We start from the raw sequence: 922746 nt of genomic DNA on the forward strand, positions 1-922746 counted from the left end.
AATTGCTTGAAGATCCGGAAGACTTGTTGTTGGAAGGTTGATAGTTTGGAGAGGACTTATCACTTGATAGGTCCTCTTTTTACATGAATTCCTGAAAATGGAAGTCGGTTTTTATGAAGAATATTGTCGGAATACTAGCAATTCTGCGAAAACATACAGTATAATCATCCATATACACAAAAAAGAGATTCAGTTACACAAGGGGGAAACATGATATGAAGAAGACCCTATCCTTATTTTTAATAGGGCTATTAGTAGTGGTGCTTGCGGCATGTACATCAGATGATAAGAAAGCAAATGAAGAAGGTTTTGCAGAAGAAACAGAGGCAGCGGAAGATGAAGAAAGCTTGATTCCAGTTGGTGAAACAGCAGAAACAGAAGGTGGTAGCTTTACCTACCACGCGAGGAACAATCGCCTGAAGCCGATTGAAACAGACTCTTTCACTATAAATTTGGACAAAGTATCCGTATTGAGTGGTAAGCTTTCTGGAGGATTTAAAGAATACATGGGCAAAGATGAAATCAAATATATTCAATTTGACTTGGAAGTCGAAAACAAAACTTCTGATTCTTTAAATTTTGAAGCATATCAAGCAAGCATTGTGACAAATACAGGGGAAGAAATCGCTGCTCCTGATTCTCGTCTGACAACAAAGAGCGAAGACACGGGTGAACTTAATGAGAAATTCACTGGCGGAGAAAAGAAGCAAGGAGCTATTTTCTTCCTATTAGAAGAAACAAAGGCAGAAGACGTGGAATGGGTGCAAATCAATATGAAGGCACCTGTGGATGAGAATGATGAAAAAGTCGGAGAAGATATTAAGATAAAAGTAAAGCTATAATTAAGTCGGTAGTATAAAAGGCAGGGGTGACTCTGTCTTTTTTGATTTTTACTATATTTACTGTCGTAAAAAAGGAGACGTCACTCATGATTAGAACAGCACTACTTAGCAAATGGCATGTACATGCTCAAGAATATGCAGAAGAAGCAATTCATAACGAGCACATAATGCTCACACACGTCTGGGATGAGCAAAAAGAAAGAGGTCAAGCTTGGGCACATGAACTTGGTCTCCTCTTTGAAGAAGAGTTAGACAACATTATTAGAAACCCAGAGATTGATGCGGTCATTGTTGCTTCTCCAACAAGCATGCATACAGAAATCATCACCAAAGCTGCGAAGCACGGCAAGCATGTTTTCACAGAAAAGGTGCTTGCAGAAACGGTAAGCGATGCAGCGGCCATTCTTCAAGGGGTAGAGAAAAACGGGGTCAAATTGATGGTTTCTCTGCCGCGTTTAACAGCGGACTATTATTTATATACGCAACAAGTTGTCGACCAAGGATTATTGGGGAGGATTACTACCATTCGCTGCCGTGTTGCACACAATGGATCTGTTCCGACAGAGCAGCACCCTAACGGTTGGCTGCCACAACACTTTTACGATAAGGAACTGTGCGGAGGCGGTGCATTCATTGATCTTGGCGCCCACCCCATCTACCTGACAAATCGTCTTGGCGGAGAAGTGAAAGCGGTAACCTCCCGCTTCATCCAGACATTTAATCATGAGGTGGATGATAATGCAGTTGCCATTGTTGAGTACCAATCAGGTGCGCTTGGTATATTAGAAACAGGGTTTGTTTCTTCTGGTAGTCCGTTTCAATTGGAGGTTTATGGAACAGAGGGTACCTTAATGATAGAAGACGGGACCATTCGACTCAAAAGTGTAAAGCTTGATGAAGGCTGGCATACACCGTCAGAAGATGAACTACCTGAGACCGCTCCATCTGCTATGATGCAATGGGTCTCAGAAATCAAGACAGGTATAAAGCCGGATATCAGCTATCAAGATGCCTACATGCTCACCTTAATTAACGATGCAGCGCGTCGTTCCAATGAAGAAGGACGAAGAATCGAGATATAAACATACTCAACCGAAAACGGCCAGAAATATTCTGGCCGTTTTCGGTTCTAAATATTTATTTTTTATCTTCCTCTTCCATATTAAACCAAAGTGGATCCATTTCATCCACATCACCGTTATAGTTGATGAGAATTTCTTCACCAGCTTTAATGTCCTTATAGGCAAAAAAGTCAAAGACATGTTCATCAAAGTTGATTTCATATCTTGCATTTGGTTCATATGAATGGTTGAAAAGCATGCCATAGCCAAGCAATATGGCAGAATGGTTAATGCCATATTCAAACGCATAGTCCGCTAATAGCGTTTTTTCGATATGTTCGTGCTGTTCGTTTGGATAAGATATAACCGGTGCGGAATGAAACAGCGTCCCCTCTTTTATATCCTCTGTTGCAAAAACGCCTCTATTGAATTCTCCATCACTTATTTGTGAGCTTTTTACTTCGATCATGGTAATCACCTACACGTTTCCGAAAAATTTCCTGACCTATTAAGGGTGCCATTTTCTCGATAAGAATGCAACTGGTTAGTTTAAACAATAACCACTCCTCTTTAAAAGCATGGAAAAAGCTCTCCCACATCTCCATTGTGGAAGAGCCTTTAGTTAAATTCCAATAAAGAAATACTGCTTATTAGAGCGTTCAAAATCTGAAACTTGTTTTGTATAGTCAACCAAAAATACCTTTTGCATCCTGTTGTCAGCGGCTCTTTTAATTTCCTGCTCAATTTCCAGCATAAGATCTCGAGCAACTTCAACAGGCAAGTTAAAATGCTTTGCTGCCTCTATATAGGGGTGGCGTTTCACAAGTAAATCAAAATATTGGTCAGGAGTTTCGGCCTGCTCTTCATAGGCATATTCCACGTCCTGAATAAAATTGTAGAAGAGCTGCTTTTCAGGAGGAAGCTCTGCCACGCTACATTTTACAAGGTATCTATATAAGCTTTCCTTCATCTTAAGCACCTCATTATCGCTAAAGAGTTTCTACTAGTATATGCATAAAAAGCGTTGGAAGATGCTATTTTACCAACTTGCCTTCTTCACACCGGGAACCTGTCCCTTGTGAGCAAACTCACGGAATGCAATACGTGACATTTTGAATTTGCGGATATAGCCTCGCGGTCTGCCAGTTACCTCGCAACGGTTTTTCAGACGAGTTGGGAAAGAGTCACGTGGTAATTTGCGAAGACCTTCGATATCACCTTTTGCTTTTAATTCTCTGCGGATCTCAGCATACTGTTCTACAAGCTGTTGACGCTTTCTTTCTTTTGCTACTTTTGATTTCTTTGCCATAATAGAATTCTCTCCTTTGTTGAAAATAGTAATCGTTACGATTTATTAAAACATATATTGCGTTGGAGTTCAAATGAAAAGTTTCATCCAGCAGCAAGCGAACACTTCCACAAAATAATTTTTACTCGTCCTGATTGAGAATGGTATAATTAAATAAAGGTGAGCCTAAGCATGTTCCTTTGTTTAGGTTTTTTTATTTTCTATAGGGGTATGACCCTTTACATATGACTAATGACTTATCAACTGACGACGGAGTGATGATTATCTATGCAAATGAGGACGCGTCTTATTAAAAGTATCCCCAACATGTTCACACTGGGGAATTTATTCTGCGGTTTCTTATCGATTGGCTTTGCCGCAAGTGGACAATATAGTAACGCCGCCATCTTAATCCTGATCGGAATGATGCTCGACAGTATGGACGGTCGCCTGGCGAGGATGTTGAATGCAGACGGGGAGCTAGGAAAAGAGCTTGATTCCTTGGCAGACGTCGTTACATTCGGTGTTGCCCCTTCCTTTTTAGTTTATTACACCTACTTTTATCAGTTCGGCATTCTTGGGATGGCGATTGCAGGCTTATTTCCACTGTTTGGCGCATACAGATTGGCACGTTTCAACATAAGTACCAGTAAATCTTCCGGAAAATACTTCACGGGAGTTCCGATTACAGCTGCTGGTGGTATCCTGGCACTGTTGACTCTATTCGGTAATTTAATTCCACAGATTGTGACAACGGTTATTTTTACAGCGTTTTGTTTTCTAATGGTCAGCAAAATAAAGATTCCAAGTTTTAAGGATGTCCCTTTACCTAAGTACGGGACAATTGTTACCTTGTTTTTAGGAGCGTCATTATTTATTGTTTATAAAGGAACTTATGCACAGTATCCTTACTTGATCTATATAGCAATTCCATTGTATATCGCTTTTCTTGCGTACAGATTTGTACGTGTGCGTGGGAAGAATAGGCGTGAGACGGACTGAGTTTGAGTGGACTTACCTTTTTAAGAGGTAGGTCTATTTTTTTGTCCTTATAGAGGGCGCTAAAGACTGCTGTTTCGTGAAACTCCTGGTTGGGAGGTCTTTATAGAGACGCTAAAGACTGCTGCTAGGCGAAACTCCTGAGCATGAGGTCTTTATACTGAATCAAGAGCCCCCAAACGCAATAGGCCTTTTTAACATGACAAAAATTTTTACGCTCTCTCATTGAACTTCACGTTAACGTCAATGGTAAACTATAAATATCTATATTTTCAGAAGACAAAAAGAGGGGTTTTGCATGTACACGATTTCGCAACTAGCTAAAGAATTTGATATATCCACCAGGACGGTCCGCTATTATGAGGAGTTGGGGCTGCTGGAACCCTCCCGTTCTGATGGAAACCGTCGAGTCTTTTCTAAAAGGGAGTATGCTCGCTTAAAGCTGATTACAAGGGGCAAGAGGTATGGTTTTCAGCTTGATGAAATTAAAGAGATGGTTACCTTGTTTGATAAAGACCGTACTGGTGCAAAGCAACTTCAAAAAACTATTGAATACGGAACAAAGAAAGTAGCGGAAGTCGAAGAAAGGATACAGGAGCTGACCGAACTCAAGAATGAGATGAATGAACTTCTCACAGATTTTCAAAAAAGGGTAGGAGGAAATCATGACTATGACGCGTAATTTTTTCACAGAGGATAAGCACTTGCAACAAGTACTCAAAAAACACTTAGAGCCTGAGTTCTATGAATGGGCAGAGAGGGAGCTCACAGCATTCGGAGAGAGTTGTGCAAATGAAATAGAGGAGCGTGCTGTTCATACAGATCGGGAGGGGCAGCCTAGGCTGATTAAATTTAATAAGATGGGCGAGGACGTTTCAGAGGTTTGGGTGAATGAAGGCTATAAGAAAACGGTGGAGGAAACGTACAATAGGGGAATTGTCGGGTATGTCCACAAGGAAATCCCAGAGCTCGGCCAAAAGGGCAATTACTTATACTCGTATGCGCAAGGCTATTTGCTTTCCCAGACAGAGCCAGGGTTTTACTGTCCGGTCACGCTGACCATGGCAACTGCGTACCTACTTGAGCATTATGCCGATGAACACGTTAAGGGTAAATTCCTGCCCCATGTCATTTCAACTGGGGAGGTGGAACTCTTTGAAGGAGCGACATTCTTGACAGAAAGACAAGGAGGATCCGACGTCGGGGCGAACGAGACGCAGGCGGTACCAAATACGAACAAAAATACCTATCTATTGACCGGTGAAAAATACTTTGCCTCTAATGCCGGGCAGTGCGGTGTTGCGATGGTGCTGGCTAGGATACCGGGTGCGCCAAAGGGAACGAAGGGGCTCAGTCTATTTGCAGTTCCTTGGAAAAAGGAAGATGGCAGTGGCAAGTTGAACGGCATAGAAATTCGACGTTTGAAGGATAAACTTGGTGTCAGGGCTGTTCCTTCTGCAGAGGTTCTTTTCAATGATGCAGAAGGGTATCTTGTAGGGGAACGAAGCAAAGGAATCCATTACATGATGGAAGCCTTGAATTTGTCTCGTGTTTGTAATGCCATTGCATCTCTTGGAATCATGCAAAGAGCTTATATGGAAGCACGGAATTATGCGAAAAGCCGTGTAACTTTTGGCGATCAGTTAATCAACTTTCCGATGATCCGTGATTCCTTAGTGGATTTAGCTGTAAAGCAAGAGGTCGAGATGAGTGCTAGTTTTGAGCTTGTGGCACTGTTTGACCGGCTCATGCGTAATGAAGGGGGCAAAGTGTCCGAAGAAGAGATTGCGTTGAATAGACTGCTTATTGCGTTGTTGAAAAAAGAAACCGCAGAACAGGCGGTTCATTTTTCCCATGAAGCCATTGAAATGCATGGGGGGAATGGATTCATTGAAGATTTTGTGACGCCAAGGCTGCTTCGGGATGCCCAGGTGTTAACTGTATGGGAGGGGACCGCAAATATTCTCGGGATGGAAGTGCTCCGACTGATGGGACGATTTAAAGTGGAGCGTATTTTTGTCGAGTCTATGAGAAAGAGGCTGGCGTCCCTTAACGTCGACCATTCTATGAAGGAACTGTTAGAAGAGGTCCTTATGAAACTTCAGGAACTATGCGATTTTACGAGCAGCTGCGCGCCAGAAATCCAGGCCGTATATTCCAAGAAGATTGCTAGCCTGATGGTGAAGATTTTTGAAAGTGTGATTGCGTTGGAAGGGGCTCATTCAGGTGAACCCCGTGAAAAGGCGAAGGCCGAGATTTTCCTCCAAATGACTTGGAAGGATTCGGATACGTGGTTTGACCGGGAAAATAAGAAGCTTCAGTACTTCGACTTGATCGTAAATTGGGAGAAGAGTTCGGTTGGAGTGGAATAAAGGGATATAAAAACAGGCAGCCCATCTAAAGGCTGCCTGTTTCATTCTTATGCAACACGCTTTTCTATACTGCTAGAATTATTGTTTCGATGTTTCCAAATCTGACTTATAAACCATCCAAGGACCACTAAGGTTAAAACAGACCCAGTAATTAACGAGGTGTTATACTCCAGTCCAAAACCTTCTGGTGCGTAGAAGATATACGTACATACCACACCTGACATGAATAATGCCGGGATGCTTGCAATCCAGTGGAATTTATTTTCTTTTAAAAGATACATGGCCGCTGTCCAAAGCATAACAGTGGCAACAAGCTGATTTGTCCATCCAACATATCTCCAAAGGAATGTATAGTCGATGGTGGCAAGGTACAGGGCAGGTGCAGCCAGCAATAGGGTTACTAGCAAAACTTTCCCCTTTCCTTCCATATTGAAAAACTTTGAAAATACTTCTGTTAAGATCATTCTTGAAGAGCGCAGCGCTGTGTCACCCGTTGTAATCGGAAGGATGATCACACCAAGGATGGCAAGGATCCCGCCTAGTGTTCCCAGTAACGAAATAGAGATTTCATTTACCACATAAGAAGGTCCACCAAGGGCAAGTGCTTCTTGCAGCCCGCCTGTGCCATTGAAGAATGTCATTCCGGCAGCAGCCCAAACTAGTGCGATCATCCCTTCTGTAATCATGGCTCCGTAGAAAATTTTACGACCATGAGATTCTTTTTTCATCGTGCAAGCGACAATTGGACTTTGTGTACAGTGAAAGCCGGAAATGGCACCGCATGAGATTGTAACCATCAGTAATGGCCAGATTGGCAGCTCCTGAGGGTGTAAGTTTGCAAATGTCAGGTTCGGGATTTGCTTATCCGTGAACAAAAGTGCAACGGCAATGGCAACTGCCATAAACAGCAGGATTGCGCCAAGTAATGGATATATTTTACCGATCACTCGATTGACTGGTAATAGAGTAGCCAATAAAAAATACCCGAAAATTAATAGCAGGGCCATCATGAAGCTAAGTGGCGTTAATTGAGCGATTAGTTGGGCTGGACCAGCTGTAAAGGCAGCTGCCACAAGGACCATTAATACAAGAGAAACCACATAAATGCATGATTTTACGACATTTCCAAGATATTTTCCGACGATGGTTGGATATTGCGCGCCATTATGGCGTAGGGATAACATGCCCGAAAAGTAATCATGAACTGCCCCTGCAAAGATACATCCGACCACAATCCAGATGAATGCGACTGGACCATATAAGGCTCCAAGGATCGCACCGTAGATAGGACCCAATCCAGCGATATTTAATAATTGGATTAGATTTCCCTTCCACCAAGGCATAGGAACAAAATCGAAATCGTCCCTTTTTGTGTAGGCAGGAGTAGGTGTCTGGTCATTAATCACAAAAATCCGTTCGACGAATTTAGAATAAAAAACATAACCTAGAACTAGAAAAATAAGTGCGCCAAAAAATGTGATCATGCTGCTCTCCTCCTGTTGTGTGAATATTACAATTTCAAACATTTTAACATGTTTGAAAAGAAAAACAACAGATTATTCTGAAAAAAATAAACTTTTTGTAAAATAAACCGTTTTCATGTCGGATTCGAGCTAATGAGTGAAAGAATAGTGTTAATATTCGCCATATATTGCTTTGCCCCTTGATATGGCATACAATGAAAGCTGATTACTAGACAGCTCAGAGATTCGAGAGTGATTTCGGTGAAAACTTACTATCAAAAACATAAATTAATAATAAACTTACTTGTCGTATTCCTATTAGGGTCCGGCCTCTTTTTCGTTCATCTGCAATCTCCATTTCCCTTTTTAGCAACGAAACCTATTTTATTTGCTTTACTGGTAATTTCGCTGGTGCTTTTAACGATTAATACTGTTCCTCTCCCGCCAAAAGGTAATTCTCTCAGTATGGACTCTGCCATTTTTTTAGCGACATTGTTCGTTTTTGGGTTGAATCTCTCCTTATGGATCTTGTTAGTTAGTGGAGTAGTATATGGTTTGCTGAAGAGGGAGATAGTTTGGTGGAAGCATCTTGTGAATTTTGCCATGTATGCTCTTATGATTACAGGCGCGCATTATATCTTTTACTGGACAGGTGGGACAATAGGATTTTTACAAGCATCAAACCTACTGTCTTATTTGACCACATTGATCAGTTATTTCTTTATTAATATACTAATTATCGGCGTTTTCTTTTACTCTATGAATCACCCGCAATTAATTCAGGAAATGAAAGGCACCCTGCAGAAATCTGTGTCGATTTATGCTATTTCCCTAGCTTCCGCACTATTATTAGCTTTGTTGTTTGAATCGGACGCAGTGCTCGGGCTCATTATTTTTACGGTGATTATTCTTTTTGTGTCCAAAGGCTTTAAGGGATACTTTCATCTCAATGAAGAAATAAACAAGGACCGTTCTTACCGGCAACAAATTCTCAATTCCCTGCCTGTTGGAATCATTACAGCGGATGATAAGCAGTCCAATTTTTCATTGAACACCGCTGCATCTTGCTTATTGAACCTGACCGGGCAAGAAATAAGGGATGTTGTCATGATGAAAGAGCCGCCAGTGTTCAACTCTTCCTTCTGGGAAATCATGCTGTCCAAAAAAATCTGTCAGAACGTCAAAGTGGGGTACTCAAGAGGTGAGGATGACTTGCGCTTGCTTGTATCACAGTCCGTTTTGCATGACGAAGATCATAACATTATCGGCAGAATTTTTTATTTTATTGATATAACTGTTACAGAAGAGCTGGAGAAAAGGATGCATCAATCGGAAAAACTTGCTGCATTGGGGGAACTTGCAGCAGGTGCTGCCCATGAAATCCGTAATCCATTAGCGGTGTTGCATGGCTTCTTCTCCTTAATGAAACAATCTTTTACGAAAGAAGAGCTTGAAAAGTACCAGGTGCCTTTACTAATAAAAGAATTTGACAGAATCAATGCTATTATCGAAGACATGCTGCTCATGGCGAGGCCTGGTGCACCAAGACTACAGGAAACAACGTTCAAGACGATTTTTGAGCAAATCCCTACGTTCCCCGACATGACGGAAAATGAGCCTGAATTGAAGATGATGCTTGACGATACGAAGGTAATGGTGGATCTCAAGCAGATGAAACAGGTCATCTACAATCTCTATAGAAATAGCAGAGAGGCCATTAAGGGCAAGGGAATCATAACTATCTCTTCCAAGAAAATAAATGGAAAGTACCACCTATTTTTTAAGGACAATGGAACAGGAATTCAAGATGAAGTGAAAAGCTCCCTTTTCCATCCGTTTCATACATCTAAAGAAACCGGAACCGGTCTTGGATTGACCATTGTCCAGCGCATTATCGAGAACCACAAAGGAAGTATAGAGGTTTATGAGACATCGTCAAAAGGGACGACTTTCCTCATCACCTTACCACTATCACCCCAACAATAAAGAAGGAGTGTCAACATGTACCTATCTGTTAAAGAAACAGCCGAATATTTATCCTGTTCAGAGTCTTATGTGAAAACCCTCATACAAGAAAAGAAAATCCGGGCATTGTATGATGGAACCGATTATATGATCAATAAAGACCAATTTACTACGCATATGAACCAGATGGAAAAGTATAAAGAGCTAATAGAAGAAGTGAGAAGCGAACCGATTCCTGAGGATATTGATATTAAGGATGAGGATTAAGGGGAAAAGCACCTGGATAGGGTGCTTTTTCTGTTTTACTTGACGGTTTATTATTAAATGTTTAAACTCTTAAACATAATAACAGGTAAAAACTTGTCTAATTCATTCTATTTGTAAGACAATAGTAATAACATAATTTGAAAATGCGAAAACAGGAGGAATCTTGTATGACGACAACAACTACTGATATAAACGATACGGTTGAAAAATTGCTGGCAAAACATAGGGATTATTTTGAAAAAGGAGAAACGAAAAATATTGATTTTCGCTTGGAACAATTGGCGACCTTAAAAAAGGCAGTTCAGAAATACGAAGCGGAACTGATGGATGCTTTAAAAAAGGATCTTGGAAAATCGATATTCGAGGCATATGGTTCAGAAGTTGGGTATATTCTTGATAGCATTGGATTTTTCATGAAGAATTTAAAGAGTTGGGCGAAAGTGAAAAAGGTTAAAACACCACTTGTTCATACTGGTTCCAAAAGTTTGATATATTCACAGCCCTATGGAACGGTATTGATTGTCGGGCCTTTCAATTACCCTGCCCAGTTAGTATTGGAGCCTCTGATTGGGGCGATTTCTGCTGGGAACTGCGCTGTAATCAAGCCTTCGGAGTTCACGCCGACTGTATCTGGTGTGCTTACAAAAATGATACGGGAATTTTTCAACGAAGAGTACATCAGTGTGGTGGAGGGAGCGAAAGAGGAAACATCTGCCCTTATACATGCGCCATTTGATTATATCTTTTTTACGGGAAGCGTGGAAGTTGGCAAAATCGTAATGCAGGCTGCGGCCAAGCGGCTTGTTCCGGTGACACTCGAGCTTGGAGGCAAAAGCCCTTGTATCGTGCATAAGGATGCCAATATAGAGGTGGCGGCGCAACGAATCGCTTGGGGGAAATTTATGAATGCAGGCCAAACGTGTGTAGCACCTGATTATATTCTTGTACATGAAGATGTTCGAGAGGAACTGGTCAAGTCCTTGAAAAAAACGATACATGATTTCTACGGAGACAACCCACAACAAAGTAAAGATTACGGTCGAGTTGTCAATGTACGCCAATTTGATCGCCTTGCTTCATTATTGGATATGGAAAAAGTGGTCGTAGGGGGCCGCATCGACCGGGAATCGCTTTATATGGAGCCGACTGTGATGGATGGTGTGACTTGGGAGGATAAGGTGATGCAGGAAGAGATTTTCGGGCCGATTTTACCTATCCTTGAATATAACGACATTAAGGACGCGATGAGGCAGATTAATAACGTTCCGAAACCGCTGGCATTGTATGTGTTTACCGAAAATAATAAAGTAGAGGAAGAGGTTATTGAAGGCACTTCCTTTGGAGGAGGATGTGTGAATGATACGGTCACGCATTTGACCAACCCATACTTGCCGTTTGGCGGAGTAGGGACTTCAGGCATCGGTTCGTATCATGGGAAAGACAGCTTTGATACTTTTTCCCATAAGAAAAGTGTGATGAAAAAAGGTACAAAGTTCAACTTAAGCTTTCTCTATCCGCCGTATTCCGATAAGAGCATTAAGATGCTGAAGAAATTTATGAAATAAACAGCTTCTACTAGTAGGAATCAGGAAGTTCTTTACATTTCTTTTATACGCCTAATGTGTTAATATTTAGATAGACGAAATAATATTTTTAGCAGACGCAGCTTTTTTCAAAGAAATGAATCTTCGGTCGTGGAGATTCATTTTCTTATTTATTTGGACTTATTATGGAAGGAATCGCGTCTTTTTATAGTGGGAGAGTGTAAGAATGGTACCGATTCAGAAGAAAGAAGTGTTATGGACGAAATCGTTCATCATGTTGATGGTAGGAAACTTGTTTGTGTTCATGTCGTTTCAGATGCTGATTCCGACGTTGCCTCCATATGTTAAGTCGTTGGGAGGAACGGGCTTTGAAATTGGATTGGTCACTGCCTTATTTTCCATCGGTGCTGTGTTGAGCAGGCCGTTTATCGGATTTATGCTGGAGTACCGGGCACGTAAACCGCTTGTGTTGATCGGAGCGGTTGCGTTACTTGCTGTGACAGTCATCTACCCATTGTCCCAGATCGTGCTGGTATTCCTATTGTTCCGCCTTATCCATGGTCTTGCATGGGGCTGGTCGACTACAGTAAATGGAACAGCAGCGGTAGATGTTATTCCGCGTTCCCGCCTTGGTGAAGGAATGGGATATTACGGATTATCGATTACAATCGGAATGATTATCGCTCCAAGCTTGGGAATCTATCTTTATCAGGTCACAGAGTTCTCTAACCTGATCATGGTAAGTGCTGTGCTCGGTGTTATTGCGCTTGTACTGTTAGGTGTGGTTCATTATCAGACGCCTGCTCTCGTGGAAAAGACGAAAAAGGAGGATTTGAAATTTTCCTATTTCGGTTCGCTTGTAGAAAAGAGCAGCTGGTATCCGGCATTCATCACATTGATTGCTACGTTTGGCTATGGCTCCATTGTTACGTTTATCGTGATATTTGGGGAAGAGCGTGGGATTGATCAAATCTTTCTTTTTTACTTGGTGAATGCGATTATGGCGTCATTATCTCGTCCGGTTGCCGGTAAGTGGTTTGATAATCATGGACCTCGGGGCTTGGTTTTGATGTGTATGTTCTTGTCCTTTGTCGGTATGTGGGTGCTTTCCTTCGCACACTCCAACCTGTTTATCGTGATAGCTGGTGCGTTATTCGGAGTAGGTTTCGGTTCCTTGATTCCGACCTTGCAATCATGGACCCTATCCATGACTCCTGAAAACCGCCGCGGGGTGGCAAACGGTATGTTCTTCTCCTCCATTGACCTAGGAATCGGGCTAAGTGGAATCATCTTTGGACTCCTTGCACAATTTGTCCCAACCGCTGCCCTCTTCCAAATCTCCAGCACCTTCATGCTCCTCGCCATGCTCTTCGCCTGGATTGAAGGAAGACGAAGAAAACGAGCAGTGCTTGAAGAGATGAGGGAAGGGGCTTAAGGGGTCTGACCCGCTGTGCGTTAAAGTAGTAGAGAAGTGAAGAGGGGTCTGACCCTCATCCCGTTAAAGCATTAAAGAAAAAGCGTAACCCCCTCGTCAAACGGAGGGGTTACGCTTTTTCTATTTCTTTGACCCTGCCGACTTGTCCGTCTTGGAGGCGGACTTTGATGCCGTGGGGGTGGTTGGGGGATTTGGTCAGGATGTCTTTGACGATCCCGCTTGTTAGTTTGCCTGTGCGTTGATCTTGTTTGAGCACAATTTTTACTGATTGGCCGACAGTGATATCAGACCGTTTTTGTCCATTCATTTTCTAGAGCCTCACGTTTCTATAATTACTAATATTATTTTATTATAACATAACAAAGCTCCCCGCATTCCTAGTAGCCCATTTCTTCTCGCACCTCAAGCAATAAATCAGGACGGTTCGTAAGGATTCCATCTGCCCCTCTTTCTAACAGATAGCGCATCGTTTCTTTATCATCAATGGTCCAGTAGTGCATCTGTACGCCGCTTCTTTGCGCATCGCGAATCAGTCGTTCATTGGTCAAATCGAAAATGCTTTCCTGAAGGGGAACTTGAAAGGCATCTACTTCAGGCTTGTAAAGGTTTCGGACAAACAACTTGTGAAGAAGGACGAATCTAGTGATTTCCTGTCTGCCACCCACAAGAGCGACCTTGCCTTCTGTAAAACTATTAAATGTCTCAAGAATTTCCTGGTCGAAAGAAGCGACAAGCAAAGTATCTTCTTTGTTGTACTTTTTGGTCAACTCCCAAAGCTTTCTTGCCATTTCTTCATATTTTGCTGGAGGGTTGGTGTCTTTAATTTCTATTTCAATCCGGGTGCCAGGGAACGCTTGGAATATTTCTTCCACTGTAGGAATGGTGACACCTTTTCCACGAAAACTGCTGGTTCCTTCTAAATCAACGAAATGATAGCCTGCATCCAACTGTTTTAGTTCCTCTAAAGTCAGCTCTGATACCGCTCCTTGTCCATTCGTGGTCCGGTCGACTGTAGAATCATGGATCGCAACAAGATGTCCGTCTTTCGTGATATGTATATCCGTTTCCAATACATCAACCCCCATCGCCACTGCCTGTTCAAAGGCAATCATCGTGTTGGAGGGGGCAAGGAGTTCACCGCCTTGATGAGCAATAATCAGTGGGAGTCCCCCATTTTCAAAGAATGGTTTGGTCGCTTGTTTGTTAATGGGGAAGAAGGTGAAGATAAGACCAAGTGTGCCAAGCGTGCCGGCAATAGTGCCAAGGGCCAGCCAAACCTTTCTTTTCTTTATGGGTTTCTTTTGTGAAGGAATGATAATTTCGGTCATTTGTGAACGCAACCTCTCTCTAGTCATCTACTATAATTAAATTATAGAATAGTTGGAAAATAAAGAAAGAGGGTAACCTCAAATTCTCGGCTCCCTCAGATAAAGATGTTCGTATTATTCTAAGTTCCTGTAAAACACCGCTGTTGATCTCCGCAAATGACTTCGCTTTCCGCGGGGCGACCTTGAGCCTCCTTACAACGCTTGGGGGTCTCAACAATGTCGCTTCTCCCCCGCAGGACAAGGAAGGCTTCGGCAGCGATACTTCGCACGAAGAAAATGCGTAGCATTTTCGAGGAGTCTTCGCCTTTTGCTCCAATCAACAGGTAGGAAACTTATAAACGAATTTACTCCAAAAAACCTAGTTCTCTTGCAACGTCATCTACTAGTTCTTTTCTGTTGTATTCGTGGTAGAGTCCCATTGCCAAGCGGGTTGGACAGCCGAAGAAGAAGCGCTCGTATAGGGTTTGGCGGGAGCCAAATGCACTCATGCTGACATCCCATGCTAATCGGAACAGTTTTATACGAGTTTTGGCATCCGTGGTGGCGGATTGAAGGTATTGGTCAATGTCTGCGCGTATTGGCGATTCTAGATCAGCCTCCGTCGGGATGGATACCAAACCGCTGGCGCCGAGAAGCTGCAAAATCTCCATGAACCGTGGATATACTTTAGGGAACTGCACAATGGCAACAGATAGAGGTGTGACATCTGGTACCATTGTCCCGTGTTTATCCAGTTTGGCGTTCATTTCTGACGCGAGTAGCAAGGCTTTGTGATTTTCCACAGCGATGATTATCTCGCTGATTTTTTCTTTTACATGCCCGTACTCGCCTATTGCGATGGTGTTGACCAAAAGTTGTGCAATACCCAAGATGAATTCGGCTTTCATGACCTGTCTGGAGACAACCTGATGATTGACAAGCGGTTTAAAATTACTAATTGAATACAGTTTGTTGGCGACATCGATATTTTCCGAAACAAATACACGTTCCCAAGGCACTAAGACATTATCGAGCACGACAATCGCATCCATCTCTTCAAACCTCGATCCGAGTGGATGATTGAACGCGGAAGAGTCGTAGGAAAAAGATTCGCGACAGATAAATTTCAACCCTTCTGTATTACTCGGAATACTGAAAGCATAGGCGAATGGCTCTTCGAACATCTTCAGTCCAGAAGATGAGATAATAATTTCATCAGTGATCCCGCCTTGTGTGGCCAACAGCCGTGCACCCTTAATGACAATCCCTTCTGATGTTTTATCTACCATCCTTGCTGCCACAATATTTTCATCGTCCTCGTAATGTAAAGAAGAGCGATTTACTTGTGGGGAAATGAAGGTATGTGTAAAAGAAAGATCATTTTCCCTGGCGTACTCGTAAAAATTTTTAAGGTTCTGTGGAAATTGCGGACCTTGTTCCTCCAATAAATCTGCAGAGGAGGCAAGCGCCATCAAGGTAGAGTTTTTATAATCAGGGGAGCGCCCCATCATACCAAAGGTTGATTTTGCCCAAACTTGAACCATCTTTCTTCTTTTCTCCAAATCTTCTTTTGATGTTGGCCGAAGATACGAGGTTCCTACCAAATTTCCGGTTGTATCAGATGTAAAAGTCATGATGTCTTTGTATTTTTCTTCGTGCTGCATATCAAACAAAGCAGCTTGACTTCTCATCACTCCTGAAAAAGCTGGGTGCTCTGAGATGTTGCCTTTTACCTGTTGTCCGTTATGCCAAACATTTGCTTGAAGCGAATTGATCCGGTCCAGATACTGTTTGCCGTTGATTATTCCCATGCTTCTCACCCTTTGCCCAGATTACTTCTTTCAATGTATGCATATGGGATTGTCTGATTTACTAAAGAGCCTCATCAAAATTTTATAACGGCCCACATGGCGTGGTATAGTGAGGAAAAGATGGTCTGGAGGGAAAAAAATGAAACAGGAATGGAAGGAACTTGATACGCCGACCTTACTATTAGATAAAGAGATTCTGCTGAAAAATATATGTAGCATGAGCGACTTTGCAAATAGGGAAAATGTGAATCTGCGGCCACATATTAAAACTCATAAATCGGTAGAGATTGCCAAACTTCAATTAGAACATGGGGCAATTGGTATCACCACTGCAAAGCTTGAAGAAGCCGAAGTAATGGCAGCCGCAGGGATTACAGATATCTTGGTTGCATATCCGGTTTCAAGCCCTATAAAAGTAGAGCGGATCCTCTCTCTTTTAAATCAAGGGGTAGATTTAAAAGTTACCGTTGATAATCTAGAACAGGTGAAGCTTCTTCAAAAAGCATTGGAAAAAACGGACCACACTTTGGAAGTCTGGATCAAAGTGAATTCGGGTCTGAATCGATGTGGGGTGGAGCCCGGGGAAGAGGCAGTAGGACTTGCCAAAGCTATCATTCTTTTATCTCGACTTCGAATTGGGGGAATCTTTACCCATGCTGGTCATTCCTATGGCGCAAGGGGAGAAGAGGAGCTTGAACGCATTGCATTGGCAGAGGCAGCCGCGGTGGTAAGAAGTGCGGAAGCATGTGAAAACGCGGGCATCCCGATTTTGGTAAGAAGTGTTGGCTCCACTCCAACTTATCGCATTTCCGGACTGGTGGAAGGGATTACAGAAGTAAGGCCCGGTAACGCCGTATTTTTTGACAGCATTCAAGTGGGGCTTGGAGTGGCAGACCGGTCAGAATGTGCGTTAACTGTGTTGGCATCCGTCGTGGGTGTGTATGAGGGGAGAATAGTACTGGATACAGGGAGTAAGACTTTATGTCTGGATAAAGGGGCACATGGATTGGAGTCTGTGAAAGGGTACGGCTATGTCTTGGACTATCCGGAATTGACAATCGAGAGGCTGTCCGAGGAGCATGGGGTGGCGGTTTTTAAAGGAAGCTGCAGCTTGCGCCTGAATGATAAAGTGCGTATCATTCCTAACCATGCCTGCACTGTCGCTAACATGTTTGATGAATACGTGTTGGTGGAGGGGGAGTATGTGGTGGATAAGTGGAAGGTGGATGCGAGGGGGATGCGGAGGTAATCCGCCGCACCCCAAACCTCCATCTGCCTCATCCCACATCCAATACTTCCGCCAACTCTTCCCAATACGCACAAAGTGTCTGCAGCCCTTTATCAAAATTCTTCAGCTTGAAATTTTCATTTGGTGCATGCACATTGTCAGAGGGCAAACCAAAGCCCATTAACACAATAGGTGCCTGCAACACTTCATCAAGTGTAGAAACGATCGGCAAAGATCCTCCGCCGCGTGTGAAAGTGGTCGGGATCTGCCAAACCTTTTCAAAGGCACGGCTTGCCGCTTGGATGGCAGGGTGGTTGAAAGGTGTCACAAACGGCGCTCCTTTATCAAAAAGGGAAACGGAAACTTCCACGCCGGCTGGTTTATGCATCGTAACATGTTCTTGCAATAGGGCTAGAATTTCGTCCGGATCCTGATCAGGAACGAGACGGCAAGTGATTTTCGCATGTGCCTCGGAAGGAAGGACCGTTTTAATCCCGTCCCCTTGGAAACCGCCGTATACACCATTCACTTCAAGGGTTGGCCGGACCCATGTGCGCTCAAAAAAGCTGTAGCCTTTTTCTCCATAAAATTCTTGGACGCCGACTTCCTCTTTGACAACGGCTTCATTAAAACTGATCTCATCAAAAGCTGCTTTTTCTTCTGCAGTCAAAGGGAGCACCTTGTCGTAGAAACCATCCACTGTCACCACACCATCACCATCGTGGAAAGAAGCTAGTAATTCCACCACTGCATGAATTGGATTTGCCACAGCACCACCGTAAAGCCCGGAATGAAGATCGCGTTTTGGGCCTTTTACATCCAGCTGGAATCCGCACATCCCGCGCAGGCCATAGCAAATTGTTGGTTTGTCCTCTTCAATCATGGATGTATCGGATACTACTACCACATCTGCAGCAAGCAGGTCTTTATTTTCCTCTACAAAAGCTGGCAAATTAGGGCTGCCGACTTCTTCTTCTCCTTCTATGCAAAATTTAAAGTTGAATGGCAATGTTCCCGTCGTCGCAAGAACCGCCTCCAAGGCTTTAATGTGCATAAAAGTCTGTCCTTTATCATCGCTGGCACCTCGTGCATAAATGCGCTCATCTCTTATGGACGGTTCAAACGGTGGAGTATCCCATAAATGTAATGGATCGACGGGCTGTACGTCGTAATGTCCATAAATCAAAACGGTGGGCTTGTCCTCCCCTGCTTGTAGCCAATCGCCATATACAATCGGATGACCTTTAGTCGGGTAAAGCGCAACATTTCCCATGCCGAGCTGTCGTAAAGAATTAGCCATCCATTCAGCAGCGCGTAATGTATCTGCATGATGGGCAGGGAGGGCACTCACACTTGGAATGGCCAACAGGTCCTTTAATTCCTCTAAATGCCTTTTACGATGATCTGATAGATAGGTATTGATGGTTGCAGTTGTCATGATTTTACCTCTTTTCTTTGAAATGTAGGTGCTTTACGATGCTTAGTTGCTTGTTCATAGCCATAGGCAATCTGAATGAGGGTGCTTTCTTCAAAGGCTCTTGCAGTAAAGGTCGCGCCAACTGGTTTTCCTTGATTCGTATAGCCGGCGGGAACCGTGATAGACGGATAGCCTGCTTTTGCAGGAATGCCGGCAGCAAAATTATTAGGTGTCAGGATCGCATCTAGGTTGTGTTCTCTCATTACGGCATCCAATCCACCTTCTCTAGAACGGTAGAGGTCTTTTTCGCGACTTGAAATATATTCTTCTTCGGTTAATGTCCCGCTGTGTTTTTCACTTTCCTCAAGGACGGTCTGCTTATGCTTAAGCATCTTGGATGAATCTTTTTCGTTAAAAGCAATCAAATCTTTCAAGCTCTTGATTGGCACAGAGGCCCCGGTTTTGCGCAAGTAAGCATTCAGACTTGGTTTGAACTCATAAAACAATGTATGATAATCCCATTCTTCTTTTGCGAAAGGAATTTCGATCGAACCTAACACTTCTGCACCATTTTCTCTAAGGCTAGCGATAGCTTCTTCCATAAGGAGGGATTCCTCGTCGGAGAAATAGGTGAAATAAGGATCACGGGCAACTCCTATCCGCATCCCATTTAGTCCCTCTTTTAATAGGAAGGAAGTGTAAGAAATACCCGGTTCAGGATTCGCCAAGGTAGCCGGGTCTTGATCATCTGTCTCGGTCAAGGCGCCAAGAAGGATGGCGGCATCTGTAACTGATCTTGCCATAGGGCCGGCAGTATCCTGACTGAAGGAAATAGGGATGATGCCTCTGCGACTGGTCAGTCCAACCGTTGGCTTTATTCCAACAATAGAATTTGAACTTGCAGGACTTAAAATAGAGCCGGATGTTTCCGTACCGATGGCAGCCGCTGCTAAACCGGCGGCAACCGCGGCACCTGAACCACTGCTTGATCCGCCAACATCAAATTCTCCCGGGCCATATGGATTTAGAACCTGACCACCTCTGGAGCTGTATCCGTTTGGTATTTTTTCTGTCATGAAATTAGCCCATTCTGTCATGTTGGTTTTACCCAGAATGACGGCACCGGCTTTCCTCAACTGACTTGCCACGGCAGAATCTTCTGCGGCTACATGATGCTCTAAAGCAAGAGATCCCGCGCTTGTGTGCATCATATCGCCCGTATCGATATTATCTTTTAAAAGAATAGGTATTCCATGAAGAGGACCGCGTGCACCGTTTTTTTTCCTTTCGAAGTCAAGCGCATCGGCAATAAATTCTGCATCAGGATTAACCTCAAGAATGGAGTTCAACTTTGGTCCATTTTTATCATATTTACTGATACGATGAAGATACATGAGGACTAACTCTTTCGAGGTAACCTTGCCATTTTCCATCGCTACTTGTAATTCTTCAATGGTCACATTCGGCAACCATTCTTCCACAAGCCCAGAGAGTTTCGGGTGGTTCATCCAAAAAACCTCCTATATAATTTAGGGTGAAATGCTATCACTTTGGTAAACAGTATCCCCTGTAGATTGTAGTGCAAGGTGTGAAACTCCAGCGGGGGAGTAACGGTAGATTGAGACCCCGCAGGCAAAGCCGAGGAGCCTCAAGCACCGTCCCGCGGAAAGCGAACACCTGGAACGGAAATCTACAGAAGTTAAAACAGAAAAACTTTTTTCAACATCTTACCAATAATAATAATTCAAACTATTTAAAAAACATAGTAATAAAGGTATGATAATAAGATAATATATAAATTTCAAGATATTCGTTTCGCTAAACGAAGTATCTAGTGCGTTTAAAATAGATTTACGCATTTCAACGCAGACTAAACAGAGTGAAAGGTTTGGGAGGATCACACATTATGGGGAGAATTTTTTCATACATAAAACCGTACAGGCTGGCTGTAGCAATCGCCTTGCTCCTAATGCTGACAGAGCTTGTGGTGGAGCTGATGCATCCACTTTTAATGGCCAAAATAATTGATGAAGGGATTCTGACAGGCGACTTGGATTCGGTCATGAAATGGGGAGGAATCATGGTGCTCTTCTCCTTTATTGCATTTGCTGCAGGGGTGATCAACTCCTTTTTTGCCGCCCATGTCAGCCAAAGTTTTGGCTTTGATATTAGAAGAGGGCTATTTGGGAAAATACAATCGTTTTCGTTTGCGAATTTCAGTTTGTTTCCGACCTCTTCGCTCATCACAAGAATGACGAACGATGTCACACAAATACAGAATACTGTTTTTATGAGCTTACGCATCATGCTCCGCGCACCGCTTCTTGTGGTAGGCGGCGTGATCATGGCTCTCATTGTAAATTGGCAACTTGCGCTCTTCCTTGTCATCGGGGTGCCGGTCCTGTTTATCTTCCTTGTATGGATGATGAAAAAGGGCGGCGCGCTTTTCAAAGCAGTGCAAGAAAAGCTTGATGGCGTGAATAATGTCATGCGGGAAAATCTTGGGGGCATCCGATTGATAAAAGCTTTTCTCCGTAAAAAGCACGAAATCAAACGGTTCGGAGATGCAAGTGAGGAACTGAAGGATCAGACGGTATCTGCACTTCGACTAATGGAAATTACCATGCCGATCCTCCTTTTAATCATGAACGGAAGTATTCTTGCTGTCCTTTGGTTTGGTACGATCGGTGTCTCAAACGGCGGAGCACAGGTGGGGGAAGTGGTGGCAATCGTCAACTATGCGACCAGAATCACTGGCGCACTTTCTATCTTTTCTTTTATCATCATGGCATTTGCCCGAGCGAAAGCCTCTGCGCACCGGATAACGGATGTGCTGGACGAAGAAATTGATCTAGTGGATAAGGTGGATGTGGATATGGAGGCGACCTTCCTTAAAGGTGGAATTGAGTTTGATTCGGTTTCCTTCCGTTATCCAAACACGGATATTCCGGTTCTCGAGGATATAAGCTTTCGTGCCGAAGCGGGGACGACTGTAGCCATCATGGGAGCAACAGGTGCGGGGAAGTCTTCGTTATTCCAGTTGATTCCAAGGCTATATGATGTGGATAAAGGTGTAATCCGCGTAGATGGAAAAGACCTGACCGATTTGTCCTTGAAAAAGCTAAGAAAGCAAATCGGTTATGTTCCTCAGGAAGCGCTCCTTTTTTCAGGAACGGTCAAAGATAACATCGCCTGGGGGAAAGAGGACGCCACATTAGAAGAAATCATTCAGGTGGCGAAGGATGCACAAATTCACGATACAATCGATCGGTTGCCGAAAAAATATGAGACAGTTCTTGGCCAAAAAGGGGTTAATCTTTCGGGAGGTCAGAAACAACGTCTTTCCATTGCCCGCGCGCTTGTAAGAAAACCGAAGATCCTCATGCTTGATGACAGTACAAGTGCACTTGATTTAAAAACAGAAGCCAAGCTTCTTGCAGCCATTAAAAAATACCAATGCACCATGTTCATTGTGACGCAGAAGGTAAGTACGGCTATGGAAGCAGACAAGATAGTACTGATTGAAGACGGAAGGCTGCTGGATGAAGGAAGCCATGAAAAATTGCTGGCAACCTCGGAACTTTACCAGAAGATCTATCAGTCGCAGTTTGGAACGGAGGTGGCAGAACATGTCCAAGCGTATAAGTAGCAGTGCCGCCGTCGCCACTAAAGCGAGTCCCAAACCACAAGCCAAGGATTGGAAGGGAACGATTAAACGGATTTGGAGATATCTTGGTGAAAATAAAGGCATGCTCATGCTCGTTCTGGTGATGGTGGTGGTTAGTTCCGCTTTAGGGCTCTTAGGTCCCTTTATTGTCGGAATGGCCATTGATAACTATGTAGTGGAGCAAAATACATCAGGACTTTTAAATGTTTTAATAGGGCTAGTTTTTATTTATATTTTCTATTCGTTGTCCATGTGGCTACAGAATTATTGGATGGTGGGGATTGCGCAAAATACCGTCATGAAAATGAGAACACAGTTGTTTGACCATTTACACAAGTTGCCGATTCCTTTTTTTGATAAAAGGCAGCATGGCGAACTAATGAGCCGTGTGACCAATGATATGGAGAATGTGAGTTCAACGCTGAACAGTTCCGTGATTCAAATTTTCTCCAGCGTCTTGACCCTGGTCGGAACAGTTTCCGTCATGCTTTACCTTAGTCCTTTGTTGACAGCCATTACGCTTATTATCGTCCCTGTTATGTTCTTTGGATTAAGATGGATTACCAACCGGACAGGTCCGCTATTTAAACAAACGCAAAAAAACCTCGGTGAACTGAATGGCTATATTGAAGAAACGATTTCCGGTCAGAGGATTGTCAAAACCTTCTCCCAAGAAGACAAGGTGATGGAGGAGTTTACCGAAAAGAGTTTAAATTTGAAGAAGTCTGCATACTGGGCCCAGACCTATTCCGGGTTTATCCCAAAGCTCATGAACATGTTGAATAACTTAAGTTTTGCCATCATCGCCGGTGTAGGCGGGATTTTGGCATTGAACACCGAATCGGGGATTACCATAGGAGTTATCGTTATTTTTGCGGAGTACTCTAGACAATTCACCCGCCCGTTAAATGATCTTGCCAACCAGTTTAATACCTTGTTATCTGCTGTGGCAGGGGCTGAGCGTGTGTTTGATGTGTTGGATGAAGAAGAGGAAGAACGGGATGAGACAGTAGCGATCGAGCTTGAGTCGGTTCGAGGTGAAGTCGAGTTTAGGGATGCGTCATTTTCCTACGAGGAGGATGACACAACCATTCGTAATATCAATTTCCATGTAGAGGCTGGGGAAACAGTTGCATTTGTCGGTCCTACAGGTGCCGGTAAGACAACGGTCATCAACTTGATTTCCCGTTTCTATGATCTTGATAGTGGCAGTATTTTATTGGATGGCCATCCTATTAATAGGATTAAACGTTCGAATTTACGAAAACATATGGCCTTCGTTTTACAGGATTCATTTCTATTTGAAGGAACAGTTCGAGAAAATATCCGATATGGAAGGCTGGATGCTACGGACGCGGAAGTGGAGGAAGCGGCAAAGATGGCCAATGCGCACTCCTTTATCAGAAAGTTACCTGGAGCATATGATTTCAAGCTGAAGCAAGACGGAAGTGGGATCAGTCAAGGTCAGAAACAGTTATTGTCCATTGCGCGAGCGGTCTTAGCCAACCCTACCATTTTGGTATTAGACGAAGCAACAAGCAGTATTGATACAATCACGGAGATGAAAATCCAAGAGGCCCTCCAACGATTAATGGAAGGGAGAACAAGTTTTGTCATCGCGCACCGATTGAATACCATTCAAAGTGCGGATCAGATTCTTGTGCTGAAGGAGGGAGAAATCATAGAAAAAGGATCCCATGATGAATTACTGGAAGAACAAGGATTCTACTATGATTTATTTACAAGTCAGTTGAAAAAAGAAGTAGGATGATAATATATTTTAAGCACCGGAATGTTTATGGGAAATATACATGAACGTTTCGGTGCTTTTTCGCATGATTTCTACAAATTTATAAAAAGAATGTGGTGGATTTTCCCGGGAAATACGTCGGTCCATAAAGGTTTTTGTCAAGATGCCACGTTTTAAGGATGATACATGTATTGTCTATTTCCCGAATATGATTTATAATGCAGTACAGAACGAAAATTCTAAATATTACAAATTAGTTAAAGGGGGATTACAATTTGGATGCATTTTTACAAGATCCGATTGGTGGTTTAGTAAGTCTTCTTTGGAGCACACCTATGATTGTTTTCTGTTTAGGAGTGGGATTGTTATTTACCATTTTGACAAAGTTTGTACAAGTAAGATTATTCGGGGATATGGTGAAGCAAATATTTGCCGGTAAAGCATCTAAGGCAGGAGTTTCCTCCTTTCAGGCATTATCCATTTCATTATCAGGACGTGTAGGGACAGGTAATATCGCGGGGACAGCAACTGCTATTGCGATGGGAGGACCTGGAGCAGTATTTTGGATGTGGACTATCGCTTTTATTGGAGCGGCGAGTGCATTTGTAGAATCCGCGCTGGCACAAGTCTATAAATCTAAGCAAGATGGAGAGTACCGCGGAGGTCCGGCTTATTACATAGAAAAAGGTATTGGCTGGAAATGGTATGGTATTGTCTTTGCATCTGCTGCACTTTTAGCGATGAGTTTATTGATGCCAGGCCTGCAGGCTAATGCCATTGGAACGGGATTGAATAATGCTTTTGGAATCAATAAGCAAGTAATCGCCATCGGATTAGTTATCGTGATAGGTTTAATCATTTTTGGTGGAGTTAAACGGATCGCATCCGTTGCTCAACTTGTTGTTCCTTTCATGGCAATAGCTTATATATTAGTTGCTTTAGGAATCATTGCCATGAATATCACTGAGTTACCGGCAGTATTTGGATTGATTTTCTCTAGTGCTTTTGGCGTTGATTCCGCTTTTGGTGGAATCATTGGTGCCGCTATTGCATGGGGCGTTAAACGTGGTATCTTTTCGAATGAAGCGGGTCAAGGTACGGGACCGCATGCAGCAGCGGCTGCTGAGGTATCTCACCCTGCCAAACAAGGCTTAGTGCAAGCCTTCTCTATCTATATTGATACCCTTCTTGTTTGCTCTGCAACAGCATTCATGATCCTTTTCACAGGTTCTTATAATGTGGTAGATCCAGCGAATGAAGGACAGTTCCTTGTCAATAACCTTGGAGCAGGGGTAGAGGCAGGGGCTGAATATACACAGGCTGCGGTTGAGTCCGTCTTACCTGGATTTGGTGCTGGATTTGTAGGAATTGCGTTATTGTTCTTCGCATTCACGACGATAATGGCTTATTACTACATTGCTGAAACGAATGTTGCATACTTGGTTCGCGGAAGAAGCAATAAGATTCCAATGTTTATTTTGAAGGTCGTTCTTTTAGCTGCCACTTACTTTGGGGTTGTAAGAACCACACAAGTGGCATGGAATTTAGGAGATATTGGGCTTGGTTTAATGGTGTGGCTCAATTTGATTGCTTTGTTATTGTTGGCGAAACCTGCGCTGGCAGTATTAAAAGATTATGATGAGCAAAGGAAGCAAGGTGTGGATCCTGTGTTTAACCCTGACAAGTTGGGGATAAAAAATGCGGAATTCTGGACGGAAGAATATAAAAAGGATGACGAAAGAGCTTCCTGATAGACAAAACAAAAGCCCTCACCACTCGATTGTAGTGGTGAGGGCTTTTGCGTTTTTTAAAATGCCATCGTTTCACTCAAGGTATCAGGACTTGGTTTGCCTATTAAATATCCTTGTCCATAATGGATCCCGATGTCACGGCAAAATTGAAGTTCTTCCATTCGTTCTATACCTTCTGCAAGCACTTTGATGTTTAATTTGGTGGCGATATTTATGACGCTTTTTAAGAAGAGTTGCTTTTCAAGTGTTGTATCACAATGAGAAATATAGTCTCTGTCTATTTTGACGAAATTGGGTTGGAGCTTTTCAAGTACTTCTAAGGTTGCATACCCTGCCCCGACATCATCGAGTGCCACTTGCATACCTGATTTTTTGTATGTTTTGAATATAGATTCAAGATGGTCGATATCATGAATTTTTTCTGACTCTACTACTTCAAAAACGAGCTGATCTGGTGAGATGTTATTTTCTCTTACAATCTTGAACGTATGCTGCAGACAATATTCCGGATTGTAAATGGAAGAAGGAAGGAAATTGATAAATAGCTTTACATGGGTAGGAATCTTTTGTTTACTACCAGAAACAATAGAGCTTTCGCGAGCTTTTTGATCTAAATAGTTATGTAAGTTTGTTTCACGGGCAAATTCAAATAGTTTAAAAGGAGGAACAGGATTCCCTTTCCAATGAGGTCGTAACAGGCACTCATAGGCGAAAATTTCATCGTTTTTCTGTAAGTCTATGATTGGTTGAAAATGGGTAGTGAAGGAGTTTGTTGCAATCAATTCTAATAGGTCATGGTTTTTCACCAGGTCGAGCAGTTGATCTGGTGCATAATAGCCACGTTGGGAAGATATTTTTACCAATATTTGTGAACTGTCGTCTTGACTTAGTAGTTGTAATTGAAGAAGCTGCTCTAATTCCTCAAAAGAGCTATAATTCCAGTCCTCTTGAACTTGATCTTTTTTTATAAAAAGTACTCCTGAACGTTGAATATTGTCCGGTACTCCACAATCCGTACAGTGCATATGAATCACCTCATTTAGTAGATAGGATAATTTTACTATTAATCTATTGAAGTAAGAAGTTTTTAGCATGAAATGTTGAAAAAAAGGTCTGAATAGAAGAAAAGTAGTAGAATAGATACATTTTTTGACGGATGGGACAAGGGTTTTCCCTAATGTTGTCGAAACAATACTATAAATAGAATTTAGAAGATATGGTAAGGGGCGGCTTGTATGTTGGCGGAAAAACTACTTTTACATGTACTGATTATCTTGGCACCTGTGCTGATTTATTACGTTGTTTCCGAAAATAAAAGGTTTGGTCAATCACCATATTTTATTGGAATCCTGCAGGGGCTTTCTGCGAGCTTATGTTTACTGTTTGCTTTCTATGATTATGGTCTTTATTGGGATTTAAGATACATACCGTTAGTGCTTGCCATCCTATACGGGGGACCAAAAGCCGGATTGATAGTACTGGGTGCCATTCTTGGTACAAGAACTTATCTTGGAGGAGACGCATTAGCATTTGGTTACATTAGCGGGCTTGTGGCAGCTGCTATTCCATTCTTAATGTTAAGGCGTTTTAATAACATTCAAACGAAGAAAAAAAGGATTGGCTTTGCTGTGCTAGTTGGATTATGGCCAAATTTTGTCATGTTAGCAATCTTAATTGCTTATTTATTTAGTTCTCCGTCTTCCAATGAAGGGCCGAACTTAATTCTGTACATTTTGCTTTTCGGTTTGATTCAGGTAGTTGGTGTAGGTTTCGCATCTACCTTACACGAAGCGGTCCTTGAGCGAGAATTGATGAAACAGGAAATCAGGAGGGCGGAGAAGCTTAACACTTTAGGTGAACTCGCAGCGTCCATTGCCCATGAAGTAAGAAACCCGCTCACTGTCGTAAAAGGTTTTCTACAACTTATGCACAGAGAGGACAAGGGGAAAAATTATCAATATATTGGTCTCATCTTAAGCGAATTGGCAAGGGCAGAGTCTATCATTAACGACTACCTCAATTTTGCAAAACCAGAGTTCAAAAAAATTGAAAAAGTAGATTTGGGAGAGCTATTGAATGATGTGAAAATGCTGTTACACCCATTGGCAGTCAAGGAAGGCATTCATCTAGAAAGTTATCTGGAGAAGAATGTCATTATGGAAACGGATAAAAATCAATTCAAACAAGCCCTTGTTAACATCTTAAAAAACGCGATTGAAGCTACTCCTCAGGACGGTAGAGTTTATATTAAGTTGTTCTCCAATGCTTCAGGCATTCAGATCCTTATTAAGGATACAGGAAAAGGGATGACCAAAGAGCAGGTGTCCCGCATCGGCACCTTATTTTATACGACAAAGGACAAGGGAACTGGGCTAGGAACTACTGTATCCATGCGAATCATTGATACGATGAATGGAAAGGTTGAGTATTCGAGTGCACTTGGGAAAGGGACGGAGGTAAAGATTTCCTTTCCGCCTGTGAGGCAGGAGGAGCTGGTGAGGAAGGAATCGAATGTGGGGTAAAATAAGGAAGAGGCTGTCCAATAATTTTAGACAGCCTCTTTGTCTATTCTATTGCTTTAAGTATTGCCTATTTTATAGCTTTTCTAGCGGTTTATCAGCAGGCCCTTCCAGTACATCGCCGTGAATGGAGAAGCGGGAGCCGTGGCAAGGACAGTCCCAGCTGCGGTCACCATGGTTCCATTCCACTTCACACCCAAGATGCGTACAGGTGGTGTCCACGCAGTAGACTTCTCCTTTGTCATTCTTGTATGCCCCGGCACGGCGGCCGTTGATCATAACGACGCCACCTTCATCAAGTCCAAGGTCTTCAGGCTTTTTCGAAGGACGATCAAGCTTGCCTTCAATGAGATGTCCAGCCACATTCATGTTAGAGCTGATGAACTTTTTCAGGCTTGGGTCGGCAACAAAGCGGGATGGCGTGAATAGGTCTTCATATGGATTCTTCCTGCCAAGTATTAAATCTTGTAAGAGCAGTGCTGCTGCCGTTCCGTTCGTCATACCCCATTTCCGATAGCCTGTAGCCACAAAGATATTCGGGTGTCCGGATGTAATCCTGCCGATATAAGGGACCTTGTCCAATGTGTATAAATCCTGTGCAGACCAGCGATACAGAATTTCCTTAATGCCAAGCACCTCTTCGCCAAAACTTTTCAACGCTTCATAGTGTTTCAACGTATCTTTCCCTTGACCTGTCCGGTGGCCGTCCCCTCCAATCAAGGCAATCTTTTCACCATCCAACGTCACATAGCGTAAAGACCTCGAAGGCTGACCGGCGCTGTAATACATGCCCTCTGGTGGTTCCTTTTCTGTTTTGGCTGCAAGCACGTAGGAACGTTCCGCATACATTCTTGTAAAGAAAAAGCCCTTGCCATCGTAAAAGGGAAAATGGGAACCTGCAACAATATATTCGCACTCAATCTTTGCGCCGTTCTTCGTCACTACTGACAATCCACGCGATTCCTCTACATCTGTGGCTACAGTGTGTTCATATATCTCTCCACCTTTTTCCACAATGCCATCTACTAAAACCTTCAAATACTGCAACGGGTGAAACTGTGCCTGGTTTTTCATGACGATAACAGATTTAGTTTCAATCGAAAAAGGAATATCATAGGTTAAATCGCCATCTATTCCGAGTTTCTGATAAGCCTCGAATTCTTTGATTACCTTTTGATCATCTTGCTCTGTCTGAGAATAAATATAGGCATTTTGTTCGCTAAAATCACATTGGATACGCTTAAGGTCGACAAGATCTCTGATAAAATGAAGCCCTTCCTGATTTGCTTGATAATAGAGTTTTGTCTTTTCCTGACCTATGTGCTGAAGGAACTCATCATAAATCAAGCCGTGTTGTGCGGTCACTTTTGCGGTTGTGTGGCCTGTTGTCCCATTAAGGATTTGATCTGCATCAATGAGGATGACCTTCAGCCCTTCTTGTGCGAGCTGATAGGCCGTCGTTATTCCGGTAATACCGCCTCCCACTATACATACATCCGTTTTTTTATCTTCATTTAATGTAGGAAATGAGGGAAGGGGTGCAGAATCCCTCCAATATGCCTCAGGTCCTTTTGGAAGTTCGTTAAAATGTTGTTGTTCCATTCATTATTTCCTCCTCTAATGCGCTAAGATATACATAATTTTTCCAAAAAAACGAAAAACATGTATCTTTTTAGCGGAAATGACAACGATATTTCTATTGGAACCTCTAGGGAAAAAGGGTAGAATGGAGAATAGCGTAAAACCCCGCACGAGGGTTATAAAGGAGAAAACGATGTCAACAACTTTTATAAATACATTACAACCTTTCATACAACAACTTTGGGAAAATAGTGAATTTGTCGCGGCTACCCCTGTTCAAGAGCAAGCCATTCCTGTCATTCTGGATGGGAAAGACGTTCTTGTCGAATCACCAACTGGTACAGGAAAAACGTTAGCGTACTTATTGCCGATCATTGAACGCATCGACTTGGCTAAACAGCATCCACAGGCATTGATTGTCGCGCCTTCCAAGGAACTTGCGATGCAGATATTAGACCAGATACAGAAATGGACAGAAGGAAGCGACATTTCCGGCGCATCCTTCATCGGTGGAGCTAATGTGAAACGCCAACTAGAAAAGCTGAAAAAACGACCACATATCCTGGTCGGGACACCTGGCCGTCTGCAAGAGTTAATTCAGATGAAAAAAATTAAAATGCATGAAGTGAAAACCATTGTAATGGATGAAGCTGATCAGTTATTTGTTCCAGAACATAAAAAGACTATCGAAAACATCATTAAGTCCTCCATGCAGCAGGAAAGACAATTACTTTTGTTCTCGGCAACCTTGAAGGAAGAGACAGAGAAACAAGCAGTGGGCTTGCTGAAGGAGCCTTTGATTATCAAGGTTACGAAAGAAGACTTGCCACCGGTGCGTGTGGAGCATTTGTACGCAGTGATTGATCAGCGAGATAAAGCAAATGTGCTGTCCAATCTGCTTCGTGAGCCTGGTATTAAAGCATTGACGTTTGTACGTGACATCGGGAACCTTGCCGTACTGACGGAAAAACTATTATATAAACAGCTAAATGTTGGAGTTCTTCACTCCGAATCCTCTAAGCAAGAGCGAGAGAATGCGATGAAGAACTTTAGAAAAGATGAGTATCCGGTCCTGCTTGCTACAGATGTGGCGGCAAGAGGTCTTGATATTAAAGAATTGAGCCATGTTATCCATTACGACCTGCCTGAAGAAGTCGAAAGCTATGTGCATCGTTCTGGAAGAACAGGACGCCAAGGAGCAGAAGGCACCGTCATTTCTATTGTCAGCGAACGTGAAGAGCGAAAGCTAAAGCAGTTTGCTCGTGAGCTTGGATTGACACTTGAGAAGAGGGTTGTCTTCGGCGGGAAACTGATTAAGGAAGACGACCTGAAGGCAGGAAAGCCTGGTTCTGGTGGGGCCCGCGGCAAAGCTGGAGGTTCAAAGGGTTCTGTTGGGAAGAAGAAGCCTGTGGCTACCAGAACTGGAGGGACGAAGAGTCCGAGTAAATCGAAAAAACAAGGGAAGAAAAAATAATTGTAATGTGTGTGAACCATTCCGTTGAGGGATGGTTTTTTGTGTACCCAGCACCTTCAAGATGAGCTGGAATAAAATGTATATAGAAAGGAGTGAAATTTATGGTAAGGATATCTTGGTCTGCTGGCCACGGTTTAAATACACCTGGCAAAAGGACACCTGAGGGAATGCGAGAATGGGAATTCAATAGTGCTGTAGTCGTTGAAGCAATTAGGTTGCTTGAACAATACCAAGACGTCTTGCAATTAAGACTTGATGACCCAACTGGACAAAGAGATGTGCCTCTACAAGAGAGGTCCAACCGTTCTAACAGCTGGAATGCTGATGTGCATATTGATGTACATGCAAATGCTTTTGGGAATGGCGGATGGAATGAAGTACAAGGAATTGAGACGTTTGTATATACAACGAGACCTGTAAGAGATGTTACGTTGGCGACAAACGTCCAAAGAAGGCTGATTGCCAATACAAGAAGACCTGATAGAGGTGTAAAGGCTGAAAATTTTCACATGCTCCGGGAAACAAGGGCTGTTTCTATATTAGTAGAATGTGGATTTATGACTAACAGGGAAGAAGCAGCACTTTTAAAGTCTGCTGCTTACAGAAAACTCTGTGCACAGTCCATCGTGGAAGGTCTGGTTGAAACGTATAACTTGATATTGAAGGAGGATGATTTTGTGTTAGAGAGAGCTATTGTGATAAACAGTTTTGCGGATTTTCCAGTCGCGGAGTTGTTGGCGAACTTTGTAAAAGCACCTATTTATACAAGAAGAGTGGCGGAAAGTGGAAAGTTCGCCAAAGAATTGCTAGTTGTAGGTGGAAATGCAAATGGATTGTTAGCGGACCGCATTACATTGTTAGCGGGACGAAATCGTTTTGAGACGGCTGCTAGAGTACAAGAGTATATTGGTTAATACAAGATAGTATTAGGAAGTGGCCCATGTTCGGGTAAAAATAAGGGACCACTTTTCTTATACATAAAGCAGTCGCCCAAAAGTTAAGCGACTGCCCCCATTAACACTGCGTCCTATTCCACTACTCCACGAAATTTCAATGCCTCAAAGCCGCGAAACACAATATTATTTCTTCTAACAGGTTCTTCTAGTAGTTCTACATCATGTATCCGTTTGAGAAGTACCTCCAATGCGATGACCGCTTCCAGTCTTGCAAGTGGAGCTCCTAAGCAAAAGTGCGGTCCGGATGCGAAGGAAAGGTGCTTCACATTTTCTCTGGAAACATTAAGTACATCTGGAGCTTCATGAATGTTAGGATCCCGGTTGGCGGCACCTAGTGCAATAATTGCCGTCTGGGCTTTTTTGAGTTGTTGTCCGCCAAGTTCCATATCTTCGCCCACCCATCTTGAGGTAAGCAGAACGGGCGGGTCGTAACGCAGGATTTCTTCGACCGCATTTCCAATCAAGGAAGGGTCATCCAACAGCTTATTCATTTCATCTCGGTGCGTTAGTAGCAGGTGGTAACCGTTTGTAATCAGATTTACCGTTGTTTCATGGCCAGCGATTAATAGCAATAAACAAGTCGCCACAAGCTCGTCTTCATTCAACTTGTCCCCGGAGTCAGATACAGAAATGAGTCCGCTCAATAAATCGTCTCCTGGGTTTACCCGTTTTGCAGCAATGAGTTTACGCATGTACTGGTCCGCCTCCTCGAGGGAAGGAGCAACCGCTTCTAAATCAGCTTGGGTCGTATTAAAATCAATGAATGTTACGAATGAATCCGACCAGACGCGGAATCGTTCCCGATCCTCTTTTGGCACACCAATCAACTCTGTTATGACCATGACGGGCAGAGAATAAGCAAAGTCACGAATCAGTTCATGCTCCACCTCACCTTTTCTTGCATCCAAAAGGTAGTTCGCCATCTCCACAATGGTTGGTCGAAGGAGCTCGGTCATCCTTGGAGTGAAAGCTTTATTGACCAGCCCGCGAAGCCTGGTATGATTTGGTGCATCCCGGAAAAGCATCATATTCCTATTTAGCATAACAACTGGCACTAATGCCTCCGGTATAGGAGGCATTTGCTCCTTGGGTACAAGGTTTCTTATTTCTTTTATAAATCTAGAATCTTTTAAAACAGATTCTACTTCCTTGTATCCTGTTATCAACCATCCATCCACATTAAAAAATGACACCCATTTAATGGGGTTTGTATCATGTGCTTGTTTAAACATTTCATATGGATTTTCTATAAATGCCTTTACTGGATCTGTTTGTACACTCATTAACGTCCCTCCCTAAATAACTGCTCTTCATTAATTCGCTAAATAACGAGGAAATCCTTGAAGAAAATACAAAAAAGGAAAAAGTTTCTACCTTTTTTCTCCAGAAATCCCGACCTCATTTGACACTTATCTAGCAATCTATTGTAAAATGGTGTAATAACATTGATGAGTTTAATAACATAGAGTGATGGAGGCTTTTAAAGAATGTTTTGTCACAAATGTGGTAGGAAAGTGACATCCGATGCAAATTTCTGCTTTAATTGTGGAGCGAATTTGAAGGAAGATGTTGAACATAACGAAGAAGAATGGCTAGAAGGTAGAGGGAAGCATAAGAAAAAACATTTTACATATATGCCGTTTTTACCACCCATTATTAGTTTAGTCTTGATAGCAGGAACAATTGGCTGGTATTACAGCCATGAACAAAGTGTCAATGCAGAAGTGCTTGCCATTAAAAAGGAAGCAGAAGAACTGGCATTACAAGGGGAATATGACATGGCAAAGGACGAGTTAGCCGGTGCCATGGAAATGAGGCCTTCTTATCATGTGCTAAGAAACAACCTCGAAGTAGTGAAAATTGCGGAAGAGGTTAACGGAGAATTAGAGGAAGTACGAGAGCAAATCAAAACGAAAAAGTTTGAAGAAGCCGAAAAAAACCTTACAAGGCTCCGGGAAAAAATGACGAGATTGGATGGACCGCTGATTCAACCATTAAAAGAAGATGTGTCTGAAAAGGACGTCATGATTAAGGTCGGGAAAATAAATAATGAGTTAGATCAGCTCAAAACGGTGGATGAACTTTCAAGAAAGCTTGCCGTCATTTCTTCGATTCCATCTGAAGAGGGGAAGGCGGTAAAAGAACAAATTTTAAATCGGATCGTACAGCTTACTGTTGAGGATGCGGAAGAGAAAATCGAACAGAAGCAGTTTACCAATGCCATGACTTTAGCGGACAGAGGCCTTCAATATGCCGTGAACGACAAGCGACTCTTGTCTTTGAAAGAAAAAATCGAGCAGTCACGCCAAGAATTTGAACAGGCGGAGTTTGACCGGATAGAGAAAGCCATGGAAGCTGCAGCGAAAGAGGACTTAAAAAATAAAAACGCAGCTCTGGAAATCGTCGAGTTTAAGTTTGAAGAGGATGAAGTCGGAGGAATGACCGTTACTGGCGAAGTAAAGAATATCGTGTCGGCAACCGTGTCTTCCATCACCGTCTATTATAATATTTTAAGCAAGGATAAGACTGTATTAGATACAGGTTTCACCACCGTCTATCCATTCAAATTAGAGCCTGGTAAAAAAGGAAAGTTTGAAGACTTTTATTACGGTGTCTTTGAAGATGTGACAGTGGAGATTGAAAACATCACATGGGTTGTGGAAGAGTAGGAAGTTATCGAAACAGCCAAACATAAAGAAGGTGTAGCAATGAATGTAAGATGGTTTATCAGTATCATCCTGACGATTATTTTAATCAGTGGGGGGATACTTGGATATTTTCACATTAAAAATACCGTCCCTGCGCAACTAACGGCTCCATCAAAGTTGTATTTAGAGTCGGAAGTAGCAGAAAAAGAGATGGTACCCCAGGCATTAAAAGAAATTATATTCGAATCTCAAAAGTTAGTGGTGAAGATTGAATTGCCGGATGGCTCTTTTGGCTCAGGTTTTCTTTACAATGATAAGGGCGATGTCATTACGAATGCCCATGTTGTAGCGAATGCGAAAGATGTTAAAGTAACCTCCGCTGATTCTAAGGAACTGACAGGGCAAGTAATCGGAATCAGCATTGATACAGATATTGCAGTGGTGCGTGTGCCAGAACTTGAAGGGACCAAGCCTTTCAAACTAGCAGAATCTAGAAAAGCAGAGCTTGGTGATGATGTAATTGCATTAGGAAGTCCATTAGGTCTTCAAAATACAGTCACTACAGGGATTATTAGTGGTGTAGGCCGTGAGTTTGAAATCGACTCGTTCAAATATGAGGATGTTTTCCAAATATCTGCACCTATTGCACCTGGTAATAGTGGTGGGCCGCTCATCGATACGAAAACAGGGGAAGTGGTAGGAATCAATTCCGCCACGATGGACCAAGGAGTCATCGGCTTCAGTATTCCCATGGTCAATGTGATGCCAATGATTAAAAGTTGGTCAGAGTCTCCCATGCAATCCCTTCCAAGGATCGGAGCGAACACAACTGGCAACAGTGCAGGTGAAACATCAACAAATGTGGATATTGCAGAATACCTTGTCAACTATTTCTACGAAAGCATCAATTACCGCGATTATGTGACTGCTTATTCATTGCTAGGAAGTAGCTGGCAGTCAAAAACGGCTTATGAGGATTTCCGTGCAGGTTATTTGGATTTCCTCACAATCGAAGTAGATGATTTGCTCACCAAACAAAATGGAAACAACGTGGAAGTGATCACGGTCATTACTGCCCAAGAGCGTTCAGAAAAAGGGGTATCGTATAAAAAATTTAAGGTTACCTTTGAACTGGGGCTTGAGAATGATCAAATGAAAATACTTTCTGAGAAGCGGGAAAGTATGGAATAGAATGAGAGAATGGCCAAGCGATTTGCTTTGGCCTTTTGTTAATTCTGTTGATTTACGTTCCAGGCGCTTCAATCTACTGTGTGGTCTCATTCAACTACACGTCTTGCTCCTATTAGTTTTTTGCGCCAATAAGGGTTTAGGGAGGCGATTGCCACTTTCTTTTCCACCCTGGATGTGTGTAAGATGGAATTATTCCCAATGAATATGGCGACATGGCCGATTCTCTGGATTCCTTTTAATTTTGCACGCTTGGGAGTGGCGAAAAACAGAAGATCTCCGCGCCTGACAGATGCAAACGGAACAGGTTTGCCTACAAGATATTGTTGCCGCGAGGTTCTTGGCAAAATATTGCCATGTTCACCATATACATATTGAACAAAGGAACTGCAATCAAACCTGTCCGTGCGTCCCGGTTCCGCGCCAAAGACATATGGTGTACCAATGAATTCCTTGCCAGTTTTAATAATTCGTTTTGCCTTTTGTAGGGACATTTTAGAAGACACCTTCTTTCATCTTACTGCTATATTAGTAGATGAAAAAAGAGAGAGAGTTGCTTGGACAATCTGGTGGATTTTTTAAATTGGAGGTAGGAATATGAGTGTAAAAGATAGATTTCTGCATTATTTGGGAGTAGAGGAAAAAGAGGCAAACCTGCAATTTTTGAATGAACTGATTGCTGCCCACCAGACAAAGGTAAGATGGGAGACTTGGACAAAGTTCCTTGATTTTGAGGAAAGACAGCGGGAGAATCTCTATTTGCCAAGTATCGAGGAGTATGTGGACAGAGTGATAAAGACAGGAACAGGCGGTACTTGCTGGACATTGGCAATCGGATTTCATTATCTGTTGAACGAGTTAGGTTTTAAAGTCGATTACTTGTACATGACACCTGGTCATCTTTGTTTACAGGTGGAGTTAGATCAGCCCTACTATGTAGATGTTGGGTATTGCGCCCCGTTTTTCAAGGCGTTTCCTTTGCATACTTCTTTTGACGTGTGTACAGATATGGAGACTTTCCGTTATCAGGTAAACGGGGATGAGGCCTTGGTGGAGCGGAATCCTGGACCGACAAAATCGTTAGGATTGAAGCCTGTCACATTTGATGAAGTGAAAGGGCCCTTGCTTGATTCCCATAATTGGGAGGAGGGATTTTCTTTTCATAGCCTGAGAATGTTTGGTTATATTGACGGAGTCCCTTATCAATTGCGAGAGAATGCGATTCGTCGGTTTAAAGATCAAACATTCATCGAGACGGAACTTACTGATAAAGAAATGCGTTACTGGATTGAGGAGAAATTTGGTGCGGATTTCGATGTTTACTTGCGAGCAAAGGAGATATACCGGAAGCGGAAAGGGTAGTATGTGATAATTTCGGAGGAAACCTAGAAGGGGAATTGAATCCCCTTTTAGATTTTTCGAATGACTACCTCAGCCAGTAAAAAGCGGTGAACATTGTCCTCATACGAGTTGAATGACGCCCTCATCCGGTGAAAAGTGGTGAACATTGTCCTCATTCCCTGAGATTTCTGCCACCACATAATCCCAATCCATACAAAGTGAGGGCACCTATTTTTTCTTCCTCACAAAGCCCCCAAGCAACGTCATCACCAAAATCACGGCAGCCAAGGCATATGCCACATATGCGACATTGCTGTATTCCGCCATATTTTTCACACCAATTCCAACGAAGGCCCATACGAACACAAGCGGATAGATCCAATCGTTTTGAGAGATCCGGAACCAGACGGCTAAAAGAGTAGCTACCACCAGCATGATGATAGTCCATGTGACATCCGATAAACCAAAACCATCCCAGCCTTTTTCCACTAGAACATAACTGATATTGGCAATGGTTGCAACGCTGATCCAGCCAAGATAGATAGAAAATGTTGCAAAATCGAGCTTGCCCGGGTTGGATTCACGCATTTTCGTATATAGCGCAATTAGTGTTAGCAATAGACTGATCATTACCACCACAGTTGTTACCCAGAAACCGTAATGCCACAGAACCACCCATGCACTGTTCAATAAGCAGCTTAAGACAAAAAGGCCGCTGGTGTTCACATAAATCGGCAGGTCTCTGCGTGATTTAGGGAACTGGCGGATAATCCAAATGCCAAGCAAAAGATAAATCAAACTCCAGATGGAAAATACATACCCTGCCGGTTGAAAAAGTACCGTGATACGGTTGGCGATATCCCCTGTTGTAAGCCCATTAAGCGGAAGGGCATTGGCGAGATAATTTACCACTATGACCAGTATGAATGCAGCGATATTTAAGATAAGTCTCCACATTGGAAACACTCCTTTCTTCTTTCTACTATTACTATTCCTTTTGCGGAACATACATAACCATCCCGATATGCAAGTGAAGCAGAATAAGTAGAAGGTCTCACAATAATTCAGCCATATTTTCACAACTTGTCTCATAAGATAGGAAAGGCATTTTCAAGAGTGAGAGTTAGAGAGGAGAATTTTCTGGCTATGAATAAATTTTTTAAAGGGACACTCCTTCTGGCAATCGCCGCCTTTTTAGGAGAGAGCATAGAATTTATCGTGAATATGGTTTTGGCAAAGAACCTTGGGGAAGAAGGCATGGGGCTTTATATGTCTGTTTTACCGGTCATCTTTCTCGTAGTGGTCATTTCGAGTTTAGAGTTGCCGATTTCCATCTCCAAGTTTGTCGCCGCCAAAGAAGAGAAATATCATCAAAGCATGCTCCACCATGCCATGCGCTTGACGATTGTATTTACCATGATGGTGCTGTTGGTCGCAGCAATCGTCCTGCCGTTTGTGCCTGTTTTCGAACATTACCATCCACTTGTAAAATGGTTGATTCTTATTCTGATCCCGGTCATTTCCTTCTCATCTATCGCAAGAGGATACTTTATGGGACTTCAGCATATGGGCAAGATTGCGGTTTCTAACTTTTTAAGAAAAATTGTGCAACTGAGCCTGCTTGTCCTTGTTTATCACTTCTTTCATTTTACGTTAGAGGTCGCCATCCTGATTGCCCTATGCACATTGGTCGCGACTGAGCTGATTGTCTGCTTGTATCTTCTTTATATGTACAGGCTTCAATATATCGAGTTGAAAACAAAGGCTGCCGCTCGAATAGATGGCAGAACTGTGAGGAAGAGCCTGCTTGAAGTTTCCATTCCTACAACAGGTATGCGTCTTTTCCATGCCATCACAAATGCGATTCAACCTTTTCTTATCAAAATTGCACTTGTTAAAGCAGGACTAAGCCACACCATTGCACTCGAGGAGTTTGGTCTTTTGGCAGGGGTGGCACTGTCAATCGGATTTTTCCCGGGATTTATTGCCCATTCCTTGTTGATTGTCCTAATTCCCACGGTATCTGAGGCCCATGCCAATGACGATTTTAATAAAATGCAAAAACTGTTAAAGCAAGTGATGATTCTTACGTTTTTCTATGGCATTCCAATTGTGATGGTGTTTTATCATTTTGCGATTCCGCTTACCAATGTCTTTTTTGAAAATTCCCATGCCGCCTCCTACGTGCAGTTATTGTGGCCATTCTTTCTTTTTCATTTGTTTGTCTCACCCCTGCAGGCATATTTGATAGGATTAGGATTGATTAAGGACGCCTTTTTACACTCCATCTGGTCCACATGTATCTCTTTTTCACTTATGTTTCTGCTCGGTTCTCTTCCGAATTTCCAGATGAACGGGGTGATCCTTGGGATGAATACTGGGATGGTGTTGCTAACTTTGATGCATTATTTTACTGTTTGTAACAAGATTAAAGTTACTTTATGGTTGAAAAGAATGGATTCACCATCCGTTTAAAAGTTTGCTAGAAATGAATTTTTAAACAAACGTTTGTTTCACGTGAAAAGAATTAATCCGCTTTCAATTGTGCAACTTCTTACTTATGTGTTTACATGCTTGGTTATGGTCTTTATAATCCCAACTAGACTGTAAAAAACTAGAGGGAGGCTGACCGGTATGAACAAACACTTGAAAACACTTTTATTCTTGCACGTAGGTCCTCTTTTTGTTGCGATACATGTACACTTTTTCCTTTCACCGAATAGCCTCGCAACAGGAGGAGTAAGTGGACTTTCCATTATTTTAAACGATGTGTTTCCGATGGTATCTATCGGTGTGTTAATGTTGATCGTGAACTTGGGTTTATTTGTTGTGGGTTTTTTGCTGCTTGGATTCGGATTTGGGGCAAAAACCATCTATACTAGCGTCATGTTGTCCGTAATGGTTTGGCTGTTAGAAGCTTTCTTCCCAATTAGCGGACCAATCAGCGATGACATCTTGATTCAGTTAATTATCGGGCAATGTATTGCGGCTCTAGGGATGGCGCTTGTATTCAATCAGCGCGCTTCCACAGGGGGAACCGATATTATTGCCTTGATTTTAAATAAATATTTTTCCGTGGATATGGGTCGCGGTGTATTGTTCGCAGACATCTTTATTGCCTTATCCTCTATTCTGGTATTTGGACCGGAAGTAGGAATGTATGCAGTATTTGGCGTTATTTTAAATGGATTGGTTATTGACTACGTGCTACAACAGGTAAATGAAATGCGTGAAGTGGTTATCATCAGCAATGAGACGGATAAGATCCGTTCCTATATTGTGGGACAATTGGGTCGTGGTGCGACCATTCACTATGCAAGAGGTGCCTTTACTTCAGATGAAAAAGAAGTTATAACCACCATCCTGAATAAAAAAGACTTTTCCAAACTAAAAAAATTCATCGGTGCAACGGACGAACAAGCATTTATCACTGTTCATAATATGAAAGAGATCTTAGGGCAGAACTTTAAACAATTGGTAACGAAATGATGGAAAGGGACAGGTCCCTCGACCCAGTGCGGGTGAGGAACCTGTCCCTATTTATTACCAGCACCCAAAAAGTTTCTTTTCTAAGGGCAAAAAGCTTACAATAAAAGAAGGGAAATTTAGTTGAGGTGGACAAATTGTTAGAAAAAAAGGAAGTTCTTTTTAGAAAAGCAGAGGAATTTATTCTGCAATGTTATCAGGAATTGGGAAAATCCGAGGACGAAGTGACTACAAGGTTGCAACTGATAAAGGATGAAATAGACCTATACGGATATTATGAGCATACATATGAAGAGTTGGAACATGGTGCGAAAATGGCTTGGCGCAACAGCAATCGCTGCATTGGCCGACTTTTCTGGAACTCGCTTCATGTTATAGATCGCCGTCACTTAGAGAGTGAGGAGGATATTGCAGAAGCATTGTTGCATCATATAGAATTTGCAACGAACAAAGGAAAAATAAAACCTACTATCACTGTTTTCAGACAGCAAAAAGAGGAAGGAAAACAAGTGCGCATTTGGAACCATCAGCTCTTGAGATATGCCGGGTATGAGACAGAATACGGGTTTATCGGCGATCCGGCATCGATTGACTTCACCGAAAAATGCCGTGAACTAGGGTGGGAAGGTGCTAAGACCCACTTTGATGTGTTGCCTTTGGTGGTGCAAGTGGATGGGGCAGAGCCAAAACTATATAGCATTCCTGAGGACATAGTGCTTGAAGTGCCAATGGTGCATCCTACGATGCCTGCGTTCAGTGACTTGGGGTTAAAATGGTACGGGACCCCGTTGATTTCTGATATGCGCCTTGAGATAGGTGGCATCCAATACACTGCTGCCCCTTTTAACGGTTGGTATATGGAAACGGAGATCGGTGCGAGAAATTTTGCCGACACGGACAGGTACAATATGCTTCCAAAGGTTGCGTCACTTATGGAGCTTGATACAACTACCAATGCGACGATGTGGAAGGATAAGGCGCTGATAGAATTAAATTTAGCGGTGGTGCATTCCTTCAAAGAGAAGGGCGTCAGCATTGTCGATCATCATACCGCCGCGATGCAGTTTAAGCATTTCGAGGAACGGGAAGCGGAAAGCTGCCGCCATGTGACAGGGGAATGGGCCTGGTTGATTCCACCGGTGTCGCCTGCTGCCACGCATATATTCCATAAGTCGTATGAGAACAAGATTGTGTTGCCGAACTACTTTTATCAGGATCGGTTGTATTGAAATAGGATAACAAAACAAAAACCGAGCCCTGAAAAGGAGCTCGGTTTTGTTTTAAAAATTGTATGATCCCGTTGATTTCCGTTCCAGGCGCTTCGCTTGCCTGCGGGCGTCTGCGCGCCTTCCACTACAATCAACAAGGTTACTTCATTCAACTTAAGGTAAATAAAAGACTAGCTAATCGATTTTTATGAAAAGCATACCCATATTACTTAACTTGAACTCTAGCTGTGGTTGGAGCAAATGGCAAAGACTCCAGCGGGGAGAAACGGTAGATTGAGACCCCGCAACGAAGTGAGGAGGCTTAAGCACCATCCCGCGGAAAGCGAAGCCATTTGCGGAAAGGAAAAGCGTCGATTAACCAAACAACAAAAGTTTTAACATACAAAAAACCGAGCCTTGTGAAGGAGCTCGGTTTTGTTATATATTTTAGAATCAAGTCGCAGCCTTTTGCAGTTTATGGATGACACTCAATGATTTTCCTGTTCCGATTGCAACAGACTCCAATGGGTTTGGTGCAACATATACTGGCACAACGATTTCATTGCTTAACCATTCTTGCATGCCATTTAAGAGCGCTCCGCCACCAGTGATGATAACGCCTCTGTCGACAATGTCTCCACTTAGTTCAGGAGGGCAATCTTCTAGTGTTGCACGGATTGCTTCAAGGATGTGCAATAAAGATTCTTTGATTGCTTTTTGAATTTCAGTAGAGTGCAGTTCGATTGTTTTTGGTAGACCTGTTACAAGGTCACGGCCGCGGATATCCATTGTGATTTCTTCATGGTCCACAAGCGCATAACCAATCGTCATTTTAATTTGCTCTGCCGTTCTTTCACCAATCAATAAGTTGTAGTTTTTGCGTACGTGATGCACGATATCATCATCGAACTGGTCTCCGCCTACACGGATAGAGTTACAAGAAACTACACCGCCATAAGAAATGATGGCAACTTCTGTAGTACCTCCGCCGATGTCCACTACCACGTTTGCCACAGGCTCGTCTACAGGAAGGTCTGCTCCGATTGCAGCAGCTACAGGTTCTTCAATCAAGTGCACATGTTTCGCACCACAGTTTTTGACCGCATCTTGAATCGCACGGCGCTCAACAGAAGTGGAGCCGGATGGTGTACAAACTACCACACTTGGCTTACGGATGGAGAAGCCCATCGTTTTGCTCGCTTTTTTCATGATTTGTTTTAACATGCTTGTCGTAATGTCGAAATCTGCGATAACGCCATCCTTCAATGGTCGAACAGCTACTATTCTACCAGGTGTTTTACCAATCATGTTTTTTGCTTCTGTACCAACAGCAAGCACGGCTTTTGTTTCTAAATCAATTGCTACTACGGACGGTTCATTGAACACAATCCCTTTACTTTTACTATAAACCAGCGTATTCGCTGTACCTAAGTCGATCCCGATTTCAGTTGTTGAAAACATAGTCCATTCACCCAATCTTTTAGTTAGTTAGTTTAGGTCTCTTATATACTTTCTACGAAGTATGTCGTTTTGTGGGGGTGAATACACTAGAATAATATGGTAATATTAATTTGCGTAAATAATAAACGGATCCTTTTTAAATCTATTGTAAACTCATGGATTTTAATGGATAGTTATGTTATATTCTAGAAAAAAACGGGGAAATACTGTCTATGATTATTCGTAATAAGCATAAAGAAATAGAAGAAGTAGAAAGAATGGACGAAGAAAGATTTTGGGAAATTAGTACCGGGACGGTTACTTTTTTCTTAACAGCGTTGGCCTTGATTGTGGGGGTCATTACTTTTTTAAGTTTTTATGATGGCATGAAAGTGAAGAATCAGGAAGAAATAGCAACTTACATTAGTAAAATGAATCAATTCTTAACATCAAGTAATCAATACTCGGATTCTGTGGAAATAGCCTTGAAGAATGGGACTGCTTTGGAGTTTACGAAAGATGATGATCAGGAGTTTCGTACTTTAGTGGCTAGGGCGACTCAGTTGTCTGTCCCAACCAAGTGGGAGGAACACCGAGAAGCCGCTGTGGAGCTGATTTCTGCTAGGTATATGCTTTTCTATCAGTATCAGCAGAATTTCCGCTTTGGGGAGAAAGACATGGATGAGAAGTTTGCAGAGCTTGATAGTCTCGAAAAAGTAGAAAAAGAAGTACTCCTTACCTCGTTTGATGCATCAGGTATCACCTATCGTGAAACAGAGGAAGGGAAAATTACTTTCTCCATAAAAACCTATTAAAAAAACCTGAAGTTTTCTCTTTTATAAGAGACTTCAGGTTTCTTTTAATTCTGAATAGATTACCAGCCGTTCTAGGTGATTGTTTGTTTTTCGATCATAAAGGCCCGTACACGTAATCAAGTTCAGCTGCTGATTATTTGATGGTCCAAATATGGTCCGGATGGGCGCTTCATTGTATGGATAAGCTTCCTTCTTAGTGACAACAAAGGTCAATGTTTGCTCGCCATCCTCTACTGTGATTTCATCACCAATCTCCAAGTCTTTCAGATAGAAAAAAACAGCAGGGCCTGTATAGTCATCAACATGTGCTGCCAAGACTGCATTTCCTTTAGCACCAGGTTTTGTTCCTGGTTCAAACCAAGCGACAGTTTCCCCGTCTTCAGGAACTGCCATGGCACCTGATTCATCAAGACCATAAGGCATTACACTTGCATCGACATTAATGGCCGGTATGGTGATACGGGTAGGCGTAATGCCTTTTTGAAATGTAGCTACTTCTGGTTTTTTAGCATTCTCGTCTACTTGTGAAGCTATTTCTTCCGCCGGAGCTTTGACTGACTCCGGTGGAAGATTTGTTTCAGCTTCATTTTGTAGAACTGGTGTGCATGCTGTGGATAAGATTAGAACGAATCCCAACAGCCCTAGTAATTTACTATTATTTTTGTGCCGCAAAGCGACGCACTCCAACAGCCGCAGCCCCAACCACTAGAAGACCGGCAATCAAAGCCCAAGCGTTCATTCCATTAGATTGAGACGCACCGCCCATACCTGTTTGAGGCATTTCGCTTGGCATCATTGTGTTGTCTTCTAATAACAAGACTTCGATACTGTCTACTGTATTGATTGCATAAACAGAGTACACTTTATTTTCTTCAAGCATTGTACCAGTAAGGTCTAATACTTGCTGACCTCCATCAGCTGTGCGTACTTCCAAGTCATATGTTCCAGCGTCAAGTGTCATGTAATCTGTCACTGCTTTGAATTCTGCTCCAGAGAATACGTCATCTCCACCAATCAAGCCAACATTAACTGCAGGTGCATCAGGTGAGAAGTGACCTACACGAATTTTAGATTGACCTTCAGCAACCATGTTGTCATCCGTAGTAACAGACAATTCAAGGTTTTCCACTGTGTTGATTGCTGCTACTGTGTAAGACATTCCAGCTTCGATTGTTAAGTCAGTTGCGATAACAGGATCCGCTTCTCCCATTGTTCCAGCTGCATAGATTTCCACTTTGTGCGTTCCTGCTGGCAGGCTCATGTAATCAGTAGCTGCTTTGAATTCTGCATTTTCGACTGTCGCTTCACCATTTACATAAACATCAACTGCTGGAGCATCAGGGGAAGCGTGGATGATACGGACCATTGCGTGGTCATTTGCACTTGCAAAGCTTCCTAATACTGAGAATGCCAAAATACTTGCGATACCTGCAATCAATAGACGTAACTTTTTCAATCAAATCTCTCCCTTTGTATAATTTATGTACAGGTGATGTTCATCTCCTGTATAACAAATATATACCACAATACTTTGAATTAAAACTATTAATATGCTCTTGAATGTGCTCTGTTAAAAAATGATTTTGTTTTATGAGTGGAAAGTGCGGGTATTACAACACTATAAAACAAGGAGGCGATAAAATGAGTAAACTATTTAAAAGAGTGTTTATTGCGGTGTTGCCAATATTGGTGAAAGAAGGATTTAAATATTATAAAGAAAGAAAAAGCACGTCCACCAGCACAAAGAGTGCGTAGGGTGTGCATTGTCTGAAAGGAGGGGCTTACTTTGTTGGAAAAGCATACTTATTATGTGACGATGGAAACAGGTCAAATCCACCGTGAACCTTTTGATGATCAGGTTAAATATTATGAAGTGCTCGCGACTCAGGAAGAAATTCATGAAATTGAAAGACTTTTTGAGGAGTTGCATACTACTGAATATAGTCCAGATGCATTCAAAAGCCCATTAAATGAAAAGAAGACCCAAGAACATCGGGACAAACAACAACTAATTATTGATAAAATTTTTGTCTCCATTTATGAGCTGGGTACGGAAGTAACAAAAGAAGAGGTTCGCACAATGAATGGAATGAACCAGCGTGTTTAATAGGACGCTGGTTTTTTTATGGGGGTAGAGTGTGAGATTGGTAGCTTCTGACCACAAATAAGAACAATATGGAATAAATTTTCTGGAGGAAAGACCTATTTTTGCCTCTGGATAGGGCTTTCCGTTGAAAGTGGCGTAAGACCGCGTTAGACTAGGTAAAAAAGTAGTGTTAGGAGTATTCCTATGATGAATAAACAAAAACAGATTAGTATGTATCCTGCAGTAGCAGTGATCATCTTTGATGAGCAAAAAAGAATCTTATTACAGAAGCGAGCAGATGTGGGATTATGGACCATTCCAGCCGGACATGTGGAGCCAGGTGAGACGGTGGAGGAAGCGGCTGTGCGCGAGGTGTATCAAGATACCGGGCTGGTTGTCGATCCGTACCGCCTAATTGGAGTCTATTCCGACCCAGAATCGCAAACGTTTGAATATCCGGACGGACGTTTGGTCCAGTTTGTGACATCGTATTTTGAAGCGGAGATAACAGGAGGGACTACAACCAAGAAGGATCCTGCCCTGATTGAGCTTGAGTTCTTTGCTCCAAACAAGTTGCCGCATGACCTGCTCCCGATGCACCCAAGATGGCTCGTTGATGCATTCTCAGATAGACGAGAGGCATTTGTACGGTAAAGGGTGAATGTGTGAAGGATAATAAAAGTGTAACCATTTAGTATTCGACGCGAATTAAAAAAATCCTTGAGGGGTCTGACCCCCTCAAGGATTTTTTTCAATATATATCAATTAATCTCAAAATCATTCAAAACCATCAATGCACATTTGTCAGGAACGTCAGGAAGAAGAGTGCCGCGATCACGTAAAGTGGGGCGGGGACTTCTTTTGCTTTGCCTAGTACTAACTTCATTAGAGGGTAGGCAATGAATCCGAATGCAATTCCGTCTGCGATAGAGTAAGAGAATGGAATCATTACAATTACTAAGAACGCAGGGAATCCTTCTGATAGGTCTTGGAAGTCGATTTGCTTTACTGATTGAAGCATCAATACACCAATGATGATTAGGATTGGCGCAATCGCACTGCCAGGAATTATTTTAATGAAGGGAATCGCAAATATGGAAAGCAAAAATAAACTTCCTGTTGTTATTGCTGTTACACCGGTTCTTCCGCCAGCGGCAATTCCTGCTGCCGTTTCCACCGTAGAAACGGTAGGGCTGGTACCGAAAAGTCCACTTGTTAAAATGGAGATTCCGTTTGCCTGGAAGGAACGCTTGAACTTTTCAGGGCGGTTAATCATTCCCAGGTGTCCGTTGATAAGCCCGATGTTCTCAAATAAGAGAACCATCGTTAAAGAGAAGACAGCCACTAAGAACGTGAACTCTCCAATCTTTGCAAATGAAACGGCACCAAATAAGGAAAGATAGCTATCCAACGGTAAAGCACTTCCACCAACATCTGAGAAGTTCACCACTCCCAAAGCACCCGCGATAACCGTACCAGCAACGATACTAATTAAAAAATTCGCTGGTACATTTCGCATGAATAACGTTACGGCTAAAATCACAGTCAGAATCGTGGCAATCACATAAGGACTAGAAACATCTCCAAGTGATAATAGAGAGTTCTCACCCTTTACGATAAGTCCGCCTTTTTCTAACCCAATCAAGGTCAAGAATAATCCTAACCCCACCGTAATCGCATGCTTTAAAGAGCTTGGAATCGCCTCGAGCAGCATTTGTGCAAGTTTTGTAAACGAAATGATCGTTACAATGACACCCGAAACCACTACGACGCCCAATGCTTCTTGCCAGGTTAATCCCATAGAGTGAACCAACGTATACGTAAACATCGCGTTGATTCCCATACCTGGAACGAGGATAATCGGCGCATTCGCCCAAAATCCCATCAACCAGCAACCCACTACACAAGTAAGGATGGTGGCGATAATTCCGGCTTCAATCGGAATACCTGCTTCTGCAAGAATCGTTGCATTAACAGCAATAATGTACACAATGGTAAAGAAAGAGATCATTCCGGCCATCATTTCACGCTTTAAAGTCGTTTCATGACCAGCCAGATCAAATGAATTCTTCATCCATTGAAGCATAATAAAACACCTTATTCAGTTTCCCTCTCCCACCCGGCCGCACAGGACCCACAAACAAGTATTATAACGTGCATTGAAGCATTCGACAATAGAAATTTCTAAAGGTGATTTGAAAGAATGTTCAGAAAAAGTACACACTCTTTTAAAAAGAAATGGGGTAAACTAGTAGTAACGTATAGGAAAAGGGTGAGTGCGGTGGACTTTTTTCGACTAACAGATGAGAAAATCAGAAAAGCGTATGAGGATGGAGAGTTTGAAAATTTGCCAGGATACGGAAAACCTTTAGAGCTTGAAGACTTATCCCATGTTCCCCCAGAGATGAGAATGGCCTATAAAATGATGAAGAACGCCGGCATGATGGAAGAGCAGCAGGTGCGGACAGAAATTGAATATTTGGAGGAACTTATTGAAGGAGAGCACAGTGATGTGGAGGAAGTGAGATTAACTGCAAGGTTGAATGAAAAGCAGTTAAGGCTTCGGCAGATTATCCAAAAGAAAAAGAAAGAGGCCAATTCAGCCGTTTTTAAAGACTATCAATCACAGGTGATGAAAAAATTTGAATGATGGATTACGTACTAGACCGGCTAGCCCTTGATCCCATTGGGCTAGCCGGCTTTTTCTGTGCATCATTCTCTGTGGGGAGCTGAAAAATGTATATTAAGATCCTAAATCAATACAACCCCATCAGGTATCTCACTATTGATTAAGATTTCCAATTCCTTAACCCGTTGGAGATGGTAGCTGGAATTTTGTAATAAAAATGAATCTACATATGCCGGATGGCACATCACTTCGACTGTTGCTTCGTCTGCCACATATTGTGGGAGTCTTTCAAAATAATTTGGCTGGATTGATTCTCCATAAAAATCCAACAGACATATATCGGTAAAATGTTTTATTTTAGGTAGTGTAAATAAACCATTTGTTCTAACAGGAAGATCGTAATGGCAGGCAAGTTTTTGTATAACCGGATGCAATTGTGGCCAGGTGTGAACATGATGATGACTGTCTAAATGGGTGGGATGGAGGCCGCTAGCAAGAAACTTGGTGATTTGAGCATGCCATTCAAGTTCTACTTCTTCCAGTTTCCAGGGTAACTTGCCTGAACTACTCGTAACGGCAGATAGCCGCAGAAAGGCACCTTTTTCATCAACAAGTGAAGGAACATCCTGACTAACAGGGTATCCTCCGGTTAGGACCAGATGAATGCCGACTCTTAATGTCGGATGAGTCTTTGCCAGTCTGATAGCATGCTCAGTGCCAGGCATGTTCATCATCAAGGTGGTTGAGGTGACAATCCCATAAAGATGGCTGTCTAAGATGCCATAGTTCACACCACGACATAAACCAAAATCATCAGCATTAACAATCAATCTGATCATAAATTGCTCCTGTTTTTGAAAAATTTAGGCAGAAAAGCTTTATGGACCTCGAGCATTTCATCCAAAATTTGCTTAGCGAGCCGATCGGATCCAATAAGAGGGTTGATGGTCAACGCAAGGAGTGCCTTGTTATAGTCCCCGCTTATAGCAGCATCTATGGTTACCCGTTCAAATGATTTGATGGTTTGCACAAGTCCTTGTACCGCAATAGGGAGTTCGCCGACTGCGAATGGCTTCGGGCCATCTCTGGTAATGACACAGCTCACCTCCACGGCAGAGTCTGCAGGAATTCCCATAATAGCTCCATTGTTTTTTGTGTTTACCGGTTGTATGTCGCGTTTATCTGTATAAATGGAATGAATCAGGCGACAGGCTGCGTCGCTATAATAGGCTCCTCCTCTTTGCTCTAGTTCAGGTGGCTTATCACTTAAGTCAGGGTCTTTGTATAGTTCAAACAAGGAATTTTCCAAGGATTTGACGACTTCCGCACGTGTACCGACATTTTTGCTTGCTTCCCAATCCTTTTCCAGCATGTCTTTTGTTTTATAATAATACGTATGGTATGGGCAAGGGAAGAGGTCAAGTGCTTTGAGAAACGCAGGTTCCCAGCCCATTGCATGGATATTTTTCATCGTGACGGTGTCTATGCTTTCAGTCAGCAGGGACAACAGTCTTTCTTTTACACTGATGCCATCCACAAAAACATCTAAGCCATATACAAGATGATTAAGGCCGGCAAAATCGATACGGAGGCGGCTTGCATCAACACCGAGAAGCTTGGCAGCACCCATCTCCATTCCGATTGGGACATTGCACAAACCTACCACCTTATGAATGCGTGAATGACGCAGAGCAGCTTCTGTTATCATTCCCGCCGGATTGGTAAAATTAATGAGCCAGGCATCAGGGCAAAGGGTTTCCATCTCCTCGCAGATTTCCAGTATGACGGGAATGGTGCGAAGAGCTTTGAAAAAGCCTCCTGCACCATTTGTTTCTTGGCCAATTAAGCCGAATTTCATTGGAATACGTTCATCCTTTGCTCTGGCCTCAAGCAACCCTACACGAATTTGAGTGGTTACAAAGTCAGCATCTTTTAAGGCTTCCTTACGATTTAATGTTAGATGAACTTTTATTGGTAACCTCGCTTTTTCCACCATCCGTCTTGCCAAACTGCCGACTATCTCAAGCTTTTCTTTTCCTTCCTCTATATCTACAAGCCAGATTTCTTCTACAGGTAATTCGTGGTATCGTTTGATGAATCCTTCCATTAATTCAGGAGTATAACTCGAACCGCCACCAATCGTAACGATTTTCAATCCTTTTTCCTTCATCGACTCCAACCTTTCTTTAGTTGAGCTTCTGATACAATGCAATAAATTCCCTTATTAAGTCTTTTACTGTGAGTGCATTCATTAAATGGTCCTGTGCATGGACAAGCAAAATAGGAACATCATATTTATCGCCTTTTGCCTCCGCTTGTATCAAATCGGTTTGAAAACGATGTGCTTTTAGAAATTCCCCATCCGCACTCTCCATCAAATTAGATGCTTTGTGGAAATCTCCTCTTTTTGCTTCCAAAAGTGCTTCCATTGCAAGACTGCGAGCATTGCCACTGTGTAAGATCAGTTGAAACGATAGATTATATAATTGTTCTTTTTTCATAGAGATGCCCCTAACATTTAATTAGTTTTTGTCCTCTGATTTTTTATCTTCCGCCCTACCATTGAAATAAACGAATGGCAAGTAGATCAATATGGAAATGGCCAAATTTACAAGGGCAAGCACTGCACCGGAAATGTGACCTCCAGTCGCAAGGTATCCACCGATTCCAGCTGGAGTAATCCATGGAATGCTTGCGGTAACGACCGGATGTACCCAGCCAAGACTTATTGCGCTATAGGCGACAATTGTCATAACAACAGGTGCCAAGATGAACGGAATTAGCCAGATAGGATTCAATACAATTGGGAGCCCAAATAGAATGGGTTCATTGATTTGGAAAACGCCCGGCGGGGTTCCTAACGCAAGCAGTTGCTTATGGCGTCTTCTTGCTGACAGGAACATGGCGATAATCAAGCCCAACGTCGCACCAGCTCCTCCTAGGTACACGAAAGCGTCTAGGAATGGACCTGCCAGTACAGCATATTGATCTAATTCTGTTACACCAGCTGCGTATAAATCGGTGTTTTTTGTTCCGGTGGAGGTGAACAGAGGGGTCGTAATTCCACCAAGGATATTCGTTCCATGTAAGCCTACCGCCCAGAATACATGAACTAAAAAGACGATGAGTACCGCGAAAAATGGAGTGTCCACTGCATTAGTGAGGGGAGAAACCAGGACGGTGTTTAGCCAATCATTTAAAGGGTCGCCATCAGAAAACATACGGAACAGTAGTCCGATGATGCCGAACGTTAAAATAGTAAAAATTCCAGGAATCAGTTTTGCAAATGCACCGGATACAGCAGGAGGAACACCCTCTGGCAACTTAATTCGGAAGGCTTTTACCCGGGTGAGTCTAATGAAGACTTCTGTGGCGAGTAATGCAACGATGATTCCTGTAAAGAGGGAAGTAGAATTAAAATAGCCGAAATGGATGAAGCCCCAGGCACCTTCTGTTTCGGGAACCTTTCCAATTTGAGGTATAAAAATAAAGAAACAAGCTGCAGCGATAAGCATCGCTTCAAAACCGTCATCTCCGTATGATTTTGCTAGTTTGTGAGAAATTCCAAACACAGCAAAAATGGTCATGAATGCAAATGTTCCCCACCAAATGTCTCCGCCGAGAGTGGTCCAAGAGGGTCCAAAAATGGCCTCCATCATTCTTCCGTATGGCTTGATAATGGAACCAAGATTATTTAGTAGAACAGCGAACGACCCTATCATAGTAATGGCGATCATTCCAATTAACGCGTCCCTCACAGCAAGAAGATGACGATTGTTCCCCAGTTTAACAGCTGAAGGCATGATATATTTTTCTAAGAAGTTTCTCACCTATTTATCCCCCTTTATTAGTGCAATAGCTTGATTTAATACTTCCTCCCCATTACATAATCCGTAATGCATTGGATTGATCGCTTCAACAGGAATTCTTCCTTGCACATCTTTTTGGAGTTGCGCAATCAAATACCTGACTTGCGGGCCAACAAGAAGTACATCTGCCTGATCTAGATGATTTTTGACCTCTGAACTGCCTACAGCCCAAATCTTGCAATCTATTCCTTTTTCAGCAACGCTTTTTTCCATCTTCGTCACAAGTAGACTTGTTGACATTCCTGCAGAACAGCATAATAAGATATTCATTTATCCCCCTCCTTATAGTTCGTTTTTAATGGTGCAAGAAAGAAATTAAAGCGGTTTCATTTATTCTGATATCAGCTCCTTTCTGGGTATATTTGAGAATAGATTTGGTGCTAAAACTTTGTAGTAATAAATATATGTACTAGTAAGACAAATATTATTTGTCATGACAAATTATTTTGGAGGGTTATAATAATGAGGGAAAAAGAAGTGAGTACCTTACATATAAAAGTAAAGCAGATGATTTTAAAAAAGATTAAATCAGGGGTATATAAATCGGATACAAAACTACCGACCGAAGCAGAATTCTGTCATGCATTTAAAGTAAGCAGGACTACGGTCAGAACGGCGCTTCAGCAACTGGCGGCAGAGGGATATGTGTATAAACAACAAGGAAGTGGCACCTTTGTATCAGGAAAAAAGGTAAAACAAAAGCTTACTTCCACCGTGGAAAGTTTCTCTGAACAGATTACATTGCAAGGTAAAAACCCATCTATAAAAGTGTTGAATTTAGAAGTTGTCCCTGTGGACGTTTTTTTGGGAGAAGTATTTGCCTTAAAGACGGGTGACCCTGTCAATAAGCTGGAGAGAATACGGAGTGTCAATGGAGAACCCCTTCAATACGAGGTAGCTTTCCTACCTTGGAAAAAGACCCCTGGATTAAATATAAGAGCATGTGAAAAGTCTCTTTATAATGTGCTACAAAAGGAGCATGGGCATTTTATCAAAAAAACGGTAGAATATCTTGAAATAGTGACTGCTACAAAAGAAGAGCAAAAAATACTAGAGATACCAGCTGGCTCTCCGTGCTTTTCCTTGGAAACCTACGCTTATCTTGAAGATGAAACGGTTATAGAATACTCTAAGACCATTTTTAGAGGGGATATGGCCAACTTCGTAATAGAAAGGAATTATTGAGACCTGTGTTATTTTCCTCCAGACATATTGCTACTTTACAAGGGGGTTACAACATCATTACACTTTCAATTCTCATCAAATTCTCATCCCACCAACACCAATATTTAGGTAGTATAAAAGGGAGACTTAAAATCAGGCATTTCGTCTAAAATAAATCTAGAACCCACACGTAAGGTGGAGGTGCAACCATGTGCAGAGTATTAATAATAGAAGACGAAAAGAATCTTGCTCGTTTTATTGAGCTAGAGTTACAATATGAAGGTTTTAAAGTTGCCACATCCTATGATGGGCGAGAGGGACTTGATCTTGCATTAAAAGAAGATTGGGATATTATTTTGCTAGATCTGATGCTCCCTGGACTTAGTGGGATGGAGGTTTGCCGACGAATACGTGCAGCCAAAGAAACCCCTATCATTATGCTGACTGCAAGGGATAGTGTGATGGACAAGGTGTCTGGCCTTGATAGCGGCGCAGATGATTATATGTCCAAACCATTTGCAATTGAAGAGCTTTTGGCGAGAATTCGTGCGCTTTTCCGCCGTATGGAAGGGAAGAAGGAAGAGGAGAATAATATCCTGTCCTTTAGGGAGCTAAAAGTAGACCTGGATGCAAGAACCGTCATGAGGGCGGAAGAACAGATTGATCTGACAAAGAGGGAATTTGACCTGCTCGTGGTTTTCATGACCAATATTAACAGGGTGCTGACAAGGGAGCTTTTGCTAGATAAAGTATGGGAGCTTGGGTCCTATGCCGAAACAAATGTTGTCGATGTATATGTCCGTTATTTGCGCAATAAGATTGATAAACCAAGTGAAGAAAGCTACATCCAAACAGTGCGAGGGACAGGTTACGTGATGAGAAAATGAATCAATTTCAAAGGTATTTAAAGCAACTGCCGATCAGGTGGAAAATAACTATTTGGTCCTCCTTGGTATTATTTGTTCTTTTCGTAGCATACAACTCTGTTCAATATTATGTGATGAGAACCTGGATGATTGAACAAGAAGAACGCAACATACAGGAAAAGATGAATGAAATACAAGCCTACTTCTCGGAGCAGCCCTTTTTTGTAGGCAGATCTGAAATAGTGAACAGCAGCGGGTTTATCGAAAAAGTGAATGAGACCAATGAACTTATCCGTGTCATCGATAAAGATGGGACTCTGCTAGTTGCGGTTGCGACCAACCTCCCTCGAGAATTACTTATCACTCCTGTGGAAAGTAAAAATCTTGAACATGTAAAGGTAAATGGGAAACATTATCTCGTTCACCGAAAGCCGGTAATAACAAATGGGTTTATTGGGTACATAGAAATTATAAGAGACTTAAAGAATTATGAGCGGCTGCGGGGGTTGATCTTCCTAGTCACTTGGTCTGCCGGAGCGGGTGCAATTCTTCTGAGCGGAGTAGGCGGCATGCTTATTGCTAAACAGCTGCTTGCTCCAATTCAAGCACTCACGGATACGATGAAACTAATTAAGATGCGTGGCTTTAAAGAAAGGGTGCCGCATGATAAAAACCAAAAGGATGAGATAGCAGATCTGTCCAATGTTTTCAATGAAATGATGGATGATGTGGAAATCTCTTTCCAAAAACAAAAGCAATTTGTGGAAGATGCTTCCCATGAACTGCGTACTCCAATATCCATTTTAGAGGGACATCTCAAACTGCTCAACCGATGGGGGAAAAATGACCCTGAAGTGCTAGAAGAATCTTTAAAGGCATCCCAACAGGAAGTAGAGAGGCTGAAGATGCTTGTCTATGAATTGTTGGAACTCACAAGACTGGAATCCGATCGTTTGGAATTAGCGGAAGACTTCATTGAGCCTGTCCATGTTGTGGAAGATGTAGTGAAGAAATTCACCCTACTCTATCCAGCTCTCGCATTTAAGTACGAAAACAATTTGAACAGTGAAATGAAAGTTGCCATTGCAGAGAGGCACTTGGAGCAGGTGCTTATCATCTTACTTGATAACGCTGTGAAATATTCTAACGGATCTACTACTGTTGAGATTGTTACAGAACAAAATCAAAGTCAATTTGCTCTATCCATTAAAGATTACGGCATTGGTATCCCTAAAGATGATTTAGAAAAGGTCTTTGATCGTTTTTATAGAGTGGATAAAGCGCGAAGCCGAGAAAAAGGTGGCCAAGGTCTAGGTCTGTCCATTGCAAAGAGAATGGTGACTAATTACAGAGGCACCATTACAGCGGACAGTATAGAAGGTGAATGGACGTTAATTACGGTTAAATTGAATGGTGTTATAGGAGAAGAAACACTGCAAGAGTAGCACAGCTGAAAATTTCTCATCAATTTCTCATTTTTCTTTAAGATTACTTTCATCCTAATAGGGTTTAATAGAAGTAGATAAAAATTTGATGAGGTGAAGCGAATATGGGTTATTATGACGATCATGTAACTCAAAAACGTACCAGGAAAGAAAAAAGTTTCGGGAAATTAGTATTTGCGTCCGTTACTGGAGGAATTATTGGTGCCCTTGGTATTGTTGCCATGCTCCCTGTCTTATTGGATTGGGGATTTTACATGGAAAACAAGGAGGCTGGTGCTTCTGAAACAACACCAATGAGTGTTGAAACGAACTCGGTTGTGCAAACAGACCAAGTGGAATACGAAAAGATACAAACAAATATAACAAATGCGGTAGAAAACGTTTCTGAAGCTGTAGTTGGGGTAGTTAATATACAAAGAGGCGGAAATTCCCTATTTGACCCACGTGGTGGACAGGGAGATCAAGAAGCAGGTACCGGCTCTGGCGTAGTTTACAAAAAAGAAAATGGCAAAGCTTATATTGTAACGAACGCGCATGTAATTGACGGAGCTTCAAAAGTGGAAGTAAGTCTTGTGGATGGAACAAGAGTGGAAGCTGAAGTGGTTGGCAGTGATGCATTGACGGATTTGGCCGTTTTGACGGTGGATGATGCTAACATTAACCAAGTTGCCACATTCGGTGACTCCGACGCCATCACGCTTGGTGAACCGGTGATCGCAATTGGAAACCCCCTTGGACTTGAGTTTTTTGGTTCTGTTACACAAGGAATTATCAGCGGTAAAGAGCGGATCATACCTGTGGACATAGACCAAAATGGCCAGCCTGACTGGGAAGCGGATGTTATTCAAACAGATGCTGCCATTAACCCAGGTAACAGTGGTGGAGCACTTGTTAACCTACGCGGTGAAGTTATTGGTATCAACTCCATGAAAATAGCTCAATCAAGAGTTGAAGGAATTGGATTTGCCATTCCGATCCGAGCTGTTCAACCTATCATTGAAGATTTGGAACAGCACAAGGAAGTGCAACGACCATTTATGGGAGTTGGCTTAGCTTCCCTTTCTGATGTACCCCTTGAAGCACAAAGGTCTACTTTAAAACTTCCGGAAGAAGTAAAGAGTGGAATAGTGGTAACTGGAGTGGAACCAACTTCTCCGGCGGATAAAGCTGGTCTTAAGCAATATGATGTTATCGTAAAATTAGATGATCAAGAAATTAATGACGCACTTGGTCTAAGAAAGTTTCTCTATAGCCAAAAGGATATCGGCGATAACATGAAAGTTACCTATTACCGTGACGGAAAGCAACAAGAAACCGAAATGAAACTTGTGAAGCAAATATTCTAGTAAGGAAAATAGATTGAATATGTGTGTGAGAAAGTCCAAAATCTAATGAATAGAGGGATAGAAACATGCAAAAAACTGTAGAAAAAGCGAAAAAAGGTATCGACGTCAGGAAAATTGTAGATAAGTATAAGGCTAAAGGAATTAAGGTTGAAGTCGTTAAGCCAAGGTTAGATTTAATTAAAGGTTTAAGCCCACAATAACTATATTTACTCCCCCCCTTAAATATACAGGCGACATGTTATCCAGAGTGGTAACATGTCGCCATTTGTGTTTTATTATCATATTAGGAAGACGGATATTCATTCTGGTCAAACTAAAAAACCGGACACTAGTCACGGTTTTTTAAGGGGGACTTCCATTTATTTTGTAATTAATTCTTGAACCATGTATTTTTGGTAGATGTGAATGATTTCTTCATCATCCATTCCTAAAACATCTTCACGCAGGTGGCCTTTGTTTGCCAGAGTCTGTTCTACACTTTCACGTTCCATATCCGTTAAAAAGTATCTCTTTGAAACTATCATCTTTTAAGCACCTCGTTTGTTTTTTAGTATTTAATGATAGTATTCCCAGTTTAGTAGAATAATATACATTAAAATCGAAAAAACATTAAAATATTTTTTATTGCTTTAACTCCTTGTTGGTTTCCGTTTCAGACGCTCGCTTTCCGCGGGCGGTCCGGAAGCCTCCTCGGCAAGCCTGCGAGGTCTTCCCTGTCCCTCTCCTCCCGCAGGAGTCTCGAGTCTTTCACTCCAACCAACAAGGTGGATTTGTTCAGGCATTGCTTAAACTGATTTTTAAAAACTAATTGACTATCCAGTCTGCTATTACTGTTTTTCTATATATTCAAATAGAAATGATTGGCCGTTTCGGTAGAATCTTGGGTCGTAGATGCCCAGTCTTTCTTGGTCGTCGACAATGACGACGAAGGGAGACCATTCGTATAGGGTTTTAGCTTCCGGTACTTGGGCAAAAAGCGTGTCAAGGTCTGCTTTTTCCGCAGACTTTAAGGTGTACTGCAATTTAGGTGCGGTGAACAGTGCATCGTCAAAAATTTCAACTGTATGTTCATTCTTTCCTATCACAGAAAAATGCCAAGGGAGAAAACTTGCAGACAATGCGACTTGTTCGTATTTATCCTCATATTGTTTGTATAACAGATATCCTTGACTGGTTTGTAAGGCAACATGAGCAATGATCAATATCCATACCAATCGATAAAGGAGATGTCTTTCTTTGTTCCATAGCTTTCTGGCGAAGAAAGCGATAGCAATGATTGTCCAAATGACAAAATCCACAATCGGAATGGTGCCAAAGGTCAATCTTATAGATGAAAAGGGCTCTAGATATCCTGTTCCCCATGCATTGAACAAATCTGCGGTGTTATGTATGAAAACGGCAATAAGCGGAACCCAAAGAAAGCGCCAATCTTTCCTTTTTAAAAACCAGATGCTAATAAGAAAGAAAAGTAATGCCCAAATCGGTACCATAAAAAGCGAATGGGTAATTCCTCTGTGCCACATCTGATACATGCCTTCTGTGTCCCAGAGGCTTGAAATGACGTCACTGTCAGGGATCTGGCTTGCTCCAACAGCTGAGACGAACATCGCTATTTTTGTTTTTTTATCATCCTGACGCTTGTCAACTGCGCCATATATGGTCATCCCAAAAAGTGTATGGGTAATTGTATCCACTGTAAGCCACCTCATTGTATGTCTATTCTTTTTTCATTTTACCTTATAAAGAGTAAATAAAAAAAGAAACAACCTTCTGGAGGCTGTTTCATTTTGCGTGTATGGATTCAGTTTCTTCTGTCGGTTCTGGAGGCAGAGGATCGATTTCGATTGCGTCTTTTTTATTTAGTCCTTGTGAGACATTGTAGAGAAAGATGCCCATCAATAAAAATAATAATAAGACAAATCCTATGGTAGCTGCGTAAAGAAAAAACATGCTTATCCCCCCTCTTTACACTTATATGCGCAAGGAGGTGGGGCTAGTACAATAATTAGCTGGTATCCACTGTTGATCTCCGTTCCAGGCACTTCGCTTTCCATGGGCGGTCCGGGAGCCTCCTCACTTCGTTGCGGGGTCTCACCTGTCCCTTCCTCCCGAGAGCGTCTTCGCGCCTTTCACTCCAATCAACTGGGTTACTGCATTTTCAATAAAATAAAAACACCTACCGAAGTAAGTGTTTTGTAAATCCTATTATCGTTTACGAAGGTTGCCGAGTTCTTCTGCGATTGCTTGCATTTCGTTGGGGCTGAATGATGGCTTTCTCATGACAAGTTCATAGATATCTTTCAGCTCTTCATACATTTCTTCATCAAAATGTGAAGGCTTGATGGCACCAAGGTTCAACACTTTAAGTTTTCCTTTGATGGCTTCGATCATATATTCTACATTTTCAGTTGATTTCTCTGTTAAGTTCATCTGAATCGTCCTTTCGTACAAATGCTTTTCCTAGGGGCTTTTCCTTATTTTATCATGAATTGATGAAAAACAGTATCTTCTTCTGGGAACTGGGGTATTAAACCACTAGAAGAGTCGTGAAAGTTTCGAAATATGTTTATAATAAGGATAAGATTATCGGTAGATGTAAAAAAGAAAAATTAAATGGATAGGAGAGAGGTTAATATGGGGAACAGAAATAAATTAGTGGATGGTATGTTGATTGGGGCGCTTATTGGAGGGGCCATTTCTTTATTAGATAAAAATACAAGAACCACGGTCATACATAATGGCAGGTGTGTTGGTGGAAAATTAAAATATGCGATACAGCATCCACAGGAAATTGCTGATTCAGTACGTCATCAAATTGAATCTGTTAGAACCACGGTGGAGGATGTATCTAAGGATATTGATTATTTACGTTCTAAAGTGAATGAGTTAAAAGAAACGACGCCGCAGATGCTTGAGATTGTTTCGGAAACAAAAGACGTGATTGCCAAGCATTTGGATTCAGCGGAACGTAAAAATAAAAACTTGTCGTAAGGTGGACTTGCTCACAATAGAATAGAGTAAATGATACGTGCTGGAGGAGAGTGGATGGGAATTTTGCGTTTTGGAAAACAGCTGCTTCAACGCCTTGATCGGAATGAAGCCTTGGGAATGTCAGCAGAGTTAGCGTACTTTTTCTTATTATCTCTTTTTCCGTTTCTTATCTTTGTACTCACATTAATTGCCTATGTGCCGATTACACAGGAGGATGTGTTGGGCATGATTCATCAATACGCTCCTGGAGACACGATGCTTCTAATTGAATCTAATGTGGTCCGCATTTTAAACGAACAACGTGGGGATTTATTGTCTTTTGGTATCATTGCGACGATTTGGTTTGCTTCCAATGGAATCAATGCCATTGTCCGGGCTTTCAATAGGGCATTTGATGTTAATGAGAACCGACATTTCTTCATTGTAAGAGGGACGGCGATTTTATTGACTCTTGCGATGGTATTTGTCATTATTGTGGCGCTTTTGTTGCCTGTATTCGGTAGGGAAATCGGATTATTCATTTTTTCTTCCTACGGTCTTTCTGAAGAATTTATCACCATCTGGAATACGATCAGGTGGGGAGTAAGTTTTGTGATTTTGTTTTTTGTTTTTACCTGTTTGTATTTGGCTGCACCAAATATCCGTCTCCATTTAAAGGATGTATTGGCAGGTTCTTTTTTTGCGACAATTGGCTGGATGTCTGTGTCTGTATTGTTTTCCTATTATGTGAGCAACTTTGGGAACTATACGGCGATGTACGGGAGTCTTGGAGGAATCATCGTTTTATTGGTGTGGTTTTACTTGTCAGGTCTGATGATTATCATTGGTGGAGAGATTAATGCCATCTTGCTGCAACGAAAGAAAAGTTTTGTGCGATAAATATTGGCAGAAAACTTTTTTGCGCAAAAGGGAAATCTATTGTTGAAAGATAAAACTCTAACCAAATCGGAGGGACCTTTCATGACAAAGCAGACGAAAAAAGACGGCGGTACAAAACAAAACTCTAAGCACAAACCGAAGAACAAGACTTCTGGAAGTGCGAACGGGCAGAATGGCTACCACTAGATAGCAAAAAGCAGCGAGCATATGTGCCCGCTGCTTTTTACGTAGTGAATTTATCGTAATAACCTCAACCCGTTTAAAATAACGAGTATGGTACTGCCTTCATGGCCGATGACTCCGAACGGGAGGTCTATGACTTGAAGGAAGTTGGAACTAATCAGAAGCATAATAACCGTTATGGAAAAGATAACATTTTGTTTAATGATTCTGTTCATCCTTTTTGAAAGTTTAATGGCTTCTGCAATTTTGACAAGATCATTTTTCATTAGCACAACGTCAGCGGTTTCTAGTGCAACATCCGTTCCTTCTCCCATGGCTATGCCAACATTGGCTGTTGCGAGTGCTGGCGCATCATTGATCCCATCGCCAACCATTCCGACAATGTTATATTCGTCTTTTAGGCTTTTCACCGTTTCTACTTTCGTCTCCGGTAAGCATTCTGCAACGTATTTTCCAATTGCGGCTTGCTTTGCAATGGCCGCTGCTGTGCGCTCGCTGTCGCCTGTAATCATAATGGTTTGAACGTGAAGTGCTTGCAGCTGCTTAATGGCTTCCACGGTTTCTTTGCGAATCACATCTTTCAAAGCGAGGATGCCGACTATTCCTATTTCGTCCTTCACATAAACAACCGTTTTTCCTTCATTGGTGAAGGAATCAGCAATTCCGTCTCCGAAGGATTTGGCTTGATCTGTCCCAACAAAATCTGCCTTTCCGACAAGGTACTTGTTTTCTTGCAGAATGCCTTTGACTCCCCAGCCTGCTTTGTCATCCAATTGCTCTGGTCGTTGTAGAGGTTTAGGGCTGTTCTTTTTCGCATATGCAGTAATTGCTTGTGCAAGCGGGTGGTTAGAATAGCTTTCAATAGACCCTACAATATAGAGGAAATCTTCTTTGGTTATATTTTCTCTTACTATTACATCTGTTACTTCTGGTTTTCCTTTTGTTAGCGTCCCTGTTTTATCAAAAGCAATGGCTTGCAGATGGCTTAAATTCTCTAAGTGGACGCCACCTTTGAATAGGATTCCTTTGCGCGCTCCATTTGAGATGGCCGATAAAGTTGCAGGCATAATGGATGCAACTAGGGCACATGGGGAAGCAACGACCAGGAGGATCATCGCACGGTAAAATGTTTCGTTCCAACTCCAACCCAATAAGAAATGGGGGAGGACCATCATAATAGCGACAACACCAAGTACAATTTTTACATAAGGACCTTCAAAACGTTCCAAGAATTGTTGAGAAGGAGATTTTTCACTTTGGGCATTTTGGACAAGGTTGATGATTTTTGAGAACAAGGTTTCTGTAGATAGTTTTGTCACCTCAACCAAGATAGAGCCGTTTATATTCATGGTTCCTGCATATACACCGTCGCCTTGTTTTTTTTCCAAAGGAATGGACTCTCCTGTGATGGCAGCTTCGTCTATAGCAGATTCCCCGCTGACGATGTTTCCGTCTGTCGAAATGCGCTCGCCTGGTTTTACAAGAACATGGTCACCAATGGCAAGTTCGGTAATATGGACGCGTTCTTCCCTGTCATCTATAATTCTTAAAGCTTCCTCGGGCTGAATATCCATGAGGGCGGATATTTCTTTTTGACTCCGATTCATCGTATATGTTTCTAAAGCACCGCTTAATGCGAAAATAAAGATAAGAATGGCGCCTTCCATCCAGTATCCAATGATGGCAGCACCAATGGCCGCGATGATCATCAGCATTTCTACATTCAATTCTTTTTCTTCTATTGTATCCTGAATGCCTTCTTTGGCTTTAAAATACCCACCTATCAAAAAAGCCAGAATGAAGATGGGGACTGCAGCTGTTTGAATGTCTAATTTTAATAAAACCCAGCCTGTAAAAATAAGTATTCCTGAAACAATGGCAAAAATAAGTTCGATATGAGTGGTGAATTTGTTAAAAAGGGTTTCTTTTTGTAGGTTTTCCGTCAAGTCCTTCATATGTTACAACCTCCTAATTGAGAAAAATAATCAACATCATTAGCCTTATTAAATGACGAAAGCTGCCATCTTTGTGATAGCAGCAACACTTTATAAGGAGTATTTCTTAATGAGAGTAGTTATCAATAAATTATATTAATTATTATCTAGTTATTATTATAGATTATTAGTGCGAAGATATCCAGTATTTTTTCTTTTCCAAGACTATACAGTATGTAGGGTAGGATTTTTCTGTGTATAATGTTGCTTGGAGAGAAGGTGAATAGCCGTGAAGGCTGAAAGATTTTTTACAAGCAAACTTGGTATTATTGCAGCGGCGATGCTTGCAACATTTTTGTGGGGAAGTGCGTTTCCTGCAATTAAGCTGAGTTACACTGCTTTAAATATAGGAACGAATGAGTATGATAAACAGCTTTTGTTTGCTGGTTATCGTTTTTTTCTCGCCGGTGTGATGATCTTTCTATTTTTTACCCTATTTAGACAATCGCTAAAACTGAGAAGAACGACAATCGTTCCATTAGTACAGCTAGGGTTTGTGCAGACATTCATACAGTATTTATTGTTTTACTTCGGTTTAAGTTATTCTACAGGCATGCAAGGGGCGGTAATTGCGGGGACGGCCTCATTTTTTCAAATTCTATTTGCTCATTTTTTATATGCAGATGATTCCTTATCTGTGCGGAAATGGCTCGGCATTGCTCTTGGCTTTGGCGGGGTGTTGATGGTCAACTTGCCTAAAGCGGGAGATGGCCTTCAGTTTGGTATAGGGGAATTACTGCTGTTGCTGGCAATGATGGCTTCTGCTTATGGAAATATCATGGCAAAAGAGCGAGCAGCTACCATGGATATATCCTATTTAACGGCCTATCAAATGTTGTTCGGGTCTGTAGGGTTAATTGTCGTTGGTGGGTTTGGGGCAGGATTCTTCCCATTCGACTTTGATGGATATACTGTATTGCTCGTGGTGTATCTCGCATTTTTATCCGCGGCGGGCTTTATATTATGGAACAACGTGATGAAGTATAACAAGGTTGGTAAGGTGTCGATGTACCTGTTCCTTGTTCCAGTCTTCGGTGTGTTGTTATCTGGGGCGTTTCTAGATGAGGTTATGCACTATTCCATCCTTATCGGTTTAATGCTTGTCGTAGTAGGGATCATTATCGTTAATGGTCAGAAAACAAAAGATGAAGCATCAAAAGAAAAACTGCAATCCTCCGCTTAATGTGGGAGGATTGCAGTTTTTTCGTTTGTTTAGAGGCTTTGCTGAATCATCATTTGCTCGTACACGTTATTGTACAGGTGCTCGATGTCCGCATCCGTCATAAAAACCAGTGACTCACGATCGGCTTTCTTCATCACTTCAATAAAATTAATCATGTTCTTACGTTCCTGTCTGCTCATATTCTTTTTCCTCCTTTGTATTAGTACAGTGTTTATTTAATTAATGTTATTATATAACAGAATATTTAGAAATGGAACAACTTTTTGAAATTTTTTTTAAAAAAGGGTCAGACCCCTTTGTGTCGCGGTAATGAGGTGATGTAATAAAGAATACACTTGTATAAAAACCATTATAAATGTTGGTGTTGTGGTAGAATTAAACATAAATAGAATCTTTTGAGGGTTTGGTGAAAAGGGAAAAAAGGTGGCTGAAAATGTTTTTCAAGAAGACTTGTTATTTTTGTAAGAAAAAAGTAAGAACTTATTTTGTTTACAAAGAGAGAAACAAAAAGATTTACTGTTGTTCCCTTTGCAAAACCTATGCTGGTAGAAGAGCGTTTGTACCATATAAATAAATGTATCTTCTCTATTCCTCTTCTAGTGTTTTTAGAGTAGTGGATCAAAAACACCGGTTAAGCTCTTATTAAAGAGGTCAACCGGTGTTTTATTTTATATTGAAACAAGTATTGAAACTAGTTTTACAAAATAAGAAACTCCCTCATACTCAGCGTCGTCTATAATGGGAAGGGAGGGGGAATATGGAAAATATGGCGGAAAGTAAGAAAGATTATTCAAAAGAAAATTTACTGGAAGATCTAATAGATGATTACGGAACAGAATTGAAACGTATAGCATTTCTCTACGTAAAAGACCAGGCACTTGCCGAGGATATAATACAGGAGGTTTTTATCAGTTGCTATCATCACCTAGATTCCTTTCGGGAAGAGAGTTCCTATAAAACTTGGTTAATTAGGATAACAGTTAATAAGTCTAAAGATGCATTGAAGTGATGGAGTTTTCGCAATTTCATTTTTAAAGCGGATGTAGAGTTTCAGATCTTTGATACGAATACACCTGAATCCGATATGGTCTCGGAAATGGAAAAGAAAGAGCTCATTCAAGAAGTATTGAAACTTCCAATCAAGCTCCGTGAGGTTATTATTTTATTTTATTACAAGGATTTATCTGTAGGGGAAATTGGGGATGTCCTCCAACTGAATGAAAATACAATTAAGTCCAGGCTTTTCAGAGCACGTGAAAAGTTAAAAGTTAAGCTGGAAGGGAGTGAGAACACATGGGGGAAAATTTGAATAATCTAAACGAATTGAATAAGGATATGGATCGGATGCTTCTGGCTGAAATCACCGTATCCCCTGGTGAGAAAAATAAAATACTCCAAAGTATTCAAGGAAAGAAAAAGAGAAATTCTCTAAGGTATTATGCTGCCCTTGTTACTGCAGCGGCCTTGTCTGTCTGATCATCCTTTCTCAGCTGGACTTCTTGAAAAGTGAACCCGGAATGTCCGATGACTCTACTCCATTGGTTGTACCGGATGAAGAGAAATCTCCAGAATCACCTGAAGTGGAAGAGGAAACTCCTGAAGTGCCAGAAGAGAAAGAAGAGGAGACAGTAGTTCCTGAAGAGGAGATTCCGGGCTTGGTGGACAACTTGATGGAGGAAATTATCCAAACCTACTATGACTTAGGAAAAGAGTTTAATTGGGATAATATTAATGGCAATCCTGCAGATTTTGAAGTACTGAAACCAGAATTGAGAAAATATGCGTCTGAAATAATGACACAAGGGCATCTGAAAGAGATCACTCCATTTTTCTACACCCCAAGAGATGGCACCTTTATCCCGTCTAGGAATTTTGACATTCGATATACGATTTTGGAGAAGAATACGCCTAATAAAATTGTCATTTCCACAATTGGTCTTGAGGATTATATCAGTCCACCAGAGACAGTGTATTATACTCTAATTAAAGAAGATGATAAATGGGTATTGGACGACTGGAAAAGGGTGGGGGTTGAAGAGGAACCACTTCCATATCACGTTGGAGGAATTGAAGGCTTCCAGGGAATTATCATGGGGAAGTGACTTCGAATTTCTTGAAGAAGTTACACATAATGGGGAGAAGATTTATGTGTATAAATTAAAAAATGGTCCAGCTGTTGAAGCAGTTTATGCCTCAACAAGTAGTATTATTTATGGACCATTAGAAGAATGGATTCCGGAAGAGTATCGTTAAATATATTTATATCTTTAATTGAAAAAAAGAAAGAAGCGAATCCGTGAGGGGATTCGCTTCTTTCCTATATAGAATTACCCCTTTACCGCAACCAATCCACGTTCTCCAAAAGAATAGGTCAACAAGAATATTACAAACAGCAAAAAGCTAATGATGTGGAAAAAGCTGATGTCGGAAAAGAACTGGATAAAAAGTCCGCCGAAGAAGGGGCCACCCAAACTACCAATACTAAAAGCAATTCCGCACATAAGGTTACCAGTCGGAAGCAGGTTCTTCGGCATCAAATCTGTCATATAGCTGATGCCTAGCGAGAAGGTAGATCCGACAAGCATTCCTGCGATGAAGATGCATACTGCTAACGCGATGAAAGTTCCTTCTAAGAAGCTTGCCGTCACAAAGCTTAAGCATCCCAATGAAAGAATGATCAGTAAGATATTCCGTCGACCATATTTATCGCTCAGTATTCCAAGAGGCAGTTGAAAGACGATACCTCCGATTGCAAAGGATGCAAGTAGAATAGAGACATTTCCAACCTCCATTCCAGTCCGCAAGGCATAGATAGGAAAACTTCCATTTAACGATGCTTCGAGAAAGCCATAGCCTAAAGGCGGTAGGAACGCAATCCATCCGTATTTCCAGGCGTTACGGAACCGTTTGATGGTCTCAAAAAAAGAGTTCACTCCAAGCTCCTGTTCTGGATGTTCGTTTTTCAAGAAGAATAAGAACATCCAGCCTATTAAACAAAGAATGGACGATACGATAAAAGGAAGTGCCTGGTTTATTTCGACCAGTGGCGTCATTAGAGGCCCGGTGGCAAATCCTATTCCAAAAAACACTCCGTATAGTGAAATGTTTCTGCCACGTACATTTTCAGCAGAAAACGATGTGATCCAGGTTTGGGTTGCAAAGTGCAAGGCATGGTCCCCAATTCCTATGAGCAACCGTAAAATAAACCAAAACCAAAAGCTCTGCCACAATGGGAAAAGAGCAAGTGATACAACAACCAAGAAACCGCCCACTAAAATGACAGGGCGATACCCATACTTTCTCAATGGCTGTTCCATAAACGGTGATGCTAGCAATATCCCAATATATAAGGCAGTGGCGTTCAATCCATTCAACGTAGAGGAGACGCCACTATTTTCAAATATGACGGCAATTAAAGGTAACAGCATTCCTTGGCTAAAGCCTGATACTGCGACGATGGATACAAGGATCCAAAAACGAAAACGATTCATAAGATGTAACCTCGAAATTTTAGTATTTTTACCACCCCTAATTTTACATAACTTATGAACATATTGGAATGGATATATGTAGCAGACAAAAAACTGGCAAGATTATTTGCTGTTTTGCTATTCTAAAGATAAGAAGGAGATGACAGCCAAATGGAATTTAAAATGAAAGAAGTCGGATTCACTACCAATCTGGAGTATGGGGAATTGCATGTTGCAGGGGATGAGCAGTATGGATTCCGCCCGTATCAGTTGATGGTATCTTCAATCGCAGTTTGCAGCGGAGGCGTGTTAAAGAGCATCTTAAAGAAAAAGAGATTGGAAATTGAAGATATAGCCATCAAAGCAGATGTTACTCGTAATGAGAAAGAAGCGAACCGAATCGAGAAGATACATATTCATTACACGATAAAAGGAAAAGACTTGGTAGAAAGTAAAATTGAGTCCGCCATCGAACTTGCCAGCAAAAACTGTCCGATGGTTCAATCAGTCAAGGGCAGCATTGAAATTGAAGAGACATTTGAATTGGTGTAACGCACTTTGAAGTGCTATCCGGTAAGATGGATGGTGCTTTTTTTGTTTAGGAGATAATAAAAACTCGGACATTTAGACTTGCTAAACAAATCGATGGTACCCCTTTCCCACCATACACTCCCACACAAGTATTTTCATAAGCTATCTATCATACAAAATCATAAAGGGAAATTTAATAATATATAGAATACAAACAGATAAGGGTGCAATAACAATGATAATTCTAAAATCCGAAAGAGAAATTGAAGCAATGGCAAAGGCGGGAAAACTTTTGGCTGCCTGTCACAAGCGATTGGCGAAGATGATTAGACCCGGTATTACCACCATGCAAATTGATAAGTATGTGGACGCGTTTTTAAAAAAGAACGGGGCTAAATCAGAGCAATACGGTTACAAAGGATATCAGTTTGCCACTTGCGCCTCCATCAATGATGAGATTTGTCACGGCTTCCCGAGAGAGACTCCCCTAAAAAGAGGAGATCTTGTCACGATTGACATGGTAGTGAATCTTAATGGTGCACTAGCTGATTCGGCATGGACCTATGCAGTCGGTGAGGTAAGTGAGGCAGCGAGAAAACTAATGGATGTGACGAAGAACTCCTTATATATTGGAATTGAACAGGCAGTTATCGGAAACCGGCTGGGTGATATCGGCCATGCCATTCAAACATATGTAGAGGAAGAAGGTTACTCGGTTGTCCGTGATTTTACCGGGCACGGCATTGGTAAGAACATTCATGAAGAGCCGCAAGTGTTCCATTTTGGTTCGCCTGGGCGTGGTGTCCGTCTAAAGGAAGGAATGGTTATTACCATTGAACCGATGGTAAACCAAGGCACCTGGCACAGTAAGGTGGATGTAAATAGATGGACGGCGAGGACAGTGGACGGAAAGCTTTCTGCACAATATGAACATACAATCGCCATTACAAAGAATGGGCCGGTTATATTGACAGAGCAATAGAAAGAGGAGATGAAGTTGATAAGAAAATGGAATGATTTAACGGCCTATAAGTGGATAGAAAAAGAAACGGTGAGCGTTGACTTTGAAAACTGGAATGGCGGCAAGGCGTGCAATCTGATCCCAAACCGTTATACCCACTATTGCAAAATCATAAATTCGACTTTTTATCGAGACCGAGGCATTACAGACGAAACGCTTCTGTGGAGTCAGTTTCATCCAAACGAACATGAAATAGAAATTGATCTTGGTGAAGGAATCACTCTCAAGGAGCTTGCTAGTAAGTATGACATCCCTTATGACAAAAAGATCAGCAGTAAATCAATTGAAAGAAAGCTCGGCGGCTGTCCTAGGTATTTGATTTATCCTGATGAAGGTCGTATCAATCTGGATGTACTTAAGGAAATAACCAAGGTATTGGCACCATTCACAAAAGAACAACCATGTTATTTCTTTTATGACATCCTGAAACTAATTGACAGAAATCCTAGTGATGGTTTGGAAAACGGGCAAGTGTATTCAGGCAAACTCGTCGATATATTCACTATATACCACAAAGGGGATAGGGACGGATTGGCATCCCCTACATATTGGTGGCCCGAAGACCGCAGCTGGTGCCTATCCACCGACTATGACCTTGACTTCACGATATTCGGGGGCAGCAAAAGTTATTGGATGCACTAATGTCAAATGAGAATTTGGAGTGTATAGAAGTAGATTTAGACACGCGTGTTGATGACTGAGATTAAAGAGAAAAACCACTCTCCCCGAGTGGTCTTTTATTACCATTTTTGAAATTCAGTTTCAAAATTAAAAATTTTTGTTGACACTAAATATCAGAAAATTTATACTTATCTTAACAAAACGTGTTAGGGGATAAACAATGATTATAGGCATTGATGGGGGCGGCACCAAAACTACAGGAGTTGCAGTAGATAAAGATGGATCTCTTCTTGCCTTTCATACGGTAGGGCCTTCTAACCCGAATAGTTCGACCTACGAAACAATTCGTTCTGAAATAAATGATTTGTTTCTAGTTTTAACAAAAGGGAAAGCGCTTACAAGTGGAGATGTCGTTTTTGCCGGTGTATCTGGTGTAGAAAGTGGCGGAAAAAAAGAGTGGTTTATCGATTTATTGAGAGAATTCACTGGACCACTTGCCAAAATTTCCGTTGATAATGATGCTGTGACGGCCCTTTATTCCGAAACGAAAGGTGAACCAGGAATTGTATGTATCAGCGGAACGGGATCTATAGTCTTTGGTATCAATGACAGGCTAAAACGTGACCGTGTCGGGGGCTGGGGTTTCCTGATTGGAGATGGGTATAGTGGATTTGCCGTAGGAAAAAAAGCATTGGAGCATACTTTTATGGAGTATGATTACGGCGAGCCAACTGGAGAGATGGCGATTCAAATTCTTCAACATTTTAAAGTAGGGGCTGTACCTGAATTAATCCCCATCATATATGAGTTGGGAAAAAGCAGGGACCGGGTGGCTTCCATCGCAAAAATTGTGATAGAGCTTTCGAATGCAGGAGATGAAAGAGCTATTGGATTTCTACATGAAATAGCAGATTCCATGATGAAAGACATTACCTTATTATTTCATAAATTGTATGAGAACCAAGGGAACTACACGAAAATACCTATCGTCCTAACAGGCGGAATCAATCAGCATGCCAAAGTGATAAATAATTATTTGAAAGAAAAAGGCTTGAACGAGCGTTCGCCGTTTTCTTTCAAGCTAGCAGCCCAGCATCCTGTGGCAGGCGCTATATACGCTGCCCATAAGGAAATGGGGAAAGACATCACGCCATCTTTTGTGAAAAGGTTGGAAGAAGAGTTAACAACATGGATGAAAACGGACATAAAAGGATGATAGAAAATGAATGGTGGACTACTACGCTTACGAGAAGCATTATCGACAATCAATCCTGCAGAGAAAAATGCCGCAACCTTTATACTGGAACACCCAGAGGAAGTTTGTAGATTATCAGTGAAAGAACTAGCCGATAAAAGCAATTCCAGTCAAGCTGCCATTATCAGGCTCTGTAAAAAAATTGGCCTCGACGGATACAAAGAATTAAAGCTCCGTATCGCCGGAGATGTTACGACTATCTCGTCCAACACCCAAGAAGCGTATCATGAATTTAAATATAATGCTGATATTCCGACATTCATGAAAACCATTACTGAAAACAACATCAAATCTTTACGCGACACGTTGGAATTACTTGATAAAGAAGAAGTAAGCAGAGCCGTTCAGTTATTGCACCAAGCACACAGAATAGATTTTTACGGAGTGGCGGCATCCCAACTGATTGCCCAGGATGCGCAGCAGAAATTCATGCGTATTAATAAACTGTGTACTGCTTACAGTGATTCCCATCTTCAACTAACTTCTGCTACCACGATGGGCAAGGGTGATGTAGCAGTTGGAATATCCTATTCGGGAGAAACAACGCAGACGATTGAAGCTATCCGGGAAGCAAAAAAGGCTGGTGCTATGACAATCGCCATAACCAAATATGGTACCAACACGTTAAAGGAGCTTTCGGATATAACTTTATCCATCTCTTCTATGGAGTCTTCTATCAGAAGCGCAGCAACTTCTTCTAGAATCTCGCAATTGAATGTAATAGACATATTATTCACAGCAGTGGCAGCGATCGACTTTGAGCAATCTGTTGAATATCTGAAAAAATCCAGAGAGACAATCAATAAGACATACAAATAAAAAGAGTGTCATAAAAAAGGTGATGGTGATGATGGGATTAGAAAATTTACAAGATTTAGTGACGGAACAGCAGAATTTGAAGACATTAAAGATAGACCGTAAGTCGACAGAAGAAATCCTCGAAGTCATCAATGAGGAGGACCAAACAGTACCCGTACATATTAAAAGAGAAATTCAAAGCATCGCAGAAGTAGTCGATCAAGTGGTGAAATCCTTTGAAATGGGTGGACGGCTCTTCTATGTTGGCGCAGGGACTTCCGGTAGAATCGGAATCCTGGATGCCTCCGAGTGCCCTCCTACTTTTGGAACTCCATCAGAAATGGTGAAGGCAATCATTGCAGGCGGAGAGACGGCAATTTTCAAAGCGGTGGAGGGTGCAGAAGATAGCGAAGAACTTGGAGCAACCGACATGCACACCAATGGAGTAAGGCTCCATGATGTTGTAATTGGTATCACAGCAAGCGGAAGAGCACCTTATGTAATAGGTGCCCTAAAGGAAGCGAAAAAGATTGGAGCCAATACGGTCTCCTTTACTTGCACAAAGAATTCAGCTCTTAATAAAGTAGCAGATTATAAGATTAATATAGAGGTTGGTCCAGAAGTTATTACCGGATCTACGAGAATGAAAGCAGGCACTACCCAAAAACTGGTTTTGAACATGATTACCACCACTTCAATGGTGAAACTAGGAAAAGTATATAACAACTTAATGGTGGATGTTCAACCGTTAAACAAAAAGTTAGTAGACCGTGCGAAAAGGATTATTCAAAATGTCACCGGCTGTTCGTTGAAAGAAGCTGGCGAGCTCTTTGATCAATCAGAGGGAAATCCGAAGATTGCAATCATTATTTATACTTGCCAAGTCGACAAAAACAAGGCTGCGGAGTTGTTAAAAGACGCAAAGGGATTCGTTTATAAGGCTATAAAGGCTTATAATAAATAAAATTTTTCAAGGGGGAATTGGTTTTGAAAAGGGGTTTAAGTTTAATGATGGTCATGTTGCTTGTTGCAGGTGGAAGAAATGGCAAGTATCATTATGGAGAACATCACAAAAACCTTCGTGGACGAAAAGCGTGGCGGAACCTTCACTGCTGTAAATGGTGCCAGCTTTGAGATAAAAGATAAAGAGTTTCTTGTTTTTGTAGGGCCTTCGGGCTGTGGAAAAACGACATCGCTTCGTATGATAGCAGGTCTTGAAAGACAAACTTCAGGTAATATATATATTGGAGATAAGGTAGTAAATAATATGCATCCAAAGGACAGGGATATCGCAATGGTGTTCCAGGACTATGCGCTTTATCCGCATATGACCATTGAACAGAATTTGGAATTTGGATTAAAGAATATGAAAACATCTAAAGAAGAGATTAAAAAGAAGGTTCAATATGCTTCCAGAATACTTGGACTTGATGAGATGCTTGATCGAAAACCAAAAGAGTTGAGCGGGGGCCAACGACAACGTGTGGCTGTTGGAAGGGCGATTGTCCGTGACCCGAAAGTATTCCTTTTTGATGAACCTCTATCCAACTTGGATGCCAAGTTACGTGTGCAAATGCGTATCGAGTTAGCAGAACTGCATCAGAGATTAGGTGCAACAATTGTATATGTTACACATGACCAGGTAGAAGCAATGACGCTTGGAGAACGGATTGTTGTGATGAACAAAGGGGAAGTGCAACAGATCGCATCACCAAGAGATTTATATCGTAATCCGGCAAACATGTTTGTTGCTGGATTCATCGGTTCACCACCAATGAACTTTTTTGATGCAGTACTTGAAACGGCCTCTACATTAAGAATCGGTGATATTACCTTCACTATTCCAGAAGGGCTTGTCAAACAATATACAGATTATATTGGGAAAGAAGTAATCCTTGGTTTACGACCGGAAGATATCTACGATGAAGAGTTCGCGTTCACCGTACCAACCAATAACAAAACGGCCATAAAGGTAAAGGCGATGGAGCATTTAGGCGGAGAAAACCTTGTGTATTTCTCGATTGGGGACCGAATGATTACGGCGAAAGTACATGGTGAGAGTTTTGTCCGTCCTGGGGAAGCGAAAAACTATGTATTCAACTTAGATAAAATGCATCTGTTTGATCCTGCAACAGAGAAAAGAATATTTTAATAGGCCATAACGATTGCAACCAAGAAAAGATTTTAAAGGAGAGAGTGTAATGGATGGATTAACACAAATTATAAGAGTCACAGGGAGAGAATATTACAAACATATAGTTTCTATGGTCATGATCAGCCTTATAATGGTGACGGTACTTAGTCCATCCTTCTTTCTTATTAAACTGCCTTTTTCTATTGTATACGTCATGATTGTAATTGGTCCTATGTTTGTGGGGGCTGCATGGGCGGTTCAACAGTTATTACTTGATAGAAGCACATCAGTCATCAAGAGTTTCTTTCAGGGGGTAAAACGATACTTTCTTCCAAGTATCGGATATAGCTTATTTTTATCCTTCTTTGTCATCATCATTGCTGCTTCCTGGTGGCATTATAATCAAGTTGGCGGAACCTTTGCCTTTGCATTAGCATGCTTTCAGACTTATTTCTGCGGCATGGTTTTCTTAAGTCAGATCTATACCGTTCCTTTGTTAGTGAAATTTGAGTATTCACTGAAGGATAGTATTTTCACCAGTGTAAAGCTGTTGGTGAAAAATCCTTTGTATACCATTCTATCGTTCTTCCAAATCTTATCGGTCTTTGCTTTGTTGATATTAACCGTCGTTGGCCTTTTCATTATTTTCCCTGCTCTTGCGACACTATTCAATAATATCGTGACAAGTACCGTCATTTCTACAGAAGAAAACATCGATAGTTGGGAAACGGCAAATATTTAGGAGGGAAACATGGCCAAAGTCTTATATGGCATCGACCGTTTTATGGATGAAAAACCAGTCATGTGGAGTGGGAAACGAATTGCGCTTGTTACCAACCAGACAGGAATCACTTCTGATTTCCGCTCTACTATTGATGTGTTGAAGGATATGGAGGGAGTCTCTCTGCATAAACTCTTTGCTTGTGAACATGGAGTAAGAGGAGATGTTCAGGCAGGTGTGCATGTAGAAGATTTTATCGATGAAAAAACAGCATTGCCAGTTTTTAGCTTATATGGTCCATCCAAAAAGGTATCTACAGAGTTGTTGGAAGATGTAGATGCCGTTTTTTTTGATATTCAGGATGTTGGAGTCAGATTTTATACATACTTAGCGACAGTAAAGTACATCATGAAGGCTTGTCAGCAGACTGGGACGGCATTTGTGGTAATGGATCGTCCCAATCCCATTGCGCCGCTTACGTCAGGAAATATCTTGGAACCTGAGTTTGTTTCTTTTGTCGGTCCTTATTCCTTGCCGGTTTGTATTGGGTTGACGATAGGGGAATATGCAAGGCTGATACAAAAGGAGTTATACCCTGAGGTTGAGTTGCATGTCTATGAGGTGAAAAATTGGGAGCGGAGCATGTGGGGCGATCAATGGCAGCAGCAATGGATCCCGCCTTCCCCAAACATCCCGCACTTCTCGTCCACTTTGTGCTATCCCGTTACGTGCTTTATCGAAGGGACGAACCTTTCGGAAGGCAGAGGTACAACCAAACCTTTTGAATGGATTGGTGCGCCATGGTTTAAGCCGGAAGAGATGATTAAGCATTTTGCTGGTAAAAACATGGAAGGTGTGGAGCTTATTCCCGCTTATTTTACACCAAACATGAGTAAGCATGTCGGTGACCTTTGTAAGGGAGTTCAACTTTTGATTACGGATCGGCAATCTATCCAAGTATCCCAAGCATCCTATGAATTCTTGCATTCTATTTTTTCTGTCCATGAAGAGGCAGAATGGCTAAAACCTTTCAAAGAAGGCATGCACCCTTTTGCCGACCTTTTATGGGGAACGGAAAAAGTCAGGATGGGAATCGACTCTCGTTTGCCTTATGCAGCGGTAGCAGAAGGCTGGGACAAAGAATTAGATAACTGGCAGAAGCGGATAGATTCCATATTACTATATAACTGATAGAGGAGGACTTAGAATGAAGACAATTCACAAGATGACATTGCGGGAAAAAGTAGGTCAATTGTTTGTTGCGGGCTTTCACGGTACTTTACCTTCTGAAGAGATAGTGAAATTAATAAAAGACTATCATATTAGCGGCGTCATTTATTTTGCAAGAAATGTGGAAGATCCTAAACAGGTTCATGCGCTTACAAAAGGGTTACAAAAAGCTGCCAATGATGCGGGAGCAGCTCCACTTTTCATTTCCATTGACCAGGAGGGAGGAATGGTTGCCCGCATAACAGAGGGTGTGACATTAAGTCCTGGGAACATGGCATTGGCAGCTGGGAATAATGAGGAGATGGTCTACCAGCTAGGAAAAGTAGTGGGGACGGAACTCCGCTTGCTTGGGATAAACATGAATTATGCCCCGTGCATCGATGTGAACAACAATCCTCTGAACCCTGTCATCGGTGTTCGTTCTTATGGGGAAAGTGCAGAGAATGTTGCGAAGCTTGGTGTTCAAAGTGTGAAAGGATTGCAGGATGCCAATGTATCTGCCGTTGTAAAACACTTTCCAGGTCACGGAGATACTAGTGTGGACTCTCATTTAGATCTTCCTGTGGTTGATCATGATTTAAAGAGATTGAAAGAGTTGGAACTGGTTCCTTTTTACGAAGCGTTTAAACATGGAGCGGATGCGGTCATGGTCGCGCACGTGGCATTCCCTTCCATAGATCCAGAGAAAGTTCCTTCGACGTTATCTCGTAAGGTCGTAATGGAGTTATTACGTGGAGAAATGGGATATGATGGTGTGGTTGTGACAGATTGCATGGAAATGAATGCAATCATTGATTCCTATGGCATGGAGGAGGCCGCTATTCTAGCAGTGGAGGCGGGAATCGATCAGGTCCTGATCAGTCATACATTTGAACGCCAGACAAGGGCGATAGAAGCGGTAATAAAAGCAGTAGAATCGGGCCGCATTTCAATGCAGCATATCGATGCAGCGGTGGAGAGGGTACTTAAATTGAAGGCAGTGCGTAATCTTCAAGAAGACATCCCTGAATGGACGGATTGTAAAAGGGAAATCGGCTCTGCCAAACATAAAGAACTAGCCCAACAGGCCAGTGAAGCAAGCATCACACTGGTTAGGGGAAGTGAGGGGGTTATTCCACTTCAACCTGAAGAAAAAATCCTGCTGATATCTGTAGGCCCTGATGTTACCTCAGGCGCAGATGAGACATTATATTCAAAGGTCACCATCGGTAGCTTTTTGGTGGATAAGTTGCCAAATTTAACAGAAGTCATCGTTTCTGTCACTCCAGAGCAAGAAGAGGTAGAAAAGTTAATTCTAGCAGCTTCCGGTGTGGAAAAAATTCTGGTGGCGACATATCAAGCCGTTCAGCATGATTCTCAGGCGGATCTTGTTCGAAGACTTGTTACGAAATATGGGGATAAAGTAGGCGTCATTGCGTTGAGAAGTCCATATGATGTGGATAAGTTCCAAGAGGTATCCACCTATATCCTTACTTATGAAAGCAGAAAGCTTGCCCTTCAGTCGGTCAGCAAATACCTTTTGGGGGACATAGAAGCAAAAGGGAAACAGCCTATCACACTTGGAACAGCAAGGGTAAATTAACATGCTTCAAAAACTAATAAACGTTACAAGTAAACCAGAACGGATTGGAATTGGAATTATGTCTGGAACGTCTGTAGATGGTGTGGATGTTGCTATCATTTCTGTGAAAGGCAGTGGTGATAAGCTGAGTTACCAACAACTTGCCTTTGATACGGTGGATATTCCTCAAGACATGAGAGAGAAGATTTTTGAACAGTTTAGTCCTGTTGAGAGCTCTGTGGATAAACTGTGTAGTCTTAATTTTGAACTCGGGCAACTTTTTGCTGCAGCCGCCCGCTCGGTTGTGAAAAAAGCAGGACTGCGCACGGAAGATATTGACTTCATCGGGTCTCATGGTCAAACGATTTATCATATTCCTGTGGATCAGAGTGATGTGGGCTTAGTAAAATCGACCATGCAGATTGGAGAAGCATCTGTTCTAGCTGAGATCTTTCAATGCCCTGTTGTATCAGATTTCAGGGTCCGCGATATGGCGGCTGGTGGAGAAGGTGCACCATTGGTTCCTTATGTTGATCATTTACTTTTTCAATCGGATACAGAGAATATCGCCTTGCAGAACATCGGTGGAATTGGAAATGTAACATACTTGCCTAAAGCTGGGTCTGCTTCTGATGTGATTGCGTTTGATACGGGGCCGGGTAATATGATTATGGATGAAGCGATGAATATTCTAACAAATGGTCAATTTCTTTTTGATAATAATGGAGAGCTGGCGGCAAAAGGTACGGTCCATCAAGTCATCTTGGATGAACTGATGAACCACCCCTATTTGGGACTCCCGATACCTAAAAGTACGGGGAGGGAGTTGTTCGGGGCTGCCTATACTAGGAAGCTAGTCGATAAAATGCTTGGGATGGGACTTTCTTCCGAAGACATTTTGGCAACGGTCACGATGTATACATCTATGACTATTGTAGATCAATTAGAACGATTTCTGCCTAGTGATGGTGGAGTAGACACGCTTGTTGTGAGTGGCGGAGGGGCTTATAATGCTACCCTTCTTGGTTTCTTGAAGGAGTTAGGTGGGTTTGTGGTGAAGACTCAAGAAGATTTGGGGTTTTCCAGCGAGTCTAAAGAGGCGGTGGCATTTGCTTTGTTGGCAAATGAGACGTTGTTCGGTGTGCCGAATAATGTACCTACTGCTACAGGTGCGGCCAAACAGGTGGTGCTTGGGAAGTTAACGATATAAAAACAAGAAAAAAGCAGTCGTGGCTGCTTTTTCTTGTTTTCTGCTATTTAGTGTCTTGTGTATTACCCTCCAACCCCTCTAATAAGAAGTCAGCTATATGAACGGCTCTTAGCACTCCGGTCAATCCTTCTCGCTCAATCCCAAGCTTCATCTGCAACAGACATCCAGGATTTGCGGTCACGATGGTTGTCGCCATACTCTCGGCAACCTTCTCCATTTTATGGTCCAGTATCTGCATCGACATTTCGGACTCAACGATGTTGTAGATTCCCGCTGAGCCGCAGCAACGGTCAGCATCTTTCATCTCATAAAAGTCTGCCCCACCCACTGCTTGCAATAACATCCTTGGCTGAAGAAAGGTGCCCTGTACATTGCGCAGGTGGCAGGAGTCCTGATAGGTAACCCGTTGTGGCCGCACCGATAAATCTTTCTCATGAAACTTCAATTCGACCAAAATGGCGGACATATCTTTGATTTTCTTTTTAAAAGAAAGGGCCCGATCTGACCACTCGGGATCATCCTTCAGCAGATGGTCATAGTCCACAAGAAAGGCACCGCAGCCACCGGCATTGGTGATGATATAGTCAACTTCCAGGTCTTCAAACGCTGCAATGTTCCGTTTTGCAAGCTCCTTGCCTTTCTCCTTTTCCCCGCTATGGCCATGAAGCGCCCCACAGCAATTCTGCGCCTTTGGTATGACAATTTCACAGCCTGCATGCTGGAGCAGCTTCATCGTGGCATCATTTGTCTGAAGAAACATCGTATCCATCAGGCACCCGGAGAAGAAGGCTACTCTCTTTTTCTGGGTATGGAGAGCAGGTAGATGTATAGGGCGATTTTTCATTTCCTTCATGCTGGGAACTTTCGGGAGCACCCGTTCCATGCTTGTCATGCTGTCAGGTAACAATCTCAGCAAACCGGTATGATGAACGGCACTTTGGAGTCCGGAACGCTGATAGATTCCGAGAAAGTTTGTCATCATTCGCATGCGGTTTTGGTGTGGAAACAGCCCTTCAAATACGGTTTTTCGTAAAACACGAACGGGAAGCGAGTGCTTTTTATTCTGATTGATGATGTCACGTGCCTCCTCAAGCAAGTGACCATACTTTACGCCTGAAGGGCAAACAGGTTCGCAAGCCCTGCAGCCCAGACATAGGTCAAGGGTGCGTTCCACATCTTCATCCGGTTCGATCACTCCATCTACCACCGCCTTCATCAAGGCAATTCGGCCGCGTGGGGAATGAGATTCTTTAAAACCAGACTCTACATAGGTAGGACAGGAAGGAAGGCAGAAGCCGCAGCGCATACAGTTCAGCAGTTCATCCTCATCCATGCGGGTTTTGAATTCGTCTTGAATGGCTTGTTTTTCTTTTACGGAAGTCATCTGGAAACCACCACCCGTTTTCTCGTTTCCTTTGCAAATACTTTGCCGGGATTCATGATGTTGTGCGGATCAAATGCCAGTTTAATAGCTTTCATGGCTGCTATACCTTCTGCCCCTAGCTTCCACTCCAAGTAAGGTGCCTTCATGATTCCAACACCATGCTCGCCAGTGATGGTTCCGCCAAGTTCAATTGCCTTAGCAAAAATGTCTTCGAAGGCCGCTTCGACCCGCTCCATTTCTTCGTGGTCACGAGCGTCAGTCGCTACTGTAGGGTGAAGGTTGCCATCCCCCGCATGACCGAATGTACAGATTTTTACCTGATGCTTTATGGCAATCTCATTGATGGCTTTTACCATCGTGGCAATTTCCGAACGAGGAACCGTTGCGTCCTCAAGTATGGTTGTTGGCTTCAGTCTTGCCAGTGCAGATAAAGCGGAGCGGCGGGCAGTACGTAATGCTTCTGCTTCCACTTCAGATTGTGCCACTTGCACCGAAACAGCCTTTTCTGCCAGACAAATCTCCTGTATTTTTTGCATATCTCTTGCTACCACTTCAAGAGGGCCGTCCTGTTCGATGAGAAGAACTGCCTGCACGTCAGTAGGAAGGCCGATTTTAGCGAAATCCTCCACTACTTCAAGGGTTGGCTGATCTAAAAATTCAAGTGTAGCAGGGATAATCTTATTGGATATGATGGTGGAAACGGTTTTGGCTGCCGCCTCGATATCTTGATAGAGGGCAAGCATCGTTTGTTTCGTTTCCGGCTTGGGCACAAGTTTTAACGTAGCTTCAGTTATGATGCAAAGCGTTCCTTCTGAACCGACAAACAGCCTAGTCAAATCATAACCGGCCACATCCTTCGCAAGCTTGCCGCCCGTCCGGATGATATCACCATTAGGCATGACAGCCTCTAATGCAAGCACATAGTCTCGCGTTACTCCGTATTTCAATCCGCGAAGTCCACCAGAATTTTCGTTAATGTTGCCGCCAATGGTAGATATTTTCATGGAGCTTGGATCTGGCGGATAAAATAAACCTTTCGCCTCTACAGCTTGAATCATATCAAGGGTAACAAGGCCTGGCTGAACAGTGACAGTTAAGTTCTCTACATCCAACTCAAGCAGCTTGTTCATGTGGGTAAACAGGAGGACGATTCCGCCTTCTGTCGGACAGGTTCCCGCGCAAAGGTTGGTGCCAGACCCTCTAGGGACGAGCGGAATACGGTGTTCGTTGCACAGTTTCACAATTTGCGAGACTTCCTCTGTGTTGCGGGGAACGATGATAGCATCAGGCATAGATTGATAGTTTGGTGTGGCATCGTAGGAATAGACCAACTTTTCTGTAGGGCTGTCCTGATAGTTATCCGAGCCGACAATATGGATGAATTGCTTTTTTAAACGTTCACTTATCATAAAAAAACCTCCCAGTCTATAAAATATCTTTTCTCTATTTTATAAGAAGGAAGGGGGGGAACTCTATGTATATTTATCTAAAGTAACAACCAAATCACTGGTGTTTATTTGTAGAATCATCCAAAAGGATACAGGCTAGGTAAAGTGTGGTCAAATCATGAGGTTTTTTCAGCTCTAAACCAGTTAACATCTCCACTTTCCGTAAGCGGTAATGCAATGTATTAATATGGATATGCATGGCTTTGGCCGTCTCTTTCAAGGATAAGTGGTGGGTAAAATAGACCTGGATTGTATCAAATAAATCCTTCTCGGATATGACGGGAGATAGGAGACGTTGAGCAAACTCCTTTTTCACTTTAACAGGGACTGCTTGCAAAATCATTTCAAGGCGAAGGTCTTCTTCAAAGGTAATTGGAACATCCATAGAACAGGCATTCAACGCTCTTTCAGCCTCTTGGTATGAATCTTTCAACGAAGAAAAGCTGCCTGCTTTTCCAATGCCGATAAAAACAGGTGCTCCGATATAGCTTTGGAGTTGAGATCGAATATTGCTCAGCAACTTAAGGAGAGGTTCCCTACCCAAGACTTTATGGTTTGCCAGGAGTAATATCATTCTGTTCTGTCCCCATTGCACAAGGATGTCTTCCTTCTTCAGTTCCACATCCAGTTCGGAAAAATGCCATCTTTTTGTTTTCATGAGAGCTTCATCTGTCTGAAACTCAATTAAAACAACTTTCCTGTTCATTTCCATGTTTACACCTAGCACTTCAGCACGCTTTTGAATGGTTGGGGATGGTCCATCCTTTAATAACCAATCAAACACAAATGTTTCAAGCGATCTTGCTTCCCATTCAAATTGGTCAAGATAGTGGTTTTCTTGGATCAATAGTTCTGTCATTTTCTTAATCAATTCCCCGTAAGGAAGCACTTTTTCTGGCGTTCCGGTAATACCTATCACGCCAACAACTTTTTGCTGATGGAAGAGGGGAAGGGTGATGCCGGCTTTTACACCGGAAAGAACTGTTTCATCATGTTTGGAGATGATGCGCATTCTTTTTTCGGAAGCTGCGAGTAATGCCCCTTCATGATAGGTGCCTAATCTATTAGAATCTGTACTTGCAATGATGATGCCTGACGTATCGACCATAATTAAATCTTCTTCTATAAAATTTTTCACTTCTCGTATGATTTTTTTTGCAAGGGATGTTCTAAGCAAGGTGAGACCTCCTATAAAAAAAGCGGCCTATGAGGAAGGCCCGCTTTCTAGTCGTTATAATTAACTTACCATAAGTATAAGAAGGCTTCTACTACAGTTCCAATACTTCCGCTTCACTGCCTGCCTTCTCATAATACCGAATAACAGAAGGAGTCAGTTTTAGAAGCAAATACTCTTGGTCGTCTGGACTTTTAATCCACTCCGATAATTTTTCATCCCAGAATTTCTTTTTCAATTCTAGACTGTCCTCAAAGCTTGCTTCTGCCTCGATTTCCGCGTAAGGCTCCTTCCAACTTGTACCCTCCATGCCTAGCAGGATATGTACATGTGGGTTTGATTTTATATCTTCAATTTTGTGAGTATGTTCGTTTGTTGCACAGTACAAGACCAACCCTTCATTGAAGAATAGCATGAAGCGAGAGTAAGGGCGGTCTCTTCTTATAGTAGCGAGCGTCCCGATTTTATGGTTGCTGAACATCGAAGTGATCTTGCTTTTCAAGTCGGTAGTCATCGTTATCTTCTACACCTTTCGTTTAAAAAGTTCTCCATGTTAATGTGGCATGTTTGGGGGGATTTTAAACAAAATGGCGATGTGTTTTTTTACGATAAAAAGATGTGGGAGGGGATAAGGTAATGATAAAGATGATTTTGGCATGAACTTCGATATTACACAAAAAAGACTCTGTGCGGTAGGCTGCACAGAGTCCCAAGTCATGTAGGGCTAACTGATCACTTCTAAGTACCAAGAGGTTAAAGCTTTGAACTAAGGAATAAAAAGCTTTATATGTGCACTGTGTAGGTTGAATCACTCCTTCACTTCTAAGTTGATGGTTGCGAGCTTTCATTCCCTCCTTCGTTTTAAGGTATTTATAGTATATAGGCGCAATGTTATAAATATTCTGATTTATTTAATCTTTTTTTCTTTTTCATATTTTGATGTTTCACGCTTACAATGGTAATGTAGGACAAGTGACAGTAAATTGTAGAGGAGTTATCAGATTGGTTATACGGGCTTTATTTTACTTAATTGGACTTTTTGTCTTATCCTTCGGGATTAGTTTGACAATAAAATCTGACCTTGGGGCTGGAGCATGGGATGCACTGAACGTTGGGCTGTCCACTACATTCGGGCTGACAGTTGGAAGCTGGGTGTTCATTGTTGGGATCATTCTGATTGCCATCAATGCTTGGTTGCATAAAAGCAAACCGGATTATCTGGCGGTCATCACCATTTTCCTTGTGGGCGTATTTATCGACTTTTGGTTGATACAGGTGTTTGGGACATGGATTCCGTTGGGGATGTTTTTCCGTTTTGTTGTCCTTTTGGCTGGAATGGTCATCATGGCAGTAGGGATATCTGCATACCTGCAAGCTAAGTTCCCAGTTATTCCAATTGACAACTTGATGCTTGGGATTCAAAATCGTTTCAAGGTCAAGATGATGACGGCAAAAACGATTGGGGAAGTATTTGCCCTTATTTTTGCTCTTATTTTTAAAGGGCCGATTGGGGTTGGGACATTTATCATCACATTTGGTATCGGACCATTAATTCAAATTTTTTACCCCCGATTTGAGAATCTATATAGGAAATTACGACACGAGAGCTGAGGTTAGCTTTCGTGTTTTTTCTTTTACCACAAAGGCTCATTCTCGTTGCTCAATTCATAGAAGTACGGCATTCCTATGGCCAACCCGAGAATACAGACAACATACATCATGCCGAGATAGATATTGTCCACACCAAAGGAAAGGAACGGCACATTAATTAGCGGAAAAATCACTGGCAGTAAACATAATTTCTGGCGTGCATTCTTGGTTATATACTGTTTTTCTCCGCAAAATGGGCAGGGAATCGCTTTTTTGAATGTGAACGTCTTCTTCCATGTCATCTTCCAACTCCATTGCTTTTGGCAATTTGCACAAGTAGGTGTTTTCATCATATCCAGCCTCCTCTATATCTTTTTTACGTATTACTGAGGTAAAAAATTTCACCTTTCATGGATAATCTGAAATCGGTTCGAAAAAGATAACAGTACATAGATTTCAAGACGATTGAAGGGAGTAATACACATCATGCGCATACTTCAAATTATTTTGGCAGCCTTTATGGCATTTGGTTTCACACTAAACAGTGTTCAAGCTGAAGAAACGAAGGTGAAGGCTGATAATAAAAAACTGGAGGTACCAAGCTCCGTTCTAGACATCTCTAAGGACAACACATATCCAAACCCATCTCAGGACGTCCCGTACCTGCAACCGAGTGAGCTATCTCAAGAACTGATTGATTCTTCCAATGTAAAAATTGAAAACCCGAAGCTTATCAAAATTTTAAATGAATCAAATATCTCGCCTTCCCCAGTGGCTATCGGCTATCGAGCCACCATTTACTTGGGACAATGGCCTCTGTCTTACGAATCCACAGAAACGAGTGTGAATTGGGAATACCAAAAGATCAATACAAACTATACCGATAACCGCGGGGGAAATACTCCGCAACAACTGCATTATCGCCAGGAAGCACAAAAGAGTGTCAAAGGCGGACTGACTTCAAAAGTGGAGGCCGCTGATGATGTAAAAGAAATGATGATGTTAAAAGCGATGGCCAAAACGAAGCTGCCTTTATCCTTCCAGACCATTGTGGGAGCCGGAACGAAAAAGGATCAGGTATATAACATTCCGGTGAAAAAGCTTGGCTACCTGTACGCGTACTCCCCAGCTGTAAGTGAAAAAGGAAAAATTACCTATGGAGAAGTGTACCTAGTGTTAAAAGGGAAAGAAATGAAAATTGTTGTGAAAAACGTAACCTCTCAAGGAATTGGGGCGTGGATTCCGGTTCAGGACCATGTGAGTTTCATTTTTGCAGCATCTGATCGCCCAAGATAGTACTTTTGTTTTACACCAGCCTAATTCGAAGGGCTGGTGTTTTTCTGTTGAAAGTTGTGCTTATTTTACCAGTTTCAATTCTTTTTAAAGCTGGGTAAAGAAGGTTACAGAACTTCCACTACCTTGTCGAACGAAAAGTAGCCGCAGACCGAAACTTTTTCCGCCTTCAAGCGTCTTAAAAAGTGAGAATAAAAAGGAGGTCATCAATACGATGATGCACCTGGTATTATTGGTCTTAGGTTTATTTGTTTTGTTAGGTATTGTTCGGACAATGGTCATAGTCGAATTGAGGCAAAAGCCATCTTATATAGAAAACGAAGATAAACATCATGCCATATTACTGCTTTGGGGTATTGGGATTATTTTTCTACTATTATTCGTACCATATCAAGCATGGCAGTTGGCAGGAAGCTCGCGGGGATGGGACGGGGCGTTAATCTTGGGTTCAAGCTTGATGGGAATTGTGATGATCAGTTTAGGATTTTATTGCGCCTTAAAAGGGAAAAGACTTAAAGCAAGAGTGCCAACAACTTGAATATCAGACTAAAAGAAAGCCTGGGATTAAGTGTCCCAGGCTTTTGCTTATTTGGTTAACTTCGTTTCACGTACGGTGAAATCCGTGGTTGGATAGTACGCATTTTTAACTAATATGTTAGGTCCAAGACAGGCAACTGCCGGACAATGGCAGTCCAATTCTTTTGCAATGGAGGTCCCTTTCCATTTTTCATACGCGGTTGGCAAATCTGTCGTTTGAATATTTCCAAGCGGTGGCGTGTCACCAAAATCCGTGACAATAATATCCCCGTTAAAAATATTTACATTCAAACGAGAGCGGCCGTCCGGGTCATTTCGAACAGTCACATTTTTTGCCTTATACACTCGTTCAAGTAATGCTCTGTCTTCAGGATTATCACTGCAAGGATAAAACGGCAGTGTACCAAACAGCATCCACGTGTTTTCATCACGAATATCAAGCAGACGATGTATCCCATCACGCATCTCATCAAGTGTAAGGACCTCCATGCCACTAGCGAAATCGCTAGGGTACATAGGGTGCACCTCATGTCTTTGGCAATTCATCTCCTCGACAATTTGCTTATGAATATGCTCGATATGAGGAAGCGTCCGCTTGTTCAGCATCGTTTCAGCTGACACAATGACGCCAGCTGCAGTCAACGCCTTGGAATTTTCAATCATACGTTCAAAAAACTTCGCACGCTGCTCATACGTCGGTTTACGATCCATCATCGCAAATCCACCCTCAACAAAGTCATCCATTGTGCCCCAGTTATGAGAAATATGTAGCACATCCAAATAAGGAATGATTTTCTCATATCTGGCTAAATCTAATGTTAAGTTCGAATTGATTTGCGTACGCACACCGCGTTCATGCGCATATTTTAACAGTGGCACGACGTAATCGTTCACCGACTTCATGCTCATCATCGGTTCGCCGCCTGTTATACTGATGGAGCGAAGGCGCGGAATTTCTTCGAGACGTTGAATTAACAATTCTATTGGCAGTGCCTGCGGGTCCTTTGGTTGTAACGTATAGCCAACAGCACAGTGCTCACAACGCATGTTACAAAGTGTGGTTGTGGTAAACTCAACGTTTGTCAGTTCCATTTGTCCGTATTCTTTTACATCTAAATAAGCTTCCCATGGGTCATAGGAAGGGGTAATGGGTGGTAGTATAGTTGTCTTCATCGTAAACTCCTTTATTAAAAACCTTACCCTTCATTGTATCATGATTTAAAGAGATGCAGACCGGAAAATTTCATACGAAGGTTGCCTGAAGAGTTTTAGTGCGGTAGTATAGAGAAAAACTTACAGGAATAACAGAAAGGTGCGATTATAATGGGCAAAGCAACAGAAAACAAAGATTCCCAAGTCGATTACTTGAAAAATAGATTGAATATGTTTTTGGAGGTTGTGGATTCATTAGATCCAGAATCAACGGATCTTGAGGACATTGACCGCCTGATCCAGATGCTTGATGATTTAGAAGGAAAGTATAATCAGTTTAAGAAGGATTGGTAAGAACTTGTTAGGCTGATAAAATTGTGAAGAGAGGTCTTGATAGAGGTTATGAAGCCCTCTTGGAGCTAAAAAAACGTGAAGAGAGGTCTTGATAGAGGTTATGAAGCCCTCTTGGAGCTGAAAAAACGTGAAGAGAGGTCTTGATAGAGGTTATGAAGCCCCTCTTGGAGCTGAAAAAACGTGAAGAGAGGTCTTCATACTTCGCTTCACCACTTCACTCCCTAATTTGCAACCAATCCCTCCTACTGTTTCACCTTCCTATAAACCTCCAACAACTCTTCTACAGACACCCCATCAATTTTCATCCCGGAAATGTCGCAGTCGATAATTTCCACGTCACCCATCCTGCAGTTGTTAAACCTCGTCCCCATCAATTCACAGCGTTCAAAGCTTATAGGCGCCCTTTCAATAGACGTATCGCTAAACTCTACACCACTCATTTCAACGTGCTTTACCCTGCTCCCAGAAAGATTCAAGTCAGCAATCACCGTATCTCGAAAATTGATGTTCTGAAACTTAGAGCCGTTTAAATTTATATTACTGAAATGAGCACCGGCTAATGTGCTATTACTGAAGGCGCTGTTTGCTAAATTCGTTTGATAAAAGGTTGCACCTTCCAAATTGCAGGATTCAAATTCATTTTCCGCACCAGTTTCATTACCGCGAATACGCTTGATGTAACTCACCTCATCTTCTGTTTCAAATGTGCGTTCAAATCCCATCTTTTCATAAAAATGAAGATTGCCTTTTTGTCGTCCGGAGGTTTCCAAATCCCAAGTTGTGACAGTGGGATAGGTTTTTTCCACCAAACTTATCACTTCCGAACCGAACCCTTGTCCTTGATAAGAAGGATCAATAAAAATTCGATCAATCCTACCATAACGGCTGCCTGTCACCGTCAGAATAACACCGCCTACAAGTTGCTGTTCAAGCATTATTTTGTAATAAACAAGCTCTTCCATCATATAGCGTGTAGTATGAACCGAGTCATATCCTGGCGGTTGGATATTATAGTCGGCGAAATGCGAATCCAGTGAGCCCAGCCAGTGAAGAGCTTCCTCATCAAAGGTCCTTTTCATCAACAAAGTCAATTGTTCTGCATCTTCTAGTCTTGCTGGTAAAAGTGTAATCTGTGCCATATTGATTTCTCCCATCTCGACTGTTTCTTTCTTTACTTTACCACAAAAATCCAATTCGGTTGAGGGTTTTGGTGGAATCGGTTACAAAGTGCTTTAACCTTCTAATTAGAACAAGTATAATGAAGGTTGAATAAAAGAAACGTAGATAACTTTTCAACTGGGGATAGGAGAGGGAGTTAGAGATGAATAAATTATATGAGAGCATGTATGACTTGATTGTAGAAACCTCTACAAAGCTGCCCAAAGATGTGCGCCGTGCCATCGCTAAAGCAAAGCTTAGCGAAAGTGCAGGAACACGTGCAGCAATGTCACTAGCGACAATCACCAATAATATCACGATGGCGGATGAAAATGTGTCTCCAATTTGTCAGGACACAGGACTGCCGACTTTTAAAATAAAAACACCGGTTGGCGTAAACCAGCTGGAAATTAAAAAGGTAATTAAAGAAGCGATTATACAAGCAACCAAAGACGGGAAGCTGCGACCGAACTCCGTAGACTCTTTAACTGGTGCCAACAGTGGGGACAACCTTGGCGATGGTGTGCCTGTCATTAAGTTCGAGCAGTGGGAAAAAGATTACATTGATGCGCGCCTTATTTTAAAAGGTGGCGGCTGTGAAAATAAGAATATCCAGTATAGTTTGCCTTGTGAACTTGAGGGACTTGGCCGTGCGGGCCGTGACCTGGATGGAATCCGCAAATGTGTCATGCATTCTGTGTATCAGGCACAAGGACAGGGCTGTAGCGCCGGCGTTATCGGTGTGGGAATCGGTGGAGACCGTACTTCCGGCTATGAGCTAGCGAAAGAACAGCTGTTCCGCAACCTTGAAGATGAAAATACAGTACCTGAATTGAAAGAGCTGGAAGAGTATGTGATGGAAAATGCCAATAAGCTTGGGATTGGGACAATGGGCTTTGGCGGTGAAACGACATTGCTAGGCTGTAAAGTCGGTGTCGGGCACCGTATCCCAGCAAGTTTCTTCGTGTCTGTTGCGTACAACTGTTGGGCGTATCGCCGTCTGGGAGTGAAAATCAGTCCGGAAACAGGCGAAATCAACGAGTGGTTATACCAAGAAGGTGAAATGATTGACTTCTCCAAGGAGCTGGCAGAGCAAGAGGAAGTGGCTGCAACATCTGAAGCCAATGAAATCGTTCTGGAAGCGCCAATTACAGAAGAGAAAATTCGTTCGTTAAAAGTAGGTGACGTGGTGCGCATCAACGGCAGAATGTATACAGGCCGTGACGCGATCCACAAGCACTTAAGCGACAATGATTCACCAGTTGATTTGGACGGCCAAATCATTTACCATTGTGGACCGGTAATGCTGAAGGATGATGAAGGAAACTGGCATGTAAAAGCAGCAGGCCCGACGACAAGTATTCGCGAGGAGCCTTACCAAGGTGATATCATGAAGCGCTTCGGTATCCGCGCGGTCATGGGTAAAGGTGGAATGGGTGCGAAAACGCTGAAGGCATTGGAAGAACACGGCGGTGTTTACTTAAATGCAATCGGTGGAGCGGCGCAGTACTATGCGGACTGTATCAAGGGTGTCGACGGTGTGGATTTAATGGAATTTGGTATTCCAGAAGCAATGTGGCATTTGAACGTGGAAGGTTTTACAGCGGTAGTAACCATGGATTCGCATGGTAACAGCTTGCATGCGGATGTGGAGAAGTCTTCTTTAGAGAAGCTTGCGCAGTTTAAAGATAGAGTGTTTAACTGATTTTTTAGAATCGACGGTTCGGTGACCAAATGGTTGCCGAACTTTTTTGATTTTAGGGACGGAAGCCGATTGAGGGTGGTCGTGTCATTATTTCCCGGTAAATGTCGATTGGCATGTATTGCTCTTGTTTCGGACAGTATTTGGCATAATTCCGCTTGTATTTCATGGTTTTCCGCTTGTATTTGCCTGCACTTGGACAGTATTCCCTCCTTTTCCGACAGTAAGTTCAATGTAGCCTTCAATTGGAAAACAATACACGGTATCAATCCCTCATTCCAGACGAAACATAATAGTAGCTAGAAATCATGGAAGGGAGGAGCCACCATATCATGCGAAAATTACTAAATATCCTAACCATAACTGTTGTTGCACTTTTCGTCATTCCGCATTTAAGCCAAGCGGATACCTATTCCACTACAACCTTGCATTGGGGGTTCAAAAAGAGTCAAAACCACGAGCCGCCTGATGCCGGTCAAAAATACAATGAACTTTTAAAGAAACATGATGCTTTTTATCTTGGAGATACAAGTAAAAAGGAGATATATCTTACCTTTGATAATGGCTATGAAAATGGCTACACCGAGAAAGTATTGGACGTTCTGAAAAAGAAGAAAGTACCCGCCGCTTTTTTCGTTACAGGGTATTACCTGAAGGATCAACCTGACTTGGTCAAACGAATGGTCAGTGAAGGCCATATTGTCGGCAATCACAGCTGGCATCATCCCGATATGACACAAGTAAACGATGTTCGCTTCAAAAAAGAGCTCGACATGATCAAAGAGGAGTACAAAAACATCACAGGACTTGATAATATGACATATATGAGGCCCCCGCGCGGTACGTTCAGTGACCGTTCATTGGCACTTGCGAACCAAATGGGCTATCAACACGTCTTCTGGTCCCTGGCTTATGTTGACTGGTACACCGATCAGCAAAAAGGCTGGAAATATTCTTATGACAATATCATGGCCCAAATACATCCTGGAGCGATACTTTTACTGCACACTGTCTCCAAAGACAATGCAGAAGCGATGGAAAAGGTCATTGACGACCTCCGTAAACAAGGTTATGAATTTAAAAGCCTGGATGAAATTGCTGCACAACATACTATTCCCAATCCTATATTGCTTATACAAGAAAACTGACTCCCTTGCAAAAATGCAAAGGAGTTTTCTGCATGTTTTTGTCATTTAGTATTTCGTATTACCTCCTTTGTTTGGCAACACGCCAGAAAGCCGTTATAATTGGGAAAGCAAATAAAGGGCGGTGGGGAGATTGGCTAGGATTAAGATAAATGGACCATATGATTTTGACAGAGTGTTGCAGCGGCTATCCATTGATCCTCTAATGGTCATTAATCATAAGGAACGTTTTGTTAAAGTACCGATGTACCAGGAGGAATCACCGATTGTTGTAAAAGTACAGGCGACAGGGACAAAGCAGGAGCCTAGCTTTCAATTATCAAGTTCTGCAACTCTGACAGACTTAGAAGTTCAACATATAACATCTATTTTCCAATGGGATAGGCCACTTCAAGAGATCGGGAGTCACTTTGCCAATACTGATCTCGCATCTATTTTCAAAGAGCACGAAGGAACGCCGCTCGTGTTGGATTTTGACCTGTACCATTGCCTAATGAAATGCATTATCCACCAACAGGTCAACATGAAATTTGCGCATACGTTAACAGAGAGGTTCGTGCACACATTCGGTTTTGAAAAAGAAGGAGTTTGGTTCTATCCAAAGCCTCACGAAGTAGCCAAGCTGGATTACGAACAAATCACAGAGTTAAAAATGAGCCGCCGCAAAGCGGAATATATTATAGATACATCCAAATTGATTGCAAACGGCGACTTGGCCCTAAACAGCTTGGACAAAATGTCAGATGAAGAAATTCTGAAAAAGCTTATTAAAGTAAGAGGAATCGGACCTTGGACTGTCCAAAATCTGCTTCTTTTTGGACTTGGCAGACCGAATCTATTCCCTATAGCTGATATCGGCATCCAAAATGCCCTGAAAAAACTAAATGGACTCGACCAAAAACCAACGGTCCTGCAAATGCAGGAGTGGAGCAAGGACTGGGAACCATATTTAAGCTACGCATCCCTTTACCTTTGGAGAAGCATCGAACCGCAAGCTGAGGAGTTAGTGAAATGAAAACAAAGAAACCATATAACAAGCAACAATCCAATGTGGATATGAGAGTAGGACAAACTTTTCCGCTAACGATAAAGCGTCTTGGAATCAACGGAGAAGGTGTGGGTTATTTTAAAAAGCAAGTTGTATTTGTTCCTGGTGCATTGCCAGAAGAAGTGGTAGTAGCGGAAGTGACGGATGTTAAAAACAAATTTGCGGAAGCGAAAATAAAGAAAATCAGAAGCAAATCTCCGCACCGCACCTCCCCGCCATGTCCGATTTATGAGCAATGCGGTGGCTGTCAGCTGCAGCATCTAAAATACGATCAGCAGTTGGCTTTAAAACGAGACATAGTCATTCAATCTTTAGAACGTCATACAAAATTGAATGTGAGCAAACTCGACATCAAGCCGACCATCGGGATGGAAGATCCGTGGTATTACCGGAATAAGAGCCAGTTCCAAGTTGGCAAGCAAAAAGAAAAAGTAATTGCAGGTCTATACGGAGCAAACTCGCACAAGCTGATTGATATTGATAATTGTATCGTCCAGCACAGTGCTACAACAGAAGTGACCAACACGGTCAAAAAAATTCTGCAAGATTTTAATATACCGGTCCAAAGTGAGAAAAAGGGACAGCCTTCTGTTCGCACCATTATGACAAGAGTCGGTTTTTCCACAGGAGAAATTCAAGTGGTATTGATTACGACCGATGAAAAATTGCCTCGCAAACAGTTAGTAGTAGAGGAAATTCAAAAACGATTGCCAAAAGTGAAGAGCATTATGCAAAACATAAACGGCAGAAAAACCTCCCTTATTTTTGGAGAAGAAACGATTCATTTAAGTGGAGAAAAAGTAATACAGGAAACGCTTGGGGATGTATCGTTTGAGCTTAGCGCACGCGCATTCTTCCAGCTCAACCCTGTACAGACAGTTAAGTTGTATGATTTGGTGAAAGAAGCGGCACAACTGACAGGTAAAGAGAAAGTAGTAGACGCTTATTGTGGTGTCGGAACGATTGGACTTTGGCTAGCAGAAGGTGCAGGAGAGGTTCGCGGTATGGATACCATTGCAGAATCGATCGAGGACGCAAAGGAAAACGCTAAACGCCATGGCTACTCCAATATGAAATATGTTGCAGGTAAAGCAGAGAAATGGCTGCCAAGATGGGTAAAAGAAGGTTGGAGGCCGGATAGTATCGTGGTGGATCCTCCACGTACAGGCCTGGACGAAACATTCATGAAGACCGTTCTTGACGTAGAACCAAAGAATTTTGTCTACGTATCCTGTAATCCATCCACACTTGCCAAAGACATTCAGTTCCTTAGTAAAAAGTACAAAGTGGACTGGATCCAACCTGTGGATATGTTCCCTCAAACCGCTCATGTGGAGAGTGTTGTTAGATTCATACGTAAATAAAGGCATTGTTATCACAAATATAAGGCCCCACTCATCTGATGGAGTGGGGTTTTCTTTTGATTGCAGTATGTAATGGTTATAAAGAGTGCCAAATGTTGTAATCATGATTGAAAATATATCCATGACACCATAATCATTCATCTTTATAATTAAAATATAATATGGAATTCAGAGGCTGATTTTCTAGGTTGTCTTGTATCATCGAAAGGTTGTGCTGTGTTGGATAAATATAAAACGAAGTTAATTGCTACTATTTTACATCAAATAGATCAGTGGGAAGTTCAGGCTAGCGATATTACCCATGAAGAAGTATATCGGTTTGTTCACTCTATAAAAGGAACAGCTAGGACAGTCGGGCTGGATGAGCTGGGAGATTTAACAGAAGCGCTATATGAAAAGGTAAGCGTGATTGAAAAGAGTACGTGGCAGTTGGAAGAATGCCGATCCTTTTTGCAGGAAGTTATCGACTATTGCAATAAGATAGGGGCTACTACAGAACAAACAAAAGATCAACCAAGGATCCTCATTGCAGATCGTGATCCAGCTCTACTTGTAGAGTGGAAAGAGTACCTGGAGAGAAAGTCTTTCCATGTACTGGTCAGTACAGACTTTGAAAAGACCATTGATACTTTCTATGATGTGAAACCGGATTGTCTGATTATGGAAGCGGGGTTGAAAGATGAAAAAGGGATTCCATTGTTGGAGAGACTTCAAGCAAGCGGTCAACAAATATTGACACCAGTTATGGTGATTGGTGACAATCCAACCAGGGAAAACCGATTAAATGCATACCGTGCTGGAGCAGATGATTTTATGTCCAAACCTTTGGATTTAGAGGAGTTGGAAGTAAGGATTTCAAGGCAAGTGGGGAGAAAAAAGCAATATGACGATTTGTTGTTGATGGATGAGCTCACAAAGGCTTATAACCGAAAGTACTTCCAGTCATCCTTTTCGAAACAGCAATCGATTCTTACAAGAATAAAAGAACCCTTTAGTGTGGGAGTCATTGATCTCGATTATTTTAAGCATGTAAATGATACTTATGGTCATGTGGTTGGGGACGAGGTGTTGAAGCAGTTAGCATCCTTCATGAAACGAAATATGCGATCTGGTGATGTTTTTGCCAGGTATGGAGGAGAAGAGTTTGCTATGTTACTGCCGAATACGGCTATGGAACAAGCAAAAAAGCTAGTTGAACGGCTTTTAAATGGGTTTATGAAATTGAATTTTCATGCAGATCAAGTTTCATTTACGTGTTCCTTTTCCGGTGGAGTAGTACAGGTAACAGATGGTAGCTTGGCATTGGAAAGAGTAATGGAACGAGCAGACAAGGCTCTATATGAAGCGAAAAAGGAAGGAAAAGCAAGAATTAAAGTATATGAAGGAGGCCAAGCAGTTGTTACACAGAAGGTCAAGGTAGCGATTGTCGATGATGATGAAATTGTAAGAATGATGCTTTCTGAAGTGATAGGTAAGCTTCCTCTACCTGTAAATAAGATTATTGAAATAAAGGCATTCCCAGATGGAAAAAGCTTTCTGCATTCTGAGTGGCTACTAAGTGAGGATCGGTATGTGGTCATTCTTGACGGGATGATGCCAAAAATGGATGGATTGGAAGTATTACAGAGACTTCGCTCGGAAAGACGCCATGACCAATTTAAAGTAATGATGTTAACTTCAAGGAAAAGCGAAAGGGACATACAAAAAGCGTTGCAGCTTGGTGCGGATGATTATGTGACAAAACCTTTTAAGCTCCTTGAGGTGGAAGCAAGGCTTCAGCACCTGATAAAGCGGGGGATGTGATGTTGATTAATAGCCTTGTATCTATCGTGCTGGTTATCATTTTCTCTTTTTTTATTTTGCTCTCGATTTTATTTATATATATGCTTGTCACCAAATTGATACAGAACAACCACCGTCAAAAAATTGACCAACATAAAGAAGAATTAAGGGCTAAAGTTTTTGAATACTTATACAGGCAAAACCAAGACATTCTGGAACAGGATTGGAAAGGAAAACAGTGGAAAGCTATGGAAGAACTGTTTAGCGATTTTGCAGATGTAGTCCAAGGGGATGAGGTGCAGGAGCGAATTACCCTTTTTGCAAACACTCATTTTATGGAGAAGTATAAGCGAAACCTTATTCATCGTCGTTGGAGCATAAGGATGAATAGTCTGTATGCAATTGAGGATTTTCATCTAAAGAGCATGGTGCCTTACCTCCTTAATATTTATGAAAAGAGAAGTCTTACTCAAGAGGAAAGAAGACAATTATTAAAAATCTTAGTGCGATTTCAAACAAATCACTGGGGAGAATTACTTAAAGAACCAAAGTGGCGTCTTTCAGAATTTATGTACAGATCTTTATTGGGGGTAATGACAGAGAGTCAGTTTCAGGTGATGGTTACAAACTTTGATGACTTCCCTGAATACATTCAACTTCCAGTGCTAGATATGATAGGAATTGAGGGGAAAAGGGAATTTTTTCCCTTTCTCGAGAACCTACTAAGGATTTCTTCTGGGGAAAAGAAAATCAGAATTCTAAAAGCAATGAACGAATTAGGATATTCAAAGATTATGGAATGGATGGAACATGTAGATTTCAAAGAGAGCTCATGGGAAGAGCGGTTAATGCTCAGTAAATTGCTTGGCAGGACCAACCATAGGGAGAGCCTTCTTATTTTGACAGAGCTTTTAAGTGACACACATTATGATGTCAGAAATAACGCTGCCAAATCCATCTTATCCATTAAAGGTGGAGCAGACCTTCTCTATCAAGTCCTTGAAACTTCAGAAGACCGCTTTGCAAGAGACATGGCGGATGAATGGTTACAGAGAGGAGGGCAAATCCGTGGACGATAATTTTGTTTATTTGTTATTACAGGGAATTGGTTGGTTTGTTATTGCTTATATGGGATTTGTCATTCTTTTTTATCTCTTCATGTTGCTGGTTTCCCTGTTCCAAGTTAGGAAGAACTATCAGCTGGACAATACAGAGCCGTATGAGGACCTATTGGATGTAAGTTATTCTAAACCGCTATCTATATTGGTGCCGGCCTATAATGAATCACTTGGGATTGTTCCATCTGTTCGATCCTTACTTAGTATAGAATACCCACAGTATGAAATCATTGTGATTAATGATGGTTCTAAAGATGATACGATGGAAAAGCTCATAGAGGAATTTCAACTGAAAAAAATAAAGAAAATAGTGAAACAAAAGTTGAAGACAAAAGAAGTAAAAGGTATCTATCAGTCTTCTATCTATGATTATTTATATGTGATAGATAAGGAGAATGGTGGGAAATCGGATGCATTAAACGTTGGAATTAACGTATGCACCTATCCATATTTCTGTTCAGTGGACGGAGATTCTATCCTGGAGAGGGACGCCTTCTTAAAAGTGATGAAGCCTATCATAGATTCCGATGGAGAGGTCATTGCCACAGGTGGAAGTGTAAGAATCGCTAACGGTTCTGCTATCGAAAACGGATCTATAATGAAGGTGGGCCTTTCCTCCAATCCACTGGTCATCATGCAGGTTATTGAATATTTGCGCGCATTTTTAGTTGGCAGGATCGGGTTAAGCAAACATAATCTTTTATTGATTGTATCAGGTGCCTTTGGGGTCTTTTCTAAAAAATGGGTAACAGATGCAGGGGGCTATTCTCATACCGTCGGAGAAGATATGGAATTAGTCGTAAGGTTGCACCGATTTATAAAGGAAAAGAAGTCAAACAAGAAAATTGTCTACGTTGCAGATCCTGTATGCTGGACAGAAGCTCCAGAAGAAATGACATTCTTAAAAAGACAGCGGAATAGATGGCACAGGGGTCTATTTGAAAGTTTGTGGATGCATCGCTCTATGGCATTCAATCCTAAATATGGATCTATTGGTATGATATCCATGCCATATTTCATCTTAATAGAGTTTCTTGGGCCAGTTGTGGAATTAACAGGTTATTTATATATAATCCTCTCTTTTTTCCTTGGTGGTATGAATGAAGAAATAGCGCTGCTCCTATTCTTGCTTTTTGTTATCTATGGTTCTATCTATTCCATGTTGGCCGTTTTAATGGAAGAGTGGAGTCTAAAACGATACCCTAAAGCAAGGCATATTGTTGTTTTATTCTTCTATTCCCTTACAGAAACCTTCTGGTACAGACCTTTAACCATAATCTGGAGGTGCCAAGGCATCTTGGATGTATTAAGGAAGAAGAGAGGTTGGGGAGAAATGCAACGAAAAGGGGTATCTCAATGATCTGGTATTTAATGATAAATGGAGGAGTCAAAGATGGCAAATATATTACTTGCTGAGGACGAAAGTGTTCTTCGCATGCTCATAACAGATACACTGGAAGATGAAGGCCACCATGTTGTGGAGGCATGCAGCGGGAAAGAAGCGGTGGATATTTTGGAAGCAGGGAAAAGTTTTGATCTGGTTATCCTCGATTATATGATGCCTGTATACACAGGCTTAGAGGTACTAACAAAGATGAAAACAATGGGACTTAACCATATTCCACCTGTCCTAATGCTTACAGCAAAAAGTCAAAAGTCCGTTCGTGATGCGGTCCTTGCCTCGGGAGCTTCAGGATTTATGTCCAAGCCGTTCAGTCCAATGGAGCTGGCAGAAAGAGTAGAGGCATTGCTAAATGAAGTGGAAAGATAGTATATCTACGAAATTTTTAACGATTAATGGAATCTTTTTTCTAGTTTTAGTCACTGGGATTATAGCACTGTTGGTATATGAGTACTCCTTATCTCAAGAGTTTAAGGAAAGGAATGAAGTGCTTGAATCTAAGGAGGAGCTAATACAAGACATTGACGATAACATAAATAGTTCATTCCAGAAGTATCGCGGGTATGTCGCATTTTCCAACCGAGAGATGTTACAGGATGCAAAAGGGTATGAATTTAACATTGAAAGTGATATTGATAGTCTTGCGGAAATAGCGGAAGACGTGAAAGACGAACAGTTTGTGGATAAAGTAACAGATTTTCATACCTTCTATTTTTCTATATATCTTCCGAAAATTGAGGATTTATATGAACGAGGGAATATGAATGAGCTTGAGGACTATCTGTTCACCCAGGGTATATCCGATGATATTTTAGATTTTATGGATTATATGAAAGATTACCGGTATGAAGTAGACGGGGAGATAGAAGACAATGTGGATCTGATGTCAGATAAAATTCAAGCCAGTCAGCTTTTGTTTTCTTTGTATTTTCTGCTTGTGATTTCCTTGCTTTTCACCATAACGTGGGTGCTTATTAAACAGGTGGGAAGACCGTTGCGGGAACTTTCAAAGGCTGCAGATGACATAACTAATGGAAAACTAACAGTGCTGCCATCTTATCAGAAAAGCTCGGATGAGATAGGTGTATTATCTAATGCGCTCCATAAAATGGTTAATACGTTACAATACAAAGAAGAAGAGTTGATTGCGCAAAATGAAGAACTACTTGCACAGCAGGACGAACTTCATGCACAGCAAGTACAATTGGAAGAAAATCTTTCGATAATTGAAGTGAGTAATGAGCAACTTGAGGTAAGGAATAAGTTTATTCATGATATGGCAGAGACGTTAAGCAGAGAACGACTCTTAGAAAGTGTTGTCCGAAATATGGGGAAAGTATTAGGGGCAAATGTAGGCATTATGATGATGCTTGATGATAAAAGAACAGCTGCTTCTATTGGTCTGTCAAAGAAGGCGGTAGAGCAGTTACAGTCAGAAGAGAATAATGTATTCCTCCAACAATTAGTGGATGTCCAAAAAGCATTTAAGGTTGATAGAAAATGCAGTCGGATGGAGGCGACCTACCATTCTGAAGATATGGCAGCCTTTGATTTATTTATACCTGTCCTTTCATCTAATGGTATAATGTCTGCTTACATGCAGTTCACAAGATATGATGCGCCATTTTCTGAAACGGAAATAAAAACAGGGGAAGCACTAGCCATGCAGGTCAGTATGGCTTGGGAAAAAGTCGATTTGTATGAGGATTCGGAAGAGAATCGCCTCTTTTACCAGGATATTTTAAACACCATACAGGAGGGTGTCCTACTAGTGGATGAAAGGGGTAGTGTACTTCAGGCCAACACCAAAATGAGTTCCTTATTGAACTTTCCAACGCCTAATCGATTGTTGCAATTATCTTTTGAAGAATGGACAACGGTCCTGGTTGAAATGGCAGTCGACAAAGAAAAACTGAGAACAGATCTACTCACTACTTTTAGTGAGAATGAATCTGCTGATGATGCCTTAATATTTGAGTTGTATCAGAGGCATGAGAGATGTGTCTTTAAAATGTATAAGGAAAAAGTCTCACGACAAGACCTTTCCTATGGCTACATTTTGGTATTCCGTGATATGACAAAAGAATATGAAGTAGATAGGGTGAAATCGGAGTTTGTTAGTACCGTAAGTCATGAGCTACGAACGCCATTAGCTAGTGTTCTAGGCTTTACAGAAAGAATGATCTACAAAGAGTTATCAGAAGAACGGAAAAAAACCTACCTGAAAACAATCTATCAGGAAGCAAAACGTCTGACAGCGTTAATAAATGACTTTTTGGATGTACAGAAAATGGAAGCAGGGAAGCAAATTTATCGCAAAAGAACTGAAGATATAGTGGATATTATTCAGGAAGTAAGAGAGATTTTCCACAACAACGCAAATACACATCCAATACTTCTTGAAATAAAGACGGAACAGACGAAAGTGGAAGCTGACAGGGAGAAGCTGGCACAGGTAATGGCTAACTTGCTGAGCAATGCCATTAAATATTCTCCTGATGGCGGTAAAATCCATATTACGCTCACTTCTAAGGTTGAGATGTTACAGGTAACAATAAGGGACCACGGTATTGGAATTCCAAAAGAAGCGATTCCTCATCTCTTTACTAAGTTTTATCGGGTTGACAATTCCGACCTCAGAAAAATTGGGGGGACAGGACTCGGCTTATCCATTGTTAAAGAAATTGTCCATGCACACAATGGAGATATAGAAATAACATCACAGATTGAGGAAGGAACTGTTGTAACGATACAGCTTCCCTTGTCAAAATAAATGGTAAATTTATTGGTAAATGGTAATAAATATAGGGAATGAGCAATACAAAAAAGGAGCTTATACATGACGAACAACGATATACTTATCAGACTAAGATACGCACTAGACATCAAGGACAACGATATGGTGGAGATCTTTAAACTTGGCGATATTGAAGTAACGAGAGAAGAAGTCCAAATGATGCTCACCAAAGAGGTGGATAGCTATGATTATGACACCGAGGGAGAGTATGAGCAGGCGCTTGAGGAAGAAGAAATTCTGCCGATCAACAACAATAAGCTTGAATCGTTCCTAAACGGTTTGATTATTTTCAAAAGAGGCAGACAGGAACCAAGACCCGGTCAACCTGCAAAGCCGCCATTTTCCAATGAGCCAGCAAACAATATTCTTTTGAAAAAAGTAAAGATTGCCCTTGCGTTAACAACTGAAGATATTATCGACATCATTGGAGAAGCGGGTGTGACAATAACGAAGGGTGAATTGGGAGCTTTTCTAAGGAAAAAAGGACACAAAAATTATAAAACATGCATGGACAAATATGCGAGAAACTTCTTAAAAGGTTTGGCTCTTAAATACCGCCATTAATGCCATTAATACGCAATGTTAAACAGCACTTTCCTACATAAAAGAGGAGAGTGCTGTTTTTTGTCGAAATGAAGAGAAAGACCAACTACATAAAAGGGGAATTTAATATGAAAAAAATAAGAGTAGGTATTATTGGTACAGGTTTTGGCGCAAAAGTTCATGCACCTGTGATGCAAAGTCATCCAGGGTTTGAAGTAGTGTCGATTGCGAGTGTATCCCGTGGGAGACTTGATGAGATTAAAGAGGAAACAAGCATTGAAAATGTTTATGGAAACTGGGAGGAAATGCTGGAGACAGAAGAGCTAGATTTGGTTTCCGTTGCTTCAGCACCATTGTTACATCATGACATGGTGGTAAAAGCATTCGCGAGCGGCAACCACGTTTTATGTGAGAAACCTATGGCCTTTGATGCTGAGGAGGCGGAGAAGATGATACATGCAAGAGATGCAGCTGGTAAAATGGGCTGGATTAATTTTGAGTATCGCTTTTTGCCAGCAAGACAAAAGGTAAAGGAGATCATTTCAAGCGGGAAAATCGGCAAGGTGTTGCATGTGAATTTCTCTCTGAACATTGCAGGGTACGATAGATACGCTACAAGTAAACGCGGCTGGCTAAGTCAAAAGGATCAGGCAGGTGGGATGCTTGGAGCGGTAGGTTCTCATCTCATCGATTCTCTCCTTTGGTGGACAGATGGGAAGGTGGAATCTGTTTCCGGACAACTGACTACTCATGTACCGGAATTCGTAGATGAAAATGCGGATAAGGAAGTACGAACAGCGGATGATGCTTTCCAAGCGATTGGTACTTTTGAAGGCGGAGGCACCTTTAACATCGGCTCCAACATTGCCGTTCGCCATGCAGAAGGATGGGAGTTAGAGGTTTACGGAACAGAAGGCACGATTAAAATGGCTCAGGACAACAAGGTGCTAGTTGGCATCGGGAATAGTCCTTTAGAAGAAGTGGAAATAGAGGAAGCTTTGACGATACCAGAGGGGATGAATCCGGTTGCTGCTGGTTATTACAATGCTTTTTATCGCTCGTTGGATGAGGTGTACAAAGCTCTGTCAGGAGACGGGGTTAACCCTGATTTGCCTGTTTTAGAGGATGGGTATGTTGTGCAGGTAGTGATGGATGCAATTCGCCGGTCAGATGAGGAGGGAAGAACGGTTAAAGTTGAATATTAATATTGTTGTGTTAGTGCAGTTGCTGTGAAGCGGCTGCACTTTTACATTTTATGGGTTCTATAAGACATTTCGAGCTGAATTTGGGTTGCTTCAGTAGTATAGAAGCGTTCTATAAGACAATAGCAGCTGATTTGGTGTTACTTCGGTCGTATAGAAGCGTTCTATAAGACATTTGGAGCGGATTTGGTGTTACTTCGGTCGTATAGAGGCGTTCTATAAGACATTAGGAGCGGATTTAGGGTTGCTTCGGTCGTATAGAAGCATTCTATAAGACATTAGCAGTTGATTTGGGTTGCTTCGGTCAAATAGAATTCTTCTATAAGACAATAACCATTGAATTCAAATAACTTCGATCATATAGACAAAAAAACATGAAATCCCACCAATGGATCTCATGATTTTTCTTAATCATTCCTAATCAAAGTCCTCAGCATATCAACAAAGAAAATACCTTTATCCATCTCCGTCGCAATCCTCACACAACCTGCACCTGTGCATTCTGGTACGCCTGGCCTGAAGTCTGCGATCGACAGTCCCTCTGCATATCCTTCCTTATATTCGACCTTCACCTGTTTTCTTGTGTAAGTGAATAATCCAGGAATCCCGAGGCTTGCCATCACAGCTGCCATATCGTGCTGAGGCGTTCCGGCAATCCCTGGTTCTAACTCCTGATAAGCCTCATAGTAGAAATCAAGAATGGGCTTGATGATCTGCTGAAGCGGAGTAGTGGCAACAGTCTCGATAAAATCCACGACTCTCGGTGTAATGAGTGCTTTGCGGGTTACATTCAAAGGAATGATTGTCAGGTTAGGGGCATTTTGTGCAATGAAATTTGCTGCAATAGGATCTCCGAAAAAGTTGGCTTCTGCTACCTCTGTAACGTTACCCGGCTCAATAAAAGCGCCTCCCATAATATACGTTTCTTTTACCAATTCCATTACAGAAGGACTCAAGAACCAAGCCATAGCAAGCGATGTACAGCGGCCGACATTCGCAACCATTAATTCATTGGGATGATCTTTTATAATACGAAACAACTGACTAAAATTCGTTCGATTCCGAAAACGTTCTGCAGGGACTGGCGGAATGATAGGGCCCAGTCCCTCTTCTCCATGGATTTCCGGGAAGAATTCCGGTACTTCCCCGCTTAATGGCCGTGTGCTTCCATTAATGACGGGAATGCTTTCCTGGCCAGCCAATTCCAACAAATACTCTGCATTTCTTGCGCTGCGATCACGGTCCGTATTTCCATATCCAGCAACAATTGCTTTCAACTCTATCTCGGGATTTTTCAATGCATAGATAAGGGCAAGCGCATCATCAATTCCCGTATCAGCAAACAAGATAATCTTTTTCATCTAGTATCACCTCCTACTATTATTAATGAAAGATTAATAGAAGGTGCTTGTATGAAAGTACTAGAGTTTGTAGAGATATTTCCCCCCTTAAAATATTCCCAATTATTAAAAAAGTACAGACAATACCAAAAGAGTGCTAGTGATAGCGCTTACAACCAACTCGACCCCCACCATATAATTAAGATGTAATCAATTCAATGAAACAAGCCAAAACAAAGGGGGAGCAACACATGAAGAAGACAATGAAAGCTATGTCATTATTACTTGTTTTAATGCTTTTTACAGCTATGCTTGCAGCGTGTAACAGTAGCACAGGGGGAAGCGGCAGTGTAAGTGTGGGAATCGTATTACCAACAAAGGATGAGCCAAGATGGGTGCAGGACGAGCAACGATTCAAGGATGCATTGAAGGATTCTGACTATACTACAGAAATCCTCTTTAGCCAAGGTTCTTCTGCCAAGGAAAAAGAGAACGTAGAAACATTGATCAATAAAGGAATTGAAGTGCTGATTATCACTCCTCAAGATGGAGATGCAGCAGCTGCAGCGGTAGAAGCGGCGAAAAAAGAAGGAATCACGGTTATCTCGTATGACCGATTAATTACAAACACAGACGCGGTGGATTACTATGTAACGTTTGACAGTGTGGCGGTTGGTGCAGCACAAGGTCAATATCTGATTGATAACGTACAAGGTACAGGCGTACCACTTTACTTATATGCAGGTGCAGCTTCTGACAACAACGCATTCTTGTTCTTTGAGGGAGCTTGGAAAACGTTACAACCGAAGATTGCAGATGGAACATTCAAAATTGCAAACTCCAGTGAAGCGGAAGCGTTGAAAGATACAGCGGAACTTACTCGTGATCAAATGAGTAAAATTTTAGGTCAGGTAACAACAAACTGGGATCCAAATGAAGCGAAAAACAAAGCGCAAACGCATCTTACAGCTGTTGATGCAGATATGAAAGGTGACGTGGCAGTACTAGCTCCAAATGACGGAACAGCTCGTTCAATTGCAGATGTGTTCGCAACTGACGGTGAAGTTTCAAGCTTCTTGGTAACAGGTCAGGATGCTGAAAAAGCGTCCATCCAATATATCATTGATGGCAAGCAATCTATGACGGTATTCAAAGACGTACGTACATTAGTGACGGATGCTATGGGAATTGCAGTGGAAATCCTTGACGGCAAAACTCCTGAAACAACAGGTTCTTACGATAACGGAGAAGTAGAAGTCAAAGCAAAACAAACAGATGTCATCGTAGTGGACGAAGAGAATGTTAAACAAGAACTAATCGACTCTGAATATTACGAAGCAAGCGAATTTACAGGGTTATAATAATTTTTTGCGAAATAGTGATAGCTTCCTTATCACTATTTCGCCATTGTCATTGCTTTTGTTAAGGGGGTAAAAGGATGAGCAGATATATATTGGAGATGAATGACATCACCAAGGAATTTACAGGAGTCAAAGCGCTGAGCAATGTGAATTTTAAAGTGGAAAAAGGCGAAATTCATTGCTTGATCGGGGAGAATGGAGCAGGAAAATCCACGCTGATGAAGGTGCTGAGCGGAGTATATCCATATGGAACATATGATGGAGACATTGTATATGAAGGAAATGTTCAGCAATTTAACAAAATCAGTGACAGTGTAAATACCGGCATAGCCATCATCTATCAAGAGCTAGCTTTGTTTCCGGATTTGACAGTGTATGAAAATATTTATGCTGGAAATGAAATGAAGCTTGGTGGGATTATCGATTGGAATAGGACGATTGTAGAAGCCAAACGATTACTCCGGAAAGTGAAGCTTGACGTAAACCCTGACACACTTGTAAGAGATTTGAGTGTTGGAAAACGCCAACTAGTGGAAATAGCAAAAGCTTTAAGTAAAGAGGTTAAGCTTCTAATTTTAGATGAACCGACTGCTGCACTTAACGAAGACGATAGTGAAAACTTGCTTGAGCTATTAAAAGAACTGAAACAGCAGGGAATAACCTGCATTATGATTTCCCATAAGTTGAAAGAAGTAATCAGCATTGCAGACAAAGCCACTGTCATTCGTGATGGAAAGACGATCTGTACGCTCGATTCTACCAAAGGTGAAATCACAGAAAGTGTCATCATTAAGAACATGGTGGGTAGGGAAATTGAAGACATCTATCCTAAAAGAACGAAAAAAGTAGCGGGAGAAAATGTTCTTGAACTCCACAACTGGTCTGCTTATGATCCCCAACTCGGAAGACAGGTAGTGAAGAATGTAAATCTTCATGTGAAAAAAGGGGAAATCGTGGGGATCGCAGGCTTGATGGGATCGGGCAGGACCGAGCTCGCACTGAGCATTTTCGGCAATGCTAAATCCTACAAAATCCAAGGCGACCTGATGTGGAATAACACGCTTACTACACTTAAACATACAAGTGATGCAATCAGATCAGGGATTGCTTACGTCACAGAGGACCGGAAAGACGACGGTCTCTTCCTTTTGCAGGATATTAAGAGTAATATCTCTGCAGCGAACTTAAAAGGGATCGCCTCTAAAGGTGTCATAAACGAAAATGAGGAAATCAAGGTCGCAGATCAGTACAAACAATCACTTCATATTAAAGCTTCTTCTTTGGAACAGCTAGTAGGAAATCTTAGTGGTGGAAACCAGCAGAAGGTGTCCATTGGAAAGTGGCTGTTTGTCGGTCCAAAGCTCCTCATACTTGATGAACCGACCCGTGGAATCGACGTTGGTGCGAAATTCGAGATTTACACAGTGATGAACAAGCTTATTGATGAGGGACTTAGTATTGTGATGATTTCTTCTGAGCTTGGTGAAGTACTTGGCATGAGTGACAGAGTCTATGTCATGGCACAGGGTGAAATAAAAGGTGAATTGGAAATAGAAGAAGCAGACCAAGAAAGAATTATGGAGCTTGCTACGCAATAGGGGGTATTACGATGAATGTTATTCAAGAAGCCAGAACGCTTTTTCATGAAAACATCCGTGACTACGGAATGTATATCGCATTATTTGTCATTATATTAACTTTTACGTTTATGACAGACGGCTTGTTCATGTCATCCCGTAACATTAGTAATCTATTGGACTCTGCTGGTTATATCGCCGTGCTGGCAGTAGGGATGACGCTCGTTATCGTTATTCGGCATATCGATCTTTCTGTAGGGTATGCTGCTGGATTTCTTGGAGCGATTGCAGCTATCTTACTTACACAAGCAGGGGTTTCTGTTTGGATAACCATTCCGGTAATTTTACTGTTAGGGGTTGCTGTTGGATTATTTAATGGGGTGCTTATTGCTCAAATTGGCATTCCGTCCTTTGTTGCCACCCTCGCTGGCATGCTTATTTTCCGTGGGGCTTTGCTGCAAGTAACAGAGAAAACTGGTACGATCATCATCCAGGATGATACTTTCAATGCCATTGGTAATGGATATATTCCGTCTCTTGTGGAAGTGAACGGCTTGCACCTGCTATCCCTTTTGGTGGGGTTGGTTGGTATTTTGCTTTATATCTACAGCGAAATCTCCACTCGCAGAAATAAAATAAAATATGACTTTGAAGTGGTTTCCAAGCCAATTTTTGCACTAAAGCTATTCTTTGTTTCCGCGATAATAGGTTATATAACTTGGATTTTAGCAGGCTATAATGGATTCTCCTGGACTGTTATCATCATTTTATTAGTGGTCGTGGTCTATCATTTTTTAACCACTAAAACGGTGCTTGGCCGCCATATCTATGCGGTCGGAAGCAACCCGGAAGCTGCGCATTTAAGCGGAATCAATGTGAAGAAGATTACTTATATTGTATTCGGATCCATGGGGATGCTTGCTGCCCTTTCTGGTATCTTATTTACTGCACGTTTGCAATCTGCAACTACAACGGCTGGTACACTTTTTGAGCTTGATGCGATTGCCGCTGCCTATGTGGGCGGAGTTTCTTCAGCTGGAGGAGTGGGGAAAGTAACAGGCGCGATTATCGGTGCGGTTGTAATGGCGTCCCTTTCAAACGGCATGAATCTTTTAGGTGTAGGTATTTCGTATCAATACATGATACGTGGAGGAGTCCTTGCCGGAGCGGTAATCTTTGATGTCATGACACGCAAAAAAAGATAATGAACGTAAAATATAAACGTGCAATCCCTGTTGATTCCTTTAATCAACAGGGATTGTACTATTTCCATTAGGTGCTATGATGAAAATAGTACACCTCAATTTGGGGAGGGGGATATTAGTCTTGCGCAAAACAGCAATTCTTGCATTTTTACTGATTATCATTCTACTTATTCATCTTACTTTCTTATCTGCCCAAAAAGCCTTCCAATCAGATTGGCAATTGCCTGAACCGCTAAATTCAAGCCAAGAAGAACATCGGCTGGTCCTGATTACTCAGGATATGGAAACCCCTTTTTGGGACAAAGTGACCATCGGTGCCAAAAAGCAGGCAGTAAAGAGCAATGTGAGCCTTGAAGTATGGGGGAGCTACGGAAAGAATCAAGATGACTTTCTTAAAAATATTGAAATCGCCATCCAGTCTAAAGTGGATGGAATTATCATTCAAGGCTTAGATACAGAAGAGTTTAAGGATCTAACGAAGGTTAAGGCCGCCTTTCATGGTATTCCTGTTATTACTGTAGCCAATGATGTACCTATGGCAGAAAGTATCAGGCGGACTTATGTAGGATCTGACCAGTATGAGGCAGGGAAAATGATTGCCAGACAGATTTTGAAGGATATGGGGAAAGAAGGGAATGTCGTACTGATGTATGACAAAAACCAAGAATTTTACCAGAAACAAAGGTTGGATGGAATTCAGGATATATTGAAATTTTACAATACTATTAACTTGACTCATGCTACTTCTGACGACACGAGGGAGCAGGTCATTGCAACCACACAGGATGTAATGAACAAACAACCTGATGTGGAGGCATTTATTGCGATTAATGCGAATTTCGCCGGTGCGATGATTGAGGAAATTGGAAAGCGGTCACAGGTGGAACCATATCATATCTACTCTTTTGACGATGGTCCAGAGTCCCTGTCCCTGCTTATGCAAGGAAAATTAGATGGTTTTATTGAACAGGAACCGGAAGAGATGGGAAGAAAAAGTGTCCAGCTTATGAAGGAATGGTTGACAGGAGTTACCGTTCCGCTTGATAAGGTTGGGTATTTGACAGATATCAGATTCAGGAAAGCAGCAAGTCGCCAATGACAAGTATCCAAAAGAAAATCCTTACCCTTACCACGGTAGTTTTGGTCATTATGTCGGCAATTTGGATAGCGCTTACATATTACAATCATAAAACACATAAACAGTATAACGACATTCTGCAAAGATATTTGAGTATGAACGAGGTCACAAAGGCGAGCCAACAACTAGTAACAGATCTAAACAACTATACAATTGACCCGAGCACGGAAAGCCTGGGGAAACTTGACGCAAGCAAGGAAAAAGTTCAACAGGCTAAATACGCTGTGTACCATCTGAGGAATACGGAAAATGATTTTACTCTAACTAACTATATCCATTTAATAGATAGTCTTGTGGAAACAACAAATAGATCTATCATGTTCCAGAGTGAGAACGAGACAGAAGCAGCCGTTCAAGAATTTTCGGAAGCGACCCGGATCACCGGCTATATTTCAGAAATGACTCTAACCTTGATTGATATGGAATTAAATACATCAGAGAGGTTTTACAGGGGGATCATCGAACAATCCGGAGAAGTGATCAAGCTCGGGATTTGGATACTGCTATTGATAATCTGTTTCTTGCTTCTTATCACTTACTGGTTTTCCCTAACTATTACACGGCCTATATTTCAGTTGACAAAAGCAGCCAATGAATTGTCCAAAGGGAATTTTGATCAACAGGTTAAAGTGGAAACCAATGATGAAATCGCCTTTTTGGCTAGGACATTTGATAGAATGCGAATCAATATCAACAATCTGATTTCAGAAATTAAGCAAAAGGCTGCGCTTGAACGGGAGCTACAAGAAAGTAAACTGCTTTTGCAAGAAAGCCAGTTTAGGAGTTTGCAAAGCCAGATTAACCCGCACTTCTTATTCAACACACTCAACACCCTCTCGAAGAAAGCTTATTTGGAAGGCTCAGAGGAAACAAGCGACCTTTTGGTCAGTGTGGCGGGAATTCTTCGTTACAACTTAAAACGCCAAGACCGCGCTGTGACCCTTCAAGATGAAATCCAGGTATTAAAGCAATATATGGACATTCAGAAGGCTCGCTTTACAGATCGGCTGCAACTGCATATGGAGATAGACGATTCATGCCTTGATTTGAAAATTCCAGCCTTAACCCTTCAACCGCTAATTGAAAATGCTGTGATTCATGCAGTGGAACCAAAGGAAGAAGGAGGAAACATCTGGTTTCGAGTCGAACAAGTAGGAGATTTGGTGATGATAGAAATAGAGGACGACGGCATGGGGATGGCACAGGAAAAAATCAAACAAATACTTAAAGATGAATCCCACCCACCAACAGAAGGTCATTCTACCGGCATCGGATTCAGCAATGTAGTAAAACGTCTCCGGCTATTCTATGGATATGAAGATGTTATGGACATTGAAGGCACGTTTGGTAAAGGAACAAAAATTATCATAAAAATACATTCATAGTCTCAACCGTTATTAAATCTTTTGGAAAAGGAGTCGAACTGGATGATAAAACTCCTCATTGTAGATGATGAACAGATTGAAAGGGAAGGCATGCAGGCGATTCTGGAGAGAAACTTCCCTGACCTCATCATTAAACAAGCTAAAAACGGAAAAATGGCAGTGGAATTGGCGGATGATTTCATACCAGACTTAATTTTGATGGATATTAAAATGCCAGGTTTGAATGGACTTGAAGCAGTGGAAATGATTAGCGCCAAGCATTCGGATATAAAATTCATCATGGTAACTGCATACGATACATTCGGGTATGTAAAGGCGGCTATTAAACTTGGGGTCAAAGATTATGTTCTTAAACCAAGCAAAGTAGCTGAAATAAAGGCGACGGTCGGAAAAGTATTAGAACAAATAAAGCAAGAGAAGATCAGGCAAAACAAAAACATGCTACAGGAAGCGGCACTACAAAAAACGTTGACGCTGGTAGAGACGGATGTGGTAACACAATTATTGTTTGACCATGTTCATGAAGTGCATGTGGATATGTTGGTGGAGATGCTCGATATTTCTTCAACTAATGAGATGTTTGCCATGATTGTCCTGTTGCCTGCAGGAAGCGAAACAAAATATTCTATGATCAAGAATAAAGTAAGGGAAAAGAAAAGCGGCTGGGTAGGAGCTCTATATGGAAATCAACTTCCGATTATTGTGTTTCGGCAGCCTAATCAGACATATCGTTCCCAGGCAAGTACGCTTGCCAGAGAGATATTGTCAATCTCCAAAAAAGAAGAAAATCTAAATTGGTTCATTGGAATAGGCCGAGTTTGTAACTCCTTAGATGATGTCAGAAAGTCCTACCAAGATGCTCTTACAGCTACAATGATCACAAAAGCTTCTGCTACCTACCGTTTTTATGAAGATATTCATTTAGATAGAGAGATAATGAAAGGTCATATGGACAAGAATCAGCAAAAAGCTGTAGCCGATCAACTTCGTCTTGGCAACTGGGAAGAAGTTCATGGAATCGTTATGCGGCTAATTCAGCGCTTTGAAAAAGAGGAAACCAATCTTTTGCATGCCCAACAGCGGATATTGGAAGTTCTCTGGTTAGCCTCTAGAGTCTTGAATGATATGGGAGTGGAATCAGCAACGCCTTTATTTCCAGTTCAAACGGTGGATTATCGCCAGCTTCGGGTGGAAACTGTGCAACTGCTTGAGAGGATGAAGCAAGCTGTTGCCATCTACTATAACCACTTAGAAGCAGATACGATTCAGCAGATTAAGCAATATATCATGGACCACTCTCATGAGGATATTTCACTTGATACCCTTGCTAGAAAAGTAGGACTAAGCCCCATTTATATCAGTAAAATGTTCAAGGAAAAGCAGGGCATTAACTACATTGATTTCCTAACAGAATGCCGCATGGAAAAAGCAAAAAGGCTTATGAACGATACAGAAAAAAGTATCAAGGAAATCACATTTGAAGTCGGCTACCATGACCCTAATTATTTCAGTAAAGTATTCAAAAAGGTCACCAATATATCTCCAAAAGAATATCGAAAAACACTGCTTGGAAATAAAGGCTAGTAGGAAGAAGGGGTGAAAAAAGTGGAGCTTCGATTACGCAGAATGATGACGGTACTTGTAACGCTGGCTCTGTTTTTTGTAGCCTTGGGATGCGAGACTAAGGGGAGCTCTAATGAGACTATCGAGGAGTTAAAAGAGGATGTTTCAATAGAGAAGAAGATAAAGATTGGTTTTTCCATGGACACACTTGAGGAAGAAAGGTGGCTTAGGGACCGTGACCTTTTCGAATCTGCCGTGAAGAACCTAGGGGCGGAAGTGGAGATATTGGCAGCAAACGGCGATGATGCCCTGCAAATCCTTCAGGCAGAAACGTTAATCAGTCAGGGAGTGGACTTACTGGTAATCGTCCCGCACAATGCAGAAGCAACGGCAACTATTGTTAAGAAGGCACACGGCGCAGGGATAAAAGTTGTTTCTTATGACAGACTCATTAAAAATGCAGATATCGACCTTTATGTTTCTTTTGATAATGAGCGTGTTGGAGAGCTGCAGGCAGAGGCGATAACGGAACTGGTGCCAAAAGGAAAATATGTCTATATTGGCGGAGCGGATACGGACAATAACGCCCACCTGTTCAAAAAGGGGGTATTCCAAGTACTTCAGCCTTTGATTGATAAAGGAGACATCACGGTCATTTATGATCAGTGGACCAAAAACTGGCTTCCAAGCAACGCCTATGCCAACATGCAGGAGGCACTCCTTGCAAATGATGGGGAAATTGATGCTGTCATCGCTGCAAACGATGCAACAGCTGGGATGGCAATAGTAGCTCTTAAGGAAGCGGGTCTAGCTGGCAAGATTCCTGTGGCAGGTCAAGACGCAGAGTTAGCGGCCGCACAGCGTATTGTGGAAGGCACCCAGACGATGACGGTATACAAACCGATACCCACACTCGCAGAAGAAGCGGCAAGACTAGCGGTAGCTATGGCTAAGGGGGAATACATTGACACCAGTCGAAAGGTGAACAATGGAAAAGTAGAAGTGCCCTCTGTGTTGCTTCCTCCAATTGCGGTGAACAGATCTAATATGGATGAAACGGTAATAGCAGATGGATTTCATTTAATGGAGGATGTATATAGAGGTGACACTAGATGAGAATAAAATTCGGAATGCTAAGTATTCTCCCTTTACATATTATTAGAGAGAGATAGAATAGTATCAAAGACTTCAGAGGGTAAGGTGGAAATGATGAAGGCTATTTTATTAGGTATTTTAGCATCCGTATTTTTTGCTGTGACCTTCGTATTAAACCGTTCTATGGAGCTTTCAGGCGGAAGTTGGCTTTGGAGTTCTTCCTTGCGTTTCTTTTTTATGGTGCCGTTTCTCTTTGTCATTGTCTGGTTAAGAGGCAATTTAAAACAATTATTTCAAGAAATGCGGACCAATCCGTTGCCTTGGTTTATATGGAGCTTCACAGGTTTTGTCCTTTTTTACGGTCCCATAACTTTTGCGGCATCCTATGGACCAGGTTGGCTTGTCGCAGGTACATGGCAGTTAACCATTATTGCCGGCGTCCTTTTGGGTCCGTTCTTTTATAAAGTGGTGAATGGAAAGCGGGTGCGTGAGAAAATACCAGCAAGGGGTCTCCTCATTTCGATGGTTATTTTTGCAGGCGTCCTGTTCATTCAAACTCAACAAGGCAGTGGTATTTCCTTACCTATGATCCTTTATGGAATTATTCCTGTTGCGATTGCATCCTTTGCCTATCCGCTTGGAAACCGGAAAATGATGGAGGTTTGCGGGGGAAGGGTGGATACGTTTCAACGTGTCCTGGGTATGACATTGGCCACTATCCCTGTGTGGCTGCTTGTTGCAGCAAGAGGGTATATGACGGTGGGGGCACCATCACAGGAACAGGTTCTCCAAACATTCATTGTCGCAATCAGTTCAGGCGTCATTGCAACCACCCTGTTTTTTATCGCAACAGACATGGTGAGAAACAGCCAAGAAAAACTCGCCGTAGTCGAAGCGACCCAATCGACTCAAGTGTTGTTTGTATTAATTGGAGAAATAATGCTTTTATCCACTCCAATGCCGAATGGTATGGGGATGCTTGGGTTATTCATCATTATTATCGGCATGCTCCTGCACAGTTTTTTTTCAAAAAAAAGAGTAAAACCAAATCAACTTGCTGCTTGAAGAGTGATCATCCATATGGAATCGCTCTTTTTTTATTTTTTTTATAAAAATTTTTCCTTTTTTCTTAAATGAAATCCCATGTCTGACAAGGAATTATAAGAGGTCTGACAATCCCTTACAAAAACTATATGACATTTGTCATACTCAGCATATGACACCTGCTACTAACTTATTTTTTTGGATTGGATATACTAAGTGTAACAAGTCAACAACGAAGGGATTTAATAAAATGTCAATTCAAAATGAAATGAAAAACCTTAAAAAACAAGTTGCTCCTTTCGAAAAATCGCAAACTAAAAAGAGTATCTGGCAGCTGATTAATACGCTAACGCCATTTTTCCTGTTGTGGTATCTCACTTATATAAGCTTATCTGTTTCCTACTGGTTGGCGTTGATACCAGCCATCTTCGCAGCAGGATTCATGACACGTATCTTCATCATTTTCCATGATTGCACGCATCACTCCTTCTTCAAGAATCGCAAGTGGAACCGTGCAGTAGGGACCTTAACGGGAGTGCTAACATTATTCCCATTCGATCAATGGGGACATGACCACTCTGTTCACCATGCAACAAGCGGAAACTTAGACAAGCGCGGTGTTGGTGATATCTGGACACTGACTGTGGAAGAATACAAAGCAGCATCACTTAAAACTCGTTTTTCTTATCGTCTATATCGCAATCCATTGGTTATGTTTGGTTTAGGACCAATTTACACATTCTTAATCAGAAACCGTTTCAACCGTAAAGAAGCAAGACAAAAAGAACGCAACAATTTATATTTGACTAATGTACTAATTGTGGCTGTAGCCGTACTGTTGAGCCTGGCAATCGGATGGCAGGCATTCCTGATCGTTCACGGCACCATCTTCATGATCGCCGGAAGTGTCGGAATCTGGTTATTTTATGTGCAACATACGTTTGAAGATTCCTACTTTGAAGTGGATAAAGATTGGGAATATGTTTCAGCTGCAGTAGAAGGAAGTTCTTTTTATAAGCTTCCAAAAGTATTACAATTCCTAACAGGTAATATTGGCTACCACCATATTCACCATTTAAGTCCAAGGGTACCTAACTATGAATTGGAAAAGTGCCATCACAGCACACCACCACTTCAACATGTACCAACGATTACACTTGCTACAAGCTTAAAATCTTTAAAGTTCCGTTTATGGGACGAAAAGAGCAAAAACTTTGTAACGTTCAGAGAAGCCAAAAAAATGATGCACAACCGCGTCTCTTCGGTGGAAATGAAGCCGGAAATTTAAACATATTGAAATCAGTCCTTGTGAGGGGGCTGGTTTTTTTTTGTAATTGTACTTTAAATTTAGAAAGGACGAGTTAAACACTTGAATAATTCCATTTGAAGCCGATATTAATGTTAGAGCACCTAAGAAAAAACAAAATATTACAAAAAAATATAGATTTAACTATATGTTACTTGTATAATTATGGTGATATATAGGAAAAAAGCACGAAATTACATAATGTAACTACAAGAGAGAAATTCGCACAATAGCAACGAGAAAAGTAAAAAAAAAATATGTAGGGGGATTTAACAGTGAGAAAATTTGGTATGCTTGCTTTTTTTACAATTTTATTTTTAGGGGTTTCATTAGGTTTATCCTCTAATGCTCAAGCTGCAAGTGACGCAGATATTGAAAAAGCACTAGAAATCATTGATGCTGCAAACATCGAAATGGATCAAATTATTGAAACAGGTGTACAAGATGCGGACGCTTTATGGGCAGTGTATTTAGAAGAATTAGATGTAATGAAAAATGAACTAGAAAATTTAGATCAAGAGATTGCTAGTGTAGAAACAGACTTAACAAACGCAACAGAAGCTTCTCAACAAGAGGAGTTAAATGCAGCACTATCTGCGCTTCTATTAGAAAAAGGCCAGTTAGAAGAGCGTATGAACCAAAGAACTGCTCAATTTGATCAAGAAGTTGATGCAATCATCACCTATGTGTTTGATATCACATTACAAATGACTCAGGATACAATCGATGAAGTAGCAGAATATGGCGTAGTAGCTGAGTGCTTCTGGAAATATGTAAGATTTGCTGATCGTTGGGCTTGGATTGATCCAGTGCGATTAGTAGGATATTAAAAGATTGTAAAGGAAAAGCGGTTACTTTTTATTAAGTGGTCGCTTTTCAAATATAAGAGGTGAACAAAAGTGGCTTTTACTATTGGGAAAAAAGATCAAAACATCGAAAAGGTAAATATGGAAAACTTTGAGTTAAGTCTTCTGTCCAAAGGTGAAGGTATAGAAGTTATGGTTCAAACAGTTAGGCAAGATAATATTTTCTATATTTACCCTGCAGAAAGTCCAAAGGTAGTGGAATTCTTTTATATTCTCGAAGGTAAAATACTGTGTGAGCGAAACGGCGAAAAGATTGAACTTGGTCCATGCGACTATTTTTCATGTAGTGAACTAGAAGAAACAATTCACTTTACTGCACTATCTGATGCAAAATATTTATGGATTATAAATGAACCGACCTTTTTCCAATTAAGTGATAATGTTAAAGAGCTAAGCCAGATAGTAGAACGCGTTGAAGAAAGAGATCCTTATACTTATAATCATAATGAAAGAGTTGCAAAATACTCTATTAAGATAGCGAAAAAACTATCATTATCTAAATCAAATTTAGAAAGATTATATATTTCTGCAATCCTTCACGATATTGGTAAAATAAATATACCTTCAGAAATTCTTAATAAACCTGCCAAACTCACAAACGATGAATTTGCATTAATAAAGAAACATCCTGAAGACGGCGCGGAAATGGTTAAAGAGTTGTACTATGATGAAACGATTGCAACTATCATCGAACAGCATCATGAACGTTTGAATGGTCGTGGATATCCGAAAGGGCTTATCGCAGAGGAAATTGTCTTAGAAGCCCGCATCATCGCAGTCAGCGACACTTTCGACGCCATGACAGAAGACCGTGCCTATCGAAATGCATTTACTCCAGAGTATGCAATTGATGAACTGCAAAGGCTTTCTCCTTCTCAATATGATCCAGATGTTGTAAACGCACTTATTGAAGTTCTCCATGAAGAAGGTAAACTAAAAGTAACAAGCCCTGAAGCGTAATTCCATGCGTTGGGGCTTTTTTTTTACCTATTTTTCAACTTCTAATACCTTCATTGAAACAACACATTCTATCTTTTAAAAATGAACAAAATGGGTAATGTATTTAAAGGAGGGGTGAAGTGCTATAAATATATTTATACATAATGCAAAATTAACTAATTTGTATTATAGATTATCTCGTACTAAAATGAAAACTGTAATAAAAACAAACACATTTTAGGAGGAAAGTATGATGACTAAACATATATTAATGGTTGTAACTACTGCAGATAAAATGAAAGACGGACACGAAACAGGATTATGGCTTTCAGAATTTGGCGAGGCGTATGTGGAATTTGCTAATAAGGGATATGAGATTACCGTTGCAAGTCCACTGGGTGGTAAATCTCCAGTAGATGCTAGAAGTTTAGAAGGTGGAGAGACACCTCAAGAAATCTTGGACACAGCTCAATATTTAGAGAATACGATTAAATTAGATGAGGTCACAGATGTATCGAAATTTGATGCAATCTTCTTGCCGGGTGGTCATGGTACGATGTTTGATCTTCCTGATAACGAGAAATTACACCAAGTAATCCGCGATCTGTATGAAGCGGATAAGCTAGTTGCGGCAGTATGCCACGGTCCAGCCGGGCTTGTAGGAGTGAAGCTGTCAGATGGGACACCACTTGTTGCAGGTAAAACAGTAACGGCATTTACAGATGATGAGGAAAGAGAAACAACATTGGATAAGTACATGCCCTTCCTTTTAGAAACTCGCCTTCGTGAATTAGGGGCGGAAGTTATTGTTAGGGATAACTGGACAGATCATATGCAAGCGGATGGAAAATTAATTACTGGGCAAAATCCTCAATCCACTATTAGTGTGGCAAAAGAAGTAGTAAAACAACTAGGCTAACACATCATCCTGTAAGCAAGGAAGCTCTCGCTTGCAGGAATTTTTTGGAAAACCATTGGATAAAGTAGATTTGTGAACAATCCTACGTCATGCACTTTTACTTTTAAGGGAGCTGGATTTCAATGAAACCTATCACAATAAATGCCATCATGATTGCCAAACCTGGTAAGGAAGATGACTTGTTTCAGGAAATGAAGAAAATGGTGGCTCCGTCACTCGCTGAAAAGGGCTGTGAGGAATACTCCTTGCATCAGTCTGTCGAGCAGGCAGGTGTTTTTGTCTTCTATGAAACTTGGCAGGACGAACAAGCTTTTAAGGAACATATCGAAACGGAACATTATCAAACCTATCGCAAGAATATTGAAAGTTTAGTGGAAAAACGGGAAGTATATAAATTAACAAAAGTTTAATTTTAAGTATGCAATGGCACCGTTCTTTATGTGCAGGAACGGTGCTTTATTTATAGGAAAAGGAATGCAAATTTTATGATCGATTTTGAATGGTACCGTAGCTTCATCAGTATATATAAGCACGGCTCTGTGTCGGCAGCGGCCAAAGCAAGGATTCTGACACAACCTGCGATGAGTCAGCACTTGGCGGCATTGGAGGTAGAGATTGGAGAATCTCTATTTGTTCGTGCACCTAGAAAAATGATCCCAACGGAAAAAGGGAAAGAACTTTATACAAAAATTGTACCTCTGATTGAAAAATTGGAGAGCACCAGTATGGAGTTGAGGAATGGTGCTAATCAACCAACCCTCGCTCCTTTAGTGAAGCTTGGTTCACCAGCGGATTATTTTACAAAAGCAGCAATAGGTAGATTGAAGGATATGGAAATAAGGTTATCAGTACAATTTGGCGTGGCACACGAATTACAAGAAAAGCTTAGTGCGGGGGCAGTAGATTTGATCATTACCACCCAAAAGACACCTATTGCTGGGGTAGAGTACAAAAAAATTGAAAACGAAGTGTTTGTAGTTGTGGCAGCGGCTGATGGTAATCTTGATTCTAATGCTGTGGGGGTGGCTGAAGTAGAAGGGTGGCTGAAGGAACAGACTTGGTTGAGTTATGGAACGGAACTGCCAATTGTAAGAAGATACTGGAGAGAACATTTTAACAAGCGACCGGAAATTCAGCCGTTACATGTCATTCCTGATTTAAGAGCCGTGTTGGAAGCAATTGAGAACAACATGGGGATCAGTGTGCTTCCTATCTATCTAATAAAGGATTCGATTGAGGCAGGGAAAGCAAAGATATTGTTCCCGCAGCTCGCAGTAGAGAACACTATTTACCTGGCTTATAAAATGGAGAACCGTGATCATCCCCATGTCCGGGAGGTTTTGGGAAGGTTGAAGGTATAGGGGCTGAGGGGGGAGAATTGAAAGCAGGGACTATTAATATCAACACCCGAAGTGATGTGGGAAAGAGGAAAACGGTAGTAGAGAGGGCTTCTCTCCGTCCGAAGTGATGTGGCAAAGTGGAAAATGGTAGTAGAGAGGGCGTGTCTCCGCCCGAAGTGATGTGGGAAAGCGAGAAACGGTAGTAGAGAAGCCGTCTCAACGCCCGGAGCTCCCGCACCAAGCAGTCAACTGTCTAATAGAAGCCGTCTCAACGCCGGAAGCTCCCGCACCAAGCAGTCAACTGTCTAATAGAAGCCGTCTCAACGCCGGAAGCCCTCGCCCTAAGTGATGAACTGTCTAATAGAAGCTGTCTCAACGCCGGAAGCCCCCGCCCCAAGCAGTCAACTGTCTAATAGAAGCCGTCTCAACGCCCGGAGCTCCCGCACCAAGCAGTCAACTGTCTAATAGAAGCCGTCTCAACGCCGGAAGCCCTCGCCCTAAGTGATGAACTGTCTAATAGAAGCCGTCTCAACGCCGGAAGCCCCCGCCCTAAGTGATGAACTGTCTAATAGAAGCTGTCTCAACGCCGGAAGCCCAAGCCCCAAGCAGTCAACTGTCTAATAGAAGCCGTCTCAACGCCGGAAGCCCCTGCCCCAAGCAGTCAACTGTCTAATAGAAGCCGTCTCAACTACCGAAGCCCCCGCACCAAGTCCCCAGAAGTCTAATAGAAACCATAATATACCAAATCCCCCCGAAACCTCCACCTAACCTCCCCCCGCACCCACCAAACAAAAAAACGGTCACATAGATACCGTCTATGTGACCACCAAATCATGCCCATACAAAACTACACTCCGAAGACTCACCAATCAATATCTAACCCCAGTCCGTGAGTGCGTCTTTTTAAACTCATCAGGATTCGGATTGAAATAGTCCTCATTATAAGCAGCGACAAACTTATCATCACCATCAATGTACCCTGAACCCCAGGTTGGATCCATCTCGACCCACTCGCCATCTAAGTTCGCTTCGACCCATGCGTGATTCCCCGGCCATGGAGAGCCAGCACGCCCCTCCACATATCTTGCTTCCACCCCGCTCGCACGCATCAGTGCAATAGCTAGATATGCATAATCCTGGCAAACACCTGTCATGGAATCCAGCGTCTTTAAAGCACTATCATCCCACTCGAACTCATTGTTCTTATACTTCTGCACATCATAAGTTACATTTTTTGCAACATATTCATATATCGCTTTTGCCTTTTCGCGATTAGAATCTCTTCCAGCAGTCAGCTCTTCAGCAAGCTGGATGATTTCAGGCGCATCAGACTGAACGCCGCGGGAAGGCAATAGATCTCGTTTATCTTCAGCAGAAGCGGTCACATTAAATTTAGCAAAACCATAATAGCGGAAAAAATCACTGTTTTCTTCTTTGATTTCTGGAACATTTAATGTTACCTCATACTCACCAGGTCCGAAACGTAGATAAAAGGACCCGTCAAACTCATAGTTTTCCACAGGAATCACATCAAGTGCTTCATCTTCTCCTTTTTTCGTCGTTACATAAATGTGAGTGGTCTCCGGTCCAAACTCTGCTTCAGGGTCAATTTTACCTTTTACTGAATAGGTTCCTTCCGCCTCGTCCCCTCCATATTGGGGAGATTCAAGTGTCACACCGCGCTCTTTATAAGCAGTATAATACTCTAAAGGTTGCATCACTCGTTCAGAGGCATTGTCTATATAAAAAGTGGAGGCAAGTTGATAGTAATCTTCCCGTTCACCATCTGGGACCAGGACTTCCAACTGGTGCAACCCTTTTCCATAGAAAAGTGGAATGTCCGTGGAAAACTGTCCATTTTCAACAGTGACCATATGCTTCCAAATGTCGGAGTCTTTTTTTAGTTGTAGCATTAATGTATCTCCGTCTGAGAGATTACTTGCTTTCCCTCCGAAAGAGAATAGCTCGTTTTCTTTTAAAAAAGCTGATTCTACATCGAACTGAAGGTCTGCATCATGTCCAAAAGGAGATAAAGAAATATCATAGGTTGATTCCGGGTTTACATTATGGACGGTGAAACTCGCAGTATCATAGTAATAGTTTTCCCGATCAGTATCGGGAAGCTGGACGGTGACTTGGTATTCCCCCTCTCCATTAAAAAAGGAGATGTTCTCGTTAAAAGCACCGTCCTCTATTGGCACGTAATATTCCATCAAGTCCCCTGCAGGGCCATCTTCCTCAGAACGCACCTTAATCCAAACGTACTCCCCTTTTAAATCAGCATGCTTTTCAACGGTTCCAGAAATCTCTACTTGACCGTTTGCGCTGAATTCCTTGTACTCAGGCAAGCTGAAAGTCGCATTAACTTCTTCCGCATAAGAAGTTAGCTCAAGCGCTTCAAGCTCCAATTCCTCATTCTTTTTATCCACAAGTTGTTCATATTGATCTTTCACGATTTCTTGCTCAGCAGGCTGATTTTCGTCCACGCTTGTATTTTTTTCTGTACAGGCAGAGAGAATTAAACTGCTGCTTAAAAGCAATGCCGTCATATATCGATGTTTTACTACCATTGTATCCTCCTTTGGACAGGTCTCTCTCATCCATTTAAGTTGTTTCTTTTACATACGTATGTAAGAACTATGAAGTTTCTGATGCTATCTTACTATTAAATTGGAAAACTTTGAATAGAAACGGCAAAATAATGAAGTGGTAGAATTAGCCATTTGAAGGTGGTATAGTTAGAATACAGGTAAAATATTCCTTGGGGGTCGAACCATGATAGAAAAGTTAAAGGAAACGATTGAACAACTATCCGAAAAGGATGCTAAAACATGGTTGCGCTTAACCTTACTCCGTTTAGATCAATTAACGAAAATAGACGTGCCAAAAAAAGAAATGATAGAAGAGATACAGCATATAGTACAAATAATCGACCACCAGCCACCACCTCGAACAGATTATGACATGATCCATATTGCCGGGAGTGAATCTACTGCCGGATCGCTAAAAGTTGGCTTGGAGGGAAACCATAAGGTGATAGGTTTTTGGAAGATGTTTGATATCGGCCCCTTAGGTGATTCATCAGAAAGGGAAGAGTGGCTCCAAGATCATATTAATATTTTCGAGGATTCCTTGGAAGAAGAGTTTAGTAGCAACTTTAGAAAAGCAATCGAAGAATTAAACCATATCCCTCCACATATCCCTGTAATCCTGTGGACAGGTGATAATGCGCATGAACAAATTTTTCATCGATACATCTTTCACCACTTGCGTAACAGTGAAAATCAAGTGGTTCTGATAAATGCAACCAAAGGTTATGGAAAACTCCAGCTTTCCAAGCAATTCGTTCCTGCCGGAAACGTTGAAAGTAATTTTTGAAAATGAATCGGAAAATATTTTGTCCATAAATGCTAGAAACCAATTATCAGATGAGTGGCTTCAGCTAAAAGAAACGAAGAACCTGCTTCGTATTTGGAAGAATGAGAAGATACAAGGGGTTCGTGAAGACTATATAGATCAAGAACTACTTCATTGTGCTCAAAAAGTCCAAAAGGATTTTGCCGAAAATAAGTTTGTAAAAGCAGCACGTATTATTGGTGAAATGCACGGTCAGTTAGAAGGAAGATTCAATACTGCGTTTTTAGAATATCGCCTTCGAACTCTTGCTTATGAAGGTTATTTCAAGATAAAGGGGATACCAAAATCCATGAATCACTATAGCGTTAGATTAATAAATGGGGAGGAGGGAATGGTATGAAAAAAGTCTTATCGTTCTTGTTTGTGCTTATTTTATTAGCAATTGGAGCTACAGTGGTTTTCGGTCAATTTAAAGAAACATTTAGTTTTAATTCTAATACTACCTTCATTGAACAAGAAGAAACAGTAAGCGGCAGTGAGGTTGAAAACATAGAAATCCGTGCCACTTCCGCAGATATCAAGGTGGTTTCTTCGGATAGGGAAGACATCTATGCAATATTATCCGGAGACGTTAGTGAGAAAAACAAGGAGAACTATAAATTAAAAGTAAAGGAAGCAGATGGAAAAGTACATATTGAAGTCGAACAACCTAAAATGGAATTTCAAATTGGAACTAACATCACCAGTCTGAAACTTGAAATTGAAGTGCCGGAGAAAATTTATACAGAGTTATCCACCTATTCCACATCGAGTGATATTCATCTGGAAGGAATGCAAGTGGATTCTTTAAAAACAGAGCTGACTTCAGGGGATATTATAGTAGAAGGCGTCAAAATAGAAGAGAATTACTCTATAGTTCTGACAAGTGGTGATGTCCGCATTGAGAACACAGAAGCCAAGTCAATTTCAATTGAAGGAACAAGCGGTGAAATTACCTTCAAGGAAGTTCTTGCGGATGTAAAAGTGGATACCACATCTGGTGATATTCATGTTTGGGGGCTTCAAGGGGATATTGACGTTGAGACGACATCAGGGGATATCGTTATAGAAAATGAACGGATAACAGGTAATATTGAGGTGGAGGTAACGAGTGGTGATGTGAGAGTACAGTTCGACGAAAACCCTACCTCTCTAGCAGTTGACTTCAAAGGGCGATCAGGAAAGGGAACCGTAAACTTAGATGGAATTCAATATGAGGGGAAAAGTGAGAAGCATATAGCGGGGACGATTGGAGACGGAGAGTTTTTGCTTAAAGTAAGAACGACTTCAGGGGATTTTAGATTGAATTAATTATATGGAAGGTACACTTTGCGAAAAGGTGTGCCTTTTAATATTAGCTGACAATGTATATTCCTTCCACCAACCCTATGCTATATTTAAATAGGAATTCGACATAGAGAAACATGGGGGCATTATGAAAAGATCGTTCAGTTTACAGGCACTTTTATCGGCAAGTTTTGCGGCATTGATTATTGTTTTAACGATTGTGTTGAGCGTGGCCATTGGGCACCGTTTTAATGAAGAGGTGAGAAGTGAGATAGGAAACTCGCTAAAGGAGACTTCCTATATAATGGCGGGGAAATTAGATCATTATATGTGGTCACGCTACGGAGAGGTTTCTATGCTGAGCACTTTATCAGAAATGAGGCAGACAGAAGATTTGGATGGGCAACAGCAGGTTCTTGATCGGTTGAAGGAGAAATTTCCTTCTTTCTCTTGGATTGGAATGACAGATAAGGATGGAAAAGTCCTGTCCTCAACCGATGGAATTTTACAAGGTGTCGACATATCGGAACGGCCGGTGTTCAAAGAAGCGCAAGAAAAGACTTTTATTGGTGATGTCCATGAGGCGGTGCTTCTTGCCACTCTGCTTCCAAATCCTACTGGAGAAGTGATGAAATTCGTGGATATCAGTACTCCCGTTTATAATGAAGAAAATGAATTCATCGGTGTGCTTGCGGCACATCTAAGCTGGGAGTGGGCAAAGGAAATTGAGGATTCCATGATGAAACCACTTCAGAAACGAAACAGTTTGGATATGTTCATTGTAAGCGGATTGGATGATACCGTGTTGCTTGGTCCGGAAGAAGATCTCGGAAGTATGCTGCAACTGACAAGTGTGAATGAAGCCAGAAAAGGCGGAAATGGCTGGGTGCTTGAGAAATGGCCGAACGGGAAAGAGTATCTGACCGGCTATGTACTGGCAAGCGGGTATAAAGATTATCCTGGCCTCGACTGGGTGATTCTTGTTCGTCAACCGATAGACGATGCCTATGCTCCAATTAAAGAAACCCAGCAATTTATCTACACGTTTGGATTTGTTTTGGCGGGTCTGCTTGCGATCCTAGGCTGGATTGTCGCGGGTAAGATAACTGCTCCCTTGAAAAATATAACAAGCGCTGCTGATCAATTGAGGCGTGGGGAACAGGTAACAATACCTGCTCACAGAGGCATTAAAGAAATAGAAGTTCTCTCGTATTCTCTCAAAAAACTAATCTCTAAGCTTACAAGAACGGAGACTGCGCTTGAGAGAATGGAAGATGTAGCACGCCGCGACCATCTGACCGGACTTCCAAACCGGATCGCTCTGTATGCATTTATAGAGGAAGCCATTAAAGGCGATCTTGCATTTGCCGTCCTCTATATGGACCTAGATGGTTTCAAAAAAATAAATGACCATCTAGGACATGAGGCAGGAGACATCCTTTTAAAAGCTGTAAGTGAGAGACTTAATGAAGCGGTACTTGCAGGAGGGATGGTTGCCAGAATGGGTGGAGATGAATTTGTCATGGTCCTTCCTGTTACTGCCAACCCCCAAAAAGAGGGTATGAAAATAGGAGAACGCATTATTACCTCTATTAACAATCCATTCCTAGTCACTGGAAAAGGAGTTTCTGTCGGTTGCAGTATCGGCGGAGCTGTCTGTGAGCCCGATATTAACGTTTCAATTGAGGTTAACGAGATTATTAGGAGTGCAGATGAGGCACTCTATAGGGTGAAACGGACAGGTAAAAATAGAATTGCCTTTTAAAAAAATAGGAGGAGTTTCAAGAAATAAAAAGTCTTGGGGCTCCTTTTTTTGTTGATTTAGAAAAAAAATATTCGATATCATGTATACTAAGCAGATGGATGCCATAACCGAAAGGGGCTAACACCTGATGAAATATTTCAAGTCGCAAATGAAGCAACTTATTAAAGACAACGATGAATTACAGTATCGCTTAAGAGAGTTGATGGAAGAACACGGTCTAGAGAAAAACTTCGCCTTAAAAGCACTTTATCACTCCGAAGTGGCAGAAGGCGGAAAGTACCAGACAGACTACCAAGCGCTTGACGCACCGAAAAACTAACAGCAACAGAGCAGACCCTAAACTGGGTTTGCTCTATTGTCTATCAAGTGAAAGTAAGTTTAAAATAGAAGGAACTTATAAATTGGAAAGGTGACTGGTATCAATGAACATGGAATCCTTTTTTCCAAAAGATATTAAAGCAGCCCTACAAAATAACCCTCCCGGCGAATGGATCCCGTCCGTTCCAGCTCATGCAATTCGATTACATTCTGGCTATCCGGCACCTCATTTAGTACCATCCATGGAATTAAAAGAAGCAGTAGCTCAATTGCTAGAAGAAGAAAATGATTTGCCTTTACATTACATAGGAAGTCCGCGAATCGATAAGCTGAAAGAATGGGTACGATCGAGGCAGGATGTACGTGGTATGCCTGCGAAGGACGAAGAGCTTTTAATTACAGCCGGGGCATGCCAGGCAATAGACCTGATAGCTCGTATCTTCCTTGATAAGGATGCCGTAGTGGTAGTCGAGTCACCAACTTATATGGAGGCACTTGAAATTTTTCAGAACTACACAGGTAGGATATTAACTGTTCCGATTGATAAGGACGGTCTTCAAACGGAAAAGTTAGCGGAGTTGCTTGAGGAGAGAAAGCAAAAAGGGCTAACGAAGCCAACATTCTTATACACGATTCCAACCTTCCATAATCCAACTGGAACAACGATGACAGTGGAGCGCAGAATGCATGTTTTAAAACTAGCAGAAGAATACGATTTCTTGGTGCTTGAAGACGATGCATATGGCGAGCTTGGTTTTAACGATAATCCGAAGACACTTAAGTCCATGGATTCAAAGGGGAGGGTTCTCTACGTTGGTTCCTTGTCAAAAGTAATCGCGCCAGGCATGCGGATTGGCTGGGTACATACTACGGAAACATTCATCCAAGCCCTATTCTGGTTCAAAAAAGATTTGGAGCATCCTTTCGCACAAGCTACCATGGCCACACTTTTGGAAAACACAGATTTTACATCGCGGTTGCAATCTTTAAGTGGGGCATATCAGCAAAAATGCCAAGTGATGCTGGAAGCACTTGAAAAGTACCTTCCAGAAAATGCGTCCTGGTTTGTACCAGAAGGCGGTTATTTTGTTTGGGTGAAGCTTCCGGGTATAGACACAGAGAAACTACTTTCAAACGCGACAGAGGCAGGGGTATCATTCCTTCCGGGTAAATACTTTTTCCTCGATCAGACAGAAGGGGCAGAATATATTCGTCTGTCATTCAGCTATGAGGGTGAGGAGAATATAGTAAAAGGTATTGAGAAGTTAGGGAATGTGGTCCATTCCAACCTAAAATGAATCAATTAAAGGGACGGCTCGATTGCTTATGAAGCAACCGAGCCGTCCCTTATTCTTACTTACTGGAGTTCTTCTTCAAAATACATTTGCTTAGGTAGGTTATCTACTTTTTCTCTCTTCTTTGGCTTAGGTCCTTGGTTGTCGAAGCGGGCGTAATCATAGATTGCCGTCCCTACGATTTCTGCTACATCCTGAAGCTTTTCTTTGCTGATTTTATCTAGTGTATCTTCCGGTGTGTGGTACCAAGGCTCAAGCGGGCTGTGGATAAACAGTGCTGCAGGGATTCCCTTTTCTCCAAATGGTACGTGATCACTGCTTCCACCGCGGCTGAATGATGTCGGTTCCCCATTTAATCTGGAGCTCGTTGCTTGAGCGAGATCTGTTACCAGGTTAGCTTGGCCGTCAACTGTTCTCATAACAAGGTCACCAGCATCTCGGCTTCCGACCATGTCGAGATTGAAGTTTGCTACAATTCTATTAAGTTCGTTATCTGCTAATGTATTGACATAATGTCTGGAACCAATCAGCCCAATTTCTTCAGCTCCAAATGTGACAAATCGAATTTCAGTATCTGTTGGAGTATTCTTCAGGACTCTGGCAAGCTCAAGGACCATTGCGGTACCAGAAGCATTGTCATTCGCTCCTGGTGCACCCGGAACAGAGTCATGGTGAGATGTTAATACAATGACATTGCCGTTATCTTTGTTTTTATTAGAAGCTTTCTTAGATGCAATTACATTGTGTGAAGTGCGGATTCCTGATGAAGCACCTAGTACTGTTAGTGATGCCTCAACTCCTTCCCCACTATTAAGCTTGGAAACTAGCTGATTACCTTCTGCCTGTGAGATGGACACAGCAGGAACATATGCATTATTGGCTTCACTCAGTGTTCCATTTAGTGCCCCAGGAGCATTGTTAAAGATGATAACCCCTTCAGCACCGCTTCTAGCCGCATTTAGGACTTTTTCACCAAAGCTTATCTCTCCACGTTGAATAAGAGCAATCTTTCCAGTAAGATCTTTGCCAGCTAAGTCAGTAATAGTTCCTAAGCCAACGTATTCTAATGGAGCAGTTACTTCGCCGCTAGGGGTATAAGTGAAAGCACCTGGGCTGAGGCTTGTACCGTCCACACTTAACCCGACAGTATGGGGTGCAGTGAAACCAAAGAATTCAAAAGGCTGAATTTCAGCATCATAGCCATAGGATTCAAATTGTTGTTTTATGTATTGAACAGCAGCATACTCTTCGGGCGATGCAGCAACCCGTGGAGTTTGTTCCAAATGAGCGATCATGTTGTAAATGTTGTCAGCATTGATTTTATTAATTATTTTATTATCTAATGCATTAACCACGCTGTATTGTTGTTCTGCAATAACAGTTGGCTGTGCGTAAGTTTGCACACTGAATGCTCCAAAGGTTAATGTCGTAGCAAGTGCGGCAGTAAGAATTCTGTTTTTCTTTTTCAATGGAAAACCTCCTATTAAATAATTTGAATTATATTAATATTAATAATAGTCAAAGTATAGAAATGGTGTAAGGGATAATTTTCCTATTAATATGCAGTAGTAAAGGGCTATTCTGTGTGATCTATAAAAAAAGGAACCTTATCTAACACGAAAACGTAGATAAGGTAAGTTATAGATATATCAGTATTCTAGGTAAGGTGAGGGGTAGGGAGATGATCTCATGGAAAAAGTAAAGTGGTTTATGTACACAGTTGCAGGGTTGTTAATTGTGATTCCGACAATGTATGTCATTATATCCGATACTTCTTTTAGTTCTGTGGCTAGTAACGTTTTAATATTTATAGCAATACTGTTGGTGATACTGGGCAAGCTTATTAGTTTATTGGATAAGAAGAAAGAGAATAGGAGTTACGCTGTTGATATGGGGGCAATTATTGGACTTTCCATTGTATTGATTATACGTTTCATTAATTAGAGAGGAGTTACGTGGATGACTCGGATTTTCCTTATAGCAGGATTATTATTTTACATTTAACGTTCCTATTCAAGGGGGAGGTATTAGCCTCCCCGAATTTCCCTCAATAACTGAAAAATCTGCCCCCGGTGATGTGCCTCATGCTCAACTAGATGATAAATCACCCACTCAGGAGTTACTTCATATTCATCAAGCACCCTAGCCCGGCGCCAATCTTCCAAATCCATAGAACGAAAGTGGGAAAGCAAGGTCTCTCTCACTTTATTTAAACGGTGAAGATGGGCTTCCAGAGTATCTCCATCAATATGTACCAATTTCCCGTCCGGCCATCCATCTAAGGGGAAAAGCTCTTCTATTTCTGAGTCCCAAGCTTCTTTTTCCATCACTTCCCCATATAGCCAACCAGCCTCTACATAAGCAATGTGGTACAACAAAGATCCGATGGACTGTCTAGATTCAATCTTTTCATCAAGCTCACTTTGGCTGATTCCTATTAATTTCTTAGTTAGGTTGCGGCGTACATCTTCTAAACACCACAAAGCACGACCAATTTCCTGTTCATAGCCTGATAAAGAAGTAATTTGCAAAACGGTTTTGGTGGTCATTTTTTCTCTCCTCCTCATTTATCCAATCACTAAAAAAGTAACACTCAACACCAGTGAAATTAAACCAAAGCCAAATGCAATCCGATATAAGTGAAATCCCTTATTATCTTGGTTTTGTAGCATAAGGTTTCCCATAGACAATGTGACAACCAAAGTTAAAAGAAGTGGAAAAATATCATTGTTGCCTAAGAGTCCTGCCCATATCAAGAAAATGGTTGCTAGCACAGTCATGGCTAATAAGAGTACCTGAACTTTATTTTTAATCTTCATCACCTTCTCAAAAGTTTTACCGTTGCCAAAACAGGATAATGATCGGACGGGTACCCTTCATCAAAACTGTCTCTAATAATGCGGGCAGTAAGAAACGCTACGCCGTTCGAACCCAATATGTAATCGATGGGACTGCCTTTTATTCCGCCTTCGTATGCATGAAAAGTCAGGCAGTTATGTTTCTCTTTTGCAGTAAAACAAGAATAGCAGCTTCCCATGGACGAAACTTCCGCCAATGCTTCACTTTCCGGCACATCATTGAAATCCCCAGTTAAAATAACTGGCAAGCTTTTCTCATTATTCTTACTACGAATCACGTCACGAATTAGTTTCAATCCTTCCTTCCTCGCAAGCTTCCCCATATGATCAAGATGAGTATTAAAAAAGCGCAAAACTGGTTCGGTTTTTTCCTTTGGAATAAGCTCCACCCAAGAACAAATTCTTTCGCAGTGTGCATCCCAGCCCATACTTCCGATAATATCTGGAGTTTCTGATAGCATGAAAGACCCTTTTGAACCTATGGTAAAACTGGATTTTTTGACAAATACAGCACTAAATTCTCCAACCTCCGTGGAAACGCTTCGATTGACTGCATATACTTCATAGGACTCTTTGAAGCTCTCTTTCAGCCAATCTAGCATTGGAATGGTTGCTTCCTGTGTGCCGATAATGTCAGGCCTGTATGTGTTAATGGTTTCTGCAATCCAGTGTTTACGGTCTTCCCAGCTAAATGGATCAGAGGGTACGATAACACGCAGATTAAAGGACATGACGGTATATGTAGGAACCATATCTAACTCCTCCTTAAAAGTATTCGGTAACAACTATTTCGATAAAACAAGTAGAGTTCCTGCCCACGGATGGTTCTTTTAACATATAGAAGACAAAACAAAAAAGTGCCAAATTCAATTGGCACTTTTTATAGTATCTATTATCGTGAAGCCTTTGGTGGCTGGCACACGTCACATTTGCGTTGGTTATTATTTTTGAATTTTGTAAAAGTCTTTTCAAAGTTGTTGCCACAATCACATTTAAACAGTAACTTTTGAGAGAATCCGTGGTATTCAGTTGATAACAGTTTACTATCTGAATTCTTCTCAACAAATTCAATTATCTTACCAATAGTCCATCGTTTATTCATTTCTTAACACCTCACATCCGTTCATATTATAACATGGTCGTGGGGTGTAGGTGTTTGTTTTATTATTTCCTTTTACTCTGAACCCTTCTCCAAAGCCAACTTGACTCCAAACCCAATCAAAACTGCACCGGTAATGGATTCAATAACAGTGGTGGTACGAGGTCTTTTCATAAATGCACTAATCTGATCAACTAGATAGATGTAAAGGACAAACCAAATTGCTGTCAGGACAGCGTAGGTAACTCCCATAAGGAGGAATGGCCCGATTGTGCTTGTTCCCGGGTTAACGAATTGTGGCAGGAAGGTCAGGAAAAAGACCGCAACCTTGGGATTTAGCATATTTGTCAGGAAACCTTGTTTGAAGTGTGATTGATTCCCATACTTATTTGTTGCGACGGTCTCGCCAAGTACCTCGGGTTTCTTGCTACGAAGTGCCCATATGGTCTTTATCCCAAGGTAGACTAGGTAAACGGCACCGACATATTTGAAGAGAGAGAACAGGAAGGCAGATTTAACAATAATGGCAGAGAGACCAACGACGGCTGCGGCTGTATGGATAAGGATGGCGCAAAAGGTACCTAAAACAGTTTTGAATCCTCCGACTCTTCCAGAAGACAAGGTATTTTTGGTGGCGATGGCGGTGTCAGGGCCAGGCAGAATGATAAGTAAAATACTCATAAAAACAAATAGAAAAAAGTTCTCCATGGTGAAAACCCCATTCTTCTTAAAATATATTAAGAAACATTGTAACAGAAATCAGAAAATTTTAAAAAGTATTTTTGTGGGTTTAGGGACAGGCACTTCGACCCTTAGTGGGTCAAGTGCCTGTCCCTGCTATTCACGAACTTGCTCCAACACTTTTCTACTGAAATCCTTCATCTTGGAATCAAGGAGAGGCTCGAAGTTGTCGACGGCTTTTTGTGCGGCAGTTACGGCTTCCTCGGTCCTCCCTAGCTCCATCAGGATGAGTGCTTGGTACGATTCTTTTAGATAGAAGTTGGAAAGGTCAATTGGGTGATGGATGTCGGGAATAACCACCTTAGCAATAGTATGAAGTGCCTCCTCAAATCGACCGAGATAGTAGAGTGCTTTTGCTTTTTCGAGAATGAACCACGGGCTGTAAAAATCCATTAGATCCCCGGCGGAGAGGCATGCTTCAATTTTTGCAAGTGCTTTTGTATGTTCCTGTTTTTCCGTAATCAAATCAATTATCTCGAACAGATCACAAAAGTAGATCGAGGAAGCATGGTCTGCAAATTCTCCGTATTGCTTTAATTTCAATAGGTAGTAATCCTTTTCTTTCTCATTTCCTTCCATCATTGCATGTGCAGCTGCAAGGCGGTATAGGTCATCAATCAGGTAGAACATCCGCTTTTCCTTGGAGTAGGCAAGCGCCTGCTCCATGGTTTGGATGGCAGCCACTGAATTCCCTACTGCATATAACAAAATTGCTTCACTGTAATCAAGGTCCAACCGGGCCATTGGTTCAATGTATGCATGTTTTGCTTCAATTTCTCTCCGTTCAGCCATTAAGATATTCAACGACTCTTGATAATTGTGTTCAAAAAAAGCAAGATTGGAACGAAAAATTCCAATGGCAGTACGATTGGAAGAAATATTCATCTGATCAAACATATCAGAGGCATTCTCAAGTAGGCTTTCCCATCCGGGTAGCCCTTCCCGTTGAAGGGAGTAGCTGTATATTTCCAATAACCGTGCGCTCTCATATCCTTTGGAGAGTTTCCCAATGTGAGGCTCAATCAGCTCAATCAATTGCTTATATTTATCAGGAAAATCATTTCTAAACGGGACATTGAAGATTTTTTCCACTTGCTCCAGTGTTGCCCGCAATTCATCGGTACTAATCTCACCCATTAGTTCTGCTATATCTACTCCAAGCTGATTGGCAATATGGGCAAGGCTTTCCATGGAAGGGTTGGCCTTGTTGTTCTCAATTAGGCTGAGCATCCCTTTTGTCAGCTCTGTCCCAGCAAGTGCTTCCAAGGTCATCTTTTTTTGTTTTCTTAATCTTCGTATCCGAGCTCCGAGCATACAGTTGTGCACTCCTTGTAAAAAAATATATTTGTTTAATTATATTAAACTTTTCCTTGAATTGGAATACCTTAATATGGTACGATTTGTTTAATTAAATTAAACTTTAAAAAAACGGGGTGCTTTTAAATGGAGGAAAGTTTAAAGTTAAAAAAAGCAACATATCATCTGTATACGTTTATGATAAGTAAATTGATTTCCACTTTTGGGTCACAAGTTTATGCCTTTGCTATCAGCTTCTATATTTTGCAGCTTACTGGATCTGCGACAAGCTTTGCCACAAACCTGTTATGCAATATTCTCCCGCGAACACTTGCTGCACCATTTGCCGGGGCTATCACTGACCGGTATTCTAGGAAAATGATCGTTATTGTCTCACAAATCGCGACCACACTTGCTATCACAGGCCTTCTCATATACACCCTTACATCAGGACTCTCCCTTATCGCTATTTACACGACAACCAGTATATTATCTCTTACATCCATGTTTTCTGGAATTGCTTTTACTTCTTCCATAACGGGACTTATCGATCAACCGAGAATACAAAAGGCAACGGCCATGAATCAAATGGCAATTTCTTTTGCAGCAATAGGTAGCCCCGCTGTCGGAGGGCTATTGTATGGTACCGTCTCCATTCCCGTTTTCCTTATCATTTTTATCCTTGCATCCCTTATCGCTGTCATTTTAGAATCCACCATGAATTTCCGTCTTTTTGCGGTAATAAATAAAATAGAAGAACAGAAGGAAACAATGTGGCAAAGCATGAAAGCGGGCATCCGCTATTTGCGAGTACAATCGACGATCTTGGTTATCCTTTGGATCAGTCTTCTTATCAACTTTTTCTTCGGAGCGTTTGAGGTAGGTTATTCTTATATACTAATAGAAAACTTAAAAATGCAATCCCAGCATTTTGGGTTTACACAAGGTGCATTTTCACTTGGGATGCTATTAATGTCGGTTTATTTTTCAGCGCGCAAGGAAGTGAAATTTCCTCTGCTAGTATCCAAGAGGGGGATTGTGGGACTTGGAGCAGTAATTGGATCCATTGCCCTGCCACTACTGCTACCTATGGGTTATTGGACGATGTTTAGCTACTACTTGGTTCTCATGTTCTGCTTCGGCATATTGATTATTACAGTGAATACACCGCTTCATGTCATGTTTCAAAAAACCATTGATGACGAGTACAAAGGAAGGGTATTTTCCATCGTCGAAACAATGTCTATGGCGCTTACTCCTCTTGGTATGGTGATCTATGGCGTTCTGTATGACATCTTTCCAGCTCAATGGGTCCTTCTTCTCTCTGCAGCGATGTTGATCATTACCACGTTAGGCATGATGAGAACTTCCATCATCCGTAAAGTTCATCCTAAATGGAAAGAGAAACAGGTCGTTCATCCTGTTAAGGCAGGGACTGTAGCAAGGTAAATTCTGATATGATTTTAGGAAGACAGGGGGAGCCGAATATGAAAGTATTGGAGACAAATAGATTGGTACTTCGTAAGTTAACTAGTGATGATGCTGGTTTCATATTAGAGTTTTTGAATGACCCCTCATGGATCGAAAATATCGGTGATAAGGGAGTCAGGACGCTTGAAGATGCTCGGAGATATATAGCGGAGGGCCCAAATGCAATGTATGAACGTTTTGGATTTTGCCTATATTTAGCCGAGCTGAAAGAGGAACAAACGCCGATTGGACTTTGCGGTCTCATAAAAAGAGATCTATTGGAGGATGTGGATATAGGTTTTGCTTTTCTTCCAAGTTATTGGTCAAAAGGCTATGCCTATGAATCTGCTGCTGCGGTTATGGAATATGGGAAGAGCGTTCTTAATCTAAAGAAAATAGTGGCGATAACAGCGCCAGACAATCACAGTTCAGCAAAAGTGCTTGGGAAATTGGGATTAAAATTTCATCGGATGATCAAATTTCAGAATGATTCTGGAGAGGTTAGGTTGTTTGAGTGAGTTTGTGATTTGATGAAACTTGCCTGTATTGATAATCAAGAACGAGTAACAGTTCTCATAATAAAAGCGTGTCCAGAATTAATTTTCTAGACACGCCAACTAGTTTCTATTATTCCTGCCCAGCTTTTCTTCTGGTAGCAATCAATCTAATCATCACCATAGCCGAGATGATTCCAGCAATGGTCCAGGCAATGGCTGCGTTCATGCCGTTACCAGATGCTCCACCCATTCCAGTGTTTGGCATTTCGGAAGGCATTTCTTCACCATGTTCGCCTTCGAATTTATCTGGGAATTGATCCACAATGGCACCAGACATCATTTCGCCTACACCGAACATGTGGGCATAAGACTCACGGATTGTGTTGTAAGTAGTTTCATAGTCTGCTTCGTTATAGCTGTTGAAAGCTAGAAGTAGCTCATCAACGTGCATTTGTAATCCTTCTTCAAGGTCAGCGGCTTTCAGACGGCCTTCTGTAGCTGTATCAAGAAATGCAGCCTGCTCTACTTTATACTCTTCCAACTCAGCGATTGCTGCTTCACGGCCTTCTTCATTTTCTTCACCAGTAGCAACTACATAATCTACGAAATATCCGATATGGCTGCTCCAGATTTCTTCAAATGCTGCTCCGCCTTCTTCACCATAAACGGATGCTACAGCAGCAGAAAGGTCAGCTGTGTTTGCATTTAATGCACCTGCAGCATTTTCAAAGTCACCAGCTCCATCAATTCCTTTTTGCATCGCTAGAACTGCTAGTGCTGCATGCTCTGCGAAAAGGAGGTTCAAGTCAGCGCGTAAGTCTGCTGCTGGTGTGTCAACACTAGTATTCTCAAATTTTTCAGGGAACTGGTCAGTGATTGCCCAAGATAATCCTTTTCCAGGCTCATACATGTGCTCAATTGCGTGACGCATGTTTTCGTAAGCTTTATCAAAGTCACCAGCGACATAGTTGTCAAATGCCCAAACCAATTGCTCCACGTGCATTTTCAGTCCAGCTTCTAGTTCGCTAGCTTTTAAACGGCTTTCTGTTGCAGTATCAAGAAACGCTGCTTGTTCTGCTGTATATTCATCTAACTCGGCTAATGCCTGTTGTCTGCCTTCTTCATTGTCTTCCGCAGTGGCAGTTACATAATCTACAAAGTAACCGATATGGCTGCTCCAGATTTCTTTAAATGCTGCTCCGCCTTCTTCACCGTAAACGGAAGCGACTGCTGCGGACAAGTCATCTGTGTTTGCATTCAATGCGCCAGCTGCTTGATCGAAGTCTTCCGCTCCGTCAATTCCTTTTTGCATCGCTACGACTGCCAAGAAAGCATGCTCTGATAATAGTGCATCCAATGACGCTCTCAAGTCAGATGCCGTAGTGGATACAGATGCGTGTGGATGATGATGATCTCCATCGTGTGCACTTGCTACTTGAAAAGTTGGTACTAATAATCCTACGCTAAGTGGTACGGCTACGATTGCTTTTTTCCAGTTCATGTTCTAAGCACTCCTTTTTAGTTGGTTTCACTTACCTAACGGAGCGGATCAAAAACTGGATCACTTTTTTTTGAGAAAAATTTAAAATGTTTGAATGATAGGCAGGATGTTCACTCGATTGTATCTTAATAGTATTTAAAGTTGTTATCTATAATCATATATGGAAACATTCATAGAAGCATCAAACTCACTTAAGAGAGTCAAATGATTAGGATCTAAGAAAATTACAGGTGAATCGCTCGATTCTTGATTAACAATAACATCAAAATAAAGATTGGCCATATATTGACTTTTTAGTTCCAAAATAACTTCTTTTTTGGAATAGAGATAATGAAAGAATGATGAAATTACTTCTTTTCCATCATAGTCTTTTGATGTCTCAGACTTAATGACTGCTGAACTATCAGGGCGAGCTGAATCTTCATAATTCGGGTGTTGAAGATCTCCAATCGACCATGAAGTTTTTCTGTACAGTTGAATTTTGCTTTCGAAATTGCTCAAATCAAATTTTTCTTTAGTACTATGAAAAGTTAGTGTGCAATATAGATTGGTCATTTCCTTATCACTCCTTGGGTTAATTCACTTCATAGGTTGGAATTTTTCGTTTAGCCCCTTGATTTTCAAAAAGCCAAAGTCTCCCTGTATCCTTGTCTTTATATACATTAAAATGTGAAACGGGTGTTCCTTTTGGAACATACTCTGCTTTAAATTCATGAACATCCCCGACTATCTTTTTTAATTCTTTGTCACTCATTTTTACTGTGTTTTTCGGGATTTTCTTTAACGCATCATCTACATTTAGCTTCTTTAACTTTGCAGCGTGTTTCCCAATTTTTGCAACTAAAATTAAAACAGGTATCCACCAGGCAGAAGCACTTATTTCTGTATCACTAATATTGAAAGTTTCGTTTGTAGCTTTATTTGTTAATAACCAATTATCACCTTCCATTTTGATTGTATAACTTTCTTCTTGAATTTGACCATTTTCATCTACCCATACTCCACTTAAAAGACCATGAGCTTGGGAATAATCTAATTCTATCTTCGCTTTTGCACTTGTATCTGTATCAACTTTAATTAATATCTCTTGAAAATTGGTTTCAGTGTCATAGATATTATAAGTTATTTCTGTGTTATCATATTGCTTTTCTAACAGGTCATCACTATTTAAATAGTTGTTTTCTGTTTCATAAGCTTTTACAGTCTTGGATGGAAGTGTGGCAACAATGATTGTGAAAATAATCAGTACAACTAAACTTTTAAAATATTTATTTTTCATGGTTATCAATCCTCTATTCGTTTTTTATTAAACCTACTCCAAACTTGGCATCCTTCCCTTTTTCACCTAAATCGATTGTGAGTCTTTCTAAACTTTCTAATAGATTTTTATTTGAATTTGAGAGAAAATCTGCCTGTATTAGAGCTATTATTTTTTTAGTTACATTAGCAGTAGCAAAGGATGTGCCAGAAAACTTTTCTATTTTTCCAGTACGATTAATTGCTTCAATTTCAAGTCCATAGTCAACAACATCAATTTTACCAACTTCACTATCAAATACTTTTTCATTATTATCTTTAAGTGAAGATACGGAGATTACTCCCTTGTACCTTGCAGGGTAATCAACATAAAGGCCATAATTATTCCCTGATGAAGCGATGATAATAATATCCTCTTGCAATGCTTTCTTAATTACAGTTTCTAAGCGTTTATTATTACTATGTGTACCTAAACTAATATTTATTATGTCTACGGATTGATTCATTGCCCATTCTATACCGTTTATTAACTGTTCAATGTCACCATTTCCCTTTTCGTTTAGGACCTTTACATCATAAATTTCAATACTCTCGTTTCTAAAATTGTTGGTCACGATAGACGCTATGGCAGTTCCATGACCATAATCATCTTCAACCGGCAACTCAGTGTCAAAGGTATTGAATCTTTTCACAACGTTAAAGTCGTTATTGATTCCGCTATCAAGAATAGCTAGTTTAATTGTGGAGTGACTTTTCTTTATATTTGTAGTGTTGTCACTTGGATTAACAAAACTAGTATTTAGATATGCAAATATAAAAGAAATTAGAGATATAAATAATAGAGGAAGTATAAAAGTAAGCCTCTGGTTCATTGTTTTTTCCCTTCTTTAAATTTCATAAAGTTAAATTCATACGTTGTTTCCTTTAAAATTATCCTCCCTTATTTAAAAGTAATTTTTGAACTGTTTACTAGCTTTTAATTTTATTTAATAAAAGTAAACCCAACCTTAACCCAACCTTAAATAAACCTTAAACCTAAATTTTGTTTAGCGTTTTCATGATAAAATATGAAGATAGATTTAGATAGACCAAGGAGTACACATATGCGAAAGAAGATATATATTGCAGAAGACGATAAAGAAATAAACCAGTTGCTTTCCCTCCATTTAAGAAAGCAAGGATATCAAGTAAATCAGTCTTATAGTGGAGAGGAAGTTTTGGAAAAAATGGAGGAAAATCCATCACCTGCACTTCTTATTTTAGATTTAATGATGCCAGGGATGGATGGCTTGCAGGTTATTAAACGGGTGAGGGAACAATCAAAAATCCCTATCATGTTGTTGACAGCAAGAGGAACAGATAACGATAAAGTAATAGGACTCGGTTTAGGGGCGGATGATTATTTGGTAAAACCATTCAGCATGATTGAACTTATTTCAAGGGTCCAAGCATTGATTCGAAGAAGTACGGATTATGGAAAAATAGAGCAGGAAATTATTATTCAAAATGGGGACTTAGAGTTTCATACAATCAACCAAGTCATCACCAAAAACGGATTGGCTCTGGCATTGAAGCCGAAAGAAACTCAGCTACTATCCATTTTAATGAAAAACCCGAACCGTCTGTATACTAAAGCACAATTATATGAGTTAGTTTGGAACATGGACTATTTAGGAGACAGCAATACTATTATGGTTCATATCAGTAGAATAAGGGAACAGATTGAACCAAATCCCAAATCACCGACCTATATTAAGACAATAAAAGGGTTGGGGTACCGGATGGTAAAACATGAAAACTAGAAAACTACTTACCCTCACTAAGAAAAAAGACATCCCTATCAAAAGACAATTTTTAGTGAACTATACACTATTATTTATCATTCTCTTATTAATTGGTGTCGTGACTTTGATTGCCAATACTCTTTATGTTGAGTCAATGTACGAGGATGTAGATCAAGAGTATTTGCTAGAATTATATGAAGATATAGAGTTGGAAGGTCTGGAAGAGGCCTTTTTAAATCATGAGTTTCCTGATCATGCATACCTTGAAACCATTAGTAAGAACTACACTGTAGTTCAACAATATAACAGTCCCAATGAAGCTGGCTATCAATATGAACTTAATGATTTCCTTATTGAAATAGATCATTATGACACAGATCTCTTTATTCCAGATAACGGTGAATACTATCTATTATTGTACTTACCGGTAGAAAGATTTTTTCTCGATGTTTTCTTGTTTACTGTTCTCTTTTTCACGATTTGTTTACTGTTTATTTTACGTTGGTATGTAAAACGGACTTCCACCCAAATTATCGAGCCGGTTGAAAAGCTTCTGAACGGTGTGGATAGTATTACAAAAGGTAACTATGAAACAGAAATTCAATTTCAGGCAAATAGGGAGTTGAATCAACTAAAGGAGAATATTAATAGGATGGCTGCAAAAATAGGAGAGGAAATTAGCTTGAAAGAGCGTTCTGAGTTGCTGAGAAAACAATTGATTCTAGACATTTCTCATGACTTAAAAACGCCACTTATGAATATTCAAGGGTATGCAGAAACTTTATCCCAATTTCCTTCTCTCAGCCACGAAGAGCGACAACAATATTCTTCCATTGTGATAGCTAATAGTACAAAAGCCAATCGTCTCATTCAAGATCTATTTGACCTGTCTCAGCTGGATATGGGAACGAGCAGAATCTCCTTGGAAAATCATAACCTGACAGAAACATTTAGAACGATATTTTCTTCTTTTGTGGACGAGCTTGAGGCAAAAGGCATTCACTACGATGTGGAAATCCCCGATGATTTGATGACAGTGAAACTGGATGTTCATCTTTTCGAAAGGGCACTAACCAATATTCTTCATAATTGCATAGCTTATGGAGGTAAACTCCTTGCTGTTTCGTTAAGGGAAGATGACAAACAGGCTATTCTTACTATAGAAGATAAGGGGATAGGAATTCCTAAAGATTATCATGAGAAAGTGTTTGAGCCTTTTATCCGCGTGGATGAATCCCGCAGTACATACACTGGAGGAACAGGACTTGGGCTGGCCATCGCACAAAAGATTATTGCACAGCATCATGGAATCATTCAAATAGATCCGGACTACACAGAAGGATGCCGCTTTGTGATTATTTTCCCGTTAAGTGCAGAAAGCTGACTTGAAAGCTTTTTCTGAAAAAAATAATTAATAGACCAATTTATAAAGGAATCCAAGGTTCGATGTATAATGTATTAAAGAGAGCGTTTGACATGAGCCATCATGGAGGAGAAGCATGAAGATTCTTATTTCACAATTGGATTCCAGTAAACTGACAGACCAGCAGATGACAGACCTGCTTTTTAGTAATATAAAAGACGACAACAAAAGTGGAGAATGCATTTTTGTGGCAGGCAGCAGCAGGGCGGTGGAGTACCGCTTACCACCAGCGGTTCAGCTTTATAAGGAAGGAAGAGCCGGCAAGATTTTGTTTTCTGGTGGAGTCGTTTGGGATGATACCGGTTTGACAGAGGCCCAGAGGCTTGCCGAAAAAGCCATGGAGCTTGGGGTTTCGGCCAATGATATCCTGATTGAAAACCAGTCTCTCCACACAAAGGAAAACGTACTCGCGTCCCTGTTGGTATTGGACAGAGCTTTTTATCTACATAAAATTAACCGCCTACTTGTAGTGACAAGCCATTACCATATGAGGCGGATAAACCTTACGCTTCAGACCTATATGCCGGATTGGATCGACTATTCCCTATGTCCGATCAACGATAAGTCCACAAGGGAAGAAAATTGGTCCCTCAATCCACATGGCAGGCAAAGGGTGGAAGCGGAGTCGGCCAAGCTGATTAGTTATGTGAAACAGGGAATCATCATAGATCAAGAACTGGAATTTACAAATTACCCATAAGCAAGAACATTTTATTTAGCATCAGGAGGTACACATTGAAAAAGAACGTTTCATTTCAATTTCCAATCGAAAAACAAGATTACACGGAACTCTTCCGATACATGCCGTATTTTAAATCGATTTTCAAAATGGCCACTGTAGGGAACTTGGTTGCACTGGTCCTATTTTGTGGGTACAACATTATTGCCAATCTTCAAATCTCACAAGATGGTACACAATTTCTTATTTTAAATATTGTCACCGTGGTTATTGGATTCGTCATGTACTATGTCATCCTTTTCTTGATCCGTTTATTTTTCAGGAAAATTATTGAGAATAGAAGTAACAAACTCCATACGTTATATTTCGATGCTAATTCTACTCATCAAGTTGGCTTTGACTCTCGTTTTGATGCCTTTGTAATCGGAAAAGAAAAAGTGAAGATTCCAGCAGATCCGTCATTAACAGTTATTGAAACAGAACGGAATTATCTCTTCTATGTAGGAAAGGGAAGAGGAAAAGAGGAGAAGTTCCTCCTTGCAAAAAGTGGATCACCTGATCATGCGTTAAAACTGGAACGCGTACTACATATGTTATCAGAAAAAGGAATTACCGTTCAAACAGCAAAACCAATCTAATACTACCGGTTTTAAAAAATAGCAGAAACCAATCTAGGCGTTTTTTCATACTATGTTGTTGAGGTGAAATTATGGCTAGAGTAAAGTTTACGGAATCAGATGTAGCGTTAGTGGCAAGGATGATGAGAGCGGAAGCAGAAGGTGAAGGCAAGCAGGGTATGCTCTATGTAGGAAATGTTATAACCAATCGTGCTGTAGCCGATTGTTTGGACTTCAAAGAAGTAAGAACCATTCCTCAAGTCATCTATCAAGTGCAGGGAGGAAATTATTCCTTTGAAGCGGTCCAAAAGGGTAATTTATTTTATAACAGGGCAAGATCGGTTGAAAAAAACTTAGCTAGAAAGACGTTGACTTCTTGGCGAGAGCATCCAGCAAAATACGCTTTATGGTATTTCAATCCTTATGCACCATGTCCTCCAACTTGGTATAATCAACCTTTTGCCGGCCAATTCAAGCAGCATTGTTATTACGAACCAATTGCTGGTACTTGTGCAAGTGTTTATAGTTGACAAAATATTATTACTTATTAGGGAACTCATTGGCAACTTTGGTGAGTTCTTTTTTTATTGATTTGGCAGCATGCATCATTAAAACTGGTTAAACTGTCTAATAGAAGGCGTCTAATCGCCCGAAGTCCCATCCAAACTGGCTGAACTGTCTAATAGAAAGCGTCTAATCGCCCGAAGTCCCATCTAAATTAGTTGAACTGTCTAATAGAAGGCGTCTAATCGCCCGAAGTCCCATCTAAACTGGTTGAACTGTCTAATAGAAGGCGTCTAATCACCCGAAGTCCCATCTAAACTGGTTAAACTGTCTAATAGAGACGGCAGCTTAGGTTAGTACGCTCTAATAATACAGAATATTATAATAAATGAAACTTTTATAGATGTAAAATCGTATCTATATATAACTCGAACGAGAAGAAAGGGGCACCTCACATGATCTGGTTATTCATCATCGTACCAATAGTGTTACTTATCACAATCACCATCTTCATGGATAAAAAGAATAAAGGAATGAACCATCCGCCAGATGTGAACAGCGGCAATCAAAATATTGAATCGGAAACAACCAGATATCAATTCAATCAATATAACAATCATGGTGGAGGAAGCGATGGCGGGGGTTCGAACTAATATGGATAATGCTAACCAGGAAAAACATGAAAACCTGAAAATCTTGAAGGCTTCCAAAGACCGTTTTGGAAGCCATCTTAAGCTTGAAGCAAAGGTTGCTGATGGGACTGTTGTAATCAGGTGGGGTCTTGATGACGTTGATTATTTAAAAATTAGAGATGTCGTTAAAAATAATTATTTTGATACCTTAGAATCCGGGTATCATTATGAGTTACTCCCCTATATTGGAGTTAGCCTCGATAAACCAAATGGTAAACCAACATTCCTTGCAAACCTCCGTTGTGTACAGGGCCAAAAGGCGGCAAGAATTGAATTGGAATGCTCAGAGAAGTTTGCCGGGAATATAGAGTGGTTTAAAAAGGATGTTAGGTGTATAAAAGATTTGGAGCATCTGGAATGGGAGAAGTTTGAAGAATGAACGCTTGTTTTACAATTAAATTATCAATAATTAGAGGGGAGTTCTGTAAGCTTCCTTACACTAATCAATGATTTTCATTTGTTTCAAATTCCCAAACACAATCCCACCTAAAATAAGTGCAACCCCAGTCCATTGGTACATACTGATTTGTTCTGATAATACAAAAGCCGACATGATTACTGCGACAGGGAGCTCGGAGGCTGTTAGGATCGTTCCGAAGCTTGGTCCCACATGCGGCATACCAATGGAAAAGAGTAGAGGGGGCAGCACTACTCCAAATATACCTAGAACTAACCCATAAGGAGCTATTCCTATTACGGTTGGAAAATCGACTAAAAATAGTGGGGGAAACAAGATAAAATTAATAAGCAAGCAACCGGTGGAAAGAAGGGCACTTTTTTGAATCGCAGGGATTTCTTTGCCAATGATTCCACTCAAAAAAATAAAAATAGAAAAAGTAAAAGCAGAAAGTATTCCCCAAATCGCACCTTGCCATGAAATGGACTCTATACTTTCTCCCAAAAATCCGGCTGCCAAAATGGATCCAGAAAGTAAGACCACAATCGATAGAATCTTACCTGTTGAGGGACGCTTCTTATAAAACATCCATTCAATCAATGTGCCTATCCAGATAAATTGAAACAGACAAATGATAGCCAGGGAAGCTTCAAGCGTTTGCAAGGATTGGTAGTAAAGCAATCCTGTTAACCCCATTGGTATCCCTGCTAACACAAGCTTCAATGTTTGAATGACATGTAATTTTTTCTTTTGGATAAATAAATAAACAATCCAAATAATGAAAGTACCAACTAGCACCTGGCTACCTGTTACCTCACTCATGGAATAACCGGCAGCATAAGCAAGCTTCACGAATGTAGATAAGATCCCAAGGCAGCAACCTCCTAAAAATACAATCAACGCATAATGCCAAGTCTTCATATAATTTACCTTCTTTCCATGATTTGTTTGAAGAAAAATACAAAAAAGCCACACAACTGTCCGAAGACAATCGTGTGGCGAAAATAGAGTTATCTCTAGAAAAATCCACATAAAACAATTTTATTATTAGATTTACAAACCAAATTATACTGGAATGATTGCTCCGTTGCAATGGAACATTTTTTGTTTTCAGAACAACACATTAAAAGTTGTATTTCCATCAAATTAGGAGCAGAGTTGGAAGTAACAGGAGGGGACGGAAAAGATGAACTTTAAAAATTCAATATCAGATACAAAGTTGAAAATGGTCCAATTAGAAAGAGAACTGACGAGGCTGGAAAGTTTAAAAAGAGGGGAAGATGTCGATAGGTTACATGACAGATTATTAAGAATAAATAAGGATATAGATGGGTTGATTCTTGAAGCAAATAAGAAAACAGGCAGAGTAAAAGATGGAATGGTGGTTTGAAGTAGGTTTTAGGATGACCTTCTAAATTGTGTAAACGTACATAAGTTTTACTATTACGTAAACATAGTGGAGGGACATATGAATACGGTAAATCAAATCAACGAGAAACTAAAGGATATGATAAGTAATCTACTCAGCGTACAATCGGACAATGGTGCCTGGAACTTTTGCTTTGAAGGAAGCATCATGACAGATGCGTATATGATTATCTTAATAAGAACTCTTAAAATTACAGATGAGGAAATATTGGTAAAAGATTTGGTAGAGCGGATAAAGTCTAGGCAATCGCCGAATGGAGCCTGGAAAGTGTACCCTGATGAGGATGGAGGAAACCTGAGTGCCACAATAGAGGGGTACTTTTCTTTGTTGTTTTCAGGATACGTTTCAAAAGAAGCTATCCATATGAAAAAAGCGGAGAGCTTCATAAGAGAAAATGGAGGTCTTACAAAAAGCGATTGGTTGACGAAAATGATGCTTGCTTTAACAGGTCAGATCAAATGGCCAAGTATCATAAAAATAATCCCCATTGAAATCATGTTACTTCCAAAGTGGTCCCCCTTTTCCATCTATCAGCTTGTCGGGTATGCAAGAGCACACTGGATTCCAATTCTTATTTGCAGTAACATGAACAAATCGTTTGTTACACCTCAAACCCCAAACATATCGCAACTTCAAGAACGACTAAGTGATTCTGAAAATGAACGGATATTAGAAGAAATGAAGAATCTACAGCTTTATCTTAAAAAAGCCTTAAAAAAACTTTCAGCATCGCCTATCGTCCTCAAGGAAAAAGCTTTTACGAAAGCGGAAGACTATATTATCAAGAGAATCGAAGAAAATGGGACCATGTATAGTTATTTCAGTGCGAGTTTCTTTATGGTATTCGCCCTTCTTACACTAGGTTTCAATAAAAAGCATTCTCTCATCAGCAACGCCTTTCAGGGGATGAAATCCTATCTCTGCAGAAATGCTGACCAAGTATTTATTCAAAATTCCCCCTCCACCGTATGGGACACGGCCCTGCTAACAGCAGCTTTACAACAGGCTGGAGTCCCTCATCATCATGCTTCCATCATGAAAGCAAACAATTATCTTTTATCTAGGCAACATCAGAAATACGGGGATTGGTCCATCAAAAATCCAAACGTCCCTCCAGGCGGATGGGGTTTCTCGGATATAAATACCTTTGTTCCTGACAATGATGACACGACTGCTGCTTTAAGGGCTATTACCCCATTAGCAAGAACTGAAAATCATGTCAAAGAAGCATGGAACAAGGGAGTCGAATGGGTCCTGACTATGCAAAATGATGACGGTGGCTGGTCGGCCTTTGAAAAGAATACGGATAACTATCTTGTGTCTTTCATTCCTTTTAAATATGAAGAAAGGGTGCTTTTTGATCCTTCGACAGCTGATTTAACAGGAAGGACCTTATATTTTTTAGGGGAGTATACGACCATTCCTCAGGAGTCTGAAATTTTTCACAAAGCAAAAGAGTGGTTCCACAACAATCAAGAGGCGAACGGGTCGTGGTATGGAAGATGGGGGAATTGTTTTATTTATGGGACTTGGGCTGCCATTACAGGCTTGAGGGCTATCGGCGTATCGAGTGATGATCCGATAATAAGCCGTGCTGTAAAATGGCTACTTTCCATTCAAAATGAGGATGGCGGCTGGGGTGAATCGTGTGCAAGTGATATTAGAAAACGCTATATTCCTTTACACGAAAGCACTCCTTCTCAAACTGCCTGGGCATTAGATGCACTAATCACTGCATCAGACACTCCTATTCCCAACATAGAATTAGGAATGCAAGCACTATTAAGCTTACTAGAATCGGATGATTGGAGAAGCACGTATCCTACAGGTGCAGGAATCCCCGGTGGGTACTATATTCACTATCACAGCTATAAGTATATCTGGCCATTGCAAACGCTTAGCCATTATAAGAATAAATATGACTTGTAAACAGCATGATGTAAGTATGTAAGGTGATTCTAATAAACGGAATCATCTTTTTTCTTTGCTCACACTTTATTCACATTTTTGGAGTAAAATAAGGGTTAGTATTTCTAATTAGGAGTGTTACGGATGAAGAATCCTTTTATTATAATCGCGGCATTACTTGCAGTGGTCTTAACGGCATGTACAAGTTCTGAAATTGCATTGCCGAAAACGGAGAACGCAGAGTCGGTTATCTATGTGAGTCATCTGAAAGAGAATGCGTTAACGGCATTGAATCTTTCTACAGGGAGTCAAGAGAAAGTGAGTCTCCCTTTTACATTTTCGTCGATTGTGGAGATGGAACCAGGGATAATCATGGCTTCTGTCAAGGAAGAAGAAAGCCTTTATGAGATTAATACAATGGAGAATACAATTACCGAATTTATGGATATAGAGGAGGGAGTTCTTGAACTACTCTATGACAAAGATAATAAATTGCTTTATACCCTCTATGGAAAGAGCAGTAAATTACAAGTGATTGATCTAGAAAAAAAAGAGGTTGTTCAAGTGGCGAATGTGGGGGAGTACCCGTCTAAGATGATTAAGGATGGGGAGAGGATTTTTGTACTTGCGGCCGGAAGTGGTGAAGTATATATCATGGATACACATAAATATGAGATAAGCCATTCATTTTCGGTAAATGAAAGGCCAGAAGGATTGCATTTTGACGGGAAATATATTTGGATAGGTGGCCATGGTGCGACTGGTGAAATCAATGAGAAGGTATTCGCTTATGACCCGCAAACTGGTGAAGAAATTCTTGCAAAGGAAACGGGGCTTATGCCAATCCAGATTTCTCAGATTGCTGATACTTCATCCATTTACGTCCTTAGCCACGGAGATCACAGTTTGACGAAATTAAACAAGGACACCTATGAGGTGGAAAAGAAAATTAATGTTGCTGATAATCCTAGCTACATGATTGCCAATGGATCAAACTTGTATGTCTCAAGCCTTGATGGCGATGAGGTGACGGTCCTTGATCAGGATAGTTTGGATATTATAGAGGAGTATGAAGTATCGAATGGTCCCTTTTTACTATTTAAAGGAGGCGATGGAGAGTGAAGAACGCCTTTCAAGTACTAGTGGTGGATGATGAAGCAGATATGAGGGAAATGCTTCATATCTACTTGAATAAAGAAAGCTATCGAGTTCTACATGCTGAGAACGGTGAAGAGGCACTAGACCTACTTTATGATCATGAGGTGGATTTGATCATTCTGGATGTAATGATGCCGGTCATGGATGGTTTTACTGCCTGTAAAAAAATCCGTGAAAAGTACATGATGCCGATCCTGATGCTGACGGCTAAAAGTGATGAATGGGACAGGGTCAGAGGGCTAAAGCTTGGTGCGGATGATTATGTGATGAAGCCATTTAGTCCAAAGGAGCTTCTAGCTAGAGTAGAAGCACTGCTCCGCCGTTCCAATCAGTCCTTTTTTGATGTGGTTTCCAATTCTGAGATTACCGTTCAAAAGAGTGCTAGGCAAGTGCTTGTTGGGGGAGAAAGGATCAACCTTGCAAGAAGGGAATATGACTTATTACTTTTTTTGATGGAACATGAAGGCAAAGTGTACACAAGAGAACAACTTCATGATGTTATTTGGGGATTGGATACGGAGAAAGGTTCGTATCGCACCGTTGATACTCATGTGAAGACATTAAGGTTCAAGCTAAAAGATGCAGGAGCCAAAATAAAAACGGTCTGGGGAATTGGGTATAAATTTGACGGTGAAGAGGCATGAAGCCTTTATCCATCCGGAATAAAATTTGGCTTACCATCATCTCTGTATCCGTACTGACCATCCTCTTGATGGGTGGCGTTTCTTATTATCTATATCAAACATTGTACATTGAAAAACAGACAGAGATGTTATTGAAGCAAGGGCGAGCGTTGGAAGGTGTTTTTTTCGAAGAAAGCAGGGAGACATTTTCAGACCGGATATACTGGTTAGAGGTTAGCTCGGAAACTTCTATCATTTACACTGATGATCCAATGCAACTTGCAAGTGGAGCACCATTTGATTCTTTTGCAGAGGAGAATCTCATCACCTTTAGTGAGAGGCAGGAATTGCTGAAGGGGGAGACATTGACCTTTACGAAATTCCATACCGGACTGAATCAGGAAATTCGTGCGGTTGTCATCCCTCTGATTGTGGATAATAGACTGGAAGCTGTCATTTTCCTTTATATGCCATTAACGGCCATTGTTGAAGCCTTTCAGCCAATAAGAAATTTACTTTTAGTGGGGATGTTTCTTTTGATTGTCCTCCTTACCTTTGTCGGAACGAAAATGACGAATCGAATTGTACAACCAATAAAGCAAATGGAAAAAGTGGCAAAAGATATTGCGAAAGGGGATTTTTCTAAAACGCTTTCTATAAAAGGCGAGGATGAAATCGCGAGTCTTGGCAGGTCCATCAATACAATGTCAGCCAATCTTGATGAGGTGGACAGGAGCAGGCGTGAATTTTTGGGCAATGTATCCCACGAATTAAGGACGCCAATTAGCTATTTAAAAGGATATAGTGAAGCATTGGATGAAGGGATTATAACCACTGAGAAATACGCAGAGACTGTTCGGAAAGAAACCGACAGGATGAATCATCTTGTACACGATCTTTTGGATCTTGCCCAGTTGGAGGGAGACTCTTATCCGATTAATAAGGAACCAGTCATATTGGCGGAACTCGTAAAAGAGGTGCTCGATCGCTTCCAATTAAAGCTGAAACATAAGAATTTACTAACCGAAGTCCAGCTTAATGAAGAAGTAGTTGTGATTGGTGATTACGAGAGACTTGATCAGGTCATCGATAATCTTTTGAGCAATGCTATCAAATATACCCTTGAAAATAGGACGATTCGAATTTCTGTCGTAGAGGCGAGAGGTAAGGGAGTCATTAAAATCGAGGATGAAGGTATAGGAATCCCAGAAGAGGATGTTCCGTACGTTTTCGAAAGGTTTTACCGGGTAGAAAAAGCCCGGACAAGAAAAAGCGGTGGCACCGGTCTTGGGCTATCCATCGTGCAACAGATTATAAACAAACATGATGGTAACATCGTGGTTGATTCTAAGCTTGGTTTAGGCACCGCAGTAACGGTCGAAATACCGTTGTTTATTTTTCACTAATCCTTCATTCTTTTTTCACAATTGACCATCAGAATATAAGCATACGAAGATAAAGTTGAAGGAGTATGCTTATGGAAAATACAACCAAGCAAGAAAAGGGTAAAAATCAGACCAGAAATGGCCTCTACCAAACCATGTGGAGATGGCACTTTTACGCTGGGATTATTTTTGCTCCTTTTTTAATTATTTTGGCATTCAGTGGAGCCGTTTACTTATTTAAGCCTCAGATTGAATCTTATATCTATAAGGATTTTTATTTTGTGGAAGAAACAAGCGCAGCAACTTTGTCTGTCAATGCGCAGGCCGAACAGGTAAAGGAAGAATATCCGAGTGCCTCTCTTACCGCAGTGTCGGTTTTTGATGACGAGGAACGTACTACCAAGTTTGCAACTATGCAGGACGGTAAAGCTGTCAGTGTTTATGTAGATCCATACACAGGAAAAGTGTTGGGGGATATGCCTGTTGAAGAAGAACTGATGACCATCTTCATGAAACTGCATAGCGAACTGATTGTCGGCGGGACGGCTGCCAACCGCTTAGTGGAACTTGCAGCTTGTTGGGCTATCATTCTAATTTTAACCGGACTGTATATTTGGTGGCCGCGCAACCGTGCCTCCATTTGGGGGACGGTTCTTCCAAGAGTAAGAAGCAAAGGCCGGGTGTTCTGGCGTGACATGCATGCGGTACCAGCATTCTGGCTGTCCCTTGGGCTTTTGATGTTGATTTTGACTGGACTGCCATGGTCCGGTGTGATGGGAGAGCAAATTAACCGGGTGGCAACTGCGACGAATACCGGTTATCCAGCATTCTCTTTTAGCTTTGGACCTAAGCCTGAATCGGTAGCGGTGACAAAGGATGTTGCCGAAGATGTCCCTTGGGCTTCTGAAAATGTTCCAGTACCTGCATCAGTAAATAATCAATATGTCCCTTTGACTCTCAATGACGCAACGGGCATTGCAGAAATGAAAGATATCCAAAAGCCGTATACCATTTCCATGCCACAAGGGGAAACGGGAGTGTTCACTATTGCTACCTCTCACTCCAGACCATTTGATAATGCTACGCTGCATGTGGATCAATATAGTGGAGCTGTGCTGACAGATGTCAGGTATGAAGATTATGGATTTATGGGGAAAGCAATCACGCTTGGAATCGCCCTTCATGAAGGGAAATTATTTGGTTTGGCGAATCAACTGCTTGGGTTGCTACTTTGTATAGGTTTGATAGGAATGATGGTAAGCTCTCTTATTATGTGGAGAAAAAGAAAACCTGAGAATGGGTTAGGTGCTCCAGGTCGAAATGTAGATATCAAGATTAAAAGGGCCGTTACCATAATTATGTTGCTTCTTGGACTTATCATGCCATTGGTCGGGATCTCCATCATTGTGGTGCTCTTATTAGATAAGCTTGTATTTGTAAGAATAAAACGTTTAAAAGCCTGGTTAGGGTAAGAAAGGTGTCGTGGTAGAAATGAAGAAATTACTGCTGATTGTTGTTCCGGCTTTATTATTGATGGTAGGGTGTACAAGTGCCCCTGAAGAAGAAACTTCGTTGGAAATCGTGGAGGTTACAATGGAACTTCCAGAGAACGTGAAAGAAGAAGCGGAAGTTGTGGTCAAGACCCTTGTAACCCAAGGGGAGGAAAAAGTGGAAGATGCCAAAGAAGTGCAGATAGAGATTTGGAATGTGGAAAAAGGGAAAGAAAACAGTGTCCTGCTTGATGCAGAGCATATGGGTGATGGCGTTTATGAAGTGAAGCACTCCTTTGATGAAAAGGGAGTATATCGAGTTCAGTCTCATGTAACTGCACGTGATATGCATGTGATGCCTACTAAGCAAATGGTCGTTGGCGATATGAGTCAGGATGAAATCGACACTATTTTGGAAAGTGAAGTAGAAGAGGAAGAACATGATGATAGTGGGGACAGTGGACATCATCATTAAAGGAATCGAGGGGACAGGCACGTTGACCCACATTAAAAATGTGGGTCGCGGTGCCTGTCCCCTAAATTTTTTTCCATTCTTGTAGGAATAATTGAATTCTTTTCAAGAGAAATACTTTACTATGTTAATAGAACATAGTGAAGGAGGACAACTTACATATCTAATATTTAATATTAATCTCTAATCCTAGCAATCAATCGTTGTCGTAGCTGCTGTTTGATTTGAACAAGTCATTCAAAAAATTATTGTGGTTGGGAGAGATGGAAAGATGGTTAAAGCGTATCAGAAGATGTTGGCTTTTAGTTTCACTTTGATGCTTGGGATGGTTTTGTCTTTGGTCGCAGCGGAAGAGGCGTCTGCTTATAACTGGACTAGGACCTTAAGTGAGGGTTCAAGTGGTGGGGATGTAAGAGAGTTGCAGATTCGGGTAGCAGGCTGGGCAGCTGATTCACCGCAACAGACAGTCGTAAGTGTAGATGGTCAGTTCGGAGCGGGAACAAAGGCGGCAGTCATCCGATTTCAGCGTGCTTACGGGTTGCCGGCGGATGGAGTAGTAGGACCACAGACACAAGCAAAGTTAAATGAATTAGAATCACCAAATGGAACAAAACACTTCAGTTACAGCGAATTTTATTCTAAAGACGGAAGCGGGTTTAATGGCGGTAATGTTTCGGCAGCAACTGTGCAAGAGAATGTGCGTCGTATGATGTACAAGCTTGAGGCGATCCGCGTGAAAATTGGAAACCGTCCAATGAATGTCAACTCCGGTTTTAGAAGCATCTCTCACAACCGCAATGTCGGCGGAGCTTCCAACAGCCAGCACACTTATGGGATTGCGGCAGACATCAGCGTATCTGGTGTGAGTACTACCACTGTTCGCAATGCTGCGAAAAGTTCAGGGTTTAGTGGGATCTACAGCGAAGGCAGCTTTACCCATATGGATAGCCGGGTTGAGTATCCTTATGGCACACAGTCTTGGTGGTGGGAATAAGAAAAAAGGGAGCTTATCAAAAGGATAAGCTTCTTTCTTTTACCCTTTTATAGTTGATTGATAGGCTTCTGATACTAACAATTGATCTTCTACCAGAATATAGGGGTGAGTTTCTAATAGAATTTTTCTAAGATAATCCGGCATTTTGGCGCCCTCATAAGCACAGACCAATGGAAAATCCAGTTCGTTAACGGCTTCATCCACTATGCGTTCAAGATCCTCAATAATATGCAACGGGCCCTCCATCGTTGCCCACTCTACATGTGCCCACGAGCGGAACAGCAGCTTTTCCTCAACCAATGGCTGAACGGTCTCGGTAAAGTAGTTATATATTGCAGGGGGATGATAACTTCCACTAGAAAAATAGAAATCAAAATTGTTAACCCATATAACTAACTTCATTTGTTCCTCTGATAAACGAGTGATCAGCTTCTTATAAAGCGTTTTGTAAATTCTTTGATTCTCAATCAAAATAACATATTCTCCAGCGGATACTCCTGATTGGACAAAATCTACTAGCTTTTCTATGTATTGCTCATTAACATCATAGGAATAAAGAACATGGATATTTCTTTCCTCTGTAAACAAATCATTCATTCTGCTTTTCAAGTGAATCACCCCTTCATCATTTTTTTCTGTCTTTCTATTATTTTACTAGAAATCCTTTAGAAAAGCGATGAACGAAAGAAAAGGGTTGTATGTTGTACAAGCTTGAGGTGATCGCATACGGTACACAGTTTTGGTGGTGGGAATAATTCTAAAAATATATGAAAAGAGCGTATATCCATAAATCGGATATACGTTCTTTTTTACTCTACATCTACAAGCGGTTTGTATTGTTCTGATGTAATGAAACCTTCTTCTAATAAAATATATGGGTGAGTTTCGTATAGTATGGTTTGAAGTTGTTTTGGCATTTGCTCTGCTTCGTATGCACAGATTAAAGGGAAAGACAGACTTTTTACTTTTTCATCTGCAGTTCGCTCGATGTCTTCTATTAAGTGAAGTGGATCGCCTACAGAAGGCCACTCTACATGTGCCCATGTTCGAAAAGAGAGGTTTTTATCCAAATAGGGTTGTACCATTCTGTTGAAATAATCTAATATTGCGGGAGGTTGATAGCTACCGTTTTTAAAATAGAAATCAAAGTTGTTCACCCGATGAATAAATTTAAGCTGCCCAGCGGTTAAACGGCTACTCAATTCTCTATGAATCATACGATAATTACGCTCATTTTCAATGAGAATGACGTTTTCTTCGTCCATTATGCCATTTATCACAAAATCTACAACTGTATTTATGTAATTTTTCAATCCAACATAAGGATAGAGTACATGGATACTTCGACGTTCCTCAAACAGTTGATACATTTTGCTATGCAAGTAAATCACTCCTTAGGATGGCAGCATCTATTAATATATTTATCTTACTTGAAAATTGAATAGAAAGCGAAAAATAATTGTAAATATAAGAGAAGGAAATACAACCCACTTTATGGAAATGTATAAAGTATTATTTTAATGGCTGAAAAAGGAGGAAACATTTATGCCAGTTGCAGTTTTAGTATTGATTTTGTCATTAGTTATTGGTGTCGTACTAAGCCGTAAATATGATGATAAAGCTTTAATCATTTGGGGAATTATCACGATGCTCTCCATTGCTCCATTTTTCAGCTGGATTGTTGCAATGCTTGTTGCGGTAAGTGTAGGGGATGGATTTGCAGGGGTTGCGGTTATGTGGTTAATGGTTCCAATCTTATTTTTAATAGGAGTAGGGATGTTAGGTGCTGGGGTGTACAAGAAGGTGACAGGGGAGAACTTATAGGGGGAATGGAGATGAAAAATGAAAAACATCGATAAAAGAAACCGTTTGGATGAATCACCTTTTAGCTACCGCATATCCAAAGACAATACCGTCTTCCTGGATTATGAAAATCGACAAGTGAAAATTCTAAAAGGAAAAGAAGCGAATAAATTTCTTGAGCGGATGGAAGCTGCAGAGGATGATAAAGCAGAGCAATTGATCATGGCAAAAATAACTGGGAATTTTAAAAGAGGCAATGAGAGAAGCGTAAGAGAATGAGCTACAGAGGGGGATGTGTGTCATAAAGACCAAATCCATTATAAGTAGAGTTTCATTGGGCATCGGCTACTTACTAGTCGCACTTTTCATTCTTGAAATCATCGGAGAATTTTCATCTACCATAGATGGTGTTTATTATACTCTTGGAATCCCATGGAGATATCCGATGTTTATTGCGATTATATCATTTGCAATTGCTCTCTTTCTAGATAATGGGACGAGAAAGTATGGAATGATTGGTTTTATCATTCTTGGCTTAATATTTTTATTTATCGCAGTGATGATTGTCGTCGCGATTGTAGTCATGGGGATAGCAGGGGGATAACCCTTAAATCCCGGAACTTTTTTCTGAATAGTATGATATAGTAATATTTGTAAAGAGAAAAGCGGCATCGGGAGCAGTTCCGATGCTTTTCTTTTATGTGTTGAAAAAAGAAAAGGGTGGTCACATGTCTTCTTGGAAGTACCCCTTCTTATTGATTGCCGGAATTGGCATTTCTCATTTGGGGAGCTGGATTTACTTAATTGCACTAAATTTATCGATATTAAATATGACGGGTTCTGCAGCGGCGGTTGCGGGATTATACATAATCAGGCCTATCGCCATTTTACTAACCAATACGTGGGCGGGAAGTGTCATTGATAGGGTTAATAAAAGGAAGCTGATGATTTGGGTGGATGTTGCCCGTGGAGGACTAGTATTTCTCATCCCATTCATTGATTCACTCTGGGTAATATACGTTTTACTGCTAGTCATTAATATGGTCGGGGCATTTTTCGGACCAAGTTCTTCTGTATACATAACGAAACTTATACCGGTCAGTGAACGTAAAAGATTTAACTCGTTTATGAGCATGACGAGCTCTGGTGCGTTCCTTTTAGGTCCGGCAATTGCCGGTTTCCTCATCATGTATGTGAGTACAGACATATGTATTTTGATTAACGCAGTGACGTTTTTAGCATGTGCATTCTTTATTTTCTTGCTGCCGGATGTGGATGAGAAGGCTGAAAGAGTTCGGGAACCTATCCGACTGCAAACCCTATTGGGAGATTGGAACGTAGTCAAAGGTTTCACTAAGAGTGCAAGATTTTTCATCACTGTCTATCTCTTGTTTCAATTCGCGATGCTACTTGGATTCGCATTGGATTCGCAAGAGGTGACGTTCATCAAACAAGTCTTGGAGTTGTCCGATAAAGATTACGGGTTAATCGTAAGTTTAACGGGTCTCGGGGCCTTGGGCGGTGCGTTCGTTTCAGCTTTGGTGGCAAAAAGAGTGTCACTAAAGGTTTACTTAGGAGTCGGAATGCTGCTGACCTCTGTCGGATATGTAGCCTTTTATGCATCCTACGACTTTTTTACCGCAACGACTGCATTTGTTTTCCTTGGCTTTTTCATGGCATTTGCCAATGCAGGGTACGCAACATTTTTCCAAAACACTGTCCCTGTCAATATCATGGGGAGATTCGCTAGTATAACGGAAATGTTCCAAGGGCTAGTGCAGATTGCGCTAACTCTACTACTTGGCTTTGCAGCTGAGGTGTTCTCCCTGCAGTTTGTTTGTCTTATATTTTCGTGTGTTTCTACTTTGTTTGCTATAGGATTGTTAATTACCATTTTTAGACCATCGAAAGCAAGCTATTTTAGGGAAGAGGTATCTGTTTAAGGGGGATTATATTGACTAATTTGTATTTCATTAGACATGCGCATTCGACTTACACACCTGATGAATTAGAGCGACCATTATCTGAAAAAGGAAAAAAGGATGCCGAGAGAATTCTGGCTTTGATCCAACCAGACAGTATCAATGTCGTGGTTTCTAGCCCTTATAAAAGGGCAGTTCAAACTGTAGAAGGTGTGGCACAACAGTATAATCTGGAAATTAAAATTTTTGAAGAATTGAAAGAACGAACGTTGACAAATAAGCCTGCTCAAGATTTCACAGCGGCCATCACAAAAGTCTGGGAGGAGCCAAACTTCGCATGGGAGGGCGGTGAATCCAATATGGAGGCGCAGGCAAGAGGTGTGAGCGTCATTCTGCACCTATTGCAAAAGTACGAAGGAAAAAACGTGGTGATCGGCACACACGGAAACATCATGGTATTAATCATGAATCATTTTGACAAGCGGTTTGATTTTTCGTTTTGGAATGGGTTGGATATGCCTGATATCTATAAGTTAACGTTTGCCGGAGATGTGTTGGTTGGGGTAAGACGGTTGTGGGACTAAACAGCAAATCGAGCAAGGTGTGGGGGATAAATGTTTTTACATGCAGCGGTTGTTGGAAATGGTGAACCAATCGTATTTTTGCATACAGGTTTGCAGACGGGGATGACTGATTTTGAAGAACAACGGCTATATTTCGAGTCGGGGTATAAAGTGATTTTGCCAGACTTGAGGGGGCATGGGAAATCGGTGTCCAAAGAGCTCTCTAATTATTATGAAGATAGCGCGTCTGATCTAAATGATACGCTGGCTCATTTAGGAGTGGAATCTGCTTATATCGTTGGCTGTTCCATCGGTGCACTGGTAGGGCTGTTTTTCGCGAAAAGATTTCCTGAGAAAGTGAAGACTTTTACTCTTTCTGGGTTGATGCCGGAGAAACCTGCTAATTGGTCAGAGATACATGGGGTTATGGTGGAACAGCAAAATGCACTTTTAGAAAATGATCAAATTACAGCATACTTTGATCAGCTTCATGGGGATGGTTGGAGGGAGTTTAGTTTATCAAATTGTATGCGGAAGAAGATTCCTATCTCTTTGGAGAAACATCTGATTTGAGTGGGCTAGAGATGCCAACTTTGTTCAGGTAGGAGAGGAAAACGCGATTGAAGCGAAGGGTGCCGTCAAGGTCTATGGGTTAAGTAAGCTTTTCCACGTATCAGTCATACCGTTTGCCGGACACCTGGTTCATTCCGAGCAGCCGGAGCTCTATAACCAGACATTGAACGGGTTTTTGGAGAAATATAGTGTGGTTGGCGTAGATAAGTAGCCTTTAAGCGGAAGGAGAATACCTCCTCCTGATGAGGCAGCAGGGTGCTAGGGTGATATATCAAGAAATCTGGAAATATATCAATAATTTTCGAGATATATCAATAAAATTCAGGATATATCAAGAAATTCAGAGATATATCAAGAATTCTAGGGATTTATCAATAAATCAGCCAAGAGGGTGTGAAAAATTGAAAAAATCTGTCGCAGGGCCATCAGGGAAAGATAACAGTTAATTCAATAACGATACAACAAGGAGGAATAACCAATGGTACAAACAGAAAGAGTGACACCCAAACACATCATTTCGGCTGCGACGGTTGTTTTGAATGACAAGAATGAAGTCCTATTGATTAAAGGTCCACGCCGTGGATGGGAGATGCCTGGCGGACAAGTGGAAGAAGGAGAGTCTTTAAAGGATGCTTCTATCAGGGAAACGAAGGAGGAATCCGGAATCGATGTGGAAATCGTGAAGTTTTGTGGAGTTTTTCAGAATGTTAATGGCTCCATCTGCAACACGTTGTTCTTAGCAAAACCGATTGGAGGGACACCAACTACTTCACCGGAGAGTTTGGAAGTTGGTTTTTACCCTATAGAGCAGGCGCTAAAAATGGTCAGTTACAAGAATTTTAGGGAGCGGATTGAATATTGTTTAAAGGAAGAAATGATTCCTTTTTATATTGAGTTTTAACATCATATTGGAGTGATTGTCATGCAACCCATTAATCTTCAAGAAATACCAACAGAAATTAAAAATTATATTAACATACAATCTATCGCTTTCCCTCGTCAAGGTTGTACTTCGGATGTAGGCATCATCACTAGTGATCAAGGATGTTTTGCTCTTAAACGAACCAAAAAGCCACAGTTCAACGCTTGGCTAAAGAAAGAGATAATGGTTCTACGATGCTTGAAAAAGGAAACTTCATTGCTGGTTCCAAGGGTTGAAAAATTTGTTGAGCTAGAGGGTCAGTCTTGGGCGTTACTTGAGTATCTGGAAGGGGAAACGGTCAGGGCTGCGTTAACTAAAACCCATAATAAACGTATGCGGGAGGAAATATTAGTTAACTTCGGAAAAATAGTGTCTGATATCCATGCTACACCGTGTCCGGAAACCTTAAAGAACAAGAAAATTTGGTTGGGTGATATGCTCGATCAAGCAGTATACAATCTGCAAAACTACGAGGTGGATGGTTCGGAAGACTTGCTGGAACAAATCAAGAAAAACCGACCTAGTAATAGAAAACAAACCCTTATCCACGGTGACTTAACAATTGATAATGTACTAGTACATTACGGCGTGGTTACTGGAATTATTGATTGGAGCGGTGGAGCTTTTGGTGATCCCAGATACGATGTTTCTTTGGCTATTCGTCCAAAAAAAGCTGTATTTGACTGGGAAGGGGATAAGGTAAGTTTCTTTAAAGGCTATGGAGAATGCATCCTGACTGAAGGAGACTACAACTATTTTCTCGATTTATATGAGTACTTTTAAAAGGGGATGTGTGCAATGGACATTGGGGAGCCTATAGCTTCTGGAAATACTGCTAATATCTATTTGTATGAAAATCAAATCATCAAAGTTTTTAAAGAACATCTACCAAGTACGGAGCCAAACTATGAAGCACAAAAGCAAAGGTTTGCCTTTGAAAGTAATCTACGCGTCCCTAACATTCTGGATGTCAAAAAAGTGAATGGGAAACAGTCCATCATCATGGAATATGTGAAAGGAAAAACACTTGGTGAACTCGTGGCAGATAACATGGAGCAGTTAGAATTTTTTTTGGAAATGTCCATTGATATTCAGATGGATATCCATACGGTGCTTGCGGAGACGTTAGAGCCTATGCATGCAAGACTCCAACGGAAAATAGAGGCTGTTAAAGGATTGGATGAGAAAATAAAGATGTCGTTAGTAAAAAAATTATCTTTGATGACCGTTGAAAACAAGCTATGCCATGGGGATTTCCACTTTTATAACTTGATAAAATCAGGTGATGAGGTGTTCATCATTGATTGGGTTGATGCAAGTGCAGGTGATCCGCGGGCAGACGTTTGCCGTACATACATACTTTACACCCAAGTTTCAACGGATATAGCGGAGTTGTATTTGAAACTATATTGCGAGAAAAGTGGGTGTAGTCGAAAGGAAATACTCGAATGGGCACCAATCATTGCGGCAGCAAGACTTTCTGAAAATGTTGCAACAGAAGATTCGCATAGGTTAATGAAATACATAGTAATGGAGGAGCATAAGCATGAATCAAGCATCTTTAGAGTACTGGAATAATTATTGGAGTGGTCAAGAAATGCCGGAAAGAGTGACCGCATGGCAGTTCGGTGGTAGTCCGGACTATTTGGCACAATTAGTGATAGATGGGGTGAAAAAAGCAACCTGTTCTGGATATGTTTTTTATGAAGTGGAAAAGGAACCTCTACCTACAACAGAGGACTACAGTGTTGTTCTGAATAGTAAAGACGAACCTGTTGCCATTATTAAAACGGTGGATGTACAGATTATGCCGATGAACGAAGTGCCCGAGGAATTTGCGATTTCAGAAGGAGAAGGGGACCGTACATATCAATATTGGTGGAATGTTCATGTGGAATTCTTTACGAAAGAATTGCGTGAGATAGGGAGAGAGTATTCCGAGGATATGCTTTTGGTTTGTGAAAGGTTTGAATTGGTGGATGTTAAGAAATAAGCAAATAAGGTGGTGTTTATATGGATGTCAAATATTATTGCGACGGTGAATTAATTTATGAAACTCACACATCTGACTTGAGCGGACTTATGATGGCAATTGAAAAATCAAACAGCATTCATTTTGAAAACGATGCCTATACCTTTGACGCTTTTTTCTTGAATCATTATGAACAAGAGGGAATCTGGTATGAAGAACTGGTAGTTTATTTGGTGAAATGATAAATGAAAACACACGAGTTAGCAACCTCGTGTGTTCCACTCTTGCTTATCGTTAGTAACTTTTTGCACCAATGTATTTGTCCTTCCAGTAGGAACTTCCAATCTCGCTAATTTTCACACCTTCCGTTGATGATGCGTGGATGAATTCCCCGCCACCGATGTACAGGCCTGCATGGCTTGGTCCGTTTCCTTCTATATCAAAGAATACAATGTCCCCGACAGCTGGTGACTCTACTTGCGTTCCTTCTGCATAGATGTCTTTAACCGTTCGCGGAAGATCTTTATTTTCTGCTTCATCAAAAATATAGTTTAAGTATCCGCTGCAGTCAAAGCCTTCTTCAGGTGTCTCTCCACCCCACTGATAAGGCGTACCGTCATACTTCTTCGCAACTTCAACGATATCTGATTCGTTACTTTCAATACCTAGGGCTTCAAATGTTTCCTCTCCGGCAATTCCATTCGCCGTAATTCCATTATCAGCTTGAAACTTTTTCACGGCATCTGTTGTATATTCACCATAATATGTAGTGGTTTCTGAATAGCCGAAATACCCTTTATCATCCAAAATTTGTTGTAGTTCTTTTACATCCTCATGATACATTCCAGGTTCGAGCGTCTGATCTCCAAGCTCCGCATGACCTATCACCGGATTGAATGCCAATACACCTGCTAAAGCTAATCCTGCTGTTAATCGTTTCAAACTATCATCCCCTTATCTAGGTAATCTGACCTGTCCAATACTAACAGTCGGAGATGACAGCGAGATTTTAAGGTAGTTACACTGGGATAACATTTTGTGGCAAGATAAATAGTAGATTCTTAGTATTGTAATATTTACGACCATAATAATTTTAAAGGAGGTGTCTCAATGAAAAAGGTCTACGAAACAGAGAGGTTATACTTAAGAGTGCTAGAAGTAGCAGATGTAAAACCGCTTCAACGTATTTGGGGAAATCAAGAAGTAATGGGACTATGTGCAGGTGCAACAGCTCACGAAAAGCTTCCCAAGATAGTAGAATACTATGAAAAATGCCACGATGAAAAAGGCTTGTCGGTTTATGCAGTGGTTGAGAAGACCTCTGGAAATGTCATCGGGACTGCTGGTTTCAATGTGGAAGATACACTTGAAAAAGTCGAACTCATTTATCATTTTGCCAATGATACTTGGGGGAAGGGATATGCCTCGGAAGCCGCTTTAGCATGTGTGGAAGTGGCAAAAGCAAAGAAAACGGTAAGCCGTTTGTTTGCTTCTGCAGATCCAGCCAATAAAGGCTCACTAAGAATACTCGAGAAAATTGGATTTGAATTTAAAGGTTTGAAATGGTTTGAAGATACTAATCAAGAAGAACCGTATTATGAATTGGATGTGGAACAATCTTGGTAATAGATGGACAGATAAAAAGATAGTATTGTACCTCTTTACAGTGTAAAATTATTTTACTAGCGAGTATAAGTACCCTTTAAATTTTCAGAATATTAATAACACTATAAAAGAGGTTGATGTTAGTTGACGATGGATATGACAGGTTTGACTGTTAAAGAACAGACTATTTTTCCTCATGTTGGCAATAAGATAAAAACAGAAGATAGAGAGATAGCGATCATAGCACGACTGGAAGAGCCCCTAGTGGTTGTGCTTGCTAATGTTCTTAGCGATGAAGAATGCGACGCGCTGATTCAATTGTCAAAGGATAAGATGAAGCGTTCGAAAGTTGCAAATGGAGTGGAAGTGGACGCGATCAGGACAAGCAGCAGTACATTCTTTCAAGAAGGCGAAAATGAGCTGGTAGCTAGGATTGAAAAAAGAGTTTCGCAGATTATGAATGTGCCAGTGGAACACGGCGAAGGCTTGCAAATCCTGAACTATCAGGTAGGACAGGAATACAAGGCACACTTTGATTTCTTTAAGTCTTCAAACAAACCAGTAACTAATCCGCGAATTAGTACACTTGTTATGTACCTAAATGATGTGGAAGAAGGTGGGGAAACATATTTTCCCAAGCTGAAATTATCTGTCTCTCCACAAAAAGGTATGGCAGTTTATTTTGAGTATTTTTATGATGATCAAGAACTGAATGAATTGACCTTACACGGCGGTTCTCCTGTTGTGGTGGGGGATAAATGGGCGGCAACGCAATGGATGAGACGGAAGAAATACTAAATTTTGATGGCGCTGATCTCTTTGGGGGGTTGGCGTTTCTTAATTATGAAATTATTTAATGCAAGAGTACTACATATATCGGTGTACAATTAACTAAAAAATAGTCCAAATAAAAATACTGTCGGAAAGTCCCCTAATACTGTCCAAAACTCACCAAATACTGTCGGAAATTTTAAAATACTGTCCAAAACATCTTGATTACTGTCGGAACACACTTCAATACTAGCGGTTCGACAAATCTACCTAAATTCCGACACTCCTCCTCAGAAACTTATCCCCCGACCTATACGACATATACATAAGTAGTGGATTACATAAAACACCTAAGATCAATAGTAGGCAACGAAAAAGTAATTATGGTGATTTAGAGTATTCATCGATGACCTTCTGACAAAACAGAGCCGCCCTATTGTTAAATAAAGGAGAGCTGCAAACAAAATGCCTATTTCAGATTACTACCGAAAGTTACGTGAAAGAGTGGGGACCGACCTTCTGCTTATCCCGAGTGTTGCAGCAGTCATTAGAAATGAAGAATTGAAAATATTATTACAATATCCTAAGAACAGTGAGTACTGGAGTTTGCCAGCGGGTGCCATTGAACCAGGAGAATCTCCAGCTGAAGCAGTAGTGAGGGAAGTATGGGAAGAGTCAGGCCTGACAATAAAGCCGATCAACATCTTAGGTGTTTTTGGTGGAAAGGAATTTCGTCACACTTACGCGAATGGTGATCAAGTGGAATACCAAGTAACAGTATATGAGTGCAAAATAGTCAGTGGTATCTTGGAAGCGGTGGATGGAGAGTCGGAGATATTAAAGTATTTTGAAGAAGACAACATTCCAAAACTCGCGTTGCCGTATCCAGATTGGGTATTTAAATCAAACTCAGAACGGGGGTGTTAGTGTTGAAAAAAAATGCGTCTTTATTTTGGATTTGCATGGTTTTTACTTTATTGCTAGTTGCGTGTTCTATTGAGGAACGGAAAACGAATGTTGTGAACGAGGATATAAAAAAAGCTGTAATATATGACGTAGAAGAAGTAATTGACAAAATTGTGATTAATGAGATGGAGAGCTTCTCAGTAGTGAAAGTCGATTCGGAAAAGGCGCTGACAAATCAAGAGGATATAAATATTATTCAAGATGCTTTCTTGAATGCAAGCAAAGAACCTGGAGTAGCTGATATGTCAGATCCTCACTATAAATTAATAGTGGGTGCAAATACATACTACCTCTGGTTTCACGAATCCTCAGGAACAATTATGAACAAGAAGGATACCCATGTCATATATTCTCTTTCCGAGGAAGCAGCACAAGAAGTATATAAATTATTGGGTAGTATGTACGGGGTGAATAACAATGACCAATAAATTCTACATAGCCTCAAGCTTCACTAATACAGATAAGGTACGAGAAGTAAGTAACCTACTCAAAAACAAAGGCTTCATCCAAACCTATGATTGGACCCAAAACGAACGCGCCGCCACTTTAGAAGATCTAAAAGAAATCGGCGAGAAGGAACTTATTGCCGTGTTAGAGGCGGATTTTCTAATTGTCTTACTGCCCGCCGGAAAAGGCAGCCATATAGAATTCGGGATTGCCCTTGGTCAAGGAAAGAAAATATTTTTGTTTTCCGAGAATGAGGATATAGATAACTTTAAGACGACCAGCACTTTTTATTATTTAGGCAACGTAGAGAAGATTATGGGAACGATTGATGAACTTGTGGGGTGCGTGGTTTTTCAAAAGCAAAAGCATTGGGAATTGTGCAGCCGAGAAATGGTAGAATAGTTGTTAATTGGCGGAATCTAGTGGCAGCTTTTGTGCTGCAGACCGTACTGAAATTAGCTATTCTAGATCAACTGTAACAATGGGAGGACGGGACGACACTATGAAAATCGCATGCATCGGTGATAGCTTAACGGAAGGCAGACCAGGCGTTTCCTTCTTTAACATATTAAAAAAGAAATACCCAAATATAAAATTCGCCAACCTAGGTAAGGCCGGTGAAACGGTCAAGAGTTTACATACAAGGCTAAGCAAAAATAAATTAGAACAAGATTGTGACCTTGCCTTCCTCTGGATTGGGGTCAACGATATCTATTCGAAACTATTGAAAGTCCAGGCTCAGCCAATCACCAGAAATTCAGAAGAGTTCCGGGAGTACTTTGAACAAGTGCTAGAGTTAGTCTTGCAATCTTCTAAAGAGGTGGTGGTCGTGTCTCCTGCATTGATCGGGGACCATATCAATGCTTCCAATAGGGGATTGCTCAACCTTTCCATCATTATGGAAGAAATTTCAAAAGAGCATAAACAAGTAAAATTTATAGATTTGCATCGAGTATTTACGGAGAAGTTAGAAACACTACAAACGACAGATTACCTTAGTACAGGTGTAGGTAGATTAGTAAAGGATGTCTTCTTCTACAGAAGTCCGAAGCGGGTGGACCGCTTGGCAGCAGAACGAGGGTTGCGTCTTACAATAGATGGTGTGCATTTAAATAGCAATGGTGCGAAGATTGTAGTGGATGAATATGGGAAGGTTATCGATCAGATCATCTCTAAGGTTAAGTAACTGGGTGTGCTTTCTTCATATTTTCTGCAAACTTTTTGGGTACACTGTGAATATAGAACTCAAAGGAGGTTATTGCATGAAAAAAAGAAAGCTAATGGGGGCACTGACCATGGCAGCGGCCATCACATTATCCGGCTGTGCAGCAGGGGAAAATGAAGAGGCGGCGCCAAACAATAATCAAGCAAATAATGCCGAAGAAGAATCCCACGATGGTGGTCACGGTGATCACGCTGGCATGGATATGTCCGGTTCAGGTGAGGTTCCTGAAGGGTTGAAAGAAAAAGAAAATCCAACTTTTGAAGTAGGCAGCACTGCTACCATTACAGATCCTCACATGCCTGGTATGGAAGGTGCGGAGGCAACCATTGTGGGGGCCTATGACACAACAGTCTACTCCATTTCTTATGATCCGACAGGTGGCGGGGAACGAGTGGAGGATCATAAGTGGATTATTCATGAGGAAGTAAAGGATGCTCAAGAAGAGCTATATGAAGTTGGCGATGAAGTAGAAGTGGACGCTGATCATATGGAGGGCATGCAAGGAGCTACGGCAACCATCGACTCTGCGGAAGAAACCACTGTTTATATGGTGGACTTTACCCTCACTGACAGCGGAGAAGAAGTGACGAATCATAAATGGGTGACCGAGAGTGAGTTGTCGAAAGAAGAATAGGAAGTAAGAAAGCTTGAAGAGGTCTATTAATCGGCCTTTTTCAAGCTTTTTCTTTTGACGGCTTTAAGAAAAGCAGAGACTCGTAAGATGAATATGAAAACGATCATGACAATAAAAGGACCTTTAAACCAATTAGGATTCTCTGGTTCGTGGAAAAAAAGAAAATAGAGTGTGTGCAAGATAACCAGGGTATATAATACAGTGGTTTTCTGCTGGAGGTATTTCCATGATTTTTTCCCAAGAAGTTTGATACTCCAGTCATTAGAAGTGACTGTCAGCATTAAGTAATAGATTAGAGCTAAGATGCCGATCATATTGGCAAGTGCAAAACCGGGGTGCAGAATCCAAGGCTGTCCCGGTGGGGTGAAAATGAAGAATAAACGCTCAAGGTTCCATTCAACCCAGCCATCCAAGATGACGATTGTGTGCAATAAAGCATAAATGGCAGACCAGATCCCCAAGGTTCTTCTCCAGACAATCTGCTTTTGCAAAGGCTTATAAAAATAGGAAAGAGGCCCCATTAACAATACGATGCCAAGCATAAATAGAGAAATATCCGCAAATGCTCTATTCCATGAATGAAGAGGATCCAAATCATTTCTTGTTTGAACTAAGATAAGACAGACAATCTACAAGGAAATCCCTATAGTGGTATGTTGTCTAATTAATCTAACAGATGCAGTCATCATTTTTCCACCACCCAATTTTCTATGCTTATTACTGATCATTCCATCTATACCCCACTCCCCAGATGGTCTCAAGGTACTTATCTACTTCAAACCCAGAGTTCCGAACTCTTCGGTAGCACAAAGTCTGCACGCTTCCGCACATTTTTGGCAGTGGTCAAACCCCAACTGAAAATAGGGATATAGGCTGTATTTTGCTATTAAGTTTAAAGGTTTCATGTAAAAAGTTCCATCATATTTAATTTTCATGAAGCTAAAATAGGTCAAAAGTACAACTGTAGCTGTAGGAAATACCCCAATCTACCTTTCCACCTTTCTATGCTAGAATATCCTTGAAATAGACATATCTAAATATTCAAAATTCAAATAGAGAGGATAAAATCGGATATTTACTAGCTTCACATAGCACATCACTTATTCATTATTAGGTAGAAAGTAGGGGGAGATTACATGGTTACAACGATAAAAAAAGTAACATTCGTGCTCTTAGCTATACTAGTATTATTTTCACCTTTTCATTCTGTTCTTCCTGTAAATGCAGTTGATAAAGAATTGGATGCAAAGAATATGCTTTCTTCTTTAACAACAGAGCAACGAAAGGCGCTACATCAACTTGAAACAACTGAACAAACAGGCTTGCACCTAGATTCTACTCTAGATTTAAACGGGGATGAATCCCTGAAAGTTATTGTACAGTTTAAGGAACTTCCAGCTGAAACAGCAGTGAAGGCGAGTGGAAGAACTTTAGATTTTGCTACTGCAAAAAAGAATGTTGAGGCTGCCCATGCCCAATTTAAGAAAGATGTTGAAGCTATACAGAATAAAGCAAAGAACAAGTCTACTAATCTAATTATTCGTCATGAATTTAAACATGCCTTTAATGGGGTATCCATGGAAGTTCCAGCTGATCAAGTGGAAGCCTTAATGGAATCTCAAGCAGTAAAGGCCATTTGGAGTGATAAGGAAATACAAGTCATTTCTCCAATTGAAGAAGAAAAAAATGTGGAAGAATTGATCACTGCTTCTTCATCTCAAACTTTACACGAAAACGGCTTTACCGGTGAAGGAGTCAAAGTAGCCGTAATCGACACAGGAATAGATTACAATCATCCAGATTTGAAAGATGCATATAAAGGTGGATACGATTTCGTAGATAATGATGACGATCCAATGGAGACCACTTACGAGGATTGGAAGCAATCAGGCAAAGCGGAAGTTTATGCGGGGAATACCTATTATACCGCTCATGGTACACATGTCGCAGGAATCATTGCTGGTCAAGGCACCAATGAAACAGAATACGCCGTATCGGGAATAGCACCTGATGTAGATTTATACGGATATCGTGTCCTAGGTCCATATGGAACGGGCATGTCTAGTCATATTATCGCGGCAATTGATCGGGCAGTTCAAGATGAGATGGATATTATTAATCTATCACTAGGAGCAAGCATTAATGATCCTTATTTTCCGACATCCATTGCAGTGAATAATGCGGTACTTGCAGGGGTAACTTCAGTAGTTGCTGCAGGGAACTCTGGAAGCGAGATGAGAACACTAGGTTCACCTGGTACCTCTACTTTAGCGATTACAGTAGGAGCAAACAACACATCTATCACCGTCCCAACATTCGCCGGATCTATTGCTGGCTCAAATGATCTTCAAGTGGAATTACGCTTAATGGCCTTAAACATCCAGGATCCTGTTGACCTATTAGAAGGGGAAAACCTGTCCATCGTGGATGTAGGATTAGGACAGCCTGGTGATTATGTAGGGGAAAACGTAGAGGGCAAGACCGTTCTAATTTCTAGAGGTATCACCTCTTTTGATCAGAAGATAACACTTGCAAAAAATAAAGGAGCAAAAGCGGTTCTTTTATATAATAACGACGAAAGTCAAGGGCACATCCCGCATTATTTAGGGGAGACCGTCCAATATATCCCAACCTTCTCCCTCACAAAAGATGAAGGGGAAGCGGTTAAAAACATGCTCTCTATTCAGGAATTAACCATCACCTTTAACCGTGCTGGAGATTTCACATTGGAAGGCGGGTATTTAACCGATTTCAGTTCCCGTGGTCCGTCCAGATTGAATTATGAAATCAAACCGGAAGTGACGGCTCCTGGTGAGCAGATTCTTTCTACAGTCCCGGCTTATACTAATGGGAAAGATTACTTGGAAAACTATGAACTGGCATATAAGCGTTACTCCGGCACATCAATGGCTTCTCCTTATGTGGCAGGTGTAGCAGCGCTTTTATTAGAAAAAAATAAGGAATATACACCTGAACAAATCAAAACTATTTTAATGAACACAGCAGATCCGCTAAACGAGGAATACAGTGTGTTTGAAGCTGGTAGTGGACAGGTAAACCCTCTTAAAGCATTAAACACTAAAGGAGAAATTTTGGTGGATAACCCGGCTATTTCTATTTTGCACGGAGAAGAAACAGAAATCCGTTCTAAATCAGGGGCACTTAATTTCGGTCCATTGTTACTAGAGGGAACAAATGGTTCTATATCGCGGGATGTATCGATTAAGAACAATGATAATAAGCCAAAAACTTTCGATTTGAAGGCAGAATTTCAAGTAGGGATACAAGGTTCTAAGGATGCAAAAGCGAACAAAGTAGTTTTACAACACGACAAGGTAGTGACCATTCCAGGGGGGAAAATCAAAAACACAACATTAAAAATGAATGTTCCTGCTAATGCTGAACCGGGTGCATATGAAGGATATGTAACATTGGAAAACAAGAAAGACTCCAATGAAAAATACCGTATTCCGTTTGCCCTTGTTGTAGTGGAAGAAGGAATTCATTACATGAAAACCGATCCAAAAGCCATCACAAGGAACTTTGAATTCTTTTACCCTTTTGTTACCTACACAACAGGAGTGTCTTTCCGTACCAAGTCTCTAATAAATACACTAGACTTTATCTTGCTTGACGGGAAAACAGAAGAAGAAATAGGATTCTTGGGGCAACTAACATCTTCAGGTATTTTGGAAGAAACCGATTATTATGTTTCTAATGTATTTGATGGTAGGTACTTCCCATTTACCGGAAATCCAGAGGACCCAATCTCCTCTGAAAGAGTTTATGTAAATCATGGACCGGGGCATTACAAAGTGAAAATGATCGCAACGGATAAGAACGGGAAGACATATACCCTGACAGATCATACCTTTATTGATTATACGGGACCTGAATTTAAAACTGACATAGAAGAAGGTGTCATTGAATATGAAGCAGGAGCAACTTCCTATGTATTAAAAGGTAGTCTTATTGATCAAACTTATGAGTCTTATAAAGCATTAGGAGTAGAAATTGATCAATCACAAAACTTCATTATGGAGAAAAACAATAGCACATCTTTCACTAATGGTTTCTATGTAAATCCAGATGGTAGCTTTGAATACTCGATGCCCATTAATCCTTCCCTAAAGAGTTCAAAAGTTGAATTCCAAGGGTACAATTCTGCAGGCGTAGGCGGAGATATTAAATCCTTCACTTTAGTGGAAAAAGGTACTCCATATATGTATGGTTCATTAGCTGAAAAGCAAGTTAAAAGTGGAAATACTGTGGTGATGACCCTAAACGCTAACACTGTATCGGATGCAAAAGCATTTAACACAAGCTTTAACTTTGACAACAGATACATTGAAATACTCGATGTAAAAGTACATGAAGAACTTCAAGCTCTTGGAGAAACAGACATTTCTACATCAATTTCGGCAGTAAATTCGACCACTTCCAGATTGGGAGTCAATATTGAATTGTCAGAGGGGAATTTCTCAGGTGATACTGCTGTAGCAGAGCTGACAATCAAGGTAAAAGATGAAAACTATGTTCTGTATACATTCTTTAACAATAATCAAGCAACTTATAAGAATCAAGAGGAGCAATCCATAAACATGGCTTCTGCAATTGATCATGTTCGGGTTAAACCAAGCTACTCCAAAATTACAGGTAGTATTGCAGCGCCAAAATCGCTTCAACGTGAAGGCAGACCGGTTTGGAAACCTGGATTAAATGCTTCTAACATTGGAGCGGAAGTATATGTGCTTGATCAAGATGGTAATAGATATGATGCGACTATTAATATCTACAGTCAACAATTCGTAGAGCAGTTGCCTCTTACTTTGAACGACATGAAATTGGTAGCAAAAATCCCAGGGCACTTCACATCCTATCGCAACTTCCGAGTAGGATTCCCGGATGACGAAGGAAATATTGTAGGTCAAACACATTCAGGGATGAGCGTAGGAGAGCTTACCCCAGGAGATGTTAATGCTGATGGGGTAATCGATGTTCATGACGCACTTTTAATAGAAGAACATTGGGGCACCACATATCGCGCTGCTGATATTAACTTTGACCAAGTTGTGAATGCTACAGACCTGCAGTTTGTAGTGGACAATTATATGAAAGTTAATGAATCGGCAAGTGAGACACCTGTACCATCTAAAGAACACAATGGAAGAACGATAGAAGATATATTAGAAGCATTGGCTTCAAATTAAATTAATCAAAAGGGCTGTAGATGAAAACAATCTGCAGCCCTTTTTTTACTATGTGTGGAAAAGATGGATTGTTTTTGTTGTTTAATTTTGAAATAATCAGAACTATAGAAGGTCAGGAGTGAATAAAGGGGGAGTAAAATGACCGAGAAATTATGGAGAGTGGGGACGACATACATTCCCGTAGCAGATGTTAAAGCTTCTGCTGAATGGTATACAAGCAATTTGGGAGCGGAATTGAACTACCAAGATCAGGACAAAGCAATTATTAACCTTGCAGAGCAAAGTCTGTTTCTTGTAAAAGCGAAAGAAGGTCAAACCTCGAATTTTATAGATACCAATGGACAGGTGCGTTTCTCTTTAACTTTTGAAGTAGATGGTTTAAGCGCACTTGAGAGGATGCACCATGATTTTGTTAAGCAAGGAATCAAGGTAGGGGAAATAGAAAACAGAGGCCACAAGGGAAGAAACTTTGTGTTTGAAGATCTAGATGGGAATAAATTTGATGTGTGGAGCGAGCTGAGTATGAAGTTTAAAGAGAGATATTTTAACAGACTGTAACGGTTTAAGACATTTTTTCTAACGGTTTTAATAGCATGGAGTAGATTAATTTTACAAGTAGCAAAGAAAGTCTGGGTTCTTGAAATGTGTGCAATAAAGTTGGGTCATTCCAAATTGCTTTTAAGGCATCTGTAATAATACGCTCTGCTTCCTCGGCTGATGTGACCTGGAAACGAACCGTTTGGTAAAGTAATATTTCATATTGGTCATAGAATACTTCAAACCCAGATTGGTCTTTGGCGATAATAATGTCAAATAGCTGTTGCTTGTTTATTTTCATAGATAACTCCTATACTATTTAATATAGTACATTTATACCACTTTTAATAAATGGACAAACGAAACAATGTGCTTGGATGTGCTATAGCGCAAAAGTACTCCTATACCAATTTTAAACAAGGAGCGGACCAATATGACAAATAATACTACCAGCGAAAAGAGTCTATCACCAGAACAAGTAGAAGAATTAATATCTGTTTTAAAGAAGAGGTTTGAGAAAAACATGCAACGTCATGAGGAGCTTGAGTGGGATAAAGTTCAGGTGAAATTGGAAAGTAACGCACAGAAACTTTGGTCACTCTCCGAAATGGAACGTACCGAAGGGGAACCAGATGTCATTGGCTATGATAAAGGGACAGATGAGTACCTATTTTGCGATTGTTCAAAAGAGAGTCCAAAGGGCCGCAGAAGTGTGTGTTACGATCGCGCAGCACTTGAGGCAAGAAAAAAGTTTAAGCCTGATAATAGTGCAGTGGATATGGCAACGGAATTGGGTATTGAAATGTTGACAGAAGAACAGTATCGAGAGTTGCAAAAGCTTGGAGAATTCGATTTGAAAACATCCAGCTGGGTGCAAACTCCTGTTGAGATTAGACAGCTTGGCGGTGCATTGTTCTGCGATCGTCGTTTTAATCACGTGTTCGTGTACCATAATGGAGCTGACTCTTACTATGGTGCACGGGGTTTCCGTGGGATGCTAAGGGTATAAATTAAAACGTTATTTTAAATAGACGGAGAAGATGAAATTCTTCTGCGTCTTTTTTAATTAAAATTGAAAACCTTTCCATTTTTAAAACGTATATAGACAAGAGTGAATAAACAATTAATAGTAAGGAGGCATTACATATTAATTGAAAACATTAGTCAGCAAGATATTAATAGTAGTAAGTGTACCCTTACTTTTCGTCCTTTGGTTTCACCACCATAAAGTAATAGATGGGGACTATACTAAACTAACAATTAAAATGCCAAATGAAGGCGTGGCTGTCATTGATGAAAAGGAACGGATTGAAGAAATTATTAATGCTATTAATCAAGGTCCACGAAACTTCGGTGCAGAAAAACCTTGGTACAACCATGAACTTGCTAGTCTTATTTTCGAAAACGAAAGTGGAGATAGCAAGGCGCTTCATTATATAACAGAGAACCAAAATATAAAAATAAGATTTGGTGAGATTGAAACGGATCTAGTGTTTGGGAAAGAGGACTTTCAAGAGAGTGAAAATGTATCAGCAACCGTGAGTGAGGAAGTTCAAGAAAAAGTGATATTAGAACATGGAACCGTGGAAACATATAACATCAATGGCCAAACGTTTGAAATTATTCCATATCACCAACCTTATCTAGACTTCATGGAAGAGCTTGAAGCAACAAAAGGTGATCGGGAGAAGCTGTTCTCAGCCCGTGTCGTCAAGCCTTTTAGTAAAGAAATCTATGGATATGAATATTATGGTGAAGGCGATTCCTTCTACATCCCTCCAGTGAATACCGATATACTTAGAGAAATGATTGTACAGCTGGATGATCAGTATGAGGAGATTAGTAGTTTCATAAAAGAGGGGTTAGCGGACTCCACAGCTTTACTGACCGGCAGCGAAAAGGTCAGAATCTATCTTCAACCACACAGTCCTGATTTTAATTACTTAGAGATGGGTGGGGTTGTGGCATTTGCTGCAGATAAGGATGTAATGGTTCTGCAAATCGATCCGCGGAAGTATACGGAAAGGAGCATTAAACAAACCATTGCACATGAGTTTCATCATGTAGTGACTATGGAAGTTTCCGACTGGTCCTATCGAAAGCAACATCTCTTGGACAGGGTGATCATGGAAGGAAAGGCGGACACCTTTGGAAAATTGGTGTATGAAGACTATGATGTGGCATGGATAGAACCTCTGAATCCTGAAGCGACCAACAAAGTTTGGAGCTTCGTCACGGAAAATATGGATTCTTATGACATGGAGACTGTGACCAAGCTACATATGGGACGTCCTTCATCAGGCATTCCAAAGTGGTCTAACTATAGAATTGGTTTTCGGATTATGGAAGATTTCTTGGAGGGCAATCCAGACGTTACTCTAGAGGAGTGGACCGAGATGAGAGCGGATGAGATTTTGGAGTTAAGTGGATTTGGCGTGGGGGACTAGACTGAGGGATACTTTGTGGATGTGATCAAGACCCGAAGTGTTGAATGAAAGGGAGAACGGTAGGAGAGAGGGCTTCTCTCCGCCTGAATCATCCCTATGAAAGCGAAAACGGTAACAGAAGGAGGGGAATCCAAATGGGCGATGCGATTTTTCAATTAGTGGTTTTCGGACTTCTAATACTTGGGAGTATTTCTTTCACTCTATTCATTAGAAGACTGCTGGTTAATGTATCTTATAAAAACCAAAGACTAAACAATATCGAGCAAAAGCTAGACATTATCATTGAGAAAATTGAGAAAGAAAATTCATCAAATTAAATTCAAAGGAGAGCGCAACTATGATAATAAGACAATTAACCCCAACGGATGCAGAAAACTATAGATCTATTAGGTTGGAGGCATTGAAAAATAAACCGGAAGCATTCAGCTCCAGTTACGAAGATGAAGTAGAGTTTTCTGTTGAAAAATACAGAGGTAGATTTAACAATGACCACACCTACACCTTTGGAGCTTTTGAAGGAGAAGATTTGGTCGGTACAGTAACTTTAATTTGTGAAACGCGAAAGAAAATTAGGCATAGATCCACTATAGTAGCAATGTATGTGAAGCCTGATCAACGAAAATCAGGTGTTGGAAAGGCACTTATGAACATGGCGATAAACAAGGCAAAAGAATTAGAGAAGATTGAACAAATCTATCTCGCAGTGACAGTGGGCAATGATCCTGCAAAACGGTTATATACATCCTTGGGGTTTATTACATATGGAGTAGATAGAAAAAGCTTGAAGATAGATGGTACCTATTTTGATGAGGAATTAATGGTGTTAATGTTATAAAAACGATTAAATGGAACTTGTCTCCCCAAGAGATGAGTTCTTTTGTTTTTAAACAAAATATCTTTATTGATAATCAATAAATTAGGTGGTATTATACTGTTAATTAATGGTTATAAAATGGAGGGTTAAGGATGAAAAAGATACTGCTAATTTCAATGGTTTTTATGATATTGCTTTCAGGATGCATTAGGTATGCAAGAGCTGATATTCCTGCTGAAGGTACTTTTCATCTGGCCCTTATCAATAACACAAATATAGATATCTATGGATATGAGGTAAGTTATTTTCAAGATGGAACACCCAGAGGGGGAAGCGGGGGAGGTCAGTATGCAGACAATTCGAAGATAAAGAAGGGGGAAACGTTTACGTTGGAGTTTGATCATGTCAACTTTCTTCCAGATAAAGAGGTAATCTTTGAGATTAGCATTTTTACAAATGTGAATCAAATGGAGAAAGTGACACTGAAATCGCCTGTAATCACTATGATTTCTTCCATGGAGAGTACATACTATCTTAATCTTACAGGAAATAGTGTTGGTGATTTGGAAGTGAATTAAGGAGGAATTGTATTGGTCTATTTACTGTGACAAAGTAACGGGCATTAGCTATGGGTATGCATTTGATAGATTGAAATGGATTAAGTAGAGCCATTTTAGATTAAGTTGAAGTTTATCAGTCTGGAGAGCTGTAAGGCCGCATTTATTGTCTAATAGAAGGGCTCTATTCCCCCGAAGACCGGAAAGCCCCCATAGAATTGTCTAATAGAAGGGCTCTATTCCCCCGAAGACCAGAAAGCTGCCATTGAATTGTCTAATAGAAGGGCTCTAATCTCACGAAGAACAGAAAGCCCCCATTAAATTGTCTAATAGAAGGGCTCTATTCCCCCAAAGAGTGGAAAGCCCTATTGAATTGTCTAATAGAAGGACTCTAATCTCCCGAAGAACTACAAGCCCCCATTGAACTGTCCAATAAAAGGGTCCTAACCGCCCGAAGAGCTGTAAGAACCCATTGAACTGTCTAATAGAAAAACTACTTCTTTGCCAACTCAAATTCCTTTCTTACTTTCGCCAAGACCTCTGAATCTGTCAAAAGTCTCAACCCTGTCAGAGCCAATACTTCTGCCCCAACCAACAATGCATGGTCACCTTCTGGAGAACGGGCTGCCGCCTTGAACTCCTCCGTATGGCCGACCAACGTTTCCGGCCCTATTTTAATATATGGATGAATGGTAGGGACCACTTGGCTCACGTTCCCAACATCGGTTGATCCAATCCCTGCTTTGCCTTCCAATACAACCGTTTCTCCTAGTGATTCCACAATCTCTTTGTAAACCGCATCCAAGCTCTCATTCAACACAATATTGTCTACTTCATTCTGGAATACAATGACATTGAGTTTCGCACCGGTTGTCAAGGCAGCTCCTTCTGCGATTGCTTTCACTTTGTGGGTTACTTCATTCAATCCTTCCCTGGTTGCTGCCCGTATATAAAAGCGTGCTTTTGCGTATTCTGGTACGATGTTAGGGGCATCGCCGCCATGGGTGATGATCCCGTGGATGCGAACATCATCTGTCACGTGCTGGCGCAGTGCATTGATACCATTGAATAATTGAATGACAGAATCAAGTGCGTTGATACCTTCATGTGGTGATGCAGCAGCATGTGCTGGTTTTCCGATAAATTCAAAATCCAATGGATCGACGGCAAGTGTCGGTCCCGTGAGTCTTGTTGCATTGCCGGGATGGACAATCAGGGCTGCATCGAGATGTTGTACGAGACCGTGTTTAACGAAGCTTCCTTTTGCACTTCCATTCGGTCCGCCTTCCTCAGCAGGTGTACCGAACACAGTGATTTCTCCGCCTGTTTCGTCCAAGACCTTACTCAATGCCACTGCAGCTGCCACACTTGTAGTTCCAATGATATTGTGTCCGCATGCATGACCGATACCAGGGAGAGCGTCATATTCTGCCAGATACCCAATGGAGGGACCTGGCTTCTCTGACTTTTTCGTAGCGATGAAGCCTGTTTCATGTCCTGCGACATTCGTTTCTACCGTAAACCCTTCGTCTTTTAAAATAGAAGTGAGAAGGGAGGAAGTAAAGAATTCTTCGTTTCCAATTTCCGGTCTCTCATGAATCTGGTGACTAGTAGAAAGATAGAGTGCCTGCTTTTGTTTGATATCCTCTTTGATAATCAGTGTTTTTTCGTCTACTTTGTTAATTGTTACTGTCATTTTCTCCACTCCTTTTTATTCTGCTTCAGTATCCACGCCTATTTCACTTAATGGGACAAACGTTGGAATTGTGCTACCTTTGTATTCTTTTTCAATGAATTCTTTCACGTCGTCTTCTTGGTATAACTGTGCAAGTTTTTGGAGGTCTTCCCGGTTTTTGTCCTCGGTACGGACCGCAATGATGTTGATGTATGGTGTTGCAGTATCATCTTCATGGAAAATGGAGTCTTCAGTTGGATTGAAGCCTGCATCTACCGCAATCCCGTTATTGATAATGGATGCCGCAACGTCTGGTAAAACACGTGGCGTCTGTCCTGCAACCACCGGAACAATCTCAAGATTTTTAGGATTTTCTACAATTTTGTCTAATGAACCGTTCCCGTCAAAATCCTCCGGTAATGTGATAAGCCCGGCGTCTTGCAGAAGGAGAAATGCTCTGCCCATGTTGGTTGCTTCGTTTGGCACGGCTATTTTACCGCCTTCTGGGATATCTTCTACATTTTCATATTTCTCTGAGTACAGACCCATTGGTGCGATAACAGTTGTGGCAATCGGTGTTAGATCTAGATTATGCTCATTGATAAATGCTTCAAAGTATGAAATGGTCTGGAACGCGTTTGCATCAAGTTCCTTCTGGGCCAATGCCAGGTTCGGTTGTACGTAGTCGGAAAAGCTGACAATCTCAATGTCCAGACCTTCTTTTTCCGCTTTCTTCGCTACAAAATCCCAGATTCGGTTGTCCGTGCCGCTTACCCCAATCTTTATGGTCTCATTGTCTTTTGAGCATCCTACTGCAGTAAGTAATAGTACCGTTAAAATGGCAAAGCTGAGTAATTTTTTCATGATGTATAACTCTCCTTATCGTCTTCTAATTTTTTTGGATAAAATATTTCCGGAGCTTTGGATCGCCTGGACCATGACAACCAGGATGGCAACCGTGATAAACATGGTGACTTCGTCAAACTGCTGGTAGCCATATGTAATCGCAAGGTCACCGAGTCCACCGCCTCCAACGGCCCCGGCCATTGCAGATGCACCAATCAATCCGATGGTGGCGATGGTGATGGCAAGTACAAGTGAACTCAACGCTTCGGGAAGCAGGAAACGGAAAATGATCTGTGTTGGTGTAGCCCCCATCGCTTCTGCGGCTTCGAGTACACCCGGCTCCACTTCCAATAACGAATTTTCTACTAATCTTGCAAAATATGGAGCAGCATAAAAGATGAGCGGAACGGTCGCAGCAGCTGTCCCGATGGACGTTCCCACTATCAATCTCGTAAGCGGAATGATGGCAACCAGTAAAATGATGAAGGGTATCGAACGCAAAACGTTGATGACCGGATTTAAAAAGTTGAATAATACCGTGTTTTCTAGAATGTGTCCTTTTCTTGTTACAACCAATAGCACACCAAGCGGTAAGCCAATCAGTACGGAGAAGAGGAGGGAGAAGCTGACCATGGATAATGTTTCTAATAAGGCATCAATGATTTGCTCGGAACTAACTCGCATGTGCATTCACCTCTTTCACTAAAACTTTTTCTTGTTGTATGAAAAATAAAGCGCGTTTGATCTCGGAGGGTTCTCCTTTTAACTCCACCACCAGGTTTCCAAACGGGACCCCTTGCAGTTCGGTAATGTTTCCGAACAGGACATTCACATCGACATGGAATTTCTTTGCCACATGCGACAGGAAAGGCTGGCCTGCTGACTCACCGACAAAGTTGATACGGTAAATACCTTGATGATCATCTTTTTTACTAACAAGACTCCTGATTGATTCTGGCAATGTATCATTCAATACAGAGCTGACAAAGTTCTTCGCCGTTGAAGTCCTTGGGTTGGAAAATAGATCAAATACCGAACCATGTTCAATGATCTTGCCATTTTCTATGACGGCTACTTTGTCACAGATGTCTCGAATGACTGACATTTCATGGGTAATCATCAGGATGGTGATCTTGTATTCCAGGTTTATTTTTTTCAAAAGTTGAAGGATGGAGCTGGTCGTTTGTGGATCGAGAGCTGAAGTTGCTTCGTCACAAAGAAGGACAGAAGGGCGTGTTGCCAAAGCTCTTGCAATACCCACTCGTTGTTTTTGGCCTCCAGACAATTGATCTGGATAGTTCTCCTTTTTATCGCCAAGCCCTACAAAGTCGAGAAGCTCTTCGACTCTTGCTTGAATGTCTGCCTTTTTGATGTTACTGATTAGAAGAGGCATTGCTACGTTTTCGTAGACTGTCTTGGAATTCAACAGATTGAAATGTTGAAAGACCATGCCGATTTTTCGTTTGGCTTCTCTCAGTTTTGGTGGTGAAAGTTTGGATAAATCTGTCCCTCCAACTAGAACCTCACCGGATGATGGTCTCTCCAGCAGATTCACACAACGGAGGAGCGAACTCTTTCCGGCACCGCTGAATCCAATGACTCCGTAGATTTCTCCTTCTTCAATGCTCAGGTCGATGCCATCTAGTGCATGTACTTCCTGCTCACCGCTTTTGTAGACTTTCTTGACGTTCTTGAATGTAATCATGATGGTTCCTCCTTATTAGAAAATAAAAATGCCCTTTTCTTGGAAAGACAAGAAAAGGGCATCAGTATGTACATGCTCTTTCTTATCTTTCAAGCAATTGCTTGATGGAATTGGCACAGTGCTTCACAAGTAAGCCTGTTGCCGAGGTTTCATAGGGCCAGTCCCTCCACCTCTCTGGATAAGAAAACTAAATTTATTCAATTGGAAAACTCGGGTTTAGAAGACAAAAAACCTCTTCTTAACAAGTAAGAAGAGGTTAGCGCCCGTGCATGCTTATGCTCTTCTTATCTTTTCAAGCTTGGTTGCTTGAAGGAATTGGCACAGTGCTTCACAAGTAAGCCTGTTGCCGAGGTTTCAAAGGGCCGTTCCCTCCACCTCTCTGGATAAGAAAATAAGTTTTTATTTGAATGATGATAAGTTTATAACGGTCGGAAAGGGAAGTCAACGTTTTTTTAGAAAATAGCAAAAATACATTTTATGGGGGGGGTTGCTGGAACTTAATCGGTTGTCATTTCGTATATGTAATAGATTAACAATATTGGAGAAAGTAATGGTGGCAGATTTGACAACCAAAAAGAGGTTCAGTTTTAGGAAAGCGATCAAATTTATAACTATAGGATTACTGAGCATAGTAGTTCTGTGGTTGATTTTACACCAAAGTATGACTTTTTACGAGAGGAACAAATACGAAGCAATGGGGCAACTGGTGGAAGTCGATGGTGAGAGAATGCATGTCCATACCCAAGGAGACGGACCAAGTACTATCATTTTACTTCCTGGTTTGGGAACGTCAGCGCCCGTGTTAGATTTTGAGCCGCTTATGAATGAGTTAAGTAAGAGTTATAGAGTGGTAGTCGTGGAGCCATTTGGTTATGGGTGGAGCGATAAGACAGATAAGGATAGAACGGTAGAAAACATGGTGGAGGAAGTAAGAGCTGCACTACAGGAAGCAAATATAGAAGGACCTTACATATTGATGCCGCATTCTATCGGGGGAATCTATAGTACGTACTATGCGAATACATATCCTGAAGAAGTAAAGGCGATCGTTGGGATTGACCCGACACTCCCGGCTGCGATCGATTATTTTGATGTACCAGTTCCTACTATGCCAGGTTTCCTTAGGGTTGTAGCTCCAAGTGGTATTGCAAGGATGGTGATAGCGGGGAATGAGGGGGATTTTTTACCATTGGCAGAAGAAGGGACATATTCAGCTGATAATCTGGACATTACGAAAACGCTAACTGTCTGGAATGGGTACAATAAAAACATCATCATGGAAGCAAATGAAATTAGTAATAATATCGCCAAAACGATTAGCATGTCTTTTCCGTCCAATATACCGGTCTTGATTTTTAAAACTAAGGACGATAAGGTGAATCCTGCTGGAAGATCTACGATGACCTTTTATGAAGAACAATTGGAAAATGTAGAAAAAAATAAAATTGTGCCACTAGATGGCCATCATTATTTACATTGGACAAATGCAGAAGAGATGAGTAGGCATGTTGGGGAATTCATTGGTTGAAGTTAAGATAACGCTGGATATTTGGTCCGCGTTTTTCTTTTTGTTAAAAAGCTTGCATAAGTCTATTTGCCCAGTTCTTACCATCTATCAATTGTCTGAACGTTAGAAAGAAAGGAGTTTGTCCTCATTTACAGATTATTCAATAAAATCTAGTATGAAATATGTAGGGTTACTAAATATCTGAAATGAGGAGGAAATTATGAAAAAGATCAGTAAAACGGTATTAGCATTATCTTTAACAGGAGTTATGACAATCGGTACGTTAACAACAGGAACGCTTCCAACAAATGCAGTTGGAAATGGTCCGAACTATAACGGAAATGAGTCTATCCAAACTTCCATCCTTACTACATATGACGAGTTGGTAGAATACTTACAAAATCAAGAAGCAAAGCAGCAGGCGATGGAGCTTGAGGTTATAGGAGAAACAGTGAAAGGCCGTGACATTTACATGGCCAAATATATTAAAAACGAGGACAACCCAACCATTCTGTTTTTGACTCAACAACATGGAAATGAGCAGCTGACAACAGAGGGTGCGATGGAATTCATCAAACATCTTGGAACTGGTAAAAATCAATCTGTATTGGATCATGTCAATATCCTTGTTATACCAATGTTGAATGCTGACGGCGCGATGGGCGATGTGAACTTTTCTACAGATAATTACATTGCAGACGGAGACCGTCATTTAACACGGGCGAATGCAAATAACTTTGATTTAAACCGTGAGCATGATAAAGCGGTAGAAACGATGCAACCAGAAGCACGGGCACTTCATACAAATGTGTTGGAGAAGTATGACATTGATTATTTGATTGATTTACATCATCAAGGAACACAGAGTGAACGTGATGGGAAGCTTGTGTCAGGATCTATCCTTTACCCGACAAGTCCTAATGTTGACCCGGCTGTAGTGGAGCAGTCCAAGCAGTTGGGAGCAGTGGTGTTCCATGAAATTGAGTCAAAAGGCTGGGGGCATCTTGGAAAGTACTCTGGTGGAAATACGGACAACATTGGTCGTAATGGAATTGCTTCGAGATATGATATCGCGACATTATTGTTTGAAATGCGAGGAATGTCTGATCATACAAATCCAACCGCCGTTCTTGGGCAGAAGAGTAATGGGTATTTGATTAAGCAAACTGTTAATACGCTTGATTCCACTGTGAGAGCAATTGCTGATGGAACTATTAACACTGTTGATACAAGTTTTTGGGAAACTCTACCTTTCCAGAACACAAGGCAAGGTGAGGAAAGCGACGAATAGACAAAGGAAAAGCTCGGGGCACTTAGATGTGCTCCGAGCTTTTTCTTTTTTATTTTGACCAATGAAGACCTATGCACTAAGAATTTCCTGAGGTTGAAGTCTTCATAGGAATTATGAGGCCCTCAGTTCAAGGTTTTTGTGTGACAGAGGTCTTCATAGTGATATGCTCCCTTTTAAGTAGACAGATTAAATAACAAAAATCTGTTTCTGCTAAGGGGAGTATTTATTATGTCAAAAAAAACTAACTCTTTCGATATCAAAATCAACGTCATAAGGACTTGGGAAAATCGTACTCACACTATTACAGATTTAGCCCATATAAATAACGTTAGTCCATCCACAATATATAATTGGATAGATAGATATGAAAGTCTGGGGGAGAACGGCTTATACCCTACCTCAAAGGAGTATTCTAAGGAATTTAAGCTGAAGGTAGTCCAGGAATACCTTAACGGGGGGCACTCTCAAAAAGAACTTGTGAGGAAGTATGAAATTTCAAGTAAATCTGTCCTCCAGAAATGGATTAAGAATTATAATAGTCATAGAGAGCTAAAAGATACTTCAAAAGGAAGGAAGTTCACTATGACTAACAAAAGAAAAACTACCTTAAATGAACGAATAGAGATTGTGCACTATTATCTAGAGAACGGCATGGATTTTCATAAGGCAGCTGAGACCTTTCAGGTCTCTTACCAACAAGTGTATCAATGGGTGAAAAAATATGAGAATGGTGGCGAAGAAGCCCTCCAAGATAAACGTGGGCGGAAGAAGGAAGAAGTGGAACTTTCTCCTGAACAGAAGATACAACGAGAGATGAAGAGGCTTGAAAGGGAAAATGAACGATTGCGAGCAGAGAACGCATTTCTAAAAAAGTTAGAGGAGATCGAAAGGAGGCAAAAATAAGTCAGATTCGCCATGAGGCGAAATACTTAGCTATTCAGGAACTGGAACAGGAAGAAGGGTTTTCTATCGTTATGCTCTGTGACATTGCGGAGATTGCCCGGTCTGCCTATTACAAATGGTTGAAGCGTGAGCCTTCAAAACGTGAACGGGAAAGTGAAAAGTTAATGAAAGAGATTACTACTTTATTTGAAAAAGTGAAGGGGATTTATGGTTATCGTAGAGTGACCATTACGTTGAATCGAAGGTTAGGAAGATCTTATAACCATAAACGAATCTATAGGTTAATGCGTGTTTTAGGCATTCAAAGCATTATTCGAAGAAAAAAGAGCCGTTACAAAAAAGCGACCCCTAATCATGTTGCACAGAACCTTTTAAATCGCGAATTCCAAGCGAAAAAACCAAATGAAAAATGGGTGACGGACGTTACGGAATTTAAGTTCGGTAAGGCCACAAAGGCTTATTTGAGTGCCATCCGAGATTTATATGATGGGGCTATTATTAGTTATGTTTTAGGACGTAAAAATAACAATCAGCTAGTGTTTAAAACATTGGATCAAGCAACTGCCATGTTGAATGGTGAACAACCGCTTTTGCATAGTGATCGAGGATTTCAATATACCCACCTTGAATTCAAAAGAAAACTGGATATGGCAAAGATGACTCATAGTATGTCCCGAGTTGGACGATGTATTGATAATGGTCCAATAGAGTCTTTTTGGGGGACATTGAAATGTGAGAAGTATTATTTGGAGAAATATGAAACGTTTGAGGACCTAAAAGAGGCGATTGATGAGTACATTCATTTTTATAATCATGACCGCTATCAAAAACGATTAAACGGCCTTAGCCCTTTAGAATACAGAGCTAAGACAGCTTAGTCTTGTTTTATTATTTCAAGTGTCTACTTGACAGGGGGCAGTTCATAGGGGTTATGACCTAAGATTCCAGAATTTCACCCACTAGAGGTCTTCACTTCTTACAACCCTGCCGAAAGATGAATCTCCCCTTCAGGCAATTCATTCCCGCTTTGAGGCTCCAAGGTTATCGCAATGGTATCCCAATCTTCCGCAGCCGTCTGTTCGATGTTATGGAACACATAGCCTTTACCTTGATCATCAATAGTGAAATCACCAGCCGGTATTGGTGCTCCATCCTTGAGCAACCAAACCTGATAGACTTCATTACCGGTTAGTTCAGGTAAGTCCTGCGTCTGAATCATAACGGATAGTGCCTGCTCCTGTTGGAAAAGTGCTGCAAACCCGCTGCCTGCAGCATCTGATGGTTGCAAGGTAACTACGTTATCAGGTTGTTTCAGTTCTTCCGTAACCGACTCTGTTCCTTCATCATTTTGCATCATCAAGTAGCCGTTTCCAACCAATGAAAGCAAGAGCGATGCGGCAAGCAACGTGGTCAGCCAAGGTTTCCCTGAAGCTGTATTCTTACTAATTGGTGTTTCGACTTCCTTTTTAAAAGCAATCGGTGTAACAGTTGCTTTGTCTGTTTTCACGTCTTCAGCAAATACATTATCCAGAATTCGCTTCTTCATTTCCGGTGGGGGTGAGGCCTGCTCTGACACAAGGGCAACATCTCCTAACAGATCTTGAAGTTCCATTAATTCTTCCTGACATTCGGGACAGGTGGCTAAGTGCTGTTCAAATTCTTCTCTCTCTGTATGTGTTAGGTGTCCATTGAAATAGTCCAACACTAAATCACATTTCTGACTCATATACTCCCCCTCCTATCTGCAAGCAACGGTTTCAATTTCTTTAGTGCTAGCCGTATCCTTCCCTTTACGGTCCCAAGCGGAATACCGGTCAATTCGGCTATTTTCTGCTGGGTATATCCTTTGAAATACATATAGTGGACCATCTTCCTTTGGTCGTAGGATAGGGTGGAGACCGCATCTCTAATGACTTTCTGCTCTTCTTTCCACTCTGTCTCTTTTTCGGTGGAGTCGTTTGATTGTAAGAATGGTTCCACATCCTCTATCGGGGCACTTTGTGTTCGTTGCTGCTTGCGAATAATATCCAAGGCTTTATTACGGGCGATGGTGAACAGCCAGGATCTGAACTTGCCTTTTGACTCATCGTAGATACCTGAACCTTGCCAAATCTTAATAAACACATCCTGCATTGCTTCTTCTGCAATGTCATGGTCGTTCGTTATTTTCAATAAAAAAGAATATAAGATCTTTTCGTACCTGTCGTACAATTCTTCCAGAGCGGTTTTATCTTTTTTCCTGATCCGCTCATACAGAAGAGAGTCCTTATTCTGCATAGGTTTTCTCCTTTTTTATGTGATTATCTTTATTATATCTTTATTTGTCTCTTTAAAAGAAGAAATAAGGCTTTCCCACTTTCCTAACGTTGGAAAATCGATTTTGGATCAGTGTTTTCGAGTATGGAACCATTTGGAAAATATGCTCGCTTGACTAACCCTCCACCGTAGCGTACTTTAATATATATTGCAGTTTTAGATACACCGGAGGAATGGCCATGCGTGTAAAGAAAGTCTTGAATAACAATGTGTTGATTGCTGCCCACCCGGAGTACAATGAAGTGATCCTGACAGGAAAAGGAATTGGCTTCGGAAAACGTACCGGAGAAGATATTACTGTCGAGAGTGCGGAGAAGTTCTTTGTGCTTCGCGACCAGGAAGAGCAACAACAATATAAGCAGTTACTTAATTATGTCGATGAATCGTTCATTGGTTTAATGAACGAATGTATAGAGCGAATTGAGAAGCGTTTCGAGGTTCGGTTGAATGAACATATCCATGTCGGATTGACAGATCATCTTTATTTTGCCGTAAAAAGAATTCAACAGGGGTTGGATATAAAAAATCCTTTTCTGACGGAGACGGAACTCGCCTACCCTAAAGAATATACGGTGGCACTTGAAATTGTGGAGTGGTTGAATGAAAAGCTTGGGATCTCCGTTCCAGTTGGAGAAGTCGGGTTCATCACCTTGCACATCCATAGCGCGTTAACCAACCGGGAATTATCGGAGATCAACAAGCATACCCAGCTAATCAGCAGAATGGTGGATGTTATTGAAGAGTCCTTGAAAATCTCTGTTGATCGGACAGATGTGAACTACTTGAGACTAATCCGTCATTTTCATGCATCGATTGAAAGGGTGCAAAAAGATGAAAATCGTCCAGAAAATCAGGAAGCGCTCGCAAAAGTGTTGCAAGCTGAATATCCTGTGTGCTACAATCTAGCATGGAAATTGATTAAAATTATGCAGCAGAACTTACACAAGCCAGTCCCAGATGCTGAGGCAGTCTACCTGACTCTACATTTGCAAAGGCTTGCAAAACAATAAATTAATCTTTAACACTTTTTTCACGTGTTACTGGTCATGCAGGCATGAGCGGAAGAAAGCGTAAACGAAGAAACACGGTAGAAGTCTATCTACCTTTCCTTCGTGTACCTTTTCTTTTGACTCATGCCTTTTTGTTTTTCTGAGGGTTCTACAAAAGCATATAAAAATACCTAGGAGGAACACATATGTTTAAGAAATCATTTGGTTTACTACAACGTATCGGGAAAGCCCTCATGCTTCCTGTCGCATTGCTACCAGCAGCAGGAATCCTGCTTGCATTCGGTAATGCCATGCAAAACCCGAACTTAACTAGCCGCCTCGGCTTTCTAGAGGCAGATTCACTCGTATTATTAGCACAAATCATGGAACAGGCGGGAAGCATCGTATTCTCCAATCTGCCACTACTCTTTGCCATCGGGGTAGCCATTGGACTTGCTGGAGGGGACGGGGTTGCCGGTCTTGCAGCAATGATCGGTTACTTAATTATGAATGTTACGATGAGTGTTATCAGTGGAGTTACTGCTGAACAGGTCGGAAGTGACCCTGCACTTGCGAATGTTTTAGGAATTCCGACCCTTCAAACCGGGGTGTTCGGCGGTATCATAGCCGGGGTGCTCGGTGCCTATATGTACAATAAATTTTACAATATCGAATTGCCATCTTACTTAGGATTCTTTGCCGGCAAGCGTTTCGTTCCAATTGCGACAGCGGCATCTGCCCTTGTGCTTGGGGTGGTCATGAACTTCATCTGGCCATTCGCACAAGAGGGTCTGAATACGTTCTCTTATTTTATGACAGAATCAAACCGTACATTGGCAGCATTTATTTTCGGTGTCATTGAACGTGGACTGATTCCATTTGGCTTACATCATATTTTCTACTCTCCATTCTGGTTTGAATTCGGTTCTTACACAAACGCGGCAGGAGAATTGGTTCGTGGAGACCAACGTATTTTCATGGAGCAGGTGAAAGACGGTGCCGAACTAACGGCAGGTACGTTCATGACAGGTAAATTCCCATTCATGATGTTCGGTCTTCCGGCAGCAGCGCTAGCAATCTATCACTGTGCTCGTCCTGAAAATAAGAAGTATGTTGCTGGTATCATGGGTTCAGCGGCATTGACATCTTTCTTGACAGGTATCACAGAGCCACTTGAGTTCAGTTTCTTATTCGTAGCACCAGTATTATTCGCTATCCATGCTGTGTTTGCTGGACTTTCCTTCATGGTTATGCACATTTTAGATGTGAAAATCGGGATGACGTTCTCCGGTGGGGTTATCGACTATATTCTATTTGGGGTCCTTCCAAATGCGACTGCATGGTGGTTGGTGATTCCTGTTGGTCTAGTCTTCTCGGTTATCTACTACTTCGGATTCCGCTTTGCGATCAAGAAGTTCAACCTTATGACACCAGGTCGTGAGGAAAAAACGGAAGAAGCTGAATCTGGATCTGGTTCCGTTGATGAACTGCCATTTGGTGTACTAGAAGCACTTGGTGGAAGAGAGAACCTTACCAACCTTGACGCGTGTATCACTCGTCTTCGTGTAAGTGTGAAAGATGTAGAGCAAGTAGATAAAGAGCGTTTGAAAAAATTAGGTGCAGCAGGGGTAATGCAAATCGACCGCAATATCCAAGCGATCTTCGGACCTCGTTCTGAAACAATTAAAGGTCAGATCCAAGATATCTTGAGTGGGAAAACGCCAGTGAAGCAAGAAGTGGCGGCAAGTACTGAAAATGTTTCTAAGGATGCAGGTGCTGTAGCTACTTCAACTTCGGCTGAGTTTGACGTAGTCATGCCGATGACAGGGAAACTACTTCCTATTTCTGAAGTGCCTGATAAGATTTTCTCACAAAAAATGATGGGTGACGGTTTTGCTATTGAACCAACTGATGGCAAGGTGGTATCACCTGTTGCAGGAAAAATTGTGAACCTGTTCCCGACAAAACATGCGATCGGCATCGAAACCGCTGAAGGCCGCGAAGTCCTTGTGCATGTTGGAATTGACACAGTCAACCTAAAAGGAAAAGGCTTTGAAAGTTTAGTAGAACAAGGTGACACAGTCGAGCAAGGGCAAGTGTTACTGAACGTAGACCTTCGCATTGTGTCTGAAGAAGCGACATCCATCATCACACCAATCATCTTCACAAACTTGGCTGCTGGAGAAGCAGTTGAGATTAAGGATGGTAGTGTAAGAGTTGGGGAAAAGGGTCGCGTAACAATTTCCTAAAGAGGTAAATACAAAAGAACCGTTGCATATAGGTGCAACGGTTCTATTTGTTGGAAATGGCTACCCCTGTTTCATCAAAAGAGAGTGAGCTTTTACTACCTTTCGTTCAAGATAATCAATAGAATAGTTACCATTTGGATCTGTGACATCGACGACAGCTCTTGATAAGTTGTCGATTACCAAATGCAATAACTCCAGATCCTTTTTCTCTAATTCATGTTTGTTCACTTCATCCATGATTTCTTGTGCCAGGCCTTGTATTTTTCTGAGCCTAACTTCATTCATATTCCTCAAATATCCTCTCCTCCTATAAATGACATTCACAAAAAGAGTATATGTACTAAAATGAGATTCTTTCTCAAAATTTAGAGAAATTAATTGACACTGATAATCATTATCAACTATGATATCAGTATATTAATTGAAAACAATTATCAACTAGAGGTGTTCTAGAATGCGAATATTTATTGGATATGTAAGTATGTCGGGAAACACAGAAGACATTGCAAATATTTTGCAGGATGAACTGCTTGCAAAAGGATGCGAGGTTGTCTTGGAGTGTTTGGATACAGTAGATGTAGAGGAAATCACAACCTATAACGGTATTGTTATCGGTTCCTACACCTGGGGAGATGGTGATCTCCCATATGAGGCGGAGGACTTTTATGAAGAGTTGGATGGATTGAAGTTAAACAGTATTCCTGCAGCTTGCTTTGGTTCAGGAGATCATGCATATCCTAAATTTTGTGCAGCAGTGGATACCTTTTCTGAGAAGCTAAAGAGTTGTGGGGCCGCCGTTTATGATCAAACATTAAAGGTGGAGTCTAGTCCTGAAACACAGGAACAAGAATTGGAATGTAGACAATTTGCTCAAAGATTCATTACATGGGTTAAAAAAGTGGAAGAGAACTTTCATTATGTTTAACAAAGGATCCACTGCCGTTTTATCTACTCCTGACATTCCATTTCTTGTTGCGGTAAAGAAATCTGGTATCTATTCGTTCGAGGATGGGGAATGGGTGTTGCAGTATGGCCTTTCCCAAAATATTTATAAGCTTGTACGACTAGGAAGGTTTATTTTTGGCATTGGGGATTATGGGACGATTTTACGATATGAACCATATCAAAAAAAGTGGACCCATACGACATTTTCCGTTTCCCAGCGTTTATGGGATATAGCCGGAAACGATAAGGGCCTAATCGTAACACATGGTGGAAGTAAATTATATGTGTCCAGAAACTATGGTTCGAGCTGGGCTGTCGTTAAGCCATTCGCATCTTTTAGTGCTCCCCCATTAATCAGGTCGCTCTTTTTTTCAGATGATTGCATTTACATTGGTACGCAAGTAAATAAGGAGCACGGTGGCGTATGGAAGTACTCCCTCTTAACAGGGGAATTAAAACTTGTGAAAAGAGAAGAGAATTCGATGGTTTCATCGATTTACATTTCAGATAGGGATTCTATGTTCATTACCAAAGGAAACGTTAAGACAGGCGAAGGCTCTGTGGAAATGAGAAAGGCTGAAAATTCATGGATTTGTTTTAATCAGCCTCTTTCAGAGAAAGCTTTTTTGGATATATTCCTGGCCAATAATAGCTTGCATGCTACTACAAGCCGAGATGAATTCGGGTATTCGAGGATTTATGAGATACATAAAGAGAGTATGAGTTTGATTCCAATAGGGACTGTGGAGGGGCATGGATTCAGAGGTGCTGGTTTTGAGGACCAATTGTTTATATCATCCCCCGTTGAAAGTAAATGGATCAACAACAGATATCAAGTTCCAAGTCTGCTACATTGAGAGGAGTGATAGAAGATGAAAATAGGAATTTTTTATGCAAGCATGTCCGGGAACACAGAGGCAATAGCGGACAGTATCACAGAAAAACTTATAAAACATCAACATGAGGTGGTATTGGAGGACGTTCATAGTCTAGATAGTGCTGAGGAACTTTTACACTATGACATTACCATTTTAGGTATGTATACTTGGGGTGATGGTGATTACCCAGATGAATGCTTAGATATAGTAGAAGAGCTGGAGGAAATGGATCTTGAAGGTCGCTCTTTTGCGATTTTCGGCTCTGGGGACACTTCTTATCCTGAATTCTGCGGTGCCCTTGACCATCTTAAAGAATTGCTTGAAACCCGTGGGGGAACCGTGTTGTCTGATCCGCTGAAAATAGAGTTCAACCCTGAACCGGAGGATGAAGAAGAGATTAGTAAATTCGTTTCTCTAGTGGTGGAAAAATTGAAAAAGTCTGCTTAATTATTAATGCAGACATAAGGAAGAGATGAAAAAATGAGAAAGAAATTGATGCAGGAATTAATAGAGCAGAATAAGCAGGAAATTTTAAAAGATAAAGTGAAAATGGACAAAATACTCGAAAAAATCGATCGGGTTATAATCATAAAAGCAAGTGGAAAATAAAAGAAAACAAACTCGTCAGTCGTTAAGTGTGACTGGCGTTTTTTGTATCATTTTGATTTTAGAAAAAAATATTCATTTTTTTTTAAATAGAAGTACAACAATTTGGTGTATTCCCTTTTTATAAGGTACACAGGCATCTTTCATTATACCTATTTGAATTCGTGTTCCTTTAAGGGTTTATTAGGTTTTTTTTACAATATAAGTAATTATACCCGAATTCTTGTAATGATTCTGTTGTATTTTGTCAAATACAGGCCTTTCTTAGTATTTCTAATATGGCAATACTCTCTATAATTAAAAGAGTATGACTATTAAACTTCTAAAGGAGCTGTTTGGCTTGAAAAAAGCTTTCCAACAACTAGGGAAAAAAGTGTTGGCTATAACCATGGCTGTATCATTGCTTGCCACACCATCCATGTTCAACTCGGTTGAGGCTGCACCAAAAGGACCAAAGGCAGGGCAACATGATGTGGAACTTAGAGTGATGGGGACGACAGATATCCATACACATCTATATAACTATGATTACTATAAGGACGCGGAAGTACAAGACTTTGGACTTGCGAAAACAGCTACTTTAATTAAGCAGGCCCGCGAAGAAGCAACGAACACGATGCTGTTTGATAACGGTGATCTTATTCAAGGTAACCCTTTAGGAGACTACAAAGCAAAAGTGGATATTCTTCAAAAAGGTGAGGTTCACCCAGTATTTCAAGCTATGGGATTACTGGATTATGATGCAGCAACTCTAGGAAATCATGAATTCAACTATGGGTTAGATTTTCTTGATACGGTACTAGAAGGGGCTCCATTTCCTTATGTCAGCGCAAATGTATTTTATGATGATGGTGCAGACAACAGCGAGTATTATGTAAAGCCATACGAAATCATTAAGAAAAAATTCACAGATAAAAATGGAAGAAATAAAGTTCTACGTGTTGGTGTGACGGGTGTTGTCACTCCGCAAATCACACAATGGGACAAAGCACATCTTGACGGGAAAATCGTAACGAAAGACATTGTCCAATCAGTAGAAGCTGTCATTCCTAAAATGGAGAAAGCAGGAGCTGACATCATTATCGTATTGGCACACTCCGGAATCGGTGATACCGAGTATACAGAAATGGAAGAGAACGCTACCTATGATTTGACGAAGGTAGATGGTGTTGATGCCATCATCACAGGTCACAATCATCTTAAATTCCCTGGAGACTTCACGGACCTTCCTGGTGTGGACACGGAAAAAGGAACGATCAATGGGGTTCCTGTCGTGATGCCCGGTAACTGGGGGAACAATTTAGGGATCATGGACCTAACACTTTCAAAAGTAAAAGGCGATTGGAAAGTGACAGATTCTGCTACAACATTAAGGAATGTAAATGGTGTGAAAGCAGATCCAGCGATATTAGATGTGGTAAAAGAAGCACATGAAGGAACTGTAAACTATGTTCGTACAGCAGTTGGTACAACAACGGCTGACATCCACAGTTACTTTGCATTAGTGCAAGACGACCCCTCCATCCAAATCGTAACGAATGCACAGAAGTGGTATTTGGAAAAACAATTGCAGGGTACGGTAGATGAGCATACACCTATTCTTTCTGCAGGTGCACCGTTCAAAGCCGGCGGAAGAAACGGAGCAGGCTATTACACGTTTATTCCTCAAGGGGAAATTGCCATTAAAAATGTAGCTGACCTGTATCTGTATCCAAACACAGTCGCTACTGTAAAAGTAACAGGCGCAGATGTTAAAGAGTGGTTAGAAATGTCTGCAGGACAATTCAAGCAGATCGATGCAAACAATGGCGGCGAGCAAGCATTAATCAACAGGGACTTTCCGACTTACAATTATGATGTTATTGATGGCGTTACGTATGAAATTGATGTTACAGAACCGGCAAAATATAACAAAGATGGTGTTGTTGTCAATGAAGGGGCAAATCGTATCAAGAATCTGGAGTATAACGGGGAACCTATTGACTTAGATCAAGAGTTTATCGTTGTGACGAATAACTATCGTGCGAGCGGTAACTTCCCTGGAGTGCGCAATAATACAGGGGTTGAAATGTACCCTGATGAGAACCGTCAGGCAATCATCGACTACATCCTACAACAAGGGGAGATTGATCCATCAGCCGACGGAAACTGGACATTCGCACCAATGAATAATTCCGTCCATATAACATTCGACTCTTCACCTGAAGCAGTCAATGCACTACCTGAAAACGGCACCATTCAATACGAAGGAGCCTCCCAAAACGGCTTCGCCAAATACAAACTAACACTACCAACAGCAGAATAATATAGAAGAAGAGGGGTTTACTTTATCGCTTTAGAGCAGTGAGGGTCAGACCCCTTTTCTTCGTTTTTTCCTGCCTTTCATCCAAGTGAAAAGTAGGATTAGTAAAGGAAGGAAAAATTGAAAGGGAATATGAATGTAATATGGGACGAGCTCCAGGCCTATATATAAGTGTTCTGGGAGGTCTTTTGCTATGATAAAGGATCCGAAAAAGACCATTGCCCCAAGTAGGACGATGATAAATTTTTCTTGGAGGATAGGAAAAACATAGGATATTCCCTTTGCACCGGAAATAAAGAATATGGACACTTTTACAAAACCTACGATGATAAAGGCAAAGGCAGTCAACAATTCTAAGTGTTGGATGATACCCAAAAGCTCGATCATTTCAATTGCCTTTACTAACGGGTATGTATAAAGTGAAGACACTTTAGCCCCAAGGATGGCAATTATGATTTCAGAGACAGTAATTAAAATAACTCCGCTCAAAACGACAGCAATCCATCCCTGTTTCATCAATCTCTTATGGTCATTAAGGAATGGAAACAAGACCAGAAAAACCACCATTTCTCCGTAAGGAAATGTTATATATTGGACCCAATTACTTAAATCCAAAATCTCCAAGTCAATTATTGGCCTTATATTTTCGCCCATCATTATCCCTGACAAGAAAGAAAAAAATATTATCAGTGTTATTAGGAGTACGGTAAAAACAAACAAAATCTCAGATGTCCTGGCTACCGCCTCAAGGCCCAAAACTGCAGCGTAACAGATTAAGCAGACTGAGACAAAAGCAATAATCCAGTGATCGATATTGTAATAAAAGGTTTGGGTAACAAAGTAGACGAAATCTTTGAGTACCCTTGTTGCAATGTAAAGAAAATAAAGGCTGTACAACATTAAGACGACTTTTCCAAGTATTTTACCGAATGCTAATTCCAAGAGTTTATGAAATTCAGGCCAACCATTCCTTTTTAATAAATAAGCATAAAAAAAGAAAAGGAGGACTCCGATTAGAGCGGCTCCGGTGTTGATAATCCAGGCATTCTCTTCAGCCTGCAGGTTGAGTCCCAGGACAATAGAAGACCCTAGAAGAAACAAGGTCATCAGTGTAATGAGCTGATAGATGGAAATCTTGGTAACGTTCATATGAAACTTCATCCTAACTTTGGCTAATCTAATGAAGTGGCATCTCCTGACCTAGTTACAGAAACATCCACGTTAATACCAAATGGGGTGTTTGGATAAATATTTTCCCAGTCACCTTCAATTTTTCTCCAGTTACTTGGACTTGAAAGATAAATTTCTTTACCAAACCCCACATAATCCAGATTCTCTTCTTGGCTTTTTTGTATAAGGGAGGTGATGGAATTTTCTAATTGTTTTTTAATTTGTTGTCTAAAGAGCTCCATATTTGGATATTCGAAATTCGTACTACAGGCGGATTCGATAATTCTTCCGTTCGTCTTAATATTGATAGAAACCTCAGGAGTTCTGCCGTGCCAATTTACTTTATATTTGGTTTTGGCTTTCTTTAAGTGGTAGGAAAAGTAACCAGGACCTTCAGGACAATTCGCCTCCAACGCACCTTCCCTAACATTATCCATTAAGAATAAGAGACTTTGGCTTTCCTCAGTACTTAAAAAATCCATTAGTCTATCTTTTTTGAAATAGGACATGCCGTTAATTTCCATTTTCGATTTAGGTTGATAGGATTCAATATTCTCTTTCTTAAGTCCTTCCTTCACATCTCCTGCAACACTGATGTATGGTATTACATTGTTGACAACCGGATAATTCAACAGGAAATTTTTCACGCGATTAGGATAAACCGGGATAGCAAAGGATGAGTAGTCTTTAATATTTTCTATCGTATCCACAATTCTTTTGGAAGATACTTTCTGAAATGGCGTGAACATGGCAAGGATATCATGTGCACTTACCTCCTTGCTGACAAAGAGCATGGTATTAGAAGAGATTGTTTGCTCTAAAAACAAATAATTCAACACATCCTCAATTCCACGCTTTTTAGCAAGTTCTTCGCTTATTAAGATAACTTCTAAATCATCCATAAATAGAAACCGAGAAAATGATTTGTGGATGTTTTGCAGGGCTTCTGTTATGGTCCTTCCACTTTCCTGATACAGGATAAATCCTAGTTTCTCCGAAGCACTATCTTTAACGGAGGGAGCATTAATAGCTTGTACTGTTATGAGAAAATCCTCCTCTTTCATGTCTATAGCAATAGCTGAGATAATAATCAAATCTCTGATAAGAGAATCTTCCGCATTTTTTCCAATGATGAGACTTGCTCCGAGCAAAAATAATGAAGTAATGATTGGTATTAGGTTTCTTTTGAACATGGTATCCATCAACCTTTACTTTTTTTTCATGGGATCCTCTTTGAACAATGATTTATCATTATTAATAATGTATTGAATAGGCAAACGGAAGATCGCATCCTTTTGGTCCTGAGGTTGGAATGGAGCGATTGGTGATAGATATGGCACACCAAAAGAACGAAGCGAACAAAGATGCAATAAGAGTATGATTAGCCCCACCAACACTCCGTACAATCCGAGAATGGTCGCCAAAAAAATAAATCGAAATGTCAGCCGCTTGTAAGCGAGTGATAAACTGTAAATCGGAACTACGCTTGAAAAGACGTAAGAGGCTGCCAAGACCACGAGAGTTGCAGGTTGGACAAGCTGGGCCTCTACCGCTTGCTGCCCTAAGGTGATGGAAGCGAAAATAGTAACCGTTAGTACCACCCCTGAAGGAAGGCGGATGGAGCCTTCTGTAATAATGATGATGAGCCAAAAAAATATAAATACTTCAACAATGGTCGGAAAAGGAACGATTTCCCTTTGAGCAATGAGTCCAACCAGTAAGCTCGTAGGTATTAGTCCAGGGTGATATAAAGTAAAGGAAATATATAGACCAGGAAAAAGTACGGAAAGCATAAAGAAAAAGAGCCTTCCCAATCTCCTTGTGTGGGTACTTCTATTTAATATGTAATAGTCGTCGGGAGATTGAAAGAATTGAATGAAAACAGAAGGCAAGGTCAATACAAACTGTGTTCCATCTACGACAATCGCAATTTTCCCACTCAGAACTTCAGCACAAACGACATCCGGTCGATCAGATGAAAGTGTCAAAGGGAAACTCGAGCTTGTATTATTAATAAGGGTTTCTTCTAAATAGTTAACATCAAGGATTACTGGGATGTTTATCTTATCCATCTTTTTTCTAACATCTTCTAAAATTTCTTTGTCCACTTTCCCTTCCATGTAAACCAAGGAAATAGAGGTCTGGATATTAGGATTTGCCACTTTTTCTACCCGAAGTAACGGGTCCTTGATTGTTTTCCTGATAAGAGAAAGGTTATATGTTCCGTTTTCATTGAAGGCAATGTCAGGTCCTGTTGAAGTCCGTTGTACTTTTGGTTCAGGAGCACTTCTTTCAGGCCATTTTGCAGTATCAGCCAGTAGGCACGTCGCTTCTTCCTCTATAAAAATAGCTGTTTTCCCCTCTAGAATCATACGGACTATTTTATCTTTAACGGTTTCCGTCACAATACTTATGCTTTGTATTACTTGAAGCCGAAGATAGTCGATTACGGAATGGAGAGGCTGTTCTTCCTTAATTGAAATAGCTGCCAAAGGTGATAAAATATAATCCTCTATTTTGGAGGTATCATTAATCCCATCCAGGTATATTAAATGAACCTTTCTATTTAGATACGGTAAAACAAGCTCTCTTTCAAGCAAGTCGGAACTATGGCCTAACTGGGCTTTAATCATTTCAGTATTTTTAGAAATAGATTCCGTAAGTAGTACCTTTTGTGCCGTCTCCATTTAATAACCTCTTTACCTTATATATTTCCTATTTATACCTTTCCAAAAATCAGTAAGAAATATGCGAATATTATTCTAAAACAAAAGGGGCCTGCCTCCACAAAAGGAGTCAGGCCTTGATTGTTTCTCGTCCAAGAACAACTATCTCATCATGATCAGTGCTCTTCACATCATCTTGGAAGATAAGTCTTGTATGGAAACGATAGCTTATATGTTCTGTTGACGGGTCCAATGAAGTGGGCAACTGATAGCAAAATGGATATTCTGCATTATCATTTGAATCCATACTCTTAGACATGAGAATGGTCGTAACAGCATCGACAGTTTCTACGGTATCTCCTTGGAATTCCTTCACAAGGTCGCATTCCAGCCTTTTTATGTGTTGCTTCGCCCAGCCGCCTTCCACATGAAAGGCACCTGTTATTTTTTCACCAGGATTTATTTCAATATTATTTAGAACCAAATCAACATGGGGCGAACCTATATTTAAGTAGCTCATTACTTTTTTTATCATATAGCATGAACCTCCGAAAAGAATGTTTTCCAACCACAATGGCTTGCAGTAAATTTCGTATATTAATTGATACGAACAGGTAGAACAAAAGTTTCAAAAATAATCTTACTATGTAAAATACACATACCCAATTTACACAACGAAAACCCCTCATCCACAATCGGACAGGGGGGATTTTATTTACATTAGAAAATCCAAAGTCCTACTAATGTTGCGACAATCAATCCAATTATGACTGGTACGAAGCTCCTTCGCACAATCTCCATGACAGGTACTTTTGCAAACCCTGCAACTGCCACAAGGGAAGACCAGGCGATCAACGTGCCGCCGCCAACCCAGACAGATCCCATCTGGCCAATTGCAGCAAGGGTGGCAGTTTCTACTCCAACACTCTCACCTAGGGCACCAGAAAGCGCACCTACAAGAGGAAGTCCCGAGAATCCAGAACCATCCAAACCTGTGATCATTCCAATAAGCAGAATTCCAAATCCTGCAACAAAAGAACTTTCCGGGATATAGGATTGACCGGCAAGTATAAGGTCAAACAGGAAGGAAGGGGTCTCTTCAGCGGGAGTGCCGAGGATCCTTGAAGCAAGTTCCCCGCTTCCAATAAAGAAGAATCCTGCAATCGGGATAACCGGCCCCATTGCTTTAAAAGCAAACAAGAAGCCTTTGACGATATTGTCACTGACCGTTTGAAGGGAGGTGCGGGCGTTAAGGAGGAAAGACGCTCCAATTAAAAGAATGAGTGATGCTCCGCCAATAAGGGCAGCCCCGGCTCCGCCTTCTAATGACGGAAGTACATCAGAAAACTTCGCAAGGACCATATAGATGATGATGGCTAGAAATGTTCCCGGAACTAAAATAGCAAACAGGGAGCTGTATTTGCTTTTTGTCACAAGGCCGCCTTCTGACATTCCTTCGGTGTGCCCGCTATGGTTGTCAGCTTCATTCCATTTTATTAAGTGCTCATTGGACGGCCGTGCAATAAGCTTGCGGATTGAGAGATAAGCAAGAGTGATTGCCACCACTCCCGTAACAAGCGATAAGATGAACCCTCGATCAGCAACCGTGCCAATATCTACTGCAGCAGCGGTAGCGGTCAGTGATGGGGCAATTTGAATAATATAGTCCGATGATAAGGCCATTCCTTGACCAGCAAGTGAAATAGCGATGGCTGCACCAATTGGTGGAAGCCCAGCTCTTATGGCAACTGGAATTAATAGTGCACCGACAAGTGGTACAGCTGGAGTTGGCCAGAAGAATAGGGAAATCGCATAGGTGACAAATACAATTACCCAAAACGAGATATGCCCATTTTTCATCACCCGCTGAAAAGGGGTAATCATTTGTACATCGGTACCTAAAGATTTTAGGGAATGTAGAAGTGCCGTCATGATGGCAATAATCAGGAATATGTTGAAAAGCTCTCCTGCTGCAATCAAGCTGGCATTAAATATCGTTTGAAGTCCAAAAATGAATGACCCGCTAAAAATCCACCCTACTAAAAATGTCACTAGGATAGCAGGAACCACGACATTCTGCCTGAACAACATGGTAAAAATAATGACCAGTGTACCAATTAAATACATCCAATGTGCCGCAGTTAATTCCATCTATACCAAACTCCTCTCCAAGGCGATCAAGCCCAAGATGTGATTATACATCTCTGTACTGTAGCCTATGTTGGAGGGGGGGCTTTGGTGTTGAAAGTGAAATTTCAATTAAATAGACTGGAGGAATGATTGGTTGTAAAGCTGAGTTTTAATCGCCTTTATGGAGGAATAGACTATAGAGAGGTGATAAACATTGAAAAGGGAAGAATATAAAAACTATGACGGACTCGGATTGGCCGAACTGGTCAGTAACAAGGAAGTCAAACCTATTGAACTGTTAGAAATGGCGGTAAGTGAGATTGAGACGCAAAACCCTCAACTAAATGCGGTTATTCATAGAATGTATGAACAAGCAAGAGTTGCAACGGAAACGGCTTCAACAGGTAAGTTTGCAGGTGTTCCGATTCTTCTAAAAGATATAGGTCAGGAAATAAAAGGTGAACCTAAAACCCTAGGATCTAGAGCTCTAGTCAAATATAGAGCAAAAAGGGACTCCGAATATGTTAGTAGGTTAAGGAAAAGCGGCTTTCTATTTTTAGGGCAAACCAATGTGCCGGAGTTTGGTTTAATGGCCATAACAGAGCCGGTTGCATTCGGACCAGCGAAAAATCCCTGGAAACAATCTTATACCCCAGGAGGCTCAAGCGGCGGATCGGCAGCAGCGGTAGCGTCAGGAATGGTTCCAATTGCAGGTGCAAACGATGGTGGCGGATCCATACGTATTCCTGCAGCTTACTGTGGGCTGTTTGGATTAAAACCTACAAGGGGAAGAACACCGGTTGGGCCGCAATTGGGACGTTTTTGGCAGGGAGCGGCAGTGGAACATGTTTTGACTCGGACTGTGAGAGACAGTGCAGCTGTCCTGGATGAGTTAAAGGGAGCGGAAAAAGGGGCTGCATTTACGATTCCTGAATATGATGGAAGTTACTTGGATCTCATTCAACAATCTTTACAGAAGAAACTACGTATTGCTTACTCTACCAAATCACCAATTGGTACAGAAGTTCATCCCGACTGTATCGAAGCAGCGAACAAAACCTTGAAGTACCTAGAGTCAGAGGGTCATATGATAGAAGAAATAGAAGCACCGGTAGATGGGAAGAAAGTTGCCACAAGCTATCTGTCCCTGTACTTTGGAGAAGTAAGTGCCATGGTTTCTTCTCTTGAGGAGATACTTGGGAGAAAAGCGACGTTGAATGATGTGGAGCCTGCAACCTGGCTGCTTAGTCTTATTGGCAAATCCATGTCTGCGCAAGAATTTGTCCTCCGCATGAGGGAGTGGGATGTGGCGGCATATGCAATGGAGGAATTCCACGAATCTTATGATTTATATGTAACACCTGCCACCGCCTTTCCTCCTGCAAGAATTGGAGATCATAAGTTAAAGCCAATTGAAAGCATTGCCCTTCAGGTGACAGGAAAATTAGGATCTGCCACCCTCCTTAAGAAGATGGGGATTGTGGAACAATTGGTGCAAGAAAGCCTTAAACGAGTTCCATTCACGCAACTTGCGAATTTGACGGGACAGCCTGCCATGTCATTACCTGTGCATGTGACAAAGGAAGGACTCCCTGTAGGCGTCCAGTTCATGGCGGCGCGTGGCAAAGAAGACCTTCTCTTGCAGGTGGCAAGGATGATAGAGGATACAGAGCTATGGATAGGAATGGAAGAGCTATTATCTACAGCTGCCAAATAAAAGGGGAGAGAAGGGGAACTCGTTTTTACATGTGCTGAACGGGTTCCTTCTTCCTTCTTTCCACATGCTATGAATTTTCTATTTTTAAGTCTTCCACTTGTATCCTTTTCTCGGAAACGATGTTACACACGTTTTCATACATCATCTCCACGCCGTTGTTGGTAGCTTCAAAGTTAAATGCTTGATCTTCTTGTATCCCCAAGCTTTGCGCTTCTTTTGCAACGTCTATGTTTGCCCCCATGAAGATGAACTGCCAGCTGTATTTTTCTTCTTGGTGACGGATTAACTCCTTTACTCTAGGATAGGTGAACTTTACGCTTGAATTTTCCATACCGTCAGTGGTAATGACAAAAATGACATTCCCAGGCCTTGAAACTTCATCAGTTCGGGACAAACGGTTTCCTACATCCAGTATCGTTCTTCCGATTGCATCCAAAAGGGAGGTAGTGCCTCTAACGTAATAGTTCTCTCTAGTTAATGTCACATTCCTCGCATCCGCTCCGCTCCACAGAGTTTCCACCTCATCGTCGAACAGGACGGTTGTGACAAGCGTTTCTCCTTCGTGTCTACATTGTCTTTCAAGAAAGGAGTTAAAACCTCCAATCGTATCCTTCTCTAGGCCTCCCATCGACCCGCTTCTGTCCAATAGAAAAATAATCTCTGTTAAGTTTTTATTCATTTTCATCATCCTCCTTCATGCTATAATAATAACGAATAATATCCATAAAATGGTCGCCTTCCAAGCGACATTTGGAGGTGGGGAAATGCTCGATAAAATGTTTTTAGAGGAACTTGAAAGATTTATCTGGGAGCATCAAATTTATGAAGTTCTTGAGACTATAGACTACAGCTCCAAAGAATCACCTGTTTTACATGAAAACAGTGATGTGTTTGAGATTGAGGAATTCATTAAAGCAAATAAGAAACCAACTCTCCAACAAGTCCTATTTCAGTATATGGACCGCAATGGAGGTACCGACGCGGATATTTACAAAAAAGCTGGTTTGGACCGAAAACATTTTTCTAAAATACGAACGAACGCAGAGTACCGACCTAAAAAAGCAACCATTGTAGCATTGGCGATTGCTTTGGGTCTTGATGAAGAGGAAACAGAAAATTTACTTGGTGCAGCGGGATATTCCTTGTCAGGAAATGATATACCTGATCTTGTCGTCAAATATTTTCTAGAAAAGGGAATTTATGACCTTGTAAGATTGAACGAAGCTGTTGAATTTATGAAAACAAAGAGTTTAAGAAGTATATAGAAAAAGCCAGGGGCACAGCTTGCTAGACTAAGGGGTTGTGCTTCTTTATATATGTTACAATCAACTTTAGAAAGCAGAATTCCACCCTCGAAAGGAGATCACCACATGAACATAAAAGTAGATAAGAAAATCATCCAAGAAAGATGTGGTTCCGTCTCCTTAAAGAGTGGGGATGCCATTAAAAGAGCGGATAAAGTAAAGATAGAAGAGTGGTTGGATGACAAGTGTGAAGCGATTGTTTCTACGTCTGAAAATTTCCATGTGGTTATAACAGCGGATGATTCAGGAGACTTCCAAACAAGCTGTACTTGTCCAAAGCTTGCGTCTGTTAAAAAGGAATGCCAGCACATTGCAGCGGTCCTTCTAACTATATATGAAAGCCACTTATCACAACTTGACCTATCGGATGAAGTGTACCGGCTTTTCCAAGAGGATAAGAGACCTCCAAGTGGTCGTCAGCTTCATTTTGAAAAAAGAGAAGTGGTTGACATTTCGTTCGTCATCAAACCTTTGTTAAAAGATCAGAAACATTACATTCTCGGTGTAGAGATTCTATTGAATCAGAGACTTGTACATAACCCGCGAGAACTATTACAAGCTATCAAGACAAGAAAGCAAAGTAATTTGTTTGACCCAGCAGTTCAATGTTTTAAAAAAGAGGAAGATAAAGTTGTTCAGGGTTTGATAGACATTCTTTATGATGAAAAAACATTTTTGGAAGACCTGGAGATTGTTCCTCAAGAACTAATTCTCCCACCATCCTCTTTCACAAAAGTTGCTCCTCTTTTCGAGCAGGCTGAAGATGTGAAAATCCTCCAAAACAAACATGCATACGATGGCTTTAAGTTGCTAAAAGAGCCGCTTTCTCTTCACTTTTCTTTTACCGAAGAGAGGGAAAGAGGGATTGTCCTGAAGGTAGATGGATTAGAGAATCTATTGGTATTGAGCGCCTATAACGCAGTTTTCAAGGATGGTAAGTTTATTTCTTTAGATTCAGATGATTGTCGACGACTTGCTGAATTGAAAAAAATGTTGAATTCCACAAGGACAAACTCTATCCCTATTGCCGCAAATCAGTTGCAGATGTTTGTTGAAAAAGTAGTGCCTGGCTTACGGAAGCTCGGGAATGTTGTGCTTGATGAGACAGTGGCTAAACGGTTTGAAAAAACGCCGTTAGTAGCGAAACTCTATCTGGACAGAGTGAAAAACCGACTTTTGGCGAGTGTTGAGTTTCATTATGAACAGGTGATTATCAATCCGTTAGCTCCAAGAAAAGAGCGAATGGATGCCCTGTTTATCCGGGATTATGATAAAGAGCAGATGATACTAGATTTATTAGAGGATAGTGAATTCGGAAGTACAGAAGAAGGTTTTTTTCTGCACAATGAAGAGTTGGAATATAACTTTCTTTATCACACATTGCCTAAGTTGCAACGGTTTGTTCAAGTCTATGCAACCACAGCCGTTAGAAATCGGATCTTTAAGGAGAATGCCAAACCGCAAATCCGGATCAGGATGAAAAAGGAGCGCACTAATTGGCTTGAATTTAAATTTGAAATGGATGGCATACCTGAATCGCAAATAAGGGAGCTTTTAAGTGCTCTAGAAGAAAAAAGGAAATTCTATCGCTTACAAAACGGCTCATTGCTCTCTTTGGAAACACGAGAATTTGAAGAGATTCAACGCTTCTTGCAAGCGAACCCCGTTCAGAACGAGGACCTTGAGCAGGGCTTAAATGTGCCTATTATTAAAGGCTTCAAAATGTTGGATTCCGTACAAGATGATACCGTGTTTTCGCAGGAAGAAAGCTTCCGACAATTTTTGGAGGAGATTCGAAACCCTAGTGGTGAACAAATTCGGGTTCCGAAACAAGTGGAGAAGATTCTGAGAGATTATCAGATACAGGGATACAGGTGGATGAAGACATTGGCCCAATATGGTTTTGGTGGGATACTGGCAGATGATATGGGGCTTGGGAAAACCTTGCAGAGTATTACTTTTATTCTCTCAGAGCTTGAAGATATCCGTCAAAAAAAATGTCCGGCTTTAATAGTCACTCCGTCCTCATTAACTTATAACTGGCGGAGTGAAATGGGGAAGTTCGCACCGGAGATTAACTGTATAATTATTGATGGAACTCGGAAGGAGCGCGAGAAGTCCTTTTCACAAATGAAGGAAGTGGATGTTGTCATCGTCTCTTATCCTTTGCTGCGCCGTGATATCCACTTACTCGCCGATAAAGTCTTCCATTCTGTTTTTTTTGATGAGGCACAAGCCTTTAAGAACCCGGTAACCCAGACTTTCCGAGCAGTGAAAAGGTTGGAAGCCGATTATAAATTTGCTTTAACGGGTACCCCTGTGGAGAATTCTCTGGAAGAGCTTTGGTCCATTTTTCATATTGTCTTCCCGGAGTTGTTTATGGGATTGAAGGAGTACAGTAATCTTACTAGAAAATCCATTGCAAGACGGATCCGACCATTCATGCTCCGCCGTGTGAAGGAAGATGTATTGGAGGAATTACCGGAGAAGTTGGAAAGCCTGGAGTCAGTGGAGCTTTTACCTGAACAGAAGAAACTCTATGCGGCTTATCTAGCCAAGCTTCGACATGATACATTGAAACATTTGAACAAGGATACGTTGAGGAAAAACAAAATACGGATACTGGCTGGTTTAACAAGACTCCGTCAAATTTGCTGCCACCCGACTCTTTTCGTTAACGGCTATAAGGGGAGCTCTGCAAAGTTTGAAATGCTCTTACAGTTAATCGAGGAATCTCAACGTTCTGGGAGAAGAGTACTCATTTTCTCTCAGTTTACCAAGATGCTGGATTTGATAGGAAGAGAACTTGCCTATCAGGGACTGCCCTACTTTTACCTGGATGGTCAAACTCCATCAGAAGAAAGAGTGGAGCGTTGTGAACGGTTCAACTCAGGGGAAAGGGACTTTTTCTTAATTTCACTGAAGGCAGGAGGGACTGGTCTGAATCTGACTGGAGCGGATACTGTCATTCTTTATGATCTTTGGTGGAATCCGGCAGTGGAAGAGCAGGCGGCAGACCGTGCACATAGAATGGGTCAAACGCAGACGGTTCAAGTGATTAAGCTTTTAGCAAGGGGAACGATTGAAGAGAAAATGAACGAACTGCAAGATAAAAAGAGGCATTTGATAGAAGAAATTATAGACCCTGACGAGAAAGTGTCAAATGCATTGACGGAGGAAGACATTCGAGAGATTCTTTCCATTTAGGGGAGGTTGGTTGTGTAAGCTATGACAGAAAAGAAAAAATTATATGAAGTCGATTTATATAAGCCCATTCAGAAGCATTTTGTTAAAGAAGGCTATGAGGTTTACGGGGAAGTGAACGATTGCGATATTGCGATGATGAAAGGGGATGCAGTTGTTGTTGTGGAACTAAAGTTGACCTTAAACGTTCAGCTCCTCATCCAAGCGACCAAGAGGCAAAAGCTGACGGACCTCGTGTATATCGCAATCCCAAAGCCGTCGTTTAGCAGGCGTTCAAAGCGTTGGACAGATCTAAGTCATTTAATAAAGCGGCTTGAGCTGGGCTTAATTGTCGTGTCATTCAGCGGTCGAGGAAAGCGTGTGGAGGTCATGTTTGATCCGGTACCGTTTGATCGGGCGAAAAGCATGCGCCAGAATAAGCGCAAGAGTGAGGCGTTAGTGAAGGAAATGAATGGCCGTTCTACTGATGTGAATTTTGGAGGAAGCAACCGGGTGAAGATCAGGACTGCCTATAAAGAAAATTGTGTTCAAATTGCTTGTTATTTGGAGAAGTTCGGTCCCTTGTCTCCAAAGGCACTGCGGGATTTAGGCACTGGCGAGAAAACCTCTTCTATATTGACAAAGAACTATTACCGATGGTTTGAACGAGTGAAACGAGGGACCTATGTGATAAGCGAAAAAGGAAAGACAGACCTTCGCGAACATGTAGAGCTTGTGGAGCATTTTTTTAAGGACAAGGAATTGGAATAAGTCTCAGACTCTTCTACCCTTTAGTTGGTGGGAGGGTCTTTTATATTTTTTAGAGTTTAGGATGATGGAAGGAGGTGTGTAGATACCTTTAAGGGGTATATTGCCAGAGAATCGGGCGAATATTCAAGGTAATCGGGCTATAATTTAAACTAACGGGCGATTATTACAATTATCGGGCGATTTACAGGTACAATCGGGCGATTCGCAAACTCAAGTCCAAATTAAGATGAAAATGAACAAAGATTTTTCCAACATACCCCACCCTCTGTCTCCAGTCACTAACATTTAGGACTTTTGCCCCTAAACAGAACAAATGTTTTCATGTAAAATAGCTAAAATATGGTGCTACATAACTGAGGATTTCTAATCCCGACACATCACCAATTCAGAGCGTCAGACAGAGGTGAAACAAAACATGAATGGCACCGCACATGCAGCCATTGGGGCAGCAACAGGTTTTGCCGTAGCAAACACGTTGCAAACAACACCAACAACAACTCTTATTTTAGTCAGCTTAGGGACCATATCAGGCCTTGTCCCAGACCTTGATATTGACGGGAAACTTCGAGGGCGCATCACGTTATCCCATACGGTGACGAGAACAATCGCGCAAATAATAGGAACCATGATGATTCTATATAGTTTATACGAGGGAACCCTGGAGGAAAAGTTGAGAGGAATTGGAATTGGAGCTCTTATGATTATCATTTCTTCTCTCATAAAACAAAAACATATGCTGACCATCACTGGTGCAGGCGTTCTACTTGGCGGTGTGAGCTTACAAGAAATGTGGATGATACTTTTTGGTGTCTATATTATAATTGCCTCCATAGTGTCCCACAGAAGCTACACGCATTCAATTATAGGTACTGCTTTCTTCGCCTACATAGCTTTAAAACTAGAATTCTCTCTTTCTATCGACGGAGTTTTCCTGACATGCACCATTGCCTATATAAGTCACCTAATTGCAGATATGAAAATATTGCCCTTCAATAAAAGAGGGATAAAATTATTTCTGCCAATTTCATCTAAAGAAATATGAGGAAAGGGCCTTGTCCAAGAATAACTGGATGAGGCCATTTTTTATCTACTAAAATAAATCTAAGATTCGAGTACCCAAACTCGACCACTCTTTCCTCTTACTGGTATAATGAACCTAGATATTTGTGTGCGTTTTCAGCATCATAAACTAATGAAAGTGGGAGTTGCGGTGAGCTTTAAGAAAAAACAATTTGTCGGCCTGGGAGTTACGGTGGTTTCGTTTGTTTTGCTTTTATCTGTAATTCTATTTATGACCAATTCCATGAAGACAAATATGCTGGAAATAGTAGAAGAGAGGTATTACAAAGTTAACAAAGCGACTGATATTAGGCAGTTGTTCTATGAAACAGACAGGCAGCTGTTATTTGTTATCAATAGAGACGAGGCTGAAAATATTGAGGCAAATCTAGCTAATATTGCTGAAAATAAAGAAGCGGTCAGAAAAAATATTGTTGAATTGGAAGCAGTTTTAAGTAGTACAGAAACAAAAGTATTACTAAGCAATATTGAAGAGCGGTATAACTCGTATTGGATCATGGAGCAGGAAATCCTCTCTCAAATTAATAATGGTGCATCCAATGATGACCTGCAAGAAATCTATGCCTCACAAGTTGATACGAGGACTGCACTTCTTCAGAACATATCAGATTTTAAAAACTTACAGGAAACTTATATGCAGGATACGTTGGCAGAAGCAAATCAAACCTACCAAACTCTTATGGTTATACTAATTGCTGCATTAATCCTTTCCTTACTGGTAATAGTCATGACCACTTTATGGGTGATCCGTAGTACCAACAGCCGTTTAGATAAAGTGAAGAATGGAATAAAGGACATTAATTATGATGATTTATCCACTTTACCGAGATTAAACACAAACATAAAGGATGAAATAGGGGAAATATCGGAAGCGTTCAACACGATGGCATCATCTATTGAATCCTATCATGTAAAAGAAAAACAGTTTACAGAAGAAATTGGCAGACAAAATTGGGTACAAACAAACTCTGCAGATATTATCAACCTGTACCACCGGAATGTTTCCACTGACTCGCTTGCTGAAAAGTTCATTGCCACTTTGACACCGTTAATGGATGCAAAGCTTGGCGCGTTCTACTTACTGGACAGTGAAGGAAAAGAGGGTACTTACAAGAAGATTGCCACATATGCCGACGGTGCGGAGGATGTTGGCGGTGAAGCGTATAAGTTGCGCGAAGGATTGGTTGGACAATGTGCTTGGGATAAGAAGATGATTATCCTTGAAGAAGTACCTGAGGACTATTCCGTTGTTACCACAGGGATTGGCCATATCAAACCAAGAAGCATTATCATCGCTCCTGTAATTATCAAAGATGAAGTCATTGCCGTCATCGAAATGGCTACATTAACTGAATTTACAAAAACGCATCGACAACTTCTCACAAAAGTGCTGGAAACGCTGGGCATAGCTATTACAAACATTCTGGGCAGAATGGAAGTCGAGCGCTTACTGCTTGAATCCCAAGCTCAGACTGAAGAGTTGCAATCTCAGTCTGAAGAATTGCAAGCCCAGTCAGAAGAGCTCCAGACACAGTCAGAAGAACTGCGCATGATCAACGAACAGCTTGAGGAACGTTCTCGTGATGCGGAGCAAAAATCCGCGGAACTTCAAAAAGCGAAAACAGAGCTTGAAGAAAAAGCGAAACAGCTTCAACTTAGTTCCAAATATAAATCGGAGTTTTTGGCCAATATGTCCCATGAGCTGAGAACACCGCTTAATAGTATTCTTCTTTTGTCAGAAATGTTAGCAGAAGATCCGGAAGACCAGCTTACAGATGAACAAAGGGAATTCTCGCGCGTCATCAATTCATCCGGTCAAGATCTGTTGAATTTAATCAATGATATTTTGGATCTTTCCAAAGTGGAAGTGAAAAAGCTGGAAGTGATGTTTGGGGAAGTAAATGTGGAAGAGTTTATCAACCGATTGGAACTTCAATTTACGCATATTGCCAAACATAAAAAACTAGAATACGAGATTGTTCGCGGCAAACAGCTGCCGGATGTATTTTTTACCGATGAACAGCGTTTGCAACAGATTGTAAAAAATCTATTATCCAATGCCTTTAAATTCACAGAACAAGGGAAAGTATCCGTCAAGATTGAAAAAGCTTCAAAAAGGGACCTTCTAAGAGCGAATGTGAATGTAAACGCCGATACTTGGTTGAAGATTTCCGTGGAAGATACCGGAATTGGTATCTCTAAGGACAAGCAATCCCTCATTTTTGAAGCCTTCCACCAAGGAGATGGAGCAACTATGAGAAAGTATGGTGGCACAGGTCTTGGGCTTTCCATCTCCAAAGAATTCTCCAACCTGTTGGGGGGAAGCGTGTTTGTGGAAAGCGAAGAGGGAGAAGGAAGTGTCTTTACTCTATTAATTCCTAGCTTGCCAAAAGGAATGCCTCAACTGAAAGAAGTAGAAGCAGCATGGCAAGAAGTAGCATCCACATCTGAAACAGATTTGTTGGAAGAGGAAAATATGGTACTAAATATGGCGAGGAAAGAAGAAGTTGTTAAAGAGCCGAAAACAGTGGAAGAGGATGCCATTTCTAATATCCTAAAAGGAAAGACGGTTGTTGTCGTTGATGATGACCACCGGAATGTTTATGCACTTAACAATGCCCTGAATAAAGAGGATATGAATATTTTAACTGCTGAGAACGGGTTACAATGTTTGGATATCCTTCATGAAAATGAGCATGTCGATATTATTTTGATGGATATTATGATGCCCGTAATGGATGGGTACAAAGCCATTAAAACGATTCGTAACTTAGAAAAACATAAAGACGTACCGATTATTGCCCTAACCGCTAAGGCGATGAAAGGTGACCGAGAAAAATGTCTAGAAGTGGGAGCTTCCGATTATATTAGCAAACCACTTAAATTAGATCAGTTATTATCAGCAATGCGCGTTTGGGTAGCTAAAAATTAGGATATAGACAAAAGGGGCGGTTACGGTTCGTTGGATACGAGTAGCCGTTCCTTTTTGTAAGATTTGAGATTTTGGAGGCAAGATTACAAGTGGACAAGCAAGACTTGGAATTAGATTTATTCTTAACCGCAGTTTATCGGCTTTCGGGGTTTGATTTTCGGAAATATATGAAGTCTTCCATTATGAGAAGAGTAGAAAATAGATTAAGGCTGGAAGGATTGAAAAATATCACTCAGCTGACAGAACAAGTAATCCACCACGAAGTGTTTTTGAAAAAAGTATTGGATGACTTTTCAATCAATGTTACAGAGATGTTCCGTGATCCTTCCTTTTTCTTGTCCTTCCGAGAAAAGGTCATTCCTCTTTTAAGAGAATTACCGGAAATCAGGGTATGGCATGCAGGCTGTTCTTCTGGAGAGGAAGCCTATTCCATGGCCATTCTTTTGGAAGAAGAGGGCGTAGGGCATAAGTCGAAAATCTATGCAACCGACATGAACGAGAAGATTTTGGAAAAAGCGCAAAAAGGGATTATCCCTCTTTCCAAAATGAAGACCTACACCAAAAATTATATGCAAGCTGGTGGGAAGAAGGCCTTTTCGGAATATTATCATTCTGATCATCAATTTGCGTATATCAATGAAGACCTGTTGAATAGAATTGTGTTTGCACAGCATAATCTTGTGACAGACAGATCGTTCAATGAGTTTCATATAATTGTATGCCGAAATGTATTGATTTATTTTAATTTGGAGCTGCAGCATAATGTTATTCAATTGTTTCAGGAGAGTCTGGGGGCTGATGGGTTTTTGGGTCTTGGGAGCAAAGAAGCATTGCGTCTTGATGCACATCCTGGGTTTGAAGAGTTCGACTTATATGATAAGATTTACCGAAAAAAAACGGAGAGCTAGGATTCCTATCCTGCTCTCCGTTTTTTTTTGTAATTAAGTTATCTCAATACATTGATTTCCGTTCCAAGCGCTTCGCTTGCCTGCGGGCGGTCCGTGAGCCTCCTCACTCCGTTGCGGGGTCTCACCTGTCCCTTCCACCCGCGGGCGTCTGCGCGCTTTCCACTTCAATCAATAGGAATTATATCAACTGTATAATTCTACTCTAAGTTTGTTATCTTGCTTGTATCATTACGACGCACATGTCGTCGGAGGCTTCTTGTCGCATTTCATCCGGTAGGACTAGATTGATTGGTTCAGGGATATTTGGAAGATCCCAGAATTTTGAGGCGGATTTTATAAACTGAGGGTATTGATTCATGCCCACCTTCTCCATAGTTTCTACCACACCATCTGTATAGAGCATAATTTGAACGCAATCTTTGTAAGTAATAGTTGTCTTTTTTACATCCACTTTCTCGAAAAATCCGAGGGCACATGTTCGGTTAGAGAGCTCCACTACTTCATCTTCATCAATGAGCGCAAAACCGGCGGGGTGACCAGCATTAACATATTCCATTGATTTTTCTTCTGTATCTATGACAAGGTAAATAGCTGTAAAATAATATGGGATCTGCTGATTCCGTAAATTCAGGGCATGCATCCACCGATTCAATTCACTAATAACAAACTCAGGGTCTGCACAGCCTCTGATGGAGTCACGCAGAACGGAGGAAATGAACATGCATACCAAGGAAGCGGAAATACCGTGTCCCATCATGTCCAGAAGGATGACTGCGTATCTTGACTTGTCAATCTTATACCAATAGTACATGTCGCCAGCAAGTTTATAAGCAGGGATATAGGAAGCCTTAACGACAAAGTTGTCCTCGATGATAGGTTCACTCAACAGACTGTTCTGCACTTGTTGGGAAAGATCCAATTGATTTTTAATCTTTTCTGCCTGTTTTTTATTCTTATCCTTCTCCTGCTTAAGCCGAAGGACCACTCGGATCCGTGCCAATAATTCTGTCTTGTTAATTGGCTTCATTACATAATCCAATCCACCTGCATCCAATGCTTCTGCTACTTTATTAGAATCTTCTAGCGCAGTTACAAAAATGACAGGGATGTCTTTCAGGTGTGGAATAGTCTGGAGCGTTCTACAGGCTTCAATACCATCAATTTCAGGCATCATGATATCCATTAAGATAATATCGACGGGCATTTTAGTGGAAGCGGAATTATCATTATGTAAATATGTAAACATCTCATTAGCAGAGGTGAAGGATAGGTAATCTTTGTATCCCGCTCTCTTTAAGATATTTTCTATGACAAACAAATTTACTTGGTTATCATCTACAATTAGTATGCCCATTCATTTTTCTCCTCTATCTTTCTAAATTGTAAACACCCCACATGTTTATACCCTTTATATTTATAGATAAAACCTTTTTACTCAATTTATTTTGCTGAAAGTTAGTTCACGTTTTGGCTAGAAGTTTTAAGGGTAATTTGCTTGTTAGGAAGTCTCTTTAACTATTAAATCTAGGGGTGATGTAATGGAAACCGTAATTCGTTCCACAAAGGGTAAGTTGCTGACAAAGGAAGATATGACAAATGAGAAGATTGTGCCAAAATGGCTGGTACAAGAATATAAAAATTTCCGGGATGTCGTAACGAATAAAACATTTCCTTGTTATTTTGGAATGAGTGCAGAAAAGAAAGGGGAACTTCGGTATTCCTATATCACTCATGATAATTGGAGCCATCTGCCGGATACATTGAAGGAATTTAACGCACTGTTTGATCCAGAAAAACCACTTGTAAGACATGGGTTATTTCTTTTTGTAGAGCCAGAAAAAGAGGAAAAGACCATTCCATACTATCGGGAATATTTTTGGGATATTTTGCAGTTCTTACATATTAAAGATGATCAACCTTGGCCAAAGGATTACCCTACAGATCCCGATCATCATTTATGGGCCTTTTCTTTTGCAGAAGAGCCTTATTTCGTCTTCGGGAATGCTCCTGCCTATAAGCAGAGAAAGACGAGGGATTTAGGGAACAGCCTTATTCTTGGATTTCAGCCGAGAAGGATATTTGAAGGATTGGAAGGTACGTCAAAAGGTGGTATCATGTCACGTGAAAAGGTTCGGGAGCGTGTAGAGAAATGGGATCAGCTTCCCACACACCCGAATATCAGTCATTACGGAGATCCAAATCACCGAGAGTGGAAACAATATTTCATCGGAGACGATATAAAGCCTATTGAAGGTAAATGTCCCTTCTCCATGATGAAAAAATAAACAACTGCTCCTGTAGCAAACATAGACATTGTATAAGGTTGTCAGAATACTTTATCTTCTATCTGAATTTTCTGGTATGATAGATATAGATTGTCCGAAAATAACGTAGAAGGTGGCTGGCAAGGATGGACGCTGCTCAGAAACTCATTTTGTTTTTAGAAGAAAACCATGATCAATTTATCCGGAATTGGAGAAATAAAAGTGTGATTTCGGAAGATGATTTATATAAGGAAGAAGTAGTGCGCAACGGCTGGCAAATGTATCAGCTTATTAAAAAAGCGATTAAAGATCCATTGTCAGAGGAAGAAATCATCATGCTTGCAAACAAGACCGCCCATGAACGCGTCCAAGCCAATGTTAATATCAGTGAGTTTGTCTTTAATGTGAATACGGGTAGAAGTGAAGTGGTAAAATGGGTCTGGAATTCGGGTATTCCATCTCGAGAACTGCAACCTTTTATTGATCAAATAAATACTCTGTTTGATAAATTTTCTTATCTGGCAGTTAGAAAGTACACAGAGATTAAAGAAAAACAGTTGGAAGAAAAAGAATTATACATCAATCAAACTCATAAAGAACGCCTCACTATTCTTGGACAAATGAGCTCAAGTTTTGTTCATGAATTCAGAAATCCTTTAACCTCTGTAATTGGATTTACCAGGCTCTTGCAGAATGAACTTCCTGATCATCCATACTTGGAAATTATGCGCCATGAATTGGATCAGCTTAATTACCGTATTTCTCAATTTTTACATGTTTCTAGAAAGGAATTGATGGAAAGTAAGCGCGAAGAAGTGAATTTATCCTTCTTGTTGCAGGAGCTAGTAGAGTTTCTGTATCCTAGTTTACTAGACGGAGATGTAGTCATTCAATTGGACATTGATCCATCGATTAATATGATAGCCAATAAAGATGAATTAAGGCAGGTCTTTCTAAATCTGATCATTAATTCTATAGATGCGCTACAACAGATGAAAAGTAGATCTCGCACGATTCAAGTAGTTTGTGTGGAAAAAGGCGAATTTACCGAACTGTCCATTTCCAACAATGGACCGAAAATCGAAGAGGAAGCCATCCACGCAATTTTTGAACCGTTTTTTACTACCAAGGACTTAGGAACAGGAATCGGACTGTATATTTGCAAAAAATTGATTGAAAAACATGACGGCCAAATTTATTGTCACTCGGATGAGAAGAAAACTAGCTTTGTGATTCGTTTACCTAACACATAATAAAAGAAATCCTCCTAAGTAAATCGCAGGAGGATTTTTTTATTGTTGACAAGCGGTAAAATATATATTATCTTTATTACAATACTTTAACACCTAAAAGCGTTTAAGCGTTTAAGTGTGTTAGCGAATATTTTTAGCCGAGTAGAGCTTAGTAAATAAATAGGTTGGTAGCTATGTATAAAGTAGTTTTCCATATTGCAGCCGAAAGAGACTGGATGGTTGGTGAAAATCCAGGCGAAATGGAAGATGAATTACAATACATATTAATAACAGCTATCGTAGCAGATGAGTGGGCAATGGATAGGTTGCCAATTAGGGTGGTACCGCGGAGCTTCTTCGTCCCTTACTTTTGGGATGAAGAAGCTTTTTTGGTGCAAATTAATAGGTAAGCAAACTTACATTTTGGAGGGAACATCATGGAGCAGCAAATACAAAAAGAAAAAATACACATTAGCGGACTTGCAGCTCTAAGCTTGGTTTTTAGCATCATCGCTATTATTTCTATATCATTATTCGTTTTTAAAGCAGAACCTCATATTCCCATCTTTGCAAGTATCGTGGTCTTAATTTTATTTTCATTAATTAAGGGACATTCTTGGGTCTTTATTGAAAATGGCTTGAAAAATGGACTAAAGGAAGGCCTAACCCCCATTTTATTATTCATTCTTATTGGTATTTTAATTGGGGTGTGGATGCTGTCTGGAACAATCCCGACGTTCATTTATTACGGTGGCCAGCTCATTTCCGCCCAATTCTTCCTTCCAAGCGTGTTTATTATTACCGCAGTTATTGGAATCAGTATTGGTAGTTCGTTTACTACAGCAGCTACTGTAGGTGTTGCCTTTATCGCACTTGGAACAGGCATGGGATTTAATCCGGCTATTGTGGCAGGAGCCATTATCTCTGGGGCTCTTTTGGGTGATAAAATGTCCCCTCTTTCGGATACTACCAATATTGCATCTGCGGTATGCAAGGTAGATCTGTTTGAGCATATTCGCCATATGCTATGGACAACCGTACCTGCAGCAATCATTTGTTTAGTGGTGTTTGGGATTATCTCTTCTGGTGGAAGCAATGGGCAGGTAGGAGATTTTGCAGAGTTGCCTAAAGTTTTAAAAGAGCAAGGCATGGTCAGCATCTGGGCATTAATACCGGCTGTTGTCATGTTCGGTGTAGCACTAAAACGCGTACCTGCGATTTTTGTCATGATGGTCGGAATTATTGTTGGGTCTGTGATGGCGTTCATCCTTCAACCAGGAGTTCAGGTGGCTCAACTTATGGATGTGATGCAAAATGGGTATACCGGAGCAACTGGAGACGAAGCGATAGACAGTATTTTGACAAAGGGTGGCATTCAAAGCATGATGTGGTCGGTATCCCTTGTGTTGCTTACTTTAAGCATGGGAGGATTGATACAACAGCTACGTGTGATGGAACGCTTACTAATCATGATCCAATCATTTGTATCATCCACCGGAAAGCTGATTTTCGCTACCGTTGCAACAGCAATAGGAGTAAACGTAACCGTTGGAGAACAGTATATGTCCATCATATTAACCGGTCAGGCCTTTGAAAAGGAATATGAGAAGCAAGGAATTGCACCTAAAAACTTGGCACGAGTATTAGAGGATGCCGGAACAGTCATCAACCCATTAATTCCATATGGAGTAAGTGGTGTGTTCATGGCAGGAGTGCTTGAAGTGCCTGTTATGGATTACTTACCCTTTGCCATCTTTTGCTTAGTCAGTCCATTATTAAGCCTGTTTTATGGGTTTACTGGGATTAGTATTAGGAAAAGAGAACAAGTATAAGCGGCGTAACAGAAAAGAGCTAGCAGTCTATATGACTGCTAGCTCTTTTAAAGGTCAGTATTGCAAACGGTCCATCTCCGCAAATAACGGCTTATTTTTATTATAAAGTTCACGATAGAGGTGGTAATATTCTTCATACATTGCCACATTTCGGACAGTAGGCAATACCTCATGTTTAATCGGTATGTATGATTTGATGGATTCTATCGAATCAACTTCTCCAAGTGCATACATACCCAGCCAGGCAGCACCCCATGCAGTAGCATGTGTGCTTTCAGCTAAAGAAACTGTTTTGCGGAAAATATCTGCTGTCATCTGCACCCATAAAGGGGAGGAGGCATAACTTCCACTGACCACCAGTTTTTTTGTAGGATTTGTTTTTTCTTCAAGTGTCTCATGAATCTCAAACATATTAAAAATGACACTTTCCATCACACTTCGAATCATATCCGCGCTTGTATGCGATAGGGTGAGCCCCATCCATCCACCTTTAGCTTTAGCATTCCATTTAGGCGCTCGTTCTCCGTTCAGATATGGTAGGAAAAATAGTCCGTTAGCTCCTGCACTTGAGGTTGCTGCAAGTGCTTCAAGATCTGCCACTTCTATCGTTTCTTTTTTTGTTAAGGAAGAGAATTGTCTTGCTAGCCAGTGCATTACAATGGTCCCATTATTAGTGGCACCTCCCACAATGCGACTTTCATGCGTAAAAGCATATTGAAAGGTACGTTGTTCAAAATCGATCGTTTTTTCCGAGGTGAATCTCCGGATAGCCCCGCTACTGCCTATTGTTAAAGCAGTTTCTCCTTCCCCAGTAGCACCGACACCAATGTTGGCAAGCAACCCGCCACTTGCTCCGATGATAATGGGGGTAGAGGTTTGTAGATGCAGTTCTTGCGCAACATCATCGGTAAGGGGGCCAACTAGGGTTGTACATGGCACTACTTTTGAGAGCTGAGACTCATTTATACCAGCTATGGCAAGGGCTTCCTCATCCCAATGGAGTGTGTGAATATTGAAAAGCCCAGTTGCAGAGGCAACAGAATAATCCACTTGCCATGTCCCGCACCATTTGTATAAAATATATTCTTTTATAGAAACAAAGCGCGTTGCTTCATAATATGGCGTATATTGGTTCTCTTTCATCCACACAAGCTTCACAAAAGGTGACATGGGATGAATGGGAGTTCCTGTTTGCTCATATAAGTCCTGTCCATAAGACTCCTTCATGATGGCCGCTTGTGGATAGCTTCTGCCGTCTGCCCAAGTTATCATGGGGGAAAGAGGTTCGTTATTTTCATCTATACAGATCAAACTGTGCATAGGAGAAGAGATGCTTAGGCCAATAATATCCTGTGGTTTTATTTTTGCTTGGCTAATAGAAGTGGAGATGGCCAGACGTGCCGCGCTCTCAATCTCCAAAGGATTTTGTTCGGAGTAATTTGGTTTCGGACGATAGGTGGAATAGGCATGTTCTGACTCAGAGACCACTTCTCCATTTCTACTAAAAAGGACAGATTTGGTCGTGGAGGTGCCGATGTCCAATCCAATTATATAACTTCTCATAAGGTGCCACACCTCGCTTTACTGATAGTATCTTTATTTTAATCGTTGTTGGTGGCTAATATCAATCTATTGTAATAAGGTTTAGGAAAAGGTAAGAATTATTCTGGTATAGGTATGAGGTAACGTATTTCTCTGTGTTTTATAGTTCTAAAGTCGCGCATTTTGATTAGTTGTACACAGCAAATTCCTTGCTATACGGGATATACACACGTTTATCCACATTATCAACAACATTCTGAATATTTATCCACAAAAAACTATTCACAATTGAATGATTTATTTATATTGATATAACTGGAAGGGCAGTAAGGTTAATCAGATTATCCACAAGGTGTTATGAACAAAATAAATATTGCGAACAATTTGTGAACTCCATTGTAAATAATAGTAAATGGTTGTATAGTAAAGATAGAAAGTAAGTGAAACACTTCACAAACTTTCTGAAGTAAAAATAAGAGCTAGCCGGCTATATTTTTTTAAAGGTTATTGTGAAACACTTCACAAACTGAAATTCTAGGAGGAGTAAATCATGAAATGGTTACGTGGACCGAAAATGGCAATCCTTTGGACAGTTTTAAGAGTTTGGTTGGGGGTACAATGGCTAAAGGCCGGTTTGCCGAAAATAGGAACATTTGATGCAGAAGGATTTTTACATGGAGCCATCGCCAAAGCGGAAGGGGCACACCCGGCGGTACAAGGATGGTACGCAGGATTTCTTGAGAATGTAGCATTGCCTAACGTTGGTTTAATCAACATCCTAATCCCTTGGGGCGAGGTACTTGTGGGGATTGCACTCATAATTGGCTTAGCAACATTGCCGGCACTGTTGGCGGCGGCCTTCATGAACCTGAACTTCTTGCTTGCCGGAACCGTCAGCACGAACCCCGTATTATATACAATAGCGATTTTACTAATTGCAGCAGGAACGGCAGCTACCTTCTACGGGCTAGATCGCTTTGCGGTTAGATATATAAAAGAAAAAATGGTCGAGCACAAGATGAAACGTACAGGTGGAAACGGACGAAAGACAGTGGATGGTGGCCATGCCGCAGCACATTAAATAAATGAATGGAATCAAAAAGGTGACGTGAGATGGTTTCACGTTGCTTTTTTTGGTTCATCTAAAAGCCGGGATGATTTGGTTCAATCCCGGCACAATGGTGGAACTATCTGAAGGTATCTTTCTTGCTGTTTCGTTTAATTCCAGCTGCTGATGCGCGAGCTTGTGCTTCTAGGATCTCATTATCAGCATGTTGCTCGTTCGCGAATTCTGCATCTTGTGCAGCTTTTTTCATGTTCTTAGGTACTTGTGGAAGTGACGATTTGTTCTTACCACCAGATTGATGTCCGCGTGAACGTCCCATTCGAAACCCTCCTAAGAATATGCGATAGACATAAGGTACAAACTTCTGTTGCGCCTTTATGTCTTCTTGAATAGGGTTACCTTTGATGGTGGATGTGATGTGAGGGAGATGTTGGAGAGGAAGAGGTGTACAGAATATTAGTAGTTATCAAAAATGTGGAATTTTTTTCAAATCTCCCGATTATTTCTATTATCGCCCGTAATTTTAAATTTTCGCCCGATTTCCTTAAAGAAATAGCCCGTAAATCTCCAAAATCGCCCGTGAATTCGAAATATCGCCCGATTCTGGTCAGAAATCGCCCGAAACGTAAATCGAGCGAGTCAGATCGTTTATAGAGCCTATCTCGGCAAATGAAAAACCCTTCCCCATAGAGCGTGAAAGCCCTAAAGGTGAAGGGTGCATCAAAGCAAATCAAGTACGATCCTATCTGCGTCTTTCTAAATATCCGCCCACTCGATCTGCCATCTTAAACTCACGAGAATAGGTAACTTCCTGCGTTTTGCTCAATGTTGTCTTCGCTTTTTCACGACGCTTTTTATCATTCATCAAGAATCCCTCCTTAATATCTGCATACCAACAGTTTTAGCTAAAAAGTGGGAAAATATACTAAAAAACGCCCGCCCCATAATATAGGGCAGACGCAATATTTTTACGCTTCTTTCAACTGATGTTCTTCATGCAACACTTCGTGTCCTGTGCGCAGTTTGTATAATGTATATTGGTCGCGGGAGATTTCGTATAAATTGTAAATATCTTCGCCGTCATTAATTTCATCTAAAAGACTTTTGCGTGTTTCATTTGCAAGGACCACATATGGTAGCTTTTCCGCAGCTTTTGTAGAACGGACATTTACCTTGCGGATGCGCATGAAAATGGATTGAATATCGAGTTCGTAGAACAGTTCCTCGAAGAATTGATCCTTGGCAGGCTGGTTGTAGCCTTTGCCATGGAATGGTTTTCCTAGCCAAGTGCCTAGGAAGCCTGCTCCGTCTTGCACATCGAAGAGATTGATTGTTCCAATTGGAGTGCCCCACTCATCAAGAATGGTACGTGAAATCAATTCTCCGCGTTCTTCTGCTTCGATGGTCTGTTTTGTCAGGAAAAGAAACTCATCGTAGGAATACGCTTTATGACGCACAAAAGGGAAGACTTCAGGGTGCACCATTAACTCATAAAGAGTTTGAGATTCTTGGAAATCACGTTTTTTGAGCATGTCTAACCCTCCAATTGAGGGCAGAACTGTCACGTTCACGTGAAGACTGGCCCACCCTCGAAATTTTTTAAATTACAAAAAATTTCGGGGTGGGAATCGAACCCACTAGAACCAGTTTTACTGGTGGCGCACCATTTGCCTTCCCTAACATTTTAAACACAAATTGTTAGTTGATTTAATTTTGTTTACCTACGTATCATACTCGATTTTATTTAAAAAAGAAACAACTTTTTTGTTAATTTTTTTGGTAAATTATTTCACCCTCAACCATTGTCATGACAGGCTTTGCGAGGAATTGAAACGGGTGATGAGACCATAGTACCAAGTCGGCATCCTTCCCAATTTCTATACTCCCGACCCGGTCGGAAACGTTAAGGTTTTTAGCAGCAGTAATCGTGATTCCCTCTAGTGCTTTTTGTTCATCCAGCCCTTCCCTTACAGCCAATGCGGCGCATACATTTAAATACTGCACTGGGGTATATGGATGGTCTGTCGTAATGGAAACTTCGACACCTGCTTCTGATAATGCCTGATAGGTTCTCCAGTTTTTGTTTTTCAGCTCAATCTTGGATCTCCTGGTCATGGTGGGACCGACACAGACTTTCATGTTTCGTCCGCGCAATTCGTTTGCAATCAGATGTCCTTCTGTACAATGCTCAATCGTAAAACGTAAATTGAACTCATCTGCAAAACGGACGGCAGATATAATATCATCTGCCCTATGAGCATGGATGCGAACAGGAATCTTCTGTTCAAGTGCCATCACAATTGGTTTTACCCGCAGGTTTTCAGGATTATCGTAATGTTTTGCCTGATAAAAGGCTTCACGTAGCATACCCATAATCCCCATTCGGGTAATCGAATCCTTATTCCCCTGACTGTGAATTCGCTTCGGATTTTCTCCAAAAGCGACTTTAAGACCAGCAGTTTCCTGAATGATCATTTTGGAAATGTTCACGCCATGTGTTTTAATTACCGAGGTGGTACCCCCGATAACATTCGCACTTCCCGGCATAATATGAACGGTCGTGATTCCATACTGGATGGCATCTTGGAAACCAGGATCAAAAGGGTGGACCCCATCCAGGGCACGAATATGCGGAGTCAAGGGCTCGACTGTCTCATTGGCATCGTTTCCTGCCCAGCCGGTTCCTTCATCATACAAGCCAAGGTGGGTGTGTACATCGATGAATCCCGGAAATAAAAATTTTTCATTACACTCTATCACTTTCCCGTTTTTAGGGACCGTTAATCCTTTGCCAATCATCTTTATTTTCCCATTTTCGGTAATCACTTCTCCGTTATAAAGCGGAGCGGATGTGACGGGATAGACCGTTGCGTTTCTAAACATAACTATTCCCATAGAAGACTCCTAATTTTCTGTCATTACTTTGATTGTAATATGTCGGACAGAGCGTCATCAAGATGGGAAAATAAGAAATTATAGCCTTTTTCCTCTAATTTTGCCGGCAGCACTTTTTGGCCCTCCAGTACCAGTACACTCATTTCTCCAAGAGCCGCTTTCAAAGCAAAACCGGGTGTAGGAAACCAGTGTGGTCGTCCCAACACTTTTCCAAGTGTTTTACCAAAATCTTTCATTTGTTTTGGCTGCGGGGCGACTACATTGACAGGACCTTCTAAATCTTTATTTTCCAAGCAGAAAGTAATAGCTCCGACTACATCCTTTATATGCACCCAAGACATCCACTGTTCGCCAGAGCCTATTTTTCCGCCAACAAGCATTTTGTAAGGAAGAATCATCCGTGGGAGTGCCCCTTCGTCTTTGTCTAAAATAATCCCAAAACGGGTAAAAACAGTGCGGACACTCTCATCTTTGACATTCTCCGCTTCTTTCTCCCAAGCATAGACAGTGGAAGCGAGAAAGTCAGATCCTGGTGTGGTTTCTTCCTCGGTGAAAGTTTGGGTTTGGGAAGTTCCGTAAAAGCCAATGGCACTTGCGTTGATCAATACTTCTGGCTTTTTTTGCAGCGAGCAAATAATTCTATTTATTTCTTTTGTAGAAGAAATACGGCTCTCGATAATTTTCTTTTTCTGTTCTTCTGTCCAGCGGCCGCTGTTGATGGATTCGCCAGCTAAATTTACAAAAGCATCCACTCCATCCAAACTTGTTTCCGGAGAGGCAGAGTCATTTAGCCATTCCACATAGGTGACATTTGCTTTTTCCTTTTTATTCGAGCTGTTTCGCGTTAAAATAAAGATAGAATATCCTTTATCAATTAAATGGTCTGTCAGTGCTTGACCAACAAGCCCCGTACCGCCTGCAATGGCAATCTTCATCTATATCACCCTCCAAAGAGAATATTTACATACTATATTAGTTCTTTTCCCTAAATATCCTTTATTTAATACGGGCCAATGTGCTAAGAAACGGAGCGAGAGCAAAAATGGGCAAAATAACAAAAATATCGGTGCAGCAAAAAAACAAGGAACGGTTCAATATTTTTTTGGACGAGGAGTATGCGTTTGCTGTGTATGAAGCAACGTTACTGAAATTTCAGCTTGTAAAAGGCAAGGAACTTGATGATCTGGATATAGAAGAAATCCTCTTTAGCGATCAAATCAATAAAGCATATCATACAGCGGTTCACTATCTCTCTTTTCGAATGAGAACAGAAAAAGAGATCCTGGACTATTTAAAAGAAAAAGAATATGAACCATTTGTCAATAAAGAAATTGTCGTAAGACTGAAGGAGCAGGGCTATTTGAATGACAGGGAATTCACAAACGCGTATGTAAGGACTCAGGTGAACACCACCTTGAAAGGGCGAGGCGTCATTGAAAAGGAATTGCTTGAAAAAGGTGTGAACAAGGAAATTATTATAGATGTGCTTGAAACGGAATATAGCCCAGACACGGAGATGGAGCATGCAGTACAGCTTGTGTTAAAGTACGCGCCAAAATATAAAAAAGATTCGTTTAAAATTATGATTCAAAAGGTGGAGCAGGCATTAATGAGAAAAGGGTATTCCTTTTCCGTCATTAAGATTGCCGTTGAAGAAGCGGAGCTAGAAGAGGATACTTCAGAAGAGTGGGAAGCAATCGCAAAACAAGCAGAAAAGTATCACCGAAAGTACGCAAAGCTTGAGGGGTACGAATATAGGATGAAAATGAAGGGTGCCTTGTATAGAAAAGGATTTGGAATGGATTTGATTGAACGCTGGCTGGAGGAGAATCAGGGGAACTGACTTTAATAAGGTAAAATTAGCAAAAGGGTAGAACATTCACTCTTAAGTGTACAAGTTCGCTCGGGAAATGTACAAGAAAATCCGGGAAATGTAGAAGGTCTATTCAAAATGGTAGAACAATTAATATTAGCGGTAGAAGTAAGAAACAGCCGTTTGGGACAGACCTCGTTCCAAACGGCTGTTAAGCTATTAAGTCATATTTGTATCTCCAATTTGTCATCCTGAGCAACGATCTTCTCCGCTACTTCTCGGGGAGATTTCAACCTAGACTTGTCCTTAATATGATCAGTGTCCTCCCAAAAAGGCGTGTCCATTCCGCCCATATAGGTTGCTATGACATGTACCTTTCCTTCTAATTCTTTTTGAAGGCTTTCTGTGAAACCGCGGACCGCAAATTTACTGGCAACATAGACACTTTCATTCACTTTTCCTTTTTGGCCGGCAGTGGAGATGATGTTCATAATTTTGGCATCTTCTTGTTTCAACAAATGAGGAAGTAGTTCTTTGGTTAAAAAGATGGTCCCCAGTACGTTTGTTTGAATGGCTGTTTCTATTTCTTTATCATCTAATTCTGTTAGCGGACCGAAGCAGCCTGCACCTGCATTGTTCAATAAATAGTGCACATTATGTTCGGAGGTAATTCTATTTACAGTTTGCTTAACGTCCTCTACATTACTTATGTTCATTTGGTAAGAGAACGCTTTTGCCCCAACAGATTGAATTTCTTCTTTTGCAGCCTGAAGTGGATCTAATCTTCTGCCTGTCAATATGATGGTGTGACCCTTTTTCGCGTAAGATAGCGCCAGTTCCTTGCCTAGGCCTGTGCCGGCACCGGTAATCAATATGGTTTGCATCTATATCACTCTTTTCATAATAGCTTTTTGTAATGTGAGAATCGTGCTATTCTTATTTTATATAGATTTTTTAGGGGGAAAGCAAGTGGAACAAGAAAAGCGTTACAGTCAGATGACACCGCATGAGCTACATCAGGAAATCGCGACATTAAAAGAAAAGGCTCGAAAGGCGGAACAGCTAGGTATTGTAAATGAATTTGCCGTGTTGGAACGAAAGATTACCATGGCCAAAGCTTATATGCTAGACCCGGAAGACTTTAAACCAGGAGATGTGTATGAAATAGAAGGCGACCCCGGGGTGCATTTTAAAGTTACATATATGAATGGAGTATTTGCTTGGGGACATAGAATTCACGGCGATACCACTAGCAAAGAAGAAGAAGGCCTGCCGATATCCATGCTTATGAACGAAAAAAGCAAAGAAGCGTGATGCCTCTTTGCTTTTTTGATCGGTTAAGATCTTTTTCTCGTCTGTACTTCTAAGATCTGGATATTCTGCGCTTGTTGCGTTTCACCGTTTACTTGACGGAACGAGTGTTTAGAGTGTGCATTTGGCTGCGGAAACGGATGGTCATTTAACGTAAAAGGATTACTGCGTGATGGCTTATGATTTTGTTTTGCCATGATAACAACCTCCTATTAGTTAGGGTAGCTTTGCAAAGTTTAGAATGTATCTTCTTCTCTGGCTCCAGAAGCACGCATGCGCTCCTGTGGATGCGTATTAATCGTTCCATTAGCACGCTTTGAAGCATATTCAGACTTTGCCCGACCTTCCCCTTCAAACTTGTTGTCATTGGGGTTTGGAAAGTTTCTCGCTTTGTTCCTCATGCGACTCGCCTCCTCGCTAAGTGGATGCGGGTACCAAAGTTCCACCCGGCATCTATCTTTAATATTGGATTTTAGAAGCGATTATATGTAATGATAAGCGTAGTGAAATTAAACCAAAACCGAACGGAGTGTGTGTAATGGAACAATATTTTGAACGACTTGCGGAAAGTTTGATGGAGAAAAACCCTGCATTAACCTATGAAAAGGCAAGAACATGGGTGGAACTTTTATGGGAGGATTTTGAGAGCTCTTACGCGAAGGCAGGATACCAATACAAGGGGAAAGACATGACAGAGAGGATGGTCATGCAAATCATTGATCGCCATGGAGATAGTCTTCATGAGTTCTTTTCAAATAACCCGAAATACATGCATCTTTTGAATGTAGACGATCACCTGACACATTAAAAAAACCGCTCGACCCATCGGTTGGTCGAGCGGTTTAGTCTATATTCGGAATAATCTCCAATTTGGTTCGCAATTTCTCCTCACTGAAAATCCATCCTGTATATGAGCTTATGATATTCAAGTCATGATCAAGCTGAACAATGGCGACGAACGGATAATAATCCTTGCTTCGGTATCTAAGGTCAATGAACCGAACCTCGTAATGGTCATCATATTCTTCCATTTCCCATCGATACACAGGAGAGAAAGAAAGAAATGCGGACACATTGTCGTCGAATTTTGCCGCTTCAATAATAGCATTTTCGGGTAGCGGTACTTTTTCAAATGTATCGTGAATGAAGATTTGATACTTGACCGCTCGTGCTACATAAAAATTATCTTTAGTGGTTATGGCCAGATGCCATTGATTCCAATAAAGTGTCGGTGAGATCAAGGTCTGCTTGACACTTGGAATGATTTCCCTCACCTGCTGCAACACTTTTTGTTGCATTCGATAACGAAGCACATAATAAGCAATCAATATGCCGTAAATCGCCAAGAAAGTGTAGCCTGGGTGAAATCCGGTTCCCCAAAGAACCAGTCCGGCAATATGAAAGCCGAATATTACTGGATCAAAAGTGTTAATAATTCCAAGGGCAACCCATCTTTTTGTAAAAGGACGGAGCGCCTGTGTCCCATAAGCGTTGAAAATGTCGACAAAAACATGAAGGATTACCGCTATAAATGTCCAAATCCATAAGTAAAGAAAATTGGCTTCCGGGATAAACAAATAAATAGCCGGCGCTATAAGAAACGGCCAGAGGCACACTGCCGGAATAGAATGGGTAATTCCACGGTGATTCCTAATGTATGTCGCATTATTTCGGAATTTCAAGATAGTATCCGTATCAGGAGCCTGTGAACCAATTACAGCTCCCATCATGATGGCGGTAGCTGTAGCAGGGTGACTCGCAACAAATGGATCAATGGTAGCCATGGATCCAAGTGCGATCCCCATTACAACATGTGTTCCTGTATCCAATGGTCGGCCTCCTTTCCGGTTGATCGGTAAACGGTCGTATTTTATTTTTTAATTAGTCTGATGCAAAAGGGGTGTTTTCAAACATGATAACAAAACAGTTGCATATTTTCATTCAATATCCTATAAAGGAAACAGTGACTCTTCAATATGAAGAAACCATGCAACGGGTTTTACAAGCAATGAACCAAATGGGAGCAAACGATTATAGCTGGACAAAAGCCAGTTCTGAGAAAGGTGCCGCTTATTATCGTGAATCTTTTTTACTTCCCACAGAATCTCATTATTTTGCCATGAAAGCATTGCGTGGTTCGCAACAGAGCCATATTTTCCATGAACTGTCCCAATATATTGATACAGAGGCCGGAGCAGTTGAATATATAGGCTTGAAAATTACTAGCTGATTACTTGGAGGTTTATTTTGAAAAAAGAAAGTATCCATCACGAACGACTCGATGACTTTGATATATATGGTTTTCAAGATGATTTAATTACTTGGTTTGAACGGGAGCAGCGAATTCTGCCATGGCGTAAGGATCAGGACCCTTATAAAGTTTGGGTGTCAGAAATCATGCTCCAGCAGACGAAAGTGGACACAGTAATCCCTTATTTTAATTCCTTTATTGAACAGTTCCCAAACATCCAAAGCTTAGCGGAGGCGGAGGAAGACAGAGTACTGAAGGCTTGGGAAGGCCTGGGGTATTATTCTCGTGCCAGAAACCTGCAAAGTGCTGTTAGGGAAGTCCATGAAAACTATGGTGGGATTGTCCCAAATACACCAAAGGAAATCTCTACGTTAAAAGGAGTGGGCCCTTATACAACAGGAGCCATCCTTAGTATTGCCTATGGTGTTCCAGAACCTGCCGTGGACGGAAATGTTATGCGAGTTCTATCACGGATACTTTTGATTAGAGAGGATATCGCCAAACCGAAGACTCGTAAAATTTTTGAAGAAGTGATCCGGGATTTAATTTCAAAAGAAAACCCGTCCTACTTTAATCAAGGGTTGATGGAACTCGGTGCCATGGTCTGCACACCAACCTCACCATCCTGTCTGTTATGTCCGGTCAGAGAACATTGCCGTGCTTTCGCAGAAGGAGTGCAGCGAGAGCTTCCTGTAAAAACGAAAAAGAAATCGACAAAACAAGTGGCACTTGTTGCTGGAATCTTACAAGATCATGACGGTCGCTTTTTAATTCACCGAAGGCCAAGCGAGGGGTTGTTAGCAAACCTATGGGAATTTCCTAATTTCGTAAAAGTAGATGAGCTTGGTACCGCAAAACAGCAGTTACAGCAATTGATGAGCACAGAATACGGTTTGAACATCACTCCTGGCGACTTTATATGTGATATTAAGCACGTTTTTTCACATCTAGTATGGGATGTTAATGTGTATGTTGGAAGCTGGAGCGGAGAGCTTTCTCAGGATAGCGACCTTGTTGCTGTGACAGTTGAAGAAATGAAGGAGTATGCTTTTCCTGTCTCCCATCAAAACATGTGGAAGGAATATCTTAAAACAATAGAGTGAAAAATAATATGGATCAACCATCAGCGGTTGATCCTTTTGTATGTTCAGTCATAACTTATTCGGGTACCATGTGTCCAATCTGCTTCATGTCGTTGAAAACCGCCACGAGCTTCAATTTCCTTCACAATCTCCATGTGAATACTTTGACCCTCTGCATTTAGATATGGGACCATTTGTTGCAAGGAATGGTGAAAATATGCCAGTTCACTATCTTTCCATTCTTTTTTGGAATGCATGGATAATTCGGTCATGTCACGTCCGACGTACATAGCGTCTGCCTCCTTATTGGCAATTTCTATGCTGTTATTGTTTGATGAATCAATAAGGCTTATACTGAAAGATATTAGATATAGTTTCCATACATAAAGGAGTAGAGAACATGACAAATAAAGTAGCATTAGTAACGGGAAGCAGTCGTGGTATCGGTAAAAAAATTGCGTTGGAGCTGGCGAAGGACGGCTATAACATTGTCATCAACTATAATCGCAGTAAATCGGCGGCACAAGAAACAGCCGCAGAAATCGAAGCCCTAGGTGTGAAGGCATTGACTGTAAAAGCCAATGTTGGACAACCGGAAAAGATTAAGGAAATGTTTGTGAAAATTGACGAAGAGTTTGGCCGTCTAGATCTATTAGTGAGTAACGCCGCGTCAGGTGTGTTGCGTCACGTGATGGAACTGGAGGAGTCTCATTGGGACTGGACCATGAATATCAACTCTAAGGCTTTGCTTTTCTTGGCACAGGAGGCAGCAAAACGTATGGAGAAGGTAGGCGGCGGAAAAATAGTCAGCATCAGTTCACTTGGCTCTATTCGTTATTTGAAAAACTACACGACTGTTGGAGTATCGAAGGCCGCTATTGAAGCATTGACTCGCTACCTTGCAGTGGAGCTTGCAGATAAAAATATCGTTGTAAATGCGGTTTCCGGCGGAGCGGTGGATACGGATGCGTTGAAGCATTTTCCTAATAGAGAAGAGTTGCTTGAGGATGCAAAGAACAATACACCTGCTGGACGTATGGTAGAACCGGATGACCTTGTGAATACGGTGTTATTCTTATTGTCTGAAAAGGCTAGTATGATTCGAGGACAGACGATTATCGTGGATGGCGGCCGTTCTTTACTGGTCTAAAATATACTGAAAATATTTTTTTGTTTTTTTGTCATAGTTTCCTTCCGAAATGGTTATCTTAAATTTCGTGGAGGTGATAAACAATGGCAAACAACAACCAACAAAACCAAGCAGCTAAAACAGCTTCTGGTACAAGCGTACAACACGTGAAACAACAAAATGCTCAACAAAACCAACAACAACAATACGGTGCTGAGTATGCGAGCGAAACTAGCGCGCAACACGTGAAACAACAAAACGCTCAATCTGCAGCGAGAAAGAACCAACAAAACCAACAACAATAATTAAGCAATAACACGAAGCACTCCTTATCAAACCGATGGGGAGTGCTTCTTCGTTGTTTTGAAAATCACTCGACAAAACTTCCCTTGGGTCAACATATGTAGTCAAAGGGATTGAGGGATAGGGGCAGAATGTTATGTGTAGAGGGTATGGTATTTGGTAAGGAGGAGGATTTTATGGTGGATAGGTTTGATTTAGCAGTGGCAGAGCAGTTGAAGACGATGGATAGGTTGTTGTTGCTTCAGGGGGAGATTGAACGTAATCAGAAGGTGATAGAGCAGTTGGAGCAATTGAAGGAAGAAGCGGAAAAGCTGAGAAAATTAAAAGAGGATATAGCAAAAATGAAAGAGGAATTAGCGGAAATTCAGCTCGTTTTTGAAACTCAAACAGAAGAGGCAATAAAATCTTTCCACTTACAAGAGTCTATCTAAGAGAAAAATTCACATTCTACAAGGGCTTCCCTATACCGTTCGAGCTATCTTATTTTCATAAAGATGGCTCTTTTGTTTTAAAATCTCACGGGAACCGTTATAATAGTAGAAAATGGTTTGCTTTTAGCTGAGAAGTGCGGGCATAAAATAGAAAGAAGGGGAAGAGGAATGGGTTGTCCCAAAGAAGGTGAAACAATACAAATACATAGCTATAAGCATAACGGATACATCCACAGAGTTTGGGATGAAACGACTGTGCTTAAGGGGACGCAAAACCTTGTTATTGGTGGAAACGACAAAACCATTGTGACGGAATCGGACGGTAGAACCTGGGTCACAAGAGAACCAGCGATTTGTTATTTTCATGGAAAGCATTGGTTCAATATCATCGGCATGATCAGAGAAGACGGTGTGTACTATTATTGCAATATAAGTTCACCCTTTATAGCGGATGATGAAGCGTTGAAATACATAGATTATGATTTGGATATAAAAGTGTTCCCGGATATGACGTTTATATTGTTGGACGAAGACGAGTATGAAAAGCACCGTAAAGAAATGAACTATCCGGAAGTCATAGATAAGATCCTGAAGAGCAATGTTCAAACATTGATTTCTTGGATCAGGCAACGAAAAGGTCCGTTTGCTCCTGACTTTATTGATTTATGGTACGAGCGCTACCTTACTTACCGAGGATAATTTCTTGCAAAAGGCAACTGGTAACTTGATATGCCAGGCCTTTTTTGTTTGTTGATGGAAGCCCAATGCGCAAATCAACAGCGACGTTTATAAGAATCAATACATGTTTCAAAACGGAAAGCAGAAGCTAAAAGAAAGAATAGTTAGCAGGCATCATTTGGGAGGAAGTCAATTGGATAGTATAAAAAGGTACATGCAATTTGTAAAGCCGTATCGGTGGCAGATTGTCGGTACCATCCTTATAGGAATGCTGAAATTCGGGTTGCCCTTATTAATTCCTTTATTATTGAAATACGTAGTCGATGACATTTTACTTGTAGACGGCCGTTCAGCAGAGGAGAAAACGAATGAGCTGCTCATGATCATGGGCGCAATCTTTGTAACCTTCTTGGTGTTAAGACCGCCAATCGAATACTACAGACAATATTTTGCACAATGGACAGGCAGTAAGGTCCTGTATGACTTAAGGGACAAGTTGTTCGATCATATTCAAAGGCTGAGCTTGCGTTTTTATGCGAACAACCGGGCAGGCGAAGTCATTTCAAGGGTCATTCATGACGTGGAACAGACCAAGAATTTTGTGATCACCGGTTTGATGAACTTTTGGCTCGACCTTGCGACCATTTTAATAGTCATCATCATTATGTTCCAAGTGGATATCACGTTGACTCTTGTGTCTATCATGCTGTTCCCGTTCTACGGATTTTCAATTAAATACTTTTACAGTCGTCTGCGCCACCTCACAAGAGTCCGTTCACAGGCACTTGCAGAGGTGCAAGGTCACTTGCATGAGCGGGTGCAGGGGATGCCTGTTATACAAAGCATGGCGATCGAGGACTATGAGCAGGAGCAATTTAAAAAACAGAACACAAATTTTCTGCAAAAAGCATTGGACCATACAAGCTGGAACGCAAAAACCTTTGCGGTAGTGAATACCATTACGGACATTGCACCGCTGCTTGTAATTGGATACGCAGGCTATCAGGTTATTAATCAGGGCTTGACGGTAGGGGAAATGGTCATGTTTGTTGCCTATATTGACCGCCTTTACAATCCGTTGCGACGATTGATAAACTCTTCCACCACCTTGACCCAATCCATTGCATCGATGGACCGCGTGTTTGAATTTGTAGATGAAAAATATGATATTACAGATAAACCGAATGCCGTGGAATGTAAGACTGCCCGAGGTGAAGTCAGCTTTGAAAATGTTTCTTTTAAATATGAAGAAAATGAAGAGTACGTTTTGAAGAATCTGTCGTTGCAAGTCCGGGAGGGAGAAACCATTGCCCTTGTAGGGATGAGCGGTGGCGGAAAGTCGACGTTGGTGAGCTTGTTGCCACGATTCTATGATGTTACAGAAGGCAAGATTAAGCTCGATGGAGTCGACATTCGCGATGTTACCGTTCAGTCGTTACGCAAACAAATCGGGATTGTATTGCAGGACAGCATTTTGTTCAGTGATACTGTTCGAGATAATATTGCCCTTGGAAAACCGGATGCAACCATGGATGAAATCATAGAAGCGGCCAAAGCGGCCAATGCTCACGAGTTTATCTCAAGTTTGCCACAGGGTTACGAAACGAAAGTGGGAGAGCGCGGTGTCAAGCTTTCTGGTGGCCAAAAGCAGCGTGTTGCCATTGCCCGTGTATTTTTGAAAAACCCGCCAATCCTTGTAATGGATGAGGCGACATCTGCGCTCGATCTGGAGAGTGAACATCTGATTCAGGAGTCGCTAGAACGTTTGGCGGCCAACCGGACAACCTTTGTCGTGGCCCACCGACTGTCCACCATCACCCATGCTAGCCGCATTGTGCTGCTTGAGCACGGAAAGATTGTAGAAGTCGGCTCTCACGAAGAATTAATGAGGAAAAAAGGTCACTATTACAATTTGTTTACGATACAGGAGATTAGTTAATTTTGTAAGCCAACCTTTAGCAGATCTGCTGGAGGTTGGATTTTTTATGAAATTGACCCGGATTTCGGCGGCAAGGGTTCGACCATTTAGAGGAGACCTTCGACCATTTTTAAGTGATGTTCTACCATTTACAGCCGACCTTCTACATTTCCCGGATCTCCTTCTACATTTCCCAAGCCACCTTCTACAATTAAGCAATTTTCCACAAACAAAAACACCTCCCCCCTTTTTAAAAAGCAGGAAAGTGCCTCACCAAATTTTATTCTTCTTCATTCGCTCCAATTTCAAACTCATTATCATCCACATGATATTTCTGGAAGCTGTCGATTAACTTATCTAAATGCTCCAATTGGTCGCTGTAATCAATGATTTTAGATACGAGCGGGAAAAGGTGATACCAGACCTCGACGTTACCCTCGTATTCACACCAGTTGTCTTTGTGGGCCATGAACTCATCGATAAATTGCTGTTTGTTAAAGCGTTCTTCTTCGTACATTTCTGACGTATTATGCTGCTTTATTTTCCCCACGAATTTTAACAAGATCTGTTCGTGCAGGTTAACCAAGTGATCCAGTTCAGCTTTGATGTAATGCTGGTATTCAACCGGCATATGATGCAATTCATTTTCTAACCGGTGGAGCATTTTTAATGTATACAACGCCCGGTTACTTGTAACTATCAGTTGTCTGAAAATAACCAGTTTGCGTGCTTTTGAGCTTGATTTTTTCAGAGTAGGGAAGTATGTCCGTTCTTCCTTATACAGCATGAAAAGTTGTTCTAGCTTTAGCACCCGTTGATGCAGCATTTCTATATCTGTTTTGAGAAGGTGATGTTCCGTACCGTGACGCATGTTGATTCTGATCCACTTAAGTATGTCTTCTGTCGTTAGTTTCACTTTGTAATAAAGTCTAGTTTCGTATTTAGGCGGCAAAAAGATCAGGTTTACTAGAAACGCACAAAGGATACCAATCATGACGGTGGAGAAACGTATTAGGGCAAATTCAAAAAAGTTTTCCCCTGGACTTTCCATAATCGCGATAACGGTCACGAGGGCCAATGGGATTGTGTTTTCTATTTTCAGCTTTAAGTTGATTCCAATGACAAAGATTGCGGTCAACCCGATGATGAATGGGTCATGCCCAAATAGTAAGGAAAAGATGATGGCCAAAATTGCGCCAATCAGGTTTGCCTGTACATGCTCAATGATGGATTGATACGATTTATAGATGGATGGTTGGATAGCGAAGATCGCTGCGATTCCTGCAAAGAAGGGCGTGGGGACGTTAAGCCACTGTGCCACAAACAAGGCAAGGGTGATCGCGATACCGGTCTTGACTATACGGGCACCAAGTTTCATTTTAAAATAAGTCCTTTCTTGTCTTTCCGAATTTTATAGCCTGTTCTTTCAGAAATTAAACACTTAATAGTATATGTCGGAAGTGTGGTAATCATGTTATTCGATATTGTACTATACACGGTTTCCTTTAGTAGCGCAAGCGTTAAAATGACAGAAAAAAGCCCGCAAATTGATGTTTGCGGGCTGTAGTAAAGAGATTAATCATTCTGTGGATACTGCTGGGTCGGCCTGTTCTTTGACAGGGTTGACTTGCAGGAAGTAGTTTGCCGGGTTGTCGAGCATCTGCTTGATTTCTGCGGCTTCTTCTAATTGGTGTTGATCTAGCAGGGATTGATGGTAGATGGAAAGTAACTCCACTACATCCTTCAAACCTGTTGCATTCAATGGTTCAATGTTCACTTTTGCGCCTTTTGCGATACGGCGTTGAAGTGCTTCTTTTGTTAAGCCCATTTCCGGCTGGTGACGTAGGTAGACGGCTCCACCTGTCATTCCCGCGCAGATCCACGGACCAGGGTCACCAAGGACAAGGCCACGGCCATTTGTCATGTACTCAAATGCAAAGCCTTTGATGTTGGCATTGACACCAAGGTTGCCGTGCTCGACAGCAGGGATAGGAGTGGTAACTTTCCCGCCGATAATCATGTCAGCTCCGGATAGACGGATACCGGCACGTGCGTCCGCATTTCCTTGCACGACAAGCGCTCCTTTTTGAGCACCGTAGCCAAACCCTTTTCCGACAGAGCCGTTATAGAACTTGCCATCTTTTCCTTTGTATTTAAAGACGAAGATGCTTCCGCCAAATGCTGTTTTCCCGATGCCGTCCTGTGCGCCACCCTCAACTTTGATGTTGATACCAGTAGAGTTGTAAGCACCAAGTCCGTTACCAGGGATGGAGCCTTTGTTATAGCGAAGTTCCACTTCAGGCAGCTCCAGGTATGAACCATCCAAACGTCCGCGAACACGGTGGCAGGAAACTCTGCTACCAAGGACACGTTGTTCTGCTGTTACCGCATCAAATTGACGGGATTCATGCAGGTCGCTTTCTTGGTAATCGAGATATTCTGCACCAGCTGCAACAAGAAGCTTTTCTTTTTCCATGCTTGCAGCGACTTCTTTTTGTGCAAGCTGTGGCACGTCAAGCATATGAAGCAAGTTGGAGAGATCCAGCGATTCTAAGCCGCGCGTTTGCTCAAGAAGATCAGAGCGGCCGACAATTTCCTGCAGGTTATCAAACCCTAAGGAAGCGGTTAAGGCTTTCAGTTCGTCACCAAAAGCAGTAAACAGATTCATCAAGCCTTGTACGGCAAGATCTGATTGTCTAGGAACAAAGCGACGCAGGCCGTGATCTTTTGCTTGTGCTTCGGATTCGATTTGCGTTGCAATTCCCACGTGACAAGTATCCAAGTGACAGCCGCGGCAAGTGGTACAACCGATGGCGATCATGGAGAGAGTTCCGAATCCAATACGGTTCGCACCTAAAAGCATAACCTTCATACAGTCTAGTGCACTCTTGATTCCACCGTCCGCCCAGATTTCCACTTTGTTGCGGAGACCGGATTCAATCAAGGCGTTATGCGCAGCTTTTACCCCAATTTCAACTGGTAATCCTACATATTGAAGCGCATGGATTCTCGCTGCCCCTGTACCGCCGTCAAAACCACTGATTGTAATGATGTCTGCACCGGCTTTGGCAATTCCAACTGCAATCGTTCCGATATTAGGAACAACAGGTACTTTTACGGCAACCTTTGCCTGATCGTTGGCTGTTTTCAACTCTGCAATCATCTGCGCCAAGTCTTCAATGGAGTAGATGTCATGGTTATTGGATGGAGAAATTAAATCCGATCCAATCGTTGCATTACGTGCTTCGGCGATTTTAGCTGTAACTTTAGATCCAGGTAGATGTCCGCCTTCACCAGGCTTTGCTCCTTGCCCGATCTTAATCTCCAATAGATTGGAAGAGTTAAGTAACTCGGCATTTACTCCAAAACGTCCAGAGGCAACTTGCTGACCGCGTGTTTTTGGATATTTTCCAAGCATATCCTTGATTTCGCCGCCCTCACCGTTCAGGCTGACCATGTTCAGTTTATCCGCTGCTTCGGCATAAGCCCTGAACGCAATCTCGTTTTGAGAACCAAATGACATGGAAGCAATGACGAATGGCAGATCATGTGCCCCTACCCCGATATTTACTTTTTCTTTCGCAGGTTGTTTGCCGGCGACCTTCAAGTCAGTTAAATGGCGAATAGTAATAGGGTTTTTCGTTTCTTGCTCATCCAATTTTTCACGATAATCATCATACGTTCCGTTCTTCGCTACGTCTCCGATTGCTTTCCAGATACGAGGGAAGAGGTGGAACGACTTGCCTGGACGGGCTTTTTCATCTTCAAAGTCCACTGCGCGTTCTGCAGCATCCTCTTTTAGTTTTGTAAAATTAAAACCGAGTTTTTCAGAGCCGAGGAAGTTAACGATTCCAAGTGCACCCTCGACTTCCTTATGAAGTCCAATTGCCGAGAAAAGACGGCCATATCCCCGTAACTCATGAATTCCAATAGTGGAAATGACTTTCTCCATTCCTTTTGTCAGTGCTCCGAAAAGGTTTACGACAGGCTTAGTTGTCTCATCGCTCACTGTTCCAAATAGCAGGTATGGACTGAGGGCATTTGCACCAAGGCCGATTGCGACCATAACATCATGAAGGGAGCGGATGGCACCGGAACGAAGCAATAGTGCGCATTTACGACGATATTGATGTTGAACCAACTCTTCATTAATTGCAGCTGTCACAAGATGAGGGTCCAACCAAAGCTGGCCGTCCTTGTGTGCTTGGGCATCATCCATGATCAATAATGTTTTGCCGTCTTTTACTGCTTCCAACGCTTCCGCTTTTAAACGGTTCAAAGCAGAAGGGATATCTTCATCTGAACCACAGGTAGCATCTAAGTAATATGTGAGCCCTTGTGTGTGGAACTGGTTTACTACTTGGTCGTAGGAAGGCTGCCCCAATTCTGCTGCGCAATCCATGCCAACCTGGCCTTCTACTAATAATGGAGAAAGAAGTTCCATTGTGTAGCCATTTGGTACTTCGTCTTCTTTTTGAAGAGCTGGACGGGCACCAAGGACTGTTCTTGTGGAGAAATGTTCTGTCTCACGGTCACGGTCAATGGCTGGATTTGTTACGACAGCTACGCTTTCTTTTATAAAATCAGCGATATTGTTGCGACCTGGATTCATGGCAGCAAGCGGTACGTCATGACCTAGGGAACGGATTGGTTCTGCCCCTTTTTCCGCCATCTGTTCAATCAACTGGATATGCTCACGATCCCATCCGAATGCAGCATAATGGCCGTTATGCACTTTTGCAAGTGGGGCAGTAGATACATAGTTATCAAGTTTCGGTGCATTCAGGCGTTCAGCGAATCCTTCCAAAGGAAACTTCTCGTTCATGCGTTGGTATACTTCCTCTTGATATGCGTGATAGTCGTATACTTTAATCGTATCGCCATCCCATTTCATCCCAACTTTTTCACCAGGAGAGAAAGGCTTCGGCTCTGCTGTATATTCCGTTGTCGGAATGATACCTGGTTCTGATGAAAAATAATACGAAGTTTCTGTCTGAAGCATCCAAACTGGACGCAAGCCAAGGGCATCTAGGCTGAATACCGCTTCGTCTTTATTACGGGAGATGATACCTGCAGGACCTTGTGCAAAATGGCCCCATGTTTCACGCACATATGTGTAAAGGTCCTGTAAATGAGCAGGATAGCTCTTAATTTCGTTAACGATTGGTGGGAATACAATATCTAGCGCTTCGAAAAGCGTGAAGCCGTCGCGGGAAATCAGCGTATCGATCGTTCTGTTTAGGTCTTGAGAATCACTGCCGCCATTTGTCAGTGGAACCCCAATCATAGTCGCTTCATCACGAAGCTTTGCAATCGTATTGATTTCACCGTTATGGCCTAGGACGCTAAATGGTTGCACACGAAAAAAGTTAGATAGTGTATTGGTAGAATAGCGGTTATGCCCAAGTGTCATCGCGGAAGCAACAAGCGGGTTAGCCAGGTCATGATAGAATTTTGGCAAAATATCACCTGCACCCATTACTTTGTATACTGCATGGTAGTTGGATAGGGATGCGACATGTACGTCATCATTTTTTTCCATTTCAATGGCAGCATGGAACAGGTGCGCTTGCGTGCAATCTTCTTTTTCTGAAACCAAGGCTATCTGCCAGAACACCGGGTCTTGAATGATGGCGATCGGTCCTAATGCTTCAGAAGATGTTACCGTATCAGAAGCGAAAACTAGTTTAAGAGATTCTTTTTCTAAAATGCTCGTAATCTCTTGTTTCACTTGGTCCACATCAACATGGTGATTGATGAAAAAATGGCCGACTATGAAATCTTCACGGTCTACGAGGGAAGCGTCCTCGCCGACTTTCTCCAGTTTTTCTTTCCAAAGTGCACGGGGGATGTCGATATGGATGCCGACACCATCGCCTTCACCGTTAATGAAACCGGCACGGTGGTTCATTTTGACTAAAGCATCTATACAGTCGTCGATATTTTTCTTTGTTGGGATTTTTTTCTTTTCAATAGCGGATACAATACCACATGCATCGTGTTCTGCGTTGTGAAAATCTTTAAATGTACTTGGACTCCAATTTTTCATATGGATTGGCTGTTAACTAGGGATATAAGTGGGGACCCTAACTAGCCATTCACCTCCTGTGGTTTGATAGTTTGATAAGAAAAACCTGTGCAGTTAAATAGTAGAAGCTACATGTTCTGCGTGAGGTAAGCTCGACGGTTTTCTTATAAATAGGTAAAAAGTGAGGAAAAATAAATAAGGGAATTTTCAGACTTTAAATTATATACTAACATTTCAAACAATAAAAATCAATTTTTTATGCAAAAAGATGAAGAAGTCATACAAGTGGGAGAGAAGAAAAAGTGTTTATTTGTAAGCGTTTTCAATGATTAATGTAGAAAAAGACAGCGTGCTTGTGTACACGCTGTCTTGTATATTTATGCATTCGCTAATTCTTTGAATGCGTGCTCCACTGCATTTAATGTCACTTTTACATCTTCTTCGGTATGTTCTGTTGTTACAAACCATGCTTCGTATTTGGATGGGGCAAGGTTGATTCCTTGATTCAGCATCAGTTTGAAGAATTTTGCAAACTGTTCTCCGTCTGTATTTTCGGCTTGTTCATAGTTGACTACCGTTTTATCTGTAAAGTAGATGGTAAGCGCTCCTTTTAGGCGGTTGATGGTAATCGTGATTCCGTATTTTTCTGCTCTTTCAAGTATACCTTCTTCTAGGAGGCCGCCGATATGATCAAGGTGCTCGTAGACTCCTTCTTTTTGGAGTACTTCTAAGCATGCGATTCCAGATAAAATGGATGCGGGGTTACCTGCCATGGTTCCTGCCTGATATGCAGGGCCAAGTGGTGCAACTTTTTCCATGATTTCTGCTCGTCCACCATATGCACCGATCGGAAGCCCGCCACCGATGATTTTCCCAAGTGCTGTCAAGTCGGGGGTGATACCAAGCATGTCCTGGGCACCGCCATACATAAAGCGGAATGCTGTGATAACCTCATCATAGATGACTAGAGCGCCAGCTTCATGACTGATGTCATTTATCGCTTGAAGGAAACCGGGTATTGGTTCCACGATGCCAAAGTTACCGACGATAGGCTCCACAAGTACGCCCGCAATTTGATCGCCCCATTTTTCCATTGCTTCACGGAATGGTTCGATATCGTTAAAAGGAACCGTGATGACTTCATTGGCAATACTCTTTGGTACTCCAGCTGAATCAGGTGTGCCAAGTGTAGCAGGACCAGAACCTGCTGCAACAAGAACAAGATCCGAATGTCCGTGATAGCAACCGGCAAATTTAATGATTTTGTCGCGGCCCGTGTATGCGCGCGCCACGCGGATGGTCGTCATTACCGCCTCTGTACCGGAGTTGACGAAACGGACTTTGTCCATTCCAGGCATCGCTTCTTTCAGCATCTTCGCGAATTTCACTTCATGTGGTGTTGGTGTTCCGTAAAGGACTCCGGATTGTGCTGCTTTTGTAATGGCTTCCGTAATATGGGGGTGGGCATGACCAGTGATGATTGGACCGTATGCAGCCAGGTAGTCGATGTATTTGTTTCCGTCAACATCCCAGAAATAGGCTCCTTCTGCGCGTTCCATTACTACCGGTGCGCCGCCTCCAACGGCTTTATAGGAACGGGACGGGCTGTTGACACCGCCGACAATATGTTGCAAGGCTTCTTCGTGTATTTGTTGTGATTTAGAAAAGTTCATAGTTGATTGAGTCCTCCTGGTTCATTGTTTGGTAAAAGAAAAGATACGTTATTTTATCATGAATGTGGTGGGTATGTAATGGAGAATGGCTGGTGAAGTCAGGAACGATGCCAGAAAAGGAAGGGGGCGAGGGATTTTGTCATTGTAGAGCCGGAACGATGCCAGAAAAGGAAGGGGGCGATGAATTCTGTCATCGTAAACGGAGAACGATGCCAGAAAAGGAAGGGGGCGAGGGATTTTGTCATTGTAGAGCCGGAACGATGCCAGAAAAGGAAGGGAGCGATGAATTCTGTCATCGTAGAGGGAGAACGATGACAAAAAAGGAAGGGAGCGATGAATTCTGTCATCTATTAATCCATACCGCCCATAGTAGAACAGCACCCAGTGTTTTTTTACCCTCACATTTGCCCTCAAAAAGCAATCAAGCAATCCCCAAAGCCTCCCGTTTGAGTGTACACCTTCCGTGTTAACGGGATTGACTCCGTTTATCGGCGTGGCATTCTTCGTTTTAGCTGTATTTGTATGGAATGTCGGTGTAACCAAATATAGAGGTACAGGGAATTAAACCTGTACAAAAAAAGCATACCTGTTCTTCCTCAGCGTATATTGTACTAATGGCATGTCCGCGCATTGGAGGAGTAGGATGCTTTATTTATTTATCGTCATCTTCATATTCATCGCTATATTCATCAGTTTTTCACATGTTTTTTCATCAGAAAGCAGAAGCATACCTTATGTATCAAAAGAAACACTCCTTTTGTTACTGTTGATATATTCCACGCTTCTCTTATCATTTGGCCTATTATATACCGTACTTCACATCGAAGGACACCCTGTTCTGTTAGAAAGGGGAGAATTAATCAGTGGAAGTTATTTTTCCATTTTCTTTCGTTCCGTTTATTTCAGTGCCATCACCATATTGACAGTGGGGTACGGGGATATTACACCAATCGGGATCGGCAGGGCCATCGCTATGACGGAAGCATTAATAGGCTTTGTAATGCCAGCCGCGTTTGTTGTCAGGGTCGTCCTTCATATGGACGGGCGTGAGAGGTAACCCTCGTTAATTTCCTTCATTAAGAAAGCGGTTCGACATTTCCGATATGGGTTCAGGACAGTTGGCATCAGCGTTTGCGTGAGTCTCTATAGACTTTTCGTTAACGCTGATCTTTTTTTCATGCTCTGTGACAGCTCCCTCATGTAGTACATTTTCTTCCTTCATGTGATCCCTCCATTCACTTTTATGTGTAATTAGTTTAGGTTATTTGAGAAAGTATATGTATGATATCTGATTACTTGAAAATTCTTCATGCTTTCGATAGGCTTAAGGAAACAGAATATAAATAAGGAGGAGTTTTTGATGACTAGAGAAGTTGGCCAAAAGGCACCTGATTTTTCGTTGCTTTCAAATACCGGGGAAACGGTGACACTTTCAAGTTTTAAAGGTAAGAATGTTGTTCTTTATTTTTATCCAAAAGATATGACGCCTGGATGTACGACTCAGGCATGTGATTTCCGTGATAGGCATGAGGACTTCTCAAATCTTGATACGGTAATACTCGGTGTTAGTCCAGACCCTCAGTCAAGGCATGAAAAGTTCATTGAAAAGCACGGGCTGCCGTTTTTGCTTTTAGTGGACGAGGATCATGAAGTGGCAGAACTTTATGATGTATGGAAGCTGAAGAAAAATTTTGGCAAAGAGTATATGGGAATTGAACGTTCTACCTTCATCATCAACAAAGAAGGTGAATTGGTAAAAGAGTGGAGAAAGGTTAAAGTGAAGGGCCATGTGGAAGAGGCTTTGAGCTATATAAAAGAGAATTTATAAGAGGAAAAGCCCCTTTTTCAATAAATAAGGCAAACGTCTAACTACAAACGCCCCTTATCGGAGTACTCTATAGTGTAGGGCATACCTCCTCAAAAAGTTGACGTGATTAGAGTGTGAGCATAAAGCTTACACTCCTTTTTTATGATATGAATTTATATAATTGGGGTAAAGTAAAGAAGTGAAAAAAGTGGACAAGTACATTAGTATAGTAAAGGATACATAGTATTGATATTATTTCAAAAATTGGTTATTTTGCGCGTATTCCCAGAACCCTTCCATCGTAGAGTGATTTTTATTATACTGATAAAGGATTTTTTTCCGTTATTTTTTGAAAATTTAATAGATTGAGAAAGGGGATTTTATAATGGAAGCAACTCAAAAGAAACGTGGCTTCGTTATGCGTGCTCTTGACAGCATTGAACGCGTTGGTAATAAGCTACCACACCCGGTAACGTTATTCGCGATTTTCGCGCTACTGGTAATTGTCGCTTCTGGAATTTTTTCCAGCATGGGAGTACAAGTAGACGATCCTTTAAATGAGGGAGAAGTTCTTACTGTCAAGAACTTGATGAGCTCAGAAGGAATAGCTTACATATTTGAGAGTGCCGTTACAAACTTCACAGGCTTTGCTCCACTTGGAACAGTGCTTGTAACGATGATTGGTATCGGTATTGCGGAAAGATCTGGACTTATCAGTGCCGGTCTTCGCGGCTTGGTAACATCCGTTCCCAAACAGCTTATGACAGCTGCGCTAGTATTCGGAGGTATTATGTCTTCTATGGCAGCGGATGCTGGGTATGTTGTATTGACACCACTTGGTGCAGTTCTTTTCGCTGGACTTGGAAGGCATCCACTGGCGGGACTTGCAGCAGCTTTCGCTGGTGTATCTGCTGGATTCAGTGCAAACTTGCTATTAACATCTCTTGATCCGTTATTAGGTTCTTTAACACAAGAAGCTGCTGCAACGGTTGACCCAGAATATGCTGCTGGCATGAACTACATGATGAACTTCTACTTCATGTTCGCTTCTGTATTCGTTCTAACTATTGTAGGTACGTTTGTAACGGATAAAATTGTTGAACCTCGTCTTGGTGAGTACAAAGGTGCTTACAAAGGAGACGTTGACTTCTTAAAACCTGAAGAGAAAAAAGGTTTATGGGCTGCATTGTTTGCATTCATTGCAACTATCGCTGTAATGGCTTTGCTGGTTGTACCTTCTTGGGGACCACTGCGTGGAGACGGCTCATTCTTAGAAGCACCATTCTTCCATACACTTGTACCGGTAATTCTAATTATGTTCTTCATACCGGGACTTGTTTATGGAATGATAACCAAATCAATTAAAAATGACAAAGATGTAGCAAACCAAATGTCCGATACAATGGCAACAATGGGTGCATACATTGTACTGGCATTTGTGGCTGGTCAATTTGTCGCTTACTTTAATGAAACAAACCTCGGCCTAGTTCTAGCAGTAAATGGAGCAGAACTTATCCAAGGAATCGGCTTTGACAGCGAAAATCGTTTCATGAGCATTTTGTTAATTCTTGTGTTTATGACTGTTGCTGGCTTTATTAACCTGTTTATCGGAAGTGCATCTGCTAAATGGGCAATCATGGCGCCAGTATTTGTACCAATGATGATGGGTCTAGGGTATTCCCCTGAGCTTACTCAATTAGCGTACCGTTTAGCTGATTCGACTACAAACGTCATCTCACCATTAATGCCATACTTCGCAATCGTTATCGCGTTTGCGCAAAAGTATGATAAAAAAATTGGGATTGGTACACTAATCTCTACAATGATTCCATACTCTGTGTTCTTCACAATTGTATGGGTACTCATGCTTATCATTTGGATCCTTACTGGCTTGCCAATCGGACCGAACGCACCAATCGATTATGTCGGGTAATGAAAATGAAAACACCTGCTTGTCCATAATGGACTTGCAGGTGTTTTTTTGCTATAAGAAAAGTAGAAGCTAAATTAAATGAAGAGTAGGGGATGGTAGCAAATGAAAATCTATACAAAAACAGGAGACAAAGGTCAAACTTCTTTAGTGTATGGACAAAGAGTGGATAAAAATCATGTGCGCGTAGAAGCATATGGAACATGTGATGAAGCAAACTCGATGATTGGCCTTGCAATGGCTTATCTAAACGAAGAGGACTTTAACCGCAAAGAAGAATTGCTGAAATCCTTTTCCAACATCCAGACAATCCTTTTTCATGTGGGAGCGGAACTTGCCACCCCGGCAGGCAAAGAAGTGAAATGGAAGCTGACAGAAAAGCATGTTAAAAATTTGGAGGACGAAATGGACGAACTTGATACAACCCTTCCTCCTTTGAAGAATTTTGTATTGCCAGGCGGATCGAAAGCAGGAGCAGCATTGCACATTGCACGAACTATCGTCAGAAGAGCAGAAAGGTCTGCAGTGGGGTTGAGCGAGGAGCTTTCCCCAAATGTACTGGCATATTTGAATCGCCTATCCGATTATCTGTTTGTCGTAGCTCGTTATGTGAACAGCCAATTAAACAAGGAAGAACCAGTATTAAAGCCAGAGGTTTAAAACCTGAATATCTTCATATAGATAGCAGTAATAACATTGACAAAAATATCAATATCACGGTACACTAATTATAAATATTATAAAGTAATAATCTTTATGAAAAGTGAGGTGCATGACTGTGGCAAACGAACAATTAAAAGAAGCGCTTGAAACGCTAAAACAAACTGGGGTTCGCATAACTCCACAGCGTCATGCGATTTTAGAGTATCTAATTCAATCAATGTCCCATCCGACAGCTGACGATATATACAAAGCACTTGAAGGAAAGTTTCCAAACATGAGTGTCGCGACCGTTTACAACAACTTAAGAGTTTTTCGTGAAGTTGGTCTTGTGAAAGAATTGACCTACGGAGACAACTCAAGTCGTTTTGATTACGTAACAACCGACCATTACCATCTGATCTGTGACGAATGTGGCAAAATTGTCGACTTTCATTACCCAGGTCTTGATGAAGTGGAAGCGTTGGCTGCCCATGTAACAGGATTCAAAATTGCTCGCCATCGCATGGAAATTTACGGTGTTTGCCCAGAATGCGACAAAGGAGCCCATTGACCTTTTGGCATCTGGAAAAACAACCAATAAAAAAGCTGACAGGACTTAGATCCTGTCAGCTTTCTTTTTTGAATTATAGTCTTCGTTAAACTCTTTGCCCTCAAGAGAAGGATCCATCGTTAGCGGTTCATTACAATACATGCACATGTCCACACGGCCAAGAACTTTAGTATGCTTCCCGCAGTTAGGGCAAACTACCTGTATAGCTTTTGTCGAAAGCATGCCAATCCAGAAATAAACAACCGTGGAACCGATGATGCATAATAGACCCAACAACATAAACAAAGTCATGACCATCATGTTTCCTTGAAAGAAAATACCTATATACATAACGAAGAAACTGATAAAGACAAGACTGAGTGCAAAGGTTCTTATTTTATTAATCTTACTAGAATATTTACGAGCCATGAACACTACCTCCTAAAATAATATAATAGCACATTTTGCTGAAAAATGGAGTCACCGTCTCAGGCATGTTGATTTTGGAAGTTGACCGAATGTTCTGGATTAAAAATGATAAAAAGGTTTTTAATAGAAAGTGTCGAATAATAGGGAGAACCCTTTAAATATGGAGGTCTTAAGATGGAAGATTTACTTCGTCCGATCTATCAAGAACGTGCAAGTCAATCCAACACGCAAGGAATATTAATGATTGAAAAGAAAAACCCAGTTAGTCCAAATACAGATAAATTTGACGTTATTCTTTTTATGGTAGTGAAAGAACTTGATGAGTCCCTGTACGTCAAACATTATGAATTGCTTCAAAAGAAAGCCGCCCTATACATCGCGAGCGAACAACAGCTAGAAGAATGGATAACGCTCGGAACCAACCGCAGAGTCATTGACTGGATTATCAATGGGAAAGTGCTCTTTGACCGCAATGAGTTTATCTATGCTCTTAGAGGGAAACTGCTAGATTTCCCGCTCGAAGACCGTAAACTAAAAATCGGGCTGGAATTTGCGAAATTAATTAGAAGATATCTAGAAGGCAAAGATTTCTTTGATTCCAAACATTACATCGACGCTTATAATCATATCGTCCACTCTCTTCACCATTTGGCAAGGCTGGCAGTCATCGATCATGGCTTCCATCCCGAAATAACGGTTTGGAATCAAGTGAAAAAAATCGAACCGGAAATCTACAAGTTATATGAAGAGTTAATTCAAGGGGATGAACCTATTGATAAGAGACTGGAACTTCTCTTCCTTGCCAATGAGTTCATGATCTATTCCAGAACAAGAACGGGAGCCAAACATTTAATAGAAGTATTAATGGAAAAAGAAGAAGCTTGGTCTTACAACGAAATGCTGCACCATCCTAAACTTCAGAAGTATTCTGTAGACTTAAGTGTACTAGTAGAATACTTAGTTGAAAAAGGCTTCTTGCAAGTGGAGAAGAAACAGACCAAAGGTAATGGGGTTTTCCACCGCCTTTATCAAGTTGTGAAAGAGAAATAATCACCAATGAAGTAACCATTAAGGCTCCTAAGGGTGGATAGTTTCCGTAGGAGCTTTAGCTTTTCTTTACCCTTTGAAAATTATTTTAAAAAAGTTTAAAACATGTATTGACGATGTTTGTCGTTACATGGTATATTATTATTCGTCGCCGCAAGAGAAACACATAAACGCGACAACGAGAAAAAGAAATTTAAAAAACATGTTGACTTGAAACAACAAAACATGTTATATTAATAAAGTCGCTTCTGAGCGACAAGCTGATGAAAATGATCTTTGAAAACTAAACAAAACAACAGCGTCATAACGTCGGTTCTACGGAACACGACAAAATGATTTAAGTAACACAAGCTAGCAAATTTTGAGCAAATGCTCAGACTCTTTATTGGAGAGTTTGATCCTGGCTCAGGACGAACGCTGGCGGCGTGCCTAATACATGCAAGTCGAGCGGACCTTTTAAAAGCTTGCTTTTAAAAGGTCAGCGGCGGACGGGTGAGTAACACGTGGGCAACCTGCCTGTAAGACTGGGATAACTTCGGGAAACCGGAGCTAATACCGGATAATATAAAGAACCTCCTGGTTCTTTATTGAAAGATGGTTTCGGCTATCACTTACAGATGGGCCCGCGGCGCATTAGCTAGTTGGTGAGGTAACGGCTCACCAAGGCGACGATGCGTAGCCGACCTGAGAGGGTGATCGGCCACACTGGGACTGAGACACGGCCCAGACTCCTACGGGAGGCAGCAGTAGGGAATCTTCCACAATGGACGAAAGTCTGATGGAGCAACGCCGCGTGAGCGATGAAGGCCTTCGGGTCGTAAAGCTCTGTTGTTAGGGAAGAACAAGTGCGAGAGTAACTGCTCGCACCTTGACGGTACCTAACCAGAAAGCCACGGCTAACTACGTGCCAGCAGCCGCGGTAATACGTAGGTGGCAAGCGTTGTCCGGAATTATTGGGCGTAAAGCGCGCGCAGGTGGTCCTTTAAGTCTGATGTGAAAGCCCACGGCTCAACCGTGGAGGGTCATTGGAAACTGGGGGACTTGAGTGCAGAAGAGGAAAGTGGAATTCCAAGTGTAGCGGTGAAATGCGTAGAGATTTGGAGGAACACCAGTGGCGAAGGCGACTTTCTGGTCTGTAACTGACACTGAGGCGCGAAAGCGTGGGGAGCAAACAGGATTAGATACCCTGGTAGTCCACGCCGTAAACGATGAGTGCTAAGTGTTAGAGGGTTTCCGCCCTTTAGTGCTGCAGCTAACGCATTAAGCACTCCGCCTGGGGAGTACGGTCGCAAGACTGAAACTCAAAGGAATTGACGGGGGCCCGCACAAGCGGTGGAGCATGTGGTTTAATTCGAAGCAACGCGAAGAACCTTACCAGGTCTTGACATCCTCTGACACTCCTAGAGATAGGACGTTCCCCTTCGGGGGACAGAGTGACAGGTGGTGCATGGTTGTCGTCAGCTCGTGTCGTGAGATGTTGGGTTAAGTCCCGCAACGAGCGCAACCCTTGATCTTAGTTGCCAGCATTCAGTTGGGCACTCTAAGGTGACTGCCGGTGACAAACCGGAGGAAGGTGGGGATGACGTCAAATCATCATGCCCCTTATGACCTGGGCTACACACGTGCTACAATGGACGGTACAAAGGGCAGCAAAACCGCGAGGTCGAGCCAATCCCATAAAACCGTTCTCAGTTCGGATTGCAGGCTGCAACTCGCCTGCATGAAGCCGGAATCGCTAGTAATCGCGGATCAGCATGCCGCGGTGAATACGTTCCCGGGCCTTGTACACACCGCCCGTCACACCACGAGAGTTTGTAACACCCGAAGTCGGTGGGGTAACCTTTTGGAGCCAGCCGCCTAAGGTGGGACAGATGATTGGGGTGAAGTCGTAACAAGGTAGCCGTATCGGAAGGTGCGGCTGGATCACCTCCTTTCTAAGGAATGTACGCTTGTTGTTTTGTTTAGTTTTGAGAGAGCATTCTCTCTGTTTAGATAAATCTTCGGATTTATCCCTAGACAATTCTTCCGAATTGTCATCGTTGTTCCTTGAAAACTAGATAATGTAACTAATATCAAGATATTCACAGAATATCGTTCATCTTAGTAATTTTCTTTATAGATATCATCGCTGATATCGACACATGACCATATTGGTCAACGGTTAAGTTATTAAGGGCGCACGGTGGATGCCTTGGCACTAGGAGCCGATGAAGGACGGGACTAACACCGATATGCTTCGGGGAGCTGTAAGTAAGCTTTGATCCGGAGATTTCCGAATGGGGAAACCCACTGTTCGTAATGGAACAGTATCCTTATCTGAATACATAGGGTATGGAAGGCAGACCCGGGGAACTGAAACATCTTAGTACCCGGAGGAAGAGAAAGCAAATGCGATTTCCTGAGTAGCGGCGAGCGAAACGGAATTAGCCCAAACCAAGAGGCTTGCCTCTTGGGGTTGTAGGACACTCAACATGGAGTTACAAAGGAACGGGGTAAATGAAGCGACCTGGAAAGGTCCGTCATAGAAGGTAAAAACCCTGTAGTTGAAACTTCGTTCCCTCCTGAGTGGATCCTGAGTACGGCGGGACACGAGAAATCCCGTCGGAAGCAGGGAGGACCATCTCCCAAGGCTAAATACTCCCTAGTGACCGATAGTGAACCAGTACCGTGAGGGAAAGGTGAAAAGCACCCCGGAAGGGGAGTGAAATAGATCCTGAAACCGTGTGCCTACAAGTAGTTAGAGCCCGTTAATGGGTGATAGCGTGCCTTTTGTAGAATGAACCGGCGAGTTACGATTACGTGCAAGGTTAAGTCGATGAGACGGAGCCGTAGCGAAAGCGAGTCTGAATAGGGCGAATGAGTACGTGGTCGTAGACCCGAAACCAGGTGATCTACCCATGTCCAGGGTGAAGTTCAGGTAACACTGAATGGAGGCCCGAACCGACTCACGTTGAAAAGTGAGCGGATGAGGTGTGGGTAGGGGTGAAATGCCAATCGAACCTGGAGATAGCTGGTTCTCTCCGAAATAGCTTTAGGGCTAGCCTCATGTGTTAGAGTCTTGGAGGTAGAGCACTGATTGGACTAGGGGTCCTCATCGGATTACCGAATTCAGTCAAACTCCGAATGCCAAAGACTTATCCATGGGAGTCAGACTGCGAGTGATAAGATCCGTAGTCAAGAGGGAAACAGCCCAGACCGCCAGCTAAGGTCCCCAAGTATACGTTAAGTGGAAAAGGATGTGGAGTTGCTTAGACAACCAGGATGTTGGCTTAGAAGCAGCCACCATTTAAAGAGTGCGTAATAGCTCACTGGTCGAGTGACTCTGCGCCGAAAATGTACCGGGGCTAAACGTATCACCGAAGCTGCGGACTGTTCTTACGAACAGTGGTAGGAGAGCGTTCTAAGGGCGTTGAAGCTAGACCGTAAGGACTGGTGGAGCGCTTAGAAGTGAGAATGCCGGTATGAGTAGCGAAAGAAGGGTGAGAATCCCTTCCACCGAATGCCTAAGGTTTCCTGAGGAAGGCTCGTCCGCTCAGGGTTAGTCGGGACCTAAGCCGAGGCCGAAAGGCGTAGGCGATGGATAACAGGTTGATATTCCTGTACCACCTCCACTCCGTTTGAGCAATGGGGGGACGCAGAAGGATAGGGTAAGCGCGCTGTTGGATATGCGCGTCTAAGCAGCAAGGCTGAGAAGTAGGCAAATCCGCTTCTTATTAAGGCTGAGCTGTGATAGCGAGGGAAATATAGTACCGAAGTTCCTGATTTCACACTGCCAAGAAAAGCCTCTAGCGAGGAGTATGGTGCCCGTACCGCAAACCGACACAGGTAGGCGAGGAGAGAATCCTAAGGTGAGCGAGAGAACTCTGGTTAAGGAACTCGGCAAAATGACCCCGTAACTTCGGGAGAAGGGGTGCTCTGTTAGGGTGTTAAAGCCCGAGAGAGCCGCAGTGAATAGGCCCAGGCGACTGTTTAGCAAAAACACAGGTCTCTGCGAAGCCGTAAGGCGAAGTATAGGGGCTGACGCCTGCCCGGTGCTGGAAGGTTAAGGGGAGAGGTTAGCGCAAGCGAAGCTTTGAACCGAAGCCCCAGTAAACGGCGGCCGTAACTATAACGGTCCTAAGGTAGCGAAATTCCTTGTCGGGTAAGTTCCGACCCGCACGAAAGGCGTAACGATCTGGGCACTGTCTCAACCAGAGACTCGGTGAAATTATAGTACCTGTGAAGATGCAGGTTACCCGCGACAGGACGGAAAGACCCCGTGGAGCTTTACTGTAGCCTGATATTGAATTTTGGTACAGCTTGTACAGGATAGGTAGGAGCCTGAGAAGCCGGAGCGCTAGCTTCGGTGGAGGCGTCGGTGGGATACTACCCTGGCTGTATTGAAATTCTAACCCGCAGCCCTTATCGGGCTGGGAGACAGTGTCAGGTGGGCAGTTTGACTGGGGCGGTCGCCTCCTAAAGAGTAACGGAGGCGCCCAAAGGTTCCCTCAGAATGGTTGGAAATCATTCGCAGAGTGTAAAGGCACAAGGGAGCTTGACTGCGAGACCTACAAGTCGAGCAGGGACGAAAGTCGGGCTTAGTGATCCGGTGGTTCCGCATGGAAGGGCCATCGCTCAACGGATAAAAGCTACCCCGGGGATAACAGGCTTATCTCCCCCAAGAGTCCACATCGACGGGGAGGTTTGGCACCTCGATGTCGGCTCATCGCATCCTGGGGCTGTAGTCGGTCCCAAGGGTTGGGCTGTTCGCCCATTAAAGCGGTACGCGAGCTGGGTTCAGAACGTCGTGAGACAGTTCGGTCCCTATCCGTCGTGGGCGCAGGAAATTTGAGAGGAGCTGTCCTTAGTACGAGAGGACCGGGATGGACGCACCGCTGGTGTACCAGTTGTCTTGCCAAAGGCATAGCTGGGTAGCTACGTGCGGACGGGATAAGTGCTGAAAGCATCTAAGCATGAAGCCCCCCTCAAGATGAGATTTCCTTTTGCTTCGGCAAGTAAGATCCCTGAAAGATGATCAGGTAGATAGGTTCGAGGTGGAAGCGTGGCGACACGTGCAGCTGACGAATACTAATCGATCGAGGACTTAACCCAAATAAGTATTGAAATAAGTGAACGATATGAATTTCTTGATATGAACACATTATCTAGTTTTGAAGGAATAAAAAAGATGAAAAAACATCTTGATTTTCTTCAAAGATATATTATAATAATATTTGTCTGGTAATGATGGCGAAGAGGTCACACCCGTTCCCATACCGAACACGGAAGTTAAGCTCTTCAGCGCCGATGGTAGTTGGGGGATCTCCCCCTGTGAGAGTAGGACGTTGCCAGGCTGGTATTAATCCACCATAGCTCAGCGGTAGAGCATTCGGCTGTTAACCGAAGGGTCGTAGGTTCGAATCCTACTGGTGGAGCCAATTATATGGAGAGCTGTCCGAGTGGCCGAAGGAGCACGATTGGAAATCGTGTAGACGGTCAACGCCGTCTCAAGGGTTCAAATCCCTTGCTCTCCGCCATTATCTTTGGCCCGTTGGTCAAGCGGTTAAGACACCGCCCTTTCACGGCGGTAACACGGGTTCGAATCCCGTACGGGTCACCAAAGTTTTTTCACGAGAGTGAAAATAACTTTCCTTACATAGGAGGATTAGCTCAGCTGGGAGAGCATCTGCCTTACAAGCAGAGGGTCGGCGGTTCGATCCCGTCATCCTCCACCATAAGTTTTTTAGTTAAAACATAACTGGTGTTATTTTAAAACTCAATTAGTATTATCGCGGGGTGGAGCAGTTCGGTAGCTCGTCGGGCTCATAACCCGAAGGTCGCAGGTTCAAATCCTGTCCCCGCAACCAAATGGTCCCGTGGTGTAGCGGTTAACATGCCTGCCTGTCACGCAGGAGATCGCCGGTTCGATCCCGGTCGGGACCGCCATTTTCTTTGAAAATAGAATGAGGCTCGGTAGCTCAGTTGGTAGAGCAATGGACTGAAAATCCATGTGTCGGCGGTTCGATTCCGTCCCGAGCCACCATGATTTTTTCACCAAAGTGAAAGAATCACCATATAATGCCGGTGTAGCTCAGTTGGTAGAGCAACTGACTTGTAATCAGTAGGTCGTGGGTTCGACTCCTATCGCCGGCACCAGAAATATGGAGGGGTAGCGAAGTGGCTAAACGCGGCGGACTGTAAATCCGCTCCTTCGGGTTCGGCAGTTCGAATCTGCCCCCCTCCACCATTTCTTTTAAAATAACAGTAACAAATTGCATCATAGGGGCATAGTTTAACGGTAGAACAGAGGTCTCCAAAACCTCCGGTGTGGGTTCGATTCCTACTGCCCCTGCCAATTTTATAAACATTATGGCGGCTGTGGCGAAGTGGTTAACGCACCTGATTGTGGTTCAGGCATTCGTGGGTTCGATTCCCATCAGTCGCCCCATATTTTATTTCATCGACTTATATAAAGATTGAGTCTTTTTTATTTCCGGTTTTAATGGGCTATAGCCAAGCGGTAAGGCATCGCACTTTGACTGCGACATGCGTTGGTTCGAATCCAGCTAGCCCAGCCATTTTTGCGGAAGTAGTTCAGTGGTAGAACACCACCTTGCCAAGGTGGGGGTCGCGGGTTCGAATCCCGTCTTCCGCTCCAAATATTTCAGGTGGCATAGCCAAGTGGTAAGGCCAAGGTCTGCAAAACCTTTATCACCGGTTCAAATCCGGTTGCCACCTCCAATTTTATAAAAATAGTTATTCATATATACGAGACAAGCCGGGGTGGCGGAACTGGCAGACGCACAGGACTTAAAATCCTGCGGTAGGTGACTACCGTACCGGTTCGATTCCGGTCCTCGGCACCATTTGAATAATTATGATTGAGTATGCCGGTGTGGCGGAATTGGCAGACGCGCACGACTCAAAATCGTGTTCCTCTGGAGTGCCGGTTCGACCCCGGCCACCGGTACCAATCGCGGGTGTAGTTTAGTGGTAAAACCTCAGCCTTCCAAGCTGATGATGAGAGTTCGATTCTCTTCACCCGCTCCATACATAACTTTCAAGACTCTAACCTTTGGTTGGGGTCTTTTTTGCGCTTTGTAACTTCAGCTAAAAATACAATACCAAAAAGCCACAGAACATCTAATTGTTCTGTGGCTTTTAATCGGGTGGTTCACTCTATTCCGCAAGCATCCCTATTCCATTTTCAAGTTCTTTTAGCACTTCTGAATCTTTTTCTGTTGCTTTTAACTTTTCCATGGTTTCTAAAGCTTGGGTATCTCCTATCTTTCCTAGAGCCCATGCTGCAGTTCCCCTTATTACCGGACGAGGATCGTTTTGTAACAGATTCAGGAGATCGGGAATAGCCGAAGTATCTTTGTAATGTGCTAAGGCAATTATGGCATTCCGTTGTATCGGTTTTTTGCCACGCCATGATCCGGAAATTTTTCCGAAATTCTCTTTAAATTCCCGATTGGAAATAGTCAAAAGAGGTTTTAGCTTTGGCTTTACAATTTCAGGATCAGGCTCCATTTCAGGATGAAGATGAAAGTCTTTGCCTTTATTTTCAGGACAGACAGTCTGGCAAGTATCACAACCGTATAGCCTGTTTCCGAGTTTAGTTCGATATTCTTCTGCAAGGAAGCCTTTCGTTTGTGTGAGGAAGGCGATGCATTTATTAGAATCGAGCTGTCCACCTTGAACGAGAGCCCCTGTTGGACATACCTCTACACATTTATTACAAGATCCACAGTTGTCTTCAAGAGGCGTATCTGGTTCAAAGGGAATGGTAGTAAGCATTTCCCCTAAATACACGTAGGAACCAAATTCAGGTGTTATAATGGCACAGTTCTTTCCGCTCCAACCAATCCCTGCACGCTCTGCAACAGCCCTGTCACTAAGCTCACCGGTATCTACCATTGATTTGATTATTGCTTGTGGGTGTCTTTCTTTTATAAAAGCTTCTAACAATCTAAGTTTCTCACGTAAGATCTCATGGTAATCTGTTCCCCAGGATGCCCGGCAAAATATCCCTCGTCGATCTTCACGGGTGCTTCTCGGAGCATCTTTCATTTTGGACGGGTATGCAAGGGCAATGGCAATGATGCTTTTAGCTTTGGGGACTAATAGCTTAGGGTTGGTCCGCTTTTCAATGTCCGGTTCCTCAAAGCCTGATTGATAGTTGAGCTCCTGTTGAGCGATTAATCGTTCTTTAAGGCCTGTAAACACCCCTGCACTGGCAAAACCAATTTTATCAATACCTATTTCTTTACTATAGGTTATTATTTCTTCCTTGAGTTTCGTATTATCCTCATTCAATGTGAACACCTCCTTTATTTAGTGATTTTTTGGTCAACCTATATTTTAACATATTTTTGGGAAAGATCTTTTTGTTTGATATATCTAATTATATCCAAAATGCAGGTTTGATTTGAAAGGTTTATGATACAATTACCATATTAATGAAATGAAAGGGTGATTAGGTGTGAACGTAGTGGTTGGACAAGACGTGTTAAGTAAGCTGCCGTCTTCTAAATTTGGCATCATTCATTATAAGGATATTATAGTAGGGACGTCACCTCAAATGTTGAAAGGAAGAATTCGTCTTTTCCAAGAATCACTTCATTTGGATTTAGAAGATAAAGACATGAAAGAGATTTCTGGGGTGGCGGAGTGGCGTGCTGTATTTAAGGAAACAGGGACAGATCCATCTAGATATCGCCCATCCGTTGAGGCTTTGTACCGGAGGATTAAAAAGGGCCAATTTCTTGAGCCATTCAATTCTGCTGTGGATTTGAATAACTTTTTTTCTATGAAATATGAAATTCCCTTTGGAGTCTATGATGCTGATAAGATAATCGGCGATGTAACGATTGCGGTGGGGGATGAAACGGCATGCTATGAGGGGTTAAATGGACGGGAAATTAAATTATTCAAGATGCTTCATATGAAAGATGAGGCAGGTTCATTTGGTAGTCCTTTTGTTGATAGTCGCAGAACGGCTGTTTCAGAGGAGAGCACTTCTGCGCTGCATGTTGTGTATTTCAAGCCTTCTATGCAAAGTGGGGAATGTGAAGAAATGCTTTCGGCGATTAGCGAGATGTTTTTACAGGTTCATGGTGGGACGAGCGAGTATTGGGTTTTAAATTAAAAGTAGGTAATTAGGTTTGCCTGCTTTTTATTATATTTATGATGGGGGAGTTGTGGATGGTTTTAGTATTGAAAGAGCGCAAGGAGCCTGGTGAGCTGAAGTTATTAAGGATGCTGAAGGCACGTGGTGGCTTAGTGGATGATAGTCGCTTTTGGAATTTGGAAAAAGGGTATGAGGGCGAGGTAGTATTTGATAAATGGTTTTCTAGAATGGACGGTGAGTGGATTGTGGTGAATGATCTGCTGCTCGAGCATGCAGGCAGTTTGTTTCAAATTGACTCGCTAGTGATTGGAGTGGATAGGGTGTACTTGTTTGAAGTGAAGAATTTTGAGGGAGATTTCTTACTTGAACAATACAGGTGGTATTCCGGCAGTAAAGAAATAAAAGATCCCTTATTACAGATGCAGCGGTGTGAAGCTGCGTTAAGACAACTCCTCAGAAGCCTCGGATATCAGCTCCCCATAGAATCAAACCTCATTTTTATAAACCCCGAGTTTAATCTATATAATTGCCCACCAAAATTACCAATAGTGTTTTGTTCCCAGTTGAATCGGTTTTCAAATAAGCTGGTAAGGCAATCTGGCGGTTCTGCTAGATTATCGGCTCGCCACTCCCGTTTGGCTGAGAAGTTGTGTGACCTGCATTTGGAGAAGTCGCCGTATGAACGGCTGCCTGAATATAGGTATGAGAAGCTGCTGAAGGGAATTGTTTGTGTTGGCTGCGGGGGGATGGGGGTGCGGTATGAAAGAAAAATGATAATTTGTAATGAATGTAATTTTAAAGAAGAATATAAAGCATCGGTAATCAGAAGTATTACAGAACTAATGATTCTATTCCCTGAAAAGCCATTAACTTCGAAAATTATCTTTGAGTGGTGTAATGGATTAGTTACATTAAGATCCATACAACGAATTCTTATAAATAATTTTTCTTTAGAGGGATTTGGTCGATCTTCGCACTATATTAAGTTTTAATATATTTCTTGATGCTCTTATAAGTAGAGGGAACGGCGAACGATGCCAGAATTTCAAAAGAGAAGGGAACTTTGTCATCGTAGAGGGGGAACAATGCCAGAACTTCAAAATAGAAAGGGATTTTGTCATCGTAGAGGGGGAACAATGCCAGAACTTCAAAATAGAAAGGGATTTTGTCATCGTAGAGACGGAACGATGCCAGAACTTCAAAGAAGAAGAGAACTTTGTCATCGTAGAGACGGAACGATGCCAGAACTTCAAAGAAGAAGAGAACTTTGTCATCGTAGAGGCGGAACGATGCCAGATTTTCAGTAGAGAAGGGAACTTTGTCATCGTAGTGGCGGAAAGATGCCAGAATTTCAAAAGAGAAAGGAACTTTGTCATGTAGAGGCGGAATAAAATATCAGAACTCCCCCAAAAATAAAAAATGTTTTAAAAAATTACTAAATTCATTAAAAAATATAAAAAATCAAAACCAAGTTACCCAAAACCACTTCAAAAAAACCAAAATCAAATTCCTTTTCACATTTCCCAAGCCCCCTACATAAACATATCTACAAGGACCATAACCCAGTGAGAGGGGCAAGCCCATGAGAGATAAGCTAAAAGAACATATTCAGAACCGCCTCGATACTTATGTCTACCAAAGTAAGCAAACCAGCAGGACTATATTGAACGATGCTACTATAAAACAAAAGCAAGAAGCACATAAGCGCAGAGGAGCGGAGATAGTTAAGTGCAGTGCGACGGCTAGGATTCATTCGATACATGAGGATGAGCAACAGCGGGAGGCCAATGTTTTTTATGAGATTCACATTCGGTACCTCATTAAGCAAAAAGAAAATCTTTATCTGGAGGAAGAAGCAGATCAGCGTTATTCGCAGTGGATGGAGGGTGAGCTCAAACAAGATTTCTCCATTCAAGATGAGGGGGACCGGACTTCCCCTCGTTTTATTCCGCCGCAAGAGGAGGACGAAGAACTGCAGCCTCTTCGTTTCAAGTATAGCCGGATGGAAGCGGTGAGGTATGCGGAGCAGTATTGGAACAGTTATAATCCGCAGTTCAAGAAGTTTGAGGTTAATTGTACCAATTATATTTCGCAGTGTTTGTATGCTGGTGGGGCTCCGATGGTGGGGTATCCGAAAAAATCTGGCGGTTGGTGGATGCGGAATAGTGATTGGAGTTATACGTGGGCAGTGGCTCATGCACTAAGGTGGTATTTACCGAGCGCCAAGCAAGGCCTGAAAGCGAAAGAAGTAAGCAATGTCTCTCAGCTTATGCCTGGGGATGTGATTTGCTATGATTTTGAGGGAGACGGTCGCTTTGATCATAATACGATTGTGGTCGCCAAGGATGAGAATGGGGAGCCACTAGTCAATGCCAACACCTATAATTCTCGAATGAGGTATTGGAAATATGAAGATTCCACTGCATACACACCGAACATAAAATATAAATTTTTCCACGTCCAAGACCGTTAGTAGATACTTGATTCCAATGCGATAAAAAGGTATTGTTGTATAGGATGAAAGTGAATGAAATATGAGGTGACGATTGTGGGATTACATGTGGTATTATATCAGCCAGAGATTCCAGCTAATACAGGAAATATTGCTAGAACTTGTGCAGCTACGAACACAACATTGCATTTGATCAGACCGCTTGGTTTTTCAACGGACGATAAGATGTTGAAGCGTGCCGGGCTTGATTATTGGGAATTTGTAAATGTGGTTTATTATGATTCGTTGGATGAGTTGTTTGAAAAAAATAAAGAAGCGGAATTCTTCTATATTACGAAGTTTGGAATGAAGCCGCATACTTCTTTTGATTATAGCAACTTAGATAAAGATTACTTCTTTGTATTCGGTAGAGAAACCACCGGACTTCCAAAAGATTTAATTCAGAGTAACTTGGATCAATGTTTACGTTTGCCGATGACGAAGAATGTAAGGTCGTTGAATTTGTCCAATACTGCAGCGATATTAATATATGAAGCATTGCGTCAACAGGACTATCCAAATCTTTCTATAGAGTTTCCGGAAGCATAAGAAAAGAGAAGCCCTCCACCTTTCAAGCAGTAGTTGAAAGGTGGAGGGCTTCTTTATTTATTCGATTACTTTTTACGTGTGCCTGGGCGCTCGTTATAGCCAGCAGTGAAGATAGCTGTAAGGAATGCAATACATACGCCTAAGATTAAGAATCCAGATGTACCCATGTTTGGTTCCTCCTTATGTAGGTTTAGTTCATGTAAGCATACTATCTATATTATAGCCCAATGGACAAGTTATGTGAATGAATTCTGTGGATAATTTTTGACATTAGGATTTTTTCTTGCTCGCTTAAAAAAAGCATGTTTCATTCCCACTGAGCATAGAGTATATTAATCACGCAATCACGACTCTTGAAGCTGTAATAAAAGGGAGGTCCTTATGGAAATTTTACGTAAAATTGAAAAGTATCGGGAAGAAGAACAGAGGCTGAAGTGGGAAGGAACCTTCGGGCAGTACTTGGAGATTTTGAAAGAAGAACCATGGGTAGCTCAATCCGCACATTCACGGGTTTACAATATGATCAAAGACGCTGGGGTTGAAGAGGTCAATGGGCAGAGAAAGTATAATTTCTTTAGCAATGCCCTTTTTGGTTTAGAAGAAGCGTTGGAGCGGTTGGTGGAGGAGTATTTCCATCCGGCTGCGAAGAGATTGGATGTCAGGAAGAGGATCTTGTTATTAATGGGTCCTGTCAGTGGGGGGAAATCCACGCTTGTCACTATTCTTAAACGTGGACTTGAGCAGTACACTCACACCAATAGAGGAGCGGTATATGCGATTAAGGGCTGCCCGATGCATGAGGATCCGCTGCATCTAATTCCGCACCATCTGAGAGAGGATTTTTATAATGAGTATGGTGTTAGGATTGAAGGAAATCTGTCGCCATTAAATATGATGAGACTTGAAAAGGAGTATGGAGGCAGGATTGAAGATATGCTGGTGGAGCGCATTTTCCTGTCAGAGAATCAGCGTGTGGGGATTGGGACATTCAGCCCGTCTGACCCGAAATCACAGGATATTGCAGACTTGACCGGAAGCATTGACTTCTCGACAATTGCGGAGTTTGGATCTGAGTCTGATCCGAGGGCATATCGTTTTGACGGCGAGCTGAATAAGGCCAACCGCGGTATGATGGAGTTCCAGGAGATGTTGAAATGTGATGAGAAGTTCTTGTGGCATCTATTATCTTTAACACAGGAAGGGAATTTCAAAGCAGGACGATTCGCGTTGATCAGCGCGGATGAACTCATTGTGGCACATACGAATGAAACCGAATATCGTAGCTTTATTTCCAATAAGAAAAATGAGGCCTTGCATTCACGTATCATCGTGATGCCGGTACCATATAACTTAAGACTTTCTGAGGAAGAGAGAATTTATGAGAAGATGATCAATGAGAGTGATGTGGCGGACGTTCATATTGCTCCGCATACGCTTAGAGTGGCAGCGATGTTTACGATCCTTACTAGACTGAAAGAAGCAAAACGCGGCGATATCGATTTGGTTAAAAAGATGCGCCTGTATGATGGGGAGTCGGTGGAAGGGTTTAACTCTGTTGATGTACAGGAACTGAAGAAAGAGTATGCAGATGAAGGGATGAGTGGGATTGATCCACGTTATGTGATCAACCGTATTTCGTCCACCATCATTAGAAAAGAAATTCCATCCCTTAATGCCCTGGATGTTCTGCGGTCCTTAAAAGAAGGTTTGGATCAGCATGCATCGATCTCTAATGAAGATAGAGAAAGATTCTTAAACTTCATTTCTGTAGCGAGAAAAGAATATGATAACATTGCGAAGAAGGAAGTTCAGAAAGCATTTGTGTATTCGTATGAAGAATCTGCGAAAACTCTGATGGATAACTACCTCGACAATGTGGAGGCATACTGTAATAAGGCGAAGCTCCGAGATCCTCTCACTGGGGAAGAGATGGGTGCGGATGAGAAATTGATGCGTTCCATCGAGGAGCAAATTGGTATCTCTGAAAATGCGAAGAAAGCGTTCCGTGAAGAAATCCTTATCAGAATTTCTGCTTATGCTCGTAAAGGGAAGCGGTTTGATTACAACTCCCATGAGCGCTTAAGAGAAGCAATCCAGAAGAAGCTGTTTGCTGATCTGAAAGATGTCGTGAAGATTACAACATCTTCCAAGACTCCTGATGAAACACAGCTGAAGAAAATTAATGAAGTGGTGGCGCGCTTGATTGATGAGCATGGCTACAACTCCACTTCGGCTAACGATCTATTAAGATATGTAGGAAGCTTATTGAATAGATAATAGATGAAGCAGCGGAGCTCATGGCCGCTGCTTTTTTGGTTGTATAGGTTTGTTTTTCATAGATAAGGGGAACTTATAAGTAAGAGGTGATGACAATGAGTAAAGAAAAAACGTATGAACATATAGAAAATACAATGGCACCCAATGAGAAAGAAATGGAAAAGCTCGCAAAAGAAATGGAGCAGCTAAAGGAAAACAAAACGGACAGGGAACGCAGTCCGAAGCAACATGACCAAAATCCTGAAAATGAAAAAGAATAACCATACCTTCCAGAAATCTTGGGAGGTTTTTTATTGCTTATATAGTGATTCATCGTATAGTACGACCATATAGCAGCATAAATTTATTATTACTAACGATTCGTTGTACGCTTGTCTATTTCATTGAAATGCGCGCCTAATTATCTAAATAATCTGTCAATTATTTGAGGTATGTGCATAGGATAGAGTAACCAACCCTAATTGTCGCAAAGGTTGGATTCATTAAATTTCACCAAGATATTTTATGAAAATAGTGATGAAAAGGTTCCTAGAAACGTAAAATGAATTAAATAGGGAGGGATATCGATGACAATGTCAGATGATGCGAATTTTATAGTGTCCAAAGAGGATTGGTCCCTCCATCGAAAAGGCCACGACGACCAAAAACGCCATCAGGAAAAGGTCCAGGAGGCTATTAAAAATAACTTGCCAGATCTTATTACTGAAGAGAACATTGTAATGTCCAATGGCAGAGAGGTTGTCAAAATACCAATCAGGTCTTTAGATGAGTACAGAATTCGTTATAATTATGACAAAAACAAGCATGTTGGCCAAGGAGATGGAGACAGTCAGGTAGGGGATGTTGTAGCCAGGGACGGGTCGGGTCAGCAGAAGGGTCCAGGTAAGGGGCAAGGAGCGGGTGATCAGGCTGGAGAGGACTATTATGAGGCTGAAGTGTCCTTAATGGATCTTGAAGCGGCGCTTTTCAATCAGCTTGAGCTGCCAAACCTGCAACAAAAAGAGCGCGATGAGAACGTCATCGAGCACTATGAATTTAATGATATTAGACGCACAGGTCTTATGGGGAATATAGATAAGAAACGCACGATGATGTCTGCTTATAAACGGAATGCGATGACAGGTACAGCAAGCTTCCATCCGATCTATCAAGAAGATCTTAAATTTAAAACATGGAACGAAGTGGTGAAGCCGGATTCTAAAGCGGTTGTATTAATGATGATGGATACGAGCGGATCGATGGGCATGTGGGAAAAGTATATGGCGCGTAGCTTTTTCTTTTGGATGACACGCTTCCTACGGACCAAATATGAGACGGTGGATATTGAATTTATTGCCCATCATACAGAGGCAAAAGTGGTCAGTGAAGAGGATTTCTTTTCTAAAGGGGAAAGCGGAGGGACGATTTGTTCATCTGCATACCGAAAGGCACTAGAGTTGATTGACACAAAATACAATCCTACGCGTTTCAACATCTATCCATTCCATTTCTCGGATGGAGATAACTTGACTTCAGATAATCAGCGTTGCGTAAAATTGGTAGCGGAACTGATGAAGGTGTCCAATATGTTCGGGTACGGCGAAGTTAATCAATACAACAGGCATTCTACACTAATGTCGGCATATAAGAATGTCAGTGATGAGAAGTTCAGACATTACATTTTGAAGCAAAAGCCGGATGTATTTCATGCGATGAAAGAGTTTTTCAAGAAGGAGCAAAATAAAAAGTTTGCTTAAATGAAAACCAGCCGAGAGGGCTGGTTTTTCTTATGATATGGCTAGAATGTCGGGATTCGCTTTAGCCCAATTTGGTTTTCTCTTATAGTCCTTTTCGATTTTCCTCCCGAAAGGTTGATAGAAAGCGGAACAGCATGAAACAACCGCATAGGATTGTGGAAGTGAAAAAACTTACCCAGATTGCCCCTAAATGTCCTGCACTTGAAGAAGACAAAATGCTTAAAAGGATTGCAATGGCAGAGGTTGATGGAACAAAACTTGAAAGTCGATCACGGCTAAATATCATCCACAAGATTGGTGGTATCAAGGCTGCATAGATACTACCAAAAAAGAATAATAGCTCAATGAAAGTGGGAGATATAATAATCACAATTAAGTAGAGAAACAAACACTGCATTCCTGTTATCCAATAAGATAAGTGCCATTTATGTTGGTCACTTAAGGGTATCAATTCACTTATTGCGTTTTTCACAGTAAATACTGTCGTTGCATGAAGTTCTGCATTGAGAGTTGAAGAGATGGCACTAAAACAAAATAATAGAAATATTCCAATCAGTAAAGAAGAGTTTATGTTATAAACAAGCTGAAAAAGCAAAATTTTTACATCGTGGAAGCTTCCACTGTAGACAACCACTAACAACAAAGATGATAAAGACAAAGGAATGGTTGCCCATATGAAGCCAGTTAAGGTGAAGATGGTACGAATTCTGGACTGTTTTAACATATAGACTCTTTGCCAGGTTGCTCTATCAATTAAGACCTGTCCAAAACCAATTAGGATCCCCGTAAGTACAAAGAAAAACGTATCTATATTTTTCCAAAAGAGTAAGTAAGGATGGTAGAGTTGAACACCCTCATAGACTGGGTACACGCCATTTTGTATATAAAAATAAACAGGTATTAAGATGACGGCTGCAAAAATGAAGGCAATACTTATACCCGCAAATTGATGGATTCGTAGCATGCCTCCGAGTCCTGCGATAATAAAACAGAATGAGAAGAAAAAGAATAAGCTTATATATATGGGAACAGGGAAAATTAGAGAGAAAAGAATAGCTGCGCCTGTTGCTTGTACGAACATGGAATCCATCCCGGTAATAAGCAAAAGCAGTATGGTGTACCAGTATCCAAACGGATTTGTCTTTTCCTTTAGCAGATCCCCTATGGTTTGATGCATGGGGTAGCGCTTTCTTATATAAGTAGCGATAAATCCGAAAAGGATAAATGCAAAGGCGCCCATTAAAGAATACCCGAGTCCACCTAAAATACCATATTTAATAAGGGCCTCGGGGGAAGAAAGGATGGTGTTGCCTGTAACCCATCTAGAAAGCAAAGTAACAATTCCAAATCCGATGCCAAGTTGTAAAGTTCCCAATATGTAAACGGAATATTTCTTTTTGGTCATTAATTTGTTACCTCAACTTTATATTCACGTGGTGTTTTTCCATAATATCTTTTAAACTGTTGACTGAAATAGTGCTGGCTGTTAAAACCACATTCCTCAGCGATGGTGGAGATATGTAAATTTGGGTTTTTAGCCATTAAACCTGCAGCAGCTTCTATTCTATATTTGTTGAGATATTCAGAGAATCCAATTCCTACCTCCTCCATGAACTTACGACTGAAATAGATAGGGCTCATATGTATCTTTGAAGAAAGGTATGGCAGTGTGAGTTTATCTTTAAATTCCTGATGAATTATTGATAAAGCCTGTTGAATGGATGTGCTGTAATTTCCCCGATGCTTAAATTTATTTAACACTTCAACTAGTTCTTCTTCTATTAGCGGCTTTGTCAAGTAATCTGCCACACCAAGTTTAATAGAGGTTTGTGCATATTCAAATGTTTGAAAAGCTGTTACAATGATAAATTCCATATGTGTATGCTTAGTTTTTAATAGTTTGCCTAGTTCTAGACCATCTTTTCCCGGAAGGTGAATGTCTAGGAAGGATAGATCAATGTGCTGCTTTTCACAAATGTTTAATGCCTGTGCAGCATCAAATGCATGATAGACATTCCATTTAGGATAGTGTTTCTGGATTAGGAATGTTAGTTGTTCAATTTCTAGAGGTTCATCATCTACTAATATAATGTTCATTCTGCTTGACCTCCTTTTTTTAGATTGGTGGGGTATGATACAGGCCATGAAACAACAGCGCGTGTCCCGCCATGTTCATGGATCAGTTGAAAAGAAGCTTCTTCTTCTGTATACATATGGTGTAATCTTCTTTTGATGTTAGTAAGGCCGTGTCCAGGGGCATCATTATGATTGTTTAGATGTACACCTTCAGAACTGTTCCAAACCGATAATATTACATGGGAATTAGAGAGGGTTAATGTGATATTTAATTGTGCTTCACCTGGATATTTCTCAAAAGAATGCTTAAAAGCATTTTCTACAAGGGTTTGTAAAAGAAAAGGTAGGATAGCTACTTGCTTTACTTGTTCTTCCATTTCAATTGTGTAGGTGAGACGAGATTGGAATCGTATTTTTTGAATCTCAAGATAATAACTGGAGTATTCCAATTCTTCAGCCACCGTACAAATAGATTGATTGGACTTATACTTCACTTTTAAGAACTTGGAAAACACTTCGATTGCCCTTATTAATTCTCCCATTCTATTAAGTCTAGCAAGACTTAGGATGGAATTGAGTGTATTAAAAAAGAAGTGAGGTTCAATTTGTTGGTTTAATTGAAAATATTTAGCTTCCTGGAGTTCCTTTTCTAAAACTAATTTGTTTGCTTGATTTTCTAATAGGTCAATTCTTTTTTCAAAAATAAATAAAAACAATAAAGTAAAAGCTCCCACTAAAGGAGCAAGTACACAGAACATTACATAAAGAGAAAAATCCTCTATCTGGAGCATGGAAAAAACCCCCTTGTGAAACGGAAAAGGGAGGTGAGAAAAAACCTCCGCTATTCATTCTTTCTATTATTTTAATTCAAATCATACAATTGTAAATGGTTATTATTTTACAAGATGACAGCTTACATAATGTTGGCTGTTCCATTCTTTTAATGGAGGCTCTACCTTTTTACATATATCATTAGCCAACGGGCACCGGGAATGGAACCTGCATCCCGTTGGTGGATCGATTGGGGAAGGAACATCTCCTTTAAGTACAATCTTTTCTTTTGTTGCATCTAAATCGGTTGTAGGAATAGCCGAGAGAAGTGCTTGAGTATAGGGGTGTTGTGGCCTTTCAAAAATACTTTTCTTTTCGGCTATCTCCACAATTTTCCCCAGGTACATGACCATGACCCTATCAGAAATATGCCGAACGACACTAAGGTCATGTGAAATGAACAAGTAAGTCAAGCCAAAGTCTTTTTGTAAAACCTTTAGTAGGTTCAGGATTTGCGCTTGAATGGAAACATCAAGTGCAGAAACGGCTTCATCACAAATGATTAATTTTGGATTTACTGCTAAGGCACGGGCGATACCGATACGCTGCCGCTGTCCACCGCTGAATTCATGTGGATATCGATTCAATGCCTCTGGTGGCAAGCCTACACACTCGAGTAATTCAAGCATCCGTTCCATTCTCTTCTCCTTTGGGACCACCTGTTGGATGGACATGGCTTCATTCAATGTTTGTTTGATGGTTCTTCTTGGATTAAGTGAAGCAAATGGATCTTGGAAGATTACTTGTAAATCTGCGCGCACCTTTCTCATTTCTGTATTGGATATTCGAACAAGATCTTTATCATCGAACACGATTTCCCCGTCAGTCGGCTGTTCAAGGCGGAGGATGGACCGTCCTGTTGTCGATTTCCCACAACCTGACTCTCCGACGATACTTAATGTTTCCCCTTCCATCAGTTCAAAGGAAATATCGTCCACCGCTTTGACAAATGACTTTGGTTTGAAAAGCGAGTCTTTTTTTATGGGAAAATATTGCTTGAGGTTTTTAACAGATAAAAGTATACGTTTTGTTTCTTTTTTTGTGACTAGCTCCATCATGCTGTCCCCTTTCTTAAACAACTGATTTTTTCCATTCCTTTGAGTACATCCAACAGCGAACTTGCCCTTCTCCCGCTTGAGTGACGGTAAGTTCTGGTGCTTTTGTGGTGCATAGTGCTATTGCGTGAGGACAGCGGTTGGCAAACCGACAGCCTTGGACCTGTGAAAAGGGACTTGGAACGTTACCGCTAATTGTTGGTAAATATTCATGGTCTTCGTTTATTTTTGGCAAAGAAGCCAATAGACCTTGGGTATACGGGTGTTTCGGATTTCTAAAAAGCTCTTCTTTAGAAGCATATTCTACAACGTTCCCAGCATACATAACGACTACTGTATCACAGGTTTCTGCCACAACTCCAAGGTCATGAGTGATCATCATGACCCCCATTCCAAGTTTTACTTGCAATTCCTTAATTAATTTGAGAATTTGTGCTTGTATGGTTACATCCAATGCAGTGGTTGGTTCATCGGCGATGAGAACTTCAGGTGAGCAGGCTAGTGCCATGGCAATCATCACCCTTTGCCTCATACCGCCACTCAATTGAAATGGCTCTTGCTTTGCGCGTTTCTCAGGAGAAGGAATACCTACAAGACGCAGCATTTCCACCGCTTTTTTCCAAGCATCTTTTTTACTGAGTTTTTCATGGAGTCTAATGCCTTCTGCTATTTGTTCTCCCACACTGATAACTGGATTAAGAGATGTCATCGGTTCCTGAAAAATCATGGAGATGTCATTGCCACGTATTTTTCTCAGTTGATTTTCAGTCATATTCACAAGGTCCTGACCTTTATATAATATAGAGCCTTCCACTATTCTTCCGGGAGGGGAGGGGATCAGCCTCAAAATAGAAAGGGAGGTAATACTTTTCCCGCAACCTGATTCCCCGACAATTCCCAAGGTCTCCCCTTTGTGCAAAACTAGATTTACTCCATCTACCGCTTTGCTAGTTCCTTTATTTGAGAAAAAATGAGTTTTTAGCCCTTTTACTTCAAGTAGTTTTTCAGTCATCTCATTTCACTCCTTTTAGTTTAATTCAATTCGTTTATTAAAAATGCGATAAAGTAAATCGACCAATAGATTAACAAGGACGAAGATAATAGAAGCAACAAGTACTCCACCTTGTACCATCGGCAAATCTCGCATTCTGATAGATTCCACGATCAATCTTCCCAGCCCGTTGATGGCAAAGATGGATTCTGTCAGAACAGTACCGCCAAGCAATGCTCCAAATTGGAGTCCTACTACCGTGATGACAGGAATTAAAGCATTTCGCAAAGCATGTTTAGAAATGATAATTTGTTCCCGAAGTCCCTTTGCACGCGCAGTTCTAATGTAATCCTGCCTAATGACTTCGAGCATACTTGATCTGGTCATCCTTGCAACTATTGCAGCGCCTCCAGCACCAAGTGTGAGGGCGGGGAGGATGATGTGCTGCCAACTATCCCAGCCTGCTACCGGCAGGATTTGAAGCTTGACGGAGAATATATACATGAGCATAAGGCCAAACCAAAAACTTGGTATGGAGATCCCGATGAGGGCAATTAACATGACTGACAAATCAGAGACGGAATAAGGCTTGATGGCAGAAATGATTCCCGCCGCCATTCCTAATACAATAGTTATGAGGATACTGAAAAGAGCTAATTCCATCGTAATAGGGAGTCTTACCAAGATTTCGTCTAATACAGGCTTATTGTTTTTTATGGATACTCCAAGATCTCCTTTGAAAATGTTCGTTAAATAATCAAAGTATTGGATATATAGCGGTTGATTTAACCCCAATTGAGTCCTTATCTCTTCTATTGTTTCTTTTGAAGCTCCTTCACCTGCCAAGAGAACAGCTGGATCTCCAGGGACCATCTGCATAATTAAAAAGACAACCAAAGTTACGCCTATTAGTACGGGAATCATTTGAACTAATCGTTTTATTAAGAAAGAAATCATCCTGTTACCTCCTTTTTTATTTCATTCTTGGATCTAAAGCATCGCGAAGGCCATCTCCGAAAATATTAAAACCTAAAACTAAAATGGAGATGGCAAGTCCCGGAAATAGGGCCATATAGGGTGCGCTAAATAAGAAATCTCTTCCACTGCTAAGCATGGTTCCCCATTCTGGTGAAGGTGGCTGGGCTCCAAGTCCTAAAAAGGACAAACCTGCTGCTGATAAAATGGCAGTGGCCAATCTTAATGAACCCTGTACGATGATCGGGGAGAGAATATTTGGGAGGATATGAATGAAAATAATCGTTATATCCCTTGCTCCCAACGAACGGATCGCATCAATATATTCTAGCTTCTTAACTTCCAATGTAGAGCCCCTTACTATACGGGCAAATAAAGGAACAGAGAATACCCCCACTGCAATGGTCACGTTCATTAAACTGGGACCTAATGCGCTGATAATTGCCAAAGCCAAAAGAATACCTGGAAAAGCAAGCATTACATCAATTATTCTCATTACAATGGAGTCAACCCACCTGCCGTAGTAACCGGCAACTAATCCAAGCACAATCCCAAATACCGCCCCAAACAGTACAGAGGCAAAGCCGACACCCATCGATAAGCGGGAACCATAAATAATTCTGCTAAGAATATCCCTTCCTTTATCATCCGTTCCCATCCAATGGTCTATGGAGGGGGACTGCATGCGATTGTCTAAGTTGATTTCATATGGATCATAAGGTGCCAACCAAGGTGCAAATGCAGCCACTGCCAAATAAAATAAAATGATGACTCCACCTGCCACTGCTGCTTTGTTTCTAAATAGTTTATAAATGATGTCCTTCCATTTTTCTAACCGAGGATTACTCGTTTCCTCTGCAAGAATTGTTTCTCCCGTCTTTACTTGAACTTCCATTGAATGTCCTCCCTTACAAGTGTTGTGTTTAAAATTATCAAAATTTCAAACAAAGTAAATGATTTTAAAGCAAGATGTCAAAATATTTTAAAAACAAGTAAATATTCTGAAAATAAAATGTGATTCTTTTTTTTATAATGCAACTATGCACGAAATTCAAGAGAATCCAATGGAGGGGGAGATTGAAATGGAGAAGAACAGAATGTTAAGAAATTTAATCATGTTTTTCGTATTAGCCTTTATGGTGTCCATTATGGGTGCTTGTTCAACGTCTTCGAACAGTTCAAATGGTTCTGAGAACAATGCCCGGTCGGAAGAAACGGGGGGAAGCTTAGTTATCGCGCGTCTTTCTGATGCCACCAGGTTAGATCCACACTTTATCACAGACATACCTTCTGCCAATATCATCTATCAAAAAGTATATGAAACATTGGTGGTGCCGAATAAGGATATGGAGTTAGAACCATTGCTTGCTACTGAATGGAAACAACTTGATGAGGTAACATGGGAGTTTTCATTAAAAGAAGGAGTGAGTTTTCATGATGGGACTCCTTTTAACGCAGAGGCGGTGAAAGTAACATTCGATCGTGTTTTAGATCCAGAAACAGGTTCACCTCAGCGTGAAAAATTATCGATGATTAAGGAGATTGAAATAGTGGACGAGTATACCGTGCATATGCACCTTGATTATCCATATGCTCCGTTGCTATCCATCCTTGCAAGTAACGAGGGAAGCATCATATCCCCTAAGGCGATTAAAGAAAATGAGGATTCATTATCCCAACATCCAGTAGGAACAGGGCCATTTATTTTTGAATCTTGGAATACCGGTCAGGACATTACTTTAATAAAGAATCCTTCATATTGGGGGCAAGAGCCAACTTTGGAGGAAGTGATTTTTAAAGTAGTACCTGAAGATGCAACGAGGCTTGCACTAATTGAAACCGGAGAAGCACATGTTTCTGATCAGGTTCCAGTAACAGAACTAGATCGTATTGAGAATTCGAATTCTATGAACTTATATCGTACAGAGGGACTTGGAGTAGAATATATCGGCTTCAATGTAGAAAGTAAGGCAGTAAAAGATGTGCGTGTCCGAAAAGCGATCAGTCACGCTATTGAAAGAGAAGCTATTCTAAAAGGTGTTTATAACAATGTTGGGACGTTAGCAAATTCAGCTATGAGCCCAAAAGTTTTTGGTTACAGTGAAAACATCCAGGCATATGAATACGACATAAATAAAGCAAAAAAATTACTGAAAGAAGCAGGCTATAAGGACGGTTTATCACTGAACCTGCTTACTAGCGATAGGAAAGAACGCATTAATATGGCAGAAGTGATCCAGTCCCAATTGAAAGGGATAGGAGTGGATGTTTCTATTCAGGTTTTGGAATATGGGGCATATTTAGAAATGATTGATAAAGGTGACCATGACTTGTTTATTGGGGGATGGGGTAATGCAACAGGTGATGGAGATTATAATCAATACAATCTTTTCCATACGGCATCGCAAGGACCACCAGGCAATCATTTTTATTACAGCAATGAAGAAGTAGACACTATTATTGAAGAAGCCAGGGAAGAAATGGATCAGGAAAAACGTAAAGAACTATATGAGAAAGCGATGCAGATCCAAATGGAGGATGCCGTGTACGTTCCGATAAGAAACTATGAACACTTGGCTGTCTATACAAAAGGGGTTGAAGGAATTTGGTTAAACGCCTCTAATTACATTATGCTAAACGACGTCACCATTAAGTAGAAGGGGGAAAGACATGAAATCGACCATCTTATTAATACTAACATTGCTATTAATTATTAGTGGTTGTTCCACTTCAAGCAGTCAAATGGAGACTTCTTCCGCCAAGGATACATTGACGGTCGTCCGTTTATCGGACGCTACCAAGCTTGATCCACACTTCATCACAGACATTTCAAGTGCTAATATCCTCTATCAAAAGGTATATGAAACGCTTGTTGTGCCTGACTTGGACATGAAGCCCCAGCCAGGATTGGCCAAGGAATGGGAACAAATTGATGATGTCACGTGGGAGTTTGTTTTAAGGCAAGGTGTATATTTCCATGATGGGATGAAATTTAATGCCGAGGCTGTAAAGGCAACGTTTGAAAGGTTGCTTGATCCTGAAACAGCATCCCCACAAGCTGAAAAACTTGGGATGATTGATGAAATAGAGGTTATCGATGAATATACAGTTCGTTTTCATCTATCAGCTGCCTATGCCCCGCTGTTGTCCATTCTAAGTGCAAGTGAGGGAAGTATCATCAGTCCGAAAGCGCTCTCAGAGAATCCAAAGAAACTTTGGGAACACCCAGTAGGCACAGGGCCATTCGTATTTGATTATTGGAAGGCAGGGCAGGAAATATCCTTAAAGAAAAATGAGGAATACTGGGGAGATAAGCCAAAGATAAATCAGGTTGTGTTTAAAGTAGTGCCGGAAGACACCACTAGGCTTGCCATGATTGAGACCGGAGAAGCGCATGTTAATGATCAGGTTCCAATTACAGAGATTGAAAGAATTGAAGCTTCGGAGACATTGAATCTATACCGGGCAGATGGGTTAGGGATAGAGTTTCTTGGCTTTAATGTACAAAAAGCACCGTTTGATCAATTGAATGTTCGAAAAGCGATAACGCAGGCTATTGACAGAAAGGCAGTTCTAGAAGGTGTCTTCCAGAACTCTGGAATGCTTGCCAATTCTCCAATGAGTCCAAAGGTATTTGGATACAGTGATGACGTTAAACCCTATGAATATGATTTAGAGAAAGCCAAAGCTTTATTGCAAGAGGCTGGATTAGAAGGGCTGAAGGTCACCATTACCACCAATGATCGCAAAGAGCGTATAAATGTAGCAGAAGTCGTACAATCTCAACTGAAGAAAATAGGGATCGAGGCGGAAGTGGAAGTACTAGAATGGGGAGCGTATATAGAAGCATTAAATAATGGCGAGCACGAAATGTTCGTTGGTGGATGGGGAAATGCCACGGGAGACGGAGATTACAATCAATATAATGTATTCCACTCCTCTTCGCATGGGGGAGCAGGTAACCATACCTATTACCATAACCCTGAAGTTGATCGAATCATAGAGGACGCCAGAAAAGAAATAGATGAAGAGACTAGAAGAAGCCTTTATGAACAGGCAATGAAACTGGAAATGGAAGATGCAGCTATGATACCGCTCAGATACTACGAACATCTAGCTGTCTACCATAAAGATGTAGAGGGAATTGTAATCAGCCCTGTTAACTACATCCTTCTAAACGATATCACTATAAAATAATGACATGGTTAGGGCCTAGTAACTAGGCCTTCCAACTAGGAGGAAAAGAGATGAATAGAAACAGTTATTGGCTGAAGAATGTGCGAATAGAAGCGGGATTTGAACAAGAGGATAATCGCTTGAAAACATTGACTGAAATGGTTCACTTAAAAGTAGTAGAAGGGAAAATTGCTGCACTATCCCAGGAGCAGCCCAAGGATAATCTTCCTGAAAAGGACGCGAAAGGGTTACTTCTGCTTCCTTCTTTAAAAGAAATGCATATTCATATCGATAAAACTTACTATGGAGGTCCATGGAAAGCTTGCACACCAATAACCAACGGTATTTTCACAAGAATTGAAGAAGAAAAAAAACTACTCCCACAGCAATTGGCAACAGCTCAGGAAAGAGCAGAGAAAGTAATTGAATTATACCTAAAGCACGGCCATTCCCATATACGAACTCATTGTAATATCGATCCCTCTATCGGATTGAAGAATTTAGAAGCCACATTGAATGCTGTAAATAAATACAAAGATGTGATGACATTTGAAATTGTTGCCTTTCCTCAGCATGGGTTACTGCGAAGTGAAGTTGCACCCTTAGTCAAGGAAGCAATGGAAATGGGGGCTACACATGTCGGTGGGGTGGACCCGGCGACCATAGACAGGAATATAGAGAAATCACTCGACACCATCTTTGATATTGCAGTGCAGTCTGGTTCATCAGTAGATGTGCATATTCATGATGCGAACAGCCTTGGCGCTTTCACTTTTGAGCGGATGGCTCATTATACAAAACAAGCTGGCCTTCAGGGCAGAACGACCATCAGTCATGCCATCGCATTAGGGGACTTGGAGACTGTCCAGCTTGAGGAAACGGTAAAGATGTTAGTGGATAATAAAATAGATGTGACCACCACCGTTCCCATTAATCGCCCGACTATTCCAATTCCATTATTAACCCAAATGGGATTGATGGTTTCTCTGGGCCATGACAGTATTACGGACCATTGGTCCCCTTTTGGTACTGCCAACACTATTGAAAAAATGTGCGTACTTGCAGAACGATTCAGACTTATTGATGAAAAATCTCTATCTTCCTTGGTTCAATATGGTACAGGGGGAATCAACTCACTAAGTGCTGCAGGTGAACGACAATGGCCAAAGATTGGAGACGATGCTTCCATGATATTAGTGGATGCAAGTTGTTCAGCAGAAGCGGTTGCAAGGCGTACGGATGTAAAGGCCCTTTTCTATAAAGGCAAAGAAGTGAAACCGATGGAAATGGAAAAACAACCGATAGCAAAATAAGAGTGGAGGGATAATAATGAAAGAGACATTTTGGCTAGTCAATGTAAAATTGGAGACAGGCTTCAGTACTTTAGAAAATGAAGCATATAAAACGGAAACAACCTTATATTCCATAAAAATCGAAGAAGGTATTTTCAAAGAAATACAAGAACAGCCATTTGAAATACCAACTGGAGAGATCAAAAGAGATGCAACTGGACTTCTTGCCCTTCCTTCGTTCAAAGAGATGCACAACCATCTGGACAAGACATACCTCTCACTTGATTGGAAGGCACCAATCCCTGTAAAGAACCTAAAAGAAAGACTTCATCATGAAGCTCTTGAATTAGGGGAACTTGCCCCAACCACAAAGCAGCGTGCAAGTAAAATGATAGAGATGATCCTAAGTAAAGGATCGACACATATACGCACACATGTAAATATCGATCCTTACATTGGTCTTCAAAACCTGGAAGGGGTAAAAGAAGCCCTAGAAGACTATAAGGATTACCTCAGCTATGATATTGTTGCCTTTCCACAACACGGGATGTTAGAACATAAAGAAGTCATTCCATTAATGAAAGAGGCCATGCGTACGGGAGCAACGATTGTAGGGGGATTAGACCCTGCAGGAATTGATAAGAATATTGAAAAATCACTATATGAAACAATGAACTTGGCAAAGGAGTTTAATGCAGAAATTGATATTCACTTGCATGACCATGGGCACGTCGGCTTTTATACAATTGATAAATTAGTAGAGATGGTGGAAGAGGCAAACTGGAAAAGCCGCGCAGCTGTAAGCCATGCCTTCAGTCTAGGTGATGTCCCTGAAACACAAGCACGTGAAATGGCAGAGTATCTGGGAGAAAATGGTGTGGCAATCATGTCAACGATTCCTATTAATCGTGTTATTCCACCAATAGATTTACTTGATCAATTTAACGTTCCTGTTTATTTAGGGTGTGATGGCTTCTTCGATTCATGGGGCCCATTTGGGAACGGGGATGTTTTGGAAAAGGTAAAACGGTACTGTGAAAGAACAAAACGAATAGATGAGAAAGCGTTATCTTACTCCCTTAAGTGGGCTACCGGGGGCCAGACCCCTCTTTCCACAAGTGGGGAAATGCAATGGCCAAAAGTGGGAGATGAGGCGTCCCTAGTACTGATGGATGCAACGTGTTCAGCTGAGGCGATTGCCAGGCTTCCAAGAAGAAAATCGGTTTATTTTAAAGGTAAGGAAGTTTACCAAGATGCGTTCCATTTACAATATAGTTAATGTGTCAATTCCCACAGAAATGTGGGAATTTTTCTTAGGGGGCATGGAAGATGGCAAAAGCATATAGTTTATTATTGTTTTGTGTTCTAGTCTGGGGAAGTAACTTTGTAATCGGGAAGCTATTATTAGAAAGTTTTTCCCCTGGCTTTACTACATTTGCTCGGTTCTTAGCCATCGTTCTTGCTTTGTATTTATACGGGAAGTGGAAAGGGATTTCTTTTCATTTTCCTAAATTGTTCAAAAAGGATTTACTTATTTTTGTTTTGTTAAGTACTATCGGCGTTTTTATTAATCAATGGAGCTTCTTTATAGGATTACAACACGCGGACTCAACTTCTGCAGCAGTAATACTGGCCATGACACCTTTGATAACTTGTATCCTTGCTGCCATTTTCCTTCACGAAGTCTTTACGAAAAATATGGCAATCGGTTTGTTTGTTGCTGCAATTGGAGTATTTATCGTGGTCGGTACTGGGTATGATGGAACCTTGTTAAAGATCGAAAAAGGGTTATGGTGGATTGCACTTACTATGGTGACATTCTCCATATTAATTATACTAACAAGATTATTGTCTAAAAAAATGGAGGCATTCTCCCTTACCCTTTACTCTAATGTCCTTGCTTTCATACTTTCCATTCCGTTTGCTGTATTAGAGCAGGAAAAAACGGTGACTGGAGATCCTGGACCATGGATTCTACTAATAGTTACGGCCATTATTGTCCATGGTTTCTGTAACCTTATATGGAACAATCAAATAAGGTACATAAATGCATCGAAAGCATCTACTTTAACTAACCTAGAGCCATTTGTGGCGATGATTTTAGGTTTCATTCTCCTTAGTAAACCTATACTTGTAACTCAAGTATTAGGAGCAACTTTTATTGTTTGTGGTGTTATTATATCTAATAAGAAGAGAGTTACAGAATATACAGTTACTTAACTTAAATAACATACTTTTCGCATAATATAACCAGCCGAGAGGGCTGGTTTTTCCAATGGGACAAAAGGAGGAATAGATGGTACTGAAAGCGAAGTATTAATTATCAAAAATTAGTCATTTCTTGTTGGTAGGAGCGTTGGTATGTTTGAAAATGTTGGGCATGTCTTATATCATGTTTTAATTATTTTGTTTCCCATTTTATTTTATTATCAGTTTTTAAATAAAGGTGCATTAGGGTTAACGGAAAAAGTAAATTATAGATTTTTGTTTATTATGTTGATTATGGTCATTTGTACGATGTCTCTTCCAATCGAAGTAACAGATGGGTCTTATTATGATCAAAAGCTTATACCTGTCATTTTGTCGTTTTTGTATGGTGGGTTGTTAACAGGAATTGTAGTCGTGGTGTCCATGCTTTATTATTTATACATTATCGGTGACAGCAATATAATGGTTATGGTGATAAATTACTTTATTGTATCGGCAATTCTAATGATATTCCGGAATAGATATTCAAATTTGAGCTTAAAAAAGAAAATCTCAATCATTTCTTTCTTATTTTTGATGATTACATCAACCAGGGCAATCCGATTATTTTACTTAAATGAGGAAAATCAGATTTTTCTAAATGTGCTTGTTTCCATCATAACCTGGATTTCTTTAGTAACGGCTATTATGATTATTGAAAATTTGAATATGCAAATGCAACTGCAACATGAATTGCAACGGTCGGAAAAATTAAAAGTGGTAAGTGAGCTTGCGGCATCTGTAGCTCATGAGGTCAGGAATCCAATGACATCCACCCGGGGGTTTCTTCAGTTGATGAGTCAGGATACAAACTTAAATAACACACAAAAGAAGTATATCGATATTTCTATTGAAGAACTGGACCGTGCGCAATCCATCATCCAAGATTATCTTTCCTTGGCAAAACCAAATAAGCAGGGAACAGATAGGATAAACTTATCAGTAGAAGTGGAATTTGTCATTCAGCTAATGTCGACATACACAGCAATTCACAATACGACCATCAGGCATCAAATTGAACCCAATCTGTACATCAAGGCAAACAGAGATGAAATGAAACAAGTATTGATCAATTTAATTAAAAATGCGATCGAAGCTGTAAAAAAGGGTGGGGTAATTGATGTAAATGTCTCGACGGATGGAAGTTCTGTAATCGTAGAGATAATAGATGACGGCGTAGGGATGACCCAAAAGCAAATTGATAGATTGGGAACACCGTTTTATTCTACCAAGGATAAAGGAACAGGCATAGGTCTGACCATTTCTTTTCAAATTATTGAATTGTTGCAAGGGAAAATAGAAGTGCAAAGTGAGGTGGGGAAGGGGACGACGTTTACCATTAAACTTCCGGCGGATACTAGTGTAAGCAACTAGTTTGTTTTTTGTATAACAAAAAACCCCCCGACTATCACTAGTCGAGGGTCATTTTTGATTATTTAAGCTTCACACCGTGGAAGTAAGGAGTACCACTGAAGTCTACGAATAGACCAGTTGCACCGTTTGTTCCGTAGATGAAGTCAGGATGTTGCAAGTAAACCATTGGAGCTTCGTCTACAAGAATTTCAGAGATTTCTTTGTACGCTTCGTCACGCTTAGCTTGATCAGTCTCAGAACGAGCTAGGTCAAGTAACTCATCCACGCGGTCGTTTGCGTAGAATGAACGGTTACCAGGAGCACCGAATGCAGAAGAGTGGAATAAAGCGTATAAACCGTAGTCAGCGTCAGCTGTTACAGTAGTCCAACCTAAGATGAATAGTTCGTGCTCGCCAGCGCCAGTCTTCTCTAGGAAAGCACCCCATTCGATTGTTTCGATGTTAACTTTGATTCCGATTTGGCTTAACTGATCTTGAGCAAGTAATGCGATATCCGCACGCTCTTTAGATCCTTCGTTTACATATAATGTTGTTTCAAAACCATCTTCAAAACCAGCTTCAGCAAGTAAAGCTTTTGCAGCTTCTACGTCATAATCAAGTGGCTTAAGATCTTGGTAGTTACCAACAACTGTAGGAGCAAGTGGTCCTACTGCAGGTACACCTTGACCGTCAAGGATACCGTCAACGATATCATTTTTGTTGATAGCCATAGAGATTGCTTGACGAACTTCTTTAATGTTGAATGGTTCTTTTTGCATGTTGAATCCTAAGTAGTCCATACGAGTACCGCGAACACGAGTTAATTCGATTCCAGCACTTTCCATACCTTCTACACGAGTTACATCGGAAGCACCTACTTGAATTACATGAGCTTCACCAGCTTCAAGTTGGGCTACACGAGTAGCTTGTTCAGCATTTACTACGAATTTAATAGAGTCAAGAGCAGGAGCTCCATTCCAGTAGTTTTCGTTTTTGTTCAATACGATTTCAGCACCACGGTTCCAAGATCCAAATACGAAAGGACCAGTACCTACTGGGTTTTCGTCTACTTTCTTACCACCACTGTTTTCTTCTTCAATAGCAGAAGGAGCGATGATAGATCCAGCATTATGTGCTAAGTGAGCCGGTAGTGGAGCGAAAGGCTTTTCTGTTTTGAACTGTACTGTGTAGTCGTCTACTACCACTACTTCTTTAATCATGTTAAGTACTACTGCACGTGGAGAGGCAAATTCAGGATCGATGATACGCTCGATCGTCATTTTTACAGCATCTGCAGTGAAGTCTGTTCCGTCATGGAATTTAACGTCATCGCGAAGTTTGAATTCCCAAGTAGTCTCATCGATAGCTTCCCAAGATTCAGCCAAAGAAGGAACTACATTACCGTCTGCTTCATATGCAGTTAAACGGTCGAATAATTGAGTTGTTACGTTTGTTGTTGCAGTATCGTTCATTCCGTGTGGATCAAGTGTAGGAGCGTCAGATGAAACAACATATACTAATTCTCCGCCTTCTTGACCTTCAACTTCTTCACCATCGCCAGAACCGGCATTAGTGTTTCCGTTTGTTGGTGTGCTGCTGTTTCCGCCACTACATGCCGAAAGAACTAGCATAAGTGAAAGCAGAAGCATGAAAAACACATTCTTTTTAGCTTTCATGTAAAATTACCCCCCTGAAGATTTGGTTTGTGTTACAAAACTGTAATCAATGGATAAGCCTTGATTGCTTATTATCATAATTCAAAAACTGAAAATTCACAAGAGTTGTTTTACAAGAAATTTTAACAAATTTATTATTTTTGTAATAATTGTAGGGAAAAAGCATCTTAATATTACGTTTTTGTTAATTTTTTCATGTATATAATGAAAGGTATTTCCTTGGAAAAAATCTATTAGTCAAAAAATTAAGTATGCTAAGACTCTTTAAAACTATTGTAATATTACGAATTAGTAGCTATTATAGAATCTAGTTATGTTGAATATTTAGAAATATTAAGTTTGTTACAAAGAGATGAAGGGATGAGAAGAGCGTATGGATCAACCACAACCACAAACGACAGCAGGAATTCCAGTTAGTATAGAACATACCAAATCGGTTCGTTGGAAAACATTCTATAAGAAACTGGCCAAAAATAAAGCTGCCATGGCAGGCGCCTTTATTATTATATTTGTTATTTTAATGGGGATATTTGCCCCCCTACTTGCAACACATGACCCAGATACGACTAATGTAATGAATAAGCTTAAGCCACCTTCTGCTGAAAATTACTTAGGTACCGATGATCTAGGAAGAGATATTTTCAGTCGTTTGCTATTTGGAGCAAGAATATCATTAGGAATTGGATTTGTTTCTACTATACTAGGAGCGATTGTCGGGGTAACCCTAGGAATTGTATCTGGTTACTACGGCAGATGGATTGATTCCCTAATTATGAGAATCTGTGACGTATTATTGGCTTTCCCGGGAATCCTTCTTGCTTTGGCAATCGTAAGTGTTCTTGGCGCAAGTACACAAAATGTTATTATTGCTGTTGCCTTTTATGCAGTACCATCATTCGCGAGGATTGTTCGGGGATCTACACTTAGTGTAAGAAAACTGGAATACATTGATGCGATCAAGGCAATGGGAGCGAAAGACTTCAGAATTATTTTTAAACACATCTTACCGAATATTATGTCGCCAATTATTGTACAAGCAACGCTATATATTGCTTCTGCCATTATTACAGCAAGTGCCCTTTCCTTCTTGGGAATGGGGACAAGACCACCTACTGCAGAGTGGGGTGCGATGTTGAGTCAAGGGCGTTCTTATATTGCGCAGGCTCCTCATATTACGCTATTTCCTGGTCTTGTCATCTTGTTGGTGGTTATCGGATTCAACTTGATGGGTGACGGACTTCGAGATGCGTTAGATCCGAAAGCGAAAAAATAATGGAGAAGAAGGTGAACTAACATGTTTATATATATCATTCGAAGACTTTTCCAAACGATACCGGTTATGTTTGGTGTAACGTTGGCAGTATTTTTGATGATGCACTTAATTCCTGGGGATGCAGCCCAAATTATGGCTGGTGAACAGGCTAACCCGGAACAGATTGAAGCAATGCGTGAAAAATTAGGATTAAATGATCCGTTATATGTTCAGTATTTCAGCTATATTGGAAATGCGATTCAAGGAGATTTAGGAACTTCCATCCGTACGAATCGGGATGTAACTTCAGAAATTTTCACAAGCAGATTCTGGATAACAGTGGAGTTGGCGATTTGGGGAACCATTCTGTCCGTTATTCTTGGATTGATTGCAGGTATTGTATCTGCTACGAGAAAGTATACTTTTGCTGATACTTCATTAATGATTGTGGCGTTGTTTGGTATTTCCATGCCTAACTTCTGGCTTGGCATCATGCTTATTTATTTCTTCTCCGTTAATTTAGGTGTCTTGCCTGTCGCAGGCTGGGGAAATGATTGGAAGCAAATGATCTTGCCGGTCATTACACTTGGTACTGGTGGGGCTGCCATTATTGCTCGTATGACTCGTTCTAGTATGTTGGACGTTATCGATCAGGATTACATCCGTACGGCTTATGCAAAAGGTGTAAGTGATAGATTGGTTATCTATAAACATGCACTGCGCAATGCGTTAATCCCGGTTGTAACAGTAGTAGGTCTACAATTTGGTGGATTGCTTGGCGGAGCGGTAATTACAGAAACAGTTTTTGCGATTAACGGATTAGGACGTTTAATTATCAGTTCGATTACAATGCGTGACTTCCCAATGGTTCAGGGGACAATTCTTGTATGTACGATCTTGTTCGTATTTGTAAACTTCCTAGTGGATATCACATACCGTTTAATTAACAAACGTATAGATCTTAACTAAAAGGACGGTGAAGAAAATGACAACTTCAAAGAACGATAAAATATTAGAAGTTAAAGGGTTACGCACTTCCTTCTTTACAGATGAAGGCGAAGTAAAAGCCGTTGATGGTGTGGACTTTTCCATAGAAAAAGGAAAAACGCTAGGTATTGTTGGGGAGTCCGGCTCCGGTAAAAGTATTACCTCCCTATCTATCCTACGTCTTCTTCAAGAGCCTGTTGGTAGAGTAGTAGGCGGCGAAGTTATTTTTAAAGGGGAAAACCTTTTAGATAAATCAAAAAAACAGATGATGCAGATTCGCGGAAACAATGTATCGATGATTTTCCAAGAACCAATGACATCACTGAACCCAACATTGACCTGTGGAGAGCAGATTGCGGAATCGGTTCGTATTCACCAGAAGCTTAGTCGCAAAGCTGCATGGGTAAAAGCGGTGGATATGTTACGTCTGGTTGGAATTCCTTCTCCTGAAAAACGTGCAAAGCAATATCCGTTTGAGCTTTCAGGAGGAATGCGTCAGCGTGTGATGATCGCGATTGCACTAGCTTGTAATCCGGAGTTATTGATTGCCGATGAGCCGACTACGGCATTGGATGTGACCATTCAAGCACAGATCCTGGATTTAATGAAAAAATTGCAAGAAGAACTTGGGACGTCGCTGATGTTGATTACCCATGACCTTGGTGTCGTTGCGGAGATGTGTGATAAGGTTGCGGTCATGTATTGTGGAAAAGTGGTGGAATATGCAGATGTTCAAACCATTTTCTCAAGCCCGAAACACCCGTACACGGTTGGTCTGTTAAACTCTGTTCCAAAGCATGATCAGGATGTGGAAGGGGATCTATCTGTTATTCAGGGATCTGTGCCAAGTCCATTCAACCTGCCACAAGGTTGCCGTTTTGCGCCACGCTGTCCACATGCGAAGGACATTTGCCACAGCAGCCTGCCGGACTTAAAGGAAACAGAAGACGGCGATCAGGTTCGTTGCTGGATTTATTCAGATAAGTGGGAAGATGAGGAGGTTGCTGCTAGCCATGAGTAATCAAACATTATTAGAAGTGAAAAACCTTAAACAATACTTTCCTATTAAAGGTGGAATCTTCGGAAGAACGGTTAACCATGTCAAGGCAGTAGACGACATCAGTTTTACCGTCAAGGAAGGGGAAACAGTCAGTATCGTAGGAGAATCCGGTTGCGGAAAATCCACGACAGGCCGTGCGATCCTGCGCCTGGATAATCCTTATTCCGGTGAAGTTAGCTTCCAAGGTGAAGATTTACTTGCATTAAGCAAGTCTCAAATGAGGAAAAAACGTAAGGATCTACAAATTATTTTCCAAGATCCGTATGCATCCTTGAACCCTCGTCAGACAGTAAGTGACATTTTAGAGGAAGCACTGGAAATCCAAAACGTAGTGCCTCGTAAAGACCGTCGTAAAAAGATAGTTGAATTGCTCGAGACTGTTGGGATTGGTGCCCATCAGGTTGACCGTCATCCGCATGAATTCAGTGGAGGACAACGTCAGCGTATTGGTATTGCACGTGCATTATCGGTTGATCCAAAGCTGATCGTATGTGACGAAGCAGTATCAGCATTGGACGTATCCATTCAAGCACAGGTACTGAATCTATTAAAAAAATTACAACGCGAATTTAATCTGACGTATCTTTTCATTTCCCATGACCTTGGTGTTGTGCGTCATATTTCTGATAGAATCATTGTTATGTATTTGGGTAAAATTGTAGAAATTGCGGACAAGGACGCGCTTTTTGCGAATCCGCAGCATCCTTATACAAAAGCGTTATTATCTGCGATTCCAAGTACGGACCTTGGCAAGAAGAAAGAGCGTATCATCTTAAAAGGTGATGTTCCTTCTCCAATCGATCCTCCTGCAGGCTGCCGTTTCCATACGCGCTGCCCATATGCGTTCGACCGATGCAGAACGGAAGAGCCTAAGCTCCATGGAATTCCGGGTGTCAACCAGCAATCTGCTTGCCACCTTGTGGAAGATGGAGCAGTTGACTTCTCGCAGTTGAAGACGAATTATTAATATGTTTTTGAAGGGCCACTCTCAGCGGTTGTTGGGGGTGGTTTTTTTTGTTGTTTATGAAAGTTGAGATAAGGGGGAAGTGTTTGAAAGAAATGAAACGCAAAATGGTGGTTGGAGTTGAAATTCGCGAGTCATAGGGGGGGAATGAAACGCAAAATGGTGGTTGGAGTTGAAATTCGCGAGTCATAGGGGGGAATGAAACGCAAAATGATGGATGAAGTTGAAATTCACGTGTCATAGGAATTGTATTAAGCCCGCAATCGTTAATCCCGTAACCATTTTGTTTGAATGAAATACCCCAATAACAACCAAAAAACCACCCGTCAACCTAATAACACCCATAAACAACCTGATTGAAATAATCAAAACAATTTTCCCCTCAAAACAACCTCAAAACTACATCTTAAAATACAATTTTTTAGAATATTTAATTTTTGGCACACTTCTTGCATCTACCAATATCGAGAGTAAAAACATAATTCGAAAAAGGGGAGAATCAACCGTATGCAAAGGCAATTACGAAAAAAGAGTAGAGCAAAGTGGATGACGCAGTATTTATTGATTTTCTGTCTGCTGTTTCTTGCAGCGTGTAGTTCGAACACAACTAGCAATAACAGTACCAATAATCAATCAGAACAAAACACCAATGAAAATAATACAGAAGAAACAGCGGAAGCAAACGGAGAGTTAACAGTCGGGATAGAAGCAGAACCAACATCCTTGGATCCATTCAACTCCACAGATGGTAACTCTGCAACTGTTCAAAGTACGATGTTTGAGGGGTTCCTCCGTTTTGATGAAAAGATGAACCTTATTCCTGTACTTGCTACGGAATACAACTTTAATGAAGATGCAACGGAAATTACTTTCACCCTGCAACAAGGTGTTAAATTCCATGATGGCACAGATTTCAATGCAGAAGTGGCAAAAGAGAATCTAGACTTTGTTCGTGATGCTGAAAACGGTTTGGCACGTGCTTCCTTCTTTTCTTTTATCAGTGAAGTGACAGTAAATGATGAATACAGCATTACGATCAAATCGGAAGAGCCGAACTCTGCGATGGCTTCTTATATGGCGCATTCTTCTTCTTCTTTTAAATCACCAGAAGAACTTAAAAAGAAGAAGGAAAATCCCGACTATAATCTTGACCGTAACCCTGTTGGAACTGGACCGTTTAAATTTCAAGAATGGAAAGACAGTGAACAGATTGTTGTGACAAAGAATGAAAATTATTGGAATGCCCTAGAAGAGCCGAAAGTGGACAGCATCACTTTCTTGCCGATTGTGGAGGCCAGTACTCGTGTCAATAAGCTGAAAACAGGAGAGGTAGATGTTATTTTCCCTATTCCGACACTTAATGCTAAAGAGCTTGAGCAAGAAGAAAACGTTGATTTATATGTAGGCTCTTCTACGAACGTTTTCTATATCGGAATTAATTTTAAAGAAGAGAAATACAACGATCTAAAAGTTCGTCAAGCGATGAACCATGCTGTGGATAAAGATGGACTTATTGCGCAAATTGCGGATGGTTATGCACAAGTGGCTGATTCCGCTATTGCTCCTGCTGTTTATGGTTACGCAGGGCAAAGTGTGTATGAACATGATAAGGTACTAGCCAAGGAACTACTTAAAGAAGCTGGAATGGAAGAAGGGTTCAAGGCAACTTTGTGGACAAGAAATACAACAGAATTTGTTTCTGTTGCTGAGTATGTGGCTATTCAATTGAAGGAAATTGGTATTGATGTGGAAGTACAAGCATTTGAGAGTGGTACATTATTTGAAATGCTGGATGCAGGGGAGGAGACGGACCTTTGGATCGGACGTTGGTCACCGGGAACAGGGGAAGCGGATTATGGTTTACGACCAAACTTTGCTTCTGACCGTGTGCCACCTAACTTCAATAACTCAGGCTTTTATATAAATGAGGAATTAGACGGTCTGTTTAACGATGCTCTTCGCACGCCAGACCAAGATCAAGCCCTATCCATATATGCAGATATCCAAATGAAAATTTATGAGGATGCTCCGTGGGTGTTCTTGCATATTCCAGATACCATCATTGCAAAAGGGAAAGATGTGAATGGTATCTATGTTCTCCCTTCAGGTGGAGTACATCTTAATTTAGTAGAAAAACAATAATAGAAAATGGGCTCATAGGAACCGAAAAACCTATGAGTCTACTCTTTATAAGATTCTGTTTTCGTATACTTTGATGCTGTTTCGTATATTCAAATCAACCGTTATATTACTTACTGTCATGCTCTTTTCCCTGGTGTACTAAGAATACTACTTGCAACTCCTAGAGTATGTAAGCAGTAAAAAGTCCAACTGCCGACTTTTTACAAGTGAATAACAACAAACTTTGAGAAAAGAGCCTTATAAGAAGAGGTGAACCGCATGATTCAATTTGCAGTCAGAAGAATTATTGGCATGATTCCAATTTTATTCATTATAACGATTATTGCTTTCTTATTTGTTCATTTAACTCCAGGGGATCCGATCCGCATCATGTACGGGGCGGAATTAGATCAGGAAACATACCACACCCTGAGAGCGAAGGAAGGGTTCGATCAACCGCTCATTGTCCAGTATGGAACCTATATGTACAACATGTTGGTGAACGGGGACTTTGGTTCCTCATACCGGACAAAAACGGAAGTGTCTTCTGAAATCGTAAGGCGCTTTGGTTTTACTTTTACATTGACGATGCTTGCGATGTTCTGGGCGATTCTTATTGGAATTTTTGTGGGAATCATTTCCGCTACAAAAAGAAATACCGTCTGGGACCGACTTGGGATGGTTTCGGCAATTACAGCGCTTAGTGTGCCTGAATTTTGGTTCGGACTGATGGTCATGCAAATATTCGCTGTGCAGCTGGGATGGTTTCCGACAAGTGGGAGCGGAACATTCGCTCACATTTTCCTCCCATCCATTACTTTAGGATTTGGGGTAGCTGCTACCATTGTAAGATTTACAAGGTCCAGTGTTCTTGAGGTAATGCGAGAGGATTATGTCAGGACGGCCAGAGCGAAGGGGCAAAAGGAATCCGTTGTAGTCTGGAGTCATGTTCTAAGAAACGCCCTCATCCCGGTTGTGACCATGACTGGTCTTCAGTTTGGATTTCTCATCGGGGGAGCGGTAGTGGTGGAGCAAGTATTTGCTTGGCCGGGGTTAGGTTCTTATCTTGTTGACTCCATTCTAGCAAGGGACTATCCGGTCATTCAGGCACTGATTTTACTATTCTCTTTTCAGTTTCTAATAGTCAATCTATTAGTAGATATTAGTTACGGGTTTTTGAACCCACAGATTAGATACGATTAATAGTAAAGGAGACAAATCTATGAGCAAAAAAATACACACGTATTCTCCTTTCAAGGTATTTCTTCATAAATTCATCAAACAGCGATTTGCTTTTGCTGCTTTTATCATTGTAGCCTTCATTGTGCTTGTTGGTGTTTTCGGTTCTTGGATTGCGCCATTTGATCCGTATCGCCCTGTTACCTTGCAATATGAAGAAAAAGGGATTGATTCCGAAAATTTAACAAGCCAAAAAGTTGGAGTGAAAGGTGTTTTAAGTGATGGAAGCACTATTATGGGTGCTGAATTGATGAATGTGAAGGTTGAAAGTGAAGATAGAAGAATTGCTTCTATTAGAAGAATGACAGATGGCGTGACAATTACAGCGAATACTTCTGGAGCTACCAACGCATTCATTGAGAGTGAGGGAGTGCGGTCGCTTGTTGGGGTAAATGTATCAAGCGATACAAAAGCTCTGGAGCCGAGCATTATTAGAATAGAGGCAGACCAGCCAACTACGGTGATGAATAGTGGGGATAGATATTCAGTTAATGTTAAGGCAATTCTTTCCGATGGTACCTCTATCAACGGATTAGATGAAATAAATGCTTTCTTGTTGGATGGACAAGAGGAAAAGCAAAGTGCAAAAAAAGGCAACGGTTTTGTGTCTTCAGGTAGTTCGGAGGAAAACGATGGGGGAGTTGAATTCCTGTCACTTGACGAGGGGCTTGCTACTGTATCTCCAGAAGGACTTGTTACGTTGAAAGGGCAAGGAGATGCGCTAGTTCAAGTTGTAGCGGGTACGGTGTCCACTGTCGTTCATTTACCAGTGGGGGTCCAAGAAATCACACCGAAGCTGGTATCTATCGTACCGGAAACAACAGAAGTAAGTTTAGTAGATATCTATAAACATCAACCGCCTTCCTCCCTTCATTTCTTTGGTACAGATCATCAGAACCGAGACATTTTCAGCAGAGTAGTACTGGGTACAAGAGAAACGCTTATCATTGGTTTCGTTTCGGTTGCCATTGGGGCCGTCATTGGAACAATGTTTGGGTTGATTGCTGGCTATTATGGAGGACGAGTAGATAGTTTAATCACCCGTTTCACTGATATTTTACTAGCATTCCCTGGGATATTACTTGCAATAGCCGTAATTGCTTTCCTTGGTGCAGGGCTCACGAATATCATTTTTGCGGTGGCGGTATTTACCATTCCTATCTTTATCCGTATTGTCCGGGGAAGTACGCTTGCGTTAAAAGAGATGACCTATGTGGAAGCAGCACAATCAATCGGTGTAAAAGATAGCGTGATTATCGTGAGGCATATTTTCCCTGGTACCTTGTCTGTGGTTATAGTTTATTTGACGATGCGTATTGGGGTTGCAATCTTGATTGGAGCAGCTCTGAGTTTCCTTGGATTAGGTGGAGACATCACCGCTCCAGAGTGGGGGTCTATGTTAAGTGCAGCTAAGGATAACAGTGGGAATGTGTTCCATCCGACGTTCTTTCCTGGACTGGCGATTGTTATTACTGTTTTGAGTTTTAATATTTTGGGAGATGGATTGCGGGATGCGCTTGATCCGAAGTTAAAAGAGTAGGAGGTGGCAACAGAGATGGAAAAAGTGCTTGAAATAAGAGATTTAGAGGTCAGTTTCAAAAGTGATGGCAAACAGGTGAAGGTGGTAAACGGAATTTCGTTTGACGTACACAAGGGAGAAACGCTTGGTATTGTAGGGGAATCTGGTTGTGGAAAAAGTGTCACGTCCCTATCTATCATGAGGCTCTTGCCCTCACCTCCAGGAAAGATAACAGGTGGCTCTATCCATTATCAAGGAGAAAATCTGTTGGAAAAGAAAGAAAGGGACATGCGAAAAATAAGAGGTAACGAGATCTCCATGATTTTTCAAGAACCGATGACATCCCTTAACCCTGTATTTACGATTGGGAAGCAATTGGACGAAGTGTTGCTTTTACATAATGACATTACAAAAAAAGCAGCACGAGAGCGATCGATAGACATGTTGAAACTTGTTGGAATTCCCCGTGCAGAACAAATATATGAATCATATCCATTTGAGCTTTCGGGCGGAATGCGTCAGCGGGTGATGATTGCGATGGGGCTTGCTTGTCAACCAAATTTATTAATTGCGGACGAACCGACAACAGCTCTTGATGTAACGATTCAGGCGCAGATTCTCCATTTGATGAAAGAGTTGAAAGAGAAAACCGATACAGCCATCATGCTGATCACCCATGACCTTGGGGTAATTGCTGAAATGTGCGACAGGGTGATAGTCATGTATGCAGGAGAAATCGTGGAGGAGACGGATGTAGATACCCTGTTCAATAATCCGAAGCACCCTTATACGATTGGACTTCTACAGTCGATTCCAAAGCTTGGAGAAAAACGGGACCGGCTGCGTTCTATCCCGGGACAGGTACCATTGGCGGGGACAATTACCAATGGATGCCGTTTTGCTGATCGTTGCAGTAAGACGATTCCATTGTGCAGGGAAGAAGACCCGGAGCTATTTGAAGTGAAAAATGGCCATTCCTGCCGGTGTTGGCTTCATGCAGACAGGAGTGTGACAGTATGAGTAAACCGTTGTTAGAAGTGAAAGACCTTAAGATATATTTTCCTATAAAAAAAGGGATAAGACAAAAGGTTGCTTCTTATGTCAAAGCAGTTGACGGTGTTTCTTTTACGATAAATGAAGGAGAAACGCTTGGGTTGGTGGGAGAGTCCGGTTGTGGGAAATCGACAACAGGCAGAGGAGTTGCCAAGCTTCTGAAGACGACAGAAGGTAAGGTGCTTTTCCAAGGAGAGAGCTTACAGGAGCTCTCAGTTAAAGAGATGCGAAGCAGACGAAAAGATATGCAGCTCGTCTTCCAAGATCCATATGCATCCCTTAACCCTCGGCTGACTGTGGAGCAAATTTTGGCTGAGCCCTTAAAAGCACATGGTGTGGAGAGAAGCAGAAGGCGTAAGCTGATGGAAGATATCATGGAGGTATGCGGTCTGAATAAAAACTACCTTCACCGTTATGCGCATGAATTTTCTGGAGGTCAAAGACAACGGATAGGAATTGCCCGGGCACTTATTTTAAAGCCGAAATTAATTATCGCCGATGAACCCGTCGCTGCCCTTGATGTATCCATCCAAGCACAAATCTTGAATCTATTAAAAGATTTGCAGGAAGGATTCGGGCTGACCTATTTATTCATCTCCCACGATTTAAGTGTTGTTCAACATCTATGTAATCGGGTGGCAGTGATGTATTTAGGAAGAATCGTAGAAATAGGAGAAGCGGATAAGATCTTTGAGAAAAGGCTACACCCTTATACCGAATCATTGATTGATGCCATTCCTATTTCCAACCCGAGGGAGCGGAAGGAAAGAATTATTCTTCAAGGTGACGTGCCTTCCCCGGTAGACCCGCCCAAAGGTTGTGCGTTTGTAGGGAGATGTCCTAAAGTGATGGCGCATTGTCATACCGAACGCCCTGAGTTAATGGAACACTCGGATGGTCACTATGTCGCCTGTCACTTATATTCTCTGGAAAATAAAACAATGGAGGTATCCTCATGCTCAGAGAGCAGTGGAAACGTTTAACGAAGATGCTTGCTGTTTTGCTATGTGGTGCTTTATTATTTCCTGCAACAAGCGGTTATGCAAAACCATCCCATGTCCATGATACAGCTTTGAAGGAATTGCTGGTGCATAACGGACAGCTTGAAGGTGATTTTAGTGCGGATTTAAAAGAGTATGTGGTGAAAACGAATGAAGACAAACTGATGTTGTCGATTGCACCTGTAGCTGTTAATGCCAAGGTGGCAGTAAATGGGGAAAGAGTGAACCATCGCAAAGTAGTGAAGGTAGATGTGCCATCAAGTAAGGAAAGGGTACAAATTGAAATTGCGACACCTAAGGGGATTAAGGATACTTACACTCTATTTGTTGAAAAAGGTCCGGATTATGATTTGAAAGATGTTACGCTGTTTCAAAATGGAGATGGTTCTGTCATTGAAGATTATCAGCTGGGGTTTCAAAAGGCTGAAGTGATGGATGGTGTAAAGGCGTATTTGATGTTCTATTCCAAAAAAGATTTTTACGAAGTTTGGGACTATATGACGGGATTGACAACGGAAAAAATAGAACAGCATTTGACCTCCCAGGAAGATGGAGAGAATAAGGATAAACTCTATAAAATATCCAATCTGAGCTACGCGGATGGAGTGGGAAATACCTTTCGATCAGGGCAGATAGATGTGATCACTGGAAAGCCTTTGAATGTAGGAGATTATCATGCATATGCAGCAACACTTGGAGAGGATGGAGTCTTGGGAATGACAGAGGCAGACCGAACCATCAGCATTAATCCTTACCCTACCGATGTAGAGCTGCAGGGTAGTGGAAAGGATATTGAGAATTATTCAGTAACTTTTGAACAAGCAGATGACGAAAATGTCACTCACTATTTCTTGTTTTACTCTACCAAAGGACTGACCAAACTCGTGGAGCCTCTTATTAGTGGAGGGGATGTAGAATTTCTCGAAGAATTACAACACGAAAATAGAGGAAAGTTACTATCACTAAATGAGATGGGAAATGAACCGGTGTCCTTTGCTCCTGATCAAAAACCGATTGAAGGGGACGCATTAGGAAATGAGTTGTATTATGCTTATGTGACAGCGGTTAGTGAAGAAGGCGCACTTGGATCCAGTAAATCTCTTAAGATGATCAATACAAACTCTATGCCTGTACCTTTGGAAACGATCGGGGACGGTGTAGGCACCTTGTTACCTGCTGGTGGTGCGACAGGTGAAACGGATGGATACTTTAACGCCATTCGGGAAGCATCCGGTGTCGAGCGTCCGAGAATCGCCATTTTTAATAGTTCCAGAGATTCGGTTGATATTGCATATGACCATTACCACCTTGATGACGGACCTTATAAAGCCCTAGAAACAGAGTTTAGGGATAAAGGCTTTGAGCCGGTTTATATCCCGTTGGCAGTAGATACCTTCGACTTTGTCGCATATGACGAGTATTTCGTTAATCTTGTGAAAAGCAGTCATGCTGTAATGCTACAAGGGGGAGACCAGATGAAGCATGCAAGGTCATTACTTGAAGATGATGGAACACCGACTCCTCTCTTGGAAGCGATCCAATATGTCCATGATAATGGCGGGGTGGTAGCTGGAACTAGTGCAGGTGCACATGTGATGAGCAACCCGATGTTTGGAGTGGGGAGAAGTTTTGAAGCATTAGTCATCAATAATACGGAAGTGAAAACTGTTACGGATGTTCCGCTGACTGGGTTTCTTGATCCAACCCTTAAGGATAATAATTTCCAGATTCCGGGACTTGGCCTCGTTGATAACATCCTGACCGATACACACTTTGATATGCGTGGTAGGCTTGGACGTTTGCTTGTCGCTATGCGCGATACAGGTCATGAAATAGGAGTGGGCTTGGATGAGGGGACTGCTCTTGAAATCAAAGGAGATATAGGAGAAGTAGTAGGGGAGAATGGTGTGTGGATCCTTGATGCAAGTGACGCAACCTTCAATGAAAAAGGCGCAGCACCAGGATTTAAAGTAGATGATGTCATTGTGCATCACTTGACTGAAGGGGATACGTTCAACATGGTGACGAAAGAAGTCATCCCTGCTGAGGATAAAAAGCAAGTGGAATTAAGTGACGTCACCCTATATCACAGCCATAATCTATTCGGCGGAGAGTATGAATCTACCAAATCCCTGCTCTCTTTTGCAAAAAGTTCAGAAAAAGAACAGGTGACCTTAGTAAAGAATAGTACATCTGACCCGGTTTTTGCGGTACAATGGGCAAAAGATGATGTTTCAAAATACTACCAAAGTGGTGATGAGTATATTCCTGATTCCTTAGCATCGTATAAAAAAGGAACGGTCATAAATATTAAATTATCGCTATGGGTTAAATAGGATGAAAAACTGAAGGAGACTTCTTACATGATTAAGTTATTGAAAAACGGAACTGTTTATAGTCCCGATTATCTAGGAAAAAAAGATATTCTGATTGTCGATAAGAGGATTGCGGCAATAGAGGATAGCATTCAATTTGAAGAGAGCGCTCATGTAGAAGTACTCGATGTCGCAGGCAAGTTAATTGTGCCTGGATTTATTGATAATCACGTTCATATCATGGGAGGCGGAGGTGAGGGTAGCTATCGGACGCGCACCCCTGAGCTTGTGCTGTCAGATGCCATTAAAGGTGGCATCACAACCCTTGTCGGTGTCATTGGAACAGATGGCACAACAAGGACGATGGCAAGTCTTGTAGCCAAAGCCAAAGCACTCAAAGAAGAGGGACTAAGCTGTTATATCCATACAGGCTCCTATCAAGTTCCTGTCAAAACGCTGACAGGAAAGATTGAAGATGATCTTATTTTAATCGAAGAGATTATTGGAGTGGGAGAAATAGCTATTGCTGATCACCGTTCTTCTCAACCTAATTATGAAGATATTGCAAAAATTGCTGCAGCTGCTCGGGTCGGCGGAATGCTTTCAGGTAAAGCAGGAATTGTAAATATGCATCTCGGGGACAGTGTAAGCAAACTTTCCATTTTACATGAGGTCATAGAAAAAACAGATATTCCAGTCCGTCAATTCTTACCCACACATATCAATCGCAACCGGGAGTTGTTTACGGAGGGAATTGAATATGCAAAAAAAGGTGGGTATGTGGACTTTACCACTTCTAGCATTGCCAAGTTTCTTGAACAGGGTGAAACGAAATGCAGTGTCGGCTTGAAAGAGATGCTAGATCAAGGTGTGCCAATTGGACAAATTACATTCTCTTCAGACGGCCAGGCAAGCTTGCCGGAATTTGATGAAAACGGCGAATTCATCGGCTTGCAATTAGGAAGGGTCACTTCCTTATATAAAGAAGTGAAAGATGCCATCATAGAGGAGGGCGTACTGCCTCAGGATGCATTAAAAGTTATCACAGAGAATCCGGCCAAAGTCCTGCGATTAGCCTCCAAGGGCTCGCTTGAAGTAGGAAAGGACGCCGATCTTGTTTTCTTAAATGAATCGTCTTTTGAAATAGATTCCGTCCTCGCACTTGGACAAAAAATGTTGTGGAATAAAAAACTGCTTGTAAAAGGAACATTCGAGTAAGCTATAATAGTAGAAAAACACTGTTGCTGAAAAGGACAGTGTTTTTCTATAGATGGAGGTGTGATGGAGTTGAGAATGAAAGCGAGGGAACTGACGCTGTTGGCCGGGTCTGAAGAAACGAGAAGAACCCTGGATAACCAATTAAATGAAATCATCGGTGATTTTATCCGAATACGCAGTTATTCTGTTGATGCCCACAAAGTAACAAAGGTACACAATCAACTTATTGTTTTATCCTCTCATCTAATAGAGGAAGAAGCCAAAGAATACATCGGAGACAATTGTACCGTTTTAGTAGCGAGACGCATCGTTAATTTTCTTAATATTGACAAAATATATAGTGTAGCAAGAGGCGAGAAAGTACTCTATGTGAACGATTTTCCGGAAACGGTTCAAGAAGCTATTTCATCATTTGAAATTCTTGGTATCAACCATCTTCAATTAATTCCTTATTTTCCTGGGAAAAAGGAAGAAGAAGAAATAAAAATCGCAATCACGCCTGGTGAACTGGACCTTGTTCCGCCATATGTAGAAGAAGTTATCAATATAGGTCCAAGGCTCATCGATATTACTACGATTATTACGATATTGAATAGATTAGGCCTTTTAGAAGAAAAGCAAGATCAAGTATCAAGCAAATACATAAGTACCATTACAAGATTGAGTAAAAGATTGGGAGACGCAAACCAGGAAGCCAATAAAATCAGTGATCACCTGAAAAAGGTCGTAAATGGAGTGAATGACGGGATACTGGCCATTAATCAGCTGGGAAGGATTACAGTCTATAATGAAATAATGGAGCGTTTCCTACGAATTCCAATGAAGAAAGCGGTCGACCGACATATTCGTGATGTGATTTCAGATCGCACCCTATATGATTTCATCATGAACAAACGAGAAGAAGAAGCAGACGGTTATTTTACCATCAACTCCATGAACTTTATGATTCATCGTTTTATGATAGATCCTCAAGGAACCATTGTCGTCACATTTAAGGATGCAAGTGAAACAATAGAAATGGAAAAGCAATTAAAGAGAGAGTTGGTCAAAAAAGGATTCTACGGGAAGTATCATTTCGGGGATATAGTAGGTGCTCATCCAGAATTACTTCGTACAAAAGAAATAGCCCGCAAGCTTGCCCAAACAGAATTGACCATTCTTATTCAAGGGGAAAGCGGTACAGGAAAAGAGTTGTTTGCCAGTTCCATTCATAATGCCTCTCCACGCAGCAAAGGACCTTTCCTTGCTGTGAATTTCAGTGCCCTCCCAGAAGACTTGGTGGAAAGTGAACTATTTGGTTATGAAGAAGGTGCGTTTTCAGGAGCGAAAAAAGGTGGAAGGAAAGGTCTGTTTGAACAGGCGAACGGAGGTACCATTTTCTTAGATGAAATAGGAGATATCAGCTTGAAGGTCCAGGCGAGACTACTTCGTGTGTTGCAAGAAAAAGAATTGCTTCGTATAGGAGGAAACAAAATCATCCCTATAGATGTTCGAGTAGTGGCCGCGACAAACAAAGATCTCCTTTCTTTAATAGAGGAGGGAAAGTTCAGAGAAGATTTGTACCATCGTTTAAAAGTCTTATTCTTACAGCTTCCTGCTCTTCGCAAGCGAAAGGAAGACATCGCACACCTCATTCATCACTTTATTCAACAAAGCGATCAACCATTAATTAAATTAGAAGTTGAAGTGTTGGAGAGGCTAAAAGAATATGAATGGTACGGAAATATACGTGAATTGAAAAATACTCTCGATTATATGCTCGCTGTGTGTGAAGAAAATACGATTAAGGTAGAAGATATACCGAATGAAGGGTTTTTCCAGCAGGCAAGAAAGAGCATAAAAGAAGTAGCCGCTACTCTGGAGTCAGCCGAACTTCCATTCATTCAACAAGAACTGAATGAAGAATTGAGCATTCTAGTAGAAATCATCTATCAGTTACAACGTACTGGTGAAACGGTCAGTCGGATGAAAATATCGGAAGCAACAAGAAGCGGTGGGAGATTCTTAACTGAGCAGCAAGTACGGTCAAGGCTTGAAACGTTAGAAAAAATGGGATTGATTGAGAAAAAGAGGGGGAGGCAAGGGACGAAGTTAACTGTATTCGGGGAAAAAGCTTTCCATATGAAAAAAAGGCAGTAAGTGGAATCATTCATCCACTTACTGCCTTTTTAAGTTGCTTTAGACGCCCATCTTTCTTCTTGTGTTGCTTGGCTTTTTCGTTTGTTGGCTTTTCATTTTCTGTGTCCCTTGTCCGCCATTGAAGTTTCCTTTGCCGCCAGCAGCCTGTTTCTTTTTGTTTTCCAATTGCTTTTTCATTGCTTCTTGCAAACTGATTTTCTTTGGTTCATTACTTTCTGTCATGTAGCTTCCTCCTAGTGGTCCATATTAGTAAATACAGTATAAACCATTTCTGCTCAGAAAGGTAATAAGAATTTATTGGGTATATAGTGGAAAGGATTATATTCTGAAAATATAGAATGTATTTAATTCAGTAATTATTGTTGAAACTATCTTAGTATAGTGATAAAGTTATAAAAGTATTATATAACACTTGCTAATTTCACAGTCTGGTCTGTAATAACAACAGTCGCAGTAATAAAAGTATTTAATAGGAAAACTTTAAAGCTTTTCTATTAAATATTTTTATTAGGAAGAAAATATTGGAAGCGCCAACAGCGTGCAAGTGTCGAATTCAACAGAAAAGGTGTGAACAGCATGATAGACACAATCATTGAATGGAGTAATGAAATTCTTTGGTCATATGTTCTTATTGCATTATTGGTTGGCCTTGGAATCTTTTTTTCATTAAAATCAAAGTTTGTTCAGTTTACTCATTTAGGAGAGATGTTTCGGTTACTAAAAGAGAGTCCAACATCTTATGAAGCGAAACAGAAAGTATCGTCTTTTGGTGCCTTCTGTATTAGTGCGGCAACTCGAATTGGTACAGGTAATCTTGCCGGGGTGGCGATCGCTATCTCACTTGGAGGTCCTGGTGCCGTATTCTGGATGTGGGTGGTGGCCTTGTTTGGAGCTTCCTTAAGCTTTATTGAGAGTACACTTGCTCAAGTGTATAAAGTGAAAGATAAGAGCGGATTTAAAGGTGGCCCTGCTTACTATATGCAAAAAGCAATGGGAGCAAGATGGATGGGGATTCTTTTCGCGGTTCTGATAACGTTTTGTTTCGGATTGGCATTCACCTCTGTGCAGGCGAACACCATTACCGTTGCATTCAACGAAGCCTTTGGAGTGAACCGCTTAGTGCTTGGGTTGGTTCTCACAGCAATTGTTGCAATAGTAATCTTCGGGGGAGTAAAAAGAATTGCCAAAGTTTCACAAGTCGTTGTGCCTGTAATGGCTGTTTCTTACCTATTGCTGGCTCTATATGTCATTGCCATCAATATTGGAGAAATTCCTGGATTGATTGGTGTAATTGTCTCAAGTGCATTCGGATTGAACGAGGCGGTAGCCGGAGGAATCGGTGCTGCCATCATGAATGGTGTCAAGCGCGGATTGTTTTCTAATGAAGCAGGTATGGGTAGTGCCCCGGTTGCAGCGGCAACTGCTGACGTAAGTCATCCTGCCAAGCAAGGATTCATTCAGACGCTTGGAGTATTTGTTGATACCATCCTAATATGTAGTGCGACAGCCTTTATCATCCTCCTTGCAGGAATACCTGGCGGAGAAGAGATGGAAGGAATTGAATTGACCCAAGTGGCACTAGCTGAACATGTTGGTCCTTGGGCAAGTATCTTTATCGCTATCGCCATTTTATTATTTTGCTTTAGTTCCATTATCGGAAACTACTATTATGGGGAATCCAATATAGAATTTATTAAAGAGAGCAAAACAGCCATTATGATATTCCGTTTTGCGGTACTTGGAATGACTGTCTTTGGTTCTGTCGCTAGTCTAAGTATGGTATGGAACATCGCTGATTTGTTTATGGCATTGATGGCCATCACCAACCTTGTGGCATTGGCCTTTATCGGGAAGATTGCACTTGCTGTTTTAAAGGACTATATAAAGCAACGTAAAGAGGGAAAAGATCCTGTATTCTATGCGAGTAATATTAAGGGGTTAGAGAATACAGAATGCTGGGAAGATGAACCGGCAAGTGCTGAAGAAAAAGGTGCATAGAAGAATATTGTTAAATGAAGCTACGGGATCTTGATGAGATCCTGTGGCTTTTTTTATTGTTTAGTCTTTATATTAATTCCTCATCGTCGATATGAAGACCTCGGTGACGAGAAAAAATGAGGAGGGGGTACTCATTGGTCAGTATGAAGACCTCGGTGACAAGGAAAAAGAAGGAGAGAAGTCCTCATCGCCGTTATGAAGACCTCGGTCACAAGGAAAAAGGAGGATAGAAGTCCTCATCGTCGATATGAAGACTTGAGTAACAAAGAAATAGTAAGAGAAGAATGATTTCGATTTCCGAGCAAGCGACATTAAAACTCACTTTGCTGGATAGCTGGAAGAACCTATTCAACGGCCGTTCAAATTGGGTGACCATGAAGTTATAACACTTGGGGAGCTGCTGAGCTTTGCCATCTAGCATGAAGGGTTGCATCAAGGAGCTATTAATACCATTAAGCGTGCAGTTGGAACAGAGGATATTTGGAGTAAAGTCCCAGAGGAGAAAATCAACCGGTTTAAATGAAGTACAATAGGGTTTGTCTTATTTTTAGGGGCAAACCCTATTTTTTTTTCGAAATAAAATGTATCTAATTAAGAATGAATGTGATAAAATATCTTTAATTCAAGATATTTAATTTCAAAATAAAAACAGGGAGGCACTAATATATGAAACACTTCCATCAAAGTCCTACCACTTTTGTGCAGGATGTCATGATAAATGTAGAGAATCTTCAACGTTCTATTGATTTTTATACGAATATAATCGGTTTTAAAGTAATAGAACATACACAATCCCAAGCGGTATTTTCGGCAAATGGCCATACACCGTTGTTGACTATAGTTCAACCAAAGGATATCAAGTCAAAGCAGCAACGTACCACAGGACTTTATCATTTTGCGCTTCTTTTACCAACACGTGCAGATCTTGGGAGCATCATTCATCATTTTATCGCCAAAGGAGTCCGTCTCCAAGGGGCTTCAGATCACCTTGTAAGTGAAGCATTGTATTTGGCGGATCCAGACGGAAACGGAATTGAGATTTATAGGGACCGTCCGTCTGAGGAATGGAATTGGAATGGATCAGAAGTGGAGATGGCATCAATAGCACTTGATGTGGAAGACTTGTTAAAAGACGGTCAAGATACCAAATGGGATGGCCTGCCTAATGATACAGTCATGGGACATATACACCTTCACGTTTCTGAACTAAAAAATACCGAGCTGTTTTATATAAAAGGGCTCGGGTTTGAAGTTGTCACTCGATATGGAGCTCAGGCTTTGTTTATTTCAACGGAACGTTATCATCATCATATCGGCCTGAATACATGGAATGGAGTCGGAGCACCGGAACCTGCAAAGAACACAGTAGGTCTAGAGTGGTTTTCATTGAATTTTTCAAGTGAAGAAAAGAAACTGGCTGCAGTTGAAAGGGTAACATCATTAGGTTATCAAGTAGAACTAGTAGAAGGCCAGTATTTCGCAAAAGATCCTTCGGGCAATAGAATAAAATTGGTGTAAGGGGCAAAGCAGACTTCAAAAGGGAGTCTGCTTTTTACTATAGTATAAATGATGCTCTGCCAACACATCATATTTATAATTACGTATACAATGGGAGTTTTATATGAAGGAGCATAACATACAACTGACAACGCCGGAGATTGCGGCATTATGGACAACTTACATACAGAACAGTGCAACGATGTGTTTTTACAAGCATTTTCTACAGCAAGTGGAAGACACGGAAATTGAGCGAATTGTAAAGGAGTCATTGTACTTAGAAGAAAGATACAATGAAGAAATTGAGAAAATCTTTATTAAGGAAGACTTTCCAGTGCCAGATGGATTTTCCGATAAAGATGTCAATATTGCGGCTCCTCCCTTATATACAGATCTTTTTGCACTGAGTTTTGCCTATCGGGTTGGCCAGATGACGGTACCATATTATGCTTCGGTATTAACGAAAATTGCCAGAAGTGATGTGGTTGCCTTTTTCAATGAATGTTTGAAAACTTCAACCAAACATTATAGAAATGCCTTAAATTTAATGCTTGCTAAAGGGATATATGATAGGCCGCCAAAAGTTCCCTATCCTAAAAAGGTGCAATACATGAAAGAGCAACAGACGATTCTTGGTTCGTGGTTTGGGGACAAGAGGCCCCTGAATGTGATGGAACTGGGGGAGATATTTTATGTGATTGAACGTAACTATATTGGGATGGTCATGCTATTGGGATTAATCCAAGTCATGAGGGACCAGGAAATTAAGGATTATTTAAAAGAAGGAAAGAAACTGGCGCAAAAACAGGTGGAAGTCTTTAATAATGTGCTGAAAGATGAGGACCATTTAGGAAATGTCCCTGTTAGTCTAGAAGTAACAGATTCAACTGTCTCTCCCTTTTCTGATAGGTTGATTTTGTTTCTAATTACGTCAACTAGTTCTGCTGGATTATATCTCTTGGCATATGCCATGTCCACTGCGATGCGTAAAGACCTTGCCATGCAATATTCCACGATTATGTTGGATGTAGCCAAATATGGGGAGGACGGACTCGAGATACTGATAAGACGGGGATGGATGGAACAGCCACCGCAATCAATAGACCGAGAAAAGCTGCAAGAGTAAAGAGGCTGAAGGTCATACGGGGACCTTCAGCTCCTTCTGGAAAAAATAAAGTTCATCGGCAAGCCTGAAACCAGCCTTTTGATATAAACGTATTGCTTGGTTATTGGTTGAATTGACACATAGTTGGAGTTCGTCTATTTCTTTGAATGAAAAGATCCAAGATACCGCACCTTTTAAAAGTTCTGTACCAATACTTTGTCCACGAAAACGCTCATCTACTGCAAAAAACTCAATGCTGGCTTCCGAAAACTCAGGTTCTACTTCCACATAAATGTACCCTGCTAATTTGTCTTCTCTCAAATAATAAAATACTTTCCTATGTTCACTCATTCGGTTAATGATTTGTTCTCCATCATAGTATGTATCAGGAAATGCTAGGTTGTGTAGTCGGATCATCTCCCTGTAGTGTTGTTTAGTGAGTTCGAGTAACATAGGAACTTGAAAGGCAGAGAAGTCATTGCGACTCATTGTCAATATTGCCTGTTCGCTTTGTTTTGAGAAATCGAAACTTGTTGCGGTGGTGGATGCTATATCATTCTCCTTGTTTGGAAACATGCAAAGTCTTTCCACTTCTGTAGGGATAAGTTGCAACATTTGCTTGAATAAATTAATTGTTTGATCTTGATGCTCAACCTCTACAAACGGTCCCCATACCTCAGCAGACTTCTGTCTCAGATCAGCGTCAAATCCAAGAACCCCAACCAATGATTTTTCCCTATAAGCTAGTACGAATGCTTTTTCGAACGGGACATCTGTGACATCATTTCGCAAGGAGCAGACTATCTCCTGTTGTTGTCTTCCGCAATAACCAATATGACTTTTTGAATGTCCATTTAATCTGGCAATGAATGACGCCACTTCTTCTATAAGATCGCTTGATGGACTTGTCATTACAGTTACTTTCATTCAATCACTCTCCATATAAAAAGCCCAGAGTGTGCACTGCTCCGGGATTTTTTTGATTATTTAAAATTATAACATAGAAAATTAACGATTTATGAGGTTTCGTACCCCTCTATAGATTAAGGCAAGTGAGAATACTAGAACAGTAATGACGCCAAGGATACTAGTGATCGGCTCAAGAGCAGCAAATGTTCCTGTCATTGGTACTCTAAGAAGCGCGAAACCTGCTAACATGGCAGCAAAAAACAAAATGATTCTTTCCATATAACACCCTCCTTTCCCTTTGCTAACACTATATGTATATAGGCTTAGACTTGTCAGCGCTTTCAATAATTTTTCTTTTCTCTGAACATTGTTCAGTTATGTTATAGGAATAATAGGGTAAAAAGAAAAAAAGAGTATGATGAGTGGGAGTGAGGAGATGGAGGATATTAAAGATTCAATCAAAGAATCTTTTCTGGCAATATTACCGGTCTCAGCGGTAATAATTTTACTTCAGATTTTTTTAATAAGACTTCCTTTTGAGAAGTTCTTTTTATTCTTAATAGGTCTTTTAATGGTGACCTTTGGATTAATGTTCTTTCTGATGGGCGTGAACATAGGGCTTTTACCTGTTGGAGAGATAATTGGAAAGGCACTTCCAAAACCAAAAAAGAAGTGGTTGATTATCGTTGTCGGTCTAATATTAGGTATCGCAGTCACTGTGGCAGAACCGGATGTGAGAGTGCTGGCAACCCAGGTGGATGAAGTATCGGAGGGGAAGATTACCTCAACGGTCTTAATTCTCTCCGTAGCGCTTGGAGTTGGGATATTCGTGGCGTTGGCAATGGTGAGAACTATCTTTAAGATTAAACTGCCCTACCTTTTAATGCCTGCTTATTTGCTTGTTTTTCTCCTTGCGTTCTTTACTCTAGAGACATTTGTCCCCATTTCATTTGATGCTGGAGGAGTGACGACAGGTCCGCTTACCGTCCCGTTTATCCTTGCTTTGGGAGTCGGTGTTGCTTCTGTGATGAGAAAAGATGAATCCTCAAGTGAAGGTTTTGGATTAGTTGCACTAGCTTCCATTGGACCAATACTTGCAGTTCTTCTATTAGGGGTGATTTATCAATGATTTACGACATCTTTAAAGGGTTTGGTGGGCTGCTTCTTGAGGTAACCTTCGCATTAGTGCCGTTATTAGTTTTTTTCCTCGTTTTCCAATTCGTTTTCTTGAAACTGAATTGGGATAAACTTAAAAAAATATTGCTTGGTTTCGGTTTTTCCTACATAGGACTTGCCTTATTCCTTCAAGGGGTTCATATCGGTTTTATGCCAATAGGAGAGAAGATGGGGGAGAGTCTTGGGGAAATGACTCATTCATGGATATTGATTCCGATTGGCTTTGTTCTTGGTTTTGTTGCTACGATAGCAGAGCCAGCTGTAAGGGTGTTGAATAAAGAGGTGTCCGATGTTACCGAAGGATATATCTCTAAAAAAGCGATGCTGCTGACGCTATCTGTTGGAGTAGGGGTAGCGATTGCTTTGTCCATGCTCCGTATCCAGTTTAATTTTTCCATCTGGTATTACATCATTCCAGGCTATCTTATCGCATTTATCTTACTGTTTTTTACCAAAAAAATATTCGTCAGTATTGCCTTTGATTCCGGGGGAGTTGCTACAGGACCGATGACGGTTACCTTTATTCTTTCCATGGCGGTAGGGGTTGCATCCGTGACCGAGGGAAGTGATCCCTTGACTGATGGTTTTGGAATGATTGCACTTGTCGCACTTGCTCCAATCATATCGGTTCTCATTTTAGGGATCATTTATAAAAAGGAAGTGGAAGAAAAGGGATAGACAAATATAAGTAAAAATAAAGGGAGCTGAAGTATTGTTTTCAGCTCCCTTTTCTATTTAATTTATCTCGAGTGGTCGTAAACTTGCCTCGATTTCTTCTCTTTTCGGTTCTAAAAATGGGGGAAGGGCAAGTTTTTCACCCATCGTTTCTAATGGCTCGTCTGCACTGAATCCGGGAGTGTCTGTGGATAGTTCAAAAAGAATACCATTAGGCTCTCTGAAGTAGAGTGCCTTAAAATAATATCTTTCCACTTCTCCTGAGTTCGGAAGGCGCGATGCCTTCACTCTTTGTACCCATTGTTGGAACTCTTCTTTATTTGGAATACGGAATGCTACATGATGCACGCCACCTCGACCTATTTTTTCAGGAGGCAAATCTGGCCTGGTTTCAATATGAACTTCTGCCCCTGGACCGCCTTTTCCTGTTGTATAAACTTCGATATCAGGGAAATCTCCCTTAAGGGAAGGGTAAGACCCGATGTATTTAAATCCAAGGACATTAGTTAAGATACTTGTGGTAGGCAAAGCAGATTTAACCGTCAACGTTACAGGCCCAAGTCCAATAATGGCATGCTCTTTTGGGATGTCATTCTTTTCCCAAGGAACCCCTGCAGGCACACCCTTTTCTCCGTTATCTGCCACTAATAAGAGCTTTGTCCCTTCGTAGTCCTCAAATGCTAAAGTATCCCTGTTTGCACGCTTTTTAACTTCGTCTTGTTTTATATTAAATTCCCGGAACCTCTGCTGCCAGAAGTGTAGGGATTCAGTGGTTGCCACACGTAAAGAAGTAGAAGAAATGCTTGAAACTCCTTCATGGGTCCTGCCTAATCCCGGAATATCGAAAAAGGTAATCTCTGTTCCTGGATTTCCCTCCGCGTCCCCATAGAACAGGTGATAAGAAGAAGTATTATCTTGATTTACGGTTTTTTTGACAAGTCGCATACCAAGAACTTCTGTGAAAAAATGATAATTCTTTTCTGCTTTTGCAGTTAATAAAGAAACATGGTGCAAACCTAATAATTCCATAGGTTATCACTCCTATTTAAAATTTTACTTAGTATAAAATATCTCGAATTCAAGATAATTATATCATGATTTTTCATCATTAACAACAAAGGGTAATTATTAGAAAAATACAAAATTTTTGTGAGTTTTTCTGCATTTTTATTGCTAAATTCCCCATTTCAAAATATATTTATAATATATATATGTAGGAGAGTGATGAGAACTTGGATAGTATACCCTATGACTCGATAATTTTATTAGGGGCATTGTTAATATTATCAGGATATTTTTCGGCATCTGAAACAGCCATTACGAGCGTTAACAAATTGCGTCTCCGTAATCAAGCTGACAACAATGCAAGAGCAAAACGCTCATTAAACATGGCAGAAAACTTTGATCAAAGTGTTTCTACAATTCTAATAGGTAATAATATTGTCAACATTGCAATGGCAGCGATAGCAACAAACATTGCCACACAAATGTATGGGCCGAGCGGCAGCACACTTGCTATCACCACCGGAATTATTACTATAGTAGTCCTTGTTTTTGGGGAGATTTTGCCTAAATCTTTAGCAAAACAATATGCAGAAAAATATTTACTTTTAATATCTGCTTCTTTAATGACAGTCATGAAACTCTTTTATCCAATTACATGGTTGTTCGTCCAATTAAAAGTGGGCATCAAAAAACTTCTTGGTGCAGATAAGGAGGAGCCTACTGTAACAGAAGAAGACGTAATAGCGATGGTGGAGATTGGAGAAGAAGAAGGGACTTTTCTCACACAAGAACGGGAACTGCTCCATAATGCAATCGCGTTTGATGATATCGTCGTGAAAGATATCCTGACGCCACGGCCGGATGTAGTAGCCATCTCGGAGGATACGTCTATAGAAGAAATTAAAGACATTTTTATAAAAGAACAATATTCACGTATACCTTTGTATGAAGGATCCATTGACAATATAATCGGAGTCATTTCACATAGAGATTTCTTTGCACAATATGTCCAAAATCCTGATTTTTCATTAAAGGATATTGCCCGCAGTCCATTCTATGTTATCGGTTCTGCAAAAATCTCTAACCTGTTGAAGGAGTTGCAAACCTCCCAAAACCATCTGGCCATTGTGCTTGATGAGTATGGTGGAACAGCAGGTATTATCTCCATTGAAGATATCATTGAGGAAATTGTAGGGGAAATTTGGGATGAGCACGATGAAAATGAAAACTTTGTGGAAATCCTTGATGAACTGAAATTCCGGATGGATGGGCGTCTGCCTGTAGAAGAATTCACCGAGCTCTTACAGCTTGAAGTAGCGGAATCCACTGCCAACACGTTAGGAGGCTGGATTTCAGATATGCTCGGTTATCTCCCAAAAAAGGGAGAAAGAGTGGAGTGCGAGAGCTTTGTTATTCATATTGAAGAAGTGAAAAAGCATCGAATCCAAAAAGTGGTTGTGGAAAAGAATGTTGATATTGTTTTCTCTGCATAAACTTATATAGGGCCCTGGCATATTGCCAGGGCTTTTTATGCTGCTTTGGACGAAGCTAGCTTTAGCTTGTTGGGCGTGTTTCTAAGTCATAGGGTGGCAATGAGGACAATGTTAACCTAAAGCTATCCATGAATATGGGTAGCTTTCTGTGTATGGTTTTAATATAATTCAAAGCAGAACGTATAGGAAGTGATACATAATGTTAAGGAAGAAAATTGGCTTTATCGGTAGTGGAAAAATGGCTGAGGCCATCATTGGTGGGCTTATTAAGTCCAAGTTAGTTCCTGCAAACCAGGTATTTGCCAGTGCAAAAACAAAAGAAACTGTAGACAAAATTGCAGACAAGTACGCGATTGAAACAACTATCCAAAACAGGGAAGTAGCTGCTAAAGCAGACATGCTGATCTTGGCTGTGAAACCAGATCTGCATAAACAGGTAATTGAAGAAATTGTGGACGTTGTTAAAAAAGATACTGTCGTAATTACGATTGCGGCTGGCATTACATTGGATTTTCTTGAGTCTGCTTTTGGAAAAAATATAAAAGCAGTTCGTGTTATGCCAAACACACCGTCCTTAGTAGGGGAAGGCATGAGTGCGATATGTGCAAATGAGGCAGTCAATGGTGAAGAATTAAAGGATGTCATCCGTCTTTTTGAAAACTTCGGTAAAGCAGAGGTTTTACCTGAAAAGCTGATGGATGCGGTACCTGCTATCAGTGGTTCCTCTCCTGCCTATGTGTATATGTTCATAGAGGCGTTGGCTGATGGTGCAGTGCAACAGGGGATAGCAAGGAGCCAGGCATATACAATGGCAGCCCAGGCTGTTCTTGGTGCTGCGAAGATGGTGCTTGAAACAGGGAAGCACCCGGGAGAGCTGAAGGATAACGTGTGTACGCCAGGCGGTGCTACGATTGAAGCGGTAACGACTTTGGAAAAGCAAGGCTTCCGGTCTGCAGTTGTTTCTGCAATGGAAGCATGTACGGAAAAGTCTAAAAAACTAAAAAATCTCTAATAAAATAAACCCACACATCAAAAGGATGAGTGGGTTTATTGCCTATTCAAATAATTCCAGAAACTCCCCATACCCTTCTGCTTCGAGTTGTTCTTTTGGGACAAAGCGGAGGGCGGCGGAGTTCATACAGTATCTTAGGCCAGTCGGTTCAGGGCCGTCATCAAAAACATGCCCTAAATGTGCGTTGCCCAGTTTACTGCGGACTTCGGTTCGGACAGAGAAAAAACTACGGTCTTCAAGCTCTACAATATTTTCTGCAACCAGAGGCTTGGTGAAACTTGGCCATCCAGTTCCTGAATCATATTTGTCAGTAGAACTGAACAGTGCCTCACCCGAAATTAAATCCACATAAATGCCTTCCCCTTCAAAATCCCAATACTCATTGTTGAAAGGTTCTTCCGTGCCATCTTCCTGCGTGACAAAGTATTGTTCAGAGGTCAATACGGACCGTAGTTCCTCTTTAGTTAAGTGAAGGAGAGTGGTTCCGTCATCTTCAATTTGAGGAGTAATAGTGCGGTCTTCTCCCCAAGCTTTATCAAGAAAATCATCACGTCCAGAATTGTTCCGGTAATAATCATAGCGGACCGCGTTTTTCAGGTAATAATCCTGATGATAGTCTTCTGCAATATAGAAGGTTTCAGCCGACTTAATTTCCGTCACGATGGGTTGATCAAAACGTCCAGAGGCACTAAGCTCTTCTTTTGATTTTTCGGCGAGTTGCTGCTGCTCTTCGGTATGATAGAAGATTCCAGATTGATAAGGTGTTCCTCTATCGATAAATTGTCCCTTGTCATCAGTCGGATCGACTTGTCTCCAGAATACGTCTAGTAATGTTTCATAATCAATGATATTAGGGTTGTATGAAACAATGACAGCCTCGACATGTCCTGTATCCCCTGTTGTCACTTCGTTGTAAGCTGGGTTTTCCACGTTTCCACCTGTATAGCCTGATACAACCTCGTACACCCCAGGTAGTTTTTCAAATGGCGGCTCCATACACCAGAAACAACCGCCTGCAAAAGTGGCATATGCAATGTTTTCACTTTCCTCCAGTTCATATGGCAAACTGCCGACAGATTTTTGAGTTACACTGGCATACATTTTGGGTATAAAGAAGTAGGCGGCAAGGCAAGCAATGACAAGAAGTAGACCCCAGAATTTTTTACTCATCACAGACTCCTTTATTATGTCGTTATTTCAATTATAACGTAAGCTATTCACAGACCTCTACTAATGATATGCTTCTTCAAATTTTTCCATGTTTTGATTTCGTGTGCAATCTATATTACTATTGTATTAGATTTGATTGAAAATCATCTTCAACAACGGAGGACTTCAATGAATATATTCTTAACTGGTGCTACTGGATTTTTAGGGGGAAGGTTGATCCGCAACCTCTTGGAAGGAGAGCATACGGTCTATATATTAGCTAGAAATATGAAAAAAGCAACGGCACTAAAAGAAGATTTGCCACTTTCCCTACAAGATAGGGTTACCATCCTAAAGGGAGATATTGTTAAACCGGAATTTGGTTTTTCTGCTGAACAATTTGCTGCTATTACCGATAAGGTTGATATTTTCTACCACCTTGCAGCATTGGTGAAATTTGATCATCATTTACGGGATACACTAATGGAAATGAATTATCAAGGAACAAAACACGCCTTAGAAGTTGCTGCAACAATCGGGGTGAAAAAATTTATCCATGTGAGCACTGCTTATACGGTGGGCGTATCTAATTCAGGTCGCGAAGAACTTTATGACCTGCAGCAGGATTTTAATAATCCTTATGAGGAAAGTAAGGCGCTTGCAGAACATGAAGTGATGAGATATAAGGGGATCATGGACGTTTCCATCTTCAGACCTGCCATCATCGTAGGGGATTCCAAGACTGGAGAAGCGGACTCGACCTTTACTTTATATGGATTTATGAGAGGCTTAGAGCTATTTAAACGGAAACTCGAACGCAAGAATTACAAGGAAAAGGTACATCTTGTCGGTTCTAAGGATGGTACTTCCAATCTGGTTCCTGTTGATTATGTTGCCGATATTTTAACCATTGCAGCGCAAAAAGCAGACAAAAACACCATCTACAATATTACCAACCCTTCTCCCCCTACCAACAGGGAAATACTTGAGACGATAAAAGAACACCTGCATTTTCATTCACTTGGCATTTATGAAAAGGGTACAAGTTTCTCGTTAACTCCAGTAGAGACACAGTTGAATAGTATGATCGATGTTTTTGATCCTTATCTTGACCGCAGTATTTCATTTGCGGACAGAAATACTCAAAAATTGCTAAAGGATAGCCCCATCGCTCATTTAAATATGACGAAGGAAATATTGGAAATTATTATTCGTGCCTATTTCGAACCAGAAAAGGAAAAAGTAGAAATATAAATAGAGACATTAAGAAGAGTGGTGCCTGTTATATAGGCTTCCGCTCTTTTTTTGTTTATAATTAGTGGAACAACTCAATCAAGCAGGTGACATATAGTGTTCAAAAATGTTTTTGCGGTTTTTATTGGTGGAGCAATCGGGACATTGCTGAGATATGCCATTACATTAAGTACGGTTGATATTACCTTTCATATTGGAACTCTTCTTGTAAATCTCGTGGGAAGTTTTGTGCTGGGTACTTTTACAGGTTGGCTCTTTAAAAGAAACGTAAAGGAATATATGAAAGTTGGATTTGGTACCGGACTGTGTGGAGGTTTTACGACGATGTCTACTTTAGCTGCAGATTTCTTTTTATTAGAGGCACAGTCCACAATTTTTCTAACTGGTATTTATCTAATTTCCTCCGTGGTAGGAGGACTTTTATTTGCTTTTCTCGGGCTTATGCTTGGACATTCATTTTCTAAAAAATATTTAGCTTCTGGTTTAAGAAGTTAGGGAGGTTAGTATGAATCAAGCAGCCTTGATTTTATTACTCGCAATTGGTGGAGGGGGTGGGGCCTTGTGCCGATATTTGCTTGGATTGCTTGTTATGAAAAAGTTTCCAACCCCCCGTATTCCCATAGCGATGATTATTGTAAATAGTATAGGTTCATTTGGACTAGGGGTGCTATATGGGAGCCTTGATACAGGTAACCTTTATAACCATGCACTGTTTGTGGTTCTTGGGTTGGGTTATTTTGGTGCATTTACGACTTTTTCCACCTTTAGTGTGGAAGCTGTTCAATTGGTCATCGATAAAAAGTATCAACATGCCATTATCTACTTAAGCTTAAGCCTTTGCGGTTCCATTATGGGATTTCTACTTGGCTATTATATTAACTAAAAAGGAAAACCCGTTTTTGTTTAACGAGTTTTCCTTTTTAGTTTGTATGGATAACGTTCCTGGTGACGAGTTCACTTTTTTTCACTTGTGCAGGCAATGTGAGAATAAGGGATTTTTTAAACCACTGATTCTTGTAATGAAGATCCCCGCCATGAGCCAGTATGATTGTATATGCGGAATAAAGAGGGGTATGTTCTTCATTTTTACGTATTTCTTGTAGCTGAAGTAATGTTTTTATCGGGTCTTTCTCAGCTTTCCCGTCTTTCATAACTAACTCAAATATAACTTCTGTTCGCTGTAGGTAGTGATTGAGCTGGAGCCTTTTCATCGATCCGTCATTAGAATGGATGCAAAATTTTATAATGGTTGAAATTGCTTCTGCAAGTAAATCCAAGTTTCCATTTATCCTTAAGTTACGATCACTGTTAATTTGAACATCCATGTGATGACTGTTCGCATATATTTGGATGTCGGTTGAGACTAGATCAAGTAATTCCTTTGAAGATAATGCTTTTGAAGAGAATGCTTCTGTCTTAGCGAGTTTAATATAGGAATCCATTATCTTTTCAGCGCGGTTTAGCTCCGTCAGGATGATAGGGACATATTCCTTATTGGCCCTGTTGTGTTCTGCTCCAAGTAATTGTGTAAATCCTTTTACCATGGTTAACGGTTGTTGAAACTCTCTTGCAACTTCGTCAGCAATAGTGTTGATATGATAAAGTTTTTTCAATTTCTTATATTGATTTTGTAACTGATCTAAACCACAAAAATACTCAACTAAGCTGAATAGAAGGAGAGTAGAGCTTACAAACACAATACTTGTGCTAACTATATCCATTATTTCCATGCCTAAAATTACAAAAGTAATGGAATGTAATGCGGCTCCAATCCCTGCAATTGTAGAGATCAATAAGTATTTCATAGAGCTTGTATACAGCCTCCACTTCGCCTGTACCAAGAAAGGCAAGACAGATAGAAAAGGGATAAGAAAATAAGCATGCAAATAGTTCGTTGTAGACGGGAAAATCAATGGGTAGATAAATACAGCAAGGACCGTCAATATTCCTGCCAAATATCCACCATATAATATGGATATGATAACCGGAATACCGCTTAAGTAAAAAGGGGTATCCTGTGCCGTTAGTAAAGGAAATGTCGTACACAAAAGTGCTGAAATGGTACAATAAAAAAAGGCTGCAAGTTGACGGATAAACTCGGAAGGCTTACCAGCACGTTTATGGACAAGAGTGTAGTATAAAAGAAGAGGGACGACCAAAAAGAACAGTTGTAATAATATATCTTTCAAAAAGTTCATTACGAGACCCCTTACCTGGATGCATTATGTACTATTATTCATTTACAAAGTACCATAAATTGAATGAAAATTCTATAAAATTCAAGAAAAATGTAGAAACAAGGAGGAAACACCATGCAAGAAGAAAGCAGATTACTAGAACTGTATAAGCTTCTATGGAACAACCGCTCTTTGGAGTACATAGATGGTTGTGATCAAAAGGAAGTATTACAGCAGGCGATAAGAAGGGAATTAAAGGACGAACTAACACACCCAAGAACGAGAAAACAACCGATGGAAAAATATTATGTAGCGGTAAAACGAATAGTCGAGTCGAAATTAAATGAAACGGAGCAAATGTTACTCATTAAGGAGTTCACCCAAGTAATGAATGAATTAAAAAAAGAAAGCTGACCATCCAAGCATCATGGCAGCTTCATCTATAATCCAAATATGGAACGAAATACATTGCGGCGCTTTTGTTGTGGAGGTTGGTCAAAGATAAGTGGGGGTTCCATTTTTTTGACTGGGGTTTGCATTTGATCTAACACCTTTTCCAGTCTGTCCACTTTCTTTGTAAGTTCTTCAATTTCTTTTCTTTGTTGCAACAGTTGATAGGATACTACCTCATCTGCCTTTTGCTGAACCATGCGCTCTGTTCTGGACACTCTCTCAGTCAAGGTATCCAGCCGATGTTCCAATGCTTTCCCATCTTCACTTCGTGCACGCTTGTTTTCAACATGTAATTCTGTGATCTCTGTATCAAATGCAACTTCTATGGCACCTGCTACCTCAGAGCTTGCTTTAAGTGTTTCTAGCCGCGCCAGTGCTTCTTCATCGTAAACATAATGGCCATAATCATTTTTGCGACAAGGGATTTCGTATTTTTGGACCCACTTACGAACAGTTCTTGGTGCCATTCCTAGTTCTTTTGCCACTTCATGTGTCTTTAATTCCATTCAAACTACCTCCCTTTACAAGTGTATTTCCACATCAACAAGCAACTTCCTCCAAGGTAGACAAAAGTAGTGATTGTTCGCCAAAAATAGTTATAATCCAGCATTCAGTCCTTATTTTTCTGCGAATAAAGGAAAAATTTCCTATTGAAATATGCCTAGATAACTATAAAAAGAGGTTACTAAAAAGATAATATCCTTTTATAATAGGTAGACAGGGTTCATACGCTTTGACGAAGTAGTTCACTTATAGTAATCTGAATATTTAAAATAGAAAACAAAGCGAAGGAATGATCCATATGATAAAGCTCGAACAACCATCTGTTAAGACAACTAAAATGGACATCGGAAGTAAAATCAAATTTTTTCGCATACAAAAGGGATTAAAGCAGGATGATCTTGCAAGAGGAATTATATCTGTATCCTATTTATCAAAGATTGAAAACAACCTAACTTCGCCGAGTGAGGAAGTGTTGCGACTATTATGTGAGCGTCTGGAAGTTAGCCTTATAGAACAGCAGGACGATACAATCTTCCAAGATCTTATGTCCTGGTACAAGTTGATGACTACAAGCGAGAGTGATGAAATAAAGCGCAGATATGAAAGCTTGTCTAAAAAAATCCAGTCCGTTAATACGAAGACATATATGTATTTTGTACTGTTCGAACTACGTTATCACCTTTATCTTAAAAACATGGAACAATCCAGGGTGCTCATTGAAAAGTTACAACAATTTGTGGATATTTTTGATATTCATATGCATTACTATTTTCAAAAATTCTATGCCATTTATGAATATAGATGTAACAACTTTGCTCAAGCCCTGGAGCACCTTAAGGTAGCAGAGCAGCTGTTGCAAAGGAACTCCAATCTTGAAAAATCAGAAGAGGCGGATCTTTATTATTTGTTCGGCCTTACATATAGCCAAACGATGAAAGAACCACTGAGCATTACTTACACCAGCAAAGCACTCCAAGAATTCCAAGCCATCTATGATTTTAAAAGAAGCGCAGAGTGCCAAGTGTTATTAGGTATCTGCTATCGTAGAATTGGAGAATATGACCGTTCAGAGGAAAGTTATCTTCTTGCTCAAAAGTTGTCGGAGTCGCTTAATAATATGTACCTACAGTCCCTAATCTACCATAACCTCGGGAAACTTTATTCCATCCAAGGCAAACGCATAGAAGCAATCCATGAATATGAAAAAAGTTACTTTCTAAAACAACAAGATAGACCTCTAAGTAAACTAACTTCTATTTATTGCATTTTACTTGAGTATGATCAACTCAAGGAATATGCAGAATGCAGGAAGTGGCTGAAACTTGGTCAGGAGCTATTAAAGAAGCCGGAGGAAGCTCTGGAGTATCATTATTACTTTTCCATTCATGAGAGTATTCTTGAAGGAGATTATGATAAATTCGATCAAATCTTTCAAGAGCAAGCATTGCCGTATTTTCAGCAAAAGGATCTAAAGGAGCCCTTAATCATCTACGCTGAACGCCTGGCTCAACATTTTGAAGCCAGTTATAAATATAAAAAAGCAAGTTATTATTATGCTCTTGGATACAAGGAACTGAAAAAACAAACTTTTCTTTAAGGAGGAGATGGGCCGTATGAAAAAACAATTGGTTCTATTGGTTATGGCGGTTTTCTTATTATTAGGGGGCGCAGTGGAGTTACAGGAAGCAGGAGCGAATCTACAGCAGGAAGTTTTATTGGCTACAAAAGATCAGCATCCGGACCCTATTCCGGGGGGATGATTTTACTAAAAGACCATACTTACTAGAGTAGGGTCTTTTTTATATAAGTTTATTAAAAACACATTCTATCGTTTTAATTCGAGATATATGGGTACAAGATAAGTTAGAAGGTAGATATCATTGAAACTGCAAACATGAAAAACCTTTCCAAAACTAGTAAAAAGGAGTGTTTGACAATGACTACAGATGTAAAACTGGCAATCATTTATTACAGTTCAACAGGTACAAACTATAAACTGGCAAAAGCTGCAGAAGAGGAAGCAAAGGCAAGCGGGGCAGAGGTGAAGTTGTTAAAGGTGCCTGAACTAGCCCCTCAACTGGCAATAGACTCCAACCCAACTTGGAAACAACATCTCGAGGAAACAAAAGACGTACCTGAAGTAAGTTTGGATGACCTTACTTGGGCGGATGCTTATATTTTTAGTGTTCCAACAAGATACGGGACAGTACCTGCACAGATGAAACAATTCCTTGATACAACAGGAGGACTGTGGGCAAAAGGAAAACTTGCAAACAAGGTTGCAAGTGCGATGACATCTGCAAGCAATCCTCACGGAGGTCAAGAACAAACTATATTAAATCTTTACACCACCTTATACCATTGGGGAGTTATCGTAGCGGCGCCGGGATATACGGACAACTCGATTTTTGAAGCCGGCGGAAATCCCTATGGTACAAGTGTAACGGCTGATCAAGACGGTAACTGGAAAGAGGACGTGAGTGCAGCGGTCAAACATCAGACAAAACGGACACTTCAAGTCGCAAGTGCCATTAAAAATGGAATGCAATAGGATAAAATTATAAAAACCCATCACTTTTGTGGTGGGTATTTATCTATGTGACTATTATCTGGTTGATTTCCGTTCCAGGCGCTTCGCTTGCCCGCGGAAAGCGCAGCCATTTGCGGAAAGTAACAGCGGCGTTTAACCAAATAACTAAAGTTCTTTAGAACACTAATTCTTTTCAATTGTGTGTTTGGTTCTTTTATATTTTCTGATGAAATAGGCACGTTGAACGAACAAGTAAGCAAGGAATACGGTGGAACAAAATATCGCTACCATCATATTGAAAAGCATTCCTCCGATATATAGGAGTCCATCAACCTTACTGGTAAGGAAGAACCAAATCGTCGTAGTGATAAACCATGTGAGGATGATAAAGGAAAGACTAATGGCAGTATGGAAAAAAAATGCCCCTTTACGCATCACCATTTGAGAGACATATACATAACTGACAAGTGTCGTGGAAACTATGGCCAATAAATTCAAGAGCATAATATAGTCATACATCTCCATCATCAAACTCCTTTTTTCTATATATATAGCGGGACAAATTCATGGGTGAGTACCTAGGCAAAATATTTGCATAATCGGTGTAATGGGACATAATAAAAGTATGATTGAAAATAGGAAGGTGAAAAAAATGAAAAGTTTAGCATCTACAACAACCCTACATAATGGAGTGGAAATGCCTTGGTTTGGCCTTGGGGTGTTTAAAGTAGAAGAGGGTCAGGAAGTAGAGTCTTCTGTAAAGATGGCCATTCATGCAGGTTATAAAAACATCGACACAGCAGCCATTTATAAAAATGAAGAAGGTGTAGGTAAAGGAATAAGAGAATCCGATATACCTCGTGAAGAGCTTTTCATCACTACAAAAGTATGGAATGCAGATCAAGGATATGAATCTACATTAAAAGCTTTCGATGAGAGCATGGAAAAGCTAGGTTTAGAATATCTGGACTTATATCTTGTACACTGGCCTGTTAAAGGAAAGTATGTAGATACGTGGAAAGCATTAGAAAAGTTATATAAGGACGGAAGAGTCCGTGCCATTGGGGTGAGCAACTTCCAAATTCATCACCTTCAGGATATTCTGGATGTGGCTGAGGTAAAACCAATGGTTAATCAGGTAGAGTATCATCCAAAGCTTTCTCAGGTGGAGCTATTAAATTTCTGTAAAGAAAATGGGATCCAAATGGAAGCGTGGTCCCCTCTGATGCAAGGACAGCTTTTGGATAATGAGGTATTAAAAGAAATTGCAGATGCTCATAATAAGTCCGTTGCACAGGTCATTCTTCGTTGGGATCTTCAGAATGGTGTCGTAACTATTCCAAAATCAGTGAAAGAGCACCGTATTAAAGAAAATGCGGACATTTTCGACTTTGAGTTGTCAGAAGATGAGATGCAGAAAATACATGCATTGAACGAAGACAAACGTGTAGGTCCAGATCCGGATAATTTTGATTTTTAACTCCTAACTTTAACAATAAAAAAGGTGCAGGGCTTAGTCGCCTTGCACCTTTATTCATATTTATTCCACTTCTAATTCTTCTTGTTGGTGTTCGTGTAATTCACCTTTTTCTACGTGAATCTGAATATAATGCAGACCACTTTCTTTCATGGTCGCTTTTGCTCCATAGACACCATCACTGACTTCTTTTGCATCTACGAATTCATGTTTTTCTGAATCTTCATGCCAAATTTCAAAACGAACCGTGGCATCTGTTAAAGCAGTATTTTCTTGCTTGATTTCAGTGGATAACGTGGTTTCCTCATTTGCTTTCACTGCTTTCGTATGCTGTAAAGTCATGCTTAAGCTGCTCTCATGCCCATGATGATCATTATGGTCTGTTTTTTCATGTGTCTCATGATCGTGACTATGACCTTCTTCTTCATGTTTTTCTTCTTTCTCTATAGGTTCTGGATTTCCAACAGTTAATTCAACACGTGGCATTACATGCATATCTCTGGCAGTAGTGTGCGCGACGACATAGTAAAAGCCTTCCTCTTCGAAGGTTTTCTTGATGGAATAACTTCCAGATCCGTCATTCTTTGCTTCTACCATTTCATGATCCGCTTCCTGACCTTGCTGCCATACCTCAAACTTCACTTCACTGGCATCATCCACATTCTCTCCACCTTGAGTGACGAGGGCTTCTATTTTCACTTCTTCATTCGGTTCCACTGCTTTAGGGAGCTTAATCTCTACTTCCACCAAGCTAGGCACGTCATCATTGTTTCCGTTTGTATTTTCATTGTTATTAGTTGATCCACAAGCTGCCAACATCATTAATGAAAGCAAGCTGATAAATAAGGTTATTTTTTTCAAAAAGAACACTCCTCTCGTTCAATGATTTTATTATAACTAGTATCCTAACGGAAAATTTCATCAAAAAGATCAATCTTGTGAACAAAAATAGTATGATATAGGTAATGACCATAAATGCATGGAACTATACATAGGGAGTGGTTGAAGTTGATCAAGCATTTACAAACAAAAGATGAATTACTTGAAGGTTTCCAAGTATTAAAGGAATTAAGACCACACCTCACAGAAGATACTTTTCTAGAAATATATGAAACCATGCACAAAGAGGGCTACGAATTATATGCGTATGCCGCAGAAGATGAGGTAGTCGCGGTTACGGGAATAATCATGCTAACCAATTTTTATGATGGGCGTCATATTTATGTGTATGATTTAGTGACAAAAAGTACAATCAGATCAAAAGGCTATGGGGAGAAATTGCTTAAGTACATACAAGAATTAGGGAAAGAAAGAGGCTGTGAGAAAGTAACCTTGTCCTCAGGATTACCAAGGAAAGATGCTCACAGATTTTATGAAAAGAAAATGGAATACGATAAAACTAGTTATGTATTTAGAAAAGAGCTGTAGCATCTATGCTACAGCTCTTCTAGTTTAATAAAGGAAGGGCCAAATTTACTTGGGACAGGAGCATGAACAGTTATGCTTTCTTCTTTAAAGGGGTGTGGAACAGTTAACCTCCATGCATGCAGGCTGTAGCGATGATGTTTGTATTTTGAACCATAAAGCTTGTCACCATAGATGGGATGACCAAGACTGCTCATATGTACCCTGATCTGATGCGTCCTTCCTGTATCGAGTGTTAATTCTACCAGTGTAAGTTGTTCGTTTGGAAAAGTCTTAACAACGTTGAAATGGGTAATAGCCTTTTGTCCATTTGGAGAGACTCTTCTTTTTGAAGCGTGATGGCGGTCTTTTCCAATAGGTTTATCCACAGTTCCTTTTGGCTTGCTCATTTCGCCTTCAACAAGTGCCAAATATGTTCGTTTAACTTTCCGCTCTTCCAGCATTCTGTCCAATATAGCGCCGCTAATGGCATGTTTTGCAAATAGGATGGCTCCGCTCGTGTCTTGATCTAAACGATGTACATGACGGACTTTAGAGGAGATTCCGTTATTTTTGAAATAGTGTGCCACTCCGTTGGAAAGAGAGCGGAAGTCTTGATCTGAAGTGGGATGTGTGTCCATCCCTGCTTCCTTATTAACTACCAATAGATGTTCGGTCTCGTAGATAATTTCGATATCCATGTTAGTAGCGGAAGGGGATATTTCTTCTGGTAAAATAGGGACAGAAATCTGGTCTCCTTCTTGAAGCGGTTTCGTCCAATTAGGAACCTCATCATTCACCAAAACTTGTTTGGACATTCGTAATTCATGCAGATGTCCTTTAGGAATACCAATGATATCTTTTAGGTATGTTTGTAATGGCAGTAATTGTTTGTTTGTTACGTAAAAAGTTAGTATATGGTTCATCATGGTAAGCCCCTTCATTCGATATATTTATCCTAAAGATAGGTCCCGGGTTTCACTTTTGTTGTCGTTTTGAGTCTATGGATTCCATTAACTACCTACCCAAAAAAAGATGCATTTATGTTACTCTTTTGTTATAGAGAAGTTACAAGGGTGGTTTTAATTCGTGAAAGTAGTATACGCTTCAACTCCAGAGCAGGAGGACCATATTGGTGAATTGGTCCAGCACCTCTTGACGAACATTCTTCCTTATTATTTCACAGATAAAGAGATAGAAAACCTAGCAAAGCAATTATCCCTTCACACTGGAGAAGTCCATGATACTTTTTCCGATTACAATGGAACATTAAAAGAAGCATTTCATATCATATCATGTCTTCAAGCAATTATTGCAGTTATTGAAACAATTCAAGAAGAGGATGTACTTACTAAGCATCGTGAAATTTTTAAGAGGAATGTTATTATGTTAAGGGAATACGGGTTTTCATTTCCGTTTTCGATTGATCAATTTGTACAAAAGCCTATCAAGTCGAATTTTTTTAGTAAATTCATTCGGCCTTCCAATCATTTTTTGATTTAAGTAAGAACAAAAACAAACTCCTGGCGGTTATTCGCCAGGAGTTTGTTTTACTTTTTCGAACCATTCTGTGAAGACGCTGCTGTCTTGGTGATAGTTCTCTAAGCGCTCTACTTCTTGTCCATCTACGAAATGGATGAAGGTAGGTGTGGAATTAATTCGGTAATCGTCCCAGCCTTCTTCAAATTCCTGTAGATTGTAAAGTTCCAAATCTATTCCCATCTCTTCTGCCATAGGGACAACAACAGGGCTTGTCTGCTTACATGCAGGGCAAGTGGAGCTGTAGAAATAGATTGTCTTTGTTTCCCCAGCATCCAAGTCTTCTTTCAATTGATCAGGGGTGATAATGTTTTGGTAAAGTGGATCATCAAGCTGTTTTTGTGTTTCAGTATGAAGCTTATCCTTACCAAAGGGATTGCCTTCCACATTTTGTTTTTGCTGAATATTGGTGATTACAACGAGTGCTATAAAGATGGCCATGATGACCGCCATAATAATGATAAGTTTTTTCAAGGTCAGTTACCTGCTTTCTTTGAAAGTTTTTTTACATAAAACAATATAACCGTAATGGAAGTAAAACCGATAAGAGCTAAAAATGGGATGGTAATAAAGCCCAGCCAATTAATATATTGACCAGTACATGGTACGACTCCACATGAAACGGAGTTTTCGCTAAAAAACGCAACTTTTTGAATCAAGTAATGATAGATGGATATGCTTCCACCGATGATGGATAAAGGTAGGACGTAGGTTGCAATACCAGCATCTTTTTTTACCGCAGCTATCCCGAGCAAAATAACTAAAGGGTACATTAATATCCGCTGATACCAGCAGAGCTCACAAGGAATGTACAACAATACTTCGGAGAAATATAAGCTGCCAAGTGAAGCAACAAGGGCAATGATTGCTGCCGCGAGCAATAGGTTCTCTATTTTTTTGGAATGATCCACGGTAACTCTCCTCTTTTGAATTCAAGATACTTTTCCCTAAAATTATAGTCGTTACTTTTCATTATTGCAAAATTAATCCCACCCTATGAATGTGAACTTTTTTTGACTTTGAGAAAGAAAGCGGTTTCCAATAGAGGGGGCTATCTTGTACAATGGTTATGGAATCGATTTCATTTATAGGAACAGGAAATATTACGATATAGAAACTAGTGATAAGGAGAAGAACTAATATGACAACTCAAACATGGTGGAAAGAAGCGGTAGTTTATCAAATTTACCCTCGAAGTTTCAATGACTCAAATGGTGATGGGGTAGGAGACATTCAAGGAATTATTGAAAAACTGGATTACTTAAAAGAGTTAGGTGTGGAAGTTGTCTGGCTTTCTCCAGTATATAAATCTCCCAATGATGACAATGGCTATGACATAAGCGACTATCGTACTATCATGGATGAATTCGGTACGATGGCAGATTGGGAAGAGATGCTTGCCCAGATGCATAAGAGGGATATCAAATTGATTATGGATCTTGTAGTCAATCATAGTTCAGATGAGCATGAATGGTTTAAGGAATCCCGTAAGTCAAAGGATAATCCATTTCGTGATTATTATATCTGGAGACCTGGGAAGGATGGGGCTGAACCGAACAACTGGGAGGCTACTTTTGGCGGGTCCGTTTGGGAATATGATGAGCAAACGGATGAATACTTCCTGCATCTCTTTTCCAAAAAACAACCTGATTTGAATTGGGAGAACCCTAAGCTACGACAAGAAGTATACGACATGATGAAATTCTGGTTGGATAAAGGTATTGACGGATTTCGAATGGATGTTATTAACTTTATTTCTAAAGTGGACGGCTTGCCTGATGGGGAGAAGGTTGAAGGCAAGAAATATGTGTCTGGACATCAATATTTTATGAATGGACCTCGTATTCATGAATTTCTTCAAGAAATGCATAAAGAAGTATTAGAACATTATGATGTCATGACGGTAGGAGAAATGCCGGGAGTATCTCCTGAAGAAGGAAAGCTTTATACAGGAGAAGAACGCAAGGAATTAAACATGGTCTTCCAATTTGAACATATGGACCTTGATACCCAGCCTGGAAAAAATAAGTGGCATTTGAAACCTTTGGACTTGCGGGATTTAAAAAAGTCACTAGGTAAATGGCAATCCGAGCTTGAAGATGGCGGATGGAACAGTTTGTATTGGAATAACCATGATCAGCCACGCATCGTATCAAGATGGGGAAATGACAAAGAATACCGAGTCACCTCTGCTAAAATGTTAGCAACATGTCTGCATATGATGAAAGGGACGCCCTACATTTACCAAGGGGAAGAACTCGGGATGACCAATATCAAATTTGACTCGATAGATGACTACAAGGACATTGAAACATTGAATATGTACAAGGAACGAGTAGGTGAAAATGGAGAATATCCACAGGAAATCATGGAATCAATTTATACTAAAGGCCGTGATAACGCCAGAACTCCAGTTCAATGGAATGGCTCAGATCATGCAGGATTTACTACCGGGACTCCATGGATCAAGGTGAATGAAAATTATCAGGAAATCAATGCAGAAAAAGCACTGGCAGATAAAGATTCTATTTTTCATTACTACCGTAAATTGATACAGCTACGTAAGCAACATGAGGTTATTGTGTACGGATCTTTTGAAATGTTATATGAGGATCATACAGAAATCTTTGCATACATTCGTACTCTAGGTGACGAAACTCTACTTGTTGTGACAAATTTCTCGGGAAATAACCACCAGTTCAACAGTACCATGGACCTAAAAAATGCAGAACTACTTATTAGTAACTATGAAACAGCCGAAAAGGAAGCAAATTCTTTTGAGTTGCGTCCTTGGGAAGCTAGAGTTTATAAGATTTGATGGTGTAAGGACAGGTCCCTTGACCCACTTTTGGTGTGCAGGGAGCCTGTCCTTTATTGTTTTGTGTTTCATTATGATAAAATTGGGGAATAAGTAATATTGGGCAATTCTCCATATTACACTCAGAAATAACCCCATTTTTATTTGTTTTTACATAAGGATAGGAGATGATGGCATTGTCAAAAATCGATTTATCTAAATTTGAGAAAAAAATGATTATCAGAAATATAGAATTGAAAGACATAGATGATATTATTGCACTTCAGCATGTATGCTTTCCTGGCATGCAGCCATGGAAGCCGGAACATCTTGAAAGTCATTTAAATATGTTCCCGGAAGGACAGCTTTGCGCGGAATATGATGGGGAAATAATTGGATCATGTTCAAGCTTATTAATCAACTTTGATGAATATGATGACCGCCATACATGGGATGATATAACAGATGAAGGGTATATAACCAATCACAATCCAGATGGTTATAACCTTTATGGAATTGAAGTGATGGTGCATCCAGGATTCAGACGTATGAAGGTTGGGCACAGGCTGTACGAAGCTAGGAAAGATCTTGCACGCAGGCTTAATTTGAAAAGTATCATTATTGGCGGCCGCATCCCAAACTACCATAAGTATGCGGAAGAAATGACCCCACGGGAATATGTAAGGCAGGTTATGCGTCATAAAATTTACGACCCTGTGCTTTCGTTCCAATTGTTGAACGAGTTTACGTTGATGCGCATCAATCCAGGATATCTTCCTGACGATGTGGCTTCCAATAAATACGCAACATTGATGGAGTGGAACAATGTAGAGTATATTCCACAAACTAAACGTCATTTTAAAACTTCTTTCCCTGTAAGGATTTGTGTGGTTCAGTACATGATGAAACCTATAAGTTCTTTTGAAGAATTTGCCACACAGGTGGAGTATTACACAGATGTGGCTTCAGATGCTGGTGCTGATTTTGCCGTATTCCCAGAGATATTTACAACCCAGTTGATGAGCTTCCTGCATGAAAAGGTGCCTAGCAAAGCAGTTCAGCGTCTAACAGAGTTTACCGAACAGTATATCCAGCTGTTTACAGATCTTGCGGTAAAATATAACGTAAATATTATTGGAGGTTCCCATTTCGTTGAGGAGGATGAAAAGGTATTTAACATTGCCTATCTATTCCGACGTGATGGAACGATCGAAAAGCAATACAAATTGCATATCACGCCGAATGAGCGAAAATGGTGGGGAATAAGCCGGGGCGACAGTGTTCGTGTCTTTGATACGGACTGCGGTAAAATCGCGATACAAATTTGCTATGATATCGAGTTCCCCGAGCTTGCCCGTATTGCTACTGAAAAAGGAGCAAATATTATTTTCTGTCCATTTAATACAGAAGACCGCCAAGGTTATTTACGTGTTCGTTACTGTGCGCAGGCACGTGCTGTGGAAAACCAGATTTACACGGTTATCGCAGGAACATGCGGCAACCTTCCTCAGGTGGAGAACATGGATATTCAATATTCCCAATCAGCTATCTTCGCACCGTCCGATTTTGAGTTTGCAAGGGACGGGATTGTTGGAGAGTGTAATCCAAATATTGAAATGGTAATCATTGGAGATGTGGACTTGGAAATCCTTCGCCGCCAACGTCAGTCTGGAACGGTGCGACAGCTGAAGGACCGACGTAGAGATGTTTATGAAATTAAGTATAAAAAATAATTTGTGTGTGAAAGCGATCCTTTTGTGGGGTCGCTTTTTTGATGTGTTTTGCAATTTTTGAGGGGGAGTAGCTGGCTGTGATTTAATGAGAGGGATGAATGAGGACAATGTTTGAGTTTTGTGGGGTGGGAGGTCGTCATAGGAGGTCAATGAGGACAATGTAGGAGGTAAATCCCAGGTGGAGGTCGTCATACGGGGTCAATGAGGACAATGTTTGATGTATATCCCTGGTACAGGTCGTCATACGAGGTTAATGAGGACAATGTTTGAGGGTTTATAGGGTGGGAGGTCTTCATACAAAGTCAATGAGAACAATGTTGCCCCAATGCAACCAAACAATGTCCTCATACGTTTTCAAGAATAAATCCCAGACAAAAAAATGAACCCCATAAAAGAGTTCACATCAAAATAATCATATCATTATCTACTTTGCTCTACGATATCTATACTGCTGCCACTGAAACCTGATAAAACATCCTACACAAAAGCCCATCAACGCAACTCCGGATGCAATACCTACCATAATGGCAAACGTATAACCGAGAACAACAAATCCGGAATAAAAACCGAAAAGCGCTAATGCCAAGCAGGCTACCGCAATGCTCTGGTTAAATTGCAGCTGTGCAACGTCTTCCTGAGGATAAGATCCTGCAGGTTTAGATAGAAATTTCCGTGCGACAATAAGAACTGGATTCCACTTAAACAACAATCCCATCACTCCTGCAAGCAAAGGAAATGCCATCAGAAAGTAAAGGCCAGTTGCAAGAGAAAGAATAACAGTCGTCAATATGAACCATTGATTAAAAGTGACCAAGGGTTTTGGTAAGGTACTATTTTTCATATTTTATTAATCCCACCTGTATAATCGGATATTTGTTAACAACATCATACTCTATACAAGGAAAGAAGTGCAATGATTAAAAACTGGATATAGGTGTTAGTAGAAAAATATAAAAAAATAATAAAAAACACTTGCAAATTTGTATGCGTTTTCTTATTATGTAATTAAAGGTAATAACCTTTAATGAAAGGTAACAATATTATTATCATTTTAGAAACATCCAGACATTTAGGAGGGAAATAGAATGAAATATTTTTTAGATAGTGCAAAAATTGAAGAGATTCGTTATGCGTATAAGAACTGGGGAATTGATGGAGTTACCACTAACCCAAGACATATCATGAACAGCGGTAAGCCATTCTTGACAGTATTAAAAGAATTAGGGGAAGAATTTAAAAACGTGGAAAACTTTCCGATCTCGGTTGAAATTAATCCACATTTGGAAGATCCTGAAGAGATGGTACGTGAAGGAAAAGAGATTGCTAGTTTATCAAGCAACTTCATCATCAAGATTCCTTGCACAGAGCCTGGACTAATTGCTGCGAAAAGACTGGAGGAAGAAGGAATCCGCACAAACGTTACCTTGGTATTTTCTCCTTCACAAGCACTACAGCCAGCTAGAATCGGAGCGAAATTCGTTTCTCCTTTCGTAGGTTGGAAAGAAAACAGTGGGGAAGATACAGCTCCTTACATTCAAGACATTGTAGATATTTACAAAATGTACAATGCGAAAACGGAAATCATTGTTGCAGCTCTAAGAAACGGTAAGCAAATTGCAGACGCAGCCAAAGCTGGTGCAGATATTGTGACATGCGGATTCGATGTGTACAAAACAAGCTTTGCACACCCATTCACTGATTACGGTTTAGGAGTTTTCCGTGATGCATGGGATAACACTGCCAAGGAATTGGAAGAAGTGAAGTAATCCTATTAGCTGGGCTCTCCGTCAAAGGAGAGCCTGCCTAATATAACACTGCTACTATATAGGAGAGTTGTAAATGTCTAAGCTTGAATTGTTAAGATCTCTTAATGCAAATCTATCCATTTTCGATATAAATAATAAAGAATTCATACCTTTTGGTAGAATAGTAGAAGAATACGATTTCACTAGTTATCTTAACTATATGAATGAAACGGATATTCCAAAGGAAGGCAATGTCTATATGGCATCGATTCCGGAAATGGAACTACAGGCACCTTCCGAATTAATCAAGGATAACTTTTATGGCGGAATGGACATTCAAGTTGGTTATTGTAACGGTGTAAACTCTACTTTAAATGGACTGGAATATCATAAATCCAGTGAAATTAATGTGGCAGGTACTGATATGATTTTACTACTTGGACAGGTTCAAGACATCATAGATAATTCTTTTAAAAGTGATAATGTAACCGGTTTCTTTATACCAAAGGGAAAAGCGGTTGAACTGTATGCGACAACACTCCATTTTGCACCGTGTAAAGTGCAGGATGAGGGTTTTAGAACGGTTGTTATTTTACCAAAAGGTACGAATGAGCCTTTAAAAGAAGGTCTTGAAAGAAAGTCAAAGGAAGACCAACTGTTATTTATGAAAAACAAGTGGCTTCTTGCACATCCGAATAGAAAGTTGCTCATGGAAAAAGGGGCACATCCAGGTATTGATGGGGAAAATATTGAACTTTTCTATAAATTGTAAACGCTTAAATAACGGTTGGAATTGAAGGGGTGACAGATATGGGGATGTCTAATGTCCTTTTTACTTTATTATCATGTATGTTTTTTATGGGCCTGGTGGCTTGGTTTTCCTATTTGAAAACAAGAGGAGAAGTAAACGATTCAACAGGGTACTTCTTGGCTGGGCGAGGATTAACGGGAATGTTTATCGCAGGTTCCTTGTTGCTGACAAACCTCTCAGCTGAACAATTAGTCGGTCTTAACGGCGCATCATATGGGAAAAATATGACCAATATGGCTTGGGAAGTAACTGCAGCATTTGCGATTACAATCATGGCTTTGTACCTGTTACCTAAGTATTTAGGAGGAGCTTTTACAACCCTACCAGAGTTCTTAAGCACGCGCTATGACGAGGGAGTTCGTCGATACACGGTTATTTTGTTCATGTTAGGATATATTCTTGTAACCATTCCATCTACACTTTATTCAGGTGCTTTAGCAATCTTAAAATTATTTGATGTACCGGAATTGTTAGGGATATCTTATGGTCAGTCTGTTTGGTTGATTATCTGGGTAGTTGGAATTATTGGAGCGATCTATGCGATTTTCGGAGGATTAAAGGCAGTTGCAGTCTCTGATACAATCAATGGGATAGGATTGCTAGTCATTGGTATGTTGATACCTATTCTTGGCTTTATCGCTTTAGGAAACGGCAGTATGGTAGATGGAATGAAGACCATCGCGCTTACACATCCTGAAAAGTTAAATGCCATTGGCGGAAGTGATGATTCTGTACCGTTTGGAACCATCTTTACAGGTATGATATTTGCTAACCTCTTTTATTGGGGAACGAACCAATACGTCATTCAACGAACGTTAGGAGCAAAAAGTTTATCAGAAGGACAAAAAGGGGTTCTTTACTCCGGGTTCTTCAAATTAGCCATTCCTTTATTCATGATGATACCGGGAGTCATTGCGTTCCATCTGTATGGAGGGAATTTTGAATCAGTAGATTTGGCATATCCAGCACTTGTTGCTGATCTGTTGCCAACTTACATGTCCGGATTCTTCTTAGCCGTTTTACTTGGTGCGGTTTTCAGTTCTTTTAACTCTTTATTAAACTCAGCTGCGACGATGTTTGCACTTGATATTTATAAGCCGACGATGAATCCAAATGCAACAGATGCGCAACTTATTAAGATTAGTAAAATCTTTGGTGTGTTAATTGCCCTTGTATCGTTCTGTGTATCCCCGCTATTAATGGAAGCGTCTACAGGACTATGGGATTTGATTCGTCGATTTACAGGATTCTTCAACATTCCGATCATTACCATTGTAATGGTAGGGTTGCTTTCCAAACGAGTTCCTGCATTAGCTGCTAAAGTGGTAGTCATCTTCCACGTAATTACGTATTACATGCTTGTGTGGGGAACTAATCATTTGTTTGGATTCACCATCGATCTGAACTTTATTCATATTTATGCAATCCTATTCTTTGTGGAAGTTGGAATCATGTTGTTAATTGGAAACGTTAAACCTTTGAAAACACCTTATGTGTACAAAAAGAATGCACAAGTGGAGCTTGCGCCATGGAAGTATTCTTTATTGACAACGGTTATTCTATTAACACTAGTGGTCATGACATATGTTGTCTTCTCACCTATCGGTTTAGCCTATGAATCAGCAATTGTTTCACCGTATTTCTGGCCAATAATGGGCAGTGTGCTCTTCCTATCTGTAATTATGAGTTATTTATCTATGAAAGTATGGAATAAAAAGTATGAAAAATATCTTGATAAGAAACAAGACGAGCTTATCAACAATAAAAAATCAGCGTAAGGGGGATATCCTATGGCAGTTTTTACAGAAAATGACATGATGCAGGTTACGACGGAGAATAATAGTTTTACTGTTACGTGGAAAGGGGAGGAGATTTTTCATCACTCTCCAGACGCTCCCTTCCTTTTTGTTGGGAAAGGGCAAGAGAACGTTAAGATGTTTCGTGGTAACTTTGACATAAAAGATTATGTAACAGAACGTCTAGCTCTTCCGTTTATCCATGTAAGAAACGAAGGCGATTCCATTGAAATAGATTTTGCAAGTTATCCAAATGGACCTTCTGTTGTAACTGTTCAGTTGGTGCAAAAAGAAAATGAGGTAAAACTCGTTTTCGTGAAAGCAACGGAGAATATCAATCGCTTCTGGCTCCGTCTGAAGGCAAATAAAGAGGAGAAAGTGTACGGATGCGGAGAACAACTGACACACTTTAATATGAGAGGGAAGAACTTCCCTCTCTGGACTTCAGAACCTGGTGTTGGCAGAAATAAGAGCACCTATGTAACTTGGCAATCAGATGTTACCGGGATGGCTGGGGGAGATTATTATCATACCAATTATCCTCAACCGACCTTCGTATCAAGTAGAAAATATTATTGCCATGTGGAAACGACAGCTTACGCAGATTTTGATTTCAGAAATGATTCTTTTCATGAGCTTCAAATTTGGGAAATGCCAAAAGAGGTAGTTCTTGAAGGCGCAAATGACTTTGTAGGATTGCTTGAAAAAATCACCGATCGCTTTGGGCGTCAGCCGGAATTACCAGAGTGGACCTATAACGGAATCTGGTTAGGAATACAGGGTGGAACAGATGTCGTCGAAGAAAAGCTAGAGAAGGCCCTTGCTAAAGGCGTAAAAGTAGGAGGAGTCTGGTGTCAGGATTGGCAAGGTATCCGTATGACTTCCTTTGGAAAGCGTCTGATGTGGAATTGGCAGTGGAACCCTGAAGTGTATCCGAACCTACACACAAAAATTCATGAGTGGAAAGAAAAAGGAATTCGCTTTCTAGGATATATCAATCCTTATGTTGCAGAAGAAGGGAATTTATTTGCAACAGCCAAAGAAAGAGGATACTTGGCATTGAATGATGTGAATGAAGTTTATTTAGTGGACTTTGGTGAGTTCTATTGTGGAGTGGTTGACTTTACTAACCCTGAAGCAACGGAATGGTATAAAACGGTCATTCAAGATAATCTGATTGGCTTTGGATTGGACGGTTGGATGGCTGACTTCGGAGAGTATCTTCCTACAGATGTCAAGCTGCATAGCGGACAAGATCCAATGAAAATGCATAACGCATGGCCGACCATGTGGGCAAAAGTCAACTATGAAGCCGTTGAAGAAGCTGGCAAATTAGGCGAAGTTGTTTACTTTATGAGAGCAGGTTATACCGGGATACAGAAATACAATACATTGCTATGGGGCGGAGATCAGAGTGTTGATTTTACCTTGGACGATGGTTTAGCTTCTGTCATACCTGCAGCCCTTTCAGCAGGGATGCTTGGTAATGGATTGCATCATAGTGATATTGGTGGGTACACCAGCTTGTTTGGCAACAAGCGAAACGAAGAATTGTTGCTGCGTTGGACCGAACTTGGGGCATTCACTCCAGTAATGCGTTCGCATGAAGGAAATAGACCATATGACTGTTTCCAATATGACGATACAGAACGCTCTTTAGAGCAGTTAGCAAAAATGACTACCGTTTATACAACTTTGGCTCCATATACAAAGAGTTTAGTAAAACAAAATGCAGAAAAAGGTACACCGGTTCAGCGACCTCTTTTCATGCACTATGAAAATGACGAATCAACATATGACATACAGTACCAATATTTATACGGGAAAGATCTCCTTGTAGCACCTGTCTATGATGAAGGAGCAACAACGTGGGATGTATATCTTCCTGAGGATGAATGGGTCCATGTCTGGAGTGGAAAAGAGTATGCAGGAGGAGACATTACAGTGGAAGCCCCAATTGGAGAGCCACCTGTTTTCTACCGCAAAAACTCAGAATGGGCAGATCTTTTTGGTAAATTGAAAGATATAAAATAATAGAACAAGGGACTGATTTTTCAAGAGAACAGTCCCTTTCTATTAAAAACAAAGGTTATGATATTTACAAAAAGGTAGTAACCTATGTTATACTCAATGTAAGCCTATTCATAAAGGGGATCTAATGATGCTAAATAACAATATTTTATATGTACCTATCGGAAGAAAAACATTTGACCTAGAGGCGGGCGAAGTGTATCGTGCCCAGAGCTCTGTATGGTTAAAAAACACTTGTGAGAAAGTAGTTGAACCAGAAGGTATTTTAACTTCGGTTGAAGAACTAGAAGCATTCTTGCAAGAAACTCAACATGAAAAAGTAGATTCGATCCTTTACCAGAGTGTCACATTTGCAGATGGAGAGTTCATGGTAGAGATTTTAAAGAATAGAACAGAACCTGTTATCGTGTGGTCTGTAAGAGAACCAAGTGTAGGTGGACGTTTACGCCTAAATTCCTTAACAGGCGGTAACAGCACAAGCAATGTACTCCGAAACCATAATCACACATTTGCCTTTGTATTCGGCAATCCAGATGAACTAAAGCTTCAAGAAAAATTAACGAAGCATCTAAAAGTAAATAAGGTTCTTGCTCAATTAAATGAATTAACCATCGGTGTAGTTGGAGAACATCCACCAGGATTCTTCTTCTCCGATACAAACGAGCAGGAACTGAAAAGTGCCCTTGGTGTGAACTTATATAAAATGGATTTACAAACTGCATTTAAAGAATGTGTAGAGCTTTCGAAAGAGGAGTGGCTACCTGCCATTGAAAGGGCAGAGCAACAAGTAATTGGATTAAATCGATCAGATGAAACCGTGACGAAATTCGCGCAATTCTCTACCTATGTCAAAAAGCATATTGAAGCTAACGGCATTCAGGCAATCGCTGTACGTTGCTGGCCAGACTTTTTCAACGATTTAGGCGCAGCAGCTTGTTCTACCCTTTCTCAATTTACAGAAGACGGCGTGGTTTCATCCTGTGAGTCAGACATTCATGGCTCTGTATCCATGTTTGTTTTACAACAATTAAGCGGTGGAAAAGCACCGTATCTTGGGGACCTTGTTCATGTAAATGAAGAGAATAATTCCGTTGTATTTTGGCATTGTGGAGCAGGAGCGTATTCCTTGGCAAGAGAAGAGACGGGTGCAACAGCAGGTGTTCATCCAAACAGAAAACTTGGATTTACGATGGACTTTGGATTAAAAGCTGGTGGTGTCACGATTTTCCGTGTGAGTCATACTCCTGAAGGATATCGTCTACTGATCATGAAAGGTGAAGCGCTCGACTCTCCTCAGCATTTCCAAGGTACTTCTGTGGAAGTTGCCCTGCAAAAAGATGTGACAGAGACTTTATACGATGTGATGAATGAAGGATTTGAGCCACATTTTGCCTTAGTATACGATGACGTGGTGGAAGAGCTTGTGGAACTTGGAAGAATGCTAGGAATTAAAACAGAGATCTATGGCTCTTAAAAAGAGTTTGCTTGTCTAAGGGGACAACAAAGGGGTTTTTAATATGCACCAACAAAGCAACAGACAAATAGCGCTATATCTACAAATAAAGGAAACGCTCATTCAACGCATTCAGGAGAAGATATGGCTTCCTAATAAATTGATACCCACCGAACAAGAGTTGATGAAAGAATTCGAGGTTAGTAGAACAACCATCAGGCAGGCAATAAGCATGATGGTGCAAGATGGGCTATTGGAGCGGCAACAAGGACGGGGAACTATTGTTAAATCCCAACAGCTTGTCGGAAGTTTGGGGAGATTAAAAGGATTTGCAGAGGAAGTATTAGAACGGGGATTAACACCATATTCCCAACTGATACGAGCAGAATTCTCCACCGACTTATATCATGAAAAAGCAATGCTTCAAACAGAAGATGTGTCCATTTTGGTCATTGAGCGAATTCGGTTTGCAGATAATTTGCCCATTGCCTATGAAAGAAGCTGTTGGCCTAAATCCATTGGCGAGCAGCTTATGAAAGAAGAGCTCAATCATGCAAACTTTTATCAGATACTGGAGCAAAACGGTATTGCTTTAAGAAAAGCCAATGAAAAAATATCTGCCATGAATGCAACCATGCATGAAGCCGATTTGCTCGGAATTCGGGCAGGAGAAGCATTAATTGAAATGACAAGACTAAGCTATGGGATTGACGATAAACCAATCGAGTACACAAGAACGAAATTCCGAAGTGATCAATACCACTACAATGTGGAATTAACAAGATGATAAAGGGGCTGTAACTATGACAACAACAACTATCTCGACACATGGACTATATATCAATGGACAAACAGTAGAAACAAAAGAAACCATGGCAGTAACAAACAAATACACACAAGAAGCGGCATACCATGTTGCCGTTGCGGAACAAGCACATGTGAAAGAAGCGGTACAAGTTGCAAAAGTTTCTTTAAAAGAAGACTTTACTCCGTACCAACGTTACCAAGTATTACTTAAAGCTGCACAGTTATTAGTAGCCAAAAAAGAAGAGTTTGCTAAAGTATTGGCAACGGAGGTTGGAAAGCCAATCAGAGAGTCAAGAGGAGAAGTAGAACGTGCCGCACAGACACTTGAAATCTCTGCAGAAGAAGCAAAAAGAATCCATGGGGAAGGTGTCCCTGTAGAAGCGGCACCAGGTTCTGAAAATCGCATGGCATTCACATTGAAAGTACCAGTGGGAGTAATTGCGGCTATCACACCGTTCAATGTGCCTCTAAATCTTGTTTGCCATAAAATCGGTCCAGCATTGGCAGCGGGAAACAGTGTAGTATTAAAGCCTGCTGAAGTAACACCTGTATGCGCGTATATGCTAGCTGAAGTACTTACAGAGGCTGGTTTGCCAAAAGGACGTTTACACGTAGTTACTGGAGACGGCCCTAGCATTGGTGACTGGTTGCTAGAAAATGAAGATGTTAATATGTTCACATTTACAGGAAGTCCTCGAGTCGGGGAACTAATCCGTCAAAAAGCAGGTCTTAGAAAAGTTGCATTGGAGCTTGGAAACAATTCCGCTACAGTGGTGCATTCAGACGCAGACTTAGAACTTGCTTCTTCCATGGTAGCTCAGAAGAGTTTCAATAATGCAGGTCAAGTATGTATCTCTGTACAGCGTGTGTATGTACATGAAGATGTATATGAAACATTTGTCCAACAGCTTAAAGAAAAAACAGAAAAGTTTGTGGTTGGTAATCCATTAGAGGAAACAACCGATATCGGGCCTATGATTCGCTTAAGCGAAGCAGAACGTGTGGAGGCTTGGGTGAATGAAGCAGTGGAACAAGGCGCAACGGTTGTGACTGGGGCTAAACGTGAGGGAGCATTCTATTACCCTACAATTCTTACAGATGTGCATGATGATATGAAAGTTTGCCGCCAGGAATTGTTTGGTCCAGTTGTTTCTGTTGCACCTTATAAAGAAAAAGAGGAAGTCATCGCGAAGGTGAATGATTCTGATTATGGGCTGCAGGCTGGGTTGTTCACAAAGGATTTAGGGTTTGCGATGAAGGCTGCTAAAGAAATTGAAGTGGGTGGCTTGATTGTGAATGATGCGTCTGCTTATAGAGTGGATAGTATGCCATATGGTGGCGTGAAGAGAAGCGGTACTGGAAAAGAAGGCCCTAGATATGCGATTGAGGAAATGACAGAAGAAAGAATCGTTGTGTTTAATTTATAATAGTATGGTAAAGTAATAGGATGGCCTGGCTCGGTTTGATGGAGCCGGGGCTTTTCCATTTTTTAAGAGGATTGAGGCGAAAAGGTTTGGCTTTTTTACAAGTACTGCTACCTGTATTTATGATATTTGCTATAGGGTTCATCGGACAGAAGACATTGGGATTTGATACCAAAACCTTATCAAAGATGGCTTTGTACTTGCTTTCTCCCGTACTGGTATTTCGAACTTTCTATACAAATGCATTTAGTAGTAATCATTTATATATCATCCTATATACGTTTCTGCTCTGTTTTGCACTTATATCTTTTGTGTATTTGCTATCTTGGATTAAAAAATTTACGAGGGCGGAAACTTGCGGGATGATTCTTGCGGCAAGTTTCATGAACAATGGAAATTATGGCACCCCTGTCGCATTATTGCTATTTGGAGCGGCAGGCTTTGAGTACGCGATCGTGTTGATGGTTGTTCAATCATTGTTGATGGGCACAGTGGGTGTTTACTATGCTGCGAAAGGTAGTCCGGAAAATGCCGGCGTGAAAACTGCTTTAAGAGCAGTAATTAAAATGCCTATCCTTTATGGAGCTATCATAGGTTTGTCCTTTCAATTTCTATCCATCCCTGTTTCGCCTTCTATAATGGAAGCTGTGGATCTTGTTGCAAATGCAACTGTTCCTGTCATTATGGTCATATTGGGGATGCAGTTGGCTAAGATTTCTATTAAGCATGCACCAAAAGAAAAATTGGCATATGCTATTGCTATTAAGTTGTTTCTTTCTCCTTTAATTGCTTTTGGTTTAACATTGATCCTTCCTGTTGATCCGATGGTGAAGCAGTTGATGATTATTATGGCTGCGATGCCTACTGCTGCGAATACGACGATGTATGCGTTGGAGTTTAATACGGAGCCGGATTTTGTTTCAAGTAGTACGTTGATTAGTACGTTGTTGACTATTGTTAGTTTACCAATTATGTTTTGGATTGTTTTGTAAGGTCAGTTCCTTTTTGGGGAGCTGGCTTTTTTTGTTGCTTAGTAATTTATAAAATAATCAAATTGTGGAACAGTCCTCATCGTCGTGATGAAGACCTGAGTGACGAGGAAAAAGGAAGAGGGAGGTCCTCATGGTCAGTATGAAGACCTAAGTGACGAGAAAAAAGTAAAAGAGAAGTCCTCATGTATTCACTAGAGGATAAAGCGTAAAGACAAGGTCATCCAAATTTCAAAACATTTGGGATCATGGGTTGCCCTAGGGCAAGTGCTTTTTTGTTCGTTTATACGCCGCTGTTGATTTCCGCACTGGGCTTCGCTTTCCTAGGGGCGGTGCTTGAGCCTCCTCACTTCGTTGCGGGGTCTCAACCTACCGCTATCTCCCTCAGGAGTCTTCGCCCTGTGCCCCAATCAACAGCTAGGGGTCCAAACAAACCAACGTATCTTATAAAATACGAAAATAAAATATTGGTAATTTTGAAAAAATTTATTGAATTTACTGAAAAAAGAAAGTATTATTTTAGGTAGGAGTAATGAAAACGCTACCATTTAGATCGTTGCTTGCGTTAGAGGGGTTACTTTGTCGTTAAAGGTAGTAACGTAAGTAATTTAAGGTAGTAACGTTATAATAAAAGGGGGAAATGTTATGAAGAAGTTTAAATTGCTTTCAATCATTTTGGCATTAATGGCGTCTCTTGCTTTAGCAGGGTGTTCTTCCGAAGGGTCATCTGGTGAAAAGGATGGAAAAACAACTATCAGTTTTATTCACTGGCGTGGAGAAGATGTTGAGGTGTTCAATGAGTTGATAGCTAAGTTTGAAGAGGAAAATCCAGGAATAAAAGTTGATATGACGGCATATCCGTCCGAACAATACCAATCCACTGCACAAACGTTACTTCGTGATGGGACAACTGGAGATGTTTTTGTTTCCATGCCTGGATCTCAATTTGAAATCATTCAAAAAGCCGGGTTCTTCGAGGATCTATCAGGCGAAGAGTTTGTCTCTAATTTTAATGAAAGTCTTTTAGAGGTAGGGCAAAGCGAAGGAAAACAATTTGCGTTACCATATCAGCTCGTGTTTAACCAACCTATCTATAATGCAGGAATTTTTGAAGAGTTAGGATTAGAACCACCAACTGATTGGGAAGGGTTCTTGGCTCTATGTGAAACGCTTAAAGAAAATGGGTACACACCTATTGCATTCCCAGGTGCTGATATTGGGCCTGGTCAGTTCATGAATACCATGATGATGAACAATGCGACGGATGAAGAGGTATTTACAAAACTCGTCAAAGGCGAAGTGAAATTAACAGATGAGTGGTGGGTAAAAACGTTATCTCAATTCAAGGAGTTAAATGATAAAGAATATTTCCAGGCTAACGCTCTTGGAACGAAGCATGATGGAGCTATAGCTTTAGTTGGTCAAGAGAAAGCCGCTATGCTTGCTACGGGTTCATATGCAATGGCAAATATTAAGAGCCACAAGGAAGATGTTAAATTGAACATGTTGGCGCCGATTACAGTTTCAGAGTCTCAAGCAAAATATGAAGGTATTCACACTACCACATTCATGTTGGCAGTTAACAGTAAATCCGAAAAACAAGAGCAAGCGAAAGCATTTATTGAATTCTTGAGTAAGCCTGAAAATGCCTCTGTGTATGCAAATAAGACTGGGCAGCACCTCACGGTTAACGATGTAAACTATGAATCAGATGTTTTGAAAGATACAGTACATTGGATGGATAAAAATACAAGGTTCCAGCCACGTTACCTCATTCCGAACGCGGATGTGGAAAAAGCGGTTGTCGGTTCTATCCAAGATGTGTTAAGTGGGACTGATCCTGCTGAGGCTGCTGCAAAAGCACAACAAATTGTGGATCAAAACGTAAATTAATAGGAATGAAGGGGAGGAGGAGATGTTCTCCTCTTCCTTTCATATGAATGGGGGATACGATGAAGCAGAGTAAATGGCTTTACTTATTTTTTATACCCGGGCTTATTTTTTATAGTATATTCTTTATCCTCCCAACGATAAGTGCGGTATTTTACTCGTTCACGGATTGGGATGGACTCACAACTAATTTTAACTTTGTAGGATTTGAGAATTATACCAATCTAGTTACCAATGATTCCATTTTTATCAAAGCAATGACAAACAATTTGAAATTCATGCTATTTGTAGTCGTTTTTCAAACTTTATTTTCATTGGTGTTTGCGGTATTGCTTGTTAAAAATACAAAAACAAATGTTTTCCTAAGAGCTCTTTATTTCTTTCCGACCATTCTTTCCTCTGTTTCGGTAGCATTTATCTGGTCTTATATGTACGATCCGAACTTAGGAATCATCAATAACCTCTTTTCAAGTGTAGGCCTTGAAATGCTTGCAAACAATTGGCTCGGTGATCAAAACATAGCTATATACTCCATTGCCTTTGTACAAGTCTGGTTCCATACAGGGCAGATGTTAATAATATTTGTGGCTGGTCTGCAAGCAATACCTGAGGATCTATATGAAGTGGCAAAAATTGAAGGGGCCAGCCGCTGGCAAACTTTCAGCAGGGTAACTTGGCCGTTAATTGCACCGGCTGCGACCATTGTAGTAGCTTATACAACGATTCAATCTTTTAAAGCATTTGACCTGATATACGCCATGACTAGAGGTGGTCCAAACTATGCCACAGAGATACTGGCAACGCACATCTATACAACAGCGTTCAGGAGCTTCAAGTTTGGATATGCATCTGCAGAGTCCGTTATCTTTATGCTGGTCATTGCACTTATTACATTCCTGCAATTCCGGGTACTACGGGCAAATAGAGTAGAAAATTAGAAAGTGGGACTGACAATGAAATGGACAAAAAAGTTATTGCTGATTATCTATGCCATTCTAATTCTAGTGCCAGTAATCTCCATTATCCTAGCAACTTTTAAAACAACATCTGAGATTTATGAGAATATTTTAAGTCTGCCTTCCAGCTTCAACTTTAGTAATTATTTTGGAATATTCCAAGAACAGGCGATGGGAACGTATTTTTTAAATAGCGTGCTTGTGACACTAGTATCGGTTGTTTTTACTTTGTTTTTTGCAAGTCTTGTTGCATTTGGTATTACAAGACTCGGTGGTTGGATCGGTGGCGGTATATTCGTGTTCTTTACCATTGGAATGATGGTGCCAGCGCAGGTAAACATGATACCTTTGTATCAATTAGTCTACAATTTAGGTTTAACCAATTCTTTAGTAGGTTTGATGATTGTCAATCTTTCCGTAACCCTTCCTGTAGCAGTTTTCATTCTTTCCGGATTCATGAGGTCCCTGCCTAAATCATTGTTTGAAGCATGTACGATTGATGGAGGGAACAACTGGCAGATGTACTATCGAATCGCACTGCCGCTATCCTTGCCATCTTTGTCAGCAACCGCTATCTTCTTGTTTGTCATGCATTGGAATGACCTTCTCTATCCGCTCTTGTTCATTACAAAAGCAGAATACAAAACCCTTCCATTAGCACTATTAGAGTTCCAAGGGGAATATATGACGAACTATCCGATGTTATTTACAGGGGTTATTATCGCTTCTGCTCCAATGGTTCTTGCATATCTTTTCCTACAACGTTATTTTGTTGCCGGAATGACTGCAGGTTCTGTAAAGGGATAGGATGTTTTGCAACAAATGGTAGTGACGATACTATCTTTTACAGGTGAAACATATTAAAATAGGGGTATATAGGTAAAAGGAGTGTCGGTAACAGTGAAAATAAATCATAGCAGTCCTGTGCCACTATATCATCAAATCAAAGATATTTTGGTAAAAAGGATTGTGGATAAAGTGTGGGGGCCAGGTGACTTGATCCCTACAGAACAGGAACTGATGAAGGAATTCGATGTAAGCAGAACCACTATCAGACAAGCAATTACATCGATGGTACATGATGGACTTTTGGAGAAAAAGCAAGGAAAAGGAACGACAGTCAAATATCAGAAGTTAGTAGGATCACTTGGTCGTCTCACGGGTTTTGCAGAAGAAGTGATGGAAAAAGGCTTGATGCCCCACTCTAAATTATTAAGAAGCGAATTCAGGGACGACCTTTTTATAGAAAAAGCGAAACTCAATCTAGATGATGAAGATAAGATATTAGTGATTGACCGGATCCGTTTCGTGAACGATTTACCGATTGCTCTTGAACGTACTTGTTGGCCGGAGGAAATCGGGGAAATCTTATTGAAACATGATCTCAATAATGCTAAGTTTTATCAGATATTAGAAGAGAACGGCGTTATGTTGAAAAAAGCAAATGAAAAGATATTAGCAGTCAATGCCACGCTTCATGATGCAGATCTTCTCGGCATAAGCGGTGGACAAGCTTTACTGGAAATGACTCGTTTGAGCTATGGCATTAATGACAAGCCAATTGAATTTGCCAAAACGAAATACCGCTCCGATCAATACCAATATCAAGTAGAACTTACCAGATAACCTAAAAAACTGTCACAGCGTGCAAACTTTGCCTGTGGCAGTTTTTTATTATGATGAGTATGTAAAACGGTTGATTTCCGTTTCAGGCGCTTCGCTTGCCTGCGGGCGGTCCGTGAGCCTCCTCAGGCTTCGCCTTCCGGGGTCTCACCTGTCCCTTCCTCCCGCGGGCGTCTGCGCGCCTTCCACTCCAATCAACTAGGTAATTCCATTCAATGTAGAATTAATAAAAAGCGCTCTCACTGAGATAACTGTAAAACATAAACAAAAAGTTTTATACTTTTCTAGCTGGTGATTGGAGCGCGGGGCGAAGACTCCTCGAAAATGCTACGCATTTTCTTCGTGCGATGTATCGCTGTTGAAGCTTTCCTTGTCCTGAGGGAGATAGCGGTAGCTTGAGACCCCGCAACGAAGTGAGGAGGCTCAAGCACCGCCCCTAGGAAAACGAAGCCCAGTGCGGAAATCACCAGCGGTGTTCAACAAGATTCCCAATATCTTAACACAAAAAGGTTGTAACCTTAATACAAAACGTATTAGAATGTAGATAAGAAAAATGAAAGCGTTACAACTAGACTCGATTACCAACAGAATTGAGGTAAACATTATGACATTCCAAAACCAAACCATACTTCCAGCTGTAAAAAACGGCAAAACACTAGAAAGATTTTTACAAAGCAGCTATGAATATGGTGTTATACTAGACAGTCAACTCTCACAAATACCAAACTATATAAAAGCAGCAAAAAAAGAAAATAAAAAATTGTTTGTACATGTGGACCTTATTCAAGGCATTAAAAACGATGAACATGCGGCCGAATTCCTATGCCAAACACTAAAGCCGGCTGGACTCGTTTCCACAAGGGCGGCGGTGATTGCCAAAGCCAAACAAAGAGGCATATATGCGATACAACGCCTCTTTTTACTTGATTCCAATGCTGTGGAAAAAAGTTATCAGGTCATTGAAAAAGTCCAGCCCGATTTTATTGAAGTATTACCAGGGGTTGTCCCTCATATGATTAGGGAAGTAAAAGAAAAAACAGGCATTCCTGTTTTTGCAGGAGGCTTGATTCGATCTGTTGAAGATGTGGATCGTGCCATAGAAGCAGGGGCGACAGCGGTAACCACATCCAAACAGGAACTATGGGAGCATTATTCAAAATAAGTGACAGGAGAGTGCTAGAGGTGGAAAAATATATTTTATCATTAGACCAGGGGACGACAAGTTCACGGGCAATTTTATTTAATAAACAGGGTGAACCAGTGTACACGGCCCAAAAAGAATTTCAACAATATTTTCCAAAGTCGGGTTGGGTGGAACATAACGCTAACGAAATATGGAGTTCCATCTTATCTGTTATAGCTTCTTGTTTATCAGAGTCCGGTGTTAAGCCGGAGCAGATTGCTGGAATCGGTATTACCAATCAGCGTGAAACAACCGTTATATGGGATAAAGTGACGGGTCAACCCATTCACCATGCCATTGTCTGGCAGTCCAGGCAGACAGCAGGTATTTGTGAGGAGTTGAAAGAAGCGGGTCATGAACAGACTTTCCGAGACAAGACGGGGTTGTTGATTGATGCCTATTTCTCTGGGACGAAAGTGAAATGGCTGCTTGATCACGTTGATGGTGCCCGCGAGCGTGCCGAAAAAGGCGAGTTGCTGTTTGGAACTATTGATACATGGTTGATCTGGAAGCTTTCAGGCGGAAAAGCGCATGTGACGGATTATTCAAATGCTTCCAGAACCCTTCTTTATAATATTCATGAGTTAAAATGGGACCAAGAATTGCTAGATATTCTGGATGTTCCTGAAAGCATGCTTCCTGAAGTAAAACCATCTTCGGAAATTTATGCACATACTGTGGACTATCATTTCTTCGGTCAGGAAATCCCGATTGCAGGTGCAGCAGGCGATCAGCAAGCAGCCTTATTTGGGCAGGCATGTTACGAAGAAGGAATGGCAAAGAACACATATGGGACAGGGTGTTTTATGCTCATGAACACTGGAGAAAAGCCTATAAAATCGGAAAGCGGACTTCTCACTACCATTGCTTGGGGAATGGATGGCAAAGTCACCTATGCATTAGAAGGTAGTATATTTGTAGCAGGTTCTGCTATTCAGTGGCTACGTGATGGACTCCGGATGTTCAATGATGCAAGTCAAAGTGAAGAATATGCCACAAAAGTAGACTCTTCGGAAGGAGTTTATGTTGTTCCTGCATTTGTAGGGTTGGGCACTCCATATTGGGATAGTGATGTAAGAGGAGCGGTGTTCGGTTTGACTCGGGGAACATCTAAAGAACATTTTATTCGTGCCACATTGGAATCATTAGCTTATCAAACGAAAGATGTGTTGACGGCGATGGAGCAGGATTCAGGAATATCGTTAAAAACACTTCGCGTTGATGGCGGAGCAGTGAAGAATAATTTCTTAATGCAGTTCCAAAGTGATATGCTGCGTGTTGGAGTGGAACGGCCATCTGTCAATGAGACGACGGCACTTGGCGCGGCTTACTTAGCAGGTCTTGCTGTTGGGTACTGGGAAACGAAAGAGGAGATTTCTTCACAGTGGAAGGTTGAGTCAACCTTTGAGGTGAAGATGGATGAAAAAGAACAAGAAGATTTGTACAGTGGCTGGAAAAAAGCAGTAAATGCAACTATTGCTTTCAAGTAAGCAATGCATATGATATACTAATTACAAGTTAATATCTTGGTTGGAGATTAGGAGAGACCACAGAACGTATTCAGAGCAAATGCTTTGTTTATGTTTTCTGTGGTCTCTTTTTGTATATATACCTACTATAAAGGATGGAGGCAATTAAAATGAAAAAATTAAACTTTGCGAGCTTTAACAGAAGCCTTATTTTAGAGAAAATGACAGAAGAGACATATGATGTATTGGTAATCGGTGGAGGTATTACAGGCAGTGGTATCGCCTTGGATGCAGCAACTCGGGGATTGAAAACAGCTGTAGTGGAAATGCAGGATTTTGCCGCTGGTACATCAAGCAGATCCACTAAACTTGTTCACGGTGGTCTTCGTTACTTGAAACAATTTGAAGTGAAAATGGTGGCAGAAGTAGGAAAGGAACGTGCGGTTGTTTACGAAAATGGCCCACATGTAACGACACCTGAATGGATGCTGTTGCCGATCCAACAAGGAGGAACATTTGGAAAGTTCTCTACGTCCTTAGGATTAAAAGTGTATGACTTTTTGGCTAATGTGAAAAAATCAGAACGCCGTAAAATGTTGAATGCACAAGATACATTATCTCGTGAACCGCTTTTAAATCGCAAAGGCTTAAAAGGTGGAGGCGTATATGTGGAATACCGGACAGATGACGCACGCCTCACCATTGAAGTAATGAAAGAAGCGGTGAAGCGTGGTACTGAGGCCGTCAACTATGCAAAAGTGGAAGAACTTCTTTATGAAGACGGTAAAGTAGTTGGAGCAAAGGTAGTGGACCAATTAACGAATAAAGCCCATACCATTCGTGCTAGAAAAATTGTAAATGCTGCAGGTCCTTGGGTAGATACTTTACGTGAAATGGACGGCTCTAAAAAAGGAAAGCATTTGCAACTAACAAAAGGTATTCATTTAGTATTCGATCAAAAGAAATTCCCGTTGAAACAGGCTATCTATTTTGACACACAAGATAAAAGGATGATTTTTGCCATTCCACGTGATGGAAAAACGTATGTTGGAACAACGGATACTGTTTATAAAGAAGACATGGCCCATCCGAGAATGACCAAACAGGATAAGTCTTATGTACTTGAAGCCATCTCTTACATGTTTCCTTCTTTAAAATTAAAAGAGTCTGACATTGAATCCAGTTGGACTGGATTACGTCCGTTAATTCATGAAGAAGGAAAATCAGCCTCTGAGATTTCCAGAAAAGACGAAGTTTGGGTTTCTGATTCGGGGTTAATCACTATTGCAGGAGGAAAGCTGACAGGTTATCGAAAAATGGCAGAAATGGTTGTAGATCTAATCAATAAGCAGTTTGTAAAAGAAACTGGTAAAAACTATGGATCATCGAAAACAAAGCACATGCCAATCTCAGGTGGAGATGTCGGTGGCTCACATAATTACCCTTCCTATTTGAAAGAAAAAGTGAAGGAAGGGATGAAGCTTGGGTTTACAGAAGAAGAAGCAACAAAACTTTCCGCTATGTATGGTTCAAATGTAGAGAAACTATATGATATTGCAAAAACAGATGGCAGCCAAGCTAAAAAAGCAGGTTTACCATTAGATGTTTTCGTTATGGTGCTGTATGCAATAAGAGAAGAGATGACGGCGACTCCTGCTGATTTCTTTATCCGCAGAACTGGAGCATTGTTTTTTGATATTGCCTGGGTAGAAAAGTGGAAAACGAAAGTATTAGACCTGATGGGCAAGGAATTAGTTTGGAGCAGAGAGCAAAAAGAGCAAAACCGAATTGTTTTAGAGCGCCATCTACATGATGCAGTTAGAGCGGTAGACGAAGAACAGGGTTTTGACCGGGAAGTTTCTAATAGAATTAGCTAAGTTTATCTTAATCAAGGAATTGCATAAGGCAATTCCTTTTCTTTTTTAGTATAATAATCAGTGAAAACGTTCACGTACGCGTAATTTGTCATAATTCGACGTATTTTTTTTGCAGGAAGCATTAGTATGTAAGTAGAAGTTATACTATATCCTGATAAACGCAAGGAGGAAAAGACAGATGAAATGGATGGAGAAATTTGACCTTTGGGAGACACACACCAATCTTGATGAAGAAATGGTTAAGCTGATTCAAGAAATGAAGGACGACGAAAAGGCTAAAGAAGAAAGCTTTTATAAAGAATTAGAATTTGGTACAGGTGGAATGCGCGGAGAAATTGGTGCAGGAACAAACCGTATGAATATATATACCGTTCGAAAAGCGTCTGAAGGATTGGCTCGCTACATAGAATCCTTTGGAGAGGAAGCGAAAAAAGGCGGAGTGGCAATCGCTTATGATTGCCGTCATAAATCTCCGGAATTTGCGATGGAAGCAGCTAAAACATTGGCAAGCCATGGCATTCAAACATATGTTTTTGAAAGCCTGCGTCCTACGCCGGTACTTTCTTTTGCTGTTCGTTACTTAGGAGCATTCTCCGGAATCGTCGTTACAGCAAGTCATAATCCTCCTGAATATAACGGCTACAAAGTATATGGTCCAGACGGTGGCCAATTGCCATTATTTGAAGCAGACCAGGTTATTTCTAAAGTAAATGAAATTGAAAACGAGCTTGAAATTCAAGTTTCTTCCGAAGAAGACTTATCAAGTCAAGGGTTGATTAAAATTATTGGCGAAGAACTGGACAAGGAGTACTTGAATAAGCTTACTACCATAAGTGTTCACCCTGAGTTAGGTGAACAGATGGGTGAGGATGTAAAAGTTGTATTTACACCTTTACATGGAACAGCTAACTTGCCAGTTCGCGAAGGCCTTGCTGCACTTGGATATAAAAACGTAAAAGTGGTGGCTAAGCAAGAACAACCAGATCCAAACTTCTCTACTGTATCCTCTCCAAACCCGGAAGAGCATGCAGCGTTTGAACTGGCGATCCGTGATGGAAAGAAAATCGATGCTGATATTTTAATTGCAACAGATCCTGATGCAGACCGCCTTGGAGTAGCGGTTAAAGATGCTGAAGGTGAATATGTGGTGTTGACTGGTAACCAGACCGGAGCCCTTTTCTTGCACTATTTATTGTCAGAAAAGAAGGCTACTGGGACCCTTCCTTCTAACGGTGTAATGTTGAAAACGATTGTAACGTCTGAATTTGGCCGTGTAATTGCCGACAGCTACGGTGTTGCAACAGTAGATACGTTAACCGGTTTCAAATTTATCGGAGAGAAAATCAAGCAGTATGAAGAGAGCGGAGAATACTCCTTCTTATTCGGTTACGAAGAGAGCTATGGTTCCTTGATTGCTGATTTCGCTCGAGATAAAGATGCAGTTCAAGCTTGCATCATGGCAGTGGAGATCTGCGCATTCTACAAAAAACAAGGAAAGACAATGTATGAAGGGTTAATGGAGTTGTACGAAAAGTACGGCTATTATCTAGAAGGCATGAAGTCCTTGACGTTAAAAGGAAAAGAAGGAGCAGAACAAATTGCTAACCTTCTGACGGCATTCCGTAACACGCCACCTGCTGAAGTGGCTGGATATGCTGTAACAGCAATAGAGGATTATTCTACACAAGAAAGACTAGTGGTGGAAACAAAAGCTGTGGAAAAAATGGAACTTCCAAAATCAAATGTACTGAAGTATTTCCTAGAAGACGGCACATGGGTATGTGTACGACCTTCTGGTACAGAGCCAAAGATTAAGTTCTACTTTGGTACGCAATCTGAGACAATGGAAGACAGCAAAGAGAAATTAGAAACCATTTCCTCTTCCCTGATGGAGAAAGTGGATCAGTTTTTAAATAGCATGAATTCTGTAGGTAAAGCTTAAGTTGATAAAAGAGATTGCCGTTTCAAGCACAGTATCGTTGCTTGAAGCGGCTTTTTGTTGTTCATCTACGACCAAAGTCGCATAAAAACGCCGGACTTTTTCCGAAAGCCAAAAGGGATTTCCACTGGTACAATAGAAAGATAAAAGGTAGCTAAATCAAGGGGGACATTCAAGTGGTCCAGGAAAATCAACGAATCCAAGAACTGAGAGCATTGAAGATCATTGCAGAATCGCTTAATCAAGCGAATGATTTACCGACAATGCTGCAAAGTGTGTTAAAGGAATTACTTCAAGTGACCGGTCTCCAAACAGGCTGGATTTATCTTATAGATGAAAAAGGGAACTATACATTGGCAGCTGATCATAAGCTACCGGATGCACTAATAATTCTCAGTAAAAAACCGATGTGCAAAGGAGGATGTTGGTGCCTTGATCGCTATCAAGACGGGCGGCTCAAGCGTGCGTCAAACATCATTGCCTGTAAACGACTGGAGGATGCAGTCAAATTTAAATGGGGAGAAACAAATAATATCACTCACCATGCAACAGTTCCATTACGTGCAGGCGAGGAAAAGTTCGGACTGCTGAATGTAGCGGCCCCTTCCAAAACACATTTTTCCGATACGGAGCTGGCACTTTTAGAGTCTGTTGCCTTCCAAATTGGGACGGCGATCAAGCGGATCAGACTTTCTGAAAATGAGCAGCGTCTTTCTATTTTGGCAGAAAGAAACCGCTTAGCCAGGGATTTACATGATTCAGTCAACCAACTTCTTTTTTCACTGATGCTAACAGCAAGAGGGACAAAAGAGCTTACAACAGATCCTCAAATTGTAGAAATGTTGACTTACATGCAAGAACTCTCCCAGGAAGCGTTAAGTGAAATGAGAGCACTCATTTGGCAACTTAGGCCAGAAGGGTTGGAGAATGGCGTGGTGAGTGCACTACTCAATTATGGAAAAGTCCTTGGTTTAAGCATTCATTCGGAAGTGAAGGGTGTGATTGATCTTCCTACCCATATGGAAGAATGCTTATGGCGGATTGGACAAGAGGCACTCAATAATTGCAAAAAACATGCAGGGAAAAAAGAGGCATGTCTCCTAATTGAGGTGAAAAACAAAAGAATTTCCATGGAGATAAAAGATACAGGAACAGGCTTTTCTTTTACGCAAAGTGAAGAAATTCCCTCTCTAGGTTTGAGAAGCATGAAGGAGAGAACGGAAGCACTTGGGGGAAAATTCATTCTTTTAAGTGAGCTTGGAAAAGGTACGATGGTTCGTGTAGAAATGCCAGTGACAAAGGGGGAGAATACATGATCAGGATTGTAATTGCAGACGACCATCATGTGGTAAGAAGGGGCTTGCTTTTTTTCTTAAAAACACAAAAGGATATTGAAATTGTCGGAGAAGCGAAGAACGGAAAAGAAGCAGTGGAGCTTGCTGCAGCTTTAAGACCAGATGTTATTCTGATGGATCTGGTGATGCCGGAAATGGACGGAATTGAAGCAACCAAACAGATTATGGGAAGAAATATTCCGTCCAAAGTGTTAATCCTGACTAGTTTCTCCGACCAGGATCATGTCATTCCTGCCATACGCGCCGGGGCGACAGGGTATCAATTGAAGGATGTAGAGCCTGATCAATTAATTGAATCAATTAGAGCCGTACATCGTGGAGAAAGTCAACTGCATCCTAAAGTCACTTCCCACGTTATGTCCCATTTTGCTAAAGGGGTGGGGAAAAACTTGCATGAAGATCTGACCAAGCGGGAGCTGGAGGTATTGGCTGAGATAGCAAAAGGAAAGAGCAATAAAGAAATTGCTTCCTCATTGTTTATCACGGAAAAGACTGTAAAAACCCATGTGTCCAATATTTTGGCGAAGCTTGAAGTGGCAGATCGGACCCAAGCTGCACTATATGCAGTCAAACATGGTATTGCCTGAACTACGACTTTAGTTGTAGAAAAAATGAATCATTTTTAGTAGGGAAAATTAGCTAATTCTTACGATTTGTCATGGATGATTGTCGAATATACTTAGAGTATAAAGACAGTTGGAGGGAGTAGATTATTATGAAAATTTTAGCGATAAGCGGCAGTCCTAGAAAAAGTGGACGTACAGGGATAGCAGCACGATTTTTTCAAAAGGAATATGGTGTGGAGGTTATTGATCTGAGTGAGGGGGACATCCCGTTATATAATGGTGAGTCTTATCAAGCTGATCTCGAAAACGTGGTGTCCATGAGAGCGAAGGTTAAAGAGGCAGATGCGGTCTTGTTGTTGTCTCCTGAGTACCATAGCGGGATGAGCGGTGCACTGAAAAATGCCTTGGACTTCCTTGGAAGCGAGCAGTTCCATAGCAAACCTGTTGGATTGTTGGCTGTAGCAGGTGGTGGCAAAGGCGGTATCAATGCATTGAACAACATGCGTGTGGTCGGCCGCGGTGTTTATGCGAATGTGATACCAAGGCAGTTAGTTTTGGATCCTCATTGTTTTGATTATGATAATGATTCGTTGAATGAAGAAAGTGCAGAGTTGGTTGATGCGCTTTATAAAGAGTTAGTGATGTATGTGAAAATGCGTGAATATGTGATCCAAAGTGAAGAGGCCTGATTAGAGGCCTTTTTTTCATACTAAAAACAGCAACCCAAGGCTGATCGCACCTTGAATCACTGTTTGCTTAAGAAATAATTTATACCATATATCCGTGACTGATTTCATCCAATTGATCTTCTGTGCTCCTTGTTACAGCGTGATCAATATATCGAAGCAATTGATAAAGGTTCTTTTCAATTTCCTTATAATCCTTAGAAAAATTGTAGGAGTGAAGGAAATGCTCGATATTTTTGGAGAGGAAGTCATCTTTAGTCCGCACCATTAAGATAAGCAGGTTATCCCATTCAGATCGATGCGTGTAATATAACGCGCGGTCATAATCAACTGTGTTCATCTGGAATCCTCGCCTCCTCTTGTTAAGGAGTGCTATTATTTTGTGTCAAAATGCTTTGTTTCCCTCGTTGAAAATGTTGGTCGTATCTCCATACGAAAACTTACCCAAAATACTTGCAACGTGATGTTGAGATGTATAAATGGGGAGTGATTTTTCCAGCTGAAATGAGGAAGAATAACGGTATAGGTTTTTCAATAGGAAAAAAGGGGTATTAAGTTTGCAAAGTGTTTCTTTAAGAGTAGCCAAAAAAGGTTGACATCGTAGGTTTTTCCCTTGTAGAGTAGTAATTATGAAAAACAAATCAACTCATACAACCTTCGTTAAGCGGGGCTTCGTGCACCTTCATTCGTCCAAAATGACAGGTGCTTTTTTAATGAGTGAAACTAATATTCAGGTGGTGGTAACGAAAATGGATAGTAGTCCAAGTCCAAGGACGAACTTTATAAGAAGTACAAGAGAATACATATCATTTGTAGTTACCACCCCATTGGTAAAAAAGATGTGATTCCTTGTACTCCTTAGTATGGCAGAGGAGGCAAAGCTCGTGGTGAAAAACATGACAGAGGATCAAATCATTTTAAATATTATCACCTTTCTAAAAGACGGAAAGCGAAAAGCTTTTCAAGATATAATCGAAGAACTTCAACCTTATGATACCGGAGTTATTTACCAGAAACTTCCTGAAAAACATAAGGTAAGATTTTTAACATACCTTACAATTGAGCAATTGACCGCACTGATTCAAGAATTAAATCAAGAGTTGCAGTTGGAAGTGCTACAAAAAATCGGAGTGGAAAAGTCGGCAAAAGTTATGGACCGGATGGACAACGATGACTTGGCATCCCTATTCGATGAAATGGATCAAGAGGTTAAAAGCCGATTTTTAGCAAAAATGAACAAAGAAGAGTCCACGGCAGTTCAGGACTTGATGAAATATGAACCCGAAACTGCCGGTAGATTGATGACTAACCGCTATGTTTGGATTCCTCAGGAATATACAGTGCGCGAAGTGGTGGATAAATTAAAGTCGTTTGCAGAACTGGCTGAGACGATCAACTATTTGTATGTCATTGATGAAGAAAAAAGGCTTGTAGGCGTTGTCTCTTATCGGGATCTTATTTTGGCCGACGCGCACGAAAAGATTCAGGATATTATGTTTTCAAGGGTCATCTCCGTTCATGTTGATACAGACCAAGAAGAAGTGGCAAATATCATTGAACGTTACGACTTCTTAGCGGTCCCGGTTGTGGATGATGAAAAATCACTAATTGGAATCATTACAGTCGATGATGTCATCGACGTCGTCATTCAGGAAGCAAATGAGGATATTGAAAAACTTTCTGCCTCTGGTAAAGATATTGATTTTGATACACCTGCGCTAGTGGCATCTGCAAGACGTTTGCCGTGGCTGATCTTATTACTATTTATTGGACTTATTTCTGGCAGTATTATCAGCGGGTTTGAAGATACATTAGGTACGGTCGTGGCGCTGGCTTTCTTTATGCCGATGATTGCTGGGATGACAGGTAATACAGGTACGCAATCCCTGGCGGTAATTGTACGCGGATTGATTTCACGTGACCTGGACAAGAAATTGGTTACCAAGGTTGTTTTACGTGAGTTGGGTGTTGGAATCACCATTGGAATTACCTGTGCGATATTAATTGCCATTATTGCATTTGTTTGGCGTGGGGATCTGATTTTGGGGATGGTTGTTGGTGTATCTTTATTTTTCACACTGATCATTGGAACGCTTGCAGGTACGATTATCCCATTAATCCTTTACAAATTGAACATTGACCCGGCGATTGCATCCGGCCCACTAATTACAACAGTGAACGATATCCTTTCTTTATTAATTTATTTCGGAATCGCAACAGCCTTTATATCTTATTTAGCACCATAATTAAAATAAAAGACCGTCCTTAACAGTGCTCTGTTAGAAGGATGGTCTTTTTTTTTATGTTCATAGAGAAGGTTGTACTTTCTTCTTGAAAATCCTTGTCAGCAAGTAGATATTAATAAATATGGTATAACAACCTAGAGCCACCAACCCTACATTTGAAAGTTCTATCATTTCTAAAATAAGACTAAGCACGGTAACGATATATAGGAACCCCAACAATTTTTGAATACTTCTACTTTTAAAGAAAGAGGTGGCTTTTGCACCCAACTGAGAACCAAAGATCGCTCCGACAATCAAAAATAATCCCACTTTAAAATTAATCGGATTATGGACTGCATATGTAAGGAATCCTGCACTGACAATGAGGATAACTCCTGTAAGGCTCGTTGCGACTGCCTGTTTAGAAGAGAAGGCATAGTAAGCGATCAATAACGGGACAATGATAAATCCTCCACCTACACCTAGGGTAGTAGAGAGAAATCCAGCGATTAATCCAATGAAAATGAACTTCCAAAAGCTCTGTTTGTTGGAAGTGGCATCGTAAGCAATTCGAGTTTCGCCTTTATCCTTTTTCAACATTTTATAAGCAAAATAAGAGAGTAAGGCAAGGTACAAAATAGGGACAACCGTTGTGTCATATCCATTAGACTCTAGCCAGCTTACGACAGGGTAGGCAATCTGGGTGGCAACCACACCACTTGCTCCAATGATGATAGCTGCTTTCCATTGAATATTTTTCATTTTGAAATGTGCATATACTCCTGCCATAGATGTTCCGATCGTATATAGGAGACTGGTGGAAATGGCTTCGATTGGACTGTATCCAATAAGAAGCAATACAGGCGTCAAAACGAGACCGCCTCCTATTCCAAAAAAACCGGAAAGCATGCTGATTGAAAAACCAAAAAGTATAAATAATAATAACTCCATTTATGTATTCTCCTTCATAAACCGCTTATATACAGTATACCATTGCTCTTAAGTTACTGGTTTCCAATCAGAAAAATGTCGTAAATAGAACAATCCCTTCTCATGATATTGTCACCTTGTTCATACATTGTGATAAGAGGAAAAGGGAGGTAGTTTTGATGAGAGCAAATGATGAAAAGGCCTTATTCCATGCCATTGATGAAATTACCGAGATTGCCAAAGGGTTTGGATTGGACTTTTATCCAATGCGTTATGAAATTTGTCCTGCTGATATCATCTATACATTTGGAGCATATGGTATGCCGACACGCTTTTCCCATTGGAGCTTTGGTAAACAATTTCACAAGATGAAACTGCACTATGACTTGGGGCTAAGCAAAATATATGAACTGGTGATTAACTCTAATCCTTGCTATGCTTTTTTACTGGATACAAATTCATTGATACAGAATAAGCTGATTGTTGCACACGTCCTGGCTCATTGTGATTTTTTCAAAAACAACTGCCGTTTCCAGAATACCAACAGGGATATGGTAGAAAGCATGGCGGCTACGGCAGAGAGAATTAAGCAATATGAACAAGATTATGGGAAAAGGGAAGTAGAGGACTTCCTTAATGCAGTGCTTGCGATACAGGAGCATATCGATCCTTCCTTAGTACGTTCCAAGCTTGCTTGGAGCATGGAGGATATGGAAGAAGAGGAAGAGGCACCGAAAAGATCGAGCCAATATGATGATCTTTGGAACTTGGATGAAAGAAATAAACCTAGAGCAGTCCCGAAAAAGAGGAAAAAGAAGTTTCCGCCTCAGCCGGAGAAAGATATTCTCCTCTTCATTGAACAATATAGTAGCGAGCTTGAGGATTGGCAACGTGATATTCTGACCATGATGCGCGAGGAGATGTTATATTTTTGGCCGCAAATGGAAACCAAGATCATGAACGAAGGCTGGGCTTCCTTCTGGCATCAACGAATCCTAAGAGAAATGGATCTTACAAGCGATGAGGCTCTGGAATACGCGAAGTTAAATGCAGGGGTGGTTCAGCCTTCAAAAACAAGCATCAATCCCTATTATCTTGGCATTAAAATATTTGAAGATATAGAAGAACGATACAATAACCCGACAGAATCAATGCTGCGAGATGGAGTAAAACCGGGGTCTGGCCGGGAGAAAATGTTTGAAGTCCGGGAAGTGGAGTCAGATATTTCCTTCCTGCGCAATTACTTAAATAAGGATCTTGTGATGCGGGAAGATATGTATCTTTTCCAAAAACAGGGCAAGGATTACAAAATTGTCGACAAGGCTTGGGAACAAGTACGCGACCAATTAGTGAACATGCGTGTCAACGGCGGTTTTCCGTATATTACGGTGAATGACGGCGATTATTTACGAGCAGGGGAGCTTTACCTGAAGCATTGGTTTGAAGGAATCGAACTCGACCTTAAATACCTAGAGAAAGTAATGCCTTACATTTTTCAAATTTGGGGTAGACCTGTCCATATGGAATCGGTGATTGAGACCAAAAATGTGTTATTTACGTATGACGGCAAGAGTGTGCACCGGAAGTATATTTAACAAAGAAAACCTTGAGGGATTGGGATTCCTCAAGGTTTTTTATATAAAGTCGAAATAGAGAAACTATCATCAGTCATGACATATTTATGCGCCTGTTCTAAAGCCGAATGAAGCACCGGTGACAAGGAGTTGCAAGAGTATGCGCAAACAGAGATCATTTAGAGATTGTAATTGTTACTACGTTGTTTAGCAAGTGGCATTATTTATGGGTATAATTGGAAAATTAACGTGCGGATTATTGTTGGGTTTGAAGTTTTATGATTGATATTAAACGTTTTTGATTGTTTTTGATTGATTTTTGTAAGAGCTTACATTACAATAAAACTACATACAAACGATCAAAGGAAAGGTGACTTCCATGTTAACACCAGAACGACAGCAAATAATACTTGAATTAGTACAAAAGCATGAAGTAGTGAAACTTCAGGATTTTGTCGATGTAACAGGGGCATCAGAATCAACCATCCGCCGGGATCTCAGTCAGCTAGAAGAACGAAATAAATTGAAAAGAGTGCACGGAGGCGCTGCGAGAATACATCAAAAGGGGGAAGAACCAAGCATATTGGAGAAGGCTTCCATTAACTTGTTTGAAAAGAAGAAGGTGGCAAAAAAGGCAGCTAATCTTGTCAATGATGGAGATTGTATCTTTCTCGATGCAGGTACTACTACATTTCAAATGATACCTTATCTTGAAAACAAGCAAATAACGGTTGTTACTAATGGATTTGCCCATATCCAGTCATTAATGGAAAAGGGACTGACCACCTATATTGTGGGAGGCTTCATGAAAAATAAAACTGGGGCAATTATTGGAAGCAAGGCTAGTCAGTCCTTGTTAGAGTACAATTTTGATAAGGCATTCATTGGGGCAAACGGGGTCCATCTAAAAGCTGGTTATACAACTCCCGATCCTGAAGAGGCTAGTATAAAAATGATGGCAATGAAGCTTGCTAATGAAACATTCATTCTTGCGGATTCATCTAAAGTCAATGAAGTTGCTTTTGCAAAAATTGCGCCACTTCAATCAGGAACGCTCATAACCAATCAATGCAACGAGGGACTTGCAGAAACCTTCAAAGATATAACTTCTGTGATAGAGGTGTGAACGCATGATATATACTATAACCTTAAATCCTTCCATTGATTATGTAATAGAGGTGGAAGGGTTTAAAGAAGGTACCATAAATAGAGCCTCCAAAATAAATTACTACCCTGGAGGAAAAGGAATCAATGTTTCCAGAGTGTTAAAAAGACTTGGTGCGGATACGATGGCACTGGGCTATGCGGCAGGATTTACCGGTAATTTTATAAAAGAGAAGTTGATAGAGGAACAGGTGGCGGTTAGGCTTCTAGAAGTTGAAGGCCATTCCCGTATCAATGTAAAGCTGAAAGCGGAGAAGGAAACCGAAATCAATGGCACTGGGCCGCTAGTAGATGAAGATGCGGTAAGGCGATTACTTCAACAGCTGAGTCAGCTTACAGGTGAAGATATCGTGGTGCTGGCAGGGAGCATCCCGGGCACAGTGCCATCAAACATTTATGAAACGCTCATTCAAAAGTGTCAGCAGCATGAAGCAAAAGTAGTACTGGATACTGGAGGGCAAACATTAAAATCACTCCTTTCATACAAACCCTTTTTCATTAAACCAAACCACCATGAACTTGGTGACTTGTTTGGTGTCACCATTCAATCACAGGGTGATGTCATTCACTATGCCAGTAAGATTCATGAGATGGGTGTTGAGAATGTGGTTGTATCCATGGCTGGAGAAGGCGCGATTCTTTACACAGGATCTGGTGTTTACTCCGCAAAAGCGCCACATGGAGAAGTGAAAAATTCCGTAGGCGCAGGGGACTCTCTTGTTGCTGGTTTCCTAGCGGGATATGTAAATTCAAGGAACAGTGAAGAAGCGTTGCGCTACGGAATAGCTTCCGGAAGTGCCACGGCATTTTCTTATGACCTTTGTCAAAAAACAGATGTAAACAGACTACTAAATCTAGTGAAAATAGAGAAATTATAAAGGGGGAAAAGGCCATGAAAATAACAGATTTACTGACAAAAGAAACAGTTACTCTACAATTAAGATCAAGCAAAAAATCTGATGTTATTAAGGAATTGATTGACTCATTGGATCTTGCCGGAAAGTTAGCGGACAAACGGAAGTATGAAGAAGCAATCCTTGCCAGGGAGGCACAGAGTACGACAGGAATCGGCGAGGGAATAGCCATTCCACATGCGAAAACGAATGCGGTGAAGACTCCGGCGATTGCTTTTGGTGTGTCTAAAGATGGAGTTGATTACGAGTCATTGGACGGTCAGCCAAGTCAGCTGTTTTTTATGATTGCAGCAAGTGAAGGGGCCAACAATGAACACTTAGAAACCTTATCTCGGTTGTCTTCCATGCTGATGGATATGGAATTCCGCAATGCTTTATTAGTAGCATCGTCTAAGGAGGAAGTTCTCAGTTTGGTAGATAACAAGGAAAAAGAATTGTATGAAGAGGAAAAAGGAGAATCAACCTCTTCTTCTGCTGACAAGGGGTTGATTCTTGCAGTGACGGCATGTCCGACAGGAATCGCCCACACTTACATGGCGGCAGATGCGTTAAAGCAAAAGGCAAAGGAACTGGGATTAGAATTAAAAGTGGAAACGAATGGTTCAAGTGGAGTGAAAAATCAATTGACCCAAGAAGAGATTGACAATGCGTCCGGAATTATCGTCGCTGCCGATAAGCAAGTAGAAATGGAACGGTTTAATGGCAAAAAAATCATTCAGGTGCCTGTGGCTCAAGCGATCCGCAAGCCTGAGGAACTTTTATCGAAGGCAGGCCGTGGAGAAGGTGAAACATACAAGGGATCAGGCAGCTCAAGTTCAGAAGGGAAAAAGGGACGATCTGGTTTCTATAAGCACCTGATGAGCGGTGTTTCCAATATGCTACCGTTTGTTGTAGGAGGCGGTATCCTTATTGCGATATCCTTTATGTTCGGAATCAATGCTTCAGATCCTAATGACCCAAGTTACCATTGGTTTGCAGAGGCACTTAACACAATAGGTGGAGGCAATGCGTTTTATTTGATGATTCCTGTGCTTGCCGGATTCATTGCAATGAGTATTGCGGACCGTCCTGGTTTTGCTGCAGGAATGGTCGGTGGATTGATTGCTTATACGGGTGAAGCTGGTTTCTTGGGAGGTCTGATTGCGGGTTTCCTTGCAGGTTATCTCGTCCTAGGTTTAAAGAAAGTTTTCAGTGGGTTGCCTGCATCTCTTGAAGGGATTAAGCCGGTTCTACTATACCCACTATTCGGTATCTTTCTAACAGGTATGATCATGTTACAGTTGGTGACTCCTTTGAAAGCGTTTAATCAAGGATTGACGTCTTGGCTGGGTGGCTTAGGCTCTGGGAACTTGGTTGTATTAGGAATTATTTTAGGTGCGATGATGGCCATTGATATGGGAGGTCCTATCAACAAAGCGGCCTTCACATTCGGTATTGCGATGATTGATGCAGGAAACTACGCACCGCATGCAGCGATCATGGCAGCAGGTATGGTGCCACCACTTGGATTGGCAATGGCTACAACCATCTTTAAAAATAAATTTAACAAGCAAGAGAGAGAAGCAGGAAAAACATGTTATATCATGGGTGCTTCCTTTATCACAGAAGGTGCCATCCCGTTTGCGGCTGCAGATCCTTTACGCGTCATCCCTTCTGTTGTCGTAGGTTCAGCAGTTGCTGGTGCGCTTGCCATGTTATTTGGAATCGGGCTCCCTGCGCCTCATGGTGGAATCTTTGTCATTCCGATTGTGACAGGCGGTATTTTCATGTATGTGTTGGCTATCTTGATTGGAGCTGCTGTAACAGCAGTAATGGTCGGGGTGTTGAAGAAAAGGATTACTGTTTGATTTTATTAAAAAGCGATGGGTTATCTCATCGCTTTTTTTATATAAACTTTCCAACACATCGATCGTTAGAAACCTTACAACCATTCTATATAATAGGTATCAAAACATAAAAGAAAGAAGGAAAAAACATGCTTAAAGACGCAATCGTTATCGGAACCGGATTTGGTGGAATTACTGCAGCAGCACTTCTTGCGAAAGCCGGTTATGATGTTTTAACGCTTGAAGCTGCAAGTGAGCTTGGAGGTTGTTCAAGCAAATTCGACCGTGACGGATACCGGTTCAGTGCAGGAGCGACAGTTGGCATGGGTTTTGAAGAAGGGGGGATGTTAAAAAGACTTTTTGAAGAGCTGAATTCGCCACTTCCACCAATGAAAAAACTAGATGAAATCATGAATGTGTATCTTCCTGACCGAACAGTTACTTATTTCTCTGAAAAAGAAAGATGGTATAAGGAAATAGCAAATAAATTTGATAGAAATCAAGACCGTATCATTGCATTTTTTGAGGAAGTCTTTAAGGTATCTAGGGTGCTGCAGAAATTTGTAGAAAGACGCGCTATTTTTCCGCCTTCCACAGCATCAGAGTTTTTTGCCCTATTAAAAAGTGTGGATGTGAACCTTCTAGGATTGACACCTTACCTGACTCAATCTGTACAAGACCGACTAGCTAAATTCGGTCTGACGAACAATGAACCGTTTATGGCATTTGTTAATGGGCAGCTGATGGACAGTGTTCAGACAACCGCATCATATTGTCCTTCCTTGTTGGGATATATGGCATTAAGTATTTTTCATAATGGAGCTTTCTACGTGGAAGGAGGCTTGGCATCTATCATTCATGCATTGGCGGAAAACTATCATGCGTCAGGTGGTGAGCTGCGTCTGCGCCATAAGGTTGTCAGCATAGCTAAACAGGGGGATGTCTGGACGGTTATGACGAAACGTGGGGAGGTATTCAGGACGAAGAAAGTGATTATGAATGCCCCTATTCATAATATTTTTTCTTTGCTGGAGCCTGAATTGCACCATAGCCTTTCTATTGAAGAACAACAAGAAAAGAAAAAGGATGCTTGGGGTGCCTTTACCCTTTACATTGGGGCAGATTCTTCGTTTATGATGCCAGAATCTAATTCCATTCCATTTCATCAATTTATTTCTTCTTATGAGTTTCCTTTGTCAGAAGGAAATCAGTTCTTATTTTCCATGTCACAAGAAGGGGATACGAAGTTCGCTCCAACGGGAAAAACATCCATTACTATTTCTACCCATACCAAAGTCGACAATTGGTGGGAGAGGGAAACGTATGAACGTAGAAAAGAAGAATACATGGGGAGAATCATTGAATCTATTGATAAGAGGTTTCCGAGTTTCTCATCCAGTATTAATATGAAGATGACAGGAACCCCCGTGACTTTTAAGCGTTATACCCAACGTGAAAATGGAAAGGTGGGAGGTTATATACCTACGGGGAAGTATAGTTTACTTAAAAGTTACTCTCCAAACTCTGGGGTAGAAGGTCTCTGGTTTTGTGGGGATACGGTTTTTCCGGGAGCAGGTTCGTTAGGGAGTAGCTTAAGTGGATGGATGGTGGCGGATGCTATTAAAGGAAAACACCCAGTTCAGGACATGTGAAGTTCCTGAACTGGGTGTTTTTCTAAGAGGAGAGCGCTTCAAACTCCACCACTCCATCCTTTACTTTTAATACTTTATGTTCTTCACCTTGGTGGATAACAAAAAAACCATTAAGAAAATCTGTGGATGATTGTTTGAAGAAAAACCCCTTGATGGCATTCTCACAAGGAGTATCGAAAGCTAGTTCATAGCTATTATTTTTTTGTATCAAGTGGGCATGTAATCCGCGGTCATATGCTTCAAGTTGAGGAATATTCTCACGTCCCACTTCCACCACATGGATATCAACGCCCTTAATCCTTGTGAAAATTTCATTGATTAAGGCATGCTTGACAATCATTTCTAACTTGCTCTGAACTGGTTGACCAAGTATGATCTGGGTAATCCCGTGCTTCATGGATGTTTCTGCAATGACTGCTGAGATTTTCTTCCCTTTGGAATATTCAATCAGCATCGGTACATTATATTTTGTTGCAATGCTTTTCAAGAATTGCTTTGTTCGGATCTGATTCAAATCCAAGTCATCATATGGTACGGAATAGACAAACAAGACGAAACAATCGCCCCCAAAAGTATCAGCAATCATCTTCCCCCGCTGGAGCAGCTTTTCCGCATGCTTTGGATTGCTTACACACACTAAGATATTCTCCTTCATTAATATCCCCCTTCAACCATTACAAGAAGTGCTTAGTATCATCATATGTTAATGACTCAAAAAAAGTAGTTCACTCTTTGTCTACACGAGAGGGGATTTGATCATTATATATGTCAAAATATAGGGAACCATTCGAAGAAAGTACGGCATAAAATACATTATCCCATTTGGTATTGTGTTTCTTTACCTCACCTTCCAACCAATCCATGGATAGGTTGTGTTCCTCCAGATTCTTTGTGATCACCTTGCCATCCATGATTAGTTTAACAGGTATGATTAAAAACTTTGCATCATAGAGTATAAGTAATTGTTGAGGTAAAGAGGAGGGATATGATGAATGGTTATTATTATACATACTATACAAGGGCACCACAGGATGAAACTTTAATAGAGAATATCTCAAAGGCCATTAATGGAGAATACAGTGCCATTGCCTGTTATGAAAAACTGGCCAAAATGGCACCAGATGAGGAAACGCAGAAAAGGATATCGGAAATAAGAGAAGACGAAATCAAGCACTATAATACGTTCAGCCAAATATATCAATCATTGACTGGGAAACCTGCCACTCCAGAGATATCGGAAGAGTGTCCAGATAATTATCAAGAAGGTTTGGTTGCATCGTTGAAGGATGAACAGGAAACAGTGGATTATTATTTGGATATCGCCGATTCTACGCAAAACCCGTATATTAGGAGAGTCTTCAAGAGGGCTGCTGCAGATGAGCAGAATCATGCAGTTTGGTTCTTGTATTTTTATACCGAAAGTAAGGGATAAACAAACAACCGACTTCTCGAGTGAGAGGTCGGTTGTTTGTTTGGGTAGTAATAGTGTATGAATCCCATAGGAAGTGAATAGCATGAAACATTGTCCTCATAGTGGAGCAATGACGCCCTTAGGAAGGGAAAACCAGTGAACATTGTCCTCATAGGAGAGCAAAGACGCCCGTAGAAGGTGAATACCACCAAACATTGCCCTCATAGGAGAAACTCAATGCCACTCATATCTCATTAATTATAGAAACAATCCCATCAACGTTCCACCAATGGCACCTGTTAATACAATCATCCAAGGCGGAAGCTTCCAGTAGACAAGCATGCTGAACAAAATAGCAGCAAAAGCAAAATCAATTGGTGCTAAAATGGAGCTGGTCCAAATTGGGAAATAAAATGCGGAAATCAAAATCCCAACAACGGCAGCATTCACACCCATTAACCCGGCTTTCACCTTTGAATTGCGACGTAAAGAATCCCAAAACGGTAAAGTTCCAAGAATTAATAAGAAGGCAGGAAGGAAAATAGCGAATGTAGCTAACAAACCGCCTTTCCACCCGTCAATCACAGCACCGATATAAGCGGCAAATGTGAACAATGGACCTGGGACTGCTTGCGCAGCACCGTAACCCGCAAGAAACGCTTCTTCACTGATCCAGCCTGTTGGCACAAATTCGCGTTCAAGTAATGGAAGAACCACATGCCCTCCACCGAATACTAAGGAACCAGAACGATAAAAGCTATCAAACATTGCGACCCAGTTCAACGAGGTTGCTTCCCTTAAAATTGGTAACAAAATTAGTAATCCGAAAAATAGTGATAAACAGATAATTGCTAAGCGCTTAGAAATAGGGAAATCCATGCGGGAGTCATCTTGTGCGACATTTTGTCTAAATATAATAAAACCAATGATAGCGGCAATGATAATAACTCCTACTTGAGAGAATGCAGTTTGCCACAATAACGTAACAACTAGTGCAAATAAGGCTATCGCTTTTCTTTTCAAATCTGGAGTAAGGTTGTTCGCCATTCCTATTATGGCATGCGCAACAACAGCGACTGCGACAATCTTCAGCCCATGAATCCATCCGGCGCTGCCTACATCAAACCCTTGCAGGATAATAGCGAATATGATCAATGCTATTACGGAAGGAAGCGTAAATCCTAAGAAGGAAACAATACCTCCGAGTACCCCAGCACGCATCACGCCAATACCTATTCCGACCTGACTGCTCGCAGGTCCCGGTAAGAACTGACATAGTGCTACCAGGTCAGCGTAGCTTTTTTCGTCCATCCATTTTCTACGGCGAACATACTCCGTATGGAAATAACCGAGATGGGCTACAGGTCCCCCGAAAGAAGTAAGGCCAAGTCTAGTTGACACTATTAAAATTTCTAGCAATGATTTTAATTTGTTAGTTTTCTTCATGTTGATCACCTTCTTTAATTTCTTTAAAAAGTTCATATGCTTTGTTTCTTGCTTCTTTTAAAATGAGGTTGCCTTTTTCTGTAGTGGTATAATTCTTTCTTATCTTACCCTCAACCTTTAGGTCCTCCCTATGCAATAGACCGTCTTTTTCCATCGAATGCAAGATAGGATACAACGTTCCTGCGCTTATAGAGTAACCATGTTCCCGTAATTCTTCTAACATCCATGCACCATAAACGGGATGTTCTTTTGCATGATGGAGAATGTGAATCTGAATGAAACCGAGAAACAATTTTCTAAGTACTCTTTCTTCCAAATGACGTCCTCCTTTGTGATAAGATGGATGTTGTATCGAGTTTACGAAACCCGATATCGGTTTTCGATATTAATATATCACACTTTTTATTATGTCCCAATATGTAACGAAAAACTTTACACAACATTTACAAACTCTATGAAAAGTTGACGTTTTCAGTCTAATGGTCTAATATGAAGGTAATAAAATTACGCTTATTCCAAAGGGGAGTAGCTTTTTCAGCAAAGTCGTCATTACGGGACCATGTCCTCGGCTTTGTTGGCAACAGTACGTTGTTAGCGAGACCTTTGTCAGTTCCATTAGTCTGGCAAAGGTCTGTAGAATACTCAGGGACCTTTCGCCATTACGGTGGAAGGTCTTTTTCTTTTGGAAAAAAATAAGGAGGTCGTATTCATGATTAAGAAATTTATCAAAGCATTAGTATTGAAAAAAGGAGTGACCCTGGCTAAGAAAAAGGTCCTGCCAGTGGTTATGAAAGAAGTTAAAAAACGAATGAAGAAATAGGAGGCGTTCATATGCGTAAAGCAATCATCACATTTGCATTGTTATCATCTATTTTATTAAGTGGTTGTTCTATTTTAGATGAAGTTAATAGTTCCTTGGAATATGTCAATGAGGCTACAGAGCATATAAATACTTGGCAGGACTTTGGGGAGGAAGCACCTCAGATGATCCAAGAAGCAGCAACAGACGCCAATGCTAAGGAAGAATTGGAAACCAGATTAAACGAACTGCTTGTTGAGATAGAGGAGTTTAATGGTACAGAAGCTCCTGCAATTGCAGAAAGTGTCCATCAGCAGATTGTAGAGAAAAATGAACAAATAAAAGGTGTCATTGAAAATGCTATGGTTGACGGGGAAGTGGCACTAGAGAAGCTACAAGATTCAGAGCTATACACACTGATCAATGAAGTAACGACAATGATGAACCTATTGGAAGAATTAGGTTCTTAATGTATGTAAGAGAGTAGGAGATGCCGGATGAGTGGAACTGCAGAGAGGGACAAATCTTATAAACAACTTGCGGAGTCTGTTGTTTTTAAGCGAACTCATAAAAAGGTAGTCGTAGAATCCTTTAATGAGAAGGAACTTACTATAGCCGGGTCTGGTAGAAGTGCGTATGTTTTTAAAGTGAAAAATACAAACAGAGTGCTTAAAGTGTTCTATGCTCCTTTTGAACATTTAGCCAAAAGAGAAGCGAAAATATATGAAAAGTTAAAGGGAATACCCTCCTTCCCTTTGATGCATGCGTCTGGGGAAAACTATATTGTTATCGACTTTATAGAGGGATTTACCCTTTTTGAATGTTTGGTTTTAGGAAAAGATATCGATGAAAAAGTGTTGGATGAAGTAGATCATGCAATTTTATTAGCAAAGAGCAGGGGTCTTAATCCGTCAGATATCCATCTTCATAATATACTAATTACACCAGATGGAAATGTGAAGCTCATTGATGTGGTGCGTTTCGAGCAGGTTAAACAATGTACTCAATGGGATGATTTAAAAAGAGGGTATTATAAATTTTACAAAAAGAAGATATTTCCAAGAAAGATGCCGTCCAAGTTGTTATTGTTGATTGCCTTTTTTTATAAAAGAAACCTATTGAATAGATTTGTCACGTAAGTACGGGCCGTTCCTTTTGAAAAAGGAACGGCTCTTTTTTGTATAAACTGCGATAAAATGAAAAAGGATTCGTCTATAGATATAGAGACTGCAATAAACGGGGGAAGAGGATGTCCAAAAAACAAGTCATTTCGGAATGGTTTTATTTATATAGTGATGATATTTATCAATTTCTATTTTACCGATTGAATTCCAAACATCATGATGTAGAGGATTTAGTTCAGGAAGTGTTTATACGTGCGCTAAACAGCCTGGATCGTTATAAGGGGGAAGCTTCACCTAGAACATGGCTTTATAGCATTGCAAGGAATATTGCTATTGATGCCCACAGAAAAAAGAAACGTGATAAATGGAAGTGGTTGTTGCAGTTTGAACGCGGTAATGTACCGGAGTGTCCTACAAAGGATACCCCAGAAGAACTATTTTTTGTTTCAGAAGAACAAAAGGAATTGCTATCTGCAATAAGGAGTTTAAAGGAGTCCTATCAAGAAGTACTTTTCATGAGAAGCATTAAAGAATTATCAGTACAAGAAACCGCTGCAGCATTGGGATGGACCGAGAATAAAGTACGCTCCACCCTTCACCGTGCAAAAGTGGACCTGCAAAAAAAGTTGGGAGGGAATGTAGTTGAGTAAGGAATTGGATAAAAAGCTTCAAACATTGCCCAAGCCAAAACTAAAAGAGGAAACAAAAGGTGAGTTACATCAAGCCATCATGAATCATAAGGACGGTGCGACGCGTATAAAATGGTTGCCAAAAGTAAAATCGGCCGCATTGCTGACTGTCAGTGTGCTTGCAATAGCATTGTACTCCTTTATCTTGTTCACTGGTAACGAAGGAGAAGCTCCAAGGTCCTCCGTAACGGACGAGGAAAAAAGTTTTGAGAATTACGTTTCTTATATACAATCTATCGAGGTTCATGACCAAATAGATGCTGAAAGGGCATATATCGGCAACAATGGTGCGCTTGGAACATATCACGGTAAAGTGTTACCTGGCAAATACTATGCGAACGGAATGGAATTACAAACAAAAGAAGAGCCGATGGGGATTAGCATGCACTATAAGGTGACAGAAGAGACGTCCGCTACAGGTTTCGAGAAAGAAGTGTTTCATGCTTCCAATCTACCGTGGACCATCTCATTTAATGCAACAGTTTATTTTACATTTTTCCACAATGGAGACTATGTTACATTTGATATTGATTATTATGGAGAAAACAGAGAATACACAATAACCAGACAGCAGATTAAAAAATTATATGGACGTGACGTAAAGGAGTATGCAGATAACCAAGATTTATGGAAGCAAGAAGTTTTGGATAAGACACTTCAAGATGAAAAAAAGGTACAAGATTTTATGGAAGAAATAAGAGTGTCCAATGATAAAAGTTAATAATATTGGATTATTTTCCTTTCTATCCCAAAATATCTATTAATGACCAGAATAAAATAGTACAATAGTTGTATAAACTAACCATACTATTGTAGGGGGTGTTATAGATGGAAGGGAAACCAAATCATTATGATGGCAGTGTCCAGTCTGATTTAAAAGAGAATGCGGCTGGAGTTTTGAATGAGTCATTTGTACTAACTGACGATATGAGAAAAAATATCGGCGGTAATCCATATATCCTACATAATGAAGAATAAGCGAACTTTTTGAAGACTTGTCAGCTATAAAGACAGGTCTTTTTTTATATCGGCAAAACAAATTACTTGCAAAATTGATTTATATTATATATTATTATCTCGAATTAATAATAATTTAATTCAAGACAGTGGGTAAGTTAAGGCTTTTAGTGGCAAACTATAATAAATCAATTCAAACAAAGAGAGGAAAGATACAACATGTCAAAAGTTTTATACATCACAGCACATCCACATGATGACACATTATCCTACAGCATGGCAGTAGGAAAGGCTTTTATTGATACTTACAAAGAGGCTAATCCATCGGATGAAATAGTCCATATAGACCTATACAAGGAACATATCCCGCATATTGATGCAGATGTATTCAGCGGATGGGGTAAATTGCAAACAGGTAAAGGGTTTGAGGAGCTTTCTGAAGAAGAAAAAGGAAAAGTTAGCCGTTTATCCGAGTTAACGGAACAGTTTGTCGGAGCGGACAAATATGTGTTTGTTACTCCGCTTTGGAACTTCTCCTTCCCTCCAGTAATGAAAGCATATTTGGATTCCGTTGCTGTTGCAGGTAAAACGTTCAAGTACACAGCTGAGGGACCTGTTGGATTATTAACAGACAAAAAAGCGATCCATATCCAGGCGCGCGGTGGCATCTATTCAGAAGGTCCAGCTGCTGGTATGGAAATGGGTCATCGTTACTTAACAGTACTTATGCAATTTTTCGGTGTACCATCTTTTGAAGGATTGTTTGTTGAAGGTCATGCAGCAATGCCTGACAAAGCAGAAGAAATCAAATCGGACGCTATTGCGCGTGCGAAAGATAAAGCTCATACATTTTAATGGTGTTAAACCGGGTGGCTGGTAAGCTGCCCGGTGATATTTCAACCAAGTTTTCGGTTTATCAACCAACTCTCCTAATTCCAAATACCTCAAACGACGTTCCCTTCCTTTCAATCTTGGCAAATGCTATAATGTAACGAAAAGAAAATTACATAATCATGGAGGCAATATGCTAACTTTTGAACAAAAACTTGAAATAATACAATCCTTTCCCCAACTAACCAGAAAAGATGTATCCCTTAAACGGGTAAACTTCCAATATGAAGAAAGTAATAGTGATAAAAAAAATGTAGTCTTTCATTTGCATCCAAATGGCAACGGATTTGTTTATGCCAAAGGAGTGAAAGGCTATAAGAAAGATGAAAAAGGAATGGTGAATATTCGTGAGTTTAGTGCGGATGAACTGCATGAGCTTATCAATAAGTCCATTGAATTGCTTGGAAGAGAGTATGAAGTAGAGACAACCACAGAAGATTTTGAAGAAGAACGCTGGGCAAATGATGAAGGCCATTCCTTGCAAGTGGTACTTGAGGATGATATGTGGAACGTGTATGCAGGGAAAAACTTGGACGGAACTTTTCCTTCCTATAATGAAGCAAAGCAATACTTACTGGAAGAGGGATTCCGTAAGCGATATTATTAAATAACAAAAGCTCCCAATGTGTTCTGGGAGCTTTTACTTTATCCGGTAAGCAGGTCTTCGTTTGGATATCTGACTTTAGCGGGTTTTGGTTTCGCTAAGGAGTACGCCAAGGTCAACGGTCCCAGTTTACCTAACAACATGATAAAAACAATGACGCATTTACCGATATCGGTTAGATCTGCGGTAATTCCCATGGATAATCCCACCGTACCAAAAGCTGAAATAACTTCAAATAGCAATAATAGAAATTCTTTTTCTTCTGTTATCGTCAAAATTGATAAAGACCCAAAAATAAACAAAATGCTGATAGTTGAAATAGCAAGAGCTTTTATTACATAATTCTGGTGAATGGAGCGTCTAAATATCACAATTTCATTTTTACTTTTAATAAAGGTATTGACTGCAAGTATAATAATTACGAAAGTCGTTAATTTTATTCCTCCTCCTGTAGAAGTGCTTCCTGCTCCAACAAACATCAAGAGAAGCATCCATAAGATCGAAGCAGTTTCCATTGATCCAATATCAATGGTGTTGAAGCCTGCTGTCCTGGTGGTGACCGCCTGAAAATAGGAAGCCCATAATTTATTAATTAAACTAAAATTTCCTATGGTATCTGGATTGAAGTATTCCAATACAAAGAATATAAACATTGCCAATAAATTGATACCTAAAGTTCCGAATAGCATTATCTTTGTATGAAGTGTCAGCTTGCGAAATTCTTTGGTGTACCAAAGATCCGTAAGTACAGTGAATCCTATCCCACCTATTATGAATAAAAAGGAGATTACTATATTTACAACAGGGTCTCCTACATATTGCATTAAGCTATCTGGCCAAATAGAGAACCCGGCGTTGTTGAATGCCGAAATCGAATGAAAGACGCTATAGTAAAAACCATCCCACCAACCGTACTCAGGAATCCACCGATAAGATAGAAGCAATACTGCAATCCCTTCTATTAGAAAAGAAAATATAATTATTCTCTTTACCAGCAGAATAATTCCGCCTATTGAGGTTTGATTCAGTGCTTGCTGTAATAACAGCCTCTCCTGAAAACCAATTTTTTTCCCAAGCATAATAAAAATGAGAACGGCAAATGTCATAATCCCAATCCCGCCAACTTGTATCAGGAACAAAATGACAATCTGTCCGAACAATGTGAAAACGGTACCTGTATTTACCACTCCTAGTCCTGTTACAGTCATTGCGGAGGTTGCAGTAAAAAGAGCATCAACTAGTGAAATACTTTCAGTTGTTGAAACAGGTAGTTTCAAAAGTAAAGTCCCTAATAATCCGAAAAAAACAAAGACAAGAATCAATAGTTGTGGAGGATTGAGTCTAATAAATGTACGATGCCACATGTTTATATACCAAACTCTTCAAAGCGGTGGATATCTTCATTGCGTCCTAAAATAATCAGTAAGTCTCCTTCTCGAATAATTTCATCTGCAGAAGGAGAGATAATGATATCCCCATCTCTTTGTATACCAATTAATGTACAACCGAAATTTGCTCTTAAATCCAAATCTGTGAGACTTTTATTACTAACTTTTTTTGATGCGAAAAGCTCTGCAATGCTATGATTATTCGACAGTTCAATGTAGTCGAAAATTTTATCTGAAACTACATGATGAGCGACTCGTTTTGCCATATCCCGCTCGGGTTGAATAATTCTGTCTACACCAATTTTCTCCAGTACTTTTTGGTGGTATTTATTGGTGGCTTTTACCCAAACCTGCTTAATTCCCATTTCCTTCAACAACAGACTTGTAAGGATACTTGATTCAATGTCATCCCCCATCGATACTATTGCATGGTCGAAATTCCGAATTCCTAGGGAATTTAAGGTGGCTTCGTCTGTTGCATTGGCCTGAACCGCATGTGTGGCATATTCACATATTTTGTTAATGTTGTCTTCGTCCTTATCTATGGCGAGGACTTCTACTCCCAGTGTGGAGAACTCTTCCACGATGCTGCCTCCGAAACGGCCAAGTCCAATGACAACAAATTGCTTCTTCATGTTTATTCCTTCTCTCTTGAAAAATAGGTGAGGGGGTTGGGTAGAACTCCCTGTTTCCTTTTTAGATAAAACAAAAAGAGACCAATCTTTGCAACTCAAAGAATGGTCTCTTTTTAACAGTCAGACCCTTCTCTCAATACGCTTACGAGGTTAGCTGTCGGGTTAGAGGATGAGAGTCCTCTTCGGCATAAGTACGATTCACCCCAAGATATTCCGGTAGTTGAATATCAATATGGTTCCCCCGCTCTGTAAAGATTAAGCAATAGGTTAAAATGTATGAAATGATGATACTTAATTTACTCCCATTTTTACACTTCGTCAATAGGGAATTTGTAAAAAAGTTGTAAAGCGTTTTCAACCTGAATAGATAGTTAAGCCCGTATACGTCAACTATGGCAGAAAAATGACCATTTCGAAAAATAATTGGGATAGAGAGTGTAAGATAGTACTTTATCAAGATAAAATTGCTATAATTATGTAAAGCACTCTTGGCAAAGGTACTTAATTGCTCTTAAGTGTTCATAATCATCTATAAACATGTATATGGTAGAAATCAGTAGATAAATTTGACTAGGGGCCAGGCAGGGGGAGGGAGCATCCATACACACTCAAAAAATTTGGAGGATATTTACCTTCATACTAGTAGTATGTTCATTAATATGGGTTGTTCAAACAGAGTGGTTTTCCATTTTTAAAAGTGGTGATATCGAACAAATTCAATTGATGTTGGAAGAGGAAATTTATTTCTTATTATTACTAACCTTTTCATTGATGCTAATCCAAAACCTGTTTACACTCATTCCGATTGTAGGAATTGTAGTGATTAATATTGCATTGTTTGGACTTGTCTGCGGATATCTATGGAGTCTTGCAACCAGCATAATCGGTGCAATGGTCGCTTTCATTGTCTTTCGTTATTGGTTCCAATCACTTCTAATCAAGAAGGTGAAAAGATCATATTTAGAAAAGTTGGAGCAGAATGGTTTTTTCTTCGTTTTGTTATTGCGATTGATCCCTTTTATTCCATCTAGTCTAATTAACATAACAGGCGGCGTCAGTTCTATCAGGTTGATCCCCTTTTTGACAGCTACTTTTATAGGGAATGCAATTTACCTATTATTACTTAGCTTCGTAGCTAACGGATTATTATCAGCAGACATGGAGGGCTATGTGTTTGTTGCTTTATTGGTAGCAATACTGCCGAGTATTTATCTGTACCGATACCTTAAACAAAAAACTGGTATAGGAGAAAATCAGAAAAGAAAGATAAGAGGCAGCTAAAAAAACCGGGCAGATTTCGCCCGGTTTTTGTATTAAAGAATTAGAAACATGTATTACTGTTGATTTCCGTTCCAGGCGCTTCGCTTGCCTGTGGGCGGTCCGGGAGCCTCCTCGGCTAGTGCCTGCGGGGTCTCCCCTGTCCCTTCCTCCCGCGGGCGTCTGCGCGCCTTCCACTCCAATCAACAAGGTGATCTCATTAACCTTAAGTTTAATAAAAGAAATTTAATTGAATTGCTGAAAAACCATTAACGATTCTACAACGTAACTTCTAGCTGTGGATTGGAGCAAATGGCGTAGACTCCAGCGGGGGAGTAACGGTAGATTGAGACCCCTGAAGCGTTGTGAGGAGGCTCAAGCACCGTCCCGTGGAAAGCGCAGCCGTTTGCGGAAAGGAACAGCTATTAACCACTAACTACTGTTTTATACTAAAAAGGACCGAGCGGTTTTTCTTATGGTCCTCTGCACATACTATTCGTTCCGTCTAACTTTCCGTTGATAGAATATAAAGATAGGCAGCGGGATGATAATCCATCCAAAACTCTTGATTAAAGTATTCCAGGCCATTTCCCTGTTACGCTCTTTTTCTTGGGAGACAACTGTGTTATATTCGGCAAGCAAATCATCGTCATCCAATTCCGGCTCCAAAATCGGTTTGCCCGACTCATCATATTTTGTCTTATTGGCAATTTTCATCTCCTTGTATTCGCTATAAGTTTGATAATAGCTTGAAGGAGAAACAATATCTGCAATTGCCATAAATGCTGAGACACTTCCTCCGATGGTCATCATTAAGGTCATAAATAAAATTACATAATAATAGACTACACGTATCATACCTGATCTCCTTTCTTGAGAATTGTCCTAATTCTTTTTAAGAACCCCCTGAAATAGAACTACTAATAAGATATTGCAGAAATGAAACTTATAGACTTTCCATCACGTATGTTTAGAAAAGAATGAAGAGGAAAAGGAGGATGTATATGTGGTTATTATTTTTTATACAACTCATGGTGGTACTGATTTTCTTATTAATTGGGTGGGGTATAGTTAAAAAGGAGGCATATGGGCTTATATCAAGCTTTCGATCCCGCCCAAAAGAAGAACAAGAAGAGTTGATTCAAAACGGGTATCCACAAAGAACAGGAAAGTTACTCATCGGAACAGCATTGGCCTTACTGGTATTGCTTCCGTTATTGTTTACTCCATTCCCATATGCGATGGAAGTGCAAATAGGGGCTATGGTTGTCCTGTTGTTGGGCGGATTCATTTACCTTTCCAAATATGAGATACCAAAAAAACGAAAAAAAAGCTACATCATAAGTACATCCGTTGCCGTCGTCACATTCGGTTTTTTATTTGTCATTTTCTTCTTAGGCTTTCAAGAAGCTGAATTAGCGGTGAAAGAGGATACTTTTGTGATAAGTGGTGTTTACGGAGATCAGTGGGACTATGAAAACATCACACAAGTTGAATTGTTGGAGGAAATGCCGGATGTACTGATCCGCACAAACGGGTATGGAATGCAATCACTCTCTAAAGGGCATTTTAAGGTCAAAGGTTACGGAAGCAGCCTGCTGTTTATTTATAAAGGGCATTCTCCTTATTTGTATATAAAAACAAAGGATGATAACATTTTCATTAACTCAAAAGATGCACAACAAACAAAAGATTGGTATCATCAATTAATAGAGCAGTCAGGTAAAGTGGAATAGTATTTATATCTTTTATTTTCCAAGAAGGGAACATTAGATTATGACCTATTTATTATTGGTTGTCGGATTTGCATTGTTAATCAAAGGAGCGGATTGGTTTGTAGATGGTGCTTCTAGCATTGCCAAAATCCTCCGTATCTCCCCGTTGTTGATTGGATTGACCATTGTAGCATTTGGAACAAGTTCACCGGAAGCGACAGTAAGTATTCTGGCAGCCTTAGATGGAAGTGCAGAAGTTTCACTGGGAAATGTTATTGGTAGTAATATCTTTAATATTACCCTTGTCGTCGGACTAACTGCTTTACTGAATCCATTGAAGGTGGAAAGCGAGACAATCAGAAAGGAGATACCTTTCACCTTACTAGGAAGTGCTGTACTGCTTGTGTTGATCAGTGATATTGCACTGCAAGGTTTCTCAGAAAACCTACTTACCAGAAGCGATGGATTAATATTTTTATTGATTTTCGCTGTGTTTATGTATTATATTTTTGAAGTTGCAAGAAATAATCGTGATAAGATCCCTGTGGAAGAAACGTCAGAGAAAGCAACCTGGGGGAAGAATATTTTTCGTGCAATAATTGGACTTGCTGCCATCATATTTGGTGGAGAATTAGTAGTAAGAAATAGTACGGAGATTGCTGTATCATTGGGTATGAGTGAAACACTTGTCGGATTGACTATTGTAGCGATTGGAACCTCCTTGCCAGAACTTGTTACATCTATAATGGCAGCCATCAAGAAACAAAGTGAAATCGCCCTTGGTAATATCGTAGGAAGTAATATTTTCAATATTTTATTTGTATTAGGAACGTCCTCACTAATAACTCCACTTCCTGTTAACAGCAAAATTTTTGTGGATATCGGACTGTTAGTGGGTTTAACGGTGATTCTCTTAGTGTTTTCAAGAACAAATTTCCGGATTGGGAAAATCGAAGGAACCTTTCTGGCAGTAGCATACATTTTATATTTGGTGTTTATTATTATAAGAAATTGAGGTTTAACTGGTATGGAAGAAATTTTGGTTTTATTGAAGTATATTTTCTTGGGGATTTTTCAGGGGATTACAGAACCTATCCCTGTATCTTCGAGTGGTCATGTAATGATTTTGCAAAATCTTATGGGTATGGAGTTAGAAGGTTTAACATTTGAAATCGTTGTTAATGCAGCATCCTTAATTGCTATACTTATCATTTATCGTGAATCCATAACAAGGCTCTTCTTTGGTGCATTAAGATTTGTGGCAAAAAAAGATAGAGAAGATAAAGCTGATTTCATGTTTGTTATCTATCTTATTGTTGGTACAATTCCAGCCGGAGTAATTGGCGTGGTATATGGTGATGTAATATCGGATGCTTTGGAAAATATTAAAGTAATCGGTGTTACGTTGATTGTGACAGGAATTGCACTTTGGTTGATTCGTAACCTTAGAGGAAGAAAGAATGATGCGGAACTATCATTCAAAGACGCAGTCATTATAGGGTTTGCTCAGGCTGTTGCATTAATCCCCGGAATAAGCCGTTCTGGTGCAACGATTGTTGCCGCAATGGCCCGTGGAATGAAACAAGAAACAGCATTGAGATTTTCTTTCCTTCTTTTTATCCCTGTCAGTGTGGGGAGTATTTTGTTGGCTATAAAAGATTTAATCGGAATGGATAACTTAAATGAAATCCTTTTGCCTTATTCTTTGGCATTTATTGCTTCTCTTATCGCTTCTTATTTCTCCTTAAAATGGTTCATGGGGATTATGGCGAGAGGTAATTTGAAATATTTTTCCATCTATTGTTTTGTTGTGGGGACATTAGTCATTCTATTTCTATAAGAAAATCACCGCTTTCGAGCGGTGATTTTTTTGTAGGAGCATATTTTTAAAATGTTACATATATATATGTTATAATGAAGTTAAGTAACATTAAGGTGGGAATTCTATGGAATATGTTGAAGCGTTAAAAGATCGCAAGTTCATTCTTGAAATCAAAGAATACTTAAAAAACTACTCCTTAAGAGATTACTTGTTTTTTGTAATGGGAATCAACATGGGCCTTAGACTGAGTGAACTTCTGCATGTAAAAGTGGAAGGTGTGACAGTTGATGGAAAAGTAAATGACTTTTATCTATTGGAAAATGGTCATTTTATTTATATGAATAAACATGTCAGGCAAGCCATAGCGGAGTATCTTCACAAAAGAAGCCTTGAATCAGAGGATTACCTATTTAAATCCCAAAAGTGCAATGCACCTATTACAAGGCAGCAGGCTTACCGAATTATTAATAAAGCAGCGAAAGAAGTAGGCGTTCCTGGAAAGGTGGGGACTCATACTTTGCGAAAAACCTTCGGCTATCATGCATATAGAAGCGGTGTTGCTGTTTCTCTTCTTCAAAAACACTTTAACCACACTTCACCTTCAGAAACACTCCGTTATCTTGGAATAGACAAGTATGAAAAAATACCTGTAAGAATTGATGTCAATTTATAAGGGGGGATAAGATGTTACAAGGAGCATTTAATGTTGATTATTTTATTTTGCTTACCGCATTTCTTCTAATTGTTGGAGTTATTACCACGAAATTCTCGGCAAGACTAGGTGTTCCTGCGTTGGTATTGTTCATTGTTATTGGGATGATGGCAGGTAGTGATGGCCTTGGTTTCATCTATTTTGATAATGTAAAGTATGCGCAATTAATTGGTATCTTTGCACTTGTCATCATCCTTTTTGAGGGTGGTTTGCAAACAAAATGGGGAACGGTGCGCAAGGTTATCAAACCTTCTTTATCATTAGCTACGTTTGGAGTGATTCTGACTTCAGCATTGGTGGCCGTATCTGCCAAGCTTATTTTGGATGTATCCTGGTTAGAAGCCTTCCTGTTTGGAGCCATTGTTGGGTCTACAGATGCAGCGGCAGTATTTGCCGTGTTGAAAGGTCAGAACATTAAAGCGCGGATGGGAGCGACCCTAGAGGCAGAATCCGGTACGAATGATCCGATGGCAGTGTTTTTGACATTATCTTTTATTGAATTGCTTACTGCCTCTAATCCTAGTTACATAGGATTTATCGGAAATTTCTTCTGGCAGATGGGAATTGGTTTATTATTGGGGTTAGGTCTTGGAAAGTTGGCTTCCTATTCCATAAATAAAATTAATCTAGACTCCTCTGGATTATATCCTGTATTTGCGATGGCATTCGCGCTCTTAACATATAGTATCGCTGCATTAATAGGGGCAAGTGGGCTATTGGCAGTGTATGTGGCAGCCTTAATAATTGGTAACAATGAACTTACCTATCGCCAGTCCATTTTCCGATTTAATGAAGGATTTGCATGGATGATGCAAATCTTGATGTTTATCATATTAGGTTTATTGGTGTTCCCGGGACAATTGTTCCAATGGGATATCATGCTCAAAGGCTTATTATTATCGGTGATTTTGATTGTCGTAGCTAGGCCGATAGCGGTATTCCTCTCCACAATAGGCATGGATTTCAGTGTGAAAGAAAAGGTATTCTTATCATGGGCAGGCCTGCGTGGTGCAGTACCGATCGTTCTTGCTACATTCCCTATGATTGCGGGCATTCCAAATGCTCAACTGTTCTTCAATGTAGTCTTCTTCGTTGTATTGACGTCAACTCTTGTTCAAGGATCAACGATAACCATGCTCGCAAGAAAACTAAATCTTACGGGCCCTAAGAAAATAGCACCTATTCATTCTTTAGAGCTAGTTTCGATTGGAAAAGCAAATGCTGAGATTATAGAGTTTCAGGTGGAAGAGGATTTGGATATGGTAGGGAAAACTCTTGCTGAGTTAGAATTTCCTGATAAAACGCTTATCAATGCCATAATTAGAGCAGGGATCCTTGTCACTCCGTCGGGTGATACAATAATCAGGGATAAGGATTTCTTGTATATACTTACCTCCAGAACGAGTAAACTTGCTTTAGAGGAGTTCTTGAAGAAAAAGAAAGAAGTAACGGAACCTCATGAGGATGATGAGGCAGACAGTGGTAAAGAGTGTTCGAATGAGGATATAAAAGAAACCGTTTAAAAACTAGGATAACCGCTATGGTTATCCTAGTTTTTTTCTAAAATCGATCGGCAAATTTTTTCCGTAATAAACTTTAGAATATAGGCTATCAGTATGTAAAGTGGCACAGATATAAATTCATTCCAGTGAAAAGGGATATACAAGCCCAACTTTTCGGCAACAGGTTCTGCTACCAATGAAGCACCTATAGCCAATACAATATTGGCATAAAGAAAACCTTTGCCTTCCTGAAAATATTGATAAAGGAGCATATAGGTAATAGGGATGAGGCAATAGTCAAATACATAGGATTTAGGCAAAAAAGGACTGAGGTTGTATGTGTATCCCCAAAGACCAAGCTCATAGCCTAAACCATCCAGGTTGGATGCAACTATGATCCATAGCAGTCCATAAATGGTGATTCTCGGAAGGTGCTTTGTTTTTTTAAGTTTCGAGAATATTGTCCAGAAAATAATAAATATCGCAACCATACTCCACCATTGCCAGGAGAATACTACATGTTCTAGCCAAAAATTTAGATGGGACTTTACCGAAGACTGGTTTTTAGTATAGATTTCTATATATTGCTGCTTTATGTACATAAAAAGCCTGCTCTCAAAATATAGGATAATCCTAGTTTTTCTAATCTAATGAAAATGATACATGAAGCACGTAAAAGAACAAGAACCGGAATTAGCTCCCGGTTCTTGTTCTTTTATATTTTATGAGGCAACCTGACGTTTAATGGAAACTTTTTGTTCTGCCTTTGTGACAGTGCTTGAGGCACGTTGATACGCACAATATACTAAGAACACAGCGATTAATACATAACCCATTGCAAAGTCAGGAGCAGCGTTCAAAGCAAGCTTAGGTGCATGCATGAATCCGACGAAAGATAAAAAGGCACCAATTAAAGCAAAATAAGAAGCACGGCGGTAGTCTTGATCAATGATATAGACAGTGATTGCACCAAGTACAATTGCTGTAAACATAGCGCCCTGGCCAAGAGGGACAATTCCTTCTGAAATACCCGAAACCACTTCGCCTGCACTGTTATTGAAACGAGTCATTACATAGTTAGCGAAATAAGGCAGCATGGCAATCGCAACTGCTGGGAAGTATTTTTTGTCATTGGACCCAAAGGCTGTTGCGACCATCGATATTCCCACAAATACAAGTATTGGGGCTACGGCAGCAAGAGGAATGATGGCAGCAAGAGCGGCAATAACGCCTGTCATGGCAGCTATACCGAAAACAATTGCATTCAGTATGCTATATCCTCTACCTGCACCCATCCATTTCGAACCGACTGTAGCAATATAGACCGTAGTAGGGAAAAGGCCACCGAAAACAGCTCCTATCATCGTTCCCACCCCATCCACAGCCTGACATTCACGAACATCATAAGAGTCCCCTTCAGCAGACATGGCATCAACGTTATTCATCGTTTCAATGGCATTATAAAGTGTGATTGGAAGGATGATGGCCAATAATCCAATAAGTGTCCCAAACAAATAAGTCATTCCCTCAAATGCAGCCAAAGAGGGCAAGATAGGATAAAAGCCGATATTGCTCAAGCCATCAGCAATTTGGCCAGGAGATTGATAGCCTAAAGTGAAAGCTAAAACAGTCCCAATCAAAACCGCAAACAGAGAAGAAGGGATGTTAAAAGGCATTGCCATTTTCCCAACGACCCCAGCAATGATAATCACTAAAGCAACTAACCCTACAACTGGGATGGAAAAAGTATTAAAAAGCATTTCTCCAGCGATAAAAGTAAGGGCAACCCCTGCAAGTGCTCCAAGCATAGCAGCACGCGGCAAATGATTTCGTACCCAATTGCCGGTAAAGCTTACAAGGGTTTCAATCAATCCGCTCAAAAACGCAGCCGCAACGGCAATTTTCCATGCAAGTTCCGGATTTCCAGTCAATGCGTTAGCGGGAGCTAGTACACCAAATAAGAAAACGAACATAACAGGAGTACTGATCCCATAGGAGAGGGCAGTGACATTTGTTCTTCCTTCTTTTTGTGCCAGGCGATTGGCCATAAATGCGTAATAAAGGTTACCGACCATTACAGCAACCGCAGCGCCGGGGATTACTTTACCAAACACGATGCTAGCAGGAAAACCCATACCAAGCATGGTTACTGCAATAATAACGAAGTTTGCTAAATTATTTTGAAAAAGTGCGAAAAAAGCATCCGTATCTTCTTTTTTATACCAAGGATAGTTAACAGTCGTTGTTTTCATAGGATGACCTCCATTTTCTTAGTTTGTAACAGTGACAGCTTCTTCCACAAAGGTTATTTTTTCGTTTTGAAGGGACTGGATTCTTGCGAGGGACTCCACACGATAACCTTTATCCTCTAATATCTGTCTCCCAGGCTGGAAGGTTTTTTCAATTACAATGCCAATTCCGGCAACCGTAGCACCTGCCTGCGTTACTACATCAATCAAACCTTGTGCCGCCTGCCCGTTTGCTAGGAAATCATCAATAATTAGTACTCTATCGTTTTCCTGTAAAAATTCTTTTGCAACTGTGATTTCACTTGCTTCTTGTTTAGTAAAGGAGAACACTTCACTTGTATAGACATTGTCTTTTAGTGTCAGAGATTTTTTCTTCCTTGCAAAAACCAGTGGAACATTAAGCGTGTGTGCCGCAAAAAAACTTGGGGCAATACCGGAAGATTCAATCGTGACCACTTTATTGATGTTGGCGTCTGCAAAGCGATTTGCAAACTCTTTACCAATCTCAATCATCAATCCAGTATCCACCTGGTGATTTAAAAATGTATTAACTTTTAGAACACCGTTTGGTAAGACTGTTCCTTTATCAAGAATCGTTTGCTGTAGTAGTTTCATGTATGTTCCTCCTCTTGAAAATAAAAAATCCCGAAAGTCATAAGTGGCACAAGATCTACAAGTGACCACTTTAAACTTCCGGGAATGCAAATAATCGACTTAGGCTAAACCTAAGTACGGAAAAATTAAAGTATCACTCGTAGTCAAGCCATTTACGGTAGCTTGGTAGAGACTTGTAGGCCATATTCCCACTATTATACGAGTTAGTTATTTTATTGTTTGGATTATGAGGTGATTATAAAGGAAAAAAGACAGTTTGAAAAGGCTTTTTGAATAAAAACACGAATAAAAATCTAAATAATTCAAAATGAATTCGGAAAAAACCTACAAAATCCATTATTTCTAGTTGTAATCTATGAAAGTGTTCACCTCAAATGATAAATGATTGCACAAAATTCCAATCCACTTTCCCAATAGCCTTCTATGAATAGTTGCCTTAAAATGGAATCAGGACTATGGAACTATATTTTCTTTATTTTTATGTTTGCAGTAATGAAACGGGAGGTAAGGAGATTGAAGAGAATACTTATGCTCATTTCATTGTCAGGTTTAGTAGTGCTCGTTGGTTATTCAATCTATGAATATACCAGTTTTACGATAGTCAATTCGGAAAGAGGCATCACAGATTTTATTCAAGAACATTTAGGAGAACAAGAGAAAACGCCTTTGTTATTGGAAACGTATTCAATAGAATATACCAATAAAGTGGTGGCTACTTTTGAACATAATGAAAATGAATTGGTTGCCGTTCTATTTCAACAAGGTGTATATGGAAGATTGAAACCTGAAAAAGTATTGCTCAATCGTTCCTTTTATTCTGAAATTATAGAAACCAATAAAGGAACTATTGTACTTTTCATTGGAGAAAATAAACAAACATCCATAAAGACGATTGAAACGGATATCGTTAGCGGTGGGGAGAGAGTGAAGGTAGCTATCCCTCCTCAAAAATATTTCTCACAGATCAAGGAAATGGATCAAGTTTCAAAAATTGATTCAAAACCTAACTATATTTACCGAACATTGAAGGGAGCCATTTCAAGTGCCGTAGATAATATGGAGGGGATGGAGCTGATGTTCGTGGACGAAGAACATCATTCCTTTTTGATCTATTCAAAAGAGAATTCATTGTTAAAAACGATTCTTGGCGTCTACCATAATAACGATCATGGCTTTCAAGTAACCCGGATGGAGAAACCTAACTTCTATCAGATGGAAGAAGAAAAAAATTTCTGCTTTGAAGAAAAGACTGTGAAAGTAGACACTATTGAGCATACATATATTCATGGATTGGTACCAGAAAAAGAAGAGGTTAATAAAGTGGTTCTTGAAGTGCAAAGAAAAGAGGAAGTAATTTATCAGATTTCAAGCAATGTGGTCTCCAATCAATTCCTTCTGCATATTTCATCCCCGGAGCTCCTGGAAGGGGATGAAAAGGTCATTAAAAGGTTTCATTTGTATGATAAAGAAGGGAAGTATATACGTACAGAGTTAAAAGCTAGCTAACAAGCTGGTTCTTTTACTGAAAGCGGTCTAACTTTTTATAAGTTCATCAGTTGTGGAAATATGTTTATAAACGGAGATGTTTTGAAGGATACTGACCACCATGAGTATGAACATCATCCAAAAATATCCCATGTCTTGAATGACAAATGCAATAACGGATGCCACAAGCATAAGAAAGCTTGCCATAATACTTATCACAAAAACAATTTTACTCAGACTCAACGGTACATCTCCTCCTTAACTATAGAAGTATAACATAATATTTAGTATCCGGTATCTTTATACCCACGATTAGAGATATGTATGTGTGTAATTATACAATAAAATTGGTAAAATCATCATTACAGTTATGTAAAATCTTCGCAAAACGAAGTTTCTACCAATAGGACGATACGTCCATGGAAAAGGTTCCGTATCTTGAGTTACTAAAAGATAAAAATGAAAGATAAAACATCCTATCTTTCATTTATCTTTATTAGCTTATGAACGTCTTTTAATACCTCTTCTTCAATCTCATGGCGGACCCATCCTATATGCGGTGCAAAGGCAGAGTTTCCTTTGCGCAAAATATTCCCATCTTTGTCCTTTTCTTCAAAATCAATAATGATGCAATCTTTGAATGTCTTTGCAGGAGTCTTAATCTCCTCGTCAACTGTTCGAATATGATAGGTAATCTCAAGATCAAAATCCTCGATTTTCTCTGTCCAAGTATTGCTCGCTTCCAATGGATAGGCTATTATTTTTGTTTTTGGAAACTTCTTTATATCTTCAGCATTCCAATCGGAAGGAAATTCTTCAGAGAATACAATATATCCGTAGATCCCATCTTTCGTTTCTTCATAGAAATTACTTGTTTCTGAAATTTCAGAGGAAGATTCAGCAGCCTCCAGGTCCACTATGGTTCTTACTTCCACGATTTTGCTGTCAGGAACCTGGCTATATTGTACTCTGTAGTCTGTATGTCCTTTTTCCTCGATATAGCGACGGAAGGAATAATCTCCTGAAGTTGGTAATAACGGAGCGGGTTCTTTTACCTTTGCTTGCCCCCCTTCGCTATCTGTTCCGCACCCAGCGGAAAATAAGGTGCAAAGCGCAATAAAAAGAATAATAAATACATTTCTCAAGTCAACTCCTCCTTAAACGGTTAAAGTTGAAGATAGTGTACCCATTATTCCAATTTTTAGTTAGGCATCCCGAGCATTTCTAAAAATGGTGCAAAATCTTCACTGAAATAGTAAAACATAGGCTGATCTTTCTCGTTGAAGATTAGCATATATGGCTTTTCGGCATCTGGAAAGATAAAAATGACTTGAGTCACCGGTTGATTTAATACTTTCGTTTCAATATCTTGAGCAGGTTCAAAGATTACCTTAACCATAAACCCTGTTTTGGGAGTAGGGTTAAGGTTTGGAAAGAGAGAATCTGCACTTTTTACAAGCTTTAGCGCTTCTTCCTTGTTTTTGTCTTCCATAGGGATAGATTTAGTTACCTTTCCTTGTGTAACATCAAAAACTTCTATTTGAGGGGGCTGTGCTGAAAAGGTCATCATGGGAAAAGCTCCAAAAAAGAACACAAAAAGGATAAGAAACTTCTTCATTTAAATCACCTCTCTTGTAGTATGAAACAAAAGAAGTGAAATCATGAGAAACTTTAATCTTCGTGTCCTAGAAACCGATAACCGATATATATGATTAATACGCTGCCTAAAGTAATCAAAATCAAATCATAACCGACGCAAGAAGATTGTAGACAAAGTTCCCCCATAAATATCCTCCCAAGTACAATTTTTAATTAATATGAAAAAGATGTTGAATTTATGCTTTGTCAGTGCCGCTAGAAAGCAATTAAGTAAGTAAGCGGTTACATTTTTTCTAATTTAAAAGTCGAACGGCCTATGTTCGACTTTCTTGTTTATTCCACTTTTTCTTTTTCGTCTTGAATCTTTTCTTTCAATAACGTTACAGCCTCGTCCTTGTCATAGGTGAACAGAATCATATCGTTGGTAAGGTATCCTGTATATTCAAACACTATATAAGCAGGTGTATTTTCAATATTGTAATCTGGATACTTCTCCGTTGCCTCATCTAACCCTATGACCACATCACTGTCGTTAAGGATGATATCAATATCTTCAATTTCTGACAGTGACTCATCTTCTTTTTGCTCTACAACTTCAATATAAGAAAAACGATCTGGAATGTGTGTAGGCATTCCACAGGCTGTTAGAAAAAGGAGGAATAAGGATAGAATAAAGATTTTCTTCATTTATCAGCACCTCCACCATTTACTATTCGACATAATTAGTGAAAACCCTTTTCTGATTTTAGTGCTTTTCGTGGACGTGCCTTCATACATTGTTAGGGACAACTCTCTTACTAATGAGGTGAGGATATGGAGGAATTTTTTTTATCTGTTTTTGAATTTTTCACCACATTGGGGGTTTGGGGAATTACTCTCGGTTTAATGGTGGAAGTGATTCCAAGTGAAATCGTCCTTGGATATGGTGGTTATTTAATTTCGATTGGTGAGATCGGCTTTATGGGTGCATTGCTTGCAGGTGTGTTTGGAGGGACGTTGGCTCAGCTTTTTTTATATTGGGCAGGAAGTATTGGCGGCAGACCATTTCTTGAAAAGTATGGAAAGTACATATTAATTCAGGCGAAGCATTTAGATATTTCGGAAAAGTGGTTTCAAAACTATGGTCCGATTGTCATTTTTACAGCTAGATTTATTCCAGTGGTGAGGCATGCCATTTCCATTCCCGCTGGAATAGCCAAGATGAAGTTTATGCCTTTTCTTTTATATACCGTTGCAGCGGTCATTCCATGGACCATTTTGTTTTTATATATCGGACTACAACTAGGTGAAAATTGGCGGGAAATCAAACATGCCGCACAACCGCTGATCATTCCACTGATGATATTGATTGTATTGGGTGCCATTACTTATTTTGTATTCGACAGAAAAAGGACGGAATAGGAAGGAGGAGAGGGCATGTCCAAGATTGAAGCATTCCTGTTGGGGATTATCCAAGGCTTAACAGAATTTTTGCCTATTTCAAGCACGGGTCACTTATATTTGGGAAGGAATCTTTTTGGTTTGCAGGAAGCGGGGTTGTTACTGGATACCATGCTTCACTTTGGTACTTTGATAGCGGTGCTATATTTTTACCGAGAAGAATTCATTAAAATTATTCGCAATCCATTTCATAAATTATCTTTTCTGTTGGTTATAGGGACCATTCCAGCAGTGATCATTGGACTTGCATTTAAAGACTATTTTGAGGAAATCTCCAAAACAGGCGTTACGATTGGCTGGGAGTTTCTCATTACAGGTGCCTTTCTTTGGTTTGCGGACTCCATTAAAAAGGGAGCCAGAAAGATGGAGGATATTACTTGGAAGGACGCATTGTTTATCGGTTCTTTTCAAGCTGTAGCGATATTCCCGGCCATTTCTAGGTCTGGATTGACCATTGTTGCTGGTTTGTTTCGTAAATTGGATAGGGAAACAGCGGCATATTTTTCTTTCTTGCTCTCAACACCAGCCATTGCGGGGGCAGTGTTTCTGCAAACAGTTGAAGTGGCACAGGTTGGCAGGGAGGATATTTCATTATTTTCATTGATTATTGGAATTTTAGCATCCTGTTTCTTTGGGTATATTGCTGTGAAGTGGATGATTAACTATTTGAAAAAGCATTCACTTCGTATGTTTGCAATTTATGTGTGGATTCTGGGGATTGTAATTTTGGCTCTTCAATATTTTGGGTTGTTTTAACCAAGGTAAGGCAGCATACCTAAAAGGTACACTGCCTTTCTTATGAAAATCAGAATGTATATAATCCTGTTGATTTCCGTTCCAGGCGCTTCGCTTGCCTGCGGGCGGTCCGTGAGCCTCCTCACTCCGTTGCGGGGTCTCACCTGTCCCTTCCTCCTGCGGGCGTCTGCGCGCCTTCCACTCCAATCAACTAAGGTATTTCATTCACCAATAGTTATTATTATTCTTTATAACTCGTCAAATCCGTTGTCGACTACATTTACTTTTGTGTATTGCCTGGATTTTTGCTCGAAGAAGTCGGATTTTCCGAGGTCTACGTCTTCGTATGCTTTTATCCATTTTAAAGGATTTGTACGATAGCCTTCAAACGGACGCTTGAAACCAAGTTGATGGGCTCTTACGTTGGCATAAAACTTGATGTAAGCTTCCACATCGTCCAGTTCGATTCCAGTAAATTGATCTCCGATTATATGTCTTGCCCAATCTATTTCTAGTGCTGCTGCTTGTTGTATCGTCTCTTCCACAAATAGCTCCAGTTCATCTGTATTATGTTCTGGATATTCTAATAGGATTTCCTTAAATATCTTAACGAACAAATCTACATGTATCTGTTCGTCTCTGTTAATGTAGTTAATCATCGTGCTGGAAGAGACCATCTTTTGGTTTCTTGCCAGGTGATAAAAAAATGCAAAACCCGAATAAAAGAAAAGACCTTCTAATAGTACATCATATACGATGGATTTCAGCAGGTTTTCAACAGACGGGTTTTCTGCAAATGCTTTGTATCCATCTGCTATAAAATCATTTCTTTTTCTGAGGATTGGTTCTGTTCTCCAGTATTCAAAAACTTCTTCTTGCTTTTTACGCGGCACAAGACTTGATAGAACATAGGAGTAAGAATGATTATGAATCACTTCTTGCTGGGCTAGCATGATCATTAGTGCGTTTAAGCTCGAATCGGTCAGATAGTCTGCCACTTTTCCCGCATAATCAGTTTGAATACTGTCAAGTAGTGCAAGAAGTCCAATTATCTTCAAAAAGGCATCCTGTTCATGTGCGGAGAGGTGAGGAAACTGCTTGATATCCTGAGACATATTTATTTCAAAAGGAGACCAAAAGTTGGCAAGCATTTTTTTATATTTAGGATAAGCCCATGAAAAGGCGACATCGTCCCAATTAAGTACATTGGAGCTATTTCCATTTATGATTTTGGTGGATCTATTGGGTGCATCCACATCCATTAAGGTGCGTGTTTTCAGGAAAGTATTCATTTGTTTGCCTCCTTCTTTTGCTGGATTTGTTTATTAATGAAAGATTTGCTTAACTGGAACATGAATCACATTCTTCTAACTCAGTGGATGTCGACCGGACATAGTAGGTTGTTTTCAACCTTTGTTTCCATGCGTCAAGATGCAGTTCAAGTAGCGCTTTTGCCTTGACGGTATTGGTAACATAAAGATTGAAGGAAATGGCCTGATCGATGTGCTTTTGTCTAGCCGCATTTTGGGCGATGCTCCAATGCTGGTTAATATGATAGGCAGATTTATAGAACCAGGTTGTTTCCGGATTCAAATCAGGTGCGGTTACCGGTATTTTGTAATCCTTCTTTTCTTCCGAATATATCTTGAGAAAGACCGGGTCGATGCTTGCCGTGCTGCCGGCAATGATTGATGTAGTCGCATTTGGTGCAACTGCCAGCAGATAACCGTTTCGAATACCGTGATTGGCAACTTGGTTTTGAAGTGTATGCCAATCCAAAGTAGATCCTGTCCCGTAATTTCTTTTATGAAAATATTCACCCGTCTGCCAATCAGAGCCTTCAAAAGCTGGATAGGATCCTTTCTCTTTAGCTAGAGTGGAACTAGCTTGGATCGTGTAATACGCAATCCTTTCATACAATTCATCTGCATAGTGGACGGCTTCATCTGACTCCCATTTTATTCCTTCTAATGCGAGTAAGTGGTGCCAACCGAATGTCCCCAACCCGACGGCACGATATTTTTCATTGGTAATCCTGGCTTGCAGTACTGGTATTTCATTTAAATCTATTACATTATCAAGCATCCGAACCTGTATGGGAATAAGGCGCTCCAATTGTCCCTCTTTTATAGTACGAGCAAGGTTGATGGAGGATAGATTACATACTACGAAGTCGCCTGGCGTTTTAACAGTTATGATACTGCCGTCCTTTACATATTGCGTTTTCGTCAAGGTGGAACTTTGATTTTGTGTAATTTCTGTACATAAATTGGTGCAATAGATCATCCCTTTATGATGATTGGGGTTCATCCTATTTACCTCATCACGATAAAACATAAAAGGGCTGCCGGTTTCTAACTGACCTCTCATGATTGCTTTCATAATTTCTATCGCCGGAACTTTTTCTTTTGGGAGATCAGGATGACGGACGCATTCTTTATATTTATCACGGAAGCTGCCCGAACCTATCTTTTCATCAAAATGATCTTCCAATGAATAGCCCATAGTTTGTCTGACTTCATGAGGGTCGAATAAATACCAGTCTCCTCTGTTTTCCACCTGCTCCATGAAAATATCCGGTATACATACTCCATTGAAGAGGTCATGTGTACGCATGCGTTCATCCCCGTTGTTCAGCTTGCTGTCGAGAAAAGAAAAAATATCTTTATGCCAAACATCCAAATAGACTGAAATGGCTCCTTTTCGCTGTCCGAGCTGGTCGACACTTACTGCTGTATTGTTCAGTTGCTTCATCCACGGAATCACCCCGCTTGAGACCCCTTTAAATCCACGGATATCACTGCCACGACTGCGAATCTTTCCGAGATATACGCCAAGGCCTCCGCCGGATTTTGAGAGGTTTGCAATGTCTGTATTGCTGTCAAATATTCCTTGCAGGCTGTCATCCACTGTATCAATGAAGCAGCTGGACAGTTGTCCGTATGTTTTTCCAGCATTAGCAAATGTCGGGGTGGCAACGGTCATATACAAATTACTTAATGCCCAATAAGCTTCTTTCACGTAAAGAATCCGGTTGTGTTCTTCCTTTTGCATAAGTATCATGGCAATAATCATGAACCGTTCTTGAGGCAACTCCATCAAACGTTTGCCATGATCGCGTGTTAAATAGCGGTCTGTTAACGTTTTAAGACCAATATAGGTGAACAGATGATCTTTTTCCGGGTTGATGACAGTTTCCAGTTCTTTGATTTCTTCAGGAGTGTACGCATTTAAAATTTGAGTTTGATAGATACCTTGTTCCGTTAAGCTTTCAATTAATCGTAAAAAATCGGTGTAGGGCTTTTGGATGTTTCTGTTTTGACAGACCTGCTGCTGCAGATTTTGTGATAGGAGCCTTGATGCAACAAAGGTCCAGTCAGGTGCTAGTTCGTCCACATGGCTGAGAGCTTCTAGGATTAGCTGGTTTGTAAGTTCATGTAGATTAGGATCATGGAGAAATTTATCGATGATCTTAGTGGCTTTTTGTATAAAAAGGTCCGTTTCTAGTTTGGGAAACTGTGATAAAACCGTTTCTAAATGTCTATGGTAATCATGAATGCGTGGTACACTCTCGCTATTATCTGTCTTGGTATGTACGGTCATTTCGTCCACTCTCCACTTCGTTTATATATGTTGCTTGTAAAATAAAAAAATCCACTCAGTAGCTGAGTGGATCAAACGATCATAGAAGGGGAAAGGATTGCAGGGAGGTGGCCTGTCTGTGAAAGGGTTGATGAGATGAATCAGCAACCGTCCAAAAAGCACCTGTCATGCCATTACCAAGTTCTATGTATCGTTTCATCTTCTCAACTCCCGAAGAAAGAGAAACTAAATCGGTAAAGGCAGGTCTCCTGACTTGTGCTTCTTCCCATTTTGAACCTTCCCATATAAGAGCCGTTAAGCATTCATATACAGTGGTTTCTCAAAATTGTCTGCACTTACAGTTGCGGGGACAGTCCCGGATTTTCACCGGATTCCCTATTAAGTCTATAATAGACACCTTCATCGAATAACTAGCATAAATACTATATGTAGTTTCATTTCATTGTTTTTATTCTATATGTGGTATTTATTCGAATGATAGTACTATCATAAATGAAACACACACAAATGGCAAGACATTTTATGGAGGGTTCGACGTGAAGGCGAAAACTCCTGCCGGGGTCTGACCCCGGCAGGAGTTTTTTCATTGTTCCTGTAATATTTGCTCAATAGATCCGCTGATTTGAATGTCCCTTAGGATGAGGCCGGAGTGGATGAATTGTAGGCTAAGTTCCGGGCGCAGGCCAGTTATGATTGGGGTGATGCCGATCAGCTTTAGAGAGCGGATGAGTAGGTCCATAGTGTGCAGGACGGTTTCGTCCAGGCGGTACACACCGGAAAAATCAATGATCAGGTTGGAAATAGAAAGATTTTTACTTTTCTCTAATGTTTCCTCGATCAAAATTCCTGCACGAATCTCATCAATTTCCCCGACAAGGGGCAGCACTCCCATTCCTTTCTGCAGTGGGACTATTGGAATGGACAGTCTTATATAAGATGCTTTTGTTTCTAACATTTTCTGCTCAGTAGCGATGGAGAAGGCATGACTAAAACCATAAACGATAATATTGAAGATTTCATCTATTAAAATGAAAATATCTGTAATCTGGTTCATATGCATTCCTTCTTCAACGCCTTTACGTTGAATGAATGCCCACAGACATTTTTTATACAACGTCATATTGGAAAGCGTCTCTTCAAGTGAGCCTCCAGCTTTAACAGACATGAATCCTACAGATTCTCCCCATTCTTTGGCGCGGTCTAAGACTTTATTTTTAGGATCTAGGACATATTCTCCCAAGAATACCAATAGCGTCCGAAAAATCTCTTTGACCTGAACTTCTATTTCTTCTTCACGATATTGAGGTACTGAAGGATAAGCATTCTGGATTTCTAGTAGCATGCTAGCAGCTACTTCATCCTGTGAATCTATTAATTTCTGTCCTATAAGCGAGCGGTCCGTCTGAGTCATGTTCATATCCTTTCTTGGAACCAGTTGTATTTAATATCTATTTTAATTTAAAGTCTAAAAGATGTATATCTTTTACTAGTTAAGAAAATGGGAAACAAGTTATTATTTTGGCTAATAATATATAAAAGAGGTATAATTTCTAAATATCGAACTGATAGGAGTGTTAATATGGAAAGAATTCAAGTTGCAGAAGATGTATCCCTCTCCCGAATTGTTCATGGCATGTGGAGATTGAGTGATTGGGGTTACAGCAAGCAAGAAGTGGTGGATTTTATAGAAAAATGTTTGGAACTTGGCGTCACTAGCTTTGATCATGCAGACATTTACGGTAATTACACAGTAGAAGAGCAATTCGGACAAGCTTTGGAACTTAAGCCTTCCCTTAGAGAGCAGATAGAATTAGTGACAAAATGCGGCATTAAGTTAATATCCTCGAATAGACCGGAGCATAAAATAAAATATTACGATACAAGCAAAGAGCATATCATTCAATCTGTAGAACAGTCTTTGAAAAATTTCCGAACGGATTATATTGATATTCTATTAATACATAGACCAGATCCAATGATGGATCCTAGTGAAGTGGCAGAGGCATTTACGCAGTTAAAAAGAGAAGGAAAGGTAAAACGTTTCGGCGTGTCCAACTTTGCTCGTTCTCAAATCAAGTTACTTAATTCCTATTTAGATGAACCGCTTGTGACCAATCAAATTGAAATTTCTGCGACACACTTGGAACATTTTGAAAAGGGGACAATCGAACAATGCCAAGTTGATCGGATTTCTCCGATGGCCTGGTCACCTCTCGGCGGAGGAAGTATTTTCACCAGTACAGATGACAAAGTTAAACGAGTAAGAAATGTATTAGAGAAAGTAAAAGAAGAAACCGGTGCTGAATCTATCGACCAAGTGTTATATGGCTGGTTACTGACTCACCCTTCCAATATCATTCCGATAGTGGGATCAGGTAAGATAGAAAGAGTCCAATCGGCTGTATCCTCACTGGAAATACCATTGTCTAGACAGCAGTGGTTTGAAATTTTAGAAGCATCAAAAGGTAAAGAAGTAGATTGATTTTTATTATATTTTAAAAATAAAAAACCAGGACCTAGGTCCTGGTTTTTTATGTAGACGATACCCATAAACTGGGTTGGTTTCCATTAGAATTTTAACTGGTTGTTTCGTTTTTCCATGTATTTTTTATAGATGTCGGAGAAATACATGAGTGCGATAGAACCGAAGATCACATAAGATAAATTAAAATACAAGGCTGGATCTATCCTGACGTGATCTCCGCCAGCAGCAACTTTAATTATTTGATAGGAATCCATAGCGACTTTTGCAGCGATGAGGACAAATATTGCAACGATTACCCTCCAAAGTAATTTCATCTAAAACCCCTCCATTAATTGCATGAAAAATTTTCTATTTGTAAATGCTATAAAAGTTAAAATAGTGGGTAAACAAAAGTAGAAATCAGTTGTTAAATATATCAAAAATTCGAAAGGAATACAACCCGACTTTTGATCTTTTTATTGTGTATTATAACAGGTGTGAAGAAAATGGTCTATCATAAATCACTTTACAGAAATAAAAATACCACGTAGAATGAAAAAAGTCGCCTTTTGTCGATTTAAAGCGAATGTCTTAAGATCTTGTAAAGAGAAATTATACTAGTATTACAAAAGGGAGGATTTCAATGTGAAGATGACATTGACAAAGAAAATAATTATTGGTCTTATTTTAGGTATTTTAGTTGGTCTTGCATTAAACGTTTATGCACCATCTTTATTTAATCCGTTGGATACATATTTATTTCAACCACTCGGAAAGATCTTCTTAAATCTGATTACGATGCTTGTTGTCCCTATTGTACTAATTTCCATTACACTTGGAGTAGTGGGGCTTGGGGATACGAAAAAGCTTGGAAGTATCGGCCTTAAAACAATTCTTTTCTTCTTAATTACAACATGTATTGCCATAACAATCGGTCTGACGCTTGCCTCCGTTATTCAACCGGGACTTGCTGGTGACTTTGAAAATATGTTAGTCGATGAATTGGCGAAAGAGGATACACCAGAAAAAGCTCCGCCAGTTATGGAAACACTTTTGAACATCATTCCGACAAATCCTTTTAAAGCAATGGCTGAAGGGGAAATGTTACAAATCATCTCTTTCTCCGTGTTACTTGGTTTTGCTATCAATGCTTTAGGTGAAAAAGCAGGCAAGGTGAAAACACTGCTTGAACAAGCGAATGACATTGTCATGCTGCTTGTAAATATCGTAATTAAAACCGCTCCTTATGGGGCATTCGGTTTAATTGCCTCTGCAGTTGGTGGCCTTGGCTTAGATGCGATTAAGGCAATGGGAGCATATTTCTTAGTTGTCATTTTAGCCTTATTCATTCACTTCTTTGTCACATACGGCAGTGCCTTGTTCTTCTTGGGGAAAATCAATCCAATCACATTCTTTAAACGCTTCATCCCGGCTATGAGTGTTGCTTTCAGTACATCAAGTAGTAATGCGACTTTACCAATGTCAATGGATGTGGCGCAAGAAAACTTAGGCGTGCCAAAGCGTATTAGCAGTTTCGTACAACCGCTGGGTGCCACGATCAATATGGATGGTACGGCAATCATGCAAGGTGTGGCAACGGTATTTATTGCACAGGTATACGGAATTGACTTAAGCTTGACACAGCTATTAACTGTTGTTGGTTTAGCGGTAGTAGCAAGTATAGGAACGGCAGGTGTACCTGGCGTAGGCTTCATCCTGCTTGCCATGGTTCTAGGACAGGTTGGCCTTCCGGTTGAGGGGATTGCCTTGATATTAGGAATTGACCGTCTACTTGATATGACTAGAACAGCTGTAAACATCACTGGTGATGCAGCGTGTGCTTATATAGTGGCAAGATCTGAAGACGGAGAAGTTATTGTACCTAAAGAACAAAAAATATAAACCAAAAGCCATTCCAGACAGTTGCTCTGGAATGGCTTTTTTACGGTTTTTTATGAAGAAATTTTGAGTCCGATTACGCCGATTATGATAAATGAGAGTAAAATGATACGGATTCTATCTCTGGACTCTTGGAAGAAAATCATACCAAGGAGTACGCTTCCGGCCGAACCAATTCCTGTCCAGACAGCGTATGCCGTGCCCATTGGAATTTCCTTTAAGGCAAGGGAGAGAAAATAGAAACTGGACAACCCGATAACGATAAAACATATGGATGGAAGAAGTTTCTTAAAGCCTTCCGCCATCTTCAAGGAAGCCACTGCCCCGATTTCACAAATACCAGCGATTGTTAAAAAGATCCACGCCATTTAATTCGCCTCCTTGAGTGCTTCTGTTTCCGTTTTTTCTGTATCATCAGAAGTGATTTTTAGTCCAATTATCCCAATAATCATTAGGCTTAAAAAGAATAGTTTAGAAAAATTTGCAGATTCTTGGAAAAATAATATTCCTACAACAGCAGTACCAGCGGCCCCAAATCCTGTGAAGATAGCATATGCAGTACCAATGGGCAGGAACTGAAGCGACTTGGAAAATAAATAAAAACTAACTGCCAGTGTAATTAAGGTAATGATGCTAGGCACTAAAACAGTAAACCCTTCAGAGTATCTAAGTCCTATTACCCAAACAATTTCCAAAAGACCAGCTATAAAAATGTACATCCAATGCATGACTATGCTCCTCCTGTCTCGGTTGCTTTCCAGTAATGTTCAAATGCATGATTCACTTTCTTGTCATAGTCAGAAATAGTATACAGGAACCTTTGGACAAACAATCCATCAATCAAGCAATAGAACGCGTCAATAAGAGGTTCCAACGGTTGTGGCGGTATTTCGCCATTGTGTTGTCCTTTGCTGAATATTTTTGTCAAAATATCGGTCGTATACATTTCTGTTTGAAGGAATTGCTCATGTATCGATGACCGGAATTTTTCTTCTGGGAAGAGAAGGGTTCGTTTGTAGAATAAACCTAGTGTTTCATCTTTCCAGAAATCTACCATGCTTAGTAGAAATCGGTGCAAAAGTATTTTTGTAGGACGTAATGCCAACTCGGCGGAATCTATGGTAACACGGTCCATAAAAGTGTCCATCAGTTCTTGCAGGATAGTCTCATACAAATCGTCTTTATTTTTAAAATGAGCGTATAAAGAGGGTTTTTTGATACCAACAAGTGTAGCAACATCATTAAGAGAAGTACCATAGTATCCTTTTTGTGCAAATAGTTGGAGTGCAGTTTTTTTAATACGCTCCGAAGTTGAATAAGTCATATTTAGTCTCCTTAAATAGGAAGGCGTTAAAACTACCTACCGTTCGTTAGGTTATCGGTATATCATATTATATGATAGGTATCTTGAAAAATCAATGTGTTTTATATTTAAATTATAAGGGTATTTATTATATAAGAGATGAGGGGAGGAATTATCATGAGTGAAAATACGTTGAAGAAGAAAAATCAAGATTTAATGGAAAAGGCACAGTATGCAGAAAGCGGTTCAGAATTAAAAAAAGATGCGAAAAGTGTGCGTAGAATAAATCGGCACATGGAACGTGAGAAAAACAGAAAAGAACAACGTGCTGCACAACCTGCTTTTGAAGTGTCCGTAAATGATAATTCCTTTAAGGTTACGGGTGTTAAAACAGAAAAGGAAGCCATTGATAAGCTATCAAAATGGAGTGCTTTTCACAACATGATAAACAAGATGAAGGAAAATGAGGAAGAAGTTAATATAAAAGCAAAGAAGATACAAGGTTAATAACCCGCACCGCAGCTTATAAAAAATGCGGTGCGGGTTATTATGTTTGTTTAAATTTTGTCTCAAAGATAGCCTACACACATTGGAAGGAACGAATTCGGTTTGAATCGATGCCGAAATACATCCATGTAAAGAAGAACCAGCGGTAACCTGCAACAGACCTTCTTCCTATAAAGGTAGGATAGAACCAAAACTGCTCTCCATTATTTAACCTCACCCATGTAAAGCGGTATAAACATCCAAAGAAAGCTCCCGGATCCACTGCTAAAGCAGTAGGTCCACCTGGGGCGCCGAAACTGGCTGTTTGAGGGGGCGGTGTGGATGGCGGTGGTCCGGAAGGTGGTCCACTTCCAGGACCTCCACCAGGTCCGCCAGGCGGTCCAAATCCAGGACCTCCACCAGGTCCGCCAGGCGGTCCAAATCCAGGACCTCCACCAGGTCCGCCAGGCGGTCCAAATCCAGGACCTCCACCAGGTCCTCCGGGCGGTCCAAAACCTGGAGGTCCGAAGCCAGGTCCTTGCCCACCACCGGGAGGCGGCCCGAATGGAGGAAAACTAAGTTGACGGTAAGGATACATAGGATTGCTCCCTTCAAGTAAATTCTATATACGGTATGCAGGCGCCCAAGAGTTGGTGAATTAAAAAAATCAGGTTTCCTAAACGGAAACCTGATACCTAGGTGGAGAAGATATTACTTTGCAATTAGTATTGGGCAATTGGCAGTATTGGTCACTTTATCACTTACACTTCCAAGAATCAATTTCTTTAAGCCCCCGAGGCCTCTGCTGCCAATAATAATCAAATCATTTGCATTCGTGTCGGCAAAATTACAAATGGTTTTAGCGGGATCTCCTTGCATGACCTCTACTTGAGCCTCAACGCGTTCTTGGGACAAGAGGGCATGGATTTCATTTAATGATTGTGTGGTAGCATCATTATCTGCAGTAGCAACTCTGCGTTGACTTGGAACACTTTCTCTGACATTGTGTGTGTAGATGTTCAATCCATCTATCGTTCCCATTCCTCCTGCAGGAAGTGTATCAGGTCTTGTAGCAGGCACTGGAACATTTACAGATGTTTCTTCTAAAACATGTAAAATGGTAAGTTGTGAGTGTAGCTTTTTTTTCATGTCTATCCCCATTTGTACAGCTTTCAAACTGCTTTTGGAACCATCGTAGGCAATTAGTATATTTGTGAAAGTTTCCATTGTTCATCGACTCCTTCTCATCTGTTTTCGGTAAGTTTATTGTTGTAGAATAAATACCCTATGCCATAACTTTTAAACGTTCTGAGAAGTACGTAGCAATTGTTTAATCTTGAATCGATATATGTTTAAAGCGAGTTACATCAAAAAGTCCTGTATCCGTGAGTTTCAATTCTGGAATTACTGGCAGGCTTAAAAACGAAAGAGCGACAAAAGGATTGAAATGCTCTTGGGTCCCGATGATCCGGAGAGCTTCATGAAGGTCCTTTAATAAACATAGTGCTTTTTCTGTTGTCGTATCGGCCATCAAACCTGATATTTCTAATGGCATGGCTGCGACAACTTTTTTATTCGCAACAACAACTAAGCCGCCTTTTATCTGTTCCATTGCGTTTACCGCTGTCATAATATCTTCATCATTTGTTCCGACTGCAACAATATTATGAGAATCATGTGCTACGGTAGATGCGATAGCTCCGTTTTTGATTTGAAACCCCTTTACGATACCAAGACCAACATGTCCCCGCTTGTGGTGTCTTTCAATCACTGCAAGTTTTAATTGATCCTTATCTTTGTTTGGTAAAAACTCTCCATCTAACGTTGTTACAGTTTCCTTGATATGCCTGGTAACAAGACTGTTTGGGATGATCTCAATTATATTGCATGGCTTGTCTGATTGGACGGTTATGTTAATATCCTCTTTGGAAATGGGTTTCATTTTCACAGAATCCTTCAAAAGATTTGGAATGGCAGTAGGTTTCTGTTGTCGGTGTGATGGGGTTATTATTTTGCCATTTTTAAAGATTTTTTTAATGGTGAAGGCTTCAAGATCCTCGATAAGTAGAAGATCAGCACGGTATCCTGGTGCAATCGCCCCTCTCTCTGCCAAAGAGAAGCACTCTGCTGCATTTAACGTAGCAATCTGGACGGCAAGTAAAGGGTCTAGTCCTTCTTCAACCGCTATTCGAATATTTTGGTCAATGCTTCCTTCTGTTACCAACTCATCAAGGTGTTTGTCATCTGTACAGAATAGAAATCGTCTTGCATTGCGTTCATTTACTAAAGAAATCAAGGCTCTGACATCTTTGGCGACAGATCCTTCCCTCATCATGACATACATTCCCCGTTTGAGTCTTTCTTTTGCTTCATGTGGGGTGACGCATTCATGGTCTGTCTTAATGTTAGCAGATGCATAGATATTTAAGCTTTCAGGAGATAGGCCTGCCCCATGACCATCAATTTTCTTGTTAAGCTGGGATGCTTGAGCCAATTTTTCGAGCATTGCCTCATCGCGGTCGCGGACAGCAGGAAAATCCATTACTTCGGCCAAGCCGATGACCCGGTCATGTTTGTAAAATGGAACTAGATCTTGTGCTTGAATGACAGCTCCATTGTGCTCAAAAGAAGTGGCAGGTACACAGGAGGGGAGCATGAAGAAAACGTCAACAATAGTATTCTCTGTAGCATCTATCATAAATTGGATACCTTCCGTACCACTTACATTGGCAATTTCATGCGGATCGGTAATAATGGACGTAACTCCATGTGAGAGAATCGTTTCGGTGAAATAGTGGGGATGTATCATGGAAGATTCCATATGAACATGTCCATCTATCAGACCTGGACAAATGTAGGCCCCGTTTGCATCCAGCACCTCATGGCCCTCATAAGAACCAAACCCAATTATCATGCCGTCTTTAATAGCAAGATCTTCCTCTATTATCTCTAAGTTAAATACATCTATTATTCTTCCATTTTTGATAACCAAGTCGGCTTTTGTCTCTTTTGCAGCAGCCTTTATTATAGATTTTAATTTTTGTGTCATTATTTTTCCCCTCCAAAATAGATAAAACTCCAAGCAATAACTTGGAGTTTGACAATGAAGAATGCCCTTTTAACTCTAACACTGTGGTTGTGCCTAATGATGAAATGGAAACCTTCACCATTCGCATTGAAAACAGCTCAAGTATAGAGGGATTCTCGTAGTCAAACTCTTTACGGTAGTTTGGTAGAAACTTATGGACCATATCTCCAAGATTATACGAGTTATAGAATTGTTCCTCATTATAGTAGGATGTGGGAATTTACGTCAAGCTTCTGTCTAAAGCCGGAAAATTTCGAATATGGGAAAAGTGGTTCACTTTTGTCGAAAAAGGGTATGTAATAGTGTTTATGTTAAAGGAATGGTATTATCAACAAATATGAATGGCTTATTCACATTCTAATGGTGCCAATCCGCAATTATGCATGTCACCCTAAAAAAGAGGGGACTGCATCCGAATAACTATTATTAGTTTTGTTGCATACAGGGGGTTCTTATGGCTGAAAGAGCAAGTAAGTATAAACGTAAAGTGAGTTTTAGAGCTGTCCTTCTTATTGCAGGTTTATTGGCTCTGATTATATTGTTGGGAATGCAGTTATATATTAATACAAGGGATGTCAGTGCGCTGACAGATCCGCTTCCACAATCTTCGGTTCTTTATGACAGGCACGGGGAAGTGGCTAGCAGGATCACATCCAATCAGATTGAAGGTGTCCCATCTGAAGAAATACCGGAAGTGATGAAACAAGCGGTTGTAGCCGTCGAGGACCAACGCTTTTATGAGCATGACGGATTTGACTTTGTGGGAACTGTCCGTGCACTTACAACGAACGTTAAAGCAGGAGGCTATGTGCAGGGAGGAAGTACCATCACGCAACAACTCGCCAAAAACGTCTTTTTATCACATGATAAGACATTGAAGCGGAAAACAGACGAGTTTTTCTTAGCAAAAAAGGTAGAAAAATCTTATACAAAGGATCAGATCATCAGTCTCTACCTTAACCAGATTTATTACGGTGAAGGAGCATGGGGGATTAAGCGGGCAGCTGCAGTTTATTTTGCAAAAGACCCGAAAGATCTGACGCTTGCGGAGTCTGCAACATTGGCTGGATTAATCAAAGCTCCATCTGCGCTTTCTCCGTTAAATAATGCGGAGCGTTCCATGCAACGCAGAAATTTAGTCCTTTCACTCATGCACCAGCAAGGATTCATCACTGCGGAAGAAGTGGAAGCAGCAAAGCAAGAAGAATTAAAGCTAGAATCAAGACATGTAGATCCGTATAAAGGGAAATATCCAAGCTTTACGGATTACATAATTGATGAAGCGGAAAGAATGTATGGTATTAGTGAGAGTGAATTGCTTGCCGGTGGATATCGTGTGTACACGACTCTAGAACCAAAGGTGCAGGAAGCTTTGGAAAAGGTATATGCAGATCCTGCCAATTTCCCTACAGGACAGTCAGGAGAAGTGGCACAAAGCAGCGGCGTGTTACTTGATCCGAAGACAGGCGGAATTCTTGGAATGATTGGCGGCAGGGACTATAAGTTCCGGGATTTTAACCGTGCATCCAAACTTAAGAAGCCACCCGGATCTACTGCTAAACCGTTACTCGTTTATACGCCGGCCCTTGAAGAAGGGTATGATGTGTATGACATGCTGAACGACTCACCAACTGATTTTGGTAATTATACACCTCAAAACCACACATTGGATTTTCGTGGAGAAGTCTCCATGTATGATGCAGTATTGAATTCTTATAATGTCCCTGCGGTTTCGCTGCTGTATGATATTGGAATTCAAAAAGGAATGGACACAGCAAAAAAACTATACTTGCCGGTAGATGAAAAAGAAGACCGCACGCTTGGTAATCTAGCGTTAGGCGGATTTCATGGTGTTTCCCCGAAACATATGGCTGAAGCATATTCTGTCTATGCCAATAATGGGGAAATTATCGAGTCGCACGGGATTGTTAAAATAGAAAAGGTAACAGGAGAAGAAGTGGCATCTTTTGAAGAGGAAAAAGAGCGCGTATTCTCTGAAGAAGCTGTGCAGAAAATGAACTTTATGCTAAAAGGGGTTGTCGAAGAAGGAAGTGGGAAGAACGCCATCATTGACGGTCGGGAAGTTGCCGGAAAAACTGGTTCTACTCAAACAACTGACAATAACCATCGCGCTACTTCCAATCAGTGGTTTGTTGGTTATACTCCACAAATTGTCGGGGCGTTTTGGATAGGATTTGATAAGGAATCTGCTGAAAATGTTCTGCCAATCATTTCAGGCGCTGGAAGTCCTTCAGCGAAGGTCTTCCAACAAGTTGTAAGTGAAGCGCTTGAAGGGGAGCCTGTCGAAACTTTTAACTTGCCTGGAAGCCTTCAAAAGCAACAACAGATTCAGAAGAAGGAAGAAGAGAAGAAAAAGCAGGAACAGGCGAGAGAACGAGAAGAACCAAAAAAGAAAGACAAAAAGGACAAAGATGAGAAGAAGAGAAAGAAAGATAAGGAAGACGACCGTGGCAAGAAGAAAGACCAGGATGACGATGACGATGACGATTAATATGAAACACCTTTCTCAAGATTTATGAGAAAGGTGTTTTTTTGCATCTTAATCCACAAAGTAATGTATAGTTAAATAATAAAATTTATTAACTTATTAATGAAGAGGTGCGATAATGAAAGCTTTGATTTTTAATGAATTTGGTGGCCCTGAGGTGTTACAGTATAGCGAATTACCTCTGCCATCCATAGGTGATAACGATATACTCTTACAAACAAAGGCGATAGGCCTTAACTTTGCGGATGTATACCGAAGAAAAGGGAACTACCATTTAGCGGGCGAGCCTCCTTATATTCTTGGGTATGAAGGGGCAGGAATTGTTGTCAAAGTAGGGGGAAATGTAACGGATATAGAAGAAGGAGACAGAATTGCATTTGCGGATGTCCCGCATGCAAATGCAGAGTTTGTGTCTGTTCCTTATGAAAAGGCAATTCCAATACCAGACGGAGTGACCTATGAACAGGCTGCATCTCTTTTGCTACAAGGACTAACGGCTCATTATCTTGTTCATGACAGCTACCGAGTTAAAAGTGGTGATACGGTCTTAATTCATGCTGCAGCAGGCGGAGTAGGGCAATTGCTGACTCAGATAGTGAAGATACTTGGAGGAACCTCTATTGGCCTTACTTCAAGTTTGGCAAAATCTGAAGTGGCAAAAAGGGCAGGGGCAGCAGAGGTATTACTTTATGAGTCATCTTGGGTCGAAGAAATAAAAGAATTAACAAATGGAAAAGGTGTGGATGTAGTGTATGAATCAGTTGGATCTACACTCATGGATAGTTTTCAAGCGACGAGAATTGGAGGGACTGTGGTGTTCTACGGCATGGCTGGAGGAGATCCTGCACCAGTAGATCCCCGTATGTTGATGGATACTTCCAAGACGTTAACGGGTGGAGATTTGTGGAACATATTAACAACAAGAGAGATTCGGATAGAAAGGGCATCCCAACTGTTTCAATGGTTAAAAAAAGACAAGTTGAGAATTGATTCCCCTGCTCAGTTTGCATTAAAAGATGGTGCAGAAGCACATAGGTTCTTAGAGAGCAGGAAGAGTACAGGAAAGATAGTGCTGATTCCTTAAATATATAAAATCTCTTTTCTCCTCCATCTCCAGACCGAGAGAAAAAGACCCCAAAGTCGGTTACCAATCATTTCTAAGTAAGGTAAGATAACCATAAATAATGATTGGTGGAGGACGAAAAGATGAAACATATGATTGCCGTATTCAAGAAACAAAACTATAGCCTGTTGTTCTGGTCTTCTTTTACATCCACAATGGGGAGCATTATCGGTATTGCTGCCTTGATGCTTTATTTGTTGGACCGCTACACAGACCAGCCGTTTTATGCGGCATTGACCGAACTGATGTATTCCTTGCCGACACTTGCTGTCTTTTTCTTGGTAGGGGTGATGGCAGACAGGATGGATCGTCAAAAAATTGCCGTCTACAGCGATGTAATTTGTGCTATTTTATCGCTCGCGCTTATGGGGGCTATATATATTGATTGGATGCCGCTCGTATTTGCGTTGCTGTTTCTAAGAAGTGCCGTATCGAAGTTCTTCCATCCCGCCCAGGCTGCCATCATCCAGGGCATTCTGACTAAGGATGAATACACGGTGGCGGCGGGGTTGAACCAAATGACGAGCAGTTTATTCATGCTGTTCGGTAACGCACTAGGCATATTTATCTACTGGACGCTCGGACTCCAGGGAGCTATCTTTGTTTGCTTTGTTACTTACATGATCAGTGCTATTTTGATTAAGGCGTGCAAGTTAGAAGAGGAGGTTGTCCTTCCAAACGGCCGACACAAGTGGAACCAACTGAATGTAAAATTTGTAGCAAATGATTTTAAGAACGGTATGTTTTATATTATAAAAAATCCTCTATTGGTCTATTTGATTATTGGCTTCTTTGTTTTTGGGATAGTCAACGGGGGACTGTCTGTGATGCCTGCCTATATTTTAAAATACAAGTTAGCGCCAGTGGATTATGAGCAGACAATGATGGTGATGGGGGTAGTTTTTGGTATTTCTGTGATGGTTGGAAGCATTGTTGCCTCGATGATGGCGAAAAAGCTGAAATTATATCAAATGGTCATAATAGGCTTAAGCATCTCTGGAGCCTTCGTAATAGCTAGTGGATACAGTCCTGATACTTATTACTACTTGGCATTTACTGCATTGATCGGACTCGGCCTTCCTTTTGTAAATATAGGAATCGGCGGGTGGCTTCCAAGGATTGTAGATCCCAAAATGATGGGTAGAGTGCAGGGCTGGATATCGCCATTGATGATGTTATCCCAGTCCATTACCCTTGGAGTCATCGCCCTGACTTTTCAAAAAATCCTGACTGTAGAAGGGCTACATCTTCTTGTCGGGAGCTGTTTATTATTTGTTGGGGTATTCTATATGTTCACTTTGCCAAAACACGCTACAGAAGAGGAAAATGCGGCGGAAGGGATAGAAAATTCTGCTTCGGTTTAAAATTATTCTTTGACAAAACGATAAAAGCTGATTAACATAGGAGACAGAAATTGCTTTCCGACAACTTTATACGAATCTACCACTAGGGGTGCCTTTATAAGGCTGAGATTGAAGTGTGACTTCAAGACTCTTAGAACCTGATCTGGTTAACACCAGCGTAGGGAAGTGGGGTCGAGACACTATTCCTTTAAACTACTCAGTTATCTAGTGTATTCACCACCTTCTTTGCGCAAGCGAGGAAGGTGGTTTTTTGCATTTTACCAACAATTTTAGGAGGAATGGAGAATGAAATTTTCACAATTTGCAAGAGAAAAAGCGGATCATATTTGGGAGGCGAGCTTTCATCACCCGTTTGTAAAAGGAATAGCGGATGGGAGTTTGTCATTAGAAACGTTTAAGTATTATGTTTTGCAAGATGCCTATTATTTGAGCCACTTTGCCAAAGTTCAAGCATATGCAGGAGCAAAAGCATTTGATTTAAAAACAACAGCGAGGCTGGCAGCACATGCACAAGGTACATACGAAGCGGAACTATCTTTACATGAGAACTTTTCAAAAAGACTCGGTGTGACGGAAGCAGAGAAAGCGTCATTCCAGGCAGCTCCAACAGCACACGCCTATACCTCCCATATGTATCGTTCCGTATTGACAGGAGGATTGGGTGAAGTGATTGCCGCCCTGCTTCCTTGTTACTGGTTATATTATGAAATTGGTGAGAGGTTAAAAGGCTGCACGCCAGCTGAACCAATTTATCAGGAATGGATTGCAGCTTATGGTGGGGAATGGTTCAAGGAGCTTGTGGAAGAGCAAATCAATAGATTGGATGAACTGGCTGAGAAAGCTACAGAAGAAGAGAAAGCTAGAATGCTTGAGTATTTCATTATCAGTAGCCAGTATGAATATTCCTTCTGGGAAATGGCTTACACATTGGAGAAGTGGCCGGTAGTAGAAACGGCAGTGAAGGCCTAGGGGGGCATTTTTATGAACAAGGGATTAAAGCTTACAGATATATTGGTGACGGTCATTATTGCATTGGTATTCGGGATTGTTTATAAAATATGGGCTCCGGTGTATAACGTACTGGCGCCATTTGGCTTGCAGCTTCAAGAGTTAACTTATGGCATGTGGTTTATTGCTGCGACGGTTGCTTATCTACTGATCAGGAAAGCTGGTGTCGCTTTTCTTGCAGAAGTGGCGGCTGCATCAGGTGAATTTTTGGTCGGATCGGAATATGGGTTGATGGTGCTGATATATGGGGTTATTCAAGGGCTTTTTGCTGAATTGGTCTTCATGGCTTTCCGTTACAAGCGTTTTGATTTGCTTGTCGCATCGCTTGCGGGAGTGGCGGCAGGTGTAGGTTCGCTTCTTCTGGATCTTTTTAGAGGGTATCTGTTTGATTACGTATGGTGGAATGTGACATTGCTGATCTCTTTCCGATTGATCGGAGCGGCTCTAATAGCGGGAGTACTGGCCTATGCACTTGTAAAAGCACTAGAGGCAACGGGAGTCACAAGTCTACTTAGACCGGTGAGCAAGGAAGAGTATGATTCCTTAAGGCAATAGGGAGGCGCAGAGATGGAACCAATCATACAATTAAACCATTTAAGACTGAAATATCCGGGTGGAGAAAGAATATTTGAAGACTTGTCCATCAAGATCAGGAAAGGTGAGAAGGTATTGATCCTTGGCCCTTCAGGTGGTGGGAAATCCACGCTCATCCAAGTTTTGGCAGGGCTCATTCCGAATGTGGTAGAAGTGCCGATGATTGTGAAAGATCAGCTTTTGCCCAATTCATGGGGATATGTTTTCCAAGATCCGGATGCGCAGTTTTGTATGCCCTATGTGGATGAAGAACTTGCATTTGTCCTAGAGAACCTCGCAATTCCAAAAGAGAAGATGGGGAGAAGAATTGCAGAAGCACTTGATATGGTGGGGTTGGACTTGCCTGATTCCCACTTAAAAATACAGCAACTCTCAGGAGGCATGAAGCAGAGGCTTGCCATTGCTTCCGTTCTCTTGATGGAGCCAGATGTACTCTTTTTGGATGAACCGACCGCGTTATTAGATCCAGATGGCACCAGGGAAGTTTGGGACACCATTAAGAAAGTGGCGGATGATAAAACAGTTATTATCGTGGAGCATAAAGTGGAGCAACTGATCGACTTTGTGGACAGAATTATTGCGTTAGATGACGCTGGAAATATTATCGTTGATGGGAAAACGGAAGATATTATCAGAACGTCGCTTTCCCTTTTAAAGGAATATGGCATATGGTACCCAGGTGCTTGGGAGGATTACTTGAAAACAAGAAAGCTCATCTCCAAGCATAACGCGGGGAGTGAAACGGTATTAAAAGTGAAAAATCTTTCAGGCTTCCGCGGCAAAGAGAAAAAGGTTTATGTGGAGGAAGCGGAGATTCGTAAGGGGGAATGGATTTCCGTTGTCGGGGAAAATGGAGCCGGGAAAAGCACATTGCTCGAATCGTTAATGAAGCTGTTAAAGACAGAAGGCACTCTAGAAATTAATGGGGAAAGGGTCAAAAATATCCCCACTGACCTGATCACCTTCGTTTTCCAGAACCCTGAATTCCAATTTGTCACCAAAACTGTGGAAGCGGAAGTTGCCTATACACTGCGTCTAAAGAAAATGGACGAAGCTTTCGTTTTGGAAAAAGTAGAGGAGATGCTGAGACTCTTCAAGTTGGACCATGTGCGTCATCTCCACCCATACCAACTATCCGTTGGTCAAAAACGCAGATTGAGCGTAGCGGCTGCTGTCATACATCAGCCTAGTATCCTTCTGTTGGATGAACCGACATTCGGCCAGGACAGCAGAAACACGTTTGCCATGCTGGAATGGTTGGAACGATTAAGGGAAGCTGGCGTCGCTATCTTGATGGTCACTCATGATGAGCACATCGTATCTGAGTTTTCGGATACCATATGGACGATTAAAGATGGGCAGCTTATCGATATGAGGAGTAATGAGAAATTAAGAGGCAGGGGAGAAATGGATGCAGTTGGAGCTTTATAAAAATAAATCATGGATGCATGATATTAATCCGAGCTTTAAACTATCAGGGATGGTCCTCCTGTTTATAGGTGTCCTGTTCATTCATAATATCAATGTGATGCTGAACTTAACAGGAGTTCTATTGTTGGTCTATCTTTTAATGACAGGACAATCTTATATGCTGAAGCTTCTATTGCTGGCTCCGTTTATCTTTTTATTTTTCACTTCGGCGATCTCTATGGTCTTGTTTGGGAAGGGAGATACCACCTGGTTCGAATTTGGATTAATAAATGTTTCGGAGGAAAGTTTTTATCGTGGAGTTCATCTAGGATTAAGGTCACTGGCATTTGCTTTTTGTGGGTTGATTTTCGCCCTGACGACCCAGCCGGTATATTTATTTTATTCCTTGATGCAGCAATGGAAGCTACCGCCGAAATTTGCATATAGCTTTATGGCGGGTATCCGTCTATTGCCGTTAATTCTAGAGGAATTTCTCACCTTAAGGAAGGCGCTGATTGTTAGGGGAGTGGAGCAGAAGGGTAGCTTGTTGAAAAAGGTGTATTTTTACAGCATCCCTTTACTTTCCCAGAGTATCAGAAGAGCGCACCGAATTGCAGTGGCCATGGAAGCGAAGCGTTTCAGTAATCAAAAGAATCGTACCTTTTATTACGAGCTGGGCTACTCCTGGAAGGATCTGTGGTTCGTGCTCTTAATCCTGTTGATGATTGCTTTCTCCCTTTATTTTGGCATAAGGCTACCCTATGTACCGGTAACTGATGTCAGATACAGCGGATAGTATGCATTTCTTTTGAAAATTAGAAATTGTGTGCTATACTGAAGCCATCAATTGAATAACTCGTAACACTAGGGGAGTCAATAGTGACTGAGATGGAAAGAGTAATTTCCAGACCCTTTGAACCTGATCTAGTTTGTACTAGCGTAGGGAAGTGGAAATGTTCTATCACTGTTGGCTTTACATACCACACATAGATGAAACCCACTCTTTACGTTAAAGAGTGGGTTTTTTGCTTTTTATAATGTTGCATTAGAACTCCTTAGAACGGAAATTAACAGGAGTTAAATGGACATTTAAGATTTTACTAAAAAGGGTGAGGGTCTTTGCAATTACACCTTATAACAGATGGTAAGAAAACAAAGGAAGAGCTAGTTGCCATCTTGTGTGAAGTTCATGAGTCAGTGGATTTCATCCATATAAGAGAAAAACAACGAAGTGCAAATGAGGTCTTTGAACTGGTTGATGAGCTGATTAGATCTGGGGTCCGGCCGAGGAAAATCATAATAAACGACCGTGTGGATGTTGCCCATGTGCTTAATGTCGGCGGAGTACAGCTGGCCTATCATAGCCTTGGAGTTTCAGAGATTCGGAGGAATTTCCCCGAATTAAGGGTGGGGAAGTCGGTACATAGTTACGAAGAGGCAATACAGGCAGAAAGGGACGGTGCTGATTTTATCCTATATGGACATATCTATTCGACCACTTCAAAGGAGGGGGTGACCCCTAAAGGCCTGATTGAATTAAAAAGTATAACAAGATCCTTGAAGATTCCCGTTATAGCTATAGGTGGAATTACTTCTGACAAATTTCAGGAGCTTAGGATTTCCGGAGCGGGAGGAATCGCGATCATGTCGGGAATTATGAATGCAGAAAATAACGCTCATGCAGCAAAAGCCTTTCAAGCAGCATTGCTTGCCGAAAAGGAGGAGATTGGATGAATAAAAGCTATGACGTAATCATTATAGGTGGCGGGGTCAACGGCTGTTCCATAGCGTACTATCTTGCCCTTGAAGGAAGAAGTGTATTGCTTTTGGAAAGGGAGAAGTTGGCGTGTAAGGCATCGAGTGCAGCTGCCGGCATGCTTGGAGCACAAGTGGAAGTGACCGAAGAGGGAGCACTATTTGATCTTGCCAAGGAAAGCAGGGGCATGTTTCCCTCTCTACAATACGAATTGAAAGAGCACTCAGGAATCGACATAGAGCTTGTGCAAAAAGGGATGCTGAAGCTAGCCATGAATGATGAAGAGGCAGGTCATCTAAAAAGAACGATTTCCTTTCAACAAAAGTTGGGAGAACGGGCAGAATGGCTTGCTCGGGAACAAGTGGCAGAAAGGGAGGGGCAACTGTCGGACTCTCTGTTGGGGGCAATGGATATTCCAATGGATGGCCATGTCAACCCTGAAAGACTTACCCATGCCTTCGCAAATTCGGCAGTCAAGCATGGAGCGGAAGTGAAAGAGTACGTAGAGGTGTACTCGTTACTTAGAGAAAAGAAAACCGTTAAAGGTGTGGAGACTAGTATCGGGATGTTTTATGGGGAACATGTAGTCGTTGCAGCAGGAGCTTGGAGTAAAAGGCTGCTTAGTGAGTGCGGAGTGACAGTTCCAGCATATCCGGTAAAAGGGGAGTGTTTTTCTGTCATCACAGATCGGCCCTTACTCTCCAGTACGATCTTTTCAGAAAGCTGTTATCTTGTTCCAAAAAGTGGAAACAGGCTGGTTATCGGAGCCACGATGATTCCTGACACATTTTCTGAGAATGTTACGGTAGGAGGGCTTTATCAGTTAATGGAGGAGGCTGCCAGAGTGCTTCCTGCCGTCAAGTATGCCACTTTTGAAAGATTCTGGTCTGGCATACGCCCTCAAACGGGTGATGGTCATCCTTATCTGGGACAGCATCCAACATACAAAAATCTTGTCATTGCTACCGGACATTACCGGAATGGAATCCTCCTTTCACCTATTACAGGAAAACTTGTAACAAAAATAATTCAGGATGACCCAATTCCTGTTTATATGGAAGCATTCAAGTTAGATAGGTTAAAAGAATATGCAAGGGGTGAGTAGATTGAAACTGATCATTAATGGTGAGGGTGTCGAAATTCCAGATTCAGTGAAAACCGTATCGGAACTGTTAGAGCATTTTCAACTGGACCAGAAGGTAGTCATAGTCGAAAAGAACAAAGAGATTTTGCAAAAAGAAAATCATGTGGCAGAGAACGTGCAAGATGGAGATCAATTTGAATTAGTACATTTCGTAGGAGGCGGTTAATATGTTGAAAATTGGTTCATATGCATTTAATTCCAGGTTGTTGTTAGGAACAGGAAAGTATCCGGATTTTGATATTCAAAAGAGGGCGGTGGATGTTTCAGGTTCGGAAATCCTGACTTTTGCGGTAAGAAGAATGAACATCTTTGAAGCAAGTCAGCCCAATTTTTTAGAAAAGCTGGATTTGGAGAAATACACGTTGCTACCGAACACAGCAGGTGCCAAAACGGCGGAAGAAGCTGTAAGGATTGCTAAATTGGCTAAAGCTTCCGGTCTTTGTGACATGATCAAGGTAGAAGTAATCGGTTGTTGGAAAACACTTTTGCCAGACCCGGTTGAAACATTAAAAGCAACGGAAGAACTTTTAAAAGAAGGCTTTACGGTGCTTCCATATACTTCAGATGATGTAGTGTTAGCAAGAAAATTAGAAGAGCTTGGTGCCCATGCTATCATGCCAGGTGCCTCCCCAATTGGTTCTGGTCAAGGAATCATCAACGAATTGAACTTGGGCTTTATTATCGAGCAATCCAATGTACCGGTTATCGTGGATGCGGGAATCGGTTCACCAGCAGATGCAGCAAAGGCAATGGAGTTGGGAGCGGATGGTGTACTATTGAATACGGCCGTTTCAGCAGCAAAAGATCCTGTGAAAATGGCAGAGGCCATGAAACTTGCAATTGAAGCTGGGCGTCTGGGCTATGAGGCTGGGAGAATGGAAAAGAAACGTTATGCGACAGCCAGCAGCCCAAGTGAAGGAATGAGTGTCGGGTAATGGATCGATATTCACGTCAGACTTTGTTCGCACCGATTGGAGTGGATGGCCAAAAAAGCATCGGTGAAAAGCACGTGTTACTCATCGGTGCAGGGGCATTGGGGACGGGAAATGCGGAGGCGCTGGTGAGAGCGGGAGTCGGAAAGATCACAATCATTGACAGGGATTATGTGGAGTGGAGCAATCTTCAACGTCAACAGCTTTATTGCGAAAAGGATGCACTCAAAAAGCTGCCAAAAGCGGTGGCAGCAAAGGAGCGGCTGCAACTGATCAATTCAGAAGTGGAGATAAATGCACAGGTTGCGGATGTAACGGCAGATATGTTGGATGCGCTGGTGAAAAAAGAGGGATTTGACCTGTTGCTTGATGCGACCGACAACTTTGATATCCGCCTGATCATGAATGATATAAGTCAAAAACATGCTATTCCTTGGATTTACGGCGCATGCGTGGGGAGCTACGGTATTTCTTTTACAATCTTTCCAGGCAAAACCCCATGCTTGCAGTGTTTGCTCAAAACCGTACCGCTAGGAGGAGCAACCTGCGATACGGTCGGAATTATCGCTCCAGCTGTGGGGATGGTGGTCGCGCATCAAGTTGCTGAGGCATTGAAAATTCTTTCTGGCAACGCCAAAGACTGCAATCGTAAGCTTGTTTCCTTTGATATGTGGAAAAATCAGTATGTTTCCTTAAATGTAGAAAAGTTGAAGGACCCAGAGTGCTTAAGCTGTGGGGGAAATCACACATATCCTCATCTATCTTTTGAAAACCAGACGAAAACAGCCGTTCTTTGCGGAAGAGATTCTGTGCAAATAAGACCTGCCGAAACATGGACGGAAGGCAGGAGCTTGGCTGACATGAAGGAGCTGCTGGCATCTCAGGGCATAAATGTGGAGATTAACCCTTACTTGATTTCCTTTCAAGTGGAGGGGCACCGACTGGTAGCTTTTAAAGACGGTAGAGTGCTAGTTCATGGAACAAAAGAGATTGCTAGAGCAAAAACATTGTATCACCGATATTTTGGATAAGGGACTGAAAATATATGATAGCAAAAGTATTGACGATAGCAGGTTCCGATAGTGGCGGAGGAGCGGGCATCCAAGCCGATATTAAAACATTTCAGGAGCTGGATGTGTTTGGGATGTCAGCTATTACCGCTTTAACCGCCCAAAACACATTAGGAGTCCAAAGTGTTTATCCAATACCCGTTGACATGGTGTTAGAGCAATTGCATTCGATCGCAACGGATCTAAGACCAGATGCGGTAAAGACCGGCATGCTTTTCAGCGGTGTCATCATCGAAGCTGTAGCGGAGAAAATTGCCCAGCACGGTTGGAGGAATGTGGTAGTGGATCCCGTCATGATTGCAAAAGGCGGGGCAAGACTTTTACAAGAAGAAGCTATAAGGGCCATCCGGGAAAAACTATTACCGCTTGCAACCGTTACAACGCCAAATATCCCAGAGGCGGAAGTGCTGACGGAAATGAACTTGGATACACTTGATAGAAGTAAGGAAGCAGCTCGCATGCTACACAGACTAGGATCCTCCCATGTCGTGATAAAAGGAGGACATGGTGAAGGAGATGAGCTGATTGACCTTGTTTATGATGGAAGCAGCTTTATGGAGTTGAAAAGCATGCGCATTAATACGAAGCATACCCACGGGACCGGATGTACGTTCGCGGCGGCTATTGCGGCCGGACTTGCGAAAGGTTGTACAGTGGAGGACGCGATAATGAATGCGAAGCGTTTTATACATTGTGCTATTGAGAATGAACTAGGAATAGGCAGTGGTCATGGACCTACCAATCACTGGGCCTACAGAAAGCTTGGTGTAGAGGTATGAAGAGGGAATGCTTGAATGTTTATTTTGTGATGGGAAGCGTGGATTGTGCTGGTCGCGACCCGAAGGATGTTCTGCAGGAAGCCATTTACGGAGGAATCACTTTTTTTCAGTTTCGGGAAAAAGGGTTAGGTGCCAAAGTGGGGGTAGAAAAAAAGGAACTTGCATTGAAGCTTAAAGAAATTTGTGAAAGTCATGCTATACCGTTTATCGTCAATGATGATATTGATCTTGCTTTGGAAGTGGAAGCAGATGGGGTTCATATCGGGCAGGAGGATGCATCTTTTTCAGAGGTGGAGGAACGTCTAGCACCTGAGATGATTATCGGTGTTTCCTGTCATACGGTGGAAGAGGCTAGAGCGGCTGTGAATGATGGGGCAGATTACATCGGAGTTGGTCCTATGTACTTCACTACCACGAAAAAGGATATCAAGGAAGTGAAGGGTCCACAGGTAATTATACAGATCCGAGATGCTGGTTTGACGGTTCCACTGGTGGGAATCGGGGGTATTTCTGTTGAAAACACGGCCGCAGTGTTAGAAGCTGGGGCAGATGGAGTTGCAGTGATTTCCGCCATTTCCAAAGCGGAATCGGTTTTTGAAGCAGCGAAAGAGTTTTCTCGGTGTGTAGGAGAAAAAGCTCTATTCACAACTTTGTCAAAAAATAATCACTAAATCACGTAATCAGTGATATAATGAAAAGACCATTTACTTTATAACATGTTTGTATTCAGTCCCCTGCTCTTGAATTGGAGCGGGGGTATTTTTTTGACCCAAAAATCAAGGCCAACAAAAAGAGCCTGCTACCACAAGCAGCAAGCCCTCGATGATTATTATTTTACTGTCACTTCTTCTTCCTTCTTCATATCAATGGAAGGTCCGAAAAACTCGTATCTGATAATATCCTCAGTGACTCCAAGCTTTCCAAGCATAGAAATGATATACTTAATGAACTGAACTGGTCCGCAAACATAATACAAACCATCATTCTTTAAGTTTAGTGTTCTTAAAATCTGCTCCGTTACAAACCCTTGTTCATGGAAAGCTCCTAATTTAACGTCCTCATCTGTAGGATTTTCATAAATAAATAGCTTTTTCCCGTTCTCCATTATATCTATGGTTTCTCTGACCTCGTCTTTAAATGCATGTACAGAGCCATTTCTAGCAGCATGGATGAAAGTGGTTAGTCTTGCCGGCTGTTCTTTAGCAATGGTCTTCAACATGCTTAGCATTGGCGTGATTCCAACACCACCGCTTATTAAGTAAACAGGTAGATCTTGACCGCCTTCAAGAATAAAGTCCCCTGCAGGTGCTGTCACTTCCACTGTATTACCTATCTCCACATGCTCATGAAGGTAATTGGAAACGGCCCCAGCGGGATCACTATTTTCTTTTTTAACTGAGATTCTGAAATATTCGCCATTAGATGCATCTGATAAACTGTATTGTCGGTTAAATAAGTTCGTATCTCCAGGAATGGAAATTCTAATCGTAATGTATTGTCCAGGAGTAAAGGCCGGTACAGCTGATCCGTCAGAAGGCTTTAAGTAAAAAGAAGTAATAAGCTCGCTTTCTTCGATCTTTTCCGCGACAGTAAACTCTTTGAAGTCCTCCCAGCCGGCATTCTGTTGCGCGGCTGCTTCGTACATTTCCCTCTCAACAGAAATGAAGACATCTGCAATAACTCCATATGCTTCTCCCCATGCTTCAATAATTTCATCTGTTGCTGCATCTCCAAGAACCGCCTTGATGGCATCAAGTAAATGTTCACCGACAATAGGGTAGTGTTCTGGTTTAACAGCTAAACTTCTATGTTTGTGTGCTATTTGCTTTACAGCAGGCAAAAGGACTTCCAACTGATCGATGTAAGTAGCGGCTGCATATATTGTGTTTGCTAAAGCGGTTTGTTGACGGCCTTTCTTTTGATTGGCATGATTGAAGATATTTAATAACTCAGGATGATTGGTAAATAGAGTTTTATAAAAATGAGTCGTAATCTCCTCCCCTTTAACAGCTAAGACTGGAGCGGTAGATTTCACAATTTGTATAGTTGTTGAGCTAAGCATCGAAATGCCTCCCTGTTTAAAAGATATATTTTAAATACATCTTTATTATAAGGGAAGGAAGGGATTAAAGTAATATGTAAAATACATCTTTAACAAATTAGTCACAAGTTAGGTTTTGACTGCAAAAAGTTTTACTTCAGTTGTTGGTCTAAAAATTGGCCTGACAGATAAAAGCAATACAAAAAGGCTCCCATCGCTGGGAGCCTTTTATATGCTGTGCTATAAATTATGCTTTGTTAACGTTAGCAGCTTGGTCGCCACGGTTACCTTGAACGATTTCAAATGTAACAGATTGACCTTCTTCTAAAGATTTGAAACCTTCGCCTTGGATCGCTGAGAAGTGAACGAATACGTCGTCTCCGTCTTGGCGCTCGATGAATCCGAAACCTTTTTCTGCGTTAAACCATTTTACTGTACCTTGTAACATGTTGTTACCTCCTAGTGTGCTTGCCACACAATGTATTACTATTCTTGCTCTTAAAAATATCAAGGCGAAAGTTAAATCTTAACTTTGAATCCTTACATACCGAACAAAAATAATTCTACTTAAGAATAACAGTTTCACCCAAAAATTGCAAGGGTAGAACACAAATACATTAAACTGCGTGAGACTTCACTGTAGAAGGGAAAACTCCTTTGCGGGTCTGTCCCCCTTCTTTAAATTTAACAAAAGTAACATGATTGAAATATTTAAGCTATTATAATTTTAGGTAAATTGGTGATTGACAAGTGCTTGGCTACGGTGGTAAGTTTAGAAAGTGGAAATTATATGAAACTAAATTAAAACTTTTAAGGAAAGGGAGGGTTCGATGATGATGAAGTTAATGACAACTGAAATTGTAGCTGGTAAATCCATTAATTTAATAAATCTCGTGACCTGTCCTGTAAGAAATTCGGTTAGTTTCTATTAATCGAGGATCTATTCCTTTTACCGTATAAGGATATCTTTGTAGGAAACACAGGTCACCATCAGGGCGTGACGTGTGCTTTTTTTATGGAGAAAAAGGTGGCATACCGAGTAACGTTCGGTATGCCATTTTTTTAGTTTAATTTAATTCTATAATTTTCCAAATTAATAATAACTCTTCAGGAGGAATGAGATATGGGAAATGTTTATGTTCGTTTAATGATGTACAAAGTGGCTTCAGATGGAGGGTAGCAAGAAGCTTGAAATCAGCATAGAAGGGAGAGTTTTTCATTATGTTTTCAGTACTAGGAAAATTGGGTTGGTTTTTTAAAGAGCATTGGAAGAGATACACAATAGCAATTGCATTACTTATTTTTGCAGGAATATTAGAGGTTATTCCCCCAAAGATGATCGGTATGGCCATAGATGATATTCAAGTAGGAGCATTCACCTCTGAAAAACTATTGCAATATGTTATTTTTTTAACCGTTTTGGCAGTTGTCATTTATGGAATCACCTACACGTGGATGTATCAGCTCTTTGGAAGTTCCTTTTTAGTGGAAAGGTCACTAAGATCGAAATTAATGGGTCATTTGTTAAAGATGACCCCAACTTTTTATGAGAAAAACCGTACAGGGGATTTGATGGCCAGGGCAACGAATGACTTGAAAGCCATTTCCACTACTGCGGGATTTGGAGTTTTAACACTGATCGACTCAAGTGTATTCATGCTGATCATCTTAGGGACGATGGGGTTTATGATAAGTTGGAAGCTTACGCTCGCAGCAATCATTCCACTTCCTTTAATGGCATTAGCAATGAATATATATGGTAAAAAAATTCATCACCGTTTTACAGAGGCACAGGATGCTTTTGGAGATATGAATGACAAAGTACTTGAATCCATTGCAGGAGTCAGAGTTATACGAGCTTATGTACAGGAAAGGGCAGATCAAGGCAGATTTCATCAGATGACAGATGATGTGTATAAGAAAAATGTAAAGGTTGCCATCATTGATTCCCTCTTTGAGCCGACCATTAAATTGCTTGTCGGGGCAAGTTACCTGATTGGTCTCGGTTACGGGGCTTACTTGGTCTTCCATAAATCGATTACTTTAGGCGAGCTTGTGGCGTTCAATGTTTATTTAGGAATGTTGATATGGCCGATGTTTGCCATTGGAGAACTAATCAACGTCATGCAGAGGGGAAATGCATCGCTAGATCGAGTTAACGAGACACTTGCATACAAAGAGGATGTCCGCGATCATCATGAACCAATTGATGTGTCTGCCCCAAAAATCATCGAGTTCAATCAAGTTTCATTCAAATATCCTTCTTCTACAGTGGACAATTTAAAGAATGTTTCCTTCCATTTAAAAGCAGGGCAAACACTTGGAATTGTCGGGAAAACGGGTAGTGGGAAAACGACTTTGATTAAACAGCTATTGCGAGAGTACCCGCTTGGTACTGGTACCATTAATATAAATGAAGTGGACCTGCAAAAAATTCCGTTGCACACCATTCAAGGGTGGATTGGATATGTGCCGCAGGATCATATCCTATTTTCAAGGTCTGTTAAAGAAAACATCTTATTTGGAAAAGAAGATGCCACAGAAGAGGAAATTGCGCAAGCGATCAAGTCATCTGCTTTTGAAAAAGATTTAGAATTGCTTCCGGAAGGGTTGCAGACGTTGGTAGGAGAAAAAGGTGTATCGTTATCAGGAGGACAGAAACAACGTATTTCCATTGCAAGGGCACTTATTGCAGATCCTGAGATCTTGATACTTGATGATTCCTTATCAGCTGTTGATGCGAAGACAGAAGCAACCATCATTGAAAATATTAGAAATGAACGCGCTGGAAAAACAACCTTCATCACCACACACCGATTGTCTGGTGTGCAGCATGCGGATTGGATAATTGTTTTAGAGGACGGGAAAATTGTAGAGTCCGGCATGCATGACCAGCTGATGGCCATTGGAGGCTGGTACAAAGAACAGTTTGAAAGACAGCAAGTTCAATCGCCAAAAGGAGGCGAGGTGTTAACATGAAAGACGTCAAAGAAATAAAATCAGGCAAACGCCTATTTCAATATGCATTAACACAAAAGCGAATCATCCTTATCGCATTGTTAATGCTGTCGGTTGCTGTAGCTGCAGAATTGACAGGTCCTTTTATCGCCAAAAGGATGATAGATAATCATATTCTTGGGATTGAAAAAGTTTGGATCGAAACAGAGAAAGCTGGGAAAGATCGTGTACTTTACGATGGAAAATATTATGGTCGGGAAGATCGGGAAACAGTGACTGCAACCCCTGAGAATACGGCTAGAATCCTTCAAGTCGGCAGAGAGTATTATTTCCTTCCTTCCGACATCCGTTTTGATGGCCAGAGGTCTGCTGAAAATAACGAGATCACGATTCGAAGAGGGGAAGAGGAGCAAAGCTATCCTGCCCAAAGGTTGACAAATAGCGAATTGATTAGCTTTTATCAGCCTGAGGTAAAATATATCGTCTATTTGGTTGGATTATATTTTGGCTTGCTTGTATTGGCATCTTTCTTTCAATACGGCCAAAGTTATTACCTACAAACTTCTGCCAACCGCATCATCCAGAAGATGAGGGAGGATGTGTTCGGCCAGATTCAGAAACTACCGATACAATATTTTGATCACCTTCCTGCAGGGAAAGTAGTTTCAAGAATCACCAATGACACAGAAACAATCAAGGAGTTGTATGTCACAGTCCTTGCAACATTCTTTTCAGGACTGATTTATATAACTGGGATTTATATCGCTTTATTTTTACTTGATGTGAGGCTGGCGTTCATCTGCTTGACCTTGATTCCCATTCTTGTTGTCTGGTTTATCTTTTATCGTAAATATGCCTCCGTTTACAATCATAAAATCCGGGCTCTCCTTAGTGATATAAACGGAAATATTAATGAATCCATACAAGGGATGACCATCATTCAAGCTTTTAGACGTCAAAAAAAGGCAACAGAAGAGTTTGAGGGGTGGAATGAACAGCATTTCACGTATCAAAATAAACTGTTAAGCCTTAATGCATTAACCTCTCATAACCTTGTAGGGGTACTTAGAAACATTTCATTTGTTGTGGTGATATGGTACTTCGGAGGAGCTTCATTAGGTATTGGGACGATAGTTTCATTAGGGGTTTTATATGCGTTTGTTGACTACTTAGGAAGAATGTTCGGTCCAATTACCGGAATGGTCAATCAGTTGGCAAACCTTGAACAGGCACGGGTATCTGCAGTTAGGGTGTTTGAGTTGATGGATGAGGCTGGAATTCAAGTTTCAGACGCAAAGCATCCACGTTATGAGGGGAATGTCTCCTTTGAGTCAGTCTGGTTTGGCTATAAAGAAAATGAATACGTACTCAAAGATATTTCTTTTACAGCCTCTAAAGGAGAGACTGTGGCATTGGTCGGTCATACTGGATCAGGAAAGAGTTCGATAATGAATCTTTTGTTCCGTTTCTATGATATAGAAAAAGGGAAAATCGTCATTGATGGACAAAACATTCAAGAACTGCCAAAACAGGCAATCAGGCAGCATATGGGAATAGTTCTTCAAGATCCATTCTTGTTTACCGGTACCATTGCATCTAATGTAAGCCTGGATGATCCATCCATTTCTATGGAACGTGTGAAAAAGGCACTTGAAGATGTAGGAGCAATGGAATTTATCAACGCATTGCCAAAAGGACTGGAGGAACCAGTTATTGAAAAGGGAAGTACGTTATCTTCCGGACAACGTCAACTGATTTCCTTTGCGCGCGCGCTAGCATTTGATCCGGCCATCTTAATTCTTGACGAAGCGACGGCCAGTATTGATACAGAAACGGAAGCCATCATCCAGCAGGCGTTGGAGGTATTGAAAAAGGGAAGAACCACCTTCATCATTGCCCACCGACTTTCTACTATTAAAAATGCAGATCAGATCCTTGTGCTTGATCGTGGAGAAATAGTCGAGCGGGGCAATCATACAGAACTAATGGAAAGAAAAGGGAAGTATTATCAGATGTACGAATTGCAGCAGGGTAGCAAGGATCTTGCTGTCTAAGAGCAGTGGGCTATGGGAGGGAATTACCCCCATAGCCTTTTTGTTATTTTTACGGATATTGGAGAAAATAAAAAATGCAAGCAAAGTCTTTGACAAGCTTAAAGACTTCTTATACTATACAGTAGTTGATTTAAAATTAATTCATATAAGAATACTGGGGGTTTAACGAAATGAAGAAACTATTTTCTATATTCACATTACTTTTACTATCTGCAGTCGTGTTAACTGCATGTGGTACAACTAATAATAACGGTACTACAGGAGATTCTCCAAAAGAGGAAACAGAAAATCTTCTGAGCAAAGTGGAAGAGGAAGGGGAACTTCTAGTTGGAACAGAAGGTACATACCCTCCATTCACATTCCACGATGAGTCTGGAAAGTTAACAGGTTTTGATGTAGAAATAGCAGAAGCAATTGCTGAAAAAATGGGTGTAGAAGTAAAATTCATGGAAACACAATGGGATGCAATGTTCGCTGGTCTTGATTCTAAGCGTTTTGATATGATTGCGAATCAAGTGGGAATCCGTGAAGATCGTTTAGAAAAGTACGATTTCTCTGACCACTATATTACGTCAGCCGCTGTACTAGTAGCAAAAGAAGATAACGAAGAAATCAAAAGTTTTGAAGACATTGAAGGCAAGAAATCTGCGCAATCTCTAACTAGTAACTATGCAGATATCGCTCGTGAGTATAAAGCGGAAATTGAAGGCGTGGAAGGTTTTAACCAAGCGGTAGAGTTAATCAACTCCAACCGAGTGGATGTAACGATCAATGATAAATTATCTGTTCTTGATTTCCAAAAAAACCGCCCAAATGCACAAATCAAAATTGTTGATGAAGCAGGTGATGCGGCACAAAGCGGGTTGATGTTCCGCAAAGGCAGTGACGAATTGGTAGAAGCAGTGAATAAAGCACTTGCTGAAATTATTGAAGATGGAACGTATGAAGAAATCTCAGAGAAATGGTTTGGTGAAAATGTACTTAACTAATATCCTGACAGATCCGGAACGTTTAGATAGATGGATGACAATCGCACAAAGTTCCCTTCTCCCTTTGGTGAAGGGAGCTTTGTCTTATACAATACCGTTAACGTTACTTTCCTTCAGTTTTGGGTTGATGATAGCTGTTTTAACAGCATTGGCGCGTATCTCGCCGATTAAACCATTACAGATAGTAGCGAGAATTTACGTATCCATTATTCGGGGAACACCTCTATTAGTGCAATTATTTATTATTTTCTACGGATTGCCTTCCATCGGGGTCACCATCGATTCTTTTCCAGCAGCTGTGATTGCGTTCTCCTTGAACGTTGGAGCATATGCATCCGAGATAATCCGGGCAGCAATCCTTTCAACGCCAAAAGGACAATGGGAAGCGGCATATTCCATGGGAATGAGTTATCCTCAGGCGCTTAGACGTATCATTTTACCGCAGGCAGCAAGAGTCTCCATTCCGCCATTATCCAATTCCTTTATTAGTTTGGTAAAGGATACATCTCTTGCTTCCTTGATTCTTGTAACAGAAATGTTCAGGGTGGCCCAACAGATTGCTGCAACCAACTATGAATTCCTGTTGCTGTATGCACAGGCAGGGGCAATCTATTGGGTAATCTGTTTCTGTTTATCTCTTGTACAAGGAAGAGTAGAACGTCGTTTGGACAGATATGTTGCAAAATGATTTAGTTAACAAAACAGTCATTAATAAAGGAGCTCAAGATATGATTTCAGTACAGAGCTTATATAAGCAGTTTGGAGATTTAGAAGTATTAAAAGGTATTGATTTAAACGTGGAACAGGGGAAGGTTGTAGTAGTTATCGGGCCGTCTGGATCTGGTAAAACCACTCTCCTCCGTTGCTTGAATATATTAGAAACACCTACTTCCGGGAGAGTCGAGATTGATCAGCAAGCCCTTGATTTTTCCGGAAAGGTTTCTTCTAACAAGATTGCCAGCTTCAGAAGACTAACGGGAATGGTGTTTCAAAGTTATAATCTGTTTCCTCACATGACGGCCCTTCAGAATGTGATGGAAGGTCCGATTACAGTGAAAAAAGAGGCAAAGGCAAAGGTGGAAGAAAGAGCTAAGAGGTTGCTTGAGAAGGTAGGGCTTGGAGATAAACTGGATTTTTATCCTTTTCAACTTTCAGGTGGCCAACAGCAACGTGTCGGAATCGCGAGAGCACTTGCCATGGAACCGAAAGTGATGCTGTTTGATGAACCTACATCTGCATTAGATCCCGAACTTGTGGGAGAGGTGCTCAGAGTTATGAAAGAGCTGGCCCAGGAAGGGATGACCATGGTGGTTGTCACCCATGAAATGAAGTTCGCCAAAGAAGTGGCAGATGAAGTGATCTTCATGGATGATGGGAAGATTGTCGAGAAGGGGAAACCTTCTGAGATATTTGGAAATCCAAAGACAGATAGAACGAAGCAATTCCTTCGTATGATAGAAAGTGGAGTTTGATTTAATAAAAAATCCCCGTTACTTTTAAAAGTGGAGGGGATTTATTTTTTGAATTTTTTTATATAGTCTGTATCTATTTTATTCTTCAGTTTCCACGCAAGCTTGTTGTGAGCAGTAAAGCTTCCGTATTGCAGTAAGGCTTCCTTATTACCTGTTGAAAGTAACGATAAATAATGACGTTGGGGAGTGAAGGTAAAATACATTTCTCCATTTATGTAACTTGTGATGTTCCTCCACAACAACTCTGCTTGTCTTACAGCATATACCCCGTTTTTAGGAAGGTCAGGAAATGCTTCTAGTGTTATACAATCACCTGCTCCGAAAATAAAAGGCAGCCCTTTAGCTTGGAGGGTCCTCTCAGTCAAGAGAAAGCCGGTCTGATCACAAGGAAGCGAACTTTTCTTGAAAATGCCACTAGGGCTTGGACCAGTCAACCACAGAACTTGGGAGTGAGAGAGGCATCTTCCATTTTGTGTTATCATCTGACACTCATTCATTTTCGCTACACTATCATCCTCGATTATGGAGAGCCCTTTTTGCTTAGCGATATATGTAACCCTTTTGGAGGCTTTGGTGGAAGAAGAGGGCAACAGGTTTGAGGAAGTAATCAGTGAGACATTAGTAGGCAAGCCATTTTTCTTCCTCCATGCAGTAATTGCTAAGGCAATTTCTACCCCTGAAGCCCCGCCCCCGACCACTATTGGAAATTCAACTTCGCGGTATTCCATAATTTTTTTTGCAAAAAGGTAATTTGGTTTAATTTGAACAAGATAATCCTTGAAAGAGGATGGACCCTCTATTAATGAGCCTGTATCAAATGAGACCACACTGAAAGAAATCTTGGTCCCTGCCTTTGTTTCGAGTGTCTTATCGGTAACGGAAATCTCTGTAACTTTATCTTCTATAAATGTTACGCCGGCTTTTTCCGACATGGTTTTTAAATCGATTCTTATTTCATCTATTGAGTAAAGACCTTCGGTGTACCCTGAGAACATTCCTGAGTAGTATTGATACCGATTGGGTGAGATTAACAAGATGTTTTGATTGGGAAGAGGCTTCTTCCTTATTTCCAATAAACACTTCAAGTGGGCGTGGCCTCCACCAACTAATAAAATGGTCAATCACTTCGCCGCCTTTATGGTTTTGGCTCAAGTGTAATATATTATTCGTGCAAATACTAATTTAATGAGTCAGGGCTTCTCCTTTAGGAGAGGGATCATATTTCTTCGGGTTGGGCCCGTAATTGTTATCGTGCTCACTTTCCATGCACGCAAATACGAAAAGAATTATTCCTCCTACAATCGGAATTAATATGATTAAATACCACCATCCGCTTTTACCAATATCATGAAGTCTTCTTACATTTATGGAGATAACGGGTATGATTGTCCCGAGGATAAAAATTAGATAAAAGAGACCGAAGATACCAACAATTATTTCGGAATCTTGAAAAAAATAAGCTGCAAACATAGGTATTACCCAAAAAATCACAGAATGTACAAGCGTGAAAATCCAATACTCCTTCCTCCTAGCCCTCCCACTAAAGTTAAAATAATTTCTAAAACCCTCTAAATACCAATGCATCTTTTTTCCTCCTATCCAACATCTAATTTAAAAAGCTACAAGTTTCAATACCCAAACCACAAATATGATATACCAATTTTTGAAAAAATGTTAATATATACAAATTTCATTTCTTGAACTAACATAAGCAAGGCACCCCAAAATTGAGGTGCCTCAAGCCATACGTATAAAATTATTTGTTACATAAAAACTAAAACTTATCTTCCGCCTAGGGATTGTTCAGCCATTTGAACTAGACGCTTAGTGATTTCTCCACCAACAGATCCGTTAGCGCGAGCAGTTGTGTCTGCACCAAGATTTACACCAAACTCAGTTGCGATTTCGTACTTCATTTGGTCGATAGCTGCTTGAGCACCAGGTGCTACTAATTGATTTGACGAATTGTTTCTGCTTGCCATGATGTGATTCATCTCCTCGTAAAATAGTTTTGGTTGGACCAACTGGAGTTGCACCAGTAGTGCAGAGATTTCTGCTGCCGTCTAGGCTGGTCCATTGGGTGATAAGTTGTTACTTGTATTATAGGAATTTCATAATATCTTTATCCATTTATTTTTAGGAAATTTATGGATATTAGCTATTTCAGTATTACGAATATTTGTGGGTAAGATGTAAAAATTAATGAAAAGCAGAAGATGTATGGAAGTGGAGGGGCTTTTATGGAGATATGTCCATTATGTAATGGGTTGGAAGAATATCAGGGTAATTGCGCATCTTGTGGCAACATGCTTATTGATACAGGTAAGGTGACGGACTACTTGGATGATTATAGTGCGTATATGGAAATAAACCTTTTAAAGTTGGTGGATGGGGACTTAAACTGTGTGGAAAATCACGTTTGTTTACATTTGATCAATTGTCCAGTCTGTCAAATAGAGCAAATCATTACTATCCAAGAATAAAAAACCAGGTCCGTTAAGACCTGGTTTTGGAAAGATGTATTATTTAGAACGGATACGAGATTCTGTTTCCATGTCGAAGAAGTGACATTTGTTCATGTCCAATGCAAGTTGAAGCTTTTGTTGAGGTTTCACGTCTGTACGGGAATCAACACGTGCTACAAAATCTTGGCCATTGATTTGGGAATAAAGCATAGATTCTGCACCAAGAAGCTCAGATACTTCGATTACAGCTGTAATAGTAGTTCCTACAGATGATTCAATGAAAACAGGCTCATCGTGGATATCTTCTGGACGAATTCCAAGGATGACTTCTTTTCCTACATAACCTTGGTCGCGAAGTACTTTCATTTTTCCTTCTGGAACAGTAATTTTCTGTTCGCCGATTAGGAATGCTCCATCTTCAAGTTTACCGTTGAAGAAGTTCATGGCAGGAGATCCAATGAATCCACCTACAAATACATTTTCAGGGTTTTCGTACACTTCTTTAGGTGAACCAAGTTGCTGGATGATACCGTCCTTCATTACAACAAGGCGTGTTGCCATCGTCATTGCTTCTGTTTGGTCATGCGTTACATAGATAGTTGTTGTTTGCAGACGTTGGTGAAGCTTGGAAATTTCCGCACGCATCGCTACACGAAGCTTTGCATCAAGGTTGGATAGAGGCTCATCCATTAAGAATACTTTTGCATCACGAACGATTGCACGACCTAATGCTACACGTTGACGCTGACCACCGGATAATGCTTTTGGTTTACGATCAAGGTATTGTTCCAAACCAAGGATTGCTGCTGCTTCTTTCACACGGCGGTCAATCTCTTCTTTAGGAAACTTACGTAATTTCAATCCGAATGCCATATTGTCATATACATTCATATGAGGATAAAGTGCATAGTTTTGGAATACCATTGCTATGTCGCGGTCTTTTGGTGCAACGTCGTTCATTCTTTTCCCGTCGATGATAAAGTCACCTTTGGAGATTTCTTCAAGACCTGCAATCATACGTAGAGTTGTGGATTTACCGCAACCTGATGGACCTACGAATACGATAAATTCTTTGTCTTTGATGTGTAGGTTGAAGTCTTTAACTGCTGTTACGTCGCCTTCGTAGACTTTGTAGATATGATCTAATTGCAATTCTGCCATGTGTGTTTCCCCCTGTGAAATCGTTTTCTTAATCTGTTATTAGTGTACCGAAAACGCATACATTTCGTAAATGTACAAGTTGCACAAAAAAAAGCAACGTCTTTGTGCAACGTTACTTTTCGATAATAATGATTGCTAGGTAGGCGGCCATGGCTCCTTGGAAGTTTTTGATGTCAATGCCTGTCCGTTCGATGAATTTATCGATTCGGTATTGAAGGCTGTTACGGTGCATGAAGAGTTTCTTGGCTGTTAAGGATACATTCATATTATTTTCTATATAGACTTTTACGCTTTGCAGAAGTTCCTTTTCATCATCCAGCATCGTGCCAAACATTTTTGTCATGTAAGGGAGATGTTCTGCATCCATGTTTTCTGTGAGCATATAAGGGAGGGCGTGTTGAAATGTATGTATGTTTGCCTGCTTCCTTGCTTTTAAAGATAGTTCAAAACATTTCTGCTCCCAGTGAAAGAAGTCTGAAAGGTTTTCTTCTATATCGTTGTATGCACCTATATAAAACTTAACATTGGAATAGAAGTCAGAAGCAGTGATGTCGATGATGTCATGGAGAGGAACTGTTTCCTCTGTTTTCACTTCCGGCAAAAAATCCACTATGACACCGCCGGTAAAACTTTTCCATACAATCACCAAGTCGCTATCGAAGAACGCAATTAATGCTTCTTTCCATTCTTCCTTGTTCAATAAGGGTTCGGAGAATTCAAAATGGATGAAGCGGAAAGGTCTTAGTTGAGTAGATGGTGTTTTTTGGAGAGCACGATTAAATAATAATTCATGCCACCACTGTTCCTTTTCACTCATGGATAGTTGATGTTCTTCTACTTTTTGTAGAAATGTTTCCAATAGCAATATATCTTTGGTGGTCAATGAATCTTTTTCAATTCCGAAGTATTCATTGTCCGAAGAGGCGAACCAAAGATAGTGCGAAAAACTATGAGGGGAGGATGATTGAATGAGCGCATCCTTATATATTTTTTTTAATTGGTTGTACATGTTTAATCCCTTTCCTTCTGAGCTCTTCTGTTTATTATAACGAAGAGAGCGCCGTATACAAAGCAATTAAAAAACTCCTCCTTTATGGGAAGAGTTTTATCGTTGTTCTTTAGGGGGTTCTTCTTGTTCTAAATCTCGTGCTTCTTCAATGTTCGTGTAGCGGTCACGTTCAAAGACAGTCCCACCAGCTAGCCCTTCATTAATGTATCTGTCAATATCCATGTAATACTCATCTCTACCTTCATTTTGTGGGCCTTTATCGGTATTTTTCTTATCTGACATAAAAAATCCCTCCTTTTTAGTTAGTGTATCTAAAGGAGGGGAAATGATTCTTGTTAATCATAAACGTGGAAGAGCATCAGTTCATGAATCTGAGCTTCAACAGCTTGTTTTTCTTCTTCGGAAAAGGTCTGAGATTCTGGCCATTCTATGGAACCGTTTTTGTGATAGACGGCTTTAATGGCGTGCCCTTTGTAAAAAAAGGAAAGATGCCAGCCAGGAAGTTGGTTATTTTGATAGAAAGGTTTTAGTTGAAAGTGTGAAATCATGCCTTTTCCTCCTCTTGATGTAATGGCGACTTGTTACATTATTCGACATCAGGAAGAAGATTCCTGCATGGAAAAACCTGTTCGTTCATAGAAAACCTTGGTAATATTCTCCGTTGCCCGTTGCTTGATAGGAGCTTCATCAAAATCCATCGGCTTGGCATTCAATTCAAAAATATAATGTTTTCCTTCCGTTGTTATGCCAATATCTGCAGAGAACTCTCCGATATCATCATAAAAAGCAGTGAGCTGTTTTCCACATTGAGTGATAAGCTGTTCAATTGTTTCATGGTCGGTCTTAACAGGAAGCTCTTCTGTTGCAACAATTACTCCACCTGAAGGGACGTGGGTGGTTACTTGTTGTTTTTTAGCCATCCTGACGCCAACTCCTGTTATAGAAAAGCCATTGCCGCTTGAGTGGGCCAATACCCGGTAATCAAATTTTTTCCCTTTCATCGGCAAGGTGGTAATGGCTTCTTGGATGATATAAGAGTCTATTGATTCTTCTTTTTCAAAATAACTGGCCAGTTTTCTTACAGATGGAAACAGGACGGTCGTGGTGGAGGTGGATTTCATCAAAAAAGTGTTTCCATTTCTGACGATGAGAAAGACCCCTTTACCTTTTTTGCTTTTTCTTTTTTTTATATACACCTCCGGATAGGTGGAGAGATACTCGGCTAAGGTTTCTTCAGATAAAAGATCTGTTTTGGGCAAATGCTGTTTCAACCTCTCATTATCTCTAAGTTGAAGATATAACTCCCATTTATCAAAAAAGTGAGGATTGAAAACTGGAATATGGTAAAGAGATGTCAACTTCTCCGTTTGTTCTAAGAAAAGTCTTTCGTCCTCATATCGAGCCAAGCGATTATATAAAATGTCAGGAAGAGGGGTTTGTACTTTCACCCAATGATCGTGCGCCGGTAGATAACAGAATCCGTTTACCCCATCTTCTGTCAGTTGCTCCGGCGTAACTACAACAGATAAACCACCTAATTGTTGTAGATTTCGTTGTATTCTTTTAAAAAGGCTGATATTTCCAATAAAGCCGTTTTTTTTTGGACTGGCCAGGATGCAGATAAGAGGACCTGCTTTCATGTCCTTTAGCAGAAAAGGGAAGCTAAGAAATTTGCTGGTATGTTCTTTTTTATAGGGCACCGAATAGTACTTGCCCATTGTTACTTTCTTCTCTTTGTCGAATTGCTGATACCATGTCTGGGAGGTCATCTCATAAAATAGTTCAATCATGAAAAAACACCTTCCGGATTTTTAATAGTGTGTTCTGTTAAGTAAACCGCATATTCAATGGAAAGCTTGCGAGTCAGGATATCTTCGTTTCTTAGTTTTGGATGATAGAAGATGGAACGGCCCGGTTTAGAGTTTGCTTCGAACATCCAAAGTTTGTGCTCTTTATCAAGCCCGAAATCAAAGCCAATCTCACCGATGAATCCCGGCATATGTGTATCAATGGCATTACTTATTAATAGAGAAGCTTGAGATAATTGCTGGATGACTGCCGCTTGTTCTTCTTTATCAGTGAAGATTTCAGTAATCGTCTTGATCACTCCGCCGCTGTTGGCGTGGGTAGTGATACTGCCTTTGCCGCTTAGTTTTGCAGCCATCGCACTGACCACCCAATTTCCGTGCTCATCCTTATTTGTATGGACACGGAAATCCACAAAGGAATCCTCTACTTTTAAAAGAGGAATGCCTTGTTGGATTAAATAACAGGACAAATCTCTGTTTTTTAGGATGTGTGCTAATAAAGCCTCCAGGGAGGAAGAGCGTTGCAATTTATTGACAAAATCCTCATTTTTATAGCGAGCATAATAAGTTTCTTCTTCACGGTTATAAATAATTTTGTAAACGCCTAGTCCAAGGCTTCCATTTGTAGGCTTTAGATAAATGAAAGGATACTTGGACAATAGTTTCTCCATTTTGGCTATGGACACATCATTATGCGTTTCTGGCAGGTATGGAACGATATTTTCTTCAATCATAAGCTTTTGATGAATATCCCATTTGTTGAAGAAGCCAGGATTAAACCAGGGAATTGCATAATCCTTTTGCATTTTTTCTCTCGTTTGTGCAAGCAATCTGTGCTTCTCTGTTCGTCTATTGGGAAGTCGATCGTATACAACATGTGGAAAAGGGAGAGTCCGCTTACTCCAACCCTGCTCCGTAAACATAAAGCCTTCCATTGTCCCCTCTTCCCAGTCAATATGATTTGCGCCAAATAAAAACATAAAAGCACCGACTTTTCTCTCGGTTGCCAGCAGCTTGGAAAAAAATAATGAGCGCTCCCCTATGGGTCGAATCATGGAGCTGTTAAAGCCAGCTGTAAAAATGCCGATCAGAGGGCCAAGGTGCAGGATGTCTTCATGAACGAATACATGAATGTTCCCCGCATAAGGGAGTAGCAGCTTTTCAAATAATGATTTGGAAAGATAAAGTGAATGTCCAGCGTGAATACTTGCATGACACGAATATTGATGTGTTCCAAAAGCTATGGATTCTATGTGGATGTTGCTCATCTGTTCCGGAACAAGAATTTGGTTTTCTTTCAAGTCATCTCTGCATTTAACAGGTATGAGTGCTTTCATCATCATCAACTCCCGTTTATTCACCTTTTGATAGACGCCAAGTACATGCAATACTTGCTCGGGGCTTCATATATTTCTGCCTGTACAGAAGGGGAAGCCATTGTTACTATCTTATGACCGGGCTTGGAATTAATATCTAAAATCCATAAATTATAGTCAGGGTCAATCCCGATGTCTATTCCTAATTCGAAAAGAGGGGAAATCGTTTGGTCAATGCTTGAAGGTAGATAATCCACAATGACTTGAAGCTTCCTTTCCAGTGTCTGCCTTTTGAACGTGGACAGTCCTTGAAGTAGAACAGAGAAGGGCAGCATTTCACCCCCGCCAGCAAGGTTGGAAGTAATATGATCTTTTGGGCCTGTCCGGATGCAACGTACCCTTTCCGTCCAATTACCTTCTTCATTCTTTTGCAAGAGTAGTCTTAAATCAAATGGAACATTCTTCTTATTTTGCAATGGAAGAAAGGGTTGGAAGATATACTCAGTATCTTTCATGCGGCTATGTAACCAGGTTCTCAGTTGGCTGCCTGTCTGGAAAACATAAAGTCTTTCTCCTGGTTGCACGACTTCTTTGACCATAAATTGGTTGCCTATTTGTTCCACCTTTATTAGACCTCTGCCCTGGGACCCATTGATTGGTTTGATCAACCAATTCTCTCTCTGGCGAAAATGGGATAAGAAAAATGTGACACTGGTGAGTTTTTTTGATAGTGGGAAAAATTCTTTAAGTTCTTGTAAGGAAGATAGCTTGTTATAAACCTCCCATTTATTTGGAAGTCCATAGCCGAGGAAATGTACTTTTTCCTGCAATTTTAGTAAATCCGTCAAACCTTTGAATTGTTGCGCATTTTTTGTTCCATAATAACATCGGTCGTAAATAAAGGAAGGAATGGGAAACGAGGCGTTTATCCATTCCTTTTTGTCTGAAGTGTACACGAGACCTGATACATTAGAAGTGTTATCATTCAATTGAGCAGGTGAAATGATGCATATGTTAAGACCATTTTTAGCAGCATGTTCGGCCATTTTAGTAAGATACGTAGTCGGTTTTGAAAATGAGAGGACACCTAGTGTAATCATGTTATCTCTCCTTTAAATGTTCATGTATAAGGTATAAACAATAGATAATGACAGCCTTGGCAGAAGGGCGGATGCTTCGTTCGTTTGCTGGTTGGTCTAGATTTTTAGATGGCTTCGTATTCACCTCTATGATCCACGGGTGTCCAAATGTATCAAGGGCAAGGTCAATGCCCAATTCTCCGAAAATACCTTCTGAGGCGGCTCCGATTTCGTTTGCCACTTCGAGTGCCAATTCCTTTAGAAGTTTTCGGATTTGTGGAAGTTCTTTCTTGTCAAATTTGGTTCGAAGTACATGTTGGACAGAAAGCATTTCTCCACCCTGTGCAAGATTTGATACAAATGAGCCGCTCTTGGATGCTCTGGCAGTGGACGATGTAACTTGCCATCGGTTATTATCGGTTCGATGACACAGATAACGAAAATCAACGGGTCTTGCATCGAGATGCAGGAGATCCAATCCCTGTTGAATGATGTATTGTCTTTTTTTTATTTCAGGAGAAAGTCGCTTGTACAAATCAGTAAAACTGCTATATGTTTGTGATACAGGTTGCTGAAGGGAAGAGTAATCTAACATGTAGCCGTCTTGATTTTTACATACTTTAAAAATCTGTTTTCCTTGACTGCCCTTGATTGGCTTCAGAAAAAGCATAGAATGAATCTCTAACCAAGACTCCAGCTTTTTGGCAGAAAATAGGGACGTCTCCGGTAAGTAAGGGGTCAAGTGTGCTGCTGTTTGAAGCTGTTCATGGACGGTCCATTTATTTAGGAAATGATTATTAAAGTAAGGAATCTCCCATTCATTCAATTGATCGGTTAAATCACGGAACATTTCACTCTTCTCATTCGTACGTTTATGGAGTCGGTTGTGCACGACTTGAGGATATGGAAGCAGGGCTTTGTTCCAGCTGTTGTTATCCAAGTAGTAGCCTTCCACATTTTTTTGCATCCACTGGTTATGAAGGGCGAACACATAGAAAATGGCACCGATATCTTCGGAATAGTTGGCAAGTTCCATGCAATACTCTTCAATGGATTTAAGGTCAATAGATTCATCATCCTTTATCCCAATCTCAGTGAGGAGTGCGATGACAGGACCTATATGGAGTGTGTTTAAGTTATGATTATAGGTGATTAGGTATCTTCGTTCCTCTTCGAAAAGTAATAAGGCTTTTTGGACGGTTCGATCCATTCTCAGCACGTTTTCATCTATATTGATAGTTACGATATTACATGTCATTGTATTCCTGCTGCATTGGATGGAACATAGAGATATATTTTCAGGAAGCTTTAATCTTTTTGCCAAAGCCTCACTTATTTGTATAATTGGTACAGGTGTATTATTTTCAATAGGAATTATTCTTGCTGCTTGAAAATTCATGTTTTTCCCTCATTTTTGTCTAAGGTTAGAAATTTTAGGAGAAACAGGGGAAATTGCCCCACAATCTATAGTATTGAAAAGTAGATAAATCGGTGATTAGAAAGAGGTTGACGATAGATGGATATCTTGTTTGTTGTGGTTATGATGATGGTGATTGGCGCCTTGATAGGAGGGGTTACCAATTCCCTAGCGATTCGTATGCTGTTCAGACCTTATAGGCCAATCTTTATTTTTGGAAAAAGGCTTCCATTTACACCAGGCTTGATACCAAAAAGAAGATCTGAACTTGCAGATCAACTTGGGAAATTGGTGATGGAACATCTCTTGACTGCAGAAAGTATGAAGAGAAGATTAATGAACAGCTCTTTTCAGGAAAAGTCCGAGCAATGGATAAAAGAAGAATTGGATCGATACTTTGAAAAAGGAATCAGCGTCCAAGAGATATTAAAGAAGTTCGGGATAGAGGATGCCGAAACACTCTTTCAAGAAAATTTGCATCAAATTGTGGACAGTAAATATGAAGAGGTTATGGCACAGTTGCGTTTGAAACCAATTCAACAAATATTGCCGGCTCATTTATTGCATTCTGTGGAGAGTAACATTCCGGCAGTTTCTGAATTCGTTTTGAACAAAGCAATCCACCATTTTGAAAGTGTGGAAGGCAAGCGTCAGCTGTCTAAGATGATCAATGACTTTATTGCAACCAGGGGAAAATTGGGAAGTGTTGTGCAGATGTTCATGGGGAATTATCCTTTGGTCGATAAAGTGCAACCAGAAATCATTAAATTTCTTAAGCATGACGGGACAAAAGATGTGTTAATAAATGTCTTATACCGCGAATGGAATAAATTAAAGGAGATGGAGGTGCAGGATCTGGAAAAAAGAATCTCCAGCGAAGCCATTCTCACCTCGCTTCATACAGTAGTAGAACGCACGGTGGATGTTCCGAAATGGATGAACAAAACGGTGAAGGAAGCGATAGAACCAATTTATCCATGGATCATGGATAAACTTATACCTTCTGCCTTTTCGACTGGGAGCGAGCTTCTGCTTGAAAAATTGGAAGAACTTCTTATTAGACTAAAACTCGAAGAAGTGGTGCGCGATCAGGTGGAATCATTCTCTCTTCAAGAAGTGGAAGAAATGGTCCTCTCCGTCTCCCGCCGCGAACTAAAACTAATCACCTACCTCGGAGCCCTACTTGGTGGACTTATCGGACTACTACAGGGATTACTGGTTTTATTACTTTGAGATAGAGGAATTTCCCTGTAGATTGAAGTGTAAGGTATGAGACTCCAGCGGGGGGATAACGGTTGGTTGAGACCCTGCAACGAAGTGAGGAAGCTCAAACACCGTCCCGCGGAAAGCGAATACCTGAAACGGAAATCTACATGAGTAATATAGAATCCCCCTTATGGTTTGAATGACTATGGCATGTTTGTTATACTGGTCACTAGCATGCCTGAAAGATGGGCAAAAAAGGAAGGAATGACGTACAAATGGCAAACAACGTATACGATGTAGCGTACAACCTAGAAACAGCAGTAAAAGAAAGTGATGAGTTCAAAAATCTACAAACTTTATATAAAGAGGTTTTCGCAGACGAAACAACCAAAAGAATGTTTGAAAACTTCCGCAACATCCAACTTGAACTTCAACAAAAACAAATGAGCGGCCAAGAAATTACACAAGAAGAAGTAGAACAAGCTCAAAAAACAGTGGCAGTTGTACAACAAAACGAAGCGATTGCGAAACTGATGGAAGCAGAGCAACGCATGAGCATGATGGTAAGCGAATTAAACAAAATCATCATGAAGCCTCTAGAAGAATTATATAGCGATGTAGACTCCGCAAACTAATGGACGAAAATACGCTTGTCAGAAAAAACGCATCTAATTAAAGGTGCGTTTTTTTTCTTCCTCATTTTTTCCCTGCCTGATACTCCCTATGTTCTAATTCCCTCATTTTCCTCATACTCATATCAATAAGTACAAACATCTTAGATAAGGAGGTCTCTCCATGATATACCGTCTGCTCGCCATCAATATAGATGGAACGCTATTGAAATCAAATGGAAGATTGGCAAAGGAAACGAAAGAAGCGATAGAGTATGTGAAAAACAAGGGAGTGTACGTAACTCTTGTGACCGGCCGAAACTTCGCTTTTGCAAAAAAAGTGGCCAAATCTTTGAAACTTGATACATTTTTAGTGACACACGGGGGATCTTTTATTGCCTCCAAGCTGGAGCAGCCTCTTCATGTGAAGCGTCTGTCAGAGGATAAGACATTCAATCTTGTGCAAGTGCTTGAAAATTATGATTGTACCGTTAGGATCTTGCATGAAAGATATTCAATTGGAAATAGACTTCGAGGTGCAAACAACCTGATGGCAAGAGCAGTACTCGGTTCTAGTGATCCATTAATCTATCCGATGCAATTTGTAGAATCCTTGGGGGATACATTGATTGACAATCCCATTGCCCCACCGAAAATAGAGGTGTATTTTACAGAACCAGAAGAGAGAGAACGAGTATTAAAAACCTTGAAATCTGCATTTGAAGGGATAGAAATTCTTGTGCATGCCGACGGAAAAGTAGATATTTTACCTGATGGCGGTACGAAGATGGATGGTTTGTTAGCTCTTGGTGAAGTGTTGAAAATCTCTCCGCAAGAAATGGTTGTCATTGGCGATACGATGGAAGACCTGCCAATCATTGAGGTGGCCGGACTTGGTGTTGCAATGGGGAACGCCCCAAAAGAAGTGAAGCTTGCGGCTGACTGGATTACTCGGACAAATGATGAAAACGGTGTCGCCTATATGATTAAAGAACATTTCCGTAAACAGCAACGCATCGCGTTTTTAAATAAAATGAAAATATAGTAGGGAATAGACAGACTCTGTAAGTGGAGTCTGTCTATTTTTGTCTACCAGGAAGTTATAAAATAATGGAATGCTGGAATCGCCTTCAGGATCATTCTTGTTCGTAGGGATGAAGACCTCAGTGACGAGAAAAAAGGAGGAGAGAGGTCCTCATCACCGTTATGAAGACCTTGGTAAAAATGAAATATCATTGAAATGGTCAAAGATGAAGTGCAAAGGAAATCCGACCAATGCCAATATTTCAGAGCTATGCGAAAAGCGAGATAAGTACCAATAGATTAAAATCTTGCTTGGGGTGGTTTGGTTTTAGATCGCGTTAGCGATTTTGTTCTTGTCATGACTACTTCTTTTCCAACGGTATTTTCTTGATATGCATCGGCTACATCCGTTACACTAGTGGGAGTGAAAAATCTTGCTGAAAAATAAGGCAAGTGTGAAAGGTGATTAACTTGAAGATTGCTATAAAAGGTTTGCATGATGATAGATATCAGCGTCCGCTGTCATTGATTGCGGATTTATTTTTTGAAGAAACAGAAGTGGTGCTTGGAGAAGATGCTACATCCGAGCTAAAGGTAACGTTCGAGGTGGAAGAAAAAAACACCACGTTTATTGTAAGTGGACAACTCGGCGAACTGTCTTGTTCCCATGAGAAAGAATTGGGCCATTCAGATGAAAAAGAAAGCTTTCGTCGTAAAAAACAAGCCGTGTCCTATGTTTATTTAACTCTTTTACAAGAGCATACGGGAATTATTCAGAAGTGGGGGATCTTAACGGGGATCCGACCAACGAAACTGCTTCACTCCAAGCTTCAAAAGGGAGAGGCCAAAGAGAAAGTCCATCAACAGCTCAGAGAAGATTATTTAATTACAGATGAAAAGATAGAGTTGATGCAGCAGATTGTAGATCGCCAGTTGGATGTTGTGCCAGATTTGCATGACTTGGGAGAAGAAGTCAGTATTTACATCGGGATCCCATTCTGCCCTACAAAATGTGCGTATTGTACGTTCCCAGCCTATGCCATCAACGGGAAGCAGGGGAAAGTGGACTCCTTCCTAGGCGGGCTACACCATGAAATCGATGCTATAGGTGCCTGGTTGAAGGAAAAAGGAATTAAGATCACCACTGTTTATTATGGCGGTGGCACGCCTACAAGTATCACGGCAGAGGAGATGGACATGCTTTACGAGCAGATGTATGCTTCATTCCCTGACATGGAAAAAGTTCGCGAAGTAACAGTGGAAGCCGGACGTCCAGATACGATTACACCAGAGAAGCTTGAAGTGTTGAAAAAGTGGAATATTGACCGCATCAGCATCAACCCGCAGTCTTATACGCAAGAAACATTGAAAGCGATCGGTCGCCATCATACTGTGGAGGAAACCATCGAAAAATTTCACCTTGCACGTGAAATGGGTATGAATAATATCAACATGGACTTGATTATCGGCTTGCCAGGCGAAGGGGTGGAAGAGTTCACTCATACGTTGGAAGAGACGGAAAAGCTGATGCCCGAATCCTTGACGGTCCATACTTTGTCTTTTAAACGCGCTTCTGAAATGACACAGAACAAGAATCGATACAAGGTAGCAGATCGATATGAAATCGGAAAGATGATGGATATGGCGACACAGTGGACCACAAATCACAACTATGTACCATATTATCTGTACCGTCAGAAGAATATCCTTGGTAATTTGGAGAATGTAGGATATGCATTGCCAGGCCAGGATAGCATTTATAACATCATGATCATGGAAGAGAAACAGACGATCATTGGACTCGGGTGTGGGGCATCAAGTAAGTTTGTCCATCCTGAAACAGGAAAGATAACTCGCTTTGCCAATCCGAAAGATCCCAAATCATATAATGATGGATTTGAGCATTATACGGATGAAAAAATTCGGATTCTGGAAGAGCTCTTTCCAGCTAGAAACTAACTTATGGGCAGGGATGAAAAATCCTTGCTTTTTTATTTTAATTTATGAGTGAATAATCATTCATTTTTAAGCGCTTTCATATTATACTAGATATATATCTTAGAGGGGGGAATGGGATGAAGCTTGAAACAGGTGAAGTACTGACCTATTCCAGAACATTCACTGTGGAAGAAATCCTTCAATTTGGAGAGGTTTCAGGAGATCAAGGCAGGCATCATGTAGAAAAAGATGAGCAAGGCAGGCTAATGGTTCATGGCCTGTTGACAGCAAGTATCGGTACCAAAATAGGGGGAGACCTGAACTATATTGCAAGAGAAATGAACATGGAATTCCTCCGTCCCGTCTTTACAGGCGACACCATCACCTGTGAAGCCACCCTCACCAATGTCCAACAACAAGAAGGCTATAAACAAGTCAACGTCACATCCATCTACACCAACCAAAAAGGCAAACAAGTCCTCCTAGGCAACAGTAAAGGAATTATTCGAGATTAAGAGAGAAATTCCTGCGGGGGTCTGACCCCGCACAGAACTTTAATATTTCTGAAAATTAAAACTAATTAGCGGTTTGAAAGGGTGTGCTGGTATGAGTACGGTTAATGTGTTGAATCAGGGGCCGGTTGCGGTACTGGAGCTTAATAGACCTGAGGCGTTAAATGCTATGAACGTGGAGATGTTAGGGGAATTAGAACGTGTTCTGGATGAAGTATCGAAAAATGAAGGTGTGAAAGTGCTTATTGTCAAAGGAAGTGGGAATGCGTTCAGTGCCGGTGGAGATATCAAAATGATGCTCCAAGAAAATGTTGGAGGGGACTTCGACCAGGTGATGGATACAATTGGCTCCATCGTCACTAAGTTCTACACCATGCCTAAAGTTACTATCAGTGCCCTTCATGGTGCAGCTGCAGGGCTGGGCTTAAGTTTTGCACTTGCGAGTGATTTCGTTGTTGCTCACACTTCTACAAAACTAGCTATGAATTTCATTAAGATCGGTCTAATCCCAGATGGCGGCGGTCACTTCTTCATGGAAAAACGTCTTGGTGAAGCGAAAGCTAAACAGATGATTTGGGAAGGTAAAACGATTTCTGCAGAAGAAGCCCATGGATTGGGGCTTGTTGATAGTTTGGCAGGAGATCAAATGGAAGAGGAAATTTCTCATAGGGTTGGAGCACTTCTCCAAGCTCCTTTGCAAGCGATGTTGGAAACAAAGTTGATCTACACGAAGCAATCCTTGCCACGCCTGGAACAAATTCTAGAGTTGGAAAAGAATGCCCAGCGTAGAATGAGGGTGTCTCAAGATCATAGAGAAGGTATTCGTGCTTTTGTTGAAAAGAGAAAGCCGCAATTTAGCGGGAAATGAATATGAAAAGCTGCTCCTTCATTAAGGGGCAGCTTTTGTATATAACAGCCATTTCTTCTAAGCCCACAGTCGTACATACACATAATCCTCCAGTACATTACCAATAAGAAGAACACCACTTATACTAAATATCATCAAAGAAAAACGGAGTGGTTTATGTGCATTTAATGGAAACTAGCAAAGTGCCATTAACAGGCTTGTTGCATATACTTTTTGCATGTGTACTCGGATATATGATTTTGGCTCTTTTTCCAACATTGCTTCCCATATATAGAATACTGTTATTGTCTCTCATATTTGTCATGCTAGTTGTAGATACAGTGGTACTGCTTAGTAAGCAACATAGGTACTTCAGAATAACAAATATCAGTTTTTCTATGTTGATTGGAATCACTTTTATAATATTCATGGTTTATTATATAAGTAAATTCATGGTGATCGCGGAGTATAAGGGATTGGAGAACATACTTTTAGAATATGGTTCTATGGCTAAATTCCTCTTTTTCTTGCTCTGCATGGCTCAACCGATTATTTTACCGCTTCCTGAGGCGTTGACCATTCCAGCCGGGAGCGTGGCTTTTGGGGCATCCGCTTCGTTCTATCTTGGTTTTTCGGGAACATTGACAGGCATCATCATTATGTTCTTCATTGCAAGGTATGGCGGTATGAAAGTGGCTTCTAAACTGGTAAAAGAAAAACATCTAAAAAGATATCAAGAATATGTTAGGAAAAATGAGACGGTGATTCTTGCACTCTTATTTATAATTCCAGTTCTACCTGATGAAATAATTTGTGTCGGGGCGGGCATTGGAGCTGTCTCTTTTAAAAGGTTTCTTGTAATAGCGTCCTTGTCAAAGCTTTTGACTACTTTAGTGCTCGCCTATTCCGTTTCCTTGGCGAAATTTCTGGACTTAACTTCTACACAACTGCTGTTATCTTGCTCTGTGATAATGGGAATAGTTTTCTTTACCACTTTTGCTTTCAATAGATATTGGAACAGAAAACGCATGGAGATGTAATACTTTATCTCCATGCGTTTATTAGTTATCTGTGAAATAAAACTAGTTTCCCGCTTGCATTTGTGCAACGGTGTGTAGTGTCGAGGTAATTTAATTCTTCTAATCTTTTTTCTCCTACTGTTTTTGCTTCTTTTTCAGTGGCGGCTTCAAAACTTTCATCCAGTAATGTTTCTCCGCTTTTGCTAAAGACTGTTAACGTATATTTCCCCATGAGTGTCCCCTCCGTGTCTGTAAAATGAATATCCATTCATTGCTTTTATTTTACTAAAAGTTTCTTGAAATGTAAAAGTTCTATGAAACTATTTAGTTTTTCAATCGTATAGGTTACTGTAAAACATAGGAGGGATAACGTCATGGCATTACAGATAGATGGTGTAACGAAAAGGTTTGGCAAGCATGTCGCAGTCAATAATTTGACCCTTGAGATACCGGAAAGCGAAATGTTTGGGTTCTTAGGTGCTAATGGAGCAGGGAAAACAACCACATTCCGAATGGTCCTTGGATTATTGGAGCCAACAGCAGGTAAGGTTTCGTGGGCAGGGAAACCAATTACATATAGAGAAAGTCATCTGGTAGGGTATTTGCCGGAAGAAAGGGGCCTTTATCCCAAATTGACGGTTAAGGACCAGATGATTTATTTGGGGAGATTGCGAGGAATGGAGAAAGCGGAAATACTGAAGCAGCTGGATTACTGGCTGGAGCGTTTCAAAGTACCGCAATATCTCAATAAAAAAGTAGAAGAGCTCTCAAAAGGAAATCAACAAAAAATCCAGTTTATCGCGTCCACCATCCATAATCCTAAATTGCTCATCCTTGATGAACCTTTCAGTGGCTTGGATCCATTAAATGTAGAGCTTTTAAAAGAAGCCGTTGTGGACTTGAAAAAGCAAGGAACTTCCATCGTGTTTTCCAGTCACCGGATGGAGCATGTAGAAGAGCTTTGTGAGCATTTATGCATTATGCATCATGGTCAGCCTGTCGTGCATGGTTCGCTAAGGGACATTAAGCGTTCATTCGGGAAAAAGAATGTCATCATCCATGCTGATTTTGATTTAGCGTTTTTAGCGAATGTCGCTGGAGTTACCAAAACAAAGCAGACTGCGGAAGGCATGATTCTTCAAGTGGAAGATGAAGATGTCTCTCAGACATTGCTACAACAAATAACAGGTAAGGGCTATATCCGAAAATTCATTTTGGAAGAACCGTCCTTGAATGATATCTTCATAGAAAAGGTGGGTGCTTCTTACCATGAATAAATTTTGGATCATCTTAATGCACACCTACATGAGCAAGCTGAAATCTAAATCTTTCATTATTTCCACTTTGGTGACGACATTACTCATTGTGGGTGTTACAAACATTCAATCCATTATCGATGTTTTTGACAAACAGGAAGACAAAGTCGTGGCGGTAATAGATGAAGAAGGCGCTATCGTACCATTGTTAGAACAGCAACTTGCAACAAATCCCAACAGCAATTTGAACCTTGAGATTGTTTCAAATGAGTCAGATGCCGAAAATAAAGTGACAGAGGGAGAGTATGACGGGCTTCTTGTTTTATCAACAGATCAAAACGGCTTGCCATCTGGCGTGTACAAAGCTGCCTCCATCACTGATTCTGAAACGATGACACAAGTGGAGGTGATGCTTCAGCAGGTTAAAAATGAACTGGCAACAAGTCAACTTGGATTATCACAGGAAGAAATCGCCCAACTTTATACGCCGATTAATTTTGATGTTGTAGCATTGGAAGAGTCCGCAAAGTCAGCAGAAGAATTGAACCAGGCTCGTGGATTGGTGTATGTCCTGTTGTTTGTTATCTATTTTTCGGTAATTCTTTACGCTAGCATGATTGCAACGGAGGTGGCCGTGGAGAAATCTTCCCGTGTCATGGAAATTTTAATCTCATCAGCGTCTCCAATTATGCATATGTTCGGGAAAATCCTTGGAATAGCGCTATTAAGTTTAACGCAACTAGCTTTTTGGATACTTGTCGGCTATTCTTCATTAAGCAGAAATCTTGAAGGGATGACAGAAGCAGGAGGAGTATTTGAATTCTTCGGCGTTGGCGATCTGCCTGTAGCAACGTTTGTGTACGCCGTCGTCTTCTTCCTGCTAGGATACTTCTTATATGCTACGTTTGCCGCTTTCTTGGGCTCGCTTGTTAGTAGAATAGAAGAAATCCAGCAAATGATCATGCCGATGACCTTATTGATAGTGGCAGGCTTTATGATTTCCATGTTCGGCTTAGGTAACCCGGATAATTCTTTCATTCAAATAACGTCATTCATTCCATTCTTTGCACCAATGATTATGTTCTTGCGTGTAGGTATGTTGAATGTACCAATTTGGGAAATCAGCTTATCCATTGGTCTTCTGGTAGCAACCATTGTTTTACTGGCCATATTTGGTGCTAAAGTGTACCGCGGTGGAGTCCTGATGTACGGAAAATCATCTTCCCTCAAAGATATCAAGAAAGCATTGCAACTGACAAAAAACAAGTAATCAAGCATGCGGGACTTTATGAAAAAGTCCCGCATGTTTTTTTATTCTCACACATGTAAACCGAACGTGCATTCGCATTTCATTCATGATAAAATAAGGAAAGACGATTAGAGAAGAGGTTGAATCTATAATGAAGAAAATTCGCTTCCTGCATGCTGCAGATTTGCATCTGGACAGTCCATTTAAAGGACTTTGCCATCTTCCCCAACAAATATTTGATCAGATAAGAAAGAGCACCTTCCAATCACTAACAACGCTTATAAATGCTGCCATCAGTTACCAGGTGGACTTTATATTATTGGCAGGAGATCTTTTTGATTTAGAGCAACGAAGCCTAATCGCCCAAGCGACACTTAGAAAAGAGTTCTTGCGATTAAAAGAAGCTGGAATACCAGTGTATATCATCCATGGAAATCACGACTATCTTACAGATGCACACACACTTTTTCAGTACCCGGATAATGTACATATTTTTTCTGGAGAAGTAGAGTGCAAGACATATGTAAAAGACGAAGAGGAGCTAGTCTGTATATACGGATTCAGCTATAAGCAAAGGCATATGAACGAAAATATGACAAGTTACTATCAAATAGAAAACGCTATGATCCCTTTTCATATCGGGATGCTTCATGGCAATCTTTCTGGAAGGGAAGATCATGATCCGTACGCACCATTCAACTTACCGGATCTTCTTAATAAGAATTTTCATTACTGGGCATTGGGCCATATACATAAACGTGAAATTTTGCATCATCATCCTCCCGTCGTCTACCCAGGAAATATCCAAGGACGGCACCGAAAAGAACAAGGCGACAAAGGCTGCTATCTGGTTGAACTGTTGGAAGATGGTATTCCTGAACTTACATTCATTGAAACATCCGTCATTCATTGGGAAGAGCTCGAGGTTCCCATTAACGGTATAGAAACAGTGGACCATCTTATCGGGGAAACAAAACAAGCATTGGAAAATCTGAGGTTGGAAGGAAAGGGGAAATTACTGCGTCTTATTTTGACTGGAAACGGAGATCTGCATCATTTTCTTCAAGATGAAAATAATCAAGAAGAGCTACTACTTCTTTTTAATGAAGAAGAAGAGAATAAGTCCTCTTTTGTTTATATATACTCCTTGCAGGTGCAAACAGTAGTATCGTATTCAAAAGAAGAATTGCAGGAAAAAACTTTTTATAAAGATTTTTATGCCATGGTAGAGCAAATTGACGTGAAAGAAGCATTAGCTCCGTTGCTGAGACATTCTGAAGCGAGCCGCTATATGGAAATATGGAGTGAGGAAGAAGAAAAAGCGATAGTGGAAGAGGCGGAGCAATGGCTTGTCAGCAAGTTCTTGGAAAGCGAGAAGAGGTGAATAGATTGAAAATTACTGGCTTGCATATCTATGGGTTTGGAAAACTGGAAAATGTGGTAATGGAAAATCTATCACCAAACATCCAGGTCATTTATGGTGAAAATGAGGCGGGAAAATCAACTGTGATGGCTTTTATCCAAGCTATCTTATTTGGATTTCCTTCCAAAAATCAACAAGACTTGCGCTATGTTCCTAAAAAGGGCTTTAAGTATGGCGGAAAGTTAATTATTGAAACCGATGATCATAGGAAAATTACCATTGAACGGGTCGCAGGTAAATCCGCCGGGGATGTTACTGTTCAAGATGAGCAGGGCAATCACTTTGACTTGAATGATCTGCTGGGTGGCCTGGATAAAATGATGTATAAGGGTATTTTCTCCTTTAATATTATGGACATCCAAAATCTAAAACTCATAGATTCTGAGCAACTTGGCAGTTATTTATTTTCATCAGGACTGATGGGAAGTGAACAACTGCATAAACTATCTCGAGAGTTAACAAAAGAGCAAGAAGAGCGTTTTAAACCTAACGGAAGAAAGCCCGTCATCAATCAATTGTTGACTTCTTTAAAAGAAGAAGAACGAAATGTTCAGCAGTGGAAAGAAAAGATGGGGCAATATGATCGGTTGCAACATGATTTAGATCACTATGAACAAACCTGGAAAGAAACACAAATTAAAAAAGAAGATGTGGAGAAACGAATAAAAGAGAAAGAAGCAATGCTCACGATTCAACCATTAGTAAACAGATTAGAAATTCTCGAAATGCAACTGGTAGATTACACGAAGGTTGAATCGTTTCCGCAGGATGGTTTGGCAAGATTAGATAAATGGCAGACAGAGGTAGTATTCTATCAATCAAAACTTGAAAAATTATCAAAAGATTACCAAGAAAAAAAGCAAGAAATGGAACAGATACGAATAAATGAAGACCTTCTTGAAAAAGAAGAATCAATAAAAGGTCTGCTAGCTTTCCTTCCGACCTATCAACAAACCAAAGGCCAATTGTCTCTGCTAGCTACTGAAATAACACAGTTGGACCAGCGCATCGATGGCTGGAAACAAGATCTGGAATGGACTAATAAAACGTATCAGGAGATAGAATCATTACCCACCAGCTTGTCATCAAAAGGGTCATTGCGTGATCTATTAAAAAACCACCATGAGCTTCATATTCAGAAACAACGGTTAGATGAACAGTTCCAACTCGCAAAAGAGGAACTTGAGGCGCAGGAAGAACGGATAAAAGCTCTCGAGCAAGAACAGCTTCCAAACGATAAAGCAATAAAAATGAGGGAAATGGTTGAGGAAGAAAAAAAGGACTCTTTGCATAACGAGATTCATCTCACAGAACAATTACTGCATCAATTAGATAAACAGCTTGATATGCAGAAAAAGAACGATCAGATTGAGGACAGAAAAAGGAAGAAAACAGCGGTTGCAAGTCTTTTAATCGGGATTGCAGGTGCTACTTATTTTTATATCCAAGAACAGGTGATAGCTTCTCTCCTATGTTTGATTCTATTTTGCTCCCTTTCTTTCATCCTTGGCAGGAAGAACAATAATAAAAATAACCGCAACGAGCTTCTGAAAGAAAAGGAAGCAATGCGCAGTAAACTAGATTTACTAAGAAGTAAGCTTTATTCAGCGGATAAGTATGGAGAAATGGAAGAGTATCAGAAAGCATTGGCAAAGGATGAACAGGTCATTCAGCTTCTGCAGAAGGAACGACTGCTACTTTCCCAATGCGATCGGACATATAATAGAATTATTCATCAATTTGAAGAGTGGGAAGGAAAGAACTTCTCATTTCAGGATCGTTGGAATAAATGGACCTCATCACTAACTCTTGAAAAAATCTCGCCAAATTTTATGGAAGAAGCTTACGACAAAGTGTTTCTGTTGAAAGTAGCGATTTCAGATAAAAAGGGGCTAGTGGAAAAACAATCCCACTATCAAAATGTAATACAGAAATTTGAGGATCAGGTAAAGTTTCTTTTAGATGAAAACCGTGGTTACAATGCAACGATGTCTCTGGAAGAAGCATTCACACAATTACGTCTAGATGTGGAAGAAAACAGAGAAAATCAGATAAAAAAACAACGGATTCAAGTACAAATAAACGAATTAAAGGAAGAAATGGATGGATTGTCTCTTCATGCTCTTGAAGCGCACAAGCAGATTCAATATCTGTATGAACAAGCAGAAGTGAAAAATGAGGAAGAGTATCGTCATAAGAATCAGCAGTATACAGAAAAAGCAGAGCTTGAGAAAGAGGTCTCTCTCCTTAAAAGTCAGTTAGCTCAAATGGAAAAATCCTATCAGTTACAACTTAAGGAAAGTAAGCCGATGGAAATGTGGGATTCGGAGAAGGTGGAGCTAGAAGAAACCCTTAAGACGATAAAAGATAAACAAAGTAAACTTGTCGAAAATAAAACGGCAATAAAAGAGACCATTCGTCTGTTAGAGGAAACAGGAACATATTCAGAAGCTGTGCAACAGTTCGAGTTATCGAAAAGTAAGTTACAGGAGCATGCACGAAAGTGGGCAATCCATGCCACTGCATCCCATCTTCTAGCCAAAACGATGGACTATTACCGGACAGTTAAGCTTCCAAAAGTACTACAATATGCTTCTGACAACTTCCGTTTCCTCACAAAAGGTAACTATATTAGGTTGCTTGATGAGGAGAATGAAAGGACGCTCATGGTGCAGCATGAAGATGGGACGAAATTTGAACCAAAGGAATTAAGTCAGGCAACAGTGGAACAGTTGTATATATCCATCCGTGTCGCTGTCGCTCAGGTATGGAGTGATCAACAAAAACTTCCGTTCTTAATGGATGACAGTTTTGTTAATTTTGATCATCACAGAACAAACTTAGGTATTGAGTTGATTAACAGGCTGGCTCTCCAAGGATATCAATTCCTTTTCTTCACCTGTCATCAACATATTAAAGAGAAAATGACAACCGATCCAAAGAACCTTGTCTTTAGCTTTGATTCAATGAAAGAAGCAGTCATTAAACGTTGATGAATTTGGTTCATCCATTGCCGAAAGGAAGACACAAGTGCTATGCTTAGAGAGGAATAGAGAAGCAAGTTGAAAGGATAGCGAACATGAGTGAAAGTGTTATAAAAAATAATAGAGCACCGTTGATACTTTTAAGCTTTAATTTATTTATTGTTATGGTAGGAATTGGATTGGTCATACCTATCCTTCCATTTTATATCGATAAGTTTGGGGCGGATGCAAGAACATTAGGTTTACTTGTTGCAGTGTTTGCCTTTATGCAATTTCTATTTGCGCCTGTATGGGGGAGGCTGTCCGATAAAATCGGAAGAAAACCCTTGATCACTATAGGACTTTTCGGTTTTGCCATTGCAGAGTTTATTTTTGCATATGCTAGCGGTTTATGGATGCTCTTTCTTTCCCGTATCCTAGCTGGTACCTTTGGTTCAGCGCTAATGCCTACTGCCATGGCATATGTTTCTGATGTCACTTCTTCTGAAAAAAGAGGCCAAGGGATGGGAATAATGGGAGCAGCTATGGGACTAGGTATCGTTGTGGGTCCTGGACTTGGCGGCTGGCTTGCCGAATATGATCTAGCACTACCTTTTTTAGTCGCCGGCGTGGCAGCTACTATAGCTGGAATACTGTCGGTAATCATCTTGCCGGAATCATACCCGAAACATAAGAGAGAAATGGATGCACAAGCTTCAGCAGGGGAAAAAAGGGACAATCAATTTGTGACAATGTATAAGGCTCTTAAAAGTCCTGTAGGATTTTTACTAATCCTAGTATTCATCATGAGTTTCGGACTGGCTAATTTCCAATCCATTTTTGGCTACTATACGATGGAAAGATATAGCTATAACCCGAGTGAGGTAGGGACAATCATTTTAATTGTCGGTTTGGTGGGGACTATTGTCCAAGGCGTACTGGTCGGTAGGATGACGAAAAGATTTGGGGAAGAAAGGGTGGTTACAACCGCTCTATTAATCAGTTCTTTCGGTTTTGTACTGATGACCCTGGCTACAAACTTTACAACAGTATTACTAACAACCTGCATATTTTTCTTAGGTAATTCTCTGTTAAGACCATCTTTAAATTCATTCATATCTAAGCTTGCAGGGAACAGACAAGGCCTCGTCATGGGTCTCAACAATTCATTTTTAAGCTTGGGAAATGTTGCAGGTCCCATATTGGCAGGTATTTTCTTTGAAATAAACATCCATATTCCATATCTATTTGGAGCATGCATCATGCTATTCGGCTTAATCGTCACCAAACTATGGATTGCTAAAAGAGCAAAAAACGTAGAGATATCCGCATAAGCTGGAGAAAAAAGTTATATATAATCATCAAGTCAGGGGGCAGGAATAGATGAAAAAAGGAATCCTCCACTTTGAAGTGGGAGAACAAGTAGATGTTCATTTATTAATCAAAACAGCGACAAAAGGAATTGCAAGCAATGGAAAACCCTTTTTAACACTAATATTCCAAGATAAAACAGGGGGCAGGAATAGATGAAAAAAGGAATCCTCCACTTTGAAGTGGGAGAACAAGTAGATGTTCATTTATTAATCAAAACAGCGACAAAAGGAATTGCAAGCAATGGAAAACCCTTTTTAACACTAATATTCCAAGATAAAAGCGGAGAGATTGAAGCGAAACTGTGGGATGCATCAAACGATGACGAAGAACTCTACACTCCGCAGAGCATCGTAAGAGTTCAGGGAGATATCCACCACTATCGAGGACGTAATCAATTAAAAATACGCAAAATCAAGCCAAAAGAAGACCAAGAGAACATTAATGTCTCTGATCTTATCGAAACAGCACCGCTTAGCCAAGAACAGATGATGGATAAAATAACACAGGCTATTTTTGAAATGAAAAATCCTAATATACAAAGGGTTACTAGACACCTGTTGAAGAAGCACCAAAATGACTTTCTTCAATATCCAGCAGCGACAAAAAATCACCACGAATTTGTTTCTGGATTGGCCTATCATGTAGTCTCCATGCTTGATCTTGCTAAAGCCATTTCTAGCTTATATCCAACGCTTGACAAGGATCTCCTCTACGCAGGAGTAATTCTCCATGACTTAGGAAAGGTAACGGAACTGTCCGGACCTGTATCCACAAGTTATACTATCGAAGGAAATTTAATTGGACACATTTCCATTATGGTAAATGAAATCGGGAAAGCAGCAGAAGAGCTTGGTATTGAAGGGGAAGAAATAATGGTTCTTCAACATTTGGTCCTAAGTCATCATGGAAAGCTGGAGTGGGGAAGCCCGAAACTACCGCTAATCAAGGAAGCTGAAATTCTCCATTATATTGATAATATTGATGCAAAAATGAATATGCTAGATCGTGCGTTAGAACGTGTTAAACCTGGTGAATACACAGAAAGAATTTTTGCGATGGACAACAGAAACTTCTATAAACCTACTTTTCATAATTAAGTAATAGCCTCCCATACTCTATCATATGTATAAATTAGTAGCACATATGAAAGAGAAGGGGGGCTTTTTTATGCCGTGGTGGATGCTCTTGATCGTTATCGGGATTGTATTTAGTGCATATATGACTTTAAGGTCTGCAAAGGAAGAAAAAGAGGTAGAGGAAGCGATTATTGAAAAAGAGGGACAAGTTTATATGGATAGGATTCAAGAGGAAAGAGAGAAGAAGCAGGTTGTAAACGTATAGAAAAAGGAAGCGGGGAGCCGCTTCCTTTTTAGCTTTGTTCTTCTGTTTCTTTTTCCTTTTCAAAGGTTTCTTTAAGGGAAGATTCATTGACTTTGATGTTGGCATTGTCCAGTTCCTTTTGGACAGCAGTTTCAACTATTCCCTGTTGTTGTACTTTGGATAAACGTATTTCTTCTTTTAACTCCGCTTCGATGTCTTCTAACGGTTCTTTTTCCTTTTTATCTGTAACTTTTATGATATGGAACCCATATGTGCTTTGTACAGGCTCACTGATTTGATTTACTTCAAGGCTGTACGCTGCTTGTTCAAATTCAGGGAGCATTACACCGGCACCAAACCATTCGAGGTCTCCGCCATTTGGAGCAGAACCCGGGTCAGTTGAATATTCTGTTGCAAGTTCAGCGAAATCAGCACCTTCATCAAGTTTCTTCTTTACTTCATTTGCTGTTTCAACATCATCTACAAGAATATGGCTTGCGCGAATCTCAGGTTTCATCTGATCGTAGTATTCTTTAATCTCTTCAGCGCTAACTTCCACACTTTCCGTTGCGGCTTTTTCCTGAAGCATTGAAATGCGCAAAGTTTGGCTTAGCTGCTCTTCACTTTTGAATCCGCTCTGAGCCATGGCAGTTTCAAATTCAGGTCCAAGTTGTTGCTTCAACTCGTCTAATCGTTCTTGTACTTCTTCCTCTGTAACCTCGTATTTTTCACTTAAGACTTTTTCAGATACCAGTTCCCGAAGTACCTGTTCACCAAAACGATCCTTCATGGCTTCATATAGCTCCTCCTGTGTAATGTTACCAGCAGAGGTTTCAGCAATCACCTCAGAATTATCGGCTTTGTCATTGTTACAGGCAGACAGTGCAAGAATTGAAGCGGTTGCACCTAATGCAATCATCCATTTTTTCATTTAAGTCACTCCCATATGTAGTAAAACGTTCCAAAGAATACTATAGCATAAACAATTCATATATTTAAAGTCTTTGACAATACTTTAAAGGCAGGACTTTTGCTTTGCAAACATCCGGTTGCTTTCCGTTCCAGGCGCTTCGCTTGCCTGCGGGCGGTCCGTGAGCCTCCTCGGTCTGCAGCCTGTGGGGTCTCACCTGTCCCTTCCTCCCGCTGGCGTCTGCGCGCCTTCCACTCCAATCAACGAAGTGGCTACATTCATTGAAGGGTTTTAAAATAGCACCTAACCGAGTTAACTGAATGAGCATTAACTTATCGTTTATGTGATATTCAGCTGTGAATTGGAGCAAATGGCGTAGACTCCAGCGGGGGAGTAACGGTAGGTTGAGACCCTGAAGCGTTGTGAGGAGGCTCAAGCGCCGTCCCGCGGAAAGCCAAGCTATTTGCGGAAAGGAACAGCGGCTATTAACCACTAACTAATGTTTTATATTTTTTCTTAAGGTAAGAGCTTTTTTAAAAAAATGGGTAATCGTCCATTCCAATTTTTAACCTTTTACATATGATAAATGGAATCATGAAAACATCAACACAATTTGTTGTCCCAGGAGTTCATGTAAAAAACCTTAGAGGCAGGATAAACGCCTATGCCTCCTAAGAAATTGTTGCATAAGATATCGTAACAACTCATAAAGGAGGTGTTACTAAGATGGGTAATGCGTATGCAGGTGGCTTCGCGTTAATCGTAGTATTGTTTATCTTGTTGGTAATCGTAGGTGCAGCTTGGTTGTACTAAATACATTTTTAATTAAAAAGGAGGAACTAAAATGTCAGGTGGACATTCCGGCGGATTTGCGTTAATCGTAGTTTTATTTATCTTGTTAGTAATCGTAGGTGCAGCTTGGTTATACTAATCTAGACCTTGGAGGAGGGGCAATGCCTCAATCTCCACAAAAACACCTTCCATGTTTACATGGAAGGTGTTTTTTGTGGAGATTTATTATTTGGAACTTAGCAAGATATCTACATAAGAAGAAATTAATAGAATGGTAATAAGTACGTTTATGGTTCGGAAAACTTTCGGCTGACGATCCTCCGGTATTTCCTTTTGAACGCATAAAGCATTCGTTAATTTGTTTATGTAGAAGAGTATAAATACAGCCACCCAAACAAATAGAAATGCGATAGCCATAAGATCCCTCCTTTGCGGCGTGCTTTAAACTAACTACAGAATATATACTTATGCCTTCTACCTTACCAAAGTTTATGAAAAAAAGATACTATGAGAACCTGAAACTTTTACAAAAAAATGAAAAAGCATCCTCTGTATTACCTAGGACGCTATTTCTTTCTCATTAACTATTAAGATATCATAACCGTTCTCTAATTCTTCAATCTGACATTTGCTTGGAGCACGTTGTATAAGGTTAATATATAGGAAATCTGGAATACATAGCCCGATATTAACAGCTGCAAGCATAGAGAAATAATGATAATAGCCCGGGAATATATGGGCAAGTAAGATGCATGCTGTTGTAATTATGGCAAAAGGAGCCAGTAAAACAGCATAGGATTGGGTTTTTGTAAAAGGCTTTTTTGTTTTTATTTTCATATAAGGCATATAGCACTTAAGTTTCCATTTAAGTTTTACTTGGTTTTTTGTTGCAATTAGCGGCAGAACATGACAAAGCTTATGCATCGTGAACATCCCCATAAGGCTAAGGGTGAACCAGCCAAAATTGGATGAGGAGACTGCTGTGTCATGAAAAATAAGGCTAAAAGATAAAAAGAATACAATAAACGAAAGTAAAGTGATGATAAACGAAATAAGTGTTATGCGATGGAGTCCATATTGTCTAGAAATATCAATGGATTTCCAACAGTTCATAGTTGCGTCACCTACCGTAATTGCTAATCGTAATCAAAATTACTAAATTAATGTAAGCTTTTTTAATGGAAAAATCAATAGGTTAATGGAATTTATTTTTGGATGTATCCATCTAAATATTGGTAAGTGAAAAGAATTGTTGTAAAATAAGTAGAAAAGTACAGGCAATCAATAAGAATATGTAACAGCGAGGAATGAGAAAAGTGGAAGAAAGACTTGCAGCATTGGAGTTTTACTTGGAACTGTTATTAAAACAAATGGATCATACACGATATCCTTGGGATTACTTGATCATGTGTGGGAAATTGAGCAGGAAGGAAGTTCAGGCACTGTACAACCTATGTGAAGAGTTGAGCAAAGAAATGGAAAAACAAAAAGCGGAAGGGTTTGTTACGTTCTCTCCGCTTCTTATTCAATTTAGGCAAGCCCTACCAAAAGACCTGCCATTGGAGGACACAATTGCCGCTTTACGTACACAAGGCTATTACGTGCCATTGATGGACGCATTCCAAAAACTTATCAAGAAGAAGTAACGCTTTCATTTTTCTCTTCTTGCACTTCCTCTTTTTTGGAAAGCCTACCATCTATCTCAATAAAATCTTCTTCAATATTGTTAAAGGATCGTTCGAAAATTTGCATAAAGTCTTCGCCGTAAACATTGCGGATCACACACATGATGTCCAAGAGCTCGGGGAATTTACCATACAAGTCATGCATCGGCAAAGCCCCGCTGAATACGGAATTTTTACTAGGGTCATAGGTTTCCATTAGTTCTAAAAGGATCTGTTCGCCTTTGTCAGTTAGTTCGATATACGTGTTTCGCTTGTCATTTTCCTTTTTAGAAAAGCGAAGCAGTTCTCTTTCCTCTAATTTCTTAGAGAAATTGAATGCAGTGGATACATGCATAACTCCGAATTTGGCAATCTCAGAAATACTGGCACCCTTTAAGTGATAGGCAATCCAAAGAATATGGTGCTCATTGATATTCAAGTCATATGGTTTGATCCATTGTTGCCAATCTTTTTCGATTGTCTTCCAAAGTGCTTTACTAAGCTGGGCAACACGCTGGCTGAAGAGCATTGCTTCTTTTAATGAATACTGTCCATTCTGTGTATTCACAAACTCACCTACTTTTTTCTAATATATTACTATCTATTATGACAATAAAATAAAAATTAATAAAGGTCAAAATTTACAAAAAATTAAAATTTTTTATTCTGACGTGTTTTTCGCCAGTTTTTTTTCCAAATTCTCTAATTCTTCTTGTAGGTTTGCAATGTTTTGTTGGATAGATTCTTGATGAGGCTTTATCGAATTTTGCCAAAGGTCCACAGAAACTTTAATTTCTTCTGCAATGTTGCCAACAGTTGCTTTTCCCTCTTCCATAGCTTGTGTTACTTGATCCTTAATAAGAATGGCCTCTTGTTTCAATTCTTCGATCGTCAATTGAACAGAATGTGCTGTCGTCTTTATTTTTGCTCTCCTGGCTGCTCCAGATTCCGCGGTTGTAAGTAAAGCAGAGACACCTGCTATCGTTCCACCTATTAAAACTCCGTAAATGAATGATTTCCCATTCATAGTAATCACTCCTCTATAAAGTTATGTAAATATAGTTCAATACCCTAAGATTATTATATAATTCAACATTTATAAAAAAAATCCTTTTTTTGTTGAATACTTTTTCTGGAAGGGTTGATGTGACAAAGATCTGTAGCCTGTAGCCTATCTAATCTTTATTGTTTCCAACTAGCTAGTTTATATTTAGTTTAACTTACAGGAACACCTACTTGTTTCATAAGAAAAGAGAGAGTGGCATATTTATGGTACAAAGGGGGCGGGCTTAGTGGCAGGTATTACATCTTTGTTATTTATCATAAGCGTCGTGATGTTGTTTGGTGGTGGTAATTATTTTTTGGCCGCGCAACGGGCTGGCGTCTATCCACCTAGAAGAGTGTTGCAGCAACGGGCCGTGGTCATTGGCGGTGCTGGTGGGGTCATGTTCTTGCTAGCGATATTAGTGACATGGGCTGTGTGATTAAAGTTTCCGGAAAATAGAAGAGGGCAAATTCCTAAATCGGAATTTGCCCTGTAAATTATGTTGCAGGTATTAAATTGGATCGTCTTGCTATGCTCGCTACAATCGGATAGATAATAATCATCACTATTGCATTTAATGCGACAGCAGGTAATACGGCTGTAACGAAAAAGAATGCAAAGGATTCTCCACCTGGAAATCCTACAAGTGTCAGGGCGCTAAAAAGAAAAATCGCTCCTGAAATCAGGGTACCTATAACGGTTAGGAGTCCTGCTTTAACAAGTGGCTTGTCTAATTTCTTCAATGCAAGAAGCATGAAAAAGAACAAGAATGCTGTAATAGGCTTATCAATAATGTTGGGAATCTGACCGGCAGGAAAAGTAGTAGTCATTGCGGAAATTAATCCTGTCACGACTCCTATTAATAAAACATTTTTCTTTTCTGGAAACAGCATGATTCCTAGAAACATCATTGTTAAAGCCAAGTCTGGTTTCATACCGAGAATAACCCCCGGTACAACAGTGTGCAATACAGCACCGATTCCTACCAATAAAGCTAGTGAAACTAAAGTCTTTGTGTTCATTTCTCATCTCTCCTCAACTAATCTTGTCTTGTTTAATCCCATTAGTACACTCGTTGTCTAATGCGAATTAATAGGTACAAGTATATAAAAGTTTCCTCTATTTGAAAAGGGGAAAGCTTGTTATTACCTATAATTGGTTTGAAATCTTTTCATGAATTCGGCTAATGCCTGACAAGATTCCAGCGGTACTGCGTTGTAAATAGAAGCCCTGCAGCCCCCGACCATTCTATGTCCTGCAAGACCGACAAAACCTTCTTCTTTCGCTTGATTTAGAAATACGGATGTGAGTTCCTCAGAAGAAAGGTTGAACGTAACATTCATGTGAGACCTGGCAACTTTTTCGGCATGACCAATATAAAATCCTCCACTTTGATCAATCGTATCATAAAGTAAGTTTGCCTTTTCCAGATTTATTTTCTCGATTGCTTCCACGCCGCCTTGTTCTGACACCCATTCCAATACAAGGGAAAGCATATAGATGGAAAAGGTAGGGGGTGTATTGTAAAGCGATTTATTTTTAGCATGCGTTTGATAATTTAACATGGTCGGTATATTATCCGGGCAATTCTTTAACAGTTCTTTTTTTATGATTACAACGGTTACGCCAGAAGGACCAAGGTTTTTCTGCGCACCAGCATAGATAAGGGAGAAATCTTTTACATTTATTGCTCTGCTTAAAATATCACTCGACATATCGGCAATTAATGGTATGTAAGAGGGAAGGGATGGGAATTCCCGCCACTGCGTTCCGAAAATGGTGTTGTTGCTCGTTAGATGCAGATAAGCTGCTTCTTCGGAGAGCTCCAGTTGTGATGGAATAGTCGTGTAATCTGTGTTCTTGGCGGTTGATGCCACATGGGTCGATCCGATCTTCTCTGCCTCTTTTAAGGCCTTCTCAGACCAAGACCCGGATAAACTATAGTTAGCAGTCTTACCTTTGGAAAGAAAGTTCAACGGAATGGCTGAAAATTGCAGACTTGCACCACCTTGCATGAAGAGGATGTCATAGTCCACTGGAATATGCAAAAGTTCTTTTAAAAGGGTGGCAGCTTTTTGGTGGACCTTTTCGTATTCTTTGCTTCGGTGACTCAATTCCATAACGGACATACCAGCATCTTGGAAATCCAATAATTCCTCTTGTGCACGCTGCAACACTTGTTTTGGAAGAGCTGCAGGCCCTGCATTAAAATTATATACACGCTTCATTCTATTACCCTCCTAAAGTAATCTGAAAATATTAATATATATCCTATCATGGATTGTGTTAGAATACATAAAAGATTTTGAAAAAAGTTAGGAGTAAATGATATGTATCAAGAACAAAAGCCTTTTGATAGTAGTCCATATGATCATCCGGATATTTATCCAGGCCCAAGACCAGCGTCATCCTTTTTATTTTGGCAAGGAAAGGCACTTCGAGTGGAAGCCGCAAAAGGGGACCGTGTGGAGCAGCATTCTGTCCATTTCACCAATGTGGACCATATGCTGGGAAGCTTGGCATTTCAAAGTACGCATACGAAAAAGGTGGAAGAGTTTTTTACAGAGGACGGTTTTAAATCAAAAGTTCCGGTTGTCGCTTATGGGTCAAATGTCTGTTTAGCACAATTGCAATATAAATTCCGCCTGCGTCCCGAAGAAGATGATTTTATGCTTTGCATGAAAGGGACGGTGACGGATTCAGATATTGTTTACGCACCGTTCTTGGCACCTTATGGTTCTTTGCCGGCAGTCATTGCACCAGTAAAAGGAGCGTTGTCTGAGGTGTGGTTGACGTTTATCGATAAAAAACAGCTGGAATTGATCAATTCCACTGAAAAAGGATATGAACTTCGAGAACACTCTGGTGGAAAAGTGAGGTTGGACACAGGGGAGGTCTTTGAAAAGGTGTATGCTTACTATGAACCTCGGGCTTTATGGTGGGAAGGTGAGATGCGCAGATTCAAGGATATATATGGAGACAGCCCTCTTCCATCAGTATGGCAAAGCGAGATGTTAAACGAATTAAAGATGGCAGTCGATCACAAAGGAACTCGTGAGGAATTCATACACTTGCTAAGATGGGACAAGAGTTATCGTGAGTTGGTAGAGGATTTTTTAAAAGCGAATTGCACGTACACTTTCGATCATCCTGATTGGAAGGCTGCGGAAACGATCCTGTCTATCGGAGAGATGGAAAGGTCGTTCGAAAAATAAATGTAAAATGACGTGTGCCCAAAATGGGGGCCACGTCATTTTTGTTTTATTTAATGCCTTCTTTAATGTCGGAGGCAATTTCTTGAAGATCTTGTGTAGTATAATCGCTCTGGTTTGACTTCCACACGGCCCCAAATCCGTCCCCTTTCCCGTAACGAGGGAGAATATGAAGATGATAATGGAAGACAGACTGTCCAGCAGCTTCGCCGTTATTATTTAACAGGTTAAGGCCAATGGGTTGAAATTTCTCTTTAATGGAATTGGAAATTTTAGGAACCACTTTAAAAAGATTTTCTGCAATCTCAGGAGTAAGTTCGTAAATATTTTCTTTATGTACTTTCGGGATGACCAATGTGTGTCCTTTTGTGACCTGGCTAATATCAAGAAAAGCCAAAACATGTTCGTCTTCATATACCTTTGCGGCGGGAATATCCCCATTAATAATTTTACAGAAAATGCAATCACTCATCCGTTTCACCTCTGAACTTTAGTTTCATCTATTTTACCATGTTTTGGGCAAGTATCCTAATAGGATGAAGCAGGCAAAATAAACAAGCAAGAGCAAAAGCTCCTGCTTGTGAAGAAAGGGAAGAGAGGCAACAAGCTTCTCTATCTGAATAAGGAGAAGCCTACAAACATCATTTTAGCGTTCAAATAACTGTGTTTGATAAACACCTCATCTGATTTATAAAATGTGTCTAATTGTCAGCTTTCCTGTTCAAAACAACCATCCCCTTGTTACTGAGTTTGACAACTTTAGTAACGCGGCTATCGACTTAAAGTCTCTTTAACGAACACCTCATTTTCAGAATGAATCAATCACAGGTTACGACTTTAGAGTAAAGTGTCGCCCGTAAGCACCTCATTTCTTTATCAATCGGAGTTACGTTACAGATGATCGTGTGGTTGCAGTCGGTTAAGTCCCACAACGACGAGAGAAAATGTTTAACCTAATCTAGAACAAAGCAACACTGTCTTTGACAGTCACCTCATCTACAAAAAAGTAAACCATAGGCTTGTCTAAGTGCCCCTCTGTCCCCTTCCCTACATATGATGCGCACTTTCCTAAAAATTATGTTATGGTAAAATTTAATTATGAAATTTTTTTATTTCGCTAATGTTACAGGGGGATTAAATTTCGTAAAGGGGTCAGACCCTCAAAGGAATTTCGCTCTCCATGTAGTACCTATATTCAATACATAATATGGTTGGCAGAAAGGGTAGGTTGATGTGAGTTTATTGGAGATTAGTGGGTTGACTGGTGGTTATACGAATCAGGCTGTGTTGAGGGATGTTTCGTTTGGTGTGAAGGCTGGTGAGTTGGTGGGGCTGATTGGGCTTAATGGTGCGGGTAAGAGTACGACGATTAAGCATGTAATCGGGACGATGGAGCCGAAGAAAGGATCCATTAAGATCAACGGGATTTCCATTCAAGAGGATACGACAAAGTATCGTTCCACTTTTACTTTTATTCCCGAAACACCGATCTTATATGATGAATTGACGTTATATGAACATCTGGAACTAACTGCGATGGCGTATGGACTTTCAAAAGAAACATTTGAAGAACGGTTGCATCCGTTATTAAAAGAGTTTCGTATGGAAAAGCGTCTCAAATGGTTTCCTGCACATTTTTCAAAGGGCATGAAGCAAAAGGTCATGATTCTTGCTGCTTTTCTAATTGAACCGAAGTTGTATATTGTGGATGAACCTTTTGTCGGCTTAGATCCACTTGCCATTCATTCTTTGCTTGAAATGATGGATAAAGTGAAAAAGAGTGGAGCAGGCATCCTTATGTCTACGCACATCCTCGCAACAGCGGAAAGATACTGCGATTCATTCGTTATATTGCATGAGGGGGAAGTTCGGGCTAAAGGAACCCTTGAAGAACTGAGAGAGCAGTTCAAGATGCCTTTGGCTTCCCTTGATGACCTTTATATTCAATTGACAAAGGAAGATAGCAATGTTTAATGTGGATCAGCTCTGGCAAGCCAGATTCAGTCAATATATAAAGGATACTAGAAGATATTTACGTTATATGTTCAATGACCATCTCGTGATTGTGATGATCTTCTTGCTCAGCGGCCTTGCCCTAGCTTATCAAAACTGGTTAGAGGTGGTCCCGCCAGATTTTCCATATGCGTTGCTTATGGGTGCGGTTTTGGCCCTGTTAATGACAAGAGGGAGCATCCATACATTTCTTAAGGATCCGGATCTTGTCTTTTTGCTTCCATTGGAAGAAAAATTAAAACCATACATTAAAAAATCGTTTCTATATTCCATCGTTTTGGAAAGTTATTTTCTTTTACTTGTGTTTGGTGTATCTGTTCCGCTTTTCTTTACCTTGACTGATGCAACCTTTCAAACGTTAATTTCCGTGCTTCTCTTACTGCTGGGAATGAAATCCTGGAATTTATGGATGACATGGCTTATCAACTTTTATACAGATAAAAAGGCAAGGATTGCGGACTGGTGGGTCAGGCTTGCTTTAAATTTCGGACTGCTTTATCTTGTGTTATCTGGAGCGAGTCTGCTTTTTATCGGTGTGGTAGTGCTAATCATGCTCCTTTTGCTAGTTTATTTTCAAAATGCGACAAAGAAAATGAATTGGAAATGGGACTTGTTGATTGAAAACGAAGTCAAAAGAATGCAATTATTTTACCGAGTAGCCAATCTTTTTGTCGATGTACCGGGACTAAAGGAAAAAGTAAAAAGAAGAAAATGGTTGGATGTTCTGCTGGCGATGACGCCGTATGCGAAAGACAAATCATTCGACTACTTATACTTGCGGACATTTTTAAGGTCGGGCGATTATTTTGGTTTATATTTGCGCTTGGTGGTTATAGGAGCTGTGTTGCTTCTGACACTACCTGTTGGGTACGCGACATACCTTGTGCCTGTGCTGGTGCTATATTTGACTGGTTTTCAGCTTATTCCGATGTGGAGGCACCATTACAATAAACTTTGGTTGTCCATCTATCCTGTAGAAGAAAAACATAGAGTTCTTGCTTTTACTAAAATGATAACGGTAATTCTTATTTCGCAAACCATTATCCTTGCTGTGTTATTAGCTTTTGTTGCAGCTTGGTTGGAAGCAGGGGTTGTGTTGGTAGGCGGTATAATTTTCTCCTTCTTATACGTACAAGGAGTGGTGAAACGCAAGATTGCCTCGCTGTAGAATTCGGAAACACTCAAGATGCTTGGGTGTTTTCTTTTTTTGAAACATATTTTGCTCCCTGTTCGTATATGAAATATAGAAGATAAAGATGAGGAGTGTTTTCCTTTGTACGATGAAAAAGTACTAGATGAGACGCGAAGATGGAAAATGCAAGTGGCGAAGAAGTCCACCATGTTTCAACGATTTTCCAAAGGTGCACAAAATAAGGTGAATGCCATCATACCAGAAAAAGTCCACACAATAATGACAGAGAGTATCAAAAAAATGGTGCAAGGGACACTTGTTGGGAGCAATATGACTACTAAGATGAACGAAGGGCATGTAGTCATGACCTTAGAGGAGAAGGAAAAGTGGATTCAAGAAAAACTGAATGTATATAAGAGAACGGCGGCAGTGGAGGGAGCAGGTACTGGAGCAGGCGGGATCCTTCTAAGTCTTGCAGATTTTCCCTTGCTTTTGTCCATCAAAATGAAATTTCTTTTTGAAGTGGCAGCCATCTATGGATTTAATACGAAAAATTATGAAGAGAGAGTATTCGTTTTATACATTTTTCAATTGGCCTTTTCAAGTGATTCCAGGCGAAAACAAGTACTAAGGTATATAGAAAATTGGGAAGAACACAAGGAGGAAGCAAAGGAGCTGGATTGGAAGGCATTTCAACAGGAGTACAGGGATCATATTGATTTGATTAAAATGTTGCAAATGATTCCTGGGTTCGGAGCGGTAGTGGGGGCATATGCGAACTATCATTTTCTTGACCAATTGGGGACGACAGCGAAGAACTGCTACCGATTAAGGGTGTTCAAGGAAAAAGGGATCAGCATATAAATAAACGCCAGGCTTCTTTATTGGAGGCCTGGCGTTTTTACCACTTTTATTGATGGGAAGGGATGAGCTTTCCTGATTCATGCTGATGATACAGGACAGTTGCTGCTCCAAGTGTTTTTGCGGCAATCAGCAGTGATTTTTCATTAATATCAAATTTAGGATGATGATGTGGATAGGCCACCTCCACCCCTTCCGGTTTAGCGCCGGTAAAGAAGAAAGTTCCTTTTACATGTCTCAAATAGTAGGCAAAGTCTTCTCCGCCCATATGTGGAGGAGTCTCATCCAAAACTTCCACCTCTTTAATCCCAGAAGCCACAGTGACAAGGTAGTCTGTCTCCTCTTTATGATTAACGACTGCTGGATATCCCCGGTGAAAATTGTATTCATAGGTAGAACCGTTAAGGGCGCATGTAGAGGATGCAACAACGTCTATTTCCGCTTCAATCATATCACGCACTTCATCATTGAATGTACGCACCGTTCCTTCTAAATAAGCGGAATCTGCAATGATATTAAAAGCATTTTCAGCAACAAACGTTCCGACCGATATGACAGCAGGGTCTACAGGGTTCACTCTTCTACTAACAATTTGTTGTAGGTTAAGGACCAGTTGGGAAGCAGTTACGACTGCGTCTTTTGTTTTGTGTGGTTGTGCCCCATGGCCACCTGAACCTTGTACTTTAATAGAGAACCGATCGGCAGCTGCCATTACAGGACCTACCCGGTATTGAATTTTTCCAACATCCGTGCCAGCCCATAAGTGGGTCCCAAATATGACATCCACCCCTTCTAAGCAACTGTCGTTTATCATCGCAACAGCTCCGCCTGGCGCATATTCTTCGGCATGTTGATGAATCAAGACGACATTACCCTCAAGATCCTCTTTCAGTTCATTTAAACACTTTGCCAATACAAGTAATGTTGCAGTGTGGCCGTCATGTCCACAAGCATGCATCACGCCTGGAACTTTGGATTTATAATCCACCTCTTTTTCATCCTGTATGGGAAGCGCGTCGAAATCAGCACGGAGCGCAACTGTTTTTCCTGGTCGTCCGCCGGCAATCTTCGCAACGACTCCATTACCACCAACGTTTGTTTGGTGAGCTATTTCTAAATTCTTGTAGAACTCGGCTATGTAAGCGGAGGTATGGAATTCTTTAAAGGATAATTCAGGGAATTGGTGCAAATAGCGTCTAATCTCAACCATCTCATCATAACGACTTTCTAGAAGTTCATTCAGCTTATCTAACAAGTTGCTCTCCCCATTTCTCATCACATTTTAGCAAAGCTTTTATTTAATATAGTATTCTATCTGACTCTTACAAAAAATAATAGTCATAACTTTCATAAATTTAGTAAAATAGAAACTGCAGGTGGGTACAGAGGAGATGAGTCAGGTGGAAGTAGGGTTAGGCAGGGAACTGCCCAATAAAAAAAGAACAAGTAAATGGAGAAGGTTGATTTTATTTATATTATGCGGTGCTTTTTTTATTTGGTCCTTTCAGCAAATCATGAATGAACATACAATTGGCTTTGATGAATCCATTCGCAACATGTTAAATGGATTGGAAGCAGAAACTATTATTAACTTTTTTCACCTGTTTACAATGCTAGGAGATAAAACGGGAGTCATTATCATCATGTTATTGTCTATCATGCTGATTTGGTGGAAAAAAAGGGATTATCCGGCGATGGCAGTGATTGTTGGAGGGGTAATTCTAGTCAATGAATTAAACAAATGGCTCAAAGACTATACGGGGCGGGAAAGGCCGATGACAGGTCCTGGTGCGGAGAGCCTCAGTTTTCCGAGCGGTCATGCCATGGTGGGATTATTTTTTTATGGATTATTAGTATACTTTGCCTTGGCTTATACCAAACAAAGTGGAATGCGCATGTTCATTGTGGTTTTCGGGGTGATTTTTATCGCGCTACTCGGTACAAGCAGGGTTTTTTTAAATTATCATTATCCATCAGATGTTTTTGCTGGGTATACAGCTGGATACGCATGTCTCGTCCTAGGTGTATTAATGTACGAATGGATGCAAGCGTTACTTCAAAAAAGGAAAGCAATGTAGCTTTGGCTCATTGCTTTTTTATCTTCAATTCAGTCTTAAGACGGACAAAGAAACTGGCTGTGGATAGGGGCTTTTAAGAAAGAGAATACGTAAAATAGAATAATAATAGAAGGTTTAATCAAAACCGTGTCAAATATAGAGAAGGGAGGCTATTGAAATTAGATGAAAACATTTAATCAAAAAATCATGGCAATAATATTTGTTTTTATAGGAATCATGTTGTTGCTTGTCAATATCGGTGTCATTTCCTTGGAAATAAAAGAGTATTTTGTCACCTATTATCCGGTTTTAATCGTACTTCTAGGGTTGAAATTATTAGTTGATACTTTGTTTTTTCATAAACGGGCGCTTTTCATCAGCTTATTTCTACTGGCTTTTGGAGGGTTGTTGTTAGTAGATCGGATTGGATATATCGAGTTTCAGTTTCATATGTTTTGGAAATTGTGGCCTCTTTTAATTGTATATTTCGGGATGAGACTGTTTGTGAACAAACGTCCAGTCAAAATCCAGTTTACAAAGGAAAATGACGAGTTCAACGATATTTTCGATACTCATCATGAGTCGGATGAAGATGATCAATGGAAGGGAAATAGTACGAAGCGGGTCATAACGATTGGCGATATGAAAATGAATAAGCAAAACTGGGCTGTAGAACCATTGGCTGTCTGGAATGTAGTAGGGGATTACTATTTTGATTTTAGTAAGGCCTATATACCGGATAAAGAAACATGTATCCAAATCAAGGGAGTAGTCGCAGATTTGAAAATGCTTGTTCCAGAAGGTCTGCCAATCAAAGTGTCGGCCAAAGTAAAGATCGGACACTTAAATATATTGGGGAATTCTTCGGAAGGAAAAGGAAACAAACTTTACTATGAATCCGAAAATTACAATGAAGCTACTAGAAAGCTTAACATTGTGTTGGATATGAAAATAGGAGATGTTCGAATTGATCGGGTCTAATAAAGGGACAAAAATTGAAAGTTTGCGATTTTGGTACATTCGTTCTTTTATGGTTGTTTCGGTTGTATCTGCGTTCCTTTTTTTTCTGTTTCTTCAGGTGGTCCTGCTGTTCTATCCGGACGGTTTGGTCGTCAATGTCCAATGGAGTATGGTGTTGACTGTGGTGGCGTTCGGAATCTTGGCTATCACTAGTTTATATTTCGGCTATAAGCAAAGCGGATACATGAAAAAGAGAGTGGAGGATATTTCAACCTTTATTGCCACATTAGGCAGGGGGAAATTCTCTGAAAGAATAGCAGTTGGACAGACAGATGAGTTGGGTAGATTAGCAGAAGATATCAATCAACTTGCAATAAAAATCCAAAATCAAGTGAAATCATTACAAAAGCTAGCGGAAGAAAAAAATGAGTTGGCAATCAGGGCACATAATGCAGCGACAATTGAAGAGAGGCAACGTCTGGCAAGGGAGCTTCACGACTCCGTAAGTCAGCAGCTGTTCGCTTTAAGCATCATGTCTTCTGCTTCCATAAGAATGTTTGATTCTTATCCGCAAGAGGCAAAAAAGCAATTAACAGATATCGCAACCATCGCTGCCCAAGCGCAAGGAGAAATGAGAGCCTTGCTTCTTCATTTAAGACCGGTCTCCTTGACAAACGATACATTGTGCGTTGGGATTAACAAATTATTAGAAGAGTTAGAGGACCGAACTCCCATCAAGTTTCAAAAAGATATCCAAGAAATTACGGTGCTGTCTAGTGCTACAGAAGATCATCTTTTTCGAATCATTCAAGAGGCAATATCCAATATTTTGAGACATGCAGATGCCACAATCGTTAAGTTGGACATGCATCAAAAAGGAAATCAGTATGTATACATATTTATTAGTGACAATGGTAAAGGGTTTGAAATAAATCAACAAAAACAAGCTTCCTTTGGGCTCCACACAATGAGAGAACGTTGCGAAGAAATAGGGGGGCAATTCCACATCCGTTCTAAGAAGGGGGAAGGAACCCACATTGAAATCAATATTCCAATTAGAGAGGGGGAAAACTAAATGGATAGGATAAAAGTGGCGGTAGTCGATGATCATGATATGGTGCGCAAGGGATTGTTGGCCTATTTAATAACGGAACCCGGGATAGAGGTCGTCGGGGAGGGTTCGAGCGGACAGGCAGCCATCGAGCTTGCAAAAAAAGAAAAGCCAGATGTCATCCTGATGGATCTATTGATGGAAAACGGCACAGGTATTGACGCAACCAGGGAAATTATCAAATTTCATCCCAACTGTAAAATTATCATTATCACCAGTTATTTTGATGATGAACAGGTTTTTCCAGCTATTGAGGCAGGGGCGTATAGCTACCTGTTAAAGACGGCGAGGGCCGAAGATATTATTAAGGCGATAGAAAAAGCTATGCAAAATGAACCTGTCATTGAACCGAAAGTGGCAAGTAAGATGATGAATAGATTTCGGTCGCCATCTAAGTTGCCGCATGATGATTTAACAGAGCGGGAGCTTGAAGTCCTCATGTGTCTTGGAGATGGATTGACGAATCAGGAAATCAGTGAGGAACTTTTTATTGGGATTAAGACGGTGAAAACCCATGTAAGCAATATTTTAGGAAAGCTGCAGGTTGCAGACAGGACACAGGCAGCGATTTATGCGAATAGACATGGAGTGCTGCGTGAGAAAAAATGATGCAAAAGAAAACCCGCTCTTCGGGAAGGGCGGGTTTTGTTGTGCTGTAGTGTTAGTCTTGTTCCGTTTTCTCTGAATAGTAGGTGGTTACATAGGAAGGACGAGGGAAGATTTGTTGCTTTTGATCGACGCCTTCGGAAGTACCACGCTTTTCATGTGCTTTATCATAAGCTTTGGATTCTTGCCATTGCTTAAAGTATTTTACATCTTCCCATAAAGTCAAAATGACATAAGTATCAGAATCTGTTGGGCGAAGTACGCGGATTGCTGCGAATCCTTGTTCATTCTCGATTAATCCTGCTCTTTGACTGAAACGATATTCAAACACTGGACGACCTTCATCTGTTACTGGAATGTTATTTAGAACGGCAAACTTCCCCTTGGACAGATCCCCGTTGGAATCAAGTACTTCAAAGTTCTTTCCTGACTTGAAGCTGGACTGCTCTACTGTTTCGTGCATAAGAACCGCATTATCATCCCCGAACATCATCAGGCTTTCTCCGCTTTCCAAACTATTTTTCAAATCACTTAAATAATCAGTAGTACCGAATGTCATATAAAAATTCATCTTCTATCCTCTCCTTTATGTTTAATATCAACATTATAATTACAAAATAAGGGAAACCCGAGAAAAAATATGTAGAATAAGGTAGAATATAGGGTGGACAACCTTTCAATTACACCTTACTAGATGATTATTCCCGGTATATAGGAGGAGGTAAACCACTTTGGAAAGATTTAAGAGAAATAAATTATCCCAAATGAAGCTTGCGCACATCAAAGCAATCCTGTCTAAGAAATACTTCCTTTTTCCATTTATTATAGCATGCATTGCGGTTATGGGACTAATAGGTTATATCTTTATTATTTTTCTTGGGGACTATGTTATTGATGAAAAGAAATTAATCATGGATTCCACCACCACTATGGTGGATGAAGACGGGAATGAAATAGCCGCGCTTTTTTTTGAAAATAGAGAAATTGTAGAAATTAAAAAAATCCCGACTCATGTCAGAGAGGCATTTGTAGCGGTGGAGGACAACCGCTTTTATGAACATAGAGGAATAGATGTTCGAGCCATTGGTAGAGCGGTATACCGTGACATTTTGGCAAGAAGCAAGGTGGAGGGGGGAAGTACCCTTACTCAGCAATTGGCAAAGAATATCTTTTTAACAAATGAAAAATCATGGCTTCGAAAGACAAAAGAAGCTGTCATCGCGATAAACCTTGAACGCAGATACACAAAGAATGAAATCTTGGAGATGTATTTGAATCAGATTTATTTTGGACATGGGGCTTATGGCGTCCAAGCGGCATCACAGCTTTATTTTAATAAAAATGTAGAAGATTTGACAGTTGAGCAAGGGGCATTGTTGGCAGCCCTGCCAAAAGCGCCTAATGGATATTCACCGATCAACCATCCAGAAGAAGCGAAAAAAAGACGCGACCTTGTATTGCACCTTATGGAAGACCAAGGTTATCTTGAGGCTGAAGAAGCCGTTGGATTAATGGGGAAAACATTAGGCTTGGATATTGTAGAATCCCCAGAAAAGCAAGCATATTTAACTTATATCGATATGGTAATGGACGAAGCGGAAGAGAAATATGGCTTTACCCCAGAGGAGTTGCATAGAGGCGGATATAAAATCTTGGTGCCGATGAATGTCGCGGTTCAAGATGCCGCGTTTCAACGTTTTCAGGACAATCAATATTTCCCGGGGACCAATGATCAGGTAGAAGGTGCGTTTGTTATGATGAATCAGCATAATGGAGGCGTAATGGCGGTGATCGGCGGCAGGAACTATGTAACCAAGGGAATTAACCGGGTCACAATCAAAAGGCAACCTGGTTCAACTTTTAAACCTTTGGCTGTCTATGCACCAGCACTTGAAGAGGGGAAATATGAGCCGTACAGTCTTTTAAAAGATGAACTGCTTTCCTATAAAGATGGACAAGAAGTTTATAAACCAAGAAACTATCATCATCAATATAAGACGGAAGTTACCATGTATGAAGCAATAAAGGATTCATTAAATGCTCCTGCTGTTTGGACCTTAAATGAACTGGGAATCAAAAAAAGCAAAAGCTACCTTGAAAAATTGGATTTATCCATTCCTGATAACGGGCTCGCGATTGCACTTGGGGGGTTGAAAGAAGGGGTGACACCTTTAGAGCTAACAAAAGCTTATCGTGCCTTTGGAAATAACGGGAAGATTGTGGACCCATATTTTATTCAGGAAATTCGAACAAGAAAAGGTGAAGTGGTCGCTAAGGCCAAAAAAGCCGAAAAGGAAGTGTTCAGCCCCCAGACAGCGTGGAATATGACACGTATGTTAGAAGGGGTTGTTCAGGACGGTTCGGCACAAGCGGGAGAGCTTCAAGGAGAGCTTGCCGGCAAGACGGGTACTACAAATTATCCCGGGGTAGATAATGCCATCAAGGATACTTGGTTTGTTGGTTATACGCAAGATGTGATTGGGACGGTCTGGATGGGGTATGATACTACCACTCCTGAACAACATTTAACGGCAGGAGGCGCTTATCCTACAAGATTGCTCAAGGATATATTAAGTGATGCAGGACTTGATAACGGGGCATTTTCTGTACCAGTGGGTGTAACGGATTTGGAAGAACCAATCACCATGCCTGAGAACATCCAACTGAAAGGATCGATGACTTTCCATCCTTTAAGCTTGTTCACGGTCAACCTCGAGTGGAGTGAAGCGGAAGATGATCGAATCGTATATAGAATCTATTCAGTTTCAGGTGACAAGGAAAGTCTGATAAGTGAAGTGTCTGGGGAACAACAATACTCTGTTAAAAATATTAACATATTTAATGTTCCGGAATATTACGTAGTCCCTTACAACACCCAAACCAAAAAAGAAGGAACTTCATCCAAGAACTTAAATCCTACTTTTAGATAAGGTAGTGCAGCCTGATTAGAAAGATAAAAAGAGAATTTATTGAAATGGACTGTTTGAGGAGAAGCGGGAGATGAATGTACAATTTAGATCACTTTTAACACGTTTTGCATCTGATATAAAAGAAGCTTGGATAAATGAGAGAAGGTTGAACCAGGAGCAAGGGCATATCATTCATCAGAAAAATAAGCTGATGTTGGTTGTATTTGTTACCTTGATAATTTTGGACATTTTAACTAACCTTTTTATATTCCCAGAGATTCTTCCTTCTATTATGCTCACTGCAGGTTTGGGATGTGCCTTGGTTGCCTTCTTTGTTTTGCGTCCCAAGCTTGCAAAGGTGGGGATGTATGTCATCGTATGTACATCCTTTATTCCTTTTTGGGTAGTTGCTTACTTAGATAAAGATGTCATCAATTTCTATTTTTTATCGATGCCTTTGATAATGTCGTCCTTGTATAATCGTATTTTGCCGATTTTAATAGCTAGTTTCTTGACCTGTATTACCTTATCATTTTTTTATATCGATTATAGTAAAATTGTTTTTTCCAATCATTTGAAAGTGGATGTGTTCTATTTTATTCTGTTTTCCATTTTCGTCACGATCTTTCTCCTCTTTTCGAGCAGGCTGACTGGAAGCTTATTAGAAAGGGCGGAAAAAAAAGAAAAGCAAACTTCCTTAGAGTTGCTTTCTACCAAAGAATATCTAGAAGCATACTTTAATAATACAACGGACTCCATTGGGGTATATGATTTGAACGGAACTATTTTAAAAGTAAATGCCTCTTTCGAGAAAATGTTTAAAGTGCAGGAAGAAGCTATTATTGGTTCAGAAACAAGCTTTCTCTCTTTCACCTCTGCAAATTCATTGCGTGTGTTTCTCACTAAGTTAAAAAAACAGAAACAACTCTCATTTGAACTACTGACAGCGAATAAGGAAGGACACCATGTCGACCTCAACATTACCGTTACGCCTGTAAAAGACGGGGAGGGAGAAATTATAGCGCTTGTGTTTCTCATGAAGGATATAACAGACAAAAAGAGAACGGAAGAAGCGCTCATGCAATCTGAAAAGCTCTCTGTCATTGGAGAACTCGCAGCAGGCGTGGCACATGAAATCAGAAATCCTGTTACCGTTTTAAAAGGGTTCGTTCACCTTCTTTCCAAAGATAGCAGTGAAAAAGAATTCTTTATCATCATGGATAAGGAATTGGAGCGAATCAATCAGATTACGAACGAGTTTATGGCTCTGGCAAAACCGCAGGCAATCAAAATTAAAAAGCAAGATTTAAAAGCTCTCATTCAAGAGGTGTGTGTGTTCCTTGAAAGTGAAGCATTTATTCATCAAATTGTCATCGAGGTTGTTCATTTTGAAGAATACATATGGTTGGAATGTGAACCAAACCAAATCAAACAAGTATTAATCAATTTAATAAAAAATGGCATGGAAGCAATGCCAGATGGCGGGAAAATAACGATTCACTCTAAAGTGGTGGACGGCTTTGTCGACCTTTTGATAAAAGACGAAGGATACGGAATTCCTGAGGAGATGATCTCCAAAGTGGGACAGCCATTCTTCACAACAAAAGAACAAGGAACTGGCCTTGGTCTTATGGTGTCTATGAAAATCATTGAAAACCATGGTGGACGATTAACGATACAAAGTGAGGAGAAGATAGGATCCACAGTGGAAATTTTACTGCCGCATTCAAAGGTGGGGGAATAATCGTCTATTTTATGAACAATAAGCCCTCATTCTATACTTTCCTTACATTTATAGGTATAGTGAAACATGACAGAAGTGAAACGTAATAAAAGTAGAAAAAAAGCCATTTGGAAGGGGTCATCATTTTGAGTCAAACAACATTTAACGATACATTTTTACGAGCATGCAGAGGAGAGAAGACAGAACATGTCCCTTTATGGTATATGAGACAGGCTGGACGTTCTCAACCTGAATACAGAAAAATTAAAGAGAAATATTCTTTGTTTGAAATTACGCATCAACCAGAGCTGTGTGCTTATGTAACAAAGCTTCCAGTTGATCAGTATAACGTAGATGCAGCAATCCTTTATAAGGACATCATGAGCCCCCTTCCTGCAATTGGTGTGGATGTGGAGATTAAATCCGGAATTGGTCCAGTGATTGATAACCCGATCCGTTCGGTGCAAGATGTTGAAAAGCTTGGGGAGATTCACCCTGAAGAGGATGTTCCTTATGTATTGGACACCATCAAGTTACTAACAAAAGAACAATTGAATGTTCCGTTAATCGGTTTCGCAGGGGCACCTTTTACGCTTGCTTCCTATATGATCGAAGGCGGACCATCTAAAAACTATAATAAAACAAAAGCATTTATGTATGCAGAACCAAAAGCATGGTTTGCTTTAATGGACAAACTTGCTGACATGACGATTACCTATGTTCGCTCCCAGATTCATGCTGGTGCAAAAGCAATCCAAATTTTTGATAGCTGGGTTGGAGCACTGAATGTAGAAGACTATCGCTATTTCATCAAACCAGTAATGAACCGGATCTTTTCCTCTTTAAAAGAAGAAAATGTACCTCTAATCATGTTTGGAGTAGGTGCAAGCCACTTAGCAAATGAATGGCACGACCTTCCGCTTGATGTTGTAGGTCTTGACTGGCGCCTGCCGATTGCAGAAGCTAGAGAGCGCGGTATCACTAAAACGGTTCAAGGTAACTTAGATCCTGCTATCCTTTTAGCACCTTGGGAAGTTATTGAAGAGAAAGCAAAAGCGATACTTGATCAAGGAATGCAACAACCTGGCTACATCTTCAACCTTGGCCACGGCGTATTCCCGGAAGTAAACCCAGACACACTAAAACGTTTAGCAACATTCGTACATGACTATTCTTCTAATAAATAAATAAATAAATAAATAAATAAATAAATAAATAGAGATTTGTAAGTTTTTCTGACTCCCCTGTTGATTGTAGTGCAGGATGGTCGACTCCGGCGGGAGGTAGCGGTAGACTTGAGACCCCACAGCGCAGCGAGGAGGCTCAAGCACCGCCCCGCGGAAAGCGACCATCCGGAACGGAAATCGACAGGAGTTCAAGAGTTATTTTCCAATAGACCAGAAAAGAAAAGAGGTAAACTCTATGTCCAAAAAAACAATGGGCTTGTTGGTAATGGCATACGGTACACCATATAAAGAAGAAGACTTGGAGCGATACTACACACACATCCGCCGCGGCAGAAAACCATCTGACGAAATGCTGCAGGACCTGCGTGACCGCTATAATGCTATCGGTGGAATCTCTCCACTTGCACGTATCACAGAAGAACAGGCCAACGCACTTGGTGCACACCTGAACAACATCCAAGACGGCATCGAATTTAAAGTCTACCTTGGCTTAAAGCATATTGAACCATTCGTGGAAGATGCAGTTCAGCAAATGAAAGCAGACGGAATTGAAGAAGCGGTAAGCATCGTACTTGCCCCACACTTCTCTACTTTCAGCGTGAAATCCTACAACGGACGAGCGCAAGAAGAAGCAGAAAAAATCGGTGGTCCATCTATCGTATCTGTTGAAAGCTGGTATGATGAGCCGAAATTTATCCAGTACTGGGTAGATAGAGTGAAAGAAACGTTTGGATCAATGGATGAAGCTGAGCGTGAAAAGGCAGTACTGATTGTTTCCGCACACAGCCTTCCAGAAAAGATCATTCAAATGGGAGATCCATATCCGAACCAACTTCAAGAAACAGCAGATCTTATCGCAAAGGGTGCTGGTGTTACAAACTGCGAGATTGCATGGCAAAGTGAAGGGAATACACCAGATCCATGGTTAGGGCCAGATGTTCAAGATATCACCCGCGACCTGCACAAGGATAAAGGATATACTTCCTTTGTTTACACTCCGGTAGGATTCGTATCTGATCACTTAGAAGTTCTATATGATAATGACTACGAGTGTAAAATAGTAACGGATGAGATCGGCGCTAAGTACTATCGTCCACAAATGCCAAATACACAACCAGAATTTATTGATGCGATGGCTACCGTCGTATTGGAACAATTAAAAAAAGTATCTCAGTAAATCTAGAAAAGAAGGCGATGAAACCATGAATGAGGAGAAAAGAAGGGTTGTCATCATCGGTGGAGGCATTACTGGCCTTGCAGCTGCCTATTATCTTCAAAAGGAAAAAAAAGAGAAAAACCTTGATATAGATATTACCCTGATTGAAGCAAGCAACCGACTTGGCGGAAAGATCCAAACCGTACGACGCGATGGTTTTACCATTGAACGCGGACCTGATAGTTTCCTTGCAAGAAAGTTAAGTGCTGGAAGACTCGTAAAAGAAGTGGGTCTTGAAGACCAATTAGTGCACAATTCAACTGGTCAGGCTTATATCTTGCTTAAAGGACAACTTCACCCGATGCCAGAAGGGTCTGTGATGGGAATTCCTACAAAGCTATCACCATTTGTGACAACCGGGTTATTTTCCCCGATTGGAAAAATGCGTGCCGCTGCAGATCTTATCCTGCCTGCTTCAAACAATGGTGGAGAAGACCAGTCACTTGGTTCCTTTTTCCGCAGAAGACTTGGGGATGAAGTGGTGGAAAACCTTATCGAACCGCTTTTGTCTGGAATTTATGCCGGTGATATTGATAAATTAAGCCTGCAGGCAACTTTCCCGCAATTTCAGCAGGTGGAAGAGAAGTACCGGAGCTTAATTCTTGGGATGAAACAGACCACTCCTAAACAAAAACCTGCACCTGCCCAAAAGAAAAAAGGTATGTTCCAGACATTACGCGGCGGTCTTCAAACGCTTGTGGATGCCCTTGAGGAAAAGCTAGATCAAGTGAATATATTAAAGGCCGTTAAAGTTGATAACATAAAGAAAGCTGGGGAACATTACTCGCTATCTTTAAGTAATGGCAGGACCATTGAATGTGATAACGTCATTATCTCGACTCCTCATCATGCTACAACCAGCTTGATTTCAGGAGCGGATTACCTTGCTCCTTTGCAACAGATGTCCTCAACCTCTGTTGCCACCATTGCAATGGCATTTGATGAATCAGCGCTTAAACAAGATATCGACGGTACTGGTTTTGTCGTGTCAAGAAACAATGATTATACCATTACAGCATGTACCTGGACCCACAAAAAGTGGCCGCATACAACACCAGAAGGGAAAGTCATCCTTCGCTGTTATGTTGGTAGAGTGGGAGAGGAAGCAATCGTTGATCAGAGCGATGAAGAAATAAAGAAAGTGGTACTCGATGACCTTAACAAAATCATGAAGGTCGGGGCGGATCCTGAATTCACGATTGTTACACGTTGGAGAGAAGCAATGCCACAATATGCGGTCGGACATAAAAAAATGTTGCATAAGATGAATGAACGTCTTTCAGAAGATATGCCTGGGGTTTATCTTGCAGGAAGTTCTTTTGAAGGGGTCGGGCTGCCTGACTGCATCGATTCTGGTGAAGCGGCAGTAAAAGCTGTGTTAAGCAGCATGAGAAACAAACCTGTTGCTCAGGTATAAGTATCAAAAAACGGTAAAGTCGCAGAATAACGCGACTGTACCGTTTTTTTGAAAGTATATAATACCGTTGATTTCCGTTCCAGGCGCTTCACTTGCCTGCGGGCGGTCCGTGAGCCTCCTCACTCCCCTTCAGGGGTCTCACCTGTCACTTCCTCCCGCGGGCGTCTGCGCGCCTTCCACTCCAATCAACAATGTTACTTCATTCACCTTAAGTTTAATAAAAGTAATTTGATTGAATTGCTAAAAAACCATTAACGTTTCTACAATGTAACTTCTAGCTGTGGATTGGAGCTAATGGCGGTGACTCCTCGAAAATGCTACGCATTTTCTTCGTGCGACGTATCGCTACCGTAGCCTTCCTTGTCCTACAGGGGAGTAGCGGCAATGTTGAGACCCCGCAGGCTTGCCGAGGAGGCTCAAGGTCGCCCCGTGGAAAGCGAAGCCATTAGCGGAAAGGAACAGCGGTGATTAACCAATCAACTGAACTTTTTAAATTTAATTGTCCGAGCAATTTTCGCCCTGTTTTTCTTGCTTTTAATTTGAATTAGTCCTATAATAAAACTCGTTGACCAAGTTTATCATTTAGTCATTCCGTGGAAAGGAGCTAACTAATGGATCGTAAACAGAGCATCCTTGAGGCAGCTTTAAAATCATTCTCCTTATTTGGATACAAAGCTACAACAATGGATCAGGTCGCCAAGCTTGCCAATGTTGGAAAGGGGACGATATATACCTTTTATTCAAATAAAGAAGAGCTTTTCAGTGAAATTGTAGCAGGCATTCTTAAAGAGATGCAGGAAGTGGCGGATAGATCTATTAATCCTGAACAATCATTCTTTGAAAATGCTCACAGGGCCCTTATCAGCTTGCTTGATTTTAGAAATGAACATCAATTAACCGTGAAATTGATTCAAGAAGAAAAGGAACTTGGTACAAAAATAGTCAACCAAGAACTTAACCGGCTAGAGCAAATGATTATCACGTTTATAAAAGAGAGAATGGAAAAGGCAATTGAAAAAGGCGAAATTAGAGAGTGTGAACCGGAAGTCACGGCTTTTTTGATGCTGAAGCTTTATGTTGCACTCGTTGTGGACTGGGAGGAACATCACACCCCATTATCCAAAGAGGAAATTGCCAATCTATTTGAATTGTATTTTATCAAAGGATTATCAACTTGATGATCCTTAAAATTTTGAAGAAAAATGACTAAATGAAAAAAATGGTCATAATGTAATATGGAGGTAATAATTGATGAAAAGCGTAATATATGAGTGGAGGCAATTGCTCACAAATAAAAAGATATTGATTCCGGTGTTAGCTGTACTATTGATTCCACTGCTATATAGTGGAATGTTTCTTTGGGCTTTCTGGGATCCATATGAGAAGCTGGATGAACTTCCGGTAGCGGTGGTCAATATGGATGAAGGCGCCGATTATGAAGGTGAAGCATTGACGATAGGGAAGGATCTTCAGGAAAATTTGAAAAAGAATGATGGTTTTAAATGGGAGTTTGTGTCAAGGGAGCAAGCTTATGAGGGGTTGGACAAACAACACTATTATATGGTGATTGAAATTCCACAGGACTTTTCAAATCGTGCGACAACTTTATTAGATGACAACCCCTCTGCTTTGGAAATGAAATTCGTTCCAAATGAGAGCTACAATTTCCTATCAGCTCAAATTGGGTCCACAGCAGTTGAGAAAATAAAGGAAGAAGTAGCGAAAGAACTCACAAGTACTTATGCAGAAGCAATGTTTGATAACTTGGAAAAGTTGGCAGATGGTTATAAACAGGCAGCAGATGGTACAAACAAACTAAACAATGGCGTCCATGAGTTAGAAGATGGTTCTGTTGCTTTGAAAAAAGGATTGGAGCAAGCCGCAGAAAAATCAATTGTATTCCAAAATGGAGTTGGAAAAGTTTATGATGGTGTAAAAGATGTCCATAAGGGAAATCAAGAACTTTCAAAAGGTTTGGGCCAATTGCTTGAAGGTCAAGGTAAATTGTCCTCGGCGTCGGAGCAACTCCAAGCTGGAGCAGGAAGCCTTAATGAAGGTTTAGCAAAAAGCAATGATGGAATGGCCCAGTTGCAACTAGCGCAACAAGAACTCACAAATGGAGCCGGTAGCTTGGCAGACGGTGCTGGGAAATTAAATGCGGGGACATCAAAGCTTGCAGAGGGAGCAACACAAGCGCAACAAAAGGCAGAACAATTGAATCAAGGAATGGTTCAATTGAAAAAAGCACTTGAACCCATGATTGAGCAGGCAAGCGAAGAACAACAGGCACAAATAAATGCCTCTTTTGAACAGTTGATTAATGGTAGTGGTGAATTCTCGCAAGGGTTGATGGCTCTTGAACAAGGCGCTTCAGAACTAAATGCAGGCACCGCCTCTCTAGAGCAAAACGGCAGAAAGCTTGCAGAAGGCAATAAAAACTTTCAAACAGGTTTGTCCGAGTTGGCAAATGGAACGAAACAACTCTCAGAAGGCTCATCAGAACTTCTTAAGGGACAAACGGAATATAACCAAGGACTAACACAGTTTGGTGAAAAATTGGGTGAAGCCAATGAGGGCAGCAAAAAGCTAGCAGAAGGGTCCGGTCAGCTTTTAGCTGGTATGGAACAGTTAGACGGGGGATCCAAACAATTTCAACAAGGTACAAAAGAGCTTGCAGAAGGCTCAGATAAAATCTCCTCAGGACTGTCTGAAGTGGGTAAAGGAACAGAAGAACTAGAGGGGAAATTAAAAGATGCTTCTGAAAAAGCAGGTTCCATAAACGGAACAGACAAAACCTACAACATGATTTCTGAGCCGGTAAAAGTTAAATCAGAAGTGGAGAATGGAGTTCCTAATTATGGAACAGGTTTTGCGCCTTACTTTTTATCATTAGGCTTGTTTGTTGGAGCTTTGTTACTATCCATCGTTTATCCAATGCGTGAGCCTGCTGGTGAGCCTCGCTCAGGGACTGCATGGTTCGCAGGTAAAGTGGCAGTTCTCGCAGCTGTAGGGATATTGCAAGCCTTACTAGCTGATGCTGTGTTGATTTATGGATTAGGAGTAGAAGTGAAAAGTTTACCTTTGTTTATCTTATTTAGCATTGTCACTTCCTTCACCTTTATCGCACTAGTTCAATTCTTTGTAACAACACTTGGAGATCCAGGGCGGTTTGTAGCCATCCTTATTCTAATACTCCAGTTGACAACAAGTGCGGGAACTTTCCCGTTGGAACTTATTCCAGACGCACTTCAACCATTCAATTTTCTATTGCCGATGACCTATTCTGTTTCTGGCTTTAAAGCAGTCATATCAAGCGGTGACATTGGTTACATGTGGGAAAATGTTTGGATACTAAGCGGATTTATGTTGGTGATGCTCGCAGGGACTTGGGCATACTTTATGTACAAATATAAAAAGGGTTACACTAGTACAAGTCTAATAGAACAGTCACCTATCAATGAATAAAAGTAACTTTGGGAGCCCACGGCAAAGCTGTGTGGGCTCCTTTTTTCATAGGAAAAGTCCACTTTAAGATACAAATTGTAAAATTTTTATTGAAAACACTTACATTTCCTTTTATACTAGTAGTTATGAAAACGATTTCAACCATTCTACTAACCTATTAATTTCAGCTAAGGTGGCGAGACTCGTGGCAACAATAGAAGATGTAGCAAAACTGGCAGGGTTATCAAGGACCACTGTTTCCCGTGTCATAAATAACCACCCGTATGTATCCGAAAAGAAACGCGTACTTGTATCGAATGCAATGAGTGAGCTTGGTTACGTTCCAAATTCATCCGCAAGAAGTCTGAGAAGCCAGAAAACCGAAATGGTAGCATTACTGATTCCTCGTGTGATGAATCCATTTTTCAGTGAACTGATCGAACGGATGGAAATGGCTGCTGCTGAAAACGGTTATCAGCTCATCATCTGTCAGACAAAGTATTCGAAGAAAAAGGAACTTGATTATTTGAACTTGTTAAAGACGAAGCAAGTGGACGGTATTATCCTTTCCTCCATACAAAATGACTGGAATGTAATAGAGCCGTTTTTAGAATATGGACCAATCGTTTTATGCAATGAGTTTGAAGAAGAAGCAGAAGTACCATCTGTAAGGCTAGACCAGACGTATGGCGGGTACATATCCACCAAGCATCTATTGGAACTTGGTCACCGAAGAGTCGCCTATTGTACTGGCGGCTTTAAAAGCAATGTCGCCAAAAGCAGGGAGGCAGGCTTTAAAAAAGCGCTCGCGGAATTTAATGTGGAATTTCGTGAAGAGTTTTCCTTCTGTGATGCCTTTACCATAGAGGATGGAAGAAGAGTGTTTCAGGAGATTTTGGCTTTGGAGGAAAAACCGAGTGCCATTTTCACAGGCGGGGATGAAGTAGCGGCCGGGATTATTTCAGAGGCAAAGCGCTCAGGCTGGAAGATTCCAGAGGAGCTGGCAGTAGTGGGCTTTGATAATCAGGCTATTACGGAGTTGGTGGAACCGACCATCACAACCGTGTATCAGCCGATTGATGAAATGGCGCGAAAAGCATTCCAAATTATGATGGATAAGGTCCGCTCCAAACGCTATCGTCAGAAGGAAATCTATGAATATGATCTCGAGCTCATCGTTCGGGAATCAACGGTCAAACAAGGGGTTTACGCATAGAATAGAAAGAAGAGCACTTATGGGGATGAGTGCTCTTTTTGTTGTCTTAATAGAATATGAGATTTCCAGCTGTTGATTGGAGCAAAAGGCGAAGACTCCTGCGGGGGAGTAGCGACATTGTTGAGACCCCGCAACGAAGTGAGGAGGCTCAAGGTCGCCCCGCGGAAAGCGAAGCCATTTGCGGAAATCAACAGCGGTGTAAAACAAAAAAACCAGGACACCGCTATCAATCTAGCAAGTTCCCTGGCTTGTATTCTATATTATTTTAACTGACTCGACATACACTCATCACAGTGGTTGCCGTAGCACTCATGCTGCTCATCCATTGTCTTTTTGCACTCAACGCATTTTTTAGGTGGTAAGGTTTTAAAAAATTCTGTACTATTAATCAACATGTTATCACCCTCCGTTTTCTTATTTGTTGTTATTGTATTATAACAGAACTTTCCCTGTCAACATCTGTTTTAAAACAACTCTCCGAAATAGGAAAATGGGCAGGGATATGGTAGACTAGATTTTGGAATCTTAAAGAAGGGTGATGTATTGCCATGAAGCTTACTGTGGTAGGGTTTTGGGGAGGATATCCAGCAGTTAACAGCGCAACATCTGGGTATTTGGTCGAGTATGAAAATTTTAAATTATTGATTGATTGCGGAAGTGGTGTATTAGCACAGCTTCAGAATTACATAGAGGTAACAGAGCTTGATGCCGTCATTTTGTCACATTACCATCATGATCATGTAGCGGACATCGGTCCCTTGCAATTTGCAAGGCTTATTTCTTTTTATATGGGCAAATCTGTAACGCAGCTTCCTATCTATGGGCATCAGGAGGACATGCAAGGGTTTTCCACACTGGATCATAAAGAGTATACAAAAGGGATTGCATACGATCCCTCTAAGCCGCTCGAGGTTGGGCCATTTAAAATAGAATTTTTGAAAACAACACATCCTGTACCTTGTTATGCCATGAAGGTTTCTACAGCGGAAGGTTCCTTTGTGTACACGGCAGATACAAGCTATCAGGAATCATTCATCCCTTTTACAAAAGGGGCAGATTTATTGATATGTGAGTGTAATCTGTATGCCCATCAAGATGGTAAGGCAGCGGGGCATATGAACAGCCATGATGCAGCAATGGTTGCTAAAGGAGCAGAAGTACCTCAATTGTTGCTTACGCATCTTCCGCATTTCGGTACAGTGGAGCAGTTGGTGGAAGAGGCTGCAAGTATTTATAAAGGAAAAATTGATTTAGCATATAAAGGATTTAGTTGGGAGAGTGGAAAGAAATGATGCTATTTATTGATAATAAAGGAATTACCGATCCAAGAATCAACTTGGCTATTGAAGAGTATGCTTTGAAAAACCTCGATATTGAGGATACATACCTGCTATTCTACATCAATGAGCCTTCAATCATTATCGGAAAAAACCAGAACAGTGTAGAGGAAATTAATACAAAGTATGTGGAGGATAATGGCATTCATGTGGTACGTAGATTATCTGGTGGTGGAGCAGTTTATCATGACCATGGCAACTTGAATTTCAGTTTTATCACAAAAGATGACGGCGAGAGTTTTCATAACTTTAAAAAGTTCACTGCGCCTGTGGTAGAAGCGTTGAAAAGCCTTGGAGTAGAGGCAGAGATGAGCGGACGAAATGATATTCTAGCTGAAGGACGCAAGATTTCAGGAAACGCTCAGTTCTCCACAAGAGGCCGGATGTTCAGCCATGGTACGCTCCTGTTTAATTCTGAAATTGAGCATGTTGTTTCCGCGCTGAATGTGAAAAAAGATAAAATTGAATCTAAAGGGATTAAATCCATTCGCAGCCGGGTGGCTAATATAAAAGAATTCCTAACAGAGGATATAACGATTGAACAGTTCCGTCAACTCTTATTGGAAGCAATCTTCAAATCCAAGGATGTTCCTAAGTATGAACTAACAGAAGAAGATTGGAAAAACATTCACGAGCTTTCCAAAGAACGTTACCAAAACTGGGATTGGAATTATGGGAAATCACCAAAGTTTAATCTCCAGCACTCCCATCGCTTTCCGGTTGGTCAGATCGATGTGCGTTTAGACGTGACAAAAGGAAAAATTGAAAACTGCAAAATTTATGGAGATTTCTTTGGGGTTGGGGATGTAACAGAAGTGGAAAATCTTTTAGCAGGTGTAAAATACGAAAAGGCGGAAATTGCACAAGCACTAGAAGAAATTGATGTAAAACATTATTTTGGAAATATTACTAGAGATGAATTAATTGATCTGATATATTAATTTTATGAGCATGGAGCGGGGATTCCTCGCTCTTTTTTTATATCAAAATATTTTATCTGAAAATTTTAATTTTATCGACATAATTTAATGACAGATATCTAGCAATCTACTATAATGGATAATGGGAGATTTATGAATGGTCATTCATTCAATTTACTCGAAGGGGAGATGAAACACTTGAATATTTCATCGCAATTAGAACTAACCGCAAGAACAAACCCAATGAAAGAAGCATATATTTTTGAAGGGGATTCAAAGACATATGCAGAGTTGAACGCTGCCATCAATGCTTTTGCAACAGGGCTTGAGGGTATGGGAATTAAACAAGGAGATCATATTGGACTGGTTGTGGGAAACTCGCCTTACTTTGTAATTGGTCTTTACGGTGCCGCTCGTCTTGGTGCTACTGTTATTCCAATCAATCCAATCTACACTCCAGATGAACTATCATACATTCTTAGAGATGGCGATGTAAAAGCCATTATCACCTTAGACATTCTTGTTCCACTTTTTGAAAAGCTTCATAGTTATTTGCCAATGACGGAGCATTACATTATTTGCGAGACACCTGATGGAAAAGAAAAAGCGAAAGATTTTCCGCTTGAACAGCTAACGGTTTACCCAAAATTGAAATCGTTTACATCCATAATGGCTTCTGGAAGTTTTACATATGAAGGGCCGGAATTGAAGGATGACGATGTAGCGGTAATTCTTTATACTTCTGGAACGACGGGCAAGCCAAAAGGGGCAATGTTGACACATAAGAACTTGTATCGCAATGCCAAGGATTCCGCAGACTTTTTGAAGATGAACGAAACGGACAAGGTTGTCGCTACTCTGCCCATGTTCCATGTATTTTGTTTGACCGTATCACTGAATGCACCTTTGATGAATGGCGCGACGGTCATCATTGTACCAAGATTCAGTCCACAGGTGATTTTTGATCTGGTAAAAGAATATGAAGCAACTGTTTTTGCAGGAGTTCCGACAATGTACAATTTCTTACTGCAGTCACCTGGAGAAGTAGACGATTTGAAATCGTTGAGACTTTGCATTTCGGGTGGCGCTTCAATGCCTGTAGCGCTATTGAAGAATTTTGAGAAAAAATATAATGTTATCATCTCAGAAGGATACGGTTTATCTGAAGCATCACCAGTAACATGCTTCAATCCATTGGACAAACCTCGAAAAGCTGGGTCTATTGGAACGACCATTGTGAATGTTGAAAATAAAGTGGTCAATGAACTCGGGGAAGAAGTGGCACCAGGAGAAGTTGGGGAGCTTGTGGTTCGCGGACCCAATGTTATGACAGGCTATTATAAAATGCCAGAAGAATCCTCCGCTGCAATCCGTGACGGATGGCTGTATACCGGGGATCTAGCGAAAATGGACGAAGAAGGTTACTTTTATATCGTCGACCGCAAAAAAGACATGATCATCGTAGGAGGCTACAATGTATATCCGCGTGAAGTGGAAGAAGTCTTGTATAGTCATGAAAATGTTGTGGAAGTGGCAGTTGTCGGGGTGCCTGACCCTCAGTTCGGTGAATCAATCAAGTGCTTTGTGGTAACGAACGCTTCAGTAAATGAAACGGATTTACTTGGTTATTGCGCGGAACGCTTAGCGAAATATAAGGTTCCATCATCTATCGAGTTCTTAGAAGAGCTTCCTAAGAATACAACAGGGAAAATTTTAAGAAGAGCATTAAAAGAAAAACTGGGTGTATAAAGGATTTTTGCTCTCTTTAGAGAATGTATAAAATAGCGAAATTTGTAACCGCTAACAATCTTGGAGGGAGTCGGACAGATTTGAATTATATTGCAGTAGAGGTTAAACACCATGTAGCTACGGTAACGCTCAATCGCCCTGATGCGATGAATGCGTTTCATTATGATATGTTAGTAGAATTGGGAAATGCAGCGGAGGAGCTGCGCACTAATGCCGATGTCCGTGTGGTAGTGATTACAGCGGCAGGGGAGAAAGCATTTAGTGTCGGTGCGGACCTTAAGGAAAGAAGAGGTCTGACTGAACAACAGGTAAGACGTAATGTTTACAAGATCGGGGATGTGTTCAACCGCATCGCCGACTTGCCGCAGCCCACCATCGCAGCTATAAATGGATATGCATTCGGAGGAGGAATGGAACTTCTCCTTGCATGTGATTTCCGTGTGACAAGCCGGGATGTAAAAATGGGACTGACGGAAACAAGCTTGGCCATTATCCCGGGTGCTGGGGGTACTCAACGCCTGCCACGCATTATCGGGGAAGCGAAGGCGTTGGAACTGATTTTAACTGCTAGACGTTTTACTGGGGAAGAGGCGAGTGGATTCGGCCTGATAACTAGATTAGTTGATGATGCTTCACAAGTGCTTGACGGTGCGATGGAGCTTGCTCATGAGCTGCTGAAAAATGGACCGGTTGCTGTTCAGCAAGCGAAATTCGCGATTCGCCAGGGCATGGGAGTGGATATACAGACTGGCTTGCAGATTGAGCGTAAAGCATATGAAGTGATCATCCCGACAGAAGACCGCGTAGAGGCACTGGTTGCATTTGCTGAAAAGCGAGCGCCAGCATTTAAAGGGAAATAAATTTTTGGTTGCGGAACTCTCTCTTCTTTATGAAGGGAGAGTTTTTTGTGGGAGGAACTCTATGGTTGGTGTATGAAACGCAAAAAGTGGAGAGAGGGAGAAATCCGCGTGTCATAGCAAGGCTATCAAAGGATGAAAATGAACCAGAAAGCAGATTTCTCGGACCCATGTCATACTTGTGAAATATAAAGTATCTCGAATTTCGAAATACCCTTTACATACCGAGTAATCTACTAGTATATTTATTAATAATTCAAATTACTAGTATAGGAGAAATGCATACATGGCAACCACCATCGCAGCTAGAAGACCTTCTTCTTTTCGAAATGGATTGCAAGCTGGAGTCAGCATTGCAATCGGCTACATACCAATCGCTATCACATTCGGACTTTTAGCAAAATCAGCAGGCTTGACGGTGTCGGAAACAGTGTTGATGAGCTTGCTCGTTTTTGCAGGAGCGGCTCAATATATGTCATTAAACATGATTGTGCTTGGGTCAGGGGTATTTGAAATCGTAATGACCACCTTTATTTTAAATATTCGTCATTTCCTGATGAGCGCTTCCTTGAATGAAAAAGTGGAAGAGAATAGCCTCTGGAAGAAATCACTTTTCTCATTCGGTATTACAGATGAAACCTTTTCTGTCACGGCTACTAAAGAGGGCACAATAAAAACGGGATATATGTTTGGTGTTATCGTAATCGCCTATTCCAGTTGGGTCATCAGCTCCGGGATCGGGCATGTGATCGGCAGCAGCCTCCCCGCCTCTCTTCAGGAAAGCATGGCGGTTGCCCTTTATGCCATGTTTGTGGGCTTGTTAATGCCTTCTTTGAAAAAACATCGTAAAGTAGTGCTGCTTGCAGGTGCTGCTGCCATTCTCAATTCTGTCTTCTCTTTAGTAATTGGTATTCCAGCTGGCTGGTCCATCGTACTGGCAACCATTACGAGTGCTGTAGGGATAGAAGTTTTATTTGCGAAATGGCCGAAGGAGGAAAAAGTAGATGAATAGCACAATCCTCATCATGATTATTGGTATGGCTGTTGTCACCTATCTTCCACGGCTGATACCGTTTGTGATGTTTCAAGGAAAGGAATTGCCGCCAATTATACAGGCTGTATTAAAAAATGTTCCTTATGCAACACTCGGTGCGCTTATTGTTCCTGGCATCTTCCTGATCAATGAAGATATTATGTATGGCGTGATTGGAGCAGGTGTGGCATTTATCATCGCTTATTTCGGGGCGAACGTCATTCTTGTTGTAATCAGTTCCATTGCAGCTCTAAGTGTGTATTCCTGGTTAGTTATCTAATAATGAAGATAAGTAGGCTATTAATACCTAACAGCCTGCTTATTTTTTATATGGATGCATAGAATATAACAGGGCTATTTAGGACGAGGGGGTGTGGTAACGTGAAAAAAACAGTGGGTCTAACGGTGATCGGTTACATTCTATATGCTTTAGCAGTGACATTTTACATATGGGTAGGAGCAGATACATCCCTTCCAGCTGAATTAGTCGGGACAAAAGCGGACCCAGCCACTTTTCTGAGCAATAAGGAACTATTGCTATCAGAAGAGTACTCCAAGATTCGTAATACCATTTACTTTGTAACGCTTCCAGTGGAATGGATCTTTTATTTTCTCCTTTTAGTTTTAGGCGGGGCAAGGGCTATTCAAGGATGGGCAGAAAAGGTAACAAAATATAAGACACTGCAAGCGGGTATTTATTTATTTTGGCTAACTCTGTTCAGCACGGTTATTCATTTTCCTCTGAGCTATCTTCGGTTTTCTCTTTCAAGGGATTATGGAATTACCGTTCAACCATATTCAGGCTGGATGCGTGACCAGGTTATCGGGTTTTGGGAAGGCATTCTCATTATGTGGGTGGTCGTCCTTCTTCTCTATATGCTTATCCGTAAATTCTCGAAGTGGTGGTGGGCGATTGCCTGGGCTTGTTTTATTCCATTTGTCTTTCTTATGATGTATATCCAACCTGTAGTCATAGATCCTTTATATAATGATTTTACCGAGCTTCAAGACAAAGTATTAGAAGAGAAAATCCTGAACCTTGCTGCTGAAGCGGATATTCCTGCTGACAGGGTCTATGAAGTGAATATGGCCCAAAAAACGAATAGTATCAATGCGTATGTTACCGGAGTCGGCGGGAACTCCCGTATCGTTCTGTGGGATACGCTCTTGACTCAACTTCAGGAAGAGGAAATTCTGTTCATCATGGCTCATGAAATGGGTCATTATGATATGAACCATATTGTGATCGGCATTACTGGATACATTGTGTTTTCTTTCTTTGCCTTTTATCTGATTTATTGGGCGGCAGGCAAGTTGCTAAACAGGTTCGGTCAGAGGTGGAAAATAAATAGCTTGAACCAACTTGCCTCCTTACCTGTAATGTTGTTGCTGGTTTCTTTGTTGCTATTTCTTGCAAGTCCGGTAACAAATGCAGTATCAAGGTATCAGGAGCACAGGGCTGACGTGTATGCCATAGAACTGACGGGTGATACAGAACCAGCTATAGAAGCTTTTCAGGAAATTACAAAATCTAGTTTAAGTGAAGTGAACCCTCCCGCCTTAGTGAAATTTTTTAGATATACCCACCCTCCAATGGTGGACAGAATCGCCTATTTGGAGCGGTATGTAAAAGAAGAGTAAGCAACGTGCAAGTGTGCGTTGCTTGCTTTTTTGTTTATGAGAATATAAATCCAGTTGATTTCCGTTCCAAGCGCTTCGCTTGCCTGCGGGCGGTCCGTGAGCCTCCTCGGCTTTCAGCCTGTGTCCCTTCCTCCCGCGGGCGTCTACGCGCCTTCCACTCCAATCAACAAGGTTATTTTCACCAACTAAAAGGTTAATGAAATGTGATCTAAATGAGTTAACTGTTACACCAGTAACATTCTTTTCTAATAATTCCAAGCTGTAACTTGGAGCGAAAGGCGAAGACTCCAGCGGGGGAGTAACGGTAGGTTGAGACCCGTGAAGCGTTGTGAGGAGGCTCAAGCACCGTCCCGCGGAAAGCGAAGCCATTTGCGGAAAGTAACAGCGGCGATCAACCAATCAACTAAATAAGAGAGGTTTTTATGGAAATATATTTGCGATTTTGTCCGTGTCGAAAAATATTTGCGAATAAATTTTCAAAAAAGTCTTTTTATCATGAACATACTGTTATATAATACAATACAAATATACTAACTGTTTCATAACAAGAAAGGAGCAAGTATATCGTGAATATTGGTACAACAGGAATCACTGTAACAGGTCCATTGAAAAATGGCTATGAAACTGTATTAACACAGGAAGCATTGTCTTTCATCGAGAAGCTCCATCAAACTTTCAATGAGCGCAGAAAAGAACTATTAGCAGCAAGAAAAGAGAGGCAAACAAGAATGGATCGGGGAGAAAAGTTAGACTTCCTGGAAAGCACCAAAGCCATCCGCACAAGTGATTGGAAAGTGAATGAAATTCCTCCAGACCTAAAGGACCGAAGAGTCGAAATAACAGGTCCGGTTGATCGGAAAATGATCATTCACGCGTTAAACTCCGGTGCAAAAGTGTTCATGGCAGATTTTGAGGATGCCTCTTCTCCAACTTGGAGCAACATGATCGAGGGACAAATTAATCTACGTGATGCGAATAAGCGCAAAATTGATTTCACTGCCGCAAATGGCAAAGAGTACAAACTGAACAAGGAAATTGCCACTCTTCTTGTTAGACCAAGAGGCTGGCACTTGGATGAAAAACATGTTCAACTCAATAACCAACCTGTTTCAGGTAGCCTTTTCGACTTTGGATTGTACTTCTTTCATAATGTAAAAGTCTTGTTGGAAAATGGAAGCGCTCCATATTTCTATCTTCCGAAGCTTGAAAGTCATCAGGAAGCAAGACTTTGGAATGATGTGTTCGTGTTCGCACAGAAAGAGCTTGGAATCGAACAAGGAACGATCAAAGCGACAGTATTGATCGAAACCATCACGGCAGCATTTGAAATGGATGAAATATTATATGAGCTGAAAGAGCATGCAGCTGGCCTGAATTGTGGACGGTGGGATTACATTTTCAGCTTCATTAAAAAGTTCAGAAATGACCCTTCCTTCCTTTTGCCGGATAGAAGTCAGGTGACTATGGCAGTGCCGTTCATGAGAGCTTACACCCAATTGGTCATCCAGACATGCCATAAGCGCGGAGCCTTTGCAATCGGGGGAATGGCGGCACAGATTCCGGTGAAAAATGACGATGAAGCGAACACACAGGCTTTTGCAAAAGTAAGGGAAGATAAGCTTCGTGAAGTAAAGGATGGCCATGATGGAACGTGGGTCGCACATCCTGCATTGGTTCCGGTGGCATTGGAAGTGTTCAATGAACATATGGAAGGTCAGAATCAGTTGCACATAAAAAGGGAAGATGTCGTGGCGGACCCGAATGCGCTTGTCCAAATTCCAGAAGGTACGATAACAACAGACGGTTTGCGGAAAAACATTCATGTGGGCATGGAGTATATTGCCGCATGGTTAGATGGAAACGGTGCAGTGCCAATCTTCCATCTGATGGAGGATGCTGCTACAGCAGAGATCTCGAGGTCTCAGGTCTGGCAATGGGTAAGACACCCAAAAGCAGAATTAGAGGATGGAAGCCAAATCACACTAGAGATTGTCAAACAACTGGTTCAAGAGGAAAAGCAGGCCATTAAGGCTAAAGTAGGTGCAGACCGCTTTTCTAAAGGGAAGCTTGATCAGGCTGCAACTTTATTTGAGAACCTAATCAAAGATGATAATTTTACCGAGTTTTTAACGCTTCCAGCTTACGATTTATTGGAAGATTAATAGATACCTATATTAAGGGAGGAATTAAGGATGAAAAGAGAAGAAAGAATTGCACAGTTAGAAGAAAGCTGGGAATTAGAACAACGATGGAATGGAATTGAAAGACCATATACTGCATCAGAAGTGCTAAGTCTTAGGGGTTCCATTGATATTGAACACACATTGGCCAAAAGAGGGGCACAAAAGCTTTGGGATCTTCTTCACACACAAGACTATGTGCATGCACTTGGAGCTTTAACTGGAAATCAGGCAATCCAGCAGGTGAAAGCAGGATTAAAAGCGATCTATTTAAGCGGCTGGCAAGTAGCGGCAGATGCCAACCTTTCCGGACATATGTATCCTGATCAAAGTCTATATCCGGCAAATAGTGTGCCGCATGTAGTGAAACGGATCAATCAAGCCCTGCAGCGTGCAGATCAGATTCAATACTTAGAAGGAAACGAAGAGGTAGACTATTTTGCACCAATCGTAGCAGATGCTGAGGCTGGATTTGGCGGTCAGTTGAATGTATTTGAACTAATGAAAGGGATGATTGAATCCGGTGCATCTGGCGTTCATTTTGAGGATCAATTATCTTCAGAGAAAAAGTGCGGGCATCTTGGCGGAAAAGTCTTGTTGCCTACTCAAACGGCTGTGAAAAATCTTATCTCAGCACGCCTTGCAGCTGACGTTATGGGGGTTCCGACGGTCTTGATTGCAAGAACTGATGCGGATGCGGCAGATCTTATTACAAGTGACATCGATGAAAACGATCATGCTTTCTTGACTGGTGAGAGAACGGCTGAAGGCTTCTACCGCACAAATGCAGGCATTGACCAAGCAATAGCTCGCGGACTAGCTTATGCACCATACGCAGATTTGATTTGGTGTGAAACATCTGAGCCAAATCTTGAACAGGCAAGAGCGTTTGCAGAAGCCATTCATGAAAAGTTTCCTGGGAAGCTGTTGGCATATAATTGTTCACCGTCTTTCAACTGGAAAGCGAAATTGGATGATGCCACCATTGAAACATTCCAACAACAGATCGCTCAGTATGGTTATAAATTCCAGTTCGTTACACTGGCTGGATTCCACGCACTGAATCATGGCATGTTCGAGCTAGCGAGAGGATATCGCGATCGTGGGATGGGAGCGTATTCCGAGTTGCAACAAGCAGAGTTTGAAAGTGAGCAGTACGGCTACACTGCAACACGTCATCAGCGCGAAGTGGGAACAGGATATTTTGATGAAGTGGCGAAGCTCGTGTCAGGTGGAACATCCTCCACAACTGCACTAAGCGGCTCAACAGAAGAAGCCCAGTTTTATCAAGGGAAAAAATAATCTGCGGACGAGAAATAGAGAAGAGCCGATTGTGCTCTTCTCTTAATTTTTGGCGTTTTACCCGTCTAGGCAGAAACGCCCCAATCATTTAGAAACTTTTTATATCTAGCGGAAAGTAAGTGGAACAGGGAAGGGTCATTGGCATCCAAGGCACTGTCAATTTTCTCTTGCAGAAGGTTTTTGTGGTAGTGGAATAAAGACTCATCAATGATCATCTGGACATACACATTCATCATATAGGCTTCAACGGACACTTTCTTGTTCATCTTTTTCGCTTTCATCAATTCCGTATAAGACTTCTCATTCTTCATGAGTTCCTCACCTCGAGCCTTTTTAATAGTATATTGAGGAACGCTATAAAAATCAACAAATATTTAAAATATTTAAAATATTTTAAATGCCTTTACACCGCTTGGGTTTTCTGGGAAAATATACATAAATAGTCAAAATAGTGGTTCGATTGTCACGAGATGACAGAGAACACATGTGGAAAGGGTGAACATAATGAAGAATAATGTCGAATTGTCGAGTGATTATGAGATTAATGGCTTTACTATGGCAATCATTCCTGTTGAAATGGAGGGAAATCTTTATTCAAAAGTACTGGAAGAAGAAGGAGAAATCTATGTTTCATTGCCGCCAATAAAAATCATTGAAGACAGCTGCAACTTTTACGGATCTAGTTTTGAAGGAAGAAAACAAGGTACCAAGGGCATCTCCGGCTATACTCACAAACCCCCAATCGTCATTGATCCGATGAATGACATTTTCTTTTTCCCCACGGCATCACCTACAAATGATAGCTGCATCTGGATTTCACTACATTATGCGTATGAATATAAAAAGACCCCTGCTGCTAACACAAAAGTCATGTTCCCAAACAACACCACTGTGGAATTTCCTATATCCAAAACTTCTTATGAAGCACAAGTCCATCGTACGTCTCTGTTCCGTGCAAAACTTCAGCAAAGAGTCAACAGAAAGAGGGGGAATTCCCCCCGTAGCCTTGTTGCTACACCGGGGATTATGTACAGGTTGAGAAACAGCAAAGACTTGCAGAGCTGAGTTTGAATTATTAAAGGTATGAATAAGATGGACTTAAGGCCTTTCAAAAAGAAAGGCTTCTTTTTTTTGGAGAATAATGCATAACCTTTTCATTTTGAATAAGGATAAGGATAAGGATGGAGGGACGATTCATTTTATGGAACTTTTAATGGATTTATTAAAGGTTATTTTTCGCATTATTACCATATTGCCATTGATGCTAATTGTAACATTATATATGGGTAAGCGTTCTATTGGTGAACTACCTGTTTTTGATTTTCTTGTTATATTAACCCTTGGATCGGTAGTCGGAGCAGATATAGCTGATCCCAATGTACATCACCTACCTACTGTGGGAGCTATCATCGCAATTGCTCTTTTGCAGAAGTTTATTGCTTGGTGGAAAATAAAGAATCATAAAGTGGGAAGGCTTCTTTCTTTTGAACCTACTCTTGTCATATATGAAGGACAGTTCCACATCAAAAATATGCGAAGGGTCAGTTACTCCATTGACAATATACTTCAAATGTTAAGAGAAAAAAATGTTTTTCAAATTAAGGATGTTCATTTTGCTTTGATCGAAGCGAACGGGGAGCTATCCGTGAAATTAAAACCCGAAAAAGAACCAGTGAAAATGGAAGATGTGCAGGTTGCTCTGCCCAAACCATCCATTGAGTACACCGTTATCATGGATGGAAGAGTTCAGCAAAAAGCATTGGACTTTTTGGGTCTAGATGAAGCTTGGTTACGGAAAGAACTACTGAAAAAAGATATTGCTAATATACAAGACGTATTTTATGGTGCTCTCAGTGAAGACCGAAACCTGCATGTTACATTGAAAATTCCCGGTTACACAAAAAGTATACCAATTTTTCATTAAATACAGCTTAAAGGGAGATTAAAGTGGAGTTATTTTTAGATTTTTTAAAGGTACTTGGAAGAATAATAACGATTCTTCCGCTTATGTTGGTTGTAACTTTATTTATGGGTAAAAGGTCTATTGGAGAACTTCCTGTCTTTGATTTCATTGTTATTATCACACTTGGTGCAGTAGTTGGTGCAGATATTGCTGACCCAAGCATTCATCATTTTCCTACTGCATGTGCAATTATCGCGATAGCTTTTTTACAAAAGGTAATAGCATGGGGAAAGATTAAAAATCATCAGTTTGGCAGACTTTTAACTTTTGAACCAACATTGGTCATATATGAAGGACAATTTCATATTAAGAACATGAGTAAAATCAGTTATTCCATTGACAATATCCTGCAGATGCTAAGGGAAAAAGATGTATTTAAATTGGAAGATGTTCACTTTGCCCTCATTGAAGCGAATGGGAATATATCCGTTAAGATGAAGTCCGAAAAAGAGGTCGCAAAGGTAGAAGATGTTCGTTCCGCAGGATACGTAAACTCTGTGGAATTTCCAGTCATAATGGATGGACGAATCTATAAAGAAACGTTGGGATACAAGGGATTAAACGAAGCCTGGCTTCGAGAGGAACTGTTAAAACAGAAAATAGCTAGTGTGGAAGATGTATTTTATGCCTCTGTTGATGAACAAAATGACTTGCATGTCTCTTTGCGCAATCCTCTAAAAGAACCAGCTATTCCTATTTACCATTAGACGGCTTATCTTCCGCTTTCAAAATATATTGCATCAATAGTTCATTTACCTTATTCCTGATTCGCGGGTTGAAATAGTTATGGTGTTCTTCATATCCATTAAACAAAAAAGCATACATGGTGAAGGATTCATCTTGCTTTAATTTGTGGAGCTTCATTTGTTGCTGCTTCATGTCAGCTTTTATTTGCTTCAGTTGAAGCTGAATTTTACGCATGACCTGATCAATAAGAGTAAGATAGGGTTCTTTTAATTTTATTCCGCTGTCTTTTATAATGCTTGTATCTCTTTCAAGAACAATAAGTAATAAAGGAAGATATATCGCCTGTTCAAACAGGTTTATTTGCTCTTTTGATAATCTTGTCATTTCATCTTCCTCCTAAACGATTAGAACGTTTGTTCGTATTTATTTTATACCAAAGTCTTAAAAATATGCAAGTAACTTTTTAAAACTGAAAAATAAAGTTTTTTTAAGTTTCTTAAAGGGGAATTATTTCATTTGTCGAAATAAGTAGAATAGAGAATTTTACATAAGGGAGAGATTAATATGACAAAGAGAAAAATAGATTCAACAGATCTGTTTCGTCTAACATCTATCACCGATCCGCAATGGGATAAACATTCCCGTAAATATGCGTTTGTGCAGACTACAGTACATGAGGAAGAAAATGAATATCGCTCTACCATTTACGTAGGAGATTTAGAGGGGAACGCGGTACCATTCACATCTGGAAAAGGGAAAGCAACAAGCCCAAGATGGTCTCCGAATGGAAGCAAGCTTGCTTTTGTCTCCAACCGAGACGAGAAAAGCCAACTATATGTTATGCCAGTTAACGGCGGAGAAGCAGAGCAGGTTACCTTCTGTAAAAATGGTGCAAGAGGGCCAGTCTGGTCACCATGCGGAACGAAAATATTGTTTAGTACTTCTGTAGAGAGTGCGGATGATTTGCATACTACCAGCTCTAAAAGTGAGGAAAAGAAAAAGCCTGAGCCTCTTGTAGTAGAAAAAATGCGTTACAAGTCCGATGCTAAGGGGTTTTTAGACAACAAAAACGATCATCTTGCACTATTGGATTTGAAAACAAAGGAAGTAAGTCTTCTCACAGAAGGAGACAGGGATTATGGAACTGCTACATGGTCGCCTGATGGAACAAAAATTGCTTTTGTAGCAAATCTTGAAGAGAATCCAGATGTTTCTTTGGTTTCAGATGTTTATGTAATGGATGTTCAGTCAAAAGAAAAAAAGAAAATTACTCACAGCAATGGTTTCTTCTCTACAATTTCCTTCTCACCAGATGGGCAGTACCTAGGTTTTCTAGGACATGAAAAAGAGTTTCAAAGTGCGACATTGACTCGTGTATGGGTGACACAGATTGCAACAGGTGAAACTCATTGCCTAACAGAGAACCTTGATGTGGAGGTTGGGGACGTTGCAATTGGCGATCTCCATTCCGGTAATGTGAATCCTGGACTTATGTGGACAGAAGAGAGTGAAGGTTTCTATTTCTTAATGAGTGACCAAGGTGCTACTGGAATCTACTTTGGTTCTTTGGACGGTTCCATGTATCCAATTCACCTCCCGGATGAGCATGTATATGCAGTAAGCATGCTTACAGATACCCATGAGGCGATTGTAGGAGTAAGCAACTCTAAAGATCCAGGGGAACTTTACCACCTTGATTTCCGTTCCCAAACACGAACACAATTGACTAAAGTCAATGAAGCTTGGAAAAATGAAGTAGAGTTGAGTGTAGCAGAACCTATCCGCTATAAAGCACCGGATGGTTGGGATTTGCATGGCTGGATCATGAAACCTGCAGGATTTGAAGAAGGAAAGAAATATCCGACAATCTTGGAGGTACATGGCGGCCCTCATGCCATGTATGCCAATACGTATTTCCATGAGTTCCAAACATTGACGGCACAAGGTTTCGTTGTGCTATTTACTAATCCGCGAGGAAGTCACGGTTATGGTCAAGAATTTGTTGATGCGGTGCGCGGTGATTACGGTGGCAAGGATTATCTTGATGTCATGGCTGCAATGGATTATGCCCTTGAAACATTTGACTTTATCGATGAAAAGAATCTAGGAATTACAGGGGGAAGTTATGGAGGTTTCATGACAAACTGGGTGGTCAGTCACACTGACCGTTTCAAAGCAGCTGTCACACAACGCTCCATTTCAAACTGGCTGAGCTTTTATGGTGTCAGTGACATTGGTTACTACTTCTCTGAATGGGAAGTGAAAGGGGATATGGGAGAAAAAGTCGATAAGCTTTGGGACCATTCTCCAATCAAATACGTGAGCAATGTCAATACGCCACTGCTAATCCTGCACGGTGAAAGAGATTACCGTTGTCCAGTAGAGCAAGCAGAGCAGCTTTTCATTGCCTTAAAACAACAGGGGAAGACGACTAAGTTAGTCCGTTTCCCGGGTGCAAACCATGAGCTTTCCAGAAGCGGGGATCCAGCTCTTCGCATTCACAGACTGGAGCATATCAAGAACTGGTTTGTGGAGTACTTAGAAGGTGCGAAGTAAATAAGTAGATGCAGGCGGGGCTCTTCCTTTTGGGAGAGCTTCGTTTTACTGAAAGGCTCTATTTGAAATAAGGCCCGACAGGACATATTAGCAGAAAATTAGGTTTTGGCATCAACTCGAGTTCTTTTGGCACGAACTTGCTAGAAAGCTTTCCAAAATTAATATAAGGGGGATATACTCACATGATAAAAGGTCTTGATCACATTGTTTTATTTTGCAAAAATACGGAAAGTTCCAAGGAGTGGTACAGAAAAGCAGGTTTTCAATACTCACACGGTTATGACGGAATGCACTGGTTCCACTTAGGAAGCGGACTGGTAATGCTTCATCCAGCAGATGAAACGAATCCCGGTATAACAGAGGTGCATGTAGCAGTTGAGAATGTTAATAAGTTATTCCAACTTGTCACAGAAAATGGCCTTACCCCAATAGACCATCAGAACGGCAATAGAACGCTAACTGAACCTATAACTCGTCCATGGGGGGACGTCCAGTTTGAATTGAATGATCCAGATGGTCACCGTTGGGCATTCTCGCAAAGGGGAGAATAAAGTAATGGTAATTCTCCCGTCCAATTATATCCAAACAATTAGGAACATACATAAAGAAGAGGGAGAGGCTTGGCTGGGGAATTTGGACTCGCTGATACATTATTGCGAGGAAAAGTGGAGTCTGAAGGTCCTCCCTCCCTTTGACCTTTCGTATAATTTTGTGGCTCCTGCCGAGAAAAAGGATGGTGGCAAGGTTGTCCTGAAACTCTCTGTCCCGACGAAGGAGTTCTATTCTGAAGTGGAAGCGTTAAGATACTTTGCTGGAGAGGGAATGGTCGAGATCATAGACACTGAAGTCGAAAAAGGAATATTGATTTTGGATCACCTAATTCCAGGTGATACGCTGGCAACACTGGGGGATGATACAAAAGCAACAGAGATTGCTGCGGATATTATGGAATCATTGTGGGTAGCTGAAACAACAGCTTCCAATCTCCCTCAGGTTGAAGAAAGAGAGCAAAGCCTCATAAATTTTTTCAAAGCAAACCCGACAGGTAAAGCTCCTATTACACAAGATCTTCTTCAAAGTGCCATGCAAACATTCCGAAGCTTGCTGGACGAACAGGAGGATAGGTATATATTGCATGGAGACCTGCACCATTACAATATTTTAAGAGCGGAAACATCCTGGATGGCCATCGACCCTAAAGGATTGGTAGGGGAAAGGGAATATGATACGATTCAATTCCTTTTAAACAATCTTCCAGAAGATAATTTGGAAGAAATCTTATCAAAGCGAATTGCCATTCTCAAAAAGAAATTAAACCTGAATGAAAGAAGGGTCCTTGCCTGGGGCTTCGCACATTCTGTACTTTCCATCTGTTGGTCGTTGGAGGACGGAGAAGAATACAGTGTGCCTTTTTATAAAAGTATATTTGTATTCGAGAAATTACATAATGAAAAGTTTGGCTGTTTAACATAGGAAAAAACAGTTTCTTTTAAAATGAGGTTATTTAATGGGACAATAAAGGAATAATTAGTACAATAGAGAAAGATGACTCGCATAGAAGTGGAGATAGTGGAATGGAATTTATAGAATATATAAAAGAATTGCTGACAATGGAGAATCTACTGGAGGTTTTGGAAGAGTATCAATCGTTTGGGCCACTACCTGGTTTCTTGTTGGTGGTGCTGGAAGCCTTTCTTCCTTTTCTCCCTTTAATTGTAATCGTCATGGCAAATGCTGCTGCTTTTGGTCTTTGGTTGGGGTTTTTAATTTCATGGTCAGGGTCTGTGGTAGGAGCTGTAATTGTTTACTATTTTGTACATAAACTGCAAAGAAGCCGTAGAATACAAGCTTTGCTTAGAAAAGAAAAAATCAGGAAAATGATGTCTTGGATTGAGAGACATGGCTTCGGCCCTATATTTTTCTTATTATGTTTTCCATTTACACCGTCGTTTTTAATTAATGTGGTAGCAGGACTTTCAAAAATAAAATTCTATCAGTTTTTTCTAGCGCTGGTAGCTGGGAAAATGGTCATGATTTTCACCATCAGCTATATTGGGTATGATATCATTTCCTTTATTCGTGCGCCGATTAAAACAGCCATTGCAATCACCATTATGTTGATATTATGGTTTATCGGCAAAAAGGTAGAACTTCGACTGCAGCTGTCAGGAGAAAAATAAACAATTGTTTGTAAAGATTCAGTATATTATGATAATATTAGAAGTACAAAAGACCTAGATAGAAATTCGGGGGTTATGACTTGAAAGAAAAGATCACAAAACGTAAATCAGCAATGAAATGGTTGGTTGTCACATTCCTTTTGGTGCTTATGATTCGTGCGCTTTTCTTTTCTAACTATATTGTGGAAGGGCATTCCATGAATCCTACATTGGAGCAAGGAAACTTCCTCATGGTCAATAAAATGGTATACTCCTTTACCAAACCGGAACGCTTTGATGTCGTTGTTTTTCAACAAGAAGATACAGATACCCATTACGTAAAAAGAGTCATTGGGTTGCCAGGCGATGAAATTGAATACAAACAGGATATGCTCTATGTAAACGGAGAGCTTGTGACAGAGCCTTTTATCTCTCCAGAGCGCTTAAAAATCTTTGGCGGTAATTTTACAGGGGATTTTTCCCTTGAAGAATTGACGGGAGAAGAAGTTGTACCAAAAGGACATGTGTTTGTAATAGGGGATAACAGATTAAACAGTCTTGATAGCAGACATTTTGGTTTTGTAAAAATTGAAGACATCGTCGGAAAAGTCCATGTCCGTTACTATCCCTTCGACGAATTCAATACCACCTTCAAATAAAGAACAGATTTCAATGGGAGATCTGTTCTTTTTACATTTCTTTTATAAAAACAGTATAATTAAAAGAGATTTAATTTTCAGAAATAACAGGGGGATGGCTATGAGATTAGAAGGAAAAGTTGCAATCATCACGGGAGCAGCCAACGGGATTGGGTTGGAAGCTGCACAAGTATTCTTAAAAGAAGGGGCAAAAGTAGCCCTTGTCGATTATGATGCAACTACTGGGGAGAAAAGGGTTGCAGAGCTTCAATCAAAAGGGGAAGCGGCATTCTACCAAGTGGATGTATCTAACGAATCACAGGTGGTAGAAATGGTATCGATGGTCAAAGAAAGATTCGGCAAGATCGACATCTTAATCAACAATGCAGGGATAACAAAAGATAACATGCTCTTGAAAATGAGTGGCGAAGACTTTCAAAAAGTGATGGATGTCAATGTGAATGGAGTGTTTAACTGTACACAGGCAGTCGTTCCTTATATGCTTGAGAACGGCAAAGGGAAAATCATCAACACGTCCTCTGTGAGCGGTATTTATGGAAATGTTGGACAAACCAATTATGCTGCATCTAAAGCTGCTGTGGTGGGTATGACCAAATCATGGGCAAAGGAATTCGGCCGAAAAAATATTAATGTGAATGCAGTAGCCCCGGGGTTTGTGGAAACTGGGATGGTAGAGACTATACCGGAAAAGATGATCCAAACGATGCTTCAGTTAGTACCGTTACAACGACTTGGGAAGCCGAGTGATGTTGCGAATGCTTATCTGTATCTGGCATCCGATGAATCAGATTATGTAAATGGTACGGTTCTCCATGTTGACGGCGGAATTATGATGTAAACAATAGGTAAAAGCAAACTAGGTGCAAATTAGTGCCTAGTTTTTATTTTGGACAAAGACTTTCTAAACAAAGCATATTCATCCTTGCCAATAGGGATATCGACACCGTATGATGAACTCAGGCTAAATAGTCAAATTTGAATAATTGAGTATGGGAGGACATCCAGGTGTTTAATGCGCTTATTAAAAAGCCAAAAGTAACATTAATATTTTTATTATTATTGGTGGTCATCGGTTCATTGACCTATTTTCAAATACCAAAACGTGAGATTCCGGAAATCTCTCTTAATGTAGGAACCATCACGACCGTGTATCCGGGGGCTGCGCCGAACGTAGTCGAACGTGATATTACCACCCCGCTTGAAAAGGAATTATTGGATATCGACGGGATGGACAGTGTCACTTCTGTCTCAGGATTAGGGGTTTCCAATATAGTCATGGAACTTACAGATGATGCAGACAGGGATAAAGTATTCTCCCTTGTGCAGCAAAAGGTGTCTGATGTAAGCCGGGAGTTCCCGGAAGACGCATTTGAACCAACTATCAACACAGACATCCAAATGGGAGTAATTGCTTCCTACCATTTATTAAATGAAGATCGCGCAGTATTATTGGAGCAAAAGGATATTATTGATAGCTGGATTCCTCAATTGGAAGATATTGATGGTGTTCGAAAGGTAACAGTAAAAGGGTTGGAAGAGTCGAGCTATACGCTTAACCTTGATTCCGAAAGCATGGAAGAAGAAAGAGTACTGCTTCCGGATGTCATAACAGCCATCCAAAACGAACTTCAAATAACGCCGCTCGGCAGTCAGCAAGAAGGAAATCAAATTTCTCAGCTGACATTTGAGCACATTGAAAATATGGAAGAAGTAGAAGATGTTTTTCTGAAAAAAGATGAGGAAGGGAACTCCCTATATGTTGGGGATGTTGCAAGCTTAACGCAAATTCCTACAGAGCAGGAAGATTTTATTTCGTACAATGGAACACCTGCTATTTCCTTGACAATTATGCAGGAAAAAGGAGTAGATATTCCAACATTGCATGCAAAAGTGGATGCAGAAATGGAACGACTATCTCAAGAGTTGCCTGAAGAAGTGGAAATGGATCTTTACTATACACAAAATGACATTGTCTCGAAAATATTTAAGGATTTGGGGATTTCCTTTTTAATCTCCATCCTAGCCGTCGTGTTAATAACGTTTGTTGGATTAAATGCTGTTTCTGCCATCCTAGTGGCAATCTCCATTCCAATATCTATTGCACTTGGATTAATTCCGCTGCCATATGCAAACGTGGATTTAAACCAGATTTCCATCATCGGAATCATCATTGCGCTAGGAATATTGGTGGATGACGCCATTGTGGTGAACGACAATATTCAAAGGCGTTATCAACTAGGAGACAGTCCCCTTCAAGGCGCTATTAAAGGAACGAAAGAAGTTCGCGTTTCCATTATTACGTCCACATTGGCCATTGTATTTACATTCTTGCCATTGACGTTCCTAGGTGGTCCGAACGGTGCCTTCATTTCCGCATTGCCGACCGTTTTGATTGCTACCATCATCGGTTCCACCATTGTTGCTTTGACTATAGTGCCGATATTTATGGCATGGCGTCAAAAGAAGAAGAAGCGAAATAAAGTGAAAGATGGAATTTTAGGATCACAGATAGAAAAAGTAAGTGATTGGTACAGCTCCAAAATATTGACTAAAGTAGTGAAAAGACCTCTTCTGACAGGTCTTGCCGTTCTTGTTTTCTGTACAGCGAGTTATGCGCTAGTCCCATTCATTCCAGTCGTTTTCTTCCCTAGCGCAGACAGAGAAGAAGTGACTGTATCTGTAACATATCCTGCAGGAACGCCACTAGAAGAGACGGAATCAAGGCTTGAAGAAATGGAAGACACCATTAAAACAGATGAAGCAGTTTATGAAACCACTATTTTTGCAGGGAGCGGTGAACCTGGAATATTCGGAAGTACCCTTTCCAATTCAGGTGAAAACACCGGTCAAATAGTAATTAGAGTGGATCGGGAACAGCAATCTGCTGCAGACACCATTGCAAAATGGCAACCACAACTGCGCGATGACAACCCTGATGCGATTGTGATGCTTTCTACAATTGAAGCGGGGCCACCTGTTGGAGCGCCGATTGCTTTAACGGTTGTCGGGGATGATATTGATGAGTTAATGAATTCAGTAAATGGAATGAAAGAAGAGATTGAGAGCTTGGAAGGAAGCGGAGCAGTCATTGATGATGTGGGATCTTCACAACCTACCGTCAACTATGTTCCAAATAGGGAAGAGATGGAAGAGCATGGCATCACCTCCCAAGAAATAAGCAACCAAATCAGACTTGTTACAGAGGGTATTCCTGTTGGTTCTTATGAAGCAGGACTTGAAAGGGAAACATTAACCATTGTTCAGGATCTTGTGGAAGAAGGCGCAACCATTGACTTAGAGGCTTTGGAGTTGCCAAGTAAAACGGAAACAACCGAGTTTGGTGCACCGGTTCTTGTTCCTCTTTCTGAGTTGGTGGAGGTGGAAGAAACAGAAGTGTTGCCTCTGATTCCACATAAGGATGGAGACCGAACCATTACAGTACGTGTATATCCAGGAGAAGATGATAAACAGAAGCTAGAAGCGGAAGTAAAAGATATTGCTGCTTCCTATGAATCAGATAGTATTTCCGTTTCTGTTGGTGGAGAATCATCTGCTAGAAGTGACTTCTTCATAGAAGTTGGAAAGCTATTCTTGATTGTTATTTTCCTAATCTATATTCTGATGGTAGTCCAATTTAATTCATTAAGACTTCCATTATTGATTATGAGTTCTGTCTACCTCGCCATTTCGGGTGCGGTAATCGGACTATTCATTACCCAAACTGGCCTAGGATTTATGGCAATGATGGGGATTGTATCGCTTGCGGGAATTGTAGTACGTAATGCTACAGTATTCATCGAGTTCATGGAGTCTCGCTTGCAGGAAGGTGCCACACTAACTGAAGCAGTTTTAGATTCAGGAAAAGCGAGATTGAGACCGGTTGTACTGACGGCGTTTACGTCGATTGCAGCATTGCTGCCAATTGCATTCAGTGGTGATGTATTATTTACTCCACTGGCAATCTCTATTATTTCCGGTATCTTCTTCTCTACCTTCTTTACATTGCTGTTTGTTCCGGCATTCTACATTGTGATTAAACGTAAAAAGGTACAAGAAGCATAATAATTAACAAAAAGATACACCTAGCAATTATTGCAGACTAGGTGTATCTTTTTATTGTAGGGATATACTTTTAATGAAACATTATTATTCTCCAATCGTACAAGTAGTAACTACTATACTTTTGTTAAAAAGGTGAATGCATATCTTATGGAATTTTATCTTGATATTTTACTATATGCCCCATATGTAACAGCTGCCGTCCTTTGCCTTTTGACGTTCTGCTTTTTCGTGGATTCCAAATACCTGGTCTATCAACATAACAGTTATTCCACAACTTTGGATCTTGAAACGAATAAACTGCAGTCGATTATCGGTAAACGAAGAAGGCTTATTACATTTATCTATAGAAAACGGCCAACAAAAGAAACAACCTTGGATGAAGAGGATTCCTCCGTCTACTTTGCATACATGAATCGCTAATCTTGTAAAAAGTAGGAGGAATTTCAATGAGGAAGTTTTGGACAGTTAGTGTAATAATATTTTTATTGGCATTATTAACAGGTTGTAACATGAGTGAGCCTATTACGGCAGATAGTTCGGGAGTATGGAATCACTATTTTGTCTATCCTTTGTCCCTGGCATTGACGACTGTGGCAGATTGGACAGGCGGAAGCTTTGGTATATCCATCATCATCGTTACCATTGCCATTCGCACCCTAATTTTGCCCCTAGCGTTAAAACAACAAAAAAACATGCTTGCCATGCAAAAGCTAAAGCCGGAAATGGAAGCATTGCAAAAGAAGTATAAAGACAAGAAAAAACCAGATGATCAAAAAGAAATGCAAAAAGAACTGATGGCATTATATCAGACGCACAAAGTGAACCCTGCCGCGGGTTGTTTTCCAATGTTGATTCAGATGCCTGTGATCATGGCCTTCTATTATGCAATCGGCAGAACGACGGAAATAGCCGAGCATTCCTTCTTTTGGGTAAGCCTTGGTCAGCCGGATCCATTCTATATCCTACCTGTTGTGGCAGCTATCACGACATTCATCCAAACAAGAGTCACGCTTACAGATGACATACAGCCGCAGATGAACATGGTCATGAACATCATCCCGGTGTTTATTTTAATTGCCGGATTGACTTTGCCTTCTGCGTTGGCGCTATATTGGGTGATAGGAAATTTATTTGGAATTGGACAAGGACTCTATTTGAAAAAACGAATGAAAACGTTGAAGCAGATGGAAGAAACAACTGCCGTTCCGAGCACATAAAAGGATGAAACCTCTAACCTCCTCTTTAAAGGGAAGTTGGAGGTTTTTTACGCATCTCTTCTGATTCCCAATATTAAAATAGCATTCAGTAAAAACCATATCCCTAAAAAAGCCAAGACTGTTAGAAACGAAAAGTTATGGCTTATGATAGGGCTAACCGCAGTGCCAATCAATAAAGTGAAAGAATACAAAGAGATGGCGCTTCCTCGGTGTTTACTGCCTAATATCCCAATATGTGTGATGATAGCCGGAAGAAAAAACGAAATGGCAGCAACATAAATAACCGATAAAGCACCTATCACAAATAAATTTTCATAAAACACTATAATAGAGAAGAACGAAAAGGAAATGCATAAAGAACACACAAGAAGTAAACGCTTGGAGCCGATGGTCCGCATCAATAGTTGAGAAAAGAGACAAGAAACAGTACCAATAAGCCCAATCGAACGTACCAATAAAAATGATTGATCAGGAAACGCTTGGGATAAGAATTGAAAAAGACTATCATAAAATGTCACGAAAGAAAGCAGCAAGGAAAAAACAATCAGGTATAGAATCCTTAAATCCCTGTCCGCCAAAAGGGTTGAAAAGTGTCTCCAAGGTTTTTCTCCTATGTTAATGGATGTTTTGGATGGACTTAAGATGAAGAGCGCAAATAAAAATAGCAGAAAGTAAAAAAGGGAAAAGAAAACAAATACGGCTTCCCATTGATAATTACCCAATATGAATTCACTTATCATTGGTCCGAAAATGCCGGAAAGCAGAAATCCTGCATTTATAAGAGATATGGTAAAGGTTCGCAATGACTGGGAGAAGTGATCAAAGCAATAGGCGAAAGCGACAGGAGCAAAGCAACCGAGGGTAAACCCTTGAATGGAACGGGCAATGTATAAGTGAGAAATATTCGTGGATTGCGCGATAAGTACAGTGGCTAGAGCGGAAAACGAAAAACCATAACCAATAATATTCTTTCTGCCGAATCTATCAGATAACGGCCCGAACATCAGGAGTCCTATTGCATAGAAGATGCTAAAGAAACTGCTGGCCAGAATTACTTTTTGTTTGGGAACATTCCACTCCAAGCTAATCGGATCATAAAGTGGAATTAATGTGTAAAGGCTACAGACCACTAAAAAGCCCATAACAATTAATAATGTTGCTGAAAAATAATGGTTTTTTCTTCGTTCCATTTGCGGTCACCTGCCCATTTTACCTTATGCAATGGGTGTTTGGCCGGTTCCATTCTCAAAAGTAACCCGTTGGCAATAATAGTAGTTTTTCAGTACAATAGAATAAGAAGAACATAAGTACGTATTATTTTTTTGGAATTGAGAAAATGGGGGATATCTTGTGTCTATACGATTTTTAATAGGACGAACAGGCAGCGGGAAAACAACCTGGTGCAACGAACAAATTCTTCATATGCTTAGAGAAGACCCACAAGGTTCGCCAGTTGTCTACCTTGTGCCGGAACAGATGACTTTTCAATCAGAATACAGGATCGTTCAGTCACCTGATGTAAAGGGCATGATACGGGCACAAGTATTCAGTTTTACTCGCCTGGCATGGAGAATCTTGCAGGAAGTCGGCGGTATCAGCCGTTTTCATATCGATCAGACAGGAATTCATATGTTGCTTCGGAAGGTAATTGAAGAACACAAAAGTAAGTTCCATGTGTTTGGGAAGTCTGCCGAGCAGTTCGGATTCATTGAACAAATGGAAAGTATGATTACAGAGTTCAAACGTTATTGCGTCACACCTGAACTTTTGCAAGAAGAAATCAATCGGGTTGGGGAAGACGCATCCATTTCTCAACATGAAAAAATGCTAGCCAAAAAGCTGACTGATATTCTTGTTGTCTATCGTCACCTAGAAGAAACGTTGGAAGGAAAATATCTGGACGGAGAAGATTACTTACAGCTATTGGCGGAAAAAATACCAAGTTCGAGCTATATCCAACAAGCAGATATTTTCATTGATGGCTTTCATAGTTTTACACCGCAGGAATTAGAAGTATTAAAGGAATTAATGAAACATGCAAACTCGGTCACGATTGCCTTGACTGCTGATAAACCATATGACGAGGAAGCTCCATATGATCTCCATCTGTTCAGGGAGACAGGGACGACCTATCAAAAGCTGAGAGAGATTGCATTAGAAGAAGGGTGCATTCTAGAAGAGCCAGAGGTATTAAAAGGTACACCACGCTTTCAACACGCTGATTCTTTGCGGCATATGGAACAGTATTTTGATGTTCGTCCAACAGTCGTCTATCCGGAAAAGGCTGATGTATCTATTTTACAAGCAGTCAATCGCAGAGCGGAAATAGAAGGAATTGCGAGGGAAATCGTCTCGCTTGTCAGAGATAAAGGAAATCGGTATAAAGATATAGCTGTCATTGTCAGGAATGCCGAATCTTATATAGATTTGGTCAATACCGTTTTCAAAGATTATGACATCCCCTTTTTCGTCGATCAAAAGCGAACGATGCTTCATCATCCGTTGGTCGAGTTACTCCGCTCAAGCCTTGAAGTGATTTCAAGAAACTGGCGATATGAATCTGTTTTTCGTTGTGTAAAGACGGATTTCTTTTACTCGCTCGATCAAGATATGCATGTGTTGCGGGAAAAGACGGACAAGCTGGAAAACTATTGCCTTTCTTACGGAATACAGGGGAATAGATGGACTGCGACTGAGCCGTGGAAATACCGCCGCTTTTTTAGTGTGGATACAGAAGGGCCATATGTGCAAACCGATGAAGAGATTGCTTATGAAAAAGAAATTAATGAACTAAGAGAGATGATTGTAGAACCGCTTTATATGCTTCAAAAGCGCTGGAAAAAAGCAAAGTCAATAGATGGATATTGCAAAGCACTTTATGAATATATGGAAGATTTAAAGATTCCGCAAAAACTGGAAGCAAGAATGAAAAAAGCGGAGGAAGAAGGCAATCTTTCCGTTGCAAAAGAAAACGAGCAGGTTTGGAAAGCTATTATTCAAATGCTTGATCAGATGGTCGAACTGATAGGGGACCATCCCATTTCGTTATCCATGTTTATGAGAATGGTGGAAAGCGGATTGGAAAGCCTGCGTTTTAGCCTGGTGCCACCAGCCATTGATCAGGTCATTGTTGCAAACTTTGATTTATCACGTTTGACAGATATTAAGCACAGCTTTGTGATTGGTGTGAATGATGGAGTGATTCCAGCCAAGATCAAAGACGAAGGGTTTATATCAGAAGAAGAAAGAGAACTGTTGGCCAACTACGGAATGGAGCTTGCGCCGACCAGCTTGGAAATGCTGCTTGATGAACATTTTCTTGTTTATTCGTCTTTTTTAAGTCCTTCCCACCACTTGTATATAAGTTATGCACTGGCGGACGAAGAAGGAAAAACACTTCTTCCATCTTCTTATATCAAGCGTCTGAAGGAAATGTTTCCGTTCCTTGAAGAGAAGTTGTTGCTAAACGAACCTGCTGAGCAAACAAGTGAAGGGCAGCTAAAGTATATCCATACTCCATCGACAACGCTATCCAACTTGGCGGTTCAGCTTCAAGCTTGGATTAAGAAATATCCAGTCGAACCAATATGGTGGGATGTATACAATACGTTGTTAGAAAAGGAAGAATGGCAGGATAAAACCGAGCAGGTCTTACAAAGCTTGTTCTATAAAAATGAAGCGAAAAAATTGAAGCAAAAAGTCAGCAGGGAGCTGTACGGTAATTTCATGGAGGCAAGTGTGTCGAGAATGGAGAAATTCAGTGCATGTGCCTTTTCTCATTTCGCATCACATGGTTTAAAGCTGAAGGAGAGAAAAATCTACCGATTGGAAGCACCGGATATCGGCCAGCTCTTCCATGCCGCACTCAAGCATATATCGGACAAGCTGCGGCAGAGCGGCAATGATTGGAAGAATCTCACGAAACAAGAGTGTGAAGTGCTAGCAAAGGAAGCTGTCCATATTCTCGCACCGAAGCTGCAAGGGGAGATCCTGCTAAGCTCTAATCGTTTCCATTACATCAAAAAGAAGCTAGAAACCATCATCACTAGAGCCTCCCAAATTTTAAGCGATCACTCAAAAGCGAGCAAATTCACCCCTGTAGGTTTGGAACTAGGCTTTGGGAAGCAAGAGGAATTGCCTCCTATCCAAATCAACTTGCCTAATGGTGTGACGATGGAGCTTGTTGGCCGAATTGACAGAGTGGATAAAGCGGAAGGAAGCAATGGATTATTGCTTCGTATCATCGATTATAAATCTAGCAACAAAGCGCTTGACCTGACGGAAGTTTATTATGGCTTGGCCTTACAAATGCTGACTTATCTCGATATAGTCATTTCTCATTCGAAAGGATGGCTTGGAAGTGAAGCTACTCCGGCCGGTGTCTTGTATTTTCATGTTCACAACCCAATGATTAAAACAAACGGAATGAAACCGGAAGATATCATTGAAGAAGAAATCTTTAAGAGCTTCAAAATGAAAGGACTTCTTATAGGGGACGAAGAGTCTGTAAAGCTAATGGATCAGACGCTAGAGACCGGACACTCCAAAATAGTGTCTGCTGCTCTGAAAAAGAATGGCGGTTTTCAAGCGAACTCCTCGATTGCCAGTGAAGAAGAATTCAACCAGCTCAGGACGTATGTCAGAAAAACGTTTGAAGAGATTGGGATGAAAATATCTGAAGGGGAAACAAGCATTGCTCCTTACAAACTGAAGAATCAGACGCCATGTACGTTCTGTTCTTTTAAATCGTTTTGTCAATTCGATACTTCACTTGATGAGAACGAATATAGAGTGTTGTCAACCATTCCGAAAAATGAGGTCATTGCTTCCATGAAATCTAAGATAGAAGGGGGAGAGGAATCATGAGTATGGAGCTTCTTCCAAAACCAACAGATGCCCAGTGGACGGATGATCAATGGAAAGCGATTGTCGCCTCGGGGAGAGACATATTAGTAGCAGCAGCAGCGGGTTCAGGTAAAACAGCTGTTCTTGTTGAACGGATGATTCATAAGATTGTCGAGGAGCATGTAGATGTGGACAGGCTCCTTGTCGTAACATTTACCAATGCGTCAGCAGCAGAAATGCGTCATAGGATTGGCGAGGCACTAGAAAAGCAGTTGGAAAAAAAGCCGGCCTCGCTGCATTTACGCAGACAATTAAGTTTATTAAATCGAGCTTCCATTTCTACGATTCACTCCTTTTGTCTGGAAGTGGTCCGAAAATATTATTATATGATCGATATAGATCCAAGCTTTCGTATTGCCGATACGACGGAGATTCAATTAATGCAGGAAGAGGTTCTAGAAGGTGTTTTTGAAGAAGAGTACGGAAAAGAAGACAATGACTTATTCTTTGAACTGGTCGACCGCTACACAAATGACCGTTCTGATGGAGCCTTGCAAAATCTTGTACTTGATCTTCATGAATTTTCCAGAGCAAATCCAGATCCGGATAAATGGTTGGAAGAGATTGTAATGTTTTATCAATCTACCAGCAAATTTTCTATGGATGAACTTCCTTTCATCTCCACATTAAAAAGAGAGATGAAGCTGCAATTTCTCGGGGCGGAAAGCTTGTTGGAAAAGGCAATGAAGATTACGCTTGAGCCAGGCGGACCTGCTCCGCGCGCGGAAAATGTCGAGCAGGATCTAAGTCAACTTCATAGACTACAAGCAGCCCTTGATTCATCATGGGAAGACTTATATGCAGCCATGCAGGAACTCGATTTCTCAAGGGCTAAAACCTGCCGTGGCGATGATTATGATAAAGAATTGATTGAAAGATGGACCAAGGTTCGTAATGACGCAAAGACGATGGTTCAAGGTATCAAAGATGAACTGTTTTCACGACGGCCGGAGTCTTTCTTGAAAGATCTCGAGGAACTCGCCCCTGTGATGGGTACGCTTGTCGATCTAGTGAAGAAATATGGTCAAGAATTCAGCCTTTTAAAGCAAGATAAAGGATTGGTGGATTTTTCTGACTTAGAGCATCTTTGTCTTAATGTGCTCACAAGCTTTAACGAAGGGAAAATAGAGCGTTCCGAAGCAGCCCTTCGCTATCAATCCACTTTTAAAGAAGTGATGGTAGATGAATATCAAGATACCAATATGGTGCAGGAAGCCATTCTGAAGCTTGTTACGAAGGAAAGCGAAGATACAGGTAACATGTTTATGGTAGGGGACGTAAAGCAATCGATCTATAGATTCCGATTAGCGGAACCGTTTCTATTCTTAAGCAAATACAAACGTTTTGATACACAAGGAAGAGCGTCTGGCCTGCGCATTGATCTAAATAAAAACTTCCGTTCACGTCCGGAGGTCCTTGATGCAACCAACTTCATTTTTAAACAAATCATGGGAGAGACTGTTGGGGAAATCGACTATGATGATGATGCGGAACTGAAATTTGGGGCGGCCTATTATCCAGAAGCAACAGACCGTGAATCGGAACTCTTATTGATAGACCGCAGCACATCAGTCTCAGATGATGAGGAACCACAAGAGCTTGAAGAGACTGAGTCTGCAGGAAATACCACTGGTTTTGATAAGGTAGAACTAGAGACAGCACAAGTGGAAGCGAAAATGATTGCTCAGAAAATAAAGCATCTTATTCAGTCTGGCTATGAAATCTATGATAAGGATCGAAAAGTGATGCGCCCTGTCACCTATAGGGATTTTGTCATCCTGATGCGCTCGATGCCATGGGCTCCTCAATTCATGGAGGAATTCAAGCAAGAAGGCCTTCCGTTATATGCAAACTTGAGCACGGGATATTTCGAGGCAACAGAAGTAGCTATTCTAATTTCGTTATTGAAAATCATTGATAATCCATATCAAGATGTGCCATTGGCATCTGTGTTAAGGTCGCCGATTGTCGGTCTTGATTCCAATGATTTGGCCACTATTCGTATTCAACAAAAAAGAGGGTCCTATTACGAAGCGTTAATGACATTTTTGGACAAGGCTCCAGACACGATCGAGGAACAAGAGTTAGCAAAAAAAATCCGGTTATTTTATCAGATGCTACAAACTTGGCGGACAGCTGCGCGAGAAGGTGCATTGTCCGAGCTGATATGGCAGATCTATCAGGACACTCATTTCTTTGATTTTGTTGGGGGGATGCCAGGCGGCAAGCAGCGCCAGGCAAATTTAAGAGCACTGTATGACCGTGCAAGACAATATGAGTCCACCTCTTTCCGCGGGTTGTTCCGATTCTTGCGTTTTATCGAGAGGATGCAGGAGCGAGGAGAAGACCTTGGCGCAGCAAGAGCCCTTGGAGAGCAAGAGGATGTGGTAAGGCTGATGACCATTCACTCCAGTAAAGGTCTGGAGTTTCCGATTGTCTTTGTTGCAGGTCTTTCCAGACAGTTCAATATGATGGATCTAAACAACAGTTATCTGTTAGATAAAGAGCTTGGATTTGGTTCTAAATATGTTAATGCAAAACTTCGAATCACCTACCCTACCATCTTGCAGCTGGCATTGAAACGAAAAGCCAAGGCACAGCTTATCGCTGAAGAAATGCGTGTATTGTACGTAGCACTCACCAGGGCAAAAGAAAAATTATACCTGGTCGGAACGGTAAAGGACTTTGAGAAGTCACAGCTGCTGTGGAGTGAACATGTCACACACGATAACTGGCTGTTGCCGGACTATGTACGGGCAGGCGCAAAATCCTATATGGACTGGGTCGGTCCTGCCCTTGTGCGGCATAAGGATGCACAACCGTTGCGAGGAGATAGTCCTATCGGTACTAACATGGATGACATCGTTCTTCATCCAACTTCTTGGAAGATATCGGTGACCAATGTGGAACAGTTGTTACAGGGAATAGAAGCGGAAAAAGAAGAAGAAAACCTTCTGTTGGAAAAAGTAAAAAACGGTCAACAGGTTGATATTGAAAGTCCATATAAAGCAAGAGTGATAGAACAGCTGACATGGACCTATCCATATAAAGAAGCTAGTAAGCATCGCTCTAAGCAATCTGTTTCTGAGATAAAAAGAATGAGAGAACAACAAGACCCGTATGCGGCTAACACACTCGTTCAAACAGAGAGAAGGTATTTCCTTGATCGCCCGGCATTCTTGCAAAAGAAAAAACTGTCCCCTTCAGAAATAGGGACAGCGATGCACGCGGTAATGCAAAATATAGACCTTTCAGCAGGAAGCATCGATAGAGATTTTGTTCAAGCGCAGGTCATGGTGATGGTTCAAAAAGAGCTAATCACAGCGGAACAGGCAAAGGTCATTAATTTTGACGGAATTGTATCTTTCTTTTCCACTCCTGTCGGGCAGCGGATGCTACAGGCTGAACATGTTCACAGGGAAGTGCCATTTAGTTTTGCATTGCAAGAAAATGAGTTTTTTGAGCAAAAAGAATTAAAGGATGAGACCATTCTAGTGCAGGGTGTCATTGACTGCCTAGTAGAAGATGAGGAAGGGCTCGTTTTAATCGACTATAAAACAGATACCATCACAGGTAGATTTGATAACGGCTTTGAGGAAGCGGAACGAGTGCTACGCAATCGTTATAAAGACCAAGTGGCGCTGTACGGAAAAGCCGTTGAGGAAATTTGGAAGAAAGAATTGAAAGAGAAATATTTATATTTCTTTGATGGAAATCAATTAGTAAAAATGGATTAATACAAATAGTGGCTCAAGCGGCAAGAATCAGACGAAGTAAAAATTGTTGCTTGAGCCTCTTTCATGGAAGGGAAGAAAAAAGATGCGCATACTTCATACTGCCGATTGGCACCTGGGGAAAACTCTAGAAGGAAGAAGTCGCTTGCCAGAGCAGGCACAATTTTTGGAAGAACTTCTCCGAATTGTGGAAGAAGAAAAAGTGGATGTTGTACTGATGGCAGGAGATGTCTATGACACCGTCAATCCACCGGCACAGGCAGAAGTTCTTTTTTATGAGTCGCTGCGACAGCTATCAAACGATGGGAAAAGGCCGGTTGCCGTTATCGCAGGGAACCATGATAATCCAGACCGTCTATCAGCATCCAGACCTCTTGCAAGCTCGCAGAATATCTCCTTGCTAGGCTACCCCACCATGGACGTGCAGAGTATTTATGTCCCCACAACAGAAGAAACGCTGAAGCTTGCTTCTTTGCCATACCCTTCAGAATCCAGGTTGAACGAAGTGCTTTCCGAAGAGTTTGAAGAAAGAGTAATCAGGGATCACTATGATGCAAGGATACAACAGTTCTTTAATAAAATGTGTGAACACTTTACGGAGAATTCTGTCAATATTGCCATGAGCCATCTTTTTGTTGCAGGTGGAAATTCCACCGATTCCGAGCGTCCGATTGAAGTGGGCGGCGCATTTACGGTAGCTGCAGAAAGTTTGCCCCATCAGGCTCAATATGTCGCACTAGGCCACTTGCACCGACCACAAACCATCAAGCGTGCCAAAACGGCAGCGAGATATTCAGGCTCACCGCTTGCTTATAGCTTTTCAGAGGCAGGATATACGAAAAGTGTGACCATCATTGACGCCAAGCCAGGTGAAGAGGTGGAAACGAAGGAAATCTACCTTTCTAGCGGAAAGCCGCTTGTGAAATGGAAAGCTACAGAAGGAGTACAACAGGCTTTCGGTTGGCTGGAAGAAAAGAAAGACAGCCATGCATGGGTAGATCTTGAAATTCATGTCACAAATGCACTATCCATGGAAGAAATTCACCGCATAAGAAAACACCATGACGGCATCCTCCATATACGCCCTATTTTTCCGGAAATGGTCGAGGAGCGGAAAGCGGTGAAGATGGACAGTGTTCCAATGGAAGAATTGTTTGTTAGATTTTATGAAAAGCAATCAGGAGGCGCAAAACCTGAGGAAGAATTAATTCAATTATTCCTCACCTTATTGCAAGATGATACGGTGAAGGAGGAACAAGCATGAAACCAATCACATTGACAATCGCAGGACTTCACAGTTTCCGAGAAAAACAAGTGATTGATTTTGAATCGCTTTGTGAGGGGGGCGTGTTTGGGATCTTTGGACCGACTGGAAGTGGAAAGTCCTCCATATTGGACGGAATGACGCTTGCATTGTACGGAAAAGTGGAGCGAGCCTCCAATAATACGCAAGGAATTATGAATCATGGGGAGAAACAACTCGAGGTTTCTTTTATATTTGAACTGGAAAATGCAAAGGGGAAGCAACGGTTCAAAGTGGAACGGACTTTCAAGCGAACAGATGATATCCGTGTTAAATCGGGAATATCTAGATTGACGGAAGTAAAGGAAAGCGAGCATATCGTTATTGCGGATAAGGCAAGTGAAGTAAACCAGGCAATACAAGAAATTCTCGGATTAACTATTGATGATTTCACCCGCGCCGTTGTATTGCCTCAAGGAAAATTTGCCGAATTTCTATCTTTGAAAGGGGCAGACAGAAGACAAATGCTGCAACGCCTTTTTCAGTTAGAAAAATACGGTGATCAGCTTTCCCGAAAGATTAAGGAAGAGCTGCAGGAAAAAACGAAGCTACTTGGGGAAATACATGCCGAGCAGTTAGGGTTAGGCGAAGCATCTGATGAAGCGGTAAAAGAAGCGGAAAAAGCGTTCAAAGAAATAGAAGCGCTCGTTATAAAGACTGAAAAGTCACTTCAAGAGATGGAATTTGTTTTTGAGCAAAAAAAGAAGCAGTGGGAAAGGCAACTAGAAAAGGCCCAGGTGGAACAAAAGCTTCATTCTTTCTTAATGCAAGAGGCTTCCATAAAGGAACTGGAAACCTCCTACACATTGGCTGAACAGGCGGAGAGCTTAAAGCCTTTGCTGGACGACTTGAAAGAAGTAGAAAAAGCCTTATCCCAATGGAAGCAAAAAAATAATCAGGACCAAGTTTCCCATGCAGCTGCCAAGGAAAAGTTAGCGGATGCTTTGAGTGCTTATGACTCAGCAAGGAATAAGAAAGAAGCTACATTACCTGTGTTGCTTTCACAGAAAGAAAAATTAGAACGTGCGAGAAACCTTGAAGAAGGACTGACAGCCCATCAGCCCAAAATGAAAGAACTTCAACAAATGTTAGCATCAAAAAGGGAAGTGTTTTTGAAAGTAGAAGCCCATGAAGAAAAAGCAAAAGTTCTGTACACCAAGGCAATCAAAAAACAAAAAACAATAAAGGATGAGCTTGCATCCCTAGCATGGGCGCCTGCACGTCTAGACTTGCTGCAAAAAGCATTTGAGGGCAAACAGGAAATAATGCTTACGGAGAAAAAAAGAGCGGAAAATGAAGCAGAAGTACAGGCGTTGCAAAATAAAGTATCCGCGTTTCAGGCTGAAAACCAAAAAGCGGAGGCAAACGTGAATAAGGGGAAAGAATCCCTTCTAGAAATTTTCCAGCTTACAGAGAAGCACTATGATCATGCATCAGAACTGTCTCAACATCTTGATTGGCTTGAGAGGCAGATTGAGAAGTTTTTAGAAGCGGAGCAAAAATTAGCGGAAGACGCAAAAGTGCAGCAACTCGCACTCGAGTTAGCAAAATCTCTTGAAGCCGGTGAGGTATGTCCAGTTTGCGGTTCTACAAATCATCCTGGTCTTGCTTCCCATCAAGCCCATAGAGAAGTAGCAAGCAGCAAAGAGGAAAGTGGAGTAGGAAAACTCCCATCTGCCATCTCCCTGCAAAAACAGGATAACTTGAAAATCAAGCTTAAATTAGAGCAGTTTGCTACAGAGCTTCACCGAGACCTTGAAGGAGAAAGAGACTTGCCTGCCCCTAAGGAATCCTTTGAAAAGTGGGATCAGTGGGACAAGGAATTGGTGGAGTCAAGGGACTCAGCGGTTTTGCTTGCTGAAAAACATCATAGGATCGCAACAGAACAGAAGGCCTTAATTCAAGATCTCCTTCAGTTGCAAGAAAAGAAAGACAAGGTAGACAATTACCTGAAAACCTGGTCAGGGACCTTTAAAGAAACCGCTAAGCTATCTTCAAGCTATAAGGAGCAGCAGGAAGAATGGTTGAAACGCTTTGAAGATACTAAGCATGAATGGATAGAAAAGAAAACCAAGTGGGAAAGAACTTTCGAACAAGAAGATTTTGATGAAATCGAAAGCGCCTACCAAAGTGCCAGAGATGCTGAAAAGCAACGAATGGACCTGCAGGATAGAATGAGTACAAGTATAGATTTTATTGAATCAAAAGAGAAGGAATTAAAAGAAGCACAAGAAAAGAAGAGAGAACTCGATAAAGATATGTATCAAGAGGAACTAAAACTTGAACAAGTTCTTATACGTATGAAGGAAACACAAGAAGAAATAAAGTCCATTATTGGGGAGAATAATAGTAAGGATGAGTTGAATCGTGTGGAGCTTGAAGTGGACAACTTAAATAGGTTGGAACGGGAAACCTATCAAAGCTGGATTGAATCCCAACAACAAGCACAGAACAGTGAGAAAGCTGCTTCACAAAGTGAACAGATGGTCCGCGAAACAGAATCACGCCTAAACACCATCCAGGAAAAATGGAACATCGCCTTAGAAAAATCTGTTTTCACCTCCATGGATGCCATAGAGGGAGCGATTGCCCATATAGAATGGAAAGAGAAATGGAAAGAACAAATAGAACAATACTGGGAAAACAGAAAGGCTCTTGAACAGGACCTTGCCCGACTGAATGCCTTGATTGGAACAGAAAGTTTGGAAAAAGATGAATGGGAAAACTCCCAGGAACAATTGCAGGTTGCACGAATGAATCTGCGAGATGAAATTGAAAGAAAAAGTGCGCTCCAGCAAAACCTTATTTCCCTGAAGGAGCGAAATGAACGCTTCAGGGTTTTAGAGGAAAAGAAGACAAAGTTGACGGAAGAGACTCAATCCTATCAAAAGCTTCAAAGTGTCTTTAAAGGGAACAGTTTTGTGGAATACTTGGCAGAAGAACAGTTGCTTCAAATAAGCAGGGATGCTTCAGAAAGATTAGGACAGCTCACACGGCAGCGATATGCATTGGAGATGGACTCCAATGGCGGCTTCACTATCCGTGATGATGCTAATGGCGGCGTAAGAAGGCCTGTTTCCACTTTATCTGGAGGGGAAACATTCCTTACTTCCCTTGCACTAGCATTGTCCCTTTCCGCTCAAATACAGTTGAGAGGGGAATATCCGTTACAGTTCTTCTTCCTTGATGAGGGGTTTGGAACATTGGACTCCGAGTTGTTGGATGCAGTGGTTACGGCATTGGAGAAGCTTCAATCCAATCACCTTGCAGTGGGAGTAATTTCTCACGTACATGAACTGAGAGCGCGTTTACCAAGACGCTTAGTGGTTACCCCTGCGCAATCTTCCGGCAAGGGTTCTGTTGTGACGTTGGAAAATTTATAAGTTTTTATTGTAGGTAAGTTGGAAGAAGTGTAGAATGTACAACCGTTACATTTAATGAGAGGAGGTGTAGGGGGAAATGGGAAAGAAGAAAAAGTATGACGTTGGAACTTGTGAACTTTGTGAGAGGGAAAAGGTGGAAATAACGGTTCATCACCTGACCCCAAAGGAGATAGGAGGAACCTTTCTGCCAACGGCAAATCTTTGTATCCCGTGTCATAAACAAATACATGCCCTGTACACCAATGAAGAACTGGCCATCCGTCTGAATACAGTTCTCCTTCTGAAGGATGATCCAAAGATTGCCGCCTTCATCAAATGGATTCAAAAACAACCATCTACCAAAATACCGCTAACCAAAAAATCAAACGAACGAAAACAAAAACGATAAAAACCCAAAGCCGTGCCACTTGAATTGGCACGGCTTTTGTGGTATTTCGATGTGAGAGGGGAAAGTCCTAGAGGGGTCTGACCCCTTTTTTTTCTTTTTTTCTCTTTCTTTCTTAGCTATTCGCCACAATATCCTGGTCATTGACGTCAGGATCGATGGTGTTGGTGGCGGAAAGACCGTTGTTGGTGATGACGAAGTTGCCGGTGTTTAGTGCACCGGATCCTGCTGAGGTTTTGGAGGCTGATTTTGGGGAGATATAAAAGGAATCCCCGAAGTTGATGACGCCTCCGCCTACACTGTTGATGGCAACCGGACCTACGATAGCTGGCATGTAGAACATCCTTTTTTGTTTTTGGGATAAGCGTATTACTCTTGGATTCACCAAGAGGACAATAGGCGCACCCAGGTTTTTATCATACTTATACTATATGAAGTCTCACCAGAAAGGTGAAGATCCTGCTAGTTTAATCCTCTTCATCTTCATTTTCATCTTTTACTCTAGTGTCAGGAATCCCCATCGCTTTGTGTATTTCAGGACCCAAAAGCTGTCTTGTATGCTTAATCCTAGATTCGGCACAAATTGTCTGAGATGAGCCGATCTGCAAGACGGAAGAAGAAGAGACCCCTTTTATCTTAATATGATTAACGCAAATATTGGGGTTTACGTTATATACGGTCATGTTTACCCTCTCCGTTAAAACAGGAGTAGGAGATTGCATCGAAAATATCGGAAAATCAGAGAAATTTCCCTCTTTCCCATAAAATTTAGGAAACTCTCTTTTAACAGCAAGTGCCCGGGACTTTGCATTGATATAATATGAATCCCCGATGTGAAAATAGGAACTAAAAGACAAGGAGTGCAAATTAATATCGTTCACTCTGGAAATCCGCATAGGCTACTCCGTAGTAAGTGGAACAAAAGGTCCGATGATCAATGCTTCTGGAGGAGTATCAAAATAGGATGTCAGGCAAATGTTCTGAGTGTCCCCGACTAGGAAAATAGAGGAAGAAGAGACTCCCAGTATATTAACAGTATCCACTTGTAAATTGTGATTAGAAACTTGAAAATTCATCCGTTAACACCACGCAATTATTTTTTTTGAGGAAGATTTTTAATGAAGGCAGCAAAGGCTTTATCCATGTCGCTTTTAAGCTGTTGGATGGTGATTTCTTTTATTTTTTCATCGTTATAGCCCTTTTGGACAGCTTCTGCCGTAAGGGTATTCAATGTATGATTGACGCGGGAAGAAAGCTGATTGTTAACATCTTGGACCATAAAGTCATGGTAATGGCCTTCTAATGTCCTGCCTTGTTGTTTCGCTATCTGGTCAATCTTTGCTTTACCATTTTTATTGAGATAATCCCGAAGTTCTGCTTCTATTCCTGTTGCAAGGTTCCGGTTTCGTTTTGGGACAGGAACTTCCAGGTTGTTCTGGGTTACAATGAAGTCTTCGATTTCTCCTGAGGAACCAGGCGTCAAACCAATATTCAAAGTGCCTTCCAACGTTTCCACCTTTAGTTGGTCAAATTTATACTCTATCCGTTCAATATTCATACTTGGTTTTTCTTTTAGTTGGGTAATTTCTTGTTGCATAAGTTTCACCAGTTCCTCGAGGGTGGAAATCTGCTTCGTCTGGTTTTCTACTACTTGTTGAAGTTGCTGGATCTGTTGCTGCGATTGATAAAAGTACTGATAGTTATTGTACATCCGACCACCCCTTTCATTGGTTGCTCTTGAAGCTTCAAGAATCATCTCTAATACTTTATGCAATCATTGAAAATGGGTGAATGCCCAGAATGTAATTAACTTGTTCCTTGTAGAGGGACGAATGGTCCTGAAGTACTCGCAGGTGTCCCTTCCTGTGGGCCTTGGCCTTGTGCAATCTCGGCACTGCTTACCGGTGCGGGTCCAGTGAAATTTCCTGTGTTGTACAAGTTAGATAAAGATTTGATAACACCTGCACTGCCAATTTGAAATACGGAGGAGTTGGATATACCTCCTATTTTCAAATGGTGGATGACGATATTTTGGTTAATGAAAAAGTTGGATGCCATACTTGCCCCTCCTCTAATAAAATTACTTCTTCTTGTAAAACGTTTTACATATTCAATGCAACCGGCTGGTCGTTGACGTCTTGATCATAGGTGTTGGTTTGACTGTTGGTGTTGCTTACGGAGATAGTATCTCCGGTATTAAAACTTCCGGCTCCTGCGAATGTTTTGGCTGAACTGACTGGAGACATTTGAAATACGTCCCCAATATGAAAGATTCCGGAGTTACCGATGCTGTTAACACTTACAGCTCCGACTATTGCTGGCATAAACGTTAACTCCTTTTCTGTGCGCTTATGCTTTATTCTATGACATCAGCCCGGTATGGTGAGTGATACTTTAAAAAGGGTGAAGTGGATTTGGTGATAGGAATATAAAGGAAAACGAGCTATAATATTCTTTATGAGATAGCATAGTACACACTTAAGGGAGGAATCTGGATGCAAGCGGCACCCATACAAGAAAAAGAGAGAATTGTAGTTTTGGATATTATAAGGGGAATTGCGATATTAGGCATTTTTCTAGTGAACATGCCTTCATTTTTTGCCCCAATGCTCTATGTGAACATAAAAACCTACTGGTCTGAAACACGGGACATATTAGTGATGAATGGGGTGGATATCATTGCCCAAGCAAGCTTTTATACCCTTTTTTCATTTTTGTTCGGGTATGGCTTTATTATTTTTACCACTAGAGTAGCAGAGAAAAATCTCTCTGTACCGAAATATTTTTCTAGAAGGCTAGTTGTCTTGTTGGTGATAGGAATCATACATGCGTTTTTGATCTGGCATGGTGATATTCTCATTACATATGCTTTATGCGGTTTTATCTTATTGTTTATGAGAAGTATGTCTCCAAAAGCAATGGTGTGGACGGGACTTCTGCTCATTGTAATCCCGACAGCAATTTTGTCATTATTAATGCTTGTTGTTACGTTGACGATGGGGGATACAGACCTTTATTCCACACTTGAGGCAAATGCTGCCCAATCATTAAATGTTTATGCCAATGGAACATTTATGGAGATTACGAAACAGCGAATAGCTGATTGGTCTTTCGTTAACATCGCGAACTTCTTCTTTATTGCATTATCGGTTCTGCCGATGTTCCTGTTTGGAGCGGCAGCGGCAAAATCCAAGTGGCTGGAAAATGTGGAGGAAAACCTGTCATGGATGAAAAAACTTTGGATGGCAACCTTTGTGGTGGCTTTAGTATTTAAGCTGCTTCCATATTACACTGCTCAAAACTACACAACGGAATATCTCCAGGATGGGCTTGGTGGTCCCGCAAGTGCGGTATTCTACTTTTTATCCATTGTATTGGCCAGCAGAACCAGCTTTGGACTAAAAGTGTTGTCTCCGTTTCAATATGTCGGGAAAATGAGTTTAACAAATTACTTGTTTCAATCGGTTGTTTGCTCCCTGATATTTTACAGTTATGGCCTTGGATTATACGGTTCATTTACCCCGTTTTATGGTCTATGGCTAGTTCTTGGACTCTTTACATTCCAAGTAATAATAAGCAGAGTATGGGTAGCAAATTTCCAATATGGACCGATGGAATGGTTATGGAGGGCCGGAACATACGGAAACAGGCCAAAATTTAAAAAGATGTGAGGATTAGCCTCACATCTTTATCATTGTGCAAAAGAATATTTATTCTGGCTTCTCAAAATGTGTAATTGTTGTTGCGCCTGTTTATTTAATAGAACATCTAGCTCTTGGCTGCACTTCACGGTTTGAGATGCAGTAAATCCGTATTCTTTTGCGCAGTGAATCATTTGCTGTCGTTTTAATTCGATTTTTAAAGCTAACATTTGCTTCTACTCCATTATAATAAGATTAAGTAACGCAAGCGGTTGTCCTTATTATGGCACGGTATTTACAAGAAAAAAAGCACTTCGATAAAACAAGTCATAATATAACAAATTACTACATAATCATCGCATGTGTAGAGGGAAGGATGGGTGTGTGAGTGCATTTATTATTTATGGAAATGAAAGGTGAACAAAGAATTGGACTAACTGACGAAGCACAAAATTATGTTATAGACCTTCAGAAAGCGCATGAAGATAAAATGGAGGAAAGCTTTTGGCCGTCCACCTTGTTGGAAGGGATAGAACATGGAGAGGAGTTTGTCGACACTGTATCCAGGCTTCGTGACTGGATTTTTACACAGAGAAACTCCAAGGATTATTTTATCCGCCAGGAAGAGGTGCGTTTATTAGCCCCAATCGCAAGGCCTAGAAAAAACATTTTTTGTGTCGGGAAAAACTATCGAGAGCACGTTCTGGAGATGGGAAGTGAAGAAGATATTCCGGAACATATCATGATTTTTACTAAGGCACCTACTACTGTTATAGGGCAGCAAGAATCTATTCCATTACATGACGATGTGACCGCACAACTGGATTATGAAGGGGAACTGGCCATTGTAATCGGGAAAAAAGGGAAGAGTATATCAAAGGATGATGCCATGGAGCATATTTTTGGCTATACGATTGTGAATGATATAACCGCTAGAGATCTGCAAAAGCGCCATAAACAATTCTTTCTTGGTAAAAGCTTGGATGGGACGTGTCCTATGGGACCGGTGATTGTGCACAAATCAGGGATTGATGATCCGCAGTGCTTAAGTTTGAAAACGTTGGTGAACGGAGATGTACGCCAATCTGACTCTACTAAACAGATGATTTTTTCCATACCAGAAATAATAGCCTCCATTTCTAAAGGGATGACTTTAGAGCCGGGAGATATTATTGCAACCGGGACTCCTTCCGGTGTAGGTAAGGGATTTAACCCACCGCGTTTTCTAAAAGGTGGAGATGTGGTGGAAGTGTGCATTGAAAAGATTGGTACCTTAAGAAATACGGTTAAATAATCTACTTTTATAAAAAAAGAAAAAGCTGCCTGCTAGATTTAACAAATTCTAGCAGGGAGCTTTTATATTAAGACAATACTTGTTTCACTTTTTCAATGGCCCAATCTAAGTCTTCTTTAGAGATGACAAGTGGTGGTGCGAAACGAATTACCGTTTCATGAGTTTCTTTACATAACAAGCCTTCTTCTTTCAGTTTTTCGCAGTACGGGCGGGCTGCTTCCGTTAATTCTACTCCTATAAAGAGTCCGCGGCCACGAACTTCTTTAATGATAGGGTTTTGGATGGTGCGCAACTCTTCCATCATATAGTTACCTAAATCATAAGAACGTTGCACTAATTCTTCTTCCTCCAACACTTCCAATGCAGCCATGGAAACGGCACATGCCAACGGGTTTCCACCAAAAGTGGAACCGTGTGATCCAGGATTGAATACACCAAGGATGTCTTTGTTTGCTGCTACGCAAGAAATAGGGAATACTCCTCCACCAAGCGCTTTTCCCAATATGTACATATCAGGTTCGACATTCTCCCAGTCACAAGCAAAAAGTTTACCGGAGCGGCCCAGACCTGCCTGAATTTCATCTGCCACATATAATACATGGTTTGCTTTACATACCTCATAAGCTTCTGAAAGGAACCCTTCAGCCGGTATATTGATGCCTGCTTCTCCTTGAATTGGTTCAAAGATAAAAGCGGCGGTGTTCGGTGTGATGGCTCCTTTAAGGGCTTCAATGCTGCCATATGGGATTACCTTGATACCAGGGAGCATAGGACCGAAACCTTGTTGATATTCTTCGCTAGAAGACATCGAGACAGCTGTCATGGTACGGCCATGGAAATTATCTTCACATACGATGATTTCTGCTTGATTGACCGGAACACCTTTCACATCATATGCCCAGCGGCGAACAGCTTTTACTGCTGTTTCTACAGCTTCTGCCCCTGTATTCATCGGTAACACCATATTTTTCTTCGTTAATTCAGCCATTTTTTCATACCAAGGCCCAAGTTGGTCATTATGGAAGGCGCGTGATGTGAGTGTAATTTTGTCTGCCTGATCTTTTAAAGCCTGAATAATTTTCGGATGACGGTGCCCTTGGTTGACTGCGGAATAGGCACTTAACATGTCCATGTACTTATTGCCTTCCGGGTCTTCCACCCATACCCCTTGTGCTTTGGAAATTACAATAGGAAGTGGATGATAGTTATTGGCGCCAAATTTTTCTGTCATACTGATGATATCGTGTGTTTTGGTAGTCATAAATGAAGTACCTCCATCTATTGATTGTAATGGTTTACAAAGGTATTATATCATTGTTAATATTCAAAATCTTATATAAAGGTAATTTACTTAGTTTTTTTCCATCTCTATGGTATGATACTAGTAGTTTTGAGTGAAATGAAGGAGGTTAGTAGAAATGACACATGCACATATTTCAACATGGGCAATCGCACTTATTTTGTTTGTCGTTGTACTCTTTTTAACTAAAGCAGGGAAAGAAAAGGGTGCGAAGATTACTTCAATGGTACTTCGAGTGTTCTACATTCTGATTGTAGTAACCGGCTTGCAACTTGGTTGGGGTTGGATCACAAATGGTCAATATGTATTGAAAATGGTACTGGGTATTGTCGTGATCGGCTTGATGGAAATGATAGCTGTCCGCACGAGAAAAGGGAAATCTACCGTTGTGGTTTGGGTTCTTTTCGTTTTGGTATTGGCATACATTCTCCACTTAGGCTTCAGCCTGCCTATGGGTATTTAATCTATAAAAAAAGAAGCTTGAATCTCTATTAGACAAGGGATTCAAGCTTTTTTAATTCTTTTCTAAATGTTTTCATGGATGTTGTTCATTCAGCTTTTCTGCGTTCCATATTGGTGAACATGTATCGTTTGCCGGTTTGAAGGGTGTATTCGAATCGGTCAGTAACTGATTTTCCCCTTGAAAAGTGGTGCTGAACGGAACATATGAATGTTTCATTATCATAGACGAGAAAGTTCACTCCGGATGGCTCTTTTATATTATCCATGAACTGCATGGTGTTATAGCAATAGATGCAATCATAAATGGAAATATTGGAGTTGTTTAGAAGGGTGGTAAATTTAGTGAAGGCATCCTCTGACAGTTCTTCTAACCACTCCATATAAGGCTGTGGAAGCCTTTTACGGACGCGCACGGCATCACCATTATTCAATTCATATAAATGTTTGGTATGTAGGACAACTTGCCCGGTTTCCAATAACACACCGGGGACCCATTCGTTTGAGAATAGAATCTCAATGCCCTCTTCGGAAATTTCCTCTAAAAGGAATGCTTCATCGTCTTCCGCCTCAAAAAAAATCCATTGGTCGTTTATATTTTCAATGGTTCCACATGTATAGGATCGTTTCTGTTCATAAATGATGTTTTTCCTTTTTTGAAGATTCAAAGTCGTTTCCTCCAGTAGTCAACAAGTTTTGTAGGGGTTAAACCTTTGTGTCTGCCATTCTTCCCTAGTTGGGTTGCCTTTAAACTAGATCGTTTTTTTATTACTTTACCCACTTTTGAATGGATTATTGGCAGGAGGACTGACAAGGAAAAAAAGTGAAAGTGTTTCTGTAATTCATGGTATAAGCAGTCCTGGCATAGTATAGAACACCCGTAGTTTGCTTGAAGCAAAAGGAGTGGATGGACAATATGTGCGGTATAACAGGTTGGTTAGATTGGAAGAAGGATATCAAAGATCAGAAAGATATAGTAAAAAAGATGGCGGAAACCCTATCTTTGCGCGGACCTGATGATACAAATATTTGGATGGACCGGCATGTAGGCTTTGGCCATAAACGTTTGGCTGTTGTGGACCTTGAAGGCGGGAAGCAGCCGATGACAAGAAACAAAGCAGAGCGGAACTACACCATCTGCTATAACGGAGAGCTATATAATACAGAAGATATTAGAAAAGAACTGTTGAAGAGAGGATATAACTTCAGGGGGCATTCCGACACAGAAGTATTGTTGACTGCCTATATAGAGTGGAAAGAGGAATGTGTGCACCATCTAAATGGGATTTTTGCTTTTGCCATTTGGGATGAAAGAGAAGAGAAGTTATTCATCGCAAGAGACAGACTTGGAGTGAAGCCGTTATTTTATCATGAAGGGGAAGGAACGTTGCTTTTTGGATCCGAACTGAAAGCACTACTGGCTCACCCGGAAGTCTCGAGTGAGGTCGGATATGACGGGTTGGCGGAAATTTTCGGACTTGGACCTTCCCGTTCTCCTGGTCATGGTTTGTTTCATGCGATTAAAGAGCTCCGGCCTGCTCATTTAATGATTATGAGTAAAGGAGAGGGGCTCAAGATTAAGCGGTACTGGAATGTGGAAAGCAGGCCGCATACAGATAGTTTCGAGGAAACCGTTGAAAAAGTTCGCTTTCTGTTCACCGACGCTGTTACAAGGCAACTTGTTTCTGATGTTCCAGTTTGTACGTTTCTTTCTGGTGGCTTGGATTCTAGTGCCATCACGGCAATTGCAGCAAATGCTTTTAAGAGTGAAGGCAAGCCGCCGTTAAATACCTATTCCATAGATTATGAGGAAAATGAAAAATATTTTAAAGCCAATGAGTTTCAGCCTAATTCCGATGAAAAATGGATCCGGAAAATGACGGAAACCTTTGGTACGGTTCATCATCGATCTGTCATTTCACAAACCAATCTTGCCGCATTTTTAAAAGAAGCGGTGCTTGTAAGGGACCAACCAGGTATGGCGGATATAGATTCGTCTTTACTATGGTTCTGCAGAGAAATTAAACAAAACTATGTAGTAAGTCTTTCCGGGGAATGTGCAGATGAGATTTTCGGAGGGTATCCATGGTTTCACCGACCAGAAGATCTGGCATCCAATAACTTTCCTTGGATGCGTTCCACCCAGGCCAGAATGGAACTGCTTCGACCTGAGTGGAGAAGAAAGCTGAAACTAGATGAATATATAACATCCAAATTTGAAGAAACCGTAGCGGAAACGCCTAGACTTGAAGGAGAAAGTCTAATAGAAGCACGCAGGCGAGAGTTGTTTTATCTTAATATGATTTGGTTTATGACAACGCTGCTAGATCGCAAAGATCGAATGAGTATGGGTGCAAGCTTAGAAGTTCGCGTTCCTTTCGCTGACCATCGTTTAGTGGAGTATGTCTGGAATATCCCATGGGAAATGAAAATGCACGGCAACAGGGAAAAAGGGATATTGAGAAAAGCTTTAGAAGGTATACTTCCTGATGAAGTTCTATATCGGAAAAAGAGTCCCTATCCGAAGACCCATCATCCCATTTATACGAAGATGGTAAAAAGTTGGCTAGAAGAGATTATGGAGGATACACATAGTCCTTTGCTCGAATTCATTGATAAAAAGAAGCTTCAAGACATTGTTTCTTCTGATGGAAAAGCGTTTCAAGTACCTTGGTTTGGCCAGCTGATGACGGGCCCTCAACTGTTAGCACATCTCGCGCAAATTCATGTATGGTTTACTCATTACGGTGTAACAATAAAGGAATAAATTGCTAAGTATTAGTAAATGTGTTTTGATTAGAGTGTAGAAGTGCTTTAACGTATTAAATAGATAAAAGCTCCTGGATGGGAGTTTTTATTTTCAGATTATATGTACAAGCCTCTATTTTCTGCGAGACTACAAAGAAATCATCATCCCAGACCGTTTTATTTAACCGATCTACATAGAATGAGTGTTATTGATTGTAAGTGTTTTAAAAAATATGTATAATGTTTGTATAATCTTTGTTTAATGTATGAGTGGTTTGTTTGGAATGAGGAGGCGTACGGAAAATGAGTAAAAAAATTATAGTGGTTGGTGCAGGACCTGGGGGGTTGGCAGCTGCCATGATGCTCTCGGCAAATGGCTATGATGTGACCGTTATGGAAAAACAACCTTATGTGGGAGGGCGTAATTCTGCTATAAAATTAGGAGATTTCACCTTCGATATGGGTCCCACCTTCTTAAGTATGCCTCAGATTGCAGAGGAAATTTTCGAGGAATCAAGGCGAAACATGCATGACTATATGGAAATGAAAGAATTAAGAGACATGTATGAACTTGTTTTCCCAGATAAATCATTCATGGTAACTCGTGATAAGGAAAAAATGAAAGAAACCATTGAACGATATTTTCCTGGTGATGGAGAAGGGTACGAACGATTTATGTCCGAGACGGAGAAGCGAATGGACGCCCTAACTCCCATTCTTCAAGGGAAAATGGATCGCTTTTATCATTATTTACAATGGAAAGTCATAAAAGCACTGCCGCAACTCAGCCTTGGAAGCAGTTTGTATGACCAATTGAGTAAATATTTTCGTCAAGAACAGCTCAAGCTTGCATTTACTTTCCAATCAAAATATTTAGGAATGTCCCCATGGGAATGTCCTGGCGCCTTTTCTATTCTTTCCTGGATGGAACATGCATATGGAATCTATCATCCTATTGGAGGGGTCAATCAGCTATCAGAAAGTATGGCCAAAGTGGTCAAGGAGTACGGAGGAACGATTAACCTTGATACAGGTGTGAAAAAGTTGTGGCTAGACGGACGAAAAGTGAAAGGTGTCATATTGGAAAACGGATCAACAGTGGAAGCGGATGAAGTGGTTGTTAACGGGGATTTTGCCCATGTCATGACAAATTTAGTCGATGACAACGTATTAAAAAAATACAGCAAACGGAAGCTCGAAAAGAAAAAATTCTCTTGTTCCACATTCATGATCTATCTCGGGGTGGATAAAGTCTATGATCTTCCCCACCATAGCATCATATTTGCGGAAGACTACAAAAAGAATGTGGAAGAAATCACTAAAACGAAAAAACTTTCCAGTGACCCTTCCATCTATGTTCAAAACGCATCTGTTACAGATCCCACATTAGCACCAAATGGGAAATCTGCCCTTTATATCCTTGCACCTGTTCCTAATAATTTCAGTGAAATAGATTGGCAGGAACATAAAGAAACATTCCGAGAGTTAGTATTCGAGACATTGGAGAAAAAGAGCGGATTTAAAGGACTCAGAAATCACATAGAAACAGAAAAAATTATTACACCAGCTGACTGGGAAAAAGAAGTTCACATTTATAAAGGGGCTACTTTCAACCTTGGCCATCAGCTTACACAGATGATGGTGCTTCGTCCGCATAATAAATTTGAAGAACTTGAAAATTGTTGGCTTGTTGGTGGAGGTACGCACCCAGGAAGCGGACTGCCTACCATCTTGGAATCTGCAAGGATTACAACTCGATTACTGAGGGAAAAGCATGAAACACTTTCTCAAAAAAGCTTTCAAGCTCAAAGATTGGAGAAGGCTCAATGAGTAAACATATCGCAATAGCAGGTGCGGGTATTGGTGGAATGATTACAGCACTTCTATTAAAAAAACAAGGATTTCAAGTTAGTATATTTGAAAAAGAAAAACAAGCAGGAGGTCGGCTTGCTTTTGTCGAAAGGGATGGATACCGGATAGATCAAGGCCCAACCATTGTCCTCTTGCCTGATATGTTAAAAGAAATTTTAACAGAAGCGGGAGTTTCGGAAGACGCTTGGGAATTAATTGGTCTTGACACCCTTTATGCAGTCTATTTCAAGGATGGAAAGAAATATACAAAGTTTAAGGATAAAAACACTCAGCTGCTCGAACTTAAACATGAGTTTCCGGGTGAAGAAGAAGGATTTAAGCAATATATGGCAGACATGAAGGAAAGCTTTGAACTTGGAAAGACCTCCTTTTTAGAGAAATCTTTTACTAAAAAGCGAGATTTTTGGACGGGAAAGAATCTTAAGACCTTGCTAAGGCTAAAAGCTTATCAATCAACTAAAAAGTTCGCAGGTTCTTATTTCAAGGACGAACGCCTCCAAGAAGCCTATTCTCTCCAAACATTGTATATCGGAGGTAACCCACAGACGGCTCCTGCCATGTACAGTTTAATTCCTTATAGTGAGCATGAACACGGCATTCATTATGTAAAAGGCGGCTATGCCTCACTTGTTCAAGTACTGTTGGAGACTTTGGAAGTTCAAGGAATTCCAGTACATCTTCAAAGCAAGGTCGAGAAGATTCTGAAGGAAAATGGCCGCGTTACATCCATTAAGGTTAATGGAGAGTTAGTGAAAGTGGATGGACTTGTTTGGAATGGGGATTTTCCTACTTCTACTGAACAGTTCGAGATTAAAAGGGATTATGAAGCCTCCTCAGGCTGTGTTTTGCTTTACTTTGGAATAGATGGAACCTATGAGGATTCGGAAGTTCACCAGTTTTTCATGGGTGGAAATTTCCAACAACATATGAAGGAAGTATTTCAACAAAAAAAGGTCCCATCAGACCCTTCCTTTTATACATTTAACCCAAGCGTAATTGATTCCACATTGGCACCAGCCGGAAAAAGCGTGTTGTACGTCCTTATCCCCGTTCCTTCTGGCAATCATATTGACTGGAGCAAAGAAACGGCATTTATAGATAAGATGATGAAAAATATTGAAAACAGAGCCTTCCCTGACTTGAAAAACAAAATGGAATGGTTGGAAGTCAGGACTCCTAATGATGCCGAACTCGATGGATTGTTTCAAGGTGGTAGCTTCGGTATCGCTCCGAATTTGTTTCAATCTGGTGTATTTAGACCGCAGGCAAAACCCTTTCCGTCTTTGGAAAATGTTTATGCTACGGGTGCTTCAATTCATCCGGGTGGCGGGATACCGATTGTCATGCAAAGCGCAAAGCTTGCAGCAAACCAGATTGTTCATGATTTTGCCCATCATTCATCTGCAAAGGATGTGAAACTCAATGAACGACTTAATGAAAGCATATCATCATTGTGAATCCATAATTAAAGAACACTCCAAAACATTTTACAAAGCATTCATGCTTTTGCCGAAAGAAAAGAAACTGGCGGTCTGGGCCGTCTATGCATTTTGTCGGCAGGTTGACGATATTGTGGATGAAGGATTGAGCCCTAAGGAAGAGCTTTTTGTTTTCAAAGAAATGTTTGCTGATTTCCTGAACGGCGAATTGCCGTCTGATGATCCAATGTGGCTTGCCCTTCAAGATGTCTTCCAAAGATACGAGATGGATGTCCAATCCTTTCATGACATGATCATTGGCCAGGAAATGGACCTATATAAAAAGTTGTATTACACAGAGGAGGAAGTACTTCATTATTCCTATCATGTCGCAAGTACTGTTGGTTTAATGCTGCTTCCGATCCTTGCCCCAAAGAAGAAGAATGCTTTGAGGAAAGATGCCATCGCGCTTGGACAGGCGATGCAGATTACCAATATTCTAAGGGATATCGGAGAAGACCTTGAGCGCGACAGAATCTATATTCCTATTGATAAGTTGGAGAGAGCAGGCTATTCGTTGGATGACTTAAACAATCGTATCTTGAATAATAAGTTCATTTCTGTTTGGGAAGAGATGGCGAATAAAGCAGAAGGTCTCTATGAACAGGCGCTGAGTACCATTCATCTTTATCCGATGCATTCGAGAACTCCGGTAAAAGGAGCGGCCTATCTGTATCGGGCGATACTTGGCTCGATACGGAAGAAGGGATACTCAGTGTTTAAGACGAAGCATTTTGTGACAAGTGAAGAGAAGCAGCAAATCATTTCACAAATATAGAAACCACAGTCCTATGGGCTGTGGTTTTATTTTAGAATAAGTGAGCATATAATACGGTTGATTTCCGTTCCAGGCGCTTCGCTTATCCGAAGGGCGGTCCGTGAGCCTCCTCAGGCTTCGCCTTCCGGGGTCTCACCTGTCCCTTCCTCCACGGAAAGCGCAGCCATTTGCGGAAAGGAACAGCTTCATTTAACCACTAACAAATACATTATGTTAAAAAAGCACTGAGCTATTTTTATTTATTTGCTTTAATAATAGCTTTCGCAACGTTAAGGCCGGATAGGGTTACCATTGGAGAGCCTCCGCCCGGGTGGGTAGAGCCACCGACGAAGTAGAGATTCCCTATATCAGCAGATTTGTTTCTAGGGCGGAAGAACGCATCCGACTTACGGTTGGACGCCATCCCATATAAAGCTCCTTTAAAAGCACCAAAAGTATGATGTATTTCTTTAGGAGTGATAATCCTCTCCGTCAATACATTCTCTTTTAATGATAAACCTCTTTCCGCTAATGTATCATATATAAGTTCCTTATAGTCGTCAGTATTCTCGTTATAACGGGATGTTGCAGGCGCATTCACTAAAATGAATAGATTGTCTCCGTTCGGACTTTTCTCCATTTCAGTAAAAGAAGAATTACTCAAGTAGATGGTCGGATCATCTGCATACTTTTTATCTTGAAATAAACTAGTAAACTCTTGCTTATACTCATTGGAAAAATAGACAGTATGATGTAAAAGTTCAGAATGCCTCGTATTCATTTCTGCAAGGACAACATAGGCAGAGATGGAAGGCTCAAATTTTGCCACCTTTTTATCATTAAAATGTGGCCTGTCCACTTCTTTTACAAGCTCAGGATAAGAAACAAGAAGATCTGCGTTCATCACCACCGTATCGGCAGGATAATGCTCTCCATCCTCTGTTGCTACTGAAACAGCCTGGTTGTTTTTCACATCTATACTGATAACCTTGCAATTCGTATGAATTCGGACTCCAAGCTTTCTTGCAAGGTTCTCAAATCCATCTGCAATTTTTGTGTTTCCGCCTTTTGTATAATAGACTCCTTCCACAAGCTCCAAATAAGCGATGAGCCCGAATGTTGCAGGGGAGACATAAGGAGACGAACCGATATAGGTGGCATATCGGTCAAGTGTTTGGATCACAAAAGGATTGGTGAAATAGTTGCGGTGAAAACGATGCAAAGATTGTAAAGGTCGAACCTTGCTGAAGGAATAGCCTAAACTTGGTGACAAATAATCAGCAGTTGAAGTAAACGTCCTTCTGAAAAACTGGCTTTCTCCCATCCTATACAAGCGCGTTACTTCCTCCAAGTAAGAAGGATAATTCTTGGCTCCGACGGGATCTAGATGAGAGAGCTGATCTACCATTTTTTCCTTATCAGTACTGAAGTCAAGCATAGCTCCGTCTGAAGAGTAATTGCGAGTGTGTGAGGAAAGCTTGATGAATTCAAAGTAGGAATCGGGATCCTCCCCGGTTTGAGAAATTACCTCCTGGAAAACATTTGGCATCGTAATCGTATTTGGTCCAAAATCAAAAGATGCCTCTCCTAATTGAACAGGCATCAGCTTTCCACCCAGGTGGTTGTTCTTTTCTAATAACGTAACAGTGAATCCCTTAGCAGCAAGGCTGATCGCAGCAGATAAACCACCAAGTCCTCCACCGATAACAACGACATGTTTCATTTATAGGCACGACCCTTCCAAAAATAATGTTGTTTTCTCCAAGATTTCCACATGGAAGCGTGCAGAATAACCAGGAATGCTAAAGCGCTTAACGGCATGAAAAGAAATAAGTACGCTCGCTGACCGGTCCGAAAATCAATATAAAGCTTTTGCAACCATACAAGCACCAGTGGCACAAAAAACCAAACTCCATACAGAGGGGAAAGCAGTGCCAAGAAAAGAGGAGAAATATAGAATAAGCTGTAAAATAAAGTGATGCCCATTGCCATAATAGGCGATCTGCCGATGCCGATATAAATATTTTTTATAAAGCCATTCCAGACTTCTTTATTTGTTTCATACATATGACACGTTACATAAGGAGTAGCATTTATTAACTTTACTTGAAATCCATGTTCTTTCATTACCCTGGCAAGATGAACATCTTCAACAATACTTGATTTTACGGAAAAATGTCCTTCTACAAAATCGTAGGCGCTTCTTTCAAAGAACATGAATGCTCCGTGGGCTGCACTGGCTGGTTTAAAGGAGCTGTAATTAGCCAGTGCCAGGGGAAGATGAAGCCAGATGACAAAATGCTGCATGGGTACTACAAGTTTACTTAGCCAGCTTGTGACAGGGAAACGTGGGAAACCAGTGACCAATCCGACTTTTTCGTTTTGAAAGAAAGGAAGCATGCGTTCAATGGTATTCTTTTTCAGTCGGGCATCTGCATCCAAAAATAATAGAAAATCCCCGTTAGCAGCATGGGAAAGCTGATAGCAGGCATGAACTTTTCCAGCCCAGCCTTTTCTTAAAGGAGCACCCTGGAATATTGTGAAACGGCTATCCTTATCAGTAGAGCTTATTGCTAAGGAATAGGTGGCGTCTGAAGAATGATCATCCAATAAGATGAACTCCAAATTAGAATAGGTTAATTCCTTTAAATTTTCTATTAAATGGAGGACGTTCCGTTCTTCATCTCGCATTGGAACGAGGATGGATACGAGCGGAGGGATCGGGGTTTTTTTTGATTTTGGATAGGCGGGATAAAACATTCCATTGATGATAATCCAGAGGAAAGACAATAATAACCCGCCAGATAGCAAGTAAATATATAATTCCATAACTGTTTTCCTCCTTCAAATCCATGTTTAAAGTAAAGAGTGATAACTGCTGGTAGTTTGGTCAATCACATCCTGCTTCACACTATCTAGCAGGCGGGTATAGTGATACTCCAGAGATTCGTTTTTCTCCCGGGAGGAGCTGCCGTTAAGTTGAGAATAATAGAAAGGTTCTTCCAGTTTAATATAAACTTCGGGCTTTCGTTCACCAGTGAAAGTATAGTATAGACATACCGGAACAATCGGAATATCAGTACTCTTTGTTATATGCAAGGCTCCCGGCAAAAAACCAAGTGGACGGATCTCAAGGTGTCGCTCATCTCCCTGCGGAAAAAGCCACAACGTTTTTCTGTCTTTTAGTCTTTCTTTTGCATAATTCATAGACCGTACGATGTCCTTAGGATTGTCTCTGTTGACAGAGAAACCTCCAATTTTACGGAAAAAGGGGAATTCCCGGATTCCTTTTTCGTGCATCATCACATAGCTCTCCTGTTTAATGACGACTTGATTCAAGTGGAAAACAACCAATGCGTCCCACCATGTACTGTGATTGACAATAAATAATGCAGGAGAAGGGGGGAGGCTTGCTCGATCGCCTTTGGCATAATACACTCCCTTAAAATGAAACCGGAGGAACCGCTTATTAAATTGATGGAAAAAATAATCAAACATTTTGCTTTTTTTTGCTGGAATCATGAAAGAGCTCCTTTGACTTCAGTGTAGCCAAATATAATAAAAGGGTGGGAACGACAGTGACCGTTAATGCCAGGTAAAGCTCTGCAGTTAAGGCAATCATACAGAACATCCCGATCATCAAACCATACAATACATACATATTCTTCTCCCAATAGTGATTTTCCTTTGGGGAAATATTTTTCGAAAGTAATAATATAACTAGGTGAAACACGAAAGAAAGTCCAAACCAGCTGTAAAAATTGAACATGGGAATGTTGTAATAGAAGCTGGTCCCTTCCCAAATCCAATATTCCTTGGCGATAAAGGCAACAGGGTCAATGATTAGATCCAGCACAACAGTCGCCAAAGCGGCAAGGATTGCTTTAGAAATAACGGTTGCATTCGGAATGACTCTATTTGCCAACACATGTGACGTTGAAATGACCAATACCCAAGCAAAGCCAATGGTAATAGGCACATCCATCAATTTTGGTCCGAAATAGGAATTATAATAATAGTCTCCAAAAAGAAAACCGTATTTTACGCCGAAATGCTCTGCGGCCATTGCCACAAAAAAGACGAGAAGTGTAAAGAAAACCCCGGCAACACGGTAATTTTTGATAAAATAAATGGCTCCTAGCGTTCCTGCGGTCACAAGGAAGACGACATTCGCCCATTCTAACCAAGGTGGCAAGAGGTCAAAAGTAAGTAACACGACCCCGCATATGTACCAAATGATAAAAAATCGGACAATCAGCTTCTCCCACAAGTTAATCTTCAACAATATCACCTCTAAGAGGAATTATATCATTATAGTTTAATGATTGTATAGGTTTTGTATACATTGAAAAGCGATCCAACAGGCATAGCCATTGGATCGCTTCATTCTTCCTAATATCTATGATAGGCAAAAGGGAATGCTTTAAACTTCCTTCACTTTTGCTTTTTTTGTAGTGCCGCCTAAATTGTTTAAGCGATGAACTAAACCTGTGCCAAATTCCGGTGCCGAACTATTATCAGAAAAGACCGACTCTCTGAGTTCATAAGCAGAAGAACCATGCTCTGCAAAATCAAGCCCAGAGATTTCTTCTTCCTTCGTAACGCGGATACTTGTAAAACGGGTAACGATGAACAGGAATAGACCAACAGAGCCGATTGTCCATGCAGTAACTGCCAATACACCAATAGCTTGAATACCCAGTTGTGAAATACCCCCGCCGTAAAATAAGCCGGTAGAAGTGGAGAATAATCCTACAGCAAGTGTACCCCAAATGCCGCAAACACCGTGTACCGCAATGGCGCCAACCGGATCGTCAATTTTTGCTTTTCTGTCAATAAAGGTAACTGCCTCCACTAAAAGAACTCCAGCTACCAATCCGATGAAAATTGCTCCAATGGGAGATACATCTCCCGTTCCTGCTGTAATCCCAACCAATCCAGCTAATGCACCGTTTAATGTCAAGGAAGCATCGATGCGTTGATAACGGAATTGCGTATAAAATGCAGAGGCAAGTACTCCGGCAGAAGCAGACAGCAAAGTAGTTGTAATGACATGTGGAATCAGGGATGGATCTGCAGCTAACGTGCTCCCTCCGTTAAATCCAAACCAGCCAAACCATAAGATGAATACCCCTAGTGCACCTATTGGAATATTATGTCCGGAAATGACGTTAACTTTGCCGTTTGTATATTTTCCTAGACGAGCTCCTAAGAATTTAACAGCTACAATAGCCCCAAGTGCACCAGTGAGATGAACGACAGTGGAACCTGCAAAATCAGTAAATCCTAGCTCAGACAACCATCCGCCGCCCCATACCCAATGACCAACTATCGGATAGATAAAGGCTGTCATGGCAACCGTTAATAAAATATAGCTTGAAAGCTTCATCCGCTCTGCGACAGCACCGGAGATGATAGTGGCGCAGGTTGCTGCAAACATTGCTTGGAAAACGAAGAAACCGATTTGATCTTCGTGACCTGTAAGGAAAAATCCGTCGAGTCCCGTAAAGCCCCCTAGTGAACTGCCGAACATGAGTGCATAACCTATTGCCAAGTATAAAACGGATGCAATGGAGATGGTGAGGAAGTTTTTCATTAAGATATTTAAGGCGTTTTTAGAACGGGTAAAGCCCGATTCTACCATAGCAAATCCTGCGTGCATAAAAAATACTAATAGAGCGGCAACCATAATCCAAACCATATCAAGAGAGACGCTTAACCCTTCAACGGTTGGCGCTTGTGCATGTGCTGTGGAGCTGATCAATAATCCGCCTGTAACAAGTAATCCAATTTTTTTCTTCATCTTTTATCATCCTTTCTTTGGTAGGTTAAATAATTGCAAGCTTTCCGTTCTCTCCGGTTCTGATCCGGATGGCATCTTCAACTGGGTAAATGAAGATTTTTCCGTCTCCCACTGTGTTGGTAGAGCATATTACCTGAATGATTTGTACAATCTCATCAACAAACTCCGATTCCACAACCATTTCCACTTTGACTTTAGGCAAAAGTTTAATCTCGAATGTGTTTCCTCTAAAAAGACCTTGTTGTCCTTTTTGTTGTCCGCAACCAGCTACTTCAGAGACGGTTAAGCCATTGATTCCGACTTCTTCCAACTTTTCACGAAGAGCGCGGAATGTTTCAGGTCTAACGATGGCTTCCACTTTTTTCATCATAATCTCTCCCTTTAGTTAATGTTATGTTTCCTAACATCTGTAGTTATGTTTTATATCATATTCTATAATTATGCGGGGTGCAATAGTAATTATCAAAAAATTCAGTCGAAAGCGCTTACTAGTTTGTTAGGAAATCTGACATAAGGAAGGGTGGAAAGGAAGAGATAAAAAAAAAGCCCCCGATTGGAGAGCTTTTCAGCTGTGGATTGGAGCAAATGGCGGAGACTCCAGCGGGGGAGTAACGGTAGATTGAGACCCCTGAAGCGTTGTGAGGAGGCTCAAGCACCGTCCCGCGGAAAGGAACAGCGGTGATCAACAAATAACAAAAATATAACTCTATGAAGCTTTTTCGTGGACAAAGGATTTGTTTACCCAAATGCGGGACTTCCAGCGGTACAGCATGATAATGCCGCGCAGCCACTCATCTAAGATCATCGCAATCCACACACCGACTAAACCGAAGCCAAAATGAATCCCGAGGATATAAGAAACAGTGACGCTGATTCCCCACATCGATAATATCCCAATATAAACAGGGAACCTCACATCACCCGCAGCACGCAAGGCATTAATGACAACCAGGTTAAACGAACGCCCAGGTTCCAATATCACGGTAAATAATATTAACGTACCGCCAAGTGCAATAATATCTGGGTTATCCGTAAAGAATCCTAAAAGAGTATCAGAGAAAAATGCAATCGGAATGGCGGTCAAAATGGAAATTAAGATGGCAAGGCGCAAGCTTTTTATACAGCGCTTGTATGCTTCCTCTATTTTACCTGCACCAATTTGATGACCAATCATTATTTGTGTACCTTGGCTGATTGCAACGCTGAACAAGAAAATAAACATCATTAAACTTTGTGCATACACCTTTGTTGTCAAAGCTTCTGTACCTATCATGACAATGAAATACGTAATGACAATTTGGGAAGTGTTATAGGAAAGGTGCTCCCCGGCTGATGGAATGCCTATTTTTAATAAATTTTTCAAATGTTCTATTGGCAGTTGGAACATCTTTTTGAAAGGTAAAGTTTCTTCTACTCGTTTGAAAAGAAGAATGGTTATGACAATCAATCCTAACGCCCGGCTTGTTACAGTGGAAATTGCTACCCCTTCCACCCCTAGGACAGGGATGCCGAAAGGACCGAAAATAAATAAGTAGTTTCCGATTACATTGATAATATTCATTCCAATGGTCACATACATGGCATCTCGTGTGAAACCGTAGCTTCTGATGGTAGCTCCGATCGTTATGACCAATGCCTGGACAAAGGAGAAAATACCGACCATTTTAAGATAAGAGTCTGCTTCTGTTAAAAGTTCGGGAGGGAGGTCCATCAACAATAAAAGTTTGGAACTGAAAAGGAATACTGCGATACTGATGGCTACACTGAAAATTAGATTTGCCCCGATAGAGACAACCGTAACTTCTGCTGCGAGCTTCCTGTTTTTTGAACCTAAATACTGTGCGACCAGAATCGTCGTACCGGTTGCGATAAAACCAAACATGACAATCAGCATAAACAAGATTTGATTGGCAACCCCGACAGCTGCCACAGAGTCATCTGAATACTGACTCAACATTAAGATATCTGCATTTCCCATTAACATGTGAAGAAGAACTTCTATAAATATTGGCCATGTTAAGGCGAAGAGGGTGAGTTTCTTTGTATTTGTTTCTTTCATAGTGGTTACTCCTTTTGATGATTCCGACATAAAACCATTCCTAGTTTAAACGGATTTCATTATAATAGAAAGAGATGATTTCGATACTTATTGGATTTTTACGACTTGAGGTGTAAGGAATGTCAATGATAGCTATGTCCATCCCGCCTTTTCCAACTTTCATCAGGGGCGGGGAATATACGTTTACTAAAGGGGAACGGCACTTTTCCAGAGTGTTTACCGTTTTCGATCTTTTATATGTGAAAAAGGGTACTTTATTTATGCAAGAAAACGATAATAGGTTTGTTGTGAAAGAAGGACAATATGTGATTTTAGTTCCGGGGGCAAGACACGAAGGCTTTGCGGATTGTACAGAGCAAACGGACTATTTCTGGTTGCATTTTGTTATTCCGGGAAATGATTATCAGATGGTTGAGGATAAAAATCTGGATTGGTCTTTTGTCTATAAAAAAGAACCAACATTTACAGAAGTAGGGTATTACCAGTTTCATATACCACAATGGGGCGAGGTGAAGAGAAGGGAGATCGTAGAACAACAGTTGGAGACGCTTTTGACTACTAGAGATGGGGATGCCCATGTCCCGGATGATTACTTAAAGCAGCAGATCCAATTCTCTGAGTTCATCGTTCAATTGCAAAAAGAGGCATTTTCCATTCCCAGTGCGACCGAGAAAGTTTGTGAGAGTGCGATGAAATTCATTCAGGAAAACTATAAGAATCCCATTAATATGAGTGTGTTAAAAGAGGTGTTAAATTTCCATCCAGATTATTTAACTCGTTGTATGCAAAAAACAATCGGATTAAGCCCCATACAGTACTTAACTCATTATCGGTTGCATCATGCGAAAAAGTTATTGGCGGTAACAGAGTATAAGGTCTCGGCAATCTCTCGTGAGGTGGGCATTGAGGATGTGACGTATTTTTCTAAGTTGTTTAAGAAGATGGAAGGGACGACACCACTGGAGTACAGGAGATTGGTGCATAGGAAGTGAGTGTATAAACAACAAAAAGCCCGCTAATTTGGCGGGCTTTTCATCTCAAAACTTACTCACTAAAATCAGTAACTCAAAATTTCAAAATTTTAAATCCATATGCCGGCAGCATCGCTTGCAAAGTTGACGCTTCTGCAGCGAACTCTTCACCGTTCCACAGGTCGCGCAATACTTTGCCTTTTACATTCTCAGGAAGTGTCACGACTAAATCCTGTTTGCTGTTGTTAATAACAAATAGGATTCTTTGGCCGGTAGATTCAGAAACTTTCTCATACATGACATGATTGGTCTCATCACTTGCTTCAATAAAGCGGATGTCGCCGTGGTTTCCGAATACAGGGAACTCTTTGCGAAGAGAAATCAATTGCTTCACAAACTCAAACATATCACGATCTTGTTTTTCTTCTTCCCACACCATGCACTTCCGGCAACCAGGATCTTGTTCGCCTGTCATGCTGAACTCATCACCATAATAGATACATGGGGCGCCGACAAAGGATAATTGAAATAAGAACAATAGCTTTAATTTATCTTTACTTTCCCCGCTGATTGTCAGAATACGAGGAGTGTCGTGGCTGCCTAACAAGTTGAATGCAACTTCGTTTACATTAATAGGGTAAGAGTGCATCACCTTAGAAATAGAATTGGCAAACTCAACGGCCTTTGTCTTGTTTTTAGCAAGATAGTCAAGGGTAGCTGTGGTAAATGGATAGTTCATGACTGCGTCGAATTGATCACCTTGCAGCCATGGCATGGAATCATGCCAAATTTCCCCCAAGATATAAACATCTTCTTTCTCAGCCTTTACCGCTTTACGGAAATCTCTCCAGAACTGGTGATCCACTTCGTTCGCGACATCCAACCTCCAACCGTCGATGTCAAATTCCCTTACCCAATATCGGCCAACTTCTAATAAGTATTCCTTTACAGCAGGATGCTCCGTATTGAGCTTAGGCATATCAGAAACAAAGGCAAAAGCATCATAATTCGGTTTAGGCTTTGTTACTAAAGGAAAGTCCCAGATGTGGAACCAATCCTTATACTTTGATTTTTCTCCATTCTTCAAGACATCTTGAAACGGTTCCCAATAATAGCCGCTATGGTTGAAAACGGCATCAAGCATTACCTTAATTCCGTTCTCATGACAAACTTCCACAAGCTTCTTAAACGTTTCTTTTGTCCCGAACTGCGGATCAATTTCCATGTAATCAATAGTGTCATATTTATGGTTGGATTTTGCTTTAAATATTGGAGTGAAGTAAATACCTGTGATGCCTAGTTCCACTAAATGGTCAATATGCTCCATAACCCCCTCGAAGTCACCGCCGAAAAAGTTGGTTGTCGAAGGTTCTGTGCTTCCCCATGGTAGAGAGCCGGGTGGATCGTTCTCTTTGTTGCCGTTCCCAAAGCGTTCAGGGAAGATTTGATACCAAACTGTGTCCTTTACCCATGAAGGAGCTTCGAAAACATCAATCTTATTTAGAAATGGAAAGCAGAAATATAGTCCGCAATCTTTAGGTTCCTCTTCATAGAATCCTTTTTCATTGTAAACAAGCTCTTCTTCCCCTGATTTCAGTGCGAAACCATAACGAAGACGTCTGAACTCTGGCGAAACTTCTGCTATCCAATAATCATAAAATTCGTCTGATCCCGTTTTCTTCATAGGTTTTCTAAGTGAAACCCATTCACCATCTTCCCATACGTATGGATCCCCATGAATCAATTCTACCGATTCAACATCTTCTTTCTTTGTTTGAAGACGGATGTGTAAAGTTGTTTCATTATAGGCGTATGCAAAGTTGTTCTTGGGACGATGGAATATTGCTTCCTTAAGCATATAACATTCAACCTCTCCTTCATGCAATCGCTTGCATTTATTGCGAAAAAAAATGGTTGAAATGGTTTCATTGCCATTTTATTCAACATAAGGGTATTCCAAAAAAGAAACAATGTCAATGAAAAGAGAAAGGATGACAAAGTGGGAAGAGGCCAGAAAAAATCCAAGTAATGCAAAAGTCCCGAAAATAATTGTAGAAACCTATATATGCCAAGGGTCTATATGTTTTATTGACTTTGTGCAACCACCTAATCTATCAATATATTAAAGTTTTTTGAAAAAACAGGTTGTCAATTGGGCGAATACATGTATAATAAAAAGTGAAAGTTGTGCAATCGTTTTCATTAAAAATGTAAGCGTTATATGTTTTCGCTTACATTTATGCAATCGTTTGTGCAATTTAGTAGAAAGATTATTCAAATGACGGAGGGGTCAAAATGAAAAAGTTTTTAGCAATGCTTATGGTTGCTGTTCTAACACTAGGCGTACTTGCAGCTTGTGGTCCACAACGTGACACAGGTAACAACGCAGGAAGTAACGGCGGTTCAGCAGAAGGCGAAGGCACTACAACTGAAGGTGTAGATAAGCCTGAAAAATTAACAGTATGGGTAAACGATGATGAAAAACAAAGAGCAGCATTAGATGAAATCTTTGCAGCTTATACGGAAGAAACTGGTATTGAAGTAGAAGCTACTGGTATTTCTATGTTGGATCAAGTAGAAGCACTTGCACTTGATGGTCCTGCTGGTAATGGTCCAGACGTATTCTTCGGTCCGCATGACCGTCTTGGTGATATCGTACTTCGTGGTCTTGCAGACCCAATCGACTTAGGTGAAGATGCTTCTCTTTACAGTGAAACTGCTATGAATGCAGTAACAGTTGATGGTGAAGCATATGGGGTACCTCAAGTTCTAGAAACTTACGGTATGTTCTACAATAAAGATCTTGTATCTGCAGAAGAAATCGCAACAATGGAAGGCCTAATGAAAGTTGCTGAAGAGCAAACGGATGCTGGTCAAGACAAATACGGATTCTTAATGGAAGCAACTAACTTCTATTTCATCTATCCTTTCTTCGCTGGTAACGGCGGTTATGTATTCAACAACGATGGTTCTGGTTTCGACGCTACTGACATCGGTCTTGCTAATGAAGGCGCTGTACAAGGTGGAGAACTTATTCAATCTTGGTTCGACAACGGATACATCCCGAAAGAAATCAACGGCGACATCATGAGTGGTCTTTTCACAGAAGGTAAAGTTGCAACTGTACTTACTGGTCCTTGGAACATCGCTACTTACAGAGATGCTTTAGGTGACAAATTAGGAACAGCTACATTACCAAAGCTTGAAAATGGTGATGTTCCTAAGTCTTTCGTTGGTGTAAAAGCTTGGATGTTAAGTTCTTACTCTGAAAATCAAGAGTGGGCAATCGACTTAATGAAGTTCATCACAAACTATGACAATGCAATGAAATACTATGAAGCTGCTGGTGAAATGCCTGCACTTCAAGAAGCATTAGATAGCGAAGAAATCGCAAACGATGAAATCATCGGTGCATTCGCTGAGCAAACTCAATATGGTGAGCCAATGCCAAACATTCCACAAATGCAACAAGTTTGGGATCCAATGGGTAGCGCTCTTCAATTCATCGCTAACGGAGACGATGTTGGTGAAGTATTAGAAGAAGCAGTTCAAACAATCGAAGATAATATTGCTGCTAGTGGAGCGCAATAATTACTAACGATTAAACCTGGTGGGTAGACTAAGCTGCAACGCTAGTCTATCCACTATATTTCTTTAAAAGGAGGATCTGCTATGTCAGGCACAGCAACTGAAAAAATGCGCTCACACAATCCAACATTAGCGATGGTCCTTTCCATTATATTTGCTGGGTTAGGTCAACTCTATAACCGCAGATATGCGAAAGGGATTACATTCATCATCATCGAAGCTGCATTCTTAATTACTTTTTTCGAGTTTCTTAACATTGGTTATTGGGGACTATTCACACTTGGAGAAATTCCTAGAGTAGACCACTCCATCTTTTTATTAATACAAGGACTAATTTCTGTTATTATCACTGTTTTTGCAGTGGCCTTATACTACCTGAACGTAGTGGATGCGAGAAATAATGCAATCGATTTGAAGTTGGGAAAAGAAAAGCCGACTGTAAGAGAAGCGCTTAAAAACTTCTATGACAACGGATTTCCATATTTCATGGTTATTCCAGGCTTGATCCTTCTTTTATTCATTGTAGTACTTCCTTTAATGTTCATGGTTTCCTTGGCATTTACCGATTACAACCTATACAACACGCCTCCAAGAGCATTATTGAGTTGGGTAGGCTTTGAGAACTTTACAAGTCTGGTATCGATTCCATTATGGAAAACGACTTTCGTAAGTGTTTTTGCATGGACAATTGTTTGGACAGTTTGTGCGACAACTGGACAAATTGCGCTAGGACTATTCCTGGCATTGCTAGTAAATGACCCCCGTATAAAATATAAACGCTTTATCCGTACAATTTTGATTTTACCTTGGGCAGTACCTGCTTTCGTTACAATTTTGATTTTTGCTGCGATGTTCAATGATCGCTTTGGTGCCATTAACCGTGACATCTTAAGTACCATCGGTGTTGCACTTCCATGGTTGACAGATCCGTTCTATACAAAAATAGCGATTATCATGATTCAAACATGGCTTGGATTCCCGTTCGTTTTCGCATTGTTCACAGGTGTTCTTCAAAGTATCTCAAAAGATTGGTACGAAGCGGCAGATGTGGATGGCGGAACACGTTTCCAGAAATTCCGTTTCATCACTATGCCACATCTTTTATTTGCAACCGCACCATTACTAATCATGCAATATGCTGGAAACTTCAATAACTTTAACATCATTTATCTATTTAATCAGGGTGGTCCTGCTGTGCGTGGACAAAATGCCGGTGGATCGGACATCTTGATTTCATGGGTATATAAACTTACATTCGACACGAGTAATTACAACATGGCAGCAGCAATATCAATTATTCTCGGACTAATTGTAGCCGGTTTTGCCTTCTTCCAGTTCCGACGTACTCGTTCGTTTAAAGAGGAGGGGAATATTTAATGAACACAAAAACAAAATCCAAGATCGAAGTATCATTGATCTATCTATTCCTAGGCTTCATGTTCATCATTATTGCCTATCCGCTTTTATGGACAATCGGGTTATCTTTAAATCCTGGAACAAGTCTTTACTCTGCTTCCATGCTTCCGGAAAACTGGTCGCTTGTCCATTACAAATGGCTTTTTACAGATCCGCAGAGTGATTATTTAACCTGGTACAAAAACAGTGTCATTGTGGCTATTGCAAACTCATTTTTCTCTGTTATGATTACAGCCTTTGTTGCTTATGCGTTCTCGCGTTACCGTTTCAGAGGTAGAACATATGGACTTTACGCTTTCTTGCTTTTGCAAATGTTCCCGGCACTAATGGCGATGGTAGCTATCTATATCATGCTTAACATGGTAGGATTACTGGATTCGCTTGTAGGATTGACAATTGTTTATGTTGGTGGACAGATTCCATTTAATGCTTGGCTAGTAAAAGGATATTTTGACACCATTCCAAAAGAGTTGGATGAAGCGGCTAGAATGGACGGAGCTGGACATTTTGGGGTATTCTTCAGAATTATGCTGCCACTTGCTAAGCCGATCTTAGCTGTAGTAGCACTGTTTAACTTCATGGCGCCGTTCACAGACTTCATTCTTCCTAGAATTATTTTAAGAAGTCCGGAAAACTTTACTCTGGCACTAGGATTGTTCAATTTTATCAATGATCAATTTGCCAACAACTTCACCCGATTTGCGGCAGGTTCCATCCTGATTGCCATACCAATAGCTTTGTTATTCTTGTTCTTACAACGCTATTTAATCGCAGGACTTACTGCAGGTGGAACAAAAGGATAAGAATAGTATATAATCGTTTATGGAAAGCAAGGGTTTATTTAACCGTAAACTACACTACTAAAACGATTTAAGGGAGGGAAGCGGAATTGATGAAAAGAGTGATGGGGCTCATTCTCGTTCCGTTTCTTCTTTTTTCTGCATGGTTTGTTCCACCCGTTCAACCTGTAAAAGCTGAAAAAGAAGAACACGCATGGCAAGATGAGATTATTTATTTTATAATGATTGACCGATTTAACAATGGTGACATCTCTAATGACTTTGAGGTGAACCGTGACGACCCGAAAGCATACCACGGCGGAGATTTCAAAGGGATTACAGAAAAGCTAGATTACTTAAAGGACATGGGATTTACAGCCCTTTGGTTGACTCCTATCGTCCAAAATGAAGAAAAAGGGTACCATGGCTATTGGACGGAAGACTTCTATAATACAGAAGAACATTTCGGTACATTGGAAGAATTCAAAGAACTAGTAAAAGAAGCACATAAAAGAGACATGAAAATTATCGTGGATCTTGTTGTCAATCATACTGGTTACCAACACGCCTGGTTAAATGAAGAAGACAAGCAAGACTGGTTTCATCCTAATGAGCCTATCCGAAACTGGGACGATCAAGAGCAGGTGGAAAAGGGCTGGATTTATGGGCTTCCAGATTTAAATCAAGAAAACCCTGAAACCCGAAAGTACCTGATCGATATGGCAAAATGGTGGATTGAAGAAACGGACATTGACGGCTACAGACTTGATACCGTAAAACATGTTCCTAAAGATTTCTGGAAAGAGTTTACGGAGGAAGTAAAGTCAGTTAAAGAAGATTTCTTCTTGATAGGGGAAGTATGGCACGATGACCCGAACTATGTGGCTAGTTATCAAGAAACAGGGATTGATTCGTTTGTAGATTTCCCAACATATAATGAACTTACACGGGTGTTTTCTGGACCTGACGAATCATTGGGACGATTGGATACACTGTTTAAAAACAAGCAAAACCTATATGATAACCCTTATGTCCTTGGAACGTTCCTGGACAATCATGATGTAGAACGATTCACCAGAGCGGCTATCAAAAAGAAACAGCATCCGCCAACACGTTTAAAGCTGGCATTGGCCTATATGTACACCACTCCAGGTATCCCGATCATGTATTATGGGACCGAAATAGCACTTGACGGCGGAGAAGATCCAGATAACCGCAGAGATATGAACTTTAGAGCGGATAAAGAGCTTATTGATTATATTACGAAGCTTGCAGAGTTGCGTAAAACCATGCCAAGCTTGACACACGGCACATATGAAATGGTGTATAACGATAACGCCATGGCCGTGATCAAACGTGAATACGAAGGAGAAATCACCTTCGTTGCGATCAATAATTCCAGTGAAACACAAGTAGCACCAATTGATGCTGATCTTGTTGGAGAAAATCTTGAATTACGGGGTACGTTGGGAGACGAATTAGTTCGTAATTCCGACGGCAAATATACTATCGGACTAGAAAGAGAAACTGCAGAGATCTATACCGTGAAAGAAGATTCAGGTATTAATGTCGGTTTTGTCAGTGCAATGGCCGTAATTTACGGTGGTTTTATTGCTTTTATTGCAGCTGCAATAATTAGAAGAAAGAGAAAGAACAATAAATAAGGTGCCTAACTCCTCCATAGGGGGAAGGGTACTATGAATGTTGTATGCGTTTCCAATTAATGAGGGGAGGGACAGGTGCATGGCAGTTACTATAAAAGATGTTGCGAGAATTGCCAATGTGGCACCTTCCACAGTTTCTCGCGTTATCGCGAACAATCCACGTATAAGTGAAAAAACAAAAAAGCGCGTGAGAGAAGCAATGGAAGAGCTTGGATATCATCCAAACTTTATTGCCAGGAGCTTGGCTAATCAATCCACACAAGTTATCGGACTTGTGATGCCGGCATCAGCAGATAAAACATTTCAAAACCCATTTTTTCCGGAGGTGCTTAGAGGAATCAGCACCGCCGCACATGAAAAACAATATGCACTTCATATGTCAACAGGCGTAACTGGTAACGAGATTCTAGAAGGTGTAATGCAGATGGTTCAAGGCCGTCGCGTTGATGGAATCATCCTTCTATATTCGGCAGTAGAAGATAAAATCATCAAGTATCTGCAAAAAGAATGCTTTCCTTTCGTCGTGATCGGCAAGCCTTTTGAACAGGTAGAAGAGATCACCCATGTTGATAATGACAATTACCGTGCCGCCAAAGAAGCGACACAGCATCTAATCAGCCTTGGTCATAAAAGAGTGGCATTTGTCGGAGGAAGTATCCAATTGGTAGTGACCATAGATCGTCTGCTAGGATACGAAAAAGCAATCAGGGACGCAGGAATCCAATACAAGGATGAATACATCATCCATGAAGAGTTCTTAAAAGAAGGTGGACAAGAAGCGATTTCCGAGCTTCTTTCATTGGAAGAGCCCCCTACAGCACTGGTTGTTTCCGATGATCTCATGTCACTTGGTATCCTTAACACGTTGCATGACATAGGGATTTCCGTCCCAGATCAGATGTCCATTGTAAGCTTTAATAACGTCTTATTAGCAGAAGTGGCGCGTCCGCCATTGACATCTGTGGACATCAACATTTTTCAGCTCGGTTTCCAGGCAGCCAAGACACTGATCCAAAAGGTAAAAGATCCGTCTGAGCCGACAAAGCGAATCATCATTCCTCATACAATGGTGAAGCGCCAGACATGTAAGGATATGACGAAATAATAATTGATGCCGGCCTCTGACGTAGGGGTTGGCATTTTTTATTAGAAATGGGCTTTACCCGTTCACAATTTTCCCGCCATTCACATGGAGCATCTGTCCGGTCATGTAAGAAGCGTCATCACTCGCTAAAAACACATAGCTTGGTGCCACTTCTTCTGGTTGTCCGGGACGTTTCATAGGTGTATTTGCTCCAAAACTCGCAACCTTACCGCTAGAAAACGTCGACGGAATCAGTGGAGTCCAGATAGGTCCTGGTGCTACGCCGTTCACTCTTATCCCTTTTTCAACCAGTTGCAGAGCAAGGGAGCGTGTGAATGCCACTATTGCCCCTTTGGTGGCGGAATAATCGACCAACAGTTCATTACCCGCATAAGCTGTCACAGATGCTGTATTGATAATGGAACTTCCGCTTGTCAAAAAAGGTAGAGCAGCCTTCGTTAAATAGAAAAAGGAGAAAATATTTGTCCGAAACGTTTTCTCTAGTTGTTCTGCCGTAATATCCTCAATGCTTTCCTGTGGATGCTGCTCTGCGGCATTGTTGACAAGGATGTCTATTTTACTGAAATTCGCGATGGTTTCATCAACAATTTGCTTGCAAAAAGATTCTTCCCCAATATCGCCTGCCATCAAGTGACACTTCCGCCCTTCCGCCATAACCTGATTTTGCGTCTCCTTTGCATCTTCGTGTTCATTTAAATAGACGACGACAATGTCTGCACCTTCTTTTGCATAATAAATGGCGACAGCCCTGCCGATTCCGCTGTCCCCACCAGTGATGATCGCGACCTTTTCCTTTAATTTTCCGCTGCCTTTATAGGTCAGATCCTCTGATTTGGGCTTTGGTGACATAGCAAATTCTATGCCAGGTTGCTGGTTTTGATGTTGTGGGGGGAGCGTTTGTTTCTGTTGATTTGTCATAAAAAGCACCTCCAATAATCTTTTCTATTATGAGAAAAGCGCCTATAATTTATCCAAAGGGTGAAAGGGGGGAGAGGTTAAATGATAATAAGAGAAGCAAGAATAGAAGATGCACAAGCGCTCTTGAAGCATGCTAAAAAAGTATATGGTGAAGGTCGCAACCTGTTAACAGCTCCAGAAGAATTCAAGGTAACCCTCGAGCAGGAAGTCCAGTGGCTCCAAGATAACATGGACAAAGGCCACCTGATCCTTGTAGCAGAACAAGATTCAACAATTGTCGGTATGCTAAACGCTACTAAGGGTTCAAGAAAAAGAGTAAACCATATCTGTATGTTTGGCATCAGCATTCAAGATGAATTCTGCAACAATGGGTTAGGAAGCAAGATGATACATAGAATGCTTGATTGGGCAAAAGAGGATGAAGATATAGAAAAAGTATGCCTAGAAGTATTCGCCCACAACGAACGGGCTATCCATGTGTACGAAAAGCTTGGATTTAAAGTGGAAGGAAGAAAAGAAAGGCATGTTAAATTTGAGGACGGAACGTATTCGGATGAACTGATTATGGGACAATTTGTTTAAGAAAATAAAATACCCCCGTCACTTTTTGGACGGGGGTATATATGTAGGTAGTTTTTTAACGGTAGTTTACAAATTGCAAATCAATATCCAAGTCCGCCTCACGAAGAGCAGCAATTACCTGTTGAAGGTCATCACGATTCTTACCTGTTACACGCACTTGGTCATCCTGAATTTGAGTTTTTACTTTTAACCCGGAATTTTTGATGATTGTGTTTATTTTTTTCGTATTTTCTTTATCAATTCCTTGAACAAGCTTACCGCGCTGACGAACTGCACCCTTAGAAGCATCCTCAATCTTACCGTATTGAATATTTTTCGTCGGGACATTTCGCTTAATCATTTTACTAACCATTACATCTTTCAATTGATCCAATTTAAATTCACTGTCTGAAAGAAGAACAAGCTCTTCTTTTTCTAACTTGATGTCACTGACAGAACCTTTAAAGTCAAATCGGTTTTGAATCTCTTTCAACGCAATATTTATAGCGTTTGTCACTTCGGATAAATCTACTTTTGAAACAATATCAAAAGAACTTTCTTTTGCCATGGAAATCCCTCCATCATAGGTTTAAAAATTTTACCAAATGGTAATTGTAAGAAAAATATCGCTTTCTGTTCCTAATTATAGTAGAATAAAGCGATTTGGACAACTTAATCAAAGTCATGTACACTTTACATAACAAACTCCAGCATTCATATAGTATGCGAATGTTGATGATAATAATGGGCAAAAAGGAAGGTATAACGAAATGATGCAAACAGGTACGGTTTTAGAATTGACGGTTGATCGCGAGACGCCGCTTGGATATATGCTAACAGATGGAGAAGAGACTATCCTTCTTCATAAAAATGAAGCGACAAGGGAATTAGGGGAAGATGAGACGGTGGAGGTTTTCTTATACTCTGACCAAAAGAGCCGCATCACAGCTACCATGACCATCCCAAAAGGTCTTAACGGGCATGAGTGGATGGAAGTGGTGGAGCCGCTGCCGGGCCTTGGCGTTTTCATAAACATCGGAATCGCAAAAGATGCCCTTATCCCAGCAGATGATCTCCCTGTATTTGAAGAAATTTGGCCACAAGTTGGCGACCATTTGCTGTGCCGTGTCAAAACGGACCGTCGTGGAAAATTGATCGGAAAACTTGCTACACAAGACGTAATGTTAGACAGATCTATTGAAGCACCCTCTAATATCCTTAATCAAAATATTCAAGGGACCATCTATCGCTTATTAAAAGTTGGCAGCTATATGATCTCCAATGAGGGGTATGTGGGCTTTATCCATAACTCAGAACGCAAGGAAGAGCCTAGGTTGGGCCAGGTAGTGGAAGGAAGGATAATTGATGTGAAGGATGACGGAACCATCAATGTATCTCTATTGCCACGAAAACAAGAAGCAATGGATGAAGATGCACAGGTTATCATGGACTATCTTGAGCTAAGAGGCGGAGCGATGCCTTACAGCGATAAAAGTGCCCCTGAGGACATAAAAGAGCAGTTCAATATCAGCAAAGCCGCATTCAAACGTGCAATGGGCAAGCTATTGAAGCAAGGTATGATCCGTCAGTCCGAGGGTTGGACATATAAGAAAGAAGAAGAAAATTAAAAGTGTGTTCGGCTACGCCGGGTTTACAGCTCATTAGGGGACTATTGGGCTGTTTTTGTTTTGGGGGAGGATGGTTTTGGTGGAAAACGGTCACTTAGAATTGTTCTATAGGCCCGAACCGTCAACAATCCGAGCGAGCTGTCTAATAGAACGGTCCTATAAGCTCGAACCGCCAACAATCCGAGCGAACTGTCTAATAGAACGGTTCTATAAGCTCGAACCGCCAACAATCCGAGCGAGCTGTCTAATAGAACGGTCCTATAAGCTCGAACCGCCAACAATCCGAGCGAACTGTCTAATAGAACGGTTCTATAAGCTCGAACCGCCAACAATCCGAGCGAACTGTCTAATAGAACGGTCCTATAGGCCCGAACAGTCAACCATCCCGGCGAACTGTCTAATAGAAGCGCTTTAAACGCTGCTCTACCCCACCGCCCCACCTAAAATTGTCGACCCTCCCACTAAAAAAGCCGCCCCTGCAAACAGAAGCGACTCCCACCATATATATAAATTCCTACAAATGATCCGTCGTCTTCGAATACTGACGCTCGCCCTTTTGTTCATTCTTCTTACGTTGCATGTTCTTTTCGTGGCGCTTTGCGTTGTTGTCTTTCGCTTTTTTGTCGTTATCGCTTGTATGTGGCATAGAAAAACCTACCCCTTTCTGAAAAAGATAGGAATAGGTTGTCCTGCTTGCATAAAGTTATGTGTTACGCTTTTTTCCCGTTGAGGAAGAATAAGGCGATGGTTCCCGGACCTGCATGAGCTCCTACTGCGGAACCGATGGAAGTGATGGTGAAATCTTCACAATCACAAGACTCCATAATCATTTCTTTTAACGCTTCTGCGGTAGCAAGGTCGTCTCCATGGCTTATTCCGATTCGTTGGCCCAACGTGTCAAAACCATTACGGGCCCGCATGACTTCCACCATACGGCGAAGTACCTTCTTTCGGCCACGAATCTTCTCCAGGGGTACTAACTTTCCGTCTTCCATATGAAGCAAAGGCTTGATATTTAGAAGTCCTCCGACAAATGCAGAGGCTTTGCTAACGCGACCGCCACGTGCCAAATAATCTAAATTGTCCACTGTGAACACATGCTCCATGTGGGTAATATCATAATTCACGGCAGTTAAAACTTCTTCTTTAGAAGCCCCGGCGCTTGCCAGTTCAGCAGCTTTTTTCACGACAAGTCCATATCCTAATGACGCACACTTGGAATCGATAATAGTTAAGTCGAGCTCAGGGTATTCTTCTAATACTTCGTTTTGCATGAGTACGGCAGTCTGATATGTGCCAGATAATTCGGAAGAAAATGCGACATAGATAGCCGTTTCATTTTTCTTGGCTACTTCTGTAAACAATTCTTTCATGAATACCGGTGAGGCTTGTGATGTTTTGACCACTTCGCCACGGCGCATCGCATCATATACCTGGGAAGAATCAATCGTGACCATGTCCTCATATTCGGTCTCGCCAAACAGTACTTTTAACGGAATAAGATCAATCATATCGTCTGCGTAAAACGTTTTATGTAAGTCGCTGGCACTATCTGCAATAATTCTTATTGTCATAAGGTCACCTTCTTTACTATACTTACAAGCATGGGTTAAGCCGAGTGGAAAATTTAACGTTCCTTCCATTAGAGGAATAATGCTCCTTTTTTCAAGTTTACCCATTAATGAATCACTCTTCAAGAAAAGAAATTCGAGATTATCGTTTCGGAAGGGTAAAAAGAGGAAAAATACATAAAATAAGACAGCAGGCTGTTAGGAGGTTTTTGGCCAAATGAATGTACAACAACATGTAAAAAAGGTATTGATCGTATTAGTGGGAGCTTTTTTAAACGCAATTGCAATGAATTTCTTTTTGATACCGGCTGATGTTTATGCAAGTGGATTTACTGGCGTATCCCAGCTGATTTTCCGTATATCAGAAGATTTTCTTCCTTTCACGGTTTCTACAGGTATCACGTTATTGCTACTTAACATACCTGTAACGATTTTAGCTTGGAAAAAGGTAGGGCGCTCTTTTACTATTTATAGTTTCTTAAGTGTTTTTCTGATGTCGTTTTTCTTAGAAGTTGTTCCTATTTACAGCTTTAATGACGACATTTTACTTAATGCCGTATTTGGTGGTGTGATTGCTGCGGTTGGTGTTGGTTTGACGCTTAAGTGGGGAGCTTCTACTGGTGGTTTGGATATCATCGCCATGATTTTATCCCGCATGAAGGACAAGCCAGTCGGAACATATTTCTTTGCACTTAATGCGGTGATTATTGTGACAGCGGGTCTTATATTTGGTTGGGAAAAAGCATTATATACGCTTGTGACGCTTTACGCTTCCACTCGTGTTATTGATGCGATCCATACGAGACATGAGAAGCTGACTGCGATGATTATCACGAAGAAAGGGCAGGCGGTAAAAGAAGCCATCCATGCGAAAATGGTGCGTGGTATTACGGCTGTTCCGGCACGGGGGGCATTTACCGGAGAAGATAAGGAAATGCTGATGATTGTTATTACCCGTTATGAGATGTATGATTTGGAGCGAATTTTAAAAGAAGCGGATCCAAATGCTTTCACTAATATCGTACAGACTACTGGGATTTTCGGCTTTTTCAGAAAAGATTAAAAAACAGCGCATAAGCTCTAAGGCTTGTGCGCTGTTTTCGTGTGTTACTTATCTTGTTGACTGTTGAAAAGTTCTTCCTGCAATTCGCGAAGCTGTGCTTTTTCAGCTTCGTTTGAATTTGCATAAGCGGAGGATAATGCGTTTTTGGCAACACTCATCGAATTCGAGTCGATTTCAGATGAATAATCATGTTTATGGTTATGCTCAGGTGCAGCATCATGTTTGCCCTTTACTACATTCATCACGGCTTCACGAGCTGATTGGAATAATTGGTTTCCCATGATTATATCCCTCCAAGAGAATTACGTTCTGCTTGATGTGCTTTGCGCTCTTCTGCTTGTTCCATCGTTAGGTGATAAGGGATTTGTTGGTCATGAAGCTGTACAGAATTTTTACCCTGCTGAACAAAACGTTTTGATTTGCTGCTTCTACCCATTATGAAAGCCCCCTTTTCATATCGGACAATCACTTGTCCATTATGTAGTCTAAGTAAAAACGGTGCTTTCTATAAGGGCAAATATTGGTGTTACAGCTTTAGTTTTTTTTCTAGGAAGACAGCAATCCCATCTTCTTCATTGCTTAATGTGATTTCGTTGGCTTTTTCTTTAAGGCCGTCAATGGCATTGCCCATTGCAACACCAGTGCCGGCATACTCAATCATTTCATAATCGTTGTCTTCGTCGCCAAAAGCAATGATGTTCTCCTTGGGGATATTGTAATGCTCGGCAACTCTTTGTAGTCCCACAGCTTTATTCATACCTGTTCGCACAAGCTCAATAACGTGCCATGGTGCTGCCCATCGTCTGTGATCGATCACTTCTGCATGAACTTCAGAAAGGTATTCTCGAATTTTTGGCACTTCGTCCTCACTTGCATGAATAAGAATACACGTAGGGTCCCTTTTTAATACTTTTCTCAGGTCACCGGTCTCGATCTTTGGATTGCCAAAGCCGAATATATCTAGCAATTTCTCATCATGAAAGTGAAAATACACATCATCCATTACTTCTGCCAAAATATTATGTATGTTGTATTTTTCACTTATTTCCACAATTTCTTTTACCGTTTCAATGGAAAGGGGCTCATGATAAATTCCCCAATCATCATTGCCGGGGTAATGCACAAATGCACCGTTAAAATTAACGATAGGGGAAGTAAGGTTCATTTCTTCATAATACATAATACTTGCTCTGTATGGACGTCCGGTTGCAATGACGACTTCATGCCCTTGCTCCATTGCTTTTTGAAGGGCTATTTTATTTCGTTTGGATATTTTTTTGTCATCTGTCAATAATGTTCCGTCTAAATCCACTGCAATTAGATGCTTTTCCACCATATCAAACTCCTTTTGTGAACATAAAAATATTTCTAATTCAAGTGTAACCTTTTTCAAATTTGATTGTCTACATGTTAAACTAGACAAGAGAATATTAAATAGGAAAAATGCGGTAAAAATTGGACTGGGGGATGTAAGATGATTAATGTCGTCAAGCAGAAGACAGGTGCTGTTTCCTTTCTACATGTATGTGAAGCAGAATCCTTTTCAAATACGAAGCCAACTGTTATCTTTGTACATGGCTTTCAAAGTGTAAAGGAAAATAATCTGCATTATGCCTACCTTTTAGCCGAAAAAGGTTTCAGGGTAATACTTCCCGATTGCATCCATCATGGAGATAGGGATAGCGGTTTGAAAAGTCAACAGATGATGCAGGCATTCTGGGAAATAGTCATACAAACTGTGCATGAAATAGAACTAATTAAAAATCATCTCACTGAATCTGGATTATCCGATGAAGCGGATATTGGAGTTGCAGGTACCTCCATGGGTGGGATTGTAACTTTCGGTGCTTTGAAAAGATACCCTTGGATTAAAGCGGCTGTCAGTTTAATGGGCTGTCCAAGCTATCAGGATTTTGCGCGGTACAAAGTGGACAAGTTCCTTGAGGCAGGGTTTGCATTACCATTTTCAGATGAGCAATTGGAATCATACTATGCTAAATTAAAACCATATGACCTGGCAAGCGACCCATCATCCCTTAACGTGCGGCCTTTGTTGTGCTGGCATGGAAAACGTGACACAGAGGTGCCGATTGATCCTCTCTTGACGTTTGTAAATGTCAATAAAGGTTATTATAAAAATAAGCCAAACAATATAAAGGTCATCGTGGATGAATATGCAGATCATAAAGTAAGCAGGGAAGGTGTGCTGGCTACTGTGGATTGGTTTGCCGAACATCTTCAGCAAAGTGAACGTGAAAAGGAGAGATATCATGCAGGAAGCATTAAAAGATAAAGTAATGGAAATTTTGGAGGAAGTCGAAGATCCAGAACTAGGTGTTGACATTGTCAATCTTGGACTAGTTTATGATGTGGATATTGATCCATCCAATAATGTGGAGATCACCATGACTTTAACCTCTATCGGTTGCCCGCTTGCAGGGGAAATTGTGGAGGATGTGAAAAAGAAGCTGGCACCATTGGAGGAAATTAATGATGTAGACGTAAACATCACATTCAACCCGCCGTGGAGCAAAGATCGTATGTCTCGTCTGGCAAAGATAGCATTGAACGTTACGGACTAAAAAAAGATTGTAGAGTGGAAGGGGAGAACTTGTCATGAAAAACAAAGTGATACTTGTCAGTTCCAATCAATTGGGTAAAGGCGATGAAGCTTTAGGTGAAGGTGTCCTAGAAACTTTTTTTACCATTCTAAAGCAACGAGAAGATAAGCCAGAGGCAATTTTCCTGATGAATACAGGGGTTTACACGTTAACGGAAGAATCACTCGTATCTGTCCACTTAAAAGAAATTCATGAAGCTGGTGTTCCTGTATATGCTTGTAAAACATGTGTGGACCACTATGAGGTGGAAAAACAGCTCATAAGCGGAGAAATCAGCGGGATGGGCCATTTTATTGACCTGGCATCTAAACATGAAGTATTGACAATTGCTTAATAATGGATGACAGGACCTTTGATGGATGGAGACATGAAATAAGACATCTTGGGAACGATAAAAGGGAGATAGTTTCATCTCATTTTACGGTACGTCTTAGAATTTACTGATCTGACTATAGGAGGTAATCGTATGGGACAGAATCATCAATTCAGACCGGGTCAAAAAGCGCCCAATAACGGCATTTATTTAGAAATAGGTGAGACCGGTAGCGGAGTCAAAAATCCTCAGAAGGTAAACCTAAAAGCCGGGGACACTTTTCCCGAAACTTCCAACCACAATCGCCTATGGGCGAAAAAGCGCCGTCCGTAACTATTAAGTCATCCTCTTTATGAGAGGGTGGCTTTTTTGGATATTAAATGAGGAAACCTTTAGATGGATTGATACGTAGAAAATAATATAAAGGAGTGATCTCAAATATGAACATCAACCAAATGACCACCAAGCTCCAAGAAGCCGTTGTGATGGCCAAGAGTGTTGCTGAAAAGATGAATCATCAGCAAATTGAACATGAGCATCTTCTTCTTGCATTGCTTCAACAATATGAGGGGCTTACAGAAAGAGTCCTGAAAAAGATAAAAGTAGATACTCAGGCACTTCAATCCGGTTTAAATAATCTCCTGAAATCAAAGCCTGAAGTAAGCGGCGCAACTAGCGATGCCTATATAAGCAATTCACTGAACCAAACTTTCAAAAAAGCCGATGAATGGAAAACAGAATGGGAGGATGATTATTTATCCATTGAACATATACTGCTTGCCTTATTTCATAACACCACGACACATGCATTGAAAAAAATAAGCAACACCCATAACATTACGGAAGAAAGGCTAAAGGCGGCTATTCAAGAAATAAGGGGGAACCAACGAGTGACTTCCAAAGAACCGGAATCTACATATGAGGCTTTGAAAAAATATGGTAGAGATTTAATAGAAGAGGTGAAAAGCGGCAAGCTTGATCCGGTAATTGGACGTGATCAAGAAATTCGAAGGGTTATCAGGATCCTTTCAAGAAAAACAAAAAACAACCCTGTTCTTATCGGGGAACCTGGTGTCGGAAAAACCGCCATTGTTGAAGGGCTAGCGCAACGTATTGTAAGAAAGGACGTTCCAGATGGCTTAAAGGATAAAACTATTTTTTCACTCGACTTAAGCTCACTAGTAGCCGGTGCAAAATATAGAGGAGAGTTTGAAGAACGTCTAAAAGCAGTGTTGCAGGAAATAAAGAAAAGCGACGGGCAGATTCTGCTTTTCATTGATGAACTGCACACGATTGTCGGAGCGGGTAAGACAGAAGGTTCTATGGACGCGGGCAATATGCTCAAACCGATGCTTGCACGCGGTGAATTGCACTGTATAGGTGCTACAACACTGAATGAACATAGACAGTACATTGAAAAAGATCCGGCGTTAGAGCGCCGTTTTCAACAGGTGCTTGTCCAAGAACCTACCGTAGAAGATACCATCTCTATTTTACGTGGGCTAAAGGAACGTTTTGAAATACATCATGGTGTGAATATCCACGACCGCGCGATCGTTTCAGCGGCGGTCCTATCAAACCGCTACATCTCTGAACGCTTTTTACCAGATAAGGCAATTGACCTGGTCGATGAAGCTTGTGCGATGATTCGGACCGAGATTGACTCCATGCCATCAGAACTTGATGAAGTGACGAGGAGGGTAATGCAACTGGAAATCGAGGAGGCCGCATTAAAGAAAGAGAAGGATCAGGCAAGTAAGGAAAGATTAATGCAACTTCAGCAGGAATTAGCCAACCTTAAAGAAAAAGCCTCAGCCATGAAAGCTCAGTGGCAGCTGGAGAAAGATGATATTCAGCTGGTCAGAGTTAAACGAGAGGAATTGGAGAAATCCAAGCGAGATCTGGAAACAGCTGAAAATAATTATGATCTGAACAAGGCGGCAGAACTAAGGCACGGGAAAATACCGAGTCTGGAAAAAGAGCTGTTGCAACTAGAGGAAAAAGCCAAACAGAAGAAAGATTCAAACCAACTTCTCAGAGAAGAAGTAACAGAAGAGGAGATAGCTGGGATTGTGGCAAAATGGACGGGCATACCTGTTACAAAGCTTGTGGAAGGAGAAAGGGAGAAACTCTTGAAACTAGAGGAAATTCTCCATGAACGAGTTGTTGGTCAGGAAGAAGCCGTTCAGTTGGTATCTGAAGCAGTCATTCGTGCAAGAGCAGGAATCAAAGATCCAAACCGTCCAATCGGCTCTTTCATTTTCCTGGGTCCTACAGGTGTAGGGAAAACAGAGCTTGCCAGAGCACTTGCACAGTCACTTTTTGATAGTGAAGAACAAATCATCCGCATTGATATGTCAGAGTATATGGAAAAACATGCGGTATCAAGGCTGATTGGAGCTCCTCCTGGCTATGTTGGCTATGAAGAGGGGGGGCAATTGACAGAAGCGGTGAGAAGGAAACCTTATTCTGTCATTTTACTGGATGAAGTGGAAAAAGCGCATCCAGAAGTGTTCAATATTCTTCTTCAAATGTTAGATGACGGAAGAATTACAGATTCACAAGGAAAAACCGTCGACTTTAAAAATACGGTTATTATCATGACTTCAAATATCGGCTCCCAAACTTTATTGGAACATGCAGGGGACATGCTGACGGAGGACATGAAGCAAAAAGTGATTCAGCAATTAAGAAGTCATTTTAGACCTGAATTATTGAATCGAATAGACGATACCGTCATCTTTTCTCCATTGTCCAAAAACGAAATGGGATTGATAGTGGAAAAAATGATTCGGGATTTACAAAGACGCCTGGAGGACAAGCATTTGTCATTAAGACTATCTGAAGAGGCAAAACGATACATCGCAGACAGTGCCTACGATCCAGCGTTCGGAGCCAGGCCGTTAAAGAGATTTATTCAAAAACATATCGAAACTCTTATTGCAAAAGAAATAATTAAAGGGAGCATCCAAGATTTTCAAGAAATATTTATTGAAGTAGAAGAAGGAAAACTCATTATCAGTGACAAATAATAATAAGTACAAAAAAAGAACTTGTCTCTGGGAGCAAGTTCTTTTTTTACAAATATTAGTGCTTTTCTACCGGATCGTTTGGTAGCGCTTCCCCGATCAGCATGACTAATACAGCGAAAACGACCGCTATGATTGAAGCTAATACGTAGTTATATGTATCACCCTGCATGTTAGCAACAACATAAGAAACCATGTTTATAAGAAGAAGTGACCAAAAAATAGTCCAAAATGCGCGCATTGTGACTCCCCCTCCATTCATTTTTTCAAAACTCATTCAGAGGATATTTTACCACAAACGCAACATATAATAAATGTAAATATGTTTAACTTAGTCGAAAAAGGGGTTGTTAAATGGTGAATAGTAATGAAAAGCTTCTTGAATTGAAATTGTTGTTGGATCAAGAGGGGAGTAATTTAACGGAGCTTGGCCAGCGTACTTTGGATAATCTGAGAGAAGAGCTTCAATATGATGAAGTGGGAAGGGATTAGGTTTTGACGCCTTCCTTTTTCTTTTTTTAAGAAGCAAGTTTCGGGTAAAAATTATGGAAAAGTGGCCTTTTGACTCTGTCATAACAGAACTTTTCTACATAGCATACGATATATGAGTTTGTGAAATGGGGGAAATGAGTGAGATGAGCTTAAATCAACGCTTTTTTCAAATGGGCGGTCAATGGAATGCCGTACATGTGCCAGAAAAACCGAATGGTTTCGGCTGTCTTATCATTGGAGATGCCAACCATTTCGTTGATGAAAATAATAGCCTGTGGGTGCAGCATATCGGGCGAAATAAAATAGTAGAAGAAATACTGAAATGTGGATATACACTGTTTTATTCCAACCTGCATGGAGCTCACTGGGGCAGCGGCCAATCTGTACTTTTGGCCAAACAACTTTATCATATCATCATGAAACAGGAAATCTTGAATAATAAGATCCATATTATCGCAGAAGGGATGGGGGCGTTGACGGCCTTGCAGCTGATGGAGGAGTTAAAAGGACAAATTCGATCTGTTGCCTTCATCAACCCTTGCATGGACTTACATGCACAACTTGCACAGGAGAAAGACAGAAAGTTCTTCTATAAGAAGGTCAAAAATGAAATCGCAAAGGCATATAATGTGCCGGTAAAAGAACTGGAAGCATTTCACGGCATACCGAATCTTTGCCAGTTTCAAGAAAGCTCCATACCGGTGAAAATTTGGCAGACCACCACAAACTTTACGTTCGACCCTAATCTTCATTGCAAAAGATACGAAGAGTTGCGGTCGAAGAATCAGTCACCGATTACAGTTGCTTATCACCTCGTAGAAAAACGCTATTCCTACGGTCCATCCATATGCCAGTTCTTTAAAAAATATGAACAAGAACTATAAAAAGTCCCATTCCGCACACTTGGAATAGGGACTATAATTTTGTTTTTTTGCATAAGGATACAATATCAATGAAGATGGGTGGAATAATAAAATGATGAAAAATGCAGTGGTTATTGGAGCCACCACACAAGTTGGTTTCGCCCTTTGTCAATATCTGATTACGAAAGAAGTAGAAGTGACAGGGATAATATGGTCGGAGAAAATGGATGAGAGATCAGAAGAGATGTTAATGGGAATTGGACGAAATGCATTCTTTTATTATCAGAGTCGCCGTTCATTAAACCAACACATGGATGTGGTGTTTTATTTTCTAGACGGGGTAGATCAATTAGATGCCAACGAACAAAGGCGCTATATGGAATTAGCCGAAAACGCGAAGAAAATCGTCTTTATCTCTTCTTATCGCAAAATGTCGTTGAATAGTGAATTTAGACAACAGGTTATGAGAAAGGTGAATGATAGGACAGAGAACTCATGCTATACGATTTACTTGCCAATGATATATGGTCCATGGCAGCAAGAAGAGGAAGCAGTTCATAAAAGATTAATGGAAGAACTAGTACAAAATGAATCTGTACCTCTAGCAGTCAAAGATCAAGATGTCCTGTTTGTTGAGGATGTGGCAGAAGCTATCTATCACTATATTACCCGAGATGAAAAGGAGGAAGAGGTCCTTTTTCAAAATGATAACCCACAAGCAATGGAAGAATTGATGAGGGAACTAAACCTTACCTTTTTAACTTCAGTTGAACCGGAAGAAGTACAAAAATTAACAACGATCAAAGTGCAGCAGCGCCGTACGGTTAAAGAAGGCATAGAAGCACAAAAAGAACAGATGCATCAGAAATTAAAGATGAAATAATAGAGCCTGGCCCCTCTTTTTAAAACGCTTTAACAGAATATTAACTTTTCCTTTAACTCCAAAGCATGTACAATATAAAAGGAAGATTAAGAAACAGACTCAGAGGGGCAATCCTTATAGGCACTAGGGGGTGGTACATACATGAAAAAATCAATGGTATTCATACTATTCATACTTTTATTAACGGCATGTGGACAAACTACTCCTGAGAGTGGAGATCAAAAAGTCGGTTTGTTGGTCCCAGATACAATAAGTGATCAGGTTTGGGGAACAAAGGGCTATAAAGGGCTGTTGCGGATTCAAACGAAATATGACCTGGATGTATATTATAAAGAAGGCATACATACTGATTCAGCGATTAGAGAAGCGGTAAAAGAGTTTCATAAAGACGGTGTAACCTTGGTGTTCGGGCATGGTAGCGAATATGCACAAACATTCGATCAGATTTCTTCAGATTATCCCGAAATACATTTTGTGTGTTTTAATTCCCAAGTGCAGGGTGACAATGTCACAAGCTTAAATTTTGAAGCAAATGCCATGGGCTTTTTTGGCGGAATGGTAGCTGGTCATATGACAAAAACCAATACGATTGGTATTATTGCTGCGTTTGAATGGCAACCTGAAGTGGACGGATTCTTTGAAGGTGTCTTGCATGAAAATCCTGATGCAAAGGTTTTAATAAGGTACACCCAAGACTGGAATGACCCTGATAAGGCATTGGAAGTGCTTGATGATATGGTTGAACAAGAGGTGGATGTGGTGTATCCTGCAGGTGATGGATTTAATGTGCCTGTTATTAATAGTCTAAAGGAACAGGGTTTGTATGCGGTAGGATTTGTCTCAGATCAGTCAGATTTAGGGGAGAACACTGTACTAACCAGTACCATTCAGCATGTTCCTGCATTGTATGAATTGGTGGCAAGTCGTTTCTTTGCAGGAGAATTGAAATCTGGCAACCTTTCCTTTGATTTTAAAGATGATGTCATTTCTCTTGGCACCTTCAGTCCGCTTGTAAGTGAGGAATACCAGGCTAGTATTAAACAACAAATCGAGGATTATAAAACTACGGGCTTATTGCCAAACGAAAAATAGAAAGTAGGTACAAAAATGGAACAAGATAGAACAATGCAGTATATGGCTATAGCAATGAAATATTTACCGGAAGCAAAACAAATGCTGGATGAAACAGGTTTGGAACTACAGCCTCAACATATCCAACCGCTTGTCTCTTTACTGACAAAAGTGATGGATGAAGCATATGAGCTTGGGAAACAAAATGCTTTAGATATGGAATGAAAAATGGGACTATCCAGGGGAGATTTGCTGGATAGTCCTTTTTGCCTAAGCCAAAATTATTTCTTGAAGTAATCCAGGATTGGAGAAAATTCCTTTATCATTGGCTTCAATTTATTGACGGAATCCATAATGGAGTCTACTTGCTCCATAAGCGCGTAGTAATCTACCCCAGCCTTATTATCAGAAGGACTCTCCGTTTTATTTTCAGCAGTTTGTCGTCTAGGCGGAATTCCAAACATCATTCTAGTAAAAGGGTCGACTTCTATTTCACTGTCCACGTTTTTTTGTTCATCACTCATGATTTTCACCTCACCTAATCAGCATTTATCCCCCTCTGAAACTATAGTATGCCGTCTAAATAAATTGGGATAGGCATTGGTCCAAAAGCTTAACCCACGAGCAAAATAGGCATTTATGTATTGTCATTCCGAATAGAATGCGTTAAAATTAGTACCAAGTCATAATAATTGATATTAAAAAAGGTTCCTAGCTGGTGATTGAAGCAAAGGGCGAAGACTCCAGCGGGAAAGTAGCGGCAATGTTGAGACCCGCAAGCGTTGTGAGGAGGCTCAAGGTCGCCCCGCGGAAAGCGAAGCCATTTGCGGAAATCAATAGCGGTGCTTTATAGAATCTTATTTTTAAAAGTCCAATAAGAGAGTTAGGTGTTATATCGGTGAATGCAGGGATACTAGGAATCGGAAGATATGTACCTGAAAAAATATTAACCAATGCAGAATTAGAACAAATGGTCGATACAACAGATGAATGGATAAAAACAAGAACAGGCATAGAAGAACGAAGAATCGCAACAGACGATGTAGATACATCTCATATGGCATACTTTGCCGCAGAAAAAGCCTTGAAAGATGCGGGAATCACGGCAGAAGAGCTGGACATGATCATCGTCGCTACAGTAACGCCTGATAATCCTTTTCCAAGTGTTGCTTGTATGATTCAAGAACGACTTGGTGCGAAAAAAGCATGCGCCTTCGATATGAGTGCGGCCTGTGCCGGATTTATGTACGGTATCATCACAGCTAAACAATTTGTGGAAGCAGGCACATATAAGCATGTTCTAGTAGTCGGGGTAGAGAAACTCTCCAAGATTGTAGACTGGGAAGACCGCAACACAGCTGTATTGTTCGGTGACGGAGCTGGAGCTACCATAATCGGTCCGGTTTCAGAAGGGAGAGGGATTCTATCCTTTGAACTTGGTGCAGACGGAACGGGAGCGAAACATTTGTATCAAGATGAAACCATTGTGATGAATGGGCGCGAAGTATTTAAATTTGCAGTTCGCCAAATGGGAGAATCTGCGGTAAATGTATTAGATAAAGCCGGCTTGTCAAAAGAAGACGTAGATTTCCTTATCCCACATCAGGCCAACATCCGAATCATGGAGGCTGCAAGGGAAAGGCTTGGGCTTCCTATAGAGAAAATGTCCATGACCGTGCAGAAATATGGAAACACATCCGCTGCATCAATCCCTATTTCCATAGTGGAAGAAATAGAAAACGGAAATATACAGGACGATGATTTAGTCGTTATGGTAGGATTTGGAGGAGGATTAACATGGGGAGCAATCGCCATCAGATGGGGAAGATAATAAATAATAATTGGATACAACGGTGGAAGGAGCAGGACAATCATGCAAATGCCTAAAAAAAGAGTAGTAGTTACTGGTTTAGGAGCGGTGACTCCAATTGGTTTAAATGTAAATGAGACTTGGGAAAATGCCATCAACGGAGTATCAGGTGTTGGACCGCTTACTAGAGTGGACAGTGAAAAGTTTCCGGCAAAAGTTGCAGCGGAGATTACTAATTTCAATGCTGAAGACTTTATGGATAAGAAAGAAGCCAGAAGAATGGACCGCTTTACCCAATATGCCATCGCAGCTTCTTTCATGGCGGTAAAAGATGCAAATTTGGATATTACAGATGAAATAGCTCCTAGAGTGGGTGTTTGGGTAGGTTCCGGAATTGGTGGAATGGAAACATTTGAACAACAGTATAAAACCTTTTTGGAAAAAGGAGCACGTCGTGTAAGTCCATTTTTCGTACCGATGATGATTCCTGATATGGCGACAGGACAAATCAGTATCGCATTGGGGGCAAAAGGCGTTAATTCTTGTACGGTTACAGCCTGTGCAACGGGTACAAACTCTATTGGAGATGCATTTAAAGTTATCCAGCGCGGGGATGCGGATGTTATGATTTCTGGCGGTACTGAGGCACCGTTGACGGAAATGTCTTTTGCAGGATTCAGTTCAGCAAAAGCATTATCCATGAATCCTGATCCGAAAACGGCCAGCAGACCATTCGATGCAAATCGTGACGGCTTTGTCATGGGTGAAGGGGCAGGGATTGTCGTGTTGGAAGAACTTGACCATGCCTTGGCGCGCGGCGCTCGCATTTATGCTGAGATTGTCGGCTACGGTGCAACTGGTGATGCCCATCATATCACCGCACCTGCTCCCGGAGGAGAGGGCGGAGTACGCGCGATGAGAATGGCCATTGCAGATGCCGGCCTTCAACCAGGTGATATCGACTATATTAACGCCCATGGAACAAGCACAGAATATAATGACAAATTTGAAACACTTGCCATTAAAGAAGTGCTTGGTGGACATGCCAAAGATGTTGCGATCAGCTCAACTAAATCGATGACAGGCCACTTGCTAGGAGCGGCAGGCGGGGTAGAAGCGATCTTCACTATTAAGGCCATCGAAAATGCGGTGATTCCGCCAACCATCAATCTCGATACACCAGATCCTGAATGTGACCTTGACTATGTTCCTAACGAAGCTAGGCACAAAGAGGTTAAAGCCGCAATGAGCAACTCACTTGGATTTGGCGGCCATAATGCAACGATCGTGTTTAAGAAGTACGAATAATTTTTCCAAGCCGTATGGAGTGATTTTATGCTTCTTGCGGCTTTTTTTGGGGTATATCTGGGTTTCAAAGTCGTTTTAAAATTATGAAGCTTGTTGGAGATGTCTTTATGGAGGTGTTAAGAGCTGTTAGAGTGAAGACTCTGGTAGCCTGAGGTCTTTACAAGGCGTATAAGGACGTGCTGGAGTAAATATTCCGCATACAGAGGTCTTTATCCATTTTCAAATAGTAACAAAATCCTAAATCCAACACTACTCCAGCCATCTTCCAATTTGCACACCTCACCAATACCACTTCCTCATCATACAATGACATCAAAAAGCAAAGAAAAGGGCTGTAGAACATGAGTATTATTCATACGGATAGATGGCTAGAAGAGGACTATCACCAGCCATTGAACATTTCCAAGAAATTGCTGAAGTACTTTGAGGACGTAACTGCAGCGGAACTATATGATTATCTCATCATGCATGGGATGTACCGACCAGTAAGGGATGGAAAAGGGACTGTTGAAAAACTGAAGACACTGGATTGCTGGAATATTGTCCTGGTAGAATGGAAGCGTTTAAAGAAACTCTGGAATGGCCCGGATATTCCTATATTTATCTTTCCATCTGACAAATACAATAACCAGATTAAAAGAGACTTCAAAGGGAAAGCGGGAGTAGCTTTCAAAGATAAGCTGTTTCTATTCCTACCGGAAGATATTGAGATCAATGAAATGAAGGCGTTGTTGACTCATGAGTATAACCATATATGTGTTCTATCTAAAAATAAAAGGAAAGACGACGAATATACACTCTTAGATTCCGTGTTAATAGAAGGACTTGCGGAAAGCGCAGTAAAAAGCTTGGTTGGAGGGGAACATACCTCAAGCTGGACATCATATTACACAGATAAGGAGCTAGAGAATTTCTTAACGAAATATATAATACCCAATAAAGATGTGAAAAAAAGCGAGAAAGATCATATGAAGCTGCTTTATGGAAAGGGATTTTATCCAAAAATGCTCGGTTATTGTGTTGGGTATTATCTCATTCAAAAATTGCTAAAAGAGAAAAAAGTCAGCTACCCCTCATTAATGACAAAGAGCCTTTCAGAGTTAACAAAGCTATCATTTGAATAATTCTTTGAGGAATAGGAAAAAAATCACAAAAAAACAAAAAAACTAGCAAAAAAAGCTAGTTTTTTTGTTTTTTTTTGTATATAATCAGTTTTTGTAGAAGATTGCTACAAGTTTTAATTAAAAAAATTTTTAGTTTATTTTCAAAATAAGCTTGAACTTGTAACGGAATTGTAATAATATACAAACAGACGATAATTATTTTCCGATAATTTAGTTTTTACAGTAAATTTTGAGTAAAAAGACTGAAAATTTCGTAATAAACAGCATGGAAAATCTATAATGGCAATCTTTAAATAGATTAATAGCTAGTAGTTTTGTAAATTTGTAATATAAAGATTAAAAATTAATTAAATTTTTATAAAACTTTACATTACATATTTAGACATCATACAGACCATGCATCGAAAGAAAAAAGGATGGTGAAGGCTAAATGTCAGCTTTATTGGAAGTGAGAAACCTAAAGACTCACTTTTTTAGAAAAAAGCAAGCTATTCCAGCGGTAGATGGTGTAGATATCTCCATTAAAAAAGGAGAGACTGTAGCACTTGTTGGAGAATCGGGATCTGGTAAATCTATTACTTCCCTATCAATCATGGGTCTTGTACCTAGCCCAGGAGGGAAAATCGTTGATGGAGAAATTCTATTCGACGGACAGGATCTTGTGAAACTGACAGAAAACCAGTTATGTAAAGTTCGTGGAAATGATATTTCCATGATCTTTCAGGAACCGATGACATCATTGAATCCGGTCTTAACAATTGGTGAGCAAATTACCGAAGTATTAATTCTTCATCAAAAAATGAGCAAAACAGCTGCAATGAAGAAAGCAATTGAAATGTTAGAAGTTGTAGGATTTTCAAGAGCTGCTGAAATTGTAAATGATTATCCTCACCGTCTTTCAGGCGGGATGAGACAAAGGGTAATGATCGCGATGGCGATGAGCTGTAATCCAAAGTTATTGATTGCAGATGAGCCTACGACAGCGTTAGACGTGACTATTCAAGCTCAAATTCTAGATTTAATGAAAGACCTTAGCCATAAATTTGACACTTCCATCTTGTTAATTACACATGACTTAGGGGTTGTATCAGAAATTGCTGATAGAGTAGTAGTTATGTATTGTGGTCAAGTTGTAGAAGAGGCATCAGTGGATGATCTGTTTGATGAGCCGCTTCATCCTTATACAAACGGTTTAATGGGGTCCATACCTGATATTGAAGGAGATATTTCTCGTCTTCAATCAATCGAAGGAAATGTACCGCCGCCAACCAATTTACCACAGGGATGTCGTTTTGCCCCGCGCTGTCCAAAAGCATTCGATCGTTGTCATAGCGAAGTTCCGGAATTGCTTAAGCAAAACGGAAACCGTTCCGTTCGATGCTTCTTATATGAAGGCGAGGAGGCGAAATAATGACTGCAACCGAGATTAAATCAGAAAAGACTTTAGCGGAAACAAGTTCTGACAACATCCTTGAAGTAAGAGGGTTGAAGAAGTATTTCCCTATTAAAGCAGGATTATTACAAAGACATGTAGGAGATGTAAAAGCGGTAGATGACCTAAACTTTTACATAAAAAAAGGTGAAACATTAGGCCTTGTAGGGGAGTCTGGATGTGGAAAATCCACAACTGGAAGAACCATTATCCGACTTTACGAGCCTACAGAAGGAAACATCATCTTCAAGGGAAGGGATATTGCAACTATGAGTGAAAGCGAACTGAGAAAGACGGTTCGTAAAGACATTCAAATGGTCTTCCAAGACCCGTTTGCTACTCTTAACCCAAGAAAAACATTAAGATCCATCCTGAAAGAACCATATAACACCCACAACTTGTTCACTAGAAAAGAGCGAGAAGAAAAGGTGCAGGAATTGCTCGCGAAGGTAGGATTAGATCCAAGTTTTATCAACCGTTACCCACATGAGTTCTCCGGAGGACAGCGTCAACGTATTGGAATTGCAAGAGCACTTGCGCTAAACCCTGAATTGATTATTGCTGATGAAGCGGTATCTGCGCTTGATGTATCCATACAAGCCCAAATCATTAACCTTATGCAAGACCTTCAGAAAGAAATGGGACTTTCTTATATCTTCATCTCGCATGATTTAAGTGTAGTTCGTCATATTAGTGACAGGGTCGGCGTAATGTATTTAGGGCGGATGATGGAACTAGCTACCAAGCAAGATTTATATAGTGAACCGTTGCATCCTTATACTCAAGCATTATTATCAGCTGTACCTTCTACTCGCCGCAAGGGCCAAGTGAAAAGAGAACGCATCGTTCTGAAGGGGGAATTGCCAAGTCCGGCTAACCCGCCAACAGGATGTGTGTTCCATACACGTTGCCCAGCAGCAATGGATGTATGTAAGCAACTTGTTCCTCAATTCAAAGAGGTTAAACCAGATCATTTTGTTGCTTGTCACCTATACGAATAGGTGGCAAGTACATAAAATATATACCCTTTGAAAGGGGGAGATAGTCCAACAGTTAACCTTCTTTACCTTTCATTTTCAGAACATTAAAATTATTTAGGGGGAGTAAACGTGAAGCAAAAATCATTACTACTTATCGTGTTAACGTTAGTATTGTCCGTGTTCCTTGCTGCTTGTAGCGGATCGAACAATGCTGGAACAAACACTAACAACACAAACACTACAAACAATGAAACAACTGGTAACAACGAAGAAACAGAAGAAGAAGAAGCTACAAATGAGCCTGTACAAGGTGGAGATCTTGTAATCGGTTCTACTGGTAGCCCTACAATGTTCAACCCGTTATACTCTGCAGATACTGCTAGTTCTGCAATTGAAGGTTTCATTTTTGACGGATTATTAACTAGTGATACTGCGTTTGAAACTCAATTAAACATGGCTGAAAGCTGGGATATTTCTGAAGATGACCTAGTTCATACATTGAAAATCAAAGAAGGAATCAAGTTCCACGATGGTGAAACTCTAGATGCTGATGACGTTGTCTTCACTCTTAGCATTCCTTTAAGCGAAGATTATGATGGTCCTCGTGCAGGTTACTTCGAGAAAATCGCGTCTGTTGAAAAAGTTGACGATTTAACAGTAAAAGTAACTCTTAGCGCTGTAGATCCAACAATCCACATCGCATTAGGTTACCCAATCCTACCTCAACATATTTTAGGTGAGGTTCCAATTGCTGAACTTGGTGAGTACACTGAATTCAACACAAAAGCGCCAATCGGAGCAGGTCCATTCAAATTCGAAACTTGGGAAGATGGACAATTTGTTAAAGTTGTAGCTAATGATGACTACTGGGATGGCCGTCCATACTTAGATTCTTTAACTTACCGTATTATTCCTGATGCGGATGCATTAATGACTGCTTTAGCTGCTGGTGATATCCATTACTACACTGTTCCTTCAACTGATATTGCAACAGTTCAAGAATGGGAAGCAAACGGAGACCTTAAAATCGAGTCTGGTTTAGCATTGTCTTACACTTACTTAGGATACAACCTACGTAACCCATTATTCCAAGATGTAAAAGTACGTCAAGCACTTACTCACGCACTTGACCGTGAGCTTATCGTTGAGTCTGTAATGAACGGTGACGGTGAAGTTGCTGATGTTCCTGAGTCTCCACTTAGCTGGGCTTATGACGAAGATGTTCCACGTTTTGAGTACGATGTAGAAAAAGCAAAAGCAATGCTTGAAGAAGCTGGATGGACTCCAGGTGCTGACGGAACTCTTGAAAAAGACGGTCAGAAATTTGAATTCACTCTTAAAACAAACCAAGGTAACAAAGTTCGTGAAGATATCGCTGTAGTAGTTCAAGAACAGTTCGCTGAGCTTGGAATCAAAGTTACTCCAGATATCATGGAATGGTCTGCATTCTTGGCTGACATCGATCCTCCAAAATGGAACTTCGATGCTATCATCTTAGGATGGGCTCTTTCAACAGATCCAGATCCAAGTGGAATCTTCCACTCTAAAGAAATCGAAGAAGGTTTGAACTTCGTTGGTTGGTCTAACCCAGAAGCTGATAAGCTAATGGACGAAGCTAACCTAACTATGGATCGTGACGAGCGTGCAGCTAAGATCCAAGCAATCAACAAAATCATTGCTGAAGAGCAACCATATACTTTCTTGTACTATCCAAATGCACACCGTGCAATGCCTACTAACCTAGAAGGCTTTGAGTTCCATGCAAGAATGGAATTCTATAACATCAACAAATGGTGGTTAAACACATCTAACTAATTTAACCCCGATTAAAGGTTGAAAAGAGGGGAGGGGAGTTTCCCTTCCTTCTTTTTTACTGAAATGAATTACTTTGACACTATTTCCACGGAACGGAGACATACAGTTTGTATTGGACAAGCTTGTATTTCTTTTAAACTTGAACACTTTACTGTGCAACGTCGCAAAATGTACAGTATTAAAATAAAAAAATCACGTTTACTTCAACCTTCCTAAAGTAAAGACAGAAAAGGAGAATCAGCTATGATCTCATATATCATCCGCCGTTGTTTAATGGCGATTCCCCTATTATTCGGTATTACAGTATTATCCTTTGCTATTATCCAAATGGCACCAGGTGGTCCTACCTCTCTTATGATGGATCCGAATATTAGTAAAGAAGATATGAAAAAGTATGAAGAACGATACGGGTTAAATGATCCTATACACGAGCAATATTTTACATGGGTATCAAACATGGCGACAGGGGATTTTGGTGAGTCATTAATACGCCGTGGAGTGCCAGTTAGTGAAATGATTATGAATCGTCTGCCTAATACATTATTATTAATGATTGTTTCAACTGTATTGGCAGTCATTGTAGCAATTCCATTTGGAGTTATCTCAGCCAGAAAGCAATATTCATTAACTGATTACACGGTTACGATTACGTCCTTCCTTGGACTTGCAACACCTAACTTCTGGATCGGTTTAGTACTCATCATGGTATTTGCAGTTCAACTGCAATGGCTGCCAACCGGTGGTGTAGCTACCTTAAATGCTGAATTTAGTATCCTGGATCGAATACATCACTTGATATTGCCGGCTTTCGTATTAGCTACTGCCGATATGGCAGGTCTAACAAGATACACACGTTCTAGTATGCTTGAAGTCTTAAAGCAAGACTATATGCGTACAGCAAGAGCAAAGGGATTAAGAGAAAATAAAGTAACGTATAAACATGGTTTACGTAATGGATTAATTCCAGTTATTACGATATTTGGTTTAATGCTACCCGGTTTCATTGGGGGATCGGTTATTGTTGAAAAGATTTTTGCTTGGCCTGGAATTGGATTGTTATTCTTTGATTCTGCCTTCCAGCGGGACTATCCGGTTATCATGGCACTAACAGTTATCTCTGCGGTCTTTGTAGTTATCGGAAATTTAATTGCCGATATTCTATATGCAATTTTTGACCCGAGAATTGAGTACTAGAAGGGGGATCATCGATGCAAACTCAACCATCAACTCAACCAACTAATCAATCGTTAAACCCCAATATCAAGAGAAAACCAGATACCTTAACAAAAATAACGATCAATAAATTCATGAAGAATAAACTAGCTGTCATCGGTGCTGTGCTTCTATTCATAATCATTACGTTAGCACTATTTGCACCGCTTATTGCTCAGTTTGAACCACAAAAGCAGAGCTTATTGAACAAATTGCAAACTCCAGGTGGAGAACATTGGCTTGGAACGGACAGATATGGTCGTGATGTATTTGCCCGTATTCTATATGGCGCACGAGTATCACTACTAGTTGGATTTGCTTCTGTAGCAGGTTCCATAACAATTGGAACAGTTATTGGTGCGGTTGCCGGTTACTTCGGCGGGAAAATCGATGCAGTTCTAATGCGTATTGTAGACGTTATCATTTCCATTCCAACTATTTTCTTGCTAATCACATTGGTTACAATCTTCCAACCAGGTGTGGACAAGCTAATCTTGATTTTCGCCTTAACAGGATGGACGTTCACAGCACGTCTTGTACGTGGAGAATTTTTATCCCTTCGTACTCGTGAGTTCGTTCTTGCTTCCAAAACAATTGGAACAAGAAGCCATACTATTATATTCTCACATATCCTTCCAAATGCGATGGGTCCAATCATCGTATCAGCAACACTCGGGGTAGGGGGAGTTATCTTGGCAGAATCCGCATTAAGTTACTTAGGCTTAGGTATTCAACCGCCAACACCAAGTTGGGGGAACATGCTGCAAGATGCACAAAACTTTACTATCATGTTAAAACATTGGTGGTATCCGCTATTTCCTGGATTAATGATTTTAATAACAGTGTTAAGTTTCAACTTTGTTGGAGACGGATTACGTGATGCACTTGATCCAAAAACACTTGACTAGAAAAGCTGAGAGCCGATCTCGGCTTTTCTTTTTGTCTATTTTAAAAAGAACTTATCATTATTTTGTTGGCATGTCATAAAATGATAATAATAGTTTGGACAAGGAGACTTTAAAATGCTCATAAATAGTAAATTTTTTGTGAGAGATGGCTAATGGTCAGGGGGATTCTTTTTGTCACTGGGTTTGGAATCTCGGTTGTTGGCGGAATCAGTACGGTTGCATACTTGAATTTTTTTGCAACAGGATTAAGCTTAATGGAATTTTTCTTTTTCCTGATTACTAGGCCAGAATGCTATCTTTTACCTATTGGAATGATACTGGTTGCCGTGAGCATCTACTTATCTGGCAACCCAAATCAGTCTTTTCGGGACAAAGAGTAGACTTGTGGAAAATTAATTGGGCATTTTGGAATAATTATGCACTTCACTGTTCATACTGTTGGATAAATAAAAGAGTAGATGTGAAGTGAGGGGTTACGATATGTTATATCTTCATGACGTATGGGTAAATTGGTTTGAAGGAGAAGAAAACGGTTATAATGTTTGTCATTTTCATGAGTGGAGGAAGGACGATAGTGTAGAGTTATTGGACCAAGTTCCTCTATTGAAAGTAGATTCAGTTTTGTTTCACTATATTGAAAACGACCTCCAAGAGCTGCCTTCCTCTTTGCTAGAAGATATTTTCCAAAAAAGCTATATTCGAAAAAACCATGAGAGAATTCAATTGGACTACTGCTTTGTCGTTACTGATGGACAGGGAATACTTGCTGTAGATACTATCGGTTATAATATTCCAATTCGCAAAAGTAGATTGATCCCAAGGCAGGAGCAATTAGTATATGATATGGTGGAGAACCATGATATTGAAAAGTATACTTTTTCACCGGCAAGTAAATCGGCAAAAGACTATCATATTTTATCCCCATCGCCAGATATCATGAACGGTTTGACAAGAAAAGAAAGACAGTTGAAGCAACTTCTTTTCATGGCTTTGGATCAACTAAGGTCCACTTGCAATGTGGCAGAAATCAGGTATTGGTATACGGAATGGAATCCTATTCATTACCGGGAAATTCAGTCGATGAATTTTGAGGAAGTGTGGTCTCAGCTGCTTGAGGAGACAAGGGAAGGTTGGTCTGAAAAACATCAGACTTTTTGTGAGCATCTGGTAAAAGGTCAGCCATTTTTTGAGAAGCTGTGGGAGTTGGAGCAGCATCCGAAAGTTAATTAATTGTCGAATATTTCCGAGGAAAGAAAAAGCTGTCAGAGTTGATCTGACAGCTTTTTTCATTTGGAATTATCGGCGTTTGCGGCCTAATCCCATTGCGTTTTCAATTTTTTTAAGTGTTTTCATCGCCACGCGGTTGGCTCGTTCGGCACCTTCATCAAGGATGGCATCAAGTTTGTCTGATTCAATAAGGTCATTATACTTCGTTTGAATAGGTTCAAGTGTTTCGACTACCACTTGGGCAAGGTCACCTTTAAAGTCACCATATCCTTTTCCTTCATATTGAACTTCTAATTCTTCAATCGATTTGTTTGCCAAAATAGAATAGATGGAAAGTAGATTGGAAACGCCAGGTTTATTTTCTTTATCGAAACGAACGATTCCTTCAGAGTCTGTAACAGCACTTTTAATTTTCTTTTCTAGTTGTTTTGGTGTATCCAATAAGGAAATAAAGGACTTCAGATTTGGATCTGATTTACTCATTTTCTTGGTTGGCTCTGTTAATGACATGATTCTGGCCCCGACTTTAGCAATTTTAACTTCTGGAACCGTTAAGATATCACGGTATTTCTTATTGAATCGTTCTGCAAGATCTCTAGTCAACTCAAGATGTTGCTTTTGATCCTCTCCAACAGGTACAACATCTGTGTTATAAAGTAGAATATCGGCAGCCATTAATGGTGGATAAGTAAGTAATCCAGCAGTTACGGCTTCTTTACCTGTTGATTTATCTTTGAATTGCGTCATTCTTTCCAATTCCCCGATATACGCAACGCATTGCATCATCCATCCTAGTTGAGCGTGTGCTGGCACTTCTGATTGGATGAAAAGAGTTGCCTTTTCTGGATCAAGGCCGATTGCCAAGTATAAAGCAGCAAGTTTTCGTATATTCTTGCGAAGCTCCTGTGGATCTTGTTGAACTGTAATTGCGTGCTGATCAACAATACAGAAGTAGCTGTTGTAATCGTTTTGCAATTCGACAAACTGCTTCATGGCCCCGATGTAATTTCCAAGAGTTACATTTCCACTTGGCTGAATTCCCGAAAAAATAGTTTTCATTGTTTCTTCTCCTCTTTTTTATAAATTAGTGATGAATACACAAAAAGGCCCATTCATCCCTATAAAAGGGACGAATGGACCGTGGTACCACCCTTATTATTTCACACAAATTGCAGAAATCACTTAACCTTGTAACGTAAGGATACGTCACAGCCTACTGAATAGTTCAGCCGTGAAGCTCAGAAGTCCATTCCTAAACGTTAGTTGTTTGTTCACACCAACCACAAACTCTCTTAAAAACTAAGCTGTTTAGTACTACTCTTCATCATTGCTTTTATTTGAATAAATATTCTTTTATTATAACCACTTTATTGGTAAATATCAACTATAGTAATAGACAAATAATGAAATCAGCATACCGAGGAACAGCAAAAAGGAAGCAATAAAAACGTGCTGCATGGAAAGAGGCTGTAACAGTTCCGACGGTGGTCTCATTTCATTTCTAATGTCATTTTCTAACTCTTTATCTGGCTGTGTGGAGGCAAAGATTCTTCTGAAACTATAAGTGATTCCATCAAAAAAACCTTTTTGGACAACTAAAATAAATAATGAAACAAAAATAAAAGTACTTGAAACGGTAAAAGATGTGTTGATAAAAGTCAGTAGGGTAATTTTTCCATAATAAATCCAACTTGTGGAGAGTGTAGCAACAAGTAAAATTATGAAAAAAAGGAAGGACCATTTAACAGAAATTTTCATATTTCCTCCTATAAGAATTGAAGTATTTAATAAATGAGATAAAAATGTTCTAAATTGTATTGTAATGAAATGAATAGAATAAGACAAATATAAAGAAACTATAAAAGGAATTACTTGTAAAAAACAAATTGAAATAACAGTGCAACACTTGTAATATTTTTGCAATATTTAGGGTGTCATTCTCGAAAAGTTTATAGGTCTTTCGTACTATTTTTGTAATGATTATGCTTGAAAAATCAGTATTCTGTAAAATAGACGTTAAATTAATGAATGCACAATGTTTAGAAAACTTGTATAATAAAAATCGTTACCTCGAAACACAACAATTTTCGACATTATTTTTAGGGGGTCAAGTAAATGAAAAAGTCAAAATATTTACTTCTTTTAGCGCTTACACTTGTACTTAGTGCTTTCTTAGCTGCATGTGGCGGCGGAAACTCAGCGCAAAACAATGGAGGACAAGGGGATACTCCACCAGCTGGTGAAGGAGAACCAACAGGTCCACAAGTACTTAACGTCGTTGATTCTGCAGAGATTCCAACTATGGATACAGTCCAAGGAACAGATGCAGTGGCATTTAACGTTATGAACAACGTTTTTGAAGGTCTTTACAGACTTGGAGAAAATGATGAAGTAGTAGAAGGTGTTGCGAAAAGTCATGAAGCATCCGAAGACGGACTTACTTACACTTTCACATTACGTGAAGATTCCGTATGGTCTAATGGGGAGCCTGTAACGGCTAACGACTTCGTTTATGCTTGGCAGCGTGCTGTAGATCCTAACTCTGGATCTGAGTATGGTCCATATATGATGAACGGAAAAATCAAAAATGCTACACAAGTTTCTGCTGGGGAATTACCATTAGAAGAGCTTGGTGTTAAAGCACTTGATGAATATACTCTTGAGGTAACACTTGAGCAACCAGTTGCTTATTTTGAATCTTTAATGACGTTCCCGACATTCTTCCCTCAAAATCAAAAGTTCTTGGAAGAACAAGGTGACCAATATGCATTAGAAGCTGATACTTTAATCTACAATGGTCCATTTACTTTAGACAGCTGGGAGCATGAGGTAGGTTGGACTATGAAGAAAAATGCAGACTATTGGGATGCTGAAACGGTAAAACTTGATGAAGTCAATGTAAAAGTCGTTAAAGAGGTTTCTACTGGTGTTAACTTATACACTGCACAACAAATTGATATCTCTCCTGGTTTAACATCTGATTTCGTTACTCAGTACCAAGAAGATCCAGACTTGATTTCTTACCTAGAGCCAACTATTTTCTGGTTTAAGTTTAACCAAACGAAAAACGAAGCTTTAGCGAATGTTGATATTCGTAAAGCAATCTCCATGGGCTTTAACAAGAAAGACATGACAGAGTTCGTACTAAATAACGGTTCTATCCCAGCAGACTATTCTGTACCAGTTGAATTCGTTGAACACCCTGAAACAGGTGAAGACTTCCGTGAGAAGAACGGAAACATGAACGAGTTTAACCTTGAAAAAGCACAAGAGCATTGGAAAAAAGGCCTAGAAGCATTAGGTACAGATGCCGTTACGATTGAAATTCTTGGTGGAGATACAGAATCTGCTAAAACTATGCAAGAATATCTTCAAAACCAGTTACAAGAAAACCTTCCTGGTTTAACAATCAACTTGAAAGAAGTACCGTTTGCTCAACGTCTAGATTTAGATGCTGCAATGGACTATGATATGCAGCTTGCTGGATGGGGTCCTGACTATCTTGATGCTATCTCCTTCTCCAACCTTTGGATCACAGATGGAGGAAACAACAAAATGGGCTACTCTAACGAAGAGTATGACAAATTGTTAAACGACGTAATGACTACGTATGCAAATGATCCAGTAAAACGTTTTGAAGCGATGCAAGAAGCAGAAAGAATTCTTCTTGAAGAAGACGCTGCGATTGCACCGATCTACCAACGTGGTACGACAAGACTTTGGAAACCTTACGTACAAAACGTTTACAAACATAATTTCGGTCCTGACTTCAGCTACAAATGGGCTTACATCAGCGGTAAATAATATTATACTGAAATAAAAATAATTCTTTTAAAATAGAGAGAAAGAGAGTATATTTGAAAATATATACTCTCTTTTTCCCTGTAGGGAAATTGTCGAATTTTAGTGAATATTATAAACAATTCGACGCATTACTTTTTAGGAGGTGCCAACAATGACAAAGTATTTGTTGCAACGTATCTTATACATGTTTATCACCTTATTCTTAATTGCCTCATTTACATTCTTCCTGATGAAGATGATGCCAGGTTCCCCATTTACGATGCAAGATAAACTGTCAGAAGCACAAAAAATTATACTGAATGAAAAGTATGGGCTCAATGATCCTGTACCTGTCCAATATGGAAAATATCTTGTAAACCTAGTACAAGGTGATCTAGGGATATCTTTCCAATATGACAACAGAAGTGTTACTAGTTTAATTATGCAGCGTATTGGTCCATCGGCACAACTAGGTTTCCAAGCAATGTTCTTCGGGACAATTATCGGAATATTCTTAGGTGTTATTGCCGCTTTAAGACAAAACACATGGGTGGACTATGGATCCACAATTCTTGCCGTTCTTGGTAAGTCTATCCCTTCCTTTGTTTTCGCAGGATTATTACAGTATTGGATTGGTGTAAAACTTGGATGGTTCCCTGTTGCATTTTGGTCAGGCTGGGAATTCACCGTTCTGCCAACGATTGCACTTTCCATGTTCCCAATTGCAATTTCCGCTCGTTTTATGCGTACGGAAATGATAGAAGTATTAGGTTCGGACTATATTACTTTGGCCCGTGCAAAGGGTGCTTCTAACTATGATATCGCAGTAAAGCATGCATTAAGAAATGCGTTAATTCCGGTAGTGACGGTTCTTGGACCGTTGGCTGTAAGTTTGATGACTGGAACACTTGTAATCGAGAAGATCTTTTCTATCCCAGGACTTGGAGAACAGTTTGTTCGTTCTATTACAACTAACGATTATCCAGTAATCATGGGAACAACATTGTTCTTTGCAGCACTTTTCATTGTCATCGTTCTTGTAGTTGATATTCTTTATGGAATTATCGACCCGCGTATTCGCTTGGCAGGAGGTAAGAAATAATGAATAACAACAATTTTGATAAACTGCCAAAGGATTTATTTCAACCTGCGGTGCAAGACCCAAATAAAAGTGAGAAAATTGCAAAACCGAGTTTAACGTATTGGCAAACTGCTTGGCTGCGCATTAAGAAAAATAAAGCTGCCATTGCTGGTGCAGTAATCTTGCTCGTTATTGGTTTCCTTGCAATTTTTGGTCCATTTATGAATGACCATGGATTTAATACACAAAATGTTACTCAGGGAAATTTACCTCCAAAAGTGCCTGGAATTGAAAATCTGGGGATTCTTGATGGAACTAGAAATGGAGTAGACGTTTACGAACAACGTGGTATCACAGATTATTATTGGTTCGGTACCGACAGCCTTGGCCGTGACTTATGGACACGTGTCTGGACAGGTACTCGTATATCATTATATATCGCCTTACTAGCAGCATTTATTGATATGGTTGTTGGTGTTGCATATGGCGGAATTTCAGGTTTCTACGGTGGACGTACTGATAACATCATGCAACGTATCATCGAAGTCTTGGTTGGAATTCCAAACCTAGTTATTGTTATATTAATGATCCTTGTACTAGAACCGGGGATATTAGCAATTACCATCGCCTTAACCATAACCGGTTGGGTCGGAATGGCCAGGGTTGTCCGGGGACAAGTTCTTAAACTTAAGAACCAAGAGTATGTCCTTGCTTCTAAAACATTGGGTTCAACCAATAACCGAATAATCACTAAACATTTACTACCGAATGTGGTGGGAGTGGTCATCATTAATACGATGTTCACCATCCCAAGTGCCATTTTCTTCGAGGCTTTCTTGAGTTTCATCGGATTGGGCTTAAAGCCTCCAATGGCTTCACTCGGTACATTGATAGATGATGGGTTCAAATCTTTACAGATCTTCCCGCACATCATGGTATTCCCGGCTGTTATCATCAGTTTATTGATGATTGCATTTAACCTTGTAGCAGACGGATTCCGTGATGCATTAGATCCTAAAATGAAAGACTAGTTATAAGGCAGGTGAATGACAGTGGAAAAAATTCTTGAAGTCAAAAACTTACATGTTTCTTTTGATACATTCGGTGGAGAAGTAAAGGCTATCCGTGGAGTTGACTTTGATTTGAAAAAAGGGGAAACTCTTGCAATCGTAGGTGAATCCGGATCCGGTAAATCCGTTACGACAAAAACCGTAATGCGTTTATTGCCGAAAAACAACTCCAACATCAAACAAGGGGAAATCCTTTTTGATGGGAAGGACCTTACAAAGCTAACTGAAAAACAAATGCAGGGAATTCGCGGAAAAGATATCGCGATGATCTTTCAGGATCCAATGACTTCCTTGAACCCAACTATGACGGTTGGAAAACAGATCATGGAAGGCATTATCAAGCATCAAAAGCTTAGCAAGAGCGCTGCTGCAGAAAAGGCGATTGATTTGTTGCGTCTTGTTGGAATTCCAATGCCGGAAGAACGTTTTAAACAATATCCGCACCAATTCTCAGGTGGTATGAGACAAAGGGTGGTAATCGCCATTTCTCTTGCTTGTAACCCAAAAGTATTGATTGCAGATGAGCCAACGACCGCACTTGATGTTACCATTCAAGCTCAGATTCTTGACTTGATGAAGGACCTTCAAAAGAAAATTGATACATCTATCATCTTTATTACACATGATCTTGGTGTGGTGGCGAATGTGGCAGACCGAGTTGCTGTTATGTATGGCGGACAAATCATTGAAACTGGAACGGTGGATGAAATATTCTACGATCCACGTCATCCATATACTTGGGGATTATTGAGTTCCATGCCAGACCTTGAACTTGGAGACGCTTTAGAACTATATGCGATTCCTGGTACTCCACCGGATTTGGCAGATCCACCAAAAGGGGATGCATTTGCGCCACGTAACGAGTATGCAATGCAAATTGACTTGGAGATGGAACCTCCGATGTTCCAAATTTCCAAGACGCACTTTGCAAAAACTTGGCTGTTACATGAAGATGCACCGGTTGTAGAGCCTCCGTTGGCTGTACAAAAGCGTCGTCGCGCAATGCCGCAAAACTTCGAAAAGCCTGTTATGGTTAAGGAAGGTGAAAACAATGGCAATGGGTGAAAAGTTATTGGAAATACGTAACCTGAAGCAATATTTCAATGAAGGCAAACCAAATATGGTTAAGGCTGTTGATGGCCTTAACTTTGACATCTACCGCGGTGAAACATTAGGTCTTGTTGGAGAGTCCGGATGTGGGAAATCCACGACAGGTCGTACCATCATTCGCTTATATGATGCAACAGACGGTGAGGTTCTTTTCGAAGGCGAGAATGTTCACGGCAAAAAGTCCAAAAAAGAGCTTTTGAAATTTAACCGTAAGATGCAAATGATCTTCCAGGACCCTTCTGCATCTCTCAATCCGCGTATGACGGTTGCTGATTGTATCGCAGAAGGCATTGATATTCACGGTTTAGCTAAGTCAAAGAAAGAGCGTCTAGCTCGCGTGCATGAACTACTTGAAACGGTGGGCTTGAATAAAGAGCACGCAAACCGCTACCCGCATGAATTCAGTGGCGGACAGCGCCAACGTATCGGAATTGCTCGTGCCCTGGCAGTGGAACCGGATTTCATCATTGCCGATGAGCCGATTTCCGCATTGGATGTTTCCATCCAGGCACAGGTAGTAAACTTAATGAAAAAACTGCAAAAGGAAAAAGGGCTGACTTATCTATTCATTGCCCATGACCTTTCGATGGTGAAGTATATCTCCGACCGCATCGGGGTTATGTATTTCGGAAAAATCGTCGAGCTTGCAGACAGCGACGAGTTATACAACAATCCGATTCACCCATATACCAAATCCTTGCTGTCCGCGATCCCTCAACCGGATCCGGACTCCGAGCGCACACGTAAGCGTTTTGCTTACGACCCAGCATCCCATGGCTATGCCAAGGATGAGGCGTTAGAGTTGCGTGAAGTAAGACCAGGACATTTTGTGTTGTGTTCAGAGGCTGAGTATAAAAAATACCAAGCTGAATACGCAGGTAAGTAAATTCTTTTATGTTTGTGTGGACCGATCCTCGATTGTGAGGGTCGGTTTTTTTGATTGTTGATTGCTGGAGGGGGGGCGGTCATTCAGCTCTAAGCACCTGAAGGCACGGCAGAAAAGGGGGATCTTGTCTAATAGACCGGTTCTATACGCCTGAAGGCACGGCAGAAAAGGGGGATCTGTTTAATAGACCGGTTCTATACGCCTGAAGGCACGGCAGAAAAGGGGGATCTGTTTAATAGACCGGTTCTATACGCCTGAAGGCACGGCAGAAGAGTGGGATTTGTCTAATAGAAGGGCTCTATACGCCCGAAGGCACGGCAGAAGAGTGGGATTTGTCTAATAGACCGGTTCTATACGCCCGAAGGCACGGCAGAAAAGGGGGATCTGTCTAATAGACCGGTTCTATACGCCCGAAGGCACGGCAGAAGAGTGGGATTTGTCTAATAGAAGGGCTCTATACGCCCGAAGGCACGTTAGAAAAAGTTGAATTGTCTAATAGAAGGGGTCTATACACCCGAAGCTCGGGCAAAAGAGTGGGATCTGTCTAATAGACCGGTTCTCAACACCCAAAAGTCCATCGCCAAAGTTAAAACGGTAGAAGAGAAGCAGTCTCTCCGCCCGAAACACCATTCCAAAAATCCAAAACGGTAAGAGAGCCCCCCATCTCTCCACCAAAATCCCCTCAGTAAAAGCCCAAACGGTAACAAAAACCGCCTCGACACCATCCCCCGCTCACCCCATATCCTCCTTGACACTAGTACTCTCGGATTATTTTGAAGGAAATTGTTGAAAAAGGTAAAATAACAACGATTTTCCAGTATAATAGAGATAGCATATAAGAGAAGGGATTTTGAAATGAAATGATGAAGAAATTTATGGGTGGTCTGGTGGCTGCAGTCGGAATTTTCGTATTAGGTGGAACACTAGTACAAGCAGAAGAAGAAGATGTGCTTAAGGCTTCGCAACATGCTACAAAAAAAGTCGAAATGCAAACTAGGGAGTTACCAATATCGATTGCAAGGTTTGCCTTTGATTCAGGATATACTTTCACCTATCCAGATGCGGTACGAGGTATTTATGTTACAGGTCACTCTGCAGGCGGGGAAAGATTTCCACGATTACTAGATTTACTAAACAAAACAGATTTAAACGCAATGGTTATTGATATAAAAGATGACCACGGGTACTTGACTTACATACCAGAGGAAGAAGATTCTCCATTCATGGATATTGCGCAGCCTTATATTAAGGACCCTAAACAAATGATGAAAACCTTGGAGGAAAATGAAGTATATCCAATTGGTAGAATCGTAGTTTTTAAGGATACTGTATTAGCTAAAAAGCGCCCGGACCTATCTTTCCAAGAAAATGGAAGTGTATGGGTGAACGGCCGTGAAGAAGCCTTTGTAAGTCCATTCTTAAAAGAAGTATGGGATTACAATATTGATATAGCGATCGAGGCTGCAAAAATGGGCTTTCAAGAAATACAATTTGACTACGTTCGTTTCCCGGAAGGTTTTGAAAAGAGAGACACTTCCCTTGAATATACCTATGGAGAATACAAGGACATGGACATGGATAATGTTCAAAAGCGGGTAGAGGCGGTAACGGATTTCGTGGAGTATGCTCGTGAGCGGTTAGAGCCCTACAATGTGCAAGTTTCCGTGGATATCTTTGGGTATACGGCAACATTGCCGGAAGCCCCAGGAATAGGACAGAACTTCAGTCGAATTTCAGAACACGTGGATGTGATATCATCCATGATTTATCCAAGTCACTGGACAGCTTATTTTGGAATTGCAAAACCGGATACGGAGCCATATAATCTGATTGCGGAATATTCAAAGCTTGAGAACGCCAAGCTGGATGAACTGGAAAATAGACCTGTATCTAGACCATGGATTCAGGACTTTACGGCAACTTGGCTTGGTGCAGGAAATTATATTCCTTATGGACCAAAGGAAGTGGAAGATCAGATCCGTGCACTGAACGAAAATGGAATAGATGAATATTTGATTTGGAATGCAGGTAATAGTTATACAGAAGGACTAGATTTTACACCGTTAAATGATTGAGAATAAGAAAGCTGCCAATCATATGGCAGCTTCTTTCAATTACTTCTTTTTTCCTCCGACACTTTTCCAACCTGCCTGCATACTTACAGATTTATCAAAGCTTTCAGAGCCTTTTTTCCCGCCGAAAAGTTTTTCTCCGATACCATTTGTAAGAACACCCATCACTGCGGTAATACCGATTACCAGTATTGCCACGATGGTAAAATCCATGAAATATTCAATCAACACCATACATCCCCTTTGTTAATGTAATCGGATACAAAAGAATCATACTTCTATTGTATGGTATGTTTAGGAGAAAGGGAAGAGGGCATATTAACACTGAGGTCTGTTAAAGTTTGTTATACTAAATATGTACATAGAGATAAAATGAAAGGGGAGTCTTATTACAGAATGAATTGGTATGAGAAATTAAATCAGTATTTTCCAGTAGAAGAAATGAAATCGAGGGAGCATATGGAGCTTCTGTTAAAAGAAAGAGGAGACATCTACCATAAGGATGAGGGGGAGCACCATGTATTGATGTATGTGGAGCTTGATAACTTCATTTTTATAGACTACTTGTTTGTTTCCAAAGATGCTAGAGGAATGGGTCTTGGCCATAAGCTTTTAGACAAAATGAAGGAAAAAGGAAAGCCGATTATTTTAGAAGTGGAACCTGTTGATTATGAGGACACAGACTCGGAAAAACGACTTCGCTTCTACAAACGAGAAGGGTTCGAACATGCGACATCTATCGGTTATAGACGCCGGTCTCTTGCAACAAATGAAGTGAATGCGATGGAGATTCTTTATTGGTCGCCGACGGATGCAGGCGAAGAAGCTATTTACGAAGGGATGAAAGCTACATACGAGCAAATTCATACGTATAAAGATAAAGAACTATACGGTGAATCTTACGATAAAGTAGACAAAGTGCTAACTTATGATGCAGATGATGACAATGAGGATATATTATCTAAATTGTAAAAATTTCTTATTTCTTAAGGCTAAATAGAACCATTACCCACGGGTAGTGGTTTTTTAACAAGAAAATACTTGCATAAACAAGTATTTTTCGATAGAATGAAATCGCTGAGAGGAGTTGGAAAGATGAAACTTGACAGTAACTATAAGTTAGATGATTCGATAGGTTATAAACTTTTCCATGCATCAAGACTAATGAATAATCGCATTAACAAATATTTTAAAGAAAACGATTTTCCAGTCACCTATGAACAATGGCAAATATTGAGTAGATTGTATGAGAAGGACGGGCTAACACAAAATCAAATTGCAGAACTAAATGAGAAAGATCAACCAAGCGTTTCGCGTTTAATAGTTAACATGATAAACAGGGGATTAGTAATAAGGTCTACACACCCATCTGATGCGAGGATAAATATTATTAGTCTAACAGAACAGGCAAAAGAGTCGGAGGAGAAGCTTAAGATCATTGCAAATCAAACGATTCAGGACGCAACGAAAGGGATAGATCCTGAAGAGGTGACAAAATGCCTTAGAATGCTGGATCAAATTAGAGCAAATCTTAAATAAAATGTTTGTTTAAGCAAGTAATGAGCTGAGGGTTATTAGTTGTTTAAACAAGTATTTTTACAACAGATAAATTTTAGGTAAGAATACTGTTTGGCTTATTTTTTTTAACCTTTATTGAGAATGATTATCTATTTCAAATACAGTGTAAGGAAGGAAAACATAATGAAGAAAAGGTATCTATTTATCTTGCTAATAACATTATCAATTATCTCTTTATTTATTGGAGTAACGGAAATACAGCCTTGGAAATTGTGGCAGGGAATAAGTGAACAGCAACTTCAGATTCTTTTGCTTAGTAGAATTCCCAGACTGCTTAGCATAATTATCGCTGGTATAGGTATGAGTGTTTGTGGATTGATTATGCAACAGCTAACTAGGAACAAATTTGTCTCACCAACTACTGCTGGAACGATGGACTCTGCAAGACTTGGAGTATTAGTTTCCCTTCTGCTTTTTTCTTCAGCTGGAATGTTACTAAAAGCCTCCATTGCTTTTTTCTTTGCACTGGCTGGGACGTTTATTTTTATGAAGATTTTAGACAGGATAAAGTTCAAGGATGTCATTTTCATCCCTCTAGTGGGGCTAATGTTCGGAAGTATTGTAGGCTCCATCACCACATTTTTTGCTTATAAATATGATCTTATTCAAAATATGTCATCTTGGTTGCAGGGTAATTTCTCGCTAATTATTAAAGGAAGATACGAGTTGCTTTACATAAGTATTCCATTGCTTATCATTACATATCTTTATGCAAACAGATTTACCGTTGCAGGTATGGGAGAAGACTTCTCGATTAATTTAGGACTGCCGTATAAACAGGTAGTAAACATTGGACTTGTCATTGTGGCAGCTGTGACGTCTATCGTCATCTTGACAGTAGGAATGATACCCTTCCTTGGCCTAATCGTCCCTAATATTGTAAGTATCTTTCGAGGAGATCATCTGAAAGAGAATCTGCCATACACTGCGATGATTGGAGCAATCTTTGTCCTTGCATGCGATATTCTCGGTAGAATTATCATTTATCCGTACGAAATACCAATTGGTCTGACTGTCGGCGTAATAGGTAGTGCGTTATTTCTTTATCTTTTGTTTAGGAGAAGTACATATGAAACTAAAGCATAAGATTTATCTATTAATAGGTTTACTAGTAATCTCTGTTTCTCTTTTCTTATTTTATGATCTTGGTTCAAGTTGGGACTATGCGCTACCAAGGAGGGCAACGAAAGTACTTGCTATCATACTCACTGGCGGTTCCATTGCTTTTTCTACCGTGATTTTTCAAACGATTACTAGTAATAGAATATTGACGCCAAGCATTATCGGACTGGATTCTCTTTATATGCTTGTCCAGACATTTATTATTTTCGTCTTTGGTTCTGCAAGTTTTATAGCAGTTAACAAGGAAGTGAATTTCCTCCTTTCGGTATCATGCATGGTGTTGTTTGCCATACTCCTTTACAAATTCCTATTTAAAGGAGAAGGACGAAATATTTATTTCTTGCTTCTGGTTGGGATAGTATTTGGAACTTTGTTTGGCAGTTTATCTACGTTTATGCAGGTACTGATTGATCCCAATGAATTCATGCTTGTCCAGGATAGGATGTTTGCAAGCTTCAATAACGTCAACACGGAACTTTTGATTGTTTCAATTATTCTTTTAATCGGTATCGGGATTTATGTTTCTCGTTATTTGAAATATTTGGATGTCCTGGCGCTTGGAAGGGAACAGGCAATTAATCTTGGAGTACCTTACAACTTCATTGTTCAAAGGTTTTTAATCATTGTTGCCATACTTGTTTCCATCGCGACCGCATTGGTTGGTCCGATAACATTTTTAGGTTTGCTTGTTGCAAATATTGCCTATCAATTTATGAAAACTTACCGTCATACATACCTATTAACTGCCTCTATTCTGATTAGCATTGTGGCGCTTGTGGGGGGACAGCTGATTGTAGAACGAGTATTCACATTCTCTACTACCCTAAGTGTCATCATCAATTTTACAGGCGGTGTCTATTTTATTTATCTGTTATTAAAGGAGAGTAAATCATGGTCGAAGTAAAGAACCTTACGAAAAGCTATGGAAACAAAAAAGTGGTTGATCAGGTAAGCACTAAGGTAAGAAAGGGTAGCATCACTTCCTTTATAGGTCCAAATGGTGCAGGTAAAAGCACCTTGTTGTCCATGATGAGCAGATTAGTAGAAATGGATTCCGGCGAAGTTTATATAGATGGAAATAATATTGTCAAACAAAAAAGCAACATTTTAGCGAAAAAGTTATCCATTTTGAAACAGTCTAATCATATGCCGATTCGCTTGACTATTAGGGAGCTTGTCAGTTTTGGGAGATTCCCTCATTCACAGGGTAATCTGACTGCAGAAGATTGGAGAGAGGTAGATGCAGCAATTGCTTACATGCAACTGGAGGAAATGCAGCATAAGTTTCTGGACCAATTAAGTGGAGGGCAAAAGCAGAGAGCATTCATTGCCATGGTGATTGCGCAGAACACAGAGTATATTCTGTTGGACGAGCCGTTGAATAATCTAGATATGAAGCATTCGGTTCAAATAATGAAAGTGCTGAGAAAGCTTGTTGATGAGACAGGTAAGACGGTTATTATCGTTATCCATGATATTAACTTCGCATCAGTGTATTCAGACTATATTGTGGCACTGAAGAATGGAAAATTAGTAAAGCAAGGTAGAACAGAGGATATCATTAAAGAAGAGGTTTTAAAGGATATCTATGATATTGATATAAAAGTGAAAGAAATAGATGGAAAAAATATTTGTATTTATTTTTCTTAAGGAGGAGAAGACGATGCTCACTTACAGGAATGCTATTCCTTGATGGACTTCTCAAGAACTGGCGCCACCCTTATGTGGGAAGAGAAGACAAAAGGGAGTTCAATAGAGAATAGAAACATCAAAGTTAGCGTTATCCAAAAATTTCATGAGGTGAAGGAAATGAAGAAGAATCTATCCATATTATTTTTAGCTTTCTTATTATCTTTAGTTGCTGCCGCGTGCGGTACAAATAATAGTGCAACAAGTGGAACCGAAACTGCTTCAGCAGAAGCGAAAACTACCGAGAATACCGAAACGATGACTATTGAACATCAATTAGGAAAAACAGATATTACGAAATCTCCTGAAAACGTCATTGTATTCGATTTTGGAATATTGGATTCCCTAGACAAATTGGGAGTGAAGGTTTTAGGAGTTCCTCAAGCGAACATACCTCCTTACTTATCAAAGTATGAAGGCGCAAAATATGAGAATGTGGGAAGTTTGAAGGAGCCGGATTTTGAAAAAATACATTCGCTTGAGCCAGAGTTAATCATCATATCCGGCAGACAAGCGGAAGCATATGAGGAGTTGTCCAAAATAGCTCCAACTATCTTCATGGGAGTAGACACAAATAACTACCTCCCATCTTACAAAGAAAATATGACATTGCTTGGAGAGATTTTCAGTAAAGAGTCCGAAGTTGCTGAGGAATTGTCTCAAGTGGAAGAATCTATTAAGGCATTAAAATCCAAAGCAATTGACACGGGTAAGAACGCATTAATTATTCTTGCAAATGAAGGAAATTTAAGTGCATATGGTCCTGGTTCCCGTTTTGGAATCATTCATGATGAGTTTGGGTTAACAGCTGTTGATGGTGGGATAGAAGTTTCAACGCATGGTCAGAATGTTTCTTTTGAATACATTCTTGAAATGAACCCGGATTACTTATTTGTCATTGACAGAGGCGCTGCCGTGGAGGGAGAGTCAAGTGCCAAAACGTTATTAGATAACGATATTATCAAGCAGGTAAATGCGAGTAAAGAAGGGAACATTGTGTATCTTGATCCTAACTACTGGTACTTGTCAGGTGGTGGCCTCATTTCTGTTTCAGAAATGGTCAAGGAAATCGAATCCAGCTTAGAATAAGTGGAGCAAAATATTGTATTGAGATAACTAATATAAGAAAAAAACAAACTCCACCCTAAACTAGAGGCAAGAAGCTACTAGTACGGGTGGAGATTTTATTTACTCTTGGTTGTTTTCATATGCTCTTTTCATCAGCTGGGTAATTTCTATGTATCCTCTATCATTCGGATGAATGTCTTCTTTTGCGATATGCGTCCACTCCAATGCTTTCCCCTCAAACGCTTCATACGGGTCAATCATCAGTGTTTTGGACTCATCTCCAAACTCTTCGATAAAGCCATTAAACAATGGGGCATATTTAGCGCCAAGGTCCGTCAGTTCATGACCTTCTGGATAAGGATTATAGAGTCCTAAAAGGATAATAGTAGCATCAGGATTCAGTTCTCGAAGCAGTTTGTACGTTTCTTGATAGGTCCTTTTCAGAACTTCCATTCGGAGGTTGAGTGCTGATTCATCTTCGTCTTCGGGTACAGAGCGTATCGTTTGCAAGAAGTCATTGCCTCCAATAGATACAGAGATGACTCCAGCAGTCTTCAAACGATTTTGGAGAGCCTCGTCAGCAGTCAGCAGTGCCAACAATCCAGTAGAGGAGAGGCCGGGTATTCCATAATTTTCGACAATAACATTGTTATCCTCGCGTAAATACTTCGTGAATTGCGGAACAAAGCCGTGAATGCGCAAGTAGTTTTCTTCTGATGATCCAAGACCAGCAGTCAACGAATCTCCAATGGCGATATAAGTAATCTCCCCTGGTGATTCAGCTGTCACGGGAGGATAAATAAGAAAGCTTGAAACAAGTAGCAATACAACCAGACTCCATTTTTTCAGCATGTTCTTCCTCATCCTCCCCTGATTTTGTTAAGCATCAAGCTTCTCTAATTTCTTCAGCTTTCTTTTTTCCTTGTATTCATCAAACAGATAGTAAACAACCGGAATTAAAATCAACGTAATGATGGTAGCAAAACTTAATCCGAATACTATGACGATTGCCATCGGTTGTTGAATTTCCATCCCTTCTCCAAAACCAAGAGTCAATGGTATCAATCCAAGAATGGTGGTAAGAGCCGTCATGAAAATTGGTCGTAATCGAGTAGGACCAGCAATAAGGATGGCTTCCCAAGTTGTTTTGCCTTCCCGTTTCATCATGTTCACATAGTCTACAAACACAATGGCGTTATTGACGACTATTCCCGTCAGAATCAGCATTCCCACGAGTGAACCAACACCAAGAGGTTGACCGGTGACGAGCAGGCCGAAGATGATCCCTATAACCGTCAAAGGTACGGTGAACATAATGATAAATGGATAGAAATAAGACTCAAACTGTCCGGCCATAACCATATAAACAAGTACGACAGCAAGAGCCAAGGCGCCCCCAAGCTTGAAAAAAGCGTCATTCATCTGTTCATCCTGTCCACCAATCGTAATTTTATATTGATTGTTTGGAATGTAGATGTTTTCTTTCAATGTTTGTTCCACATCATCAATAACGCTTCCAAGGTCGCGGTTGACGATATCGGCATTAACCGTAATTTCACGGTTTCTGTTTGTACGATTAATCTGGCTTGGCCCTTGGCCCCTTTCAACTGTTGCCACTGCCTGAAGAGGAATATTTTCACCAGTTGGTGTATTGATCAGTAATTTTTCCAACTCTTGAATGGAAGCGGTATACGTATCTTCAATGGTCAAGCGAATATCAAGCTCATCCCCGTCACGAGCCATTCTTGAGGCGACAAGCCCTTTCGTCGCATTAGAAACGGCAGATGCAATTTGTGCACTGCCAATCCCAAATTGGCTTGCCTTGACCCTGTCGATGTCCACGACAATTTCCGGATTTCCTTCTGTATAGTTAGAGGAAGGCTCCCTGATTCCGTCTATTTCAGAAAGTAGCTCAACCGTCTCGTCCGCCATAGCTTTAAGAGTGGTTAAATCAGGACCTGTAATGCTTAAGGATACCGGATTTTGAGAAAACCCAGAGTCTCCGGAAGATAGGGAGATGTCTGCGCCCGGGATATTTTCAAGCTTTTTCCTGATGTCATCTCCAACAAGTTTGTCGGAACGGCTCCGTTCTGTTACAGGAGTCAAAAGAATGCTGTAATTGGCCCGGTTAGTCTGCGTGCCGGCTGAAACCGAAAAGTTGTCTGTTCCACCAACTGTGACAAAAGCCAGGTCAATCTCATTGATGTCCGCCAACCTTGAATCGATTTCTTCCATCACATCATATGTAGCGTCAAGTGAGCTTCCGTCAGGTAAGCGGACGGTCATGGAAATGAAACTCTGATCCTGTTGCGGCAAAAATTCTTTCCCGATAAAAGGGATACCAATCAATGAAATCAAAAACAAGATGACGATGGAGGTTATCGTCTTTTTCGGATTTCTTAATACTTTTTCCAAAATAGATCGGTACCAATTGGTGAATCCGGTAAATCTTTCTTCAAATCGGGATGTGTTTGTATTTACTTTTAATAATAAAGAAGAGAATAACGGAACAATAATTAACGCTGTGAACAAAGAAGCGAGCAACGAGAACGAGACAACAAGAGCTAATGGCTTGAATAATTGTGCCGCCAATCCGTCCACAAATACGATAGGTAAGAAAACGATAACGGTAGTCAAAGTGGAAGCAATGATGGCAGGGCCAACTTCACTAGTTCCTTCGATTGCCGCATCTTTCATGGAATAACCCTTTTGTCTTAAACGATAGATATTTTCCAATATGACGATGGCGTTGTCGACCATCATCCCAATCCCCAGTGCAAGTCCCCCAAGTGTCAATAGATTCAACGTTTGTCCGCTGAAGTACATAAAAATAAAGGTCGCTACGATGGAAACAGGTATGGAAAATAAAATAATTAGTGTACTGCGAATGTTTCGTAAAAAGAAAAACAGGACAAGTGCAGCAAGCAAACTACCTGCAATCATGTTGGTGGTTACTGCTCGAATAGATTGTTCGATAAATTGACTTTGATCAAATATCGGTTTTATTTCAACGCCTTCAGGCAGGCTCTTTCTAATTTCTTCTAGCTTTTTGTCAATATTGTTTGCTACAGTAACAGTGTTACTTCCAGACTGCTTCAATATAGACATTCCAACTGCAGGTTCTCCATTCAGATAACTAAGCTGAGTGGTTGGTTGAAGGGTTTCCTTCACTTCACCGAGCTGATCTAACTGAATGACTCCTTTAGGAGTGGGAATCGGAAGCGTCTGTATGTCATATATGGAGGCGTATTCTCCTGTGATCCTTATTGGCAGGTTCTGATTTTGATCCGTTAAAGAGCCACCTGGAAGGTTTAAATTTTCAGCAGCTATAATTTGTTGTAATTGATCAATAGAAACATCAAAGGAGGAAAGAGCATTGGGATCCAACGTAATTCTTACTTCGTTTTCCGCTCCACCTTCTACTGATATGGAGGCAATGCCGTCTACGCTACTTAATTGAGGTTCAATCTCTTGTTCAGCTAACTGCTTAGCCTTGATCATTTCTCCAGAAGGATCCGTAATCGCCAGCTGTACAATTGGCAAATCGCTGGGATTAAAGCGGAGAACCCTTGGAAGGTTAGCGCCAGAGGGAAGAAAATCTCGAACAGAATCTATGCGTTCCCTCATATCCAAGGAGGCAAAGTCCATATTCGTTCCCCATGTGAATGAGACGAGAACAAGCGAGCCTCCAGTCCGTGAAATGGAAGTTACAGACTCTACATTCGGCAAGGTGCTCATTGCATCTTCAAGTGGAGAAGAGATTAGGTTCTCGATCTCTTCAGGACCAGCGCCTTCATAGGTGGTAGTTACCGCAACGATGGGAAAAGTCAATTCAGGAAACAAGTCAACTGGCATACCGCGCATACTGACGGCACCGAGTATTAACATTAGTATGATCACCATTGACATAGCAATGGGACGTAATACAGAAAGCTTCGCAATTTTCATCTAATAGGCTCACTCACTTTGTTCAGATATTTCCGCACCGTCTTTTAATCTTTCTTTTCCGTTTACGGCTACTTTTTGGCCTTTGCTGATTCCTTCAAGAATCTGCATATATTCATTATCACGGAATCCAGTTTCAACATCCTGTCTCACTGCTTTATTCCCTTCAATAACATAAACATAAGGATTTTCTTCTTCATATAAGATAGCGTCCATAGGTACAACAGTTTGAGCTTCTAAATTATCAACAGCCACATATGCAGTGGCTCTCATTCCGCCCTTAATGGCTAATTCTGTGTTACTGACAGGAATGGTAACGGAAAACATATTTGTTTGCTGATTGACTGTCGGAGAGACCGTTTCGATTTTTGATTCAAACGAATCTGTTAATCCCTCAAAGGAAATCGTCGCATCTTGACCGGCCTTCAGCTTACTTACTTGGTAACTATTTACTTGGAAGGTAGCTGCGATGTTGTTAAGTTGAATGATCGTACCGATTGGAACATTTGGAGAGGCAATGCCATCGTTTACAACATTCAATTCAGAAACAATTCCGTCAATTGGACTTGTAATCGAAGTGGCGTCTGCCATTTGCTGTGCTTGCTTCAAACCTTGTCGTGCCTGATTCAACTGAGCTTCCATCTCCATGGTGTTAAAGGTTGGCATCTGTTGGACTTGGCTCGCTGCTGTAGCAAGCTGAGCCTGCTTTACCATGACATCTACGGTGCTTTGCACTAAATCCAGCGAGGTAACAGCACCTGTGTCCACTCCATCTAAAAGAGCTTGAGATTTTTCTAAACTTTGGTTTAATTCTTGTTGCAACTTGGGTATATCAGATAGAGAGGCCTGATTTTCAGCTGCCTCTTGCATTTCTTTCATTTTTGAAAGGGCATTTTCTAATTCTGTTACAGCACTCTGGGCTTGGGTCACCTGCTCAGTTGCAGCCTCAGAATCCAATGAAACAATTAAATCGCCCTTTTTGACTATATCGCCAATTTTCACATGAACAGATTCAACGGTAAGGGGGGAGGTAGTAAGGAGTGGTACTTGTGTTTCCGGTACAGCAAGTCCGACCAGTTCAATGGTGTTACTGATGTTTTTTTCCGTAACTTCAGCGATGGTTACCGGGATCGTATTGGACTCTGTATTCTGACTTGTAATCTCTTTTTGACTGCAAGCGGTTGAAATTAAGAGTACGAACATGGCAGGAAGCAGCCAATATTTTTTCAACATATATCACCTCATACTTATCTTGTCTAAATATAAAACTAACATGTATTACAAACCCTTACAAATCCTAACTATCAAAGGGCTATCGAATCAACAAAATTGTTACCACTTTGTGAACATACAAAAAAATAATGAGAACTAATTTCATTTATATGAAACCTTCCACCACAACCAAACGTCTGAATAGATGTAAGCCATAGTTCAAGTGAAATAAAAGCTTTTCGAATCTCCCCTTTAGATTGGAGTGCAAGGTGTGACACTCCTGAGGGGGATAGCGGTAGATTGAGACCCCGCAACGAAGTGAGGAGGCTCAAGCACCGCCCCTAGGAAAGCGAACACCTGGAACGCAAATCTAAAGGGCGTTAGTGCAGTAACCGCAAAAAGAAAATTTGAACATGTTGTGACAACTTGTCCGACTTTTAAAATACTATACCTTTTTAGTCGGAAATCGTGTATAATAATCAATAGAGATTACTTCTTTAGAGTAATTTCAAACTGAGAGCGATTCACAATTAGAAACGTTCAACATGTTCTTTCAAATAATACTAGATAAAAGGAGAGGAAAGTTCATGGTAACCCTATATACATCTCCAAGTTGTACTTCTTGTCGTAAAGCAAAACATTGGTTAGAAGAACATAACATTCCATATACAGAAAGAAATATTTTCTCTGAGTCCTTATCTATTGATGAGATTAAAGAGATTTTACGAATGACGGAAGACGGAACAGATGAGATCATCTCAACTAGATCAAAGATCTTCCAAAAACTGAATATAAATGTGGAAGCAATGCCTCTGCAAGAATTATATTCTGTTATTAAAGAACACCCTGGTCTTTTAAGAAGACCTATCATCATAGATGAAAAACGACTACAAGTAGGGTACAACGAAGATGAGATTCGTCGCTTCTTACCTAGAAAAGTAAGAACCTTCCAATTAAGAGAAGCACAGCGATTAGTTAACGGCTAATATAAACAAAAAACTTCTACATGCATGCCATGTAGAAGTTTTTTTATCCTTATAGTCTCCTTATTGATTGGAGTGCAAGGTGTGAGACTCCAGCGGGGGAGAAACGGTAGCTTGAGACCCCACAGGCGAAGCCGAGGAGGCTCAAGCACCGTCCTCTGGATAAGCGATAAGCCAACACCTGGAACGGAAATCAATAAGCGTAAAAGCAGCAACTTTCTTAGCGTATTTTTAAAAACTGTCTTTTATACAACCCAGTAAAAATCAACATTCCTATTATAAGCGCGAAAGGAAAAAACGCCTGCCATTCACCAGCAGGAAGCATTACAGCAACCTTTGGCTCGAAAATAATCATCTTTCCTGCGGTATAGCACAATATGCTTGCTCCTAAATAGATAATTATAGGATATTTCTCCATGGCCACTAATATAATTTTACTCCCCCATATAATTATTGGAATGGAAAACACCAGGCCAATAATCACCAAATAAAAATTACCATGCGCAGCACCTGCTACGGCCATTACATTGTCTATTCCCATGACGATATCGGCAAGTACAATGGTTTTAATAGCAGCGCCAAGGGTGTGGCGGCCCTCAACAATTGTTTCGTTTCCATGATCCAGAATTAACTGTGCTGCTATGTAAATCAATAGGACTCCACCGACAAATTGAAGGAATGGAACAGCCAAGAGGTAGACGGCACAGATGGTGAGTATAATTCTACAAACGATTGCCAGAAGTGTACCTATTATTATTGCTTTGTTACGATGGCGCTCAGGAAGATTGCGGCATGCCAGTGCAATTACAATGGCATTATCTCCGCCAAGCACAATATCGATGCCAATAATCATCAGAATGGAAGTTAACAGTTCCAGCTCCACTTTATCGCCCCTTCTTGTCCCAGTCCTTTATAAATATAGTGGTCAACAAGAGAGATTATGCCAGAAAAATTGGAATTGGGAGTGGTTCTAGGTGGTTATAAATATGGTGGATAGGCATTTTAACGATTTTTAAAAATGTGAGCATTTTTGTTTCCATTCTTCCTTTTTTTATCATAAAATAAAAGTACAAGTATAACTCTTGATAGTACAATGCTCTTTTTATAAGCTGCGGTCATGGTCTAGCTTTATAAGCTAGGTACTTGAGGTCACTACACATTCCTTAAACGGATGTATACAATCTATGTTTTGCTTAAATGGACCGGAACCAACCGCATTTGCTCATCTTTGCATAGATTTTAGGTTTACTCGCTATGCTAAATGGATAAATTGTAACAATAAGGTATAAGAAATTTGTGGAGGGTCCCTTCCAAGGAAAGACGGAGGAAAATGAGAAGCGGACAATAAGAGACTGGCATTTCTCTCATGAGATTTGTTTGCAAGAGAGCACGCTTATCATTTACCGAATCAGAAGGGAGTTGTTTAGAATGGAAATAGAACGTATTAATGATCATACGGTTAAGTTTTACATTTCATATGGTGATATAGAGGAACGTGGTTTTGACCGCGAGGAAATTTGGTATAACCGCGAGCGCAGTGAAGAACTTTTCTGGGAAATGATGGATGAAGCGCATGATGAGGAAGATTTCATGGTGGAAGGTCCGCTGTGGATACAAGTTCAAGCCCTAGATAAGGGGTTGGAGGTCATCGTTACACGAGCTCAACTATCTAAAGATGGAAAGAACTTCGAGGTACCTGTATCAGAGGACAAGCGAATTGATATACCTGTTGACGAAAGGATAGAGGCGCTTCTTGATCAGCACTTTAATTCTTCAGCGAAATCAGAGGAAGCGAAAGACGACAAGCTGGATGAGGAAAAAGACCTTCTGCAATTTATGGTCCGGTTTAGAGATCTGGAGTATATTATTTCTGCGAGTCACCGATTGCAGCACTTAGAAAACTTAAGCAACCATCTGTACTTTTACGAGAAAAGCTACTATTTATATGTTGATTTTTCCAGCGAGCACTATACAGATGAAGAGATTGACAATGTGTTAAGTGTGTTACTCGAATATGGGGAAGAGTCAGCCATCTCCATTCACCGTCTTCAAGAATATGGTTCGGAAGTTGCCAAGGACGATGCAATGAAGGAAATGACGAAGCACTTTCCTCTTAAATAACCGAAGGCCGATTTCACTAAGTTGAAATCGGTTTTTTCCGATTATGAGGATGATAGGAATTATTTAGTGGAAGATTTGGCGTTTAGGATAGAGGAGAAGTGAGTCAGTTGAAAAATACCATTCGTGTTATCGTATTTATATTAGTAATCGGGGCTGTGTTATTTGCCACCCAGGGCTTATGGGAAGGATGGTTGTTAGGATCCATTTCCATCTTTTTTACTATATCTGTCGTCTTTATCGCATTTCTGATTTCTCTTGAAAATAGACACCCAACTAGAACACTCACATGGTTGGTCGTACTGGGGAGTTTTCCGGTACTCGGATTTTTCTTTTATTTAATATTTGGACGTAATGTCCGAAAGCGAAGACTATTTCAAAGGAAAGCCCTTCTGGACAAGGAAGTACTGGAAGAAGTGGAAGGAACGAGAGAATACACGGAACAAGATATGCGACTTCTGGATGAGAGTAAAAAAGGAATTTTTCAACTCTCACAGAACATTGGAAGAAGTCCCATCTCCTTTGAAACCGAAACGGTCGTTTTGACTAACGGGAATCAAACATTTACCAGGATTCTTGAAGAAATCAGCAAAGCAAAACACCATATACATTTTGAATATTATATTGTAAGAGATGATGAGATCGGTTCGCAAATTAAAGATCTATTAATTGAAAAGGCAAAAAGCGGTGTACAGGTGCGTTTCCTGTATGATGCAGTGGGAAGCTTTCAATTAGGCAGTAAATACATAAAAGAGCTCCGTGCGGCAGGAGTGGAAATTGTGTCATTTTCACCTGTAAGGGTACCGGTATTTAATAACAAAATAAACTTCCGTAATCACCGGAAAATTATAGTGGTGGATGGGGATGTCGGCTTTGTAGGCGGGCTCAATATCGGGGATGAGTACCTTGGGCGAGATGAGTATTTTGGATTCTGGAGAGATACACATCTTTATGTAAGAGGAGAAGCGGTTAGGACGCTTCAATTAATATTTCTTCAGGACTGGTATTATGCTACAGACGAATCGCTGCTTACACCTAGTTATTTGACCCCTGCTTTGGCGAACGAACATGGAAAGAAATATGGTGGAGTCCAGATGATTGCTGGAGGTCCCGATCAGGAATGGGAAGTCATCAAAAGCTTATACTTTTCGATGATTACTTCTGCCCGTAAATCCATTTGGATTGCATCTCCTTATTTTGTTCCTGATGATGATATTTTCACTGCGCTGAAGGTTGCAGCGCTCAGTGGGCTGGATGTGCGGTTATTGGTGCCAAAACGTCCGGATAAACGAATAGTGTACTATGCTTCTAGGTCCTATTTTCCTGAAATGATGGAAGCTGGGGTGAAAATATTTCAATATGAAAAAGGGTTTTTACACAGTAAGGTAGTGGTTGTCGATGAACAGGTGGCATCCATTGGAACCGCGAATATGGATATGCGTAGTTTCCATTTGAATTTTGAAGTGAATGCATTTTTATATAATACAGAAAGTGTGAAGACACTTGTGAAGGATTACGAACAGGATTTGCATGATGCCAAGCCGATTGCGAAAGAGGTTTATGCCAATCGTCCTTTTTATCAAAAGGTGGTTGAATCTGCGGCAAGATTGGCTTCCCCATTACTATAAAAGCCGGAGATATTCTTCCGGTTTTTTTATTTGTAAATTTATGAAGGGATTTGTCTGAACGTGGCGAATGGTATATAGGTGTAAAATATCTTTTGAAAGGTGTGTTGGAATGTTTGTTGCTAAAAGAAAAGACGGTTCATTCTTTTCGTTGTTAGATTGGAAGAACCGAGAAGATGTGGAACGCCTTACAAAAGGGGAGCTGTTTTTCTGTCCTGCGTGTCACAGTACTCTCCGATTAAAACATGGACAGGTAAGAAAAGTACACTTTGCCCACATGAACGACTCCTGCAATGCTTCCTCAGAATCTGAAACCCACTACCATCTTGAAGGAAAAGCCAAGCTGTATGAAAGCCTTCGCCACTCTAATGATAAAACCACACTTGAACATTATATCCCGAGCACAAATCAAAGAGCGGATGTTTACATGGAAACAGGACATAGAAAGTATGCGTTTGAGTTTCAATGTTCTACTATTTCTAAGGCAGAGTTTAGTAAAAGAACAAAGCTTTATGAAATTTCACACATCAGGCCAGTATGGATCCTCGGGAAAGAAAAACTAGGAAAAATTCAACCACAAATGAAGTTTTCGCCCTTTCAGTGGCAATTTCTCCAAAGACACAACGCACACAGCCCACCCTTCATCCTCACCTTTTGTCCGAATACAACACGGTTCCATTACCTCTACCCGTCATTTTCCTTTAATTCGTCTACCACCTATATCTCATCCATAACAAGCAAGAGCTGGATCGAACATCCCACTTTCCAGAACATCCAACATGCAACATGGAAAGAGCATTTTCTTCACTATAAAAAGAAATGGAGATATTCCTACTCACTCTATAAAACGCATAATCATTTAAGAAGCTATTGCTATACAAAAATGAATATCCCTCTTTCGTTGTTTCCCGCAGAAATTGGCCTTCCTGTTCCCTCTTTTTACAGATTGCATACTCCCGTCATAGAATGGCAGGCATGGCTTTACTTTGATTCTATTTTCCATACACCCCTACATTCCATTATTCATGTCCCTACTGTATTGAAGAACTTTAAGCGCCGGATTACAGGTTCGCACATTTGTTTACGAGAGTTGCCACTTGTAAAGGTGGGGTTCTATGAGGATGCGGTGGTGGAATATTTGGAAGCTCTGGTCTCAATTGGGGCATTGAAGCGGGAATCCCCGATGATTTATCGAAAAATAAAAAAGGAGCTGCCTTACGCGTCCATGGAGGGGGCATGTAAGCAGGATCGCATCATTTTAGAATTCCTATTGTATACAAAACAATCTTAAGATTAATAAAACAAAAAAGGGAATAATAAGCACGTGTCGAATAGTTAAAAGGGTGCACTTTTTATTTTCAAAGGAGGTTTAACGATGGCGGAACAAACTGCTGTTAAGAAATTACAAGAACGTAAAGACATCTCCGTGGAAGACACATGGAGATTAGAAGATATTTTCTCAAGTGATGAAGCATGGGAAAAAGAGTTTCAAGAAGTTAAAGGACTGATTGGCAAGATAAAGGATTATGAGGGGAAACTATCAGATTCAGCTGATACGTTATTCGAAGCGTTGCAGTACCAGGATTCCATCTCAAGCCGATTAGGAAAGCTATATACATATGCACACATGCGCTACGATCAAGATACAACAAACTCCTTCTATCAAGGGTTAAATGATCGTGCAACCAATCTTTATACACAAGTGGCAAGCGCGCTTTCCTTTATGGTACCAGAAATTTTGACGATGAAGGAGGAAGACATCTCCAAGTTCCTTCAAGAAAATAAAGAACTTGCTTTATATGAACACTCTCTAGACGAAATTAATCGCCAACGTCCGCATGTGTTATCTGCGAAAGAGGAAGCGTTGTTAGCTGAAGCTTCTGAAGTGCTATCTGCTTCATCCAACACGTTTGGAATGCTGAATAATGCCGATATTACTTTCCCGTCTGTAAAAGATGAAAACGGGGAGGAAATCGAAATTACGCATGGCCGTTACATCCGCTTCCTAGAAAGCGAAGATCAAGAAGTAAGAAAGAATGCTTTTAAAGCAGTATATGAAACCTATGGAAAGTATCGAAACACATTCTCCAGTACATTAAGTGGAGCGGTGAAAAAGGACAACTTCCAAGCGAAGGTCCGCAACTATGATTCTGCACGTCAATCTGCTCTAAGTAATAACAACATTCCGGAAACTGTATACGATAACCTGGTGAACACGATTAATAAAAACTTGCACCTATTGCACCGTTATGTGGATCTTCGCAAAAAAGTTCTAGGCGTAGAAGAGTTGCATATGTATGATCTGTACACTCCTCTGATCAAAGAAGCGAACATGAAGGTTTCTTATGAGGAAGCAAAGGATTACTTACTTAAAGGGCTTGCACCATTAGGGCAGGAATACTTGGATATTGTAAAAGAAGGATTCGACAACAGATGGGTAGACGTTCAAGAGAATAAAGGCAAACGATCTGGTGCCTATTCTTCTGGGACATATGGCACGAACCCTTATATCTTAATGAATTGGCAGGACAATGTGAATAACTTGTTCACACTTGCGCATGAATTCGGCCACTCCGTTCACAGTTACTATACAAGAAAAACTCAGCCATATCCTTATGGAAACTACTCCATTTTCGTGGCAGAAGTAGCATCAACATGTAACGAAGCGCTATTAAATGATTATCTGTTAAAAACAGTGGATGATGATAAAAAGCGTCTCTACTTGTTGAACCACTATCTAGAAGGGTTCCGTGGTACAGTATTCCGTCAAACGATGTTTGCGGAATTTGAGCACAAGATCCATGAGCTTGCACAAAATGGGGAAGCTTTGACTGCTGACCTTTTAACAGAAACATACTATGAGTTAAACAAGAAATACTTTGGTGAGAACATCACGATTGATGAGGAAATCGGTTTAGAGTGGGCGAGAATCCCTCACTTCTATTACAACTACTATGTATACCAATATGCGACAGGCTATAGTGCTGCAACAGCCCTTAGCAAGCAGATTTTGGAAGAAGGACAGCCTGCTGTAGACCGCTACCTTGAATTCTTGAAAGCCGGTAGCTCCGATTATCCAATCGAAGTGTTGAAAAAGGCTGGAGTGGACATGACTGAATCCAATCCGATTGAAGAGGCGTGTAAAGTATTCGAAGAGAAATTAAAAGAGATGGAAGAGTTACTTTCTTGATATTGCGAATGGGGACCACCTTGTAATGAGGTGGTTTTTCTTTATGGGGAAAATGGGTTACTTAAATCCTTTAAATCGTCGCTGATTGTTTAATAGAGCGATAAGCAGAAATATAGAAAAGAATAATATAGGAGAGGTTAAATAAATCGGGTACAGCTTCATAAGTCCAAGAACATTGATAAAAAGGCTGAACAGAATAAATACTATGCATAAAATGAGCGGAATTTTTGACATGGAGGCTGCTCCTTTCAAATAGACTTGTACTTCTACTAGCTATATGTACGTAAAAGGAAGAGATTCCATTCCAAAAAAAAACGTTTGTGACAAAGTTGTGAAATAGAGGTCTAACCTCTTGTCAAAAGTCGTATTCATCTGATATATTTATAACTGTGAAACGATTCACAAACAAACATATACCCCTTTGTTTGACCGTGAAAAATTTCTCCCATCCCCTTTGTTGTCTTTAATGACAATAGATTAGCCCTGGTCCCGTTGACCAGGGCTTTTCCTATTTATGTGGTAAATCGGCCTTAAAGCCCTTTACGCGGTGGTTATTGACTGAGATAGGTCTTTATAGAGGTTGTAAAAACATCTGAGCATTGGAAAATGGTCGGGAGAGGTTTTTAGGGAGGTTATTAAGACTTCCGAGTAGTGGAAATCAGAAGTGAGAGGTCTTTAAACAGCGTCTTAAGTTTTCAAAATAGTATAATACACCTTTCAAAGGTCTTTATAATAGAGTAGAAATTTAAAAACCGGAGAGGCAATCTTCATGAGTTTGCGCTTCTCCGGTTTATGCACTCTTCTTAAGTCAATTCGCAATATATCTCCAAAACGTCCCGTACTTTACTGGAACTTTCTCCACCCGTTGCGCCAGTTGAAGCTTCTTTAACTCATGTTCCACTTCCACAATCGGCAAATTATAGACGACGGATATTTCCTTTGTCGCGACAAAGGAAAACTGTGATAGGAATTCCTCTAAAGGTGGCAGCATCTTAGGAAAAGGCTGTTCTCCGAGCATATCTTGTAAAATGTGCACATACACCTCATAGGAATGATAGCCTGACACTTTAATGCCTTCTTCTTCAATATTTTCGTTAAAGAAAACAAGAGTAGGGATCTCAGATACTTCCATCTCATTAGTGATTTTGAAATCACAATTTAACGCCTTGGATGCACTTTCCCCGTTCATATCCTTTGTGAACTCTTCCATGTCGAGTCCTACCGACTCCGCACATTCCATTAACACAGAAAGTTCTGAGATATTCTGTTTCTCTAAGAACAATACTTCTTGCAGTTTGCGCAAGTACTTGATTCCTGCCTTACGTCCCTGAAGCTCGGCTGCCTTGATGGCGATAGAAGCAACATATGGCGATTCTATCGGATTCTCAAGCCATAAGGACCCATCACAGGACATGCCGGAACGTGTTGCGGTGCGTTCCCAAACTTGTGCCATGGAGGCAGCATAATGTTTCTTGGCAAGGTTTAGAGAGGTCAATTGGCCAGTGACAATATGCTTAATGGTAAAATACTGTCCATACTGCACATATAACTTCTTTAGCATCGGTTCCAATGCCCAGCACTCAGGACAGAGGGGATCGATGAAGAAGTAAATCTCTATCGGTTTATTGGTTGTATGTTGAATGTTTTTTAAATAATATAATTTCTTATCATTACAGGTCACATGAATCTTCCTTTTCTTCAGGTTTGTCTGGGGTATTGATCATATGTTGAGCCGTTAGTACTAAACGCTGAAAAAATTCTTTTCGATATGAACCCTCAAGTCCCACTTCATCCATCGCCTCTTCCATGCAAGCTAGCCAAGCTTTGGCCCGCTTTGGTGTAATTTCAAAAGGCATATGGCGTGCACGTAGCATCGGGTGCCCGTGCTCACTTGTATATAGAGGTGGTCCTCCTAAATACTGGGTAAGAAATTGCTTTTGCTTCCTTGCTGTTTCCGTCAAATCATTCGGGAAAATCGGAGCTAAACTGGGATGGCGGCCGACACGATCGTAAAATGCTTCTATAAGTTCGTGAATAACTTGCTCTCCGCCAACAGCTTCAAAAGGTGTTTGTATGTTATCCATCATTTTAACTCCTTATATCTAAAAGTAACGATTGTATGTATATTTTAGCAATGTGGTTATTATATCTCAAACAATTCGATTCCACCCTTGCAAAAAATAGGGAAAAAAGGGAGTTGGGAGGGAGGTGTTAGGGGTAACTGTTGATTTCCGTTCCAGGCGCTTCGCTTGCCTGCGGGCGTCTGCGCGCCTTCCACTCCAATCAACGGGTTATCTCATCCTCATAAGAAAATAAAAAAACACCGAGCACAAAAATTTAATTTTCATACGCGGTGTTTTTAAAATTATTTAAGCTTGGTAGTTCCCGGTAACCTTTCGGACGTAGTTCATTGTTTCTTTGAAAGGGGGGACTCCATTGTATTTGTCTACATTGCCTGGTCCGGCATTGTAGGCGGCAAGTGCTAGGGTTAGATTGCCGTCGTATTTGTCCAGCATTTGACGGATGTATTTGGTGCCACCCATAATATTTTGCCTCGGGTCCATTGCATTGGTGACGCCCAGTCCTTTTGCTGTTAAAGGCATGAGCTGCATTAAACCTGCTGCCCCTGCATGGCTAACTGCCGTTGGATTAAAGCTTGATTCTTGTTGTATGATTGCTTTGATTAATTTCGGGTCTACTCCATATTTTACGGAAGCTTCCTCAATGATTTCTTCAAAATCCGATCGTCTAGCTACACTTGCATTTTCCCTAAAAGAGCCTTTGGCAGGGAGAGGAACAATACTCTTACCAATCTCCGCTTCCAACATGCTCGCATTCATGGAAAGTAGTGCTGAATTCAATGGATGAGAAAAAGAATGCTGTCCTGGGATTGAGGAATTCCCAGTGTCCGTAGTGATCATTCCTGCCAGCACACTAGAGAAAGGAAGACTGGAACCGGTGTTAGTAGGTTGCTTGTTCACTTGTAAACCTTGCAAAGCTTGAAGTTGCATCATGGATCTAAGCTGATCTAGGTTCATTTTTTGTCTCCTTCTCCAGCAAGTGAACAGGCTTTTGCCTCGTAAAATCTTATAATTTTATTTTTCGTTTCACGCAGAGGGATCCCGTAAGCATCAAGCAATTCGTGGAATAATTTTTCCCCTGCGGCATAATTTTTCACTTCATATTCCAATTCAAAATCACTTGTATCCATATAGTTGCTTTCATCTAATACTAACAATCCGTCTTTGTATGCGAGTTCGGCGCGATTTGTTTTCAAGGAACCAAAGTAGATTACTTCGGATGGGGAGATACTAAGCTCGTCCGTTAAAATATTGGAGATAATCCCGCTGACTAAACCGGTATTTGCGCTTATCATAGATTGAAATTCATCTTCAGTCACAACCTGATGTGTTTCTAAAAGTCCTTCATCAGCAGGTTGTTTTAAGGTGAGTGTGAATGTGTCGCCTTTTTTCCGAACGCGAAGAGCACAGCCTTTATCCTTTAGGGCAAAGCCGGCTGTGTCAAAATAGTGGTTTTCCTGAGTGAAAAAGTCATCAGATTTCACTTTAAATGCCGAACAGAGAGATGTAAATTCATCAAAGGTCAATAAATTCTTAAATTCAATTTCAATTTCTTGGTTGGTCATAGTTTTACCTCTCCTAATTGATATACTTCTATTATTACTTGCTTTCCTGGGGAAGGCAATGTTTAAGTAGCATTCTTCTAGGAATCATTTACACAATAATTTGGTAAAAAAGTTGGTTTCCATTTCATTGCGGGAAGGGAATTATGATAATATATGAGTAGGATTTAGGTTGGAAGGAGATTATTATGCAAAAAAGAATAGAAATTAAGCATACATCTTGGAATGAACATCAACTTTTGCTAGAGGCGGATTCCGTTTCTTTTCCGCTAGATCAAGTGTCAGCGAGCAATCAAATGCTGGTGGATTCAGACAATCTCGCATTTATTTATAAACTGGAGACAGCAACGGAATTTATTTATGTAAGTATCAAAGATGATTTTTGGAACGATGTGAAACAGGCATTAGAGGATAAGAAGGCGATTGTGCTTGTAGTAGACAAGACGGCATTACTGCTGACAAATATAGAAGAAGAACTAGGTTACTTAATAGAAAATATAAGAGACAATGCCAATTATGGTGAAGAGATGGAGAGAAGAGTAAACGAGATTTTTTAAGGGGTTTGGCCAATTATGATACAACATTGGGACTTGTTTTTAGCGCCTTATAAACAGGCAATAGATGAAATGAAAGTGAAGTTAAAGGGAATGCGCGGTCAATTCAAAATGCAGTCGGAGCATTCGCCCATTGAATTTGTTACGGGAAGAGTCAAGCCGATCGCAAGTATCTTGGATAAAGCGACACGCAAAGGAATTTCTCTTGAAAAGCTGGAGGATGAAATGCAGGACATTGCCGGTGTTCGCATGATGTGCCAGTTTGTAGATGATATACATAGAGTGGTGGAGATTCTCCGGATTCGCAATGACTTTGAAATTGTGGAAGAACGAGACTATATTTCCTCCCGAAAAAACAGCGGATATCGTTCCTACCATGTAGTCGTCCGTTATCCTGTTCAGACCATTGAAGGGGAAAAGAAAATCCTGGTCGAGATTCAGATCAGAACTCTTGCAATGAACTTCTGGGCAACCATTGAGCACTCACTGAACTACAAATATAGCGGGCAATTCCCACAGGATATTAAGGAAAGACTTGTTCGTGCGGCCGAAGCGGCATATCTTCTAGATGCGGAAATGTCACAGATCCGTGGAGAAATCCAAGAAGCACAAGCCATCTTTTCACGAAAAAAAGAGCTGGATTCGGACTAACTAAAGGGGTGGAAGTATGAAATTTGCCATAACCTCCAAAGGGGACTCGGTTTCAAACACATTGATGCACAAAATGAGGACCTACTTGCAGGATTTTGATTTGATATATGATGAAGATCAACCTGATTTGGTTGTTTCAGTCGGGGGAGACGGGACACTTCTATATGCGTTCCATCGCTATCGCAGCCGCCTGGACAAGACGGCCTTCATCGGGGTCCACACCGGCCATCTTGGTTTCTATGCCGATTGGGTGCCTGAGGAAATTGAAAAACTAGTCATTGCTATTGCGAAGACCCCCTATCAAATAGTGGAATATCCATTATTGGAAGTGATTATCCGCTACAACGATGGGGGACGGGAAGCACGTTACTTGGCACTAAATGAATGCACCGTTAAAAGTGTAGAAGGTACATTGGTGATGGATGTAGAGATTAAGGGCCAGCTATTTGAAACTTTCCGTGGAGACGGATTGTGTATCTCCACTCCATCTGGAAGCACTGCCTATAATAAGGCGTTGGGTGGCGCAATTTTGCATCCATCTCTACCGGCCATTCAGTTGGCAGAAATGGCTTCCATTAATAACAGGGTATTCCGAACCATCGGATCACCGCTTGTATTGCCTCAACATCACACCTGTCTATTAAAGCCTGTCAACGATGTGGACTATCAGATCACCATAGACCATCTGACATTGCTACATAAAGATGTAAAGTCTATTCAATATCGCGTGGCGAAAGAGAAGATCCGCTTTGCACGCTTCCGTCCTTTCCCTTTCTGGAAACGGGTTAGCGATTCATTTATTACCGATAAATAAGAGGACTGGTTGTTATGGAAAGATTTTTTCTAGTCTTTAAAGCTGGAGCACGAGACGAAGGGAAACTGCTTCGGGAATTCTTAAAAGAAAGGCAGATCTCCAAAGCTGCCTTGATCGATATTAAATTCAACGGTGGGGCGCTGCATGTGAATGGCAGCGCCGTTACTGTGCGATACGCTCTATATGAAGGTGATACGGTGGAAGTGTTTTTTCCAAAAGAAGAGCCAAGTGATGATCTTGTGGCTGAGGACATTCCTTTGGATATCGTATTTGAGGATGAGTATGTTCTCGTGGTGAACAAGCCTGCTGGCATGGCATCGATTCCGTCACGAGAGCATCGCCATGGAACACTTGCCAATGCTGTGCTTGGTTACTATCAGTTGATGGGAATCTGCGCAACGATACATATTGTGACTCGATTGGATCGTGATACATCAGGATTGATGCTCATTGCCAAACACCGCCATGCTCATCATCTATTTTCGTTGCAGCAAAAGGAGTTTGGTGTCAAGCGGCGCTATGAGGCGCTGGTTCATGGAGAAATGAAAGGTGAGGGTGGGTCTGCTTCAGGTAAAATAGATGCACCAATCGGGCGTAAGGATACCAGCATCATTGAGCGAGAAGTCCGGGAAGATGGGCAGCGTGCGGTCACACATTACGAGGTGCTTCGTGTTGGAGAAGGTTGGAGTCATGTTTCTTTGAGATTGGAAACGGGCCGCACTCATCAGATTCGTGTACATATGGCCTATCTGGGGCATCCGTTGGTTGGAGATAGTTTGTACGGCGGTTCTGTGGGAGACGGAATGGTGCGCCAGGCGTTGCATAGCTGTGAATTGAGCTTCTTTCATCCGGTGGAAGAGCAGGAGATGTTGTTTTCGTGCAGGTTGCCGGTGGATATGAGAAGAGTTTTGGGGGAGAGCTGACAATCCAAAGGGATGTCAGCTTTCTTTGCGTGTGAGGGAGATGGGTTACTGGAAGGGAATGGGAATCTCTCGTAAATCTCGATTATCGCCCGTTTTTCCAAAAAGTCGCCCGTTTTTCTCAATTTTCGCCCGTAAACTCAAATAATAGCCCGATTGAGTAAATTGCTGCTTTTTAAGGGTAGCCCGCTGGTGGATTTTTGCTTAGCGTTGTTTCAGCTAACCTCCGTATTCCCGCAATTCCCTCAATCCCACAACTCCCTAAATTTCTCCTTAACAAACGGCATCCCAGAATCAACAGAAACTGTCTCCATCTCAGGATAGCGCAAGGCGGAAAGCTTACCGCCAAAAACCGCACCTGTATCGATATTAGCGGTGTTATTAACAATCCTTACCTCACGAACCGGCGTGTGGCCATAGACAATCCAGGTGTCTCCGTCATACTCCTGTGCCCAATCGCGGCGGACAGGCATGCCGTTTTCGTGGAACTCTCCAGTGATATCGCCGTACAGGACGAATGTCTTCACTTTTTTACCCTGCTGACCTATGTATTCTTTTTTAAGACCTGCATGAGCAACGATTAGTTTCCTATTATCCAGCACTTGATAGAGAGGAGCTTCTTCATAAAGCTTGATGAACATCTTCCTAAACTCTTCCTGTCCAAAAGCTGATAATGCTTCAAACTCCGCTACAGTCGTCTCAAGGCCGTGAGTATGCTGCACTTTGTTTCCTAAAAGAAAACGATAGAGTTTGTTGCAGTGATTGCCAGGCACATAAAAACCAAGTCCGGCTTCAACCAAAGCGTAAATGATTTTTACCACGCCAATCGAGTCAGGACCTCGATCAGTAAGGTCTCCAACAAAAGCAAGTTTTCTTCCTTCAGGGTGTTTAAACAAACCTTCAAACTCTGCGTACCCCATTTCATTCAGCAAGGCTTTAAACTCCTCTATGCATCCATGTATATCTCCGATGACATCAATTTTCATAAAGCAAAATCACTCCTTTTATGTACATATTAAGCCCTGTTTCCCCATACAAATGAGTGAGAAAAAAGGAAAAAGTTCATACTACTGTTAATATCTTCATTGTATCATTTATGTAAATTTTTCATGAAAATTTTATCTGATTACTGTATTACCGAAATAAAAACATGATATAATCTTTGCTTATTACATACAAAAAAGAATTGATCGGGGAAGATAGCATGTTTGAATTACCAATAAAGGAACCGGTATTAGTATTCACGATTGCCATGATCATTTTTTTCATTTTTCCCTATTTCATGAAATTATTGCGTATCCCTGGACTAATTGGCCCGATTTTGGCAGGTGTCATCATTGGCCCGAATGGATTAGCAGTGCTAGAAAGAAGTTCCACCATTGAGCTCTTAGGCACAGTCGGACTCTTATTTATCATGTTTATAGCCGGACTTGAAATGGACCTGGACGGATTTAAAAAATACCGTAACCGCAGCATTGTTTTTGGAGTGATGTCGTTTTGGATTCCACTGTTGTTCGGCACTGTCATAAGCCTGCTGCTCGGATATAGTGTGGCGGCTGCAATATTGATTGGATCAATCCTAGGATCCCATACTCTTCTAGGCTATCCCATTGCAAGCAGGCTCGGAATAGGAAAAAGCAAGGCAATCACGACAGCTGTTGGCGGTAGTATTTTAACAGATGCCTTTGCCTTATTGGTATTGGCGATCATAACAGGTGCAGCAGCAGGGGAACTGGATATTTATTTTGGAATTAAATTGACCTTATCCTTGATAGTATTTGTGGCAATTATCTTCTTGGGAACACCATTTCTATCAAGATGGTTTTTCCGTAATGTGGCAACGGAAGGGACAGGGGAGTTCATTTATGTCATGGTCATGCTTTTTACAGCAGGATCATTGGCGCTTATTGCCGGTCTGCAGCCGATTATCGGGGCCTTCTTAGTAGGGCTTGCCCTTAACCGATTTATTTTTGATCAAGGACCATTGATGAACAGAATTCGTTTTACGGCAAACAGCATTTTCATTCCGTTTTTCTTGTTATCCGTCGGGATGCTTATGGACTTAAGCGTACTTGTCGGTAATCCGAAAGCATGGGTGTTAACAGTTGCGATTGTTTTGGGGCTTTTATCGAGCAAGTATCTAGCAGCCGCATTAACGAGTAAATTCTATAAATACTCTAAAGAGGAAAGATTGGTCATATTTGGTCTTTCAACTCCGCAAGCGGCCGCAACTTTAGCTGCTACCCTTGTCGGATTTAATGTCGGGCTTTTAGACCAGGCCACCGTTAATGGAGTCATTATCATGATTTTGATTACATGTATATTCGGGCCTTATTTAGTTGAAAAATATGGCCGAATACTCGCGCTTGAAGAAGAAATGATGCCTGTTCAAAAAGGGGATGCACCGGAGCGGATCTTGATTCCAATTGCCAACCCGAATACGATGGAGTCCTTGATGGACCTTGCTTTTGTGATCCGCCAATCTAATTCTGTCGAGCATCCCTTATATGCCCTAAGTGTGGTCCAACGGGATATGTGGGGAGCGGATGGAGATGTCGCAAAAGCGGAGAAAATGCTTGGTCAAGCAGTTTCCTATTCCAGTGGGGCAGATGTTCCGATCCGCGTGACGACAAGGGTAGACCGAAACATCGCGATCGGAATTAACCGTGCCATCGCCGAAGAGCGTATCACCACTCTTGTTGCAGGTTGGAACGGAGAACGTACGGCTCCTCAGAAAATTTTCGGTGGAGTGATCGACCAGGTGTTGGATCAGACGAATGTGTCAGTACTTATTTCCAAGCTTGGTCACCCCCTGAATACGACGAAGCGAATTGTTTTGATCCTTCCAAAAGGAATTGACCATAAACCAGGCTACTGGGATGCACTAGCAACAATTAAATTAATCGCCAGTAATCTTGGGGCGACGATCCAATGTTATGTGATTAAAGGATTCCCAGACGTATACAAAGCGCATATGCGTGAAATCAAACCAAACCCTCCGACAGTAGTGGAATGGGTGGAAGGTTGGACGGCGCTTTATGAAAACAAGTTGCCGACACTCCAACCGGATGATTTAGTTGTGGTTATTAGTGCCAGAAGAGGGACGACCGGCTGGCATCCACAGCTTGAAAAGATACCAGGGAAACTTGCCAAAATAAATCCCGAAAGCTTTATCATCTTCTATCCACGCGAGGAAAAAGAGGATCTGCGTGGTACTAGAGGAACCGAGATACCAAAAGAAGTACTGCTTGGCAGGGATTATGATTGATTTAACTTAATACGATAGGCAGCAGTGCAGGGAGGAGGTTTCCTGCACTGCTTTTTTGGATTCTCAAGACCTGAAGTTCGGCTGGAATAGAGCAAACGGTAGGAGAGAGTCGGTCTCTCCGCCCGAACCGCGGTTGAAAAAGCGGAAACGGTAGGAGAGAGTCGGTCTCTCCGCCCGAACCGCGGTTGAAAAAGCGGAAACGGTAGGAGAGAGTCGGTCTCTCCGCCCGAACCGGGGTTGAAAAAGCGGAAACGGTAGGAGAGAGTCGGTCTCTCCACCCGAACTGTGGTTGAGAAAGTGAAAACGGTAGGAGAGAACCCGTCTCTCCACCCGAACCGGGGTTGAGAAAATGAAAACGATAGGAGAGAACCCGTCTCTCCGCCCAAAACTGTATCAATAGCACGAAAACAGCACGAGATCCTCCCATAAATATCCAATCTCAACCACTCACCTCCAACTTCCCAAAAGATTTCATTCGCATTTCATCAACTATATGCTATAATTATGACTAGGTACTAATAACTTATATAAATAGGAGGGTATAAAACAATGAACTTATCCTTAGATGGTCGTACATATGTAGTAATGGGAGTAGCAAATAAAAGAAGTATCGCATGGGGTATCGCACGTTCCCTCCATGATGCGGGAGCTCGTCTTGTGTTCACGTACGCTGGTGAGCGTCTAGAAAAAAGCGTAAGAGAACTCGCGGATTCACTTGAGAGAAACGACTCAATCGTTCTTCCATGTGATGTAACAAAAGACGAAGAGGTTCATACTTGTTTCCAACAGATTAAAGAAGAAGTTGGCACAATTCACGGTGTAGCGCACTGTATCGCATTTGCCAACAAGGAAGAGCTGCAAGGCGATTATATGAACACGACTAGAGACGGTTTCTTGCTTGCGCACAATATCAGCTCCTACTCTTTAACGGCAGTAGCAAAAGAAGCGAAGGAAATTATGAAAGAAGGCGGAAGCATCGTAACACTGACATACCTTGGCGGCGAAAAAGTGGTTCCTAACTACAACGTCATGGGTGTGGCAAAAGCAAGTCTTGATGCAAGCGTGAAATACCTTGCCAATGACCTTGGTAAAGTGGGCATCCGCGTGAACTCCATTTCCGCAGGTCCGATTCGTACACTTTCTGCTAAAGGTGTAAGTGACTTCAACTCTATTTTAAAAGAGATTGAAGAAACTGCTCCATTACGCAGAGTAACAACTCAAGAAGAAGTGGGAGACACGGCGTTGTTCTTGTTCAGTAACTTGTCCAGAGGAATTACCGGGGAAAACATCCACGTGGATTCCGGGTATCATATCTTTTAAAACAAAAGCCGCAATGAATTTTGCGGCTTTTTGCTTTTATGCTGGTGGTGCTTGAATAATACTAGTTACAGATTTACAGCAAATATGCAATAATCCTGAAGGGTCATCTCCATCTGTAGTTGCTAAAACCAAAATCCCGGATTTTTTCTTGAAATCTACAAGTGTACCAGTTCTTTGTCTTCCTCCACTTGGTCCCCCAGTAAAGGTGACAGTGACGATTTGATTAATGAAGTTTTCTGTGTAACGTCCACAAAAACAACTTTGATCATCGTTATCTTTCTTTTTCCATGAACAACAACCGCTGCTCATACCTTTATCATGATATAAACTCATATCATACACCTCCTAAATATTGAGATACCATATAATACTCACCGAACGAATCTTTGGAAAGGCACTTGTCCCATAAATAGAAAACTACTTCAAAAATATCACTTCTATCAATATAAAATATCATTCACCCATACCACCCTCCAAACTCTAGCATATTCTATAGCAAAAGGAGGGAATCACCAGATGAAATTAAGATAATCACTCATAATAGATGGCCCTTAGCTAACGACTTTGGATTCACTGGAATTCTCCATATCCAGTTAGCAATCATTTTAGATATAAGGTAGCAAGCATCGCCGTATGGATAATTTTTTTAGCCTCCTTAGGTTGACCAACCGATTTAGCCCCTGGCCATGGAGAGCAGGGACTATGTCTTACACCCTTGGTTCTGATTACTGACGAAATCAAGAATTCAAGAATTATATATAATTTAAAGTGTAATACACTTATGTGTACGAAAGATGGTTTGAGAGGGACGTGGTTATCCATCTCCCTCTAATCACTACAAAATTTGATTGAAGGGTTATTTTATCAATTGATTTAATGCACCAGACTTGATTCGCTCGTATTCAAATGCCTCAGCCAGTTCATTTTCCATCAAAGGTGATTTTCTTACATATCTTTCTCGGATAACATCATAAAGCTCATATGGAAATAACATATCGATAAACATGATTTCCTTTTGTTTTTCAGTTAAAGGGGAGACAGATTCGTATGCATTAATCATGACATTAAATTGATCGTCATTCCAAACTCCTGTTGTATCCAATAGTGGAATGATCATTTTACGCAAATCACGGATAGGTAGATCGAATGATACGGTATCAAGATCAATTACCCAGATTTGGCCGTCATCCCCAAGAAGAGAGTTCCCCGTTCCATAATCTTGATGACAGAGGTTTGGCATTCCTTTTACCGTTCCCACCCAATCCAGGTACTCCGATTCCAATAATCTTTTTAGCGTATCCCGTCCTTCCTTTATAAAGAAATCAGCTTCCGCTAAGTAGAGTTTGGAAAAGGGATCATCAGGCAGAGATTTCGCTAATAACTTCCAAGTTTCCATCTGTTGACAACGTTTAATGTAGTGATTCGGCCATCGACCAAGCTTAGTAAAAATAGGGACACCTTCCGGAGGGCGATACCCAATAGAGGCAGTATGAAATTCAGCCAATCCCTTCATGATAAACTCAAGATCTTCTTGAACGGTCAATTCAAATGGCCGTCCTTCTATCCACTCATAGACGACAAATAGGAAAGGGCCGTGCTTTGTGTAAAGAATCCCATTCTTATTGGGGATGATTCCTGGTACTCTCATTCCTTTTAATGCCAGATAATTTTGTGCATTGATGGAAAACAAGGCTTTTTTCTCTGGTCTGTGTATTCTCTTTAAGCATATGGGGCCCTCAATAGTATGGATTTTCCATACTATTGCCATTTGACCTCCTTGGATCACTTCTACTGAATTTACAGTTACCTCCCAGTTCTTGATGATTGTTTCTGCTAGCGAGATAAGCTTTTGTTCCTCTTCCGGTGTAAGTGCATATTCCGTCGAATTTTCTTCTTGATTATGATTGTTTTCTTCCAACAAACGTTCCACCATCCTCTTTAGAAGTCTGCTTTTTATTGCGGTAACAGACAGCCTAAGATTGATTTTCCTCCCAATCAGGAAGGGACCTTTTATTTAAGGTATGGTCGTAACGGAAGAAATGTTATTGACAGGTGTGTTTTTTTCACCGGATGCTTACTAATTAAGGTAATTGCCCTTTTTCCCAAAAGAATAAGAGGAAAAGGTACTTTTAAACCTGCTCATCCATACCATACTTATAAACTACCGTTTTTAGGTAAAAGGAGGTCACAAATGAAAATAGCCTATATTGCTACAGAAAAACTTCCGGTACCGGCAATTCGTGGTGGTGCAATTCAAATATATATTGACTCTGTTGCTGCCATTATTGGAAAAAACCATGATGTTACCATTTTTTCTATTCAGCATGAGGAACTGGAGAAGCAGGAGAAGAGAGGAAATGTACGCTACATTCGTTTTGACGAAAAAAATTATCTGACTTCAATTATTACTCATCTTCAACAAGAAACCTACGATGTCATCCATTTATGTAATCGCCCGTTATGGGTGAAATCGGTAAAGGAAGCGACACCTGCATCCAAAATAGTATTAAGTGTCCATAACGAAATGTTTACTTATGAGAAATTGAGTGATCAAGAAGGAAAAGAGTGCTTAAACCTTGTGTCAAAGGTAGTTACAGTCAGTGACTTTATCGGAAGAACCATTACAGATCGATTTCCATTTGCAAAATCAAAAGTAAAAACCGTATATTCTGGAGTAGATTTAGATACATTCCAGCCACCCTGGACTTCAAAGGGAGGTCAGGGGAGAAGCAGTATAAGAAGCGAGCTGGGACTTTCGAATAGAAAGGTAATTCTTTTTGTAGGAAGGCTCAGTAAGGTAAAAGGACCTCATATTTTATTACAAGCTCTTCCGTCTATAAAAAAAGAGCACCAAAATGTCACGATGGTATTCATTGGATCCAAGTGGTTTGGTGATGATCAGGTAAATAATTACGTTAAACATCTTTATACACTTGGTGCTATGTATCAAGAAAATGTAATGTTCATTAAGTTTGTTAAACCAGTGGATATTCCGAAATTATTTGCCATGTCAGATGTATTTGTATGCTCTTCCCAATGGCAGGAACCACTAGCGCGTGTTCATTATGAAGCCATGGCTGCCGGGTTGCCAATTATAACGAGTAAGCGTGGTGGGAATCCCGAGGTCATCAATGAGGGGAAAAACGGTTATGTTGTTGATCAATTCGAAGATCCTGAAAGTTATGCGACTCTAATTAACTCCTTATTACATGATTCCAATAAGAGAGAAAGACTAGGAAGATATGGGCGTGAAAAAGTAGAAAGGGACTTCAGCTGGAGGAATGTAGAGAATAATCTGATGGCGGTGTATAAAGAAGCCACTGGTAATTAAAGAGAGGTGATGACTTTTGGAACAAAATCATGAGATGGAAAAAGATCACTTGCAACTAGTACTGAATTTTTATCCGTTGGAAATTTCCGATGTTCGGCTAATATCCAGCAGAAGCGGGAGAACTACTTGGGAAGTTGATACCACCGAAGGGAAAAAGATTTTAAAGCAAGCAAGCATGAAGCCAGAGAGAATGCTATTTATAGCTGGGGCTCACCAGCATCTACACCAAAAAGGGCTTGCAATAACACCGATTCATGAAACAAAAAATGGTGGGATCTGCATTGGAGCAGGGTCGGTTAGTTATGTGCTGTTCGATAAAGTAGAAGGCAATGAAGTGATTTATTACAACAAAGAGCAAATGCTAAAGGCCATGGAATTTGCTGGTAACTTCTATCAAGCTTCAAAAGGATATGTTCCGGCGGAAGAGAGTAAAACACGAAGCAGACTAGGTAAGTGGCATAAATTATTTCGTTGGAAACTTCAAGAGCTGGAAGGAAATAAAACGATTGCCCAATCGTATCCTGATGATGTATTCTCCCTATTATTTTTAGAACATGTAGATGAAATGATTTCCCGGGCACAATCGGCATTGACTGCTCTGGAAGAACCAATCTATACGGATATTTCCAGAGAGGTCAGTAGTTTAAAAGGCTTCTGTCAGCAAGATTTCACTTTAGCAAGATTCACAGAAGTGGAAGACGCCCTGTTTATGAAGGAGCTACACTCGGTAACTTATGATCTACCAACCCGTGATATACGAATAATTTTAAACAAAATGATGAAGAAGTTTTCTGTTTGGGATGAGAACCTTGTATTTGATTTATTACGCGCCTATCAAATAACTAATCCGTTGACTGAGGAGTACTACCGTATTCTCTCAATCGATTTAAAATTTCCTCATCTTTTTTGTGCGATTGCCCATAAATATTTTTTAGCCCAAAAAAGGTCATGGTCAGATGAAAAATATATCTGGGCATTACAGAATATCATTGCACTTGAAGAGTCCAAGGGTAACTTCCTAAACCGCTATCCTTCCATTTTTAAAGAAATCATTTCTTCAAACAAAGGGGGGATCTAAAATGGCAGAAAGTCCTAAAATACCAAAGTTGGAGCTGGAAAAATTCACCTTCTCGCCTCCAGGTCCAATGGGATGGAATATGGCAGAATATGAAAAAATGCTGCAAAATCCTGACCAGCTTGTATTAAACGAGACAACTGTTAATTCTCAGTTGCACTCCCTGCTAAAGCACGAATTAGTGGAGCTGTCGATGAATGGAGCATTGAAGGATCAAGTACAGGTGTCGATAAAAAAGGAAACTCTTTCAGAAAATGATAAAGTTGTTGACCAGAATATCATTATGGAAAATGAAGAAGCTGCAGAACCTGAATTTTCTCCAAACAATGATGAATTAGAAGACAATGAAGAAATCATTGAAGAAGAAGAAAAAATCCCGGTTTCCAATATAAAAGTAACCATAATCGTGGAGGAAAAAGCCTTAAAGTTACCTTTGATTACCTTTAAGTCAACCTCTAGTCAAAAAAGGCGCGGAAATTAAAAAATGTGTTCATTAAAGGTCTAGGTAATTGCATAAATTGGTAATATATCAATTATTTATATGAGTAGGAGTGAGAAGAATGTCAAATGAATTACGGAAAGCAAAATTGAAACTTGATTTTGACAATGGTTTTAGTTTATCTCCAGATCTTAGTGCAGAAGAAGCTTTAAATGCTCTTTTAAAATCAATTAGAGATGGAGAAGTAGCTGAGGTGAAAATTGCCGCAGAGTATAGTGATGGTTTAAAAAAGGATTATCATTATGACGACGAAGATGAAGATGAAGATGATGACGATGACGATGACGAGGATGAAGAGGTAGAAGAAGCTGACGACGAAGACGAAGATGAAGACGAAGATGAAGATGACGATGACGAAGATGACGAAGATGACGAAGATGACGACGATGACGAAGATGACGAAGATGACGAAGAAGAAGAGGAATAGAGAAATACGAAATAAGTGCCAGAATCCTTTAACGGGAATCTGGCACTTTTCTCTTTGTTGAATTAGAGTATTGCCTTCTCATATACAGCAATAAGGCGATCGGCAACGTGTTTGAAGGTGAAGTTGACCTCAATGAATTTTCTTCCATTATGGCAAATCCATCCACAAATTTCCGGCTCTTTGAGTACATAATGTATAGATTTTGCAAAAGCGGAAGGGTTACTGTAATCGTCAATAATCAAACCATTGAAGTTATCAAGGATTACTTCTGCATTTCCGCCCCGATTTGTAGTAATCAATGGAATTCCAGCTGCCATAGCCTCATAGTGCACTCTTGCTAATGGTTCATTCCATTGGGAGCTGCATACAAACACATCCCCGGAGATAAATGCTTCATGGATTAATTCTGCAGGAATGTACTTGGTGAATATCACCTTCTCTTTTAACAGCTGAGCTAATTTGTATAGGGAACGCACATAGCTATTCATACCATCGTCACTGAACCATTTTCCCCCCACTATCAGCAATACAAGATTATCGTGTTTTTTTTCTAATGCTTGCATTGCTTGGATAAGTAAGTGTGGACCTTTCGTTTTACTTAAACGCCCAACAAAAAGAATGACTTTTTTATCTTCTAGATTGTACCTCTTGCGAAAATTACTTCTTATCTGCTGCCATTCTTTACTTTTTCTTAATGGATAAGAGGACAAATCCACCCCGGAGTACACGACCCTTATTTTGTATTCTGCTTTCGGGAAGCGTTTGATAACCGTTTCTTTAATATAGTTACTGACTGTCGTAATGGCACTAACGACCTCCACCACTTCCTCCCCCTCGGCTTCAGAAAGTTTTTTTATCGAAAACATATCATTGTGAAGGCTTAAGACGATCTTACTACCTGGAGATGAGTGTTTATATAGTAGGACATTTTTCGGCCTGTTACATACATGGATCACATCAAATTGATGACACATCAGTTCGTTCGCAACATGTAGGCGATACTCTTCACGAGGGAAGCGAATATATCGGACACCATTTACTTCTTCATGATCAGGAAGTTCTGGATCCGACACAGAAAAAATGGTTAACTCATATACCTTTGATAGATAAGGGGTCACCCCGTCAATCATCATTTGAATGGCCCCTCCTTTTATCGAGGGTGCCGGAAGCTTCTCTGTACAAATAATCGCTAATTTCATGTCCGCATTTCTCCATATAAGTTCTTCAAATAATGGTATTCCCTTTCCAGTCCTTCTGTTAAGGGCATTGAGGGTGAATAATTAAGCAATTTCTCAGCTTTACCAACATCCGCCCATGTGTGCTTTGGCTCTCCTTTTACCGTATCAGAGAAAGTTAGCAAAGCTTTTTTCCCTGTAATATGTTCTAATATTGCGATGATTTCCAGTACAGATGCTCTTTCTTTGCCACCAATATTAATAGTTTCACCTATCGCTTCGCCCGAGGTTAATGCCGCTTTCGTTGCTGTCACACAATCATCGATATAGGTAAAATCCCTCGACTGCAACCCATCTCCAAAAACAGTGATGTGCTGTTTTGTCAGCAGTTGTTTGATGAAGCGATGGAAAGCCATGTCAGGTCGCTGTCTAGGTCCATAAACGGTAAAGTAGCGCAATATGACAAGTGGAAGTCCAAAGCTTTCTTCATAAACTCTGCATAAATGCTCCCCGGAAAGCTTTGTTATGCCATAGGGTGACAACGGTGCTGTAATTGCTGCTTCTGATACCTTTCCAGCTTTTTCTCCATATACAGAGGATGTGGATATATAGATGAATCGCTTAATGCTATAATCTTTGGCAGCTTCCAATAGGCGTTGTGTCATGAGGATGTTATGGTTCACGTAAGGGGTAAATTCTTCTCCCCAGCTCGTTCTCACCCCAGGTATTGCTGCCAGGTGATAGATGACATCCACACCTTTTAATAGTTGATGAAGGTCACAGTGTAATAGATTCAAATCTTGAAAGGTGAAGAAAGAGTGCTTTTTTAATGCTTGAATGTTCTTCTGTTTGAAGGATGGTGGTGTAGGACCGATGAAGGTATCCACTCCGATTACTTCGCAGGTTGGCTCCAGTAGTAGTTTTTCACATAGGTGCGAGCCTATAAAACCGGCAGCTCCCGTAACTAAAACTCTCATCCACGTCCCACCCCTTTATAGTTCAGTCCAAATCCTAATACTTCTTCCCTATTTATACAGTTTCTGCCGTCGAGGATTAGATTACCCTTAATATGTGCTTTAACATGCTTCCAGTCTAGTTGACATATCTCCGGCCAATCTGTGGCGATGATAACCGCTTCTGAATCAATATAGGATGATTTCAGTGATTTATGCTGAGTGGCTATATGACGTAAATCAGCCGGTAAAAACGCTTTCGGATCATACGTATGGACATCGGCTCCAAGGGAATGCAGCTGTTGAATAAGTGCTATAGCAGGGGAATGCCTTATATCATCTGTATTCGGTTTAAACGCTATTCCAAGAACGGTCACTTTTTTATCCAGGATAGAAGGAAGCTCCTCTTGCAATTTTTTTATATTCCATTCCAGTTGGGTGGAATTTACTTCATGCACCGCATCCAAAATGGGGGTTTTGACTAATTTGGCAGCAGCAATATGCTGCAATGCTTGTAAATCCTTTGGAAAACAAGACCCACCGTAGCCTATCCCAGCTTGAAGAAAAAGCGGGCCGATCCTTGGATCTGTTCCCAAGCCTTTTGCAACATCCAAGACATCCGCTCCATAAAAGTCGCAAATTCGAGCAATCTCATTTATAAATGAAATTTTAGTTGCAAGAAAGGCGTTTGATGCATACTTGATCATTTCTGCTCCATTCCAGCTTGTAACGATAAATGGGGAGCTTAAAGATTGATAAATATCCCTTATAATCACTTCCGATCGTTTATCATCTTCTGCTATCCCAATAACCGTTCTATCTGGATGGAACATATCATTTATGGCAGAACCCTCCCGCAGAAATTCAGGGTTGGACACGATATTATACATGAAAGGGGAAACTCCTTTTGCCAGCAGATACTGGTGCATTTTTTGATTTGTTCCAGGTGGCACGGTGCTTTTAATAATGATGGTTTTATAACTTTGAAGATGTTGTGCAATGGTTGTGAAAACAGATTGAAGAAAACTCAAATCAGTGCTTCCGTCTATTAAACTAGGAGTTCCTACTGTCACAAAGATGACGGTACACCTCTGAATAGAATCAGGTAGATTTGTTGAAAAAGTTATTTTATCGCTATTTTTACAGATTAATTCTTTTAATTGCGGCTCGTAAATAGGAACATTCCCTTCTTGAAGCTTCTTTATTTTATCTGAATTGATATCCACACAATGAATAAGATGTCCGAATTCCGCCAGTACGGCAGAGGTGGTGAGGCCTACATAACCGGCCCCTATGATGCAGATGTTCAAGGCTTACACTCCCTTTTGGTTTAACCAATATAAACCAGGCAATTTCATTTTATATACTATTACTGGACAAAGGGGGAGTGTGACGAATACACCGCCCAAAAGAAATTAAGGAAACTGAGTATAACGCCCTTTTTCCATAAGACAACATTCTGGTTTATTAATAATGAATACGATAAAAAAAAGACAGGAATTGAGGGGTTTAGTGTGGTGAAAAAAGCGATAATTCCAGCAGCAGGCTACGGGACACGGGGCTTACCCATCACAAAGGTACTCCCTAAAGAAATGTTCCCGATAGGTTTAAAGCCTGCAATTCACTATGTAGTGGAAGAAGCAATCGAATCAGGGATTGAACAAATATTGATGATTGTATCAAGAAAGAAAAACATGATTGTTGATTACTTTGATGATTCCTTAGAGCTTGAAGCCTTTCTGGAAAGGGAAAACAAACATCATCTAATTGAAATTGTCCCCATACCTTCAGTCCCGATTCATTATATCCGTCAACCATATGCAAAAGGTTTGGGAGATGCAATAAGAGTCGGTAAGTCATTTATTGGGGATGAGCCATTTGCCGTACTTTTGCCGGATGATATTATGATTTCAGAAAAGGAACCTGCTTTAAAACAACTTATAAACCAGTTCAATAAATATGGAAAAACAGTCATTGGAATAAAAGAAGTGGAAGAGTCGAAATTGAAGAACTACGGTGTGATAAGTGGCAAGGTAGAAGGAAAAGGTTTATTTAAATTGGAGGATATAGTAGAAAAACCAAGTAAGAATGCGCCTTCCAATTATGCGGTGATTGGCAGATATGTTTTTACTCCTGAGATTCTTTCCATATTGGATGATAAACAACAACCCGCAGGAGGAGAGCTGCAGCTAACTGATGCAATCAAAGATCTGTTATCAAAAGAAGATTGTTTTGGAAAAGTGGTTGACGGTGAGCGGTTTGATATCGGCATATATGAAGAGTATTTAAATTTAGTTAATACTATCGAGCAAGCTAGGAAAAGGAAAAAGTAAAGATGTCAGGACAAATATTTCTGACATTTTGTTCTGAAATAAATTAGGACTGGCTGTAGCCCAGCGGAGTTGATTTCATACTTAAGTTGATAGATTTGCCTCTGGTTCAATTCTTCTGATTATTCTATTAAAAAAAGACTGCGATCTCCTCATTCACCCAATCCCCCTCCCGAATCTAGCATATTCTATAGCAAAAGGAGGGAATCACCAGATGAAATTGATAGTGTTAGACCCTGGTCATGGTGGACAGGATCCGGGGGCTGTGTTTCAGAGGCTCCAAGAAAAAGTAGTGAATTTAGATATTGCCAAACGGGTGAGAACATATTTGGAGAAAGAATACGAAGCGAAGGTGATGATGACAAGGGAGGGGGACACGACGGTCAGTCTTGAGGCTAGATCCAATCTCGCAAACTCTGTTAAAGCCGATTACTTCTGTTCCATTCATCATAATGCCGGTGGAGGAACAGGCTTCGAAAGCTATCGTTACAATGGAACCAACGCTTTCTCTAGTAATGCTAAGACTTTTCAGGAAATCCTTCATAGAGAAGTCATTAATGTGGTCACAGGTAAATACAATAGAAGAGATAGAGGAGTCAAAGCGGCGAACTTCCATGTCTTAAGAGAGACGTCGATGCCATCTGTTCTGTTGGAAATTCTGTTTCTAGATAGCACCGAGGATAGAGCGCTCATCCAGCATGAATCGTTTAAAGAGGATGTGTCGGCTGCTATCGGGGAAGGTCTTGCCAAAGCTTTGGCCCTGCCAAGGAAGGTGACCACTAATTTGTATAAAGTAATTGCGGGTTCATTTAAAGATAAGAAAAATGCGGACGCTAGACTTACCTTTCTACAGGAAAAAGGAATTAGTGCATTCGTTGCCACTACCACATTAAACGGTGCTCCATATTTTCGTGTGCAAGCGGGTGCATTTAAAGAACGAGATAATGCTGAAAAATTTGTGGAACAAATCAAAAGATTAGGAGTAGAGGCATTCATCCTAGCGGAAACCACTATGTCACAAGCTCCAATTCCTCCAGTTAATCCAACACCAACGATACCACCAACACCACCAAACGCTCCAAAGTCGACCGTACTTTCTATTGAAGGTACATCAGCCCTTAAAGCAGAAGAGCTTGATACCTTTGTCAAAGCGATCAATCCGAAAGCACCTTTGCTTGGAGAGTACTATTTTGAACTTGGAGAAGCATATAACATCAGAGGGGATGTTGCTTTCGCACAGGCAATTCATGAAACCAATTACTTCCGTTTCACGGGAATTGTCAAACCAGCCCAGAACAACTACGCAGGTATCGGTGCGACAGGTGGAGAAGTGAGAGGGGCCACGTTTGCGACACCTGAAGAAGGGGTACTTGCTCATATTCAGCACTTGTATGCTTATGCAAATCGCGAACCGCTACCCAGTACCTATCCTAAAGTAGATCCGCGTTTTGACCTTGTCACAAGAGGCATTGCCCCTGGTTGGATTGATTTAAACGGGCGTTGGGCCGTACCAGGAACACAGTACGGACAATTAATTTTGAAAATATATGAAAAAATGCTGGAAGAAACGATAACGGTTAAACAAGTAGAGTTAGAAAAGATGAGGGATGTGCTGGTGGAACTAAGAAACTCCAATTGAACGACCTTTGCTAATTCACTCATGAGCCTGGTTATGCAAGCATATGCTAAATATATGATGCTAATTCTTTAAGGGAGTGAGTAAAAGATGTCCATTGAAGTGCAGCATGCTAATTTAAAAGTTGCCTTTAATAAAGGGTTCACACTTTCGCCGGAGCTTAGTGCGGAAGAGGCGTTAAAGGCCGTGTTGCAAGCAGTCAAGAATGGTGAGGCAAAAGAGGTAAATATAGCCGTGGAATATAGCGAAGCAAATGCAGATGACTTTTCGGATTCAGAAGAATAGCTACTAGAACATCAAATGAAGAAAGAAGTCCTTTACAGCAGCAAGCTCTGTAAAGGACCTTTTTTTATATTGGTGGCCATTTTTTTTCAGGGGTTTTGAGTCGCACTTCTTTGAAGAAAGTCTCTAACCGATGTTTCCACGTGTGATTGTCCGCACATTTTTTTTGTCCTGCGAGCCCAATTGCTTCTGCTTCATCAGTGTGTTGTAGGAAGTATCGGATTTTCTTCATTAGATCTGCCTGATCAGAGTATGCGATTATTTCTTTTCCGTACTCGAAAAAGTGTTCCATCTCCTCAAAATACTCCGTAAAGATAAGTCTTCCCGTTGCAGCGGCTTCAAAAATCCCCACTTTTACATTGGTGTATCCAGCACCTGTCAGAGGAAAATTGACGACCATTTTTGTGGAGTACATGGCTTTGAACCATTCATCATCATAAACTGGCCCCATGGACGGGATGGGCCATCCTCTTCCAAATATTTTACAACGGAAGTTTTCTTGAAGCGCTTTAGCTGTTTCTAATCGGTTGGGACGAAAGTGTCCAATAATGGAAACATCAGATTTATACTTAAAGATAGGTCTGTGGGGGGTGAAAAACCTCGAATCAATTGCAAAAGGCATATAATGGGTGTTGTGGATCCCCGCATTCTTGTACATCTCTATAGCGAGAGGAGAATTTGTTGTGTGGTGATCAAATTCTCCTACGAAGGATTGGACGGTTGGGAATACGTCTGGATCACTTAAGGTGAAGCCGATAATAGAACAATATTTTTTCAGCTCATCAAGTACAGGCTTCTCGAATGTCAGTCCGCCGGCGCAGAATAAAATAACATCTGGCTCAAACGCGATGATTTCCTCTTTTATTAATTCCCATTTCACGTAGACAGGTCCGTGTCCACCAAAGTTTTTATGAGGGTTATAGATTAAAGAAGGACGTTGTGAGAGATTAATTTCTAATAACTCATGTCCATGTTCCTCTAATCCTAAATATATACTTTTTACTATGCCGGTTCTTCCTTCTGTATATCTACCAATAAAGACAATTTTCAACACAGTATCAGTCATGTTTACTCAACTCAATTGCTTTTATAAGGGTCTCTTTATTCATCTTTTCACGTTCCTTAAGGATAGTGAGTTTATCCTGAATAACTTTTTTATGATGATTAGGTTGGTTTAAAATGTCTTGGATAATCTGCTTCATTGGAGAGAAAGCAAAGTTGGATAGGGAATGGCAATAGTCAGTTAAATGTAGCTCTTGAAAGAATTGTTCTACTTTCCCGTCGTAAGATATTCCCACACTCGGGACTCCTTCATAGATGCAAAAAATATTTGCATGAAGACGCATGGCAATCATGAGATCGAGCTGTTGACAAAGGTATTTATATTCCTTTGGTGACGAACTATAGGGGAGCACTTCTGCATCTCCAAGCTTCTTGGCGATTTGTTCTGCTTTCACAACTTCTGAGGGGAGCTTGTTAAAGGGCATTACATAATAGGTAATAGGTAAAGTTTTAGACAACATTCGAAGATAACGGATCAACCGTTGTTGAAATACCTTTGCGTCATGTTCTGCGTATGTCCAGTTGCGAAGGTTAACGCCGATTTTCAGCAGTTTGTTGTTTTTTATAACTTCCGCTGCTGAAGCATAAGTAGAATCAAGACGCGTTACAGGATCTGCTGTTAGCAATTGTTTTGTGATGCCGACTTCTTTTAGTAGTTGGAAAGACTCCATATCTCTGACGGTTATGTCATCTGCCAATTCACCGATCCATTTCATCGCTATTCTGGAGGCTGGTTGGTCAAGCGGGCCAACCCCGATTCCGTAAAACATGACACGTTTAGCCATCATTTTCGCAAGGATGATTGGGTATGTGTAGTAATTGATTGCCCCTCGTTGATTTGTAAAGAGATTGGCGGGATCAAACGAGTTATAATCCTGAAAAAGACCTCCGCCGCCAACAAGCAAAAGAGAGCAAGTTTCAAGTTCTTTGCTTACACTTGGAATGTCTGATCCCAGCACATAGTGAATGGATTCTTTCCCGTAATAGGCAGGGATATTCTTGGATCGGATGCTTACTACAATCTCAAAAGTGTCGTTTATTTCTTTTATCGTTTCAATCATTGCCTCAAGGATGGCGTCATCTCCTGCATTTCCAGCTCCGTAAAAGCCATGGATGAATAGTTTCACGTTGATCCTCCTGTCATGATGTCGATGATGTTTGCGCTGATTCCAGCAGATCCGTATGGGTGATTCCAAACTGCTGGAGTGTTTAATATGGTCTCCACTGACTGAATTATTTTAAAAGAGTCAAAACCTGCAAGTGTATTGGCTCCACATTCAACTGTTTCAGGGCGTTCCGTATTATCACGAAGCGTGATGCATGGTGTTCCTAGAATGCAAGATTCTTCTTGCAACCCGCCACTATCTGTTAGCACAATTTTGGCATGTTGTTGCAGATGGATAGTTTCATGAAAATTTGGTGGGGGATCTAACACGAGAATGTTTGGATGATTTTTCAAATGCCCTAACAAATTATTCTTGATAAGTATTTTCTTTGTTCTAGGGTGTAGCGCCAAGACAACTTTAAGGGATGTTTGAGTTGCTAATTGTTGCAGGGCCTCCATTATCCCGTTTAAACGCTTACTGTTATCTGTATTTTCCTGGCGGTGACACGTAGCAAATAAATAGGATTTTGATTTCAACGAATGTTTATCCAAAATGCTTGGAGGAACACCATTTGAAATATAAGTAACCGCATCGACAATAGACTGACCCACAAGATGGATGCCCGTGTTTATGCCTTCCTTTTTTAAATTTTCCACCGAGCCTTCGGTAGGACAGAAAAGGTAGTAAGAAAGGTGGTCCACGATAACTCTATTGGTTTCCTCCGGCATGGACCTGTCATAGCTCCTTAATCCAGCTTCCACATGCGCAATTTTTGCATTTGTTTTACAGGCAGCAAGACTTGCAGCAAGTGTGGTGTTTGTATCCCCATGCACGACAACAAGATTAATGTTCTGTTTTATAATAAGTTCTTCCATCTGTACCATGATTTTAGCGGTTGTTTCACTATGGGAACCAGACCCCACGCCCAAATGATGGTCTGGTGTTGGGAGTTTAAACAACTCCATCACCATGCCATCCATAAAATAATCGTAATGCTGGCCAGAATGAATGAAGAGATGGTTAGGGTCTCGCTTTTTTAGTTCCTTGATCAAGACGGCCATTTTTATCAACTCTGGCCTCGTTCCCACTATGACGGCTATTTTCATAACACCTGGTCGTCCTCTCCATTGCTTTTATTTAGAATGCTTTCTATTAATGAAAGAATGCTATTGCATCGGTGATCCCAAGTGTTGGATAACGCAATCTGTCGACGAGGGCCGGAATCACCTGGCTCCTTTAAAAGACTTTTTACTTTTGCAATGAAGTCCAAGTGACTGGTACCGATGGAAATAACTTCTTCATACTTTCTACACTCTGGTATGTTACTGGACACGACTGGTTTACCAGTGGCAAGGTATTCATACATTTTCACGGGATTTGTTGCCAGTGTTATAGAGTTAATCTTAAAAGGAATGAGGCAGACGGAAAATGTTTGAAGGTGTGCTGCTAATTCGCTGTGTGGAAGATGTCCTAAATACGTGATATTAGGGACATCATGCAAACGGAATTTCTTATCGAATTCAATCCCTATTATTACAATATTGCTCGTTGGTACTGCATATGCAAGCTTACGTATCAACACTTCATCGACCCATGGTGCCCATGCTCCGATATAGCCGATAATCTTGTTATTGTTCTCCGCAAAATTATTTTTTAAATGAAGTCCCATGCTTTCGTCATAGGCATTGGGAACAAGTTTAATCAATTTATCAGGATACATCTTCTTTAACCGGTCATAAATGCGGTCGGCTGTGCATGTAATGGCATCGGCTTTAGCTACCATCGCTTTTTCATATTGCAATGCAATCGCAAAGTCATCTACACAGTCGTAGATGATCCAATCTGATTCATATACATCTAAGGTATCCGCTAGTTTGGACCATGAACACCATACACCAACACGGCCCTTCTTTTTGTATCTAAAAAGGGGAAGTATTTCGGTTACCCATTGATCGTGATTATGAACAAGATAAAGATTAGAAGAGAGTTGTTCCATGTCACAATCCTTTTGGGTTTTATTACAGTAAAAAACCAAATATCCTTTTGAAGCAAACTGTGTCATCAATTGTTGTGGACGTTGCTTCATGAAAGTCCAATCAATGGTAGGCGGAAAAATAATAATGTCCAATGTCATCCCTCTTTTCCAACGTCTACAAGTTCATAAATGAACATAATCTTTATATTGTATGTATAGGGGAGAGGTGGGGTACACATTGAACCCGAAATTCAGTGTGGTGATCTGCACATATAATGATGCAGAATATTTGTCAAAGGCAATAGAAAGCGTGATGGACCAGACAAGGTCTATTTGGGAGTTGATTATCGTTAATGATGGATCAACGGATGATACGGCAAAAATACTTGAACCATTTAAGGAAAAACCAAATGTTCATATCCTTTCTTTGGTCGTAAATCAGGGAAAGTCAACTTGTTTGAATATCGCATTGCAAGCAGCAAAAGGTAGATGGTTGGTAGAGCTTGATTCTGATGATTGGTTGCCAAAGAAGACATTAGAAATTCTAAATGAGCTCGTAGAAAATGGCGTTGCGTATTATGGGAATTATGCCGAGTGGAGAGAACATTACCGGAGTAAAGAGCTCACACTTTCTAAAATTGTGAAAGGCATGTCGGATTTCAACGTGAAAAGTTATTTAGAGAATGCATATCCTCTTGCACCGCGGATATATCGAGTAGATACACTACGGAAGGTTGGAGGGTGGCATACAAACGATATTTACCAAGGCAGGTTGTATGAGGATGTTTATATTCTGTGCGCAGTTAGTAAACATGGAAAGGTAGTACACTTGGATGAACTCTTATATCATAGAAGGTTACGAAGAGGAAGTGTGACGGCAGGACAAAAGGATATGTTCGAGAAGTGGAGAGAGTGGGTTAAAGAGGAATTATCTATATAAAAGGAGACGATAGCTTTGTTTATCGTCTCCTTGTTGGTTGTTATAAGTTTAGTTCATTAATTACTCGAACACCTTGTACATTGTCGATTAAAATGGTTACGAGTTCGGTCGGAGTGACATAGGACCCGTTTTGCACTTCTACCACAAACGACTCACTACCAACCGAACGTAAACGACCGAACGGCGTTTGGTTCGGAAGGTAAACTTCAACTGCTCTATTTATATACTGAGCAAGTATTTGCGAAAAATTCACACTGATTCCTCCATTCTTATTAGATGGTTTCTACGCTTCTATATGGAATAATGAGGATGTCTCCCTCAGCTGTAAGTATTTCGGCTGCATCCGTACCTGCTGTCAGTACAGTCCCAGTTACCGTTCCAAACGTAGTAGCTACTGTGACAACCTCACCCTCATTTTCAATGAAAAATTCCCTTACTACTGGCGGAACGTCGTCGCCATTCTGTAATTGAGTAATCAACCTTCTATTCTCAGCAATCAATTGTGCATTGCGTGCAACTAACTCTTCTAAAATCTCAATTCTTTCCTCAAGTTCTCGGATCGTTGAGTTTGGATTGCAACTCCTATCTGGAGAAGGTCTTCTGGTGGAACATCTGAAACAGCCGCAACCACCTTCATGATTAGACCTCTCGACATATAGTACTCCCATTATAAAGCCTCCTTTTATTGTAAAATTGGCATCTTGACTCATTTACTAATCTATTCAACTTTAAATAATGTGTCCATGTACAAGTGCCCTTTTTTCTTTTAAGGCTAACTAGTACAAACGTTTTAACACCAAGCTGAATAATTTGTAAATAGACAAGAAGAAAGGAGTGAGAAGGAAGATGAAAGCTGTACGTGTGATGGGTCAAAAGAAACTGGTATCAGAAGAATTAATCGAAAAAAGAAACAAAAAACAAGAAAAGAAAAAGAAAACGTGGAAATGTTACTTTTAATTGATAGAAGGTTTTCTTAATAGTTTTATTTGGGTTATTGGTAGTAATGAAAGTACCTATAAAACTTGATATGACAACGTCCAGGACTTTCACCTAAACTATTAGCCCGTATTCACTTTCCCTACTAAAATGTACCATCGCCCATGGACAATAGCTGATACAACCCCTATTGACCACAATATACTATAAGCGAGAGGTATGAAATACCAACAAAATTTAATATTCCAAGGAGGAAGAAGATATGAGTTTTTATTATGAAAAAAAGAAAAAATGGAGTGAAAAGGATCATTGTAAACATGAGAAAGACATTTGTTGCGACAAACCTAAACGTAAAGACGAAGCTATTTTAGTTAATAAGGTAATTTGTTCTAAGTCAGTACAAAAGACGGCAGAATTCGCACTCCCGTTTGCTATTGGACCACTTGGTGCAACAGGTGTAGGTGGAATTACTCCTGCAGCGCTTGCTGGTCTTCTAAACACTCTATTCGGTATAACAGTTGCAGTTGAAGAAATTCTAGCTGGTTTAGTCAGTGTAAGGGTAAGACCTGTTTTTAATGAAATTGAAAGCGAAATAACAGTGGTCAAGGACAAAATCATTAATTTAGGGTTTGTGCCAGCATTTCTTGAGGTAAGAATACTTGGAAGTGCAGTGCCATTATTAAGTCTGCCAATTCGTATATATTTCCAAGAACATACAGACTGTCCTGGAGTTTGCCCGGGAGATACAGTAACGGAAACTCCTTATGTTGTAGAAGCAACTCTTGATCAGGAATTAATCCAAATTGAAAACGGTAACCTTGTTCTTAATCTACTTTTATTTAAAGCTATCTTGCGAACCACGATTACAGCAACACGCCCTACTCTAGTAGACCCTTATGACCATGACTGTGTTCGTGATGTAAATGAGCATCGTTGCGATCCGAATGAAACTCCTAGAACAATTAATTTCCCAACTGGAGATTAAAAGTTAGAAGAGGTTGGACAAAACTAGCTAAAATTAATCAAAAAAGGTTCTTATCGGCTATTTTGCTGATCAGAACCTTTTTGAGTATGTACTCACGTTGATAAACTTGCGATGGCAGTGAACTTTCTTAAGCTTTTCTGCTAGTTCTTCGTACAATTCGGTAGACTTCTCAATGAGGCTTGCATGGTATTTTTCCACTGATTTACGCCAATCAAATGTAAACTTTTTTGCACTGGCTTCCACCTTTGTTCCAACAATGAATAGCAACTTATCAATCTGACCTTCATGAACAAGATGACAAAGAAATTGCACAAAACACTGATGGACAAAGAAACGGTTAATGTAACTATAACTTGGTTCATATCCCTGAGCTAGCAACATCATACGCACACTGTCTTTCAGAAGTGCTTCAATTTTTCGTCCGGAAAAAACAGATTGAGTGTAAGCACATAAGATAACTTTCATCATCATGCGTGGATGATAGGTAGAACATCCGGTAGTTTGTATAAATTGGTCGAAGGCCTCTTCTGGTATCTGTTAAACTAAATATGTACTGCGTAAGCAATATCATTTTTATGAAGTTTGATTTCCAAATCTAGCGGCAAAACTACTTGATTCATGTTATAATTTTTAAACATAAGGATACCTCCGATGGTTATTGTGTAAGAACTTTCATTTTATCAGAGGTTTTCCTTAATTTCTTCTAAAACATTAAAAAACATAAAAATATAAGAATAGGCCCCGGGGAACAAAAATTGTTCCCCGGGGCCTATTTAGTTTAATATACTGAATTTTGTCCCAGCCTCTTTTCTATTTTATGCCTTGAGTTTTGATTCTCGGTTGATTTATTATAAATGAATCAGAATCTTATTTTTGCTCTCTATTCCTTTAATAATTCCCTTACTAAAAACAGTACCCTCCACCTTTATTTTTCCTCCACCTTCCATATTGTTTACTGTAACTCCAAACCCACTAAACACCAATTTTTCATACGATCGTAACTCACTCTTTTTAATAGATTTAATCCAATACTCTCCTTTATTTTTTATCATTTCTCTCCAATCCTCTGTTGCATAAATCCAATCAATATCTGCTTGCTTAGCATTGTTTTGTTGTATTAACTTAGGATTAGAAATCTTTCCAGATAAAGTAACGTTTTGAATAGGGGTCACTTTTAAACAGACCAATACATCTGTCATTTTTATTTCACCTGTATTCATTACTATAAAATCACCGAAGATATCTATAATAGAACTATCACTTGGCGAGAGGAAAAATGAATAGTTAAATAAACTATAAAAGTCTAGTGAATTCTCCTTTTTATCTTTACTTGAATGTAAAGATGATACCTGTAAATCTTTCTTAACTAACCTTTCTTCCTCCACCTCCACCTCCAACTCCATCACCCGCATACGCAGACTCTGTATTTCTTCCAAATATCCAGCAATCTTCTCTCCATTCAACTCCCGTATCTTAGCCTGAAGATACTTGTTCCTCACAACTTCCTTTTCTACCAGTCTCTCCAACTCTCTAATCTTATTTTTACACTGTGCAATTTCCGCTCTATAATAAATCACTTGTTGTTTGGCCCGGAACAACTCGCTGTTTGGATCCACCATTCAACACTCCTCACAAGTATGTTTACACCATCTTATGTACCGGACAATCTTCCTTATGAACACAATAAAACAGCCAAAAAGTATCGGATGGTGTTCCGATCCTCTTGGCTGTTCTAAAAAGTGTTTAACTTGTATGTGAAAGTTATCTGTGGCGTCTATGTGCTGGGAAGATTTCTGGGCACTGTTCTGGAAATTGTTTTGGAGGGCAGATTAGGCCTTCGATAATTTCCTCACGCGGACGGCAGATTTTTGCTTCAACTTCTAGTTTAACATCTGCTTCCATTTGGATATCCAAGCATAATGCAAGTGTTACATCTAGTTGAGAGAATTCGTCTGTTGCGATTAGGTTAGAGTCGCACTCAAAGTATGTTACATGGCAGTCTAGCTCTGTGCCGTCTGGAGCACATAGCAGGAATGTTTGAACTGTCGCGAAAGGTAGTGCTTTGGAGCAGCATCTCACACGACCTTTTTCATCTACTAATACAACGGTTACGAATCCTTTGATAAGAACTTTGACGCGTTGTAATTCGATTTCTGTTCCATCTGGTAATTCTACGTCTACTGTTTGACGTCCACCTGGTTGCTCGATTTCCTTGCAGATAAAGCCTTTGTGATGGCGGTGGTGGTGTGCTGCCATGACATCAATTTTACGACCGTGATCATCAGATAGGTAACACTCAACTGCTAAAGGACCAACCTTTGGATCTATTTCACATAATAGGTCTGCAATGTTTGCATCATCATCATGATCCCAATCGCATGCAAAAATACCTTCTAACTCAGAGTTACATATACTTTTAGGGGAAACCTGCACTTGACGAGTTACCCAGTCGTAAACTTTACGAGCCTTAATGCAGACTCTTTCAGTTTCTTTATGACTCACTAAAAACTCCTCCTATTCATTTAATACCCATTTGGGTTACGGGACTACTGTATAGTATGAATTTGGAGGGTAAGTGTGCCGAGACAATGACCCAAATTTTATTTTTGCATCAGATTGTCATATTTCCCGAGCTAATGGAATTACTTTTAAAAGGGAGAGTTTTTGGGAGGGATAAGCATGAAAAGCTTTAAAAGCGATGATAAAATCATCTTACAACAGAAAATCATTCATTTAGGTGCAGAAGTTAAGCGCCTCACTGCAGACGTAGAAAGGCTTAATAGTAAGTCTCTCTTGAAAAATATAGAAAAACAGAAAGACGAATACGAAGAGAACATACGACAGTTAACGGAAAAACTCGCCAAATTGGAGGAAGAGGAAATCGAAAACGTTACGAAGCTTGAAAAGGAAATCGCACAATATAAAGGAGAGCTTGCAAAACAAAAGGAGGATCACCAAGGAAAATTGATGACCATCAGCAACGAGGTCTTTCAATTAAAGCAACAATGTGAAGCAGAACGTACTGCACACTTAAAAGCAATGGAAGAAAATGAGTCAATAACTCAAGAACTTGATGATTTAAAGAGGAAGCTGGAGAAGCAAAGTACGATTAATTTGGACCTTGAGAAAGAATACGAAATGGTAAAGGAAACAGTCAAAAGCCTGCTCGTCAAGATTGAAAGCTCCAATCAGGCTCACGAGGGCTATGAAAGAATAGCGGATATCAACGATCAGTTGGAAGCGGAAAATCAGTCCTACCGCAAAATGGTGGCAGAGTTGAAAGAGGAAGTCAAAACGCTCCATGATGAGAATTCTCTTTTATCAGAGGATTTGAAGAAACTCAATGAGTGCGTAAAGGAGCTGGAGAAAAAAGGGGAACAGGTGATTCACGAGTCCACCAAGGTTTCCAGTCTAGAAAAAAAGAAACCAGCTCCAAAAGTTCCAGAGCATGATCCGCGCTTGCAATCTTGGTTCTATAATAATGTGAAAAAAAACACATAAGCCTATACGAGTAATGATAGATGCGGAAAACCTTTTTGTCGAAAACGCATAAGATAAAGTATCTTATACTACGAACAAATTGGAGGTTGCATATGAACTACTATCATTATTCAGACCACAACAAACCTACAGCTGGTCAGGTGAAAGTTATTTCTTCAAGTAATAAATCCTCTTCATCAAACAAGAAGAAGAAATCCTCCGGTTGTGGCTGCGGGAAAAAAGCAAAAGTTATTCAAGAAGATTAATTTCATTACTACTATTTCCCTTTTTCATACATATCATCAATATGAAAGGGGGAATTTTTTTGCTTGAAGGCTGGTTTTGGTTTCTTTTGCTTGGACTTGCCAGTTTCCGTGTCACAAGGCTGATTGTACTGGATAAGATTGCGGGTTTTATCCGGAGGCCTTTTATGGAAGAAGTCGAGGAGAAGAATGATCAAGGGGAACTTGAGGAATATATCATCATAAAAGGTAAAGGGCTCAGACGTTGGATAGGGGATCTGCTCAGTTGTTATTGGTGTACCGGGGTATGGGTTACAACCGGTTTATTCCTCTTAGTGTCGTTTTATCCATTTGCAGGAAAGCCGGTGCTGATCATTTTTGCTGCGGCCGGAATTGCAGGAATTCTAGAAAGTATCGTGGCAAGAATTATTGATTAAACGGGGCTCTCCAAATGGAGGGCCTTTTAAAGTGGAATTTTCTATACATAATTTTGAATGTAGATATGGATATTAAGAGATAGAGTATGGAAGCAAAATGAGGTGAAGAAATGAAGTTAAAGCCGTTTGTATGTATGTTGGTGGTGTCTGTTGGCCTGTTAGGTGCATGCGGGCAAGGTGAAGTCAAGGAGAGGGTCAAGGATACTGTTATGAGAACCTCTAGTGAGCAGAAGGAGAAATCCGACAAGGAACAACGTGCAGAAAAGATCGCCAAGGATTTTAAAGAAGTAAAAGGCGCTATTGCTTATGACACGGAAGATGAATTGGTGGTCGCATTCCATGTCACACAGTATCAAAAGTTTTTCACGGAGAAGATTGAAAAGAAAGTGAAAAAAGCACTGGAAAAAGAGTTTCCTGATGAAAATGTGGTTGTGTCCCATGACCTGAAAATCCGACTTGAAATCGAAAGACTTAGAAGAGATGTGGAACAGAAGGGCATGTCGGAAAAAGAACTGGAAAAGCGAATTGAGAAGATGAAAATGCTGCGAGAAGAAAAAGCATAGGAGGTGCCGTTTGATGAGTAAAAAGGATAAACAACTTTCCCCAGAGCAGAAAGCCTATCAAAAGTTGGAACAAACCATCGAGTTGAAGAGACCGGTTTGGAAGAACTGCATCATTGCCTTTTTGGTCGGTGGCCTCTTTTGTATTGTTGGCCAGGCCATTCAACTGATGTACATATACTTTTTTAATTTTACAGAAGTGACAGCAGGAAATCCTACCGTAGCGACGATGATATTCATTGCCATGTTGCTAACAGGTTTTGGTGTGTATGACCGGATTGCGCAATTTGGCGGAGCGGGAAGTGCGGTGCCTGTAACAGGGTTCGGGAACGCAGTCATTTCTGCTTGCATTGAACATAAAACAGAAGGTTACGTGCTTGGAGTAGGATCTAATATGTTCAAACTCGCAGGATCGGTTATTTTGTTCGGTGTATTCTCGGCCTTTGTGGTCGCGCTGGTGAAGACTATTGTCGTCTCGTTAGGAGGGTTCTGATGCTGCAGGGAAAACAATCGTGGATTTTTGCCAATAAGCCGGTTATCACCTCAAGTGCTGCCATTGGAGGCCCTTTTGAGGCGAATGGTCTGCTAGCTAATGATTTTGATTTGTTGCATAAAGATTTATGGTTAGAGCAGGAAAGCTATGAAAAAGCGCACCGTGTGTTGTTGGAGCAAGCATGTGAGACGGCTCTGACGAAGGCGGGATTGGCAATGTCTGATGTGCAGTTTCTACTGGCAGGCGATTTAATCAATCAGATGACGCCATCCAACTTTGCTGCTGAAGCATTGGAGGTTCCATATCTTGGTGTGTTCGGGGCGTGCTCTACTTCTATGGAAGGATTGGCGCTGGCTAGCTTTCTCGTGAACTATGGCGGTGCTAAATACTGCTTAACAGGTGCTTCAAGCCATAACGCGGCCGTGGAGAAGCAGTTCCGTTATCCAACAGAATATGGCGGTCAGAAGCCTCCTACGGCGCAGTGGACGGTTACAGGAGCTGGTGTGGGGCTTGTGAGCAGTGTTGGCTCGGGGCCGCAAGTTACCTCTGCTACCATCGGTAAAGTGATTAACATGGGGCTATCTGATCCGTTTAATATGGGAGGTGCAATGGCTCCAGCTGCCGTGGATACGATTGAGGCGCATTTTAAAGATACAGGAAGGGACCCATCTTACTATGATTTGATTGCAACAGGTGACCTCGGACAGATTGGCAGGGAGGTTTCTCTTGAGCTGTTGAAGGAAAAAGGGTTGCAGATAAAAGAAGAGCAGTATCAGGATTGTGGCTTGATGATTTATGATGAGGGACAGCCGGTACTTGCCGGGGGAAGTGGTGCTGGTTGTTCGGCTGTGGTGTTGTATGGACACTTATTAAATGAGATGAAAAAAGGGACATACAAGCGGATTTTGCTCGTAGCTACAGGCGCATTGTTATCTCCGGTTTCTTTTCAGCAGAAGGAATCTATCCCTTGTATCGCTCATGCAGTGTCCATCGAGATGGGGATGGGGGGTGTCAGCTGATGTTGTTATCTTTCTTTTGGGCGTTTGTTGTGGGAGGGCTTATATGTGTGATTGGACAAATTATGTTTGATGTATTTAAGTTAACCCCGGCACACACGTTGAGTACGTTGGTGGTTGCTGGTGCCATATTAGACGGTTTGGGACTTTATGAACCGTTGATTGCCTTTGCGGGAGCAGGTGCAACGGTTCCCATTACAAGCTTTGGGAATTCTTTGGTGCATGGTGCTTTGGAAGAGGCTGAAAAACACGGGCTTGTTGGTGTGTTGACAGGGATGTTTGAAGTGACGAGTTCCGGTATTTCGGCAGCTATCGTGTTCGGTTTTATCGGTGCATTGCTATTTAAACCGAAAGGGTAAGGGGGAAGGCCTTTTAGATGGATGAAAAAATGATGCTAACTTATAACCGGGCAAGTCTCAAGATGATTCGGAACAATCTTCACGTTTATGCGATGGAGGCAAGTGACCCAGTGGCCCAAAACACCTACCACGAATCGATGATGAAAATTGACGACCTCCTTGCCAACATCGATCAAAAATTAAAACAAATGTAGCAAAGATTGGTGTGGAGTTGAAATGGTTGGTGGTTTAGTGCTTTAACGTAGCGCAGAGGGGTCTGACCCCTCAAGGAGGTGTTTCTGGTGCCGCAGTGGATAGAGGTTGCTATTAGGTCATTTGCGATTATTATTGGGTTGTTTTTGATTACAAAGCTTTTAGGAAAAAAGCAGCTGTCAAAGCTGTCTTTTTTTGAATATATCGTTGGCATCACGGTGGGTGACATTGCCGGGACATTGTCGATGGATCGGGAACTGGATTTGGAGAACGGTATCACAAGTATTTTGATTTGGTCCCTTTTTCCGCTGGTGACTTCACAAATTTCCCTTCGATATAAAGGATTCCGAGATTTTGTGGAGGGTAACTCAACCGTCTTTGTACGAGAGGGTAAGATTTTGGAAGGAAATTTGAAGAAAGAAAAGTACACGATAGATGAGTTTCTCGAGCAGCTTCGTAAGAAAGATATTTTTTCAGTAGAAGATATCGAGTTTGCCACACTTGAATCAAACGGTGAGCTGAGTGTGCTCTTAAAAAAGAGCAAGCAACCTGCCACATATGGAGATCTCCATCCTGACATTCCTAATCAAAAAGAACCTCAAACAGTGATCATGGACGGGGAGATCTTAGATGAGCCCCTTGCTCAAATAGGGTTAAACCGGGCCTGGCTGGATGCGGAACTCGAAAAAAGGAATGTCCTCTTGGATAGTGTCTTTCTTGCTCAAGTAAATGCTTGGGGAGAAATGAGTGTGGATTTATATAATGACCAAATAAAAGACGCGCCGCTGAAAGAAAAAATGTTAACACTTGTGACACTTGATAAATGTTCTTCAGATTTTTCGTTTCTTAGTGTAACTGTGAGCTCATCGGTAAACAGAGCATTTTATCAACGTGCTAATTCTAGTCTGGATGAGCTAAGCCGGAAGCTGCGCCCATTATTGAAGGGTTAAGCTACCGGCCCTTTTTTCGTTCATATAATAGCTTGAGGTGAAGTGTGATGAGCGAATTTGATTTTGGAGATGAGCATTTAAAGTTTCTTTTTAAACGATGGAAGATTGATGAAGGAATTGAGGAGGCCGGAAAACAGGCGAAAATAAATATTCAATCAGCAGATGAGGGATTTGTGCATGTACAGCAGCTAGAAGCAAAGATGAAAAAATACATTGGGATTTTGGAGCGGTGGATGGAAGGGAAAGCAACGACTGTTGGTCCGGATTTTGAGGATGAAGAAGAGTAAATTTATTATTGCGAAGTGGGAGAGAGGTAGGGGTCCCCTTCGTTTTTTGTTTGTGGGGAATGTTGTAGAAGGTTTGCTTTTTGTGGTAGAAGGTAGCGTTTTACTGGTAGAAGTTGCAGGTTAAAGTGGTAGAAGTATGCCGGGAAATGTAGAAGTTCACCTGGGAAATGTCCAACGGGACAAAAGTCCATCAATCTCCATCCCAACCTGACCCCCAGATCCCCGTTTTTCTAAAAAATATCCTTAAACCGCACATTGCCTGTAAATGCGCCCATACCGTTTTTTGAAACGTACATATAGTAATAGGGAATCTTCATTAAGGAGGTGCGAGATTATGGGTTACTATGGAGGCTATCCTTATGGCGTAGGTGGCGCTGGCTACGGCTACGGTTGTGGAAACCAAGGCGGTACATTTGTGCTAATCGTTGTTCTATTCATTCTTTTGATCATCGTTGGTGCATCTAAATTCTATTAATAAATAGTGGAAATAAGGAAAGTGCGGGAACTCTCCCCGTGCTTTTCTGTTTTGTCCACCACCGCAGACGTGAGTGATCAATTATTAGTGGCACAACGATAGGCTCTCTCACATACAATGTGATATATCCGAGAGGAGGATGTTTGGTGGATAATAATATTTTTAAAGGCATTGAGAAAAAGACGGGCGTAAGCATGAAGGACGTATTTGAGCTTGCTAATTCTATGCAGAATGCGAATTTCAAAGACGAGCAGACTGTGCGTAATCTGGTGTCTCGTGTAGCAACATTGGCGAATAAGAAGGTACCTAAGGAATTGGAAGATAAGATTGTTAATACATTGATTAATGGGAATAAGCCTGTTGATATGGGGACTATTTCCAAGATGTTGAATGAGAAGAAGAAGTGAAAAAAACATCTGCCTTCCACATGAATTTGTGGATGGGCAGATGTTTTTTGTTGCGTTGAACACCGCTGATGATCTCCGCGCCAGACTTCGCTTTCCACGGGGCGGAGCTTGAGCCTCCTCGCTGCGCTGCGGGGTCTCAAGTCTACCGCTACCTCCCGCCGGAGTCTCAGCCTTTCGCTCCAATCATCAGCTATGGTTTTTTTATAAATGCACCTGAGTTTGAAAATCCTACTCTATCGTCTCTAGATCCTGCAGGACGACATTTCGGTCGGCGACTTTGTTAATTTGTGTGGAGGCTTCTTTTGCCAGGGTAAGGTATTTCTCTTTTGCAATATCATCTCCGGTCAAGCTGTAAGCTCGAGCTAAGGCTTCGTAAGCAAAGGCGCGGTCAAAGTCTTTGATGTCATGTTCTAATACGATATCAAGGTTTCTTATAGCATGAACAAGGCAAGGTTCTGGGCGTCGTAAAACGGCATAAACTCTTGAAATTTGCCACTCGCCTCGAGAGAAATTGACAGGGTCGCCGATTTCGCCCCAGTGGTAGCGGGAGGTATGTGCTTTATGTATCATCAGGAATTCTTCTTCAGGAGTCCGGTCAAGCTTCTCCATCAGATCCCATACTTCATTAAATAAGTTTACGGCTGTCTTTCTGTGAAAGTTATAATGTAAATCTTGCTCTTCGTGGGTGACATTGGTCATGATACAACCCCTTTTCAAAAAAAGTTATCTATATACTCTAAATAGTATCATTTTTTTGTGTGGAAAGGGAGCAATTTCAGGACATGCAACCTTCTTTTCGTTTCATTAATTCGGCTTCCAGTAGTTGAATGAAATAGTGATCTAAATTTTCTGCTTTTGCATTTTCATATGCAAACTCGAGGGATTCATCGGACAGTTGGGTAATAGAACAGTTATGGTGCGGATCCAATGCTTTCAAAAGATTATACCCCTTTCAACTCATCTATAAAGGGTACATACCCAGATGGAAGAGGTTAAAACGTGATTTTTTACTATTCCAAAAATAAAGTTTTTTTAACGGCTTTCTGTTGACAAATTAAAAAAGCGCAATCCATAAAACAAAGAAGGATTTGCGCTTTCCGTTAGAGAATACCTTTGATAAATCTAGTCATATATGCCTTTTTTCCACGTCGATTCATGGGAACGGAGAGTTGAAGGGTTTCTTTGGCTCTTGTCATTGCCACATACAAAAGCCTGCGTTCTTCTTCTAATGCCTGTAATTCACCGTTTCGGTAGGATTCGAGTGCAAAGTCATGTGGGATACTGCCATCAACGGCGCTAAGAACATAAACATTGGTATACTCCAGTCCTTTCGAGCGATGGATGGTGGAGAGGTGGATGGCATTTGAGTATTGCTTGCTGAGTCTTTTCATCTCATCCGTCTTGGCAATCATATCTTCTACATGGTCGAGGAATTCAGCAATGGTTTTGAACTTGCGGGCAACCACCTTTAAATCACGAATATCATCGGATCCTTTCTCAAGGGCGTTCCCTTCATTTCCACGCTTTTTAATGTAATCATCAAACCCCATGTCTTTTTCGATCATCTCGAGGGCAACAGAGGGGGAGACGTTGGCAAGTGTTTTAAATAAAGGAATGATTCGTTTAATTTTTTTTGCTTGAAACGGTTGTACATTGGTCAATTTACTCAATGATTTTACCAAACTGCAATCTTCGAGAATACTGATGGCTTTGGCATCTTGGAGGTTTGATTGTTTAAGGAACAGGGCTGGAAAAATATCTGATAGTGCCTGTACATCATTAGAGTCGCGGCTCAATCTCAAGAAACCGAGAATTCCTTTGACGATTCTCCTTTTATAGAAACTTTCATAATCTTGATCAAGCTTGAATGGAAGGCCGGATTGGGAGAGCCTCTCAAAGATTGCCCTTGCAGCACTATGGGTCCGGTAAAGAACAGCAAAGTCATTAGGAGTGGCCCCAAGTTCAATTTGTTCCTTCATATCCTGCACGATAATGGTGGCTTCCTCCTCCTCATCATAAGGGAAAAAGAGCACAGGAAATTGCTTGTTATCACGTTGTGCGACCATTTTTTTCACTCTGCGGTTTTTATTTTTATCAATCACTTGATTGGCTGCCGCAACGATTGTATGAGTGGACCGGTAGTTTTCAGAAAGGGTGACGATTTTTGTAGCAGGGTAGTCTCTGTGAAAGTTCAAAATATAATCGGGACTGCTCCCTCGAAACGCATAGATGGACTGATCATCATCTCCGACAGCACAGATATTTCCGCTTTTGGCCAGTAGTTTCATTGTTTCATATTGAACCTTATTGATATCCTGAAACTCATCAATGAGAAAATATTGAAACCTTTCCTGGTATTTCGCGAGTAAAGCTGGATTTTCCACTAACAGTTCATAACAACCAAGCAGCATATCATCAAAATCAAATACATTTTTCTCCCGCTTCCAGTCCTCATAGTCCTGATATAAACTCTGAAACTGCACTTCTAGCTTGTTAGTAGGTTTAATGTCTTTTGGTGTCTGCATATTATTCTTCCAATAGCCAATCTGCTGAATGGCCTGATCAAAGGGAAAATCCTTTTCATCCAATCCAAGCTTCCGACCGGCCTGTTTTAAAAATTGTTCCTTTTGCCAATCCCACTTTAACAAATTGTCACCGTTCCACCGCTGTGGGTGATGATGTTGAAGCATTCTGTAGAAAATGCTGTGGAACGTACCGGAAAGAAGGGCAGCAAACAATCTAGAACCTTGTGTCTCATAAAGACGGAGACGTTCTTTCATTTCATTGGCCGCCTTGGCTGTAAAAGTAATCAGCATGATGGATCTAGGATCGATCTTTTCTTCTTTCACCATATAGGCGACGCGTGTAATCAATACCCTTGTTTTCCCGCTACCTGCACCTGCCAGTACAAGTAATGGCCCTTTCACGGACGAAACGGCTTCTTGCTGAGCAGGGTCAAGAAAAATATTTTTTTCCTGTAATTTATGGAAAAACCCACTTATATTCAAATGGCTTTTCGTATGTTCTTTAATAAAGATAGGAAGATGAGTTAGCGGTTTTGGTTGTGTCCATGTTTCTACTGGAACTTCTTTCTCCACAATCACCGTTCTGGATTTTGGGTAGCGAAATCCATTACGCTCCACATATTCTTGTGGTTTGGAAACCGCTGTTTTTGTTTTTTGCACTTCTACTTCTTCTTCATGAGCGATTGATGCATCTATATGAAAAAAATGAGGTTCTTTCCTTAGACCTAAATAGAGCTTGACGCTCTCACCACAAATTTTGCAAGTGAGGTTGCCCTTCACTCCGGCGTCATACACCTCCTGATACATTTCTCTTGCCACTGATTTTATATGTATGGTTCGTTCTTTCCAAACAGCAGATTTCATTCGTGTAGACTCCTTTATAACCGTCAATCTTATCCATAGTAACACATATTATATAGAGAAAACACGAGTCAAAGGAAGTTTGTGTAATGCAAAAACAGGGAAAAATATAGGAAGAATAGAAAGGGGAGAGATGTGATGGGATATGTTTTACCAGTGCAAATGGATGCCTACACACAATATGCAAACCGAACTATTTCAGAAAAACAACAGATTAAGCTTGATCCGGTGATAAGACCGAACTTTTATAGAGTGGATCCTAGATATTCATGGGAAGAAATTCAAAAGAATACTCCACAAAATCAATATAATTATAAAAAGGAAAAACAGGCTTCCCGCATTTCCGACAAATTATTAGCAGACATAACAGGAAAAGGACGACTCTTTCACGAAACCATATAGAAGTTCAACATTATAGGGAGTGCATGTTACGTGGAGTTTCATTCAATAGCAAATAACATTTATTATTTTAAAGGATCCGTTAACATTGGGTATGTTCAATTTTCGCCGAATGAAGGAATGCTGATTGATGCAGGACTTGAAGAACAGGCGATGAAAAAAGTGTTAAAAACCTTAAATGACAAAGAATTTCCTCTGACTCATTTATTTATAACCCATGCGCATGCCGATCATTATGGAGGAGCGGCATATTTGCAGGGGAAGCAAAAGGTTTACACTATTGCACCTAAATTTGAAGCAGCCATCCTGCAAGAACCGATGTTAGAGCCTTTGTACTTGTTTCATGGCGTGAAGCCTATCCAAGAATGGCGAAATAAGTTTTTGGAAGCTAAACCGGTAAATATTGATTTAATTTTAGAGGAAGAAGGCGAGGTGAAGGAAGGAGGAATCCAATTTCGAACTGTAAGCTTGCCTGGCCACAGTTATCGCCAATTTGGAGTAATGGCCGAAGATATTCTTTTCGCAGCAGATGCCTACTTTGGAGTAGAGATTATACATAAACATGGCATTCCGTATATTGTGGATGCTAAACAAACATTGGAAAGCCTTGAAAAAATAAAAAATCTCCCATGTGCAGGAGCAGTACCTGGCCACGGGAGCTATGAAGAAAACTTCCTTCCTACCATTGAAGAAAATGTACAAGTTCATGTGCAGGTTGAAACTTTGCTTTTTTCATTGGTTTCCCAAGAAAAAAACGGGATACCCTTAGAGCAGTTAGTGACAAAAGCTTGCACTGAAAAAAGAATTACCATTCGCAACGTCCCGTCTTACATGCTGTTCAGAACGGCTGTCACCGCCTATTTGACTAAATTAATTCAAGAAGGGCGGGTGCAGCTGATAGTTCGCAACAATCAGTTGTTGGTGGTATCCTCTTCTGAATAAGGCATCACATAAATTGGCTTTCCCTCTTCCCATTCGGCAAAAACAATGTCTTGTGGGGTATGGTAGCCGATTTTTTTTATTTCATTTAAAAGCCATTGCTCCGATAGGTTGAACTCATCGAGGTTATCCATCAGAACTTCCCCATCAGAAATAACAGGTATCGGAAGGGTGACGCTTTTGACAGGAATGTTCAGTTCCTGATTGTTAGGTTGAGCATATGGGTGCTTTTTTAATACACTGACTGTCCCGTCTGTTTCAAGTATGGCATACTCTACTTCTTGAATAGAGAAAGCCCCTTTTGAACGGAGAAGATGTCTAAGTTGGTCAATATCTAGTTTGGACTTCTTTAATTCCTTCTTGTTTATGATTCCTTTATGTATAACGATAGACGGTCTGCCTTCTAATAATCCTCTTGTTTTGCGCACCTTCTGTGTGATCGTTTCAAGTAAAAAGACTAATAATCCCCACATGCCTAGTGCGAAGATGATTTTTACCACACCTATATCATTATCATACAACGCGTTTCCTACAAGTTCTCCTAATACAAGTGCAGAAATGAAGTCAAAGGGAGTTATCTGGGTTATTTGTGTTTTACCGAGTAGCTGGGTAATAAGAAATAGTGCAAAGAAACCAATCACCAATTCTACTGCGATTTTGCCGAAATCCATCATCATGTAAGTGTCATCCTTTATATTAGGTCCTTGACACTAGTATTAGTATAGAGTGGGTAAAGTATGAAAACAAAAAAAGATATCTCTCGGCAGGTTTCCCTTGGAGAGATATCTCGTTAGATATTTTTCGTCATGGTAACATGGGGAATTCCGGCATCCATAAAGATGTCAGAAACCGTTTCATAACCTAGCTTGGCATAAAAAGCTTCCGCATGAGTTTGTGCATTAAGCTTTAATACATGCATCTCTTTTGTCTTGGCATATTCTTCAATCGTATTCATAATAAGGCGACCGGCACCTTTAGATGTCCGGTAAGAAGGGAGGACGCAAATCCGTTCTACCTTGCCGATACCCTCCACAATACGAAAACGTCCGGCTCCGACTGCTTGATCATCATCGTACAAAACGAAATGGGCCGAGTCTTCTTCGTATTGATCGATCTCTTCTTCAAGAGGCACATTTTGCTCCTCCACAAAAACCGTTTTTCTGACAGAATAGGCATCCTGCAGCTCTTTCTCCGTATCTACAAGTTGTACATGCAAGGGTCAGCAATCCTTTCCAAAGCGGAATGTTTCATAGACTGTCCACATGCCATCTTCTAATTGATATAAAAGGTGGAAGCGGTCAACCATCTCTTCGTGTTCAATATTAGTCATTTTTAACTGACCCAAAACATCAGAGTGTTCATCATCCGATAAGTTCTGTCCGATGGTTATATGAGGCACATAAGAAAATTCACGATTATCTTGGAAATATCCTTTTCCAGAATGAAGCTTTTCATGTAAAGATACCAGCTCATCTGTTGGATCTACTTTAAGGTAAATGACATTGTTCACAGGAGCAAAAGAGCTCACTTTGTAAATGTTCAAAGGGATTGGTGTGGTTTCATTTGCGATAGTTGCAAGCTCATCGGTCACTGATTTCATGTCATTTTCATCTATTTCAAATGCTGTTTTTAACGTTATGTGAGGCGGAATTAATGCATAGTGTGCATCATAACGTTTTCGAAATGAATTTGCGAGATCTTGTAATTTTTTGGTCGGAAAAATAGCTATTCCATATTTCATCCAATATCCCTCCTATTAGCGTTTGTAAATGTGTAACTTATGTTCTTATTTTATCGTACTTGTTTTCAAAAGAATAGAAAAGTTTCCCCAACATGCTTAAATAACTAAGATAGCATCTTTGGTAGGGCTTGTTTTAGGTCTGGTTGCCAGTAGGTCCAGGTGTGTGTGCCTTCGAATTCTTCGTAATATACGGAAAATCCTTTCTCGTTCATCAGTTCATGTAGTGCTCGGTTTGGTTCGATGAAATTCTTCTTTTCTCCATTGGTAGTAGGAACTTCTGTTTCCTTTGTGCCGATTACATGGTAAAGAGAGAGGAAAGAAGGCTGGTTGAAATCTTGCACTTTGTTCATGACTTTTTCATCCACATATGGCGATTGCATGATGACTTTGCCGAATGTATGTGGATAAGACAGTGCGGTCATCAAAGACACGGTCGCTGCCAGGGAATCCCCAATTAATGCTCGTCCCATTCCCATTTGGTAGGTTGGATATTTTTCATCGATGTATGGCGTCAATTCATGTGCAAGAAAGCGAATGTACGCGCTGTTTTTGCTTCCGTCTGGATGATACTTTTCCCAGCGATCTTTTACATCTTTGTACGGAATGCCAACGATAATGGTATTTTGCATCTCGTTTGCGGCAAGCAGTTTGTCGGTGGTGCTCCCGATTCGGCCGAGTGTGAAATAGTCTTTTCCATCCTGTGCTATCAGGATATTGTATTTATAGAGTGGTGAATAATTTGCTGGTGTATATACCATCAGTGTCATTTCTTCATTTAGTTCGTTGCTGTAGAGTGTGAACTCCTCGATACGCCCAACATTTTTATTCATTGTTTCATACCTCCTGTGATGCCTTTATCAATAGTAGTAAGCGCTTTATCGTTTATAATATCATATCTTTATCCAATTTGTTGAATGGTAAGCTTTATTGTAGAGTTAATTACAATAGGAGCTTTATTAACTCCCTATTTCCTTTCGTTTCTGTTGTTCGCTTTCCACGGGGCGGTGCTTGAGCCTCCTCGCTGCGCTGTGGGGTCTCAAGTCTACCGCTACCTCCCGCTGGAGTCTCACAACTTACACTCCAGTCAAACAGGGGTGTCTAAAATTAATTTAATTATTTTCTGTCAATATATTGACCTTTTTCACATAGGTTATATAATATATTTTATCCAATTAATCCGATTAAACTAATATGGATTATGCGAAAAGTGTAAAGTAGGTGCATAGGTTGTTTTTACAGATATCAGATATTACTAAAGTTTATACACAACAAAACGTTGAAAATAAAGTGCTATCATCTATTAATGTTGACATACAAGAAGGGGAGTTCGTTTCCATTCTTGGACCATCTGGCTGTGGAAAGTCCACTTTGCTTTCCATGGTGGCAGGATTACTTAAGCCAACAAAAGGAGAAATCCTATTGAAGGGGTCGGCTATAAAAAAACCAGGAAAAGATAGAGGAATGGTATTTCAACAGGCTGCCTTGTTTCCATGGATGACGGTCGAGGAAAATGTCCTTTTTGCCATCCGTGAAATGAAAAATAAGGACGAAAGGGAGAAAAGGGCCCTACATTACTTAAAAATGGTGCAGCTTGGGGGGAATCTTAAGCAATACCCTCATGAACTGTCAGGGGGAATGCAGCAAAGAGTATCGATTGCCCGCGCTCTTGCCATGGATCCTACCGTTCTTTTAATGGATGAACCATTTGGTGCGTTAGATGAACAAACAAGGTTGCGTCTTCAGCAGGAGTTAGAAACCATTTGGTTGCAGACGAAGAAAACGGTACTGTTTGTCACACATAGCATTCATGAATCCATCAAACTCTCAGACCGGATCCTTGTGATGGGAACAAGACCTGGAACTATTATTGCAGACATTAAGGTGACTGCCGCTCGTCCCCGTTTACGGACAAATGAAGAGGTTGCAATTTTGGAATCGCAAATCAGTGCAATGTTGGAAAAAGAGATTGATAAGGTTGTAGAAGAGGAGTTGAGACGATGAATGCTGGAGTAAAACGCCTCATATTCTTTGCATCCTTATTTATCATTTGGGAAGTGGTGGTGCTTCTAATCGGATGGTCACCGGCTGTGATGCCAAAACCTTCGAATGTAGCGGTGGCACTTTACCAAGGGTTTATGGATAAAACGTTACTGTATGATTTAGGTGCGAGTTTTAAGCGCCTCGGAGTCGGTTTGTTTTTGGCGTTAATCATCGGAACCCTGCTTGGGATTTGGCTAGCTAAGTCAAAAACGGCAGATGAAACGGTCGGGACTCTTGTCCTTGCGTTGCAAAGTGTACCTAGTATCGTATGGTTGCCACTTGCAATCATTTGGTTTGGCTTTAATGAAACGGCTATCATCTTTATTGTTACTTTGGGTGGAACACTCGTTATGACCATTAATATGAGGATGGGAATCAAAAGCGTCCCTCCATTATATTTAAAGGCTGCTTCCACAATGGGGGCAAGCGGTGTGGAAATGTTTTGGAAAATTATTTTACCTGCATCCATTCCCTATGCGGTGACAGGTGCAAGGCTTGCATGGGCGTTTGCTTGGAGAGCGCTGATGGCAGCTGAATTACTGAGTATGGGACCTGGTTTAGGTTATACGTTGAAATATGCAGCTGATTTCGGGCAGATGAGTCTGGTATTCGGCGTTATCATCATCATTTGTGTGATCGGTTCAGTGGTGGATTTAGTCATCTTCCAGCGCTTCGAGAAAAATGTCATCAAACGCTGGGGCTTGGATTCGTAAATAGAGAGTATGGGAGGAAAAGAGATGAAAAAAGGTTGGTTGATTATTAGTGCACTATTTTTATTAGCAATGGGGGTCCTTACTGGTTGTGGCTCAAGCACAAGCGGATCGAATGGAAAAGAGAAAGTAGTTATTGGATATTTTCCTAATATCGATCATGTGCCAGCGATGGTTGCTCGTGAAAAAGCTTTGTATGAAGAAGCCCTTGGCGATCAATATGAGGTGGATTACAAGACATTCCCTGATGGCGGAGCATTTATGACGGCATTGAAAACGGGAGACATACAAGGCGGGTTAGTTGGACCTGGTCCGGCAATGAACAACTATGTAAGCGGAGCGGATGTGAAAGTGGTAGCTGGAGCTTCTTCTGGAGGAACGGTTATCATTGCAAGTAAGGAAAGTGGCATTACATCTGTGGAAGGCCTTGATGGTGCAACATTTATCACGCCTGGAGTTGGTTGTACGCATGATGTTCAGATGGAAACATTTTTACAAGACTATGGTCTTTCCTCCGCTCGTATTGGTGGAAGTATGAAGCACGTAACGGGAAATCCTGCACAATATGCAGGAATGTTTGAGTCGGAAAGCGTGGATGCTGCAGCAGTTCCAGAGCCTTGGGCGTCCTTGTTATCCATCGAACACGGAGCTAACATTCTTGTTGACAGTCATGAGATTTCGTTTGGAACCACCCTACCTAACACAATCTTTGTTACAAGTGGCAAGCTTATTGATGAAAATAAAGATCTGGTACAAAAATTAGTGGATGCACACCAAGAGTCCGTTGACTTCATTTCTGAAAATCCAGATGAATCAAAAGAGATTGCGATTAATTCCATTAAGGAACTGACAAACCAAGAACTATCAAAAGAAGTTATTGATTCTGCCTGGGAAAGAATTCGCTTCACTCATGAAGTGGATGCAGAAGTGGTCCAGGAATTTGCTAACTCTTCCTTTGATCTGAAGTTTTTGAAGGAAAAGCCTGATTTCACAAACTTCATTGATTCACAATTTGTTAACTAGCATTAAATAGGAGTGTCGGGCTATAATGGTCTCGACACTTTTTTATTAGTTTGGAGGAATGAGTTTGAAAAGACTTTGGCCGTTATTATCATTTGTAATCTTGCTTGCTCTCGCAGGTTGCGGAAGCAATGAAGTTAATTTAGATGAAGAATTTTCAATGAAACTTGAGGTAGGAGAGCTTGATGGAGTAAATCAAGATAAACAGGCCTTTACAAGTTCGGAGCATGAAGGGGAATTTTGGTTGGCTAATTTTATTTTCACTAACTGTGATACAGTTTGTCCTCCAATGACAGCCAATATGGCAAGGGTGCAGCGAGAAATGAAAGAAGCAGGCGTTGAAGTGCCAATCGTTTCATTTAGCATTGACCCTGAGAAGGATACTCCGGAAGCCTTAAAGGAATATGGTGATTTGTATAAAGCAGATTATCAGGCGTGGGATTTTGTTACAGGCTATGATCAGGAAACCATAGAACGGTTTGCCAATGTATCATTTATGGTACCGGCTTCCAAAGAAGAAGGCTCGGATCAATACATGCACAGTACGAGTATTTTCTTGGTGGATAAAGAAGGATATGTACGGGAATCATATAGCGGCTTGGATGTCCCTTTAGAAGAAATCATGGAAGACTTAGAAAAAGTAACAGATTAACATAGGATAATTACGTTTTACCTTGAACACTCATATGATGTCATATGGGTGTTTTGTGTTTTTGGAAAAAACATAAAAATTTGGGGGAAGACGATGGAGATAATACAAACAAACAACCTGACTAAAGAGGAATATCAGGAAATGGTTGAACTCTTAAAGAAATGCGAATTTTATGATGGCTTTGAAATTAGTGGCAGTTTAAATTTATCCATGATTAAAAAAGGGGACGCTACTCACCTTGGATTAATTTTGGCTAAGGAGAAAAAAGAATTAATTGGTTTTTTAGGTTTGTTTTCTTTTATAGATCCTAAAAAGTTGGAGCTTGCGGGGATGATCCATCCAGACCACCGAAACCAAGGGAAGTTCAGTAGGTTGCTTGAATGTGCAAAAGAAATGACACGGGCACGTGGTGCAAACGAGGTGCTTTTTGTTTGTCCTGCAATGTCTGACGCTGCCATTCATCTCGCACTAAAAATGGAAGCGACTTACGTGTTTTCTGAGTTCACCATGGAGTACAATGAAAAATATCACAAAAAGTACAATTGTCTGCAAAACATGTCCATAAAAAAAGCAGATCTATCTGAATCAACAATAATTATGAAGCTTTTATCGGATGGATTCGATGTTGGGCCAACGGATGAAAATGTGAAAAGTCTTATTGAACGTAATGCCTCAAATCCTGGGTACGAACTGTTTCTTGTGCATGTAGATAATACTCCCATTGCTACCATAACAGTAAGTGAAGAGGGGGAATCAGTGTATTTAAGCGCATTTACGATCACTCCGGAACAGAGGGGGAAACGGTACGGTCGTGCAATATTAGAGAAATTAATAACCAATCTAAAAGTAAAGTATCCTAAACATGCAATAAGGTTGGATGTGGATGTGAAAAATGAAGGAGCTATAAAGCTCTATGAAAATGCTGGATTCAGAGTGGTGGGTGGATATGAATATTATCTTGCCAAGTAAGGGCTTTCAAAAATTTGCAATGGAAGAGGTGGCAGCATAGGCTACCTCTTTATGGTTAGATTGATTGCTCGTGTGAGGGTGAAGAAAGCTGTTGTTTTGGAAGATAATGTTCGACGAGTTGGTCGAGGTAGTTGATTTTTTCAAGGGCAAGGACCTTATCGATTTGTTTGTAGTGGTGGTTACCACCTTTTTCCTCGTCCATTTCGTCAGCAAGCTTAACTACCTTTTGTAATGGACTTCTTTTGACGTCAATTTCAGGCAGGTAGGAATCTGTATGCAGTAGGATAGCAACAGAAATCTTTTTGGCGTTTTGTGGATTTTCTCCCAAACGAATCAATAATTTGTGAGCGCGCTCGGCCCCTTTGATTGCATGAATATCATTCTCTCTGTAAAGCTCATAATCCCATTTTCCTTGTCTGTACCATTCATAGTGTCCGATATCGTGCAGAAGGGCTGCTTTGGTTGCCAAGTCTACGCTAACATTATATTTAAATGCTAAATGAAAGGCATGGTTGGCCACTTCAAGGGCATGGGCAACTCCGGAGCGCTTCAAATACTTCTGTGTGATAGGGTGTGTAAAAATATCTGTAAGTGTTACTTCTCTCATTATTATCTCCCTCCTATAAAAATGTGTTTCTTTATAGAATATCACAAATTGGTGATGGTGTGCAATAAATAAGTGTATTTAAATGACTTCATTCACATATTTTTTTCTCATGGGACTAAAAGACAAGATGTTCTGTAGTAGAAAAGTCCTTTTCGTTTGACGAAGATAACAAAATGCAGTAATGGACTTCTCGTTAACTTGCAGTACCATGATGTTCCTTTGGGTGATGGCTCCGTCTTTTGCCATATATATCATTTCAATTGGAGTGCTTGCCACTCTATACTGATCAAGTAATCGTTTCATATTTTCAGCTCCTTTCCTATAGTATATACGAACGTACGTTTTGTATTCAACAAATATACGAACGTATATTCTGGTTGTTTTCTGCCTTGGAAGGAATATACTAGAAATATAAAAGAGGAAGGTGATAAAAGTGAAAGCAGCCACAACGTTAAAATGGGTAACGGGAGGAATGGAGGCATTTTTGGCAATACCGTTTCTTGGGGGATTAACTGTTATGGGGCTCGGTTATTCTCCACTAACGCTTATGTTAATTCTACATATCATTACTTTGGTATTCAGCGTTAGAGAAGGTCAAAAGTTCCACGGTAGTATTTTGGGGATTATTGCATCCTGTTTAGGTTGGGTCTTTTTACTTGGTTGGATCCTGCATACTATAACAGCGATAATCCTTATGTTCGATGCGTTCTCTTCAGGCAGGAAAGAAAAAAGAATGGAGGTATAACCGTTCATGTCTGAGCGGTTATTCCTTTTCTAAAATATTCTTTACAAACTCTAATCTACTAACTATAATAATATATACAGTCGCATACAAGATCTGATAGTTCAGCGGGAGAATACTACCTTGACAGGGTAGGGGTCGGGGGTTCGAATCCCTCTCAGATCATCTTAAAAAGCTCCATCCTTTTTTTAAAAAGGGTGGGGCTTTTTCTCATTTTCTAAAAACTAGGAATTGGCACAATCAATTTCTATTAAAATGAATATACTTTTAATAGATTAATAGAGGAGGTGAGTGACATGGGAGTTTTGTATGTAGAATGCAAAGTTTGTTGTGAAGTGAAATGTAAATGCTATCTTCGTCCAAGTAGACCTGCGAGGGAAGATGAAATGGAAAATGCGTTTTCACCGATGAGAAGAGATGCAGCAAGAGGTAAGAAAAGTTGTGGCTGTAGTGCTGGTGCATCCCACTATTACAGGTACAATGATTAAATGCTAGTGAGGGGTAGACGAGCAGTAAATGCGCTCGTCTATTTTTTCGTTTTAGTAGAAAAGTACAAGCATAATCTAGTATCCGTCATATCATATAGTAATTCAAAATTAGGAGGTGAAGATAGTGGGAATAGTTTATGTGGAATGTTGTGAAAAGAAACGTTGCTATTGCTGTGATGATAAGAAGGATAAGTGTCCGAATCCAGTTAGATGGAATGAGGGAGCTGAATGTGAAGGGTTGAGACAAGCTCTTGCAAACAGAGGCGAAGTAACAGTAAATGGTCTAGAGTTCAGATTTTTTAACCAAGTAATGAAATATAGTGCTACTTTTTGTGCTGGTTATGATTCTGATTTTAGAACTCCTACGGTAGCGGAATTACAAACAATTGCAACTAGCCTAACTTCAGCAGCTATTGGCGGGATTCCTTTATGTCCGATGTTAGTATGGGCAACAAGCATGGGGAACCCTGTATTAGTAGAGGTATTTCCTTCGACAGGGCTTGTTCAAGTGGTAAGAACACCTTCTAAGCATTGCCGTGCATACCGCATCTGTGTGGCGGATGTTGTTGTACCAGGATAATAAAGGTAAAGAAAGAGGCTTCCTGAGTGGAAAGCCTCTATTTTTCAAAATATAAATGATAATGTAACTGGCAGCCTGGGTTAAAAGCCGCGTTACATACAGGACAAATCGATTGGCTGTTTAAATACTCGTTTATGGTCAGTTCCGTTTTGCAGTTTCCACACAAAATTGCTTTCGTATCAAATTCTTCTTTAAGCCAGACACTGCTAGGATGGTCAGTATGTTGGTCGTGACATTGATAGCAAGGGTAGTACTCTTTGCAACAACGGAACTTGATGGCAATGATATCTCTTGGTGAATGATAATGGGTACAGCGTGTGAAACGATCAACGGTGGAGCCGAGTACTTTAACAGTCATTCCATTCATTCTCCTTTTTAGTTGCATTTAATTAGGTTGCCAAACAATCTCTCCAGACTTTGTTTCCTTATCTATTTCAACCTGAAAATCATGCTTTTCGTAAAAATGAACAAGGCGCTCTACATGATCCCAATCACGTTTTGCGATATCCCCGGTAATGCAATGGATATTCTGTTCCTTGGCAACTTCCTTAAGATAGTTCATGCAGATGGAACCGTATCCCTTATTTTCAGGTCCTTTAATATCCCCGATGAAGATGGTATCTTGCTCTTTGTATGTGGCCAGAATGGAAAAATCCCATTGACCTCGATAGGCAGACTCACAATCGTTGAGCATAATTTTACACGAATTTTTATCGTAATTCGTATAAACAACTACCCAATTATCATCTTTTGTTTGATCGATTCCGATTACTTGCCATTTTTTTGCTATCTCTTTCATGTTTTCTTTCATGCGGAACATTTGGAATTCCAAATCATCTAATTCCTGTTTAATATCTTCTTTATCTCTTGTCTCTTCTTCGGCCATGAATAAGCTTGTGAAAGACATCCAATTCCCCCTCTACATCTATAAAAAATCTACAAAGATAGTTATTTTCCGAGCAAAACTGACAATCAGCATTTCATTATACATGTGTTTTAAAATACTTTCAAATTTCCAAACGCACAAAAATAAAAGCAAGTCATCATGAAGGACGACTTGCTTTCATTTTTTTAATTCGATTAGAGGCGCTAATTAATGATGTATAGCGCAATTAGTAACTTGCTTCATCACAAGCATTATAAGTTGTCCTGCTACATGGACATGATTTATAAATGACATAAAAGTATTATATTCGTTTGCCGCGGTATAATTCCATGGTAGTTTCCCTTACTTAAACAACGTAAGCCCTACCTCTCATACGTCCTTACGGCTCCTAGGCCGTGCCAGATCGATTAAGCCTCTGTGAAAAAACTATATGGAACGCCAGTGCATCCTTGTGACACGTTGGTATTGCTAAAGATGTCATAACGTTCTTCCTTTCAATATCAAGTTACTAATGTGTTGGGTGTGTACCCAATCTCTTATTATACAACATATCGAATGAAAGTCAAGAAGATAAAATAAAACTCGATTTTTGTAGGAAAAAATTTCACAGAACTCTTTTGAATTTTGTTAAAATAGAAAAATATAAAGAGAAGAAGTTGAACATTTAAATAGGGAGACTAGATATGTTAAGTCAAAACTTACTTGATTTAAAACAACCAACAGTCAGTGCGGAAGAATTCTTGAGAAACAACGAATTGGCTAACCTCATCCAAAAAGAAGTTTTTGCAAACATCTTGAAGAAAAAGCTGGAACTGTCTGAAAGTGAGATGAGAATTTGGATCGCAGGGTGCTCCACTGGTCAAGAAGTGTATTCTTTGGCAATACTGTTAAAAGAGACGATTGACTCTTTGAATGAAAGCTTTGTGATGGATTTTAAGATATATGCTACGGACTTGGATTACGACTCTGTAAAGATAGCTGGTGCGGGTCTCTATCCTAATACGGCTTTTGAAAATGTTCCATCCGGCATTCTGAATAAGTATTTCGAAAAGAAGCAGGATTTCTATGTGGCAAAAAAATCAATAAGGGAGCATATCATTTTTGCTCCTCACAATATTGCGAAAGATCCAGGTTTCCACCATTTGGACTTCATCAGCTGTAGAAATGTCTTACTTTACTTTCAGCCGACGCAGCAACAACGGATTATTTCTTCGTTCCATCATTCTCTTAATGAGAACGGATATTTGTTTCTGGGGCAGTCAGGATCTGTAGGCGACAGTAAAGAGCTTTTTCATGCCATCAATAAAAAGTGGAAGATCTATGTAAAGCAAGAGGTAGTGGAGCGTAACCGGAGTGAAGACGCGGGCCTCCATGCTATACAGGAAAAAAGTCATGAAGAGAAAGAGATACAGATATTAAACGAAGAATTGGCACATGCTAGAGAACGCTTTGCGATTTTACAAGAGAAGCTTGAAAAAATCCACATGGATTATGAGGAAAAGTACGATACACTTAAAATTGACTCGTATCATCCCATCCTTTTTGTTAAAGGTTTGCTCCAAATTATTAAAAAACAGGAGTTCTACAAAGAAGAATATGCAGCAGCCATGCTTAAAGAGATGAATAAACTTGAATTGGCAATAGAGAACTTTCTAATGGATGAACAATAGGCACAAGAACCCCCCGTCAGATCATAGACAGGGGTTTTTTTATTATGAACGAAGAAGAACCTTAATATCTTCTAGTTCTGATTGTATTAATTTAATATATTCTAGTTTCCCAACCTCTGATAAATCATCTGTAATAATTCCAAGTAAATCATTTATCGTAGATATCTTTCTTTCAGCTTGCTTTTTATAAAATTCAAAAGAAGGATTAGGTTCTCCGTTAGTCGTTACAATCTCATTCCAGTCATTGTTCTCAAGTTGCTTACGCCATTGTTGGAACTCCAGCTGCACATGCTGAAAAGCAGACGTTTCATTCATACAAACCAAATGGATAAGCTTTTCTTTCTGCTGGTAATGAAAATACACAGTAAACAATGTTGTAGGTGAATCTGTTGTTTTTAGGTTAAGCTCCATAACACCTGGTGAAGGGATGGTCTTGATTTGTTTAAATTTTGCTTTACTGTCCAAATCAACCAAATCTAGGAAGGATGAAACAGGATAGAAAATGTGGGTGACAGACTGAGAAACATTAATAATGTCAAAGTCCTCCGACAATTTTAAATATGGAACTGGAATCCGGTACATTAGAGAAGCACTCCTTTATGGATGGTTCCGGCTTCTTTTCTATAATCTTCCAACCATTGGAAAAGGAAGGATGTATCCTTAGCAATGAGAGTTTCCGCTGGACAGCATGACTGAAAGGCAGATTCCGCATGCAGGCGGCTTCCAACTATGAAAGTGGTGCCAGGGCTTACATTTCGCAGTCGTTCTATTGTTTCTTTTAGTTTTGGTAGGTGGTGCCTAATGGAAACAGAGATACACACGACATCGGGCTTCCATTTTTGTAAACTATATTCTGCATAGTCCAATGGAAGGTTGGAACCAAGGTCATATACATTCCAACCATATTCTTCAAAGAGGGATGAGGCCATTTTTAATCCTAAATCGTGTTCTTCCCCTTCTACACAAAAAAACATGGCACGTGGGGCAGAAGAGTTATCTTCTATAAGTCTATCATTTAATTTTTCTAAATGATATTTAGTTATAATCAATTCACATGTTCCAGTGGCCAGGTGTTCATGTGCAACGGATATTTTATTTTCCTCCCACATTTCACCTATCCGGTACATGGCGTCCCGTAGGACGAAATCATATATAAACGAACTATTGTAGCCTTGATCTGCTGTATTTTTCACACAAGACCAACCAGAGGATACATCTTTCTCAAGAAGGAATTGTGATAGTTTTTTGGAGATTTCATTCATTTGACCCCTCCTATTCCAAACATAGTAATTATTAACAGTATACTATATATTACTTAAAATCAAATGCTTCTTCCTTGAAATGCCTTATTATGGATGTCAGCTGCTTGAATATAGGATTAAAATTACCTTGACACAGGCTATACAAGAGGAGGGTTTTCTCTTATGCTAAATAGAGGTAAATATTAGTAGCAAAGGAAGTGTCACAATGACTTATCAACCCAATGTACAAGAAACCTTCTCATTAATTAAAGAACTTGTTTCTATACCAAGTCCTTCAGGCAATACAGAAAAAGTGATAGAGTTCGTTGAAAGCTATTTAAGCGATTGTGGGGTAGAAACCGTTCGAAATCGAAAGGGAGGCCTGATTGCTTCCATTAAAGGAACCAATGATAACGAACACCGCATGCTGACAGCCCATGTGGATACATTAGGAGCAATGGTAAAAGAAGTAAAATCTAATGGAAGATTAAAACTTACTACAATAGGCGGGTTCCGTTGGAATTCAGTCGAAGGAGAATATTGTCAGATTGAGACTTCTTCTGGTAAAACTTACACAGGAACCATTCTTATGCATCAAACTTCTGTTCATGTTTATAAAAATGCAGGCGATGCCCCAAGAAACGATGAAAATATTGAAGTTCGGATTGATGAAAAAGTAACCAACGCAGACGAAGTGAGAGCTCTTGGAATTGAAGTAGGAGATTTTGTTTCATTTGATCCTAGAGTCCAAATCACAGAGAGCGGCTACATAAAATCTAGACATCTCGATGATAAAGCAAGCGTTGCAATATTATTAAAACTTATCAAATTCATACAATCTGAAAAAATTACCCTTCCTTATACTACACACTTCTTGATTTCTAATAATGAAGAAATCGGGTACGGAGGAAACTCCAATATCACCCCGGAAACTGTGGAATACCTTGCGGTGGATATGGGCGCACTTGGAGATGGGCAATCATCAGATGAATACACGGTATCGATTTGCGTAAAAGATTCAAGCGGACCATATCATTACGGATTAAGAAAGCACCTTGTAGAGTTAGCCAAGAAAAACGAAGTGGATTACAAAGTGGATATTTATCCATTTTACGGCTCAGATGCATCTGCTGCCATCCGCTCTGGCCACGATATCATCCATGGATTGATAGGTCCTGGTATAGAGTCCTCCCATGCTTTTGAGCGCACGCACACAAGCTCGATTCAAAATACCGAAAAGCTCATTTTCCATTATTTGTTGTCGGGAATGGTGGACTATTAATTTAATGAAGGCCCACGACTTTTTTGATCGTGGGCCTTTTCATTACGTAAAATACTCAATTCGCGCCTGCGGGAAATAAGAATGGATGTACTCAGAGAGAGTTTCTTTTATCTCGGTCGCTTCATCCTTGGTGTATACATACTTCCCAATTCCATAACGCCCCCATTTATACTGCCGCTTTGCTTCATCTAATTCAAGCTTTGTCATCGGATAGTTTTGTTGGATGACCCTTTTTGCGGGTTTCGTAAAACGGTGCTGAATTAATTCAAATGTAAGGTCTTCCGTAGCATGTGCAGGGAGTTTATCATATAACTTTTGGAATAGTGTTTTGTATCCTTCTTCCCAGCCGTCATGCAAGTAAATAGGGGCAACGATGAATCCAAGTGGATAATTTGCACCTGCAACTTTGGCAGCAGCTTCAATCCTTAAATCCAAAGACGAAGTTCCAGGTTCAAAATTTTTAATAACGTAATCAGCATTCACACTGAACCGGAACCGTGTTTTTCCACGATGATCTGCATCAAGTAAATGGTCGACATGATGAAACTTGGTCACGAAACGAAGAAGGCCGTGTTCAGATTTACCAAAGTATTCAATCGCTTTTTTCAAGGAATGTGTTAAATGATCAATACCTACAATGTCAGATGTACAGGACGCTTCAAATCTGGTGATTTCTGGAGCCCTTTCTTGCATGTATTTGTCGGCTGCGTCAAAGATTTCATCCAAATTCACGTAAGTCCTGATATACGGCTTGCTTCCCATCGTTGTCTGTAAATAGCAGTAATGGCAATGCCCCATACAACCCGTAGCAAAAGGTATCGCATACTCTGCTGAAGGTTTGGAGGAATCAAACTTCAAGGTTTTCCTGACTCCGACAACTAAAGTAGATTTAGCTGTCCTGTATTTTTGAAAATCGTTATCTCCCGGTAGGTTTCTTATTTGGTTGTGGGAAGTGGTCTCACGGATTTCGAGTCCCATTGATTCGAATTTCTCTTTCAGCTCCACTCCCAGTGGATATTCAAGAGCTTTAGGTTCTATATAAACCAGCTGTGGAACAAACGGTTTCATGTACTGCCCCCCTTTTATTCGTATGTTGGACCAAAATAATCATTATATAATGCTTCAGCTTCTTCTAATGAAGTGAAAAAGACGAACTCATCTGATAATTGATAGAACGTATCATAAAGAAAGATAGACAGCTGACCATCTTCATAAGGATTTGCCATGATGGTTGCCTGTTGAATCGATGCTACATTCTGTGTGTGCGGATTACGATAAAATAAGTACACGGCATCTCCCTCTTGTAAAGAGGAAGACGGAGCTTGTTGGTATATGTCCATGTTAGTCACCTGCTTTTAGTTGATTCTTTTAGTGGTAAGGGTACATATAAATCTAACTTTAGTGTTAAATGAATCGGGAAAAATATCCTTGAGAAATAATGTAAAAGAACTTGAATAACAGGAAGTGTACGATCAATATGTAACGGAAAATCATGCTATTATGATGTATGAGCCACTTTTAGAAACAGCGGAAAAGAGCGGCTAATATATTTTGTATAGAGGTGCGTGTATTAGATGATTTCAATTCCGAAAGAAATGAAAGATCAAATGATCGGCAGAATTCAAGCGTATTATGAAGAAGAACGGGACGAAGAGATTGGCGAGTTAGGTGCTGATCTTTTGCTGGACATATTTATGAAAGAATTGGGACCTTACTATTATAATCAGGGGATTGCCGATGCAAAGGCTTTAGTAGAAGAACGTTGGGGGGCCGTTGAAGAAGATATCGAGGCGTTGAAACGCTCTACTGGGAGCGGCAGGTACAGGTAAGATATTTATAACATGTTGGTTTTTAGAGAACAACTTCTTTGGCTAATGGGGCCGAGAGGTTGTTTTTTTGAATTTGGATTTCTAAAAATGTATTTGATTTAGAGGGTGAGGGTTATACAATTTTAGGGAATCACCCGTGTTTTACTATTTTCGCCCGTAAATTTGAAAAATCGCCCGATTTCACAAATTATCGCCCGAAAGTGGTCCTAAATCGCCCGTAAATCTCAAAAGTCGCCCGTAAGTGCAGAAAATCGCCCGATTCTGTTTAAGCTGTTCTTTTGCTGCAATTCTCTCCGCAATCAAGCTCGTAAAGCCATCCTTCAAGCTGTCCTTCAAGCTGCAAAGCGTGACTTCGACATTGGTTTCGAAAATCCTTCAGGGGTCTGACCCCCTGAAGGATTTTTTTTCAAGCAGTTCTTCAAAACCAGAGAGTTCTCAAGTTTTGCTTTTGTGGTTTAGTGGAATGAAATGAGTATAGGTGGTGATGGTGTTGAAGGCGAATGTGTTGGTGATTGGGGGCGGTGTTGGCGGTTTGACGGTTGCGATGAAGCTTGCGAAGTGTGGCATTGGTGTGACGGTTGTAGAACAGGTCAAAGGAAGTCCTCATATGTACAAGGGGGAGCTGGTGCAACCGAAAACACTGCAAATTTTCGAGAAAAATGGCATTCTTCCTGAGGTATTGCAACATGGTCATAAGATCAACCACATTGAATTGATAGAAAAAAACAAGCTGAATAAAAAAAGCAAGCAACCGATTCAATTGATGAGTTATAACATCCTTCCGGAGCCCTATAATTATGCGTTGATGATCCCCCATGAAACCTTAAAAACAATTCTACTTGAAGAAGCGCAAAAGTATCCTTCCTTTAAATATATTCAGCCTGGCCGGTTCATGGGTTTTGAAGGCAACAAGGCAAAGGTGAGAACGGAAAAGGAAGAAGTACTACTAGAAGCAGATTATTATGTTAGTGCAGAAGGTCGGAAATCCAAGGTCCGCGATACGATGGATGTTCCGAAGAAGGAAAAGCAGTATGATCATCACTTTTTAACCGTTACGTTTCCGAGGCCGGAAACAATGACCGAAGGAAAGATTATTTCTACAGATCATACGTTCCTTGGACTTTTTCCTTTACCGGATAACCTTGTCCGCACCGTTTATCTGATTCCAAAAGGTTCATATAAACAGATGATAGAGGAGGGTTTAGAGTCATTTTATCAAAAATACTTAGAACTGTGTCCGGAGCTGGACGGTTATGTACAAGAGATAGACTCTTGGAAAAAAATTCAGTTGATGATTCCAGTGCATTATCACGTGTCCAATTATGTGAAAGGCAATATAGTACTGCTTGGAGATGCTGCGCATAGCGTGCATCCGATGGCGGGGGAGGGAATGAACTTGGCCATTCAAGATGGGGACGTTCTTGGTGAGCTGTTCTGTTGGATGTATGACAGAGATCGACATTCAACTGAATATCTGTCCCTTTATGAAGAAGTGAGAAAGCCAAGGGTCCGTCATGTATTGAAATTAAGCCACCTTTCCGCTTTAGCTTATTCCCGTCCGCTCAAATCCTTGGTGACGTGGAGAAGCAAAGTGATGAATCAGTTGACAAACGATCCCGTACTTCATATTAAACATATGTTGAACATATCTGGATTGGGCATATGGAAGGAATCTCTAGTAGATAGGGTTATTCAGTCCGGAGTAGCTCCAAAAAGAAAGGACCGGGATGATCGGCAGATTGACAGCCGCCATCTTTTTACGGAAGAAGAAGATTACCCATGGAGAAATAAGGAGGAAGCATAGGTATGATAAGTGAATATGTGAGACTTTTTAAAGCAAGAGGGTATATGAAGAGAAACTTACCCTTCCTATATAGTTGGCATGCCTATGTTGGGTATGAACTGGATTTGTATGAAGCTTTCAAGAAACCAAAAACCATTATGGAAGTAGCGGAAGAACATGATTTAAAGGAAGATCTGTTGAAAAGATGGGTCGAAGTAGGCGGTGTCATTGGTTATCTTAAGAAGAAGTCGAAGGAGCGGTATCAGACAGTAAAAAAATTCATGGTTCCCTCTAGCAAACATAACCCTAGATCTACCGGAGTGCTTTTAAAAGAAATGATGGAACTTCATATTCCTACCCTGATCAAGTATCCAAAAATGATGAAAACAGAAAAGAAAGAGTTGTTTAATCAAAAAGAGCATGGGATGGTTGTAGCGCAAACTTCCTCTCTTTTAGAACAATTGGCTATTCCAAGAGTGATGAAGGTTATGAAAAAGGCTAAGCCGAATACTGTAGTAGATGTCGGATGTGGGAGCGGAGGTTATTTGTTAAAGCTTTCACAGAAGTTTCCGAAAGCCCAAATGCTTGGAGTTGAACTGAACGAGGACGTAGCAGAAGAAGCAAGTAAAAACTGTCAAAAACAAAAACAGGTAGAAATAGTTTGTGCGGATGTGCATGAATGGTCCCCTGAGGAGAAAGTAGATTTCGTCATGTTGAACAATATCCTTCATTATATATCTCCTGATGACCGGAAAGAATTGTTTAAGAAAATAAGTGAATGGCTGCCACCTAAAGGAACATTGTCAGTGGTTTCACCTATACACAACTCCAAACATGGCGGACAGTTTTCAAGTGTGTTCAATAGTTTTTTTACCGCATTTGAAAATCTTTATCCTCTTCCATCTGAAACAGACTTGGAAAACCTTGCAAAAGAGGCGACACTAAAAGTAGATAAGATGCAACCTGTCATCAAAGAAGGCGGATGGTATCAAATCACTTTTACGAAGTTAAAATAGTATTCAACTACAATGGCTTAGCACTGGAGAAATCCTATGCTGGGTCTATTTTTTTTGGCTCAATAATCCTTTGTTAGAATAGTTTTCCTTATCCTTCAAATATAAGGAAAAGTCGTAATAATCCCTTAATATACCCGTTACTTACGTAACCTAAATGTTATTCTACTGTTCTTTGAAACTACTAGAACCATGTTATGATTAAAACACTGAGTCAAATACATAGGAGGTATTTAGTATGAAAAAGACCATGGTTTCCTTGGTAACTGCAGCGGCCCTTGCAGGCACGTTTAGTTTAGGTGCAAATGCCTCTGCTGCAGAAGTTACAGTAAAGAAAGGCGATACGCTTTGGGACATCGCTAAAGCAAATAACATATCAGTAGAAGAAATTAAAGAGTGGAACGGACTATCAAGTGATGTTATCCAACCGCAAGATCAATTGAAAGTAGCATTATCTGAGCGCTACAAAATTGAAAAAGGCGATACACTTTGGGGGATTTCCCAGAACTATGAAGGTGTAACGTACCAGAAGTTAGCAGAGTGGAACTCCATTTCCAATCCTGATTTAATTTATGCAGGGGAAGAGTTAGTAGTCTATGTGGATGGAAATCCAGTCCCTGTCGAAGCTCCAGTAAAAGAAGAAGCACCAGCTGAAGAGCCTGTAACAGAGGCGCCGGCAGAAGAAGCACCAGCTGAAGAGCCTGTAACAGAGGCACCGGCAGAAGAAGCACCAGCTGAAGAACCTGTAACAGAAGAACCAGCAGAGGAAGCACCAGCTGAAGAGTCTGTAACAGAAGCACCAGCAGAAGAAGCGCCTGCTGAAGAGCCAGCTGAAGAACCTGCTCAAGAAGAAGAAACTGCAGCTGATCCAGAAGTGGCGCAAGAATTAACAATGACAGCGACAGCTTATACTGCAACATGTGAAGGTTGCTCTGGTATCACTGCAACAGGAATCAACCTTTTAGAAAACCCTGACATGAAAGTAATCTCTGTTGATCCTGATGTTATTCCTTTAGGATCTAAGGTATGGGTTGAAGGCTACGGTGAAGCAATTGCCGGAGATACTGGTGGAGCAATCAAAGGAAACAAAATTGATATCTTCATTCCAGAATACGAAGATGCTGTGAACTATGGTGTACAAGAAGTTCAAGTAAAAGTTTATAAGTAAAAGATTGATAGAGGCTGCTCGATGTCATCGGGTGGCCTCTTTTTCTATGGTTGACTTAGAGCGGTTGATTTCCGTCTTACATTAAAATTAATCTTCCTTCTTGATAGATTTTTAGGTAAAATATGAGAATATTTCCAAATCTCAAACGGGAAGGGGTATTGATTATGATTAGGAGATTGAAAGAAACGGATCACGGAAAATGTTTTGACTTTTTAAGTGAACAACCTGCAGAAAATTTGTTTATTATTGGAGACATCGAGGCTTATGGTTATGAAAAAGACTTCCAGAAACTTTGGGGAGAATTTAACGAAGATGGGGAACTTATAGCGGTTCTTCTTAAATATGAAGAAAATTTTATTCCATATGCAAAAGGATCCTTTGATGCAGAAGGTTTTGCAAACATCATGTTGAGTGATTCGAAATTTATTATGATGTCAGGTTTAAGAGAGGTTACAGCAAGAATTGAACCTTTTGTCTTGCACCGATTGAAAAGAAAAAGACAAACCTATTATGCGAAGAGTACTGCCTTATCACATGAACTAGCAGCTTCTGTTAATACTTCAAAAGTACTTCAGGCCACTCCAGAGGATGCAGACAGACTTGTCCAGTTATTGACATCAGTTCCTGAATTCAGTGATTCCATCATTACCGTAGAAAGAAAGAGGCGTGTCTTAGAGGAAGGTGTTTCGCGCTCCTACTTTGTGGAAGAGGATGGTGAAATGGTATCTACTGCCTCAACTACCGCAGAAAATACGGTATCTGCCATGGTTGTAGGTGTGGCGACCCTCGAGAATTTTAAAAAGAAAGGCTACGCAACTCAATGCATGGTCAAACTGTGTAATCAACTTCTTAAAGAGGGAAAAGAGTTGTGCTTGTTTTATGATAATCCGAATGCAGGAGTAATCTATAAGCGGATAGGTTTTGAGGAAATTGGATTCTGGATGATGTATTCATTTCATAGAGAAGAGAAAGAGTAGGAACTCCCAACTTTTGTTTAACGTTTTACCCAATCGCTGAAGTGGAATAAGGTAATAGGTACTTATCATATAAACGAGGCGATTGGATGAATTTAAAAGAGGAAGCACGCTATTGGAAGGAACAAATTGATTTTAGTAAGGTATGGGCGCCTGGTCTGCTTATCCTTGCGGGGATAGTTCTCATGATTTCAGCGACAGCTTTGTTCCTTGAATTGGCGGAAGATGTATGGGAACAGGAGAAGTTTACATTTGACCATGTCATTATGGATTATTTTGAATCCATAGAAAGCGGGGCATTGACTGTTACGTTAAGATTGATAACGGAAACAGGGTCCGTATGGTGGATAACCGCTGCGAGTGTACTTACTGTACTATTCCTTTGGTTGAAAAAACGCGACGTACTTGGTGTTGTGTTTTTCATTTTAGCCAATCTAGGTGGAGCACTTTTTATCTTTGTCTTGAAGTATTTCTTTCAGCGAGAAAGACCTACATTAGCTCCGGAATACGACGGAAATGGATATAGTTTCCCGAGCGGCCATGCATTGGGGAGTTTTATCCTTTATGGATTCATTATTTATTTAATTGGAAGAGAGAAACGCTTCTTTGAAACGAGAATGGTTGCCATATGCCTGTTGAGCATCCTTATCATCAGTGTTGGTCTTAGCAGGGTCTACCTTCAAGTTCACTATCCGAGTGACATATTGGCAGGCTATGCTGTCGGTTTGATTTGGTTGATCTGTTGCATCTTCTCGATGGAAATGATGAAGGTATTCCGAGACAAGGATAAACGAACATATCTTTCAGTACTTATCCATAATAGAAAATGAAATAGAACGGTCCCGAATGGGCCGTTCTATTTCATTTGCTCCTCTATTTCTTTATGGAATCTATCTCTGACTTCATCAACATCAGTTGTATCATATTCCTCATGTAACAAAGGTTGTAGTTTTTCCATCACCATTGTTTGCTCGTATAAGTCTCTATCATAATCATGGTTTAATTCTTCAAGTGTCAAACCTAATGCTTCGGCATAAGCTTTATGCTGAGGAATGTCGCTCTGATCCGGCCCTTCCGTTATCCACGAATCTAGTTCTTCTTCTGTAACGGTAACCTTGTATTTATTTTCGGCTACACTCATAAATGTTTCATAATACTTTTGGTTATACTTTGCTTTCTCTAAGGCTTCCTCTTTGGTAAGATCTCTTTTATTCATAAGCCTCTCATCACCTACAGCGCGGATAACCCATTTTTCTAACTCTCTGTTTTCTATTTCCATTTCGGTCACGCGATCTACGATATAATCCATAATGAATGTATATTCTTCATAGGAAAGTTCGGTACCTGCAAACAATCCGTCTAATGGACCCGGTTCATTTGTCTCTTTTTGTTCTTGGCAGGCTGTTAACATTGATAGAGAACAGACGATAATAAAGATAATAAGTTTTTTATTCATCATTTTCACCTATGGCTTTTTCTTTTATCCTACCAATAAACAAGGAAGAGGGCAAAGCAAAGGGTAAGATGGAGCAAGACAGATCGGGAGTGAAGACTTTGTTGAAATTTATCTCTACTTTTATGCTGGTGGCCATTATCGGGGTCATTGGTTATCATTATTATGATTATGCAGATGGAGGTTCCTTGTTTTCTTCCACTACGCTTGCAAGTGTACAGGAAATTGAGCATCAGGAATACGAAGATGCTGTCTTGTATCAAGAAAATAGAGAGGATAGTACATTAGAAGAGTTATCAAAACAACATAAATATTTGAACAATGTAACTGGATGGGGAGGTGCGGACACTGTCGATCTCCGCAACTTAAAAACCTCGGACGAATGGAAAGAATTGAAAGCAGCTGTCAATTGGATGAAAACAGAAGGGTTTGCTCCTTCTAAAGTGTGGAATGACATGGAAAATGCCAACGGTCTCATCTTGCTTGTGGAAAGAAACGATGATCGAACAGCGTTAAAGTACTTACACCGGATCTTTCATGACCTGGACGTAACGCTTAACGAAATCACTGAAGAGCAAGGAGAAACTAACATCTGGGGCGTTACACACGCCCTTGGCAGCAACCGAGAAATAAGGAGAATCAATAACCACTTAAAAAAGAACTTTTAAGCGCCTGAAACGGAGATCAACGATAAACTTTATAACCTGAAGCGGATACGACAACCGCTTCTTCTTTTTTGCAAAAAATTCAAATAATTTGCTGAAACTTAAAGGGAATTTGTCCATAACTGTAGAAATAGTAAGTGTTGTGAAAGGAGAGAAGGAGGAATCCGTCGTGAAAATCACAGAATTTATGGGCAATAAAGTATGCACACTGATGATGGAGTCAGAAGGACATAAAGTGAAGATTGAATTTATGTATTCCGAAATGCATCCAGAAATTCTTGACTACAGTTTCCGAATCAATGGTAATCCTTCCTTACAAACTAGAAATATTGTAAACGATCTTGCGGAAAAGAGAATGCAGGACTTGTTTTATCAATTAACCCAAAACGTTCTTTAGGCGACTCTCCTTGTAGAGTCTCTTTTTTTTATGTCTTGTCGCATTAAACAGAATAATGAGATAATGTTGTAGATAGCAAAGGGGGATGACAGATGAGTATTACACTAGATATGATTCGAAGATGGGATGAAGAGGATTGTTTAAAGAAGTACCGTGAAGAGTTTTACATAAAAAAAGGTTCCATATACATGGATGGTAATTCGCTTGGGCTTTTATCAAAAAGGGCAGAAGCTTCGCTTTTGAGCCTCTTAAATTCCTGGAAAACCCATGGCATAGATGGTTGGACAAGCGGGGAGGAACCGTGGTTTTATTTTGCTGAAAAACTAGGGGAATTAAGTGCGCCGCTTGTGGGAGCGAAAAAGGAAGAAGTAATGGTCACAGGCTCCACAACAGGAAACCTTCACCAATTGCTTGCCACTTTCTATCAGCCGACTGGTAAGCGGACAAAGATATTGGCAGATGAGTTGAACTTTCCTTCCGATATTTATGCGATACAAAGCATTCTGAAACTAAAAGGCTATCATCCGGATGAGCAGCTGATTAGAGTGAAAAGCAGGGATGGACATACTATCTGTGAAGAAGATATCATACGTGAGCTAAATGAAGAGGTAGCAATTCTTGTTTTGCCTACGGTCCTATATCGAAGTGGTCAGCTGTTTGACATAGAAAAAATTACAAAAGCAGCTCATGATAAGGGAATTATCGTGGGGTGGGATGGATGTCATTCTGTCGGGGCCATTCCGCACGAATTTCACCAATGGGACGTGGATTTTGCTTACTGGTGCAACTATAAATATTTAAATTCGGGTCCAGGTGGAGTGGGGGCGTTGTTTGTCCATGAGAAACACTTTGATAAAACACCTGGGTTAACAGGATGGTTTGGTTCTGATAAGCAAAAGCAATTTGATATGGAGCATACGTTTACTCCTGCTGCTAGTAGCGGTGCCTACCAAATTGGGACACCCCACATATTCAGCATGGCTCCGTTGCTTGGTTCTTTGAAAATGTTTGAAGAAATCGGGATGAGAAAAATCCGGACTAAATCACTTCATCAAACTCGAGTGATGATGGTACTAATTCAACAAGAACTTTCGGAATGCGGATTCATTGTGACCAACCCACTGGATGATGCTTGTCGCGGAGGACATGTGAGTCTGGAACATCCTGAAGCTGCACGGATATGCAAATCGTTGAAGGAGCTTGGAGTGGTGCCAGATTTCAGAAAACCAAATATTATCCGACTTGCTCCAGTTGCGCTGTATTCCACCTATGAAGATGTCTATGAAACGGTACAAATTTTGCGAACAATCATGGAAGAAAAGCATTATGAAAAATACTCCAACGAACGGGAAGTCGTTGCATAAGGGGGCAAGACGATGAAAATGTACGATATATCGAGGTCGCTCGGGGAGAATACCCCAACTTGGCCGGGAGATACTCCGTTTCACTACCAGGTAAACTGGTCCAAGCAGCATACAGGATCGGTAAATGTCGGCAGCATAAAAATGAGTGTCCATACAGCAACACATGTGGATGCGCCTTTTCATTTTGATGACAGGGGAAAGCGGTTGAATGAATTAGATCTTTCTATTTTTAAAGGGCCGGCAGTGGTAGTGGATGTGAGAGGTCATCAGAAAATTGAACGGATACATGTAGAAGAGGTGTTAAATCTTCATCATTCGAAGCGAATTATTTTTAGAACGGATGCATGGGAGGACGAAGGGGTATTTCCTGAGAATATACCAACCTTATCTTTAGAGGTGGTGGAATTATTGAGGGAGATGAATACACCATTAATTGGTGTGGACCTTCCGAGTGTAGACGTTCTGGACAGCAAAGACCTACCTGTTCATCATGCCTTGCACCAAGCTAACATTTGTATTTTAGAAGGAATAGATTTACGCGGGATAAATGAGGGAGAGTATGAGCTGATTGCCCTGCCACTACATTTAAAGGGTGCTGATGGAAGCCCGGTCAGAGCAATACTCATAGAAAAAATGTGACAGAAATTTGCTTTCCATTCTGTGTTTTCATACAATAGACAGTAATCTATTATGGTGAGGTACAAAGATGAAAAAATGGCAAAAGATCAGTTTAGTTACCTTAGGGATTGTTGTTAGTGTAGCTGCTGCAGCCTGTCTCTTTTTGATTGCAACACCTTATAAATTAATGAATCAAGAGAGTATGGAATCAACAGACAAAGTGACTGTTACAGAAAATAGTGGTTGGATTTCTTTTTTTCCTTTTGAAGAGAAGGAGGAAGCTGGCATCATTTTCTATCCGGGAGGAAGAGTCGAAGCCGCTGCATATGCACCATTAGGTAAGATGATGGCAGAGCAGGGCGTTCCTTTTATCATAGCGAAAATGCCTTTGCATCTTGCTGTGTTAAATTGGGATAAAGCGGATAAAATCATCAAGAAGTATGAGGATAGAGAATGGATTGTGGCTGGTCATTCCCTTGGCGGAGCAATGGCAGCCAAATATGTGAAAAACAATCCAGATAAGGTCGCAGGCTTAATCTTAATGGCAGCATACCCTTCTGAAGATGATGACTTAACATCATTTAAGGGAGAGGTCATAACGTTTGAAGCCCAACTTGATGGTGTTATTGATGAGGAAAAATTAACAAAGGCTGATTCCCGTCTTCCATCACAGACTTATACCTTTATCCTTCAAGGTGGAAATCATTCTCAATTTGGGGACTATGGTCTTCAAAAAGGGGATAATGAAGCAGGAATACCGAAAGAAGAACAGTGGAAACGAATTGTTCAAGGAATAGTGAGGAGCTTTTAAAGCTCCTCATTTTTTATGGATTTAATTTATAATCCCGGTACCTGTAATTTCTACCGTTACATTAGGGACGATTTCAATTGTAGGATACACTTCCCGCCACTTGATGTCTTTCCATACTTTATTGTGATGTACCTTAATGTGTTGTCCTATTTTTAATACATCACTATTAGCATCTTGAATGATCTTTATCACTTCTTCAGACTTGGCTGTAATATGTTGTGCGGCCTTTTTCTCCAACGACTTTACCTTCTGTTTATCTACTAAATGATTTTTGGGGTATTCAGCAATAGAAGCAGTTACTTTCATATCTATCGTCACTTTTATATCATTTGGCGAGTCGACAGTAGTTTTGATATGACTCTTCGCTTTAGAGATACTTAAGGTCATATACCGATTCTGAGGGTTTTCTTCTTCTGGATGGACCATCATATTTAACTGTGCTATTTTTGCTTTCTTATTAGCAAGCAAGAGTAAGTCAGTAGATTGTTCGGCATTAAGGGTAACACCGGTATAGGCTCTGTCACTGATTAAACCCATGCCTATAACTTCAATATCATGTGTCTCAACTTCTTTTATAACGGGCAGGGAAAAATCAGCACTTGGATCAAACATGACGGGACAGACAGACTGAATTGTTTCATTTAAAATGAAGGTATTGTTCTCTGCCGTCACCAATAAGTCTGTGATAGCTTCTGTTAATAATGTTTCTTTAATCGTTTTCATGTGGATGATGTCTTCTGCATTTCCTTGCACAATGGCAAGCTTTGCACCAAGTGGGGCCTTAGGGTCCCTGTATAATATATCGAGGATGGAGTAGATATCTTTTTTTGCAAGATCTTCACCCATTAGATACATTCTCATTTTACTTGGTGAAAATTCTCCAGGAATACGTCTATCCAAACTTAAACGCGTGTCCCTTAATGTAATCCCTCTGCCTTCTACCACCGCCACCGTTGCTTGTCCCGGTTGTCCTCCTATACTTAATTTTTCTGATTCGCGAATGGCAATATGGGAGACGATTTCATCACTCTCTCCAAGGTCGAAACCAACGGTAAAAACTAGTTTCAAATCCTTTAACAATCGCTGATCCCAGCAGCCTGTCAACAGAAGAGCAGATAGTATGATGGACACTATGGTACTAAGGTTACGACGACTCATATTTTTTCCCCTTTTGCATTTTCTTCTTAGTCCAGGCAATCAGTAAGAACAGAAGTGGAAGTATAAAGACAAAGATAAAAACAATGTATTGAAACACCTTATTAATGTCTTCAATTAAAAACTTATTCTGTAGAAAGAAACCCGATATAAAAATTGGTAAAACAATAATCGGTACAAAAGGAGCGTGAGATTGTGAATGAAATAACTCTTTTAACCCTTTGCTTGCTTGATATAAATAAATGATGAAGGAATTTGTCATCGGAATCACCCATATGGACAAGAATATAAGGTCAAGCCTTTCAATCACTTCAAAGGAAATGGCTTTCAGCATATACAAAACAGGTTCCGGAACGAGTGTCATCTCTTCTGGACTGAAAATGATCAAGCTCGTAAATACAAGAAATCCATAAATAAGTACGGTTGTTATGTTAGCAAAGGTAAGTGTTTTTGCCGTTTTTTGTTTAGATTTAATCATAGGGTAAATCAATAAAATTAGTTCAAAGCCTGTTAGTGCGATTAAAACATCCTTGATCGCCAAGATTATATTCTTAATCCCACTTTGACCAACCGGTAAAATATACGATATATCCGCGTCCCGGTAGACAGTTGCTACAAGCAGAATGAAAAATACGATCACTCCTGTTGACAATCCAAAAAATCGTGCGATGACTAAAATATTTTCCTTTGCTAAATAAACAGCAACAATGATTATTAATAAATAGATGATCCAAAAAGGCGTCAAGGGCAGGATCCATTTGTTAATCAATCCCGTTTGTAAAACAGCTACAAGACCTGCAATAGCTGTAAAATACAAAACATAAGAAACTATGAGTAGACTCCCGAAAAACTTGCCGAACAAATTCCTTAATATCTGAAAAAAGTTTTTCTCAGGATAACATCTTGATAAGGTCAAAGAAATCATCATCCAGAGCTGAATGACAAACCCAGCTAAAAGGGTGGAAATCCAACCATCCCCTTTGGCGGTACTGTGGACAGCAAATGGTAAGGAAAGAATTCCAACCCCAATCTGGGCCTGCATGATAAGAAAAAACAATTGACCTTGACTGATACCGACTTCCTGTTTCATACAAAAACCCCTTAATATACCTTCTTTGCTTTCTTTTTTGGCATCGTATCACTTGGTCTCTTCTTAAAAAACGGCAATGGCACCCTGATTAAGGTATCTTTCACCTCAGACCATCTTAATGTGGAAAATGGAGCGAAGTATGGGGTACCAAAGGACTCAAGCTTACATAGATGGATAAGCAGGAACATAAAAAAGAAGCTCATTCCGATCAATCCAAACATTGCAGCCATAAGCATAAACGGAAAGCCCAATAGACGTATGGAGGAGCCCATCTCCGTAATTGGCACGATAAAAGAAGAGATTGCGGTAATGGCAACTACAATAATCATCGTGTTGGAGACAAGATTTGCCTCAACTACCGCAGTCCCAATAACCAAACCTCCCACAACCCCAATCGTTTGTGCAATCCTGCTTGGTAACCTGATGGAAGCTTCCCTTAAAATCTCCAGGGTAATTTGCATTCCTAGCGCTTCAATTAGCGGAGGATAAGGCACATTTTCTAAAGAAGATTTGATAGAGAACACAATTTCGATTGGTAAAATTTCGAAATGAAACGATACAATGGCTATGTACATGGCCGGAAGAGCAATAGAAATCAGAAATCCAAGTATCCGGAGAAAACGAATGAATGAACCAAAATACCACCTGCTGTTATAATCATCAGGTGATTGGTAGAAGGTGAAAAAAGTGGTTGGGGCAATCAACGCCCCAGGGCTGCTTTCTGTCATGATGGCAATTCTTCCATCCATTAAGTTTGCAACAGTACGATCTGCTCTTTCCGTGCTGAGCATGGTTGGGAAAATAGAAGAATTGTCACTGACAAATTCCTCAATATAGCCTGGTGCCAAAATAAAATCAACATTAATTTCAGTTAGCTTCTGTTCTAATAAGGCAACCGTTTTTTTGTTGGCGATATGATCTAGATAAATTAAGCCAACTTTAGTTTGGGAATCATTTCCGATGGAAAAGTACTTTACCTTCAAATTCGGGTTGTGGATTCGTTTACGAATCAGAGAGATATTGGTAGCTAGTGATTCAACAAACCCATCATGGGGTCCCCGAATAATACCTTCTGTCTCTGGTTCCTTTACTTTTCTACCATTGGATATCGGGACCTCAAAAATAGCAGCTAGGTCAGTATCGCTACTTAGGACAACACAACTGCCTTCTAGTAAGCTTTTCGTAATTTCTTTTATACTATTAGTTTCTTTTACTAATGGCAGGGGTTGTTTTTCGTTAGTATAGCGATTTCTATTTTCCTTAAGTGGTTGTAAGATTTTTTCTTGGACAAGCTGCTTATCAATGATTGTTTCGATATAAACGAGGTAAGCATCCTCGTTTTGCAGGTGGAGATATTCCATGATGAAATCCTCTGAATGGACAAACCGCTCTCTTAAGTGAAGGAGGTTTTCTTCGAGATTTGTGGTTAGTATTAGCGAATCATTTTTCGTCATGGGATTGTTCACCACCTTTAACTCTTAAATCTTTCGGTTTACTATATTTTCCTATGCACGCTTACTAATTATGCATAGTATAAGAAGTTCTTTTGTTATACTTAAGGAAAATGAGACTTCAGGGGTAATATAATGAAAAAAATTTCCGTATCAGTGAGGAAGCTTGTGGAATTTGTCATGATGGGTGGTAGCATCGACTCAAGATTTGCAGGATCCAATGTCATGCAAGAAGGTACGCGAACTCACCAACGACTGCAAGCAAGCAGAGGAGATAATTATGAAAAGGAAGTATATCTTTCCATTGAAATGCAAGTTGAAGAATATGTGCTGCATGTGGAAGGAAGATGTGATGGAATCTACCGCAATGAAAATCAAATTATTATAGAGGAAATAAAGACTACTGCAAGGGATTTGAATACGGTAACAGAACAGGATTATAAAACATACTGGGCACAGTTGAAAATGTATGCCTTTATAGTTTGTCTGAAAAATGACCTAGACAAAATTACTGTTCACATGGTGTATGCAAAAAGGGACAGCAAGAATGAAAAGACGTTTGAAAAGAAGTTTGAGTTAAATGAATTACATATGTTTTTTGAAGAGGTGACAAAGGAGTACATTAGTTTTCAAGAGCAATTATGGAAGCTCAGGAATGCCAGAACAGATAGTATTTCTAAGTTGAAATTTCCGTATGAGTCCTATCGAAAAGGACAAAGGGAACTTGCTAAAGCTGTCTATAAAACAGTGCGTGAAGAAAAAAGGTTATTTGCAAAAGCAGCAACAGGGATCGGGAAAACGATTGCGACTATTTTTCCGTCTATCGTTTCCCTGCAGGAGGGGAAACAAGAGAAAATCATGTATCTGACTGCCAAAACAGTCACAAAAATGGTGGCTGAAGATTCACTCCGGCTCCTCATTGAGAAGGGTTTAGCTATTAAAACTGTTACGATTACAGCAAAGGAAAAAATTTGTTTTCAAGAAGAAACCATTTGTCAAAAGGAGTTCTGTCCTTTTGCAGACGGGTATTATGATCGGCTAAAGGAAGGGATAAAGGATATTTTAGAGAACGAAGGAATGATGGATAGGGGAATTATTGAGCAATATGCCAAAAAGCATCAGCTTTGTCCTTTTGAGTTCTCACTAGATCTAGCGATGTTTGCTGATGTGGTGATTTGTGACTATAATTACTTTTTTAATCCAAAGGTCAGACTTCAACGATGGGGAGATTTCCATAAGGAGACCATTCTTTTAATTGATGAAGCGCATAATCTAGTGGATCGATCACGTGAGATGCTATCTTCTACCATGTCAAAATCAGTATTTTTGCGTGCTGCTAAAGAAATAAAGGGGCTTGATCAGGAGGTATACGTAAAACTCAAAGCGGTAAATGACACATTGTTGAAGTGGAAAAAGGAACTGCTGGTCACAAACGAGTTTGTGTTTGATGATAAACCTTCACAATTAATCGATGTGTTGGTGGCGGCTATAGAAGCTTGTGAAGCATGGTTAGTTCGAAATCCGTCGGGGATGGCTCATCAAGAGATTCTAAAAGCATACTTTGAAGGACAGGATTTCATAAGAATATCAAAAGTTTATAGCGAACGATATAAAACCATTGTGACACTCTTTAAGAGTGAGGTACTAGTGAAGCTTGCTTGTATGGATTCTTCGGTTGCCATAAGAGAATCAACAAGCAAGGCGGTTGCAACCATCTTCTTTTCTGCAACTCTCCATCCTCTTGGCTACTTTCAAACCGTTTTCGGTGGGGAGGAGCATGATTATCATATATCCGTTGATACACCATTCGACCCCGCTCAAATTAAGGTTTTTGCCAAGCGAATATCAACGAAGTATCAAGATAGAGAAAAATCCATCCTGCCGATTGTGAAGGTAATCAAAGAAGTTTTTCATTCAGAAAAGGGAAACTTTCTTGTCTTCTTTCCTTCTTATGAATATTTATCATTGGTTTTTGAAGCATATGAAAAGTATGCGGCAGTAGACTCTATTGAAACACTTGTGCAGCTGCCTATGATGACAGAAATGGAACGAGAGGCGTTTTTAGAGGAATTCTACCCTGAAAGGGAAGGTACCTTTATAGCATTTGCGGTGCTCGGAGGGATTTTCTCTGAAGGAATCGACTTGAAGGGTGACCGTTTGAATGGTGTCGGAATCGTTGGAGTAGGATTGCCTAGAATATCTCTTGAAAGAAATGTAATGAAAGAGCATTTTCAGAAAAAAGGGCAGAACGGATTTGATTTTGCCTATGTCTATCCCGGTATGAATAAGGTGCAGCAAGCGGGTGGAAGGTTGATCAGAAGCGAAAAAGACACTGGGTTCATTTTGTTTATTGATGACCGCTATTTTCATTCGAAATATAGGGACCTCCTACCACCTGAGTGGCAAAATTTCAAGGAGAAATAAACTTAAAGAATAATTTACATTAGCTTTATCCTGTATCAATATTTATTGGGTATATTCTAAGTAATTAGGATAGTAAACCAAAACCTTACCTTTTTAAATGAAACCTATTAAAGGGAAGTGAATAATAATGAGCAGGAAACTCCAACAAGCATTAGAGCAACAACGCGAGTATTATATTGATAAACTGCTTCTAATCGGTGTGTATGATTCCCTGGTGTTGGATGGGATGACGACAACAGAGTTGAAGACAGAGTACAATTATTTTTTCTATGATGTACCTAGTAAAAAGGTCAGTACATTAAAGAAGGCATAACCCTTGTGGGTTATGCCTTTTCGCCTCTTAGGCTGTATTGTTTTGGTTTTTCTTTTTCTTCTTGTGGGTTTTCTATATGGAGTGTTCTTGTGGGAAATGCAACGATTACGTCTTCCTCCTCTAAAATCTCCATGATTCTAAAATTAATATCCTCTTTTACTTCCAGATACTCGCCCCACATGACGGACTTCGTAAAGAAATAAAGGAAAATATCCAGGCTGCTGGCCCCAAAACTATCGAAGCGTACAAGGATTGTTTCCTGATCGACTGCTTCATGATTTCGCAGCATATTTTCGATTCTACGGACCACTCTTTCTAAACTTGTTCGGGAAGTATCATATTGAACTCCAAGTTTAAAGGTAACTTGACGTTTCCCCATTTTGGACCAGTTTGTAATAGGTTCGTTTGATAATGTGGCATTAGGTACGGTAACCACAGCTTGAGCGAAAGTTCTCACTTGTGTGCTGCGGAAAGAAATATCCTCAACTACACCTTCGACACTTGGTGTCTTAATCCAATCTCCCATTGTAAAAGGCTTCTCCGTCACGATGATAAATCCGCCTAATAGGTTTTTAATAGACTCTTGTGCGGCCAATGCGAAGGCAAGTCCACCTAGTCCCAAACCTGCAACAATGGCGCCGACATCATATTCCCATACTTCTAATACGATACTGAATGCAAGGGCAATAAGGATGAAACGAAATACTTTTGTCACAAACGGCATTACAATCTTGTCTACTTCAAATTCCAATCTAGTAGAAAGGTTGGTAAACAGATTAGAAGAATAAGGGATGAAGTTGAAAATACCCCAAGCAAACAGTGCAATAATGGAAGAACGCATCAATTTTGTTAATGTTTCTGCTTCCATTAACGTGAATGGTGCTGCTTTCAGTGCAAAGAATATCCCAAGTATCACGAAGAACATTCTTACTGGTTTATCAAAAGCAAGCACAATATAAGTAAATAGGTCGGTGGGTGTTTTTTTGGAAACAGCCAAAATTGCTTTAAAGAAATACTTTGTGAACAGTTTTCTCCATAATAGGAACAGTAGTAGGATGACAAGGGAAGCGCCCATATCGATCCAAAAGTTCACATCTGTCCAATAGTCTGCCGTCCAGATATTGGTGAACCAATTAATTGTCTTATTCACAGCACAAACCTCCTTAGGGTGGGTGCGTCCATCATAGTTTTAGCAAAATAGTCATATCAAGATTATCTCGTTTAACGTTTCTATCATAAATCACTATATTACTACGAAGCTTTGAAGATTTCAACGGTTAGCCTAAGTGGGAGAATGATCAGAATAATGAATATTTTTATAGAATTGCCTAATAAATAGTGGTAGTATTTTACTATATTGAAAGTGTTTCGGATTTCGTGAAATTTCTGGGGGGAAGTCATGGGAGTTCTATGGAAGATTATAAAGTCATTACTATTCTTTTTGTTTATTGCTGTTCTATTAATTCTAGCAGTCTTGTTTCCAAGGCAGCCTGATATTGATGTTCAAGGCAGGGCTCAAACGTTGGAATATGGGTATGAATTTTCTTGGGCAGCATATCAGCACAATATTTCCTTATTCTTTAAGGATGTAAAAGAAAATAATACATTGGGCATGACAAGGTATAACAAACCGGCTGAAGAGGAACTTTGGCCTCATTTAGGGAGAAGCTTGAAAGTAATAGTCGCAGCAAGTGTCATTACCATTATATTTGGAATGATAAAAGGGATATTCGACTTTTATGAACGAAAAAACGGATGGAATGTTTTGGGGAAAGGATTGACGTGGCTTATTCAATCTATTCCTGACTTCTTCTTGATCCTTTGTTTGCAATGGCTCATCATTTTTCATTTTCCGTTCATCAAATTATTCGGTCATTCCCATTGGTTTAGTTTCTTGGTTGCAGGCTTATTGGTTTCCTTGTATCCCATGCTGTATGTTGCAAGAATTACCTCAGCAACGCTTGGGAACGAAAAAGGAAAACCGTATATTCAAGTCGCCAGGTCGAAAGGTTTGTCAAAAGAAAAAGTGCTCTGGAAACATATGCTGAAAAACAGCCTTTATCCAATCATGTCCAACCTACCGGCAGTGATGCTTTATTTATTGTCCAACCTCCTCATAGTGGAATGGTTTCTCGATTACAGGGGAGCAGCTTATAGGATGTTTCAAGCGCTAGATGTTAAAAGCTCATTATCAGGCAGTATGCGTTATGTGAATGAATCAGGGCTCATTATTGGATTCGGACTAAGTTTTATGGTTATAGTTTTTATCTCGCAAGTCCTTTCCAGCTTATTTATGAAGAAACTTGAACCAAGGTAGGTGAACCGCAACCATGAAACGCAATTGGACATTGATGGTAGGAAGTAGCTTTTTTCTGTTCTTAGTCTTTTTAACCTTTATTGGACCTTTTCTTCCGTTTATAGACAATGTATTAGAATCAAAACGCATCATTTTTACAGACACAGGCGTCTTGACTGCACCATTTGAGCCTTCTAGTGATTTTCTTTTAGGATCTGATAAAGAAGGAAGGGATCTATTAAGTATTATCGTGGTAGGGGCGAGGGAAACGCTTGGTTTAATCTTTGCTGTAGCAGCCCTGCGTTATGCTATAGCAATACTACTGGCAGTGTTGTCAGTGAATAAAACTGGTCCTTTTCATTGGATTCTTCATGGCTGGAATCAAATTTTTTCTGCCCTACCTGTCATCTTTTCGGCCATAATTCTATTAAGTTTACCTATCATCTTTTTTCATGAACACCGCTTCTTCTGGGCAATCGTAATATTGGCAGCGATAGAAGTGGGCAGAGTGGGGACTATATTGCAAAGCCAGTTTCATACGATTAAGCAGACTCCGTATGTGGAAGCTGGAATTACAGTAGGAGTTGCTCCTTTCACTCTCTTTACTACCTATTATTTGCCTAATGCATTGCCAGATCTTGTAGTTCAGTTTTTTCTTGATATGGGGAGGATTGCCTTGTTAATTGGCCAGCTTGGAATTTTTAGTATTTTTATTACCCAGCAGTTTGTTCAATTGAACTATGGTTCAGGGATTATTGAGAATACAAGTTTAAATTGGGCGACCATGCTTGGTCAGGCGAGAGGGGATTTGTTAAGGGCGTTTTGGATTCCATTTTTTCCAGCACTGGCACTTGCTTTTACGGTTTTAACGTTTAATGTACTGGGTGAAGGATTACGCAAACACTTCCACCGTTTGGAGGCATAGTGGATAGTCTTTGGGAAATTTCTAGCTGTTGATTGGAGAAAAAATGCGAAGACTCCAGCGGGGGAGTAGCGACAATGTTGAGACCCAGCAACGGAGTGAGAAGGCTCAAGGTCGCCCCGCGGAAAGCGAAGCAATTTTGCGGAAATCAACAGCGGTGTACTATAAAATATTCAGCTTGTCGAAAGTTCTCGACAGGCTTTTTTATATTATTTAGAATAGGAGAGGTGTGCAATTAGAATTGTTAGGGGTTAGGTTATGAAAATGATAAATATTAATAAATTTATACCGGGGCTGTTGCTGATATTTCTCATTTCAATTAGTGCCCGGTTCCTTGGGGCAGTTTTCCCCTCAATTGGCGGAGTAATATTTGCCTTGTTGATTGGGATTATCATTAGAAACAGCTTAGAATTAAAAGAAATGTATATCCCTGGAATAAAGGTTGTCGTTAAAACATGGCTGAAGGTAGCTATTGTTCTTCTTGGTGCGACATTAAGCTTTAGTAGTATCATAGATATCGGCACTCACTCCATCATAGTTATTTTGTTGGTGGTGGCAGGAGGGATATCTGTCACGTTATTGGTTGGTAAGCTTCTAAAAATAGATAGAATGTTATCTCTGTTGATCGGTGTTGGAACAAGTATATGCGGTGCAACCGCCATTTCAGTTGTAAAAGGTGTCATACAAGCAAAGGAGTCTGTTGTGGCTTATGCCATTTCAACGATATTCTTTTTCAACATTCTAGCCACCTTTCTATATCCGGTACTAGGACAATGGCTTCATTTATCAACACTTCAATTAGGGATTTGGGCAGGTACATCCATTCACGATACTTCTTCCGTTGTAGCAGTAGGTTATCTGCTAGGAGATGAAGTAGGGGAAGTAGCGACAACCGTTAAACTTGTACGCACCCTATTCATCCTTCCGCTCGTACTGGCCATTTCATTTATTATGGTTCGTAAAGGTGAAGGCACCCCTACTATGAAAGGCGCTTTTCCATTTTTCGTGCTGGGCTTTTTATTTATGAGTGGCCTTTATTCAGTAGGATTTATTTCAGAAGCTGCCAGCAGTTATATAGGACTAACTGCCAAATACCTCATTGTAATGGTTATGGCGGGCGTAGGACTCCAAGTGCGATGGAAGAACATACGTAGCTTGGGAATAAAACCTTTTATTACAGGATTTATTGCTTCTATGTTTGTGGGCATAGTCAGTTTAATTTTAATACTGTTTTTGGTTTAGATAAGGAATCTAGTTAGGAAATAGCGTCTTTTTTGTCTATATAATCTGTTGTTTGTTCTAGTAATTTTGTTCTTAAAGTGGCCAAATAAAAAGGAGAAATCATAGATGTGATATCTTGCCAGGATTCTACTTTAGGCCGAAAGATTATTAATTTGAATACCAACAGGGTGTGTTTTTTCAGAAAAAGTCTGTACTTTCGGCTATCTTCAGGCTCGGTTTCATCTAAGAATTCTATAATAATACAGTCATCTAATTCAATAATGGGATGGACAACGGCAAAGGCCTGCACGACAATCACCTTTTCCTTTTTTAGTGTCCATCCTTGCCATTAACATGTTTTGTTATACATGTAGCTCTTTCCCTACTCCTATAACCTCGTTTAATTTTTGCTTTGCAAACTACGTAAAGAAGTGAGTACGTTTCCAAAGGGTTGCTTTGATTTACTTGCTGTAAAATCTTGAAAAGGATCACCTTGCTTCTTTAATCGTTCCTGTACAGTAAATAACGTAAACTCTTCTGGATCTAATCCTTCATCCACTTCCTTCCAAAACAAAGGTGTCGCAACTGTAGGCAAATCGTTTCCTCTTAGAGAATAAGGGGCAATAATTGTTTTACCTTCAGCATGCTGGACATAATCCACATACACTCTATTTCCTCTATGTTTCTTCAGGCGTTCCACTGTAAAGAGAGTAGGTTCTTTTGAAACTAAATAATTTGCCATGAACTCTGTAAATTGTCTTGTTTCTGAATACGTGAATTGTTCTTCAGGCAAGGGAATATAAACTTGAATTCCTTTTCTTCCTGACGTTTTAATAAAAGAGTGAAGACCAAGCTGATTGAAAACTTCCCTCATCATTAATGCCCCTGTAACCGCGATAGAAAAGTGATCTTTAGAGGGAGGATCCAGATCAAATACAATTTCACTTGGCTTATTTGTAAGAACCGTTTGAAAGGGAACGTGAAATTCCAGTGCAAGCTGATTGCCGAGCCAGATTAATGTTTCCAAGTTGTTGCATACAATAAAATTAATGTCTTGTTCTACATGAGTTTTTACAAATGAAGGCGCATAATCAGGGCAATTCTTTTGATAAAAACTTTCTCCATACATCCCATGGGGGTATCGGATTACTGTGATAGCTCTGTTCTTTAGGAACGGGAGCATATAGGTGGAGGATTGCGAGAGATACTCGATATAGTCCTGTTTGGTTACAAGCGGTTCTTCCCAAAGCGGTTTGGCAGGATTGGTGATACCAACGGCTTCTGGGAGAACAGGTTTTGATAAGTTCGCCATCGTACATTCTCTTATATCTGCATCAAAACGGAACCGTTTAAATTCAGGATGTCTAAGCTGTTGTTGGTATAGTTCTAAAAAATATATCTCTACACAAATTCCGGGCTTTACAAAGACAAATTTATCATCCTCTTTGTAGCTGTTTTCCTTAATAACCCCAATTAGGGCAGATCTCTCTTCAGAAGATAGTCCATGTGAGAAAAGTCCAAGTTCAATCACTACATCACCTTGAAACACACCAATATGAAAAAAACCATTATTTTTTTGGTAGGCTGTGATAAAGCAGATTACCGTTTGATAATTTTTCACTTTGATCCAATCCGTTGTTCGTTTTCCTTTTGTGTATGTACTGTTTATTTTTTTTGCAATTAGTCCTTCCCCTTGCTCAAGCTTAATTTGTTCCCATAACTTCTTGGGATCATTGAAATATGGGACATACTGAAGCCTTGTATTGGTATCTATAATAGGAGAAAGAGGCATGCCACTTTGTTCAAAAAGGTGGAAAAGTGTTTTTTTTCGCTCAGCAAAAGTTGATGTAAGAATGTCTTTTCCTTTGTTTTTCAATAAATCAAACGCTAAAAGAGTGGCGGGATGATTTATTGCCAACTTATTGATATTTTCCTTCGTTTTCGTTCTGCCACGTTTTTGTATCAACTGAAAATTGCCTTTAAGGGAAGAAGTTAAAACAACAAGCTCACAATCAAGAGTCAATGGTAATGCCTGTGTCCATGGATTGGTATTGGTCAATTCCCTTAAATAACGGACAATTTCAGGGAAAGAGGGTGCTAGATCTGTCCCGCCTCTGCTTTGAAGTAAAACGTGGTGGGTGTCTAGTATGGCAATGCACCGAAATCCATCATATTTCACTTCATACACCCAATCTTCCCCTTCTGGTGGATTTCGGTGAAGTGTGGGTAGCATTGGTTTAATCACTGTATGAACTCCTTTCTTATCTAAATTAAACATTTGCCAAAGGAAGCAGAAAACATCTAACTGGTTAGCTAGATGCTTTCTTTTTTCTGGTTGTCCGCTTTTTTGGTTGCGTGCTTGAGGTTTTCTTTTCATTAGCTTCTACTTTTGTCTCTGTCTTTTTCTTTACCGTTTTCTCACCCTGATCTTTTGTCCGTTCAATGCTTGCTTGTAAGGCGCTCATTAGATCCACCACATTGGATTTATCTGAATCAGTTGGCGTGGTGGTTCCCTCTTCTTTGTTAATCTTTTCTTGAACGAGCCTTAGGACTGCTTCTCTATAATCATCATGGTATTTTTCCGGGTCAAATTCAGTGGTCAATTGATCGATTAGGGTAATGGCTGTATCCAACTCTTTTTTATCCACATCTTTTCGTTCTGGAACGCTTGGCACATCTGCCACCTTTCTGACCTCATCAGGATAATGCACCGTTTCCATCACAAGGCAATCCTTATAGACACGGACAATGGCAAGCTGTTGCTTAGAGCGGATGGTAATTTCGGCAACTCCGATTTTCTTGGAATCATCTAATGCTTCTCGCAACAAAGAGTAAGCTTTGCTGCCATTTTCCCCAGGCCCTAAAAAATAGGAGCGATTAAAATAGATGGGATCGATATCTTCAAGCCTGACAAAATCAATGATTTTCACACTTTTGTCTTCATGTTCTTCTTTTAATTGTTTTAGCTCTTCGTCAGATAAAATGACATATTTACCTTTCACATACTCATAGCCTTTTACTAAGTCATCTTGTTCTACTTCTTTTTCACAGTTGGGACAGACTTTTTCGTATTTAATAGGACTGTGGCATTCTTTATGCAAAGTCCTTAACTTTATGTCTTTGTCTTCAGTGGCAGAATACATTTTAATCGGTATATTGACCAATCCGAAGCTAATGGAACCTTTCCACATCGTGTGCATGTTTTATCACCTAAATTATCTTAAAATTTTGACAAGAGCACTATTCAGGTACTCAGATGTAGTTTATCCTTATTGTAAAGATTAAGTATGATAAATACTGGAAGGGGGGTCTTATCATCATGAATGGATATTTCTTTACCGGATTTCCTGGATTCATTTGCCAAGAGTTGGTGCGTGAATTGCTACTAACAAGAAAGGACGTCAAAGCTGTATTCTTGCTAGTTCTTCCAACACAGAAAAATATTTCTATGCCTATTATCCAAACCTATCAACAACAATTTCCTGAGACGATGTTTCACCTTATTGAAGGGGACATCACTCAGCCGAATTTAATGATGAGTATGGAAGACCAAAGCCTAGTACAAAAAGAAACGAATTATGTTTACCACCTAGCAGCAATCTATGATTTAGCGGTAAAAAAAGAAATCGCCCACCAAGTGAATGTCAATGGAACAATACAAGTGCTGAAGTGGTTAAAGAGCTTGCCGAATCTAACGCGATTTATTTACTTCAGTACTGCTTATGTGGCTGGGAAAAGAGAAGGAAAGATCCGGGAGACGGAATTAATCCATCAGGCTTCTTTTAAAAATCATTATGAGGAAACAAAATATTTGGCGGAATTATTAGTGGATAGGGAAAAAGAAAATCTACCTGTAACCATTATCCGTCCTGGAATTGTAAAAGGGCATAGTCAAACTGGAGAAACAAGCAAATTTGATGGTCCATATCTTATGTTGAATTTTCTTCATTCACTGAGGTTTTTTCCATTGATTCCACATTTGGGAAGGGGAGAAGCGGAATTCAATGTCGTTCCGATTGATTATATTGTAAAAAGTACATGCTATCTGACCCATTCAGATCTGGCGCAAGGGAAGACGTTACATTTGACCAACCCTGAACCGATTACAATTAGAGAAGCCTATACGGTTTTGATGGAAAAGTTCCTTAAAAAGGCACCAAAAGGATCTATTCCTCTCCCAGTGGCAAGGACATTCCTTCGCGTTCCGTCAGCTAGAAAGTGGCTGAAAGTGGAACGTGAGGCACTGGATTATTTCACATGGAAGGGCAGTTTTGATTGCAGTGAAGCAAGAAGGATATTAAATGATGCGGATATACATTGTCCATCATTCCATATAACAGCTGATATGATGGTAAAGTACTATAACGAGCATAAGTACGATCACATGAAACACATTCATATTTCATGAAAAGGGCATGATTTCATGCTGGAACCAACACACAAAGAGCAGCAGCTATCTGCTCTTATTAAAAGATAAGAAAGCATAAATCCGGTTGATTTCCGTTCCAGGCGCTTCGCTTGCCTGCGGGCGGTCCGTGAGCCTCCTCACTCCGTTTCAGGGGTCTCACCTGTCCCTTCCTCCCGCGGGCGTCTGCGCGCCTTCCACTCCAATCAACTAGGTTACTTCACTCACCAAAAGGTCAAAAACTATTTGATCAAGGAAACTGAAAAACCAATAACGCTAATTTATCGTAATTTCAAGCTGTGGATTGGAGCAAATGGCGAAGACTCCTACGGGGGAGTAGCGGCAATGTTGAGACCCCGCAGCGAATGCGAGGAGGCTCAAGGGCGCCCCGTGGAAAGCGCAGCCATTTGCGGAAAGTAACAGCGATGTTCAGCCAATCAACTAAAGTTATTAAATTTAAAGGACCAAGAGGTATAGCCTGGTCCTTTTAAAATGCACTCCTACCGAAACGAAAGAACTAAGTAAAAATATATAGTAGGTATTTCGAAGTATTCTAAAATTATTGTTTGACTCTCCCCCGAAAAAAATGAAACATTCACGTAACATTTAAATGACTAGTCCATGATAATTGGCCAAAACATGAAAGGAGGACATAGAATAAAGCAAAAAAACATCCAAAGAGACATACTATATAGTTAATTATATGAAAGAAAAAAACCTTTGAATTTTCAATTAATGGAATAATATTACTTATATTAACTTATTGTTACAATCAGACCGGGCTTAACAGGTTTTTACATTGACATTTTATAGATAAAAGTACACCTTTATATATAGACAGGTGACTTTTTCTATTAATGAAAAAGCCTCCTTCTTAATACATGCTTATGAAATCATTTATTTATATAATATGTTTAAAAGATAAGCAGGAGGAGAGGTGAAGCCGGTGCTGAGCCTACTTTTTAAATTCGGCAAACGACGCACAAAGACTCTTGAAGAAGAAGTGCTGGAGATACAAGCTGGCAATATCCAATTACAAAACAATCTGATTAATAAATATAAACCTTTTATCGCAAAAGCAGTGTCATCCGTGTGTAAAAGGTATATAAGTGAAACGGATGACGAATTTAGTATCGGGTTGATAGCCTTTAATGAAGCAATCGAAAAATACTCGCAAGATAAAGGAAGCTCCTTGATTTCCTTTGCAGACCTGATCATTAAACGCAGGGTTATTGACTATATAAGAAAAGAGAGCAAAAATTCTACCGTTACCATGTCTGAACAGGAAGTAGACCAAGACGATTATGCTTCTAACAAAATAGAAGCTACTTTATCTGTGGAGGAGTTTAACAAGCAGATTGATCAAGAACACCGGAGAGAAGAGATAACTTACTATCAAACGGTGTTAAATGAGTTCGGTCTTAGCTTTGCAGATCTTTTGGAATGCTCACCTAAACATACAGATGCAAGACAGAATGCCATAGAGGTTGCATATACTCTCGTACAAAACCAGGACCTGAAAAACCATCTGTTCGAAAAGAAAATGCTGCCAATGAAACAGTTGGAAGGTTTGGTGAATGTGAGTAGAAAAACAATAGAACGCAACCGGAAATACATTATTGCCGTTTCCATTATATTATCGGGGGATTATATATATTTGAAAGATTATTTAAAAGGGGCGATTACGAGTGAAAAAAGGGATTGTGCTCGAAGTTCATGATGAACATGTCACTATTCTGACCCCTGAGGGTGAGTTTTTGAAATCGAGAAAACAAAAGGGGCAAGTAAATCTAGGGGAGGAAATCGTTTTTTTTCCTTTATATAGGGCAGAGACCGCTAAAAAAGGGAGATTAGCTTTGGGCTTACGCGGGAAATGGGCCATTATCAGTGTAATGACTGCGATAATTTTGGCTTTTACTCTGTACCCTAGATACTCAAGTAACCAAGTATATGCGTACGTTTCCGTAGACGTTAATCCAAGTATTGAACTTGGCATTAACAAAGATATGAAAGTTATCTCTATGGATGCTTATAATGAAGATGGCGAGGCTATCATCAAGCAAATGAAAGATTGGGAAAAACAAGATATTACCAGTGTCTCGTCTCAAATTTTTGATATCTTTCGCCAAAAGGGATTTCTTACTGAAAATAGTGAAGTGCTGATAGCTTCGGTTTTATCTAATGACACTAATTCTGGATGGAAAACGTTGATGCAGAATAAAATAACTACCATCTCAGAAAAAGTCCAACAGGATAAGGTCAGTATCACCACATTGGAAACCACTATTAAAGAACGAGCGGATGCATTAAAAGAGGGGATGTCTCCGGGGAAATACATCCAAAAAGAACAAAAAACTGAATTGGTAGAAAGTGAAGATACATCCAAGACAGAACCTGCTCCAACGATGCCTTTGAACCAAAAGTCACCTGAAATAGAGCATGCCAACGCGAAAGAAGAGAAAAGTGGTCCGCCAAGCTTTGTAGAAATAAAGAAGAATGAAAAAGAAGCGGATAAAAAAGAACGGAAAGATTGGCAGGAGCAACATAAGACAGAGAAAAAAGAACAACAAGAGGATTGGCAGAGAGAAAAAATTGAACGGAAACAAGAGAGACAAGAACAACGGGATGATTGGAAACAAAAAGGGAAGCAAGAACGGGAAGAGCGAAAAGAGCATAATAAAGAAGAACGGACAGAGCGGAAACAAGAAAACGGTGGGAAAGGCAACGGGAAGAACAAGGATGAGGAAGAGAAAAAGGGACCTCCTTCTCATGCCAAACCAAAAGATAAACCTGACCATCATGAATCTAACAAGGGAAAAAAGAATCATGATGGTAAAAGAGGGAACGATAGGTAGTTCGGAAAATTACATACAACCAGAACTTACATAAGTGAACCCAGAGTATTTTACTCTGGGTTCTATCCATTCATATTAAATTATTTTCCGTTTATCTGAGATTGTGCTTGAGCTACTAGACGTTTAGTGATTTCTCCACCAACAGATCCATTGGAGCGTGCAGCAGTGTCAGAACCAAGGGATACACCAAATTCTTGTGCAATTTCGTATTTGATTTGGTCAAGAGCTTGCTCGATTCCAGGTACGAGTAATTTGTTGCTACGTGCCATTCTTATCACTCCTTATTTATGTCAGCTTAGGTCTTAGCTAAGCTGTAAAGTTAGTATGAGATATTCTTTTTAATCAATACTGGAAAGTATTAGACAAATACTGTAATATTAGTGGGGATTAATTAATTGGATTAGGGTCTTTCCTAATTTAGAATTAGATTTATTGTTATGTGAAAGGGCAGTTATGACTACATTTAAAAAATCTTTAAGCAAGAAAGTAAATAATTTATCACCTGCACAACTTATTGTTAGTTTTTACATTATTGCTGTGGTTATTGCAGTAAGTCTGCTTAGCCTACCTGTTGCAAGGTACGAGGGAGTTGATTGGACCTTTATCAATGCGCTCTTCACCGCAGTAAGTGCCGTAAGTGTAACTGGTTTGACAGTACTTAACACAGTAGAAACATTTACAGTGCCTGGAATCTTTATCTTGGCGTTTGTCCTGCAATTTGGGGGAGTAGGGGTAATGGCGGTCGGAACCTTTATCTGGCTTATCTTAGGTCGGAAAATTGGCCTTAAAGAGAGAAGGCTCATGATGATCGACCAAAACCAGTCCAATCTTTCTGGTATCGTAAAGCTGATAAAACAGATCCTTGTTCTGATTTTGTCTATTGAATTATTGGGTGCACTCATCTTAGGTACCTATTTCTTATCCTATTACGACACATGGCAGGAAGCATTTTTTCATGGTTTCTTCGCATCTGTCAGTGCTACTACCAATGGTGGGTTTGACATTACTGGTCAATCACTCATCCCATTTGCAAATGACTATTTCGTGCAATTCATCGTGATGATCTTGATTACTGCTGGTGCTATCGGGTTTCCCGTTTTGGTGGAAGTGAAAGAGTTTATCGTGAATAAAAATGGACGGTTCCGCTTTTCCTTGTTCACTAAAATTACAAGTATTACATTTGCTTGCTTAATTACCTTTGGAACGATCGCCATTCTGATATTGGAATTTAATGATTATTTTCAGGGGAAAAGTTGGCACGAATCCTTGTTCTATGCTTTGTTCCAGTCTGTTACGACAAGGAGCGGGGGACTTGCTACAATGGATGTCAGTGAATTCGGCATTTCTACTCTTTTGGTCATGTGTGGACTGATGTTTATCGGTGCATCGCCAAGTTCTGTTGGCGGGGGAATCAGGACGACTACATTTGCCTTGAATATCCTGTTTCTATTTCACTTTGCACGAGGGCATAAGAATATTAAAATATTTGGAAGAGAAATTCATGAGGAAGATATTATTAAATCGCTTGTTGTTCTTCTCCTGGCCATTTTAATTTGCTCTTCGGCAGTTATCGTCTTAAGTGTAACCGAAGAATTTACATTGATTCAAATCTTATTTGAAGTTTGTTCTGCCTTCGGGACAACAGGATTATCCATGGGAATCACACCTGATTTATCTACAATAGGAAAGTTCATCATAATTTGTCTGATGTTCATCGGTCGAGTGGGACTTCTAACATTCCTATTCATCCTTGAAAGTAAACAAAAACCACCTAATTACCATTACCCAGTAGAACGGGTTATTATTGGATAGTTCATGAGAGACCATTATGTGGTCTCTTTTTTTAAAAAACTATTGCAATCGCTTTCAAATTCATGTTATTCTTCTTATAACAAATTATCCGAAACGTTTTGGGAGGAAGGCCATGACAACTATAAAAGATATCGCAAGAGTGGCTGGTGTTTCTGTCACAACTGTTTCCAGGGCTTTAAACGGTTATAGTGATGTTAACAAAAAAACAAGACAAAAAATTGAGGAAGTAGCCAAGGAATTGAATTACAGTCCCAATACGGTTGCTAGAAGTCTTGTAATGAAGAAGTCAAAAACAATTGGGCTTCTTGTTTCTGATATGAACAGAGAAGGGGTTAAAGATAATTTCACATTTGAGGTTCTTTGTGGAATTAACGAAGCCTCAGCCAACTCTGATTATGACCTTGTGCTTTTTAGTACTACCTCATCCAAACAAAGCGAAAAGACTTATACGCAGCTTTGTAGAGAGCGAAGAGTAGATGGTGTGATACTACAGGGCATAAAAACAGATGATCCTTATTTACAGGAGGTTGTCGAAAGTGACATTCCTTGTGTACTAGTGGATATTCCGCAAGAATCATCGACAGTAGGCTATGTTACGACGGACAATGTAGAAGGTGCCAAAAAAGCCGTGGCCCATTTGATTGATAGTGGACATAGGAATATTGCCATGATAAACGGGCATGAAAAGGCGGATGTAAGTATTCGTCGATTGCAAGGTTACATGGAAGTGCTAAATAATGAGAAGCTCCCATTTAGACCTGAATGGATCAAAAATGGTGATTTTAAGGAGAAAGTGGCAGAAGAAGTTGCAGTGGAACTTTTGACCGAGCACCCTGAGATTACAGCAGTATTCTGCGCCAGTGATTTGATGGGGCTAGGGGTACTTAAGGCAGTAAAAAGAATTGGGAAGAAAGTACCGGATGATATAGCAGTGATCGGTTATGACGATATTATGCTTGCCTCATATTCCAATCCAAGCTTATCAACAATACGTCAGGATAAGTTTAATTTAGGATTTGAAGCAGCGGTCCTCCTCATAGATATGCTGGAGGGGAAGGAACAATCTCACGCTAGAATTATTGATACAAAGCTCATCATAAGAGAATCTACAAAATAAGGCACTATTAGTGCTTTTTTACAAGTGAAAATCCGAAACGTTTTGGAAATTGTGGCAGTTTTATTTTTATCAATAAACCAAAACGTTTCGGATGGACATAACACCTAGGAGGTAGGACGATGGATTACAGAGTGATAAAAGAAAATGACCTATTTTTATTAACTGACACAATTGGTAATATTCCTGAGCAGCATCCATACGGATTGGGATTGTATACAAGGGATACCAGGTTTTTAAGCAAATTGGACGTTAAAATAAATGGAGAAGATCCAATTTTGCTTCACTCTGATGCGGCAGAAAACTATATGGCAACAATTCTTATGACAAATCCTCATATGGAAAGCGAGGGGGAACTTATCTTATGGAGGGAGTCCATTGAAATTAAACGCTCCCGCTTTATCTATAATGACGTATTCTATGAATCACTTACTTTGAAAAACTATTACCCTAAGAGTGTGAATTTTGATTTAAGTGTTCACATGGACGTGGATTTTGCTGATATGTTCATTGTTCGTGGCTTCCAAAATGGTGAAATAGGAAAAAGAACAGGTCAAACAGTGGATGGGGAGTCTTTAACTTTCCATTATGAAGGTGCAGACAATCTTCCAAGACGAACATACATTGAGTGGGACAAGGAGACGACCTCTGTGGACGGGGAAAAAGGAGAGGTTCACTTTCAATTCAGGTTGAATCATGATGAAGAACAAGCAGTCACCTTCAAAATACAACCTCAACATGGAGAGGAAAAGTGTGATAATATTCCTTCCGCTTCTGTCGCTTTAGAGAAGTTGAAAGAATCCTATAATAGCTGGAATACCAATGTTACAAAAGTGAAAACGGATTGGCTTCCACTACAACGCCTTGTAGATCGAGGACTCGGGGATTTGAGAGTATTATTGACAGACCTTGGATATGGCAAGTTTCCTGTTGCTGGACTGCCGTGGTTTGGGGTTCCTTTTGGAAGGGACAGTCTAATTGCAGCTCTTCAGATGCTGGCGTTCCAACCGGAAGTGGCCAAAGGTACTCTCTATACGATGGCAAGTAAACAAGGTACAAAAGTAGATCCTTGGCGGGATGAACAACCTGGAAAAATCATGCATGAGATTCGCTATGGGGAACTTGCAACTACCGAGCAGATTCCATTTACTCCATATTACGGAACCATTGACGCAACACCATTATTCTTAATACTTCTAACAGAGTACGTTAAATGGACAGGGGACCTCAAAGTTGTTGAGGATCTAAGAGCAAACATTGAAGCTGCATTGACATGGATTGACCAGTACGGTGACCGCGACGGTGATTTGTTTGTCGAATATCATCAAGAGGCAAGCAAAGGAATTGCCAACCAAGGATGGAAGGATTCTGGTGATTCCATCGTACACCGCAACGGCGATTATGCCACGACACCTATCGCCCTTTCAGAAGTACAAGGATATGTGTATCAAGCCAAAATGGGTGTGGCTTCCATTTATGACAAACTTGGAAATGTCGAAAAGGCTGCAGCATTAAGGGAAGAAAGCACGAAGCTGAAAAATAAGTTTGATAAAGAGTTCTGGATGGATGATGTCAATTTCTACGCGATTGCTTTGGATAAAAATAAACAACAAGTAGGAACGATTACTTCAAATCCTGGTCATATTTTATTCTCTGAAATGCTTGATGAGGACAAAGCGGAAGCTGTAATTCAGACGCTAGTTTCTCGCAAAATGTTCTCAGGTTTCGGGATTCGCACCATGGGAACCGGGGAGGCGGGTTATAACCCGATGAGTTACCACGACGGTAGTATTTGGCCACATGATAATAGCATGGTGTTACTGGGTATGTCGAAAATTCAGAGGCAGGAAGCTGCCAACCTTGTAATCGAAGGACTTATCAAGGCTGCTGCCCATTTCGAATATGATCGACTTCCAGAATTGTTCTGTGGATATGATAGCAAGCTTGGGAAAGCGGTCAAATATCCTGTTGCTTGTTCTCCTCAGGCATGGGCCGCTGGGACACCGCTAGTATTTGTTCAAACTATCTTAGGTCTATTTCCGAATGCTTTGGAAAAGAAGATTGTTTTATCTCCAGTACTTCCAAACGGAATGAATGAACTTGAAGTAGAGAAGGTTAAAATTGGTGAAGGTTATTTATCCCTTTCAGCTAAAAAAGGTGCTGAAGGAAATGTGGAACTGACAATTATTGAAAATACTACAGGTTTTGAAATCGTTCAGAATTAGGTTTTACAGAGGGAGCATTCCTCTTGAAAATGGCCGTTCCCAGCAGTTGCAGTGGTACCGGTCTATATAAACAATTAAAAATAGGAAGAGGGGTTTTAAAATGAAGGCGAAAAAATGGTTGGCAGCATTAGGTGTTACCACAATTCTTGCTGGTGGAGTTTTGTCTGGTTGTAGCGGGGGAAGCAGTGGTTCTTCAGAAGGTTCAGGTGACAATGTTGAAATTACATTGGCCGGGTGGGGTGGAAACCCATCCGAAACACGTTTGCTGAAAGAAGCTTTGGATTCTTTTGAAGAAAAACATCCAAATATCAAAGTGAAACATGAAGTGATTTCCGATCAGTATATGGATGTTATGAAAACACGCTTAATTGGTGGGGAAGCGCCGGATGTATTCTATTTAGATGCTTTCGAAGCTCCTGCTCTTATTGAAACTGGAGTCCTTGAACCTCTTGATGATTATGTAACTGATGAATTTAATGTAGAAGATTTTGAACAGCCGCTTCTTGAAGCCTTTCAAAAGGATGGAGTAACTTATGGATTCCCTAAAGATTATTCCACGCTTGCTTTATTTTACAATAAGAAAATGTTTGAAGAGGCTGGAGTAGAGGTGCCAACAACATGGGATGAGCTTCGTGAAGTATCCAAGGAATTGACAAAAGACGGGGTTGTCGGTCTTGGTGTAGCTCCGGAACTTTCAAGAATGTATTACATCGCTGAATCTCTTGGGGGAGAAGTGGTGAAAGACAATAAAGCAAACTTTGGGGATGAGAAGGTCATTGAAGCGTTACAGCCAATCATCGACCAACGAAATACAGATAAAACTGCTGTACAAGCTACAGATGTAGGAGCAAACTGGGGCGGAGAAATGTTTGGACAAGAAAAAGCGGCTATGGTAATCGAGGGTAACTGGGCAATTCCTTTCCTTGAGGATACATTCCCTAATGTTGAGTATGGTACAGCGGAAATTCCTACTGTAAATGGTAAACAATCGACCATGGCATATACGGTTTCCTACGTAATGAATGCAGCATCTGAGAAAAAGGAAGCCTCGTGGAAGCTGATTGAATATCTAACAGGTCCTGAAGGCATGGAGATCTGGACTTCAAAAGGTTATGCATTACCTACCAGAAAGTCTGTTGCCGAGAAGCTTGGCTTTGATCAGGATGAGAAGCGAGCTGCACTGGTTGCTGGTGCATCTTATGCTACTGTTTGGGCAAATGGTGTAAACCTTCCTACCATCATGAACAATTTTAATAACCAATTTGTTTCAGCTTTCCTGGGGAAGCGTCCACTTGATGAAGCATTAAAAGATGCAGAAGAACAAGCGAACAAGGAAATTGGCGAATAATTGTTAAAATAACAACTAGTTGACTTCATAGGTGCCGGTTTAGCGATTGAGGTGATGACCGGCACCAGGAAGTCGCTACTGACTTCTTTGTGAAGAAGAATGGCAAGATGCTTCTTCTTTAGAAAGAGTTCATGTAGAAAAAGAGGGACTCTTTGAAGGGAAAAGGAGTGAATTTGATGAAGAAAAAACGTACCTACTCAAAACGGTCACTACGAGAAGCATCACAAGGCTATTCTTTCATGGCACCAACTATATTCGTGTTGGCGTTATTCATTATCGGTCCAATTTTATATGCATTTTTCTTATCTTTTCATAAGGTTCAGCTGTTAGGTACAGCAACGTATGAGTTTGTTGGCTTGAGCAACTTTACGAATATCTCTGATGACAGTCGGGCTTTACGTGCACTCTGGAATACTTTTAAGTATGTTATTATCGTGGTTCCCATTCAAACGCTGCTTGCACTTATTTTAGCTGCAACATTAAATGCAGGATTGAAGGGGCAAAGCATTTTTAGAATAGTTTACTTCCTGCCGACTTTGACATCCTCTGCTGTTTTGACCTTGATTTTCATGTGGATGTACAACCAAAATGGGCTGGTAAATGAGATGTTATCGATAGTAGGCCTACCAACCTATAACTGGATGGGAGATCCTAGTGTAGCTTTAATCGCAATAATGATAATGAATATTTGGGCAACGGCACCGTTCTTTATGGTCATCTACCTTGCAGCTTTGCAAGATATCCCAGAATCGTTATACGAAGCGGCAGAACTAGATGGAGCAAATGCATTCAAGAAATTCATCTATATAACTGTGCCGAATTTGCGTCCAGTTACTTCTTTTGTTGTCATCATGGGTTTGATTGGAACATTCCAACTATTTGATCAGTCTTTCATCTTCTCAGGAGGTTCGGGTGGACCGGATAATTCTACGTTGACAGTCGTATTATTGATTTATCAATATGCTTTTAAAAGTCTCGGTACCATGGGGTATGCGGCTTCCATTGCCGTTATGCTTTCCATCGTGATACTATTGGCAACATTATTGCAACGAAAATTTTCAAAAGAAGAATCTCTATATTAAGGAGGCTGCGATATGAAAAAGAAGATTGGCATTGGAAAAGCAATATTGTATGGAATTCTCATTTTATATGCGGTCATCACCCTCGTACCCTTTATTTGGGCAGTCTCTTCTTCCTTTAAGACTTTAGAAGAGATTGTAAGCGGGACAATCAACTTCATACCGAAAAATTTCACATTTGATAATTATAAACAGATTTTCTTGGAACAGGAGTTGTTTCCCCGTTGGCTGTTAAACAGTTTGATTATTGGAGTTGCTGGCACTTCCTTAAACCTGCTATTTAACTCTATGGCTGGATATGCTCTGGCACGCTTAAGTTTCCCAGGACGAAAAACATTGTTTATTATTATCCTTGCAGTCTTAATGATTCCGGCTCAAGTTACGATGATTCCTAACTACTTAATTCTTCGTGAGTTGGGGTGGTTAAACTCATACCAGGGCATGATTGTCCCAGCAATGATCAATGCAACTTTCATTTTCATGATGAGACAGTTCTTTATCAATTTCCCAAAAGAGCTGGAAGAAGCCGCAGAAATGGACGGATTGAGCAGATTTGGTACTTTCTTTAAAATAGTGCTTCCTTTGGCAAAACCGGCACTGGCTGCCCAAGCTATTTTCGTATTTATGGGATTCTGGAATGACTTTATGCGACCGTTGATCATCCTGTCAGATCCTTCAATGTTCACATTGCCACTTGGGCTGAATACATTCAAAGGACAATACATCAGTTATTGGAACTATATCATGGCAGCATCAATGGTGTTTACTTTGCCAGTACTGCTCCTATACGGTTTCTTTAACCGCTACTTCATCAAAGGCATCTCCTTTACAGGGGGGAAATAAAACCAGATACGTTTTGAACACAATAAAAAAGCAGAATGGAAACCGGCAAATTTCCATTCTGCTTTTTGTGTTCCTTCCACATAAGTGCATAAATTCCTTTGGGGGTCTGACCCCTTTTAGTGATTTTTTTGTAATAGTTTAATCCCTGTCATACCCTACATCTTTGTCTGGGTGTGTAAAGGGAAATCCTTGGGGCTTTTTTGATTTTTCTACAAGTTCTCGGTTTTCAGCGGAGTTCCATCCAATATCATTGGTCGGATGGACCCACTGGTCACCGGCCATGATGGCGGGATCGATGTCGTCGCTCCAGTTATTTAAAGGTGATTCCTCGGAATTATATTTACTGTCCCCAATAACCACTCCATGTTCGTTAATAAATGGGGGCTGCATTTTTATATTGGATCCTTTAAAGGAAGGGGAGTTGATTTGATGAGGCATCGTTTCTTCCATGAATGGGACTTCCAATGATTTATCTTTATCAGACATTCATTTCACCTCCGTGGGATGTTAGTTTTAGCATTTCATTAAAGTAAATAAGTATGTACGAACAGACATTTAGTTTTGATTGCTTATGAGGAATGTGAAAAACAACAAAGGGGCAATCTAAATCTACGGAGGTGATTGCATTGGCAAAGAGGAAAGTTGCTCATGATGCAGCGAAAAATAATAACAAAACTCCAAAGGAAAGCTTACCTGATACGGAATTCTCTGCTGAATATCAGAAAGAGGATATGATTCGCGGGGCGAACCGAAATTCTAAACACGGTAGACAAGGAAAATAGGGGGGCTGAATAGAATGGGTAAGAAAAAACAAAAGCAGGCAAATAGTTCGGAGCATGCCATTTCTCGAGACAGTTTAAACGAGGAATTCGGTCCAGAGTTTGGCGATCCAAACGCTGCGAAAGCCTTTGAAAATGCAATAGAGTCCAAGAACCAAAAAAATAAAAAGAAAAACTGTTAGCTGAACTCAGCTAGCAGTTTTTCTTGTTTGAGAACTTACCGGATAGATTTCCGCTTTGTTTGTGTTTTGGTTGAAGTAGACTAATACATAGCTTTCCTCTTCAATTATTTCACCACAGTCAAGGAAATGTGAGAGATCAAACTGAAGGCTCTCAATCATGGTGTGTTTATAAAGTTCTTTTTCATTTAATTGCTGTGCAGCAAATTGATCACCAAGCACCATTGGGGTTTCAATGACTTGCTTGTATATATTGGTTCTCTCTTCTTTTTCGAGACGGTCCTGCCACCAAGGTTTACGAGGTTTGAATTTCTGATGACGCAGGTAATCATACTTCATCATGCTTTCTACCACAGTCAGTGCTTTTGGTCTTTCTTCATGTAAGAACGAATACAGGCGTTTGTACAGGTCTTCTAGCTGATGCCCGATTCTTGCCCATCCTTGTTTATCCCAGTAAGAGCCGAAGTTTTGGAAAAAGTCGAAAGGAGTGTCGAAAACAGAAGTCACAAGGTGTTCGACAGTAGCATCCATACGATGATCATTCCAGTACTTCTCCAGAACGTCTTCCACTTGCTTGATTCGAATGATGTCATCAAAGCTTAGAATGTTATTTCCAAGTATTTCATATGGAGCATGGTTCATATAAATATAGGCATGATCGTTTGAGCGAATCCTTAATCCTGTACCACGCAACATTTTCAAGAACCCGAGTTGAAGCTCTTCAGGTCGAAGTGCAAATACATCATTAAAGGTTTTCTTGAAGGAGTGGTAATCTTCTTCTGGAAGTCCTGCAATCAGGTCTAAATGTTGATCTATTTTACCGCCTTCTTTGACCATCGTGACAGTACGTGACAACTTGGCGAAATTCTGTTTGCGCATGACCAACTCATTTGTCGAATCATTGGTCGATTGTACACCGATCTCAAAACGGAACAGTCCTGCCGGGGCTTCCTGATTCAAGAATTCAATAACTTCCGGTCGCATGATGTCTGCTGTAATTTCAAATTGGAAAACAGTGCCCGGAAGATGCTCGTCAATCAAGAAACGGAACATTTCCATGGCATAGCTTCGGCTGATATTAAAGGTGCGGTCAACGAATTTTATCGTCTTTGCTCCATTGTTCATCAGAAAACGAATGTCCTCTTTTACTTTTTCCCTATCGAAATAGCGAACTCCCACTTCAATGGAAGATAAACAGAATTGACAGCTAAACGGACAGCCCCTGCTTGTCTCAAAATAGGTCACTCTTTTACCAAGTTGCGAGAGGTCCTCTTCAAATCGGTATGGAGATGGAAGTTCTTTTAAATCCACTTTGTTTCGTTGAGGGGATATTTTTTTGTCTTCTCCAACCCGATACGCCAAGCCACTGATGGAATCGAAGTTTTGTTGACCCTCAAGCTCTTGAAGTAGCTGTTTGAAGGTGATTTCTCCTTCCCCGAGTACAATGAAATCAACGTCGGTTAAGCGGTCAAGCCACTCTGACACATCATATGTCACTTCAGGACCACCAAGAACGAGGATAAGGTCTGGTCGAATCTTTTTCAACATGCTCATTACTTTAATTGTTTCTTCTATGTTCCATATATAGCAGCTGAAGCCTATAACATCCGGTTTTCTTTGGATCAAGTCTGAGACAATGTTCATAACGGGATCTTTAATGGTGTATTCAACTAAGTCCACTGTATATTCCGGTTCTGCATAAGCTTTTAGGTAGCGAATGGCAAGGTTGGTATGGATATATTTTGCGTTTAATGTTGCGGCAATTATTTTCATTGTAAATCCATCAAACTCCTAGTGAAAAATTCTATAACTAATATAGTTTATCATAATTAAATACGGTGGGTAACGATTTCCTTTCTATTTTCAAGAGCTAGTAAAACTTTCCTCTCTTCCATTATCAACAGGAAATCTGGAATTATTACAAAATGATTTCTGAAATGACTTTTTTATTGCGTTAAATGTAGAACAAAGGAATTTAGATGGGGGATGTAGAAGATTATATGGTGATTGTTGTTTAATATATTTATTACTCATTACTTGTCGTTTGAATAAGCCTATTATCTTTGCGAAAAGAATCTAAATATATGATAAGTGGGGGAAGGTTATGATCCAACACATGGTGAAGGAAGAGACCAAGAAGTTGGAGGAAGAGATAGGAACTCTGACTGCTAAGCTTCAAAAGCTGGAAAAGGAAAACAGGTTTCTGCAACTTATATTTGAACATGCCAATGATGCCTTAATCTTATTCAATGAAAATGTCGAATTCTTTCAAGTGAACCCAAAAGCATGCGAACTTTTTGAATTGCCAAAAGAGCAACTGTTAGAGAGAAAGTTGCATGATTTCCTTGAGCTGATGCCAAAAGAGGAAGTGGCGTACCAGGAAGCTCAGTTAAACGAATTGGGTGAGTTGAATAATGAGTTAATTGTGCGCTTAGATAACGGAACAATCAAATTCGTTGAGTATTCAGCTGTTCGTAATCCGGATGAAAGTGGCCTGGATATTTGTATCATTCGCGACATAACGGCCAAAAAACAATTGGAAAAAGAATCAAGCAAAAGTAAGCAAATGTATCATGATGTAATAAATAGAGCGGTGGACGGAATTGTCGTCTTTGACAGAGATGGCTTTTTTATTGATGTTAACCCTGCATTCTGTGCCAATTTCGCCATGCCTAAATTAGATCTTTTAAAATCAAAGCTGGATGATTTTGTGGAAGAGGGCTTTCAATATAAGATGACAAAGATTTGGAGCCTTTTAGATAACCATGGCAGGGTTAGGGGAGAATTGCCGGTCGTCCTTCATACAGGTGATCATAAAACTTTCGAAGTGACCATTACCGCCAATATTTATGATGATTACTATTTAGCTATCATGAGAGATGTGACGGAAAAGCGGAATATGGAATTGCAACTTAAGAAAAGTGAAGAGCGATTTAGAGAAATGTTTCAACATGCCCTGGATGCAATTGTATTGGTAGACAATAATGGACACATAAAACGTGCCAATCCGGCTGCAAGCAGAGCATTTGAATTGCCACTTGATGATTTAGTTAAAACCAAACTGCATGAATTTGTCCCTAAAAATGATAAAAGGGTTTTTTCTATAGTAAAACAGTTTGGTGCAAGAGGGGAAATAAGGGAAGAACTTGAGTTCCATATGCCAAATGGACAAAAGAAGCTCCTTGAATTCACAGCGAATAAAGGAATTATTGATGGTTTCAATATGATTATATTTAGAAACGTTAGTGAACGTAGAAAAATGGAGAAAGACTTAAGGGAAAGTGAACAGAAATTTAGAAAGATCTTTAATAATGCGATGGATGGGATACTTCTGTGGGATAACAAATGTAATATCATAGATGCCAATCCCAATGCCAGCAAAATCTTGGGTCTATCAAAAGAGGAATTAATGAACAACTTGCTTCACTGGTACATTCAAAGTGATCAGCTGGCAGAGATACAGCAAAAGTGGAAAGAGTGCCCGGAAACCGAAGAACTAAGTGGAGAAGTATGCTTAGAAGGGGCGTGTGGTGCGCATATCATTGAATACTCTGCAAAGAAAAATGTCATTGAAGGATTGCATATGACAATTTTTCGTAATATAACCGAAAAAAGGGAAATGGAAGATCAGCTGAGAAAATCTGATACCCTTACCGTTGTGGGAGAGTTGGCTGCGGGAATTGCACATGAGATACGGAACCCGATGACAGCGTTAAAAGGTTTTATCCAGCTATTACAAAACAGCATGAAAGAAGACCAATATGCTATGTATTTTGATGTGATCACCTCTGAATTAAAGAGAATAGAATCCATCATTACAGAATTTCTCGTATTGGCTAAGCCGCAGGCGATATCCTACCAAAGAAAAAATGTAACGGTGATCATGAAGGAAACGCTTGATCTTTTAAGTGCCCAAGCGTCTCTTGAGAATGTTCAATTTACCACTTCCATTGAAGAAGGGTTGCCGGATATTTATTGTGAACCAAATCAGTTAAAACAAGTATTTATCAATATATTAAAAAATGCGATAGAAGTGATGGCAAAAGGCGGTACTGTGTCTGTGGACCTTGAAAAAGTGGAAGAGGAGCAAGTTCTCATATCAATCAAGGATGAAGGAACCGGTATACCAGAAGATAAGTTGAAAAAGCTGGGAGAACCTTTTTATACGACAAAGGAACGTGGAACAGGCCTTGGGCTTATGGTAAGCTATAAAATTGTAGAGGAACACAATGGTACCATTGAAGTCAGCAGTGAACTTGGCAAAGGTACGACCTTCCATATAAGATTGCCGATAGGTTCTCCGACCGTCCATTAAGTCGAACAAGAAGAAAGAGGGTAACTAGAAATGTATCAGTACAGTAGCGTCTCAACTCCAATAGGTACTATATATGTCATATGTCATGAAGAACATCTAGTTAGAATGGAGTTTGATAATGAATTTCTTCAGGAAGTCAAGGATGGGGATCTTTATGTGTATGCTCCTGAAGATCCACTATGTGAGATGGTCACTTCCCAGCTTAAAGAATATTTTGCCGGTAGCCGTTCCACATTTGAGGTACCTTACAACTTAAAAGGTACTCCTTTTCAAAAGGAAGTCTGGAACGCGTTGAGCAACATTCCATATGGAGAAGTGGTATGCTATCAAGATATAGCCGTAAATATTAATAGGCCGTTAGCAGTTAGGGCGATCGGACAAGCCAACCGTAGAAATCCTTTGCCTATTGTCATACCATGCCACCGGGTAATCGGCAAAAATAAAGAGTTGGTAGGCTATGCAGGGGATAAAATCGGGATGAAAGAAGAGCTGTTAAAACTAGAAGGCGTTCTGGTATAGGGGTTTAAAAGAATATAGCGGAATCTTAGTACGGTAGCGATTATGCTGTCGTATTTTTTTGTGCTCCTTTAGTGGTAAGCATGTATCAATCTTTCGTTTTCTTCATATAATTTACTAAAACTAAAAAAGTTGCTCAAGGGCAAAAAAATATTGGAGATGAATAAATTGGGTAAAAATAATAAACTCATTTTTTATACAGAGGTCTTAACGAAACTAAATATCATTAGTACGGAAGAAAAAGGATCTATTTTAAAGAAAGAAAAGAAAAAGGGTTGATTTCACCACTCGGTTAGATTATCATCTAATTAGATGTACATCTAATCGGAGGTAAAGGAGTGGATTAACCTGCAACTGGATAAACTCGTCAACTATTATAAAGTCATGGGGGATACGAATAGAATCAAATTGCTTGTCTTGTTATCTACCGAAGAACCGCTAAGTGGACAAGAATTAGCAGGAAGATTAGGGGTAAAGCCTCCGACGATCTCCCATCATATTGCGAAGCTAAAAGAAATAAGTGCAGTGTACGAAAGAAGAGATAAAAACACGGTCTATTATTATTTGAATCAAAAGGCGTTAAGGCAACATAGTGAAGGTCTTTTTATCGTGTTAGAAAGAAGCGGAAAAGGGGAGAGGACGATGGAAGAGCAAAAGGAAAGAGAGCAAACCTTGCAGAACTTCCTTGCCAAAGATGGAAAATTAAAGACTATTCCGGCGCAAAGGAAGAAAAAGTTAATCACATTCGAACATATCTTAAGAGACTTGGAAATGGGTAAAAAGTATAGTGAAAAGGAAATTAATGAGCACATTAAACAATTTCACGAAGACTTTGCAACCATCCGACGAGAGTTCATCATCAACCATTACATGTACCGTGAAGCAGGCATATACGAACTGAACCCAACAGAAATGTGGGCGAAATAAGAGGAAATAATAAAGATCCCTAAGCACTCTGTACTTAGGGATCTTTGTTTACTTATCTTCAAAAAGTGTTGGAATTACTTTGGTGTAATCGCCCCTGATAATGCCTTTTTCTGTAATGATGGCGGTGATCAGCTCATTTGGAGTTACATCAAATGCTGGGTTAAAAACAGAAATGTCGTCAGGAGCTATTTGCTTTCCTTCGAGATGGGTCACTTCCTCAGGACTTCTCTCCTCAATTTCAATTTCCTTTCCTGTCTCCTTCAACAAATCGAAAGTTGATAGAGGTGCAGCTACATAAAAAGGTATACCAAATGCTTTAGCCAGAATAGCAAGCCCGTAGGTACCGATTTTGTTGGCTGTGTCACCGTTAGCAGTGATTCTGTCAGCTCCGACGATAACAGCAGATATCTCCTTTGTCTTAATGGTATGTGCAGCCATATTATCGGTAATCAGGGTTACATCCACTCCAGATTGTTGAAGCTCCCAGGCAGTCAAACGGGATCCTTGCAGGACTGGTCTTGTTTCGCAGGCGAAGACACTGATTGGAAACTCTTTTTCTTTTGCCAGATGAAAAGGTGCCAATGCTGTGCCATAGCGGGCTGTGGCAATGGACCCTGCATTACAGATGGTCAGCAGTTTATCGTTTTTATGAAATAAGGAAAGTGCATGCTCTCCGATGAGTCTGCATGTCGCTTCATCTTCCAGCTGGATTTGAATCGCTTCATGAAGAAGGTTTGTTTTCACTTCATTTACGGAAGAAGCCTGTAATGACACCTGTATGAGTCGGTCGATAGCCCAAAAAAGATTCACAGCTGTTGGACGAGAAGTGGCCAGGTAGTCCCGGTCTTTTTTTAATTGTGTTTGAAAATCACCTAAATTCAACGTTTCATAAGAATTTGCTGCAAGGACAAGTCCATATGCTGCTGTAATTCCAATAGCTGGTGCTCCCCTAACTTTCAGTGTGACAATGGCATCATACACGTCATCAATGTGATGCAAATCAATGAATACGGTCTCTTGAGGTAACTTTTGTTGATCTAATAATCGAATATAATAATCTTTCCACTCCACGGCAAGTGGAAGGTTGGTAGTGGTTGTCATCAATTATCCATTCCCTTTTGCTTATTTTTCAAGTAGTAATTCTACATCTTGTATATTACGGATGTTTGTTGCGTTTTTAATTAGTGTTTGCCCTAGAAAAAGAGCTTGTTGCTTCACTGAGATTCTTCGTTCATGTGGTTTGATCTTATCAAGGTCGGCTACATGTGCCAAACCAATGGTCCGGCGAATGAGCTCACATCCGGCAAAACCAATGGAATCTGTAAAGACTTTTGTCAGGATATAATCTAAATAGCCTGGAGTTTGAGTGAAATATTCCACACTCTCTGTCTTCCATAAGTCAGAGAAAGTGACAGTGAACTCCTCCCAAACTTGATATAGATGGGAAGTGACATTAGATCTTTGACTTCCTTCTCTTGTAATGGCTTGTATGAGGATGTTGGCAAAGAACTGACCGATATCAAAACCGATCGGACCGAAAAAAGCAAACTCTGGGTCAATGACTTTGGTATCAATGTCATTGGCAAAGATGCTTCCTGTGTGAAGGTCCCCGTGTAAAAGTGCTTCCCCGCTCGTTAAGAATGTGTTTTTTAATTTTGCCACTTCTAGCTTTAATTCCGCGTCATTCCAAATACCTTCTACCGAGCCAAGCAATTCAGGCTCATATTCGTTGGTTTCACTATCAAAGAAAGGATCGGTGAATACTAGATCCTCCGTAATCTTACAAAGCTCAGGATTAGCAAATGCCTGCTGAAGCTTTTTCTTTTCTTGTTGATTCAATCCGAAATCAGAAGTGTAAAACAGGGTTTTGGCCAGATATTCCCCGATATGCTTGGATAGAAGCGGGAAGTCCTTGCCATCTAGAAAACCATTTCGGACAATCTCCAAATGAGACAGGTCTTCCATGATCGTAATCGCTAATGTCTCGTTTGTATAGTAAACTTTCGGAACAAGGTTAGGTACCAATGTGGCAGCATTCTTCAGGTAATTTCCTTCTATCGTTGCCCTGTGAAGGGTTAGGGGCCAACTTTCACCTACCACTTTTGCATATGGTAAGGCTTGCTTAATGATGATGCCAGTATTATTTTCGTCTCTAATATGAAAAACAAGGTTTAAATTTCCATCCCCGATTTCACGGCAATGCAGGAGTGCACCCTCTTTGAAAAATTGAAGGTTTTTTGCTAACGAGACAGCCGTCGATTCTGTTAGCGGCTCATATTCAGTAGTTGCTGTGATTGTCATATTTATTACCCCCATGTCAAATTTAAAATGAGCGGGGCAGTTATTTAGTCGAAAATAAAAGCCCCTTTCCATAAGAAAGAGGCTTGAAGAGTAGACTTCTCCCCTCTTATCTGCCAGAAATAACTTCTGCTGGAATTAGCACCGTGCCTTATGAACAATAATGTTCGGCGTCCACAAATGTGTTACGCCCTGTTTCTCAACAGTATTACGGTCGGTTGCTGGGTTTCATCGGGCCAAATCCCTCCACCTGCTCTTGATAAGAGATCACAATCGATTAATTGTGAATGTATGAAATTGTTTGAAAATTATTGCTTGATGAAAATAATACCAAGGTGCCGGGAAAAAAGTCAATAAGTTTTTTGAAAAATTTTTATTATGAGTAAGTATCAGACTGTTTGGAAAATTAAACGGAATTGTATGAATTGTTTGGTTAAAACCTTGAAAAAATGATAGTCACCTGTTATTATTAAACTATTATTTTTGTTCGGAAATATGGAAAGTCAGAAACACGGTTTCGTCTTGAAATGTTGGAAAGAGCAAGAATAGTAATATTTACGTGGGTTAACCACAAGGAGGAACAAACATGTTACAAGGTAAAGTAAAATGGTTCAATGCAGAAAAAGGTTTTGGATTCATTGAAGTTGAAGGACAAGACGACGTATTCGTACACTTCTCCGCAATCCAAGGCGAAGGTTTCAAAACTTTAGAAGAAGGCCAAGAAGTATCTTTTGAAATCGTTGAAGGTGCTCGTGGACCTCAAGCTGCTAACGTTACAAAATAATGCTAGCCAAATAGAAAAGGACTCCAATGCGGAGTCCTTTTTGTTGTGAAAGAGTGAAAGAATGAGAGAATCTATAATACAGTTGATTTCCGTTCCAGGCGCTTCGCTTGCCTGCGGGCGGTCCGTGAGCCTCCTCAGGCTTCGCCTTCCGGGGTCTCACCTGTCCCTTCCTCCCGCGGGCGTCTACGCGCCTTCCACTCCAATCAACAAAGTGACTTCAGTCACCTAAGGTTAATGAAAAACCTCTTAAATTAATAAAGTAATTTCTAGCTGTGGATTGGAGCAAATGGTGAAGACTCCAGCGGGGGAGTAACGATAGGTTGAGACCCCGCAACGAAGTGAGGAGGCTCAAGCATCGTCCCGCGGAAAGCGCAACCATTTGCGGAAAGTAACAGCGGTAATTAACCAATCAACTTAAGATTATAATTTAATAGTATTGCGGTCTGCGGTCTTCGAAGATCGGGATTCTTTTTCTTACTTCTTCCACTTTCTCCAAATCTATCTCGGCAGTAATGATCTCTTCGGTTTCTCCTGCTTCCGCCAAAATCTCCCCCCAAGGGTCAATAATCATTGAATGTCCGGCAAAAGCATTTTTCGGATCGGCACCTGAACGGTTGCACGCAATGACATAGCATTGATTCTCAATGGCCCGTGCGATTAGAAGGGAACGCCAATGGTCAACCCTTGCCAATGGCCACTCAGCAACGACAAAGATCGCCTTTGCCTCTTTGGTGGTGTGTGCACGTATCCATTCTGGAAAACGAATATCATAACAAATGAACCCCGCACAAGTTTCTCCGTCAAGCTCAAACATGCCATCTGTTTTTCCAGGTTGAAGGAAGTGATGCTCGTCCATTAAGCGAAAAAGGTGCAATTTGCTGTATTCGCCGGCAACTTCCCCTTCTTTGTTGACAGTAATCATCGTGTTATAAATTCCTTTGTTCGTTTTTTTAGCGACAGAACCACCAACAATGTGAGCTTTAAGTTCTTTGGCAGCGGACTTTAAAAATTTGGTCGTAACAAACCCTCCGGAATCTGCAATTTTATCAAGGCGGCCAAGGTCATAGCCTGTGGACCAAAGTTCTGGAAGGACGATAATATCTGGACGATCTTTGCCTGCTACTGTCAACAGTTCACATACTTTTTCTATATTGGCTTCGGGGTCACCGAAGGCTACATCAAACTGGATACAAGCTATTTTCCATTTCATGGGTCTATCCCTCCGCATTAAAAAATACTTTACAAGTTGAATCTAACAATATATGATTTGTGACTAGGATTTCAAGAATTTTTTAAGTAGGTGAAAAAGGTGAAACACTTCAAACAATCTGAATTATTAAATACACTGCCTAAACAGTTCTTTGCTTCCTTGGTTGAAAAAGTAGGTAAGGTCGTGGCTCAAGGCCATGATGTGATTAATCTCGGCCAAGGAAACCCTGATCAGCCGACCCCTGAGCATATTGTAAAATCGTTACAGGATGCTGCGGGGAAACCGGACCATCATAAATATTCTCCCTTTCAGGGTCATCAATTTTTCAAAGAAGCCATTGCAACTTTTTATAAACGAGAATACTATGTTGACATAAATCCAGATCGTGAAGTAGCCATTTTGTTTGGGGGCAAGGCGGGACTTGTGGAGATTCCCCAATGTTTATTGAATGAAGGGGATACCGTCCTTGTCCCAGACCCTGGTTATCCTGATTATTGGTCTGGTGTGGCATTGGCTAAAGCGAACATGGAATACATGCCGTTAAAAGAAGTATATCATTTTTTACCAAACTATGAAGATATCAATCCGGAAGTTTTGGAAGCGGCTAAACTAATGTTCCTCAATTATCCCAATAATCCGACAGGAGCTGTGGCGAATTCTGCATTTTTCAAGGAAACCGTGGAACTTGCCAATGCCCATGATATTTGTGTTGTACATGACTTTGCCTATGGTGCTATCGGGTTTGATGGTAAAAAACCGCTCAGCTTCTTGCAGACCCCTGGTGCGAAGGATGTCGGCATTGAAATTTACACTTTGTCGAAAACTTTTAATATGGCTGGCTGGCGTGTGGGCTTTGCAGTGGGGAATGAAAGTGTGATTAAAGCAATCAATCTTTTGCAGGACCATATGTATGTGAGTATTTTTGGCGGTATCCAAGAAGCAGCTGCCACAGCATTGTTAGACAAGCAGACATGTGTCCAAGAGCTGGTGGAACTCTATGAGGAAAGAAGGAATGTCCTTATTCAGGGGTTACAGGGAATTGGTTGGGAAGTTAATGCACCCAAAGGATCCTTTTTTGCATGGCTAAAAGTGCCGGAAGGGTTTACTTCCGCGGAGTTTGCGGACAAGCTTCTTGAAGAGGCGCACGTTGTCGTAGCGCCAGGTATTGGTTTTGGAGCCCATGGTGAGGGATATGTTCGGGTTGGCTTGTTAACCAGTACTGAAAGATTACAAGAAGCAGTTCAACGAATCAGAGAGTTAAAGATTTTCTGAATAGTCTGTTGACATAAAGGCAGAATGATGGCATAATCTCAACTAGAATTCAGAAAAATCAACAATGGTGAAAAAAGAATTTAAATTTTATTAATATAATCCAATCTTATCAAGAGCAGGTGGAGGGACTAGCCCGATGAAACCCGGCAACCGACTTATTCAATTAAGCACGGTGCTAAATCTTGCAGCATCAAGCTGATAGATAAGAGGACGTTAGATATAGACTAACCTCTTCTTATGGAAGAGGTTTTTTGTTTTTCATCATCATCAGAAAGGGTGTACATAATGTCAGAAATCCTAGCAACCTATCTTGTACATGATCAGAAAGGGGATTTTGAAAAAAAAGCAGAAGGTATCGCTCTAGGGCTAACGGTGGGTTCTTGGACCGATTTACATAAGCTTGAACAAGAGCAGTTAAAAAAACATAAAGGCAGAGTCGTAAGTGTGAAGGAGATTTCTTCAGATGACAGAGTAGATGTTTATTTTGGAAGATCAACGAGGCGTGGAGTCATTCAGATTGCCTATCCCGGTTTAAATTTTAGCAATGACCTGCCTGCGATCTTGACTACTGTATTTGGAAAGCTTTCACTAGACGGTGAAATTAAATTGCTGGATTTATCGTTTAGTGGGGAGTTAATAGCAGCTTATCCAGGTCCTAAATTTGGAATAGATGGAATACGACATCTTACGGGAGTATATGATAGACCATTTATCATGAGTATTTTTAAAGGAGTTATCGGACGTGATATCACTTTTCTTACAGATCAGTTAAGGGAGCAGGCCCTAGGAAACGTCGATTTCATTAAAGACGACGAAATTCTGTTCGAAAACGAGCTAACCCCTTTTGAAAAGAGGATTAAAGAAGGTAAAAGGGTATTAGAGGAAGTGTTCACAGAAACAGGTCACCGTGCCAGATATGCCGTAAATTTGACGGGGCGTACTTTTGATTTGAAAGATAAAGCAAGACAAGCAGTAGAACTTGGTGCTGACATGCTGTTATTCAATGTTTTCGCATATGGTCTGGATGCACTTCATAGTTTGGCAGAGGATAAAGAGATTAATATTCCCATCATGGCACATCCAGCAGTAAGTGGAGCACTTACTCCATCAGAGTTTTATGGTATATCCAATTCTTTGCTGCTAGGAAAACTCTTAAGATACGCTGGTGCCGACTTTTCCTTGTTCCCGTCTCCATATGGAAGTGTCGCCTTGCCGAAAGAGCATGCGCTGGGCATTCGTGATGAATTAATAACATCAGCTGACCATATTAAAAGAACACTCCCGGTCCCATCCGCAGGAATTCACCCTGGCTTAGTGCCATTGCTTTATCAGGATTTCGGTGTCGATTCCGTAATTAATGCAGGTGGTGGGATTCATGGGCATAATCTTGGAGCTGCTGCGGGAGGGGAATCTTTCCGACAAGCGGTTGATGCAGTTTTGTCTGGCCAATCCCTTGAAAGCTATGCGGAAACCCACAAGGAATTAAGGGTTGCTCTAGAGCAGTGGGGTAGTGTGGAGGTAACAAGATGACAAGGAAGAAACCGATTATCTTCTGTGATTTTGATGGGACTATCACCAATAGTGATAATATCATCGCTATCATGAAAGAATTTGCACCGGTGGAATGGGATAGTATTAAAAACCAAGTATTATCACAGGAGATTTCCATTAAAGATGGTGTGGGGAGAATGTTTGATTTGCTTCCGTCCCACAAGAAAGAAGAGATAACAGACTATATTGTCGAACATGCAGAAATCCGTGATGGCTTTAAAGAGTTTGTAACTTTTACAAAGGAAGAAGAAATCCCATTATATATCGTCTCCGGCGGCATTGATTTTTTTGTAGAACCACTTCTTCAGGGTTTGGTAAGTAAAGAGAAAATCTATTGTAACGGATCAGATTTCTCAGGGGAAAGAATAGCCATTCAATGGCCACACCCTTGTGATGGGGAATGTGTAAACGATTGTGGGTGTTGCAAGCCTTCCATCATCCGAAAAATTGCAGAGGCAGACACCTACAAAATTGTTATCGGGGATTCTATTACAGATTTAGAAGCGGCAAAAATGGCAGATCAAGTGATTGCAAGAGACTTTTTGGTTGAGAAATGCAACGAGCATTCCATTCCTTTTTCTACTTTTGACACTTTCTTTGATGTAATAAACATTATTAAAAAAGGGAAGGTGAGCGTATGAGTGAGTTATTGAAGAGATGGACGGAGCTCTCAGATGTCAAAGAGGAGTTGGCTAACAGAGATTGGTTTTTTGGGACAAGCGGAAACCTTTCTATTAAGGTTTCCAAAGAGCCGTTGACGTTTTTGGTTTCCTCGAGCGGAAAGGATAAAAGAAAAAAAACGAATGAAGATTTCCTTCTTGTAAATGATCAAGGAAAAGCGGTGGAACCGACAGCGTTGAGGCCTTCTGCTGAGACCCTTCTTCACTTGGAAGTTTATCGTAAAACGGAGGCAGGTTGCTCTTTGCATGTTCATACCGTAGACAATAACGTGATATCTGAGTTGTATGGTGAGATAGGCGAAATAACTTTCAGCGGACAAGAAATCATAAAAGCATTCGGATTTTGGGAAGAGGATGCTGAGGTAAGGATTCCGATCATCAAAAACCATGCCGATATTCCGACTCTGGCAGAAGAATTTTCAGATTACGTCAATGAAGATGCAGGAGCAGTCCTGATTCGAAATCATGGGATCACCGTGTGGGGGAAAACAGCTTTCGAGGCAAAAAAGTATTTGGAAGCATGGGAGTTCTTATTCTCTTATCATTTAAAACTATTAAGTGTAAAAAACTTGGTCCAACCGAAAATATCTATATAACCTTAGGAGGAATCTAATATGGCAGAAATCAGATTGCATGAAACAAACGAACGAATTGTCGGGAAAGAAGAGGTAGAAAGCTTCTTAAACAAAAACGAAGTAATCTATGAGAATTGGGATATTGCTAAATTACCTTCCCATCTACAAGAAAACTTCTCTTTGTCAGACGAAAATAAAGAAGAAATCCTAACTGTGTTCAAAGATGAAATTGCTGCAATATCCGTAAAACGAGGTTACAAGGCACAAGACGTTATCTCTTTATCTGATGCAACACCCAACTTGGAGCAACTTCTTCAAAACTTTAACAAAGAGCATCATCATACAGATGATGAAGTTCGTTTGATCGTGAGTGGTCATGGTATCTTTGTTATTCAAGGAAAGGATGGTTCTTTCTTTGATGTAGAATTGGAGCCAGGTGATTTAATCTCTGTTCCTCCAAATGTCCGCCACTTTTTCACCTTGATGGAGGACCGTAAAGTAGTGGCTGTTCGCATTTTCGTAACAACAGAAGGATGGGTTCCAATCTATGAAAAAGAGGAAGTAAATAAGTAATCATTAACAGATGACCAAACATTGGATGGGTCATCTGTTTTTTTATGAAATTAAGGGAACGTAATATCCGGTTGATTTCCGTTCCAGGCGCTTCGCTTGCCTGCGGGCGGTCCGGGAGCCTCCTCGTCTTCGCCTGCGGGGTCTCCCCTGTCCCTTCCTCCCGCGGGCGTCTACGCGCCTCCCACTACAATCAACAAAGTGGCTTCAATCACTTAAGGTTTTATGGAAAGGCATCAACTGAGTTACCTGAATAAGAATTAACGTAACATATACGCGATTTTTAGCTGTGGATTGGAGCAAATGGCGAAGACTCCAGCGGGGGAGTAACGGTAGATTGAGACCCCGCAACGAAGTGAGGAGGCTCAAGCACCGTCCCGCGGAAAGCGCGGCCATTTGCGGAAAGGAACAGCGGCGATTAACAAATTTTAATGGTTTAAAAATACTTTTCGATGACTACTTTATCTTCTTAGAGGGAATATAATGGTAAGAAATCAAAGGTAGGTATAGGAGGAAATCCATATGGAGCATGTGGTGATAATCGGTGGAATTGCAGGGGGAATGAGCGCTGCCTCCAAGTTAAGACGTCTTGATCAAACAGTGAAAATCAGTGTATTTGAAAAAGATGAACACGTTTCTTACGGCGCTTGCGGGTTGCCATATTACATATCTGGTGTGACGAAATCTCATAAAGATCTGCTGTCTAGAACGGTAGAGGAATTTGAGGAGCGAGATATAGAGGTTCATATCCATCATGAAGTGACAAATGTAGACCACTCTAACCAAAAGGTGAAAGTGAAAAACCTCAAATCTGGGGAAGAAACCTACGTTCATTATGATAAACTTTTGATTGCTACAGGGGCAAAACCAATTGTTCCACCATTCATTCCAGAAGAGGCAAGCAATGTGCATACGTTAAAAACATTGAATGATGGAATCGAAATGCGTAAGTACTACCAAGATGAAAATATTAAAAAGGTTGGTATCATAGGTGGCGGATATATCGGAATGGAGCTTGTCGAAACCATGATTGAGCTTGGGAAAGAGGTATTCGTCATTGAATTGCAAAATCAAATTCTTCCTAATTATGATGAGGAAATGGCCAACATTATATCTGAATCTCTGATAGACAGAGTTGGGATCCGAACTGGAGAAGAAGTAAAAGAACTGAGAATGGAAGAGGGAAAAGTGACAAGCATCGTGACAGACAAAAACTCTTACGACGTCGATGCGGTAATTGTAAATATAGGCATTAAACCAAACACGGAATTTGTTAAAGAGCTTGGCTTAGATATGCTTGAAAATGGTGCGATTATTGTTGACTCTCAACAGGAAACAAACATTAAGTCCATTTACGCAGCGGGAGACTGTGCAACAAGCAATCACCTTCTTTTAAATAGACCTGTAAACATAGCGCTTGGTACGACAGCGAATAAGCATGGAAGGGTGGCTGCTGATAATCTTGCCGGAATTCCAACAAAATTTGATGGAATCCTTGGAACAAATGTCGTGAAAATCCTAGAGTGGACAGCAGCGATGACGGGACTTTCAGAGAAACAGGCACAGCAAGAAAACGTAAATATTGAAAAAGTAATCATTGAAGCAAATAACCATGCATCCTATTATCCTGGGGCAGAATCGATTCATATCAAACTTGTATATGAAAAAGATTCACAAAAGCTCCTGGGAGCACAACTTGTTGGGAAGGATGAATCCATTGCCAAAAGACTGGATGTTTATGCGACGGCCATTACATGCGGCATGACGACAAAGCAAATTGCCATGCTTGATTTATGCTACGCCCCTCCATTTGCCACTGTGTGGGATGCGGTACAAGTAGCTGCGAATGCAGCCAAATAGGTTTGCAAAAATGTAAATAAATTGTGTTAATATTATGAATTTTCTTTACCTTATTTGATGAATATGCTACTGTTATAGTAGTTTTATAACATACATATTCTAGAGAGAAATTGTTTAAGGAGTGAGAGATATGAAGGTGCGTTATAATTTTGTGCCAAAACACGATGTGGAATTCTGTGAACCGACTTATACGATTAAACAAGCTTATGAAAAAATAAAGGATACTGGCTACAGGTGCATTCCCATTCTTTCCAATGATGGGCAGACATTCGTAGGTTTAGTCTACAAAGTACACTTGTTGGATTATTTATACGAACAAAAGGGAAGTGCCGACGATTCGCTTGAAGTGTTGATCAGTAATCAAGATGCCTTTATTTTTGAAGAGGATTCTTTCTTTAAAGCGTTTTTCACGATTAAACGACTTCCGTTTATCGCGGTTTTAAATGAAGAAAATGAGTTTCTTGGGATTCTGACACATGCTAATGTCATGGATGTCCTTGCCGACTCTTTTGGAATGAAAACGGGCGGCTATACCCTTACTATCGCCACCATCGAGCACAAAGGAGCAATTAAAGATCTAGTATCCATGTTAAAGGACGTCAATATCGACGGAATGTTAACCCTTGATAATGGGGAAAAATATTTGCGTAGAATAATTGTTAACTTGCCAGCTGAATTGCCGCAAGAAAAATTAAACAAGTTAGTAAAGAAGCTCGGGGAGAAAGAATTCCGAGTCACGCATGTTGATCAAATTGATGTACAAAAATAAGGAAAAGAGCAGTTTCCAAATTGGAGCTGCTCTTTCTTCGTTATGGTGATTTTTTGCCATTCTTTAATGTAGTAAAATTTCTTTATCAATCAGTATGTTAGAAAGTGTGACAATTTCTGCTTTTTCCTGCAGTTTAGGTATATACTGTTTTAGCACGCTTGCTGTTTTTTCCCCAACCATCCCTACATGGCCAATAGCTATGATGGAATCATCCACTTCTGTTTTTTTTATAAGCTGGGTAGTTTGTTTCACAATGTGATTAGTAGAGTAAACTTCGTCAAAGAATAACTCATTCTCGAGGAAAGGGACCCCCAAATCAGTTGCTAATTCCGCAACCACACTTTTTTTAGTTGTTTTACTATCTAAATAGTAGAGGTTTCTCTCTTTGCAGATCCCTAATATAATTTTCATAATACGTTTGTCAGCTGTAATTTTAGAACCCATATGATTATTGATTCCTACCGCGTAAGGAACCGAATCAATAGCATCATTAACTCTTTGGTATATTTCTTCATTAGTAAGGTTGGAAGTAATGGCTCCAGGTCCTAGCCAGCTTCTTTTTCCTTTGATGGGCTCCATCGGTAGGTGAAGGATCACTTCATGGCCTAAGCGGTGGGCCATCTCGGCATCTTGTTTTGTGGTGGTCAGAAAAGGCATGACAGCTACTGTCAACGAGACAGGTAAATGGAGGATTTCTTCGGTACCTTTCATATTGTTGCCAAAATCATCAATGACTATTGCTACTTTATTGGTAGGATGTTCCTCAGCCGATGGATTAACAGAAGGGTAACAAAACATAATCATACTGCTTAACATGACAGTAAAAATAATTTTCATTTCTGCACCTACTTATCTAATTCTATTTTTTTATTCGACAAAATTTGCACCAGGCAGTTTGAAGTAGCCATTCAAGGTCTACTCTCCCTAGATACTTTGTCCTAGTTTCCACTTTTAAACAAAAATAATTCCATGAAAAATATGTCTAACTTTGCGTTTCTATTTACAATTATAGAAATTTTTGTAATAATTTCAATTGTGGAATTTTTGCTGGAGAAGGGGCGAGTCGCATGTCTTATGAAGGGTATGTAGATCAACTATTATTACTTATTAAAGAGAAAAGAGATACGATGATAGCAGTCGCCAATAAAACTGGGTATATAAGTGAACAGACGGTCAAATGCAGCCAGGATTTAGATGAGTTGATATACCAATACCAAGAAATAATATATGAGAAAAAATAGTTTAACTGATTGGAATTAAAAAAACCGCCCTGAATGAGCGGTTAAAACAACTGAGTTAAAAAGATCATGAACAGCAGTCCGAAGATGAAAGAGTAGGTGGAGGTCGTTTCATTCCCATCACCATGACTTTCAGGAATCAATTCTTTATAGATAATATAAAGCATCGCTCCTGCTGCAAAAGCAAGACCGTATGGAACAAGGGATGAGACAACCGAAGTGAGATAGTATCCTAATAAAGCCATTGGTATCTCGACTGCCCCAGTTAGAGTAGCAACGATAAAAGCCTTCAGTTTAGTAATCCTCTGATTAATCAGGAATAATGCTACCAAAAATCCTTCAGGTGCGTTTTGTAATCCTATGGCAAATGCAATTAAATTTCCAGTGTCTGCTGCATCTGATGCATAGCTTACCCCAACAGAAAGCCCCTCAGGTATATTATGTAATGTAATTGCTGCAACAATCAACATTGCCTTCTGATCAAAAGCAATTCCCTTTCGATTATGCTCTAAATCAATATGTGGAATGGACCTCTCCAAGAGTGTTAAGGTAATGACCCCCAAAAGCAATCCGATTGCCAATGGTATAACTCCTCCATAGGAAAGAGCCTCTGGTATTAAACTCATGGTCGCAGCAGCCATCATGATGCCTGCCGTAAATGCAAGGAGTGTATCTCTCCATCTGTGAGTCAATGTGTTATTCAAAAATAAAATTGGCAAGGCTCCTACGCCTGTTGACATGGCGGCTAACACACTTCCTATTACTACTTGTGACATCGTTGTTTTTCCTTTCTCCTCATCTTGTAATAAGGCTATTGTACCACATTTACTTGAATTTCATTTGACGAATCACTTCAATTACTATACCATTAGTCTTAATTCAAGATATTTTTCAAAAAAGGAATGACTATTATGGCAGAAAGACACGAGCTCGATACTTCATTAAAATTGTTCATTGTATTATCTAGAGCGTTTCGTGCATTGAATGACAAAGCAAATCAATCTATCCAAAGTTTTAAGTTGAATCCAACCGAATTCGCAGTGCTAGAACTTCTTTACCACAAAGGGGAACAACCGTTACAGCAGATCGGCGGAAAAATATTATTGGCAAGTGGCAGTATCACATATGTCGTAGATAAGTTGGAAAACAAAGGACTCTTAGTTCGAAAAGCTTGTCCAAAAGACAGAAGGGTAACCTACGCTCAAATTACGGACGAAGGTAAACAACTCCTAAATGAAATATTTCCCAAACACGAACAACACATCCATACACTTGTAGAGGGCCTATCTCAACAAGAAAAAGAACAAGCCATCCAACTCATCAAAAAACTTGGCCTACATGCCCAACAAAAAGACTGACCTTTCCGTGCAAAGGTCGGTTTTTTGTTTGAAAAAAAGTTCCTTGTGGGGTCAGACCCCACAAGGAACTTTTTAATTTATGTCGAATAGTAATAAGGTGAAGTCTGTTTGTAAAGGGGATAATACATATGAGATTTGAAGAGTTTGGTTATAGTCGTCCTAATATGGATGAGGTAGAGAAGAGGTTTATGGCTGCTGTAGAGAGGTTTGAGGCGGCAGATTCTGTTGGTATGCAGGAGGAAGCGATTAAGGAGATTAATGATGTTCGAAATCAATTAAGCACTGATTTCAATTTAGTCTATATTCGCCATTCTATCGATACGAACGATGAATATTACAAAGAAGAGCAAGATTTCCTAGATGAAATCGAACCTCTAACGAAATCTTTGGAAACAAAATTCTACAAAGCTCTGGTCAAGTCGCGGTTCAGAAACGAGCTTAAAGAAAAATGGGGAACACAGCTATTCGCTTTGGCGGAATGTGAATTAAAGACATTCGATGATTCGATTATCGAAGATCTTCAGCTTGAAAATAAACTTTCCACCAAGTACTCAAAGTTGGTTGCTTCCGCAAAAATCAATTTTAACGGAGAAGAGCTTACTTTGGCACAGTTGGATCCATATACAGAGTCTGAGGACCGTGCCGTTCGCAAGCAAGCAAGCGAAGCGAAATTCGGTTTCTTCCAAGAGAACCAAGAAGAGTTCGATGAAATCTTTGACCAACTTGTTAAAGTGCGTACAAAAATGGCAAAGAAGCTTGGCTATGATAATTTCGTCGAACTAGGATATGCGCGTATGACCCGTACCGATTATAACGCGGAGATGGTGGCTAAATTCCGTGATCAAGTAAAAGACTCCATCGTTCCTTTAGTAGGGAACCTGACTAAAAGGCAACAGGATCGTATCGGTGTAGATTCCATGAAATATTATGATGAAGGCTTTAAATACAAAACAGGAAACGCTAAACCGAAAGGGACACCTGAGTGGATTATTGAGAACGGCAAACAAATGTATGAAGAACTGTCTGATGAAACAAAAGAATTTTTCCAATTTATGATTGATAGGAATTTGATGGACCTTGTTGCGAAGAAAGGGAAGGAAGCCGGCGGATATTGCACCTATATCCCGACATACAAGGCACCGTATATCTTCTCGAATTTCAACGGAACAAGTGGAGACATTGACGTTTTGACCCATGAAGCGGGACATGCATTCCAAGTATATATGAGCCGTGATTTTGATGTGCCAGAGTATAATTGGCCAACATACGAGGCTTGTGAAATTCACTCCATGAGCATGGAATTTTTCACATGGCCGTGGATGAACTTGTTCTTCAAAGAGGATACAGAAAAATATAAGTTCTCCCATTTAAGCGGAGCGATCTCTTTCTTGCCATACGGTGTAGCGGTGGATGAATTCCAACATTACGTTTACCAAAATCCGGATGCATCTCCAGCAGAAAGAAATCAAGCTTGGAGAGAATTAGAAAAGAAATACATGCCTGGTCGTGATTATGACGGGAACTCGTACTTAGAAACAGGCGGATTCTGGCAGCGTCAAGGCCATATTTATCGCACTCCATTCTATTATATTGATTACACATTGGCCCAAATTTGTGCTTTGCAATATTGGAAGCTCTCTCAAGAAAACTCTGAATCTGCATGGAACTCTTATCTGGAGTTATGCAAACAAGGCGGAAGCAAGTCCTTTGTGGACCTGGTGAAATTTGCAGGGCTCCGTTCTCCATTTGAGGATGGTTGCGTAGAGTCAGTAGTCGGGGAGATTGAAGCATATCTGAATGAAGTAAATGATCAAGCATTGTAAGACTCGAAGCTGTCGTACCCAACGGCAGCTTTTTCTTTCACTTTCAGCGCAAATTTTGTAGAATAAAGGGTATAGTTTAACCAAGCTAGGTTTAATTATACTCTTACACTAATTTGTAAAAATCGGTAAGATACATAAAGATTTTTATGAAGATACTATAATTAACATTTTTAGTATCAGAAAAGGAAGTGAATGTGATGAAAACAAATGTATTATTTTCCAATGTTTCAACATTAAAAATTTACGGTGATTTTCCTTTATCCGTTTCTAATATTTTTTCTGATTCTAGACAAGTGACGACAGATTCAGTTTTTGTTTGTATTAAAGGTTATACAGTTGACGGTCATCGCTACATACCATCAGCTATTGAAAAGGGCGCAAGTGTAATTGTGGTCCAAGATATGCCTGAACAAATGGATGAGAGAGTCTGTTATGTGCATGTTAGAGACACTGAACGTGCTTTAGGTCAGTTGGCCAATACATTTTTTGATTACCCATCCACAAAGCTGCGAATTGTCGGGGTTACAGGAACAAACGGGAAAACGACCGTATCAAGTGTCATCAATAACGTAATGAGAAAAGAAGGATACAAAACGGGACTAAGCGGTACCATTGAAATTGATATTGATGGGGAAAAATTTGCAAGTAAGAATACAACGAGTGACGTACTAACCATGCAGCGGATGCTCAAAGATATGGTAGAAGCAGGAGTAACCGATGTAGTAATGGAAGTTTCATCTCACGGGCTAGTTCTAGGTCGGCTTGCAGGGGTTGAATTTCAAAACGGTGTATTTACTAACCTGACCCAAGATCATCTTGATTTTCATGGGACGATGGAACACTACAAAAATGCCAAAGGCTTGCTTTTTGCCCAATTAGGTCAAGACCTCCGGAAGGACAAAGCAGCAATATTAAACGTGGACGATGAGGCAACCGAGGATTATATCCAAATGACAAGTGCTAGAATCATCACTTATGGAATTAAGAATGATGCTGATTTTAAAGCGAGAGACATTAAGTTTTTTGAAAATAAGACAAGCTTCATACTTGAAACGAATTTTGGCGAATTTGAATTGGAAATTCCGTTTGTTGGCGAATTTAACGTTTATAACATTTTATCCGTCATTTCTGTTCTATGGGACAAAGGGATGCCATTTGAACGAATTTTGAACCATCTAAGAGAGACTTCGCCGCCAAGCGGACGTATGCAGACGCTTAAGACAGGGGATAAACGCAATGTCATAATTGATTATGCCCATACAGAAGATGCAATCGGAAAAGTGCTGGACAGCATTAGGATGTTCTCTCAGCACAAAATAATCTCCATCATCGGTACAGGTGGAGGAAGAGACAAAGACAAACGTCCTAAAATGGGTAGAATAGCTACCGAAAAATCGGAATATGTCATTTTCACTACGGATAACCCGCTGGATGAGCCTGGAGAAGAAATTGTCCAGGGGATGGCTGCCGGAGCTGTTCATGATAACTTTGAATGCATTCCTGATCGTGAACAAGCAATCATACGAGCTGTTGAAATAGCAGGAGAAGGGGATGTTATCCTCATTGCCGGAAAGGGTCATGAAAATTATCAATTAATCGGAAATGAATCCGTTCCTTTTGATGAAAAAGAAATTACCCTAAAAGCAGTTAAGGCCTTTCCGCTTACAGAGACCATTCCTACAACATAGAAGAAAAGGATACAGGCTGACCAGTTGATTGTGCTCACTCGTTTCCAAAGTGAGTCTTTCACCTGGTCATCTTTTTTAGTTCCTAAAGTTATTACTTTGGAAGTATGTCAAAAAATACAGGGGATGAAAGAAAAATGGGGAAAAATTCAGTGGTTTTCATGCTTATGGTTTTGATTACAATGGGGTGTACAACGGAGACGAACACGAGAGTAACTAGTGAAAATGTTGAAAACAACGAGATACAACATAAAGAACAACAAAGCAGCGACAAAAAAGAAGCGGACAAGGAAATGCCAAAGACTGAAAAGATAGAACACGATAGAGTAAAACAAAATCTGGAGAAGCTCGCCTTAGAAGTAAATGCACAAGTTTATAGTGATTCGTCGCAATTTTCTGAGTATGTCTCTGGAGTTAAGACACGATTAAAAACAGAAGAAAAAGTCGTAGCGCTTACGTTGGATGCCTGTGGAGGAGAAAATGGGAGCGGTTATGATGAAGAATTATTAACTTTTTTAATAGAAAACAACATTAAAGCGGACCTCTTTGTAAATGCAAGGTGGATTGATTTACAACAGGAAACACTTGTTAAGCTTGCAAAAAATCCACTCTTCACCATTCAAAACCATGGTACAGAGCATAAACCGCTTTCCATAACTCCACGAAGTGCATGGGGAATTTCCAGTACTTCTTCTCAAGAAGAAATAGTGGATGAGATAATGACCAATCAACAGAAAATATATGAGATAACCGGGGAGGTACCTAAATATTTTCGTTCAGGTACAGCATTTTACGATGACACCTCCGTCCAGATTGCAGAAGATTTGGGGGTGCAAGTGGTCAACTTTGATATCATTGGTGATGGTGGTGCAACTTTTGCCAAAGAGGAAGTAACCCAAGAAATGTTAAAAGTAAAACCAGGATCAATCATCATTCTACATATGAATCAGCCGCAAAGCGACACAGCAGAGGGTGTGAAAGAGGCAGTTCTGGCCTTACTGGAACAGGGATTCAGCTTTGTTCATTTAAATGAATATGAATTAGAGTAGATTACAGTTTTGTAACAAATGATCGGAAATCACATAATGATGGACTTGGGGGTCACGATAAGAACGGGAGGTTTGTATCGTGGCTTGTATGTTTCATGTTGTATTTTCCCTTGTATTGCTTTTTAATGTTTCCGCGTGTCAATCCAAAACTAAGGTGGAGAAGGCAAATTCCATCATGGAAGAACAGATTATCCAGAAGGAGATAGTGGAAGAGATTATAGATCCCGCAAGAAAGTTGAAGGATACATTTAGTTTGTTGCCCCTTCAAGGTTTAACGAGATACAATTTAATTTTTATCGGTAACTCCGGTAAATCAAAGATGAAATTTTACATTCCGGAGTTTAAAAGCCGGGGCTTTCGCTTCTACAGAAGAGGACTCGGACTCGACCTAAACGGTGAACTTGATATATAACAGGTAAAAGCAAAGCAAAAGGACTGCCTCAGTGGACAGTCCTTTTTAGGTTAATTCCCGTTTACAACGAATTCATTATCCATTACATCTACACAGATGTTTTCAAGCGTGTCCCCATCTAGCAACAAGTCTGTAATAGGGTCTTCAATATGCTCTTGGATGATTCTGCGCAATGGCCTTGCGCCATAGACAGGGTTATATCCAAGGTCTATCAATTTTTGTTTCGCTGCATCCGAAATGCTAAGTTTACAATTTCGTTCTTGGGTCAATATATCAGATAATTCATCGATCATAATATCGACAATCGCCATTAAGTTTTCTTTTTGAAGCTGGGAGAACTCGATGATACTATCAAAGCGGTTTAAAAATTCTGGTTTAAAGTAATTGGATAAGCTTTCGATAATGGAACTTGTTTCAGGCGCATCCTGTTTTTCAAAGCCTACAGAAATCTTCTTTTCTGTAACACCGGCATTACTTGTCATAATGATGACTGTATCCTTAAAGCTTACAGTTCTGCCTTGGCTATCTGTTAGGCGGCCATCTTCCATTACTTGCAAAAACAGGTGTAGAACGTCCGGATGGGCTTTTTCCATTTCATCCAGCAGAATGATGCTATAAGGATTACGGCGGACTTTTTCAGTTAGTTGTCCTGCTTCTTCATGGCCGACATAGCCGGGAGGCGAGCCGATAAGCTTGGAAACTGCATGCTTTTCCATGTATTCACTCATGTCAAACCGGATATATGCATCCTTGGTTCCAAACAGTTCTTCAGCCAGGGATTTGGTTAATTCGGTTTTACCTACGCCGGTAGGCCCAACGAATAAAAATGCACCGATTGGACGCTCTTTTCTCTTCAAGCCAACACGACTTCTGCGGATGGCTTTTGTAATTTTGTTAACAGCATCTTCTTGACCAATGACTTTTTTGTTCAAGTTGGCTGCAATGTTTTTAAGTTTTTCATGTTCATCCACCTGTAATTTACCGACTGGAATTCCTGACATCTCTTCCATAATGTTTTGGATGTCTTCTAACGTCACCTGACCGCTCTCAGTATTCAACTGATCGCTAGAATTTCTTTTCTCTTCTAATTTTTCTTCTTCGTCTCTCAATTTTGCAGCAGTTTCATAATCCTCTTTAGATAAAGCAGTCTGTTTTTCTTTTTCAATTTGCGAAAGGCGGGCATCGATTTGCTCCAAATCAATCGTATTCAAGGTTAGATTCTTTCTTGAACCTGCTTCATCTAAAAGATCAATCGCTTTGTCAGGTAAGAAGCGATCTTGGATGTAGCGGTGTGATAGTTCTACACATGCATTAATTGCTTCTTCTGAATAGGAAACTTGGTGATATTCCTCATATTTTGATTGAATTCCTTTAATTATTTTTAAAGCCTCATCCGTAGTCGGCTCTTTCACGTTAACAGGCTGGAAGCGGCGCTCGAGGGCAGCATCTTTTTCAATTTGACGGTATTCTTTCAAGGTCGTTGCCCCTACCAACTGCAGCTCTCCTCTTGCAAGAGCAGGTTTTAAGATATTTCCTGCATCCATTGAGCCTTCTGCAGAGCCGGCACCTACAATCAGGTGTAGTTCATCCACAAACAAGATGACATTCTTTCTTTTTTGCAGCTCAGCAATTACTTGTTTGAGTCGTTCCTCAAATTGACCTCGAATTCCAGTGTTAGCAACAAGGGAAGCTACATCCAACAAATATATTTCCTTGTTTTTTAATTTTGAAGGGACATCACCTTCCACTATTTTTAAGGCTAATCCTTCCGCGATGGCTGTTTTACCTACCCCGGGTTCTCCAATCAGGACAGGGTTGTTTTTATTTCTTCTATTCAAAATTTCAATTACGCGCTTAATTTCTTTATCACGGCCAATGACAGGATCAATAAGTCCTGTTTTTGCAATACTGGTTATATTTTTTCCTAGCTCATCAAGAATGCTCCCGCCATTTTTGTTTCTTGCTGTCGAACGTTGAGCTGTGCCGTTTATGTGACCTTCCTCATGGGATGAATCATTCAGGAAAGGAAAGTCAGAGAAAAAACTAGTAGGAGCTTGTGATGTTATTCGTGCTCTTACTTCTTCAAAGCAGGAAGAGCATAAGACTAGTTGGTTCTGCTCATTATTAGTACGAAATTTAAATTGAATGGTTGCGTTGTTCACTACACACTTTTGACATTTCATCATCATGCTTCCTCCTCATAGTTTGATAAAAAGTTTGACTTTTTTTGACCTTTAAAGGTTGTATGGTTATTATACTTTGACCTTTTTTGACTTTCAAGTAGTTTGCTTTTAGGAAACTAGTGGAAAGAGAAGGTGTGTTTAAAATTTCAGAATATTGTATTGACTTTAGTACTCTACAGTTGCTATAATTGCAAAAAGTTTTAGTAATAATTATTTCTCCTTGGAATATCGTAAATTAAACACCAATATGTTTTAACGCATTAGCCAACTAAATAACTCTTATCCAGAGTGACTGAGGGATCAGGCCCTATGAAGTCCGGCAACCTTCAAGAATATATATTCTTGAGTTGGTGCTAATTCCTGCAGGCAAAGTAGCCTGAGAGATAAGAGGAGGAATTTAAAACCTCTTCTTAGGAAGGGGTTTTTATTTTGTGGAAAATAGAAAATTGGAGGAATGTGGGATGACAAATCCAAATTATGATGTGGAAACAGTATTACTACACGGAGGACAAACACCAGATCCGACGACAGGTTCAAGGGCCGTACCTATTTATCAAACAACTTCCTATGTTTTCAATAACACCGACCATGCCCAAAACCTTTTTGCATTAAACGAGTTTGGCAATATTTACACAAGAATCATGAATCCAACGGTAGATGTATTAGAAAAAAGATTAGCTCTTTTAGAAGGAGGGGCAGCTGCTGTAGCTACTAGTTCTGGGATGTCAGCAATCGCGTTTGCAATCTTGAACATTGCCCATGCAGGAGATGAAATTGTAGCGGCGGAAAACTTATACGGCGGCACCTATAATCTTTTTGCCGTAACTCTGCCTAAGTATGGAATAAAAGTAAAGTTTGTAGATGCAACAGACCCAGAAAATTTCCGCAATGCCATAACACCAAAAACGAAGGCGATATTTGGAGAAATCATTGGAAACCCGAGCTTACGTGTACTGGATGTGGAGGCGGTCGCAAAGGTAGCACATGATAACTATATTCCTTTAATTATTGACAACACCTTTGCATCTCCTTACCTTTGTAATCCAATTAAGTGGGGAGCAGATATCGTTGTTCATTCCGCTACTAAATGGATCGGGGGACATGGAACAACCATTGGCGGTGTAGTGGTGGATGGAGGCAATTTCAACTGGGACCATCCAAACTTCCCAGGTTTTACTGAACCGGATGAAAGCTATAACGGAATTAAATATGCACAGACCTTCGGAAATCTTGCATTTGCCGTGAAACTTAGAGTTCAACTTTTAAGAGATTTTGGAGCATGCTTAAGTCCTCAAAATGCATTTTTACTTCTACAAGGGCTTGAAACCTTACATCTAAGAGTAGAAAAGCACAATGAGAATGCTCTGGAATTAGCGAAATATCTCCAAGATCACCCTGCGGTAGAATGGGTTTCCTATCCTGGCTTGCCAGATCATCCGGCGCATCCACTTGCGAGGAAGTATTTAGGAAATGGAAATGGGTCAATAGTAAACTTTGGAATTAAAGGCGGAAGGGATGCAGGGAGAAAAGCCATTGATAGCATAACACTTTGGTCCCATGTGGCAAATGTCGGTGATGCAAAATCGTTAATTATTCACCCAGCATCCACTACACATCAGCAGCTTTCAGGTGACGATTTAATTAAATCCGGTGTGACGGAAGATCTGATTCGCCTTTCTGTTGGAATTGAATCATTAAAGGATCTTCAAAATGATTTAGATCAAGCACTATACGTGGCGACCGGAAAATCCAAACATGCTGAAGTCAGTCAAAATATATAGAAATGAGTGGAATGTGTGAGCTGTCAAACGGAACATACGAACAAGGTATCAATCGGAACGCTGCTTTTAGAAAATGGGAAAAGGCTCTCTAATGTGGAGATAGCATATGAAAAGGTAGGAAATCCGGAGGGTGAGGTGATTGTTGTATGTCATGCTCTCTCCGGAAACCATGGTACTGTCGGGACTCCAAATTATCCTGGTTGGTGGCATGAATTTATTGGGCCAGACCATTATATTGACACGAACAGGTACCAAGTTATAACCATGAATGTACTTGGAGGTTGCAACGGCAGTACGGGGCCTTTGAGCATAAACCCGGAAACAGATAGAAAATACGGCTCTTCCTTTCCAGCTGTAACCATCAGGGACATCGTCCATTCCCAATATCAAGCACTGCAGAAATTAGGAATCGGACATGTAAAGGCAATCATCGGTGGATCGCTTGGAGGAATGCAAGTGCTGGAATGGGGGCATTTGTATCCATTATTTTCAGAAATTCTTATCCCAATGGCGGTTACCCCCTATTTTACTGATTATGCCCTAGCGTACAATTCAATCGGTCGGCATGCGATTAAGTCAGACCCACTGTGGGATAACGGAAATTATCCGGAGGGGACCATTATTAAAGGGATGGAGATTGCAAGAATGGTAGGACTGGTTACCTACCGCACGGAAAGCCTATTTAATGAACGTTTTAACAGAGAAAAGAAAGAAGGGGTAGGTATAGAATATCAGGTGGACTCCTATTTAAAATACCAGGGAAAGAAATTTTCAAATCGCTTTGATGCAAACAGTTATCTTCTTCTTCTTCAGGCCATGGATCAATTCGATATCGGGCTTAATCGAGATGGATGGAAAAATGCTATAGCAGGAATGCAGGCGAAAGTGTGTATGCTCAGTTTTTCTAATGATCTACTTTATCCCCCACCTTTAGCAGAAGAGCTTGTAAAGGAATTGAAGGAGTGTAATAAAGACGCAGTATATATCCATGTGGAGACAAGATTCGGGCATGACGGGTTTCTTGTAGAATTTGAAAAATGGGGACATTACGTCAAAAATGTATTAGAAAGAAAGGAAGTGACAGAATGTCTGACTTGAATATAGCGATTCTAGGATTTGGTACTGTAGGCAAAGGAGTTCATCATTCACTTAAATCACACCAATCAAGGTTGGAGAAGGTTCTCGGGAAAAGTGTGAGGGTAGTGGCGATACTTGTTAAGAATCTGGAGAAACATGAGCAATCTCGTGAAGATGGGGTTTTGCTTACGACAAACTACGAAGAAATCATAAATCTTCATGACCTGGATGTTATAGTGGATGCCATCATCGGCTGTGAGCCTGGAAACAGCTACTTACAAAAGGCGTTGGAAAAAGGTATTCACGTGGTGACCGCAAACAAAGAAATGTTTGCCCATCATGGGGAGGAGCTACTTGCCCTGGCTCAGAAAAAAGGTGTTACAGTCGGCTTTGAGGCAACGGTAGCAGGGGGTGTCCCCGTCATTCAGACTATAAAACAACTGTTGCAAGTAAATCGGATTCAAAAAGTGGAAGCCATTTTAAATGGAACTTCCAATTTCATCTTATCGAGCATGAGGAAAGATGGTCATTCTTTTGAAGCAACTTTACAAGCAGCTCAAGAAAATGGGTATGCAGAAGCTGATCCTACCAATGATATTGAGGGATATGATGCATTTTATAAAGGAGTGGTTTTAAGCCAGTTAATATTCGGGGAAAAACCAAATGAACAGTCAACTATCCGAAAGGGGATCAGAGAAATTACAGCAGACTATGTGGAATGTGCTGATGAACTCGGATTACGATTCAGACATATTGTCACGTTGTTTAAAGGAAATGACGGGGTTCAGTGTAGAGTGGAGCCAGTATTGATTTCAATGGAACATCCATTTTATCAGGTTGATGGAGTACAAAATGCAGTGTCCATTAAAACCGATCTTGTGGGTACTGTTCAATTGCAAGGGCCTGGAGCTGGAATGTATCCAACAGCAAGTGCAATCCTTGAAGACATTATCCAAATTAGCCGGCCTGTTTCTACAGAACCAGCTTACTTAGAGTATCAAGGGGATGCTTCCAGTTCATCTAAATGGGTGTTCTTTAGTAACAATAGAAAATTAGAACTCCCCTATGACATCAAAGTTCTAGCACGGCTATCTGATAAAGCGGTTGTAGTGGAAACAGAAGAAGTTGAAAGGATTATTTTAGAACATCCATTGCTAACCTTCTTTGAGCTTATAGGAGATTATCGTCACACCACTGAAAAAGTAATCGTATAATCTTTTGTCCGTCCAAATCTCTCTTCTTTCTTTCCAGCTTGTCTCATATATATGTGACAAGCTGGTTTTATTTTAGTGGAATGCTTTAGGGAGAAGAGGGTGTGGCAATCGTGAAACGCAGCTGGCTTAGTGCTTGTCAAATAGGGGCAGTGTATGTAGGCACCATTGTAGGAGCAGGTTTTGCTACCGGTAAGGAAATTGTTCAATTTTTTACGCAATATGGGTGGATGGGATTTATTACGATACTTATTAGTGGACTATTATTTATCTGGCTTGGGACAAAAATGATGCTGATTTCCAAGAGAATTAAAGCAAATTCCTATAAAGAGTTTAATGAATATTTATTTGGCATGTCTGCCGGTACAGTTGTCAATCTTTTTATGTTGGTCATTTTGATTTGTGTGGGGGCAGTGATGCTTTCTGGAGCTGGGGCAGTTTTTGAGGAGCAACTCGGCTGGTCATTTCAGCTTGGCTTGCTTATAACGGTTGTGCTTTCAGTAGGTGTTGTCTTGTTTGGAGTAAAGGGTTTGGTGGGAGTAAACGTTATTGTAGTTCCGGTTATGATTATTTTTAGTTTTATCATCGCCGGGAATTCGATATTGGAAAATGGGTTATCATTTCTAAGTCTGGCTCCTGTTAAGGATAGTATAAAGGGATGGATGGCGCCATTTATGTATGTATCATTTAATCTTGCAATGGCACAGCCGGTGCTTGTTCCTTTGGCAACAGAAGCAAAAGATGATTGGATTATAAAGCGTGGCGGGTTTATTGGAGGACTGGTTTTATGTTTTATTTTATTGACTTGTCATATTTCCATTGCTTCCCTTCCGGACTTTCAGACGTTTGAGATACCGATGGCAGAAGTGGTGAAGATGAGCATGTTTTCTTTTTTTGGTATTTATGTGTTTGTGATCTATGGGGAGATTTTCACTTCGGTTGTGAGTGATATTTTTGGATTGCAACGGCAGTTGGAAAGTATGTTGAAGGTGTCTAGGTATGTGGTGACGATTGTGTTGGTGAGTATTATTTTTATGATTAGTCAGATTGGTTATGGCAGTTTGATTGAGCATTTGTATCCGTTCTTTGGGTATGTGAGTATGGCGTTTTTGGTGTTGTTGATTGTGAGGAAGTGAGGGAGATCTGGGGTAACTCCCTGTTTCCTTTCGTTCCAGGTGTTCGCTTTCCGCGGGACGATGCTTGAGCCTCCTCGGCTTCGCCTGTGGGGTCTCAAGCTACCGTTACTCCCCCGCAGGACAAGGAGGGCTTCGACAGCGATACATCGCACGAAGAAAATGCGTAGCATTTTCGAGGAGTCTCACACCTTGCACTCCACTCAACAGGGTGGAATCTTAACTAACGAATCAGTGTTGCAACAATTGCTACGACTGGGATGGCGGTCATTAGGACGTTGCCGATTAGGAAGAATGTCATTAGTTTTTCTTTCAATTCAGGTGCACCGCTGTCAAGTTCATTCTTTTTCATTAAATTCATAATAAAGTTCACTAACACACTCACTGCCACAATGGTAATTGGAATGAATAAATTAACAGTGGAATCTGTCAATGTCATGAAACCGAAGACGATGAGGATGAGAGGTAGAGCTTCAATGACAGCAACATAAATAAAGAATTTTGATTGGATTTCAGCAAAGGTTTGAGGATCCAACACAAGTTTCTCCATACTTGCCCGTAATATAATCGATATTCCAAAGCTTGCAATCACAGCGGCTATAACAAATAAATATAAAGCATCCATGAAATTCCCCCTCCTTAATAAAGAATAAGTATCTATTTTACCTTATTTTTTCCAAAAGGAGTATCAAAAGTTTAATGGGAAAATGACAAGTAACCATAAATCAAATACAAGGTGAGATATGATGACAAGTGGAAGGGAGTATTTCCATACATATAAGCCGCCCCAAACAACGCCAGCCGTAGCCGCTGCAGCGACCAACATTGGATTACCTGTCCAAATGTGCGCTAATGAATACAAACATGCCCCGAAAATTACCCCCACGAATGGTCCGTATCTTACCACCATTTTGGATTGAAGGTACCTCCTCCAGAAAACTTCTTCTCCTGGAATGATGATTAATACCAATGCTAAGTAATGCCACCAAGTACTTGGCCCTACTATCAGATATAGTTCCTCCACAAATTGTATGAGCGGAAATGGAAGTACTTTGAGAATTAAGTAAGTCATTAAAAAAACACCATATAATATTGTACCTGTGACAACGCCATACAAACAGTCATTGAAAGTAACAAGTCGGTCATTTGGAGGAGTGTATTTTTTGTCCTTTAAGCTGATTAAAATAAGACTGAATAACGAGATAGGAAAGAGGATCCAAAAATAATCAGTCATTGAAAAACTAACAGCAAGTAATAGGTTTGCTAATGCTACTACTATTAAAGTTTTTTTCATATTATTTTCTCCTAGCTTTGTGTTTGACCTTATTTTAACAGGAAAGCTCCATCTAAGAAACGAACATACTATGGAAGAAAAGCATTAAGGATGTAAGGAGATGGAATGATGACTCAGTCTAAAAGCCAACAGGAAAGACAGAGAAAAGTCAGAAAGCAGTCGCAAAATGAACACGGTAAAGTGAAAAGTTTTGAACAGCTGGCAGATGAAGCTGGGAAAAATAAATAATTAACAACTGCTGGTCATTCCTTTAATAAGGGATGACCTTATTGATGCATGCAATAAGGTGTATATTGAACGACATATAAAAGCATACTATTGGAAGATATTACAGAAATGAGGCTTTGAGTATGGGTAATCAGCATGAAAAAAAGAGATATGTTGCCATCTTAAGTCCTTATACTACAAGTCTTTTACATTATAGGAAGCCTTTTGTTGTGGCTTGGTGGGGTGCTGCATTTCCTGGATTTGGTCACTTTATGTTATCAAAATACCTGACAGCCTTCATTTTAATAACATGGGAAGTCGTTATTAATTCATTGGCTCATTTGAATGAAGCCATTTACCTCTCTATGATAGGGAAGTTTGATGAGGGAATTGCGGTCCTGGACCAACATTGGATTATTTTATATGTTTGTATGTATGTGTTTTCTATCTGGGACAGTTACCGTCTTACCATAGAAATGAATAAGCATTATACATTGGCGTATCATGAAGGTTTTCCAATAATGATTAAGAATACATCATCCATTGAAATCAATGTGCTTGATAAAAAAAATCCAATGCTTGCGATTATATGGTCACTTTTAACGCCTGGGTTAGGAAATCTGTATGTAACAAGGATTTTGTCTGTTATTTTTGTCCTAACATGGTGGTTGATCATTACCTATCAAGCAAACGTCTTCCCGGCCATCCACATGACGCTTGTTGGAAACTTTCAAGGGGCTACCAATATATTAGTGCCTCAATGGTTTTTGTTCGTCCCTTCTATATATTGTTTTGCTGCATATGATTCTTATGTGAGTGCAGTGGAACTCAATAAATTTATTGATAAGTATTTAGCAAGAGAATTGAAAGAGAAATACCAGGACATTCAGTTTAAAATGCCGATATAGAAAAGAGCTGGAAAGTAATGTACATTTTCGCGACATTTAAATACAACATGGAAATGGAACTTACATTACGTGAATTAGAAGAGTTGGGTCTAACGAAAGATCAGATTTTAGTCGTGCCACTGGATAAAATAAAATATCAAACAAAAACAATTGACTCTATGCATCGTTCGGATGGAAGAAGTCTAATTGATCTAGCTGCAATCTTTGGAATAATCTTTATGCTGTTAGGAGTAATTTACGGCTATATCTTTTATCTTGGTCCAATTCTTTGGGGACTTTTCGGGCTCGTTTTCGGTGGGGTGTTTGGATTTTTAGTTGATTATTATTTTACTAAAAAAAGTGAAAAAAACTTGAGCAAACGGGGATCAGATGCAGATGTAATCGTCATGATCCAATGTCCTAAAGAGAGACAGGAGAGAATTGAGGATATCTTGTGGAATAACATGGTTTTAGGTATCGGAGTGTTGGAAAGGTAAGTCAGTTTAGTAGAGTAAAAAGCCAATCCCTGTAATTTAACTAGGATTGGCTTTTTTTCATGTCATACCCATACCCGTTTAAATTCTTTGCCATGACCAAGGGAATAACAAAGTTCTTTTAAACGTGTATTCAACCGTTCTTTTTCCAGTTCGAAAAATGTTTCTCCTTTTAGCGATTCCATTACATGTTGTGTGTATTTCCAAACAGCCTCTTTACGAAAGGAGGGCGAATGATCGGAGATAATCTTTAATACATGTATAGTAGAAGAAATAACATCGATATCTGACTTTCCATAGCGAATGATTGGGGAAAACGCTATATCCAGGTAGTCAAAGAAATCTGGTGTTTTGACAATCACTCTCAGGTTTCTGTTTTTATCATTGAAATATGGTTGTGGTCCTTGCATGGAAGCTAGTTTTGAAAGCAGTGTGCCAAGCTGCTCGATGCAATGGACGGCTGTACTTGGATCATTAATGCCAGACGAAAGAGCTCTTACTCCGATTTCGTTTACTTTTCTGATTCCAAATTCTACATCTTCCAAAGGGGCTCGGGCGATGGAAACAGTGATTAAAGAGCGAAAGGATTCTTTCTCCATTTTAGCCCCCGACCCCCAAACCGAAAGAAGCGGTGTATGCTCATTGATATAATCACCCTGTTGACGTTCGACCCTGACGATGCACTCAGCTTCACTTGCTTCTTTTACTAATGCATTCACATCAATATACTGAACATATCCGGGCTCCTTGCTCATGATTGTGACCGGTTCTTTAGTGGATATCTCTTCGCTTTCCCAATCATCCCATGGCGCGTCTTGTATGGAGGCATCACTTTCTTCAAACAATTCTTCCATGCAGTCCATCGTTTCAACGGTGATGTTATGTAGCAAATTACTAACTTGTATCCAGGTGGTGACATGTTGGATGAAAAAGACGAATACTATTAAGCAGAGGATAGCAATAGCAACTGCGAATGAAGGAACAAGAAACAGCTGATCTTCGGTCGTCTCCTTTAGAAAAAGAAGCAAAATAATACAATAAATAAATCCTCCTGTAAATATTCCAAGTACCCTTTGGGTGGAATGATCGGTTATAAAGTTTTGCAGTGCCCTTGGGGAAAATTCAGACAGGTAAGTGGTCAAGACCACAAGTATAGTCGAGAATGTAATGGTGGTCATGGTTAATAAAGAAGATGCAATAGAACTGAGAATGGTTTGAGACAGACCAATATCCGAGAGAAAAATGGCTGGAATCTGACTTTCCGCATTAATAATGGAAAGTATATAATGATCAAGAAATAGCGTGCCGATAGCGAGAAGGAATGCAAGAACTCCATAAAAAGAGGGCAAATACCAAAAGCTTGTTCTTAAACGTAATAGACTTGCTGACCGTGCCATTATTAACACTCCTTCCATATATAAATTCCCTTCGAAGAAAATGTAGAAACTTTATTTAAAATATGTTATAGTAACAAAGTTAAATTGAATAAAGTCTTACGCCGATTTTGGGCGTCAGGAGAGGTTCTAGCAAATACCCTCTATAAAAAACTAAGGACAGATACCAAACTATATTCCTTAGGATATAGTTTTTTTATTTTTTCTGATGTTATGCGCTAGCCTCCATTATTTTTGGTTAGCGTTTTTTGTATGACTATAGATAGTGATAATTAAAGGAGTGAAGACACGATGAAGCAACAAGAAAAAGCGATGGTCGTGTTCAGTGGCGGGCAGGACAGCACCACTTGCCTGATATGGGCAATGAAGGAATTTGATGAAGTGGAAGCTGTCACGTTCCACTATGGACAGCGACATGAATTGGAAATCGAATGTGCTAAAGATATTGCAAATGAACTTGGAGTTAAACACCGCATTCTTGATATGTCCCTTTTAGGACAACTGACCCCAAATGCCCTTACAAGGGATGACATTGAAATAGAAGAAAAAGAAGGAGAATTGCCTAGCACCTTTGTAGACGGAAGAAACCTCCTATTCCTGTCCTTTGCAGCCGTTGCAGCAAAGCAGATAGGAGCCAGACATATCGTGACAGGGGTTTGTGAAACAGACTTCAGCGGGTATCCGGACTGTCGTGATGTTTTCATTAAATCCATGAATGTGACGTTAAATCTATCTATGGACTATCCATTTGTCATTCACACACCACTCATGTGGCTGAACAAAGAGGAAACATGGAAACTAGCAGATGACCTGGAGTCCTTGGAATTTGTACGAACAAAAACTTTAACCTGCTATAATGGAGTCATTTCCGATGGATGTGGAGAGTGCCCGGCATGTAAACTAAGAAAACGTGGGTTGGATGACTACCTTGCTAAAAAAGATAAAGGAGTTGTGTCCTCATGATGCAACAAATCTATCCTCAAGTTCAACATGATTATTCCTATGAATTAAACAAAGATATGCAAATAGCAGCTGCACACTATGTTCCAACAGATGCTGCTGGGAAATGCAAGCAACTTCATGGGCATACCTACTTCGTCAATGTGACGGTTGCAGGAGACGAGTTGGATGATGCTGGTTTCCTAGTCAATTTTCAAGTGTTGAAAAAACTCTTACACGATAAGTTTGATCATACAGTTCTTAATGAGCATAAAGATGTATTCAGCGACCAGGATCCGAATTTTTTCCCAACTACGGAAGTGGTGGCAAGAATCATGTGGGAAACGATAGAACAGCATTTGGAAATCCTTCCATCCAAACCTACCTGTCTACAAGTGTATGTAAGGGAAACACCGACAAGCTATTGTATTTACCGTCCGAAGAAGGGGAAAAAGAAATGAGCAGTCAAATACCAGTTTTAGAAATTTTCGGTCCCACCATTCAAGGAGAAGGGATGGTCATTGGACAGAAAACGATGTTCGTCCGAACTGCTGGTTGTGATTACCGCTGTTCTTGGTGCGATTCCGCTTTCACTTGGGATGGCAGTGCTAAGGATGATATCATGATGATGTCACCGGAAGAGGTCTATAATCAGTTGTATAAAACAGGTGGTAAAGCCTTTAACCACGTTACTATTTCTGGCGGAAATCCTGCTCTTTTAAAAAATATCGGTGAACTAGTTCAGCTCTTACATGAAAAGGATATTAAGGTAGCGCTTGAAACGCAGGGAAGCAAATGGCAGGATTGGCTGAAAGATATAGATGACCTGACTATCTCTCCAAAACCACCAAGCTCTGGCATGAATACCAATTTCACTATTCTTAGTGAACTGCTAGACAGAGTAAACACTAAAAGTGTCTCTCTAAAAGTAGTGGTTTTTGATGAAGAGGATTTGGCTTATGCGAAAAAAGTTCATAGGCTATATCCTGATGTTGCTTTTTATGTACAAGTAGGGAATGATGATACCACCACAGAGGAAGATGAAATATTAGTCAACAACCTGTTGGCCAAATATGAGTGGTTGATTGATCAAGTAATGAAAGATGATGAAATGAATAATGTCCGGGTGTTGCCGCAATTGCACACACTAGTATGGGGCAATAAACGCGGAGTTTAATAAAGGAGAGAGTAAACATGTCAGGAAGAAAAGATTCAGAATTAGAAGGCGTAACATTGTTAGGGAATCAAGGGACAAGTTATTTATTTAACTATTCCCCGGATGTATTGGAGTCCTTTGAAAACAAGCATCCAAACAGAGATTATTTTGTAAAATTCAATTGTCCGGAGTTTACGAGTTTATGTCCAAAAACAAATCAGCCAGACTTCGCAACTATATATATCAGCTATATTCCGGGTGAATTAATGGTGGAAAGCAAATCATTAAAGCTGTACCTGTTCAGCTTCCGTAACCACGGAGATTTCCATGAAGATTGCATGAATATCATCATGAATGATCTTATTAAATTGATGGACCCTAAATATATTGAAGTATGGGGTAAATTCACTCCGCGCGGCGGAATTTCCATCGATCCATACACCAACTACGGAAAGCAAGGCACAAAATACGAAGAAATGGCACACTACCGTCTAATGAATCACGACCTATATCCAGAAAAAATCGACAACAGATAATTCATCCAAGAAAACACAGCTTCGGTTGTGTTTTCTTTTTTTAGAGGTGAGTAGATAATCCAGTTGATTTCCGTTCCAGGCGCTTCGCTTGCCTGCGGGCGGTCCGTGAGCCTCCTCAGGCTTGCCTTCCGGGGTCTCACCTGTCCCTTCCTCCCGCGGGCGTCTGCGCGCCTTCCACTCCAATCAACAAGGTGGCTTCATTCATCGGGGGTTTATAAGACGGGATTTAACCGAGTTAACTGAAAAAGTATTAACGTATCGTCTACCTAAATTCCAGCTGTGGATTGGAGCAAATGGCGTAGACTCCAGCGGGGGAGTAACGGTAGCTTGAGACCCCTGAAGCGTTGTGAGGAGGCTCAAGCACCGTCCCGCGGAAAGCGAAGCCATTTGCGGAAAGGAACAGCGTGGCTTAACCAAACAACTAAGTTTTTAGTTTTAAAAGAACCAAAACTTATACTAAAACCCCTCCAAGTTGAAAATAATAACAGTAAAATAGGAGGGGACAAAAATGACAAACCACACTACAGAATGGTCTTGTGCAGAAACAAGCACATTATGGACACTATACCTAAACAACTCCATGTCAGCATGTGTCTTAAGATACTTCCTCGAAACCGTACAAGATAACGAAATTCGAGCAGTCATTGCAAAAGCATACGATGCAGCATCAACAAATGAAAATGAACTTAAAACCGTATTTTGGAAAGAAAAGTACCCCCTGCCAATTGCTTTCTCTGAAAATGATATAAACCTACAAGCTCCAAGACTGTTTTCAGATACATTCAAACTTTCTTATGTACTGCAAATGGGCAAGATCGGAATGATTACATATGGAGCAAGTCTTGGCGCAGTGTCAAGGAAAGATATAAGAACGCTTTACACAACATTCCTGCAGCGTACGGTAGAACTTTTTGATGCAGCAACAGACCTTTTATTAGAAAGAGGTCTTTACATGAAAAAGCCCTATACGGTGATACCTGACAGAGCGCAATTTGTGGACGATAAAAGATACTTTAGCGGCATAAATCCTTTAATAAACAAACGGACATTAAATATGATCGAAGTGACCCATCTAAGTATGAACATCGAGACGAATCAGATTGGAATGCTTCTTTGTACTGCCTTTTCTCAGACAGCTATCAAGGATGAAGTTCGAGAGTTTATGTTAAAGGCTAAACAGATGGCCCATTCTCATATAAAAACCTTCGTAGATATATTGCTGAAGGATGATATACAAGCACCTATGTCTGCTGATTATTCTATTACTGCTTCAAACATTCCTCCATTTTCAGATAAGTTGATGATGTTTCATAACAGTATGATGGTTGCTGCTGGAATTGGTAATTATGCGACGGCAGCTTCTGCAAGTCACCGGACAGACCTTGCGATTAAATATGAAAAACTTTCTTCTGAGTCGGCATTACTAGCCAAATCTGGTGCAGATATAATGGTTCATAACCGCTGGATGGAAAAACCGCCTTCTACTGCAGACAGAGAAGAGTTATCTCAAAAGCGTGAATAGTTGTGGGGAAAGCTTGATTCTGTTATAAAGAGAGTAACAAAGGTAGAGGTGAACCAAACATGAACTCAAATAGAAGCGCTCTTTTGATAGGAGCAACTGGTTTAGTGGGTGCGTACGTAAAGAAAGAGATTTTGAAAAATTCAGATTATGTAAACTTGACAACATTTGTAAGGAATGAAACGAATGAGACTCATCCTAAGCTAAAAGAAGTGAAAATCGAATTCGATGAAATGGCAAACTATATGGAACATTTCAAAGTGGATGATCTATTCATTTGCCTGGGAACAACGATTAAAAAAGCAGGAACGCAAGAGAATTTTCGAAAAGTGGACTTTGATTATGTAGTGGAGGCAGCTCGTCTTGCAAAAGAAAGTGGAGTTGGTAAGATTGCTGTTGTTTCAGCAATAGGGGCTGATGAAAACTCTAGATTTTTTTACAATAAAGTAAAGGGTGAGATGGAAAGAGCAGTATCAGAAATAGGCATTGCCTCGACCTACTTTTTCAGACCTTCCTTACTTTTGGGAGATCGGAAAGAATTCAGACTGGGAGAAAGAATCGGAGAGGTTCTAGGTAGAACTATTCAACCAGTATTGCGTGGGAAGTTAAAAAAGTATCGTTCCGTTCATGGACAAACCGTTGCAATAGCAATGGTTAGGTTTTTAAAAGATGGCAGAGATGGTGTTCATATGGTGGAATCAGATCTTATTGCTAAAATAGGTGACCTTTAACCATTTCAAATGTTTAGAAGGAAAGTTCGTTTTCATTTCAGCATAGCAGGGAATAAGAAATAAAAAATAGGAGTGTCCACTATGAGCCGAACGAAAGAGCTTAGAAGAATTCGTAAATCTGGCCATTTAACCATTCCCAAGTCTATTAGAGAACAACTTAAAATTTCCGATGGCGATGTCTTGATGATTATGGAACAACCTTTAGGTTTAGTAATGAAACCGATTAATGAAAACCATATTTATAATGAATCCATTGTTTCCAATAATGGGAAGGTAAATATTCCTATTGAGATCAGGCGTAATTTAAATATTAATGAAGAAACACACTTTACTGTTCGACTGGATTCAGAACGGTCTGCCGTAGTTTTGGAAATTTTAGAAGAGGAAATTGGCTAACGAAAAAAGACTTCCCCGTATGATATGGGGAAGCTCTTTTGAATAGTTAATTCTATACGGATTTTACAATTTTATAGTTTTTATGATTAACCACTGTACGTTGTTCTAACTCTAAATCCCGATAATTGTTCATATAGGTAAGGTCCACTATGACAGAGTTTTCATTTACCTTCTCTACCACCCCTTGAAGACCTTCACGAAATTCTATGATGTTTCCCACTTCTGCTTTTTTCAACGATATCTCCCCCCAAATAGTGTTCACACCGACAGCAACTGGTTCTGTCTGGCTTTTTATTTCTGTGATATAGTGGATTTTAAAAAGTGTTACATACAGTTTGCATTATTTTTGCAAAAACGTAAATAGTTTCATGTTATTTTTTCTAAATTTTCTTTCAATTTAATTTGTTTGTGACCATTATGGATGAGTTAGCATATAAAGTAATAGGGCTACCTATTTGCCCATTCATTTTATTCCTTATCCCCCATGGAATCCCTTCTGTACGCAGAAGGGGTTTTTTGCTGCGTATTTTCACAGTAAGGCAATAATGATAAAATAGAGAACAGTATGTGGAAAGATGGAGTGATGACCTTGAATGAAAGTTTAGCAAAAGAAATATTGGACAAGTTGAAAAGTGGTGAGCTTCACGAATATAAAATTCAAAAAGAAGATTTCATGATTTTTCGCAAAGTACTGGTTGCCCGTGATGACTTTAAACACTTTAGAGGAATTGCCAAGCATAAAGGTGAAGTGGTATACCAATATACCCAAGAAGCAAGAAGTTAAAGAAGCGGTGCATTAAAAGCACCGCCTGCAACAAAGATCAACTGTTAAGTGCGCATACTTCCTTCCTAAGTTTCTTAAGCGCCTCCGTCCTCCAAGACTTAACGGCGCTGATCGTTACAGCCTCTTGAACAGCAACATCCTCTAACCTCTTACCATTAATAATGCATTCCACCACCCATTTCCTCTGCTTATCCGTTAAATGGCTAGTATATTCCTCCAATGCATTCAAAGAAGGACAAGAGAAGTCCAATGCTTCTTCTGGCATTTGCTCCATAAAAGCGTGAGTATTTTCCCATCTAACCTCTTTTTTTAAGTGATTAAGCAATTTTCCTCTCATCGATGAATAAGCATAAGAAGTAAATGAACCTTTTGTGCAATCTTGCGAACAGAAAGCTTCCCACAAAGCGATGGTAGCTTCATGAACATATCTATCTTTCTCTTTGTATATATTTAAAGTCTTAATTATATGGTGTATCATGGGAGTGTACTGGTCTAAAACCTCTTCAAAAGTTGATTTCATTAGGAGTTCCTAACGAAAAGCTAGCTTTTCTTTATTCCCGGTATGTCCACTATAGTTCACGGTTATTTGGTTGACATGTCTGGATATGAGGAATAAACTGTGTATTAGCAGTAGCATATGGCATGTACAGATATATGTTATGAAGTGTATGGAGGTTACCTGTTAGAGAGTATCAACGATAATGTAAGAAAAGGGGTAATTGCCATGGAACATAAAAAAGAGGATAAACTAGCGAATCAATCCATGTTTCTATGGAAAAATGACGCTGACCGGACAGTACAAGGATTTTTATTGTACCCGGAAAACATTCCGGATATTCAATATATAAAGAAGTTGTTACGACATATGTATATGGCAAAGGAAGTCTTTAAGATGTCGATCTGGTTTGAAGGCGATGTCATCCAAATCACTGGTCGCATACAATCCTTCCGATATAAAGCAAATAAACTTACCATCAAAGATGTGGATAAGAACATTTATCATATTCGTATTTTTGATGTGGTAGAGATTATTAGACGTTCTCAAAAATAGTAGCACTTCAGAGTCCCAATTGGGCTCTTTTTTTTATGCCTGTTCTCTTCTTCCTTATGTATCAGTTGGTATATTACATAACTTTATAGGAAAAATAAAAGGAGAATTGTAAGATCGTGTTTCCTAGAGAGGGGGGAGTATAATGAAGAACCTACTTAAAAAGCTGTTTACACGTCGCAATAGCCAACCATCGAACAAAGTAGAGGATATGTCTGTCACACAATTATTATTACAAATGGAAAAGTCTGTGGATTTTTTGAGATTTACTAATCAGACAGATGATGGAAGCAGGAAAGTATGGATTAACTATTACTACACATTAGTGGATACGGATTTTTTGCATAGAGATATTTTACATAGTATTTCCAGCAGACCATGGAACAATATCCAAGATTTAAAGAACATTCTGCCCATAGAAGTAGTGACCATTAGCTCCGACCCAAAGGAAATAAGAGAAAAGCTTCTGACTGGCTTTATTTTTATCCAAGTTGGAGAGAAAGACAGAAAAGGATTGTTAGTCCGTTCTGAATTTGTTCAGACCCGTGCGGTTTCTCTTCCAGAAGTAGAGTTTAGTGTTATTGGACCGAAAGAATCCTTTGTTGAAAATATAGATTCTAATATTAACCTTATAAGACGGCGGCTAAGTACTCCGATGTTGACCGCAGAGCAAAAAATGTTAGGCACGATATCGAGGACGAGAGTTGCAGTCATGTACTTGGATGGAATTGTTAACAGAGAAAATGTACAAACAGTCACGCAGAGATTGGATGAGGTGGAATTTGATCATATCAACGATAGCTCCTATATCACACAACTAATATCAGATAATGGCAACACAATTTTTCCGCTCCTTTTGGACACGGAGAGGCCAGACCGTATTGTATCCGCTTTGACCGAGGGAAAGGTCATTATATTGGTGGATGGCTCCCCGCACGGTCTTATCGGTCCTACCACACTTGTGGAATTCTTCTCTTCATTTGAAGATTATTATCTAAGTTACTGGCTTGCTTCTTTTTTCCGTCTAATCCGTCTTTTTGGAGTTGCCTTTTCTATCTTGGTAACGCCGGTCTATGTTGCGGTTCTCAGCTATCATTATGAACTGATTCCGAAAGATCTTTTAAGTACCCTGATCTCTTCAAGGCGTGAGGTTCCTTTGCCTCCTATATTAGAAGCGGTTTTTCTTGAATTGACCATCGAATTACTAAGGGAAGCAGGAGCAAGACTTCCTACAAAGGTAGGTCAGACAATCGGTATCGTGGGTGGGATTGTTATTGGGACCGCTTCGGTTGAAGCTGGTCTTACAAGTAATGTCCTGTTGATTATAGTTGCACTTGCAGCGCTCGCATCCTTTACGACACCAGTTTATAAAATGGGTAACACAATCAGACTATTACGGTTTCCATTCCTATTGTTTGCAGAATTATGGGGATTACTTGGGATTGTATTCTGCTTCTGTATTTTGGCTGCTCATCTGCTGCGGCTCACTTCTCTCGGCAGGCCCTACTTGGAACCAATTTATCCTCCTAGAGTGAAAGATATGAAGGATGCTTTGTTACGGCTTCCTTTTTCTATGCAGACAGAGAGGCCAGGTCAATTAAGAACGAATAAACCACAAAGAATGGCAAAAACCCGAACAAAACCTAAAAAGGACATTGACGAATAATCGTAAAATAAAGGAGGTATGACATTGCAAAAGATTCCAAAGCAATTCCAGATTTCGCCTTTTTTAGTGTTTTATTTAATTCATAGTACGCAGTTTGGGGTTGGGGCACTTGGCTATCAGCGGGTTATTGCAATGTCTGCCGGATATGATGCTTGGATAGGCATCATCCTTTTTGGTGGTTTCACTCATATCATCATCTATATGATTTATAAAATATGTGAAAAGAGCAATGGGGATTTAGCAAGTGCTCACCGAATGGCTTTTGGAAAATGGATTGGAAATCTACTTAACCTATTTTTTGTGATTTACTTTATTATGACGTCGGTAACGGTTCTGCGGACATATATCGAAGTGGTACAAGTGTGGCTATTTCCAGATTTAAGTACTTGGTTTTTTTCTTTGATATTCCTTTTACTTGTTTATTACATTATAACGGGTGGATTTAGAGTGATTACTGGCGTCGCCTTTTTGGGGGTAATGCTACCGGCGTACTTGTTCTTAACCATTTTACTTCCTTTGGAATACGCCAATTTTAGGAATTTGTTACCTATATTTGACCACTCTTTGAAAGATATTTTTCTTTCAGGGAGAGATATGACCTTAAGTATGCTTGGTTTTGAAACATTATTGATGTTTTACCCATTTATAAGTAAACCTCAGCAATCAAAGAAGTGGGCACACTTAGGGGTGTTTGTTACTTCGTCCATCTATTTAATCTTTGCACTAATCACGTTCGCTTATTTCAGTGAAGGGAAATTGCAAAAAAATATATGGGCAACTCTCTCCATCTGGAAAATCATTGAGTTGCCTTTTGTAGAACGGGTCGAATATATTGGGATTGCGAATTGGTGTTTAATAATTCTTCCGAACGTTTGTCTATTTCTATGGTGTGGCAGCCGGCTTGCCAAAAGAATGACAAATTTTAAACACAGGACCGCCTTGATTGGCATTTTAATAGTCGTTTTTATTATAATGAATCAATTTGAAGACAGGAAATTAATAAATGATTTAAATACTTATTTGGGACAAATCGGGTTCTACATGGGATATGTTTATATTCCGTTTTTATTTCTGGTCATAGCATTTGTCCATTGGAGAAGGGGGAAAAAAGAAAATGCTTCGTCCTGATATCATCTGGTTGTTTTCAATCTGTCTTATTCTTACAGGGTGCTTGGAAAAAGAAATTGTCGATGATATAAATATTGAATCAGTGGAAGGGTTTGATTTGATCGGAGAAAACGAAGTGATGGGAACATTCGTCGTCCCTGTGTACAAAGCCGATCAAACAATCGTCAATGAAACTTTTACTTCAATCTCGAAACTGAATAAGGATATATTAAGAAATGCGCAGAAGGAATCGTCCGCCCCTATAGTCAACGGAAGTTTAGAGTTAGTTTTGTTCAACAAAGCGATGGCAGAAAAAGGGGTGATCCACCTGGTTGATGGTTTACAACGTGATGCAAGTATCGGAACAGGTCTATACTTGGCAATTGTTGAAGGGGAGACCAGGGAAATCTTGAAGCAAAATCTTGGAACAAGGGGAATAGGAGACCATCTATTCAATTTACTTAAACATAATATTGACCGAAGGGATGTACCGAAAACCAATATGCATATTTTCCTATCAGACTTTTATCAAAAAGGAAAAGATCCCAATTTACCTATATTGATGAAAACAGAAGACAGTGCAGAAATTGTCGGTGTGGCCGTAATGAAAGAAGATAAATATGAAATGACCATCCCTAATGAAAGATTATTTTATTTTAAAACATTAGTGGACAAACATTCTGAGGGGACTCTCTCATTAAAAGTGGATGGGGAAGATGAATACATATCTGTAAAAAGCATTAAGTCAAAGAGAAAATTTAAAGTAAAATGGAATGGTGACACCCCCTCTATCAAAGTTATTATAAAAGTGGATGGGGTTGTAAGGGAGTATACTGGGAACAAAGTTACACCTAAGAAAATAGAAGAGTTTCAAAAATTAATAGAAGAAAAAATAATCAGTGAATCGGATTCCATGATTAAGGAGTTTAAAGAAAGAGGGGTCGACCCAATTGGTTTTGGGTATGAAGCGAAGTCGCGTAAAAGGGGCTTTGACTTTAAAAAATGGAAGAATGAGACCTATCCAACATTAAAAGTAGAAGTGGAGGCTGAAGTAAGAATTATCAGCACGGGAATTACCGAATAGGTCAGTTATGACAATGGAGTGAATACAATAGGATAACACCTAATAAGGGGGGCTGATAAATGCCTCAAAAGATTCTTTTGTATTGCGACCCTGGAATTGATGACTCTTTGGCCATTATTTATGCCTTATTGAACCCTGAAATTGAATTGGTCGGTATTGTAACAAGCTATGGAAATGTCGATCAAGAACAGGCAACGCAAAATGTCGCCTATCTTCTAGAACTAGGGGGCAAAAAGGACATTGTATTAATTGGTGGTGCGAAAACAGCATTATCTGGCGAGTTTACTCCCTATTATCCGGAAATTCATGGGGAAGAAGGTTTGGGACCTATTAAACCACCTTCCACCATAAAAGGGGAGCTTCTGAATTTTGATGCGGTTTTCAAACTGATTGAGAAATATGGAGAAGACTTGATAATAGTGGATGTCGGGAGGTCTACGTCTCTTGCTATTTCCTTTAATCTTGCTGGTGCCGAAACCATGAATACAGTTAAGGGGTTTTATTTAATGGGAGGAGCCTTTCTTACTCCTGGCAATGTAACGGCAGGGGCAGAGGCTAATTTCTATGGAGATCCTATCGCAGCAGGTATTGTGATGGATAAAGTAGAAAATGGTGTTCTTTATCCGTTGAATGTCACGAAGGATGCCATAATCACACCTGAGATGATAGATGATATAAGTTCAGAACAAAACAACCCTTACCAAAATCTCATCAAAGATATATTTGATTATTACTTCGAAGCTTACCAAAAGCTTATCCCTGGGATAGAAGGAAGTCCTTTGCATGATGTCATGACATTATTTGCAGTCACAACGCCGCAAGCTTTTAAGTACGTCGAAAAAGAAGTGAAAGTAGGATTGGATGAAGGTAATTTAAGGGGGGTTAGCATCGCTGACTTCCGTCCAAAACCAGAGGAAAAAGGTAACAAAGTGACCATTGCGCTTGAAGTGAATTCAATGAGTTTCGCTGAAAATTTCGTGAAGGTCATGTCCTCTCCTATGTCAAAAGGTGATTGATTGTCCAGTCCGGTGCACGAATGTGTGTGCTGGATCTTTTTTATATATTTTGCAACTATTCCTTTGGCGTTGCTTTTGATATGATGAAATGTAAGAGCAATAGTAAGGAGGGGTCGATTACATGTCATTTCACCAATGTCCAAACTGTCAAGAAGAAGTAAAATATAAAACCAAGTTAACCTCTGTCTTTTTCGGGTATCGCCCTATTAAGTGCGAAGGGTGCGAAACCGTTTATGAAGTAGATGAAAAATTCCGTTTCATCCTATCTCTTTATACAGTGCTAATACCGATTCTTATTGCTTATATGCTAAGTGCGATGATGGGGGTCTTACATACTAGATGGAGCCAAGTGTTTATCGTGCTAGTCTTTGGCTCAGCCGGTGTGTTTTATGCGGCAACCAAAGTGCGTTATAAGAAATCAAAACTACAGCCGATAGAGGAAAAAAAAGACGAAAAGGTTAAATAAAAAACGAGAAGGATTTCGACTCCTTCTCGTTTTTTATTTTTTACACCTTATCCAGTACCCAAATCAGGAAGGCAGCCACAATGACCAGTGAAATAGCATGAAGTACAAAAGATCCGACAAAATCTTTTAAGAGAATTAAATAGTGGAATTGACTTTTCTTATTGTTACGAACAATTCTTCTCGCTCTTGTATCCATCACTTCACTCCTAAACACATGAAGAAATTTGTAAGTATATTATACAAAATATTCTAAAAAATAATAAGTGATTAAGTAGAAATTTGTAAAAAAAACTAAATATATGTACACCAGTGTCATTTTACCACACTTGCGAAGTGAGGGTATTTATTTTATCGGAATAACAATGGAGAAGTTTAACATAAATTCTTATCATCACTTGTTGTAAAATAATTGAAAAAATGGTTGACGTTCTAACTTGTCTTAGTGTACTATCTAACTAGAACACTACAACAGAAAGGGGAGTTTTAATGAAAACCAGAGCTTTTAGAGGGTTGATGAGGAAAGAATGGCTTTTGTCAAAAAACACATTTATCTTCCTTACATGTTTCAAGCTGTTTATCTGGGCGGTTGTATTGGGTGGATGTTTGTTAACCAATAACTATGAATTTCTATTCATTGCGACGACTATGATTGTTGGTATTCATGTGATATATATCACCATGATGGTTGGGTCGGGGCTAAGCATAGAAGAAAAGTCGCAAATGTGGCTGCATAATCCACGTTCAATAAACATGATTTTGGGGAGTAAGATTCTGACAGGGATGATCCTTCAACTAATTAGTTTATTAGTGGCTTTTCTGTTATTGGGGATTACGGTGATTTTCTTTCGTAGTTCAATTGAACACTTCTTAACGGTAGGATCTATTATTCAAATGAGCGTCCAATTAACATTTAGTGGATTGGAACTCGCAATTTTCTACACGTTTTATTGGACGGTATATCATTCAATGGGGAAATTCTATTATCTGGCGAAGTTTAAAGTGGTTCTTTTTACATTATTTATCATTGCAAGCTTCACGTTGATTTTACTTATAGAAAAGCAGTTGTTGGCAGGGCTGCACTCGATTTTACCTGTTCCGATTGAAATGACCCAATTCATGAATGTCTATATAGAAGAAGATGGTCTTTCTATTCAGTCTGGTGCAGAAAAGATTTCATTGGCAGGCATCCTTATTTCCTCCATAAAAATTATGGTTCTTTATTTTCTATCAAGCTTGCTCCTAAATAAGGTGGTGGAAGTAAAATGACAGCAAAATACGATGCGGATAAACCGATATATCTGCAGATCATCGATCGGATTAGTAAAGAAATTGTTCGCGGTGAGCTTAAGCCCGGGGATAAACTTCCTTCCGTCCGGGAAATGGCAATCCAGTCAGGTGTAAATCCGAATACCATTCAAAGAACTTACAGTGAAATGGAGAGGATGGAAATCGTGGTAACCAAGAGGGGTCAAGGGACTTTTGTTACAGAGGATGAGGGGATGCTGCTGAGGTTGAAAAAAGGCATGGAAACCAGAGTCGTAGAAAGCTTTGTCCACAGCATGAGGGAGATCGGTGCTTCAGAGAAAGAGATACTTGAAAGTGTGGAAAGATTTTTGGAGAAGGGGGAGAATCGGAAATGATTGAATTCATACAGGTGAGTAAAAAATACGGCAAAGAAATTGCAGTGGAAAATGGGGATCTGTCCTTTGAAAAGGGAAAAATAATTGGATTGCTCGGTCCTAACGGAAGTGGAAAATCCACCAGTCTAAAAATGATTGCCGGTTTAGTCAGACCTGATAAAGGTAAGGTGACGGTGGATGGCGAGATAGCCAACCGCCAGATTGCAAGAAAGGTAGCTTATATGACAGAACTTGATGTGTTTTATGAGGCCTTATCGGTAGAAGATATGGTGAGGTTCTATTCATCCCAATTTGGAGATTTCGACAAGGAGAAAGCGGAAGAACTTTTGAAGTTCATGAAGCTGGACCCATCCAAAAAGATAAAAGCATTGTCCAAAGGAAATAGGGGACGGCTTAAGCTTGTGCTGGCACTGGCTAGAAAGGCTGACTATATTTTGTTAGATGAGCCGTTTTCAGGGTTGGATCCTATGGTGAGAGATTCAATTGTAAAGGGACTTTTGACCTTTTTGGATTTTGGTAAACAGACCATCATCATTGCCACTCATGAAATAGATGAAATCGAATCACTGCTAGATGAAGTGGTGTTAATAAAAAATGGAAACTTTATTGCTCATCAAAACGTAGAACAGATTAGGGAATCGGATGGGCTGTCGGTTAAAGACTGGATGATTGCAAATTTACAGGAATAGGAGGGGAGAAGGAATGGGCTATTACACGGGATTGTTATCAAAGGAATGGAAGATTTCACTGAAAAGCCAATGGCAGAATCATTTATTTATCTTGATCTTCTGGATAGTCGGGGTTGGTGTGTCGCTTAGTATCACCGAACCAAGTGTCGCGGTTGCCATCAGTCTGACCATCATAAGCATCCATATTTTTTATATGGGTACAGACATGGTAATGAACCTTGTAAGGGAGCAAAAATTAAGAATGTGGCTGTATAATCCGAATCCTGTTCGTTCTCTTATTTCTAGTAAATTAGTAATTTCGTTGATTAATTGCCTAATTTCTATATCTTTTGCGATTGTGTTTTATACCATATCCATCTTTATTAGTGGGGAACCTTTCCTTCAAGGAAACACCCTTATTGGTGCAATGTCCTTGATATGGTCCATACTGGGCGTGGGTGTATACCTATGTGTTTGGGCGGTCTACTTCTGGTCCCAATATGCATCAGCAAGAGGGAAACGTTATGAGGTGATAAGGGCAATCCAAAGTGGGTTTATAGCTTATATGGCTTTTCAAGTACACAAAGGGTTCATCCAAAGTACAGGGTTTGACAGTTTAAAGGAGATTGGTAGTTTTCCAGCTGTATCTGTTGGTACTAAAGTTACGGAATCCGCTGATGGATTTCAGGAAATATCAATGGGTGTCACAATGGCCGAATTTTCCTTTGGGTTAGTAGCAGTATTTTTACTTATAAGTATGTTATTGTTTTTTCTGACTGTCAGGAACGTGAAAAAAATAGAGATTTAAAGGAGCTGTAATGCATGAATGAAGTGGCAATAAAGCTTACAAATGTATGTAAAGATATTGGAAGTAAAGAAATCATCAAGGATGTTTCCTTTGAAGTGTATAAAGGAGAAGTGTTCGGTTTTCTTGGACCCAATGGCGCCGGGAAAACGACTACTATCCGAATGATGGTCGGATTGATGAATATTACTTCAGGGGATATTCACATCGACGGAGCAAGCATCAAGACTGACTTTGAGAAGGCGGTCCGCCAAGTCGGGGCAATCGTCGAGAATCCGGAAATGTATAAGTTTTTGACGGGATATCAGAACTTGAAACAATATGCCAGAATGATGCCTGGGATAACACCGGAACGACTAGATGAAGTAATAGAATTGGTCGGATTAACCGGAAGGATCCGTGAGAAGGTGAAAACTTATTCTTTGGGGATGAGGCAGCGTTTAGGAATAGCGCAGGCCTTATTACATAAACCGAAAGTGTTAATTCTTGACGAGCCAACGAACGGGTTGGATCCTGCGGGTATTCGTGAGATTCGAGATTATTTGCGCAGTCTTGCCAGGGAAGAAGGAATGGCTATTGTTGTTTCAAGTCATCTTTTATCCGAAATGGAACTGATGTGTGATAGAGTCGGTATCATCCAAAAGGGTGAACTGATTGATATACAAAGTATAAGAGACTTTATAAACGACGGCGGAAAAACACTGTATCAGCTGGAATGTGAGCCGGTGGAAGAGGTGATGGCATTGATGGGTGAAATGGAGATGCCTCATAATCTTGCAGAAGGCAAACTGCAGGCGGAGATGGATCGTGAAGCTGTTCCTATGTTTATTAAAAGCTTGGTAGAACGTGAAATTGCTGTCTTTGAAGTGAAAGAAGTAACGAAAACCCTAGAAGATAAATTCTTAGAAAAAACGTCACAGGAGCGAGGTGTCTAACAATGAAAAATTTAATTCAAAATGAACTGATTAAATGGTTTAGAAGGCCAAGCTTTTATGTGATGAGTGCCATATTAGTATTGTTGTCCGCAGTTGGAGTCGTTTTTACCATCATGATGGGGTCCATGCTTGATGATGCGAGAAGTGAAGGCGGTGCCAACGGCCAAGAGCTTAGCTGGGAAGAATCTATCGAACAAGAGAATCAGTTTCTGGAAATGTCAATCGAAGAGTCAGAGGAAGGGGATAGACGCAATCTAGAGCGACAGTTGGCAATAAATGAGCACCGTTTGGAAAATGATATGGAACCGGTAACTGGGAATACAGTTTGGACATACATGGATGAGAACCTCGGGTTGACGAGTCTAGTGACCCTTTTTGTTGTCATTATTGCCGGTGGCATGATCGCGAGTGAATTTACTTGGGGGACCATCAAACTCTTAATGATCAGACCGATAAGCAGAAGTAAGATTCTGCTGGCAAAATACATCAGTGTGCTAGTGTTCATGGTCATTTTTTATACCATTCTTTTTGTAAGTACATTTGTAACGGGTGCTATTGCTTTTGGTTTTGATAGTACACCATCCCTGTTGTATGCTGGAGGTGAAGTGTTGGAGGTTCATCCGTTCTTATACCTAATCTTGAAACTGGCATTAAGCAGCTTAGGAGTAATCATGTTCGCTACCATCGCCTTCATGATATCCAGTGTATTTAGGAATAACTCGCTTGCAATCGGGATTTCGCTATTTCTTTTATTTACTGGGACTCAAATAACATCGCTAATAAGCATGAAGTTTGAATGGGCCAAGTACTCTCCTTTTGCCAACATTCATTTTGAAGCATTGCTTGAAGGAGTTCCCGTTGTATCAGGTGTTAGTTTCGGATTTTCAGCCGTTATGTTTCTAATTTATTTTGTGTTGTTGCACGTGGTGAGTTTCTTGACATTTGTGAAGCGGGATATTGCGGCATAATTTTTTTAGCGGAATGAAATGGTTTGACATGAAATAGAGAACAGTTATAATGCTGTATTTCACCTATAGATGTGGTATTAAAACTATAAGCCCCTTTGCCTGTAATTTCGACCTATCCTTTATACAAGTAGGTGATGTTGATGGAACTGGTGAACATATCGTATATGAAAAAAGGGCAGATACAAGGGTTTTTTGATAAGTTTCCGCACTCTAAGGTGCTTTTCTCTCCCATCCGGAAGTATTATTTTGTCTCCTATGTGTATTGGGATGAACGTGATCCGGTAGTCTCAGAAGACGATTTGGAGAAAATGGAAATGCTTTTTAACAGTTATATGGGGAGAGAGGCATTTTATCGAAGAAGGAAAGGAGCGGATACTGGAGTGGGAGGTGCCTGAGATTTAGGGCGCCTTTTTTTTTGATAAATTCGCTTAATCAATATAGGCCAACACCTCCGCCTAAAAATGCCCAATAACTTTCAGCTGCAAAGGAGATGACCTATAGATCAAGATGGTTTAATGATCATCAAGATAAAGATGAGAAACCCCAGAATGCAGGCTAACCAATAGAGATTACCGACTTTGTGGAGAGCGGCGTCCTGCTGGGTCGGCAGTTGGGTAGAAGCTCTGTTTTCAGGGTGCAGCAACCAACGTTGAAGTTCACTAAGGGTGGGCGAGATAAATCCAATCACAATGACTTGGATGGAGAGATAAATAACAAGGGAACCAAAAAGCCAAACTTGGAGAATAGAACCATAGTTGCCAAAGAGAACAAGCAGTATCCCTGTTATCACAGCAAGTGTTCCGCCAATCTTCGGAAAGTAGTCGAGTTTGTGTTGTAAAAGGACGTTGTGTCGAAGGTCTGAGATGGTTTGATGTTTTCTAAGAAGTACATTTCCAAAAAATGTGGGACCAATTCCGATAACGGCAACTAAGACATGAATCAGTACAAGCCATTTCATAGGCATCCCCCCGTATAATTAATATTACAATATATGAGAGGGATGCGGGATTCATGTTCTTAATGCCGATTTCCCCTACATTTCTTGAGGTGCCTGGATACCTAATAAGCGCAGTGACTCTTTTATGACAATTGAAGTAGCGGATACCAACGCAAGTCTAGCATCTTTTTCAGCGTCTTCTTCAAGGAACTTAACATGGCCATACCAACTGTTAAATGCTTGGCACACATCTATAATATGCTTGGCAACCAATGAGGGATCGTAGCCAATATTTGCCTTTGCAACAATTTCGGGAAACTCTTGAAGAAGCTTAGTCACTTCCCAAGAATAACTATCTCCTATACCATTTTTAATTTCATGAGGAGTCCAGTTGCCCTTTTTTAAAATCGAGTTAGCTCGTGCATACGTGTATTGAACATATGGTCCCGTTTCTCCTTCAAACTTCAACATATCTTCCAGTGAAAATTCCACTGAGTTCACACGGTAATTTTTTAAATCATGGAAAATGACGGCTCCGACACCAACCTGGCGGGCAACTTCACCCTTATCATGAAGATTGGGGTTTTTGGTTTCTATATTTTTCTCTGCTAGTTGAATCGCTTCCTGCAACACTTCCTCTAATAAAACGATCTTGCCTTTCCGGGTCGACATTTTCTTGCCATCTTTCAAAAGGAGACCGAATGAAATGTGATGCATTTCTGTTGCCCAATCAAAGCCTGCTTTTTTCAGTACTTCCTTCACTTGTTGAAAATGGATGGATTGCTCCTGTCCCACTACATATAGTGATTTTGAGAATTGATAAGCCTCTTTTCTATAAACTGCTGCTGCAAGGTCCCGAGTTGCATAAAGGGTAGCGCCATCCGATTTTTTTATCAAACAAGGAGGAAGCGAAGGGTCATCAAGTTCCACTACTTGAGCACCATCCGATTCCTTTAACAATTCTTGTTTTTCCAGCATTTTTACGACGGAATCCATCTTATCGTTATAAAATGCCTCTCCGTGATAAGAATCAAATGTGACGCCAAGAAGCTCGTATATTTTATTAAATTCTTTTAAGGATTCTTCCCTGAACCATTTCCATAAGGATACTGCTTGTTCATTTCCTTCTTCGAGTTGCTTGAACCATCTGCGTCCTTCATCATTCAGACGGGTTTGAACTGCTGCTTCTTCATGAAATTTGACATAAAGTTTTAACAGTTCTGGAATGGGATTTAGACGGATTTTTTCTTCTTCTCCCCATTTTAAATAGGCGGCAATCAACTTGCCGAATTGTGTGCCCCAATCTCCTAGATAATTTATTCGTACTGTCTCATACCCGCATTTTTCCAATATGTTGGCAGTGGCACTTCCAATCACCGTGGATCGAAGATGTCCCATTGAAAAAGGTTTGGCGATATTTGGAGAAGACAGATCCAGAACAATCGTTTCTTTATTCCCAATGTTCTGCGTGCCATATTGTGCTTTTTCTTGCAGGATTTTTTGAACGACCATTTGTTGGATAAGATCCTTTTTGAAAAAAATATTAACATAAGGACCGACAGCCTCTGTTTTTTCAATCAGGGAACTACTTAGTTTTGTTGCAATGTCAGCTGCTAGAAGGGGAGGGGCGGTTCTTTTAATTTTAGCTAATTCGAAACACGGGAAAGCCAGGTCGCCGTGTTGGGCATGCTTCGGCTTTTCTAGAAGATTGGTTATCTTAATTAATTGGATATCAGGTATAACATTATGAAGTGTTTCTGCTGCAAGATCAGTCAGTTTCAATTAAATCGTCTCCTTTGAAAAAAAATAAAAAAGCCCGCCTCTTCAAATATTTGAAGAGACGAGCTTGGTTTCATTTGCCCGCGGTACCACTCTAATTGCTTTTCCATTGTAAAATAGAAAAGCCACTTATCATCGGTATAGGTGATGTGCCCGTTTCATTTCAAAAGTGCGCTTCGTTCCATAGACTTCCATCAGGCTTGCACCGTCCCTGATTCGCTTTGGTTTGCCATCTATAGACTACTCTCTTTTTCATCAATGAATTTTTATAAAAGTTTGATGTAATTATACTCAATTTTAGGAATGATGCAACTGCTTTTTAGTATGAAGGTTAATTGATTTAGGAAGTTGTTTTTCAAGATGCGGAGGAATAAAGACATTTAACATTTCATCAAGCTCTTGACTTAGCCTAACGGTTTCAACAGATGTTAGTCCGGTTTTAATGGCAGTCTTCATCATTTGGTCACGCTTTTTCTCTACGACAAGTTCTACGAGTCTCATCTTTATCACTCCCTCTTCACAATTTCCTATATTATAGACGAAAAAACTTTGTAAGAAAATAGGTTATGTGTAAAAAGTAGGTATTATCGTGAAAAACCTGTGACTTGTTTTGTCGAAGAGGAGGAATTGTCCAATTATCATAGAATAGTATAAGCAAAGGTTGAAGTTGATGTTGAAGCATGCTTTATTGCTTTGTCTCATATCTATAAACAAAATGAACCTATAGGAGGAGTGCATCATGAATCAGAAGGTAGAAGCCGTGGAGAAGATGAATGTCTATGCTAAAGAGTTGGTGAAAATGATCGTAAAAGACGGGAATTCACTCCAAGATGAAAAGCTTCGTATCGCTTTTGAAAATGTTGTGCGAGCGATGGTAGATATGACAAACATCCAATTGGACAAAGAAAAAGATGTAAATGACACGTTAAAGACTACGTTAAGCCGAATGAAAATCGCTCATAATTGCATAAATCCAAACTCCGTTCATTCTGCTCATAATGGAAACAAATCCACTACCATCTCATAGTTCTAATCTGGGGAGTTGATGGACTCCCTTTCGCTTTTTATCACACCTTGATTTTCAATGAATTTTTCGATAATTCTATTTAGCACGCTGGAATGTTTAGTAGGTAGTTGATGTCTGGCCCCACCGATATAGATGACGTTGGTGTTGCGATGGAGTGTCATAAATTTATACTGATAATGATGAATATAATAATCCTTTTGACCATATATGAGTAAAATAGGACATGTAATAGTTTGAAGGTTATTTGTACAATTGTAGGAAAGCCCTTCTACATACATTTGATAAAGTACGTTTGCATCTGTACGCAAGAAATAGTTGGACATTTCCTTTTCGAATTCTTTGGAAAAGGCATGCGCTTTTGCAATTACATTTGCTAGCAGATGTATCATGTTCATTTTAGATCCGATTATACCCAGAAGAAACTCGCTTTTTAACAAGAACGAATCTACCTCAGAAAACGCTCCGATTAATAATAGCCCCTCTACTAATTCAGGGTATTTTATTGCAGTTTCCATCGCAATGGAGCCTCCGTTTGAATAGCCACATATGAACACCTTCTCTATATTTAACTGTTGACATACATCGTATAGGTCATTAGCTAAAAGTGAGAACTTTATGGGTGCATTTCCTTTGTCACTTTTCCCATTTCCTCTCAAGTCTACATAGAGTAGGCGAAAATCTGTGGACAAGGGGAGTTGCTGTTTGAACGTAACATGACCCATTCCAGGTGGATGGATAAATAATATGGTAATAGGTCCTTTACCAATTAAACGGTAAAAAATCTTTGTATTATCTCTTGTATAAACATACCCCAAATCCTCACCCTCCTTGGACTTCCTCTTTGGTGAAAAATAGCAATATTGCCCGCACCAGAAAACCAACAGCCAGTCCCGGAATAACAAATAACATGGGCATCCACACAGGACCTACAATCAAGCCAAATAGTTTTATTCTTCCTGATAACATGAGACCTACAGTAACAAAATAAGCACAGCTTACGAAAGGAAGAAAGGAATAGGGAGATTTACCGCCACCTGAATCTTTAAAAGCATCCCACATCGCAAAAAAATACAAACAAGGATAGAACATGAGCCATAAATAATTCGCTTCTGTTATTGCCCTGTCAATTTCTCCATTAAAGCTATACATAATAATGGAATTGAAATTGGCTTGGACATTAATTAAGAACTCCAAGAAGATGAAGGTCAATCCTTTAATATATCTCTTGTTGAGTAATTGGCCAAATCCAGGAAGCGCAATGCTCCATAGCAATCGTTCAAGGGGATTGTTCATATAAGGACCCTGTATAAGTATGTATGTCCATATGTTGATAGGTCTTTTCTTGCATATAGATTCCTCCAGCCATTACTCTCTCCTTAGCTTGACCTATCACTTCTGAATTATGTTCATTCTAAGCATATTTCCATATGTAAAAAAACGCAGGGAGTTTGCATCCTGCGTTTTTTTGTATAGGTTTAATATATATAAGCCGCTCCGATGATGATAAGAAGAATAAATAAGATGATGAAAAGTGTGAAGCCTGCTCCACAACCCGAGTCCTTGCCCATTTATACATCTCTCCTTTTGACGTTGATACCATACCTTATGATATAAACACCCAAAGTGTATAGGCGAATGTCCCGTATGTCTGATAAAAGCCTCTTTTTGGTTATAGGACAATTCCCCAAAATCATACAAGTAAATAGAGCCTTTTTGATTGGTTAGAGGAGGGTGAGAGAAGATGTTCTGTCGTTCAAATCAATTGTTAATCCCATTGCCTAAACCGAAAAATCCAGATCCCAATGGGGCAGCGGCTGTTCAAGAACTTCTTGGCGGGAAGTTTGGTGAAATGTCCACACTCAATAACTATTTGTTTCAATCCTTTAATTTTCGCAATAAAAAGAAGTTGAAACCATTTTTCGACTTGGTGGCAAGCATTACAGCAGAAGAACTGGGTCATGTGGAGCTGGTAACCACGACGATAAACCTGATGCTTGAAGGTGTTACATATCCTGCTCCACCGGATGCAACGCCGTTAAGAGACACGAAAGATTTCCGCAACACGTATCACTATATTGCGAATGCTCAAACGGCATTACCCGGTGACTCCATGGGCAGGGCGTGGACAGGTGATAATGTCTTTAACAGTGGCAATTTAGTGTTGGATTTGCTGCATAACTTTTTTCTGGAGTGTGGGGCAAGAACCCATAAGATGAGGGTTTATCAGATGACAGACAACCCGGTGGCCAGGGAAATGATTGGCTATCTCCTTGTTCGGGGAGGGGTGCATGTTATCGCATATGCAAAAGCCTTGGAAATTGCAACTGGGGTGGACATTACCAAGCTCGTTCCTATCCCAAGCTTGGAGAACAAAGCGTTTGAAACAACAAGGAAATTTGAAGCAGAAGGGGTGCATAGAAAACTTTATACTTTCAGTCCGAGTGATTATAAAGATGTAGCCATGATCTGGAAAGGAAGTCATCCAGAAGACGGAGGAAGGCTTGAGGTTATACAAGGATCTCCACCTGGTGCACCAATGCCGGACCTGCAAAGCGTTCCAGAAGAATTCGCACCGGGAATCTCCCAACAAGATTTCATGGAAATCGCCAAAAGACTCCAAAGATCTGCCGGGATATAACAAAATAAATAAGTAAAAACCAAGTTGATTGTAGTGGAAGGCGCGCAGACTCCTGTGGGAGGAGGGACTAGTGAGACCCCGCAACGAAGTGAGGAGGCTCACGGACCGCCCACTGGAAAGCGAAGCGCCTGTAACGAAAATCAACAGTTAAAAAGATAACCATACACAAAGCATTCCTAAATTTGAGCTTGTAGAGACTTTTGTCCTACAAGCTTTTTGTCGTTTTAAAGCTAAATACGAAGAAAAATTTATATTATTGTTGAAAAATTCGTGCTACTATACAACTATACATAGAAAAGTGAACGAAGAGGAGAATAGAACAATTATGAAAAAGAAAGTAATAGCAGGTGCTCTTGTAACTTCCATCATGTTTTCTGGACAAGCTTACGCTTCAGATTATGTCGTAAAATCGGGTGACTCTTTATGGAAGATAGCTAATAGCAATCAGGTTTCCGTCAATAATATCAAGTCATGGAATAACCTAAGTAGCGACCTTATTTTTCCTGGTCAAAAAATAGTGATTAAAGCTAGCGGATCCTCCACTGCCCAACCAGCGCCATCACCGGCACCAAGCCAACCTACATCTATTACTTATACGATAAAATCCGGAGATTCTTTGTCTGTCATTGCAAGGGCACATCAAACGACCCTAGACAATCTACTAAAGCTAAATCCCTCCATTAAAGACGTTAACAGAATTTATGTAGGACAAAAAGTAAATGTAACTGCACCAAGTAATTCAACACCGAGCCAGCCTGTCGCTCCTACTCCTAGTCCAACCAAGCCGGAGCAGCCTAAAGCTAATACATACATAATTAAAAGTGGGGACAACCTTTCCTCAGTTGCAAGTAGACATGGTGTAACCCTAAATGCCCTGCTGATTGCCAATCCGTCGATTAAAGATGCAAACCGCATTTCTATCGGCCAAGTGATCAATATCCCTGGAAGTGCATCTAGCAGTCCAAGTACTGACTTATCTTGGGAAGCAAAAGCAGATGCAATCATTGAAACAGGAAAAAAATATCTGGGTGCGAAATATTTGTATGGTGCCTCCACCAACAGAACCGATGCATTTGACTGTTCTTCCTATACGGTTAAAGTCTTTTCTGAAAACGGCATCAACCTGCCGAGAACTTCCGCGCAACAAGCGAATGTTGGCAAGGAGATATCATTGAGTGAAATTCGTAAAGGGGACTTGGTATTTTTTGATACAGATGGAGACGGTATCATTAACCATGTTTCAATTGTAACGGATTCTAACACGCTCCTACATGCTGCAACAAACACAGGCGTTGCTTTCACTTCTTATAATACCTATTGGAAACCTAGGGCGGTAAAAGCTGTTCGAGTTTTATAAGATAAATATGTTTTACAAGAAAAAAGAGATGGCTCGGATGCATCTCTTTTTTTCGTGGCCTTTTTTCTTCTCCTCCTCAAGACTTAGTATCATTCAGTATAAAGCTGGAAATGACTGTAGGTAAAAGAATGAAAGAAAACCATTCTGCAGTATGTTATCGAAAATAGCGCAAAAATCTATACTAAGAGTGAGAACAAAACAAAGGAATGATGGAGGATGAAAACAATGTTAACATTATTATTCGGAAGAAAAAACGAGGACTTGGCAAAAAGGCACGAAGCGTCGATGGATGAAAAAAGATTAGAAATATACCTGAAAAGTGATATTGTTCGAAGATTCTAAAGGGAGCTGCTGTAAATCGGTGGCTTCTTTTTTTATGGAGAAAAATGCCCGGTTAATACATTCATTTTTCTGAAAACTATTCATCTTAAATGGTATAATAGTGGAAATGGGAGACAAAAGATACATAAAAAGGGTGAAAAATGATTTGAATGAAGAGCATCTTGAAATCCAAGAAATAATAGCAGGTAACAAAGATACATACCATCAGATAATAGATCGCTATAAAGACAAGCTGTTTGCCATTGCCTATCATATGTCTGCTACCGAAGAAGAAGCAGAAAAATTGATAGAACAGGGCTTTATAATGGTTTATCAAAACCTTTTATATTACGATGATTCCTTCTTTTTTTCTGATTGGCTTTACGAACAATTCATTCCAATACTTGGGGTGAAAAAAGAACAAGCGCAACAGGCCAAACTGCCTTTCCACAATCCGCATTATATTGAAATGGAAGAAGCAATGCATTCCTTGGCATACGAAGCAAAATTTCAATTTGTACTGATTAACTTGTTGGATTTAACACCTGATAAACTATCCATGTTGATTGGTACAGACAAGGAACAATTAGAAAAGAATTATTCCCACTCCTTAAAACATATTCGTCGCTCCACTTCAACAAATGATTTCCGACATGGAGGGGAGGATTGCCCAAGTGTAGAAGAGCTTTTCCTCCATTTTGATGGAACGTCAAGCTGTGAACAGGAACAAAGGTTTCATGATCATTTAGAGTTTTGTCCTGGATGCAGAGAAATATTACAGTCGCTAAAGCAGGAAGAATCAACAATGAAGAAAGTGTTGGAATACCCGAAACTGGATGAATCATTTAACGATCAAGTATTGAATAAAATTATCCCCTTTGTTCCTGAAAAACCAAAGCACCGCACATGGAAATACCAACTAAGTGTTTTAGGTGTACTTGCTGGGATCTTTTTATTCAGTGTGTTTATTATACCAGCTATTAAGCCGCTAGCTTCCATAGTTTCCAGTTATATGGAACACGGAACCATTTATAATGTTTGGACAGAAGGTACATACGCAGTAACTGATAAAGAAATCACTTTAGAAGTCACAAAAGTGGAAATCGATTCTCTTTATATGGCTGTTTACTATGAGATTAGCAGAGAAGGAGAAGAAGCATCAGAGACATTTCCTTTTGAAGATGTTGATTTTTATAGCTACAATCCCTTTCAATTTGTGGATGAATACGGTAAACAGTATCCCATTGAGGCGACGGTTCCTGAACATATTCGTATTGCTAGAAGAGTAGACGATGGAGAGAGAAAAGAAAGACCATATTATCTTATTAAGATGCCAGAAGAGTTACCTGACGAGTTCAGCTTGAAAATAAACTTTTCCAAGCTACAAGGGCAATATGGCAAGTGGAACCTTGAAATTCCGATCAGGTATGACAAAGTGGTAGACACTGCTGTGACTGTGGCATTGGATAAAGAAATGAACATTGCCGGTAAAATCGACGTGGAGTTAATTGATGCTACCTATAGTAAAAACGGAAGCAGATTAAGGTATAATGTCAACCACACTAAAGAAGAGGAAGAAAGATTAATAGAGCTTCTGAAAAAACATGATCAGGAATATAGGATGCAGGAAATTATTCAAGGGCGTCATGTCGGAGTCCATGTAACAACGGAAGATGAAGAGTTTGTATTACCAAACATCTTTATGTCTGACATGATGAACATGGAACAAAATGAACAGGTGGAAACATATTATTCGCATTATTATATGGATATTCAGCACCATCAACTTCAGGGAAAGCTTGAAAATCCGATGGATGAACTTTATTTGCAAATAATGGGGGTTTCTTACCAGGAGCCGGCATTCTTTTCTATGGAAGTTCCACTTAAAGAGACAGATACTACGGCTTTGGAAGGTACTATCAATAGTTATAAATTATTGGATTACACAATTACCCCTGTCAAAGACGGATTAGGGGAAATTTATAAGTATACTTTAATTATTAATGGAGAAAATCAAGAAAGCGGAATGAACGGGGACATTGCTTGGAATCTTTCCGATGAATCTGGTAATTACATCCCGACAGGAGGCTGGTATCATCACGAAGATATGCAAAAAGAAGGTCCAAAAAGATTGCTTCATGTTGAGGTTACTCCAAATGAAGATCTAGGTGAATTTCCCGAGACATTGGTGATAAAAGCGGACTATATCTATACGCATTACAATGATTTAGATGGCCAAAAGTTCCCTCTGTTTAACGAAGAGGAGAACAACGAGAGTGAGTCAGACTGATGGATGAAAAGAGCTATGTTGAAAAAGTGCTGGCTGGTGATTTGCAAGCTTTTGAATCAATAATTGATAAATATAAGAACAGCGTTTATAGAATGGCGTGTTGGTTATCGGGTAGGGAGGAGCTTGCAGAAAAGCTTACAAACGACTTTTTTGTAATGTTGTATGAACATCTATCAAACTACCAAGATAATGAACTGTTCTCATTTTGGTTGTATCAAGAGTTATTTTTCTTTTTGAAAGAGTTGCCGGAATCCGGGAATGAAGAAGGCTTTGTATTTAGGAGCCTATATAACCATTCACATCATATACAAATGCAGGAGGATGTTCTATCTTTATCAAAGGAAACGAGGATACCTCTATTGACATCCTATTTGCTTATAGATTTGAATGAGACCCAAAAAGCGGTTATTTCTGATAATAGTTTTGAAGAATATCACGCGTATCTTTTGGAAGCAAAAAAAAGGATTCGGCAGAGCTTCATTGTTCAAAGTGTGAACAATACAGAAGCGTGTTTGAGAGTAGAAGAACTAATTGACTATCATGGCGAAAAACTTGAGACCCCTGAAAAGATTCGCATGGGCGACCACCTTGAATTTTGTCCGGATTGTAGAGATTTGCTTCAATTATTAGAGAGGGAAGAGGGCATATTGCAGCATGTGCTTTTAGCTCCGTCATTGAATGGGAATTTTAAAGTAAGGGTCCTAGAACAATTGACACCATATAAAGTCAAGAAGCCGAAACAACGGACGATGGCCTATCAATTCGGGGTTATTGGCGTGATGATTGCTGTCATTGTCGGTGGGATTGTTGTTGTTCCAACTGTACTCCCTTGGGCGAAAATGGCAAGTAACTATCTAATCCATGGCAGTTTTTATAATGTATGGGCAGAAGGAACGTATACGGCAAAAGACAATGATATTACGCTTGAAATAACGGGCCTAGATGTAGATCGCTTGCATATGGTGGTTCACTATGATGTATCAAGTAAAGAAATGGGTGTTGGGGCTGGTGGAGTTGACAGGTTTACCGTTTATGCCAAAGATGAAAATGGTAAAACACATGCGATGGAGGCTGCTTCCGCAAAAGATAATCTTATGGAAAATAATAAAGATTTTGAGGATAGTGAAGAAGGCGCAAGTTTTTATGTAAGAGCTCTTAATGAAGATGCCCTGCCGGACAAATTCACCCTTTTCTTCCAATTTCATATGTTGAACAGCAGAGGGGGGGATTGGAAGGTCGAGATTCCGATAGAATATGATAAAGCAATGGAAGAAGTAGAAGTAGTTGAATTAAATGAAATATTAGTCATAGAGGATAAAATTGAAGTGGAAATTCTCAACTTGGAAAAGGGGAAATACGGAAGCAGGCTGAACTATGATGTGAGGCTAAAGGAAGAGGAAATGGAGAGAATTGAAACTAACTTAAAACGGACAAATCAGAAATTCGACCAGCATTATTTCATGAGTTATCACGATGTGTTTGCCTCCGTGCAGCTTGTCAATAATGAAGAGGATTACCTTGTTCCAATTGGTTACCCATCTTCCAATAATGTTGGCCCCCTCTATCAGATTGATTTTTCAAATCTATATGCTGATCAGGACTTCATGGAACCAAAAGGGATTGCTACAGCGGATGAAGCGCTATTTGCAGAGATTAAAGCAATCTTTTATTATGAGCCAGGCTTTTACTCTCTTACCATCCCTTTAGAAGAAACAGCAAAGCAACCGCTGGATATTGATTTGGATGGATACACATTGGACGAGCTTTCTGTAAAAAGACAAGAAGGGGAACCCACCAACGTGGTTTTATCAGGAAAACGAACACAGGATTATAAAGTGCGTACGTTCCATTGGGAGTTTTTTGATGAAAACGGGCAACGATTGAATGTGTATAACACGCCTGACTTTGATTGGTATGATCGTCAAAGTGTGAATAGTGAATTTGAATTGATTAATGTAGAGGTAGATTCAGATGAGACGCAACTGATGATACAAGCCACTCAAATCTCCAATGATTACATTTTTGATCCAAAAGAACATAGAATTCCACTAGATTAGCTTAATTAATGATAGAGTTCTCGTCTGCATGTGCCACTTGCATTATTTTCTTGGTATAATAAGAAAAAGATGAAGAGGACGATGAAGGAGTATTTATATGAATGAAAAAGCGATTCAAACATTCCGGGATTGTATTCCGTTATTCCAAGTGCTGGCAGATGAAGCAAGGCAAGACATCATCTTGCTCTTGGCAGAAAAAGAATCATTGACAGTAACGGAGATTGCAGAAGCATCTAGACTTTCAAGGCCGGCCATTTCCCACCACCTGAAAATATTACGTGATAATAAACTGGTGAAAATTGAGCAAAAAGGGACACAACGAATTTATTCTCTGAGTTTGGAACCTTCTGTTGCCATGCTTAAGGACTTGATTGGAATAGTGGAGAGTGAGTGTTTATAGTTTAGCGGAAGCAGCCATCAGAGTATGGCTGTTTTTTCGTTACAACACAAATTGTAAACGGTATAATAAAAGTAATCATAGAAGGAAAGGCGTGTTATTTGATGGAGATGAATCTTAAAGGTAAAACGGCTCTTGTTTTGGCTTCTAGCCAAGGTCTTGGAAAGGCAATTGCCTCTGCTCTCATTGATGAAGGAGTAAATGTGGTTCTTGCCAGCAGAAATGAAGAAAAGTTAGTTTTTGTGCAGCGTGAACTAATGGATAAAGAAGGTGGCAAGGCTTCCTATATACAAACGGATATTACAGAGCCTTCTCAAATTAAACGTGCCGTTCAATATGCGGTAGATACATATGGTTCACTTGATATTTTAATCAACAACGCCGGGGGTCCCCCTGCCGGTTCATTTGAACAGATTACAGATGAACAATGGCAGCAGGCTTTTGAATTGAATCTATTAAGCTATATCAGAACGATACGGGAAGCACTTCCCCACCTCAAGAAAAATGGAGGGAAAATTATCAATATCGCATCCTCATCCATCAAGGAACCTATTCCAGGACTACTGCTATCCAATACCTTCCGAACTGGAATCGTTGGGCTGACCAAGACGCTTGCTAGTGAGCTTGCAGGTGATAATATATTGATTAATACTGTCGCACCTGGAAGAATTGCCACAGACAGAGTGGCATTTTTGGATGAAGTGAATGCAGAGAAACTAGGCATCACAAAATCAGAAATGGAAGAGAAGGTAAAGGTTGGCATACCGCTTGGTCGTTACGGTGAGCCGGAGGAATTTGCAAAAGTGGTGACATTTCTGGTGTCCGATGCTAACAGCTATATGACGGGGAGTTCGTTTCTAGTGGATGGGGGCATGGTCAAATCTATTTAAAGTAAGGTTGGTTGCTAGAGTGGAGAGAAGGGAAGCTAGGGAGTTATGAAAAATTTATTATTATTAATACTTGGGGGCTTTGCGATAGGAATTATCCTGGGAGTGTTGAATGTTCAATTCAACTTCTGGATTTTTGTTGTTCTCCTTGTTTTAGCATTTATCGCTTTATCCTACAGGGATGTTAAATATATGTTTTTGTCACGGGATGTAGAGAAGATAGAGAAATATTTAGAAAAAAAGCGTCATGAGCCGTACTATGGGTTTGTGCTGGAGTTGGCGAATGGGAATCTGACTGGTGCCAAGAAAGAATTGGATGAGCTTGAACGTAAATGGAAAGGAAAAAAGACGGCAGTTTTTTGGGCTCAGTATTATTTAAGAGTCGGCAATTATACAAAAGCGAAAGAGCAAGTTGTAAAAGTCGACCAGGCTGAGATTAAGACATATATCACGGCTGGAATTGCAGTGGCACTAAAAGATTACAAGAAGGCGGAAGAGCTTAAAGGCGAAATGAGAAAAGAATGGATGAAGTTTGCCATTGATACCGAGCTTGCTCTAAGCCAAAAAAACTACACCCTTGCAAAGGAAAGAAAAGAACAGGCACTCGCTTCTACAAAAGGCTTGCAATACTATATGATGTCTAGGGAATATCAAGACATATAAGAAGAAACCCCTTGACAGGATGGCATGGTCAAATTTACACTTGAATCAGACACTAGTTATTAGAAAATTTTTAGTATTGAGGTAAATGCATATGGTACTAGCGATAGATCAACGAATTGGCAAGTATGCAATACTTCTTGCGATGAACGGCGACCAGGAGGAACTCCCAGTGGCAACACCGTCACAGTGGAAAAGCTGCTTGGGAAAAGTCGGTTCCATGGATTCACAAAAAGTCGTAGCGGCTATTGAAACTGCCGCTAAAAGAGAAGGTATCATTAAATCGGACGGTTACCGGGAAACACACGCACTGTATCATGCCATCATGGATGCTCTTAGTGGAGTGACACGCGGTCAAGTGCAGCTTGGTTCTGTTATGAGGACCGTAGGATTACGTTTTGCCGTTGTAAGGGGAAATCCTTATGAGGATCTAGAGGAAGGCGACTGGATTGCAGTTGCGCTTTATGGGACGATTGGCGCTCCAGTCAGGGGATCGGAGCATGAAACAATCGGTCTTGGAATAAATCACATTTAAATATTTTTGCCCATAGTTGCTGATAAATAGGGGGCTGTACTTTGAACATGTTACATGGTCGAAGTATGGCCTCTTTTTGTGTGGAAAAGGGGGACGTTGAGTTTGAGGAAACAGCGGGAGAAGGGGAGAGTTGCAATGATTACATTAAACGGAGAATCGTTGACGCTTGAAAAACTAAATAGTATTTTGTTTGAAGGCGATCGGGTGGAAGCGTGCAAGGATGCTATGGTAAAGGTAGTGGCCAGTCGGGCTGCAGTGGAGAATATCGTGCATGAAGGGAAAGTGGTGTATGGCATCACCACCGGCTTTGGGAAATTCAGCGATGTTTTGATTCCTTTTGAAGAGACAGCAGATCTGCAAAGGAACCTTATTTACTCACACGCATGTGGAGTAGGTGAACCATTTGATGAGGTGATAGGGCGTGCGATGCTGGTATTACGTGCAAATGCTCTTCTAAAAGGATATTCAGGTGTGCGTCCGATCGTAATTGAGCGTCTTTTACATTATGTAAATGAGGGTATCCATCCGGTTGTACCGCAGCAAGGTTCGCTTGGAGCGAGCGGAGACCTAGCCCCGCTGTCGCATTTAGTGCTGACTTTGCTTGGTGAGGGAGAGGTATTTTATGAAGGGAAAAGGCGAGATACTGCCATTGTGCTAGCGGAAAAGGGGATTACCCCGATCGAATTGAAAGCAAAAGAAGGTCTTGCATTAATAAATGGAACCCAAGCGATGACGGCGGTCGGGGTTGTCGCTTACTTAGAGGCGGAAAAGCTGGCTTTCCAAGCGGAGTCGATTGCAGCGATGACCTTTGAAGGACTTGAAGGGATTGTAGATGCATTGGACCATGACGTTCACAGGGTTCGCGGGTACAAGGAGCAAGTAGAAGTAGCGGAGCGGTTCCGTAAGTTGTTGGATGGGAGCAAGCTAGTGACAAGGCAGGGAGAGAAGCGTGTACAGGATGCCTATTCGTTGCGGTGCATTCCCCAAGTGCATGGAGCCTCCTGGCAGGTTCTAGGGTATGTGAAGGAGAAGCTGGAAATCGAAATCAATGCGGCAACGGATAATCCATTAATTTTCGATGATGGTGGCAAGGTGATTTCAGGAGGCAACTTCCATGGGCAGCCCATTGCCTTTGCGATGGATTTCTTAAAGCTTGGGGTGGCGGAACTTGCTAATATTTCTGAGCGCAGAATTGAAAGATTGGTTAACCCGCAACTGAATGATTTGCCTCCATTCTTAAGTCCAAAGCCTGGTCTACAGTCAGGTGCGATGATTATGCAGTATTGTGCAGCATCACTTGTGTCAGAGAATAAGACGCTAGCACATCCGGCAAGTGTGGACTCCATTCCGTCCTCTGCCAACCAAGAAGATCATGTGAGCATGGGGACGATCGGGGCAAGGCATGCCTATCAAATTGTCGCCAATGTGAGAAGGGTGCTTGCCATTGAGTGGATGTGTGCCCTGCAGGCCTTGGAATTCAGGGGAGTCTTCCTATCAGCGCCACTCATGCAACAATGGTACCAAGAAGGGCGAGCCATCGTTCCAAGCATCACCGAAGACCGCATCTTCTCTAAAGACATCGAAGCATTGGCAGTGTGGATGAAGGATAAGGGCAGCGTTCTATGTAGAGCGTGAAATTCCTAGGGGGGTCTGACCCCCCTCAGAAATTTAATACTCCCGCAACAATCCTGTAACATTATCAAACAACATAATAATTTAATCAATCAAAGGGGATGAAGTGAAATGGAAAAGGAAATGGTGAAGGTTATTCGTGCTCCTAGGGGCAGTGAGCTAAATACGAAGGGGTGGGTGCAGGAGGCTGCATTGCGTATGTTAATGAACAATTTAGACCCAGAAGTAGCAGAAATTCCAGAAGAGCTTGTAGTGTATGGGGGAATTGGAAAAGCGGCAAGAAACTGGGAAAGCTTTGATGCAATCGTCCATTCATTAAAAAATCTAGAAGAAGATGAAACACTACTTATCCAATCAGGTAAGCCGGTTGCAGTGTTCCGCAGTCATGCTGATGCACCACGTGTTCTTTTGGCTAACTCCAATCTTGTGCCGAAGTGGGCAAATTGGGAGCATTTCCATGAACTGGATCAAAAAGGGCTTATGATGTACGGGCAGATGACGGCTGGTTCTTGGATATATATCGGTACTCAAGGAATTTTACAAGGAACCTATGAAACATTTGCGGAAGCGGCAAAACAATCTTTTCACAATACACTCAAAGGCACCATCACCGTAACGGCGGGACTCGGAGGTATGGGTGGAGCACAGCCACTTGCAGTTACGATGAACGGTGGAGTGTGTATCGCAATTGAAGTGGATGAACATCGGATTGATCGCCGCATTGAAACGAGATACTGCGATGTGAAGGTCAAAACAGTAGACGAAGCGATCCAAAAAGCAGAAGAATACAAGAAACTAGGAAAACCTTTATCTATTGGACTGTTAGGGAACGCAGCAGAGATACTTCCACAACTAGTAGAAAGAGGATTCACACCAGATCTATTGACAGACCAAACTTCTGCCCATGATCCACTGAATGGGTATATTCCAATTGGTATGACCTTAGAAGAGGCAGCAAAGCTAAGAAAAGAAGAACCGGCACAATACGTGAAGCTGGCAAAGGAAAGCATGGCAGAGCACGTGAAAGCAATGCTTGCCTTGCAACAAAAGGGAGCCATCACCTTTGATTACGGCAACAATATCCGTCAAGTAGCATTAGACGAGGGTGTGGAAAATGCATTTGATTTTCCAGGCTTCGTTCCAGCATTCATCCGCCCTCAATTTTGTGAAGGAAAAGGACCTTTCCGTTGGGTTGCATTATCTGGTGATCCCGAAGATATTTATAAAACAGATGAAGTTATCTTAAGAGAGTTTGCCGATAACAAACATCTTTGCAATTGGATTAAAATGGCGAGAGAAAAAGTAGCATTCCAAGGGTTGCCTTCAAGAATTTGTTGGCTCGGTTATGGCGAGCGTGCCCGTTTTGGGAAAATTATCAATGAAATGGTTGCAAGCGGGGAGCTATCTGCACCGATCGTTATTGGTCGAGATCATTTGGACTGCGGATCTGTGGCATCTCCTAACCGTGAAACAGAAGCAATGCTCGATGGCAGTGATGCGGTTGCAGATTGGCCGATATTGAATGCCTTGATCAATGGGGTGAATGGTGCGAGCTGGGTTTCGGTTCACCACGGTGGCGGTGTGGGAATGGGGTACTCCCTTCATGCAGGTATGGTTATCGTCGCCGATGGAACGGAAGCAGCTGGAAAGCGATTGGAGAGAGTGCTGACTTCAGACCCTGGAATGGGTGTAGTGAGACATGTGGATGCGGGCTATGACCTAGCTAAAAAAGTCGCTAAAGAAAAAGGCGTGCACATTCCCTTATTAAAGGAGAGTGAGTAAAACATGCATTTGGATACATTACTAATCAACTGTGGTCAATTGCTTACCATGGATCATGAAACAGATATGGTGAAAGGAGAGCACATGCAGGTTCTCCCGTATATTGAAGATGGAGCTGTGGGTTGGAAGGACGGAGTAATAACGTTTATTGGCACCACTGCAGAAGCGGAAAATATACATTGTGACAATGTGATAGATTGCAAGGGAAATCTAGTGACACCTGGTCTTGTCGATCCACATACCCACCTTGTATTTGGTGGGTCGAGGGAACATGAAATTGCTTTGAAGCAACAAGGTGTCCCTTATTTAGAAATTTTAAAGCAAGGTGGAGGAATTCATTCGACTGTTAAAGCGACACAAGAAGCAAGTTTTGAAGAGCTTATGGAAAAAGCAGAATTCCACCTAAAACGTATTCTAAGCTATGGAGTAACCGCTGTTGAAGCAAAGAGCGGCTATGGATTGAATGCAGAAACAGAGCTTAAACAGCTAAAAGTAGCGAAGGAACTTCAGAGAAAGTACTCCATGATCATGGCATCGACTTTCTTGGGGGCACATGCTATTCCAAAGGATTTTAAGGCAGATTCAGATCGTTTCTTAGAAGAAATGGCACAATTATTTTCCACGCTAAAAGAAGAAAACTTGGCTGAGTTTGTGGACATTTTCTGTGAGGAAGGTGTTTTTACAATTGAGCAGTCAAAAAACTTTTTAACAAAAGCAAAAGAAGCTGGTTTTGCCGTGAAAATTCATGCAGATGAAATTGTTTCTTTAGGCGGGACGGAGCTTGCTATGGAGCTTGGAGCAGCATCTGCTGATCATCTCATTGCAGCTTCAGAGGAAGCGGTCAACATGTTCGGATCAACTGATACCATTGCAGTACTTTTACCGGGAACCACCTTTTATTTAAATAAAGATGCATATGCAAATGCCCGCGGGATGATTGATGGTGGAGGAGCAGTTGCACTCGCGACGGATTTTAATCCAGGGAGTTCCCCGACAGAGAACATCCAGTTTATTATGAACCTTGCGATGTTGAAGCTGAAAATGACGTGTGAAGAGATATGGAATGCCGTCACAGTCAATTCTGCAAAAGCGATTCATAAAGAGGGTGTTGCAGGAAGGCTGCAAAAGGGGCGTCGAGCAGATGTGGTCATCTGGAATGCGCCAAACTACCAATATATCCCTTATCATTATGGGGTCAACCATGTGCATACCGTTTTCTTAAATGGAAAGGAAGTCGCAAAAGGAGGAGCTTTTATTGAGTAAACCTTCATTTTTGCAAACCTCAGGTGCTCCTCCATTTGTAGACAGACACTATCCCAAGGCTACAGAGTTGCTGCAAACTTGGGACGGGGAGCACAAACTCATCGGAACCACCATTATCGGTGTCCCTTTGTCCAAACCGTCCATCAGTCACTCGGGAGCGAGTTTTACTCCTGGCGTTGTAAGGAAGCTTATGCAATCCTATTCCGCGTACGCGGTGGAAGGGGAAGTGGATTTAAGAGATTCGAACGCGCTTTTAGATGCCGGAGATATTCATATGCATGCAACAGATATAAAGGAATCTTATCGCAGGATTGAAGAGACCGTAACTACTATTTTAGGAGAAAATAAAGAATGCCTCCCTCTTTTCATCGGTGGCGATCATTCCATCTCTTATTCGACTTTAAAGGCAATGAGTGAGGTTAAATCTGATAAAATCGGGGTCATTCAATTTGATGCCCATCATGACTTGAGGAATACCGAAGACGGCGGTCCAACGAATGGAACCCCTTTCCGGAGGCTCCTCGAGGCTGGTGTGTTAAAAGGCGAGCATCTCGTTCAGGTGGGAATTAGAAACTACTCAAACAGTTCCTATTACCACCAGTATGCAATGGAAAATAATATCAAAGTGTATACGATGGCGGATGTTAAGAATAATGGAATTGTGGAAGTTATCCGCGAGACTGTCGAATACTTAAAAGATAAGGTGGAGTATATTTACCTTTCCATCGATATCGATGTACTTGATCAGGCGTATGCCCCTGGTTGTCCTGCTATCGGACCTGGCGGGATGACTAGTGAACAGCTGCTTGAAGCGATCTACTTGTTAGGAAAAGAGGAAATGGTTTGCGGGTTGGACATTGTAGAGATTGATCCAACGATTGATTTCCGTGACATGACTAGTAGAGTGGCAGTGCATTGTCTATTAGACTTTTTAAGGGGTAGAAGTGTGCTTAACGGGTAAAAGAAAAAGCGACTGCAGCTTGTGAATGCAGTCGCTTTTTTACTTTAGTTTGCTCAACCTTTTTGGAAAAGCTTATATAGTGCCTGCGTCCCGCTGTTTTCTTCTCCACTAGCAGAAAGTTTCACATACATTTCACGGGCCAAGGAAAGCCCAGGAACTTCAAGTCCCATTTTGTCCGCTTCATCAAGGGCGATTTCCATATCTTTAATGAAATGCTTAACAAAAAAGCCAGGTTCATAGTTTCCTGCGATAATGCGAGGAGCAAGATTGGATAGAGACCAGCTTCCGGCCGCCCCGCTTGAAATACTTTTTAGGACATTTTCAGGATCAAGTCCTGCTGTTTCCGCGTAAGCCAAAGCTTCGCAAACTCCGATCATGTTGGTGGCGATGGCAATCTGGTTGCACATTTTGGTGTGCTGTCCGGCACCTGCGTCACCTTGGTGGATGATGTTTGAACCGACTGCTTGGAAGATAGGCTGGCATGCCTCGAAAGCTTCCTTGACACCACCTACCATAATAGTAAGGCGAGCTTCCCTAGCCCCGATATCGCCACCAGAAACAGGGGCGTCCAGGCTATGTAAGCCGCGTTCCTTCGCTTGAAGGTAAATTTGTTTGGCTAGAGTCGGAGTGGAGGTGGTCATGTCAATCAGGTATGCCCCTTTTTCAGCATTAGTTAAGATGCCGTTGTCTCCCATATAAACCTCTTCCACATCTTTAGGATAGCCGACCATGGTGATCACAACATCCGCTCCGCTGGCCGCCTCACCAGCACTGGCCTTCCACACCGCACCGCGCGAAACCAGCTCCTCAGCCTTTTCCCGCGTACGCGTAAACACACTAACCTCAAACCCCCGATCCAACAAATGCCCTGCCATACTACTACCCATCACACCCGTACCAACAAAAGCAACCTTATGTAATTCTCTGTTCATGTGAAAATACCTCCTGGGGTCTGACCCCTTTTTTAATTTTTTTTAATATTTTTCTTTTCTATTCTTTTCTCTCTTTCTCGCTTTTTTTCATTCTCTCATTATACAATTTTCTGTGGTGTCCTGGTAGGTTGGGTGGTGGGTGGATGAGAAATCTTTTTTTGGGGAGGAAAGAACTAGGATGATTAGTTATAATATTTAGAAAAATAAAGAAATTTGTTGTATAATAGGGGATATTGGAAGTTGAGGGCAATGAATTATTATAAACTAGTTGAAAGAAGGATAAAGATAGCAAATGATTATGAAGGGAGGAACGTGCAATGAGTATCCCTAGTACCCCCGACTCTTTGAAACACACACAATCTATTGAATCTATTTCAAAGGTGCAGCTAATTATTGTTGTTTCGGCTGTAGGAGATATTCAATATGTCTCGTCCACGTGTGAAGCATTGTTAGGATATGCCAAGACAGACCTGATCGATACGAGGTTAGAGAATTGGATTAATTCCGAAGACCTATATTTAATTGAGAGTTTAATCTACCAACCCTCCCATCAAACTCACTGTTATTTTCGCATGAAAAAGAAGGATGGCTCCCTTGTTTGGATGGAAGCGGTACTTTCTGAAGTGAAATCATCATTAGGGGAAGAAAAAGAAATCATTATGATGCTTTCCCGAAGCTCGGATTATCAGAATCCCACTAAACAAGATAGAGGAGCAAGCATCTCTATACCCACTATCCAAAGAATCCAAAACGATAAAATTAAAAATGACGAGCAGGTGGAAGAGGACTATTCGGCCTACGATCTAATTGAATACCTTCCGAATGGCGTGTTCATTTTTGTTAATGGAATAATAAAGTATGTCAATGAAGCAGGTACAACCATGCTTGGGGCATGTCATAAAGAACAGATACTAGAGACCTCGGTCTATGAATACATAGAAGAAAATTACCATGAAATTGTGGAGAAAAGAATTAAGTCCGTTCAGCAAGGATACCGAGTCGGGCAGATGGAACAGCGATGGAAGCGGTTTGACGGAAGGGCAATCGATGTGGAGATTATTTCAAATCATACTACATTTAAAGGGAAACCCGCGTCTTTTGTCATGCTGGTGGACATTTCACACCGTAAGAGTTTCCACAAAATTTTACAAAACAGTCGAGAACGATTTCGGAAACTGGTACAAAACTCGATTGATACAATCGGGGTGATTTGTGAAGAAAAATGGACGTTTATCAATGAGTCTGGACTTAAAATGCTTGAAGTGGATAACTATGGGGAGATATTTGGTAAAAGCATTTTTGATAATATCCCAAAGGAAGATTTTGAAAAGATCTGGAAAGAGGTGCATGAGCAACATAACGGGCCAAGATTGCCGACATATGAACAAGAATGGAAGACAATGAAAGGGAACTCCATTCACTCAGAGCTTGTTGGGATCCCCACGACCTATCTAGGAAAAGACGCCATGCAAGTGATTATTCGGGATATTTCAGAGCGGAAACAAGCGGAAGCATTGATGTTGCAATCGGAAAAACTGTCTGTCGCTGGCCAGTTGGCAGCAGGAATCGCGCACGAAATTCGCAATCCGCTTACAGCGATTAAAGGATTTTTCAAACTTCTTGAAAGGGAAATGGAAGAAAAGAAGGAGTATTTCCATATCATTGAGTCGGAGCTAAGCAGAATTGAACTTATTCTGTCTGAATTGCTTCTGCTTGCAAAACCACATCAAGTATATGTTCATCCGGTTCCTGTGCACTCTTTGCTTAAGGATGTTACGACGCTTTTAGAAACACAAGCAATTATGAATAATGTTTGGTTTGATTTAAAACTAAAGGCGGACTCACCTAGCATTAAATGTGATGAAAATCAGATGAAACAGGTGTTCATCAACTTAATCAAGAATGGGATAGAAGCAATGTCGAGCGGGGGAACCATCTATATTGATACAGAAGATTCGGAAGAGGACGTAGTGATTACGCTTCGTGATGAAGGGGCAGGAATACCAAATGATATCATTAAGAGGCTTGGGGAACCTTTTTTCACCACCAAATCAACCGGAACCGGTTTAGGTTTGATGATTACATTCAATATCATTAAAAATCATCATGGAACCGTTAATGTGACGAGTGAAGTGAATAAAGGGACAGAAATAGAAGTGCGATTCCAAAGGGCTTGATATTTCAAATAACCCATTCTAAAGGAATAACCTCTCCTTAAATGGAGAATCCTTACAATGTATAAGTTTAGAATGGTGTTATACTTTACAGAAAATTCCCTATACATTTTTTCAAAAGGGTAGTATCATAGTAGACTAATCTTGAAATAGGAGTTTAGTATATGAAACAGCATGAGCAATGGACGTCAAAGATTGGCTTTATTTTAGCAGCAGCAGGGTCCGCTATCGGTCTTGGTGCGATATGGAAGTTTCCGTATATGGCAGGAACGAATGGTGGAGGAATTTTCTTCTTATTGTTTATTCTCTTCACGCTCATTATTGCTACGCCAATGTTATTGGCAGAGTTTATAATAGGACGCTCTACACAAAAGGATGCGATCACAGCGTATAAGACCTTGGCGAAGGGGTCTAAATGGCATTATATCGGTATTCTTGGAGTGGTTGCCTCCTTTATTCTTTTATCCTTTTACAGTGTTGTGGGAGGATGGATTGTCACGTACTTAGGTAAAAGTATTACAGGGGGACTTTCTCAATTTTCGCTTGAAGAGTATGGAGGGCTTTTTGAACAGACAATAGCTAATCCTACTCAAGTGTTAATCTCCCAGTTTATCTTCCTAGCCATTACCATCTGGGTGGTTCAGGCCGGAGTGCAAAGTGGAATTGAAAAAGCCAGCAAAATATTAATGCCTTTATTATTTATTATTTTTATGGTGTTGCTGGTAAGATCCTTAACGTTAGAAGGTGCATCCGAAGGGATGATGTACTTCTTGCAGCCGGACTTATCTCTTATCACTCCCAACACATTTTTGATGGCGCTTGGACAGGCACTGTTCTCATTAAGTGTCGGTATTTCCATTATGGTGACTTACAGTTCTTATTTGGAAAAAGGAGAAAATCTTGTTCGATCTGCGGGTTCAGTAGTTTGGTTGAATATCATAATCTCCCTTTTATCAGGTCTAGTTATTTTTCCGGCAGTATTTGCTTTAGGACTACAGCCTGACGAAGGGCCTGGTTTAGTATTTGTTGTATTACCAGCAGTATTTGATCAATTACCTCTAGGTGGAATCTTCCTGACTATGTTCTTGGTGTTGTTATTATTTGCGACTTTGACTTCTGCTTTTTCCATATTGGAGATTATTGTTGCAGTCATCGTAAAAGACAATCAAGAGAAGAGAAGGAAAATTGCAATTCTTGGAGGTATGATCATTTTCATTCTAGGCATACCTTCCGCATTGTCATTTGGGGTCCTATCTGGAATTACTATTGGAGACCTTATCATATTTGATGTAGCTGATTTTCTCGTCAGTAATATTGCCTTGCCTGTAGGTGCATTCTTCATATCTATATTTGTGGGATATCGAATACCGAAAACCATCCTGGAAGATGAATTTTTCCAAGGATCCACAGTGAAAAAAGGGTTATTTCAAGTTTGGTACTACCTGCTCAGATACGTGATTCCGTTTGGGATAGTACTTGTCTTTTTACAGTATCTAGGAGTTTTTGGTTAAATGAATAGTTTTACTGAAACACCGGACTTAATATGTCCGGTGTTTTTTCCATTCTTGGAAAGAATCATCGCAACTACCAGTCTACAGGGGAAACAAGGAAACTATGACATATATTCCTATTGGGAAAATAGAGACCGTTTTTCTACTTTAAGAGCGACTTCCGCCTATGGTTTTCCCAATATGAAAACAGGCTGTTAGGTGGTAAACTGTCCTTAATAGTTCTCAATAGTTAGAATTATTAAAAACTTTATTCAAGGAGTGAATTTATTGAAAAAGTGGACGAAAGGTTTATCAGTAATACTTATTGCAATACTTGCTTTCTCTCTAGCTTTTGGATCTGCACAAGCCGCAACTTCAGATTCCAATACTAATGTGAAGAAAGAGTACTTAGTGGGATTTGTTAAAGGAAACAAAGCGAATGCTCAGTCCTCCAAGAATCTAATATCCGCAGCCGGTGGCGATATTCAACATACATTCCAGTTCATGGATGTTGTAGAAGTCAGCTTACCTGAAAAAGCGGCAGAAGCATTGAAGAAAAACCCTAACATTGCATTTGTAGAAGAAAATGCAAAGGTGTTTGCAACTGCACAAACAACTCCATGGGGAATTCCTCACATTAAAGCAGACAAAGCGCATGCTTCAGGTGTGACAGGAAGTGGAGTGAAGGTAGCGGTTCTTGATACAGGTATTGATGCGAACCATGCTGACTTGAATGTAAAAGGCGGAGCAAGTTTCGTTTCTGGTGAACCAAATGCCCTTCAAGACGGGAATGGTCACGGAACGCATGTAGCAGGAACAGTTGCTGCTTTGAACAATACGACAGGTGTGCTTGGTGTAGCTTATAATGCAGATCTTTATGCAGTTAAAGTTCTTAACGCTTCTGGAAGCGGTACATTGAGCGGAATTGCACAAGGAATTGAGTGGTCCGTTGCTAACGGGATGGATGTTATCAATATGAGTCTTGGTGGAAGCACGGGCTCTACAGCTCTTCAACAAGCATGCGACAACGCGTATGCTCGTGGAGTGGTAGTGATAGCGGCTGCAGGGAACTCAGGTTCAAGAGGCAAGCAGAATACAATGGGATATCCTGCTAGATACAGCTCCGTTATTGCAGTTGGAGCGGTCGACAGCAACAACAATCGTGCATCTTTCTCAAGTGTTGGAAATGAACTGGAAGTAATGGCTCCTGGTGTTAGTATCCTTAGTACGACTCCTGGGAACAACTATTCTTCTTTCAATGGAACATCCATGGCTTCTCCACATGTTGCAGGAGCAGCTGCTTTAATCAAAGCGAAATATCCTAGCATGACAAATGTACAAATTCGCGAAAGACTAAAAAATACTGCAACAAACCTTGGTGATCCGTTCTTCTACGGAAAAGGTGTCATCAATGTGGAAAGTGCTTTGCAATAACTAGTAACCCCCCTTTTAAAAATAGAAGCACCAGATCGACTCTGAAACTTAGAGGTGACACTGGTGCTTTATTATTTTAAAAAAATATAGGAGAGTGAGTTTTATGAATAATTCATTTAGAAAATTAGCTACCTTATTATTAGCCGTAGTAATGGTGCTATCGTTCTCATTCACGCCATCTGATGTAAGTGCACAAGGAAAGCCGTTAATGAAAGAATATCTTATTGGTTTAAAAAGTGGTCCGTCTATAGCCAAAGCGGACAAGTTAGTATCCACTCTCGGCGGATCGGTGGAGCATCAATTTAAACATATGAATGTGTTACATATAACATTGCCGGAAGTGGCAGCTGCAGCACTTGAGAAAAATCCGCTTGTAGAATATGTAGAAGAAAATGTAGAGATGCATACGACAGCCCAAACAGTTCCTTACGGGCTGCCTCATATAAAAGCAGATGTGGCGCATGCTCAAGGGCTAACAGGATCTGGTGTAAAAGTGGCAGTGCTTGATACGGGAATTGATGCAAGCCATGAGGATCTGAATGTAGTTGGCGGAGCGAGCTTTGTTTCCGAAGAACCAGACGCATTAACAGATGGAAATGGCCATGGTACACATGTTGCAGGGACTATTGCAGCGGTAAATAATAACACTGGAGTACTTGGAGTCTCTTATGATGTAGATCTTTATGCTGTAAAAGTTTTAAGTGGCGCTGGAAGTGGGACGCTTGCCGGAATTGCTCAAGGTATTGAATGGGCGATTGATAATGATATGGATGTCATCAACATGAGTTTGGGTGGTAGCACAGGTTCAAGTACGTTGAAGCAGGCAAGCGACAATGCCTATAACAGTGGTATCGTTGTGGTGGCTGCAGCTGGAAACAGCGGTTCATTCTTTGGTTTGATTAACACAATCGGATATCCTGCAAGATATGATTCCGTTATCGCTGTCGGAGCGGTTGATTCCAATAATAATCGTGCTTCCTTCTCAAGTGTCGGTAGCCAGTTGGAAGTGATGGCTCCTGGAGTTTCCATCAATAGTACATTACCAGGCAACCAATATGGGGAATTAAATGGAACATCCATGGCATCTCCTCATGTTGCGGGTGCTGCGGCACTTTTATTAGCGCAAAATCCTAACCTGACAAATGTAGAAGTTCGTGAAAGATTACGTAGCACGGCAACCAACTTAGGATCAACTTTCAACTATGGCTACGGTGTCATCAATCTGGAAGCGGCGTTACAATAAACTAACAAACAATTCAACCAAGCCCCTCCCTATCTCTAATAGGGAAGGGTCTTTTCTTTTCAAAAAACCTCCACTAAATCCCCCCGCATTATGCTACGTTAATATATATATCCCATAAAAACATTTTTTTGTTAAAAGTTGAAACTATTTCTGCTGAACTTGCATCTTAAGTTTATACCTTAAAAGGTAAAGGGGGTGAGCGAGCTTGCATCTAGTGGAACGAATGAAAAATAAAGAGGAATCCGTACTAAAAGAATTGATGATCCTTTATGGAGACTATCTATTACGAACGGCTTATTTACTAGTAAAAGACAATCATCTTGCTGAAGAAATTGTGCAGGATACTTTCATCACAGCCTATCAAAAGATTCATCAATTAGATGATGAAGAAAAACTGAAAAGCTGGCTCACCTCCATTACAGTCAACCGTTGCAAAATGCAAATGCGTAAATGGAGCTTTAGGCGAATCCTCTTAAACTTTGAATTTGCTGAAAGGGTTACAGAGGTCGAACAGACAGAAGGTCCAGAAGCGCAATTATTACTTGATTTTCAAAACCAATCATTAAGTGAATCAATACAAAAGTTGGATTATAAATACAGAGAAGTTATTATTCTTTATTATTTTAATGAGATGAAAATAAGCGAAATCGCCATGCTTTTACATACTGCAGAAAGTACGGTGAAAACAAGATTGAAACGAGGACGTATCCACCTAAAAGAAATTATCGAGAAAGGGGAGGATGATAGTGCAACACAAAGAAAAACAGGCGGTTAAAGAAAGACTTGATCATGAATTAAAAGACTTCCATTTTACAGGGTGTGAAAAAGTTTTACAGAAAACTCATCAGAACAGCTTTGCAGAAAAACTTTCATCCTTTTGGAATAAGGAAATAGAGTTACCGATCCTACCACTCGTAGTGGCCGCAGTGTTAATGATCTCAACCATTTCGCTAAAGGATGATTTAAACAACGAGGTCACCTCATCGGAGACGCAACGTGAAATAATCAAAATTGCAGGATACTCCTATTGGAAGGATGACTATGAAAGAGCGGTGAAGCAACATGAAAATAAAGATGAAAATTAAACACTTAGTATTAACAGTAGTGGCGATTGCTTTATTTCTGCCAATATTTTTCTATTTAATACAACCACAGTACACCATTTATATGGTCAAACAACAGATGGCAAACGGGGATGTAATGGGAAAAGAGAGAATACAGAAGCTGCTTGATAATGGAAAGATCTTTCCTGATCAGAGATTCGCACTTATCCGGGATTATTTGATAGAGGACTCCTTTACCATGGAATATGATGTATATGTCGGTACGACCTCAACCTATTGGTCTGATTCCAGTCAGTCCAAAGTCAAGTTCACTTTTGAAGAACGCTTGCCTTACTTGTTGAAGTATGTGGAAGAAGGGCCGACGGATGGATACATGGAGTCAGCGGCTAATGAAGTAGCGGAATATTATAACAAAGAGGGAGAATGGCAAAAAGGAGATAGAGTACTGCAAACTGCTTTAGACAGGGGAAATGGAACGTATTTCCGATCAGATTTAGCAACAAAACAAATTGACTTGGCAGCTCGAAATGGTCAATATGAACGTGCCTTAACGTATATTGAAGAATTCACTGCAAACGTATCAGAAGATGATTCATACACTAAAGCTATGGCAGTAAAGTCTCATGCAGATATTCTTATGAGCCGAGGAGAATATGAGAAGGTACTTGCGCTTGTAGAAAAGGCTTTGAAAGATATAAGTAGGGTGAAAAAGGAAAGAGATGATCCAGAAGATACACTATACCACGAAGAGAAACAACTAGAAGAAATCAAGGACAGGATCAAAAACGGTCAAAATTCGGTTAACACAGTAAGAGGGAAAGTATTTTCCAACTCTGATGGAAAAATACCATTAGAAGGTGTAGGGGTATTTCTCCGTGATAAGAATAACTTGAATTACAGCATAGGATCAGAAGAACGGTACCATTCCGTAACGAATAGTAAGGGAGAATACGTTTTCAAGGATGTTCCAGCCGGTAGCTATCAACTTCGTTTTGGATTTACCTATGATCAGATAGATGGCTTTGCTTTATCTATGCCTTCCAATCCTTGGATTGAAGTGGAGAACAAAGATGTTGTTGCACAAGATTCAATTATAAATCCATTGATAGAAATTAATCAGCCGGTTAATTCTGAAGAAATTACAGATAATCAACTTCATTTTTCATGGGAAGCAGTAGAAGGAGCGACATACTATAGTATCAGTGTAGGCAGGGAAGTGGAGGGGGGCTCCGTTTCCCACGGTTTAAAGAGCGGTATCAAAAGTACAGAACTAACTATTCCTGTAGAAGAACTTTATTTTTCACAAGGAGGCATTCAGTTTACAGAAGAAAGTGATTGGAGTGGGATTGATTATTCTTCCGTACTTGGTTTCGCAGATCCTAGGGGTCGCTTCTTCTGGAATGTGGAGGCGTATGATGAAAAAGGTGATTTAATTACGCAAAGCCAAGGGTACAGATTAAGAGACGATACATTCGGAAACCTGCCGACTTTTTATTTAAAAAATAGAGAATTGTCAAAAGCGGATAGAATGTTGCTGAAGAATAAGCCGGAAGAAGCATTGAAAATGTATAAGCGAAACTATGCTGATAATCCAGATGACCTTCATAGTTTGCTCATGATTAGCAAAATCATCGGTGTAGAGCAATGGGTGTTGAATAACTCACCAAAAGATTTGGCAATGCCTTACTTAGAGGAATTGGCTGAAAAAGCCCCGAATGAAATCTTATTCCTTGATATTCTCCAATACTATTATGAAAAAGAGGATTGGCAAACCTATGAAGAATGGTATGAAAGGTTTGGAGTTATTAAGGGAGATATTTTAAATGAATATATTGAGGGTTATCATGCAATGGCCCTCTTAAAACAAGAAAAGTATGAAGAGGCGAGGACACAGTTTCAACTGGTAATGGAGCAAGGATATCGTCATGAATACATCAGCGATTGGATTGCTTTGGAACTGCATTTAGGTGAACCAATTGAAAAAGCAGGAGAAATGGCTCGAAAGTATCCAGAGCAAGGGATTTATGATGTAAGAATTGATTGGGAGGTTATGATTAAAAACCTCCAGCGCGAAGAGGAACAGTTTGTTGGATATATGGAGGAACTTACAGTGGTATTGGGGTGGCACTTTAAGGAGGAAAATGAAAGATTGGATGAATGGTCGAACACAACTGCTAAGATAGAATTGAAACGGTTTATTGAAGAGCTTAGACAATAAAGAGGGAAAAGAAACGACTCTTGTGCAGAGAGTCACTTCTTTTCCCTTTTTCGCTTATAAATTATTCAGAAAACGTTCCAATCGGTCCATTGCTTTCTCAAGTGTTTGCATGTCATAGGCATAGGAAAGTCTTACATACCCTTCTCCAAGCTCGGAGAACGCGCTACCAGGTACAACAGCAACTCCTGCTTCTTCTACAAGTTTCAATGCAAAATCAAATGACTTCAAATTGTATTTCCAGATCGATGGGAACAGGTAGAACGCGCCATTAGGCTGTACTACTTCAAGCCCCATTTTCACAAGGCGATCATAAACATAATTCATTCTCTCTTGATATTGAATTTTCATATCCGCTGCATCATTTATTCCTGCTGTTAAAGCTTGCAATGCTGCGTATTGTGAGACGGAGCTTGCGCATGAAACATTGTACTGATGTACTTTTAGCATCTGTTTCATCACAAATTCAGGACCAAAAACAAGCCCAATTCTCCAACCTGTCATGGAATGTGATTTGGATACACCATTGATGACAATGGTTTTTTCTCTCATGCCGGGGAGTGTGGCGATGGATTGATGCTTGCCCTCAAAAACAAGTTCGCTATAAATTTCATCCGATAATATAAAAATAGCCTTATCTTGCAACAGCGATGCAATTTTCTTCAATTCTTCTTCCGGTAAAGCTGCACCTGTTGGGTTAGAAGGATAGGGGAGAATGATGCAACGTGTCTTTTTCGTTATATTTTGTTCAATTAGATCTGCCGTCAATTGAAAATCAGTTTCTCTTGTATCAATATGAACAGGAGTTGCACCACATAATTTGATAATAGGTTCGTAACCTGGATAGACTGGTCCGGGTAGGATTACTTCGGTACCGGGTTCTAATATGGTCCGAAAAGCAATATCAATCCCTTGGCTTGCCCCTATGGAAACAATCACCTCAGAATCAGGGTCATAGTCCATATTGTATTTCTTTTTAACAAAATCACTTGCAGCCTTCCTGAGTTCAGGAATACCAGCATTCGGTGTATACACGGTTTTATTCATTTCAATCGCGGCTTTCCCTGCTTCTTTTACGTGTGTGGGAGTAGGAAAATCGGGTTGCCCAATCGTAAGTGAAAGCACATCATCATATTTTGCTACAAGGTTGAAAAACTTGCGAATGCCTGAAATTTCAATATCTCTCACATTAGAGTTGATAAGATGTTCCATATAAATTGCCCCTTTATGTATTCAAGCTTTTTAAGATAGTGTAACCGACTTTTTTCACCTTGTCCAAGAGATTATGGAGGTAAAATGAATAGGTAGGAAGAGGGATTCCTTGATACCTAGAAAGAGAAGGGAAACGTTTGTTTGGTCATGGGTGTACTAGGGAAGTCCTATAAAAATAAGGAGCTAGTAGGATAGGAAAAAACTTACATAAGATTTATAATAATTATAAACACAGAATATTCACATAATTTTTAATTGCTGTCTCCATTGCCTTTGGATGCACTCCTTTCACCTTTGAATTACTGGGATTTGGTGTCTGTTGGATTCCGTCTGAAAGGGGATTGTGTAATGGATATTGTGCTACAAATTTGGGTTAGGTTGTTGGAAAGGTATGCCGAAGAGTTATTTTTTCAGGATTCATCGTCAGGGGTCTTTTCGTTTATGATTATTGGGGTGCTCGCTTATTTGTACAAGCAGGAAAAAGAAACAAAGAAAAAGTGTTCCTGCTGCCAGACACAAGCGAAAACAGAAGAGAAAAAGCTCCCCGAAAAGCAAGAAGAAGCGGAATAAGTTTCCGCTTCTTTTTTTGCTTTTTACTGCAAATGAGAGAATTGATTTAATAAGGCATTATATTCGCTGGATAAGGTTTGGAATTTTTGACGGTTACCTGTACCTAATGCTTGATCTATTTCGTTCATTAGCCTGTTTTTATGGAATTGAAAGACAGAAGAGTCAACAATGATTTGAGCGACTTTCTCCTCTCTGGTCATATCAAAGCTTTTGAAATTGGAAACAGACTGTTCAGGTTGAAAAGAAAAATGCTTATTCATAATTTCTACCCCCTGTGCGGAATTTTGGAATGCGAAATAATGGGTTAATCATGAAAAGGATGTAAATGTATGATAGTTCATCCTTTTTCCTATTATCTGATATTTTGTCCTGTTTGTGAAGTCTAATTTTTAGAAAATTTAGATATATCAGAAAAAATAGTGGGAACTTTGTAAATGAGTGGCATTTTAATAATTGGTTACTTATTAAAGAATATACCCAAAAAGGTAATAGTGAAAACAATTGGAGAGTATTTTCCTTGAAAATTGGATTCAGGGCAATTAGTTGGTCAAATGATACGTGATTCGGAAAAATAATAACTTTATGGATAGGAATTTTTATTTTTCTCTTGAAATATCACTGGAAAACGAATATTATAAGTAAGGTTTTAATAATACATTCGTTTTTGGGGGCTTTATAAGTTGGAAAACTATTTTGAATTTAAGAAGTTTAATACGACTATTAAACAAGAAGTTTTAGCGGGAATTACGACTTTCCTGACTATGGTTTATATAATCTTTGTAAACCCTGCAATATTATCAGCGGCTGGTATCCCATTTGAACAAGTGTTTATGGCGACGATCATCGCTGCTGTGATCGGGACGTTAACAATGGGGCTGTTTGCAAAGTATCCAATAGCGGTTGCTCCCGGTATGGGACTTAATGCATATTTTACTAGTGTGGTGGCAACGCAGGGTCTTACCTATCAGGCTGTACTTGGAACGGTTTTTCTAGCAGGACTTGTCATCATTCTTTTGAGTTTGACGAATTTAAGAAAGGCACTTATTGAAGCGATCCCTGCACCATTGAAATATGGAATTACAGCTGGTATTGGCCTTTTTATCGCATTTCTTGGTCTGAAAATGGCTGGTATTGTAGTGCCAAGTGAAGCGACGATGATTACTCTTGGAGACCTAACAAGCCCGGTAACCGCGCTTGCTATAGGGGGCTTGTTCATCACTTTAATTCTTATGACTAAGCGAGTGTCTGGGGCACTTTTCTATGGCATGGTTTTGACAGCTATTGCAGGCTATTTATTCAATATGCTTTCTTTCAATGGAGTTGTGGACCTTCCACCAGCACCTCAATTTATCCATATTGGGGACGCCCTTAGTGGTGTGGTTACGAACGGTTTATATACGGTGGTATTTGCATTCATTCTAGTTACTATTTTTGATTCAACTGGAACGCTAGTAGGAGTTTCAGAACAGGCAGGATTTATGAAGGATGGCAAATTGGCACGGACGAAGCCGGCGACTCTTTCCGATGCCATTGCAACAACAGCTGGTGCTGCTCTTGGGACAAGTCCTTCATGTGCATATATTGAATCTTCAGCAGGAGTTGCAGCAGGAGGAAGAACTGGATTGACTTCAGTTGTAGTAGCTGGTTTGTTTCTTTTATCTATGTTCTTTTCCCCGGCAATCTCCGCTATTTCGAGTTTGCCCGCCATCACTGCTCCGATCCTAATCATTGTCGGTTGCTTCATGATGGAAGGATTGGCTAAAATTCAATGGAGGAATTTTGATGAAGCGTTCCCTGCTTTCGCCATTATTTTGACTATGCCATTGACTTCAAGTATTGCTACAGGAATCGCAGTTGGTTTTATTACCTATCCAATCATGAAAGTTGTTAATGGAAAATGGAAGGATGTTCATCCGCTCATTTACGTATTTGCAGTTATATTTTTAATTCAAATGATTTTTTTTCCGGCACACTAGCATCATCTAAAAAACGACGCGCCCTAAAACTCGGGTGCGTCGTTTTCTTATTTTTCTTTTTCTTGAGTAAATAACCCTTCTTCGGCATCCTCTTGCAATCTTTTTAACCAATTTAATTCGACTTGGCATAGTTGATGGGCATTTTCCATGATGGCTTGTGATCCTTTTGGGGCATGGACGCCGTATTGTTTATACACTCTTTCCAGCATTTCCAGCTGCATTTTAGTATGGGAAATTCGCTCTGATAAAGCTTCCCTGATCAGCACGGCATCACCGAGATGTATAAATGCAAGTGCCGTGTACATCGGATGATAGTGCGTGCTTTCCGCTTGCAGTTGTTTACTTAGTAACTGTTGAAAAGCCTTCTCACCATCAGGGGTAATGCTATATATGGTTTTATCAGGACGAGTCTGATCTGTTACTATTTCTTTGACTTTAATCAGGTTTTTGTTTAGAAGCTGCTCCACTGCATAATAGAGGGAGCCTTTTGCCATTTTGATGTATTGTTCCATGTTACGTTCATGCATCACCTGCTGTATTTCATAGGGGTGCTTGTCTCCTTCCATGAGAAGACCCAGGATTACGAGTTTTATTGCCAATTTGTTCACACCTTTGTATGGAAAGAGTGGTTTGTTTCTATTATAAAGGAAAGATGCAATGGCGGATACTAATAATAGGTTTAATGAAATAGTCAGGGTTAGCATGTTTTAAAATCCGACTAATCAGATGAGTTTTAAAGAAGAATGTCAAGTATTTCTAGACGTGCCCTTACAAGTTGCCTATAATGGATGGGGTGCAGACTTTATAAGTTTATAAGCTTGGCCCATTAAATAGCGTTAATTGGGTAATATAAGTATTGTTGTTATTAATTGGAGGACTTGTTGTGAATGATTTATCTAATTAAACCGTTAATTGTAAATATAACTATCATCTTTTCTTTGATGTTCAATGCAAATTTGTTTTTTCCTTTCAGCAAAAGAAAGCCCCTTAATTTTAAACAACTGACCATTCTCGGACTGTTTAGTGCATTTTCTGCAACGCTTTGTATGCTTTATCCCATTGAAACACTTGAAGATACCAACTTTGACTTTAGGATGATACCTATCCTTATTGTTACATTGTATGGGGGCTGGTATCCAGGACTGCTTTGTACTGCTATTGTGGTAATGCTGAGATATTTTATCGGTGGAGAATATGTTTATGTTGGGATTGCGGTCTCCATTCTTGCTTTTGGAATCGGTGTCTTGTTCCGTTCTTGGTTTCTCAAGAGTTCCAATAAGGTGTTATATGGAGTAGTCGTCATTTCTTTTTATTATTTGGTATACATTTTCATTTTGTTTAGTACGGTTTCTTTTTTAGATATGAATTTTTATATTGTGTATTTTCTTGCATTCAGCTTAACTTTTACTGCTTTGATTTATACGGTAGAAAAATTAATTATCGCTAACCAACAATTTGATGAGACATTGTATCTTGATAAACTTTCAACAGTCAGTCAAATGGCAGCAGCATTTGCTCATGAAATAAGAAATCCCATTACAACTGTCAGAGGGTTTATTCAGTTTATCAACTCTGACACCAAAGATGAAAATCTAAAGCAATTTGCTCCATTAATTCTTGATGAATTGGACCGGACCAATAAGATAATCACCAATTATTTGACTGTGGCCCGACCGACAAACTTCACTTTATCTCATATCGATGTAAATAAAGCTCTTCAAGACTCGGTAGATCTGCTTAGACCGTTCGGGTCATACCGGAATGTTTCCATAGATCTTCAATTAGAAGGGGAGCATTATATCTATAGTGATGAACAACATTTGAAGCAGGCATTAATGAACATCATTAAAAATGGAATTGAGGCAGTGGAAGAAGAACAAGGTGGATATTTGAAAATCCTGAAAAGACCGTCAGATGAAAAAGGGCAGGTCGAAATCACCTTTGTAGATAATGGGATAGGGATGAGCGAGGAGCAATTAGAAAAGATCGGCTTACCTTATTATACGACTAAAACAAAGGGTACAGGATTAGGCAGCATGATAACGAACAGGTTGATTCATGAAATGAAAGGGAAAATCCTTTATGAAAGTAAGGTTCATAGTGGCACCACTGTCACTGTATTATTGCCAACTGTTACCAAAGAGTAAGTGGAAGTGAAAATAAGAGGCTGATGTTGAGTGCCAAATCAACGCCAGCCTCTTTTTCATTTTTTCCGAAGAGAAACTTCTCCTGTTGTTCGATTGACCTGGTACCATCCTCGTGACATTTTTTCCGGTTGGTTATTAAAATGTACAAGATCAGATACATGGAATAAATAAAAATCCCCACTAATCCCCTCGTAAGTAACATCTGTACTATCATGCCTGTTAAGCTCCAAGTATTCCATTAAACTTGATTTGGCTTCTTGTCTAGAGATTTTCACTTCATCATTGTCGCCATTTGTTTTGTCTACGTTAATTAATACTTCATTCCGTGAATCTCTTATTAATTCATCATTGGACATCAATCCAGGTTGTTTTCTTTCTTCTGTTATTGTTGGCCCTTTTGCATTTTCTTCTTCACTTTGATTAGCACAACCACAGAAAAAAACAAATAGTAATGGAATTAGCAGATGTTTTAGTTGCATACATGTCACCCTCCTGAATATTTTCCACATACAATTAGTATGAAGTAGAGAGCAGGATTTCATGCAAGATTGGGCTTTTCATGACCTTGGCCGGCATATAATGAAAAATGAGAGGACACATTGTAAATATTGAGTAAAATGTGAGGGAGAAAGAAGGAGTGGAGGGTTTATTAGAGAATAGTCTTCATATAACTTTAAATTTTTGGGGGAAGTACGATGGCAAATTTGGAACCAAATGTGGAACATGGAAGCAAGCAAGTAAAGCCAAGATCTCCGTTAGCCCTATATTTTTCGTTACCTATAATATCGTGGGCTTTTTATGATTTTGCCAATACTATATTTTCATCTAATATTATTACTATTTTCTTCCCTTTTTATTTACAAGAAATCATAGGGACAAACGAAAGAATGGATCAAATTGCAAGTACATTCCTATCCTATGCAAATGCAACGGCCAGTTTCTTCCTTGTTTTATTTTCCCCGCTCTTCGGTGTAATGATAGACCGAACAGGGAAAAGAAAAAAATTCATCATTCCCTTTACCTTGATCGCCGTATTTTCAACCATCTTTATGGGAGTTTTTGCATCTCTTCAAACCTCTCAAACGTTATTCGGATTGCCGATAAGCTTCATTCTGGTACTCCTATTGTTTGTTGTAGCTAAATTCTTCTTTCATTCCTCGCTTATTTTTTATGACACGATGCTCCCAGACCTTGGTACAAAAAAGGAATTGCCGTTGATATCAGGGTTTGGCATTGCTGTGGGGTATATGGGGACATTACTCGGACTTACTGTATACCTATATGTGGGGGATAGTGATTTTCATCGTGCTTTTATCCCGACAGGAATATTATTCCTTTTATTCTCCTTGCCCCTGTTTTTCTTTTTTAAAGAAAAACCCAAAGAGATTCAAGAGAAAAAATCATTTTTCAGTGGCTATAGGGAAATCTATCAGACCTTTAAAGAAATGCGTTTGTACCGACCTGTGTTCCTTTTTATGATTGCCTATTTCTTTATTAACGACGCAATTGCAACGGCGATTGCAATGATGGCTATCTATGCCCGGGCGATCGGAGGTTTCTCCGCAACAGAGTTTATCCTGCTTTATCTTGTTTCTACTGTATCAAGTATCATAGGATCATTTATTTACGGGTATATCTCTAGAAGCATCGGTTCTAAACATGCAGTTGCATCAGTAGCAGCCCTGTTGATTGTAGCATTATGCTTTGCAGTTTTTGCCATCGATCCTTGGATGCTTTGGCTAGCAGGAAGTTTGTTCGGAGTGGCGCTTGGTGCTACATGGGTAACCTCCAGAACATTTATCATTGAACTGACACCAGAAGGGAAAAGAGGACAGTTCTTTGGACTTTTCGCCTTTTCTGGCAAGGTTTCTTCCATCGTTGGGCCGCTTTTATATGGAACCATCACATTAGTACTTGCAGGTTACGGAAACCTTGCAAGCCGAACAGCCCTTGGCTCCCTAATCATTCTAGCCTTCATTGGCCTAATCATCACCCTTAAAGTACCATACAAAAAAGAAGCGTAAGATGCTTCTTTTTTTTGTGTGTATAAAAGATATATATAGTACTGCTAAAACCGTGTTGACCGCCCGTGGAAAGCTAAGCGCCTGCAACGAAGATCAACGGTCAGAGCAAAATTTAATGTCCCTAAGCATTTTGTTTTAATTATCTATTGATAATAAGTATAATCTAGTTGACAGTAAATAATAATACAAATATAATAAAAAGCGTATTAAATAATAATAATTATAAAAAGATAATCCGTATAAAAGAAAAGGGAGAGACAACCATGAAACTCAGAGAACAAATGCCGGAACTTACAGGTGCGACAGAATGGATCAATGAAGGAATTACAATGGACGAGCTAAAGGGAAAAGCGACCCTCATTCACTTCTGGTCCGTTAGCTGCCATCTTTGTAAAGAAGCAATGCCCGAAATTAATGAACTGCGCGACGAATATGACGACGATTTAAATGTCATTGCAGTACACATGCCGCGTTCTGAAGATGACCTTGATATCGGTGTGATTCGTTCAATGGCAATGGGACATGACATTACACAACCGATTTTTGTAGATAGTGAACACAAACTAACGGAAGCTTTTGAAAATAAATACGTTCCAGCTTACTATGTATTTGACGAGGAAGGAAAACTCCGTCACTTCCAAGCAGGCGGAAGCGGCATGAAAATGCTAAGAAAACGCCTAAACCGCGTTCTGGGCATAGAAGAAAAATAAAACATCAGCTTAAGAGAAACCACAAAAATGGTTTCTCTTTTTTTATCTGAATAAAAGGATGAACTTCTTACATATACATAATAATAAAATTCTGTTGGGGAGGAGGCTGATGAAAAAAAAGCATACAAACCCATGGGAAACAATGAACGATAAAATAGATGAAGTACTAGGAGATAAGTTTTGGAAAGACATGCTCCCGGTCATGCCAAAACGAATCCCGCTTATCGACATAATGGAAACAGAAGACAAAGGTCTAATAATAATGGAACTTCCCGGATTAAAATCTGCTGAAGACATCCAAATCTCCGTCAGAAACAATCAGTTATTTATTAAAGGAAGCATCCCATACCCCTACCCAATTCCAAGAGAAAACTTACTGCAAGGAGAAAGGTTTTTTGGGGACTTTCAGCGCGTTGTTCAAATCCCTTTCTCGTTCGTACCAGAAAAATTGACGGCACAATACAAACAAGGTTTACTAACGCTCATGTTCCAAAAGAATGCACAAGATGTATCGGTTGAGATAGATTTTATAGAATAATTTTACTTTGTAAGGAGGCAGAAGCATGAAGTTTGAGGTGAAGGATTTCAAAGTGGATATCCTGATGAACTCATCCTCTTTAAATAAAGGCAAAAACGTCAGTTGGAATACGAAGTCAACCCAAAAGGAAAATCAAGGGTTTGGAATCCTCTCGGGTGAAAAAAACTCAATCCGACAATCAAGTAATACAGTAAAAAGTCAAAGTGGCGGCAACGAACAAATATCTTCCTAATTGGTTGTGATGATTTATGTCTAACATTGATGAAACGGAAAAAAGACTTCAAGATTTGGAGGAAAAAGTTGAGCAACTTACAACCCTCTTTAACAAGATGAATGATACAAAGCAGCAGGTTGTCCACTATCATATAAAAACGCTTGAGATTCAAAATGCAAAAATTGAAAAGCTTGACTATCATCTCGATAGTATTGGGATAGAACAACTTAGCGGTACATTAAATATAGGGAATAATTTTGACGCTAAACAGCCAACTCCTATACAAAAACCCACTTTCAAAAAGGATAAACACTACAAAGAAAAAATCAGGACATCGTATCGTCCTTTTATAAAGCACAATAATCAAAGCGAAGAAAGCCGGCACATAAGTGTTACAAATAGAAAAAGCGGATTTTCGGTAAAAATTAATGGGAAGGAGGAGAGTTGATGAGTAATTATTCGCCTAATTTCTTTATAGGAAGCATCCGGATTGGGGTGGTGGAAAGTGCTTCTTGCATTAACATGGGGAACAATTACCCTTCCCAGTTTCAAAGTCATAAAAAACATAACCAAGGGGTAGGAAACATAAGTGGCGATGAAAATGATATTCATGGAACGAAAAGCCAGGTTAGTGACTCTTCCTTTATCGATATGTTTGAGCAAACAGATACTGAAGAATTGCCGCAATGGCTGCAAAATGTGATAAAAGAAAAGGAGGATATGCAAGGGGAAGAGAAAACCGATTAATTGCTAGATTTATTCTGTACCGGCATATCCACCACATCAGGATCATGGACGATATTTAGATTGGAATCGGAATCATTATATTCCCCTGCCACCACGCCAAACCCCATATTCGTTTTTTGGAAGGTTCTCCAATTTGCCTGCATGTTTTCTCCTGTAAATATCCCGGAACAATTCATAATGGACATGACTTCAATCTTATCAAGCAGTATGTGAATTTGCGACGAATGCTTTTTTTTCAAACTAACGCCCCCTTTAGAATTGTGCAGTCGGCTGCGGGTTGTTGATTTCTGGATTCGCAATGGAAGTGTCGACACCGTCTGCATCAAAGACTACGTTACAAACATTTGTAACTGCTACCGCCCCTATTTCAATTCCATTTCCCATGTTGATTTTCCCTTGTGTGCTCCAATCAGGCTGGTTGTTCTGACCTGTGGCAACGGCAGAACTCTGGCTGATGCTGTTAACATTTATTTGATTGAAAATGATGGAAACTGGCAATATGAACCCTCCAATCCGTGGTATTTCGGATTTCTTTTAATGTAGGGTATTCCTTTAAAATACATAACGTGATGAAAGTGGGGAATTAACAGAAAATAAAAAATGTTTGTTGAAAATAAAAAACGGTATGGTAATATGTAATTACGGCATAATTATGGAATATTTCCTTTATTAAATTATACAACTTGAAAGGACGTGTTACATAGATGACTCAAACAGTTCCAGCAATGGACGAGACATTACGGAAACAGTTGATTGAGTTCAGAAGAGACATTCACCAGTTTCCTGAAGTCAGCGGCGAAGAATATGAAACTTCCAAAAGAATTCAAGTGCAACTGAGGGAACATGGTATCCTTTTCCGGACAGGTTTTGCCAAAACAGGTGTACTTGGAATCATAAAAGGTGATAAGCCCGGACCAACTGTTGCTTTAAGAGCGGATATTGATGCACTGCCTATTACAGAAAAAACGGATCTGTCTTTTGCCTCGCGAAAGGCAGGGAGTATGCACGCTTGTGGGCACGACGCTCATACTACCATGCTTTTAGGGGCGGGAATCTTGCTAAATGAACAGAAAAAGGACCTAGCAGGAACGGTACTTCTTGTTTTTCAACCTGCAGAAGAGGCATCTCCAGATGGCGGCGCTAAACCCATGATGGATGATGGGGTGTTTGATGAATATGTACCGGATGTTATTTTTGGCCAACATGTTTGGCCGGATTTGCCTGTAGGGCAGATAGGGGTTCGTGCTAAGGAAATGATGGGTGCAACCGATCGATTCAAAGTGGTGATAAACGGTTCAGGCGGACATGCCAGTATGCCTCATCAAACAAACGACGCTATCATTGCAGCTAACCATGTGGTGACCATGCTTCAAACCATTGTGAGCAGAAACGTGAATCCTATTGATGCAGCGGTGGTAACGGTAGGAAGAATAGAAGGCGGTTACAGGTATAATGTAATAGCTGATACTGTGACACTAGAAGGTTCCATCCGGACCTATAAAGAAGAAACCAAAAACAGGGTCAAACAAAGATTCCATGAAGTTGTCGAGCATGCAGCAAAAGCAATGGGTGCAACGGCAGAAATTGAGTATATTGACGGGTATGAAGCTACAATTAATTCTCCAGAATGGGCTGAGGTTGTGAAAGAAACAGCCAACAAATTATTCGGTTCTGAAGAAGCGACTCCTACTGTCGACCCTTCACTTGGAGGGGAGGACTTTTCTAGATTTTTAAACAGGTATACAGGTGCTTTCTTTTGGCTGGGTTCAGCTGTAGAAGGTAGGGGAGTTCAGAAACCTCTCCATGATCCTAAATTTGAATTTAATGAAAAAGCTCTGCCAATAGGTGTGAACATGCTCGTCGAGGTAACAAGGAAGGCCTTGGATAAACTTCAACATAAAATTTAGGAGGCAAAGACGATGGCTAAAGAGACTTCAGATTATATTTCAACCATATCCGATTCTCTTATTTCTTGGCGGAGACAATTACATCAATTTCCTGAACTTGGTTGGACAGAGTATGAAACCACCTATTTGATTGGGAAGGAACTGAGTAAACTTGGTTTCACATTATTTTTGGGAAGAGATGCCTTAGTTTCTGAAGAGAGAATGGGTGTTCCTTCGAAGGAAATACTTCGCATCTCAGAAACAAGAGCACTCAAAAATGGGGTTCCGAAAGATTGGTTGTCTAAAATGGAGGGTGGCCATACGGGTCTAGTAGCAACTCTTGACACAGGAAAAGCAGGAAAGCATGTTGCCTTGCGTTTTGATATTGATGCCCTTCCCATACCGGAGAATAAAGGGTCATCGGACGATCATTTTCCCACTTCACAGGCGTTTTCGTCTAAGTCCCCCTATTTAATGCATGCATGTGGTCATGATGGACATGCAGCGATTGGACTTGGGGTTGCTACGTATCTTTCAACCTTTCAAGAAGAACTTTCAGGAACCTTTACCATGCTTTTTCAGCCGGCGGAAGAGGGAAGCAGAGGGGCAAAGGCAATGGTGGAAAAGGGTTGGTTGGATGAGGTGGATGTGTTTCTAAGTGGTCATATCGGGATAACTCCTATGCAGATTGGAGAAGTGGTGGCTTCTGCACATGGATTTCTTGCAACATCCAAACTTGATGTCTCATTCAACGGTAAGTCAGCCCACGCAGGTGTAGAACCACAAGAAGGAAGAAACGCATTGCTTGCTGCCGCCGCGGCGTCCTTGCATCTCCATGGCATCCCAAGGCACTCTGATGGAGAAACAAGAATAAATGTTGGCACGCTTCAAGCCGGAAGCGGGAGAAATGTCATACCGGATTATGCAGAAATGTCATTAGAGACACGAGGGGAAACTAGCATACTTAATCAATTCATGGAAGATGAAGCCATTCGAATCATTCAACAAACTGCAGGTATCTACGGCGTTGAATGCGATATCCGTTTAGTTGGTAAAGGGATAGAAGCTTCCTCAGAGTTAGGATGGAAAGAGATTTTAGAAAATGCAACAAGGAGTAGCAAGAGGGTCAATAAGATTATAGAAACCTTTCCCTTAAAAGCCTCGGAGGATGCGGCATATATGCTCAACCATGTAAGGGACCGAGGAGGGAAAGCCACCTATTTCATCTTTGGCACACCGCTTGCAGCCGGACATCATCATCCTTTATTTGATTATGATGAAAAAGTTCTGGAAGTGGCACTTGACGTATATATCTCCTCTATTCTATCTTTATCCTAGAATAGAAAAGTGTGGTATTTCCGCTTTATATGAGGTGAAAAAGTGAAAGTGAAAATAGGTATTATCGGTCCAAGCGATTCCATCGAGAGAATCATGTTAGTAGGAAAAGAATTTAGGAACGTTGAAATGTTTGCTTTTCCGTATACAGTATTGGAAGAAATTGATTTAATTATCAACAAAAATAAGGGGGCGGTAGATCAATGGATGTTTTCTGGTCAAGTGCCCTTTACCTATGCCATGTCCCAGGAACTCCTGCAAAAAAATGAAGGTGGGTTTGCAGAGCTGTTTGGTTCTAGTTTTCTTGGGACACTCTTGGAAGCCCAAGTGAAAGAAAGGAAGATCTTCGAAACAGTCAGCCTTGATACAATCAGACAAGATAGAATTGAGATGAATAGAGATTTTTTTTCGCTTGAAGCAATCAATTTTCACTCTTATCCTTATGAGGGAATTGTACCTGTAGAAGACTTGGTCTCTTTTCACGAAGAGTTATACGAAAGTGAGAAGATAGAGGTAGCATTTACATGTATCCAAGCAGTTTATAGAAAATTGAAGGAGCTAAACATTCCTTGCTATCGTGTCATTCCTTCCGACCTTGCCATATTGTCTACCTTGGAAATATTGATTGAACGAGCGCATTCCTTGCGTTACAGAAAATCACAGATCGCCATTCTCGGGATAGAAGTCATCCATACGAAAGCTTCTCTGGAAGAAATGCACTACTCCCATAAAATGAAAATAAAGGAGTTAGAGTTAAAGAGAATAATGCTCCGTTTTGCTGAAGAGGTGAACGGATCATTTGTACAGTTTGGTGACGGTCTATTTCTTCTTTTTACCACTAGAGGAGAACTTGAATGGCATATTGAAGGAGAGTCCCTGCTTCAATTGGTAGAGGATATTCATGTGCAAAGTGGACTGAAAGTCAGGTTGGGATTAGGATTTGGTGAGACTGTGCTTGCTGCAGAGGAAAATGTAAGACAAGCCTTTCACCACGGGCGAGAGCAGAAATCGTCTACACTTGTTTGTGTGAATGAAGAAAGAGAAGTCACTGAATTCTTTGGTTCGTCAGATAAGCTTTCCTTCCACTCACGCTCCCATGGGCAAGAATGGGAAGAAAAGCTCAAGGATCTAACTATAAGCCCGACAATTGTTTCTCGTATAAGGTCATTGGCGCAATACTATCAAAAAGACGTCGTCACATCACAGGATTTGGCAAGTTGGTTGAAAAGTACAGAAAGAAATGCCAGGAGAATACTTACTGAAATGGAACGGTCGGGACTGATAAAAGTCTCTGGAGAAGAGCAGTCCGGACACCGTGGCAGACCTAGAAAAATATACAAACTATCGTTTCTGTGAATAGGTGGGAAATCTCAGGTAGATTTCCCAATTTTTAATAAACGGATAAAATAACTGAAAATTTATTTTATTTTAAATGTAACGAATGTTGCGATTGCTGAATAAATAGGATTTCTATTACTTTTTTTCGGAATTAAAAAGGAATTATACCTAAAAGGAGTGAGGAAAATGAGTCAATTACAAACACAGCAAGAGAAATCCACCTCCATGCTTGATAGGTTCTTAGGTGGCGTCGAACGGATAGGGAATAAGCTACCAGATCCATTTATGCTATTTGTTTACTTATCTCTTTTTATCATTGGAGTGTCTTTTGCAGTCAATCAATTTGGAGTAACGGTGGAGCATCCTGGCACCGGAGAAGAACTGGCTATTAAAAGTTTGTTGTCTGGGGAAGGAATTGAATTCATTCTAACCTCGATGCTTACGAACTTCACCGGTTTTGCTCCTTTAGGTCTAGTACTGGCTATGATGCTGGGTATTGGTCTTGCTGATAAAGTTGGTTTAATTGAAGCTGGGATCAAAAAAACTATCTTAAATGCTCCGAAAGCATTAATTACGTATGCAGTGGTTGGTACTGGTATACTGGGGAATCTTGCATCTGATGCGGCATTTGTTATTGTACCACCTCTTGCTGCCATGATCTTTTATACAGTTGGCAGGCATCCACTTGCCGGACTTGCGGCAGGTTTTGCGGGAGTTGGAGCAGGGTTTACGGCAAATGTTGTTGTCGCAGGAACAGACGCTTTATTATCTGGTATCGCGACAGAAGCCATCAAACCATTTGATGAGTCTTTAATTGTCACACCAGTTGATAATTATTATTTCATGGTAACTTCCGTGTTTATCCTTGCTATTGTTGGTGCTCTAATAACTGAAAAAATTATCGAGCCACGTCTTGGAATTTATAAAGGAAAGATCGACAAAGAACTAGAAGAACCTAATCCCCTTGAAAGCAAAGGGTTGAGAAATGCTGTTTGGGCTGGACTTGTGTATTTGGTACTGCTGGCGGTTGCGGTGTTCTGGCCTGATTCCATTTTAAGAAATGAAGACGGTGGAATTGTTCCGTCTCTATTTCTGACAGCTATCGTTCCAATTACCCTATTCTTTTTTATTGTGGTAGGTGTTGCTTATGGGGTTACAGTAGGGAAAATTAAAAATACTGCAGATGTGCCAAAACTGATGGCAGAGTCCATGACAGATATGTCAGGCTATATTGTCCTTATATTTGCGGCGGCTCAGTTTATTGCATACTTTAACTGGTCGAACCTTGGAATATGGATTGCTGTAAACGGTGCAGGATTCCTTGAGAGCATGAATCTGACAGGAATTCCAGGAATTATCGGGTTTGTCCTCCTTGCGGCAGTATTGAACTTGATCATCTTCAGCGGATCCGCACAGTGGGCATTGATGGCGCCAATATTTATTCCTATGTTTTGGATGCTGGATTATCACCCGGCATTTATTCAGGCGGCGTTCCGGATTGCCGATTCGTCCACCAATATTATTACTCCATTGAATCCCTATATAATCGTCGTCTTGGCGTTTATGAAAGATTATGATAAAAAAGCAGGACTTGGAACTTTAATTGCTTTGATGTTGCCATATAGCCTTATATTCTTAGGTGTTTGGATCATTATGCTTGTCATTTTCGCGCTAGGTGGCATCCCAATCGGACCTGGTATAGAAATGATGATTAAATAAAACAAAGTGTAGGCAAAAGTACTATTTTACGAAAATTATTCATGAAGTCATTTACCCTCACATACCATATATAAATTTGGTTATGTGGGGGATTTTTATGGTATCCAAGCAAATAACGGTTGCACTTGAAAACGGACTTCATTCCAAACCAGCTCGATATTTTGTTGATAAAGCAGGTAGTTTTGTTTCAGACATTCGTGTAATCAGGCACAATAAAATCATTGATGCTAAAAGCTTACTCGGTCTATTATCGCTCGGAATTGCAAATGGAAGTGTGGTAACAGTAAAAGCCGAGGGCTCTGATGAAAAGGAAGCAGTAGAATGGCTGACGAGGTTTTTAAAAGGCGAAGAAATATTGTACTGAACACAACAGGTGGATGCAAGAATCCATCTGTTTTTTATTTTTTATAGAAACTAAAGGAAATTTTTACATTCCTCCAACGGACAAGTTCATGTTATACTCTTCGAATGAATATATGCCTATGTTTATGTGATGCATAAATGTGGGTAAATACCTTCGTATAAGTAGAAATGGAGGAGAACACCATGAAAACTCGCGATTCCTTCTTTGATAATGCGAAGTTTATCTTAATTTTTCTAGTTGTATTCGGGCACATCATTTCGCCGTACCGTGGAAATGATGAGTGGCTTGTGTCCATCTATCACTTTATCTTTATTTTTCATATGCCAGCATTTATCCTATTGGCAGGCCACTTTAGCACCAACTTTCATAAAAAAGGCTATTACGTAAAAATCATAACAAGACTTTTGGTACCGTATCTGATATTGCAGACAATTTATACGTTGTTTTATAGTCAACTCTATGCCGATCCATCCATGACCTTGGAGTACTTCACACCAAGATGGGCGATGTGGTTCTTACTAAGTATGATTGCCTGGAAACTTATGTTGCCGCTGTTCGGGAAATTACAGGCTAGATACAGTATACCATTGGCAATTTTGCTGGGTGTCGTAATTGGGTTTGTTGATATTCCAGAAAGATTCTTAAGTTTAGATCGAACGTTTTACTTCTTTCCGTTCTTTTTGATTGGCTATTATTTAACGAAAACAGACTTATTTGAGAAATTAAAAAACGGAGCCTATCGTGGGTATGCTACAGCATTTCTTATCGTATTGTTTGCTGGGATTTACGTTTGGTTAGGTGGAATTGACGGAGCGAGTATCCTATATGGTACTTACACGTTCTCGTCTGTGACTGATGTCTTGATCCGCATGGGCATTTACGCCGGAAGCATGCTTGTAACCATTGCCTTTTTCGCTTTGGTGCCTAAAGATAAGTTTATTTTTACAGGCATTGGAAGAAGATCGTTTTATGTGTATATTTTACACGGCTTTATTATCAAGTGGTTTTTTGAAACGAGCTTTGGCCAGGCGGTCAACTCACCTACAGGATATATGTTGCTTCTGTTATTGAGTATTCTGGTGACGGTGGTAACAGGAAACAAATATGTAGTAAAAGCTATTCAGACGCCATTTGGGTATTTGAAGGAAAGCTTGTCTTTGAAAAATGGTTGATTATTAAGTAGAAAAAGCCGCTCCGGTAACCTTTATGGTTGTCAGTGCGGTTTTTTTGATGGTTAGGAAATTATAAAATAAGCTAATTGTGGAATAGTCTTCATATTAATTCTTCATCGTAGAGATGAAGACCTGAGTACCGAGGAAAAAGGAGGAGGGAGGTTCTCATGGTCGATCGATATGAAGACCTCGATGACCAGATAGGAGGAGTAGGGAGGCGCTCATGGTCGGTATGAAGACCTCAGTGACAAGGAAAAAGGAGGAGATAAGTCCTCATCGCCGTTATGAAGACCTCGATGACGAGGAAAAAGGAGTAGGGAGGTCCTCATGGTCAGTATGAAGACCTCAGTGACAAGGAAAAGGGAGGAGAGAAGTCCTCATCGCCAGTATAAAGAACTTAATGACTGCCGCTTTTTAGGTGTGGAAAAATGGTTCGGACATTTACGCTGTATACCCCCTAAAATAACTGGTAAAAGCCAAGCATCACGAGCTATCCATTCGCAACAAATCATTATTACTGAAAAGTCTTTTCCCATTCGCTCAAATGTAATACACCTAACTCAGGTTTAGGCTCCTGGTCCAATAATGCAAGATATTCCAAGCTATTGCCGTCAGAATCAGTGAAATAATAGCAGGCAGCGGGCATCCATGCGTGGACAACAGGTTCGCTTGCATCCAGTCCAAAGCTCGGGGAAAGTGCAATACCTTTTGCATCTAAAAATGTTGGAACGCTCCTCAATTGATCCAGTGTGACCTTAAAAGCAAAATGGGAGCGAACAAATTCATGCTCTTTAACCTCCCAAACTCCCAGCATCTGTTGTTTCTTATCTGAATCACCTAAAAAGAAAAATGCCACTCTCCGCTCCTCTAAAAAGTATGCAAGCTCCAACCCCAGGCTTCTATAGAAAGCTACCGCCGACTCCAAATTTACCGTTTTCACATGCGTTTCATATAATTCCGCGTTTCTCATTGAAAGTTCCTCCTAATATTTATTAACTACTTTTATTGTATTAGGAGTATTTAAACCTGACCTCCGGAATAAGTTTGAAGATCCCATACTACTTTAGACGGAAAAAAACACACAACCAAATGTGGTTATGAGTCTTTGTCACACTATATTATGGAGTTTGTTTATCTAGTTCTTTTGGAGCCATTTTTACAGTACGATAGTTGTTTACAACCCAAATCCCAAACAGCGAGAGAACGGTAGACATCGTGACGATGGCTGGCAACAGATCGGTGATTCTTGCGATTAGACTATATAAGATTCCAAAACTGACCATTGTAAGAATCACACTGACAAAATGAACTTTTTTGTTCAGGTAGGCCATTAAACCGCCACCTGAAAAAACAAGCATACCTAACAAGAATAGCGCAATCACTGGAAAAAGATATTCCATGTCTTGCATAACCTCCGTTATGATGGTTTCTGTTTCTATATGTATAGTATATCATAAACTTTATAAAAGATTCAGAAATCGGAGTGGGCATTTAGCAAACATGCCAAAAGTTCCAAAGCATTGTTAAAATTAGCATTGACAATATGTAAAAGGGAAAATATACTAATAGTGCAAGACTATACGAGAAAAGGAAGGTACTAGGTGCGATGTGGAATTAATCTATTTTTTAGGAGTGAACTCATGTGATTATTAAAATGAGAACCCTGGAGAATTGGATTAGTCTGCCCATATTACCTGCCATAAGTATCGTTGTATAGATGCGTCGCTATCCATGATGGATTAGTGTTATTTTGTGATACTTATTTGTAGAATTGGCGTTGTTTGCATATGCAATCGACTTTTCTTTTAAACCTCTCCAGGATTCTGGGGAGGTTTTTTGTGATGATTGATACGATGGCTGCTCATTTATAAGCAAAAAAACAATAATGAGGTGCATATGTATGACAATGATACTACAAGTGAAACAAGTGAATAAAAGTTTTGGGGAACGGGATATTTTGAAGGATATCTCTTTTGATATAAGAAATGGTGAAAAGATTGGGTTGGTTGGTTGGAACGGAGCAGGGAAGACGACTTTGATGAAGTTATTGATGGGCACGATCCATCCTGATTCGGGAAGTATTACTAGAATCCCAGCTACAGTAAAGGTCGGATATCTGCCGCAAAGCACTGATTATACCATTAATACAGATCAAGAAATCATGGAGGAAGCCAAAGACCTCTTACGCGTGACAAGTGAGTTGGGTTTGGTTAAATCCATTACAAGAGATGGAGCTTCCTCTGACACCTTGAGTGGTGGAGAGAGACTTAAACTAGCGTTGGCAAAAATTTGGACCCAATCTCCCCAGCTTTTTTGTCTGGATGAGCCGACAAACCATATGGACATGAAAGGTGTAAACTGGCTAGTATCAGAACTGAACAACTTTGCTGGTGCAGCCATCATCATCTCCCATGATAGATACTTCTTAGATAAGACAGTTTCTAAGATATACGAAATAGAAGACTGTAAGCTAATGGAGTATGAAGGTAATTATACAGCGTATCGTCAAGAGAAACAGCGTCGTCTCGATCAACAAACGCGGGATTACGGGAAGCAACAACGAAAGATAAAAATGATTGAAGATCAAGTTGCCAACTTGAAGCAGTGGTCAGAAAAAGCGCATAGGGAAGCAGGGAAAAGAGATAACCCTGGTGAGCGAAAACAGATTGGCTTAAAGGAGTTCGAGCGGGTAAAGGCGAAGAAAAAGGATAATCAAATTAAATCAAAGACAAAAAGACTGGAGCTTGAACTGTCCAAACATAAAGTGGAAAAGCCGAAGGAAGAAGTCCAGATCAAATTTGAATTTGAAACGGACGGAAAAAGAGGGAAAAGAATTCTGGAAGCGAAAGGGTTAACCAAGAAATATGGAGAACGACTTCTCTTTGAAAAAAGTCATTTTTATGTGAAGCATGGAGAGAGAATTGGGTTAATTGGTGAAAATGGAGCAGGGAAAACCACTTTTATAAAAATGCTATTGGAACAGGAACCTATTACAAAGGGTTCCCTGTGGAAAAGTACGTCCTTGAAAATTGCCTATCTGAGCCAAGAAGTCAGTGACATGCCTATGAATAAAACAGCAATGGAATTTTTAGATCTTATTGGATGGGAACGTGTTTCCAAAGCTCGCACCATTTTTGCGAATATGGGGATGCATGAGGAAAAGCTCACCAAACCTCTGAAAACCCTTAGCCTTGGCGAAAAGACAAGAGTCAAGTTGGTTCACATGATTATGCAGGATTATGAAGTTCTAATCTTGGACGAACCGACCAATCATCTAGACTTGCCAAGCAGAGAACAGATGGAGGCTACCTTGTCTACGTTCAATGGTACGCTTATCGTTATTTCTCATGACCGCTATTTTATTGAGAAGCTATGCGAAAAGCTGCTTGTGATTGAAAATAAAAGAATCAAACGTGTGGAAACAGGCTTAAAAGAATATGAAGAGAGTAGAAGGAGCCAGACGTCGTCTTCTGAAAAAGAAAGCAGAGAAAAGGTTGCGATTTTGGAGGCCAGGATTACCGAATTATTGGGGAAGATCAGCATGGTGAATAGGGACAGTGAGGAATATTCCTCTATGGATAATGAGTTGTTAAAATTGATGAGATTAAAAAAGGAATTAGCATAAAAAAGAGGCGGTCAAAAGGTCAGAACGGACTTTTTGACTGCCTCTTTTCATTAATTAGTTTAGTCTTAATTCTTGCCCTGAATAAATAGTATTGGAGCTAAGTTTATTAAGTTTTTTTAGTGCATCAACACTTATTCCATATTTTTTAGATAGGGAATACAAAGTATCCCCTTTTTTGACTGTGATGGCGAAGCTCTCCGGAGAAGGGGAGAGGTAGAGTTGTTGGCCCGTCTTTATGGTGTCAGCAGTAAGGTTGTTCCAGTCCTTCAATTGTTCAACAGAAACATCAGACTTTTGGGCTAAAGAGTATAGAGTATCTCCTTTTTTCACCTCCATAATGACAGGGGCTTTTACTAAAAGTTTCTGACCGGTATAAATATTGTCATAGGTTAACAGATTCCATTTCTTCAACTTCTTTACAGTAGTTCTGTGAGTTTTGGCAATAGTGTAGAGGGTATCCCCCTTGGCTACTATGATATCTGTTGCTTCTTTTATTATGAGTTTATCTCCAGCAATGATCTTGGAACTTGTTAGATCATTTATCTTTTTGAGGTCATCTATCGTGACATCGTATTTCTTTGAAAGACTGTATAGTGTATCCCCTTTTTTAATAGTGATAACCTTGTTACCACTTGCAGCAAAAGCAGGTTTGTAGGATGAAAAGCCAAGTGCACCCGATAGGCCTAATGTAATTGCTAATGCAAGAAAAACTCTTTGATGTTTTTTCATGTTGAACACTCCAATTTAGAAAAATTTGATTACACTTACTTTGACGTAGTTGGTTGAAATTTGTCGCTTGTACATGAAAAATTGTTAAGCCCATTTTTAGAAGAGTTGAGTATAAAATAAAAAGCCCGCAATTATATCAATTGCGGGCTTTCTAAAACATGATTTATGCTCTTGTTTTCCAAGCATTCAAGACATTCTGTTCTTTTTCACTATGAATGCCGGCCTTTCTATCTTCCTCTTTTCTTGATGTTTCAAAATGAAGGACATCTTGAACTGTATCTTCTACGGATCTCACTTCCAATCGGTGCTGCAAGGCCTTATCAATACTTATGGAGCTTGCACCGCGCCAAGGTTCACTGCCCTCTACCAGGGGGTGCTCTTCTGGAATCCAAAGCGGCATTTCTGTCCAAGGAGCAACATGTTGTTCCAATAAGAAACTCTCGTCTGCCCAGACAAATTCCGCATCGGATCCACTTACCGTTTTGCATACGGTAAGGAAATCTTCCATGCTCACTGGTGTTGTCGGTCCTGTGACGTTAAAAGTGCCGGTTATTTTTTCATCTGCCATTTTCAGTATCCAAAGGGCCATGTCTCTTGCATCAATATACTGAATTTCTCTTTCTTTTCTACCTGGGGCTAAAACTTCGCCACCTTCAGCAACCCGATTGACCCAGTAGGAAAAGCGATCAGAGTAGTCATATGGGCCAACCAGAAGTCCAGAACGGACATGCAATACCTTATTAGGCATATTTTTTTCTGCGGCGCGTTCACTCTCTGCTTTTAAAGCTCCGTAATGGGCATTGATTTGCTCTTGAGTTCCAAACCCGATATCTTCTATTTGTTTTTCTGTAAGGGACTGAACAGGATAATCCTCTTTAATGTTAGAAGGAATCCAATCTTTGTAAACCGAAATGCTTGAAATGAAGGTGTAATGGTCGACTTTATCCGCGAGCACCCTAGTAGCTTCGGCTAATGCTTTAGGTGTATAACCGCAAGTATCTATTGCCACATCCCATTTTCCAGTTTCAAGTGGGGAGAGGTCTTTGTTGCGATCTCCCACAATGCATTCTACATGCGGAAACAAATCTAAATGGTTGCCGCGATTGAACATCGTTACTTCATGACCTTGCTTTAACGCTTCTTCTACGATAAATCTACCTAAAAAACGCGTACCGCCAATCACTAATATTTTCATATGTAGGCCTCCATGAATAGGTTATAGTAAGCTAGTTCTCTACAAAAGACAGATAATCCTTTTTTTCGCCCTTTTATGCAATCTTTTCTTTTGGCATTTTCCTGAAATACCACTTAAGAAGGGGAGGTACCACGATAATAATGAATAAGAGCCGTATTAATTGCAGTGAGCTGACAACTGCAGGATCTCCGCCTACAGAAGTTGCCGTCAACACCATTTCAATCAGCCCGCCAGGTGCGACACTCAAAATGGCAGTCGGCAAATCCAAGCTGGTCACCGCAGCGAGAATCATTCCAAGGCCAAAGGAAACCAAAATTAACGTCACCGTCAACCCAAAATAAACAACGCAATATTTGCCTCCAAGCTTCAAATCTGCAAACGCTATTCCTTTTCCCATCCCTATTCCTACAGTTATCTGTGCGAATATCAACAACAAAGGTGGCAGAATGGCCATTTCTATCAGGGTTATATTAATTAGGGCAGTCAAGGCAAGTGGTATGATGACAATGCCTGCAGGAATTTTATCTTTGAACATCACCCCAGCAATTACTGCTGGAAGGAACCAAAGATATTGCCATCCCCCAAACTCATATGTACGTCCAATTGCGGCAGTAACATCTTGACCAATCCCGTTAGACGAAAAAATATGTACAACAATGAAAGGAACCATGAACAACACTGTAAGCAATCGCACTGTCTGGAAAATGACCACCAAGGAACTTTTCGCATTAAGCGATTCACTTGCAATCACCATTTCGGAAAGCCCCCCAGGAATTGATCCAAATACACTCGTAATTTTATCCACAGCTATCCACCTTGTAACAAGAATACTGTTCAAAATACTGACTGCAACCAAAGCAATGGTTGATAAAACATAGGGGAGAATGTATGGAACTACAGTCAACAAGGTATCTTTTGTAAAATAAAGACCAAAAAACAATCCAAGAACCAAAAATCCACTTTGTTTTAACGGCTCTGGACAATAAACCTTCCGTTTAGAAAAACCTTGATAAAGCATGATGGAAGTCAGTGCTCCAAGTACCCATGGCAGAGGAAGGTTTGCTAGATAAAACATATATCCCCCCATCCCGCCTATCACATATGCTTCTAATAATCTAGTAAGAGCTATATTTCGCATCTCTAAATACCCCTTTATTTGAATAAAGCAATTGTAACATATTTTAGGGGGAGGTTAGGAGAAATCCCTCTTTACTACTAACTACCTAACGGGTAGTTTTCGACAATTTCTCTTAAGTATTTTGGTAGATTGATTCGACAATGGCACTAGGGAGAAATAATCAAAATAGCAAAAAGTGTAAAAATATCGAAAAATTATACAGGTATTAGTCAGTTTTTCGTGTATTTAGTACAACGAATTAATTTTTGGGGGTGCATGGATGTACAAGGTGAGCAGGTGGAAAGGAAAGAGGTTCATACCAATCATGTTTATTTTCATTTTATTAATTAGTAGTGTGCTGCCGCATGTCGCAAACGCAAATGAAACTTCAGTCAAAGATAGCCAAAGTCAGGATCAGGAATTAGAAAAAAATAGGGAAGCGGTATATCAACAGGAGACAAATAAAGTGGAAGATATAGAACTAGAGGATGGGGAGTTTTTAAATGTTCTCTCGGGTTTAGGATGGAATGCTCCCGAACTGAATGAAGAAGAAGGTTTAAAACATAAGGAAAAAGAGAAAGTAGAAGCGGCTGTTATAGAAGAGTTACAAAAAAACGAAAAGGTAGATATTATCGTTCGGTTGAAGGACAAAGCGGAACTGGACAAAGTTTTTATGAATGCTCGAGGAAAAATGTCACATGAAGAACGAGTGGGGATGGTGACGGAAAATCTCCAGAATCATGCAAAAGAAAGTCAACAAGGAATAACAAAGGCCATATCAGCACTTGAGGAAAAAGGGATGGCAAAAAACGTCGAGCATTTATGGGTCATTAATGGTCTTTCGCTTACTGTAGATAATCAAGGACTTGAAGAGCTGAAAAAACGAGAAGATATAGAAAAGATAACTTATGACCGTGAATTAAATGCACCAGAAATCACAACAGAAGGAACAAAGCCCAGACTTCCCGAATGGGGGCTTGAAAAAATAAAAGCAACAAATGTTTGGGGGGAGTATGGACTTAAAGGGGAAGGAATAGTTATTGGAATCATGGATTCAGGTGTGGATGGTACACACGAAGCCCTAGCCCATAACTATCGAGGGAGAGATGGAGACCATCAATATTCTTGGATCGATGTATCCGGACAAAACTACGCCACCCCTAAAGATGGATATGGTCATGGAACGCATGTTGCTGGGACTGCAGTAGGTGGAGGGGAAGGCGAACCAATAGGGGTGGCGCCTGAAGCAGAATGGATTGCTGCTAAAATTTTCACTGATGGTGGGTCAGCTACGATATCCGGCATCCATCGTGCGTTTGAATGGTTTATGGCTCCAGGAGGGGATCCATCTAAAGCACCTCATATAGTAAACAATTCATGGGGAAATCCTAATACTTTTAATAAGGAATTCTATGAAGATGTACAAGCTTGGGTGGCAGCGGGTATTTTCCCTCTTTTCGCTGCCGGAAATGAGGGGCCGGGGGCACAAACAGTTGGTTCCCCTGGAAGTTTTCCGGAATCTTTTACAATCGGAGCTACGGATAGTAACGACCAGGTTGCATCTTTCTCAAGTCGTGGTCCGGTATATTGGATAGATGATGAAGGCAATCAACAACGGCTTCTAAAACCAAACGTGACTGCTCCGGGTCATCAGGTTTATTCAGCTTGGCCAGAGGTCAGAGGTCAAGGTAAATATAATACGATCAGCGGTACTTCCATGGCTACGCCACATGTTGCCGGAGCGATAGCTCTTTTGTTACAAGCCAATCCGAATTTGTCCATTCAGGATATTAAAGACCTTCTTGCTGACACGGCAAGACAGGAGCAGCACATGGGTACATTACCTAATGACCTTTACGGGGAAGGTATCATTAACATCTACCATGCTGTTACTACAACGGCATTTGCAGGCGAATTAAAAGGCACTGTCCAAACAGAATCTGGGAATGAAGTGCCAATCACAATAGAAATACCTGAACAAGATCTAAGTGTGGAAGTTACGAACGGGCAGTTCGAGTTATCCGTTAGAGAAGGAAAACATAGGGTCATAGTGAAGGCATTTGGTTATAGGATGTTTGAACAGGAAGTTGTCATAAATAAAGGCGAAGTTACATCCGTATCTTGGAGCTTGGAGCCTTCAGACCGCTATGAATTGACAGGTAGAGTAGTAGACAAAGAGTCACAAGAGGAGGTAGCCTATGCTTATATAAGTTTAAAGGGTACACCTATCACTGCAAGGGCAGATGAATCAGGTAATTTTAAACTTAGCAATATACCAGAGGGCAAGTATGAGCTAATCGTCTCAGGAGAGGGAATTAAAGGAGTCAGCAAACAAATTGAAGTGAAGGACAATCAGGAACTGACAATTGAAGTGGGGTCGCAGTCGGCCACCTATTCTGCTGAGTGGAAGACTGCCAACAGCAGTCATGAAAGAAATGCGGTCTCCGCCAATGCGATTGATGTTAACGAGTTGAATCAGCAATGGGAGTATTTAAATGGTACAAAAGGACAAATACTATTTGCGAGTCCGACTGCGAGCAATGAATATGTCGTTTTCACCACTGACAGGGGATGGGTAACAGCGTTGGATGCAAGGGATGGAAAAGAAGTCTGGAGTATAAGAATTGGAAATTCCAATCGTTCAACGCCGACAATAGTGGAAGATAGCATCTACTTATCTGGAGGACAGGATGGCTCCATTTATGCATTGAACCTGGAAAATGGAAATATAAAATGGAGCAAAAACATTGGTCAGCCTGCAATCTATGAATCACCGATCTATAAAGATGGGACAGTCATTGTCAGTTCAGGATTAACTGATAATGCAAGTATATATGCACTGGATGCTACCAATGGGAACGTAAAATGGTCAGTAGAACTAGGCGGTTCCTCCTTTTTTGGAGGTGCAATAGGGCAGGAATATGTGTATATCGGTTCCTATGAGAATCGGACAATTAGAGCTTTACAACTATCAGATGGAGCTGAGGTATGGAGTAAGCAGCTATCTCAGGAAGGCTTCGCTTCAAGGCCTGTCTTTCATGAAGGTTCAGTCTATGTTCAAACGGCCAACTTTGGGAACGGTGCAGGGTCGTTACTTGCCATAGACGGAAATAATGGTGAGATATTATGGCAAACTGCCGGGATTGGAGACTCACAAGCAGGTTCTCCCATAATTTATGAAGACCTTGTAATAGTAGGTTCCTCCCCCATGCAGGTATTGCGTGCGTTTAATAAAAATACTGGTGAAGAGCTTTGGAGCAATCGTACTGTCGGCAGCACTCTGCATAATGGGGCTGTCAGTGCAAACGGAGTACTTTTTTTCTCTGGGACAAGTGGTTTAATGCAAGCAATCGATGTTTATTCGGGTACGATATTGAAAGACTTTTCCTTACCCGACTACAGCACTTCCGGGAGCCTTATACTCCCTGGGAACTTAGTAGTTCCTCATCGCAATGGGATAGTAAGCTTTCAGTCTCCGGGGCACTTGGAAGGAACCATTCTAGATGAAAACGGAGAAGTAGTCACAGCGAAAATATCTGTCTTGGAAACAAAGAAGGAGGGAGATATTTTCAATGATGGGAGCTACAGCTTTAAGCACCAGCCGGGGGAATTTACATTAAAGGTAAGTTCTTATGGGAAAAAACAAGTAACAGAAAGAGTTACGTTTGTTTCAGGTTATAAACAAGTTAAAAATTATACACTAACCGAAGCTGATATAGGCGGATTGGAAGTTCAGGTAATAGATGATCGAACAGGTGAAAAGCTTACTGGAGTGGAAGTTCTAGTAAAAGCCACCCCTTTAACAGGTGCAACCAATGAAAACGGTGAGCTGCATTTTGAGGAAGTATTTGAGGGAAGTTATGAGGTGGAACTTAAATTAAATGGTTATAAAGAGTGGAAGGATTCCGTAATAATCGAACCAGGTTCTTTATACTCCCTAGAAGTAAGTATGCAGCCATTTGAGATAGCTGTTTTAAATGATTGGGAGGGGGAAGTTACCAGTCTATTAAACGCCAATGGATTTTTAGCGGAGGAAAGGGACTGGGATATTGTAGAAAATATCAACAGGTATAAGACAGTTTATCTGAACGGAGCATATGGCAGTGGTGGATGGAGGCCAGATGAAGCATTGTTCAACGAATTGCTGGAAGAAGCAAAACGGCATGAGGTGAACCTGGTTTTCGCTGACTCTTGGGGTTCAAGCTATGGGACGATCCGGCAGCTCACTGAATATAATCAAGATCCCAAAGAAATTGCACACTATAATGGAATGGGACAGGTCCGATTGCAGGTGGATGAAGAGCATCCAATACTGAGCGGATTTAATAAAGGTGATAGAATCACATTGTTTACAAGGACGGGAGATTTTGCCTGGTTTAATCAACACTCTGGACGTCACATTGCTAGTATAGGAAGTACCACGCAAGGAATAAAAGGGACAGGCATTTCTTATAAGGCTGTTTCGGAAAATAGTGCTCATCTGTTACTGGCCAATCACGGGGCTTCACCATGGATCTCTCCGATGCAGGGGTGGCTTCCGGATATGCAGACTGTACTCTTCAATGGATTGAATTTTCTGCATGATGTTGATTTTGGAAAAGTGACGGGAACAATCGTTGACCTTGAAGGGAACCCTGTACAAGCAGAAGTGGGAATCGTGGAAACAAATATCTCCACAAAAACTACAGGCGAACAAGCAGGTTTTGAATTATTCCACGATGAAGGGGAATTTACAATCGAGGTCAGGGCAAGCGGGTTTGCCACACAAACGGAAATAGTTAACATTGTTCATGGTAATCCTGTAGAGCTCAATATCGTTCTAGGAGCGTCAAATGGAGATAAGGTTTCAGGTGTGGTTACAGATGGAATTAGCAAACAACCGATATCAGAAGCGAAAGTAAAGATGATCAAGGACAACGAAGTGGAGGTAGAGAGGGAGACTTCTATTAACGGAAGATTTGAATTTACCGGGTTAGAGTATGGATCATATATACTTCAAGTGGAAAAAGAAGGTTTCATCAAATTGAGCCAGCCAATTGAGGTTGGGAGGGTTCAAGAAGACGTCAATATAGAACTTTTCGAGACTCCTAGGGTTGCGGTTCTAAAAGATTACAGCTTTAGTTCACGTAACTTCCAATCATTAATGGGAGATGCCGGAATACCGGTTACTTCGCTTACTTTTACGAATGTAGTAGAAGAAATAGTGAATTATGATGTTTTATTTATAAATGAAGCATCTAACACGGATTTACCGTTAACATTATTTGATTCTTTAATGGCAAAAGCGGATCTGGCAGGAACAAGTGTAATTTTTGGTGACAACAACAACAGTACTGCATCGATTGCACGGCTGGTAAGTTTACGTGAAGATCCATCTTCGAGAAGGACCATATCGAATACAACCAGTTCAGCAGGCTATGTGGTGGAAGAAAATCATCCTCTCTTCAAAGGGGCTGAATCGGGAGATTTCCTTGAGGTGACAGTTCCAGCCGGTGGCAGGATTGCAACCTTTGATGGATATTCCGGATACACTATTGCCTCCATCAAACATGAAGGAGATGATACTGTCCACGGACCCGCAGTTGCCTTTAAACCAAGGACATCAGGAAATGTTGAGCTACTGTTAAGTGGTCATGGCTTTGGTTCGTTCCGCCACAAAGATCACTATACGGAACAAGGAAAGGACTTCTTGGTGAATGCAGTACTATGGACCGCATATGCAGAATTCCATACGATATCCGGAACTTTGTTGGGTGAGCAGGGAGAACCAATAAAAGGGACAGTTTCAGTAGAAGGAGATGCATTCTCTGCAGAAACAGACCCTGAGACCGGAGCATTCAGTATTGCGATGGTAGATGGGGAATATGATATCACCATCGAAGCATTCGGTTACAAATCCATGACAAAATCTGTTGTAGTGGATTCAACTACCGAACCACTTACACTTTCCCTCGAGGTAGATGAAACAGTTGGGAAAATAAACGGTATAGTGGAAAATGAGTCAAATGGCAATGCGGTCGAAGGAGTTAAAGTGGACGTCCTTAATGTTCCAAGAGAAGCATTAACCAACACTCAGGGTTCCTTCCAAATTAATAAGATGATGCCAGGTACCTATAATCTTCTTTTAACGAAAGAAGGCTTTGTTAACAAAGAAGTGAATGTGAAGGTAGAGGAAAAAGGTGAAGTGAATATAAATGTTTCATTAAAACCTTCTCCTACCATTGGCATCATCGTCGACTCGACATCTTCAGGATCTATCACGGTGAAACAGTATCTAGAAGAAAAGGGTTATAACGTGGTTGATATGTATTATACAGATTTAGATATGTTGGAAGATGTGGATTTGGTCATTGCAAACTCTGACTATGACAATAACAAAATCCCTACAGCTGCTGAATTTAAAGCGTTTCAGGAGGCCTTAGACAGCGCCAAAACATCTGTTATATGGACAGGTCAACATGCTGGACGGGGTGGTATCCGATTCATGAACACCTATGATGATAATCCCGGTGTTGTAATTGGTGGAAGTCAAACAGGGGTTCAAGGGCTGGTTCATGCGGAGCATCCAATTGTTGAAGGTGTACCAGTTAATGAATTATTCCCGGTCACCAATGGCTCCAACTATTTTTACGCCTTTGATGAGTATGATGGAGAAACAATCGCTCAGCTAAATACAGCATCAGGGGATAGAATTGGAGAAATGATTGGTTACAAAGGGAGAACCAATCATTCCGTGGAAGTTTTATTGGCAAACTTTACATTCGGTCACCCTTTCCATCCAGGCCTTCCGCAATATTTTGATGAGCATCGAGAACGGATTTTTAACAACACTATAACATGGATCTTGGATAACAAAGAACCGTTAGTTGGAGAACTGAATGGCAAGATAGTCAATGAAAAAGATATGCGAGTTCAAGCGACCCTAACTGTCGTGGATACAGGAAAGACTATCCCAACCAACCAGCAGGGGGAGTTTTATCTGGGGCTACCTGCCGGATCGTACACAATGAAGGTGGAAGCTTTTGGTCATCTTACAAAAGAGTTCCCGATTACTATTGAAAATGGCGGGAAGTTGGAAGAAACCTTTGAAATAGTGACAGACCAATCGGGTGTTATTAAAACTGTCGTAAAGGTTGGACAATCAGGAACAGTTATAGAGGGAGCGACAGTAACGATATTGGAAACACCCGTAGTGGGGGCAACAGATACAGAAGGATTATTTGAAGCGGTTGTACCTGTTGGCACTTACAGTGTAAGGGTGACTGCACCAGGTTTTGCACCTGTTCTCCAAAGCGATGTCGGTGTTGAAGAGGATGGGATCAACGAGCTCACCTTCAATTTAGGTGAATCTGAAAAGATCGCAGTAGTTGGAACAACATTAAATGGTGGAAGAATCATGAGCCTATTGGAACAAAGGGGCTATTATGCAGAATTTCACTTGAACTCTTCCTTGAACGGTTTAATAGACAATATTGAGGATTTTGCGTTAATAATCTTTAATGATAAGCATTCTAGTATGAACAATGAACAGTTCCGCTCCTTTATTGAACTTGCCGACGCCAGTCAGGTCAGCATGATGTTCCCTTCACAGATGAGCAATGGGACCGTCAGAGAACTTACAACTGTCTTTAATAATCCGGAGTCTGTGAGTCAAGGTTATGTACCAGGTAAAATTCAGGTGGCAGTAGATCATAGTCACCCAATCTTTAATGGCTTTACATCTGACATGATTACCATTTTAGAGAATGGAACCAGCAGTGTGCAATATGCTGTATACGATGGATATAGTGGCACAACCATTGGGACACTGCATCACCCTGAAAGAGGGGTACTGGGTAGCGGTATCGGCTATGAATATCGTACAGCAAATTCAGTGCATGTACTATTATCCGGACTTCATTCGGGAACATATGGACATCCAGATTCAAAGTGGACAGAGGACGCAAAAGAATTGTACTTCAATGCAGTAGATTGGGCGATCTCAGCTAGTCTTGGAGAAGTGACAGGAACCGTCCGTTCGGTTGATGGTGAAGCTATACCGAATGCGAAAGTCGCTATTGAGTCGCTCGGAATGGAAGCCACTACCAATGCTTCCGGGCAATATAAGCTAGGAGTTGGAACTGGTACGTATGAGATAAAGGCAAGTGCCAGAGGCTATATGGAGCAAGTAAAGGAATTTGAAATAACGGAGTTAGGTGAAGAAATAATAACAGACTTTGAACTTGAGAAAATAGAAGGTACATCCATTTCTGTTCTAGTAACCAATCAGGAAGGAGATGTGGTTGAAGGGGCAAAAGTAAGGCTAAGTTTCACAGATCTTTCAGGGGTGGAAGATGAAATTCCAACGGATGGTGAGGGTCTCGCAACCTTTGTTGACCTTTTGGATGGAGAGTATGAAGTCACGGTAAGCTTAGACGGATATATGAATTCATCACAAAAGGTGATTCTTCAAGGGGAAGATACAGCTATTTCCTTTGTAATGTCTCCTATCGAAGTAGCGGTATTAGGAGATTGGAACGAATCGCTAACCAACTTCTTGAATGAAGAAAAATTACATGCAGAAGCAAGAGATTGGACAGTAGTGGAGGATATAGAACGTTACAAGTTAGTGGTCGTCAATACATCCAAGGGTACGGATGAACAAATGAATGCTTTAGTAGAGGGAGCAGAAGAATTTGAAGTAAGTCTGGTGTTCGCAGGTTCTTGGGGAGATGGCTCAATATCTCTGTATTCAGAGCTTACCGGTTATCCGGTATTATATCAACAGGGATATAAGGAGAGTTCTGTAAAGCTGAAGGTTCAAGAGGGTCATCCAATTTATGATGGATTGGAACCGGATGAGCAAGGCTTGATCGACATCCATGTTGAACAAAGTCCTTATGCCACCTTTAAAGAATATCCTGGTGCAATACTCGGTAATGTCTATGTAAATGGCGAAGATAAGGGTGCGGCGATTGCCTATGAATTTAAAGGTGATAAACATATGCATCTATTGTTATCAAGTTTCGCCGCAACGAATATGGTGGGACCTGATAGAGGCTGGACAGAGGAAGGAAAACAAGTCTTCATACAAGCCCTTCGCTTTGCAATGGAAGCGGAAAGGGAAGAAGTGCCTGTGGAGCCGCCTGGAGCACCCGAGTGGGAAGAAACAAGAATTAAAACTGGTGATAAACCGGTGTTGATCAAAGGTTTTGCAGAATCGCTATCAACTGTTCATATCTATCAAGAGAAAGATGGAAAAAGAACAGCAATTAAATCAGTAAACGCTAATGAGGATGGAATATTTAGTGTAGAGTTACAATTGAAAAATGGTAGTACCTTCTTGGTGGCACAAGCTGAAAATGAAGGAGGAATGTCTGCTTGGAGTGAGACGCTTCAAGTGATAGTAACGGGTAAGCCTATTGGAAATCCGAGAGAGCCTAGAGTTCCAGAGCAGCCCGTGAAACCATTGGACAATAATGAAAAAGAGGAAGGAGAATAAGATTCGTGGTTTTAGAACCGGGAACATCTTTTTTAAGATGTTCTCGGTTTTAGATTTAACTTATAGTAAAAACTACTTCCATTGACACCGGCCTCTAAAAGTCATAAAATACTTAAGTTGAAATATTAAGAGGCGCGAAATAAATAATGGGAAGAAGTGACATAATGGCACCTGAACAACGTAAGAAAATGATTATTTTAATGATAAATATGTTTATTGCAGTAGGGAGTTTCGGTATAATCATACCTATTCTTCCCGCATACTTGGCTTCAATCGGAGAAGGCGGATTGGCAGCCGGTTTAATGATTGCCATATTTGCCGGAGCGCAGTTTATCATGTCACCACTGGCTGGAAAATGGGCTGATCAATACGGACGAAGAATTATGATTATTCTTGGCTTAGCCGGATTAACCTTGTCCATGTTTGTATTTTATGGATTTGATTCTGTCTGGATGCTTTACTTTTCCCGTGTCATTGGCGGGATAGGCGCAGCACTTTTAATTCCGGCACTTTTTGCTTATGTAGCGGATATAACCACGATGGATCAGCGAGCGAAGGGGAACAGTTATATTTCCGCTGCCATGTCGCTCGGTATCGTTATAGGACCTGGTATTGGCGGTTTCTTAGCTGACTTCGGATTAAAAACGCCATTATTGGTATCTGCTTTAATTTCGCTTGTGGCAACTGTTTTCTCCATCCTTGTGTTAAAAGAAAGCAGAGAGAAAGAGACGGTATTGGCACAGGAAGAAAATCCGGAGCCTATGATTAAAAAGCTGGCACAATCGGTGAACAAACCTTATTTTATACCGCTTATTATCACGCTCGTAATGAGTTTTGGATTGATGGCATATGAGTCTGTTCTTGGGCTATTCATTGATAATCAGTTTGGCGCAACCCCTCAAGAGATTGCCGTAATGATTACAGCTACAGGAATTATCAGTGTAATCGTGCAACTTTTTGTAGTCGATCGAATTGTTCGTGCTATTGGAGAAGGCAATGTCCTAAATATTTTCTTGTGCGTAGCGGCAATCGGTTTCTTGGTTTCGTTATTTGCTTCAAGCTATGGTGTATTCTTTGGAATCACTTTAATTATCTTTTTGGCAACATCTATCTTGAGACCTGTGATTAATACATTAATTTCAAAATTGGCTGGCAATGAGCAAGGATTTGCGATGGGAATGAATAACGCGTACATGAGTATCGGAAATGTACTAGGGCCAACACTTGCAGGGTTATTATATGATGTAAATATCATCTACCCGTTTGTACTAGGACTAATAGTGTTAAGTGTAACCATCCTAGTATCTTTCACATGGCAATCGAAACAAAAGAAAAGGTTGGCACAAGTAGAGGCGAATTAAATTCTTTTAAGAAAATTCAGATAGCCTATTTACTTTTAGATAAAAATACCATAATATAAATGATGTAATAAAAAACGAATGGAAGCGAGGGATGTTTTATGAAGAAGTTAATTGTCGTAAATGCCAATCAATTAAATAATGAAGCACAGCCCTTGCATAGAAATCGTTGAATTAATCTGTTTGTTTTCTGATGTGATTGTAGATTTCCATGGGCTGTGACGAAGCGTCTCATGGTTTATAAATGTTTATGAAAAAGACCGTGCGAGCGGTCTTTTTGTTTTGCCAAAAAAATATCTACTTTCCATTAGGAGGAAAACACATTGAAAAGAAATCAATTAGGTTGGAATGAATTTTTAAATAATGCTTTTGTTGAATATGAAGAGCAAGGTTATACAGTAGGCAGAGTGATGCTTGAACATAAGAGATTGTACAGAGTAGAAACAGACTTGAGTGAGTGCCTTGCGGAAGTATCAGGAAAATACCGTTTTGAAGCTGCGACTCGTGAGGATTACCCGGCTGTTGGGGATTGGGTCGTCTTAAGCGAGCGTCACGAGGAAGGAAAAGCAACCATTCATGCAATGTTACCGAGATTTAGCAAATTCTCTCGGAAAGCGGCTGGTTTGACAACTGAAGAACAAATTGTGGCAGCAAATGTAGATACGGTTTTTCTTGTGCAGTCCTTAAATTATGACTTCAATCCAAGGAGATTGGAAAGATATTTAGTAATGGCGTGGGAAAGTGGGGCAAATCCGGTCGTTGTTTTGACGAAGTCGGATTTGTGTGACGACGTGTTAGATAAAGTTGCGGAGGTAGAAGCAGTTGCTTTCGGTGTTCCCATTCATGCGATAAGTGTGAAGGAAGAGACGGGCTTAGAGGAACTGGCATCATATTTTCCAGAGGGAAAAACAGTGGCATTACTTGGTTCATCAGGAGCGGGGAAATCCACGTTGACGAATTATCTTCTTGGTGAAGAGAAGCAACTTATTCAAGAAGTTCGTACTGATGACGACAAAGGAAAGCATACGACAACATATCGAGAGTTATATATGCTGCCTACCGGTGGTCTTGTATTGGATACTCCTGGTATGAGGGAGCTTCAATTATGGGAAGCGGACGGCGCGATCAGTCATAGTTTCCAAGATATCGAAGAGCTGGCAGAGCAGTGTTTTTTCCGGGATTGTAAGCATGCTAATGAACCTAAGTGTGCCGTTCAAGGTGCGATCGAAGAAGGTGCGTTGGAAGCTGCAAGATACCAAAGCTATGTTAAATTGCAACGGGAACTTGCATTCTTGGAAAGAAAAAATGATAAACGGGCTCAACTTGCAGAAAAAGAGAAGTGGAAGAAAGTCACCTCGGGAGTACGCGGCGGGAAGAAGAAATAAGGGAGAGAAACCACAAGGTGCGAGTAAGATGCCTTGTGGTTTTTTGCATAAAAAAACTATAAAAAACTAGAAGGTCCTTGACCTCCTAGTTTTTTATGCAGTGATTCTTATCTTATCCACGCGCTTCATAAACGAGACGGCAAGATCATTAAATTTATCACTTTCTTCTATATTACAAACATGCCCACATTTCTTAATGACTTCTAAAGTGGAATTCTCTTCTTGTTTTACATAGTCTCTCGTGTTACTTAAAAACATGTGATCTTCTGAACCTGAAATATAAAGCTTTGGTATTTTGTTCTTCATGGCTTTTAATCGATCATAAGTGGTGTAACCGTTCAGCCCAGAAAGGACCCAACCTAAATAGGTTTCTTTGGAAAGTTTATAGGCCTCTTTAATAAAAGCTTTTCTTGAATCTGAGTGATTCTTCTTTGGTAGTAGTACCCGTGCAAAGATACGATAAGGTACCATATGTGGCAGTATTTTTCTCAGAGGATAGAATACGGACAGTCGACAAAGAAACTCGCCCCATTTTTTCAGTTTTGGAGTTGCTCCGCCAAGTACCATGGATTTAATGACAGAAGGCTTACGAAGCGCAATTTCCTGCATGATAATGGTTCCAAGTGAGATGCCAACAAAGTGAGCGGATTCAATTTTTAGTTTGTTCATAATGCCAAGCGTCTGTTCAGAGGAATACTCAAATAGATCTACGCCACTCGGGTACGGAGACTTTCCGTGACCAGGCAGATCTAATAAAAGAATATTATATTCAGCGCGGAAAGCTTTCAGCTGCTTATAAAAAATGGAAGAGTTCCCCCCAAACCCATGAAACAGCACAATCCACTCTTTCGATGAAGAATGAGTAAGCGTTTTATAATACATAATAGTCCTCACTTAATTTGCATATTTCAAATCAACAATCAATACCCAAAAACCCAAATAAAAAAACTTGTAATAACAAGTATACACATACAACACCGTGTTTCTCAACCTGCAAATTCTTACTATTTTGTGAAGAATGAAAAAAGGGGTCTGACCCCTTTTATTCATTTTTTGCATAAATATTCTTATTCTAGTAAAGCTTTAGTTTTTATTGTGTTTTTCTGGAAAGTTGTAGAAGTTTTTTGGGTTTGTTTGGTAGAATAGTAGGTAAATTGGTTTTTGATGGAGGTTGGGGTAATGATAGTACCAGAAAAGCTAAAAAATGGGGATGAAGTAAGGATTATTGCACCGTCCACTTCTCATTCCATCCTGTCAAAGGAAAATATTGAGTTGTCGACACATAGACTAGAACAATTGGGACTTAAAGTGACATTCGGTAATTATATTAATGAATCTAACAGTTTAATAACATCATCTATTGAATCTCGAATTAAGGATCTCCATGACGCATTCAAAGATAATAATGTAAAGGCAATACTAACTTCAATCGGAGGATATCAGGCAAATCAGCTATTATCCTATATTGATTACGATTTGATAAGAAACAATCCAAAAATCTTTTGTGGGTACTCCGATATTACAGCATTAGGGAATGCGATTTATGCCAAAACTGGGTTAGTCACCTACTCGGGAATACATTTTTCTTCATTTGGTATGGTGAAGGGCTTCGAATATTCTCTAGAATACTTTAAAAAGATGTTTCTTGAAGATGATGAGGTGTCCTCCATTGAAATAGAACCTTCTACAGAATGGAGTAACGACGCGTGGTATATGGATCAAGAAAATCGAAAGTTTTATCCTAATGAAGGTTATCTTGTAATTAATGAAGGAGAGTGTGAAGGAACGGCTATAGGTGGAAACCTTTGCACATTGAATCTTTTGCAAGGCACGGAATTTATGCCAAGTCTGGAAGAGACAATTCTTTTTCTTGAAGATGATAAATTAACATGCCCAAAAACGTTTGATCGTGATCTGCAATCCCTTATCCACCAAACAGGATTTAATGGTGTGAAAGGAATCTTGATAGGCCGTTTTGAAAAAGTGTCCCAAGTTTCAAATGAGCTGATTCAAACGATTATTCACACGAAAAAAGAGCTCTCCCATATTCCAATTGTGGCGAACGTAGACTTTGGCCATACAAGTCCGATGTTCACTTTCCCGATAGGAGGGAAAGTGAATCTTCGAGTAAAACAAAATGAAGTGAAAGTCACATTGCATAGGAAATAACTGAAACTTCATCAAAAGATATACGTAATCTAAACATCAGAAAAAGGAGGCGATTTCCATGGACTTATGGTTAGCGGTCACCATTATTGCATGTGCTTATTTTTTGTTCGAGGCAATCAAAGGATTTTCACCAAATGTCAACAGTAGAAATCCTATAGATGTAATGTTTGATGAGGAAGAAAAGTTTATAGTGAAAGAGCAGGACTTGCATTCTTATATCAGTTTAACGAAAGAAGAGACGAGAGCACTCCTATATCAATACCCTGAAATACCGAAACTTGATATTAGCGGTAGAAACTATTATTCGCCTGAACAAGTAAAAGGCTGGATCAAGAAGCAGATTTCATAGCCTGATAGGTAGTCCCTGAAGGAGGTCCTGAGCAAATGTTTAGTTCTTATACTGATCCGGAAGCTTATATGGAAGGATCACTTCTTTTTTCGTCTTCCCACTTAATAAGCTTATGCCTAACTTTAGCTCTCCTTCTTTTTCTGTTTCTCTTAAGGAATAAAGCCTGGATGAAGTTGAGCGGAAGATGGTTGATCATCCTGGGGCTGGGGGGCTCGGAGATATGGCTGAACTATTGGTATATTTCCACCAACATGTGGGATATCCGTTACACCTTACCATTCCAGTTGTGTTCCATCAGTTTATATCTTTGTATATGGATGCTTGTGACGAGACAAAAATGGGTGTTTGAAGTGGTGTACTTTCTGGGTATAGGTGGTGCGCTACAGGCATTGTTAACTCCGGAGTTGTTTTATGACTTTCCACATTTTCGATTCTTGCATTTTTTCATTGCACACATAACCATCATTCTGGCTGTGTTTTATATGATTTGGGTTGAAAAGTTTCAGGTGAAGTTCAAGTCAGTTTGGAAAGCATTTGCTGCTTTGAATGTTACTGCTTTAGCGGTGTTTATGGTGAACCGGTTGACGGGTGGGAATTATATGTTCCTCGCCAAGAAGCCTACCAATGCAAGTCTCATCGACTTTTTGGGACCTTACCCTTGGTATATTCTTTCGCTTGAATTAGTTGTATTAGCTATCTTTATGTTGTTATATACGCCGTTCTATATTAAAGAAAAGTTAAAATCGAATAAGAATGAAAAAGCGGGGGATCGCTCCTATTAGACAGTTCCCGTGCATATTGAGGTAGATCGGTCGAATAGAGTGGTTCTATTAGACAAGCCCTGTGCTTGTTGAGGAAGATCGGTCGGATAGAGTGGTTCTATTAGACAAACCCTGTGATTGTTGAGGAAGATCGGTCTAATAGAACCCTCCTAATAGAGATTCTTACTTGCTAGGGAGAGCCTTGAGGTTAATAGAAAACTTCATTTCCTAACATTATTGTTAATCCGGCCTGAATATATTAATTCCTACACAACCAACAAAACCGCCCCCAATAAAACTTGGGAGCGGTTCTTTTAGTATTTCCTGATCGTTTTCATTACATATTTATATACGCCAAAAAAGATTAAAGAAAATACAACAACAATTAATATATCAATAAGAATTCCCACTTAAGCAATACCCTCCAACCAAAATCCTTTTACACCAATTCTATCCACATTTCCTTCAAGTTGCAATCCATTATGTTTACAGGAGGGTTAATTGAAATTTGTAATAGTCCTGTCACATTCCCGTTTTTCGTCATACTATGTAGAAAAACGAAGGGAAGATACAGATGGGAAGTGTAAAAAGGTTTTTACTGATGTACGCAGCAATTTTGGGTTTATTTTATGGGGTGTTTTCAGTGTTAACCTATAATAGCATACAAATCAAAGTAGAAAAACTTGAAATATTGGAGGAACAATACCTAGAAAAAGAGCTCCAGGGAGATGTACCTTACGCATTTAAACAACAATACACCAAGGAATATCAAGAATATGACCGACTTCAAAATAGGCTTCAGTCTTTTTGGATGAAATGGGTATTCGACTTTCCTGAGTTCAAAAAGCCTTAAGAATTTAAAATGGTACATTATTCCTATATTTCCTCTGTGAAGCCTGCTATGAAAGAGTTTAGGGGTAAGGCTTGTAAGCATCTAGGAAAAAATTAGTAACGGATGTATGTTACACTATAGCTAAGTCGAATATTTGGAGGTGTCATCTTGAAAATCAATGTATTTCTAGATGATAGTCGAACTTGTCCTGATGGGTATATACTCGCAGAAGACATAGACCAATGCCTCACCTTGTTAGAGAGCCATTCAATTGGACATCTCTCTTTGGACCATGACTTGTTGAATAAACATCGAAATGGTCTGCTTCTCGTTCATAAGATGGTGGAGAACGAGCTGTATGCAGATAGAATTACTATTCATTCTGCAAACTCGGTTGGCAGTAAAGCAATGTATCGATATCTCAAACAAGCGCAAGATGATATGAAAATGCCGCCTAACATAAAAGTACTATTAAGACCACTTCCGCTTTTTTAAGCGTTCCCCTGCATCTTCGTTATGTTCATCTCAAAATACCGCAAAAGGGTTCGTACTTCTTCTAACAAATCGGATCTTTCAACTAGAGTAATATATTTTCCGGATGATGGATGAGAATTATCCGCTTTAATAAATGATTTTAGAAAGGACTAGGCGGGAAGTTTCCGCTTGGTCTTTTTGATTATTGTTGTTAAAATGAAAAATAAAAAAGAGGTGAGGGACATGGAGGCGATTCATGACCATATCGAGCATGAATTAGATATTCTGTTTGTCGGTTTTAATCCAAGTATCCGTTCAGGTGAAACTGGTCACCACTATGCAAACCCCACTAACAGATTTTGGACCATTCTTTATGAATCGGGTATTACTCCCAGGAAATATGCACCAACTGAGGACTTTAAGCTGGTAGAACTTAAATATGGTTTGACCAACATCGTTTCAAAGCCAACAGTTGGGGCTGTAGATATAACCAAGAAGGAATATCAAAAAGGCAGAGTGGAATTAAAAGAAAAGATACAACACTTTCAACCTAAAATTGTCTGCTTTGTTGGGAAAGGAGTTTATCAAGAATACAGTGGTGTGAAAAAGGTAAATTGGGGAAGACAAACAGAATCGATGGTAGTGGGAACAATAGATTTTGTTGCTCCATCTTCAAGTGGTTTAGTAAGGATGAAAATAGAGGAGATTATAGACATCTACCGGAACCTTAATGAATTAAAAATTAGTATAGTTGGCCAAAGGATAAATTAGAAAACACTTGCTCCATTACAGAGCGAAGTGTTTTCTAACTTAAATTACTTACTTTGGAATAACAGACTGATTTGTCTGTTCAATGGACCTTAATGCATTTCTTATTTCCAGCATATTTTCAATTTGGAGTGTAAGGGTGTGTTTGATTAACGTATTCTTCTCTTGTTGACCATCCTTTAAGTTGGTAACATCTCTTTTAAGATGGGTGTAAGTTTGTTTCAAAGCCTCTTGCTCTTTCATAATCATTAATTGAGCTGCTTTTATTTCTTGTAATTCTACTAAAATTTCATTTAGTACTTTCTCCATCTCTTCACTCCTTTACTAAGAAGGTATATCTTCATATTTATTCATATACCCTGAATACTTAGATATATATATAGTTTAAATACTCTTTCTGGAATGACTTTAAACACTTTATGGCGAACTTGAAGGATTTACAAAAAGAAGTAATAAAAAAACCCGGCTTCTGTTAAGAGCGGGTATTAGGTAGAGAAGGCAGTGTAAGTGCACCTGCCAATGTAGGCTTAATAGAAATATTGTTAAAAGATATCCCAAGTTGCACGGTTGTTTGTGCGATTTCTGGTCTGATCCCTGATAGCGTTGTCTTTACTCCAATCAGATTCAGCGCTTTTAAAAGATTAAAAATTTGGTCAGCAACAAGTGTATCAATAATAACAACACCAGAAAGGTCGATATATAAGTGATTAATCCCTTTTTCACCGCATTGTTGCAAGGTGTTCTCGAGAATGAATCTTGCCCTGCTTGTATCAATATCACCAACTAAAGGCAAGAGAGCTCGGTTATTATCAAGGGCAATGACTGGAGAACTTAACTCTTTAATCATGTCCTGCTGAGCTTGCAGTCGTTCTTCAGAATACTTTTGATTTTCTTCAACGAATTTAAGCACCACATTATCAAATGCTTTCGTTATCATGTGATTCCATAACAACTGTTGCTCTTGTTCCTCTTGGTACAGAGTTACAAACTCGTCAATGAAATTCAAATACTGCCCACGAACTCTAAAGAATTCTTGCAAGATATGGTGAATTGGCGTTTCTAGATGCTGTTCATCCTGTGCAATAGATAAGATCCACTCTTCAAAGTCTTTGAAGAATTTTTCTTCTTCCTCTATAAAAATTTTGCATAGTTGAAGATGAAAATCAAAATTCTGTTTCTTTAAAGTGGCGACCACCTCAGGATTTGTGGATGCATAAACACCTTTTGAATTTACTTTATCCAAAGACTCGTACCATTCCTCGGTGAGTACCTTGGCTTTTTCTAATAAGAATGTATGTAATTTATTATTTCGATGCATGTTTAGTCCCCCTAACTCATATCGTGTTTACCCCTAAATTCAGGGAGTTAAACTTATATTAATATCCTTTTTGATAATCAACCAAATTTTTTAAGTTTTTTTCCCCATTTATATAGTGTTTCAGGTTTGGTACGAAAATATCCTCTATCACACGTTTTGTGTAATGCTCTGTCGATCCTGAAGTATGAGGGGTTATAATGACATTTTCCATACCCCATAAAGGGCTATTTTCTTCTAAGGGTTCTTTTGTAAAAACATCCAGACCGGCACCAGCAATCACGTTTTCTTGTAAGGCTTGTACTAACTCATTCTCTACGATTACTTCCCCGCGTCCTATATTAATGAGGAAAGCGGACTTTTTCATACTATTAAATTCCTCTACACCGAACATTCTCTCCGTTTCTTCAGTCAAAGGAAGTGTAATTACCACATAGTCGCATTTTGGCAAAACTTCATGCAGCCTGTCAGGTGTGAACATCTCATCAACATTGTCAGTAGGTTTTCCTGAATGTCGGACTCCCATAACATTCATTCGGAAAGCTTTAGCTATTCTGGCTGTTTCTTTTCCAATCTCACCTACTCCAATAATACCAATAATCTTTCCGTGAATTTCAAGATTCATCTGTGCATGATGCCACTTTTTCTGCTGCTGTTGCTTCACATATGTATGTATCTTCCTGGTCAAACCAAGCATGAGAGCAAAAATCGTCTCAGAAATTGGATAGGCATGAACACCGTTCGCACTAGTTAACACAATACCTTTCTCAGAGAGTGTTGATAACGGCATGCTGTTGACACCTGCACTCCAAGATTGAATCCAACGAAGATTGGAATCTTCGACCAATGATAGCTTCTCCAGATCCTTTTTCCAGCCAACTACAATTTCAGCCTCTTTTGCATACGGCTCCCATATTTCTTTGTCTTTTCCTACTATAACTTCAAAGTCTGGAGCAAGTTCTTTTATTTGTTGAGTATAGGCTTCTGCTATGTTCTGAGTAATGAGCATAAGTCGCTTAGACATTTGTATGTTCTCCTTCAATTGTGATCTTATATTTAGTTTAACAGATAATAGATAGTTATTAGAAATTTAAAGGCTGTGTTACTTTAGGGAGTATAAAATATTGAATAATAAGCTTTTAGCCCCCCATTTGCTAAAATACTATATTCCCCATTCCAGTTATCGCACAGTTTGTACAGATTTCATACACTTTTTAATATAAACGCTATCAACTGTACTGGCACACTTTTTGCATAACTTTAAACAATACATAAAAAGGAGGAGTTTTACTTTGAACATTCAAAACTGTGTAGCCCTTGTGACAGGGGGAGCATCTGGACTAGGGGAGGCAACCGTTAGAAAGATAGTATCTAGAGGGGGAAAAGCAGTAGTTGCAGATCTTTCAGAAAATCGAGGTGAAATTCTAAAGCAAGAGCTAGGGGATTCCATTTTATTTGTTAAGACAGATGTTACAAAGGAAGAGGATGTTTACAACGCCTTAAATAATGGCATACAAACTTTCGGGTACATAAATACGGTGGTGAATTGTGCTGGAATTGGAGTGGCGCAAAAAGTATTGAATCGGAAGGGGACTCATTCCCTTGCTGACTTTTCAAAAGTCATATCAATTAATCTAATAGGTTCATTTAATGTAATTCGGCTGGCAGCTGAACGTATGAAAGATAATGAACCGAACGCAGAAGGTGAACGGGGAGTCATTGTTAATACAGCCTCTGTTGCAGCATTTGACGGTCAGATCGGCCAGGCAGCCTACTCAGCCTCCAAAGGTGGAATAGTCGGGATGACCTTGCCGATTGCCAGGGAATTAGCTTCATTCGGAGTCCGAGTTATGACCATTGCTCCTGGGCTCTTTCACACCCCAATGTTTGATTCCTTACCAGCAGAAGCGAGGGATTCCCTTGGTAAGATGGTGCCATTTCCATCTCGGTTGGGTTATCCTGAAGAATATGCCCAGCTGGTTCAAAGTATCATAGAAAATCCGATGTTGAATGGTGATACCATACGCCTGGATGGAGCAATTAGGATGCAGCCGAAATAAAAGTATTAATAGTAAGAGATTAAAGCGGGTTTCATTAATCGATGAGGTCCGTTTTTTTTGCGTTCAAATAGACTTTAGAAAAACTCCTAAGATCTCTCAAGTCCTTATGGCATTGAAGTAGAAGTCAAACGGTAAGAGAGATGGTCTCTTAAGACTCGAAGAAGTGAAATGTAGGGTTACACGGTAGGAGAGATACTGTCTCAAGACCCGAAGCAGTGGAATGTAAGGTGAAACGGTAGGAGAAGACCCGAAGCAGTAGAAAGTAAGGTGAAACGGTAGGAGAGATGCTCTCGTAGTTCATGTATTACTAAAGTAAGATTTAATTTTTTGTGAAAAAGTTTATTATTATAAAGTTATGTGAAATTCCTGTTATTTCAAATATATTCTATAAAAAGGGATTATCTGTTTATTGCATAGGGAATGGTTTGGTTCTATAGAAACTTAAAGTGTGCTTGGGGGAAGATTTTTGAGAATAGAAATGATTTTAGTGATATTTGCTGCCCTAATGCTTTCGAGCTGTGGGAATTATTATAATGAAGAAAATGAAAATTTAGATGCTCAAGGAAATAATCAAAAAACGTTAGCATTGGATGATGAATTTACTAAGGATTTTATTGCCTCAGATCAAGAAGTTGTAGAAGGATACTATCTCTTTAAGTCCCATACGGACGGTTATACAGTTCACTTTCCTATAAATGCTTCAATGGACAAAGCTGTATATGAGAGAGTTGGAAATCAATTCGAATCAGTAGGGTTTGTAGAAAATGACGAAATACAAAATCTATCATTCATCTACAACATTTATTACGATGACCAACCAAGAGCAAACGACATTGAATTTAAACTGGATATGTTTGATACTTATATAGATTATAAGGGAGATTTTAAGGATTATATACGAAATAGAATTACATATTATTACGCAGAAGATAAATTCGAATTCGAAGGAAAAGAGAGTTCTTTATACTTTTCCTATATCAAACCTCCCTTAGAAAACAAAGGCATTCAGTTCATTGGCAGTGTTCTTTGTATTGATTATGAAAAACCTTGTAAACAAGATAGTAAAGAAGCCAAAGAAAAAGTCTTAAATATTATGCACTCTATTGATGTTAAATCTAGAATTGTTAATTGATTCCAGCACTGCCCAGGGGGAATGATTATGAAGCATATGATGGTTATAGGGATATTAGGCTCAGTTCTACTATTAAGTGGCTGTGAAATGGGCCGAGATCATAGTGGCAGCGGGGTTCCGCAACCTATAGCATTAAGTGATTAATTCACTAAGGATTTTATTGTCTCTGATCAACAAGTTGAAAAGGGATTCTACCGATTCAAATCTATTACAGAAGGGTACACATTGTTGTTTCCTGAATCTGCCAAAGTAGAGAAAGGTTCCTATGAGAGGAATCTGGACGTGTTTGAGTCCGTTGGTATTTTAGAGGAGAATGATTCAACAAATCTTTCATTTTATTATAAAGTGGATTACCATAATCAGCCGAGGGCAAACGACATTGATTCAAATTTGCGAATTTTATCCACATATACCAACTATGAAGGGGAATACGAAGAAATAGTGATAGATGGCATCACCTTCTACTATGCCGAACATGTTTTAGATTATAAGGGTAGGATATTGTATCAATACTTTGCTTATATAAAACCGGAAAATTCAGCAGTAGGTGCTGGCTTTGTAGGAGATGTAACAGGTTATGATCCAGATAAGCCCTGCTCTGCGGATAGTGCAAAAAATAAAGAGAGGATCCTATAAATAATGCACTCTCTTAAATTCGTTGAAACGGAAAATATGTGACTGATGAATGGAGGAAACCAAGAAAGAAAGATTGTTTCTAGTAAGTATTAGCTTATTAATATTCTTAACAGGGTGTGCAATGGAAAATAAACAAGAAAAACCGAATACAGTGACCCTTCAAAATGAGCTCACCTAAGGATTTCTAGAATCATCTGAAGAGGTTAAAAAAGTACACTATCTTTTTAAATCTCAAACAAATGGCTATACCGTAACAGAAAATATATTTGAGTATAAAGGAAAAAAGAGCTACAGGTATTTTGCATATATTAAGCCAAACGTTAAAAATAAAGGAATTAGTTTCATTGGTAGAATTACATTTATAGATTATGAAATAACCTGTGACCAAGACAGTGAGAAAAGACAAGGGAAAGGTATGGAGTATAATGCACTCTTTTAATTTCAAAAACGATAAATAAATTATGTACCTTAATGAACTTTATTCTGTCTAAACCCCTGTTGTAAAAAGATAGTAAAAATGATTCAAAAGACCCGATTGTTTAAGTGTTATATTAAATTCTACTAATTTTAATAAATAAATGTGCATTAATAAACAAATAATCATTCTAATGGACTATGAAACTCTTACATGATTAATTCCTAGTTAGTGCCTAACTAACAGACAAAATTCGACAAGTGTTTCAGTCAAATTGACTACATTTAATTCACGTGGTAATTATTATATAGCCATAAAAAAAGTAATATTAATTCATTGTTGAATTATAAATCATTTTCTACAGATTTTTTATTAAAAAGGGATTATTTGTATAACGTATAGGGAAAAAGTCTTTTAGAAAATACATATTATGCCACGTTGATGGCGTTGCCTAGGGGGAAGGGCTATGAAGAAATCAATGCTTCTAGGATTAATAAGTACGGTACTTTTGTTAGGAGGTTGCGGGATGAAACTGGATACTGATGGGAGTCAAGGTGTAAAAGGAGAGCCAAACTCAGTTGCATTCAATGATGAGTTTACTAAAGATTTTCTGGAATCATCTGATGAAGTAGTAAAAGGACACTATCTCTTTAAATCTCAGACAGAAGGTTATACAGTGCACTTTCCTATAAATGCTTCTATGGACAAAGCAGTTTATGAGAGAGCTGGTAATGAGTTTGAATCGGTAGGATTTGTAGAAAACGACGAAAAAGAAAACCTATCTTTCTATTACAACATCAACTACGATGATCAACCCAGAGCAAACGATATAGAGTTTAAATTAGATATGTTTGATACTTATATAAACTATAAAGGGAATTTTGAAGAGTACACTAAAGGCACTACTACTTATTATTATGCTGAGAATATTTTCGAACACGAAGGTAAGAAAAGTTATAGATATTTTGCATACATAAAACCCGATATAGAAGATAAGGGCATAAATTTTATAGGAAGAGTGACATGTATTGACTATGATAAACTTTGTTCACAAGAAAGCAACGAAGCTAAAGAAAAAGTTTTAAATATCTTGCATTCAATTGATTTTAAATCAAGGTGAGCTATATGGATAAGACAGAAGTTCTACATTCAAAAATATTAAAAGCAAGAATTGCGGAATTGGAATACAAGGATTTAACTATTGAGAATATCAGAAGAATTTATATTGAGGAAACAGGGAAAGAACCACCAGGGCAAATAACTTTGTATCACTCAGATGACCTACCTAAGTCAGTTGAAGAATATGATTCTGGTTTTGATGGTACTGTTATTCACTTTATGGATTTAGATACAGGTCTAAATGAATCCTACACTATTACCAGAGGTAGCGAAATGGGTGAAGATAATGGTAAAGGGCCCCATAGTGATTGGTTTTATAATCTTTTTGGGATATTTGGAGGAAAGGTACAAAATCAATATCAAGATGCGAGACATTTTGAAAAGTATGTAAATAAAGAGATAAATAATGTTGTAGCAAATGAACTAGACTATTTAAAAAAACAAGGAAAAGATATTGATATTGAACTGACCAAATATGGCATAGGCCACTCTCTTGGCGGTAATCTAATTCAAATGCTGCAAATTACGGATGAGCCCTTTGAGAATGTATTAGCTATAAATGACGCGCCTCCTAGTATGTATCAACTTGCAATGCTCGACATTGACTTTCAAGAATCTATTTACCTTGAATACAATATAAGCAGTAGAAACTTTGATGATATCTACCAGCTAGATCCCATTAAACTAAAAGAATTCGCAGAAGAATACTACCAAGCTCAAGGCCAGAGTATTCATCATTTAACAATAAAAGAAGAAATTTTATACTCTGTCATAGGGTTCAGAGGGTTTTTAGATCTTGGTTCCCGTGAAGTTCTAACTACCTACCCACACACAGACGGTATCGCCAAATACATGAATAGAGTCTCAGACGAAAACCTTTACATCATCCAACAATTCATTGCAAAACATGCCCCAGCCTACGAAAAAGCAGGTATCGACGGCCTAAACAAAAGCATGTTCGGGTTCGACCAGGAATTCTTCACTCTCATTAGTGATATGAAACAGGATTGGAAAAAAATCTTTGAACCTCCGAAGTGGAAGGGTGGAGCTATTCCAATGACTATTGGTGTTATTGGATTTGGAAGCTTTACAGTGGATATGCCGTTTGCGTATCCAGTTAAAGAATTTCCAAGTGGGTTCTTTTCTAGACAACAGGAATTTGTCTCTCGGGCTTTGGAAATCAGAGCTAAACTGCAAGATTTAACAGAAGTTCTTCCTTCCTTACTTGCCTTGGTCGGGGAGATCAGTGAGGACCTGTTGAAGCTGATTCAGGTTCATGTAGAGGAAATGCTTGGTAGCATACAGCGTATGATAGAGGCAATTGGCAGTGCTGCTTTAGACATTGGGAAGAATCTGGTTAAAGGGTCCTTTACTAATAACTTGTCCCAACATGAGAATATCTTGACGGTAATTGATCTTGCAATAACGATCGAACAGGAAAGCAATAATATCCAAAACAGTTACCAAGCAATCATTGACGAAACGAAAGGCTTTGTTGGCGAGTTTGGAGATGCTTCACATGCTCACGGAATGGAGCATGTTGTAAACTCCCTGAATCAAGTAGAAGGTCGTCGCTATGAAGGATCCGATATGATTCGTTATAAAAACGCTACAGATGGCAGGACCATTGAGGTCAACCTATCTTCTGCAGTGAGGATTTATCAGCTTGGTCTAGATAAATGCATGGAAAAGGAAGAGGCACTCACTGCCTGGAGGAGACTGTATTACACAGAGTACGTTGACGATCTGGAATTCAGAAAGCAGCGGGTGATGAATGCCATTCACCAGATGGAAGCAAATCCGAGAAATTACAGTCATCTGCTCCCGGTTTCAAGTAGCGATGTGAAAGTTACCAAGATTCATGTTCACGAGTTTATCAGACCGCTTGATCCTATGTTTCAGGATTCTTTTGAAGGAATATATCACTACCTTCGGGAGGAAATTGAAAAAAGTAAGGCTATGATCAGCCGTGTCCGACAGTCCATAGAAGAGCTATTTGAGGAAGATCAAAGTATATCGAAATTATTTGAATTACGGTAAAGGGGGTGGTAGGGATAGGACAGTATAAAACTTCGTATGCTTTTGCGCCATATGAAGATTTACGATTTAAATATCTTATTTTTAATGCAGAACTAGGAAAAGTCCGAGAGATCAGTGATGAATTAGCAAGGATTATTAACGCAGAACTCGACTTGAGTAAAGGTAAAGTTATTGAACAATCATTATTGCAATTTAATAAGAATCACCGGCTGTTTACAATTATCACCAATGACCAGTCAAGGCTGATGGCAACCCTTTCCAACAAATACCATGAACATGTCGATGAGATGAATAGGCAAGAATTGACAATTTTCTATGAAGAGGTTAATGAAACCGTTAGTTGATTTAGTCGAAATACCTAGAAAAATATCAATCTGTGAAAAAAATACTATATTTTGAGGTTTCATATTCTGAAAATACGGGTAGTAGTGGGTATATATTACTCATTTTCCTAAAATTCCTACTTCGGAATTGACCTCTTAGTTGTGTATTTTTTACAATAAAAGTAACTTACTAAAGAAATGGAGAGATGTAAAATGTCAGGAATTATTCGCGTTACCCCTGCAGAGTTAGTTGGAATGTCCACTCGTTACAGAAGTGAAAGCAGCCAGGTTGGAGATCAAATCAACCGTTTAGACAACATGATTCGCGAGCTTGAAAGTGTATGGGAAGGTGAATCAAGCCGTGCATTCAGCGACCAATACCAATCTTTAAAGCCTTCTATCATCCAAATGCAACAATTACTTGAGGATATCTCCGTTCAGCTTAGCAACACTGCTAGAGCACTTGAAGATGCCGATACTCAAATTGCAAGCCAGATTCGCGGGTAATTTGTTCTTAAAGAAATAGCTCCCTCCTATAGGGCAGCCAAAAAGAAAGAAGGAGCGCCATTCTTTAACAGTCGAATGCGTTCCTTCTTTTATGAGGTGAAAAACAGTGTACATAGAAATAACAATTGATCTGAAAAACTATCAAAAAGATTCGTTTGACCTTCGACTCTCCAATTATCATACGGTAAAAAAAGTGGTCGACATTGTTTGGCAAGCAGTCTCCCCCGGATCACCTCCAAGGGAAGGGGAATGGGTAAGGATTGTGAATAAAAATCTGATACTATCGGGTCCAGAGAAACTAGTGGATCATGGTATAACTTCCGGAGACCGTCTGGAAATTTTATAAAGGAGCAATCTATCATGGCAGATCTAAGTCAAAGTCAAAGTCGAACATATCTGGAAGAAGAAATTGGGGCAGTGCTCACCAGAGAAGGTGAAACGATAAAGCTCGTCTTTCAAAAAGAGAAAGTTAAATTGGAAGATGCTGCTGAAATTCGGATGCTCCAAGAATTAAATCCAGCCATACATAAAAAAATTAAAGAAACAGAAGACGAGTTGACACTCATCTATCATCCCTCTCCAGCCTTTTCATCTTTCGCAAAAATGAAGAAGAAGGATGAAAAAAGCAGATGGATATTTGCCTCTCAATTAATTAAGAGTGTTAGGAATCACTCTCTTTCAAGACTACATCTTCTAATTTGTCCCGAAAATATGGTAGTAGATGAAAGTTTGACGCCATATTTTCTTCACTATGGTGTTATGGAAAGTCTACCACCCTATGAAAAAGAGACAGAAAAGCTATGGCATGAAACGAAAGCGGTCATTGCCGCTGCCATTGACGGAAAATACACCTTCAAAGAATATCTCAAACTATATCAAACATTAGAGTTATCATCTACTGCCAAATCCATTATGAACGCCAAGGATGAAGAGGAGCTGTTAACCTTCATTCGCAATGGGATAAAAGCGTTGGAAGAGAAAGAAAAACAATTTATCCGCATTCCTGAAAAGCGATGGAAGATTACCAAATTTGTCACGATCGGGCTATCGGTTCTTTTGATACCGGCGCTCGTATTAGCGATTTATTCCTTTTTGTTTATTCAACCCAAACAGGCGGCATATGTACAAAGTTCTGAACACTTTCTGAAAAATGAATACAGTCAGGTAGTCACTACTTTAAATGGTTATCAAGCCCAAGAGATGCCAAGAGTGGTGCAATATAAGTTGGCGACCTCCTATATCATCAACGAATCTTTAAATGAAGACCAGAAGGATGCCCTGCAAAACCGGATAACCCTGCAATCCGATCCACAGTACTATCAGTATTGGATACATATCGGCCGGGGAGAAGCACAAGAGGCACTGGATATAGCAAGGTCTTTGGAAGATTCGGAGATTATTCTTTATGCTTTGCTGAAATATAAGGAACAAATCAGAGCGCAGGAAGACCTCTCTGGGGAAGAGAAACAAAATCAACTTAAAGAAGTTCAAGATGAGATTGATGAATATGCAGAAGCAATCGAAGCTTTGGATGAAAACCAAGAAGAGCAAGATGATACAAATTAACTGTTTAAGGAAATGAGGTGAGTGTATGAATAATTTCTGGTTGTTCTATCAAGACAACTACCAGAAGATATCTATAGAGACTGGATCTATTACTGTAAGCCCGGAGGTAGAGGACCAACTTACGGTCCGTAATTTCCCTTTTACGGATGGTTCTTTGCTTGTCGATATCCAGAATGACAAATTTTCAGTTAAACACCAGACTGGAATAATAGGAAGTGGAACATACACTAAACCCTTTGAATGGAAAGATAAAGGAAAAGAACTAAAGATGGTGCTTACTCCAAGCCCTGTTCATTCCGAAACCTATTATTTAGGAAGCAGAGAGCAAGTGGTGTTTTCTAATAATGATGGGCAAACAATTACGTTCACTAGAAACTTTTCGGAAAAATGGGTTTTGACTACTTCTAGTAGCAGCTGTTACATGAATGGTCACAAAATTCAAGACGGCTCCATCCTGGAAGTAGGTGATTTGCTGTTATGGTCCTTTATGGAGATACGAATGGTGGAAGAGGATATCTTGGAGGTTGCAAGTCATACTGAGTATGAAACAGACCTCCCTGACATAAAGCGACCACAGTCTGAAATGCAAAAGAAGTATCCAAGCTATCGCAGAACGCCGCGGATGGTCTATGAGCTTCCCGATGATAAGGTCTCTCTGCAATTTCCTACACAGGAATCGGATGACAATAATAAGGGACTGTGGCTGATTATCATGCCCCCTCTCATTATGTTGATTGTCATGGGAGTGGTAGCGCTTGTTGCTCCAAGGGGAATATTCATCATTATCTCCATGGTTATGTTTATGACCACACTCATTACGTCAACGGTTCAATTTTTTAAAGAAAAAGCAAATCGTAAAAGACGTGAAGAGCGACGAAGAAGAGTTTATACCCTTTACCTTGAAAATAAGCGACGAGAGCTTCAAGATTTAGCAGATAAACAGACAAATGTACTTACGTTTCATTTTCCTTCATTTGAGCGGATGAAATATCTCACAGGGCAAATTTCCGACCGGATTTGGGAAAGATCATTGGAAAGCCATGATTTTTTACAATTCCGCTTAGGGCGTGGTAAAGTTCCCTCCAGTTATGAGATTTCCATTAATTCCGGGGATATGGCCAATAGGGAGATTGATGATCTCCTAGAACAATCCCAGCACATGGAAAAAATATATCGAGAGATCGATAATGTTCCTGTTGTTGCAGACTTATCCAAAGGCGCAATCGGATTAATCGGGAAAGAATCCGTCATGAAAAACGAAATACATCAGATTATCGGTCAGCTATCCTTTTTCCATAGCTATCACGATCTTCGATTTGTATTTATTTTTAATGAAAAAGAATATGAACAATGGGAATGGGTGAAATGGCTTCCGCATTTTCAAATACCACAATCCTTCGCAAAGGGTCTCATTTATAATGACCAGACAAGGGATCAGTTGCTTTCTTCCATTTATGAAATGCTTAGAGAAAGAGATTTAATGGAAGAAAAAGAGAAGGTATCTTTTTCACCTCATATCGTCTTTATTATTACAGAGCAGCAGTTGATAGCTGATCATGTCATTCTTGAATATCTCGAAGGAGATCACAAGGACCTTGGCATTTCAGTCATTTTCGCTGCGGATTCCAAAGAAAGTTTGTCCGATAATATAGAAACCCTTGTGAGGTATATCAATACCCAAGAGGGAGACATTCTAATCCAGGACAAAAAAGCAGTTTCCACACCCTTTAGCTTGGATTCGCATAGAAGAGAAGGAAATGAGGTCTTCTCAAGAATGCTTAGGACCCTTGATCATCAGGTGGGTATGACAAATTCCATCCCAAACAGCATTTCCTTCTTGGAAATGATGAGAGTAAAAGAAGTAGGGATGCTTCCGATACAAGAAAACTGGCTTACACGAGAATCATCTAAATCTCTGGCAGTCCCAATAGGGTTAAAAGGTAAAGAAGACATTTCCGTTCTGAACTTACATGAAAAAGCACATGGACCGCATGGTCTTTTGGCAGGAACAACAGGATCTGGGAAAAGTGAATTTTTGCAGACTTATATTCTGTCACTTGCTATACACTATCACCCGCATGAAGTAGCTTTTCTGCTAATTGACTATAAAGGCGGAGGAATGGCCCAGCCGTTTGAAAAAATGCCTCATTTGCTCGGAGTAATTACTAATATTGAAGGAAGTAAGAACTTCAGTGCAAGGGCGCTTGCTTCGATCAAAAGCGAATTGAAAAGGCGTCAGCGACTTTTTGACCAATATAAAGTAAACCATATCAATGCATACACAGACCTTTATAAGCAAAGTAAAGCGGAAGAACCTTTGCCCCACTTATTCCTTATTTCCGATGAGTTTGCAGAATTGAAAGCGGAAGAACCGGAGTTCATCCGCGAGTTGGTCAGTGCAGCACGTATAGGAAGAAGCTTAGGCGTTCATCTTATCCTTGCGACCCAAAAGCCAGGCGGAGTCATTGACGAACAAATCTGGAGTAACGCCCGCTTTAAAGTGGCATTAAAAGTGCAAGATGCAGATGACAGCAGAGAGATTTTGAAAAATGGAGATGCAGCTTCCATTACTGTCACAGGCCGGGGGTATCTGCAGGTAGGGAATAATGAAGTATATGAACTATTCCAATCCGCTTGGAGTGGAGCACCATATCTTGAGGACACATCGGAATCAGAAGATGAGGTAGCTTTTGTCACGGACCTCGGGCTTGTCCCATTGTCAGATGTTTCGACATCCAAGAAGAAAAAGAAAAGTGCACAAACGGAGATTGGAGCAGTGGTGGAAGAAATCCATTCGGTTCAACAACATATGGGCATCAGACAACTTAATAGCCCATGGCTTCCTCCTTTAGAAGGTAGACTTTCACGCAAGAGGTATAATGCAGAGGAACAAGGATTCATTCCACTCGCGTTGATGGATGAGCCTGAAAAACAATCGCAAACGGTTTATGAATATGAACTAATGGAAGATGGCAATATCGGGATATTCGGTTCATCCGGATATGGTAAGTCCCATACCATCCTAATGCTGTTGTTAAGCATGGCAGAAAAGTATACGCCAGAAGAGTTGCACTATTATATCTTTGATTTTGGTAATGGAACCTTGCTGCCAATGCGTCAGCTTCCACATACGGCAGATTTCTTCTTGATGGATGAGGAACGTAAGATTGAGAAGTTCATGCGTATCTTGAAGGATGAAATGGCTAGACGTAAAAACCTTTTCCAACAGCAAGAAGTGAGTTCCATAAAAATGTTCAATACTCTGAGTGAAGAGAAATTACCTATCCTCTTTATGACGATCGATAATTTTGATCTTATCAAAGAGGAAATGCAAGATCTTGAAATGCAAATCAACCAGTTTGTCCGTGATGGTCAGTCACTGGGGATCTATATGATATTTACGGCCACAAGGGTCAACTCCATCCGACAATCGTTGATGAACAACTTGAAAACGAAAATTGTTCACTATCTGATGGATAATAGTGAAGCCTTCACTATTATAGGGAGAGTTCCGTATAATCCTGAACCAATTCCAGGTAGAGCGATTATAAAGAAAGATGAAGCGGTTTTCTCGCAAGTCTTCTTGCCTGGTGAAGGGAAAGATGATTTTGAAATACTAGATTCCATTCGAAGTGATATCGCATCTATTAAAGAAAAGTATCGTGAGTACAAGGAACCGCAAGCTGTTCCGATGCTCCCTTCCGATCTTAATGTCATCAATTTTGCGAAATATACAGAAGCCAAGCTTAAAAGAGGTCTTGTTCCTATTGGACTGGATGAAGAATATGTCCAACCTGTATTTATCAATTTCGAAAAATATAAGCATTGCATGATTGTTGGACAAGCTCAAAAAGGCAAAACAAATGTCATGAAAGTGATATTGAATACAACCCTTAGTCAGGGTGCTGAATCTATCGGACTCTTTGACTCCTTTGATAGAAGTCTTTCTAATTACACAGAAGAACATAATGTTACCTATTTAGAAACAAAAGAACAAATTGCAAAATGGGTGGAAGAAGTGGAGCAGAAGTTGTTTGCTAGAGAAAGTGATTATCTTAAAAAGATTCAATTTGGCGACACATCCATGGATTATCCACCAATATTCCTTGTTATAGACGGGTATGCAAGATTTATTCAAACACTTGACCCGATGCTGCAGGACAAGTTTTCAAGGCTGATGAAAAATTATAGCCACCTAGGATTTAACATTGTTGCCTCAGGCAGTAACAATGACCTGTCCAAAGGCTACGATACGCTCACGATGGAAGTAAAGCAGATACGACAGGCATTGGTTCTGATGAAAAAGTCAGAGCAGAATATCTTCACCTTACCATATGAGCGAAATGAAGAGGAAATTCATCCTGGATACGGTTATTACGTAATCAACGGGAAAGAAATGAAAATTCAGATTCCGCTTTGCACAACAGAAAGGAAGGTATTTACATGACGGGAAAAACCACCTATATAATAAAAATGGTGTTGGTTATTCTCCTAATCCTAGTGACGCCTGCAGTTTTCTTTGGATCTGTCGGGGAAAACCCGATGGAAGTCAAAAGGACCGCTTCGAGAGTAATTGCAGTAGTAAATGAAGACACAGGAATGGAAAAGGATGATAAAGCCCTTGAGTTTGGAAAGGAGATTTCCTCCATTTTTGAGGAAAATTCCAGATATGAATGGATGGTAATCGGTAGGAGTGCGGCAGTAAATGGCCTTAAGGATTCCAAGTATGATGCAGTTGTTTATATCCCTTCCAATTTCTCTACAAACATAATGACCTATGAAAGCAATCAGCCGGTTAAGGCGAACTTTGAGTACAATGTTCAAGATCAATTAAATACCATTGATCGAGAGAAAGTTTTACGTGAAATTGAAAAAGCGACGAGCAAAGTAAACAGCAGAATTTCCACTCTTTACTGGACTTATGTTTCACAGGACTTAGAAAACGTTCGAACTCATTTCGATACGATTTTGCAAAAGGAAATAGATTTCCAGAATGCCATGTTAGCATTCTATAAACCAACTTCTTTGAATCTCGCATCCGAAATTGAAAGACAGCGTTCAATGCTTGAAAACCTTCAATCAACTGTTTCAACCGTCAGCCAAGATGCTCCTGGAAGAGCAAACACAGTCCAACAGTTCGAAGAGAACTTAACATCTTTTGTCCAGTTTGTGGAACAATTTAAAGAATATCAAGATAGCCAACAATTGGTGTTACAAGAACTTCAGGATGAGAGCATGGGAAGCATCCAGCTCTTAGCATCGACCCAACCTTCCCGTTATGCACAAGTGCAGGACTATTTGTTTCAAGAAGGCACTGAGATAAATAACGGGCTAGAGTCTATCAATACCAGCATGGAAAGTAACAATTCTGCTCTAACGGAGCTTTCTGAATTAAGAAAGTCTGAAGTTGGCAGGCAGACAGGTGACATGCAAGCATTCTTTGAACAACAAGAACAAATTGCACAGGCTCAAAAAGATGCAGACCTTAAATCTGTGGAAGCATCGATAAAGGAGCTTAAAGAAGAACTGCAAAAAGAAGGGGATAAAGAACCAGGAAAACCGGAAGACCCGAATCCCGCACCAGCATCGACTGCAGTCAAGCCAAAAACCAATAATACAGATGAAAAAATTCCTGCTAACAGAAGCTTTGAAAATGAAATAAAAGAATTAAATGACATTTCAAAAGGCATTAATGAAGTCAAAGCAACCATTGATGGTTTTGAACTGGTCCCAGAAGAAATATTAAATGCTCTAAGCCCTTTAGGTGAGCTATCAAATAGAATAACAAAAGTGGAAGAAAGTCTTAAAGGTGTTGAAGAAGAAGAAAACCCACTATTAAAAATCATCGAGCAACTGGAAGCAGAAAAACAAGCATTAGAAGAAGAAATAGTAGGATATCTTGAACAGATTTCCGAACTAGAGGGTGTCATAGAATCTCTAGAAGGGGATAAAGAATCCTTATCTAATAACCTTCAAACAGTTATTAATGAGATCGAGAAAAAAGAACAAGAAATACTTGATCAAGTCCAAGATGAGGAAAGATTAAGACTAATTGAACCTGTCTTTAATCAAAAAATAAATAATAACAATACGAAAGATTTATTAAACTATCATGCTTCCCTTGTTCAATATGAACAAACTTTAAATAGAGATGTTAATGAAGATGTGGAAGCTCTCCTTAAAGATATTCAAACCATTTTGAATGTGTCTAACCCTGAACAAGAAGGATGGAACAGCATTACAACTGCATTGCCTTCTACGATGGAACAAATGCAGGCCCTTCAAGACAACTTCTCGGTTTTCATGGAAGAGTACCGAGCAAATATCGAAGAGCAGCAAACAGCTATCATGAATGATATTTCTTCCCTAGAAAAGAGTGCTAACAATGTTATGGACCAGGTTCAATTATTTGCAAATAACGAACCGACTCCAACTAATGGGAACGATGGAAATACGGTAGTGACAAGGCAGCAGACCATTAGTCAGGAACTATTGACATTGAATGAATTAGTCACTTCCGTCGGGGAAAGCCAGTCCAACATTGTCTCTTATACAACAGAACTGCAAACAAATGTAGAAAATGTACAAAATGATGCGGATACATTGAATGCTAAATGGGCTGAAAATGTAGACACAACAAGAATGTACCGAGATGATATCTTTAATGTCCTAGGAAATGCTTATGTAGATGGACAGAAAAATGGTCCTGTATACGAGCACCTTTCCAATCCGTTACAAATAAGTGGAGATGCGGCCAGCGGCACAGAGGACAATAGAATTCCTCCAGTGGTTGTACTAGCGATTATACTGATTAGCAGTCTATTAATCGGGTATTTCAGCCACTATTTCAACAATGCGCCGATGCTTGTGCAAGGTTCCATGTTTATTTTATTAAATATCATTGTTGGCTTAATTATCAGCCTTTATGGATTAAATATCTATCCATTAGCTGAAGATCGCGCGATACAATGGTCCATATTCACGATTCTTTTGCTTACTGCTGCCTCAGCGGTGGTGCTTGCAGGATTCAGTATGGGCAAGCTAGTCGGATGGATTGCAAGTGTTGGACTGGTAATTTTCTTCATCAGCCCATTCCTTACATTGACAGCACCGAATATCAATTACGAAGACCCAATGTCACGTGTGTATATGTCCATTCAATATGGCACAAGCTCACTCTTTATGACAGCGGTAATCACTTTGATTGTCATTCTCTTGTTGCTTCTTGTTTTACCGAAAATGGTGAAGCTATTTAAGAGTAGTAACGATAAAAAGAATGAAGATGAAGCATATGAAGGCTAAGTTTGCTTTATTTTTCATAGCGCTTTGCGTTTTGATTGCTTTACTGCCGTTAAATGGAACCGTTACTTCGGCTGATTCTGATATCGAATCTCTCGAACCTAACAGTTATGAGAAAAAGGATTTCAAAGAAAACACAAATTTCCTACGTGAAAATAATCTTAATGAACGCAGGGAATCTGTTCCTGAAGAACAAAAGCTCCTAACTTTTAAGGAACGAGAAAAGAAAGCAGAAGAGGACTTCATCGGGACATTATTTATGACCGGTGAAAAAAAATCCACCACCATTCAAGCTACCTCTCAAGAGTTGAAACTTTTCACAGAAGAAGACAGCTCAAGGTACCAAGCGGTGGTTGCGTCCGAAAGCTCACCAAAAACCAATAGCATCATCATTCTTCTATATGGATTCCTTGCGATAGCATTGATTCTATTGCTAGTAATAATCCTACCAAGAATGGCAAAAGGAAAAGCATAACAATACCCTCTTCTCAAAAAATAGAGAGGGGGGTATTTAACTTTAAATAGATAAAATATTCAAAAAAATAGAAAACTAAGCTACAATAGAGATACATTGTGACAAGAAGGTGGAAAGTCCGTGATCTCATTAAAAGAAATGATAACGCCGATTCCATATCAAATAAAAGAAGAAACCACACTTGAAGAAGCATTGAACATCATGAAAGAAGAAAAATATGGCATCTTACCTGTAGTGGATGAATATCGAAAATTAACGGGTGTTTTTACCCGAAGCAAACTATTTCAAATGGTCAAACAGGAAAAGCCCCTCACCACTCCAATCAGGGATTTTGTAAAAAAAGAAGTCTATTCTTTAAAGATAAACACACCATTTAAAGAATTGGAGGAAATTGTACGAAATAGCTCCGTAGGAACTGGTGTCGTGATGGATGCGGAAAACAGAGTCCTTGGTTTGTTTACGAAAGCGGATATGGTAATGGGTCTTCTTAATGTAACCAGAACTTTAAACTTGAAGCAATCCCTGCAAACGGCAATGGATCATGCCTATGATGGAATTTTATTAGCAGATGATAATCAAACGATTCAAATGGTTAGCCCCTCATTATTGGAATTATTCAGCATGCAATATCAGGATGTTTTACATAAAAAAACGGATACGGTATTTCCCCATTTTCAACTATCTAAGTTATATGAAACCGAAGAAGCAGAAGTTAGTGATTTTTACGAGATAAATGGAATCAAGTATATCATTCACCGAATCCCAGTCATACAAGAAGGCAGGATGGTGGGGGCCATTGTGAAAATTATGTATAGGCAGCTGAATGAAGTCAATGAACTTTTTAAAAGGCTCCAAAAGGCAGAAAACAAAGCAAGCTTCTACCACACGGAACTGGAAAAATCCGAAAAAGCCAGGTTTACATGGGATCATATCATCAGTGAAAATGTGGTGATGGAAAAAATAAAAAAGAGTGCTGCCAAAGCTGCTAAAGGGCGATCTACCATATTAATCAGGGGAGAGAGCGGGACTGGCAAGGAACTATTTGCACATGCCGCTCATAACAGCTCGGCTAGAAAAGATGGAAAGTTTGTAGTGGTAAATTGTGCGGCAATACCAGAAGACTTGTTAGAATCAGAGTTTTTCGGATATGAGGATGGTGCTTTTACAGGTGCCAGATCACGAGGTAAGATAGGAAAGTTCGACTTAGCAAATGGGGGGTCCTTATTTTTAGATGAAATAGGGGACATGTCATTGAATCTTCAGGCCAAGCTTTTAAGGGTGCTACAAGAGAGAGAATTCTATCGAGTTGGCGGTACGAAAAGAATTCATGTGGATGTAAGGATAATCGCGGCTACCAATCGCAACTTGGAAGAAATGGTGAAAGAAGGGACATTTCGTGAAGACCTTTACTACCGGTTGAATGTCATTTCTTTATTCATTCCGCCTCTTCGCGAAAGAATGATGGACATACAAATCCTGTCCGAAAAAATAATGAGCGAGCTTAACCGCGTTATTGGTACAAGCATTACGGGCTTCGAGGGACAAGCAAAACAACTATTAATGTCCTATCATTGGCCAGGAAATGTACGTGAACTAAGAAATGTAATGGAGCGGGCAATGACATTTGCTGAACATGGGAAAATCAAAGTGGAAGATCTGCCAGACTATATGATCGGAAGTACTCACGTGTTGTTGGATGAAACGGCGGTTACACAAGAAGAGTCGATGGTCGAGAGTGCAGAGCGCCATGCGATTGAAACAGCTTTGTCGAAAACTAAAGGAAATAAAGCAAAGGCTGCGAAGATGCTGGGAATAAGCAGGTCTAGCCTATATGATAAATTGAGGAAATACCAGTTAAATGAGAAGTAAATTACTTAAGGCCAATTCTCTGAGCAGGGAAGTAATAAAAAGGACCACATTACAAGTTGTACTAACACAATAATCACCATCTAGGGCGACATGAACTTAGTTTGTATAGTTCTTTTCACCATATACAGTGTAGCCGTAGAAGTGTCCAGATATTGGACGCTTTTTTGTATTTTCAGGATAGGGATAAGTTAGGAGCCTATTACAAGCTATTTATCAGTCTTGGCACACTTCTTGCATAAATATGGTTGAATCATTAATAGGGAGGAAAGTGTATGAACATTGGAATGTATCTGTCGCAAAATGCCAGAAAGGTGCCGGAGAAGCTTGCGATCGATTGTGAAGGGAGACAATATAATTACGACCAGTTCAACAGGGAAGTAAATAAACTTGCTCACGGTTTGTTAGATCTAGGTGTCACAAAAGGTGATAAAGTGGCGTTTATGATGAAAAACTCGGATTCCTTTGTTTTCTCCTATTTTGCTGGTGCAAAAATCGGTGCTGTTATTGTACCAATGAACTTTCGTTTAACGGCCTCAGAAATTCAATACATTCTAGAGCAGTCAGAAGCGAAAGTAGTTATCTGTGACGAAGAATTTGAAGCAACCATTGCAAAGGCGATGGCAGGCAGCGAAGTCGAAAAAGTAATGGTGGTGGGGACGCCGACGATTGCTGAAAACAGATCATACAAAGAAGTACTATCCTCCAATGAAGAAGATCCAAAGGTAGAGGTATTTGAAACGGATGATTTAGAAATTCTGTACACATCTGGAACGACCGGTCGTCCGAAAGGTGCTTTGTTCGACCACAAACGAATTTTCAATGTTGGACTTTCCATGATGATCAGTATGGGAATCAATCAGCATGAGCGCTTTCTACATATTGCACCGTTGTTCCATTCTGCGCAGCTGAATTTATTCCTTGTATCGGGAACGGTGCTTGGAGCGACGCATTTCATTCATCGTGATTTCCATCCCGTTCACACACTTCAAGCGATACAGGAACATAAAATTACTCACTTCTTTGGTGTGCCGGCCATGTTCAACTTCCTTTTACAAGTCCCGAATGCGGAAAGCTATGACCTCACTTCCATCAAGCGTTGTGGATATGGAGCTGCACCAATGGCACCTGAGCTTGTAAAAAAAAGCATGAACTTATTTAAAAATGATCAATTCTTCAATCTGTGCGGGTTAACAGAGGCAGGGCCGAACGGAATCTTATTAGACCCTAAGGGTCACAAAAAACATCTCGGCAAAAATGGGAAACCTTCGTTTTTAACGGAGGCAAGAGTTGTCGATGAAACAGGCGAGGATATTGAAGTCGGCGGAGTGGGGGAATTTATCCTAAAAGGTGAATCCATCATGAAAGAATATTATAAAAAACCGGAAGAAACGAGAGCAGCCTTAAAAGATGGTTGGTTATATACAGGAGATTTGGCCACCGTTGACGAAGAAGGTAATATCACCTTGGTGGACCGCAAAAAAGACATGATTATCTCGGGAGGCGAAAACGTTTATTCCATTGAGGTGGAGGAAGTGCTATATGAACACCCTCAAGTTCTTGAAGCGGCGATTATCGGCCTGCCAGATGAGGTATGGGGAGAAGCGGTATGCGCAGTTGTTGTTCCTCATAAAGATCAAGTGGTCAATGAAGAGGAGTTAAAACAGTTCTGCCGTCAGAAGCTTGCAGGCTACAAGGTTCCACGAAGAATTTTTGTGGAAGAGGTGCTACCGAGAAATGCATCAGGAAAAATACTGAAATATCAGCTAAGACAGCAATTAAATCAAGTAAATGCATAGGGGTGGAGTGATTTGAAATCGCTTTCAACGAAAAGAGAAGCAAGAAAACATCCATATTTAACAGCAGAGCATCAGCAGTTCAGGAAATCTTTGCGCAAGTTTTTGGAAAGGGAAGCAGTTCCTTTTTATGAAGAGTGGGAAAGTGACCGCATCATTCCTCGTTCGTTTTGGACGAAGATGGGGGAACAGGGCTATCTTTGTCCAGATATTGATGAAAAGTACGGTGGAAGTGAAACGGATTGGGGTTATTCCGTCGTCATCAACGAAGAACTCGAGCGTGTCGGAACAGGTCTGATCGGTGTCGCACTTCACAATGATATCGTGGTCCCTTATATCACAAGTTTTGGAACAGAGGAGCAAAAGCAGAGATGGCTGCCTTCGTGTGTGACTGGTCGTACGATTACGGCCATTGCAATGACAGAACCAGGGACGGGGTCAGACCTAGCGAATATCAAAACAACGGCAAGATTAGAAGGGGACCATTATATCGTTAATGGAGCAAAAACGTTTATTACAAATGGAATTCATGCTGATCTTGTAATCGTGGCAGTAAAGACGGACACAGAAGTTCAACCACAGCATAAAGGAGTCAGCCTGCTCGTTATTGAACGTGGGCATCTAGGCTTTTCTAGAGGAAGAAAGCTGGACAAGGTTGGGTTACACTCTCAAGATACAGCGGAGTTATTTTTTGAGGATTGTAAGGTTCCTAAAGAAAACCTACTGGGTGAGGAAGGTCGCGGATTCTTATACTTAATGGACAAACTGCAGCAAGAAAGGCTGTTGGTGGGCATTGGAGCCCAGATTGCCTCAGAAGAAATGTTGCAATCCACGATTGACTATGTGAAAAGCAGGGAAGCATTCGGAAGGCCTGTCAGTCAATTTCAGAATACTCAGTTTAAAATAGCGGAAATGGCAACAGAAGTAGAGATGGGAAGAGCCTTTCTTGACCAGCTCATCGCCGACCACATTGCCGGAGAAGATGTGGTGACAAAGGTATCGATGGCAAAATGGAAGCTCACGGAGATTGCCAGAAACATTGCGACTCAGTGTATGCAGCTTCATGGCGGATACGGTTATATGGAAGAATACAAAATTGCCAGAAGATATCGTGACATTCCAGTAGCTAGTATTTATGCAGGAACCAATGACATTATGAAAACGATTATTGCCAAAAACTTAGGTTTATAGGAAGGGAGATTTTTCACCATGAGAGAAGTCGTCATTGTGGAAGGGGTACGAACACCTGTCGGGAGAAGGAAAGGGTTATTGAAGGATTACCGACCGGATGATTTGGCAGGGGAGGTACTGAAGGAGCTTGTAAAGCGTGCCGGGATTGAGGCAGGACTTGTGGAAGACGTCATCCTTGGATGTGTGACACAGTCTGGAGAACAAGCAGGGGACATTGCAAGGGTGGCCTCCTTGATTGCAGGTTTTCCGATAGAAGTGCCAGGAACTACGCTAGACCGCCAATGCGGCTCTAGTCAACAGGCTGTCCACTTTGCTGCACAGGCTATCCTGTCAGGAGACATGGATGTCGTCATTGCCGGTGGTGTCGAGAACATGACGAGAGTACCGATGGGATCCAACTATCAAAAGGCGCCATTCAGTGACAAGCTGCAAGAAAAATATGAAATCATCAACCAGGGTCTTTCCGCTGAAAGAATTGCGGAGAAGTACGGATTTACCCGTGAGGAGTTAGATACCTTCTCGTACGAAAGCCACCAAAAAGCATTAAAAGCGCAAGCCGAGGGTTATTTTACAAAAGAAATCATGCCGATTGAAGTGACATTGGAAGATGGCTCGACATTTTTAATGAAGGAAGATTCCGGTCCTCGCAAGGAAACGTCGGTAGAGGCGCTTGGTGGATTAAAAACGGTGTTTAAAGAAGATGGCGTCATCCACGCAGGAAATGCAAGTCAGATCAGTGACGGAGCTGCGGCGATTCTGTTGATGACCAAGGAAAAGGCACTGGAGCTTGGATTAAAGCCACGTTTCAAAGTTCATACAAGAGTGGTGGTCGGGTCCGATCCAACCTTGATGCTGACAGGGCCAATTCCGGCGACGGAAAAAGTGTTGCAAAAATCAGGCCTATCCATTAGTGACATTGATGTGTTTGAAGTCAATGAAGCCTTTGCACCGGTACCGATGGCATGGTTGAAGGAAACAGGCGCAGACCCTGCAAAACTCAATCCGAACGGGGGAGCAATTGCGTTAGGTCATCCGCTGGGAGCAAGCGGAGCTAGATTAATGATCAGTATGATGCATGAACTTGAACGTACTGGTGGTAGGTACGGCCTGCAAACAATGTGCGAGGGGCATGGAATGGCAAACGCAACGATCATTGAAAGGCTCTAAACGCCGGAAGCACCTCCGGAAGAGGAGGAACTGTCTAATAGAAGGGTTCTAAACGCCGAAAGCGCCGCTGGAAGAGGGAAAACTGTCTAATAGAAGAGCTCTAAACGCTGGAACCGCTGTTGGAATGGGAGGAACTGTCTAATAGAAGGGCTCTAAACGCCAAAGCACCGTTGGAAGAGGGGAAACTGTCTAATAGAAAGGTTCTAAACGCCGAAAGCGCCGCTGGAAGAGGGGAAACTGTCTAATAGAAAGGCTCTAAACGGCGGAAGCGCCGCTGGAAGAGGGGAAACTGTCTAATAGAAAGGTTCTAAACGCCGAAAGCGCCGCTGGAAGAGGGGAAACTGTCTAATAGAAAGGTTCTAAACGGCGAAAGCGCCGCTGGAAGAGGGGAAACTGTCTAATAGAAAGTCTCTAAATGTCGAAAGCACCTCCGGAAGAGGAGTTACTGTTTAATAGAAAGGCTCTAAACGGCGAAAGCAACTCCTAAACCCATGCAACTGTCTAATAGAGTCATTACCTTAAGTAATATAACCACATATTACTCACCAAAAAGTAGGAGGATGAAGATGTCGATAACAATTGGAAAAATCTTTAATCTTACCGTACAAAAGTTTCCGGATAAAGAAGCGCTTCATGATGTGAAGAAAAATGTACGTTTTACCTACAAAGAATGGAATGTGGAAGTGAACCGGTTAGCCAATGCCTTGTTGAAAGAAGGTGTAAAAAAAGGGGAAAGGGTCTCCACACTACTTTTTAACACTGAGGAATTGGCAACAACGATGCTTGCTTGTGCAAAAATTGGTGCCGTCTTTAATCCAATCAATTTCCGCTTACAGCCGGAAGAAGTGGCATTCATTCTAAACGACGCCAAGCCGAAAGTCGTGATGTATGAGAAAGCACTGGAGCCTGTAATTGCTTCCATTGCAGGCCGCTTTGAAGAAACGGGATTCTGGATTATAGATGGGGGAGAAACCAGTTACTCATCCTCTTATCATGAAAAATTGAAGTCTGCATCCACTGATGAAGTATCAATCAATGTTTTGGAAAACGACACATATGCCATTATGTATACGAGCGGAACGACAGGAAGGCCAAAAGGAGTCGTTCATCGCCATAGAGATATGGCTGAGCAAAGCCTAATCGTTATTTCTGCGACCAAACTGGAAGCGGAGGATATTGGACTGGTGACGGCTCCTATGTTCCATTGCGCGGAACTGCACTGTGCTGTGATCCCAAGAATCCATGTTGGTGGAAAAAATGTCATTCTGCATCATTTTGAACCAAAAAAGGTGCTCCAGCTTATACAAGAGGAAAAGGTGACAAAGTTTTTTGCTGCCCCAACTATGTGGAATATGCTGCTGCAAGAAAATTTCAATGAGTATGACTTGAGCAGCCTGAATCTTGGCTTATACGGAGCTGCCCCAATGGCACCGGCACTTGTCAGGGCATGTCATGACTTGTTGGGAATTTCCCTTGTCCAGGCATATGGCATGACCGAAATGGGGCCGGCAATCACCTTCCTATCTGAAAAAGATCAGCTCAGGAAAGCAGGTTCTGGCGGACAGGCCTGCCTGAACCATGAAATAAGAATTGTACGGCCGAACGAAGATGGACCCAGTGATCCAGATGATATGTTGCCTGCAGGGGAAGCGGGAGAAATTCTTGTAAAAGGCCCATGCATTATGAGCGCGTATTTTAACAGGGAGGAAGCGACTGCGGCTGCCATGTATAAAGGCTGGTACCATTCAGGGGACATTGGTTATCTGGACGAAGAAGGCTATTTATATGTAAAAGACCGGGTGGATGACATGATCATCAGCGGAGGGGAGAACATCTATCCACGGGAAGTCGAAGATGTTCTTTATGAACACCCTGCTGTGTTGGATGTAGCCATTGTTGGTCTGCCTGATGACCGTTGGGGAGAGACGGTAACTGCTTTTGTAGTGAAGAAGAATGATAGTGTGACAGAAGATGAACTGGATGCCTTCTGTTTGAATAGTTCTGAGCTTGCTCGCTATAAGCGCCCTCGTAAGTACATGTTTGTGGATGCCCTGCCTCGAAATGCGAGCGGGAAAATTCAAAAGTTTGTCTTGAGAAAGCAGATGGAAGAACTTGTGACAGGGGAAACACCATCCCGATGATGGAAAAATTGCTTGAAGGCATTAGAATACTTGATTTCACCAACTATCTACCAGGTCCATATGCCACGCAACGGCTTGCAGATCTTGGAGCAGAGATCATCAAAGTGGAGCCATTGGCAGGTGATCCCGCCCGTCATACTGGAGTGAAACGTGATGGGACCGGTGTGGTGTATCTCGCAAATAATCATGGGAAGATGAGTGTATCCGTCGATTTGAAAAACAAGGGTGACAGGGAAAAAATCATGGGTTTGGTTGAAGATTGCGATGTAATTATCGAAAGCTTCAGGCCAGGTGTCATGTCTAAGTTCGGTCTTGACTATGAAACTATTAAACTCTATAAACCTGACATCATCTATTGTTCTATTACAGGGTACGGGAACCATGGTAGGTGGAGAAAGCTTGGAAGTCATGATATCAACTATATGGCGCTGAGCGGTATGTTGGCACAATTAAAGGATACCTCCGGCCGTCCCATTCACCCATCCATCACCATAGCCGACTACTTTGGCAGTATGGCTGCATGTGAGATGGTCCTTGCACTGTTATGGAAAAAAGAACGGTCAGGTCTAGGTTGCTATCACTCTATCAGTCTGACGGACGTTGCCGCTTCCTTCATGGGGACACATCTCTTGATTCATCAAGAGACAGGGGAGGAGCAGGGCATCACGTTACTGAATGGAGAACTTATCAGCTACGGAATCTATGAAACAAAGGACGGGCGATTTATGGCCCTCGGCGCACTGGAAAATAAGTTTTGGCAGAACTTCTGTGTAGCGGTGGACCGGGAAGAATGGCTTGGCGCACATTTTTCGGTCAGAAGAGACAGTAATCCTGTTGCACAAGGGATGGAAAAGTTGTTTGCCGAACGAACTTTTGTAGAGTGGACAACGCTAAGCCAAGAGGTCGATTGCTGCTTAACACCAGTGTTGGAAGTAGGGGAGCTTTCAAGTTATCCATATTTTCAAGAGAATAATAGTATTTTTCATGATGATAAAGGAAATGTGAAGGTTGCGATGCATAGTGGAAGTAACAACGGGTATAAGCCTGCACCATCTGTGGGGGAACATACAGTGAGATTGCTGGACAAGCTCTAATGTAAGTTAAATTCATTTAATTGAGAGGGGTAATGTTTGATGATGAATGTACCAATGACCGTCAGTTCCATGCTGGAAAGAGCGGAAAGATTTTTCCCGAATAAAGAGGTTGTGTCAAGAACTCTATCAGGCGTACAGCGCTTGTCCTATCGAAAAATTGGGGAGCGGACACGCCGTTTGTCAAGTGCACTAGAAAAGCTAGGAGTGCAAAAAGGAGATAGAGTAGGAACCTTCGCATGGAATCATCACCGCCATTTAGAAACCTATTTCGGCATTCCAGGAATGGGGGCGGTGCTGCATACGATTAATATCAGGCTGGCTCCCGAGCATGTGTCATATATTGTCAACCATGCAGAAGATGTGGTGCTTTTTGTGGATGAAGACTTGCTGCCGTTAGTGGAACGGGTAAAGGATCAACTGGGAACAGTGAAAGCATTCATCATCATGACAGATAAAGAAGAGCTCCCAACGACGTCTCTGCATCCAGTATTCTCTTATGAAGATTTACTTGAAGAAGGGGACCCTAATTTCTCCTTTGTAAAAGATATCGATGAAAACGACGCTGCAGGTATTTGTTATACTTCCGCCACCACGGGTAACCCCAAAGGTGTCGTCTACTCCCACCGCTCCTTGGTGCTTCATAGCTATGCCCTTGGATTGGCGGATACGGCAGGGTTATCGGAATACGATACATGCATGCCGGTAGTACCTATGTTCCATGCAAACGCTTGGGGATTGCCGTTTGCCGCAACTTGGTTTGGTACCACACAGGTGTTGCCAGGACCACAATTCACTCCGCAACTTTTAGCAGAATTTATAGAGAGCGAGAAGATTACATTGACTGCCGGGGTTCCGACCATCTGGCTTGGTTTGTTAAATGAATTGGAAAAGGGATCCTATGACACATCAAGTCTGAGGGCAATATTGTGTGGGGGATCCGCTGCACCTCGCGGGATGATCAAGGCCTTTGAAACAAAGTACGGAATACCTTTCTTACATGCATACGGTATGACGGAAACGACGCCACTTGCTACCGTTTCCAGGTTGAAAAGTCATCAAACAGATTTAGATGAAGAGAAGATGTTAGATATCCGCTCGATGCAAGGGTTGTTGGTTCCAGGCCTTGAGATGAAAATTGTCGGTGCAGAAGGGGAAGTAGAATGGAACGGCACGGAAATGGGTGAGCTATGCTTGCGCGGCCCATGGATTGCAGACGAGTATTTCAAAGACGAGCGTTCGGCAGATGCCTTTATCGACGGCTGGCTTCATACAGGTGACGTCGTTACAGTGGATGAAGAAGGAGTCGTCAAAATCGTTGATCGTACAAAAGACTTAATTAAAAGCGGTGGCGAATGGATATCCTCTGTTGATCTGGAAAATGCCATCATGGCACATGAGGCAGTATTTGAAGCAAGCGTAGTGGCGATACCGCATGACGAGTGGCAGGAAAGACCAGTCGCATGTGTCGTTTTGAAAGGAGCCTATGCCGGCAAAGTAGATAAGCAAGAGATAATCGATTTCATCTCCCCTCAGTTCGCCAAATGGTGGCTGCCGGACGAAGTAATCTTCATGGAAGAAATACCAAAGACATCGGTAGGGAAATTCCTGAAAAGGGTTTTAAGAGATATTGTGGAGAAAGAGATGAAGAGTACGGTGGAGTAAAGGATATAGAGATTGGAGCAGGCCTGATGTTTTGAGCAGGCCTGTTTTTTGATAGACTTAATTGTTAAAGGGAATGACGACATCCAAGTGCTTAAAGTAACCTTATTCATTGGAAAAAAGATATAATAACATTAATAGTATAGCGGATTACTTGTATTCACAAAGGAGATTATTTTTTCATGAATATTTTAATTTTAGGTGCGACTGGACGAGTTGGAAATCAAATACTTTCACATGCCCTTACCGACAACCATCAAATTACTTTATTAGTACGCGATCCAAATAAGATAAAAATGAATGATGTAAATCTAACTATCATTCAAGGTGATGTTCTGAATGAAGATGATATCGTACGCGTAATGCCTGGGAATGATCTAGTAATTAGTGCACTAAATACTGACGGAACAACCACTTTATCAGAGAGTATGCCACTTATCATCAAGGCAATGGAAAATGAGGGCATACAACGGATTATAACTATAGGAACTGCAGGCATCCTCCAAAGTAGAATTACCCCAAATTTATTGCGTTATCAGTCAAGTGAATCAAAGCGTAAGTCAACCCGTGCAGCGAAAGAACATCATAAGGTTTTTGATATGCTTAAACAAACAACACTCAAATGGACTATTGTGTGTCCAACGTACTTGCCTGATGGAGAAAGAAAAGGTGAATATCGGGTAGAACACAATTTTCTCCCAGAGGGTGGAGTTGAAATATCAGTGCCAGATACAGCTGAATTTGCATTTAATCAGATAAAAAGTAGCGATTATATTAAATCGCGGGTAGGCATCGCTTATTAATCCACAGTTTTAGATAAGTATAGGACCGGAACATTTAAAAAGGGGGATACATTTGGAAAAATACGAAGTGCAGCAAATTCATAACGTGTTGGATATTAATATGAATAAATTAGTAGAACAAAGCAAAGGAGATGGATTTCGTTTTGTTGAAAGATTACTTACGGAATACAAAAGCGGAATTAATACATTCAATCAATCTGGAGAAGGTTTATTTGGCGTCTTCAATGAAGAAGGTGAGCTAATTGCCATTGGTGGTTTAAATAATGACCCATATTCTAAAGGACAAGCCGTTGGCAGGCTAAGACGGTTTTATGTTAGTAAAGAATATAGAAGAACTGGATTGGGTAGCGTTTTGGCAAAAAAGTTAATAGACGAAGCAAAGAAATATTATAAAATTTTAGTGCTTCATACTGACACGGAACAAGGTAATAATTTTTATTATTCTTTAGGATTCTCAAAGGACAGTTGTTTTCCAAAATCAAGCCACTATATGGAGTTATAAAAAATAAATTTTAACTAAGTTAACGGGCGGGATTCATAAATAGTTTGGCTTTCCATAGTTTATAGTTATAGCTATTATCTCAATAATAGATAAAAATACTTTTTAAAAATCATGTTCATATCCGAGCGTGATTTTTTAATGGAGTGAAACAAAAGGTTGAGATTATCCTTTGGTTTTGAAATAATTGGTATAAAGCAATTAACCTTTATATAGTTTTAACAAGGAGAATTCTAATGAAAATAAGTACTACTAGATTACTAATCCGTGAGTTTGAAGTGGAAGATTGGAAAGCTGTTTATGATTATACATCAAAGGAAGAAGTGATGAAGTATATTCCTGAAGGGATCCATACCGAGGAAAAAGCGAAACAATTTGTAACTAACAATAGAGGCACCAATGCGGTGAACTTCCCTGTGATAGTAAAAGAGAGTAATACCTTGATTGGATATATAGTCTTTCATAAATATTTTGGCAATCACACATATGAAATAGGTTGGGTGTTTAATCCTGCCTATCAAGGAAAAGGGTATGCTACTGAAGCAGCTAGAGGTGTATTGGAATACGGTTTTAAAGAACTTGGCCTACATAGGATCATTGCCACGTGTCAGCCTGAGAACATCTCATCTTATCGCGTCATGGAGAAAGCAGGGATGAGGAGAGAAGGATTCTTTAAGAAATGCATCCCTCATGGCGGGGGTTGGTGGGATGAATATTATTACTCGATTTTGGAGGAAGAATGGAAATGAGAAATGAGTTAAATAAAAAATTCTAGAAAAGAGGTACCGCCATTGAAGAAAAAAGTTGTGCTTGCAGGAGGAACTGGATTTATCGGTAAATACCTAGAAAAGCAGTTTGTTCAACAAAACTATGAAGTTATTATTATTTCAAGGCAGCCTCAACATATAGCCTGGAGAGATATGAAAGGAATTAAAGCAGCGGTCGACAATGCGGAACTAGTCATCAATTTGGCTGGAAAGTCAGTCGATTGCCGCTATAATGAGAAAAATAAAAAAGAAATTTTTGATTCAAGGACGGAGACGACGAGAATTATCGGAGAAGCAATCGAATCTGCATCCAATCCTCCTGAACTATGGATCAACTCCAGCACAGCAACGATTTACCGCCATGCTGAGGACAGACCGATGACTGAAACAACTGGTGAAATAGGAGAGGGCTTTTCCGTAGAAGTGGCAAAAGCGTGGGAGAAATCATTCTTTGACTTTAACTTGCCACAAACAAGACAGGCTGCATTGCGGATTGCTATTGTACTTGGAAAAGACGGAGGAGTAATGACGCCTTTTAAAAACCTGGTCACATTTGGCCTGGGTGGGGTACAGGGGCCAGGTACACAAATGTTCAGCTGGGTACATATAGAGGATGTTTATAAAATCATGCTATTCATTAGAGATAGAAAAGATTTGAAGGGAGTGTTCAACTGCTCTGCTCCAAACCCAATTTCAAACCAGCATTTCATGGCTGAGATGAGAGAGAAAATGAATAGAAAGATAGGGTTGCCATCACCAAGGTGGATGCTCGAGATTGGCGCTGTCGTCATCAGGACAGAAACAGAGTTAATTTTAAAAAGCAGGTGGGTCATTCCTGAAAGGCTGGAAAAAGAAGGCTATCAATTCAAGTACCCCAAGATAAATGAAGCATTAGCAGAAATTTTATCCTAGAATATCGGTTTGTTTTATTCCGTGTTTCAAAGGGTATACCTTCACTAGATGAAGGGAGTAGATAGAAATGACATTAACAAAAGACAAGCAGAAAACACTTCAAACCAAACTGGAAAAGATGAAAGAAAGCATAGAGAAAAAGCAGGAAAGCAGTATTTTAGACGAGTCCTTGCGCGAATCCACAGGAGAAATCACTACTGGGATCGGCAATCACTTGGCAGAAGGTAACGCTGAGAGAGTGGAACGAGAGCAGGAACAGACCTTTGAACAGATAGATGAAAAATTGCTAGGTGAGATTGAAGAAGCTTTAGCTAGAATAGAAGATGGAACGTATGGTACGTGTGTCGATACGGGGGAAGAGATTCCTTATGAGCGACTTGAAGCATTGCCTTATGCCAAGCGGACTGCGCCTGCTCAGGAGAAGTTTGATAAAGGCGTACGATATTGATTAAAGAGCCACCGGTGAACCGGTGGCTTTATTTTTCATATAGCAGGATAAATGCCTCCCTTTATCTAATATATAGTTAGAAAACAAAAAGAGGAATGCATATATGAAAATCATAAACACGAGTCTAACGCACAATCACCAAGTGCCTAATAATCATGGAACTCACAATAATAGCTATGATATTCATATCACCATCAAATTAAATGACGAAACACTTAATTTCAGCTATTCGTTAATGGAAGGAGAAACTGTCTGGGGCCATACCTTTGCGTATGATCAATCCGGTTATGAAAGACCCGGCTTGCTTTCCCCAAATGATTTCAGGAAGTTATTCGCTAGCACAGAAGTAAGCCAGCATGCAATTCAAGTTGAAAGAAAGCTTGGAGTTATAGGAAGATGCAATCTATCTACATTTTCCGAAGAGGAGTTTAGTACGTTTGATTTTGTTTCTTTTCATGATTTATGTAAACAAATAGCAGGCGTTTTTCATGTGAAGCCTCATGTTCACGAAGAGCTTGGTATGTGCAGCTATCATGCAGTAAAGTATGAGTTAAAGGATGGACCAATTTATATCCTTTGTAATGATTATCATGTAGCCTTCACTCTTGAGGTGGACAGCTATCCCAAGAAATTTATCAATCACCACAAGCTAGCTTCCTACTTTCCCCCTCCCTATAAAGTCTACACGGTGGAGGAACTTAACAAGCCTTTCCATAAAGAACAGATAAATCGTAAGTTAACTGCTTGGGAAATTTATAGTATCAATCATTGGAAACCGGAAACCCTTGGGGACTTCCTCTTCAATTACTGGGATTAGTAGTGATAAAAAGCCTGAGACCACCGCTTCTTAAGTGAAAGGTCTCAGGCTTTTTTTATCTTATAAAACCTACTTGTTCAGCATCCGTATCCCATTTAAAGTTTTTCTTCTTCTTATTATCTGCCTGTAAGTCCGCACAAATCTTTTCCACGTCCACTGCCTTTTCATAATGCCACTGCAACGCGACGGAAGTGTACAATTCATTCAGCTGGGCATAAGAGAATCCGTCTGTCAGCTGAATGATCTTCCTTAACTCTTCTTCCGAAATGAATTGAAGCATATTCTTCTTTTTCAAATAGCCCATTCTTAATTCCAAAGTAGGAAGTTTAATTTCGTATGCCCTGTCAAAACGTCCGGAACGATTGATGAGAGCGGGGTCTATTTTCTCAGGATAGTTGGTGGTACCGATGAGGAAAATGCCTTCCTTGGAAGTGGCGCCATCCAGTGTATTCAAGAAAACGGATCTGACTTCAATCGGCATCGAATCAATATCTTCAATCACTAAAACCATCGGTGTCATTCTATTAACGGTGGAAAACACTTCATGGATGGAGTAACTGGAAGTGTGCTCTGTAATCTGCCAGTAAGCAACAGGAGCGGTAATGCTGTTGGCAATCGACTTCACCAATGTGGTTTTTCCATTACCCGGCTTTCCGTAAAGCAAGATTCCTCTTTTATAGGGAATATCATATGTTTTAAAGAAGGAGCCACTATCTGTAAAGAACTCGTCGATAGAACGATAGATTTCCTTTTTAAGAGATTCTTCTAAAAAGACATCATCACGTGTTACAAACGTTGTAATTTTCTCTTTTGTGCTTTCAATACCGTTCTCCGTATCCGTAAATACGGTTACATAATTTTTCGTATAGTCCCGCTTTCTTTTAATTACATAGTTTAAAAAGGTTAAGAGGCCTTCATTATTTTTAGCCATAATAAAATCATGGATGCTCTCTGTATGAGTTTGAAAAATAGGGCATCTGACCACAGCCACTTCATACTCTTTATAGTAGTAAAGAGTGTTGGAAAGACGAGGTTTGATGATAAACTCGAGCTGATCATGGTTGTGATTAGAGGAGATTGTTCTTGTTTCTAGTCCATCAAACACATGGGTAACAGCTTCCACTTTTTCAGGATGTATCTCTAAGTCCTCTTCAAGTACTTCCCAAATCTCATTGGATGTTTCATCATCCGCATACAAATGAAAGTCAGTCCCATATTTGTTATGTAGGGCGTTTTTCAGTTTGCTGATCACATACCCGAAATCATAATAGCTCCCGATCTCTTCGCGGTCTTTTTCATTGAAGTGAATTAAGTAAGGTGTTTTTTGCATGCAAGTCCTTCTTCCATTTTTGGTAGTTATTTCTTAACACTATTCATTTTACTGAGAAAAGGGGATGGAGGCAATAAAAAAGACAGTCTTGAATGGACTGTCAGATAAGTTTTATTTAACCTGGTCAATATGAAGCAGTTTTGTCATCGAACGAGTAGAACGATGCCAAAGTTACTCAATACGAAGCAGTTTTGTCATCGAACGAGTAGAACGATGCCAAAGTTACACAATATGAAGCAGTTTTGTCATAGAACGAGTAGAACGATGCCAAAGTTACTTGATACGAAGCAGTTCTGTCATCGAACGAGTAGAACGATGCCAAAGTTACTCAATGTGAAGCAGTTTGTCATCGAATCCCCTCAAAGATATTTGTTTTATAAGTTAGACCCAATCATCAAGTCTGTCACTCTTTCCCTCTTCTATACTGATAAAACACAACTGAGGTCAATAACAATAGTACTGTAACCCCAAGGAAAATATTGCGGTAAATCTCTTCCACTGGTAAGCTTCCTTGCCATACAATCAACAATCCGGTCAATGCCACTCCAAAGGCGCCTCCGAAGAATTGGATAAGCTGGGCAATTCCCATGCCTGCTCCAAGCTCAGATTTATCCAATATCCTTGATATTTCATTGGAAATGCTTGAAGTGAGTGCTGAAAACCCGGTGCTCATGAACATATAGGTAACCAAAATGACGTATGGGGAAAGATTCCCGAGTAGTCCGAATGATAGGGTGGAGATAATTAAAAATACCTGACCGAACAAAATCAGTGGCATATTGCCAAAGCGGTCGATGAATCTGCCGATAAATTGAGCAGCAATGGCAGAAAGGATTGCCCCAGGAAAGATAAGCAAGCCAATGGTTGCCGGTTCTTTGTTAAAAATAACCGCCAGCATAATCGGCATTAAAAATAACGCCGAGAAATGTGTGACGAATGCACCAAATCCAATACCCAATAACTTCACAAACTGTGTATTTTTAAAGAGTGCAGGTTGAATGAACGGTGTAGAAACTTTGTGTATATGACGCCAAAGCCAGAAGAGCGCTGCAATGCTAACCAGTAAAATTGGCATCTTAAAAGTCGAAAGATATAGTAAAAGTCCTGTTACGCCAATACCGATTAACAGCCCACCAAGGTAGTCAAATTTAATTTTTTGTGTTTCTTCATGAGGTAGAAGCTTTCGAAACAATGGCAATAGAAGTAAAACAAATCCTGTCACGACGAAAAGATAATGCCAGCCCAAGTATTGGGTGATCAGCCCACCTATAACCGGGCCAAGTCCAAATCCAAGGGAGGCAGCAGAAGAGATGAAGGCCATCGCTTTCCCTCTTCTGGAAATAGGAATATATCGTCCAGCCAACACCATGGCGAGCCCCGGAACAGCGCCCGCACCTGCAGCTTGCAATAGTCTTGCCGCCAATAACCAAATGAAATCCTGCGAAAAGAAACCGATAATCGAGGAAATGGCCAATAAGCCAAGTCCTATGCTCAGCAACTTTCTAATTGGTAAAAAATCGGACAACCTGCTGTAGGTCAAGGTTGAAATGGCGAAAACGACGGAATAGCCTGATACAATCCAGGAAGCGGTGGAGGAGGACAGGCTCAGCTCACTCAATACACTTGGCAAGGCAACATTGAACATGGTTGTATTCATGACCACAAGCCAAACGGTGGCGCTCCAGATAAGGATGATTTTATCTTCTTGTATGAAGGGTTGTTCTAGTTCTTTATAATCGGCAGTGTGTGATGCCATTCGTCTCACCAATTTCTATCTTAGTTTTGTAAAAATTCTTGTAGTGCCTTGTAGTTGTTTTCCGCATCCTTATATCCTAGTTCATAAAGTGCTTGTAGACGTTCTTTTTTTCGTTCCATTCTTCCAACAGGCAAAGGAATGCTTGGTTGGAATACAAAGGTAGAACCAGTTGCTTTTGCTTCTTCGACATAATCCAATGTCTCATTATAAAGTTTGTACCGGCTCTGAAGGCGTTCGGAAATAATCGGATATTGCTTGTATTTGAAAAGGGAAGAAAATCTGCTTGCTTTCTTTTTATAGCCAACAGGTTTCGTCAAAATGACAACATTTTTCTCAAAGCCATCTTTTTGTGCTTTTTTAAGTGGAATAGGATCAATTATTCCGCCGTCCAAGAGCATTCTGTCGCGATAAGCAACACTTGGTGCAACAAAGGGAAGGGAACTGGATGCCCGAATCAGCTGAAGCATATCCTCTCCGTGCTGATCCATGTTGTAATAAATAGGTTCGCCTGTCAGACAATCCGTCGTCACGACCACAAACTGCTCTGTTCTGTTTAAAAATGTTTCATAGTCATAAGGAACAAGTTTATTTGGGATTTCATCAAATAAAAAATCCATGTCAAACATCTGGCGTTTTTTCCAAAAGTTACGATAGGAAAGATACCTAGGGTCACCAACAAAGTCGATATTGACCTTTTTATTCCTACCCGGCTGTCTGGATAGATAGGAAGCCGCCATACAAGCTCCGGCAGAAACACCTATCACATATGGAAAGTATAAGTCCTTTTCCATAAAATATTCTAAAATTCCGGCAGTATATACCCCGCGCATACCCCCACCTTCAAGTACTAATCCACTGTTCAACAACTTCGATCCCTCATTTCATATCTCTAAAAATTCCATTCTTTTCATAAAGCATATTGTAACAAACGACTATAACCTTTGTCCGAAAAGGTGCTTGAAAAAGTGGGGGTTGAAAAAAGTCCATGTAAGTTGTTCAAAAAGTGCATAGTGTTTCTGGTATATCAGTCCTATAATAATAATGAAAATCATTATCAATTACATAGACTGGCTTACAGTCAAAAGAAAGGGAGATAGAAATGAGAAAGAATAAAGGGTTTATACAATTACTGCTTGCTTTCAGTATATTGGCATTAATTTTAGCTGGATGCGGAGCAAACAATACAGGAAGCAATACAGGCGAAAACAGTTCTAAAGATAGTGAAGCAGCAAAAACGGAAGAGTCTTCTGAATACACAGTTCAGCATGCAATGGGGGAAACAACGATTGAGGAAACGCCTAAAAAAGTCGTTGTACTGACAAACGAAGGAACCGAAGCTGTATTGGAGCTTGGTGTAACTCCGGTTGGTGCTGCTAGTCCTGGGGTAGGCACGGAGTGGTACGCTCATATTAAAGAGGAAATGGAAGGGGTAACGGAGCTAGGGGAAGAAACAGCACCGAACCTAGAAACGATTGCAAGCCTTCAACCTGACTTGATCATTGGAAACAAAATTCGTCATGAAGAAATCTACGAACAATTAGAAGCTATTGCACCAACTGTATTCTCTGAGGACTTAGCTGGAGATTGGAAGCAAAACTTTGAACTGTATGCAAAAGCATTGAACAAAGAGGCAGAAGGTAAAGAAGCAATGGCAAACTACGATAAGCATGTGGAAGAAGTAAAAGGGAAGCTCGCAGATAAATTGGATATGGAAGTTTCCGTTGTCCGTTTCTTACCAACAACGGTACGTATTTATCAAAAAGATACATTTGCAGGGACAATCCTTTCTGACTTAGGATTTGCACGTCCAGAAGCACAAGATAAAGATAATTTCATGGAAGTCATTACAGAAGAACAGATGAGCAGCATGGATGGAGATGTTATGTTCTACTTTAACGCCGACTATGATGAAGAAAAAGGCGGAACAAAAATGCAGGAAGCTTGGATGCAGCATCCTCTTTATGAAAAGTTGAGTGTTGCTCAAACAGATTCTGCATACAAAGTAGATGAAATCATCTGGAACCTATCTGGTGGGATTAAAGCTGCAAACCTTCTATTAGAAGATATTGTGAAGTATATGGAATAAAAGTAAATTGAAAATAAGGAAGGTTGGCATATGCTGTCAGCCTTCTTTTTATAAAAGGAGGGAGAAAATGGAGCTTCAAGAACAGGCGTGGACGTGGGAACAGATGGAGAATTTCTTTTATATGACGAACCAAGAGAAAGCGGATGTTGTCTGGGAGTGTCGGATAAGTGAATTGGAGGATCCTGAAATTCTACAAAAACTATTAAACATATATGGAGAGGGAATCAAGGCAACGACAAAGGATGTAACCGTCATGTATCTTGCAGGCTGGTTTGGATATTTATGTGGAGCAATGCATTTCTTATCTTCAGATAGAAGGAAGGTCACTGCTGAAAATATTAAACTGCAACTTTATAAAAATCACCGAGGAACAATGTTGATTTCATTTGCCGTTCATTCCGAAGGTGTAGTTAAAAAAGATGAAAAAGAGTGGGTGGAGGGATTTTATGAAGAAATTATGAAACCCGCATTTAAGCAGATGCAATCTATGTCAACTATCAAAAACATTCTCCATATGTGGTATCAGGTGACCCATAGTCTCTATTGGATTTCAGATCGTATGAAACATTCATGTCTATCTGAAAGGTATGTATGGCAATACAAAAAAAACGTGGAAATGTTTAAAGAAGTAACCCCCTCTTTTTGCATGGGAGTGATGACAGAGAAACATCCTTATGCAAAAAAATTAATATTTATTGATAATCCATGGGATTTAAATGATCCAATGCCTTTAAAACCTTCTTGTTGTCTTGCTTATCAAACAGAAGGGGGACACTTATGTTATACCTGTCCGAGAATGAAAAAATCAGAGCGACTAGAGAAATTTAATAAAGTTTTAGCAGAGCATTCGACAACGAGTTAAAGGTGTCGAATGCTTTTTTAAATGTTCACGCGGAAATTTCATCGTGACTTTTTAAATCAACATGTTGTACAATTATTCACAATATTCATTTTTAACGAAAAGAAAGGAGCGGTAAGAGTGGCAAGAGCATTGCAAACGAGAGTGACGACAGAAGAAGTAGAGCATGCCTATGAGGTGCTGAAGGATGTGGTTGTCAGAACACCGCTTCAGTTGGATACCATTCTATCAGAACGATATAACTGTAAAGTGTACCTAAAACGAGAAGATCAACAGGTGGTAAGGTCATTTAAAATTAGAGGAGCATACTATTCGGTTCATAGCTTAACAGAGGAACAACGAGTAAAAGGTGTAGTGTGTGCCAGTGCAGGTAACCATGCACAAGGAGTTGCCTATGCGTGCAAAAAGCTCGGAATAAAAGGGAAGATCTTTATGCCCACCACTACCCCGCGACAAAAAGTGTCACGAGTAGAATTTTTTGGTGGGGAGTTTACAGAAGTCGTTCTTATAGGTGACACGTACGATGATTCCTATCAGCAAGCGATGGAAGTTTGTGAAAAGGAAGGGATGAAGTTTATCCATCCCTTTGACGATCGGTTGACAATCACTGGCCAGGCAACTGTAGGCTTGGAAATTTCTGAGCAGTTGCAAGAGGAATGTTCTCATGTGTTCATGGGTATTGGCGGTGGGGGACTGATTTCAGGTGTGGGATCCTATTTGAAAGAAAAGCGTCCGGATACTAAGTTGATTGGTGTGGAACCGTTCGGAGCTCCAGGTATGAAGCAATCATTAGCTCAAAATGAAGTGGTGCGATTGAATGAGATTGATAGCTTTGTAGATGGAGCCGCTGTTAAACAGGTGGGAGAACTGCCGTTTGAGCTGACAAAAGACCTTGCTGATGATGTGGTATTGGTACCAGAGGGAAAAGTCTGTACCACTATCCTGAATCTTTACAACGAAAACGCCATAATTGCCGAGCCGGCGGGAGCATTGTCTATTGCTGCACTGGATTTTTACAAGGATGAGATTTCCGGAAAGACGGTAGTCTGTATTGTGAGTGGGGGAAACAACGATTTAGACCGCATGCAGGAAATGAAAGAAAGGTCCTTGATCTATGAGGGGCTTAAGCATTATTTTATTGTTAACTTCCCACAGCGTGCTGGAGCATTAAGGGAATTTATGGAGGATGTTCTCGGAGAAACAGATGATATCACACGTTTTGAGTACACCAAGAAAAATAACCGAGACAAGGGACCGGTGTTGGTCGGCGTAGAATTACGAAAGCCTGACGATTATTTTGCCATTATTGAACGAATGGAAAAGAAAGGCTTCACGTATATCGAGATTAACAAAGATAAGCAGTTGTTTAATTTATTAATATAATTTTAGTTTGCATAGAAAAAGAGCGGGGTAACCCGTTCTTTTTTTATGTTTGGAGTAAAAATAAGAAGGGTATGTAAAAAAATTTAACAAACATTTGTAAGCGTTTTCTTTGTTATTACAACAAAAATGTAAGCGTTTTTATATTGTCTGTAAAATTAGAATTATCTGAAATTAGGTGTTGACTGCCTGTATAGACGGTATTAAAATAACATCAACTCAAAGAAACATTGAAAAATGAAACAACATTTCTTATATCAGAAGGGTGTCTAGGGTTCCGATGATTTCAGGAAAGTAAAGTGGTAGTGCAAGAAAGATTAATCTTTGCAATATCAGCCCATTTTTCCAATCATGTCTGGTCCGAGCGATACCAGCACGATCTTAACAGATGGTGTACACCGCGAGGAAAAAAGCCTCTACGGATAGGTTCTGATGAACGCTTGACGTTTATTCAACCTGACCAAGGGGCAACTTTTAAATTGTTATATGTCAGAATATTCAAACAATAAAAATGAAAAGAGGAGATTAGTTATGTGTAGATACATCTATATGAATGGGCAGCTAGTAGAAAAAGAGAAGGCAGTTGTATCTGTATATGATCATGGATTCCTATATGGCGATGGCGTTTTTGAAGGAATCCGAATGTACAACGGAAATGTATTCCGTCTTCGCGAACATCTTGAAAGATTATATGATTCTGCAAGGTCTGTATTATTGGATGTCCCCTATACCATGTCTGAACTAGAGGATATTATCGTTGAGACTCTTAGGAAGAACAAATTGCATGATACGGCCTATATTCGACTGGTCCTATCTAGAGGAGTCGGCGATCTCGGTTTAGATCCCACAAAATGCAAAACTCCAAACTTAATTGTCATTGCTGAGCAACTTTCATTATTCCCAAAAGAACTGTACGACGTAGGAATTACGATGGTAACCGTTCCTACCCGAAGAAATCGTCCGGATATCTTAAGTCCGAAAGTAAAATCACTTAACTATTTAAACAACATCATGGTAAAAGCGGAAGCAAATATGGCAGGAGCCAATGAGGCGCTTACCCTTAACACAGAAGGCTATGTAGCTGAAGGATCGGGGCAAAACATCTTCATCCTGAAGGGCAACAAACTATTAACGCCGCCAAGCTATGTTGGAGCACTCGAAGGCATCACGCGAAATGCGATCATCGACCTTGCAAATGAAATGGGATATGACGTTCGAGAAGAACCATTTACACGTCATGATGTATATGTAGCGGACGAAGTGTTCTTAACAGGAACCGCAGCTGAAGTGATCCCAGTTATCAGTCTGGACGGCAGAAGAATTGCAGACGGAAAACCAGGCAAAGAAACCCACAAAATCCTAAACCGCTTCCGCCAACTAGTCGTAGAAGATGGCCACAAAGTCTACCCAGAAGAAACCCAAGTAGGTTGGGAAATCAACGGCGGAGTGCTTCTAGGTGAAGCGTTGAATCATTAATGAGATGAAGAGATAAAGAGGGGTCTGACCCTCACTGCATTAAAGCAATAAAGAGGGGTCTGACCCCTCTCAAAGGAGTGAAGCATCTGATGAGAAGTAATACGATCAAGAGAGGTATCGACAGAGCACCACATAGAAGTTTGTTGCATGCAGCAGGGGTAAAGCCGGAGGATATGGATAAGCCGTTTATCGGTGTCTGTAACTCATATGTGGATATTATCCCGGGGCATATGCATTTAAATAAATTTGCAGAAGTGGTAAAGGAAGCAATCAGGGAAGCGGGTGGCGTTCCTTTCGAATTCAATACAATCGGAGTAGATGACGGAATTGCGATGGGACACATCGGAATGCGGTATTCCCTTCCAAGTAGAGAACTGATCGCAGACTCGGCTGAAACTGTTATCAACGCTCACTGGTTTGACGGAGTCTTTTACATCCCTAACTGTGACAAGATCACACCAGGCATGCTAATGGCAGCGGCCAGAACCAATGTACCAGCAGTATTTGTATCCGGAGGTCCTATGGAAGCCGGTAGAACAAAGGACGGTCGGCCGTTATCCCTTGTATCCGTTTTTGAAGGAGTAGGAAGTGTACTTTCCGGAAAGATGTCTCGTGAAGAGCTGCTTGAAATTGAATCAAGTGCTTGTCCAACATGCGGATCATGTTCAGGAATGTTCACAGCAAACTCGATGAATACATTGATGGAAATGCTGGGAGTGGCTCTCCCTGGTAACGGTACCCTAGTGGCAACATCCAATGAACGTCATCAACTGATCAAAGATGCAGCCAAGCATCTCATGAGACAAATTGAAGAAGATGTAAGACCAAGGGATATCATTACAAAAGAAGCAATCGACGACGCTTTTGCACTGGATATGGCAATGGGCGGATCGACCAATACCGTTCTACATACACTTGCCATCGCACACGAAGCTGGAATCGAGTACAAATTAGAAGACATTAATAAAATCGCAGAAAGGATTCCTTATCTTTGCAAAGTTAGTCCGGCATCAGACTATTCCATGCAAGATGTTCATGAGGCAGGAGGCGTAAGTGCCATCATTAAGGAACTTTGCCAAATGGAAGGTGCTATACATCCTAATAGACTCACCATTTCTGGTCAATCCATTCAAGAAGTGGTAGAACATGCTCAAATCGTTAATGAACAGGTCATCAGAAAAAAAGATAATCCCTACAGTCCTGTGGGCGGGTTAAGCATCCTATTTGGGAACCTTGCTCCAAACGGTAGTGTAATAAAGGTGGGAGCCGTAGATCCGTCTATCAAAACATTTACAGGTGAGGCCATCATTTTTGAATCACAAGAAGAAGCCCAAGAAGGTATTAATAGTGGTCAAGTCCGTGAAGGACATGTAGTAGTCATCAGATACGAAGGGCCTAAAGGCGGTCCAGGTATGCCTGAGATGCTTGCACCAACTTCCTCTATTGCAGGAAGGGGATTATCAACGAAAGTGGCACTCATTACCGATGGAAGATTTTCTGGGGCATCAAGGGGTATCTCCATCGGACACATCTCACCGGAAGCGGCAGAAGGCGGTCCAATCGCCTTTGTTGAAAATGGCGATATCATTCAAATAGACTTACCAAAACGAACGATTCATTTATTGGTGGAGACAGAAGAGTTAGAAGCGAGAAAACAGAATTGGCAACCACCAGAATCAAAAGTGAAAAGCGGTTACCTTGCAAGATATGCAGCACTTGTTACGTCAGCAAATACAGGAGGAATCCTAAAAGTATAGAACCTAACACAAGGAGGTGGAGAACGAATGAGTACAGTTGAAAACAGCGGAACGAAGGTGGCCCAAAGGCTGTTAACAGGATCACGAATGATTGTCGAGGCGTTAAAAGAGGAAAAGGTGGAAGTGATATTTGGTTATCCGGGTGGTGCTGTGCTGAATATTTATGATGCACTATATGACGGTGGCATTCCACACCTCTTAACAAGGCATGAACAAGGTGCCATCCATGCAGCGGAAGGGTATGCAAGGGTTACCGGTAGACCTGGGGTGGTTATTGCCACTTCAGGTCCAGGTGCCACCAATATCGTCACAGGCCTAGCAGATGCCATGATTGACTCACTGCCGCTTGTAGTCATAACAGGGCAAGTCAACTCACAGGTACTTGGATCAGATGCCTTCCAGGAAGCACCGATCCTAGGGATTTCGATGCCAATTACGAAACATAATTTTCAAGTTCAGGATGTGAAGGAGCTTCCAAGAATTTTTAAAGAAGCATTCCATATCGCCTCTACTGGGAGACCAGGACCGGTACTAATTGATATTCCCAAAGACATAACTGCCACTTCAGGAATTTACGACTATTCAAAAGAAGTGCATCTACCGGGATATAAGCTCCAGACTGAGCCGGACCCTCAAGCAATTAAAAAAGTAGCGCAGGCCTTGAAAAAAGCAGAAAAGCCCGTCATTTTAGCTGGCGCAGGCGTTCTCCACAGTAAAGCAACAAATGAATTGAAGGAACTGGTTGCAAAAACGACCATACCAGTAGCGAATACTTTACTTGGACTTGGAAGTTTCCCGGCAGGTCACCCTCTTTTTCTCGGGATGGCAGGCATGCACGGAACATACACAGCCAATATGGCTCTTTATGAAGCGGACTTGATCATCAATATCGGAGCAAGATTTGATGACAGACTAACAGGTAACCTACAAGAGTTTGCCAAATTTGCAAAAGTAGTTCATTTTGATATCGACCCATCCGAAATCGGCAAAAATGTCCCAACGGATTATCCGGTCATCGGAGATGCAGCAAAGTCCCTACAACTACTATTAAAGGAATTGCCTGAAACGGGGGATACAAGTAGTTGGCTAGAACAACTACTTCAGTCAAAGGAAGATTATCCACTTTGGTATGTAGAAGATGGAGTAACGTTCAAACCTCAAAAGCTAGTAGAACTTGTTCATGAACTAACAAAAGGAGAAGCGATTGTAACGACAGATGTTGGGCAGCATCAAATGTGGGCTGCGCAATTTCACGGATTCCATAAACCAGATCGCTGGGTAACTTCAGGTGGCCTTGGAACAATGGGCTTTGGATTGCCAGCAGCAATTGGCGCTCAGGTGGCAGAACGGCCTTCTACAGTCGTAGCAGTACTTGGGGATGCAGGTTTCCAGATGACACTGCAGGAACTTGCTGTACTGAAAGAATATAAGCTTCCTGTAAAAGTAGTGCTTGTAAACAATCAATCTATGGGAATGGTACGACAATGGCAGCAGCTTTTTTATAAGGAACGGTATTCAGAATCATTGCTACCAAACCAGCCGGATTACGTTAAACTGTCTGATGCATTCGGCATCAAAGCGGCGGTCGTACAAAATGAAGAAGAGTTCCGCGCGGCCTTCACTGAAGCGCTTGCTACAAATGAGCCCTATCTATTAGATTGCCGGGTGACTCAAACGGAAAATGTGTATCCGATGATTGCTCCTGGAAAAGGAATTCAACAAATGGAAGGTGTGAAGCCATGAAGCGAACATTGTCGCTCCTAGTAAACAACCAGCTTGGAGTTTTGAACCGATTGACCAATCTGTTTTTGCGGAAGGGATTAAACATTGAAAGCCTGGCAGTCGCACCTGTCAACGAATCTTCCATTTCCCTTATGACCATCGTCGTCAACGTGGCCGAGGAGCAAGAAGTGGAGAAAATAAAACTCCAGTTAGACAAACAAATCGATGTCATCCAGATCACCGACATATCCGAGCAAATCGCTCTAACAAATTAACGGAACATTCTTAAAAATAAGGAGGAATTTCAAATGGCAGCACATATGTATTATAACGACGACATCTCCCAAGCAGCATTAAACGGAAAAAAGGTAGCAGTAGTAGGATACGGATCTCAAGGCCATGCCCACGCCCAAAACTTACGTGACAGCGGAGTAGAAGTAGTAGTAGGCGTTCGACCCGGCGGATCATGGGAAAAAGCAAAAGAAGACGGCTTCCAAGTATACTCCGTGGGAGAAGCAGTAGCCCAAGCAGACCTAGTAATGGTATTACTCCCTGACGAAAGGCAACCAGAAGTGTATAAACAAGAAATCGAGCCACATCTCACACAAGGAAAAGCATTGGCATTTGCACATGGATTCAATGTCCATTTCCATCAGGTGGTACCTCCAAAAGATGTGGATGTATTCCTGGTTGCGCCAAAAGGACCTGGTCACTTAGTGCGGCGTGTTTATGAAGAAGGCGGCGGTGTACCAGCACTTTTCGCAGTCCATCAAAATGCATCGGGGGAAGCGAAAGAGGTCGCATTGGCTTACAGTAAAGCAGTTGGTGCCGGAAGAGCAGCCGTCATGGAAACAACTTTTAAAGAAGAAACAGAAACAGATCTATTTGGAGAACAAGCAGTACTTTGCGGTGGAACGACAGCCCTAGTGAAAGCTGGATTTGAAACGCTAGTGGAAGCAGGCTACCAACCGGAAGTTGCCTACTTTGAGTGTCTGCATGAACTAAAACTTATCGTAGATCTTCTATATGAAAACGGATTAGAAGGAATGCGTTACTCTATCTCAGATACTGCTCAATGGGGCGACTTTACAGCCGGACCACGAGTCGTCAATGATGGAACAAAGGATGAAATGAGAAAAATCCTTTCGGAAATCCAATCCGGACAATTTGCTAAAGGATGGGTGCTTGAAAACCAAGCAAATCGCCCAATGTTCCACTCAATTAATGAACAAGAAAAAAATCATCCACTCGAAGTGGTAGGAAGGGAGCTCCGCGCAAAAATGCCATTCATCCAATCGAAAAAGAAGGGAGTCGTTGGCAGTGCGAAAGGTTGACATATTTGATACCACATTACGAGACGGTGAACAGTCAGCCGGAGTGAATCTTCATCCCCATGAGAAATTGGAGATTGCCATTCAATTAGAAAAATACGGAGTGGATGTTATGGAGGCAGGGTTTCCTGCTTCCTCCTACGGGGACTTCCAAGCAGTCCAGCAAATTGCTAGAACCATTAAAAAGTCTAGAGTGGTTGGCCTTGCACGATCCGTAAAATCAGATATCGATGCTGTCTATGAAGCAGTGAAAGATGCTGAAAAGAACGGCGTTCACGTATTTTTAGCAACCTCACCGATTCATATGGAATACAAATTGAAGAAGAAGCCGAAAGAAGTAGTGGAGGCAGCCGTTCAGGCCGTCGAATACGCAAAACGATATTTTGACCATGTCCAATGGTCTGCTGAAGATGCAACAAGAAGCGAATGGCCATTTTTGGCTCACATCATTGAAAAGGTCATTGACGCAGGTGCAAATGTCATCAATCTACCAGACACCGTGGGATACACAACTCCATTGGAATATGCTCAATTAATCACATATATCCGTGAACATGTGCCGAATATCAATAAAGTAAAACTTTCTGCACATTGCCATGATGACCTTGGAATGGCCGTTTCTAATTCATTGGCAGCCATCCAAAGTGGAGTTGATCAAATTGAAGCGACCATCAATGGAATCGGGGAACGCGCAGGTAATGCATCTTTGGAAGAAATTATTGTAGCCTTGCAAATTAGAAAAGATGTCTACCAAGTAGAAACCAACATGGACCTAAAACAAACAGTCAGAACAAGCAATCTTGTCAGCAAACTTACGGGAATGATCGTTCCGCAAAATAAAGCGGTGGTTGGCGCAAATGCCTTTGCCCATGAATCAGGAATCCACCAGGATGGGGTATTGAAAAACAAGAGTACCTATGAAGTAATCAACCCAGAGATGGTCGGCCTACATTCAAATAAAATGGTCCTAGGGAAGCATTCTGGCAGTCATGCATTCAAACAACGTTGCGAGGAACTGGGACTATTTTTAAATGAAGAAGAAGGGAAAAAGCTGTTTAAAGCATTCAAGGATCTTACGGCGAAAAAGAAAGAAGTAACCGAGGACGATATTTTTGCATTGATGATGGATTCATCCGTTAAGGGACTATTCCCTCATTATCGAATGGAAACCTTACAAATCTCTTATGGCTCCAATATAATTCCGACGACAACCATTGCCATTAAAACAGAGGACGGAGAAGTGCTTCAAGAGTCAGCTACCGGAAAAGGAAGCGTAGAATCTGTATACAATACCATCTCCAGAATTCTGCAAAAAGAAATATCGCTGCTTGACTATAGAATTCAATCTACCACCAACGGAAGTGACGCACTTGCCGAGGTATATGTAAAAATAAGTTGCGATGGGGAAATTTCAAGCGGAAGAGGAATCGAGCATGATGTCCTGGAGGCTTCAGCAAAAGCTTATCTGGATGCTGTCAATCGCTTATCCATTAAAGAAAAGTTTGCAAGATACCAAGCAAATGGGGTGGAGGTAGGATGAGTCAATTTACGATCAGCGTCCTGCCTGGGGACGGTATCGGCCCAGAAGTGGTAAGGGAAGCGATACTTGTTCTAGAGCAGGTCGCCAAGAATTTTCAACATACATTTACTTTTAACTATGGCAAGATCGGGGGAGTTGCTGTTGATGAGACAGGAACTCCTCTTCCACAAGAAACAGTGGAATTATGCGAAAACAGCCACGCGGTCCTTTTAGGAGCAGTTGGCGGGCCTAAATGGGATCAAGAAACACCTGAAAGAAGGCCGGAAGCTGGATTGCTCGGAATCCGTAAAGCGTTGAAACTTTATGCCAATCTCCGCCCTGTCACTCTATTTGAATCACTTATCCATGCTTCTCCATTAAAAAGAGAGGTGGTCTTAGATACAGATATTTTAATAGTCAGGGAACTGACAGGTGGCATCTACTTCGGCTCTCCTCGTGAAAGAAGACAGGGAAAGGATGGTCTAGAAGTTATAGACACGCTTTTCTATACCGAAAAAGAGATAGAACGAATCATCCGGAAAGGTTTTGAAGTCGCGCAAGGAAGAAAGAAAAAACTTACATCTGTTGATAAAGCAAATGTGTTAGAAAGCAGCAGACTATGGAGGGAAACCGCCAACCGAATTGCAAAGGAATATCCTGAAGTTCAATTAGATCACATGCTGGTCGATAATGCCGCCATGCAATTGGTCAGAAACCCGCGACAATTTGACGTCATCGTGACAGAAAACATGTTTGGCGACATTCTAAGTGATGAAGCTTCGATGCTCACGGGCTCCCTTGGCATGTTGCCTTCTGCGAGTCTAGGAGTTGAAGGACCGGGACTATACGAGCCTATCCATGGGTCAGCACCTGATATTGCCGGTAAGAACGTTGCCAACCCATTAGCTACCATCCTCTCAGCCGCCATGTTACTCAGACACTCCCTAGGCTTAGAGGAAGAAGCGGCCTCTGTAGAAAAAGCAGTAGACCTCGCACTAGAAGAAGGCTACCGCACTACGGACATCGGCTCAGAATGGGAACGTCTACTTGGAACTTCCCAAATGGGAGAAGCCGTCAGGAGTTACCTTAGAGCGCCAATAAAGAACTAAAAAAACGGAAGGTGAATGACATGCAGCCAAGAACACTATTCGAGAAAATCTGGGATCGTCATACCGTAGTAAAAGAGGAGAATAAACCAAGCCTGTTGTACATCGACCTCCACTTGGTGCACGAAGTCACCTCTCCTCAAGCATTCGAAGGACTCCGTCTAACAGGAAGAAAAGTAAGACAACCAGACCTAACCTTTGCAACCATGGACCACAATGTCCCAACCATCAACCCGTTCCATGTTACTGACGAAATCGCCTCCAAACAAATGACCACATTGGAAGCAAACTGCAAAGAATTTGGAATAAGGCTCGCAGACCTTCACAGTTCAGAACAAGGAATTGTCCATGTAATTGGACCTGAGCTTGGGTTGACTCTACCAGGCAAAACCATCGTATGTGGTGACAGCCATACCTCCACACATGGAGCATTTGGTGCCTTGGCCTTTGGGATCGGTACAAGTGAAGTGGAGCATGTCCTTGCCACACAATGCTTGTGGCAGTCAAAGCCAAAGACGTTAAAGATAGATTTCACGGGACTGAGACCGCTTGGTGTATCTGCTAAAGATCTCATCTTGGCTGTGATCGCCAAATACGGAACAGACTTTGGAACGGGGTATGTGCTTGAATTTACCGGTAAGGTAATCGAAGAGATGACCATGGAAGAACGCATGACCATCTGTAATATGGCTATCGAAGCTGGTGCCCGTGCTGGACTTATTGCGCCAGATGAAACGACTTTTTCCTATTTAAAAGGGAAGAAATATGCACCTGTTGGCGAAGAGCGTGACAAGGCGGAAGTGGATTGGTACGCGCTTCGCTCAGATGAAGGTGCCCTTTATGATAAAGAAATCCAATTTGACATTACCAATCTCGAACCACAAGTAACATGGGGAACAAATCCAGCTATGGGCACAAGTATCAGCGGTAGGGTGCCAGATCCTTCAACCATTGAAAATGAAGGGGAAAGAAAATCTGTTGCCCAAGCAATCGACTACATGGGTCTGACCCCCGGTATGAAGATATCTGATATTGCCATTGATTATGTGTTTATCGGATCCTGTACCAATTCACGCATTGAGGATTTACGTAAAGCAGCAGAAGTGATAAAAGGCAGAACCGTCTCATCAAATGTAACAGCGCTTGTCGTTCCCGGCTCCAAGCAGGTAAAAAAACAGGCGGAAGAAGAAGGCCTTCATGAAGTATTTTTAGAGGCGGGATTTGAATGGCGAGAGGCTGGCTGCAGCATGTGTCTCAGCATGAACCCAGATGTTGTCCCAGCAGGGAAAAGATGTGCCTCCACCTCCAACCGCAACTTTGAAGGCAGACAAGGGAGGGGGGCCAGAACACATTTGGTCAGTCCTGCGATGGCCGCCGCTGCTGCGATTAGCGGTCGGTTTGTCAATGTCAATGAATGGCGATATGAAAAAGAGGAGGTCGTCTAATGGAAGCACTCATCAATCATATCGGAAAAGTAATCCCCTTAGATAAGGCCAACGTCGATACAGATCAAATTATTCCAAAACAATTTCTGAAAAGAATCGAACGAACAGGATTTGGTCAATTTCTCTTTTATGATTGGCGTTTTGAAGCGAGTGGAGAAAAGAATGAATCCTTTATCATGAATGATCCTAAATTCGAAGGTGCTTCCATTCTACTGGCACGAAAGAATTTCGGTTGTGGATCCTCTCGGGAACACGCACCATGGGCACTGAAGGATTATGGAATCAAAGTGGTTATTGCACCATCCTTTGCAGATATCTTTTATAATAACTGCTTTAAAAATGGAATTCTGCCGGTTGTATTAAAAGAAGCAGAGGTGGAGGAGCTCTTTGAAAAAGCTTCTGGGGAAGTACTGGAACTTGAGGTGGATCTTGAGTTTCAAGAGGTTTGTGTTGGAGATGATCTGAAGTATCATTTTGAAACAGACGAATATCGTAAGCAGATGCTGTTGAAAGGACTGGATGATATCGGATTGACTGAAATGTATACGGAAGAGATTTATGAATATGAGCAAACGAGAAGAGTTTACTAGAATTGTGAAGACCATCGCCTTTTAAGATAGGGCGATGGTTTTTCGTTGTGGATTTTTTATGGTAGCTAGCTTTTAAACACCCTAAGCCCCGTCTAAAGAGGAGGAAATGTCTAATAGAAGCGTTCTTAACGCTCTAAGTCCCGCCTGAAGAGGGGGAAATGTCTAATAGGAGCGTTCTAAACACCCAAAGCTGCGTCTGAAAAGGGGGAAATGTCTAATAGGAGCGTTCTTAACGCTCTAAGTCCCGCCTGAAGAGGGGGAAATGTCTAATAGGAGCGTTCTAAACACCAAAAGCTGCGTCTGAAAAGGGGGAAATGTCTAATAGGAGCGTTCTAAACACCCGAAGCTGCGTCTGAAAAGGAGGAATGTCTAATAGAAGCGTTCTAAACACCCAAAGCTGCGTCTGAAAAGGGGGAATGTCTAATAGAAACGTTCTAAACACCCAAAGCTGCGTCTGAAGAGGAGGAAATGTCTAATAGAAGCACCCATACCTAGGCATATTTTACTGATTATCCCTATTTTTGAAACCAACTAGCAATCTCTCTCGTATCTAGGGAGGAGAAACAAAGAGTTTACTAGAAAATTTTTACTTATGAACTTTTTGTTATTATTGTTATTTTTATCCTTTATATGGGTAAAAGAAAATAGTCTATAAAACAACAGAGAACAGGAGAGGATTATGTGAAATCTTTGAAAATGATGTTGGTGAGTATCCTTGCTGTAATGTTGCTTACAGCTTGCAGCAACACTTCCAATGGGGTCAATGGGAATGTAGAGGGAAATGCTGAAGCCAAAGAGACGACTAATGAAGAAACAACTAACTCCACAACTGATGGAGAGGGAGTTGATGCCTCAGAAGAACAAGAAGCACTGACTGCAGAAGAAGTCTTGCAAAAGTCCACAGAAGCGATGGCTGCCCTTTCTAGTTATTCCATGGAAATGATCTCTGATCAGGAAATTTCCATGTCAGGGGAAGATACGATTAAAATGGTTACCACCACTACAACAGATATGTCATTAAATCCTATGGCAATGTATCAGGTTACTTCTATTGAAGATGCTGATGGAATGATGGAAAGCATGGATAATGAATCGTATTTCTCTGAAGACGGTTTCTTCGTTTATGATTCCATGGCTGGGCAATGGTTTAAAATGCCGGAAGAATTTACTGCTCAGTTAAACGCAATGTCTGAAATGCAAACAAATCCAGCAGAACAGTTAGAGATGCTAAAAGACTACACCGATGAGATCACAATGACAGAAGAAGAAGACCACTATGTGCTGAACTTTGAAGGATCTGGTGAACAATTTAATGAAATGGCCGGGATGATTGGCGGTATGGTGGGAGACGACATGGGAGAAATGATGCAAGAAATGCTCTCCATGATGACAGTCAATCAATTAAGCTATTTAGTTCATATTGATAAAGAAAGCTTCTATCAAACGAAGGTTTTATTAAATATGGATATGGAAATGGATGTTGATGGGGAAAAAGTGTCAAGCATTCAAGTGATGGATTCAACATTAAAAAACTTTGATGAAGTTGGAGAAATCAAAGTTCCACAAGAAGTCATCGACAGTGCACAGGAAATTACGCAAGAAGATCTGGATCAAATGGAACAACAAGGAAGCTACTAAAAGAAAGGGAGGAGCCATTTAAAAGGTTCCTCCCTTCTTTTACGTTATTCGTAGCTTTACAGGTTTATAGTCATACAGTTTTCCTTCGTATACCCAATTCAATCGGTCGCTTTTCCTGAAATCATCTGGGGTGACAAGGGAGGGGAGTTTATCCCATAACTTGATACCAGAGCGGTGAAGAACATCTGAAACGAACTGGGAGCAAAAGTAACTGGAATCAATTTCTACAGGTTCATTGATGGAAACACCGATCACTCCAAGTAAATTATAGAACCATTTCGTTTCCTTCTTTTGAAAAACCCCAATTATTCTCCTCATTTTTTCAACTTCCCGTTGAGTAACGGCCATTCTATATAAAACACAAGTGGTGCCGGGGTACTTTCTATAAGTGCCATTTACCACATCTTCTCGAATGAAGCCTCCGTTAAAAGGGTTACTGGGGCGTTTCCTTCCAAAGCTGTATAATTCCATTAATTCGTGGTCAAAGGAAAGAGAAACGTGATTATAGGGGGCTTTCGTATATTTTTTTATGGATTTGGTAAATAAGGTACCTGTATCAGTGAGTAATATGTAAACATATGTATCTTCCATCATTTCAACACCTTCTGATAAAAATAAATTCTACTATTATATTATATAATTTCTCTTGACCAAAATTAACCATTAATTTCATAATAATAGGTAGATAGGGGGATTTTGATGTTTATGTTCGAGAAAGAGGCAGTCATCACATTATTAGTCATTGCATTTGGATTAAGTGTTTTTAGTATCATCTTTTACATAGTGAAAAGGAATACAACGTCTAAGGATTTCTCGGATTTATCTGTGCGTGTGAAAACCTGGTGGGGGATGCTTGTTGTATTTAGCATAGCCACGTTGTTTCATCCACTGGTATCTTTATTTGCCCTTATGTTTTTATGCTTTTTTTCTTTAAAGGAGTATTTCTCTATATTGCGCACCCGTAAAGTAGACAGACAATTGTTTTTATGGGCGTATCTCTCCATTCCCATCCAGTTTTATTGGATCTATATCGGGTGGTACGGCATGTTCATCGTTTTCATTCCAGTCTATGTATTTTTATTTTTACCGCTTCCGAGGATTCTTGGCAAAGGTACGGTAGGGTTTCTTCGTTCTGTCAGTTCTACACAATGGGGATTGATGCTGATGGTATTCGGGTTGAGCCATCTGGCATTTTATCAAGTTGCAACTCCAGAGTATGGGGCAAACCTTGTATTATATTTAGTGGTTCTGACGCAATTGCATGATGTGATTCAATACTTGATATCTCTTTATATTGGGAAAAAGAAGGTCATTCCGTCATCGAACCCCAATATCACGTGGGAGGGGTTTTTGATATCTACTTTTGTGACAACGGGAGTATCCTATAACCTATTTGCCTACTTGACGCCATTAAATGAGTTGTTCGGTTTATTATCGGGTCTGATTATTAGTGTTGCTTGTTTTGGGGGAAGTTTGGCTGTATCAGTTTTGAAGCGTGACCTTTTAGTAGGCGATGATGAAAAGGCGTCTGTGCTGAAGAAAAGCTATCTAACAAGAGTGGATAGCCTTGCATACTCGGCTCCCATCTTCTTTCATGTCATTCGATATTACTTTGATTTTATGTAAGATTTAAGATTGGTAGATAAAGGGGTAAAATAAATACATCTTTAGAATCACATAATTTTACATCCCATCTAATATTTTACAATAATAGGGTATTGGGAGGGATGATGTATGAAGCTACTTATATTTTGTGATCCTGGAATTGATGATGCATTGGCTTTGATCTATGCGCTGCTTCACCCTAAAATAGAAGTACTAGGACTTGTTTGCAGCTACGGAAATGTGGATAAGATTACTGCTGCCAATAATGCAGCCCATATTTTACAATTGGCTGGCCGTATGGATATCCCGATATTCAATGGGGCGGAGATGCCGGTTTCCGGGGAACTTGCCAACTATTATCCGGAAATACATGGGGAGGACGGGATTGGTCCCATAAAAGTGAAAAAGGGATCCTACCAATTTAGAATTCATAACCTTGGTGAGGTATTTGATATTATTAAACGCAATAAAGATATAGTCATTGCCGACCTAGGCAGATCTACCACCTTGGCTGCTTGTTTTTTATTAAACAGGAAAGTGATGGGTGAGGTAAAAGAACTGCATATAATGGGAGGAGCTTTCATGGTTCCGGGGAATGTCACCCCTGTAGCGGAGGCGAACTTCTACGGAGATCCTACTTCAGCCAATCTATTATTGGCTCACGGTAAGAAAGTTTTCCTAACGCCGCTAAATGTCACTCAAAAGGCAATCATTACGAATGATTTTGCGGAAGCCCTTGAGTACTATAGTAAAAATAAATTTAAAGATATATTCATTCCAATCATAAAATATTATGCTAATGCCTATTCAAAACTGATACCTGGAATAGAGGGTGCCCCTTTTCATGACTTGCTAACGGTCTATTCAGCTGCCCATCCCCAAAGGATGCAGTACTTGGCTAAAAAAGTGCATGTCGTAGTAGAAGGGAAGACAAGGGGCAAATCGTACGCAGACTTTCGAACCTTAGAAGTGGATAAGGAGAGTAAGCACCATATTGCCTTGAGTTTTGACTATGAACATTTCTTGCAAGAAGTTTTTCAAACATTAATAAGACCTTTATAATAAGAAAGAGAAGCTTCGTCAATTGAAGGAGGAAAAAAAGTGCCTACAGAAAAAGAAAAAATGCTCGCTGGAGAATTGTACAAACCTTGGGACCCAGAGTTAATGGAGGAGAGAGTCAACGCAAGAAGACTAAGCAGACTAATCAACGAAACCACCGAAACGGAAGGGGACCGAAGAGTGGAACTCCTTAATGAACTCTTCGGATCTACAGGGAAAAACGTTTACCTAGAGCCAAACTTCCGATGTGACTACGGTTATAATATTCATGTAGGGGAAAATTTTTTCGCGAACTTCGACTGTTGCATACTTGATGTGTGCAAGGTAGAGTTTGGCGATAACTGTATGCTCGCTCCTGGCGTACATATTTACACGGCAACACATCCCATTGATCCTGTGGAAAGAAACAAAGGTCCTGAATACGGGATTCCAGTTAAAATCGGCCATAACGTTTGGATTGGCGGCAGTGCCGTTATTAATCCGGGAGTGACAATTGGTGATAACGTGGTAGTCGCATCTGGTGCTGTTGTCACCAAAGATGTCCCATCAAACGTTGTGGTTGGGGGAAATCCTGCGCGTGTCCTAAAAGAAATAGAAGTAAAATAAAGAATCTATCATTTTTTCTAGTAATCGTTGCATATAATGTAACGATTCTTCTTTTGTTTTTTTTACATATTTCATTGCTTGTAATTAGTTGCGGAACTATACATACTAGTGTATTTGCTGGGAGGGACGGTTTTGGAAAAAGAAGAGCATTCTTTATTTGATCAACCAATTATAGCCTTTGGCTTACCAATACTAATTATGCTGTTTGGTGTATTTTTACTTGTGGAAGCCCACAATTCAGGAAAACTGAAATACATTCCGGTTGTTTTCATACTTCTGGGTTTGTCGGAAATTATCCGCGCTGTGATGAGACGGCATTATCGTCCGACGAAAAGAAAGCGTGCTGAAATTAATCAAAAAAGTGGACATGTTGCTTACATTCTGATGGCTACAAGTGTGGTTTGTTCGGTACTGCTTTTGATTATGGATCGGATTTCCGTGGAGATGGTTTTGTATGTGCAGTTATCGATGGCGATTGTGGTATATCCGTTGTTAAAATTAATTTTACTTGTACGGCATTATTAAAGTGACGGGGATCCCCGTCACTTTTTAAGTTGGTTGATGGAGTAGAAAGTGCCTCTCCAGATGATACCGCCTCTGTGGAGGGTGAGGATGGTTGCTCTTGCGATGCTGTAGATGAAAAGTAGAACAGTTATAGGAAAAACAGTTAGGTAAATATTTGCCCCTTTTGCCATTTTGTTAGCAGTTACGTGGTAGGCAAGGAATAGCATCAAAATACTCAGGAAGAAAAGTAGTCGAGTGATTCCAGTCGTTACAAACAAGGCGATAAAAGGGAAAAGTTGAGAAAGAAATAAACCACTTATAGCAAACAGCACCATGAAGTAGCTGTAAAAGAGTCCTGCAAAAGTGTTCTTTTCCAATCCTATAAGAGCCGAACGCAGGTCAGGATACCATTCCACTTGCAGGTGATTAAGCGCCAGGGCCAAGTGTTGTCTTTTTCCAGCCTGTTTGATTTGTCTGCCAAGCATTAAATCATCATCTGGCCGCATTCTTATATTTTGATGCGTGCCAATTTCCTCATAAGCATCTCTAGATAGAAAGTTGAAGGCGCCAATTCCAATGGCAGATTTACTTTTAGGATCATTGGATTTCCAGGGCCTTCTAAAGTAGCCAAAACCGAAAAGGAAAAAAGAGACGAATGCATTGGTCCAGAAACTGCTTCCTTTTAAATTTGGCGCAAGTGTTAAATGGTCGAGTTTTTGGTGTTGAAAATATGTTATTGCTTTTGAGACGGTATCTTTCTCGAATAAGATGTCTGCGTCGGTAAACAGGATATACTCGCCTTTGCTTTTAAGGTAACCTTTATACAAAGCGTGGTTCTTCCCAAGCCATCCTGCTTCAAGTTGTTTAATATGGATACACTTCATTCTTGGTTCATTTTTTGCCAATTGATCTATTATGGTGCCAGTCCGGTCAGTGGAGCGGTCGTTCACGACAATCCATTCAATATTGTTACAAGATCACACTTGTTTAAGATAAGTACATCACAAAACTCAATCTGATCGATTAACAAATCCGCGATCTCTCTTGTATCTTCCTCACTCATTGCTTCCTTCCTGTCAAGAAGTCACCATCGTATCCAGTATGCAAAATTTGGTTAAATCAATGCCAAGCTCCTCATCTATATAAGAAAAAGTTTGGGCAACCGGAACCGGTTCACTGATCCCTGTTGATTCAATCAAAATATAATCAATATCACCTGCAGTAGCCAGTTTTTCCACTTCTACAAGTAAATCTTCACGAAGCGTACAACAAATGCATCCGTTAGACATCTCCACAAGCTTTTCATCAGTGCGGGACAGACTCCCACCTTGTCGTACCAAGCCAGCATCGATATTAACTTCGCTCATGTCATTCACAATGACCGCTACTTTCAATCCATCTCTATTATGTAGTACATGATTTAAAAGAGTCGTCTTACCGGCTCCTAAATATCCGCTTAGAACAGTGACAGGTATTTTTTTTATTGTCATTTTGAAAATCTCCTTTTAGATACAAATAGTAATGATTACGATTTATATAGTATCTTACTATTGTTATGATGTAAAGAGATTTTATGGTTCCTATTATTTTGATATGGTAGAATATAGAAAAAGGGAATAAAAGGTTGTGTTAGGAATGATTTGGGTATTTTTTATCAGTTTTACCATACTTGTCGCTGTCTTCTTCTATTTTTTAAATCTATCACTAAAAAAACATCACGAAATTTATAGTAGCAAATTCGTGCGCCCATCCATGTGTGTATCTGTGGCAGGGAATATTTTAATAGTGCTTCTAATTTCTGCGACAGTTGCAAAAGTAGGGGATAAGCAAGAGGGGGATGAGCCGGTATGTGGGTTCATCTTTTTTCTTTTTCACCTTCTAATTTCTATCAATGAGGCATACAAATTAGATAGAAAGGAGGGGGGAAAGATAGAATCAACAAAACGAACAGGTTTTTTTCTATTCATTAATAACACCGTAATATTCATGGTGATCTTATTTATCATTATATCCACCATTACTAGCGTCTTATCTACTAAACTCTCTTCTGAATATGTTGGGAATATATTAAGGAAGGTGCAGTCAACAGAACTGTATTTGAACATTATTCAGTCACAAAACCACTATATGACTGGCAAGGGTGTCGAGGTTCCAAAGCTCCCAATCATGGAGTTAACATTTGAACTGGCAACCAATTTAAAGCCTTATGATATAAGAAGTTTTTTGGGAAATGAAATCCCCGGTTTCTTTGCATATGATACACAGTTCTACGTAGCGGGAAAAGGAACTGACTATACGGATATCCCATTTGAATCCGTGGCCCCAATGGAAGTACTTTTGAAAGAACGTGAGATTGCAGAGGAAATGCTTTTGGCCGACGAGAAAGAGGAAGAGCCGACCCCTGCCCCTGAAAAATCTATGAATGAGACAATTGTGCATATCTATCAATCTCATAGTTGGGAATCTTACCTCCCACTTTTAAGGGGAGTCAGTAAACCAGATGATGCGACGAGTAATAACCCGGAGGCTAATGTTATAGCCGTTGGAAAAATGCTGAAAAAAGAACTTGCTGATAAAGGAATCAAAGCGAATCATGATACAAGAAATGTCCCGAAGGACCTTGCTGCAAGAGGATGGAATTACAACCACTCCTATCAATATTCCAGAGAAACAGTAGAAGCTGCAATGACGTTTAACAGTGATGTGGAATATTTAATTGACATTCATCGTGACGCTTTACGAAAAGAAAAGACAACCGAAGTGATAGATGGAAAAAGCTATGCGAGACTTTTGTTTGTGGTGGGGACGGCTCACAAAGGATACGAAGAGAATTTAGAATTTGCAGAACGAATCCATAATGCTATTGAGAAAAAGTATCCGGGCCTAAGCAGAGGAGTCATCCCTAAAGGAAAGTCTACTGGCAACGGCTTATATAATCAGGATCTTTCCAACCGCGCCATTCTTTTGGAAGTAGGAGGAGTGGACAATAACTTGGAAGAGGCCCGTAATTCCATAAAGGCATTTGCAGATATTTATAGTGAAATTGTTTGGGAAGAAAGGGAAGCAGGAGAGTTCTGATAAAGGAGTGAGTGGGATTAAATATGCATTTATTTGGTTAGTAGTTATGTTTGTAGCGATTGTCATTTCTTTTAATTATTTTCACTGGATTGCTACATTGGCTTCATTTCTGGCAGGAGTGATTGTAATTTCTATTTCATTGTTTGAGGATTTTTATATGGCGAGATGAAGGGGCAGGATATTATTCTGCTCTTTTTTTTGTGAATTAAGGATAATTGTGTGGACGGTTAATGTAATTCAGGATGCTTCTACAATTTAATAACACCTTTCTACCTTAAATTTTCGACCTTATACATTTCCCGGACTAGTTTCTACATTTCCCAGCCGAAGTTCGACCGTTCTATTCATATCTTCTGCATTTTGTTGATTCTACCCTTTTTATTTACTACTTATAAAGGAAATTAACATATTTTCGTAGAAGTAATAAAGCAAAACCAGTCAGGAGATGATTCAAAATGTGTGGGATTTTTAACTAAACATGAACAAAGAGATGCTTGCTTACCGGCAGAAAGGCAGAAGTTGAGACAAGCAATTTACAAGGATTTAATTAAGGACACTAACGTTCTAGCATTCTTCTACGGAGGTTCTCTTGCTAAAGGCAATGAGGATCACTATTCGGATTTAGACCTTCGTATAGTCGTTAAAGATGAAGCTTTCGAGACATATTGTTCGAAGAAAAAAGAACGGGCAACAAACTGGGGAGATGTTTTGTATTTTGAAGATTTTCCATTGGCCCTATATTCCATTGCTCACTTTCGTTCTTTTATAAAAGTGGATACTTTTTATTATCGCAAATCCGATTTGCAGCCTTCCGTCTATTTAAAGCACCTTCTGATTGAGCATGACCCATCTGGTACGGTACAAAAATTAAGGGCCGAGTCGCAGTCACTTGCTTACCTTTTTTCCGAGCAGGAATTTGAGGTGTGGAGAGGCAAGTTCTTTGCTTATCTGCATGAAGTATATCGTCGCGTTCAACGTGGGGAGTATCATTATGCTTTTCAAATGGTTAATTCCCTTAGCTATTCCATTGTAATTGGCTGGTATGTGGAAATGGGGGAAGTGCCTAATTCTTTTGGCGACTGGTCGAAGGTTGAAGGGCCGAGAAGTCCGTTAAGTGAGAAGCAGTTGAATCAATTAGCTTCCTGGGATGTTGGAAATCGTGATGAAGTAATGTTGGTTCATATTGCTAGAAGTCAGGTAGAAGAGTTTATCCAAGTCCACCGTGTTCTTGCAGAGAGGATAGGGGTACCCGTAAATCAAGCTTGGTTAAATGAAATTATAGATTTAGTTCTATGAATAAAAAGCAGCATGTGCTAAAGCATGTTGCTTTTCCTATTTTTCAGGGAATAGTAACCATGAGCAGTTCATTTGCTATCATTTTATGCATTTGTCATAATGCACACAAAAGAAAAGGGAGAGTGTTATCAATGAAAGTAACAGTTGTTGGAGCAAACGGGCAGATTGGTAAACAGCTTGTGCATTTCTTAAAAGAAGAGGATGGGTACACTCCTATCGCAATGGTGCGTAAAGAAGAGCAAGCAGATAGTTTTGCAAAAGATGGGATTGAATCTGTCTTGGCTGATTTGGAAGGATCGGTGGATGATCTTGTGAAGGCCTTTAGTGGCAGTGATGCAGTGGTATTCACAGCCGGTTCTGGAGGTAGCACAGGTTCAGACATGACGTTATTGATTGATTTGGATGGAGCAGCGAAAACGGTGGAAGCAGCTGAAAAAGCTGGCATTTCCCGCTATGTGATGGTAAGTGCGTTCCAAGCAGACAATCGCGAAAATTGGAATGATGACCTTCGTCCCTACTATGTAGCCAAGCATTATGCAGATAAGGTGTTAATGGGAAGTGGCTTGGATTACACCATTGTGCGACCTGGTGGTTTGGTGAATGAATCAGGTACAGGCAAGGTAAAAATCGGGGACAATATTGAGCCTGGATCTATCGCTAGAGAAGATGTAGCCAAAGTATTGCTTGCAGTAATAGGGGCTAAAAATACGTACGGTGCTGCGTTTGACGTAGTTGCTGGTGAAGATAGTGTAGAGGATGCTGTGAGTAAAATATAAATAGGAAAGTTGGGACTGTCTCTTTGGATGAGGCAGTCTTTTTAATTGCAATTCGAAAGATTTTATTTTCCGGTAAGGAAATATACGAGCCGTTCGACACCATTCTTATAAAAACGACACCATCAATATAAATTAAATGAAACCAATCCCCCTCCCATTCCGTTATAGTAATAGACAAACTATACCAGATAAGGAAAAACCAAAATGATAACTAAAAAGCGAGTAAAAACTTTAACGAAAATTGCGCTTGTTCCACTGTTAATTTACCTCATCATCGTCCACTCCCTCATCTATCAGACTGCCAAACAGGAGCCTCCCAAAGATGTCGATTACCTGATTGTCCTTGGAGCAAGAGTGAAGGGGGAAGTGATGACGAAGGCACTGTTATTCAGGGTTCAAGCAGCACTAGAGTACCTTAAAGAGAATCCAGATACTAAAGTCATCGCCTCTGGGGGACAGGGGCCTGGAGAGGATATTACCGAGGCCGAGGCGATGAGAAGATACTTTGTAGCAAATGGAATTGATGTGGACAGAATTATACTCGAAGATCGATCGACCACAACTTTTGAAAACCTTTCCTACTCAAAAGCTTTAATGGAAGATGGTGCCTCTGTTGCCATAGTGAGCAATGATTTTCACATGTATCGGGCTTCTGTAATTGGAAAAAGATTGGACTTTGCCGAGGTACATACCCTTGCTGGGAAGACACCTACCATAGCGATTTTTAAGTTATGGTCACGGGAGTATTTTGCTGTGGCGAAAACGTGGTTAGTAGATAAGTAGTGGGCGTGGTTATAAGCAATGGAACGTACTATCATTAAAGTCCAGAGAAAACGCGTTTTATAGAGCCCAAATGAAACGCGAAATCCTTAAGATGCAAAGAAAATACGTGTCATATAGCCCTAATGAAACACCAAATGCCCTATTTTAGAGAAAACGCGTTTCATAGACCCAAAATGAATCCCGGCACCCACATCCACCAACCTCAAAAACTCCTTCCTAAAAGGAGGTTTTTTCTATCCAGACTTTCCTATATAATAAGCTTTACTAGAAAAAATGAGGTGACAGCATGCTATATATACTTTCACAGTTGGGGTTCAGCTTCATGGCGGCTGCTGGGTTTGGGGTCCTTTTTAATGCACCGAGAAGGGCTTTGATTCATTGCGGTACGGTTGGTATGATTGGCTGGATTTTTTACATAGTTTTGGCGGATGCAGGGGTCGATCCGGTGGTGGCCTCGTTTGTTGGGGCGTTTATGGTGGCGCTTGTGGGTCATATTATGGCGAAGCGTTTCAGGATGCCGATGATTATATTCAGTGTGGCAGGAATCATCCCGCTTGTACCGGGGGGATTGGCGTACAATACGATGCGGCAAATTGCAGAAAATGATTATCTTGCTGCCATTCCGTTGGCGGCAAAGGCATTTATGATATCAGGTGCCATTGCGATGGGGCTTGTGTTTGCTGAAGTTATCATGCAGGTTATCATGAATATCATTAAGCGGGCGACTAATAATGTTAAACGTGAGGTGAGTTAGGTGACACAGGAAATGACAGAGCGGGAAACGGAGAGAATACTGGAGGTCTGCCTGCTTGCCGGAAGAATCATGATGGAAGGGGGAGCGGAGACTTATCGGGTGGAGGATACGATGACTAGGATTGCAGCTTCATACGGTATTACAGAAACGCATAGCTTCGTTACACCAACGGGAATCATTGTTTCGCTTCAAGGAGATAATCCTACGCGCTTAGTGAGAATTAACTCTAGAACCACTGATTTAGAAAAGGTGGCTCAAGTCAATCAAATCTCTCGTAAAATTGCTGATAGTCAGCTTAATGTGCAAGAGGCTCACCAAGCATTAATCGAATTAGAAGAATCTCATCTCCTTTTTCCGATAAGCTATCAGATTCTCGCTGCAGCTTTAGTCAGCGGTTCGTTTTTAATCATGTTCAAGGGTGTTTGGACGGATTTCCTGCCTGCAATGATAGCCGGTGGTCTGGGGTATTCCGGTCTATTACTGATACAACATTACACCAGGGTTAAGTTCTTTGCAGAGTTTTTCGCTTCCTTGATCATTGGACTTGTTGCATTAGCGATGGTTACCATTGGAGTTGGGATGGAGCTGGACAAAATAATCATTGGTTCTGTTATGCCATTGGTTCCTGGTTTGCTTATCACCAATGCGGTTCGAGATTTGATGGTGGGGCATTTTGTTTCCGGGTTATCTAAAGGAGCGGAGGCACTGTTTACAGCCTTTGCCATAGGAGCGGGTGTGGCGGTTGTATTCCTCTGAACCGCCGACCCAACCTTACCGCACCATTGGAATATTTTTCTCATTACAGTTATGACAGGCAATTAACAGTATATTTCGTTATTTTACAATAATTACTTGTTTTCAATTAAGGAAAAACATATTAGATTAATAGTATGAAAACTTTACAGAAAGTCCTCATAACTTTGTCGGTTGTCGCACTAGTCTTAGGTGGAAATACAGTTGCCCTGGCAGCTACTACTCACACGGTTCAATCCGGTGATACGATGTGGAAGATCGCGGTGAAATATCAGGTTGGGGTATCCGAACTGATCGCGGCGAATTCAACACTCAAGAATCCTGACCTAATCTATCCAGGTCAAACTATTACTATTCCAGAAAAAGGGGAGGGACAAACACAGGAAGAGCAGGTTGCTAAATTAGTAAACCAGGAACGTGCTAAATATGGTTTAAAGCCTTTGAAGCTTAACTGGGAGTTATCTAGAGTTGCAAGATACAAATCTCAAGATATGATTGATAAAAGATATTTCAGCCACACGTCACCAACTTATGGATCTCCATTCGATATGATGCGTAACTTTGGTATTTCTTACCGAACAGCAGGTGAAAACATTGCTGCTGGGCAAAAAACACCACAAGAGGTCATGAATGCTTGGATGAACAGTGAAGGGCACCGTAAAAATATCTTATCCAGCCAATATACAGAAATAGGAGTGGGCTATGCAAAGGGTGGCCAATATGGTCATTACTGGACGCAGATGTTCATTTCAAGATAAAAGAAAGGCGGTACCTACCAAGAAGGTACCGCCTTTTCCTATGACATTATTAATTTCTTTCCATTTTAATTTGAAACTTGTAACGATCCCCTCTATAAACAGATCTAACTAGTTCAAGCGGTGTACCATCATGGAGAAAGGTATTGCGCTGAATATAGAGCATCGGATGGTCTTTTTCAATATTTAATAGCTTTTCATGTTCTTCTGAAGCACTTACGGATTCTATCAGTTGTTCGGCATGCGTTATTTGTAATCCCAGCTTTTTTTCTACATAGGAATAAATAGAGGCATTGACTTCATCCTCTGTAAGGCCTTTTACCAAATTTGCAGAAAGGTAGTTTGTTTCAAGGGCCATCGGTTCCCCATCAGCAAGGCGAATTCTCTTTATTTCATATACAGGTGCATATTCACTTATCTTCAGTTCGTTTGCGATAAAACTGTTTGCTGGAATAACTTCAAAGTGAATCAGTTTACTTGTCGGGGTCATGCCTCGTTTTTTCATATCTTCTGTAAAGCTTGTCAAACCTTGAAGGGGCTGCTCGAACTTTTTCTCAGATACAAAAGTGCCACTTCCTTTTTTTCTGTACTGGAGCCCTTCATTAACAAGGGAATTGATAGCCTGTCTTACGGTCATTCGGCTGATTCCATAGCTCTCCGCATATTCCCTTTCGGATGGGATGTTTTCACCTGTCATGATATATCCGGCTTCAATTTGGTTTTTTATATAAGATTCCAATTGATAATAAATGGGGATTGGAGATGTTTTATCGATCATCTTGGTTGTTTCGCTCCTTTCAAGCAATTATGCCCGAGGTGCCGAGTACAGATTGGTCTGCCAAAATTTTTACACATGGATGCTTTTTCAAAATAGAAGCAGGGAAATCTTCTGAAATCTCTCCATACAACAGTTGCTCAAATGCTTTCCTCTTATTTTCTCCGGCTACGAGCAAAAGGATTTCCTTAGCCCCCATAATAGAGTCTATTCCCATGGTGATGGCATGTGTCGGAACATCCTTAATATCCTTAAAGAATCGGGAATTTGCCTTTCTGGTCGAATCCGTCAACTCCACAATATGTGTCCTGCTAGCAAAGGAAGTGCCAGGTTCGTTAAAGCCTATATGACCGTTAGCTCCAAGGCCCAAGATTTGAAGGTCGATTGGTCCATGTTTCTTCAATTTTTCCTCGTATATGTTACATTCCTTTTGTTGGTGAGCACTCATTCCATCGGGGATAAACGTATATTCACTTTGAATGTCAAGGTGCTGAAAAAGATGTTTTTCCATAAATGCATAATAGCTGTTTGGATTTTCTTTACTCAATCCCACATATTCATCCAGATTAAATGTCGTTACATGACGGTAGCTTGTTCCCAACGTAATATGATCCTTTATCAGTTGTTCATACAACCCTGTTGGAGTGCTACCCGTAGCAAGCCCGAGTACGATTTGAGGATTATCCTGAACTTTCCTTGAAATATAAGCTGCTGCTTCCTTGCTTAACGCCTCATAAGATGGGGCAGTGATGATGTCCATGTTTTTACTCTCCTTTATATGAAAGAATACCTTTGCAAAATGTCATTTTCACATGCATATCTTCGTCTAAAATCACAATGTCAGCATCCTTGCCAATCGCAATGCTACCTTTTCGATCCCACGCATGAATTCGTTTAGCTGGATTGGCAGATGCCATTTGTATGGCTTCTTGAATCGTACAATCAGTGAACCTCTTCATATTTCTAACAGCGTCATTCATTTTCAGTACACTTCCCGCTAAGGTTCCGTCTTCAAGAAGGGCGGTTTGATTCTCCACCATCACTTTCTGGCCTCCTAGCTCATACTCTCCATCATCTAACCATTTTGCTCGCATGGAGTCTGTTATCAATAAGATTTTATCCACGCCTTTAGCAAGAAACGTTGCTTTTACCATGGCAGGATGAACATGAATGCCGTCTGCAATCAGTTCTAAAAAGAGTTCAGGAAGGGCCAAGCCCGCACCTGCGACGCCTGGTTCACGGTGATGACTTCCCTTCATTCCATTAAAGAAATGAGTAATATGCTCTGCACCGGCTTCCATTGCTTTTACTACCTCTGTATATAAAGCATCCGAATGCCCGATGGATGCGATGACTCCGGTATCGGAAAGGTACTTGACCAGCTCCAAACCATTTTTACATTCCGGTGCCAAAGTAACCAATTTAATGTGATGACCAGACTCTGACTGGAAATGACGGAATGTTTCTATGGATGGTTCTAAAATAAAGGCAGGGGGTTGAGCGCCGGCACGTATTTCATTGATAAAAGGTCCTTCAAGGTGGACTCCTAATGCTTCACTTCCGACATCCCTCTGATTCAGACTCGAGATGAAGGAGTTCACATTTCGTAATGCCTTTTCAAGTTCTTTTTTATCTTGTGTAATAGTGGTTGCTAGAAAACTAGTGGTTCCCTCTTTTGGTAGAGTCTCAGCCATAGAAATCAAGCTTTCGATATTTGCATCCATCACATCGGCACCATTTAATCCGTGGATGTGTATGTCGATGAAGCCAGGTGAGGCATATAGCTCTTCCGAAAAATGGATTTCAGTCAGATTTTCATCATTGGTGTAATGGTTTAAGTGACCAAAGTCAGCAATCTTTCCTTGTTTGATGATTAAATAGCCATTTTCTATAACTTCTTCTTCTGTAACGATTTTCATGGAGAGGAGGGAGTAACTATTCTGTTTAGAAGTCATATAAGATTCACCTTTTCCTATTTATTATATGTATAGTTTAGCAAAAAATATGTCTAGTTGTATATACCGATTTAACTAGTGGTATATACAGATTACGTTAAATAAAAACCTAAAATTTTTCTATCCAATTTTCTTATGAAATAATATACTATTAACAGAATAAAAGCATAGAATACTAGAAAGGTGAATCATCATGAATAACTTATCTATCAATATAAGAGATGCTGCTATGGAGGACCTTCCCATAATAGTTTCGATCTATAATTCCACTATTGAAAGCAGAATGGTGACTGCTGATACTTCTCCGGTCACAGTGGAAAGTAGAAAAGAATGGTTTGTTAAACATAATAAAAATAGACCATTGAAGGTAGTGGAACTTAATAATCAAATTTGTGCCTGGATCAGTTTTCAAAATTTTTACGGTCGCCCGGCCTACCAGGCAACAGCAGAGGTAAGCATTTATCTTAGCGAAGAAACGAGAGGGAAGGGACTAGGGGCCATATTATTAGAAAAAGCAATAAAGGAGTGTCCTGCTCTTCAGATTGAGAATTTATTGGCATTCATTTTTGCACATAATGTCCCAAGTATCCGTTTGTTTGAGAAGTATGGATTTGAAAAGTGGGGATATCTTCCTCGTGTCGCCGAACTTGATTCTGTAAAAAGGGATTTGGTGATTATGGGGAGAAGAATAGTAGAGTAGGAGGAAGTAGAATGAAATGGAAATGGGTGTTCATCATTTTCACAGGCATACTACTGGTAACAGGAACACTACTAGCATTTAATGAAGAGGTAAGGGGAGCGGCAAGGTTAGCCTTGTCAGGTTCACCCGTTGTAACACTTTCTTCGGAAGAAGATTCGACAATAGTCATGGCCAAAATGGAAGAAGGGGCAGGACTGCAGGATGTATTTTCCCATGTAGAAGAAAATGGCTGGATATTTGAAGAACAGATGGGGTCTACGTTTCTTTATTCAAGAGGAGATGAGAGCCTCGTCATTATGTTGAAAATGTGGACAAACCAATATATCGTAGCAGAGTTGACAGAAGGGTAGGGAATTTATGTTAAAGCCAGTACCAATGATTAGAACGGAACGACTTCAGTTAAGGAGTTTAACATTAAGAGATTCTGATATTATTTTTTCGTATTTTTCTGAACCGGAAATGACTAAATTTTATGGTATGGAACCTTTTCAAAAGAAAATAGAGGCGGATAAATTCATCAAAGATTTTATGGATGACTATAATTCCTTGTATAGATGGGGGATTGTGGAGAAGGAAAGCAATAGACTAATAGGTACTTGTGGTTTTCATGCAATATCGGAAAAGCATCAGCGTGCAGAAATTGGGTATGAAATAGATATTCCTTATTGGGGAAAAGGATACGCAACAGAGGCGATAGAGGCACTGGTTCAGTTCGGATTTGAAGGGATGAATTTCCACCGTATCGGGGCAAATGTTTATCCTGAAAATGTCGGATCGAGAAAGGTTTTAGAAAAATTGGGATTTACTCATGAAGGCCTGTTAAGGGGTTATCTATATCAAGGTGGTAAATTTCATGATGCAAATGTTTTTTCCATACTTAGAGAAGACATGGATAAATAAAGGTGTTAGATTTACAGGTTGGAATAAATACATTCCATCCTGTATTTTTTTGTGAAGAGGTATAGAAGGCTGATAAATCCGTTGATTTCCGTTCCAGGCGCTTCGCTTGCCTGCGGGCGGTCCGTGAGCCTCCTCAGGCTTCGCCTTCCGGGGTCTCACCTGTCCCTTCCTCCTGCGGGCGTCTGCGCGCCTTCCACTTCAATCAACAAGGTTAATTCATACATCAGAGGTAAATAAGAACCCATCTAACAGAGTTAACTGAAAAACTAATAACACTGATTCACCCTAAATATTCAGCTGTGGATTGGAGCAAATGGCGTAGACTCCAGCGGGGGAATAACGGTAGATTGAGACCCCGCAACGAAGTGAGGAGGCTCAAGCACCGTCCCTCGGAAAGCGAAGCCGTTTGCGGAAAGGAACAGCGGCCGTTACCCAATGAACTAAAATTTTTGGCCCTGAATGGTTAGTTATTTTTATTTCAGAAAAAACCTATTTGTTAGAATATACTGTAAGTTTTTCTGTTATTATTATAAGATAGTAATAAAGGAACATGTAAGATAAGGGGGCATGGGCATGTATCAAATTAAATGTTTGAGTGAGTGTACATTGAATCAAGCGCTAGAAGCATGGAACAAGGGGTTTGAAGGGTATTTTTTTGATGCAACTATGGATGTGGACCGATTTGCAGCTAGACTGGGTCAGGAGAATATATCCGCTTCCTTATCCATCATTGCCTTTGAAGGTGAAGTTCCTGTAGGACTCTTATTAAGTGGTTACAAAAAAGTAGGAGAAGAACTTGTTGCATGGAATGGTGGAACAGGGGTATCTGCCTCTCACCGCAGAAAAGGAATCGGGAAACTATTGGTAGAAAAAGCTTGTGAGTTATATAAAGAAAAAGGGATTCATACATCTACTTTGGAAGCTATTTCTAAAAATGACCAAGCAATTGCATTATACGAATCTAAAGGATACAAGGTTGTGGATCATGTGGTCCACCTTTCCCTAGAGACCTCGCAAGAATTTAACGACTCTTTGGAGTTTTACCCTGTATACACATCGGCACATGATGCCCAGTTTCTATCAATCTATCGTCACGATACGCCATGGCAAAGTCAATGGTGGTGTATGAAAGATGGATTAACTTTGCAACTGTTGGGGGCTGAAGGGGAAACAGCTGCTTATGCCATGTTTAAGAGACAATATAGTCCTGATGGAACATTAAAGGCTATTGTAGTCACCCACTGCTTTATAAATGAAGAACAAAAAGACCCGGAAAAAGTATTGGAAGCCTTATTCTTCCATCTTTTCCCAACAACTGTTGCGCCTTTCCAGTGTACGATAGCGTTTTTTCAAACATCCAATAAATTGGTCTACAACTACCTTACCAATAAAGGCTTTTTGATGAAGGTAGAACAAGTTTGGATGAAGAAGGCAATAGCAACAGGTGTGGATATCGGGCATTCGAGATAGAAAGCTAGAATTGATTTACATATACCACTTTAATTTTTGGAGGGATCGTAAGGATGGTTGAAAAGTTTTTAGATGAACAAAATGAACAGTTTCAGAAACTATTAAAAAAATCGACGCACGCTGGCTGGATGGCACAGACTACGGGAGAAAAGAAATGGGCCGAGGAAGCAGGTAAAGCTTCTAGTGAATTCAGTCTTTTCTTTGCCAATCAAGAACGTTACAACCAGGTCAAATCTTACCTGCAAGATTCAGAACTTACGATGGAGCAGAGAAGGCAATTAGAAATCCTAGAGTATGGAATGAAAGAAAATCAGCTGGATAAGGAAACGATTGAAGAAATGTCCTCTATGTCTTCAGAGTTGAACTATCTTTTCAATACATACATGCCAGAGGTGGATGGGAAAAAATTATCCGCTAATGATATCAGAAATATTTTGTTAAATAGCACAGATAGCAAGGAGCGGGAAGAAGCTTGGAAGGCAAGCAAAGAAGTGGGGCAGGTTGTGTCGGAAAAGTTATTGACCTTGGTGAAAAAACGAAATGAAGCCGCCCGGAAATTAGGCTATGCAAATTATTATGAAATGTCGTTTGCGAATCAGGAACTAGATTTGGAAGAAGTTTTTTCTATGTTTGAGGATCTTGTAGAACAATCGGACTCTACTTATCGCAGTTTTAAAAGTGAATTAGATACTGAATTAGCTAAAAAGTTCGGCGTGTATGTAGAAGAATTAAGACCTTGGCATTATGTAGATCCTTTCTTCCAGGAAGCACCGGCAAACGAACAAACGAATCTTGATCAATATTTCAAAGGGCAAGATCTGGAGAAATTGACTGCAGAAACATTCGATTCCATGGATATGCCAATCGAAGGGTTGTATGCTTCCTCCGATTTAAATCCACGAGAAGGAAAGAACCCTACGGCGTTTTGTATGGATATGAACCGAGAAGGGGATATTCGTGTCCTGTGTAACAATTTGGATAACACGTACTGGATGGGGACGATGCTACATGAATTCGGTCATGCAGCTTACAACAAGTATGTTAATCGTGATCTTCCCTATTTGTTAAGAAGCTTCGCGCATATTTTAACAACAGAATCCATTGCTATGCTATTTGGAAAGATGACAGAAAACAGAGAGTGGCTTTCTAAGTTTTTGAAATTAGAAGATACGAAGCTTGAAGCATTAATGCCTGCGCTTGAAAAACATGAACAATTAAAAATGCTTATATCCGCAAGATGGATTATCACGTTTGTTTTCTTTGAAAGAAAGCTATATGAAAACCCAGACCAAGAATTAAATTCCCTTTGGTGGGAAACGGTGGAAAAAGTACAATTGCTTCATCCACCAGAAGATCGAACAAATCCGGATTGGGCAGCGAAAATTCATTTCACTTTAGCCCCTGTCTATTACCAGAATTACCTTTTGGGTGAGTTGACAGCTGCACAACTTTATCATCATATCAAAAGCAATGTATCTGATGAGTTTTTCTCATTAAAGGTAGGGGCATTTATTCGAGATGAATTCCTGGCACCTGGGGCAACCTACCATTGGAATAAGAAAATAGAAAAAGTGACAGGAGAACCATTAAATCCTGATTACTTTATAAAAGCTTATTGTCATCATGAAAAAGTGAATAATTAATAAGTAAGGGTAAGTAGAGAATTCCTCTATTTACCCTTTTTTGTTAAGTTTTTATGACTTTTTTAACAAATCCTTTATTTTGCATGAAAATGCAAGAAATATAATATAAACTTGTAGATAATGAGATTTTTCGAGTTTTTATGACATAAATACATCAGACTAAAGAACTAGTAGAAAGGTTTGTCTTCCTTTATGATAAAAAAGTTGAAACTACTTGTGATCATCCCAATACTTTTGATGGTTTTTGGGAATTCGATAGAAACGAAAGCAGAACAACCTGGAGACTTATTCAGCGAGTCTGTCATTTTAATAGATGCAAAATCAGGTAATATACTATATGAGAAAGATAGTAAGCGTGAAATGTATCCAGCTAGCATCACGAAAATTGTGACCGCCATTATTGCTATTGAAAGTGGAAACTTGCAGGATATAGTGACGATAAGTAAAAATGCGAGGGACCAGGACGGCACAAAAGTATATTTACTAGAAGGTGAAAAGGTAACCCTCGAAAAATTGGTGAAAGGGTTGATGATCAATTCCGGTAACGATGCAGGGACTGCCATCGCAGAGCACTTGGAAGGCAATGAAAAAGCCTTTGCAAAGAAAATGAATGCATTTGTGAAAGAAAAAGTAGGGGTAGAGAATACAAACTTCACTAATCCCCATGGATTATATCATCCTGAACACGTGACAACGGCAGAGGATATGGCAAAGATCGCCCAATATGCCATGAAAAATGAAACGTTTAGGGAGATAGTCGGGACAAAAGAAATGGAATGGATTGGGGAAGGATGGGAGACCACCCTATACAATCACCATCGTTTGTTATGGGACTATGTGGGAACAACCGGGGTGAAAAACGGCTATGTCCCGGAATCGGGTCATACACTGGTCACTTCTGCCGAAAGAGATGGAAAAGATCTAATAGTGGTGACAATGAAGTCAGCGTCTAAGTATTACAGCTATCGAGACACCATGTCCCTTATGGATTATGGCTTTGCAAATTTTATTACAGATGAAATTAATAAAGGAGAAATAGTGACAGATGCTGCCGGTAGAGAATACATGCTGGCCAAAAACGTGCATCTAGCAAAACAGGAAGAAGAAACGGTGAATTTAAGGGTAAATAAGGACAAGGATTTGGTCGTGAGAATAGGAAATAGAGAACATGTCGAAGAAAACGTGTTAGTGGAACAAGAACGCAATAATTTGACTCCTGTTCCCACTGCCTCCTCGTCGGATCCAACTAATCAATCAGGAGTCAATGGAGATACGGGGGCAAAAAGCAGTTTAGGATCAACCATCTTTATTTTTATCGCTCTATGTATCTTCTTTTTCGTTATGAACTTTTTGCAGAGAAGAAGAAGGAAAAAGAAAATGCAACAACGTTACTCAGATTCCTTCCTTTATTCTAGAAGAGACAGCTATCATAGGTAATAGGAACAGCGGAGCGGCCAGTCAAAACAGGTTGCTCCGCTGTTTTGTATTTAGGTGGTGGGATAGTTTATGAATAAGGGTTTGGCTAGTTGTCCAAAGATTGTATATAATGGAGATATGTAGATAATGGGAGGTAAGAAGATGCCGAGAAAAGAGAATGCGCTAAATGAACAGTTGATTGAATTATTGCAAGGGGAGAAAATCGTGTCCCTGATCACAACAGACAAGGATACGAAAAAACCTAATCTAAGCATCGTGTCATGGTTGGTTGCACATGAAGATGGGAAAACCATTAAATTTGCTTTGGGTCATAAGGCGGAGAGTGCGTTTAATATTCAAGAGAACCCGGAATTGATTTTAGGTGTTGTTGGTGCCGGTAGCTGTTTTTCTATTAATGGTAAAGGTTCAGTATCAGAAGTCATTGATAAAACCATGAAGTATCGCGTGGTAACCGTTGAAGTTGACACTGTGGAAGATGTCATTTTCTATGGTGGGAAAATAACGCAGGAACCTGATTATGTAAAAACATATGACGAAGAGCTTGCCAAAAAATTAGATGAAGAAGTTTATGCGCTATTAAAAGGCTAATTTGCTATTTAAAGGGCTGTCCATGTTCAATGGACAGCCTTTTCTATTTGTGTTGAAATATCTCTCAAAATTAATAGAAACATGGAAAAGTAATACATTTCCATATATAATGATAGAATACTAAATTTTTCTATATTGAAAGGGGTTTCTATGAAAAGTTGGATTAAATCAAACAAACGAAAACTCCTACCCTTTGCGGCTGTTTTCCTACTGGCGGGGGCACTTATTACCTATTATCTGTACACATCCCCATTCAAAGGAACAGGATCGACAGGTGTACAAGGGAACCCTTCTTCTAGCACCTTGTCAACATCTAGGAATATTCCTGTTGAACAAGACAACCCATTTGATCATAAAAACAAATTGAATGAAGTTCATGTTGTTAATTACATTCATTGGATGTCTCATCAAAAAGTAAAAGCGGAAAACAAATGGACGCATTACAAGATGACGCCTGAAAGAATTGATTGGCTATTAGAAAAAGTGAAAGAAGCCGAGTATAAACATGAAGAAGTGTATGTGGATATATTGACAAAATGGCAGAACGGTGACTTTTCCACAGCTGACATAGATCACAACAGGGTCTGGTCCTTACTTAATGGTACTGTAGGAAAAGCAACAGGCGTAATGACAGAGGAAGAAGAAAAAGATTACTTGGAAAATCCCAATATCAAGTTTAAATAATGGTTACATCATCACCTTATGGTAAAATGATTGGTAATTCGCATAGGATAAAGGTGGTTATGCCAGATGAATGGAATCAGAAGTTTTGCAAGAACAGAAGATCAAGAAAATATTTACTCTAAAGCTTCTTCTTTGGCTTCCAATTTTTATACCCGGGCAGCCTATCATGATCAGAATGCTGTTTTTCCATTTGAGAATTTCCAAGCACTTAAAGATGAAGAGTTATTGGACCTTACCATTCCAAAGGAATACGGTGGTAAAGGTGCGGGGTTATATGATTTCGTTTTACTTCAGGAAACTATTGCACAAGGTGATGGCCCCACTGCACTGAGTCTTGGTTGGCATCTGGGGATCATGATGAATGAAGGAATCAATAAATCATGGCCTAAGGATATATACGAAAAGGTTTGCCGGGACATTGTACAACAAAAAATATTGATTAATAGTGCCCATAGTGAAAAAAATACGGGCAGCCCTGCAAGAGGGGGAAAACCTGGGACCATTGCAAAGAAGCTCCCTGAAGGGGACTGGCAAATTAATGGAAGAAAAAACTTCACTTCACTGGCCCCTGTCCTGGATTATTTCATCATATCAGCTAGCATTGAAGGCACAACAGATGTAGGGGAGTTCTTACTTCCACGTGAACTAATGGGGATCTCTATAGAAGAAACGTGGAACACGATGAGTATGAGAGCTACTAGAAGTGATGATTTGGTGTTATCAGAAGTAATTGTAGATAAAAAGGCACTTTTGTATATAAAAAAGCAAAAAACACCGAAACCACAAGGCTGGTTACTACATATACCCGCTTGTTACTTAGGCATTGCCATTGCTGCAAGAAATGAAGCTGTTTCATTTGCTGATACGTATCATCCAAACAGCCTGCCTCATCCTATAAAAGAAGTACCTAAAGTAAGAGAACGTGTAGCAAAAATGGATTTGGAGTTGACTACAGCCCGTCACTTATTATACAGCGTGGCAAGACTATGGGATGAAGATCCAGATAAACGAGATGAACTTGTGGGTGAACTTGCGATAGCCAAACTTGTTGCAACTAACAGTGCAATTTCTGTTGTAGATGAAGCGATGCGGATCGTGGGCGCACAAAGCCTGCATGCAGAACATCCTCTTCAACGCCATTATCGTGATGTCCGGGCAGGTCTTCATAATCCTCCGGCTGATGAAATAACGATGGAATTGCTTGCTAAGCAGGCTTTTTTAAGAAGTACAGAATGAAAAATAAAGAGAGTGGTTATATGCAAGAAAAACATAAGAGTCGGAAAGGGGACTGGCGCTATCCAATTGCACACAGGGAAGCGTGGATAGGGGTTACGTTAGTTTTTTTTCATTTTGCCTGGTGGTACGGTTTTGCTTATGGTTTTGGGGCGAAGCCGGTCGAATCATATACATATGTTTTAGGTTTTCCCGCTTGGTTTTTTTATAGTTGTATACTTGGTTTTATCCTCATCATAGTACTGGTCATTTTAGTGGTCAGGTTTCTATTTAAAGATCTTCCTTTGGAGTCAGATGAAGGAGGGGACCGATCATGAACATACAAGTAATTATTCCTTTGTTGGTTTTTTTGATTATTATTTTTCTTATCGGGATTTTTGCCTCCAGGAAATTAGCCAATTCTTCTTCCTTTGTGCAGGATTATTTTCTTGGTGGGAGAGAGCTTGGAGGCCTGTTATTGGCAATGACGATGGTAGCGACGTATGGGAGTGCCTCTAGTTTCATCGGAGGACCCGGTATTGCATACCACACAGGACTTGGTTGGGTGCTGTTGGCCATGATACAAGTGGTCACAGGATACTTTGTCTTAACGATTTTAGGGAAAAAATTCGCCATTATAGCAAGAAAAATGAAAGCCATTACCTTGATTGATTTTTTGAAGGAAAGATATCAGAGTAAATGGGTCGTTTTATTATCTGCAAGTAGCATCATCCTTTTCCTTTTTTCCGCGATGGCAGCACAATGGATTGGAGGGGCAAGGCTTATTGAGTCGATCACAGGTCTTTCCTATACCTCTGCATTGTTTGTATTTGCTGCATCAGTATTGGTATATGTGATCATTGGCGGGTTCCGTGCGGTTGCCATTACAGATGGTGTGCAGGGAATCATCATGGTAGTGGGGACAATAGTCATATTGGCAGGAACGATCATTGCCGGTGGCGGCATTCCGGCAATGATGAACGATTTAATGACAGAAAATCCTAATCTTATTACTCCTTTTGGAGCTGACGGATCTTTAACTCCATTATATGTTTCTTCTTTTTGGATCTTGGTGGGGGTAGGAGTAGTAGGCCTTCCACAAGTGGCTGTCAGGGCAATGTCCTACAAGAATTCCAAAGCTATGCATGCAGCATTGATCATAGGTACGGTTGTTGTTGGGTTCATCATGCTTGGTATGCACTTGGCTGGTGTTTTCGGCAGGGCAGTATTACCTGGCCTAGATACTCCAGATACTGTTATGCCCCTTTTGGCTCTCCATGTCTTGCCAGGGTGGTTAGCTGGAATTGTTTTGGCTGCTCCGATGGCTGCCATCATGTCGACTGTGGATTCTCTTCTGCTTATAGTGAGTTCTTCTATTGTAAAAGACGTTTATTTAAACTATATTCGCCCGGACGCACCGGAAAAAAATATCAAGCGCATTAGCATAAGTGTAACTGCGGTAGTAGGGGTATTAGTGTTTTTCATGGCCATTGATCCACCGGCATTTCTCATTACATTAAATCTCTTCGCATTTGGAGGATTAGAGGCAGCCTTTATTTGGCCGGTTGTATTAGGTCTATATTGGAAAGGCGGCAATGCAATGGGAGCCTTGGCGTCCATACTTGTTGGCGTATTTTCCTATATTGGCATAACGGTTTATTATCCTGATGCATTTGGGATGCATAGTGTCGTCTTGCCAGTGACTCTTTCTCTAGCAGCATATGTGCTTTTTAGCATAGTGGGTAAAAATAGAAAGAGGCAGGAACAGGAAGATATAATAAACAAATATTTGCTTTAATTAAATGATTAGGGGATAAAAATGAATAAGCTAAAACAGCTTTATGAGAACAGTGTAGAAAAAGCTAGTAGCTTCATAAAGGAAAGCAGAAGGCGTCTTGCAATAAGTCTCCTCCTTTACATCACAGTTTTCGTCTCCGTATTAAGTTTTTTCTTTTTTACTGGGGCAGGTAAGTGGTTTGATGTTTTGTTTGTTATTGGGACAGGAGCCTTAGCTTTAAGTTTAGGTGTGGGAATAACATGGCTCATCTTGAAAATTTCAGGGGGATTGCCAAAAGTTCTGGTGGCAGTCATTGTTGGCTGTATTGCGGTGATATACAGCGTTGGCACATTTATGGGACCATTCTTCAGGTTGATGGGGTTCTCCGTTATGGTGCTGGCAGTAGTTTTGGGAATCACTATTCATCTTTATCATAGAAAGAAAAAAGCACTATTTTTCATCTTTGCTTTATTTACACTGAGCTTGCACGCGGCAGCTATCTTTTTGGCAGTTACGGACGGGAAAGAAGGACCTTGGTCTCTTGAAGTGGACAACCAAGCATCGACTTTAACAAATCCGGCTGACAGAGGAGATGCGAAGATTCAGTACTTTACATATGGCAGTGGCAAGGATGACCGTCGGGTAGAATATAGAGATGTAGCTTTTAAATCCCACACCGTTAATATGTCGTCATTTATTACCCAGCCTAAAGGCTTAAACAAATGGTACCGGGAATGGTTTTGGGGATTTGATTTATACAATGCTCCATTGAATGGTAGAGTGTGGATGTCTAAAAAAGAAGAGCAAGGTTCATCCCCTCTTGTCTTAATCGTACATGGTAATCATAATATGGCCGATTTTTCAGACGGTGGATACGCGTATCTAGGAGAAATGTTAGCAAGTAAAGGGTACATCGTTGCTTCGGTAGATCAGAATTTCATCAACTCCGGAAAAACAGGTCACATCGGGTGGGATAACGCCGGCAGGGCATGGCTGTTGTTAAAACATTTGGAGTTGTGGCAGTCCTGGAACGAAGACAAAACCCATGCATTATACAACAAAGTTGATATGGACAATATAGCACTCATTGGACACTCAAGAGGTGGAGAAGCTGTCAGTATCGCCGCTCTCTTCAATGAGCTGGACCGTTTTCCGAATAACGCAAAAGTAAGTTTGAACTTTGATTTTTCGATTAAATCATTGGTTGGATTATCACCAGGTGATGGTCGCTTCAAACCAGGAGATCAGCCAGTCAGCTTAAAAGATGTGAACTACCTTACGCTTCAAGGAGGTAATGATACCGATCATACGAATTACCTTGGGATGAGGCAGTTCCAGCGGGTTTCTTTTACAGAAGACTTTGACGGGTTCAAAAGCAGTGTGTATATATATGGTGCCAATCACGGTCAGTTCAATTCCGATTGGGAAGTGGATCAGCCTAGCCCTTATTGGTGGTTTATGAACAGAAAAGAATTAATGGATCCTGATCTCCAAAGAAAAATCACTAAGGTGTATGTTTCTGCTTTTCTGGATGCCACTCTAAAAGGAAAACAAGAATACCGAACAATTTTTTCGGATAAAGAGACAGCTTCCTCATGGATCCCAACCGATCCACTTCGTGTTCGCTATGAGGACCACCGCTTTCAACCTATCGCTACATTCGAAGAAGATGTGGATGTAACCAAACCTACCAAGGAAGGCGGGGGGCTGCAAGGATACAACCTGCGCGTCTGGAAAGAAGTGAATTTGCTTCAAAGGAATAAAGAACAGCAAAATAATCAGGTAGTAAAGGTAGGGTGGACTAATAAAAATAGTCGATACACCATCACCTTGCCAAAAGGAGCAGCCAATGACTTTTCAGAAGAGACGGTATTAAGGTTTGATGCAGTCCAGGCCCATCCAACTAGGTATGATTTTTATCAAATCAATGTAGCAGAGGGATATGAAAACAAGGCAATTCCTGTTACAGTAAGTATCAAACCAAAAGGTGTGGCAAACTTTGATGGCAGAATCAGAAAAACAATTTTCATTGAACCTACTTATACGACTGAGCTATATCGATATGACTGGTGGAATGAGCGTTACGGAAACCAATACGAACATATGCTCCAAACATATGGAATGAAATTGGATTACTTGAAAGAAAGCTTACCAGAAATAGATTACAGTCAGATAGAAGAAGTTACTTTTGAATTTAACCAGACCGATAGCGGGTTAATTTTCATAGATAACATCGGCTTTAGCAATTAAACAATGAATAAAAATTCCCACTCTCCCTCATAGTAAATAAAGAATCATCAAACAAGGGGGAGAGTAGGTTGAACATGAAAAAATTGATAATACTGTTGCTTCTCTCCATATATCTTCAATCTATAATTCCTTCAGAGTCAAGCGCCTTGGCTTTGACACCACTTTCCGTTAATCAAACAAATACATCCTCCTTTCTCTATGAAATAGAAAAACCTAAAAGCAAAATAGTATCGCTTCCGTTACTTGTACATTTCATCGACGTGGGACAAGGGGACGCTATCCTTTTGCAAACCCCCAATGGTTCCAACGTATTGGTCGATACAGGGCCAAAAGATTCTTCGAAAAAGCTGCTTGCTTATTTAAAAAAGGTCAATGTCACATCGGTAGATTTGCTAGTCATCACACATCCCGATTTTGATCATATCGGAGGGATTCCCTCTCTTCTAGAAAAGGTACCCGTCAAGAAAATTTTAGACAGCGGCAAAGCCCACACCACATTGACATTTATTCAATACAAACAATACGTTTGGAATAATATCGTGCCTGTACAATATGCGAAGGAAAAAATGAAGTTAGATATTGATCCTGAACTGAAAATTAAGGTGTTAAACAGTGGATCAGAAGAAAAAGAGACAAACAATGCATCCATCGTCCTTCACATTACATATGGAGAGATGAAGTTTCTGCTCATGGGAGATACAGAGGAACAGGAAGAAAAAAGAATGAGCAGGAAATACAACCTAGAATCCACCATCTTGAAAGTTGCCCATCATGGTTCAAATAGTTCATCTACGACTTCGTTTTTGAAGGATGTTCAGCCTAAAATTGCAGTAATATCCGCCGGGGAAGATAATGACTTTCATCACCCGCACTTGCCTGTCTTAAATAGGTTAATTGAAAGCGGAGCTGATATTTACAATACGGCAGAATCCGGGAGCATTGTTTTCTCAACAGATGGAAAGCTGTTATTTGTCAATAATAGACCCTGGCTTTATGCTAATCAGCAAAAGCAAGATGATAAAAAATCGATCGTCATCACTGATTTGGATGTAAAAGAAGAAATGGTGACGTTAGAAAATAAAAGCGCAGAAACAATAGATATGTCTTATTGGAAATTAGTAAGCAAAAAAGGGTATCAAACTTTTGATTTCCCTGAAAATTATAAGCTAGAACCAGGCGAAACCATTTACATTGCTTCTGGTGCACAAAAGCAGCATTTCAAGAAATATATCCATTGGCTTAGCGACCATTTATGGAATAATAATGGAGATAAAGCTCAACTTTATGATGATCAAGGAGATTTAGTGGATGAATTTGAAGCGGCAGTGAAGGACGAATAGGTTTTAATTCCTTCGAATTGTGTTATGTAAGAGGAAAAGATACTTTTTCTAAAAGCACAATGCGAGGAGCCTTAAAATTGAAAAAACTTAAAAAACCAGTACGTGTGACACTAGCTCTAACAATAAGTCTATTCTTGTTTATGCTCTACATCCACTCCACGAAGGAAGAAGTAATAGCATCCGCAATAAAGGAAACAAACCAAAACGGAATATCACTAAGCCTTCAAAATCCATATGTTATGCCGATTAAGGTTTCTAGTGCTTCCATGATGGACGACAAGGAGAACGAACTTCCCATTACCGTTTACAGCATTAAATTAAATGGTGTATATAGTGGTGGTGACTCGAACGTAGACGAGACATTTATGTCTACCCAAACGGAGGAGTTTGAAGAATTGAAGGAAGTAACGATTCCAAGCGACGCTTCCAAAAAAGAAGAAATCTATAGCATCTACATCACAGATCCCAAAAGAAATGGAAACGTGGAAGCAGCGGAAAAAGTGAAAATCACATTCAAAATATTCTCCTTCCTGCCCATAACGACCACCATATCATTGTAAACACTGCATAATCTGCAGTGTTTTTTTTATAAAGAATAGATAGTTTATAATACAGTTGATTTCCGTTCCAGGCGCTTCGCTTGCCTGCGGGCGGTCCGTGAGCCTCCTCGGCTTGTAGCCTGTGGGGTCTCACCTGTCCCTTCCTCCAACGGGCGTCTGCGCGCCTTCCACTCCAATCAACTAGGAACTACATCTATCGACGGGTTTATGAAACTCAATCTACCCATATTACCTGAATATGCATTAACGCATTGTTAATGTGTTATTCAGCTGTGTATTGGAGCAAATGGTGAAGACTCCAGCGGGGGGAGTAACGGTAGGTTGAGACCCCGCAACGAAGTGAGGAGTCTCAAGCACCGTCCCGCGGAAAGCGAAGCCATTTGCGGAAAGGAACAGGGGAGAATAACTAAACAACTAAAGCATTTGCCTTTTCTTCTTTGTGTACTTTCAATCATCAGAGTAAATTCAGAGGGTTGGGGGAAAATAGTACAACATATGACTATTGATACGCAAGCATTACAATATAAACGTGTTTAAGGTGATAAAGAGAGGGAATGTACATAATGGAGATTGTCAATTTTGACTACCTATACAACTGGATAGTTCTCGGCTCCATTGCTGATCCCCGTTGGTGGCTGCTTTTCGCATCCATATTTTGGCCTTGGTTGTTATGGTGGAGAGTAGTAGAAAAAACTAGGATGTTCGAAATCCTGGCTTATGGCCTCTTCTGGGCTGCAATGGCAACTTGGCTGGATTTACTTGGGACAGAATATGGGAAGTGGAGCTACCCTATTAAATTAGACAATGACATACAAACTTTGCTTCCCGCGGATACAGCGGTTATTCCTGTCATGTATATGCTCCTTTATCAGTACACATCTACTTGGAAAACATTTGTCATTGGCAGTGTGATAACTGCAGCGGTTCTATCTTTTATATTTGAACCACTTTTTCTGATGCTGGACATGTTGGAATTAAAAGAATGGTCTCACACGAAATCATTTTTCTCCTTTCTTTTTTTGGCAATTGCCACTAGAACCCTTTTCTTTTTTATAAAAAAGAAGCAGATTACTTTTTAGTTGACTAACATGTATATACAAGTTAGACTAGTTTACACCGACATGTATATACAAGGTGTCGTTTAAATGTAAGCGTTTTTCCAGTGATTTAGAAGTTCATATTAGAAAAAAATATATGTATTAATTTGGAGGGATTAACATGTTCAAAAAACTTTTCGGAATGAAAGAAGCCACCCAAACACCTACTGAGGAAACCATCTTTGCTCCTTTAAGCGGAAGGGTGACAGAGCTGAGTGAGGTTCCAGATCCGACGTTTTCACAAAAAATGATGGGTGACGGGTTGGCGATCGTGCCAACTGAAGGGGAAGTAGTTTCACCTGTGGACGGGGAAATCATACAATTCTTCCATACAAAACATGCAATAGGCATCCGATCCCTTTCAGGAGCGGAAATACTTATCCATGTAGGACTTGAAACGGTGTCCATGAATGGAGAAGGATTTGAAGGGCATGTAAAAGCAGGCGATAAAGTGAAAGCAGGCGACAAGCTGATTACTTTTAATATCGACCTTATCAAAGAGAAGGCTGCTGATATCATCACACCAATCGTCATTACAAATGGTGAAAACGTGGAGAGCCTTGATAAGAAATCAATTGCTGACGCTGTGAAAGGACAGACGGAATTAATGGAACTAAAAATGAAAAGTTAAACTGGGTTCTATAAAAGAGAAACAAAAAGAGATGGCATACAGGAGGAAATAGAAATGGACATAAGAAAACAGACGGAAGAAATTGTCCAAGCTTTAGGGGGAAAAGAAAACGTAAGTGCTGCCACACATTGTGTGACGCGTCTCCGCTTGGCTTTACATGATGAAAGCAAGGTTGACCAAGAAGCATTAGAAAGCATTGATGTGGTAAAAGGATCTTTCTCCACAAATGGTCAATTTCAAGTTGTAATAGGACAAGGCACTGTTAATAAGGTTTATAAAGAATTTGTAGATATCACAGGCGTTGGTGAAGCTTCCAAGGATGAAGTCAAAAAGGCTGCAGAATCCAACTTAAATCCTTTGCAGCGAGCAATAAAGACTTTGGCGGATATATTCATCCCAATTCTTCCTGCTATCGTGACAGCAGGTCTTTTGATGGGAATAAACAATTTATTAACAGGGCCTGGTATCTTTTATGATGAACAATCTGTTATTGATGTGCATACAGAATGGGCGGATATTGCAAGTATCATCAACTTGATTGCCAATACAGCCTTTGTCTTTTTACCGGGACTGATTGGTTGGTCAGCAACGAAACGGTTTGGCGGTAGTGAACTGTTAGGTATTGTGCTTGGACTAATGTTGGTGCATCCTGATTTACTTAATGCATGGGGATATGCGGAAGCACAAGAAGATGGAGCAGTTGAAACTTGGAAATTCTTCGGACTGGAAATTGAAAAGGTCGGTTATCAGGGTCAAGTACTGCCTGTTTTAGTAGCAGCGTTTGTGCTGGCTAAAGTGGAACAATTTTTAACCAAAAGAGTAAGCGATGCTTTTCACATGCTTATTGTCCCACCAATTACTTTATTATTAACAGGCTTCGTAACATTCGTAGCCATTGGACCTGTTACATTTGCCATTGGTAATTTCTTGACCAATGGGTTTGTCGGAATTTTTGATGCTGTTCCGGCACTAGGTGGACTTATTTATGGTGGTTTATATGCACCGTTGGTAATTACAGGTATGCATCATACATTCCTTGCGGTAGATTTCCAGCTTATTGCTACAATTGGTGGCACATTCTTGTGGCCGATGGTTGCTCTATCTAATATCGCGCAGGGTTCAGCTGCCTTTGCGATGATGCTAGCAACTAAAGATGAGAAGTTGAAAGGTTTGGCGTTAACTTCATCAATCTCTGCTTGGTTAGGGATTACCGAACCAGCAATGTTTGGTGTTAACTTACGTTTCCGCTATCCGTTCTTTGCAGCGATGATTGGATCGGCTATAGCGGGGATCATCATTACCATTGCCGGTGTTAAAGCTCCGTCCATTGGTGTTGGTGGTATCCCAGCATTCTTCTCCATAATGGCGGAATACTGGCCAGTCTTCTTCCTTGGGATGGGGATTGTACTAGTCGTACCATTTGTTATTACTTTCTTAATTGCAAAAGTGAAAATGAGAAAAGAAACATAAAGATTGTAGAAAGGGGTCTGACCCCTTTTTGCAATTTTTTTCGATTATGAAGGGAGAGGCTGATAGATGAAGCATTCTTGGTGGAAAGAAAGTGTTGTGTATCAAATTTATCCCCGCAGTTTTATGGATTCTAACGGAGATGGTATTGGGGATATTCAAGGGATTATAAATAAGCTTGATTACCTAAAAGAACTTGGTATCGATACCATATGGCTTTCTCCAGTGTATGAATCCCCAAATGATGATAATGGTTATGACATCAGTCACTACATGAAAATAATGGATGAGTTCGGAACAATGGAAGATTGGGAAGAGCTTTTACAACAGGTACATATGAGAGACATGAAATTAATCATGGATCTTGTGGTCAATCACACGTCAGATGAGCATGAATGGTTTGTGCAGGCGAAATCATCTAAGGACAACCCTTACCGTGAATATTATATTTGGAAAGATCCTAAAGATGACGGTAGCGAACCGAATAACTGGGCGTCCAATTTCGGAGGTTCTGCTTGGGAATACAATGAGGAAACAAAAGATTATTATTTGCATTTATTTTCTAAAAAGCAACCAGACCTCAACTGGGAAAATGAAAATCTCCGAGAAGAAATTTATAGCATGATGAAATGGTGGTTGGATAAGGGGGTTGATGGATTCAGAATGGATGTCATCAACTTTATTTCAAAAGTAACGAATCTTCCTGACGGAAAGATAAAACCGGGTAACGAATATGCTTCCGGAAGCAAGTATTACCGCAACGGACCAATGATTCATGATTACTTGAAAGAAATGAATGATAAAGTATTATCCCACTATGATGTCATGACTGTGGGGGAGATGCCAGGAGTTAATCCAGAGCAAGCTAAAGATTATACGGGTGAAGATAGAAATGAACTGAACATGGTTTTCCAATTTGAACATATGGGACTAGACAATGGCCCTAATGGGAAATGGGATTTACAGGAACTAGATTTGATGGATTTGAAACAGAGTTTGTCAAGGTGGCAGTACGCATTAGCAGAAAACGGATGGAACAGTCTTTATTTTAATAACCATGACCAGCCACGGTCCGTGTCAAGGTTTGGAAACGATGGGAAATACCGAGTAGAATCTGCAAAAATGCTGGCCACTCTTCTCCACATGATGAAAGGTACTCCTTTTGTTTACCAAGGTGAAGAAATCGGCATGACAAATGTTCTATTTGATTCCATCGATTCCTATAAGGATATTGAAACGCAGCAAGCTTATTCAGATCTGAAACAAAAGGGTTTTAGTGAGGAAAAAGTGATGGGAAGCCTCTTCCAGAAAAGCAGGGACAACGCCAGAACTCCGATGCAATGGAATGATGATTTGCACGCTGGCTTTTCCACCATGGAACCTTGGCTGGAAGTAAATCCTAATTATAAATCTATCAACGTTGAAACAGAAAGAAACAATGAGAACTCTATTTTTAACTATTACAAACGGATGATCCAATTACGCAAGCAAAATGAACTGATTGTTTACGGGGATTATCAATTAATACTTGAGGATGATCCAGAAATATTCTCGTATGTTAGAAAGTATCAAGACAAAAAGCTGCTTGTGATTTGCAATTTTTATGACAAGGAGCCTACTTTCAAATTGCCAAGAGAAATTAACTTCATGACCAAACAATTATTCTTGAGCAATTATATGGTGCCAGAACAAAGTAATATAGCTGAATTTACGATGCAGCCATACGAGGCAAGAGTCTATTTATTGAACTAACAGTAACTTTCCAATACACAGAGCAGAGGTGCATGAATATGAGTAAAATGGAACAAGAACCATGGTGGAAGAGGTCTGTTGTTTATCAGATCTATCCTAAAAGTTTCAATGATACAACAGGTAATGGTGTAGGTGATATTCAGGGAATTATCGAAAAGCTTGATTATTTAAAAGAGCTTGGAGTGGATGTTATTTGGTTGACGCCAATATACAAATCACCCCAAAAAGATAATGGATACGATATAAGCGACTATTTTTCCATTCACGAAGAATACGGAACGATGGAAGATTTCGATCAGCTTTTATCCAAAGCGCATGATAGAGGAATCAAGGTTATCATGGATATTGTAGTAAACCATACTTCTACTGAACATGAATGGTTCCAAAAATCTAAAGAACAGAAAGAAAATAACCCATACCGAGATTTTTATATTTGGAAAGACAGCAAGCAAGATGGCAGCGAACCGACAAACTGGGAATCAAAGTTTGGCGGGAACGCCTGGAAATATGATGACAAAACCGGCCAATGGTATTTGCATCTATTTGATGTGACACAAGCAGACTTGAATTGGGAAAATGAGGAAGTTCGCAAACAAGTTTATGATATGATGACGTTTTGGTTTGAAAAGGGAGTGGATGGTTTTAGGTTAGATGTGATAAACCTCATCTCCAAAGACCAGAGTTTCCCAGATGATGACGGATCCGTGCCACCAGGTGATGGCCGTAAATTTTACACAGACGGCCCTCGTGTTCACGAATATATGAATGAAATGTACGAGAAAGTATTTTCTAAGTACGACAGCATGACGGTAGGAGAAATGTCTTCCACGACTATTGATCATTGTATTAAATACACACGACCTGATCGCAATGAGCTTAGCATGACATTCAATTTTCATCATTTGAAAGTGGATTATCCTAATGGAGAAAAATGGTCTGTAGCTGATTTTGATTTTCAGCAACTAAAGGATATCTTGTCCACTTGGCAGATCGAGATGGAAAAGGGTGGCGGCTGGAATGCATTGTTCTGGTGTAACCATGACCAACCTCGTGTCGTTTCCCGCTATGGAGATGATAAGAAATATCATAACAAGTCAGCAAAAATGCTTGCTACAAGCATGCACATGATGCGTGGTACTCCTTATATTTATCAAGGGGAAGAGTTTGGGATGACCAACCCGGGATTTGTAAAAATAAGCGACTACCGGGATGTGGAATCTTTAAACATCTTTGATTTGAAGAAGGAAGCGGGAATGAGTGAGGAAGTAATACTGGAGATCCTACGCCATAAATCCCGAGACAATTCAAGAACTCCGGTTCAGTGGAATAGGGAAGAAAATGCCGGGTTTACAGACGGTACCCCATGGATAGGGGTGGCAAATAACTATCAAGAAATCAATGCAGATACGGCATTGAAAGATGAAAATTCTATCTTTTATCACTATAAAAAATTAATAGAACTTCGAAAGCAATATGATGTTGTTACACATGGAGATTTCGAATTGATCGCAGGAGGTCATCCGCAAATTTTTGCCTACATGCGTAATGGTGAGAATGAAAAACTACTAGTGATAAGCAATTATTATGGCAAGGAAAGTTCCTTTGTGCTACCAGAAGATATGGATGTAGATGGGTACAAGTCAGAAGTGCTGTTAAGCAATTATGAGGATTCTAGCAACCAATTTAATGAAGTGACACTTCGTCCTTATGAATCCATCGTTTATCACCTGAAAAAGTAATGCTACAATAGTTGTAGGTGGTAGAAAATGAAAAATAATAAATATCAGGCAATCTATCAACAGTTGGTCATGAAAATTGAAAAACAGAACTTCATCCCAGGAGAAAAACTTCCGTCCGAGCATGAATTGATGGATCTTTTCACTACATCAAGGGAAACGGTCAGGAAAGCTTTGAATCAGCTCGCTCAAAATGGCTATATTCAAAAAGTACGGGGAAAGGGCTCGATTGTCCTAGCACGTGACAAATTTGATTTTCCCATATCTGGCTTGGTCAGCTTTAAGGAATTAGCGAAAAAAATGGGGCGACCATGGGAAACGGTCGTACACGAACTTGAAACAGTTGTTGCATCTTCTGATTTAGGATCTAAATTAGGAGAAAGAGAGCTGTGGAAGGTGGTTCGGTCTCGCAAAGTAGATGAAGAAAGTATCATCTTGGACAAGGATTATTTCATCAAAAGTCAAGTTCCTTATCTTGACGCTGATATTTGCAAGGACTCCATCTACGATTACTTAGAGTCAAAGATGGGATTACAAATAGCTTTTGCGGATAAAGAGGTAACAGTAGAGGAAGCAACAGATGAGGACAGGCAACTGTTGGACTTAAACAGATTAACGCATGTCGTAGTGGTGAAAAGCATTGTCCATCTGGATGATGCCAGTCCGTTTCAATATACGGAATCCCGTCACCGCTTGGATAAGTTCCGATTTGTTGACTTTGCGAGAAGGATGAAGTGAATGACGAAAGGCACTCTCGATAGTGGGGGTGTCTTTTTTAAAAGGGAAAAGATGGTTAAAATCCTGTTGATTTCCGTTCCAGGCGCTTCGCTTGCCTGCGGGCGGTCCGTGAGTCTCCTCAGGCTTCGCATTCCGGGGTCTCACCTGTCCCTTCCTCCCGCGGGCGTCTACGCGCCTTCCACTCCAATCAACAAGGTAACTCCATTCTACTAAGGTTAATGAAAAACCTGTAAAATAATAAAATAGATTCTAGCTGTGGATTGGAGCAAATGGTGTAGACTCCAGCGGGGGAGTAACAACGGTAGGTTGAGACCCCTGAAGCGTTGTGAGGAGGCTCAAGCACCGTCCCGCGGAAAGCGAAGCCATTTGCGGAAAGGAACAGCGGCGATGCACCAAAAACTAAAATTTAAAACTTAGAAGATTTAAGGCTAGGCAGTTTCTTGCCCGGTCTTTTTGTTCTTATTAATATTTAAATTTTCAAAAATATCATTTATATTAATTCCTTCTTCTTATATAATGAAGTTATTAAATATTCGATTATCGAAATAAATGGAGGGGAAGTAATTGGCACAGGTTTTAAATAAAGCATTAAAAAGAGAAGAAGTCCCGGTAGAGCAAACGTGGAACCTCGAAGATTTGTTTGTTTCCATTGTAGAGTGGGAGCAGGAGTTAGAAGCAGTCCAACAAGATCTCTTGACTGTCACGCGATATAAAGGGAAAGTTGGGACAGATGCCAACACATTACTTACGTGTTTAAAAGATAAGGATGCGTTAACAGAGCGAGTGGTGAGGGTGATGACATACGCCTCATTAAAGCAATCAGAAGATGGAACGAATCCTGAAAACCAAGCAAATTCTACTCGTGTTGGAGGGATGCTTTCCAACTTCAGCGCAAGTACATCATTTGTACAATCGGAAATCCTTAAATTAGATGAAGAAACCTTGAATGCATACTTAGTAGAAGAACCGGATTTGGAAGAATACAAGAAAACCTTGATGGATGTTATGGAAATGAAGCCCCATAAACTTTCCCCTGAGGCAGAAGAAGTTCTATCTGCATTTGGAGAAGTACATAATGCACCGTATACCATCTATCAAAGAAGCTTAATTTCCGATATGCGATTTCCGTCGTTCTTTACAGATGATGGGCAGGAGCATCCGTTGTCTTTCAATTCTTTTCCTAATTATGAAGGGTCAGCTAATACAGAATTACGTAGAAAAGCCTACCGAACTTTTATAGAGACATTAAACCAATACAAGCACACGTATGCCGCAACCTATGCGACAGAAATTAAGAAGCAAGTGGTGGAAGCCCGTCTGCGGAACTATGATTCCGTAACGGACATGCTTCTTCACGACCAACAGGTGACCAAAGAGATGTATCATAATCAATTGGATACCATCCAAAATGAGCTGGCACCACATATGAGACGATATGCAAAATTGAAAAAGAGGATGCTAGGCTTAGAAACCATGCATTTCTGTGATTTAAAAGCTCCTCTTGATCCTGATTTTAACCCCGAGATTACGTATGAGGAAGCATCTAAATTAATTTTAGAGTCATTAGAAGTGATGGGACCTGAATACATGGAAATAATGGAAGATGGCCTAAACAATCGTTGGGTTGACCTTTCTGATAATGTAGGAAAGGGTTCAGGAGCTTTTTGTTCCAGTCCTTATGGTGTTCATCCTTATATCCTCATGACATGGAGTGACTCTATGAGGAATGCTTTTACACTTGCCCATGAATTGGGGCATGCAGGGCACTTCCGCCTGGCGGGCAGATATCAGAAGCTTTCTAATACACGTCCATCAAGGTATTTTGTAGAAGCACCTTCCACCATGAATGAAATGCTCTTAAGCCAGCATATTCTCTCACAGCCAAATGATGAAAGGATGCGCAGATGGGTGATCTTACAATCATTAGGAACGTATTATCATAACTTTGTGACACATATTTTAGAAGGGGAGCTTCAGCGTAGGGTCTATGATTTAGCAGACAAAGGAACTCCTATAACTGCCAATGTCCTTTGTGAACAAAAAACCGCAGTGCTTTCTGATTTTTGGGGAGATGCAGTGGAAATAGATGAAGGAGCGGGACTGACATGGATGC

At 40.6% G+C, this 922746-nt stretch carries 899 protein-coding genes, 18 tRNA genes, 3 rRNA genes, 5 pseudogenes, 12 riboswitches and 1 other annotated feature (2 of these 938 only partly in view); of the genes and pseudogenes, 641 read left to right on the top strand and 284 right to left on the bottom strand.

What is annotated here, in order from left to right:
• The 3 genes from odhB to LG307_RS04025 all read left to right on the top strand — a co-directional run.
• Positions 1–41: the 3' end of a 2-oxoglutarate dehydrogenase complex dihydrolipoyllysine-residue succinyltransferase gene (odhB, locus tag LG307_RS04015; RefSeq protein ID WP_404448372.1), read on the top strand. Its footprint begins 1237 nt before the window's first position; only the last 41 of its 1278 coding nucleotides appear in the window; its start codon lies off the left edge, out of view; its stop codon occupies positions 39–41.
• 174 nt (positions 42–215) lie between these two features.
• On the top strand, positions 216–842 hold the full coding sequence (locus LG307_RS04020) for a hypothetical protein (RefSeq protein ID WP_404448374.1): 627 nt from the start codon (positions 216–218) through the stop codon (positions 840–842).
• A gap of 86 nt (positions 843–928) precedes the next feature.
• Positions 929–1924 carry a Gfo/Idh/MocA family protein gene (locus LG307_RS04025; RefSeq protein ID WP_404448376.1) on the top strand — a complete coding sequence of 332 codons (996 nt, stop codon included), beginning with the start codon at positions 929–931 and terminating at the stop codon, positions 1922–1924.
• 55 nt (positions 1925–1979) lie between these two features.
• Here the strand turns inward: LG307_RS04025 and LG307_RS04030 are convergent, their stop codons facing one another.
• From LG307_RS04030 to rpsN, 3 genes are all read right to left on the bottom strand, one after another.
• Positions 1980–2372, bottom strand: coding sequence for an SET domain-containing protein (locus LG307_RS04030; RefSeq protein WP_404448378.1), 393 nt, complete (start codon positions 2370–2372; stop codon positions 1980–1982).
• Positions 2373–2525: 153 nt separating this feature from the next.
• The gene (locus LG307_RS04035; protein ID WP_404448379.1) at positions 2526–2873 is read right to left on the bottom strand and encodes a hypothetical protein; all 348 of its coding nucleotides are present in this window, start codon (positions 2871–2873) and stop codon (positions 2526–2528) included.
• A gap of 69 nt (positions 2874–2942) precedes the next feature.
• Complete coding sequence (gene rpsN, locus LG307_RS04040; protein WP_404448380.1) at positions 2943–3212, bottom strand: 30S ribosomal protein S14; 270 nt, start codon at positions 3210–3212, stop codon at positions 2943–2945.
• A gap of 267 nt (positions 3213–3479) precedes the next feature.
• Here rpsN and pssA point away from each other — a divergent pair, with 267 nt between their 5' ends.
• From pssA to LG307_RS04055, 3 genes are all read left to right on the top strand, one after another.
• Positions 3480–4193, top strand: a complete 714-nt coding sequence (gene pssA / locus LG307_RS04045) for a CDP-diacylglycerol--serine O-phosphatidyltransferase (RefSeq protein ID WP_404448382.1) — start codon at positions 3480–3482, stop codon at positions 4191–4193.
• A 295-nt stretch (positions 4194–4488) separates the two neighbouring features.
• Positions 4489–4872 carry a MerR family DNA-binding transcriptional regulator gene (locus tag LG307_RS04050; protein ID WP_404448384.1) on the top strand — a complete coding sequence of 128 codons (384 nt, stop codon included), beginning with the start codon at positions 4489–4491 and terminating at the stop codon, positions 4870–4872.
• Entirely contained in the window at positions 4856–6562 is a 1707-nt protein-coding gene (locus LG307_RS04055) for an acyl-CoA dehydrogenase family protein (RefSeq protein WP_404448386.1), read from the top strand. Before LG307_RS04050 ends, LG307_RS04055 begins: the two co-directional genes overlap by 17 nt.
• A gap of 47 nt (positions 6563–6609) precedes the next feature.
• On the opposite strand, the gene LG307_RS04060 is transcribed toward LG307_RS04055, so the two are convergent.
• On the bottom strand, positions 6610–8046 hold the full coding sequence (locus LG307_RS04060; protein ID WP_404448387.1) for a carbon starvation protein A: 1437 nt from the start codon (positions 8044–8046) through the stop codon (positions 6610–6612).
• Between the two features lie 240 nt (positions 8047–8286).
• On the opposite strand from LG307_RS04060, the gene LG307_RS04065 reads away from it, so the two are divergent.
• The 4 genes from LG307_RS04065 to LG307_RS04080 all read left to right on the top strand — a co-directional run bounded on the left by LG307_RS04065 (position 8287) and on the right by LG307_RS04080 (position 13236).
• The gene (locus LG307_RS04065; protein WP_404448388.1) at positions 8287–10011 is read left to right on the top strand and encodes an ATP-binding protein; all 1725 of its coding nucleotides are present in this window, start codon (positions 8287–8289) and stop codon (positions 10009–10011) included.
• 15 nt (positions 10012–10026) lie between these two features.
• Positions 10027–10257 (top strand): excisionase family DNA-binding protein, encoded by a 231-nt coding sequence (locus tag LG307_RS04070; protein ID WP_404448389.1) that lies wholly within the window; start codon positions 10027–10029, stop codon positions 10255–10257.
• Positions 10258–10424: 167 nt separating this feature from the next.
• Entirely contained in the window at positions 10425–11822 is a 1398-nt protein-coding gene (locus tag LG307_RS04075; protein ID WP_404448391.1) for an aldehyde dehydrogenase, read from the top strand.
• Between the two features lie 205 nt (positions 11823–12027).
• A complete protein-coding gene (locus LG307_RS04080) occupies positions 12028–13236 on the top strand; it encodes an MFS transporter (protein WP_404448392.1) in 1209 nt (402 codons plus the stop codon).
• A gap of 109 nt (positions 13237–13345) precedes the next feature.
• Here LG307_RS04080 and LG307_RS04085 read toward each other — a convergent pair whose 3' ends face one another.
• The 3 genes from LG307_RS04085 to hpaB all read right to left on the bottom strand — a co-directional run bounded on the left by LG307_RS04085 (position 13346) and on the right by hpaB (position 16354).
• Positions 13346–13543 (bottom strand): YwbE family protein, encoded by a 198-nt coding sequence (locus LG307_RS04085; RefSeq protein WP_088017203.1) that lies wholly within the window; start codon positions 13541–13543, stop codon positions 13346–13348.
• 70 nt (positions 13544–13613) lie between these two features.
• A complete protein-coding gene (locus tag LG307_RS04090) occupies positions 13614–14564 on the bottom strand; it encodes a glycerophosphodiester phosphodiesterase (RefSeq protein ID WP_404448393.1) in 951 nt (316 codons plus the stop codon).
• Between the two features lie 344 nt (positions 14565–14908).
• A complete protein-coding gene (gene hpaB / locus LG307_RS04095) occupies positions 14909–16354 on the bottom strand; it encodes a 4-hydroxyphenylacetate 3-monooxygenase, oxygenase component (RefSeq protein WP_404448395.1) in 1446 nt (481 codons plus the stop codon).
• Positions 16355–16493: 139 nt separating this feature from the next.
• On the opposite strand from hpaB, the gene LG307_RS04100 reads away from it, so the two are divergent.
• On the top strand, positions 16494–17603 hold the full coding sequence (locus LG307_RS04100) for a D-TA family PLP-dependent enzyme (RefSeq protein ID WP_404448397.1): 1110 nt from the start codon (positions 16494–16496) through the stop codon (positions 17601–17603).
• Positions 17604–17631: 28 nt separating this feature from the next.
• On the opposite strand, the gene LG307_RS04105 is transcribed toward LG307_RS04100, so the two are convergent.
• Both LG307_RS04105 and LG307_RS04110 read right to left on the bottom strand, forming a co-directional pair.
• A complete protein-coding gene (locus tag LG307_RS04105) occupies positions 17632–19020 on the bottom strand; it encodes a dipeptidase (RefSeq protein ID WP_404448398.1) in 1389 nt (462 codons plus the stop codon).
• Entirely contained in the window at positions 19017–20507 is a 1491-nt protein-coding gene (locus tag LG307_RS04110; protein ID WP_404448400.1) for an amidase family protein, read from the bottom strand. The genes LG307_RS04105 and LG307_RS04110 overlap by 4 nt, the downstream gene beginning before the upstream one ends.
• A gap of 398 nt (positions 20508–20905) precedes the next feature.
• On the opposite strand from LG307_RS04110, the gene LG307_RS04115 reads away from it, so the two are divergent.
• The 3 genes from LG307_RS04115 to LG307_RS04125 all read left to right on the top strand — a co-directional run bounded on the left by LG307_RS04115 (position 20906) and on the right by LG307_RS04125 (position 26167).
• Positions 20906–22648, top strand: a complete 1743-nt coding sequence (locus LG307_RS04115) for an ABC transporter ATP-binding protein (protein ID WP_404448402.1) — start codon at positions 20906–20908, stop codon at positions 22646–22648.
• The gene (locus tag LG307_RS04120) at positions 22629–24437 is read left to right on the top strand and encodes an ABC transporter ATP-binding protein (RefSeq protein ID WP_404448404.1); all 1809 of its coding nucleotides are present in this window, start codon (positions 22629–22631) and stop codon (positions 24435–24437) included. Before LG307_RS04115 ends, LG307_RS04120 begins: the two co-directional genes overlap by 20 nt.
• A 314-nt stretch (positions 24438–24751) precedes the next feature.
• Positions 24752–26167: an alanine/glycine:cation symporter family protein gene (locus LG307_RS04125; RefSeq protein WP_404450374.1), complete on the top strand. Its 1416-nt coding sequence runs from the start codon at positions 24752–24754 to the stop codon at positions 26165–26167.
• Between the two features lie 56 nt (positions 26168–26223).
• On the opposite strand, the gene LG307_RS04130 is transcribed toward LG307_RS04125, so the two are convergent.
• Positions 26224–27192, bottom strand: coding sequence for an EAL domain-containing protein (locus tag LG307_RS04130; RefSeq protein ID WP_404448405.1), 969 nt, complete (start codon positions 27190–27192; stop codon positions 26224–26226).
• Positions 27193–27402: 210 nt separating this feature from the next.
• On the opposite strand from LG307_RS04130, the gene LG307_RS04135 reads away from it, so the two are divergent.
• Positions 27403–28689 (top strand): ATP-binding protein, encoded by a 1287-nt coding sequence (locus tag LG307_RS04135; protein WP_404448407.1) that lies wholly within the window; start codon positions 27403–27405, stop codon positions 28687–28689.
• 72 nt (positions 28690–28761) lie between these two features.
• On the opposite strand, the gene LG307_RS04140 is transcribed toward LG307_RS04135, so the two are convergent.
• A complete protein-coding gene (locus tag LG307_RS04140) occupies positions 28762–30288 on the bottom strand; it encodes an FAD-dependent oxidoreductase (protein WP_404448408.1) in 1527 nt (508 codons plus the stop codon).
• Between the two features lie 172 nt (positions 30289–30460).
• Between LG307_RS04140 and LG307_RS04145 the strand changes: the two genes are divergently transcribed.
• Positions 30461–31741 carry a DEAD/DEAH box helicase gene (locus tag LG307_RS04145; protein ID WP_404448410.1) on the top strand — a complete coding sequence of 427 codons (1281 nt, stop codon included), beginning with the start codon at positions 30461–30463 and terminating at the stop codon, positions 31739–31741.
• 101 nt (positions 31742–31842) lie between these two features.
• Complete coding sequence (locus tag LG307_RS04150) at positions 31843–32655, top strand: N-acetylmuramoyl-L-alanine amidase (protein ID WP_404448411.1); 813 nt, start codon at positions 31843–31845, stop codon at positions 32653–32655.
• A 113-nt stretch (positions 32656–32768) separates the two neighbouring features.
• Here LG307_RS04150 and LG307_RS04155 read toward each other — a convergent pair whose 3' ends face one another.
• Positions 32769–33980: a cytochrome P450 gene (locus tag LG307_RS04155; RefSeq protein WP_404448413.1), complete on the bottom strand. Its 1212-nt coding sequence runs from the start codon at positions 33978–33980 to the stop codon at positions 32769–32771.
• A 204-nt stretch (positions 33981–34184) separates the two neighbouring features.
• Between LG307_RS04155 and LG307_RS04160 the strand changes: the two genes are divergently transcribed.
• Positions 34185–35366, top strand: a complete 1182-nt coding sequence (locus LG307_RS04160; RefSeq protein ID WP_404448414.1) for a zinc-ribbon domain-containing protein — start codon at positions 34185–34187, stop codon at positions 35364–35366.
• Between the two features lie 39 nt (positions 35367–35405).
• Positions 35406–36536 (top strand): S1C family serine protease, encoded by a 1131-nt coding sequence (locus tag LG307_RS04165; protein WP_404448416.1) that lies wholly within the window; start codon positions 35406–35408, stop codon positions 36534–36536.
• 86 nt (positions 36537–36622) lie between these two features.
• On the opposite strand, the gene LG307_RS04170 is transcribed toward LG307_RS04165, so the two are convergent.
• On the bottom strand, positions 36623–37027 hold the full coding sequence (locus LG307_RS04170) for a C40 family peptidase (protein ID WP_404448418.1): 405 nt from the start codon (positions 37025–37027) through the stop codon (positions 36623–36625).
• A 103-nt stretch (positions 37028–37130) separates the two neighbouring features.
• On the opposite strand from LG307_RS04170, the gene LG307_RS04175 reads away from it, so the two are divergent.
• Positions 37131–37895, top strand: coding sequence for an arylamine N-acetyltransferase (locus tag LG307_RS04175; protein WP_404448420.1), 765 nt, complete (start codon positions 37131–37133; stop codon positions 37893–37895).
• 207 nt (positions 37896–38102) lie between these two features.
• Here the strand turns inward: LG307_RS04175 and LG307_RS04180 are convergent, their stop codons facing one another.
• Positions 38103–38831: a TspO/MBR family protein gene (locus LG307_RS04180; protein ID WP_404448421.1), complete on the bottom strand. Its 729-nt coding sequence runs from the start codon at positions 38829–38831 to the stop codon at positions 38103–38105.
• A gap of 189 nt (positions 38832–39020) precedes the next feature.
• Here LG307_RS04180 and LG307_RS04185 point away from each other — a divergent pair, with 189 nt between their 5' ends.
• From LG307_RS04185 to LG307_RS04195, 3 genes are all read left to right on the top strand, one after another.
• The gene (locus tag LG307_RS04185; protein WP_404448423.1) at positions 39021–40349 is read left to right on the top strand and encodes a polysaccharide biosynthesis protein; all 1329 of its coding nucleotides are present in this window, start codon (positions 39021–39023) and stop codon (positions 40347–40349) included.
• Between the two features lie 159 nt (positions 40350–40508).
• Entirely contained in the window at positions 40509–41363 is an 855-nt protein-coding gene (locus LG307_RS04190; protein ID WP_404448425.1) for a YitT family protein, read from the top strand.
• Between the two features lie 134 nt (positions 41364–41497).
• Complete coding sequence (locus LG307_RS04195) at positions 41498–42589, top strand: nitric oxide synthase oxygenase (RefSeq protein WP_404448427.1); 1092 nt, start codon at positions 41498–41500, stop codon at positions 42587–42589.
• Positions 42590–43021: 432 nt separating this feature from the next.
• Here LG307_RS04195 and mreBH read toward each other — a convergent pair whose 3' ends face one another.
• Positions 43022–44029 (bottom strand): rod-share determining protein MreBH, encoded by a 1008-nt coding sequence (gene mreBH, locus LG307_RS04200; RefSeq protein ID WP_404448429.1) that lies wholly within the window; start codon positions 44027–44029, stop codon positions 43022–43024.
• A gap of 212 nt (positions 44030–44241) precedes the next feature.
• Here mreBH and LG307_RS04205 point away from each other — a divergent pair, with 212 nt between their 5' ends.
• Positions 44242–44823 carry a hypothetical protein gene (locus LG307_RS04205; protein WP_404448430.1) on the top strand — a complete coding sequence of 194 codons (582 nt, stop codon included), beginning with the start codon at positions 44242–44244 and terminating at the stop codon, positions 44821–44823.
• Positions 44824–44856: 33 nt separating this feature from the next.
• Here the strand turns inward: LG307_RS04205 and LG307_RS04210 are convergent, their stop codons facing one another.
• Together LG307_RS04210 and LG307_RS04215 are read right to left on the bottom strand one after the other, a co-directional pair.
• Complete coding sequence (locus LG307_RS04210; RefSeq protein ID WP_404448432.1) at positions 44857–45495, bottom strand: class F sortase; 639 nt, start codon at positions 45493–45495, stop codon at positions 44857–44859.
• Complete coding sequence (locus LG307_RS04215) at positions 45479–46279, bottom strand: DUF4397 domain-containing protein (RefSeq protein WP_404448434.1); 801 nt, start codon at positions 46277–46279, stop codon at positions 45479–45481. The genes LG307_RS04210 and LG307_RS04215 overlap by 17 nt, the downstream gene beginning before the upstream one ends.
• Before the next feature lie 330 nt (positions 46280–46609).
• Between LG307_RS04215 and LG307_RS04220 the strand changes: the two genes are divergently transcribed.
• Positions 46610–46930, top strand: coding sequence for a hypothetical protein (locus LG307_RS04220; RefSeq protein ID WP_404448436.1), 321 nt, complete (start codon positions 46610–46612; stop codon positions 46928–46930).
• A gap of 183 nt (positions 46931–47113) precedes the next feature.
• Complete coding sequence (locus tag LG307_RS04225) at positions 47114–47563, top strand: NUDIX domain-containing protein (RefSeq protein WP_240948599.1); 450 nt, start codon at positions 47114–47116, stop codon at positions 47561–47563.
• Between the two features lie 136 nt (positions 47564–47699).
• On the opposite strand, the gene LG307_RS04230 is transcribed toward LG307_RS04225, so the two are convergent.
• Entirely contained in the window at positions 47700–48995 is a 1296-nt protein-coding gene (locus LG307_RS04230; protein ID WP_404448438.1) for an NCS2 family permease, read from the bottom strand.
• Positions 48996–49112: 117 nt separating this feature from the next.
• Here LG307_RS04230 and LG307_RS04235 point away from each other — a divergent pair, with 117 nt between their 5' ends.
• Complete coding sequence (locus LG307_RS04235) at positions 49113–49559, top strand: DnaJ family domain-containing protein (protein ID WP_404448439.1); 447 nt, start codon at positions 49113–49115, stop codon at positions 49557–49559.
• Between the two features lie 101 nt (positions 49560–49660).
• Here LG307_RS04235 and chbG read toward each other — a convergent pair whose 3' ends face one another.
• From chbG to LG307_RS04260, 5 genes are read right to left on the bottom strand one after another with little or no spacing between them, the layout of a single operon-like run.
• On the bottom strand, positions 49661–50377 hold the full coding sequence (chbG, locus tag LG307_RS04240) for a chitin disaccharide deacetylase (protein WP_404448441.1): 717 nt from the start codon (positions 50375–50377) through the stop codon (positions 49661–49663).
• Positions 50374–51708 (bottom strand): 6-phospho-beta-glucosidase, encoded by a 1335-nt coding sequence (locus LG307_RS04245; RefSeq protein ID WP_404448443.1) that lies wholly within the window; start codon positions 51706–51708, stop codon positions 50374–50376. Before LG307_RS04245 ends, chbG begins: the two co-directional genes overlap by 4 nt.
• A 16-nt stretch (positions 51709–51724) precedes the next feature.
• Complete coding sequence (locus LG307_RS04250) at positions 51725–52039, bottom strand: PTS lactose/cellobiose transporter subunit IIA (RefSeq protein ID WP_404448445.1); 315 nt, start codon at positions 52037–52039, stop codon at positions 51725–51727.
• Positions 52040–52060: 21 nt separating this feature from the next.
• Complete coding sequence (locus LG307_RS04255) at positions 52061–53368, bottom strand: PTS sugar transporter subunit IIC (RefSeq protein ID WP_404448446.1); 1308 nt, start codon at positions 53366–53368, stop codon at positions 52061–52063.
• Positions 53369–53677: a PTS sugar transporter subunit IIB gene (locus tag LG307_RS04260; RefSeq protein WP_404448448.1), complete on the bottom strand. Its 309-nt coding sequence runs from the start codon at positions 53675–53677 to the stop codon at positions 53369–53371.
• A gap of 192 nt (positions 53678–53869) precedes the next feature.
• Between LG307_RS04260 and LG307_RS04265 the strand changes: the two genes are divergently transcribed.
• From LG307_RS04265 to LG307_RS04285, 5 genes are all read left to right on the top strand, one after another.
• On the top strand, positions 53870–54592 hold the full coding sequence (locus tag LG307_RS04265) for a GntR family transcriptional regulator (RefSeq protein WP_404448450.1): 723 nt from the start codon (positions 53870–53872) through the stop codon (positions 54590–54592).
• A gap of 188 nt (positions 54593–54780) precedes the next feature.
• A complete protein-coding gene (locus tag LG307_RS04270) occupies positions 54781–55458 on the top strand; it encodes a response regulator transcription factor (protein WP_404448452.1) in 678 nt (225 codons plus the stop codon).
• Complete coding sequence (locus LG307_RS04275) at positions 55455–56882, top strand: ATP-binding protein (RefSeq protein ID WP_404448454.1); 1428 nt, start codon at positions 55455–55457, stop codon at positions 56880–56882. Before LG307_RS04270 ends, LG307_RS04275 begins: the two co-directional genes overlap by 4 nt.
• A gap of 104 nt (positions 56883–56986) precedes the next feature.
• Entirely contained in the window at positions 56987–58228 is a 1242-nt protein-coding gene (locus LG307_RS04280) for a S1C family serine protease (RefSeq protein WP_404448456.1), read from the top strand.
• Between the two features lie 65 nt (positions 58229–58293).
• Entirely contained in the window at positions 58294–58428 is a 135-nt protein-coding gene (locus LG307_RS04285; protein WP_010191666.1) for a hypothetical protein, read from the top strand.
• 159 nt (positions 58429–58587) lie between these two features.
• Here the strand turns inward: LG307_RS04285 and LG307_RS04290 are convergent, their stop codons facing one another.
• The 4 genes from LG307_RS04290 to LG307_RS04305 form a co-directional block, all read right to left on the bottom strand.
• Positions 58588–58752, bottom strand: a complete 165-nt coding sequence (locus LG307_RS04290) for a hypothetical protein (protein ID WP_404448458.1) — start codon at positions 58750–58752, stop codon at positions 58588–58590.
• Between the two features lie 303 nt (positions 58753–59055).
• A complete protein-coding gene (locus LG307_RS04295) occupies positions 59056–59922 on the bottom strand; it encodes a metal-dependent hydrolase (RefSeq protein WP_404448459.1) in 867 nt (288 codons plus the stop codon).
• Between the two features lie 88 nt (positions 59923–60010).
• Entirely contained in the window at positions 60011–60178 is a 168-nt protein-coding gene (locus LG307_RS04300) for a hypothetical protein (RefSeq protein ID WP_404448461.1), read from the bottom strand.
• A 255-nt stretch (positions 60179–60433) separates the two neighbouring features.
• Entirely contained in the window at positions 60434–60658 is a 225-nt protein-coding gene (locus tag LG307_RS04305) for a DUF1128 domain-containing protein (protein ID WP_404448463.1), read from the bottom strand.
• A gap of 204 nt (positions 60659–60862) precedes the next feature.
• Here LG307_RS04305 and LG307_RS04310 point away from each other — a divergent pair, with 204 nt between their 5' ends.
• Positions 60863–61219, top strand: coding sequence for a YtxH domain-containing protein (locus LG307_RS04310; RefSeq protein ID WP_404448465.1), 357 nt, complete (start codon positions 60863–60865; stop codon positions 61217–61219).
• Positions 61220–61273: 54 nt separating this feature from the next.
• Complete coding sequence (locus tag LG307_RS04315; protein WP_404448467.1) at positions 61274–62098, top strand: YihY/virulence factor BrkB family protein; 825 nt, start codon at positions 61274–61276, stop codon at positions 62096–62098.
• A 236-nt stretch (positions 62099–62334) separates the two neighbouring features.
• Here LG307_RS04315 and LG307_RS04320 read toward each other — a convergent pair whose 3' ends face one another.
• The gene (locus LG307_RS04320; protein ID WP_404448469.1) at positions 62335–64236 is read right to left on the bottom strand and encodes a heavy metal translocating P-type ATPase; all 1902 of its coding nucleotides are present in this window, start codon (positions 64234–64236) and stop codon (positions 62335–62337) included.
• 268 nt (positions 64237–64504) lie between these two features.
• On the opposite strand from LG307_RS04320, the gene LG307_RS04325 reads away from it, so the two are divergent.
• A complete protein-coding gene (locus LG307_RS04325; protein ID WP_404448471.1) occupies positions 64505–65458 on the top strand; it encodes a DMT family transporter in 954 nt (317 codons plus the stop codon).
• Between the two features lie 29 nt (positions 65459–65487).
• On the opposite strand, the gene LG307_RS04330 is transcribed toward LG307_RS04325, so the two are convergent.
• Entirely contained in the window at positions 65488–65637 is a 150-nt protein-coding gene (locus LG307_RS04330; protein ID WP_404448473.1) for a BH0509 family protein, read from the bottom strand.
• A gap of 587 nt (positions 65638–66224) precedes the next feature.
• On the opposite strand from LG307_RS04330, the pseudogene LG307_RS04335 reads away from it, so the two are divergent.
• The 3 genes and pseudogenes from LG307_RS04335 (at position 66225) to LG307_RS04345 (ending at position 67560) form a co-directional block, all read left to right on the top strand.
• Positions 66225–66767, top strand: a pseudogene (locus LG307_RS04335) (sigma-70 family RNA polymerase sigma factor).
• Positions 66752–66934: a hypothetical protein gene (locus LG307_RS04340; protein WP_404448474.1), complete on the top strand. Its 183-nt coding sequence runs from the start codon at positions 66752–66754 to the stop codon at positions 66932–66934. Before LG307_RS04335 ends, LG307_RS04340 begins: the two are co-directional and overlap by 16 nt.
• A gap of 41 nt (positions 66935–66975) precedes the next feature.
• Positions 66976–67560, top strand: coding sequence for a hypothetical protein (locus LG307_RS04345; RefSeq protein WP_404448475.1), 585 nt, complete (start codon positions 66976–66978; stop codon positions 67558–67560).
• A 225-nt stretch (positions 67561–67785) separates the two neighbouring features.
• Here the strand turns inward: LG307_RS04345 and LG307_RS04350 are convergent.
• A pseudogene (locus LG307_RS04350) lies at positions 67786–69033 on the bottom strand (MFS transporter); the annotation flags it as partial.
• 66 nt (positions 69034–69099) lie between these two features.
• Here LG307_RS04350 and LG307_RS04355 point away from each other — a divergent pair.
• The 11 genes from LG307_RS04355 to anmK all read left to right on the top strand — a co-directional run bounded on the left by LG307_RS04355 (position 69100) and on the right by anmK (position 80010).
• Positions 69100–69480: an OsmC family protein gene (locus LG307_RS04355; RefSeq protein ID WP_088017243.1), complete on the top strand. Its 381-nt coding sequence runs from the start codon at positions 69100–69102 to the stop codon at positions 69478–69480.
• A gap of 214 nt (positions 69481–69694) precedes the next feature.
• Entirely contained in the window at positions 69695–70441 is a 747-nt protein-coding gene (map, locus tag LG307_RS04360; RefSeq protein WP_404448477.1) for a type I methionyl aminopeptidase, read from the top strand.
• A gap of 15 nt (positions 70442–70456) precedes the next feature.
• Positions 70457–71122, top strand: coding sequence for a hypothetical protein (locus LG307_RS04365; protein WP_404448479.1), 666 nt, complete (start codon positions 70457–70459; stop codon positions 71120–71122).
• Between the two features lie 199 nt (positions 71123–71321).
• A complete protein-coding gene (locus LG307_RS04370) occupies positions 71322–72317 on the top strand; it encodes an N-acetylglucosamine kinase (protein WP_404448481.1) in 996 nt (331 codons plus the stop codon).
• A gap of 6 nt (positions 72318–72323) precedes the next feature.
• The gene (locus LG307_RS04375; RefSeq protein WP_404448482.1) at positions 72324–73175 is read left to right on the top strand and encodes a MurR/RpiR family transcriptional regulator; all 852 of its coding nucleotides are present in this window, start codon (positions 72324–72326) and stop codon (positions 73173–73175) included.
• 31 nt (positions 73176–73206) lie between these two features.
• Positions 73207–74118 (top strand): N-acetylmuramic acid 6-phosphate etherase, encoded by a 912-nt coding sequence (gene murQ, locus LG307_RS04380; protein WP_404450375.1) that lies wholly within the window; start codon positions 73207–73209, stop codon positions 74116–74118.
• 78 nt (positions 74119–74196) lie between these two features.
• Positions 74197–75306: an ABC transporter ATP-binding protein gene (locus tag LG307_RS04385; RefSeq protein WP_404448484.1), complete on the top strand. Its 1110-nt coding sequence runs from the start codon at positions 74197–74199 to the stop codon at positions 75304–75306.
• Positions 75307–75355: 49 nt separating this feature from the next.
• Positions 75356–76030 carry a hypothetical protein gene (locus tag LG307_RS04390; RefSeq protein ID WP_404448485.1) on the top strand — a complete coding sequence of 225 codons (675 nt, stop codon included), beginning with the start codon at positions 75356–75358 and terminating at the stop codon, positions 76028–76030.
• A 9-nt stretch (positions 76031–76039) separates the two neighbouring features.
• A complete protein-coding gene (locus LG307_RS04395) occupies positions 76040–77200 on the top strand; it encodes an exo-beta-N-acetylmuramidase NamZ domain-containing protein (protein ID WP_404448487.1) in 1161 nt (386 codons plus the stop codon).
• A gap of 16 nt (positions 77201–77216) precedes the next feature.
• Positions 77217–78821, top strand: coding sequence for a beta-N-acetylhexosaminidase (gene nagZ, locus LG307_RS04400; RefSeq protein ID WP_404448488.1), 1605 nt, complete (start codon positions 77217–77219; stop codon positions 78819–78821).
• Position 78822: 1 nt separating this feature from the next.
• Complete coding sequence (anmK, locus tag LG307_RS04405) at positions 78823–80010, top strand: anhydro-N-acetylmuramic acid kinase AnmK (protein ID WP_404448490.1); 1188 nt, start codon at positions 78823–78825, stop codon at positions 80008–80010.
• A 43-nt stretch (positions 80011–80053) separates the two neighbouring features.
• On the opposite strand, the gene LG307_RS04410 is transcribed toward anmK, so the two are convergent.
• From LG307_RS04410 to LG307_RS04425, 4 genes are all read right to left on the bottom strand, one after another.
• The gene (locus tag LG307_RS04410; protein ID WP_404448492.1) at positions 80054–81394 is read right to left on the bottom strand and encodes a (Fe-S)-binding protein; all 1341 of its coding nucleotides are present in this window, start codon (positions 81392–81394) and stop codon (positions 80054–80056) included.
• Positions 81391–82803 carry a glycolate oxidase subunit GlcD gene (gene glcD, locus LG307_RS04415; protein ID WP_404448493.1) on the bottom strand — a complete coding sequence of 471 codons (1413 nt, stop codon included), beginning with the start codon at positions 82801–82803 and terminating at the stop codon, positions 81391–81393. The genes LG307_RS04410 and glcD overlap by 4 nt, the downstream gene beginning before the upstream one ends.
• 94 nt (positions 82804–82897) lie before the next feature.
• Entirely contained in the window at positions 82898–84019 is a 1122-nt protein-coding gene (locus LG307_RS04420; RefSeq protein WP_404448495.1) for a CdaR family transcriptional regulator, read from the bottom strand.
• Positions 84020–84110: 91 nt separating this feature from the next.
• A complete protein-coding gene (locus LG307_RS04425) occupies positions 84111–84530 on the bottom strand; it encodes a pyridoxamine 5'-phosphate oxidase family protein (RefSeq protein WP_404448497.1) in 420 nt (139 codons plus the stop codon).
• Between the two features lie 488 nt (positions 84531–85018).
• On the opposite strand from LG307_RS04425, the gene LG307_RS04430 reads away from it, so the two are divergent.
• Positions 85019–85627 (top strand): YitT family protein, encoded by a 609-nt coding sequence (locus LG307_RS04430; protein WP_404448499.1) that lies wholly within the window; start codon positions 85019–85021, stop codon positions 85625–85627.
• A gap of 23 nt (positions 85628–85650) precedes the next feature.
• Here LG307_RS04430 and LG307_RS04435 read toward each other — a convergent pair whose 3' ends face one another.
• Positions 85651–85959, bottom strand: a complete 309-nt coding sequence (locus LG307_RS04435; RefSeq protein ID WP_404448501.1) for a TIGR04104 family putative zinc finger protein — start codon at positions 85957–85959, stop codon at positions 85651–85653.
• A 133-nt stretch (positions 85960–86092) separates the two neighbouring features.
• Between LG307_RS04435 and LG307_RS04440 the strand changes: the two genes are divergently transcribed.
• Positions 86093–86902 carry a YfkD family protein gene (locus tag LG307_RS04440; RefSeq protein WP_404448503.1) on the top strand — a complete coding sequence of 270 codons (810 nt, stop codon included), beginning with the start codon at positions 86093–86095 and terminating at the stop codon, positions 86900–86902.
• Between the two features lie 211 nt (positions 86903–87113).
• Positions 87114–87437 carry a hypothetical protein gene (locus LG307_RS04445; protein WP_404448505.1) on the top strand — a complete coding sequence of 108 codons (324 nt, stop codon included), beginning with the start codon at positions 87114–87116 and terminating at the stop codon, positions 87435–87437.
• A 47-nt stretch (positions 87438–87484) separates the two neighbouring features.
• Here LG307_RS04445 and yfkAB read toward each other — a convergent pair whose 3' ends face one another.
• Positions 87485–88609: a radical SAM/CxCxxxxC motif protein YfkAB gene (gene yfkAB / locus LG307_RS04450; RefSeq protein ID WP_404448507.1), complete on the bottom strand. Its 1125-nt coding sequence runs from the start codon at positions 88607–88609 to the stop codon at positions 87485–87487.
• Positions 88610–88759: 150 nt separating this feature from the next.
• Here yfkAB and LG307_RS04455 point away from each other — a divergent pair, with 150 nt between their 5' ends.
• Positions 88760–88942, top strand: coding sequence for an SE1561 family protein (locus tag LG307_RS04455; protein ID WP_204415028.1), 183 nt, complete (start codon positions 88760–88762; stop codon positions 88940–88942).
• A gap of 242 nt (positions 88943–89184) precedes the next feature.
• Here LG307_RS04455 and LG307_RS04460 read toward each other — a convergent pair whose 3' ends face one another.
• Positions 89185–90081 carry a GNAT family N-acetyltransferase gene (locus tag LG307_RS04460; RefSeq protein WP_404448509.1) on the bottom strand — a complete coding sequence of 299 codons (897 nt, stop codon included), beginning with the start codon at positions 90079–90081 and terminating at the stop codon, positions 89185–89187.
• A gap of 182 nt (positions 90082–90263) precedes the next feature.
• Between LG307_RS04460 and LG307_RS04465 the strand changes: the two genes are divergently transcribed.
• From LG307_RS04465 to LG307_RS04515, 11 genes are all read left to right on the top strand, one after another.
• Entirely contained in the window at positions 90264–91805 is a 1542-nt protein-coding gene (locus LG307_RS04465; protein ID WP_404448511.1) for a fumarate hydratase, read from the top strand.
• 329 nt (positions 91806–92134) lie between these two features.
• A complete protein-coding gene (pdaA, locus tag LG307_RS04470; protein WP_404448512.1) occupies positions 92135–92950 on the top strand; it encodes a delta-lactam-biosynthetic de-N-acetylase in 816 nt (271 codons plus the stop codon).
• Positions 92951–93080: 130 nt separating this feature from the next.
• The gene (locus tag LG307_RS04475) at positions 93081–93962 is read left to right on the top strand and encodes a DNA-3-methyladenine glycosylase family protein (protein ID WP_404448514.1); all 882 of its coding nucleotides are present in this window, start codon (positions 93081–93083) and stop codon (positions 93960–93962) included.
• Complete coding sequence (rlmD, locus tag LG307_RS04480; protein ID WP_404448516.1) at positions 93959–95359, top strand: 23S rRNA (uracil(1939)-C(5))-methyltransferase RlmD; 1401 nt, start codon at positions 93959–93961, stop codon at positions 95357–95359. Before LG307_RS04475 ends, rlmD begins: the two co-directional genes overlap by 4 nt.
• A gap of 219 nt (positions 95360–95578) precedes the next feature.
• Entirely contained in the window at positions 95579–97162 is a 1584-nt protein-coding gene (locus LG307_RS04485) for a diguanylate cyclase (RefSeq protein ID WP_404448518.1), read from the top strand.
• Positions 97162–98220: a HEAT repeat domain-containing protein gene (locus LG307_RS04490; protein WP_404448520.1), complete on the top strand. Its 1059-nt coding sequence runs from the start codon at positions 97162–97164 to the stop codon at positions 98218–98220. The genes LG307_RS04485 and LG307_RS04490 overlap by 1 nt, the downstream gene beginning before the upstream one ends.
• A gap of 49 nt (positions 98221–98269) precedes the next feature.
• Positions 98270–99619, top strand: a complete 1350-nt coding sequence (locus LG307_RS04495; RefSeq protein WP_404450376.1) for a glycosyltransferase — start codon at positions 98270–98272, stop codon at positions 99617–99619.
• Between the two features lie 33 nt (positions 99620–99652).
• Positions 99653–100030 (top strand): response regulator transcription factor, encoded by a 378-nt coding sequence (locus tag LG307_RS04500; RefSeq protein WP_404448522.1) that lies wholly within the window; start codon positions 99653–99655, stop codon positions 100028–100030.
• The gene (locus tag LG307_RS04505; protein ID WP_404448523.1) at positions 100014–102434 is read left to right on the top strand and encodes an ATP-binding protein; all 2421 of its coding nucleotides are present in this window, start codon (positions 100014–100016) and stop codon (positions 102432–102434) included. The genes LG307_RS04500 and LG307_RS04505 overlap by 17 nt, the downstream gene beginning before the upstream one ends.
• A gap of 66 nt (positions 102435–102500) precedes the next feature.
• Positions 102501–103022 (top strand): DUF1456 family protein, encoded by a 522-nt coding sequence (locus LG307_RS04510; protein WP_404448525.1) that lies wholly within the window; start codon positions 102501–102503, stop codon positions 103020–103022.
• A gap of 107 nt (positions 103023–103129) precedes the next feature.
• Positions 103130–104206: a Gfo/Idh/MocA family protein gene (locus LG307_RS04515; protein WP_404448527.1), complete on the top strand. Its 1077-nt coding sequence runs from the start codon at positions 103130–103132 to the stop codon at positions 104204–104206.
• Between the two features lie 404 nt (positions 104207–104610).
• Here LG307_RS04515 and LG307_RS04520 read toward each other — a convergent pair whose 3' ends face one another.
• Complete coding sequence (locus LG307_RS04520) at positions 104611–105564, bottom strand: nucleoside hydrolase (protein ID WP_404448528.1); 954 nt, start codon at positions 105562–105564, stop codon at positions 104611–104613.
• Positions 105565–105794: 230 nt separating this feature from the next.
• On the opposite strand from LG307_RS04520, the gene LG307_RS04525 reads away from it, so the two are divergent.
• From LG307_RS04525 to LG307_RS04590, 14 genes are all read left to right on the top strand, one after another.
• On the top strand, positions 105795–106904 hold the full coding sequence (locus tag LG307_RS04525; protein WP_404448530.1) for a sugar ABC transporter substrate-binding protein: 1110 nt from the start codon (positions 105795–105797) through the stop codon (positions 106902–106904).
• A gap of 77 nt (positions 106905–106981) precedes the next feature.
• Positions 106982–108502 carry an ATP-binding cassette domain-containing protein gene (locus tag LG307_RS04530; protein WP_404448532.1) on the top strand — a complete coding sequence of 507 codons (1521 nt, stop codon included), beginning with the start codon at positions 106982–106984 and terminating at the stop codon, positions 108500–108502.
• Positions 108503–108513: 11 nt separating this feature from the next.
• On the top strand, positions 108514–109686 hold the full coding sequence (locus tag LG307_RS04535; protein ID WP_404448534.1) for a sugar ABC transporter permease: 1173 nt from the start codon (positions 108514–108516) through the stop codon (positions 109684–109686).
• A gap of 121 nt (positions 109687–109807) precedes the next feature.
• Positions 109808–110785: a sugar ABC transporter substrate-binding protein gene (locus tag LG307_RS04540; protein WP_404448535.1), complete on the top strand. Its 978-nt coding sequence runs from the start codon at positions 109808–109810 to the stop codon at positions 110783–110785.
• The gene (locus tag LG307_RS04545) at positions 110782–112209 is read left to right on the top strand and encodes a histidine kinase (RefSeq protein ID WP_404448537.1); all 1428 of its coding nucleotides are present in this window, start codon (positions 110782–110784) and stop codon (positions 112207–112209) included. The genes LG307_RS04540 and LG307_RS04545 overlap by 4 nt, the downstream gene beginning before the upstream one ends.
• A gap of 42 nt (positions 112210–112251) precedes the next feature.
• Positions 112252–113793 carry a response regulator gene (locus LG307_RS04550; RefSeq protein ID WP_404448539.1) on the top strand — a complete coding sequence of 514 codons (1542 nt, stop codon included), beginning with the start codon at positions 112252–112254 and terminating at the stop codon, positions 113791–113793.
• A 12-nt stretch (positions 113794–113805) separates the two neighbouring features.
• Complete coding sequence (locus LG307_RS04555; protein WP_404448541.1) at positions 113806–114888, top strand: sugar ABC transporter substrate-binding protein; 1083 nt, start codon at positions 113806–113808, stop codon at positions 114886–114888.
• A 93-nt stretch (positions 114889–114981) separates the two neighbouring features.
• Positions 114982–115932 carry a multidrug resistance efflux transporter family protein gene (locus LG307_RS04560; protein WP_404450377.1) on the top strand — a complete coding sequence of 317 codons (951 nt, stop codon included), beginning with the start codon at positions 114982–114984 and terminating at the stop codon, positions 115930–115932.
• Positions 115933–116161: 229 nt separating this feature from the next.
• Entirely contained in the window at positions 116162–117199 is a 1038-nt protein-coding gene (locus LG307_RS04565) for a fatty acid desaturase (RefSeq protein WP_404448543.1), read from the top strand.
• 293 nt (positions 117200–117492) lie between these two features.
• A complete protein-coding gene (locus LG307_RS04570) occupies positions 117493–118047 on the top strand; it encodes a hypothetical protein (RefSeq protein WP_404448544.1) in 555 nt (184 codons plus the stop codon).
• A gap of 69 nt (positions 118048–118116) precedes the next feature.
• Positions 118117–119043 carry an HD domain-containing phosphohydrolase gene (locus LG307_RS04575; protein WP_404448546.1) on the top strand — a complete coding sequence of 309 codons (927 nt, stop codon included), beginning with the start codon at positions 118117–118119 and terminating at the stop codon, positions 119041–119043.
• Between the two features lie 232 nt (positions 119044–119275).
• Positions 119276–119941 carry a type 1 glutamine amidotransferase domain-containing protein gene (locus LG307_RS04580; protein ID WP_404450378.1) on the top strand — a complete coding sequence of 222 codons (666 nt, stop codon included), beginning with the start codon at positions 119276–119278 and terminating at the stop codon, positions 119939–119941.
• 122 nt (positions 119942–120063) lie between these two features.
• Positions 120064–120351: a putative quinol monooxygenase gene (locus tag LG307_RS04585; RefSeq protein ID WP_404448548.1), complete on the top strand. Its 288-nt coding sequence runs from the start codon at positions 120064–120066 to the stop codon at positions 120349–120351.
• A gap of 75 nt (positions 120352–120426) precedes the next feature.
• Positions 120427–121302: a LysR family transcriptional regulator gene (locus LG307_RS04590; protein WP_404448550.1), complete on the top strand. Its 876-nt coding sequence runs from the start codon at positions 120427–120429 to the stop codon at positions 121300–121302.
• Positions 121303–122150: 848 nt separating this feature from the next.
• Here the strand turns inward: LG307_RS04590 and LG307_RS04595 are convergent.
• Entirely contained in the window at positions 122151–123851 is a 1701-nt protein-coding gene (locus LG307_RS04595) for a transglutaminase family protein (protein WP_404448551.1), read from the bottom strand.
• Positions 123852–124056: 205 nt separating this feature from the next.
• Between LG307_RS04595 and LG307_RS04600 the strand changes: the two genes are divergently transcribed.
• From LG307_RS04600 to LG307_RS04625, 6 genes are all read left to right on the top strand, one after another.
• Positions 124057–124659 carry a DUF1835 domain-containing protein gene (locus LG307_RS04600; RefSeq protein ID WP_404448553.1) on the top strand — a complete coding sequence of 201 codons (603 nt, stop codon included), beginning with the start codon at positions 124057–124059 and terminating at the stop codon, positions 124657–124659.
• Positions 124583–125038, top strand: coding sequence for a DUF3658 domain-containing protein (locus tag LG307_RS04605; RefSeq protein ID WP_404448555.1), 456 nt, complete (start codon positions 124583–124585; stop codon positions 125036–125038). Before LG307_RS04600 ends, LG307_RS04605 begins: the two co-directional genes overlap by 77 nt.
• On the top strand, positions 125035–125988 hold the full coding sequence (locus LG307_RS04610) for a DUF4097 family beta strand repeat-containing protein (RefSeq protein WP_404448556.1): 954 nt from the start codon (positions 125035–125037) through the stop codon (positions 125986–125988). The genes LG307_RS04605 and LG307_RS04610 overlap by 4 nt, the downstream gene beginning before the upstream one ends.
• Before the next feature lie 124 nt (positions 125989–126112).
• Complete coding sequence (locus LG307_RS04615) at positions 126113–127729, top strand: diguanylate cyclase domain-containing protein (RefSeq protein WP_404448558.1); 1617 nt, start codon at positions 126113–126115, stop codon at positions 127727–127729.
• Between the two features lie 127 nt (positions 127730–127856).
• On the top strand, positions 127857–128048 hold the full coding sequence (locus LG307_RS04620; RefSeq protein ID WP_404448560.1) for a hypothetical protein: 192 nt from the start codon (positions 127857–127859) through the stop codon (positions 128046–128048).
• 103 nt (positions 128049–128151) lie between these two features.
• Complete coding sequence (locus tag LG307_RS04625) at positions 128152–129345, top strand: PLP-dependent aminotransferase family protein (protein ID WP_404448562.1); 1194 nt, start codon at positions 128152–128154, stop codon at positions 129343–129345.
• Between the two features lie 59 nt (positions 129346–129404).
• Here LG307_RS04625 and LG307_RS04630 read toward each other — a convergent pair whose 3' ends face one another.
• A complete protein-coding gene (locus LG307_RS04630; protein WP_404448564.1) occupies positions 129405–130811 on the bottom strand; it encodes a M20/M25/M40 family metallo-hydrolase in 1407 nt (468 codons plus the stop codon).
• A gap of 220 nt (positions 130812–131031) precedes the next feature.
• Between LG307_RS04630 and LG307_RS04635 the strand changes: the two genes are divergently transcribed.
• Entirely contained in the window at positions 131032–131286 is a 255-nt protein-coding gene (locus LG307_RS04635) for a histidine kinase (protein WP_404448565.1), read from the top strand.
• Positions 131287–131369: 83 nt separating this feature from the next.
• Here LG307_RS04635 and LG307_RS04640 read toward each other — a convergent pair whose 3' ends face one another.
• From LG307_RS04640 to LG307_RS04665, 6 genes are all read right to left on the bottom strand, one after another.
• Complete coding sequence (locus LG307_RS04640; protein WP_404448567.1) at positions 131370–131891, bottom strand: DinB family protein; 522 nt, start codon at positions 131889–131891, stop codon at positions 131370–131372.
• A gap of 18 nt (positions 131892–131909) precedes the next feature.
• Positions 131910–132161, bottom strand: coding sequence for a hypothetical protein (locus LG307_RS04645; protein ID WP_404448569.1), 252 nt, complete (start codon positions 132159–132161; stop codon positions 131910–131912).
• Complete coding sequence (locus tag LG307_RS04650) at positions 132161–132952, bottom strand: endonuclease/exonuclease/phosphatase family protein (RefSeq protein WP_404448571.1); 792 nt, start codon at positions 132950–132952, stop codon at positions 132161–132163. Before LG307_RS04650 ends, LG307_RS04645 begins: the two co-directional genes overlap by 1 nt.
• A gap of 140 nt (positions 132953–133092) precedes the next feature.
• Entirely contained in the window at positions 133093–133302 is a 210-nt protein-coding gene (locus tag LG307_RS04655; protein ID WP_404448573.1) for a hypothetical protein, read from the bottom strand.
• A 72-nt stretch (positions 133303–133374) separates the two neighbouring features.
• Positions 133375–134007 carry a LysE family translocator gene (locus LG307_RS04660; RefSeq protein ID WP_404448575.1) on the bottom strand — a complete coding sequence of 211 codons (633 nt, stop codon included), beginning with the start codon at positions 134005–134007 and terminating at the stop codon, positions 133375–133377.
• A gap of 129 nt (positions 134008–134136) precedes the next feature.
• Positions 134137–135354, bottom strand: a complete 1218-nt coding sequence (locus LG307_RS04665) for a helix-turn-helix domain-containing protein (RefSeq protein ID WP_404448576.1) — start codon at positions 135352–135354, stop codon at positions 134137–134139.
• A 129-nt stretch (positions 135355–135483) separates the two neighbouring features.
• Between LG307_RS04665 and LG307_RS04670 the strand changes: the two genes are divergently transcribed.
• Positions 135484–136785 (top strand): MFS transporter, encoded by a 1302-nt coding sequence (locus LG307_RS04670; RefSeq protein WP_404448578.1) that lies wholly within the window; start codon positions 135484–135486, stop codon positions 136783–136785.
• Between the two features lie 38 nt (positions 136786–136823).
• Positions 136824–137324 (top strand): GNAT family N-acetyltransferase, encoded by a 501-nt coding sequence (locus LG307_RS04675; protein ID WP_404448580.1) that lies wholly within the window; start codon positions 136824–136826, stop codon positions 137322–137324.
• Positions 137325–137433: 109 nt separating this feature from the next.
• Here LG307_RS04675 and LG307_RS04680 read toward each other — a convergent pair whose 3' ends face one another.
• The 4 genes from LG307_RS04680 to LG307_RS04695 all read right to left on the bottom strand — a co-directional run bounded on the left by LG307_RS04680 (position 137434) and on the right by LG307_RS04695 (position 140933).
• Positions 137434–138804, bottom strand: coding sequence for a copper amine oxidase (locus LG307_RS04680; protein WP_404448582.1), 1371 nt, complete (start codon positions 138802–138804; stop codon positions 137434–137436).
• A 144-nt stretch (positions 138805–138948) separates the two neighbouring features.
• Positions 138949–139305, bottom strand: a complete 357-nt coding sequence (locus LG307_RS04685; protein WP_404448584.1) for a DUF4279 domain-containing protein — start codon at positions 139303–139305, stop codon at positions 138949–138951.
• A gap of 73 nt (positions 139306–139378) precedes the next feature.
• Complete coding sequence (locus LG307_RS04690; protein ID WP_404448586.1) at positions 139379–140083, bottom strand: hypothetical protein; 705 nt, start codon at positions 140081–140083, stop codon at positions 139379–139381.
• Positions 140084–140096: 13 nt separating this feature from the next.
• Entirely contained in the window at positions 140097–140933 is an 837-nt protein-coding gene (locus LG307_RS04695; protein WP_404448587.1) for a S8 family peptidase, read from the bottom strand.
• A gap of 231 nt (positions 140934–141164) precedes the next feature.
• Between LG307_RS04695 and LG307_RS04700 the strand changes: the two genes are divergently transcribed.
• From LG307_RS04700 to LG307_RS04730, 7 genes are all read left to right on the top strand, one after another.
• Positions 141165–141863 carry a response regulator transcription factor gene (locus tag LG307_RS04700; protein ID WP_404448589.1) on the top strand — a complete coding sequence of 233 codons (699 nt, stop codon included), beginning with the start codon at positions 141165–141167 and terminating at the stop codon, positions 141861–141863.
• A complete protein-coding gene (locus LG307_RS04705) occupies positions 141853–143229 on the top strand; it encodes a sensor histidine kinase (RefSeq protein ID WP_404448591.1) in 1377 nt (458 codons plus the stop codon). The genes LG307_RS04700 and LG307_RS04705 overlap by 11 nt, the downstream gene beginning before the upstream one ends.
• 115 nt (positions 143230–143344) lie before the next feature.
• On the top strand, positions 143345–143968 hold the full coding sequence (locus LG307_RS04710) for a YdcF family protein (protein WP_404448593.1): 624 nt from the start codon (positions 143345–143347) through the stop codon (positions 143966–143968).
• A 35-nt stretch (positions 143969–144003) separates the two neighbouring features.
• Entirely contained in the window at positions 144004–144585 is a 582-nt protein-coding gene (locus LG307_RS04715; protein WP_404448595.1) for a hypothetical protein, read from the top strand.
• A 71-nt stretch (positions 144586–144656) separates the two neighbouring features.
• Positions 144657–145094, top strand: a complete 438-nt coding sequence (locus tag LG307_RS04720) for a cell wall hydrolase (RefSeq protein ID WP_404448597.1) — start codon at positions 144657–144659, stop codon at positions 145092–145094.
• A 429-nt stretch (positions 145095–145523) separates the two neighbouring features.
• Positions 145524–145721: a hypothetical protein gene (locus LG307_RS04725; protein WP_404448598.1), complete on the top strand. Its 198-nt coding sequence runs from the start codon at positions 145524–145526 to the stop codon at positions 145719–145721.
• A 1-nt stretch (position 145722) separates the two neighbouring features.
• Positions 145723–146139: a hypothetical protein gene (locus LG307_RS04730; RefSeq protein WP_404448600.1), complete on the top strand. Its 417-nt coding sequence runs from the start codon at positions 145723–145725 to the stop codon at positions 146137–146139.
• A gap of 60 nt (positions 146140–146199) precedes the next feature.
• On the opposite strand, the gene LG307_RS04735 is transcribed toward LG307_RS04730, so the two are convergent.
• Positions 146200–147078 carry an EamA family transporter gene (locus LG307_RS04735; RefSeq protein WP_404448601.1) on the bottom strand — a complete coding sequence of 293 codons (879 nt, stop codon included), beginning with the start codon at positions 147076–147078 and terminating at the stop codon, positions 146200–146202.
• Between the two features lie 265 nt (positions 147079–147343).
• Between LG307_RS04735 and LG307_RS04740 the strand changes: the two genes are divergently transcribed.
• From LG307_RS04740 to LG307_RS04775, 8 genes are all read left to right on the top strand, one after another.
• Positions 147344–147547, top strand: a complete 204-nt coding sequence (locus LG307_RS04740) for a hypothetical protein (RefSeq protein WP_404448602.1) — start codon at positions 147344–147346, stop codon at positions 147545–147547.
• A gap of 78 nt (positions 147548–147625) precedes the next feature.
• The gene (shc, locus tag LG307_RS04745) at positions 147626–149515 is read left to right on the top strand and encodes a squalene--hopene cyclase (protein WP_404448604.1); all 1890 of its coding nucleotides are present in this window, start codon (positions 147626–147628) and stop codon (positions 149513–149515) included.
• Between the two features lie 123 nt (positions 149516–149638).
• The gene (locus LG307_RS04750; RefSeq protein WP_404448606.1) at positions 149639–150616 is read left to right on the top strand and encodes a YncE family protein; all 978 of its coding nucleotides are present in this window, start codon (positions 149639–149641) and stop codon (positions 150614–150616) included.
• On the top strand, positions 150613–151296 hold the full coding sequence (locus tag LG307_RS04755; protein WP_404448607.1) for a response regulator transcription factor: 684 nt from the start codon (positions 150613–150615) through the stop codon (positions 151294–151296). Before LG307_RS04750 ends, LG307_RS04755 begins: the two co-directional genes overlap by 4 nt.
• Positions 151293–152681: a sensor histidine kinase gene (locus LG307_RS04760; protein WP_404448608.1), complete on the top strand. Its 1389-nt coding sequence runs from the start codon at positions 151293–151295 to the stop codon at positions 152679–152681. The genes LG307_RS04755 and LG307_RS04760 overlap by 4 nt, the downstream gene beginning before the upstream one ends.
• Positions 152682–152752: 71 nt before the next feature.
• Positions 152753–154132 (top strand): PepSY-associated TM helix domain-containing protein, encoded by a 1380-nt coding sequence (locus tag LG307_RS04765; protein ID WP_404448610.1) that lies wholly within the window; start codon positions 152753–152755, stop codon positions 154130–154132.
• Between the two features lie 19 nt (positions 154133–154151).
• Positions 154152–154625 (top strand): FixH family protein, encoded by a 474-nt coding sequence (locus LG307_RS04770; RefSeq protein WP_404448612.1) that lies wholly within the window; start codon positions 154152–154154, stop codon positions 154623–154625.
• Between the two features lie 268 nt (positions 154626–154893).
• Positions 154894–155616, top strand: coding sequence for a D-Ala-D-Ala carboxypeptidase family metallohydrolase (locus LG307_RS04775; RefSeq protein ID WP_404448614.1), 723 nt, complete (start codon positions 154894–154896; stop codon positions 155614–155616).
• Between the two features lie 39 nt (positions 155617–155655).
• Here LG307_RS04775 and LG307_RS04780 read toward each other — a convergent pair whose 3' ends face one another.
• Both LG307_RS04780 and LG307_RS04785 read right to left on the bottom strand, forming a co-directional pair.
• A complete protein-coding gene (locus LG307_RS04780) occupies positions 155656–156225 on the bottom strand; it encodes an MEDS domain-containing protein (RefSeq protein WP_404448616.1) in 570 nt (189 codons plus the stop codon).
• Between the two features lie 200 nt (positions 156226–156425).
• Positions 156426–156998, bottom strand: a complete 573-nt coding sequence (locus LG307_RS04785) for an MEDS domain-containing protein (RefSeq protein WP_404448617.1) — start codon at positions 156996–156998, stop codon at positions 156426–156428.
• A gap of 163 nt (positions 156999–157161) precedes the next feature.
• On the opposite strand from LG307_RS04785, the gene LG307_RS04790 reads away from it, so the two are divergent.
• The 11 genes from LG307_RS04790 to LG307_RS04840 all read left to right on the top strand — a co-directional run bounded on the left by LG307_RS04790 (position 157162) and on the right by LG307_RS04840 (position 163613).
• Positions 157162–157440 carry a hypothetical protein gene (locus LG307_RS04790; RefSeq protein WP_404448618.1) on the top strand — a complete coding sequence of 93 codons (279 nt, stop codon included), beginning with the start codon at positions 157162–157164 and terminating at the stop codon, positions 157438–157440.
• Between the two features lie 18 nt (positions 157441–157458).
• Positions 157459–157698, top strand: coding sequence for a hypothetical protein (locus LG307_RS04795; protein ID WP_404448619.1), 240 nt, complete (start codon positions 157459–157461; stop codon positions 157696–157698).
• A gap of 13 nt (positions 157699–157711) precedes the next feature.
• Positions 157712–158023: a hypothetical protein gene (locus LG307_RS04800; protein WP_404448621.1), complete on the top strand. Its 312-nt coding sequence runs from the start codon at positions 157712–157714 to the stop codon at positions 158021–158023.
• A 124-nt stretch (positions 158024–158147) separates the two neighbouring features.
• Complete coding sequence (locus tag LG307_RS04805; RefSeq protein WP_404450380.1) at positions 158148–159362, top strand: MFS transporter; 1215 nt, start codon at positions 158148–158150, stop codon at positions 159360–159362.
• Between the two features lie 11 nt (positions 159363–159373).
• Positions 159374–159925, top strand: a complete 552-nt coding sequence (locus LG307_RS04810) for a histidine phosphatase family protein (protein ID WP_404448622.1) — start codon at positions 159374–159376, stop codon at positions 159923–159925.
• Positions 159926–159955: 30 nt separating this feature from the next.
• Complete coding sequence (locus LG307_RS04815) at positions 159956–160477, top strand: alpha/beta fold hydrolase (RefSeq protein ID WP_404448624.1); 522 nt, start codon at positions 159956–159958, stop codon at positions 160475–160477.
• A 478-nt stretch (positions 160478–160955) separates the two neighbouring features.
• Complete coding sequence (locus LG307_RS04820; RefSeq protein ID WP_404448626.1) at positions 160956–161378, top strand: NUDIX hydrolase; 423 nt, start codon at positions 160956–160958, stop codon at positions 161376–161378.
• A gap of 21 nt (positions 161379–161399) precedes the next feature.
• Positions 161400–162182, top strand: a complete 783-nt coding sequence (locus LG307_RS04825; protein WP_404448628.1) for a phosphotransferase family protein — start codon at positions 161400–161402, stop codon at positions 162180–162182.
• Positions 162183–162197: 15 nt separating this feature from the next.
• The gene (locus LG307_RS04830; RefSeq protein WP_404448629.1) at positions 162198–162977 is read left to right on the top strand and encodes a phosphotransferase; all 780 of its coding nucleotides are present in this window, start codon (positions 162198–162200) and stop codon (positions 162975–162977) included.
• Positions 162946–163392 carry an ASCH domain-containing protein gene (locus LG307_RS04835; protein WP_404448631.1) on the top strand — a complete coding sequence of 149 codons (447 nt, stop codon included), beginning with the start codon at positions 162946–162948 and terminating at the stop codon, positions 163390–163392. The genes LG307_RS04830 and LG307_RS04835 overlap by 32 nt, the downstream gene beginning before the upstream one ends.
• A gap of 20 nt (positions 163393–163412) precedes the next feature.
• Positions 163413–163613, top strand: a complete 201-nt coding sequence (locus LG307_RS04840) for a hypothetical protein (protein WP_404448633.1) — start codon at positions 163413–163415, stop codon at positions 163611–163613.
• Between the two features lie 52 nt (positions 163614–163665).
• On the opposite strand, the gene LG307_RS04845 is transcribed toward LG307_RS04840, so the two are convergent.
• A complete protein-coding gene (locus LG307_RS04845) occupies positions 163666–164313 on the bottom strand; it encodes an NlpC/P60 family protein (RefSeq protein WP_404448635.1) in 648 nt (215 codons plus the stop codon).
• Between the two features lie 168 nt (positions 164314–164481).
• Between LG307_RS04845 and LG307_RS04850 the strand changes: the two genes are divergently transcribed.
• The 7 genes from LG307_RS04850 to LG307_RS04880 all read left to right on the top strand — a co-directional run bounded on the left by LG307_RS04850 (position 164482) and on the right by LG307_RS04880 (position 169019).
• Complete coding sequence (locus tag LG307_RS04850; RefSeq protein WP_404448637.1) at positions 164482–164997, top strand: GNAT family N-acetyltransferase; 516 nt, start codon at positions 164482–164484, stop codon at positions 164995–164997.
• 129 nt (positions 164998–165126) lie between these two features.
• Positions 165127–165774: a 2OG-Fe(II) oxygenase gene (locus tag LG307_RS04855; RefSeq protein WP_404450381.1), complete on the top strand. Its 648-nt coding sequence runs from the start codon at positions 165127–165129 to the stop codon at positions 165772–165774.
• Between the two features lie 438 nt (positions 165775–166212).
• Positions 166213–166674: an NUDIX domain-containing protein gene (locus LG307_RS04860; RefSeq protein WP_404448638.1), complete on the top strand. Its 462-nt coding sequence runs from the start codon at positions 166213–166215 to the stop codon at positions 166672–166674.
• A gap of 2 nt (positions 166675–166676) precedes the next feature.
• Positions 166677–167141, top strand: a complete 465-nt coding sequence (locus LG307_RS04865) for a hypothetical protein (protein ID WP_404448640.1) — start codon at positions 166677–166679, stop codon at positions 167139–167141.
• Positions 167131–167562, top strand: coding sequence for a nucleoside 2-deoxyribosyltransferase (locus tag LG307_RS04870; protein WP_404448642.1), 432 nt, complete (start codon positions 167131–167133; stop codon positions 167560–167562). The genes LG307_RS04865 and LG307_RS04870 overlap by 11 nt, the downstream gene beginning before the upstream one ends.
• Before the next feature lie 100 nt (positions 167563–167662).
• Complete coding sequence (locus LG307_RS04875) at positions 167663–168346, top strand: SGNH/GDSL hydrolase family protein (RefSeq protein WP_404448644.1); 684 nt, start codon at positions 167663–167665, stop codon at positions 168344–168346.
• Positions 168347–168422: 76 nt separating this feature from the next.
• On the top strand, positions 168423–169019 hold the full coding sequence (locus LG307_RS04880; RefSeq protein ID WP_404448646.1) for a YdhK family protein: 597 nt from the start codon (positions 168423–168425) through the stop codon (positions 169017–169019).
• 26 nt (positions 169020–169045) lie between these two features.
• Here the strand turns inward: LG307_RS04880 and LG307_RS04885 are convergent, their stop codons facing one another.
• Positions 169046–169561: a ferric reductase-like transmembrane domain-containing protein gene (locus LG307_RS04885; RefSeq protein ID WP_404448648.1), complete on the bottom strand. Its 516-nt coding sequence runs from the start codon at positions 169559–169561 to the stop codon at positions 169046–169048.
• Positions 169562–170155: 594 nt separating this feature from the next.
• On the opposite strand from LG307_RS04885, the gene LG307_RS04890 reads away from it, so the two are divergent.
• Positions 170156–174229, top strand: a complete 4074-nt coding sequence (locus LG307_RS04890; protein WP_404448650.1) for a S8 family serine peptidase — start codon at positions 170156–170158, stop codon at positions 174227–174229.
• A 138-nt stretch (positions 174230–174367) separates the two neighbouring features.
• A complete protein-coding gene (locus LG307_RS04895; RefSeq protein ID WP_404448652.1) occupies positions 174368–174787 on the top strand; it encodes a VOC family protein in 420 nt (139 codons plus the stop codon).
• Positions 174788–174791: 4 nt separating this feature from the next.
• Here LG307_RS04895 and LG307_RS04900 read toward each other — a convergent pair whose 3' ends face one another.
• Positions 174792–175067 carry a hypothetical protein gene (locus LG307_RS04900; RefSeq protein ID WP_404448654.1) on the bottom strand — a complete coding sequence of 92 codons (276 nt, stop codon included), beginning with the start codon at positions 175065–175067 and terminating at the stop codon, positions 174792–174794.
• A 132-nt stretch (positions 175068–175199) separates the two neighbouring features.
• Between LG307_RS04900 and LG307_RS04905 the strand changes: the two genes are divergently transcribed.
• From LG307_RS04905 to LG307_RS04925, 5 genes are all read left to right on the top strand, one after another.
• Complete coding sequence (locus tag LG307_RS04905; RefSeq protein WP_404448656.1) at positions 175200–175775, top strand: DUF4256 domain-containing protein; 576 nt, start codon at positions 175200–175202, stop codon at positions 175773–175775.
• Positions 175776–175917: 142 nt separating this feature from the next.
• On the top strand, positions 175918–177213 hold the full coding sequence (locus tag LG307_RS04910) for a DUF2268 domain-containing protein (protein WP_404448658.1): 1296 nt from the start codon (positions 175918–175920) through the stop codon (positions 177211–177213).
• A gap of 134 nt (positions 177214–177347) precedes the next feature.
• The gene (locus LG307_RS04915; RefSeq protein WP_404448660.1) at positions 177348–177530 is read left to right on the top strand and encodes a DUF4083 domain-containing protein; all 183 of its coding nucleotides are present in this window, start codon (positions 177348–177350) and stop codon (positions 177528–177530) included.
• A 20-nt stretch (positions 177531–177550) separates the two neighbouring features.
• Positions 177551–178048 carry a GNAT family N-acetyltransferase gene (locus LG307_RS04920; RefSeq protein WP_404448662.1) on the top strand — a complete coding sequence of 166 codons (498 nt, stop codon included), beginning with the start codon at positions 177551–177553 and terminating at the stop codon, positions 178046–178048.
• 131 nt (positions 178049–178179) lie between these two features.
• The gene (locus tag LG307_RS04925) at positions 178180–178605 is read left to right on the top strand and encodes a hypothetical protein (protein ID WP_404448664.1); all 426 of its coding nucleotides are present in this window, start codon (positions 178180–178182) and stop codon (positions 178603–178605) included.
• Positions 178606–179077: 472 nt separating this feature from the next.
• Here LG307_RS04925 and LG307_RS04930 read toward each other — a convergent pair whose 3' ends face one another.
• From LG307_RS04930 to LG307_RS04945, 4 genes are read right to left on the bottom strand one after another with little or no spacing between them, the layout of a single operon-like run.
• On the bottom strand, positions 179078–180280 hold the full coding sequence (locus tag LG307_RS04930; RefSeq protein WP_404448666.1) for a M20 family metallopeptidase: 1203 nt from the start codon (positions 180278–180280) through the stop codon (positions 179078–179080).
• A gap of 15 nt (positions 180281–180295) precedes the next feature.
• Positions 180296–181123, bottom strand: a complete 828-nt coding sequence (locus tag LG307_RS04935; protein ID WP_404448668.1) for a MetQ/NlpA family ABC transporter substrate-binding protein — start codon at positions 181121–181123, stop codon at positions 180296–180298.
• Positions 181124–181138: 15 nt separating this feature from the next.
• Positions 181139–181789: a methionine ABC transporter permease gene (locus tag LG307_RS04940; RefSeq protein ID WP_404448669.1), complete on the bottom strand. Its 651-nt coding sequence runs from the start codon at positions 181787–181789 to the stop codon at positions 181139–181141.
• Complete coding sequence (locus tag LG307_RS04945; protein ID WP_404448671.1) at positions 181779–182810, bottom strand: methionine ABC transporter ATP-binding protein; 1032 nt, start codon at positions 182808–182810, stop codon at positions 181779–181781. The genes LG307_RS04940 and LG307_RS04945 overlap by 11 nt, the downstream gene beginning before the upstream one ends.
• A 79-nt stretch (positions 182811–182889) precedes the next feature.
• A riboswitch (SAM riboswitch) is annotated at positions 182890–182995 on the bottom strand.
• A 96-nt stretch (positions 182996–183091) separates the two neighbouring features.
• Positions 183092–183200: riboswitch (SAM riboswitch) on the bottom strand.
• A gap of 160 nt (positions 183201–183360) precedes the next feature.
• Between LG307_RS04945 and LG307_RS04950 the strand changes: the two genes are divergently transcribed.
• From LG307_RS04950 to LG307_RS04960, 3 genes are all read left to right on the top strand, one after another.
• A complete protein-coding gene (locus tag LG307_RS04950) occupies positions 183361–184338 on the top strand; it encodes an alpha/beta fold hydrolase (protein ID WP_404448673.1) in 978 nt (325 codons plus the stop codon).
• Positions 184339–184537: 199 nt separating this feature from the next.
• On the top strand, positions 184538–185608 hold the full coding sequence (locus tag LG307_RS04955; protein WP_404448675.1) for a M14 family zinc carboxypeptidase: 1071 nt from the start codon (positions 184538–184540) through the stop codon (positions 185606–185608).
• Between the two features lie 228 nt (positions 185609–185836).
• Positions 185837–187389, top strand: a protein-coding gene (locus LG307_RS04960; RefSeq protein ID WP_404448676.1) for an IS3 family transposase whose coding sequence is annotated in 2 segments (ribosomal slippage) — positions 185837–186473 and positions 186473–187389 — 1554 coding nt in all. Because the reading frame shifts where the segments join, the coding sequence is not laid out codon by codon here.
• A gap of 98 nt (positions 187390–187487) precedes the next feature.
• Here LG307_RS04960 and LG307_RS04965 read toward each other — a convergent pair.
• Both LG307_RS04965 and LG307_RS04970 read right to left on the bottom strand, forming a co-directional pair.
• Positions 187488–188237, bottom strand: coding sequence for an anti-sigma factor domain-containing protein (locus LG307_RS04965; RefSeq protein WP_404448678.1), 750 nt, complete (start codon positions 188235–188237; stop codon positions 187488–187490).
• Entirely contained in the window at positions 188234–188788 is a 555-nt protein-coding gene (locus tag LG307_RS04970; RefSeq protein ID WP_404448679.1) for an RNA polymerase sigma factor, read from the bottom strand. The genes LG307_RS04965 and LG307_RS04970 overlap by 4 nt, the downstream gene beginning before the upstream one ends.
• Positions 188789–189006: 218 nt before the next feature.
• Here LG307_RS04970 and glcT point away from each other — a divergent pair, with 218 nt between their 5' ends.
• Both glcT and ptsG read left to right on the top strand, forming a co-directional pair.
• Entirely contained in the window at positions 189007–189837 is an 831-nt protein-coding gene (gene glcT / locus LG307_RS04975) for a glucose PTS transporter transcription antiterminator GlcT (RefSeq protein ID WP_404448681.1), read from the top strand.
• Between the two features lie 185 nt (positions 189838–190022).
• Positions 190023–192065 (top strand): glucose-specific PTS transporter subunit IIBC, encoded by a 2043-nt coding sequence (ptsG, locus tag LG307_RS04980; protein WP_404448683.1) that lies wholly within the window; start codon positions 190023–190025, stop codon positions 192063–192065.
• A 60-nt stretch (positions 192066–192125) separates the two neighbouring features.
• Here ptsG and LG307_RS04985 read toward each other — a convergent pair whose 3' ends face one another.
• Positions 192126–192350: a group-specific protein gene (locus LG307_RS04985; RefSeq protein ID WP_404450382.1), complete on the bottom strand. Its 225-nt coding sequence runs from the start codon at positions 192348–192350 to the stop codon at positions 192126–192128.
• A gap of 169 nt (positions 192351–192519) precedes the next feature.
• Between LG307_RS04985 and LG307_RS04990 the strand changes: the two genes are divergently transcribed.
• The 5 genes from LG307_RS04990 to LG307_RS05010 all read left to right on the top strand — a co-directional run bounded on the left by LG307_RS04990 (position 192520) and on the right by LG307_RS05010 (position 196799).
• On the top strand, positions 192520–192990 hold the full coding sequence (locus tag LG307_RS04990) for a flavodoxin (protein WP_404448685.1): 471 nt from the start codon (positions 192520–192522) through the stop codon (positions 192988–192990).
• On the top strand, positions 192983–193867 hold the full coding sequence (locus LG307_RS04995; protein ID WP_404448687.1) for a hypothetical protein: 885 nt from the start codon (positions 192983–192985) through the stop codon (positions 193865–193867). The genes LG307_RS04990 and LG307_RS04995 overlap by 8 nt, the downstream gene beginning before the upstream one ends.
• 15 nt (positions 193868–193882) lie before the next feature.
• Positions 193883–194335, top strand: a complete 453-nt coding sequence (locus LG307_RS05000) for a flavodoxin (protein ID WP_404448689.1) — start codon at positions 193883–193885, stop codon at positions 194333–194335.
• Positions 194336–194368: 33 nt separating this feature from the next.
• On the top strand, positions 194369–194497 hold the full coding sequence (locus LG307_RS05005) for an FbpB family small basic protein (RefSeq protein ID WP_404448690.1): 129 nt from the start codon (positions 194369–194371) through the stop codon (positions 194495–194497).
• 385 nt (positions 194498–194882) lie between these two features.
• Positions 194883–196799, top strand: a complete 1917-nt coding sequence (locus LG307_RS05010; RefSeq protein ID WP_404450383.1) for a bifunctional 2',3'-cyclic-nucleotide 2'-phosphodiesterase/3'-nucleotidase — start codon at positions 194883–194885, stop codon at positions 196797–196799.
• 45 nt (positions 196800–196844) lie between these two features.
• On the opposite strand, the gene LG307_RS05015 is transcribed toward LG307_RS05010, so the two are convergent.
• The 5 genes from LG307_RS05015 to LG307_RS05035 all read right to left on the bottom strand — a co-directional run bounded on the left by LG307_RS05015 (position 196845) and on the right by LG307_RS05035 (position 202783).
• A complete protein-coding gene (locus tag LG307_RS05015; protein WP_404448692.1) occupies positions 196845–197945 on the bottom strand; it encodes an endospore germination permease in 1101 nt (366 codons plus the stop codon).
• Between the two features lie 23 nt (positions 197946–197968).
• Entirely contained in the window at positions 197969–199159 is a 1191-nt protein-coding gene (locus LG307_RS05020) for a Ger(x)C family spore germination protein (protein ID WP_404448694.1), read from the bottom strand.
• Positions 199160–199174: 15 nt separating this feature from the next.
• Complete coding sequence (locus tag LG307_RS05025) at positions 199175–200653, bottom strand: spore germination protein (RefSeq protein WP_404448696.1); 1479 nt, start codon at positions 200651–200653, stop codon at positions 199175–199177.
• Between the two features lie 109 nt (positions 200654–200762).
• Positions 200763–201167, bottom strand: a complete 405-nt coding sequence (locus tag LG307_RS05030) for a sporulation protein (RefSeq protein ID WP_404448698.1) — start codon at positions 201165–201167, stop codon at positions 200763–200765.
• 185 nt (positions 201168–201352) lie between these two features.
• Positions 201353–202783, bottom strand: a complete 1431-nt coding sequence (locus LG307_RS05035) for a hypothetical protein (RefSeq protein ID WP_404448700.1) — start codon at positions 202781–202783, stop codon at positions 201353–201355.
• A gap of 193 nt (positions 202784–202976) precedes the next feature.
• Between LG307_RS05035 and LG307_RS05040 the strand changes: the two genes are divergently transcribed.
• Positions 202977–204479: an amidase family protein gene (locus LG307_RS05040; RefSeq protein WP_404448702.1), complete on the top strand. Its 1503-nt coding sequence runs from the start codon at positions 202977–202979 to the stop codon at positions 204477–204479.
• Between the two features lie 67 nt (positions 204480–204546).
• Here LG307_RS05040 and LG307_RS05045 read toward each other — a convergent pair whose 3' ends face one another.
• Entirely contained in the window at positions 204547–205158 is a 612-nt protein-coding gene (locus LG307_RS05045; protein WP_404448704.1) for a VWA domain-containing protein, read from the bottom strand.
• Positions 205159–205243: 85 nt separating this feature from the next.
• Here LG307_RS05045 and LG307_RS05050 point away from each other — a divergent pair, with 85 nt between their 5' ends.
• From LG307_RS05050 to LG307_RS05075, 6 genes are all read left to right on the top strand, one after another.
• Positions 205244–205744, top strand: coding sequence for a hypothetical protein (locus LG307_RS05050; RefSeq protein WP_404448706.1), 501 nt, complete (start codon positions 205244–205246; stop codon positions 205742–205744).
• A gap of 105 nt (positions 205745–205849) precedes the next feature.
• Positions 205850–208990: an SNF2 helicase associated domain-containing protein gene (locus LG307_RS05055; protein ID WP_404448708.1), complete on the top strand. Its 3141-nt coding sequence runs from the start codon at positions 205850–205852 to the stop codon at positions 208988–208990.
• A 21-nt stretch (positions 208991–209011) separates the two neighbouring features.
• Positions 209012–209737 carry a DUF2161 domain-containing phosphodiesterase gene (locus tag LG307_RS05060; RefSeq protein WP_404448710.1) on the top strand — a complete coding sequence of 242 codons (726 nt, stop codon included), beginning with the start codon at positions 209012–209014 and terminating at the stop codon, positions 209735–209737.
• A gap of 415 nt (positions 209738–210152) precedes the next feature.
• On the top strand, positions 210153–210779 hold the full coding sequence (locus tag LG307_RS05065; RefSeq protein WP_404448712.1) for a metal-dependent hydrolase: 627 nt from the start codon (positions 210153–210155) through the stop codon (positions 210777–210779).
• 168 nt (positions 210780–210947) lie between these two features.
• Positions 210948–213749: a response regulator gene (locus LG307_RS05070; protein WP_404448714.1), complete on the top strand. Its 2802-nt coding sequence runs from the start codon at positions 210948–210950 to the stop codon at positions 213747–213749.
• Positions 213750–213838: 89 nt separating this feature from the next.
• Positions 213839–214657, top strand: a complete 819-nt coding sequence (locus tag LG307_RS05075) for a CheR family methyltransferase (protein WP_404448716.1) — start codon at positions 213839–213841, stop codon at positions 214655–214657.
• Between the two features lie 211 nt (positions 214658–214868).
• Here the strand turns inward: LG307_RS05075 and LG307_RS05080 are convergent, their stop codons facing one another.
• On the bottom strand, positions 214869–216011 hold the full coding sequence (locus LG307_RS05080) for a SpoIIE family protein phosphatase (protein ID WP_404448718.1): 1143 nt from the start codon (positions 216009–216011) through the stop codon (positions 214869–214871).
• A 184-nt stretch (positions 216012–216195) separates the two neighbouring features.
• On the opposite strand from LG307_RS05080, the gene LG307_RS05085 reads away from it, so the two are divergent.
• The 4 genes from LG307_RS05085 to nhaC all read left to right on the top strand — a co-directional run bounded on the left by LG307_RS05085 (position 216196) and on the right by nhaC (position 219985).
• Positions 216196–216942, top strand: coding sequence for a YqcI/YcgG family protein (locus LG307_RS05085; RefSeq protein ID WP_404448719.1), 747 nt, complete (start codon positions 216196–216198; stop codon positions 216940–216942).
• 125 nt (positions 216943–217067) lie between these two features.
• Complete coding sequence (locus LG307_RS05090; protein ID WP_404448721.1) at positions 217068–218174, top strand: sensor histidine kinase; 1107 nt, start codon at positions 217068–217070, stop codon at positions 218172–218174.
• Between the two features lie 173 nt (positions 218175–218347).
• The gene (locus tag LG307_RS05095; RefSeq protein WP_404448723.1) at positions 218348–218563 is read left to right on the top strand and encodes a hypothetical protein; all 216 of its coding nucleotides are present in this window, start codon (positions 218348–218350) and stop codon (positions 218561–218563) included.
• A 27-nt stretch (positions 218564–218590) separates the two neighbouring features.
• Entirely contained in the window at positions 218591–219985 is a 1395-nt protein-coding gene (nhaC, locus tag LG307_RS05100; protein ID WP_404448724.1) for a Na+/H+ antiporter NhaC, read from the top strand.
• 54 nt (positions 219986–220039) lie between these two features.
• Here the strand turns inward: nhaC and LG307_RS05105 are convergent, their stop codons facing one another.
• Positions 220040–221548: a gluconokinase gene (locus tag LG307_RS05105; RefSeq protein ID WP_404448726.1), complete on the bottom strand. Its 1509-nt coding sequence runs from the start codon at positions 221546–221548 to the stop codon at positions 220040–220042.
• Between the two features lie 529 nt (positions 221549–222077).
• Here LG307_RS05105 and LG307_RS05110 point away from each other — a divergent pair.
• On the top strand, positions 222078–222608 hold the full coding sequence (locus tag LG307_RS05110) for a TQO small subunit DoxD (RefSeq protein ID WP_404448728.1): 531 nt from the start codon (positions 222078–222080) through the stop codon (positions 222606–222608).
• A 106-nt stretch (positions 222609–222714) separates the two neighbouring features.
• Here the strand turns inward: LG307_RS05110 and LG307_RS05115 are convergent, their stop codons facing one another.
• The 5 genes from LG307_RS05115 to LG307_RS05135 all read right to left on the bottom strand — a co-directional run bounded on the left by LG307_RS05115 (position 222715) and on the right by LG307_RS05135 (position 226423).
• On the bottom strand, positions 222715–222912 hold the full coding sequence (locus LG307_RS05115; protein WP_088017384.1) for a YfhD family protein: 198 nt from the start codon (positions 222910–222912) through the stop codon (positions 222715–222717).
• A 423-nt stretch (positions 222913–223335) separates the two neighbouring features.
• Positions 223336–223458 (bottom strand): YfhE family protein, encoded by a 123-nt coding sequence (locus LG307_RS05120; RefSeq protein WP_404448730.1) that lies wholly within the window; start codon positions 223456–223458, stop codon positions 223336–223338.
• A gap of 103 nt (positions 223459–223561) precedes the next feature.
• Positions 223562–224125 (bottom strand): GNAT family N-acetyltransferase, encoded by a 564-nt coding sequence (locus tag LG307_RS05125; protein ID WP_404448732.1) that lies wholly within the window; start codon positions 224123–224125, stop codon positions 223562–223564.
• 235 nt (positions 224126–224360) lie between these two features.
• Entirely contained in the window at positions 224361–225488 is a 1128-nt protein-coding gene (locus LG307_RS05130) for an amidohydrolase (protein ID WP_404448734.1), read from the bottom strand.
• A 23-nt stretch (positions 225489–225511) separates the two neighbouring features.
• A complete protein-coding gene (locus tag LG307_RS05135; protein WP_404448735.1) occupies positions 225512–226423 on the bottom strand; it encodes a TIGR01777 family oxidoreductase in 912 nt (303 codons plus the stop codon).
• Between the two features lie 107 nt (positions 226424–226530).
• On the opposite strand from LG307_RS05135, the gene recX reads away from it, so the two are divergent.
• On the top strand, positions 226531–227331 hold the full coding sequence (gene recX / locus LG307_RS05140) for a recombination regulator RecX (protein WP_404448737.1): 801 nt from the start codon (positions 226531–226533) through the stop codon (positions 227329–227331).
• A 194-nt stretch (positions 227332–227525) separates the two neighbouring features.
• Here the strand turns inward: recX and LG307_RS05145 are convergent, their stop codons facing one another.
• Positions 227526–228185 (bottom strand): SDR family NAD(P)-dependent oxidoreductase, encoded by a 660-nt coding sequence (locus LG307_RS05145; protein WP_404448739.1) that lies wholly within the window; start codon positions 228183–228185, stop codon positions 227526–227528.
• A gap of 85 nt (positions 228186–228270) precedes the next feature.
• Between LG307_RS05145 and LG307_RS05150 the strand changes: the two genes are divergently transcribed.
• The gene (locus tag LG307_RS05150) at positions 228271–228615 is read left to right on the top strand and encodes a YfhH family protein (RefSeq protein WP_404448741.1); all 345 of its coding nucleotides are present in this window, start codon (positions 228271–228273) and stop codon (positions 228613–228615) included.
• 23 nt (positions 228616–228638) lie between these two features.
• On the opposite strand, the gene LG307_RS05155 is transcribed toward LG307_RS05150, so the two are convergent.
• On the bottom strand, positions 228639–228809 hold the full coding sequence (locus LG307_RS05155; protein WP_010198993.1) for a YpzG family protein: 171 nt from the start codon (positions 228807–228809) through the stop codon (positions 228639–228641).
• Positions 228810–228848: 39 nt separating this feature from the next.
• Positions 228849–229013 carry a small, acid-soluble spore protein K gene (locus tag LG307_RS05160; RefSeq protein ID WP_010198995.1) on the bottom strand — a complete coding sequence of 55 codons (165 nt, stop codon included), beginning with the start codon at positions 229011–229013 and terminating at the stop codon, positions 228849–228851.
• 137 nt (positions 229014–229150) lie between these two features.
• Between LG307_RS05160 and LG307_RS05165 the strand changes: the two genes are divergently transcribed.
• Positions 229151–229420: a YfhJ family protein gene (locus LG307_RS05165; protein WP_404448743.1), complete on the top strand. Its 270-nt coding sequence runs from the start codon at positions 229151–229153 to the stop codon at positions 229418–229420.
• A gap of 34 nt (positions 229421–229454) precedes the next feature.
• On the opposite strand, the gene LG307_RS05170 is transcribed toward LG307_RS05165, so the two are convergent.
• The gene (locus LG307_RS05170; protein ID WP_404448745.1) at positions 229455–230441 is read right to left on the bottom strand and encodes a metal-dependent hydrolase; all 987 of its coding nucleotides are present in this window, start codon (positions 230439–230441) and stop codon (positions 229455–229457) included.
• Positions 230442–230524: 83 nt separating this feature from the next.
• On the opposite strand from LG307_RS05170, the gene LG307_RS05175 reads away from it, so the two are divergent.
• Positions 230525–230842 (top strand): hypothetical protein, encoded by a 318-nt coding sequence (locus tag LG307_RS05175; protein ID WP_404448747.1) that lies wholly within the window; start codon positions 230525–230527, stop codon positions 230840–230842.
• Between the two features lie 17 nt (positions 230843–230859).
• On the top strand, positions 230860–231966 hold the full coding sequence (gene mutY, locus LG307_RS05180; protein WP_404448748.1) for an A/G-specific adenine glycosylase: 1107 nt from the start codon (positions 230860–230862) through the stop codon (positions 231964–231966).
• Between the two features lie 44 nt (positions 231967–232010).
• Here mutY and LG307_RS05185 read toward each other — a convergent pair whose 3' ends face one another.
• Positions 232011–232235: a hypothetical protein gene (locus tag LG307_RS05185; protein WP_168863399.1), complete on the bottom strand. Its 225-nt coding sequence runs from the start codon at positions 232233–232235 to the stop codon at positions 232011–232013.
• Positions 232236–232345: 110 nt separating this feature from the next.
• Here LG307_RS05185 and fabL point away from each other — a divergent pair, with 110 nt between their 5' ends.
• The 5 genes from fabL (at position 232346) to LG307_RS05210 (ending at position 236425) form a co-directional block, all read left to right on the top strand.
• Positions 232346–233095 (top strand): enoyl-[acyl-carrier-protein] reductase FabL, encoded by a 750-nt coding sequence (fabL, locus tag LG307_RS05190; protein WP_404448751.1) that lies wholly within the window; start codon positions 232346–232348, stop codon positions 233093–233095.
• Positions 233096–233178: 83 nt separating this feature from the next.
• Complete coding sequence (locus LG307_RS05195) at positions 233179–233379, top strand: gamma-type small acid-soluble spore protein (protein WP_404448753.1); 201 nt, start codon at positions 233179–233181, stop codon at positions 233377–233379.
• 174 nt (positions 233380–233553) lie between these two features.
• Positions 233554–233808, top strand: coding sequence for a YgaB family protein (locus LG307_RS05200; protein ID WP_404448755.1), 255 nt, complete (start codon positions 233554–233556; stop codon positions 233806–233808).
• Positions 233809–233976: 168 nt separating this feature from the next.
• Positions 233977–234507 (top strand): DUF402 domain-containing protein, encoded by a 531-nt coding sequence (locus LG307_RS05205; protein WP_404448757.1) that lies wholly within the window; start codon positions 233977–233979, stop codon positions 234505–234507.
• A 172-nt stretch (positions 234508–234679) separates the two neighbouring features.
• Positions 234680–236425, top strand: a complete 1746-nt coding sequence (locus tag LG307_RS05210) for an ABC transporter ATP-binding protein (RefSeq protein ID WP_404448759.1) — start codon at positions 234680–234682, stop codon at positions 236423–236425.
• A 259-nt stretch (positions 236426–236684) separates the two neighbouring features.
• Here the strand turns inward: LG307_RS05210 and LG307_RS05215 are convergent, their stop codons facing one another.
• The 3 genes from LG307_RS05215 to LG307_RS05225 all read right to left on the bottom strand — a co-directional run bounded on the left by LG307_RS05215 (position 236685) and on the right by LG307_RS05225 (position 244105).
• Positions 236685–237782: an aromatic acid exporter family protein gene (locus LG307_RS05215; RefSeq protein WP_404448760.1), complete on the bottom strand. Its 1098-nt coding sequence runs from the start codon at positions 237780–237782 to the stop codon at positions 236685–236687.
• Positions 237783–237983: 201 nt separating this feature from the next.
• Positions 237984–242453, bottom strand: a complete 4470-nt coding sequence (locus LG307_RS05220) for a glutamate synthase-related protein (protein ID WP_404448762.1) — start codon at positions 242451–242453, stop codon at positions 237984–237986.
• Between the two features lie 356 nt (positions 242454–242809).
• The gene (locus LG307_RS05225; RefSeq protein WP_404448764.1) at positions 242810–244105 is read right to left on the bottom strand and encodes a glutamate-1-semialdehyde 2,1-aminomutase; all 1296 of its coding nucleotides are present in this window, start codon (positions 244103–244105) and stop codon (positions 242810–242812) included.
• A gap of 180 nt (positions 244106–244285) precedes the next feature.
• Here LG307_RS05225 and LG307_RS05230 point away from each other — a divergent pair, with 180 nt between their 5' ends.
• Positions 244286–244420 (top strand): hypothetical protein, encoded by a 135-nt coding sequence (locus LG307_RS05230; protein ID WP_404448766.1) that lies wholly within the window; start codon positions 244286–244288, stop codon positions 244418–244420.
• A 328-nt stretch (positions 244421–244748) separates the two neighbouring features.
• Positions 244749–245162: a potassium channel family protein gene (locus tag LG307_RS05235; RefSeq protein ID WP_010198147.1), complete on the top strand. Its 414-nt coding sequence runs from the start codon at positions 244749–244751 to the stop codon at positions 245160–245162.
• A gap of 6 nt (positions 245163–245168) precedes the next feature.
• On the opposite strand, the gene LG307_RS05240 is transcribed toward LG307_RS05235, so the two are convergent.
• Positions 245169–245327 (bottom strand): hypothetical protein, encoded by a 159-nt coding sequence (locus LG307_RS05240; RefSeq protein WP_404448768.1) that lies wholly within the window; start codon positions 245325–245327, stop codon positions 245169–245171.
• A gap of 138 nt (positions 245328–245465) precedes the next feature.
• Here LG307_RS05240 and bcp point away from each other — a divergent pair, with 138 nt between their 5' ends.
• The 4 genes from bcp (at position 245466) to perR (ending at position 249055) form a co-directional block, all read left to right on the top strand.
• Positions 245466–245933 (top strand): thioredoxin-dependent thiol peroxidase, encoded by a 468-nt coding sequence (gene bcp / locus LG307_RS05245; protein ID WP_404448770.1) that lies wholly within the window; start codon positions 245466–245468, stop codon positions 245931–245933.
• Positions 245934–246297: 364 nt separating this feature from the next.
• A complete protein-coding gene (locus LG307_RS05250; RefSeq protein ID WP_404448772.1) occupies positions 246298–247845 on the top strand; it encodes an AbgT family transporter in 1548 nt (515 codons plus the stop codon).
• A 102-nt stretch (positions 247846–247947) separates the two neighbouring features.
• Positions 247948–248502 (top strand): cob(I)yrinic acid a,c-diamide adenosyltransferase, encoded by a 555-nt coding sequence (locus LG307_RS05255; protein ID WP_404448774.1) that lies wholly within the window; start codon positions 247948–247950, stop codon positions 248500–248502.
• Positions 248503–248620: 118 nt separating this feature from the next.
• Complete coding sequence (gene perR, locus LG307_RS05260; RefSeq protein WP_010198161.1) at positions 248621–249055, top strand: peroxide-responsive transcriptional repressor PerR; 435 nt, start codon at positions 248621–248623, stop codon at positions 249053–249055.
• Between the two features lie 45 nt (positions 249056–249100).
• Here the strand turns inward: perR and LG307_RS05265 are convergent, their stop codons facing one another.
• The gene (locus LG307_RS05265) at positions 249101–249463 is read right to left on the bottom strand and encodes a YgzB family protein (protein WP_404448776.1); all 363 of its coding nucleotides are present in this window, start codon (positions 249461–249463) and stop codon (positions 249101–249103) included.
• Positions 249464–249637: 174 nt separating this feature from the next.
• On the opposite strand from LG307_RS05265, the gene LG307_RS05270 reads away from it, so the two are divergent.
• From LG307_RS05270 to LG307_RS05370, 21 genes are all read left to right on the top strand, one after another.
• Entirely contained in the window at positions 249638–250513 is an 876-nt protein-coding gene (locus tag LG307_RS05270; RefSeq protein ID WP_404448778.1) for a nucleotidyltransferase-like protein, read from the top strand.
• Between the two features lie 379 nt (positions 250514–250892).
• Positions 250893–252444: ribosomal RNA gene (locus LG307_RS05275) — 16S ribosomal RNA — on the top strand.
• A gap of 225 nt (positions 252445–252669) precedes the next feature.
• Positions 252670–255601, top strand: a 23S ribosomal RNA gene (locus LG307_RS05280).
• 125 nt (positions 255602–255726) lie between these two features.
• Positions 255727–255843 (top strand): 5S ribosomal RNA (gene rrf, locus LG307_RS05285).
• Together the 16S, 23S and 5S rRNA genes with 17 tRNA genes alongside form the textbook arrangement of a ribosomal RNA operon.
• Positions 255844–255852: 9 nt before the next feature.
• Positions 255853–255927 (top strand) — tRNA-Asn (locus tag LG307_RS05290).
• Between the two features lie 7 nt (positions 255928–255934).
• A tRNA-Ser gene (locus LG307_RS05295) sits at positions 255935–256026 on the top strand.
• Positions 256027–256034: 8 nt separating this feature from the next.
• A tRNA-Glu gene (locus LG307_RS05300) sits at positions 256035–256109 on the top strand.
• 39 nt (positions 256110–256148) lie between these two features.
• Positions 256149–256224 (top strand) — tRNA-Val (locus tag LG307_RS05305).
• A 55-nt stretch (positions 256225–256279) separates the two neighbouring features.
• A tRNA-Met gene (locus LG307_RS05310) sits at positions 256280–256356 on the top strand.
• Positions 256357–256359: 3 nt separating this feature from the next.
• Positions 256360–256435 (top strand) — tRNA-Asp (locus LG307_RS05315).
• A 21-nt stretch (positions 256436–256456) separates the two neighbouring features.
• Positions 256457–256532 (top strand) — tRNA-Phe (locus LG307_RS05320).
• Between the two features lie 37 nt (positions 256533–256569).
• Positions 256570–256645, top strand: a tRNA-Thr gene (locus tag LG307_RS05325).
• A gap of 7 nt (positions 256646–256652) precedes the next feature.
• Positions 256653–256736 (top strand) — tRNA-Tyr (locus tag LG307_RS05330).
• 34 nt (positions 256737–256770) lie between these two features.
• Positions 256771–256844: transfer RNA gene (locus LG307_RS05335), tRNA-Trp, on the top strand.
• Positions 256845–256861: 17 nt separating this feature from the next.
• Positions 256862–256937: transfer RNA gene (locus LG307_RS05340), tRNA-His, on the top strand.
• A 55-nt stretch (positions 256938–256992) separates the two neighbouring features.
• Positions 256993–257067 (top strand) — tRNA-Gln (locus LG307_RS05345).
• Between the two features lie 5 nt (positions 257068–257072).
• Positions 257073–257147: transfer RNA gene (locus LG307_RS05350), tRNA-Gly, on the top strand.
• A 9-nt stretch (positions 257148–257156) separates the two neighbouring features.
• A tRNA-Cys gene (locus LG307_RS05355) sits at positions 257157–257230 on the top strand.
• A 36-nt stretch (positions 257231–257266) separates the two neighbouring features.
• A tRNA-Leu gene (locus LG307_RS05360) sits at positions 257267–257355 on the top strand.
• A gap of 23 nt (positions 257356–257378) precedes the next feature.
• Positions 257379–257462: transfer RNA gene (locus tag LG307_RS05365), tRNA-Leu, on the top strand.
• Between the two features lie 3 nt (positions 257463–257465).
• Positions 257466–257539, top strand: a tRNA-Gly gene (locus tag LG307_RS05370).
• A gap of 129 nt (positions 257540–257668) precedes the next feature.
• On the opposite strand, the gene queG is transcribed toward LG307_RS05370, so the two are convergent.
• On the bottom strand, positions 257669–258808 hold the full coding sequence (queG, locus tag LG307_RS05375; RefSeq protein WP_404448779.1) for a tRNA epoxyqueuosine(34) reductase QueG: 1140 nt from the start codon (positions 258806–258808) through the stop codon (positions 257669–257671).
• Between the two features lie 166 nt (positions 258809–258974).
• Here queG and LG307_RS05380 point away from each other — a divergent pair, with 166 nt between their 5' ends.
• The 8 genes from LG307_RS05380 to yhbH all read left to right on the top strand — a co-directional run bounded on the left by LG307_RS05380 (position 258975) and on the right by yhbH (position 266675).
• Entirely contained in the window at positions 258975–259640 is a 666-nt protein-coding gene (locus tag LG307_RS05380) for a B3/4 domain-containing protein (protein WP_404448780.1), read from the top strand.
• 56 nt (positions 259641–259696) lie between these two features.
• The gene (locus LG307_RS05385; protein WP_404448782.1) at positions 259697–260614 is read left to right on the top strand and encodes a nuclease-related domain-containing protein; all 918 of its coding nucleotides are present in this window, start codon (positions 259697–259699) and stop codon (positions 260612–260614) included.
• Positions 260583–261002 (top strand): hypothetical protein, encoded by a 420-nt coding sequence (locus LG307_RS05390; RefSeq protein WP_404448784.1) that lies wholly within the window; start codon positions 260583–260585, stop codon positions 261000–261002. The genes LG307_RS05385 and LG307_RS05390 overlap by 32 nt, the downstream gene beginning before the upstream one ends.
• Before the next feature lie 202 nt (positions 261003–261204).
• Positions 261205–262095, top strand: coding sequence for an amidase domain-containing protein (locus LG307_RS05395; RefSeq protein ID WP_404448786.1), 891 nt, complete (start codon positions 261205–261207; stop codon positions 262093–262095).
• 66 nt (positions 262096–262161) lie between these two features.
• On the top strand, positions 262162–262662 hold the full coding sequence (gene trmL / locus LG307_RS05400) for a tRNA (uridine(34)/cytosine(34)/5-carboxymethylaminomethyluridine(34)-2'-O)-methyltransferase TrmL (RefSeq protein ID WP_404450384.1): 501 nt from the start codon (positions 262162–262164) through the stop codon (positions 262660–262662).
• 381 nt (positions 262663–263043) lie between these two features.
• The gene (locus tag LG307_RS05405) at positions 263044–264939 is read left to right on the top strand and encodes a PrkA family serine protein kinase (RefSeq protein ID WP_404448787.1); all 1896 of its coding nucleotides are present in this window, start codon (positions 263044–263046) and stop codon (positions 264937–264939) included.
• Between the two features lie 95 nt (positions 264940–265034).
• A complete protein-coding gene (locus tag LG307_RS05410; RefSeq protein ID WP_404448789.1) occupies positions 265035–265199 on the top strand; it encodes a hypothetical protein in 165 nt (54 codons plus the stop codon).
• A 306-nt stretch (positions 265200–265505) separates the two neighbouring features.
• Positions 265506–266675, top strand: coding sequence for a sporulation protein YhbH (gene yhbH / locus LG307_RS05415; RefSeq protein ID WP_404448791.1), 1170 nt, complete (start codon positions 265506–265508; stop codon positions 266673–266675).
• 82 nt (positions 266676–266757) lie between these two features.
• On the opposite strand, the gene LG307_RS05420 is transcribed toward yhbH, so the two are convergent.
• The 7 genes from LG307_RS05420 to LG307_RS05450 all read right to left on the bottom strand — a co-directional run bounded on the left by LG307_RS05420 (position 266758) and on the right by LG307_RS05450 (position 273498).
• On the bottom strand, positions 266758–268080 hold the full coding sequence (locus tag LG307_RS05420) for a hypothetical protein (RefSeq protein ID WP_404448793.1): 1323 nt from the start codon (positions 268078–268080) through the stop codon (positions 266758–266760).
• Positions 268080–268772, bottom strand: coding sequence for a response regulator (locus tag LG307_RS05425; protein ID WP_404448795.1), 693 nt, complete (start codon positions 268770–268772; stop codon positions 268080–268082). Before LG307_RS05425 ends, LG307_RS05420 begins: the two co-directional genes overlap by 1 nt.
• Positions 268769–269542 carry a sensor histidine kinase gene (locus LG307_RS05430; RefSeq protein ID WP_404448796.1) on the bottom strand — a complete coding sequence of 258 codons (774 nt, stop codon included), beginning with the start codon at positions 269540–269542 and terminating at the stop codon, positions 268769–268771. Before LG307_RS05430 ends, LG307_RS05425 begins: the two co-directional genes overlap by 4 nt.
• A 102-nt stretch (positions 269543–269644) precedes the next feature.
• Positions 269645–270640, bottom strand: a complete 996-nt coding sequence (locus tag LG307_RS05435; protein ID WP_404448798.1) for an ABC transporter ATP-binding protein — start codon at positions 270638–270640, stop codon at positions 269645–269647.
• Positions 270641–270653: 13 nt separating this feature from the next.
• Positions 270654–271649, bottom strand: coding sequence for an ABC transporter ATP-binding protein (locus LG307_RS05440; RefSeq protein ID WP_404448800.1), 996 nt, complete (start codon positions 271647–271649; stop codon positions 270654–270656).
• Positions 271650–271664: 15 nt separating this feature from the next.
• On the bottom strand, positions 271665–272585 hold the full coding sequence (nikB, locus tag LG307_RS05445; protein ID WP_404448802.1) for a nickel ABC transporter permease: 921 nt from the start codon (positions 272583–272585) through the stop codon (positions 271665–271667).
• Between the two features lie 16 nt (positions 272586–272601).
• On the bottom strand, positions 272602–273498 hold the full coding sequence (locus LG307_RS05450) for an ABC transporter permease (protein ID WP_404448804.1): 897 nt from the start codon (positions 273496–273498) through the stop codon (positions 272602–272604).
• A 187-nt stretch (positions 273499–273685) separates the two neighbouring features.
• Between LG307_RS05450 and LG307_RS05455 the strand changes: the two genes are divergently transcribed.
• The 6 genes from LG307_RS05455 to LG307_RS05480 all read left to right on the top strand — a co-directional run bounded on the left by LG307_RS05455 (position 273686) and on the right by LG307_RS05480 (position 281692).
• Positions 273686–275260, top strand: coding sequence for a glutathione ABC transporter substrate-binding protein (locus tag LG307_RS05455; protein WP_404448806.1), 1575 nt, complete (start codon positions 273686–273688; stop codon positions 275258–275260).
• A gap of 13 nt (positions 275261–275273) precedes the next feature.
• Complete coding sequence (locus LG307_RS05460; protein ID WP_404448808.1) at positions 275274–276800, top strand: glutathione ABC transporter substrate-binding protein; 1527 nt, start codon at positions 275274–275276, stop codon at positions 276798–276800.
• 50 nt (positions 276801–276850) lie between these two features.
• A complete protein-coding gene (locus LG307_RS05465; RefSeq protein ID WP_404448810.1) occupies positions 276851–278092 on the top strand; it encodes an amidohydrolase in 1242 nt (413 codons plus the stop codon).
• A 16-nt stretch (positions 278093–278108) separates the two neighbouring features.
• Positions 278109–279350: an amidohydrolase gene (locus tag LG307_RS05470; RefSeq protein WP_404448812.1), complete on the top strand. Its 1242-nt coding sequence runs from the start codon at positions 278109–278111 to the stop codon at positions 279348–279350.
• Positions 279351–279400: 50 nt separating this feature from the next.
• Positions 279401–280291 (top strand): DMT family transporter, encoded by an 891-nt coding sequence (locus tag LG307_RS05475; RefSeq protein ID WP_404448814.1) that lies wholly within the window; start codon positions 279401–279403, stop codon positions 280289–280291.
• A 141-nt stretch (positions 280292–280432) separates the two neighbouring features.
• Positions 280433–281692, top strand: a complete 1260-nt coding sequence (locus tag LG307_RS05480; RefSeq protein WP_404448816.1) for an ATP-binding protein — start codon at positions 280433–280435, stop codon at positions 281690–281692.
• A gap of 58 nt (positions 281693–281750) precedes the next feature.
• Here the strand turns inward: LG307_RS05480 and LG307_RS05485 are convergent, their stop codons facing one another.
• Entirely contained in the window at positions 281751–283346 is a 1596-nt protein-coding gene (locus LG307_RS05485; RefSeq protein ID WP_404448818.1) for a glutathione ABC transporter substrate-binding protein, read from the bottom strand.
• Between the two features lie 373 nt (positions 283347–283719).
• On the opposite strand from LG307_RS05485, the gene LG307_RS05490 reads away from it, so the two are divergent.
• The 12 genes from LG307_RS05490 to LG307_RS05545 all read left to right on the top strand — a co-directional run bounded on the left by LG307_RS05490 (position 283720) and on the right by LG307_RS05545 (position 300214).
• Positions 283720–284619 carry an ABC transporter permease gene (locus LG307_RS05490; RefSeq protein WP_404448819.1) on the top strand — a complete coding sequence of 300 codons (900 nt, stop codon included), beginning with the start codon at positions 283720–283722 and terminating at the stop codon, positions 284617–284619.
• Between the two features lie 21 nt (positions 284620–284640).
• Positions 284641–285567: an ABC transporter permease gene (locus LG307_RS05495; protein ID WP_404448821.1), complete on the top strand. Its 927-nt coding sequence runs from the start codon at positions 284641–284643 to the stop codon at positions 285565–285567.
• 16 nt (positions 285568–285583) lie between these two features.
• Positions 285584–286606 carry an ABC transporter ATP-binding protein gene (locus LG307_RS05500; protein ID WP_404448822.1) on the top strand — a complete coding sequence of 341 codons (1023 nt, stop codon included), beginning with the start codon at positions 285584–285586 and terminating at the stop codon, positions 286604–286606.
• Entirely contained in the window at positions 286599–287612 is a 1014-nt protein-coding gene (locus tag LG307_RS05505; protein WP_404448824.1) for an ABC transporter ATP-binding protein, read from the top strand. Before LG307_RS05500 ends, LG307_RS05505 begins: the two co-directional genes overlap by 8 nt.
• Positions 287613–288116: 504 nt before the next feature.
• Positions 288117–289751: a glutathione ABC transporter substrate-binding protein gene (locus LG307_RS05510; protein WP_404448826.1), complete on the top strand. Its 1635-nt coding sequence runs from the start codon at positions 288117–288119 to the stop codon at positions 289749–289751.
• Between the two features lie 258 nt (positions 289752–290009).
• A complete protein-coding gene (gene nikB / locus LG307_RS05515; RefSeq protein WP_404448827.1) occupies positions 290010–290933 on the top strand; it encodes a nickel ABC transporter permease in 924 nt (307 codons plus the stop codon).
• Positions 290934–290952: 19 nt separating this feature from the next.
• Positions 290953–292509, top strand: a complete 1557-nt coding sequence (locus tag LG307_RS05520; protein ID WP_404448829.1) for an ABC transporter permease — start codon at positions 290953–290955, stop codon at positions 292507–292509.
• A 15-nt stretch (positions 292510–292524) separates the two neighbouring features.
• Positions 292525–293508 carry an ABC transporter ATP-binding protein gene (locus LG307_RS05525; protein ID WP_404448831.1) on the top strand — a complete coding sequence of 328 codons (984 nt, stop codon included), beginning with the start codon at positions 292525–292527 and terminating at the stop codon, positions 293506–293508.
• Complete coding sequence (locus LG307_RS05530) at positions 293505–294524, top strand: ABC transporter ATP-binding protein (RefSeq protein ID WP_404448833.1); 1020 nt, start codon at positions 293505–293507, stop codon at positions 294522–294524. Before LG307_RS05525 ends, LG307_RS05530 begins: the two co-directional genes overlap by 4 nt.
• Positions 294497–296878: a cyanophycinase gene (locus tag LG307_RS05535; RefSeq protein WP_404448834.1), complete on the top strand. Its 2382-nt coding sequence runs from the start codon at positions 294497–294499 to the stop codon at positions 296876–296878. Before LG307_RS05530 ends, LG307_RS05535 begins: the two co-directional genes overlap by 28 nt.
• 27 nt (positions 296879–296905) lie before the next feature.
• Positions 296906–298075 carry a beta-aspartyl-peptidase gene (gene iadA, locus LG307_RS05540; protein WP_404448837.1) on the top strand — a complete coding sequence of 390 codons (1170 nt, stop codon included), beginning with the start codon at positions 296906–296908 and terminating at the stop codon, positions 298073–298075.
• 63 nt (positions 298076–298138) lie between these two features.
• Positions 298139–300214: a sigma-54 interaction domain-containing protein gene (locus tag LG307_RS05545; protein ID WP_404448839.1), complete on the top strand. Its 2076-nt coding sequence runs from the start codon at positions 298139–298141 to the stop codon at positions 300212–300214.
• A 39-nt stretch (positions 300215–300253) separates the two neighbouring features.
• Here the strand turns inward: LG307_RS05545 and LG307_RS05550 are convergent, their stop codons facing one another.
• Complete coding sequence (locus LG307_RS05550) at positions 300254–300436, bottom strand: hypothetical protein (protein ID WP_148980504.1); 183 nt, start codon at positions 300434–300436, stop codon at positions 300254–300256.
• Positions 300437–300790: 354 nt separating this feature from the next.
• Between LG307_RS05550 and LG307_RS05555 the strand changes: the two genes are divergently transcribed.
• The 3 genes from LG307_RS05555 to LG307_RS05565 all read left to right on the top strand — a co-directional run bounded on the left by LG307_RS05555 (position 300791) and on the right by LG307_RS05565 (position 304835).
• On the top strand, positions 300791–302212 hold the full coding sequence (locus LG307_RS05555) for an alanine/glycine:cation symporter family protein (protein WP_404448840.1): 1422 nt from the start codon (positions 300791–300793) through the stop codon (positions 302210–302212).
• Between the two features lie 666 nt (positions 302213–302878).
• Positions 302879–303730 carry a VOC family protein gene (locus tag LG307_RS05560; protein WP_404448842.1) on the top strand — a complete coding sequence of 284 codons (852 nt, stop codon included), beginning with the start codon at positions 302879–302881 and terminating at the stop codon, positions 303728–303730.
• A gap of 103 nt (positions 303731–303833) precedes the next feature.
• Positions 303834–304835, top strand: coding sequence for a DUF3231 family protein (locus tag LG307_RS05565; RefSeq protein ID WP_404448844.1), 1002 nt, complete (start codon positions 303834–303836; stop codon positions 304833–304835).
• A gap of 12 nt (positions 304836–304847) precedes the next feature.
• Here the strand turns inward: LG307_RS05565 and LG307_RS05570 are convergent, their stop codons facing one another.
• Together LG307_RS05570 and LG307_RS05575 are read right to left on the bottom strand one after the other, a co-directional pair.
• Positions 304848–305741 carry a GNAT family N-acetyltransferase gene (locus tag LG307_RS05570; RefSeq protein WP_404448846.1) on the bottom strand — a complete coding sequence of 298 codons (894 nt, stop codon included), beginning with the start codon at positions 305739–305741 and terminating at the stop codon, positions 304848–304850.
• A gap of 81 nt (positions 305742–305822) precedes the next feature.
• Entirely contained in the window at positions 305823–306002 is a 180-nt protein-coding gene (locus tag LG307_RS05575) for a hypothetical protein (protein ID WP_060666998.1), read from the bottom strand.
• 157 nt (positions 306003–306159) lie between these two features.
• Between LG307_RS05575 and LG307_RS05580 the strand changes: the two genes are divergently transcribed.
• Positions 306160–306852, top strand: coding sequence for a DUF1538 domain-containing protein (locus tag LG307_RS05580; RefSeq protein ID WP_404448848.1), 693 nt, complete (start codon positions 306160–306162; stop codon positions 306850–306852).
• The gene (locus tag LG307_RS05585; RefSeq protein WP_404448850.1) at positions 306849–307577 is read left to right on the top strand and encodes a DUF1538 domain-containing protein; all 729 of its coding nucleotides are present in this window, start codon (positions 306849–306851) and stop codon (positions 307575–307577) included. Before LG307_RS05580 ends, LG307_RS05585 begins: the two co-directional genes overlap by 4 nt.
• 57 nt (positions 307578–307634) lie before the next feature.
• Here the strand turns inward: LG307_RS05585 and LG307_RS05590 are convergent, their stop codons facing one another.
• On the bottom strand, positions 307635–308603 hold the full coding sequence (locus LG307_RS05590; RefSeq protein ID WP_404448852.1) for a ring-cleaving dioxygenase: 969 nt from the start codon (positions 308601–308603) through the stop codon (positions 307635–307637).
• Between the two features lie 203 nt (positions 308604–308806).
• Between LG307_RS05590 and LG307_RS05595 the strand changes: the two genes are divergently transcribed.
• On the top strand, positions 308807–310072 hold the full coding sequence (locus tag LG307_RS05595; RefSeq protein WP_404448854.1) for a hemolysin family protein: 1266 nt from the start codon (positions 308807–308809) through the stop codon (positions 310070–310072).
• Positions 310073–310271: 199 nt separating this feature from the next.
• Entirely contained in the window at positions 310272–311084 is an 813-nt protein-coding gene (gene proC, locus LG307_RS05600) for a pyrroline-5-carboxylate reductase (RefSeq protein WP_404448856.1), read from the top strand.
• Between the two features lie 42 nt (positions 311085–311126).
• Here proC and msrA read toward each other — a convergent pair whose 3' ends face one another.
• Positions 311127–312254, bottom strand: a complete 1128-nt coding sequence (msrA, locus tag LG307_RS05605; RefSeq protein WP_404448857.1) for a peptide-methionine (S)-S-oxide reductase MsrA — start codon at positions 312252–312254, stop codon at positions 311127–311129.
• Between the two features lie 168 nt (positions 312255–312422).
• On the opposite strand from msrA, the gene LG307_RS05610 reads away from it, so the two are divergent.
• The 3 genes from LG307_RS05610 (at position 312423) to crcB (ending at position 314370) form a co-directional block, all read left to right on the top strand.
• Positions 312423–313487: an SDR family oxidoreductase gene (locus LG307_RS05610; RefSeq protein WP_404448858.1), complete on the top strand. Its 1065-nt coding sequence runs from the start codon at positions 312423–312425 to the stop codon at positions 313485–313487.
• A gap of 96 nt (positions 313488–313583) precedes the next feature.
• A complete protein-coding gene (locus tag LG307_RS05615; protein ID WP_404448859.1) occupies positions 313584–313982 on the top strand; it encodes a fluoride efflux transporter FluC in 399 nt (132 codons plus the stop codon).
• A 10-nt stretch (positions 313983–313992) separates the two neighbouring features.
• A complete protein-coding gene (crcB, locus tag LG307_RS05620) occupies positions 313993–314370 on the top strand; it encodes a fluoride efflux transporter CrcB (protein ID WP_404448861.1) in 378 nt (125 codons plus the stop codon).
• Positions 314371–314407: 37 nt separating this feature from the next.
• Here the strand turns inward: crcB and LG307_RS05625 are convergent, their stop codons facing one another.
• The gene (locus LG307_RS05625; RefSeq protein WP_404448863.1) at positions 314408–315685 is read right to left on the bottom strand and encodes a hypothetical protein; all 1278 of its coding nucleotides are present in this window, start codon (positions 315683–315685) and stop codon (positions 314408–314410) included.
• A 114-nt stretch (positions 315686–315799) separates the two neighbouring features.
• Here LG307_RS05625 and LG307_RS05630 point away from each other — a divergent pair, with 114 nt between their 5' ends.
• Positions 315800–316078, top strand: coding sequence for a hypothetical protein (locus tag LG307_RS05630; RefSeq protein WP_404448864.1), 279 nt, complete (start codon positions 315800–315802; stop codon positions 316076–316078).
• Positions 316079–316104: 26 nt separating this feature from the next.
• On the opposite strand, the gene LG307_RS05635 is transcribed toward LG307_RS05630, so the two are convergent.
• Complete coding sequence (locus tag LG307_RS05635) at positions 316105–316623, bottom strand: MerR family transcriptional regulator (protein WP_404448866.1); 519 nt, start codon at positions 316621–316623, stop codon at positions 316105–316107.
• A gap of 296 nt (positions 316624–316919) precedes the next feature.
• Here LG307_RS05635 and LG307_RS05640 point away from each other — a divergent pair, with 296 nt between their 5' ends.
• The 3 genes from LG307_RS05640 (at position 316920) to wrbA (ending at position 319172) form a co-directional block, all read left to right on the top strand.
• Positions 316920–318218 carry a helix-turn-helix domain-containing protein gene (locus LG307_RS05640; RefSeq protein ID WP_404448868.1) on the top strand — a complete coding sequence of 433 codons (1299 nt, stop codon included), beginning with the start codon at positions 316920–316922 and terminating at the stop codon, positions 318216–318218.
• Positions 318219–318234: 16 nt separating this feature from the next.
• Positions 318235–318381 carry a hypothetical protein gene (locus LG307_RS05645; RefSeq protein WP_404448869.1) on the top strand — a complete coding sequence of 49 codons (147 nt, stop codon included), beginning with the start codon at positions 318235–318237 and terminating at the stop codon, positions 318379–318381.
• Between the two features lie 176 nt (positions 318382–318557).
• Complete coding sequence (wrbA, locus tag LG307_RS05650) at positions 318558–319172, top strand: NAD(P)H:quinone oxidoreductase (RefSeq protein ID WP_404448871.1); 615 nt, start codon at positions 318558–318560, stop codon at positions 319170–319172.
• 162 nt (positions 319173–319334) lie between these two features.
• Here wrbA and LG307_RS05655 read toward each other — a convergent pair whose 3' ends face one another.
• Positions 319335–319679, bottom strand: coding sequence for a hypothetical protein (locus LG307_RS05655; RefSeq protein WP_404448873.1), 345 nt, complete (start codon positions 319677–319679; stop codon positions 319335–319337).
• Positions 319680–319803: 124 nt separating this feature from the next.
• Between LG307_RS05655 and LG307_RS05660 the strand changes: the two genes are divergently transcribed.
• A complete protein-coding gene (locus LG307_RS05660; protein WP_404448874.1) occupies positions 319804–320631 on the top strand; it encodes an aldo/keto reductase in 828 nt (275 codons plus the stop codon).
• A gap of 60 nt (positions 320632–320691) precedes the next feature.
• On the opposite strand, the gene LG307_RS05665 is transcribed toward LG307_RS05660, so the two are convergent.
• Entirely contained in the window at positions 320692–321489 is a 798-nt protein-coding gene (locus LG307_RS05665) for a FixH family protein (RefSeq protein WP_404448876.1), read from the bottom strand.
• Between the two features lie 147 nt (positions 321490–321636).
• Here LG307_RS05665 and LG307_RS05670 point away from each other — a divergent pair, with 147 nt between their 5' ends.
• Positions 321637–322056 carry a GNAT family N-acetyltransferase gene (locus tag LG307_RS05670; RefSeq protein ID WP_404448878.1) on the top strand — a complete coding sequence of 140 codons (420 nt, stop codon included), beginning with the start codon at positions 321637–321639 and terminating at the stop codon, positions 322054–322056.
• A gap of 8 nt (positions 322057–322064) precedes the next feature.
• Here LG307_RS05670 and LG307_RS05675 read toward each other — a convergent pair whose 3' ends face one another.
• On the bottom strand, positions 322065–322961 hold the full coding sequence (locus tag LG307_RS05675; protein WP_404448880.1) for an RluA family pseudouridine synthase: 897 nt from the start codon (positions 322959–322961) through the stop codon (positions 322065–322067).
• Between the two features lie 160 nt (positions 322962–323121).
• Between LG307_RS05675 and LG307_RS05680 the strand changes: the two genes are divergently transcribed.
• The gene (locus LG307_RS05680) at positions 323122–323535 is read left to right on the top strand and encodes a DUF5365 family protein (RefSeq protein WP_404448882.1); all 414 of its coding nucleotides are present in this window, start codon (positions 323122–323124) and stop codon (positions 323533–323535) included.
• Positions 323536–323562: 27 nt separating this feature from the next.
• On the opposite strand, the gene LG307_RS05685 is transcribed toward LG307_RS05680, so the two are convergent.
• Both LG307_RS05685 and LG307_RS05690 read right to left on the bottom strand, forming a co-directional pair.
• Positions 323563–324045, bottom strand: a complete 483-nt coding sequence (locus LG307_RS05685; RefSeq protein WP_404448884.1) for a thioredoxin family protein — start codon at positions 324043–324045, stop codon at positions 323563–323565.
• 2 nt (positions 324046–324047) lie between these two features.
• Positions 324048–324482 (bottom strand): disulfide oxidoreductase, encoded by a 435-nt coding sequence (locus LG307_RS05690; RefSeq protein WP_404448886.1) that lies wholly within the window; start codon positions 324480–324482, stop codon positions 324048–324050.
• 230 nt (positions 324483–324712) lie between these two features.
• On the opposite strand from LG307_RS05690, the gene LG307_RS05695 reads away from it, so the two are divergent.
• Both LG307_RS05695 and LG307_RS05700 read left to right on the top strand, forming a co-directional pair.
• Positions 324713–326389 carry an alpha-glucosidase gene (locus tag LG307_RS05695; protein ID WP_404448888.1) on the top strand — a complete coding sequence of 559 codons (1677 nt, stop codon included), beginning with the start codon at positions 324713–324715 and terminating at the stop codon, positions 326387–326389.
• 170 nt (positions 326390–326559) lie between these two features.
• Entirely contained in the window at positions 326560–328101 is a 1542-nt protein-coding gene (locus LG307_RS05700; RefSeq protein WP_404450385.1) for a GNAT family N-acetyltransferase, read from the top strand.
• A 424-nt stretch (positions 328102–328525) separates the two neighbouring features.
• Here the strand turns inward: LG307_RS05700 and LG307_RS05705 are convergent, their stop codons facing one another.
• Complete coding sequence (locus tag LG307_RS05705; protein ID WP_404448890.1) at positions 328526–328942, bottom strand: DUF4395 domain-containing protein; 417 nt, start codon at positions 328940–328942, stop codon at positions 328526–328528.
• 244 nt (positions 328943–329186) lie between these two features.
• On the opposite strand from LG307_RS05705, the gene LG307_RS05710 reads away from it, so the two are divergent.
• From LG307_RS05710 to LG307_RS05800, 19 genes are all read left to right on the top strand, one after another.
• Positions 329187–329867: a transaldolase family protein gene (locus LG307_RS05710; RefSeq protein WP_223492563.1), complete on the top strand. Its 681-nt coding sequence runs from the start codon at positions 329187–329189 to the stop codon at positions 329865–329867.
• Between the two features lie 73 nt (positions 329868–329940).
• Positions 329941–330618, top strand: coding sequence for a DUF4867 family protein (locus tag LG307_RS05715; protein ID WP_404448893.1), 678 nt, complete (start codon positions 329941–329943; stop codon positions 330616–330618).
• Between the two features lie 38 nt (positions 330619–330656).
• On the top strand, positions 330657–332435 hold the full coding sequence (locus LG307_RS05720; RefSeq protein WP_404448895.1) for a solute:sodium symporter family transporter: 1779 nt from the start codon (positions 330657–330659) through the stop codon (positions 332433–332435).
• A gap of 12 nt (positions 332436–332447) precedes the next feature.
• Positions 332448–334487 (top strand): alpha-glucosidase, encoded by a 2040-nt coding sequence (locus tag LG307_RS05725; protein WP_404448897.1) that lies wholly within the window; start codon positions 332448–332450, stop codon positions 334485–334487.
• Between the two features lie 127 nt (positions 334488–334614).
• Positions 334615–335958: an L-fucose/L-arabinose isomerase family protein gene (locus LG307_RS05730; RefSeq protein ID WP_404450386.1), complete on the top strand. Its 1344-nt coding sequence runs from the start codon at positions 334615–334617 to the stop codon at positions 335956–335958.
• Positions 335959–336001: 43 nt separating this feature from the next.
• Positions 336002–336724 (top strand): GntR family transcriptional regulator, encoded by a 723-nt coding sequence (locus LG307_RS05735; protein ID WP_404448899.1) that lies wholly within the window; start codon positions 336002–336004, stop codon positions 336722–336724.
• A 16-nt stretch (positions 336725–336740) separates the two neighbouring features.
• Positions 336741–338171 carry an aldehyde dehydrogenase family protein gene (locus tag LG307_RS05740; protein ID WP_404448900.1) on the top strand — a complete coding sequence of 477 codons (1431 nt, stop codon included), beginning with the start codon at positions 336741–336743 and terminating at the stop codon, positions 338169–338171.
• Positions 338172–338257: 86 nt separating this feature from the next.
• Complete coding sequence (locus LG307_RS05745) at positions 338258–339160, top strand: AEC family transporter (RefSeq protein WP_404448902.1); 903 nt, start codon at positions 338258–338260, stop codon at positions 339158–339160.
• A 642-nt stretch (positions 339161–339802) separates the two neighbouring features.
• Entirely contained in the window at positions 339803–341050 is a 1248-nt protein-coding gene (locus LG307_RS05750) for an ABC transporter substrate-binding protein (protein WP_404448904.1), read from the top strand.
• 59 nt (positions 341051–341109) lie between these two features.
• Positions 341110–341985 carry a carbohydrate ABC transporter permease gene (locus LG307_RS05755; RefSeq protein ID WP_404448907.1) on the top strand — a complete coding sequence of 292 codons (876 nt, stop codon included), beginning with the start codon at positions 341110–341112 and terminating at the stop codon, positions 341983–341985.
• 15 nt (positions 341986–342000) lie between these two features.
• On the top strand, positions 342001–342810 hold the full coding sequence (locus LG307_RS05760) for a carbohydrate ABC transporter permease (protein ID WP_404448909.1): 810 nt from the start codon (positions 342001–342003) through the stop codon (positions 342808–342810).
• A 93-nt stretch (positions 342811–342903) separates the two neighbouring features.
• Complete coding sequence (locus tag LG307_RS05765; RefSeq protein WP_404448911.1) at positions 342904–343629, top strand: GntR family transcriptional regulator; 726 nt, start codon at positions 342904–342906, stop codon at positions 343627–343629.
• A 601-nt stretch (positions 343630–344230) separates the two neighbouring features.
• Positions 344231–344788, top strand: a complete 558-nt coding sequence (locus tag LG307_RS05770) for a glycerol-3-phosphate responsive antiterminator (protein ID WP_404448913.1) — start codon at positions 344231–344233, stop codon at positions 344786–344788.
• A 20-nt stretch (positions 344789–344808) separates the two neighbouring features.
• A complete protein-coding gene (glpK, locus tag LG307_RS05775; protein WP_404448915.1) occupies positions 344809–346299 on the top strand; it encodes a glycerol kinase GlpK in 1491 nt (496 codons plus the stop codon).
• 149 nt (positions 346300–346448) lie between these two features.
• Positions 346449–348155: a glycerol-3-phosphate dehydrogenase/oxidase gene (locus LG307_RS05780; RefSeq protein WP_404448917.1), complete on the top strand. Its 1707-nt coding sequence runs from the start codon at positions 346449–346451 to the stop codon at positions 348153–348155.
• A gap of 178 nt (positions 348156–348333) precedes the next feature.
• Positions 348334–350097 (top strand): phospho-sugar mutase, encoded by a 1764-nt coding sequence (locus LG307_RS05785; protein ID WP_404448919.1) that lies wholly within the window; start codon positions 348334–348336, stop codon positions 350095–350097.
• Between the two features lie 167 nt (positions 350098–350264).
• Entirely contained in the window at positions 350265–351410 is a 1146-nt protein-coding gene (locus LG307_RS05790; protein ID WP_404450388.1) for a GAF domain-containing sensor histidine kinase, read from the top strand.
• Positions 351407–352036 carry a response regulator gene (locus LG307_RS05795; RefSeq protein ID WP_404448921.1) on the top strand — a complete coding sequence of 210 codons (630 nt, stop codon included), beginning with the start codon at positions 351407–351409 and terminating at the stop codon, positions 352034–352036. The genes LG307_RS05790 and LG307_RS05795 overlap by 4 nt, the downstream gene beginning before the upstream one ends.
• 128 nt (positions 352037–352164) lie before the next feature.
• Positions 352165–352704, top strand: coding sequence for an NADPH-dependent FMN reductase (locus LG307_RS05800; RefSeq protein WP_404448923.1), 540 nt, complete (start codon positions 352165–352167; stop codon positions 352702–352704).
• Positions 352705–352783: 79 nt separating this feature from the next.
• Here LG307_RS05800 and LG307_RS05805 read toward each other — a convergent pair whose 3' ends face one another.
• Positions 352784–353041 carry a YhdB family protein gene (locus tag LG307_RS05805; RefSeq protein ID WP_029326573.1) on the bottom strand — a complete coding sequence of 86 codons (258 nt, stop codon included), beginning with the start codon at positions 353039–353041 and terminating at the stop codon, positions 352784–352786.
• A 544-nt stretch (positions 353042–353585) separates the two neighbouring features.
• On the opposite strand from LG307_RS05805, the gene mgtE reads away from it, so the two are divergent.
• Positions 353586–354947 carry a magnesium transporter gene (mgtE, locus tag LG307_RS05810; RefSeq protein WP_404448924.1) on the top strand — a complete coding sequence of 454 codons (1362 nt, stop codon included), beginning with the start codon at positions 353586–353588 and terminating at the stop codon, positions 354945–354947.
• 60 nt (positions 354948–355007) lie between these two features.
• Here the strand turns inward: mgtE and LG307_RS05815 are convergent, their stop codons facing one another.
• Entirely contained in the window at positions 355008–355877 is an 870-nt protein-coding gene (locus LG307_RS05815) for a sulfite exporter TauE/SafE family protein (RefSeq protein WP_404448926.1), read from the bottom strand.
• A gap of 158 nt (positions 355878–356035) precedes the next feature.
• Here LG307_RS05815 and LG307_RS05820 point away from each other — a divergent pair, with 158 nt between their 5' ends.
• From LG307_RS05820 to LG307_RS05840, 5 genes are all read left to right on the top strand, one after another.
• Positions 356036–357451, top strand: a complete 1416-nt coding sequence (locus LG307_RS05820) for a SpoVR family protein (protein ID WP_404448928.1) — start codon at positions 356036–356038, stop codon at positions 357449–357451.
• Positions 357452–357809: 358 nt separating this feature from the next.
• Entirely contained in the window at positions 357810–358556 is a 747-nt protein-coding gene (locus tag LG307_RS05825; RefSeq protein ID WP_404448929.1) for a DeoR/GlpR family DNA-binding transcription regulator, read from the top strand.
• Between the two features lie 4 nt (positions 358557–358560).
• Entirely contained in the window at positions 358561–359472 is a 912-nt protein-coding gene (gene pfkB, locus LG307_RS05830; protein ID WP_404448931.1) for a 1-phosphofructokinase, read from the top strand.
• A 14-nt stretch (positions 359473–359486) separates the two neighbouring features.
• On the top strand, positions 359487–361355 hold the full coding sequence (locus tag LG307_RS05835) for a fructose-specific PTS transporter subunit EIIC (RefSeq protein ID WP_404448932.1): 1869 nt from the start codon (positions 359487–359489) through the stop codon (positions 361353–361355).
• 128 nt (positions 361356–361483) lie between these two features.
• Positions 361484–362986 carry a phytoene desaturase family protein gene (locus LG307_RS05840; RefSeq protein WP_404448935.1) on the top strand — a complete coding sequence of 501 codons (1503 nt, stop codon included), beginning with the start codon at positions 361484–361486 and terminating at the stop codon, positions 362984–362986.
• Positions 362987–363008: 22 nt separating this feature from the next.
• On the opposite strand, the gene LG307_RS05845 is transcribed toward LG307_RS05840, so the two are convergent.
• Both LG307_RS05845 and LG307_RS05850 read right to left on the bottom strand, forming a co-directional pair.
• Positions 363009–363641 (bottom strand): histidine kinase, encoded by a 633-nt coding sequence (locus LG307_RS05845; protein WP_404448937.1) that lies wholly within the window; start codon positions 363639–363641, stop codon positions 363009–363011.
• Positions 363642–363711: 70 nt separating this feature from the next.
• Complete coding sequence (locus LG307_RS05850; RefSeq protein WP_404448939.1) at positions 363712–363996, bottom strand: YetF domain-containing protein; 285 nt, start codon at positions 363994–363996, stop codon at positions 363712–363714.
• On the opposite strand from LG307_RS05850, the gene LG307_RS05855 reads away from it, so the two are divergent.
• Positions 363972–364418, top strand: a complete 447-nt coding sequence (locus LG307_RS05855) for a ferritin family protein (protein WP_404448941.1) — start codon at positions 363972–363974, stop codon at positions 364416–364418. The genes LG307_RS05850 and LG307_RS05855 overlap by 25 nt on opposite strands.
• A 237-nt stretch (positions 364419–364655) precedes the next feature.
• On the opposite strand, the gene chrA is transcribed toward LG307_RS05855, so the two are convergent.
• Entirely contained in the window at positions 364656–365843 is a 1188-nt protein-coding gene (gene chrA, locus LG307_RS05860) for a chromate efflux transporter (RefSeq protein WP_404448943.1), read from the bottom strand.
• Positions 365830–366159, bottom strand: a complete 330-nt coding sequence (locus LG307_RS05865) for a PadR family transcriptional regulator (protein WP_404448945.1) — start codon at positions 366157–366159, stop codon at positions 365830–365832. The genes chrA and LG307_RS05865 overlap by 14 nt, the downstream gene beginning before the upstream one ends.
• A gap of 515 nt (positions 366160–366674) precedes the next feature.
• Here LG307_RS05865 and LG307_RS05870 point away from each other — a divergent pair.
• The 7 genes from LG307_RS05870 to LG307_RS05900 all read left to right on the top strand — a co-directional run bounded on the left by LG307_RS05870 (position 366675) and on the right by LG307_RS05900 (position 370910).
• Positions 366675–367112 (top strand): DUF6376 family protein, encoded by a 438-nt coding sequence (locus tag LG307_RS05870; RefSeq protein WP_404448947.1) that lies wholly within the window; start codon positions 366675–366677, stop codon positions 367110–367112.
• A 27-nt stretch (positions 367113–367139) separates the two neighbouring features.
• Entirely contained in the window at positions 367140–367781 is a 642-nt protein-coding gene (locus LG307_RS05875; protein ID WP_404448949.1) for a protein kinase family protein, read from the top strand.
• Between the two features lie 110 nt (positions 367782–367891).
• On the top strand, positions 367892–368416 hold the full coding sequence (locus LG307_RS05880) for an RNA polymerase sigma factor (protein WP_404448950.1): 525 nt from the start codon (positions 367892–367894) through the stop codon (positions 368414–368416).
• On the top strand, positions 368409–369176 hold the full coding sequence (locus LG307_RS05885; RefSeq protein WP_404448952.1) for a DUF4825 domain-containing protein: 768 nt from the start codon (positions 368409–368411) through the stop codon (positions 369174–369176). The genes LG307_RS05880 and LG307_RS05885 overlap by 8 nt, the downstream gene beginning before the upstream one ends.
• A gap of 107 nt (positions 369177–369283) precedes the next feature.
• Positions 369284–369433 carry a hypothetical protein gene (locus tag LG307_RS05890; protein WP_404448954.1) on the top strand — a complete coding sequence of 50 codons (150 nt, stop codon included), beginning with the start codon at positions 369284–369286 and terminating at the stop codon, positions 369431–369433.
• A gap of 198 nt (positions 369434–369631) precedes the next feature.
• Entirely contained in the window at positions 369632–370267 is a 636-nt protein-coding gene (locus tag LG307_RS05895; RefSeq protein ID WP_404448955.1) for an FMN-dependent NADH-azoreductase, read from the top strand.
• 169 nt (positions 370268–370436) lie between these two features.
• Positions 370437–370910: a hypothetical protein gene (locus tag LG307_RS05900; RefSeq protein ID WP_404448957.1), complete on the top strand. Its 474-nt coding sequence runs from the start codon at positions 370437–370439 to the stop codon at positions 370908–370910.
• Positions 370911–370948: 38 nt separating this feature from the next.
• Here LG307_RS05900 and LG307_RS05905 read toward each other — a convergent pair whose 3' ends face one another.
• Together LG307_RS05905 and LG307_RS05910 are read right to left on the bottom strand one after the other, a co-directional pair.
• The gene (locus LG307_RS05905; RefSeq protein ID WP_404448958.1) at positions 370949–372271 is read right to left on the bottom strand and encodes a TrkH family potassium uptake protein; all 1323 of its coding nucleotides are present in this window, start codon (positions 372269–372271) and stop codon (positions 370949–370951) included.
• Positions 372272–372273: 2 nt separating this feature from the next.
• Positions 372274–372930 carry a potassium channel family protein gene (locus tag LG307_RS05910; protein ID WP_404448960.1) on the bottom strand — a complete coding sequence of 219 codons (657 nt, stop codon included), beginning with the start codon at positions 372928–372930 and terminating at the stop codon, positions 372274–372276.
• A 125-nt stretch (positions 372931–373055) separates the two neighbouring features.
• Positions 373056–373202, bottom strand: a riboswitch (cyclic di-AMP (ydaO/yuaA leader).
• Between the two features lie 451 nt (positions 373203–373653).
• Between LG307_RS05910 and LG307_RS05915 the strand changes: the two genes are divergently transcribed.
• Entirely contained in the window at positions 373654–374211 is a 558-nt protein-coding gene (locus LG307_RS05915; RefSeq protein ID WP_404448961.1) for a TVP38/TMEM64 family protein, read from the top strand.
• A 468-nt stretch (positions 374212–374679) separates the two neighbouring features.
• Here the strand turns inward: LG307_RS05915 and LG307_RS05920 are convergent, their stop codons facing one another.
• Positions 374680–375045 carry a hypothetical protein gene (locus LG307_RS05920; protein WP_404448962.1) on the bottom strand — a complete coding sequence of 122 codons (366 nt, stop codon included), beginning with the start codon at positions 375043–375045 and terminating at the stop codon, positions 374680–374682.
• 146 nt (positions 375046–375191) lie between these two features.
• Between LG307_RS05920 and LG307_RS05925 the strand changes: the two genes are divergently transcribed.
• The 5 genes from LG307_RS05925 to LG307_RS05945 all read left to right on the top strand — a co-directional run bounded on the left by LG307_RS05925 (position 375192) and on the right by LG307_RS05945 (position 379959).
• A complete protein-coding gene (locus tag LG307_RS05925; RefSeq protein ID WP_404448964.1) occupies positions 375192–375923 on the top strand; it encodes a DUF3784 domain-containing protein in 732 nt (243 codons plus the stop codon).
• 40 nt (positions 375924–375963) lie between these two features.
• Positions 375964–376917 (top strand): calcium/sodium antiporter, encoded by a 954-nt coding sequence (locus LG307_RS05930; protein ID WP_404448966.1) that lies wholly within the window; start codon positions 375964–375966, stop codon positions 376915–376917.
• 12 nt (positions 376918–376929) lie between these two features.
• A complete protein-coding gene (locus LG307_RS05935; protein ID WP_404448968.1) occupies positions 376930–377742 on the top strand; it encodes an undecaprenyl-diphosphate phosphatase in 813 nt (270 codons plus the stop codon).
• A 106-nt stretch (positions 377743–377848) separates the two neighbouring features.
• Positions 377849–378397, top strand: coding sequence for a tyrosine-type recombinase/integrase (locus LG307_RS05940; protein WP_404448969.1), 549 nt, complete (start codon positions 377849–377851; stop codon positions 378395–378397).
• Positions 378398–378408: 11 nt separating this feature from the next.
• Positions 378409–379959 (top strand): potassium/proton antiporter, encoded by a 1551-nt coding sequence (locus LG307_RS05945; protein WP_404448971.1) that lies wholly within the window; start codon positions 378409–378411, stop codon positions 379957–379959.
• A 26-nt stretch (positions 379960–379985) separates the two neighbouring features.
• On the opposite strand, the gene LG307_RS05950 is transcribed toward LG307_RS05945, so the two are convergent.
• From LG307_RS05950 to LG307_RS05960, 3 genes are all read right to left on the bottom strand, one after another.
• Positions 379986–380540 carry a CBO0543 family protein gene (locus LG307_RS05950; protein WP_404448973.1) on the bottom strand — a complete coding sequence of 185 codons (555 nt, stop codon included), beginning with the start codon at positions 380538–380540 and terminating at the stop codon, positions 379986–379988.
• Positions 380541–380660: 120 nt separating this feature from the next.
• Positions 380661–382190: an NCS2 family permease gene (locus LG307_RS05955; RefSeq protein ID WP_404448975.1), complete on the bottom strand. Its 1530-nt coding sequence runs from the start codon at positions 382188–382190 to the stop codon at positions 380661–380663.
• Positions 382191–382208: 18 nt separating this feature from the next.
• The gene (locus LG307_RS05960; protein WP_404448977.1) at positions 382209–382802 is read right to left on the bottom strand and encodes a xanthine phosphoribosyltransferase; all 594 of its coding nucleotides are present in this window, start codon (positions 382800–382802) and stop codon (positions 382209–382211) included.
• A 120-nt stretch (positions 382803–382922) separates the two neighbouring features.
• Positions 382923–383024: riboswitch (purine riboswitch) on the bottom strand.
• 291 nt (positions 383025–383315) lie between these two features.
• Here LG307_RS05960 and LG307_RS05965 point away from each other — a divergent pair.
• Positions 383316–384308, top strand: coding sequence for a hypothetical protein (locus LG307_RS05965; RefSeq protein ID WP_404448980.1), 993 nt, complete (start codon positions 383316–383318; stop codon positions 384306–384308).
• A 27-nt stretch (positions 384309–384335) separates the two neighbouring features.
• Here LG307_RS05965 and LG307_RS05970 read toward each other — a convergent pair whose 3' ends face one another.
• The 4 genes from LG307_RS05970 to LG307_RS05985 all read right to left on the bottom strand — a co-directional run bounded on the left by LG307_RS05970 (position 384336) and on the right by LG307_RS05985 (position 386573).
• A complete protein-coding gene (locus LG307_RS05970) occupies positions 384336–384530 on the bottom strand; it encodes a hypothetical protein (RefSeq protein WP_404448982.1) in 195 nt (64 codons plus the stop codon).
• Positions 384531–384763: 233 nt separating this feature from the next.
• Positions 384764–385432: a hypothetical protein gene (locus tag LG307_RS05975; protein ID WP_404448983.1), complete on the bottom strand. Its 669-nt coding sequence runs from the start codon at positions 385430–385432 to the stop codon at positions 384764–384766.
• A gap of 56 nt (positions 385433–385488) precedes the next feature.
• Positions 385489–385905, bottom strand: a complete 417-nt coding sequence (locus LG307_RS05980; RefSeq protein WP_404448985.1) for a hypothetical protein — start codon at positions 385903–385905, stop codon at positions 385489–385491.
• A 314-nt stretch (positions 385906–386219) separates the two neighbouring features.
• Positions 386220–386573 (bottom strand): hypothetical protein, encoded by a 354-nt coding sequence (locus LG307_RS05985; RefSeq protein WP_404448987.1) that lies wholly within the window; start codon positions 386571–386573, stop codon positions 386220–386222.
• Between the two features lie 126 nt (positions 386574–386699).
• On the opposite strand from LG307_RS05985, the gene LG307_RS05990 reads away from it, so the two are divergent.
• Positions 386700–387287 (top strand): DedA family protein, encoded by a 588-nt coding sequence (locus LG307_RS05990; RefSeq protein WP_404448989.1) that lies wholly within the window; start codon positions 386700–386702, stop codon positions 387285–387287.
• Between the two features lie 15 nt (positions 387288–387302).
• Entirely contained in the window at positions 387303–388082 is a 780-nt protein-coding gene (locus LG307_RS05995) for an undecaprenyl-diphosphate phosphatase (protein WP_404448991.1), read from the top strand.
• Between the two features lie 227 nt (positions 388083–388309).
• On the opposite strand, the gene LG307_RS06000 is transcribed toward LG307_RS05995, so the two are convergent.
• From LG307_RS06000 to LG307_RS06010, 3 genes are all read right to left on the bottom strand, one after another.
• Entirely contained in the window at positions 388310–389353 is a 1044-nt protein-coding gene (locus LG307_RS06000) for a ribonucleotide-diphosphate reductase subunit beta (protein WP_404448993.1), read from the bottom strand.
• Between the two features lie 49 nt (positions 389354–389402).
• Complete coding sequence (locus LG307_RS06005; protein WP_404448995.1) at positions 389403–391664, bottom strand: ribonucleoside-diphosphate reductase subunit alpha; 2262 nt, start codon at positions 391662–391664, stop codon at positions 389403–389405.
• A 220-nt stretch (positions 391665–391884) separates the two neighbouring features.
• Positions 391885–392080, bottom strand: a riboswitch (cobalamin riboswitch).
• 167 nt (positions 392081–392247) lie between these two features.
• A complete protein-coding gene (locus LG307_RS06010; RefSeq protein ID WP_404448997.1) occupies positions 392248–393075 on the bottom strand; it encodes an STAS domain-containing protein in 828 nt (275 codons plus the stop codon).
• 168 nt (positions 393076–393243) lie between these two features.
• Here LG307_RS06010 and LG307_RS06015 point away from each other — a divergent pair, with 168 nt between their 5' ends.
• Positions 393244–394146: an aldo/keto reductase family oxidoreductase gene (locus LG307_RS06015; RefSeq protein WP_404448998.1), complete on the top strand. Its 903-nt coding sequence runs from the start codon at positions 393244–393246 to the stop codon at positions 394144–394146.
• 86 nt (positions 394147–394232) lie between these two features.
• Here the strand turns inward: LG307_RS06015 and LG307_RS06020 are convergent, their stop codons facing one another.
• On the bottom strand, positions 394233–394463 hold the full coding sequence (locus tag LG307_RS06020) for a hypothetical protein (protein ID WP_404449000.1): 231 nt from the start codon (positions 394461–394463) through the stop codon (positions 394233–394235).
• Positions 394464–394779: 316 nt separating this feature from the next.
• Here LG307_RS06020 and LG307_RS06025 point away from each other — a divergent pair, with 316 nt between their 5' ends.
• On the top strand, positions 394780–396030 hold the full coding sequence (locus tag LG307_RS06025; protein WP_404450389.1) for a dicarboxylate/amino acid:cation symporter: 1251 nt from the start codon (positions 394780–394782) through the stop codon (positions 396028–396030).
• Positions 396031–396080: 50 nt separating this feature from the next.
• On the opposite strand, the gene LG307_RS06030 is transcribed toward LG307_RS06025, so the two are convergent.
• Genes LG307_RS06030 through LG307_RS06040 form a run of 3 tightly spaced genes read right to left on the bottom strand, consistent with a single transcriptional unit; the run spans position 396081 to position 397351 of the window.
• Positions 396081–396395, bottom strand: coding sequence for a DMT family transporter (locus LG307_RS06030; RefSeq protein WP_404449002.1), 315 nt, complete (start codon positions 396393–396395; stop codon positions 396081–396083).
• Positions 396396–396755 (bottom strand): DMT family transporter, encoded by a 360-nt coding sequence (locus tag LG307_RS06035; protein WP_404449004.1) that lies wholly within the window; start codon positions 396753–396755, stop codon positions 396396–396398.
• A 2-nt stretch (positions 396756–396757) separates the two neighbouring features.
• Positions 396758–397351, bottom strand: a complete 594-nt coding sequence (locus tag LG307_RS06040) for a TetR/AcrR family transcriptional regulator (RefSeq protein ID WP_404449005.1) — start codon at positions 397349–397351, stop codon at positions 396758–396760.
• 156 nt (positions 397352–397507) lie between these two features.
• On the opposite strand from LG307_RS06040, the gene LG307_RS06045 reads away from it, so the two are divergent.
• Positions 397508–397837 (top strand): hypothetical protein, encoded by a 330-nt coding sequence (locus LG307_RS06045; RefSeq protein WP_404449006.1) that lies wholly within the window; start codon positions 397508–397510, stop codon positions 397835–397837.
• Positions 397838–397910: 73 nt separating this feature from the next.
• On the opposite strand, the gene LG307_RS06050 is transcribed toward LG307_RS06045, so the two are convergent.
• From LG307_RS06050 to ade, 3 genes are all read right to left on the bottom strand, one after another.
• Complete coding sequence (locus LG307_RS06050; protein ID WP_404449008.1) at positions 397911–398414, bottom strand: hypothetical protein; 504 nt, start codon at positions 398412–398414, stop codon at positions 397911–397913.
• Between the two features lie 113 nt (positions 398415–398527).
• On the bottom strand, positions 398528–399043 hold the full coding sequence (locus tag LG307_RS06055; protein ID WP_404449009.1) for a universal stress protein: 516 nt from the start codon (positions 399041–399043) through the stop codon (positions 398528–398530).
• Between the two features lie 103 nt (positions 399044–399146).
• A complete protein-coding gene (ade, locus tag LG307_RS06060) occupies positions 399147–400865 on the bottom strand; it encodes an adenine deaminase (RefSeq protein ID WP_404449011.1) in 1719 nt (572 codons plus the stop codon).
• Between the two features lie 138 nt (positions 400866–401003).
• Positions 401004–401105, bottom strand: a riboswitch (purine riboswitch).
• A 253-nt stretch (positions 401106–401358) separates the two neighbouring features.
• Between ade and LG307_RS06065 the strand changes: the two genes are divergently transcribed.
• The 14 genes from LG307_RS06065 to thiE all read left to right on the top strand — a co-directional run bounded on the left by LG307_RS06065 (position 401359) and on the right by thiE (position 415264).
• Complete coding sequence (locus LG307_RS06065; protein ID WP_404449013.1) at positions 401359–403416, top strand: transglycosylase domain-containing protein; 2058 nt, start codon at positions 401359–401361, stop codon at positions 403414–403416.
• A 115-nt stretch (positions 403417–403531) separates the two neighbouring features.
• The gene (locus LG307_RS06070; RefSeq protein ID WP_404449014.1) at positions 403532–404497 is read left to right on the top strand and encodes a quinone oxidoreductase family protein; all 966 of its coding nucleotides are present in this window, start codon (positions 403532–403534) and stop codon (positions 404495–404497) included.
• Between the two features lie 122 nt (positions 404498–404619).
• Positions 404620–405900, top strand: a complete 1281-nt coding sequence (locus LG307_RS06075) for an MFS transporter (protein ID WP_404449016.1) — start codon at positions 404620–404622, stop codon at positions 405898–405900.
• Positions 405901–405974: 74 nt separating this feature from the next.
• A riboswitch (TPP riboswitch) is annotated at positions 405975–406081 on the top strand.
• A 104-nt stretch (positions 406082–406185) separates the two neighbouring features.
• The gene (gene tenA / locus LG307_RS06080; RefSeq protein WP_404449018.1) at positions 406186–406869 is read left to right on the top strand and encodes a thiaminase II; all 684 of its coding nucleotides are present in this window, start codon (positions 406186–406188) and stop codon (positions 406867–406869) included.
• Between the two features lie 12 nt (positions 406870–406881).
• Positions 406882–407463, top strand: coding sequence for an ECF transporter S component (locus LG307_RS06085; protein WP_404449020.1), 582 nt, complete (start codon positions 406882–406884; stop codon positions 407461–407463).
• Positions 407464–407475: 12 nt separating this feature from the next.
• Positions 407476–408933: an ABC transporter ATP-binding protein gene (locus tag LG307_RS06090; protein ID WP_404449022.1), complete on the top strand. Its 1458-nt coding sequence runs from the start codon at positions 407476–407478 to the stop codon at positions 408931–408933.
• Positions 408914–409708: an energy-coupling factor transporter transmembrane component T family protein gene (locus LG307_RS06095; protein ID WP_404449024.1), complete on the top strand. Its 795-nt coding sequence runs from the start codon at positions 408914–408916 to the stop codon at positions 409706–409708. The genes LG307_RS06090 and LG307_RS06095 overlap by 20 nt, the downstream gene beginning before the upstream one ends.
• A gap of 60 nt (positions 409709–409768) precedes the next feature.
• Positions 409769–409875, top strand: a riboswitch (TPP riboswitch).
• 156 nt (positions 409876–410031) lie between these two features.
• Complete coding sequence (gene tenI, locus LG307_RS06100; protein WP_404449026.1) at positions 410032–410646, top strand: thiazole tautomerase TenI; 615 nt, start codon at positions 410032–410034, stop codon at positions 410644–410646.
• Positions 410643–411773: a glycine oxidase ThiO gene (thiO, locus tag LG307_RS06105; protein WP_404449027.1), complete on the top strand. Its 1131-nt coding sequence runs from the start codon at positions 410643–410645 to the stop codon at positions 411771–411773. Before tenI ends, thiO begins: the two co-directional genes overlap by 4 nt.
• Positions 411766–411978, top strand: coding sequence for a sulfur carrier protein ThiS (gene thiS, locus LG307_RS06110; protein WP_404449028.1), 213 nt, complete (start codon positions 411766–411768; stop codon positions 411976–411978). Before thiO ends, thiS begins: the two co-directional genes overlap by 8 nt.
• Position 411979: 1 nt before the next feature.
• Complete coding sequence (locus tag LG307_RS06115) at positions 411980–412747, top strand: thiazole synthase (protein ID WP_404449029.1); 768 nt, start codon at positions 411980–411982, stop codon at positions 412745–412747.
• Positions 412747–413775 carry a thiazole biosynthesis adenylyltransferase ThiF gene (locus LG307_RS06120; RefSeq protein WP_404449031.1) on the top strand — a complete coding sequence of 343 codons (1029 nt, stop codon included), beginning with the start codon at positions 412747–412749 and terminating at the stop codon, positions 413773–413775. The genes LG307_RS06115 and LG307_RS06120 overlap by 1 nt, the downstream gene beginning before the upstream one ends.
• 14 nt (positions 413776–413789) lie before the next feature.
• A complete protein-coding gene (thiD, locus tag LG307_RS06125) occupies positions 413790–414593 on the top strand; it encodes a bifunctional hydroxymethylpyrimidine kinase/phosphomethylpyrimidine kinase (protein WP_404449032.1) in 804 nt (267 codons plus the stop codon).
• Positions 414590–415264 carry a thiamine phosphate synthase gene (gene thiE, locus LG307_RS06130; protein ID WP_404449033.1) on the top strand — a complete coding sequence of 225 codons (675 nt, stop codon included), beginning with the start codon at positions 414590–414592 and terminating at the stop codon, positions 415262–415264. The genes thiD and thiE overlap by 4 nt, the downstream gene beginning before the upstream one ends.
• Positions 415265–415422: 158 nt before the next feature.
• On the opposite strand, the gene hmpA is transcribed toward thiE, so the two are convergent.
• Positions 415423–416655 carry an NO-inducible flavohemoprotein gene (gene hmpA, locus LG307_RS06135; RefSeq protein WP_404449035.1) on the bottom strand — a complete coding sequence of 411 codons (1233 nt, stop codon included), beginning with the start codon at positions 416653–416655 and terminating at the stop codon, positions 415423–415425.
• Positions 416656–416881: 226 nt separating this feature from the next.
• Positions 416882–417082 (bottom strand): cold-shock protein, encoded by a 201-nt coding sequence (locus tag LG307_RS06140; RefSeq protein WP_010198513.1) that lies wholly within the window; start codon positions 417080–417082, stop codon positions 416882–416884.
• 773 nt (positions 417083–417855) lie between these two features.
• Here LG307_RS06140 and LG307_RS06145 point away from each other — a divergent pair.
• The 5 genes from LG307_RS06145 to LG307_RS06165 all read left to right on the top strand — a co-directional run bounded on the left by LG307_RS06145 (position 417856) and on the right by LG307_RS06165 (position 424107).
• The gene (locus LG307_RS06145; protein WP_404449036.1) at positions 417856–419613 is read left to right on the top strand and encodes an ABC transporter ATP-binding protein; all 1758 of its coding nucleotides are present in this window, start codon (positions 417856–417858) and stop codon (positions 419611–419613) included.
• Positions 419610–421646 carry an ABC transporter ATP-binding protein gene (locus tag LG307_RS06150; RefSeq protein ID WP_404449038.1) on the top strand — a complete coding sequence of 679 codons (2037 nt, stop codon included), beginning with the start codon at positions 419610–419612 and terminating at the stop codon, positions 421644–421646. Before LG307_RS06145 ends, LG307_RS06150 begins: the two co-directional genes overlap by 4 nt.
• A gap of 170 nt (positions 421647–421816) precedes the next feature.
• Positions 421817–422635, top strand: a complete 819-nt coding sequence (locus LG307_RS06155; RefSeq protein WP_404449040.1) for an amino acid ABC transporter substrate-binding protein — start codon at positions 421817–421819, stop codon at positions 422633–422635.
• Entirely contained in the window at positions 422622–423323 is a 702-nt protein-coding gene (locus LG307_RS06160; protein ID WP_404450390.1) for an amino acid ABC transporter permease, read from the top strand. Before LG307_RS06155 ends, LG307_RS06160 begins: the two co-directional genes overlap by 14 nt.
• A gap of 40 nt (positions 423324–423363) precedes the next feature.
• Complete coding sequence (locus LG307_RS06165; protein WP_404449041.1) at positions 423364–424107, top strand: amino acid ABC transporter ATP-binding protein; 744 nt, start codon at positions 423364–423366, stop codon at positions 424105–424107.
• 41 nt (positions 424108–424148) lie between these two features.
• Here LG307_RS06165 and LG307_RS06170 read toward each other — a convergent pair whose 3' ends face one another.
• From LG307_RS06170 to LG307_RS06180, 3 genes are all read right to left on the bottom strand, one after another.
• The gene (locus tag LG307_RS06170) at positions 424149–425228 is read right to left on the bottom strand and encodes an FAD-dependent oxidoreductase (protein ID WP_404449043.1); all 1080 of its coding nucleotides are present in this window, start codon (positions 425226–425228) and stop codon (positions 424149–424151) included.
• Between the two features lie 61 nt (positions 425229–425289).
• Complete coding sequence (locus tag LG307_RS06175) at positions 425290–425691, bottom strand: DUF805 domain-containing protein (RefSeq protein WP_404449045.1); 402 nt, start codon at positions 425689–425691, stop codon at positions 425290–425292.
• 197 nt (positions 425692–425888) lie between these two features.
• Positions 425889–426089 (bottom strand): alpha/beta-type small acid-soluble spore protein, encoded by a 201-nt coding sequence (locus tag LG307_RS06180; protein WP_010198503.1) that lies wholly within the window; start codon positions 426087–426089, stop codon positions 425889–425891.
• Positions 426090–426347: 258 nt separating this feature from the next.
• Here LG307_RS06180 and LG307_RS06185 point away from each other — a divergent pair, with 258 nt between their 5' ends.
• A complete protein-coding gene (locus tag LG307_RS06185) occupies positions 426348–426590 on the top strand; it encodes a hypothetical protein (RefSeq protein WP_404449047.1) in 243 nt (80 codons plus the stop codon).
• Between the two features lie 39 nt (positions 426591–426629).
• Here LG307_RS06185 and LG307_RS06190 read toward each other — a convergent pair whose 3' ends face one another.
• From LG307_RS06190 to LG307_RS06225, 8 genes are all read right to left on the bottom strand, one after another.
• Positions 426630–427733: an ABC transporter ATP-binding protein gene (locus LG307_RS06190; RefSeq protein WP_404449049.1), complete on the bottom strand. Its 1104-nt coding sequence runs from the start codon at positions 427731–427733 to the stop codon at positions 426630–426632.
• Positions 427734–427845: 112 nt separating this feature from the next.
• Positions 427846–428742, bottom strand: a complete 897-nt coding sequence (locus tag LG307_RS06195; protein ID WP_404449051.1) for a PucR family transcriptional regulator — start codon at positions 428740–428742, stop codon at positions 427846–427848.
• A 96-nt stretch (positions 428743–428838) separates the two neighbouring features.
• The gene (locus LG307_RS06200; protein WP_404449053.1) at positions 428839–429024 is read right to left on the bottom strand and encodes a hypothetical protein; all 186 of its coding nucleotides are present in this window, start codon (positions 429022–429024) and stop codon (positions 428839–428841) included.
• Positions 429025–429077: 53 nt separating this feature from the next.
• Entirely contained in the window at positions 429078–429290 is a 213-nt protein-coding gene (locus tag LG307_RS06205; protein ID WP_010198495.1) for a YheE family protein, read from the bottom strand.
• A 48-nt stretch (positions 429291–429338) separates the two neighbouring features.
• Positions 429339–430532, bottom strand: coding sequence for a YheC/YheD family protein (locus LG307_RS06210; RefSeq protein ID WP_404449055.1), 1194 nt, complete (start codon positions 430530–430532; stop codon positions 429339–429341).
• The gene (locus LG307_RS06215) at positions 430529–431893 is read right to left on the bottom strand and encodes a YheC/YheD family protein (protein WP_404450391.1); all 1365 of its coding nucleotides are present in this window, start codon (positions 431891–431893) and stop codon (positions 430529–430531) included. The genes LG307_RS06210 and LG307_RS06215 overlap by 4 nt, the downstream gene beginning before the upstream one ends.
• A gap of 14 nt (positions 431894–431907) precedes the next feature.
• Positions 431908–432966 carry a YheC/YheD family protein gene (locus tag LG307_RS06220; RefSeq protein WP_404449057.1) on the bottom strand — a complete coding sequence of 353 codons (1059 nt, stop codon included), beginning with the start codon at positions 432964–432966 and terminating at the stop codon, positions 431908–431910.
• 1 nt (position 432967) lies between these two features.
• Entirely contained in the window at positions 432968–434344 is a 1377-nt protein-coding gene (locus LG307_RS06225; protein WP_404449059.1) for a YheC/YheD family protein, read from the bottom strand.
• A 117-nt stretch (positions 434345–434461) separates the two neighbouring features.
• On the opposite strand from LG307_RS06225, the gene LG307_RS06230 reads away from it, so the two are divergent.
• The 8 genes from LG307_RS06230 (at position 434462) to LG307_RS06265 (ending at position 441539) form a co-directional block, all read left to right on the top strand.
• Entirely contained in the window at positions 434462–435595 is a 1134-nt protein-coding gene (locus LG307_RS06230; protein WP_404449061.1) for a DUF445 domain-containing protein, read from the top strand.
• 248 nt (positions 435596–435843) lie between these two features.
• Positions 435844–436203, top strand: a complete 360-nt coding sequence (locus LG307_RS06235; protein ID WP_060665311.1) for a YlbF family regulator — start codon at positions 435844–435846, stop codon at positions 436201–436203.
• A 160-nt stretch (positions 436204–436363) separates the two neighbouring features.
• Positions 436364–437224: a Cof-type HAD-IIB family hydrolase gene (locus tag LG307_RS06240; RefSeq protein ID WP_404449063.1), complete on the top strand. Its 861-nt coding sequence runs from the start codon at positions 436364–436366 to the stop codon at positions 437222–437224.
• Positions 437225–437345: 121 nt separating this feature from the next.
• Positions 437346–437501, top strand: coding sequence for a hypothetical protein (locus LG307_RS06245; RefSeq protein ID WP_404449065.1), 156 nt, complete (start codon positions 437346–437348; stop codon positions 437499–437501).
• A gap of 172 nt (positions 437502–437673) precedes the next feature.
• On the top strand, positions 437674–439161 hold the full coding sequence (locus tag LG307_RS06250; RefSeq protein ID WP_404449067.1) for a coproporphyrinogen III oxidase: 1488 nt from the start codon (positions 437674–437676) through the stop codon (positions 439159–439161).
• Positions 439162–439277: 116 nt separating this feature from the next.
• The gene (locus LG307_RS06255; RefSeq protein ID WP_404449069.1) at positions 439278–439655 is read left to right on the top strand and encodes a MaoC/PaaZ C-terminal domain-containing protein; all 378 of its coding nucleotides are present in this window, start codon (positions 439278–439280) and stop codon (positions 439653–439655) included.
• A gap of 91 nt (positions 439656–439746) precedes the next feature.
• Positions 439747–440520: an enoyl-CoA hydratase gene (locus LG307_RS06260; protein WP_404449071.1), complete on the top strand. Its 774-nt coding sequence runs from the start codon at positions 439747–439749 to the stop codon at positions 440518–440520.
• Between the two features lie 167 nt (positions 440521–440687).
• The gene (locus LG307_RS06265) at positions 440688–441539 is read left to right on the top strand and encodes a TVP38/TMEM64 family protein (protein ID WP_404450392.1); all 852 of its coding nucleotides are present in this window, start codon (positions 440688–440690) and stop codon (positions 441537–441539) included.
• Positions 441540–441564: 25 nt separating this feature from the next.
• On the opposite strand, the gene LG307_RS06270 is transcribed toward LG307_RS06265, so the two are convergent.
• Entirely contained in the window at positions 441565–441750 is a 186-nt protein-coding gene (locus LG307_RS06270) for a YhzD family protein (protein ID WP_060665306.1), read from the bottom strand.
• Between the two features lie 142 nt (positions 441751–441892).
• On the opposite strand from LG307_RS06270, the gene LG307_RS06275 reads away from it, so the two are divergent.
• The 8 genes from LG307_RS06275 (at position 441893) to LG307_RS06310 (ending at position 451124) form a co-directional block, all read left to right on the top strand.
• Positions 441893–442795 (top strand): ABC transporter ATP-binding protein, encoded by a 903-nt coding sequence (locus LG307_RS06275; RefSeq protein WP_404449073.1) that lies wholly within the window; start codon positions 441893–441895, stop codon positions 442793–442795.
• Positions 442788–444044, top strand: a complete 1257-nt coding sequence (locus tag LG307_RS06280; protein WP_404449075.1) for an ABC transporter permease — start codon at positions 442788–442790, stop codon at positions 444042–444044. The genes LG307_RS06275 and LG307_RS06280 overlap by 8 nt, the downstream gene beginning before the upstream one ends.
• 130 nt (positions 444045–444174) lie before the next feature.
• Positions 444175–445407 (top strand): exonuclease SbcCD subunit D, encoded by a 1233-nt coding sequence (locus tag LG307_RS06285; RefSeq protein WP_404449077.1) that lies wholly within the window; start codon positions 444175–444177, stop codon positions 445405–445407.
• Positions 445368–448439, top strand: coding sequence for an AAA family ATPase (locus LG307_RS06290; protein ID WP_404449080.1), 3072 nt, complete (start codon positions 445368–445370; stop codon positions 448437–448439). The genes LG307_RS06285 and LG307_RS06290 overlap by 40 nt, the downstream gene beginning before the upstream one ends.
• A gap of 86 nt (positions 448440–448525) precedes the next feature.
• Positions 448526–449743: an MFS transporter gene (locus tag LG307_RS06295; protein WP_404449081.1), complete on the top strand. Its 1218-nt coding sequence runs from the start codon at positions 448526–448528 to the stop codon at positions 449741–449743.
• Positions 449744–449792: 49 nt separating this feature from the next.
• Entirely contained in the window at positions 449793–449939 is a 147-nt protein-coding gene (locus LG307_RS06300; protein ID WP_404449083.1) for a hypothetical protein, read from the top strand.
• Positions 449936–450880 carry a 3'-5' exoribonuclease YhaM gene (gene yhaM / locus LG307_RS06305; RefSeq protein WP_404449085.1) on the top strand — a complete coding sequence of 315 codons (945 nt, stop codon included), beginning with the start codon at positions 449936–449938 and terminating at the stop codon, positions 450878–450880. Before LG307_RS06300 ends, yhaM begins: the two co-directional genes overlap by 4 nt.
• A gap of 70 nt (positions 450881–450950) precedes the next feature.
• The gene (locus tag LG307_RS06310; RefSeq protein WP_010198295.1) at positions 450951–451124 is read left to right on the top strand and encodes a sporulation YhaL family protein; all 174 of its coding nucleotides are present in this window, start codon (positions 450951–450953) and stop codon (positions 451122–451124) included.
• Between the two features lie 28 nt (positions 451125–451152).
• Here the strand turns inward: LG307_RS06310 and LG307_RS06315 are convergent, their stop codons facing one another.
• A complete protein-coding gene (locus LG307_RS06315; RefSeq protein WP_404449087.1) occupies positions 451153–452034 on the bottom strand; it encodes a peptidylprolyl isomerase in 882 nt (293 codons plus the stop codon).
• A gap of 705 nt (positions 452035–452739) precedes the next feature.
• Here LG307_RS06315 and LG307_RS06320 point away from each other — a divergent pair.
• Together LG307_RS06320 and LG307_RS06325 are read left to right on the top strand one after the other, a co-directional pair.
• Positions 452740–452826, top strand: a complete 87-nt coding sequence (locus LG307_RS06320) for a YjcZ family sporulation protein (RefSeq protein WP_063561705.1) — start codon at positions 452740–452742, stop codon at positions 452824–452826.
• A gap of 31 nt (positions 452827–452857) precedes the next feature.
• Positions 452858–452944, top strand: a complete 87-nt coding sequence (locus LG307_RS06325) for a YjcZ family sporulation protein (RefSeq protein WP_082153634.1) — start codon at positions 452858–452860, stop codon at positions 452942–452944.
• Between the two features lie 86 nt (positions 452945–453030).
• Here the strand turns inward: LG307_RS06325 and LG307_RS06330 are convergent, their stop codons facing one another.
• Positions 453031–453222, bottom strand: a complete 192-nt coding sequence (locus LG307_RS06330; RefSeq protein ID WP_010192281.1) for a hypothetical protein — start codon at positions 453220–453222, stop codon at positions 453031–453033.
• A 141-nt stretch (positions 453223–453363) separates the two neighbouring features.
• Positions 453364–453918 carry a DUF3267 domain-containing protein gene (locus LG307_RS06335; protein ID WP_404449089.1) on the bottom strand — a complete coding sequence of 185 codons (555 nt, stop codon included), beginning with the start codon at positions 453916–453918 and terminating at the stop codon, positions 453364–453366.
• Between the two features lie 194 nt (positions 453919–454112).
• Here LG307_RS06335 and LG307_RS06340 point away from each other — a divergent pair, with 194 nt between their 5' ends.
• Positions 454113–454451, top strand: a complete 339-nt coding sequence (locus LG307_RS06340) for a DUF1878 family protein (RefSeq protein ID WP_404449091.1) — start codon at positions 454113–454115, stop codon at positions 454449–454451.
• Here LG307_RS06340 and LG307_RS06345 read toward each other — a convergent pair.
• Both LG307_RS06345 and LG307_RS06350 read right to left on the bottom strand, forming a co-directional pair.
• Positions 454438–455037 (bottom strand): HTH-type transcriptional regulator Hpr, encoded by a 600-nt coding sequence (locus LG307_RS06345; protein ID WP_404449093.1) that lies wholly within the window; start codon positions 455035–455037, stop codon positions 454438–454440. The genes LG307_RS06340 and LG307_RS06345 overlap by 14 nt on opposite strands.
• A gap of 93 nt (positions 455038–455130) precedes the next feature.
• On the bottom strand, positions 455131–455496 hold the full coding sequence (locus LG307_RS06350) for a YtxH domain-containing protein (protein ID WP_404449095.1): 366 nt from the start codon (positions 455494–455496) through the stop codon (positions 455131–455133).
• Positions 455497–455830: 334 nt separating this feature from the next.
• Between LG307_RS06350 and LG307_RS06355 the strand changes: the two genes are divergently transcribed.
• Positions 455831–455953 (top strand): hypothetical protein, encoded by a 123-nt coding sequence (locus LG307_RS06355; RefSeq protein WP_404449097.1) that lies wholly within the window; start codon positions 455831–455833, stop codon positions 455951–455953.
• Positions 455954–456011: 58 nt separating this feature from the next.
• On the opposite strand, the gene LG307_RS06360 is transcribed toward LG307_RS06355, so the two are convergent.
• Together LG307_RS06360 and serC are read right to left on the bottom strand one after the other, a co-directional pair.
• Positions 456012–456536: a tryptophan transporter gene (locus LG307_RS06360; protein ID WP_404449099.1), complete on the bottom strand. Its 525-nt coding sequence runs from the start codon at positions 456534–456536 to the stop codon at positions 456012–456014.
• Positions 456537–456659: 123 nt separating this feature from the next.
• Positions 456660–457742 carry a 3-phosphoserine/phosphohydroxythreonine transaminase gene (serC, locus tag LG307_RS06365; RefSeq protein WP_404449101.1) on the bottom strand — a complete coding sequence of 361 codons (1083 nt, stop codon included), beginning with the start codon at positions 457740–457742 and terminating at the stop codon, positions 456660–456662.
• Between the two features lie 102 nt (positions 457743–457844).
• On the opposite strand from serC, the gene LG307_RS06370 reads away from it, so the two are divergent.
• Positions 457845–458729 (top strand): hypothetical protein, encoded by an 885-nt coding sequence (locus LG307_RS06370; protein ID WP_404449104.1) that lies wholly within the window; start codon positions 457845–457847, stop codon positions 458727–458729.
• A 46-nt stretch (positions 458730–458775) separates the two neighbouring features.
• Here the strand turns inward: LG307_RS06370 and LG307_RS06375 are convergent, their stop codons facing one another.
• Complete coding sequence (locus LG307_RS06375; protein ID WP_404449106.1) at positions 458776–459198, bottom strand: HIT family protein; 423 nt, start codon at positions 459196–459198, stop codon at positions 458776–458778.
• A 761-nt stretch (positions 459199–459959) separates the two neighbouring features.
• On the opposite strand from LG307_RS06375, the gene LG307_RS06380 reads away from it, so the two are divergent.
• The 3 genes from LG307_RS06380 (at position 459960) to LG307_RS06390 (ending at position 462735) form a co-directional block, all read left to right on the top strand.
• The gene (locus LG307_RS06380) at positions 459960–460700 is read left to right on the top strand and encodes an ABC transporter ATP-binding protein (protein WP_404449108.1); all 741 of its coding nucleotides are present in this window, start codon (positions 459960–459962) and stop codon (positions 460698–460700) included.
• The gene (locus LG307_RS06385; RefSeq protein WP_404449110.1) at positions 460693–461907 is read left to right on the top strand and encodes an ABC transporter permease; all 1215 of its coding nucleotides are present in this window, start codon (positions 460693–460695) and stop codon (positions 461905–461907) included. Before LG307_RS06380 ends, LG307_RS06385 begins: the two co-directional genes overlap by 8 nt.
• Before the next feature lie 105 nt (positions 461908–462012).
• A complete protein-coding gene (locus tag LG307_RS06390; RefSeq protein WP_404449112.1) occupies positions 462013–462735 on the top strand; it encodes an EcsC family protein in 723 nt (240 codons plus the stop codon).
• Positions 462736–462781: 46 nt separating this feature from the next.
• On the opposite strand, the gene LG307_RS06395 is transcribed toward LG307_RS06390, so the two are convergent.
• Positions 462782–463987, bottom strand: a complete 1206-nt coding sequence (locus LG307_RS06395) for a M20 family metallopeptidase (protein WP_404449114.1) — start codon at positions 463985–463987, stop codon at positions 462782–462784.
• A 136-nt stretch (positions 463988–464123) separates the two neighbouring features.
• Here LG307_RS06395 and LG307_RS06400 point away from each other — a divergent pair, with 136 nt between their 5' ends.
• The 4 genes from LG307_RS06400 (at position 464124) to LG307_RS06415 (ending at position 467469) form a co-directional block, all read left to right on the top strand.
• Entirely contained in the window at positions 464124–464810 is a 687-nt protein-coding gene (locus tag LG307_RS06400) for a phosphatase PAP2 family protein (RefSeq protein WP_404449116.1), read from the top strand.
• A gap of 162 nt (positions 464811–464972) precedes the next feature.
• Positions 464973–465770 carry a cell wall-active antibiotics response protein LiaF gene (gene liaF, locus LG307_RS06405; protein ID WP_404449118.1) on the top strand — a complete coding sequence of 266 codons (798 nt, stop codon included), beginning with the start codon at positions 464973–464975 and terminating at the stop codon, positions 465768–465770.
• Positions 465748–466824, top strand: coding sequence for a histidine kinase (locus tag LG307_RS06410; RefSeq protein ID WP_404449119.1), 1077 nt, complete (start codon positions 465748–465750; stop codon positions 466822–466824). The genes liaF and LG307_RS06410 overlap by 23 nt, the downstream gene beginning before the upstream one ends.
• Complete coding sequence (locus LG307_RS06415; protein ID WP_404449121.1) at positions 466825–467469, top strand: response regulator; 645 nt, start codon at positions 466825–466827, stop codon at positions 467467–467469.
• Between the two features lie 52 nt (positions 467470–467521).
• Here LG307_RS06415 and LG307_RS06420 read toward each other — a convergent pair whose 3' ends face one another.
• The gene (locus LG307_RS06420) at positions 467522–468037 is read right to left on the bottom strand and encodes an antibiotic biosynthesis monooxygenase family protein (RefSeq protein ID WP_404449123.1); all 516 of its coding nucleotides are present in this window, start codon (positions 468035–468037) and stop codon (positions 467522–467524) included.
• Between the two features lie 208 nt (positions 468038–468245).
• On the opposite strand from LG307_RS06420, the gene LG307_RS06425 reads away from it, so the two are divergent.
• From LG307_RS06425 to LG307_RS06460, 8 genes are all read left to right on the top strand, one after another.
• Complete coding sequence (locus tag LG307_RS06425) at positions 468246–470396, top strand: transglycosylase domain-containing protein (protein WP_404450393.1); 2151 nt, start codon at positions 468246–468248, stop codon at positions 470394–470396.
• A 70-nt stretch (positions 470397–470466) separates the two neighbouring features.
• On the top strand, positions 470467–472119 hold the full coding sequence (locus tag LG307_RS06430) for an ATP-binding protein (protein ID WP_404449125.1): 1653 nt from the start codon (positions 470467–470469) through the stop codon (positions 472117–472119).
• Positions 472120–472244: 125 nt separating this feature from the next.
• Entirely contained in the window at positions 472245–473285 is a 1041-nt protein-coding gene (hemE, locus tag LG307_RS06435) for a uroporphyrinogen decarboxylase (protein ID WP_404449126.1), read from the top strand.
• A gap of 235 nt (positions 473286–473520) precedes the next feature.
• The gene (gene hemH / locus LG307_RS06440; RefSeq protein ID WP_404449128.1) at positions 473521–474462 is read left to right on the top strand and encodes a ferrochelatase; all 942 of its coding nucleotides are present in this window, start codon (positions 473521–473523) and stop codon (positions 474460–474462) included.
• 25 nt (positions 474463–474487) lie between these two features.
• Entirely contained in the window at positions 474488–475918 is a 1431-nt protein-coding gene (hemY, locus tag LG307_RS06445) for a protoporphyrinogen oxidase (RefSeq protein ID WP_404449129.1), read from the top strand.
• A 611-nt stretch (positions 475919–476529) separates the two neighbouring features.
• Positions 476530–477096, top strand: coding sequence for a TetR/AcrR family transcriptional regulator (locus LG307_RS06450; protein ID WP_404449131.1), 567 nt, complete (start codon positions 476530–476532; stop codon positions 477094–477096).
• 73 nt (positions 477097–477169) lie between these two features.
• Positions 477170–479383, top strand: a complete 2214-nt coding sequence (locus tag LG307_RS06455) for a YhgE/Pip family protein (RefSeq protein WP_404449133.1) — start codon at positions 477170–477172, stop codon at positions 479381–479383.
• Between the two features lie 184 nt (positions 479384–479567).
• Positions 479568–480578: a LacI family DNA-binding transcriptional regulator gene (locus LG307_RS06460; RefSeq protein WP_404449135.1), complete on the top strand. Its 1011-nt coding sequence runs from the start codon at positions 479568–479570 to the stop codon at positions 480576–480578.
• Between the two features lie 260 nt (positions 480579–480838).
• Here the strand turns inward: LG307_RS06460 and yhfH are convergent, their stop codons facing one another.
• Positions 480839–480973: a protein YhfH gene (yhfH, locus tag LG307_RS06465; protein WP_404449137.1), complete on the bottom strand. Its 135-nt coding sequence runs from the start codon at positions 480971–480973 to the stop codon at positions 480839–480841.
• Between the two features lie 153 nt (positions 480974–481126).
• Here yhfH and LG307_RS06470 point away from each other — a divergent pair, with 153 nt between their 5' ends.
• The 9 genes from LG307_RS06470 (at position 481127) to aceA (ending at position 491597) form a co-directional block, all read left to right on the top strand.
• Positions 481127–481870 (top strand): MBL fold metallo-hydrolase, encoded by a 744-nt coding sequence (locus LG307_RS06470; protein WP_404449139.1) that lies wholly within the window; start codon positions 481127–481129, stop codon positions 481868–481870.
• Positions 481870–482856, top strand: coding sequence for a lipoate--protein ligase (locus tag LG307_RS06475; RefSeq protein WP_404450394.1), 987 nt, complete (start codon positions 481870–481872; stop codon positions 482854–482856). The genes LG307_RS06470 and LG307_RS06475 overlap by 1 nt, the downstream gene beginning before the upstream one ends.
• Positions 482857–483033: 177 nt before the next feature.
• A complete protein-coding gene (locus tag LG307_RS06480) occupies positions 483034–484584 on the top strand; it encodes a fatty acid--CoA ligase family protein (RefSeq protein ID WP_404449141.1) in 1551 nt (516 codons plus the stop codon).
• An 80-nt stretch (positions 484585–484664) separates the two neighbouring features.
• Entirely contained in the window at positions 484665–485444 is a 780-nt protein-coding gene (locus tag LG307_RS06485) for an enoyl-CoA hydratase-related protein (protein ID WP_404449143.1), read from the top strand.
• 283 nt (positions 485445–485727) lie between these two features.
• Positions 485728–486453: an AzlC family ABC transporter permease gene (locus LG307_RS06490; RefSeq protein ID WP_404449145.1), complete on the top strand. Its 726-nt coding sequence runs from the start codon at positions 485728–485730 to the stop codon at positions 486451–486453.
• Complete coding sequence (locus LG307_RS06495; RefSeq protein WP_404449148.1) at positions 486446–486754, top strand: AzlD domain-containing protein; 309 nt, start codon at positions 486446–486448, stop codon at positions 486752–486754. Before LG307_RS06490 ends, LG307_RS06495 begins: the two co-directional genes overlap by 8 nt.
• 101 nt (positions 486755–486855) lie before the next feature.
• Positions 486856–488115, top strand: coding sequence for a M48 family metallopeptidase (locus LG307_RS06500; RefSeq protein WP_404449150.1), 1260 nt, complete (start codon positions 486856–486858; stop codon positions 488113–488115).
• Between the two features lie 566 nt (positions 488116–488681).
• A complete protein-coding gene (gene aceB, locus LG307_RS06505; protein ID WP_404449152.1) occupies positions 488682–490277 on the top strand; it encodes a malate synthase A in 1596 nt (531 codons plus the stop codon).
• A gap of 30 nt (positions 490278–490307) precedes the next feature.
• Positions 490308–491597: an isocitrate lyase gene (gene aceA / locus LG307_RS06510; protein WP_404449154.1), complete on the top strand. Its 1290-nt coding sequence runs from the start codon at positions 490308–490310 to the stop codon at positions 491595–491597.
• A gap of 65 nt (positions 491598–491662) precedes the next feature.
• Here aceA and LG307_RS06515 read toward each other — a convergent pair whose 3' ends face one another.
• Positions 491663–491908: an IDEAL domain-containing protein gene (locus LG307_RS06515; protein WP_088017583.1), complete on the bottom strand. Its 246-nt coding sequence runs from the start codon at positions 491906–491908 to the stop codon at positions 491663–491665.
• Between the two features lie 193 nt (positions 491909–492101).
• Here LG307_RS06515 and LG307_RS06520 point away from each other — a divergent pair, with 193 nt between their 5' ends.
• From LG307_RS06520 to LG307_RS06530, 3 genes are all read left to right on the top strand, one after another.
• On the top strand, positions 492102–492662 hold the full coding sequence (locus LG307_RS06520) for a competence protein ComK (RefSeq protein ID WP_404449156.1): 561 nt from the start codon (positions 492102–492104) through the stop codon (positions 492660–492662).
• Between the two features lie 76 nt (positions 492663–492738).
• Positions 492739–493521: a DUF421 domain-containing protein gene (locus LG307_RS06525; RefSeq protein ID WP_404449158.1), complete on the top strand. Its 783-nt coding sequence runs from the start codon at positions 492739–492741 to the stop codon at positions 493519–493521.
• A 23-nt stretch (positions 493522–493544) separates the two neighbouring features.
• Positions 493545–494267 carry a DUF421 domain-containing protein gene (locus LG307_RS06530; protein ID WP_404449160.1) on the top strand — a complete coding sequence of 241 codons (723 nt, stop codon included), beginning with the start codon at positions 493545–493547 and terminating at the stop codon, positions 494265–494267.
• Here LG307_RS06530 and LG307_RS06535 read toward each other — a convergent pair.
• Complete coding sequence (locus LG307_RS06535) at positions 494254–494631, bottom strand: hypothetical protein (RefSeq protein WP_404449162.1); 378 nt, start codon at positions 494629–494631, stop codon at positions 494254–494256. The two genes, LG307_RS06530 and LG307_RS06535, sit on opposite strands and share 14 nt — an antisense overlap.
• Before the next feature lie 180 nt (positions 494632–494811).
• Between LG307_RS06535 and LG307_RS06540 the strand changes: the two genes are divergently transcribed.
• From LG307_RS06540 to yidC, 9 genes are all read left to right on the top strand, one after another.
• Positions 494812–496803 (top strand): S9 family peptidase, encoded by a 1992-nt coding sequence (locus tag LG307_RS06540; protein WP_404449164.1) that lies wholly within the window; start codon positions 494812–494814, stop codon positions 496801–496803.
• 182 nt (positions 496804–496985) lie between these two features.
• Positions 496986–497354, top strand: coding sequence for a VOC family protein (locus tag LG307_RS06545; RefSeq protein WP_404449166.1), 369 nt, complete (start codon positions 496986–496988; stop codon positions 497352–497354).
• Between the two features lie 4 nt (positions 497355–497358).
• The gene (locus LG307_RS06550) at positions 497359–498276 is read left to right on the top strand and encodes an aminoglycoside phosphotransferase family protein (protein WP_404449168.1); all 918 of its coding nucleotides are present in this window, start codon (positions 497359–497361) and stop codon (positions 498274–498276) included.
• Positions 498277–498377: 101 nt separating this feature from the next.
• Entirely contained in the window at positions 498378–498983 is a 606-nt protein-coding gene (locus tag LG307_RS06555) for a TVP38/TMEM64 family protein (RefSeq protein WP_404449170.1), read from the top strand.
• 113 nt (positions 498984–499096) lie between these two features.
• Entirely contained in the window at positions 499097–499621 is a 525-nt protein-coding gene (gene lepB / locus LG307_RS06560; RefSeq protein WP_404450395.1) for a signal peptidase I, read from the top strand.
• Positions 499622–499721: 100 nt separating this feature from the next.
• Entirely contained in the window at positions 499722–500459 is a 738-nt protein-coding gene (fabG, locus tag LG307_RS06565) for a 3-oxoacyl-ACP reductase FabG (RefSeq protein WP_404449172.1), read from the top strand.
• A gap of 167 nt (positions 500460–500626) precedes the next feature.
• Complete coding sequence (locus LG307_RS06570; protein WP_404449174.1) at positions 500627–503683, top strand: efflux RND transporter permease subunit; 3057 nt, start codon at positions 500627–500629, stop codon at positions 503681–503683.
• 147 nt (positions 503684–503830) lie between these two features.
• A complete protein-coding gene (locus tag LG307_RS06575; protein WP_404449176.1) occupies positions 503831–504103 on the top strand; it encodes a hypothetical protein in 273 nt (90 codons plus the stop codon).
• A 26-nt stretch (positions 504104–504129) separates the two neighbouring features.
• Positions 504130–504900, top strand: a complete 771-nt coding sequence (gene yidC / locus LG307_RS06580) for a membrane protein insertase YidC (protein WP_404449178.1) — start codon at positions 504130–504132, stop codon at positions 504898–504900.
• A 47-nt stretch (positions 504901–504947) separates the two neighbouring features.
• Here yidC and LG307_RS06585 read toward each other — a convergent pair whose 3' ends face one another.
• Positions 504948–506090 (bottom strand): MFS transporter, encoded by a 1143-nt coding sequence (locus tag LG307_RS06585; RefSeq protein ID WP_404449180.1) that lies wholly within the window; start codon positions 506088–506090, stop codon positions 504948–504950.
• Between the two features lie 160 nt (positions 506091–506250).
• On the opposite strand from LG307_RS06585, the gene addB reads away from it, so the two are divergent.
• The 5 genes from addB (at position 506251) to LG307_RS06610 (ending at position 518613) form a co-directional block, all read left to right on the top strand.
• Complete coding sequence (addB, locus tag LG307_RS06590) at positions 506251–509766, top strand: helicase-exonuclease AddAB subunit AddB (protein WP_404449182.1); 3516 nt, start codon at positions 506251–506253, stop codon at positions 509764–509766.
• Positions 509763–513542, top strand: coding sequence for a helicase-exonuclease AddAB subunit AddA (gene addA / locus LG307_RS06595; protein ID WP_404449184.1), 3780 nt, complete (start codon positions 509763–509765; stop codon positions 513540–513542). Before addB ends, addA begins: the two co-directional genes overlap by 4 nt.
• 82 nt (positions 513543–513624) lie before the next feature.
• A complete protein-coding gene (gene sbcD, locus LG307_RS06600) occupies positions 513625–514803 on the top strand; it encodes an exonuclease subunit SbcD (RefSeq protein ID WP_404449186.1) in 1179 nt (392 codons plus the stop codon).
• Entirely contained in the window at positions 514800–518225 is a 3426-nt protein-coding gene (locus LG307_RS06605; protein WP_404449188.1) for an AAA family ATPase, read from the top strand. Before sbcD ends, LG307_RS06605 begins: the two co-directional genes overlap by 4 nt.
• A gap of 76 nt (positions 518226–518301) precedes the next feature.
• Entirely contained in the window at positions 518302–518613 is a 312-nt protein-coding gene (locus LG307_RS06610) for an HNH endonuclease (RefSeq protein ID WP_404449190.1), read from the top strand.
• Positions 518614–518725: 112 nt separating this feature from the next.
• Here LG307_RS06610 and LG307_RS06615 read toward each other — a convergent pair whose 3' ends face one another.
• From LG307_RS06615 to LG307_RS06640, 6 genes are all read right to left on the bottom strand, one after another.
• Positions 518726–518944 carry a spore germination protein gene (locus LG307_RS06615; RefSeq protein WP_404449192.1) on the bottom strand — a complete coding sequence of 73 codons (219 nt, stop codon included), beginning with the start codon at positions 518942–518944 and terminating at the stop codon, positions 518726–518728.
• 133 nt (positions 518945–519077) lie between these two features.
• Entirely contained in the window at positions 519078–519506 is a 429-nt protein-coding gene (locus LG307_RS06620; RefSeq protein ID WP_404449194.1) for a spore germination protein GerPE, read from the bottom strand.
• A gap of 3 nt (positions 519507–519509) precedes the next feature.
• Positions 519510–519686: a spore gernimation protein GerPD gene (locus tag LG307_RS06625; RefSeq protein ID WP_404449196.1), complete on the bottom strand. Its 177-nt coding sequence runs from the start codon at positions 519684–519686 to the stop codon at positions 519510–519512.
• A gap of 17 nt (positions 519687–519703) precedes the next feature.
• Positions 519704–520321, bottom strand: coding sequence for a spore germination protein GerPC (gerPC, locus tag LG307_RS06630; RefSeq protein WP_404449199.1), 618 nt, complete (start codon positions 520319–520321; stop codon positions 519704–519706).
• 95 nt (positions 520322–520416) lie between these two features.
• A complete protein-coding gene (locus LG307_RS06635; RefSeq protein WP_404449201.1) occupies positions 520417–520668 on the bottom strand; it encodes a spore germination protein GerPB in 252 nt (83 codons plus the stop codon).
• A 44-nt stretch (positions 520669–520712) separates the two neighbouring features.
• On the bottom strand, positions 520713–520934 hold the full coding sequence (locus LG307_RS06640; protein WP_404449203.1) for a spore germination protein: 222 nt from the start codon (positions 520932–520934) through the stop codon (positions 520713–520715).
• A 171-nt stretch (positions 520935–521105) separates the two neighbouring features.
• Between LG307_RS06640 and LG307_RS06645 the strand changes: the two genes are divergently transcribed.
• Positions 521106–522281, top strand: a complete 1176-nt coding sequence (locus LG307_RS06645) for a DUF418 domain-containing protein (RefSeq protein ID WP_404449205.1) — start codon at positions 521106–521108, stop codon at positions 522279–522281.
• Positions 522282–522301: 20 nt separating this feature from the next.
• Here the strand turns inward: LG307_RS06645 and LG307_RS06650 are convergent, their stop codons facing one another.
• Positions 522302–522481, bottom strand: coding sequence for an aspartyl-phosphate phosphatase Spo0E family protein (locus LG307_RS06650; protein WP_404449207.1), 180 nt, complete (start codon positions 522479–522481; stop codon positions 522302–522304).
• A 173-nt stretch (positions 522482–522654) separates the two neighbouring features.
• Here LG307_RS06650 and LG307_RS06655 point away from each other — a divergent pair, with 173 nt between their 5' ends.
• A complete protein-coding gene (locus LG307_RS06655; protein WP_404450396.1) occupies positions 522655–523545 on the top strand; it encodes a fumarylacetoacetate hydrolase family protein in 891 nt (296 codons plus the stop codon).
• Between the two features lie 67 nt (positions 523546–523612).
• Here LG307_RS06655 and LG307_RS06660 read toward each other — a convergent pair whose 3' ends face one another.
• Positions 523613–524806, bottom strand: a complete 1194-nt coding sequence (locus tag LG307_RS06660) for an ornithine--oxo-acid transaminase (protein ID WP_404449209.1) — start codon at positions 524804–524806, stop codon at positions 523613–523615.
• A 157-nt stretch (positions 524807–524963) separates the two neighbouring features.
• Here LG307_RS06660 and LG307_RS06665 point away from each other — a divergent pair, with 157 nt between their 5' ends.
• The gene (locus LG307_RS06665; protein WP_404449211.1) at positions 524964–525308 is read left to right on the top strand and encodes a DUF1516 family protein; all 345 of its coding nucleotides are present in this window, start codon (positions 524964–524966) and stop codon (positions 525306–525308) included.
• An 85-nt stretch (positions 525309–525393) separates the two neighbouring features.
• Here the strand turns inward: LG307_RS06665 and LG307_RS06670 are convergent, their stop codons facing one another.
• Complete coding sequence (locus tag LG307_RS06670) at positions 525394–525972, bottom strand: DUF2777 family protein (protein ID WP_404449213.1); 579 nt, start codon at positions 525970–525972, stop codon at positions 525394–525396.
• 248 nt (positions 525973–526220) lie between these two features.
• Here LG307_RS06670 and asnB point away from each other — a divergent pair, with 248 nt between their 5' ends.
• The 4 genes from asnB to LG307_RS06690 all read left to right on the top strand — a co-directional run bounded on the left by asnB (position 526221) and on the right by LG307_RS06690 (position 532180).
• Positions 526221–528071, top strand: a complete 1851-nt coding sequence (gene asnB / locus LG307_RS06675; protein WP_404449215.1) for an asparagine synthase (glutamine-hydrolyzing) — start codon at positions 526221–526223, stop codon at positions 528069–528071.
• 284 nt (positions 528072–528355) lie between these two features.
• Complete coding sequence (locus LG307_RS06680) at positions 528356–529882, top strand: phytoene desaturase family protein (protein ID WP_404449217.1); 1527 nt, start codon at positions 528356–528358, stop codon at positions 529880–529882.
• On the top strand, positions 529879–531381 hold the full coding sequence (locus LG307_RS06685; RefSeq protein ID WP_404449218.1) for a phytoene desaturase family protein: 1503 nt from the start codon (positions 529879–529881) through the stop codon (positions 531379–531381). Before LG307_RS06680 ends, LG307_RS06685 begins: the two co-directional genes overlap by 4 nt.
• The gene (locus LG307_RS06690; protein WP_404449220.1) at positions 531347–532180 is read left to right on the top strand and encodes a phytoene/squalene synthase family protein; all 834 of its coding nucleotides are present in this window, start codon (positions 531347–531349) and stop codon (positions 532178–532180) included. The genes LG307_RS06685 and LG307_RS06690 overlap by 35 nt, the downstream gene beginning before the upstream one ends.
• Before the next feature lie 235 nt (positions 532181–532415).
• On the opposite strand, the gene LG307_RS06695 is transcribed toward LG307_RS06690, so the two are convergent.
• The 7 genes from LG307_RS06695 to LG307_RS06725 form a co-directional block, all read right to left on the bottom strand.
• Positions 532416–533882 carry a phytoene desaturase family protein gene (locus tag LG307_RS06695; RefSeq protein WP_404449221.1) on the bottom strand — a complete coding sequence of 489 codons (1467 nt, stop codon included), beginning with the start codon at positions 533880–533882 and terminating at the stop codon, positions 532416–532418.
• Positions 533879–534988, bottom strand: a complete 1110-nt coding sequence (locus LG307_RS06700; protein ID WP_404449223.1) for a glycosyltransferase — start codon at positions 534986–534988, stop codon at positions 533879–533881. The genes LG307_RS06695 and LG307_RS06700 overlap by 4 nt, the downstream gene beginning before the upstream one ends.
• Before the next feature lie 27 nt (positions 534989–535015).
• Positions 535016–535681 carry a lysophospholipid acyltransferase family protein gene (locus LG307_RS06705; RefSeq protein ID WP_404449224.1) on the bottom strand — a complete coding sequence of 222 codons (666 nt, stop codon included), beginning with the start codon at positions 535679–535681 and terminating at the stop codon, positions 535016–535018.
• Positions 535650–536441: a carotenoid biosynthesis protein gene (locus tag LG307_RS06710; RefSeq protein WP_404449226.1), complete on the bottom strand. Its 792-nt coding sequence runs from the start codon at positions 536439–536441 to the stop codon at positions 535650–535652. The genes LG307_RS06705 and LG307_RS06710 overlap by 32 nt, the downstream gene beginning before the upstream one ends.
• Positions 536442–536582: 141 nt before the next feature.
• Complete coding sequence (locus LG307_RS06715; protein ID WP_404449228.1) at positions 536583–537962, bottom strand: ammonium transporter; 1380 nt, start codon at positions 537960–537962, stop codon at positions 536583–536585.
• Between the two features lie 25 nt (positions 537963–537987).
• Positions 537988–538329: a P-II family nitrogen regulator gene (locus LG307_RS06720; RefSeq protein WP_404450397.1), complete on the bottom strand. Its 342-nt coding sequence runs from the start codon at positions 538327–538329 to the stop codon at positions 537988–537990.
• Positions 538330–538668: 339 nt separating this feature from the next.
• Positions 538669–540021, bottom strand: coding sequence for an MATE family efflux transporter (locus LG307_RS06725; protein ID WP_404449230.1), 1353 nt, complete (start codon positions 540019–540021; stop codon positions 538669–538671).
• Between the two features lie 119 nt (positions 540022–540140).
• Here LG307_RS06725 and LG307_RS06730 point away from each other — a divergent pair, with 119 nt between their 5' ends.
• Complete coding sequence (locus tag LG307_RS06730; protein ID WP_404449232.1) at positions 540141–541013, top strand: helix-turn-helix transcriptional regulator; 873 nt, start codon at positions 540141–540143, stop codon at positions 541011–541013.
• A gap of 73 nt (positions 541014–541086) precedes the next feature.
• Here LG307_RS06730 and LG307_RS06735 read toward each other — a convergent pair whose 3' ends face one another.
• Positions 541087–542850 (bottom strand): alpha-glycosidase, encoded by a 1764-nt coding sequence (locus LG307_RS06735; RefSeq protein ID WP_404449234.1) that lies wholly within the window; start codon positions 542848–542850, stop codon positions 541087–541089.
• Positions 542851–543287: 437 nt separating this feature from the next.
• On the opposite strand from LG307_RS06735, the gene LG307_RS06740 reads away from it, so the two are divergent.
• The 5 genes from LG307_RS06740 to LG307_RS06760 all read left to right on the top strand — a co-directional run bounded on the left by LG307_RS06740 (position 543288) and on the right by LG307_RS06760 (position 549544).
• Entirely contained in the window at positions 543288–544583 is a 1296-nt protein-coding gene (locus tag LG307_RS06740; RefSeq protein ID WP_404449236.1) for an extracellular solute-binding protein, read from the top strand.
• 81 nt (positions 544584–544664) lie between these two features.
• Positions 544665–545957: an ABC transporter permease subunit gene (locus tag LG307_RS06745; RefSeq protein WP_404449237.1), complete on the top strand. Its 1293-nt coding sequence runs from the start codon at positions 544665–544667 to the stop codon at positions 545955–545957.
• Positions 545957–546799: a sugar ABC transporter permease gene (locus LG307_RS06750; RefSeq protein ID WP_404449239.1), complete on the top strand. Its 843-nt coding sequence runs from the start codon at positions 545957–545959 to the stop codon at positions 546797–546799. Before LG307_RS06745 ends, LG307_RS06750 begins: the two co-directional genes overlap by 1 nt.
• 89 nt (positions 546800–546888) lie before the next feature.
• Positions 546889–548439: an alpha-amylase family glycosyl hydrolase gene (locus LG307_RS06755; RefSeq protein ID WP_404450398.1), complete on the top strand. Its 1551-nt coding sequence runs from the start codon at positions 546889–546891 to the stop codon at positions 548437–548439.
• A 79-nt stretch (positions 548440–548518) separates the two neighbouring features.
• A complete protein-coding gene (locus LG307_RS06760) occupies positions 548519–549544 on the top strand; it encodes a LacI family DNA-binding transcriptional regulator (protein WP_404449241.1) in 1026 nt (341 codons plus the stop codon).
• Positions 549545–549598: 54 nt separating this feature from the next.
• Here LG307_RS06760 and LG307_RS06765 read toward each other — a convergent pair whose 3' ends face one another.
• The gene (locus tag LG307_RS06765; RefSeq protein ID WP_404449243.1) at positions 549599–550462 is read right to left on the bottom strand and encodes an SDR family oxidoreductase; all 864 of its coding nucleotides are present in this window, start codon (positions 550460–550462) and stop codon (positions 549599–549601) included.
• Between the two features lie 81 nt (positions 550463–550543).
• On the opposite strand from LG307_RS06765, the gene LG307_RS06770 reads away from it, so the two are divergent.
• Positions 550544–551044: a GNAT family N-acetyltransferase gene (locus tag LG307_RS06770; RefSeq protein ID WP_404449244.1), complete on the top strand. Its 501-nt coding sequence runs from the start codon at positions 550544–550546 to the stop codon at positions 551042–551044.
• A gap of 55 nt (positions 551045–551099) precedes the next feature.
• On the opposite strand, the gene LG307_RS06775 is transcribed toward LG307_RS06770, so the two are convergent.
• Positions 551100–551591: a YajQ family cyclic di-GMP-binding protein gene (locus LG307_RS06775; protein WP_404449246.1), complete on the bottom strand. Its 492-nt coding sequence runs from the start codon at positions 551589–551591 to the stop codon at positions 551100–551102.
• Positions 551592–551796: 205 nt separating this feature from the next.
• Here LG307_RS06775 and LG307_RS06780 point away from each other — a divergent pair, with 205 nt between their 5' ends.
• On the top strand, positions 551797–552651 hold the full coding sequence (locus LG307_RS06780; RefSeq protein ID WP_404450399.1) for a S1 RNA-binding domain-containing protein: 855 nt from the start codon (positions 551797–551799) through the stop codon (positions 552649–552651).
• A 41-nt stretch (positions 552652–552692) separates the two neighbouring features.
• Here LG307_RS06780 and LG307_RS06785 read toward each other — a convergent pair whose 3' ends face one another.
• The 3 genes from LG307_RS06785 to LG307_RS06795 form a co-directional block, all read right to left on the bottom strand.
• Positions 552693–553091, bottom strand: a complete 399-nt coding sequence (locus LG307_RS06785) for a hypothetical protein (protein WP_404449247.1) — start codon at positions 553089–553091, stop codon at positions 552693–552695.
• A gap of 74 nt (positions 553092–553165) precedes the next feature.
• Complete coding sequence (locus LG307_RS06790) at positions 553166–553297, bottom strand: DUF3941 domain-containing protein (protein ID WP_404449249.1); 132 nt, start codon at positions 553295–553297, stop codon at positions 553166–553168.
• 64 nt (positions 553298–553361) lie between these two features.
• Positions 553362–554225 (bottom strand): DegV family protein, encoded by an 864-nt coding sequence (locus LG307_RS06795; RefSeq protein ID WP_404449250.1) that lies wholly within the window; start codon positions 554223–554225, stop codon positions 553362–553364.
• A gap of 214 nt (positions 554226–554439) precedes the next feature.
• Here LG307_RS06795 and LG307_RS06800 point away from each other — a divergent pair, with 214 nt between their 5' ends.
• On the top strand, positions 554440–555285 hold the full coding sequence (locus LG307_RS06800) for a YitT family protein (RefSeq protein WP_404449252.1): 846 nt from the start codon (positions 554440–554442) through the stop codon (positions 555283–555285).
• A gap of 44 nt (positions 555286–555329) precedes the next feature.
• On the opposite strand, the gene LG307_RS06805 is transcribed toward LG307_RS06800, so the two are convergent.
• The 3 genes from LG307_RS06805 to LG307_RS06815 all read right to left on the bottom strand — a co-directional run bounded on the left by LG307_RS06805 (position 555330) and on the right by LG307_RS06815 (position 556618).
• A complete protein-coding gene (locus LG307_RS06805; RefSeq protein WP_404449253.1) occupies positions 555330–555566 on the bottom strand; it encodes a DUF3813 domain-containing protein in 237 nt (78 codons plus the stop codon).
• A gap of 2 nt (positions 555567–555568) precedes the next feature.
• On the bottom strand, positions 555569–555721 hold the full coding sequence (locus tag LG307_RS06810) for a hypothetical protein (RefSeq protein ID WP_010192046.1): 153 nt from the start codon (positions 555719–555721) through the stop codon (positions 555569–555571).
• A gap of 90 nt (positions 555722–555811) precedes the next feature.
• Positions 555812–556618, bottom strand: coding sequence for a Cof-type HAD-IIB family hydrolase (locus LG307_RS06815; protein ID WP_404450400.1), 807 nt, complete (start codon positions 556616–556618; stop codon positions 555812–555814).
• A 141-nt stretch (positions 556619–556759) separates the two neighbouring features.
• On the opposite strand from LG307_RS06815, the gene LG307_RS06820 reads away from it, so the two are divergent.
• The 5 genes from LG307_RS06820 (at position 556760) to clpB (ending at position 561251) form a co-directional block, all read left to right on the top strand.
• Positions 556760–557578, top strand: a complete 819-nt coding sequence (locus LG307_RS06820; protein ID WP_404449255.1) for an alpha/beta fold hydrolase — start codon at positions 556760–556762, stop codon at positions 557576–557578.
• On the top strand, positions 557556–557867 hold the full coding sequence (locus LG307_RS06825) for a metal-sulfur cluster assembly factor (protein WP_404449257.1): 312 nt from the start codon (positions 557556–557558) through the stop codon (positions 557865–557867). The genes LG307_RS06820 and LG307_RS06825 overlap by 23 nt, the downstream gene beginning before the upstream one ends.
• Positions 557868–557901: 34 nt before the next feature.
• The gene (locus LG307_RS06830; RefSeq protein ID WP_223492762.1) at positions 557902–558240 is read left to right on the top strand and encodes a DsrE family protein; all 339 of its coding nucleotides are present in this window, start codon (positions 557902–557904) and stop codon (positions 558238–558240) included.
• A gap of 132 nt (positions 558241–558372) precedes the next feature.
• Positions 558373–558552: a YjzC family protein gene (locus LG307_RS06835; protein ID WP_064100841.1), complete on the top strand. Its 180-nt coding sequence runs from the start codon at positions 558373–558375 to the stop codon at positions 558550–558552.
• A 107-nt stretch (positions 558553–558659) separates the two neighbouring features.
• A complete protein-coding gene (gene clpB, locus LG307_RS06840; RefSeq protein ID WP_404449259.1) occupies positions 558660–561251 on the top strand; it encodes an ATP-dependent chaperone ClpB in 2592 nt (863 codons plus the stop codon).
• Positions 561252–561306: 55 nt separating this feature from the next.
• Here clpB and LG307_RS06845 read toward each other — a convergent pair whose 3' ends face one another.
• The gene (locus tag LG307_RS06845; protein WP_404449261.1) at positions 561307–561489 is read right to left on the bottom strand and encodes a YjzD family protein; all 183 of its coding nucleotides are present in this window, start codon (positions 561487–561489) and stop codon (positions 561307–561309) included.
• A 113-nt stretch (positions 561490–561602) separates the two neighbouring features.
• Here LG307_RS06845 and LG307_RS06850 point away from each other — a divergent pair, with 113 nt between their 5' ends.
• From LG307_RS06850 to LG307_RS06870, 5 genes are all read left to right on the top strand, one after another.
• Positions 561603–561740: a hypothetical protein gene (locus LG307_RS06850; RefSeq protein ID WP_404449263.1), complete on the top strand. Its 138-nt coding sequence runs from the start codon at positions 561603–561605 to the stop codon at positions 561738–561740.
• A 143-nt stretch (positions 561741–561883) separates the two neighbouring features.
• Complete coding sequence (locus LG307_RS06855; RefSeq protein ID WP_404449264.1) at positions 561884–562624, top strand: hypothetical protein; 741 nt, start codon at positions 561884–561886, stop codon at positions 562622–562624.
• 91 nt (positions 562625–562715) lie between these two features.
• Positions 562716–563486, top strand: coding sequence for a hypothetical protein (locus LG307_RS06860; protein ID WP_404449265.1), 771 nt, complete (start codon positions 562716–562718; stop codon positions 563484–563486).
• Positions 563487–563627: 141 nt separating this feature from the next.
• Complete coding sequence (locus LG307_RS06865; protein WP_404449266.1) at positions 563628–564578, top strand: BMP family ABC transporter substrate-binding protein; 951 nt, start codon at positions 563628–563630, stop codon at positions 564576–564578.
• Between the two features lie 15 nt (positions 564579–564593).
• Complete coding sequence (locus LG307_RS06870) at positions 564594–564782, top strand: ComZ family protein (protein ID WP_404449267.1); 189 nt, start codon at positions 564594–564596, stop codon at positions 564780–564782.
• 56 nt (positions 564783–564838) lie between these two features.
• Here LG307_RS06870 and LG307_RS06875 read toward each other — a convergent pair whose 3' ends face one another.
• Entirely contained in the window at positions 564839–565081 is a 243-nt protein-coding gene (locus LG307_RS06875; protein ID WP_404449268.1) for a hypothetical protein, read from the bottom strand.
• 374 nt (positions 565082–565455) lie between these two features.
• Here LG307_RS06875 and LG307_RS06880 point away from each other — a divergent pair, with 374 nt between their 5' ends.
• The 10 genes from LG307_RS06880 (at position 565456) to LG307_RS06925 (ending at position 576376) form a co-directional block, all read left to right on the top strand.
• On the top strand, positions 565456–566388 hold the full coding sequence (locus tag LG307_RS06880) for a beta-ketoacyl-ACP synthase III (protein ID WP_404449269.1): 933 nt from the start codon (positions 565456–565458) through the stop codon (positions 566386–566388).
• Between the two features lie 48 nt (positions 566389–566436).
• A complete protein-coding gene (gene fabF / locus LG307_RS06885) occupies positions 566437–567675 on the top strand; it encodes a beta-ketoacyl-ACP synthase II (protein WP_404450401.1) in 1239 nt (412 codons plus the stop codon).
• A gap of 341 nt (positions 567676–568016) precedes the next feature.
• Positions 568017–568799: a DUF2268 domain-containing protein gene (locus tag LG307_RS06890; protein ID WP_404449271.1), complete on the top strand. Its 783-nt coding sequence runs from the start codon at positions 568017–568019 to the stop codon at positions 568797–568799.
• A 430-nt stretch (positions 568800–569229) separates the two neighbouring features.
• Positions 569230–570210: an ABC transporter ATP-binding protein gene (locus LG307_RS06895; protein ID WP_404449272.1), complete on the top strand. Its 981-nt coding sequence runs from the start codon at positions 569230–569232 to the stop codon at positions 570208–570210.
• Positions 570210–571232: an ABC transporter ATP-binding protein gene (locus LG307_RS06900; protein ID WP_404449274.1), complete on the top strand. Its 1023-nt coding sequence runs from the start codon at positions 570210–570212 to the stop codon at positions 571230–571232. The genes LG307_RS06895 and LG307_RS06900 overlap by 1 nt, the downstream gene beginning before the upstream one ends.
• A gap of 108 nt (positions 571233–571340) precedes the next feature.
• Entirely contained in the window at positions 571341–573026 is a 1686-nt protein-coding gene (locus tag LG307_RS06905; RefSeq protein WP_404449275.1) for a peptide-binding protein, read from the top strand.
• A gap of 243 nt (positions 573027–573269) precedes the next feature.
• Positions 573270–574220 (top strand): ABC transporter permease, encoded by a 951-nt coding sequence (locus tag LG307_RS06910; RefSeq protein WP_404449277.1) that lies wholly within the window; start codon positions 573270–573272, stop codon positions 574218–574220.
• Between the two features lie 14 nt (positions 574221–574234).
• The gene (gene opp4C, locus LG307_RS06915) at positions 574235–575146 is read left to right on the top strand and encodes an oligopeptide ABC transporter permease (protein ID WP_404449278.1); all 912 of its coding nucleotides are present in this window, start codon (positions 574235–574237) and stop codon (positions 575144–575146) included.
• Between the two features lie 152 nt (positions 575147–575298).
• Entirely contained in the window at positions 575299–575526 is a 228-nt protein-coding gene (locus LG307_RS06920; RefSeq protein ID WP_404449279.1) for a hypothetical protein, read from the top strand.
• A 100-nt stretch (positions 575527–575626) separates the two neighbouring features.
• Positions 575627–576376, top strand: a complete 750-nt coding sequence (locus LG307_RS06925) for a YjbA family protein (RefSeq protein ID WP_404449281.1) — start codon at positions 575627–575629, stop codon at positions 576374–576376.
• Between the two features lie 66 nt (positions 576377–576442).
• Here LG307_RS06925 and trpS read toward each other — a convergent pair whose 3' ends face one another.
• Positions 576443–577432, bottom strand: coding sequence for a tryptophan--tRNA ligase (gene trpS / locus LG307_RS06930; RefSeq protein WP_404449283.1), 990 nt, complete (start codon positions 577430–577432; stop codon positions 576443–576445).
• 63 nt (positions 577433–577495) lie between these two features.
• Positions 577496–577710 (bottom strand) — a binding site (T-box leader).
• A 43-nt stretch (positions 577711–577753) separates the two neighbouring features.
• A complete protein-coding gene (locus LG307_RS06935) occupies positions 577754–578131 on the bottom strand; it encodes a DUF3899 domain-containing protein (RefSeq protein WP_404449285.1) in 378 nt (125 codons plus the stop codon).
• Between the two features lie 357 nt (positions 578132–578488).
• Here LG307_RS06935 and LG307_RS06940 point away from each other — a divergent pair, with 357 nt between their 5' ends.
• The 6 genes from LG307_RS06940 (at position 578489) to LG307_RS06965 (ending at position 586378) form a co-directional block, all read left to right on the top strand.
• The gene (locus tag LG307_RS06940; RefSeq protein ID WP_404449288.1) at positions 578489–580177 is read left to right on the top strand and encodes a peptide ABC transporter substrate-binding protein; all 1689 of its coding nucleotides are present in this window, start codon (positions 578489–578491) and stop codon (positions 580175–580177) included.
• 151 nt (positions 580178–580328) lie between these two features.
• Complete coding sequence (opp3b, locus tag LG307_RS06945; RefSeq protein ID WP_404449289.1) at positions 580329–581258, top strand: oligopeptide ABC transporter permease; 930 nt, start codon at positions 580329–580331, stop codon at positions 581256–581258.
• Positions 581258–582268: an oligopeptide ABC transporter permease gene (opp3C, locus tag LG307_RS06950; RefSeq protein WP_404449291.1), complete on the top strand. Its 1011-nt coding sequence runs from the start codon at positions 581258–581260 to the stop codon at positions 582266–582268. Before opp3b ends, opp3C begins: the two co-directional genes overlap by 1 nt.
• Positions 582269–582289: 21 nt before the next feature.
• Positions 582290–583372 carry an ABC transporter ATP-binding protein gene (locus tag LG307_RS06955; protein ID WP_404449292.1) on the top strand — a complete coding sequence of 361 codons (1083 nt, stop codon included), beginning with the start codon at positions 582290–582292 and terminating at the stop codon, positions 583370–583372.
• A complete protein-coding gene (locus tag LG307_RS06960; protein ID WP_404450402.1) occupies positions 583365–584303 on the top strand; it encodes an ABC transporter ATP-binding protein in 939 nt (312 codons plus the stop codon). Before LG307_RS06955 ends, LG307_RS06960 begins: the two co-directional genes overlap by 8 nt.
• Before the next feature lie 860 nt (positions 584304–585163).
• Entirely contained in the window at positions 585164–586378 is a 1215-nt protein-coding gene (locus LG307_RS06965; RefSeq protein ID WP_404449293.1) for a putative glycoside hydrolase, read from the top strand.
• A gap of 39 nt (positions 586379–586417) precedes the next feature.
• Here the strand turns inward: LG307_RS06965 and LG307_RS06970 are convergent, their stop codons facing one another.
• Positions 586418–586609 (bottom strand): hypothetical protein, encoded by a 192-nt coding sequence (locus LG307_RS06970; RefSeq protein ID WP_404449295.1) that lies wholly within the window; start codon positions 586607–586609, stop codon positions 586418–586420.
• Positions 586610–586771: 162 nt separating this feature from the next.
• Between LG307_RS06970 and LG307_RS06975 the strand changes: the two genes are divergently transcribed.
• From LG307_RS06975 to LG307_RS07000, 6 genes are all read left to right on the top strand, one after another.
• Positions 586772–587347, top strand: coding sequence for a GNAT family N-acetyltransferase (locus LG307_RS06975; RefSeq protein WP_404449296.1), 576 nt, complete (start codon positions 586772–586774; stop codon positions 587345–587347).
• Between the two features lie 123 nt (positions 587348–587470).
• Positions 587471–587914, top strand: a complete 444-nt coding sequence (locus tag LG307_RS06980) for a MarR family winged helix-turn-helix transcriptional regulator (RefSeq protein ID WP_404449298.1) — start codon at positions 587471–587473, stop codon at positions 587912–587914.
• Positions 587915–588076: 162 nt separating this feature from the next.
• On the top strand, positions 588077–589039 hold the full coding sequence (locus tag LG307_RS06985; RefSeq protein WP_404449299.1) for an ABC transporter permease: 963 nt from the start codon (positions 588077–588079) through the stop codon (positions 589037–589039).
• Positions 589023–589979, top strand: a complete 957-nt coding sequence (locus LG307_RS06990; RefSeq protein WP_404449302.1) for an iron chelate uptake ABC transporter family permease subunit — start codon at positions 589023–589025, stop codon at positions 589977–589979. The genes LG307_RS06985 and LG307_RS06990 overlap by 17 nt, the downstream gene beginning before the upstream one ends.
• Positions 589967–590725, top strand: coding sequence for an ABC transporter ATP-binding protein (locus LG307_RS06995; RefSeq protein ID WP_404449303.1), 759 nt, complete (start codon positions 589967–589969; stop codon positions 590723–590725). Before LG307_RS06990 ends, LG307_RS06995 begins: the two co-directional genes overlap by 13 nt.
• Before the next feature lie 159 nt (positions 590726–590884).
• Positions 590885–591853 carry a siderophore ABC transporter substrate-binding protein gene (locus LG307_RS07000; RefSeq protein WP_404449304.1) on the top strand — a complete coding sequence of 323 codons (969 nt, stop codon included), beginning with the start codon at positions 590885–590887 and terminating at the stop codon, positions 591851–591853.
• A gap of 99 nt (positions 591854–591952) precedes the next feature.
• Here LG307_RS07000 and LG307_RS07005 read toward each other — a convergent pair whose 3' ends face one another.
• From LG307_RS07005 to LG307_RS07015, 3 genes are read right to left on the bottom strand one after another with little or no spacing between them, the layout of a single operon-like run.
• The gene (locus LG307_RS07005; protein WP_404449306.1) at positions 591953–592684 is read right to left on the bottom strand and encodes a GDSL-type esterase/lipase family protein; all 732 of its coding nucleotides are present in this window, start codon (positions 592682–592684) and stop codon (positions 591953–591955) included.
• 27 nt (positions 592685–592711) lie between these two features.
• Positions 592712–595780 carry an efflux RND transporter permease subunit gene (locus LG307_RS07010; protein WP_404449307.1) on the bottom strand — a complete coding sequence of 1023 codons (3069 nt, stop codon included), beginning with the start codon at positions 595778–595780 and terminating at the stop codon, positions 592712–592714.
• Between the two features lie 9 nt (positions 595781–595789).
• Complete coding sequence (locus tag LG307_RS07015; RefSeq protein ID WP_404449308.1) at positions 595790–597010, bottom strand: efflux RND transporter periplasmic adaptor subunit; 1221 nt, start codon at positions 597008–597010, stop codon at positions 595790–595792.
• A gap of 566 nt (positions 597011–597576) precedes the next feature.
• Between LG307_RS07015 and spxA the strand changes: the two genes are divergently transcribed.
• Positions 597577–597975 carry a transcriptional regulator SpxA gene (spxA, locus tag LG307_RS07020; protein WP_060666637.1) on the top strand — a complete coding sequence of 133 codons (399 nt, stop codon included), beginning with the start codon at positions 597577–597579 and terminating at the stop codon, positions 597973–597975.
• A gap of 217 nt (positions 597976–598192) precedes the next feature.
• Here the strand turns inward: spxA and LG307_RS07025 are convergent, their stop codons facing one another.
• On the bottom strand, positions 598193–598855 hold the full coding sequence (locus LG307_RS07025) for a TerC family protein (RefSeq protein WP_404449310.1): 663 nt from the start codon (positions 598853–598855) through the stop codon (positions 598193–598195).
• Between the two features lie 545 nt (positions 598856–599400).
• On the opposite strand from LG307_RS07025, the gene mecA reads away from it, so the two are divergent.
• The 4 genes from mecA (at position 599401) to pepF (LG307_RS07045) (ending at position 604905) form a co-directional block, all read left to right on the top strand.
• On the top strand, positions 599401–600093 hold the full coding sequence (mecA, locus tag LG307_RS07030) for an adaptor protein MecA (protein ID WP_404449312.1): 693 nt from the start codon (positions 599401–599403) through the stop codon (positions 600091–600093).
• Positions 600094–600200: 107 nt separating this feature from the next.
• Positions 600201–601718, top strand: a complete 1518-nt coding sequence (cls, locus tag LG307_RS07035; RefSeq protein WP_404449314.1) for a cardiolipin synthase — start codon at positions 600201–600203, stop codon at positions 601716–601718.
• 109 nt (positions 601719–601827) lie between these two features.
• A complete protein-coding gene (locus LG307_RS07040; protein ID WP_404449315.1) occupies positions 601828–603006 on the top strand; it encodes a competence protein CoiA in 1179 nt (392 codons plus the stop codon).
• Between the two features lie 84 nt (positions 603007–603090).
• Entirely contained in the window at positions 603091–604905 is a 1815-nt protein-coding gene (gene pepF, locus LG307_RS07045) for an oligoendopeptidase F (protein WP_404449317.1), read from the top strand.
• Positions 604906–605713: 808 nt separating this feature from the next.
• Here the strand turns inward: pepF (LG307_RS07045) and LG307_RS07050 are convergent.
• The 4 genes from LG307_RS07050 to LG307_RS07065 form a co-directional block, all read right to left on the bottom strand.
• On the bottom strand, positions 605714–606586 hold the full coding sequence (locus tag LG307_RS07050; protein WP_404449318.1) for a ClpXP adapter SpxH family protein: 873 nt from the start codon (positions 606584–606586) through the stop codon (positions 605714–605716).
• Positions 606576–606992 carry a globin gene (locus tag LG307_RS07055; protein ID WP_404449320.1) on the bottom strand — a complete coding sequence of 139 codons (417 nt, stop codon included), beginning with the start codon at positions 606990–606992 and terminating at the stop codon, positions 606576–606578. Before LG307_RS07055 ends, LG307_RS07050 begins: the two co-directional genes overlap by 11 nt.
• Positions 606993–607274: 282 nt before the next feature.
• Positions 607275–607943 carry a lytic transglycosylase domain-containing protein gene (locus LG307_RS07060; RefSeq protein WP_404449322.1) on the bottom strand — a complete coding sequence of 223 codons (669 nt, stop codon included), beginning with the start codon at positions 607941–607943 and terminating at the stop codon, positions 607275–607277.
• On the bottom strand, positions 607940–608551 hold the full coding sequence (locus tag LG307_RS07065) for a CYTH domain-containing protein (protein ID WP_404449324.1): 612 nt from the start codon (positions 608549–608551) through the stop codon (positions 607940–607942). Before LG307_RS07065 ends, LG307_RS07060 begins: the two co-directional genes overlap by 4 nt.
• 185 nt (positions 608552–608736) lie before the next feature.
• On the opposite strand from LG307_RS07065, the gene LG307_RS07070 reads away from it, so the two are divergent.
• Genes LG307_RS07070 through LG307_RS07085 form a run of 4 tightly spaced genes read left to right on the top strand, consistent with a single transcriptional unit; the run spans position 608737 to position 611490 of the window.
• Positions 608737–609105, top strand: coding sequence for a hypothetical protein (locus LG307_RS07070; RefSeq protein ID WP_404449326.1), 369 nt, complete (start codon positions 608737–608739; stop codon positions 609103–609105).
• 15 nt (positions 609106–609120) lie between these two features.
• Positions 609121–609753, top strand: coding sequence for a GTP pyrophosphokinase family protein (locus LG307_RS07075; RefSeq protein ID WP_148978613.1), 633 nt, complete (start codon positions 609121–609123; stop codon positions 609751–609753).
• A gap of 16 nt (positions 609754–609769) precedes the next feature.
• Positions 609770–610567 (top strand): NAD kinase, encoded by a 798-nt coding sequence (locus LG307_RS07080; protein WP_404449328.1) that lies wholly within the window; start codon positions 609770–609772, stop codon positions 610565–610567.
• Between the two features lie 14 nt (positions 610568–610581).
• The gene (locus LG307_RS07085) at positions 610582–611490 is read left to right on the top strand and encodes an RluA family pseudouridine synthase (protein WP_404449329.1); all 909 of its coding nucleotides are present in this window, start codon (positions 610582–610584) and stop codon (positions 611488–611490) included.
• A 242-nt stretch (positions 611491–611732) separates the two neighbouring features.
• Here the strand turns inward: LG307_RS07085 and prpE are convergent, their stop codons facing one another.
• Positions 611733–612473, bottom strand: coding sequence for a bis(5'-nucleosyl)-tetraphosphatase PrpE (gene prpE, locus LG307_RS07090; protein WP_404449330.1), 741 nt, complete (start codon positions 612471–612473; stop codon positions 611733–611735).
• 218 nt (positions 612474–612691) lie between these two features.
• Between prpE and LG307_RS07095 the strand changes: the two genes are divergently transcribed.
• Both LG307_RS07095 and fabI read left to right on the top strand, forming a co-directional pair.
• Positions 612692–614755: a cation:proton antiporter gene (locus LG307_RS07095; protein ID WP_404449332.1), complete on the top strand. Its 2064-nt coding sequence runs from the start codon at positions 612692–612694 to the stop codon at positions 614753–614755.
• Between the two features lie 549 nt (positions 614756–615304).
• The gene (fabI, locus tag LG307_RS07100; protein WP_404449334.1) at positions 615305–616075 is read left to right on the top strand and encodes an enoyl-ACP reductase FabI; all 771 of its coding nucleotides are present in this window, start codon (positions 615305–615307) and stop codon (positions 616073–616075) included.
• A 36-nt stretch (positions 616076–616111) separates the two neighbouring features.
• Here the strand turns inward: fabI and LG307_RS07105 are convergent, their stop codons facing one another.
• Positions 616112–616408 (bottom strand): hypothetical protein, encoded by a 297-nt coding sequence (locus LG307_RS07105; protein WP_404449335.1) that lies wholly within the window; start codon positions 616406–616408, stop codon positions 616112–616114.
• Between the two features lie 523 nt (positions 616409–616931).
• Entirely contained in the window at positions 616932–618008 is a 1077-nt protein-coding gene (locus tag LG307_RS07110; RefSeq protein ID WP_404449337.1) for a CotS family spore coat protein, read from the bottom strand.
• 258 nt (positions 618009–618266) lie between these two features.
• On the opposite strand from LG307_RS07110, the gene LG307_RS07115 reads away from it, so the two are divergent.
• The 4 genes from LG307_RS07115 (at position 618267) to LG307_RS07130 (ending at position 621407) form a co-directional block, all read left to right on the top strand.
• Positions 618267–619406, top strand: coding sequence for a glycosyltransferase family 4 protein (locus tag LG307_RS07115; RefSeq protein ID WP_404449339.1), 1140 nt, complete (start codon positions 618267–618269; stop codon positions 619404–619406).
• Between the two features lie 34 nt (positions 619407–619440).
• Positions 619441–620484 carry a CotS family spore coat protein gene (locus LG307_RS07120; protein WP_404450404.1) on the top strand — a complete coding sequence of 348 codons (1044 nt, stop codon included), beginning with the start codon at positions 619441–619443 and terminating at the stop codon, positions 620482–620484.
• A gap of 1 nt (position 620485) precedes the next feature.
• Positions 620486–620962 (top strand): hypothetical protein, encoded by a 477-nt coding sequence (locus LG307_RS07125; protein ID WP_404449341.1) that lies wholly within the window; start codon positions 620486–620488, stop codon positions 620960–620962.
• A 70-nt stretch (positions 620963–621032) separates the two neighbouring features.
• On the top strand, positions 621033–621407 hold the full coding sequence (locus LG307_RS07130; protein ID WP_404449342.1) for a hypothetical protein: 375 nt from the start codon (positions 621033–621035) through the stop codon (positions 621405–621407).
• Positions 621408–621469: 62 nt separating this feature from the next.
• Here LG307_RS07130 and LG307_RS07135 read toward each other — a convergent pair whose 3' ends face one another.
• From LG307_RS07135 to LG307_RS07145, 3 genes are read right to left on the bottom strand one after another with little or no spacing between them, the layout of a single operon-like run.
• Positions 621470–622606, bottom strand: a complete 1137-nt coding sequence (locus tag LG307_RS07135) for a glycosyltransferase family 4 protein (RefSeq protein WP_404449344.1) — start codon at positions 622604–622606, stop codon at positions 621470–621472.
• Positions 622603–623559 carry an NAD-dependent epimerase/dehydratase family protein gene (locus tag LG307_RS07140; protein WP_404449345.1) on the bottom strand — a complete coding sequence of 319 codons (957 nt, stop codon included), beginning with the start codon at positions 623557–623559 and terminating at the stop codon, positions 622603–622605. Before LG307_RS07140 ends, LG307_RS07135 begins: the two co-directional genes overlap by 4 nt.
• Positions 623556–624845, bottom strand: coding sequence for a UDP-glucose dehydrogenase family protein (locus LG307_RS07145; RefSeq protein ID WP_404449347.1), 1290 nt, complete (start codon positions 624843–624845; stop codon positions 623556–623558). Before LG307_RS07145 ends, LG307_RS07140 begins: the two co-directional genes overlap by 4 nt.
• A 204-nt stretch (positions 624846–625049) precedes the next feature.
• Here LG307_RS07145 and LG307_RS07150 point away from each other — a divergent pair, with 204 nt between their 5' ends.
• The 3 genes from LG307_RS07150 (at position 625050) to LG307_RS07160 (ending at position 627786) form a co-directional block, all read left to right on the top strand.
• A complete protein-coding gene (locus LG307_RS07150) occupies positions 625050–625868 on the top strand; it encodes a UTP--glucose-1-phosphate uridylyltransferase (RefSeq protein ID WP_404449349.1) in 819 nt (272 codons plus the stop codon).
• 211 nt (positions 625869–626079) lie between these two features.
• The gene (locus LG307_RS07155) at positions 626080–627504 is read left to right on the top strand and encodes an N-acetylmuramoyl-L-alanine amidase (protein WP_404449351.1); all 1425 of its coding nucleotides are present in this window, start codon (positions 626080–626082) and stop codon (positions 627502–627504) included.
• A gap of 87 nt (positions 627505–627591) precedes the next feature.
• Positions 627592–627786, top strand: a complete 195-nt coding sequence (locus tag LG307_RS07160; RefSeq protein WP_404449353.1) for a hypothetical protein — start codon at positions 627592–627594, stop codon at positions 627784–627786.
• Between the two features lie 64 nt (positions 627787–627850).
• Here LG307_RS07160 and LG307_RS07165 read toward each other — a convergent pair whose 3' ends face one another.
• The 4 genes from LG307_RS07165 to LG307_RS07180 are packed head-to-tail and all read right to left on the bottom strand — an operon-like array spanning position 627851 to position 632079.
• Positions 627851–628849, bottom strand: a complete 999-nt coding sequence (locus LG307_RS07165; RefSeq protein ID WP_404449354.1) for a glycosyltransferase — start codon at positions 628847–628849, stop codon at positions 627851–627853.
• Positions 628842–629972 carry a polysaccharide pyruvyl transferase family protein gene (locus LG307_RS07170; protein WP_404449356.1) on the bottom strand — a complete coding sequence of 377 codons (1131 nt, stop codon included), beginning with the start codon at positions 629970–629972 and terminating at the stop codon, positions 628842–628844. The genes LG307_RS07165 and LG307_RS07170 overlap by 8 nt, the downstream gene beginning before the upstream one ends.
• Positions 629969–631057 (bottom strand): non-hydrolyzing UDP-N-acetylglucosamine 2-epimerase, encoded by a 1089-nt coding sequence (gene wecB / locus LG307_RS07175; RefSeq protein ID WP_404449358.1) that lies wholly within the window; start codon positions 631055–631057, stop codon positions 629969–629971. The genes LG307_RS07170 and wecB overlap by 4 nt, the downstream gene beginning before the upstream one ends.
• Entirely contained in the window at positions 631054–632079 is a 1026-nt protein-coding gene (locus LG307_RS07180) for a glycosyltransferase (RefSeq protein WP_404449360.1), read from the bottom strand. The genes wecB and LG307_RS07180 overlap by 4 nt, the downstream gene beginning before the upstream one ends.
• An 85-nt stretch (positions 632080–632164) precedes the next feature.
• Here LG307_RS07180 and LG307_RS07185 point away from each other — a divergent pair, with 85 nt between their 5' ends.
• Entirely contained in the window at positions 632165–632866 is a 702-nt protein-coding gene (locus LG307_RS07185) for a glycosyltransferase family 2 protein (protein WP_404449362.1), read from the top strand.
• A 40-nt stretch (positions 632867–632906) separates the two neighbouring features.
• Here the strand turns inward: LG307_RS07185 and LG307_RS07190 are convergent, their stop codons facing one another.
• Both LG307_RS07190 and LG307_RS07195 read right to left on the bottom strand, forming a co-directional pair.
• Positions 632907–633119 carry a hypothetical protein gene (locus LG307_RS07190; protein ID WP_404449364.1) on the bottom strand — a complete coding sequence of 71 codons (213 nt, stop codon included), beginning with the start codon at positions 633117–633119 and terminating at the stop codon, positions 632907–632909.
• Between the two features lie 19 nt (positions 633120–633138).
• Positions 633139–633534: a hypothetical protein gene (locus tag LG307_RS07195; protein ID WP_404449366.1), complete on the bottom strand. Its 396-nt coding sequence runs from the start codon at positions 633532–633534 to the stop codon at positions 633139–633141.
• Between the two features lie 530 nt (positions 633535–634064).
• Here LG307_RS07195 and LG307_RS07200 point away from each other — a divergent pair.
• Complete coding sequence (locus tag LG307_RS07200; RefSeq protein WP_404449368.1) at positions 634065–634787, top strand: hypothetical protein; 723 nt, start codon at positions 634065–634067, stop codon at positions 634785–634787.
• A 132-nt stretch (positions 634788–634919) separates the two neighbouring features.
• Here LG307_RS07200 and LG307_RS07205 read toward each other — a convergent pair.
• The 3 genes and pseudogenes from LG307_RS07205 to LG307_RS07215 all read right to left on the bottom strand — a co-directional run.
• Positions 634920–635425, bottom strand: a pseudogene (locus LG307_RS07205) (transposase); the annotation flags it as partial.
• 210 nt (positions 635426–635635) lie between these two features.
• Positions 635636–636406 carry a hypothetical protein gene (locus tag LG307_RS07210; protein WP_404449370.1) on the bottom strand — a complete coding sequence of 257 codons (771 nt, stop codon included), beginning with the start codon at positions 636404–636406 and terminating at the stop codon, positions 635636–635638.
• A gap of 142 nt (positions 636407–636548) precedes the next feature.
• Positions 636549–637289, bottom strand: coding sequence for a hypothetical protein (locus LG307_RS07215; protein ID WP_404449371.1), 741 nt, complete (start codon positions 637287–637289; stop codon positions 636549–636551).
• Between the two features lie 177 nt (positions 637290–637466).
• Between LG307_RS07215 and LG307_RS07220 the strand changes: the two genes are divergently transcribed.
• From LG307_RS07220 to LG307_RS07275, 12 genes are all read left to right on the top strand, one after another.
• Positions 637467–638288 (top strand): hypothetical protein, encoded by an 822-nt coding sequence (locus tag LG307_RS07220; RefSeq protein WP_404449372.1) that lies wholly within the window; start codon positions 637467–637469, stop codon positions 638286–638288.
• 92 nt (positions 638289–638380) lie between these two features.
• Entirely contained in the window at positions 638381–638533 is a 153-nt protein-coding gene (locus tag LG307_RS07225) for a hypothetical protein (protein WP_404449374.1), read from the top strand.
• Positions 638534–638592: 59 nt separating this feature from the next.
• A complete protein-coding gene (locus tag LG307_RS07230; RefSeq protein WP_404449375.1) occupies positions 638593–638946 on the top strand; it encodes a DUF1360 domain-containing protein in 354 nt (117 codons plus the stop codon).
• Between the two features lie 110 nt (positions 638947–639056).
• Entirely contained in the window at positions 639057–639509 is a 453-nt protein-coding gene (locus tag LG307_RS07235; protein WP_404449377.1) for a YhcN/YlaJ family sporulation lipoprotein, read from the top strand.
• A 13-nt stretch (positions 639510–639522) separates the two neighbouring features.
• Positions 639523–639999, top strand: a complete 477-nt coding sequence (spoVAC, locus tag LG307_RS07240) for a stage V sporulation protein AC (RefSeq protein WP_404449379.1) — start codon at positions 639523–639525, stop codon at positions 639997–639999.
• Complete coding sequence (gene spoVAD / locus LG307_RS07245; protein WP_404449381.1) at positions 639999–641018, top strand: stage V sporulation protein AD; 1020 nt, start codon at positions 639999–640001, stop codon at positions 641016–641018. The genes spoVAC and spoVAD overlap by 1 nt, the downstream gene beginning before the upstream one ends.
• The gene (gene spoVAE / locus LG307_RS07250; protein ID WP_404449382.1) at positions 641018–641374 is read left to right on the top strand and encodes a stage V sporulation protein AE; all 357 of its coding nucleotides are present in this window, start codon (positions 641018–641020) and stop codon (positions 641372–641374) included. Before spoVAD ends, spoVAE begins: the two co-directional genes overlap by 1 nt.
• Before the next feature lie 17 nt (positions 641375–641391).
• Entirely contained in the window at positions 641392–641568 is a 177-nt protein-coding gene (locus LG307_RS07255) for a hypothetical protein (protein ID WP_404449383.1), read from the top strand.
• 87 nt (positions 641569–641655) lie between these two features.
• The gene (locus LG307_RS07260) at positions 641656–642516 is read left to right on the top strand and encodes a DUF421 domain-containing protein (RefSeq protein ID WP_404449385.1); all 861 of its coding nucleotides are present in this window, start codon (positions 641656–641658) and stop codon (positions 642514–642516) included.
• 47 nt (positions 642517–642563) lie between these two features.
• Positions 642564–642803 carry a hypothetical protein gene (locus LG307_RS07265; protein WP_404449386.1) on the top strand — a complete coding sequence of 80 codons (240 nt, stop codon included), beginning with the start codon at positions 642564–642566 and terminating at the stop codon, positions 642801–642803.
• 334 nt (positions 642804–643137) lie between these two features.
• Positions 643138–643278, top strand: a complete 141-nt coding sequence (locus LG307_RS07270; RefSeq protein WP_010192910.1) for a YjcZ family sporulation protein — start codon at positions 643138–643140, stop codon at positions 643276–643278.
• A gap of 146 nt (positions 643279–643424) precedes the next feature.
• The gene (locus tag LG307_RS07275) at positions 643425–643685 is read left to right on the top strand and encodes a stage VI sporulation protein F (protein WP_010192912.1); all 261 of its coding nucleotides are present in this window, start codon (positions 643425–643427) and stop codon (positions 643683–643685) included.
• A gap of 228 nt (positions 643686–643913) precedes the next feature.
• On the opposite strand, the gene LG307_RS07280 is transcribed toward LG307_RS07275, so the two are convergent.
• The 3 genes from LG307_RS07280 to LG307_RS07290 form a co-directional block, all read right to left on the bottom strand.
• Positions 643914–644384 carry a hypothetical protein gene (locus tag LG307_RS07280; RefSeq protein ID WP_404449387.1) on the bottom strand — a complete coding sequence of 157 codons (471 nt, stop codon included), beginning with the start codon at positions 644382–644384 and terminating at the stop codon, positions 643914–643916.
• A gap of 76 nt (positions 644385–644460) precedes the next feature.
• A complete protein-coding gene (sda, locus tag LG307_RS07285; protein WP_404449388.1) occupies positions 644461–644622 on the bottom strand; it encodes a sporulation histidine kinase inhibitor Sda in 162 nt (53 codons plus the stop codon).
• Positions 644623–644785: 163 nt separating this feature from the next.
• Complete coding sequence (locus LG307_RS07290) at positions 644786–647074, bottom strand: ATP-dependent helicase (RefSeq protein WP_404449390.1); 2289 nt, start codon at positions 647072–647074, stop codon at positions 644786–644788.
• Between the two features lie 135 nt (positions 647075–647209).
• Between LG307_RS07290 and LG307_RS07295 the strand changes: the two genes are divergently transcribed.
• A complete protein-coding gene (locus tag LG307_RS07295; RefSeq protein ID WP_404449392.1) occupies positions 647210–647473 on the top strand; it encodes a hypothetical protein in 264 nt (87 codons plus the stop codon).
• A gap of 30 nt (positions 647474–647503) precedes the next feature.
• Positions 647504–648412, top strand: a complete 909-nt coding sequence (locus LG307_RS07300; protein ID WP_404449395.1) for an MBL fold metallo-hydrolase — start codon at positions 647504–647506, stop codon at positions 648410–648412.
• Here the strand turns inward: LG307_RS07300 and LG307_RS07305 are convergent.
• From LG307_RS07305 to LG307_RS07320, 4 genes are all read right to left on the bottom strand, one after another.
• Complete coding sequence (locus LG307_RS07305) at positions 648382–649083, bottom strand: DUF421 domain-containing protein (protein ID WP_404450405.1); 702 nt, start codon at positions 649081–649083, stop codon at positions 648382–648384. The two genes, LG307_RS07300 and LG307_RS07305, sit on opposite strands and share 31 nt — an antisense overlap.
• Positions 649084–649199: 116 nt before the next feature.
• A complete protein-coding gene (locus tag LG307_RS07310; protein WP_404449397.1) occupies positions 649200–649625 on the bottom strand; it encodes a GNAT family N-acetyltransferase in 426 nt (141 codons plus the stop codon).
• A gap of 3 nt (positions 649626–649628) precedes the next feature.
• Positions 649629–650150, bottom strand: a complete 522-nt coding sequence (locus tag LG307_RS07315) for a YjcG family protein (RefSeq protein WP_404449399.1) — start codon at positions 650148–650150, stop codon at positions 649629–649631.
• Positions 650151–650254: 104 nt separating this feature from the next.
• On the bottom strand, positions 650255–650980 hold the full coding sequence (locus tag LG307_RS07320; protein WP_404449401.1) for an alpha/beta hydrolase: 726 nt from the start codon (positions 650978–650980) through the stop codon (positions 650255–650257).
• 397 nt (positions 650981–651377) lie between these two features.
• Between LG307_RS07320 and LG307_RS07325 the strand changes: the two genes are divergently transcribed.
• The 5 genes from LG307_RS07325 to LG307_RS07345 all read left to right on the top strand — a co-directional run bounded on the left by LG307_RS07325 (position 651378) and on the right by LG307_RS07345 (position 655541).
• A complete protein-coding gene (locus LG307_RS07325) occupies positions 651378–652151 on the top strand; it encodes an ABC transporter ATP-binding protein (RefSeq protein WP_404449403.1) in 774 nt (257 codons plus the stop codon).
• A complete protein-coding gene (locus LG307_RS07330; RefSeq protein WP_404449405.1) occupies positions 652148–652903 on the top strand; it encodes an ABC transporter permease in 756 nt (251 codons plus the stop codon). Before LG307_RS07325 ends, LG307_RS07330 begins: the two co-directional genes overlap by 4 nt.
• A 24-nt stretch (positions 652904–652927) precedes the next feature.
• Positions 652928–653923 (top strand): aliphatic sulfonate ABC transporter substrate-binding protein, encoded by a 996-nt coding sequence (locus LG307_RS07335; protein WP_404449407.1) that lies wholly within the window; start codon positions 652928–652930, stop codon positions 653921–653923.
• A 64-nt stretch (positions 653924–653987) separates the two neighbouring features.
• Complete coding sequence (locus LG307_RS07340; protein ID WP_404449409.1) at positions 653988–654572, top strand: SCO family protein; 585 nt, start codon at positions 653988–653990, stop codon at positions 654570–654572.
• A 93-nt stretch (positions 654573–654665) separates the two neighbouring features.
• A complete protein-coding gene (locus tag LG307_RS07345) occupies positions 654666–655541 on the top strand; it encodes a GNAT family N-acetyltransferase (protein WP_404449411.1) in 876 nt (291 codons plus the stop codon).
• Positions 655542–655596: 55 nt separating this feature from the next.
• Here LG307_RS07345 and LG307_RS07350 read toward each other — a convergent pair whose 3' ends face one another.
• Positions 655597–656148 (bottom strand): HD domain-containing protein, encoded by a 552-nt coding sequence (locus LG307_RS07350; protein WP_404449413.1) that lies wholly within the window; start codon positions 656146–656148, stop codon positions 655597–655599.
• Between the two features lie 78 nt (positions 656149–656226).
• Positions 656227–656451 (bottom strand): hypothetical protein, encoded by a 225-nt coding sequence (locus LG307_RS07355; RefSeq protein WP_404449415.1) that lies wholly within the window; start codon positions 656449–656451, stop codon positions 656227–656229.
• Positions 656452–656581: 130 nt separating this feature from the next.
• On the opposite strand from LG307_RS07355, the gene LG307_RS07360 reads away from it, so the two are divergent.
• The 4 genes from LG307_RS07360 (at position 656582) to LG307_RS07375 (ending at position 657958) form a co-directional block, all read left to right on the top strand.
• On the top strand, positions 656582–656893 hold the full coding sequence (locus tag LG307_RS07360) for a hypothetical protein (protein ID WP_404449417.1): 312 nt from the start codon (positions 656582–656584) through the stop codon (positions 656891–656893).
• Positions 656894–656983: 90 nt separating this feature from the next.
• Positions 656984–657055: transfer RNA gene (locus LG307_RS07365), tRNA-Val, on the top strand.
• 131 nt (positions 657056–657186) lie between these two features.
• Entirely contained in the window at positions 657187–657378 is a 192-nt protein-coding gene (locus tag LG307_RS07370; RefSeq protein ID WP_404449419.1) for a hypothetical protein, read from the top strand.
• 124 nt (positions 657379–657502) lie between these two features.
• Entirely contained in the window at positions 657503–657958 is a 456-nt protein-coding gene (locus LG307_RS07375; protein ID WP_404449421.1) for a hypothetical protein, read from the top strand.
• Positions 657959–657995: 37 nt separating this feature from the next.
• On the opposite strand, the gene LG307_RS07380 is transcribed toward LG307_RS07375, so the two are convergent.
• Positions 657996–658325, bottom strand: a complete 330-nt coding sequence (locus LG307_RS07380) for a CHY zinc finger protein (protein WP_404449422.1) — start codon at positions 658323–658325, stop codon at positions 657996–657998.
• Positions 658326–658343: 18 nt separating this feature from the next.
• The gene (locus LG307_RS07385) at positions 658344–658865 is read right to left on the bottom strand and encodes a hypothetical protein (RefSeq protein WP_404449423.1); all 522 of its coding nucleotides are present in this window, start codon (positions 658863–658865) and stop codon (positions 658344–658346) included.
• Positions 658866–659527: 662 nt separating this feature from the next.
• Between LG307_RS07385 and LG307_RS07390 the strand changes: the two genes are divergently transcribed.
• A complete protein-coding gene (locus LG307_RS07390; RefSeq protein WP_404449425.1) occupies positions 659528–660514 on the top strand; it encodes a CheR family methyltransferase in 987 nt (328 codons plus the stop codon).
• A gap of 42 nt (positions 660515–660556) precedes the next feature.
• Here the strand turns inward: LG307_RS07390 and LG307_RS07395 are convergent, their stop codons facing one another.
• Entirely contained in the window at positions 660557–661096 is a 540-nt protein-coding gene (locus tag LG307_RS07395; protein ID WP_404449427.1) for a hypothetical protein, read from the bottom strand.
• The gene (locus LG307_RS07400) at positions 661096–661776 is read right to left on the bottom strand and encodes a B12-binding domain-containing protein (RefSeq protein ID WP_404449428.1); all 681 of its coding nucleotides are present in this window, start codon (positions 661774–661776) and stop codon (positions 661096–661098) included. The genes LG307_RS07395 and LG307_RS07400 overlap by 1 nt, the downstream gene beginning before the upstream one ends.
• 205 nt (positions 661777–661981) lie before the next feature.
• Here LG307_RS07400 and LG307_RS07405 point away from each other — a divergent pair, with 205 nt between their 5' ends.
• On the top strand, positions 661982–663037 hold the full coding sequence (locus LG307_RS07405; RefSeq protein WP_404449430.1) for a M42 family metallopeptidase: 1056 nt from the start codon (positions 661982–661984) through the stop codon (positions 663035–663037).
• Positions 663038–663079: 42 nt separating this feature from the next.
• On the opposite strand, the gene splB is transcribed toward LG307_RS07405, so the two are convergent.
• Positions 663080–664105, bottom strand: a complete 1026-nt coding sequence (gene splB, locus LG307_RS07410; protein ID WP_404449432.1) for a spore photoproduct lyase — start codon at positions 664103–664105, stop codon at positions 663080–663082.
• Positions 664106–664119: 14 nt separating this feature from the next.
• Positions 664120–664377 carry a transcriptional regulator SplA domain-containing protein gene (locus LG307_RS07415; RefSeq protein ID WP_404449434.1) on the bottom strand — a complete coding sequence of 86 codons (258 nt, stop codon included), beginning with the start codon at positions 664375–664377 and terminating at the stop codon, positions 664120–664122.
• Between the two features lie 118 nt (positions 664378–664495).
• Between LG307_RS07415 and LG307_RS07420 the strand changes: the two are divergent.
• The 7 genes and pseudogenes from LG307_RS07420 to LG307_RS07450 form a co-directional block, all read left to right on the top strand.
• Positions 664496–664582 (top strand): annotated as a pseudogene (locus LG307_RS07420) (vancomycin resistance protein); the annotation flags it as partial.
• A gap of 29 nt (positions 664583–664611) precedes the next feature.
• Positions 664612–664866, top strand: a complete 255-nt coding sequence (locus tag LG307_RS07425) for a DUF2164 domain-containing protein (protein WP_404449436.1) — start codon at positions 664612–664614, stop codon at positions 664864–664866.
• Between the two features lie 484 nt (positions 664867–665350).
• A complete protein-coding gene (locus tag LG307_RS07430) occupies positions 665351–666670 on the top strand; it encodes an FAD-dependent monooxygenase (protein WP_404450406.1) in 1320 nt (439 codons plus the stop codon).
• Between the two features lie 2 nt (positions 666671–666672).
• On the top strand, positions 666673–667665 hold the full coding sequence (locus tag LG307_RS07435; protein WP_404449438.1) for a class I SAM-dependent methyltransferase: 993 nt from the start codon (positions 666673–666675) through the stop codon (positions 667663–667665).
• Positions 667666–667900: 235 nt separating this feature from the next.
• Complete coding sequence (locus LG307_RS07440) at positions 667901–668830, top strand: LysM peptidoglycan-binding domain-containing protein (protein ID WP_404449440.1); 930 nt, start codon at positions 667901–667903, stop codon at positions 668828–668830.
• A 164-nt stretch (positions 668831–668994) separates the two neighbouring features.
• Positions 668995–669807 (top strand): GNAT family N-acetyltransferase, encoded by an 813-nt coding sequence (locus tag LG307_RS07445; protein ID WP_404449442.1) that lies wholly within the window; start codon positions 668995–668997, stop codon positions 669805–669807.
• A gap of 86 nt (positions 669808–669893) precedes the next feature.
• Positions 669894–670634, top strand: coding sequence for a phosphatase PAP2 family protein (locus LG307_RS07450; protein ID WP_404449444.1), 741 nt, complete (start codon positions 669894–669896; stop codon positions 670632–670634).
• A 26-nt stretch (positions 670635–670660) separates the two neighbouring features.
• On the opposite strand, the gene LG307_RS07455 is transcribed toward LG307_RS07450, so the two are convergent.
• The gene (locus LG307_RS07455) at positions 670661–671263 is read right to left on the bottom strand and encodes a hypothetical protein (RefSeq protein WP_404449446.1); all 603 of its coding nucleotides are present in this window, start codon (positions 671261–671263) and stop codon (positions 670661–670663) included.
• Positions 671264–671358: 95 nt separating this feature from the next.
• Between LG307_RS07455 and LG307_RS07460 the strand changes: the two genes are divergently transcribed.
• From LG307_RS07460 to LG307_RS07480, 5 genes are all read left to right on the top strand, one after another.
• The gene (locus LG307_RS07460; RefSeq protein ID WP_404449448.1) at positions 671359–671925 is read left to right on the top strand and encodes a hypothetical protein; all 567 of its coding nucleotides are present in this window, start codon (positions 671359–671361) and stop codon (positions 671923–671925) included.
• A gap of 166 nt (positions 671926–672091) precedes the next feature.
• Positions 672092–672319, top strand: coding sequence for a hypothetical protein (locus tag LG307_RS07465; RefSeq protein WP_404449450.1), 228 nt, complete (start codon positions 672092–672094; stop codon positions 672317–672319).
• Positions 672320–672411: 92 nt separating this feature from the next.
• Complete coding sequence (gene kynU, locus LG307_RS07470; RefSeq protein ID WP_404449452.1) at positions 672412–673683, top strand: kynureninase; 1272 nt, start codon at positions 672412–672414, stop codon at positions 673681–673683.
• Positions 673684–673695: 12 nt separating this feature from the next.
• Complete coding sequence (locus tag LG307_RS07475) at positions 673696–674322, top strand: cyclase family protein (RefSeq protein WP_404449453.1); 627 nt, start codon at positions 673696–673698, stop codon at positions 674320–674322.
• Between the two features lie 67 nt (positions 674323–674389).
• Positions 674390–675112 (top strand): alpha/beta fold hydrolase, encoded by a 723-nt coding sequence (locus LG307_RS07480; protein ID WP_404449455.1) that lies wholly within the window; start codon positions 674390–674392, stop codon positions 675110–675112.
• A 21-nt stretch (positions 675113–675133) separates the two neighbouring features.
• Here the strand turns inward: LG307_RS07480 and LG307_RS07485 are convergent, their stop codons facing one another.
• Genes LG307_RS07485 through LG307_RS07495 form a run of 3 tightly spaced genes read right to left on the bottom strand, consistent with a single transcriptional unit; the run spans position 675134 to position 678811 of the window.
• On the bottom strand, positions 675134–676270 hold the full coding sequence (locus LG307_RS07485; protein ID WP_404449457.1) for a Ger(x)C family spore germination protein: 1137 nt from the start codon (positions 676268–676270) through the stop codon (positions 675134–675136).
• Positions 676257–677357, bottom strand: coding sequence for an endospore germination permease (locus LG307_RS07490; protein WP_404449459.1), 1101 nt, complete (start codon positions 677355–677357; stop codon positions 676257–676259). The genes LG307_RS07485 and LG307_RS07490 overlap by 14 nt, the downstream gene beginning before the upstream one ends.
• Before the next feature lie 11 nt (positions 677358–677368).
• Positions 677369–678811: a spore germination protein gene (locus LG307_RS07495; protein ID WP_404449461.1), complete on the bottom strand. Its 1443-nt coding sequence runs from the start codon at positions 678809–678811 to the stop codon at positions 677369–677371.
• A gap of 132 nt (positions 678812–678943) precedes the next feature.
• On the opposite strand from LG307_RS07495, the gene LG307_RS07500 reads away from it, so the two are divergent.
• Complete coding sequence (locus LG307_RS07500; RefSeq protein ID WP_404449463.1) at positions 678944–681232, top strand: ATP-dependent DNA helicase; 2289 nt, start codon at positions 678944–678946, stop codon at positions 681230–681232.
• A 127-nt stretch (positions 681233–681359) separates the two neighbouring features.
• Positions 681360–681545, top strand: coding sequence for a stress protein (locus LG307_RS07505; protein WP_404449465.1), 186 nt, complete (start codon positions 681360–681362; stop codon positions 681543–681545).
• A 10-nt stretch (positions 681546–681555) separates the two neighbouring features.
• On the opposite strand, the gene LG307_RS07510 is transcribed toward LG307_RS07505, so the two are convergent.
• Positions 681556–682695, bottom strand: a complete 1140-nt coding sequence (locus tag LG307_RS07510; RefSeq protein ID WP_404449467.1) for a mechanosensitive ion channel family protein — start codon at positions 682693–682695, stop codon at positions 681556–681558.
• 249 nt (positions 682696–682944) lie between these two features.
• On the opposite strand from LG307_RS07510, the gene LG307_RS07515 reads away from it, so the two are divergent.
• The 3 genes from LG307_RS07515 (at position 682945) to LG307_RS07525 (ending at position 686005) form a co-directional block, all read left to right on the top strand.
• Complete coding sequence (locus LG307_RS07515; RefSeq protein WP_404449469.1) at positions 682945–683862, top strand: ABC transporter permease subunit; 918 nt, start codon at positions 682945–682947, stop codon at positions 683860–683862.
• A gap of 13 nt (positions 683863–683875) precedes the next feature.
• Positions 683876–684766, top strand: a complete 891-nt coding sequence (locus LG307_RS07520; RefSeq protein WP_404449471.1) for an ABC transporter permease — start codon at positions 683876–683878, stop codon at positions 684764–684766.
• A gap of 255 nt (positions 684767–685021) precedes the next feature.
• The gene (locus LG307_RS07525; protein WP_404449473.1) at positions 685022–686005 is read left to right on the top strand and encodes a YeiH family protein; all 984 of its coding nucleotides are present in this window, start codon (positions 685022–685024) and stop codon (positions 686003–686005) included.
• 13 nt (positions 686006–686018) lie between these two features.
• Here LG307_RS07525 and LG307_RS07530 read toward each other — a convergent pair whose 3' ends face one another.
• The 3 genes from LG307_RS07530 to LG307_RS07540 all read right to left on the bottom strand — a co-directional run bounded on the left by LG307_RS07530 (position 686019) and on the right by LG307_RS07540 (position 689184).
• Positions 686019–686303, bottom strand: coding sequence for a hypothetical protein (locus tag LG307_RS07530; protein ID WP_404449475.1), 285 nt, complete (start codon positions 686301–686303; stop codon positions 686019–686021).
• Between the two features lie 81 nt (positions 686304–686384).
• Complete coding sequence (locus tag LG307_RS07535) at positions 686385–688229, bottom strand: DNA ligase D (RefSeq protein WP_404449477.1); 1845 nt, start codon at positions 688227–688229, stop codon at positions 686385–686387.
• A 64-nt stretch (positions 688230–688293) separates the two neighbouring features.
• Complete coding sequence (locus tag LG307_RS07540; protein WP_404449479.1) at positions 688294–689184, bottom strand: Ku protein; 891 nt, start codon at positions 689182–689184, stop codon at positions 688294–688296.
• Positions 689185–689303: 119 nt separating this feature from the next.
• Here LG307_RS07540 and LG307_RS07545 point away from each other — a divergent pair, with 119 nt between their 5' ends.
• From LG307_RS07545 to LG307_RS07555, 3 genes are all read left to right on the top strand, one after another.
• On the top strand, positions 689304–690392 hold the full coding sequence (locus LG307_RS07545) for an SDR family oxidoreductase (protein ID WP_404449481.1): 1089 nt from the start codon (positions 689304–689306) through the stop codon (positions 690390–690392).
• Positions 690393–691326: 934 nt separating this feature from the next.
• Positions 691327–692109 (top strand): RNA polymerase sigma factor SigI, encoded by a 783-nt coding sequence (gene sigI / locus LG307_RS07550; protein ID WP_404449482.1) that lies wholly within the window; start codon positions 691327–691329, stop codon positions 692107–692109.
• Positions 692078–693244, top strand: a complete 1167-nt coding sequence (locus LG307_RS07555) for an anti-sigma factor domain-containing protein (protein ID WP_404449484.1) — start codon at positions 692078–692080, stop codon at positions 693242–693244. The genes sigI and LG307_RS07555 overlap by 32 nt, the downstream gene beginning before the upstream one ends.
• Positions 693245–693324: 80 nt before the next feature.
• Here LG307_RS07555 and LG307_RS07560 read toward each other — a convergent pair whose 3' ends face one another.
• Positions 693325–693513 carry an alpha/beta-type small acid-soluble spore protein gene (locus LG307_RS07560; protein ID WP_148986895.1) on the bottom strand — a complete coding sequence of 63 codons (189 nt, stop codon included), beginning with the start codon at positions 693511–693513 and terminating at the stop codon, positions 693325–693327.
• A gap of 184 nt (positions 693514–693697) precedes the next feature.
• Here LG307_RS07560 and LG307_RS07565 point away from each other — a divergent pair, with 184 nt between their 5' ends.
• The 6 genes from LG307_RS07565 (at position 693698) to LG307_RS07590 (ending at position 701665) form a co-directional block, all read left to right on the top strand.
• On the top strand, positions 693698–695056 hold the full coding sequence (locus tag LG307_RS07565) for a TrkH family potassium uptake protein (RefSeq protein WP_404449486.1): 1359 nt from the start codon (positions 693698–693700) through the stop codon (positions 695054–695056).
• A gap of 112 nt (positions 695057–695168) precedes the next feature.
• Positions 695169–696173, top strand: a complete 1005-nt coding sequence (locus LG307_RS07570; protein ID WP_404449488.1) for a LacI family DNA-binding transcriptional regulator — start codon at positions 695169–695171, stop codon at positions 696171–696173.
• 119 nt (positions 696174–696292) lie between these two features.
• Positions 696293–698395, top strand: coding sequence for a glycogen debranching N-terminal domain-containing protein (locus tag LG307_RS07575; protein ID WP_404449489.1), 2103 nt, complete (start codon positions 696293–696295; stop codon positions 698393–698395).
• A 100-nt stretch (positions 698396–698495) separates the two neighbouring features.
• Entirely contained in the window at positions 698496–699743 is a 1248-nt protein-coding gene (locus LG307_RS07580; RefSeq protein ID WP_404449490.1) for an ABC transporter substrate-binding protein, read from the top strand.
• Positions 699744–699919: 176 nt separating this feature from the next.
• Complete coding sequence (locus LG307_RS07585) at positions 699920–700825, top strand: carbohydrate ABC transporter permease (protein ID WP_404449492.1); 906 nt, start codon at positions 699920–699922, stop codon at positions 700823–700825.
• A gap of 12 nt (positions 700826–700837) precedes the next feature.
• Complete coding sequence (locus LG307_RS07590; RefSeq protein WP_404449493.1) at positions 700838–701665, top strand: carbohydrate ABC transporter permease; 828 nt, start codon at positions 700838–700840, stop codon at positions 701663–701665.
• 138 nt (positions 701666–701803) lie between these two features.
• Here the strand turns inward: LG307_RS07590 and LG307_RS07595 are convergent, their stop codons facing one another.
• Positions 701804–702151 carry a DUF3905 domain-containing protein gene (locus LG307_RS07595; RefSeq protein WP_404449495.1) on the bottom strand — a complete coding sequence of 116 codons (348 nt, stop codon included), beginning with the start codon at positions 702149–702151 and terminating at the stop codon, positions 701804–701806.
• A gap of 140 nt (positions 702152–702291) precedes the next feature.
• On the opposite strand from LG307_RS07595, the gene LG307_RS07600 reads away from it, so the two are divergent.
• The gene (locus LG307_RS07600; RefSeq protein ID WP_010192332.1) at positions 702292–702447 is read left to right on the top strand and encodes a hypothetical protein; all 156 of its coding nucleotides are present in this window, start codon (positions 702292–702294) and stop codon (positions 702445–702447) included.
• 14 nt (positions 702448–702461) lie between these two features.
• A complete protein-coding gene (locus LG307_RS07605; RefSeq protein ID WP_404449496.1) occupies positions 702462–702626 on the top strand; it encodes a hypothetical protein in 165 nt (54 codons plus the stop codon).
• A gap of 6 nt (positions 702627–702632) precedes the next feature.
• Here LG307_RS07605 and LG307_RS07610 read toward each other — a convergent pair whose 3' ends face one another.
• Positions 702633–704396 carry a B12-binding domain-containing radical SAM protein gene (locus LG307_RS07610; protein ID WP_404449497.1) on the bottom strand — a complete coding sequence of 588 codons (1764 nt, stop codon included), beginning with the start codon at positions 704394–704396 and terminating at the stop codon, positions 702633–702635.
• A 331-nt stretch (positions 704397–704727) separates the two neighbouring features.
• On the opposite strand from LG307_RS07610, the gene LG307_RS07615 reads away from it, so the two are divergent.
• From LG307_RS07615 to LG307_RS07625, 3 genes are all read left to right on the top strand, one after another.
• Complete coding sequence (locus LG307_RS07615; protein ID WP_404449500.1) at positions 704728–706938, top strand: PAS domain S-box protein; 2211 nt, start codon at positions 704728–704730, stop codon at positions 706936–706938.
• A gap of 30 nt (positions 706939–706968) precedes the next feature.
• Complete coding sequence (locus LG307_RS07620) at positions 706969–707457, top strand: methylated-DNA--[protein]-cysteine S-methyltransferase (RefSeq protein ID WP_404449502.1); 489 nt, start codon at positions 706969–706971, stop codon at positions 707455–707457.
• Positions 707458–707802: 345 nt separating this feature from the next.
• On the top strand, positions 707803–708381 hold the full coding sequence (locus LG307_RS07625) for a metalloregulator ArsR/SmtB family transcription factor (RefSeq protein ID WP_404450407.1): 579 nt from the start codon (positions 707803–707805) through the stop codon (positions 708379–708381).
• Between the two features lie 48 nt (positions 708382–708429).
• On the opposite strand, the gene mtnA is transcribed toward LG307_RS07625, so the two are convergent.
• Both mtnA and mtnK read right to left on the bottom strand, forming a co-directional pair.
• Complete coding sequence (mtnA, locus tag LG307_RS07630; RefSeq protein ID WP_404450409.1) at positions 708430–709482, bottom strand: S-methyl-5-thioribose-1-phosphate isomerase; 1053 nt, start codon at positions 709480–709482, stop codon at positions 708430–708432.
• A 21-nt stretch (positions 709483–709503) separates the two neighbouring features.
• Positions 709504–710682 carry an S-methyl-5-thioribose kinase gene (gene mtnK / locus LG307_RS07635; protein WP_404449503.1) on the bottom strand — a complete coding sequence of 393 codons (1179 nt, stop codon included), beginning with the start codon at positions 710680–710682 and terminating at the stop codon, positions 709504–709506.
• 103 nt (positions 710683–710785) lie between these two features.
• Positions 710786–710945, bottom strand: a riboswitch (SAM riboswitch).
• 320 nt (positions 710946–711265) lie between these two features.
• Here mtnK and cspD point away from each other — a divergent pair.
• On the top strand, positions 711266–711463 hold the full coding sequence (gene cspD, locus LG307_RS07640; protein WP_010192350.1) for a cold-shock protein CspD: 198 nt from the start codon (positions 711266–711268) through the stop codon (positions 711461–711463).
• 427 nt (positions 711464–711890) lie between these two features.
• Here cspD and LG307_RS07645 read toward each other — a convergent pair whose 3' ends face one another.
• Positions 711891–712673 (bottom strand): carbon-nitrogen family hydrolase, encoded by a 783-nt coding sequence (locus tag LG307_RS07645; RefSeq protein WP_404449505.1) that lies wholly within the window; start codon positions 712671–712673, stop codon positions 711891–711893.
• A 99-nt stretch (positions 712674–712772) separates the two neighbouring features.
• Between LG307_RS07645 and LG307_RS07650 the strand changes: the two genes are divergently transcribed.
• From LG307_RS07650 to cbpA, 7 genes are all read left to right on the top strand, one after another.
• Complete coding sequence (locus LG307_RS07650) at positions 712773–713945, top strand: pyridoxal phosphate-dependent aminotransferase (RefSeq protein ID WP_404449507.1); 1173 nt, start codon at positions 712773–712775, stop codon at positions 713943–713945.
• Positions 713946–714048: 103 nt separating this feature from the next.
• Positions 714049–714154, top strand: a riboswitch (SAM riboswitch).
• A gap of 76 nt (positions 714155–714230) precedes the next feature.
• Entirely contained in the window at positions 714231–715475 is a 1245-nt protein-coding gene (mtnW, locus tag LG307_RS07655) for a 2,3-diketo-5-methylthiopentyl-1-phosphate enolase (RefSeq protein ID WP_404449509.1), read from the top strand.
• Positions 715472–716137 (top strand): 2-hydroxy-3-keto-5-methylthiopentenyl-1-phosphate phosphatase, encoded by a 666-nt coding sequence (locus LG307_RS07660; RefSeq protein WP_404449511.1) that lies wholly within the window; start codon positions 715472–715474, stop codon positions 716135–716137. The genes mtnW and LG307_RS07660 overlap by 4 nt, the downstream gene beginning before the upstream one ends.
• Positions 716134–716772 carry a methylthioribulose 1-phosphate dehydratase gene (locus tag LG307_RS07665; protein ID WP_404449512.1) on the top strand — a complete coding sequence of 213 codons (639 nt, stop codon included), beginning with the start codon at positions 716134–716136 and terminating at the stop codon, positions 716770–716772. The genes LG307_RS07660 and LG307_RS07665 overlap by 4 nt, the downstream gene beginning before the upstream one ends.
• An 18-nt stretch (positions 716773–716790) precedes the next feature.
• On the top strand, positions 716791–717324 hold the full coding sequence (locus tag LG307_RS07670; protein WP_404449514.1) for a 1,2-dihydroxy-3-keto-5-methylthiopentene dioxygenase: 534 nt from the start codon (positions 716791–716793) through the stop codon (positions 717322–717324).
• A gap of 519 nt (positions 717325–717843) precedes the next feature.
• Positions 717844–719181 (top strand): CoA-disulfide reductase, encoded by a 1338-nt coding sequence (locus tag LG307_RS07675; protein ID WP_404449515.1) that lies wholly within the window; start codon positions 717844–717846, stop codon positions 719179–719181.
• A 130-nt stretch (positions 719182–719311) separates the two neighbouring features.
• Complete coding sequence (gene cbpA, locus LG307_RS07680) at positions 719312–719950, top strand: cyclic di-AMP binding protein CbpA (RefSeq protein ID WP_404449517.1); 639 nt, start codon at positions 719312–719314, stop codon at positions 719948–719950.
• 63 nt (positions 719951–720013) lie between these two features.
• Here the strand turns inward: cbpA and LG307_RS07685 are convergent, their stop codons facing one another.
• Positions 720014–720787, bottom strand: coding sequence for a divergent polysaccharide deacetylase family protein (locus LG307_RS07685; protein ID WP_404449519.1), 774 nt, complete (start codon positions 720785–720787; stop codon positions 720014–720016).
• Between the two features lie 230 nt (positions 720788–721017).
• Between LG307_RS07685 and LG307_RS07690 the strand changes: the two genes are divergently transcribed.
• Positions 721018–721191, top strand: coding sequence for a Spo0E family sporulation regulatory protein-aspartic acid phosphatase (locus LG307_RS07690; protein ID WP_404449520.1), 174 nt, complete (start codon positions 721018–721020; stop codon positions 721189–721191).
• Between the two features lie 41 nt (positions 721192–721232).
• On the opposite strand, the gene LG307_RS07695 is transcribed toward LG307_RS07690, so the two are convergent.
• On the bottom strand, positions 721233–721964 hold the full coding sequence (locus tag LG307_RS07695; RefSeq protein ID WP_404449522.1) for a ZIP family metal transporter: 732 nt from the start codon (positions 721962–721964) through the stop codon (positions 721233–721235).
• 135 nt (positions 721965–722099) lie between these two features.
• On the opposite strand from LG307_RS07695, the gene LG307_RS07700 reads away from it, so the two are divergent.
• The 5 genes from LG307_RS07700 (at position 722100) to LG307_RS07720 (ending at position 727515) form a co-directional block, all read left to right on the top strand.
• The gene (locus LG307_RS07700) at positions 722100–722546 is read left to right on the top strand and encodes a MarR family winged helix-turn-helix transcriptional regulator (RefSeq protein ID WP_404449523.1); all 447 of its coding nucleotides are present in this window, start codon (positions 722100–722102) and stop codon (positions 722544–722546) included.
• Positions 722547–722674: 128 nt separating this feature from the next.
• The gene (locus tag LG307_RS07705; protein ID WP_404449525.1) at positions 722675–724369 is read left to right on the top strand and encodes a M3 family oligoendopeptidase; all 1695 of its coding nucleotides are present in this window, start codon (positions 722675–722677) and stop codon (positions 724367–724369) included.
• A gap of 197 nt (positions 724370–724566) precedes the next feature.
• On the top strand, positions 724567–726057 hold the full coding sequence (locus LG307_RS07710; protein ID WP_404449526.1) for a UDP-N-acetylmuramoyl-L-alanyl-D-glutamate--2,6-diaminopimelate ligase: 1491 nt from the start codon (positions 724567–724569) through the stop codon (positions 726055–726057).
• A gap of 134 nt (positions 726058–726191) precedes the next feature.
• Complete coding sequence (locus LG307_RS07715) at positions 726192–727103, top strand: polysaccharide deacetylase family protein (protein WP_404449528.1); 912 nt, start codon at positions 726192–726194, stop codon at positions 727101–727103.
• Positions 727104–727182: 79 nt separating this feature from the next.
• Entirely contained in the window at positions 727183–727515 is a 333-nt protein-coding gene (locus LG307_RS07720) for a hypothetical protein (RefSeq protein WP_404449530.1), read from the top strand.
• Between the two features lie 50 nt (positions 727516–727565).
• Here the strand turns inward: LG307_RS07720 and LG307_RS07725 are convergent, their stop codons facing one another.
• Entirely contained in the window at positions 727566–729698 is a 2133-nt protein-coding gene (locus LG307_RS07725) for an ATP-dependent Clp protease ATP-binding subunit (protein ID WP_404450410.1), read from the bottom strand.
• Between the two features lie 276 nt (positions 729699–729974).
• Positions 729975–730088: riboswitch (SAM riboswitch) on the top strand.
• Between the two features lie 71 nt (positions 730089–730159).
• Between LG307_RS07725 and LG307_RS07730 the strand changes: the two genes are divergently transcribed.
• From LG307_RS07730 to LG307_RS07745, 4 genes are all read left to right on the top strand, one after another.
• Positions 730160–731479 carry an O-acetylhomoserine aminocarboxypropyltransferase/cysteine synthase family protein gene (locus tag LG307_RS07730; RefSeq protein WP_404449532.1) on the top strand — a complete coding sequence of 440 codons (1320 nt, stop codon included), beginning with the start codon at positions 730160–730162 and terminating at the stop codon, positions 731477–731479.
• A 15-nt stretch (positions 731480–731494) separates the two neighbouring features.
• Positions 731495–732577, top strand: a complete 1083-nt coding sequence (locus LG307_RS07735; protein ID WP_404449534.1) for a homoserine O-acetyltransferase — start codon at positions 731495–731497, stop codon at positions 732575–732577.
• Positions 732565–733770 carry a homoserine dehydrogenase gene (locus tag LG307_RS07740; protein WP_404449536.1) on the top strand — a complete coding sequence of 402 codons (1206 nt, stop codon included), beginning with the start codon at positions 732565–732567 and terminating at the stop codon, positions 733768–733770. The genes LG307_RS07735 and LG307_RS07740 overlap by 13 nt, the downstream gene beginning before the upstream one ends.
• Positions 733771–733880: 110 nt before the next feature.
• Positions 733881–734903, top strand: coding sequence for a hypothetical protein (locus tag LG307_RS07745; protein WP_404450412.1), 1023 nt, complete (start codon positions 733881–733883; stop codon positions 734901–734903).
• A 220-nt stretch (positions 734904–735123) separates the two neighbouring features.
• On the opposite strand, the gene LG307_RS07750 is transcribed toward LG307_RS07745, so the two are convergent.
• Both LG307_RS07750 and LG307_RS07755 read right to left on the bottom strand, forming a co-directional pair.
• Positions 735124–735525 (bottom strand): hypothetical protein, encoded by a 402-nt coding sequence (locus LG307_RS07750; RefSeq protein WP_404449538.1) that lies wholly within the window; start codon positions 735523–735525, stop codon positions 735124–735126.
• A 63-nt stretch (positions 735526–735588) separates the two neighbouring features.
• A complete protein-coding gene (locus LG307_RS07755) occupies positions 735589–736194 on the bottom strand; it encodes a lysostaphin resistance A-like protein (protein WP_404449540.1) in 606 nt (201 codons plus the stop codon).
• A 108-nt stretch (positions 736195–736302) separates the two neighbouring features.
• On the opposite strand from LG307_RS07755, the gene LG307_RS07760 reads away from it, so the two are divergent.
• From LG307_RS07760 to LG307_RS07770, 3 genes are all read left to right on the top strand, one after another.
• Positions 736303–736422, top strand: a complete 120-nt coding sequence (locus LG307_RS07760) for a DUF6254 family protein (protein ID WP_010193219.1) — start codon at positions 736303–736305, stop codon at positions 736420–736422.
• Between the two features lie 122 nt (positions 736423–736544).
• Positions 736545–737309, top strand: coding sequence for a hypothetical protein (locus LG307_RS07765; RefSeq protein WP_404449542.1), 765 nt, complete (start codon positions 736545–736547; stop codon positions 737307–737309).
• 17 nt (positions 737310–737326) lie between these two features.
• Entirely contained in the window at positions 737327–737785 is a 459-nt protein-coding gene (locus LG307_RS07770) for a hypothetical protein (protein ID WP_404449543.1), read from the top strand.
• Between the two features lie 62 nt (positions 737786–737847).
• Here the strand turns inward: LG307_RS07770 and LG307_RS07775 are convergent, their stop codons facing one another.
• A complete protein-coding gene (locus LG307_RS07775; protein WP_404449545.1) occupies positions 737848–739179 on the bottom strand; it encodes a DUF2254 domain-containing protein in 1332 nt (443 codons plus the stop codon).
• Between the two features lie 114 nt (positions 739180–739293).
• Positions 739294–739339, top strand: a riboswitch (PreQ1 riboswitch).
• Positions 739340–739467: 128 nt separating this feature from the next.
• Between LG307_RS07775 and queC the strand changes: the two genes are divergently transcribed.
• The 7 genes from queC to LG307_RS07810 all read left to right on the top strand — a co-directional run bounded on the left by queC (position 739468) and on the right by LG307_RS07810 (position 744453).
• The gene (queC, locus tag LG307_RS07780) at positions 739468–740139 is read left to right on the top strand and encodes a 7-cyano-7-deazaguanine synthase QueC (RefSeq protein WP_404449546.1); all 672 of its coding nucleotides are present in this window, start codon (positions 739468–739470) and stop codon (positions 740137–740139) included.
• Positions 740136–740576, top strand: a complete 441-nt coding sequence (gene queD / locus LG307_RS07785) for a 6-carboxytetrahydropterin synthase QueD (protein WP_404449547.1) — start codon at positions 740136–740138, stop codon at positions 740574–740576. The genes queC and queD overlap by 4 nt, the downstream gene beginning before the upstream one ends.
• Positions 740573–741292: a 7-carboxy-7-deazaguanine synthase QueE gene (gene queE / locus LG307_RS07790; protein ID WP_404449548.1), complete on the top strand. Its 720-nt coding sequence runs from the start codon at positions 740573–740575 to the stop codon at positions 741290–741292. Before queD ends, queE begins: the two co-directional genes overlap by 4 nt.
• A gap of 17 nt (positions 741293–741309) precedes the next feature.
• Positions 741310–741807: a preQ(1) synthase gene (gene queF / locus LG307_RS07795; RefSeq protein ID WP_404449549.1), complete on the top strand. Its 498-nt coding sequence runs from the start codon at positions 741310–741312 to the stop codon at positions 741805–741807.
• A 508-nt stretch (positions 741808–742315) separates the two neighbouring features.
• Positions 742316–743329 carry a DUF3231 family protein gene (locus tag LG307_RS07800; RefSeq protein ID WP_404449550.1) on the top strand — a complete coding sequence of 338 codons (1014 nt, stop codon included), beginning with the start codon at positions 742316–742318 and terminating at the stop codon, positions 743327–743329.
• Between the two features lie 59 nt (positions 743330–743388).
• Positions 743389–744057, top strand: coding sequence for an oxidoreductase (locus LG307_RS07805; RefSeq protein ID WP_404449551.1), 669 nt, complete (start codon positions 743389–743391; stop codon positions 744055–744057).
• Positions 744058–744138: 81 nt separating this feature from the next.
• On the top strand, positions 744139–744453 hold the full coding sequence (locus LG307_RS07810) for an AbrB/MazE/SpoVT family DNA-binding domain-containing protein (RefSeq protein WP_404449552.1): 315 nt from the start codon (positions 744139–744141) through the stop codon (positions 744451–744453).
• Between the two features lie 52 nt (positions 744454–744505).
• Here LG307_RS07810 and LG307_RS07815 read toward each other — a convergent pair whose 3' ends face one another.
• Positions 744506–744688: a DUF2187 family protein gene (locus LG307_RS07815; RefSeq protein ID WP_148986847.1), complete on the bottom strand. Its 183-nt coding sequence runs from the start codon at positions 744686–744688 to the stop codon at positions 744506–744508.
• Between the two features lie 348 nt (positions 744689–745036).
• On the opposite strand from LG307_RS07815, the gene LG307_RS07820 reads away from it, so the two are divergent.
• Positions 745037–745237: a hypothetical protein gene (locus tag LG307_RS07820; protein ID WP_404450414.1), complete on the top strand. Its 201-nt coding sequence runs from the start codon at positions 745037–745039 to the stop codon at positions 745235–745237.
• Positions 745238–745274: 37 nt separating this feature from the next.
• Here the strand turns inward: LG307_RS07820 and LG307_RS07825 are convergent, their stop codons facing one another.
• Entirely contained in the window at positions 745275–745757 is a 483-nt protein-coding gene (locus LG307_RS07825; RefSeq protein WP_404449554.1) for a sigma-70 family RNA polymerase sigma factor, read from the bottom strand.
• 117 nt (positions 745758–745874) lie between these two features.
• Here LG307_RS07825 and LG307_RS07830 point away from each other — a divergent pair, with 117 nt between their 5' ends.
• The 6 genes from LG307_RS07830 (at position 745875) to LG307_RS07855 (ending at position 751624) form a co-directional block, all read left to right on the top strand.
• Positions 745875–746288: a hypothetical protein gene (locus tag LG307_RS07830; protein ID WP_404449555.1), complete on the top strand. Its 414-nt coding sequence runs from the start codon at positions 745875–745877 to the stop codon at positions 746286–746288.
• A gap of 142 nt (positions 746289–746430) precedes the next feature.
• Positions 746431–747951 (top strand): spore germination protein, encoded by a 1521-nt coding sequence (locus tag LG307_RS07835; RefSeq protein ID WP_404449556.1) that lies wholly within the window; start codon positions 746431–746433, stop codon positions 747949–747951.
• A gap of 18 nt (positions 747952–747969) precedes the next feature.
• Positions 747970–749079: a GerAB/ArcD/ProY family transporter gene (locus LG307_RS07840; RefSeq protein ID WP_404449557.1), complete on the top strand. Its 1110-nt coding sequence runs from the start codon at positions 747970–747972 to the stop codon at positions 749077–749079.
• Entirely contained in the window at positions 749066–750142 is a 1077-nt protein-coding gene (locus LG307_RS07845; RefSeq protein WP_404449558.1) for a Ger(x)C family spore germination protein, read from the top strand. The genes LG307_RS07840 and LG307_RS07845 overlap by 14 nt, the downstream gene beginning before the upstream one ends.
• A 59-nt stretch (positions 750143–750201) precedes the next feature.
• Positions 750202–751158 (top strand): nucleoside hydrolase, encoded by a 957-nt coding sequence (locus tag LG307_RS07850; RefSeq protein ID WP_404449559.1) that lies wholly within the window; start codon positions 750202–750204, stop codon positions 751156–751158.
• A 121-nt stretch (positions 751159–751279) separates the two neighbouring features.
• Positions 751280–751624 carry a TIGR04104 family putative zinc finger protein gene (locus tag LG307_RS07855; RefSeq protein WP_404449560.1) on the top strand — a complete coding sequence of 115 codons (345 nt, stop codon included), beginning with the start codon at positions 751280–751282 and terminating at the stop codon, positions 751622–751624.
• 40 nt (positions 751625–751664) lie between these two features.
• On the opposite strand, the gene LG307_RS07860 is transcribed toward LG307_RS07855, so the two are convergent.
• Positions 751665–751820 (bottom strand): hypothetical protein, encoded by a 156-nt coding sequence (locus LG307_RS07860; protein WP_404449562.1) that lies wholly within the window; start codon positions 751818–751820, stop codon positions 751665–751667.
• Positions 751821–752110: 290 nt separating this feature from the next.
• On the opposite strand from LG307_RS07860, the gene LG307_RS07865 reads away from it, so the two are divergent.
• The 7 genes from LG307_RS07865 to LG307_RS07895 all read left to right on the top strand — a co-directional run bounded on the left by LG307_RS07865 (position 752111) and on the right by LG307_RS07895 (position 757035).
• On the top strand, positions 752111–752890 hold the full coding sequence (locus LG307_RS07865; protein WP_404449563.1) for a hypothetical protein: 780 nt from the start codon (positions 752111–752113) through the stop codon (positions 752888–752890).
• A complete protein-coding gene (locus tag LG307_RS07870; RefSeq protein ID WP_404449564.1) occupies positions 752887–753264 on the top strand; it encodes a GntR family transcriptional regulator in 378 nt (125 codons plus the stop codon). The genes LG307_RS07865 and LG307_RS07870 overlap by 4 nt, the downstream gene beginning before the upstream one ends.
• Positions 753261–753953 carry an ABC transporter ATP-binding protein gene (locus LG307_RS07875; protein WP_404449565.1) on the top strand — a complete coding sequence of 231 codons (693 nt, stop codon included), beginning with the start codon at positions 753261–753263 and terminating at the stop codon, positions 753951–753953. The genes LG307_RS07870 and LG307_RS07875 overlap by 4 nt, the downstream gene beginning before the upstream one ends.
• Before the next feature lie 13 nt (positions 753954–753966).
• Entirely contained in the window at positions 753967–754740 is a 774-nt protein-coding gene (locus LG307_RS07880; RefSeq protein ID WP_404449566.1) for a hypothetical protein, read from the top strand.
• Positions 754741–754754: 14 nt separating this feature from the next.
• The gene (locus LG307_RS07885; RefSeq protein ID WP_404449567.1) at positions 754755–755672 is read left to right on the top strand and encodes an ABC transporter ATP-binding protein; all 918 of its coding nucleotides are present in this window, start codon (positions 754755–754757) and stop codon (positions 755670–755672) included.
• A gap of 2 nt (positions 755673–755674) precedes the next feature.
• Positions 755675–756640: an ABC transporter permease gene (locus LG307_RS07890; RefSeq protein WP_404449568.1), complete on the top strand. Its 966-nt coding sequence runs from the start codon at positions 755675–755677 to the stop codon at positions 756638–756640.
• Positions 756641–756780: 140 nt separating this feature from the next.
• Complete coding sequence (locus LG307_RS07895) at positions 756781–757035, top strand: hypothetical protein (RefSeq protein WP_404449569.1); 255 nt, start codon at positions 756781–756783, stop codon at positions 757033–757035.
• A 107-nt stretch (positions 757036–757142) separates the two neighbouring features.
• Here the strand turns inward: LG307_RS07895 and LG307_RS07900 are convergent, their stop codons facing one another.
• The 3 genes from LG307_RS07900 to LG307_RS07910 form a co-directional block, all read right to left on the bottom strand.
• Positions 757143–757598 (bottom strand): DUF2269 family protein, encoded by a 456-nt coding sequence (locus LG307_RS07900; protein ID WP_404449570.1) that lies wholly within the window; start codon positions 757596–757598, stop codon positions 757143–757145.
• A 75-nt stretch (positions 757599–757673) separates the two neighbouring features.
• Positions 757674–759359 carry an arginine--tRNA ligase gene (gene argS / locus LG307_RS07905; RefSeq protein WP_404449571.1) on the bottom strand — a complete coding sequence of 562 codons (1686 nt, stop codon included), beginning with the start codon at positions 759357–759359 and terminating at the stop codon, positions 757674–757676.
• A 294-nt stretch (positions 759360–759653) separates the two neighbouring features.
• Positions 759654–759857: an aspartyl-phosphate phosphatase Spo0E family protein gene (locus LG307_RS07910; RefSeq protein WP_404449572.1), complete on the bottom strand. Its 204-nt coding sequence runs from the start codon at positions 759855–759857 to the stop codon at positions 759654–759656.
• Between the two features lie 238 nt (positions 759858–760095).
• On the opposite strand from LG307_RS07910, the gene LG307_RS07915 reads away from it, so the two are divergent.
• Positions 760096–760383, top strand: coding sequence for a hypothetical protein (locus tag LG307_RS07915; protein WP_404449573.1), 288 nt, complete (start codon positions 760096–760098; stop codon positions 760381–760383).
• A gap of 2 nt (positions 760384–760385) precedes the next feature.
• On the opposite strand, the gene LG307_RS07920 is transcribed toward LG307_RS07915, so the two are convergent.
• From LG307_RS07920 to LG307_RS07930, 3 genes are all read right to left on the bottom strand, one after another.
• Positions 760386–761198: an alpha/beta fold hydrolase gene (locus LG307_RS07920; RefSeq protein ID WP_404449574.1), complete on the bottom strand. Its 813-nt coding sequence runs from the start codon at positions 761196–761198 to the stop codon at positions 760386–760388.
• A gap of 4 nt (positions 761199–761202) precedes the next feature.
• Positions 761203–761676: a hypothetical protein gene (locus tag LG307_RS07925; protein WP_404449575.1), complete on the bottom strand. Its 474-nt coding sequence runs from the start codon at positions 761674–761676 to the stop codon at positions 761203–761205.
• Between the two features lie 182 nt (positions 761677–761858).
• Positions 761859–761951, bottom strand: coding sequence for a YjcZ family sporulation protein (locus LG307_RS07930; protein ID WP_404449576.1), 93 nt, complete (start codon positions 761949–761951; stop codon positions 761859–761861).
• 173 nt (positions 761952–762124) lie between these two features.
• On the opposite strand from LG307_RS07930, the gene LG307_RS07935 reads away from it, so the two are divergent.
• The 12 genes from LG307_RS07935 to hutG all read left to right on the top strand — a co-directional run bounded on the left by LG307_RS07935 (position 762125) and on the right by hutG (position 777163).
• Complete coding sequence (locus tag LG307_RS07935; RefSeq protein WP_404449577.1) at positions 762125–763021, top strand: manganese catalase family protein; 897 nt, start codon at positions 762125–762127, stop codon at positions 763019–763021.
• Between the two features lie 325 nt (positions 763022–763346).
• On the top strand, positions 763347–764378 hold the full coding sequence (locus LG307_RS07940) for a LysM peptidoglycan-binding domain-containing protein (RefSeq protein ID WP_404449578.1): 1032 nt from the start codon (positions 763347–763349) through the stop codon (positions 764376–764378).
• Between the two features lie 487 nt (positions 764379–764865).
• A complete protein-coding gene (locus LG307_RS07945; protein ID WP_404449579.1) occupies positions 764866–766989 on the top strand; it encodes a hypothetical protein in 2124 nt (707 codons plus the stop codon).
• Positions 766989–769046 carry a hypothetical protein gene (locus LG307_RS07950; protein WP_404449580.1) on the top strand — a complete coding sequence of 686 codons (2058 nt, stop codon included), beginning with the start codon at positions 766989–766991 and terminating at the stop codon, positions 769044–769046. The genes LG307_RS07945 and LG307_RS07950 overlap by 1 nt, the downstream gene beginning before the upstream one ends.
• 97 nt (positions 769047–769143) lie before the next feature.
• The gene (locus LG307_RS07955) at positions 769144–769446 is read left to right on the top strand and encodes an ArsR/SmtB family transcription factor (protein WP_404449582.1); all 303 of its coding nucleotides are present in this window, start codon (positions 769144–769146) and stop codon (positions 769444–769446) included.
• A 101-nt stretch (positions 769447–769547) separates the two neighbouring features.
• Complete coding sequence (locus LG307_RS07960; RefSeq protein WP_404449583.1) at positions 769548–770333, top strand: SDR family oxidoreductase; 786 nt, start codon at positions 769548–769550, stop codon at positions 770331–770333.
• Between the two features lie 45 nt (positions 770334–770378).
• Entirely contained in the window at positions 770379–770993 is a 615-nt protein-coding gene (locus tag LG307_RS07965) for a hypothetical protein (RefSeq protein ID WP_404449585.1), read from the top strand.
• Positions 770994–771084: 91 nt separating this feature from the next.
• Positions 771085–771525: a hut operon transcriptional regulator HutP gene (gene hutP / locus LG307_RS07970; protein ID WP_404449586.1), complete on the top strand. Its 441-nt coding sequence runs from the start codon at positions 771085–771087 to the stop codon at positions 771523–771525.
• Positions 771526–771660: 135 nt separating this feature from the next.
• Positions 771661–773160 carry a histidine ammonia-lyase gene (gene hutH / locus LG307_RS07975; RefSeq protein ID WP_404449587.1) on the top strand — a complete coding sequence of 500 codons (1500 nt, stop codon included), beginning with the start codon at positions 771661–771663 and terminating at the stop codon, positions 773158–773160.
• 120 nt (positions 773161–773280) lie between these two features.
• On the top strand, positions 773281–774939 hold the full coding sequence (hutU, locus tag LG307_RS07980; protein WP_404450415.1) for a urocanate hydratase: 1659 nt from the start codon (positions 773281–773283) through the stop codon (positions 774937–774939).
• A 3-nt stretch (positions 774940–774942) separates the two neighbouring features.
• Positions 774943–776202, top strand: coding sequence for an imidazolonepropionase (gene hutI / locus LG307_RS07985; RefSeq protein WP_404449588.1), 1260 nt, complete (start codon positions 774943–774945; stop codon positions 776200–776202).
• Positions 776195–777163: a formimidoylglutamase gene (gene hutG, locus LG307_RS07990; protein ID WP_404449589.1), complete on the top strand. Its 969-nt coding sequence runs from the start codon at positions 776195–776197 to the stop codon at positions 777161–777163. Before hutI ends, hutG begins: the two co-directional genes overlap by 8 nt.
• A gap of 53 nt (positions 777164–777216) precedes the next feature.
• Here the strand turns inward: hutG and LG307_RS07995 are convergent, their stop codons facing one another.
• Positions 777217–778095, bottom strand: coding sequence for an NAD(P)-dependent oxidoreductase (locus LG307_RS07995; protein ID WP_404449590.1), 879 nt, complete (start codon positions 778093–778095; stop codon positions 777217–777219).
• Positions 778096–778412: 317 nt separating this feature from the next.
• On the opposite strand from LG307_RS07995, the gene LG307_RS08000 reads away from it, so the two are divergent.
• The 8 genes from LG307_RS08000 (at position 778413) to LG307_RS08035 (ending at position 787718) form a co-directional block, all read left to right on the top strand.
• Positions 778413–780272 carry a PAS domain S-box protein gene (locus LG307_RS08000; RefSeq protein ID WP_404449591.1) on the top strand — a complete coding sequence of 620 codons (1860 nt, stop codon included), beginning with the start codon at positions 778413–778415 and terminating at the stop codon, positions 780270–780272.
• A 161-nt stretch (positions 780273–780433) separates the two neighbouring features.
• Complete coding sequence (locus tag LG307_RS08005; RefSeq protein WP_404449592.1) at positions 780434–781780, top strand: sodium-dependent transporter; 1347 nt, start codon at positions 780434–780436, stop codon at positions 781778–781780.
• The gene (locus LG307_RS08010) at positions 781781–781978 is read left to right on the top strand and encodes a hypothetical protein (protein ID WP_404449594.1); all 198 of its coding nucleotides are present in this window, start codon (positions 781781–781783) and stop codon (positions 781976–781978) included.
• 69 nt (positions 781979–782047) lie between these two features.
• Positions 782048–783193 (top strand): S8 family peptidase, encoded by a 1146-nt coding sequence (locus LG307_RS08015; protein WP_404449596.1) that lies wholly within the window; start codon positions 782048–782050, stop codon positions 783191–783193.
• 103 nt (positions 783194–783296) lie between these two features.
• Entirely contained in the window at positions 783297–784436 is a 1140-nt protein-coding gene (locus LG307_RS08020; protein WP_404449597.1) for a S8 family peptidase, read from the top strand.
• A gap of 214 nt (positions 784437–784650) precedes the next feature.
• Positions 784651–785211: an RNA polymerase sigma factor gene (locus LG307_RS08025; RefSeq protein WP_404450416.1), complete on the top strand. Its 561-nt coding sequence runs from the start codon at positions 784651–784653 to the stop codon at positions 785209–785211.
• Complete coding sequence (locus LG307_RS08030; RefSeq protein WP_404449599.1) at positions 785183–785521, top strand: hypothetical protein; 339 nt, start codon at positions 785183–785185, stop codon at positions 785519–785521. Before LG307_RS08025 ends, LG307_RS08030 begins: the two co-directional genes overlap by 29 nt.
• Positions 785499–787718, top strand: coding sequence for a hypothetical protein (locus LG307_RS08035; RefSeq protein WP_404449600.1), 2220 nt, complete (start codon positions 785499–785501; stop codon positions 787716–787718). Before LG307_RS08030 ends, LG307_RS08035 begins: the two co-directional genes overlap by 23 nt.
• Positions 787719–787772: 54 nt before the next feature.
• Here the strand turns inward: LG307_RS08035 and LG307_RS08040 are convergent, their stop codons facing one another.
• The gene (locus tag LG307_RS08040) at positions 787773–788927 is read right to left on the bottom strand and encodes an aminotransferase A (protein ID WP_404449601.1); all 1155 of its coding nucleotides are present in this window, start codon (positions 788925–788927) and stop codon (positions 787773–787775) included.
• A gap of 348 nt (positions 788928–789275) precedes the next feature.
• Between LG307_RS08040 and LG307_RS08045 the strand changes: the two genes are divergently transcribed.
• Positions 789276–789497: a hypothetical protein gene (locus LG307_RS08045; protein WP_404449602.1), complete on the top strand. Its 222-nt coding sequence runs from the start codon at positions 789276–789278 to the stop codon at positions 789495–789497.
• A gap of 23 nt (positions 789498–789520) precedes the next feature.
• Here LG307_RS08045 and LG307_RS08050 read toward each other — a convergent pair whose 3' ends face one another.
• Positions 789521–789757: an IDEAL domain-containing protein gene (locus LG307_RS08050; RefSeq protein WP_404449603.1), complete on the bottom strand. Its 237-nt coding sequence runs from the start codon at positions 789755–789757 to the stop codon at positions 789521–789523.
• A gap of 420 nt (positions 789758–790177) precedes the next feature.
• Between LG307_RS08050 and LG307_RS08055 the strand changes: the two genes are divergently transcribed.
• Entirely contained in the window at positions 790178–791473 is a 1296-nt protein-coding gene (locus LG307_RS08055) for an NCS2 family permease (RefSeq protein WP_404449605.1), read from the top strand.
• Positions 791474–791520: 47 nt separating this feature from the next.
• On the opposite strand, the gene LG307_RS08060 is transcribed toward LG307_RS08055, so the two are convergent.
• Positions 791521–792072, bottom strand: coding sequence for a PadR family transcriptional regulator (locus LG307_RS08060; RefSeq protein ID WP_404449606.1), 552 nt, complete (start codon positions 792070–792072; stop codon positions 791521–791523).
• Between the two features lie 288 nt (positions 792073–792360).
• Between LG307_RS08060 and LG307_RS08065 the strand changes: the two genes are divergently transcribed.
• The gene (locus LG307_RS08065) at positions 792361–793620 is read left to right on the top strand and encodes an ATP-binding protein (protein ID WP_404449607.1); all 1260 of its coding nucleotides are present in this window, start codon (positions 792361–792363) and stop codon (positions 793618–793620) included.
• A gap of 56 nt (positions 793621–793676) precedes the next feature.
• On the opposite strand, the gene LG307_RS08070 is transcribed toward LG307_RS08065, so the two are convergent.
• Positions 793677–794099 (bottom strand): hypothetical protein, encoded by a 423-nt coding sequence (locus tag LG307_RS08070; protein ID WP_404449608.1) that lies wholly within the window; start codon positions 794097–794099, stop codon positions 793677–793679.
• A gap of 216 nt (positions 794100–794315) precedes the next feature.
• On the opposite strand from LG307_RS08070, the gene LG307_RS08075 reads away from it, so the two are divergent.
• The 6 genes from LG307_RS08075 to LG307_RS08100 all read left to right on the top strand — a co-directional run bounded on the left by LG307_RS08075 (position 794316) and on the right by LG307_RS08100 (position 797853).
• The gene (locus tag LG307_RS08075; protein WP_404449610.1) at positions 794316–795644 is read left to right on the top strand and encodes an MFS transporter; all 1329 of its coding nucleotides are present in this window, start codon (positions 794316–794318) and stop codon (positions 795642–795644) included.
• 263 nt (positions 795645–795907) lie between these two features.
• Positions 795908–796354, top strand: a complete 447-nt coding sequence (locus LG307_RS08080) for a TlpA disulfide reductase family protein (protein WP_404449611.1) — start codon at positions 795908–795910, stop codon at positions 796352–796354.
• Positions 796355–796463: 109 nt separating this feature from the next.
• Positions 796464–796892, top strand: coding sequence for an Hsp20/alpha crystallin family protein (locus LG307_RS08085; RefSeq protein ID WP_404449613.1), 429 nt, complete (start codon positions 796464–796466; stop codon positions 796890–796892).
• Positions 796893–796917: 25 nt separating this feature from the next.
• Positions 796918–797124: a hypothetical protein gene (locus LG307_RS08090; protein ID WP_404449614.1), complete on the top strand. Its 207-nt coding sequence runs from the start codon at positions 796918–796920 to the stop codon at positions 797122–797124.
• 16 nt (positions 797125–797140) lie between these two features.
• Entirely contained in the window at positions 797141–797554 is a 414-nt protein-coding gene (gene gerPC, locus LG307_RS08095; RefSeq protein ID WP_404449615.1) for a spore germination protein GerPC, read from the top strand.
• On the top strand, positions 797554–797853 hold the full coding sequence (locus LG307_RS08100) for a hypothetical protein (protein ID WP_404449616.1): 300 nt from the start codon (positions 797554–797556) through the stop codon (positions 797851–797853). The genes gerPC (LG307_RS08095) and LG307_RS08100 overlap by 1 nt, the downstream gene beginning before the upstream one ends.
• Here the strand turns inward: LG307_RS08100 and LG307_RS08105 are convergent.
• A complete protein-coding gene (locus tag LG307_RS08105) occupies positions 797850–798092 on the bottom strand; it encodes a hypothetical protein (RefSeq protein ID WP_404449618.1) in 243 nt (80 codons plus the stop codon). The two genes, LG307_RS08100 and LG307_RS08105, sit on opposite strands and share 4 nt — an antisense overlap.
• Positions 798093–798105: 13 nt before the next feature.
• On the bottom strand, positions 798106–798351 hold the full coding sequence (locus LG307_RS08110) for a hypothetical protein (RefSeq protein WP_404449619.1): 246 nt from the start codon (positions 798349–798351) through the stop codon (positions 798106–798108).
• Positions 798352–798557: 206 nt separating this feature from the next.
• On the opposite strand from LG307_RS08110, the gene LG307_RS08115 reads away from it, so the two are divergent.
• From LG307_RS08115 to LG307_RS08140, 6 genes are all read left to right on the top strand, one after another.
• On the top strand, positions 798558–799760 hold the full coding sequence (locus LG307_RS08115) for a M20 family metallopeptidase (protein WP_404449620.1): 1203 nt from the start codon (positions 798558–798560) through the stop codon (positions 799758–799760).
• A gap of 12 nt (positions 799761–799772) precedes the next feature.
• Positions 799773–801077: an amidohydrolase gene (locus LG307_RS08120; protein ID WP_404449622.1), complete on the top strand. Its 1305-nt coding sequence runs from the start codon at positions 799773–799775 to the stop codon at positions 801075–801077.
• 42 nt (positions 801078–801119) lie between these two features.
• Positions 801120–802430 carry a hypothetical protein gene (locus tag LG307_RS08125; protein WP_404449624.1) on the top strand — a complete coding sequence of 437 codons (1311 nt, stop codon included), beginning with the start codon at positions 801120–801122 and terminating at the stop codon, positions 802428–802430.
• 168 nt (positions 802431–802598) lie between these two features.
• A complete protein-coding gene (locus tag LG307_RS08130) occupies positions 802599–804131 on the top strand; it encodes an AbgT family transporter (RefSeq protein ID WP_404449626.1) in 1533 nt (510 codons plus the stop codon).
• A 97-nt stretch (positions 804132–804228) separates the two neighbouring features.
• Positions 804229–804495: an HPr family phosphocarrier protein gene (locus LG307_RS08135; RefSeq protein WP_404449627.1), complete on the top strand. Its 267-nt coding sequence runs from the start codon at positions 804229–804231 to the stop codon at positions 804493–804495.
• A gap of 182 nt (positions 804496–804677) precedes the next feature.
• Positions 804678–805667, top strand: a complete 990-nt coding sequence (locus LG307_RS08140; protein ID WP_404449628.1) for an acyltransferase family protein — start codon at positions 804678–804680, stop codon at positions 805665–805667.
• Between the two features lie 514 nt (positions 805668–806181).
• On the opposite strand, the gene LG307_RS08145 is transcribed toward LG307_RS08140, so the two are convergent.
• On the bottom strand, positions 806182–806637 hold the full coding sequence (locus LG307_RS08145) for a VOC family protein (protein ID WP_404449629.1): 456 nt from the start codon (positions 806635–806637) through the stop codon (positions 806182–806184).
• A 148-nt stretch (positions 806638–806785) separates the two neighbouring features.
• Positions 806786–807067: a hypothetical protein gene (locus LG307_RS08150; protein WP_404449631.1), complete on the bottom strand. Its 282-nt coding sequence runs from the start codon at positions 807065–807067 to the stop codon at positions 806786–806788.
• A 500-nt stretch (positions 807068–807567) separates the two neighbouring features.
• On the opposite strand from LG307_RS08150, the gene abc-f reads away from it, so the two are divergent.
• On the top strand, positions 807568–809292 hold the full coding sequence (gene abc-f / locus LG307_RS08155) for a ribosomal protection-like ABC-F family protein (RefSeq protein WP_404449632.1): 1725 nt from the start codon (positions 807568–807570) through the stop codon (positions 809290–809292).
• A gap of 54 nt (positions 809293–809346) precedes the next feature.
• Here abc-f and LG307_RS08160 read toward each other — a convergent pair whose 3' ends face one another.
• From LG307_RS08160 to LG307_RS08170, 3 genes are all read right to left on the bottom strand, one after another.
• The gene (locus tag LG307_RS08160; RefSeq protein ID WP_404449634.1) at positions 809347–810021 is read right to left on the bottom strand and encodes a LysM peptidoglycan-binding domain-containing protein; all 675 of its coding nucleotides are present in this window, start codon (positions 810019–810021) and stop codon (positions 809347–809349) included.
• A gap of 163 nt (positions 810022–810184) precedes the next feature.
• On the bottom strand, positions 810185–811216 hold the full coding sequence (locus LG307_RS08165) for an SDR family oxidoreductase (RefSeq protein WP_404449635.1): 1032 nt from the start codon (positions 811214–811216) through the stop codon (positions 810185–810187).
• A gap of 73 nt (positions 811217–811289) precedes the next feature.
• On the bottom strand, positions 811290–812354 hold the full coding sequence (locus LG307_RS08170; RefSeq protein WP_404449637.1) for an AbrB family transcriptional regulator: 1065 nt from the start codon (positions 812352–812354) through the stop codon (positions 811290–811292).
• 259 nt (positions 812355–812613) lie between these two features.
• Here LG307_RS08170 and LG307_RS08175 point away from each other — a divergent pair, with 259 nt between their 5' ends.
• From LG307_RS08175 to rsgA, 3 genes are all read left to right on the top strand, one after another.
• Complete coding sequence (locus LG307_RS08175) at positions 812614–821814, top strand: carboxypeptidase regulatory-like domain-containing protein (RefSeq protein ID WP_404449639.1); 9201 nt, start codon at positions 812614–812616, stop codon at positions 821812–821814.
• Between the two features lie 164 nt (positions 821815–821978).
• The gene (locus tag LG307_RS08180) at positions 821979–823175 is read left to right on the top strand and encodes an MFS transporter (protein ID WP_404449641.1); all 1197 of its coding nucleotides are present in this window, start codon (positions 821979–821981) and stop codon (positions 823173–823175) included.
• A gap of 320 nt (positions 823176–823495) precedes the next feature.
• Positions 823496–824557 carry a ribosome small subunit-dependent GTPase A gene (gene rsgA, locus LG307_RS08185; RefSeq protein WP_404449643.1) on the top strand — a complete coding sequence of 354 codons (1062 nt, stop codon included), beginning with the start codon at positions 823496–823498 and terminating at the stop codon, positions 824555–824557.
• A gap of 93 nt (positions 824558–824650) precedes the next feature.
• Here the strand turns inward: rsgA and LG307_RS08190 are convergent, their stop codons facing one another.
• The gene (locus LG307_RS08190) at positions 824651–825439 is read right to left on the bottom strand and encodes an alpha/beta fold hydrolase (RefSeq protein WP_404449645.1); all 789 of its coding nucleotides are present in this window, start codon (positions 825437–825439) and stop codon (positions 824651–824653) included.
• 297 nt (positions 825440–825736) lie between these two features.
• Between LG307_RS08190 and LG307_RS08195 the strand changes: the two genes are divergently transcribed.
• From LG307_RS08195 to LG307_RS08220, 6 genes are all read left to right on the top strand, one after another.
• Complete coding sequence (locus LG307_RS08195) at positions 825737–826726, top strand: S66 peptidase family protein (protein ID WP_404449647.1); 990 nt, start codon at positions 825737–825739, stop codon at positions 826724–826726.
• A 58-nt stretch (positions 826727–826784) separates the two neighbouring features.
• Positions 826785–827075 carry a hypothetical protein gene (locus LG307_RS08200; RefSeq protein WP_404449649.1) on the top strand — a complete coding sequence of 97 codons (291 nt, stop codon included), beginning with the start codon at positions 826785–826787 and terminating at the stop codon, positions 827073–827075.
• A gap of 68 nt (positions 827076–827143) precedes the next feature.
• Positions 827144–827857 (top strand): TIGR02206 family membrane protein, encoded by a 714-nt coding sequence (locus LG307_RS08205; protein WP_404450417.1) that lies wholly within the window; start codon positions 827144–827146, stop codon positions 827855–827857.
• Positions 827858–828479: 622 nt separating this feature from the next.
• Positions 828480–828689 (top strand): hypothetical protein, encoded by a 210-nt coding sequence (locus tag LG307_RS08210; protein ID WP_404449651.1) that lies wholly within the window; start codon positions 828480–828482, stop codon positions 828687–828689.
• A 147-nt stretch (positions 828690–828836) separates the two neighbouring features.
• Positions 828837–829163 (top strand): cyclic-phosphate processing receiver domain-containing protein, encoded by a 327-nt coding sequence (locus LG307_RS08215; protein ID WP_404449653.1) that lies wholly within the window; start codon positions 828837–828839, stop codon positions 829161–829163.
• Positions 829164–829385: 222 nt separating this feature from the next.
• Positions 829386–829913 carry a mismatch-specific DNA-glycosylase gene (locus tag LG307_RS08220; RefSeq protein ID WP_404449655.1) on the top strand — a complete coding sequence of 176 codons (528 nt, stop codon included), beginning with the start codon at positions 829386–829388 and terminating at the stop codon, positions 829911–829913.
• A 48-nt stretch (positions 829914–829961) separates the two neighbouring features.
• Here the strand turns inward: LG307_RS08220 and LG307_RS08225 are convergent, their stop codons facing one another.
• From LG307_RS08225 to LG307_RS08235, 3 genes are all read right to left on the bottom strand, one after another.
• Positions 829962–830219 carry a hypothetical protein gene (locus LG307_RS08225; RefSeq protein ID WP_404449657.1) on the bottom strand — a complete coding sequence of 86 codons (258 nt, stop codon included), beginning with the start codon at positions 830217–830219 and terminating at the stop codon, positions 829962–829964.
• Positions 830220–830382: 163 nt separating this feature from the next.
• Positions 830383–831228 (bottom strand): STAS domain-containing protein, encoded by an 846-nt coding sequence (locus LG307_RS08230; RefSeq protein WP_404449659.1) that lies wholly within the window; start codon positions 831226–831228, stop codon positions 830383–830385.
• 58 nt (positions 831229–831286) lie between these two features.
• Positions 831287–832249 carry a D-2-hydroxyacid dehydrogenase gene (locus LG307_RS08235; protein WP_404449661.1) on the bottom strand — a complete coding sequence of 321 codons (963 nt, stop codon included), beginning with the start codon at positions 832247–832249 and terminating at the stop codon, positions 831287–831289.
• A gap of 268 nt (positions 832250–832517) precedes the next feature.
• On the opposite strand from LG307_RS08235, the gene LG307_RS08240 reads away from it, so the two are divergent.
• From LG307_RS08240 to LG307_RS08360, 25 genes are all read left to right on the top strand, one after another.
• A complete protein-coding gene (locus tag LG307_RS08240) occupies positions 832518–833285 on the top strand; it encodes a 3-hydroxyacyl-CoA dehydrogenase (protein ID WP_404449663.1) in 768 nt (255 codons plus the stop codon).
• Between the two features lie 466 nt (positions 833286–833751).
• Complete coding sequence (locus tag LG307_RS08245; protein WP_404449665.1) at positions 833752–834417, top strand: hypothetical protein; 666 nt, start codon at positions 833752–833754, stop codon at positions 834415–834417.
• A 225-nt stretch (positions 834418–834642) separates the two neighbouring features.
• Positions 834643–835053, top strand: a complete 411-nt coding sequence (locus LG307_RS08250; RefSeq protein ID WP_404449667.1) for a hypothetical protein — start codon at positions 834643–834645, stop codon at positions 835051–835053.
• A gap of 881 nt (positions 835054–835934) precedes the next feature.
• The gene (locus LG307_RS08255) at positions 835935–836588 is read left to right on the top strand and encodes a hypothetical protein (RefSeq protein ID WP_404449669.1); all 654 of its coding nucleotides are present in this window, start codon (positions 835935–835937) and stop codon (positions 836586–836588) included.
• A 5-nt stretch (positions 836589–836593) separates the two neighbouring features.
• Complete coding sequence (locus tag LG307_RS08260; protein WP_404449671.1) at positions 836594–838627, top strand: DUF6792 domain-containing protein; 2034 nt, start codon at positions 836594–836596, stop codon at positions 838625–838627.
• A 5-nt stretch (positions 838628–838632) separates the two neighbouring features.
• On the top strand, positions 838633–838971 hold the full coding sequence (locus tag LG307_RS08265; RefSeq protein WP_404449673.1) for a hypothetical protein: 339 nt from the start codon (positions 838633–838635) through the stop codon (positions 838969–838971).
• Between the two features lie 192 nt (positions 838972–839163).
• Positions 839164–839457, top strand: coding sequence for a WXG100 family type VII secretion target (locus tag LG307_RS08270; protein WP_010192515.1), 294 nt, complete (start codon positions 839164–839166; stop codon positions 839455–839457).
• Between the two features lie 106 nt (positions 839458–839563).
• Positions 839564–839803 carry an EsaB/YukD family protein gene (locus LG307_RS08275; protein ID WP_404449675.1) on the top strand — a complete coding sequence of 80 codons (240 nt, stop codon included), beginning with the start codon at positions 839564–839566 and terminating at the stop codon, positions 839801–839803.
• A gap of 14 nt (positions 839804–839817) precedes the next feature.
• Entirely contained in the window at positions 839818–841023 is a 1206-nt protein-coding gene (gene essB, locus LG307_RS08280; protein WP_404449677.1) for a type VII secretion protein EssB, read from the top strand.
• A gap of 25 nt (positions 841024–841048) precedes the next feature.
• On the top strand, positions 841049–845470 hold the full coding sequence (gene essC, locus LG307_RS08285; protein WP_404449679.1) for a type VII secretion protein EssC: 4422 nt from the start codon (positions 841049–841051) through the stop codon (positions 845468–845470).
• On the top strand, positions 845467–848325 hold the full coding sequence (gene esaA, locus LG307_RS08290; RefSeq protein WP_404449681.1) for a type VII secretion protein EsaA: 2859 nt from the start codon (positions 845467–845469) through the stop codon (positions 848323–848325). Before essC ends, esaA begins: the two co-directional genes overlap by 4 nt.
• Positions 848315–848797 (top strand): type VII secretion protein EssA, encoded by a 483-nt coding sequence (gene essA, locus LG307_RS08295; RefSeq protein WP_404449683.1) that lies wholly within the window; start codon positions 848315–848317, stop codon positions 848795–848797. The genes esaA and essA overlap by 11 nt, the downstream gene beginning before the upstream one ends.
• 120 nt (positions 848798–848917) lie before the next feature.
• The gene (locus tag LG307_RS08300; RefSeq protein WP_404449685.1) at positions 848918–850666 is read left to right on the top strand and encodes a sigma 54-interacting transcriptional regulator; all 1749 of its coding nucleotides are present in this window, start codon (positions 848918–848920) and stop codon (positions 850664–850666) included.
• Positions 850667–850938: 272 nt separating this feature from the next.
• Positions 850939–852462, top strand: a complete 1524-nt coding sequence (locus LG307_RS08305) for a class I adenylate-forming enzyme family protein (RefSeq protein WP_404449687.1) — start codon at positions 850939–850941, stop codon at positions 852460–852462.
• 12 nt (positions 852463–852474) lie between these two features.
• A complete protein-coding gene (locus LG307_RS08310; RefSeq protein WP_404449689.1) occupies positions 852475–853650 on the top strand; it encodes an acyl-CoA dehydrogenase family protein in 1176 nt (391 codons plus the stop codon).
• 18 nt (positions 853651–853668) lie between these two features.
• Entirely contained in the window at positions 853669–854817 is a 1149-nt protein-coding gene (locus tag LG307_RS08315) for a thiolase family protein (RefSeq protein WP_404449691.1), read from the top strand.
• A gap of 566 nt (positions 854818–855383) precedes the next feature.
• On the top strand, positions 855384–856958 hold the full coding sequence (locus LG307_RS08320; protein WP_404449693.1) for a fatty acid--CoA ligase: 1575 nt from the start codon (positions 855384–855386) through the stop codon (positions 856956–856958).
• The gene (locus LG307_RS08325) at positions 856955–858052 is read left to right on the top strand and encodes a CaiB/BaiF CoA transferase family protein (protein ID WP_404449695.1); all 1098 of its coding nucleotides are present in this window, start codon (positions 856955–856957) and stop codon (positions 858050–858052) included. Before LG307_RS08320 ends, LG307_RS08325 begins: the two co-directional genes overlap by 4 nt.
• Before the next feature lie 39 nt (positions 858053–858091).
• Entirely contained in the window at positions 858092–859714 is a 1623-nt protein-coding gene (locus LG307_RS08330) for a long-chain fatty acid--CoA ligase (protein ID WP_404449697.1), read from the top strand.
• A 179-nt stretch (positions 859715–859893) separates the two neighbouring features.
• The gene (locus LG307_RS08335; RefSeq protein ID WP_404449699.1) at positions 859894–860514 is read left to right on the top strand and encodes an NAD(P)-dependent oxidoreductase; all 621 of its coding nucleotides are present in this window, start codon (positions 859894–859896) and stop codon (positions 860512–860514) included.
• A gap of 52 nt (positions 860515–860566) precedes the next feature.
• Positions 860567–861016: a GNAT family N-acetyltransferase gene (locus LG307_RS08340; RefSeq protein ID WP_404449701.1), complete on the top strand. Its 450-nt coding sequence runs from the start codon at positions 860567–860569 to the stop codon at positions 861014–861016.
• A gap of 233 nt (positions 861017–861249) precedes the next feature.
• The gene (locus LG307_RS08345) at positions 861250–861762 is read left to right on the top strand and encodes a GNAT family N-acetyltransferase (protein WP_404449703.1); all 513 of its coding nucleotides are present in this window, start codon (positions 861250–861252) and stop codon (positions 861760–861762) included.
• Between the two features lie 42 nt (positions 861763–861804).
• Positions 861805–862692, top strand: a complete 888-nt coding sequence (locus LG307_RS08350; protein WP_404449705.1) for a TIGR01777 family oxidoreductase — start codon at positions 861805–861807, stop codon at positions 862690–862692.
• Positions 862693–862759: 67 nt separating this feature from the next.
• Positions 862760–863140 carry a TraR/DksA family transcriptional regulator gene (locus LG307_RS08355; RefSeq protein ID WP_404449707.1) on the top strand — a complete coding sequence of 127 codons (381 nt, stop codon included), beginning with the start codon at positions 862760–862762 and terminating at the stop codon, positions 863138–863140.
• Positions 863141–863243: 103 nt separating this feature from the next.
• Positions 863244–863957, top strand: coding sequence for a hypothetical protein (locus tag LG307_RS08360; protein ID WP_404449709.1), 714 nt, complete (start codon positions 863244–863246; stop codon positions 863955–863957).
• Positions 863958–864012: 55 nt separating this feature from the next.
• Here the strand turns inward: LG307_RS08360 and LG307_RS08365 are convergent, their stop codons facing one another.
• The 3 genes from LG307_RS08365 to LG307_RS08375 all read right to left on the bottom strand — a co-directional run bounded on the left by LG307_RS08365 (position 864013) and on the right by LG307_RS08375 (position 867909).
• The gene (locus LG307_RS08365) at positions 864013–865287 is read right to left on the bottom strand and encodes an AAA family ATPase (protein ID WP_404449711.1); all 1275 of its coding nucleotides are present in this window, start codon (positions 865285–865287) and stop codon (positions 864013–864015) included.
• A gap of 403 nt (positions 865288–865690) precedes the next feature.
• The gene (locus tag LG307_RS08370) at positions 865691–867043 is read right to left on the bottom strand and encodes an MFS transporter (protein WP_404449713.1); all 1353 of its coding nucleotides are present in this window, start codon (positions 867041–867043) and stop codon (positions 865691–865693) included.
• A 20-nt stretch (positions 867044–867063) separates the two neighbouring features.
• On the bottom strand, positions 867064–867909 hold the full coding sequence (locus LG307_RS08375; RefSeq protein WP_404449715.1) for a patatin family protein: 846 nt from the start codon (positions 867907–867909) through the stop codon (positions 867064–867066).
• Positions 867910–868142: 233 nt separating this feature from the next.
• On the opposite strand from LG307_RS08375, the gene LG307_RS08380 reads away from it, so the two are divergent.
• The 13 genes from LG307_RS08380 (at position 868143) to LG307_RS08440 (ending at position 883952) form a co-directional block, all read left to right on the top strand.
• On the top strand, positions 868143–869129 hold the full coding sequence (locus LG307_RS08380; protein WP_404449717.1) for an ABC transporter substrate-binding protein: 987 nt from the start codon (positions 868143–868145) through the stop codon (positions 869127–869129).
• A 121-nt stretch (positions 869130–869250) separates the two neighbouring features.
• Positions 869251–869991 carry a (2Fe-2S)-binding protein gene (locus LG307_RS08385; protein ID WP_404449719.1) on the top strand — a complete coding sequence of 247 codons (741 nt, stop codon included), beginning with the start codon at positions 869251–869253 and terminating at the stop codon, positions 869989–869991.
• A 117-nt stretch (positions 869992–870108) separates the two neighbouring features.
• On the top strand, positions 870109–871371 hold the full coding sequence (gene ilvA / locus LG307_RS08390; protein WP_404449721.1) for a threonine ammonia-lyase IlvA: 1263 nt from the start codon (positions 870109–870111) through the stop codon (positions 871369–871371).
• 528 nt (positions 871372–871899) lie between these two features.
• On the top strand, positions 871900–872844 hold the full coding sequence (gene ilvE, locus LG307_RS08395) for a branched-chain-amino-acid transaminase (RefSeq protein WP_404449723.1): 945 nt from the start codon (positions 871900–871902) through the stop codon (positions 872842–872844).
• Between the two features lie 89 nt (positions 872845–872933).
• On the top strand, positions 872934–874601 hold the full coding sequence (gene ilvD / locus LG307_RS08400; protein ID WP_404449725.1) for a dihydroxy-acid dehydratase: 1668 nt from the start codon (positions 872934–872936) through the stop codon (positions 874599–874601).
• 27 nt (positions 874602–874628) lie between these two features.
• On the top strand, positions 874629–876344 hold the full coding sequence (ilvB, locus tag LG307_RS08405) for a biosynthetic-type acetolactate synthase large subunit (protein WP_404449727.1): 1716 nt from the start codon (positions 874629–874631) through the stop codon (positions 876342–876344).
• Positions 876341–876598, top strand: coding sequence for an acetolactate synthase small subunit (gene ilvN / locus LG307_RS08410; RefSeq protein ID WP_404449728.1), 258 nt, complete (start codon positions 876341–876343; stop codon positions 876596–876598). Before ilvB ends, ilvN begins: the two co-directional genes overlap by 4 nt.
• 33 nt (positions 876599–876631) lie before the next feature.
• Positions 876632–877657, top strand: coding sequence for a ketol-acid reductoisomerase (ilvC, locus tag LG307_RS08415; protein ID WP_404449730.1), 1026 nt, complete (start codon positions 876632–876634; stop codon positions 877655–877657).
• Complete coding sequence (locus tag LG307_RS08420) at positions 877644–879194, top strand: 2-isopropylmalate synthase (protein ID WP_404449732.1); 1551 nt, start codon at positions 877644–877646, stop codon at positions 879192–879194. Before ilvC ends, LG307_RS08420 begins: the two co-directional genes overlap by 14 nt.
• Positions 879191–880282 (top strand): 3-isopropylmalate dehydrogenase, encoded by a 1092-nt coding sequence (leuB, locus tag LG307_RS08425; RefSeq protein WP_404449734.1) that lies wholly within the window; start codon positions 879191–879193, stop codon positions 880280–880282. Before LG307_RS08420 ends, leuB begins: the two co-directional genes overlap by 4 nt.
• A 20-nt stretch (positions 880283–880302) precedes the next feature.
• Positions 880303–881724 carry a 3-isopropylmalate dehydratase large subunit gene (leuC, locus tag LG307_RS08430; protein ID WP_404449736.1) on the top strand — a complete coding sequence of 474 codons (1422 nt, stop codon included), beginning with the start codon at positions 880303–880305 and terminating at the stop codon, positions 881722–881724.
• A complete protein-coding gene (gene leuD / locus LG307_RS08435; protein WP_404449738.1) occupies positions 881724–882314 on the top strand; it encodes a 3-isopropylmalate dehydratase small subunit in 591 nt (196 codons plus the stop codon). Before leuC ends, leuD begins: the two co-directional genes overlap by 1 nt.
• A 681-nt stretch (positions 882315–882995) precedes the next feature.
• Positions 882996–883952, top strand: a complete 957-nt coding sequence (locus LG307_RS08440; RefSeq protein ID WP_404449740.1) for a DUF6612 family protein — start codon at positions 882996–882998, stop codon at positions 883950–883952.
• Positions 883953–883991: 39 nt separating this feature from the next.
• On the opposite strand, the gene LG307_RS08445 is transcribed toward LG307_RS08440, so the two are convergent.
• On the bottom strand, positions 883992–884546 hold the full coding sequence (locus LG307_RS08445) for a hypothetical protein (protein WP_404449742.1): 555 nt from the start codon (positions 884544–884546) through the stop codon (positions 883992–883994).
• Positions 884547–884651: 105 nt separating this feature from the next.
• Between LG307_RS08445 and LG307_RS08450 the strand changes: the two genes are divergently transcribed.
• From LG307_RS08450 to LG307_RS08465, 4 genes are all read left to right on the top strand, one after another.
• The gene (locus tag LG307_RS08450) at positions 884652–885578 is read left to right on the top strand and encodes a phosphatidate cytidylyltransferase (RefSeq protein ID WP_404449744.1); all 927 of its coding nucleotides are present in this window, start codon (positions 884652–884654) and stop codon (positions 885576–885578) included.
• Positions 885579–885686: 108 nt separating this feature from the next.
• Positions 885687–886619, top strand: a complete 933-nt coding sequence (locus LG307_RS08455; protein WP_404449746.1) for a nucleoside hydrolase — start codon at positions 885687–885689, stop codon at positions 886617–886619.
• Positions 886620–886658: 39 nt separating this feature from the next.
• On the top strand, positions 886659–887222 hold the full coding sequence (locus LG307_RS08460) for a sugar O-acetyltransferase (RefSeq protein ID WP_404449748.1): 564 nt from the start codon (positions 886659–886661) through the stop codon (positions 887220–887222).
• Between the two features lie 132 nt (positions 887223–887354).
• A complete protein-coding gene (locus LG307_RS08465; protein WP_148964952.1) occupies positions 887355–887747 on the top strand; it encodes a hypothetical protein in 393 nt (130 codons plus the stop codon).
• A 17-nt stretch (positions 887748–887764) separates the two neighbouring features.
• Here the strand turns inward: LG307_RS08465 and LG307_RS08470 are convergent, their stop codons facing one another.
• The gene (locus tag LG307_RS08470) at positions 887765–888676 is read right to left on the bottom strand and encodes a glycosyltransferase (RefSeq protein ID WP_404449750.1); all 912 of its coding nucleotides are present in this window, start codon (positions 888674–888676) and stop codon (positions 887765–887767) included.
• Positions 888677–888693: 17 nt separating this feature from the next.
• A pseudogene (locus tag LG307_RS08475) lies at positions 888694–889210 on the bottom strand (GTP-binding protein); the annotation flags it as partial.
• 151 nt (positions 889211–889361) lie between these two features.
• Here LG307_RS08475 and spoIIP point away from each other — a divergent pair.
• The 8 genes from spoIIP (at position 889362) to safA (ending at position 895924) form a co-directional block, all read left to right on the top strand.
• Entirely contained in the window at positions 889362–890804 is a 1443-nt protein-coding gene (gene spoIIP, locus LG307_RS08480; protein WP_404449752.1) for a stage II sporulation protein P, read from the top strand.
• Between the two features lie 7 nt (positions 890805–890811).
• Complete coding sequence (locus LG307_RS08485) at positions 890812–890973, top strand: hypothetical protein (protein WP_404449754.1); 162 nt, start codon at positions 890812–890814, stop codon at positions 890971–890973.
• Positions 890974–891263: 290 nt separating this feature from the next.
• On the top strand, positions 891264–892100 hold the full coding sequence (locus tag LG307_RS08490) for a hypothetical protein (protein WP_404449756.1): 837 nt from the start codon (positions 891264–891266) through the stop codon (positions 892098–892100).
• 131 nt (positions 892101–892231) lie between these two features.
• Complete coding sequence (locus LG307_RS08495) at positions 892232–892876, top strand: SDR family oxidoreductase (RefSeq protein WP_404449758.1); 645 nt, start codon at positions 892232–892234, stop codon at positions 892874–892876.
• A 204-nt stretch (positions 892877–893080) separates the two neighbouring features.
• On the top strand, positions 893081–893659 hold the full coding sequence (locus tag LG307_RS08500; RefSeq protein WP_404449759.1) for a YdcF family protein: 579 nt from the start codon (positions 893081–893083) through the stop codon (positions 893657–893659).
• A gap of 286 nt (positions 893660–893945) precedes the next feature.
• Positions 893946–894413: a threonine/serine exporter family protein gene (locus tag LG307_RS08505; protein ID WP_404449761.1), complete on the top strand. Its 468-nt coding sequence runs from the start codon at positions 893946–893948 to the stop codon at positions 894411–894413.
• Complete coding sequence (locus LG307_RS08510) at positions 894414–895169, top strand: threonine/serine exporter family protein (protein ID WP_404449763.1); 756 nt, start codon at positions 894414–894416, stop codon at positions 895167–895169.
• Between the two features lie 134 nt (positions 895170–895303).
• Entirely contained in the window at positions 895304–895924 is a 621-nt protein-coding gene (gene safA, locus LG307_RS08515; RefSeq protein WP_404449764.1) for a SafA/ExsA family spore coat assembly protein, read from the top strand.
• Positions 895925–895973: 49 nt separating this feature from the next.
• Here safA and LG307_RS08520 read toward each other — a convergent pair whose 3' ends face one another.
• From LG307_RS08520 to nagA, 3 genes are read right to left on the bottom strand one after another with little or no spacing between them, the layout of a single operon-like run.
• Complete coding sequence (locus tag LG307_RS08520) at positions 895974–896699, bottom strand: GntR family transcriptional regulator (RefSeq protein WP_404449767.1); 726 nt, start codon at positions 896697–896699, stop codon at positions 895974–895976.
• Positions 896700–896718: 19 nt separating this feature from the next.
• A complete protein-coding gene (nagB, locus tag LG307_RS08525; RefSeq protein WP_404449768.1) occupies positions 896719–897456 on the bottom strand; it encodes a glucosamine-6-phosphate deaminase in 738 nt (245 codons plus the stop codon).
• A 4-nt stretch (positions 897457–897460) separates the two neighbouring features.
• Positions 897461–898651 (bottom strand): N-acetylglucosamine-6-phosphate deacetylase, encoded by a 1191-nt coding sequence (nagA, locus tag LG307_RS08530; RefSeq protein WP_404449769.1) that lies wholly within the window; start codon positions 898649–898651, stop codon positions 897461–897463.
• 193 nt (positions 898652–898844) lie between these two features.
• Between nagA and LG307_RS08535 the strand changes: the two genes are divergently transcribed.
• The 21 genes from LG307_RS08535 to pepF (LG307_RS08635) form a co-directional block, all read left to right on the top strand.
• Positions 898845–899351 carry a GNAT family N-acetyltransferase gene (locus tag LG307_RS08535; protein WP_404449771.1) on the top strand — a complete coding sequence of 169 codons (507 nt, stop codon included), beginning with the start codon at positions 898845–898847 and terminating at the stop codon, positions 899349–899351.
• Between the two features lie 11 nt (positions 899352–899362).
• The gene (locus tag LG307_RS08540) at positions 899363–899701 is read left to right on the top strand and encodes a hypothetical protein (RefSeq protein ID WP_404449773.1); all 339 of its coding nucleotides are present in this window, start codon (positions 899363–899365) and stop codon (positions 899699–899701) included.
• A 7-nt stretch (positions 899702–899708) separates the two neighbouring features.
• Complete coding sequence (locus tag LG307_RS08545) at positions 899709–900251, top strand: GNAT family N-acetyltransferase (protein WP_404449775.1); 543 nt, start codon at positions 899709–899711, stop codon at positions 900249–900251.
• A gap of 573 nt (positions 900252–900824) precedes the next feature.
• Positions 900825–901721, top strand: a complete 897-nt coding sequence (locus LG307_RS08550) for a GNAT family N-acetyltransferase (RefSeq protein WP_404449776.1) — start codon at positions 900825–900827, stop codon at positions 901719–901721.
• A gap of 53 nt (positions 901722–901774) precedes the next feature.
• On the top strand, positions 901775–903364 hold the full coding sequence (locus tag LG307_RS08555; protein WP_404449778.1) for a peptidase M3A and M3B thimet/oligopeptidase F: 1590 nt from the start codon (positions 901775–901777) through the stop codon (positions 903362–903364).
• 192 nt (positions 903365–903556) lie between these two features.
• Positions 903557–904801 carry a D-alanyl-D-alanine carboxypeptidase family protein gene (locus tag LG307_RS08560; RefSeq protein WP_404449780.1) on the top strand — a complete coding sequence of 415 codons (1245 nt, stop codon included), beginning with the start codon at positions 903557–903559 and terminating at the stop codon, positions 904799–904801.
• Positions 904802–904942: 141 nt separating this feature from the next.
• Positions 904943–905389 carry a pyridoxamine 5'-phosphate oxidase family protein gene (locus LG307_RS08565; protein ID WP_404449781.1) on the top strand — a complete coding sequence of 149 codons (447 nt, stop codon included), beginning with the start codon at positions 904943–904945 and terminating at the stop codon, positions 905387–905389.
• 150 nt (positions 905390–905539) lie between these two features.
• The gene (locus LG307_RS08570) at positions 905540–906073 is read left to right on the top strand and encodes a DUF6241 domain-containing protein (RefSeq protein WP_404449783.1); all 534 of its coding nucleotides are present in this window, start codon (positions 905540–905542) and stop codon (positions 906071–906073) included.
• A gap of 66 nt (positions 906074–906139) precedes the next feature.
• Positions 906140–907309, top strand: a complete 1170-nt coding sequence (locus tag LG307_RS08575; protein ID WP_404449785.1) for an acyl-CoA dehydrogenase family protein — start codon at positions 906140–906142, stop codon at positions 907307–907309.
• The gene (locus tag LG307_RS08580; protein WP_404449787.1) at positions 907306–907623 is read left to right on the top strand and encodes a YhdT family protein; all 318 of its coding nucleotides are present in this window, start codon (positions 907306–907308) and stop codon (positions 907621–907623) included. The genes LG307_RS08575 and LG307_RS08580 overlap by 4 nt, the downstream gene beginning before the upstream one ends.
• The gene (panF, locus tag LG307_RS08585) at positions 907620–909083 is read left to right on the top strand and encodes a sodium/pantothenate symporter (RefSeq protein ID WP_404449789.1); all 1464 of its coding nucleotides are present in this window, start codon (positions 907620–907622) and stop codon (positions 909081–909083) included. The genes LG307_RS08580 and panF overlap by 4 nt, the downstream gene beginning before the upstream one ends.
• A gap of 21 nt (positions 909084–909104) precedes the next feature.
• Positions 909105–911312, top strand: coding sequence for an alpha/beta hydrolase family protein (locus LG307_RS08590; protein WP_404449791.1), 2208 nt, complete (start codon positions 909105–909107; stop codon positions 911310–911312).
• A gap of 74 nt (positions 911313–911386) precedes the next feature.
• A complete protein-coding gene (locus tag LG307_RS08595) occupies positions 911387–912652 on the top strand; it encodes an MBL fold metallo-hydrolase (protein ID WP_404450418.1) in 1266 nt (421 codons plus the stop codon).
• A gap of 77 nt (positions 912653–912729) precedes the next feature.
• A complete protein-coding gene (locus LG307_RS08600) occupies positions 912730–913212 on the top strand; it encodes a hypothetical protein (RefSeq protein WP_404449793.1) in 483 nt (160 codons plus the stop codon).
• Between the two features lie 563 nt (positions 913213–913775).
• Positions 913776–914291, top strand: coding sequence for a CBO0543 family protein (locus tag LG307_RS08605; RefSeq protein WP_404449795.1), 516 nt, complete (start codon positions 913776–913778; stop codon positions 914289–914291).
• 139 nt (positions 914292–914430) lie between these two features.
• Positions 914431–914940 (top strand): PTS glucose transporter subunit IIA, encoded by a 510-nt coding sequence (locus tag LG307_RS08610; RefSeq protein ID WP_404449797.1) that lies wholly within the window; start codon positions 914431–914433, stop codon positions 914938–914940.
• Between the two features lie 54 nt (positions 914941–914994).
• The gene (gene treP / locus LG307_RS08615) at positions 914995–916410 is read left to right on the top strand and encodes a PTS system trehalose-specific EIIBC component (RefSeq protein ID WP_404449799.1); all 1416 of its coding nucleotides are present in this window, start codon (positions 914995–914997) and stop codon (positions 916408–916410) included.
• A gap of 66 nt (positions 916411–916476) precedes the next feature.
• A complete protein-coding gene (locus LG307_RS08620) occupies positions 916477–918159 on the top strand; it encodes an alpha-glucosidase (protein ID WP_404449801.1) in 1683 nt (560 codons plus the stop codon).
• Between the two features lie 47 nt (positions 918160–918206).
• Entirely contained in the window at positions 918207–919898 is a 1692-nt protein-coding gene (gene treC / locus LG307_RS08625) for an alpha,alpha-phosphotrehalase (RefSeq protein WP_404450419.1), read from the top strand.
• Positions 919899–919925: 27 nt separating this feature from the next.
• Complete coding sequence (treR, locus tag LG307_RS08630; protein WP_404449803.1) at positions 919926–920633, top strand: trehalose operon repressor; 708 nt, start codon at positions 919926–919928, stop codon at positions 920631–920633.
• 564 nt (positions 920634–921197) lie between these two features.
• On the top strand, positions 921198–922746 hold the 5' portion of the coding sequence (gene pepF / locus LG307_RS08635) for an oligoendopeptidase F (protein ID WP_404449805.1). The gene runs 263 nt beyond the window's last position; the window shows 1549 of its 1812 coding nt (coding positions 1–1549); its start codon is at positions 921198–921200; its stop codon lies off the right edge, out of view.

It is taken from the genome of Sutcliffiella horikoshii, from assembly GCF_044809035.1.
GTDB lineage: Bacteria > Bacillota > Bacilli > Bacillales > Bacillaceae_I > Sutcliffiella_A > Sutcliffiella_A horikoshii_G.

Excerpts from the sequence above, each read along its gene's own strand:
- LG307_RS04020 (WP_404448374.1), top strand. The coding sequence starts at position 216 with ATGAAGAAGACCCTATCCTTATTTTTAATAGGGCTATTAGTAGTGGTG.
- LG307_RS04025 (WP_404448376.1), top strand. The coding sequence starts at position 929 with ATGATTAGAACAGCACTACTTAGCAAATGGCATGTACATGCTCAAGAA.
- LG307_RS04030 (WP_404448378.1), bottom strand. The coding sequence starts at position 2,372 with ATGATCGAAGTAAAAAGCTCACAAATAAGTGATGGAGAATTCAATAGA.
- LG307_RS04035 (WP_404448379.1), bottom strand. The coding sequence starts at position 2,873 with ATGAAGGAAAGCTTATATAGATACCTTGTAAAATGTAGCGTGGCAGAG.
- rpsN (WP_404448380.1), bottom strand. The coding sequence starts at position 3,212 with ATGGCAAAGAAATCAAAAGTAGCAAAAGAAAGAAAGCGTCAACAGCTT.
- pssA (WP_404448382.1), top strand. The coding sequence starts at position 3,480 with ATGCAAATGAGGACGCGTCTTATTAAAAGTATCCCCAACATGTTCACA.
- LG307_RS04050 (WP_404448384.1), top strand. The coding sequence starts at position 4,489 with ATGTACACGATTTCGCAACTAGCTAAAGAATTTGATATATCCACCAGG.
- LG307_RS04055 (WP_404448386.1), top strand. The coding sequence starts at position 4,856 with ATGACTATGACGCGTAATTTTTTCACAGAGGATAAGCACTTGCAACAA.
- LG307_RS04060 (WP_404448387.1), bottom strand. The coding sequence starts at position 8,046 with ATGATCACATTTTTTGGCGCACTTATTTTTCTAGTTCTAGGTTATGTT.
- LG307_RS04070 (WP_404448389.1), top strand. The coding sequence starts at position 10,027 with ATGTACCTATCTGTTAAAGAAACAGCCGAATATTTATCCTGTTCAGAG.
- LG307_RS04075 (WP_404448391.1), top strand. The coding sequence starts at position 10,425 with ATGACGACAACAACTACTGATATAAACGATACGGTTGAAAAATTGCTG.
- LG307_RS04080 (WP_404448392.1), top strand. The coding sequence starts at position 12,028 with ATGGTACCGATTCAGAAGAAAGAAGTGTTATGGACGAAATCGTTCATC.
- LG307_RS04085 (WP_088017203.1), bottom strand. The coding sequence starts at position 13,543 with ATGAATGGACAAAAACGGTCTGATATCACTGTCGGCCAATCAGTAAAA.
- LG307_RS04090 (WP_404448393.1), bottom strand. The coding sequence starts at position 14,564 with ATGACCGAAATTATCATTCCTTCACAAAAGAAACCCATAAAGAAAAGA.
- hpaB (WP_404448395.1), bottom strand. The coding sequence starts at position 16,354 with ATGGGAATAATCAACGGCAAACAGTATCTGGACCGGATCAATTCGCTT.
- LG307_RS04100 (WP_404448397.1), top strand. The coding sequence starts at position 16,494 with ATGAAACAGGAATGGAAGGAACTTGATACGCCGACCTTACTATTAGAT.
- LG307_RS04105 (WP_404448398.1), bottom strand. The coding sequence starts at position 19,020 with ATGACAACTGCAACCATCAATACCTATCTATCAGATCATCGTAAAAGG.
- LG307_RS04110 (WP_404448400.1), bottom strand. The coding sequence starts at position 20,507 with ATGAACCACCCGAAACTCTCTGGGCTTGTGGAAGAATGGTTGCCGAAT.
- LG307_RS04115 (WP_404448402.1), top strand. The coding sequence starts at position 20,906 with ATGGGGAGAATTTTTTCATACATAAAACCGTACAGGCTGGCTGTAGCA.
- LG307_RS04120 (WP_404448404.1), top strand. The coding sequence starts at position 22,629 with ATGTCCAAGCGTATAAGTAGCAGTGCCGCCGTCGCCACTAAAGCGAGT.
- LG307_RS04125 (WP_404450374.1), top strand. The coding sequence starts at position 24,752 with ATGATTGTTTTCTGTTTAGGAGTGGGATTGTTATTTACCATTTTGACA.
- LG307_RS04130 (WP_404448405.1), bottom strand. The coding sequence starts at position 27,192 with ATGCACTGTACGGATTGTGGAGTACCGGACAATATTCAACGTTCAGGA.
- LG307_RS04135 (WP_404448407.1), top strand. The coding sequence starts at position 27,403 with ATGTTGGCGGAAAAACTACTTTTACATGTACTGATTATCTTGGCACCT.
- LG307_RS04140 (WP_404448408.1), bottom strand. The coding sequence starts at position 30,288 with ATGGAACAACAACATTTTAACGAACTTCCAAAAGGACCTGAGGCATAT.
- LG307_RS04145 (WP_404448410.1), top strand. The coding sequence starts at position 30,461 with ATGTCAACAACTTTTATAAATACATTACAACCTTTCATACAACAACTT.
- LG307_RS04150 (WP_404448411.1), top strand. The coding sequence starts at position 31,843 with ATGGTAAGGATATCTTGGTCTGCTGGCCACGGTTTAAATACACCTGGC.
- LG307_RS04155 (WP_404448413.1), bottom strand. The coding sequence starts at position 33,980 with ATGAGTGTACAAACAGATCCAGTAAAGGCATTTATAGAAAATCCATAT.
- LG307_RS04160 (WP_404448414.1), top strand. The coding sequence starts at position 34,185 with ATGTTTTGTCACAAATGTGGTAGGAAAGTGACATCCGATGCAAATTTC.
- LG307_RS04165 (WP_404448416.1), top strand. The coding sequence starts at position 35,406 with ATGAATGTAAGATGGTTTATCAGTATCATCCTGACGATTATTTTAATC.
- LG307_RS04170 (WP_404448418.1), bottom strand. The coding sequence starts at position 37,027 with ATGTCCCTACAAAAGGCAAAACGAATTATTAAAACTGGCAAGGAATTC.
- LG307_RS04175 (WP_404448420.1), top strand. The coding sequence starts at position 37,131 with ATGAGTGTAAAAGATAGATTTCTGCATTATTTGGGAGTAGAGGAAAAA.
- LG307_RS04180 (WP_404448421.1), bottom strand. The coding sequence starts at position 38,831 with ATGTGGAGACTTATCTTAAATATCGCTGCATTCATACTGGTCATAGTG.
- LG307_RS04185 (WP_404448423.1), top strand. The coding sequence starts at position 39,021 with ATGAATAAATTTTTTAAAGGGACACTCCTTCTGGCAATCGCCGCCTTT.
- LG307_RS04190 (WP_404448425.1), top strand. The coding sequence starts at position 40,509 with ATGAACAAACACTTGAAAACACTTTTATTCTTGCACGTAGGTCCTCTT.
- mreBH (WP_404448429.1), bottom strand. The coding sequence starts at position 44,029 with ATGTTTTCAACAACTGAAATCGGGATCGACTTAGGTACAGCGAATACG.
- LG307_RS04205 (WP_404448430.1), top strand. The coding sequence starts at position 44,242 with ATGATTATTCGTAATAAGCATAAAGAAATAGAAGAAGTAGAAAGAATG.
- LG307_RS04225 (WP_240948599.1), top strand. The coding sequence starts at position 47,114 with ATGATGAATAAACAAAAACAGATTAGTATGTATCCTGCAGTAGCAGTG.
- LG307_RS04230 (WP_404448438.1), bottom strand. The coding sequence starts at position 48,995 with ATGCTTCAATGGATGAAGAATTCATTTGATCTGGCTGGTCATGAAACG.
- LG307_RS04235 (WP_404448439.1), top strand. The coding sequence starts at position 49,113 with ATGTTCAGAAAAAGTACACACTCTTTTAAAAAGAAATGGGGTAAACTA.
- chbG (WP_404448441.1), bottom strand. The coding sequence starts at position 50,377 with ATGATCAGATTGATTGTTAATGCTGATGATTTTGGTTTATGTCGTGGT.
- LG307_RS04245 (WP_404448443.1), bottom strand. The coding sequence starts at position 51,708 with ATGAAGGAAAAAGGATTGAAAATCGTTACGATTGGTGGCGGTTCGAGT.
- LG307_RS04250 (WP_404448445.1), bottom strand. The coding sequence starts at position 52,039 with ATGAAAAAAGAACAATTATATAATCTATCGTTTCAACTGATCTTACAC.
- LG307_RS04260 (WP_404448448.1), bottom strand. The coding sequence starts at position 53,677 with ATGAATATCTTATTATGCTGTTCTGCAGGAATGTCAACAAGTCTACTT.
- LG307_RS04265 (WP_404448450.1), top strand. The coding sequence starts at position 53,870 with ATGAGGGAAAAAGAAGTGAGTACCTTACATATAAAAGTAAAGCAGATG.
- LG307_RS04270 (WP_404448452.1), top strand. The coding sequence starts at position 54,781 with ATGTGCAGAGTATTAATAATAGAAGACGAAAAGAATCTTGCTCGTTTT.
- LG307_RS04275 (WP_404448454.1), top strand. The coding sequence starts at position 55,455 with ATGAATCAATTTCAAAGGTATTTAAAGCAACTGCCGATCAGGTGGAAA.
- LG307_RS04280 (WP_404448456.1), top strand. The coding sequence starts at position 56,987 with ATGGGTTATTATGACGATCATGTAACTCAAAAACGTACCAGGAAAGAA.
- LG307_RS04285 (WP_010191666.1), top strand. The coding sequence starts at position 58,294 with ATGCAAAAAACTGTAGAAAAAGCGAAAAAAGGTATCGACGTCAGGAAA.
- LG307_RS04290 (WP_404448458.1), bottom strand. The coding sequence starts at position 58,752 with ATGATAGTTTCAAAGAGATACTTTTTAACGGATATGGAACGTGAAAGT.
- LG307_RS04300 (WP_404448461.1), bottom strand. The coding sequence starts at position 60,178 with ATGTTTTTTCTTTACGCAGCTACCATAGGATTTGTCTTATTATTATTT.
- LG307_RS04305 (WP_404448463.1), bottom strand. The coding sequence starts at position 60,658 with ATGAACTTAACAGAGAAATCAACTGAAAATGTAGAATATATGATCGAA.
- LG307_RS04310 (WP_404448465.1), top strand. The coding sequence starts at position 60,863 with ATGGGGAACAGAAATAAATTAGTGGATGGTATGTTGATTGGGGCGCTT.
- LG307_RS04315 (WP_404448467.1), top strand. The coding sequence starts at position 61,274 with ATGGGAATTTTGCGTTTTGGAAAACAGCTGCTTCAACGCCTTGATCGG.
- LG307_RS04320 (WP_404448469.1), bottom strand. The coding sequence starts at position 64,236 with ATGAAGGACTTGACGGAAAACCTACAAAAAGAAACCCTTTTTAACAAA.
- LG307_RS04330 (WP_404448473.1), bottom strand. The coding sequence starts at position 65,637 with ATGAGCAGACAGGAACGTAAGAACATGATTAATTTTATTGAAGTGATG.
- LG307_RS04340 (WP_404448474.1), top strand. The coding sequence starts at position 66,752 with ATGGGGGAAAATTTGAATAATCTAAACGAATTGAATAAGGATATGGAT.
- LG307_RS04345 (WP_404448475.1), top strand. The coding sequence starts at position 66,976 with ATGTCCGATGACTCTACTCCATTGGTTGTACCGGATGAAGAGAAATCT.
- LG307_RS04355 (WP_088017243.1), top strand. The coding sequence starts at position 69,100 with ATGGAATTTAAAATGAAAGAAGTCGGATTCACTACCAATCTGGAGTAT.
- map (WP_404448477.1), top strand. The coding sequence starts at position 69,695 with ATGATAATTCTAAAATCCGAAAGAGAAATTGAAGCAATGGCAAAGGCG.
- LG307_RS04370 (WP_404448481.1), top strand. The coding sequence starts at position 71,322 with ATGATTATAGGCATTGATGGGGGCGGCACCAAAACTACAGGAGTTGCA.
- LG307_RS04375 (WP_404448482.1), top strand. The coding sequence starts at position 72,324 with ATGAATGGTGGACTACTACGCTTACGAGAAGCATTATCGACAATCAAT.
- murQ (WP_404450375.1), top strand. The coding sequence starts at position 73,207 with ATGGGATTAGAAAATTTACAAGATTTAGTGACGGAACAGCAGAATTTG.
- LG307_RS04385 (WP_404448484.1), top strand. The coding sequence starts at position 74,197 with ATGGCAAGTATCATTATGGAGAACATCACAAAAACCTTCGTGGACGAA.
- LG307_RS04390 (WP_404448485.1), top strand. The coding sequence starts at position 75,356 with ATGGATGGATTAACACAAATTATAAGAGTCACAGGGAGAGAATATTAC.
- LG307_RS04395 (WP_404448487.1), top strand. The coding sequence starts at position 76,040 with ATGGCCAAAGTCTTATATGGCATCGACCGTTTTATGGATGAAAAACCA.
- nagZ (WP_404448488.1), top strand. The coding sequence starts at position 77,217 with ATGAAGACAATTCACAAGATGACATTGCGGGAAAAAGTAGGTCAATTG.
- anmK (WP_404448490.1), top strand. The coding sequence starts at position 78,823 with ATGCTTCAAAAACTAATAAACGTTACAAGTAAACCAGAACGGATTGGA.
- LG307_RS04410 (WP_404448492.1), bottom strand. The coding sequence starts at position 81,394 with ATGACTTCCGTAAAAGAAAAACAAGCCATTCAAGACGAATTCAAAACC.
- glcD (WP_404448493.1), bottom strand. The coding sequence starts at position 82,803 with ATGATAAGTGAACGTTTAAAAAAGCAATTCATCCATATTGTCGGCTCG.
- LG307_RS04425 (WP_404448497.1), bottom strand. The coding sequence starts at position 84,530 with ATGACTACCGACTTGAAAAGCAAGATCACTTCGATGTTCAGCAACCAT.
- LG307_RS04435 (WP_404448501.1), bottom strand. The coding sequence starts at position 85,959 with ATGATGAAAACACCTACTTGTGCAAATTGCCAAAAGCAATGGAGTTGG.
- LG307_RS04440 (WP_404448503.1), top strand. The coding sequence starts at position 86,093 with ATGCGCATACTTCAAATTATTTTGGCAGCCTTTATGGCATTTGGTTTC.
- LG307_RS04445 (WP_404448505.1), top strand. The coding sequence starts at position 87,114 with ATGATGCACCTGGTATTATTGGTCTTAGGTTTATTTGTTTTGTTAGGT.
- yfkAB (WP_404448507.1), bottom strand. The coding sequence starts at position 88,609 with ATGAAGACAACTATACTACCACCCATTACCCCTTCCTATGACCCATGG.
- LG307_RS04455 (WP_204415028.1), top strand. The coding sequence starts at position 88,760 with ATGGGCAAAGCAACAGAAAACAAAGATTCCCAAGTCGATTACTTGAAA.
- LG307_RS04460 (WP_404448509.1), bottom strand. The coding sequence starts at position 90,081 with ATGGCACAGATTACACTTTTACCAGCAAGACTAGAAGATGCAGAACAA.
- LG307_RS04465 (WP_404448511.1), top strand. The coding sequence starts at position 90,264 with ATGAATAAATTATATGAGAGCATGTATGACTTGATTGTAGAAACCTCT.
- pdaA (WP_404448512.1), top strand. The coding sequence starts at position 92,135 with ATGCGAAAATTACTAAATATCCTAACCATAACTGTTGTTGCACTTTTC.
- rlmD (WP_404448516.1), top strand. The coding sequence starts at position 93,959 with ATGAAAACAAAGAAACCATATAACAAGCAACAATCCAATGTGGATATG.
- LG307_RS04490 (WP_404448520.1), top strand. The coding sequence starts at position 97,162 with ATGTTGATTAATAGCCTTGTATCTATCGTGCTGGTTATCATTTTCTCT.
- LG307_RS04495 (WP_404450376.1), top strand. The coding sequence starts at position 98,270 with ATGGGATTTGTCATTCTTTTTTATCTCTTCATGTTGCTGGTTTCCCTG.
- LG307_RS04500 (WP_404448522.1), top strand. The coding sequence starts at position 99,653 with ATGGCAAATATATTACTTGCTGAGGACGAAAGTGTTCTTCGCATGCTC.
- LG307_RS04505 (WP_404448523.1), top strand. The coding sequence starts at position 100,014 with ATGAAGTGGAAAGATAGTATATCTACGAAATTTTTAACGATTAATGGA.
- LG307_RS04510 (WP_404448525.1), top strand. The coding sequence starts at position 102,501 with ATGACGAACAACGATATACTTATCAGACTAAGATACGCACTAGACATC.
- LG307_RS04515 (WP_404448527.1), top strand. The coding sequence starts at position 103,130 with ATGAAAAAAATAAGAGTAGGTATTATTGGTACAGGTTTTGGCGCAAAA.
- LG307_RS04520 (WP_404448528.1), bottom strand. The coding sequence starts at position 105,564 with ATGAAAAAGATTATCTTGTTTGCTGATACGGGAATTGATGATGCGCTT.
- LG307_RS04525 (WP_404448530.1), top strand. The coding sequence starts at position 105,795 with ATGAAGAAGACAATGAAAGCTATGTCATTATTACTTGTTTTAATGCTT.
- LG307_RS04530 (WP_404448532.1), top strand. The coding sequence starts at position 106,982 with ATGAGCAGATATATATTGGAGATGAATGACATCACCAAGGAATTTACA.
- LG307_RS04535 (WP_404448534.1), top strand. The coding sequence starts at position 108,514 with ATGAATGTTATTCAAGAAGCCAGAACGCTTTTTCATGAAAACATCCGT.
- LG307_RS04545 (WP_404448537.1), top strand. The coding sequence starts at position 110,782 with ATGACAAGTATCCAAAAGAAAATCCTTACCCTTACCACGGTAGTTTTG.
- LG307_RS04550 (WP_404448539.1), top strand. The coding sequence starts at position 112,252 with ATGATAAAACTCCTCATTGTAGATGATGAACAGATTGAAAGGGAAGGC.
- LG307_RS04560 (WP_404450377.1), top strand. The coding sequence starts at position 114,982 with ATGAAGGCTATTTTATTAGGTATTTTAGCATCCGTATTTTTTGCTGTG.
- LG307_RS04565 (WP_404448543.1), top strand. The coding sequence starts at position 116,162 with ATGTCAATTCAAAATGAAATGAAAAACCTTAAAAAACAAGTTGCTCCT.
- LG307_RS04580 (WP_404450378.1), top strand. The coding sequence starts at position 119,276 with ATGACTAAACATATATTAATGGTTGTAACTACTGCAGATAAAATGAAA.
- LG307_RS04585 (WP_404448548.1), top strand. The coding sequence starts at position 120,064 with ATGAAACCTATCACAATAAATGCCATCATGATTGCCAAACCTGGTAAG.
- LG307_RS04590 (WP_404448550.1), top strand. The coding sequence starts at position 120,427 with ATGATCGATTTTGAATGGTACCGTAGCTTCATCAGTATATATAAGCAC.
- LG307_RS04595 (WP_404448551.1), bottom strand. The coding sequence starts at position 123,851 with ATGGTAGTAAAACATCGATATATGACGGCATTGCTTTTAAGCAGCAGT.
- LG307_RS04600 (WP_404448553.1), top strand. The coding sequence starts at position 124,057 with ATGATAGAAAAGTTAAAGGAAACGATTGAACAACTATCCGAAAAGGAT.
- LG307_RS04605 (WP_404448555.1), top strand. The coding sequence starts at position 124,583 with ATGCAACCAAAGGTTATGGAAAACTCCAGCTTTCCAAGCAATTCGTTC.
- LG307_RS04610 (WP_404448556.1), top strand. The coding sequence starts at position 125,035 with ATGAAAAAAGTCTTATCGTTCTTGTTTGTGCTTATTTTATTAGCAATT.
- LG307_RS04615 (WP_404448558.1), top strand. The coding sequence starts at position 126,113 with ATGAAAAGATCGTTCAGTTTACAGGCACTTTTATCGGCAAGTTTTGCG.
- LG307_RS04620 (WP_404448560.1), top strand. The coding sequence starts at position 127,857 with ATGAAATATTTCAAGTCGCAAATGAAGCAACTTATTAAAGACAACGAT.
- LG307_RS04625 (WP_404448562.1), top strand. The coding sequence starts at position 128,152 with ATGAACATGGAATCCTTTTTTCCAAAAGATATTAAAGCAGCCCTACAA.
- LG307_RS04635 (WP_404448565.1), top strand. The coding sequence starts at position 131,032 with ATGGAAAAAGTAAAGTGGTTTATGTACACAGTTGCAGGGTTGTTAATT.
- LG307_RS04640 (WP_404448567.1), bottom strand. The coding sequence starts at position 131,891 with ATGACCACCAAAACCGTTTTGCAAATTACTTCTTTATCAGGCTATGAA.
- LG307_RS04645 (WP_404448569.1), bottom strand. The coding sequence starts at position 132,161 with ATGAAGATTAAAAATAAAGTTCAGGTACTCTTATTAGCCATGACTGTG.
- LG307_RS04650 (WP_404448571.1), bottom strand. The coding sequence starts at position 132,952 with ATGGTTCCTACATATACCGTCATGTCCTTTAATCTGCGTGTTATCGTA.
- LG307_RS04655 (WP_404448573.1), bottom strand. The coding sequence starts at position 133,302 with ATGAATAAACGATGGACTATTGGTAAGATAATTGAATTTGTTGAGAAG.
- LG307_RS04660 (WP_404448575.1), bottom strand. The coding sequence starts at position 134,007 with ATGGAGAACTTTTTTCTATTTGTTTTTATGAGTATTTTACTTATCATT.
- LG307_RS04665 (WP_404448576.1), bottom strand. The coding sequence starts at position 135,354 with ATGCTCGGAGCTCGGATACGAAGATTAAGAAAACAAAAAAAGATGACC.
- LG307_RS04670 (WP_404448578.1), top strand. The coding sequence starts at position 135,484 with ATGGAGGAAAGTTTAAAGTTAAAAAAAGCAACATATCATCTGTATACG.
- LG307_RS04675 (WP_404448580.1), top strand. The coding sequence starts at position 136,824 with ATGAAAGTATTGGAGACAAATAGATTGGTACTTCGTAAGTTAACTAGT.
- LG307_RS04680 (WP_404448582.1), bottom strand. The coding sequence starts at position 138,804 with ATGAACTGGAAAAAAGCAATCGTAGCCGTACCACTTAGCGTAGGATTA.
- LG307_RS04690 (WP_404448586.1), bottom strand. The coding sequence starts at position 140,083 with ATGAAAAATAAATATTTTAAAAGTTTAGTTGTACTGATTATTTTCACA.
- LG307_RS04695 (WP_404448587.1), bottom strand. The coding sequence starts at position 140,933 with ATGAACCAGAGGCTTACTTTTATACTTCCTCTATTATTTATATCTCTA.
- LG307_RS04700 (WP_404448589.1), top strand. The coding sequence starts at position 141,165 with ATGCGAAAGAAGATATATATTGCAGAAGACGATAAAGAAATAAACCAG.
- LG307_RS04705 (WP_404448591.1), top strand. The coding sequence starts at position 141,853 with ATGAAAACTAGAAAACTACTTACCCTCACTAAGAAAAAAGACATCCCT.
- LG307_RS04710 (WP_404448593.1), top strand. The coding sequence starts at position 143,345 with ATGAAGATTCTTATTTCACAATTGGATTCCAGTAAACTGACAGACCAG.
- LG307_RS04720 (WP_404448597.1), top strand. The coding sequence starts at position 144,657 with ATGGCTAGAGTAAAGTTTACGGAATCAGATGTAGCGTTAGTGGCAAGG.
- LG307_RS04725 (WP_404448598.1), top strand. The coding sequence starts at position 145,524 with ATGATCTGGTTATTCATCATCGTACCAATAGTGTTACTTATCACAATC.
- LG307_RS04730 (WP_404448600.1), top strand. The coding sequence starts at position 145,723 with ATGGATAATGCTAACCAGGAAAAACATGAAAACCTGAAAATCTTGAAG.
- LG307_RS04735 (WP_404448601.1), bottom strand. The coding sequence starts at position 147,078 with ATGAAGACTTGGCATTATGCGTTGATTGTATTTTTAGGAGGTTGCTGC.
- LG307_RS04740 (WP_404448602.1), top strand. The coding sequence starts at position 147,344 with ATGAACTTTAAAAATTCAATATCAGATACAAAGTTGAAAATGGTCCAA.
- shc (WP_404448604.1), top strand. The coding sequence starts at position 147,626 with ATGAATACGGTAAATCAAATCAACGAGAAACTAAAGGATATGATAAGT.
- LG307_RS04750 (WP_404448606.1), top strand. The coding sequence starts at position 149,639 with ATGAAGAATCCTTTTATTATAATCGCGGCATTACTTGCAGTGGTCTTA.
- LG307_RS04760 (WP_404448608.1), top strand. The coding sequence starts at position 151,293 with ATGAAGCCTTTATCCATCCGGAATAAAATTTGGCTTACCATCATCTCT.
- LG307_RS04765 (WP_404448610.1), top strand. The coding sequence starts at position 152,753 with ATGGAAAATACAACCAAGCAAGAAAAGGGTAAAAATCAGACCAGAAAT.
- LG307_RS04770 (WP_404448612.1), top strand. The coding sequence starts at position 154,152 with ATGAAGAAATTACTGCTGATTGTTGTTCCGGCTTTATTATTGATGGTA.
- LG307_RS04775 (WP_404448614.1), top strand. The coding sequence starts at position 154,894 with ATGGTTAAAGCGTATCAGAAGATGTTGGCTTTTAGTTTCACTTTGATG.
- LG307_RS04790 (WP_404448618.1), top strand. The coding sequence starts at position 157,162 with ATGCCAGTTGCAGTTTTAGTATTGATTTTGTCATTAGTTATTGGTGTC.
- LG307_RS04795 (WP_404448619.1), top strand. The coding sequence starts at position 157,459 with ATGAAAAACATCGATAAAAGAAACCGTTTGGATGAATCACCTTTTAGC.
- LG307_RS04800 (WP_404448621.1), top strand. The coding sequence starts at position 157,712 with ATGTGTGTCATAAAGACCAAATCCATTATAAGTAGAGTTTCATTGGGC.
- LG307_RS04805 (WP_404450380.1), top strand. The coding sequence starts at position 158,148 with ATGTCTTCTTGGAAGTACCCCTTCTTATTGATTGCCGGAATTGGCATT.
- LG307_RS04815 (WP_404448624.1), top strand. The coding sequence starts at position 159,956 with ATGTTTTTACATGCAGCGGTTGTTGGAAATGGTGAACCAATCGTATTT.
- LG307_RS04820 (WP_404448626.1), top strand. The coding sequence starts at position 160,956 with ATGGTACAAACAGAAAGAGTGACACCCAAACACATCATTTCGGCTGCG.
- LG307_RS04825 (WP_404448628.1), top strand. The coding sequence starts at position 161,400 with ATGCAACCCATTAATCTTCAAGAAATACCAACAGAAATTAAAAATTAT.
- LG307_RS04830 (WP_404448629.1), top strand. The coding sequence starts at position 162,198 with ATGGACATTGGGGAGCCTATAGCTTCTGGAAATACTGCTAATATCTAT.
- LG307_RS04835 (WP_404448631.1), top strand. The coding sequence starts at position 162,946 with ATGAATCAAGCATCTTTAGAGTACTGGAATAATTATTGGAGTGGTCAA.
- LG307_RS04840 (WP_404448633.1), top strand. The coding sequence starts at position 163,413 with ATGGATGTCAAATATTATTGCGACGGTGAATTAATTTATGAAACTCAC.
- LG307_RS04850 (WP_404448637.1), top strand. The coding sequence starts at position 164,482 with ATGAAAAAGGTCTACGAAACAGAGAGGTTATACTTAAGAGTGCTAGAA.
- LG307_RS04855 (WP_404450381.1), top strand. The coding sequence starts at position 165,127 with ATGGATATGACAGGTTTGACTGTTAAAGAACAGACTATTTTTCCTCAT.
- LG307_RS04860 (WP_404448638.1), top strand. The coding sequence starts at position 166,213 with ATGCCTATTTCAGATTACTACCGAAAGTTACGTGAAAGAGTGGGGACC.
- LG307_RS04870 (WP_404448642.1), top strand. The coding sequence starts at position 167,131 with ATGACCAATAAATTCTACATAGCCTCAAGCTTCACTAATACAGATAAG.
- LG307_RS04875 (WP_404448644.1), top strand. The coding sequence starts at position 167,663 with ATGAAAATCGCATGCATCGGTGATAGCTTAACGGAAGGCAGACCAGGC.
- LG307_RS04880 (WP_404448646.1), top strand. The coding sequence starts at position 168,423 with ATGAAAAAAAGAAAGCTAATGGGGGCACTGACCATGGCAGCGGCCATC.
- LG307_RS04885 (WP_404448648.1), bottom strand. The coding sequence starts at position 169,561 with ATGCTTGGCATCGTATTGTTAATGGGGCCTCTTTCCTATTTTTATAAG.
- LG307_RS04890 (WP_404448650.1), top strand. The coding sequence starts at position 170,156 with ATGGTTACAACGATAAAAAAAGTAACATTCGTGCTCTTAGCTATACTA.
- LG307_RS04895 (WP_404448652.1), top strand. The coding sequence starts at position 174,368 with ATGACCGAGAAATTATGGAGAGTGGGGACGACATACATTCCCGTAGCA.
- LG307_RS04900 (WP_404448654.1), bottom strand. The coding sequence starts at position 175,067 with ATGAAAATAAACAAGCAACAGCTATTTGACATTATTATCGCCAAAGAC.
- LG307_RS04905 (WP_404448656.1), top strand. The coding sequence starts at position 175,200 with ATGACAAATAATACTACCAGCGAAAAGAGTCTATCACCAGAACAAGTA.
- LG307_RS04915 (WP_404448660.1), top strand. The coding sequence starts at position 177,348 with ATGGGCGATGCGATTTTTCAATTAGTGGTTTTCGGACTTCTAATACTT.
- LG307_RS04920 (WP_404448662.1), top strand. The coding sequence starts at position 177,551 with ATGATAATAAGACAATTAACCCCAACGGATGCAGAAAACTATAGATCT.
- LG307_RS04925 (WP_404448664.1), top strand. The coding sequence starts at position 178,180 with ATGAAAAAGATACTGCTAATTTCAATGGTTTTTATGATATTGCTTTCA.
- LG307_RS04930 (WP_404448666.1), bottom strand. The coding sequence starts at position 180,280 with ATGACAGTAACAATTAACAAAGTAGACGAAAAAACACTGATTATCAAA.
- LG307_RS04935 (WP_404448668.1), bottom strand. The coding sequence starts at position 181,123 with ATGAAAAAATTACTCAGCTTTGCCATTTTAACGGTACTATTACTTACT.
- LG307_RS04940 (WP_404448669.1), bottom strand. The coding sequence starts at position 181,789 with ATGCGAGTTAGTTCCGAGCAAATCATTGATGCCTTATTAGAAACATTA.
- LG307_RS04945 (WP_404448671.1), bottom strand. The coding sequence starts at position 182,810 with ATGATTACATTCAAGAACGTCAAGAAAGTCTACAAAAGCGGTGAGCAG.
- LG307_RS04950 (WP_404448673.1), top strand. The coding sequence starts at position 183,361 with ATGGTGGCAGATTTGACAACCAAAAAGAGGTTCAGTTTTAGGAAAGCG.
- LG307_RS04955 (WP_404448675.1), top strand. The coding sequence starts at position 184,538 with ATGAAAAAGATCAGTAAAACGGTATTAGCATTATCTTTAACAGGAGTT.
- LG307_RS04965 (WP_404448678.1), bottom strand. The coding sequence starts at position 188,237 with ATGAGTCAGAAATGTGATTTAGTGTTGGACTATTTCAATGGACACCTA.
- LG307_RS04970 (WP_404448679.1), bottom strand. The coding sequence starts at position 188,788 with ATGCAGAATAAGGACTCTCTTCTGTATGAGCGGATCAGGAAAAAAGAT.
- glcT (WP_404448681.1), top strand. The coding sequence starts at position 189,007 with ATGCGTGTAAAGAAAGTCTTGAATAACAATGTGTTGATTGCTGCCCAC.
- ptsG (WP_404448683.1), top strand. The coding sequence starts at position 190,023 with ATGTTTAAGAAATCATTTGGTTTACTACAACGTATCGGGAAAGCCCTC.
- LG307_RS04985 (WP_404450382.1), bottom strand. The coding sequence starts at position 192,350 with ATGAATGAAGTTAGGCTCAGAAAAATACAAGGCCTGGCACAAGAAATC.
- LG307_RS04990 (WP_404448685.1), top strand. The coding sequence starts at position 192,520 with ATGCGAATATTTATTGGATATGTAAGTATGTCGGGAAACACAGAAGAC.
- LG307_RS04995 (WP_404448687.1), top strand. The coding sequence starts at position 192,983 with ATGTTTAACAAAGGATCCACTGCCGTTTTATCTACTCCTGACATTCCA.
- LG307_RS05000 (WP_404448689.1), top strand. The coding sequence starts at position 193,883 with ATGAAAATAGGAATTTTTTATGCAAGCATGTCCGGGAACACAGAGGCA.
- LG307_RS05005 (WP_404448690.1), top strand. The coding sequence starts at position 194,369 with ATGAGAAAGAAATTGATGCAGGAATTAATAGAGCAGAATAAGCAGGAA.
- LG307_RS05010 (WP_404450383.1), top strand. The coding sequence starts at position 194,883 with ATGGCTGTATCATTGCTTGCCACACCATCCATGTTCAACTCGGTTGAG.
- LG307_RS05015 (WP_404448692.1), bottom strand. The coding sequence starts at position 197,945 with ATGAACGTTACCAAGATTTCCATCTATCAGCTCATTACACTGATGACC.
- LG307_RS05020 (WP_404448694.1), bottom strand. The coding sequence starts at position 199,159 with ATGTTCAAAAGAAACCTAATACCAATCATTACTTCATTATTTTTGCTC.
- LG307_RS05025 (WP_404448696.1), bottom strand. The coding sequence starts at position 200,653 with ATGGAGACGGCACAAAAGGTACTACTTACGGAATCTATTTCTAAAAAT.
- LG307_RS05030 (WP_404448698.1), bottom strand. The coding sequence starts at position 201,167 with ATGATAAAAAAAGTAATGAGCTACTTAAATATAGGTTCGCCCCATGTT.
- LG307_RS05035 (WP_404448700.1), bottom strand. The coding sequence starts at position 202,783 with ATGGAATTAACTGCGGCACATTGGATGTATTTAATTGGTACACTGGTC.
- LG307_RS05045 (WP_404448704.1), bottom strand. The coding sequence starts at position 205,158 with ATGAATAAAAACTTAACAGAGATTATTTTTCTATTGGACAGAAGCGGG.
- LG307_RS05050 (WP_404448706.1), top strand. The coding sequence starts at position 205,244 with ATGCTCGATAAAATGTTTTTAGAGGAACTTGAAAGATTTATCTGGGAG.
- LG307_RS05055 (WP_404448708.1), top strand. The coding sequence starts at position 205,850 with ATGAACATAAAAGTAGATAAGAAAATCATCCAAGAAAGATGTGGTTCC.
- LG307_RS05060 (WP_404448710.1), top strand. The coding sequence starts at position 209,012 with ATGACAGAAAAGAAAAAATTATATGAAGTCGATTTATATAAGCCCATT.
- LG307_RS05065 (WP_404448712.1), top strand. The coding sequence starts at position 210,153 with ATGAATGGCACCGCACATGCAGCCATTGGGGCAGCAACAGGTTTTGCC.
- LG307_RS05080 (WP_404448718.1), bottom strand. The coding sequence starts at position 216,011 with ATGGGCATACTAATTGTAGATGATAACCAAGTAAATTTGTTTGTCATA.
- LG307_RS05085 (WP_404448719.1), top strand. The coding sequence starts at position 216,196 with ATGGAAACCGTAATTCGTTCCACAAAGGGTAAGTTGCTGACAAAGGAA.
- LG307_RS05090 (WP_404448721.1), top strand. The coding sequence starts at position 217,068 with ATGGACGCTGCTCAGAAACTCATTTTGTTTTTAGAAGAAAACCATGAT.
- LG307_RS05095 (WP_404448723.1), top strand. The coding sequence starts at position 218,348 with ATGTATAAAGTAGTTTTCCATATTGCAGCCGAAAGAGACTGGATGGTT.
- nhaC (WP_404448724.1), top strand. The coding sequence starts at position 218,591 with ATGGAGCAGCAAATACAAAAAGAAAAAATACACATTAGCGGACTTGCA.
- LG307_RS05105 (WP_404448726.1), bottom strand. The coding sequence starts at position 221,548 with ATGAGAAGTTATATAATTGGATTGGACATCGGCACCTCCACGACCAAA.
- LG307_RS05110 (WP_404448728.1), top strand. The coding sequence starts at position 222,078 with ATGAAATGGTTACGTGGACCGAAAATGGCAATCCTTTGGACAGTTTTA.
- LG307_RS05115 (WP_088017384.1), bottom strand. The coding sequence starts at position 222,912 with ATGGGACGTTCACGCGGACATCAATCTGGTGGTAAGAACAAATCGTCA.
- LG307_RS05120 (WP_404448730.1), bottom strand. The coding sequence starts at position 223,458 with ATGAATGATAAAAAGCGTCGTGAAAAAGCGAAGACAACATTGAGCAAA.
- LG307_RS05125 (WP_404448732.1), bottom strand. The coding sequence starts at position 224,125 with ATGCTCAAAAAACGTGATTTCCAAGAATCTCAAACTCTTTATGAGTTA.
- LG307_RS05130 (WP_404448734.1), bottom strand. The coding sequence starts at position 225,488 with ATGGGAATAGTTATGTTTAGAAACGCAACGGTCTATCCCGTCACATCC.
- LG307_RS05135 (WP_404448735.1), bottom strand. The coding sequence starts at position 226,423 with ATGAAGATTGCCATTGCAGGCGGTACGGGGCTTGTTGGTCAAGCACTG.
- recX (WP_404448737.1), top strand. The coding sequence starts at position 226,531 with ATGGGCAAAATAACAAAAATATCGGTGCAGCAAAAAAACAAGGAACGG.
- LG307_RS05145 (WP_404448739.1), bottom strand. The coding sequence starts at position 228,185 with ATGCAAACCATATTGATTACCGGTGCCGGCACAGGCCTAGGCAAGGAA.
- LG307_RS05155 (WP_010198993.1), bottom strand. The coding sequence starts at position 228,809 with ATGGCAAAACAAAATCATAAGCCATCACGCAGTAATCCTTTTACGTTA.
- LG307_RS05160 (WP_010198995.1), bottom strand. The coding sequence starts at position 229,013 with ATGAGGAACAAAGCGAGAAACTTTCCAAACCCCAATGACAACAAGTTT.
- LG307_RS05165 (WP_404448743.1), top strand. The coding sequence starts at position 229,151 with ATGGAACAATATTTTGAACGACTTGCGGAAAGTTTGATGGAGAAAAAC.
- LG307_RS05175 (WP_404448747.1), top strand. The coding sequence starts at position 230,525 with ATGATAACAAAACAGTTGCATATTTTCATTCAATATCCTATAAAGGAA.
- LG307_RS05185 (WP_168863399.1), bottom strand. The coding sequence starts at position 232,235 with ATGTACGTCGGACGTGACATGACCGAATTATCCATGCATTCCAAAAAA.
- fabL (WP_404448751.1), top strand. The coding sequence starts at position 232,346 with ATGACAAATAAAGTAGCATTAGTAACGGGAAGCAGTCGTGGTATCGGT.
- LG307_RS05195 (WP_404448753.1), top strand. The coding sequence starts at position 233,179 with ATGGCAAACAACAACCAACAAAACCAAGCAGCTAAAACAGCTTCTGGT.
- LG307_RS05200 (WP_404448755.1), top strand. The coding sequence starts at position 233,554 with ATGGTGGATAGGTTTGATTTAGCAGTGGCAGAGCAGTTGAAGACGATG.
- LG307_RS05205 (WP_404448757.1), top strand. The coding sequence starts at position 233,977 with ATGGGTTGTCCCAAAGAAGGTGAAACAATACAAATACATAGCTATAAG.
- LG307_RS05215 (WP_404448760.1), bottom strand. The coding sequence starts at position 237,782 with ATGAAACTTGGTGCCCGTATAGTCAAGACCGGTATCGCGATCACCCTT.
- LG307_RS05220 (WP_404448762.1), bottom strand. The coding sequence starts at position 242,453 with ATGAAAAATTGGAGTCCAAGTACATTTAAAGATTTTCACAACGCAGAA.
- LG307_RS05225 (WP_404448764.1), bottom strand. The coding sequence starts at position 244,105 with ATGAACTTTTCTAAATCACAACAAATACACGAAGAAGCCTTGCAACAT.
- LG307_RS05230 (WP_404448766.1), top strand. The coding sequence starts at position 244,286 with ATGAATTCTGTCATCGTAAACGGAGAACGATGCCAGAAAAGGAAGGGG.
- LG307_RS05235 (WP_010198147.1), top strand. The coding sequence starts at position 244,749 with ATGCTTTATTTATTTATCGTCATCTTCATATTCATCGCTATATTCATC.
- LG307_RS05240 (WP_404448768.1), bottom strand. The coding sequence starts at position 245,327 with ATGAAGGAAGAAAATGTACTACATGAGGGAGCTGTCACAGAGCATGAA.
- bcp (WP_404448770.1), top strand. The coding sequence starts at position 245,466 with ATGACTAGAGAAGTTGGCCAAAAGGCACCTGATTTTTCGTTGCTTTCA.
- LG307_RS05250 (WP_404448772.1), top strand. The coding sequence starts at position 246,298 with ATGGAAGCAACTCAAAAGAAACGTGGCTTCGTTATGCGTGCTCTTGAC.
- LG307_RS05255 (WP_404448774.1), top strand. The coding sequence starts at position 247,948 with ATGAAAATCTATACAAAAACAGGAGACAAAGGTCAAACTTCTTTAGTG.
- LG307_RS05265 (WP_404448776.1), bottom strand. The coding sequence starts at position 249,463 with ATGGCTCGTAAATATTCTAGTAAGATTAATAAAATAAGAACCTTTGCA.
- LG307_RS05270 (WP_404448778.1), top strand. The coding sequence starts at position 249,638 with ATGGAAGATTTACTTCGTCCGATCTATCAAGAACGTGCAAGTCAATCC.
- LG307_RS05385 (WP_404448782.1), top strand. The coding sequence starts at position 259,697 with ATGGTTTTAGTATTGAAAGAGCGCAAGGAGCCTGGTGAGCTGAAGTTA.
- LG307_RS05395 (WP_404448786.1), top strand. The coding sequence starts at position 261,205 with ATGAGAGATAAGCTAAAAGAACATATTCAGAACCGCCTCGATACTTAT.
- LG307_RS05405 (WP_404448787.1), top strand. The coding sequence starts at position 263,044 with ATGGAAATTTTACGTAAAATTGAAAAGTATCGGGAAGAAGAACAGAGG.
- LG307_RS05410 (WP_404448789.1), top strand. The coding sequence starts at position 265,035 with ATGAGTAAAGAAAAAACGTATGAACATATAGAAAATACAATGGCACCC.
- yhbH (WP_404448791.1), top strand. The coding sequence starts at position 265,506 with ATGACAATGTCAGATGATGCGAATTTTATAGTGTCCAAAGAGGATTGG.
- LG307_RS05420 (WP_404448793.1), bottom strand. The coding sequence starts at position 268,080 with ATGACCAAAAAGAAATATTCCGTTTACATATTGGGAACTTTACAACTT.
- LG307_RS05425 (WP_404448795.1), bottom strand. The coding sequence starts at position 268,772 with ATGAACATTATATTAGTAGATGATGAACCTCTAGAAATTGAACAACTA.
- LG307_RS05430 (WP_404448796.1), bottom strand. The coding sequence starts at position 269,542 with ATGCTCCAGATAGAGGATTTTTCTCTTTATGTAATGTTCTGTGTACTT.
- LG307_RS05435 (WP_404448798.1), bottom strand. The coding sequence starts at position 270,640 with ATGATGGAGCTAGTCACAAAAAAAGAAACAAAACGTATACTTTTATCT.
- LG307_RS05440 (WP_404448800.1), bottom strand. The coding sequence starts at position 271,649 with ATGACTGAAAAACTACTTGAAGTAAAAGGGCTAAAAACTCATTTTTTC.
- nikB (WP_404448802.1), bottom strand. The coding sequence starts at position 272,585 with ATGATTTCTTTCTTAATAAAACGATTAGTTCAAATGATTCCCGTACTA.
- LG307_RS05450 (WP_404448804.1), bottom strand. The coding sequence starts at position 273,498 with ATGGAAGTTCAAGTAAAGACGGGAGAAACAATTCTTGCAGAGGAAACG.
- LG307_RS05455 (WP_404448806.1), top strand. The coding sequence starts at position 273,686 with ATGGAGAAGAACAGAATGTTAAGAAATTTAATCATGTTTTTCGTATTA.
- LG307_RS05460 (WP_404448808.1), top strand. The coding sequence starts at position 275,274 with ATGAAATCGACCATCTTATTAATACTAACATTGCTATTAATTATTAGT.
- LG307_RS05465 (WP_404448810.1), top strand. The coding sequence starts at position 276,851 with ATGAATAGAAACAGTTATTGGCTGAAGAATGTGCGAATAGAAGCGGGA.
- LG307_RS05470 (WP_404448812.1), top strand. The coding sequence starts at position 278,109 with ATGAAAGAGACATTTTGGCTAGTCAATGTAAAATTGGAGACAGGCTTC.
- LG307_RS05475 (WP_404448814.1), top strand. The coding sequence starts at position 279,401 with ATGGCAAAAGCATATAGTTTATTATTGTTTTGTGTTCTAGTCTGGGGA.
- LG307_RS05480 (WP_404448816.1), top strand. The coding sequence starts at position 280,433 with ATGTTTGAAAATGTTGGGCATGTCTTATATCATGTTTTAATTATTTTG.
- LG307_RS05485 (WP_404448818.1), bottom strand. The coding sequence starts at position 283,346 with ATGAAAGCTAAAAAGAATGTGTTTTTCATGCTTCTGCTTTCACTTATG.
- LG307_RS05490 (WP_404448819.1), top strand. The coding sequence starts at position 283,720 with ATGGATCAACCACAACCACAAACGACAGCAGGAATTCCAGTTAGTATA.
- LG307_RS05495 (WP_404448821.1), top strand. The coding sequence starts at position 284,641 with ATGTTTATATATATCATTCGAAGACTTTTCCAAACGATACCGGTTATG.
- LG307_RS05500 (WP_404448822.1), top strand. The coding sequence starts at position 285,584 with ATGACAACTTCAAAGAACGATAAAATATTAGAAGTTAAAGGGTTACGC.
- LG307_RS05505 (WP_404448824.1), top strand. The coding sequence starts at position 286,599 with ATGAGTAATCAAACATTATTAGAAGTGAAAAACCTTAAACAATACTTT.
- LG307_RS05510 (WP_404448826.1), top strand. The coding sequence starts at position 288,117 with ATGCAAAGGCAATTACGAAAAAAGAGTAGAGCAAAGTGGATGACGCAG.
- nikB (WP_404448827.1), top strand. The coding sequence starts at position 290,010 with ATGATTCAATTTGCAGTCAGAAGAATTATTGGCATGATTCCAATTTTA.
- LG307_RS05520 (WP_404448829.1), top strand. The coding sequence starts at position 290,953 with ATGAGCAAAAAAATACACACGTATTCTCCTTTCAAGGTATTTCTTCAT.
- LG307_RS05525 (WP_404448831.1), top strand. The coding sequence starts at position 292,525 with ATGGAAAAAGTGCTTGAAATAAGAGATTTAGAGGTCAGTTTCAAAAGT.
- LG307_RS05530 (WP_404448833.1), top strand. The coding sequence starts at position 293,505 with ATGAGTAAACCGTTGTTAGAAGTGAAAGACCTTAAGATATATTTTCCT.
- LG307_RS05535 (WP_404448834.1), top strand. The coding sequence starts at position 294,497 with ATGCTCAGAGAGCAGTGGAAACGTTTAACGAAGATGCTTGCTGTTTTG.
- iadA (WP_404448837.1), top strand. The coding sequence starts at position 296,906 with ATGATTAAGTTATTGAAAAACGGAACTGTTTATAGTCCCGATTATCTA.
- LG307_RS05545 (WP_404448839.1), top strand. The coding sequence starts at position 298,139 with ATGGAGTTGAGAATGAAAGCGAGGGAACTGACGCTGTTGGCCGGGTCT.
- LG307_RS05550 (WP_148980504.1), bottom strand. The coding sequence starts at position 300,436 with ATGACAGAAAGTAATGAACCAAAGAAAATCAGTTTGCAAGAAGCAATG.
- LG307_RS05555 (WP_404448840.1), top strand. The coding sequence starts at position 300,791 with ATGATAGACACAATCATTGAATGGAGTAATGAAATTCTTTGGTCATAT.
- LG307_RS05560 (WP_404448842.1), top strand. The coding sequence starts at position 302,879 with ATGAAACACTTCCATCAAAGTCCTACCACTTTTGTGCAGGATGTCATG.
- LG307_RS05565 (WP_404448844.1), top strand. The coding sequence starts at position 303,834 with ATGAAGGAGCATAACATACAACTGACAACGCCGGAGATTGCGGCATTA.
- LG307_RS05570 (WP_404448846.1), bottom strand. The coding sequence starts at position 305,741 with ATGAAAGTAACTGTAATGACAAGTCCATCAAGCGATCTTATAGAAGAA.
- LG307_RS05575 (WP_060666998.1), bottom strand. The coding sequence starts at position 306,002 with ATGGAAAGAATCATTTTGTTTTTTGCTGCCATGTTAGCAGGTTTCGCG.
- LG307_RS05580 (WP_404448848.1), top strand. The coding sequence starts at position 306,160 with ATGGAGGATATTAAAGATTCAATCAAAGAATCTTTTCTGGCAATATTA.
- LG307_RS05585 (WP_404448850.1), top strand. The coding sequence starts at position 306,849 with ATGATTTACGACATCTTTAAAGGGTTTGGTGGGCTGCTTCTTGAGGTA.
- LG307_RS05590 (WP_404448852.1), bottom strand. The coding sequence starts at position 308,603 with ATGGAATTATTAGGTTTGCACCATGTTTCTTTATTAACTGCAAAAGCA.
- proC (WP_404448856.1), top strand. The coding sequence starts at position 310,272 with ATGTTAAGGAAGAAAATTGGCTTTATCGGTAGTGGAAAAATGGCTGAG.
- msrA (WP_404448857.1), bottom strand. The coding sequence starts at position 312,254 with ATGAGTAAAAAATTCTGGGGTCTACTTCTTGTCATTGCTTGCCTTGCC.
- LG307_RS05610 (WP_404448858.1), top strand. The coding sequence starts at position 312,423 with ATGAATATATTCTTAACTGGTGCTACTGGATTTTTAGGGGGAAGGTTG.
- crcB (WP_404448861.1), top strand. The coding sequence starts at position 313,993 with ATGAATCAAGCAGCCTTGATTTTATTACTCGCAATTGGTGGAGGGGGT.
- LG307_RS05625 (WP_404448863.1), bottom strand. The coding sequence starts at position 315,685 with ATGAACTTTTTGAAAGATATATTATTACAACTGTTCTTTTTGGTCGTC.
- LG307_RS05630 (WP_404448864.1), top strand. The coding sequence starts at position 315,800 with ATGCAAGAAGAAAGCAGATTACTAGAACTGTATAAGCTTCTATGGAAC.
- LG307_RS05635 (WP_404448866.1), bottom strand. The coding sequence starts at position 316,623 with ATGGAATTAAAGACACATGAAGTGGCAAAAGAACTAGGAATGGCACCA.
- LG307_RS05640 (WP_404448868.1), top strand. The coding sequence starts at position 316,920 with ATGATAAAGCTCGAACAACCATCTGTTAAGACAACTAAAATGGACATC.
- LG307_RS05645 (WP_404448869.1), top strand. The coding sequence starts at position 318,235 with ATGAAAAAACAATTGGTTCTATTGGTTATGGCGGTTTTCTTATTATTA.
- wrbA (WP_404448871.1), top strand. The coding sequence starts at position 318,558 with ATGACTACAGATGTAAAACTGGCAATCATTTATTACAGTTCAACAGGT.
- LG307_RS05655 (WP_404448873.1), bottom strand. The coding sequence starts at position 319,679 with ATGATGGAGATGTATGACTATATTATGCTCTTGAATTTATTGGCCATA.
- LG307_RS05660 (WP_404448874.1), top strand. The coding sequence starts at position 319,804 with ATGAAAAGTTTAGCATCTACAACAACCCTACATAATGGAGTGGAAATG.
- LG307_RS05675 (WP_404448880.1), bottom strand. The coding sequence starts at position 322,961 with ATGATGAACCATATACTAACTTTTTACGTAACAAACAAACAATTACTG.
- LG307_RS05695 (WP_404448888.1), top strand. The coding sequence starts at position 324,713 with ATGACAACTCAAACATGGTGGAAAGAAGCGGTAGTTTATCAAATTTAC.
- LG307_RS05700 (WP_404450385.1), top strand. The coding sequence starts at position 326,560 with ATGGCATTGTCAAAAATCGATTTATCTAAATTTGAGAAAAAAATGATT.
- LG307_RS05705 (WP_404448890.1), bottom strand. The coding sequence starts at position 328,942 with ATGAAAAATAGTACCTTACCAAAACCCTTGGTCACTTTTAATCAATGG.
- LG307_RS05710 (WP_223492563.1), top strand. The coding sequence starts at position 329,187 with ATGAAATATTTTTTAGATAGTGCAAAAATTGAAGAGATTCGTTATGCG.
- LG307_RS05715 (WP_404448893.1), top strand. The coding sequence starts at position 329,941 with ATGTCTAAGCTTGAATTGTTAAGATCTCTTAATGCAAATCTATCCATT.
- LG307_RS05720 (WP_404448895.1), top strand. The coding sequence starts at position 330,657 with ATGGGGATGTCTAATGTCCTTTTTACTTTATTATCATGTATGTTTTTT.
- LG307_RS05725 (WP_404448897.1), top strand. The coding sequence starts at position 332,448 with ATGGCAGTTTTTACAGAAAATGACATGATGCAGGTTACGACGGAGAAT.
- LG307_RS05730 (WP_404450386.1), top strand. The coding sequence starts at position 334,615 with ATGCTAAATAACAATATTTTATATGTACCTATCGGAAGAAAAACATTT.
- LG307_RS05735 (WP_404448899.1), top strand. The coding sequence starts at position 336,002 with ATGCACCAACAAAGCAACAGACAAATAGCGCTATATCTACAAATAAAG.
- LG307_RS05740 (WP_404448900.1), top strand. The coding sequence starts at position 336,741 with ATGACAACAACAACTATCTCGACACATGGACTATATATCAATGGACAA.
- LG307_RS05750 (WP_404448904.1), top strand. The coding sequence starts at position 339,803 with ATGAAGAAGTTTAAATTGCTTTCAATCATTTTGGCATTAATGGCGTCT.
- LG307_RS05755 (WP_404448907.1), top strand. The coding sequence starts at position 341,110 with ATGAAGCAGAGTAAATGGCTTTACTTATTTTTTATACCCGGGCTTATT.
- LG307_RS05760 (WP_404448909.1), top strand. The coding sequence starts at position 342,001 with ATGAAATGGACAAAAAAGTTATTGCTGATTATCTATGCCATTCTAATT.
- LG307_RS05770 (WP_404448913.1), top strand. The coding sequence starts at position 344,231 with ATGACATTCCAAAACCAAACCATACTTCCAGCTGTAAAAAACGGCAAA.
- LG307_RS05780 (WP_404448917.1), top strand. The coding sequence starts at position 346,449 with ATGAAAAAATTAAACTTTGCGAGCTTTAACAGAAGCCTTATTTTAGAG.
- LG307_RS05785 (WP_404448919.1), top strand. The coding sequence starts at position 348,334 with ATGAAATGGATGGAGAAATTTGACCTTTGGGAGACACACACCAATCTT.
- LG307_RS05795 (WP_404448921.1), top strand. The coding sequence starts at position 351,407 with ATGATCAGGATTGTAATTGCAGACGACCATCATGTGGTAAGAAGGGGC.
- LG307_RS05800 (WP_404448923.1), top strand. The coding sequence starts at position 352,165 with ATGAAAATTTTAGCGATAAGCGGCAGTCCTAGAAAAAGTGGACGTACA.
- LG307_RS05805 (WP_029326573.1), bottom strand. The coding sequence starts at position 353,041 with ATGAACACAGTTGATTATGACCGCGCGTTATATTACACGCATCGATCT.
- LG307_RS05815 (WP_404448926.1), bottom strand. The coding sequence starts at position 355,877 with ATGGAGTTATTATTATTTATACTTTTTGGTTTTTCAATCAGCATGCTT.
- LG307_RS05820 (WP_404448928.1), top strand. The coding sequence starts at position 356,036 with ATGAGAGCAAATGATGAAAAGGCCTTATTCCATGCCATTGATGAAATT.
- LG307_RS05825 (WP_404448929.1), top strand. The coding sequence starts at position 357,810 with ATGTTAACACCAGAACGACAGCAAATAATACTTGAATTAGTACAAAAG.
- pfkB (WP_404448931.1), top strand. The coding sequence starts at position 358,561 with ATGATATATACTATAACCTTAAATCCTTCCATTGATTATGTAATAGAG.
- LG307_RS05835 (WP_404448932.1), top strand. The coding sequence starts at position 359,487 with ATGAAAATAACAGATTTACTGACAAAAGAAACAGTTACTCTACAATTA.
- LG307_RS05840 (WP_404448935.1), top strand. The coding sequence starts at position 361,484 with ATGCTTAAAGACGCAATCGTTATCGGAACCGGATTTGGTGGAATTACT.
- LG307_RS05845 (WP_404448937.1), bottom strand. The coding sequence starts at position 363,641 with ATGAAGGAGAATATCTTAGTGTGTGTAAGCAATCCAAAGCATGCGGAA.
- LG307_RS05855 (WP_404448941.1), top strand. The coding sequence starts at position 363,972 with ATGATGAATGGTTATTATTATACATACTATACAAGGGCACCACAGGAT.
- LG307_RS05850 (WP_404448939.1), bottom strand. The coding sequence starts at position 363,996 with ATGTATAATAATAACCATTCATCATATCCCTCCTCTTTACCTCAACAA.
- chrA (WP_404448943.1), bottom strand. The coding sequence starts at position 365,843 with ATGAAGAAAACTAACAAATTAAAATCATTGCTAGAAATTTTAATAGTG.
- LG307_RS05870 (WP_404448947.1), top strand. The coding sequence starts at position 366,675 with ATGCGTAAAGCAATCATCACATTTGCATTGTTATCATCTATTTTATTA.
- LG307_RS05875 (WP_404448949.1), top strand. The coding sequence starts at position 367,140 with ATGAGTGGAACTGCAGAGAGGGACAAATCTTATAAACAACTTGCGGAG.
- LG307_RS05880 (WP_404448950.1), top strand. The coding sequence starts at position 367,892 with ATGTCCAAAAAACAAGTCATTTCGGAATGGTTTTATTTATATAGTGAT.
- LG307_RS05890 (WP_404448954.1), top strand. The coding sequence starts at position 369,284 with ATGGAAGGGAAACCAAATCATTATGATGGCAGTGTCCAGTCTGATTTA.
- LG307_RS05895 (WP_404448955.1), top strand. The coding sequence starts at position 369,632 with ATGTCAAAAGTTTTATACATCACAGCACATCCACATGATGACACATTA.
- LG307_RS05900 (WP_404448957.1), top strand. The coding sequence starts at position 370,437 with ATGCTAACTTTTGAACAAAAACTTGAAATAATACAATCCTTTCCCCAA.
- LG307_RS05905 (WP_404448958.1), bottom strand. The coding sequence starts at position 372,271 with ATGTGGCATCGTACATTTATTAGACTCAATCCTCCACAACTATTGATT.
- LG307_RS05910 (WP_404448960.1), bottom strand. The coding sequence starts at position 372,930 with ATGAAGAAGCAATTTGTTGTCATTGGACTTGGCCGTTTCGGAGGCAGC.
- LG307_RS05915 (WP_404448961.1), top strand. The coding sequence starts at position 373,654 with ATGTTGGAAGAGGAAATTTATTTCTTATTATTACTAACCTTTTCATTG.
- LG307_RS05920 (WP_404448962.1), bottom strand. The coding sequence starts at position 375,045 with ATGATACGTGTAGTCTATTATTATGTAATTTTATTTATGACCTTAATG.
- LG307_RS05925 (WP_404448964.1), top strand. The coding sequence starts at position 375,192 with ATGTGGTTATTATTTTTTATACAACTCATGGTGGTACTGATTTTCTTA.
- LG307_RS05930 (WP_404448966.1), top strand. The coding sequence starts at position 375,964 with ATGACCTATTTATTATTGGTTGTCGGATTTGCATTGTTAATCAAAGGA.
- LG307_RS05935 (WP_404448968.1), top strand. The coding sequence starts at position 376,930 with ATGGAAGAAATTTTGGTTTTATTGAAGTATATTTTCTTGGGGATTTTT.
- LG307_RS05940 (WP_404448969.1), top strand. The coding sequence starts at position 377,849 with ATGGAATATGTTGAAGCGTTAAAAGATCGCAAGTTCATTCTTGAAATC.
- LG307_RS05945 (WP_404448971.1), top strand. The coding sequence starts at position 378,409 with ATGTTACAAGGAGCATTTAATGTTGATTATTTTATTTTGCTTACCGCA.
- LG307_RS05950 (WP_404448973.1), bottom strand. The coding sequence starts at position 380,540 with ATGTACATAAAGCAGCAATATATAGAAATCTATACTAAAAACCAGTCT.
- LG307_RS05955 (WP_404448975.1), bottom strand. The coding sequence starts at position 382,190 with ATGAAAACAACGACTGTTAACTATCCTTGGTATAAAAAAGAAGATACG.
- LG307_RS05960 (WP_404448977.1), bottom strand. The coding sequence starts at position 382,802 with ATGAAACTACTACAGCAAACGATTCTTGATAAAGGAACAGTCTTACCA.
- LG307_RS05980 (WP_404448985.1), bottom strand. The coding sequence starts at position 385,905 with ATGAAGAAGTTTCTTATCCTTTTTGTGTTCTTTTTTGGAGCTTTTCCC.
- LG307_RS05985 (WP_404448987.1), bottom strand. The coding sequence starts at position 386,573 with ATGAAGAAAATCTTTATTCTATCCTTATTCCTCCTTTTTCTAACAGCC.
- LG307_RS05990 (WP_404448989.1), top strand. The coding sequence starts at position 386,700 with ATGGAGGAATTTTTTTTATCTGTTTTTGAATTTTTCACCACATTGGGG.
- LG307_RS05995 (WP_404448991.1), top strand. The coding sequence starts at position 387,303 with ATGTCCAAGATTGAAGCATTCCTGTTGGGGATTATCCAAGGCTTAACA.
- LG307_RS06000 (WP_404448993.1), bottom strand. The coding sequence starts at position 389,353 with ATGAATACTTTCCTGAAAACACGCACCTTAATGGATGTGGATGCACCC.
- LG307_RS06005 (WP_404448995.1), bottom strand. The coding sequence starts at position 391,664 with ATGACCGTACATACCAAGACAGATAATAGCGAGAGTGTACCACGCATT.
- LG307_RS06010 (WP_404448997.1), bottom strand. The coding sequence starts at position 393,075 with ATGACTCAGACGGACCGCTCGCTTATAGGACAGAAATTAATAGATTCA.
- LG307_RS06015 (WP_404448998.1), top strand. The coding sequence starts at position 393,244 with ATGGAAAGAATTCAAGTTGCAGAAGATGTATCCCTCTCCCGAATTGTT.
- LG307_RS06020 (WP_404449000.1), bottom strand. The coding sequence starts at position 394,463 with ATGAAATTACTTTGGAGGGTAATCGTTGCAATATTTGTCCTCATCGCT.
- LG307_RS06025 (WP_404450389.1), top strand. The coding sequence starts at position 394,780 with ATGACATTGACAAAGAAAATAATTATTGGTCTTATTTTAGGTATTTTA.
- LG307_RS06030 (WP_404449002.1), bottom strand. The coding sequence starts at position 396,395 with ATGGCGTGGATCTTTTTAACAATCGCTGGTATTTGTGAAATCGGGGCA.
- LG307_RS06035 (WP_404449004.1), bottom strand. The coding sequence starts at position 396,755 with ATGCATTGGATGTACATTTTTATAGCTGGTCTTTTGGAAATTGTTTGG.
- LG307_RS06040 (WP_404449005.1), bottom strand. The coding sequence starts at position 397,351 with ATGACTTATTCAACTTCGGAGCGTATTAAAAAAACTGCACTCCAACTA.
- LG307_RS06045 (WP_404449006.1), top strand. The coding sequence starts at position 397,508 with ATGAGTGAAAATACGTTGAAGAAGAAAAATCAAGATTTAATGGAAAAG.
- LG307_RS06050 (WP_404449008.1), bottom strand. The coding sequence starts at position 398,414 with ATGTATCCTTACCGTCAACTTAGTTTTCCTCCATTCGGGCCGCCTCCC.
- LG307_RS06055 (WP_404449009.1), bottom strand. The coding sequence starts at position 399,043 with ATGGAAACTTTCACAAATATACTAATTGCCTACGATGGTTCCAAAAGC.
- ade (WP_404449011.1), bottom strand. The coding sequence starts at position 400,865 with ATGACACAAAAATTAAAATCTATAATAAAGGCTGCTGCAAAAGAGACA.
- LG307_RS06065 (WP_404449013.1), top strand. The coding sequence starts at position 401,359 with ATGGCTGAAAGAGCAAGTAAGTATAAACGTAAAGTGAGTTTTAGAGCT.
- LG307_RS06070 (WP_404449014.1), top strand. The coding sequence starts at position 403,532 with ATGAAAGCTTTGATTTTTAATGAATTTGGTGGCCCTGAGGTGTTACAG.
- LG307_RS06075 (WP_404449016.1), top strand. The coding sequence starts at position 404,620 with ATGAAACATATGATTGCCGTATTCAAGAAACAAAACTATAGCCTGTTG.
- tenA (WP_404449018.1), top strand. The coding sequence starts at position 406,186 with ATGAAATTTTCACAATTTGCAAGAGAAAAAGCGGATCATATTTGGGAG.
- LG307_RS06085 (WP_404449020.1), top strand. The coding sequence starts at position 406,882 with ATGAACAAGGGATTAAAGCTTACAGATATATTGGTGACGGTCATTATT.
- LG307_RS06090 (WP_404449022.1), top strand. The coding sequence starts at position 407,476 with ATGGAACCAATCATACAATTAAACCATTTAAGACTGAAATATCCGGGT.
- LG307_RS06095 (WP_404449024.1), top strand. The coding sequence starts at position 408,914 with ATGCAGTTGGAGCTTTATAAAAATAAATCATGGATGCATGATATTAAT.
- thiO (WP_404449027.1), top strand. The coding sequence starts at position 410,643 with ATGAATAAAAGCTATGACGTAATCATTATAGGTGGCGGGGTCAACGGC.
- LG307_RS06115 (WP_404449029.1), top strand. The coding sequence starts at position 411,980 with ATGTTGAAAATTGGTTCATATGCATTTAATTCCAGGTTGTTGTTAGGA.
- LG307_RS06120 (WP_404449031.1), top strand. The coding sequence starts at position 412,747 with ATGGATCGATATTCACGTCAGACTTTGTTCGCACCGATTGGAGTGGAT.
- thiD (WP_404449032.1), top strand. The coding sequence starts at position 413,790 with ATGATAGCAAAAGTATTGACGATAGCAGGTTCCGATAGTGGCGGAGGA.
- thiE (WP_404449033.1), top strand. The coding sequence starts at position 414,590 with ATGAAGAGGGAATGCTTGAATGTTTATTTTGTGATGGGAAGCGTGGAT.
- hmpA (WP_404449035.1), bottom strand. The coding sequence starts at position 416,655 with ATGCTTAGCTCAACAACTATACAAATTGTGAAATCTACCGCTCCAGTC.
- LG307_RS06140 (WP_010198513.1), bottom strand. The coding sequence starts at position 417,082 with ATGTTACAAGGTACAGTAAAATGGTTTAACGCAGAAAAAGGTTTCGGA.
- LG307_RS06145 (WP_404449036.1), top strand. The coding sequence starts at position 417,856 with ATGTTTTCAGTACTAGGAAAATTGGGTTGGTTTTTTAAAGAGCATTGG.
- LG307_RS06150 (WP_404449038.1), top strand. The coding sequence starts at position 419,610 with ATGAAAGACGTCAAAGAAATAAAATCAGGCAAACGCCTATTTCAATAT.
- LG307_RS06155 (WP_404449040.1), top strand. The coding sequence starts at position 421,817 with ATGAAGAAACTATTTTCTATATTCACATTACTTTTACTATCTGCAGTC.
- LG307_RS06160 (WP_404450390.1), top strand. The coding sequence starts at position 422,622 with ATGTACTTAACTAATATCCTGACAGATCCGGAACGTTTAGATAGATGG.
- LG307_RS06165 (WP_404449041.1), top strand. The coding sequence starts at position 423,364 with ATGATTTCAGTACAGAGCTTATATAAGCAGTTTGGAGATTTAGAAGTA.
- LG307_RS06175 (WP_404449045.1), bottom strand. The coding sequence starts at position 425,691 with ATGCATTGGTATTTAGAGGGTTTTAGAAATTATTTTAACTTTAGTGGG.
- LG307_RS06180 (WP_010198503.1), bottom strand. The coding sequence starts at position 426,089 with ATGGCAAGCAGAAACAATTCGTCAAATCAATTAGTAGCACCTGGTGCT.
- LG307_RS06185 (WP_404449047.1), top strand. The coding sequence starts at position 426,348 with ATGGAGATATGTCCATTATGTAATGGGTTGGAAGAATATCAGGGTAAT.
- LG307_RS06190 (WP_404449049.1), bottom strand. The coding sequence starts at position 427,733 with ATGGCAGAATTGCAATTAGATCATATCTACAAAGTCTACGAAGGCGAC.
- LG307_RS06195 (WP_404449051.1), bottom strand. The coding sequence starts at position 428,742 with ATGTACAACCAATTAAAAAAAATATATAAGGATGCGCTCATTCAATCA.
- LG307_RS06200 (WP_404449053.1), bottom strand. The coding sequence starts at position 429,024 with ATGTCAGATAAGAAAAATACCGATAAAGGCCCACAAAATGAAGGTAGA.
- LG307_RS06205 (WP_010198495.1), bottom strand. The coding sequence starts at position 429,290 with ATGATTTCACACTTTCAACTAAAACCTTTCTATCAAAATAACCAACTT.
- LG307_RS06210 (WP_404449055.1), bottom strand. The coding sequence starts at position 430,532 with ATGATTGAACTATTTTATGAGATGACCTCCCAGACATGGTATCAGCAA.
- LG307_RS06215 (WP_404450391.1), bottom strand. The coding sequence starts at position 431,893 with ATGATGATGAAAGCACTCATACCTGTTAAATGCAGAGATGACTTGAAA.
- LG307_RS06220 (WP_404449057.1), bottom strand. The coding sequence starts at position 432,966 with ATGATTACACTAGGTGTCCTCTCATTTTCAAAACCGACTACGTATCTT.
- LG307_RS06225 (WP_404449059.1), bottom strand. The coding sequence starts at position 434,344 with ATGAATTTTCAAGCAGCAAGAATAATTCCTATTGAAAATAATACACCT.
- LG307_RS06230 (WP_404449061.1), top strand. The coding sequence starts at position 434,462 with ATGGATATCTTGTTTGTTGTGGTTATGATGATGGTGATTGGCGCCTTG.
- LG307_RS06235 (WP_060665311.1), top strand. The coding sequence starts at position 435,844 with ATGGCAAACAACGTATACGATGTAGCGTACAACCTAGAAACAGCAGTA.
- LG307_RS06240 (WP_404449063.1), top strand. The coding sequence starts at position 436,364 with ATGATATACCGTCTGCTCGCCATCAATATAGATGGAACGCTATTGAAA.
- LG307_RS06255 (WP_404449069.1), top strand. The coding sequence starts at position 439,278 with ATGAAGCTTGAAACAGGTGAAGTACTGACCTATTCCAGAACATTCACT.
- LG307_RS06260 (WP_404449071.1), top strand. The coding sequence starts at position 439,747 with ATGAGTACGGTTAATGTGTTGAATCAGGGGCCGGTTGCGGTACTGGAG.
- LG307_RS06265 (WP_404450392.1), top strand. The coding sequence starts at position 440,688 with ATGGAAACTAGCAAAGTGCCATTAACAGGCTTGTTGCATATACTTTTT.
- LG307_RS06270 (WP_060665306.1), bottom strand. The coding sequence starts at position 441,750 with ATGGGGAAATATACGTTAACAGTCTTTAGCAAAAGCGGAGAAACATTA.
- LG307_RS06275 (WP_404449073.1), top strand. The coding sequence starts at position 441,893 with ATGGCATTACAGATAGATGGTGTAACGAAAAGGTTTGGCAAGCATGTC.
- LG307_RS06280 (WP_404449075.1), top strand. The coding sequence starts at position 442,788 with ATGAATAAATTTTGGATCATCTTAATGCACACCTACATGAGCAAGCTG.
- LG307_RS06285 (WP_404449077.1), top strand. The coding sequence starts at position 444,175 with ATGAAGAAAATTCGCTTCCTGCATGCTGCAGATTTGCATCTGGACAGT.
- LG307_RS06290 (WP_404449080.1), top strand. The coding sequence starts at position 445,368 with ATGGCTTGTCAGCAAGTTCTTGGAAAGCGAGAAGAGGTGAATAGATTG.
- LG307_RS06295 (WP_404449081.1), top strand. The coding sequence starts at position 448,526 with ATGAGTGAAAGTGTTATAAAAAATAATAGAGCACCGTTGATACTTTTA.
- LG307_RS06300 (WP_404449083.1), top strand. The coding sequence starts at position 449,793 with ATGAAAAAAGGAATCCTCCACTTTGAAGTGGGAGAACAAGTAGATGTT.
- yhaM (WP_404449085.1), top strand. The coding sequence starts at position 449,936 with ATGAAAAAAGGAATCCTCCACTTTGAAGTGGGAGAACAAGTAGATGTT.
- LG307_RS06310 (WP_010198295.1), top strand. The coding sequence starts at position 450,951 with ATGCCGTGGTGGATGCTCTTGATCGTTATCGGGATTGTATTTAGTGCA.
- LG307_RS06315 (WP_404449087.1), bottom strand. The coding sequence starts at position 452,034 with ATGAAAAAATGGATGATTGCATTAGGTGCAACCGCTTCAATTCTTGCA.
- LG307_RS06320 (WP_063561705.1), top strand. The coding sequence starts at position 452,740 with ATGGGTAATGCGTATGCAGGTGGCTTCGCGTTAATCGTAGTATTGTTT.
- LG307_RS06325 (WP_082153634.1), top strand. The coding sequence starts at position 452,858 with ATGTCAGGTGGACATTCCGGCGGATTTGCGTTAATCGTAGTTTTATTT.
- LG307_RS06330 (WP_010192281.1), bottom strand. The coding sequence starts at position 453,222 with ATGGCTATCGCATTTCTATTTGTTTGGGTGGCTGTATTTATACTCTTC.
- LG307_RS06335 (WP_404449089.1), bottom strand. The coding sequence starts at position 453,918 with ATGAACTGTTGGAAATCCATTGATATTTCTAGACAATATGGACTCCAT.
- LG307_RS06340 (WP_404449091.1), top strand. The coding sequence starts at position 454,113 with ATGAGAAAAGTGGAAGAAAGACTTGCAGCATTGGAGTTTTACTTGGAA.
- LG307_RS06350 (WP_404449095.1), bottom strand. The coding sequence starts at position 455,496 with ATGAATGGGAAATCATTCATTTACGGAGTTTTAATAGGTGGAACGATA.
- LG307_RS06360 (WP_404449099.1), bottom strand. The coding sequence starts at position 456,536 with ATGAACACAAAGACTTTAGTTTCACTAGCTTTATTGGTAGGAATCGGT.
- serC (WP_404449101.1), bottom strand. The coding sequence starts at position 457,742 with ATGAAGCGTGTATATAATTTTAATGCAGGGCCTGCAGCTCTTCCAAAA.
- LG307_RS06370 (WP_404449104.1), top strand. The coding sequence starts at position 457,845 with ATGTATCAAGAACAAAAGCCTTTTGATAGTAGTCCATATGATCATCCG.
- LG307_RS06375 (WP_404449106.1), bottom strand. The coding sequence starts at position 459,198 with ATGAGTGATTGCATTTTCTGTAAAATTATTAATGGGGATATTCCCGCC.
- LG307_RS06385 (WP_404449110.1), top strand. The coding sequence starts at position 460,693 with ATGTTTAATGTGGATCAGCTCTGGCAAGCCAGATTCAGTCAATATATA.
- LG307_RS06400 (WP_404449116.1), top strand. The coding sequence starts at position 464,124 with ATGAGTCAGGTGGAAGTAGGGTTAGGCAGGGAACTGCCCAATAAAAAA.
- liaF (WP_404449118.1), top strand. The coding sequence starts at position 464,973 with ATGAAAACATTTAATCAAAAAATCATGGCAATAATATTTGTTTTTATA.
- LG307_RS06410 (WP_404449119.1), top strand. The coding sequence starts at position 465,748 with ATGTTCGAATTGATCGGGTCTAATAAAGGGACAAAAATTGAAAGTTTG.
- LG307_RS06415 (WP_404449121.1), top strand. The coding sequence starts at position 466,825 with ATGGATAGGATAAAAGTGGCGGTAGTCGATGATCATGATATGGTGCGC.
- LG307_RS06420 (WP_404449123.1), bottom strand. The coding sequence starts at position 468,037 with ATGAATTTTTATATGACATTCGGTACTACTGATTATTTAAGTGATTTG.
- LG307_RS06430 (WP_404449125.1), top strand. The coding sequence starts at position 470,467 with ATGAATGTACAATTTAGATCACTTTTAACACGTTTTGCATCTGATATA.
- hemH (WP_404449128.1), top strand. The coding sequence starts at position 473,521 with ATGTCCAAAAAAACAATGGGCTTGTTGGTAATGGCATACGGTACACCA.
- hemY (WP_404449129.1), top strand. The coding sequence starts at position 474,488 with ATGAATGAGGAGAAAAGAAGGGTTGTCATCATCGGTGGAGGCATTACT.
- LG307_RS06450 (WP_404449131.1), top strand. The coding sequence starts at position 476,530 with ATGGATCGTAAACAGAGCATCCTTGAGGCAGCTTTAAAATCATTCTCC.
- LG307_RS06455 (WP_404449133.1), top strand. The coding sequence starts at position 477,170 with ATGAAAAGCGTAATATATGAGTGGAGGCAATTGCTCACAAATAAAAAG.
- yhfH (WP_404449137.1), bottom strand. The coding sequence starts at position 480,973 with ATGTTGATTAATAGTACAGAATTTTTTAAAACCTTACCACCTAAAAAA.
- LG307_RS06470 (WP_404449139.1), top strand. The coding sequence starts at position 481,127 with ATGAAGCTTACTGTGGTAGGGTTTTGGGGAGGATATCCAGCAGTTAAC.
- LG307_RS06475 (WP_404450394.1), top strand. The coding sequence starts at position 481,870 with ATGCTATTTATTGATAATAAAGGAATTACCGATCCAAGAATCAACTTG.
- LG307_RS06490 (WP_404449145.1), top strand. The coding sequence starts at position 485,728 with ATGGCAACCACCATCGCAGCTAGAAGACCTTCTTCTTTTCGAAATGGA.
- LG307_RS06495 (WP_404449148.1), top strand. The coding sequence starts at position 486,446 with ATGAATAGCACAATCCTCATCATGATTATTGGTATGGCTGTTGTCACC.
- aceA (WP_404449154.1), top strand. The coding sequence starts at position 490,308 with ATGAAAAGAGAAGAAAGAATTGCACAGTTAGAAGAAAGCTGGGAATTA.
- LG307_RS06515 (WP_088017583.1), bottom strand. The coding sequence starts at position 491,908 with ATGAAGAATGAGAAGTCTTATACGGAATTGATGAAAGCGAAAAAGATG.
- LG307_RS06520 (WP_404449156.1), top strand. The coding sequence starts at position 492,102 with ATGAAGAATAATGTCGAATTGTCGAGTGATTATGAGATTAATGGCTTT.
- LG307_RS06525 (WP_404449158.1), top strand. The coding sequence starts at position 492,739 with ATGCATAACCTTTTCATTTTGAATAAGGATAAGGATAAGGATGGAGGG.
- LG307_RS06535 (WP_404449162.1), bottom strand. The coding sequence starts at position 494,631 with ATGACAAGATTATCAAAAGAGCAAATAAACCTGTTTGAACAGGCGATA.
- LG307_RS06540 (WP_404449164.1), top strand. The coding sequence starts at position 494,812 with ATGACAAAGAGAAAAATAGATTCAACAGATCTGTTTCGTCTAACATCT.
- LG307_RS06545 (WP_404449166.1), top strand. The coding sequence starts at position 496,986 with ATGATAAAAGGTCTTGATCACATTGTTTTATTTTGCAAAAATACGGAA.
- LG307_RS06550 (WP_404449168.1), top strand. The coding sequence starts at position 497,359 with ATGGTAATTCTCCCGTCCAATTATATCCAAACAATTAGGAACATACAT.
- LG307_RS06555 (WP_404449170.1), top strand. The coding sequence starts at position 498,378 with ATGGAATTTATAGAATATATAAAAGAATTGCTGACAATGGAGAATCTA.
- lepB (WP_404450395.1), top strand. The coding sequence starts at position 499,097 with ATGAAATGGTTGGTTGTCACATTCCTTTTGGTGCTTATGATTCGTGCG.
- fabG (WP_404449172.1), top strand. The coding sequence starts at position 499,722 with ATGAGATTAGAAGGAAAAGTTGCAATCATCACGGGAGCAGCCAACGGG.
- LG307_RS06575 (WP_404449176.1), top strand. The coding sequence starts at position 503,831 with ATGGAATTTTATCTTGATATTTTACTATATGCCCCATATGTAACAGCT.
- yidC (WP_404449178.1), top strand. The coding sequence starts at position 504,130 with ATGAGGAAGTTTTGGACAGTTAGTGTAATAATATTTTTATTGGCATTA.
- LG307_RS06585 (WP_404449180.1), bottom strand. The coding sequence starts at position 506,090 with ATGGAACGAAGAAAAAACCATTATTTTTCAGCAACATTATTAATTGTT.
- addA (WP_404449184.1), top strand. The coding sequence starts at position 509,763 with ATGAGTATGGAGCTTCTTCCAAAACCAACAGATGCCCAGTGGACGGAT.
- sbcD (WP_404449186.1), top strand. The coding sequence starts at position 513,625 with ATGCGCATACTTCATACTGCCGATTGGCACCTGGGGAAAACTCTAGAA.
- LG307_RS06605 (WP_404449188.1), top strand. The coding sequence starts at position 514,800 with ATGAAACCAATCACATTGACAATCGCAGGACTTCACAGTTTCCGAGAA.
- LG307_RS06610 (WP_404449190.1), top strand. The coding sequence starts at position 518,302 with ATGGGAAAGAAGAAAAAGTATGACGTTGGAACTTGTGAACTTTGTGAG.
- LG307_RS06615 (WP_404449192.1), bottom strand. The coding sequence starts at position 518,944 with ATGCCAGCTATCGTAGGTCCGGTTGCCATCAACAGTGTAGGCGGAGGC.
- LG307_RS06620 (WP_404449194.1), bottom strand. The coding sequence starts at position 519,506 with ATGCGGATTTCCAGAGTGAACGATATTAATTTGCACTCCTTGTCTTTT.
- LG307_RS06625 (WP_404449196.1), bottom strand. The coding sequence starts at position 519,686 with ATGAATTTTCAAGTTTCTAATCACAATTTACAAGTGGATACTGTTAAT.
- gerPC (WP_404449199.1), bottom strand. The coding sequence starts at position 520,321 with ATGTACAATAACTATCAGTACTTTTATCAATCGCAGCAACAGATCCAG.
- LG307_RS06635 (WP_404449201.1), bottom strand. The coding sequence starts at position 520,668 with ATGGCATCCAACTTTTTCATTAACCAAAATATCGTCATCCACCATTTG.
- LG307_RS06640 (WP_404449203.1), bottom strand. The coding sequence starts at position 520,934 with ATGCCAGCAATAGTCGGAGCTGTAAGTGTTAACAGCATCGGTAACTCC.
- LG307_RS06645 (WP_404449205.1), top strand. The coding sequence starts at position 521,106 with ATGCAAGCGGCACCCATACAAGAAAAAGAGAGAATTGTAGTTTTGGAT.
- LG307_RS06650 (WP_404449207.1), bottom strand. The coding sequence starts at position 522,481 with ATGTTAGCTTTAAAAATCGAATTAAAACGACAGCAAATGATTCACTGC.
- LG307_RS06655 (WP_404450396.1), top strand. The coding sequence starts at position 522,655 with ATGGAAATGAAAGGTGAACAAAGAATTGGACTAACTGACGAAGCACAA.
- LG307_RS06660 (WP_404449209.1), bottom strand. The coding sequence starts at position 524,806 with ATGACTACCAAAACACACGATATCATCAGTATGACAGAAAAATTTGGC.
- LG307_RS06665 (WP_404449211.1), top strand. The coding sequence starts at position 524,964 with ATGACACATGCACATATTTCAACATGGGCAATCGCACTTATTTTGTTT.
- asnB (WP_404449215.1), top strand. The coding sequence starts at position 526,221 with ATGTGCGGTATAACAGGTTGGTTAGATTGGAAGAAGGATATCAAAGAT.
- LG307_RS06680 (WP_404449217.1), top strand. The coding sequence starts at position 528,356 with ATGAGTAAAAAAATTATAGTGGTTGGTGCAGGACCTGGGGGGTTGGCA.
- LG307_RS06685 (WP_404449218.1), top strand. The coding sequence starts at position 529,879 with ATGAGTAAACATATCGCAATAGCAGGTGCGGGTATTGGTGGAATGATT.
- LG307_RS06690 (WP_404449220.1), top strand. The coding sequence starts at position 531,347 with ATGAACGACTTAATGAAAGCATATCATCATTGTGAATCCATAATTAAA.
- LG307_RS06695 (WP_404449221.1), bottom strand. The coding sequence starts at position 533,882 with ATGAAACATGTCGTTGTTATCGGTGGAGGACTTGGTGGTTTATCTGCT.
- LG307_RS06700 (WP_404449223.1), bottom strand. The coding sequence starts at position 534,988 with ATGGAATTATATATTTACTTGCTATCTGGCGGGTTATTATTGTCTTTC.
- LG307_RS06705 (WP_404449224.1), bottom strand. The coding sequence starts at position 535,681 with ATGATTCCAGCAAAAAAAAGCAAAATGTTTGATTATTTTTTCCATCAA.
- LG307_RS06715 (WP_404449228.1), bottom strand. The coding sequence starts at position 537,962 with ATGAAGAAAAAAATTGGATTACTTGTTACAGGCGGATTATTGATCAGC.
- LG307_RS06720 (WP_404450397.1), bottom strand. The coding sequence starts at position 538,329 with ATGAAAAAAGTGGAAGCCATCGTTAGACCTGAAACATTCCGCGCTCTT.
- LG307_RS06725 (WP_404449230.1), bottom strand. The coding sequence starts at position 540,021 with ATGAAAGAAACAAATACAAAGAAACTCACCCTCTTCGCCTTAACATGG.
- LG307_RS06730 (WP_404449232.1), top strand. The coding sequence starts at position 540,141 with ATGTCAATGATAGCTATGTCCATCCCGCCTTTTCCAACTTTCATCAGG.
- LG307_RS06735 (WP_404449234.1), bottom strand. The coding sequence starts at position 542,850 with ATGCTTAAGGAAGCAATATTCCATCGTCCCAAGAACAACTTTGCATAC.
- LG307_RS06740 (WP_404449236.1), top strand. The coding sequence starts at position 543,288 with ATGAAAAAGTTTTTAGCAATGCTTATGGTTGCTGTTCTAACACTAGGC.
- LG307_RS06745 (WP_404449237.1), top strand. The coding sequence starts at position 544,665 with ATGTCAGGCACAGCAACTGAAAAAATGCGCTCACACAATCCAACATTA.
- LG307_RS06750 (WP_404449239.1), top strand. The coding sequence starts at position 545,957 with ATGAACACAAAAACAAAATCCAAGATCGAAGTATCATTGATCTATCTA.
- LG307_RS06755 (WP_404450398.1), top strand. The coding sequence starts at position 546,889 with ATGAAAAGAGTGATGGGGCTCATTCTCGTTCCGTTTCTTCTTTTTTCT.
- LG307_RS06760 (WP_404449241.1), top strand. The coding sequence starts at position 548,519 with ATGGCAGTTACTATAAAAGATGTTGCGAGAATTGCCAATGTGGCACCT.
- LG307_RS06765 (WP_404449243.1), bottom strand. The coding sequence starts at position 550,462 with ATGACAAATCAACAGAAACAAACGCTCCCCCCACAACATCAAAACCAG.
- LG307_RS06770 (WP_404449244.1), top strand. The coding sequence starts at position 550,544 with ATGATAATAAGAGAAGCAAGAATAGAAGATGCACAAGCGCTCTTGAAG.
- LG307_RS06775 (WP_404449246.1), bottom strand. The coding sequence starts at position 551,591 with ATGGCAAAAGAAAGTTCTTTTGATATTGTTTCAAAAGTAGATTTATCC.
- LG307_RS06780 (WP_404450399.1), top strand. The coding sequence starts at position 551,797 with ATGCAAACAGGTACGGTTTTAGAATTGACGGTTGATCGCGAGACGCCG.
- LG307_RS06790 (WP_404449249.1), bottom strand. The coding sequence starts at position 553,297 with ATGCCACATACAAGCGATAACGACAAAAAAGCGAAAGACAACAACGCA.
- LG307_RS06795 (WP_404449250.1), bottom strand. The coding sequence starts at position 554,225 with ATGACAATAAGAATTATTGCAGATAGTGCCAGCGACTTACATAAAACG.
- LG307_RS06800 (WP_404449252.1), top strand. The coding sequence starts at position 554,440 with ATGAATGTACAACAACATGTAAAAAAGGTATTGATCGTATTAGTGGGA.
- LG307_RS06805 (WP_404449253.1), bottom strand. The coding sequence starts at position 555,566 with ATGGGAAACCAATTATTCCAATCAGCTCGTGAAGCCGTGATGAATGTA.
- LG307_RS06810 (WP_010192046.1), bottom strand. The coding sequence starts at position 555,721 with ATGGGTAGAAGCAGCAAATCAAAACGTTTTGTTCAGCAGGGTAAAAAT.
- LG307_RS06820 (WP_404449255.1), top strand. The coding sequence starts at position 556,760 with ATGATTAATGTCGTCAAGCAGAAGACAGGTGCTGTTTCCTTTCTACAT.
- LG307_RS06825 (WP_404449257.1), top strand. The coding sequence starts at position 557,556 with ATGCAGGAAGCATTAAAAGATAAAGTAATGGAAATTTTGGAGGAAGTC.
- LG307_RS06830 (WP_223492762.1), top strand. The coding sequence starts at position 557,902 with ATGAAAAACAAAGTGATACTTGTCAGTTCCAATCAATTGGGTAAAGGC.
- LG307_RS06835 (WP_064100841.1), top strand. The coding sequence starts at position 558,373 with ATGGGACAGAATCATCAATTCAGACCGGGTCAAAAAGCGCCCAATAAC.
- clpB (WP_404449259.1), top strand. The coding sequence starts at position 558,660 with ATGAACATCAACCAAATGACCACCAAGCTCCAAGAAGCCGTTGTGATG.
- LG307_RS06845 (WP_404449261.1), bottom strand. The coding sequence starts at position 561,489 with ATGCGCGCATTTTGGACTATTTTTTGGTCACTTCTTCTTATAAACATG.
- LG307_RS06850 (WP_404449263.1), top strand. The coding sequence starts at position 561,603 with ATGGTGAATAGTAATGAAAAGCTTCTTGAATTGAAATTGTTGTTGGAT.
- LG307_RS06855 (WP_404449264.1), top strand. The coding sequence starts at position 561,884 with ATGAGCTTAAATCAACGCTTTTTTCAAATGGGCGGTCAATGGAATGCC.
- LG307_RS06860 (WP_404449265.1), top strand. The coding sequence starts at position 562,716 with ATGATGAAAAATGCAGTGGTTATTGGAGCCACCACACAAGTTGGTTTC.
- LG307_RS06865 (WP_404449266.1), top strand. The coding sequence starts at position 563,628 with ATGAAAAAATCAATGGTATTCATACTATTCATACTTTTATTAACGGCA.
- LG307_RS06870 (WP_404449267.1), top strand. The coding sequence starts at position 564,594 with ATGGAACAAGATAGAACAATGCAGTATATGGCTATAGCAATGAAATAT.
- LG307_RS06875 (WP_404449268.1), bottom strand. The coding sequence starts at position 565,081 with ATGAGTGATGAACAAAAAAACGTGGACAGTGAAATAGAAGTCGACCCT.
- fabF (WP_404450401.1), top strand. The coding sequence starts at position 566,437 with ATGCCTAAAAAAAGAGTAGTAGTTACTGGTTTAGGAGCGGTGACTCCA.
- LG307_RS06890 (WP_404449271.1), top strand. The coding sequence starts at position 568,017 with ATGAGTATTATTCATACGGATAGATGGCTAGAAGAGGACTATCACCAG.
- LG307_RS06895 (WP_404449272.1), top strand. The coding sequence starts at position 569,230 with ATGTCAGCTTTATTGGAAGTGAGAAACCTAAAGACTCACTTTTTTAGA.
- LG307_RS06900 (WP_404449274.1), top strand. The coding sequence starts at position 570,210 with ATGACTGCAACCGAGATTAAATCAGAAAAGACTTTAGCGGAAACAAGT.
- LG307_RS06910 (WP_404449277.1), top strand. The coding sequence starts at position 573,270 with ATGATCTCATATATCATCCGCCGTTGTTTAATGGCGATTCCCCTATTA.
- opp4C (WP_404449278.1), top strand. The coding sequence starts at position 574,235 with ATGCAAACTCAACCATCAACTCAACCAACTAATCAATCGTTAAACCCC.
- LG307_RS06920 (WP_404449279.1), top strand. The coding sequence starts at position 575,299 with ATGGTCAGGGGGATTCTTTTTGTCACTGGGTTTGGAATCTCGGTTGTT.
- LG307_RS06925 (WP_404449281.1), top strand. The coding sequence starts at position 575,627 with ATGTTATATCTTCATGACGTATGGGTAAATTGGTTTGAAGGAGAAGAA.
- trpS (WP_404449283.1), bottom strand. The coding sequence starts at position 577,432 with ATGAAAACTATTTTTTCGGGAATTCAGCCAAGTGGAAATGTAACTCTT.
- LG307_RS06935 (WP_404449285.1), bottom strand. The coding sequence starts at position 578,131 with ATGAAAATTTCTGTTAAATGGTCCTTCCTTTTTTTCATAATTTTACTT.
- LG307_RS06940 (WP_404449288.1), top strand. The coding sequence starts at position 578,489 with ATGAAAAAGTCAAAATATTTACTTCTTTTAGCGCTTACACTTGTACTT.
- opp3b (WP_404449289.1), top strand. The coding sequence starts at position 580,329 with ATGACAAAGTATTTGTTGCAACGTATCTTATACATGTTTATCACCTTA.
- opp3C (WP_404449291.1), top strand. The coding sequence starts at position 581,258 with ATGAATAACAACAATTTTGATAAACTGCCAAAGGATTTATTTCAACCT.
- LG307_RS06960 (WP_404450402.1), top strand. The coding sequence starts at position 583,365 with ATGGGTGAAAAGTTATTGGAAATACGTAACCTGAAGCAATATTTCAAT.
- LG307_RS06965 (WP_404449293.1), top strand. The coding sequence starts at position 585,164 with ATGATGAAGAAATTTATGGGTGGTCTGGTGGCTGCAGTCGGAATTTTC.
- LG307_RS06970 (WP_404449295.1), bottom strand. The coding sequence starts at position 586,609 with ATGGTGTTGATTGAATATTTCATGGATTTTACCATCGTGGCAATACTG.
- LG307_RS06975 (WP_404449296.1), top strand. The coding sequence starts at position 586,772 with ATGAATTGGTATGAGAAATTAAATCAGTATTTTCCAGTAGAAGAAATG.
- LG307_RS06980 (WP_404449298.1), top strand. The coding sequence starts at position 587,471 with ATGAAACTTGACAGTAACTATAAGTTAGATGATTCGATAGGTTATAAA.
- LG307_RS06985 (WP_404449299.1), top strand. The coding sequence starts at position 588,077 with ATGAAGAAAAGGTATCTATTTATCTTGCTAATAACATTATCAATTATC.
- LG307_RS06990 (WP_404449302.1), top strand. The coding sequence starts at position 589,023 with ATGAAACTAAAGCATAAGATTTATCTATTAATAGGTTTACTAGTAATC.
- LG307_RS06995 (WP_404449303.1), top strand. The coding sequence starts at position 589,967 with ATGGTCGAAGTAAAGAACCTTACGAAAAGCTATGGAAACAAAAAAGTG.
- LG307_RS07000 (WP_404449304.1), top strand. The coding sequence starts at position 590,885 with ATGAAGAAGAATCTATCCATATTATTTTTAGCTTTCTTATTATCTTTA.
- LG307_RS07005 (WP_404449306.1), bottom strand. The coding sequence starts at position 592,684 with ATGCTGAAAAAATGGAGTCTGGTTGTATTGCTACTTGTTTCAAGCTTT.
- LG307_RS07010 (WP_404449307.1), bottom strand. The coding sequence starts at position 595,780 with ATGAAAATTGCGAAGCTTTCTGTATTACGTCCCATTGCTATGTCAATG.
- LG307_RS07015 (WP_404449308.1), bottom strand. The coding sequence starts at position 597,010 with ATGTTGAAAAAATATTGGCTGCTTCCTGCCATGTTCGTACTCTTAATT.
- spxA (WP_060666637.1), top strand. The coding sequence starts at position 597,577 with ATGGTAACCCTATATACATCTCCAAGTTGTACTTCTTGTCGTAAAGCA.
- mecA (WP_404449312.1), top strand. The coding sequence starts at position 599,401 with ATGGAAATAGAACGTATTAATGATCATACGGTTAAGTTTTACATTTCA.
- LG307_RS07040 (WP_404449315.1), top strand. The coding sequence starts at position 601,828 with ATGTTTGTTGCTAAAAGAAAAGACGGTTCATTCTTTTCGTTGTTAGAT.
- pepF (WP_404449317.1), top strand. The coding sequence starts at position 603,091 with ATGGCGGAACAAACTGCTGTTAAGAAATTACAAGAACGTAAAGACATC.
- LG307_RS07055 (WP_404449320.1), bottom strand. The coding sequence starts at position 606,992 with ATGATGGATAACATACAAACACCTTTTGAAGCTGTTGGCGGAGAGCAA.
- LG307_RS07060 (WP_404449322.1), bottom strand. The coding sequence starts at position 607,943 with ATGAACCTAGATCAGCTTAGATCCATGATGCAACTTCAAGCTTTGCAA.
- LG307_RS07065 (WP_404449324.1), bottom strand. The coding sequence starts at position 608,551 with ATGACCAACCAAGAAATTGAAATTGAATTTAAGAATTTATTGACCTTT.
- LG307_RS07070 (WP_404449326.1), top strand. The coding sequence starts at position 608,737 with ATGCAAAAAAGAATAGAAATTAAGCATACATCTTGGAATGAACATCAA.
- LG307_RS07075 (WP_148978613.1), top strand. The coding sequence starts at position 609,121 with ATGATACAACATTGGGACTTGTTTTTAGCGCCTTATAAACAGGCAATA.
- LG307_RS07080 (WP_404449328.1), top strand. The coding sequence starts at position 609,770 with ATGAAATTTGCCATAACCTCCAAAGGGGACTCGGTTTCAAACACATTG.
- LG307_RS07085 (WP_404449329.1), top strand. The coding sequence starts at position 610,582 with ATGGAAAGATTTTTTCTAGTCTTTAAAGCTGGAGCACGAGACGAAGGG.
- prpE (WP_404449330.1), bottom strand. The coding sequence starts at position 612,473 with ATGAAAATTGATGTCATCGGAGATATACATGGATGCATAGAGGAGTTT.
- LG307_RS07095 (WP_404449332.1), top strand. The coding sequence starts at position 612,692 with ATGTTTGAATTACCAATAAAGGAACCGGTATTAGTATTCACGATTGCC.
- fabI (WP_404449334.1), top strand. The coding sequence starts at position 615,305 with ATGAACTTATCCTTAGATGGTCGTACATATGTAGTAATGGGAGTAGCA.
- LG307_RS07105 (WP_404449335.1), bottom strand. The coding sequence starts at position 616,408 with ATGAGTTTATATCATGATAAAGGTATGAGCAGCGGTTGTTGTTCATGG.
- LG307_RS07110 (WP_404449337.1), bottom strand. The coding sequence starts at position 618,008 with ATGGTGGAACGTTTGTTGGAAGAAAACAATCATAATCAAGAAGAAAAT.
- LG307_RS07115 (WP_404449339.1), top strand. The coding sequence starts at position 618,267 with ATGAAAATAGCCTATATTGCTACAGAAAAACTTCCGGTACCGGCAATT.
- LG307_RS07120 (WP_404450404.1), top strand. The coding sequence starts at position 619,441 with ATGGAAAAAGATCACTTGCAACTAGTACTGAATTTTTATCCGTTGGAA.
- LG307_RS07125 (WP_404449341.1), top strand. The coding sequence starts at position 620,486 with ATGGCAGAAAGTCCTAAAATACCAAAGTTGGAGCTGGAAAAATTCACC.
- LG307_RS07135 (WP_404449344.1), bottom strand. The coding sequence starts at position 622,606 with ATGAAATTAGCGATTATTTGTACAGAGAAGCTTCCGGCACCCTCGATA.
- LG307_RS07140 (WP_404449345.1), bottom strand. The coding sequence starts at position 623,559 with ATGAGAGTTTTAGTTACGGGAGCTGCCGGTTTTATAGGCTCGCACCTA.
- LG307_RS07155 (WP_404449351.1), top strand. The coding sequence starts at position 626,080 with ATGAAATTGATAGTGTTAGACCCTGGTCATGGTGGACAGGATCCGGGG.
- LG307_RS07160 (WP_404449353.1), top strand. The coding sequence starts at position 627,592 with ATGTCCATTGAAGTGCAGCATGCTAATTTAAAAGTTGCCTTTAATAAA.
- LG307_RS07165 (WP_404449354.1), bottom strand. The coding sequence starts at position 628,849 with ATGACTGATACTGTGTTGAAAATTGTCTTTATTGGTAGATATACAGAA.
- wecB (WP_404449358.1), bottom strand. The coding sequence starts at position 631,057 with ATGAAAATAGCCGTCATAGTGGGAACGAGGCCAGAGTTGATAAAAATG.
- LG307_RS07195 (WP_404449366.1), bottom strand. The coding sequence starts at position 633,534 with ATGGGAGTACTATATGTCGAGAGGTCTAATCATGAAGGTGGTTGCGGC.
- LG307_RS07200 (WP_404449368.1), top strand. The coding sequence starts at position 634,065 with ATGAGTTTTTATTATGAAAAAAAGAAAAAATGGAGTGAAAAGGATCAT.
- LG307_RS07210 (WP_404449370.1), bottom strand. The coding sequence starts at position 636,406 with ATGGTGGATCCAAACAGCGAGTTGTTCCGGGCCAAACAACAAGTGATT.
- LG307_RS07220 (WP_404449372.1), top strand. The coding sequence starts at position 637,467 with ATGAAAAGCTTTAAAAGCGATGATAAAATCATCTTACAACAGAAAATC.
- LG307_RS07225 (WP_404449374.1), top strand. The coding sequence starts at position 638,381 with ATGAACTACTATCATTATTCAGACCACAACAAACCTACAGCTGGTCAG.
- LG307_RS07235 (WP_404449377.1), top strand. The coding sequence starts at position 639,057 with ATGAAGTTAAAGCCGTTTGTATGTATGTTGGTGGTGTCTGTTGGCCTG.
- spoVAC (WP_404449379.1), top strand. The coding sequence starts at position 639,523 with ATGAGTAAAAAGGATAAACAACTTTCCCCAGAGCAGAAAGCCTATCAA.
- spoVAD (WP_404449381.1), top strand. The coding sequence starts at position 639,999 with ATGCTGCAGGGAAAACAATCGTGGATTTTTGCCAATAAGCCGGTTATC.
- spoVAE (WP_404449382.1), top strand. The coding sequence starts at position 641,018 with ATGTTGTTATCTTTCTTTTGGGCGTTTGTTGTGGGAGGGCTTATATGT.
- LG307_RS07255 (WP_404449383.1), top strand. The coding sequence starts at position 641,392 with ATGGATGAAAAAATGATGCTAACTTATAACCGGGCAAGTCTCAAGATG.
- LG307_RS07265 (WP_404449386.1), top strand. The coding sequence starts at position 642,564 with ATGAGCGAATTTGATTTTGGAGATGAGCATTTAAAGTTTCTTTTTAAA.
- LG307_RS07270 (WP_010192910.1), top strand. The coding sequence starts at position 643,138 with ATGGGTTACTATGGAGGCTATCCTTATGGCGTAGGTGGCGCTGGCTAC.
- LG307_RS07280 (WP_404449387.1), bottom strand. The coding sequence starts at position 644,384 with ATGACCAATGTCACCCACGAAGAGCAAGATTTACATTATAACTTTCAC.
- LG307_RS07290 (WP_404449390.1), bottom strand. The coding sequence starts at position 647,074 with ATGAAATCTGCTGTTTGGAAAGAACGAACCATACATATAAAATCAGTG.
- LG307_RS07295 (WP_404449392.1), top strand. The coding sequence starts at position 647,210 with ATGGGATATGTTTTACCAGTGCAAATGGATGCCTACACACAATATGCA.
- LG307_RS07305 (WP_404450405.1), bottom strand. The coding sequence starts at position 649,083 with ATGATGGATTTCGGCAAAATCGCAGTAGAATTGGTGATTGGTTTCTTT.
- LG307_RS07315 (WP_404449399.1), bottom strand. The coding sequence starts at position 650,150 with ATGAAATATGGAATAGCTATTTTTCCGACCAAAAAATTACAAGATCTC.
- LG307_RS07320 (WP_404449401.1), bottom strand. The coding sequence starts at position 650,980 with ATGAATAAAAATGTTGGGCGTATCGAGGAGTTCACACTCTACAGCAAC.
- LG307_RS07330 (WP_404449405.1), top strand. The coding sequence starts at position 652,148 with ATGAATGCTGGAGTAAAACGCCTCATATTCTTTGCATCCTTATTTATC.
- LG307_RS07335 (WP_404449407.1), top strand. The coding sequence starts at position 652,928 with ATGAAAAAAGGTTGGTTGATTATTAGTGCACTATTTTTATTAGCAATG.
- LG307_RS07345 (WP_404449411.1), top strand. The coding sequence starts at position 654,666 with ATGGAGATAATACAAACAAACAACCTGACTAAAGAGGAATATCAGGAA.
- LG307_RS07350 (WP_404449413.1), bottom strand. The coding sequence starts at position 656,148 with ATGAGAGAAGTAACACTTACAGATATTTTTACACACCCTATCACACAG.
- LG307_RS07355 (WP_404449415.1), bottom strand. The coding sequence starts at position 656,451 with ATGAAACGATTACTTGATCAGTATAGAGTGGCAAGCACTCCAATTGAA.
- LG307_RS07370 (WP_404449419.1), top strand. The coding sequence starts at position 657,187 with ATGGGAGTTTTGTATGTAGAATGCAAAGTTTGTTGTGAAGTGAAATGT.
- LG307_RS07380 (WP_404449422.1), bottom strand. The coding sequence starts at position 658,325 with ATGAATGGAATGACTGTTAAAGTACTCGGCTCCACCGTTGATCGTTTC.
- LG307_RS07385 (WP_404449423.1), bottom strand. The coding sequence starts at position 658,865 with ATGTCTTTCACAAGCTTATTCATGGCCGAAGAAGAGACAAGAGATAAA.
- LG307_RS07390 (WP_404449425.1), top strand. The coding sequence starts at position 659,528 with ATGTTAAGTCAAAACTTACTTGATTTAAAACAACCAACAGTCAGTGCG.
- LG307_RS07395 (WP_404449427.1), bottom strand. The coding sequence starts at position 661,096 with ATGTACCGGATTCCAGTTCCATATTTAAAATTGTCGGAGGACTTTGAC.
- LG307_RS07400 (WP_404449428.1), bottom strand. The coding sequence starts at position 661,776 with ATGAATGAAATCTCCAAAAAACTATCACAATTCCTTCTTGAGAAAGAT.
- LG307_RS07405 (WP_404449430.1), top strand. The coding sequence starts at position 661,982 with ATGACTTATCAACCCAATGTACAAGAAACCTTCTCATTAATTAAAGAA.
- splB (WP_404449432.1), bottom strand. The coding sequence starts at position 664,105 with ATGAAACCGTTTGTTCCACAGCTGGTTTATATAGAACCTAAAGCTCTT.
- LG307_RS07415 (WP_404449434.1), bottom strand. The coding sequence starts at position 664,377 with ATGGACATATACCAACAAGCTCCGTCTTCCTCTTTACAAGAGGGAGAT.
- LG307_RS07425 (WP_404449436.1), top strand. The coding sequence starts at position 664,612 with ATGATTTCAATTCCGAAAGAAATGAAAGATCAAATGATCGGCAGAATT.
- LG307_RS07430 (WP_404450406.1), top strand. The coding sequence starts at position 665,351 with ATGGTGTTGAAGGCGAATGTGTTGGTGATTGGGGGCGGTGTTGGCGGT.
- LG307_RS07435 (WP_404449438.1), top strand. The coding sequence starts at position 666,673 with ATGATAAGTGAATATGTGAGACTTTTTAAAGCAAGAGGGTATATGAAG.
- LG307_RS07440 (WP_404449440.1), top strand. The coding sequence starts at position 667,901 with ATGAAAAAGACCATGGTTTCCTTGGTAACTGCAGCGGCCCTTGCAGGC.
- LG307_RS07445 (WP_404449442.1), top strand. The coding sequence starts at position 668,995 with ATGATTAGGAGATTGAAAGAAACGGATCACGGAAAATGTTTTGACTTT.
- LG307_RS07450 (WP_404449444.1), top strand. The coding sequence starts at position 669,894 with ATGAATTTAAAAGAGGAAGCACGCTATTGGAAGGAACAAATTGATTTT.
- LG307_RS07455 (WP_404449446.1), bottom strand. The coding sequence starts at position 671,263 with ATGATGAATAAAAAACTTATTATCTTTATTATCGTCTGTTCTCTATCA.
- kynU (WP_404449452.1), top strand. The coding sequence starts at position 672,412 with ATGAGTATTACACTAGATATGATTCGAAGATGGGATGAAGAGGATTGT.
- LG307_RS07475 (WP_404449453.1), top strand. The coding sequence starts at position 673,696 with ATGAAAATGTACGATATATCGAGGTCGCTCGGGGAGAATACCCCAACT.
- LG307_RS07480 (WP_404449455.1), top strand. The coding sequence starts at position 674,390 with ATGAAAAAATGGCAAAAGATCAGTTTAGTTACCTTAGGGATTGTTGTT.
- LG307_RS07485 (WP_404449457.1), bottom strand. The coding sequence starts at position 676,270 with ATGAGTCGTCGTAACCTTAGTACCATAGTGTCCATCATACTATCTGCT.
- LG307_RS07490 (WP_404449459.1), bottom strand. The coding sequence starts at position 677,357 with ATGAAACAGGAAGTCGGTATCAGTCAAGGTCAATTGTTTTTTCTTATC.
- LG307_RS07495 (WP_404449461.1), bottom strand. The coding sequence starts at position 678,811 with ATGACGAAAAATGATTCGCTAATACTAACCACAAATCTCGAAGAAAAC.
- LG307_RS07500 (WP_404449463.1), top strand. The coding sequence starts at position 678,944 with ATGAAAAAAATTTCCGTATCAGTGAGGAAGCTTGTGGAATTTGTCATG.
- LG307_RS07505 (WP_404449465.1), top strand. The coding sequence starts at position 681,360 with ATGAGCAGGAAACTCCAACAAGCATTAGAGCAACAACGCGAGTATTAT.
- LG307_RS07515 (WP_404449469.1), top strand. The coding sequence starts at position 682,945 with ATGGGAGTTCTATGGAAGATTATAAAGTCATTACTATTCTTTTTGTTT.
- LG307_RS07520 (WP_404449471.1), top strand. The coding sequence starts at position 683,876 with ATGAAACGCAATTGGACATTGATGGTAGGAAGTAGCTTTTTTCTGTTC.
- LG307_RS07525 (WP_404449473.1), top strand. The coding sequence starts at position 685,022 with ATGAAAATGATAAATATTAATAAATTTATACCGGGGCTGTTGCTGATA.
- LG307_RS07540 (WP_404449479.1), bottom strand. The coding sequence starts at position 689,184 with ATGCACACGATGTGGAAAGGTTCCATTAGCTTCGGATTGGTCAATATA.
- LG307_RS07545 (WP_404449481.1), top strand. The coding sequence starts at position 689,304 with ATGAATGGATATTTCTTTACCGGATTTCCTGGATTCATTTGCCAAGAG.
- LG307_RS07560 (WP_148986895.1), bottom strand. The coding sequence starts at position 693,513 with ATGGCACGTAGCAACAAATTACTCGTACCTGGAATCGAGCAAGCTCTT.
- LG307_RS07565 (WP_404449486.1), top strand. The coding sequence starts at position 693,698 with ATGACTACATTTAAAAAATCTTTAAGCAAGAAAGTAAATAATTTATCA.
- LG307_RS07570 (WP_404449488.1), top strand. The coding sequence starts at position 695,169 with ATGACAACTATAAAAGATATCGCAAGAGTGGCTGGTGTTTCTGTCACA.
- LG307_RS07575 (WP_404449489.1), top strand. The coding sequence starts at position 696,293 with ATGGATTACAGAGTGATAAAAGAAAATGACCTATTTTTATTAACTGAC.
- LG307_RS07580 (WP_404449490.1), top strand. The coding sequence starts at position 698,496 with ATGAAGGCGAAAAAATGGTTGGCAGCATTAGGTGTTACCACAATTCTT.
- LG307_RS07585 (WP_404449492.1), top strand. The coding sequence starts at position 699,920 with ATGAAGAAAAAACGTACCTACTCAAAACGGTCACTACGAGAAGCATCA.
- LG307_RS07590 (WP_404449493.1), top strand. The coding sequence starts at position 700,838 with ATGAAAAAGAAGATTGGCATTGGAAAAGCAATATTGTATGGAATTCTC.
- LG307_RS07595 (WP_404449495.1), bottom strand. The coding sequence starts at position 702,151 with ATGTCTGATAAAGATAAATCATTGGAAGTCCCATTCATGGAAGAAACG.
- LG307_RS07605 (WP_404449496.1), top strand. The coding sequence starts at position 702,462 with ATGGGTAAGAAAAAACAAAAGCAGGCAAATAGTTCGGAGCATGCCATT.
- LG307_RS07610 (WP_404449497.1), bottom strand. The coding sequence starts at position 704,396 with ATGAAAATAATTGCCGCAACATTAAACGCAAAATATATCCATACCAAC.
- LG307_RS07615 (WP_404449500.1), top strand. The coding sequence starts at position 704,728 with ATGATCCAACACATGGTGAAGGAAGAGACCAAGAAGTTGGAGGAAGAG.
- LG307_RS07620 (WP_404449502.1), top strand. The coding sequence starts at position 706,969 with ATGTATCAGTACAGTAGCGTCTCAACTCCAATAGGTACTATATATGTC.
- mtnA (WP_404450409.1), bottom strand. The coding sequence starts at position 709,482 with ATGACAACCACTACCAACCTTCCACTTGCCGTGGAGTGGAAAGATTAT.
- mtnK (WP_404449503.1), bottom strand. The coding sequence starts at position 710,682 with ATGACAATCACAGCAACTACTGAATATGAGCCGCTAACAGAATCGACG.
- cspD (WP_010192350.1), top strand. The coding sequence starts at position 711,266 with ATGTTACAAGGTAAAGTAAAATGGTTCAATGCAGAAAAAGGTTTTGGA.
- LG307_RS07645 (WP_404449505.1), bottom strand. The coding sequence starts at position 712,673 with ATGAAATGGAAAATAGCTTGTATCCAGTTTGATGTAGCCTTCGGTGAC.
- mtnW (WP_404449509.1), top strand. The coding sequence starts at position 714,231 with ATGTCAGAAATCCTAGCAACCTATCTTGTACATGATCAGAAAGGGGAT.
- LG307_RS07660 (WP_404449511.1), top strand. The coding sequence starts at position 715,472 with ATGACAAGGAAGAAACCGATTATCTTCTGTGATTTTGATGGGACTATC.
- LG307_RS07665 (WP_404449512.1), top strand. The coding sequence starts at position 716,134 with ATGAGTGAGTTATTGAAGAGATGGACGGAGCTCTCAGATGTCAAAGAG.
- LG307_RS07670 (WP_404449514.1), top strand. The coding sequence starts at position 716,791 with ATGGCAGAAATCAGATTGCATGAAACAAACGAACGAATTGTCGGGAAA.
- LG307_RS07675 (WP_404449515.1), top strand. The coding sequence starts at position 717,844 with ATGGAGCATGTGGTGATAATCGGTGGAATTGCAGGGGGAATGAGCGCT.
- cbpA (WP_404449517.1), top strand. The coding sequence starts at position 719,312 with ATGAAGGTGCGTTATAATTTTGTGCCAAAACACGATGTGGAATTCTGT.
- LG307_RS07685 (WP_404449519.1), bottom strand. The coding sequence starts at position 720,787 with ATGAAAATTATTTTTACTGTCATGTTAAGCAGTATGATTATGTTTTGT.
- LG307_RS07690 (WP_404449520.1), top strand. The coding sequence starts at position 721,018 with ATGTCTTATGAAGGGTATGTAGATCAACTATTATTACTTATTAAAGAG.
- LG307_RS07695 (WP_404449522.1), bottom strand. The coding sequence starts at position 721,964 with ATGTCACAAGTAGTAATAGGAAGTGTGTTAGCCGCCATGTCAACAGGC.
- LG307_RS07700 (WP_404449523.1), top strand. The coding sequence starts at position 722,100 with ATGGCAGAAAGACACGAGCTCGATACTTCATTAAAATTGTTCATTGTA.
- LG307_RS07705 (WP_404449525.1), top strand. The coding sequence starts at position 722,675 with ATGAGATTTGAAGAGTTTGGTTATAGTCGTCCTAATATGGATGAGGTA.
- LG307_RS07710 (WP_404449526.1), top strand. The coding sequence starts at position 724,567 with ATGAAAACAAATGTATTATTTTCCAATGTTTCAACATTAAAAATTTAC.
- LG307_RS07715 (WP_404449528.1), top strand. The coding sequence starts at position 726,192 with ATGGGGAAAAATTCAGTGGTTTTCATGCTTATGGTTTTGATTACAATG.
- LG307_RS07725 (WP_404450410.1), bottom strand. The coding sequence starts at position 729,698 with ATGAAATGTCAAAAGTGTGTAGTGAACAACGCAACCATTCAATTTAAA.
- LG307_RS07730 (WP_404449532.1), top strand. The coding sequence starts at position 730,160 with ATGACAAATCCAAATTATGATGTGGAAACAGTATTACTACACGGAGGA.
- LG307_RS07740 (WP_404449536.1), top strand. The coding sequence starts at position 732,565 with ATGTCTGACTTGAATATAGCGATTCTAGGATTTGGTACTGTAGGCAAA.
- LG307_RS07750 (WP_404449538.1), bottom strand. The coding sequence starts at position 735,525 with ATGGATGCTTTATATTTATTTGTTATAGCCGCTGTGATTGCAAGCTTT.
- LG307_RS07755 (WP_404449540.1), bottom strand. The coding sequence starts at position 736,194 with ATGAAAAAAACTTTAATAGTAGTAGCATTAGCAAACCTATTACTTGCT.
- LG307_RS07760 (WP_010193219.1), top strand. The coding sequence starts at position 736,303 with ATGACTCAGTCTAAAAGCCAACAGGAAAGACAGAGAAAAGTCAGAAAG.
- LG307_RS07765 (WP_404449542.1), top strand. The coding sequence starts at position 736,545 with ATGGGTAATCAGCATGAAAAAAAGAGATATGTTGCCATCTTAAGTCCT.
- LG307_RS07770 (WP_404449543.1), top strand. The coding sequence starts at position 737,327 with ATGTACATTTTCGCGACATTTAAATACAACATGGAAATGGAACTTACA.
- LG307_RS07775 (WP_404449545.1), bottom strand. The coding sequence starts at position 739,179 with ATGGCACGGTCAGCAAGTCTATTACGTTTAAGAACAAGCTTTTGGTAT.
- queC (WP_404449546.1), top strand. The coding sequence starts at position 739,468 with ATGAAGCAACAAGAAAAAGCGATGGTCGTGTTCAGTGGCGGGCAGGAC.
- queD (WP_404449547.1), top strand. The coding sequence starts at position 740,136 with ATGATGCAACAAATCTATCCTCAAGTTCAACATGATTATTCCTATGAA.
- queE (WP_404449548.1), top strand. The coding sequence starts at position 740,573 with ATGAGCAGTCAAATACCAGTTTTAGAAATTTTCGGTCCCACCATTCAA.
- queF (WP_404449549.1), top strand. The coding sequence starts at position 741,310 with ATGTCAGGAAGAAAAGATTCAGAATTAGAAGGCGTAACATTGTTAGGG.
- LG307_RS07800 (WP_404449550.1), top strand. The coding sequence starts at position 742,316 with ATGACAAACCACACTACAGAATGGTCTTGTGCAGAAACAAGCACATTA.
- LG307_RS07805 (WP_404449551.1), top strand. The coding sequence starts at position 743,389 with ATGAACTCAAATAGAAGCGCTCTTTTGATAGGAGCAACTGGTTTAGTG.
- LG307_RS07810 (WP_404449552.1), top strand. The coding sequence starts at position 744,139 with ATGAGCCGAACGAAAGAGCTTAGAAGAATTCGTAAATCTGGCCATTTA.
- LG307_RS07820 (WP_404450414.1), top strand. The coding sequence starts at position 745,037 with ATGACCTTGAATGAAAGTTTAGCAAAAGAAATATTGGACAAGTTGAAA.
- LG307_RS07825 (WP_404449554.1), bottom strand. The coding sequence starts at position 745,757 with ATGAAATCAACTTTTGAAGAGGTTTTAGACCAGTACACTCCCATGATA.
- LG307_RS07830 (WP_404449555.1), top strand. The coding sequence starts at position 745,875 with ATGGCATGTACAGATATATGTTATGAAGTGTATGGAGGTTACCTGTTA.
- LG307_RS07835 (WP_404449556.1), top strand. The coding sequence starts at position 746,431 with ATGAAGAACCTACTTAAAAAGCTGTTTACACGTCGCAATAGCCAACCA.
- LG307_RS07840 (WP_404449557.1), top strand. The coding sequence starts at position 747,970 with ATGACATTGCAAAAGATTCCAAAGCAATTCCAGATTTCGCCTTTTTTA.
- LG307_RS07845 (WP_404449558.1), top strand. The coding sequence starts at position 749,066 with ATGCTTCGTCCTGATATCATCTGGTTGTTTTCAATCTGTCTTATTCTT.
- LG307_RS07850 (WP_404449559.1), top strand. The coding sequence starts at position 750,202 with ATGCCTCAAAAGATTCTTTTGTATTGCGACCCTGGAATTGATGACTCT.
- LG307_RS07855 (WP_404449560.1), top strand. The coding sequence starts at position 751,280 with ATGTCATTTCACCAATGTCCAAACTGTCAAGAAGAAGTAAAATATAAA.
- LG307_RS07860 (WP_404449562.1), bottom strand. The coding sequence starts at position 751,820 with ATGGATACAAGAGCGAGAAGAATTGTTCGTAACAATAAGAAAAGTCAA.
- LG307_RS07865 (WP_404449563.1), top strand. The coding sequence starts at position 752,111 with ATGAAAACCAGAGCTTTTAGAGGGTTGATGAGGAAAGAATGGCTTTTG.
- LG307_RS07870 (WP_404449564.1), top strand. The coding sequence starts at position 752,887 with ATGACAGCAAAATACGATGCGGATAAACCGATATATCTGCAGATCATC.
- LG307_RS07875 (WP_404449565.1), top strand. The coding sequence starts at position 753,261 with ATGATTGAATTCATACAGGTGAGTAAAAAATACGGCAAAGAAATTGCA.
- LG307_RS07880 (WP_404449566.1), top strand. The coding sequence starts at position 753,967 with ATGGGCTATTACACGGGATTGTTATCAAAGGAATGGAAGATTTCACTG.
- LG307_RS07885 (WP_404449567.1), top strand. The coding sequence starts at position 754,755 with ATGAATGAAGTGGCAATAAAGCTTACAAATGTATGTAAAGATATTGGA.
- LG307_RS07890 (WP_404449568.1), top strand. The coding sequence starts at position 755,675 with ATGAAAAATTTAATTCAAAATGAACTGATTAAATGGTTTAGAAGGCCA.
- LG307_RS07895 (WP_404449569.1), top strand. The coding sequence starts at position 756,781 with ATGGAACTGGTGAACATATCGTATATGAAAAAAGGGCAGATACAAGGG.
- LG307_RS07900 (WP_404449570.1), bottom strand. The coding sequence starts at position 757,598 with ATGAAATGGCTTGTACTGATTCATGTCTTAGTTGCCGTTATCGGAATT.
- LG307_RS07910 (WP_404449572.1), bottom strand. The coding sequence starts at position 759,857 with ATGAGACTCGTAGAACTTGTCGTAGAGAAAAAGCGTGACCAAATGATG.
- LG307_RS07915 (WP_404449573.1), top strand. The coding sequence starts at position 760,096 with ATGAATCAGAAGGTAGAAGCCGTGGAGAAGATGAATGTCTATGCTAAA.
- LG307_RS07925 (WP_404449575.1), bottom strand. The coding sequence starts at position 761,676 with ATGAACAATCCCCTTGAACGATTGCTATGGAGCATTGCGCTTCCTGGA.
- LG307_RS07930 (WP_404449576.1), bottom strand. The coding sequence starts at position 761,951 with ATGGGCAAGGACTCGGGTTGTGGAGCAGGCTTCACACTTTTCATCATC.
- LG307_RS07935 (WP_404449577.1), top strand. The coding sequence starts at position 762,125 with ATGTTCTGTCGTTCAAATCAATTGTTAATCCCATTGCCTAAACCGAAA.
- LG307_RS07940 (WP_404449578.1), top strand. The coding sequence starts at position 763,347 with ATGAAAAAGAAAGTAATAGCAGGTGCTCTTGTAACTTCCATCATGTTT.
- LG307_RS07950 (WP_404449580.1), top strand. The coding sequence starts at position 766,989 with ATGGATGAAAAGAGCTATGTTGAAAAAGTGCTGGCTGGTGATTTGCAA.
- LG307_RS07955 (WP_404449582.1), top strand. The coding sequence starts at position 769,144 with ATGAATGAAAAAGCGATTCAAACATTCCGGGATTGTATTCCGTTATTC.
- LG307_RS07960 (WP_404449583.1), top strand. The coding sequence starts at position 769,548 with ATGGAGATGAATCTTAAAGGTAAAACGGCTCTTGTTTTGGCTTCTAGC.
- LG307_RS07965 (WP_404449585.1), top strand. The coding sequence starts at position 770,379 with ATGAAAAATTTATTATTATTAATACTTGGGGGCTTTGCGATAGGAATT.
- hutP (WP_404449586.1), top strand. The coding sequence starts at position 771,085 with ATGGTACTAGCGATAGATCAACGAATTGGCAAGTATGCAATACTTCTT.
- hutH (WP_404449587.1), top strand. The coding sequence starts at position 771,661 with ATGATTACATTAAACGGAGAATCGTTGACGCTTGAAAAACTAAATAGT.
- hutU (WP_404450415.1), top strand. The coding sequence starts at position 773,281 with ATGGTGAAGGTTATTCGTGCTCCTAGGGGCAGTGAGCTAAATACGAAG.
- hutI (WP_404449588.1), top strand. The coding sequence starts at position 774,943 with ATGCATTTGGATACATTACTAATCAACTGTGGTCAATTGCTTACCATG.
- LG307_RS07995 (WP_404449590.1), bottom strand. The coding sequence starts at position 778,095 with ATGAACAGAGAATTACATAAGGTTGCTTTTGTTGGTACGGGTGTGATG.
- LG307_RS08000 (WP_404449591.1), top strand. The coding sequence starts at position 778,413 with ATGAGTATCCCTAGTACCCCCGACTCTTTGAAACACACACAATCTATT.
- LG307_RS08005 (WP_404449592.1), top strand. The coding sequence starts at position 780,434 with ATGAAACAGCATGAGCAATGGACGTCAAAGATTGGCTTTATTTTAGCA.
- LG307_RS08010 (WP_404449594.1), top strand. The coding sequence starts at position 781,781 with ATGAATAGTTTTACTGAAACACCGGACTTAATATGTCCGGTGTTTTTT.
- LG307_RS08020 (WP_404449597.1), top strand. The coding sequence starts at position 783,297 with ATGAATAATTCATTTAGAAAATTAGCTACCTTATTATTAGCCGTAGTA.
- LG307_RS08035 (WP_404449600.1), top strand. The coding sequence starts at position 785,499 with ATGAAAATAAAGATGAAAATTAAACACTTAGTATTAACAGTAGTGGCG.
- LG307_RS08040 (WP_404449601.1), bottom strand. The coding sequence starts at position 788,927 with ATGGAACATCTTATCAACTCTAATGTGAGAGATATTGAAATTTCAGGC.
- LG307_RS08045 (WP_404449602.1), top strand. The coding sequence starts at position 789,276 with ATGGATATTGTGCTACAAATTTGGGTTAGGTTGTTGGAAAGGTATGCC.
- LG307_RS08050 (WP_404449603.1), bottom strand. The coding sequence starts at position 789,757 with ATGAATAAGCATTTTTCTTTTCAACCTGAACAGTCTGTTTCCAATTTC.
- LG307_RS08065 (WP_404449607.1), top strand. The coding sequence starts at position 792,361 with ATGATTTATCTAATTAAACCGTTAATTGTAAATATAACTATCATCTTT.
- LG307_RS08070 (WP_404449608.1), bottom strand. The coding sequence starts at position 794,099 with ATGCAACTAAAACATCTGCTAATTCCATTACTATTTGTTTTTTTCTGT.
- LG307_RS08075 (WP_404449610.1), top strand. The coding sequence starts at position 794,316 with ATGGCAAATTTGGAACCAAATGTGGAACATGGAAGCAAGCAAGTAAAG.
- LG307_RS08080 (WP_404449611.1), top strand. The coding sequence starts at position 795,908 with ATGAAACTCAGAGAACAAATGCCGGAACTTACAGGTGCGACAGAATGG.
- LG307_RS08085 (WP_404449613.1), top strand. The coding sequence starts at position 796,464 with ATGAAAAAAAAGCATACAAACCCATGGGAAACAATGAACGATAAAATA.
- LG307_RS08090 (WP_404449614.1), top strand. The coding sequence starts at position 796,918 with ATGAAGTTTGAGGTGAAGGATTTCAAAGTGGATATCCTGATGAACTCA.
- gerPC (WP_404449615.1), top strand. The coding sequence starts at position 797,141 with ATGTCTAACATTGATGAAACGGAAAAAAGACTTCAAGATTTGGAGGAA.
- LG307_RS08100 (WP_404449616.1), top strand. The coding sequence starts at position 797,554 with ATGAGTAATTATTCGCCTAATTTCTTTATAGGAAGCATCCGGATTGGG.
- LG307_RS08115 (WP_404449620.1), top strand. The coding sequence starts at position 798,558 with ATGACTCAAACAGTTCCAGCAATGGACGAGACATTACGGAAACAGTTG.
- LG307_RS08120 (WP_404449622.1), top strand. The coding sequence starts at position 799,773 with ATGGCTAAAGAGACTTCAGATTATATTTCAACCATATCCGATTCTCTT.
- LG307_RS08130 (WP_404449626.1), top strand. The coding sequence starts at position 802,599 with ATGAGTCAATTACAAACACAGCAAGAGAAATCCACCTCCATGCTTGAT.
- LG307_RS08135 (WP_404449627.1), top strand. The coding sequence starts at position 804,229 with ATGGTATCCAAGCAAATAACGGTTGCACTTGAAAACGGACTTCATTCC.
- LG307_RS08140 (WP_404449628.1), top strand. The coding sequence starts at position 804,678 with ATGAAAACTCGCGATTCCTTCTTTGATAATGCGAAGTTTATCTTAATT.
- LG307_RS08145 (WP_404449629.1), bottom strand. The coding sequence starts at position 806,637 with ATGAGAAACGCGGAATTATATGAAACGCATGTGAAAACGGTAAATTTG.
- LG307_RS08150 (WP_404449631.1), bottom strand. The coding sequence starts at position 807,067 with ATGGAATATCTTTTTCCAGTGATTGCGCTATTCTTGTTAGGTATGCTT.
- abc-f (WP_404449632.1), top strand. The coding sequence starts at position 807,568 with ATGACAATGATACTACAAGTGAAACAAGTGAATAAAAGTTTTGGGGAA.
- LG307_RS08160 (WP_404449634.1), bottom strand. The coding sequence starts at position 810,021 with ATGAAAAAACATCAAAGAGTTTTTCTTGCATTAGCAATTACATTAGGC.
- LG307_RS08165 (WP_404449635.1), bottom strand. The coding sequence starts at position 811,216 with ATGAAAATATTAGTGATTGGCGGTACGCGTTTTTTAGGTAGATTTATC.
- LG307_RS08170 (WP_404449637.1), bottom strand. The coding sequence starts at position 812,354 with ATGCGAAATATAGCTCTTACTAGATTATTAGAAGCATATGTGATAGGC.
- LG307_RS08175 (WP_404449639.1), top strand. The coding sequence starts at position 812,614 with ATGTACAAGGTGAGCAGGTGGAAAGGAAAGAGGTTCATACCAATCATG.
- LG307_RS08180 (WP_404449641.1), top strand. The coding sequence starts at position 821,979 with ATGGCACCTGAACAACGTAAGAAAATGATTATTTTAATGATAAATATG.
- LG307_RS08190 (WP_404449645.1), bottom strand. The coding sequence starts at position 825,439 with ATGTATTATAAAACGCTTACTCATTCTTCATCGAAAGAGTGGATTGTG.
- LG307_RS08195 (WP_404449647.1), top strand. The coding sequence starts at position 825,737 with ATGATAGTACCAGAAAAGCTAAAAAATGGGGATGAAGTAAGGATTATT.
- LG307_RS08200 (WP_404449649.1), top strand. The coding sequence starts at position 826,785 with ATGGACTTATGGTTAGCGGTCACCATTATTGCATGTGCTTATTTTTTG.
- LG307_RS08205 (WP_404450417.1), top strand. The coding sequence starts at position 827,144 with ATGGAAGGATCACTTCTTTTTTCGTCTTCCCACTTAATAAGCTTATGC.
- LG307_RS08220 (WP_404449655.1), top strand. The coding sequence starts at position 829,386 with ATGGAGGCGATTCATGACCATATCGAGCATGAATTAGATATTCTGTTT.
- LG307_RS08225 (WP_404449657.1), bottom strand. The coding sequence starts at position 830,219 with ATGGAGAAAGTACTAAATGAAATTTTAGTAGAATTACAAGAAATAAAA.
- LG307_RS08230 (WP_404449659.1), bottom strand. The coding sequence starts at position 831,228 with ATGCATCGAAATAATAAATTACATACATTCTTATTAGAAAAAGCCAAG.
- LG307_RS08235 (WP_404449661.1), bottom strand. The coding sequence starts at position 832,249 with ATGTCTAAGCGACTTATGCTCATTACTCAGAACATAGCAGAAGCCTAT.
- LG307_RS08255 (WP_404449669.1), top strand. The coding sequence starts at position 835,935 with ATGAAGAAATCAATGCTTCTAGGATTAATAAGTACGGTACTTTTGTTA.
- LG307_RS08260 (WP_404449671.1), top strand. The coding sequence starts at position 836,594 with ATGGATAAGACAGAAGTTCTACATTCAAAAATATTAAAAGCAAGAATT.
- LG307_RS08270 (WP_010192515.1), top strand. The coding sequence starts at position 839,164 with ATGTCAGGAATTATTCGCGTTACCCCTGCAGAGTTAGTTGGAATGTCC.
- essB (WP_404449677.1), top strand. The coding sequence starts at position 839,818 with ATGGCAGATCTAAGTCAAAGTCAAAGTCGAACATATCTGGAAGAAGAA.
- essC (WP_404449679.1), top strand. The coding sequence starts at position 841,049 with ATGAATAATTTCTGGTTGTTCTATCAAGACAACTACCAGAAGATATCT.
- esaA (WP_404449681.1), top strand. The coding sequence starts at position 845,467 with ATGACGGGAAAAACCACCTATATAATAAAAATGGTGTTGGTTATTCTC.
- essA (WP_404449683.1), top strand. The coding sequence starts at position 848,315 with ATGAAGGCTAAGTTTGCTTTATTTTTCATAGCGCTTTGCGTTTTGATT.
- LG307_RS08305 (WP_404449687.1), top strand. The coding sequence starts at position 850,939 with ATGAACATTGGAATGTATCTGTCGCAAAATGCCAGAAAGGTGCCGGAG.
- LG307_RS08315 (WP_404449691.1), top strand. The coding sequence starts at position 853,669 with ATGAGAGAAGTCGTCATTGTGGAAGGGGTACGAACACCTGTCGGGAGA.
- LG307_RS08320 (WP_404449693.1), top strand. The coding sequence starts at position 855,384 with ATGTCGATAACAATTGGAAAAATCTTTAATCTTACCGTACAAAAGTTT.
- LG307_RS08325 (WP_404449695.1), top strand. The coding sequence starts at position 856,955 with ATGATGGAAAAATTGCTTGAAGGCATTAGAATACTTGATTTCACCAAC.
- LG307_RS08330 (WP_404449697.1), top strand. The coding sequence starts at position 858,092 with ATGATGAATGTACCAATGACCGTCAGTTCCATGCTGGAAAGAGCGGAA.
- LG307_RS08335 (WP_404449699.1), top strand. The coding sequence starts at position 859,894 with ATGAATATTTTAATTTTAGGTGCGACTGGACGAGTTGGAAATCAAATA.
- LG307_RS08345 (WP_404449703.1), top strand. The coding sequence starts at position 861,250 with ATGAAAATAAGTACTACTAGATTACTAATCCGTGAGTTTGAAGTGGAA.
- LG307_RS08355 (WP_404449707.1), top strand. The coding sequence starts at position 862,760 with ATGACATTAACAAAAGACAAGCAGAAAACACTTCAAACCAAACTGGAA.
- LG307_RS08360 (WP_404449709.1), top strand. The coding sequence starts at position 863,244 with ATGAAAATCATAAACACGAGTCTAACGCACAATCACCAAGTGCCTAAT.
- LG307_RS08365 (WP_404449711.1), bottom strand. The coding sequence starts at position 865,287 with ATGCAAAAAACACCTTACTTAATTCACTTCAATGAAAAAGACCGCGAA.
- LG307_RS08370 (WP_404449713.1), bottom strand. The coding sequence starts at position 867,043 with ATGGCATCACACACTGCCGATTATAAAGAACTAGAACAACCCTTCATA.
- LG307_RS08380 (WP_404449717.1), top strand. The coding sequence starts at position 868,143 with ATGAGAAAGAATAAAGGGTTTATACAATTACTGCTTGCTTTCAGTATA.
- LG307_RS08385 (WP_404449719.1), top strand. The coding sequence starts at position 869,251 with ATGACGAACCAAGAGAAAGCGGATGTTGTCTGGGAGTGTCGGATAAGT.
- ilvE (WP_404449723.1), top strand. The coding sequence starts at position 871,900 with ATGTGTAGATACATCTATATGAATGGGCAGCTAGTAGAAAAAGAGAAG.
- ilvD (WP_404449725.1), top strand. The coding sequence starts at position 872,934 with ATGAGAAGTAATACGATCAAGAGAGGTATCGACAGAGCACCACATAGA.
- ilvB (WP_404449727.1), top strand. The coding sequence starts at position 874,629 with ATGAGTACAGTTGAAAACAGCGGAACGAAGGTGGCCCAAAGGCTGTTA.
- ilvN (WP_404449728.1), top strand. The coding sequence starts at position 876,341 with ATGAAGCGAACATTGTCGCTCCTAGTAAACAACCAGCTTGGAGTTTTG.
- ilvC (WP_404449730.1), top strand. The coding sequence starts at position 876,632 with ATGGCAGCACATATGTATTATAACGACGACATCTCCCAAGCAGCATTA.
- leuB (WP_404449734.1), top strand. The coding sequence starts at position 879,191 with ATGAGTCAATTTACGATCAGCGTCCTGCCTGGGGACGGTATCGGCCCA.
- leuC (WP_404449736.1), top strand. The coding sequence starts at position 880,303 with ATGCAGCCAAGAACACTATTCGAGAAAATCTGGGATCGTCATACCGTA.
- leuD (WP_404449738.1), top strand. The coding sequence starts at position 881,724 with ATGGAAGCACTCATCAATCATATCGGAAAAGTAATCCCCTTAGATAAG.
- LG307_RS08445 (WP_404449742.1), bottom strand. The coding sequence starts at position 884,546 with ATGATGGAAGATACATATGTTTACATATTACTCACTGATACAGGTACC.
- LG307_RS08450 (WP_404449744.1), top strand. The coding sequence starts at position 884,652 with ATGTTTATGTTCGAGAAAGAGGCAGTCATCACATTATTAGTCATTGCA.
- LG307_RS08455 (WP_404449746.1), top strand. The coding sequence starts at position 885,687 with ATGAAGCTACTTATATTTTGTGATCCTGGAATTGATGATGCATTGGCT.
- spoIIP (WP_404449752.1), top strand. The coding sequence starts at position 889,362 with ATGATTTGGGTATTTTTTATCAGTTTTACCATACTTGTCGCTGTCTTC.
- LG307_RS08495 (WP_404449758.1), top strand. The coding sequence starts at position 892,232 with ATGAAAGTAACAGTTGTTGGAGCAAACGGGCAGATTGGTAAACAGCTT.
- LG307_RS08500 (WP_404449759.1), top strand. The coding sequence starts at position 893,081 with ATGATAACTAAAAAGCGAGTAAAAACTTTAACGAAAATTGCGCTTGTT.
- LG307_RS08505 (WP_404449761.1), top strand. The coding sequence starts at position 893,946 with ATGCTATATATACTTTCACAGTTGGGGTTCAGCTTCATGGCGGCTGCT.
- safA (WP_404449764.1), top strand. The coding sequence starts at position 895,304 with ATGAAAACTTTACAGAAAGTCCTCATAACTTTGTCGGTTGTCGCACTA.
- LG307_RS08520 (WP_404449767.1), bottom strand. The coding sequence starts at position 896,699 with ATGATCGATAAAACATCTCCAATCCCCATTTATTATCAATTGGAATCT.
- nagB (WP_404449768.1), bottom strand. The coding sequence starts at position 897,456 with ATGGACATCATCACTGCCCCATCTTATGAGGCGTTAAGCAAGGAAGCA.
- nagA (WP_404449769.1), bottom strand. The coding sequence starts at position 898,651 with ATGACTTCTAAACAGAATAGTTACTCCCTCCTCTCCATGAAAATCGTT.
- LG307_RS08535 (WP_404449771.1), top strand. The coding sequence starts at position 898,845 with ATGAATAACTTATCTATCAATATAAGAGATGCTGCTATGGAGGACCTT.
- LG307_RS08540 (WP_404449773.1), top strand. The coding sequence starts at position 899,363 with ATGAAATGGAAATGGGTGTTCATCATTTTCACAGGCATACTACTGGTA.
- LG307_RS08545 (WP_404449775.1), top strand. The coding sequence starts at position 899,709 with ATGTTAAAGCCAGTACCAATGATTAGAACGGAACGACTTCAGTTAAGG.
- LG307_RS08550 (WP_404449776.1), top strand. The coding sequence starts at position 900,825 with ATGTATCAAATTAAATGTTTGAGTGAGTGTACATTGAATCAAGCGCTA.
- LG307_RS08555 (WP_404449778.1), top strand. The coding sequence starts at position 901,775 with ATGGTTGAAAAGTTTTTAGATGAACAAAATGAACAGTTTCAGAAACTA.
- LG307_RS08560 (WP_404449780.1), top strand. The coding sequence starts at position 903,557 with ATGATAAAAAAGTTGAAACTACTTGTGATCATCCCAATACTTTTGATG.
- LG307_RS08565 (WP_404449781.1), top strand. The coding sequence starts at position 904,943 with ATGCCGAGAAAAGAGAATGCGCTAAATGAACAGTTGATTGAATTATTG.
- LG307_RS08570 (WP_404449783.1), top strand. The coding sequence starts at position 905,540 with ATGAAAAGTTGGATTAAATCAAACAAACGAAAACTCCTACCCTTTGCG.
- LG307_RS08575 (WP_404449785.1), top strand. The coding sequence starts at position 906,140 with ATGAATGGAATCAGAAGTTTTGCAAGAACAGAAGATCAAGAAAATATT.
- LG307_RS08580 (WP_404449787.1), top strand. The coding sequence starts at position 907,306 with ATGAAAAATAAAGAGAGTGGTTATATGCAAGAAAAACATAAGAGTCGG.
- panF (WP_404449789.1), top strand. The coding sequence starts at position 907,620 with ATGAACATACAAGTAATTATTCCTTTGTTGGTTTTTTTGATTATTATT.
- LG307_RS08590 (WP_404449791.1), top strand. The coding sequence starts at position 909,105 with ATGAATAAGCTAAAACAGCTTTATGAGAACAGTGTAGAAAAAGCTAGT.
- LG307_RS08595 (WP_404450418.1), top strand. The coding sequence starts at position 911,387 with ATGAAAAAATTGATAATACTGTTGCTTCTCTCCATATATCTTCAATCT.
- LG307_RS08605 (WP_404449795.1), top strand. The coding sequence starts at position 913,776 with ATGGAGATTGTCAATTTTGACTACCTATACAACTGGATAGTTCTCGGC.
- LG307_RS08610 (WP_404449797.1), top strand. The coding sequence starts at position 914,431 with ATGTTCAAAAAACTTTTCGGAATGAAAGAAGCCACCCAAACACCTACT.
- treP (WP_404449799.1), top strand. The coding sequence starts at position 914,995 with ATGGACATAAGAAAACAGACGGAAGAAATTGTCCAAGCTTTAGGGGGA.
- LG307_RS08620 (WP_404449801.1), top strand. The coding sequence starts at position 916,477 with ATGAAGCATTCTTGGTGGAAAGAAAGTGTTGTGTATCAAATTTATCCC.
- treC (WP_404450419.1), top strand. The coding sequence starts at position 918,207 with ATGGAACAAGAACCATGGTGGAAGAGGTCTGTTGTTTATCAGATCTAT.
- treR (WP_404449803.1), top strand. The coding sequence starts at position 919,926 with ATGAAAAATAATAAATATCAGGCAATCTATCAACAGTTGGTCATGAAA.